Annotated in this window: 823 protein-coding genes, 20 tRNA genes, 3 rRNA genes, 1 other RNA gene, 25 pseudogenes and 4 riboswitches (2 of these 876 cut by a window edge); of the genes and pseudogenes, 456 read left to right on the top strand and 416 right to left on the bottom strand. The window is 70.0% G+C overall.

Going from position 1 to position 909920, the window contains the following annotated elements; all coding sequences use genetic code 11:
* The 3 genes from OHU89_RS25140 to OHU89_RS25130 form a co-directional block, all read right to left on the bottom strand.
* Positions 1 to 384, bottom strand: partial view of an alanine racemase gene (locus OHU89_RS25140; protein ID WP_307028519.1) — the beginning only. 648 nt of this gene lie to the left of the window's left edge; the window shows 384 of its 1032 coding nt (coding positions 1-384); it begins with the start codon at positions 382 to 384; the stop codon falls past the left edge of the window.
* Between the two features lie 92 nt (positions 385 to 476).
* The gene (femX, locus tag OHU89_RS25135; protein WP_266890118.1) at positions 477 to 1598 is read right to left on the bottom strand and encodes a peptidoglycan bridge formation glycyltransferase FemX; all 1122 of its coding nucleotides are present in this window, start codon (positions 1596 to 1598) and stop codon (positions 477 to 479) included.
* 179 nt (positions 1599 to 1777) lie between these two features.
* Entirely contained in the window at positions 1778 to 2092 is a 315-nt protein-coding gene (locus OHU89_RS25130; protein ID WP_351675307.1) for a hypothetical protein, read from the bottom strand.
* Positions 2093 to 2356: 264 nt separating this feature from the next.
* On the opposite strand from OHU89_RS25130, the gene rpsF reads away from it, so the two are divergent.
* From rpsF to rplI, 4 genes are all read left to right on the top strand, one after another.
* The gene (rpsF, locus tag OHU89_RS25125) at positions 2357 to 2647 is read left to right on the top strand and encodes a 30S ribosomal protein S6 (protein WP_005482942.1); all 291 of its coding nucleotides are present in this window, start codon (positions 2357 to 2359) and stop codon (positions 2645 to 2647) included.
* 79 nt (positions 2648 to 2726) lie between these two features.
* Entirely contained in the window at positions 2727 to 3332 is a 606-nt protein-coding gene (locus OHU89_RS25120; RefSeq protein ID WP_405646006.1) for a single-stranded DNA-binding protein, read from the top strand.
* 57 nt (positions 3333 to 3389) lie between these two features.
* Complete coding sequence (gene rpsR, locus OHU89_RS25115) at positions 3390 to 3626, top strand: 30S ribosomal protein S18 (RefSeq protein ID WP_003949403.1); 237 nt, start codon at positions 3390 to 3392, stop codon at positions 3624 to 3626.
* An 18-nt stretch (positions 3627 to 3644) separates the two neighbouring features.
* The gene (gene rplI, locus OHU89_RS25110; RefSeq protein WP_046256488.1) at positions 3645 to 4091 is read left to right on the top strand and encodes a 50S ribosomal protein L9; all 447 of its coding nucleotides are present in this window, start codon (positions 3645 to 3647) and stop codon (positions 4089 to 4091) included.
* 150 nt (positions 4092 to 4241) lie between these two features.
* Here the strand turns inward: rplI and OHU89_RS25105 are convergent, their stop codons facing one another.
* A complete protein-coding gene (locus OHU89_RS25105; protein ID WP_405646004.1) occupies positions 4242 to 5579 on the bottom strand; it encodes an MATE family efflux transporter in 1338 nt (445 codons plus the stop codon).
* 461 nt (positions 5580 to 6040) lie between these two features.
* Here OHU89_RS25105 and dnaB point away from each other — a divergent pair, with 461 nt between their 5' ends.
* Complete coding sequence (gene dnaB / locus OHU89_RS25100; RefSeq protein ID WP_171142166.1) at positions 6041 to 7513, top strand: replicative DNA helicase; 1473 nt, start codon at positions 6041 to 6043, stop codon at positions 7511 to 7513.
* Positions 7514 to 7574: 61 nt separating this feature from the next.
* Positions 7575 to 8960, top strand: a complete 1386-nt coding sequence (locus OHU89_RS25095; RefSeq protein WP_405646002.1) for a serine hydrolase domain-containing protein — start codon at positions 7575 to 7577, stop codon at positions 8958 to 8960.
* A gap of 60 nt (positions 8961 to 9020) precedes the next feature.
* Here OHU89_RS25095 and OHU89_RS25090 read toward each other — a convergent pair whose 3' ends face one another.
* Both OHU89_RS25090 and OHU89_RS25085 read right to left on the bottom strand, forming a co-directional pair.
* Positions 9021 to 9473 (bottom strand): GNAT family N-acetyltransferase, encoded by a 453-nt coding sequence (locus OHU89_RS25090; RefSeq protein WP_405646000.1) that lies wholly within the window; start codon positions 9471 to 9473, stop codon positions 9021 to 9023.
* Positions 9474 to 9483: 10 nt separating this feature from the next.
* Positions 9484 to 9942, bottom strand: a complete 459-nt coding sequence (locus tag OHU89_RS25085) for a MarR family winged helix-turn-helix transcriptional regulator (protein WP_266890131.1) — start codon at positions 9940 to 9942, stop codon at positions 9484 to 9486.
* A 141-nt stretch (positions 9943 to 10083) separates the two neighbouring features.
* Here OHU89_RS25085 and OHU89_RS25080 point away from each other — a divergent pair, with 141 nt between their 5' ends.
* Entirely contained in the window at positions 10084 to 11292 is a 1209-nt protein-coding gene (locus tag OHU89_RS25080; protein WP_405645998.1) for an MFS transporter, read from the top strand.
* Positions 11293 to 11417: 125 nt separating this feature from the next.
* Here the strand turns inward: OHU89_RS25080 and OHU89_RS25075 are convergent, their stop codons facing one another.
* Complete coding sequence (locus OHU89_RS25075; protein ID WP_405645997.1) at positions 11418 to 12284, bottom strand: GNAT family N-acetyltransferase; 867 nt, start codon at positions 12282 to 12284, stop codon at positions 11418 to 11420.
* Between the two features lie 260 nt (positions 12285 to 12544).
* Between OHU89_RS25075 and OHU89_RS25070 the strand changes: the two genes are divergently transcribed.
* Together OHU89_RS25070 and OHU89_RS25065 are read left to right on the top strand one after the other, a co-directional pair.
* Complete coding sequence (locus OHU89_RS25070; protein WP_405645995.1) at positions 12545 to 13177, top strand: HAD family hydrolase; 633 nt, start codon at positions 12545 to 12547, stop codon at positions 13175 to 13177.
* A 408-nt stretch (positions 13178 to 13585) separates the two neighbouring features.
* On the top strand, positions 13586 to 15100 hold the full coding sequence (locus OHU89_RS25065; RefSeq protein ID WP_405645993.1) for a globin domain-containing protein: 1515 nt from the start codon (positions 13586 to 13588) through the stop codon (positions 15098 to 15100).
* Between the two features lie 2 nt (positions 15101 to 15102).
* On the opposite strand, the gene OHU89_RS25060 is transcribed toward OHU89_RS25065, so the two are convergent.
* The 5 genes from OHU89_RS25060 to OHU89_RS25040 form a co-directional block, all read right to left on the bottom strand.
* Positions 15103 to 15585 carry an NUDIX domain-containing protein gene (locus OHU89_RS25060; protein WP_046256480.1) on the bottom strand — a complete coding sequence of 161 codons (483 nt, stop codon included), beginning with the start codon at positions 15583 to 15585 and terminating at the stop codon, positions 15103 to 15105.
* Between the two features lie 88 nt (positions 15586 to 15673).
* Positions 15674 to 16579 carry a LysR family transcriptional regulator gene (locus tag OHU89_RS25055; protein ID WP_405645991.1) on the bottom strand — a complete coding sequence of 302 codons (906 nt, stop codon included), beginning with the start codon at positions 16577 to 16579 and terminating at the stop codon, positions 15674 to 15676.
* Between the two features lie 227 nt (positions 16580 to 16806).
* Entirely contained in the window at positions 16807 to 17946 is a 1140-nt protein-coding gene (locus OHU89_RS25050) for a cystathionine gamma-lyase (RefSeq protein ID WP_405645989.1), read from the bottom strand.
* Positions 17943 to 18434 carry a low molecular weight protein-tyrosine-phosphatase gene (locus OHU89_RS25045; protein WP_405645987.1) on the bottom strand — a complete coding sequence of 164 codons (492 nt, stop codon included), beginning with the start codon at positions 18432 to 18434 and terminating at the stop codon, positions 17943 to 17945. The genes OHU89_RS25050 and OHU89_RS25045 overlap by 4 nt, the downstream gene beginning before the upstream one ends.
* A gap of 7 nt (positions 18435 to 18441) precedes the next feature.
* Complete coding sequence (locus tag OHU89_RS25040; RefSeq protein WP_266890149.1) at positions 18442 to 18819, bottom strand: phage holin family protein; 378 nt, start codon at positions 18817 to 18819, stop codon at positions 18442 to 18444.
* 60 nt (positions 18820 to 18879) lie between these two features.
* On the opposite strand from OHU89_RS25040, the gene OHU89_RS25035 reads away from it, so the two are divergent.
* The 4 genes from OHU89_RS25035 to OHU89_RS25020 all read left to right on the top strand — a co-directional run bounded on the left by OHU89_RS25035 (position 18880) and on the right by OHU89_RS25020 (position 21286).
* Entirely contained in the window at positions 18880 to 19197 is a 318-nt protein-coding gene (locus OHU89_RS25035) for a cupin domain-containing protein (RefSeq protein ID WP_266890151.1), read from the top strand.
* Positions 19198 to 19378: 181 nt separating this feature from the next.
* On the top strand, positions 19379 to 19591 hold the full coding sequence (locus tag OHU89_RS25030; RefSeq protein ID WP_266890153.1) for a DUF5326 family protein: 213 nt from the start codon (positions 19379 to 19381) through the stop codon (positions 19589 to 19591).
* A 405-nt stretch (positions 19592 to 19996) separates the two neighbouring features.
* Complete coding sequence (locus OHU89_RS25025; protein ID WP_405654643.1) at positions 19997 to 20749, top strand: IclR family transcriptional regulator; 753 nt, start codon at positions 19997 to 19999, stop codon at positions 20747 to 20749.
* Positions 20750 to 20848: 99 nt separating this feature from the next.
* Entirely contained in the window at positions 20849 to 21286 is a 438-nt protein-coding gene (locus OHU89_RS25020) for an SsgA family sporulation/cell division regulator (RefSeq protein WP_046256472.1), read from the top strand.
* Between the two features lie 134 nt (positions 21287 to 21420).
* On the opposite strand, the gene OHU89_RS25015 is transcribed toward OHU89_RS25020, so the two are convergent.
* On the bottom strand, positions 21421 to 23079 hold the full coding sequence (locus OHU89_RS25015) for a YibE/F family protein (protein WP_405645984.1): 1659 nt from the start codon (positions 23077 to 23079) through the stop codon (positions 21421 to 21423).
* Between the two features lie 71 nt (positions 23080 to 23150).
* A riboswitch (TPP riboswitch) is annotated at positions 23151 to 23340 on the top strand.
* Here OHU89_RS25015 and thiC point away from each other — a divergent pair.
* Entirely contained in the window at positions 23333 to 25138 is a 1806-nt protein-coding gene (gene thiC / locus OHU89_RS25010; RefSeq protein ID WP_405645982.1) for a phosphomethylpyrimidine synthase ThiC, read from the top strand. It overlaps the preceding riboswitch by 8 nt.
* A 120-nt stretch (positions 25139 to 25258) precedes the next feature.
* Here thiC and OHU89_RS25005 read toward each other — a convergent pair whose 3' ends face one another.
* The 3 genes from OHU89_RS25005 to OHU89_RS24995 form a co-directional block, all read right to left on the bottom strand.
* On the bottom strand, positions 25259 to 26125 hold the full coding sequence (locus OHU89_RS25005; protein ID WP_405645981.1) for a hypothetical protein: 867 nt from the start codon (positions 26123 to 26125) through the stop codon (positions 25259 to 25261).
* A 194-nt stretch (positions 26126 to 26319) separates the two neighbouring features.
* On the bottom strand, positions 26320 to 27390 hold the full coding sequence (locus OHU89_RS25000) for a metallophosphoesterase (protein ID WP_405645979.1): 1071 nt from the start codon (positions 27388 to 27390) through the stop codon (positions 26320 to 26322).
* A gap of 201 nt (positions 27391 to 27591) precedes the next feature.
* Positions 27592 to 28704, bottom strand: a complete 1113-nt coding sequence (locus OHU89_RS24995) for a LacI family DNA-binding transcriptional regulator (RefSeq protein WP_046256466.1) — start codon at positions 28702 to 28704, stop codon at positions 27592 to 27594.
* Between the two features lie 400 nt (positions 28705 to 29104).
* On the opposite strand from OHU89_RS24995, the gene hisC reads away from it, so the two are divergent.
* The 6 genes from hisC to OHU89_RS24965 all read left to right on the top strand — a co-directional run bounded on the left by hisC (position 29105) and on the right by OHU89_RS24965 (position 39559).
* Complete coding sequence (hisC, locus tag OHU89_RS24990; protein ID WP_405645977.1) at positions 29105 to 30184, top strand: histidinol-phosphate transaminase; 1080 nt, start codon at positions 29105 to 29107, stop codon at positions 30182 to 30184.
* A gap of 288 nt (positions 30185 to 30472) precedes the next feature.
* Positions 30473 to 31987, top strand: coding sequence for a cytochrome ubiquinol oxidase subunit I (locus OHU89_RS24985; RefSeq protein WP_405645975.1), 1515 nt, complete (start codon positions 30473 to 30475; stop codon positions 31985 to 31987).
* 18 nt (positions 31988 to 32005) lie between these two features.
* Entirely contained in the window at positions 32006 to 33013 is a 1008-nt protein-coding gene (gene cydB / locus OHU89_RS24980) for a cytochrome d ubiquinol oxidase subunit II (RefSeq protein ID WP_405645973.1), read from the top strand.
* A gap of 84 nt (positions 33014 to 33097) precedes the next feature.
* Positions 33098 to 36607 carry a thiol reductant ABC exporter subunit CydD gene (gene cydD / locus OHU89_RS24975; RefSeq protein ID WP_405645971.1) on the top strand — a complete coding sequence of 1170 codons (3510 nt, stop codon included), beginning with the start codon at positions 33098 to 33100 and terminating at the stop codon, positions 36605 to 36607.
* A 56-nt stretch (positions 36608 to 36663) separates the two neighbouring features.
* Positions 36664 to 38346 carry a GAF domain-containing sensor histidine kinase gene (locus OHU89_RS24970; RefSeq protein ID WP_405645969.1) on the top strand — a complete coding sequence of 561 codons (1683 nt, stop codon included), beginning with the start codon at positions 36664 to 36666 and terminating at the stop codon, positions 38344 to 38346.
* 157 nt (positions 38347 to 38503) lie between these two features.
* Positions 38504 to 39559 carry a M23 family metallopeptidase gene (locus OHU89_RS24965; RefSeq protein ID WP_405645967.1) on the top strand — a complete coding sequence of 352 codons (1056 nt, stop codon included), beginning with the start codon at positions 38504 to 38506 and terminating at the stop codon, positions 39557 to 39559.
* Here OHU89_RS24965 and OHU89_RS24960 read toward each other — a convergent pair.
* From OHU89_RS24960 to OHU89_RS24930, 7 genes are all read right to left on the bottom strand, one after another.
* Entirely contained in the window at positions 39556 to 40422 is an 867-nt protein-coding gene (locus OHU89_RS24960; RefSeq protein WP_307028578.1) for a Cof-type HAD-IIB family hydrolase, read from the bottom strand. The genes OHU89_RS24965 and OHU89_RS24960 overlap by 4 nt on opposite strands.
* 79 nt (positions 40423 to 40501) lie before the next feature.
* The gene (locus OHU89_RS24955) at positions 40502 to 41419 is read right to left on the bottom strand and encodes an LLM class flavin-dependent oxidoreductase (RefSeq protein WP_405645964.1); all 918 of its coding nucleotides are present in this window, start codon (positions 41417 to 41419) and stop codon (positions 40502 to 40504) included.
* Positions 41420 to 41481: 62 nt separating this feature from the next.
* Positions 41482 to 41949: a hypothetical protein gene (locus tag OHU89_RS24950; RefSeq protein WP_405645963.1), complete on the bottom strand. Its 468-nt coding sequence runs from the start codon at positions 41947 to 41949 to the stop codon at positions 41482 to 41484.
* Between the two features lie 12 nt (positions 41950 to 41961).
* Positions 41962 to 42510, bottom strand: coding sequence for an RNA 2'-phosphotransferase (locus OHU89_RS24945; RefSeq protein ID WP_405645961.1), 549 nt, complete (start codon positions 42508 to 42510; stop codon positions 41962 to 41964).
* 122 nt (positions 42511 to 42632) lie between these two features.
* Positions 42633 to 43571: a MerR family transcriptional regulator gene (locus tag OHU89_RS24940; RefSeq protein ID WP_405645959.1), complete on the bottom strand. Its 939-nt coding sequence runs from the start codon at positions 43569 to 43571 to the stop codon at positions 42633 to 42635.
* Positions 43572 to 43657: 86 nt separating this feature from the next.
* A complete protein-coding gene (locus OHU89_RS24935; RefSeq protein ID WP_405645958.1) occupies positions 43658 to 45415 on the bottom strand; it encodes an SDR family oxidoreductase in 1758 nt (585 codons plus the stop codon).
* A gap of 5 nt (positions 45416 to 45420) precedes the next feature.
* Positions 45421 to 46263, bottom strand: coding sequence for a M24 family metallopeptidase (locus tag OHU89_RS24930; protein ID WP_405645956.1), 843 nt, complete (start codon positions 46261 to 46263; stop codon positions 45421 to 45423).
* Between the two features lie 239 nt (positions 46264 to 46502).
* On the opposite strand from OHU89_RS24930, the gene OHU89_RS24925 reads away from it, so the two are divergent.
* The 6 genes from OHU89_RS24925 to OHU89_RS24900 all read left to right on the top strand — a co-directional run bounded on the left by OHU89_RS24925 (position 46503) and on the right by OHU89_RS24900 (position 50685).
* A complete protein-coding gene (locus OHU89_RS24925; protein WP_046256587.1) occupies positions 46503 to 47477 on the top strand; it encodes an ABC transporter ATP-binding protein in 975 nt (324 codons plus the stop codon).
* Complete coding sequence (locus OHU89_RS24920) at positions 47467 to 48384, top strand: ABC transporter permease (protein ID WP_266890187.1); 918 nt, start codon at positions 47467 to 47469, stop codon at positions 48382 to 48384. The genes OHU89_RS24925 and OHU89_RS24920 overlap by 11 nt, the downstream gene beginning before the upstream one ends.
* Positions 48381 to 49292, top strand: coding sequence for an ABC transporter ATP-binding protein (locus OHU89_RS24915; RefSeq protein WP_351675217.1), 912 nt, complete (start codon positions 48381 to 48383; stop codon positions 49290 to 49292). Before OHU89_RS24920 ends, OHU89_RS24915 begins: the two co-directional genes overlap by 4 nt.
* A 10-nt stretch (positions 49293 to 49302) precedes the next feature.
* A complete protein-coding gene (locus OHU89_RS24910) occupies positions 49303 to 50022 on the top strand; it encodes an ABC transporter permease (RefSeq protein WP_405645955.1) in 720 nt (239 codons plus the stop codon).
* A gap of 80 nt (positions 50023 to 50102) precedes the next feature.
* Positions 50103 to 50336: a hypothetical protein gene (locus tag OHU89_RS24905; RefSeq protein ID WP_405645953.1), complete on the top strand. Its 234-nt coding sequence runs from the start codon at positions 50103 to 50105 to the stop codon at positions 50334 to 50336.
* Between the two features lie 264 nt (positions 50337 to 50600).
* Positions 50601 to 50685: transfer RNA gene (locus OHU89_RS24900), tRNA-Ser, on the top strand.
* Positions 50686 to 50774: 89 nt separating this feature from the next.
* Here OHU89_RS24900 and OHU89_RS24895 read toward each other — a convergent pair.
* From OHU89_RS24895 to OHU89_RS24855, 9 genes are all read right to left on the bottom strand, one after another.
* Positions 50775 to 51584, bottom strand: coding sequence for an HAD family hydrolase (locus OHU89_RS24895; RefSeq protein WP_405645951.1), 810 nt, complete (start codon positions 51582 to 51584; stop codon positions 50775 to 50777).
* Positions 51581 to 52858, bottom strand: coding sequence for a serine--tRNA ligase (serS, locus tag OHU89_RS24890; protein WP_046256448.1), 1278 nt, complete (start codon positions 52856 to 52858; stop codon positions 51581 to 51583). The genes OHU89_RS24895 and serS (OHU89_RS24890) overlap by 4 nt, the downstream gene beginning before the upstream one ends.
* 552 nt (positions 52859 to 53410) lie before the next feature.
* Positions 53411 to 54343, bottom strand: coding sequence for a prephenate dehydratase (gene pheA, locus OHU89_RS24885; protein ID WP_405645949.1), 933 nt, complete (start codon positions 54341 to 54343; stop codon positions 53411 to 53413).
* Positions 54344 to 54480: 137 nt separating this feature from the next.
* Positions 54481 to 55779 (bottom strand): iron uptake transporter deferrochelatase/peroxidase subunit, encoded by a 1299-nt coding sequence (efeB, locus tag OHU89_RS24880; RefSeq protein WP_405645947.1) that lies wholly within the window; start codon positions 55777 to 55779, stop codon positions 54481 to 54483.
* A 6-nt stretch (positions 55780 to 55785) separates the two neighbouring features.
* Positions 55786 to 57681: a copper resistance CopC/CopD family protein gene (locus tag OHU89_RS24875; RefSeq protein ID WP_405645945.1), complete on the bottom strand. Its 1896-nt coding sequence runs from the start codon at positions 57679 to 57681 to the stop codon at positions 55786 to 55788.
* Positions 57682 to 57694: 13 nt separating this feature from the next.
* Positions 57695 to 58153 carry a copper chaperone PCu(A)C gene (locus tag OHU89_RS24870; protein ID WP_405645943.1) on the bottom strand — a complete coding sequence of 153 codons (459 nt, stop codon included), beginning with the start codon at positions 58151 to 58153 and terminating at the stop codon, positions 57695 to 57697.
* The gene (locus OHU89_RS24865) at positions 58150 to 58803 is read right to left on the bottom strand and encodes an SCO family protein (RefSeq protein WP_266890205.1); all 654 of its coding nucleotides are present in this window, start codon (positions 58801 to 58803) and stop codon (positions 58150 to 58152) included. The genes OHU89_RS24870 and OHU89_RS24865 overlap by 4 nt, the downstream gene beginning before the upstream one ends.
* A 92-nt stretch (positions 58804 to 58895) precedes the next feature.
* A complete protein-coding gene (locus OHU89_RS24860) occupies positions 58896 to 59633 on the bottom strand; it encodes a YcnI family protein (protein WP_405645941.1) in 738 nt (245 codons plus the stop codon).
* A gap of 145 nt (positions 59634 to 59778) precedes the next feature.
* Positions 59779 to 60573 (bottom strand): hypothetical protein, encoded by a 795-nt coding sequence (locus OHU89_RS24855; protein WP_405645940.1) that lies wholly within the window; start codon positions 60571 to 60573, stop codon positions 59779 to 59781.
* Between the two features lie 232 nt (positions 60574 to 60805).
* Between OHU89_RS24855 and OHU89_RS24850 the strand changes: the two genes are divergently transcribed.
* The 3 genes from OHU89_RS24850 to OHU89_RS24840 all read left to right on the top strand — a co-directional run bounded on the left by OHU89_RS24850 (position 60806) and on the right by OHU89_RS24840 (position 63172).
* A complete protein-coding gene (locus tag OHU89_RS24850) occupies positions 60806 to 61255 on the top strand; it encodes an ATP-binding protein (protein ID WP_266890211.1) in 450 nt (149 codons plus the stop codon).
* A 120-nt stretch (positions 61256 to 61375) separates the two neighbouring features.
* On the top strand, positions 61376 to 62320 hold the full coding sequence (locus OHU89_RS24845) for an intradiol ring-cleavage dioxygenase (RefSeq protein ID WP_405645938.1): 945 nt from the start codon (positions 61376 to 61378) through the stop codon (positions 62318 to 62320).
* A gap of 9 nt (positions 62321 to 62329) precedes the next feature.
* Positions 62330 to 63172 (top strand): triphosphoribosyl-dephospho-CoA synthase, encoded by an 843-nt coding sequence (locus tag OHU89_RS24840; RefSeq protein WP_405645936.1) that lies wholly within the window; start codon positions 62330 to 62332, stop codon positions 63170 to 63172.
* Here OHU89_RS24840 and OHU89_RS24835 read toward each other — a convergent pair.
* From OHU89_RS24835 to OHU89_RS24820, 4 genes are all read right to left on the bottom strand, one after another.
* Positions 63144 to 64370, bottom strand: coding sequence for an MFS transporter (locus OHU89_RS24835; protein WP_405645935.1), 1227 nt, complete (start codon positions 64368 to 64370; stop codon positions 63144 to 63146). The genes OHU89_RS24840 and OHU89_RS24835 overlap by 29 nt on opposite strands.
* 55 nt (positions 64371 to 64425) lie before the next feature.
* Positions 64426 to 65775 carry a PLP-dependent aminotransferase family protein gene (locus tag OHU89_RS24830; RefSeq protein ID WP_405645933.1) on the bottom strand — a complete coding sequence of 450 codons (1350 nt, stop codon included), beginning with the start codon at positions 65773 to 65775 and terminating at the stop codon, positions 64426 to 64428.
* 134 nt (positions 65776 to 65909) lie between these two features.
* Entirely contained in the window at positions 65910 to 67373 is a 1464-nt protein-coding gene (locus OHU89_RS24825; RefSeq protein ID WP_405645932.1) for an aminopeptidase P family protein, read from the bottom strand.
* Between the two features lie 94 nt (positions 67374 to 67467).
* The gene (locus OHU89_RS24820; RefSeq protein ID WP_405645930.1) at positions 67468 to 68988 is read right to left on the bottom strand and encodes a PP2C family protein-serine/threonine phosphatase; all 1521 of its coding nucleotides are present in this window, start codon (positions 68986 to 68988) and stop codon (positions 67468 to 67470) included.
* Between the two features lie 491 nt (positions 68989 to 69479).
* On the opposite strand from OHU89_RS24820, the gene OHU89_RS24815 reads away from it, so the two are divergent.
* Both OHU89_RS24815 and OHU89_RS24810 read left to right on the top strand, forming a co-directional pair.
* The gene (locus OHU89_RS24815) at positions 69480 to 70145 is read left to right on the top strand and encodes a bifunctional DNA primase/polymerase (protein WP_365394743.1); all 666 of its coding nucleotides are present in this window, start codon (positions 69480 to 69482) and stop codon (positions 70143 to 70145) included.
* A 56-nt stretch (positions 70146 to 70201) separates the two neighbouring features.
* Entirely contained in the window at positions 70202 to 70765 is a 564-nt protein-coding gene (locus OHU89_RS24810) for a hypothetical protein (protein ID WP_405645928.1), read from the top strand.
* Positions 70766 to 71020: 255 nt separating this feature from the next.
* On the opposite strand, the gene OHU89_RS24805 is transcribed toward OHU89_RS24810, so the two are convergent.
* From OHU89_RS24805 to OHU89_RS24795, 3 genes are all read right to left on the bottom strand, one after another.
* Entirely contained in the window at positions 71021 to 71986 is a 966-nt protein-coding gene (locus OHU89_RS24805) for a DUF5926 family protein (protein ID WP_266890227.1), read from the bottom strand.
* Between the two features lie 186 nt (positions 71987 to 72172).
* Positions 72173 to 72811: an ATP-binding protein gene (locus OHU89_RS24800; protein ID WP_405645926.1), complete on the bottom strand. Its 639-nt coding sequence runs from the start codon at positions 72809 to 72811 to the stop codon at positions 72173 to 72175.
* Between the two features lie 153 nt (positions 72812 to 72964).
* Positions 72965 to 73774 (bottom strand): glycerophosphodiester phosphodiesterase, encoded by an 810-nt coding sequence (locus tag OHU89_RS24795; RefSeq protein ID WP_266890231.1) that lies wholly within the window; start codon positions 73772 to 73774, stop codon positions 72965 to 72967.
* A gap of 259 nt (positions 73775 to 74033) precedes the next feature.
* On the opposite strand from OHU89_RS24795, the gene OHU89_RS24790 reads away from it, so the two are divergent.
* The 3 genes from OHU89_RS24790 to OHU89_RS24780 all read left to right on the top strand — a co-directional run bounded on the left by OHU89_RS24790 (position 74034) and on the right by OHU89_RS24780 (position 76221).
* Positions 74034 to 75518: a S1C family serine protease gene (locus OHU89_RS24790; protein WP_405645924.1), complete on the top strand. Its 1485-nt coding sequence runs from the start codon at positions 74034 to 74036 to the stop codon at positions 75516 to 75518.
* Positions 75519 to 75581: 63 nt separating this feature from the next.
* Positions 75582 to 75671: transfer RNA gene (locus OHU89_RS24785), tRNA-Ser, on the top strand.
* A 121-nt stretch (positions 75672 to 75792) separates the two neighbouring features.
* Entirely contained in the window at positions 75793 to 76221 is a 429-nt protein-coding gene (locus OHU89_RS24780) for an ASCH domain-containing protein (protein WP_405645922.1), read from the top strand.
* Between the two features lie 16 nt (positions 76222 to 76237).
* Here the strand turns inward: OHU89_RS24780 and OHU89_RS24775 are convergent, their stop codons facing one another.
* Both OHU89_RS24775 and OHU89_RS24770 read right to left on the bottom strand, forming a co-directional pair.
* Entirely contained in the window at positions 76238 to 76669 is a 432-nt protein-coding gene (locus tag OHU89_RS24775; protein WP_405645920.1) for a hypothetical protein, read from the bottom strand.
* Positions 76670 to 76740: 71 nt separating this feature from the next.
* A complete protein-coding gene (locus OHU89_RS24770; RefSeq protein ID WP_267015454.1) occupies positions 76741 to 77607 on the bottom strand; it encodes a bifunctional DNA primase/polymerase in 867 nt (288 codons plus the stop codon).
* Between the two features lie 347 nt (positions 77608 to 77954).
* On the opposite strand from OHU89_RS24770, the gene OHU89_RS24765 reads away from it, so the two are divergent.
* The 5 genes from OHU89_RS24765 (at position 77955) to OHU89_RS24745 (ending at position 81914) form a co-directional block, all read left to right on the top strand.
* On the top strand, positions 77955 to 78269 hold the full coding sequence (locus tag OHU89_RS24765; protein WP_046256415.1) for a hypothetical protein: 315 nt from the start codon (positions 77955 to 77957) through the stop codon (positions 78267 to 78269).
* Between the two features lie 349 nt (positions 78270 to 78618).
* A complete protein-coding gene (locus OHU89_RS24760) occupies positions 78619 to 79569 on the top strand; it encodes a bifunctional MaoC family dehydratase N-terminal/OB-fold nucleic acid binding domain-containing protein (protein ID WP_405654642.1) in 951 nt (316 codons plus the stop codon).
* On the top strand, positions 79556 to 79999 hold the full coding sequence (locus OHU89_RS24755) for a MaoC family dehydratase (RefSeq protein ID WP_405645918.1): 444 nt from the start codon (positions 79556 to 79558) through the stop codon (positions 79997 to 79999). Before OHU89_RS24760 ends, OHU89_RS24755 begins: the two co-directional genes overlap by 14 nt.
* Positions 79996 to 81162 carry a lipid-transfer protein gene (locus OHU89_RS24750; protein ID WP_405645916.1) on the top strand — a complete coding sequence of 389 codons (1167 nt, stop codon included), beginning with the start codon at positions 79996 to 79998 and terminating at the stop codon, positions 81160 to 81162. Before OHU89_RS24755 ends, OHU89_RS24750 begins: the two co-directional genes overlap by 4 nt.
* A 185-nt stretch (positions 81163 to 81347) precedes the next feature.
* On the top strand, positions 81348 to 81914 hold the full coding sequence (locus tag OHU89_RS24745; protein WP_266890246.1) for a SigE family RNA polymerase sigma factor: 567 nt from the start codon (positions 81348 to 81350) through the stop codon (positions 81912 to 81914).
* 360 nt (positions 81915 to 82274) lie between these two features.
* Here the strand turns inward: OHU89_RS24745 and OHU89_RS24740 are convergent, their stop codons facing one another.
* Entirely contained in the window at positions 82275 to 82709 is a 435-nt protein-coding gene (locus OHU89_RS24740) for a nucleoside deaminase (RefSeq protein WP_267015456.1), read from the bottom strand.
* Positions 82706 to 83518: an LLM class flavin-dependent oxidoreductase gene (locus OHU89_RS24735; protein WP_405645914.1), complete on the bottom strand. Its 813-nt coding sequence runs from the start codon at positions 83516 to 83518 to the stop codon at positions 82706 to 82708. Before OHU89_RS24735 ends, OHU89_RS24740 begins: the two co-directional genes overlap by 4 nt.
* Positions 83519 to 83611: 93 nt before the next feature.
* Here OHU89_RS24735 and OHU89_RS24730 point away from each other — a divergent pair, with 93 nt between their 5' ends.
* Positions 83612 to 84058: an Lrp/AsnC family transcriptional regulator gene (locus OHU89_RS24730; protein WP_266890252.1), complete on the top strand. Its 447-nt coding sequence runs from the start codon at positions 83612 to 83614 to the stop codon at positions 84056 to 84058.
* Between the two features lie 133 nt (positions 84059 to 84191).
* Positions 84192 to 85868, top strand: a complete 1677-nt coding sequence (locus tag OHU89_RS24725; RefSeq protein ID WP_405645912.1) for a long-chain fatty acid--CoA ligase — start codon at positions 84192 to 84194, stop codon at positions 85866 to 85868.
* Positions 85869 to 85990: 122 nt separating this feature from the next.
* Here OHU89_RS24725 and OHU89_RS24720 read toward each other — a convergent pair whose 3' ends face one another.
* The gene (locus tag OHU89_RS24720) at positions 85991 to 87196 is read right to left on the bottom strand and encodes an MFS transporter (RefSeq protein WP_405645910.1); all 1206 of its coding nucleotides are present in this window, start codon (positions 87194 to 87196) and stop codon (positions 85991 to 85993) included.
* 166 nt (positions 87197 to 87362) lie between these two features.
* Between OHU89_RS24720 and OHU89_RS24715 the strand changes: the two genes are divergently transcribed.
* The gene (locus OHU89_RS24715; RefSeq protein ID WP_266890258.1) at positions 87363 to 87941 is read left to right on the top strand and encodes a TetR family transcriptional regulator; all 579 of its coding nucleotides are present in this window, start codon (positions 87363 to 87365) and stop codon (positions 87939 to 87941) included.
* A 136-nt stretch (positions 87942 to 88077) separates the two neighbouring features.
* Here the strand turns inward: OHU89_RS24715 and OHU89_RS24710 are convergent, their stop codons facing one another.
* Both OHU89_RS24710 and OHU89_RS24705 read right to left on the bottom strand, forming a co-directional pair.
* Complete coding sequence (locus OHU89_RS24710) at positions 88078 to 92370, bottom strand: PAS domain-containing protein (protein WP_405645908.1); 4293 nt, start codon at positions 92368 to 92370, stop codon at positions 88078 to 88080.
* A gap of 268 nt (positions 92371 to 92638) precedes the next feature.
* Positions 92639 to 93100, bottom strand: coding sequence for an SSI family serine proteinase inhibitor (locus OHU89_RS24705; RefSeq protein WP_266890262.1), 462 nt, complete (start codon positions 93098 to 93100; stop codon positions 92639 to 92641).
* Between the two features lie 171 nt (positions 93101 to 93271).
* Here OHU89_RS24705 and OHU89_RS24700 point away from each other — a divergent pair.
* Together OHU89_RS24700 and OHU89_RS24695 are read left to right on the top strand one after the other, a co-directional pair.
* Positions 93272 to 93362 (top strand) — tRNA-Ser (locus tag OHU89_RS24700).
* A gap of 187 nt (positions 93363 to 93549) precedes the next feature.
* Positions 93550 to 93625, top strand: a tRNA-Arg gene (locus OHU89_RS24695).
* Between the two features lie 118 nt (positions 93626 to 93743).
* Here OHU89_RS24695 and OHU89_RS24690 read toward each other — a convergent pair.
* Positions 93744 to 94964, bottom strand: coding sequence for a tyrosine-type recombinase/integrase (locus OHU89_RS24690; protein ID WP_405645906.1), 1221 nt, complete (start codon positions 94962 to 94964; stop codon positions 93744 to 93746).
* A complete protein-coding gene (locus tag OHU89_RS24685) occupies positions 94957 to 95463 on the bottom strand; it encodes a helix-turn-helix domain-containing protein (RefSeq protein ID WP_405645905.1) in 507 nt (168 codons plus the stop codon). Before OHU89_RS24685 ends, OHU89_RS24690 begins: the two co-directional genes overlap by 8 nt.
* Before the next feature lie 143 nt (positions 95464 to 95606).
* On the opposite strand from OHU89_RS24685, the gene OHU89_RS24680 reads away from it, so the two are divergent.
* From OHU89_RS24680 to OHU89_RS24650, 7 genes are all read left to right on the top strand, one after another.
* Entirely contained in the window at positions 95607 to 95804 is a 198-nt protein-coding gene (locus OHU89_RS24680; RefSeq protein WP_405645903.1) for a helix-turn-helix domain-containing protein, read from the top strand.
* Entirely contained in the window at positions 95801 to 96010 is a 210-nt protein-coding gene (locus OHU89_RS24675) for a helix-turn-helix domain-containing protein (RefSeq protein WP_405645901.1), read from the top strand. The genes OHU89_RS24680 and OHU89_RS24675 overlap by 4 nt, the downstream gene beginning before the upstream one ends.
* A 186-nt stretch (positions 96011 to 96196) precedes the next feature.
* The gene (locus OHU89_RS24670) at positions 96197 to 97015 is read left to right on the top strand and encodes a bifunctional DNA primase/polymerase (RefSeq protein WP_405645899.1); all 819 of its coding nucleotides are present in this window, start codon (positions 96197 to 96199) and stop codon (positions 97013 to 97015) included.
* Positions 97012 to 98382, top strand: coding sequence for an AAA family ATPase (locus tag OHU89_RS24665; RefSeq protein WP_405645897.1), 1371 nt, complete (start codon positions 97012 to 97014; stop codon positions 98380 to 98382). Before OHU89_RS24670 ends, OHU89_RS24665 begins: the two co-directional genes overlap by 4 nt.
* A gap of 263 nt (positions 98383 to 98645) precedes the next feature.
* A complete protein-coding gene (locus tag OHU89_RS24660) occupies positions 98646 to 98834 on the top strand; it encodes a hypothetical protein (RefSeq protein WP_405645895.1) in 189 nt (62 codons plus the stop codon).
* Positions 98819 to 99106 carry a hypothetical protein gene (locus tag OHU89_RS24655; protein ID WP_405645894.1) on the top strand — a complete coding sequence of 96 codons (288 nt, stop codon included), beginning with the start codon at positions 98819 to 98821 and terminating at the stop codon, positions 99104 to 99106. Before OHU89_RS24660 ends, OHU89_RS24655 begins: the two co-directional genes overlap by 16 nt.
* Before the next feature lie 293 nt (positions 99107 to 99399).
* Positions 99400 to 100668, top strand: a complete 1269-nt coding sequence (locus OHU89_RS24650; RefSeq protein ID WP_405645892.1) for a phage major capsid protein — start codon at positions 99400 to 99402, stop codon at positions 100666 to 100668.
* Positions 100669 to 100771: 103 nt separating this feature from the next.
* Here the strand turns inward: OHU89_RS24650 and cyaB are convergent, their stop codons facing one another.
* Both cyaB and OHU89_RS24640 read right to left on the bottom strand, forming a co-directional pair.
* Positions 100772 to 101326 carry a class IV adenylate cyclase gene (cyaB, locus tag OHU89_RS24645; protein ID WP_405645890.1) on the bottom strand — a complete coding sequence of 185 codons (555 nt, stop codon included), beginning with the start codon at positions 101324 to 101326 and terminating at the stop codon, positions 100772 to 100774.
* 18 nt (positions 101327 to 101344) lie between these two features.
* On the bottom strand, positions 101345 to 102196 hold the full coding sequence (locus OHU89_RS24640; protein ID WP_405645889.1) for a helix-turn-helix domain-containing protein: 852 nt from the start codon (positions 102194 to 102196) through the stop codon (positions 101345 to 101347).
* A gap of 168 nt (positions 102197 to 102364) precedes the next feature.
* On the opposite strand from OHU89_RS24640, the gene OHU89_RS24635 reads away from it, so the two are divergent.
* Complete coding sequence (locus OHU89_RS24635) at positions 102365 to 102910, top strand: DUF6415 family natural product biosynthesis protein (RefSeq protein ID WP_405645888.1); 546 nt, start codon at positions 102365 to 102367, stop codon at positions 102908 to 102910.
* A gap of 379 nt (positions 102911 to 103289) precedes the next feature.
* On the opposite strand, the gene OHU89_RS24630 is transcribed toward OHU89_RS24635, so the two are convergent.
* The 8 genes from OHU89_RS24630 to OHU89_RS24595 are packed head-to-tail and all read right to left on the bottom strand — an operon-like array spanning position 103290 to position 106312.
* Positions 103290 to 103643 (bottom strand): hypothetical protein, encoded by a 354-nt coding sequence (locus OHU89_RS24630; protein ID WP_405645886.1) that lies wholly within the window; start codon positions 103641 to 103643, stop codon positions 103290 to 103292.
* A complete protein-coding gene (locus OHU89_RS24625; RefSeq protein WP_405645884.1) occupies positions 103640 to 104155 on the bottom strand; it encodes a hypothetical protein in 516 nt (171 codons plus the stop codon). Before OHU89_RS24625 ends, OHU89_RS24630 begins: the two co-directional genes overlap by 4 nt.
* A gap of 17 nt (positions 104156 to 104172) precedes the next feature.
* On the bottom strand, positions 104173 to 104319 hold the full coding sequence (locus OHU89_RS24620) for a hypothetical protein (protein WP_405645882.1): 147 nt from the start codon (positions 104317 to 104319) through the stop codon (positions 104173 to 104175).
* Positions 104320 to 104321: 2 nt separating this feature from the next.
* Positions 104322 to 104666 carry a helix-turn-helix domain-containing protein gene (locus tag OHU89_RS24615; protein WP_405645880.1) on the bottom strand — a complete coding sequence of 115 codons (345 nt, stop codon included), beginning with the start codon at positions 104664 to 104666 and terminating at the stop codon, positions 104322 to 104324.
* 8 nt (positions 104667 to 104674) lie between these two features.
* Entirely contained in the window at positions 104675 to 104851 is a 177-nt protein-coding gene (locus OHU89_RS24610; protein ID WP_405645879.1) for a hypothetical protein, read from the bottom strand.
* Positions 104851 to 105222, bottom strand: a complete 372-nt coding sequence (locus OHU89_RS24605; RefSeq protein ID WP_405645877.1) for a DUF6907 domain-containing protein — start codon at positions 105220 to 105222, stop codon at positions 104851 to 104853. The genes OHU89_RS24610 and OHU89_RS24605 overlap by 1 nt, the downstream gene beginning before the upstream one ends.
* Complete coding sequence (locus tag OHU89_RS24600; RefSeq protein ID WP_405645876.1) at positions 105219 to 105500, bottom strand: hypothetical protein; 282 nt, start codon at positions 105498 to 105500, stop codon at positions 105219 to 105221. The genes OHU89_RS24605 and OHU89_RS24600 overlap by 4 nt, the downstream gene beginning before the upstream one ends.
* Entirely contained in the window at positions 105497 to 106312 is an 816-nt protein-coding gene (locus tag OHU89_RS24595) for a hypothetical protein (RefSeq protein ID WP_405645874.1), read from the bottom strand. Before OHU89_RS24595 ends, OHU89_RS24600 begins: the two co-directional genes overlap by 4 nt.
* A 309-nt stretch (positions 106313 to 106621) precedes the next feature.
* Between OHU89_RS24595 and OHU89_RS24590 the strand changes: the two genes are divergently transcribed.
* Positions 106622 to 107290: a signal protein gene (locus OHU89_RS24590; protein ID WP_405645872.1), complete on the top strand. Its 669-nt coding sequence runs from the start codon at positions 106622 to 106624 to the stop codon at positions 107288 to 107290.
* A gap of 94 nt (positions 107291 to 107384) precedes the next feature.
* On the opposite strand, the gene OHU89_RS24585 is transcribed toward OHU89_RS24590, so the two are convergent.
* A complete protein-coding gene (locus OHU89_RS24585; protein WP_405645870.1) occupies positions 107385 to 107591 on the bottom strand; it encodes a hypothetical protein in 207 nt (68 codons plus the stop codon).
* A 488-nt stretch (positions 107592 to 108079) separates the two neighbouring features.
* Between OHU89_RS24585 and OHU89_RS24580 the strand changes: the two genes are divergently transcribed.
* Positions 108080 to 109363 (top strand): hypothetical protein, encoded by a 1284-nt coding sequence (locus tag OHU89_RS24580; RefSeq protein ID WP_405645869.1) that lies wholly within the window; start codon positions 108080 to 108082, stop codon positions 109361 to 109363.
* 49 nt (positions 109364 to 109412) lie between these two features.
* Here the strand turns inward: OHU89_RS24580 and OHU89_RS24575 are convergent, their stop codons facing one another.
* Positions 109413 to 109910, bottom strand: coding sequence for a hypothetical protein (locus OHU89_RS24575; RefSeq protein WP_405645867.1), 498 nt, complete (start codon positions 109908 to 109910; stop codon positions 109413 to 109415).
* Positions 109911 to 110124: 214 nt separating this feature from the next.
* Entirely contained in the window at positions 110125 to 110616 is a 492-nt protein-coding gene (locus OHU89_RS24570; protein ID WP_405645865.1) for a MarR family transcriptional regulator, read from the bottom strand.
* A gap of 88 nt (positions 110617 to 110704) precedes the next feature.
* Here OHU89_RS24570 and OHU89_RS24565 point away from each other — a divergent pair, with 88 nt between their 5' ends.
* The 9 genes from OHU89_RS24565 to OHU89_RS24525 all read left to right on the top strand — a co-directional run bounded on the left by OHU89_RS24565 (position 110705) and on the right by OHU89_RS24525 (position 121043).
* Complete coding sequence (locus OHU89_RS24565) at positions 110705 to 111103, top strand: HGxxPAAW family protein (protein ID WP_405645864.1); 399 nt, start codon at positions 110705 to 110707, stop codon at positions 111101 to 111103.
* Positions 111104 to 111160: 57 nt separating this feature from the next.
* Positions 111161 to 112033, top strand: coding sequence for a DUF2797 domain-containing protein (locus OHU89_RS24560; protein ID WP_405645862.1), 873 nt, complete (start codon positions 111161 to 111163; stop codon positions 112031 to 112033).
* A 118-nt stretch (positions 112034 to 112151) separates the two neighbouring features.
* Complete coding sequence (locus tag OHU89_RS24555; RefSeq protein ID WP_405645860.1) at positions 112152 to 112511, top strand: antibiotic biosynthesis monooxygenase family protein; 360 nt, start codon at positions 112152 to 112154, stop codon at positions 112509 to 112511.
* A 124-nt stretch (positions 112512 to 112635) separates the two neighbouring features.
* On the top strand, positions 112636 to 113376 hold the full coding sequence (locus OHU89_RS24550) for a response regulator transcription factor (RefSeq protein ID WP_019054929.1): 741 nt from the start codon (positions 112636 to 112638) through the stop codon (positions 113374 to 113376).
* Positions 113373 to 114968, top strand: a complete 1596-nt coding sequence (locus OHU89_RS24545) for an ATP-binding protein (RefSeq protein ID WP_405645858.1) — start codon at positions 113373 to 113375, stop codon at positions 114966 to 114968. The genes OHU89_RS24550 and OHU89_RS24545 overlap by 4 nt, the downstream gene beginning before the upstream one ends.
* Before the next feature lie 14 nt (positions 114969 to 114982).
* Positions 114983 to 116461: a glycosyltransferase gene (locus tag OHU89_RS24540; protein WP_405645856.1), complete on the top strand. Its 1479-nt coding sequence runs from the start codon at positions 114983 to 114985 to the stop codon at positions 116459 to 116461.
* Positions 116458 to 118623 (top strand): ArnT family glycosyltransferase, encoded by a 2166-nt coding sequence (locus tag OHU89_RS24535; RefSeq protein ID WP_405645854.1) that lies wholly within the window; start codon positions 116458 to 116460, stop codon positions 118621 to 118623. Before OHU89_RS24540 ends, OHU89_RS24535 begins: the two co-directional genes overlap by 4 nt.
* 109 nt (positions 118624 to 118732) lie before the next feature.
* Positions 118733 to 120220, top strand: coding sequence for an MFS transporter (locus OHU89_RS24530; protein ID WP_405645853.1), 1488 nt, complete (start codon positions 118733 to 118735; stop codon positions 120218 to 120220).
* 58 nt (positions 120221 to 120278) lie between these two features.
* Entirely contained in the window at positions 120279 to 121043 is a 765-nt protein-coding gene (locus OHU89_RS24525; protein ID WP_405645851.1) for a TetR/AcrR family transcriptional regulator, read from the top strand.
* A 78-nt stretch (positions 121044 to 121121) separates the two neighbouring features.
* On the opposite strand, the gene OHU89_RS24520 is transcribed toward OHU89_RS24525, so the two are convergent.
* The 4 genes from OHU89_RS24520 to OHU89_RS24505 all read right to left on the bottom strand — a co-directional run bounded on the left by OHU89_RS24520 (position 121122) and on the right by OHU89_RS24505 (position 125595).
* Entirely contained in the window at positions 121122 to 121595 is a 474-nt protein-coding gene (locus OHU89_RS24520; protein WP_266890320.1) for a PPOX class F420-dependent oxidoreductase, read from the bottom strand.
* Between the two features lie 9 nt (positions 121596 to 121604).
* Complete coding sequence (locus OHU89_RS24515; protein WP_405645850.1) at positions 121605 to 122426, bottom strand: YceI family protein; 822 nt, start codon at positions 122424 to 122426, stop codon at positions 121605 to 121607.
* Between the two features lie 171 nt (positions 122427 to 122597).
* Positions 122598 to 125099, bottom strand: coding sequence for an MFS transporter (locus OHU89_RS24510; protein WP_405645848.1), 2502 nt, complete (start codon positions 125097 to 125099; stop codon positions 122598 to 122600).
* 13 nt (positions 125100 to 125112) lie between these two features.
* Positions 125113 to 125595: a MarR family winged helix-turn-helix transcriptional regulator gene (locus tag OHU89_RS24505; RefSeq protein ID WP_405645847.1), complete on the bottom strand. Its 483-nt coding sequence runs from the start codon at positions 125593 to 125595 to the stop codon at positions 125113 to 125115.
* A 277-nt stretch (positions 125596 to 125872) separates the two neighbouring features.
* Here OHU89_RS24505 and OHU89_RS24500 point away from each other — a divergent pair, with 277 nt between their 5' ends.
* Positions 125873 to 126067, top strand: a complete 195-nt coding sequence (locus tag OHU89_RS24500; protein ID WP_405645845.1) for a hypothetical protein — start codon at positions 125873 to 125875, stop codon at positions 126065 to 126067.
* Positions 126068 to 126076: 9 nt separating this feature from the next.
* On the opposite strand, the gene OHU89_RS24495 is transcribed toward OHU89_RS24500, so the two are convergent.
* The 9 genes from OHU89_RS24495 to OHU89_RS24455 form a co-directional block, all read right to left on the bottom strand.
* Entirely contained in the window at positions 126077 to 126796 is a 720-nt protein-coding gene (locus tag OHU89_RS24495) for a hypothetical protein (RefSeq protein ID WP_405645843.1), read from the bottom strand.
* 68 nt (positions 126797 to 126864) lie between these two features.
* On the bottom strand, positions 126865 to 127752 hold the full coding sequence (locus tag OHU89_RS24490) for an RNA polymerase sigma factor SigF (RefSeq protein WP_046260673.1): 888 nt from the start codon (positions 127750 to 127752) through the stop codon (positions 126865 to 126867).
* Between the two features lie 302 nt (positions 127753 to 128054).
* Positions 128055 to 128903: an RNA polymerase sigma factor SigF gene (locus OHU89_RS24485; protein WP_267015472.1), complete on the bottom strand. Its 849-nt coding sequence runs from the start codon at positions 128901 to 128903 to the stop codon at positions 128055 to 128057.
* 187 nt (positions 128904 to 129090) lie between these two features.
* A complete protein-coding gene (locus OHU89_RS24480) occupies positions 129091 to 129384 on the bottom strand; it encodes a Dabb family protein (RefSeq protein WP_405645841.1) in 294 nt (97 codons plus the stop codon).
* A 26-nt stretch (positions 129385 to 129410) separates the two neighbouring features.
* Entirely contained in the window at positions 129411 to 129587 is a 177-nt protein-coding gene (locus OHU89_RS24475) for a hypothetical protein (RefSeq protein ID WP_266825018.1), read from the bottom strand.
* Between the two features lie 191 nt (positions 129588 to 129778).
* Positions 129779 to 129863 (bottom strand) — tRNA-Ser (locus OHU89_RS24470).
* Positions 129864 to 129907: 44 nt separating this feature from the next.
* A complete protein-coding gene (tadA, locus tag OHU89_RS24465; RefSeq protein WP_405645840.1) occupies positions 129908 to 130333 on the bottom strand; it encodes a tRNA adenosine(34) deaminase TadA in 426 nt (141 codons plus the stop codon).
* 56 nt (positions 130334 to 130389) lie between these two features.
* Positions 130390 to 130926, bottom strand: a complete 537-nt coding sequence (locus tag OHU89_RS24460; RefSeq protein WP_405654640.1) for a hypothetical protein — start codon at positions 130924 to 130926, stop codon at positions 130390 to 130392.
* Positions 130927 to 131169: 243 nt separating this feature from the next.
* Entirely contained in the window at positions 131170 to 131340 is a 171-nt protein-coding gene (locus tag OHU89_RS24455; protein WP_405645839.1) for a hypothetical protein, read from the bottom strand.
* 141 nt (positions 131341 to 131481) lie between these two features.
* On the opposite strand from OHU89_RS24455, the gene upp reads away from it, so the two are divergent.
* On the top strand, positions 131482 to 132117 hold the full coding sequence (upp, locus tag OHU89_RS24450; protein WP_266890339.1) for a uracil phosphoribosyltransferase: 636 nt from the start codon (positions 131482 to 131484) through the stop codon (positions 132115 to 132117).
* A gap of 95 nt (positions 132118 to 132212) precedes the next feature.
* On the opposite strand, the gene OHU89_RS24445 is transcribed toward upp, so the two are convergent.
* Both OHU89_RS24445 and OHU89_RS24440 read right to left on the bottom strand, forming a co-directional pair.
* The gene (locus OHU89_RS24445; protein ID WP_405645838.1) at positions 132213 to 132860 is read right to left on the bottom strand and encodes a LytR C-terminal domain-containing protein; all 648 of its coding nucleotides are present in this window, start codon (positions 132858 to 132860) and stop codon (positions 132213 to 132215) included.
* A gap of 99 nt (positions 132861 to 132959) precedes the next feature.
* A complete protein-coding gene (locus OHU89_RS24440) occupies positions 132960 to 133256 on the bottom strand; it encodes a type II toxin-antitoxin system VapB family antitoxin (protein WP_003999914.1) in 297 nt (98 codons plus the stop codon).
* Between the two features lie 133 nt (positions 133257 to 133389).
* Between OHU89_RS24440 and OHU89_RS24435 the strand changes: the two genes are divergently transcribed.
* Positions 133390 to 134871: a recombinase family protein gene (locus tag OHU89_RS24435; protein ID WP_405645836.1), complete on the top strand. Its 1482-nt coding sequence runs from the start codon at positions 133390 to 133392 to the stop codon at positions 134869 to 134871.
* Between the two features lie 53 nt (positions 134872 to 134924).
* On the opposite strand, the gene OHU89_RS24430 is transcribed toward OHU89_RS24435, so the two are convergent.
* The 5 genes from OHU89_RS24430 to OHU89_RS24410 form a co-directional block, all read right to left on the bottom strand.
* Complete coding sequence (locus OHU89_RS24430; RefSeq protein ID WP_405645834.1) at positions 134925 to 135053, bottom strand: hypothetical protein; 129 nt, start codon at positions 135051 to 135053, stop codon at positions 134925 to 134927.
* Positions 135054 to 135103: 50 nt separating this feature from the next.
* Positions 135104 to 135409: a hypothetical protein gene (locus OHU89_RS24425; RefSeq protein ID WP_405645832.1), complete on the bottom strand. Its 306-nt coding sequence runs from the start codon at positions 135407 to 135409 to the stop codon at positions 135104 to 135106.
* Positions 135410 to 135478: 69 nt separating this feature from the next.
* A complete protein-coding gene (locus tag OHU89_RS24420; protein WP_405645830.1) occupies positions 135479 to 136135 on the bottom strand; it encodes an HdeD family acid-resistance protein in 657 nt (218 codons plus the stop codon).
* Between the two features lie 55 nt (positions 136136 to 136190).
* Positions 136191 to 136784: an HhH-GPD-type base excision DNA repair protein gene (locus tag OHU89_RS24415; protein ID WP_405645829.1), complete on the bottom strand. Its 594-nt coding sequence runs from the start codon at positions 136782 to 136784 to the stop codon at positions 136191 to 136193.
* A gap of 25 nt (positions 136785 to 136809) precedes the next feature.
* Positions 136810 to 137514 carry a siderophore-interacting protein gene (locus tag OHU89_RS24410; RefSeq protein WP_405645827.1) on the bottom strand — a complete coding sequence of 235 codons (705 nt, stop codon included), beginning with the start codon at positions 137512 to 137514 and terminating at the stop codon, positions 136810 to 136812.
* Positions 137515 to 137592: 78 nt separating this feature from the next.
* Here OHU89_RS24410 and OHU89_RS24405 point away from each other — a divergent pair, with 78 nt between their 5' ends.
* From OHU89_RS24405 to OHU89_RS24350, 12 genes are all read left to right on the top strand, one after another.
* Positions 137593 to 139656 (top strand): penicillin acylase family protein, encoded by a 2064-nt coding sequence (locus OHU89_RS24405; RefSeq protein WP_405645825.1) that lies wholly within the window; start codon positions 137593 to 137595, stop codon positions 139654 to 139656.
* Positions 139649 to 140242: a GNAT family N-acetyltransferase gene (locus tag OHU89_RS24400; protein WP_405645823.1), complete on the top strand. Its 594-nt coding sequence runs from the start codon at positions 139649 to 139651 to the stop codon at positions 140240 to 140242. The genes OHU89_RS24405 and OHU89_RS24400 overlap by 8 nt, the downstream gene beginning before the upstream one ends.
* Positions 140239 to 140706 (top strand): cupin domain-containing protein, encoded by a 468-nt coding sequence (locus OHU89_RS24395; protein ID WP_266890357.1) that lies wholly within the window; start codon positions 140239 to 140241, stop codon positions 140704 to 140706. Before OHU89_RS24400 ends, OHU89_RS24395 begins: the two co-directional genes overlap by 4 nt.
* Positions 140703 to 141461, top strand: coding sequence for an SDR family NAD(P)-dependent oxidoreductase (locus tag OHU89_RS24390; RefSeq protein ID WP_405645821.1), 759 nt, complete (start codon positions 140703 to 140705; stop codon positions 141459 to 141461). Before OHU89_RS24395 ends, OHU89_RS24390 begins: the two co-directional genes overlap by 4 nt.
* A 101-nt stretch (positions 141462 to 141562) precedes the next feature.
* Positions 141563 to 143281 carry a copper resistance CopC/CopD family protein gene (locus OHU89_RS24385; protein ID WP_405654638.1) on the top strand — a complete coding sequence of 573 codons (1719 nt, stop codon included), beginning with the start codon at positions 141563 to 141565 and terminating at the stop codon, positions 143279 to 143281.
* A gap of 286 nt (positions 143282 to 143567) precedes the next feature.
* Complete coding sequence (locus OHU89_RS24380) at positions 143568 to 144866, top strand: ABC transporter substrate-binding protein (RefSeq protein WP_405645819.1); 1299 nt, start codon at positions 143568 to 143570, stop codon at positions 144864 to 144866.
* Positions 144867 to 144871: 5 nt separating this feature from the next.
* Entirely contained in the window at positions 144872 to 145852 is a 981-nt protein-coding gene (locus OHU89_RS24375) for a carbohydrate ABC transporter permease (protein ID WP_405645818.1), read from the top strand.
* A complete protein-coding gene (locus OHU89_RS24370; protein WP_266890365.1) occupies positions 145849 to 146733 on the top strand; it encodes a carbohydrate ABC transporter permease in 885 nt (294 codons plus the stop codon). The genes OHU89_RS24375 and OHU89_RS24370 overlap by 4 nt, the downstream gene beginning before the upstream one ends.
* Before the next feature lie 38 nt (positions 146734 to 146771).
* Positions 146772 to 148085: a glycoside hydrolase family 36 protein gene (locus tag OHU89_RS24365; protein ID WP_405645817.1), complete on the top strand. Its 1314-nt coding sequence runs from the start codon at positions 146772 to 146774 to the stop codon at positions 148083 to 148085.
* Complete coding sequence (locus tag OHU89_RS24360) at positions 148082 to 150076, top strand: beta-galactosidase (RefSeq protein WP_405645815.1); 1995 nt, start codon at positions 148082 to 148084, stop codon at positions 150074 to 150076. Before OHU89_RS24365 ends, OHU89_RS24360 begins: the two co-directional genes overlap by 4 nt.
* Before the next feature lie 205 nt (positions 150077 to 150281).
* A complete protein-coding gene (locus OHU89_RS24355) occupies positions 150282 to 151979 on the top strand; it encodes a stealth family protein (protein ID WP_405645813.1) in 1698 nt (565 codons plus the stop codon).
* A gap of 28 nt (positions 151980 to 152007) precedes the next feature.
* Positions 152008 to 153789 carry a stealth family protein gene (locus OHU89_RS24350; protein ID WP_405645811.1) on the top strand — a complete coding sequence of 594 codons (1782 nt, stop codon included), beginning with the start codon at positions 152008 to 152010 and terminating at the stop codon, positions 153787 to 153789.
* A gap of 28 nt (positions 153790 to 153817) precedes the next feature.
* On the opposite strand, the pseudogene OHU89_RS24345 reads toward OHU89_RS24350, so the two are convergent.
* The 5 genes and pseudogenes from OHU89_RS24345 to OHU89_RS24325 form a co-directional block, all read right to left on the bottom strand.
* A pseudogene (locus OHU89_RS24345) lies at positions 153818 to 154106 on the bottom strand (ATP-binding protein); the annotation flags it as partial.
* A gap of 429 nt (positions 154107 to 154535) precedes the next feature.
* Positions 154536 to 155957 (bottom strand): ATP-binding protein, encoded by a 1422-nt coding sequence (locus tag OHU89_RS24340; protein WP_405654636.1) that lies wholly within the window; start codon positions 155955 to 155957, stop codon positions 154536 to 154538.
* A 65-nt stretch (positions 155958 to 156022) separates the two neighbouring features.
* The gene (locus OHU89_RS24335) at positions 156023 to 156160 is read right to left on the bottom strand and encodes a hypothetical protein (RefSeq protein ID WP_405645809.1); all 138 of its coding nucleotides are present in this window, start codon (positions 156158 to 156160) and stop codon (positions 156023 to 156025) included.
* 181 nt (positions 156161 to 156341) lie between these two features.
* Complete coding sequence (locus OHU89_RS24330; RefSeq protein WP_405645808.1) at positions 156342 to 157577, bottom strand: SWIM zinc finger family protein; 1236 nt, start codon at positions 157575 to 157577, stop codon at positions 156342 to 156344.
* Positions 157574 to 160432: a DEAD/DEAH box helicase gene (locus OHU89_RS24325; protein WP_405645806.1), complete on the bottom strand. Its 2859-nt coding sequence runs from the start codon at positions 160430 to 160432 to the stop codon at positions 157574 to 157576. Before OHU89_RS24325 ends, OHU89_RS24330 begins: the two co-directional genes overlap by 4 nt.
* Positions 160433 to 160696: 264 nt before the next feature.
* On the opposite strand from OHU89_RS24325, the gene OHU89_RS24320 reads away from it, so the two are divergent.
* The 3 genes from OHU89_RS24320 to OHU89_RS24310 all read left to right on the top strand — a co-directional run bounded on the left by OHU89_RS24320 (position 160697) and on the right by OHU89_RS24310 (position 161781).
* A complete protein-coding gene (locus OHU89_RS24320; protein WP_405645804.1) occupies positions 160697 to 161008 on the top strand; it encodes a hypothetical protein in 312 nt (103 codons plus the stop codon).
* A 126-nt stretch (positions 161009 to 161134) separates the two neighbouring features.
* Complete coding sequence (locus OHU89_RS24315; RefSeq protein ID WP_058850160.1) at positions 161135 to 161383, top strand: hypothetical protein; 249 nt, start codon at positions 161135 to 161137, stop codon at positions 161381 to 161383.
* Positions 161380 to 161781 (top strand): DNA-binding protein, encoded by a 402-nt coding sequence (locus tag OHU89_RS24310; RefSeq protein WP_405645802.1) that lies wholly within the window; start codon positions 161380 to 161382, stop codon positions 161779 to 161781. The genes OHU89_RS24315 and OHU89_RS24310 overlap by 4 nt, the downstream gene beginning before the upstream one ends.
* Positions 161782 to 162084: 303 nt before the next feature.
* Here OHU89_RS24310 and OHU89_RS24305 read toward each other — a convergent pair whose 3' ends face one another.
* Both OHU89_RS24305 and OHU89_RS24300 read right to left on the bottom strand, forming a co-directional pair.
* Positions 162085 to 162942, bottom strand: a complete 858-nt coding sequence (locus OHU89_RS24305) for a hypothetical protein (protein WP_405645801.1) — start codon at positions 162940 to 162942, stop codon at positions 162085 to 162087.
* Positions 162943 to 163122: 180 nt separating this feature from the next.
* Complete coding sequence (locus OHU89_RS24300) at positions 163123 to 166875, bottom strand: hypothetical protein (protein ID WP_405645800.1); 3753 nt, start codon at positions 166873 to 166875, stop codon at positions 163123 to 163125.
* A 267-nt stretch (positions 166876 to 167142) separates the two neighbouring features.
* On the opposite strand from OHU89_RS24300, the gene OHU89_RS24295 reads away from it, so the two are divergent.
* Both OHU89_RS24295 and OHU89_RS24290 read left to right on the top strand, forming a co-directional pair.
* On the top strand, positions 167143 to 169155 hold the full coding sequence (locus OHU89_RS24295; protein ID WP_405645798.1) for a pectinesterase family protein: 2013 nt from the start codon (positions 167143 to 167145) through the stop codon (positions 169153 to 169155).
* 237 nt (positions 169156 to 169392) lie between these two features.
* Positions 169393 to 169503: pseudogene (locus OHU89_RS24290) on the top strand (phosphohydrolase); the annotation flags it as partial.
* Between the two features lie 284 nt (positions 169504 to 169787).
* On the opposite strand, the gene OHU89_RS24285 reads toward OHU89_RS24290, so the two are convergent.
* From OHU89_RS24285 to OHU89_RS24270, 4 genes are all read right to left on the bottom strand, one after another.
* A complete protein-coding gene (locus OHU89_RS24285) occupies positions 169788 to 170210 on the bottom strand; it encodes a PIN domain nuclease (protein WP_405645797.1) in 423 nt (140 codons plus the stop codon).
* Complete coding sequence (locus tag OHU89_RS24280; protein WP_318325532.1) at positions 170207 to 170422, bottom strand: type II toxin-antitoxin system VapB family antitoxin; 216 nt, start codon at positions 170420 to 170422, stop codon at positions 170207 to 170209. Before OHU89_RS24280 ends, OHU89_RS24285 begins: the two co-directional genes overlap by 4 nt.
* Positions 170423 to 170760: 338 nt before the next feature.
* Positions 170761 to 172089 (bottom strand): helicase-associated domain-containing protein, encoded by a 1329-nt coding sequence (locus tag OHU89_RS24275; protein ID WP_405645795.1) that lies wholly within the window; start codon positions 172087 to 172089, stop codon positions 170761 to 170763.
* Complete coding sequence (locus OHU89_RS24270) at positions 172086 to 172814, bottom strand: hypothetical protein (protein ID WP_405645794.1); 729 nt, start codon at positions 172812 to 172814, stop codon at positions 172086 to 172088. Before OHU89_RS24270 ends, OHU89_RS24275 begins: the two co-directional genes overlap by 4 nt.
* Positions 172815 to 173046: 232 nt before the next feature.
* On the opposite strand from OHU89_RS24270, the gene OHU89_RS24265 reads away from it, so the two are divergent.
* The 3 genes from OHU89_RS24265 (at position 173047) to OHU89_RS24255 (ending at position 176271) form a co-directional block, all read left to right on the top strand.
* Positions 173047 to 175386 carry a 2OG-Fe(II) oxygenase gene (locus OHU89_RS24265; protein WP_405645792.1) on the top strand — a complete coding sequence of 780 codons (2340 nt, stop codon included), beginning with the start codon at positions 173047 to 173049 and terminating at the stop codon, positions 175384 to 175386.
* Between the two features lie 317 nt (positions 175387 to 175703).
* Positions 175704 to 175985, top strand: a complete 282-nt coding sequence (locus OHU89_RS24260; protein ID WP_405645790.1) for a type II toxin-antitoxin system Phd/YefM family antitoxin — start codon at positions 175704 to 175706, stop codon at positions 175983 to 175985.
* A 4-nt stretch (positions 175986 to 175989) separates the two neighbouring features.
* Positions 175990 to 176271 carry a type II toxin-antitoxin system RelE/ParE family toxin gene (locus OHU89_RS24255; RefSeq protein ID WP_405645788.1) on the top strand — a complete coding sequence of 94 codons (282 nt, stop codon included), beginning with the start codon at positions 175990 to 175992 and terminating at the stop codon, positions 176269 to 176271.
* Positions 176272 to 177011: 740 nt separating this feature from the next.
* Here OHU89_RS24255 and OHU89_RS24250 read toward each other — a convergent pair.
* Positions 177012 to 177161 (bottom strand): hypothetical protein, encoded by a 150-nt coding sequence (locus OHU89_RS24250; RefSeq protein ID WP_405645786.1) that lies wholly within the window; start codon positions 177159 to 177161, stop codon positions 177012 to 177014.
* Between the two features lie 288 nt (positions 177162 to 177449).
* Between OHU89_RS24250 and OHU89_RS24245 the strand changes: the two genes are divergently transcribed.
* On the top strand, positions 177450 to 178610 hold the full coding sequence (locus OHU89_RS24245) for an AAA family ATPase (protein WP_405645784.1): 1161 nt from the start codon (positions 177450 to 177452) through the stop codon (positions 178608 to 178610).
* Between the two features lie 68 nt (positions 178611 to 178678).
* On the top strand, positions 178679 to 179539 hold the full coding sequence (locus tag OHU89_RS24240; protein ID WP_405645782.1) for a hypothetical protein: 861 nt from the start codon (positions 178679 to 178681) through the stop codon (positions 179537 to 179539).
* A gap of 399 nt (positions 179540 to 179938) precedes the next feature.
* Here the strand turns inward: OHU89_RS24240 and OHU89_RS24235 are convergent, their stop codons facing one another.
* From OHU89_RS24235 to OHU89_RS24225, 3 genes are read right to left on the bottom strand one after another with little or no spacing between them, the layout of a single operon-like run.
* Positions 179939 to 180316, bottom strand: a complete 378-nt coding sequence (locus OHU89_RS24235; protein ID WP_405654634.1) for a hypothetical protein — start codon at positions 180314 to 180316, stop codon at positions 179939 to 179941.
* A complete protein-coding gene (locus OHU89_RS24230) occupies positions 180316 to 180744 on the bottom strand; it encodes an ATP-binding protein (RefSeq protein ID WP_405645780.1) in 429 nt (142 codons plus the stop codon). Before OHU89_RS24230 ends, OHU89_RS24235 begins: the two co-directional genes overlap by 1 nt.
* Positions 180745 to 180790: 46 nt before the next feature.
* Positions 180791 to 181198 (bottom strand): NUDIX hydrolase, encoded by a 408-nt coding sequence (locus OHU89_RS24225; RefSeq protein WP_306504617.1) that lies wholly within the window; start codon positions 181196 to 181198, stop codon positions 180791 to 180793.
* 107 nt (positions 181199 to 181305) lie between these two features.
* Here OHU89_RS24225 and OHU89_RS24220 point away from each other — a divergent pair, with 107 nt between their 5' ends.
* The 10 genes from OHU89_RS24220 to OHU89_RS24175 all read left to right on the top strand — a co-directional run bounded on the left by OHU89_RS24220 (position 181306) and on the right by OHU89_RS24175 (position 188310).
* Positions 181306 to 182094 carry a GntR family transcriptional regulator gene (locus OHU89_RS24220; RefSeq protein WP_046260707.1) on the top strand — a complete coding sequence of 263 codons (789 nt, stop codon included), beginning with the start codon at positions 181306 to 181308 and terminating at the stop codon, positions 182092 to 182094.
* A gap of 168 nt (positions 182095 to 182262) precedes the next feature.
* Complete coding sequence (locus tag OHU89_RS24215) at positions 182263 to 182622, top strand: hypothetical protein (protein ID WP_389959783.1); 360 nt, start codon at positions 182263 to 182265, stop codon at positions 182620 to 182622.
* Positions 182622 to 183998 carry an FtsK/SpoIIIE domain-containing protein gene (locus OHU89_RS24210; RefSeq protein WP_405645778.1) on the top strand — a complete coding sequence of 459 codons (1377 nt, stop codon included), beginning with the start codon at positions 182622 to 182624 and terminating at the stop codon, positions 183996 to 183998. The genes OHU89_RS24215 and OHU89_RS24210 overlap by 1 nt, the downstream gene beginning before the upstream one ends.
* Positions 183999 to 184085: 87 nt before the next feature.
* Positions 184086 to 184709, top strand: coding sequence for a DUF2637 domain-containing protein (locus OHU89_RS24205; protein ID WP_405645776.1), 624 nt, complete (start codon positions 184086 to 184088; stop codon positions 184707 to 184709).
* A gap of 12 nt (positions 184710 to 184721) precedes the next feature.
* Positions 184722 to 184913: a mobile element transfer protein gene (locus OHU89_RS24200; RefSeq protein ID WP_266825088.1), complete on the top strand. Its 192-nt coding sequence runs from the start codon at positions 184722 to 184724 to the stop codon at positions 184911 to 184913.
* Positions 184914 to 184928: 15 nt separating this feature from the next.
* Positions 184929 to 185123 carry a hypothetical protein gene (locus OHU89_RS24195; RefSeq protein WP_266825090.1) on the top strand — a complete coding sequence of 65 codons (195 nt, stop codon included), beginning with the start codon at positions 184929 to 184931 and terminating at the stop codon, positions 185121 to 185123.
* Between the two features lie 25 nt (positions 185124 to 185148).
* The gene (locus OHU89_RS24190) at positions 185149 to 185394 is read left to right on the top strand and encodes a SpdD protein (protein ID WP_365394872.1); all 246 of its coding nucleotides are present in this window, start codon (positions 185149 to 185151) and stop codon (positions 185392 to 185394) included.
* A gap of 142 nt (positions 185395 to 185536) precedes the next feature.
* Positions 185537 to 186835 carry a replication initiator gene (locus OHU89_RS24185; RefSeq protein WP_405654631.1) on the top strand — a complete coding sequence of 433 codons (1299 nt, stop codon included), beginning with the start codon at positions 185537 to 185539 and terminating at the stop codon, positions 186833 to 186835.
* Positions 186828 to 187061, top strand: a complete 234-nt coding sequence (locus OHU89_RS24180) for an excisionase family DNA-binding protein (RefSeq protein WP_405645773.1) — start codon at positions 186828 to 186830, stop codon at positions 187059 to 187061. The genes OHU89_RS24185 and OHU89_RS24180 overlap by 8 nt, the downstream gene beginning before the upstream one ends.
* A 10-nt stretch (positions 187062 to 187071) precedes the next feature.
* Positions 187072 to 188310, top strand: a complete 1239-nt coding sequence (locus OHU89_RS24175; protein WP_405645771.1) for a tyrosine-type recombinase/integrase — start codon at positions 187072 to 187074, stop codon at positions 188308 to 188310.
* Positions 188311 to 188389: 79 nt separating this feature from the next.
* On the opposite strand, the gene OHU89_RS24170 is transcribed toward OHU89_RS24175, so the two are convergent.
* Positions 188390 to 188477: transfer RNA gene (locus OHU89_RS24170), tRNA-Ser, on the bottom strand.
* Positions 188478 to 188549: 72 nt separating this feature from the next.
* Here OHU89_RS24170 and ffs point away from each other — a divergent pair.
* From ffs to OHU89_RS24140, 6 genes are all read left to right on the top strand, one after another.
* Positions 188550 to 188648: signal recognition particle sRNA small type (gene ffs, locus OHU89_RS24165), an RNA gene on the top strand.
* Between the two features lie 62 nt (positions 188649 to 188710).
* On the top strand, positions 188711 to 191077 hold the full coding sequence (locus OHU89_RS24160) for a DNA polymerase III subunit gamma and tau (RefSeq protein WP_405645769.1): 2367 nt from the start codon (positions 188711 to 188713) through the stop codon (positions 191075 to 191077).
* A 114-nt stretch (positions 191078 to 191191) separates the two neighbouring features.
* Positions 191192 to 192445 (top strand): phosphoribosylamine--glycine ligase, encoded by a 1254-nt coding sequence (gene purD, locus OHU89_RS24155; protein ID WP_266890384.1) that lies wholly within the window; start codon positions 191192 to 191194, stop codon positions 192443 to 192445.
* Between the two features lie 409 nt (positions 192446 to 192854).
* Complete coding sequence (locus OHU89_RS24150) at positions 192855 to 194711, top strand: hypothetical protein (protein ID WP_405654628.1); 1857 nt, start codon at positions 192855 to 192857, stop codon at positions 194709 to 194711.
* Positions 194712 to 194926: 215 nt separating this feature from the next.
* Positions 194927 to 196432, top strand: a complete 1506-nt coding sequence (locus tag OHU89_RS24145; protein WP_405645767.1) for a N,N-dimethylformamidase beta subunit family domain-containing protein — start codon at positions 194927 to 194929, stop codon at positions 196430 to 196432.
* 145 nt (positions 196433 to 196577) lie between these two features.
* A complete protein-coding gene (locus OHU89_RS24140) occupies positions 196578 to 197477 on the top strand; it encodes a phosphoribosylaminoimidazolesuccinocarboxamide synthase (RefSeq protein ID WP_405645765.1) in 900 nt (299 codons plus the stop codon).
* A 35-nt stretch (positions 197478 to 197512) separates the two neighbouring features.
* On the opposite strand, the gene OHU89_RS24135 is transcribed toward OHU89_RS24140, so the two are convergent.
* From OHU89_RS24135 to OHU89_RS24100, 8 genes are all read right to left on the bottom strand, one after another.
* Positions 197513 to 197588, bottom strand: a tRNA-Gly gene (locus OHU89_RS24135).
* A gap of 22 nt (positions 197589 to 197610) precedes the next feature.
* Positions 197611 to 198219 carry a response regulator gene (locus OHU89_RS24130; protein WP_405645763.1) on the bottom strand — a complete coding sequence of 203 codons (609 nt, stop codon included), beginning with the start codon at positions 198217 to 198219 and terminating at the stop codon, positions 197611 to 197613.
* Entirely contained in the window at positions 198216 to 199427 is a 1212-nt protein-coding gene (locus tag OHU89_RS24125; protein ID WP_405645762.1) for a sensor histidine kinase, read from the bottom strand. The genes OHU89_RS24130 and OHU89_RS24125 overlap by 4 nt, the downstream gene beginning before the upstream one ends.
* 16 nt (positions 199428 to 199443) lie before the next feature.
* Positions 199444 to 200223, bottom strand: coding sequence for an ABC transporter permease (locus OHU89_RS24120; protein WP_405645760.1), 780 nt, complete (start codon positions 200221 to 200223; stop codon positions 199444 to 199446).
* Positions 200220 to 201155 (bottom strand): ABC transporter ATP-binding protein, encoded by a 936-nt coding sequence (locus OHU89_RS24115; protein ID WP_266890396.1) that lies wholly within the window; start codon positions 201153 to 201155, stop codon positions 200220 to 200222. The genes OHU89_RS24120 and OHU89_RS24115 overlap by 4 nt, the downstream gene beginning before the upstream one ends.
* Before the next feature lie 128 nt (positions 201156 to 201283).
* Positions 201284 to 201356 (bottom strand) — tRNA-Gly (locus OHU89_RS24110).
* Between the two features lie 79 nt (positions 201357 to 201435).
* A tRNA-Gly gene (locus OHU89_RS24105) sits at positions 201436 to 201507 on the bottom strand.
* Positions 201508 to 201641: 134 nt separating this feature from the next.
* On the bottom strand, positions 201642 to 201959 hold the full coding sequence (locus OHU89_RS24100; protein WP_405645758.1) for an Lsr2 family protein: 318 nt from the start codon (positions 201957 to 201959) through the stop codon (positions 201642 to 201644).
* 292 nt (positions 201960 to 202251) lie between these two features.
* Between OHU89_RS24100 and purS the strand changes: the two genes are divergently transcribed.
* The 4 genes from purS (at position 202252) to OHU89_RS24080 (ending at position 206836) form a co-directional block, all read left to right on the top strand.
* Positions 202252 to 202515: a phosphoribosylformylglycinamidine synthase subunit PurS gene (purS, locus tag OHU89_RS24095; RefSeq protein WP_015659417.1), complete on the top strand. Its 264-nt coding sequence runs from the start codon at positions 202252 to 202254 to the stop codon at positions 202513 to 202515.
* Positions 202512 to 203216 (top strand): phosphoribosylformylglycinamidine synthase subunit PurQ, encoded by a 705-nt coding sequence (purQ, locus tag OHU89_RS24090; protein ID WP_405645756.1) that lies wholly within the window; start codon positions 202512 to 202514, stop codon positions 203214 to 203216. Before purS ends, purQ begins: the two co-directional genes overlap by 4 nt.
* On the top strand, positions 203213 to 205471 hold the full coding sequence (gene purL / locus OHU89_RS24085) for a phosphoribosylformylglycinamidine synthase subunit PurL (RefSeq protein WP_405645755.1): 2259 nt from the start codon (positions 203213 to 203215) through the stop codon (positions 205469 to 205471). The genes purQ and purL overlap by 4 nt, the downstream gene beginning before the upstream one ends.
* A gap of 105 nt (positions 205472 to 205576) precedes the next feature.
* Positions 205577 to 206836 carry a hypothetical protein gene (locus tag OHU89_RS24080; RefSeq protein ID WP_405645753.1) on the top strand — a complete coding sequence of 420 codons (1260 nt, stop codon included), beginning with the start codon at positions 205577 to 205579 and terminating at the stop codon, positions 206834 to 206836.
* Here the strand turns inward: OHU89_RS24080 and OHU89_RS24075 are convergent.
* On the bottom strand, positions 206826 to 208259 hold the full coding sequence (locus tag OHU89_RS24075; protein ID WP_405645752.1) for an MFS transporter: 1434 nt from the start codon (positions 208257 to 208259) through the stop codon (positions 206826 to 206828). The genes OHU89_RS24080 and OHU89_RS24075 overlap by 11 nt on opposite strands.
* A 78-nt stretch (positions 208260 to 208337) precedes the next feature.
* On the opposite strand from OHU89_RS24075, the gene OHU89_RS24070 reads away from it, so the two are divergent.
* The 5 genes from OHU89_RS24070 (at position 208338) to purM (ending at position 213473) form a co-directional block, all read left to right on the top strand.
* The gene (locus OHU89_RS24070; protein ID WP_266890405.1) at positions 208338 to 208982 is read left to right on the top strand and encodes a TetR/AcrR family transcriptional regulator; all 645 of its coding nucleotides are present in this window, start codon (positions 208338 to 208340) and stop codon (positions 208980 to 208982) included.
* Between the two features lie 374 nt (positions 208983 to 209356).
* Positions 209357 to 210154 (top strand): sterol carrier family protein, encoded by a 798-nt coding sequence (locus OHU89_RS24065; protein WP_405645751.1) that lies wholly within the window; start codon positions 209357 to 209359, stop codon positions 210152 to 210154.
* 49 nt (positions 210155 to 210203) lie between these two features.
* Positions 210204 to 210656 carry an META domain-containing protein gene (locus tag OHU89_RS24060; RefSeq protein WP_405645749.1) on the top strand — a complete coding sequence of 151 codons (453 nt, stop codon included), beginning with the start codon at positions 210204 to 210206 and terminating at the stop codon, positions 210654 to 210656.
* 160 nt (positions 210657 to 210816) lie between these two features.
* Entirely contained in the window at positions 210817 to 212346 is a 1530-nt protein-coding gene (gene purF / locus OHU89_RS24055) for an amidophosphoribosyltransferase (protein ID WP_266890411.1), read from the top strand.
* Between the two features lie 59 nt (positions 212347 to 212405).
* A complete protein-coding gene (gene purM / locus OHU89_RS24050) occupies positions 212406 to 213473 on the top strand; it encodes a phosphoribosylformylglycinamidine cyclo-ligase (protein ID WP_266890413.1) in 1068 nt (355 codons plus the stop codon).
* Positions 213474 to 213572: 99 nt separating this feature from the next.
* Here the strand turns inward: purM and OHU89_RS24045 are convergent, their stop codons facing one another.
* Positions 213573 to 213827, bottom strand: coding sequence for a DUF3073 domain-containing protein (locus OHU89_RS24045; RefSeq protein WP_266890415.1), 255 nt, complete (start codon positions 213825 to 213827; stop codon positions 213573 to 213575).
* 296 nt (positions 213828 to 214123) lie between these two features.
* Positions 214124 to 215221: a Leu/Phe/Val dehydrogenase gene (locus tag OHU89_RS24040; RefSeq protein WP_405645747.1), complete on the bottom strand. Its 1098-nt coding sequence runs from the start codon at positions 215219 to 215221 to the stop codon at positions 214124 to 214126.
* Between the two features lie 222 nt (positions 215222 to 215443).
* Here OHU89_RS24040 and OHU89_RS24035 point away from each other — a divergent pair, with 222 nt between their 5' ends.
* Complete coding sequence (locus OHU89_RS24035) at positions 215444 to 216286, top strand: hypothetical protein (protein ID WP_405645745.1); 843 nt, start codon at positions 215444 to 215446, stop codon at positions 216284 to 216286.
* A 541-nt stretch (positions 216287 to 216827) separates the two neighbouring features.
* The gene (gene bldC, locus OHU89_RS24030; RefSeq protein WP_003949541.1) at positions 216828 to 217034 is read left to right on the top strand and encodes a developmental transcriptional regulator BldC; all 207 of its coding nucleotides are present in this window, start codon (positions 216828 to 216830) and stop codon (positions 217032 to 217034) included.
* A gap of 482 nt (positions 217035 to 217516) precedes the next feature.
* Here the strand turns inward: bldC and OHU89_RS24025 are convergent, their stop codons facing one another.
* From OHU89_RS24025 to OHU89_RS23985, 9 genes are all read right to left on the bottom strand, one after another.
* Entirely contained in the window at positions 217517 to 217714 is a 198-nt protein-coding gene (locus OHU89_RS24025) for a DUF6274 family protein (RefSeq protein ID WP_405645743.1), read from the bottom strand.
* 141 nt (positions 217715 to 217855) lie between these two features.
* A tRNA-Asp gene (locus OHU89_RS24020) sits at positions 217856 to 217930 on the bottom strand.
* 94 nt (positions 217931 to 218024) lie between these two features.
* A complete protein-coding gene (hrpA, locus tag OHU89_RS24015; RefSeq protein WP_405645742.1) occupies positions 218025 to 221978 on the bottom strand; it encodes an ATP-dependent RNA helicase HrpA in 3954 nt (1317 codons plus the stop codon).
* A 79-nt stretch (positions 221979 to 222057) separates the two neighbouring features.
* Complete coding sequence (locus tag OHU89_RS24010; protein ID WP_405645740.1) at positions 222058 to 223089, bottom strand: hypothetical protein; 1032 nt, start codon at positions 223087 to 223089, stop codon at positions 222058 to 222060.
* 80 nt (positions 223090 to 223169) lie between these two features.
* Positions 223170 to 223243, bottom strand: a tRNA-Phe gene (locus OHU89_RS24005).
* A gap of 24 nt (positions 223244 to 223267) precedes the next feature.
* Positions 223268 to 223342 (bottom strand) — tRNA-Asp (locus OHU89_RS24000).
* Between the two features lie 38 nt (positions 223343 to 223380).
* Positions 223381 to 223453: transfer RNA gene (locus tag OHU89_RS23995), tRNA-Glu, on the bottom strand.
* 79 nt (positions 223454 to 223532) lie between these two features.
* Positions 223533 to 225152, bottom strand: coding sequence for a metallophosphoesterase (locus OHU89_RS23990; RefSeq protein WP_405645739.1), 1620 nt, complete (start codon positions 225150 to 225152; stop codon positions 223533 to 223535).
* A gap of 73 nt (positions 225153 to 225225) precedes the next feature.
* The gene (locus OHU89_RS23985; RefSeq protein ID WP_046259656.1) at positions 225226 to 225576 is read right to left on the bottom strand and encodes a metallopeptidase family protein; all 351 of its coding nucleotides are present in this window, start codon (positions 225574 to 225576) and stop codon (positions 225226 to 225228) included.
* Positions 225577 to 225703: 127 nt separating this feature from the next.
* Between OHU89_RS23985 and OHU89_RS23980 the strand changes: the two genes are divergently transcribed.
* The 4 genes from OHU89_RS23980 to OHU89_RS23965 all read left to right on the top strand — a co-directional run bounded on the left by OHU89_RS23980 (position 225704) and on the right by OHU89_RS23965 (position 230535).
* Complete coding sequence (locus OHU89_RS23980; protein ID WP_405645737.1) at positions 225704 to 226240, top strand: hypothetical protein; 537 nt, start codon at positions 225704 to 225706, stop codon at positions 226238 to 226240.
* A gap of 263 nt (positions 226241 to 226503) precedes the next feature.
* Positions 226504 to 228669, top strand: coding sequence for a DEAD/DEAH box helicase (locus OHU89_RS23975; protein ID WP_405645736.1), 2166 nt, complete (start codon positions 226504 to 226506; stop codon positions 228667 to 228669).
* 130 nt (positions 228670 to 228799) lie between these two features.
* Complete coding sequence (locus OHU89_RS23970; protein WP_405645734.1) at positions 228800 to 230353, top strand: amino acid permease; 1554 nt, start codon at positions 228800 to 228802, stop codon at positions 230351 to 230353.
* Between the two features lie 109 nt (positions 230354 to 230462).
* Positions 230463 to 230535: transfer RNA gene (locus OHU89_RS23965), tRNA-Lys, on the top strand.
* Positions 230536 to 230602: 67 nt separating this feature from the next.
* On the opposite strand, the gene OHU89_RS23960 is transcribed toward OHU89_RS23965, so the two are convergent.
* Positions 230603 to 231229, bottom strand: a complete 627-nt coding sequence (locus tag OHU89_RS23960; protein ID WP_405654626.1) for a restriction endonuclease — start codon at positions 231227 to 231229, stop codon at positions 230603 to 230605.
* 207 nt (positions 231230 to 231436) lie between these two features.
* Here OHU89_RS23960 and OHU89_RS23955 point away from each other — a divergent pair.
* A pseudogene (locus tag OHU89_RS23955) lies at positions 231437 to 231757 on the top strand (sensor domain-containing protein); the annotation flags it as partial.
* A gap of 147 nt (positions 231758 to 231904) precedes the next feature.
* Here OHU89_RS23955 and OHU89_RS23950 read toward each other — a convergent pair.
* The 3 genes and pseudogenes from OHU89_RS23950 to OHU89_RS23940 all read right to left on the bottom strand — a co-directional run.
* Positions 231905 to 232644 (bottom strand): annotated as a pseudogene (locus OHU89_RS23950) (MMPL family transporter); the annotation flags it as partial.
* Positions 232645 to 232894: 250 nt separating this feature from the next.
* Positions 232895 to 233530: a GTP cyclohydrolase II gene (ribA, locus tag OHU89_RS23945; RefSeq protein ID WP_405645732.1), complete on the bottom strand. Its 636-nt coding sequence runs from the start codon at positions 233528 to 233530 to the stop codon at positions 232895 to 232897.
* A gap of 107 nt (positions 233531 to 233637) precedes the next feature.
* Positions 233638 to 234150, bottom strand: coding sequence for a MarR family winged helix-turn-helix transcriptional regulator (locus OHU89_RS23940; RefSeq protein WP_405645730.1), 513 nt, complete (start codon positions 234148 to 234150; stop codon positions 233638 to 233640).
* A gap of 68 nt (positions 234151 to 234218) precedes the next feature.
* Here OHU89_RS23940 and OHU89_RS23935 point away from each other — a divergent pair, with 68 nt between their 5' ends.
* The 6 genes from OHU89_RS23935 to OHU89_RS23910 all read left to right on the top strand — a co-directional run bounded on the left by OHU89_RS23935 (position 234219) and on the right by OHU89_RS23910 (position 240583).
* A complete protein-coding gene (locus tag OHU89_RS23935) occupies positions 234219 to 235334 on the top strand; it encodes a dihydrofolate reductase family protein (protein ID WP_405645728.1) in 1116 nt (371 codons plus the stop codon).
* A 112-nt stretch (positions 235335 to 235446) separates the two neighbouring features.
* The gene (locus OHU89_RS23930) at positions 235447 to 236670 is read left to right on the top strand and encodes an alginate lyase family protein (protein ID WP_405645726.1); all 1224 of its coding nucleotides are present in this window, start codon (positions 235447 to 235449) and stop codon (positions 236668 to 236670) included.
* Between the two features lie 75 nt (positions 236671 to 236745).
* A tRNA-Met gene (locus OHU89_RS23925) sits at positions 236746 to 236819 on the top strand.
* A gap of 107 nt (positions 236820 to 236926) precedes the next feature.
* Positions 236927 to 238012, top strand: a complete 1086-nt coding sequence (locus OHU89_RS23920; protein WP_405645724.1) for a PP2C family protein-serine/threonine phosphatase — start codon at positions 236927 to 236929, stop codon at positions 238010 to 238012.
* Between the two features lie 244 nt (positions 238013 to 238256).
* Positions 238257 to 238414, top strand: a riboswitch (cyclic di-AMP (ydaO/yuaA leader).
* An 11-nt stretch (positions 238415 to 238425) separates the two neighbouring features.
* Positions 238426 to 239478 (top strand): M23 family metallopeptidase, encoded by a 1053-nt coding sequence (locus tag OHU89_RS23915; RefSeq protein WP_405645722.1) that lies wholly within the window; start codon positions 238426 to 238428, stop codon positions 239476 to 239478.
* Between the two features lie 157 nt (positions 239479 to 239635).
* A complete protein-coding gene (locus OHU89_RS23910) occupies positions 239636 to 240583 on the top strand; it encodes an aldo/keto reductase (RefSeq protein WP_405645720.1) in 948 nt (315 codons plus the stop codon).
* Positions 240584 to 240916: 333 nt separating this feature from the next.
* On the opposite strand, the gene OHU89_RS23905 is transcribed toward OHU89_RS23910, so the two are convergent.
* The 4 genes from OHU89_RS23905 to OHU89_RS23890 form a co-directional block, all read right to left on the bottom strand.
* Positions 240917 to 242227: a PrsW family intramembrane metalloprotease gene (locus OHU89_RS23905; protein ID WP_405645718.1), complete on the bottom strand. Its 1311-nt coding sequence runs from the start codon at positions 242225 to 242227 to the stop codon at positions 240917 to 240919.
* A 112-nt stretch (positions 242228 to 242339) separates the two neighbouring features.
* A complete protein-coding gene (gene trmB, locus OHU89_RS23900; RefSeq protein ID WP_405645716.1) occupies positions 242340 to 243152 on the bottom strand; it encodes a tRNA (guanosine(46)-N7)-methyltransferase TrmB in 813 nt (270 codons plus the stop codon).
* Positions 243153 to 243365: 213 nt separating this feature from the next.
* Entirely contained in the window at positions 243366 to 244586 is a 1221-nt protein-coding gene (gene lhgO / locus OHU89_RS23895; RefSeq protein ID WP_405654624.1) for an L-2-hydroxyglutarate oxidase, read from the bottom strand.
* 81 nt (positions 244587 to 244667) lie between these two features.
* The gene (locus tag OHU89_RS23890; RefSeq protein ID WP_266890456.1) at positions 244668 to 246092 is read right to left on the bottom strand and encodes an MFS transporter; all 1425 of its coding nucleotides are present in this window, start codon (positions 246090 to 246092) and stop codon (positions 244668 to 244670) included.
* 683 nt (positions 246093 to 246775) lie between these two features.
* On the opposite strand from OHU89_RS23890, the gene OHU89_RS23885 reads away from it, so the two are divergent.
* Entirely contained in the window at positions 246776 to 248875 is a 2100-nt protein-coding gene (locus tag OHU89_RS23885) for an asparagine synthase-related protein (RefSeq protein WP_405645714.1), read from the top strand.
* A gap of 237 nt (positions 248876 to 249112) precedes the next feature.
* Positions 249113 to 252451, top strand: coding sequence for an ATP-binding protein (locus OHU89_RS23880; RefSeq protein WP_405645713.1), 3339 nt, complete (start codon positions 249113 to 249115; stop codon positions 252449 to 252451).
* A 45-nt stretch (positions 252452 to 252496) separates the two neighbouring features.
* Here the strand turns inward: OHU89_RS23880 and OHU89_RS23875 are convergent, their stop codons facing one another.
* Entirely contained in the window at positions 252497 to 254425 is a 1929-nt protein-coding gene (locus OHU89_RS23875) for a sigma-70 family RNA polymerase sigma factor (RefSeq protein ID WP_405645712.1), read from the bottom strand.
* A 280-nt stretch (positions 254426 to 254705) separates the two neighbouring features.
* A complete protein-coding gene (locus OHU89_RS23870) occupies positions 254706 to 255467 on the bottom strand; it encodes a TetR/AcrR family transcriptional regulator (RefSeq protein ID WP_405645710.1) in 762 nt (253 codons plus the stop codon).
* 377 nt (positions 255468 to 255844) lie between these two features.
* On the opposite strand from OHU89_RS23870, the gene OHU89_RS23865 reads away from it, so the two are divergent.
* Both OHU89_RS23865 and OHU89_RS23860 read left to right on the top strand, forming a co-directional pair.
* Positions 255845 to 257224 carry an NAD(P)/FAD-dependent oxidoreductase gene (locus tag OHU89_RS23865; RefSeq protein WP_405645708.1) on the top strand — a complete coding sequence of 460 codons (1380 nt, stop codon included), beginning with the start codon at positions 255845 to 255847 and terminating at the stop codon, positions 257222 to 257224.
* A 173-nt stretch (positions 257225 to 257397) separates the two neighbouring features.
* Entirely contained in the window at positions 257398 to 259038 is a 1641-nt protein-coding gene (locus tag OHU89_RS23860; RefSeq protein WP_405645706.1) for a SpoIIE family protein phosphatase, read from the top strand.
* Positions 259039 to 259114: 76 nt separating this feature from the next.
* On the opposite strand, the gene OHU89_RS23855 is transcribed toward OHU89_RS23860, so the two are convergent.
* Positions 259115 to 260371 carry an MFS transporter gene (locus OHU89_RS23855; RefSeq protein ID WP_405654622.1) on the bottom strand — a complete coding sequence of 419 codons (1257 nt, stop codon included), beginning with the start codon at positions 260369 to 260371 and terminating at the stop codon, positions 259115 to 259117.
* Positions 260372 to 260524: 153 nt separating this feature from the next.
* On the opposite strand from OHU89_RS23855, the gene OHU89_RS23850 reads away from it, so the two are divergent.
* The 4 genes from OHU89_RS23850 to rrf all read left to right on the top strand — a co-directional run bounded on the left by OHU89_RS23850 (position 260525) and on the right by rrf (position 266900).
* Positions 260525 to 261085, top strand: coding sequence for a MarR family winged helix-turn-helix transcriptional regulator (locus OHU89_RS23850; RefSeq protein ID WP_405645705.1), 561 nt, complete (start codon positions 260525 to 260527; stop codon positions 261083 to 261085).
* Positions 261086 to 261732: 647 nt separating this feature from the next.
* A 16S ribosomal RNA gene (locus tag OHU89_RS23845) occupies positions 261733 to 263258 on the top strand.
* Between the two features lie 306 nt (positions 263259 to 263564).
* Positions 263565 to 266687 (top strand): 23S ribosomal RNA (locus tag OHU89_RS23840).
* A 96-nt stretch (positions 266688 to 266783) separates the two neighbouring features.
* Positions 266784 to 266900 (top strand): 5S ribosomal RNA (gene rrf / locus OHU89_RS23835).
* Together the 16S, 23S and 5S rRNA genes form the textbook arrangement of a ribosomal RNA operon.
* 43 nt (positions 266901 to 266943) lie before the next feature.
* On the opposite strand, the gene OHU89_RS23830 is transcribed toward rrf, so the two are convergent.
* Positions 266944 to 267603 carry a response regulator gene (locus tag OHU89_RS23830; protein WP_405645703.1) on the bottom strand — a complete coding sequence of 220 codons (660 nt, stop codon included), beginning with the start codon at positions 267601 to 267603 and terminating at the stop codon, positions 266944 to 266946.
* On the bottom strand, positions 267600 to 268841 hold the full coding sequence (locus tag OHU89_RS23825; protein WP_405645701.1) for a sensor histidine kinase: 1242 nt from the start codon (positions 268839 to 268841) through the stop codon (positions 267600 to 267602). The genes OHU89_RS23830 and OHU89_RS23825 overlap by 4 nt, the downstream gene beginning before the upstream one ends.
* 95 nt (positions 268842 to 268936) lie before the next feature.
* On the opposite strand from OHU89_RS23825, the gene OHU89_RS23820 reads away from it, so the two are divergent.
* Entirely contained in the window at positions 268937 to 269500 is a 564-nt protein-coding gene (locus OHU89_RS23820) for a GNAT family N-acetyltransferase (protein ID WP_405645699.1), read from the top strand.
* A 19-nt stretch (positions 269501 to 269519) separates the two neighbouring features.
* Here the strand turns inward: OHU89_RS23820 and OHU89_RS23815 are convergent, their stop codons facing one another.
* The 8 genes from OHU89_RS23815 to OHU89_RS23780 form a co-directional block, all read right to left on the bottom strand.
* Entirely contained in the window at positions 269520 to 270956 is a 1437-nt protein-coding gene (locus OHU89_RS23815) for a TraM recognition domain-containing protein (RefSeq protein ID WP_405654620.1), read from the bottom strand.
* Between the two features lie 17 nt (positions 270957 to 270973).
* The gene (locus OHU89_RS23810; protein ID WP_405645697.1) at positions 270974 to 272398 is read right to left on the bottom strand and encodes an ATP-binding protein; all 1425 of its coding nucleotides are present in this window, start codon (positions 272396 to 272398) and stop codon (positions 270974 to 270976) included.
* Positions 272399 to 272411: 13 nt separating this feature from the next.
* Entirely contained in the window at positions 272412 to 273971 is a 1560-nt protein-coding gene (locus OHU89_RS23805) for an SCO6880 family protein (RefSeq protein ID WP_405645695.1), read from the bottom strand.
* Positions 273968 to 275296, bottom strand: a complete 1329-nt coding sequence (locus OHU89_RS23800; protein ID WP_405645693.1) for a hypothetical protein — start codon at positions 275294 to 275296, stop codon at positions 273968 to 273970. The genes OHU89_RS23805 and OHU89_RS23800 overlap by 4 nt, the downstream gene beginning before the upstream one ends.
* A complete protein-coding gene (locus OHU89_RS23795) occupies positions 275286 to 276089 on the bottom strand; it encodes a hypothetical protein (protein ID WP_405645691.1) in 804 nt (267 codons plus the stop codon). The genes OHU89_RS23800 and OHU89_RS23795 overlap by 11 nt, the downstream gene beginning before the upstream one ends.
* 186 nt (positions 276090 to 276275) lie before the next feature.
* A complete protein-coding gene (locus OHU89_RS23790; RefSeq protein ID WP_046262904.1) occupies positions 276276 to 276584 on the bottom strand; it encodes a hypothetical protein in 309 nt (102 codons plus the stop codon).
* Positions 276585 to 276935: 351 nt separating this feature from the next.
* On the bottom strand, positions 276936 to 278285 hold the full coding sequence (locus OHU89_RS23785; RefSeq protein ID WP_405645689.1) for a peptidase S8: 1350 nt from the start codon (positions 278283 to 278285) through the stop codon (positions 276936 to 276938).
* Positions 278286 to 278531: 246 nt separating this feature from the next.
* A complete protein-coding gene (locus tag OHU89_RS23780) occupies positions 278532 to 279146 on the bottom strand; it encodes a TetR/AcrR family transcriptional regulator (protein WP_405645687.1) in 615 nt (204 codons plus the stop codon).
* An 89-nt stretch (positions 279147 to 279235) separates the two neighbouring features.
* On the opposite strand from OHU89_RS23780, the gene OHU89_RS23775 reads away from it, so the two are divergent.
* Positions 279236 to 280150: an oxidoreductase gene (locus OHU89_RS23775; RefSeq protein ID WP_405645685.1), complete on the top strand. Its 915-nt coding sequence runs from the start codon at positions 279236 to 279238 to the stop codon at positions 280148 to 280150.
* An 18-nt stretch (positions 280151 to 280168) separates the two neighbouring features.
* Here the strand turns inward: OHU89_RS23775 and OHU89_RS23770 are convergent, their stop codons facing one another.
* Both OHU89_RS23770 and OHU89_RS23765 read right to left on the bottom strand, forming a co-directional pair.
* A complete protein-coding gene (locus tag OHU89_RS23770; RefSeq protein WP_405645683.1) occupies positions 280169 to 280600 on the bottom strand; it encodes an SDR family oxidoreductase in 432 nt (143 codons plus the stop codon).
* A gap of 76 nt (positions 280601 to 280676) precedes the next feature.
* The gene (locus tag OHU89_RS23765) at positions 280677 to 281930 is read right to left on the bottom strand and encodes an RNA polymerase subunit sigma-70 (RefSeq protein WP_405645681.1); all 1254 of its coding nucleotides are present in this window, start codon (positions 281928 to 281930) and stop codon (positions 280677 to 280679) included.
* 124 nt (positions 281931 to 282054) lie between these two features.
* Between OHU89_RS23765 and OHU89_RS23760 the strand changes: the two genes are divergently transcribed.
* From OHU89_RS23760 to OHU89_RS23750, 3 genes are all read left to right on the top strand, one after another.
* Positions 282055 to 282771, top strand: coding sequence for a trypsin-like peptidase domain-containing protein (locus OHU89_RS23760; protein ID WP_405645679.1), 717 nt, complete (start codon positions 282055 to 282057; stop codon positions 282769 to 282771).
* A 68-nt stretch (positions 282772 to 282839) separates the two neighbouring features.
* Positions 282840 to 283847 carry a bifunctional lytic transglycosylase/C40 family peptidase gene (locus tag OHU89_RS23755; protein WP_323185143.1) on the top strand — a complete coding sequence of 336 codons (1008 nt, stop codon included), beginning with the start codon at positions 282840 to 282842 and terminating at the stop codon, positions 283845 to 283847.
* Positions 283848 to 284045: 198 nt separating this feature from the next.
* On the top strand, positions 284046 to 284750 hold the full coding sequence (locus tag OHU89_RS23750) for a phosphatase PAP2 family protein (protein WP_405645677.1): 705 nt from the start codon (positions 284046 to 284048) through the stop codon (positions 284748 to 284750).
* A 15-nt stretch (positions 284751 to 284765) separates the two neighbouring features.
* Here the strand turns inward: OHU89_RS23750 and OHU89_RS23745 are convergent, their stop codons facing one another.
* Positions 284766 to 286328: an FAD-binding oxidoreductase gene (locus OHU89_RS23745; protein ID WP_405645675.1), complete on the bottom strand. Its 1563-nt coding sequence runs from the start codon at positions 286326 to 286328 to the stop codon at positions 284766 to 284768.
* A gap of 500 nt (positions 286329 to 286828) precedes the next feature.
* Here OHU89_RS23745 and OHU89_RS23740 point away from each other — a divergent pair, with 500 nt between their 5' ends.
* Together OHU89_RS23740 and OHU89_RS23735 are read left to right on the top strand one after the other, a co-directional pair.
* Positions 286829 to 287671, top strand: coding sequence for a hypothetical protein (locus OHU89_RS23740; protein ID WP_405645673.1), 843 nt, complete (start codon positions 286829 to 286831; stop codon positions 287669 to 287671).
* 96 nt (positions 287672 to 287767) lie between these two features.
* Positions 287768 to 287947: a hypothetical protein gene (locus tag OHU89_RS23735; RefSeq protein ID WP_046262891.1), complete on the top strand. Its 180-nt coding sequence runs from the start codon at positions 287768 to 287770 to the stop codon at positions 287945 to 287947.
* A gap of 42 nt (positions 287948 to 287989) precedes the next feature.
* On the opposite strand, the gene OHU89_RS23730 is transcribed toward OHU89_RS23735, so the two are convergent.
* Positions 287990 to 288331: a metal-sensitive transcriptional regulator gene (locus OHU89_RS23730; RefSeq protein ID WP_046262890.1), complete on the bottom strand. Its 342-nt coding sequence runs from the start codon at positions 288329 to 288331 to the stop codon at positions 287990 to 287992.
* A gap of 212 nt (positions 288332 to 288543) precedes the next feature.
* Between OHU89_RS23730 and OHU89_RS23725 the strand changes: the two genes are divergently transcribed.
* The 3 genes from OHU89_RS23725 to OHU89_RS23715 all read left to right on the top strand — a co-directional run bounded on the left by OHU89_RS23725 (position 288544) and on the right by OHU89_RS23715 (position 290691).
* Complete coding sequence (locus tag OHU89_RS23725; RefSeq protein ID WP_030043659.1) at positions 288544 to 289164, top strand: DUF47 domain-containing protein; 621 nt, start codon at positions 288544 to 288546, stop codon at positions 289162 to 289164.
* Between the two features lie 5 nt (positions 289165 to 289169).
* Positions 289170 to 290168 (top strand): anion permease, encoded by a 999-nt coding sequence (locus tag OHU89_RS23720; protein WP_405645671.1) that lies wholly within the window; start codon positions 289170 to 289172, stop codon positions 290166 to 290168.
* A 100-nt stretch (positions 290169 to 290268) separates the two neighbouring features.
* On the top strand, positions 290269 to 290691 hold the full coding sequence (locus OHU89_RS23715) for a hypothetical protein (RefSeq protein WP_405645669.1): 423 nt from the start codon (positions 290269 to 290271) through the stop codon (positions 290689 to 290691).
* 113 nt (positions 290692 to 290804) lie between these two features.
* On the opposite strand, the gene pstB is transcribed toward OHU89_RS23715, so the two are convergent.
* The 13 genes from pstB to OHU89_RS23650 all read right to left on the bottom strand — a co-directional run bounded on the left by pstB (position 290805) and on the right by OHU89_RS23650 (position 304170).
* Positions 290805 to 291581, bottom strand: coding sequence for a phosphate ABC transporter ATP-binding protein PstB (gene pstB, locus OHU89_RS23710; RefSeq protein ID WP_046262887.1), 777 nt, complete (start codon positions 291579 to 291581; stop codon positions 290805 to 290807).
* 38 nt (positions 291582 to 291619) lie between these two features.
* A complete protein-coding gene (pstA, locus tag OHU89_RS23705; RefSeq protein ID WP_405645667.1) occupies positions 291620 to 292666 on the bottom strand; it encodes a phosphate ABC transporter permease PstA in 1047 nt (348 codons plus the stop codon).
* The gene (gene pstC / locus OHU89_RS23700) at positions 292663 to 293667 is read right to left on the bottom strand and encodes a phosphate ABC transporter permease subunit PstC (protein ID WP_405645665.1); all 1005 of its coding nucleotides are present in this window, start codon (positions 293665 to 293667) and stop codon (positions 292663 to 292665) included. The genes pstA and pstC overlap by 4 nt, the downstream gene beginning before the upstream one ends.
* 111 nt (positions 293668 to 293778) lie before the next feature.
* Positions 293779 to 294903 carry a phosphate ABC transporter substrate-binding protein PstS gene (gene pstS / locus OHU89_RS23695; RefSeq protein ID WP_405645663.1) on the bottom strand — a complete coding sequence of 375 codons (1125 nt, stop codon included), beginning with the start codon at positions 294901 to 294903 and terminating at the stop codon, positions 293779 to 293781.
* A gap of 233 nt (positions 294904 to 295136) precedes the next feature.
* On the bottom strand, positions 295137 to 295559 hold the full coding sequence (locus tag OHU89_RS23690) for an NUDIX hydrolase (RefSeq protein ID WP_405645661.1): 423 nt from the start codon (positions 295557 to 295559) through the stop codon (positions 295137 to 295139).
* Positions 295560 to 295584: 25 nt separating this feature from the next.
* On the bottom strand, positions 295585 to 296739 hold the full coding sequence (locus OHU89_RS23685; RefSeq protein WP_405645659.1) for a CHAD domain-containing protein: 1155 nt from the start codon (positions 296737 to 296739) through the stop codon (positions 295585 to 295587).
* Positions 296720 to 299077 (bottom strand): RNA degradosome polyphosphate kinase, encoded by a 2358-nt coding sequence (locus OHU89_RS23680; RefSeq protein ID WP_405645657.1) that lies wholly within the window; start codon positions 299075 to 299077, stop codon positions 296720 to 296722. Before OHU89_RS23680 ends, OHU89_RS23685 begins: the two co-directional genes overlap by 20 nt.
* Positions 299078 to 299228: 151 nt before the next feature.
* Positions 299229 to 300101 carry a hypothetical protein gene (locus tag OHU89_RS23675; protein ID WP_405645655.1) on the bottom strand — a complete coding sequence of 291 codons (873 nt, stop codon included), beginning with the start codon at positions 300099 to 300101 and terminating at the stop codon, positions 299229 to 299231.
* Positions 300098 to 301057: a hypothetical protein gene (locus OHU89_RS23670; RefSeq protein WP_405645653.1), complete on the bottom strand. Its 960-nt coding sequence runs from the start codon at positions 301055 to 301057 to the stop codon at positions 300098 to 300100. The genes OHU89_RS23675 and OHU89_RS23670 overlap by 4 nt, the downstream gene beginning before the upstream one ends.
* Entirely contained in the window at positions 301054 to 301893 is an 840-nt protein-coding gene (locus OHU89_RS23665; RefSeq protein ID WP_405645651.1) for a hypothetical protein, read from the bottom strand. Before OHU89_RS23665 ends, OHU89_RS23670 begins: the two co-directional genes overlap by 4 nt.
* The gene (locus OHU89_RS23660; RefSeq protein ID WP_405645650.1) at positions 301890 to 302861 is read right to left on the bottom strand and encodes an ABC transporter permease; all 972 of its coding nucleotides are present in this window, start codon (positions 302859 to 302861) and stop codon (positions 301890 to 301892) included. Before OHU89_RS23660 ends, OHU89_RS23665 begins: the two co-directional genes overlap by 4 nt.
* Entirely contained in the window at positions 302858 to 303757 is a 900-nt protein-coding gene (locus OHU89_RS23655; RefSeq protein ID WP_405645648.1) for an ABC transporter ATP-binding protein, read from the bottom strand. The genes OHU89_RS23660 and OHU89_RS23655 overlap by 4 nt, the downstream gene beginning before the upstream one ends.
* Positions 303754 to 304170, bottom strand: coding sequence for a GntR family transcriptional regulator (locus tag OHU89_RS23650; protein ID WP_266890532.1), 417 nt, complete (start codon positions 304168 to 304170; stop codon positions 303754 to 303756). Before OHU89_RS23650 ends, OHU89_RS23655 begins: the two co-directional genes overlap by 4 nt.
* A 111-nt stretch (positions 304171 to 304281) precedes the next feature.
* Here OHU89_RS23650 and OHU89_RS23645 point away from each other — a divergent pair, with 111 nt between their 5' ends.
* Genes OHU89_RS23645 through OHU89_RS23625 form a run of 5 tightly spaced genes read left to right on the top strand, consistent with a single transcriptional unit; the run spans position 304282 to position 308790 of the window.
* A complete protein-coding gene (locus OHU89_RS23645) occupies positions 304282 to 304821 on the top strand; it encodes an RNA polymerase sigma factor (RefSeq protein ID WP_266890534.1) in 540 nt (179 codons plus the stop codon).
* A 58-nt stretch (positions 304822 to 304879) separates the two neighbouring features.
* Positions 304880 to 305692, top strand: a complete 813-nt coding sequence (locus OHU89_RS23640; protein ID WP_405645646.1) for a zf-HC2 domain-containing protein — start codon at positions 304880 to 304882, stop codon at positions 305690 to 305692.
* Complete coding sequence (locus tag OHU89_RS23635) at positions 305689 to 306549, top strand: ABC transporter ATP-binding protein (protein ID WP_266890538.1); 861 nt, start codon at positions 305689 to 305691, stop codon at positions 306547 to 306549. Before OHU89_RS23640 ends, OHU89_RS23635 begins: the two co-directional genes overlap by 4 nt.
* A complete protein-coding gene (locus OHU89_RS23630; RefSeq protein ID WP_405645644.1) occupies positions 306546 to 308066 on the top strand; it encodes an ABC transporter permease in 1521 nt (506 codons plus the stop codon). The genes OHU89_RS23635 and OHU89_RS23630 overlap by 4 nt, the downstream gene beginning before the upstream one ends.
* Positions 308067 to 308109: 43 nt before the next feature.
* Positions 308110 to 308790, top strand: a complete 681-nt coding sequence (locus OHU89_RS23625) for an ABC transporter (protein ID WP_405645642.1) — start codon at positions 308110 to 308112, stop codon at positions 308788 to 308790.
* A 34-nt stretch (positions 308791 to 308824) separates the two neighbouring features.
* Here OHU89_RS23625 and mshD read toward each other — a convergent pair whose 3' ends face one another.
* Positions 308825 to 309751, bottom strand: a complete 927-nt coding sequence (gene mshD, locus OHU89_RS23620) for a mycothiol synthase (RefSeq protein WP_405645640.1) — start codon at positions 309749 to 309751, stop codon at positions 308825 to 308827.
* Positions 309752 to 309909: 158 nt separating this feature from the next.
* Between mshD and OHU89_RS23615 the strand changes: the two genes are divergently transcribed.
* From OHU89_RS23615 to OHU89_RS23605, 3 genes and pseudogenes are all read left to right on the top strand, one after another.
* On the top strand, positions 309910 to 311718 hold the full coding sequence (locus OHU89_RS23615; RefSeq protein WP_405645639.1) for a bifunctional metallophosphatase/5'-nucleotidase: 1809 nt from the start codon (positions 309910 to 309912) through the stop codon (positions 311716 to 311718).
* Positions 311719 to 312105: 387 nt separating this feature from the next.
* Positions 312106 to 312240 (top strand): hypothetical protein, encoded by a 135-nt coding sequence (locus OHU89_RS23610; RefSeq protein ID WP_405645637.1) that lies wholly within the window; start codon positions 312106 to 312108, stop codon positions 312238 to 312240.
* A gap of 72 nt (positions 312241 to 312312) precedes the next feature.
* A pseudogene (locus OHU89_RS23605) lies at positions 312313 to 314075 on the top strand (ABC transporter ATP-binding protein).
* Here OHU89_RS23605 and OHU89_RS23600 read toward each other — a convergent pair.
* From OHU89_RS23600 to OHU89_RS23585, 4 genes and pseudogenes are all read right to left on the bottom strand, one after another.
* Positions 314030 to 314238, bottom strand: a pseudogene (locus OHU89_RS23600) (winged helix-turn-helix domain-containing protein); the annotation flags it as partial. The pseudogenes OHU89_RS23605 and OHU89_RS23600 overlap by 46 nt on opposite strands.
* Before the next feature lie 579 nt (positions 314239 to 314817).
* Positions 314818 to 315264 carry a hypothetical protein gene (locus OHU89_RS23595; RefSeq protein WP_405645635.1) on the bottom strand — a complete coding sequence of 149 codons (447 nt, stop codon included), beginning with the start codon at positions 315262 to 315264 and terminating at the stop codon, positions 314818 to 314820.
* A gap of 46 nt (positions 315265 to 315310) precedes the next feature.
* Entirely contained in the window at positions 315311 to 317377 is a 2067-nt protein-coding gene (locus OHU89_RS23590) for a pectinesterase family protein (protein ID WP_405645634.1), read from the bottom strand.
* Between the two features lie 244 nt (positions 317378 to 317621).
* Positions 317622 to 318506, bottom strand: coding sequence for a hypothetical protein (locus OHU89_RS23585; RefSeq protein ID WP_405645632.1), 885 nt, complete (start codon positions 318504 to 318506; stop codon positions 317622 to 317624).
* Positions 318507 to 318966: 460 nt separating this feature from the next.
* Here OHU89_RS23585 and OHU89_RS23580 point away from each other — a divergent pair, with 460 nt between their 5' ends.
* On the top strand, positions 318967 to 319254 hold the full coding sequence (locus OHU89_RS23580; protein ID WP_405645630.1) for a hypothetical protein: 288 nt from the start codon (positions 318967 to 318969) through the stop codon (positions 319252 to 319254).
* The gene (locus tag OHU89_RS23575; RefSeq protein WP_405645628.1) at positions 319251 to 319649 is read left to right on the top strand and encodes a hypothetical protein; all 399 of its coding nucleotides are present in this window, start codon (positions 319251 to 319253) and stop codon (positions 319647 to 319649) included. Before OHU89_RS23580 ends, OHU89_RS23575 begins: the two co-directional genes overlap by 4 nt.
* 49 nt (positions 319650 to 319698) lie before the next feature.
* Here the strand turns inward: OHU89_RS23575 and OHU89_RS23570 are convergent, their stop codons facing one another.
* From OHU89_RS23570 to OHU89_RS23540, 7 genes are all read right to left on the bottom strand, one after another.
* On the bottom strand, positions 319699 to 320004 hold the full coding sequence (locus OHU89_RS23570) for a hypothetical protein (protein ID WP_405645626.1): 306 nt from the start codon (positions 320002 to 320004) through the stop codon (positions 319699 to 319701).
* A gap of 350 nt (positions 320005 to 320354) precedes the next feature.
* Complete coding sequence (locus OHU89_RS23565; protein ID WP_405645625.1) at positions 320355 to 321818, bottom strand: ATP-binding protein; 1464 nt, start codon at positions 321816 to 321818, stop codon at positions 320355 to 320357.
* Entirely contained in the window at positions 321815 to 322552 is a 738-nt protein-coding gene (locus OHU89_RS23560) for a response regulator transcription factor (protein WP_405645623.1), read from the bottom strand. Before OHU89_RS23560 ends, OHU89_RS23565 begins: the two co-directional genes overlap by 4 nt.
* Before the next feature lie 90 nt (positions 322553 to 322642).
* A complete protein-coding gene (locus OHU89_RS23555; protein ID WP_405645621.1) occupies positions 322643 to 322819 on the bottom strand; it encodes a hypothetical protein in 177 nt (58 codons plus the stop codon).
* Positions 322820 to 322847: 28 nt separating this feature from the next.
* Complete coding sequence (locus OHU89_RS23550; RefSeq protein ID WP_405645619.1) at positions 322848 to 324005, bottom strand: S1C family serine protease; 1158 nt, start codon at positions 324003 to 324005, stop codon at positions 322848 to 322850.
* Positions 324006 to 324203: 198 nt separating this feature from the next.
* On the bottom strand, positions 324204 to 325226 hold the full coding sequence (locus OHU89_RS23545) for a LacI family DNA-binding transcriptional regulator (RefSeq protein ID WP_266825301.1): 1023 nt from the start codon (positions 325224 to 325226) through the stop codon (positions 324204 to 324206).
* A gap of 84 nt (positions 325227 to 325310) precedes the next feature.
* A complete protein-coding gene (locus tag OHU89_RS23540; RefSeq protein WP_266825303.1) occupies positions 325311 to 326090 on the bottom strand; it encodes a response regulator transcription factor in 780 nt (259 codons plus the stop codon).
* 118 nt (positions 326091 to 326208) lie between these two features.
* On the opposite strand from OHU89_RS23540, the gene OHU89_RS23535 reads away from it, so the two are divergent.
* From OHU89_RS23535 to OHU89_RS23500, 8 genes are all read left to right on the top strand, one after another.
* Positions 326209 to 327084: an alpha/beta hydrolase gene (locus tag OHU89_RS23535; RefSeq protein WP_405645617.1), complete on the top strand. Its 876-nt coding sequence runs from the start codon at positions 326209 to 326211 to the stop codon at positions 327082 to 327084.
* 37 nt (positions 327085 to 327121) lie between these two features.
* On the top strand, positions 327122 to 327376 hold the full coding sequence (locus OHU89_RS23530; protein ID WP_046258723.1) for a MoaD/ThiS family protein: 255 nt from the start codon (positions 327122 to 327124) through the stop codon (positions 327374 to 327376).
* A 2-nt stretch (positions 327377 to 327378) separates the two neighbouring features.
* Entirely contained in the window at positions 327379 to 328440 is a 1062-nt protein-coding gene (locus tag OHU89_RS23525) for a hypothetical protein (RefSeq protein WP_405645615.1), read from the top strand.
* A 109-nt stretch (positions 328441 to 328549) separates the two neighbouring features.
* Positions 328550 to 329278, top strand: a complete 729-nt coding sequence (locus tag OHU89_RS23520; protein ID WP_266890563.1) for a DUF2993 domain-containing protein — start codon at positions 328550 to 328552, stop codon at positions 329276 to 329278.
* A gap of 401 nt (positions 329279 to 329679) precedes the next feature.
* Positions 329680 to 330519: a sulfurtransferase gene (locus OHU89_RS23515; protein ID WP_266890565.1), complete on the top strand. Its 840-nt coding sequence runs from the start codon at positions 329680 to 329682 to the stop codon at positions 330517 to 330519.
* Between the two features lie 62 nt (positions 330520 to 330581).
* A complete protein-coding gene (locus tag OHU89_RS23510) occupies positions 330582 to 330869 on the top strand; it encodes a DUF1416 domain-containing protein (protein ID WP_266825316.1) in 288 nt (95 codons plus the stop codon).
* Positions 330870 to 330949: 80 nt separating this feature from the next.
* Positions 330950 to 331210, top strand: coding sequence for a DUF3099 domain-containing protein (locus OHU89_RS23505; protein ID WP_046258727.1), 261 nt, complete (start codon positions 330950 to 330952; stop codon positions 331208 to 331210).
* 10 nt (positions 331211 to 331220) lie between these two features.
* A complete protein-coding gene (locus OHU89_RS23500; protein WP_405645612.1) occupies positions 331221 to 331601 on the top strand; it encodes a VOC family protein in 381 nt (126 codons plus the stop codon).
* On the opposite strand, the gene OHU89_RS23495 is transcribed toward OHU89_RS23500, so the two are convergent.
* Positions 331595 to 331957, bottom strand: a complete 363-nt coding sequence (locus OHU89_RS23495; RefSeq protein WP_266890572.1) for a DsrE family protein — start codon at positions 331955 to 331957, stop codon at positions 331595 to 331597. The genes OHU89_RS23500 and OHU89_RS23495 overlap by 7 nt on opposite strands.
* 142 nt (positions 331958 to 332099) lie before the next feature.
* Here OHU89_RS23495 and OHU89_RS23490 point away from each other — a divergent pair, with 142 nt between their 5' ends.
* The 7 genes from OHU89_RS23490 (at position 332100) to OHU89_RS23460 (ending at position 337350) form a co-directional block, all read left to right on the top strand.
* Positions 332100 to 332819, top strand: coding sequence for a hypothetical protein (locus tag OHU89_RS23490; protein ID WP_405645611.1), 720 nt, complete (start codon positions 332100 to 332102; stop codon positions 332817 to 332819).
* Positions 332816 to 333655, top strand: a complete 840-nt coding sequence (locus tag OHU89_RS23485; RefSeq protein WP_405645609.1) for a hypothetical protein — start codon at positions 332816 to 332818, stop codon at positions 333653 to 333655. Before OHU89_RS23490 ends, OHU89_RS23485 begins: the two co-directional genes overlap by 4 nt.
* Positions 333652 to 334512, top strand: coding sequence for a hypothetical protein (locus tag OHU89_RS23480; protein WP_405645607.1), 861 nt, complete (start codon positions 333652 to 333654; stop codon positions 334510 to 334512). Before OHU89_RS23485 ends, OHU89_RS23480 begins: the two co-directional genes overlap by 4 nt.
* 216 nt (positions 334513 to 334728) lie before the next feature.
* Complete coding sequence (locus OHU89_RS23475) at positions 334729 to 335304, top strand: FABP family protein (RefSeq protein WP_046258733.1); 576 nt, start codon at positions 334729 to 334731, stop codon at positions 335302 to 335304.
* A gap of 413 nt (positions 335305 to 335717) precedes the next feature.
* Complete coding sequence (locus tag OHU89_RS23470) at positions 335718 to 335837, top strand: hypothetical protein (protein WP_405645605.1); 120 nt, start codon at positions 335718 to 335720, stop codon at positions 335835 to 335837.
* A 99-nt stretch (positions 335838 to 335936) separates the two neighbouring features.
* Positions 335937 to 336374, top strand: coding sequence for a Fur family transcriptional regulator (locus OHU89_RS23465; protein WP_266890581.1), 438 nt, complete (start codon positions 335937 to 335939; stop codon positions 336372 to 336374).
* A gap of 10 nt (positions 336375 to 336384) precedes the next feature.
* Complete coding sequence (locus OHU89_RS23460) at positions 336385 to 337350, top strand: folate-binding protein YgfZ (RefSeq protein ID WP_266890582.1); 966 nt, start codon at positions 336385 to 336387, stop codon at positions 337348 to 337350.
* Between the two features lie 12 nt (positions 337351 to 337362).
* On the opposite strand, the gene dtd is transcribed toward OHU89_RS23460, so the two are convergent.
* Complete coding sequence (gene dtd, locus OHU89_RS23455) at positions 337363 to 337788, bottom strand: D-aminoacyl-tRNA deacylase (RefSeq protein ID WP_046258736.1); 426 nt, start codon at positions 337786 to 337788, stop codon at positions 337363 to 337365.
* Positions 337789 to 337949: 161 nt separating this feature from the next.
* Here dtd and OHU89_RS23450 point away from each other — a divergent pair, with 161 nt between their 5' ends.
* Both OHU89_RS23450 and OHU89_RS23445 read left to right on the top strand, forming a co-directional pair.
* Positions 337950 to 338522, top strand: a complete 573-nt coding sequence (locus OHU89_RS23450) for an aerial mycelium formation protein (protein ID WP_405645602.1) — start codon at positions 337950 to 337952, stop codon at positions 338520 to 338522.
* Between the two features lie 217 nt (positions 338523 to 338739).
* The gene (locus OHU89_RS23445; RefSeq protein WP_405645600.1) at positions 338740 to 340002 is read left to right on the top strand and encodes a GNAT family N-acetyltransferase; all 1263 of its coding nucleotides are present in this window, start codon (positions 338740 to 338742) and stop codon (positions 340000 to 340002) included.
* A gap of 202 nt (positions 340003 to 340204) precedes the next feature.
* Here OHU89_RS23445 and OHU89_RS23440 read toward each other — a convergent pair whose 3' ends face one another.
* Positions 340205 to 340387 carry a hypothetical protein gene (locus OHU89_RS23440; RefSeq protein WP_046258739.1) on the bottom strand — a complete coding sequence of 61 codons (183 nt, stop codon included), beginning with the start codon at positions 340385 to 340387 and terminating at the stop codon, positions 340205 to 340207.
* A 183-nt stretch (positions 340388 to 340570) separates the two neighbouring features.
* On the opposite strand from OHU89_RS23440, the gene OHU89_RS23435 reads away from it, so the two are divergent.
* Positions 340571 to 341479: a winged helix-turn-helix domain-containing protein gene (locus tag OHU89_RS23435; protein WP_405645598.1), complete on the top strand. Its 909-nt coding sequence runs from the start codon at positions 340571 to 340573 to the stop codon at positions 341477 to 341479.
* Positions 341480 to 341518: 39 nt separating this feature from the next.
* On the opposite strand, the gene OHU89_RS23430 is transcribed toward OHU89_RS23435, so the two are convergent.
* Positions 341519 to 341707 (bottom strand): hypothetical protein, encoded by a 189-nt coding sequence (locus OHU89_RS23430; RefSeq protein WP_266890591.1) that lies wholly within the window; start codon positions 341705 to 341707, stop codon positions 341519 to 341521.
* A 204-nt stretch (positions 341708 to 341911) separates the two neighbouring features.
* Between OHU89_RS23430 and OHU89_RS23425 the strand changes: the two genes are divergently transcribed.
* Together OHU89_RS23425 and OHU89_RS23420 are read left to right on the top strand one after the other, a co-directional pair.
* Entirely contained in the window at positions 341912 to 342793 is an 882-nt protein-coding gene (locus tag OHU89_RS23425) for a GntR family transcriptional regulator (protein WP_405645597.1), read from the top strand.
* Positions 342794 to 342822: 29 nt separating this feature from the next.
* A complete protein-coding gene (locus tag OHU89_RS23420; RefSeq protein ID WP_405645595.1) occupies positions 342823 to 343530 on the top strand; it encodes an HAD family hydrolase in 708 nt (235 codons plus the stop codon).
* On the opposite strand, the gene OHU89_RS23415 is transcribed toward OHU89_RS23420, so the two are convergent.
* On the bottom strand, positions 343521 to 343703 hold the full coding sequence (locus tag OHU89_RS23415) for a hypothetical protein (protein WP_405645594.1): 183 nt from the start codon (positions 343701 to 343703) through the stop codon (positions 343521 to 343523). The genes OHU89_RS23420 and OHU89_RS23415 overlap by 10 nt on opposite strands.
* 176 nt (positions 343704 to 343879) lie before the next feature.
* On the opposite strand from OHU89_RS23415, the gene OHU89_RS23410 reads away from it, so the two are divergent.
* The 5 genes from OHU89_RS23410 to OHU89_RS23390 all read left to right on the top strand — a co-directional run bounded on the left by OHU89_RS23410 (position 343880) and on the right by OHU89_RS23390 (position 351404).
* The gene (locus OHU89_RS23410; RefSeq protein WP_405645592.1) at positions 343880 to 344752 is read left to right on the top strand and encodes a winged helix-turn-helix domain-containing protein; all 873 of its coding nucleotides are present in this window, start codon (positions 343880 to 343882) and stop codon (positions 344750 to 344752) included.
* Between the two features lie 784 nt (positions 344753 to 345536).
* Positions 345537 to 347699 carry a phosphotransferase gene (locus tag OHU89_RS23405; RefSeq protein ID WP_405645591.1) on the top strand — a complete coding sequence of 721 codons (2163 nt, stop codon included), beginning with the start codon at positions 345537 to 345539 and terminating at the stop codon, positions 347697 to 347699.
* An 84-nt stretch (positions 347700 to 347783) separates the two neighbouring features.
* Positions 347784 to 348671, top strand: a complete 888-nt coding sequence (locus OHU89_RS23400) for a hypothetical protein (RefSeq protein ID WP_405645590.1) — start codon at positions 347784 to 347786, stop codon at positions 348669 to 348671.
* A gap of 44 nt (positions 348672 to 348715) precedes the next feature.
* Complete coding sequence (locus tag OHU89_RS23395; RefSeq protein WP_405645588.1) at positions 348716 to 349327, top strand: TetR/AcrR family transcriptional regulator; 612 nt, start codon at positions 348716 to 348718, stop codon at positions 349325 to 349327.
* A gap of 55 nt (positions 349328 to 349382) precedes the next feature.
* Positions 349383 to 351404, top strand: coding sequence for a HelD family protein (locus OHU89_RS23390; RefSeq protein WP_405645586.1), 2022 nt, complete (start codon positions 349383 to 349385; stop codon positions 351402 to 351404).
* A gap of 29 nt (positions 351405 to 351433) precedes the next feature.
* Here OHU89_RS23390 and OHU89_RS23385 read toward each other — a convergent pair whose 3' ends face one another.
* The gene (locus tag OHU89_RS23385) at positions 351434 to 352273 is read right to left on the bottom strand and encodes a nitroreductase/quinone reductase family protein (protein WP_405645584.1); all 840 of its coding nucleotides are present in this window, start codon (positions 352271 to 352273) and stop codon (positions 351434 to 351436) included.
* A 221-nt stretch (positions 352274 to 352494) separates the two neighbouring features.
* On the opposite strand from OHU89_RS23385, the gene OHU89_RS23380 reads away from it, so the two are divergent.
* Positions 352495 to 352974 (top strand): HAD domain-containing protein, encoded by a 480-nt coding sequence (locus OHU89_RS23380; protein ID WP_405645583.1) that lies wholly within the window; start codon positions 352495 to 352497, stop codon positions 352972 to 352974.
* Positions 352975 to 352983: 9 nt separating this feature from the next.
* Here OHU89_RS23380 and OHU89_RS23375 read toward each other — a convergent pair whose 3' ends face one another.
* Complete coding sequence (locus OHU89_RS23375; protein WP_405645581.1) at positions 352984 to 353862, bottom strand: NAD(P)-dependent oxidoreductase; 879 nt, start codon at positions 353860 to 353862, stop codon at positions 352984 to 352986.
* A 45-nt stretch (positions 353863 to 353907) separates the two neighbouring features.
* On the opposite strand from OHU89_RS23375, the gene OHU89_RS23370 reads away from it, so the two are divergent.
* Positions 353908 to 354267 (top strand): helix-turn-helix domain-containing protein, encoded by a 360-nt coding sequence (locus tag OHU89_RS23370; protein WP_266890619.1) that lies wholly within the window; start codon positions 353908 to 353910, stop codon positions 354265 to 354267.
* Between the two features lie 103 nt (positions 354268 to 354370).
* Here the strand turns inward: OHU89_RS23370 and OHU89_RS23365 are convergent, their stop codons facing one another.
* Both OHU89_RS23365 and OHU89_RS23360 read right to left on the bottom strand, forming a co-directional pair.
* Positions 354371 to 354964, bottom strand: coding sequence for a DinB family protein (locus OHU89_RS23365; RefSeq protein WP_405645580.1), 594 nt, complete (start codon positions 354962 to 354964; stop codon positions 354371 to 354373).
* A 79-nt stretch (positions 354965 to 355043) separates the two neighbouring features.
* On the bottom strand, positions 355044 to 355469 hold the full coding sequence (locus OHU89_RS23360) for a nuclear transport factor 2 family protein (RefSeq protein ID WP_405645578.1): 426 nt from the start codon (positions 355467 to 355469) through the stop codon (positions 355044 to 355046).
* Positions 355470 to 355568: 99 nt separating this feature from the next.
* Between OHU89_RS23360 and OHU89_RS23355 the strand changes: the two genes are divergently transcribed.
* Positions 355569 to 356147: a TetR/AcrR family transcriptional regulator gene (locus OHU89_RS23355; protein WP_405645577.1), complete on the top strand. Its 579-nt coding sequence runs from the start codon at positions 355569 to 355571 to the stop codon at positions 356145 to 356147.
* Positions 356148 to 356234: 87 nt separating this feature from the next.
* Here the strand turns inward: OHU89_RS23355 and OHU89_RS23350 are convergent, their stop codons facing one another.
* Positions 356235 to 356978 (bottom strand): VOC family protein, encoded by a 744-nt coding sequence (locus OHU89_RS23350; protein ID WP_405645575.1) that lies wholly within the window; start codon positions 356976 to 356978, stop codon positions 356235 to 356237.
* A gap of 101 nt (positions 356979 to 357079) precedes the next feature.
* Between OHU89_RS23350 and OHU89_RS23345 the strand changes: the two genes are divergently transcribed.
* The 3 genes from OHU89_RS23345 (at position 357080) to OHU89_RS23335 (ending at position 358787) form a co-directional block, all read left to right on the top strand.
* On the top strand, positions 357080 to 357622 hold the full coding sequence (locus tag OHU89_RS23345) for a helix-turn-helix domain-containing protein (RefSeq protein ID WP_266890628.1): 543 nt from the start codon (positions 357080 to 357082) through the stop codon (positions 357620 to 357622).
* Between the two features lie 65 nt (positions 357623 to 357687).
* Positions 357688 to 358341 (top strand): hypothetical protein, encoded by a 654-nt coding sequence (locus OHU89_RS23340; protein WP_405645573.1) that lies wholly within the window; start codon positions 357688 to 357690, stop codon positions 358339 to 358341.
* Positions 358342 to 358448: 107 nt separating this feature from the next.
* Positions 358449 to 358787 carry a DUF2516 family protein gene (locus OHU89_RS23335; RefSeq protein ID WP_405654618.1) on the top strand — a complete coding sequence of 113 codons (339 nt, stop codon included), beginning with the start codon at positions 358449 to 358451 and terminating at the stop codon, positions 358785 to 358787.
* Positions 358788 to 358925: 138 nt separating this feature from the next.
* On the opposite strand, the gene OHU89_RS23330 is transcribed toward OHU89_RS23335, so the two are convergent.
* The 3 genes from OHU89_RS23330 to OHU89_RS23320 form a co-directional block, all read right to left on the bottom strand.
* The gene (locus OHU89_RS23330) at positions 358926 to 360230 is read right to left on the bottom strand and encodes a PP2C family protein-serine/threonine phosphatase (protein ID WP_266890634.1); all 1305 of its coding nucleotides are present in this window, start codon (positions 360228 to 360230) and stop codon (positions 358926 to 358928) included.
* Positions 360231 to 360512: 282 nt separating this feature from the next.
* Entirely contained in the window at positions 360513 to 361592 is a 1080-nt protein-coding gene (locus OHU89_RS23325) for an NlpC/P60 family protein (RefSeq protein ID WP_266890636.1), read from the bottom strand.
* 189 nt (positions 361593 to 361781) lie between these two features.
* On the bottom strand, positions 361782 to 362576 hold the full coding sequence (locus OHU89_RS23320) for a class I SAM-dependent methyltransferase (RefSeq protein WP_405645570.1): 795 nt from the start codon (positions 362574 to 362576) through the stop codon (positions 361782 to 361784).
* A 314-nt stretch (positions 362577 to 362890) separates the two neighbouring features.
* Here OHU89_RS23320 and mshA point away from each other — a divergent pair, with 314 nt between their 5' ends.
* Together mshA and OHU89_RS23310 are read left to right on the top strand one after the other, a co-directional pair.
* The gene (gene mshA, locus OHU89_RS23315) at positions 362891 to 364228 is read left to right on the top strand and encodes a D-inositol-3-phosphate glycosyltransferase (protein ID WP_365400973.1); all 1338 of its coding nucleotides are present in this window, start codon (positions 362891 to 362893) and stop codon (positions 364226 to 364228) included.
* Positions 364221 to 364739: a YbjN domain-containing protein gene (locus OHU89_RS23310; RefSeq protein WP_266890642.1), complete on the top strand. Its 519-nt coding sequence runs from the start codon at positions 364221 to 364223 to the stop codon at positions 364737 to 364739. The genes mshA and OHU89_RS23310 overlap by 8 nt, the downstream gene beginning before the upstream one ends.
* Positions 364740 to 364754: 15 nt before the next feature.
* On the opposite strand, the gene OHU89_RS23305 is transcribed toward OHU89_RS23310, so the two are convergent.
* Both OHU89_RS23305 and OHU89_RS23300 read right to left on the bottom strand, forming a co-directional pair.
* Positions 364755 to 365216 (bottom strand): hypothetical protein, encoded by a 462-nt coding sequence (locus tag OHU89_RS23305; protein ID WP_405645568.1) that lies wholly within the window; start codon positions 365214 to 365216, stop codon positions 364755 to 364757.
* A gap of 101 nt (positions 365217 to 365317) precedes the next feature.
* On the bottom strand, positions 365318 to 366112 hold the full coding sequence (locus tag OHU89_RS23300) for an AraC family transcriptional regulator (protein ID WP_266890646.1): 795 nt from the start codon (positions 366110 to 366112) through the stop codon (positions 365318 to 365320).
* 49 nt (positions 366113 to 366161) lie between these two features.
* Between OHU89_RS23300 and OHU89_RS23295 the strand changes: the two genes are divergently transcribed.
* On the top strand, positions 366162 to 366587 hold the full coding sequence (locus tag OHU89_RS23295; protein ID WP_405645565.1) for a DUF2000 family protein: 426 nt from the start codon (positions 366162 to 366164) through the stop codon (positions 366585 to 366587).
* Between the two features lie 3 nt (positions 366588 to 366590).
* Here the strand turns inward: OHU89_RS23295 and OHU89_RS23290 are convergent, their stop codons facing one another.
* From OHU89_RS23290 to OHU89_RS23280, 3 genes and pseudogenes are all read right to left on the bottom strand, one after another.
* Positions 366591 to 366800, bottom strand: coding sequence for a tetratricopeptide repeat protein (locus OHU89_RS23290; RefSeq protein WP_405654616.1), 210 nt, complete (start codon positions 366798 to 366800; stop codon positions 366591 to 366593).
* A 31-nt stretch (positions 366801 to 366831) separates the two neighbouring features.
* A pseudogene (locus OHU89_RS23285) lies at positions 366832 to 367080 on the bottom strand (toll/interleukin-1 receptor domain-containing protein); the annotation flags it as partial.
* A 162-nt stretch (positions 367081 to 367242) separates the two neighbouring features.
* Complete coding sequence (locus OHU89_RS23280; RefSeq protein ID WP_405645563.1) at positions 367243 to 368502, bottom strand: MDR family MFS transporter; 1260 nt, start codon at positions 368500 to 368502, stop codon at positions 367243 to 367245.
* A 154-nt stretch (positions 368503 to 368656) separates the two neighbouring features.
* Here OHU89_RS23280 and OHU89_RS23275 point away from each other — a divergent pair, with 154 nt between their 5' ends.
* The 4 genes from OHU89_RS23275 (at position 368657) to OHU89_RS23260 (ending at position 371027) form a co-directional block, all read left to right on the top strand.
* Positions 368657 to 369421 carry a phosphoglyceromutase gene (locus OHU89_RS23275; RefSeq protein WP_405645561.1) on the top strand — a complete coding sequence of 255 codons (765 nt, stop codon included), beginning with the start codon at positions 368657 to 368659 and terminating at the stop codon, positions 369419 to 369421.
* A 204-nt stretch (positions 369422 to 369625) separates the two neighbouring features.
* Entirely contained in the window at positions 369626 to 369964 is a 339-nt protein-coding gene (locus OHU89_RS23270; RefSeq protein ID WP_405645559.1) for an SCO4225 family membrane protein, read from the top strand.
* An 18-nt stretch (positions 369965 to 369982) separates the two neighbouring features.
* A complete protein-coding gene (locus tag OHU89_RS23265) occupies positions 369983 to 370402 on the top strand; it encodes a hypothetical protein (RefSeq protein WP_405645557.1) in 420 nt (139 codons plus the stop codon).
* Between the two features lie 73 nt (positions 370403 to 370475).
* On the top strand, positions 370476 to 371027 hold the full coding sequence (locus OHU89_RS23260; RefSeq protein WP_405645556.1) for a hypothetical protein: 552 nt from the start codon (positions 370476 to 370478) through the stop codon (positions 371025 to 371027).
* Between the two features lie 82 nt (positions 371028 to 371109).
* Here the strand turns inward: OHU89_RS23260 and OHU89_RS23255 are convergent, their stop codons facing one another.
* Both OHU89_RS23255 and phoU read right to left on the bottom strand, forming a co-directional pair.
* Entirely contained in the window at positions 371110 to 371268 is a 159-nt protein-coding gene (locus tag OHU89_RS23255; RefSeq protein ID WP_405645554.1) for a hypothetical protein, read from the bottom strand.
* Positions 371269 to 371443: 175 nt separating this feature from the next.
* A complete protein-coding gene (phoU, locus tag OHU89_RS23250) occupies positions 371444 to 372133 on the bottom strand; it encodes a phosphate signaling complex protein PhoU (protein WP_046258770.1) in 690 nt (229 codons plus the stop codon).
* Positions 372134 to 372368: 235 nt separating this feature from the next.
* On the opposite strand from phoU, the gene OHU89_RS23245 reads away from it, so the two are divergent.
* Positions 372369 to 373616: a cell wall metabolism sensor histidine kinase WalK gene (locus OHU89_RS23245; RefSeq protein ID WP_266890665.1), complete on the top strand. Its 1248-nt coding sequence runs from the start codon at positions 372369 to 372371 to the stop codon at positions 373614 to 373616.
* Entirely contained in the window at positions 373613 to 374293 is a 681-nt protein-coding gene (locus tag OHU89_RS23240; protein WP_266890667.1) for a response regulator transcription factor, read from the top strand. Before OHU89_RS23245 ends, OHU89_RS23240 begins: the two co-directional genes overlap by 4 nt.
* An 87-nt stretch (positions 374294 to 374380) precedes the next feature.
* Here the strand turns inward: OHU89_RS23240 and OHU89_RS23235 are convergent, their stop codons facing one another.
* Positions 374381 to 375043 carry a DUF461 domain-containing protein gene (locus tag OHU89_RS23235; RefSeq protein WP_405645551.1) on the bottom strand — a complete coding sequence of 221 codons (663 nt, stop codon included), beginning with the start codon at positions 375041 to 375043 and terminating at the stop codon, positions 374381 to 374383.
* Between the two features lie 614 nt (positions 375044 to 375657).
* On the opposite strand from OHU89_RS23235, the gene OHU89_RS23230 reads away from it, so the two are divergent.
* The 6 genes from OHU89_RS23230 to OHU89_RS23205 all read left to right on the top strand — a co-directional run bounded on the left by OHU89_RS23230 (position 375658) and on the right by OHU89_RS23205 (position 381960).
* On the top strand, positions 375658 to 376140 hold the full coding sequence (locus OHU89_RS23230) for a CarD family transcriptional regulator (protein WP_003953493.1): 483 nt from the start codon (positions 375658 to 375660) through the stop codon (positions 376138 to 376140).
* Between the two features lie 325 nt (positions 376141 to 376465).
* Positions 376466 to 377218 (top strand): 2-C-methyl-D-erythritol 4-phosphate cytidylyltransferase, encoded by a 753-nt coding sequence (ispD, locus tag OHU89_RS23225; RefSeq protein WP_405645550.1) that lies wholly within the window; start codon positions 376466 to 376468, stop codon positions 377216 to 377218.
* Positions 377208 to 377711 carry a 2-C-methyl-D-erythritol 2,4-cyclodiphosphate synthase gene (gene ispF / locus OHU89_RS23220; protein WP_266825412.1) on the top strand — a complete coding sequence of 168 codons (504 nt, stop codon included), beginning with the start codon at positions 377208 to 377210 and terminating at the stop codon, positions 377709 to 377711. The genes ispD and ispF overlap by 11 nt, the downstream gene beginning before the upstream one ends.
* Before the next feature lie 75 nt (positions 377712 to 377786).
* Complete coding sequence (cysS, locus tag OHU89_RS23215) at positions 377787 to 379184, top strand: cysteine--tRNA ligase (protein WP_405645547.1); 1398 nt, start codon at positions 377787 to 377789, stop codon at positions 379182 to 379184.
* Between the two features lie 89 nt (positions 379185 to 379273).
* Positions 379274 to 380215, top strand: a complete 942-nt coding sequence (rlmB, locus tag OHU89_RS23210; protein ID WP_405645545.1) for a 23S rRNA (guanosine(2251)-2'-O)-methyltransferase RlmB — start codon at positions 379274 to 379276, stop codon at positions 380213 to 380215.
* A 128-nt stretch (positions 380216 to 380343) separates the two neighbouring features.
* Positions 380344 to 381960 carry a DoxX family membrane protein gene (locus tag OHU89_RS23205; RefSeq protein WP_405645543.1) on the top strand — a complete coding sequence of 539 codons (1617 nt, stop codon included), beginning with the start codon at positions 380344 to 380346 and terminating at the stop codon, positions 381958 to 381960.
* A gap of 101 nt (positions 381961 to 382061) precedes the next feature.
* On the opposite strand, the gene OHU89_RS23200 is transcribed toward OHU89_RS23205, so the two are convergent.
* The 3 genes from OHU89_RS23200 to OHU89_RS23190 all read right to left on the bottom strand — a co-directional run bounded on the left by OHU89_RS23200 (position 382062) and on the right by OHU89_RS23190 (position 384670).
* The gene (locus OHU89_RS23200; RefSeq protein ID WP_266890679.1) at positions 382062 to 382793 is read right to left on the bottom strand and encodes a nucleotidyltransferase family protein; all 732 of its coding nucleotides are present in this window, start codon (positions 382791 to 382793) and stop codon (positions 382062 to 382064) included.
* A gap of 117 nt (positions 382794 to 382910) precedes the next feature.
* The gene (locus OHU89_RS23195) at positions 382911 to 383366 is read right to left on the bottom strand and encodes a hypothetical protein (RefSeq protein ID WP_266890681.1); all 456 of its coding nucleotides are present in this window, start codon (positions 383364 to 383366) and stop codon (positions 382911 to 382913) included.
* Positions 383367 to 383581: 215 nt separating this feature from the next.
* Positions 383582 to 384670: an ABC transporter ATP-binding protein gene (locus OHU89_RS23190; RefSeq protein WP_267015547.1), complete on the bottom strand. Its 1089-nt coding sequence runs from the start codon at positions 384668 to 384670 to the stop codon at positions 383582 to 383584.
* A gap of 215 nt (positions 384671 to 384885) precedes the next feature.
* Between OHU89_RS23190 and OHU89_RS23185 the strand changes: the two genes are divergently transcribed.
* Positions 384886 to 384959, top strand: a tRNA-Thr gene (locus OHU89_RS23185).
* Between the two features lie 41 nt (positions 384960 to 385000).
* On the opposite strand, the gene OHU89_RS23180 is transcribed toward OHU89_RS23185, so the two are convergent.
* Both OHU89_RS23180 and OHU89_RS23175 read right to left on the bottom strand, forming a co-directional pair.
* Complete coding sequence (locus OHU89_RS23180; RefSeq protein WP_405645540.1) at positions 385001 to 385480, bottom strand: GNAT family N-acetyltransferase; 480 nt, start codon at positions 385478 to 385480, stop codon at positions 385001 to 385003.
* Entirely contained in the window at positions 385477 to 386370 is an 894-nt protein-coding gene (locus OHU89_RS23175) for an aminoglycoside phosphotransferase family protein (protein ID WP_405645538.1), read from the bottom strand. The genes OHU89_RS23180 and OHU89_RS23175 overlap by 4 nt, the downstream gene beginning before the upstream one ends.
* Before the next feature lie 339 nt (positions 386371 to 386709).
* On the opposite strand from OHU89_RS23175, the pseudogene OHU89_RS23170 reads away from it, so the two are divergent.
* The 3 genes and pseudogenes from OHU89_RS23170 to OHU89_RS23160 all read left to right on the top strand — a co-directional run bounded on the left by OHU89_RS23170 (position 386710) and on the right by OHU89_RS23160 (position 392272).
* Positions 386710 to 388341 (top strand): annotated as a pseudogene (locus OHU89_RS23170) (IS200/IS605 family accessory protein TnpB-related protein).
* Between the two features lie 6 nt (positions 388342 to 388347).
* Positions 388348 to 388869, top strand: a pseudogene (locus OHU89_RS23165) (NAD(P)/FAD-dependent oxidoreductase); the annotation flags it as partial.
* Between the two features lie 208 nt (positions 388870 to 389077).
* Complete coding sequence (locus OHU89_RS23160) at positions 389078 to 392272, top strand: Tat pathway signal protein (RefSeq protein WP_405645536.1); 3195 nt, start codon at positions 389078 to 389080, stop codon at positions 392270 to 392272.
* Between the two features lie 51 nt (positions 392273 to 392323).
* On the opposite strand, the pseudogene OHU89_RS23155 reads toward OHU89_RS23160, so the two are convergent.
* The 3 genes and pseudogenes from OHU89_RS23155 to OHU89_RS23145 form a co-directional block, all read right to left on the bottom strand.
* A pseudogene (locus OHU89_RS23155) lies at positions 392324 to 393790 on the bottom strand (MFS transporter).
* Between the two features lie 107 nt (positions 393791 to 393897).
* Positions 393898 to 394878, bottom strand: a complete 981-nt coding sequence (locus OHU89_RS23150) for a zinc-binding dehydrogenase (protein WP_405645535.1) — start codon at positions 394876 to 394878, stop codon at positions 393898 to 393900.
* Between the two features lie 72 nt (positions 394879 to 394950).
* On the bottom strand, positions 394951 to 396111 hold the full coding sequence (locus OHU89_RS23145) for an FAD-dependent oxidoreductase (protein ID WP_405645533.1): 1161 nt from the start codon (positions 396109 to 396111) through the stop codon (positions 394951 to 394953).
* A gap of 170 nt (positions 396112 to 396281) precedes the next feature.
* Between OHU89_RS23145 and OHU89_RS23140 the strand changes: the two genes are divergently transcribed.
* Both OHU89_RS23140 and OHU89_RS23135 read left to right on the top strand, forming a co-directional pair.
* Positions 396282 to 396968 (top strand): pentapeptide repeat-containing protein, encoded by a 687-nt coding sequence (locus tag OHU89_RS23140; protein WP_405645531.1) that lies wholly within the window; start codon positions 396282 to 396284, stop codon positions 396966 to 396968.
* 4 nt (positions 396969 to 396972) lie between these two features.
* Positions 396973 to 397632 (top strand): hypothetical protein, encoded by a 660-nt coding sequence (locus tag OHU89_RS23135; protein WP_405645529.1) that lies wholly within the window; start codon positions 396973 to 396975, stop codon positions 397630 to 397632.
* A 61-nt stretch (positions 397633 to 397693) separates the two neighbouring features.
* Here OHU89_RS23135 and OHU89_RS23130 read toward each other — a convergent pair whose 3' ends face one another.
* Positions 397694 to 398194 carry a hypothetical protein gene (locus tag OHU89_RS23130; protein WP_405654615.1) on the bottom strand — a complete coding sequence of 167 codons (501 nt, stop codon included), beginning with the start codon at positions 398192 to 398194 and terminating at the stop codon, positions 397694 to 397696.
* A gap of 103 nt (positions 398195 to 398297) precedes the next feature.
* Here OHU89_RS23130 and OHU89_RS23125 point away from each other — a divergent pair, with 103 nt between their 5' ends.
* Positions 398298 to 399698, top strand: a complete 1401-nt coding sequence (locus tag OHU89_RS23125) for a M1 family metallopeptidase (protein WP_405645527.1) — start codon at positions 398298 to 398300, stop codon at positions 399696 to 399698.
* A gap of 9 nt (positions 399699 to 399707) precedes the next feature.
* On the opposite strand, the gene OHU89_RS23120 is transcribed toward OHU89_RS23125, so the two are convergent.
* From OHU89_RS23120 to OHU89_RS23110, 3 genes are all read right to left on the bottom strand, one after another.
* Complete coding sequence (locus OHU89_RS23120) at positions 399708 to 400178, bottom strand: hypothetical protein (protein WP_267015553.1); 471 nt, start codon at positions 400176 to 400178, stop codon at positions 399708 to 399710.
* 5 nt (positions 400179 to 400183) lie between these two features.
* The gene (locus OHU89_RS23115; protein WP_405645525.1) at positions 400184 to 401143 is read right to left on the bottom strand and encodes a GNAT family N-acetyltransferase; all 960 of its coding nucleotides are present in this window, start codon (positions 401141 to 401143) and stop codon (positions 400184 to 400186) included.
* A gap of 165 nt (positions 401144 to 401308) precedes the next feature.
* On the bottom strand, positions 401309 to 401884 hold the full coding sequence (locus OHU89_RS23110; RefSeq protein ID WP_266825449.1) for a TerD family protein: 576 nt from the start codon (positions 401882 to 401884) through the stop codon (positions 401309 to 401311).
* A gap of 188 nt (positions 401885 to 402072) precedes the next feature.
* Between OHU89_RS23110 and arfB the strand changes: the two genes are divergently transcribed.
* Positions 402073 to 402510: an alternative ribosome rescue aminoacyl-tRNA hydrolase ArfB gene (gene arfB / locus OHU89_RS23105; protein ID WP_384161282.1), complete on the top strand. Its 438-nt coding sequence runs from the start codon at positions 402073 to 402075 to the stop codon at positions 402508 to 402510.
* Between the two features lie 99 nt (positions 402511 to 402609).
* Positions 402610 to 403449, top strand: coding sequence for a sigma-70 family RNA polymerase sigma factor (locus OHU89_RS23100; RefSeq protein WP_405645523.1), 840 nt, complete (start codon positions 402610 to 402612; stop codon positions 403447 to 403449).
* A gap of 97 nt (positions 403450 to 403546) precedes the next feature.
* On the opposite strand, the gene OHU89_RS23095 is transcribed toward OHU89_RS23100, so the two are convergent.
* Positions 403547 to 404056: a flavin reductase family protein gene (locus OHU89_RS23095; protein WP_405654612.1), complete on the bottom strand. Its 510-nt coding sequence runs from the start codon at positions 404054 to 404056 to the stop codon at positions 403547 to 403549.
* Positions 404057 to 404439: 383 nt separating this feature from the next.
* On the opposite strand from OHU89_RS23095, the gene cdgB reads away from it, so the two are divergent.
* Both cdgB and OHU89_RS23085 read left to right on the top strand, forming a co-directional pair.
* Positions 404440 to 406092: a diguanylate cyclase CdgB gene (cdgB, locus tag OHU89_RS23090; protein ID WP_405645521.1), complete on the top strand. Its 1653-nt coding sequence runs from the start codon at positions 404440 to 404442 to the stop codon at positions 406090 to 406092.
* Positions 406093 to 406211: 119 nt separating this feature from the next.
* Positions 406212 to 407168 (top strand): CBM35 domain-containing protein, encoded by a 957-nt coding sequence (locus OHU89_RS23085; RefSeq protein ID WP_405645519.1) that lies wholly within the window; start codon positions 406212 to 406214, stop codon positions 407166 to 407168.
* Between the two features lie 6 nt (positions 407169 to 407174).
* Here the strand turns inward: OHU89_RS23085 and OHU89_RS23080 are convergent, their stop codons facing one another.
* The 3 genes from OHU89_RS23080 to OHU89_RS23070 form a co-directional block, all read right to left on the bottom strand.
* A complete protein-coding gene (locus OHU89_RS23080; protein ID WP_405645517.1) occupies positions 407175 to 408104 on the bottom strand; it encodes a 1-phosphofructokinase family hexose kinase in 930 nt (309 codons plus the stop codon).
* Between the two features lie 107 nt (positions 408105 to 408211).
* Positions 408212 to 409423, bottom strand: a complete 1212-nt coding sequence (gene nagA / locus OHU89_RS23075) for an N-acetylglucosamine-6-phosphate deacetylase (RefSeq protein ID WP_405645515.1) — start codon at positions 409421 to 409423, stop codon at positions 408212 to 408214.
* Positions 409423 to 410367 carry an ROK family protein gene (locus OHU89_RS23070; protein WP_405645513.1) on the bottom strand — a complete coding sequence of 315 codons (945 nt, stop codon included), beginning with the start codon at positions 410365 to 410367 and terminating at the stop codon, positions 409423 to 409425. The genes nagA and OHU89_RS23070 overlap by 1 nt, the downstream gene beginning before the upstream one ends.
* 126 nt (positions 410368 to 410493) lie before the next feature.
* Between OHU89_RS23070 and OHU89_RS23065 the strand changes: the two genes are divergently transcribed.
* From OHU89_RS23065 to otsB, 3 genes are all read left to right on the top strand, one after another.
* Entirely contained in the window at positions 410494 to 411741 is a 1248-nt protein-coding gene (locus tag OHU89_RS23065; protein ID WP_266890719.1) for an extracellular solute-binding protein, read from the top strand.
* 33 nt (positions 411742 to 411774) lie between these two features.
* Positions 411775 to 412011 carry a DUF3263 domain-containing protein gene (locus OHU89_RS23060; protein ID WP_388635088.1) on the top strand — a complete coding sequence of 79 codons (237 nt, stop codon included), beginning with the start codon at positions 411775 to 411777 and terminating at the stop codon, positions 412009 to 412011.
* Positions 412012 to 412178: 167 nt separating this feature from the next.
* Positions 412179 to 413039, top strand: a complete 861-nt coding sequence (otsB, locus tag OHU89_RS23055; protein WP_405645510.1) for a trehalose-phosphatase — start codon at positions 412179 to 412181, stop codon at positions 413037 to 413039.
* Here the strand turns inward: otsB and OHU89_RS23050 are convergent.
* Both OHU89_RS23050 and OHU89_RS23045 read right to left on the bottom strand, forming a co-directional pair.
* Positions 413027 to 414433, bottom strand: coding sequence for a trehalose-6-phosphate synthase (locus tag OHU89_RS23050; protein WP_405645509.1), 1407 nt, complete (start codon positions 414431 to 414433; stop codon positions 413027 to 413029). The genes otsB and OHU89_RS23050 overlap by 13 nt on opposite strands.
* Before the next feature lie 84 nt (positions 414434 to 414517).
* Positions 414518 to 415462: a glucosyl-3-phosphoglycerate synthase gene (locus OHU89_RS23045; protein WP_266890727.1), complete on the bottom strand. Its 945-nt coding sequence runs from the start codon at positions 415460 to 415462 to the stop codon at positions 414518 to 414520.
* A gap of 167 nt (positions 415463 to 415629) precedes the next feature.
* Positions 415630 to 415770: riboswitch (SAM riboswitch) on the top strand.
* Between the two features lie 18 nt (positions 415771 to 415788).
* Here OHU89_RS23045 and thrC point away from each other — a divergent pair.
* The 4 genes from thrC to groL all read left to right on the top strand — a co-directional run bounded on the left by thrC (position 415789) and on the right by groL (position 420015).
* Positions 415789 to 417072: a threonine synthase gene (gene thrC / locus OHU89_RS23040; protein ID WP_405645507.1), complete on the top strand. Its 1284-nt coding sequence runs from the start codon at positions 415789 to 415791 to the stop codon at positions 417070 to 417072.
* Between the two features lie 30 nt (positions 417073 to 417102).
* Complete coding sequence (locus OHU89_RS23035; RefSeq protein ID WP_210881130.1) at positions 417103 to 417378, top strand: MoaD/ThiS family protein; 276 nt, start codon at positions 417103 to 417105, stop codon at positions 417376 to 417378.
* Between the two features lie 440 nt (positions 417379 to 417818).
* Positions 417819 to 418025 (top strand): cold-shock protein, encoded by a 207-nt coding sequence (locus OHU89_RS23030; protein ID WP_007493268.1) that lies wholly within the window; start codon positions 417819 to 417821, stop codon positions 418023 to 418025.
* A 367-nt stretch (positions 418026 to 418392) separates the two neighbouring features.
* Positions 418393 to 420015 carry a chaperonin GroEL gene (groL, locus tag OHU89_RS23025; protein ID WP_266825478.1) on the top strand — a complete coding sequence of 541 codons (1623 nt, stop codon included), beginning with the start codon at positions 418393 to 418395 and terminating at the stop codon, positions 420013 to 420015.
* 85 nt (positions 420016 to 420100) lie between these two features.
* On the opposite strand, the gene OHU89_RS23020 is transcribed toward groL, so the two are convergent.
* Positions 420101 to 420769 carry a class I SAM-dependent methyltransferase gene (locus tag OHU89_RS23020; protein ID WP_405645504.1) on the bottom strand — a complete coding sequence of 223 codons (669 nt, stop codon included), beginning with the start codon at positions 420767 to 420769 and terminating at the stop codon, positions 420101 to 420103.
* Between the two features lie 102 nt (positions 420770 to 420871).
* Between OHU89_RS23020 and OHU89_RS23015 the strand changes: the two genes are divergently transcribed.
* From OHU89_RS23015 to OHU89_RS23005, 3 genes are all read left to right on the top strand, one after another.
* The gene (locus OHU89_RS23015) at positions 420872 to 422047 is read left to right on the top strand and encodes an NADH:flavin oxidoreductase (protein ID WP_405645502.1); all 1176 of its coding nucleotides are present in this window, start codon (positions 420872 to 420874) and stop codon (positions 422045 to 422047) included.
* 73 nt (positions 422048 to 422120) lie between these two features.
* Positions 422121 to 422981: a metallophosphoesterase gene (locus tag OHU89_RS23010; protein ID WP_405645500.1), complete on the top strand. Its 861-nt coding sequence runs from the start codon at positions 422121 to 422123 to the stop codon at positions 422979 to 422981.
* Between the two features lie 94 nt (positions 422982 to 423075).
* Positions 423076 to 424539 (top strand): MFS transporter, encoded by a 1464-nt coding sequence (locus tag OHU89_RS23005; RefSeq protein WP_405645499.1) that lies wholly within the window; start codon positions 423076 to 423078, stop codon positions 424537 to 424539.
* Positions 424540 to 424592: 53 nt separating this feature from the next.
* Here the strand turns inward: OHU89_RS23005 and OHU89_RS23000 are convergent, their stop codons facing one another.
* The gene (locus OHU89_RS23000; protein ID WP_405645497.1) at positions 424593 to 425159 is read right to left on the bottom strand and encodes a hypothetical protein; all 567 of its coding nucleotides are present in this window, start codon (positions 425157 to 425159) and stop codon (positions 424593 to 424595) included.
* Positions 425160 to 425198: 39 nt separating this feature from the next.
* Positions 425199 to 426167, bottom strand: a complete 969-nt coding sequence (locus OHU89_RS22995; protein WP_405645495.1) for an ankyrin repeat domain-containing protein — start codon at positions 426165 to 426167, stop codon at positions 425199 to 425201.
* A 284-nt stretch (positions 426168 to 426451) separates the two neighbouring features.
* On the opposite strand from OHU89_RS22995, the gene OHU89_RS22990 reads away from it, so the two are divergent.
* On the top strand, positions 426452 to 426574 hold the full coding sequence (locus OHU89_RS22990) for a hypothetical protein (protein ID WP_405645493.1): 123 nt from the start codon (positions 426452 to 426454) through the stop codon (positions 426572 to 426574).
* Between the two features lie 25 nt (positions 426575 to 426599).
* On the opposite strand, the gene OHU89_RS22985 is transcribed toward OHU89_RS22990, so the two are convergent.
* From OHU89_RS22985 to OHU89_RS22975, 3 genes are read right to left on the bottom strand one after another with little or no spacing between them, the layout of a single operon-like run.
* Positions 426600 to 427955 (bottom strand): PTS transporter subunit EIIC, encoded by a 1356-nt coding sequence (locus tag OHU89_RS22985; protein ID WP_405645491.1) that lies wholly within the window; start codon positions 427953 to 427955, stop codon positions 426600 to 426602.
* A 16-nt stretch (positions 427956 to 427971) separates the two neighbouring features.
* Entirely contained in the window at positions 427972 to 428907 is a 936-nt protein-coding gene (gene murQ, locus OHU89_RS22980; protein ID WP_266890749.1) for an N-acetylmuramic acid 6-phosphate etherase, read from the bottom strand.
* A gap of 45 nt (positions 428908 to 428952) precedes the next feature.
* On the bottom strand, positions 428953 to 429876 hold the full coding sequence (locus OHU89_RS22975; RefSeq protein WP_405645489.1) for a MurR/RpiR family transcriptional regulator: 924 nt from the start codon (positions 429874 to 429876) through the stop codon (positions 428953 to 428955).
* A gap of 55 nt (positions 429877 to 429931) precedes the next feature.
* On the opposite strand from OHU89_RS22975, the gene OHU89_RS22970 reads away from it, so the two are divergent.
* Both OHU89_RS22970 and OHU89_RS22965 read left to right on the top strand, forming a co-directional pair.
* Positions 429932 to 430327, top strand: a complete 396-nt coding sequence (locus OHU89_RS22970) for a hypothetical protein (protein WP_405645487.1) — start codon at positions 429932 to 429934, stop codon at positions 430325 to 430327.
* Positions 430324 to 430602 (top strand): DUF4031 domain-containing protein, encoded by a 279-nt coding sequence (locus OHU89_RS22965; protein WP_266890755.1) that lies wholly within the window; start codon positions 430324 to 430326, stop codon positions 430600 to 430602. The genes OHU89_RS22970 and OHU89_RS22965 overlap by 4 nt, the downstream gene beginning before the upstream one ends.
* 7 nt (positions 430603 to 430609) lie before the next feature.
* Here the strand turns inward: OHU89_RS22965 and OHU89_RS22960 are convergent, their stop codons facing one another.
* Both OHU89_RS22960 and OHU89_RS22955 read right to left on the bottom strand, forming a co-directional pair.
* Positions 430610 to 431677 carry a GNAT family N-acetyltransferase gene (locus tag OHU89_RS22960; protein ID WP_405645485.1) on the bottom strand — a complete coding sequence of 356 codons (1068 nt, stop codon included), beginning with the start codon at positions 431675 to 431677 and terminating at the stop codon, positions 430610 to 430612.
* Between the two features lie 27 nt (positions 431678 to 431704).
* Positions 431705 to 432352: a hypothetical protein gene (locus OHU89_RS22955; protein ID WP_405645483.1), complete on the bottom strand. Its 648-nt coding sequence runs from the start codon at positions 432350 to 432352 to the stop codon at positions 431705 to 431707.
* A 63-nt stretch (positions 432353 to 432415) separates the two neighbouring features.
* Between OHU89_RS22955 and OHU89_RS22950 the strand changes: the two genes are divergently transcribed.
* Both OHU89_RS22950 and OHU89_RS22945 read left to right on the top strand, forming a co-directional pair.
* Complete coding sequence (locus OHU89_RS22950; protein WP_405645481.1) at positions 432416 to 433081, top strand: maleylpyruvate isomerase family mycothiol-dependent enzyme; 666 nt, start codon at positions 432416 to 432418, stop codon at positions 433079 to 433081.
* 121 nt (positions 433082 to 433202) lie between these two features.
* Positions 433203 to 433913, top strand: coding sequence for a copper homeostasis protein CutC (locus OHU89_RS22945; RefSeq protein ID WP_405645479.1), 711 nt, complete (start codon positions 433203 to 433205; stop codon positions 433911 to 433913).
* A 148-nt stretch (positions 433914 to 434061) separates the two neighbouring features.
* Here OHU89_RS22945 and OHU89_RS22940 read toward each other — a convergent pair whose 3' ends face one another.
* Positions 434062 to 436107 carry a HelD family protein gene (locus tag OHU89_RS22940; protein ID WP_405645477.1) on the bottom strand — a complete coding sequence of 682 codons (2046 nt, stop codon included), beginning with the start codon at positions 436105 to 436107 and terminating at the stop codon, positions 434062 to 434064.
* Between the two features lie 269 nt (positions 436108 to 436376).
* Here OHU89_RS22940 and OHU89_RS22935 point away from each other — a divergent pair, with 269 nt between their 5' ends.
* Positions 436377 to 436559, top strand: coding sequence for a hypothetical protein (locus OHU89_RS22935; protein WP_266890767.1), 183 nt, complete (start codon positions 436377 to 436379; stop codon positions 436557 to 436559).
* 15 nt (positions 436560 to 436574) lie between these two features.
* On the opposite strand, the gene OHU89_RS22930 is transcribed toward OHU89_RS22935, so the two are convergent.
* Positions 436575 to 438233 (bottom strand): DNA repair helicase XPB, encoded by a 1659-nt coding sequence (locus OHU89_RS22930; RefSeq protein ID WP_267015569.1) that lies wholly within the window; start codon positions 438231 to 438233, stop codon positions 436575 to 436577.
* Positions 438234 to 438380: 147 nt separating this feature from the next.
* On the opposite strand from OHU89_RS22930, the gene OHU89_RS22925 reads away from it, so the two are divergent.
* The gene (locus OHU89_RS22925) at positions 438381 to 438929 is read left to right on the top strand and encodes a hypothetical protein (RefSeq protein ID WP_405645474.1); all 549 of its coding nucleotides are present in this window, start codon (positions 438381 to 438383) and stop codon (positions 438927 to 438929) included.
* Positions 438930 to 439029: 100 nt separating this feature from the next.
* On the opposite strand, the gene OHU89_RS22920 is transcribed toward OHU89_RS22925, so the two are convergent.
* The gene (locus OHU89_RS22920) at positions 439030 to 441549 is read right to left on the bottom strand and encodes a helicase-associated domain-containing protein (protein ID WP_405645473.1); all 2520 of its coding nucleotides are present in this window, start codon (positions 441547 to 441549) and stop codon (positions 439030 to 439032) included.
* A gap of 153 nt (positions 441550 to 441702) precedes the next feature.
* Here OHU89_RS22920 and OHU89_RS22915 point away from each other — a divergent pair, with 153 nt between their 5' ends.
* Positions 441703 to 442716, top strand: a complete 1014-nt coding sequence (locus tag OHU89_RS22915; RefSeq protein WP_405645471.1) for a hypothetical protein — start codon at positions 441703 to 441705, stop codon at positions 442714 to 442716.
* A gap of 23 nt (positions 442717 to 442739) precedes the next feature.
* A complete protein-coding gene (locus OHU89_RS22910; RefSeq protein WP_405645469.1) occupies positions 442740 to 443381 on the top strand; it encodes an HAD family hydrolase in 642 nt (213 codons plus the stop codon).
* On the opposite strand, the gene OHU89_RS22905 is transcribed toward OHU89_RS22910, so the two are convergent.
* Positions 443360 to 443608 carry a hypothetical protein gene (locus tag OHU89_RS22905; RefSeq protein WP_266890779.1) on the bottom strand — a complete coding sequence of 83 codons (249 nt, stop codon included), beginning with the start codon at positions 443606 to 443608 and terminating at the stop codon, positions 443360 to 443362. The genes OHU89_RS22910 and OHU89_RS22905 overlap by 22 nt on opposite strands.
* 164 nt (positions 443609 to 443772) lie before the next feature.
* Between OHU89_RS22905 and OHU89_RS22900 the strand changes: the two genes are divergently transcribed.
* Positions 443773 to 444156 (top strand): cold-shock protein, encoded by a 384-nt coding sequence (locus OHU89_RS22900; protein WP_323185146.1) that lies wholly within the window; start codon positions 443773 to 443775, stop codon positions 444154 to 444156.
* A gap of 13 nt (positions 444157 to 444169) precedes the next feature.
* Here the strand turns inward: OHU89_RS22900 and OHU89_RS22895 are convergent, their stop codons facing one another.
* Genes OHU89_RS22895 through OHU89_RS22880 form a run of 4 tightly spaced genes read right to left on the bottom strand, consistent with a single transcriptional unit; the run spans position 444170 to position 447661 of the window.
* Entirely contained in the window at positions 444170 to 445015 is an 846-nt protein-coding gene (locus OHU89_RS22895; RefSeq protein ID WP_405645467.1) for a 1,4-dihydroxy-6-naphthoate synthase, read from the bottom strand.
* The gene (locus OHU89_RS22890) at positions 445005 to 445649 is read right to left on the bottom strand and encodes a futalosine hydrolase (RefSeq protein WP_405645465.1); all 645 of its coding nucleotides are present in this window, start codon (positions 445647 to 445649) and stop codon (positions 445005 to 445007) included. Before OHU89_RS22890 ends, OHU89_RS22895 begins: the two co-directional genes overlap by 11 nt.
* Positions 445650 to 445663: 14 nt before the next feature.
* Positions 445664 to 446167 (bottom strand): hypothetical protein, encoded by a 504-nt coding sequence (locus OHU89_RS22885; RefSeq protein ID WP_405645463.1) that lies wholly within the window; start codon positions 446165 to 446167, stop codon positions 445664 to 445666.
* Positions 446168 to 446227: 60 nt separating this feature from the next.
* Positions 446228 to 447661: an MFS transporter gene (locus OHU89_RS22880; protein WP_405645461.1), complete on the bottom strand. Its 1434-nt coding sequence runs from the start codon at positions 447659 to 447661 to the stop codon at positions 446228 to 446230.
* Between the two features lie 303 nt (positions 447662 to 447964).
* Here OHU89_RS22880 and OHU89_RS22875 point away from each other — a divergent pair, with 303 nt between their 5' ends.
* The 5 genes from OHU89_RS22875 (at position 447965) to OHU89_RS22855 (ending at position 455287) form a co-directional block, all read left to right on the top strand.
* Positions 447965 to 448891: a DUF3027 domain-containing protein gene (locus tag OHU89_RS22875; protein ID WP_405645460.1), complete on the top strand. Its 927-nt coding sequence runs from the start codon at positions 447965 to 447967 to the stop codon at positions 448889 to 448891.
* A gap of 314 nt (positions 448892 to 449205) precedes the next feature.
* Entirely contained in the window at positions 449206 to 452313 is a 3108-nt protein-coding gene (locus tag OHU89_RS22870) for a sacsin N-terminal ATP-binding-like domain-containing protein (RefSeq protein ID WP_405645458.1), read from the top strand.
* A 180-nt stretch (positions 452314 to 452493) separates the two neighbouring features.
* Positions 452494 to 453261 (top strand): calcium-binding protein, encoded by a 768-nt coding sequence (locus OHU89_RS22865; protein WP_405645457.1) that lies wholly within the window; start codon positions 452494 to 452496, stop codon positions 453259 to 453261.
* An 85-nt stretch (positions 453262 to 453346) separates the two neighbouring features.
* Complete coding sequence (locus OHU89_RS22860; protein WP_405645455.1) at positions 453347 to 454252, top strand: hypothetical protein; 906 nt, start codon at positions 453347 to 453349, stop codon at positions 454250 to 454252.
* A gap of 222 nt (positions 454253 to 454474) precedes the next feature.
* Entirely contained in the window at positions 454475 to 455287 is an 813-nt protein-coding gene (locus OHU89_RS22855) for a hypothetical protein (RefSeq protein ID WP_405645453.1), read from the top strand.
* Between the two features lie 130 nt (positions 455288 to 455417).
* On the opposite strand, the gene OHU89_RS22850 is transcribed toward OHU89_RS22855, so the two are convergent.
* Positions 455418 to 457814: a cation-translocating P-type ATPase gene (locus OHU89_RS22850; protein ID WP_405645452.1), complete on the bottom strand. Its 2397-nt coding sequence runs from the start codon at positions 457812 to 457814 to the stop codon at positions 455418 to 455420.
* A 113-nt stretch (positions 457815 to 457927) separates the two neighbouring features.
* The gene (locus OHU89_RS22845) at positions 457928 to 458197 is read right to left on the bottom strand and encodes a DUF2530 domain-containing protein (RefSeq protein ID WP_405645450.1); all 270 of its coding nucleotides are present in this window, start codon (positions 458195 to 458197) and stop codon (positions 457928 to 457930) included.
* Between the two features lie 117 nt (positions 458198 to 458314).
* Between OHU89_RS22845 and OHU89_RS22840 the strand changes: the two genes are divergently transcribed.
* Positions 458315 to 459766 (top strand): NCS2 family permease, encoded by a 1452-nt coding sequence (locus OHU89_RS22840; protein ID WP_405645448.1) that lies wholly within the window; start codon positions 458315 to 458317, stop codon positions 459764 to 459766.
* Positions 459767 to 459776: 10 nt separating this feature from the next.
* Here OHU89_RS22840 and OHU89_RS22835 read toward each other — a convergent pair whose 3' ends face one another.
* Positions 459777 to 459965 (bottom strand): ribbon-helix-helix protein, CopG family, encoded by a 189-nt coding sequence (locus tag OHU89_RS22835; protein ID WP_405645446.1) that lies wholly within the window; start codon positions 459963 to 459965, stop codon positions 459777 to 459779.
* Positions 459966 to 460110: 145 nt separating this feature from the next.
* On the opposite strand from OHU89_RS22835, the gene OHU89_RS22830 reads away from it, so the two are divergent.
* The 3 genes from OHU89_RS22830 (at position 460111) to thpR (ending at position 462621) form a co-directional block, all read left to right on the top strand.
* Entirely contained in the window at positions 460111 to 460548 is a 438-nt protein-coding gene (locus OHU89_RS22830; RefSeq protein WP_046259087.1) for a MarR family winged helix-turn-helix transcriptional regulator, read from the top strand.
* 108 nt (positions 460549 to 460656) lie between these two features.
* On the top strand, positions 460657 to 461928 hold the full coding sequence (locus tag OHU89_RS22825; RefSeq protein ID WP_405645444.1) for an MFS transporter: 1272 nt from the start codon (positions 460657 to 460659) through the stop codon (positions 461926 to 461928).
* 120 nt (positions 461929 to 462048) lie between these two features.
* The gene (gene thpR, locus OHU89_RS22820; RefSeq protein ID WP_405645442.1) at positions 462049 to 462621 is read left to right on the top strand and encodes an RNA 2',3'-cyclic phosphodiesterase; all 573 of its coding nucleotides are present in this window, start codon (positions 462049 to 462051) and stop codon (positions 462619 to 462621) included.
* Between the two features lie 205 nt (positions 462622 to 462826).
* Here the strand turns inward: thpR and OHU89_RS22815 are convergent, their stop codons facing one another.
* On the bottom strand, positions 462827 to 463819 hold the full coding sequence (locus OHU89_RS22815) for an aldo/keto reductase (RefSeq protein WP_405645440.1): 993 nt from the start codon (positions 463817 to 463819) through the stop codon (positions 462827 to 462829).
* Between the two features lie 174 nt (positions 463820 to 463993).
* Between OHU89_RS22815 and OHU89_RS22810 the strand changes: the two genes are divergently transcribed.
* Positions 463994 to 464872: a nuclear transport factor 2 family protein gene (locus OHU89_RS22810; RefSeq protein ID WP_405645438.1), complete on the top strand. Its 879-nt coding sequence runs from the start codon at positions 463994 to 463996 to the stop codon at positions 464870 to 464872.
* Positions 464873 to 465021: 149 nt separating this feature from the next.
* On the opposite strand, the gene OHU89_RS22805 is transcribed toward OHU89_RS22810, so the two are convergent.
* Positions 465022 to 465702, bottom strand: coding sequence for an SGNH/GDSL hydrolase family protein (locus OHU89_RS22805; RefSeq protein ID WP_405645436.1), 681 nt, complete (start codon positions 465700 to 465702; stop codon positions 465022 to 465024).
* An 85-nt stretch (positions 465703 to 465787) separates the two neighbouring features.
* Here OHU89_RS22805 and OHU89_RS22800 point away from each other — a divergent pair, with 85 nt between their 5' ends.
* On the top strand, positions 465788 to 466759 hold the full coding sequence (locus tag OHU89_RS22800; RefSeq protein WP_405645435.1) for a WD40 repeat domain-containing protein: 972 nt from the start codon (positions 465788 to 465790) through the stop codon (positions 466757 to 466759).
* 15 nt (positions 466760 to 466774) lie between these two features.
* Here the strand turns inward: OHU89_RS22800 and OHU89_RS22795 are convergent, their stop codons facing one another.
* Positions 466775 to 467536 (bottom strand): TetR/AcrR family transcriptional regulator, encoded by a 762-nt coding sequence (locus OHU89_RS22795; RefSeq protein WP_405645434.1) that lies wholly within the window; start codon positions 467534 to 467536, stop codon positions 466775 to 466777.
* Between the two features lie 91 nt (positions 467537 to 467627).
* On the opposite strand from OHU89_RS22795, the gene OHU89_RS22790 reads away from it, so the two are divergent.
* Together OHU89_RS22790 and OHU89_RS22785 are read left to right on the top strand one after the other, a co-directional pair.
* Positions 467628 to 468593, top strand: a complete 966-nt coding sequence (locus tag OHU89_RS22790; RefSeq protein ID WP_405645432.1) for an ATP-binding cassette domain-containing protein — start codon at positions 467628 to 467630, stop codon at positions 468591 to 468593.
* The gene (locus OHU89_RS22785) at positions 468590 to 469411 is read left to right on the top strand and encodes an ABC transporter permease (protein WP_405645430.1); all 822 of its coding nucleotides are present in this window, start codon (positions 468590 to 468592) and stop codon (positions 469409 to 469411) included. The genes OHU89_RS22790 and OHU89_RS22785 overlap by 4 nt, the downstream gene beginning before the upstream one ends.
* A 57-nt stretch (positions 469412 to 469468) precedes the next feature.
* Here the strand turns inward: OHU89_RS22785 and OHU89_RS22780 are convergent.
* Positions 469469 to 470691 (bottom strand): annotated as a pseudogene (locus OHU89_RS22780) (RNA-guided endonuclease InsQ/TnpB family protein).
* Positions 470692 to 471093: 402 nt separating this feature from the next.
* Here OHU89_RS22780 and OHU89_RS22775 point away from each other — a divergent pair.
* Positions 471094 to 472617, top strand: a complete 1524-nt coding sequence (locus OHU89_RS22775) for a cellulase family glycosylhydrolase (RefSeq protein WP_405645428.1) — start codon at positions 471094 to 471096, stop codon at positions 472615 to 472617.
* Between the two features lie 73 nt (positions 472618 to 472690).
* Here the strand turns inward: OHU89_RS22775 and serC are convergent, their stop codons facing one another.
* A complete protein-coding gene (gene serC, locus OHU89_RS22770) occupies positions 472691 to 473809 on the bottom strand; it encodes a phosphoserine transaminase (RefSeq protein ID WP_405645426.1) in 1119 nt (372 codons plus the stop codon).
* 80 nt (positions 473810 to 473889) lie between these two features.
* Between serC and OHU89_RS22765 the strand changes: the two genes are divergently transcribed.
* The 4 genes from OHU89_RS22765 to OHU89_RS22750 all read left to right on the top strand — a co-directional run bounded on the left by OHU89_RS22765 (position 473890) and on the right by OHU89_RS22750 (position 478575).
* Positions 473890 to 476814 carry an FAD-binding and (Fe-S)-binding domain-containing protein gene (locus OHU89_RS22765; RefSeq protein WP_405645425.1) on the top strand — a complete coding sequence of 975 codons (2925 nt, stop codon included), beginning with the start codon at positions 473890 to 473892 and terminating at the stop codon, positions 476812 to 476814.
* A gap of 118 nt (positions 476815 to 476932) precedes the next feature.
* On the top strand, positions 476933 to 477868 hold the full coding sequence (locus OHU89_RS22760; protein ID WP_405645423.1) for an EamA family transporter: 936 nt from the start codon (positions 476933 to 476935) through the stop codon (positions 477866 to 477868).
* An 87-nt stretch (positions 477869 to 477955) separates the two neighbouring features.
* Positions 477956 to 478318 (top strand): DUF6247 family protein, encoded by a 363-nt coding sequence (locus OHU89_RS22755; RefSeq protein WP_361484938.1) that lies wholly within the window; start codon positions 477956 to 477958, stop codon positions 478316 to 478318.
* The gene (locus OHU89_RS22750; RefSeq protein WP_405645421.1) at positions 478315 to 478575 is read left to right on the top strand and encodes a hypothetical protein; all 261 of its coding nucleotides are present in this window, start codon (positions 478315 to 478317) and stop codon (positions 478573 to 478575) included. The genes OHU89_RS22755 and OHU89_RS22750 overlap by 4 nt, the downstream gene beginning before the upstream one ends.
* Positions 478576 to 478579: 4 nt before the next feature.
* Here the strand turns inward: OHU89_RS22750 and OHU89_RS22745 are convergent, their stop codons facing one another.
* Entirely contained in the window at positions 478580 to 478786 is a 207-nt protein-coding gene (locus OHU89_RS22745; protein WP_405645419.1) for a DUF397 domain-containing protein, read from the bottom strand.
* A complete protein-coding gene (locus OHU89_RS22740; RefSeq protein ID WP_405645417.1) occupies positions 478746 to 479591 on the bottom strand; it encodes a helix-turn-helix domain-containing protein in 846 nt (281 codons plus the stop codon). Before OHU89_RS22740 ends, OHU89_RS22745 begins: the two co-directional genes overlap by 41 nt.
* A gap of 153 nt (positions 479592 to 479744) precedes the next feature.
* Here OHU89_RS22740 and OHU89_RS22735 point away from each other — a divergent pair, with 153 nt between their 5' ends.
* From OHU89_RS22735 to OHU89_RS22700, 8 genes are all read left to right on the top strand, one after another.
* Positions 479745 to 480539 carry a TIGR03084 family metal-binding protein gene (locus tag OHU89_RS22735; RefSeq protein WP_405645416.1) on the top strand — a complete coding sequence of 265 codons (795 nt, stop codon included), beginning with the start codon at positions 479745 to 479747 and terminating at the stop codon, positions 480537 to 480539.
* Positions 480536 to 482206, top strand: a complete 1671-nt coding sequence (locus OHU89_RS22730; protein ID WP_405645414.1) for an acyclic terpene utilization AtuA family protein — start codon at positions 480536 to 480538, stop codon at positions 482204 to 482206. The genes OHU89_RS22735 and OHU89_RS22730 overlap by 4 nt, the downstream gene beginning before the upstream one ends.
* A complete protein-coding gene (locus OHU89_RS22725; protein ID WP_405645412.1) occupies positions 482203 to 483801 on the top strand; it encodes an acyl-CoA carboxylase subunit beta in 1599 nt (532 codons plus the stop codon). The genes OHU89_RS22730 and OHU89_RS22725 overlap by 4 nt, the downstream gene beginning before the upstream one ends.
* An 11-nt stretch (positions 483802 to 483812) precedes the next feature.
* Complete coding sequence (locus OHU89_RS22720; RefSeq protein WP_405645410.1) at positions 483813 to 485663, top strand: biotin carboxylase N-terminal domain-containing protein; 1851 nt, start codon at positions 483813 to 483815, stop codon at positions 485661 to 485663.
* An 82-nt stretch (positions 485664 to 485745) separates the two neighbouring features.
* Positions 485746 to 486879, top strand: coding sequence for an acyl-CoA dehydrogenase family protein (locus OHU89_RS22715; protein ID WP_405645408.1), 1134 nt, complete (start codon positions 485746 to 485748; stop codon positions 486877 to 486879).
* 17 nt (positions 486880 to 486896) lie between these two features.
* A complete protein-coding gene (locus OHU89_RS22710; RefSeq protein ID WP_405645406.1) occupies positions 486897 to 488465 on the top strand; it encodes a 4-coumarate--CoA ligase family protein in 1569 nt (522 codons plus the stop codon).
* On the top strand, positions 488462 to 489196 hold the full coding sequence (locus OHU89_RS22705) for an enoyl-CoA hydratase family protein (protein ID WP_405645404.1): 735 nt from the start codon (positions 488462 to 488464) through the stop codon (positions 489194 to 489196). The genes OHU89_RS22710 and OHU89_RS22705 overlap by 4 nt, the downstream gene beginning before the upstream one ends.
* A complete protein-coding gene (locus OHU89_RS22700) occupies positions 489184 to 489822 on the top strand; it encodes a TetR/AcrR family transcriptional regulator (RefSeq protein ID WP_405645403.1) in 639 nt (212 codons plus the stop codon). Before OHU89_RS22705 ends, OHU89_RS22700 begins: the two co-directional genes overlap by 13 nt.
* Here OHU89_RS22700 and pdxH read toward each other — a convergent pair.
* Positions 489812 to 490441: a pyridoxamine 5'-phosphate oxidase gene (gene pdxH / locus OHU89_RS22695; protein WP_266899515.1), complete on the bottom strand. Its 630-nt coding sequence runs from the start codon at positions 490439 to 490441 to the stop codon at positions 489812 to 489814. The two genes, OHU89_RS22700 and pdxH, sit on opposite strands and share 11 nt — an antisense overlap.
* A gap of 307 nt (positions 490442 to 490748) precedes the next feature.
* On the opposite strand from pdxH, the gene OHU89_RS22690 reads away from it, so the two are divergent.
* On the top strand, positions 490749 to 491873 hold the full coding sequence (locus OHU89_RS22690; protein WP_405645401.1) for a citrate synthase 2: 1125 nt from the start codon (positions 490749 to 490751) through the stop codon (positions 491871 to 491873).
* A gap of 108 nt (positions 491874 to 491981) precedes the next feature.
* Here OHU89_RS22690 and OHU89_RS22685 read toward each other — a convergent pair whose 3' ends face one another.
* The 3 genes and pseudogenes from OHU89_RS22685 to OHU89_RS22675 all read right to left on the bottom strand — a co-directional run bounded on the left by OHU89_RS22685 (position 491982) and on the right by OHU89_RS22675 (position 494412).
* Entirely contained in the window at positions 491982 to 492461 is a 480-nt protein-coding gene (locus OHU89_RS22685) for a 2-oxoglutarate and iron-dependent oxygenase domain-containing protein (protein WP_405645400.1), read from the bottom strand.
* Positions 492462 to 492915: 454 nt separating this feature from the next.
* Positions 492916 to 493509, bottom strand: a complete 594-nt coding sequence (locus OHU89_RS22680) for a DUF4240 domain-containing protein (RefSeq protein ID WP_405645398.1) — start codon at positions 493507 to 493509, stop codon at positions 492916 to 492918.
* A 37-nt stretch (positions 493510 to 493546) separates the two neighbouring features.
* Positions 493547 to 494412, bottom strand: a pseudogene (locus OHU89_RS22675) (SDR family oxidoreductase).
* Here OHU89_RS22675 and OHU89_RS22670 point away from each other — a divergent pair.
* The 4 genes and pseudogenes from OHU89_RS22670 to OHU89_RS22655 form a co-directional block, all read left to right on the top strand.
* Positions 494386 to 494943: pseudogene (locus OHU89_RS22670) on the top strand (LysR substrate-binding domain-containing protein); the annotation flags it as partial. The pseudogenes OHU89_RS22675 and OHU89_RS22670 overlap by 27 nt on opposite strands.
* A 10-nt stretch (positions 494944 to 494953) precedes the next feature.
* A complete protein-coding gene (locus OHU89_RS22665; RefSeq protein ID WP_405645396.1) occupies positions 494954 to 495352 on the top strand; it encodes a RidA family protein in 399 nt (132 codons plus the stop codon).
* Positions 495345 to 495788 (top strand): GNAT family N-acetyltransferase, encoded by a 444-nt coding sequence (locus OHU89_RS22660; RefSeq protein ID WP_405645394.1) that lies wholly within the window; start codon positions 495345 to 495347, stop codon positions 495786 to 495788. The genes OHU89_RS22665 and OHU89_RS22660 overlap by 8 nt, the downstream gene beginning before the upstream one ends.
* 133 nt (positions 495789 to 495921) lie before the next feature.
* A complete protein-coding gene (locus OHU89_RS22655; protein ID WP_405645392.1) occupies positions 495922 to 497304 on the top strand; it encodes a PAS domain-containing protein in 1383 nt (460 codons plus the stop codon).
* Positions 497305 to 497334: 30 nt separating this feature from the next.
* Here OHU89_RS22655 and OHU89_RS22650 read toward each other — a convergent pair whose 3' ends face one another.
* Positions 497335 to 498090, bottom strand: a complete 756-nt coding sequence (locus OHU89_RS22650) for an SIS domain-containing protein (RefSeq protein ID WP_266890902.1) — start codon at positions 498088 to 498090, stop codon at positions 497335 to 497337.
* A gap of 326 nt (positions 498091 to 498416) precedes the next feature.
* Here OHU89_RS22650 and OHU89_RS22645 point away from each other — a divergent pair, with 326 nt between their 5' ends.
* Together OHU89_RS22645 and OHU89_RS22640 are read left to right on the top strand one after the other, a co-directional pair.
* On the top strand, positions 498417 to 499109 hold the full coding sequence (locus tag OHU89_RS22645; protein WP_266890904.1) for a metal-dependent transcriptional regulator: 693 nt from the start codon (positions 498417 to 498419) through the stop codon (positions 499107 to 499109).
* A gap of 574 nt (positions 499110 to 499683) precedes the next feature.
* Positions 499684 to 500625 (top strand): alpha/beta fold hydrolase, encoded by a 942-nt coding sequence (locus tag OHU89_RS22640; protein ID WP_405645390.1) that lies wholly within the window; start codon positions 499684 to 499686, stop codon positions 500623 to 500625.
* A 145-nt stretch (positions 500626 to 500770) separates the two neighbouring features.
* On the opposite strand, the gene OHU89_RS22635 is transcribed toward OHU89_RS22640, so the two are convergent.
* From OHU89_RS22635 to OHU89_RS22625, 3 genes are read right to left on the bottom strand one after another with little or no spacing between them, the layout of a single operon-like run.
* A complete protein-coding gene (locus OHU89_RS22635) occupies positions 500771 to 502363 on the bottom strand; it encodes a transporter (protein WP_405645389.1) in 1593 nt (530 codons plus the stop codon).
* Positions 502360 to 503133 carry an ABC transporter ATP-binding protein gene (locus tag OHU89_RS22630; RefSeq protein WP_405645387.1) on the bottom strand — a complete coding sequence of 258 codons (774 nt, stop codon included), beginning with the start codon at positions 503131 to 503133 and terminating at the stop codon, positions 502360 to 502362. Before OHU89_RS22630 ends, OHU89_RS22635 begins: the two co-directional genes overlap by 4 nt.
* 30 nt (positions 503134 to 503163) lie before the next feature.
* Positions 503164 to 503826: a bifunctional DNA primase/polymerase gene (locus OHU89_RS22625; RefSeq protein ID WP_405645385.1), complete on the bottom strand. Its 663-nt coding sequence runs from the start codon at positions 503824 to 503826 to the stop codon at positions 503164 to 503166.
* Positions 503827 to 504082: 256 nt separating this feature from the next.
* On the opposite strand from OHU89_RS22625, the gene OHU89_RS22620 reads away from it, so the two are divergent.
* Positions 504083 to 505468, top strand: coding sequence for a transcriptional regulator (locus tag OHU89_RS22620; RefSeq protein ID WP_405645383.1), 1386 nt, complete (start codon positions 504083 to 504085; stop codon positions 505466 to 505468).
* A 202-nt stretch (positions 505469 to 505670) separates the two neighbouring features.
* On the top strand, positions 505671 to 507317 hold the full coding sequence (locus tag OHU89_RS22615) for a hypothetical protein (protein WP_405645381.1): 1647 nt from the start codon (positions 505671 to 505673) through the stop codon (positions 507315 to 507317).
* Between the two features lie 45 nt (positions 507318 to 507362).
* Here the strand turns inward: OHU89_RS22615 and OHU89_RS22610 are convergent, their stop codons facing one another.
* Entirely contained in the window at positions 507363 to 508670 is a 1308-nt protein-coding gene (locus OHU89_RS22610) for an ABC transporter substrate-binding protein (protein WP_405645379.1), read from the bottom strand.
* A 117-nt stretch (positions 508671 to 508787) separates the two neighbouring features.
* Between OHU89_RS22610 and OHU89_RS22605 the strand changes: the two genes are divergently transcribed.
* Together OHU89_RS22605 and purU are read left to right on the top strand one after the other, a co-directional pair.
* A complete protein-coding gene (locus tag OHU89_RS22605; RefSeq protein WP_266890919.1) occupies positions 508788 to 509288 on the top strand; it encodes an SCO4402 family protein in 501 nt (166 codons plus the stop codon).
* Positions 509289 to 509334: 46 nt separating this feature from the next.
* Positions 509335 to 510216, top strand: coding sequence for a formyltetrahydrofolate deformylase (gene purU / locus OHU89_RS22600; RefSeq protein ID WP_266890920.1), 882 nt, complete (start codon positions 509335 to 509337; stop codon positions 510214 to 510216).
* Positions 510217 to 510387: 171 nt separating this feature from the next.
* Here purU and OHU89_RS22595 read toward each other — a convergent pair whose 3' ends face one another.
* Both OHU89_RS22595 and OHU89_RS22590 read right to left on the bottom strand, forming a co-directional pair.
* Positions 510388 to 511779 (bottom strand): zf-HC2 domain-containing protein, encoded by a 1392-nt coding sequence (locus OHU89_RS22595; protein ID WP_405645376.1) that lies wholly within the window; start codon positions 511777 to 511779, stop codon positions 510388 to 510390.
* Positions 511776 to 512360 (bottom strand): sigma-70 family RNA polymerase sigma factor, encoded by a 585-nt coding sequence (locus OHU89_RS22590; RefSeq protein WP_361484995.1) that lies wholly within the window; start codon positions 512358 to 512360, stop codon positions 511776 to 511778. Before OHU89_RS22590 ends, OHU89_RS22595 begins: the two co-directional genes overlap by 4 nt.
* Positions 512361 to 512689: 329 nt before the next feature.
* Between OHU89_RS22590 and OHU89_RS22585 the strand changes: the two genes are divergently transcribed.
* A complete protein-coding gene (locus OHU89_RS22585; protein ID WP_405645374.1) occupies positions 512690 to 513070 on the top strand; it encodes an STAS domain-containing protein in 381 nt (126 codons plus the stop codon).
* A gap of 149 nt (positions 513071 to 513219) precedes the next feature.
* Positions 513220 to 513732, top strand: a complete 513-nt coding sequence (locus OHU89_RS22580) for an EF-hand domain-containing protein (protein ID WP_405645373.1) — start codon at positions 513220 to 513222, stop codon at positions 513730 to 513732.
* Here the strand turns inward: OHU89_RS22580 and OHU89_RS22575 are convergent.
* The gene (locus OHU89_RS22575; RefSeq protein ID WP_405645371.1) at positions 513711 to 515219 is read right to left on the bottom strand and encodes a class I adenylate-forming enzyme family protein; all 1509 of its coding nucleotides are present in this window, start codon (positions 515217 to 515219) and stop codon (positions 513711 to 513713) included. The genes OHU89_RS22580 and OHU89_RS22575 overlap by 22 nt on opposite strands.
* A gap of 99 nt (positions 515220 to 515318) precedes the next feature.
* On the opposite strand from OHU89_RS22575, the gene OHU89_RS22570 reads away from it, so the two are divergent.
* The 4 genes from OHU89_RS22570 (at position 515319) to OHU89_RS22555 (ending at position 519526) form a co-directional block, all read left to right on the top strand.
* Entirely contained in the window at positions 515319 to 516527 is a 1209-nt protein-coding gene (locus OHU89_RS22570) for an amidohydrolase family protein (protein ID WP_405645369.1), read from the top strand.
* A gap of 8 nt (positions 516528 to 516535) precedes the next feature.
* On the top strand, positions 516536 to 517669 hold the full coding sequence (locus OHU89_RS22565) for an acyl-CoA dehydrogenase family protein (RefSeq protein ID WP_405645367.1): 1134 nt from the start codon (positions 516536 to 516538) through the stop codon (positions 517667 to 517669).
* A gap of 8 nt (positions 517670 to 517677) precedes the next feature.
* Positions 517678 to 518544, top strand: coding sequence for an acyl-CoA dehydrogenase family protein (locus OHU89_RS22560; RefSeq protein ID WP_405654610.1), 867 nt, complete (start codon positions 517678 to 517680; stop codon positions 518542 to 518544).
* A 508-nt stretch (positions 518545 to 519052) separates the two neighbouring features.
* Entirely contained in the window at positions 519053 to 519526 is a 474-nt protein-coding gene (locus OHU89_RS22555) for an ATP-binding protein (RefSeq protein WP_405654608.1), read from the top strand.
* A 410-nt stretch (positions 519527 to 519936) separates the two neighbouring features.
* Here OHU89_RS22555 and OHU89_RS22550 read toward each other — a convergent pair whose 3' ends face one another.
* Positions 519937 to 520872: a cyclase family protein gene (locus OHU89_RS22550; RefSeq protein ID WP_405645365.1), complete on the bottom strand. Its 936-nt coding sequence runs from the start codon at positions 520870 to 520872 to the stop codon at positions 519937 to 519939.
* A gap of 85 nt (positions 520873 to 520957) precedes the next feature.
* Between OHU89_RS22550 and OHU89_RS22545 the strand changes: the two genes are divergently transcribed.
* The 4 genes from OHU89_RS22545 (at position 520958) to OHU89_RS22530 (ending at position 525773) form a co-directional block, all read left to right on the top strand.
* On the top strand, positions 520958 to 521863 hold the full coding sequence (locus tag OHU89_RS22545) for an SDR family oxidoreductase (protein ID WP_405645364.1): 906 nt from the start codon (positions 520958 to 520960) through the stop codon (positions 521861 to 521863).
* A 110-nt stretch (positions 521864 to 521973) separates the two neighbouring features.
* Positions 521974 to 523125 (top strand): acyl-CoA dehydrogenase family protein, encoded by a 1152-nt coding sequence (locus OHU89_RS22540; protein ID WP_405645362.1) that lies wholly within the window; start codon positions 521974 to 521976, stop codon positions 523123 to 523125.
* Positions 523125 to 524174 carry a Zn-dependent alcohol dehydrogenase gene (locus OHU89_RS22535; protein ID WP_405645360.1) on the top strand — a complete coding sequence of 350 codons (1050 nt, stop codon included), beginning with the start codon at positions 523125 to 523127 and terminating at the stop codon, positions 524172 to 524174. The genes OHU89_RS22540 and OHU89_RS22535 overlap by 1 nt, the downstream gene beginning before the upstream one ends.
* Positions 524175 to 524285: 111 nt before the next feature.
* The gene (locus OHU89_RS22530; RefSeq protein WP_405645358.1) at positions 524286 to 525773 is read left to right on the top strand and encodes an MFS transporter; all 1488 of its coding nucleotides are present in this window, start codon (positions 524286 to 524288) and stop codon (positions 525771 to 525773) included.
* Here OHU89_RS22530 and OHU89_RS22525 read toward each other — a convergent pair.
* On the bottom strand, positions 525699 to 526703 hold the full coding sequence (locus tag OHU89_RS22525) for a GlxA family transcriptional regulator (protein WP_405645356.1): 1005 nt from the start codon (positions 526701 to 526703) through the stop codon (positions 525699 to 525701). The two genes, OHU89_RS22530 and OHU89_RS22525, sit on opposite strands and share 75 nt — an antisense overlap.
* A gap of 71 nt (positions 526704 to 526774) precedes the next feature.
* Between OHU89_RS22525 and OHU89_RS22520 the strand changes: the two genes are divergently transcribed.
* Positions 526775 to 528079, top strand: a complete 1305-nt coding sequence (locus OHU89_RS22520; protein ID WP_405645354.1) for an MFS transporter — start codon at positions 526775 to 526777, stop codon at positions 528077 to 528079.
* Here the strand turns inward: OHU89_RS22520 and OHU89_RS22515 are convergent.
* On the bottom strand, positions 528076 to 528669 hold the full coding sequence (locus OHU89_RS22515; RefSeq protein WP_405645352.1) for a flavin reductase family protein: 594 nt from the start codon (positions 528667 to 528669) through the stop codon (positions 528076 to 528078). The two genes, OHU89_RS22520 and OHU89_RS22515, sit on opposite strands and share 4 nt — an antisense overlap.
* Positions 528670 to 528751: 82 nt before the next feature.
* Here OHU89_RS22515 and OHU89_RS22510 point away from each other — a divergent pair, with 82 nt between their 5' ends.
* Positions 528752 to 529693 carry a hypothetical protein gene (locus OHU89_RS22510; protein ID WP_405645351.1) on the top strand — a complete coding sequence of 314 codons (942 nt, stop codon included), beginning with the start codon at positions 528752 to 528754 and terminating at the stop codon, positions 529691 to 529693.
* Position 529694: 1 nt separating this feature from the next.
* Here the strand turns inward: OHU89_RS22510 and OHU89_RS22505 are convergent, their stop codons facing one another.
* The 4 genes from OHU89_RS22505 to OHU89_RS22490 form a co-directional block, all read right to left on the bottom strand.
* The gene (locus OHU89_RS22505) at positions 529695 to 530486 is read right to left on the bottom strand and encodes an enoyl-CoA hydratase/isomerase family protein (protein WP_405645349.1); all 792 of its coding nucleotides are present in this window, start codon (positions 530484 to 530486) and stop codon (positions 529695 to 529697) included.
* Positions 530486 to 532711, bottom strand: a complete 2226-nt coding sequence (locus tag OHU89_RS22500) for an acetate--CoA ligase family protein (protein WP_405645347.1) — start codon at positions 532709 to 532711, stop codon at positions 530486 to 530488. Before OHU89_RS22500 ends, OHU89_RS22505 begins: the two co-directional genes overlap by 1 nt.
* Positions 532712 to 532830: 119 nt before the next feature.
* On the bottom strand, positions 532831 to 534345 hold the full coding sequence (locus tag OHU89_RS22495; protein WP_405645345.1) for a flavin monoamine oxidase family protein: 1515 nt from the start codon (positions 534343 to 534345) through the stop codon (positions 532831 to 532833).
* A gap of 155 nt (positions 534346 to 534500) precedes the next feature.
* Positions 534501 to 535691, bottom strand: coding sequence for a flavin-containing monooxygenase (locus tag OHU89_RS22490; RefSeq protein ID WP_405645343.1), 1191 nt, complete (start codon positions 535689 to 535691; stop codon positions 534501 to 534503).
* Between the two features lie 652 nt (positions 535692 to 536343).
* Here OHU89_RS22490 and OHU89_RS22485 point away from each other — a divergent pair.
* The 4 genes and pseudogenes from OHU89_RS22485 (at position 536344) to OHU89_RS22470 (ending at position 538792) form a co-directional block, all read left to right on the top strand.
* Positions 536344 to 536793 carry a DoxX family protein gene (locus tag OHU89_RS22485; RefSeq protein WP_405645342.1) on the top strand — a complete coding sequence of 150 codons (450 nt, stop codon included), beginning with the start codon at positions 536344 to 536346 and terminating at the stop codon, positions 536791 to 536793.
* 15 nt (positions 536794 to 536808) lie between these two features.
* Positions 536809 to 537201 (top strand): Zn-ribbon domain-containing OB-fold protein, encoded by a 393-nt coding sequence (locus OHU89_RS22480; protein ID WP_405645341.1) that lies wholly within the window; start codon positions 536809 to 536811, stop codon positions 537199 to 537201.
* A 55-nt stretch (positions 537202 to 537256) separates the two neighbouring features.
* Positions 537257 to 537859 carry a GNAT family N-acetyltransferase gene (locus OHU89_RS22475; RefSeq protein WP_405645339.1) on the top strand — a complete coding sequence of 201 codons (603 nt, stop codon included), beginning with the start codon at positions 537257 to 537259 and terminating at the stop codon, positions 537857 to 537859.
* A 49-nt stretch (positions 537860 to 537908) separates the two neighbouring features.
* Positions 537909 to 538792 (top strand): annotated as a pseudogene (locus OHU89_RS22470) (GNAT family N-acetyltransferase).
* Positions 538793 to 538847: 55 nt separating this feature from the next.
* On the opposite strand, the gene OHU89_RS22465 reads toward OHU89_RS22470, so the two are convergent.
* Positions 538848 to 539513, bottom strand: coding sequence for a pyridoxal 5'-phosphate synthase (locus tag OHU89_RS22465; RefSeq protein ID WP_405645337.1), 666 nt, complete (start codon positions 539511 to 539513; stop codon positions 538848 to 538850).
* A 26-nt stretch (positions 539514 to 539539) separates the two neighbouring features.
* Positions 539540 to 539968: a pyridoxamine 5'-phosphate oxidase family protein gene (locus tag OHU89_RS22460; protein WP_405645335.1), complete on the bottom strand. Its 429-nt coding sequence runs from the start codon at positions 539966 to 539968 to the stop codon at positions 539540 to 539542.
* Positions 539969 to 540219: 251 nt separating this feature from the next.
* On the opposite strand from OHU89_RS22460, the gene OHU89_RS22455 reads away from it, so the two are divergent.
* A complete protein-coding gene (locus OHU89_RS22455; RefSeq protein ID WP_405645333.1) occupies positions 540220 to 541533 on the top strand; it encodes a hypothetical protein in 1314 nt (437 codons plus the stop codon).
* A gap of 19 nt (positions 541534 to 541552) precedes the next feature.
* Here the strand turns inward: OHU89_RS22455 and OHU89_RS22450 are convergent, their stop codons facing one another.
* Positions 541553 to 542704: a thiolase C-terminal domain-containing protein gene (locus OHU89_RS22450; RefSeq protein WP_405645331.1), complete on the bottom strand. Its 1152-nt coding sequence runs from the start codon at positions 542702 to 542704 to the stop codon at positions 541553 to 541555.
* 83 nt (positions 542705 to 542787) lie between these two features.
* On the opposite strand from OHU89_RS22450, the gene OHU89_RS22445 reads away from it, so the two are divergent.
* Both OHU89_RS22445 and OHU89_RS22440 read left to right on the top strand, forming a co-directional pair.
* Positions 542788 to 543993 (top strand): acyl-CoA dehydrogenase family protein, encoded by a 1206-nt coding sequence (locus OHU89_RS22445; protein WP_405654605.1) that lies wholly within the window; start codon positions 542788 to 542790, stop codon positions 543991 to 543993.
* Entirely contained in the window at positions 543990 to 544460 is a 471-nt protein-coding gene (locus tag OHU89_RS22440; protein WP_405645330.1) for a nitroreductase/quinone reductase family protein, read from the top strand. Before OHU89_RS22445 ends, OHU89_RS22440 begins: the two co-directional genes overlap by 4 nt.
* Before the next feature lie 3 nt (positions 544461 to 544463).
* On the opposite strand, the gene OHU89_RS22435 is transcribed toward OHU89_RS22440, so the two are convergent.
* Positions 544464 to 545081 (bottom strand): LysE family translocator, encoded by a 618-nt coding sequence (locus tag OHU89_RS22435; protein WP_405645328.1) that lies wholly within the window; start codon positions 545079 to 545081, stop codon positions 544464 to 544466.
* An 82-nt stretch (positions 545082 to 545163) separates the two neighbouring features.
* Here OHU89_RS22435 and OHU89_RS22430 point away from each other — a divergent pair, with 82 nt between their 5' ends.
* Complete coding sequence (locus OHU89_RS22430) at positions 545164 to 545616, top strand: Lrp/AsnC family transcriptional regulator (RefSeq protein WP_046262935.1); 453 nt, start codon at positions 545164 to 545166, stop codon at positions 545614 to 545616.
* 79 nt (positions 545617 to 545695) lie between these two features.
* Here OHU89_RS22430 and OHU89_RS22425 read toward each other — a convergent pair whose 3' ends face one another.
* Positions 545696 to 546331 carry a TetR family transcriptional regulator gene (locus OHU89_RS22425; RefSeq protein WP_171147642.1) on the bottom strand — a complete coding sequence of 212 codons (636 nt, stop codon included), beginning with the start codon at positions 546329 to 546331 and terminating at the stop codon, positions 545696 to 545698.
* A gap of 133 nt (positions 546332 to 546464) precedes the next feature.
* On the opposite strand from OHU89_RS22425, the gene OHU89_RS22420 reads away from it, so the two are divergent.
* The 3 genes from OHU89_RS22420 to OHU89_RS22410 all read left to right on the top strand — a co-directional run bounded on the left by OHU89_RS22420 (position 546465) and on the right by OHU89_RS22410 (position 550422).
* Positions 546465 to 547211: a VOC family protein gene (locus OHU89_RS22420; protein WP_405645325.1), complete on the top strand. Its 747-nt coding sequence runs from the start codon at positions 546465 to 546467 to the stop codon at positions 547209 to 547211.
* A 170-nt stretch (positions 547212 to 547381) separates the two neighbouring features.
* On the top strand, positions 547382 to 549718 hold the full coding sequence (locus OHU89_RS22415) for a PQQ-binding-like beta-propeller repeat protein (protein ID WP_405645323.1): 2337 nt from the start codon (positions 547382 to 547384) through the stop codon (positions 549716 to 549718).
* Positions 549719 to 549933: 215 nt separating this feature from the next.
* On the top strand, positions 549934 to 550422 hold the full coding sequence (locus tag OHU89_RS22410) for a hypothetical protein (RefSeq protein ID WP_405645321.1): 489 nt from the start codon (positions 549934 to 549936) through the stop codon (positions 550420 to 550422).
* 1 nt (position 550423) lies between these two features.
* On the opposite strand, the gene OHU89_RS22405 is transcribed toward OHU89_RS22410, so the two are convergent.
* The 3 genes from OHU89_RS22405 to OHU89_RS22395 are packed head-to-tail and all read right to left on the bottom strand — an operon-like array spanning position 550424 to position 552763.
* Positions 550424 to 551197 carry an enoyl-CoA hydratase/isomerase family protein gene (locus OHU89_RS22405; RefSeq protein WP_405645319.1) on the bottom strand — a complete coding sequence of 258 codons (774 nt, stop codon included), beginning with the start codon at positions 551195 to 551197 and terminating at the stop codon, positions 550424 to 550426.
* Entirely contained in the window at positions 551194 to 551601 is a 408-nt protein-coding gene (locus OHU89_RS22400; protein ID WP_405645317.1) for a Zn-ribbon domain-containing OB-fold protein, read from the bottom strand. Before OHU89_RS22400 ends, OHU89_RS22405 begins: the two co-directional genes overlap by 4 nt.
* 13 nt (positions 551602 to 551614) lie before the next feature.
* Entirely contained in the window at positions 551615 to 552763 is a 1149-nt protein-coding gene (locus OHU89_RS22395) for a lipid-transfer protein (RefSeq protein ID WP_266890988.1), read from the bottom strand.
* A gap of 94 nt (positions 552764 to 552857) precedes the next feature.
* Here OHU89_RS22395 and OHU89_RS22390 point away from each other — a divergent pair, with 94 nt between their 5' ends.
* Positions 552858 to 554435 carry a FadD3 family acyl-CoA ligase gene (locus OHU89_RS22390; protein WP_405645315.1) on the top strand — a complete coding sequence of 526 codons (1578 nt, stop codon included), beginning with the start codon at positions 552858 to 552860 and terminating at the stop codon, positions 554433 to 554435.
* Between the two features lie 104 nt (positions 554436 to 554539).
* Here the strand turns inward: OHU89_RS22390 and OHU89_RS22385 are convergent, their stop codons facing one another.
* Both OHU89_RS22385 and OHU89_RS22380 read right to left on the bottom strand, forming a co-directional pair.
* Positions 554540 to 554743 carry a hypothetical protein gene (locus OHU89_RS22385; protein WP_266890992.1) on the bottom strand — a complete coding sequence of 68 codons (204 nt, stop codon included), beginning with the start codon at positions 554741 to 554743 and terminating at the stop codon, positions 554540 to 554542.
* Positions 554744 to 554964: 221 nt separating this feature from the next.
* Positions 554965 to 557919: a BTAD domain-containing putative transcriptional regulator gene (locus OHU89_RS22380; protein ID WP_405645312.1), complete on the bottom strand. Its 2955-nt coding sequence runs from the start codon at positions 557917 to 557919 to the stop codon at positions 554965 to 554967.
* 208 nt (positions 557920 to 558127) lie between these two features.
* On the opposite strand from OHU89_RS22380, the gene OHU89_RS22375 reads away from it, so the two are divergent.
* The 7 genes from OHU89_RS22375 to OHU89_RS22345 all read left to right on the top strand — a co-directional run bounded on the left by OHU89_RS22375 (position 558128) and on the right by OHU89_RS22345 (position 565896).
* Positions 558128 to 559369 carry an amidohydrolase family protein gene (locus tag OHU89_RS22375; RefSeq protein ID WP_405645310.1) on the top strand — a complete coding sequence of 414 codons (1242 nt, stop codon included), beginning with the start codon at positions 558128 to 558130 and terminating at the stop codon, positions 559367 to 559369.
* A complete protein-coding gene (locus tag OHU89_RS22370) occupies positions 559366 to 560283 on the top strand; it encodes a TIGR03619 family F420-dependent LLM class oxidoreductase (RefSeq protein WP_405645308.1) in 918 nt (305 codons plus the stop codon). Before OHU89_RS22375 ends, OHU89_RS22370 begins: the two co-directional genes overlap by 4 nt.
* An 11-nt stretch (positions 560284 to 560294) precedes the next feature.
* Positions 560295 to 561065, top strand: a complete 771-nt coding sequence (locus tag OHU89_RS22365) for an SDR family NAD(P)-dependent oxidoreductase (RefSeq protein WP_405645306.1) — start codon at positions 560295 to 560297, stop codon at positions 561063 to 561065.
* Positions 561066 to 561165: 100 nt separating this feature from the next.
* Positions 561166 to 562284: an LLM class flavin-dependent oxidoreductase gene (locus tag OHU89_RS22360; RefSeq protein WP_327717693.1), complete on the top strand. Its 1119-nt coding sequence runs from the start codon at positions 561166 to 561168 to the stop codon at positions 562282 to 562284.
* 90 nt (positions 562285 to 562374) lie between these two features.
* Positions 562375 to 564138, top strand: a complete 1764-nt coding sequence (locus tag OHU89_RS22355) for an amidohydrolase family protein (RefSeq protein ID WP_405654603.1) — start codon at positions 562375 to 562377, stop codon at positions 564136 to 564138.
* Complete coding sequence (locus tag OHU89_RS22350; RefSeq protein WP_405645304.1) at positions 564135 to 565586, top strand: aldehyde dehydrogenase family protein; 1452 nt, start codon at positions 564135 to 564137, stop codon at positions 565584 to 565586. The genes OHU89_RS22355 and OHU89_RS22350 overlap by 4 nt, the downstream gene beginning before the upstream one ends.
* Before the next feature lie 190 nt (positions 565587 to 565776).
* Positions 565777 to 565896: an alpha/beta fold hydrolase gene (locus OHU89_RS22345; protein WP_405645302.1), complete on the top strand. Its 120-nt coding sequence runs from the start codon at positions 565777 to 565779 to the stop codon at positions 565894 to 565896.
* On the opposite strand, the gene OHU89_RS22340 is transcribed toward OHU89_RS22345, so the two are convergent.
* Complete coding sequence (locus OHU89_RS22340; RefSeq protein WP_266891009.1) at positions 565893 to 566288, bottom strand: nitroreductase/quinone reductase family protein; 396 nt, start codon at positions 566286 to 566288, stop codon at positions 565893 to 565895. The genes OHU89_RS22345 and OHU89_RS22340 overlap by 4 nt on opposite strands.
* A gap of 36 nt (positions 566289 to 566324) precedes the next feature.
* Here OHU89_RS22340 and OHU89_RS22335 point away from each other — a divergent pair, with 36 nt between their 5' ends.
* On the top strand, positions 566325 to 567158 hold the full coding sequence (locus tag OHU89_RS22335) for an endonuclease/exonuclease/phosphatase family protein (protein WP_405645300.1): 834 nt from the start codon (positions 566325 to 566327) through the stop codon (positions 567156 to 567158).
* 22 nt (positions 567159 to 567180) lie between these two features.
* Here OHU89_RS22335 and OHU89_RS22330 read toward each other — a convergent pair whose 3' ends face one another.
* The gene (locus OHU89_RS22330) at positions 567181 to 568698 is read right to left on the bottom strand and encodes a CehA/McbA family metallohydrolase (RefSeq protein WP_405645299.1); all 1518 of its coding nucleotides are present in this window, start codon (positions 568696 to 568698) and stop codon (positions 567181 to 567183) included.
* A 129-nt stretch (positions 568699 to 568827) separates the two neighbouring features.
* On the opposite strand from OHU89_RS22330, the gene OHU89_RS22325 reads away from it, so the two are divergent.
* From OHU89_RS22325 to OHU89_RS22315, 3 genes are all read left to right on the top strand, one after another.
* On the top strand, positions 568828 to 569673 hold the full coding sequence (locus OHU89_RS22325) for an LLM class F420-dependent oxidoreductase (protein WP_405645297.1): 846 nt from the start codon (positions 568828 to 568830) through the stop codon (positions 569671 to 569673).
* A 169-nt stretch (positions 569674 to 569842) separates the two neighbouring features.
* Positions 569843 to 572428, top strand: coding sequence for a bifunctional FO biosynthesis protein CofGH (locus OHU89_RS22320; RefSeq protein ID WP_405645295.1), 2586 nt, complete (start codon positions 569843 to 569845; stop codon positions 572426 to 572428).
* A 131-nt stretch (positions 572429 to 572559) separates the two neighbouring features.
* Entirely contained in the window at positions 572560 to 573120 is a 561-nt protein-coding gene (locus tag OHU89_RS22315) for a hypothetical protein (protein ID WP_405645293.1), read from the top strand.
* 25 nt (positions 573121 to 573145) lie between these two features.
* Here the strand turns inward: OHU89_RS22315 and OHU89_RS22310 are convergent, their stop codons facing one another.
* Positions 573146 to 573640, bottom strand: a complete 495-nt coding sequence (locus OHU89_RS22310) for a DUF2165 domain-containing protein (protein WP_405645292.1) — start codon at positions 573638 to 573640, stop codon at positions 573146 to 573148.
* A gap of 52 nt (positions 573641 to 573692) precedes the next feature.
* On the opposite strand from OHU89_RS22310, the gene OHU89_RS22305 reads away from it, so the two are divergent.
* Positions 573693 to 577046 carry a tetratricopeptide repeat protein gene (locus OHU89_RS22305; protein WP_405645290.1) on the top strand — a complete coding sequence of 1118 codons (3354 nt, stop codon included), beginning with the start codon at positions 573693 to 573695 and terminating at the stop codon, positions 577044 to 577046.
* Here the strand turns inward: OHU89_RS22305 and OHU89_RS22300 are convergent.
* Together OHU89_RS22300 and OHU89_RS22295 are read right to left on the bottom strand one after the other, a co-directional pair.
* Complete coding sequence (locus tag OHU89_RS22300) at positions 577034 to 577216, bottom strand: DUF397 domain-containing protein (protein WP_405645288.1); 183 nt, start codon at positions 577214 to 577216, stop codon at positions 577034 to 577036. The two genes, OHU89_RS22305 and OHU89_RS22300, sit on opposite strands and share 13 nt — an antisense overlap.
* Positions 577213 to 578025 (bottom strand): helix-turn-helix domain-containing protein, encoded by an 813-nt coding sequence (locus OHU89_RS22295; RefSeq protein WP_405645286.1) that lies wholly within the window; start codon positions 578023 to 578025, stop codon positions 577213 to 577215. The genes OHU89_RS22300 and OHU89_RS22295 overlap by 4 nt, the downstream gene beginning before the upstream one ends.
* Positions 578026 to 578188: 163 nt before the next feature.
* On the opposite strand from OHU89_RS22295, the gene OHU89_RS22290 reads away from it, so the two are divergent.
* The 5 genes from OHU89_RS22290 to OHU89_RS22270 all read left to right on the top strand — a co-directional run bounded on the left by OHU89_RS22290 (position 578189) and on the right by OHU89_RS22270 (position 581538).
* Entirely contained in the window at positions 578189 to 578572 is a 384-nt protein-coding gene (locus OHU89_RS22290) for an ATP-binding protein (protein ID WP_405645285.1), read from the top strand.
* Between the two features lie 225 nt (positions 578573 to 578797).
* Positions 578798 to 579580 (top strand): helix-turn-helix domain-containing protein, encoded by a 783-nt coding sequence (locus tag OHU89_RS22285; protein ID WP_405645283.1) that lies wholly within the window; start codon positions 578798 to 578800, stop codon positions 579578 to 579580.
* A gap of 101 nt (positions 579581 to 579681) precedes the next feature.
* On the top strand, positions 579682 to 580029 hold the full coding sequence (locus OHU89_RS22280; protein ID WP_307029409.1) for a DUF6247 family protein: 348 nt from the start codon (positions 579682 to 579684) through the stop codon (positions 580027 to 580029).
* Entirely contained in the window at positions 580026 to 580286 is a 261-nt protein-coding gene (locus OHU89_RS22275; RefSeq protein ID WP_405645281.1) for a hypothetical protein, read from the top strand. Before OHU89_RS22280 ends, OHU89_RS22275 begins: the two co-directional genes overlap by 4 nt.
* 136 nt (positions 580287 to 580422) lie before the next feature.
* The gene (locus OHU89_RS22270) at positions 580423 to 581538 is read left to right on the top strand and encodes an ADP-ribosylglycohydrolase family protein (protein WP_266891033.1); all 1116 of its coding nucleotides are present in this window, start codon (positions 580423 to 580425) and stop codon (positions 581536 to 581538) included.
* Positions 581539 to 581541: 3 nt separating this feature from the next.
* Here OHU89_RS22270 and OHU89_RS22265 read toward each other — a convergent pair whose 3' ends face one another.
* The 3 genes from OHU89_RS22265 to OHU89_RS22255 all read right to left on the bottom strand — a co-directional run bounded on the left by OHU89_RS22265 (position 581542) and on the right by OHU89_RS22255 (position 584346).
* Positions 581542 to 581832: a hypothetical protein gene (locus OHU89_RS22265; RefSeq protein ID WP_405645279.1), complete on the bottom strand. Its 291-nt coding sequence runs from the start codon at positions 581830 to 581832 to the stop codon at positions 581542 to 581544.
* A 29-nt stretch (positions 581833 to 581861) separates the two neighbouring features.
* Positions 581862 to 583433 carry a sodium:solute symporter family protein gene (locus OHU89_RS22260; RefSeq protein ID WP_266891037.1) on the bottom strand — a complete coding sequence of 524 codons (1572 nt, stop codon included), beginning with the start codon at positions 583431 to 583433 and terminating at the stop codon, positions 581862 to 581864.
* Between the two features lie 127 nt (positions 583434 to 583560).
* On the bottom strand, positions 583561 to 584346 hold the full coding sequence (locus OHU89_RS22255; RefSeq protein WP_405645277.1) for an SDR family oxidoreductase: 786 nt from the start codon (positions 584344 to 584346) through the stop codon (positions 583561 to 583563).
* Between the two features lie 94 nt (positions 584347 to 584440).
* Between OHU89_RS22255 and OHU89_RS22250 the strand changes: the two genes are divergently transcribed.
* The gene (locus OHU89_RS22250) at positions 584441 to 585280 is read left to right on the top strand and encodes a hypothetical protein (protein WP_405645275.1); all 840 of its coding nucleotides are present in this window, start codon (positions 584441 to 584443) and stop codon (positions 585278 to 585280) included.
* Between the two features lie 108 nt (positions 585281 to 585388).
* On the opposite strand, the gene OHU89_RS22245 is transcribed toward OHU89_RS22250, so the two are convergent.
* From OHU89_RS22245 to OHU89_RS22235, 3 genes are all read right to left on the bottom strand, one after another.
* Entirely contained in the window at positions 585389 to 585580 is a 192-nt protein-coding gene (locus OHU89_RS22245; protein WP_266825761.1) for a DUF397 domain-containing protein, read from the bottom strand.
* A 230-nt stretch (positions 585581 to 585810) separates the two neighbouring features.
* A complete protein-coding gene (locus OHU89_RS22240; protein ID WP_266891043.1) occupies positions 585811 to 586668 on the bottom strand; it encodes a helix-turn-helix transcriptional regulator in 858 nt (285 codons plus the stop codon).
* A gap of 349 nt (positions 586669 to 587017) precedes the next feature.
* On the bottom strand, positions 587018 to 587773 hold the full coding sequence (locus tag OHU89_RS22235; protein ID WP_171148274.1) for a GPP34 family phosphoprotein: 756 nt from the start codon (positions 587771 to 587773) through the stop codon (positions 587018 to 587020).
* Positions 587774 to 588086: 313 nt separating this feature from the next.
* On the opposite strand from OHU89_RS22235, the gene OHU89_RS22230 reads away from it, so the two are divergent.
* The gene (locus OHU89_RS22230; protein ID WP_405645272.1) at positions 588087 to 590498 is read left to right on the top strand and encodes a serine hydrolase; all 2412 of its coding nucleotides are present in this window, start codon (positions 588087 to 588089) and stop codon (positions 590496 to 590498) included.
* A gap of 205 nt (positions 590499 to 590703) precedes the next feature.
* Positions 590704 to 592563 carry an MFS transporter gene (locus OHU89_RS22225; protein ID WP_405645270.1) on the top strand — a complete coding sequence of 620 codons (1860 nt, stop codon included), beginning with the start codon at positions 590704 to 590706 and terminating at the stop codon, positions 592561 to 592563.
* Between the two features lie 7 nt (positions 592564 to 592570).
* On the opposite strand, the gene OHU89_RS22220 is transcribed toward OHU89_RS22225, so the two are convergent.
* The 3 genes from OHU89_RS22220 to OHU89_RS22210 all read right to left on the bottom strand — a co-directional run bounded on the left by OHU89_RS22220 (position 592571) and on the right by OHU89_RS22210 (position 594993).
* Positions 592571 to 593419, bottom strand: coding sequence for a MerR family transcriptional regulator (locus OHU89_RS22220; RefSeq protein WP_405645268.1), 849 nt, complete (start codon positions 593417 to 593419; stop codon positions 592571 to 592573).
* 74 nt (positions 593420 to 593493) lie between these two features.
* Positions 593494 to 594000: a glutathione peroxidase gene (locus tag OHU89_RS22215; RefSeq protein ID WP_266891052.1), complete on the bottom strand. Its 507-nt coding sequence runs from the start codon at positions 593998 to 594000 to the stop codon at positions 593494 to 593496.
* A 9-nt stretch (positions 594001 to 594009) separates the two neighbouring features.
* A complete protein-coding gene (locus tag OHU89_RS22210) occupies positions 594010 to 594993 on the bottom strand; it encodes a helix-turn-helix transcriptional regulator (RefSeq protein ID WP_266891053.1) in 984 nt (327 codons plus the stop codon).
* Positions 594994 to 595065: 72 nt separating this feature from the next.
* Here OHU89_RS22210 and OHU89_RS22205 point away from each other — a divergent pair, with 72 nt between their 5' ends.
* The gene (locus tag OHU89_RS22205; RefSeq protein WP_405645265.1) at positions 595066 to 596304 is read left to right on the top strand and encodes an MFS transporter; all 1239 of its coding nucleotides are present in this window, start codon (positions 595066 to 595068) and stop codon (positions 596302 to 596304) included.
* Here OHU89_RS22205 and OHU89_RS22200 read toward each other — a convergent pair.
* From OHU89_RS22200 to OHU89_RS22180, 5 genes and pseudogenes are all read right to left on the bottom strand, one after another.
* A pseudogene (locus tag OHU89_RS22200) lies at positions 596278 to 596379 on the bottom strand (DUF397 domain-containing protein); the annotation flags it as partial. The gene OHU89_RS22205 and the pseudogene OHU89_RS22200 overlap by 27 nt on opposite strands.
* Positions 596376 to 597209: a Scr1 family TA system antitoxin-like transcriptional regulator gene (locus OHU89_RS22195; protein WP_405645264.1), complete on the bottom strand. Its 834-nt coding sequence runs from the start codon at positions 597207 to 597209 to the stop codon at positions 596376 to 596378. The pseudogene OHU89_RS22200 and the gene OHU89_RS22195, both read right to left, overlap by 4 nt.
* A gap of 140 nt (positions 597210 to 597349) precedes the next feature.
* The gene (fxsT, locus tag OHU89_RS22190; RefSeq protein WP_405645262.1) at positions 597350 to 599344 is read right to left on the bottom strand and encodes an FxSxx-COOH system tetratricopeptide repeat protein; all 1995 of its coding nucleotides are present in this window, start codon (positions 599342 to 599344) and stop codon (positions 597350 to 597352) included.
* Positions 599341 to 599781, bottom strand: a complete 441-nt coding sequence (locus tag OHU89_RS22185; protein ID WP_405645260.1) for a hypothetical protein — start codon at positions 599779 to 599781, stop codon at positions 599341 to 599343. The genes fxsT and OHU89_RS22185 overlap by 4 nt, the downstream gene beginning before the upstream one ends.
* A complete protein-coding gene (locus OHU89_RS22180; protein ID WP_405645258.1) occupies positions 599768 to 600754 on the bottom strand; it encodes an SEFIR domain-containing protein in 987 nt (328 codons plus the stop codon). The genes OHU89_RS22185 and OHU89_RS22180 overlap by 14 nt, the downstream gene beginning before the upstream one ends.
* Positions 600755 to 600940: 186 nt before the next feature.
* Here OHU89_RS22180 and OHU89_RS22175 point away from each other — a divergent pair, with 186 nt between their 5' ends.
* Both OHU89_RS22175 and OHU89_RS22170 read left to right on the top strand, forming a co-directional pair.
* Positions 600941 to 602050, top strand: coding sequence for a GNAT family N-acetyltransferase (locus tag OHU89_RS22175; protein ID WP_405645256.1), 1110 nt, complete (start codon positions 600941 to 600943; stop codon positions 602048 to 602050).
* Between the two features lie 111 nt (positions 602051 to 602161).
* Positions 602162 to 603400 carry a DegT/DnrJ/EryC1/StrS family aminotransferase gene (locus tag OHU89_RS22170; protein WP_405645255.1) on the top strand — a complete coding sequence of 413 codons (1239 nt, stop codon included), beginning with the start codon at positions 602162 to 602164 and terminating at the stop codon, positions 603398 to 603400.
* 27 nt (positions 603401 to 603427) lie between these two features.
* Here the strand turns inward: OHU89_RS22170 and OHU89_RS22165 are convergent, their stop codons facing one another.
* The 5 genes from OHU89_RS22165 to OHU89_RS22145 all read right to left on the bottom strand — a co-directional run bounded on the left by OHU89_RS22165 (position 603428) and on the right by OHU89_RS22145 (position 606694).
* Positions 603428 to 603652: a cold shock domain-containing protein gene (locus tag OHU89_RS22165; protein WP_405645253.1), complete on the bottom strand. Its 225-nt coding sequence runs from the start codon at positions 603650 to 603652 to the stop codon at positions 603428 to 603430.
* 126 nt (positions 603653 to 603778) lie between these two features.
* Entirely contained in the window at positions 603779 to 604543 is a 765-nt protein-coding gene (locus OHU89_RS22160; RefSeq protein WP_405645251.1) for a hypothetical protein, read from the bottom strand.
* 119 nt (positions 604544 to 604662) lie between these two features.
* The gene (locus OHU89_RS22155) at positions 604663 to 605337 is read right to left on the bottom strand and encodes a polysaccharide deacetylase family protein (protein WP_405645249.1); all 675 of its coding nucleotides are present in this window, start codon (positions 605335 to 605337) and stop codon (positions 604663 to 604665) included.
* Entirely contained in the window at positions 605337 to 606017 is a 681-nt protein-coding gene (locus tag OHU89_RS22150; protein WP_266891075.1) for a glycoside hydrolase family 11 protein, read from the bottom strand. The genes OHU89_RS22155 and OHU89_RS22150 overlap by 1 nt, the downstream gene beginning before the upstream one ends.
* A gap of 455 nt (positions 606018 to 606472) precedes the next feature.
* Complete coding sequence (locus tag OHU89_RS22145; RefSeq protein ID WP_266891077.1) at positions 606473 to 606694, bottom strand: hypothetical protein; 222 nt, start codon at positions 606692 to 606694, stop codon at positions 606473 to 606475.
* 305 nt (positions 606695 to 606999) lie between these two features.
* Between OHU89_RS22145 and chvE the strand changes: the two genes are divergently transcribed.
* From chvE to OHU89_RS22130, 3 genes are all read left to right on the top strand, one after another.
* A complete protein-coding gene (chvE, locus tag OHU89_RS22140) occupies positions 607000 to 608097 on the top strand; it encodes a multiple monosaccharide ABC transporter substrate-binding protein (RefSeq protein WP_405645247.1) in 1098 nt (365 codons plus the stop codon).
* A gap of 129 nt (positions 608098 to 608226) precedes the next feature.
* The gene (locus OHU89_RS22135; RefSeq protein ID WP_405645245.1) at positions 608227 to 608988 is read left to right on the top strand and encodes an IclR family transcriptional regulator; all 762 of its coding nucleotides are present in this window, start codon (positions 608227 to 608229) and stop codon (positions 608986 to 608988) included.
* Positions 608989 to 609083: 95 nt separating this feature from the next.
* The gene (locus tag OHU89_RS22130) at positions 609084 to 610283 is read left to right on the top strand and encodes a PP2C family protein-serine/threonine phosphatase (RefSeq protein ID WP_405645243.1); all 1200 of its coding nucleotides are present in this window, start codon (positions 609084 to 609086) and stop codon (positions 610281 to 610283) included.
* A 38-nt stretch (positions 610284 to 610321) separates the two neighbouring features.
* On the opposite strand, the gene OHU89_RS22125 is transcribed toward OHU89_RS22130, so the two are convergent.
* The 4 genes from OHU89_RS22125 to OHU89_RS22110 all read right to left on the bottom strand — a co-directional run bounded on the left by OHU89_RS22125 (position 610322) and on the right by OHU89_RS22110 (position 614123).
* Positions 610322 to 610397 (bottom strand) — tRNA-Arg (locus OHU89_RS22125).
* Positions 610398 to 610651: 254 nt separating this feature from the next.
* Positions 610652 to 612151: a hypothetical protein gene (locus OHU89_RS22120; RefSeq protein ID WP_405645241.1), complete on the bottom strand. Its 1500-nt coding sequence runs from the start codon at positions 612149 to 612151 to the stop codon at positions 610652 to 610654.
* Positions 612148 to 613077, bottom strand: coding sequence for a hypothetical protein (locus tag OHU89_RS22115; RefSeq protein WP_405645239.1), 930 nt, complete (start codon positions 613075 to 613077; stop codon positions 612148 to 612150). The genes OHU89_RS22120 and OHU89_RS22115 overlap by 4 nt, the downstream gene beginning before the upstream one ends.
* 233 nt (positions 613078 to 613310) lie before the next feature.
* Positions 613311 to 614123, bottom strand: a complete 813-nt coding sequence (locus OHU89_RS22110; protein ID WP_381497859.1) for a hypothetical protein — start codon at positions 614121 to 614123, stop codon at positions 613311 to 613313.
* A 155-nt stretch (positions 614124 to 614278) separates the two neighbouring features.
* Here OHU89_RS22110 and OHU89_RS22105 point away from each other — a divergent pair, with 155 nt between their 5' ends.
* Positions 614279 to 614683, top strand: a complete 405-nt coding sequence (locus OHU89_RS22105) for a helix-turn-helix domain-containing protein (RefSeq protein ID WP_381497861.1) — start codon at positions 614279 to 614281, stop codon at positions 614681 to 614683.
* Between the two features lie 222 nt (positions 614684 to 614905).
* Here OHU89_RS22105 and OHU89_RS22100 read toward each other — a convergent pair whose 3' ends face one another.
* From OHU89_RS22100 to OHU89_RS22040, 13 genes and pseudogenes are all read right to left on the bottom strand, one after another.
* Positions 614906 to 615517, bottom strand: coding sequence for a hypothetical protein (locus OHU89_RS22100; RefSeq protein ID WP_405645237.1), 612 nt, complete (start codon positions 615515 to 615517; stop codon positions 614906 to 614908).
* Between the two features lie 241 nt (positions 615518 to 615758).
* On the bottom strand, positions 615759 to 617771 hold the full coding sequence (locus OHU89_RS22095; protein WP_405645235.1) for an AAA family ATPase: 2013 nt from the start codon (positions 617769 to 617771) through the stop codon (positions 615759 to 615761).
* Between the two features lie 998 nt (positions 617772 to 618769).
* Complete coding sequence (dpdD, locus tag OHU89_RS22090; RefSeq protein ID WP_405645233.1) at positions 618770 to 620989, bottom strand: protein DpdD; 2220 nt, start codon at positions 620987 to 620989, stop codon at positions 618770 to 618772.
* On the bottom strand, positions 620986 to 621498 hold the full coding sequence (dpdK, locus tag OHU89_RS22085) for a phospholipase D-like domain-containing protein DpdK (RefSeq protein ID WP_266701367.1): 513 nt from the start codon (positions 621496 to 621498) through the stop codon (positions 620986 to 620988). Before dpdK ends, dpdD begins: the two co-directional genes overlap by 4 nt.
* Positions 621495 to 625976, bottom strand: coding sequence for a protein DpdJ (dpdJ, locus tag OHU89_RS22080; RefSeq protein WP_405645231.1), 4482 nt, complete (start codon positions 625974 to 625976; stop codon positions 621495 to 621497). The genes dpdK and dpdJ overlap by 4 nt, the downstream gene beginning before the upstream one ends.
* Entirely contained in the window at positions 625973 to 626683 is a 711-nt protein-coding gene (locus OHU89_RS22075) for a hypothetical protein (RefSeq protein WP_405645229.1), read from the bottom strand. Before OHU89_RS22075 ends, dpdJ begins: the two co-directional genes overlap by 4 nt.
* Positions 626680 to 629766 carry a protein DpdH gene (dpdH, locus tag OHU89_RS22070; protein ID WP_405645228.1) on the bottom strand — a complete coding sequence of 1029 codons (3087 nt, stop codon included), beginning with the start codon at positions 629764 to 629766 and terminating at the stop codon, positions 626680 to 626682. The genes OHU89_RS22075 and dpdH overlap by 4 nt, the downstream gene beginning before the upstream one ends.
* Complete coding sequence (gene dpdG, locus OHU89_RS22065) at positions 629763 to 630686, bottom strand: protein DpdG (protein WP_381607467.1); 924 nt, start codon at positions 630684 to 630686, stop codon at positions 629763 to 629765. The genes dpdH and dpdG overlap by 4 nt, the downstream gene beginning before the upstream one ends.
* On the bottom strand, positions 630686 to 633289 hold the full coding sequence (dpdF, locus tag OHU89_RS22060) for a protein DpdF (RefSeq protein ID WP_405645226.1): 2604 nt from the start codon (positions 633287 to 633289) through the stop codon (positions 630686 to 630688). The genes dpdG and dpdF overlap by 1 nt, the downstream gene beginning before the upstream one ends.
* Positions 633286 to 636738 (bottom strand): protein DpdE, encoded by a 3453-nt coding sequence (gene dpdE / locus OHU89_RS22055; RefSeq protein ID WP_405645225.1) that lies wholly within the window; start codon positions 636736 to 636738, stop codon positions 633286 to 633288. The genes dpdF and dpdE overlap by 4 nt, the downstream gene beginning before the upstream one ends.
* Before the next feature lie 1072 nt (positions 636739 to 637810).
* Positions 637811 to 639346: an ISKra4 family transposase gene (locus OHU89_RS22050; protein WP_405645223.1), complete on the bottom strand. Its 1536-nt coding sequence runs from the start codon at positions 639344 to 639346 to the stop codon at positions 637811 to 637813.
* Positions 639347 to 639391: 45 nt separating this feature from the next.
* Positions 639392 to 640039: a hypothetical protein gene (locus tag OHU89_RS22045; RefSeq protein ID WP_405645221.1), complete on the bottom strand. Its 648-nt coding sequence runs from the start codon at positions 640037 to 640039 to the stop codon at positions 639392 to 639394.
* A 42-nt stretch (positions 640040 to 640081) separates the two neighbouring features.
* A pseudogene (locus tag OHU89_RS22040) lies at positions 640082 to 640630 on the bottom strand (IS6 family transposase); the annotation flags it as partial.
* 317 nt (positions 640631 to 640947) lie between these two features.
* Here OHU89_RS22040 and OHU89_RS22035 point away from each other — a divergent pair.
* Entirely contained in the window at positions 640948 to 641784 is an 837-nt protein-coding gene (locus OHU89_RS22035; protein WP_164410128.1) for a calcium-binding protein, read from the top strand.
* Positions 641785 to 641964: 180 nt separating this feature from the next.
* Positions 641965 to 642186: pseudogene (locus tag OHU89_RS22030) on the top strand (ISKra4 family transposase); the annotation flags it as partial.
* A 120-nt stretch (positions 642187 to 642306) separates the two neighbouring features.
* On the opposite strand, the gene dbpB (OHU89_RS22025) reads toward OHU89_RS22030, so the two are convergent.
* The 4 genes from dbpB (OHU89_RS22025) to OHU89_RS22010 are packed head-to-tail and all read right to left on the bottom strand — an operon-like array spanning position 642307 to position 646695.
* Positions 642307 to 643410, bottom strand: coding sequence for a DGQHR domain-containing protein DpdB (gene dbpB, locus OHU89_RS22025; protein WP_405645219.1), 1104 nt, complete (start codon positions 643408 to 643410; stop codon positions 642307 to 642309).
* A 38-nt stretch (positions 643411 to 643448) separates the two neighbouring features.
* Entirely contained in the window at positions 643449 to 644672 is a 1224-nt protein-coding gene (gene dpdA / locus OHU89_RS22020) for a tRNA-guanine transglycosylase DpdA (RefSeq protein ID WP_381607475.1), read from the bottom strand.
* The gene (gene dbpB, locus OHU89_RS22015; protein WP_381497884.1) at positions 644669 to 645802 is read right to left on the bottom strand and encodes a DGQHR domain-containing protein DpdB; all 1134 of its coding nucleotides are present in this window, start codon (positions 645800 to 645802) and stop codon (positions 644669 to 644671) included. Before dbpB (OHU89_RS22015) ends, dpdA begins: the two co-directional genes overlap by 4 nt.
* Positions 645802 to 646695: a hypothetical protein gene (locus OHU89_RS22010; protein WP_381497886.1), complete on the bottom strand. Its 894-nt coding sequence runs from the start codon at positions 646693 to 646695 to the stop codon at positions 645802 to 645804. The genes dbpB (OHU89_RS22015) and OHU89_RS22010 overlap by 1 nt, the downstream gene beginning before the upstream one ends.
* A 124-nt stretch (positions 646696 to 646819) precedes the next feature.
* On the opposite strand from OHU89_RS22010, the gene queC reads away from it, so the two are divergent.
* The 6 genes from queC (at position 646820) to OHU89_RS21980 (ending at position 652086) form a co-directional block, all read left to right on the top strand.
* Positions 646820 to 647515 carry a 7-cyano-7-deazaguanine synthase QueC gene (gene queC, locus OHU89_RS22005; RefSeq protein ID WP_266701356.1) on the top strand — a complete coding sequence of 232 codons (696 nt, stop codon included), beginning with the start codon at positions 646820 to 646822 and terminating at the stop codon, positions 647513 to 647515.
* Between the two features lie 2 nt (positions 647516 to 647517).
* Entirely contained in the window at positions 647518 to 648153 is a 636-nt protein-coding gene (gene queE / locus OHU89_RS22000) for a 7-carboxy-7-deazaguanine synthase (protein ID WP_405645217.1), read from the top strand.
* Positions 648153 to 648509, top strand: coding sequence for a 6-carboxytetrahydropterin synthase QueD (gene queD, locus OHU89_RS21995; RefSeq protein ID WP_381497890.1), 357 nt, complete (start codon positions 648153 to 648155; stop codon positions 648507 to 648509). Before queE ends, queD begins: the two co-directional genes overlap by 1 nt.
* Before the next feature lie 4 nt (positions 648510 to 648513).
* Positions 648514 to 649287 carry a GTP cyclohydrolase I FolE2 gene (locus OHU89_RS21990; protein WP_405645215.1) on the top strand — a complete coding sequence of 258 codons (774 nt, stop codon included), beginning with the start codon at positions 648514 to 648516 and terminating at the stop codon, positions 649285 to 649287.
* Positions 649288 to 649683: 396 nt separating this feature from the next.
* Positions 649684 to 650199, top strand: a complete 516-nt coding sequence (locus tag OHU89_RS21985; RefSeq protein WP_405645213.1) for a VUT family protein — start codon at positions 649684 to 649686, stop codon at positions 650197 to 650199.
* A 675-nt stretch (positions 650200 to 650874) separates the two neighbouring features.
* Positions 650875 to 652086 (top strand): IS110 family transposase, encoded by a 1212-nt coding sequence (locus tag OHU89_RS21980; protein ID WP_405645211.1) that lies wholly within the window; start codon positions 650875 to 650877, stop codon positions 652084 to 652086.
* A 5-nt stretch (positions 652087 to 652091) separates the two neighbouring features.
* Here OHU89_RS21980 and OHU89_RS21975 read toward each other — a convergent pair whose 3' ends face one another.
* From OHU89_RS21975 to OHU89_RS21945, 7 genes are all read right to left on the bottom strand, one after another.
* Entirely contained in the window at positions 652092 to 653198 is a 1107-nt protein-coding gene (locus OHU89_RS21975) for a S8 family serine peptidase (protein WP_405654601.1), read from the bottom strand.
* Positions 653171 to 653365, bottom strand: a complete 195-nt coding sequence (locus OHU89_RS21970; protein ID WP_381607488.1) for a hypothetical protein — start codon at positions 653363 to 653365, stop codon at positions 653171 to 653173. Before OHU89_RS21970 ends, OHU89_RS21975 begins: the two co-directional genes overlap by 28 nt.
* A gap of 144 nt (positions 653366 to 653509) precedes the next feature.
* Positions 653510 to 653989 (bottom strand): SLOG family protein, encoded by a 480-nt coding sequence (locus OHU89_RS21965; protein WP_405645209.1) that lies wholly within the window; start codon positions 653987 to 653989, stop codon positions 653510 to 653512.
* Positions 653958 to 654674, bottom strand: coding sequence for a hypothetical protein (locus OHU89_RS21960; RefSeq protein WP_405645207.1), 717 nt, complete (start codon positions 654672 to 654674; stop codon positions 653958 to 653960). Before OHU89_RS21960 ends, OHU89_RS21965 begins: the two co-directional genes overlap by 32 nt.
* A gap of 18 nt (positions 654675 to 654692) precedes the next feature.
* Positions 654693 to 655154: a hypothetical protein gene (locus tag OHU89_RS21955; RefSeq protein ID WP_405645205.1), complete on the bottom strand. Its 462-nt coding sequence runs from the start codon at positions 655152 to 655154 to the stop codon at positions 654693 to 654695.
* A gap of 402 nt (positions 655155 to 655556) precedes the next feature.
* Positions 655557 to 657230: an IclR family transcriptional regulator C-terminal domain-containing protein gene (locus OHU89_RS21950; RefSeq protein ID WP_405645203.1), complete on the bottom strand. Its 1674-nt coding sequence runs from the start codon at positions 657228 to 657230 to the stop codon at positions 655557 to 655559.
* 55 nt (positions 657231 to 657285) lie between these two features.
* On the bottom strand, positions 657286 to 658566 hold the full coding sequence (locus OHU89_RS21945) for a M6 family metalloprotease domain-containing protein (RefSeq protein ID WP_405645201.1): 1281 nt from the start codon (positions 658564 to 658566) through the stop codon (positions 657286 to 657288).
* Positions 658567 to 658823: 257 nt separating this feature from the next.
* Here OHU89_RS21945 and OHU89_RS21940 point away from each other — a divergent pair, with 257 nt between their 5' ends.
* On the top strand, positions 658824 to 659465 hold the full coding sequence (locus OHU89_RS21940; protein WP_405645199.1) for a TetR/AcrR family transcriptional regulator: 642 nt from the start codon (positions 658824 to 658826) through the stop codon (positions 659463 to 659465).
* Between the two features lie 119 nt (positions 659466 to 659584).
* The gene (locus OHU89_RS21935; RefSeq protein ID WP_405645197.1) at positions 659585 to 661126 is read left to right on the top strand and encodes an MFS transporter; all 1542 of its coding nucleotides are present in this window, start codon (positions 659585 to 659587) and stop codon (positions 661124 to 661126) included.
* Between the two features lie 115 nt (positions 661127 to 661241).
* Here OHU89_RS21935 and OHU89_RS21930 read toward each other — a convergent pair whose 3' ends face one another.
* Positions 661242 to 661757 (bottom strand): MarR family winged helix-turn-helix transcriptional regulator, encoded by a 516-nt coding sequence (locus tag OHU89_RS21930; RefSeq protein WP_405645195.1) that lies wholly within the window; start codon positions 661755 to 661757, stop codon positions 661242 to 661244.
* 109 nt (positions 661758 to 661866) lie between these two features.
* Here OHU89_RS21930 and OHU89_RS21925 point away from each other — a divergent pair, with 109 nt between their 5' ends.
* Complete coding sequence (locus OHU89_RS21925) at positions 661867 to 662652, top strand: dioxygenase (RefSeq protein WP_405645194.1); 786 nt, start codon at positions 661867 to 661869, stop codon at positions 662650 to 662652.
* Between the two features lie 7 nt (positions 662653 to 662659).
* On the opposite strand, the gene OHU89_RS21920 is transcribed toward OHU89_RS21925, so the two are convergent.
* Positions 662660 to 663178: a GNAT family N-acetyltransferase gene (locus OHU89_RS21920; protein ID WP_405645192.1), complete on the bottom strand. Its 519-nt coding sequence runs from the start codon at positions 663176 to 663178 to the stop codon at positions 662660 to 662662.
* A gap of 182 nt (positions 663179 to 663360) precedes the next feature.
* Between OHU89_RS21920 and OHU89_RS21915 the strand changes: the two genes are divergently transcribed.
* Positions 663361 to 664356, top strand: coding sequence for an RNA polymerase sigma factor RpoD/SigA (locus OHU89_RS21915; RefSeq protein WP_405645190.1), 996 nt, complete (start codon positions 663361 to 663363; stop codon positions 664354 to 664356).
* A 500-nt stretch (positions 664357 to 664856) separates the two neighbouring features.
* Here the strand turns inward: OHU89_RS21915 and OHU89_RS21910 are convergent, their stop codons facing one another.
* Positions 664857 to 665822 carry a helix-turn-helix transcriptional regulator gene (locus OHU89_RS21910; RefSeq protein WP_405654599.1) on the bottom strand — a complete coding sequence of 322 codons (966 nt, stop codon included), beginning with the start codon at positions 665820 to 665822 and terminating at the stop codon, positions 664857 to 664859.
* A gap of 62 nt (positions 665823 to 665884) precedes the next feature.
* Here OHU89_RS21910 and OHU89_RS21905 point away from each other — a divergent pair, with 62 nt between their 5' ends.
* The 5 genes from OHU89_RS21905 to OHU89_RS21885 all read left to right on the top strand — a co-directional run bounded on the left by OHU89_RS21905 (position 665885) and on the right by OHU89_RS21885 (position 672243).
* Positions 665885 to 667417 carry an MFS transporter gene (locus tag OHU89_RS21905; RefSeq protein ID WP_405645188.1) on the top strand — a complete coding sequence of 511 codons (1533 nt, stop codon included), beginning with the start codon at positions 665885 to 665887 and terminating at the stop codon, positions 667415 to 667417.
* A gap of 250 nt (positions 667418 to 667667) precedes the next feature.
* Positions 667668 to 668429, top strand: coding sequence for a DeoR/GlpR family DNA-binding transcription regulator (locus tag OHU89_RS21900; protein ID WP_267015633.1), 762 nt, complete (start codon positions 667668 to 667670; stop codon positions 668427 to 668429).
* Entirely contained in the window at positions 668426 to 669373 is a 948-nt protein-coding gene (gene pfkB / locus OHU89_RS21895; protein ID WP_405645187.1) for a 1-phosphofructokinase, read from the top strand. Before OHU89_RS21900 ends, pfkB begins: the two co-directional genes overlap by 4 nt.
* Positions 669374 to 669674: 301 nt before the next feature.
* Complete coding sequence (locus tag OHU89_RS21890; RefSeq protein WP_405645186.1) at positions 669675 to 671789, top strand: fructose-specific PTS transporter subunit EIIC; 2115 nt, start codon at positions 669675 to 669677, stop codon at positions 671787 to 671789.
* 202 nt (positions 671790 to 671991) lie between these two features.
* Positions 671992 to 672243 carry a hypothetical protein gene (locus OHU89_RS21885; RefSeq protein ID WP_405645184.1) on the top strand — a complete coding sequence of 84 codons (252 nt, stop codon included), beginning with the start codon at positions 671992 to 671994 and terminating at the stop codon, positions 672241 to 672243.
* Between the two features lie 27 nt (positions 672244 to 672270).
* Here the strand turns inward: OHU89_RS21885 and OHU89_RS21880 are convergent, their stop codons facing one another.
* The 4 genes from OHU89_RS21880 to OHU89_RS21865 form a co-directional block, all read right to left on the bottom strand.
* Positions 672271 to 673035, bottom strand: a complete 765-nt coding sequence (locus OHU89_RS21880; protein ID WP_405645182.1) for a DUF6227 family protein — start codon at positions 673033 to 673035, stop codon at positions 672271 to 672273.
* A 245-nt stretch (positions 673036 to 673280) separates the two neighbouring features.
* Positions 673281 to 674501: an Ig-like domain-containing protein gene (locus OHU89_RS21875; protein WP_405645180.1), complete on the bottom strand. Its 1221-nt coding sequence runs from the start codon at positions 674499 to 674501 to the stop codon at positions 673281 to 673283.
* 275 nt (positions 674502 to 674776) lie between these two features.
* A complete protein-coding gene (locus OHU89_RS21870) occupies positions 674777 to 675805 on the bottom strand; it encodes a P1 family peptidase (RefSeq protein ID WP_405645179.1) in 1029 nt (342 codons plus the stop codon).
* Positions 675806 to 675845: 40 nt separating this feature from the next.
* Positions 675846 to 677054, bottom strand: a complete 1209-nt coding sequence (locus OHU89_RS21865) for a low temperature requirement protein A (protein ID WP_405645177.1) — start codon at positions 677052 to 677054, stop codon at positions 675846 to 675848.
* A gap of 95 nt (positions 677055 to 677149) precedes the next feature.
* Here OHU89_RS21865 and OHU89_RS21860 point away from each other — a divergent pair, with 95 nt between their 5' ends.
* Positions 677150 to 677326 (top strand): hypothetical protein, encoded by a 177-nt coding sequence (locus tag OHU89_RS21860; RefSeq protein ID WP_405645175.1) that lies wholly within the window; start codon positions 677150 to 677152, stop codon positions 677324 to 677326.
* A gap of 43 nt (positions 677327 to 677369) precedes the next feature.
* Here the strand turns inward: OHU89_RS21860 and mscL are convergent, their stop codons facing one another.
* The 6 genes from mscL to OHU89_RS21830 form a co-directional block, all read right to left on the bottom strand.
* Positions 677370 to 677843, bottom strand: coding sequence for a large conductance mechanosensitive channel protein MscL (gene mscL / locus OHU89_RS21855; RefSeq protein WP_351682814.1), 474 nt, complete (start codon positions 677841 to 677843; stop codon positions 677370 to 677372).
* Between the two features lie 138 nt (positions 677844 to 677981).
* The gene (locus OHU89_RS21850; protein WP_405645173.1) at positions 677982 to 678527 is read right to left on the bottom strand and encodes a hypothetical protein; all 546 of its coding nucleotides are present in this window, start codon (positions 678525 to 678527) and stop codon (positions 677982 to 677984) included.
* A 157-nt stretch (positions 678528 to 678684) separates the two neighbouring features.
* Positions 678685 to 679518, bottom strand: a complete 834-nt coding sequence (locus OHU89_RS21845) for an S-methyl-5'-thioadenosine phosphorylase (protein ID WP_365394153.1) — start codon at positions 679516 to 679518, stop codon at positions 678685 to 678687.
* 99 nt (positions 679519 to 679617) lie between these two features.
* A complete protein-coding gene (locus OHU89_RS21840) occupies positions 679618 to 679923 on the bottom strand; it encodes an FmdB family zinc ribbon protein (protein ID WP_405645171.1) in 306 nt (101 codons plus the stop codon).
* 67 nt (positions 679924 to 679990) lie between these two features.
* Positions 679991 to 681253: an MFS transporter gene (locus OHU89_RS21835; protein ID WP_405645170.1), complete on the bottom strand. Its 1263-nt coding sequence runs from the start codon at positions 681251 to 681253 to the stop codon at positions 679991 to 679993.
* A 414-nt stretch (positions 681254 to 681667) separates the two neighbouring features.
* The gene (locus OHU89_RS21830; protein WP_405645168.1) at positions 681668 to 683203 is read right to left on the bottom strand and encodes a potassium/proton antiporter; all 1536 of its coding nucleotides are present in this window, start codon (positions 683201 to 683203) and stop codon (positions 681668 to 681670) included.
* A gap of 241 nt (positions 683204 to 683444) precedes the next feature.
* Here OHU89_RS21830 and OHU89_RS21825 point away from each other — a divergent pair, with 241 nt between their 5' ends.
* Positions 683445 to 686228, top strand: coding sequence for a penicillin acylase family protein (locus OHU89_RS21825; protein ID WP_405645166.1), 2784 nt, complete (start codon positions 683445 to 683447; stop codon positions 686226 to 686228).
* A gap of 78 nt (positions 686229 to 686306) precedes the next feature.
* Here OHU89_RS21825 and OHU89_RS21820 read toward each other — a convergent pair whose 3' ends face one another.
* Complete coding sequence (locus OHU89_RS21820; RefSeq protein ID WP_405645165.1) at positions 686307 to 686894, bottom strand: 5-formyltetrahydrofolate cyclo-ligase; 588 nt, start codon at positions 686892 to 686894, stop codon at positions 686307 to 686309.
* 132 nt (positions 686895 to 687026) lie between these two features.
* Between OHU89_RS21820 and galU the strand changes: the two genes are divergently transcribed.
* From galU to OHU89_RS21785, 7 genes are all read left to right on the top strand, one after another.
* Positions 687027 to 687929, top strand: coding sequence for a UTP--glucose-1-phosphate uridylyltransferase GalU (gene galU, locus OHU89_RS21815; RefSeq protein ID WP_266891135.1), 903 nt, complete (start codon positions 687027 to 687029; stop codon positions 687927 to 687929).
* A 5-nt stretch (positions 687930 to 687934) separates the two neighbouring features.
* Entirely contained in the window at positions 687935 to 689257 is a 1323-nt protein-coding gene (glp, locus tag OHU89_RS21810; protein ID WP_405645163.1) for a gephyrin-like molybdotransferase Glp, read from the top strand.
* 85 nt (positions 689258 to 689342) lie between these two features.
* A complete protein-coding gene (gene moaC, locus OHU89_RS21805) occupies positions 689343 to 689822 on the top strand; it encodes a cyclic pyranopterin monophosphate synthase MoaC (RefSeq protein WP_046261452.1) in 480 nt (159 codons plus the stop codon).
* Complete coding sequence (locus OHU89_RS21800; protein WP_266891139.1) at positions 689819 to 690325, top strand: molybdenum cofactor biosynthesis protein B; 507 nt, start codon at positions 689819 to 689821, stop codon at positions 690323 to 690325. The genes moaC and OHU89_RS21800 overlap by 4 nt, the downstream gene beginning before the upstream one ends.
* A complete protein-coding gene (locus OHU89_RS21795; RefSeq protein WP_266899526.1) occupies positions 690322 to 690990 on the top strand; it encodes a GNAT family N-acetyltransferase in 669 nt (222 codons plus the stop codon). The genes OHU89_RS21800 and OHU89_RS21795 overlap by 4 nt, the downstream gene beginning before the upstream one ends.
* Before the next feature lie 209 nt (positions 690991 to 691199).
* The gene (gene glpR, locus OHU89_RS21790; protein WP_405645160.1) at positions 691200 to 692462 is read left to right on the top strand and encodes a gephyrin-like molybdotransferase receptor GlpR; all 1263 of its coding nucleotides are present in this window, start codon (positions 691200 to 691202) and stop codon (positions 692460 to 692462) included.
* A gap of 98 nt (positions 692463 to 692560) precedes the next feature.
* Positions 692561 to 692634 (top strand) — tRNA-Ala (locus tag OHU89_RS21785).
* A gap of 92 nt (positions 692635 to 692726) precedes the next feature.
* Here the strand turns inward: OHU89_RS21785 and OHU89_RS21780 are convergent.
* Together OHU89_RS21780 and OHU89_RS21775 are read right to left on the bottom strand one after the other, a co-directional pair.
* Positions 692727 to 695111, bottom strand: a complete 2385-nt coding sequence (locus OHU89_RS21780; protein WP_405645158.1) for an FtsX-like permease family protein — start codon at positions 695109 to 695111, stop codon at positions 692727 to 692729.
* Positions 695105 to 695878 carry an ABC transporter ATP-binding protein gene (locus OHU89_RS21775; protein ID WP_405645156.1) on the bottom strand — a complete coding sequence of 258 codons (774 nt, stop codon included), beginning with the start codon at positions 695876 to 695878 and terminating at the stop codon, positions 695105 to 695107. The genes OHU89_RS21780 and OHU89_RS21775 overlap by 7 nt, the downstream gene beginning before the upstream one ends.
* A 185-nt stretch (positions 695879 to 696063) precedes the next feature.
* On the opposite strand from OHU89_RS21775, the gene OHU89_RS21770 reads away from it, so the two are divergent.
* Positions 696064 to 697332, top strand: a complete 1269-nt coding sequence (locus tag OHU89_RS21770) for a sensor histidine kinase (RefSeq protein WP_405645154.1) — start codon at positions 696064 to 696066, stop codon at positions 697330 to 697332.
* Complete coding sequence (locus tag OHU89_RS21765) at positions 697305 to 697964, top strand: response regulator (protein ID WP_405645152.1); 660 nt, start codon at positions 697305 to 697307, stop codon at positions 697962 to 697964. Before OHU89_RS21770 ends, OHU89_RS21765 begins: the two co-directional genes overlap by 28 nt.
* 15 nt (positions 697965 to 697979) lie before the next feature.
* On the opposite strand, the gene OHU89_RS21760 is transcribed toward OHU89_RS21765, so the two are convergent.
* The gene (locus OHU89_RS21760; protein ID WP_405645150.1) at positions 697980 to 698456 is read right to left on the bottom strand and encodes a GNAT family N-acetyltransferase; all 477 of its coding nucleotides are present in this window, start codon (positions 698454 to 698456) and stop codon (positions 697980 to 697982) included.
* Positions 698457 to 698522: 66 nt separating this feature from the next.
* Between OHU89_RS21760 and OHU89_RS21755 the strand changes: the two genes are divergently transcribed.
* On the top strand, positions 698523 to 699326 hold the full coding sequence (locus tag OHU89_RS21755; RefSeq protein ID WP_405645148.1) for an exodeoxyribonuclease III: 804 nt from the start codon (positions 698523 to 698525) through the stop codon (positions 699324 to 699326).
* A gap of 75 nt (positions 699327 to 699401) precedes the next feature.
* On the opposite strand, the gene OHU89_RS21750 is transcribed toward OHU89_RS21755, so the two are convergent.
* Positions 699402 to 699779 (bottom strand): recombinase family protein, encoded by a 378-nt coding sequence (locus tag OHU89_RS21750; RefSeq protein ID WP_405654597.1) that lies wholly within the window; start codon positions 699777 to 699779, stop codon positions 699402 to 699404.
* 665 nt (positions 699780 to 700444) lie between these two features.
* The gene (locus tag OHU89_RS21745) at positions 700445 to 701089 is read right to left on the bottom strand and encodes a MerR family transcriptional regulator (protein WP_307029536.1); all 645 of its coding nucleotides are present in this window, start codon (positions 701087 to 701089) and stop codon (positions 700445 to 700447) included.
* A gap of 134 nt (positions 701090 to 701223) precedes the next feature.
* Between OHU89_RS21745 and OHU89_RS21740 the strand changes: the two genes are divergently transcribed.
* The 4 genes from OHU89_RS21740 (at position 701224) to OHU89_RS21725 (ending at position 704842) form a co-directional block, all read left to right on the top strand.
* Positions 701224 to 702765 carry a flavin-containing monooxygenase gene (locus tag OHU89_RS21740; RefSeq protein WP_405645146.1) on the top strand — a complete coding sequence of 514 codons (1542 nt, stop codon included), beginning with the start codon at positions 701224 to 701226 and terminating at the stop codon, positions 702763 to 702765.
* A complete protein-coding gene (locus OHU89_RS21735; RefSeq protein ID WP_266891255.1) occupies positions 702762 to 703679 on the top strand; it encodes an alpha/beta fold hydrolase in 918 nt (305 codons plus the stop codon). Before OHU89_RS21740 ends, OHU89_RS21735 begins: the two co-directional genes overlap by 4 nt.
* Entirely contained in the window at positions 703676 to 704560 is an 885-nt protein-coding gene (locus OHU89_RS21730) for an SDR family oxidoreductase (protein WP_405645144.1), read from the top strand. The genes OHU89_RS21735 and OHU89_RS21730 overlap by 4 nt, the downstream gene beginning before the upstream one ends.
* Before the next feature lie 90 nt (positions 704561 to 704650).
* On the top strand, positions 704651 to 704842 hold the full coding sequence (locus OHU89_RS21725) for a hypothetical protein (RefSeq protein WP_266891259.1): 192 nt from the start codon (positions 704651 to 704653) through the stop codon (positions 704840 to 704842).
* 180 nt (positions 704843 to 705022) lie between these two features.
* On the opposite strand, the gene OHU89_RS21720 is transcribed toward OHU89_RS21725, so the two are convergent.
* Positions 705023 to 708328 (bottom strand): S41 family peptidase, encoded by a 3306-nt coding sequence (locus OHU89_RS21720; protein WP_405645142.1) that lies wholly within the window; start codon positions 708326 to 708328, stop codon positions 705023 to 705025.
* A 164-nt stretch (positions 708329 to 708492) separates the two neighbouring features.
* On the opposite strand from OHU89_RS21720, the gene OHU89_RS21715 reads away from it, so the two are divergent.
* The 8 genes from OHU89_RS21715 (at position 708493) to OHU89_RS21680 (ending at position 715856) form a co-directional block, all read left to right on the top strand.
* Positions 708493 to 709092 carry a TetR/AcrR family transcriptional regulator gene (locus OHU89_RS21715; RefSeq protein WP_405645140.1) on the top strand — a complete coding sequence of 200 codons (600 nt, stop codon included), beginning with the start codon at positions 708493 to 708495 and terminating at the stop codon, positions 709090 to 709092.
* A gap of 125 nt (positions 709093 to 709217) precedes the next feature.
* Positions 709218 to 711437, top strand: coding sequence for an MMPL family transporter (locus OHU89_RS21710; protein ID WP_405645139.1), 2220 nt, complete (start codon positions 709218 to 709220; stop codon positions 711435 to 711437).
* 141 nt (positions 711438 to 711578) lie between these two features.
* Positions 711579 to 711977, top strand: a complete 399-nt coding sequence (locus OHU89_RS21705) for a hypothetical protein (protein ID WP_405645137.1) — start codon at positions 711579 to 711581, stop codon at positions 711975 to 711977.
* A gap of 41 nt (positions 711978 to 712018) precedes the next feature.
* Complete coding sequence (locus tag OHU89_RS21700; protein WP_405645135.1) at positions 712019 to 712594, top strand: cysteine hydrolase family protein; 576 nt, start codon at positions 712019 to 712021, stop codon at positions 712592 to 712594.
* Positions 712595 to 712622: 28 nt separating this feature from the next.
* On the top strand, positions 712623 to 713162 hold the full coding sequence (locus tag OHU89_RS21695; RefSeq protein ID WP_405645133.1) for a YbaK/EbsC family protein: 540 nt from the start codon (positions 712623 to 712625) through the stop codon (positions 713160 to 713162).
* Entirely contained in the window at positions 713159 to 714004 is an 846-nt protein-coding gene (locus OHU89_RS21690) for an EamA family transporter (protein ID WP_405645131.1), read from the top strand. The genes OHU89_RS21695 and OHU89_RS21690 overlap by 4 nt, the downstream gene beginning before the upstream one ends.
* A gap of 57 nt (positions 714005 to 714061) precedes the next feature.
* Positions 714062 to 715525, top strand: coding sequence for a toll/interleukin-1 receptor domain-containing protein (locus OHU89_RS21685; RefSeq protein ID WP_405645129.1), 1464 nt, complete (start codon positions 714062 to 714064; stop codon positions 715523 to 715525).
* Between the two features lie 55 nt (positions 715526 to 715580).
* The gene (locus tag OHU89_RS21680) at positions 715581 to 715856 is read left to right on the top strand and encodes a DUF1876 domain-containing protein (RefSeq protein ID WP_405645127.1); all 276 of its coding nucleotides are present in this window, start codon (positions 715581 to 715583) and stop codon (positions 715854 to 715856) included.
* Between the two features lie 6 nt (positions 715857 to 715862).
* Here OHU89_RS21680 and OHU89_RS21675 read toward each other — a convergent pair whose 3' ends face one another.
* The 6 genes from OHU89_RS21675 to OHU89_RS21650 form a co-directional block, all read right to left on the bottom strand.
* A complete protein-coding gene (locus tag OHU89_RS21675; protein WP_405645126.1) occupies positions 715863 to 717026 on the bottom strand; it encodes a serine hydrolase domain-containing protein in 1164 nt (387 codons plus the stop codon).
* A gap of 46 nt (positions 717027 to 717072) precedes the next feature.
* Positions 717073 to 717483 carry an organic hydroperoxide resistance protein gene (locus OHU89_RS21670; protein WP_405645124.1) on the bottom strand — a complete coding sequence of 137 codons (411 nt, stop codon included), beginning with the start codon at positions 717481 to 717483 and terminating at the stop codon, positions 717073 to 717075.
* A gap of 151 nt (positions 717484 to 717634) precedes the next feature.
* Positions 717635 to 718102, bottom strand: a complete 468-nt coding sequence (locus tag OHU89_RS21665; protein ID WP_405645122.1) for a MarR family winged helix-turn-helix transcriptional regulator — start codon at positions 718100 to 718102, stop codon at positions 717635 to 717637.
* A 10-nt stretch (positions 718103 to 718112) separates the two neighbouring features.
* Positions 718113 to 718880, bottom strand: a complete 768-nt coding sequence (locus tag OHU89_RS21660) for an energy-coupling factor ABC transporter ATP-binding protein (RefSeq protein WP_405645120.1) — start codon at positions 718878 to 718880, stop codon at positions 718113 to 718115.
* Positions 718868 to 719629, bottom strand: a complete 762-nt coding sequence (cbiQ, locus tag OHU89_RS21655; RefSeq protein ID WP_405645118.1) for a cobalt ECF transporter T component CbiQ — start codon at positions 719627 to 719629, stop codon at positions 718868 to 718870. Before cbiQ ends, OHU89_RS21660 begins: the two co-directional genes overlap by 13 nt.
* Before the next feature lies 1 nt (position 719630).
* Positions 719631 to 720680: an energy-coupling factor ABC transporter permease gene (locus OHU89_RS21650; RefSeq protein ID WP_266891289.1), complete on the bottom strand. Its 1050-nt coding sequence runs from the start codon at positions 720678 to 720680 to the stop codon at positions 719631 to 719633.
* 168 nt (positions 720681 to 720848) lie between these two features.
* On the opposite strand from OHU89_RS21650, the gene OHU89_RS21645 reads away from it, so the two are divergent.
* Positions 720849 to 721199, top strand: coding sequence for an SsgA family sporulation/cell division regulator (locus OHU89_RS21645; protein WP_405645116.1), 351 nt, complete (start codon positions 720849 to 720851; stop codon positions 721197 to 721199).
* Here OHU89_RS21645 and OHU89_RS21640 read toward each other — a convergent pair.
* From OHU89_RS21640 to OHU89_RS21630, 3 genes are all read right to left on the bottom strand, one after another.
* The gene (locus OHU89_RS21640; protein ID WP_405645114.1) at positions 721196 to 722869 is read right to left on the bottom strand and encodes a penicillin-binding transpeptidase domain-containing protein; all 1674 of its coding nucleotides are present in this window, start codon (positions 722867 to 722869) and stop codon (positions 721196 to 721198) included. The genes OHU89_RS21645 and OHU89_RS21640 overlap by 4 nt on opposite strands.
* 98 nt (positions 722870 to 722967) lie before the next feature.
* Positions 722968 to 724596 (bottom strand): penicillin-binding transpeptidase domain-containing protein, encoded by a 1629-nt coding sequence (locus tag OHU89_RS21635; protein WP_405645112.1) that lies wholly within the window; start codon positions 724594 to 724596, stop codon positions 722968 to 722970.
* A gap of 114 nt (positions 724597 to 724710) precedes the next feature.
* A complete protein-coding gene (locus OHU89_RS21630; protein ID WP_405645110.1) occupies positions 724711 to 726462 on the bottom strand; it encodes a dolichyl-phosphate-mannose--protein mannosyltransferase in 1752 nt (583 codons plus the stop codon).
* A 62-nt stretch (positions 726463 to 726524) separates the two neighbouring features.
* On the opposite strand from OHU89_RS21630, the gene rsmI reads away from it, so the two are divergent.
* From rsmI to OHU89_RS21585, 9 genes and pseudogenes are all read left to right on the top strand, one after another.
* Positions 726525 to 727373 (top strand): 16S rRNA (cytidine(1402)-2'-O)-methyltransferase, encoded by an 849-nt coding sequence (rsmI, locus tag OHU89_RS21625; protein ID WP_405645108.1) that lies wholly within the window; start codon positions 726525 to 726527, stop codon positions 727371 to 727373.
* Between the two features lie 248 nt (positions 727374 to 727621).
* A complete protein-coding gene (locus OHU89_RS21620; RefSeq protein WP_405645106.1) occupies positions 727622 to 728023 on the top strand; it encodes a hypothetical protein in 402 nt (133 codons plus the stop codon).
* 51 nt (positions 728024 to 728074) lie between these two features.
* Positions 728075 to 728965 carry a TatD family hydrolase gene (locus OHU89_RS21615; protein WP_266891307.1) on the top strand — a complete coding sequence of 297 codons (891 nt, stop codon included), beginning with the start codon at positions 728075 to 728077 and terminating at the stop codon, positions 728963 to 728965.
* A 96-nt stretch (positions 728966 to 729061) separates the two neighbouring features.
* Positions 729062 to 730414 carry a ubiquitin-like domain-containing protein gene (locus tag OHU89_RS21610; RefSeq protein WP_405645104.1) on the top strand — a complete coding sequence of 451 codons (1353 nt, stop codon included), beginning with the start codon at positions 729062 to 729064 and terminating at the stop codon, positions 730412 to 730414.
* A gap of 33 nt (positions 730415 to 730447) precedes the next feature.
* Positions 730448 to 731341: a 16S rRNA (adenine(1518)-N(6)/adenine(1519)-N(6))-dimethyltransferase RsmA gene (rsmA, locus tag OHU89_RS21605; protein ID WP_266891311.1), complete on the top strand. Its 894-nt coding sequence runs from the start codon at positions 730448 to 730450 to the stop codon at positions 731339 to 731341.
* Positions 731338 to 732240, top strand: a complete 903-nt coding sequence (locus OHU89_RS21600) for a 4-(cytidine 5'-diphospho)-2-C-methyl-D-erythritol kinase (protein WP_405645102.1) — start codon at positions 731338 to 731340, stop codon at positions 732238 to 732240. The genes rsmA and OHU89_RS21600 overlap by 4 nt, the downstream gene beginning before the upstream one ends.
* A 17-nt stretch (positions 732241 to 732257) precedes the next feature.
* A pseudogene (locus OHU89_RS21595) lies at positions 732258 to 732353 on the top strand (MHYT domain-containing protein); the annotation flags it as partial.
* 49 nt (positions 732354 to 732402) lie between these two features.
* Positions 732403 to 734388 carry a nitrate- and nitrite sensing domain-containing protein gene (locus OHU89_RS21590; protein ID WP_405645100.1) on the top strand — a complete coding sequence of 662 codons (1986 nt, stop codon included), beginning with the start codon at positions 732403 to 732405 and terminating at the stop codon, positions 734386 to 734388.
* Between the two features lie 213 nt (positions 734389 to 734601).
* Positions 734602 to 735639, top strand: coding sequence for a peptidoglycan recognition family protein (locus OHU89_RS21585; protein WP_405645098.1), 1038 nt, complete (start codon positions 734602 to 734604; stop codon positions 735637 to 735639).
* A 42-nt stretch (positions 735640 to 735681) separates the two neighbouring features.
* Here the strand turns inward: OHU89_RS21585 and OHU89_RS21580 are convergent, their stop codons facing one another.
* Complete coding sequence (locus tag OHU89_RS21580; protein ID WP_405645096.1) at positions 735682 to 737316, bottom strand: IS200/IS605 family accessory protein TnpB-related protein; 1635 nt, start codon at positions 737314 to 737316, stop codon at positions 735682 to 735684.
* Between the two features lie 285 nt (positions 737317 to 737601).
* On the opposite strand from OHU89_RS21580, the gene OHU89_RS21575 reads away from it, so the two are divergent.
* From OHU89_RS21575 to OHU89_RS21560, 4 genes are all read left to right on the top strand, one after another.
* The gene (locus OHU89_RS21575) at positions 737602 to 739404 is read left to right on the top strand and encodes an ABC-F family ATP-binding cassette domain-containing protein (RefSeq protein ID WP_405645094.1); all 1803 of its coding nucleotides are present in this window, start codon (positions 737602 to 737604) and stop codon (positions 739402 to 739404) included.
* A 191-nt stretch (positions 739405 to 739595) separates the two neighbouring features.
* Positions 739596 to 741356 (top strand): PQQ-binding-like beta-propeller repeat protein, encoded by a 1761-nt coding sequence (locus OHU89_RS21570; protein WP_405645093.1) that lies wholly within the window; start codon positions 739596 to 739598, stop codon positions 741354 to 741356.
* 55 nt (positions 741357 to 741411) lie between these two features.
* Entirely contained in the window at positions 741412 to 743244 is a 1833-nt protein-coding gene (locus tag OHU89_RS21565; protein ID WP_405645091.1) for a PQQ-binding-like beta-propeller repeat protein, read from the top strand.
* A gap of 297 nt (positions 743245 to 743541) precedes the next feature.
* Positions 743542 to 744249 carry a response regulator transcription factor gene (locus OHU89_RS21560; protein WP_266891327.1) on the top strand — a complete coding sequence of 236 codons (708 nt, stop codon included), beginning with the start codon at positions 743542 to 743544 and terminating at the stop codon, positions 744247 to 744249.
* Positions 744250 to 744611: 362 nt separating this feature from the next.
* Here OHU89_RS21560 and OHU89_RS21555 read toward each other — a convergent pair.
* A pseudogene (locus tag OHU89_RS21555) lies at positions 744612 to 744680 on the bottom strand (helix-turn-helix domain-containing protein); the annotation flags it as partial.
* A 259-nt stretch (positions 744681 to 744939) separates the two neighbouring features.
* Between OHU89_RS21555 and galT the strand changes: the two are divergent.
* The 4 genes from galT (at position 744940) to OHU89_RS21535 (ending at position 749000) form a co-directional block, all read left to right on the top strand.
* Positions 744940 to 746001 carry a galactose-1-phosphate uridylyltransferase gene (gene galT / locus OHU89_RS21550; protein ID WP_266891331.1) on the top strand — a complete coding sequence of 354 codons (1062 nt, stop codon included), beginning with the start codon at positions 744940 to 744942 and terminating at the stop codon, positions 745999 to 746001.
* A complete protein-coding gene (gene galE / locus OHU89_RS21545; protein ID WP_365394098.1) occupies positions 745998 to 746972 on the top strand; it encodes a UDP-glucose 4-epimerase GalE in 975 nt (324 codons plus the stop codon). Before galT ends, galE begins: the two co-directional genes overlap by 4 nt.
* Complete coding sequence (gene galK, locus OHU89_RS21540) at positions 746972 to 748123, top strand: galactokinase (RefSeq protein WP_405645088.1); 1152 nt, start codon at positions 746972 to 746974, stop codon at positions 748121 to 748123. The genes galE and galK overlap by 1 nt, the downstream gene beginning before the upstream one ends.
* 199 nt (positions 748124 to 748322) lie before the next feature.
* Positions 748323 to 749000: a hypothetical protein gene (locus OHU89_RS21535; RefSeq protein ID WP_405645086.1), complete on the top strand. Its 678-nt coding sequence runs from the start codon at positions 748323 to 748325 to the stop codon at positions 748998 to 749000.
* On the opposite strand, the gene OHU89_RS21530 is transcribed toward OHU89_RS21535, so the two are convergent.
* Positions 748997 to 749452 (bottom strand): GNAT family N-acetyltransferase, encoded by a 456-nt coding sequence (locus OHU89_RS21530; protein WP_405645084.1) that lies wholly within the window; start codon positions 749450 to 749452, stop codon positions 748997 to 748999. The genes OHU89_RS21535 and OHU89_RS21530 overlap by 4 nt on opposite strands.
* Positions 749453 to 749711: 259 nt before the next feature.
* Here OHU89_RS21530 and OHU89_RS21525 point away from each other — a divergent pair, with 259 nt between their 5' ends.
* Positions 749712 to 750479, top strand: coding sequence for a response regulator transcription factor (locus OHU89_RS21525; RefSeq protein WP_046257593.1), 768 nt, complete (start codon positions 749712 to 749714; stop codon positions 750477 to 750479).
* Here the strand turns inward: OHU89_RS21525 and tamR are convergent.
* The gene (tamR, locus tag OHU89_RS21520) at positions 750438 to 750935 is read right to left on the bottom strand and encodes a MarR family transcriptional regulator TamR (protein WP_046257592.1); all 498 of its coding nucleotides are present in this window, start codon (positions 750933 to 750935) and stop codon (positions 750438 to 750440) included. The genes OHU89_RS21525 and tamR overlap by 42 nt on opposite strands.
* 88 nt (positions 750936 to 751023) lie before the next feature.
* On the opposite strand from tamR, the gene OHU89_RS21515 reads away from it, so the two are divergent.
* The 3 genes from OHU89_RS21515 to OHU89_RS21505 all read left to right on the top strand — a co-directional run bounded on the left by OHU89_RS21515 (position 751024) and on the right by OHU89_RS21505 (position 752423).
* A complete protein-coding gene (locus tag OHU89_RS21515; RefSeq protein ID WP_405645082.1) occupies positions 751024 to 751821 on the top strand; it encodes a trans-aconitate 2-methyltransferase in 798 nt (265 codons plus the stop codon).
* The gene (locus OHU89_RS21510) at positions 751821 to 752183 is read left to right on the top strand and encodes a VOC family protein (protein WP_405645081.1); all 363 of its coding nucleotides are present in this window, start codon (positions 751821 to 751823) and stop codon (positions 752181 to 752183) included. Before OHU89_RS21515 ends, OHU89_RS21510 begins: the two co-directional genes overlap by 1 nt.
* Before the next feature lie 66 nt (positions 752184 to 752249).
* Complete coding sequence (locus OHU89_RS21505) at positions 752250 to 752423, top strand: CsbD family protein (protein ID WP_266891349.1); 174 nt, start codon at positions 752250 to 752252, stop codon at positions 752421 to 752423.
* 20 nt (positions 752424 to 752443) lie between these two features.
* Here the strand turns inward: OHU89_RS21505 and OHU89_RS21500 are convergent, their stop codons facing one another.
* A complete protein-coding gene (locus tag OHU89_RS21500; protein ID WP_046257589.1) occupies positions 752444 to 753121 on the bottom strand; it encodes a TetR/AcrR family transcriptional regulator in 678 nt (225 codons plus the stop codon).
* Positions 753118 to 754125, bottom strand: coding sequence for a fatty acid desaturase (locus tag OHU89_RS21495; protein WP_266891353.1), 1008 nt, complete (start codon positions 754123 to 754125; stop codon positions 753118 to 753120). The genes OHU89_RS21500 and OHU89_RS21495 overlap by 4 nt, the downstream gene beginning before the upstream one ends.
* Before the next feature lie 302 nt (positions 754126 to 754427).
* On the opposite strand from OHU89_RS21495, the gene ppc reads away from it, so the two are divergent.
* The gene (gene ppc, locus OHU89_RS21490; RefSeq protein ID WP_405645078.1) at positions 754428 to 757169 is read left to right on the top strand and encodes a phosphoenolpyruvate carboxylase; all 2742 of its coding nucleotides are present in this window, start codon (positions 754428 to 754430) and stop codon (positions 757167 to 757169) included.
* A 76-nt stretch (positions 757170 to 757245) separates the two neighbouring features.
* Here the strand turns inward: ppc and OHU89_RS21485 are convergent, their stop codons facing one another.
* The 7 genes from OHU89_RS21485 to OHU89_RS21455 all read right to left on the bottom strand — a co-directional run bounded on the left by OHU89_RS21485 (position 757246) and on the right by OHU89_RS21455 (position 762767).
* Positions 757246 to 757905, bottom strand: a complete 660-nt coding sequence (locus tag OHU89_RS21485; RefSeq protein WP_405645076.1) for an LPXTG cell wall anchor domain-containing protein — start codon at positions 757903 to 757905, stop codon at positions 757246 to 757248.
* A gap of 134 nt (positions 757906 to 758039) precedes the next feature.
* Complete coding sequence (locus OHU89_RS21480; protein ID WP_405645075.1) at positions 758040 to 758555, bottom strand: hypothetical protein; 516 nt, start codon at positions 758553 to 758555, stop codon at positions 758040 to 758042.
* Between the two features lie 42 nt (positions 758556 to 758597).
* Positions 758598 to 759200, bottom strand: a complete 603-nt coding sequence (gene pth, locus OHU89_RS21475) for an aminoacyl-tRNA hydrolase (RefSeq protein ID WP_405645073.1) — start codon at positions 759198 to 759200, stop codon at positions 758598 to 758600.
* 81 nt (positions 759201 to 759281) lie between these two features.
* Positions 759282 to 759866: a 50S ribosomal protein L25/general stress protein Ctc gene (locus OHU89_RS21470; protein ID WP_266891363.1), complete on the bottom strand. Its 585-nt coding sequence runs from the start codon at positions 759864 to 759866 to the stop codon at positions 759282 to 759284.
* 202 nt (positions 759867 to 760068) lie between these two features.
* Positions 760069 to 761049 (bottom strand): ribose-phosphate diphosphokinase, encoded by a 981-nt coding sequence (locus tag OHU89_RS21465; RefSeq protein ID WP_266891365.1) that lies wholly within the window; start codon positions 761047 to 761049, stop codon positions 760069 to 760071.
* 75 nt (positions 761050 to 761124) lie between these two features.
* Entirely contained in the window at positions 761125 to 762573 is a 1449-nt protein-coding gene (gene glmU / locus OHU89_RS21460) for a bifunctional UDP-N-acetylglucosamine diphosphorylase/glucosamine-1-phosphate N-acetyltransferase GlmU (RefSeq protein WP_405645071.1), read from the bottom strand.
* Positions 762574 to 762695: 122 nt separating this feature from the next.
* Positions 762696 to 762767 (bottom strand) — tRNA-Gln (locus OHU89_RS21455).
* Positions 762768 to 763024: 257 nt separating this feature from the next.
* Between OHU89_RS21455 and OHU89_RS21450 the strand changes: the two genes are divergently transcribed.
* Positions 763025 to 764335, top strand: a complete 1311-nt coding sequence (locus tag OHU89_RS21450) for a sensor histidine kinase (RefSeq protein ID WP_405645069.1) — start codon at positions 763025 to 763027, stop codon at positions 764333 to 764335.
* Positions 764336 to 764378: 43 nt separating this feature from the next.
* Here OHU89_RS21450 and OHU89_RS21445 read toward each other — a convergent pair whose 3' ends face one another.
* Both OHU89_RS21445 and OHU89_RS21440 read right to left on the bottom strand, forming a co-directional pair.
* Positions 764379 to 764873, bottom strand: coding sequence for an SUKH-3 domain-containing protein (locus OHU89_RS21445; RefSeq protein WP_405645067.1), 495 nt, complete (start codon positions 764871 to 764873; stop codon positions 764379 to 764381).
* 73 nt (positions 764874 to 764946) lie between these two features.
* Entirely contained in the window at positions 764947 to 765507 is a 561-nt protein-coding gene (locus tag OHU89_RS21440; RefSeq protein WP_266891373.1) for a YwqJ-related putative deaminase, read from the bottom strand.
* A gap of 292 nt (positions 765508 to 765799) precedes the next feature.
* On the opposite strand from OHU89_RS21440, the gene OHU89_RS21435 reads away from it, so the two are divergent.
* From OHU89_RS21435 to OHU89_RS21420, 4 genes are all read left to right on the top strand, one after another.
* Positions 765800 to 766789, top strand: coding sequence for an SMI1/KNR4 family protein (locus OHU89_RS21435; protein WP_405645065.1), 990 nt, complete (start codon positions 765800 to 765802; stop codon positions 766787 to 766789).
* Between the two features lie 8 nt (positions 766790 to 766797).
* The gene (locus OHU89_RS21430; protein ID WP_405645063.1) at positions 766798 to 769533 is read left to right on the top strand and encodes an SUKH-4 family immunity protein; all 2736 of its coding nucleotides are present in this window, start codon (positions 766798 to 766800) and stop codon (positions 769531 to 769533) included.
* Between the two features lie 186 nt (positions 769534 to 769719).
* Positions 769720 to 770181 (top strand): carboxymuconolactone decarboxylase family protein, encoded by a 462-nt coding sequence (locus OHU89_RS21425; protein ID WP_405645061.1) that lies wholly within the window; start codon positions 769720 to 769722, stop codon positions 770179 to 770181.
* Positions 770182 to 770317: 136 nt separating this feature from the next.
* Positions 770318 to 771202: a cellulose-binding protein gene (locus OHU89_RS21420; RefSeq protein ID WP_405645059.1), complete on the top strand. Its 885-nt coding sequence runs from the start codon at positions 770318 to 770320 to the stop codon at positions 771200 to 771202.
* A gap of 37 nt (positions 771203 to 771239) precedes the next feature.
* Here the strand turns inward: OHU89_RS21420 and OHU89_RS21415 are convergent, their stop codons facing one another.
* The 4 genes from OHU89_RS21415 to OHU89_RS21400 all read right to left on the bottom strand — a co-directional run bounded on the left by OHU89_RS21415 (position 771240) and on the right by OHU89_RS21400 (position 775076).
* Positions 771240 to 772859, bottom strand: a complete 1620-nt coding sequence (locus OHU89_RS21415; RefSeq protein WP_405645057.1) for a cation acetate symporter — start codon at positions 772857 to 772859, stop codon at positions 771240 to 771242.
* A complete protein-coding gene (locus OHU89_RS21410; protein ID WP_405645055.1) occupies positions 772856 to 773266 on the bottom strand; it encodes a DUF485 domain-containing protein in 411 nt (136 codons plus the stop codon). Before OHU89_RS21410 ends, OHU89_RS21415 begins: the two co-directional genes overlap by 4 nt.
* Before the next feature lie 198 nt (positions 773267 to 773464).
* The gene (locus tag OHU89_RS21405; protein ID WP_405645053.1) at positions 773465 to 774022 is read right to left on the bottom strand and encodes a hypothetical protein; all 558 of its coding nucleotides are present in this window, start codon (positions 774020 to 774022) and stop codon (positions 773465 to 773467) included.
* A gap of 10 nt (positions 774023 to 774032) precedes the next feature.
* Entirely contained in the window at positions 774033 to 775076 is a 1044-nt protein-coding gene (locus tag OHU89_RS21400; RefSeq protein WP_405645052.1) for a hypothetical protein, read from the bottom strand.
* A gap of 522 nt (positions 775077 to 775598) precedes the next feature.
* On the opposite strand from OHU89_RS21400, the gene OHU89_RS21395 reads away from it, so the two are divergent.
* On the top strand, positions 775599 to 775988 hold the full coding sequence (locus OHU89_RS21395) for a hypothetical protein (protein ID WP_405645050.1): 390 nt from the start codon (positions 775599 to 775601) through the stop codon (positions 775986 to 775988).
* Between the two features lie 28 nt (positions 775989 to 776016).
* On the opposite strand, the gene OHU89_RS21390 is transcribed toward OHU89_RS21395, so the two are convergent.
* Together OHU89_RS21390 and OHU89_RS21385 are read right to left on the bottom strand one after the other, a co-directional pair.
* Complete coding sequence (locus OHU89_RS21390) at positions 776017 to 776517, bottom strand: GNAT family N-acetyltransferase (protein WP_405645048.1); 501 nt, start codon at positions 776515 to 776517, stop codon at positions 776017 to 776019.
* Positions 776518 to 776536: 19 nt separating this feature from the next.
* Entirely contained in the window at positions 776537 to 778042 is a 1506-nt protein-coding gene (locus tag OHU89_RS21385; protein ID WP_405645046.1) for an MFS transporter, read from the bottom strand.
* A 409-nt stretch (positions 778043 to 778451) separates the two neighbouring features.
* Between OHU89_RS21385 and OHU89_RS21380 the strand changes: the two genes are divergently transcribed.
* The 3 genes from OHU89_RS21380 (at position 778452) to mfd (ending at position 785728) form a co-directional block, all read left to right on the top strand.
* Positions 778452 to 779240 (top strand): ABC transporter ATP-binding protein, encoded by a 789-nt coding sequence (locus OHU89_RS21380; protein WP_405645044.1) that lies wholly within the window; start codon positions 778452 to 778454, stop codon positions 779238 to 779240.
* Positions 779237 to 781801 (top strand): ABC transporter permease, encoded by a 2565-nt coding sequence (locus OHU89_RS21375; protein ID WP_405645043.1) that lies wholly within the window; start codon positions 779237 to 779239, stop codon positions 781799 to 781801. Before OHU89_RS21380 ends, OHU89_RS21375 begins: the two co-directional genes overlap by 4 nt.
* Positions 781802 to 782197: 396 nt before the next feature.
* Positions 782198 to 785728 carry a transcription-repair coupling factor gene (gene mfd / locus OHU89_RS21370; RefSeq protein WP_405645041.1) on the top strand — a complete coding sequence of 1177 codons (3531 nt, stop codon included), beginning with the start codon at positions 782198 to 782200 and terminating at the stop codon, positions 785726 to 785728.
* A gap of 151 nt (positions 785729 to 785879) precedes the next feature.
* On the opposite strand, the gene OHU89_RS21365 is transcribed toward mfd, so the two are convergent.
* The gene (locus tag OHU89_RS21365) at positions 785880 to 786464 is read right to left on the bottom strand and encodes a TetR/AcrR family transcriptional regulator (protein WP_405645039.1); all 585 of its coding nucleotides are present in this window, start codon (positions 786462 to 786464) and stop codon (positions 785880 to 785882) included.
* A 116-nt stretch (positions 786465 to 786580) separates the two neighbouring features.
* On the opposite strand from OHU89_RS21365, the gene OHU89_RS21360 reads away from it, so the two are divergent.
* Both OHU89_RS21360 and OHU89_RS21355 read left to right on the top strand, forming a co-directional pair.
* The gene (locus OHU89_RS21360) at positions 786581 to 787489 is read left to right on the top strand and encodes an SCO6745 family protein (RefSeq protein WP_405645037.1); all 909 of its coding nucleotides are present in this window, start codon (positions 786581 to 786583) and stop codon (positions 787487 to 787489) included.
* Positions 787490 to 787557: 68 nt separating this feature from the next.
* Positions 787558 to 787692 carry a hypothetical protein gene (locus OHU89_RS21355; protein WP_405645035.1) on the top strand — a complete coding sequence of 45 codons (135 nt, stop codon included), beginning with the start codon at positions 787558 to 787560 and terminating at the stop codon, positions 787690 to 787692.
* Between the two features lie 141 nt (positions 787693 to 787833).
* Here OHU89_RS21355 and OHU89_RS21350 read toward each other — a convergent pair whose 3' ends face one another.
* The gene (locus OHU89_RS21350; protein ID WP_266891405.1) at positions 787834 to 788019 is read right to left on the bottom strand and encodes an Rv0909 family putative TA system antitoxin; all 186 of its coding nucleotides are present in this window, start codon (positions 788017 to 788019) and stop codon (positions 787834 to 787836) included.
* Between the two features lie 162 nt (positions 788020 to 788181).
* Here OHU89_RS21350 and OHU89_RS21345 point away from each other — a divergent pair, with 162 nt between their 5' ends.
* A complete protein-coding gene (locus OHU89_RS21345) occupies positions 788182 to 788952 on the top strand; it encodes an HNH endonuclease family protein (protein ID WP_405645033.1) in 771 nt (256 codons plus the stop codon).
* Between the two features lie 62 nt (positions 788953 to 789014).
* Positions 789015 to 789764 (top strand): N-acetyltransferase, encoded by a 750-nt coding sequence (locus OHU89_RS21340; protein ID WP_405645031.1) that lies wholly within the window; start codon positions 789015 to 789017, stop codon positions 789762 to 789764.
* Between the two features lie 6 nt (positions 789765 to 789770).
* On the opposite strand, the pseudogene OHU89_RS21335 reads toward OHU89_RS21340, so the two are convergent.
* Together OHU89_RS21335 and OHU89_RS21330 are read right to left on the bottom strand one after the other, a co-directional pair.
* Positions 789771 to 790573, bottom strand: a pseudogene (locus OHU89_RS21335) (hypothetical protein).
* A 131-nt stretch (positions 790574 to 790704) separates the two neighbouring features.
* The gene (locus OHU89_RS21330; RefSeq protein WP_405645029.1) at positions 790705 to 791385 is read right to left on the bottom strand and encodes a hypothetical protein; all 681 of its coding nucleotides are present in this window, start codon (positions 791383 to 791385) and stop codon (positions 790705 to 790707) included.
* Positions 791386 to 791615: 230 nt separating this feature from the next.
* Here OHU89_RS21330 and OHU89_RS21325 point away from each other — a divergent pair, with 230 nt between their 5' ends.
* The 5 genes from OHU89_RS21325 to OHU89_RS21305 all read left to right on the top strand — a co-directional run bounded on the left by OHU89_RS21325 (position 791616) and on the right by OHU89_RS21305 (position 798006).
* The gene (locus tag OHU89_RS21325; protein WP_405645027.1) at positions 791616 to 793712 is read left to right on the top strand and encodes an N-6 DNA methylase; all 2097 of its coding nucleotides are present in this window, start codon (positions 791616 to 791618) and stop codon (positions 793710 to 793712) included.
* A 218-nt stretch (positions 793713 to 793930) separates the two neighbouring features.
* The gene (locus OHU89_RS21320; RefSeq protein WP_405645025.1) at positions 793931 to 794572 is read left to right on the top strand and encodes a hypothetical protein; all 642 of its coding nucleotides are present in this window, start codon (positions 793931 to 793933) and stop codon (positions 794570 to 794572) included.
* A 38-nt stretch (positions 794573 to 794610) separates the two neighbouring features.
* Positions 794611 to 796104: a serine/threonine-protein kinase gene (locus OHU89_RS21315; protein ID WP_266899534.1), complete on the top strand. Its 1494-nt coding sequence runs from the start codon at positions 794611 to 794613 to the stop codon at positions 796102 to 796104.
* Positions 796105 to 796283: 179 nt separating this feature from the next.
* A complete protein-coding gene (locus OHU89_RS21310) occupies positions 796284 to 796928 on the top strand; it encodes a SurA N-terminal domain-containing protein (RefSeq protein ID WP_405645023.1) in 645 nt (214 codons plus the stop codon).
* 88 nt (positions 796929 to 797016) lie between these two features.
* A complete protein-coding gene (locus tag OHU89_RS21305) occupies positions 797017 to 798006 on the top strand; it encodes a nucleoside triphosphate pyrophosphohydrolase (RefSeq protein ID WP_405645022.1) in 990 nt (329 codons plus the stop codon).
* Positions 798007 to 798021: 15 nt separating this feature from the next.
* Here OHU89_RS21305 and OHU89_RS21300 read toward each other — a convergent pair whose 3' ends face one another.
* The gene (locus OHU89_RS21300; protein ID WP_405645020.1) at positions 798022 to 799344 is read right to left on the bottom strand and encodes a cytochrome P450; all 1323 of its coding nucleotides are present in this window, start codon (positions 799342 to 799344) and stop codon (positions 798022 to 798024) included.
* Between the two features lie 261 nt (positions 799345 to 799605).
* Between OHU89_RS21300 and OHU89_RS21295 the strand changes: the two genes are divergently transcribed.
* The 9 genes and pseudogenes from OHU89_RS21295 to OHU89_RS21255 all read left to right on the top strand — a co-directional run bounded on the left by OHU89_RS21295 (position 799606) and on the right by OHU89_RS21255 (position 810137).
* Complete coding sequence (locus tag OHU89_RS21295) at positions 799606 to 800907, top strand: RNA-guided endonuclease InsQ/TnpB family protein (RefSeq protein WP_405645018.1); 1302 nt, start codon at positions 799606 to 799608, stop codon at positions 800905 to 800907.
* A 204-nt stretch (positions 800908 to 801111) separates the two neighbouring features.
* Positions 801112 to 802035 (top strand): transglycosylase family protein, encoded by a 924-nt coding sequence (locus tag OHU89_RS21290; RefSeq protein WP_405645016.1) that lies wholly within the window; start codon positions 801112 to 801114, stop codon positions 802033 to 802035.
* A gap of 204 nt (positions 802036 to 802239) precedes the next feature.
* Positions 802240 to 802407: riboswitch (cyclic di-AMP (ydaO/yuaA leader) on the top strand.
* A gap of 3 nt (positions 802408 to 802410) precedes the next feature.
* Positions 802411 to 803100, top strand: coding sequence for a transglycosylase family protein (locus OHU89_RS21285; protein ID WP_405645015.1), 690 nt, complete (start codon positions 802411 to 802413; stop codon positions 803098 to 803100).
* A 330-nt stretch (positions 803101 to 803430) separates the two neighbouring features.
* Entirely contained in the window at positions 803431 to 804711 is a 1281-nt protein-coding gene (gene eno / locus OHU89_RS21280) for a phosphopyruvate hydratase (RefSeq protein WP_266891431.1), read from the top strand.
* Between the two features lie 101 nt (positions 804712 to 804812).
* Entirely contained in the window at positions 804813 to 805289 is a 477-nt protein-coding gene (locus OHU89_RS21275; protein WP_046257553.1) for a septum formation initiator family protein, read from the top strand.
* Positions 805290 to 805334: 45 nt separating this feature from the next.
* Positions 805335 to 805739: pseudogene (locus OHU89_RS21270) on the top strand (DUF501 domain-containing protein); the annotation flags it as partial.
* Between the two features lie 201 nt (positions 805740 to 805940).
* Positions 805941 to 806897 (top strand): exopolyphosphatase, encoded by a 957-nt coding sequence (locus tag OHU89_RS21265; RefSeq protein WP_405654596.1) that lies wholly within the window; start codon positions 805941 to 805943, stop codon positions 806895 to 806897.
* 420 nt (positions 806898 to 807317) lie between these two features.
* Positions 807318 to 808700, top strand: a complete 1383-nt coding sequence (locus OHU89_RS21260; RefSeq protein ID WP_405645013.1) for an NAD(P)/FAD-dependent oxidoreductase — start codon at positions 807318 to 807320, stop codon at positions 808698 to 808700.
* 147 nt (positions 808701 to 808847) lie between these two features.
* Positions 808848 to 810137 carry a class I SAM-dependent methyltransferase gene (locus OHU89_RS21255; protein WP_405645011.1) on the top strand — a complete coding sequence of 430 codons (1290 nt, stop codon included), beginning with the start codon at positions 808848 to 808850 and terminating at the stop codon, positions 810135 to 810137.
* 53 nt (positions 810138 to 810190) lie between these two features.
* Here the strand turns inward: OHU89_RS21255 and OHU89_RS21250 are convergent, their stop codons facing one another.
* On the bottom strand, positions 810191 to 812719 hold the full coding sequence (locus OHU89_RS21250; protein ID WP_405645009.1) for an ABC transporter permease: 2529 nt from the start codon (positions 812717 to 812719) through the stop codon (positions 810191 to 810193).
* A complete protein-coding gene (locus OHU89_RS21245) occupies positions 812719 to 813489 on the bottom strand; it encodes an ABC transporter ATP-binding protein (RefSeq protein WP_266891442.1) in 771 nt (256 codons plus the stop codon). The genes OHU89_RS21250 and OHU89_RS21245 overlap by 1 nt, the downstream gene beginning before the upstream one ends.
* Positions 813490 to 813881: 392 nt before the next feature.
* Between OHU89_RS21245 and OHU89_RS21240 the strand changes: the two genes are divergently transcribed.
* From OHU89_RS21240 to OHU89_RS21230, 3 genes are all read left to right on the top strand, one after another.
* A tRNA-Leu gene (locus OHU89_RS21240) sits at positions 813882 to 813964 on the top strand.
* Between the two features lie 272 nt (positions 813965 to 814236).
* Positions 814237 to 815412, top strand: a complete 1176-nt coding sequence (locus OHU89_RS21235; RefSeq protein WP_405645007.1) for a 4-hydroxybenzoate 3-monooxygenase — start codon at positions 814237 to 814239, stop codon at positions 815410 to 815412.
* A gap of 193 nt (positions 815413 to 815605) precedes the next feature.
* Positions 815606 to 816532 carry a Bax inhibitor-1/YccA family protein gene (locus OHU89_RS21230; protein ID WP_267015685.1) on the top strand — a complete coding sequence of 309 codons (927 nt, stop codon included), beginning with the start codon at positions 815606 to 815608 and terminating at the stop codon, positions 816530 to 816532.
* Positions 816533 to 816603: 71 nt separating this feature from the next.
* Here the strand turns inward: OHU89_RS21230 and OHU89_RS21225 are convergent, their stop codons facing one another.
* Positions 816604 to 816834: a DUF4287 domain-containing protein gene (locus OHU89_RS21225; RefSeq protein ID WP_046257545.1), complete on the bottom strand. Its 231-nt coding sequence runs from the start codon at positions 816832 to 816834 to the stop codon at positions 816604 to 816606.
* 104 nt (positions 816835 to 816938) lie between these two features.
* Between OHU89_RS21225 and OHU89_RS21220 the strand changes: the two genes are divergently transcribed.
* Positions 816939 to 817250: a hypothetical protein gene (locus OHU89_RS21220; protein WP_266891449.1), complete on the top strand. Its 312-nt coding sequence runs from the start codon at positions 816939 to 816941 to the stop codon at positions 817248 to 817250.
* Position 817251: 1 nt separating this feature from the next.
* Here the strand turns inward: OHU89_RS21220 and OHU89_RS21215 are convergent, their stop codons facing one another.
* The 3 genes from OHU89_RS21215 to OHU89_RS21205 form a co-directional block, all read right to left on the bottom strand.
* Positions 817252 to 818034 (bottom strand): hypothetical protein, encoded by a 783-nt coding sequence (locus tag OHU89_RS21215; RefSeq protein WP_405654594.1) that lies wholly within the window; start codon positions 818032 to 818034, stop codon positions 817252 to 817254.
* A gap of 283 nt (positions 818035 to 818317) precedes the next feature.
* Positions 818318 to 819538, bottom strand: a complete 1221-nt coding sequence (locus OHU89_RS21210) for an acetyl-CoA C-acetyltransferase (RefSeq protein WP_266891451.1) — start codon at positions 819536 to 819538, stop codon at positions 818318 to 818320.
* Between the two features lie 199 nt (positions 819539 to 819737).
* Positions 819738 to 820769, bottom strand: coding sequence for an SGNH/GDSL hydrolase family protein (locus OHU89_RS21205; RefSeq protein ID WP_405645004.1), 1032 nt, complete (start codon positions 820767 to 820769; stop codon positions 819738 to 819740).
* 149 nt (positions 820770 to 820918) lie between these two features.
* On the opposite strand from OHU89_RS21205, the gene OHU89_RS21200 reads away from it, so the two are divergent.
* The gene (locus tag OHU89_RS21200) at positions 820919 to 822307 is read left to right on the top strand and encodes a cystathionine beta-synthase (protein ID WP_266891455.1); all 1389 of its coding nucleotides are present in this window, start codon (positions 820919 to 820921) and stop codon (positions 822305 to 822307) included.
* A 343-nt stretch (positions 822308 to 822650) separates the two neighbouring features.
* Here the strand turns inward: OHU89_RS21200 and OHU89_RS21195 are convergent, their stop codons facing one another.
* Entirely contained in the window at positions 822651 to 823478 is an 828-nt protein-coding gene (locus tag OHU89_RS21195) for a helix-turn-helix transcriptional regulator (RefSeq protein WP_405645001.1), read from the bottom strand.
* A gap of 149 nt (positions 823479 to 823627) precedes the next feature.
* Here OHU89_RS21195 and OHU89_RS21190 point away from each other — a divergent pair, with 149 nt between their 5' ends.
* On the top strand, positions 823628 to 824389 hold the full coding sequence (locus OHU89_RS21190; RefSeq protein WP_405644999.1) for an SDR family oxidoreductase: 762 nt from the start codon (positions 823628 to 823630) through the stop codon (positions 824387 to 824389).
* Positions 824390 to 824398: 9 nt separating this feature from the next.
* Here the strand turns inward: OHU89_RS21190 and OHU89_RS21185 are convergent, their stop codons facing one another.
* From OHU89_RS21185 to OHU89_RS21175, 3 genes and pseudogenes are all read right to left on the bottom strand, one after another.
* Positions 824399 to 824839 (bottom strand): hypothetical protein, encoded by a 441-nt coding sequence (locus tag OHU89_RS21185; protein WP_266891461.1) that lies wholly within the window; start codon positions 824837 to 824839, stop codon positions 824399 to 824401.
* 78 nt (positions 824840 to 824917) lie between these two features.
* Positions 824918 to 825301: pseudogene (locus OHU89_RS21180) on the bottom strand (glycine betaine ABC transporter substrate-binding protein); the annotation flags it as partial.
* Positions 825292 to 826125: pseudogene (locus OHU89_RS21175) on the bottom strand (ABC transporter ATP-binding protein); the annotation flags it as partial. The pseudogenes OHU89_RS21180 and OHU89_RS21175, both read right to left, overlap by 10 nt.
* A 141-nt stretch (positions 826126 to 826266) precedes the next feature.
* Here OHU89_RS21175 and OHU89_RS21170 point away from each other — a divergent pair.
* From OHU89_RS21170 to OHU89_RS21160, 3 genes are all read left to right on the top strand, one after another.
* Positions 826267 to 827955 (top strand): aromatic amino acid ammonia-lyase, encoded by a 1689-nt coding sequence (locus OHU89_RS21170; protein WP_405644997.1) that lies wholly within the window; start codon positions 826267 to 826269, stop codon positions 827953 to 827955.
* The gene (locus OHU89_RS21165) at positions 827952 to 828872 is read left to right on the top strand and encodes a MurR/RpiR family transcriptional regulator (protein WP_405644995.1); all 921 of its coding nucleotides are present in this window, start codon (positions 827952 to 827954) and stop codon (positions 828870 to 828872) included. The genes OHU89_RS21170 and OHU89_RS21165 overlap by 4 nt, the downstream gene beginning before the upstream one ends.
* Positions 828873 to 828953: 81 nt before the next feature.
* Positions 828954 to 829547: a hypothetical protein gene (locus tag OHU89_RS21160; RefSeq protein ID WP_405644993.1), complete on the top strand. Its 594-nt coding sequence runs from the start codon at positions 828954 to 828956 to the stop codon at positions 829545 to 829547.
* 3 nt (positions 829548 to 829550) lie between these two features.
* Here the strand turns inward: OHU89_RS21160 and OHU89_RS21155 are convergent, their stop codons facing one another.
* The 5 genes from OHU89_RS21155 to OHU89_RS21135 all read right to left on the bottom strand — a co-directional run bounded on the left by OHU89_RS21155 (position 829551) and on the right by OHU89_RS21135 (position 833320).
* Positions 829551 to 829925, bottom strand: a complete 375-nt coding sequence (locus OHU89_RS21155) for a hypothetical protein (RefSeq protein ID WP_046257532.1) — start codon at positions 829923 to 829925, stop codon at positions 829551 to 829553.
* A 22-nt stretch (positions 829926 to 829947) separates the two neighbouring features.
* Positions 829948 to 830433: a roadblock/LC7 domain-containing protein gene (locus OHU89_RS21150; protein WP_405644991.1), complete on the bottom strand. Its 486-nt coding sequence runs from the start codon at positions 830431 to 830433 to the stop codon at positions 829948 to 829950.
* Positions 830434 to 830467: 34 nt separating this feature from the next.
* A complete protein-coding gene (locus OHU89_RS21145; RefSeq protein ID WP_405644989.1) occupies positions 830468 to 831346 on the bottom strand; it encodes a transcriptional regulator in 879 nt (292 codons plus the stop codon).
* Positions 831343 to 831729, bottom strand: coding sequence for a hypothetical protein (locus tag OHU89_RS21140; protein ID WP_266826105.1), 387 nt, complete (start codon positions 831727 to 831729; stop codon positions 831343 to 831345). Before OHU89_RS21140 ends, OHU89_RS21145 begins: the two co-directional genes overlap by 4 nt.
* A gap of 187 nt (positions 831730 to 831916) precedes the next feature.
* Entirely contained in the window at positions 831917 to 833320 is a 1404-nt protein-coding gene (locus tag OHU89_RS21135; RefSeq protein WP_405644987.1) for a diaminopimelate decarboxylase, read from the bottom strand.
* A gap of 115 nt (positions 833321 to 833435) precedes the next feature.
* Between OHU89_RS21135 and hutU the strand changes: the two genes are divergently transcribed.
* The 4 genes from hutU (at position 833436) to hutI (ending at position 839174) form a co-directional block, all read left to right on the top strand.
* Positions 833436 to 835100 (top strand): urocanate hydratase, encoded by a 1665-nt coding sequence (hutU, locus tag OHU89_RS21130; protein WP_323185156.1) that lies wholly within the window; start codon positions 833436 to 833438, stop codon positions 835098 to 835100.
* Positions 835101 to 835324: 224 nt separating this feature from the next.
* The gene (locus OHU89_RS21125) at positions 835325 to 836533 is read left to right on the top strand and encodes an allantoate amidohydrolase (protein ID WP_405644985.1); all 1209 of its coding nucleotides are present in this window, start codon (positions 835325 to 835327) and stop codon (positions 836531 to 836533) included.
* Positions 836530 to 837882, top strand: a complete 1353-nt coding sequence (locus tag OHU89_RS21120) for a formimidoylglutamate deiminase (protein ID WP_405644983.1) — start codon at positions 836530 to 836532, stop codon at positions 837880 to 837882. Before OHU89_RS21125 ends, OHU89_RS21120 begins: the two co-directional genes overlap by 4 nt.
* The gene (gene hutI / locus OHU89_RS21115) at positions 837879 to 839174 is read left to right on the top strand and encodes an imidazolonepropionase (protein WP_405644981.1); all 1296 of its coding nucleotides are present in this window, start codon (positions 837879 to 837881) and stop codon (positions 839172 to 839174) included. The genes OHU89_RS21120 and hutI overlap by 4 nt, the downstream gene beginning before the upstream one ends.
* A gap of 71 nt (positions 839175 to 839245) precedes the next feature.
* Here hutI and OHU89_RS21110 read toward each other — a convergent pair whose 3' ends face one another.
* Positions 839246 to 840151 carry an RNA polymerase sigma factor SigF gene (locus tag OHU89_RS21110; protein WP_266891486.1) on the bottom strand — a complete coding sequence of 302 codons (906 nt, stop codon included), beginning with the start codon at positions 840149 to 840151 and terminating at the stop codon, positions 839246 to 839248.
* 240 nt (positions 840152 to 840391) lie between these two features.
* Here OHU89_RS21110 and OHU89_RS21105 point away from each other — a divergent pair, with 240 nt between their 5' ends.
* The 7 genes from OHU89_RS21105 (at position 840392) to OHU89_RS21075 (ending at position 847275) form a co-directional block, all read left to right on the top strand.
* Positions 840392 to 840769 carry an STAS domain-containing protein gene (locus tag OHU89_RS21105; protein ID WP_405644979.1) on the top strand — a complete coding sequence of 126 codons (378 nt, stop codon included), beginning with the start codon at positions 840392 to 840394 and terminating at the stop codon, positions 840767 to 840769.
* Between the two features lie 235 nt (positions 840770 to 841004).
* Positions 841005 to 841520: an ATP-binding protein gene (locus OHU89_RS21100; RefSeq protein ID WP_405644977.1), complete on the top strand. Its 516-nt coding sequence runs from the start codon at positions 841005 to 841007 to the stop codon at positions 841518 to 841520.
* A 335-nt stretch (positions 841521 to 841855) separates the two neighbouring features.
* The gene (serS, locus tag OHU89_RS21095) at positions 841856 to 843133 is read left to right on the top strand and encodes a serine--tRNA ligase (protein ID WP_405644975.1); all 1278 of its coding nucleotides are present in this window, start codon (positions 841856 to 841858) and stop codon (positions 843131 to 843133) included.
* Positions 843134 to 843301: 168 nt separating this feature from the next.
* On the top strand, positions 843302 to 844000 hold the full coding sequence (locus OHU89_RS21090) for an LPXTG cell wall anchor domain-containing protein (RefSeq protein ID WP_405644973.1): 699 nt from the start codon (positions 843302 to 843304) through the stop codon (positions 843998 to 844000).
* Positions 844001 to 844124: 124 nt separating this feature from the next.
* The gene (locus OHU89_RS21085) at positions 844125 to 844940 is read left to right on the top strand and encodes an LPXTG cell wall anchor domain-containing protein (RefSeq protein WP_405644972.1); all 816 of its coding nucleotides are present in this window, start codon (positions 844125 to 844127) and stop codon (positions 844938 to 844940) included.
* Complete coding sequence (locus OHU89_RS21080; RefSeq protein WP_405644970.1) at positions 844937 to 845998, top strand: hypothetical protein; 1062 nt, start codon at positions 844937 to 844939, stop codon at positions 845996 to 845998. Before OHU89_RS21085 ends, OHU89_RS21080 begins: the two co-directional genes overlap by 4 nt.
* Entirely contained in the window at positions 845995 to 847275 is a 1281-nt protein-coding gene (locus tag OHU89_RS21075) for a hypothetical protein (protein ID WP_405644968.1), read from the top strand. The genes OHU89_RS21080 and OHU89_RS21075 overlap by 4 nt, the downstream gene beginning before the upstream one ends.
* Before the next feature lie 61 nt (positions 847276 to 847336).
* Here the strand turns inward: OHU89_RS21075 and OHU89_RS21070 are convergent, their stop codons facing one another.
* Both OHU89_RS21070 and OHU89_RS21065 read right to left on the bottom strand, forming a co-directional pair.
* A complete protein-coding gene (locus OHU89_RS21070; protein ID WP_405644967.1) occupies positions 847337 to 848146 on the bottom strand; it encodes an alpha/beta hydrolase in 810 nt (269 codons plus the stop codon).
* A 95-nt stretch (positions 848147 to 848241) separates the two neighbouring features.
* Positions 848242 to 849738 (bottom strand): oligopeptide:H+ symporter, encoded by a 1497-nt coding sequence (locus OHU89_RS21065; RefSeq protein WP_405644965.1) that lies wholly within the window; start codon positions 849736 to 849738, stop codon positions 848242 to 848244.
* 392 nt (positions 849739 to 850130) lie between these two features.
* Between OHU89_RS21065 and OHU89_RS21060 the strand changes: the two genes are divergently transcribed.
* On the top strand, positions 850131 to 850808 hold the full coding sequence (locus OHU89_RS21060; RefSeq protein ID WP_266826134.1) for a response regulator transcription factor: 678 nt from the start codon (positions 850131 to 850133) through the stop codon (positions 850806 to 850808).
* 117 nt (positions 850809 to 850925) lie between these two features.
* The gene (locus OHU89_RS21055; protein WP_405644964.1) at positions 850926 to 852197 is read left to right on the top strand and encodes an ATP-binding protein; all 1272 of its coding nucleotides are present in this window, start codon (positions 850926 to 850928) and stop codon (positions 852195 to 852197) included.
* A 9-nt stretch (positions 852198 to 852206) separates the two neighbouring features.
* Here the strand turns inward: OHU89_RS21055 and OHU89_RS21050 are convergent, their stop codons facing one another.
* A complete protein-coding gene (locus tag OHU89_RS21050; RefSeq protein WP_405644963.1) occupies positions 852207 to 852764 on the bottom strand; it encodes a GtrA family protein in 558 nt (185 codons plus the stop codon).
* Positions 852765 to 852960: 196 nt separating this feature from the next.
* Between OHU89_RS21050 and OHU89_RS21045 the strand changes: the two genes are divergently transcribed.
* The 3 genes from OHU89_RS21045 to OHU89_RS21035 are packed head-to-tail and all read left to right on the top strand — an operon-like array spanning position 852961 to position 855805.
* Entirely contained in the window at positions 852961 to 854100 is a 1140-nt protein-coding gene (locus OHU89_RS21045) for a 5-(carboxyamino)imidazole ribonucleotide synthase (RefSeq protein ID WP_405644961.1), read from the top strand.
* A complete protein-coding gene (purE, locus tag OHU89_RS21040) occupies positions 854097 to 854621 on the top strand; it encodes a 5-(carboxyamino)imidazole ribonucleotide mutase (protein WP_266891497.1) in 525 nt (174 codons plus the stop codon). Before OHU89_RS21045 ends, purE begins: the two co-directional genes overlap by 4 nt.
* Before the next feature lie 5 nt (positions 854622 to 854626).
* Complete coding sequence (locus OHU89_RS21035; protein WP_405644958.1) at positions 854627 to 855805, top strand: dipeptidase; 1179 nt, start codon at positions 854627 to 854629, stop codon at positions 855803 to 855805.
* Here OHU89_RS21035 and OHU89_RS21030 read toward each other — a convergent pair.
* Positions 855754 to 855999, bottom strand: a pseudogene (locus tag OHU89_RS21030) (alkene reductase); the annotation flags it as partial. The gene OHU89_RS21035 and the pseudogene OHU89_RS21030 sit on opposite strands and share 52 nt — an antisense overlap.
* Between OHU89_RS21030 and OHU89_RS21025 the strand changes: the two are divergent.
* Together OHU89_RS21025 and OHU89_RS21020 are read left to right on the top strand one after the other, a co-directional pair.
* A pseudogene (locus OHU89_RS21025) lies at positions 855991 to 856260 on the top strand (MerR family transcriptional regulator); the annotation flags it as partial. The pseudogenes OHU89_RS21030 and OHU89_RS21025 overlap by 9 nt on opposite strands.
* Before the next feature lie 106 nt (positions 856261 to 856366).
* A complete protein-coding gene (locus OHU89_RS21020; RefSeq protein WP_405644957.1) occupies positions 856367 to 857485 on the top strand; it encodes a dipeptidase in 1119 nt (372 codons plus the stop codon).
* Between the two features lie 90 nt (positions 857486 to 857575).
* Here the strand turns inward: OHU89_RS21020 and OHU89_RS21015 are convergent, their stop codons facing one another.
* Together OHU89_RS21015 and OHU89_RS21010 are read right to left on the bottom strand one after the other, a co-directional pair.
* Complete coding sequence (locus OHU89_RS21015) at positions 857576 to 857959, bottom strand: VOC family protein (RefSeq protein WP_405644955.1); 384 nt, start codon at positions 857957 to 857959, stop codon at positions 857576 to 857578.
* A 17-nt stretch (positions 857960 to 857976) separates the two neighbouring features.
* The gene (locus OHU89_RS21010) at positions 857977 to 858339 is read right to left on the bottom strand and encodes a VOC family protein (RefSeq protein ID WP_405644953.1); all 363 of its coding nucleotides are present in this window, start codon (positions 858337 to 858339) and stop codon (positions 857977 to 857979) included.
* A gap of 89 nt (positions 858340 to 858428) precedes the next feature.
* On the opposite strand from OHU89_RS21010, the gene OHU89_RS21005 reads away from it, so the two are divergent.
* Positions 858429 to 858929, top strand: a complete 501-nt coding sequence (locus OHU89_RS21005) for a CGNR zinc finger domain-containing protein (RefSeq protein ID WP_405644951.1) — start codon at positions 858429 to 858431, stop codon at positions 858927 to 858929.
* Positions 858930 to 858939: 10 nt separating this feature from the next.
* Here OHU89_RS21005 and OHU89_RS21000 read toward each other — a convergent pair whose 3' ends face one another.
* Together OHU89_RS21000 and OHU89_RS20995 are read right to left on the bottom strand one after the other, a co-directional pair.
* Positions 858940 to 859605 (bottom strand): cupredoxin family copper-binding protein, encoded by a 666-nt coding sequence (locus OHU89_RS21000; protein ID WP_405644949.1) that lies wholly within the window; start codon positions 859603 to 859605, stop codon positions 858940 to 858942.
* Complete coding sequence (locus OHU89_RS20995) at positions 859602 to 860093, bottom strand: hypothetical protein (RefSeq protein WP_405644947.1); 492 nt, start codon at positions 860091 to 860093, stop codon at positions 859602 to 859604. Before OHU89_RS20995 ends, OHU89_RS21000 begins: the two co-directional genes overlap by 4 nt.
* A 464-nt stretch (positions 860094 to 860557) precedes the next feature.
* Between OHU89_RS20995 and OHU89_RS20990 the strand changes: the two genes are divergently transcribed.
* Entirely contained in the window at positions 860558 to 861790 is a 1233-nt protein-coding gene (locus OHU89_RS20990) for an RNA-guided endonuclease InsQ/TnpB family protein (RefSeq protein WP_405644945.1), read from the top strand.
* A gap of 234 nt (positions 861791 to 862024) precedes the next feature.
* Here OHU89_RS20990 and OHU89_RS20985 read toward each other — a convergent pair whose 3' ends face one another.
* Complete coding sequence (locus tag OHU89_RS20985; RefSeq protein WP_405644943.1) at positions 862025 to 863368, bottom strand: UDP-glucose dehydrogenase family protein; 1344 nt, start codon at positions 863366 to 863368, stop codon at positions 862025 to 862027.
* A 190-nt stretch (positions 863369 to 863558) separates the two neighbouring features.
* On the opposite strand from OHU89_RS20985, the gene OHU89_RS20980 reads away from it, so the two are divergent.
* A complete protein-coding gene (locus OHU89_RS20980; RefSeq protein ID WP_405644941.1) occupies positions 863559 to 864716 on the top strand; it encodes an acyl-CoA dehydrogenase family protein in 1158 nt (385 codons plus the stop codon).
* A 67-nt stretch (positions 864717 to 864783) separates the two neighbouring features.
* Here the strand turns inward: OHU89_RS20980 and OHU89_RS20975 are convergent, their stop codons facing one another.
* Positions 864784 to 865332, bottom strand: coding sequence for an acyl-CoA thioesterase (locus OHU89_RS20975; protein ID WP_361485473.1), 549 nt, complete (start codon positions 865330 to 865332; stop codon positions 864784 to 864786).
* 119 nt (positions 865333 to 865451) lie between these two features.
* On the opposite strand from OHU89_RS20975, the gene OHU89_RS20970 reads away from it, so the two are divergent.
* Positions 865452 to 866750: an LCP family protein gene (locus tag OHU89_RS20970; protein WP_405644939.1), complete on the top strand. Its 1299-nt coding sequence runs from the start codon at positions 865452 to 865454 to the stop codon at positions 866748 to 866750.
* Here OHU89_RS20970 and OHU89_RS20965 read toward each other — a convergent pair.
* The 4 genes from OHU89_RS20965 to OHU89_RS20950 all read right to left on the bottom strand — a co-directional run bounded on the left by OHU89_RS20965 (position 866731) and on the right by OHU89_RS20950 (position 870115).
* Positions 866731 to 867519 (bottom strand): class I SAM-dependent methyltransferase, encoded by a 789-nt coding sequence (locus OHU89_RS20965; RefSeq protein ID WP_405654592.1) that lies wholly within the window; start codon positions 867517 to 867519, stop codon positions 866731 to 866733. The genes OHU89_RS20970 and OHU89_RS20965 overlap by 20 nt on opposite strands.
* Before the next feature lie 53 nt (positions 867520 to 867572).
* On the bottom strand, positions 867573 to 868070 hold the full coding sequence (locus OHU89_RS20960) for a CbrC family protein (RefSeq protein WP_405644937.1): 498 nt from the start codon (positions 868068 to 868070) through the stop codon (positions 867573 to 867575).
* 71 nt (positions 868071 to 868141) lie between these two features.
* Complete coding sequence (locus OHU89_RS20955) at positions 868142 to 868501, bottom strand: four-helix bundle copper-binding protein (RefSeq protein ID WP_405644936.1); 360 nt, start codon at positions 868499 to 868501, stop codon at positions 868142 to 868144.
* A gap of 171 nt (positions 868502 to 868672) precedes the next feature.
* Positions 868673 to 870115, bottom strand: coding sequence for an LCP family protein (locus tag OHU89_RS20950; RefSeq protein WP_405644934.1), 1443 nt, complete (start codon positions 870113 to 870115; stop codon positions 868673 to 868675).
* Between the two features lie 126 nt (positions 870116 to 870241).
* On the opposite strand from OHU89_RS20950, the gene OHU89_RS20945 reads away from it, so the two are divergent.
* Positions 870242 to 871294: a glycosyltransferase family 2 protein gene (locus OHU89_RS20945; RefSeq protein ID WP_405644932.1), complete on the top strand. Its 1053-nt coding sequence runs from the start codon at positions 870242 to 870244 to the stop codon at positions 871292 to 871294.
* Positions 871295 to 871362: 68 nt separating this feature from the next.
* Here OHU89_RS20945 and OHU89_RS20940 read toward each other — a convergent pair whose 3' ends face one another.
* The 11 genes from OHU89_RS20940 to OHU89_RS20890 all read right to left on the bottom strand — a co-directional run bounded on the left by OHU89_RS20940 (position 871363) and on the right by OHU89_RS20890 (position 883002).
* Positions 871363 to 871830, bottom strand: a complete 468-nt coding sequence (locus OHU89_RS20940) for a hypothetical protein (protein ID WP_405644930.1) — start codon at positions 871828 to 871830, stop codon at positions 871363 to 871365.
* A 271-nt stretch (positions 871831 to 872101) separates the two neighbouring features.
* Positions 872102 to 872521 carry a spore-associated protein A gene (locus OHU89_RS20935; protein ID WP_405644928.1) on the bottom strand — a complete coding sequence of 140 codons (420 nt, stop codon included), beginning with the start codon at positions 872519 to 872521 and terminating at the stop codon, positions 872102 to 872104.
* Between the two features lie 116 nt (positions 872522 to 872637).
* Positions 872638 to 873057, bottom strand: coding sequence for a spore-associated protein A (locus tag OHU89_RS20930; protein WP_405644926.1), 420 nt, complete (start codon positions 873055 to 873057; stop codon positions 872638 to 872640).
* A 94-nt stretch (positions 873058 to 873151) separates the two neighbouring features.
* Positions 873152 to 873598, bottom strand: coding sequence for a hypothetical protein (locus OHU89_RS20925; protein WP_405644925.1), 447 nt, complete (start codon positions 873596 to 873598; stop codon positions 873152 to 873154).
* Positions 873599 to 873742: 144 nt separating this feature from the next.
* Positions 873743 to 875305 (bottom strand): LCP family protein, encoded by a 1563-nt coding sequence (locus OHU89_RS20920; RefSeq protein WP_405654590.1) that lies wholly within the window; start codon positions 875303 to 875305, stop codon positions 873743 to 873745.
* Positions 875306 to 875759: 454 nt separating this feature from the next.
* Complete coding sequence (locus OHU89_RS20915) at positions 875760 to 876191, bottom strand: serine/threonine protein kinase (RefSeq protein WP_405644923.1); 432 nt, start codon at positions 876189 to 876191, stop codon at positions 875760 to 875762.
* A 36-nt stretch (positions 876192 to 876227) separates the two neighbouring features.
* The gene (locus tag OHU89_RS20910; RefSeq protein WP_405644921.1) at positions 876228 to 877877 is read right to left on the bottom strand and encodes an LCP family protein; all 1650 of its coding nucleotides are present in this window, start codon (positions 877875 to 877877) and stop codon (positions 876228 to 876230) included.
* Between the two features lie 212 nt (positions 877878 to 878089).
* Positions 878090 to 878467, bottom strand: a complete 378-nt coding sequence (locus OHU89_RS20905) for a spore-associated protein A (protein ID WP_405644919.1) — start codon at positions 878465 to 878467, stop codon at positions 878090 to 878092.
* A 273-nt stretch (positions 878468 to 878740) separates the two neighbouring features.
* Positions 878741 to 880486 carry an LCP family protein gene (locus tag OHU89_RS20900; RefSeq protein ID WP_405644917.1) on the bottom strand — a complete coding sequence of 582 codons (1746 nt, stop codon included), beginning with the start codon at positions 880484 to 880486 and terminating at the stop codon, positions 878741 to 878743.
* A 234-nt stretch (positions 880487 to 880720) separates the two neighbouring features.
* The gene (locus OHU89_RS20895; RefSeq protein WP_405644915.1) at positions 880721 to 882019 is read right to left on the bottom strand and encodes an LCP family protein; all 1299 of its coding nucleotides are present in this window, start codon (positions 882017 to 882019) and stop codon (positions 880721 to 880723) included.
* Positions 882020 to 882246: 227 nt separating this feature from the next.
* Complete coding sequence (locus OHU89_RS20890; protein ID WP_405644913.1) at positions 882247 to 883002, bottom strand: TIGR03089 family protein; 756 nt, start codon at positions 883000 to 883002, stop codon at positions 882247 to 882249.
* A 128-nt stretch (positions 883003 to 883130) separates the two neighbouring features.
* On the opposite strand from OHU89_RS20890, the gene OHU89_RS20885 reads away from it, so the two are divergent.
* Complete coding sequence (locus OHU89_RS20885; protein ID WP_405644911.1) at positions 883131 to 884468, top strand: peptidoglycan recognition protein; 1338 nt, start codon at positions 883131 to 883133, stop codon at positions 884466 to 884468.
* 154 nt (positions 884469 to 884622) lie between these two features.
* The gene (locus OHU89_RS20880; protein ID WP_405644910.1) at positions 884623 to 885705 is read left to right on the top strand and encodes a sugar phosphate nucleotidyltransferase; all 1083 of its coding nucleotides are present in this window, start codon (positions 884623 to 884625) and stop codon (positions 885703 to 885705) included.
* Between the two features lie 217 nt (positions 885706 to 885922).
* Here the strand turns inward: OHU89_RS20880 and OHU89_RS20875 are convergent, their stop codons facing one another.
* The 4 genes from OHU89_RS20875 to OHU89_RS20860 form a co-directional block, all read right to left on the bottom strand.
* Positions 885923 to 886927 carry a DNA-3-methyladenine glycosylase family protein gene (locus OHU89_RS20875; protein WP_405644909.1) on the bottom strand — a complete coding sequence of 335 codons (1005 nt, stop codon included), beginning with the start codon at positions 886925 to 886927 and terminating at the stop codon, positions 885923 to 885925.
* Between the two features lie 83 nt (positions 886928 to 887010).
* Complete coding sequence (locus tag OHU89_RS20870; RefSeq protein ID WP_405644907.1) at positions 887011 to 888312, bottom strand: coenzyme F420-0:L-glutamate ligase; 1302 nt, start codon at positions 888310 to 888312, stop codon at positions 887011 to 887013.
* Positions 888309 to 889268, bottom strand: coding sequence for a 2-phospho-L-lactate transferase (cofD, locus tag OHU89_RS20865; protein ID WP_405644905.1), 960 nt, complete (start codon positions 889266 to 889268; stop codon positions 888309 to 888311). The genes OHU89_RS20870 and cofD overlap by 4 nt, the downstream gene beginning before the upstream one ends.
* Positions 889269 to 889302: 34 nt before the next feature.
* Complete coding sequence (locus OHU89_RS20860; protein WP_405644903.1) at positions 889303 to 889851, bottom strand: cysteine dioxygenase; 549 nt, start codon at positions 889849 to 889851, stop codon at positions 889303 to 889305.
* A 594-nt stretch (positions 889852 to 890445) separates the two neighbouring features.
* Here OHU89_RS20860 and OHU89_RS20855 point away from each other — a divergent pair.
* From OHU89_RS20855 to OHU89_RS20845, 3 genes are all read left to right on the top strand, one after another.
* Positions 890446 to 890709: a WhiB family transcriptional regulator gene (locus tag OHU89_RS20855; protein WP_003990679.1), complete on the top strand. Its 264-nt coding sequence runs from the start codon at positions 890446 to 890448 to the stop codon at positions 890707 to 890709.
* 180 nt (positions 890710 to 890889) lie between these two features.
* Complete coding sequence (locus OHU89_RS20850) at positions 890890 to 894522, top strand: glycosyltransferase (RefSeq protein WP_405644901.1); 3633 nt, start codon at positions 890890 to 890892, stop codon at positions 894520 to 894522.
* Entirely contained in the window at positions 894519 to 896009 is a 1491-nt protein-coding gene (locus OHU89_RS20845; RefSeq protein ID WP_405644899.1) for a DUF5719 family protein, read from the top strand. The genes OHU89_RS20850 and OHU89_RS20845 overlap by 4 nt, the downstream gene beginning before the upstream one ends.
* Positions 896010 to 896015: 6 nt before the next feature.
* Here the strand turns inward: OHU89_RS20845 and OHU89_RS20840 are convergent, their stop codons facing one another.
* Complete coding sequence (locus tag OHU89_RS20840) at positions 896016 to 896459, bottom strand: metallopeptidase family protein (RefSeq protein WP_266830004.1); 444 nt, start codon at positions 896457 to 896459, stop codon at positions 896016 to 896018.
* Between the two features lie 294 nt (positions 896460 to 896753).
* On the opposite strand from OHU89_RS20840, the gene OHU89_RS20835 reads away from it, so the two are divergent.
* From OHU89_RS20835 to OHU89_RS20805, 7 genes are all read left to right on the top strand, one after another.
* Positions 896754 to 897173 carry a DUF3499 domain-containing protein gene (locus tag OHU89_RS20835; RefSeq protein ID WP_266891553.1) on the top strand — a complete coding sequence of 140 codons (420 nt, stop codon included), beginning with the start codon at positions 896754 to 896756 and terminating at the stop codon, positions 897171 to 897173.
* Between the two features lie 169 nt (positions 897174 to 897342).
* Positions 897343 to 898959 (top strand): L-lactate permease, encoded by a 1617-nt coding sequence (locus OHU89_RS20830; RefSeq protein WP_405644897.1) that lies wholly within the window; start codon positions 897343 to 897345, stop codon positions 898957 to 898959.
* Between the two features lie 102 nt (positions 898960 to 899061).
* A complete protein-coding gene (locus tag OHU89_RS20825; protein WP_405644895.1) occupies positions 899062 to 900426 on the top strand; it encodes a phosphomannomutase/phosphoglucomutase in 1365 nt (454 codons plus the stop codon).
* A 272-nt stretch (positions 900427 to 900698) separates the two neighbouring features.
* On the top strand, positions 900699 to 900869 hold the full coding sequence (locus OHU89_RS20820; protein ID WP_078936097.1) for a Trm112 family protein: 171 nt from the start codon (positions 900699 to 900701) through the stop codon (positions 900867 to 900869).
* An 87-nt stretch (positions 900870 to 900956) separates the two neighbouring features.
* A complete protein-coding gene (locus OHU89_RS20815) occupies positions 900957 to 902084 on the top strand; it encodes an SIS domain-containing protein (protein ID WP_405644892.1) in 1128 nt (375 codons plus the stop codon).
* Positions 902085 to 902125: 41 nt separating this feature from the next.
* On the top strand, positions 902126 to 903277 hold the full coding sequence (manA, locus tag OHU89_RS20810; protein ID WP_405644890.1) for a mannose-6-phosphate isomerase, class I: 1152 nt from the start codon (positions 902126 to 902128) through the stop codon (positions 903275 to 903277).
* A gap of 116 nt (positions 903278 to 903393) precedes the next feature.
* The gene (locus OHU89_RS20805) at positions 903394 to 904374 is read left to right on the top strand and encodes a cation diffusion facilitator family transporter (RefSeq protein ID WP_405644888.1); all 981 of its coding nucleotides are present in this window, start codon (positions 903394 to 903396) and stop codon (positions 904372 to 904374) included.
* 46 nt (positions 904375 to 904420) lie between these two features.
* Here OHU89_RS20805 and lepB read toward each other — a convergent pair whose 3' ends face one another.
* Both lepB and OHU89_RS20795 read right to left on the bottom strand, forming a co-directional pair.
* A complete protein-coding gene (gene lepB, locus OHU89_RS20800) occupies positions 904421 to 905101 on the bottom strand; it encodes a signal peptidase I (protein ID WP_405644886.1) in 681 nt (226 codons plus the stop codon).
* A gap of 113 nt (positions 905102 to 905214) precedes the next feature.
* Positions 905215 to 907269, bottom strand: coding sequence for a fructose-specific PTS transporter subunit EIIC (locus tag OHU89_RS20795; RefSeq protein WP_405644884.1), 2055 nt, complete (start codon positions 907267 to 907269; stop codon positions 905215 to 905217).
* 469 nt (positions 907270 to 907738) lie between these two features.
* Between OHU89_RS20795 and ahcY the strand changes: the two genes are divergently transcribed.
* Positions 907739 to 909196 (top strand): adenosylhomocysteinase, encoded by a 1458-nt coding sequence (gene ahcY, locus OHU89_RS20790; protein ID WP_405644882.1) that lies wholly within the window; start codon positions 907739 to 907741, stop codon positions 909194 to 909196.
* A gap of 134 nt (positions 909197 to 909330) precedes the next feature.
* Positions 909331 to 909920 carry the 5' portion of a hypothetical protein gene (locus tag OHU89_RS20785; protein ID WP_405644881.1) on the top strand. The gene runs 25 nt beyond the window's last position, so only the first 590 of its 615 coding nucleotides appear in the window; the start codon lies at positions 909331 to 909333; its stop codon lies beyond the right edge, outside the window.

The following is a 909920-nucleotide window of genomic DNA, read 5'->3' as shown; positions in this document are numbered from 1 at the left end:
CAGGTCCTGCTCACTGATGCCGTGACGCTTCATCGAGGACATCACCTCGATGACCACGCGGGCGCCCACGAGGCCGTAGACCCCGTCGATCGACGACACCGAACGGATGACCCGGTCCGGCAGCGGCACGGGCTCCTCGCCGCGCCGGTACGGCGTCAGCACCAGCAGGTCGCCGCCGAACCAGTCCTTGATGCGCGCGGCCTCGTACGTCGTGCCGACCGCGAGGACGTCAGAGCCCAGTCGCGTGGCCTCCTCCGCCAGCCGCTCGTGCCCGAAGCCGTAGCCGTTGCCCTTGCAGACCGGGACGAGACCCGGGAACTGGTCCTGCACGTGCTTGTGGTGCGCACGCCAGCGCGCGGTGTCGACGTAGAGCGTGAGCGCCATGGCCGGACCCGGAACCTTTCTCGTGGCTGCGGTGTATCAGAGGTATGGAAGCGAACGAACGTGCCGAAGCTATCGAAGCAAACAGCTGGGGTTCAGCGCCGCGACATGTAGATGTCGAGCGCCTTGTGGAGCAGCTTGTTCAGCGGGAAGTCCCACTCGCCGAGGTACTCGGCGGCCTGGCCGCCCGTGCCGACCTTGAACTGGATCAGGCCGAAGAGGTGGTCGGTCTCGTCCAGCGAGTCGGAGATGCCGCGCAGGTCGTAGACGGTCGCGCCGAGAGCGTAGGCGTCACGCAGCATCCGCCACTGCATCGCGTTCGAGGGCCGGACCTCACGGCCGATGTTGTCGGAGGCTCCGTAGGAGTACCAGACGTGTCCGCCGACGATCAGCATCGTCGCCGCCGACAGGTTCACGCCGTTGTGGCGGGCGAAGTACAGCCGCATGCGGTTGGGGTCCTCGGTGTTGAGGGCCGTCCACATGCGCTGGAAGTACGACAGCGGGCGGGGCCGGAAGTGGTCACGCACGGCCGTGATCTCGTAGAGCCGCTGCCATTCCTCGAGGTCCTGGTAACCGCCCTGGACGACCTCGACACCGGCCTTCTCGGCCTTCTTGATGTTGCGGCGCCACAGCTGGTTGAAGTTCTTGTGGACCTCTTCCAGGGACCGGTTCGCCAGCGGCACCTGGTACACGTAGCGGGGCTGGACGTCGCCGAAGCCGGCGCCCCCGTCCTCGCCCTGCTGCCAGCCCATACGACGGAGCTTGTCGGCGACCTCGAAGGCGCGCGGTTCGATGAAGTCGGCCTCGATGTCGCGCAGCCGCTTCACGTCGGGGTTCTGGATGCCGGCCTTGATGGAGGTGGCCTCCCAGCGCCGGATGATCACCGGCGGGCCCATCTTCACCGAGAAGGCGCCCTGGTGCTTGAGGTGCGCGAGCATCGGTTCCAGCCAGTCGGCCAGATTCGGCGCGAACCAGTTGATGACCGGGCCCTCGGGCAGATAGGCGAGGTAGCGCTTGATCTTGGGGAGCTGCCGGTAGAGGACCATGCCCGCACCGACCAACTCGCCGGTCTTGTCGTCGAACCATCCGAGGCTCTCGGAGCGCCACTCCGCCTTGACGTCTGCCCAGGCCGGAACCTGCATGTGGCTAGCCGACGGCAGGCTCTGGATGTATGCCAGATGCTGCTCGCGGCTGATCGTCCTCAGGGTCAGGCTCATTCGGGGCGCTCCTCGGGCTGGTGTGTCCCCATGGGTACAGGGGCTCCGGCTCTCGCGCCGAAGCCTACTGCGCCTGGCGAGCGCCCTGACTGGGCGTACGGCACCTGCGCCCCGGCCGGTGGGCCGCCGAGGCGTTCCGCGGTGCTTTGTGTGGTGTTAGGGGGACGGTGCCCTAGGCGTCAGCTGATGACTCCGCCGAAGAGGCCGCCGTGCGCCATGCCGAGGAAGAAGCCGATCGCCGAGGCGCCGAGACCGAGGATCAGTCCGAAGCGTTCGCGGGTCGTCTCCGAGATCCACTGGCCGTACGCGCCGACGAGGATCCCCACCAGTCCGGTCCAGGAGCTGATGAGGTGCAGGCTGTGGAACATCGCCGTGATGAACGACGTGAGCCCCAGGACCAGGGTCACCGCGAGCAGGGTGTCCTGGAGGGGGTGGGCTTTGCCGTCCGTGGCGAACAGGCCTCCGACGGTGTTGGGTCGCAATGCTTGTGCCATAGGGCACCTCCTGCGAAAGGCGGCGCATCGTAGCGCCATACACACCCGATGTGTACAGATTGTCGTTCCTGGCGGCCGGATTTCAACCGGAAGCCATGGTGCGGGTACTCTGTACCGTCTGCACTGGTGTCTGCCCATGTCACGACCGGGACTACCGCGAGGAAGCCCCGATTGTCAGTGGCGGCCGATACCTTTGCGTACGCATTACAACCCTCCTGCCACGGAACGACCGTGGCCGTTGAGTCCAAAGGAGGTGGGTTCCACATGCGTCACTACGAGGTGATGGTCATCCTCGACCCCGATCTGGAGGAGCGCGCTGTCGCCCCCCTGATCGAGAACTTCCTCTCCGTCGTCCGTGAGGGCAACGGAAAGGTCGAGAAGGTCGACACCTGGGGCCGTCGTCGGCTCTCGTACGAGATCAAGAAGAAGCCCGAGGGCATCTACTCGGTCATCGACCTGCAGGCCGAGCCTGCGGTCGTCAAGGAGCTCGACCGCCAGATGAACCTGAACGAGTCGGTCCTCCGGACCAAGGTCCTCCGCCCCGAGACCCACTGAGCCTCCCGCTCAGCTGATCTCGGGATTCGAGTAGCAGCAACCAAGCAGCCAGAGCAGCAAACCCGCCGAGAGGTTCCCCATGGCAGGCGAGACCGTCATCACGGTCGTCGGCAATCTTGTCGACGACCCCGAGCTGCGCTTCACCCCCTCCGGTGCGGCGGTCGCGAAGTTCCGTGTCGCGTCCACCCCCCGCACCTTCGACCGTCAGACCAATGAGTGGAAGGACGGCGAGAGCCTGTTCCTGACCTGCTCGGTCTGGCGTCAGGCGGCGGAGAACGTCGCGGAGTCGCTCCAGCGAGGCATGCGCGTCATCGTGCAGGGCCGGTTGAAGCAGCGGTCCTACGAGGACCGTGAGGGCGTCAAGCGCACGGTCTACGAGCTGGACGTCGAGGAAGTCGGCGCCAGCCTGCGCAGTGCCACGGCCAAGGTCACCAAGACTGCCGGCGGCGCCGGCCGCGGTGGCCAGGGCGGTTACAGCGGCGGTGGCGGCGGTGGCCAGGCCGGCAGCGGCTGGGGTGGAAACTCCAGCGGCGGCCAGCAGAGCGGCGGCGCTCCCGCCGAAGACCCGTGGGCTACCGGCGCACCCGCCGGTGGCAGCCAGGGCAGCGGCGGTGGCGGCGGCTGGGGTGGAAACTCCGGCGGTGGCCAGCAGGGCGGCGGCTACTCGGACGAGCCCCCCTTCTAGGCCTTCGGGCCGAGGGTGGGTCGTACCCACACTTCTTGATCACACAGGAGAAACACCATGGCGAAGCCGCCTGTGCGCAAGCCTAAGAAGAAGGTCTGCGCTTTTTGCAAGGACAAGGTCACGTACGTGGACTACAAGGACACGAACATGCTGCGGAAGTTCATTTCCGACCGCGGCAAGATCCGTGCCCGCCGCGTGACCGGCAACTGCACGCAGCACCAGCGTGACGTCGCCACGGCCGTCAAGAACAGCCGTGAGATGGCGCTGCTGCCCTACACCTCCACCGCGCGATAAGGGAAGGGTGACCGACCAATGAAGATCATCCTTACCCACGAGGTCTCCGGCCTCGGTGCCGCGGGTGACGTCGTCGACGTCAAGGACGGCTACGCTCGCAACTACCTGATCCCGCGGAAGTTCGCTATCCGCTGGACCAAGGGTGGCGAGAAGGACGTCGAGCAGATTCGTCGCGCTCGCAAGATCCACGAGATCCAGACCATCGAGCAGGCCAACCAGGTGAAGGGTCAGCTCGAGGCCGTCAAGGTTCGTCTGGCCGTTCGCTCCGGCGACGCCGGTCGTCTCTTCGGTTCCGTCACCCCGGCCGACATCGCCTCGGCGATCAAGGCTTCCGGTGGCCCCGAGGTCGACAAGCGCCGCATCGAGCTCGGTTCGCCGATCAAGACGCTGGGCGCCCACGAGACGTCCGTGCGTCTGCACCCCGAGGTGGCCGCCAAGGTCAACATCGAGGTCGTCGCTGCGTGACGCTGCGCTCGGTTTGAGCAGCTGAGAAGGGCCGCACCCATCGGGTGCGGCCCTTCTTGCGTGCGGGCGGACCGAGGAGTGTTTCACGTGAAACAGAGGGTTTCACGTGAAACAGTCAGCGTGGCACGCCTGATTCAGCGCGGCCCTCGGTCAGCGCGTGGCGCCGGTGACGATCCAGCGGCCCGAGCGGGACCGCAGCCAGAGAGTCAGCATGCGCACCGCCATCATCAGCGTCATCGCTCCCCAGACCGCGGTGAGGCCTCCGCCGAACGCGGGAATGAGCAGGGCCACGGGCGTGAAGATCGCCAGAGTCAGGACCATGGCCCAGGCGAGGTAGGGTCCGTCACCCGCCCCCATCAGGACGCCGTCCAGGACGAAGACGATCCCGCAGATGGGCTGGGCGAGCGCCACCACGAGGAGGGCGGGCAGTGCCGCGTCCTTCACCACGGAGTCGCTCGTGAACAGCGGAAGGAATACGGGACGGGCCGCCACGACGGCGAGGCCGAGTATCACGCCGACCGCGATGCCCCACTGCACCATGCGGCGGCACGCCTCGCGGGCGCCTTGGACGTCGCCGGCACCGAGGTAGCGGCCGATGATGGCCTGTCCGGCGATGGCGATGGCGTCCAGGGCGAAGGCGAGCAGGCTCCACAGCGACAGGATGATCTGGTGCGCCGCGATGTCGGCATCGCCGAGACGGGCCGCCACGGCCGTGGCGATCATCAGGATCGTGCGGAGCGAGAGGGTGCGGACGAGCAGTGGGACGCCGGCCTGCGCCGATGCCCGGATACCTGCGGCGTCGGGGCGTAGTGAGGCGCCGTGGGCGCGGGCTCCGCGGACGACGACCACGAGGTAGACGGTGGCCATACCGAACTGGGCGATGACGGTGCCCCAGGCGGAGCCGGCGATGCCGAGGTCGGCGCCGTAGACGAGGCCCACGTTGAGGACGGCGTTGGCGACGAAGCCGCCGATGGCGACGTACAGCGGTGTCTTCGTGTCCTGCAGTCCGCGCAGAACTCCGGTTGAGGCGAGGACGACGAGCATGGCCGGGATGCCGAGGGACGAGATCCGCAAATAGGTGGTCGCGTACGGAGCGGCGGTGTCCGAGGCGCCGAAGAGTTCCACCAGGGCCGGTGCGGTGGGCAGGACGACGGCGACGACCGCGGCGCCGAGCAGGAGTGCCAGCCAGATGCCGTCCATGCCCTGCCGGATGGCGGCCGGGAGATCGTCGGCGCCGACACGTCGGGCGACGGCCGCGGTGGTGGCGTAGGCGAGGAAGACGAAGATGCTGACGCCTGTCATGAGGAGAGCCGAGGCGACCCCCAGTCCCGCTAGTTGCGCGGTGCCGAGATGGCCCACGATCGCGCTGTCGGCCATGACGAAGAGCGGCTCGGCGACGAGTGCCCCGAAGGCCGGGACGGCCAGAGCGACGATCTCTCGGTCATGCTGTCGCCGTGTGGCGCGCGTGGTCGCCGGAGCATGTGTCATGAGCACCAATCTAATCGTCCACAGGTAAGAGATGCAATGGGTTAATGACCCTTACTTGCCGTGTTGTTGCGTGCGCTTCCGTGTGTCGTTCGATGTGATCTTGGTCCGACTGGGGAAGTTTTTCTTCTGCACAGCCGGTGGATGGGAAGAGTGCAGGTCAGGGCTGGTCTCGAACGAGAAGCGCGAGCTTGTTCACAGGCCTGTCCACCGGGTCGTGCACAGGTTTTGCGGAGTTCTCCACAGCATCCGGGCCGTCGTCCACATGGCCTGTGGATAACCAGATTGGCTGACGGTGCCGTCGGGCCTACCGTGGTCCGGCGCCCGCTCCGTCTGTCGGCCTGGAAACCATCACAAAACCGACGCTGCCAGAACCGGAGTTGGGCCTCTCATTTGTCAGTGCCGTGCCGTAGAAAAAGAGAAGCACGGCGAGGTCCGCTCCGCGGACGGGAGGAGGTGGCTCGGTGAGCATTTCCGAGCCCTTGGACGATCCGTGGGCCGACAGCGGTCCCAGTGATCGCCTGCCTGCCTCGCGCCGCCGCGGCGAAGGTGGCCGGGGTCGCGACGAGCAGCACGACCGCGGCCGGGAGAGCGGCGAATGGGACGGCGGGGGCACGTCCTTCGAACGTGTCCCGCCGCAGGACCTCGACGCCGAGCAGTCCGTCCTCGGCGGCATGCTCCTGTCGAAGGACGCCATCGCCGACGTCGTCGAGGTCATCAAAGGACACGACTTCTACAAGCCGGCGCACGAGACGATCTTCCAGGCGATCCTCGACATCTACGCCAAGGGCGAGCCGGCCGACCCGATCACGATCGCGGCTGAGCTGACCAAGCGCGGTGAGATCAACAAGGTCGGCGGCGCATCGTATCTGCACACCCTTGTCCAGACGGTGCCGACGGCGGCCAACGCCGAGTACTACGCGGAGATCGTGCACGAGCGCGCGGTCCTGCGCCGTCTGGTCGAGGCCGGCACCCGCATCACCCAGATGGGATACGCGGCCGACGACGACGTCGACGAGATCGTCAACCGCGCCCAGGCCGAGATCTACGCGGTCACCGAGCAACGCACCAGCGAGGACTATCTGCCGCTCGGCGACATCATGGAGGGCGCGCTCGACGAGATCGAGGCGATCGGCTCCCGCACGGGCGAGATGACCGGTGTGCCGACGGGGTTCACGGACCTGGACTCGCTCACCAACGGCCTGCACCCGGGCCAGATGATCGTCATCGCGGCCCGTCCCGCCATGGGTAAGTCCACGCTGGCGCTGGACTTCGCGCGGGCGGCGTCGATCAAGAACAACCTGCCGAGCGTCATCTTCTCCCTGGAAATGGGGCGCAACGAGATCGCGATGCGTCTGCTGTCGGCCGAGGCGCGGGTGGCCCTGCACCACATGCGTTCCGGCACCATGACGGACGAGGACTGGACGCGGCTGGCCCGTCGGATGCCCGAGGTCTCGGCCGCGCCGCTCTACATCGACGACTCCCCGAACCTGTCGATGATGGAGATCCGCGCGAAGTGCCGTCGTCTGAAGCAGCGCAACGACATCAAGCTCGTGATCATCGACTATCTGCAGCTGATGCAGTCCGGCAAGCGCTCCGAGAGCCGTCAGCAGGAGGTCTCGGACATGTCCCGTAACCTCAAGCTCCTGGCCAAGGAGCTCGAGGTCCCGGTGATCGCGCTCTCACAGCTCAACCGTGGCCCCGAGCAGCGCACGGACAAGAAGCCGCAGGTGTCCGACCTGCGTGAGTCCGGCTCCATCGAGCAGGACGCCGACATGGTGATCCTGCTGCACCGCGAGGACGCCTACGAGAAGGAGTCACCGCGCGCCGGCGAGGCGGACATCATCGTGGGCAAGCACCGTAACGGTCCGACGGCGACGATCACGGTCGCCTTCCAGGGCCACTACTCGCGTTTCGTGGACATGGCCCAGACCTGAGCCGCCCGTCTCGGGCCCAAAGCGTTCGACGTCGCGGTGTTCCGCGGGGTGGACTGGGCCCATGACGACATCTCAGGAAGAACTGCTTCCAGGCACGCGCCGGGCGCTGCTGCACCGCATCGCCGTCGCGCAGGCCGAGGGACGTACGCCATCGCTGGTCGCGGCGGTCGTGCGGGACGGGCGGGCCGTCTGGCACGGCTCGCGGACGTCGGTGGACGGGCACGGACCGGACGAGAACGTGCAGTACCGCATCGGCTCGATCACCAAGACGTTCACCGCCGTTCTCGTGCTGCGGCTGCGCGACGAGGGACTGCTCGACCTCGGCGACCCGCTGGAGAAGCATCTGCCGGGCACCGGCGCGGGGGAGGCCACCATCGCCGAACTCCTCGCGCACACGGCCGGGTTGGCGGCCGAGTCGCCGGGGCCGTGGTGGGAGCGCAGCCCTGGCTCGCTGCGTCCCGAACTGGCCGACGTGCTCGGCGAGCAGCCCTTCCTGCACCCCGGCGGCCGCCGCTTCCACTACTCGAACCCCGGTTACACCCTGCTGGGCGCGCTGGTCGAGGAGCTCCGCGGCGCCTCATGGGAGGACGTCCTCCGGCACGAAGTGCTCGAACCCCTGGGCCTCGACAGCACGAGCGCTCAGCCCCGGGCGCCGCACGCGGGTGGCTGGGCGGTGCATCCCTGGGCCGATGTGATGCTTCCGGAGCCCACCGAGGACCTCGGCCGGATGGCACCGGCAGGCCAACTCTGGTCCACCACCGGCGACCTGGCGAAGTTCGCGGCCTTCCTGGCGAAGGGCGACGACCGGGTGCTGGGTGCGGAGACGGTACGGGAGATGCGGACGCCCGCCGCTCCGGCCGAGGCCGCGGATGTCGTGGACGGTGCGACGTACGGTCTGGGGATGCAGGTGCAGAGCCGGGACGGCCGACTGCTCGTCGGGCACTCGGGGTCCCTGCCGGGATTCCTGGCCAACCTCACCATCAGCGTGGCGGACGACGTGGCCGCGGTGGTGCTGGCCAACTGCACCTCCGGGCCACTGCTGGGTTCTGTGGGAGCCGACCTCGTACGGATCGTCGCGGAGGCCGAGCCGCGGATTCCGGAGCCGTGGCGGCCCCTGCCCGAAGTCGACGCAGCTGTGCTGGAGTTGGCGGGGCAGTGGTATTGGGGGACGCATGCGTTCGCCCTGCGGCTGGCGACCGAGGGCGGCGTCTCGCTTGATCCCCTGAGCGGCATCGGTCGCCGCTCACGTTTTCGCAGGAATGCTGACGGCACGTGGACCGGCATCGAGGGCTACTTCGCCGGAGAGCTTCTGAGGGCCGTACGGCGGCCTGACGGCGCTGTGAGCCATCTGGACCTTGGGTCGTTCGTGTTCACGCGTCAGCCGTACGACGAGGGCTCGCCTGTGCCGGGTGGGGTGGACCCGGAGGGTTGGCGCGGTATCGGCTGAGCGGCTGGGGCTTGTTTCACGTGAAACAAGCCCCAGGGGTCGGAACGGTGCGCCCGAGCGTCAGAGCGGCAGCTTGAAGCCTACGTGTGAGGCCTCGAAGCCCAGCCTCTCGTAGAAGCGATGTGCGTCGGTGCGGGTGGCGTCGGAGGTCAGCTGCACCAACTGGCAGTTCTGGCGCCGTGATTGATCGACCGCCCACTCGATGAGCTGCGTACCCAGACCGCTGCCACGCTCGTCGGAGTGGACGCGGACGCCTTCGATGATCGACCGGGTGGAGCCGCGTCGGGAGAGCCCGGGAATGATCGTGAGCTGGAGCGTGCCCACGACGCGGTCCTCGCGGACGGCGACGACGAGGTGCTGGTTCGGGTCTGCGACGAGCCGCTCCAGGGCGGTCAAGTAGGGGGCGAGGTCGTCCGGTGACTCGCGCTGCGCGCCCAGCGGGTCGTCCGCGAGCATGGCGACGATCGCGGGGACATCGGCGGCGGCAGCAGCGCGTATTTCAAGATCTCCCATGCCGGCCAGCCTATGCGGGCACGTTCAGCGACTCCACGACCCGGACCAGCGGGGCCAGTTCGGGGTTCCTGGCCGCTTCGTCGAGAGCCTCGCGCAGGGCGGTGTCATTGGTCGGCCGGGCCTCGTCGAGGAGCTTGAGACCTGCCTCGGTGACGTTGGTGTAGATGCCGCGGCGGTCGGTGGGGCACAGGTAGCGGGTGAGCAGGAGGCGGTCCTCCAGGCGGGTGACCAGCCGGGTGGTGGCGCTCTGGCTCAGGACGACGGCGTCGGCGACCTGCTTCATCTGCAGATGGCCGCCGTCTCCGTCGTGCTGTCGGCTGAGGACGTCGAGCAGGGAGTACTCGCGCACGCTGAGGTCGTGCTTCGCCTGGAGAGCCCGCTCGATATGGGCCTCGATCCTCCCGTGCAGCAGGGAGAGGGCGCACCAGCCCTGTGCGAGGGCGGTGAGTGCGGGGTCCGTCGCTGTCATCGGCGCTTCCTTCGTCCCGGAACGACTGAAACCAGGATAGAGCAGGGCTGCAATAGTCGGCGCTTGCAAGTATCAGGCGTCTGCAAGTATTGTCTTCGAGTGTAAAGCGCTCCTGCAATTACCTGGAAGGTGCAGACCCTCATGCCTCTCGCGCTCCTGGCTCTCGCGATCGGGGCCTTCGGAATCGGAACCACCGAGTTCGTGATCATGGGCTTGCTGCCCGAGGTCGCGGGTGACTTCGGGGTTTCCATCCCCACGGCCGGCTTCCTGGTGACGGGCTATGCGCTCGGCGTCATGTTCGGTGCTCCGCTGATGACGGTGCTCGGCACCAAGGTCTCCCGCAAGCGCATGCTGATGGTGCTGATGGGCCTCTTCATCGCCGGCAACCTGCTGTCCGCCCTGGCCCCCACCTTCAGCGTGATGCTGATCGGCCGGGTGGTCGCCTCACTCGCCCACGGTGCCTTCTTCGGCATCGGCTCGGTCGTGGCGGCCGAGCTGGTCGCCCCGGACAAGAAGGCCGGAGCCATCGCGATGATGTTCACCGGCCTCACCGTCGCCAACGTGGTGGGCGTCCCGCTGGGCACCCTCGTGGGGCAGACCGTCGGCTGGCGCGTCACCTTCGCCCTCGTGGCCGGGCTCGGCGTCCTGGGCCTGGCCGGCATCGCCAAGCTCGTCCCCGACATGCCCAGGCCGAAGGGCGTGCACCTGCGCCACGAACTGGCCGCCTTCAAGAACGCCCAGGTCCTGCTCGCCATGGCGATGACGGTGCTCGGCTTCGGCGGCGTCTTCGCGGCCATCACCTACATCGCGCCGATGATGACCCACGTCGCCGGGTTCGCCGACGGCTCCGTCACCTGGCTGCTCGTCCTCTTCGGCCTCGGCATGGTCGGCGGCAACCTCATCGGCGGCAAGTACGCGGACCGCGCCCTGATGCCCCTGCTGTACGTGTCTCTGGGCGGCCTGGCCGTCGTTCTCGCGCTCTTCACGTTCACCGCGCACAACAAGGTCCTCGCGGCCGTCACGATCGCGCTCATCGGCGCCCTGGGGTTCGCCACGGTCCCGCCGCTGCAGAAGCGCGTCCTCGACCAGGCGCACGGCGCCCCGACACTCGCCTCGGCGGTGAACATCGGTGCCTTCAACCTCGGCAACGCGCTCTCCGCCTGGCTCGGCGGCCTCGTCATCGGTGCCGGTCTCGGCTACACCGCTCCGAACTGGGTGGGTGCCGTCCTGGCCGCTGCCGCCCTGGGGCTCGCGCTTCTCTCGGCCGCCCTGGAGCGCCGAGTCGGCGCGCCCAGCGAGGTCGTGGCAGGGGCGGTACCGGCCGAGCGGCGGGCGGCCGTCCACCACTGAACCGGACAGGGCCGACCGAGCCGCACCAGCCACCTTGAGCCGCACCGAACGATGCCGGGTCCCGACCAGGACCCGGCATCACCACTTCGGCTGCTCTCAGCAAGCCGTCGCCACGCCGCCGCCCCTCACCCCGCGGCCACCGTCACCGGCGCGAACCGCCGGCTCCAGTCGCCGGGCAACTCCGAAATGCCGTAGGTCATGACCGAGTTGAAGGCAACGGACGCCAGCCCGCGCTCCTTCAGCCACGTCAGCAGCTCCTCGTGCCGCACGTCGATGTCGGTACGCAGCTTGAGGTCGGTGTGTGCGGCCAGCGAGGCGATGAGCGCTTTCGCCGTCTCCGTGTCCCGGGCGATCAGTGGCCCCACGACATGGTTGTCCATGTTGGGCCACGCGCCCGCGTACCCGATGATCCGGCCGTTCTCCTCGGCGACCCGCAACTGGTCGGCGAAGGCGGGCAGTCGCGTCACGATATGCGTGCGATCGGCGCCGAAGACCTCCGCGTCGAGGCGGAGGATGGCGGTGAGGTCCTCTGCGGTCGCCGCGCGCGTGGCGACGGCGGGCTCGTACCCGGCGGCCATGAAGTGGCCCCGCACCATCTCCGCCCGGCCGGTGGCCTTGAAGCCGAGTTCCTCGTAGAGCGGGCGGCCGTTGGGCGTCGCATGCAGGGTCAGCGGGGTGGTGTCCATCGCCGCGAGCACGTGACGCATCAGCCGGCGGCCGATGCCTCGGCGTGCATGTCGCTCGGCGACCAGCATCATGCCGATGGCCCCCACATCGGGGCGGTCCTGCGGGCCGTACTCGGTGACGACACAGGCGCTGACGAGGCCGCCGTCGGGGTCGTCGATGCCGTATCCCTTCCCGGAGGTGAGGAGGAAGCCCCACTTGTGCTCCTCGCGCGGCCACCCCCGGTCCTCGGACAAGTCGGCGCAGGCGGCGAGATCGCGCAGCGTCAGTCGGCGGATGGGCAGATCGGCGAGGGAAGGTGTCGACACGCAGGTCAGGCTGTCTGACGGGTGCCCTCGGCGTCCACCTGTTTCCGGGGAGATGTACGAGGTTTTGGCCATGTCGTAGCCGACTGCACAGCACCTCGACAGACGGCCCGTGTTTCACGTGAAACCTGAGCGAACGGCAGGCATCCCACGGCCTTGCGGTGCGCCGGCGTCCTTGCCCAAGCGTCGGCGCTGTCCTGACCAAAGCGCTTCAGGGATCCTCGCCGAGGTGTCGTCATCCGACCCGGCTAGCCTCGGGAACCATGGCCAGACTTCATCTCTTCGACCTCGACGGCACTTTGCTGTACGGCACTTCCTCGCCCGTGGAGATCTCCCGACAACTGGGGCTGGAAGCCGAGACCGTGGCACTCGACCAGGCGATCTCGACGGGGCTGCTAGAGCCGCCCGAGTACGCCGCGCGGGTGCGCGAACTGTGGGCAGAGCTCACCGAGGCCCATGTGACGGCCGCTTTCGAGGGCGCTCCGTGGCTGGCCCGAATCCGTGACGTCTGGGAGGAGATCCGGGAGAACGGCGACTACTGCGCCGTCGTGTCGCTCTCGCCGTCCTTCTTCGTCGAGCGGCTCACCACCTGGGGTGCCCACGCGGCGTACGGATCGCGCTTTCCCGCCGTGCCGTTCACCGAGCCCGTGGATCCGGCCGGGGTGCTCAGCGCCGCGGCCAAGGTCCTGATCGCCGGCCGGCTGTGCGAGGAGTTCGGGGTGAGCCGGGCCGATTGCGTTGCCTATGGGGACTCGGCCTCGGACAAGGACCTCTTCAGCACGGTGCCGGTCTCCGTCGCGGTCAATGCGGACAGTCATCTGTCCGGTCTCGCGACCCACGCCTACACGGGCAGAGATCTGTGGGATGCCTATGAATTGGTGCGCCGCGCTCGGTAATTGAAGGAATTGATGGTTCGCTCCTCGCCTCATTCGTGGGGGAGGAAGGGGGGACTTGTGTGCGGAGCGCCGACCGGTAGGGTCGACTCCGGTTCTCGTCCGGCGTGAGGTGCGCAGACCCTGCACATGCCCCGCCCTGCCCGGACCGCGAACAAGGCAAGGCAGCCTAACGGGACGGAGAGATCGAAGACCGGCATTTTCGGTTATGCGGCCGGGCGTCCCCACGCGGTGGGAGGCTGCGGTGAGAGCACTGCGGCCAATGTCACACTCTCGCCTTACTTGTCCGTATGGAGCGCGAATACGGTTTGAATGTGGCCGCATTGGCCATGGCCATAACGGGGAAAGCAAGCCGTCTGCGGGGGAAAGCAGGCACATTCCGACCGAGGAAGTGCGCAGACCGACCGAAAGATGTTCGAGGCGAGGCACACCATGGACGCTCCGACCACCGCGTCGGCCGACAACGGCACTTCCGGCGGCGGGGGCGGCTGGTTCACGCCGCACACGCAGCCGGAGCCGGGCAGCGAGCAGGAGACGACCGAGGGCAGCCGCCTGGCGGCGCTGCGCCCGGTCGGCAGGACCACACAGCGCGCCGACACGGCCACACCGGCACAGGACGCCCCGCTGCCGGCCCCGGCCCCGACACCTGCCCCACCGCCCGCTCCCGCCGCCCCACCTGCCTCGACCGAGCAGGCGTACCCGATAACACCCCCCACCTCGCACGCGATACCGAACCCGGGGCCGGCGGAACCCCCGCCCCCGGAGCAGCGTGTACCCCCGCAGCGCACCAACCCGGCGCAGGCCCAGCAGGCTTCCCCGGACGCGATCCTCATCCGCCGGACCATGGCGGAGGTCGCTCCCGTGGCCGACAAGGTCACCTCGTACTTCTATGCGCTCCTCTTCGTCCGCCACCCCGACCTGCGCTCGCTCTTCCCCGCCGCGATGGACACCCAGCGGGACCGGCTGCTCAAGGCGCTGCTCACCGCGGCGGAGCACATCGACAACACCCCCGTCCTTGTCGACTACCTGCAGAACCTCGGCCGCGGCCACCGCAAGTACGGCACCCGGGCCGAGCACTACCCGGCCGTCGGCGAGTGCCTCATCGGCGCCTTGAGCAAGTACGCCGAGAACATCTGGGACCCGGAGCTGGAGGCGGCCTGGGTCCGGGCGTACACGACGATCTCGCAGGTGATGATCGACGCGGCGGCCAGGGACGAACTGCGCGCCCCGGCCTGGTGGTACGCCGAGGTCGTGTCGCACGACCTCAGGACGCCGGACGTCGCGGTCGTCACCGTCCGCCCGGACCAGCCCTATCCCTTCCTCGCAGGCCAGTACACGAGCCTGGAGACGCCGTGGTGGCCGCGGATCTGGCGGCACTACTCCTTCGCCTCGGCGCCCCGCTCCGACGGCCTGCTGTCGTTCCACGTGAAGGCCGTCCCGGCGGGCTGGGTCTCCAACGCCCTGGTGCACCGCGCCCGGCCCGGCGACATCCTCCGGCTCGGCCCGCCGGCCGGTTCGATGACCGTGGACCACACCACCGACAGCGGACTGCTCTGTCTGGGCGGCGGTACCGGCATAGCGCCCATCAAGGCACTGGTCGAGGACGTGGCCGAACACGGCGAGCGGCGGCCGGTCGAGGTGTTCTACGGCGCCCGCACCGACCACGACCTGTACGACATCGACACCATGCTCAGGCTCCAGCAGTCCCACCCGTGGCTCTCGGTCCGCGCGGTCATCGACCAACTGGCGCGTGTCCAACTCCCCGAGGCCATCCGCCAGTACGGCCCCTGGAACGAGTACGACGCCTTCGTCTCGGGCCCGCCCGGGATGATCCGCAGCGGTGTGGACGCCCTGAGGGACATCGGCATTCCGTCGAACCGCATACGTCACGACTCCGTGGAGGAGCTCGTCGTCATCGGGGACTGAACTCAGCCCAGGTCGGGGGCGTGCATGGCACGGACGCCCTCGATGTTCCCGTCCAGGTAGTGCCGCAGGGACAGCGGGACGAGGTGGACGGAGGCGATCCCGACACGGGTGAACGGCACCCGGACGATTTCGTACTCACCGATGGGTTCGTCGATTTCGGGGCCGTGCCGCAGCGAGGTGTCCATGGACTCCAGACGACAGACGAAGAAGTGCTGGACCTTCACCCCGGTCGCACCGCCGTCCTCGCCGATGTGCTCGACGGTGTCGACGAAGCAGGGCACCACGTCGGTGATCTTGGCGCCGAGCTCCTCGTACACCTCGCGGTGCAGGGCGTCGACGACGGTTGTGTCGGTCGGCTCGACTCCACCACCGGGTGTGAGCCAGTAGGGATCCATGCCGGGTTTGGTGCGCTTGATCAGGATCAGGTCGTCGCCATGCAGGAGAACAGCACGTGCAGTGCGCTTGACCACGGGTCGGACGGTCATGGGTGAAATGTGGCCCGGTTGGTTCCACGTGAAACATCGCGGGCCGTCATCGGCCGATCTCGCCCGGTGACCGGAGGAAAAGTGCAGGTCAGCACCAGTCCGTAGCCGCCTGCAGCAACCATTCGTGAGCCCGCGCGATGTGCGGCATCGCCAGCGTGCCGGTACGGACCACCAGGAAGTACGTCCGCAGCGGCGGCACCGCCGGATGGTGCAGGGCGACGACGTCACCGCGTTCCAAGGCTGAGGCGCACAAATAGCTGGGCAGTACCGCGAGCCCGGCGCCCGCCGCCGCGCAGGCGAGCGCCGCGCGCAGGTCGGGGACGATGACGGTGCCGGGGGTCGCCGGACGGGAGTCGAAGACGGAAGCCCAGTAGCGGGAGACGAACGGCAGCGACTCGTGCACCTCGACCACCGGGAGGTCCTCCAGGGCGGGCGCCCCCTTGCGGCGCAGGGTCCCGGTACTGATCCGCTTCGCCCAGCGCGGGGAGGCGACCAGGACGTGCACTTCGTCGCAGAGCGCAGTCGCTGTGAGCAGTGAGCCGCGTGGACGGGCCGTGGTGATGGCCAGATCGTGATGCCCGGCGGCCAGTCCCTCCAGGGTTTCCTCGGCGTTCCCGAAGGAGGCCCGCAGTGCGAAGCCCTGGCCGTCGTCGCCGGTCAGCTCGGTGAGCGCGGGCAGGGCCCGTTCGGCGATGAACTCGGGGGGACCGGCGAGGTGGAGGGTTCGTAAAGAGGACTCGTCGTCGAGGCCGGTCTCGGTGATCTCCACCAGGGCGTCCAGATGCGGCGCGGCCTTGTGGGCGAGCTCGTCGCCGATGGTCGTCGGGGTCACCCCGCGGGCCTGTCGCAGGAACAGCGGGCGGCCCAACTGCCGCTCCAGCGTACGGATCTGCGAGGTCACGGCCGGTTGGGAGAGGCCGAGCAGCGCGGCGGCGCGAGTGAAGGAGCCGGCCCGGTGCACGGTCACGAAGGTCCGCAACAAGGCCAGATCCATGCCGCGCCCTCCCCTTCAGTGCCTGCTCCTGGCCCCCCGGCCGCGCCCAACTATAAATATGTCGATAGGTCGCTGTCGCTACTGTGATTGGACACTGACACAGAGTCAACTAGCCTTGCTTGCGCGGTTCTTCGCGCGCAGAACCGAGGACGGTCCGAGCCACGAGGGGGGAGGCTCGGACCGTCCGTTGTGCGTAGCCGGACACCCACGGACGGGCAGAAAAGATGTCAGCGCGCCGACTCGTCCAGCGCACGCAGCACATCCGCCACCAGATCCTCCGGGTCCTCGGCGCCGACCGAGAAGCGCACGAAGCCGTCCGGCACGGCGTCCCCGCCCCAGCGCCCACGCCGCTCGGCCGTGGAACGCACTCCGCCGAAGCTCGTCGCGTCGTCCACGAGCCGCAGCGCGTCGAGGAAACGCTCGGCACGCTCCCGCGAAGGCAGCGTGAAGGAGACCACGCACCCGTAGCGCCGCATCTGCTGCGAGGCGACCTTGTGCGAGGGATCGTCGGGCAGTCCCGGATACCGCAGCCCCGTGACGTCCGGCCGCCCCTTCAGGGCCTCGGCGAGCACGAGCGCGGTCGCGTTCTGCCGGTCGACCCGCAGCTGGAGCGTGGCGATCGAGCGGTGCGCGAGCCAGGCCTCCATGGGGCCCGGGATCGCCCCGACGATCTTGCGCCAGCGCCGTACGGCGGTCATCGCCTCGCCGTCGCGGCCGGTGACGTATCCCAGCAGGACGTCTCCGTGCCCCGTGAGCTGCTTGGTGCCGCTGGCCACCGAGAAGTCGGCGCCGAGCTCCAGAGGGCGCTGTCCGAGCGGCGTCGCGAGGGTGTTGTCGACGGCGACGAGGGCGCCACGCGCGTGTGCCGCCTCGACGAGCCGCCGGATGTCGCACACATCGAGCCCGGGGTTCGACGGCGTCTCGATCCACAGCAGCTTCGCGCCGTCCAGCACCTCCAGCTGGGCCTCGCCGCCGGTCGGCGCGGTCCGCACCTCGATGCCGTACGCCTCGAGCTGCGCGCGTACCAGGGGCAGCACCTGGTAGCCGTCGTTCGGCAGGACGACCGTGTCCCCGGCGCTCAGCTGGGAGAAGAGCACCGAGGAGATGGCTGCCATGCCCGAGGCGAACACGAGCGTCTGGAGGCCGTCCTGCCCGGGCGCCTCCAGCTCGCCGATGGCGCGCTCCAGGAGCGTCCAGGTGGGGTTCTCGTCCCGGCCGTAGGTGTACGGGCCGCCCACCTCGCCCGGCAGATGGAAGTGGGCGGCGAAGGCCGGGCCGGGCAGGGTCGGTTCGTTCCTGACCGGCTCGGGCAGTCCCGCCCGTACTGCGCGCGTGCCCTCGCCGTTGCTCCCGGTCGACTCGCTCATGCCACTCGTCCTTCCACGTCCTCGCGTACCGCGGCGAGCAGACCCTCGCTCGCCGCCTCCACCATCTCAAGGCACTCCTCGAAGCCGTCCATTCCCCCGTAATAGGGGTCCGGTACGTCGAGGTCGTCGCCTGCGGACGGGTCGTAGGAGCGCAGGAGCCGCACCTTCGCCGCGTCCTGCGGGTTGGGCGCGAGGCGGCGCAGGGCCTTGAGGTGGCCGTGGTCGAGGGCGACGACGAGATCGAGGCGGGAGAACCACGACGGCTGGAACTGGCGGGCCGTGTGGGCGCCGTCGTAGCCGTGCGCCTCAAGGACCGACACGGTGCGCGGGTCGGCGCCGTCGCCCTCGTGCCAGCCGCCCGTGCCGGCGCTGTCGACCTCGACCAGGCCGTCGAGCCCGTCCTCCGCCACGTGGGCGCGGAAGACGGACTCGGCCATCGGCGAGCGGCAGATGTTGCCGGTGCAGACGAAGCAGACGCGGTACGTCACGAGGGGCTCAGTCCCCGTCGGGCAGGACGACGTTGAGCGCCCAGGACACGATCGAGATGATCAGGCCGCCGAGCACCGCGGTCCAGAAGCCGTCGACGTGGAAGCTCAGGTCGACCTTGTCGGCCAGCCACGAGGTCAGCATCAGCATCAGCGCGTTGACGACCAGGGTGAACAGACCGAGGGTCAGGATCAGCAGCGGGAGGCTGAGGAGTTTTACGACCGGCTTGACCAGGAAGTTCACGATGCCGAAGATCAGCGCGACGAGGATCAGGGTGCCGATCTTCTTGCCCGTGCTGTCACCGGTCAGGGTGATCTTGTCCAGCAGCCAGACGGCGACCGCCAGGGCGCCCGCGTTGGCGATCGTCTTGACTACGAAATTCTTCATGTGTCTGATCGTGGCAGAAGAGGTCGGCGATCAGCAGTGTGACGAGGGCGGACGAGGGCGATGAAGGCATTCCGGCTGGACGAACTGGAGGCGGAACGCGCCGCCAATGAGGGCGCCTACCTGCAGTTTCTGCGTGAGCGGAGCATGTCGGTCGGGCTGTACGCGCTGGACGCCGGTGAACATGATCCACAGAAGCCGCACAATCAGGACGAGGTCTACTTCGTTGTGAGCGGCCGCGCCGCGATCACCGTGGGCATGGAGACCACCCAGGTCGCGCGCGGCAGCGTGGTCTACGTACCGGCCGGCGTCGCCCACAAGTTCCACCACATCAGCGAGGACCTGCGGGTCCTCGTGGTGTTCTCTCCCCCCGAGAGCTGACCCGACACCCCGGGATTCCCTAGGGGATCAGTCAGGGGAGGACAAGGGGTGCGAGGCCCCCGCCGGGGCCCCTCCCCGCCCTAGCATCGAGTGCAGGACATCAGAAGGATCCGGCATCACGAGCCCGGGTCTTCGACCGGACCCGGCACGAGCGACGGGCGGAGAGGTAAGGACGAGAGCAATGGGAGATTTCTTCGCGGGACTGCCCTGGTGGGTGAAGTGGATCGCGGTGCCGGTCATCGCGCTGGTCGTGTTCGGCGGGCTGATAGCCAGCGTCGTCGGGTTCGTCATCGGACTGCTCTTCAAGCTGCTGGTCTTCGTGGCCCTGGTCGGCGGACTGATCTACGTGGTGCGGAAGTTCATGTCGAGCTCCTCGTCGCGCGGCGACTGGTGACGCGTGCGGCAACCGGCGAGCGGCACCGGTGATCGGTAACAGGAATCACCGGTTCCCTCGGGCGAGGGAACTTTCGGTACAGGTCGAGTGCGAGCGGTGGCGGACGGTTAAAGTCCGGAATTCGACGCGGGGACGATCCCCCGCGAGCGGCGCACACCCCCTCCCGTGTCCCCCCGCACGGGCGGCCCCCTCGCGCTTCGGGAGTGACCCTTGGCCACGGTTGACACCGCACCCGCGGAACGCCTCGCAGCCCCTGCACCCGTCCGGGCGGCGGTCCCTTCGCCGGAGCCCCGACTCCGGCCGCCGGAGCAGCCCGCAGCCACGAGCCGGTCCCGCCCGGGGACACCCCCGGCACCGGCATCGAACCCGGCACCGAGAGCAGTACCTGCCGACTCCCCGGAGTCACTGCACCCCACGACCCTCATCGGCTCCGTCCAGCGCGCGATGCGCCTGCTGGAATCCGTCGCCGAGCACGAACACGGCGCCCCCGCCAAACAACTGGCCCGCGAGACCGGCCTCGCCCTGCCCACGGCCTACCACCTGCTGCGCACCCTGGTCCACGAGGGATATCTGCGCCGGGACAAGGGCCTGTTCTTCCTCGGCGAGGCGGCCGAACGGCTGAGCAGCAGCGGAGCACAGGAGAAACGTCGCAGCACGATCGCCGAGACACTGGCCCACTGGCGCGACGCCATCGGCGTACCCGTGTACTACGCGATCTACCGGGACGGCGAGATCGAGGTCATGTGCGTCTCCGACACCCCGGGCAACCCGGCGGTCGAGGAATGGGCCGACTTCCGCGAGACGGCGCACGCCCACGCCATCGGACAGTGCCTGCTCTCCCAGCTCGACGAGGACGCCCGCCGCGACCACCTGGACCGCTACCCCGTGCAGGCCATCACCCCGTACACCGTGCGGGACAGCCACACGCTGCTACGGCGTCTGGACCGGACGCGGCGGATGGAACCGGTCTTCGAACGGCAGGAGTACGCGCTGGGGACGGTCTGCGCGGCGATTCCGATCACCATGGGCACCACCGCCGCGACGATGGCCATCTCGCTCCCCGCCCACCAGGCCGACCGACTGGCGGCCGCCACCCGTCAGCTGCAGAGCGAGATCGGACGCCTCCTCGGGTCGCTCGCGATCTCTATCAGTATCTGAAAACTCACTCCTTGTGATCTCCCGTGTACGTTCAGCAAACTTCCACCACAGTCAAAGGGATCATTCCCGGCCAGTCGACGGCAGATGACGGGGTAGACGATGGGTGAGTCCGTACAGGCAGAGGTCATGATGAGCTTTCTCGTGTCCGAGGAGCTCGCCTTCCGTATCCCGGTGGAGCTGCGCTACGAGACCTGCGATCCCTACGCCGTGCGGCTCACCTTCCATCTGCCCGGTGACGCGCCGGTGACCTGGGCGTTCGGGCGTGAGCTGCTGATCGACGGTGTGGGGCGGCCGTGCGGGGACGGGGATGTGCGCATCGCGCCGGCCGAGGCGGACACGCTGGGTGAGGTCCTGATCCGCCTTCAGGTCGGCGTCGACCAGGCGCTGTTCCGCTCCTCGGCGGCGCCGCTCATCGCCTTCCTCGACCGCACCGACAAGCTGGTGCCGCTGGGCCAGGAGGGTGCGCTCGCCGACTTCGACGCCCACCTCGAGGAGGCCCTGGACCGGATTCTGGCGGAGGAACAGAGCGCGGGCTGAAGCGTTACGGCCATGGGGGGCGTAACGCTTCAGCACGGGCGTGGGGCTCGTGCAGGAACGCTTCTCCTCAGCGGGGCCCCAGGCATGTCACAGGGGCTGTACGGCGCCGTACAGCCCCTGTGAAGATGCAGGCGTCAGCGCTTGCGCCGTCGCCCGCGCCCGCCTCGTGCCGCGGGCGGCTGTGTGCCCGCCGACATCGACTGGGCTCCCGCCGGAGCCGGCCGGCCGCCCACCGGCGCCGTCCCGGAGCCCGGAAGCGCAGGCCGGTCGGCCGACACCACCAGGGCCGCGAGGGCGGTCGTCACCGGCACGGACGCGACCAGGCCGATCGAGCCCACCAGCGTGCGCACGATCTCCTCGGCGACGAGCTCGCTGTTGGCTACCGTCCCCACGCTGCTCTGCGCGATGGAGAAGAGCAGCAGCAGCGGCAGAGCGGCGCCCGCGTAGGCGAGGACGAGCGTGTTGACGACGGACGCGATGTGGTCGCGGCCGATACGGATGCCCGCGCGGTACAGATCGCGCCAGCCCATCGACGGATTGGCCTCGTGCAGCTCCCAGACCGCCGACGTCTGGGTGACCGTCACATCGTCGAGGACACCGAGCGAACCGATGATGACGCCGGCGAGCAGCAGACCGCTCATGTCGATCGACGGGTACAGGCCGTGGATCAGGCCGGTGTTGTCGTCCGTGTTGCCGGTGAGCGCGGCCCAGCCGATGAACAGCGAGCCGAGCACGCCGATCAGCAGCAGCGAGATCAGCGTGCCGAGCACCGCGACGGATGTTCTCGCCGAGAGTCCGTGGCACAGATACAGGGCGATCAGCATGATGGCGCTCGCCCCGACCACGGCCACGACCAGCGGATTCGAGCCCTGCAGGATCGCGGGCAGGATGAAGAAGTTCAGGATCATGAAGCTGATGGCCAGCGCGACCAGCGCCATGACGCCCCGCAACCGCCCGACGACCACGACGGCGAGTGCGAAGATGCCCGCGAGCAACGCCATGGGGAGCCTGCGGTTCACGTCGGTGACCGAGTACTGCAGGTCCTTGGGGGCGGAGGGCTCGTAGGCGACCACGACCTTCTCGCCCTGGTGCAACTGCCGCGACTGGTCCGGTTGCACGATCTCGGTGAACGTACGGCCCTTGTCGGCGCCGGTGTCGACGCGGATCGTCGCCTTCTTGCAGTCGCCGTCGGCCTGCTGCTGGGCGGAGGAGCCCTCGGCGGTGGAAGTGTCGCCGGTCGGGGTCTCGCCCGAGGCGTTGACCGACTTGCAGCTCACGCTCACGACCTTGGTGACCGTGGCCTGCTGGGTCTGCCGGTCGAAGCCGACGCCGGTGCGCTCATGACCCGGAGCGCCCCCCGGCCACAGCACGGCGAGCCCGACGATCACGGCGACGCCGAAGGGGATGAGGATCGCGGCGATGACCTTGCGCAGGTGCTTGGAGACGGGGGCCGCCGGGCCGTGACTGTGGCTGTGACCGTGTCCGCCGCCACCGCCGGTGCCCCCACCACCGGAACCGGGGCCGTGCCCATGCCCGTGTCCGCCACCGGCGTCGTGCTCGTGGCCGCCGGCGGCACCGGGCCCGTGCTCGAACCGGCCGCCCGATCCGGGCTCCTGTCCGAACCCGTCACCGGTGCCGTTTCCGTGCTCGTGCCAGTCGCCGGAGCCCGGGCCCGGGCCGTACCCGGCACCCTGCCCGTCTGCGGGTCGGGGTCCGTTGCCGGGCCCGTTTCCGGAGCCGGGCCTGCGAGGAGGCTCGGGCGGTGGGAACGGGGGCTGATGTGTCGTGGTCACCGACCGATCATCGCAAGAACGACAGGGGCCCTCTGTTCACCGCGCCCGAATTGACGCTAGCGTGGGGGCACCTTTGTACACGCGGGAGCTCGGAGCACCGGGCTGAGAGGGCGCTGACCTCCGTCCCAGCGATGTTTCACGTGGAACATCGTCACCAGCGAGTGACTTTCCACACGAAACGTCGGCAGACGGAAGCCGCTGCGTCGACCGCCGAACCTGTTACCGGGTAATGCCGGCGTAGGGAGTAGGTCTCATGACCATCAAGGACGCGCGCACGCCTGCCTTCAGCCAGGACGAACAGCCCATTCAGGGCGAACAGTCCGCGGAGGTCGGGAAGTCCATCGGCTGGCACAAGGCGTATGTCGAGGGCTCCCGCCCCGATCTGCGGGTGCCGGTCCGTCAGGTGCACCTCACCAACGGGCAGTCGGTCACGCTGTACGACACATCGGGCCCGTACACCGACCCCCTGGTCGATACCGACGTCCGCCGGGGGCTGGCCCCGCTCCGGGAGAACTGGATCATCGCCCGCGGCGACACCGAGGAGTACGCGGGCCGTCCCGCCCGTCCCGAGGACGACGGCATCAAGCACACCTCGCCGCGGGGCGGCAACCTGCGCAACCTCGACGCGGTCTTCCCCGGGCGGCCCCGGCTGCCGCGCCGTAGCCGCGACGGTGGAGCGGTCACACAGCTCGCGTACGCACGCCGCGGTGAGATCACGCCGGAGATGGAGTACGTGGCCCTGCGGGAGAACGTGGCCCCCGAGGTCGTCCGGGAGGAGATCGCGGCCGGCCGCGCGGTCCTCCCGGCCAACGTCAACCACCCGGAGATCGAGCCGATGATCATCGGCAAGCGGTTCCTGGTGAAGGTCAACGCCAACATCGGCAACTCCGCGGTGACGTCCTCCATCGAGGAGGAGGTCGAGAAGATGACCTGGGCGACCCGCTGGGGCGCCGACACGGTCATGGACCTGTCCACCGGCCGCAACATCCACACCACCCGCGAGTGGGTGCTGCGCAACTCCCCCGTCCCCATCGGCACGGTGCCGCTCTACCAGGCGCTGGAGAAGGTGGACGGCAAGGCCGAGGAACTGACCTGGGAGATCTACAAGGACACGGTCATCGAGCAGGCCGAGCAGGGCGTGGACTACATGACGGTCCACGCGGGCGTCCGCCTCCCGTACGTACCGCTGACGGCCAACCGCAAGACGGGCATCGTCTCGCGCGGCGGCTCGATCATGGCGGCCTGGTGCCTCGCGCACCACAAGGAGTCGTTCCTCTACGAGAACTTCGAGGAACTCTGCGAGATTCTCGCCGCCTACGACGTCACGTACTCGCTCGGTGACGGTCTCCGGCCGGGTTCGATCGCGGACGCCAACGACGAGGCGCAGTTCGCGGAGTTGAGGACGCTCGGGGAACTCAACACGATCGCGAAGCGTTTCAACGTACAGACCATGATCGAGGGTCCGGGCCACGTCCCGATGCACAAGATCAAGGAGAACATCGACCTTCAGCAGGAGATCTGCGAGGAGGCACCGTTCTATACGCTCGGCCCGCTGACCACGGACGTCGCCCCGGCGTACGACCACATCACCTCAGGCATCGGTGCCGCGATGATCGCGTGGTGGGGCACGGCGATGCTCTGCTACGTCACGCCCAAGGAGCACTTGGGCCTGCCCAATCGTGACGACGTGAAGACGGGCGTCATCACCTACAAGATCGCGGCCCATGCGGCGGACCTCGCCAAGGGACACCCTGGCGCACAGGAGTGGGACGACGCGCTGTCGGACGCCCGCTTCGAGTTCCGCTGGGAGGACCAGTTCAACCTCGCCCTCGACCCTGACACGGCCCGCGAGTTCCACGACGAGACACTCCCCGCCGAGCCGGCCAAGACGGCCCACTTCTGCTCGATGTGCGGGCCGAAGTTCTGTTCCATGAAGATCTCCCAGGACATCCGCCGTCGTCACGGCGGGAACCAGGAGGAGATCGAGGAGGGCATGGCCCAGAAGTCGAAGGAGTTCGCGGCTGCGGGGAACCGGGTGTATCTGCCGCTCGCCGACTGAGCGGAGGCCCGTCGGGGGATGCGGGAGGCGCAGGCCGTCCGGCGTCCGTGAGGCGCCGGACAACCGGCTTGCGCGCCCCCGAAGTCGGGTTTCCCCGCGGTGAGGGGCGCAAGCCGGGGGTTACTCCGGCTGGTGTTCCGGGCCGCCGAAGTCCGGGCTGGTGTAGTCCGGGCTCGTGAAGCTGGGCCGTGGGCCGGAGGAGCCGTCGTCAGGGCTGCTGAAGCCCGGACGGCCGTAGCCGAGGTGCGGCATACGGCTGGTCGGCGCGGGCGGTGCGGGGCGGTGCAGGGCGGCCGCCGTGCCGGGGTCGGCCAGCGCGTCCCGCAGGAAGGGCAGGACACCCCGCTCCAACAGGGCCTCGCGCCAGGCCTCCCTGGCCCGGGCCACCTCCCCGCTCAGCTCGCCGTACGGCCCGGTGTCCAGCGAGGGCCGGTTGCGCAGGGCGGTGAGCAGGAGGCCGACCGCGGCGACCAGGATCGCGAGCGCGGTCACCGCGCCGAACACCCAACCGGTGGTCAGCATGGTCTGGGCGAACGCCGGCTGGGGGTCCAGCATTTTCAGGATGTACCCCACCAGCAGGAAGATCGCCGCTGCGGTTCCGGCGAGGACGGGCGTCAGGACCGCGGCGACGGCGACGGCGCCCGCACCGGCGGTCTCGGCGACCTCTCCCATGGTGGCGGCGAGCCCCACCGCGCCCGAGCCCGGCTCGGCAGAGCCGGTCTCACGGACGGACGACGGGGTGGACGGCGCCGGTTGGCGCAGTTCCTCGCGGACCTTCACGTAGTGCTGGTACTCGGTCGCCGCGGCCGCCGTGATGATCGCGGTGGCGTTGAGCGCCATGGTGCGCAGCTGTTCGGGATTGAGCCGCTGTCCCACAGCGGCCAGTTCCGGGCGGTGTGGGGCGGAGCGCAGCGCCTCATCGAGGATCCGCTCGTACTCCTGGCGGTCCTCGATCAGCAGGTGCTGCGGAACGCTGTTCATGTGCATCCCCCGATGCTCCGTAGGGCTTGGGGCTCGCATGACTGTGAGCCGTCGGGCAGAAACGGAGGGGAGCCTGCTACGGATAAGCCGATGGTAGAGCGGTGACGGCACACGGTGACAGGGGGTTTCCAGAAATTGGGCCCTGGCCTGCGTCGTTTCTTGCTCAGTCCGTCATGGGGGATCGTCTGCCCCGTGAACGTTCAGATATCCAGCGGCAGTTGCTGGACCAGCAGCTTTCCGGCCATGGTCACACCGCCGTCCATCGCGATGGCCAGCCCCTCGGCGTAGACGTGCGGTCCCTCGACCCGCGGACCCGACGAGTCCTCGCCGTCCTCCGAGCCGACCTCGCCCAGCAGGTAGGGGATCGGGCTGTGACCGTGAACGATCCGCGTGCCGCCGTACGTGTCGAGCAGGGACCGCACATGGTCGGCGCCGCCCTCGTCGCGGAAGGAGAAGCGCTTGGTGAACTTGCGGAACAGATCCCATACCTCGTCCGCGTCGTTGCGCGTGATCGTCTCGCGGACGGTGTCGTTGACCGCCTCGATCGAGTCGCCGTAGTCGAGGTAGGCGGTGGTGTCCGAGTGGACGAGCAGGTGCCCGTCGACCTCCTCCATGGCGTCGAGGCGGGCCATCCACTGGAGGTGGTGGTCCTGGAGGCGGTCCATGTCGGTCTTCTGCCCGCCGTTGAGCAGCCAGGCCGCCTGGAAGGTGGCGGTGCCCGCACCGGAGTTGACGGGGGTGTCGCCGAACCGCTTGGCGCCGAGCAGCAGCAGTTCGTGGTTGCCCATGAGGGCCTTGCAGTAGCCGCCGGCCGCGGCGGCCTCGGCGGACAGCCGCATCACGAGGTCGATGACGCCGATGCCGTCCGGGCCGCGGTCGGTGAAGTCGCCGAGGAACCACAGCCGGGCGGTGCCCGCGCACCAGTTGCCCTCGGCGTCGACGAGGCCCTTCTCCTGGAGCGCCGCCACCAGCTCGTCGAGATAACCGTGGACGTCACCGACGACGAACAGCGCGCCCGGCCCGACGACGGCCCGCGGGACCGCCGCGGGGTCGACGGCCACCTGAAGCGTGTCACCCCGGTTGACGACCGGTAGGTTGCGCTCGGTGGGCGTGTACCCCTCCGGGTAGTCCGCCTCGTGCGCCGGTACGACGTCGCCGGGGTGCGCGCTGTGGCCGTACGGGCCGGTCTCGTGGACGTACGCGGGTACCCGGAAGTCGCGCAACGTCGCCGTCCGCTCCGCCTCGGGTCCCTGACCGGCCCCCTGAGTCATCAGACCCCTCCACCATCACGCCGCATCTGCACCGCTTCGGACTGCCTGGTCGCAGCGGCCCGCGGTGTCGTGGGCCCATCATAGGAATGCGGATCGCGCCATGTGATGACCCAGGGGTGGTGAATCGGAGCAAGACTCCTGTTCACCGCGGCTTTCGCCCCGATTGGGCAGGGCCTGTGCCACCTGCTGACGGCCCTCGTCCTACTCCTCCTCGGGCGACCGGGGCGGACTGACGGTCGTCCGGGGCGGACGACGCTCGGACGAGGTACGCACGATCAACTCCGTCGGTATCACCTGCTCGACCGGTTGGTCCGATTCGACCCCCTCGATGGCGTCGATGAGGAGCTGGACCACGGCCGTGCCGATACGCCTCGGCTTCAGCGAGAGCGTGGTGATGGGCGGTTCGGTGCTGGCGTACACGGTGGACTCGCTGCAGCAGACCAGAAGCAGGTCGTCCGGTACCCGCAGCCCGTAGCGGCGGGCGGCGGCGAGCAGGTCGGTGCCGTTCGGGTCGAACAGCCCGTAGACCGCGTCAGGGCGGTCCGGCCTGGCCAGCAGCCGGTCGGCGGCGACGGCGCCCGCGCACGGATCGTGCGCCGGGTAGGACTCGTACACCGGATCCTGGCCGACCCGCTCGCACCAGCGCAGATACGCCGTGGTGGACAGATGGGTGTACGTGTCCGTCGACGTCCCCGTCAGCAGGCCGATGCGGCGGGCGCCGGCGTCGGCCAGGTGGTCGAGGATGCCGAGGACGGCGGCCTCGTGGTCGTTGTCGACCCACGCGGTGACCGGCAGCGAGCCGGCCGGGCGGCCGTCGGAGACGACCGGTAGACCCTGCCGGACGAGTTCGCTGACCACAGGGTCCTGGTCGGACGGGTCGATGACGACCGTCCCGTCCAGGGCGACGTTCGACCACACGTCGTGGCGCGAGGTCGCGGGGAGGATGACGAGCGCGTAGCCGCGAGCGAGCGCCGCCGAGGTGGCGGCCCGGGCCATCTCGGCGAAGTACGCGAACTCCGTGAAGGTGAAAGGTTCATCCCCGTACGTCGTCACGGTGAGGCCGATGAGGCCCGACTTTCCGGTACGGAGGGTTCGGGCGGCCGCCGACGGGCGATAACCCAGCCGGTCGGCGACCTCGCGGACATGGCGGCGGGTGGCGTCCGGGAGCCGCCCTTTGCCGTTGAGGGCGTCAGAGACGGTCGTGATGGAGACTCCGGCGGCGGCGGCAACGTCTCTGATGCCCGCACGGCCCGGCCGGCTGCCTCGACGTGAGGTTTCCGCGCGGCTCACCTGGTGCTTCCCTGCTGCTGTCATGGCGAGCCGATAGTAGGGCTCATGCGGTGGGGTAGGGCGGACGCATATGCACGCGTTGACAGGCACGTTTCTGCATGGTCATACCGCGTCAATCTCCTTTGAATGAAAGGGAGTTGAACGATCCAATGGCACTACGTGACTTGTCGACGCGCATGGGCCTGCCAAGTCGCCGATGTTTCGAAGAGGTCTCAACTCACCTTCACGGGTGATGCGCGCCACGGCGCGAGCCACCGGCGCATAGATATATGTGAGAGCGCCCTGTGATTCGTCTGTCTTCGTACGTGATGCCCCTGATGCCAGTGGGGCTGATGAGGTTTGCGTCCCATCTGTACGCAGCGGCGCCGAATCCTCATAAGGTAAGGAGTATTCGAAGCCGGTGGTGGTCACAAGGAGGACTGCGGTGAGCGAGACGAGCCCCAAGCTGCGCGCCGAGCTGGAAAGTATCCCCACCTACAAGCCGGGCAAGCCCGCAGCGGCCGGCGGCCCGGTCGCCTACAAGTTGTCCTCCAACGAGAACCCGTATCCGCCGCTGCCGGGTGTGATGGAGAGCGTCACGGCCGCGGCCTCGTCCTTCAACCGCTACCCGGACATGGCCTGCACAGGCCTGATGAACGAGCTGTCGGAGCGCTTCGGTGTCCCGCTCTCCCACTTGGCCACCGGCACCGGCTCGGTCGGTGTCGCCCAGCAGCTCATCCAGGCGACCTCGGGCCCGGGCGACGAGGTCATCTACGCCTGGCGGTCCTTCGAGGCGTACCCGATCATCGCGCAGATCAGCGGAGCGACCTCGGTGAAGGTCCCGCTGACGCCGGGCGATGTGCACGACCTGGACGCCATGGCCGACGCCATCACCGATCGGACGCGCCTCGTCTTCGTCTGCAACCCCAACAACCCGACCGGCACCGTGGTGAAGCGGGCCGAACTGGAGCGCTTCCTCGACCGGGTGCCGAGCGATGTGCTCGTGGTGCTGGACGAGGCGTACCGCGAGTTCATCCGGGACGCCGAGGTGCCGGACGGCGTCGAGCTGTACCGCGACCGGCCGAACGTCTGCGTCCTGCGGACCTTCTCCAAGGCGTACGGTCTCGCCGGTCTCCGTGTCGGCTTCGCGATCGCCCACGAGCCGGTGGCGGCGGCGCTGCGCAAGACCGCGGTGCCCTTCGGCGTCAGCCAGCTCGCGCAGGACGCGGCGATCGCCTCGCTGCGTGCCGAGGACGAACTGCTCGGCCGGGTCGGCTCGTTGGTGTGTGAGCGCAACCGGGTGCTTGAGGGCTTGCGGGGGCAGGGCTGGACGGTGCCAGAGACCCAGGCCAACTTCGTCTGGCTGCGGCTGGGGGAGCGCACGGTCGACTTCGCCGCGGTGTGCGAGCGGCACGGTGTGGTGGTCCGGCCGTTCCCGGGCGAGGGTGTGCGGGTGACGGTCGGGGAGACCGAGGCGAACGACATCTTCCTGAAGGTGACGGAAGGGTTCCGCAAGGAGCTCTGAGGCCACCGTGCCGGTCCACGACCTGTGGGCGCTGGTTCCACGTGGAACCAGCGCCCACAGGCGAACAGTCCAAGAGGACGCTGAAGCCGCCGCCGAGGAGTGCCGAACGGCCCTGGTGGAGCACCCGCACGGCCCAAGTGGGACCCCCTTTCGAACTTCGATAATCAGTGCGTCATAATTGCTTGTGAATGTGAACGCGTTCACAATCGCGTCCCGGTTGTTCCAGTGATGTGTGTGACATAAGGGGCAAACTGCCGCTATACCACGGCACGTAAGGAGATTGACGACGTGGACTTGGCTCTGGCGCCGGAGACGTTGGCGCGATGGCAGTTCGGTATCACCACCGTCTACCACTTTCTGTTCGTCCCTCTGACGATCTCCCTGGCCGCCCTCACGGCCGGACTGCAGACCGCCTGGGTGCGCACGGAGAAGGAGAAGTACCTCAGGGCGACGAAGTTCTGGGGCAAGCTCTTCCTGATCAACATCGCGATGGGTGTGGTCACCGGCATCGTGCAGGAGTTCCAGTTCGGCATGAACTGGTCCGACTACTCGCGCTTCGTCGGTGACATCTTCGGCGCCCCGCTCGCCTTCGAAGCCCTGATCGCCTTCTTCTTCGAGTCGACGTTCATCGGTCTGTGGATCTTCGGCTGGGACAAGCTTCCCAAGAAGATCCACCTGGCCTGCATCTGGATGGTCTCGATCGGCACGATCTTGTCGGCGTACTTCATCCTCGCTGCCAACTCGTGGATGCAGCACCCGGTCGGCTACCGAATCAATGAGGCCAAGGGCAGGGCCGAACTCACCGACTTCTGGCTCGTCCTGACCCAGAACACCGCGCTCGCCCAGGCCTTCCACACCCTCTCGGCGGCGTTCCTCACCGGCGGCGCCTTCATGGTCGGCATCTCCGCCTTCCACCTGATGCGCAAGAAGCACATCAGCGACATGAAGACCTCGCTGCGGCTCGGCCTGGTCACCGTCGTCATCGGCGGCCTGCTCACCGCGATCAGCGGCGACACCCTCGGCAAGATCATGTACGAGCAGCAGCCGATGAAGATGGCCGCCGCCGAGGCGCTGTGGGACGGCGAGAAGCCGGCCCCCTTCTCGATCTTCGCCGTCGGTGACGTCGACAAGGGCCACAACAGGGTCGCCATAGAGATCCCGGGACTGCTGTCCTTCCTGGCCAAGGACGACTTCACCTCGTACGTCCCCGGCATCAACGACGTCAACAAGGCAGAGCAGGAGAAGTACGGGCCCGGCGACTACCGGCCCAACATCCCCGTCGCCTACTGGGGCTTCCGCTGGATGATCGGCTTCGGCATGACGTCCTTCGCGATCGGCCTGTTGGGGCTGTGGCTGACCCGCAAGAAGTTCCTGCTGCCGCAGGCCCTGAGGGTCGCCGACGACGAGGTGCCGCATCTCGTGCTGCTGCCGAGGGCCAAGAAGGCCCTCGGCCCGAAGCTGGCCACGTGGTACTGGCGCATCGCCGTTCTCACCGCGGGCTTCCCGCTGATCGCCAACTCCTGGGGCTGGATCTTCACCGAGATGGGCCGTCAGCCGTGGGTCGTCTACGGCGTCCTGCGGACCCGCGACGCGGTCTCCCCCGGTGTTTCCCAGGGCGAGGTCCTCACCTCGATGATCGTCTTCACCTCGCTGTACGCCATCCTCGCCGTCGTCGAGGTCAAGCTGCTCGCGAAGTACATCAAGGCCGGCCCGCCCGAGCTCACCGAGGCCGACCTCAACCCGCCCACGAAGATCGGCGGCGACGCACATGACGCCGACAAGCCGATGGCTTTCTCGTACTAGGCCGAGGGGGATCGAGTCATGGAACTTCACGACGTCTGGTTCGTGCTCATCGCCGTCCTGTGGACCGGCTACTTCTTCCTGGAGGGCTTCGATTTCGGGGTCGGTGTCCTCACCAAGCTGCTGGCCCGGAACCGGCCCGAGAAGCGGGTGCTGATCAACACCATCGGCCCCGTCTGGGACGGCAACGAGGTCTGGCTGCTCACGGCGGGCGGCGCGACCTTCGCCGCCTTCCCCGAGTGGTACGCCACGCTCTTCTCCGGCTTCTACCTGCCCCTGCTGCTCATCCTGGTCTGCCTGATCGTCCGCGGCGTCGCCTTCGAGTACCGGGTGAAGCGGCCCGAGGAGAACTGGCAGCGCAACTGGGAGACCGCGATCTTCTGGACCTCGCTGCTCCCGGCGTTCCTGTGGGGTGTGGCCTTCGGCAACATCGTGCACGGCGTGAAGATCGACCAGAACTTCGAGTACGTCGGCAACTTCTGGGACCTGCTCAACCCGTACGCGCTCCTCGGAGGCGTGGTGACGCTGACCCTGTTCACCTTCCACGGGGCGGTGTTCACGGCGCTCAAGACGGTCGGGGAGATCCGGGAGCGGGCGCGCAAGCTGGCGCTTCAGGTCGGGCTCGTGACGGCCGTGGCGGCGCTCACCTTCCTGCTGTGGACGCAGGTCGAGAGCGGTGACGGCAAGAGCCTGGTCGCCATGGTCGTGGCGGTGGCCGCCCTGGTCGCCGCCCTGGTGGCCAACCAGGCCGGGCGCGAGGGCTGGTCGTTCGCGTTCTCGGGCGTCACCATCGCGGCCGCCGTGGCAATGCTCTTCCTGACGCTCTTCCCGAACGTCATGCCGTCCTCGCTCAATGAGGACTGGAGCCTCACGGTCACCAACGCCTCGTCGAGCCCGTACACCCTGAAGATCATGACCTGGTGCGCGGTGATCGCCACGCCGGTCGTGATGGTCTACCAGGGCTGGACCTATTGGGTGTTCCGCAAGCGGATCGGTACGCAGCACATCGCGGCGGACGTCGCGCACTGAGTCCGAGCCGGGGTGCGCGGGTTGGGGCATGTTTCACGTGAAACATGCCCCACCGCTCCCCGCTGAGAAGAGGGTGTGTTTCACGTGAAACCGATCGATCCGCGTCTGCTGCGGTACGCCCGTGCCACCCGTCTCTTCATGGTGGCGGTCGTGGGCCTGGGTGCCGTCGGGGCGGCGCTGGTCGTCGCCCAGGCGATGCTCATCGCCGAGGTGGTGGTCGGCGCCTTCCAGCACGGTCTGTCGGTCGGTGAACTCCGCACTCCCCTGCTGCTGTTGGTGGCGGTCGCGAGTGGACGGGGGCTGGTCTCCTGGCTCACCGAACTCGCCGCGCACCGGGCGAGTGCGGCGGTCAAGTCCGAGCTGCGAGGGCGGCTGCTGGAACGGGCCGCAGCGCTCGGGCCCGGGTGGCTGAGCGGGCAGCGGACAGGATCGCTGGTCGCGCTCGCCACACGAGGAGTCGATGCCCTCGACGACTACTTCTCGCGCTATCTGCCGCAGTTGGGCCTTGCGGTGGTCGTGCCGGTGGCGGTGCTGGCGCGGGTCGTCACCGAGGACTGGGTCTCGGCGGCCATCATCGTCGGCACCCTTCCCCTCATCCCGATCTTCATGGTGCTGATCGGCTGGGCCACACAGTCCCGGATGGACCGTCAGTGGCAGCTGCTGTCCCGGCTGTCCGGGCACTTCCTGGACGTCGTCGCCGGGCTGCCGACGCTGAAGGTGTTCGGACGGGCCAAGGCGCAGGCCGACTCGATCCGGCGCATCACCGGCGAGTACCGGCGGGCGACCATGCGGACGCTGCGGATCGCCTTCATCTCCTCCTTCGCTCTGGAGCTGCTCTCGACGCTGTCGGTGGCGCTGGTCGCCGTGACGATCGGCATGCGGCTCGTGCACGGCGAGATGGACCTGTACATCGGCCTGGTCATCCTGGTGCTGGCGCCCGAGGCGTATGTGCCGCTGCGGCAGGTGGGGGCGCAGTACCACGCGGCGGCGGAGGGGCTGGCCGCCGCCGAGGAGATCTTCGAGGTGCTGGAGACGCCGGTGCCGGCGTCGGGCACGCGTGCCGTGTCGGCCGGTGCGCTCTCCTTCGACAAGGTCACCGTCCGCTACCCGGGCCGGTCCGGAGACGTCGTCTCCGACGTGTCCTTCACCGTCGAGCCCGGGGAGACCGTCGCGCTCGTCGGACCGAGCGGTGCGGGCAAGTCGACGCTGCTGAACGTGCTGTTGGGGTTCGTGCCGCCCACCGAAGGCCGGGCGCTGGTCGGGGGAGTCGATCTCACCGAGGCCGATCTGGAGGAGTGGCGGTCGCAGATCGCGTGGGTGCCGCAGCGGCCGCATCTGTTCGCCGGGACGATCGCCGAGAACGTACGGCTGGCACGCCCCGACGCGGACGACACCGCCGTACGGCAGGCGCTCGGGGACGCGGGCGCGCTGGAGTTCGTCGACGCGCTGCCGCAGGGCGCCGACACCGTGCTCGGGGAGGACGGGGCAGGGCTGTCCGCCGGTCAGCGGCAACGGCTCGCCTTGGCCCGGGCGTTCCTCGCGGACCGGCCTGTGTTGCTGCTCGACGAGCCGACGGCGGCGCTCGACGGGGCCACCGAGGCGGAGGTCGTGACGGCGGTACGGCGGCTGGCGGTGGGCCGGACGGTGCTGCTCGTCGTCCATCGGCCGGCGCTTTTGGGCGTGGCGGATCGGGTGGTGCGGCTGGACGAGGCTGCTGCTCTCGGTCGTACTGAGGTCGTGGCGAAGGCGCCTGCGGTTCGTGCGAGCGAAGAGCAGTCCTCCGACACCGATGGGGCGTCCTCCGACGAGGCCACGTCCGGCGATCCGGAAGCGGCCGCGCACACCCGTGGCGTCCTCGCCCGGGTCCGTGCCATGGCCGCCCCCCGGCGCGGGAGCCTCGCGCTCGCCCTGCTGCTCGGGAGCCTCGCCCTTGGCAGTGCCGTCGGGCTCATGGCCACCTCCGGGTGGCTCATCTCGCGTGCCTCGCAGCAGCCGCCGGTGCTGTATCTGATGGTGGCCGTGACTGCGACGCGGGCCTTCGGGATCGGGCGGGCCGTCTTCCGGTACGCGGAGCGGCTCGTGTCGCACGACGCCGTGCTGCGGATGCTCGCCGACACCCGGGTCGCCGTGTACCGGCGCCTTGAGCGGCTGGCGCCCGCCGGACTGCGCCGGACCCGCCGCGGTGATCTGCTGTCGCGCCTCGTCGCCGATGTCGACGCCCTGCAGGACTACTGGCTGCGCTGGCTGTTGCCCGCCGGTGCGGCTCTCACGGTGTCCGCCGTGTCCGTCGGCTTCACCGCCTGGCTGCTGCCCGAGGCCGGTGCCGTGCTCGCCGTCGGGCTGCTGGCGGCCGGTGTCGGGGTGCCGTCGGTCACCGGTGCGGTGGCCCGGCGGGCGGAGCGGCGGCTGGCCCCCGCACGCGGAGTGCTGGCGACGCGCGTGACCGACCTGCTCACCGGGACCGCCGAACTGGCCGTCGCCGGCGCCCTGCCCGCCCGTACCGCCGAGGCACGGCAGGCCGACGGGGTGCTCGCCCGGATCGCCTCGCGTGCCGCCACCGCCACCGCGCTGGGCGACGGGCTCACCGCGCTGGTCTCCGGCTTGACCGTCGCGGCCACCGCCCTCGTGGGCGCCCAGGGAGTCGCCGACGGACGGCTGAGCGGCGTCACCATGGCCGTCGTCGTGCTCACCCCGCTGGCCGCCTTCGAAGCCGTCCTCGGGCTACCGCTCGCCGTGCAGTACCGCCAGCGGGTCCGCAAGAGCGCGGAGCGCGTGTACGAGGTGCTGGACGCCCCGGAGCCGGTACGGGAGCCGGAGCAGCCGCGGGAGGCACCCGCGTCGCCGTTCCCGGTCGTCGTGCAGGGGCTGTCCGCCCGTTACGCCGGGCAGGAGCGGGACGCCCTCGCCGGGCTGGACCTGACCCTCACGAAAGGCCGCCGGATCGCCGTCGTGGGGCCGTCCGGGTCCGGCAAGACGACCCTCGCGCAGGTGCTGCTGCGGTTCCTGGACGCGGAGACCGGCTCGTACACGCTGGGCGGCGTGGACGCGTATGCGCTGGACGGCGACGACGTACGGCGGTTCGTGGGGCTGTGTGCCCAGGACGCGCACCTCTTCGACAGTTCACTGCGCGAGAACCTGCTGCTCGCCAAGAAGGACGCCACCGAGGACGATCTGCGCGACGCCCTGGGGCGGGCCCGGCTGCTGGAGTGGGCCGACGGTCTGCCCGGCGGCCTGGACACGCTGGTCGGCGAGCACGGGGCGAGGCTGTCCGGGGGGCAGCGGCAGCGGCTGGCGCTGGCCCGTGCGCTGCTGGCCGACTTCCCCGTCCTCGTGCTCGACGAGCCCGCCGAACATCTCGACCTGCCCACCGCCGACGCGCTCACCGCCGACCTCCTGGCCGCCACCGAGGGGCGTACGACGCTGCTCATCACCCACCGGCTGGCCGGGCTGGAAGGAGTGGACGAGGTGATCGTGCTGGACGAGGGACGTGTGGTGCAGCGGGGTTCGTATGCGGAGCTGGTCGCCGTGGCGGGGCCGCTGCGGGGGATGGTGGAGCGGGAGGTGGAGTCGGAGGTGCTGGCGCTCACCGCCTGAGCCGTCGCCCAGAATTTCGACTTTCAGTATCAAAGGGGACTAATTACGCTCGGCTCATGTCCGACGCACCGTCCCCCGGTCCCCCGCCCCCGACCCTCTCGACCGAGCTGGCCGCGCGGGTGCCGCAGTTGCTGGAGGCGATGCGGTCCGTCGGAAGCGGCCTCGAGCTGCACTCCACGCTGGATCGGATCTGCGAGACCGCGGCCGCGCTGACCGAGGCCCGGTTCGCGGCCATCGGCGTCGTCGACGAGGACGGCCAGGGGCTGGTCGACTTCGTCTTCCACGGCGTGGACGAGGCGACCGCCCGGCGTATCGGACGGCTGCCGGACGGGCACCGGGGGCTGCTCGGCGCGCTCATCCGCGACCCGGAGCCGGTCCGGCTCGCGGATCTCACCCGAGACCCGCGCTCCTGCGGCTTCCCCGAGCACCACCCCTCGATGCGCAGCTTCCTCGGCCTCCCGATCCGGGTCCAGGGCGAGATCTTCGGGAACCTGTATCTGACGGAGAAGCGCGGCGACGAGCCGTTCAACGACTACGACCTCGACATGGTCCGGGTGCTCGCCACGGAGGCCGGCATCGCCATCGGCAACGCCCGGCTGTACGAGGCCGCCAAGCAGCGTGAGCGGTGGATCGACGGGGCGGTCGCCGTCACCACCGCCCTGCTGTCGGGCGGGGACGTCGACGACGCCCTGCAGGTCGTCGCGGAGCAGACCCGACGGCTGTCGGGGGCGACAGCCGGGATCGTGCTGCTGCCCGCCGACGAGGGCGGCCTGGAGGTCGCTGCGGTGGCCGCGGACCAGCCGTCGAACATCCTGGGCACGGTCGTCCCGCCGGAGAGCAAGGTCGTCGCCGAACTCCTCGACGGACAGGCCGTGTTCATGGACGACGCGGCCGCCGACCCGCGCATCGTCACTACGCTCGCGCGCGGCTACGGGCCGACCATGATGCTGCCCCTGCACAGCGACGGCCGTGTCCTGGGCGCTCTCGTCACACCCCGCGCGCGGGGGGAGCGGCCGTTCACGGAGACGGAACGCACCCTCGCGATCCAGTTCGCCTCGCAGGCCGCCCTCGCGCTGATGATGGCCGACGCGCAGCGCGACCGGGAACGGCTCGCGGTCTTCGAGGACCGCGACCGGATCGCCCGTGACCTGCACGACCTCGTCATCCAGCGGCTGTTCGCCACCGGCATGATGCTGGAGAGCGCACAGCGCGGGTCCGTCGTGCCGGATGTGCGTGAGGGCGTCGGCAAGGCCGTCGACGCCCTCGACGTCACCATCCAGGAGATCCGCAGCGCGATTTTCGCGCTGCAACAGGGGTCCGCCGAGATGCCCGCGGGGCTGCGCACGCGCGTGCTGCGGGAGATCAACACCGCCGCCGTGCCGCTCGGCTTCAAGCCCTCCCACCGCTTCGTCGGCCCGGTCGACGCCCTCGTCGGCGACCTCACCGGCAAGAACCTCATCGCGGCCCTGCGCGAGGCCCTGTCCAACGCCTTCCGGCACGCCGGGGCCGCTCGTATCGACGTCGTCGTCGACGCGACCGTGACTCTGCCGGGCGGGCGGAAGGGCGTACGCCTGACCGTCGCGGACGACGGTGTCGGCATCCCTGAAGGCGGCCGGCGCAGCGGCCTGAGAAACCTCAAGAGGCGCGCCGAGTCGCTGGGCGGCGACAGTCGGCACGGGCCGGGCATCGGGAAGGACGGCGGCGGCACGACGGTGGAGTGGGAGGCACCGCTCGACTGAAGAGCGGCCCCGCGAGCCACCCCCTCCATGACGGGCCGTCAACCGCGATTCCGAGGACGCCTGTTCGGTCGTACGACTCCGCCGAACGGAGCCGTGATTCCCCCGGCTGTACGACTTGAACATGCCGCTGTCCCGCGCTCGGGCCACGATCGCTGACATGCGACTGCCCTGGCGCCATCCCCTGCTCGTCCCGGCCGTCCTGTGCGCGCTCGCCGTGCTCGCGGCCCGCCCCACCGACGCCGCGGAGAAGAGACGCGACGGCGGTGACCCCGGGATCAGCGCGCAGGTGGCGCGGCTGTACCAGGACGCGGCCGTGGCGACACAGCAGTACGAGAAGGGGCGGCAGGAGGCGGAGGCGCAGCGAGCCCAGGCACAGCGGTTCGAGGCGCTGCTCGACCGGGAGCGGCGGGACATCGCCGTCATGCACGAGGACCTGGGCCGGATCGCCCGCACCCAGTACCGCGAGGGCGGCGGCATTCCGCTCGCCGCGCAGATCATCCTCGCCGGCAGTCCGGAGGAGCTGATGCGTGGTCAGCAGGTCTTCTCCCAGGCGAATCTGGCCGTGAACAACTCCATCGAGAAGAGCCGGCGTGCCGAGGCGCGGCTAGCGAAGGACGAGGCCAAGGCCGCGGCGGCGTGGCAGTCGCTGGAGAAGCGGAAGGGGGAACTCGCCGGTCTGAAGACGGACATCGAGCGGAAGCTCGAAGAAGCGCGTTGGCAGTTGCAGGGCCAGGCGGACGCGTCGGTTGCCGCGGGTGCCTGCCGGGGTGCCGTCCGGCTGGACCAGCCTCCGACGCAGGTCGTGGGTGGCTGGGTCGCGCCGGTGGAGACGTACGGACTGTCCGCGGGCTTCGGCAGCGGCGGCTCGCGGTGGGCGAACCGGCACACCGGGCAGGACTTCGCGGTGCCGATCGGCACGCCGGTGCGGTCGGTCGGCGCGGGCCGGGTGGTGAAGGTGTCCTGCGGGGGCTCGTTCGGCATCGAGATCGTGATCGAGCAGGCGGGCGGCTACTACACGCAGTACGCCCATCTCGCCGCCGTCACCGTCGATCAGGGGGACCAGGTGGTGCCGGGGCAGTGGATCGGCCAGTCGGGCACCAGTGGCAACTCCACCGGGCCCCACCTGCACTTCGAGGTCCGGGTCACACCGGAGCTGGGCTCGGCGGTGGACCCGGTGCCGTGGCTGGCGGCACGCGGCGTCCCCCTCGGTTAGCGCCGCGCCAGCAGCTGCTCGATCACGACCGCCACCCCGTCCTCGTTGTTGGCCACCGTCCGCCCCGAGGCCGCGGCGATCACGTCGGGGTGGGCGTTGCCCATCGCGTACGACTGTCCTGCCCAGGTCAGCATCTCCACGTCGTTCGGCATGTCCCCGAACGCGACGACCTCCTCGTGGGAGATACCGCGTTCGGCGCAGCACAGGGCGAGCGTGCTGGCCTTGGAGACGCCGGGGCCGCTGATCTCCAGCAGGGCGCTGGGACTGGAGCGGGTGACGTTGGCGCGCTCGCCGATGGCGAGACGGGCGAGGGTGAGGAAGGCGTCCGGGTCGATCGTGGGGTGAAAGGCGAGGATCTTGAGGACCGGCTCGTCGGCCCCGGGACCGTCCGGCGCGAGCAGCTTCTCGGCCGGCTGGAGTTCGTCGGGGATCTCCATGTGCAGCTTCGGATAGTCCGGCTCCTGATGGAAGCCGTACGTCTGCTCCACCGCGTACACCGTGCCCGGCGCCGCCTCCCGCAGCAGCCGTACGGCGTCCAGCGCGTTGTCCCGCGCCAGCTCCCGCACCTTCACGAAGCGGTGGGCGCCGGGGCCGCCGTGCAGGTCGACCACCGCGGCGCCGTTGCCGCAGATCGCCAGGCCGTGCCCGTGGACGTGGTCGCTGACGACGTCCATCCAGCGGGCGGGGCGGCCGGTGACGAAGAAGACCTCGATGCCCGCTTCCTCGGCGGCGGCGAGGGCCGCGACTGTGCGCGGGGAGACGGACTTGTCGTCGCGCAGCAAGGTGCCGTCGAGGTCGGTGGCTATCAGGCGCGGCGGGACGGTGGAGGCCGGGGTCTCGGGCTGTCGAGTCGCTGAGGTCACTCGCTCATTCTCCCGCATATGCCCGCACGGTCGTGCGAGAGCCTGCACATGTGAGTAGTTACTGCCCCCACCGGCACGATCACGCTCCGTCGCCTCGGCCCAGCTGTGCCGGTGCCTCCATGGCGATCTGCTCGAAGACCTTCTCGTCCGCGGCGAAGTCCGAGTCGGCGATCGGCCAGTGGACGACGATCTCCGTGAAGCCCAACTCCCGGTGTCGTCCGGCGAAGTCGACGAACGCGTCGAGAGACTCCAGCGGCCGGGCGCGGTCCGGGGTGAATCCGGTGAGCAGGATCTTGTCGAGCCCGGTCACGTCACGGCCGATCTCCGCACATGCGTCGGCGAGCTTCTCGACCTGTCCGCGAATGGCTTGAATCGACTGTTCAGGAGTGCCGTTCTCGTACAGCTTCGGGTCGCCGGTGGTCACCCACGCCTGCCCGTGACGGGCGGCGAGCCGCAGCCCACGCGGACCGGTGGCCGCCACCGCGAAGGGCAGCCGGGGCCGCTGCACACAGCCCGGGATGTTGCGGGCCTCGTGCGCCGAGTAGAAGTCGCCCTCGTACGACACCGAGTTCTCGGTCAGTAGCCGGTCCAGCAGCGGGACGAATTCCGCGAGCCGGTCGGCACGCTCGCGTGGCGTCCACGGCTCCTGGCCGAGGGCCGTGGCGTCGAAGCCGGTGCCGCCCGCGCCGATGCCGAGGGTGATCCGGCCGCCGGAGATGTCGTCGAGGGAGATCAGTTCCTTGGCGAGAGTGACCGGTTGCCGGAAGTTCGGCGAGGTCACCAGGGTGCCCAGCCGCAGGTGGTCGGTGACGGCCGCCGCGGCGGTCAGCGTCGGCACGGCACCGAACCACGGGCCGTCCCGGAAGGTGCGCCAGGACAGGTGGTCGTAGGTGTACGCGGTGTGGAAGCCGAGCTGCTCCGCGCGTTGCCATGCCTCACGACTCCCCTCGTGCCAGCGGCGGTACGGGAGGATCACGGTGCTCAGACGCAGACTCATGATTCGAGCGTATGCGGACACGCCCGTTTCACGTGAAACAGTGACTGACAGTCACTGCCGAGTCATCGCCCTTGGCCGCCGAGCCATGGGCTGAGCCCGACCAGGATGAACTCCTTGTGCACGCGGTCGCCCGGTAGCGGGACCATCAGATAGTTGCCCGGCGGGAAACGGCGCACCTTGACCCAGGCGTGGCCGCCGTAGAGGGCGCGGAGGAAGGCGGGCACGTCGTCGCGGGCGATGTCGGGGCACTCGACGCCGTCGACGGTGATCAGCGCGTCGTCGTCCGGGAACAGCCGTACGTCCACCCGGGGCCGGCCACCGAGTTCGACATACGCCTCGTGGGGCAGGGAGCCGTCCGGGTCGGTGGTGACGCCGACGCCCGCGGCGCTGCGGCGCGAGGTCTGGTCGGCGCCGATGTCGTGGGTCACCTCGATCTCGAGCGCGTACTCGGCGGCGAGGGCGCGCAGGGTGGCGACGGCGGCCTCGGTGGTGGGGAGGTGGGTTCCGCGGTGGTCCATACCACTGATCATGCCGGAGGCCGGTCAGTGGGGCGCGGGAAACCTCAGATACTCCGGCGGCACCGCCTTGGTCAGCCACACCCCGTTCGCGCTGACGTGGAAGACGTGGCCGTCCCGGTGCATCGCGCCTGTGTCCACGGAGAGCACGACGGGCCGGCCGCGGCGGGCGCCGACCCGGGTCGCCGTCTCGCGGTCGGGTGAGAGATGCACGTCGTGCCGGTTCATGGGCCGGAGGCCCTCGGTGCGGATCGCGTCCAGGTAGCGGTCCACGGTGCCGTGGTAGAGGTACGGCGGTGGGGTCGCCGGGGGCAGTCCGAGGTCCACCTCGATGCTGTGGCCCTGGCTGGCGCGGATCCGGGCGCCTTGGATCGCGAAGCGCTTCTTGTCGTTGGCGGCGACCACATGGTCCAGTTCCTCGCGGGTGAACCGGAAGCCGTGCGCGGCGGCAGCGGCGATCAGTACGTCGATCTCGACCCAGCCGGCCTCGTCGAGAACGAGGCCGATGCGCTCGGGTTGATGGCGCAGGTGTTTCGAGAGGTACTTCGACACCTTCACGGTGCGTCTTTCGTCCATCCGCTCAGCATGACGGGAGAGACGCGCATCACGCATTTTGTTTTGGCGCGGAGGTTTGGTCCACAACCAAGTGTAGTTATCCACAGGCTACTTGGCGTTTCTGTGGACAACTCACCGTCATGTCAGCCCTGTTCGCCAAGATCGGCTGGGGGCAGCCGCTTTGACGTGAGCGCGTCCAACCCCCTTGCCCGCACCTCCCGTTCAGCCGCCAGCGCGATGAACTCCGCCACATCCTCCGCGCCAACCAGCCCCTCCACCGCCCGCATTGTCTCCTCGGGCAGAGACACGGAGCGTGACGAGATCCGCTCCGGTGGACCCATCCCCGTGCCCAGGTGCTGCCGCAGATGCCGTACGGCCAACAGCCTCATCGCACGGGCGAGTTCCGCGTCCACCGTCTGCTGGGCGAGCGGACGCAGCCGGCGTACGAGAGAGGCCGCTTCGGCCGCGTCGGCGTCGGTCGGACGGTGGGGTCCGTCGAGGTAGCGGGCGAAGACGTGCTCGGTGGTGAACTCCAGGAAACGGGCGGCGATGTGCTCGACCTGACCCCTCAACTCCCTTAGGTGACCGGAGATGGCCGACAGCGGTACCCCTGCCCCGTGCAACTCGACGGCCACGGCGAGCTCTTGGGGACTGGGCACGAGGAAGCAGTCCTCGTCTTCGGGCACCGGCTCCAGCACACCGAGTTCCACGGCGTCGGCGATGGCCGCGTCGTCGGGAGTGCCGCCGAACCGCTCCTCCAGCTCGGCGCGCGAGATCCGGACCGCCTCCTCGTCGCTCCACGGTCCGTCGACCTCGGCGACCAGCCCGAGCACCCCGCCGAGGCCGCGGCCGGCATCCCAGGCCTCCAGGAGCTCCTTGATGGAGGCCAGGGTGTAGCCGCGGTCGAGGAGGTCGGCTATCTGGCGCAGGCGGACGAGGTGGGCGTCGGAGTAGAGGTTGGCGCGGCCGCGGCGCTCGGGGCGGGGGAGCAGGCTGCGGTCCTGGTAGGCGCGGATGGTGCGGACGGTGGCGCCGCTGAGGTGGGCGAGGTCCTCGATCCGAAGCGCCGGTACGTCACTCACACGACCCCCTCTGGATGCCGTTCATGCCGCCTGGCGGAACAGAGGTCCGAAGGCCGACGCCACGCCGGATACCCGGCCCAGGGACCTCACAGCGGTGGCTCCAGCCGTGCGATCGCCCGCAGCGCGCGCGGTGCGACCCGGGACAGCAGACGCGCGCCACGGGCCTCAGGTGTCACCGGTACCACCGCCTCGTTGCGCACGACCGCCCGCAGGATCGCGTCGGCGACCTTCTCCGGCGGGTAGTTCCGCAGTCCGTACAGTCGCGCGGACCGCTTCTGGCGCCGCTTCTCCTCGTCGGCGTCCACCCCGGCGAAGCGCGCGGTCGAGGTGATGTTGGTGTTGACGAAGCCGGGGCAGATCGCGCTCACCCCGATCCCCTGACCGGCCAGCTCCGCGCGCAGGCACTCGCTGAGCATCAGCACCGCCGCCTTGGAGGTGCTGTAGGCGGGCAGCGCCCTGGAGGGCTGATAGGCCGCCGCCGACGCGGTGTTGACGATGTGGCCGCCCTGTCCGCGCTCGGCCATCTGCCTGCCGAACAGCCGGCAACCGTGGATGACGCCCCACAGGTTGACGTCGAGGACCTTCTTCCAGTCCTCGGGGCTGGTGTCGAAGAAGGAGCCGCCCAGACCGATCCCGGCGTTGTTCACCAGGACGTCCACCACGCCGTACTCGGCGGCGACCTTCGCGGCGAGCTTCTCCATGGCCTGTTCGTCCGAGACGTCGACGGTCTCCGCCCAGGCCTCGGGGGAACCGATCAGCCGGGACATCTCGGCGGTACGGTTCGCGCTCTCCGCGTCCCGGTCCACGGCGATCACTCGTGCGCCGGATTCCGCGAACGCGTAGGCGGTCGCCCGCCCGATGCCGCTGCCCGCGCCCGTGACCAGCACGAGTTGCCCGCCGAAGCGGTCGGCGTACTTGCCGGTGACCGTCACCGCTTCGGGGCGCCCGCCTTCCACGGAGGTCACGAACTCCGAGATCCAGGAGGCCAGTTGGTCGGGGCGCGAGCGCGGTACCCAGTGCCGGGCCTGGAGGGTGCGCCGGGTCAACTGCGGGACCCACTGCTCCAGTCCGTCGTAGAGCCGCTCCGACAGGAACGCGTCCCCGAGCGGCGTGATGAGCTGCACGGGCGCGTGGGCGTACGCGTCCGGGCGTGGTCTGCGCAGGCGGGGACGGACGTTGTCCCGGTACAGCCATGCCCCGTGCGCCGCGTCCGACGGCAGCGACGAGGTCGGGTAGCCGTCGCCGGGGACCCGCTCGACGCGCTCCAGGAGGCGCGGCCAGGCTTTGGCGAGCGGGCCGCGCCAGGCGAGTTCGGGCAGCACGGGCGTGTGCAGCGCGTACACGTACCAGGACTTGGCGCCCTGGCCGAGGAGCTGGCCGACGCGGCGCGGAGTGGGGCGCTTGATCCGGCCGTTGATCCAGTGCCCGAGGTGGTCCAGGGACGGCCCGGACATCGAGGTGAAGGAGGCGATCCGGCCCTCGGTGCGCCGGACCGTGGTGAACTCCCAGCCCTGTACCGAGCCCCAGTCGTGCCCCACGAGATGCACCGGGCGGTCCGGGCTGACCGCGTCCACGACGGCCAGGAAGTCGTCCGTCAGCTTCTCCAGGGTGAACCCGCCGCGCAGCGGCTGCGGCGCCGACGAGCGGCCGTGGCCCCGGACGTCGTAGAGCACGACGTGGAAGCGGTCCGACAGCCGCGCCGCGATCTGTGACCACACCTCCTTGCTGTCCGGATAGCCGTGCACCAGGACGACCGTCGGCCACGACGGGTCCCCCAGCTCGGCGACACACAGCTCGACGCCGCCGGTCCGCACCCGGCACTCCCGCGCACCCTCAAGAGTCACGCCGCTCACTCCCCCTCCGTCCAGCGCCGCACGTGCGGCAGATCGTCGTCCAGCCAGAACGCGCTCTGTTCGGGGTCCTTGGAGTCGGTGACGACGAGGATCTCCTCGAACTTCGCGCCCGTGCCCCGGAAACCGAGGTGAGGTTCGACCGCCCACAGGCCCGGCTGCGGCGGATGGTCGGAGAAGCGGTACGGCGACCACAGCGGCGACCAGCCCTCGCGATGTCCGTGCAGCGCGTCGGCCGCCAGGCCCTTGAGGGACTGGGTGCCGAAGCCGAAGACCTTCGGCGACCAGCGGCGCTCCCGCACCCGGTCCACCTTGTGCGCGATCACCCCGAAGGGATACGCGCGGTGCCGGTTGGCGTAGCCCTGGCGGACCATGAGGCGGTCCACGTCCTGGTAGATCTCGCGCAGCGACCGCCGCTCACGCACCTCGCCGAGGATCAGCTCGCGGTGCGCCCGGAGGTCGTCCATCAGCTTGTCCTGCACCGGGTTGACTCCCAGCGAGCCCGAGTACCCGATGTCCGCCGTGAAGCCCTCGTGGACCGGGGCCATGTCCAGGATGAACGGCATGCCCGGCTCCAGCCTGCGGTTCGTGGGGAAGAACTGCAGGGGGACGCGGAAGTTCACGAACGCCGTGCGGTCCCCGAACCAGGCGAAGGGCAGATGGAACCAGTCCCGCACCCCGCGCTCGCGCAGCCACTCGCGCTGCATCCGCGCCGCTTCACGCTCGGTCACCCCCGGCTCGAGGCGGGCCGCGACGGCCTCGGCGCATTCGTACGCCAGCCGCTGGACCTTTCTGAACCCCCGCAGCTCAGCGGCCCGTTCGTCTGTCACTGCCGTCGTCATGCCACTCCGCCCCACCCAGTCCACGCCGACTGCGCTACGTGTCCGTAACTTGACAGCACCGAATGTGACAGTTGTTAGAGGCAGCGTCAATAGGAGGGTCGCGGCCTGTGGAAAACGCCCCCGTGTAGCTCTCAGGCATGGCATCCCCTACGGGCCCGTACATCTGGAGTCTGACCCGAAGACAGCTCTGCGGTGTGACGACCGACGTGGTCCGCGTCACTACCGTCTATGGCGTGACTGTGATCGCGACCGAAAGCCTGAGCAAGCGGTTCCCCCGGGTGACCGCGCTTGACCGGCTCTCCGTCGACGTCGGGCCCGGTGTGACCGGACTCGTCGGAGCAAACGGAGCCGGCAAGTCCACTCTGATCAAGATCCTGCTGGGTCTGTCCCCCGCCACGGAGGGCCGTGCCGAAGTGCTCGGGCTCGACGTCGCCACCAAGGGCGGCGCCATTCGCGAGCGCGTGGGGTACATGCCGGAGCACGACTGTCTGCCGCCCGACGTCTCGGCGACCGAGTTCGTCGTCCATATGGCGCGCATGTCCGGCCTGCCGCCCGCCGCAGCGCGCGAACGCACGGCGGACACGCTGCGCCACGTAGGGCTGTACGAGGAGCGGTACCGCCCCATCGGCGGCTACTCCACCGGCATGAAGCAGCGCGTGAAGCTGGCCCAGGCCCTGGTCCACGACCCGCAGCTGGTCTTCCTGGACGAGCCGACCAACGGCCTCGATCCGGTCGGCCGCGACGACATGCTGGGCCTGATCCGGCGTATCTACACCGACTTCGGCATCTCGGTCCTGGTCACCTCGCACCTGCTGGGCGAACTGGAACGTACCTGCGACCACGTCGTCGTCGTGGACGGCGGCAAGCTGCTGCGCTCCAGCTCCACCACCGACTTCACCCAGACCACGACCACCCTGGCGATCGAGGTCACCGACACCGACGCGCACCCCGACGGAACCCGCGCGGTACGAGAAGCGCTCCACGCGCGCGGGGTGGAAGTCCTCGACGCGAACAGCGCCCTGCCGGGCGCCGGCCACATCCTGCTGCTGACCGCACAGGGCGAGGAGACGTACGACGTCGTCCGGGACGCGGTCGCCGACCTCGGCCTCGGCCTGGTCCGCATGGAGCAGCGCCGGCATCACATCTCCGAGGTCTTCACCGACGACCAGGACACCAGCGAGCAGCGGAAGGAGGCCGTCGGCCATGGCAGTTGAGCAGCCCCTGTCGACACCGGTCGCGACACCGGGTGACCAGACCCGCATCCACAACATCGGCTACCGCACCTACGACGGCCCCCGCCTCGGCCGCTCCTACGCCACCCGCTCCCTCTACTCGCAGTCCCTGCGCGGCTCCTACGGCCTCGGCCGTTCGGTGAAGTCCAAGGTGCTGCCGATGCTGCTGTTCGTGGTGATGTGCGTGCCCGCGGCCATCATGGTCGCCGTCGCGGTCGCCACCAAGGCCAACGACCTGCCCGTCGACTACACGCGCTACGCGATCGTCATGCAGGCCGTCATCAGCCTCTACATCGCCTCCCAGGCGCCCCAGTCCGTCTCGCGCGACCTGCGCTTCAAGACCGTGCCGCTGTACTTCTCGCGGCCGATCGAGACCGCCGACTACGTCCGCGCGAAGTACGCGGCGCTGGCCTCGGCGATGTTCATCCTCACCGCCGCCCCCCTCCTCGTGCTCTACGTGGGCGCGCTGCTGGCCAAGCTGGACTTCGCCGACCAGACCAAGGGATTCGCGCAGGGACTCGTCTCGGTGGCACTGCTCTCGCTGCTGTTCGCCGGCATCGGCCTGGTCATCGCCTCGGTCACTCCGCGGCGCGGCTTCGGCATCGCGGCCGTGATCGCCGTCATGACCATCTCCTACGGAGCGGTCTCCACGCTCCAGGCCATCGCCGACGCCCAGGGCAGCACGGACGCCGTCCCGTGGATCGGCCTGTTCTCCCCGGTCACTCTCATCGACGGACTGCAGACCGCGTTCCTCGGCGCGAGCTCGGCGTTCCCCGGCGCGGCAGGTCCTTCGAACGGTGAGGGCGTGGTCTACGTCCTGGCCGTCCTCGGCCTCATCGCCGCCTGCTACGGCCTGCTGCTGCGCCGCTACCGAAAGGTCGGACTGTGACCACGCTCAACATCGACCACGTCTCGCGCTGGTTCGGCAACGTGGTCGCCGTCAACGACATCACCATGACGATCGGCCCCGGCGTCACCGGCCTCCTCGGCCCCAACGGCGCCGGAAAGTCCACCCTGATCAACATGATGGGCGGCTTCCTCGCCCCCTCCACCGGCACCGTCACCCTCGACGGCCAGCAGGTGTGGCGCAACGAGAACATCTACAAGCACATCGGCATCGTGCCCGAGCGCGAGGCGATGTACGACTTCCTCACCGGCCGCGAATTCGTCGTCGCCAACGCCGAGTTGCACGGTCTGGGAGCCAAGGCCGCCCAGAAGGCGCTGGCCACGGTCGAGATGGAGTACGCGCAGGACCGCAAGATCCAGACGTACTCCAAGGGCATGCGCCAGCGCGTGAAGATGGCCAGTGCCCTGGTCCACGACCCGTCGCTGCTCCTCCTCGACGAGCCCTTCAACGGCATGGACCCGCGTCAGCGCATGCAGCTCATGGACCTGCTGCGACGCATGGGTGACGAGGGCCGCACGGTGCTGTTCTCCTCCCACATCCTCGAAGAGGTCGAGCAACTCGCCTGGCACATCGAGGTCGTGGTGGCCGGACGCCACGCGGCCAGCGGCGACTTCCGCAAGATCCGCCGCCTGATGACCGACCGGCCGCACCGCTATCTGGTGCGCTCCAGCGACGACCGCGCCCTCGCGGCCGCGCTGATCGCCGACCCGTCGACGTCCGGCATCGAAGTCGACCTGGCGGAGGGCGCGTTGCGCATCCAGGCCGTCGACTTCGGCCGTTTCACCGCGCTGCTGCCCAAGGTCGCCCGCGACCACGGCATCCGGCTGCTCACGGTCTCGCCGTCCGACGAGTCCCTCGAGTCCGTGTTCTCGTATCTGGTCGCGGCGTAGGAGGCCCAAGATGTACGACCCCACAGTCGCCCGACTCACCTACCGGGCCCTGCTCGGCCGGCGCCGGGCCCTCATCCTCGGCGCCCTGCCCGCGCTGCTGATCCTGATCTCCGTGATCGTGCGGGCTCTGGTGGGCGCCGACGACCAGACCACGGCCGACCTCCTGGGCGGCCTCGCGCTGGCCACGATGGTGCCGATCATCGGCGTCATCGCCGGCACGGGCGCGATCGGCCCGGAGATCGACGACGGCTCGGTGGTGTATCTGCTGTCCAAGCCGATCAAAAGGCCGACGATCATCTTCACCAAGCTGATCGTCGCGGTCGCCGTGACCATGGTGTTCTCGGCGCTGCCGACCCTGATCGCGGGCTTCATCCTCAACGGCAACGGCCAGCAGATCGCCGTCGCCTACACGGTGGCCGCCTTGGTCTCCTCCATCGCCTACGCCGCGCTGTTCCTGCTGCTCGGCACGGTGTCCCGGCACGCGGTGGTCTTCGGCCTCGTCTACGCCCTTGTCTGGGAGGCCCTGTTCGGCTCCCTGGTCGCCGGGGCGCGCACGCTCAGCGTCCAGCAGTGGTCGCTGGCGGTGGCCCACAAGGTCGCCGGCGGGGACCTGGTCACCTCGGACGTCGGGCTGACGACGGCCACGGTGCTGCTGGTCGCGGTGACCGTGCTCGCCACCTGGTACGCGGGACAGAAGCTGCGGACGCTGACGCTGGCGGGCGAGGAGTAGACGCCGGGCTTATTGACCGGGACTTCACCCCTGCCCGGGCAGACTGGGCAGAAGGGGATGCACTGCGAGGAGGGACGGGGATGGCGGACGCGCACTACGACGGGCGGGCACGATCCGGGGACGACACCTGGGACGGGCTCGTCCTGGACGAGGACTTCATACGCTCGGCGGAGTCCTCCGAGCCGTCCGCCCGGGCCCGTATGCTCGCCGCCCGCTGGCGCAGCGAGAAGCCCGAGCCGCAGCCGTGGCGTTCCGACGAGCCGCCCGCGGGCTGGTTCTTCAGCAAGGCGCGCCGCAAGTGGTGGCGGCGGTAGGCGAACACCCGGCCGTTTTAATCAGTGGCGTCCAACTCGGCGTACAGGCACGATGGTTGTGTCCACGCCGGACAGTGACTCCGGCGTCACGTTCTGGGAGAGGAGTTGGGCGATGTCCATGCACGACAGTACGTCCAGCTCCCGTCAGGGCAGTCCGTGGCGGGTTCCGGTGTAGTTACGCCACCGCCGAACCCGCTCGCACGGGAGCTGCCCGGGGCGGCCGCTTCGAGCACGCGATGTCGCTCTCGCGTGGGTCGCCCACCCGGAGGATTGGCCGAGTGGAAAGGCACCGGCTTGCTAAGCCGCGGTCGGGGGAAACCCCGCGCACGTTCGATCCGTGCATCCTCCGCAACACGTTGAAGCACACGGCACTGGACCCACCCAGGGGCGCGGGGAACTGCGCGACCAGCCAGAGACGGCCCGCAGTTCACCACAGCCTCAACCCAGCAGACGCTCCAGGACCACCGCTATCCCGTCGTCCTCGTTGGACGCAGTCACCTCGTCGGCAATCGCCTTGAGCTCCTCGTGCGCATTGCCCATGGCCACACCCCGAGCAGCCCACCCGAACATGGGCACATCATTCGGCATATCGCCGAAGGCGATCGTGTCCGCGGCCTTCAGACCGAGCCGACGGGCCGCCAGCGACAACCCCGTCGCCTTCGACAACCCCAACGGCAGCAGCTCAACAATTCCCGCACCGGCCATCGCGACGTTCACGAACCCACCCGCGGTCCGCCGGGACGCCTCCGCCAGCTCGTCGTCCGACAGCTCCGGATGCTGAATGTAGATCTTGTTCAGCGGCGCGGACCACAGATCGGCCGCATCCGTGAACGGCGTCGCAGGCAGGTCCCCGGTGAGCGCATACCCCTGCCCCACCAGCACCGCACCGTCGAGACCGTCCCGGCTCGCCGCGCGGTACAGCGGCCCGACCTCCGCCTCGATCTTGGCCAGCGCGACCCCCGCCAGCTGCCGATCGAGCGTCACCGACGTCAGCAGCCGATGCTCCCCGGCGTGGTACACCTGCCCACCCTGCCCGCAGACCGCGAGCCCCTCGTAGCCGAGGTCGTCGAGGATGTGCCGTGTCCACGGCACCGCGCGGCCGGTGACGACGATGTGCGCCGCACCGGCCTCGGTCGCCGCCGCGAGAGCGGCACGCGTGCGCTGCGAGACCGACTCGTCGGAGCGCAGGAGCGTTCCGTCGAGGTCGGTCGCGATCAGCTTGAAGGGAAACTCAGCGGCCGTACTCACTTGGCAACAGGCTCCAGCACCTCACGCCCGCCCAGGTACGGACGCAGCACCGGCGGCACGTACACGGAGCCGTCGGCCTGCTGGTGGTTCTCCAGCAGCGCGACGATCGTGCGCGGTACGGCGCACAGCGTGCCGTTGAGCGTCGCGAGCGGCTGCACCTTCTTGCCGTCGCGCTGGCGCACCGACAGCCGGCGGGCCTGGAAGCTGTCGCAGTTGGAGGCCGAGGTCAGCTCGCGGTACTTGCCCTGGGTCGGGATCCACGCCTCGCAGTCGAACTTGCGGGACGCCGACGCACCGAGGTCGCCCGAGGCCACGTCGATGACCTGGAAGGGCAGCTCGAGGCCGGTCAGCCACTGCTTCTCCCAGTCCAGGAGTCGCTGGTGCTCGTTCTCGGCGTCCTCGGGGGCGACGTACGAGAACATCTCGACCTTGTCGAACTGGTGCACGCGGAAGATGCCACGCGTGTCCTTGCCGTAGGTGCCGGCCTCGCGGCGGAAGCACGGCGAGAAGCCGGCGTAGCGCAGCGGCAGCTTGTCGGCGTCGAGGATCTCGTCCATGTGGTACGCGGCCAGCGGGACCTCGGAGGTGCCGACCAGGTAGTAGTCGTCCTTCTCCAGGTGGTACACGTTCTCCGCGGCCTGGCCGAGGAAGCCGGTGCCCTCCATGGCGCGCGGGCGGACCAGCGCGGGGGTGAGCATCGGGATGAAGCCGGCCTCGGTGGCCTGGGCGATCGCCGCGTTGACGAGGGCGAGCTCCAGGAGCGCGCCGACACCCGTCAGGTAGTAGAAGCGCGAGCCGGACACCTTGGCGCCGCGCTCGACGTCGATGGCGCCCAGCGACTCGCCGAGCTCCAGGTGGTCCTTGGGCTCGAAGCCCTCGGCGCCGAAGTCGCGGATGGTGCCGTGCGTCTCGAGGACGACGAAGTCCTCCTCGCCGCCGACGGGGACGTCGGGGTGGACGAGGTTGCCGAGCTGGAGGGCGAGGCGCTTGGTCTCCTCGTCTGCCTCGTGCTGCTCGGCGTCGGCCGCCTTGACGTCGGCGGCCAGTTGGCCCGCCTTCTTCAGGAGCTCGGCCTTCTCGTCGCCGGAGGCCTTGGGGATGAGCTTGCCGAGGTTCTTCTGCTCGGAACGCAGCTCGTCGAAGCGGACGCCGGACGACCTGCGCCGCTCGTCGGCAGACAGGAGGGCGTCGACGAGCGCGACGTCCTCTCCACGGGCGCGCTGGGACGCGCGCACTCGGTCGGGGTCCTCACGGAGCAGGCGAAGGTCAATCACGCGGCCAAGGCTACCGGTGCCTGGTGAGAGCCCACGACTCGCTATTCCGAACTACGCCTTACGTACCGTTATGGGGGAATTGCGTACCGTGTCAACAAAAGGCGTCTCACTCCCTGGAACGAGGCAAGCGAGAGGCGGCTGGTTGACTCGATTCCCTTGTGGGGGAAGGGACTTGGAGGCCGCTCTGTCCACAGGAATCCACACCCCCGGAAAGTTATCCACAGGGTGTGCGAAAGATCTGTGGACTTCGGAAGTGATCATTCCGAATGGGCTTCGCCGGGTTGGGAATTCCCGATCCAAACCCTGTTCAGGCCCACTTTCGGGTGGAAATGGGTCGCCCCAAAGGATTGATCGATGGAAACGGGTGGACGAGGGGTGACCTGGGGAGCTGTGGACGAAGTTGGGGGCTGTAGGGCGATTTGTCGACTGAGTGGCGCTTCCGTGTCGACTTGTCCCCAGGTCGAGACGGCAGCCTGTGGATAACTCCTGTGGATAACGAAAATATGCAGGTAGGAATGGCCCGAAACCCTGCGTACTCCTGCTGGACGCTTGCTAGAAACGCCCGTCCTGGCAGCGCGCCACCCAGTCCGCCGCCGCCACGAACTCCTCGTCCGACGTCCCGCGCAGCGGCGGCTGTACGTCGGCCGTGGTCATGTCCGCACGGGGGTACGAGCCGAGGTACCGCACATCGAGGCAGATCCGCTTGAGCCCCATCAGGGCTTCGGAGACCCGGCGGTCGGAGATGTGGCCCTCGGCGTCGATACAGAAGCAGTAGTTGCCGATTCCGGCACCGGTGGGCCGGGACTGCAGCACCGTCAGGTTGATGCCCCGGGTGGCGAACTCGCCCAGCAGATCGCGCAGACCGCCGGGGTGGTCGTCGCGCTGCCACAGCACCACGGACGTCTTGTCGGCACCGGTCGGCGCGGCGGGCCGGGCGGGCCGACCGACCAGCACGAACCGGGTCTGCGCGTTCTCCGCGTCGTGGATGCCGGTCTCCAGCGCCTCCAGGCCGTACCGGGCAGCCGCGAACTCGCCCGCGAAGGCGGCGTCGTACTGGCCCTCCTGGACCAGGCGCGCGGCGTCCGCGTTGGAGGCGGCGGACTCCCAGAGGGCGTCCGGGAGGTTCTGCTTCAGCCAGTTGCGGACCTGCGGCTGGGCGGCCGGGTGCGCGGAGACCGTCTTGATCCCCGACAGCTCGGTGCCGGGCCTGACCAGCAGCGCGAAGGTGATCGACAGGAGCACCTCGCGGTAGATCATCAGCGGGGCGCCGGCGACCAGCTCGTCGAGGGTGGTGGTGATGCCGCCCTCGACGGAGTTCTCGATCGGCACGAACGCGGCCTCGGCCTCGCCCGCGCGCACCGCGTCCAGCGCGGACTGCACGGACACATACGGGATCAGCTCCCGCGTGGCCGTCTCCGGAAGCGTGCGCAGGGCGACTTCGGTGAAGGTGCCTTCAGGACCGAGATACGCATAGCTCGCTGGCATGACCTCACCCTAATGGCCCTTGCGCAGCCTGGCGCACACGTCTCACGACAGCCCCTCCGCTGAGTGAACCGGCGTGACCGGAAGCCACCCCGGGCGTTCGCGTGACCCTCCCCGGACCGCACGACCACCCCGCCCGCTCACCCCTCCAGCAACCGCTGCCCCACGTACTCCCCTTCCGCCGCCCCGCCCGGCACCGCGAACAGCCCGCTCGACTCGTGCCGGATGAACTTCGACAGGGCGTCACCGCGATCGAGCTTGCGCTGCACGGTGACGAAGCCGCGCAGCGGGTCGGCCTGCCAGCACACGAAGAGCAGCCCCGCGTCCGGCACCCCGTCCGTGCCGATGCCGTCGTGGTACGAGAACGGGCGCCGCAGCATCGCCGCCCCGCCGTTCTGGTCGGGCCGGGTGATGCGTGCGTGGGCGTTGATCGGGACGACCAGATCGCCCTTGGCGTCCGTCTTCTCCAGGTCCATCTCGGTCGTCTCGGAGCCCCCGGACAGCGCCGCCCCGTTCGCCTTGCGGCGCCCGATGACGTTCTCCTGCTCGGTGACCGAGAGGTTCTCCCAGTCGTCGAGCAGCATGCGGATACGGCGTACGACGGCGTAGGAGCCGTTCGCCATCCAGGACGGGTCGTTCGAACCGGACGACGGCACGAAGATCCGCTGGTCGAAGTCGGACTCGCTCGGCTTCGGATTGCGGGTGCCGTCGATCTGGCCCATGAGGTTCCGGGCCGTCATGGTGTGGGCGGTGGCGCCCGGCGACCGGTTGAACCCGTTCATCTGCCACCGGACGCGGGCCGCGCTCCCCGCGTCCTTCTGGATCGCGCGCAGGGCATGGAAGGCGACCAGGGCGTCATTGGCGCCGATCTGCACCCACAGGTCGCCGTTGCTGCGCGTCTTGTCGAGCTGATCGGAGGAGAAGCCGGGCAACGGGTCCAGCGCGACAGGGCGCTGCTTCTCGAGGCCGGTCCTGGCGAAGAAGCCGTGCCCGAACCCGAAGGTGATGGTGAGCGCCGACGGACCGGCGTCCCGGGCGACATCCGTGTCGTCCGAGGCCGTCCCTTCGCCCGCCATCAGCCGCCGGGCCGTCTCCGACCAGCGGCGCAGCAACGCGGCCGCGCCCTTGCGGCCGGCGCCCGCCGCCAGGTCGAAGGCGACGAGGTGGCCGCGGGCCTGGAGGCCCTGGAGGATGCCGGGCTGATGTTTCCCGTGAAACATCGCCTCGTCGGCGCCGACCGAGGTGAGCGGCGTGGCCTCGGAGGGCCGGGCGGCATACCCGACGGCCCCGCCGGCCGCGCCGAGCACGAGCCCGGTGGCACCGGCGGTCCCGAGCAGCCGGCGCCGCGAAACGCCCTCCTTGATGACGGCGTTCTCAAAAGCGCCGTCATCAAGTTCTCTGTCGGGAGTACGGGTCTCCGGAATGGACTGGTCAGCCATGGTGGTTCAGCCGATCTGCGCGTTCTTCGAGACGGTGGTCTGGTCGATGTCGGAGGTCCGCACGGTCACCGCGATCTTCCAGTCGCCCGCCATGGGGAGCTGGATGCCGTTGGCCGACCAGTGTCCGGTGGTGATGTGGTCGGGGACTACGGGCAGCGGTCCGATGCCCTTGGACTCGAGGGTGAAGGAGACCTTCACCTCGGGTACGTCGAAGCCACTCCCATTGGGCCGCTCCACGTAGACGTGCATCTCGTTGGCGCCCACGCGCGCGGGGTCGAGATCGATCCGCACGAGGCCCTTGCCGTCCTCGCCGCCCGTGTCGAACGGCATGTCGAGCGTCAGCGCGCCCGAGGACGAGGTGGAGGAGGAAGAGGACGACGACGTGGCCGCCTTGGCCTCCTCCTCGGTGCGGCCGGGCTCGGTCTGGGTCAGCACGGTGGTGATGGCGAGCAGGACGACGGCGACGCTCGCCTCGGCGAGCACCGAGCGGCGCAGCCCGAACCGATCCGGGTCGGCGTCCCGCTGCCGCCGCTGCCGCGCCGCGTCGACGGCGGCCTGCTGCCGGGCGAGCTGGGCGGCCCGCTTGGAGTCGCCGCCCTTGGCACTGGCACTGACGTGCTCCTTCTCCCGCTCGGGAGCCTCCTCCTGTTCCGGAACCTCCACCGAGGACTCCACCGCGCTGTCCCCCAGCCGCGCGGTCCATCGCCGGGAGATCCACGCGATGCCCACCAGCAGCGTCACGAGCCCGATCTTGACGAGGAGCAGCTGTCCGTACGTCGTGTCGGTGAAGGCCGACCAGGAACCGAGCTGTCGCCACGACTGGTAGATGCCGGTGGCGACGAGGGTCAGAACGCTGCTGAAGGCGAGGCGGGAGAAGCGGCGAACGGCGGAGCGCTCGATCGGGGTGTCCGCCCGGTACAGCGCCACCAGGAGCGCGGTCAGCCCGCCCAGCCAGGCCGCGACCGCCAGCAGATGCACCACGTCGACGGGCATCGCGATGCCGGTCTGGAGCCCGGTCGAGGCGTGCTCGGCCATCGCCCAGCTCGCCGCGAGCCCGGCGGCCACGACGGTGCCGCCGATGGAGAGCCCGAAGGTGAGGTCCCGCTTCTCCTGGTCCTCGCGTTTGTCGTACGCCCCGAAGAGCACGGCGATGAACAGTGCCGCCGCGGAGAGCAGCAGCAGCCGGGAGACCATCGACGCGCCGGTCTTGGTCTGCAGGACCTGTCCGAGCAGGCTCAGGTCGAAGACGTCGCCGAGCTCGCCGCTGCCGGTGTACGAGCCGCGCAGGAGCAGCAGCAGGAGGGTGGCCGAGGTGAGCGCGAGCCACCCGGAGACGACGAGCCGCTGCAGGGCCCGTACGCCGGAACCGCGCTGCCAGCAGGCCAGCACGAAGGCGGCGCCGCCGACCATGACGATGAACCCGGTGTAGGAGACGTAGCGCCCGAAGCCGTAGAGCCAGCCGACGACTCCGCCGCCTGCGGTCGGGCCGGAGGCCGAGACGGTGGTCTTCGAGGGGGCGCCGACGGAGAAGGTGTAGGCCCCGGCGACGGGATGGCTGTCCTCGGAGACGACCTGGTAGGTGACGGTGTAGGTGCCGTCGGGCAGTCCGCTGTGCAGCTGGACGGCGTAGGTCGTGCCGCTGACGTCGGACGGCTTGCCGGTGTCGACGCGCTTGCCCTTGGGGTCGAGGACCCGCAGGGAGTCGTCGGACATCGCGACCTTCTCGGAGAAGGTGAGCGAGACCTGGGTCGGGGCCTTGTCGACCACCACCCCCTGCTGGGGGTCGCTGCCGGTCAGCGCGGCGTGCGCGGAGGCCGGTCCGGCACCGGCGAGAAGCATTCCGGTGGCCGCGATGAGCAGCAGCACCAGGATCCGGACGCGGGGGGCGATGGTCTGCGTCAAGGTGGTCCCTCCCTCAGTGCCCGGTCTTGGGGCTGTACGTCGCGGATTTCACCGGCATCTCGACGGTGACCGGGCCGGACTTCGCGAAGTGCAGTTCCACGGAGACCGTCTCGCCCTGCTTCGGCTTCCGCTTCAGGTTCTCGAACATCAGATGGTTGCCGCCGCTTTTGAACACGAGTTGACCGTGTGCGGGCACATCGAGGCTCTTGACCTCCGCCATGGAGGAGTCGACGGTCTCGTGGACGGTGACCTGGCCGACATCGCTGGTGACCGAGGTCAGGTCGTCCTTCGCGCCGCCCTGGTTGGTGACCGTGAGGAAACCCGCCGCCATGGAGTCGGAGACCGGCTGGGGCATGTAGGCGGCGCTGACGGACAGTTCGGCCTGTGCGTCGTCGGAGGAGCCGGAGTCCGAGCAGCCGGTCAGCACCAGGGTGCCGGCCGCGGCAACTGCGAAGAGCGGGAACCGGCTCACGGGTTCTCTCCCTTGATGAGCTTGGGGAGGTCCTTGGTGTAGTCGTCGACGGTGGCGTCCTCGCCGTAGAGGACGTATCCGCCGTCGGTCTTCGGCGAGAACGCGACGACCTGCGTGCCGTGCGTCGAGACGATCTTGCCGTTCTTGTCCTTGTGCGGCGGCTCGATGGAGATGCCGAGGGTACGGGCGCCGGCCTGGATGGTGTCGAAGTCGCCGGTGAGGCCGACGACCTGGGAGTCGATGCCCTTGAGCCACTTGCCCAGCGCCTTCGGGGTGTCCCGGTCGGGGTCGGTGGTGACGAACACGATCCGCAGCTCGTCCTGTTGCGCCTTGGTCAGCTGCTTCTTGGCGACGGCGATGTTGTTCATCGTCAGCGGGCAGACGTCGGGGCAGTGGGTGTAGCCGAAGTAGATCAGCGTCGGCCGGCCCTTGGTCTGCTCGCGGAAGTCGTACTTCTCGCCGTCGGTGTCGGTGAGGACGAGGTCCGGCTTCTCGAACGGCTTGTCGAGGACGGTGGCGGCCTTGTCGGAGCCCGCCTCCTCGGAGACCACCGAGACGGGCGAGTCGCTGTCGCCACCGCTGCCGCAGGCGGTCAGTGTCAGGGATGCGGCGGCGAGCAGGGCGGCCGCGGCGAACGTCTTCTTGCGCATATCAAAATGTCCCAGATGTGAAGGGCCCGGGGTGCACCGGGATCGTGCGGACAGGTCGTACGACCCCGGTGCACCGCGCGGAAGGGTGGACCTCAGGCGTCGGTGGTGCGCCGACGGCCGGCGAGCACGCCGTACGCGACCCCGACCACGCCGACGGCGATGCCGACCACGCCGAGCACGCGCGCGGTGGTGTCACTGCTGTCGGCGGGGGCGGCCGTCTCGGCGGCGGCGTTCTCGGTGTCGTCGGAGTCGGAGGCCTTCTCGGTCGCCGACGCGCCGTGATGGCCCCCCTCGGAGGCCTCGGACAGCGTCAGCACGGGAGCCGGATTGTCGGGCTCCTCCTGGCCGTCCTCCTGGACCTCGATCCAGCGGACGACCTCGTCGTTGGAGTACGTCTGGATCGCCTTGAAGACCAGTTCGTCGGCGTCCTCGGGCAGGGCGCCGATGGAGATCGGGAACTTCTGGAAGTAGCCGGCCTCGACGCCTTTGCCGGTGGCGGTCCAGGTGACCTTGGAGACGGCCTCGGAGATCTTCTGGCCGTGCAGCTCGAGAGGCTTGTCCAGCTTGGTCTTGGTGACCTTGGAGGTCCAGCCGGCGATCGGCTCCGGCATCGCCGAGGCGAGCGGGTGGTCGGTCGGGAAGCTGACCTCGAGCTTGGTGGTCGAGGCCTTGTCGCGCTCGTTGGGGACCCTGAAGTCGACGACCGCGTAACCGCCCTTCGCGGCGGTGCCCTCAGGCTGCACGCTGACGTGCGCGAACGCGGGGGAGGACAGGACGACGACGGCAGAGGCGGCGATGGCGCCGACGGCGGCGAGACGAGAAACCTTCATGAAAGAGAGCACTCCACTTCGCGTGTGATTCCGGAGTTGAAGAGGCATACGCGCGCGCAGAGGTGCCCGATCACTCGGAACAGGGACACGCGCGTGTGGCCGCACGACGGCGGCCCCCAACCCAGGAAGGGGTGCTCGCGTCGTGTCAGGCGGCGAGGACGAGACCGTCGGCGGCGGGCGGACCGCGCCTGATCACCGCGTGCCGGAGTGCGGTCGTACGAGGCGCAGGGGGCGCGAGCAGATCGGTGCGCGGCAGCCGCGGACCGGCCTCCGGCGCACCCGGCAGCCCGGCCCGCAGGGCGCGCACCAGAGCGAGCGCCCCGCGCAGGGACCGTACGAGCGCCCCCTGAGCGACCCCGTGCGCCGACAGTTGGGTCAGCCGCAGCAGGGCCAGGTCGCCGTGGCGCAGCAGCCAGCCGGCGGCGAGGGCCGCGAGGACGTGGCCGAGCAGCATCGGCAGGGAGGGCATCAGCGAGGTGGAGGCGCGGGCGGTGGACATGGCGTCCATCGAGCCGTGCGCGTGCGTGCCCTGGTAGAGGCGCGCCTCGGTGAGGATCCGGACGGCCTGGGTGGGGCTGATCGCCGCCGCGGTGGTCCCGCAGACCAGCCGCGCGGCCTGCTCCACCAAAGTGGCGTCCGACGACATCGGGGACATCGACTGGGCCGCCGTGCCGTGCTGTCCCAGCCCGAACAGCGTATGCAGCACGGTCTGTCCGAGCGCCAGCAGCGCCGCGATCCCGGCCAGCGAACGCACCCGCCCGGCGAGCGGTGCCGCGACCGCGAGGACTCCCAGGAATCCCGCGCCCAGCGTCCACAGCGGAACGGCGGCGCAGGCGGCCATCGTGTGCCCGGCGGCGGCCAGCACGACGCAGACCGCGGCGAACACCGCGGCCCGCGGGACCCGGAGACCGTCTCCGGTGCGCTGGTGGGGGGCAGACATGGCGGGCCCATCATCGCACTGGCCTTACGAGGGCCATACGGCAGGTCCACAAGATGACGTACGGGTGGTACGACCGGAAGATCACCCTCTGATATGAACCACCCCCACATACCCCATGTACCGCTCGGTACGCATCGCCCATATGGGCGGCGTCACGTCAACTGTGTGCTTACACACGGCCACCGGCGGCAATAGGTAACGGTATGTCGAGCCGCGGCCGGGAGGCTGGAGCATGAGCATCTGGTGGTCACTCCATCTGCGCCGCGAAGCAGCGAGCGTTCCGCTCGCGCGACGGCTGCTGCTCGGCACGATGGAGACCGCGGGCGTGGACCCCGATATCTCCTACGACCTCTCCGTGGCCCTCAGCGAGGCCTGCGCGAACGCCGTCGAGCACGGCGGGGACACCGAGCAGGGCGGTACCTCGGAGGCGTACCGGGTCACCGCCTACCTGGACGGCGAGAAGTGTCGTATCGAGGTCGCGGACTCGGGCCCGGGCTTCGGTCGCCCCGCCCCGGTGGTCCGGCGTGCCCCCAGCGAGGCCGAGCACGGCCGCGGGCTGTGTCTGATCAAGGAGCTCGCCGACCACGTCCACATTGGCAACAAGCCGGGCCGGGGCGGTGCGGTGGTCAGCTTCGACAAGATCCTCAAGTGGAAGAAGGACGCTCCGCTCATGGCGGTGTAGCGCCCGCCCCGAGGACTTCTTCACGCGCGAAGACGCGGAATTTCAGCTTCCTCAGCATTCACAGGCGGCTCTCAGCGTCTCCCAACCTCCCTGACGGACACCGTCCATAACTTCCTGATCATGACGGGAAACCACAAGGACAAGACGATCACCAGGCGCCGCGCCATTGCCGTGACGGGCGGCACGGTCGCCGCGGGCGGCCTCGCCATCGCCGGCTACCAGTCGGCCTTCGCCGACGACGCCACCACCGCCGACGCGACGGCCTCGGCGTCCGCCACCAGCACCAGCAGCGAGTGCATGACGCTCATGACGAGCGTCACCGAGGGTCCGTACTACCTCGACGGCGCCCTGGTCAGAAAAGACATCACCGAGGGCAAGAGCGGCGTCCCGCTGACCCTGCGCCTCACCGTCGTCGACGCCACCGACGGCTGCACCCCGGTCCCCGGCGCGGCCGTGGAGATCTGGCACTGCGACGCCTGGGGCTACTACTCCGGCTACACCACCGCCAACCCCGGCGGTTCGGCCCCCGCCGAGAGCGAGGACGGCTCGACCGCCAACGACCAGACCTACCTGCGCGGTTACCAGATCGCCAACGGCAACGGGGTCGTCAAGTTCGAGACGATCTTCCCCGGTTGGTACACCCCGCGCACCTGCCACATCCACGTCAAGGTCCACACCGGCGGTGAGAAGGAGGACGGCACCTACGAGGGCGGCAAGGTCAACTACACCGGCCAGTTCTTCTTCGACGACACCGTCGCCGAGGAGATCTTCACGCTGGAGCCCTACTCCCAGCACTCCGGCAGCTACACCACCCTCGACAACGACATGGTGTACGACGGCGGCGGCGCCTCCAGCGGCCTGCTCACCCTCAAGGCCGTCCACAAGAAGGACCCCTCCAAGGGCTACAAGGGCTTCCTGACCCTTGGCGTCGACCCCGACGCCGAGAGCACCGGCGCGGGCAGCGGCGGTGGCGGCGGCACCCCGCCGAGCGGCGCGCCGACGGGCACCCCGCCGAGCGACGCCCCGGCCGACAGTGCCTCCCCGTCGGCCTCGGCCTCCTCGTAAGGTACGGCCATGAGCAGCCGCGAGGACGAAGCGCTGGCGCAGGCCGCCGTGACCGCGCTGACCGGGCAGCTGGCCCTGGCTCCCAAGCCGGGCCTGCCCGATCCGCGTGACCTCGACGCCCGCCTCACCCGCCGGGACCACTGCTCCCTGCGCTGGTCGGCCAAGGCACTCGTGCCCGGCCTCTCGGCGATGGCCGCCGCCGCCCGCCGCACCGGCGAACCCACACCCGGACTCCGTACGGAACTCGGCGCGATCGGCCGCTGCACCGAGCACTCGGTGGGCCTCGCGGGCGGCGGCCACCGCGGCGCCACGTGGGCCCTCGGCCTGTTGGTCGCCGCGGCCGCCCTGAACCCCCGAGCCGTGGCCACGGACATCACCGCGACCGCCAAGGGCATCGCCCGCCACACCGACAAGCGCGCCCCGCGCAAGCCCTCACACGGCTCGTCGGTGTCGGCGAAGTACGGCGCCGCCGGGGCGCGGGGCGAGGCCCGGGCCGGATTCCCGCACGTACGGCGGGCGTTGGACGCCCTGGCCGTCGCGCGCGCCGCCGGCGCCACCGAGGGCGAAGCCCGGCTCGACGCCCTGCTCACCGTGATGTCCACCCTCCAGGACACCGAACTCCTGTACGCCGCGGGCCCGCTCGGCCTGCGCCACGTCCAGGCGGGCGCCCGCGGCGTCCTGGAGGCCGGCGGCACGTCCACCGAGGCCGGTGCCGCGGCCCTGGTCGCGTTCGACGAGGACCTCCACGCGCGCGCGTGGAGCCCCCGTGGCAGCGCGGGGCTGCTCGCGGGGGCCCTGTTCCTGGACTCGCTCCCGGCGACGGTCAGTTCACGAGCACGGGTCGCTGCCTGACCTCCGGCCGGGAGGCGGTGACCCGGCGCGCCGCCGGCCCCATGGCGTACGACGCCAGCAGCGTCACCCCTCCCAGCAGCAGCCAGCCCGCCGTCCCCCAGCCGATCAGCAGCGTGGTCACCACGAGCGGACCCAGCGTCCGCGCCACGGTCACGCCCGTTCCGAAGAACCCCTGGTACTCACCCACCCGGTCGGCCGGGGCCAGATCGAAGGACAGCTGCCACGAGCCGGCCGACTGCCCCATCTCCGCGACGACCTGGAGGACAGCTCCGGCCACCAGCACCCCGGCGGCGGCCCACGGCGACGCACCGGCCGACAGCGCGAACACCGCGCACGCCGCGAGCATGACCCACCCCGACCGCCGCACCGCGCCGACCGCCGACCCGATCCCCGTGACACCGCGCGCCATCCGCACCTGGAAGACCATCACGGCCCCGGTGTTGAGCACGAACAGCGCGGACACCAGCCATGTCGGCGCCTGCGTCCGCTCGGCGATCCACAGCGGGAGCCCGAGGCTGAGCAGCGGCATCCGCAGCAGCAGGACGGTGTTGAGGGCCGTGACGGCGACATAGCGGCGATCCCGTACGACGCCGAGGCCGTGACGTTTCCGCACAGCTACCGGCGCCACCGACGGCAGCCGCAGCAGCACCCCCGCACACGCAACGAACGTCACCGCGTCCATCGCGAACACCGCGAGATACGCCTCCCGCGTCCCGGCCTGGATCGCCAGCCCGCCCAGCCCCGCACCCACCGCGAGCCCGGCGTTGAACGCCGACTGGAGATACGCCAGCGCCCCGGTCCGCTCCCCGGCGGGCACCAGCCCCGCCAGCAGCGTCTGCCGGGCCGCGGCCAGCCCCGACTGCGCGGCGGCGTACGCGCACGCGATCGCGACGAACGGCAGGAACCCCCGGACGAACAGGAACGACGCCACCGCGAGCCCCGCCGCCAGCGCCAGCAGCACCGCCGTACCCCGCGCCCCGCGCCGGTCCGCGAGCCGCCCCAGCGGCACGCCCGCCACCGACCCGACCGCCCACCCGACGGTCAGCCCGAGCCCCACGCGCGCGGGAGAGAGCCCGACGACGTGGGTGAAGTAGAACGCGGAGGTCACGAGGTAGGCGCCGTCACCGACGGCATTGGCCAACTGGGCCAGGGCCAGGACGCGTTGCGGCCCCGCGGGCGGGACGAGGGAGTTCGTCATGTCTACGACGGTAGAAGGGAACTGGACCCCACCGCAGACCCAATAGGCGCCCCTTTTACTGGCCCAATCCGTCCAACACCTTCCCCAGCGCCTCCAGCGCCTCCGGATACACACGCTCCCGCGGCGTCCCGTACCCCACCACGAGCCCCTGAGGCCGCCCCTCGGCGTCCGGCGCGTGCCAGTGGGCCCCAAGATGCCCGACGGCGAGACCCGCCGCCTCCGCCCGCGCCAGGGCCTCCTTCTCGTCGGCGACCTCCATCAGCGCGTGCAGCCCGGCCGCGATCCCCCGCACCGGCCGTCGCTCCCCGAGCCGGTGCAGCAACTGGTCCCGGCGCCGCCGGTACCGCAGCCGGCAGGCGCGCACATGACGGTCGTACGCATGACTCCCGATGAGCTCGGCGAGCGCCAACTGCCCGATGGACTCGGTGTGGTGATCGCTGTGCAGCTTGGCGTCGGCGATCGCGTCGACCAGGTGCGGCGGCAGCACCATCCACCCGAGCCGCAGCGCGGGCCCCAGCGTCTTGGAGGCGGTGCCGAGATACACGACGTGCCCCGGCGCCATCCCCTGCAGCGCACCGACGGGCTGCCGGTCGTAGCGGAACTCCCCGTCGTAGTCGTCCTCGACGAGCAGCCCGCCACGCGCGCGTGCCCAGTCGCTGAACGCCCGCCGCCGCGCGGGATGCAACGTCACCCCGGTCGGGTACTGATGCGCGGGAGTGAGCACGACGGCTCTGCAGTCCCCCAACCCGTCGGCACGGGCGCCCCTTTCGTCGACCGGCACGGGCACCACGCTCCCGCCGCCCCGCCGTACGACCTCCCGGTGGAAGGGCAGCCCCGGATCCTCCATGGCGATCTCGCCACCGTCGAGCACGCGCGTGAGGAGCGCGAGCCCCTGCACGTACCCGGACGTGATCACGATCCGCTCAGGGGGCGCGATGACCCCTCGCGCACGCCCCAGGTACCCGGACAGCGCGGTCCGCAGCTCGATGCGCCCGCGCGGATCGCCATAGTCGTACGCCAGCGAGGGCGCCGTCGCGATCGCCCGCCGCAGCGCCCGCAGCCAGGCCGCCGCCGGGAACGTCCCGACGTCCGGACTGCCGGGCCGCAGATCGAAACGGGGGGCACGCGTGCGTGAGGCGGCTTCCGGCGCGTCCTGGCTCACGGACGGCAGGGAGGCGACCTGGGTCCCCGACCCTTGCCGAGCGGTCAGGTACCCCTCGGCGACGAGCTGGTCGTACGCCGATTTCACGGTCCCGCGCGAGACGCCGAGTTCGGCGGCCAGCCGCCGCGTGGCAGGCAACCGAGCCCCGGGAGCCAGCCGCCCGTCCCGCACGGCATCCCGCAGAGCCCGTTCAAGCCCAGCCCGCCGCCCCTCGACAGAGCCCAGCTCAATATGCAGGTCCACACCAACCCCCCAAAGAGGCGCGGGGCTGTATCGATTTGCGGCTACCGCCGCGTGGGCGCGACAAGCCCCCACCACCCCGCAGACCGCAACGAAAGGCCGGGCACCCCACTGGTACCCGGCCATCAATCCAAACGTCAGCCCTTGAGCGAAGCCATCCAGGACTCGACCTCATCCGACCGTCGAGGAAGCCCCGCCGACAGATTCCGGTTCCCGTCCTCCGTCACGAGGATGTCGTCCTCGATCCGAACGCCGATACCCCGGTATTCCTCCGGCACCGTCAGATCGTCGGCCTGGAAGTACAGACCGGGCTCGACCGTCAGCACCATCCCCGGCTCCAGTGTGCCCTCGACATACGTCTCGGTCCGCGCCGCGGCACAGTCATGGACGTCCATGCCGAGCATGTGCCCGGTCCCGTGCAGCGTCCACCGCCGCTGCAGCCCGAGCTCCAGCACCCGCTCGACGGGGCCCTCGACCAGACCCCACTCGACGAGCTTCTCGGCCAGCACGTGCTGCGCGGCGTCGTGGAAGTCGCGGTACTTGCCACCGGGCTGCACCGCCGCGATACCGGCTTCCTGGGCCTCGTAGACGGCGTCGTAGACCTTCTTCTGGATCTCGGTGTACGTGCCGTTGATCGGCAGGGTGCGCGTGACGTCGGCGGTGTACAGCGTGTGCGTCTCGACACCGGCGTCCAGGAGGAGCAGGTCCCCGGAGCGCACGGGCCCGTCGTTGCGCACCCAGTGCAGTGTGCAGGCGTGCGGACCGGCGGCGCAGATGGAGCCGTAGCCGACGTCGTTGCTCTCGACCCGCGCGCGGAGGAAGAACGTGCCCTCGATGTACCGCTCGGAGGTCGCCTCGGCCTTGTCGAGCACGCGGACGACATCCTCGAAGCCGCGCACGGTCGAATCGACCGCCTTCTGCAGCTCGCCGATCTCGAACTCGTCCTTGACCAGCCGTGCCTCGGAGAGGAAGACCCGCAGCTCCTCGTCGCGCTCGGCGGTGACCTTGTCGGTCAGCGCGGCTTCGATGCCTGCGTCGAACCCGCGTACGACCCGCACCGGACCGGTCGCCTCGCGCAGCGCGTCCGCCAGCTCGCGCACATCGGAGGCGGCGATGCCGTACAGCGCCTCGGACTCCGCCAGGGAGTGCCGGCGGCCGACCCACAGCTCGCCCTGCCCGGACAGCCAGAACTCGCCGTTCTCGCGGTCGGAACGCGGCAGCAGGTAGATCGTCGCCTTGTGCCCCTCGGAGGCCGGCTCCAGGACGAGCACGCCGTCCTCGGTCTGATTGCCGGTGAGGTACGCGTACTCGACGGAGGCCCGGAAGGGGTACTCCGTGTCGTTCGAGCGCGTCTTCAGGTTGCCTGCCGGGATCACCAGACGCTCGCCCGGGAAGCGTGCGGACAGCGCGGCACGGCGGGCCGCGGTCTCGGCGGCCTGGGGGATCGGCCGCAGGTCGTGCAGCTCGGTGTCGGCCCAACCGGACTTCATGCTGTCGGCCAGCTCGTCGGACACGCCCGGGTACAGCCCGTTCTTCCGCTGTTTGATCGGCTCTTCGGTCTCTTCCGGGGTCTCCGGGTTGAGCTCGTCGGCCACGGTCATCCTCCTAGATACGGCACTGGACCCCCTCCATCGTACGGTCGTACGGAAGGGGGCCCAGGGCCGTTGGACCTGTTACCGAGAGCTACCCCGGGCACTACTCGAAGTGCGCGGCGAGCAGGACGACGTCCTCCTCGGAGTCCGCCGCGTCGAGCCCGTCCGGCAGGACGGTGCGCAGGACGTGGTCGGCGATCGCGTCCGGGTCGTGCCGCAGCGCCTTCGGCACCCCGGCCGCCGCCGAGTGCAGCCGCGCGAAGGCACGGTCGGTGGGGTCGCCGGTACGGTGCAACAGCCCGTCGGTGTACAGCAGAACCGTCTCTCCCGGCTCGGCCTGCAGCTCCACGCTGGGCGCCTCCCAGCAGGCGAGCATCCCGAGCGGCGCCGACACGGACGTCTCCACGAACTCCGTGCGCCGCTCCCCGACCAGCAGCGGCGGGCAGTGCCCGGCACCGGCCAGCGTGATCTTGCGCAGCGCGGGCTCGCAGTAGGCGAACAGGGCGGTCGCGGAGCGGGCCGGTTCGGTGAGCCGCAGCAGCAGCTCCAGGTCGGACAGGACGGCGACGGGGTCCTCGCCCTCCATCACGGCGTACGCCCTCAGGCTGGCTCTGAGCCGGCCCATCGCGGCGATCGCGCTCGGGCCGGATCCGGTGACCGAGCCCACCGCGAGACCGAGCGCGGCGTCGGGCAGCGGCAGCGCGTCGTACCAGTCGCCGCCGCCGTGAGGGCCGGTGCGGTGCCGGGCGGCGAGCCGCACACCGGCGACGCGGGGGAGCCGGGACGGCAGCAGCTCCTCCGCCATCGTCGCCATGCACGCGCGCGTGCGCTCGACCTCGAGCAGGCGCGCCAGGTACTCGGTCGCGTGGCGCGCGTACAGGCCGACGAGGTGGCGCCGGCGCTCGGCCGGTTCGGCGGGCTCGTCGTACAGCCACACGGCGGCGCCGAGGCGGCCCGCGGCGTCGGAGGCGAGCGGCAGCGCGTAGCACGCCGCGTAGCCGAGGCGGGCGGCCACCTCGCGGTGCCGGGGGTCGAGGCCGTCCTCGGCGAAGAGGTCCGGCTCGGCGATCTCGCCGTCGGCGCCCGGCAGTCCGTCGAGGATCTTGCCGTACGACATCGCACTGCGCGGCACGGTCTCGATGTGACCGAGATCGGCCCGGGCCAGGCCCAGGCCGATCGTGGTGTCGGGGCCGAGTCCGTCGCCCGGTTCCAGTACGACGAGACCGCGCCGGGCGCCCACGAGGGCGGCTCCGGCGCGCAGGAGTTCCGTCAGGGCTTCCTGCAGTGAGTCCGTGCGGGCCAGACGTTCCGTGAGTTCGTGCAGGGTCGTGAGGTCGGAGACCCAGCCTGCGAGCCGGTCCTGGAGCAGGGCACTCGCGGCGTTCGGGGCGTTCGGTGGCGGGACCGGAGAGGTGCCCGGGACGGCGGGCGCGGGCGCGACAGTGTGTGCGGGCGAGGGAACCGTTGAATCGATTCCGGCCACTTTCGGAGGGTGAGGGGCGTTCATGGCGTCCGGCTTTCCGACCGGTGCGTATTGCTCAAAAGCATCGCAAACCCCCATGTCATTCTGCGCCGCTAGCAGTGTCTCCACATGTACACGCACTCGTGAGGGGATGTCCAGCATTGTCCTGCCGGGATTCCTGGTGTCCGTGGGTCGCCGGTGTACCTCTTGCGGAAAGCAAAGTTGGCTTAAAACTGACTCGGGTAACGGGCTATTGCGGTCGACTGGCCTTGCTCCACTGAGCGTCACAGCGGTCGTGATGGGTACGTACTCGGAGAAGGCCAGGGGTGGTTGACATCCACCCGGAACCTGGTGACGGACCCGGGCGTCTTAACCACCGACGACCGTGCCCCATCCTCCGTGGCGGAGGCGAGAAGAAACACGCGGGACGGCAAAACGCCAGACTTCGCCACCCCCACGCCACGCCCATGCTTTTGATAGACGCAGTGTGGGTCAGGCTGCCGCGGACGCAGCCAACGCTCGACCCATAGGGGTTCCCCTTGTCTCGGACAGGGGTGTGATGCGCCAACAGGTACGCACAGTGCAGTGATCGACACATGGTGTGATGTGGCCCACGGTGTTGCCAGCGGTGCAACGGAAAGGAACGAGCGCTCATGCGCGAGATCCTCGGAAAGGCACGCAGGCTCCTGTCCAAGCGGAACGACGGGGGGCCTGAGTTGATCAGCGCGGCCCTGACCTTCGCGACGGAATGGCAGTGGCCCGTACTCCCGGGAGCGGCACCGGACCCGCAGGGTCGGGCCCGCTGCAGCTGCCCCGACCCAGAGTGCACGGTCCCCGGCGCGCATCCCTTCGACCCCGGGCTCCTCGCGGCCACCACCGACGAGCGCATGGTGCGCTGGTGGTGGACCAACAGGCCCGCGGCGCCGATCGTCCTCGCCACCGGCGGCACGGCACCCTGCGCGGTGTCCCTGCCGGCCCTCGCGGGCTCCCGTGCGCTGGCCGCCCTCGACCGCCAGGGCATGCGCCTCGGACCGGTGGTCGCCTCGCCCACTCGCTGGGCGATTCTCGTCAAGCCGTACTCCATGGAGCAGTTGGGCGAACTGCTGTACGCCAAGGACTTCGTCCCCGGGTCCCTGCGCTTCCACGGCGAGGGTGGCTATGTCGCGCTGCCCCCGTCCGAGACGGGCCGGGGTGCCATCCACTGGGAGCGTGCTCCGCTGCCCGGCTCGGCCTCCCCGTGGGTGCCCGATGTCGAGGCCGTGGTGGACGCGGTGGTGGACGCCCTCACTCGTACGGGTGTGAGCGCGCCCGAGTTGTAAGGGTGTCGGGCGCGCGCGGAACCAGCCGCCCGCGCGCGCTCGTTATCGTCCCTTTCATGAACCTTCGTCTGCTTGCCCTGACGGGCGTCGTGGTGTGCGCGGTCGCGCTGCCGCTGGCCGTGGCGTCCGCGGGACAGGTGGGTGAGGAGCGTCGCGCGGCTGTACGCGATGAGGCCGCCGTACGCGAAGAAGGCGCCGCACCTGATGGCGCGCACGAGGATCACAAGGTCGCCGCCCCCACCAGCTCGCCGTGGCTCCTGGGCCTGGGCCTGGCCACCGCCGCCCGCTGCGGACCCGAACTCACCTCCCCCGAGGGCATCGAGGCGCAGACCTGTGTCCTGACACAGGGCGAGGAGACCTGGGCGCGCACCTACTACCGCAACGTCACCGGCGGCGCGCTGGAATCCGTCCTCAGCCTCATGGGCCCCGGCGGCCGCACCGTGCAGATGCACTGCGCCGTGGGCGCGGGCGACGAGCCGGGAACCTGCGAGACGCCCAGGGGGCGCACCCAGGGCGAACCGGCCGCGTACACGGCGGTCGCGGAGTTCGCGGGACGGGGCGGTCAGGGGCCGCTCCTGCTGCGTTCCGGAAGCAACTCCGGGGCGTACACGGGCAGTTGACGCCCGGCAGCGTTGCGTAAACGGAACGGCGCAAAGAAAGACCCGGTTGCTGGCGACGGGGGATGCACCAGCAACCGGGCTACTGGAACGGTAACAAGAGATCGGCTGTTCGCAAATTCGATCTCGCTTATTCATCGGCTTTCCGGACACCGGCTCACTTGCTCCCGAAGGGAGTTGTGAGTGGATCCCGGCACCCCGCAAACCCGAGAGCTGCTGACCGACCAGTCAGCAGCTCCCGGGTTTCGAACCTGTGTGTCAGCTGAGGGTGACCTGTCGGTTGGTCAGCCCACCACGCGCGCGACGCTCGTCCGCGGTGAGCGGAGCGTCCGAGGCCAGCGCGCCGGTGAGCCGCTCGGCGAACTCGGCCGCCGGCTTCTCCACATCCTCCGCGGTGACCCCGCTCGGCAGGTCCCAGACCGGCACGGTGAGCCCGTGCGCGCGGAAGGAACCCACGAGCCGGGTGCCCTCGCCGAGTCCGGCCCGGCCCGCCGCGTGCAGCCGCGCGAGCGCGTCCAGAAGCTGCTCCTCGGGATAGGGCATGACCCAGCGCAGGTGGTTCTTGTCCGGCGTCTCGCACCAGTAGGCGGCGTCCACGCCCTGGAGCTTGGCGGTCGGGATGGCCGCGGCGTTGGCACGCTCCAGGGAGGCGGCCACCTCCGGGGTGGAGTTGTCCGCGTCCGGCACCCAGAACTCGAAGCCCGTGTGCACGACTGGCTCGAACGTGCCTTCGGGGTCGAGCAGATCCTGCAGTCGCGGGCCGTCGGCGGGGGCGCGGCGGCCCTGGACCGGGGTGCCCGGGTCGGCGGTGAGGGCACGCTGGAGGGTGTCGGCGAGGTCGCGGCTGATGTCGCCCGACGCCGTGTCGTTCTGCAGGCCCAGCAGCACCGAGCCGTCTTCGCGGCGCAGCGCCGGCCAGGCCATCGGCAGCACCGTGGCCAGCGAGACCGACGGGACGCCCTCGGGGAGGCCGCCCTTCAGCGTCAGCTCGACCGTGGCGGCCGGCACCAGCTCGCGCAGTGCCACCCAGTCGCCCTCGCCCGGCAGCCCCTCGAACGGGCGCTGCACCAGCTCGGTCACCGCGTGCGCGGCGGCTCGGCCGTGACAGGCCTTGTAGCGGCGGCCGCTGCCGCAGGGGCAGGGCTCGCGGGCACCGACGACCGGGACCTCCCCATCGGCGATCTGCGGGCGCTTGGCCTTCGTCTGGGGTCGCTTCTTGGCCATCGTGAGGTCTCCCGGTTACGGCTGGTCTCGTACGGCGGGAGCCTAGCCGTTCATGGGGTGACCGACGGGAGCCTGTGGACAACCCCGGCGGTTCGGTAGCGCCCCGCAGGGGCGCGGGGAACCGCGCGACCGGCCGCGACGGAGCGCAGACAAGGGCGGACCATCGCGTCCCTCCCGGCGGAGCGTCTAGTCCAGGTCGGTGAACGCGTCCGCGAACTCCAGATCGGCGATCGTCGACACCGAGGGAGCCGTGATGCGCGTGGCGAAGTCGTCGCGGCGGTGACAGGCGTCCGGATCGTGCACGTCGTCGTGGACGACGACCCACACCGTGACCTCGCCGCGGGCGTCGTCCCTGACACCCCAGTCGTCGGACAGTGCGGTGATGATGTTCAGCCCGCGGCCGCCGTGTGCGGTGACCGAGGGCGTGGCCGGAGCAGGGCGGGTGGGCCCGCCGCCGTCCGTCACCTCGACCGTGAGTCTGCCACCGGTGTCCACCCGCCAGGCGGCGCGGACATCGCCGTCCCCGGCCAGGGCGTCGCCCAGTGGCCGGCCGTGCTTGCACGCATTGCTCAAGAGTTCGGAAAGAATCAGTACGGCGTCGTCGATGACCGCTTCCGACACGCCACCCGTGCGTAGCTGAGAACGCATCCGGTGTCTTGCTTTCCCCACGCCCGCAGGGCCATGGGGTACGGCCATGCTCGACGACGCGGGCACCTCCTGTGCCACCACCAACGCCACCCCCGAGACCTCCTTTGCCCCACGCCACGGTGTGGATGCCCCATTGGCCTGTACCGGAAACCGGCCAATCAAGGTCTGCTGACGCATTCGTAACGATCGAATACGGTCCGAACGCGCCGGAGCACACCCTGTAATCGCTTGGCTGGATTTCGACGCTATGGCCGGGTTGGGAGAATGCGGGTGTCCGGGGTGCCTGGTCAAGATGTCGTCACAGGTCTTTACCAGTTGTCGGCGTTTTGGTTATCTGCCCAGCTGGCGCAGGACTGCGCGCGGTCGGTTGGTGATGATCGCGTCGATGCCGAGCTCGACGCAGAGATCCACGTCCTCGGGCTCGTTCACCGTCCATACGTGCACCTGGTGACCGGCTCGTTTCAGCCGCTCGATGTACGCCGGGTGATTGCGCACGATCCGCATCGAGGGCCCCGCGACGCGGACGCCCGCCGGAAGTCGACCGTCCCTCAGCCGGGGCGAGACGAACTGCATCAGATAGACCGTGGGCAGCGCCGACGAGGCGGCGCGCACGCGATGCAGCGAGCGGGCCGAGAAGCTCATGATCCGCACCGGGGAGTCGGCGGCCGAGGCGGGCGCGTCCAGCCCGAACCGTTTCAGCAGGACGAGCAGCCGCTCCTCCACCTGCCCGGCCCAGCGGGTGGGGTGCTTGGTCTCGATGGCCAGCTCCACCCGCCGCCCCGAGTCCGCGACCAGCTCGAGGAGCCGCTCCAGCGTCAGTACGGAGGTGTCCTCACGGTCCTCCGGGCGGTGCTCCCAGTCGGGCTCCTCGTCCCGGTTCCGCCAGGAGCCGAAGTCCAGGGCGGCCAGGTCGGCCAGCTCCAGCGCGGAGACCGCCCCGCGCCCGTTGGACGTACGGTTGACGCGTCGGTCGTGGACGCAGACGAGATGGCCGTCGGCGGTCAGGCGCACATCGCACTCGAGGGCGTCGGCACCGTCCTCGATCGCCTTCTTGTACGCGGCCAGAGTGTGCTCCGGGGCCTCTTCGGAGGCTCCACGGTGGGCGACGACCTGAATGCTTTGCTGCCGTGCGTGGGTCACCGCGTCATGGTGCCATCGCACCGGGGTACGCGTCGCACGAGGAGGGCGCCGAGATGCGTCCGGTTCGCCGGACAGGTCCCATATAAAGGAAAGTCGCGGACCCACAGCCACCGCTTATGGTGCTCTGACGGCCTGTGGGAAAAGCTGACGGCATACAAAAGCACATGCACAGCTGCATCGCGCCGGACCGTCGGCAAGCGTGAACGAGCGTGACCGAGTGCGACCTTAGGACAACAGCCGTGGATCGAGGAGAAAAGCTGTGAGCACCGAGAACGAGGGCACTGCGGTACCCCCGGCCCCGTCCGCACCTCCCGTGCCGGTGGATTCCCCCGCAGCCTCCCCGCAGGCGACCGCGCCCGACAGCGGCGCCCCGACGACCCCGCTCCCCACGACGCCGCCGCACGCCCCCGGCGCACCGGAGCAGGAACTGGTCCACGCGGGCCAGGCACCGGCGTACGCCTCGGCGAGCGCGGGCGGTCCACAGGGCGGCGCTGCCCCGGGCCAGGCACCGGACGGCTCCTGGCCGCCCCCGCCCCCGGCCACCCCGGCGTACGCGGACAGCGGCTCGGGCGGTGCGGGTGCCGATGTCTGGGGCGCCTCCTACCAGCAGCCCGCGCCGAAGTCCGGCCGGGGCCGCGGCGGCCTGATGGCGGCGGTCCTGATCGCGGCGCTGGTCGCGGGCGGCCTGGGCGGCGGCCTCGGCTACACCCTGGCCAAGAACGACGACAACACCTCGTCGACCACCGTCTCCGCCTCCGACAGCGGCGGCTCCGTCAAGCGCGACGCCGGCACGGTCGCGGGTGTGGCCGCCACGGCGCTGCCGAGCACGGTCACCATCCAGGCCGAGTCCAGCAGCGGCGAGGGCGGCACCGGCACCGGCTTCGTCTTCGACACCGAGGGTCACATCGTCACCAACAACCACGTGGTGGCGGACGCGGTGGACGGCGGCAAGCTGACCGCGACCTTCCCGAGCGGCAAGAAGTACGACGCCGAGGTCGTGGGCCACGCGCAGGGCTACGACGTGGCGGTGATCAAGCTCAAGAACGCGCCGAACGACTTGAAGCCGTTGACGCTGGGCAACTCGGACAAGGTGGCGGTGGGCGACTCGACGATCGCCATCGGCGCGCCCTTCGGCCTCTCCAACACGGTCACGACGGGCATCATCAGCGCGAAGAACCGCCCGGTCGCGTCGAGCGACGGCAGCGGTTCGAACGCGTCCTACATGAGCGCCCTGCAGACGGACGCCTCGATCAACCCGGGCAACTCGGGCGGCCCTCTCCTGGACGCCCAGGGCAATGTGATCGGCATCAACTCCGCGATCCAGTCCAGCAGCAACGGCGGCCTGGGCGGCACCAGCCAGTCCGGTTCGATCGGCCTCGGCTTCGCCATCCCGATCAACCAGGCCAAGTACGTGGCCCAGCAGCTGATCAAGACCGGCAAGCCGGTGTACGCCAAGATCGGCGCCTCGGTCTCCCTGGAGGACTCCACGGGCGGCGCGAAGATCACCGAGCAGGGCGCCAGCGGCTCCGACGCGGTCGAGGCCGGCGGCCCGGCGGCCAAGGCGGGCCTCAAGCCCGGCGACGTCATCACCAAGCTCGACGACCGGGTCATCGACTCCGGCCCCACCCTCATCGGCGAGATCTGGACCCACCAGCCCGGCGACAAGGTCAAGATCACCTACGAACGCGACGGCAAGACCAACACCGTGGATCTCACCCTGGCTTCCCGGGAGGGCGACAGCTGACCCACGCGCGCGCGTGCCCACCGGTTACTCTGGTCCCCGCGCCGCAGGTCACCTGCGGCGCGGGGAAGCGTGCCCGAGCGGCCTAAGGGAACGGTCTTGAAAACCGTCGTGGCAGCGATGTCACCGTGGGTTCAAATCCCACCGCTTCCGCCAGGGATGGCGTAGAGCCGATCCAGAAGGGGTGCAGCCGAGTCGGCTGCACCCCTTCCGCAGTCGCGTCCCGGACCGTCTTCATCCCGCTCCGGTCGCGAGGGCGGTCACGTACGCTCGCCCCATGCCCGTTGCCATGGACGACCTGCCGCCGTTCGAACTTGCCTTCCCCGGCCCTCTGCGCGACAGGCTCGTGGCGGCCGTCCTCTCCGGCGCGAAGACGTCGACGACGGGGCTGATGAGGGAGTACGAGGCCGAGGGCGAGGCGCTGCCGCAGGTCGGGGAGCGGTTTGCGTTGCTCGATTCCGCGGAGCGGCGGATCGCCGTCGTGGAGATCACGGACGTACGGGTGCTGCCGCTCGGTGAGGTGGATCTGCAGCATGCGCTGGACGAGGGTGAGGGGGACGCGTCCGTCGCCCAATGGCGGGCCGGGCATGAGAAGTTCTGGAACAGCGATCAGCTGCGGCAGCTCCTCAAGGACCCGGAGTTCGTCGTCGACGACGACACCCTGGTCGTCGCCGAGCGCTTCCGGGCCGTCCCCTCCGGCGAGTAGCCGCACACCGGTTCGGCTACAGCTCGTAGTCCTGGGCCAGTTCGTCCCACGCCACCTCCCGCAGCCCCGCCTCCGCGTCGCAGCCCGATGGCACCTGCGTCGTGGGCTGGAACCAGATGACCGTGAGGTCTGACCGGTACAGCACCGGATCGTGGGCCGGATTCATGGCGTCGGAGCGGAAGCGGCCCACGCACGCCACCGACGGGAGCACCTCCACCGGGCCGAACGCACCCGCGTACTGGTCCGGGTACTCCCGCGCGGGCGGGACCAGGTGGACCGGCGTCCTCGGGAACCCCCGCTCCGCCGATTGCAACAGGCCTTTGATCTTCATCTCGTTGACCGGCTTGCAGGGATAGCCCTCCAGCATTCCGCCGTACGTCGAGGAGAGCCACAGCTCGGAGAGGTCGATGCTGCGGCCGGAGGTCAGGACGAGGCGGGCCAGTGTCATGGTCGGCACTCTAGGTCGGTGGTGCATCGAGCTCCCGTGAATTTCATGGCCGACGCCGCTTCGTACATGGCTTAAGGCCGGTGCCCCGTCATCCGTGCCGCCGACGCGATCGTCGCGCGGGCCTCGCGTTCGGTCAGGCCGGTGTTGAGGGCCGCGTCGACCAGGGGGTCGACGAGGGCGGGGCCGATGCCGTTCTCGTAGGCACGGCAGGCCGCCCAGAACAGGCGGGTGTTGCGCTGTCCCTCGTGCGCGGCGAGGACGAACTGGACCAGGCCCTGACCGTGGTCGCCGGCCGACGGGGGTGTGGGGTGGTGGGTGCGGGGCGGGGGCAGCAGGAGGCGGAGCAGGGCGGGCGGGCAGGCGGCGGGGGCCAGATGGGCCGTACCGGGAGCCGTCGCGTACACGCCGTGGTCGGTGCGGGAGCCGGGGCCGACGAGGTAGCCGCCGGCACCTCGGATGTCGATGCCGGGGGCCAGGCGGCCGGCCGAGTTGGGGACGACGACGTCGGGCGGGCCGCTCAGCCAGAGGTGACGGCCGCCGCTGGGGGTCAGGACGACGACCGTGGCGGGGATCGTGAACAGATGGCGCAGGGCCAGCTCGCGCAGGGCCGCAGAGGAGTCCGTGTCCGATTTCGTGTCGAGGTCGATGCCGATCAGGTGGTGGGGCGGGAGGCCGCAGGCGATGCCGTATCCCGTCGCCCACGGTGCCGCGGCGAACAGTTCGCGGATGCGGTTGGGGTCGGTGGCGGCGTCGTAGACCCCGTGGCCGAAGCGGCCGCACTCGCCGTGGCAGGGCGGGGCCTCGGGGTCGTCGCGGTGCGGGGAGCGCAGGGCCGGGAGCTTCGTGCGGGACAGGGGGATGACGGCCAGGCCGCGTTCGGCGGCTGACAGGGCGTGGGCGAGGGCCAGCGTCGTGGCCTGCCGGTCTGTGGTGGCCATGACTCTATTTTCGTACACCTGTTCGAGAAAGGGAAGCGTATTCCAGAGCGACTCGCCGAGCGGGGCGGGTTGGCCGGAAAAGCGCCGGAACGCTTCACCTCTTGCGGCGCTTGGGGATGGTCTGCCCGCATCACCCTGACCTGATGCTCAAGGTCGTGAAAGGGGTTTATCGACTTGTCCTCACGCTTCAGGGGGAATGGTCGCTTCCGGGCTGGTTCGCCGGGGATTCGGTGGGCAACTCTGATCTCGCGACGTCGTGATCGACTCCGAGGCGGTCGGCCAACTGCCTGGGAAACAGCCTTACTTGACGTACTTCCGGCTATGAAGCCGGGTTCTGGAGGAAGAACATGGCAAGCATCCGTACCGCCCGCGTCATCGCCGCCGTCTCCGCCCTTCCGCTCGCCGCCGCGCTCTTCACCGGCGTCGCAACGGCGGACAACGGTGGCTTCGCGGACGACGGATCGAACGCGGGTGTCGCGAGCATCGTCGGCAGCGGTGTCGGTGGCACCAACAACGGCAACTCGTCCACCACGCAGCAGAACGCGGTGGGCTCCGGTGCCTCGAACCAGAGCAACACCGCGCAGGTCAACGGCTCCGCGTTCACGGCCATCAATCAGGGGAACGACAACACGTCCGTCAACTTCACCCCGCTGTGGTGGTGAGCTGAGGGGCCGCCGCTCCGGCAGCGGCCCCGGTCTCCGACCGGGTGTGCTTCATGGGGTGTGACACGTCTGCGCGGCGGTGCTTCGGCATCGCCGCGCAGGTGTTTGTGCGTACGGCCGCGGGTGTCGGGGGCGGGTCCGTCAACTCCGGCCGGGCCTGCCGACTCCGGCCGGGCCAGGCGGGGCTGGGCCAGGCCAGTGGCCATCCGCCTTGACAGTGCACACCATCTGACGGACAGTCAGAAATCTTCGCCGAGGTCGTGGGAACCCCGGCGGCGGCAGCGGTGTACCAGAAGTGTCGATACGAAACGGGCGGGACGAACGGGACCACGAGGACGAGGGGGAGGCCATGGCCGACGAACTGGAGCAGCGACTGAAGGCGTACGAGGGCCGGCCCGCCGCTGTCTCCGGCACGGGCAAGGACCCCGTCAACGCGCCCATGATCCGCCATTGGTGCGAGGCCATGGGCGACACCAACCCGGCCTACTCAGGCCCGGACGCCATCGCCCCGCCCACCATGCTCCAGGCGTGGACGATGGGCGGCCTCTCCGGACATTCGGGCCGCTCGTCGGCCTACGACGAACTGCTCACCCTCCTCGACGAGGCGGGCTGTACCTCGGTCGTCGCCACCGACTGCGAGCAGGAGTACATCCGCCCCCTGCGCCCCGGTGACGAGATCACCTTCGACGCGGTGATCGAGTCGGTGTCGTCCCGCAAGACGACGAAGCTCGGCACGGGTCACTTCGTCACGACCCGCATGGACATCCGAGTCGGCCCCGACCTCGCCGGTACCCACCGCTTCCGCATCCTCAAATACGCCCCCGCGTCCGCGCGACAACGGCAGTCGGACAAGGCACCCCGCCGCCCCCGCCCCGTCATCAACCGCGACAACGCCGGCTTCTGGGAAGGCGTCCGCGAACACCGCCTCCTCATCCAGCGCTGCACCGCCTGCGGGACCCTGCGCCACCCCTGGCTGCCTGGCTGCAACACCTGCGGCCACCCGGAGTGGGACACCGTCGAGGCGAGCGGCAACGGCACGGTCCATTCGTACGTCGTCATGCACCACCCGCCCTTCCCGGCCTTCGACCCTCCGTACGCGGTCGGCCTGATAGAGCTCACGGAAGGCGTGCGAATGATCAGCAGCGTGACCGGGGTGCCGTACGACAAGGTGCGGATCGGCATGCCCGTGCGGCTCGAATTCAGGGAGTACGACGACGAGTTGGTGCTCCCGGTCTTCCGGGCCGAGGAAGGCTTGTACGGGAAGGGGTCGCACGAGGAGGGGTCCCATGTACGTCGGTGAGCAGTTCCCCTCGCTGGAGATCCCGGTCACCCGCACGCTGATCGTCGCCGGCGCCGTCGCCTCCCGCGACTACCAGGACGTTCACCACGACGCGGAGTCGGCCCGGCAGAAGGGCTCCCCCGACATCTTCATGAACATCCTGACGACCAACGGCCTGGTCGGCCGCTACATCACGGACCACTTCGGTCCCACGGCCGAGCTCCGCCGCGTCGCCATCCGACTGGGCGCCCCCAACTACCCGGGAGACACGATGGTGTTGACGGGCACGGTCGAGGAGGTCGAAGGCGACACCGCGACCGTCCGCGTGATCGGGGAGAACGGCATCGGCAGACATGTCACAGGCACGGTGACAGTCACCGTCCCGCCGGATACGCCGCCGGTCGCGCCGCCGCAGACGTCGTCGCGGACGGCCTCAGGAGGTCCCCGATGAGCGTCCGTACCCGGGACACCCTCGGCGGGCGGTCGGCGATCGTCGGCATCGGCGCCACCGAGTTCTCCAAGGACTCGGGCCGCAGTGAGCTGAAGCTCGCCGTGGAGGCGGTGCGGGCCGCGCTGGACGATGCGGGGCTGACGCCGGCCGACGTGGACGGGATGGTGACGTTCACGATGGACACCAACCCGGAGATCACCGTGGCCCAGGCCTGCGGGATGGGCGAGCTGTCCTTCTTCTCCCGCGTCCACTACGGCGGCGGAGCGGCCTGCGCGACGGTCCAGCAGGCGGCGCTGGCGGTGGCGACGGGCGTGGCCGAGGTGGTGGTCTGCTACCGCGCCTTCAACGAGCGGTCGGGGCGCCGCTTCGGCTCGGGGGTGCAGCACCGGGAGCCCTCCGCGGAGGGGGTCGCGCTCGGCTGGTCCCTGCCGTTCGGGCTGCTCACCCCGGCGTCCTGGGTGGCGATGGCGGCCCAGCGTTATCTGCACACCTACGGTCTGACCCCGGAGGCCTTCGGGCAGGTGGCCGTCACCGCCCGCAGACACGCGGCGACCAACCCGGCGGCGTACTTCCACGGCCGTCCGATCAACCTCGCCGACCATGCCGCCTCACGCTGGATCGTCGAGCCGCTCCGCCTCCTGGACTGCTGCCAGGAGACGGACGGCGCCCAGGCCCTCGTCGTCACGTCCCTGGAGCGGGCACGTGATCTGCCGAACCCGCCGGCGGTCGTGGCCGCGGCAGCCCAGGGAGCGGGCCGGGCCCAGGAGCAGATGACCAGCTTCTACCGCGACGACCTGACGGGCCTGCCGGAGATGGGGGTCGTGGCCCGCCAGTTGTGGCGCACCTCGGGGCTCACGCCGGCCGACATCGACGTGGGGATCCTGTACGACCACTTCACGCCGTTCGTGCTGATGCAGTTGGAGGAGTTCGGGTTCTGCGGGAAGGGGGAGGCGGCGGACTTCGTGGCCGGGGAGCGGTTGGCGCTGAACACACACGGAGGACAGCTGGGGGAGGCGTATCTGCACGGGATGAACGGGATCGCGGAGGGAGTGCGTCAGATACGGGGGACGGCGGTGAACCGGATATCCGGCGCGCGCCGGGTCCTGGTGACGGCGGGGACAGGGGTGCCCACCTCGGGGCTGGTGCTCTCCGGGGAAGGCTGAGGCCTCGGAAGGCGGGCCTGTCTGCGAGGACGGGCGTACCCCTCAGGGGTCGTCCCGCAGTAGTCCCCACCCCCTCGTCCACCCTCAGGAGGTGGAGCCACCCCCACCCCTACAACCTGAGGCGGACTCGTCTTCGGGACCTGCGGCCGATGAGAGGGAGGCCTCCTCGCTCCTAGCGTGGAGCCATGACCACACCCGTCTGCACCAGCGCTTCGGACGTCGCGGTACCGGCGAGGCAGACCCGCCCGTACGCGACGTACCCCTCCTTCTCGTCGTATGTGAAGGCCCGCCAGCCGGTGCTGCTGCGTACCGCCCGGTCGTTGACCGCGAACCCGTGCGACGCGGAGGACCTGCTGCAGACCGCGCTCACCAAGACGTATGTCGCCTGGGAGCGGATCGAGGACCACCGGGCGCTGGACGGTTATGTGCGTCGTGCGCTGCTGAACACGCGCACATCGCAGTGGCGCAAGCGCAAGGTGGACGAGTTCGCGACCGACGAGATCCCGGAGCCCGAGCTGACGCCCGGCGGGGACGACCCGGCCGAGCAGCAGGCGCTGCACGATGCGATGTGGCGGGCAATCATGAAACTGCCGGCCCGGCAGCGGGCGATGGTCGTCCTCAGGTACTACGAGGATCTGAGCGAGGTCCAGACGGCCGAGGTGCTCGGGGTGTCGGTGGGCACGGTGAAGTCCGCAGTGTCCCGGGCGCTGGGCAAGCTGCGGGAGGACCCGGAGCTGGGGCTGGTCCGCTAGGGGCGGCTGTTCCGTCGCGGGTGCGCGGCGCGGGAGCGGGCAGCCGCGTCGCACGGTTCGGGTCCGGGCCGCGGCAGGGAGGTCCTGCCCACGGCAAGCGGGCTCCGACCGCTCCGAGCAGACCTCGATGGCAGGGGCGGGTCCCATCCGTCCGAGCCGACGTGGACCGCAGGGGCGTGTCCCACCGCTCCAAGCCGACCTGGTCCGCAGAGGCGTGTCCCACTGCTCCAAGCCGGCCTCGGCCCTTACCGGCAGAGCTCAACCCTTCAGAGCAGGCCTCGATCGTCCCGAGCCGACGTTGACCGCGCCGGGCGGCCCTCCACTGTTCCGGGCGGGGCAGGGCACGGCCATGCCCGTGGGTCACCGTCGGTGATGCGTCTCGATCGGGCCCCGTGCCTCGTCGAAGAGTGCCGGGCCGTGCTGCTCGACCGTCGGCCAGGCGCCTGAGGCCGGGTTGAGTTCGATGAGCTGCTCGGTGGAGAGGGCGTAGACGACGCGGCCGAGCCCGGAGCGGGCGATGCCGCCGGTGCACATGCCGCAGGGCTGGCAGCTGGTGTAGAGGGTGGTGCGGGCGGCGGTGTCGGGGGCGAGTTCGCGGGCGGCCCAGCGGGCGAGCTTGAGTTCGGGGTGGGCGCTGATGTCGTTGTCGCGGAGGACCGTGTTGTGGGCTTCGGCGAGGATCTCGCCGTCGGGGCCGGCCAGCAGGGAGCCGTAGGGGGCGTCGCCGAGGGTGACGGCGTGGGCCGCGAGGGCGATCGCGCGGCGCAGGAGGTGCTCGTCGGCGGTGCTGATCATGAGCGGGTCCTCCAGTGGGTGGCCACGGCGGTGAGATCCTGCCAGGCCGTGTGCGGGCGGCGGGTCTCCTCCGGGTCCCCGTGGTAGGGGTCGAGCAGGACGGTGGAGGCGCCGAGCAGTCGGAGCTGGTCGAGGTCGTCGAGGATCTGGTCGAGGGTGCCGATGCCTGCGGGGCGTTCGGGGTCGTCGACCGGTGTCGTCGTCAGGCGCAGGGCGATGCGAGGGGCGAAGCCCGGCAGGGCGTGGTGGGTCACGGTGGAGCGCAGCCAGGAGATCGTGCCTCGCAGGGGGTGCCAGGCGTCGCCGAAGCCGATGGCGCGTCGGATCGCCGCGTCGCTGTTGCCGCCGACCCAGAGGGGGACGGCGGTGGCGGGGCCGTCCGAGCGCCAGGCGGCGCGCAGGGCGGTGAGGTGCTCGTCGGTCAGTCTGCCGCGCGCGGTGAAGGGCACGCCGAGCGCCTCGTACTCCTGACGGGCCCAGCCGACGCCCACGCCGAGCACCAGGCGGCCGTCGCTGAGCTGTTGGAGGTTGGTGGCCATACGGGCCACCAGGAGCGGGTGCCGGTAGGGGAGGACGAGGACGGTGGTGCCCAGGCGCAGGGTGGTGGTGATGCCGGCGAGCCAGGAGAGGGTGGTGAAGGGTTCGTAGAACGGTTCCGGGTATCGCTCGGCCACGTCCGGGGTGACCGTCACGTGGTCCGAGACCATGAGGAGGTCGTAGCCGAGCCCTTCCACGACGCGGGCCCATTCGCGCAGGACGCCCGGGTCGGTGCCGGGGCCGAAGTTCGGTACGTTGACGCCCAGTTGCATGTTTCGAGGCTATAGCGGTGATCATGGGCAACGGAACAGGCTTCTCCCGGTGATCGGGGTGTGCACCCGTGAATCTGCCGGTAGATTCACGATGTGGCCGTGAATCTCGATGAGGTCGACTGGGCGATCATCCGTCAGTTGCAGCAGGAGGCGCGTCTGTCCCTGAGTGAACTGGGGCGGCGGGTGAATCTCAGCCCGTCGGCCACCACGGAACGGGTGCGGCAGCTGGAGGCGCAGGGCGTCATCACCGGTTACCAGGCGGTGGTGGACCTGGCGAAGGTCGGCTATCCCGTGCTGGCCCTCGTCCGGCTGAAGTACCCGGGCAACCGTCACCAGCCGTTGCGTCAACTGTTCGCCGAGCGGCGGGAGATCCTCGAGTGCCTGCGCACCACCGGTGACGACTGCTACACCTTGAAGGTCGCCGCGACCTCCATGGGGCACCTGGAGACCCTCATGGACGAGCTGGCGGGACTCGGCAGCACGACCACGAGCGTCGTCTACAGCCAGACCCTCCCCTTCCGCGGCCCCGACCGGCCCTGAGACCGGCAGTGCGGTCTCTCCGATAGCTGCACAGCACTGTGAACGCAACGTGACGTGATCGATCACCGCTGCCTAGTGACATACCAAGTGGTATGTGAGCAGAATCAGCCCAGCCCTTACCACCGCGTAGGCAATGTCGCCCCGGGAGGACGCCGTGCTGAGCACGATGCAGGACGTACCGCTGCTGATCTCGAGGATCCTGGCCCACGGGTCCACGATCCACGGCACATCGCAGGTGACCACCTGGACCGGTGAGGGCGAGCCGCACCGGCGTTCCTTCGCCGACATCGGCGCCCGTGCGGCCCAGCTGGCGCACGCGCTGCGCGAGGACCTCGGCGTCGCGGACGACGAGCGGGTCGCGACCCTGATGTGGAACAACTCCGAGCACGTCGAGGCCTACTTCGCGATCCCGTCCATGGGCTCGGTCCTGCACACGCTGAACCTCCGGCTCCCGGCCGAGCAGCTGGCGTGGATCGTCAACCACGCGGCCGACCGGGTCGTGATCGCCAACGGTTCGCTGCTGCCGCTGCTCGTCCCGCTGCTGCCGCACCTCAAGACCGTCGAGCACGTGGTGGTGTCGGGCCCGGGCGACCGCTCCGGGCTCGCGGCCGCCGACGTCCAGGTGCACGAGTACGAGGACCTGATCGCCGGGAAGCCGACGGCGTACGACTGGCCCGAGCTGGACGAGCGTCAGGCCGCCGCGATGTGCTACACGTCCGGTACGACGGGCGACCCCAAGGGCGTGGTGTACAGCCACCGTTCGATCTATCTGCACTCCATGCAGGTCAACATGGCGCAGTCGATGGGCCTGACCGACCAGGACACCTCGCTGGTGGTGGTGCCCCAGTTCCACGTCAACGCCTGGGGTCTGCCGCACGCGACGTTCATGACCGGTGTGAACCTGCTGATGCCGGACCGCTTCCTGCAGCCCGCGCCGCTCGCCGAGATGATCGAGAGCGAGAAGCCGACCCACGCGGCCGCCGTCCCCACCATCTGGCAGGGCCTGCTCGCCGAACTGACCGCCAAGCCGCGGGACGTCTCCTCCCTCGGTCAGGTCACCATCGGCGGTTCCGCCTGTCCGCCCTCCCTCATGGAGGCCTTCGACAGGCTGGGCATGCGGGTCTGCCACGCCTGGGGCATGACGGAGACCTCCCCGCTCGGCACCATCGCCCGTCCGCCGGCCCATGCGGTGGGCACCGAGGAGGAGTTCGCGTACCGCCTCACGCAGGGCCGTTTCCCGACGAGCGTCGAGGCCCGCCTCACCGGCCCCGGCGGCGAGCGCCTGCCCTGGGACGGCGAGTCCGCGGGTGAGCTGGAGGTCCGCGGCCCGTGGATCGCCGGCGCCTATTACAACGGCCCGGACGCCGAATCGCTGCGCCCCGCCGACAAGTTCAGCGAGGACGGCTGGCTGAAGACCGGCGACGTCGGCACGATCTCCGCCGACGGCTTCCTCACCCTCACCGACCGTGCCAAGGACGTCATCAAGTCCGGCGGCGAGTGGATCTCCTCGGTGGAGCTGGAGAACGCCCTGATGTCCCACCCCGACGTCACCGAGGCGGCCGTCGTGGCCGTCCCCGACGACAAGTGGGGCGAGCGCCCGCTGGCCACGGTCGTCCTCCGCGAGGGCTCCACCGCCGACTTCGAGTCCCTGCGCACCTTCCTCGCCGAGGAGGGTCACATCGCCAAGTGGCAGCTCCCGGAGCGCTGGACGATCATCGAGTCGGTGCCGAAGACGAGCGTGGGCAAGTTCGACAAGAAGGTGCTGCGCAAGCAGTACGCCGAGGGCACGCTGGACATCACCAAGCTCTGACACAAGCTCGGATACACACGAGATGCCGGGCAGGGATCGACATCCCTGCCCGGCATCGTCGTACGACCGCCGCGGTCGCCGTCGTGGAGACAGCGCCGTGCACCGTCGTAGGAACAGCGCCGTCACCGTCGTACGGCAGTCGTCCCCCACCCCAGCGTCAGCCACACGCCCGCCACTGCGACCACTCCTCCCCACCCGAAGTGGGTGAAGGCGAGGCCTGCCAGGGCCGAGGCGAGGGCGCCGCCGGCGAAGCCGGAGACGACGTAGGCGCTGTTGGCGGTGGCCGGGGTGGAGGTGGTGGTGAGGGCGAGGGTCTGGTTGGCGATGTGCGCGGCGACCAGGGCGGCGTGGATGGCGATCGCGGCGACGAAGAGCGCCACCAGGACATGGCCGCCGAGCCAGAAGAGCGGTACGGACGCGGCCGCGAGCGCATACGCGGTGCGCACCACCTTCGCGGCGCCGAAGCGGTCGACCAGGCCGCCGGCCAGCGGGGCCACCACGCTCGCGGACAGGCCGAAGAGGCCGAAGAGACCGGCGGTGGCGGTCGAGAGGTCGTAGGGCTCGCCGGTCAGCAGCAGCGCGAGCGAGGTCCACAGGGCGCTCCAGGCGCCGTACATCCCGGCCTGCCGTACGCACGCGCGCCACAGGTCGGGCGAGCGGCGCACCAGGCCCGGCATCGAGGCGAGGCCGGAGAAGAGCCCGCCGTTCCCCTTCGGGGTCCCCGCGCGTGAGGGCAGGACGGACGCCGTCAGCAGCCCCAGGATCGCGGTGAGGACCGCCGCACCGGCGAACACCGGGCGCCAGCCGAAGGCGTCGCCGGCCAGACCGCCGAGGACGCGGGCCGCGACGATGCCGGTGAACAGGCCCGCGATGACGGCGGCGACATGGCGTGCGCGGCGGTCGGCGGGGGCGCGTTCGGCGACCAGGGGGACCAGGAGCTGGGGGACGACCGTCGCGGCGGAGGCGACGAAGACCGCGGCGGCGAGGGCGGTCGTGCCGGGGGCCGCGGCGGCGAGGGCCAGGGCCGCGGTCGTGACCAGGGTGAGGCCCGCGACCAGGCGGCGCCGGTTGACGCGGTCGCCGAGCGGGGCGAAGAAGAGCAGGCCGGCGGCGTAGCCGAACTGGGCGACCGAGGCGATCCAGGCGATGGCCGAGGGGGTCGAGCCGAAGTCGTGCGCGATGAGGGGGAGCAGCGGGGCTGCGAGGTAGATGTTCGCGGCCGTGACCGCGGTGCACAGGGCGATGAGGACGAGGAAGAGACGGGCGCGGGTGGGCTCCCGGGTGGGGGTCCGGGCGACCGTTTCGGTGGTGATCGTCGTCGACGACATGGGCGGCGGGACTCCTTCGAGCGCGGGCCTGAGAGTGAGGGCCGAGGGTCGGGGCCGTCCCTCGGCAACCAACCAGTTGGTTGGATGGCTGGAAGAACACCCTGCACCTCCCCCGAATTCCCTGTCAACCAAACAGTTGGTTACTTCCCCCGCTACCCTGGACCCCATGGCAGTGAGAGACCCTGAGGCGACCCGGGCCCGGATCTTCGACGCGGCGGTCGCCGAGTTCGCCCGCCACGGCATCGCCGGCGCCCGTATCGACCGCATCGCCCGCGAGGCCAAGGCCAACAAGCAGCTGATCTACGCCTACTTCGGCAACAAGGCGGAGCTGTTCTCCCGGGTCCTGGAGAAGGCGATGCTCGATCTGGCCGTCGCCGTACCGGTCGACGCGGACGACATCGAGAGCTGGATCGACGGCGTCATGGACTACCACGTCGCCCACCCCGAGGTGCTGCGCCTGCTCTTCTGGGAGGGGCTGGAGTACGGCCTGACCGAGCTGCCCGACGAGGCCGAGCGCCAGGAGCACTACCGGGAGAAGGTCGCCGCCATCCAGGACGGCCAGGACCGGGGTGTCGTCTCCGACGCGATCCCCGCCCGCGACCTACTCTTCCTCCTCATCGCCCTGGCCAACTGGGCCGCCGTCGTCCCGCAGATGCGGCGCATCGTGGTCGGCGGCGAGGAGGACGACGGGGAGCGGCTGCGGGCGTCGGTGCGGGAGGCCGCGCGGAGGCTGGTGGCGAAGTAGTAGGGGTGGCCGGGGCGCGGCGGTTCACTGCGCGGCTCGGCAGGGCGGCGTCGTTTTGCACTGAGGCCCACCGTCCGAGCCGGTACGCCTGAGCCGGTACGCCTGACCCTGCGTGCCCCAGCCCCAGCCCCCGCGCCTAGTTCGTCCCGATCCGCGCCAGCAGATCCACGATCCGCGCCTGCACCTCACCACTGGTGGACCGCTCCGCCAGGAACAGCACCGTCTCGCCGGACGCCAGCCGCGGCAGGTCCGCCTGGTCGACGGCGGCGGTGTAGACGACGAGCGGGGTGCGGTTGAGCTGCCCGTTCGCGCGCAGCCAGTCGACGATGCCGGCCTGGCGGCGGTGCACCTGGTGCAGGTCCATCACGACCAGGTTCGGCCGGAACTGCCCCGCCAGCGTCACCGCGTCCGCGTCGCTCGCGGCCCGCGCCACCTGCATCCCGCGCCGCTCCAGCGTCGCGGTCAGCGCCAGCGCGATCTCCGCGTGCTCCTCGATCAGCAGCACGCGCGGCGGGTGCTGCTCGCTGTCCCGCGGTGCCAGGGCCTTCAGGAGTACGGCGGGATCGGCACCGTACGCCGCCTCGCGCGTCGCCTGTCCGAGCCCCGCGGTCACCATCACCGGCACCGAGGCGGCCACCGCGGCCTGCCGCAGCGACTGCAGTGCGGTCCGGGTGATCGGCCCGGTCAGCGGGTCCACGAACAGCGCGGCCGGGAACGCGGCGATCTGCGCGTCGACCTCTTCGCGCGAGTGCACGATGACGGGCCGGTAGCCGCGGTCGCTGAGCGCCTGCTGCGTGGTGACGTCCGGCGCGGGCCACACCAGCAGCCGGCGCGGGTTGTCCAGCGGCTCCGGGGGCAGTTCGTCGTCCATGGGCTGCGGCCGCGGGGTGTCCGCGATCTCGACGGCCCCACCGGGACCGTCCAGCGGCTCGGGCCCCTCGGCGGCGTTCTCGTCCGGTGCGCCTATGGCGTACGACCGTCCGGTGCCCTCGGTCAGCTGCGCCAGCCGGGACTGTCCGGCCATCGAGGGCTGGGGCTGCGCGGGCGCCTGCCCGGCCAACGACGGCTGGGGCTGCGCCGGGGTCTGCTCGGCCGTCGGATGCGGGCGCCCGGCGGCCGGGTCGGGCGGTGTGCCGAGCTTGCGGCGGCGGCCGGAACCCCCGGGCTGATGCGGCGCGGGCGTCGCCGTCGGCTGCTGGACCTGGGCCGCCTGCCGGGTGAACGGCACGCCCTGCCCCAGCGTCCGCACGCTGATCGCCCGCCCCTGCGTCGAGTTCGGGTCGACGGGCGCCGCGGCCTCCGCGGGCAGCGGCTGCGCCGGGCGGGCCTGCGCGGCCGCCTCCGGGGGCGGCGTGGTGCCGGGGGCCGGGGTGCCGGCGGACGGCACGGGCTGCGGGGCGTTCGGCGGTACGGCGTTGTCGTCGGCGGGCCACGGCTGGGGAGCCGGGGTGCCCTGGGGTGCCTGACCGGGAGCGGCCTCGGCGGGGAGCGGCTGACCGGCGAGGGTCTGTCCGGAGGGTGCCTGGGCGGGCAGCGCGGTCTGACCGGTGGCGTGCTGCGCGGGGACGGCGGCGGGCCGGGCGGCCTGGGCGGGGACCGGCTGAGCGGTCTGCTGCCCGGCGGTCGCCTGCGGTGCCAGAACCCCCTGCTGTTGCGCCGGAACCCCCTGCGCCGGCGTCCCACCGGCCTCCGCGGGCGCACCTACGGCCCGTCGGCGCCGGCCCGTGGGCGCGGACGCGGGGTGCGGCTGCGGCGGTGTGTGGTCACCGGACTGGTCGTGCGGCACGGCGTCGTGCCGACCGTCGTCGACGAGCCCGGCGGCGGGAACGGCCTGCCCAGGGACATGGACGGCGACCTGAGCGCCCGGCACCTGCGCGGGTACGGCGGCCGCACCGGGCGCCTGCCCGGGAAGACCGGCCTGGACCGGAACCTGTGCGGGCACGGCGATCTGACCCGGCAACTGCCCGGGAACGGCGCCCTGGGCGCCGGGTGCCTGCATGGGCACACCGCCCTGGCCCTGCCCCGGAACGTGCGCCTGCCCGACCGCGGCCGCCGGCTGTTGCGCGCCGCCCGGCCCGTCCGGAGTGCCCTCGGCCCGGTCCGCGTCCGCGGGCGGCAGGGCGAACACCGCGCGGGGCGCGGCTTCCTGCGCGGCGGCCCGCTCGTTCGCGGCGGCCAGGGCGCGGCGCCGACGTCCGGTCGGCTGCGTCCCGCCGCCCTCCGCGGGCTCGGCGGACGCGATCGCGGGCAGCGCCGGCGGCAGCGCGTGCTGCTCACCGGAGCCGGAGCCGGAGCCCGGGCCCGCACCGGAGTCCTGTGGAGCACGGCGCCCCTCCGCAGGCGCGGGCACACCCTGCGGCGGCACGGTCCCGCCCAGACCGCTCCCCACGGCCGCGGTCCCCGCGGCGTACTCGGCGGCCGTGACGACGGCACCCTCGGACACGCCCGCGTCGACCCCGTCGGCCACGTCCTCACCGGCAACCTCGGCCGGCCTGCCCCGCCGCCGCCCGGTACCACCCGACCCGGACTCCACGCCGGAGGTCAGCGCCGGAAGGGCCGGAGCCTCCTCCGTACGCCTTCTGCGGCGCCCGGTGGGCGTGCCCTCGGCCCCGTCGGAGGCGGGGTCCGCGCCGATGCCGGAAGCCTCCGGCGCATCGCTCTCCAGGAACGCGTCGACGGACGACCGCCGCGCCCGGCGCCGCCCGCCCCCGCCATCGGTCCCGGCAGGCGGCTCGATCGCAGCCGGACCGGCCGCCGCGACGGCCCCCGCCCCACCGCCGATGGGCACTTCGAGGACGTAGGCGCTCCCGCTCATCCCCGGCACTTCATGCGTCTGCAGCACCCCGCCGTGGGCGCGCACGATCCCGCGCACGATCGGCTCGTGCACCGGGTCTCCCCCGGCGTACGGCCCGCGCACCTCGATGCGTACGACCTCGCCGCGCTGTGCCGCCGCCACGACGACGGTGTTGTCCATGTACCCGCCCGCCGACACGGGCGAGTTGCCGGTCGCGTCGACGCCGGCGACGTCCGCGACGAGGTGGGCGAGGGACCGGGCGAGGAGCTGCGGGTCGACCTCGGCCTCGATGGGCGGGGCGTGCACGGCGAACTGCACGCGCCCCGGCCCGATGAGCTCCACGGCCCCGTCGACGCCCGCCGCGACGACGGCGTCGAGCATCACTTTCGTCCGTGTGATGCCGTCCGTGCCGGTCTCGAGGCGCTGGTAGGCGAGCACGTTGTCGATGAGCTGGGTGATCCGCGAGTACCCCGCGGACAGGTGGTGCAGCACCTGGTTGGCCTCGGGCCACAACTGCCCGGCGTCGTCCGCGGCCAGCGCGGCGAGTTCGCGGCGCAGTTCGTCGAGGGGCCCGCGCAGGGAGGCTCCGAGCAGGGTGAGGAGCTGTTCATGCCGCCCGGCGAGCGCCTCGTACCGGTCCTTCTCCCGCTCCCCGAGGGAGGCGTACCGCTCCTCGCCCGCGGCGAGTTCCTCCTCGTGCTGCTCCTGGAGTCCCTCGACCTCGTTGATGTGCTTCTGGCGCAGGGCGGTCAGCTCGGAGGCATGCTCCTCGGCGAGCCGCTCCAGCTCCTCCGCGTGCCGCGCCTCGGCGGCCTCCTTCTCCTCGGCGAGCTGGTCGTACGGCCGCCGGTCGGTGAAGGTCATGACAGCCCCGACGAGCTGGTCACCGTCCCGCACCGGCGCGGTCGTCAGGTCGACGGAGACCTTGTCGCCCTTCTTCGACCACACCACCTGCCCGCGCACCCGGTGCTTGCGCCCGGAGCGCAGGGTGTCGGCGAGCGGGGACTCCTCGTACGGGAACGGTGTGCCGTCCGCGCGGGAGTGCAGCATGAGTTCGTGCAGCTCGCGGCCGCCGAGATCGCTGGCCCGGTAGCCCAGTATCTGGGCGGCGGCCGGGTTGACGAGCACGATCCGCCCGTCGGTGTCGGTACCGACGACCCCCTCGGACGCGGCCCTCAGGATCATCTCGGTCTGCCGCTGCGAACGCGCCAGCTCGGCCTCGGTGTCGACGGTCCCGGTGAGGTCCCGTACGACGAGCATCAGCAGCTCGTCGCTGCCGTAGCCGTAGTTGTCGTAGGCCTGCTGGCCGTTCTCGAGATTGGCGCTGGTCACCTCGACCGGGAACTCGGCCCCGTCGGTCCGGCGCGCGATCATCCGCGTCGGCTTGGTCTGCCCCCGCGGATCCATGTGGTCCGGTCGCCGCATCGACCCCGGGATCAGCTTGGAGTCGAACTCGGGCAGCAGATCGAGCAGCCCGCGCCCGACCAGAGCCGTACCCGGCGCCTCGAAGGCCTCGAGGGCGATGGTGTTGGCGTTCACGACGGTTCCGTTGGCGTTGACCAGGACCAACGCGTCGGGCAGCGCGTCGAGTATGGCTGCGAGGCGAGCAGCGCCTCGGGATGGCCTGCTGCTCACGAGACGCTTCCTCCCTGTTACCGCACCTTGCCGACCGCTCGGGCCATCTTGCCAACCGGCCCGCGACGTGTCACGCGAGGGAGTCTAAGGGCAGCGGTTGTGCCGGGGGTCCCGGATGAGAGGGAGGTCGCACGACGAAGTGACGTAGAACGTGTGACCGCACGCGCGACCACCTGCTTCTACTGCGCGATACCTCCGCGGGACTTTCGCAGGACTTTTATGGACGCCCTGTTTCCGCCATGAAATGCCTGTGCGAGGTACTTGGTGCCTACCGGCCCATGTCGGGCAGCACGGGAACGAGCCGGTCCCAACGGCCGATCTGGCAGCCGTCGCTCCGGTCGTACCGCGCGTCGACGGGCCGTCCGGCCCAGGTCCCGGTGACATGCGCGGTGGCCGGCCCGCCGTACTGCATGGTGCACAGGCTTCGCTCGGGTACGGGGGCGAAGGTGTCCTTGCCCCAGCGCGCACCGCGGTCGAGCGCGGCGCACGCGCTGCCGGCGTCGGGGTGGGTGCCGCCGCCGGGATGGCAGTACAGCTCGAAGGTCCCGTCCTTGGCGCCGCCCGCGTTCCGCACGGTGACGGTGAGGTGGTCGCCGACGCGGTCGTCGTCGCGGGCGGGCGGGGGCATGAGGGTGTGGGCGGAGGCGGGTACGGCGGTGACGGAACCGGCGGCGACGAGAGTGGAGGCGCCGAGGACGAGGAGCCGGGCGAGCCGGGCGGACTGGAGCATGACCTGACTAACGCGCCCCGCCCCGACCGGTTGCGCCACGTCTCTCGCACCGTCGGTAGGGCTTTGCCCTGCGGCCCGCCTGCCTAGTACCGTGGGAGGCGATTGGTGACACCGCGCTCGACTGTGTCATCATCTGGACGCACCACTCGCGCTCGCGCGGATGGCTGTGCTGGAGGCGTCGCCTAGTCCGGTCTATGGCGCCGCACTGCTAATGCGGTTTGGGACTTAAATCCCATCGAGGGTTCAAATCCCTCCGCCTCCGCGCTTGATCACGAAGCCCCGGTCTTTCGGCCGGGGCTTCGTCGTTGCCACCAAGGCCTTCTCGGGCCGTTTCCGCAGCTCACAACGGGTACGGCAAACGGATTTCACATGGCGGCGGCAGTCATGTAATGTTCTTCCTGTCGCCGCGAGCGGCCCGGAAGGGCAGGAACGGCGGGAAAACAAAACAAGCACTCGTAGCTTAACGGATAGAGCATCTGACTACGGATCAGAAGGTTGCAGGTTCGAATCCTGCCGAGTGCACCAGAGAAAAGGCACCTAGAGTGCTGGTCAGAGGCCCTGAACTGCTAAGGCGGATCGGGGCCTTTGTCATGCTTGACGAGCGTTCGTCTCACGATTTCTCACATCCGCCGTTTGATCATGGTCAGCCGAGCAGCTCAGCGAGCTTGTCTGAGCCCGCCTTGAGCGACTGCGGGTCGGGGTGTACGTAGGTGCGTTTCGTGAACGACAGGTCGCTGTGTCCGGCCCACGCACTCACCACGGTGTCTGGCACGCCGTTGTTGGCCATCCACGACAGGCACGCGTGCCGGGCGTCGTACAGGCGGACCTTGCGTACCCCGGCCGTCTCCATCCGCTCGTACGCCCGCCGGCGCAACCAGTCGGTCTTGACCGCGGCCCCCAGCTCGTCGACGACAACGCGCCCCGAGGCCTCGTAGCCATCGCCGGACTGGAGACGCTCGCGCGCCTGGCGGGTTCGGAACATCCGCAGCGCGGCGAGCACGATCGTCGGCAACGGCAACTTCCGCTCGCCAGAAGCCGACTTGGTGTCCTTCTCGATCACCTCGCCCGCCACCAGCGTCCGCGTCTTCTCGACGGACACGGTGCCGGCCTCGAGGTCCACGTCGATCCACCGGAGGCCGCACACCTCCGCTGGCCGCAGGCCGATCAGCGACAGCAGCATCGCGGCGTACAGGCGGTCCGGGGCCACGTGCGCGAGGAACGTCTTCACCTCGTCCTCAGTCCACGGCACGCGTCCCTTGCGGCGCTCCTTGTCCTCCTTCCGGGCCTGCCTCGGGATCGTGACGTGCTCGGCCACGTTCCGCGCGACCAGGCCCCGGCGGATGCCCAGGTTGAGGGCGGCCCGCAGACGACCGAGGGTGAGGCTCACCGTGCGGACGCTCAGGCCCGTGCCGGCCTTGCCGCCGATCCGGCGGGCGCTGCTGAGCATCCAGTCGATGAGCGACTCGACGTCGTCCTCGGTGAGTTGCTGCAGCCGCTTGGTGCCAAGGTGCGTACGGACGTACCGCATCGCGTCCTCGTAGGACCGCTTCGTGGCCACCTCGACGTCTCGCGTCGCCGCCTTCAGCCACATGTCGACCAGCTCGGCCACGGTCGTCTTCGCCGGAGCGATGAACGTGCCGGTCGCCTTCTGGTGCTGGATCCGCGCGTACTCGTTGACCGCCTCGGTCTTGGTGTCCTTTGTGACGGTGAGCTGCTTCCGCCGCATCACCGGCTCCCCGGTCTCCGGGTTGAGGATCACTGCGCCCGTGGTCTTGTCCCTCTTGGGCTCCTGGCCGACGTCGACGACGAATCGGTACCGGACCTTGCCGCCTCTTAGCGTGATCTTCTTGATCGGGTCAGCCATCGTCGTCCTGCCGTCGTGGGCGGAACCCAGCGGCGCCGGAGACCCGGTCGTCTCCCTGAGTGGTGAAGAGGCCGATGGGGCGGGAGTTCAGCAGGAACTCGACCTGTGCGCGGTCCGCCTCCTCCTCCCCGTCTGGGAGCAGGATCGGCTCCTGGCACCACATCCACCGCCAAGCGAGCGTGGCCTCGACCTCGCCGGCGCCCGTGACCTCAGCCGTACCGCGGGCGTCCTGCGGCAAGAGCAGGGTCGCAGGCGAGACGCCGAGGGCGATAGCGAGCGCGACCAGGTCGTCGACGTCGACGCGCCTGATCTGCTTCGTCGTGCCTTCCTCGGAGCCGTTCTCGATCTTGTTGATCGCGTCCTGGCTCAGACTCCGGCCGACCTTACCGAGCGCTTCGGAGAGAGCCCGGAGGCTCATCCCACGTGCTGCGCGTAGCCGCTTCACGTTCGCGGCTACGGCTCGTCCGCTGGCACTCAATTCGATGCGTCCTGTCGTCATGATCTCGATGCTAGCCATCGAGATCTTCTCGAAAATCTCCAAGATCTTGTGGAAACTTCCCCTTGGCCCTACGCTCGCCATCATCACGTAGCATCACGCGATGATGCAAGTAGTCATCGAGAAAATCTCGAAGGAGGTTGAGGGTGAAGATCGAATGGCTCACGCCGCGAGAGGTGGCTCAGCAACTCCGAGTGCACCCCGGAACGCTGGCCAACTGGAGATACCAGGGCATCGGCCCCGAGTTCACGAAGCTGTCGCCCGCCCCCAACTCCCCGGTGCGGTACAGGCGTGACCACGTCGACACGTACATGCGCCAGCGGATGGGGGGTGCGTCCGCATGACGCTCGCGACCCCGCCCACCCTGGACGAGATCCGCACGTGGCCGGCCACCGTCAGCATCCCCCAGGCCGCAGAAGGCCTCGGCATCTCGAAGTCGCACCTCTACGACCTGGTGAAGCGCGGCGAGGCACCCGTACGCACGCTCTCGTTCGGCGCCCGGTACCGCGTCATCACCGCGTCGCTGGTCTCCCTTCTGGAGAGCGCATAAGACGGCCCCCACCAGACCGCAGGTGTATCCAGCACCCGCGCGGCAGGGGCCCTCATCCGATCCAGAAAAGCCGAAGCCCCGGGCTCATCGCTCGGCAGCGACCCAGGGCTTCAACACAGAACGGACCCTCAGATGATGACACGCTCCGTCGTCGCCGGACGACCCGAACCGAGAGGCGGTAGGCCGATGCTCGAGCACTCTCTCGCCTACGCGCAGCACGGTTGGAGCGTCTTCCCGCTCGCGGGCAAGACTCCGGCGATCCCTCGCGCGCACGAGGCCGGACACCCGTGCCGCGGTGAGTGCGGCCAGCACGGGCACGGCTATCACGACGCCACGCGCGACCCAGCACAAATCACCGCATGGTGGAGCCGCTACCCGTCCGCCGGTATCGGTCTGCCCTGCGCCCCGAACGGCCTGGCCGTGGTCGACGTTGACCCCCGCAACGGCGGACACGCGACGCTGTGCCGCCTCGAGGCCGAGCACGGGCCACTGCCCGCCACTCTCATGCAGATCACGGGCGGGGACGGACTCCACATGGTCTACGCCCACCCCGGCACGGACCTGCCCGGCAAGCTCGGTCCCGGCATCGACGTGAAGGCCAACGGCTACATCGTCGCCGCGCCCTCCCTGCACCCGTCCGGCGCCCGATATCGCTGGTCGGGCGACGGCCGGTTCACCCACCCGCTCACCCTCTGGCCCGGCTTCCTGGGAACCCGTAACGCCCCGCCCCGCCCCGTACAGCAGATCGAGACGGCCCGCCCCTTCGACGGGCTCGTCGGCCTGGTCGCGTTCGTCCTCGAGGCCCGCGAGGGAGAGCGGAACTCCCGACTGTTCTGGGCAAGTTGCCGCGCCCTCGAGCTGGTGCGCGCGGGCAAGGTCGACGGAGACGCCATGCGCGGCGCCCTGCTCGACGCCGCGGCCCGCATCGGGCTGTCGGACGCCGAAGCCTCGAGGACACTGCACAGCGCGGAACGGGCGCCGCGCCGGGCGGGAGCGGTCGCGTGACCGACCCCCGTGACGTCGCCCGCGAGACGCTCGAGCGCAACGGGGTCACCGAGGCCTCGCTCGCTCCCCGACGATCGCTGAAGATCACCCGCGCCTCGGACATCGAGCCCGAGCCGGTGGTGTGGGCGTGGGTCGACGAGGGCGAGGGACGCATCCCTGCCGGTGCCCTGTCGGTCGCGGCCGGCCGAGAGGGCACAGGGAAGTCCTCGTTCGGGATGTGGATGGCCGCGCACATCACCCGCGGCACCCTCCCCGGCTCCTTCTACGGGCGCCCCCGCGCGGTCTTCTATGTGGCCGTGGAGGACTCGTGGAAGCAGACGATCGTGCCCCGCCTCATCGGGGCCGGCGCTGACCTCGACCTCGTGTACCGGGTAGAGGCCGTGGAAGCCGAGTACGGCGAGACGACACTCAGCCTGCCGCAGGACAACTCTCTGATGGAGCAGGCCATCGACGAGCACGGCGTGGCCCTGGTCGTCCTCGACCCGCTCATGTCCTGCATCGGCAAGGGCATCGACACCCACCGCGAGCGTGACGTACGCCTGGCCCTCGACCCGCTCGCCAGGATGGCCGACCGTACGGGTGCCGTGCTGCTCGGGATCGCCCACTTCAACAAGGGGGCGAGCACCGACCCGGCCTCGCTCATCACAGGGTCGGGGGCCTTCAAGAACGTCCCGCGCGCCGTGTTCGGATTCGCCCGCGACGACGACAACGAATGCCGTGTGATGACCCAGGCGAAGAACAGCCTCGGTCGCGCGGACCTGCCCTCGCTGTCGTACCTCATCGAGTCGGCCACCGTGCCCACCAGGGCAGGCGAAGCCAGAGTTGGCCGGTTCGTCTTTACCGGCCGCGCGGACCGCACGGTGGACGAGATCCTCTCAGCCGGGCAGGAGACCGACCGAGGCGACCGGGACGTCGCTGCCGAGTGGCTGCGCGGCTATCTCGAGAGCCAGGGCGGTGAAGCATCCAGCAAGGACGTGAAGAGGGCGGCAGCGGCTGACGACATCTCGGAGCGCACCTTGCAGCGCGCCATGCGTAAGGCAGGCGTGAAGGCGGAACGCGCGGGTTTCGGCAAGGGGTCGGTCTGGCGGATCTCCGAGCACTTCCCCGACACGCAGAGTGACGACGCTCCGGCGGTCGCGCCACAGTCGCGCCATTCACGCCAGGGTTCAGACCCTGGCGCCAATGGCGCGAACGGCGGCGCGAACGGCGCGACGCCGGATCAGACCTCACTAAGCGTGACAGATAGCGATCATGGTCGGCACGATCGGGCTACGCCGGAGGATCCGCCCGCGAGGTCGCCGCGCTCGCCCACGCTCGCCCTCGTTGCCGTGGCCAAGGGGGAGGGGGAGTCGAAATCACCAAACTGATTTCCCGGGGCCCCGGCGCGGTCAACTCGGCGCACACCGTCTCAGAAAAAGTTTTGCTCGAGGGGCCCTCGAGACGGAGATCGCAAGAGTGAAAACAGCAGGTCAGGTTGGGTGCTCGATCTCACCGAGAGCCCTGCGGACACGTCGGGAGGCGCGTTGGCGTTCAGCTAAAACGCTGTTTGACGCGTCGTCAGGCGTGCGTTTCAGCAGGTCAGACAGGGTGTAAGGCGAGTCGAACGCCAGACACACAAGGGAGGAAGAACATGGTTGACCAGGGAGAACACCTCGAGGACACCCCCGAAGCGGGCGCAGTCGCTGAGCCCGTTCCGGCCGCAGCGCCGTTCGTGACTGTGCGGATGCCGCGGCGGACGTTCCTCGACGACGACGACACGATGGCCCTGCCGGCGGACGCGGCGAGCCACTGGGACCGGGAGGCGTGGAACCGATGCTGATCCGGCCGTTGGGCGGCAGCGAGGCCGCAGGGATGGGCTTGCTCCTGGACGTCATTGAGCACGTCTCGAGCACGGAGCTCCTCCGGGGCCCGTGGTTCTCACAGAGCAACGAGCGGCGGCTGATGGACGGCCGCGCCAACGTCTGGTTCGTGGCCGACGACCGGAAGTCGGTACAGCGGGTGTCGCTGCTGCTGTGCCCATGCTCCTGCGCGGAGGTGACGACGTACGCCGACGGCATCGAGGTATCCCGCGTTGTCGGTCGTGCGGCGTAGTCTGTTGGCAGGTTGATCGACGGCCAGCAGTTGGGACCGCGAGTCGACTCATTCCGTGAGTACGGCGCTCGAGGCGCAGGCGGCGGCCACCGGTATCCACTCCGGCCGCCAAGTCGCCCGCCTCGAGTCCCGGCCCGAATGACTCGCCGCCGCCCCTCCGGTCCGCCCAGTTCGGCGCCACCCGGTAGCAACTGCTGAGTGCCAGCGTCAGGCCGCGCGTCCTCGAGACGCCCGCGCCGGCGGTCCGCCTCCGTGCACCGGGAAGAGACCCAACTTCCCGAAGGAGGCGGCAGATGCCTGCCGATGCGAAGACGTTGAGGATGGAAGGGCGCAAGGCGCTCATCGAGGCCAAGGGGATCGCTGCCCTGGCTGAGGCGGAAGGCCGTGACTTCACGCCTAATGAAGCCAGGACTGTGCAGGCCGCCATTGCGAAGGGGAGGAACCTACTCGAGCAGGCCGCCGCGGCCGAACGCGGTCCCGGACCGGACGACGACCTGAAGGCGACACTGCGGCAGCTCGGGGACGACATCGCCCCGTCCGGTGACGGTAGTTTTCGACAGGGGCGGACCGGCTTCCATGAGCGGGCGAGCGGCGCCAGCAAGGCCAGCCAGCACCCTCGAGTGAAGGCGGCCGGCGGCTCGGACTGGGGCAGCAAGGTCCGCGATGCCGTATCCGGGAGCGCTGGCTACAAGGGCATTCTCGCGTCGGGGGCCGTGCCCCTGACGGTCCCGCTCGACCCGGAGCCGATCCGCATCGGCGTACCCGTGCTGGCTCTGCGCCAGCTCATCCCGACCGTGACGGGGCCCTCGAGGTTCGGCTACCTGCGGCAGACCGTCCGTACGAACAACGCGGCACCGGTGGCGCGCGGGGCGCTGAAGCCGACCAGCGTCTACACGTGGGAGCGGATCGACGACCGGACGCGGACGATCGCGCACCTGTCGGAGCCGATCGCCCGCCAGGACCTGCGCGATGCTCCGTCCCTCGAGCGCGTCCTGGACGTCGAAATGCGCCTGGGGACGGAACTGTCCCTCGAGGGGCAGATCATCAACGGAAGCGGCTCCGGCGAGAACATGACCGGCATCGCTAACGTGTCCGGCTCGCAGGCGCAGGCCTGGGATACGGACCTGCTCACCACGTTGCGCAAGGCCAAGACCAAGCTCGAGGTGAACTCGTTCATCGAGGGCGCGGCCTACGTGATGCACCCCAACGACTGGGAGACGGTGGAGCTCCTCGCCAACAACGAGGCGGACTACTACCTCGGGGGGCCGGTCCAGACGGTCGACGTCACCGCACGGCGCCTGTGGGGCCTGCCGGTCGTGTCGACCACGGCACAGACCGCCGGCACTGCGCACCTCGTGAACTTCGGCCTCGCGACCGAGCTGCAGCTCGTGGAAGACGTGCGGCTTGACTGGTCGGAGAACGTCTACGACCCGAACGCACTCGGGGCCGGATCGGGGGCATCGGACTTCCAGCGCAACATGGTCCGCTTCCGGTGCGAGATGGACGCCGGACTGAAGATCTTCCAGCCGTCCGCCATCGTCGAAATCGACCTCACCGCGTGAGCCCTCGCGTCGGTCAGGGGTGCGCCTGGTCGACGTGAGCATAGGGAAGGCCCGCCACGCTCTTCCAACCGTGGCGGGCCTTCCTGCTGCCTTCAGTTCCTGTTCAGCGTCGCTGTGCGGCCACAGCGCCCGTGTACGTCTCACGGGTCAAGTCCTGCGGGCCGATGCCGAGTTCGGCGAGTACGGCGCGGATGTCCTCGAGAGCCGGCCTTACCTGGTCTTCGTCGACGAGAGTCTCGATCTCGAGGAACGTCCCGTCGATCTCCGGAACGCGAACGAGGGTGGCGAGCATCTGCCGGCCGTGCGCGGTGAAGTCGTAGTTCCTGCACCGCTTCTCGAACGCGATCAACTCCACATGACCGAGGCCGAGGAGGATCGCGTGCGCCTGGTCGGCATCGTCGACGCGGGTCTCGTGCTCGGGCTTCGAGCCGGAGTCCTCGTCGACCGCGGCGCCCTTGTAGGTGAGCACGGTGCGGGTGCCCTCTGCTCCGTGCACCGTGCGCACCCGCAGCTCCTCGCCAGCACGCTCAAGGGAGCCGTCCGGCCGGTCGTAGTACGTATCCCGGTACACCTCCACACGGGCCGTGGCCCGCCCCTCGAGCTCCTGCATGACCGCCTCCGGCGCGTGCACGCGCGCCTTCAACTCCGCCTCGATCACCTTCTGTTCCCTTCCCCTTCAGACCGTGCGCTGAGCCCCGTCGATCACGGCCTCGAACATCCTGCAGAACCCCCGGAACAGGGGCCCGTGCGGAGTCTCCATCACCTTGTACGTGGCCGACTCATGCCCTTCCCACCCCGCGTCGAAGGCACCGACGAACAAGGTGCCGTCCGTGCGGATGAGGCGCCAGGTCGGCAGCATCTTGTACCGCCACACTCCGATGTCACACCCGTCGGCCAGCTCCCTCAGACGTGCTTCGGCCAGACGGACTCCAGAGGCCAGAGACTCCGCGGACTCCCCGATCTCTGCCGCGCGGCGGCTCAGAGCCTCACTCTCGGGATCGAGCAGGGCTACCCGGATCCGGAGGCCGCGGCCCCCCTTCTCTCGCGGCAGACAGGCCCGCAAGAGACTGTCGTTCAGGCCGATCAGGCCAAGGCCGCGCACGGCCAGGACGTCCAGCTGCTGTGCCGCGCGTGCCTGTTGCTGGATCTCCTCGGCAGCGGAGCCCTGCGCGGCGTACACGCGGACGACTTCGGGAAATGCGGCGAGGTCGAAGGCGACTCCGCCCGCCCGCTTCTCACGGTTCGCGGCCAGGCCGAGGAGATGGCGTGCGTCGTCGGGCATGCGCAGACCATCGGCAATGCGCTCATAGACGTCCAACCGGGCCACTTCCCGGCGACCGTGGATGATCTCGTTCACCCGGGCCTGTGTCATGCCGGCCGCCATGGCGATGCGGGCCTGACTCGCGCCGGCGTACTGCTGCACGTGCCGGAAAACCGCGCCCATATCGCGAGCTCTCAAGGCCTGGCGCACTTCGGCGCGCTCCCACGCCCAGTCGGGAAGTTCGATCGGCTCGAGCAAGGTCGACATGAGACGCCCCCGGCTATCCGCAAACGGGATGGAAAGTCATCCCACGGTGAGATTACCGGCGGGGGATCGAGCCGCCCCCCTGCGCCACAAGATCCTTACCGGATCAGGTGAACCCCGCGGCCGCAGCAACGGCCCGGGGCGCGGCCGACGCTTTGAGGGAGCGACGACATGACGCACCGTACCGCTCAGGTGATGGATCAGGCAGAGGGAGATCGAGACGCCCCGGACCTGATGGTCATGCGTGAGACCGCCCTGATCGCGCTCACCCCCGATGCGACCCCCGACGCCCTGGCGCTGGCTCCCGACCAAGTGGCGACGCTCACGGCCACCCTGCGCGGGCATGTCGAGGTCCTCGCGCCCGACGTTGACCGGCTGCTGGCCACGCTCCCGAAGAACAGTCCTCAGCAGTTCTGCGCCCGCGCGTGCGTCGGCGAGGCGCGGGGGAAGCTCCGAGCCGGTCCGGCCGATTCCATGGAGTACGCACGGAAGCTGGCCCGCGTCCTGGTCGCACTGTGCAACCACTATGAGCAGATGCGCGACAGAGACGAGACGCCGGAAGCTGCTGCCCTGCGCCACCTAAGCGAGCACTCCGCAAGCTGCCGGACCTGCACGGCCGTGGACGGCCAGGGCGTCAACGTCAACGCGCAGTGCGAGACCGGTGATTTGCTGTACGAGGAATGGCGCGCGGCTCGCCGTTCCTCGCGCCCTCACTGACTACCCGATCTCCCGTGCTGGCCATTCACGCTCCCCTGGCGGATAGGCCAGCACGGGGCCCGCGTAGGCGCTTCTTCCGCGAGGTGCGCCGCACCCGTCCCGATGGCGGGTGACGCGGGCAGCAGAGCGGCCCCCGAGACGGGACCTGTGTCCCGTCTCGGGGGCCGTTTCCGTGGATGGCGGCAGGAGGGAGCGAACTACGGGTGTAGTGCTCGGGATGAAGTGTGAAGCGGCCCCGGGGAATCTCTCCCCGGGGCCGCCGACTTGGGGAGTAGCCAGTGCTACTCGCAGAAGTGGCCGATCGGGTACCAACCTGCGCACGAGGCGCAGTAGTAGAGCGGCTGCTGCTCGTACCCGAGGGCGGCGAGGAGGCGTCGGATCATCGCTCGGTCACCTCCCTGACGGTGTGGGTGTGGGTGTGGTTGGGGCGGTGCGGAAGCGTGAACTCGTAGATCAACACCCCCTTCTGAGCCTCAACGCGGGCAGGCTCGTGACCTGCGCATTCACGGCATGAGGGGTGCGTGTCCCCCGGTGGGGGAGCGGGGTTAGCTGTACGCCGCACGGACCGCCACAGTGCGAGCGTCGCCGTGGCGACCACGAAGAGCACCCCCGCGGCCTCGTCGATGGCGAACGCGGCCGCCACCACGACCCCGCCGAGGACGACCAAGACGCACGCGCCGGCCGCCCGTGACGACTCCTCTGGCTCCGCTGCTGGCTTCTTCTTCCCGCTCATCCGACGACCCCGTACACCGTGTTGCCGAGCCAGTTCGCCGCCATGGCGAGCGGCACAGCGGCGAACCCGGCCACGCCCGCGCTGGTGCCCAACGTGATGCCGCACCAGGCACCGCGCTTGAGGACGCCCGCACGGTCGCCGCTGGCCTTCTTCACTGCCGCGAGGAACGCGACGGTCAGGATCAGCACCAGGCAGGCCCCGGGGCCGGACAGCGGCATGAACGTCGCGCGGCCGGCCAGCTGGCCGCGGCTCTCGCCGACGCCCCACAACAGGGCGACGTCGCCGAGCCAGTTGGACAGGCCGAGGACGGCGCCGGAGGCGGTGCCGACGAGACCGGCGATGCCGAGGGTGGTCAGGGCGCCGTAGCACCAGGCGAGCAGCCAGGGGAGCAGCTTCTCTGCCTGCTTCAGCGGGTCTTTCATGAGGGACTTGCGGCCGGGCCACCAGGTGATGACTTGGTGGATGAGGAGGCAGAGGCCGATGGTCACTCCGCCGTAGGTGACGTAGTTCATGGGGTGCATGGGGTCCTTCAGCGGACGATGGCCACGCCGAGCGCGGCGAGGGTGACGATGAATGCGCAGGTGCCGGAGATCGGGGGCACGCTGCGGGGCGCGATCGCGCACAGGCCGAGGAGGCCGAGCAGGGCAGAGAGCCCAAAGAACGCGGCAAGCACCACGACTAGGTGTGCTGCTTCGCTCGGGCGGCGAGACGGCCCTGCCATCGGCGGCGCACGGCCTGCGCCGCCTGGTGGATCGCGAACCGTGCGACGTCCTCGGGGAGCCCGTTGTATGCGGCGGCGAGGAGGTTGAGGTTCTGCCGTAGCTGCGTGCTCTCGGGCAGCAGCAGGCCGGCCGCAACAGGTGCCGCAGGCTCGGGCTCCGGGGCGGGTGCCGACGGGGGCTGCTCGCGGAGGTCTCTGCGTACGGTGTCGGCGGAAACGTCCAGCTCAGCGGCGATATCGGCCGGATTCATGCCGCGGTCGGTGAGGTGCGCGACGACGATCCTGCGTGTCTCACGGGACATGGCAGCCATCACGCATCACCGCCGTAGGGGCGGCTGTCGGTCGACTTCGCGAGGCGGCGGCCGTGGGCCATCCGCTGCCTGCGTGCGACCTCGTCGGATGCCGACTCGCGGCCGGCGTACTGCGCGGCGGCCAGCTGGCGATCGTCGCCTGGCAGGAGGCTACGGAGGAACTCGCGGACGTCCATCAGCTGCCACCCCCGATGAGGGCGGCCAGTTCGTCGGCGAGGCCGCGCAGTCGGTCCGCGTAGGCGTCGAGCGTGGCGGCCAGGTCGTACAGAGCGACCGGGGTCAGTACCCGTCCGGGCGGGTACACCGAGACGCCGACCGTGGGGCCCCCGAGCTCGGGACCGGCGACCGTCGTGAACGGGCACTGTGCCAGGCCCGCAGCGAGGATCTCCGCGCCGAGGAAACTGAGGACGACGTTCGGGCCCTTGTGGACGATGTCGACGCGGTGACCGGGCTGCTGGCCGTCATGTCCGGTGCACCACGACGGCTCGGGGACCGTCACGTTCCCGTGGTCGACGGTGGGCAGGGTGATCGTGCGGGGCGCGGTCATTGGCCCTCACCCCACGCGCGGTATCCGGTGGGCTGGTGCTCGGCGAGCCGCTCCCGCAGGTAGGTCGTGGTCCATTCGATGCCGAGCGGAACGTCGTCTTCGAGGAGGCCGCGGAGCGCGATCTTTGCATGCATGGCGCGGTCGTTGAGGATGCGGTCGTGGGCAGCGGTGTCGCCGATGGTGGCGGGGGCGGGGATGTCGAGGGCCTCGAAGATCGCGGCGAGGAAGCCACGGACGTCGTCCGGGACAGAGAGGGCAGCGTTCGGCTCCTCGGTCATCGTCCCGCCTCCACAACCGCGGCCAGGCCCTCGAGCCGGTCCGCGAACTCCCGCAGCTTCGCTGCCTCCTGGCGGGCCTGGCCGGGCGTGACGTCCGACTCAGCGAACCCGATCGACTCCGTTCCCGGACCGAACGACAGCAGCCGCGCGTCAAGGTACGGGTCCGTCTCACCCGGGACCGTGACGGCGATCGGGGCGCCCTGGTGGTCTTCGTGCTGGCCGCGCTCGGTGCACCAGGCGTAGGTCTTGCAGGGGCGCTTCGAGCGGATCGCGGCCGCCACCTCTTCGTAGGCGGCGCGCGGGTCCGGCTCGTCTTCGACGTAGGCCTCGAGGTCGCGCACCCACTTCACCACCTTGGGCGACGCGCCCTCGAGCAGCTGCGTGTGCAGGGCGCGCATGTCCTCGAGGAACTCCGCCACGTTGTCGATGACCTGCTCAGCGTCGGCGGAATCGAGGGCGGCCCCCTCGCCACCGCAGCTGGCTTGCGCGCTGGAGCGCTCAGTGAAGGCCTCACCGTCGCGGCAGCGGTGCTCGAGGCACTCACCGAGTGCGCACCACGGGAAGTCACCGGGCAGGTTCGCTGTGATCGAGTGGGATGTCGGCCACTCGATGCCGGCGGCGAGGAACGCGGCCACAACCGGGAACTGCGCGTCTACGGAACGGCGTACGGCCGCGCGCTCTTCCGCCTCGAGCACCTGCGCCACAGTGGTGCACGCCCGAGTACGGGTCACGTCCGGGTTCGTCAGCGCTGCGTCGCCGCTCGCGAGGACCTCGCCGAGCGTTCTGGGGAAGGTCTGTACGGTGGTGCTCATGGTCTGGACTCCTTGATCAGGATGGGTCTGGATCAAGGCGCCGTGCGGTGGGTGAGATCACCGAGCGGCGCCGCCCCGTCTCACACGCGTCTCACGGAATGCGTGGGAAGGACGGGATGCGGAGCCTCCGGACCGGTCTCGGGGCGCGTTCACTGGAACCTGTGGAACTCGTGGAATCCCTTCAGATCACTACGGATCAGAAGGTTGCAGGTTCGAATCCTGCCGAGTGCACATGAAGTGAGAGGCCCCGGAGAGATCCGGGGCCTCTCGCGTTGTCGGGGGCGGGTTCGCGGTACGGGAGGGGTGCTGATGAACGGTGGGATAGGTAGAGCGGGGCTCGTCGGCATGATGCTGGCCGCGCTGGTGGGATGCGGCGGCAGCGCGTCCGGGGATTCGGACGGCTCCCCTGAGGCGGGGGCGCAGACGACGGAAGCGGCAGCGGCTTCCGTGTCGCCGGCGGACTCGGCGTCGCAGGCCCGGCTGTCCTCCGAGGTTCTGCAGAGCCGGTGGTGGACTTGGGCGGCGTCGGAGCCCGAGGCCACGAACCCGGTCGCCGACGAGGACGGACGCGAGTGCGGACGTAACCAGCGTAAGGACGTGTGGTTCCTGGCGGGCACGTTCGGCACTCGGGCCGAGCGCACCTGCGCGGTTCCCGGCGGGGTTCCGCTCGCGTTCCCCTTGGTGAACCTGGTCGCCGACCCGGCGGGCTGTGCGGAGTTCATGAGCACGGCCGAGGGATCCGCGGTCCTGGACGGCGAGAAGGTCGACGTGGAGACCAGCCGTGGGGAGACGATCTCCGTGGAGGGGGTCGCCGGCAATCCCGTCACGGGCACGGGCGAGCGCTTCACGGCCACCGGATGCGGCCTCTGGGTCCAGTTGCCCCCGTTGCGGAGCGGGAAGCACACGCTGGAGATCCGCGGTCGGTCGCAGGACTTCTCGGTGGGGGTGGACTACGCGCTGACCGTGGAGTCCGCGTAGGAGAAGGACAGCCACCCGCGCACACGAGAAGAGGCCCCGGCGTGATGTCCGGGGCCTCTGGCGTTCTGGGTCTGGCGGCAAGAAGAGGGCGGGTTCAAGCTGTGGCTCCCGCCAGGCGGTGAAACGCCTCGGTCGTGCGGGGGTGGGCCAGTTCGTCCAGGAGGTGGCGCCACTCGGGGTCGGCCGCGGGCGAGTGGGCCTGGTCCCAGGCGGTGAGGAGCGGGGCGAGTTCGCTCTCGTGCGCGGTCTCGGTCAGGGCGGCCACGGTGGTGTTCGGCTCGGGGGAGGGCAGCGACTGCATCGGATTTCCTTCCGGGGAGGTGTGACGTGCCTCGGGCTGTGCCTCGGGTCTGTGCCTCTCGGATCCTCTGCTTTCCACGATGCCCCCGTCGGCCTTCAGCCGCCATGGAGCGACCTACCGCGTGGGGGGTGTAGCTAGCCGTACCCCAGGGGACCGCTAGCCCCCCTCGACCGGGTCTCGAGAACGGCCGCCCGGGGAGCCACGCAGGCGTGGTAGAGCAGACGAGGTCCGGCCGGAAAGGGACCGTGGCCTTCGGCTGCCAGGTCTCGTCCACCGCACCCCGGGCCACCTCCACGCGGTCGAACTCGGCGTCGGTCAGGCCAGGTTCGAACCGGCAGACGCGCCGATGCCCGTTCGCGAGGGCGACCGCAATCGGTGGGCGGGGTCGGGCGGTCCGGGGCAAGTGGCGTGCCGCCCTTGCCCGTTGGTGACGAACATACGTGCTTGTGCTATCTGTTCGAATCCGCATATTTTCTCGCGTCATGACCATGACGCGAAGAGCGATCATCAAGGGCATCGCCGCCGCACCGTTCGTCGGTGCCGCCGGCAGCCTGCTTGCCCCCACCGCCGCGCACGCCGCGACCATCGACGCCGGCCAGTACTCACTGACCAGCCGCTCCTACAACAGCCACGGCGAATTCGCCGCCCTGGCAGCCGGGTTGGCGGCCAGTCTGACCAAGGTGGACGCGACCACCGTCATAGCCGACACCAACCGCAGCGCCGACGTGCTCAGCAGCGCCCCCAGCACGTCCGAGGCATTCCAGGCCGGCTTCGCCTGGGATCCGGACGACCAGGAGGTCGCCTACTGGATACCCCAGGGCGTCACCACCAGCGCCGACGCCTACGGCAACGGGCTCTACCCCGAGGGCGGCAGCAACAAGGTCATCCTGGTCTCCTGGTACTTCGAGACCGACACCGACCCTGACAACGCGGGGGACGAGCAGCCCATCGACAAGGGCATGCGGCTCACCTTCGTCGACTACAACACCCCCTCCGCGCCCACTTATCGGCACATACTGCTGGTCGAACCGGTGAGGACCAGCACGGGCGCGTACTCCTTCAACCCCGTCCGCAAGCACGCCGGCGGCATCATGTGGTACGGCAACCTGCTGTACGTCGTCGACACGTACAAGGGCCTGAGGATCTTCGACCTCAACACCCTCTTCACCGTCCCCACCACGGAGAAGGACGTGTGCGGTCTGCACACCGACGGTCAGTACTACGGCTACGGCTACAAGTACGTCCTCCCGCAGAGCCACGCCTACGACAACGCGGGAACCTGGCTGCGCTACTCGGCGATCGGGCTCGACCGCGCCAGCACCCCCGACAGCCTGGTGATAGGCGAGTACTCGCTCTCCGGCGTCGTCGACTACGAGGAGCCGGGCGACCCCTTCCTCGGTTCGACCAAGCCCACCAACACCGTGCCCAAGGTGGTCCGCTGGGAGCTCGACTACACCGACCGGCACCCGGGTTCGCTGACCGCGACCGAGGCCGTCACCGTCGCCCAGCAGAAGATCCAGGGCGTCGTCTCCCGCAAGACCAAGCACTACCTCTCGGTCAGCGCCGGCCCGTCCAGCGCGGGCACGCTGCGCACCTTCACCTCCGGCGCGAACAGCGCGAGCACCGTCGCCGACCTCGCCATCGGCTCCGAGGACCTCAGCTACCACAGCAGCGGTGCGTCGGGCTGGTCGTACAGCGAGTCCGTGATCTGGAACGCCAGCGAGTACGTCAACAAGCGGTACGTGTACGCGGTCCGGGCCGACGGCTCCTGAACGCATGAGCGGGGCCCCGGGAGATCCCGGGGCCCCGAAGCCGGGGAGTTCAGCGTGCGAGCAGCAGGTCGCCGTGGCGGAGGCGGCTGCCGCGCACCGGACGTACCGCCGCGGCCGTGGTCTCCTTGCGGCCTCCGGCAAAGACGAACAGCCGCAGCACCAGGAACCGGCCGATCCCGGCGAGACCGGAGGCGCCGAGGTAGACCGCCTGCTCCCAGACCAGGCTCGGCGAGGACTGCACCGAGTGCAGGACGAACATCGCGGCGCAGGTCACGACGTAGGCGGCGGTCGCCGAACCGGCCGACTGGAGGTGGCGGCGCAGACCCGCGCGGCCGCCGGTGCCGAAAGTGAACAGGGCGTGCAGTTCGGTGCAGAGGATCGTCGACGCGACCGTGATCACCGCGTTCGCCGCCGCCCAGGGCATCAGCAGCGCCAGCAGCGGAACCGCCGCGCTGGACAGGACGCCGACCCCGCCGCCGCACACCACGAACCGGACGAAGGAAGCGAGCGGGCCCACCGGCTTGGCCTCTGTGCGCTGCGTCTCCATGACGGTTCCTTCCGGGCGGGGCGCGAATCTGACAGACCACAGCTGACCCCGGACCGGCTTCAGTGGAGTTTCACCCCGGCTTCAGCCCGGATCAGCGTGGTTCTACGATCTCGTCGCGCGCCCTCCGGAACGAGGGTGTCCCCTACCGAACCCATGGTGGAGCCAGCCCCACCATCGCCCTGCGCCAGGCCCTACCCAGGAGCCGCGCCCGCCGCTACGACCGCTGATCGCCGTCCTGGTCCCGGAGTTCCTCGACGTACTCCAGCGCCAGGCCCGTCGTACGCGTGAACCAGTCGTTCAGTACGGCCATCTCGTCCGCGGAGTAGTCGGCGAAGAGGGTGTTGAGGCGGGCGTAGTAGGGGCCGTAGAGGGCCTCGACGCGAGCGACCGCGGCCGGGACGGCGGCGACGCGGACCCGGCGGCGGTCGTCGGGGTCGGGCCGGCGGGTGATGAAGCCGCCGCGTTCGAGGCGGTTGAGGATGCCGGTCATCGCGCCCGTCGTGACATGGGCGTGCTCCGCGAGGTCGCCCGCGGTGAGCAGGTCCTCGCCGGCCTTCAGGACACAGGCGAAGCAGAGGAGATCGGTGACGTTCAGGCCCAGCCGCTGGGCCATCTCCTGCTGGCCGAGCAGATGCGTCGCGATGAGGGAGTCCATCGACGACAGCGCCTGGGCCGGGGTGGTGGCGGGGCGGGGCTCGGCTTGCATCTGCTGATTACCTTAGATCGTGAGAGGTTTCGGTGCTAAATTTCTTACGTCGTGAGATGTTCTGTTGCTGTGAGCGGGAGGCGAGAACGTGAGTGCGCACCAGTATGACGAGGGGCACACGGTCGCGGGGTGGACCGGATTCGCCGTGGCCATCGTCGGGTCGGCCGTTCTGGGGCTCGGGATGATCATGGTGTCCGCCCCGGTGCTGGCGGGCGGGCTCGCCGTCGTCGTGGTGAGCGTCCTCGTCACCTGGGCCCTCCACCTCACCGGCTGGGGCAAGCCACCGGGGCGCAGGCCCCGGGAGGAGTGGGGGATGCGGGTGCGGGACAGCTCGGCGCGCGACGGGCATCCGGGGTGCGTGGGGTGCCGGCTGGCGGGTCGGGGCCGGGTCAGGAGTACGGCGGTGGAGTCGGTGCCCGCCCCGGGGGCGGGGTCGGTCGTGGTGACGGGGGAGCCGGCGCCCGCGGGGGCGGAGGCCGGTCGCTGACCGCTGTTTCCGCTGCTCACCGACTGTTGTCAGTGCCGGCCTCTACTCTCGTCAGCGATGGCACAGGCATGGAAGTGCTCGGGGCTGCGGTGGGCGGCGGACGGTCCCGTGCTGACGTGGGAAGGCGGGCGGCGCAGTGCGCTGACCTGGGGGAAACGGGTGGCCTTCGGGGTCGCGGACGGGGGTGTGCGGACATGCGTGGGAGCGCGGGGGCATGCGTGTCCGGTGCGGGCGGCCGTGTCGGGGCGGAGTACGGGGGCGCGGTGCGAGGAGTGTGCGCGGCTGGACCGGGCGCACTCCGTCGCCGCCGACACCATCGCGGACGATCCACGGCCGTACCACGTCTATCTGGCCTGGTTCGGACCCGGCATGACCAAGGTCGGGATCACCGCCGAAGAACGGGGCTCCGCGCGGCTGCTCGAACAGGGTGCCGTCTGTTTCACCTGGCTCGGCGTCGGCCCGCTCATGGCGGCCCGGCGGACGGAGGAACTGCTGCGGGCCGCCCTGCGGGTGCCTGACCGCATTCCCTACGCCGACAAGCGGGCGGTGCGGTCCGGGCTGCCGGGCACCGAGGCGGAGCGGGCCGCCGAGATCCGCGAGCTGCATACGCGGGCCGTGGGGCTGGGCGGGTGGCCGGAGTCGCTGCGGGCCGAGCCCTGCCAACCCGTCGACCATGTGCGGGCGTTCGGGCTGGCGGACCTGCCCGCCCCCACCGGTGTGGTCGCCGAACTCGTCGCCGGGGGTGCGGTGGGAGGGCGGCTGGTCGCCGCCGCCGGACCCGATCTGCATCTGGAGACCCGGGGCGGGGTGGTCGTGCTGGACACGCGGTTGATGACGGGATGGGGGCTGATCCCCGTCGACACCGAGGAACTTTCGGTGCCGGTGCGGGAGTTCAGGAGGGAGACAGGGGTGCAGGACGGATTGTTCTGACAGACCCGACGGTTCGGGCGACCCGCTGGAGGCCGATGGTAAAGACTCGGATCCCTCCCGGATCCCTTTCGGCAAGGTGTCTGGACGCGGCGCCCAGCCGGGAACGACCGTGGATGACATGAGCGATCACCGCATTGCACCTGTCGTACCCGTCGCCGCCCACGAACCTCCGTACTACGCCGTCGTCTTCACCTCCCTGCGCACCGAGGAGGACACCGGATACGGCGCCACCGCGGAGCGCATGGGCGAGCTGGTCCAGGAGGTCCCCGGCTTCCTCGGCGAGGACTCGGCCCGCACACCGGGCGGGCTGTCGATCACCATCGCCTACTTCCGGGACCTGGCCGGCATCGAGCAGTGGCGTCGGAACGCGGAGCACCGGGAGGCCAAGGAGCACGGGCGGGCGCACTGGTACGAGCGGTACTCACTGCACATCGCCCGGGTCGAGCACAGCCACGGCTTCCAGCGGGCCGATCGGTGAGAGGTCCGGCCGCTGAGAAGGCAAGGAGCCTCCAGGGCGTTCCCTGAGAGGTCCCTGTGAGTTTCTCAGGAAAATCACAGGTTCTGAAAAGCGTGCTCTCAGAGGATCCAGACAGTGTGGCCACATGACCACGACCTCGCCCCAGGGGCGCACCGAACTGCTGAGGCCGGACGGGAGCCCCGTCCGAGTGCTTGTGGTGGACGACGAGCTGTCGATCACCGAGCTGCTGTCCATGGCCCTGCGCTATGAGGGATGGCAGATCCGGAGTGCGGGAGATGGCACGGGTGCCATCCAGACCGCTCGGGAGTTCCGGCCCGACGCCGTCGTTCTCGACATGATGCTGCCCGACATGGACGGTCTGACCGTCCTGGGGCGCATGCGCCGTGAGCTGCCGGACGTTCCCGTCCTGTTCCTCACCGCGAAGGACGCCGTCGAGGACCGGATCGCCGGGCTCACCGCCGGCGGCGACGACTACGTCACCAAGCCCTTCAGCCTCGAAGAGGTCGTGGCCCGGCTGCGCGGGCTGATCCGCCGCTCCGGTGCCGCCGACCGGCGCTCCGACTCTGTCCTGGTCGTCGGTGACCTCACCCTCGACGAGGACAGTCACGAGGTGTCGCGGGCCGGAGAGGGCATCCACCTCACCGCCACCGAGTTCGAGCTGCTGCGCTTCCTGATGCGCAATCCGCGGCGCGTGCTCAGCAAGGCGCAGATCCTCGACCGTGTGTGGTCCTACGACTTCGGCGGCCAGGCCAACGTGGTCGAGCTCTACATCTCGTATCTGCGCCGCAAGATCGACGCCGGTCGTGAGCCCATGATTCACACCCGGCGTGGTGCGGGTTACCTGATCAAGCCTGCCGCGTCATGAGCGGACGACGACGGCCGCGTACGCAGAAGAGGCGACTGGGCAAGCCGCGCACCCTGCGGGCGCGGCTCGTCGTCGCGTCCGTGGTGCTGATCGCGGTGGTGTGCGCGGTGATCGGCACGGTGACGACGCTGGCGCTGCGGTCGCATCTGTACGAGCAACTGGGCACCAAGGTCGGAGAGGCCGCGGCGCGGGCCTCCGGTGTGGGTGCTCCGCCCGGCAAGGTTGGCGACGACACGCCGCCGACGGGCACTACGAACGACCTGGAGAGCCTGGTCACCAAGGGGCCGCAGCAGGGCAGCATCGCTGCCACGGTCCAGAAGGGCGTCATCACTGACGCCAAGGTGGGGGACGACGACGACTCCTACAACAGGACCGCGGTGGACCTCAGCGAAGGGGCGATTGAGGCGCTCAACGAGGTCACCCAGGACGAGAAGCTGCACACCGTGGACATTCCCGGCCTCGGTGAGTACCTCGTCAAGTACACCTCCGGCGACAAGGGCAGCTACTACGTCGGGTTGCCCACCAAGGAAGTCGACAACACCCTCAACACCCTCATCGCCGTAGAAGCCAGCGTCACCGCCGCCGGTCTCATCGCCGCCGGTATCGCCGGCACCGTGATCGTCGGCGTAGCCACCCGCCCCCTCCGCCGAGTCGCCGCGACAGCGACCCGGGTCTCCGAACTCCCCCTCCACACCGGCGAGGTGAACCTCAGCGAGCGTGTCCCCGAGTCGGAGTGCGACCCGAACACCGAGGTCGGCAAGGTGGGCGCCGCGCTGAACCGGATGCTGGACCACGTCCACGCCGCCCTGCACTCGCGTCAGCAGAGCGAGATGCGCGTACGGCAATTCGTCGCCGACGCCAGTCACGAGCTCAGAACCCCCCTCTCCTCCATCCGCGGCTACGCCGAGCTGACCAGACGCGGCAGAGAGCAGATCGGCCCCGACACCCGGCACGCCCTCGGCCGTATCGAGTCCGAGGCGGGCCGGATGACGTTGCTGGTCGAGGATCTCCTCCTCCTCGCGCGGCTCGACGCCGGCCGGCCCCTCCAGTTCGAGCAGACCGATCTCATCCCGCTCGTCGTGGACACCATCAGCGACACCCGCGCGGCCGGCATGGACCACAACTGGCGTCTCGACCTGCCCGATGAACCCGCCCTCGTCTCCGGCGACGCCGCACGCCTCCAGCAGGTGCTCATCAACCTGCTCGGCAACGCCCGCAAGCACACGGAGCCCGGTACCACCATCACCGCCCGTATCCAGCGGCGCGGACCCTGGATGTGCGTGGACGTCGAGGACAACGGCCAGGGCATCCCGCCCGATCTGCTGCCGCATGTCTTCGAGCGGTTCGCGCGCGGTGACTCCTCGCGGTCCAGGGCCTCCGGGTCCACCGGGCTCGGGCTCGCCATCGTGCAGGCCGTGGTGACGGCGCACGGCGGTGCCGTGACCGTGGACAGCGTTCCGGGGCGGACCGTGTTCACCGTGCATCTGCCCGCGCTCGCCCCGGTGGCCCCCCGCCCGGCCCCCGAAACGAACTGGCAATCGCACTCACAGGTACAGCACAGTGCCAGCACATGGGTGCAACAGGGCACTTGACCAGAGTCGTTGTCATGCGAACCGACTCTTCTCCCGGCAATCTGCCGGCGCGGGAGCACCTCCCGGCCGGAGACGCCGGTGCGCCTGTCCTGGACGTAGTGATCCCCGTCTACAACGAGGAGAAGGACCTCCAGCCGTGTGTGCTGAGACTGCACGAGCACCTCAAGCGCACCTTCCCGTACGCGTTCCGCATCACGATCGCGGACAACGCGTCGACGGACACCACCCCACAGGTGGCGTCACGGCTGGAGGCGGAGATCGCCGAGGTCAGCAACTTCCGGCTGGAGCAGAAGGGCCGTGGTCGCGCCCTGCGCACCGTGTGGTCCGCCTCGGACGCCCCGATCCTCGCCTACATGGACGTGGACCTGTCCACCGACCTCAACGCCCTGCTCCCGCTGGTGGCCCCGCTGATCTCGGGCCACTCCGACCTGGCGATCGGATCCCGGCTCGCCCGCTCCTCCCGTGTGGTGCGCGGCCCCAAGCGGGAGTTCATCAGCCGCTCGTACAACCTGATCCTGCGCGGCTCGCTGCAGGCCCGCTTCTCGGACGCGCAGTGCGGCTTCAAAGCGATCCGGCGTGATGTCGCCCAGGTGCTGCTGCCGATGGTCGAGGACACCGGCTGGTTCTTCGACACCGAGATGCTCGTCATCGCCGAGCGCGCGGGGCTCCGTATCCATGAAGTGCCCGTCGACTGGGTCGACGACCCGGACTCCACCGTCCACATCGTGAAGACGGCGACCGAGGACCTCAAGGGGGTGTGGCGCGTGGGCAAGGCCCTGGCCACCGGATCCCTGCCGCTGGACCGGATCACCCGGCCGTTCGGCGACGATCCGCGCGACCGCGAGATCCAGGACGTACCGAAGGGGCTGGCCCGCCAGCTCGTCGGGTTCTGTGTGGTCGGCGGGCTGTCGACCCTGTTCTATCTGCTGCTCTACAGCGTCTTCCGGCAGTTCGGAGGCTCGCAGGTCGCCAACGCGCTCGCCCTGCTGGTCTCGGCCGTTGCCAATACGGCGGCCAATCGCCGGCTGACCTTCGGGGTGCGCGGCGGTGGTGGCGCCGTCAAGCACCAGGCCCAGGGACTGGTCGTCTTCGGCATCGGCCTCGCGCTGACCAGCGGGTCGCTCGCCGCCCTCAGCGCGGCCAGCAGCGACCCTGCACACTCCACCGAGCTGGCGGTCCTCATCGCCGCCAACCTCGCGGCGACCGTGCTGCGCTTCCTGCTCTTCCGCGCCTGGGTCTTCCCCGAGCGCCGCGAGTCGATGGTGGTGGCCTCGCACCAGCCGGCCCCCACCCCCTCCTCGCCCACCTACTCCACGCAGTACCCCACCGGGCAGCTGCCCCACGCGCCGCTGCCGCAGCGCCAGACGGCGCCCCAGTACTCGTACGACACCCAGTTCCGCGCCGGTGAAGCCGCGGACCAGAGCTGGCGGGACGCCACCATGCAGCTTCAGCCGGTGCGTCCCTCCGACAACACCCCGGGGGACCCCCGATGACCATCACCAGTACGGCCGTCCAGGAGCCCTCGGCTTCCGCGGCCCCGCCCGCCCCCGAGGCCGGCGAGCCCAAGCAGCCCTTCGTCAAAAGACTGTGGCGCGGCCGCCCCGAGGACCCCCGCTGGGCACGCCCCGCGTTCTGGGGCCTGCTGATGGTCACCGCGGCGCTCTACTTCTACAACCTGAGCTCCTCCGGCTATGCCAACTCCTTCTACTCCGCGGCCGTCCAGGCCGGCAGCCAGTCCTGGAAGGCGTTCTTCTTCGGCTCGCTGGACGCGGGCAACGCCATCACCGTCGACAAGCCCCCGGCCTCGCTGTGGCCGATGGCCCTGTCGGTGCGGGTCTTCGGGCTCAGCTCCTTCGCGATCCTGATGCCCGAGGTCCTCATGGGCATCGGCACGGTCGCCGTCGTATACGCCTCCGTGCGCCGCCGCTTCAGCCCCGCGGCCGGTCTGATCGCCGGCGCCGTGATGGCGCTCACCCCCGTCGCGGCACTGATGTTCCGGTTCAACAACCCGGACGCCATGCTGGCCCTGCTGATGGCCGTGGCCTGCTACTTCGTGGTCCGCGCCCTGGAGGACGGCCGTACGAAGTGGCTGCTGTGGGCCGGTGTCGCGATCGGCTTCGCGTTCCTCGCCAAGACCCTCCAGGCCTTTCTGATCCTGCCGCCGCTCGCGATCGTCTACGCGGTCTGCGCGCCGGTGTCGCTGAAGAAGCGCTTCGGTCAGCTGGCCGCGGCGACGGCCGCCCTGATCGTCTCCGGCGGCTGGTGGGTCGCGATCGTCGAACTGTGGCCCGCGTCCTCCCGCCCTTACATCGGCGGCTCCCAGAACAACAGCTTCCTCGAGCTGACCTTCGGCTACAACGGCCTCGGCCGCCTCAACGGCGAGGAGACCGGCAGCGTCGGCGGCGGTGGCGGCAACACCGGCACCGGCCAGTGGGGCGAGACCGGCTGGGACCGGATGTTCAACTCCGAGATCGGCGGCCAGATCTCCTGGCTGCTCCCGGCCGCGCTGATCCTGCTGGTCGCGGGCCTGGTGGCGACGCGCAAGCTCAAGCGGACGTCCGTCACCCGCGGTTCGTTCCTCGTCTGGGGCGGCTCGCTGCTCATCACCATGGTCGTCTTCAGCTACATGGCGGGCATCTTCCACCAGTACTACACGGTCGCCCTCGCGCCCTACATGGCCGCCGTGATCGGCATGGGCTCGACCCTGCTGTGGGAGAAGCGCAAGGACATCTGGGCGTCCCTCACCCTCGCGGCCGCGGTCGTGGCCGGCGCCGCCTGGGGTTACGTCCTGCTCAACCGCACCTCGGACTACCTGCCCTGGCTGAAGTGGCTGGTCCTGATCGGCGGCCTGGCCTCCGCGCTCGGCCTGGTCTTCGCGGGCCGGATCAACCGGCAGCTCGCCCTCGCGGCGGCGTCGGTGGGCCTGGTGGCCTCGCTGGCCGGTCCGACGGCGTACACCATCAGCACCCTGCAGGAGGGTCACACCGGCTCCATCGTGACGGCCGGTCCCGCCGGTGCCGGCATGATGGGCGGCGGTGGCGGCCGGGGCGGCGGTCCCGGTGGCGGTACGGGCGGCGGCATGCCGGGCCAGAACCAGCAGAACGGCAACGGCTTCCCCGGTGGCGGCATGCCCGGCCAGAACGGCAACAGCAACGGGAACAGCAACTCCCAGGGCGGCCAGAGCCAGCAGCAGGGCCAGGGCCGGCAGAACGGCGGCATGCCGGGCGGCAGCACCGGCGAAGGCGGCGGCATGGGTGGCGGCGGCGGTGCCGGCGGCCTCCTCAACGGCGCGACCGTCACCGACGAGGCCAAGAAGCTCCTGGAAGCCGACTCCGGCGACTACACCTGGGTCGCGGCGGCCATCGGCGCCCAGAACGCGGCGAGCTACCAGCTCTCCACCGGCGACCCGGTCATGGCGATCGGCGGCTTCAACGGCACCGACCCGTCCCCGACGCTGGCGCAGTTCAAGGAGTACGTGGCGGACGGCAAGGTCCACTACTTCATCTCCAGCGGCTCCGGCGGCGGCATGGGCGGCAGCAGCAGCGGCACGTCCTCGCAGATCACGAGCTGGGTCGAGGCCAACTTCAAGAAGGTGACGGTGGGTTCGGCCACCTTCTACGACCTGACGCAGAAGGCGAGCAGCAGCGACAGCTGACGCTCGGCCGAGACAAGAGGGCGGTGACCATCCACGGTCACCGCCCTCCTTGTCGTACGGCGAGAAATCGCGTTGTACGCCGTATAGGAACTGTTCTACGGTGTACAACATGTCCGCTCCCGCTCCCGCACCCGTCACCGTCTCCCAGGGCCACCCCCAGCGCTGGCTCATCCTCGGCGTCATCTGTCTCGCCCAGCTCACCGTCGTCCTCGACAACACCGTCCTGAACGTCGCGATCCCCTCCCTCACCGAGGAGCTGGGCGCGGCCACCTCGGACATCCAGTGGATGATCAACGCGTACTCCCTGGTGCAGTCCGGCCTCCTGCTCACCGCGGGCAGCGCCGCCGACCGCTACGGCCGCAAGAAGATGCTGATCGCGGGCCTGACCCTGTTCGGCGCCGGCTCGCTGACGGCCGGACTGGCCGACAGCACGGGTCAGTTGATCGCCGCGCGGGCCGGGATGGGCGTGGGCGGCGCGCTGCTGCTGACCACGACCCTCGCGGTGGTGATGCAGATCTTCGCGCCCGAGGAGCACGCCAAGGCGATCGGTATCTGGGCGGCGGTCAACGCGCTCGGCTTCGCCTGCGGCCCGCTGCTCGGCGGCTTCATGCTGGACCACTTCTGGTGGGGCGCGATCTTCCTGGTCAACCTCCCGGTCGCGGCGGTCGGTCTCGTGGCCGCCATCACGCTGGTCCCCGAGTCGAAGAACCCGCGCGGCGACCGCCCCGACCTCCTCGGCGCCCTCCTGTCGACCATAGGCATGGCCTCCCTGGTGTTCGCGATCATCTCCGGCCCCGAGCACGGCTGGACGTCCGGCCGGGTGCTGACGTCGGCGACCGTCGCGGTCGTGGTGCTCGCCGGGTTCGCGTACTGGGAGAGCCGCATCGAGTACCCCATGCTCGACCTGCACTTCTTCAGGAACCGCCGCTTCACCGGCGCCATCGCGGGCGCGGTGCTGATCACCTTCGGCATGGGCGGCTCGCTCTTCCTGCTCACCCAGCACATGCAGTTCGTCCTCGGCTACGGCCCCTTGGAGGCCGGTCTGCGCACGGCCCCGCTCGCCCTCACGATCGTGGCCCTCAACTTCTCCGGGGTGGCCGCCAAGTGGGCGACCAAGCTGGGGAATCCGGCCGCGATCGGGCTGGGCATGGTGCTGATGTCGGGCGGCCTGGTGTCCATCGCGACGGTTGCCTCCGGCGGTTACACCGGGACGCTGCTGGGGCTGCTGCTGATCGGTGCGGGCGCCGCGGTCGCCAATCCGGCGATGGCGCACGCGATCATGAGCTCCATTCCGCCGGAGAAGGCGGGGATCGGGGCGGGGATCAACGGGACGGTGGCGGAGTTCGGACAGGGGCTGGGGGTGGCCGTGCTGGGCGCGGTGTTGAGCTCTCGGTTCGCGGCGCTGATTCCGGTGGCGGCGAGTTCTCTGCCGGCGGCGTTGGCGGCGGCGGGGTCGGATTCCGAGAAGGCGCGTATCACGGACGCCTACTCCTCGGGGCTGGAGACCAGTTTGTTGGTGGGAGCGGTGGCTGTGCTGTTGGGTGGGTTGGTCGCGGGGGCGTTGCTGCGGCGGGCTGAGCGGGAAGAGGTCGCCTAAGAGCTCGGGGGCGGGGCGCCTAAGCTGATCCACAATTGCAAGACCAGGAAGGTGCGCCATGGTGAAGGCAGGCCATCGTGCGGAGCGGACCAGCGTGTGGCTGGAGGACAAGGCTCGGCGTGGCACCCGTGGTGGTGGGCACCCCTCCGGGCTCGACCGTGAGCGCATCACCACGGTCACCGTCCGGCTCCTGGACGCCGAGGGACTGGCCAAGTTCTCCATGCGGCGGCTCGCGAGCGAGCTCAACGTCACCGCGATGTCCGTCTATTGGTACGTCGACACCAAGGACGACCTCCTCGAACTCGCCCTCGACGCGGTCTGCGGCGAACTGACCCTGCCCGACCTGGAGGCCGACGAGGACTGGCGCGACCAACTGCGCACGCTGGCCCGCGGCTACCGCGCCCTCCTGGTCGGCCACCCCTGGGTCTCCCCGCTGAGCGGGACCTTCCTCAACATCGGTCCCCACTACCTGGAGTTCGCCCGGGTCATCCAGCACGTCATCCGCCGCACCGGCCTGCCCGCCCACGGCCTGGCCGCCGCCATCTCCGCCGTCTTCCAGTTCGTGTACGGCTTCGGCACGATCGAGGGCCACTTCATCGCCCGCTCCACCGACGTCGGCATGACCCCGGACGAGTACTTCCGGCACGCCATGAGCACAGTGACCCAGGCCCCGGCCGCCGCCGAGGTCGTCAAACAGTCCGAGGACATCATGGCGGCCCGAGGCGGCGACACGGTCGAGGAAATGTGGGAACGAGACTTCGATTTCGCCCTGGACCTCTTGGTGGCCGGGATCGAGGCGATGGTGAAAAGGGGGGATGGATGAGCAACCTAGGGGCGCGGGGAACTGCGCGAGAAACCACGAACAACCGGCACTCGCACACTCACCGAACCCCCCGAGCTCTCACGCGCCCGGCGAAGCCACCCGCGCAGGAAACCCGCCGGTGGCAACCGGTCCCCACTTCACCGGCGTGACCCGAATGATCGACTTCCCCTGCTTCACCATCGCCTCCCGATACTCGTCCCAGTCCGGGTGCTCACCCGAGATGTTCCGGAAGTACTCCACGAGCGGCTCGACGGACTCGGGCGAGTCGATGACCTCCGCCGTGCCATCGACCTGCACCCACGGCCCGTTCCAGTCGTCGCTCAGCACGACGACACTGACCCGCTCGTCCCGCTTGGCGTTCCGCGTCTTGGCACGCTCGGGATAGGTGGACATCACGATCCGCCCCGAGTCGTCGACCCCGCAGGTCAGCGGTGACGCCTGCGGGCTCCCATCGGCCCGGCGGGTCAGCAGAAGGGCCCGGTGCCGGGGCCGTACGAAGTCCAGCAGGTCATCAAGAGAGACGGTGGTGTTCGTCGCGATGTTCGGTGCCATGACGCCAGCCTAGGCCTGCGGCAGCGAATCCCCCTGTACCGCCTGAACATCCAACTCCACTTTCAGCGTCGTACCGATGGCCGCGATCCCCGCCTGCACCACCTGGTTGTAGTTCATGGCGAAGTCCTCGCGCCGCAGCTGAGCCGTGGCGCGGAAGGCCGCCCGAGTCCCGCCCCACGGATCGGAACCCGTCCCCAGATACGCGAGGTCGAGGTCGACGGGCCGTACGACCCCGTGCAGCGACAGCTCACCGTGCACGGTCCAGCGGTCCGACCCGGCCACGGAAAGCCCCGAAGACCGGTACGTGATCTCGGGAAACCGCTCGACGTCCAGGAAGTCCGCCGACTTCAGGTGCCCGTCCCGCATCGCGTTCCCCGTGTCGATGGAGTCGGCCCGGATCACCGCCTCCACCCGGGACTTGGTGACGTCGTCCGGCGCGACCTCGATCGACGCGGCGAACTCGGTGAACCGCCCGTGCACGCTGGAGATCCCCAGATGCTGGGCCACCGCGCCCACCGTGGAGTGCGCCGGGTCCACGGTCCACGGCCCCGGCGGCGGCAGCTCGGTCCCGCCCTGCCGCGCCAGCGTCACCGTGCCGACCTCGGCGCGGCCGCTCGCGGTGACGATCGCACTGGCGGCGGCGGGCGCGTATCCGACGGCGGTGACGATGACGGTGTACGCCCCGGGCGGCAGCGGGTTGACATCCCGTACCGCGCCCTCGATGTCGGCCTCGACCCGCAGCACCTGCGAGCCGGTCATGTCGGTCAGCGTGACGACCGCGTGCGACACGGCCCATCCGTCCCGCGTACGGATCCTCGCGGTCAGTCCCATCTCACGTACTCCTTCAAGAATGCGACCGGCCCGCGGCGGGGCACGCACCTCCGCTCGGAGCGCGCGCCCACCCGCCACGGGCCGGGGTTTTCGATGCCGGGTCGTCCCGGCCTTGGGGGCGCGGGGCCCGGACGTGTGTTCACCGCGTGCCGGACCCCGCTCACCTGGGCCCTACTCGCCGGGGTGGGCGAGTTCGATGTCATGGCCGTCGGTTCCGCGACCGCCCACCGTGAGGGCCGTCGCCACCGGCGGGTAGCCCGTGGCGATGACCGTGTAGTCGCCGCCGTCCAGGTCGGTGAAGGCGTACGCCCCGTCCGACCCGGTCGTCGCGGTCCCCACGACATTGCCGGCCGCGTCGACGAGCGTGACCCGCGCGTCGGCCAGCGGTCCGTGCGGAGCCCGTACGACGCCCTGGAGCTGGGCCCCGGACTCCAGCTCGACCTCGATCCGGGTGACGCCCGTGCCGCCGACCTCGACGGGCAGTGCGCGCGGCCGGTACCCGGCGGCGTTCACGGCGATGGTCACCGCACCCGGCACCAGCTCGGCGAAGCCGAACTCGCCCTGCTCACCGGTGGTCCCGGTGGCCAGCAGATCACCGCGGACATCGGTCACGATCACCATCGCGTCCTTGACCGGCAGCGCGCTGTCCATGGCCCGCACGACACCACTCAGCCCGCTCGTCCCGCTGAGCAGGACGTCGTACGCCACCGGCTCACCGTTGACGACGACCGTGGACGCCTGCGGCTGGAAGCCGTCGGCGGAGGCGATCAGGACGTACGACCCCACGCTCGGCGCGTCCACGCCGTACGAACCGTCCGCCTGCGTCACCGACCGGCCCAGCTGCCGTCCCGCGAGGGAGATCAGCGTGACCGCGGCCTGCGGGACGGGTGCGCTCTCGGCGCCGCGGACGTAGCCGCGGACCGGGATGCCGCCGCCGGAGGAGGCCGGGGGAGCTTCGAGGGTGGCGACCGCGGCGAGCTTCTGCGTGCCGTCGGCGGCGGGCTGTGTCTCGGAGGTGACGGCCCAGCTGGGGACGCGCTCCTCGGAAGCGGCCGGAGCCTCGGCCACTGTCTCCTCGGAAGGAGCGGCCTCCTGCGCCAGCGCACCCTTCGTCCGCAACGGAACCTCCTTGATGAACAGCGTGATCAGGAAGGCGACCGCCGCCAGAGCCGCCGCGATCAGGAACACGTCCGCGATGCCGTGGCCGTACGCGCTCTCCATGACCGTGCGCAGCGGCGCGGGCAGCTTGTCCATGTCCGGGATCTCGCCGGTGGAGCTCGAACCGGAGGCGAGGGAGGCGTACTTGGGGCCGAGGTCGGCGATGCCGTCCTTGGCGTAGTCGGTGATCCGGTGGGCCATGACGGCACCGAGCGCCGAGACGCCCATCGCACCGCCGAGGGACCGGAAGAAGGTGACCGTGGAGCTGGCGGCGCCGAGGTCGGAGGGCTCGACCTGGTTCTGGGTGCACAGGACCAGGTTCTGCATCATCATGCCGATGCCGAGACCCAGCAGGGCCATGAAGACCGCGGCCTTCCAGTACTCCGTGTCGTACCGGATGGTGCCCAGCAGACCGAGACCGGCCGTGACGAGCACGCCACCGCTGACCAGCCAGGCCTTCCACTTGCCGGTGCGGGTGATGAGCTGCCCGGAGACGGTCGAGGAGATGAACAGACCGGCGATCATCGGGATCGTCATGACGCCCGACATCGTGGGGGACTTGTCGCGGGCCAGCTGGAAGTACTGGCTGAAGAAGACCGTGCCGGAGAACATCGCGACGCCCACGAACATCGAGGCGGTCGACGACAGGGTGATGGTGCGGTTGCGGAACAGCCGCAGCGGGATGATCGGCTCGCTGGCCCTCGACTCGACGAGCACGAAGATCAGGCCGAGCGCGATCGAGCCGCCGACCATCGCGTACGTCTGCCAGGAGATCCAGTCGTACTTGTCACCGGCGAAGGTGACCCAGACCAGCAGCAGCGAGACGGCCGCGGAGATGAAGAACGCGCCGGACCAGTCGACCTTCACATCCCGCTTCACGACGGGCAGGTGCAGGGTCTTCTGGAGCACGATCAGCGCGATGACCGCGAACGGCACACCGACGTAGAAGCACCAGCGCCAGCCGAGCCACGAGGTGTCGGTGATGACACCGCCGAGCAGCGGACCGCCGACGGTGGCGACGGCGAAGGTCGCGCCCAGGTAGCCGGAGTAACGCCCGCGCTCACGCGGGGAGATCATCGCGGCCATCACGATCTGCGCCAGGGCGGACAGACCGCCGACGCCGATGCCCTGGACGACACGGAAGGCGATCAGCGTGCCGGCGTTCTGGGAGAGTCCGGCCGCGGCTGAGCCCAGCACGTAGATGACGAGCGCTATCTGGACGAGCGCCTTCTTGCTGTAGAGGTCCGACAGCTTGCCCCACAGGGGCGTGGCCGCGGTCATGGACAGCAGGGCGGCGGTGACGACCCAGGTGTAGGCGGACTGGCCGCCGCCGAGGTCGCCGATGATCTCCGGGAGGGCGTTCGAGACGATCGTGGACGACAGGATCGCCACGAACATCCCGAGCAGCAGCCCGGAGAGGGCCTCCATGATCTGCCGGTGGGTCATGGGGGCGTGCTCCGCGCCTCCCCCGTGCTTGGCGTGAGCCCGCACACCGGCTGGTGTGGTCGTTGCCATGGGCTTCCTTTGCTTATGTGTTTGCGGGTGTACGGGTGATCTCTTCGAATACGCGAGGGGCGGCGGTACGGCAGTCGTCGAAGCTGGCCCTGAGCCGGGCCATGAGGCCGGTCAGCTGGGCCACCTCTTCGTCGCTCCAGTCGCCGAGCCGCTCGGCGAGCAGCTCGCAGGTCCGCCGCGACAGCCTTTCCAGCTGGGCCAGACCCGCGGGGGTGAGGTGCAGGATGCGGGAGCGCTTGTCCGCCGGGTCGGGGGACCGGTCGATCCAGCCCCGCTCGGCGAGATGCGCCGCATGCCGGCTGGTCACCGACATGTCCACGGCGAGCAGCTCCGAGAGCTTGCTCATGCGCATGTCCCCATGACGGGCGAGCAGCGTCAGCACGGCGGCGGAACCGGCGGGACAGTCGGACGGCAGGATCCGCCCCATCTCCCGCTTCACGGCTCCGAAGGCACTGAACTGACGCATCAGCTCCTCGTACTGCGCCTGCTCGGCCATCACACCTCCTGTATTCGTTGCTTGGGGCAACCATAAGAGCTGTTGGTTGCTACAGGCAAATAAAACGGCGTGAGTACGACATAAAAACTTGGCAAAGGCAAGTATTGCGAGCGTAAACAGGCAGGTGACGGCCAAGGAAGGGTGACCGCACCCACCTCAGGGGCGCGGGGAACTGCGCGACCAGCCACAACGGCGCCGCACCCGGCAACAACCCCGCACCTCCACGGCGCGGCCCCGCACTTGGGCAGCCCCCGCTCATTCGCTAGTGTCTCGGTGCATGGCTAACACCCAGGGCCCCCAGGGCAACCACGACCCCGCCGGCAACACCCAGATGTTCCGCGCCTTCGTCGACGAGGCCCCGCAGGGCGCGCAGCAGGCGGCCGCCGCCTCCGGCCCCCGCCTCGGTCTGATCATCGGCGTCGTCGTCGCCGTGGCGATCGTCGCGGCGGTGGCCTGGCTGGCGCTCAGCTGACCGGCGGCGCTACTTCCACTGGACGGACACGTCCCGCGTCTCGATGTGCATCCCGAGCGGCACCCGCCACGCGTCGACGCACACCGTCCAGGTCTTCTCCTTGCGCGTCCCGGCCCCGATCGGCGCCGGAAGCGCCACGGCCGACTCGACGGTCCCCCAGTCGATCCCGAGCGCGCCGATGATGTGCGTCCCGAAGGTCACGGTGCCCGAACGCACCGCACTGCCGCCGGAGTTGCGGAGGACCAGGGTCACCTTCTCGCACCAGCGCTGATCGGTGGCCTCCCGCGCCGGATCGCTCACGGTCAGGGCGGCGGGAGCGGCCGCCGATGCCGTAGGGCTCGGGCCGGCCGGTGAACTCGTGGGCGTACGACCGGGCTTGGCGCCCTCGGCCGCAGTGGCGGGACTGCTCGGAGCGTCCGAAGCCCCCGGGACGGCCTTGGCCTCCGGACTTACCGGCGTGCCCGATACCGAGGACCGGCCCGGAGCACTCGTCTCCGAACTCCCCTCCGTCCCCGGTGAGTCGGACCCGTCCAACGGCACGACCCGCACACCGCCCGTCGGTTCGGCGGACACCGCGGGTTTCGTACCGCCCGCCGCCCCGACCGCGACATACCCGTCACCGCCGCCGCTCCCGCAGCCGGCCAGGGCCGCGCCCAGACAGGCGACGGCCGCCGACGCGCCGATCAAGGCGCCCCGACGGCCATGTGTCCATGTCGTCGCCCGAAGCATCGCGCCAGTGTGGCTGACACTCCGTCAGTAAGGAAGTCCCCTGCGGAACTTCCGCCAATCCTGGACCGTCAGTCCGAGATCAGGCCCTCGCGCAGCTGCGCCAGCGTCCTCGTCAGCAGCCGGGAGACATGCATCTGGGAGATGCCGACCTCCTCGCCGATCTGCGACTGGGTCATGTTGGCGAAGAAGCGCAGCATGATGATCTGGCGCTCGCGGGGCGGGAGTTTGGCGAGCAGGGGCTTGAGGGACTCGCGGTACTCGACGCCTTCGAGAGCCGTGTCCTCGTAGCCGAGCCGGTCGGCCAGGGAACCCTCGCCGCCGTCGTCCTCCGGGGCCGGGGAGTCCAGCGAGGAGGCCGTGTACGCGTTGCCGACTGCGAGGCCGTCGACGACGTCCTCCTCCGACACGCCCAGCACCACGGCGAGTTCGGCGACGGTCGGGGAGCGGTCCAGCTTCTGCGAGAGCTCGTCGCTGGCCTTGGTGAGGGCCAGGCGCAGCTCCTGCAGCCGGCGCGGGACGCGCACCGACCAGGACGTGTCCCGGAAGAACCGTTTGATCTCGCCCACGACCGTCGGCATCGCGAACGTCGGGAACTCCACGCCGCGTTCGCAGTCGAAGCGGTCGATCGCCTTGATCAGGCCGATGGTGCCGACCTGGACGATGTCCTCCATCGGCTCGTTGCGCGAGCGGAAGCGGGCCGCCGCGTAGCGCACGAGTGGGAGGTTGAGCTCGATGAGGGTGTCCCGGACGTACACACGCTCGGGGCTGTTCTCGTCGAGGGCGGCGAGCCGCAGGAAGAGGGAGCGGGACAGGGTGCGGGTGTCGAGGGCACCCGAGGTCACCGGCAGGGCCGGAGCCTCTACGGCGGCCTCGACAGCCGGGTTGTCGTCGAGCGCGGGCGCAGCCTCGCTCTTGATGAGCGTGAGCACCTTCGAGCTGCCCTGGTCTGCGGACATGCCACCCCCTTTGGGTCGCGGGACGGTCGCGGCGAACGCTCCATCGAGGAACATCAGCCTTCACCTGAATACCGGAGCCGAAGCCCCGGCAAACGCTCTGCCGGAAGAATGTCACATGTCGGCAACACGCTGTAGTGACATGTCGACACGTGAGAGGTGAATCCGCCCTGGATAAAGGGGGTCTGACGGTTTTTCGGCGCAGAAGTGTCGGGAACGGGCCTGGTGAGCGATTCGCTCGTGCCGGTTACGCCTCGATCCTGCTTGCGAACTGGAGCGTTCCGGAACGCGCCCCCGTGCGCCTCTTATGCATCGATCCGATTGGCGGATCGCAGCCGCTGGAAGCTACGCGCGAGTAGCCGCGAGACATGCATCTGGGAGACACCGAGTTCCGCGCTGATTTGCGACTGGGTGAGATTGCTGTAGTAGCGCAGCAGAAGGATTCGCTGTTCGCGTTCCGGCAGTTGGACCAGCAGATGCCGTACGAGGTCGCGGTGCTCCACACCGTCCAGCGCTGGGTCCTCGTAGCCGAGCCGGTCCAGCAGTCCGGGGAGCCCGTCGCCCTCCTGGGCGGCCTCCAGCGAGGTCGCGTGGTACGAGCGCCCGGCCTCGATGCAGGACAGCACCTCGTCCTCGCCGATGCGCAGCCGCTCGGCGATCTCGGCGGTGGTCGGGGTGCGCCCGAAGGCGGTCGTCAGGTCCTCGGTGGCGCCGTTGACCTGCACCCACAGCTCGTGGAGCCGACGGGGCACGTGGACGGTCCGCACGTTGTCGCGGAAGTACCGCTTGATCTCGCCGATGACGGTCGGCATCGCGAACGTCGGGAACTGCACGCCCCGGTCCGGGTCGAAACGGTCGATCGCGTTGATGAGCCCGATCGTGCCGACCTGGATCACGTCCTCCATCGGCTCGTTGCGGGAGCGGAAGCGGGCGGCCGCGTAGCGCACGAGCGGGAGGTTGGCCTCGATGAGCGCCCCGCGTACCCGGTTGTGCTCCGGCGTGCCCGGCTGGACCTCCTTGAGCTGGGCGAAGAGCACCTGGGTGAGCGCCCGGGTGTCGGCGCCGCGGCTGCGCTGGGGGGCGGCGGGCGCCGGGGTCTGGGCGGGCGCCTCTTCCTGGGGCGGCGCGGTACTGGCCGACACGGTCAACGCCACCTCTTCATCGGTCTACATCGGTCAACTCATCCGTCAAAAGCGGTCATAGCATCACAAGACATGTGCACTGTGTGCAAGCACCGCATAACACCGTGTTGAGGGAAGAGTTGGGGCGCACGACGCGCGAAAGCCCCCCGCCGTTCCGGCGAGGGGCCATGCGAGGTGAGGGTGAGCTCAGTACGCGAGCTCAGTACGCGTAGTCCGCGATCACCCAGGTGGCGAACTCCTTCCAGAGCGCCACCCCCGCCTGGTGCTCCGGGTGCTCCACGTACCGGCGCAGCGCTTCCGCGTCCTCGAACCCCGAGTTGATGGCGAAGTCGTAGGCGATGGGCCGGTCGCTGAGGTTCCAGCCCAGCTCCCAGAAGCGGATGTCCTCGATCTTGCCGTCGAGGGAGCGGAAGGCCTCGACGCCCTTCACGACCCGCGGGTCGTCACGCTCGACGCCCTCGTTGAGCTTGAAGAGGACAAGGTGGCGGATCATGTGCGCTCCCAGCTTCCGATCAGCCGCTACTGCGCCCCGTCGGCGAGCCAGGTGAAGAAGTCACCGATGGCCTTGGCGGCGTCCGATATGCCCTCGAACCCTATCTGGACGTAGTCCGCCGCCTTGGCCGGGTCCGTGATGATCACGTACAGAATGAAGACCACGAGTATGTAGACAGCGGCCTTCTTCGAATTCACCGCCACCGCGGCCTCCCCGTGACTGTCGTGCCTGTTGGGACTCCTGTGCCGGCGGCGAGTGTAACTTCCTCACATCACATTTAAGGACCAACGACCTGCGGTTCCGGGTCCTTTGTCGAGCCCGTGGAGCCCTGGCGGGGCGCAGGATCGATGGTGACGCACGAAGGGCCCCGTCTTTCGACGGGGCCCTTCAGAAGCGGTAGCGGAGGGATTTGAACCCTCGGTGACTTGCGCCACACTCGCTTTCGAGGCGAGCTCCTTCGGCCGCTCGGACACGCTACCGAGAGAGACCTTACAACACTGTGGGGCCTGCTCTGAAATCGGTATTACCGGGTCCGGAAGAAGTCCGTGAGGAGCCGCGCGCACTCCTCGGCGAGCACCCCCTCGATCACCTCGGGACGGTGGTTGAGCCGCCGGTCCCGGACGACGTCCCAGAGCGAACCGGCCGCGCCGGCCTTGTCGTCGCGGGCGCCGTAGACGACGCGGTCCACGCGGGACTGCACCAGCGCGCCCGCGCACATCGTGCAGGGTTCCAGGGTGACGACCAGCGTGCAGCCGGCCAGCCGCCACTCCCCGAGTTCCGCGGCCGCCCGGCGGATCGCCAGGACCTCCGCGTGGGCGGTCGGGTCACCGACCGCCTCGCGTTCGTTGTGCCCGGTCCCGAGCACGGTCGTGCCGTCCGGGGCCAGTACGACGGCCCCCACCGGTACGTCCGGGCCCGCGTGCCCGGCCTCGTCCAGGGCGAGCCGCATCGCGGCTCGCCAGCGGTCGCGTAGCGGGTCCGGGGGACCCTCGGTGGTCTCCCCGGTCAGCGGACGGTCTCCAGGACCTCCGAGGCGCCCAGGGACTCGGCGATCTCGGTGAGCGCGTCCGTCGACAGGGACTTCAGCTCCTTCTCGCTGACACCCAGGTCGTCGAGGACGCCGGGGTCACCGACCGGACCGTGCGGCACGGCCTCGGCGGAGCCGCCGCTCTCGGCGTCGTCCCCGTCCTCGTCCCCGTCCTCACCGTCCTCGGTGCCGTCGAGATCGAGGGCGTCCAGGTCGGTGTCGTCGTCCCCGGGCTCCCTTCCGAGCAGTTCGTCGGTGAGAAGGATCTCGCCGTAACTGCTGCGGGCAGCGGCGGCGGCGTCCGAGACGTAGATACGAGGGTCGTCCTCGCCGTCGATCCGGATGACGCCGAACCAGGCGTCCTCCTGCTCGATGAGCACCAGGACCGTGTCGTCCTCGGGTGAGGCTTCACGGGCCAGGTCGGCCAGATCCGACAAGGTCTCCACATCGTCGAGCTCTTTGTCGCTCGCTTCCCACCCGTCTTCGGTGCGCGCGAGCAGTGCGGCGAAGTACACCGTGACTCTCCCACTGGTCATAGGCGTGCCGGTTGGGGGTCCCCCCGGCGGAGGCTATGGGCGGGGAGGCATTGGCTCCGAGCCCCACCCACTCGGAATCGTGGCAGAAACGGAGCGTTCAGGGGACGTCTTCGGCACCCTGTGTCCGCCCGTTTTGATCGTCCACCAGCGGGATCGTACGCGGCTCGGGCGACCAGGACGTACACGGGAGCCCGAAGAGAGCGGATCGGCCTACCAGTTGGCCTACCAGCGGAAGGTGCGCATGCGCATCGCGTGACGCAGCCGGGCCGCCTTGGCGCGCCGGGGCTGGACGCGGTCGCGCAGCTCACGGGCCTCGGCGAGGTCGCGCAGGAACTGGGCGCGGCGCCTGCGGCGCTCGGCGTCGGTCTCCGGTTGTGACTCCTGGTTCGGCATAGGCACACCACCCCATTGCGTCCCTCCCACTTTCCCTCCGACGAGGGGTTTGATGCCAGCGGACGGGTGAAGCGGGGTTTGCCTCAGTCAGAGATGCCGCACGGGACGCCGGGGACAACGGGCCCGGTTAATGTTGTGGACATGCGTCTCCACGTCGTCGACCACCCTCTGGTCGCTCACAAGCTCACCACGCTGCGCGACCAGCGCACCGACTCCGCGACCTTCCGTCGGCTGGCCGACGAACTGGTCACCCTGCTCGCCTACGAGGCCACGCGAGACGTGCGCACCGAAGCGGTCGACATCACGACCCCGGTCACCACCACCACCGGCGTCAAGCTCTCCTACCCGCGCCCCCTGGTCGTGCCGATCCTGCGCGCCGGTCTCGGCATGCTCGACGGCATGGTCCGCCTGCTGCCGACCGCTGAGGTGGGCTTCATGGGCATGGTGCGCGACGAGGAGACGCTCCAGGCGTCCACCTACGCCACGCGCATGCCGGAGGACCTCTCCGGGCGTCAGGTGTACGTCCTCGACCCGATGCTCGCCACCGGCGGCACGCTGGTCGCGGCGATCCAGGAGCTGATCAAGCGGGGTGCGGACGATGTGACGGCCGTGGTGCTGCTGGCTGCGCCGGAGGGTGTCGAGGTCATGGAGCGTGAGCTCGCGGGTACGCCGGTCACTGTGGTGACGGCGGCGATCGACGACCACCTCAACGAGCACGGGTACATCGTGCCGGGTCTCGGAGACGCGGGCGATCGGCTTTACGGCGCCGCGGAGTAAGGACGCCTCTTCGCCGTAGAGGGTGCGTCACGCGGGCGACTGCGGGTCCGATGTGGCCGGTCGCGCAGTTCCCCGCGCCCCTGAAGGGGCGCGTTTCAGCAGGCCTTCTTGGAAGTGCTCGGCGTCGGCTGGGGTGCGCCCAGCTTGGTCAGGGCCTTGTCCGCCGTGGCCTTTGCCGTCAGCGACTTGAAGTCTGTGCCGATGATCAGGTCCACGTCGGTGCCCTTGCGGGTGTCCGCGCGCGCCTCCGTGCCCGCGAGCTGTGTGCCGAGGACCGGCAACGACGTGCTCACGGAGGACGTGGGGCCGAGCAGCAGCCCCGTGCCCTTGACCTTCTTGTCGAACTCCGCGCTCGCGTTGCCGACGTCGCCGATCTTGAAGCCGCGCTTCTTCAGCTCGTCCGCGGTCTTCTTGGCGAGCCCCGCCCGGGGCGTGGCGTTGAAGACGTTGACGGTGATCTGGGCGGGCTTGGGATAAGCCGTGGTGGAGGACGAGGCCGAGGCCGACGGGGACGCCTTCGTCGCGCAGTTGGCCTTGGAGCCGGCCGCCGAGGCCTTGTCGCCGCCGCCGGTGAAGACGTCGATGAGCTGCAGCGTGCCCCAGCCGACCAGACCGAGCGCGGTGACCGAGGCGACCAGGGCGACCACGAGCCTGCCGCGCCGCCGGGAACGGCGCATGCGCGGGTATTTGTCCCCCGTGATCCGGTACTTGCCGCCCATGCCTGGGGGAGTCAGCATGCTCATGGGCGCAGCGTAGTGCTCCGGGGCGGCGATGCCTACTAAATGATCATTGGATTCGGGCCGGAAGAACCCGAAAGGGCCAACCCTTTACAAGCCCGCCACTCAATCCAGTTCGAGTACACGCGCGTGCAGCACCTGGCGCTGCTGCAGCGCCGCCCGCACCGCGCGGTGGAGGCCGTCCTCGAGATACAGGTCGCCCTGCCACTTCACGACGTGCGCGAAGAGGTCGCCGTAGAACGTGGAGTCCTCGGCGAGCAGGGTTTCCAGGTCGAGCTGGCCCTTGGTCGTCACCAGCTGATCGAGGCGGACCGGGCGCGGCGCGACGTCCGCCCACTGCCGGGTGCTTTCCCGGCCATGGTCGGGGTACGGCCGGCCGTTTCCGATGCGCTTGAAGATCACACGGAAAGCCTACCGGTCAAGCCTCACCGGGCGCAGCCTCCCGGCTCGGGCCGGGCAAGACAAGTGCGTGCAGATCTTGACCAATATCGGTCAAAGGGGGTGAATGTGGCCTGGTTGCTGACACATTCCCCACATGGAAGATCGAAAGACGGCTGTCGGGTACGCGCGGCAGAGCCTCGGCCGACCGGACAAGTCGGCCGGGTCCGTGCGGGCTCAGCTCGCTGCGTGCCGCGCAGAGGCGATCGCGCGTGGCTACCGCTATGAGGGCACGTACGTGGACGAGGCGGCTTCGGCCTACCGTGCGGATTCAGTCCGTCCCGAGTTCGAGCGCATGCTGACCGACGTGCGAAACGGCCAAGCGGACGTGGTCGTCGTGAACTACCTGAGCCGCCTGACCCGGCGGGATGCGGACGCTGTCCGGTCTCTTGCCACCGAATTGCACGAGCTCGGTGTGACGGTGGTTTCCGTGAGCGAGGGCGTGTACGGCCCAGGCGGGACGGAGGAGTTGGTCCGGCGTCTGGAGTCGGCGCACCAGGAGAGCGTGAACCGGGCGCGTCACGTGAGCGACACGAAGCGGGTGCTGAGGGAAGCCGGGTCATGGGTCGGCGGTGTGCCGCCTTTCGGATACACGGTGACCGAGGTGCGCAGGGACGGACTCACGATTCGGCAGTTGATTGTGGTGCCGGAGGAAGCCGAGGTCATCCGCGATGTCGTACGCCGGATCCTTAACCACAAGGATGAAGAGGTTCCGGGCGGGGAACGGCACCCCGGCTCGCTGTCGGGCATCTGTGCGGAGCTGAACGCGGCGGGAGTGCCGACGAAGACCGCACGGCTCTCTGGCAAGTGGCGTGTCGGAGGTCCCACCACGGTGGACGGCCGCCGCGGGCCGTCCCTCTGGGAGGTGTCCACGCTGAAGCGAATCCTGAAGGATCCGCGGCTGACCGGGCACGCGGTGGAACCGGTTTACAGTCCGCAGCCGTCGAATGCCACCAGGGCCCGGCGCTCTGTCGTCGGATACCGGCGTCTGGTGGACCCGCAGACGCAGGTGCCGTTGATGAGCCATGAGCCCGTTCTCGACGTCGACAAGTGGGAGCAGCTTCAGGCGTGGCTGGACACGAGAGGGCCGGGCAGGGGCGGTCCGCGGTCTGCTTCTCTCCTGAGCGGACTGGGTGTCCTTCACTGCGTATGCGGGGCAACCATGGTCAGCAACGGCACTGTTGGTGCCACTGCCTCGTACCGCTGCTCCCGGCCCAAAGGGGCGACGGGGGGACACGACGGAGGAAACAGCATCAAGCGCGAGCATCTTGAGGAGTATGTGGCCCAGCGGATTTTCTCCGAGGTTGTTCTCGCCGACGAGGGGCAAACAGGAGCGGCGGAACTTCTGGTCGAAGCCGGTGCTCGATTCGGCTCGGCGGCAGACCTGCTGAGCAAGGCGAGAGCGTATGAGGCAGGCGCGTGGCGGTCGACGTCGCTGACCGAGAAGCGTGACTTCCTGCGTTGTTTCGTCGACCGCATCGAGGTGGCCAAGGCACTGTCGCGAGGCAACAAGTGGGAGCCGTACGACGCTGGCCGTAGAACGATTCTTACCTGGGTCGCGCCGATGCCCCGTGGGTGACGGGGCTGTCGCCACGGCGGAGGCGGTGACCTTGCCTCCGCCGTCGCGGCTCCTCAGCGCGTCCGCTGCTCCTGCGCGGGCTGCTGCGGCTTCTGCTCCCGCTGAACCTGCGGCTTGGGCGTGTTGCGGGAGGCCTCGGCGCGCACGAGGGCGCGCAGGACGGCGTAGGGGTCGATGGGCATGGTGGTGCTCCTTGCGTCGCTGCTTGACTGACCTCTGGTGCGAGGGCCGGTCAGCAGCGCAGGACCACCGAGCGCAGGGTGTGCAGGGCGTACGGCGGCCGCGGCGGCGCCGGGAGGGGACGGCCCGCCGGGACGCCGGGCGCCGGGGCGGGCCGGGGCGCGGGGCGCAGGGGTACGACGGGACGGTGGGCGGCGCGGGCCGGTGGCCGCAGGGCCGTGTCCAGGACGTCGTACTCGGCGACCTCGCCGGCGACCGGGGTGACGGCGTTGGCGGCGTGCGCCCCGGCGTGGCCGCCCGGCACGAGCAGCGCGAGCAGCAGGACAAAGGCACGGAGCCAGGTTCTGGTGCTGCTCATGGTTGCTGATCTGCCCCAGGGAGTACGAGGTTCATCGCGTCGTCCGTCAGATCCGCTCGCACGGGTTACTCACACCGTGCGCGGCACGTTCCCGGTCTGCCCGCGCATCCGTACCGCTGTGACGATCTCGACGATGCCCACGGCGACCAGCCAGATCCCGCCGACCACGGTGAGGACGGCGACCGACTCGAAGGGGGAGTCGATCAGCACGATCCCGGCGAGGAACGTGACGATCCCGAGGAAGATCTGCCAGCCGCGGGCGGGCATCGACGGGTCGGAGGCGGCGGCCAGAGTCTGGGTGATCCCGCGGATGAGCCAGCCGATGCCGATCCACAGGGCGAGCAGCAGGAGCGACTGCATGGGGCCGCGGAAGCAGAACAGGCCCAGCAGGATCGACAGGGCGCCGCTGATGAAGGCGAGGACGCGCAGTCCGGTCGTCTTGTGCGTGCCGAAGGCCGAGACCAGCTGGAAGACGCCGCTGATGACGAGGTAGACGCCGAACAGGATGCCGGTGGCGAGGAGCGTGGAGCCCGGCCAGATCAGCACCAGGACGCCCAGGATCAGCGATGCGATGCCGGTGATCAGGACGACCTGCCACGCCGCCTTGGACAGCGCGTGCAGGGGGCCCTCGACGGGTGGCTCCGGCTCATGGGCGCGCTGCTGCGTGTGGACCTTGCGGTCGTCGAACTCCCGGCCCCAGGAGGAGCCGTGCGGTGCCTCGGTCATGGTCCATGCTGGGACCGCGTACGGCCGCCCCGCACGGTGGGCTGGGCCGATCGGCTTACTTGCCGGCCGCCTTCGCGGCCTTCGCCGCCGCCTTCATCTCCTGCTTGTGCGCCCGTACCTTGACCAGTGACTCCGGGTCGGTGATGTCGGCGACCGACCGGAAGGACTTGACCTCGCCGTACGCGCCCGCCGCCTCCCGCCAGCCCTTCGGCTGTACGCCCAGCTGCTTGCCCAGCAGGGCCAGGAAGATCTGGGCCTTCTGCTTGCCGAAGCCGGGCAGGTCCTCCAGCCGGCGGAGCAGTTCGCGTCCGTCGTCCACGCCCTTCCAGACGAGCTCGGCGTTGCCGTCGTAGTGCTCGACGAGGTACTGGCACAGCTGCTGGATCCGCTTGGCCATGGAGCCCGGGTAGCGGTGGACCGCCGGCTTGTCCGAGAGGAGGGTCGCGAAGGCGTCCGGGTCCTGCGCGGCGATCTCGTGCGCGTCGAGGTCGTCCAGGCCGAGCCGGTCCGCGATCGTCCGGGGTCCCTTGAACGCCCACTCCATCGGAACCTGCTGGTCCAGCAGCATCCCGACCAGCGCGGCGAGCGGGGAGCGCCCGAGGAGCTCGTCGGCCTCGGGGTCCTGGGCGAGGTGAAGGGTGACGTCCATGACCCCGATCATGCCGCGTACGGGGTCAGGCCGCCCGCCAGTACCCCAGCGCCTGCATCCGCTCCTTGGGGACGCCCAGGTCCTTGCGGACGTACGAGGACAGGGTGCGGGTCGTCTTCGTGTCGCAGGCGATCCAGACGTACGCGTCCGGGTGGGCCTTGAGGAGGTCGGGAAGGTCGGTCTTCACCCGGTCGACGAGACCCACACCGGTGCGGACGTCATGGCGGGACGGGTCCGTGCGGAAGGGGAGGCCGTCCGTGCCGCCCTCGAACCAGACCGTCGCCGGGGACGAGTCCAGCGCGTCCAGCAGGGAGTTGATGGCGGGCAGGGACGCCGGGTCGCCGATCGCGAAGACATGGGTCGGTGACGGGTCGGGGTTCTCGAACGCCGTGCCGTGGACCGTCGCCACGATGGTGTCGCCGGGCTTCGCGTTCCGCGCCCAGTCGCTCGCCACGCCCTCGTGGAGGGCGAACTCCAGGCCGAAGGTGCCGGCCGCGGGGTCCGGGTCGACGAGGGTGTAGGCCCGCTGGTGCGGCTTGCCCGCGTCGGAGAACCACAGCCGGACCCACATCGTGGGGTGGACGCCGGTCGCGGCGAGCATGCCGCCGTCGGTGAGGTGGATGCGTCGGTAGCTCGAAGTGACGTCCTCGGCGCCGGTGACGGTGAGGACGTAGTCCTTCGCCCGCAGCAGTTTGAGGACCGCGCCCTCCCAGCCGTGCCCCTGCCCCATCGTCTCTTCACTCCTCGCGTACGATTCCACCACCAGTTACTTAGGTGAGCCTAACCTAAAGCACAGGGGAGACCCAGAGTGAGCGCCGAGATCTACCGGGATGTGTGGGGTGTCCCGCATCTGCGTGCCGACAGCGTGCGCGAACTCGCCCGCGTCCAGGGCATCGTCACCGCCCGCGACCGGGCCTGGCAGCTGGAGGTCGAGCGGCACCGGGCCCGCGGCACCTCGGCGTCCTTCCTCGGCCCCGACGCCCTGCCCTGGGACCGGTTCGTGCGCAGGGCCCGGCTGGAGGACACCGCGAGACGTTGCTTCGAGCATCTGGAGAGACGGGACCCGGAGACGGCCGACTGGGTACGGGCGTACGTCGACGGCGTCAACGAAGGGCTCGCCGACGCCACCCTGCCCCTCGGTGCCCCCGGCCGCTGGGAGCCCTGGACCCCCCTCGGCGTCTGGCTCGGTGCCCACATCCTCTTCGCGGGCTTCCCCGCCAAGCTCTGGCGCGAACAGGCCGTGAAGCACCTCGGCGAGGAGGCCGTCGGGCTCTTCGCCATCGACGGTCCCGGCACCTCCGGCAGCAACGGCTGGCTGGTGAGCGGCGAACGGACCGTGACCGGGCAGGCCGTCATCGCCGGCGACCCGCACCGCTTCATCGAGGACCCCGGCGTCTACCAGCAGATCCACCTCTCCTGCCCGGAGTTCGACGTCGTCGGCCTCGCCGTCCCCGGCGTCCCCGGCATCGCCCACTTCGGCCACACCGGCACGGTCGGCTGGGCCATCACCAACGCCATGGCCGACTACCAGGACCTGTACGAGGAACGGCTGCGGCGGACCGGGGCCGGTGTCGAGGCCCTTGGCCCGGACGGGAGTTGGACGCGCGCCTCCCGGCACACCGAGACCGTCGAGGTGGCCGGTGAGGAGTCCGTCGAGGTCGAGGTCATCGAGACCGAGCGCGGGCCCGTCATCGCCGGCGGCCCGGAAGGGCTCGACGACGGCACGCCGCTCGCCCTCAGCCTCCGCACCCCGCCTCGCGTCACCGACGACCTGGGCTTCAGCACCCTGCTCCCCCTGCTGCGCGCCCGCCGGGTCGCTGACGTGGACCGGGCCTTCGACAGCTGGGCCGAGCCGGTCAACGTCGTCCAGGCCGCCGACACCGAGGGCGGGCTGCTGCACCGGGTCGCGGGCCGGGTGCCGGTGCGGTCCGAGGCCAACCGCACCCGTGTCGTCCCCGCCTGGGAGGCCGGGCACGAGTGGCAGGGCTGGCACGACATGCCCCGCGCCGGACTCACGGAGGACGGCGTCGCCGTCATGGCCAACCAGCGAGGTCCCGCGGAACCGCTCGGCGTCGAGTTCGCCCCGCCGCACCGCGCGAACCGCATCTCCGCGATGCTCGCGGAGAAGGACAAGTGGTCGGCCGGGGACATGCCCGCCCTCCACATGGACACGTATCTGGCCTCCGCCGGGCCCCTGTTGGACCACCTCGCCACCCTCCGGGACCTGACCCCGCCGGCCGCCGAGCTCACCGACACCCTCCTGCGCTGGAACCGCCGCATGGACGCGGACAGCGAGGACGCCGCCCTCTACTCCGCGGTGCGCGGCGCCGTCGTCCGCCGGCTCGCCGCGCACCCCGCGTTCGCCGCGCTGACCTCCCCGCCCGCCTACCCCGAGGTCCTCCTCCCCTGGCTCGGTCTGCTGCCGCGCATCGGCTACGCCCTCGAACACCTGCTGCGCGCCGAGGAGTTGTACGGCATCGACCGCCCCGCCGAGATCCGCGCGGCCGTCGAGGAGGTGGCCGCCGGGAAGCCGCCCGCGACCTGGGGCGAGACCCACCGGCTGTACCCGTGGCGGGCGTTGCCGGACACCTCGTACGAGAAGTACGACGAACCCGGTCTCTCCGGCGACCACGACTGCGTGCTGTGCACCTCCGCCGTGCCCGGTCTGACCGACCTGGCCGCGCGCGGTCCGGCCGCCCGCTACGTGTGGGACCTGGCCCGGCGCGAGGACAGCCGCTGGGTGGTGCCGTTCGGCGCCTCGGGTGTGCCCGGCTCGCCCCATCACCGTGACCAACTGCCCCTGTGGCTCGCGGGCGACCTCGTCCCGGTCGTCACCGACTTCGAACAGCTCAGCAAGGAGAGCGATGTCTGACACCTACGTCCATGAGCAGGAGGTCGAAGGCTTCGGCACCGTCCGTGTGCGCACCCTCGACGCGAAGGCCGACGCCGAGGTGCTGCACGGCTGGGTCAGCGAGGAACGGGCCGCCTTCTGGGGCATGAACGGCCTCACCCAGGACCAAGTGGCGGAGATCTACGCCCACATGGACACCCTCGACACCCACCACGCCTATCTGCTCGAGAAGGACGGCGAGCCGGTCGGACTGCTCCAGACCTATGAGCCGGAGGCCGACCGGGTCAGCGAGTGCTACCCCGTCGAGCCCGGTGACATCGGCGTCCATCTGCTGCTCGCGCCGGCCGGAGCGGACGGCGGACGGCCCGGCTGGTCGTCGGCGCTGCTGGGCGCCGTCGCGTCGTACGTCCTGCTCGGCCTGGGCCGCAAGCGGGTCGTGGTCGATCCCGACGTGCGCAACGAGAAGGCGATCGCCCGGTTCCTGCGGCAGGGGTTCGTGGCCGGGGAGCGGGTCGTGCTGCCGGAGATCGACATCCCGGATGTGCATCTGCCCGAGAAGCACGCTCAACTGGCCTTCCTGGCCAGGGAGGTAGCCTTCCCGGCGTGACCCCAGAAGACCTCGTCGCCCATTACGGACTGGAGCCGATCCCGCGAGAGGGGGGCCTGTTCCGCCGTACCTGGGCAGGCCCCGAGCGCGCGGACGGCAGACCGGAGGGCTCGGCCATAGTCGCCCTGCTCACCGCCGACGACTTCTCCGCCCTGCACCGCCTGCCCGGCGACGAGATCTGGCACTTCTACCTCGGCGACCCTCTGGAACTCCTGCTCCTGTCCCCGGACGGCACATCGAGCGCTCCGGTGCTGGGCCCCGACGTCCTCGCCGGTCAGCACGTCCAGCTGACCGTCCCCGGCGGCACCTGGATGGGGGCGCGCACGCGGGGCGCGTGGACGTTCTTCGGCTGCACGATGGCTCCCGGCTTCACCTACGAGGGCTATGAGCACGGCGACTCCGAGGCCCTGATGGCGCAGCATCCCGCCGAGGCCGACCGGATCGCGCGACTGTGTCGTCCATGAGACACCTCGAAGGACAGGTCGCCCTCGTCACGGGCGCGGGCGGCGGTATCGGGCGGGGGATCGCGGTGCGGTTCGCCGAACAGGGGGCGGCCGCGGTCGTCGTGCACTGCCGTACGGCGGTGACGGCGGCGGAGGAAGTGGCGGTCCGGGTCCGGGAGTCGGGCGCGCGGGCCGTCGTCCTCCAGGCGGATCTGACGGACGAGAACGACTGCCGGGAACTGGTCCGGGAGGCGGACGCGTGGGGCGGCGGACTGACCGCGCTGGTCAACAGCGCGGGGGTGCAGCCGGTGCGGGAGCTGCCCGGGATGACGGCCGCCGAGTGGCGTGAGGTCGTCGACACCAACCTGACGAGCGCCTTCGCGTGCACACAGGCGGCGGCGGAGGTCATGGAGCACGGCGGCGGCTCGGTGACGCACATCGCCTCGATCGAGGCGCACGGTCCCGCCGCCGGGCACGCCCACTACTGCGCGTCCAAGGCCGCCCTGGTGATGCACGCCCGGTCGGCGGCCCTGGAGTACGGGCCTCGCGGCATCCGCGTCAACAGCGTCTCGCCCGGGCTGATCGACCGGAAGGGGCTGGCGCGGGACTGGCCGGAGGGTGTGGAGCGGTGGCATGCGAAGGCGCCCCTGGGCCGGCTGGGCCGCCCCGAGGACATCGGCGACGCCTGTGTGTTCCTCGCCTCGCCGCTCGCCTCCTGGATTACCGGGCAGGACCTGGTCGTCGACGGCGGGGTGTCGGCGCGGCCCACGTGGTGAGTGTTCCGGCGCCGGTGTCCGTACATAACGCGGAGCTGCGGGGACGGAGTACTGACGTGGAGCGTGACGGTGGACGAGGACGGCGGCGAGTTCAAGGGCTGGTGCTGCTGGGCACCGTGCTGGTCCTGCTCCTCTTCGGCGGCGCGGGACCGGCGTCGGCCCATGCCGCGCTCCGCTCCACCGACCCCGAGGACGGAACCGTCCTCAAGTCCGCCCCCGCGTACATCACCCTGACCTTCACCGAGTCCGTCGGTCTGCTCGACGACTCCTTCCGCGTGCTGAGCCCGAAGAACGAGCGGGTGTCCACGGGGGAGGCCGAGCATGTGCCGGGGAGTTCGGACACCGCCCGGGTCTCGCTGCCCGCCTCCGGGCTCGGCGAGGGCACCTTCACGGTGGCCTGGCGGGTCGTCTCGGCGGACAGCCATCCGGTGTCGGGGGCGTTCACCTTCTCCGTCGGGAAGCCCTCGGCGACGGCCGTGACCGTGGACCCGGGACCCGTGGAGAACCCGGCGACGACCGGCCTCTACAACATCGCCCGCTACCTGGCCTATCTCGCGGTGGCGCTGCTCATCGGCACGGCGGTCTTCCTCGCGCTGTGCCGCCCGGCGGACGCCAGCATCCTGCCCAGGCTGCTGCGGGTCGGCTGGTGGACGCTGGCGGGGGCCACGGTCGCGCTGTTCGTGCTGCGGGCGCCCTACGAGGCCGGCACGGGTCCCGCGACGGCCTTCGACGCCGCGGCCTTCGAACGGACGGTGACGAGCCGGCCGGGGCTGGTCCTGCTGGTCCGGCTGGTGCTGCTCGCACTGACCGCGGTCTTCCTCCTGCGGCTGTTCCGGCGCCGCCGGTCCTCCTACGCGATCGGCGCCGCCCTCGCCCTCGGCCTCGCCCTCACCTGGGCCGCCGGTGAGCACGCCTCCGCCGGCATCCAGGTGCCCGTGGCGATGGCCTCCTCGGTCCTGCACGTCCTGGCGATGGCGGCCTGGCTGGGCGGTCTGACGGCACTGGTCGTCACGCTGTACCGGGCGGCGGTCGTCGAACCGGCCACGGTCACCCGCTTCTCCCGCCTGGCCTTCGTCTCCGTGACCGTCCTGGTCCTCACCGGCGTCTACCAGTCCTGGCGTGGCCTGGGCTCCTGGGGCGCGCTCACCGACACGACGTACGGCCGGCTCCTGGTCGCCAAGCTGACCGTGGTGGTCGTACTGCTGACGGCGGCCGGGTTCTCGCGGCTGTGGACGGTGCGCCTGGCGACGGCGGACGCGCGGACCGTCGTACGGGAACGGGTGCCGGAGCCGGTGGGCGGGCCGCCGCTGCCGGAGTCGCCCGAGGAGCCGCCGGTCGTTCCGGACCGCCGTGGTCTGCGACGCTCCGTCCTCGCCGAAGTCACCATCGGTGTCGTGGTGTTGGTGATCACGACCGTGCTCACCGGTACCGTGCCGGGCCGTGCGGAGGCGGAGGCCGCTCAGAGCCCCGCGGCCACCGGCCTGCCCGTCGCGTCCGTCTCGTACGTCCCCTTCGACATCGGCGGCGCCCGGGGCAAGGTGCAGATCACCCTGGACCCGGGCCGGGTCGGCCGGAACTCGGTGGAAGCGGTGGTCCTCGACGCCGAAGGCGGTTTCGCCATCGTCCCCGAACTCCGGCTCTCCTTCACCCTGCCGTCCCAGGACATCGGCCCGCTGGACGCCAAGGTGACCGACAAGGGCGGCTACTGGGGAACCAGCGACTTCGACCTGCCGATCGCCGGCACCTGGGAGATGAAGGTGACGGTCCGCGTCTCCGAGGTCGACCAGGTCAGCGTGGAGAAGTCCGTGGTGATCGGCTAGGCCGACGCCTGGCCATCCGCTGAGGATCCCCACTCCGAGGGACCGCAGCCCCCAGGTGCCCACGGTGAGCCGGCTTGTTCGACCGGTCGAAGGCGATTCGGACGATCGGATCGATCTTGGATGTGTCGGTCACGTTTCCACAAAGGTGACGGCCATCTCTTGACGCATGACAGGACATACGGCTGTCATTACGCCACCGTGTTCGGTCAAGTTGATTTCTGGTCGTTTACGACGGACTTCGACTCACTCCCCTGCCTGGCCGAACCCTGCCCCTCAGGAGCCGTTCATGCCCGACTTCTCCCTCCCCTCCGCGAGCCGCCGCTCCGTCCTGCGCGGCATAGGCGGCGCCGCCGTGCTCGGTGCCGGCATCCCCCTGCTGAGCGCCTGCGGCGGCAGCGGAGCCTCGTCCGACCCGAAGACGGTCACCCTCGGCTCCAAGGCGTCCGACCCGGTGCCGAAGAAGGCCTTCGCGGACATCTACGCCGGCTTCAAGAAGGACTCCGGGATCACGGTCGACGTGAACACCAAGGACTCCAACACCTTCCAGGAGCAGATCAACGCCTACCTCCAGGGCACGCCGGACGACGTGTTCACCTGGTTCGCGGGTTACCGCATGCAGTTCTTCGCGGCCAAGGGCCTCGCCACCCCGATCGACGACGTGTGGCAGACCATCGGGGGCAACTTCCCCGAGGCGATGAAGAAGCTCAGCAAGGGCGAGGACGGCAAGTACTACTTCGTGCCGCTGTACTCGTACCCGTGGGCGCTCTTCTACCGCAAGAGCGTCTTCCAGCAGTACGGCTACGAGGTCCCCACCACCTGGGACCAGCTGGTCGCCCTGTGCAAGCAGATGGAGAAGGACAAGCTGGTCCCGATCGCCTTCGGCGACAAGGACGCCTGGCCCGCGCTCGGCACCTTCGACCAGATCAATTTCCGCCAGAACGGCTACGACTTCCACGTCGACCTGATGGCCGGAAAGGCCGCCTGGACCGACGCCAAGGTGCGCAAGGTCTTCGACCTGTGGACCGAGATCCTCCCGTACCACCAGGAGGGCGCCACCGGCCGCACCTGGCAGGACGCCGCCCAGACCCTCGCCTCCAAGAAGGCCGGCATGTACCTCCTCGGCACCTTCGTGGCCCAGCAGTTCACCGACAAGGCCGCCCTGGACGACCTCGACTTCTTCGCCTTCCCGGAGATCGACCCGGCGTACGGCCAGGACACCGTCGAGGCCCCGACCGACGGCTTCATGCTGAGCAAGAGCCCGAAGAACAAGGCCGGCGCGGTCAAGCTCCTGGAGTACCTGGGCACCCCGGCCGCCGAGGAGATCTACCTCAAGTCGGACCCGAGCGTGGTCGCCGCCTCCACCAAGGCCTCCACCGACGCGTACACCGCCCTCCAGAAGAAGGCGTACGAGATGATCTCGGGCGCCAAGAGCCTCACCCAGTTCATGGACCGCGACAGCCGCCCCGACTTCACCTCGACGGTCATGCAGCCCGCGCTGCAGAAGTTCGTGCGCGATCCCAAGGGCATCGACAGCTTGCTCAGCTCGATCGAGCGCCAGAAGAAGACGATCTTCGCGTCCAGCTGACCACGATGACCACCGACACCCCCACGAAGTCCCCGGAGGCGGCCCCCGAGCCGCCTTCGGGCACTGCCCCGGTCAAGAAGCGGATCCCGCAGGGCCACAAGCGCCTGCTCACCCGCCGCGACCGGCTCACGCTCGGCTTCATGGCCGGCCTGCCGACGATCCTGCACGTGGCCCTGGTCTGGGTCACCGCGCTCGCGTCGATCCTCCTCGCCTTCACCTCCTGGAACGGCATCGGCTTCGACTCCATCCAGTGGGTCGGGCTCGAGAACTTCAAGGAACTGTTCACCAACAACCCGCAGTTCTGGCCCGCTGTGGAGCACAACGTCATCTGGTTCGTGGTGCTCATCTGCATCCCGACCCCGCTGGGCCTGTTCCTGGCCGTGCAACTGGACAAGAAGATCAAGTTCAGCCGGGTCTACCAGACGGCCTTCTTCCTGCCGGTCGTGCTGTCCATGGCCGTCATCGGCTTCGTCTGGCAGCTCGTCTACAACCCCGACACGGGCCTGATCAACAGCGTCATCGGGGCCAACAAGCCCGGCCACTACATCGACTGGATCGGCGACCCGAACCTCAACCTCTGGGCGATCCTCATCGCCGCGAGCTGGCGGCACACCGGGTACATGATGATCCTCTACCTGGCCGGTCTGAAGGGCGTCGACCCGTCCCTGCGGGAGGCGTCCGCGCTGGACGGGGCGAGCGAGTGGCAGACGTTCAAGAACGTCATCTTCCCGGTGCTGCGACCCACCAACACGGTCGTCCTGGTCGTCACGATCATCGAGGCGCTGCGCGCCTTCGACCTGGTCTTCGTCTTCAACAAGGGCGCCGAGGGCACCGAGCTGCTGTCGATCCTCGTGACCAACAACATCATCGGTGAGTCCAGCCGGATCGGGTACGGATCGGCGATCGCCGTCGTACTCCTGCTGATCTCGCTCGTCGTGATCATCCCGTACCTGGTGTCCACGTTCCGGAAGGAGCGGCGCGCATGAGCACTCTCGCTCTGAAGAAGCCGAGGACACCGGTGCGCCCCGCCCGGGTCCTGCTGCACGTCGTCCTGGCCACCATGGCCCTGGCCTGGCTCGCCCCCCTGCTCTGGGCGATCTACGCGGCCCTGCGCCCGTACGCGGAGACCAGCGAGAAGGGGTACGTCTCCTGGCCGGACTCCCTGAGCCTGGACAACTTCACCAACGCGTTCACGCAGTCGGACATGACGCACTACTTCGTCAACACGGTGATCATCGCCGTGCCGGCGGTGCTGGTGACCCTGTTCCTCTCCTCGATGGTGGCCTTCTACGTCAGCCGCTTCGACTTCCGCCTCAACCTCGCCCTGCTGCTGGTCTTCACCGCGGGCAACCTGCTCCCGCAGCAGGTCATCATCACCCCGCTGTACCGCCTGTACCTGCTCATCGACCTGCCCGGCATCACCATGTCCGGCAAGCTGTACGACTCCGCGTTGGGCCTCGTCCTCATCCACGTGGCGTTCCAGTCCGGCTTCTGCGCGTTCGTGCTGAGCAACTACATGCGCTCGCTCCCGCACGAACTGACCGAGGCCGCCCTGGTCGACGGCGCCTCCGTGTGGCGGCAGTACTGGCAGATCACGCTCCCGCTGTGCAAGCCCGCGATGGCCGCCCTGGGCACGTTGTTGTCCATCTGGATCTACAACGACTTCTTCTGGGCGCTGGTCCTGATCTCCACCGGCGAGAACATGCCGATCACCTCGGCGCTCAACAACCTCTCCGGTACGTACTTCACGGACCCGAACCTGGTCGCCGCGGGCGCCCTGCTCACCGCGATCCCCACGCTCATCGTGTACTTCGTGCTCCAGCGTCAGTTCGTCAGCGGTCTGACGCTCGGCGCCAACAAGGGCTGAGTTCCTTCACCGCAGCCCCTTCTTGAAAGAGAACCACCGTGTCCCACTCCTTCACCCCGGTCGCCTCCGTGCCCGTGGACGCGCGCACGGCCCGTGTCCACGAGGAGGGCTGGCAGTCCTGGAGCCCCAGCGGCGCCTACGCCCTCGGTGACAAGCCGTACCGCCCGACGAACGACAACTGGGCGACGGTCTGCTACCGGCCGGGCGTCACGGTTCCCCAGGGCACCTTCCAGGGCGAGGGGCTGCTGGCCCTGGACCCGGGCGACGGCTCGGCGGTCCGCCTCTGGGCCGCCGTGGACCCGACCCGGGAGGTCCCGTCGATCCGGCTGGCCGTCACCGGTGACCTGGCGGAGATCAGCGCCGACGGACCGGTGAAGGAGTGGACGGGCACGGACATCCAGGAGGTGCTGGCGAGTTGGGCCGCCTCCCTGGAGGTCGCGCCCCCGGGCCCGGCGCCCACTGTCTGGTGCTCCTGGTACGAGTACTTCACTCAGGTCACCGAGGACGACATCCACGAGAACCTCCGCGCGATGGACACCCTCGACCTGCCCATCGACGTCGTCCAGATCGACGACGGCTACCAGAAGGCCCTCGGCGACTGGCTCACCCTCTCCGGCCGCTTCCGCTCCCGCCGGGACATCGCGGACGCGATCCGGACGCGGGGCAGAAGGGCCGGCATCTGGACGGCACCCTTCCTCGTCGACCCGGCGAGCGACCTGGCCGCCGAGCACCCCGACTGGCTGGTCAAGGACCTCGACGGCGGCTTCCTGCACGCCGGCCGCAACTGGGGCCACGACCTGAGCGTCCTGGACACGACCCACCCGGAGGCGGCCGCGTACCTGACGGACGTCTTCCGGACGCTGCGCGCCGAGGGCTACGACTACTTCAAGGTCGACTTCCTCTACGCGGGCGCGCAGGAGGGTGTACGGCACTCCGACGCGGACCCGCTCACGGCGTACCGCCAGGGCATCGAGCTGATCCGCGAGGCGATCGGCGAGGACGCCTACCTCCTGGGCTGCGGCGCCCCGATCCTGCCCTCCATCGGCCTCTTCGACGCCATGCGCGTCAGCCCCGACACGGCCCCGCACCGCCGCCCCGAGGCCGACGACTACAGCCAGCCCGGCCAGGACCCGGCGGAGTTCACGGGTGTCGGCCGCCAGTGGCAGCACGGCCGGTTCTGGGTCAACGACCCCGACTGTCTGATGGCCCGCCCGGCCGTGGAGACCCGCGAACGCTGGGCGGCCCATGTGGAGGCGACCGGCGGTCTGATGGCGTCGAGCGACCGGCTGCTGTCCCTGGACCAGTGGGGTGTGGAGACGACTCGCCGACTCCTGAGCGGAGAGTGCCGATGATCCCGCAGGGCATCGCCTACGGCGGCGACTACAACCCCGAGCAGTGGCCCGAGGAGGTCTGGGCCGAGGACATGCGCCTCATGACCGAGGCCGGGGTCACCATGGTCAGCGTCGGGATCTTCTCCTGGGCGCTCCTGGAGCCGAAGGAGGGCGCCTACGACTTCTCTCTGCTGGACCGCGTCCTCGACATGCTCTACACCCACGGCATCGCGGCGGACCTGGCGACCCCGACGGCGGCACCGCCGGCGTGGTTCTTCGTCAAGCACCCCGAGGCGCTCCCCGTGGACAAGGACGGCAGGGCACTGTCGTACGGCAGCCGCCAGACGTTCTGCCCGTCGAGCCCCGCCTATCGGGAGGCGGCGCTGCGGATGGCCCGTGCGCTCGGAGAGCGGTACGCCGGCCACCCGGCGGTCGTGATGTGGCACGTCCACAACGAGTACGGCTGTCACAACCCGGAGTGCTTCTGCGAGGAGAGCGCGGCGGCGTTCCGGGGCTGGCTGCGCGAGAGGTACAGCAGCCTGGAGGCGCTCAACGACGCCTGGGGCACTCGCTTCTGGAGCCAGTGGTACTACGACTGGGACGAGATCATCCCGCCCCGCGCCACGGGCGCCGTCCCCAACCCCACCCACCAGCTGGACTGGCGCCGCTTCTGCAGCGACGCCCTGCTCTCGCTGTGCGAGGCGGAGCGCGAGGTCCTGCGGGAGGCGGCGCCGGAGATCCCCGCGACCACCAACTTCATGGTGATGCACAACTTCGACGCGCTGGACTACTGGCGCTGGGCCCAGAAGCTGGACGTGGTCTCCAACGACCACTACCTCCAGTCCACGGACCCCGAGTCGCACATCGACCTCGCGCTCAGCGGCGACCTGGTCCGCTCGCTGGCCGGCGGGCCCTGGCTGCTGATGGAGCACTCGACGGGCGCGGTGAACTGGCAGCCGGTCAACCGGGCGAAGAATCCTGGGGAGTTGCGCCGCAACGCGCTGGCCCATGTGGCCCGGGGCGCCGACGGCATCGCCTACTTCCAGTGGCGGGCGGCGAAGGCGGGCGCCGAGCAGTGGCACTCGGCGATGCTGCCGCACGCCGGCACCGACAGCCAGATCTGGCACGACGTCGTCCAACTGGGCGCGGATCTGAAGGCGTTGGGGGAGGTGCGCGGCTCGACCGTCCCGGCGCAGGTGGCCATCGTCTGGGACTGGGACGCCCGTTGGGCCCTGGAGCTGCCCTCGCAGCCGAGCGCGGAGCTCCGCTTCCAGGAGCTGGTCCGTGCCTGGTACGAGCCGTTGTGGCGGTCGGGCATCGCGGTGGACTTCGTCCACCCGGAGGCGGACCTGTCGTCGTACCGCCTGGTCCTGGCGCCTTCGCTCTACTTGATCACCGACGAGGGCGCGGCGAATCTGACGGGCTTCGCGGAGCGCGGCGGCACGCTGGCCGTGGGCTTCCACAGTGGGGCGGTCGACACCAACTGCCATGTGCGGCTGGGCGGTTACCCGGGTGCGTTCCGCGAGGCGCTCGGGGTGCGCACGGACGAGCTGTTCCCGCTGCTGCCGGGTGAGTCGGTGGAGTTGAGCGACGGCGGAACGGCCCGGCTGTGGTCGGAACGGGTGCGTCCGGCGGACGCGGAGGCGATCACGACGTACACGACCGGCCCGCTGGCGGACGTACCGGCGGTGACCCGCAACTCCTTCGGCATGGGCACCACCTGGTACCTGGCCACACAGCCGGACCCGGCGACGCTCGCCGCTCTCCTCGACCGCATCCGCACGGAGGCGGGCGTGATGCCGGTCCTCAGTGCTCCGGAGGGTGTGGAGGTGGTGCTGCGGCGCGGTGCGGACGCGGACTACCTCTTCCTGATCAACCACACCGAGGCGAGCGCGGAGATCTCCGTGTCCGGCGAGGCCACCGAACTGCTCACCGGGAAGCCGGCGCCGGGCGTGGTCACCGTCGCGGCGGGCGAGGTGGCGGTGGTGAGGGAGCCGCGCGGGTGGCGATGAATTTCTCCGCGGGCACCGGTGCTGACCCAGCACATGCAGCTCGTCACCTGGCTCAAGCCCATTACCACTCCCGGCTGTGGTTCAGCTGTTCTGGAACCTCTTAGTCCGTTAAATCCCGGAGAACTCTTCTACAACCTTCCGTCACATACGTCTGTCTGCCTTACGCAGAGATGTTCGACAGGTTCATGGAAGAGGAGCTCAGAACGTGACCGTGCGTTCCTTTGCCCGGCGGATGCGCCCGCGAGTCGAGCGGAAGGCCGCCGAGAGCGTGTGGCAGCTGCGTACCATGCGGCGGCGCCGCCGGGCCGCGGTCACGGATCCGGTGCTCCGCCCAGTGGCGGTGCGCGGCCAGCAGCTCTACGGCCGGGTCGTGACGCGGTTCAGCGCCGCCGAGGCGGCCGCCGCCAACCTCGGTCTGGTCGTCGCCGCGCTGGAGCAGGAAGGGATCCCGTACTTCCTGGTGCCGGCCGCCCGCACCCGGCACACGGTCGGCGTGAACGTCATCGACCGGGAGCGTCTGCTCACCGCCCTGGAGGCGCAGAACGAGGGCAAGGCGGTCTTCATCGGCCGCCCGATGCCCGGCGGAAAGCTCAAGCACCCCGCGCTGTTCATGGACGGCGCACTGCCGGCCGGGCTGCGGACCGCCCCCATCCTGCGGGTCGGGGAGAACCACCTCGGACCCTCGGGCCAGCTGCTCGCCGGTCCCGAGCTCGCCTGCGACATCGAGTTCTGGGAGGACGGCGCGGAGCTCCTCGCCTCCGCCGACGGCCCCCGGCGCCTGGCCAAGGTGCAGCCGCAGGCGTCCGAGGACATCTTCGCCGACTCCCTCGTCGCACCCCGGAACAACGGCATCACCGACGTCCTCCCGGCCTCCGAGCAGCAGCCCGCCACCGTCCGGGTCGGCGACCGCGAGCTGCCGAGCTTCGTCCCGCTCACCCTGCCGACCATCGACGACGTGACCTTCCCCGTCGACGTCGTCTACACCTGGGTCGACGGCGAGGAGCCCGGGATGCGGGCCAAGCGGGCCCGCCACCAGGACCGCGGCACCGCCGAGATCCTGGACAAGGAGACCAACGCCTCCCGCTACACCAGCCACGACGAGCTGAAGTACTCGCTGCGCTCGCTCGCGATGTACGCCGACTTCGTCCGGCACATCTACATCGTGACCGACGGCCAGAAGCCGCACTGGCTCGACGACACGGCCCCCGGGATCACGGTCGTCGACCACCGCGACATCTTCCCCGAGGACGTCCTGCCGGTCTTCAACTCGCACGCGATCGAGACCCGGCTGCACCACATCCCGGGCCTGTCGGACCACTACCTCTACTTCAACGACGACGTGTTCGTCGGCCGCCGGGTCACCCCGGAGCACTTCTTCCACGGCAGCGGCCTGATGAAGATCCCGGTGTCCCCGCTCAAGATCGGCGTCGGCAAGCCGCACGCCGAGGAGACGGCCACCAACTCCGCCAGCAAGAACGTCCGCCGGCTCCTGCTGGAGAGGTTCGGGCGGATGACGACGAACAACTTCATGCACACCCCGCTGCCCCAGCAGCGCCGAACCCACCAGGTGCTCGAAGAGCTCTTCCCCGAGGACATCCGCCGCACCACGGCCTCCCGCTTCCGCTCCCCGCAGGACATCGCGGTGACGGCCCCGCTGCTCTACCAGTACGCCCTGATGACCGGCCACGGCCTGCCGGGCAAGTACAGCTTCCGGTACGTCAACATCAGCCGCCCGGACGCCGACCGACGCCTGGCCGACCTGCGCCGCAACCGCCGCTTCGACTTCTTCTGCCTCAACGACGTCGACGTCCCGCCCGAGGAGCGGGAGCAGGTGAGCGTCCGCATGAACGAGTTCCTGGAGGACTACTTCCCCTTCGCGAGCCCGTACGAGAAGCAGAGCTGACGGGACCGGGGGGTAGGACATGGGGGGCATGGACATCCGTGACCGCTTCGGAATGCCGGGGGGCATCCGAACGGTCCGGGACTTTCTCGTACGCCTGAGGCTCTGGCTCGCGGCCCGGCTCTGGGCGCTGCGCACGGCCCGGGCCCGCCGGCGCCTGCGGGCCGCCGTCCCCGGGCTGTGCCAGGTCACCTTCGGACCGACGCGGCTATACGGCCGTACGGTCGCCGGATACACCGCCGCGGACGCCGTCGAGGCCGACCTCGAACGGGTCTGCACCCTGCTGGACGGGCTCGGCGTCCCGTACTTCCTGGTCCCCGCCGACCATGGACAGGGGGTGCCGCGCCAGGTCATCGGCGTGGCGGAGACGTACCGCGACACGATCCTCTCGCGGGCCGCCCAGCGCTTCGCCTCCGGTGTGGGGTACGCCGGGGCCGTGGGGCCGGACGGCAGGGTGACCGCCGCGGCGCTGTGGGCCGACGGGAAGCTTCCGCGGGCGCTCCGGCGGGCCGAGGTGCTCCGCACGGGCGTGGTGCGCCTGGGCCCCGAGGGACAGGTCCTCACCGGTCTCGAAACGGGCTGTGACATCGAGTTCTGGCGGCACGGCCGCGACCTCGGCACGGACCCCTCCTGGCTCACCGTGCCCGGCAGCCGGATGCCGGAGGTCTTCGGCCCGGCACTGGTCGCCCCCCGCCACAACCCGGTGTCGGAGGTGCTCCCACTGACGGCGCAACGCCCCGCCGTGGTCGCGGGCCGCCATCGCGGCGTGCCCACGTTCGCCCCGTTCGCCGAGCCCGGCATCGACGAGGTGCGCTTCCCCGTCGACGCCGTCTACACCTGGGTCGACGGCGACGACCCGGCGATGGCGGCCAAGCGCCGCGCCCACCAGGCGCTCTCCCACAACACCATCGCCCCGCGCGAGACCGGCGCCTCCCGCTACACCAGCCACGACGAGCTGAGGTACGCCCTGCGCTCGCTGGAGATGTACGCCGGTTTCGTCCGGCACGTCTACCTGGTGACCGACTCCCAGATCCCGGACTGGCTGGACCCGCAGGCGGAAGGCCTGACCGTGATCGACCACCGGGACATCCTCCCGGCGGACGCGCTCCCCGTCTTCAACTCCCACGCGATAGAGAGCCGCCTGCACCACATCCCGGGCCTGTCGGAGCACTACCTCTATTTCAACGACGACGTCTTCATCAACCGTCCGGTAGGGGCCGAGCACTTCTTCCACGGCAACGGCATCGCCCGCATCCCCCTCTCCCCGCTGAAGCTGGGCATAGGCGCCCCGCACCCCCTGGAACCGGCCCCGAACTCCGCGGGCAAGAACGCCCGCGAGATCATCAGCCGCTTCCACGGCAGACACATCACCAACAAGTCCCTGCACACCCCGCACCCCCAACTGCTGTCGGTGATGCGGGAGATGGAGAGCCTGGGCATCGAGGAGCTGGACCGCACCTCCTACTCCCGCTTCCGCTCGACGTCCGACGTGGCTCCGGCATCGACCCTCCACCACCACTGGGCGATGGCGACCGCCCGCGCCGTCCCGGCCGACTACCGCTTCCGCTACGTCCAGCTGGGCACCCCGGACATGCACCGCCGCCTGTCCCGCCTCGCGGCCGGCGAGGACGTCGACTTCTTCTGCCTCAACGACGTGGACACGCCCCCCGAGGCCAGATCGGCGGCCCAGGCGGCCATCAGCGCCTTCCTGGAACGCAAGTACCCCTTCCCGAGCCGCTACGAATCAACGACCCGAACCCCCGCCCACCCAGTCCTCCACAGAACGGCCCAGCACGCCGGCGAGGCCCTCTGACCCGGACAGCCTTTGGTCACGCCCTGCGTCAGGCGCCGAGCAGTCCCTCGGGCCCATGGGCAGCGTGGAGCCTGGAACAGCCAGGCCCGTTGCGGGAGGCCGCCACGAGCGGTACGGGCTCGTCGGTGATCGCTGCCCGGTGCTTCTGCAGCGCGGCAAGGTCGTGGCTGTCGAACGCGGAGTTCTCCAGCCACTTGACGGAGCCCAGGAAGAGCAACTGCCCGGCCACCGGCTGCCGGTCGGCAAGACTGGCGAGGGACTCCCGGACCAGGGGTGCGATCGCGCCCCCGCCTGCTCGTCCACCGCTCCTTGATCCGGCGCTTCGCCTACCCGGCGACGATCTCCTCGGTGGCCGTTGCCCAGGCCACGCCACTGCCGAAACGGTCGGCGTCGGCGGGCTTGTCCGCGGCGCGGGTGACGGTAGTTCGAGGGCCGCGCGGTCCGACGTTCCTTCGCGGGGAGGGACAGCAAGCGGCATCCCTGTACGGCAGCCGTCGGGGCGAGCCGCCGCAGGGCGAGCTTGGAGAGGCGGCGAGGGCGATGCTCACCCGTCACTGGTCTCGTGCGGTGTCGGCGATGAGCAAGTCAGCGACTGCGGCAAGCACGGCCCTGGCTCGTCCGCCGAGCCTGGCGAAGTAACAGCAGATTCTCCACATCGTCGGGATGCACGATGGAATCTTGGATGCCCAAGATATGCATAAGTGAATTGACCGACACGGCCCGGCCCCACTCGGGCTTCGTGCCGTTCACGCTCGGCACCAGGCGCTGAGCAGTTCCTCGGGTCCGTACGCCGCCTGGAGCCCGGAACAGCGGGTCCCGTTGCGCGAGGCCGCCACGAGCGGTACGGGCTCGTCGGTGATCGCTGCCCGGTGCTTCTGCAGCGCGGCAAGGTCGTGGCTGTCGAACGCGGAGTTCTCCAGCCACTTGACCGAGCCGAGGAAGATCAAGTGCTTGGCCACAGGTTGCCTGTCGGCGCCCACCAGGTCGATTTCGACGTCGTTGCTCCGGGTCCAGTAACCGCCGATCGCAGGGGTGGCGGGCAGGAGCTCGTCCGGCAGGAGACGGGCGAGGGATTCCCGGACCAGAGGCTCGATCGCGCGCCCCCGCCAGCTGGTCCACCGCTCCTTGATCCGGCTCAGCGTGAGATCTCCGCGCCCCCGCTCGATCTCCGCCATGTGCGGATCCAGAAAAGCGAGCCAGAACCGCAGGTAAGGGTCGGCCACCCGGTAGCGGCGTTCCTTCGACGGCCGCAGTGAGAGGGGCAATTCGGCTGCCACCACTCGTTTCTCGGTCAGGACATCCGTGGCCCGGGTGAGAGTGGTGTGGGCGATGCCACCGGCGGCGCGCGCGATGTTGGTGAACGTCCGCTCCCCGCTTCCGATGGCCCGCAGGACTTCCCTGCTCATTGCCTGGGGCGGAAACTCCGCGGCCAGTGACCGCTCGGCGGAGACCAGCAGTGCCGAGATCGGGTTGTCCAGCGAGTCGCGGAGGAACTCCCAGACGTCCGCTCCTGGCCGCCACTCCGCACAGATCAGCGGCAGACCACCCGTGACCAGGGCGGCGTCGAAGGCGGCTGCCGGCTCAAGCCCGAGCATCTCGCCGATATCGGCAGGGTTCAGCGGCCCCACGACCATTTCCCGGCCCCGCTGATGGAAGGGACGGTCGTAGTTGTTCAGCGCCTCCATCATCGACAGGTCGGATCCGACCAGGAGGAGGAGTACGGGTTTGCGGCTGAGCAGGCGATCCCATGCCCGCTGGAGCATGCCCTCGAATGCGTCGATGCGGTCCATGAGATAGGGAACCTCATCGATGACGACCACGCTCGGGCTGTTATCGGGCAGGATCTCCGCAAGCAGCCTGAAAGCGGCATTCCACTGCTCGGGGGTCTCCGCCGAGAACAGTTCCCGCTCCGGGAGGGTGGATCTGGCGACGGCGTCGAGCAGCTCCGTCAGCTCGTCCTCCGCCGTGCCGCCCGCCGCGGTGAAGAAGAGGTACGGCGTCTCGGTGCGCCGGAGGAATTCCTCGACGAGGCTGGACTTGCCAACCCGCCGCCGTCCGCGCATGAGGATGCACTGGCCTGGTTTCGCCGACCCGACGGCATCATGAACCGCCTGCAAGGCGTTGCCGAGCACGTTCAGTTCGCGATCCCGCCCGATGAAGCGACGCACGGCAAGCCTCCCATAAGCGATAGTAGCGATAGAGATACTATCTCTATCGCTACCATTGCCCCTCTTCATTCGGGCATGACGCTCATAACGCTCATGACGCTGTGGATGCGGGAGAGCGTGAAAACGCGCTCGGCTTCCCGCAGGTGGTGGCGCCAGGCTTCGAGGTAGGGCGGGTCGAGCATGAGGTGGCTGAGGGTGCGCACGGTCCGGCTGCCCGAGGTGGCGACGTACTCGCCTGCAAGATCGCCGAAGGCATCTGGGGACCCCGGAAACACCCGCTGTGGACAAAAACCAGGACAACGAGGCCTGAGGACAACGACGAAGGGCCCCACCTCGCGGTGGGGCCCTTCGACATCGTGCCCGGTGAGGCGGGTAATCGCCTCTCTACTCCCCGTTCTGCGACCAGGCCGCGGTGAGCGCGATGACCGGGTCAGTGTCGGCTGGTGCCGCGGGCCACCACTCGCCGTCGTCGTCCTGGAGGTAGGGGTACCAGCGGTCGTCGGGGCCCAGACGTAGCTGGATGCCGTGGTGGGTGAGGGTGAGGCGGTTGCGCCATGCTCTGAGGTGTGTGGGGGAGTCGGTCATCTCGGCGAGGGCCGCGTCCAGGGCGGTGCGGGCGGCCTTCATCACCATCGGGTCGGGGGCGTAGGGCTGTTCGGCGACGGTGATGCCCGTGGGGCCGCCGTGGCGCCAGGCGCGGGTGAGGCGTGCGAAGGCAGTGGGTTTGGCGTTGGTGTTCTGGATCAGGTGGTGGAACCACTCGGGTCCGGGGTTGCTTGCGGCGATGCGGACGGCGTCCTGGTGCTGGGTCAGGTGCAGGTCGGCGGTGTCGCCCGCGAGGAGCCGGGCGGCGCGCGCGGTGGCGTCGGCCATGAGGCGTTCCAGGTCCGCGGCGGTCAGGCCGGTGCCGGGCGGTGGGGCGACGGGCAGTGCTGTGGTGTGGGCGGCGGGTTCCGGGAGTTCGGGCAGTTCGGAGGGCCCTTCGGCCCAGTGGGCGTATGCGGCCGCGGCCGGGATACCGGCCGGTGCCGGTGGGGCGGCGGTCTCCTGTGCTGCCGTACGGAGTGCGCGCAGCTGGGCGAAGACCTCCTCGCGACCGCGGCCACGCAGCGCGAAGAGCACGAACGGGTCGGTGTCGATGGTGGCGGCGATGGCGTAGCAGAGCGCGGCGGCGTGCTTGCAGGGGTATCCCCAGTCGGGGCAGGAGCACTCCGGATCGAGCTCGGTGGGCAGTGGGAGCAGTGGGACGCCTGCGTGCCGGGCGTCGTCCACGAGTTCGGCGGGCATCTCGTCGTCGAGAAGTGCTGCGAGATGTCCGGCGCGGGCCGCGATCGTGTCGAGCAGGGTGTCCCACTGAGGGTCGGTGAGGACGGGCAGGTGGACTGAGGAGCGGTACGGGCGCGGGCGGCTGCCCTGGACAGCGGCATTGACCTTGCCCGGAGCGACGGTGACCGGGCCGACCATGCCTTTGCGGGCGTAGGTGCGTCCGCGCGAGAGCCGTCCGGCGTCCAGGGTGGAGTCCTCCAGGGCGGCCACCCATGCCTGGCCCCACCATGTCGCGGCGAAGGCTCGCTTGCCGCGGGCGGGCGCACGGCGCGGGCCGGGGACAGCGGGGCTCATGACTGCCTTCCCAGGGCGACGAGTTCGGCGAGATCGGCGTCGGACAGTTCGGTCAGGGCTGCCTCGCCGGAGCCGACGACGGCGTCGGCGAGGGCGCGCTTGGCTTCGAGCAGCTTCGCCACCTTGTCCTCCACGGTTCCCTCCGCGAGGAGCTTGTGCACCTGGACGGGTTTGTCCTGGCCGATGCGGTAGGCGCGGTCGGTGGCCTGGTCCTCGACGGCCGGGTTCCACCAGCGGTCGTAGTGCACGACGTGAGTGGCGCGGGTGAGGTTGAGGCCGGTGCCTGCTGCCTTCAACGACAGCAGGAACACCGGCACTTCCCCGCGCTGGAAGCGGTCCACCATTTCCTCGCGCCGCGCGACGGGGGTGGCGCCGTGCAGGAAGAGGGTGGGGGTGCCGCGTTCGGCGAGGTGCCTCTCCAGGAGGGTCGCCATCTGCTTGTACTGGGTGAAGACCAGCACCGACTCGCCCTCGGCGGTGATGGTGTCGAGAAGTTCGTCGAGCAGGTCGAGCTTGCCGGAGCGGCCCCGCAGGGGAGTGGACTGGCGCAGGCTGTGCTCTTTCACATGCTCTTTCAAATACTGGGCGGGGTGGTTGCAGATCTGCTTCAGCGCGGTGAGCAGCTTGAGCACCAGACCGCGTCGGGTGATGCCCTCCGACTCCGCGATCTTCGCCATGGTCTCGCGGACCTGTGCCTCGTACAGGCTGGTCTGTTCGGCCGTCAGCGGGACGACGTGGTCGGTCTCGGTCTTGGGCGGCAGTTCGGGCGCGATGCCGGGGTCGGACTTCTTGCGGCGCAACAGGAAGGGACGTACGAGACGGGACAGGCGCTCGGCTGCCTCGGGATCCTCGCCCGCCTCGATGGCGCGGGCATGCCGGTCACGGAAGGCGGTGAGTGAGCCGAGGAGCCCGGGGGTGGTCCAGTCGAGCAGGGCCCACAGCTCGGAGAGGTTGTTCTCCACGGGGGTGCCGGTGAGAGCGACGCGGGCGCGGGCGGGCAGGGCACGCAGTTCGCGGGCGGTGACGGCGTAGGGGTTCTTGACGTGCTGGGCCTCGTCGGCGGCCACCAGCGACCAGGCTGTTTCGGCCAGCACTTCGCGGTCGCGGCGCAGCACCCCGTAGGTGACCAGGACGATCTCGTCGCCGGCCAGGTCCCCCAGGTGGCGGTCGCCACCGTGGTAACGGCGTACGGGGGTGAGTGGTGCGAATCTGGAGGCCTCGCGCTGCCAGTTGCCGAGCAGGGAGGCCGGGCAGACCACAAGGGTGGGGCCCGCGGTGGCGGGGTCGCTCTGGCGGTGCAGGTGCAGAGCGAGCAAGGTGATGGTCTTGCCCAGGCCCATGTCGTCGGCGAGACAGCCGCCGAGGCCGAGTGCGCACATCTCGGCCAGCCAGGCCAGGCCCCGCTTCTGGTACTCGCGCAACGTGGCCGTGAGGGCGGCGGGCTGGGGCACGGGGGTGCGGGACTCGGGGTCGCGGATACGAGCGACCAGGTCGCCGAGCGCACCGACCGCCGCACAGGGGACCCGGTCACCGTCCCTCCCCCAGCCTCCGGCCGGGGGGACCCCCATCTCGCTTCGCTCGGCCTCGCCGGTCAGCGCGGCGCTCAACGCCTCCATGGGGGTGAGCGGTTCCATCCGGCGGCGCTTGGCGCGGGCCACCAGCTTCGGGTCGGCGACCACCCACTGGTCGCGAAGCCGGACGAGGGGGCGGCGTGACTCTGCGAGAGCATCCATCTCGGCCTCGGTGAGCGGCTCGCCGCCAAGGGAGACCTGCCAGCGGAAGTCGAGGAGGGCCTCGGTGTCCAGCAGGCCGCCCGCGGCCGAACCGGGGGCGGTGCGCTGCCCGATCTCCGCGCTCGCGGTGAGGGCCTTGACCAGGTCGCGCGGCCAGTGCACGTCGACACCGGCCGCGCGCAGCGCGTTCGTGGCGTCCCCAAGGAGATCGAAGGCTTCGTCGTCGGTCAACCGGAGCTGATCGGGAGCGGCATCGTCGAGCAGCCTCCGCAGCGGGGCCCAGGCGCGGGCGCCACGGCGCAGGGCGAGAAGGGTCTCGGTCTCGGCGCGTGGGCCGAGCAGCCGCTCCACTTCGGCCGGCTCGCTCCAGAGGCGTGCGGCCTCGATGACGAGCGCCGGGTCCGCCGCGGTGTGCAGTTGCAGGACGGCCCGGAACTGCCGTCGGCGTCCTTCGGGTACGTCGACGCGCAGGGAGACACCGACCTCGGCGGTGAGCGCCGCCTGGGTTTCCTCGGCCCATTCACGCAAGGCGGGCACGGCGCGGGCCTCGCGCCAGGCATACGGCAGCGCTCCCATGGCGAGCGGCGCGGCCGGCGTACGGACCAGGTCATCGGCGACCGCGTCGCAGAACTGGCGTACCAGCGCAGCCGGTTCGGCGATCCGTACCGGAGCAGGGCCAGGCTCGGGCAGGCAGTGGGCGTGGGGCGGGAAGGCGGCGGCCAGGGCGTCCAGCGTCTGGCGCTGGGCGGCGGTGCAAGGACCCACCTGCCAGGTGTCGTAACCGGCGGGGGTGAGGGCCGGGTGGAGGCGGCCGTCGGCGAGCAGCCGCAGCGCGAAGCGAGTGGCGGCCTGCCAGGCGGCGCCGGAGGGATGCGTCGGCTCCGCATCGGCCAGGGCGGAGACAGCGACGGCGACAGGCAGCGCGTAACCCTCGACCCTGCGCCGCCTGACCGAGCGGCCGTGCGGCAGGACCAGCTCCACCGCCTCGGTCTCAAGGCCGGTGGGCGCCATACTGCCTCCGGCTGCTGCCCCGGTCGGCTTCCACAGCAGCAGCCGCCCAAGGCGGGCGGGCTCACCGGGCAGGAACACCGCCGCCCAGCCGGCGCCGAGCAGCTCCCTCACGAAGGCGGATGTTTCCTGCCGGGCCAGCGGCGGTGCGCTCCTCGCGCCCGTACTCGGCTCTCGTACGACGACTCGTGCCACTCTCTTCCGCCCTGTCGCTCGCCGGGCCCTCCCCTGGGCCGCTCACTACCGAACCCCACCAGGCAACGTCACACACTGGCAACCGCGAGCCTTGGCTTGACTGCCGGCGACGGCGCCACGACGGATACGCCGCTGCTGAACACGCCGGTCCTCAGCCGCGCGGTGCAGCGCTACGGTGAGGCCATGAGCACCTGGACCCCAGCCGCGCTGGAGGCGTTGATCGAAGAGGCCACCGTCGACGCCTACGGCGAGGATGAGCAGCTCACCGGCTTCTTCACGATGATCGAGGAGAGCCTTGCCGTGCCCTTCACCACGACTGTTCTCGGCGTCGAGGTGAGCGTGGTCGGTGTCGATCTGGCCGAGGACGGACGCGTGGTCGCACGCTGCGCCCGGGGGGCGGTCCGACAGGACATCGGAATTCTGGACCTACCGCTGCCGGAACCCGCCCCCGAGGGCTGGCAATGGATCGAGGCATACCGCTACTGGGCCCGCTGAACTGGCGTCGTACAACTGGCCGGCTGAGCCCCTGCTCGAACGGACAGCCGTCCCGAATGCCGCTGGCCGACCGAACTGTGGGGAACAGGCAGCACGTAGCGCGCATACCGCAGTATGCTTGCGGCTATGGCTGACACCACGCGCATCACGGTGACACTCCCCACCGAGCAGGTGGCGGAGCTGAAGAAGATCACGGACAACATCTCCGGCTACGTGGCCGAAGCGGTCGCCAGGCAGATCCGGCACCAGCTCCTGGGGGCCGACCTGCGCAGCCACACAGACGAGCACGGGGCCTTCAGTGAGGAAGAGCTGGCCGAGGCGCGGGCGCGGATCTTCGGTACGACGTCGGCCGCCGGCGGCGCGAGCGCCGCGTGAGCGGGCACATTGAGACCGTCGTCCTGGACAGCGAGGGGCTGTCGGCCTGGGTGGCGCAGGACCGGAAAATTCTGGCGCTGTTCCAGGTGTTCCACGACATGGGAGCGGACCTTGTCGTCAGCGCCAACACCATCGTGGAGGTGAGCCACGCCAGGGTGAACCTGCCCCGACTGCAGTGGGCGCTCTCCCGGGTCAAGGTGGAGCCGATCACGGAGGCAGCGGCCAAGGCGGCGGCCCAACTACTCAAGGGCGCCGGTCTGCACGGACACAAGTACGCGATCGACGCCACCGTCGCGGAAGCGGCCCTGCGTCAGCCTGGCCCGGTCGCCGTCCTCACGTCGGATGTCGATGACATGACCCGGCTGTGCGGCAGCAAGGTCCGGATGATCGGGCTATGACCGCGACATCGTTCCGGGATCATGGACAGATCCGCGTGGATCCACCGAGACCAGAGTGGCCGCAGGCCAACCCGTGATGGGTGAATCGGCGCCGGAGCGGGCGGCCCTGGTGGCCGTCGGGAGCAGGCACTGGCAAACCGCGGCCAGGGCTTCGGCATCGTCGGCCCGCACAGCGGCACCGATGCGGGAAAGGGCGCCGCGGGCGATGACTCCGAGCAGTTCGGCTTCGCGAGACACCGAGACCTGGAGTGCCCGCCGGCCACGGGCCGGCGGGCACTCCAGGTCTTCGGGACGGGCGGCGTCTCAGCGCCGGCATTCACCCGACCTGTTCGCACGGTCGTGCTTGTAGAACTTGAACACCGGCTGCCCGTTGCGGAGCACGTCGGACGTGCCGTCGTAGTAGTAGTTGCGGTCCACGATGTCTCGCTGGGTGCCGTAGACGCCCCACTTGTCGTGGCCCTTCTTCTGGGTCCCGTCGTACCAGTTGTACTCGTCGATCCAGAAGTGCGGGTTGACCCGCACCACGCGCTTGATGGGCGCCGCGGTGAGCCACGCGGTCCGGCCGGGCGGGACGTCCATGTTGACGGAACGGCCCCAGCCGACGGTCTTGCCGTAGGCCCACGAGTACGAGAACTCGGCACCGACGCCGACCCCGAACAGCTTGCTGACGTTGGGGCTGACGCTGAGGCTGCCGTTCACCGTCTTCGTGGTGGTCGTCGTCGTGCTGTAGCTCTGGTCGACCCGCTCGCTGACGTTGCCGCCCTGCGAGCAGTTGGTCACCTGGTCGGAGTACGCCGTCTGCCTCCCCTCATACGTCCAGGAGGACGACGCGGGGTAGAAGCAGTGGCCCTTGATCTCACGCCAGCCAGGGTTCATGGCGTAGCGGTTTCCCGCCTTGCTGCCGCCGATGTAACTCCAGACCGGCGTCTTCCCCACGCTTCCGTGGCTTCTGTCGAGCAGCTGCTTGGTGTTGACGTTGTAGTACCAGAGGCTCTGGCCGCTCCGGTTGGAGCCGTTCTGGCACATGTTCGGGAGCAGCCAGTCGTGTACGCCGTTGACGTCCGTCGACGCGATCGCGGCCGGGGCGGAGGCGAGGGTCAGGCCGCTGATCGCCATGCCGAAGGCGGCGCCTGTCAGGAGGCACTTCTTGATGGTGGGCACGATTCTTACGTCCTTGCGCGTTGGATGCGGGACCACACGTGTGAGGCCGGGCGGTCGGTAGCCGTGAGGCCGGCTGCGAGCAGTCTTTTGTCGGCGCGAGTTGGTGCCCAACCCCGTCCAAGGGAGGAATCAACTCTTCCGATCTTCCGAGACCCAGCGGCCCGGCCCGCGCCCCCGGCCTCAGTGGCCGCACACCTCGCGGTACGGCGCGTCAGGCACGTACGTGTGCCATTGGGCGGGTGTCAGGTCGGCGTCGCCGGTGCGGGCGCAGATCTGGGTGACGGCCCGGGCGGGGTCGATGGTGTGGCGCTGGAGTGGGACGTGGGTGCCGGCCGTGTGGACGGTGGTGCTGTCGGGGCTGAAGGCGAGGGAGGTGATGGCGTCGCCGGGGGTGGTCAGCGGGCCGCCGAGGGGCTGTTGGGTGGCGATGTCCCACAGCTGGAGCGTGCCGGCGTCGCCGCCGACGGCCAGGGTGCGGCCGTCGGGACTGATGGCGAGGGCGCTGACTGCCTCGGCGGTGTCGCCGAGCGAAGTGGGGAAGACGTTGGGCAGCGTGCCCGCGCGGTGTTTCAGGGTGCCGTCCCACAGAGTGACCCGCCCGGTCTGGTCGCCCGCCGCGAGCCGGGAGCCGTCGGGTGCGAAGGCGAGGGCGCCGATGTCGTCGCCCCCGACGAGGTCGTGGGCGCGCACTGTGCCGGAGGGCAGGCGCACCGTGCGGTCGGCGGTGACCAGCAGCTGCCCGTCGGGGCGGATGGTCAGCTCGGTGCCGGCCGCGTCCGGGTACACGGCGGTCTGGCGGTGCTGTGCGGTGTCCCACACTTCGTTGCTGAGCTTGCCGATGTCGGGTGTGCGTGTGGTGTGCAGGGTGTCGCCGCCGGGGCCCAGGGCGAGTGTGATCACTGCCCCGTCGGACGAGGGTGTCGCCAGGTCCAGGGTCGTACGTGCGCGGTCGCGGGCCAGGTCCCAGACGGTGAATCGTTGTGGCGCGGTCAGGCGGCCGGGTGCGGAGACGCCGTAGGCGAGTGCGTCGCCCTCGGGGCTGAAGGCCATCAGGGGCGTGGTGTCCTGCGCGATGACCGGCTGGTCGGGGTCGCGTGAGACGGGCAGCGGCATCGGCGGCAGCGTCCGCAGGAGGTGTCCGTCCGTACTGTCGCGCAGTTGGATGCGGTAGCCGGTGTCCCCGGTGCGTTGGGCGGTGGCGAGGGTGCGGCCGTCCGGGCTGAGCAGCACGGCGTCCAGGGGGGTCTCGCGCCATGCGGGGGTGACGGCGCCGGCGAGGTCCAGGGTGTGGACGGTGCCGCTTTCGAGGTAGCGCAGCAGCGGCCGGTCGGGGTCCCAGGCGAGGCCGCCGTAGAGGTGTTCGTTGTTCAGAGGGTGGCGGAAGACCGGGGTGGGGGTGTCTGTCGCGGCCCCCGCCGTGAGGCGCCACACCCTGATCTCGCCGGCGTCGGCGGTGGCCAGGAAAGTGCCGTCCTCGCTGAAGGCGATGCTGTGCACACCCTCGTTGTCGAGGTCGGCGAGCAGGCGTCCTGATGCGGTGTCCCAGACGTGGACGCCGCTGGGGGAGGCCATCGCGAACCGGTCGGCGGCCTCGCCCGGGCCGCCGAACACGAGTGTCGAGTAGTCGTCGCAGAGGGCACCCGCGTCCTCCCAGGCGCCGGGCAGGGTGCGGTGGCGGGCGGCGTCCCACACCTGCGGTGCGCGGCCGGAGGCACAGACGGCCAGCAGTCGGCCGTCGGTGCTCGGCGTGACGTTCGTGAAGCCGGACGCTCGCGTCTCGAACCGTTGTGTGCCGTCCGCGGTCGAGTACAGGCGCACCCGGTCGTCGTCCAGACCGCTCACCGCGTAGCTGCGGCCGTCGGGGCCGAAGTCCACGAAGCTGTCGGCCGGCAGGGCCGCCCCGGTCCACTGCCCGGCGGATGTGTCCCACAGCCGTACGCCGTCGTCGGCGGCGATCGCGAGCAGCCGCCCGTCGGGGCCGGCTCCGACGAGCATTCCGTCCGGCAGCCGTCCGGAGGCGAGCGGGCGGTGCGTGGTCACGTCCCAGGTGCGCCAGGTGTCGCCGGCCGCGCTGAGCAGCGTGCGGCCGGAGCGGGAGAGGAAGCGGGTGGGGTCGCTGCCGGGCGTCGGGTCGGTGAAGGTGTCCGTTTCGGGCTGGGCGAGGGCGCCGAGCAGGGCGCGGCGGGTCTCCGGCGACTCGGCGACGCGCCAGGCGGCGACGCCGAGCAGCTGGGCGGTGCGCGGGTCGGTGGTGCGCAGGGCGTCGGCGACCTCGGCGACGCGGCGGGCCGCCGCTTCGGTACGACGCTGCTGGTTGTCGTGGTGTTCCGTCCAGGCGGTCAGGCCGGCGACCAGGGCCACGGTCAGGACGGCCGAGAGCGTGGCCAGCAGTGCCCGGGACCGCCGTGCGGCGCGGGCGGCGGCGCGGCGTTCCGCCTCGCGGGCGTCCAGTGCGGCGGTGAGGAAGGCCCGCTCCGTCGTGGTGAGCATGCCGTCGTCGTCCGCGAAGAGTTCTTCCGTGCGGGCCAGTCGGGTGCCCCGGTACAGGGCGCCGGGGTCGCGGTCGTGCTCCAGCCAGGCGCGGGTGGCCTCGGCGAGGCGGCGGTGGTGGCGCAGCCGTTCGCGGTCCTCCTCGATCCAGCCGTGCAGGCGCGGCCAGCAGGTGATCAGTGCCTCGTGGGCGAGCTGGACGCCGTCCTCGTCGGCGGTCAGCAGCCGGGCGCGGGTCAGCCGGTCCACGACCACCGGTACGTCGGGATCGGCCCACTCCTCGATGTCGGCCCGGGTGAGCGGGCGCCGGGTGTCGGGGGTGCCCTGGCCGGGCTCGACCATCCGCAGCAGCAGGTGCCGGGCGGTGTGGGCCCGCTCCGGTGACAGCTGCTCGAACACCTCCTCCGCGGTCGCCGCGATCGCGCCGCGCACCCCACCTGCCGCCTGGTACCCGGCGAGGCTGAGCACCCGGCCCCGGCGCCGCCGCCAGGTCTCCATCAGGGCGTGCGAGAGCATCGGCAGGCCGCCGGGCTCGTCGAGCACCTCCTCGACGAGCCGCGCGGTCAATTCCCGCTCGACGAGGAGCCCGGCCGCCTGTGCCGGTTTGACGACCGCCTCGCGCAGTTCGTCCGCCGTCATCGGGCCGACGAGCAGGGATGCCCGGCACAGCGAGTCCGCCAGCTCCCGGTGCTCGGCGCAGCGGGCGTAGAAATCAGCACGTACGGCGATCACCACCTTCACCCGGCTGTCCGGGGCGCGGGCGGCGAGCAGAAGGTCGATGAACCGGTCGCGCTCCTCCCGGTCCCGGCACAGGGTGAAGACCTCCTCGAACTGGTCCACCACCACCCAGCTCTCCGGGTCGCCCTCGGCCGGGGCCAGCAGATGGCCGTAGGTGGTGGCGGGCCGTGGGCCGGGGGTGAGGATGCGCAGCACCGCCGGGCGCCCCAGGTCCGCGATCTTCTCCCGCAGCCGGGGTATCAGCCCGGCCCGCAGCAGGGAGGACTTGCCGCTGCCGGACGCCCCGAACACCACCGCGAACCGGTGCTCGTACACCAGATCCCGCAGCTCCTCCACCAGCCGGTCCCGGCCGAAGAACAGGTCGCGGTCGTCCGGCTCGAAGCGGGCCAGCCCCCGGTACGGCGGCGCCGCGTCCTCGGCGTCCTGCCGCGCTTCCCCCGCGGCCTCGGCCTCGGCCTCCTTCCAGCGCGGCTCCCACTCGCCGGGGTCGCCCCCGCAGGCGCGCACGTACGCCTGGACGACGGCGAGCGACGGCAGCCGGGTGCCGGCCGCGGCCTTGGACAACGTCGCCGCGGAGAACCCCGCGGTGTCGGCCATGGTCCGGTACGACGGGCTGCCCGCGGCCCGGCGCAGCTGCCGCAGCTCATGGGCGAGGCGCTGCGCAGGACCGGCCGCCGGGTCCAGCGGTCTCTCGGGACGCGCCATCGACTCACCCACTTCCGTACAGGTTCCGCAGAGCGGTGAAAGGCTCGTGAAAGTGATTCGTAAGGCCGCTAAACATATTCCTGCAGCCGCTCGGGAGTCACCGGTTTCCGCCGAGATGTGGCGTTGATGACAGCCGCGGAACCGGCCCGCGAATCAATCCGGCGGCGCCGCGCGGGATTGATTTCCCTGATGAAAGGGGGGTGAGAACCAACGGCGGCGTTGTCAGCCTCGGTCATGTCAGCCCCAGCGAGACCTGGAGAACAGCGCATGCCCCCAACCGACATCACGGCGTTCCCCGAACAGGGGGTACCTCAGCCGCCGCCCCGCACCAGGGGCCGTGCCCGCTCGGTCGCCGTCGGATCGATCGTGACCACGCTCGTCCTGTCGATCTTCGCTACCCTGCTCGGCCCGCTGGGCGTCCTGCAGAGCGCGAGCGCCGCGGACGGCGAGACACCGATCTTCAGACTGGACGGCCCCACCGCCACGCGCGAGAACTACCGCCGCTTCCTCGACCAATTCCGCGCCAACGTGGCGTTTCACGGGCGGGCCCCGAACAATACGCCCGTGAGCGACCAGGTCCAGGGCACGGACCTCACCGTCGAGCACACCAACCCCGCGGATTCCGGTTACACCGAGGCCGTCATCATCACCGAGGACAGCCACGAGGTGCGCCTCCGTTTCCGGGTGAGCGACATGTACCTCGTGGGCTGGTTCGATCGCGACGGCCGCTACAACTACGTCGGTCCCGAGAACGAATCGCAGGTCCCGGCGGAACCTCGCCTCGGCCCTGACGGACGGCCGCTCGTAGCTCGGCAGCTGCACGGGTCGCCGAGCTACGTCAACCTGCAGACCCAGGGGAACGTGTCCCGCTACACCCTGAAGTACGGGCGGGTGGAGACCGAGAACCACGCCATGAGTCTGTGGAACGCCGACGGTACCGACGCCAGTCGACAGCGCGGGGCCGCGGCGGCGCTGTACTTCGCCCAGTTCATCTCCGAGGCCACCCGTCTCCGTGACATCGGCGAATGGCTCGAAGAGCGAGCGTTCGGCGAGGAGGACTGGGAGTCGTACAACATGCACACGACCATCCCCCGCCGCCTCGTCGACCTGCAGAACGAGTGGGGCTCGATCAGCAATCGCTTCGCCCGCGCCCAGGCCAACCCGGAAGGCTTCGACCCCTCCGAGAACCTCCTGACCGTATGGACCGTGAATTCCCGCGGGGACATGGTCCAGCAGACGCTTCGCTGGGCCTACCAGTTCGCGAGCGTGCTGTACGTCGCCAACGGCTTCCCCGGGTACAGCAAGCCCAGGAGGCAGCTCACTCAGGACCGCACGTTCATCGTGGCGCCCGACGGCTCCGGCGACTACAGGACCATCCAGGCCGCGATCAACGCCGTGCCCGCGGACGGCGTCGCGCACACCATCCTCATCGACAAGGGCATCTACCGCGAGGCCATCACCGTCCCGAGCAACAAGACCCATCTGACCATCACGTCCGCCAGTGGGTACAAGGACGTCCACATCTACAACAACAGGGCCCACGGGCTGCTCAGGCCCGACGGTAAGAAGTGGGGCACGGAGGGCAGTGCCACGGCCACCTTCAAGGCAGACGACCTGACCGTCTCGTTCCTTCACATCGCCAACACGTTCAACCCCAAGGCCCACCCGGAGGTCAGCCCGTACGAGACCCAGGCCGTCGCGGTGGCCGCCAAGGGTGACCGGCAGGTGTTCAGCAACGTCTCCATCATCGGCCGTCAGGACACCCTGCTGGTCAAGGGGAACGCACCCACGGACCAGGCCCGGCAGTACTTCTACGACTGCTACATCGAGGGCACGGTGGACTTCATCTTCGGTAACGCGACCGCGGTGATCGACCGGTCCGTCCTCAAGGTGTACGACTGGCCCGGCGGCACGATCGTGGCGCCGAACACCGACCGCCGCAAGAAGTACGGAATCCTCATCACCGGGAGCCAGGTGGGTTCCAGCGGCGTGCCGAACGATTCGTACTTCCTCGGCCGGCCGTGGCACAACTCGCCGGACGCCTGGCCCCAGGCGGTGATCCGTGACACCGATCTGGACTACATGATCAAGGAAACGCAGCCGTGGACCGACATGATGCCCGACTACCACTGGCAACAGGCCCGGTTCCGGGAGTACAACAACATCGGTGAGGGAGCCGGCGTCGGCACGAACGCACCGAAGCTGACCGACGCCGAGGCCGCGGACTACACCGCCCAGAAGTACCTGGCCGGCACCGACGGCTGGAACCCGGTCCGCTGACCGCGGCCGGGGCGACAGGCACACCGCCCACCGGCAGCACCCCTGCCCAGGCGGCGAGGTGAACCACGGCGGGGCCGGGGGACAGTACGAGTGTCCCGGCCCCGCCGCTGGGCTGGACGTGGCCTCGCGGTACGTGCCCAGGAGCCCGGCTTCTGCTCACGCCTTGGGCCGCCAGGCGCTGAGCAGCTCCTCGGGGCCGTACCCCGGCCCAAGTGGGCGTACACGCTCTCTGAATCGCTGCTTTCCGATCCGCTCCCGCGCCGGTGCCTGAGCCCGATCCTGGGACGAGATGCGGAGTTGCTGGAAGCCGCCGCCGTGCTGCATGACATTGGCTGCTCGCCGGCCATTGGAAATCCCGCTGTGGACAAAAACCAGGACAACGAGGGCTGAGACGCGTCGAAGGGCCCCACCGCAAGCGGTGGGGCCCTTCGACATCGTGCCCGGTGAGGCACTGGCGGAGGATACGAGATTCGAACTCGTGAGGGGTTGCCCCCAACACGCTTTCCAAATGTTCGTCTGGGGGTTCGGGGATGTGCGGGAGCGTTCTGACCTGCGGTGCAGCCGACTCGGGTGGGGCTTCTGAACGATGTCGAACGGCGGTGAACGCAACCAGAACCGCAACCACTGCTGACCTACTTGCCGTGTTCCGGGCCGTACCACTGGAGGGCTTGCCCGGTCGCTGAGGCGATGCACTCGAAGTCGCGATCCCGATGGAGCAGGGTGAGCCCCTGCAGCTCAGCCGTCGCGGCGACGACCAGGTCGACCGCTCCGGCGCTTCGGTGTTTCCCCTGCTTGGTGAGGGCTTCCTGGACCTGCCAGGCGCGGTCGTAGGCGCGGTCGTCGACGGGAACCCAGCCGAAGATCAGCCGCATGTCCTCGATGCCGCGCGTCCGGTCGGCAGCTGACCGTGCGCTGTAGAAGAACTCGAGCTCGGTGATCGGGCAGGTCGCGATGAGTCCAGCCGCGGCGGCCTGGTCCCAGCCGTACTGCTCCGCTTCCCCGCGCATGAACCGCGCGAGCGCGCTGGTGTCGATCAGGAACTGGGCCGCGTTCACCGGCGGTAGTTCTCCTTGTTCTCGAACAGTTCCAGATCAAATGCGCCGTCGCCCGCCGCGGCCCGCAGCCGGGCGAGAGCCAGGGCGCGACGCCGACTCTCCAACACCTCGCGAAGAGCGGTGTTGACGGTCTCCTTCTTGGTGTTCGTCCCGAGGGCTTTCGCCACGTCCGCGACCAGGTCGTCGTCCAGGTCGATAACCGTACGACTCATATACGCCTCCTGATATCAAATGTGGGGCCAAGTGTATCTCGCGAGGTGCCTTGTGGGGTGGTATCGGGTGCCTCGGCCTGGCCACCGGGTCCTACGCGGGCATCACGCCGTGGATGCGGGAGAGAGCGAGGGCGCGTTCCGCATCGCACAGGCGACACGAGGCATCAAGGCAGGGCGGGTCGAGTTCGCGGCGCACACCCACAAGTACGGCACGGGCAGGCCCCGATCGAGCCGGCCGACGGGTGCACCTTCACCCTTGACCTGGACGAGTTTCCTCGGCCTGAACCCGGGCCCACTGAACTGTGCCGGTCCGTGTCCGGTGCCCACGAGGGCGTGTGTCAGCCGACGGGGTAGCCCTGGGCGAGGGCGGACTTGCGGAAGGCAGGGAGCTTGTCGAGGGGGACGGCGAGGTGGCGTTCGCCGAGGCGGGTGCAGTGGGTGCGGGTGCGGCGGTCGGTGGCGAGGAGGGCCGCGACGGCGGGGTCCGCGCACTCGATGAGGTGCACCGGCCCGGTGTCGCGGACCTGGCCGACGCGGCGGGCGGCGTCGGCCAGGAGCGTGGTGACCGTCTGTGGGAGCGGAACGGTGGTGGCGGCGTTCAGGTGGTGGCGGAGCTCGGCGAGATCGCGGCCCGTGTCGGCGGCGGCGAGCAGTGAGGCGGGGGTCAGGGTCCACACGCGGTCGCCGGTGCGCTCGGCGAAGGCGTCGAGGAGGAGAGTCTCGGCGGGGGCGAGTCCGTCGAGGGCCACCACGTCGTGGTTGGGGAGCACCTTCAGGCCGCCGGAACTCTTCGGGGCGGTGTCGGCCGGTGCGGGGGTGGGGAGGTAGGTGGCGGTCTGTTCGGTGGCGTAGGCGCCGAGTGGGTTGAGGCGGAGGGCGAGGAGGCCGTCGTAGCGGCTGATGCAGTCGGTCCAGTCGGCGCCCCAGTTGTCGCGGTAATCGTCGCGGGCGCCCACGGGCGGCCCGTAGTCCACGTCGATCAGGCCGAGGACGGCGGCGTACTCGAAGAGCACGGCGAGGGTGTAACGGCCCTGGAGGAGTTCCCAGTTGTGGAATCCGTCGTAGCCGAGGCTGCCGTGTTCGGGGTCCTCCAGGTAGAGCTTCCACAGGGCGCGCTCGCTGCGGGCGATCTCGGGATCGTGACCGGCCTTGCGCATGGTGCGGAAGAGCGTGTCGACGTCGGTCCACTCACCGGGTGGACAGGCGGCCAGGGCCGCGCCGACCTGGGTCCGGCGCGGTTTGACGGCGGTGAGGACGTTCGCCGCGCGCTGGCCCTTGATCGCCTCGACGCGGGAGAACTCGTCGATCACGCCGCGGCTGAGCCAGCGCCGCCACAGCAGGGCGAGCGTCTCGTGCGCCGGCTTGGTCAGCGCTGACCTGCCACGTGCGGTCAGCGCGAGCTTTCCGGAGGTGAGCTCGGCGAGTCCCCCGGCCTGGAGCAGCAGTGGCCAGGCAAAGGCCGCGATGGGTTCCTCGGCGTAGAAGTCGCCGCCGCTGAGCGCCTCCGCGACCGTTTTGACCGTCGCCGCGGACGGGCGGAGTGTCTTCTCGCTGCAGCGCAGCCGCCCCGCCGCGCACAGTTGAAGGACCGCCCGCAGGCTGGCCTGCGCCTCGTGCTCGGTCGTGCGTACCTGGTGCTCGTCACGCTCGTCGTGGTCGCTGGTCACAGGGGCCCCGTCCCCAGGACGTAGTGGTAGTCGCCCGCGCCGCAGGTGCGCTCGAGCGTGCGTACGATCTTCTGGGCGTCGTCGCGTGGGCCGTTGATGTAGAACGGCTTGCCCTGGCGGCCGAAGCCGATCCGCGGGGCGGCCGGGCCGGGCTCGCCGAGGTGTACGGAGACCTGTGCGAAGTCCGGCGCGGGCTCGAAGCCGAGGGTGGCGGCGTAGGCCACGCCACCGTGCACGATGCTCTGCGCCTGCTCCAGACCGATCCGCAGCGGCGGTTGGCCGAACGCCCGGTAGTAGTCACGTACGTAGGCGTCCAGTGACCCTCCGCCCATCACCTGTGGGCCGACGGTGTCCTTGACGCCGAGGCAGTAGACGTCGACGAGGAACCCGCAGACGGTGACCCGGCTGGCACGCTCCTGGCGGGCGATCAGGACCTGGGCGAAACCGGCAACCTCGGGATCCCCGGCGCCCTCGGCGTCGGCACGCGCCCAGTCGGGGGCATCGGACAGCTCCAGGTCAGTGCTCCAGCCGGCGCTCACCCAGCAACCCACCACCGGGCGCGCGGTCGGCGCGGCCGTGCTCTGCTGTTCGTGGGCCACCTGGCGCACCAGCGCGCTCGCCCGGGCCGGTTTCAGTCCGAGGGCGCGCGCGATCTGCTTCGGTCCGCTGCCCTTCTCCCGCAATGACCGTACCTGGGACAGCAGTTGCGCGTTGTCGTCGTTCACGGGGCCATTGTTCCGCAGCGCCGGGGCGTCAGGTGCGGGGGTTTGGCGGTTCCCGTTGTCCCCGGGGGGCGACGCGCGTGGGCACGCGGGCCCGAGCCGGGTGTCCCGGTCGCCCGTCCGTGCGGAGGAAGGTGTTCCCGTCCCCGTACGGGTGAGACGGCCACCCGCGGTCCCGCTGCTCCGTAGAGTCGGATCGGGGCGACACGGCCGCGGGAACAGGGAGGACGGAGTGATGGCCAAAAGCGCGAGGGAGCGGCTGGGCGCGCTGCTCGGCGGGTCGAAGGCGGCGGAGTTCAGCGCCCGGCTCGAAGCACCGGCGGACGGCGTCGGCCTTGAGGTGGCCGGGGTCGGACCGGTGCGTCTGCCGCTGCGCGCGCCGCAGGTGAAGAAGCTGATCGCGGTGGCACGTCCGGCACTGTTCGGCCGGGGGGAGGACACCCTGAGCGACAGCAGTGTGCGCGACACCTGGCAGATCCCGCCGGACCAGGTCACGCTGGGCGGCCCGGCCTGGCCGACGCTGCTCGACGGCGCGCTGGAGTACTTCCGGGACGAACTCGGGCTCCCCGCGCAGAGCAGGCTCAGGGCCGAGCCGCACGCCCTCCTCGTGTACGGCAAGGGGCAGTTCTTCCTCCCCCACCAGGACTCGGAGAAGGACGACGCCATGGTGGGCACGCTGGTGCTGTCGCTGCCCTCGGCCCACACCGGCGGCGAGCTGGTCATCGGGCACGCCGGGCAGAGCCGGACCTACCGTGCGTCGAAGTCGGAGCTGAGCCTGGTGGCCTTCTACGCCGACTGCCCGCATGAGGTGACACCGGTCAGGAGCGGCTACCGGGTGACCCTCACGTTCAACCTGCTGGCCGAGCGAGGGGCCCCGGAGCAGGAGTCCGGCCCGCTCGACGACATGGCGCACTGCCTGGAGCAACACTTCAACGCACCGGCCAGGCCGCGCTACGGCGGCCAGGACCCCGATCCGCCCCGTCGTCTTGTCTACCTGCTCGATCACGAGTACACCCAGCGGGGTCTCGGCTGGGACCGGCTCAAGGGCGCCGACGCGGAGCGTGCCGCCCTGCTGCGCGCCGCGGCCACCCAGGCGGGGTGCGAGACGGTACTCGCCCTCGCAGAGGTGAAGGAGACCTGGGACGCCACTCCGGCCGGGTACGACCCCTGGGACGACTACGGCTACGAAGAGGAGGACGAAGGGGGAGAGGAAGAGGGAGCAGCCGCGGTCGACGGCGCGGGTGCCGACGAGGACTACGAGCTCGGCGAGCTGATCGACGACGAGATCACCCTCGACTGGTGGACCGGTCCGGACGGCGCCGGCGGCGAGCAGATCTCGCTGTACGTCCGCGACTACGAGAGCTGCTCCAGTACCCCGAGTGCGGACCTGAAGCCCTATGACTCCCAGTACGAGGGCTACATGGGCAACTACGGCAACACGCTGGACCGCTGGTACCGGCGGGCCGCGGTCGTGGTGTGGCCACGAGAGCGGGCCTTCGCGGCGCGCGGCGAGGCCGGATCGCGGTGGGCACTCGAGGAACTGCAGGCCCGTATCACCAAGGGCGACCGGGACGGCGCACGCGCCGCGGCCGAGTCCCTCGCGCCGTTCTGGAAGGGGGGCAGTGGTGTACAGCCCGGGCAGCTGGGGAACGCGCTGCGGGTGGCCGAGGGCCTCCAGACGCCCGGGACCGCCGCGATGCTCCTTGAGCCGTTCCGGACCGACGCGCTCACTCCGGAACACGCGGACGACCTGGCCGCGGTGGCGAAGCGGTACGGCGTCCCGTGGCTGGGCCAGGTCACCGAGGGCTGGTTCGGCGGCGCGCCGAACCGCCTCGAGGAACACCGGTACGACTGGACCGAGCGGCTTCCCCAGCTGTGCGCGGCGCTGCGCTCCGCCCGGAGTCCCGCGGTGGCCCAGCTGCTGTTGACCGGGGCCTGGAGCCAGGTGGACGGTGAACTGCGGCTGTGGACCGAAACCGGGCCGGCCGAGATCCGCCGCGTGCGGTTGGAGCGGCTGAGCCTGCCGCTGCTGCGCATCCTGGAAGCGGCCGATACGAAGCTGTGCGGCCGGATCCTGGCAGCGCTGCGCACCTTTCCGGACACAGTGCTTGAGTGCCTGCTGCCGATGCTGCGCCACGCGGCGCAGGAACAGACGGAGGACGAGCCCCGGGCGGCGGGGCTCGAAGCGGTGGCACGGGAGTGCGGGGACCGGCTCGGCGCGCTCGCGCGACGGGCGCCGCGCGCCGCGGATGACTGGTCGGTGGCGTGGACCGGGTGCGGCTGCGAGCTGTGCGGCACCCTGGGTGCGTTTCTCGGCTCCCGTTCGCGGCGGACGCTGGAGTGGCCGTTGGCGAAGGACGGGCGGCGGCACGTGCACAGCAGGATCGACACGGCCGAGCTGCCCGTAGGCCATCAGACCAGGCGGCAGGGACGCCCGTACACGCTGGTGCTGACGAAGACCGAGGAACTGTTCTCGCGCGAGCGGGCGACCCGCCGCCAGGCCGGAGCCGACCTGACCTGGCTGGCCTCGACATGGAACCTTTCCGGCGAGGTCGGAGTTGAGCCGAGGCCGTAACACGCGGCGTGGTGCAAACGGCTACTGATCTCGGCCGGGCGCCGTACGACCAGTGGGTTTCTCGGCCGGTGTTTGCGATTTGCACACAACGATTCGCCGACATTGCTCTACGCAGCGACTTGTTCGCACTTCCTGATCGGCGGCCGAGTCGTCGTGGAGTGCCGGGCGGCGAAGCGTTTCGAGCCACGAGAGGCAGCCCTCTGAGGGCGCGCGGGCTCACCTCGTGATCGAGAGGCGGATGAGAACGCCGCGGAGATCGATGTCGCCGTGGCCTCCCGGTACCACCCGCCGTCATGTACATCTGCTACATTCGTGACATGAGTGAACCAGTGATCGAATCCATGGCGGATGTCCGCAGTCACCTCGCTGACGTCATCGATCGCGCCCGCCGGGAGGACACCCCCACGATCATCACTCGGCGGGGCAAGCAGGAAGCCGTCGTGATCGACATCCAGGAGTACCAGCGCCTGCGTGAGATCGCGGAGAACACCGAAGAAGCGTGGCTCAACCAGCTGGCCGACGAAGCCGAGTCCGAGGGCGCGGAGGGGGCGGTCTCGCTCGAAGAGATGGCCGCCTTGCTGCGTGCCGATCAGGGCTGACCTGATGGGGCACGTCACGCGCTTCACGCCGCACGCCCAGCGGGACATGCTCAAGATCCCGCGCCCGGACGACCTGCGCATCCTGTACCGCCTCGCTGAACTCCAGAAGGCGCTGGACGTCGGCGGCACCACCTCCTTCGACGTCAAAGCCCTCCAGGGGCACAGCGCCCGCTGGCGGCTCAGGGTCGGCGACCACCGCGTCGTCTACACCGTTGAGGACGGTCAGCTGATCGTGTGGGTCCTGGCCGTCGGCAACCGCCGCGACATCTACCGCCAAGTTCCATAGGCCCTCCGCGGTGCAGGTTGTTGCCGACTGCCCGCCGGGAGTCGCGGAGGCGTGCGCCTACCTGTTTGTCGAGATGCCCGGAATGTCGCCTGTAAACGCAACCAAAACTGCAACCGACGCACACCGAAGAGCCAAGCCGCAATTGCGGCTCGGCTCTTCGTTTCGCCTGTTCAGGCGGCTGCGGAGGATACGAGATTCGAACTCGTGAGGGGTTGCCCCCAACACGCTTTCCAACTGTGGTGGTGGCACTTGGGGCTCTGAACGGGGCCGTTCACCTGCGTTCATGGGAGGCCGGTCGTGCGAGCGACTAACCGGGTTCGGTCCCGTCTGAACGCCCGTGAACGGCGCTGAATGAGACGGAAACTGAGACGGCTGTGAAGCATGTCGGCGGTCAGTGGCGGCATGGTCGTGGCCTGGTGTCCTCCGACCGCTGCACCGCACCGGGCACGGCTGTCAGTGCTGTGCCTCAGACTCGTCTGGGAAGACAGGCTGCCGAAGGAGCCATGATGGGGGTTTGGATAACCGCTACGTTCGCGTTGATTGGCGTGATCACTGGTGCGATGGTGAGCCCATGGGCAGCGCGCCGGCAGGCGTGGGTTACAGCTCGGCGCGAGGCACTGGATCGGGCCATTGTGGCCACCAGGAAGGCGAACCTGCGGCGCAACTACCTGCGGGGCGTAGCCAAGGACTGGTTGCTGCCCGTGCAGGTGGGAACCTCACCAGACGAGCACTGGCCTGCTCTAACGGATGAGCACTTGGCGCTCGCTCACGCAGTACGTGTACAGGTTCCCCTTGACGGTTTCGCGGAGTTCAGGGCTGCCGTAGTAGAGATGCGCGATGCTCTTGCGGTCGCGGAGCCCTATGTTGATCTTGCGTGGAATTGGGAACAAGAGTGGCTTCCTTGCTCAGCAACGTTCTCTTCGTTGCTCGTGCAGCTGAAGCAGGCACGCGACCGTAGTGTGTGGTGGCGTTGACTGCGCTCCTGAGCCAGACCGGTCCCTTCGTACGATCGATGCACCCCCTCAGCTTGGAAGCTCATGCGTCCAAGCGCGTGGTTTGAGTTTGAGCTCTTCGAGGGGCACAGTGCGCCGAATTTACGGAAAACCCTAACCGAGGCAAGCAGCCGATCTATGCTTCTTCGTGCAGCGTAGGTCCTCCTGGAAGGTCGACGGCTTGTCATGTCGCACATTGTAGGTTTCGAGATTGCAGGCCTCGCTGGCCGGCCAGGGGTGGTAAGTCATTCCCTGGAGCCTGACGTCAATGTTTTTTGGGGATTGAACGGCAGCGGCAAGACATCAATGCTTAAAATCTTGCACAGTGCGCTCCTGGACGAGGCCTCTCTCCTTGTTCGTGTTCCTTTCGACTGGGCTGTCGTGAAGATTCATACCGGGAACAGAGAGATCGAGCGGACCATCAGGAACCCAAAGGCGAAGAACGTTCAGATCGAACCTCCAGAGACTCTATTTGACGATTACGAACTACACGATCGGCAAGTTGGAGAACGGCTTATAGATGCAGCCGAAAAAATGCGCTGGATCACGAAGCAGCCCGACTATGCCGGGCGAGGTATTCGCCACAGCTACCTATCTATTCTGCGCTTGAGCGACAGTCCTAGAATGAGGGTTGGCAGTACTACCGACATCTTGGATGAGGTAGCTTACGATCGGATGTTTGCGCGTCAAATTCAGGCAATTTGGCAGGATTACAATACACGCGAGCTAATGCAGATTCGTCGCGCTCAACAGAATGGTTTGGCGGCGATTGCCGGCTCGGTCATCACAAGGTCGCTGTCACCTCGAAAGAAGCGGACAAACCTAGCAGATATTGACCCTGAATTCGCCTATGGGGCAGTGAAGAGTTTTTTTCAGGATCAAAATCTTCACTTGGGTCTCGGTAATTATGAAAGCTTTTCGGAGAATTTTCTTACAAATGAACTGATGCGTGAAGTGGTCGCAGAGATCGTTGAAGTTCAAAAAGAGGTTGAATACGCCCAAGAGCCGAAGCAGGCGGTGGAGCGTTTGATTCGCGATCTCTTTAAGGGGAGAATGCGTGTTGACTTCGAGGGCAGGTTTCTAAAGATTAAACAAGGGGAAGAGGAGATTCCCTTGGAGGCTCTTTCTAGTGGCCAGAAGCAGGTCGTGCGACTCCTGGTGGAATGCCTGGCTGCTGGCCCGAATTCTGTAATCGTGGATGAGCCAGAGATTTCGATGCACGTCGACTGGCAGCATCGATTGGTGAACGCGATGCGCACAATCAATCCTCGAACGCAACTAATTCTTGCTACCCATTCTCCAGAGGTCATGGCCGCCCTCCCGGACAGGATGATCCACGAGCTATGAGCCGCAGGCTTTCTTATAGTAGGTCGGCATTTGCGCGTCGCGTGCAAATATCGCAGCACTCTTTGTTCGTGGTCGTAGAAGGAAAGAATTTGGACGCGCGATTCTATGATCGTGTCTGCGCCAGCAGTGAAGCAATCGAAGCGGCTGGCTATCAGGTTTGGCTAGCGGAGCAAATAAGTGACGATGTCACGGGAGTTGCCGCTGGCGGCAAGAAGGCAGTTATCGCCCACTTTGACTACTTCAAAACGGTTGGAAAGCTAACCGTTACCTCATCCGGTGGGAACCGTTCGATCGCCTTCATGGTCGACAGAGACAATGACGATTTTTCTGGCGGAAAGAGGAGATCTCCTCACGTTATTTACACAGATATGTTCGATGTTGAGGCGGAGATTTTTTTTCGCGGAAATGATGAAGAAGCGTTGGCGGGCGCCCTCTCTCTGGATTCTGCTTCGGCGAGTCAGCTTGTTGCAGACTTGAGCGACTGGATAGGCGATCTGGCAAGTACATGGAGGGAATGGATAACACTTTGTGTCACGGCGAAAGCGGTGGGAGCAGGGTGCGATGTCGGATTTGGTCGGGAGTCGTGGGTCAACAATCCAAAGTATGGAGCTGTAGACGCAATCAAGATGGCGGCGGCTGCGAAAAAGATTGAAGCGACTACACGCCGCACTCCGACGGAATTCAGTGTGATTTCGACACGTGTTCGGGGAAGGGTAAACTCTTGCTACGGAAAGGGTGATGGTCGCCGTTTGGTGAAGGGTAAGTGGCTTGCGCACTACCTGATGCACAGAGTGAAAGATCACTTTGCCTCGGCGCCGGTCAGTTATAGTGGGTTTGAGGATTCCATAGCCCGAGCCTATCTTGCCACATGCGACTTTAGGGAAAAATGGGCTGATCACTATAGGGGCCGTTTGGAATCCTTGATCTAGCTCTGTCGGGTCGTGAAATATCCCGTCGTGATCCCAAGGGTGACGCAAGATTATTCAGGTCGGTGGAGCGGCTTTGGGGTGGCGCTGCTTTGGCGCGAGTGATCATGGCCCCGTAAGCTTCCGGCGCGTCGGGCAGTCTGTGGACCTGCCCGGTAAAGCACGACGTTGGGGCCATGATCTTCGAGGCTCGCGCCAAAGTGGCTCCGTAAAGCCGCGGAGCCGACCGCCCCAGCCACGACGCACCCCTTCTCTAACGCCAGGCGGCTGCATGCTTTGAGCGCGGCACGGGCGCCGGCCGGGCTGGAGCGGGGCGGAGACAGGAGCGCAGGCCCGGCCGGGGGCCGGGCCGCGCGCGGGGAGCGGAGCGAGCCGCCTTGAACCAGTAGAGAAAGTTGTAACTCAGTCGGGCGTGTGGGGCTTGAAGTCGTTTGTGCAGGCTGGGAGTTCGACGCCTTGGCGGTGGGCGAGCGGTAGGAAGAGCACTGGTCGGATCGTCCATGTGATGCAGGTCTGGGCATGGGTGATCGTGACCGTGCAGGGCTCGGAGCGTAAGAGGGCTTGCCGGGTTGCGATGCGCCCCTGGGAGAGCCAGGCCCACGCCACGTCGGAAGCGTCAGAGTCCAGAGCCGGAGAGATCGTGCGGAGCGTCACCGCAACCCATCTGTCTGCTTGGGAAGCCGAGTAGGCGTCGAGGGATGCTCGGAGCGTCGGCCGTTCGTCCTCGGTGAGGTCCTGGGTCCAGCACTCGCACCAGTAGCCGTGGCGGGGTCCGTTCATCAGCACGGGTGTCCTCCCATGCGTACGTCGGTGAAGAGCTCCGCGGTGACCGTGTGGCCGCCGTCGCTGTCGTGGACCACGACCCGGTGGGCGATCGCGGTGACCATGCCGAGCCCCCGACCGTGCTCGGCCTCCTGGTCCTGGTGCTCGACCTTCGGGACCGCGCCGGCCCCTCCGCCATCCGTGACCGACAGGGCGATCACCTGCGCCGACACCGCCAAGGCCAGGTGGAAGCTGCCGGAGTCCCGGCCGCTGGCCGTGTGCAGGATCGCGTTCGCGCTGAGCTCGCTCACGATCAGCTCGGCGTCCTCGGCCAGCGGCGATCCGCGCAGGATGTCGCGGGTCCAGCGGCGGGCCCGGCTCACCTCTTCTGGGAAACCTGGGCAAGTGAGCCCCCAGACCCGGGCTGCACTCGTATACTCGTGCATACAAGTTCCTTCGTGCTGGTAGGCCGCCATGTGCAGCGGGTTCGGGCTAGACGAGTTTCACGCCGTCGTGGGCGCGGATGGCCGGCGGGGACGTCGCGTCGAGTGCGTCCAGGACGCGGATGGCGTACGCCTCGTCGGAGAGTTCGGAGACTTCTTCGCGGGTGGCCCAGCGCAGGGCGCGGGTTTCGTCGCCGGTGGTGGGCGTGCCGTCGGCGGCTTCGCAGCGGAAGACCAGCGAGACGATCAGGCCCGTCATGTTCTTGTAGATGCCGGTCAGGGTCGCAGGAAGTGCGATCTTGATGCCGGTTTCTTCGAGGACTTCGCGTTGGAGGGCCTCGGGGATGGTCTCCTCGCGTTCGAGGACGCCGCCCGGGGGTTCCCACTTGCCGTTGTCGCGGCGCTGGATCAGGAGGGCCCGGCCCTGGGCGTCGACGACCACTCCGGCAACGCTCACGGAGTGCGGTCGGTCAGTGCTCACGTTCCTCGGCCCTCTCGGCTGGCTAGGCTCTCCACCGTAGCAACAAGACTCGCCCACTCGTCTAGATACCTAAAGGAGTACGCGTGAGTCCTCTTTCTTCCGGCCTTCTCGGCGATCTCGACCCCACGAGCGATCGTGCGGTCTTCCGGCAGATCGCCGACCAGCTGCGTGAGGCCATCGACCGTGGGCGATTCCGCGAGGGCGACAAGCTGCCCTCGGAGGCCGACCTCGTCGATCACTACGGGGTATCCCGTATGACGGTCCGAAACTCGTTCTCCATCCTCCAGGGGGAAGGGCTCGTGCACGCCGAACACGGCAAGGGCGTCTTCGTACGGCCCCGGCCGCCCGTGCGGCGGCTCGCCTCCGACCGGTTCGCGCGGCGGCATCGCGAGCAAGGCAAGTCCGCCTTCATCGTCGAGGCCGACGCCGCCGGCAGTCACCCCCAGGTCGACAGCCTGGAGGTCAAGGAAGAGAAGGCCAGTCAGGACATCTCCACTCGGCTCGGCTCCGTACGACGCGTACTCGCCCGGCGGCGCCGGTATCTCCTCGACGGACGGCCGGTCGAGTTCGCCACCTCCTACCTGCCCCTCGACATCGCCCGCGGCACTCAGATCGCCGAGCCCAATCCCGGGCCTGGCGGCATCTACGCCCGCCTCGAAGAACTCGGCCACCGCCTCGACCACTTCGAAGAGGAGATCCGGGCCCGGATGCCCTCGCCGGCCGAAGTGAAGACACTCCGCCTGGCCTCTGGCGTACCCGTGATCCACCTCATCCGGACCGCCTTCGACACCGAGGGGCGAGCCGTGGAGGTCTGCGACACCGTGATGGCGGCTGACGCATACGTGCTGTCATACCAGCTTCCGGCGACCTGATCGTCATGCTTTGCGGTGGTGCGCGGGGACGGTTCTCGGACTCGTACACCTCAACAGGCATACTCGTATAGACGAGTGGGCAAGTTGAGTGGCAGAGTGGTCCGTGCGAGCCCGAAGGTCGGGCTCGTCGGACGCATCATGTATAGACGAGTAGATAGGACAACTGCCTTGCGTACCATCCGTGTTGAGGCCTCCGCCGCGACGATCCTGCTGACCGAGGCCCCGGAGCCGAAGGTTCGCGACCGTCAGACCGGCGAGCGGGCCATGGACACCGTCAGCGGCGAGCCGCTGATGACGATCGGCGTCGTCTACATCGAGGAGGGCGAGTCGTCGCTGATCAAGGTCACCGTTCCTGAGAGTGGTATTTCGGAGGGGCTGGCGCTCGGTGCGCCGGTCTCGCTGCCGGGGCTGATCGCCCGGCCCTGGGAGAGCGTGTTCAACGGGCAGCAGCGCCACGGCATCGCCTTCCGCGCCGCCGCCGTCACCCCGGCCGCGTTCCCGGCTGCTGCTACCGGGGCCGCTGCCTGATGTCCGACCTGACGACACTCCTGGAGGTGGGTGGTCCTGTCGCCGCACTCGGCGGTGGGGCCGCCTACGCCCGGGCCAAGCACCCCGGGGTCTACTGGTCGACCGTCGGCCTGCCGATATCCACGGCCCGGCTGCTCAGCTCGTACAGCTCGGTCATGGAAGCGTGCGGCCTGACCGTCGCACCGTCCCGACTGCGTGTGCTGGCGGTCAAAGCGACCACCCGACGCGAGATACGGCCCGTACCGCCGCGTCGCGGCATCATCCGTCCTACGTCGACCGGGCTCCGGTTACGGCTCCGGCTCGCCCCTGGGCAAGAACCCGCCGACGTCGCCGCCTCCGCCGAACGACTGCGCCACGCCTGGGGCGTTCACGCCGTCTACGTCACCACCGTCAAGCCCGGTGTCGTCGAACTGCGGCTCGTCGGCTTCGACGTCCTGCGGCAAGTCCGGATGCCGCGCAAGGTCGACTCCGGGTACCTGCGCATCCCGGTCGCCCTCCGCGAGGATGCCACCGCCTTCGTACGCGACTACCGCACCATGCCGCACCAACTCACCCTCGGCGCAACCCTGTCCGGCAAGTCCATGTACCTGCGCCACCTGATCACCGGACTCGCCCCGCACCCGGTCGCGCTCGTCGGCATCGACTGCAAGCGGGGTGTGGAACTGGCGCCGTTCGCGTCCCGGCTCTCGGCCCTCGCCACCGATCCGGAGCAAGCTGCCGAGCTGCTTCCCGTACTCGTCAAGGAAATGGAGGACCGCTACGACCTGATCAAAGCCCGGCAGGGCATCGCCCCGGACATCCCCGACGAGGAGATCACCTCCGACATCTGGGGCCTGCCCGAGCACGAACGCCCCACCCCCATCGTGCTGTTCGTCGACGAGGTCGCCGAACTCTTCCTCATCGCCACCAGGAAGGACGAGGAACGGCGAGACGAGATGGTCACCCAACTCATCCGCCTCGCCCAACTCGGCCGCGCAGCCGGCATCTACCTGGAGGTCTGCGGACAGCGCTTCGGCGCCGAACTCGGCAAGGGCGCGACCATGCTTCGCGCCCAACTGACGGGCCGGGTCTGCCACCGCGTCAACGACGAAGCCTCCGCGAAGATGGCCCTCGGTGACATCGCCCCCGAGGCGGTCATGGCCGCCTGCGCCATCGCCCCCGAACGCCCCGGCCTGGCCGTCGCCGGGGACACCTCCGGCGGCTGGTCCCGCATCCGTACGCCGTACCTCTCCCTCGGCGACGCCGCCGAGACCTGCCGCGACTCCGCGCACCTGGTCCCCGACTTGCCCGCACTCAAGCCCTTCCGGCCCCACGTGCCCGTACGACCGGTCGAATCCCCGGCACCGCAAGTCCAGCCGCACCCGATCGCCGACTGACCTTCCTCTCACCCCAACTCCGGTCGGCGTGACCGCCTCACGCCACGTCCCTACCCCTCCCATGCCTGAACCCGGAAGGAGCCGCTCATGCGCGCCCAACTGGCCCGCGTCGACGCGGTGCTCGTCCAAGCGCTGATCGCCGCCGCGCTGTCCTTCGCCCACATCCACGACATCGCCTCGGCGGCCGGACAGGACGGATGGAAGGCGTGGGCCTACCCCGTGTCCGTTGACCTGCTGCTCGTCGCCGCCTGGCGTCGGCTCCGTTCCGGTGAGGCGAAGGCGGCCGGGTGGTGCTGGTTCGTCATCGCACTCGCCGCATCCCTCGGCGCGAACGTCGCCACCGCTGGACTGCTCGACCTGGACCAGGTGCCGGCCTGGCTGCGCATCCTCGTCGCGGGCTGGCCCGCGGTCGCCTTCCTCGGCGGAACGCTCCTCGCCCACTCCACCCCGACGACACCGGCCAACGACACCGAGGTCATCGAGGACCAGGAGGACGCGCCCGAACCCACCCCCGAGTCACCCGCTCAACCAGCCATCGAAGCTCCGCCCGAGCGCCCCGCCGTCCCCGTCCCGACCGCCCTGGTCGACCACGCCCGCAAGGTCGCCGCCGAACACCACACCCGCACCGGCGCCCCGATCGACACCCCAACCTTCCGCGCCCGCCTCGGTGTTCCCGCCCCCATGGCCGAAGCCATCGCCGCCCAGCTCTGAGAGGAGACCCACATGCCCGCCAACCGCCGCTTCCGCAACGTCACCCGCATCGGCCCCGTCCAGGTCGCCACCTCGTACGACCAACGCGGTCGCGAGAAGCACACCGCCGCCTGCACCGCACCACGCTGCGGCTTCTCCTCCGACTACGACAGTCGCGCCGCCGCCGAACTGGCCGCCAACACCCACCGCTGCCCCGTCCGCTGAGAGGACCTCGCACCCGTGACCGTCAGCCTGCCGCTCGTCTTCGTCCTCGGCTTCTTCGCCTGGGGAGCGGTCAAGTTCCTCGGCGTCCGTACCTGGGTCGTCGTACTGATCGCCCTCTTCGGCTTCCTGCTCTCCCGCACCTTCATGGCCCCCGCTGTGGAGTCCGGCACGCGCACCGGCGTGGACGTCATAAACGGCTCACACGACTAGACGAGTAGATAAGGAGAACGCCGCTGTGTTCCTGCCCAAGTACCCCGACAACCCGACCCCGCCCCCCGCGCACACCCACGCCCCGGCCGACCCGATGCCCGTACGGCGCTCGCTCCCGTCGGTCTCCATCGATCAGAAGACCGTCGTCGCCCTGGTCGTCGGCGGAGTCGTCCTCACCGCGCTCCTGGCGGCCGTCGCCATCACGGCCATCTCCGTAGCCGTGGCCGCCGTGGTCCTGCGCTCCCTGCTCCGCGAGCAGCACCGGCGCTGAGCCCCCGCCAGACCTCCGGGGCGGCGTCGCTCGACCAAGCATCACGCCGCCCCGGGGCCTGTTCCTCCCGACCTAGCCAGCCAGAAGGAGAAACGCCATCTTCACCCGCACCACTCCGGCCCCACTCCCGGAACTCGCGAACCTGGCCTCGCAAGGCACGCTCCCGGGTATCCTCCGCCAGCTCTCCACCCTCGGCGGATGCACCCACCCGATCCGCCTCGACGGCCACCGCACCGAGTACGACGTCGACACCACGACCGGCGAGATCGGCGCCCTCGTCCACCACCTCGACTCGACCAGCCTCCCGGCCGGCCAACTCCTCGTCCGCTGCAACAACCGCCGTACGACCCGCTGCCCGGCCTGCGCGGAGGTCTACCGCCGCGACACCTTCCACCTGATCACCTCGGGCCTGCGCGGTGGCAAGGGCACTCCGGAACACGTCGCCGCCCACCCCCGCGTCTTCGCCACCTTCACCGCCCCCGGCTTCGGCCCCGTCCACAACCGCCGCACCGACGGACGCCCCTGCCGCTGCGGCGTCCACCACGACCAGGACGACGATGCCCTTGGCACCCCGCTCAACCCGGACACCTACGACTACGAAGCAGCCGTCCTCTGGAACGCACACGCCGGGCAGCTCTGGCGGCGCTTCTCGACGTACCTGCGCCGAGAGGTCGCCAAGCGCGCGGGCCTCTCCCAGCGCAGCCTTCGCGACCACGCGCGCGTGTCCTTCGCCAAGGTCGCCGAGTACCAGAAGCGCGGTGCCGTCCACTTCCACGCCGTCATGCGCCTCGACGGCCCGGGAGGCGGCGACACCCCGCCCCCGACCTGGGCAACCGCCGAGCTGCTCACCGACGCCATCAGCGCCGCCGCAACCAAGACGAGCGTGGACGGCCCGACCATCGACGGCCGCACCCACACCTTCACCTTCGGCCGCCAACTCGACGTCCGCACCATCCGCTCCGCCGACTTCAACGACGGCCAGGAGCTGACCGAGCGAGCCGTAGCCGCGTACATCGCCAAGTACGCGACCAAGGGAGCCGAGACAGCCACGGGAGCTCTCGACCGCCCGCTCAAGTTCGCCGCCGAGCTGGCCCAGCTCGACATCAGCGACCACGCCCGCAGCCTGGTCCGCACCGCATGGACCCTCGGCGCCCGCAAAGACCTGGAACACCTCCGCCTACGAGCCTGGGCCCACATGCTCGGCTTCCGCGGCCACTTCTCCACCAAGTCCCGCCGGTACTCCACCACCCTCGGCGCCCTCCGCGACGCCCGCGCCCAATGGCGCCGCGCACAAGCCGCCCCGCCCACGCGCGAGCCCGAGACGACGTACGTCCTCGCGCACTGGGTCTTCGCCGGAACAGGCCTCTCCGACGCCGAAGCCTGGCTGTCCGCATCCCTCGACCCTGCCCCCGGAACGGAAGGAGAGCCCACCCGTGGCTGAGCCCCGCGTCGTCACTGTCGTGCCCGAACAGTTCGACCCGTCCTTGGCCCTCCTGACCGTCGAGGAAGCGGCCCGACGGCTCCGGATCGGTCGTACGACCTGCTTCCGGCTCGTCCTCGCCGGAGAGATCGAGTCCGTCATGGTCGGGAGGCTGCGTCGAGTCCCCGCCGATGCCGTGCCCGCTTACGTCGCGAAGCTCCGCTACCGACCCGCCGAAGCGGCTTGAGGGGGATGCCATGGCAGAGAACAAGCGCAGTCGTCAGCCCAACGGGGCCTCCTCCATCTACCTCGGCAAGGACGGCAAGTGGCACGGCCGGGTGACGGTCGGCGTCCGTGATGACGGCAAGCCGGACCGCCGCCACATCGAGCGCAAGACCAAGGCCGAGGTGACCAGGGCCGTCCGTGACATGGAGCGGGCCCGGGACGAGAAGAAGCTCAGGAAGCCGGGCCAGAGCTGGACCGTCCGGGCCTGGCTTGAGCACTGGGTCGAGAACATCGCCAAGCCGTACGTCTCCGAGAACACGTACGACGGGTACGAGGTCGACGTACGCGTCCATCTCGTGCCCGGCCTGGGCGCTCACAAGCTCGACAAGCTAGAGCCCGAGCACCTGGAGCGCTTCTACCGAAAGATGCAGGAAGCCGGGAGCTCCGCCGGCACCGCTCACCACACTCACCGAACGGTCCGGGTGGCCCTCGGGGAGGCCAAGCGGCGTGGGCACGTCGCCACCAACGTAGCCGAGATCGCCAAGGCTCCGCGTCTCGAAGAAGAGGACATCGAGCCGTTCACGATCGAGGAGGTTCAGAGCCTGCTCGTCGAGGCCGCCAAGCTCAGGAACAGCACGCGCTGGGTGGTCGCCCTGGCGCTCGGTCTCCGCCAGGGTGAGGCGCTCGGGCTGCACTGGGAGGACGTCGACCTGGACGCGGGATACGTCCGCATCCGCAAGAACCGTCTCCGGCCCAAGTACGCCCACGGGTGTGGAGACAACCCGTGCGGCCGGAAAGCTGGCTACTGCCCCCAGAAACAGCAGACCCGCCGCGAGCACAAGTCCACCAAGTCCCGCGCCGGGCGTCGGACGATCGGTCTGCCCGACCCGCTGATCAAGCTCCTCCGCCAACACCAGGAGGTACAGGAGAAAGAGAGGATGGCGGCCGGTGCCGACTGGGAGGACAAGGGATACGTCTTCGCCTCCCCGACCGGCGGCCCTCTGAGCCCGAACACGGACTTCCACGTCTGGAAGCGACTGCTGCGAGACGCGGGCGTACGAGACGGCCGTCTTCATGACGCTCGCCACACCGCCGCGACCGTCCTCCTGATCCTCGGCGTCCCGGACGTCGTGGTCGACGCGATCATGGGCTGGGAGCCTGGGGGAGCGGCCCGTATGCGCGCCCGGTACATGCACGTCACCGGAACGCTGCTGCGGAAGGTGGCCCAGCAAGTCGGCGACGCTCTCTGGGAGCTTCCGAAGACGAACTGAGACGGAAACTGAGACGGACAACGACGAAGGGCCCCACCGCGAACGGTGGGGCCCTTCGACATCGTGCCCGGTGAGGCACTGGCGGAGGATACGAGATTCGAACTCGTGAGGGGTTGCCCCCAACACGCTTTCCAAGCGTGCGCCCTAGGCCACTAGGCGAATCCTCCGCGGCAAACAATACAAGACGTTGAGGAGTGCTCGCGAACTCGTTCCCAACCCCTGTCATCGGGTACTGTTTGGGCAGCCCCTCACGTGGCGCTATCTGACTGAACTCCCCCAGGGCCGGAAGGCAGCAAGGGTAGGTTGGCTCTGGCGGGTGCGTGGGGGGCGCTTGCGTTTGCCGGCAAGGGTGGCTCTTGCGTGGGGCTGGTTGTCAGTGGGCGCCTATAACCTCGTATGCGTGTCGTCTCTCGCGCTGTACCGCCGCTATCGCCCGGAGTCGTTCGCCGAGGTCATCGGGCAGGAGCATGTCACCGACCCGTTGCAGCAGGCGCTGCGGAACAACCGGGTCAATCACGCGTACCTGTTCAGCGGTCCGCGTGGCTGCGGCAAGACGACCAGCGCACGCATCCTGGCCCGCTGTCTGAACTGTGAGCAAGGTCCCACGCCGACCCCGTGCGGAGAGTGCCAGTCCTGCCAGGACCTCGCGCGCAACGGCCCGGGTTCCATCGACGTCATCGAGATCGACGCCGCGTCCCACGGTGGTGTGGACGACGCCCGTGAGCTGCGCGAGAAGGCCTTCTTCGGACCCGCGAGCAGCCGGTACAAGATCTACATCATCGACGAGGCCCACATGGTCACGTCAGCCGGCTTCAACGCGCTGCTCAAGGTCGTCGAGGAGCCTCCGGAGCATCTGAAGTTCATCTTCGCGACCACCGAGCCCGAGAAGGTCATCGGGACCATCCGTTCGCGGACCCACCACTACCCCTTCCGGCTCGTGCCGCCGGGAACCCTTCGCGACTACCTCGGCGAGGTCTGCGGACACGAGAACATCCCCGTCGAGGAGGGCGTGCTGCCGCTCGTCGTGCGGGCGGGGCAGGGTTCCGTGCGTGACTCCATGTCCGTCATGGACCAGCTGCTCGCGGGGGCGCGGGAGGAGGGTGTGACGTATGCCATGGCCACCTCCCTCCTCGGCTACACCGACGGCTCGCTCCTCGACTCCGTCGTCGAGGCCTTCGCCACCGGTGACGGCGCCGCCGCCTTCGAGGTCGTCGACCGGATCATCGAGGGCGGCAACGACCCGCGGCGCTTCGTCGCCGACCTGCTGGAGCGCCTGCGGGACCTGGTGATCCTCGCCGCCGTCCCGGACGCCACGGAGACCGGCCTCATCGACGCCCCCAGCGATGTCCTGGAGCGTATGCAGGCCCAGGCCGGCATCTTCGGCGCCGCCGAGCTCAGCCGAGCCGCCGACCTCGTCAACGCGGGCCTCACCGAGATGCGGGGCGCCAACTCCCCTCGCCTCCAGCTGGAGCTGATCTGCGCGCGCGTGATGCTGCCGGCCGCTTATGGCGACGAGCGGTCCGTGATGGCCCGGCTCGACCGGCTGGAGCGTGGCGTGAACTTCTCCGGGGGCGGGGGCGCGCCCGCGATGGGGTACGTCCCCGGGCCCGAGGCGCACGGGGCAGCGGCTGCCGCGCCGGTTCCGCCGGGGGGCGGTGTCGCGGCGGCCCGGGCGGCGGTACGGGCTTCGGGCCCGCCGACCGGACCTGCGCCGACGGGACCTGCCCCCACCGGACCTGCGGCGAACGGACCTGCCGCGGGCGGCGCCCCGGGCTACGGCGCCGCACCCGGTCAGCCCGCTCAGGACACGACCCCGACCCCGGCCCCGGCTTACGACGCCGCCCCCGCCCAGGCCGCGCCCACGGGCCCGGCACCCGGCGATACCGGCAGCGCTCAGCCCCAGCCTCCCCAGCCTCTCGCGACCCCCCCTCCCGCCCCCGCGGCCCCCACCACCTCCACCCCCGGCGCCTGGCCCACCGCGGCACCGGCGGGCGGCGGCCGACGCCCCGGCGGCTGGCCCACAGCGACCCCCGCCGGAGGCGGCCAGCCCCCGGCCGCCCCGAGCCAGTCCGCACCCACCACCCCCGCGCCGAGCCAGTCCGCACCCGCCCAGCCTCAGTCGGCCGCCCCCGCCGCCTACGCACCTCCGGCCGGCGGCGTCGACCCCCGCATGCTCTGGCCGAACATCTTGGAGGCCGTCAAGAACCGCCGCCGCTTCACCTGGATCCTGCTCAGCCAGAACGCCCAGGTGGCCGGCTTCGACGGCACCACCCTCCAGATCGGTTTCGTCAACGCCGGAGCACGCGACAACTTCGTGAGCAGCGGCAGCGAGGACGTCCTGAAGCAGGCGCTGGGCGAACAGTTCAACGTCCAGTGGAAGATCGAGGCGGTCGTCGACCCGTCGGGAGGCTCGGCACTCCCGCAGACCGGCGGTGGCACGCCCGGATTCAACGGCGGCGGTGGCGGTTACGGCACCCCCGGGCCTTCCGGGACCCCGGGAACCTCCGGTGGCTACGGCGGCGCCCCCGCCCCGCCACCGCGCACGGCGACCCCCGCTCCCACCTCCGCGACACCCGCACAGACACCGCCCCCGGCCGCCGCCGCTCCCACCCCCCGGCCGTCCGCCCCGGAGCCGCCCCCGGTCTCCCCCGAGGACGACATCCCCGAGGACGACGACCCCGACCTCAATGAATCGGCCCTCTCCGGCCGCGAACTGATCGTGCGGGAACTGGGAGCGACGGTGATGGAGGAGTTCACCAACGAATAGGGGGCTCCTCGGCTAGGTGGGACCCCCGTTTCGGAGAAACCCACAAACCCTGTTCCCCCGCCCCTTCAGCAACCCGCACAATTTCCCGGGCCCCGAGCCGGTTACGCTGACCCCGTGAAGGTCCTCGTCATCGGCAGCGGCGCCCGCGAACACGCCCTGTGCCACTCCCTGTCCCTCGATCCCGACGTCACCGCGCTGTACTGCGCCCCCGGCAACGCCGGCATCGCCGAGGTCGCCGAGCTGCACCAGGTCGACGCCCTGGACGGCACGGCCGTCGCCGCGCTGGCCACCGAGCTCGGCGCCGAGCTCGTGATCGTGGGCCCGGAGGCACCCCTTGTCGCAGGGGTGTCCGACGCCGTGCGCGAGGTCGGCATCCCGGTCTTCGGTCCTTCCGGGGAGGCCGCGCAGCTCGAGGGCTCCAAGGCCTTCGCGAAGGACGTGATGGCGGGGGCGGGCGTCCCCACCGCGCGTTCCTACCTCTGCACGACCCCCGAGGAGGTCGACGAGGCCCTCGACGCCTTCGGTGCCCCGTACGTCGTCAAGGACGACGGTCTCGCGGCCGGCAAGGGCGTCGTCGTCACGCCCGACCTGGAGGCGGCCAGGGCGCACGCCAACTCCTGTGAGCGCGTCGTCATCGAGGAGTTCCTCGACGGCCCCGAGGTCTCCCTCTTCGCCGTCACCGACGGCGTGACCGTCGTCCCGCTCCAGCCCGCCCAGGACTTCAAGCGCGCCCTGGACGGCGACGAGGGCCCGAACACCGGCGGCATGGGCGCGTACTCCCCGCTGCCCTGGGCCGACCCGAAGCTGGTGGAGGAGGTCATGCAGACCGTCCTCCAGCCGACCGTCGACGAGATGCGCCGCCGCGGCACCCCCTTCTCCGGGCTCCTCTACGCCGGTCTCGCGATCACCTCGCGCGGAGTCCGCGTCATCGAGTTCAACGCCCGCTTCGGCGACCCCGAGACCCAGGTGGTCCTGGCTCGCCTGAAGACCCCCCTCGCGGGTCTCCTGCTGGCCGCCGCCAAGGGCGACCTCGCCGACCTGGCGCCGCTGCGCTGGAGCGACGACGCCGCGGTCACCGTGGTCGTCGCCTCGCACAACTACCCCGGCACCCCGCGCACCGGCGACCCGATCACCGGCCTCGACGAGGTGGCCGCCGAGGACGCTCCGCACGCGTACGTCCTGCACGCAGGCACCAAGCACGACGGAGACGCCGTGGTCAGCGCCGGCGGCCGTGTCCTGTCCGTCACGGCGACCGGCAAGGACCTGGACGAGGCCCGCGACCGCGCGTACCGGGCGGTCTCCCGCATCCGTCTCGACGGCTCCCAGCACCGTACGGACATCGCGGCGAAGGCCGCGGCGGGCGAATAGCCAGGACAACCGGAAGAAACAGCCGGAACAACCGGCAGACCGGATGAACCCGACAGGCCCCGAATCCGTCTCAGGATTCGGGGCCTGTCGGGTGCCCGGCCCCCGGCGCCGGCCCCACCACCGGCCGGAAACCGCACGCCGGACGGGGGCTGAACTTGGGTCAAGAACCAAGGCCTGATCTTCGCTGTCCGTCATCCACCTTTCCCCAAAGCCATTCCATCGAGTGACCGATCCCTTTTCCGGGTGACGTGGGCAGGGGCCCCAACTAGGGTGCGGCGCAAGCGTTCCGGCACTTGGCCCACCGGCATTGCGATGTCACTGGGGGGTGCCACAGTGGGGGAGTGAGCAACGCCAGGACAGTCAGGCAGCCAGGACAGCACGGAGGGGGTGACACCCGGTCGTGACCGGTATGGGTGGAGAGGCGGGCGCACAGGCCGCGCGCTCCTGGGCGCTCGCCGTGCTGCACATCCGCAGCCGGGCGCTGGCCGTCGCGCTGCTGCCGGCAGCCGTCGCCGTGGTGCTGTACGCCGGAGGCTCCACCGGCCACCTCGTGGGCCCGGGCTGGCATGCCGCCCGCTGGGCCGTCACGCCGTTCGCCGCGCTCGTCCTGCTGGCCGCCGCCGGCATCGCCCTGGTCGTCGCCCGTGCCCGCCCCGCCATGAGCCCGACGGTCCCGATCGCCGAGGAGTCGGCGCCGGACCTGTACCGCATGGTGCGCGACCTGGCCGACCGTCTCGATGTGCCGGCCCCGTCCGCGATAGCGCTCACCCCGGACTGCGACAGCTGGCTGGAGGACCGCACCCACCCGTCCCACGGCCCGCCGAAGCAGGAGGACCGCGACGAGCTCACGGGCGCCCGCGGTTCACGGCGTACGACGGCGGCGCCCGTCCTGGTCATCGGCTCCCCGTTCCTCTGGTGGATGCGGGTCGGTGAGCTCCGCGCGGTCCTCGCCCCGGTCGTCGCCGGTACGGGCCCCTCGGCACACCCGGACATAGCCGCGGCCCGCCGTTTCGTCCGCGGCCTGGACGCCGCGGTGGCCGTGGCCTCGACATCCGGCCGCTGCGCGGTGACCCGCATGGTGTGCGCCGGCGTCGGCTGGGTGGCCCGTCTGCTGCTGCGCAGCTGCCGGGAGCACGCGTCCAAGATGGAGCGAGGGGTCGCCGCCGCGGCGGCCGAGCGCGCACAGGGCGTGGACTACGGCCTGCGGATCGTCGCCCAGGAGCAGGTGGGTCTGGCCTACGCCGGCTGGGACCGTCTTCTGACCCGCGTGGCGCTGCCGGCCTGGCGGATGGGCCGCTGGCCCTCCCGCCTGGACGCGGGAGTGGTGGCGGCACTCACGGAACTCTCCCGCCGGGACCGCCTGGCCGAGGGCTTCGCCTCCCGGCTGGGTGAGCGCCCCGCATGTGACCTCCTGGAAGAACCCGGCACGATCGACGAGGCCACCTCCCTCCTGGCCGCCCGCCTCTTCCACGGCGGCCCGGCGGAGTCCGGTCCCGACTGGTCCCCGGTCGGCTGGCAGGAGTACCCGGAAGAGGTCGTCGACCGGAAGTGGCGCCTCGACGCGGCCCGCCTCCACCGAGTCCTGGACGCGCAGGGGGTACGCCGGACCCCTGAGACCACGGGCCCGGAGACGGACGGCCCGACGTTGTCCAGGGTCCTGGACTACCTTGCGACGTCGGCGCCCGACGGTGCGAAGCGCACAGAGTCCGACCCGGCGTCCGTACCCCTGGCGGCAGCCGAACCCGCAGCCGCCGACGGCGACCCCGCTCCACAGGGGTCACCCGCACCCGACGACGAAACTGTCATGGATGGCGCGGGCGGGAACACACTCGCCGCAGGCGAAACCGAGGCCGAGGCCGAAGCCGAAGCCGACGAACAGGAAAACGAGCGCACCGCCACCCTCGCCGCAGGCCTCACCGCGGAACTGGCCCGCGAGGAAGCCACCGCACCCACCCCCCAGGGCCCCGACACCACCCTCTGGGACGACGGCGCGCTCCCCCTCTTCCCGCCCCAGGCGCCCCGCACGTCCCGCGAGCTCCTCACCGACCACGTCACGGCCATGGTCTGCTGCGCCGCGATGGACACCGCGGGCGCCACCCCCGGCCTGGACTGGCTCGACGGCCCGACCCTCCTCATCAACGGCGACCGTGCGGCCGACCTCAGCCCCGTGGTCCTCAGCCTCATAGTGGACGGCGACCCGGTCCCCCTGCGCGCCTGGCTGCTGGAGTCCGGCATACGCCCGGAGAAGCCGGTCCGCCTCGTCTGAGCGAGCCCGCCCGGCAGGCCGCCGCACAACTCCCTTACCGGAAGCCCTCGTTCCACTTTCGGCCAATTCGCAACGAATAGTGACCGCGTGCGTGCGTAATGTGATGTGCTGGGACCGATCGGGCACATGGCAAGGGCTTACGACATAAGACACGCGTCACAAGCACGAACGGACGACCGCACTCGCACACGGGGGCACGAGGGAGGGGAGCAGCCATGGGGTCGGAGCAGATCCGCCGCTGGGAGTCGGGAGCGCTGGCGCACGCGGTGACGGACCCCTTCGGCCAGGGCCCCGTCCCCTGGCTCCGCGGCGACGAGACGTACTTCGACGACACCGGCCAGGTGGTCCCCTGGTACGTGGACGGAGCCCCGCAGCCGACCCCCGCCGACGGCCGGACCGGCACCGCTCGCGTCCCGGCCCCCCGCAGTGCAGGCGGCCCCCGAGCCGCGGACGACGTACGCCGCCAGATCAAGGGCTTCACCTCGACCAGCGCGGTCGCCCCCGGCGAGGCCATCGACTTCCACATCACGGTCGACCCGCCCCAGGAGTTCGGCGTCGACGTGTACCGCATCGGCCACTACGGCGGTGACGGCGCCGCCAAGATCACCACCAGCCCCCGCCTCTCCGGCATCGTCCAGCCGCCGCCGCTCGCCGCGGACCGCACGGTCTCCTGCCACCACTGGTGGCTGAGCTGGCGCCTGCAGATCCCCTCCTTCTGGAGCATCGGGGCGTACGTGGCCGTCCTGACCACCGCCGACGGCTACCGCTCCCACGTCCCGTTCACCGTCCGCCACGACCACCCGGCGGACCTGCTGCTCCTCCTGCCGGACGTCACCTGGCAGGCGTACAACCTCTACCCGGAGGACGGCCGCACGGGCGCCAGCCTCTATCACGCCTGGGACGAGAAAGGCTGTCTGCTGGGCGAGTCCGACGCGGCCACGACCGTCTCCTTCGACCGCCCGTACGCCGGCGCTGGCCTCCCCCTGCACGTGGGCCACGCCTACGACTTCATCCGCTTCGCCGAGGGCTACGGATACGACCTCGCCTACGCCGACGCCCGCGACCTGCACTCCGGCCGCGTCGACCCCACCCGTTACCGGGGCCTGGTCTTCCCGGGCCACGACGAGTACTGGTCGGCGAACATGCGCCGCACCGTGGAGCGCGCCCGCGACCACGGCACATCGCTGGTCTTCCTCTCCGCCAACACCATGTACTGGCAGGTGGAGTTGGGGCCGTCCCCGTCCGGTGTCCCCGACCGCCTCCTGACCTGCCGCAAGCGCAGGGGCCCGGGCCGGCCGGTGCTGTGGCGCGAGGTCGACCGCCCCGAGCAGCAGGTGGTCGGCATCCAGTACGCGGGCCGGGTCCCCGACCCCCACCCGCTGATCGTGCGCAACGCCGACCACTGGCTCTGGGAGGCCACCGGCGCCCATGAGGGCGACGAGATCGAGGGACTGGTCGCGGGCGAGGCCGACCGCTACTTCCCGCGCACCCAGCTCCCCGAGCACGACGACCGCATCCTGCTCGCCCACTCCCCGTACGCCGACACCGAGGGCACCATCCGCCACCAGGAGACCTCCCTCTACCTCGCCCCCTCGGGCGCCCTGGTCTTCGCGTCCGGCACCTTCGCGTGGTCCCCGTCCCTGGACCGTCCCGGACATGTGGACCCCAGAGTCCAGCGCGCCACCGCCAATCTGCTGGACCACATCTGCAAGCGCGACTGACCCCATACGCCACCGCCACCGACCCCCTGTCCCTGGTCAGGGTCCCGATACGGGACAATCGAGCCACTTGGGCCCACCCGCCGCCCACCACCACCCTATTCGGGCCCTACGGGCGCCCCTTTTTCTTCAACCACGGGGAGGAACCGTGTCCGGATTCGTAGAAAAGCCCGAGCCGATTCAGGTTCCGGGCCTGGTGCACCTCCACACCGGCAAGGTGCGTGAGCTGTACCAGAACGAGGCGGGCGACCTCGTGATGGTCGCCAGTGACCGTATCTCCGCCTTCGACTGGGTGCTGCCGACCGAGATCCCCGACAAGGGCAGCATCCTCACCCAGCTCTCCCTGTGGTGGTTCGACCAGCTCGCGGACCTGATCCCCAACCACGTCCTGAGCACCGAACTGCCCGAGGGCGCCCCGGCCGACTGGGCGGGCCGCACCCTCGTCTGCAAGTCGCTCCAGATGGTCCCGGTGGAGGCCGTCGCCCGCGGCTACCTCACCGGCTCGGGTCTCCTCGAGTACAACGAGTCCCGCACGGTCTGCGGTCTCGCCCTGCCCGAGGGCCTGACCGACGGCAGCGAACTCCCCGCCCCGATCTTCACCCCGGCCACCAAGGCCGCGGTCGGCGAGCACGATGAGAACGTCTCCTACGAGGAGGTCGCCCGCCAGGTCGGAGCCGACACCGCCGCCCGGCTGCGCCAGGCCACCCTCGCCGTCTATGCGCGGGGCCGGGACATCGCCCGTGACCGGGGCATCATCCTCGCGGACACCAAGTTCGAGTTCGGCTTCGACGGCGACACCCTCGTCATCGGCGACGAGGTCCTCACCCCGGACTCGTCCCGCTTCTGGCCGGTCGACCAGTGGGAGCCGGGCCGCGCGCAGCCCTCGTACGACAAGCAGTTCGTGCGCGACTGGCTGACCTCGGCGGAGTCCGGCTGGGACCGCAAGAGCGAGCAGCCCCCGCCGCCGCTGCCGCAGGAGGTCGTGGACCGGACCCGTGCCAAGTACGTCGAGGCGTACGAGCGACTGACCGGCACCAGCTGGTCGTAACGCGAAAAGCCCCCGGGAAACCGGGGGCTTTCACATGGAGCGAACGACGAGGTTCGAACTCGCGACCTCAACCTTGGCAAGGTTGCGCTCTACCAACTGAGCTACGTTCGCATGCGCCGTGGCGCGAGAACCACTATACCCAACCTCGTTCCCGCGCGAGCCGCACCGCCGCATGGCGGTTCTCCGCCCCGAGCTTCGACACGGCCGACGACAGATAGTTCCGTACGGTCCCCTGCGAGAGCGCGGCCCGCTCGGCGATCTCCGCGACGGGCGCTCCGTCGGCGGCGAGTTCCAGCACCTCGGCCTCGCGCGCGGTCAGCGGTGAGTCCCCGGCGGAGATCGCGTCGGCGGCCAACTCCGGGTCGACGTAGCGGTTTCCGGCATGCACCGTGCGGATGATCTCCGCGAGCCGCTGCGCGCTGACCGTCTTCGGGACGAACCCGCGCACACCGGCCCCAAGGGCCCGCTTGAGATGCCCGGGCCGCCCATGGCTGGTCACGATCAGCACCTTGCAGTCGGGCAGTTCGGTGCGCAGGGATGTGGCGACCTTCACACCGTCGGCGCCGGGCATCTGGAGATCCAGTACGGCGACATCGGGAGTGTGCGCCTTCGCCATCGTCAGCGCCTCGGGACCGGACGCGGCCTGGGCGACGATCACGAGGTCGTCCTCCAGCGCGAGCAGCGCCGCGAGCGCGCCCCGGATCAGGTGCTCGTCGTCGGCGAGCAGCAGTCGCACCGTCATGCCATGACCTCACTCACCCGCAGCGGCACCGAGGCCACCACTCTGAACACACCGTCACCCACGGGCCCCGCCTCCAACGTCCCGTCCACCGCCGCCAGCCGCTCCCGCAGCCCGGCCAGCCCCGAGCCTCCCGGTCCGGAAGGCGCGGCCACCCCGTCGTTCTCCACCTTCAGCACCACACACTCGCGAGTCACTCGCACATCCACCGCGCACCGCCCGGCATCTCCGTGACGCAGCACATTGGTCGTCGCCTCCCGCACGACCCAGCCGAGCGCCGACTGCACGTCCACCGGCAGCCCGGCCGCCTCCCCGGACACCTCGCAGCGAATCCCCGCCGCCTCCAACACGCCCTGCGCACCGGTGAGTTCGACCCCGAGATCGGCCTCCCGGTACCCCCGTACGACATCCCGCACCTCGCGCTGCGACTCCTGCGCGATGCGCTGCACCTCGACCATCTGCTCCTCGGCCTGGGGCCGCCCGCGCCGCGCCAGCTGCACGGCCAGCTCGCTCTTCAGGGCGATCACCGCGAGGTTCCGCCCCATGACGTCGTGCAGATCGCGCCCGAACCGCAGCCGCTCCTCGGCGACGGCGAGCCGGGCCCGGGTCTCGCGGGCCTCGTCGAGCTCGTAGACGGCGTTGAGCAGCCAGACGGAGAAGGCGGAGGTGAAGGCGAGGAATCCGCCGCCGAGGAGTACCACCAGCACGCTGATCAGGGCGGCCGGACCGGGCCTGCCCGCGAACGCCACGAGCCCCGCCCCGACGGCGAAGCCCGTGACGACGGAGTACATGCGCCGCCGGCTGCGCACACCGAGCGAGAAGATGCCCGCCCCGAAGATCAGCACGACGGCGAAGACCGAGCCGGCCGCGGTGTCGACGTCGTCCCCGCTCGGCCCGTGCTCCGCGATCACGATCGCCATGACGGCGACCGCCGCGGTGATCGAGCCGAGCGTCCACAGCATGTGGACGGGCTGCTCACGGCGGCCGAGCGTCCAGTCCAGCGCCCGCGCCGCGGTCACGGCACAGACCACGGCGTGCCCGGCCACCACCAGCGCCAGCGAGGCCGCGACCCAGGGCACCATCTCGCCGAAGAGCGGCAGCCCGATCGAGACGACCTCGATCAGCGCGAAGAAGTGGAACGACCATCGCGTGTACGTCTCCACCTTGGCCGGCGTGCTCTTCTGCCGCCACCAGCCCCCCGAACCGCTCATTTCCCCGCCCCCGCACTCAGCGCCGCGGTTCCCACCGGAACCACCGTCGTACAGCAAACACGCCCAGCGTGGCCCAGGCCAGTGCCGTCAGGAAGGCACCGAGAGCCTCGTACGCCGAGAGGTCCCCGGTCCAGCCGCCGCGTACCAGCGTGATCACCGGGGTGAGCGGCAGCAGCTCGCACACCGAGGCCATCCGGTCGGGCAGCACCTCCAGCGGCACCGTGATCCCGGAGCCCAGCATCGAGACCAGCATCAGCGGCAGGCCGGTGACCTGTGCGCTCTCCACGGTGCGGGTGAAGCTCGCGGTGACGGCGGCCAGGGACGCGCAGATCACCAGGCCCAGGAGCAGACCCAGGACGGCGAGGGCCACCGCCTTCGGTGCCGCCACGTCGAGAAGGACCGAGCAGCCGGCCGCCAGGAGCAGCGACTGCAGGAAGCTCGTGACGACGGCCGGCAGCGCGGCCCCGGCCAGGATCTCCACGTCCCGCAGTTCCCCGGTGCGCAGCCGCTTGAGGACGAGTTCCTCGCGCCGCCCGACGAAGACGCCCACGAGCGCCGTGTACACCGCGAAGAGCAGCGAGAACCCGATGGCGGCGGGCAGCAGAACCAGCCCCACGGTGAGCCCCGACTTCCCGAGGTCCACGTCCTGGAGGGCCGCCCGCACGCTGAACGGCAGCATCAGAGGCAGGAACATCGCGGAGAAGACCATGCCCCTGCTCCGCAGGAACAACGTCAGCTCGGCCCGTCCGAGCGCCGAGATCCGCCCGACCGGCGTGCTGAGAGTCGCGCCGCTCATGCCACCCGCTCCTTCATCTGTACCTTCTCGGCGATCCCGAGGAAGGCCTCTTCCAGCGAAGCCGACCGCACATCGAGCCCCCGCAGCTCGACCCCCGCCCCGGAGGCCCACACCAGCACCCCGGTCGCCGCCCGCTGCAGCTCCCGCGTCCGCAGCCGTACGACCCGGCCGTCGAGCTCGTGGGACAGCACCCCCAGCTCCCCGAGCGGCGGCAGATCGCCCACGAAGTACCCCTCGGGCAGTTCGAAGGAGATCCGTGAGGGCTGCCCTGCCGTCACCTCGGCCGGTGTCCCGGTGACCGCGATCTGCCCCTCGTGCAGGATGGCGAGCCGGTCGGCGAGGCCCTCGGCCTCCTCCAGGTAGTGCGTGGTCAGCAGCACGGTCGTACCGCCGTCGCGCAGTGCCCGCACCAGCTCCCAGGTGTCCCGGCGCCCTTCGGCGTCGAGCCCGGTCGTCGGCTCGTCCAGGAACAGCACCTCCGGATTCCCGAGCAGCGCGAGTGCCAGGTCCAGGCGCCGCCGCTCACCCCCGGACAGCTGCTTCACCCGTACGTCGGCCCGCCGGGCGAGCCCGACGAGCTCCAGCGCCTCCAGCGGAGGCCGCGCCCCGCTCACGCACCCCGCCCACATCCGGGCGGTCTCGGCGACGGTGAGCTCGGACGGGAACCCGCCTTCCTGGAGCATCACGCCGGTCCGGGGCCTGACGACGGCCCGCTCCTCGTAGGGATCGTGCCCGAGCACCCGCGCCCGGCCGCCGGTCGGCCGGGCGAGCCCTTCCAGCAGTTCCACTGTCGATGTCTTGCCGGCCCCGTTGGTGCCGAGCAGCGCGAAGATCTCGCCCCGGGCCACGGAGAAGCTGATCCCGCGGACCGCTTCGAACCCGCCCCCGTAGACGCGTCGCAGGTCGGTGACCTCAATCACGTTCGTGTTCATGGTCCAAGCATCTCGGCGCCCCGGGCCCGGAAGCAGTGCGCGCTGTCATCACTCGACATGACAAATGTCAGGGGTACGTCAACCACGAAAAAGCCCCCCGACAGAAGCCGGGGGGCCTTCGAATCAAGAGCGAACGACGAGGTTCGAACTCGCGACCTCAACCTTGGCAAGGTTGCGCTCTACCAACTGAGCTACGTTCGCATTGCCTCCGACCGGCTCTCACCGATCGGCGCGGACACCATCCTACCTGATCCACAAGAGTGGCCAGACGGTGGTGCAGAGCGGGTGACAGGAATTGCACACTGCGCCTTCCCCCTGGAAGGGGGATGTTCTGCTACTGAACTACACCCGCATGTACTCCGTGGGCTGGGCTTTTCCGTCCCCGCCCCTCGGCGTGCTCCAGACTCTAGCCGACCAGGTGGGGTGCAACGCAAGTCGGTTGTCCTCAGGGCCCGCTGACGGACCCTGAGCACGCCCTGTGAGCTGTCACTGCGCCGCGGCGAACGCCTCGTAGACCTTCTTGGGGATACGGCCACGCGCGGGCACGTCCATCTTGTTCGCCTGGGCCCAGGCGCGGACGGCGGCCGGGTCGGGGGCGACCTCCGTCTGCCGGTAGGCCTTGCCGGACTTCGACCGCTTGCGGCCGGCGTCCACGTAGGGCTCGAGCGCCTCACGCAGTTTCTTGGCATTCGCTTGATTCAGGTCGATCTCGTACGACTTGCCATCGAGTCCGAAGGCGATCGTTTCCGCCGCTTCCGAGCCGTCGATGTCGTCAAAGAGAGTGACCACGACCTTCTGCGCCACGAATATCGGTCCCTTCATACGGCACTTGCCAATTCATTTGTACAGTGCCCGACAATGCAATGGGAAGCCCGACTAAATCCTTCCGCGTGTCTGAGCGCAATAGGTATCGGGTGTCGATCGGGGATCTTTCCTGGAAATTTTCGTGAACACGGCCGTTGATACCGGATCGTGACGGCAGTCACGTAGTTTCCTACAAGTCGACGCGCGTAGAAATTTTGTGCGGGTAGTCTGAAGACACTGTTGGACAGACACCTTCAGGAACCTTGCTCAGCACCACACACCGGGAGTGCCAGTGGCACGCGTCGTAGTCGACGTCATGCTCAAGCCGGAGATCCTCGACCCCCAGGGCCAGGCGGTGCAGCGCGCACTGCCGCGTCTGGGTTTCGAAGGCATCTCCGACGTACGTCAGGGAAAGCGATTCGAACTGGAAGTTGACGGACCGGTCGACGAGGCCGCGCTCGCCCGCATCCACGATCTTGCGGAATCCTTCCTCGCCAACACCGTGATCGAGGACTTCACGGTGAAGGTGGAAGAAGTCGCGGAGGCCGCGAAGTGACCGCTCGTATTGGCGTCGTCACTTTCCCGGGGAGTCTCGACGACCGGGACACCCAGCGCGCGATCCGCCTCGCGGGTGCCGAACCGGTGGCCCTCTGGCACAAGGACAAGGACCTTCACCAGGTCGACGCCGTGGTGCTGCCCGGCGGATTCTCCTACGGCGACTATCTGCGGGCCGGCGCCATCTCCCGCTTCTCGCCCGTGATGGCGACGGTCATCGAGCAGGCGAAGGCCGGACTCCCGGTCCTCGGTATCTGCAACGGCTTCCAGATCCTCACCGAGGCCCACCTCCTCCCGGGCGGAATGCTCGGCAACGACCACCTCCACTTCATCTGCCGCGACCAGAAGCTGCGGGTGGAGAACGCGGAGACCGCCTGGACCGCCGACTACGAGTCCGGCCAGGAGATCCACATCCCGCTGAAGAACATGGACGGCCGGTACGTCGCCGACGAGTACACCCTCGACAAGCTCGAGGCCGAGGGCCGTGTCGCCTTCCGGTACGTCGTCCGTGGCAAAGCCACTGATGGATGCGGCAACCCGAACGGCTCGCTCCGCGACATCGCCGGCATCACCAACGAGGCCGGGAACGTCGTAGGCCTCATGCCGCACCCGGAGCACGCCGTCGAGCCGCTCATCGGCTCCGGCCGCACCGACGGTCTCCCCTTCTTCACCTCGATCCTCAAGAAGCTGGTCAACGCATGAGCCGGACGCCTCTGGACACGGTCGAGCACGCGGCCGCGACCCCCGACGTCGAGCTGCCCTGGGCCGAACTCGGTCTGAAGAAGGACGAGTACGAGCGGGTCGTGGAGATCCTCGGCCGCCGGCCCACCGGTGCCGAGCTCGCCATGTACTCGGTCATGTGGTCCGAGCACTGCTCCTACAAGTCCTCGAAGGTCCACCTCCGCCAGTTCGGCGAGAAGGCCCCCCAGTCCGATGCGCTGCTCGTGGGCATCGGCGAGAACGCGGGCGTCGTGGACGTCGGCCAGGGCTACGCGGTCACCTTCAAGGTCGAGTCGCACAACCACCCGTCGTATGTCGAGCCCTACCAGGGTGCGGCCACCGGTGTCGGCGGCATCGTCCGCGACATCATCGCGATGGGCGCGCGCCCGGTCGCGGTCGTGGACCCGCTGCGGTTCGGCGCGGCCGACCACCCCGACACCAAGCGTGTGCTGCCGGGTGTCGTGGCGGGCATCGGCGGCTACGGCAACTGCCTCGGCCTGCCCAACATCGGCGGCGAGGTCGTCTTCGACTCCTGCTACCAGGGCAACCCGCTGGTCAACGCCGGTGCCATCGGCGTCATGCGGCACGAGGACATCCACCTCGCGAAGGCGTCGGGTTCGGGCAACAAGGTCATCCTGTACGGGGCCCGTACGGGCGGCGACGGCATCGGTGGCGCGTCCATCCTGGCCTCCGAGACCTTCGACGACGCCAAGCCCTCGAAGCGCCCCGCCGTGCAGGTCGGCGACCCCTTCCAGGAGAAGCTCCTCATCGAGTGCACCCTGGAGGCCTTCAAGGAGAAGCTGGTCGTCGGCATCCAGGACCTCGGCGCGGCCGGTCTGTCCTGTGCCACCAGCGAGCTGGCCTCCAACGGCTCCGGCGGCATGCGAGTGACGCTGGACGACGTACCGCTGCGTGACTCCACGCTCTCGCCCGAGGAAATCCTCATGAGCGAGTCGCAGGAACGCATGTGCGCGGTCGTGGAGCCGGAGAAGGTCGACCGGTTCCTGGAGATCTGTGAGAAGTGGGACGTCATCGCCACCGTCATCGGTGAGGTGACCGACGGCGACCGCCTGGAGATCTACTGGCACGGCGGCAAGATCGTCGACGTCGACCCGCGGACCGTGGCGCACGACGGCCCGGTCTACGAGCGTCCGTACGCCCGTCCGGAGTGGCAGGACGCCCTTCAGGCGGACGACGCCAACAAGCTGGCCCGGCCCGCTTCGAGCGAAGAGCTCAAGGCACAGGTGCTCCAGCTGGTCGCCTCTCCCAACCAGGCGTCCAAGAAGTGGATCACCTCGCAGTACGACCACTTCGTGCAGGGCAACACGGTGCTGGCCCAGCCCGAGGACTCGGGCATGATCCGCATCGACGAGGAGACCGGCCTCGGCGTCGCCATCGCGACGGACGGCAACGGCCGTTACGCGAAGCTGGACCCGTACGCGGGCGCCCAGTTGGCGCTCTCGGAGGCGTACCGCAACGTGGCGACGACCGGCGCCAAGCCGCTCGCCGTCTCCGACTGCCTGAACTTCGGCTCGCCCGAAGACCCGGCTGTCATGTGGCAGTTCGCGGAGGCCATCCGTGGACTGGCCGACGCGTGCCAGCAGTTGGGCACCCCGGTGACCGGCGGCAACGTCTCCCTCTACAACCAGACGGGCGAGGTGGCCATCCACCCCACCCCGGTGGTCGCGGTCCTGGGCGTCATCGACGACGTGGCGCGTCGCACGCCGGTCGCCTTCCAGGAGGAGGGCCAGCTGCTGTACCTCCTCGGTGACACGCGTGAGGAGTTCGGCGGTTCGGCCTGGTCGCAGGTCGTGCACGACCACCTCGGCGGCCTTCCCCCGAAGGTCGACCTGGAGCGTGAGCGGCTGCTGGCCGAGATCCTGATCTCCGCCTCCCGCGACGGCATGATCGACTCCGCGCACGACCTCTCCGACGGAGGCCTGATCCAGGCGGTCGTGGAGTCGGCTCTGCTCGGCGGCAAGGGCGCGCGTCTGGTCGTACCGGACGGGCTCGACGCCTTCACCCTCCTCTTCTCCGAGTCGGCGGGGCGTGCGGTCGTCGCCGTGCCGCGCTCCGAGGAGCTCCGCTTCAACGACATGTGCGGTGCGCGCGGCCTGCCGGTCACCCGCATCGGTGTCGTGGACGGGGACACGGTCGAGCTCCAGGGCGAGTTCGAGCTGTCCCTGGAGGAGCTGCGCAAGGCGCACGAGGAGACGATCCCGGCGCTGCTGGCGTAAAGCCTTTCGCACATACGAAGTTGAAGGCCCCGACCGTCCAACGGCCGGGGCCTTCACTTGTGTTAACTTCTGCCGATCATCGATGCACGCGGGGGATGAGGATCGGTGGAGTTCCTGCGGATACCCGGCCGGGGCGGCCGGCTCAGTGACCGGCTCAACCGGCTCGTGGTGATCACCGCGGTGCTCGGCATCGGGGCGGGCGGCTGGGGGCTGTGGCTGGAGACCGAGGAGCACCTCGATCGCGCCGCCAGCCGGGAGAAGATCACGAAGGCCTGCGACGGCCTGGTCGACCCGGACCCGGTGCTCGGTCTCGACGGTGGCACGGACCGGGCGCGTCCGGGGAGTGACGAGGACGACGTGATGTTCGACCTCGACGACTCCGACGCCCTCGGCACGCTCCCCCAGAAGTGCGTGATCTACCGGGTGGGGAAGCCGGGCACCTCGTACAACCACTTCCAGCTGTCCGTCTGGCAGACTCCGTCCGACGAGTATGCGCAGATCGTCGACGGCTGGGACGACCCGTTCGAGCGGTGGACGCGGGAGGCGGACAGCACGCGGGAGGCCGCCGAGTCGGCCGCGTATCCGCTGGGTGACGGGCGGCTCGGCCTCTACTACGACAACGCCGTCGCCGTGAAGGCCGTCTGCGCGAACGAGCCGGACCACGTGACCTCGCTCAACGCCATGACGATCGCCCACTACTCCGAGGACACCGAGGTCACGGACGCCGACCGCCGGACCCTCGCCGCGCTGGCCCGCACCGCCGCCGAACGCCTCGCGGCCAAGACGGGCTGCACGACCGAGCTCCCCGCCCTCCCGGCCGAACTCCCCACACCGAGCAAGCGGTTGACGGCCGCGGCGTCGGCGAAGGGCACCTGCGCCTGGTACGCCACGCACATCGAGGACCAGGGCCGCGGCCGTCTCCCCGACCGCGCCCTCGCCACCCCGGCCGGCGCCCACGCCCCGGAGGAGAGCTGTCTGCTCGCGGTGGACGACGAGGAGGTGGACCGCATCTGGTCCGACCTCAGTGACAAGGAGATCGGGGACCGCGACACACCGGGCACCCCCTGGTGGCTGCGGACCGAGTCGTTCTTCGGCGACGAGGCCGGAGAGGTCGAGGCGGAGGGCCTGGGGACCGACCAGACACCCCTCGCCCCCGGCACGGCCGGCTTCGACGACACCGCCAACGTCTGGTGGGCCTCCGCCACCTGCGCCGGCGAGCCCGCGATCCACACGCTGACCGTGCCGTACCCCTACGACAAGTACATCCGCCCGAGACTGCGCGCGCTCTTCAAGGCATACGTCGACGATGTCGCCGCCCGCCGTGGCTGCACCGGCGTGAAGTTCCCGTCGGACTTCACGTCCTGACCGGGGCCGGCGCGGGCACCGGCGCACCCGCCTGGGGCAGCCGCAGCGCCAGCGCCACACACAGGGCCATCAGCCCGGCCCCGCACAGGAACACCGCGTCCATGGCGGAGACGTAGGACGCCGTGCCCGTCCCGTCGTCCAGCCGGGTCAGCAGCGTGCCGAAGACGGCGGCGCCCAGGGCCGTGCCCAGAGTCTGGAAGAAGCGGATGGCGGTCGTGGCGACGCCGAGCTGGTGGCGCGGGGCCGCCTCCTGGACGAGCTGGATGAGCTGCCCGATCAGCTGGCCGAAGCCGACGCCGAGGAGGAGGAGTTCGGCGCGCAGCCACCACAGGGAGGTGTGGGTGCCGGTGGTGGCCAGCAGAAGGAAGGCGATGGCGGTGACAGCCGAGCCGGTGATCACGAACGTTCGCTCGGGGCGGCCGCGTTCGGCGAGCCTGCCCGTGACGATGCCGACGGCCGTCATGCCGAGCGCCATGGGGATGAGGAACAGTCCGGCCGAGGCGCTGTCCATGCCCCGGGCGACCTGGAGATAGACCATCACGTAGTAGATCGCGCCGACCATGCCCGCACCGACCAGGCCCTGGATCGCGAAGCCCCAGCGCAGCTCCCGGATACGGAACATGGAGAGCGGCAGGATCGGTTCGGCGGCGGTGACCTGGCGACGCAGGAACAGCGCGAGGGCGGCGGCGGAGGCCAGCGCGAGGCCGGCGATCTGCGGTGACGACCAGGCGTACTGCCGGCCGCCCCACTCGGTGACCAGCAGGAGTGCGGTGGAGAAGGCGGCGGCGAGGGCGGCGCCCAGGAAGTCGATGCGGTGACCGCCGCCGTGCCGGGGGAGCTTCAGGACGAGTGCGCCGAGTACCAGGGCGGCGGCGCCGAGCGGCAGGTTGACGTAGAAGATCCACCGCCAGCTCGCGTGGTCGGACAGCATCCCGCCGATCCACGGGCCGATCGCCATGCCCCCGCCGGCGAGGATCCCGCCCATGCCCGCGCCCTTGGCGTCCCGCTCGCCGGGCCCCCTGAGCTGGGCGATCACGACCATCGTCACGCTCATCAGTCCGCCGGCCCCGATGCCCTGGACGGCCCGGGCCGCTATGAGCTGACCGATCGACCGGGCCGCGCCGCACAGCGCCGAGCCGAGGAGGAAGGTGCCGACGGCTCCGAGGAAGACGTGCTTGGCGCCGAGGACGTCGCAGAGCCTGCCGTAGAGCGGCAGCACCGCGGCCGAGGCCAGCGAGAAGGCGCTGACCAGCCACGGGATCTTGTCGATGCCGTGCGCGGGGTCGAGGTCCCGGACGATCGGGACGGTCGCGGCGGACACGATCTGCATGTCCAGGACGGCCAGGACGATCGTGACGAGGCAGACGAGAAAGCCGATTTTCCGCTGGGTGTCGGACATGAGGGTCTCTGGGGTCTCGGTCATGGGCAGCACCATGCCGATATTTATGTACTGAGTCAATCTTTAATCTCGACCTAAAATTCATCTTGGTACAGTGATGCCATGGCTTTTGCTGAGGGGATGGGGCTGCGCGAGCGCAAGAAGCTCCAGACGGCGTTGCGGATCTACCGGACCGCTGTCGAGCTGTTCGTCGAGAAGGGGTTCGACGCCGTCTCCGTGCAGGAGGTCGCCGACGCCTCAGAGGTCTCCAAGATGACCGTCTTCAACTACTTCGGTACGAAAGAGGACTTGGTCTTCAAGCCCATGGAGGAGCACTTCTCCGACCCGGCCCGTGCCGTGCGCGAGCGGGCGCCGGGCGAGTCCGCGGTGGAGGCCGTGCGCCGGCAGTTCCTGGCGATGGTCGAGAGCCGAGACCCCTCGATCGGCCTGCACAGCGAGCCCTTCGCCCGCCGGATCCGCACGGTCATCATGGCGACGCCGGTCCTGCGGGAGCGTGCCTATCTGTCGTCCGAGAAGGGCGCACGCGAACTGGCCGACCTCCTCACCGAGGAGACCGGCGACCGCACCCTGGCCCTGATCGCCGCCGCCACCCTCACCGCCGCCCGCCAGGCCCTGGTCGAGGAACACCATCTGCGCATCGACGCCGGCGAGTCCGTGGACGAGGTCGCCGCCGACGCCGCCGAACGGGCCGAGAAGGCCTTCGCGTTGGTGGAACAGGGGCTCGGCGGATACGCACGCAGGAAGTGAACGCCCCGGGCACCTCAGCCTGTCCGGCGTTGGAGGACGAGGGTTTGCCGTCCCGATCCCCACCCGCCCGTGTCTTTCAGCCTGTTCGGCGTCCGGGGATGAGGCCCTGCCGTCCCGATCCCCCACCCACCCGCATCTTTCAGCCCGTCCGGCGTTTGAGGACGAGGCCCTTCGGGCCGATGGAGGTCCAGGGGGCGGAGCCCCCTGGGGGCGGGGTCGAAGGGGCCGCAGCCCCTGGAGGATGGGACGGGTAGGGGCGGCGGGGGCGAGGAAACCGAGGGCGCACCCGCACGACACCCCCACCCACCCGCCCACGACCGCGAGATCTTCGATGCGCCCCACCACGAACCGCCGCCCCGCCTAGGCTTGATCACATGCCACCGGCCAAGAAGCGCGCCCGCACCTACGACCCCGCGAAGATCCGCACCGCGGTACTCACCCAGTTCGGGCACGTACGGCAGGCCGTCGGCACGCTGAGCGAGGAGCAGCTCGCGAGCCCCACCCGCCTCGGTGACTGGACCGTCCGCGACCTGGCCGCGCACATCACGATGGCCGTCGACGCGATCAGCCGTGCCCTCGACCGCGACGAGCCGGAGAAGCCCGCCCTGACCCTCCTGGAGTGGCCCTCCACCACCGCCCCCCGGGCGGACGACATCGACGACGGCACCCGTGACCTCGCCGCCGCCCATCCCGACCTCGAGGCCCTGTACGCCGACACCGAGGAACGCTTCGCGCGCAAACTCGCGCAGACCCCCGGCGACCGCCTCATCGGCAGCCGCACCGGCGCCATGACCCTCGCCGACTACCTGGTCACCCGCACCGTCGAACTCGTCGTCCACACCGACGACCTGAACGCCGCGCTGCCGGGCCTCGACATCCCGTACGACCGCCAGGCCCTGGCCGCCTGTACCCGCCTCCTCGCCGACGCCCTCGCCGCGAAGGCACCCGGCGGCTCGACCGAGGTGCGGATCCCGCCGTACGCCGTCGTGCAGTGCGTCGAGGGGCTCCGGCACACCCGCGGCACCCCGCCCAATGTCGTCGAGACCGACCCGCTGACCTGGATCCGCCTTGCGACCGGACGGGTGGCGTGGCCGGAGGCGATCGAGGACGCGAAGGTCAGCGCCAGCGGGGAGCGGGCGGATCTTGGCGGATTGCTGCCCCTGATGGGGTGAACCGGTCGCCGACAAGGAACCGGTCTCCCGCCCCTCCCGTCCCATCGGCATGGACAAACAGCGACTGATCCTCGTGGTCCTGACCGTGCTCCCGCTCGCCGCGGCCTGCGGCACCGACAAGGCGGGCAGCGGTTCGGTCGGCGCCGAGAAACCCGTCACCGGAGTCCACTGGAGCGTCGACAGCGTCACCGTGGACGGCAAGGCCCACAAGGCACCCGACGGGGCGAACGTGGAGATGAAGGACGGCAAGGCCGCGGGCAACTACGGCTGCAACCACTTCAACGCCAAGGTCACCACCGCCGAGGACGGCACCATCCGGCTCAGCCACGCCACCACCACCAGGATGGCCTGCGAGAAGCCGGTCATGACCTTCGAGCAGACCCTCGCCGACACCCTGGTCGGCGGTGCTCTGAAGACCGCCGTCACCGACGACCACCTCACGCTCACCACCGCGAGCGGAGACACAGTGCGACTGACCGAGTCCGCCGAGTCCACCAGCTGAGAGGTGTGCGACACCTCACTCATATATCCGGAGGGCCGTCGATACACCGCGCTGACCAGCCAAAACGAAAAAACCGCCAAAGCGGTCGCCGCCCGGTGGCTCAACAAAGGCACGTATCCCCAATTCGGACCAGTGGTCGACCTCGCCTACACTCGGAAACGTGCCACGTGGTGACGGTCGACTCAATCATGATCTGCTCCCCGGCGAGAAAGGCCCCCAGGACGCTTGCGGCGTCTTCGGAGTCTGGGCTCCGGGTGAAGAGGTCGCCAAGCTCACTTACTTCGGGCTCTACGCCCTCCAGCATCGGGGCCAGGAATCCGCGGGTATCGCGGTCAGCAACGGCTCCCAGATCCTCGTCTTCAAGGACATGGGGCTCGTTTCCCAGGTCTTCGACGAGACCTCTCTCGGTTCGCTCCAGGGTCATATCGCGGTCGGTCACGCCCGCTACTCGACCACCGGCGCCTCCGTCTGGGAGAACGCCCAGCCGACGTTCCGTGCCACCGCGCACGGCTCGATCGCGCTCGGCCACAACGGCAACCTGGTCAACACGGCGCAGCTCGCCGAGATGGTCGCCGACCTCCCCAAGGACACCAACGGCCGCTCGACCCGGGTGGCCGCCACCAACGACACCGACCTGCTCACCGCGCTCCTCGCGGCCCAGGTCGACGACGACGGCAAGCCGCTGACCATCGAGGAAGCCTCCCCGAAGGTCCTCCCCCAGGTCCGCGGCGCCTTCTCCCTCGTCTTCATGAACGAGCACACCCTCTACGCCGCCCGTGACCCGCAGGGCATCCGCCCGCTGGTTCTCGGCCGCCTGGAGCGCGGCTGGGTCGTCGCCTCCGAGGGTGCCGCCCTCGACATCTGCGGTGCGAGCTTCGTCCGTGAGATCGAGCCGGGCGAGTTCATCGCCATCGACGAGAACGGTCTGCGCAGCTCCCGATTCGCGGAAGCGAAGCCCAAGGGCTGTGTCTTCGAGTACGTCTATCTGGCCCGCCCCGACACCGACATCGCCGGCCGCAACGTCTACCTCTCCCGTGTGGAGATGGGCCGCAAGCTGGCGAAGGAAGCCCCGGTCGAGGCCGATCTGGTCATAGCGACTCCGGAGTCCGGCACCCCGGCGGCGATCGGTTACGCGGAGGCGAGCGGAATCCCGTTCGGTGCGGGTCTGGTGAAGAACGCGTACGTCGGTCGTACGTTCATCCAGCCCTCGCAGACGATCCGGCAGCTCGGCATCCGTCTGAAGCTGAACCCGCTGAAGGAAGTCATCAAGGGCAAGCGCCTGGTCGTCGTCGACGACTCGATCGTGCGCGGCAACACCCAGCGGGCGCTGGTGCGGATGCTCCGCGAGGCCGGGGCGGCCGAGGTCCACATCCGGATCTCCTCCCCGCCCGTGAAGTGGCCCTGCTTCTTCGGCATAGATTTCGCGACCCGTGCCGAGCTCATCGCCAACGGCATGACCATCGACGAGATCGGCACCTCGCTGGGCGCCGACTCCCTGGCGTACATCTCCCTCGACGGCATGATCGAGGCGACCACCATCGCCAAGCCGAACCTGTGCCGCGCCTGCTTCGACGGCGAGTACCCGATGGAGCTCCCGGACCCCGAGCTGCTCGGCAAGCAGCTCCTGGAGACCGAACTGGCCGCCGGTCCGGCGGCCACGGCGGCGGCCGACGCGATCCGTCGCCCGTAAGCCCGCGCTGTGCCTTTTTTTGAATACGTCTGCAGTACGACACGAAAGTTCTCACCGTCATGTCTGAGACAACTGGTGCCAGCTACGCAGCCGCGGGCGTCGACATCGAAGCGGGAGACCGCGCCGTAGAACTCATGAAGGAGTGGGTGAAGAAGACCCAGCGCCCCGAGGTCCTCGGCGGCCTCGGCGGTTTCGCCGGCCTCTTCGACGCCTCCGCCCTCAAGAACTACGAGCGTCCCCTCCTCGCCTCCGCGACCGACGGCGTCGGCACGAAGGTCGACATCGCGCGTCAGCTGGGCGTCTACGACACGATCGGCCACGACCTGGTCGCGATGGTCATGGACGACATCGTGGTGTGCGGTGCCGAGCCGCTGTTCATGACCGACTACATCTGCGTCGGCAAGGTCCACCCCGAGCGGGTCGCCGCGATCGTCAAGGGCATCGCCGAGGGCTGTGTCCTCGCCGGCTGCGCCCTGGTGGGCGGCGAGACGGCCGAGCACCCCGGTCTGCTGGGTCCGGACGACTTCGACGTCGCCGGCGCCGGTACGGGCGTCGTGGAGGCCGACCGGCTGCTGGGCCCGGATCGTATCCGTACGGGTGACACGGTCATCGCCATGGCGGCGTCCGGTCTTCACTCGAACGGGTACTCGCTCGTCCGCCACGTCCTGCTGAACGAGGCGGGCCTGTCCCTGGACGCCCGGATCGACGAGCTCGGCCGCACGCTCGGCGAGGAGCTCCTGGAGCCCACCAAGATCTACTCGCTGGACTGCCTGGCGCTCACCCGCACCACCGACGTGCACGCGTACAGCCACGTCACGGGAGGCGGTCTCGCGGCCAACCTGGCCCGCGTGATCCCCGACGGGCTGCACGCGGTCGTCGACCGCTCCACCTGGACCCCGGCCCCGATCTTCGACCTCGTCGGCCGGACGGGTCAGGTCGAGCGCCTGGAGCTGGAGAAGACCCTCAACATGGGCGTCGGCATGATCGCCATCGTCCCCGAGGAGTCGACCGACGTGGCCCTGACGACGCTGGCCGACCGTGGGCTCGAGGCCTGGGTGGCCGGCGAGATCACGGACCGCGGTGACCACACCACGGGTGCCGAGCTGGTCGGCACGTATTCGATCTAGAGCACCAAGAGCGTCTACGCCGCAGAGAGCCTGACGGCAGCGCAAAACCCGGTCCGGTGGTGTGGACCACATCGGACCGGGTGAAGCGCAGCTGGAGCGTCAAGCGCCGCGGCGTTGAGACGTGGGACCGGACTCGTCGTCCTCGTCCTCATCGTCGTCGTTATAGAGATCCGCGTACTGGGAGTACGGGTCGTCTTCGTCCTCGTCGTCCTCGAACGGCTCGCCATTCGGCGGCTGATTCGAAGTCGAAGCGCCCAGCTCATTGGCCAGACGCGAGAGGTCAGTCCCGCCGCTGCTGTACTTCAGCTGGCGGGCGACCTTCGTCTGCTTGGCCTTTGCCCGGCCGCGCCCCATGGCTCGACCCCCTCGGATACGGGGCTCGATGGCCCCAGAGTCTTGACACGCGTTCATGATCTGGAACGGGCTCTCCGCAGAGAGACCGGTCCGTAGGGCTTCCACGGTACCTGAGCCCACGCCCGTACGGTACGTCGCCCGCAGGACGTGCCTGGACCCACAACCCTCAGAGTGCCCTGTCCCTGCTGGTCAACCGCGATTTTAACCACTTCTCGGCGGCCGACCCGCCGACGAACGTGAGAGTTCTCTCTAAGCGCTCGTCGGCGGGTACCGGCCATGGTGCCGCGGACGCCGGATCAGCGCGCCCTGCGGGCCACCGCCGCCTCGTGCATCCGCTGCTCGGCGATCCGGTCGGCCGCGGCGGCCGGCGGGATTCCATCCGCCTTCGCACGTGCGAATATGGCGATCGTGGTGTCGTAGATCTTCGCCGCCTTCGCCTTGCACCGCTCGAAGTCGAAGCCGTGCAGCTCGTCGGCGACCTGGATGACCCCGCCGGCGTTCACCACGTAGTCCGGCGCGTAGAGGATCCCGCGGTCGGCGAGGTCCTTCTCCACGCCCGGGTGGGCGAGCTGGTTGTTGGCGGCGCCGCAGACCACCTTGGCGGTCAGTGCCGGGACGGTGTCGTCGTTGAGGGCGCCGCCGAGCGCGCAGGGGGCGTAGATGTCGAGGCCCTCGGCGCGGATCAGGGTCGCGGTGTCGGCGACGGCCGTCACGCCCGTCGGATGCGCGGCGAGGATTCGCCCCACGGCCTCCTCGCGGACGTCCGTGATGACGACCTCGGCGCCCTCCGCCCGCAGGTGCTCCACCAGGTGCCGGCCGACCTTGCCGACGCCCGCGATACCGACCTTCCGCCCGGCCAGCGAGGGGCTGCCCCACAGGTGCTGGGCGGAGGCGCGCATGCCCTGGTAGACGCCGAAGGACGTCAGCACGGAGGAGTCGCCGGCGCCGCCGTTCTCGGGGGAACGCCCGGTCGTCCAGCGGCACTCGCGCGCCACGACGTCCATGTCGGCCACATACGTACCGACGTCACAGGCGGTGACGTAGCGACCACCGAGCGAGGCCACGAACCGGCCGTAGGCGAGCAGCAGCTCTTCGGTCTTGACGGTGTCCGGGTCGCCGATGATCACGGCTTTGCCACCGCCGTGGTCCAGGCCGGCCATGGCGTTCTTGTACGACATCCCGCGCGCGAGGTTCAGGGCGTCGGCGACGGCCTCCTCCTCGGTCGCGTACGGGTAGAAGCGCGTGCCGCCGAGTGCGGGGCCCAGCGCGGTGGAGTGGATGGCGATGACGGCCTTGAGGCCGCTGGCACGGTCCTGGCAGAGCACGACTTGCTCATGACCGCCCTGGTCCGAGTGGAACAGGGTGTGCAGGACGCCGGCTGATACGTCGGTCACTGTGGTGACTCCTGGGTAAAGAGCGGCGGTTGGGACCAGCTCCCGTAAGGGTGGCGGGCGCTGTGAGCATGAGATTAGAGCCTGGGTGCCGCTGCCCACGGCGCCGTGCTCAGGATCACCTACCGGCGGTGTACGCCCGTGCGACGATTTGCATAGATTTCCCGCCCGTTTGTGAGCGGGTTCCGCAGGTTTTCCTGGCAGTGGGCGGGGGAGGGAGCAGGCGTGCCCAAGGTGTCCTCGGTGGTCGTCCCGTACGCGACCTATCTCCGCGTGTACGAGCCGCTGGCCGCCTTCCCGGAGCCGGAGCGCGGCCACTGGACGCGCTACGCCCGCCGCCCCGACCGCCCCTCGTACCAGGACGAACTGCGCCGCTCCCTGGCCGACTTGCTGCCCACCCCGCCGATCCCGGTGCCGGTGCACGAGAGCGCCGACGCGTTCGTGCTGGACGTGGACGGGGTGGTCTGCGTCTGTCCGTGGCGGACCCGGCTGCGCGGCTGGCAGGCCCTCCAGGAGCTGCCCGAGGAGCTGCCCAAGCCGGTCCTGGACGCGGTGCTGCCGGAGGTCGTACGGCGCCAGGCGGCCCAGGACTACGAGCGCTGGCTGGTCCGCAACCCCGACGCCCGGCCCTGGATCCGCACCTCGACCTGGCAGGTGCCGCTGCACTGGTTCGTGCTGGTGACCGACGAGGAGCGGTCCTTCGACAAGGGCTCGGGCGAGATCCCGCCGACGCTGCGCTACCGGACGCCGATGGTGCAGGCCCGGCGGCGGGTGGCGCGGGCCCTGCGGACCCTGAAGGACACCGTCGACGAGGGGCCGCTGACCGACGGCCTGGTGGACGTGGGGCGTTGGCTGGAGGAGTTCCACCCGCGCTCGCACGTCGAGCTGGACTACGGCGGGCTGGTGCACACCCTGCCGCCCGGCGAGCTCGAGGACGACCACTCGGCGGCCGACGTGGCCGCGGGCATCGAGGCCTTGCGGCTCGGCGACGGGGCGGCCGCGGGAGAGGCGTACACGCGGCTCGTGGAGCGGTGGCGGTCGGTGCGGGACCGGCGGTCCGCGAACTAGACGTTCGTGAACTGAGTGTGCCCTGGGTCACTTTGGTCACGAACTGGCGTTTGACCTGACGCCCGTTTTGGGGTTTCGTCCTCGGTCAAGGTGTCACCAAGTTTCCCCTGATGCTCCGCCAACAAGGGACGTAGGTCCCGATCCGGGCGTACGCCTCACTGCGTGCCAAGCGTGACGGACCGCACGTACCCGGCTCTTGCATCTCTTCCCCCTCCTCATGCCAAAATAGGACAAGGGGCCCGGGGGAGGTTCCGCTTTGGGGGGTCTGGTGACTCCTGATCGCTCTGTGACTGATCGTCACAGTGGCGTGACTGTCCGCTATGGCATGGTCCATCGGCCTCTGTCGCCGATGAACACCTGGGGGGCAATTCCATCGGTTTGGCCGACGCGGCTGGACAGATGGTGTAGTTGTAGTGCCGAGGACAAGCCGTTCGTCCTATAACCGACTCGACCCGCACACGCCATTTCGGGCAACGCGGGTCAAGGTGCAGAATTTAGAGGAAAGAACCGAGAAGGTTCGGTTCTCCCGAGGAGGCCGCTCATGACCGCTCGCACCCCTGATGCCGAGCCGCTGCTGACCCCGGCTGAGGTCGCCACGATGTTCCGCGTCGACCCGAAGACGGTCACGCGGTGGGCGAAGGCTGGGAAGCTCACGTCCATTCGTACGCTCGGCGGGCACCGCCGCTACCGCGAGGCGGAGGTCCGCGCATTGCTCGCGGGCATCCCCCAGCAGCGCAGCGAGGCCTGAACCAACTGAATAACGGACAAACCGGTAGGTCCCCCAACGTGCCGAGGCGTCCGTAACCAAGCTCCAAGCGACGCGGGTACTGCCCCAACAGAACCCACGCCCAAGCTCATCCCAGAACATCACAGGGTGCGTCGTCGATCGCGCTGGACTCCGCCGAGTCCAGCGCGATCTTTTTTGTGCGCTTCACGTGTGGGATGTGGGCCGGCACGCGGCGCTGTGAGCGGGCTTGTCGGTGTCTGGGGAGGGGTGTCGGATCTCCTGTGGACGGCTTCCGACGTACCGACTGGTCGGCCCTGTGGGCTGGTGCAATTGCACATATTAAATTGACCAGTTGTAGGTGAGGTGTAAGTACCTCGGTTTCAGAAACTCATGCGGTGACACCCGTCACATGCCAGGGTCCTTGTTGCCTCTGGCGCATGTGCGCTAGAGGAGGCGCGCGTTCCACCGTCCCGCGTCCGTACGGCCGTTGGGGCCGCCGGTGGTCACGCGGGCGAGGGGCTTTCGTCCTCGGCGACCTCTCCGGCGGCCTCGTCGGCCCGCGGGGCGGAGTCCATGGCGAGCCGCAGCAGCTGATGGCAGATCGGGCAGTGCCGCGTCAGATGGCGGCGATAGGAGGTAGCGGCCGACGACAGATGCGCACGGAGCAACGCCCGCGTCTCGTGCCTGGCCGAAGCCGCCATACGCCACCTCCAGGGGTCACACGGGGAACTAGCCCTGGTTTCTGGAGTACCGAGCGAATGTGACGCCGTCAAGACGGCACAGACGGCATGGAACGCAAAAGAGCCCGGATCCGAAGATCCGGGCTCTTGTACTACTTGCTGCGGTCCTGACGGGATTTGAACCCGCGGCCTCCACCTTGACAGGGTGGCGAGCACTCCAAGCTGCTCCACAGGACCAGGTTTTGCGGCGCTTATTGCTGCGTTGCGCTGCGAGAAGGACTGTACAGGAGGGTGAGCCCCGTGCGCGAACTCACCCAGCGTGCGGGGGTGGTTACGGGACGGCGGCGTCGATGGCCTTCACGATCCGCTTGTCCGAGACGGGGTACGCCGTGCCCAGCGCGTGGGCGAAGTAGCTGACGCGGAGCTCCTCGATCATCCAGCGGATGTCCAGCACGGAGGAGGGGACCGGGCGGCCCTGGGGCATCTGCTCCAGGAGCCAGGCGTACTCGTCCTGCATCTCGTGGACCTTCTCCATGCGCGTGGTGTCCCGCTGGACGCTCGTCGGCATCTGCTGGAGGCGCCGGTCCGCGGCGACCAGGTAGCGCATCAGGTCCGCCAGACGACGCAGCCCCGTCTCCGTCACGAAGCCCGGCTTCACGAGGGCGTCCAGCTGCTTGCGTACGTCCTGGAGGTTCGCAAGCAGCGCGGGGCTGCGTACGGCCTTCAGACGGCGCTCACAGGCCTGCCAGGCGGCAAGGACCTGCTGCACCTGGCCCACCGTACGGACCGTCGTGTCGACGATCTCGGCACGCACCTTGTCGTAGAGCTTCCGGTACGACTCCTCGTCCCACGCAGGCCCCCCGAAGTCGGCGATCAGCCGGTCCGCCGCCGCCATCGCGCAGTCGTCGAACAGGCCCTGGATGGAGCCGTGCGGGTTTGCCGAGAGCGCCAGCTTCTGCGGGTTCGTCAGCTTCTCCGACGCGAACTTCGCCGGGTTCACCGGGATGTTGCGCAGGATCAGCCGCCGCGTGCCCTGCCACATCGCCTCCGCCTGCTCCGCCTCCGTGTCGAAGAGACGTACGGAGACCGTGTCGCCGTCGTCCACCAGCGCCGGGTACGCCTTCACCGGCTGGCCGGCGCGGCGGGTCTCGAAGACGCGGGTGAGGGAGCCGATGGTCCAGTCGGTCAGGCCCTTGCGCTCCAGGGACTCGCCGCCCTGACGTTCCGCTGTCGCCGCGGCCGCCTGGGAGAGGGCCTGGCGCGCCTTCGGCTTCAGCTGGAGCTTCAGCGCCTCCAGGTTCTTGTCCTCGGCGAGATTGCGGCGCCGCTCGTCGACGATCCGGAAGGTGATGCGGAGGTGGTCCGGGACCTTCGACCAGTCGAAGTCCTCGGCGTCGAAGGGCACCCCGACCATCCGCTTGAGCTCACGGGCCATGGTGAGGGTCAGCGGCTCCTGGAGGGGGACCGCCGCGGCAAGGAAGCGCTGTGCGAAGTTCGGCGCCGGTACGTAGTTGCGGCGGATCGGCTTGGGGAGGGAACGGATCAGCTCCGTCACCACCTCTTCCCGCAGCCCCGGGATCTGCCAGTCGAAGCCCTCGTCCGTGACCTGGTTGAGCACCTGGAGCGGGATGTGGACCGTCACACCGTCCGCGTCCGCACCCGGCTCGAACTGGTACGTCACACGGAACTTGAGCTGCCCCTGCCGCCACGAGTCCGGATAGTCGTCCTTGGTGACCGCCTCCGCCGACTCCCGGATGAGCATCTCCCGCTCGAAGTCCAGGAAGTCCGGCTGCTCATGCCGCTTGTGCTTCCACCAGGAGTCGAAGTGGGCGCCGGAGACGACGTGTTCGGGCACCCGCTGCTCGTAGAAGTCGAAGAGCGTCTCGTCGTCGACCACGATGTCCCGGCGCCGCGCCCGGTGCTCCAACTCCTCGACCTCGCTGAGGAGTTTGCGGTTGTCGGCGAAGAACTTGTGGTGCGTGCGCCAGTCGCCCTCGACGAGCGCGTTGCGAATGAAAAGCTCGCGGGACGCCTCCGGGTCGATCCGGCCGTAGTTCACCTTCCGCTGGGCGACGATCGGTACGCCGTACAGCGTGACCTTCTCGTACGCCATCACGGCCGCCTGGTCCTTCTCCCAGTGCGGCTCGGAGTACGTCCGCTTCAGGAGGTGCTCGGCGAGCGGCTCGACCCACTCCGGCTCGATCTTCGCGTTGACGCGGGCCCAGAGGCGTGACGTCTCGACCAGCTCGGCCGACATCACGAACCGCGGCTGCTTCTTGAAGAGCGCCGAGCCGGGGAAGATCGCGAACTTGGCGCTGCGGGCGCCCAGGTACTCGTTCTTGTTGCCGTCCTTCACGTCCTTCATGCCGACGTGCGAGAGCAGACCGGCGAGGAGGGAGACATGGACGCTCTGGTCGGCCGCGTCCTCCTCGTTGAGATGGATGCCCATCTGCTTGGCGACCGTGCGCAGCTGTGTGTAGATGTCCTGCCACTCACGGATGCGCAGGAAGTTCAGGTACTCCTGCTTGCACATCCGGCGGAAGGACGAGGAGCCGCGCTCCTTCTGCTGCTCGCGCACGTACCGCCACAGGTTGAGATAGGCGAGGAAGTCGCTGGTCTCGTCCTTGAAGCGGGCGTGCTGCTGGTCGGCCTGGGTCTGTTTGTCGGCGGGGCGCTCGCGCGGGTCCTGGATGGACAGGGCGGCGGCTATGACCATGACCTCGCGGACACAGCCGTTCTTGTCGGCCTCCAGGACCATGCGGGCCAGGCGCGGGTCGACGGGCAGCTGGGCGAGCTTGCGGCCGGTCTCGGTGAGCCGCTTGCGCGCGTCCTTCTGCGCCGGATCAAGGGCGTTGAGCTCCTGCAGCAGCTGCACGCCGTCGCGGATGTTGCGGTGGTCCGGCGGGTCGATGAAGGGGAACTTCTCGATGTCGCCGAGGCCGGCCGCGGTCATCTGGAGGATGACGGAGGCCAGGTTCGTACGGAGGATCTCCGCGTCAGTGAACTCGGGGCGGCCCTCGAAGTCCTCTTCTGTGTAGAGCCGGATGCAGATGCCGTCGGACGTACGACCGCAGCGGCCCTTGCGCTGGTTGGCGCTGGCCTGCGAGATCGCCTCGATGGGGAGCCGCTGGACCTTGGTGCGGTGGCTGTAGCGGCTGATCCGGGCGAAGCCGGGGTCGATGACGTACTTGATGCCCGGGACGGTCAGCGAGGTCTCGGCGACGTTCGTTGCCAGAACGATCCTGCGCCCGGTGTGCGGCTGGAACACACGATGCTGCTCGGCGTGCGAGAGCCGGGCGTAGAGGGGTAGGACCTCGGTGAACCGGTAGTTCTTCTTGTTGAGCGCGTCCGCGGTGTCCCGGATCTCCCGCTCACCGGAGAGGAAGACCAGGATGTCGCCCTTGCCCTCGCCCTGGAGCTCCTCGACGGCATCGCAGATCGCGGTGATCTGGTCGCGGTCGGAGTCGTCTGAGTCCTCTTCGAGGAGGGGGCGGTAGCGGACCTCGACGGGATAGGTCCGGCCGCTGACCTCGACGATCGGCGCCTCACCGAAGTGCCGGGAGAACCGCTCGGGATCGATGGTCGCCGAGGTGATGACGACCTTGAGGTCGGGCCGCTTCGGCAGCAGCTGGGCGAGGTAGCCCAGCAGGAAGTCGATGTTGAGGGACCGCTCGTGGGCCTCGTCGATGATGATCGTGTCGTAGGCGAGCAGCTCACGGTCGGTCTGGATCTCGGCGAGCAGGATGCCGTCCGTCATCAGCTTGACGAAGGTGCCGTCCTGGTTCACCTGGTCGGTGAACCGCACCTTCCAGCCGACGGCCTCACCGAGCGGAGTGTCCAGCTCCTCGGCGACCCGCTCGGCCACGGTACGGGCGGCGATACGACGGGGCTGGGTGTGCCCGATCATGCCGCGGACGCCACGGCCCAGCTCCAGACAGATCTTCGGGATCTGGGTCGTCTTGCCCGACCCGGTCTCACCCGCGACGATCACGACCTGGTGATCCCGGATGGCGTCCGCGATCTCGGCCTTCCTCTGGCTGACTGGCAGCTGCTCGGGATAGCTGACGGCGGGCACACGTCCGCGCCGCTTGGCCATCCGCTCCTCGGCCCTGGCGACCTCGCCCTCGATCTCAGCGAGCACGGCGGACCGTGCCTCGGGCTTGCGGATCTTGCGCGCGCCTTCGAGCCTGCGCCCGAGTCGCTGCGCGTCGCGCAGGGAGAGCTCGGTCAGGCGAGGGGCGATTGTGCCGAGGGCCGGGGCACCGGGGGCGGGATGCGTAGACATACGCGATCCAGGATCTCATCCCGCACAAAGAAGGGGCGAACCCTTTTGGGCCCGCCCCTTCTCGCACCCCCCGTGTGCGTCACCGCACGTCGACGTAGTCCTCCGTGCCGCTGCAGTCGCGCCCGATCAGACCGAGGCTGCCGGTGATGTCGAGCTGCGCGTACTTGTCCTGCGCGGCCGTGAACTCCGTGAACTTCGTCGTGGCCGTGACCGTCGCGGTGACCTCGGCGGTCGTGGTGCGCTGGACGAAGGGGTTGTACGGGTAGGACCGGAAGGCCACCTCGTGGACGCTCTTGCTGCCGTACGGGGACTTCGTGAAGGAGAAGCGGCCGTCGGCGTCGCTGGTCGCCTCGGTGGGGCTGCACGTGGTGCAGGCCTTGTAGTCCATCTCCAGCGGGATGCCGGACAGCGGTTTCCACTCCGCGCCGTACTGGTACTGGAGGGTGCCGGTGACGTCGATTTTGTCGCCCGCCGTGACGTGGAAGCTGCTCTTGTCGAGGACGAACCGGGTGGGCGCGGCCTGCGGCCTGACGTCGACCCAGGGGACGGTGGCGAAGCCCAGGTCACCGTTGTACTGGGCGAAGGTCCAGCCGCCCGACGTCGTCTCGTCGGAGGCGGAGAAGTGGCCGGCCTCGTCCGTGACGACGCTCGAGACCTCGTTCTCGTCGAACGTGAGGTCCACGGTGGCCCCGGGCAGCGGCACCGTCTCACGGGTGCCGGGGTCGCGCAGGACCAGGTCGCCGGTGGCGGTGACCGTCCTGTGCTCGATGTCCGGATCGGTCGGTGTGACGGTGAATCCGCTGATCACGGGCTGCTTCTCGTACCGCAGCGTGCCCGCGTCGTGCTGGACCGTCGTCTCGCCCGCGGTGTTCGTGGCCTCGATGTCGATCGTGTACTTGCCGAGCGTGTCGAGGTGGACGGGCCGGGAGGACCAGACGCCTTCCCACGCGCTCGTGTAGTACGTCTGCGTGAAGTCGGTGACCGTGGCGACCGGCGGGTCCGTCTCGCTGCTGCCGACGGGGCGCAGCGACGCGGTGATCCTGTCGATCGTCCCGCTGTGGTTGAGGCGTACGTCGATGACCGACCAGTCGGCCTGGTCGCTGTACGCCATGCGTCTCAAGAACCCCCTCAGGCTCCCTGTGAGCGACGAAAACCCCCTCCGGTTGCCCTGGAGGGGGTTTACGTACTGAGTGGCTGGGGCCGGGGTCGAACCGGCGACCTATCGCTTTTCAGGCGATCGCTCGTACCAACTGAGCTACCCAGCCACGAGGTTTCCGAGGAAACCTCAGCGGTCCTGACGGGATTTGAACCCGCGGCCTCCACCTTGACAGGGTGGCGAGCACTCCAAACTGCTCCACAGGACCTGGCTTTGTGTGCGAACAGTGTCGCACACGGTGTTGCGTGCCCCCAACGGGATTCGAACCCGTGCTACCGCCTTGAAAGGGCGGCGTCCTAGGCCGCTAGACGATGAGGGCTATCGGCCCGCCTTGCGCTTCTCAGCGCGTCGGGGACGTGAGAAGCATATGGGATGCCGGGAGGTATCGCCAAAACGGTTTAGGGAACGCTGTCGGAAGGGCTGGGGGACGGCGTCGGGGCGGGGCTGGGGGTGGGGCTCGGGGTGGGGCTCGGGGTGGGGCTCGGGGTGGGAGCCGCGCCCGGCAGGTTCTCCTCCGGCAGGTGACGGCTGACCTCGGCCGTCGTCAGGCCGAGCCCGCCGAGTTTGATCTCGTCCCAGGCCTGCAGGCGCCGGGAGTCGCGGTCGAAGTAGAGGATCGAGGCCTCGATCGGGTCCGGGTACTTCCCCTCCACCGCACGCAGTCCGCTGCCGCCGGTGGAGCCCTCGACGCGCAGCCGGGTGCCGTTGCGCAGGACCTCCATCTCCTGGTGGTGCAGATGACCGGAGAGCACCAGCGGCACCGAGCCGTCGACCTCCCGCGCGGCTGACGGCTCGTGCGCGACGGCGACGTCCACGGGCTTTCCGGCGGTCGTCCAGTCGCGCAGCGCGGCGGCGAGGCGGGCGCCCGCGGCCTCCTGGGTCTCCTCGGCGCCGGGACCCTCGCTGCGGTCGGGGGTGAACTGCGGGTCGCCGATGCCGGCGAAGCGCAGGCCGGCGACGCTCTGGGCGCGCCCGTCGTCGAGGACGTGCACGTTCTTCAGGCCCTCCATGTAGCGCTGGGTGACACCGGAGTCGTGGTTGCCGCGCACCCACACGTACGGCGCCCCGAGGTCCTCGATGGGGTCCAGGAAGCCGTTCTCGGCGGCCGTGCCGTGGTCCATGGTGTCGCCGGAGTCGACGATGACGTTCACCTGGTACTGCTCCACGAGCGAGGCGACGATCTTCCAGCTGGCCGGGTTCAGATGGATGTCCGAGACGTGCAGGACACGGATGGTGGTGGGGTCCGGCTGGTAGGCGGGGAGCGTGGAGGTGACGTCGTACAGCTTCGTCACGTTGGTGACGAGGCGCGCCAACTCCTGCTGGTAGACGTCGAATTCGGTGACGATGTTGCGCGCGTTGCCGACCAGGGACGGGGCGGAGGAGAGCAGTCCGGAGAACTTCGGCTCCAGGACGGAGTCGGGGTTCCAGGTGGCGTACGCCGTCCCGCCGGACGCGGCGAGCAGGCCGAGGGCGAGGCCGCCGGCGGCGAGGGCGCGGCGGGGGCGGCGGTAGACGGCGAGGCCGAGGGCGGTGGCGCCCACGACGACGGCGACGCAGGACCGTACGGCCAGATCGAGGGTGCCGTGCTCGACGTCCTCGGCGACCTCGTCCTGGAGCCCGGAGAGGCGTTCGGGGTGGTCGACCAGGGCCTGGGAGCGGACCGGGTCGAGCTGGTCGACGTTGACGTCCAGGCGGACGGGGGCGTTGTGGCTGTCCAGCTGGAGGGCGCCCAGCGGGGAGACGTTGATCTTCGTGCCGCCGGTGAAGGACGGGCGCAGGGTCATCGTCGTGTTCATGGGGCCGACCGGGGTGCGGACATTGCCGACGATCAGCAGCCCCAGCCATGCCCCGAGCAGCACGACGGCCACCAGCCCGACGGCCCGGCCCCACGGGTGCGGCTGGTGGACGAGTTCCAGTGTCGGCAGGGGGCGGCGGGTGCGGTAGTGCCGGGCGAGGGTGCGCGGTGAGCGGCGTAGGCGGACCAGGACGTTCAGGACTGCGGCGGGGACGCGGGCCATTGGTCCCGTATGCCCAAGTGCGGGGGTGGATATGCGGCTCCGCTGTGATGGGCGGCGGGGGCGGTGTCCGCGGTCAGCCCCAGCCCAGTTCGTGGAGCCGTTCGTCGTCGATGCCGAAGTGGTGGGCGATCTCGTGGATCACGGTCACGGCGACCTCGTGCACCACGTCGTCCTCGGTCTCGCAGAACCGCAGGGTCGGACCCATGTAGATCGAGATGCGGTCGGGCAGCACGCCGGCGTACCACTCGCCGCGGTCGGTGAGCGGGGTGCCCTCGTAGAGGCCCAGCAGTTCGGGGTCGTCGGCGGGAGGTTCGTCCTCGACGAACACGGCGACGTTGTCCATGACCCGGGTCAGCTCGGGAGGGATCTGGTCCAGGGCCTGGCTCACGAGTTCTTCGAAGGCTTCGCGCGTCATCTCCAGCACAGGGCCATTGTCGGGGACGGGGTGCCTGGAGCGGAGGCGGGTGCGGGTGGGTCTCGCGCGTGTCCTCTTGTGGGCGGCGGGAGTTGAACGGGTTGACTCTCTCAACCGCCCTCGGAGGTGGCTGCCCGTGCGCCCCTTGTACGTACCCGTCCGTCTGGCCGCCACGGTGATGGCGGTCGCCGCTGCCGCCGGCTGTATGAGTGTGGGCGACGACGACGGTGGCAAGAGTGCCAAGCCGTCGCACTCCGCCGGGCAGCGGGGCGGGGACGCGCCGGACGGCGGACCGGCGGTGTCGGGCGGGGGCGGTGGGTACGGGGCCGCCGAGGCCGACGGCAAGCACGGGAAGAAGAAGGGCAAGGGGAAGGCGGGCGAGTCGGCGTCGCCCTCCGCCTCGGAGTCGGCCGGGGAGAGCGCGTCGCCCTCGGCGGACGTCAAGCCCGGCAAGCCGGACAAGCCGAACAAGCCGGACAAGCCGCAGCCGACCCCGACGAAGACCCAGCCCGCCCCGACGAAGACGCCCGAGCCGACCCCGACGCCGACTCCGACCCCGGACCCGCCCACCCCGACCCCCACGGTCGCCGAGCCGTCCTCCTCCGCCCACCAGGAGACCGAGCCGCAACTGGCCCAACGCGAGCCGGCACCCGCGGCGGGGACACCGGCGTAGGGCTGCGGGGCGGGCGGTCCTCCGGGCGGGAATGCCCGCGGGGGCCGGGTGTGACGTACGTCAATGGGACCCGGTTTGCCTTCCGGGGGGGTGGGTGCGTAAGGTGGTAGATCGTTTGATCCCATTTGCCCGGCGCCAACGTAGAGCGCGCCGTGTGGCGCGTTCTCTCCCTTGCCGTGGCTGACCGCATAGAGGCGGTCGTATTGCGAATCACGGAGTTGACGGGCGCGTGCCGACGAGACTCCGGAAGGTTTCGCATACGCATGTCCATTTCCAGTTCTGATCACGCCGTCATGCCCGAGAACGGCGAGAACGAGATCGTGGAGGAGACCCCCGAGGTCACCTTCGCCACTCTCGGTCTTCCTGAGGGCGTTGTGCGCAAGCTCGCGCAGAACGGCGTGACCACCCCCTTCCCGATCCAGGCCGCGACCATCCCGGACGCCCTGGCCGGCAAGGACATCCTCGGCCGTGGCCGCACCGGCTCCGGCAAGACCCTCTCCTTCGGTCTGCCGATGCTCACGCAGCTCTCCGGCGGCCACACCGACAAGAAGAAGCCCCGCGGCATCATCCTCACGCCGACGCGTGAGCTCGCGATGCAGGTCGCGGACGCCCTCCAGCCGTACGGTGACGTGCTCGGCCTGAAGATGAAGGTCGTCTGCGGCGGTACGTCGATGGGTAACCAGATCTACGCCCTGGAGCGCGGTGTCGACGTCCTCGTCGCCACCCCGGGCCGGCTGCGCGACCTCATCAACCGTGGCGCCTGCTCCCTGGAGAACGTCCGGGTCGCGGTCCTCGACGAGGCCGACCAGATGTCCGACCTGGGCTTCCTGCCCGAGGTCACCGAGCTGCTCGACCAGATCCCGGGCGGCGGCCAGCGCATGCTGTTCTCGGCCACGATGGAGAACGAGATCTCCACGCTGGTCAAGCGCTACCTGACCAACCCGGTCACGCACGAGGTCGACAGCGCCCAGGGCAACGTCACGACCATGTCCCACCACATCCTCATCGTGAAGCCCAAGGACAAGGCGCCGGTCACCGCGGCCATCGCCTCCCGCAAGGGCCGCACGATCATCTTCGTCCGCACCCAGCTGGGCGCCGACCGTATCGCCGAGCAGCTCGTCGAGGCCGGTGTGAAGGCCGACGCGCTGCACGGCGGCATGACGCAGGGTGCCCGTACCCGCGTCCTGGCCGACTTCAAGGACGGCTACGTCAACGCGCTGGTCGCCACCGACGTCGCCGCGCGCGGTATCCACGTCGACGGCATCGACCTGGTGCTCAACGTGGACCCGGCCGGTGACCACAAGGACTACCTGCACCGCGCCGGCCGTACGGCCCGCGCCGGCCGCACCGGCACCGTCGTGTCGCTGTCCCTGCCGCACCAGCGCCGCCAGATCTTCCGCCTCATGGAGGACGCGGGCGTCGACGCCGGGCGTCACATCATCCAGGGCGGCGCCGCCTTCGACCCCGAGGTCGCCGAGATCACCGGTGCCCGGTCGATGACCGAGGTCCAGGCCGAGTCCGCGGGCAACGCCGCGCAGCAGGCCGAGCGCGAGGTGACCTCCCTCACCAAGCAGCTGGAGCGGGCGCAGCGCCGCGCGACCGAGCTGCGCGAGGAGTCCGACCGTCTCGTCGCCCGCGCCGCCCGTGAGCGTGGCGAGGACCCGGAGGCCGCGGTGGCCGAGGCTCAGGCCGCGGTGGCCGCCGAGGCCGAGGCCGCGTCCGTGCCGGAGCAGCCGGTGGCGCAGCAGGCCGAGCGTACGGAGGGTTCCTCCTCGTACGAGCGTCGTGACCGCCGGGACAACGACCGTGGCGGGTTCCGTCGCGACGACCGTCGTGACGACCGTGGTGGCCGTTCCTTCGAGCGTCGGGACAACGACCGTGGCGGGTTCCGTCGCGATGACCGTCCGTCCGACCGCCCGGCCGGCCGTTCCTTCGAGCGTCGTGACGACCGTGGTGGGTTCAACCGCGACCGTGACGACCGTGGTGGCCGTTCCTTCGAGCGTCGGGACAACGACCGTGGCGGGTTCCGTCGGGACGACCGTCCGTCCGACCGCCCGGCCGGCCGTTCCTTCGAGCGTCGTGACGACCGTGGTGGGTTCAACCGCGACCGTGACGACCGTGGTGGCCGTTCCTTCGAGCGTCGGGACAACGACCGTGGCGGGTTCCGTCGGGACGACCGTCCCGCCGACCGCCCGGCCGGCCGCTCCTTCGAGCGTCGCGACGAGCGCGGCGGTCACCGTGGCAGCGACCGCCCCTTCAACCGTGACCGCCGCGACGACCGCCCGGGCTTCCGCTCCGGTGGCCACGACCGCCCGGGCTTCCGCCGCGACGACCACCGTGGCACCGGCTCCGGTTCCGGTTCCGGCTCTGGTTCCGGCTCCTCCTTCGGACGCCGTGACGACAAGCCGCGCTGGAAGCGCAACGGCTGACGTCGGCTGAACCGACTCCGAAAGGGCCCCTACGACTTCGGTCGTAGGGGCCCTTTTGCGACCCTTTCGCGAAAGGTTCTAGCCAAGTTGTGACGTGTGTCACGCCCTCGGTAAGGGAATTGCTGGGGGCATGACAGATGACGACATAGCGAGTGGGCAGTCGAAGGTCTCCGGACTCTCCGACGAGGAACGCCTTGCCCAGCTCGGCTACACGCAGGTTCTGGCCCGCCGCATGTCGGCGTTCTCCAACTACGCGGTCTCCTTCACGATCATCTCGGTGCTGTCGGGCTGCCTGACGCTGTACCTCTTCGGGATGAACACGGGCGGCCCCTCGGTGATGATCTGGGGCTGGGTCGCGGTCGGGCTGATGACGCTGTTCGTCGGGTTGTCGATGGCCGAGATCTGTTCGGCGTACCCGACCTCGGCAGGCCTGTACTTCTGGGCGCACAAGCTCGCCCCCAGCCGGACCGCGGCCGCCTGGGCGTGGTTCACGGGCTGGTTCAACGTGCTCGGCCAGGTCGCGGTGACCGCCGGCATCGACTTCGGCGCCGCGTCCTTCCTCGGCGCGTACCTGAACCTGCAGTTCGACTTCGAGGTGACACCGGGCCGGACGATCCTGCTGTTCGCGGGCATACTCGCGCTGCACGGACTGCTGAACACCTTCGGCGTACGGATCGTCGCGATCCTCAACAGCGTCAGCGTGTGGTGGCACGTGGTGGGCGTGGCGGTGATCGTCGGCGCGCTGACCTTCGTACCGGACCACCACCAGTCCGCGTCCTTCGTGTTCACGGAGTTCGTCAACAACACGGGCTGGGGGAGCGGGGTCTACGTCGTCGCGCTGGGTCTGCTGATGGCCCAGTACACCTTCACCGGTTACGACGCCTCCGCCCATATGACCGAGGAGACCCACGACGCGTCGACGGCCGGCCCGAAGGGGATCGTGCAGTCGATCTGGACGTCGTGGATCGCGGGCTTCGTGCTGCTGCTCGGCTTCACCTTCGCGATCCAGTCCTACGACGGCGCGCTGAACTCCTCGACGGGCGCACCCCCGGCGCAGATCCTCCTGGACGCCCTGGGCGCGACCGCCGGCAAGCTGCTGCTGCTCGTCGTGATCGGGGCACAGCTGTTCTGCGGGATGGCCTCGGTGACGGCCAACAGCCGCATGATCTACGCCTTTTCGCGTGACGGCGCGCTGCCGTTCTCGCACATCTGGCACACGGTCAGCCCGCGCACCCGCACGCCGGTCGCGGCCGTGTGGCTGGCGGCTTCGGGGGCGCTGGTCCTGGGACTGCCGTATCTGATCAACTACACGGCCTACGCGGCGGTGACGTCGGTGGCGGTGATCGGGCTGTACATCGCCTACGTCATCCCGACGCTGCTGCGGCTGCGCAAGGGCGAGGCCTTCGAGCGCGGGCCGTGGCATCTGGGCCGTTGGTCCCGGGCGATCGGTGTGGTGTCGGTGGCGTGGGTCGGCGTGATCACGGTCCTGTTCATGCTGCCGCAGGTCTCCCCGGTCACCTGGGAGACCTTCAACTACGCGCCGCTCGCGGTGCTGGCGGTCCTGGGCTTCGCGGCGGCCTGGTGGCTCGCCTCGGCCCGGCACTGGTTCCTGAACCCCGAGCACGAGCGGACGCGGGCTCGCGAGGCGGCACGCAAGGGGGCGCCGGAACCGGTTGATCCGTGATCTTTGGGTCGACTTCCGCTCGCCCCGTCTCTTCCGGCGCGGCCGTGTCACCGATACCCGATCGGAGACTCGGCCGCGTCCGGCTATGCTCGGGGAGGCAACATCGCCTGGGCCCTTAGCTCAATTGGCAGAGCAGTGGACTTTTAATCCATTGGTTGTGGGTTCGAGTCCCACAGGGCCTACCCGGGAGCCCCCGCGTCAGACTGTTCTGAGGCGGGGGTTTCGGCGTTCCCGGAGCCCTGCCGGCCGCTACGGACCCCACGGCGGCGGGCCGGTGCGGGTGGCCCAGGCGGCGAGGGCGGACTCGTCGAAGAGGCGGATCCCGGTGCCGGACGCGTACTGGGCCGCGGGCTTGGTGAACACGGACGTGGTGACGACGGCGGCGACCTGGGCGCCGTGGACGCTGTAGCAAGTGCCGCCGAACCGCTGGAGGTCCGGGCTGCCCACCTTGGTGGTCGGGCCGTAGCGCTTGCACTGGATGACGACACGGCGCCCGTCCGGGGCGTCGGCGACGACGTCGGCGCCCAGGTCGCCGGCGCCTCCCACGACCCGGACCCCGAGACAGCCGTCGCGTTCGCAGAGGAACGCGACGGCCTGCTCGAACTCCCTTGGGCCCATGGCGTGGTAGCGCGCCACCTCCGTGGACCGCAGAGTGCGGACGCGGTGGAGTTCCGCGGCCTGCCGGGCCCGGCGCTTGCCGAGTGCGAGGCCGCCGCCCACGAGGAGCAGGAGGATGAAGAAGGCGCCCGCGCCGTTGCCGTCGGCCCAGGCGAGGAGTGCCGCCGGGAGCAGGACGAGGGCGGCGGCCGCGTAGAGGCAGCCGGCGACTCCGATCGGTTCGGACGGTCGGACGAGGTCGCGTGTGGGCGCGCGCATGGATCCTCCCGAGGTGTGCCAGGTGGAGAGATCTACCACCGGGAGGCGGGGAGGGTGGCCCTTATGTCGGTGAACAGCCTGTTCTGGTGTTTTCGCACGCCCGGGGCGTGCGCCTGCCCGCCGCCCCGGGAGGGTGGAGCGGGCTGCACCCGAGAAGTGGAGCCTGCGCCACCGTCTCCCGGCACCCTGGTCATCTAGCCTGCCCCCATGTGGAAGACCGTGCGGCGGGCCGCGAGGGCCACCGGTCACCTCCTGCTGGCCGCCGCGATGGCGTTCGGGGTGTGGATCTTCATCTGCGTGCTGCTGATCACCGCCATCGGCACGCTCGCCGTGGTCGGCGCCTGGCTGCTGCCCGAGACGGTACTGCTGATACGGCGGATCGCCGGGGCCAAGCGGCAGCTGACGGCCTCGTGGACGGGCGTGCGGATCCCCGAGGAGTATCAGCCGCTGACCGGGACCGTCCGGGAGCGGTTCCGTACGGCCGTCAGGGACCCCGGCACGCTGACCGACTTCCGGTGGATGGTGGCGTACTACCTCTACGGCGCCTTGCTCTTCGTCGCGCTGCCGCTGTGGCCCGTCGGGCTCGTCGTCGACGGTGTGTGGAGCGGGCTGCTGCGCCGGGACCAGCGTCAGACAGATCAGCACGCCGACGAGGACCGCGCCGGCCGCGGCCAGCCCCATCTTGGTGAGCATCGGAATACCGACGACCCAGAGGCCGGCGAGCGCGATGACGACGGTGAACCCCGCGAAGACCACCGCGGAACCGGCCGTCCGGCGGCGAGTCCGGCCGCCTCGCGCGGCTCGCGGCCCTTGGCACGCTCCTCGCGGTAGCGGGACACGACGAACAGGGCGTAGTCGATGCCGCAGGCCAGGCCCAGCATGGTGGCCAGGGTGCCGGTGTTCGCGGACAGGCCCAAGGTCTCGGACAGGGCCAGGATGCCGGTCATGCTGATGCCGACGCCGATGATCGCGGTCAGCAGCGGGAGCCCTGCGGCGGCCAGCGAGCCGAAGGTGATGAGCAGCACCACGGCCGCGATCGCGATGCCGATCGCCTCGGCCGCACCGCCCGCCGAGGGCTTGGTGGCCAGGGCGTCACCGCCGACCTCGACGGTCAGACCGGCGTCCCGGGCCTGGTCGAGGGCGGTTTCGAGGTGGCTCTTGGAGGCGTCGGTCAGGTCGTCGGCCGTGGCGCTGAAGGAGACGGTCGCGTACGCCGTCGTGCGGTCCTCGCTGACGGCCTGCGCCTGGAACGGGTCGACGGCGGAGGCGACCTGGGGGCCGTCGGCGGCGGAGTGGACGAGTCTCTCGACGGCCGCCTTGTTGTCGGCGGCGGTGACCTTCTCACCGCTCGGCGCGATGAACACGATCCGGGCGCTCGCCCCGTCGGCCGCGGCCCCCGGGAAACGCTCCTCCATCAGGTCGAACGCCTTCTGGGACTCGATGCCGGGCATCGTGAAGCCCTCGTCGGCAGGGGTGGGTGCCTTGGAGGCGGCGAAGCCGGCGGCGCCCAGCACCGCCACCCACAACAGGACGACGAACCACCGGAAACGGAAGGACGCGCGGCCCAGGTGAAAAAGGAGAGTAGCCATGCGGAAGACGATTCCGTCGGCCGCTCTCCGTCACGAGGGAGCGCTCACCCGGACCGGGGTGGAGCGGGCTACACCCTCAGCCGACGTTGAGCTCCGTCAACTCGCCCAGCGGCAGCGTGTGCTGGGTCTGGAGGACCTTCGCACGCAGGTAACGGACGTTGTGGGCGGTGGTGAAGACGCCGGTCGGCACCCGGTCGTGGACGTCGATGCCGAGGTCGCGCAACTGGCCCGCCTTGTCGGGGTTGTTGGAGAGGAGGTCCAGCGAGTCGATCCCCAGGGCCTTCAGCATCTGCGCGGCCGCCGTGTAGTCGCGGTCGTCCTCGGGGAGGCCCAGCGCGGTGTTGGCGGCGTAGGTGTCCAGACCCTGCTCCTGGAGGGCGTACGCGTCGAGCTTGTTGTAGAGGCCGATGCCGCGGCCCTCCTGGCGCAGGTACAGCAGGACACCGCCGCGCTCGGCTATCCGCTCGACCGCCTCGCGCAGCTGCGGGCCGCAGTCGCAGCGGGCCGAGCCGAAGACGTCACCGGTGAGGCACTCGGAGTGCAGCCGGACCAGGGGGGTGGGTCCCGGCTCACCGAGGACGACCGCCACGTGCTCCTGGCCGTCGGTCAGCCCGTGGAAGGTGACCAGCTCGGAGTCGACGCTGTAGCCGTCCCCGAAGCGGAGCGGCACGCGGACACGGGAGCGCGGGGTTGCGGCGGGGATGTCGGTCATGCGGGTACTCCGGTCCTCAGGCATATCTGCTTCAGATTTGAAGCAGGTCTACGACGGGAGACCCTACCCCATGCTTTAAATTTGAAGCAACGGATTTGTGAGGTGGCTCATGCGGTCCCGGAGCACGACGATGACGAACGCCGACGCCACGGCACCTCGTCACCCGTGTCCTCCTGGAGCCCGTCCGAGATCGCCCTGGAGATCTCCTCCAGCTGCTCCACCTGCTCCGGAGTGAGCCGGTCGAAGAGGGCGGCGCGGACCGTCTCGACATGTCCCGGCGCCGCCCGCTCCACCTCCGCCATGCCCTCCTCGGTCAGTACGGCGATGCTCCCGCGCTTGTCCCAGCGACAGCTCTCCCGCCGCACCAGCCCGTCCTTCTCCAGCCGGGTTACGGCATACGTCAGCCGAGGCCGCGTGATCTTCAGGCCCTCGGCGAGGTCCGTCATCCGCAGCCGTCGCTCCGGCGCCTCGGAAAGGTTGGCCAGGATGGAGTAGTAGAGATGCGGCATGCCGGCGTCCTGCTGGAGCTGCCGGTCGATCGCATCCTCCAGAAGGTGCGACGCGGCGATGTACGCGCGCCAGGCGCGCTGCTCCTTGGGCGTGAGCCAGCGAGTCGTCATAGCGCCAGTGTAGGTTTGTTTCAAACTTGAACCAAGATGTCCACGTCACAGTGAGAGGGATCGCAGCCATGCCGCACCCGTACGTCCTCCTCTCCGCGGCCGTCTCCCTCGACGGCTACCTCGACGACACCGGCCCAGACCGCCTGCTCCTCTCCAGCCCGGCCGACTTCGACCGAGTCGACGAGGTCCGCGCCTCGGTCGACGCGATCCTCGTCGGCGCCGGCACGATCCGCGCCGACAACCCCCGCCTGCTCGTCAACTCCCCACAGCGCCGCGCGGCCCGCGTGGCGGCGGGCAAGCCGGAGTACCCCCTCAAGGTCACGGTCAGCGGCTCGGGCGACCTGGACCCCGACGCGAAGTTCTGGCACACGGGCGGCGACAAGGTCGTCTATACGACGGACAAGGGCGCGGAGCGGGCCCGTACGGCGGGTCTGGCCGCCGACGTGGTCTCCCTGGGCGCCGACCTGGACTGGCCCGGCCTCCTGACGGACCTGTCGGCCCGGGGCGTGCGGCGCCTCATGGTCGAGGGCGGCGGCAAGATCCACACCCAGCTCCTCCAGCAGGGCCTGGCGGACGAGCTCCAACTGGTCCTGGCCCCCCTCTTCGTCGGCGACGCGGCCGCCCCCCGCCTCTTCGGCCCCGGCGCCTACCAGGGCGGACGCCTGCGCCTGGTCGAGTCCCGGCAGATCGAGGACGTCGTCCTCATGCGCTACGAGCCCACCGCACCCGGCGTCCCCGCCGCCGACCGCCACTGGCTCCGCCTCGCCTGCGAACTGGCCGCCCTGTGTCCGCCGTCCCGGACCGCGTTCAGCGTGGGCGCGGTGGTGGTCGCCGCCGACGGCACGGAACTCGCCCGCGGGCACTCCAGGGAGGGGGACGACTCCGTGGTCCACGCGGAGGAGGCGGCGCTGGCGAAGATCGACGCGGGGGATCCGAGGCTGGCCTCGGCGACGGTCTACAGCAGCCTGGAACCGTGCGCCCGGCGGGCCTCGCGCCCCGCGCCCTGTGCCCGGCTGATCCTGGAGGCGGGGGTGCGGCGGGTCGTGACGGCCTGGCGGGAGCCCGACACGTTCGTGGAAGGGGCCGACGGGAGTGGGCTCCTGGCGGCGGCCGGGGTGTCCGTCGTGGTGCTGCCGGAGTTCGAGGAGCAGGCCAAGAGACCGAATCTTCATCTGCCGGGGTGAGCATCACCGAGCCGCCGGGCGATCGAGGACGAGGCCCGCTCGGACGCCGGGTGACGGACCGATCAGCCCAACATTTCCTGCGCGCCGCTCCCCGGAGGGTGACGCTGCCACCATGAGGTCAGCCCGATTCCGTGCCGCCGTCGCGCTTCTGCTCGCCCCTCTTCTCGCCACCGCCTGTGCGACCACCGACGCCGGTACCCGCACCATGGCCCGTGCGCTGCCCCCCGACGCGGCGTTCACGCACCCCGGCGTGCTGGTGAGCGACGCCCAGCTGGATGCCGTACGGGAGAAGGTCACCGCGGGGAAGCAGCCGTGGCTGAAGGCGTACCTCGACATGAGGGACAGCAAGTACGGGGCGTACAAGTACCGGGCCGAGCCGTACGCGAGCGTGGACTGTCCCGGTGGGGAGCACGCCGACCGGCCCGCGCACGGGTGTGTCGAGGAGCGTGAGGACGCGATCGCCGCCTATACGCAGGCGCTCCTCTTCCGCGTCACCGGCAAGCAGCAGCATGCCGTCAAGGCGCGGGAGATCATGGACGCCTGGTCGGCGAGGATGCGGAAGCACACCGAGGAGGACGCCGGGCTGCAGACCGGGTGGGCAGGGGCGACCTGGGCGCGGGCCGCCGAGATCGTGCGGCACAGCGCGGGCGCGGGGTGGCCTGAGGACCGGGTCGCGCGGTTCCAGGACATGCTGCGGACCGCGTATCAGCCCGCCGTCACCCGCAAGGTCCCCGACTACAACGGCAACTGGGACCTCGTCATGACCGACGCGGCCATCGGCATGGCCGTCTTCCTCGACGACCACAAGGCCTTCGACCACGCGCTGCAGCGCTTCCGGGAGCGCGTCCCGGCCTACTTCTACCTGGAGAAGGACGGGCGGGTGCCGCTCACCCCGGCCGGGTCGGGCGTGAACACGCCGACGAAACTGACGACGTACTGGTTCGGGCAGAAGACGTACAAGGACGGCGTCTCCCAGGAGACCTGCCGCAACTTCAAGCACGTCGGCTACTCCATCGCCGCCACCGCCCACATCGCCGAGACCGCCTGGCACCAGGGCGTCGACCTGTACGGCGAGGTCAAGGACAGGCTGAAGGCGGCGCTCACCTTCCACGCCCGGTACCAGGCCGGCGAGCCCGCGCCCGCGTGGCTGTGCGGCGGGAAGGTGGGCCGGACCATGGGCCCGGACCTGGAGGTCGCCCTCAACCACCTGGAGAACCGTCTCGACGTCTCCGTCCCGGCCGCCCACAAGCTCGCCGAGGAGACCCGGCCCGCCGGTACCGACAATCTCTTCGTGTCCTGGGAGACCCTGACCCACGCGGGCAACCCCGCCGGCTGAAAACGCAGGTCAGCAGCGCCGCGAACAAACCGTGGTGCTGAGCGTCCCGCGGATGACGTATGCTGGTTTCACCGACGCGGGGTGGAGCAGCTCGGTAGCTCGCTGGGCTCATAACCCAGAGGTCGCAGGTTCAAATCCTGTCCCCGCTACTCACGGCTCAGGGCCGGAGTCCAGTCACTGGACTCCGGCCCTGAGTGTTTCCCCCGGTCGGGCCACACGGCTCGCCGCCCGGTCCCGGTCCGGGAAACCTGGGCATGTGGATCAGGAGGCGGTGGCGGGGCGGCGTATCTCCGCCCTCTTGCGGGTGCTGCCCGTCCTGCTGATCGTCGGTGGCGTCCTCTACGACGTACTGACCCCCCGGGACTTCACCGCGATCCCCTTCTTCACCGCCGCCCCCCTGGTCGCCGCGCCCCTCTTTCCGCTGCTCGGCACCGTCGTCACCGGGGCGGTGGCCCTGATCGCCGCCTTCGCCGTCCATATGCGGTTCGGCTTCCGGCTGGACGCCGACACCCTCACCGAGGCGCTCACCGTGGCGGTGGTCGCGGTGCTGGCCGCCGTCCTCAACCGGGTCGTGCTCCGCGGGGACCAGCGGCTCGCCTCCCAGCGCCAGATCGCCGAGGCCGCCCAGCGGGCGGTGCTGCCCGACCCCGACGACCGGATCGGCGGGTTCGACATCGCGGTGCGGTACGAGGCGGCGCAGAAGGACGCCTTCATCGGCGGGGACCTGTACGCGGTGCAGGACAGTGCGTACGGCGTGCGGCTGGTGGTGGGGGACGTGCGCGGGAAGGGCATGGGGGCGGTGGCCGCGGTCGCCGTCGTCATCGGGGCGTTCCGGGAGGCCGCCGAGCAGGAGCCGACGCTGGAGGCGGTCGCGCGGCGGCTGGAGCGGGCGCTGGCGCGCGAGGGCACGCGGCGCGAGGGGCTCGACGTCATCGAGGGGTTCACCACCGTCGTACTCGCCGAACTGCCGCACGGCGACGGGGTCGTACGGGTCCTCAACCGCGGCCATCCGCCGCCGTTGCTGCTGTGCCCCGACGGCACCGTACGGGCGCTGCCCGCCGCCGAGCCCGCGTTGCCGCTGGGCATGGGCGAGCTGGGGAGCTGGCCCGACCGTGCGGAGGAGGCGGCCTTCCCGGGCGGGGCCACGCTGCTGCTGTACACCGACGGGCTGTCCGAGGCGCGGGACCGGTACGGGGAGTTCTACGATCCGGCGGCGCGGCTCGCGGGACGCGCCTTCCGTGTCCCCGGTGCGCTGCTGTCCGCGCTCGCCGTGGAGGTGCGTCGGCATACGGGGGGCGGCATGACGGACGACATGGCGCTGCTCGCCGTACGACGGCCGTGACCTCAGGGGGCTTTATCACGTGGGGTGATCGGGCGAGCGCCCTCCGCATAACAACTGACATACAGTCAATGCCTGCGAGTTTACCGGGGCGCGGTCAACTCGCCCGTTTTTCACCGCTCATGGACCCGTACGTCCAGCGGAAAAAAGGTTAATGATCAAGCGGAACAGCTTGGAATCCACGGTCCGGGTCTATTAACGTTCGATAACGCAGCGCGGTCGTCCCAGCCGTCACAAGAGACGGCTCCGTGCTCACGCGCTTAATCCCGCAAGGGAGCCGGGGAACCACCACCCTGGGGTGAATCGCGCGAATGCCGCCGTGAACCCACGGCCGGTATACGCGCGTAGGAGACCTTCCTGCTCCGAACCCGTCAGCTAACCCGGTAGGCGAGAAGGAAGGAAAGGAGCACGCCCACGTGGCGTCAAACCGGCCTGCCCCCGAGGCCCCGTACGTGCCGAGCCAGCGCAGCACCACCGATGTCTTCGGCTACGGCAGCTACCACCACGACGAGGGTCCGCGGGAGGAGTGGAATCCCAACGAGGACTCCATCCGCCCGGTCCGTGGCAAGCATCGGGTCGCCAAGCAGCGCAGCGGGGGATTCGCCCGCAGCTCCACCGTCCTGGGTGTAGGTGTCATAGCCGCCGTCGGCGGGGCCGGCATGGCCAGCGCCAACACCGGCAAGCCGCCGGTCTCCATCTCGATGCCCGACCTTCCGTTCGTGTCGGGCGAGGAGGAGGCGCCGCAGGGCTCGGCCACCGCGCTCAGCGACCTCGCCGCGGCCCCCACGGCCGCCACCACCACGGCTGTCGCGGAGAAGACCGAGACCACTGTCTCCGACGCCGGCGAGACGCTGCGCAACCGGATCATGGCGCAGGCCGAGAGCCAGCAGACGCAGGTCGACAACAAGACGCAGCTCGCCACCCAGACCGCCGCCGCCGACGAGGCCGCCAAGGCCGAGGCCGCCGCGCTGAAGAAGGCCGCGGACGACGCGGCCGAGGCGAAGAAGAAGGCGGAGGCGGACGCCGAGAAGGCCGCCGAGGCCAAGCGTCTCGCCGAGCTGGCGAAGCAGTACACGCTGCCGACCTCCTCGTACACGATCACCTCGACCTTCGGTCAGGCCGGCTCCCTGTGGTCCTCCGGGTACCACACGGGCCTCGACTTCGCCGCTCCCACGGGCACGCTCATCAAGGCGATCCACAGCGGCACCATCACTCAGGCCGGCTGGGACGGTTCGTACGGCTACAAGACCGTCCTGACCCTCGACGACGGCACCGAGCTGTGGTTCGCCCACCAGTCGTCGATCAGCGTCAGCGTGGGCCAGAAGGTCAACACCGGCGATGTGATCGGGCGCGTGGGCGCGACCGGCAACGTCACGGGCGCGCATCTGCACCTCGAGGTCCACTCGGGCGGTGCGTCCACCGGGATCGACCCGATGGCGTGGCTGCGGAGCAAGGGGCTCACCCCCTGAGGTTTTCTTGATCGACCGGCGGCCCTGACGCACACCCCCCGACGTCAGGGCCGCCGGTTTTTGTGTCACCGGTTCGGGAACGCCTGCCTCCGCTTGTTTGCGGGAACTTTGCGGCTGTTCCGGAAGAGGGGTCTCCGTATCGACGTTGACCTCGTACATGACTTCTCTTCGCAAGCTGGGCACGTCCGACCTCGAGGTCTTCCCGCTCTCCCTCGGCGGCAACGTCTTCGGCTGGACCGCCGACGAGACGCAGTCCTTCGCCGTACTCGACGCGTACGCGGCCGCGGGCGGCAACTTCGTCGACACGGCGGACTCGTACTCCGCTTGGATCGACGGCAACGTCGGCGGTGAGTCCGAGACCATCATCGGCAAGTGGGTCAAGGCGCGCGGCAATCGCGACGACGTCGTGATCGCCACGAAGGTCAGCCAGCACCCCGACTTTCCGGGCCTGACGGCCACGAACATCAAGGCGGCGGCGGACGCCTCCCTGCGCCGCCTCGGCACCGACCACATAGACCTCTACTACACCCATTTCGACAAGGTGGAAGTGCCGGTCGAGGAGATCATCGGCGCGCTCGACGAGCTGGTGAAGGCGGGCAAGGTGCGGCACATCGCCGCGTCCAACATCTCCGCCGAGCGCCTGGAGGCTTCCCTCGCCTTCTCCCAGCGCGAGGGACTGGCCCGGTACGTGGCGCTTCAGCCGCACTACAACCTGGTCTCGCGCGAGACGTACGAGGGCGAGCTCCAGGACCTGGCCGAACGGACCGGACTGGCCGCCGTCCCGTACTTCGCGCTGGCCTCCGGGTTCCTCACCGGCAAGTACCGCGACGGCGAGGTGGTGGAGGGCGCCCGCGCCGCCGCCGGCGCCGGCAAGCACCTGGAGACGGAGCGCGGCCGCAAGGTCCTCGCCGCCCTCGACGACATCGCCGAGGCCCACCGGGTGCCCGTGGCGACCGTGGCCCTGGCGTGGCTGGCGTCCCAGCCGACGGTGGCGGCACCCATCGCGTCCGCACGGACGGTGGAGCAGCTGCCGGCCCTGGTGAAGGTGGCGGAGGTGCGGCTGACGGAGGACGAGGTGACGCGGCTGACGGAGGCGTCGGCCTAGTCCTTCGGGTCCGGAGGGGCGGCTCGCGGGGCGTGTCGCGGTGCGTCGGCGGGGAGTGGCGCCGGTGTGGTCCGGCGGTGCGACTCGACGGTGTGGTCCGGCGGTGCGGCTCGACGGTGTGGTCCGGCGGTGCGGCTCGACGGTGTGGTCCGGCGGTGCGGCTCGACGGTGTGGTCCGGCGGTGCGGCTCGCCAGGGTGTGTCGCGGTGTGTGGCGTGGGGGTGGCGCCGGTGAGGGCCCGGTGGGGCGGCTCGCCGGGGTGTGTTGCGGTGCGTGGCCGGGGAGTGGCGCCGGTGTGGGCCGGCGGGGCGCCTCGGTGGTGTGCTTCGGGTCTCAGGTTCGGTACGGGTTGTAGCTGGGGTGCTGCACCGCCGGGTAGCCGTGGACGGGCCAGTGTGTCGGCGGGATCATGACCGGGATCGGTGGTGCCGTTATTCGGGCCGCGTGGTCCAGGGCCGGGCGCGCCGCCTCCCGTCGTACCCACAACTCGTGCAGCAGTTCCCGCTCCCGTACGACGAAGTCGGCGCCGGCCCGGCCGCGGCGCCCCCGGTGACGGAGGAACGCCAGGGACGTCGCGTACGCCTCGTACTGCGCCACCGCCCGCGCCGCCCGCTTCCCGGCGTGGGCGCGGGCGTACTGGCGGGCGATCCGGCGGGCCCGCATCGAGCCGAGGGCGAAGGGTTCGGCGGGGGTGAGCCAGCCGGCGACGGCGTAGGCGGGCAGTTCCTCGCGCACGGTGCGCAGTTCGCGCTGCCGGGTCCAGATGACGAGCCAGGTCAGCAGGCCGAACGCGGGAACCATGAAGGCCGCGTACACGGCGAAGAAGCCGTACTCGCCGAAGGTCGAGGAGCCGTTCCAGACGGCGTGCATGCCCATCGCGAGCAGCAGGCCGGAGAGCGGCAGCAGCACGCGCCGTACGTGATGGCGGTCCGCCGACAGCGCCGCGATGCCGAAGCCGATGCCGGTGAGGACCGTGAACAGCGGGTGCGCGAACGGCGACATGATGACGCGGACGAAGAACGTGGCCGCCGTGACGGAGGCGATGCCGCTGTCGCCGCTGAGCTGGTCGGTGCCGAAGGCGGTGCCGAGATACAGGATGTTCTCGGTGAAGGCGAAGCCGGTGGCGGTGACCCCGGCTATCACCACGCCGTCGACGATCCCGGTGAAGTCCCGTCTGCGGAAGAGGAAGACGAGCAGGACGGCCGCGGCCTTGGCGGTCTCCTCGACGACGGGCGCTATCACGGTCGCGCCGAGGGTGTCGGCGCTGGACGGATCCGCGGTCGCCGTCGCTATCCATCTGGTCGCGAAGCTGTTGGCGACGATCGCTATCAGCGCCGCCGCGCAGGCGCCCCAGGAGAACGCGAACAGCAGATTGCGCCAGGGGCCCGGCTCGACCCGGTCGAGCCAGCGGAAGGCGGCTATCAGCAGCGGCACGGGCAGGATCGCGAGCCCGAGCCCGACCAGGAAGCCCTCGGTGCCGGTCTGTTCGCGCACCAGGGCGAGGATGACGAGCCCGGAGAGCGCCAGCAGGGTGATGAGCGCGCCGTAGCGGACCCACTTGCGCTGCCACCAGTGCGCGTGCCGGAGCGCACCGCCGCCGGGGGGACCGGTGGGATGCGTCGGGTACGGGGGAAAGGTGGCCACGGCATTGACCCTAACGAGTCAGGGGCGCCGCCCGCAGGTGGGCGAGGTGGTCTCGGGCGGCGGTGGGGGGTTGGTCGTCGTGCGGATCCTGCTCCTGCCCTTACTGCTGTCCTTACCGCTGTACGCGGCGGAACAACAGGTCGTTCACGACATGTCCCTTGTCCAGTCCCTGGCTCTCGAAACGGGTCAGCGGCCGGTAGTCCGGACGCGGCGCAAAACCGCCGTCGGCCTGTGTGTTCTCGAAGTCCGGGTGTGCCGTGAGCACCTTGAGCATCTGTTCGGCGTACGGCTCCCAGTCGGTGGCACAGTGCACCACGGCCCCCGGCTTCAGCCGGGTCGCGGCGAGGCTGAGGAACTCCGGCTGGATCAGCCGCCGCTTGTGGTGCCGCTTCTTGGGCCAGGGATCGGGGAAGTAGACGCGCAGCCCGTCCAACGAGTCCGGGGCCAGCATCTCGCGCAGCAGGATGATGGCGTCGCCGTTGCCGACGCGGACGTTGGAGAGCCCGCTCTGGTCGGCGAGGTTGAGCAGGTTGCCCTGACCGGGGGTGTGCACGTCGACGGCGAGAATGTTGGTGCCGGGGTCGGAACCCGCCATCCGCACGGTGGCCTCGCCCATCCCGAACCCGATCTCGAGCACGACGGGGTTGTCGTTCCCGAAGAGCTCGGCCAGGTCGAAGACCTGCTGCCCGTCGATGTCCAGCCCCCACTTGGGCCACAGCCGCTGCAACGCGTCGGCCTGCCCGGCCGTCACCCGACTGCGCCGCGGCTGAAAACTCCGGATCCGCCGCTCGAAGTGCGACCCGGCGGGATCGGCTTTCGGCCCGTCGGGAAAGCGGGGCTCGCCCTTGGACCGGGTGTGCCGGACGGGCACACCGGGGGTGTGGGCGGACTGGGACGCGTCGGGAGCGTTGCGGGAGTCAGACACAGTGAGGTCGATTTTACGGGGCGGGGGGAGCACATCCCGAGGGACGCCGGTCCAGGCAATCTCAGCCCGTCCGGCGTTTGAGGACGAGGCCCTTTCGGAGCCGATCGGGGTCTGGGGCGGAGCCCCGGCGGGGTCGAAGGGGCGGAGCCCCTGGGGATGGGACGGGTAGGGGCGGCGGGGGCGAGAACCCCCACGCCGCAACCACCCGCACCGTCACACGGCCCCCAGCGCAGCCAACGCCCTCCTCGCCACCTCCCGCCCGATCGGCAGCGAGGCGGTCGCAGCCGGAGACGGCGCGTTCAGCACATGCACGGTCCGCGGCCCCTCCTTGATCAGGAAGTCGTCGACAAGCGTCCCGTCCCGCAGCACCGCCTGCGCCCGCACCCCCGCGGCCGACGGCACCAGATCACCGTCCTCGACCGCCGGCAGCAGCCTGCGCACCGCATCCGCGAACGCCGCCCTGGACACCGACCGCCGCAGCTCACCCGCCCCGTACCGCCAGTGCCGCCGCGCTATCCGCCACGACCCCGGCCAGGCCAGCGTCGCACCCAGCTCCCGAGGCCGTACGACCCCCCACCCGTACCCCTCCCGGGCCAGCGCCGGCACCGCGTTGGGCCCGATGTGGACGCCGCCGTCGATCCCGCGCGTGAGATGCACCCCGAGGAACGGGAACGCCGGATCGGGCACCGGATACACCAGCCCCTTCACCAGCTCGGGGCGCGCCAGCGTGAAGTACTCACCCCGGAACGGCACGATCCGCATCCCGGGATCGTCCCCGGTCAGCCGCGCCACCTCGTCGCAGTGCAGCCCGGCACAGTTCACCAGCGCCCGCGCCCGCACGATGTCCCCGTCGGCCGTCCGCACGGCCACCCCGAGTTCCGGCCGCCGGTCGATGCGGACGACCCGGGCGCCGTAGCGGATGTCCGCCCCCGAGGCCTCCGCCAGCTGCCGGGCGACCCCCACGAAGTCGCAGATCCCGGTCGTCCCGACGTGTATGGCCGCCAGGCCACGCACCTCCGGCTCGTACTCCGTGATCTGCGCGGGCCCCAGCTCGCGCACCGGAATCCCGTTCTCCCGCCCTCGCTGGACCAGTGCGTGCAGCCGGGGCAGCTCCGCCTGCTCGGTGGCGACGATCAGCTTGCCGGTGACGGCGTGCGCGATCCCGTACTCCGCGCAGAACTTCACCATCTCGGCCGCGCCCCTGACCGCGTACCGCGCCTTCAGCGACCCCGGCCGGTAGTAGATCCCGCTGTGGATGACCCCGCTGTTCCGCCCGGTCTGGTGCCGGGCCGGCCCCTGCTCCTTCTCCAGCACGGTCACGCGCGTCCCCGGCGCGGCCCGAGTGATCGCATACGCGGTCGACAACCCGACGATCCCGCCCCCGATGACGAGCACGTCACAGTCGTAAGCGACCTCCGCCCGCACCTGCACCACCTCCCGCTTTAGATAGTGCACTGCGCCACTGACAGTGCCTTCAAACGCGGGGATGCGGGCGGACCCACTCCTACCCAGGCCCTAGGCCGGAGCCATCAGCAAAGGCCGTGCGCGCTCCCGCAGCTCCACCACGCGCGGCTCGTCACCGTACGGCTCCAGCCGATGGAGCAGGTCCTTGACGTACTCGGTGGTGCGAGCCGACGAGATACGCCCCGCGACCTCCACCGCCCGCACTCCCTGCTCGCACGCAGCGTCGAGATTGCCGGACTCCAGTTCCGCGACCGCAGAGACGACCAACCGCAGCCCGTGCGACCGGACGAACTCCTCCGTCGGCTTCGACAGGGCCTGCTCGGTGAACCGCCGCACCTGGCGAGGCGCCTTCAGATCGCGGTAGCACTCCGCGGCGTCCGCGGCGAACCGGTCGTAGGAGTAGAAGCCGAGCCACGACGGATCCTGGTCCCCGTCCCGGGACCGCTCCAGCCACCCCTCCGCCGCCTTCAGCGCCGCCCCCGCCGCCTGCGCGTCACCCGCACGCGCGTGCGCACGTGCCTCGACGAGCCGGAAGAAGCTCATGGTGCGGGCGGTCGCCAGACCCCGGTTCCGCTCCAGCGCGGCCTGCGCGAGGTCCACGCCCTCGTCGCCGAACCCGCGGTACGTCGCCTGCAGGGACATCGACGCCAGCACATACCCACCGAGGGGTACGTCGGCTGCCGCGCGGGCCAGTCGCAGCGCCTGGATGTAGTACCTCTGCGCGGCCTCCTGCTGACCGGTGTCGAAGGCCATCCAGCCCGCGAGACGGGTCAGTTCGGCGGAGGCGCCGAACAACGCCCGGCCCACCTCGTCGGAGTACGAGCCGAGCAGCAGCGGTGCCGCCTCCACCCGTAAGCACTCCGGCACCATGGACGAACGCCAGTCGCCGCCTCCGTACTTGGAGTCCCAGCGCCTGGCGTCCTCGGCGGCCTCCCGCAGCTTCTGCACATCGCTGTGGCCGACTTTGAGCGGTGCGCCCGAGGCCTCTGCGGAGTTCATCTCGCGGGCGACCGAACTGTCGGCCGGGGTTATCAGCCACCGTGAGGCAGGCGTTGCGTATGCGCTTACTGCGAACGATCCGGCCAGCGACTGCCAGATGCCACCGGCGCCGGAGCGGCGGCCGGCGAGGTCGAGCCGGTACAGTTCCGTAGCCGAGCGGACGGCCTGTCCGACGTCCCTGGGGAAGGCGAGGCCCACTTCGGGTGCGGGATCCGCGTCCGCCAGACCGATCTCGTGAAGCGGTACCGGGCGGCCGAGCTTCTGGCCGATCGCGGCGGCGATGAGGTGCGGCGCGGCGCCCTGCGGCACCATGCCCTTGGACACCCAGCGCGCCACCGAGGTCTTGTCGTAGCGAAGAGTCAACCCGCGTTGAGAGCCAAGATCGTTGACGCGTCGCGCGAGCCCTGCGTTGCTGATTCCCGCGAGGGCGAGAACGGCGCCGAGTTTTTCGTTCGGCCCGCGTTGCTCCCTGGACATGAGCCACCCCTCGACACAGACGGCTGCCGCGCTGGCATAACCACGCGGCATTCGTAAACCCAGCGTAGTTCGCCGCATCCCATGCGTTAAGAGGCATTGTTCCGGATGGCGGGATTGTGGTCCGTACGCACGTACGGGCTCCCTACGCACCGTCGCGGCGTGCCCCCGTTGTGTGGCCGTGCGCCCGTGCGTGCGCTCTTCTCCGGCCATCGGGGGAGCGGTTCCATGGATCGTGCGTGGGTCGGCCCGCTGTACTGGATCCAGTGGGCTGGGGGATTCCGCCACCTCCATCCCCGCGGGTGGCGGAACGGTCCGGGGGGCGAACTCCGTTCCCCGGACTGCGCGTTACCGATGCGGTGCGCAGAGCCTGTACGGAGCGTGCGCGAGCCTGTCCCCGCTCCGCCAACTTGGCTGAAAACAGACCCCGCATCTCCAGGGCAATTACCGCTCCTACCATGGAAATTGACGGCGCGAAGGGCGTCTTGGGGGAGCGTATCGGGGGCGCATTCGCGCCGCAGTCGCCTTGCCCTGTACGGGCGTTCGCATCTTCACGGGTATGTGTACGGGGGCGCATTCGACGGAGCTCAAGCGGCGTCACCGCCTCTCCGGTGCGCCTCCTTCATGGCAGCATGGGGAACCGGTTCGTACGGTGCACTGGTTGTCCACAGCCTGTGGAGGCGTCGATGCGGTGGTTGGTGGGGTGGAGCAGCACCGCAGCGGGAGCAGCCATGACCGGCTCCGCGGGGGCGACCGGAGGCGACGGTGAGACCGTGCATCCGGTGGGTTCCCACTTGCTATGGGGCGACCCTGATCCGCTGTGGGCGGTCGGTGACTGGCGCCCCGACGAGGTGCGGGTGGTCAAGGCCGACGCGCAGAATCGAATCGCCGTCCTCGGTACCTGCGGGGCGACGGACGAACAACTGAGGGTCGGACTCTTCGCCGCGCGCGGAGGCGCCCTTCGGCATCTGACGGCCTGGTCCGGCAGTTACACGGCCGTCGTCCAGGTGGGCCGCCGTATCACCGTCTGCGGCGATCTCGCGGGCGCCCGCCCGGTGTTCTACACCCCCTGGGCCGGCGGCACCGCCTATGCGACGGCGGCCCTCCCGCTGGCCGACCTCATTGAGGCCAACCTCGACTTCGGACATCTGGCGGCCCTCCTGGCGGCCCCCGACGTCCCGGCCGCGCTGCACGACTCCACTCCGTACGACGGCGTACGGCGCATTCCGCCGGGGCATGCGCTGATCCTGCGCAACGGGGCGCGCGAGATCGCGGGGTACGAGGCGGTCGCCTCCCTCGCGGTGGCGGCACCCTCGGCCGACCCGGACAGCGCGGTGGACGCGGTGCGGGACGCGCTGGTGGAGGCGGTACGCGCGCGTCTGTCGGCGCCTCGGCACGTGCCCGGCGCCGACATAGACCCGGGCCCGGTCCCGGGGATGGGTCCCGCCGAACGTCGTGCCGCGCGCGGGATGCCGGTCCCGGGAATCGGGGCGGACCTGTCGGGCGGGCCGGCGTCGGGAACGCTGGCGCTGCTGGCCGCCGGCCTGCCGGGCATGCCGGGGACGGTGCTGGGGCACGGCACGGGTGCGGGTGAGCGACTGCTGGCGGTGACCTTCAACGACCTGGCGGTGCGCGGCCGGGAGGCCGAGGTGGAGCGGGCGGGCTCGCTGGCCGCCAACCCGCGGCTGCACCACGTGGTGGTGGCCGGCGGCGAGGAGACACTGCCGTACGCCGACCTGGACGGCCCGCTGACGGACGAGCCGGGCCCGTCCCTGGTGACGGCGGCCCGCCACCGCGCGCGCCTGGCGTCGGGCAGCGCGGACCACTTCACGGGATACGGCGCCCGTCAGGTCCTGGACGCACACCCGGCCCGCCTGGCCGACCTCCTGATGGACCGCAAGCGACGCCATCTGGTCCGCCCGGTGGCGGCGCTGGCGAAGGCGGACGGCTCGGTGATGGTCCCCGCGCGCGTGTACGGAGCGGCACGCCGCCTCGCCCGTACGCCGTACCGGACGGGCCTGGAGGTCCTCGCCGACCGGCTGATGGACCGCCGCTTCGACGAACCGGGGGGTGCCGTCGGGGCGTCACTGGCCGCCCTCACCTGGGCCAGACCCGGCCCCGCGGCACGCTGGCTGACAGGGGAGGCACTGGCTGAAGTATCGGTTCGCCTCCAGGGTGCGACGAGCCGCTCCGGGGTCGGCCCGGGCCAGCGCCCGGGCGACTACCGCGCACGTGCGGCACTGACGAGGACCGCCGCCGATGTGCGGATCCTGGAGCAGGCCGCCGAGATCCGCTTCCAACGCCTGCACGCCCCGTTCCTCGACAACCAGGTCGTCCGAGCCTGCCGAGCCCTCCCGGAGGCGTTGCGGGTTCAACCGGGCGCGCGGGCCGCGATCCTGCGCACGGTCCTCCAGGGTGCGGGCATCACGGACCTCCCGCCCGGCTGGGGCGCACCGTCCCACGCCTCGGCGGCGGTGGCGGCCCGCACCGGCCTTCGCGTGGCGGCGGACTCCCTGATGTCCCTGTTCGGCACACCCCTGCTCGCCGAGGCGGGCCTGGTGGAGGCAAGGGTCGTCCGCAAGGCGCTCTGCGCGGCAGCAGAGGGCGAACCCCTCCCCCTGGACGGCTTGGCAGACCTGGTCTCCCTGGAACTCTGGCTCCGCCGCCTACTGGCCCGCCGCGGAACTTGCTGGACAGGAACCCCGGCACGCGCACGCGCGGTACCGGCGGGGATCACACCCCAGAGGGGGGCACTGGGGGCGGGGGCGACGGCGCGGAGGGGGTAGGACGAGCCGTTTGCTGCCGGTGGGGCGCGTCCGGTCCTGCCAGCCCGTCCGGCGTTTGAGGACAAGGCCCGTTCAGGGCCGACAGCGGAGGTCTGGGGGCGCAGCCCCCAGGGACGGGACGGGTAGGGGCGGCGGGGGCGAGAAGAGCCCGGCGCGCACCCCCACCACCCCGCACCCGCCCGCGCCCACGTCCCCAAAACCCGTGCCCCCCGCAGCCACCCCGGCGACAATGACCCGGTGCGGTACAGAATCCTGGGCGTCACCCAGGCCGAGGACGACCACGGCACCGTCGTACCCCTCGGCGGCCCCCGCCTACGTGCCCTGCTCACCGCCCTCGCCCTTCGCCCAGGAACCGTCACCGCCCCCGACACCCTGATCGCCGACATCTGGGCCGAGACCCCACCCCAGGACGCCCCGGCCGCCCTCCACGCCCTCGTCGGCCGCCTCCGCCGCACCCTCGGCAAGGACACGATCACCTCCGCCCCCGGCGGCTACCGCCTCACCGCGACCCGCGACGACGTAGACCTCTTCGTCTTCGAACGGCTCACCCGCCAAGGCACCGCAGCCCTCCACCGGGACGACCCCCGAGCCGCCGCCCACGCCCTGGACGAGGCCCTCACCCTGTGGCGCGGCCCCGCCCTCGCCGACCTCCCCGACCGCACCCCCGCGACCCGCCCGGAGACACGACGCCTGGAAGCGCGCCGCGCCCGAGCCGACGCGGCCCTGCGACTCGGCCGAGCCCAGGACGCCGTACCGGAACTGACGGAACTGACGACAGCGCACCCGTACGACGAGCCGCTGCACGCCCTCCTCATCCGCGCCCTGCGCGACACCGGCCGCAACGCCGACGCACTCGCCGCGTACGAGTCGGCCCGCCGCACCCTGTCCGAGAGCCTCGGCACCGACCCGGGCCCGGAACTCCGCTCCCTGCACGCCGAACTGCTCACCCCGGCACCCGCGCTCACTCCCACGCCGGCCCACCCGGATCCCCTGAGCCCCCGCACCCCGACACCCTCCACCCGCCCCGGCAACCTCCGTCCGCGCCTTAACTCTTTCGTGGGCCGGGAACCCGAACTCGACGCCATCCGTTCCGAATTGCACAGGGCCCGCCTCGTCACCCTCACCGGACCGGGCGGCTCCGGAAAGACCCGTCTCGCCGAGGAAGCCGCCGCCGGGCGACCCGAGGCGTGGCTCGTCGAGCTGGCGCCGCTCGACCGGCCGGAGGCGGTGCCGGGGGCGGTGGTCAGCGCGCTCGGTCTGCGGGAGACCAAGCTGATCACCACCGAGCTGACGGACCGGCAGGACGACCCGCTCGCCCTGCTCGTCGAGTACTGCGCCCCGCGCAGCCAACTCCTGATCCTTGACAACTGCGAACATGTCATCGAAGCGGCGGCCCACCTCGCCGAGACCCTGCTGACCCGCTGCCCCGGGCTCACGATCCTCGCCACCAGCCGTGAACCCCTGGGCGTCCCCGGCGAGTCCGTGCGCCCGGTCGAGCCCCTCCTCCCCGACCAGGCACACCGCCTCTTCACCGAGCGCGCGACGGCGGTCCGCCCCGACGCGGACGTCGTCCTCCGCGACACCGAGGCCGTCACCGAGATCTGCCGCCGCCTCGACGGACTGCCGCTCGCCATCGAGCTCGCGGCGGCAAGGCTGCGGCTGCTCACCCCCCGCCAGATCGCCGACCGCCTCGACGACCGCTTCCGCCTCCTCACCTCGGGAAGCCGCACGGTCCTGCCCCGCCAGCAGACCCTGCGCGCGGTCGTCGACTGGTCCTGGGACCTGCTCGACGAGCGGGAGCGGACGGTGCTGCGCGAGGCGTCCGTGTTCGCGGGCGGCTGGGACCTCGCCGCCGCGGAGGCTGTGTGCACCGGCCCCGCCGCCGAGCTGATCGGGGCGCTCGTCGACAAGTCCCTGATCGTCGCCGCCCCGTGCGAGCGGTCCGGCGGCGACGCCATGCGCTACCGCATGCTGGAGACGATCCACGAGTACGCGGTCGAACGCGCGTCCGAGGCCCCCCACGCGCGCGCCGACGCCCTGCGCAGGCACCGCGCATGGGTGCGCGCCCTCGTCGAGGAGGCCGAGCCGGAGCTGCGTTCCGTCGGCCAGCTCCCGTGGATCTCCCGCCTGGAGACGGAGCTGGACAACATCCGCGCGGCCCTCCACCGCGCGGTCGAGGCCGGCGACGAGGCGGAGGCCGGTGCCCTGACCGTCGCGATGACCTGGTTCTGGTGGCTGCGGAACTACCGCAGGGAGGGCGCGGACTGGACCGGCCAGGTGCTGCGGCTGGGCGCCGCCCTCGACACCGCCGGGGGCACGCTCCCGGCGGAGCAGGACGTGGCGCGCTCCCTGATGACGTCCCTGGACCCCGTCGACACCTTTCTCGCCGACCCGGACGGCGAGAGCCACCACCCGCTGCACACCCTGCGGATGGACCTCAGGATGCTGCACCTCTTCCTCATGGCCGAGGTCGACCCACCCCTGGACGGGCTGGACGAGCGGATGCACGGGTACGTGGCACGGATCCGGGACCACTTCGGGAGCGGCGGCCCCCAGGCGGCCCGCCTCCCCGGCCTCGCCTGGCCGGTGACGGTCTTCCTCCACCCCGTCCCGAGGGAGGACGCCCGGCCCGTCCTGGACAGGGCGGTCGCCAACTGCCGTGCCCACGGCGGCGACTGGGAGACCGGCGTCGTCCTGATGTTCCGCGCGCACATGGTCGTCGACTCCCCGGGCGGCATGCCCGGCATCGACGGCGACCTGGCGGAGCTGCGGGTGCTGAGCCGACGGGTCGGCGACCGCTGGCTGCGGGCCCAGGTGTGCAGCGCCGCAGGCGAGGCGGCCATGGCACGCGGCCGCTTCGAGGAGGCCAAGGGAGAGTACGAGGAGGCCCTGCGGCTCGCCCACGAGGTGGGGGCCCACACCGAGAAGCCGTTCCTCCTCGCCCGGCTCGCCGAGATCGCCTACCGCGCGGGCGACCGTACGACGGCACTGGCCACCCTGGACGAGGCGAGCGCCACCGCCGAGCGGTACGCCGTGGCGGACTCCCAGGCGTTCGTGCTGCTCCAGCGGGCCCTGATAGCGCTGGACGAGAAGGACATCGACCGCGCGCGCGACCTGTACGAAGAGGCTCACGACGCCATCGGGCGGGCGACGCCGCCACCGCAGTTCAGGGTGATGCTGCTGTCGGTCGACGCCATGGTGTCGGCGGCCGTGTCCGGCCCCGGGACCGCTCTGCCCAAGCTGGCCGAAGCGCTCCGGACGGCGATCGAGACGCGCTGCTCCGACGCGATGAAGGCGGCGCTCGCCGACGGCACGGCGGACCTGATGTCCCGTCTCGGCGACCATCCGCGCGCCGCCCGCCTGCTCGCCGCGGCCGCCCGCTGGCGCGACGGTCACCCGCGCCCCATGCCGGAGGGCGTGGACGCCGAACGGGCCGAGGCCGACGCCCGCGTGGCCCTCGGCGACGAGCGCTACACGGCGGAGTGCGCCAAGGGCTCGGCGCTCACCCCGGACGACGTCCTCGGCGAACTCGACGAGGCCCTGCGCACCCACTCCGCCGGTACGTCGGCGTCATGAGGCGAAGCGCTGCGCATCCGCCCGGCACCGGGAGTCCGCCCGGCGCTAGGAACACCTGAACTTCGACTCCGCCCAGTCGGCGAGCGCCAGGTCGTCGAAGGAGCTGTGCGGCTCCACCACCAGCCGTACGGTCTCTCGCCCGGCGAGGTTCACATGGACCGGCACCGCCGCGTCCCCGCCCTCGACCAGCCCGGACTTCCGCAGCTGGACCCCGTCCGCGTAGACGGAGAAGTAGACCTTGCCGAGCCCCAGCGCCATGTCGTCCACGCCGACCGTCGCGTCGTAGGTGGTGCACTCGCGGTTGAGGTCGATGGTGACGGAGGACCGGCCGTGCACGGTGACGCCGTGCTCGTACTCCGTGCCGCCGACCGAGACACCCCACCGCTGCCACACCCAGCTGCTCTCGGCGATCCGCATCTCGGGCCGGGTGCCGTCGCCGTTGATGTCGTACGCCAGCTCGCTCCACTGGTAGACGGCCGGCGCGGGCGGGGGAGTCGGCGTCGGTGTGGAGGTGGGCGTGGGGGTCGGCTTCGGCGTCGGGGTGGGCTTCGGCGCCGGGGTGGGGGTCGGGCTGGGCTTGGGAGTCGGTGTGGGGGTCGGGCTGGGCTTGGGAGTCGGTGTGGGGGTGGGCGTCGGCGTCGGCTCGGGTGCGATGACCGGCGGGGCGGGCGCGGGCTCCTTCTTCGGCGGCTTGGGGGTGTTCTCGGCGGGCTTGACCACCGGTGTGGTCGCGGGGGGCTGGGCCGCGGGTTTGTCGTCGGCCGGCTTGTCGTTGCCGGACAGGGCGAGCGCCACCACGACACCCGCCGCGACCAGCGCACTGGCCGCGATACCGACCTTCACCGGCATACCCACGCCCTCCGAGGCCGCCGCACCGCCACCCGCGCCCGCGCCGCCCGACGAGCCGCCGCTCGCCGCCGCCGCGCCCGCGACACCCGCCGCGCCCGCTCCCGTGCCACCGGCGATGAGCGCGGCGACCTTGGCGTACCCGGCGGCACCGAACCAGCCGATGACCGCGACCGGCACGACGGCCGGGATGCTGCTCGCGACCTCGGCGATCTGGCTGGCCGCGAGGCGGCACTTGGCGCACTCCTCCAGGTGCTTGCGCAGCCCGCGTTCGGCACGGGTGCGCAGCCGGCCGCGGGCGTAGGTGCCGAGCTGGTCGGCGTAGCGGGCGCACTCCTCGTCGTCGGCGAGGGTGGCGCTGACGTGGGCCTGGAGATAGGCCTGCTTGAGGCCCTCGCGAGCGCGGCTGGCGAGCACGCGCGTGCCGTTGGCGTCGAGCCCGAAGAGCGTGGCGACGTCGCTCGGCGACTCGTCCTCGACCTCCGTGTGCCACAGCACGGCCTGCCAGCGCTCGGGCAGCGACCGGAAGGCCTGTATGGCCATGGACTGCTCGGCCACGTGCATGGCGCGCACATCGGCGCCCAGATCCAGCGTGTCGTCGTCGGAGACGTCGGTCACGCGCGTGGACTGCGCGGCGAACACCGCGAAGTCGTCGACCAGTTGCTCTCGTTTGGCTGACTTCGTCCAGTTCGCGGCGACGCGCCGGACCGTCGTCAGGAGATACGCGCGTACGGCGTGCTCGGGGCCGGAGCCGCCGCGCACCGCCTGGAGCATGCGGGCGAAGACCTCGGCGGTGAGGTCGTCCGCGGTGTGGGCGTCGCGACAGCAGGTGCGGGCGTACCGGCGGACCGCGTCCGCATGGCGCCGGTACAGCTCCTCGTAGGCGGTGTCGTCACCCGAGCGCATCCGGCCGATCAGGTCGGCGTCACCGGGCGGCAACTCGATCGGCGGCGGCAGGACGCTGTCCTCGCGGCGGTCGCGCTGGGTCGGGACGCTGCCCTCCATCGGGTCACCGCCGACCGGCGGGCGGCCCGCCCGGCCCCCCTGGCTCGGCACCTGGGGCGACGCCAGGCCGCCGTCCTCCGCGTCGCCCTCGCCCTGTGACTCGTCCCGCCCGTCAACGCCCATCGCGGAAAGCCCCCGCCGCCTGCCCACCAGTCACGAACACCGGGTCAGCGTGCCATATTGGCTTTTGGTCAGGACCCGGCTGTGCGGGGCTTCCACTCGTCCGTGGGGTTTTGCCGCACCGCGGTACTAGCCGTCACCCATCCGGGGAAGGCTCAACTGTCGTGCGCTGAGTGGGAGTTGGGGACATGCCGGGAAATCCGGGCATGCGAACGAGGCGCGGGCGGCGCAGCACCCACACCTCGTCGTCACCTGATCGAGGCACCGCGTCAAGCGGCCTTTACTACGGCCGCGACCGCAGACCCTCCAGCAGGATGTCCAGCAGCCGCGCCGAGGCCGCCGCCTGCTGCGCCGCATCCGGCAGCGAGGGCGCAGCCGTCGCGATCACCAGCAGCACGTCCGACACCGACACATCGGCCCGCAGCTCACCCGCCGTCCGCGCCCGCTCCACGAGCTGGCCCACCACGTCGAGCAGCGCCGCCGCCCCGGAGTCGTCCTCGACCGAGCTCCCCGGGTCCTCCGACACCAGCCGCAGCTCACCCGAGCCGGACTGCGTCCGCTGCTGCGGCACCCGCGCCTCGTCGTAGCCGACAACGTCGTCGTGCTCGTCGGCCACCCCGACCCGCAGCACCTGCGGCGGCAGCAGCCGCCCGGCACCCGAGGCCACCGACGTCCGCAGGAAGCGCGACAGCGCCGACCACGGCTCGTCCTCCTGACCGAGCGCCGTACGCGCCTGGTCCGTCAGCCGGGAGGTCTCCTCCTCGGCTATCCGGCGCACCAGGACGTCCTTGCTCGGGAAGCGCCGGTACACCGTGCCGACACCGACCCGCGCGCGTCGCGCCACATCCTCCATCGGCGCGCCGTACCCCAGCTCGCCGAAGACCTCGCGCGCCGCACGCAGTACGTGCTCCAGATTGCGCTGTGCGTCCACGCGCAGCGGCGTCGAACGCGAACCGTCGCGTCCGTTCCCCACCGCCGCGCTCATCGCTCCGCCACCGGGCCCGATGGCAGACGCGGAAGCCCAATGAGAGTCCTGAACATGCATAAGCGATCCCCCGGTAATGACGTCTCCCCCCGGAGACTTTCCCCGCTACTGAAAGCCGGAGCGCTATGGGGAACAAACCGCTTCACGGACCGCCCGTCGCGGATCCGATGAGTGCATCCCCCTACACCCCGTCGACACACGAACATAGTTGAGAGGGGGTCAATTCAGAAGGGGCAGGTTCCGCACGGAGCGCCCCCCGATCGGAGTACGGGTCGTATACGTCCCGATTGCACCCCCTCAGGACCCCCGGCGCACACCCGCTGACCTGCAAACCTTCCCCGTACGCCGTCGATTCGGCCAACCCCGCTCGGGCAAAACGCGCGGTCACACAAATTGCCGGGGCTGTGGACAAACTCAAGCGTCGGGTGCGTCATGGGGTGGTGAAGGAACGCGCGCGCATTCTCGTTGTCGGTGGCGGCTACGTCGGGATGTACACGGCCCTGCGTCTTCAGCGGAGGCTGAAACAGGAACTGAGGCGCGGCGACGTCGAGATCACGGTCGTCACCCCCGACCCGTACATGACCTATCAGCCGTTCCTTCCCGAGGCGGCCGCCGGCTCCATCTCCCCCCGCCACGTGGTCGTCCCCCTGCGCCGCGTCCTGGACCAGTGCCACGTCGTCATCGGCGAGGCCACCGCCCTCGACCACGCCAAACGCACCGCGACCGTGACCACCCTCGCCACCGAGGAAGAAGGAACGGGCGCCCGGCAGCTGACGTACGACGAACTCGTCCTCGCCCCCGGCTCGATCTCCCGCACCCTGCCCATCCCCGGCCTCGCCGACCACGCCATCGGCTTCAAGACCGTCGAGGAGGCCATCGGCCTGCGCAACCACGTCATCGAGCAGATGGACATCGCCTCCTCCACCCGCGACCCCGCGATCCGCGACGCGGCCCTCACCTTCGTCTTCGTCGGCGGCGGCTACGCGGGCGTGGAGGCGCTCGGCGAACTCGAGGACATGGCCCGCTACACCGCGCGGTATTACCACAACGTCCAGCCCGAGGACATGAAGTGGATCCTCGTGGAGGCCTCCGACCGCATCCTCCCCGAGGTCGGCGAGGAGATGGGCCGCTACACCGTCACCGAACTGCGCCGCCGCAACATCGACGTACGTCTCAACACCCGCCTCGAATCCTGCGCCGACCGCGTGGCCGTCCTCAGCGACGGCGCCCGCTTCCCGACCCGTACGGTCGTGTGGACCGCCGGCGTCAAACCCCACCCGATCCTTGCCGCCAGCGACCTCCCGCTCACGGACCGAGGTCGGCTGAAATGCACCCCTCAGCTCACCGTCGAGGGCGCCACGCACGCGTGGGCGGCCGGAGACGCCGCCGCCGTCCCCGATGTGACGGTCGCCGAACCCGGCAGGGAGACCGCCCCCAACGCCCAGCACGCGGTACGCCAGGCCAAGGTCCTCGGCGACAACATCGCGCACGCGCTACGGGGCGAGGAACTGGAGACGTACTCCCACAAGTACGTCGGCTCGGTGGCCTCCCTGGGCCTCCACAAAGGTGTCGCACACGTCTATGGACGCAAGCTGAAGGGCTACCCTGCCTGGTTCATGCACCGCGTCTACCACCTCAGCAGGGTGCCCACCTTCAACCGCAAGGCCCGCGTCCTGGCCGAATGGACGCTCTCCGGGCTCTTCAAAAGGGAGATCGTCTCGCTGGGTTCCCTCGAACATCCCCGAGCGGAGTTCGAACTCGCGGCCGGTGGAAAGCCTCCTCAGGACCCCACGAACGACCCGAAGGGGTCGTCCTGACCGGACCCAGGAACTCCATCGGCAAGGTAGGCGTCTGACGGATGTCGACCCGGTCGGCCACACTGCCACACTGATCCCCGACCCATGACGGGTGGACGCCCGCTCTCCGCACCCACGAGGACCCCAGGCCGGGTCCGGAGCCGGCCGAAGACGACGACACGAGGCAAGGATTCGTGAACTTCACGCGCTGGAGCGCCCGGCTCCCCGGAACACAGCGCCGCGCCGCAGCGCGGACCGACCACCCGGTCACCCCCGACCGACTCGGGGAGGGCGCCGTACCCGCTGCCCGCGCCGAACAACTCACCGACGACCCGCCGCCCTTGCCCGGCATCGACGAACTCCCCGTGCGCGAGGTACTCGACCGCGTCCCGGCCCTCGTCGCCCTCGTCCACGGCACCGACCACCGCCTCGCCTACGTCAACGACGCCTATGTGACGGCCTTCGGCGTACGAGACCCCGGCGCACCCGCCCGCAAAGCCCTCCCGGAGCTCGACGAGATCGGCCTCCTTCCCCTCCTCGACCAGGTCCTGCGCAGCGGCAAGCCGCGCACGGTCAAGTCCCGCAAGGCCCCCGACGGCCACTCCTACACCTTCACCTGCACCCCGGTGACGGAGGGCGACACCGGCGGCGTCCTGGTCTTCGCGACCGACGTCACCGACCACGCCGAAGCCGCGGAACGCCTCAGAGCCAGCGAACGCCGCCAGCGCGAGACGGCCGTGACCCTCCAGCGCTCCTTGCTCCCCCAGGTCCTGGAGGAACCCGACGACCTCCGCATCGCCGCCACCTACCAGCCAGGCGGCACCGAGGCCGCGGTCGGCGGCGACTGGTACGACGTCATCACCCTCGGCGGCGGCCGCACGGCCCTGGTCATCGGCGACGTGATGGGCAGGGGAGTCCGCGCGGCAGCGGTCATGGGCCAATTGCGTACGGCGGTCAGGGCGTACGCCCGCCTCGACCTCCCCCCGCACGAGATCCTCCAGCTCCTCGACGGCCTGGCCGCGGAGATCGACGCCAACCAGATCGCCACGTGCGTGTACGCCATCCACGACCCGAACGAGGGCCGACTGGTGTACGCCAGCGCCGGCCACCTCCCGATCCTCGTCCGCGACGAGAGCGGGGCGGTGCTGCGCGCCGACGAACCGACGGGCCCCCCGCTCGGCACCGGCGGCTGGATGCACGCGTCGGGCTCGATCCCGCTCGGCCCCGGCTCCACGGCCGTCCTCTACACGGACGGTCTGGTCGAACGCCGTGACGAAGACCTGGACGAGGGCATCGCCTCCCTGGAACGCGCGCTGTCCGGTGCGACCGGGACACCCCAGGTCGTCTGCGACCGCCTCGTCCGCTCGGCCGGCGTCACCGCCGACCACGACGACGACGTGGCGGTCCTCGTCCTCCAGCACCCCGCCCGTACGGGCCCCGACAGCGACCTCTTCCGCAACGCCGCACTGGAACTCCTGGGCGGCATCGAGGCGGCTCCACGCGCCCGTGCGTTCGCCTCCGGCGTGCTGACCAGCTGGCGGTTCCCTGCGGAGCTGCATGACCTGGGGGTGCTGGCGGCGAGTGAGCTGGTCGCCAACTCGCTTCAGCACGGGACGCCCCCGATGCGGTTGCGGCTGCGCCGGACGGACCGACGGTTGATCATCGAGGTGACCGACGGGGACGATCACCTGCCCCGGCGTCGGCGAGCCGAGCCCGGTGACGAGTCCGGTCGGGGAATTGCCATCGTGGCGACGATCGCCTCGAGCTGGGGGTCTCGTCGGACGCCGGGGGGCGGGAAGGCGGTTTGGTGCGAGTTCGTGCTGCCTAAGGGGTAGGGGCGCAGGGTCGCTTGACGGCTGCGGGGGTGTTGTGGCTGGTCGCGCAGTTCCCCGCGCCCCTAGGCGGCTCCAGTCAGACGGCGATGGATTCGTGCTGCGTGCCGCCCTTGGCCACCACCCTGCTCCTTGCGCGCCATGGATGGTCCTGTACGGCCGTCAGCTGGCGGCCCAGCTTCAGGCCCAGGAACGTGATGCCCACCGAGAACACCAGGAACGTCACGATGTACGGGGCGTGCAATGAGGCGCCCATCGGGCCGCCCACCGCCGGGCCCACCGCCAGGGCGAGCTGCTTGACCAGGGCGAAGGCCGAGTTGTACTGGCCGGCCATCCCGCTCGGGGCGAGATCGGCGACCAGGGGAGCGACGGTCGGGGACAGCATCGCCTCGCCCAGCCCGAAGAGGGCGTACGTCGAGACGAACGCGGCCGTGGCCATGGCCTGGCTGGTGTGGCCGAGGCCGGCGTAACCGGCGGTGATCCACGCGACGGCCCAGATGATGCCGACCGCGGCGATCACCCGGGAGCGCCGACGCCGCTCGACGAACTTCAGTACGGCGAACTGCGCGATGACGATCATCGCGGTGTTGGCGGCCAGGGCCGACCCCAGCGCGGAGGTGGAGATCCCGGCGGCCTCGACGCCGTACGCGGCCAGACCTGACTCGAACTGGCCGTAGCAGGCGAAGAACAGCACGAAGCCCAGAACGCACAGCTGCACCATGGCCCGGTTCCCCAGGAGCTGCTTCCAGCTGCCCTTCGTCGAACCGGCGGGCGCGTCCCCGATCTGCGGCGCGTGCGGGATCCGTACGGTCGCCATCACCACGGCCAGCAGCAGGAACATCGCCGCCTCGATCGCGAAGAGGAGGGTGAAGGAGGAGGCGCTCGTTGTGTCGACGAGGTGACCGCCGATGAGACCGCCGACGCCCAGCCCGAGGTTCTGCAGGAAGAACTGCATCGCGAAGGCACGGGAGCGGGTCTCGGAGGTTGAGCAGTCCACGATCATCGTGGCGAGCGCCGGCTGCATCACGGCCTGCCCGGCGCCGAGCGCGGCCGCCGACAACAGGACAGTGGTCGCGTTGTTCGCGAGCCCCAGGCTCAGCGCACCGATCGCGGCCGTGACCAGGGCGGTGAGCAACACCGGAAGTGGGCCCCGCCGCACGATCGCCCGGCCGGCGAACGGCAGCACGATCAGCGCGGCCACGGCGAAGACGGCGAGGACGAGCCCCGCCGTCATGGCTCCCAGTCCCCGCACCTGCGCCACATAGACGTACAGGTAGGGGACGGTGAAGCCGAGTCCGAACGCGCTGAGTGCGTTACCCACGTGGATCCGGCGCATCGCTGCGCCCAACGCCCTGGTCACGGTCACCTCAATCAGGTAGTTGGAGTCCCTCAGTACTTAGTACCGAAGACTTCAAGGCTAAAGTTAGAAGCTAAACAGTACACCCAGAAGAACTTCAACACCAAGCAGCCCCATGCGATACTTCGACCCATGGGTGACACCCCCGGCAGCATCGGTATCGGCAGCGAGCCGACCCTCGAAGAGCAGATCGCCGCCTACCAGCGCGAGTTCCAGGACCTCGACCCCCAGGTCGAGCAGATCGTCTCGGCGCTGTCCCGGCTGAACCGCCGTATGAACGTCGCCTACGGCCGTCAGACCTCCGCGCTCGGCATCAGCAACGCGGAGTGGGAGGTGCTCAAGGCCCTCGTCCTGTCCGGCGCCCCCTACCAAATGGGCCCCAGCGACCTCGCCAAGGGACTCGGCCTGACGCCGGCCGCGATGACCCACCGCATCGACCGGATGGTCGCGGAGGGTCTGGTCACCAGGGAGCGGGACGAGTCCAACCGTGTCCGCGTGATCGTGGAGCTGACGGACGAGGGTCGCGAGAAGTGGCTGGAGGCCATGCGGCTCGCCACAGTCTTTGAGGAGGATCTCCTTCAGGACCTCTCCCCGGAGGAGCGGACCAGCCTCGGCGACGTCCTCACCCGTCTCCTGCGTCGGGTGGAGCACACCCAGCCGGACGCCGGTGGCCGGCTCAGTGACCTGGACTGACGTGTCATCCGAAAAGATCTTGACAGGCTTGGTTGACAGCCCCCTCTGAGATCCGTAAAGTTCTTCGGGTTGCCGCAGAGCCGTAACGGTTCTTCGACAGCACCTCCCGCCGCATCAGCGGCACACAAACCATCAGCACGATCTCCCAACGGGATCGAATTCGGCGTGCCCGAATTCAATTCGATTTGGGTTCGGCAGCTCGATTAGGAACTGCCGAGAGGATCCGCTAAGGTTTGAGACGTCGGAACGGCCCAACAGCCGGGAAGGCAAGCCCCTCTGACTGGGAGTCAGGCCCGAAAGGATCTGATAGAGTCGGAACTGCCGGAAAGGGAAACGCGGAAGCGGAAACCTGGAAAGCACCGAGGAAATCGGAACCGGAAACGGTCTGATAGAGTCGAAAACGCAAGACCGAAGGGAAAAGCCCGGAGGAAAGCCTGAGAGGGTGAGTACAAAGGAAGCGTCCGTTCCTTGAGAACTCAACAGCGTGCCAAAAATCAACGCCAGATTAGTTGATACCCCGTCTCCGGCCGTCATGGTCGTAGATGAGGTTCCTTTGAAGAAATACACAGCGAGGACGCTGTGAACCATCGGCTTATTCCGCCGGTGGTTCCGCTCTCGTGATGTGTGCACCCGATTACGGGTAAACATTCACGGAGAGTTTGATCCTGGCTCAGGACGAACGCTGGCGGCGTGCTTAACACATGCAAGTCGAACGATGAACCACTTCGGTGGGGATTAGTGGCGAACGGGTGAGTAACACGTGGGCAATCTGCCCTTCACTCTGGGACAAGCCCTGGAAACGGGGTCTAATACCGGATACCACTACCGCAGGCATCTGTGGTGGTTGAAAGCTCCGGCGGTGAAGGATGAGCCCGCGGCCTATCAGCTTGTTGGTGAGGTAATGGCTCACCAAGGCGACGACGGGTAGCCGGCCTGAGAGGGCGACCGGCCACACTGGGACTGAGACACGGCCCAGACTCCTACGGGAGGCAGCAGTGGGGAATATTGCACAATGGGCGAAAGCCTGATGCAGCGACGCCGCGTGAGGGATGACGGCCTTCGGGTTGTAAACCTCTTTCAGCAGGGAAGAAGCGAAAGTGACGGTACCTGCAGAAGAAGCGCCGGCTAACTACGTGCCAGCAGCCGCGGTAATACGTAGGGCGCAAGCGTTGTCCGGAATTATTGGGCGTAAAGAGCTCGTAGGCGGCTTGTCACGTCGGGTGTGAAAGCCCGGGGCTTAACCCCGGGTCTGCATTCGATACGGGCTAGCTAGAGTGTGGTAGGGGAGATCGGAATTCCTGGTGTAGCGGTGAAATGCGCAGATATCAGGAGGAACACCGGTGGCGAAGGCGGATCTCTGGGCCATTACTGACGCTGAGGAGCGAAAGCGTGGGGAGCGAACAGGATTAGATACCCTGGTAGTCCACGCCGTAAACGGTGGGAACTAGGTGTTGGCGACATTCCACGTCGTCGGTGCCGCAGCTAACGCATTAAGTTCCCCGCCTGGGGAGTACGGCCGCAAGGCTAAAACTCAAAGGAATTGACGGGGGCCCGCACAAGCAGCGGAGCATGTGGCTTAATTCGACGCAACGCGAAGAACCTTACCAAGGCTTGACATACGCCGGAAAGCATCAGAGATGGTGCCCCCCTTGTGGTCGGTGTACAGGTGGTGCATGGCTGTCGTCAGCTCGTGTCGTGAGATGTTGGGTTAAGTCCCGCAACGAGCGCAACCCTTGTCCTGTGTTGCCAGCATGCCCTTCGGGGTGATGGGGACTCACAGGAGACCGCCGGGGTCAACTCGGAGGAAGGTGGGGACGACGTCAAGTCATCATGCCCCTTATGTCTTGGGCTGCACACGTGCTACAATGGCAGGTACAATGAGCTGCGATACCGTGAGGTGGAGCGAATCTCAAAAAGCCTGTCTCAGTTCGGATTGGGGTCTGCAACTCGACCCCATGAAGTCGGAGTTGCTAGTAATCGCAGATCAGCATTGCTGCGGTGAATACGTTCCCGGGCCTTGTACACACCGCCCGTCACGTCACGAAAGTCGGTAACACCCGAAGCCGGTGGCCCAACCCCTTGTGGGAGGGAGCTGTCGAAGGTGGGACTGGCGATTGGGACGAAGTCGTAACAAGGTAGCCGTACCGGAAGGTGCGGCTGGATCACCTCCTTTCTAAGGAGCATCTAGGCCGCCAAGCGTGCTTGGTGGTCCAGGGCCATTACGTCGGCACACGTTCGACGGTGGTTGCTCATGGGTGGAACGTTGATTATTCGGCCAGGATTTCGGGTCGGAGGCTTGCAAGTACTGCTCTCAGGAGCGTGGAAAGCATGATCTTCGGACGGGACCGGCCGGGCACGCTGTTGGGTATCTGAGGGAATGAACCCCCTCGATGCCGGCCCCGGTAAAGCATCGCGTAAGTGGTGTGTGACGGGTGGCTGGTCGTTGTTTGAGAACTGCACAGTGGACGCGAGCATCTGTGGCCAAGTTTTTAAGGGCGCACGGTGGATGCCTTGGCACCAGGAACCGATGAAGGACGTGGGAGGCCACGATAGTCCCCGGGGAGCCGTCAACCAGGCTTTGATCCGGGGGTTTCCGAATGGGGAAACCCGGCAGTCGTCATGGGCTGTCACCCATACCTGAACACATAGGGTATGTGGAGGGAACGCGGGGAAGTGAAACATCTCAGTACCCGCAGGAAGAGAAAACAACCGTGATTCCGGGAGTAGTGGCGAGCGAAACCGGATGAGGCCAAACCGTATGCGTGTGAGACCCGGCAGGGGTTGCGCATTCGGGGTTGTGGGATCTCTCTTTCACAGTCTGCCGGCTGTGAGACGAGTCAGAAACCGTATGGATAGGCGAAGGACATGCGAAAGGTCCGGCGTAGAGGGTAAGACCCCCGTAGCTGAAATCTGTACGGCTCGTTTGAGAGACACCCAAGTAGCACGGGGCCCGAGAAATCCCGTGTGAATCTGGCGGGACCACCCGCTAAGCCTAAATATTCCCTGGTGACCGATAGCGGATAGTACCGTGAGGGAATGGTGAAAAGTACCGCGGGAGCGGAGTGAAATAGTACCTGAAACCGTGTGCCTACAAGCCGTGGGAGCGTCGCGCATTGAGTTTACTCAATGCGTCGTGACTGCGTGCCTTTTGAAGAATGAGCCTGCGAGTTTGCGGTGTGTTGCGAGGTTAACCCGTGTGGGGAAGCCGTAGCGAAAGCGAGTCCGAATAGGGCGGTATAGTAGCGCGCTCAAGACCCGAAGCGGAGTGATCTAGCCATGGGCAGGTTGAAGCGGAGGTAAGACTTCGTGGAGGACCGAACCCACCAGGGTTGAAAACCTGGGGGATGACCTGTGGTTAGGGGTGAAAGGCCAATCAAACTCCGTGATAGCTGGTTCTCCCCGAAATGCATTTAGGTGCAGCGTCGTGTGTTTCTTGCCGGAGGTAGAGCACTGGATAGGCGATGGGCCCTACCGGGTTACTGACCTTAGCCAAACTCCGAATGCCGGTAAGTGAGAGCACGGCAGTGAGACTGTGGGGGATAAGCTCCATGGTCGAGAGGGAAACAGCCCAGAGCATCGACTAAGGCCCCTAAGCGTACGCTAAGTGGGAAAGGATGTGGAGTCGCAGAGACAACCAGGAGGTTGGCTTAGAAGCAGCCACCCTTGAAAGAGTGCGTAATAGCTCACTGGTCTAGTGATTCCGCGCCGACAATGTAGCGGGGCTCAAGCGTACCGCCGAAGTCGTGTCATTCCAGCATGAGGGCCAACGCCCGCTGGGATGGGTAGGGGAGCGTCGTGTGCCGGGTGAAGCCGCAGCGGAAGCTAGTGGTGGACGGTTCACGAGTGAGAATGCAGGCATGAGTAGCGATACACACGTGAGAAACGTGTGCGCCGATTGACTAAGGGTTCCTGGGTCAAGCTGATCTGCCCAGGGTAAGTCGGGACCTAAGGCGAGGCCGACAGGCGTAGTCGATGGATAACCGGTTGATATTCCGGTACCCGCTGTGAAGCGTCAAACATCGAACCCATTAATGCTAAGGCCGTGAAGCCGTTCCGGACCCTTCGGGGAAAGGAAAGTGGTGGAGCCGCCGAACCAAGGTGGTAGTAGGTGAGTGATGGGGTGACGCAGGAAGGTAGTCCAGCCCGGGCGGTGGTTGTCCCGGGGTAAGGGTGTAGGCCGAGTGGTAGGCAAATCCGCCACTCACTAGGGCTGAGACCTGATGCCGAGCCGATTGTGGTGAAGTGGATGATCCTATGCTGTCGAGAAAAGCCTCTAGCGAGTTTCATGGCGGCCCGTACCCTAAACCGACTCAGGTGGTCAGGTAGAGAATACCGAGGCGTTCGGGTGAACTATGGTTAAGGAACTCGGCAAAATGCCCCCGTAACTTCGGGAGAAGGGGGGCCATCACTGGTGATCCGATTTACTCGGTGAGCTGGGGGTGGCCGCAGAGACCAGCGAGAAGCGACTGTTTACTAAAAACACAGGTCCGTGCGAAGCCGTAAGGCGATGTATACGGACTGACGCCTGCCCGGTGCTGGAACGTTAAGGGGACCGGTTAGTCCGACTTCGGTCGGGCGAAGCTGAGAACTTAAGCGCCAGTAAACGGCGGTGGTAACTATAACCATCCTAAGGTAGCGAAATTCCTTGTCGGGTAAGTTCCGACCTGCACGAATGGCGTAACGACTTCTCGACTGTCTCAACCATAGGCCCGGTGAAATTGCACTACGAGTAAAGATGCTCGTTTCGCGCAGCAGGACGGAAAGACCCCGGGACCTTTACTACAGTTTGATATTGGTGTTCGGTTCGGCTTGTGTAGGATAGCTGGGAGACTGTGAACTCTGGACGCCAGTTCAGGGGGAGTCGTCGTTGAAATACCAGTCTGGTCGTGCTGGATGTCTAACCTGGGTCCGTGATCCGGATCAGGGACAGTGTCTGATGGGTAGTTTAACTGGGGCGGTTGCCTCCTAAAGAGTAACGGAGGCGCCCAAAGGTTCCCTCAGCCTGGTTGGCAATCAGGTGTTGAGTGTAAGTGCACAAGGGAGCTTGACTGTGAGACCGACGGGTCGAGCAGGGACGAAAGTCGGGACTAGTGATCCGGCGGTGGCTTGTGGAAGCGCCGTCGCTCAACGGATAAAAGGTACCCCGGGGATAACAGGCTGATCTTCCCCAAGAGTCCATATCGACGGGATGGTTTGGCACCTCGATGTCGGCTCGTCGCATCCTGGGGCTGGAGTCGGTCCCAAGGGTTGGGCTGTTCGCCCATTAAAGCGGTACGCGAGCTGGGTTTAGAACGTCGTGAGACAGTTCGGTCCCTATCCGCTGCGCGCGCAGGAATATTGAGAAGGGCTGTCCCTAGTACGAGAGGACCGGGACGGACGAACCTCTGGTGTGCCAGTTGTTCTGCCAAGGGCATGGCTGGTTGGCTACGTTCGGGAGGGATAACCGCTGAAAGCATCTAAGCGGGAAGCCTGCTTCGAGATGAGTATTCCCACCCCCTTGAGGGGTTAAGGCTCCCAGTAGACGACTGGGTTGATAGGCCGGATCTGGAAGCACGGTAACGTGCGGAGGTGACCGGTACTAATAGGCCGAGGGCTTGTCCTCAGTTGCTCGCGTCCACTGTGTTGGTTCTGAAACCACGAACAGCCCCATACCCGTAAACCGGGTGTGGTGCGGCATAGTTCGACAGTTTCATAGTGTTTCGGTGGTCATAGCGTGAGGGAAACGCCCGGTTACATTCCGAACCCGGAAGCTAAGCCTTACAGCGCCGATGGTACTGCAGGGGGGACCCTGTGGGAGAGTAGGACACCGCCGAACAAACTTTAGAGAAAACCCCCGTGCCTATTGGCACGGGGGTTTTTTATTTCACCAGCTTTGTTTCGTAGGCCAGGATCACCGCTTGGATCCGGTCTCTTGAGCCCGTCTTCGCCAGGATGCGGCCCACATGGGTTTTCACCGTCGATTCGGCCAGGTGCAGGCGGGCGGATATCTCCGTGTTGGTCCAGCCCTTGCCGATGACCGTCAGGATCTCGCGTTCCCGGTCGGTGAGGGCCGCGAGACGTGAGTCCGCCGGCTCGGTGGTCGGGGTTTCCGCCGGGAGGTGGTGGGCGTAGGCGTCCAACAGGCGGCGGGTCAGGCTCGGGGCGACCACCGCGTCGCCCGTGGCCACCGCGCGTATGCCTGACAGCAGGTCCTCCGGCTGGGCGTCCTTCACCAGGAAACCGGAGGCGCCGGCCCGTAAGCCCGCGTAGGCGTACTCGTCCAGGTCGAAGGTCGTGAGGATCAGGACGCGGGTGCGGGCGCCGGCCGCGACGATGCGGCGGGTGGCCTCGATGCCGTCGAGGCCGGGCATACGGACATCCATCAGGACGACGTCGGGGTGGAGCTCGGCTGTCATACGGATCGCCTCGATGCCGTTCGGGGCTTCGCCGAGGACCGTCATGTCGTCCTGGCTCTCCAGCAGCATGCGGAAGCCGAAGCGCTGGAGGGGTTGGTCGTCGGCGATGAGGACGGTCGTCACTGCGGGGTTTCCTCCGGTAGGTGAAGGCGGACACGCCAGCCCCCCTCAGGGAGTGGGCCGGCCTCAAGTGTGCCGCTGTACAGGGCTGTTCGCTCGCGCATTCCGGGCAGGCCTCGGCCGCCGGTGCCGTCTGTGTCTCCGCCGCGGCCGGTGTCGGTCACCGTGACCGTGACGGCGCCGCCGTCGTCGTACGACATCTCGATCTGTGAAGTGGCGCCGGGGCCGGCGTGTTTGAGGGTGTTGGTGAGGGCTTCCTGGATGACGCGGTAGACGGTGAGCTGGCGGCCGGGGGTGATGGCGGGGGTGCCGTGGATCGTCGTACCGACCGGGAGGCCTGCCTTGCGGACGCCGTCGATGAGTTGATCGAGGTCGGTGAGAGCGGGCTGGGGGGTCAGGTCGGCGGCTGGGCGGTCCTCTTCGCGCAGGACGTCCAGGAGGCGCCGGAGTTCTGTCAGCGCCTGGCGGCTTGTGGTGGCTATCGCGTTCAGCGCTTGTGCCGCGCGGTCGGGGGATTTCGCTGCGGCGTAGCGGCCGCCGTCGGCGAGGCCGGTGATGACGGAGAGGTTGTGGCCGATGATGTCGTGCATCTCGCGGGCTATACGGGCGCGTTCGGCGGCCGCGGCGAGCTGGGCCTGCTGGTCGCGTTCGGTCTCCAGGCGGCGGGCGCGGTCCTCGAGGGCCTCGGTGTAGTCGCGGCGGGTGCGGACCGTGATGCCGATGGCGGCGCTGAGGGCGATAGAGAGGAGGAGCGGGACCACCTGCTCGTCCCAACTCCTCTTCGAGTGGCGGGCGGTCGTCACGAACTCCGGTGTGATGACGAGGATCGTGGTCCACCACAGGGAGCGCAGAGGGCGGCGCAGGGCGATGTGGTAGACGACGACCAGCTGGAGCAGGGCGGCCTGGAGGACCGCGCCGCTCCAGGCGTTGGCGAGGGCCATGGGGGCTATCGCGCACAGGACGGCTCGGGGGTGGGTGCGGCGCCAGAGCAGGGGGAGCGAGAGGCCCAGAGTCATGGTGAGGAGCAACGAGGCGGGGACGTCCTTGTTGCGGGCCACGTTCTCCCAGCCGCCGCCGACGTAGTCGATCAGGGCCGCCGTCACCCAGAAGCCGGTGAAGGTCAGGTCCCAGGGGAGGGGATGGCGGCGGTCGAACGCGCGCACCGCGTGGGCGATGCGCTGTACCCACTGGGTGAGGGGTTCGGCCGCTCTTGTCTCTCGCTCCTCCGGCATGGGGTCCATGGTGCGATGGTCCAGGGTGGGGCGGGTACCAGGCGTCCGACCTGGGGGCTTATATGAGGTGAGGGGTCTGGTACCTGGGTACTACCGTGATCGGTATGAGTGACTCGAGCCCAGATTCGTACGTCGTCCGGTCCATACGTGCCGACGAGTGGCCCGCCGTGAAGGAGCTGCGGCTCGTCGCGTTGCAGGATCCTGCGGCACCGGTTGCCTTTCTGGAGACGTACGAGAAGGCCCTGACCCACCCGGACTCCTTCTGGCAGGAGCGGGCTGTCGGGTCGTCGAAGGTGGATGGCGGGGCGCTGCAGTTCATCGCCGAGGCCGCGGACGGGACGTGGGTCGGGTCCGTGGTCGTGCTGATCGAGGAGGCCGGGACGGATGACTGGGCCGGGTTTCCCGTCGAGCGTAACCAAGGGCATGTGGTCGGGGTGTTCGTGCGGCCCGAGTGGCGTGGTGGCGGGGTGACCAAGGGGCTCTTCGAGGCCGCCGTCGAGTGGGCTTGGGGGCGTGGAGTCGAGGCCGTGCGGCTCATCGTGCATGAGGACAATCCGCGCGCCCAGGGGTTCTATCGCAAGGCCGGGTTCGTGCCGACCGGGAAGACCGTGCCGTTGCCCGGCAATGAGGGCGAGATCGAGTTGGAGTTCGTCCTCGAGAAGGCCTGAACTTCTCGGAGGGCCGTGGTCACACCGGCAGTTCGTCGTGCGGCCAGCGGGCCCTCGCCTGTTCCCGGGAGCGGAGCAGGGCCAGGGTCGGCAGGCCCCGGTCCGCCCCGGTGGCCAGCAGCTCCGGGAGCTGGGGAAGCGGAGCCACGGCGGCGACGTCGTCCAGGACGAGCGTCAGTGGTGGGTCGAGGCGACCGGAGGATGACCGTTCGGCCATGCGCCGGCCACGCTCGACCACGCTGGAGACGAGCGCCGTCAGAAGTGGCATGGCGCCCGGATTGGTCCGGGGGTCCTCGATGGATTCCCCCACCACATAAAGCGTGCCCCCTTCGTCCACGAAGGAATCCAAGGCAAGGGCATCAGTTCGGTTTGGAGTGCACGACTCGCGGATGTTGACCGTGAAGAGGGCGGAGAGCGCGCGGCCGGTCAACTCCTGGGCGATGTCCCGGCGTTCGGGATACGCGGTGAGTGCGGCCTCGAGCTCGCCCGCCGCTCCGGGGGCGGCCTTGGGGTTGGTGCGGAGGATGCGGACCGCGTCCTGGATCTGGGTGCCCTGGGACCAGCGGTGGACGTGCCGGATGGTGCGGCCGTCGATGGCGGCGGCATGCAGACAGCTTCGCAGGAGCGTTTCCGCTACGTCGGCCACGGCCTGGTCGATCTTCGCTGTGGGGCGGACCGGGGCGAGGAGGGCGTGGGCCCTCGCGGTCGCCGTCTGCTTGTCCTCGCAGCCCGTCGTGGGGGACCAGTGGAGACGGGCCGGGGTGTCGCAGAGGTGGGCGGGGTCGTAGAGGTGGACCGGGCCCAGCTTGGTGCGGGCGTCCTTGGTGTCGGACCAGACGGCGGGGTTCGAGGTGACGACGAGGATGGCGCCCTCGGCGTCGTGGACCGCCTGGGTGGCGGAGGCCTGGCGGGTCTCCCGCGGGGCCACGAGAACCTTCTCCACTCGTGGGGGTACCGCCACCGCCGCGGGAGGCTCCGGCTCCGCCCGCGGTGTCGGGACCTCGTGGTGCGTGACCGCCTCGACGACGGGCTCCGGAGCCGGCGGCGGCTGTTCCACTGCCGCGACCGGAACCTCCGTCCGCCGTGCCCGCCGTACCGCCTTCCAACGAGCCACCGTCCCCAGGACGAACACGGTGAGCACGACCAGGATCATCAACTGCCCGATGACCAGCCCCCAGAACAGCCCGTACCCGGAGAGCTGCCCGGCCGGGGTCTCCGGCCAGGCGCCCGGGATGTCGTGGGGCTGGCCGATGAGCCGGCGCATCGCCAGAGGGGTACGGGCGAAGGTGACGCCCTGGGGCCAGTTGCCGTGGGCGAACAGGCCCGCCAGGCCGGTGGCCGACCAGACCATCAGGGTCATGCCGAGGAGGAAGGCGAGTATGCCGACCAACAGTCCGTCGGGGATGCCTCCCTGACCTCCCTGGCCCTCCTGCCCGCGGCGGTCGTCAGGTCTCACCATGGCACGCCTCCTGCCTACGCCACCGTCGACTCGGAGTCGCCCATGTGCTGCTCCATGTGCTGTTCCATGAAGGCCGCCGCCCGCTCCTCCGCCTCCAGCTCGGCCGCGCGCAGGGCGTCGTCCGTGAGGTGGTCCTCGGAGGACTCGGTCATCGCGCGGTCGGTGAAGACCAGTGGGCGTTCCGTCTCGGTGATCAGGTGTTTGACCACCTGGACGTTGCCGTTGACGTCCCACACCGCGATGCCCGGTGTCAGCGAGGGGATGATCTCGACCGCCCAGCGTGGCAGACCCAGCACCCGGCCCGTCATTCTGGCCTCGTCCGCCTTCTGGGCGTAGATCGTCCTCGTGGACGCCATCTTCAGGATCGCCGCCGCCTCCTTCGCCGCGGCTCCGTCCACCACGTCGGACAGGTGGTGGACGACCGCCACGAAGGACAGACCGAGCCGTCGGCCGAACTTCAGCAGCCGCTGGAACAGCTGGGCCACGAAGGGGCTGTTGATGATGTGCCAGGCCTCCTCGACCAGGAAGATGCGCTTCTTCCGGTCGGGGCGGATCCAGGTGTGCTCCAGCCACACGCCGACGATCGCCATGAGGATGGGCATGGCGATGGAGTTGCGGTCGATGTGCGACAGGTCGAAGACGATGAGCGGAGCGTCCAGGTCGATGCCGACCGTCGTGGGGCCGTCGAACATGCCACGCAGGTCACCGTCGACCAGGCGGTCGAGGACCAGCGCGACGTCCAGACCCCATGCCCGTACGTCCTCTATGTCGACGTTCATCGCCTCGGCCGACTCCGGCTCGGGGTGCCGTAGCTGCTCCACGATGTCCGTGAGGATCGGCTGGCGTTCGACGATCGTCTCGTTGACGTAGGCGTGCGCGACCTTCAGCGCGAAGCCGGAGCGCTCGTCGAGACCGTGGCCCAGCGCGACCTCGATGATGGTCCGGAGCAGCGCGAGCTGACCGGTCGTCGTGATCGCGGGGTCGAGCGGGTTGAGCCGGATACCCATGTCCAGCGCGGCCATCGGGTCCAGGCGGATAGGAGTTATCCCCAACTTCTGCGCGATGAGGTTCCATTCGCCGACCCCGTCCTCGCCCTGCGCGTCGAGGACGACGACCTGCCGGTCGCGGAAGCGCAGTTGGCGCAGGACGTACGTCTTCTCCAGCGCCGACTTGCCGTTGCCGGACTCGCCGAGGACCAGCCAGTGAGGTGCCGGGAGCTGCTGGCCGTACAGCTGGAAGGGGTCGTAGATGTAGCCCTTCCCGGAGTACACCTCGCGGCCGATGATCACGCCGGAGTCGCCCAGCCCCGGTGCGGCCGTGGGCAGGTAGACCGCCTGGGCCTGGCCGGTGGAGGTGCGGACGGGCAGGCGGGTCGTCTCGACCTTGCCGAAGAGGAAGGACGTGAAGGCGTCGGTGAGGACGGACAGCGGGTCCCGCATCTGAGCTCAGCCCCTACCTTCGGATGCCGGTGGCGAACGGGAGCGTGTTCACGAACGCGCGGTGGTGTTCGCGGTCGCACCATTCGAGCTTCAGGTACGACTTTCCGGCCGAGGCCCGGATGGTCCGCTTGTCGCGGGCCAGGGCGTCGGGATTGCGGGAGGAGACGGTGATGTAACCGACCAGGTTGACGCCGGCCGCACCGCTCGCGAGGTCTTCGCCGCGCTGGTCGAGACGGTTGTGGGAGGCGATGTCGCGCGGGTCGACGGTGCGGTTCATCTTGGCCTGGCGGGAGGCTTCCGCCTCGTCGTTCGTCTTCTCGGTCAGCATGCGCTCGATGGCGACCTCGGTGGGTTCGAGGTCCATGGTGACGGCGACCGTGCGGATGACGTCCGGGGTGTGGACGAGGAGGGGGGCGAGGAAGTTGACCCCGACGGGGGTCATCGGCCATTCCTTCACCCAGGCCGTCGCATGGCACCAGGGCGCGCGGGTGCTGGACTCCCGGGTCTTCGCCTGGAGATACGTCGGCTCCATGGCGTCCAGCTCGGCCGGCCAGGAGTTGCGCTTGCTCATCGCCTGGATGTGGTCGATGGGGTGGTCCGGGTCGTACATGGAGTGGATGAGCGAGGCGAGACGGCCCTGGCCCAGCGGCTGCCGTACGCGGATGTCGGCCTCCTGCAGCCGCGAGCAGATGTCCGTCAGCTCACGCGCCATCACGACCGCGAGGCCCGCGTCGCGGTCCAGCTTGCGGCCGGACTGGGGGCGTGCCGCGCGGGCCATGGTGTGGGCCTCGGCGGCGAGCTCGCGGGTGAAGTGCATACAGGCGACGAGGTAGGCGCGGTGCTGCTCGCTGCTCGTCGACACCATGGACTGGAGTTGGTCGTACGACTGCTGCAGCCATCCCGGTGCCCTCTCGTCCCCGCGGACGGAGACGTCCTTGGCGTGGGCGTCGGGGTCGGCGGGGAGGGTGCGGGCGAGCATCTGGAGGCGGGTGACGAAGCCGTCCCCGTTGGCGACGTGCTTGAGCAGGGTGCCGAAGCGGTCGACGAGGGCTTCCTGGTCCTCGGAGTCGCGCAGGCCGACGCCGGGGCCCTCGATCTCGATGGCGGCGGTGACGGTGCGGCGGTCCGCGTGCAGGAGTACGGCGATCTCGTCCGGGCCGAAGGGCGCGGCGAGCCAGGTGATACGGCCGATGCCGGGCGGCGGGCCGATCTCGACCTCCAGGCCGTCGGTCCTGATGCCGGCCTCCATGACGCCGGAGCGGTAGACGGTCCCCCGCTTCAGGGACCGCTTGTAACTGCGGTTGATCTCGAACCACTTGTAGAACGTGCGGTGCTTGTACGGCACGTAGACCGCCATCAGGGCGATCAGCGGGAAGCCCATCAGCAGGACGATGCGCAAGGCCAGGACGGGGACGAGGAGCCCGCACATCATGCCGAGGAACGCGCCGCCGATGATCAGCGCGATCTCGCCTGTCTCACGGTTGCGGCCGACGATCGCGTTCGGCCGGGCGCGGCCGATGAGATAGGTACGGCGGGGTGTGACCGCGTGGGACACATGGGACTCGGTCGTCAACGCCCGTCACCTCCTGTGGGCTTGTTGCGGTTGTTGCTGGCGTGCGGGGTGTTGACCGCGTTGCTCGAACGCGGCTGGGGTGCGGCGGAGGGGACAGATCCGCCGCCGCCACCGTTCGGGGTGCGGGCGCTGTGGGCGGCTACGCCGCCGGAGGCGGGGTTGGAGGGGCGTGCGCCGCTCGAACCGTTGCCGCCGCCGTTGTTGTCGGCCCTGGTGCTGTGGGTCTTGATGCCCTGGGCGACGAGGGTCGCGGGGGAGCTGATGACCGCGGCCGCCTTTCCTTCGGCGCCCTGCATGATGCGGTTGTTGCGGGAGCCCGCGATCTCGTCGCCGAAGCCGGGGACGAAGCGGTAGATCATCGCGCTGGCGAAGATGGCGAGCAGGATGATGGCCAGGCCGGAGACCACGGCGGAGAAGGCGTCGGGGCCGTCGTCGGCGGACAGTGCGCCGGCTAGCCCCAGGACGATCACGATGACCGGCTTGACCAGGATGACCGCGATCATGATGCCCGCCCAGCGGCGGACGTGGCCCCACAGGTTCTTGTCGACCAGGCCCGCGTAGACGACGGTGCCTAGGAGGGCGCCGACATAGAGGAGCGCGGCCCTGATGACCAGCTCCAGCCAGAGGACGCCGGCGGCGAGGATGGAGACGAGGGACACCACGATCAGCATGATCGGGCCGCCGCCGATGTCCTCGCCCTTCTCCAGGGCGCCGGAGAAGGTGCCGAAGAACGTGTCCGTCTGGTCGCCGGTGGTCTTCGCGAGGACCTCGGTGACTCCGTCGGTGGCCGAGACGACCGTGTAGAGGATCAGGGGAGTGAACGCCGACGCCAGCACGGTCAGCCAGAGGAACCCGATCGCTTCGGAGATGGCCGTGGTGAGGGGTGCGCCACGGACGGCTCGCTTGGCTACGGCCAGCAGCCACAGCAGCAGCGTCAGAATCGTCGACGCCGCGAAGACGACCGCGTACTGCTGGAGAAACTTGGGGTTCGTGAAGTCGACGTTCGCGGTGTCCTTCACGGCCTCGCTGAGCTTGTCGACGGTCCATGCGGCGGCGTCGGCACAGCCCTTGGCGAGGGAGGAGAGGGGGTCGAGGGTGGAGGTGGGGTCGGTGGTGGTTCCGCCGGAGGCGCCGCCGGTTTCGCCGCGTTCGCAGTAGTCCTTGGCGGGGCCACGGATGAGGTCGCAGGGGTCGTTGCTGCCGGTCGGCGAAGGCGTAGGGCTCGGGGTGGGCGCGGCGAAGGCACGGGTGGCCAGCAGCACGGTGGCGGCCTGCACTGCGGCGACAGCACCGGTGACCTTGAGGACGTGGTGGTTAGCGCGCATACGTGAAACCTCCGTACTCCTCGACGGCCTTCGTCATGTCGTCGGCTGTGGAGGCCCTCTGGTCGCGCCCGACGGGCACGGGACCGTCCTTTTGCTGGAAGTCGGTGACTTTCCAGTCGTCGGCGACCCACCTCAGCTGGTACGTGGTGGTGTACCAGGACTCGGACACTGGGTTGGTCGATCCGTCGCCGGACAGGCCGAAGAGGGACGTGTACCAGACCTCTACGGTGGCGGTGCTCGCGTTGGACGAGGTGGCCTTGGTACCCACCGGGATGACGCGTGAGACGAAGGTCTGGCCGGTTGGCGCGGCGCCGTCCTTGTTCAGACCGATGTTGGTCAGGAACTTCTCACTGGAGTAGGCGCTGTCCAGGTCCGCCTGTCGGGCGGCGGCAACGTCAGGGGCGTAGACGCTGTTGACGATCTCGTGCCGCCGGTCCGTGTTGAACATCTCGGCCGATCCCAAAGTCACCGAGTAATTGGCCGCGGCACTCTGAGCGCCTTGCGCATCATGCGCGAATCCCGCCGTCACCGGCTTTGTCCCGCTCGCCGCCGTGCTCGCTACCTCGGGCTTGTCGCTGGCGCCGGTTTTCGATGCGGAGTCGTCTTCTCCGCGGTTCGCGAAGGCGATCGCGGCGATGAGGAGGACGACCACGCCGACCACCGTGACCAGGCTGCGTGACGACGAGCGGGCGCGGGGACGCGCGCCGCCGTACACGTCGTCCGGCATGCGGGTGCGGGTCTGGCCGGAGCCGCCATAGCCGCCGGAGGTGTCGTGTTCGTCACCGGGACTCATGCCGGGTACGCCCCCTCGACGTCGTGCGGAAACACGTAGGAGTACGACGGTAGCCGTGCTGGTTCCCGCGCGGGCGCGGTGTGGTGACTCGGCATCAGGGAAACGCAACCTCAGTCGGTGGGCACGACGGGCGGGTGGGGTGGAGGGGTGGGGGCCGGGCGTGCCCGGGGACTGGAGGAATGCCTGCTAGACAGCCATGCCGTACACGATGGTGAACAGCGTGCCCAGTGAGCCGATGATGAAGACCCCGGTGAGGCCGGCGATGATCAGGCCCTTGCCCTGTTCCGCGCTGAAGGTGTCACGGAGGGCCGTCGCGCCGATGCGTTGCTTCGCGGCGCCCCAGATGGCGATGCCGAGGCAGAGCATGATGGCGACCGCCATGACGACCTGGATCATCGTCTTCGCTTCAGTGCCCAGCGCCCCGAAGGGGCCCCAGTCCGGAGCGATCCCGCCGATGATGGTGTTGATGTCTCCCTTGTCGGCCGCAAAGAGCATGTAAGTCACCGCCCCTGGTGGGTAGTTCCGCTTCCCCCTGCAGGTGCGCAGAGGTCAGGCATCATTGTCGCCGACAATTCTGCTGCCGGATGTCGACTTGGCGTCATTGATTGGCGGGTTTCGTACGAATGCACTGCCCGGTCACTCTGTGTATCACGGCACGTCACGCCGGGCAATGAGGCCGGAGCGGAACCTTCGTGTGGTTCCGTCGTTGACCTCTTCTTGGGATCTGGCTGCTGGTGGCACCCAAGTTGCACCCATGTTCTGCGGGTGAAGGCTATCTCCGTACGACACCGGCATGACGAACGGGCCGCGGCTGGTGCCGCGGCCCGTCTGTCTGGTGACTGAGCGTCAGCCCGTGAAGGCGCCCACGCCCGCCGGGGTGCCCAGGCCGGTCGGGCCGTCGTAGCCCGAGGTGGCGGTGCAGAAGTAGCTCGTGGAGCAGGTGCCGTTGTTTCCGGAGGTCACGTCGTTGAGGGCCGAGGTGTCCTCGTAGGGGAACTGCGCCGGGTAGGAGCTGCTGGACGGCGTGCCGGCCAGGGCGTACACGGAGGCGATGATCGGGGCCGAGGCGCTGGTGCCGCCGTAGGTGTTCCAGCCGGTGCCGTCGGAGCCGTAGGAGTCGTAGACGGAGACACCGGTGGCCGGGTCGGCGACGGCGGAGACGTCGGAGATCATGCGCTTGGTGCAGCCGGTGTCGGTCTGCCAGCTGGGCTTGGCGTCGTACGCGGAGCAGCCGGAGCCGGTGCCCTCGGTGCTGCTGGTCTTCCAGACGCTCTCGGTCCAGCCGCGGCTGGTGGAGGACGTGGAGAGCTTGGTGCCGCCGACCGATGTCACGTACTTCGAACCGGCCGGGTACTCGGCGCCGTAGGCCTCGTCGCCGGCGGAGACGGTGATGGCGACGCCCGGGTGGTTGAAGTAGGAGGAGTCGTAGGAGGTGTCCGAGGAGGACTCGGAGCCGCCGTAGGAGTTGGAGACGAACTTGGCGCCCAGGGCGACGGCCTCGTTCACCGCCTTGCCCAGGTCGGCCATGCTCGACGAACTCGCCTCGACCAGCAGGATCTTGGCGTTCGGGGCGATGGCGGAGACCATGTCGAGGTCGAGGGAGATCTCGCCCGCCCAGCCGCTGTCGGCGGTGGGGAGGGAGGTCGTGGAGCCGGTCTGGGAGACCTTCTTGAAGCAGCCGTTGGCGACGGCGCAGGCGGAGAGGCCGTAGTAGGAGCGGTAGGTGGCCAGGTCCGCGGCGGCGTTGGGGTCGTCGTAGGCGTCGACGATGGCGATGGTCTCGCCGGAGCCGTTCGAGGAGGAGGCGTCGGTCAGGCCGTAGGCGTCCTGGAGGTCGCTCGGGCCGTAGCCGGTCGGCGTGGCCGAGGTGGCGTTCGGCTTGACGGTCTTGGGGGTCGCGCCCTTGAGCGCGGCCTGCTTCTCCATGTAGGCGGTGGTGCCGCCGGTGACACGGAGCGCGTTGCAGGCGGCGTAGCCCTTCTTCGGGGTCGTGCCGCACGCGCTCTCGTACTGCACATGGGCCTTGGCGACCTGTGCGGCGACGGTCTTGGCGCTCACCTTGTGCGGCGTGGGGGTGGCCGCGTCGGCGTGGGTCGCGATGCCGAGTCCGGCGAGGAGGAGGGCGGCCGTGGCCGTGGCGGCCGAGCCGATCCGGCGCGATCTGCCGGATATGTGGGGGGTGTTGGGCGTACGCAACGTACAGCCTCCTGAGAGTGGGGTGGCAGAGGCCTGCGGTGGGGGACCACCGGTGAGGTTCCCGGTGGGGGCGGCGACCCGCGTAGACCATCCCCTTGTTGAGTACGTGACAACAAGACGGGCGGTGGAATCCTGACTTCCGCCTTACTGAAGGGGGTTGGGGGGTTACTGATAAATGGCGGGGCGATGGGCGGCGAATGGCCTCGGCTTGACCATCTGCACGCGTTGCGCACAACTGCCGGAGGGTCACCTGGGCGTGAGGCCGTGCAGCAGGAGATGTACGAGCTCGGGAATGCCGTCGAGGGCTGTCTGCGGGTCGAGCTTGTCGGTGGCGGCGAACATGGCGGTGCCGTGCAGGGTGGCGCCCAGGGCGAGGGTGAGGCGGCCGGGGTCCCCCTGGACGATCTCGCCGCGCTGCTGGGCGTCCGAGATGATCTGCTCGAGGGCTCCCACCGTGCGGCCGACGGCGACGGCCATCTGCTCGGACGCCTCGGGGTCGTGCTTGCGGGCGTACATGAGCTCCAGGAGCTCGGCGTTCTCCAGGGAGAAGGCCAGATAGGCCCGCGCGAGGGCGGTGAACCGGGGCTCCAGCGGCAGGCCGGGGTCGTCGGCGGTGTCGAGGGCCCGGGTCAGTCGTTCGTAGCCGTCAAGGGCCAGAGCGTTGAGCAGGGCCTGCTTGTCCTTGAAGTGGCGCCCCGGGGCGGCGTGGCTGACGCCGATGTCACGGGCCAGTTCGCGCAGGGAGAGCGAGGCCACGCCCCTGTCGCGCAGGGTGCGCTCCGCGCTCGCGAGCAGGGCGGAGCGGAGGTCTCCGTGGTGGTAGGGGCGGGTTTCGGACTTCTCGGACGGCATGGGCCCCATCGTATCCCGATGTAGACGGCGTCACTATTGTTGACACCGCCACCATTGTTGTCATTGACAGCATTGTTGGCATCGCCTACTTTGAGGGCATGGCTGACAAGAGCAAGCACGCATGGAACGCGACCCACCTCCCCGACCTGACCGGCCGCATCGCCGTGATCACCGGCGCCAACAGCGGCATCGGCCTCACCGCCGCGGCCGCGCTGACCGGGGCGGGCGCGCACGTGGTGTTCGCGGTACGGGACCCGCGGCGCGGTGAGGCGGCGGCGCGGACGGTGAACGGCAGCGTGGAGGTGCGGCGCCTGGACCTGGCGGACCTGTCGTCCGTGCGGGAGTTCGCGGCGGCGTGGGACGGTCCGCTGGACCTCCTCATCAACAACGCCGGCGTGATGATGGTGCCGGAGCAGCGGACGCCGGACGGCTTCGAGATGCAGTTCGGCACGAACCACCTGGGCCACTTCGCGCTCACGAACCTGCTGCTGCCGTACCTCACGGACCGGGTGGTGACGGTGTCCTCGGGCGCCCACCGCTGGGGCGACGCGAGGATCCGCTTCGACGACCCGAACTGGACGACCGGCTACCACCCCAACCAGGCCTATGCCCAGTCGAAGCTGGCGAACCTCCTGTTCACCCTGGAACTCCAGCGCCGCCTGACGGAGTCGGGCTCCCCGGTCCGCGCCCTCGCCGCCCACCCCGGCTACTCGGCCACCAACCTCCAGAGCCACGCGGCGAGTCCGGCGGCCCGGGTCTTCATGAAGTTCGGCAACAGGTTCCTGGCCCAGGACGACAGGGCGGGCACCCTGCCGACGCTGTACGCGGCGACGCAGGACCTGCCCGGCGCGAGCTATGTCGGCCCGGACGGGTTGGGCGAGATGCGGGGCGCCCCCACCCTGGTGGGCCGCTCACCCGCGGCGAGCGACCCGGCGACGGCGAGGCGGCTGTGGACGGTGTCGGAGGAGCTGACGGGGACGCGGTTCCCGCTGGAGGCGGCCGTACGGGGCTGAGCGCCACCCGTGAGGCGGTCACGGGTACGGGTCAGCTGGCGAACATGCCCGCCGTCGCGTTGATCCACGTGCCCGTGATGCTGACGCCCGCGCGGTGACGAACTGGCAGGCGATGCCCTGCACCACCGGCCGCGTGTAGTCCTCGAGCGACATCTCCGTCAGCGATACGCCATGGAAGTCCCCGCGCGGTACGAGGTTGAGGGAGATGTCGATCCGGCCGGCCCGTTCCACGACCGACGCCGCGTGCGCCTCCACGGCGGCCTCGTCACGGGCGTCCAGTACGTCGTACTCGGCACCGGTCTCCTCCGCGACCTTCCGCAGCGTCGACTCCGTACGGCCGACGAGGAAGACCCGCGCGCCCGCGTCGGCGTACGCCTTCGCGACACCCGCGCCGAGCGAACCCGCACCGCCGTAGACGACCGCGACCTTGTTCTTCAGCAGGTTCAGCATGGTGACTCCCTGGGTGGGGGCGCCGTGTGCGCCCGTCACTCATGGGACGTGCCCGCGCGGAAAACTCATCGCTGCCTCAGAGAGCCATCGGCAGACCGAACGCCGGGTACAGATGCGGCTCGAAGGTGGTGATCGCGGCGATCCTCCCGTCCTCGATCCGCAGGACGTCGATGTTCTGGCCCCGGAAGACGGTCGTACCGGGCCGTCGCAGGTAACCGGCCACCGCCACCTGCCCGTTGGCGCGTACGGGGAGGTGGCGCCAGTGTCCGACGAACATCGGGGAGGCCGGGTCGAGGTTCGGGCGGATGAAGGCGAAGAGGGCCTCGCGGGTCGTGAACCAGAACGGGTTCGGCGGCATGGTGAGCACGGCGTCCTCGCGGACCAGCTCGGCCATGGCGTCGAAGTCCACGCGGGCCACGGCGTCCATGTAGCGCTGGAGCAGCGCCAGTTCGTCGGTGCTGGGGGCGGCCGCCGACCAGTCCTCGCGCCGCCCGGGCAGCGCCTCCCGCAGCGCCGATCTCCCGCGCTGCACCGCGCTGTTGGCCGACGCGAGCGACGATTCCAGCAGGTCGGCGGTCTCCTGGGCCGACCATCCCGCCACGTCCCGCAGGATCACCGCGGCGCGCTGACGCGGCGGAAGGTGCTGGATCGCCGTGAGGAAGACCAGCTCCAGGGTCTCGCTCGCGACGGCCCGCGCGACGGGTTCGTCGGGGAGCTGGTCGTCCGGGAAGGGCTGCAGCCAGGGCATGGACGGGGGCGGGGGGCCGTCGCCCGAGTCGATGCCGGGGACGGGCTCGTAGGGGGTGGGGCGGCGGTCGTTCTTCCGGAGAAAGTCCAGGCAGGCGTTGGTGGCGATCCGGTACAGCCACGCCCGCGGGTTCTCCACGCCGTCCATCGCGTCCCTCGCCCGCCACGCCTTGAGGAACGTCTCCTGGGTGAGGTCCTCCGCCTCGTCGTACGAGCCGAGCAGGCGGTAGCAGTGGACGCGGAGTTCCTTGCGGTGGGCCTCGATGAGAGCCGTGAAGTCGTCCTCGCCGGGATTCGTCACGCCGGTCGGTGTGACGTTTTCCGTACGGGCCTCCCGGGCGAGCCGCCGGAGTTGCGCGAACCGGGTGGTGAGCGCCTCGACGTCGGCGCGGAAGACGACCGGGGGTTCCAGCCGCAGACGGTTCAGCTGGTCGCCGATGTCGGAGACCAGCTCCTTGGCGGCGGGGCTGCGCCGCTTCCGGTACGCCCGCTGCCGGCATGCCTGCGAACAGTAGGAGGCGGTCCGTCCGGGGCCCGCGGTGCGCTCGATGGGGCGCCCGCAGGTCCGGCACGTGGCGGTCATGCGGCTCGCCGCGCGATGAGCGTGGGCATGAGGGCTCCTCTGCTCGAGAGAACGCTGCCAGGGTAGGTGTCCTTTGACACGCGCCTGACCCGGTTCTCACCTTCGTGCGGAAGGCTGCGTTCCGATGAAGCGCACGCCTCTCTACGCCGTCCTCGTACTCCTCGCCGTCACCTCCGCCTCCGAGGCGGCCGCCGATGACGGTCCCGGACCTTTCGGGGTCACCGTCACCGCCGCCACAACCGCGGAAACCGCGCGCGTGGGAGCGCTGTTCGACGGTGGGCAGCACTTCTGTACCGCGTCCGTCGTGCACAGCCCGCACCGGGATCTCATCGTCACCGCCGCGCACTGCCTGGACGGTGACACGGACGACCTCGTGTTCGTGCCGGGCTACCGGAACGGCAGGGCGCCGTACGGGAGGTGGCGCATCACCGGACGGTTTCTCCCCGACGCGTGGGACGAGGACAGTGACGTGGCGTTCGCGACCCTGGCCGAGCGGCGGGGCGAGGGCGTCGAGGACCTCGTCGGGGGGAACCGCTTCACCACCGGTACCGCGACCGGCGCCACCGGCGTCACGGTCACCGGCTACCCCGACTCCCGCGAGACGCCGGTCCGCTGCACCGACAAGCCGATCGCGCACAGCCGTACGCAACAACGCGTCGACTGTCCCGGCTTCAGCGGCGGCACCAGCGGCAGCCCGTGGGTCAACGGGGACGGGGAGGTCGTCGGGGTGCTCGGCGGGCACGAGCAGGGCGGGGCGACCGCCGGCATCTCGTACAGCGTGGTGCTCGGGCGGGAGGCCGCGCGGCTGTACCGGGACGCGACGGAGTCTCCTTCCGCATGATCACCCCAGAACGACGAAGGCGCCCCTAAACTGACCTGGGCGTCGGACTCCGGGGCAGCGAGGGGCGGTTGACGGTGCGTAAGGCATGGATCGTGGGGGGTGCCGTCCTCGGGGCGGGGCTCAGCTTCGTGATGCTGCTCGTCGTCGGTGTGTACGTCGTCGCCGGGAACCTCGCCAACGGGGTCGGCGGAGCCACGAAGGCGCTGGCCAAGGGGTCCGTGCCGGCCGCCTATCAGAACCTCGTGCAGAAGTGGGGCAACCTCTGCACCGCGATCAACCCGGCGCTGCTCGCCGCCCAGCTGTACCAGGAGAGCGGGTTCAACCCGAAGGCGCAGAGCGCCGCGGCCGCGCAGGGGATAGCGCAATTCATCCCCGGAACATGGGCCACGCACGGAATCGACGGCGACGGGGACGGCGACCGCGACGTATGGGATCCGAATGACGCGATTCCGTCGGCCGCGAAGTACGACTGCACCCTCGCCTCGTACGTGAAGGACGTCCCCGGGGACGCCACGAAGAACATGCTCGCGTCCTACAACGCGGGGGCCTACGCGGTGATCAAGTACGGGGGTGTGCCGCCGTACAAGGAGACCCAGAACTACGTGAAGACGATCACGACGCTGGAGGAGAGCTTCGCGGCTCCCGTCACGCGCGTGGATCCCTCGAAGCAGGCCGCCGGCGCCATCTACTACGCACAGAAGAAGCTCGGCACGCCCTACCTCTGGGGCGGTGACGGTACTGCTCAGGACGGTGGGCGGTTCGACTGCTCGGGGCTGACGAAGGCCGCGTACGAGAGCGTCGGGATCTCGTTGCCCCGCGTCGCCAACGACCAGTGGAACGCGGGTCAGCATCCGGCCAGGGACGAGCTTCTCCCCGGGGATCTCGTCTTCTTCTCGGACGACCTCACCAACTCCCGGGCCATCCGGCATGTGGGGATTTATGTCGGCGGCGGGTACATGATCGACGCCCCGAGAACGGGTGCTGTGATCCGGTTCGACCCGATCGACACCCCCGACTACTTCGGAGCCACACGCGTCACCGAAGATGGCGCGAAAGCGCTCCCCACGACGGTCTGACGGCCTGTGAACCTACCCCCTGAGCTGCAGTGATGTGTCTCTCTTCGATAACGTCTGCGTGATCATTCAGTGGAGGGTGGAACGTATTAACAGGGACCGTGCGTTCCTGTTCTCGTAGCGATCTACACACCACGGGGGTGGAACAGCGGCGCGCGAACCTCTGCGCGCCGGGAGAGCCGACGAAGGGGCCGCAGCACCATGGCTGGACTCGCCGCATCCGGGTCGAACCCCGACGTCGACCTGCTCTACGACATCAACGGCCTGGCCAAGGACGCACCCGTGTGGTTCGACCGGGTCATGGAGTACGTCGGTGAGTACGGGATCCTCCTGGCCACCGTGCTGCTCGTGCTGTGGTGCTGGCTGTCCGTGCGCAAGCGGGGCGGCGAGGAGGCTCCCTCGTCCGTGGCCGCGCTGGTCTGGGCGCCGCTCGCGGCCGGTGTCGCCGTGCTGGTCAACGTGCCGATACGAGGGTTCGTGGAGCGGCCCCGGCCGTTCCTCCAGCACGAGGGACTCGAGGTCCTGGTCTCCGGCAAGACCGACTACTCCTTCGTGAGCGACCACGCCACGATCACCATGGCCATGGCGGTCGGACTGTTCGTCGCCAACCGCAAGTTCGGCTTCTTCGGCATCGGCCTCGCCCTGCTCGAGGGCTTCTGCCGGGTCTACATGGGCGTGCACTACCCGACCGACGTCATCGGCGGCTTCGCCCTCGGTACCGCCGTGGCCCTGCTGCTGTCCCCGCTGGCCATGGCCCTGCTCACCCCGCTGATGAAGGCGATCGAGCGGTCGCCGCGCGCGGGGTGGCTCATCCGGGCACGCGGGAAGTCCTACGACGGTCAGGACTCCCTGATCCCCGGCGCCCGGAAGGAAACGGGCGCCGAGGAGCGGGACCTCGCCGCCTGATCCGCCGGACAGTCCCTAGAGGGCCTGCGGGAACGTGAAGAAGCCGTTCGGGTCGTACTGCTTCTTCACGGCCGTGAGCCTGGTCGCCGCGTCTCCGTAGTACGCCTTGCGCCAGTCCGTCAGGGACGGGTCGGTGTAGTTCTGGTAGGCCGCGCCCGATGCGTAGGGCTTCATCGCGTTGTGGGCCTGGGTCAGCCAGGACTGGGCGGTCGTGCCCGACGTGCCCGCCTTCCAGGCGGCGATGTACTGGGCCAGCATGCGGGAACGGCGGTGGACGAACGCCGTGGCCGTCGGCGAGACGCGGTTGACGGCGCCGCCGAGGGCCGTGAGGGCGATGTCGCCGGCGCCGCCGCGGACCGACTCCAGCTGCTTGAGCATCGCCTGGATGCCGGCCGTGGACAGGGAGCGGTCGAAGAAGTCCGACTTCGCGGCGTACGTCTCCCGGCCGAGCGCGCCCTGCGGGTTGCGGCCCGGGGTCTTGCCGGGCAGGTGGCACTGGGCGTCCGTGGTGAACGAGGAGCAGCCGGCGTAGACCTCCATCGCGTCCTCGTACGAGAGGCGCTTGAGGGAGACGCTGGTCGCGGGGGCACCGATCTTGTCGGCCAGGCGGTCCACGGCGTTCTGGAGCTCACCGTAGGTACCGAGGGAGAAGGCGGCGACGGAGACCGTGGTGTAGCCGCCGGAGGTGCCCGCCAGGTGCAGGGACGACCAGATCTCGTCGGGCTGGGTCGGGCCCCACTCCTGCCAGGCCTTGGTCACGGCAGCGGCCTTCGCCCAGGGCCAGGACATGTACGCCCTCACCGCCTGGGGTGCCGGGTGGGTCTTGAAGTGCAGCTCGGTGACGACGCCGAAGTTGCCGTTGCCCGCGCCGCGCAGCGCCCAGAAGAGGTCCTTGTTCTCGGTCGCGTTCGCGGTGAGCTGCTTGCCGTCCGCGGTGATCAGCGTCGCCTGGGTGAGGCTGTCGCAGGTCAGGCCGTAGGCGCGGGAGACGACTCCGTGGCCGCCGCCGAGGGTGAGTCCGGAGACGCCGACGGTGGGGCAGGAGCCGGCGGGGATGGTGACGCCCTTCGCGGTGAGGGCGCGGTAGACGTCGATGAGTTTCGATCCGGCGCCGACCACCGCTGTGCTGCCGCTGCTGCGGACCTTGTTGAGCTTCGAGACGTCGATGATCAGGCGGTTGTTGCCGGAGGACCAGCCGGCGTAGGAGTGGCCGCCGTTGCGGATCGCGATGTGGAGGTTGTGGGCTCGGGCGTAGGTGAGAGCGGTGCGGATGTCTTCCGCGTGGGCGATGTACGCGACCGCCGCGGGCTTCAGGTTGTCGAAGCGGGTGTTGTAGAGCTGGTGGGCGGTCGGCCAGTTCGTGTCGCCCGGGCGGATGAGGGTGCCGTCCAGGTCGCGGGCGAGGGCGGTCCAGTTTGCGGGGGCGGTGGCGGTGGTGCCGGCTCTGGTGGACGTACGTGCGGACTTGCCGGCGGTGGCCGTCTGCGCCGCGTCGGCCTTGTCGTCGCCGTTGCACGCGGTCGCGGTCGCCGCGGCGATTGCGGCTACGCCGCCGCCGATGAACGTACGCCGTTCCATGTCGCCTCCTGGGGGTTCGTGGAACGAGACGGGGTGGTGGGGTCGGGGGTTCCATCGTGCCGGTCGGTGGGGTTGCGGGCCGGGCTGTTCTCGCCCCCGCCGCCCCTACCCGTCTCATCCCTGGGGGCTGCGCCCCCAGACCCCCGATGACGGCCCTGAACGGGCCTCGTCCTCAAACGCCGGACGGGCTGAGATTGCCTGGACCGGCTTCGAGAGACGTGCAGTTACGTCTCTATGTGGTGTTTCGCGTCTGTTCTTGCCTGGCTTCTTGCTCTTCTTGCCGGGCCGCGCCAGCCGCAGGTGCAGCGGGCTGTGCAGAAGGGGCCCTGGTCGACTGTTGTCGTCAGGTGTTCAGGGGACTCGTGGGAAGGGGGGACCCTGTCCTGGTGTGCCACGGCGACAACGTTACCGAGCCCGGGTAAAGGGTTCGTATGCGCGTGACGGGCTCCGCATGGTCGTCGTTAGCGGAACGGACAGGGGGTCCGTGACGGAGGCAGGCGATGGCGGAGCGGCAGCAGAGGCGGACCGGTGGGGTCGGTGTTGTGGCGGGGGTCGTGGCCGTCGTCGTGGCCGGGGCCGCGGGGTGTTCGGCGAGCGGGGTCACCGCCGAGGACGGGCGGAGCTCGGGTGACGCCGTCGAGGTGGTGCGTCTTGCCGCCGACCGGCTTGTGGAGGCGCGGAGTTCCAAGGCCCGGACCTCCATGGAGATGGCGACCGGGGGGACCCGCGTCACCATTCGCGGGGAAGGGATCTATGACTATCGGCGCCGGGTCGGGGAGTTGAAGGTGCTGCTGCCGCAGGATCCCGCCGGGACGAGCGAGCATCGGCCCATCACCGAACTGCTCGCGCCCGGTGCGCTGTTCATGAAGAACCGTGGTGCCGGGGTGCCCTCCGACAAGTGGGTGCGGGTCGAGACCGCCTCGCTGTCGGACGGGAATCTCGTCACCGGGGGTGCCACCGATCCCTTCGCCGCCGCCGAGCTGCTGCGGGGGACCCGGTCCGCGACGTATGTCGGGGAGACCGAGGTCGCGGGGACGGAGGTGCGGCACTATCGGGGGGTCGCCGATCTCGCCGTCGCCGCTCGGGACGCCTCCGCCGGGAACAGGTCCGCACTCGGCGCGGCGGCGAAAGGGTTCGCCACTGCCCGGGTCCCCTTCGACGTCTACCTCGACGACGACGGGCGGATCCGCAAGGTCCGGCATCGGTTCAGCTTCGTCAACGGGCAGCAGGAGGGGACCGTGGCGGTCGCTTCCACTACCTTGCTCTACGACTTCGGGGTCGCCGTCGACGTACGGCTTCCGGAGGACGACGACATCTACGCCGGGAGGATCGCCGAGCAATAGCAGCCGTGACGGGCGTCAAGAACTAGCCCGTCCGTGCCATGCGCGGTGCGTAGGCCGCTCCCTACTCTAGGAAGCGGTGACGGCAGAGAAGAGGTGATGCACGTGGCTCCGGTCGGCGGTACGGCAGTTCAGGACCACGTGGCCCTCGCCGAGATCGAGCTGTGCGGGGACCTGATCATCGCGGCCTCGGCCGCCCACGAGGACAGGCTCAGCCTTGAGAGCATCGACGAGGTGCTGAAAGTGGCCCAGGAGCGCGAGGACGCCTCCGGCGCGTGAGCCGCCCGGGGGCGTCCCCTCAGCCGTCCGTCCGCGTCCGTTTCACGTCCGCAGCAGTCGGCCGATCGCCTTCGTCGCCTCTTCCACCTTCGCGTCGATCTCCTCGCCGCCCTTGAGGGCCGCGTCCGCGACGCAGTGCCGCAGGTGTTCCTCCAGCAGCTGCAGGGCGAAGGACTGCAGGGCCTTGGTGGAGGCGGACACCTGCGTGAGTATGTCGATGCAGTAGACGTCCTCGTCCACCATGCGCTGAAGGCCGCGGATCTGGCCCTCGATGCGGCGCAGGCGCTTGAGGTGCTCGTCCTTCTGCTTGTGGTAGCCGTGCACCCCGTGGTCGTGGTCCGTCTCGGCGGAGGGCACTTCCGCGCCGGCCTCGGTGGTCGTCATCGCGTCCTCCACATCTGCGGGCCAATATGAGGGCAGACATATACCCCTACCGGGTATATCGTACCCAACTTTGGCGGGTATAGGGCCTGCGGAAGGCCCCCGTGCCGACCACTCTGCCTGATGGGCGACACTGGGGGACGGCCCATTAGTCGTGGCCGGATGATGCACTTAGCATCAGCCTGACCGAAACCCATGCACCCCGAGGACCCCTTGTGCGCTTTCGTCTGACCCCCAGGGAGACGAGCTTCTACGACATGTTCGCCGCATCCGCGGACAACATCGTCACGGGCTCGAAGCTCCTCATGGAACTGCTCGGGGCGGACACCGCCGGCCGGGCCGAGATCGCAGAGCGTATGCGGGCCGCGGAACACGCAGGTGACGATGCCACGCACGCGATCTTCCACCAGCTGAACTCCTCGTTCATCACGCCGTTCGACCGTGAGGACATCTACAACCTCGCGTCGTCCCTCGACGACATCATGGACTTCATGGAGGAGGCCGTCGACCTCGTCGTCCTCTACAACGTCGAGGAACTCCCCAAGGGCGTCGAGCAGCAGATCGAGGTGTTGGCGCGGGCCGCCGAGCTCACCGCCGAGGCCATGCCGAACCTGCGGACCATGGACAACCTCACCGAGTACTGGATCGAGGTCAACCGGCTGGAGAACCAGGCCGACCAGATCCACCGCAAGCTGCTCGCCATGCTCTTCAACGGCAAGTACGAGGCCATCGAGGTGCTGAAGCTCAAGCAGATCGTGGACGTACTGGAAGAGGCGGCCGACGCGTTCGAGCACGTCGCCAACACCGTGGAGACCATCGCGGTCAAGGAGTCCTGAACCACGTGGACACCTTTGCTCTGATCGTGACCATCGGCGTCGCGCTCGGCTTCACGTACACCAATGGTTTCCACGATTCGGCCAACGCGATCGCGACCTCGGTCTCCACGCGGGCGCTGACCCCGCGGGCCGCGCTCGCGATGGCGGCCGTGATGAACCTCGCGGGTGCGTTCCTCGGCAGCGGGATCGCCAAGACCGTGAGTGAGGGCCTGATCGAGACCCCGCAGGGCAACAGGGGGATGTGGATCCTCTTCTCCGCCCTCGTCGGCGCGATCGTCTGGAACCTGGTCACCTGGTATTTCGGTCTGCCCTCGTCGTCCTCGCACGCGCTGTTCGGCGGCATGGTGGGAGCGGCGCTCGCGGGCGGGATCGACGTGATCTGGTCCGGGGTGCTCGAGAAGGTCGTCATCCCGATGTTCCTGTCGCCGATCGTCGGTATCGTCACCGGCTATCTGGTGATGGTCGCGATCATGTGGATGTTCCGGAAGTCCAACCCGCACAAGGCCAAGCGCGGTTTCCGGATCGCGCAGACCGTGTCCGCGGCCGGTATGGCCCTCGGTCATGGTCTGCAGGACGCGCAGAAGACGATGGGCATCGTGGTGATGGCGCTCGTCATCGCCGATGTCGAGGACGCGGGCGACCCGATCCCGGTGTGGGTCAAGATCGCCTGTGCGGTGATGCTGTCGCTCGGCACGTACGCGGGTGGCTGGCGGATCATGCGGACGCTCGGGCGGAAGATCATCGAGCTGGACCCGCCGCAGGGCTTCGCCGCGGAGACCACGGGCGCGGGGATCATGTTCACCACCGCGTTCATGTTCCACGCGCCGATCTCGACGACCCATGTCATCACCTCGGCGATCATGGGCGTGGGTGCGACGAAGCGCGTGAACGCCGTGCGGTGGGGTGTCGCGAAGAACATCATCCTGGGCTGGTTCATCACCATGCCGGCTGCGGCGCTGGTCGCGGCGGGTGTGTTCGGGGTCGTGAACCTGGCGTTCCTGTGAGCGTGGTCAAGTAGTTGAAAAACACCCGACACTCCCGCCCCTTTCGTGAGACCTTGGGGATCACCTGTTCTATGAACACGTGTTCGAAGGGGGATTTCTCATGAACACTCTCAGCAGGCGTCTGCTGTCCGGTGCGGGAGCGGTGGGTGCCGCGGCGGCCACCATGCTCTACGTGGCAGCGCCGGCCTCCGCGGCGACCGAGATCTACAGCGTGTCGACCTACAGGTCCGGTGACTACGCGGCGTCCGCGGGCTCGGAGGCCTTCTACACGGACGACGACTCCTTCCACATCTGCGACAACTCGACCGACGGTGCCGGTGTCGTCGGGTACTGGAAGGTCGGCAGCTCCGGCACGGTCCACTCCAAGTACAACGGCAACGGCTTCAACACGTGCGTGCCGTCCGACGAGGACTTCGCCGAGTCGGCCACGCTCTACATCAGGGTCTGTCTCCGTGACGACGGCACCGTGGTCTCGGCCACGTGCAGCGGCTGGAAGACGGCCTACGCCGACGGCGTCGCGTAACCGCCGACCGTACGAAACGGGCCCGCCCCCTGGGAGCCAGGGGGCGGGCCCTTTTTCGTCCTCGCGGTGGCACCGCCATGCAGCACCGCGAGGGGTCTTCATCGGGTGCCGGTCTAGCCGAAGCGGCCCGAGATGTAGTCCTCCGTGGCCTGGACCGACGGGTTGGAGAAGATGCGCTCCGTGTCGTCGATCTCGATCAGCTTGCCGGGCTGGCCGACGGCCGCGAGGTTGAAGAACGCCGTGCGGTCCGAGACACGGGCGGCCTGCTGCATGTTGTGCGTCACGATGACGATCGTGAAGCGCTCCTTCAGCTCGCCGATCAGGTCCTCGATCGCCAGGGTGGAGATGGGGTCCAGGGCCGAGCAGGGCTCGTCCATCAGCAGGACGTTCGGCTCGACCGCGATCGCGCGGGCGATGCACAGACGCTGCTGCTGGCCGCCGGACAGGCCCGAGCCCGGCTTGTTCAGGCGGTCCTTGACCTCGTTCCAGAGGTTCGCGCCCTTGAGGGACTTCTCAACGATGTCCGCGAGCTGGGCCTTCTTGTACGAGCCGTTCAGGCGCAGGCCCGCCGCCACGTTGTCGAAGATCGACATCGTGGGGAACGGGTTCGGGCGCTGGAAGACCATGCCGACCTCGCGGCGCACGGACACGGGGTCGATGCCGGTGCCGTACAGGTCCTCGTCGTCCAGGAGTACCTTGCCCTCGACGCGGCCGCCGGGGGTGACCTCGTGCATCCGGTTCAGGGTGCGCAGGAACGTCGACTTGCCGCAGCCGGAGGGGCCGATGAAGGCCGTCACCGAGCGGGGCTCGACGGTCATCGAGATGTCCTCGATCGCCTTGTGGGAGCCGTAGTAGGCGGTCAGTCCGCTTACGTCGATTCGCTTGGCCATGACTACTTCACTTCCAGATCAGTCGCTGTGGGGTCGCGTCAGCGACCGGTCTTCGGGGCCTTCCAGCGGGCGATGCCGCGGGCCACCAGGTTCAGGATCATCACGAAGGCGATCAGCGTCAGTGACGCCGCCCAGGCGCGGTCGTACGCCGCTCCGGAGCCCGCGCTGTTCGCGTACTGCTGGTAGATGTACAGCGGCAGCGAGGACTGCGCGCCCTCGAAGGGGTTGTTGTTGATGAACGGGTTACCGAACACCAGCAGCAGAACCGGAGCGGTCTCACCGGCGATACGGGCGATGGCCAGCATGATGCCGGTCGTGATGCCGCCGATCGCGGTGGGCAGGACCACCTTCAGGATGGTGCGCCACTTCGGGACGCCGAGCGCCAGGGAGGCCTCACGCAGCTCGTTCGGGACGAGCTTGAGCATCTCCTCCGTGGAGCGGACGACCACCGGCATCATCAGGATGGCCAGGGCCAGCGAGCCGGCGAAGCCGAAGGGCTGCATCTCGAACTGGAGCATGAGGCTGAGAATGAACAGACCGGCGACGATCGACGGGATGCCGGTCATGACGTCGACGAAGAACGTGATGGCCCGGGAGAGGTTGCCGCGCCCGTACTCGACCAGGTAGATCGCGGTGAGCACGCCGACCGGGGCGGCGATCAGGGTGGCGAGGCCGACCTGCTCGAGGCTGCCGATGATGGCGGCGTAGATGCCGCCGCCCGGCTCGGTGTCGGCGACGACACCCATCGAGTGGGTCAGGAAGTAGACGTCGAGGACTTTCAAGCCGCGTGCGACGGTCACCCAGACCAGGGAGACCAGCGGGATGACGGCGAGCATGAAGGCGACCCAGACGAGCGACGTCGCCATGCGGTCCTTGGCCTGGCGGCGGCCCTCGACGCGGGCGGCGATGCCGAACGTGCCGACGAGGAAGAGGATCGCGGCGATCAGGCCCCACTGGACGCGGCTGTCGAGGCCGGCGCCCAGACCGATGCCGACCGCGACGGCGACCGAGCCGGCGGCGATGGCGTACGGGGACCACTTGGGCAGGCGGGCACCGTGCAGGGTGCTGACGGTTGCGGTGCTCATGCGTTGGCCCCCGAGTACTCCTTGCGGCGGGCGATGATCGCGCGGGCCGCGCCGTTGACCAGCAGGGTGATGACGAACAGGACCAGGCCGGAGGCGATCAGCGCGTCACGGCCGAACTCGTTGGCCTCACCGAACTTGCTGGCGATGTTCTGGGCGAAGGTGCCGCCGCCCGGGTCGAGCAGGCTGGCCTGGATGTCGAAGGTCGGGGAGAGCACGGTGGCCACGGCCATCGTCTCGCCGAGTGCGCGGCCGAGGCCGAGCATCGAGGCGGAGATCACGCCGGAGCGGCCGAAGGGGATCACCGCCATGCGGATGACCTCCCAGCGGGTGGCGCCGAGCGCCAGGGCCGCCTCCTCCTGCATCTGCGGCGTCTGCCGGAACACCTCACGGCTGACGTTGGTGATGATCGGCAGGATCATGATCGCGAGCAGGATGCCGACCGTGAGCATCGAGCGGGGGGCGCCGCCCTCCCACGAGAAGATGCCGGTCCAGCCGAGGTACTCGTCCAGCCAGCCGAAGAGGCCGGTCATGTTCGGTACGAGGATCAGGGCGCCCCACAGGCCGTAGACGATGGACGGCACGGCGGCGAGCAGGTCGACCACGTACGCGATGGGACCGCTCAGCCTGCGCGGGGCGTAGTGCGTGAGGAACAGCGCGATGGCGACCGCGATCGGGACCGCGATGACCATGGCGACGATCGAGGAGACGACCGTGCCGAAGGCCAGGACCGCGATGCCGAACTTCGGCGGGAGCACGCTGGTGTTCCACTCGAAGGCGGTGAGGAAGTTGGCCTCGTCCTTGCTGATCGCGAGGGACGCGCGGTAGGTGAGGAAGACCGCGATCGCGGCCATGATCACCAGCAGGAAGATGCCCGAACCGCGGGACAGGGCGAGGAAGATGCGGTCGCCGGGGCGGGTGGCGCCACGGGCCGCGGCCTTCTGCTCGGTCGCGGTGGGTTGCGGGGCGGGGGGAGGAGTGTCAGCTATCTGTGTGGTGTCCATCGGGTTCTCCGGTCTGCGGAGTCGTACGGCTGTACGACTCCTGGCGGCGGTGCACCGGACGGTGCGGTCCGGTCCGGGGTTTCAGGCCCTGGACCGGACCGCACGCGTGGATCAGCTCAGGCCCTCGATGGTGGTGCGGACCTTGGCGATGATGTCGTCGGGGATCGGGGCGTAGCCGGCGTCGGCGAGCGCGCCCTGGCCGTCCTCGGAGGCGATGTAGCGCAGGAAGGCCTTCGTGGCGGGCAGGCTGTCGGACTTGTTGCCCTTGTCGCAGACGATCTCGTACGTGACCAGGGTGATCGGGTAGGCGCCGTCGGCCTTGGTCGCGTAGTCCAGCTTCAGCGACAGGTCCTTGCCGGTGCCGACGACCTGGGCGGCCGCGATCGCCTTGGTGGCGTTCTCGACGGTGGCCTCGACCGGGGAGGAGGCGCCCGTGTCGATGGTGACCGGGACGATGCCGTCCTTGGCGTACGACAGCTCCATGTAGGAGATGGCGCCGGAGGTCTGCTTGACCTGCTGGGCGACACCGGAGGAGCCGGAGGCCGACTGGCCGCCCTTGGCCTGCCAGGCCTTGCCGCCCTCGTACTTCCAGTTCGCCGGGGAGGCGGCGATCAGGTACTTGGTGAAGTTGTCCGTGGTGCCGGACTCGTCGGAGCGGTGGAACGCCTGGATCTTCAGGTCGGGGAGCTTGGCGTCGGGGTTGAGCGCCTTGATCGCCGCGTCGTTCCAGTTGGTGATCTTGCTGTCGAAGATCTTGGCGAGCGTCTCGGCGTTCAGGACGAGCTTGTCCACGCCCGGGACGTTGAAGCCGACCGCGATCGGGCCGCCGACCATCGGCAGGTCGATGCCCTGGCCGCCGGTGCAGACCGACTTGGAGGCGGTGACCTCTTCGGGCTTCAGCGCGGAGTCCGAACCGGCGAAGGCCACCTGGCCCTGGGTGAACGCGGTGACGCCGGCGCCGGAGCCGCCGCCCTTGTAGTTGATCTGGACGCCGGAGCAGGCGGCCGTGAACTGCTTGACCCAGGCGTCGATCGCGTTCTTCTGCGCGGAGGAGCCGTCGGCGAGGAGCTGGCCCTTGGCGTCGTCGCACTTGATGGAGCTGTTGGCGGCGGTGGAGCTGCTCGCGCCGTCCGAGGTGCCGGTGTCGTCGGAGCCGCACGCCGTGAGGGCCAGGGCGCCGGAGACGGCGATCGCGCCGAGAGCGAGAGCCCGCCGGTTCTTGCGCTGAAGCTTCACTGAGGGAGTTCCTTCCGAGAGCCGCCGTCCTGAATCCGGCGGCGTGCGAAGACTGGGTGATGCGGACGCGTCTTCGAGGTGTTCTTCCGAGGAGCGGTCCGCACCGCGTAAGGCCGAAATTAGGCAGATCAGGTGAAGGCGCCGACTGGCGTAAATGAACGGGGGGTGAACCCCTGCGGAAGGTGCGGTTAGGTCACGGAAGGCTTACGTCGAGGACACGACGCGATTCCGGACTATGCCAGGTGCAGCGAGGCCAGCAGAGAGTCCACGAGCCTGCGGTCCCTCGGCTGGGTCAGGCGGTTGCGGGCCGCCGTGGGGGAGAGCCACAGGATGCGGTCGACCTCGCTGTTCGGGGTGAAGGCGCCGTCGACGGCCTCGGCGGCCCAGTAGCGGACCTGTTTGGGGCGCTCGTTCGCCACGTAATGCATCGTGGGGAGCTCGGCGCCGGTCGCCGCCCGGTAGCCGGTTTCCTCCGCCACCTCGCGCAGGGCGCCGCTCAGGGGGTCCTCGCCGCGCTTCAGCTTGCCCTTGGGGTGGGACCAGTCGTCGTATTTCGGCCTGTGGACGAGGCATACCTCCAGCTCACCGTCGAAGGGCGAGCGGCGCCACAGGACGCAGCCCGCCGCCTGGACGGTGCTGTTGTCGGGAGAGCTCACCGAGGGCTCACCGCCTCCGTGTCGGCTACGAGGTGCTGACGGTTTCCATCTGCCACGAACGCTCGAAGGCGAACCTGGCGGCTTCCACTTCGTGGCGCTGGTCGGCGTGGAGCACACCGAGGGCGTAGGCGGTCGCGGGCGCGATCCGGGGCGTGCGGGCCGCCTGCGCGGCGGCCGCGGCGGCCTCGGAGGCGTCGCGGTGCCGGTCGAGTGCCTCGCCGGCCGCGAGCAGACGTACGTCGGTCAGGTCGCCGCGCAGGACCTCGCGGGCGTACCGGTGCAGACGCAGCAGCAGGCGGACCTGGTGCCAGGGCGCGTCCTGGGGGTGCGGGGCCGGGTCCGGGGAGAGGCCGTGGACGAGGGCCTCGGCGTTGTAGGGGTGGCCCGCGGTGACCAGGGGGAGGGCGGCCACGGCGTCCTTGAGGCGGTCCTTGGCGGCGAGGGCGAGGGGCCGTAGGTCGGTGGAGGGGGCCGCGGGGGTCAGGGGCACCTCGCTGGCGAGTACGGCGATGTTGTCGGCGACCGCGTGGAAGCGGGAGGAGCCGAGCGCCTGGAGGGCGGTGCTGTGGGCCCGGGTCCTGGCCAGGGTCAGCTGGCGGTCCAGGAGCGCGCCTGCCTTGGCCGCGCCCACCGTGAGGTTGCCGCGATCAGGGGTGGCCGCGGGGTGGGGCGCCGGGCCGGCGCTGCCGGGTGCCGCCGCGCCCACGCGTGGCGCCCTGGCGGCACGATGGCCCGCGGCTACGTCGGGATGACCGATACCCGCGTCGGCGTGGCCGCCTGCCACGCCCCCCGTCTGCCCCGGCAACACCGTCGCCCCCGACAGCCTGTGCAGCGCCAGCAGCAGCCTCTCCAGCCGCGCCTCGCACGCGTGCTCCGACGCCAACGTGCCCGACACCCACGCCAGTTCGGGCCGCATCCGTTCCGACCAGTCCGTCTCCAGGAGCGGCCGGAAGGTGTGGAGGCTGCCGCTGATGCGGCGGGCCGAGCGGCGCAGGGCCCGGGCCGCGTCGACGGGGGGCGCCGCGCCGTTGCCGGCGGCGGCACCGGACTCCCGGTGCAGTCGCAGGGCGCGCAGGAACTCCGTGGCCTGGGCCCGGAGGTAGCCCGCGAGGGCTTCCCCCGTCATCGGCCCGATATGACTGGACACGGGTTCCGTCGGTTCAAGGTGTTGCTGTGCCACGCCGGCGCCTCCGGGCGTCTATGAGCATCTCCTGGACGTTGCGCAGCGGCTGGCCCTCCGCGTCGGTCGCGTGCCGCTCCCACTCGCCGTCCGGACCCAGATGCCAGGAGGACGTGGCGTCGGACATGCCCGTCTCCAGGAGACGGTTGAGCGCCGCTCGGTGGGCCGGGTCCGTCACCCTGACCAGCGCCTCGATACGGCGGTCGAGGTTGCGGTGCATCATGTCGGCGCTGCCGATCCACACCTCGGGCTCACCGCCGTTGCCGAAGCCGAAGACCCGGGAGTGCTCCAGGAAGCGGCCGAGGATCGAGCGGACCCGGATGTTCTCCGACAGGCCCGTGACGCCGGGGCGGATCGCGCAGATGCCGCGCACCCACACGTCGACCGGCACGCCGGCCTGGGACGCGCGGTAGAGCGAGTCGATGAGCGCCTCGTCCACCATCGAGTTGACCTTGATGCGGATGAAGGCCGGACGCCCCGCACGGTGGTGCTGGACCTCCTTGTTGACCCGGGAGATCAGCCCGTCGCGAAGAGACTTGGGGGCCACCAGAAGGCGGCGGTACGTCTCCCGGCGCGAGTAGCCCGAGAGGCGGTTGAACAGGTCCGAGAGGTCCGCGCCGACCTGCGGGTCCGCCGTCAGCAGGCCCAGGTCCTCGTAGAGACGCGCCGTCTTGGGGTGGTAGTTGCCGGTGCCGACGTGGCTGTAGCGCCGTAGCGTCTCGCCCTCCTGGCGGACCACCAGGGACAGCTTGCAGTGGGTCTTCAGGCCCACCAGGCCGTAGACGACATGGCAGCCCGCCTCCTCCAGCTTGCGCGCCCACTTGATGTTGGCGTGCTCGTCGAAGCGGGCCTTGATCTCGACCAGGACGAGGACCTGCTTGCCGGCCTCGGCGGCGTCGATGAGGGCGTCGACTATCGGGGAGTCGCCGGAGGTCCGGTACAGGGTCTGCTTGATGGCGAGGACGTCCGGGTCGTCCGCCGCCTGCTGGAGGAAGGCCTGCACGGACGTCGAGAAGCTGTCATACGGGTGGTGCAGCAGCACGTCACGGGCGCGCAGGGCCGCGAAGATATCGGGCGCGGACGCCGACTCGACCTCGGCCAGGTCGCGGTGGACGCCGGCGATGAACTTCTTGTACTTCAGCTCGGGCCGGTCGATGGAGGCGATACGGAAGAGACCGGTGAGGTCCAGGGGACCCGGCAGCGGGTACACCTCGGCCTCGGAGATCTTCAGCTCGCGCACCAGCAGGTCCAGGACCTCGCGGTCGATGGACTCCTCCACCTCCAGGCGCACCGGCGGCCCGAAGCGGCGCCGCATGAGCTCCTTCTCCAGGGCCTGCAGGAGGTTCTCGGCGTCGTCCTCCTCGACCTCCAGGTCCTCGTTCCTGGTCAGGCGGAAGGCGTGGTGCTCCAGCACCTCCATGCCCGGGAACAGCTCCTCCAGGTGCGCGGCGATGACGTCCTCGATGGGGACGTAGCGGCCGGGGGAGCTCTCCAGGAAGCGGGACAGCAGCGGCGGGACCTTGACGCGGGCGAAGTGGCGGTGGCCGGTGACGGGGTTGCGTACGACGACCGCGAGGTTCAGCGAGAGACCCGAGATGTACGGGAAGGGGTGCGCCGGGTCGACCGCCAGGGGGGTCAGGACCGGGAAGATCTGGTGCCGGAAGAGGGTGAAGAGGCGGGCCTGCTCCTTCTCCTGGAGCTCGTTCCAGCGGACCAGGTGGATGCCCTCCTCCGCGAGTGCGGGGGCGACGTCCTCGTGGTAGCAGGCGGCGTGCCGGGCCATCAGCTCGCGGGAGCGGGCCCAGATCATCTCCAGCACCTCGCGCGGCTGGAGGCCGGAGGCGGAGCGGGTGGCGACGCCGGTGGCGATACGGCGCTTCAGACCGGCCACCCGGACCATGAAGAACTCGTCCAGGTTGCTGGCGAAGATCGCGAGGAAGTTCGCCCGTTCGAGAAGAGGCGTGTTCGGGTCCTCGGCGAGTTCCAGGACGCGCTCGTTGAACGCGAGCCAGCTGCGCTCCCGGTCGAGGAAACGACCCTGCGGGAGGTCAGGTCCATCGAAGGGCGACTCCTCGTACGCGTCGAGGTCGGCGTCGATGTCGGGTTCCAGGTCGGAGACCGCCGCGGCCACGGTGTGCGGGCGGTGCGCGGCTATGGAGCCCACGGAGGGCTGCGCGTGCTGGACCTGTGCTGCCTGGGTGCTGGGCTGGCTCATGGACCCATTCTTCCGCGCCATGGGCGAGACAGGCGCGTCGGAGAGCGCGGGCGGGAGCGCGGCGACTCCGTTCCGCGCGGGTCCCTCGGGGGGCGGCGAAGGCTCGGGCACGGCGGGCTTCATTCGCCGAGCGTCGCAAGTCTGTCTGAACCGTTGGTTACGGAGACATGGCGTGTGGGACACCGGGGGGCGGATCCCGGGCATCCGCCCGCCCGGAAACATGCCCGGACCGCACGTCCCCCACCCCCGTGGGAGGACGTACGGTCCGGAGGTCCTAGCCCGTGCGGCGGCGCAGCAGCAGGAAGGCGGCGGTCGTCGCGGCGGCGGCGATGGTGAGGAGGAGGCCGGTCTCGACGTACTGGAGGGGCCAGAAGTGGGACCGGGGGTGGTACCTGAGGACGGTCTCGTTCGCGGACCAGTCGACCTGGTAGTACGAGCGGGGCGGCTCGAAGGCGCCGGTCCGGGTGAGCGTGGGCCACAGGTCCCCGCGGAAGAGGTCCACCACGTTGTAGAGGACCAGACAGGCCGCGAAGGCCACCCCCGCGCCGGCCAGGGCGCGCCCGGTCAGCAGACCGGCGAGGGCGCCGAGGGCGAGGCCCGCGAGGGCGTACGCGACGGCGGCCGGGCCGGTGGCGATGAACACGTCGGGGAAGTGCCAGTCGCCGACGAGGTTCGGGTCGCCGTCGTCGCGCGCCCAGATGTTCAGTACGGCGATCGCGCCGGTGCCGGCGGCGAGCAGGACCGCCGGGACGGTCAGCTTGGCGGCCAGCCAGCGGGTCGGCGTCACGCCCTGGGTCCAGGCCAGCAGGGCGGTGCGGTTCTCCAGTTCGCGGCCGATGACGGCGCCGGCCCAGCCGGCCGCGGGGAACATGACGAGCGCCAGAGCGCCGGTGACCAGGGCGATCCCGTCCCTGTACGTCGCGTCGGCGGTGATCGCCTCGACGGCCGAGCACAGCGGCAGGCCGCTCTGCTGCGGTACGGCACAGCCGCTGACGCCTTTGCGGGCCTCGTCCGCGAGGGAGTGCAGCCAGACCAGGTGGACCGCCGCGGCCGCCAGTGCCGTGAGCCAGAGGAGCAGTGCGGCGCGGTGCGGACGCAGCACACCGCGGACGGCGGGCGCCGCCGTGGGGACGGAGAGAGCGCTCACGCCGCCGCCCTCGTTCCCCTGCGCAGCAGCCAGAACGCCGTGCCCACCGCTGCCGCCGCGACCGTGAGGACGATGCCGGTCCCGATGAGCTGGAGGGGCCAGAAGTGGGAGGCGGGGTGGTAGTCGAGGTAGTAGCCGGTCACGCCGTGGTCGGTGAAGCACTTCATCCTGTCGTCGCAGTCCGGGATCGGGATCCGCTCGCCGGTGGAGGTCAGGGCCCCCTGGTCGCCCCACAGGACGTTCTGCGGGGTCCCGGGGCCCGAGTGGAGACCGTTGAGGGCGGTCTTCCAGGGCCACAGGTGGGGGGTGACGGTGTCGGCGGCGTACTCCACGAGCACGGTGATCGCGAGGCCCGCGGCGAGGGCCGGCAGGGCGCGGCGCAGAAGCAGGCCCGCGAGGGCGCCGGCGGCGAGGGCGAGGAGGGGCAGGGCGAGGGCGAGGGTGCCGTTCGCGGTGAAGGTGCTGTCTTCGTACCACCCCCAGTCCAGCGGGAACTCGTTCGCGCTGTAGACCATGCGGTGCAGCAGGACCAGTACGGCCGTGCCGGCGGTGAGCAGGGCCGCGGGGACGGTGAGCTTGGCGGCCAGCCAGCGGGTCGGCGTCACGCCCTGCGTCCACGCCAGCCGCGCGGTGCCGGACTCAAGTTCGCGGCCGATGACGGCACCGGCCCAGGCGGCGACGAGATAGGGCATGTAGACGATGGCCCACCTGGCGAGCATGACGGTGCGGTAGTAGCCGTTGAGCGTGGTGTCCCACGTGCAGTCGTTGCCGACGGGGCAGGTGCGCCGCCACGCGGTCTCGGCGGATTCGGCGCCGGGGCCGTACGCCCACAGCAGGGCCAGCGCGGCGGCGACGGCCACGAGCCCCCAGACGATCAGGGCGGCGCGGTGCAGGCGCAGCACCGTGCGGCCGGTGGCCGGGGGACGCGGTGGCGCCGTGGCGACGGATGCGGTCATGCGGGGGACTCCTGGCGGGGCGTGCGAGCGGGGCGGGTGCGGTGGCGGAGCAGGAGGAACGCGGCGAGGGTGGCCAGGGCCGCGACGGCGAGGACGATGCCGGTCTCGACGAGGTGCAGCGGCCAGAAGTGGGACTGCGGGTGGTAGGTGCCGTTGCCCATCTGCCATACGGTGGCGGGCAGTTCGCGTCCGTCGCTGTCGAGCGTGGGCCAGTACTCGTCGCGGTACTTCTCCACGTACCGGTTGAGCACGATCACCGCGGCGACCGCGATGGCCGTCGCGGGCAGTGAGCGGCGTACGACGAGCGCGGTGAGCGCGCCGACCGCGAGGGCGCACAGGCCGTAGGCCACGACGAGCGGGCCGCGGGCCGCGAACACGTCGGCGAAGCCCCAGTTGTCGCCCATCAGGTTGCGGTGGGCCGACCAGGCCCAGCGGAAGACGGGGACGAAGAGCGCGCCGCCGGCGATCAGGACCAGCGCCGGCACCGCGAGCTTGGCGGCCAGCCAGCGCATCGGCGAGACGTCCTGCGTCCACGCCAACCGCGCGGTGCCGGACTCCAGTTCACGGCCGATCAGCGCGCCGGCCGACCAGGCGGCGACGGCCCAGAAGCCGTAGTACATGAACGTACTGATCCAGCCCATCGGCTCGCTGTAGTCGCGCCAGGCCCAGATGCCGCAGCCGCTGCCGGGGTCGTTCCTGGGGCAGGCGTCCAGCGTCGCGTGTACGTCGTCGGCGGTGATCTCGGTCAGCCAGACCAGGTAGGCCACCGAGCCCAGCACGAACACGGTCCACACGATCAGTGCCGCGCGGTGCAGCCGCAGCACGCCCCGGATCACGACAGACCTCTCGTGCGTACGGCGGTCACGCGGAACGCGGCCAGCGCGAGCAGGGCGGCGACGGCGAGCACGATCGCGGAGGCGGTCAGCTGCAGGGGCCAGTAGTGGGAGAGCGGGTGGTAGTCGTGGTACCAGCTGACGGCGCCGAGACGGTCGTAGAGCCGCTCGCACTGCGGGTTGATCGTGCTGCCGCAGAACGGGTCGGCGAGGCGCTCGCCGTCGGCGGTGAGCAGGCCTGTCGACACATCCACGCCGTTGCCCACGGGCAGGTCGCTCTCCAGGCTCGACACGCTGGTCACCGGCGTCCACAGGTGTGGCAGGGCCCGGTGGACACCGGCCCACAGCGCGCCCACGGCGACGACGGCGGCGCCCAGCGCGGCCAGCGAGCGGCGCAGGAGCACGCCCGCGAAGGCGCCGGCGAACAGGCCGGCCAGGGCGAGCGCGACGGTGATCGGGCCGCCGGCGTAGAAGGTGGGCGGGTCGTACCAGGACTTGGCGCTGCCGATCCGGCCCTCGGACGCCCACCACATCCCGTGGTGCAGCAGCACCAGCAGGCCGGTGCCGACGGTGACCAGGGCGGCCGGGAGGGTGAGCTTCGAGAGCAGCCAGCGGGTCGGGGTCAGGCCCTGGGTCCACGCCAGCTGCGCGGTGCGCTGCTCCAGTTCACGGCCGGTGAGGGCGGCTCCCGCCCAGGCGGCGACGAGGAAGGGGACGGCCAGGACCGCGATGGTCGCGTAGTCGTAGATGTGCTTGTAGCGCAGGATCGCCGCCTGGTCGTACAGGCAGGGACCTGTCGACGCGCAGGCGTAGTGCTGCTGCCAGGCCTCGGCGGAGGCGTCGGCCAGGGGCCCCCACAGACACAGCAGCGCGCTGCCGAGTCCGAGGAGGACGACGGTCCAGACGAGGAGGGCAGGCCGGTGCAGCCGTATCAGCCAGCGGCTCAGTTGGGGCGCGGTGAGGGCGCTCACGCGGAGACCTCCTCGGCTCCCGAGAGGGCCGTCTTTCCGGCTGCCTCGGGGTTGCGCAGGTAGGACAGGACCAGCTCCTCCAGGGAGGGCGCGCTGGTGCGCCAGTCGGCGGGGAGCGGGGCGGCCGGGCGGATCAGGGCGGAGAGCTGGCGGCCCGTGGTGCGGGACTCGACGACCGTGTGCGGGGCGAGGACGGTGTCCGCGGATGCCGACACGCGTGTGTGCGTCTCCAGCAGCTCGTCGATCTCCCCGGCGAGGCGGACCCGGCCGCCGCCGATCAGCAGCAGGTGGTCGCAGGAGTCCTCCAGCTCGGCGACGACATGCGAGGACATGACGATCGTGGTGCCGTGCTGGGCCGCCTGGGACATCAGCACGCCCATCAGCTCGTGCCGGGCCAGCGGGTCGAGGTCGGCCATCGGCTCGTCCAGGAGCAGCAGTTCGGGCTTCTTGCCGAGTGCGAGGGCGAGCGCGACCCGGGTGCGCTGGCCGCCCGACAGGGCGCGGATACGGGCCTTGGGGTCGAGCTCGCCGCCGGCCACGATCCGCTCGGCTGCGCGCGCGTCCCAGTGTCCGGGGTTGAGGTCGGCGCCCATGCGGAGCGTCTCGGCGACGCTGAGCTGGGGATAGAGCGGCTTGTCCTGGGCGACGAAGCCCACACGTGCGCGTGCCGCGCCCGCGGGCCCGCCGAGGACGGAGAGGCTGCCCTCGCTCGGGGCCATGAGGCCGGCGGCGAGGGCGAGCAGGGTGGACTTGCCCGCGCCGTTGGGGCCGACGACGGCGCAGACGCGGCCGGTGGGGAGCGTGAAGGTGCAGTCGCGCAGGGCCCATCCGGCGGACCGCCGCAGCCGGCAGAAGCGCTTGCCCAGCGCGGCTGCCTCAAGGGCGGTGTCGGTCATGAGGGGGCTCCCTGGCTGTGCTGGTCCTGGCCGTTTTTGTCCAGGAAATGCTTGTCGAGTACGGCGGTGAAGAGCGCGGCCACGTCGTCCCGGTCGAGGCCGGCCGCCCGGGCCCTCTGGGTCCATCCGTCGAGCTCGGAGTGGAGGGGCGAGTCGGCGGTGGCGGCGCCGAGGCCGCGGCGCACGAAGGTGCCGAGACCGCGCCGGGCCTCGACCAGTCCCTCGCGCTCCAGTTCGCGGTAGGCCTTCAGGACCGTGTTGGGGTTGATGGCGGTTGCCTCCACTACCTCGCGCGCCGTGGGGAGCTTGTCGCCCGGTTCCAGGTGGCCCAGCCGGAGGGCCTGCTTGGTCTGTTGGACGATCTGGACGTACGTGGCGACCCCGGAGTGCCGGTCGATGCGGTACTCGACCACCCGTGCACCACCCTTTCACTAATTGAGTAGTGAAAGGGTGGTGCAAGGCGGGTCAGAAAGTCAAGAGCGATCCTGTGAACCGATCGGCGGGGCTCGTGCGATGAGGGTGATGTGAGCGAGACGAGAAGCGACGGGGAGCTGCTGCGGGCCGCGGCGGACGGGGACCGGCGCGCCTTCGAGGAGCTGTACCGGCGGTTCGCGCCATGGCTGACGGCCAGGCTGCGCGGCCGGTGCGCCGACGCAGGGGTCGTCGACGACGTCGTGCAGGAGACGTTCCTCGCGATCTGGCGGGGCAAGGCCCGCTATCGCGAGGACGGAGATGTGGCCGGCTGGCTGTGGCGCATCGGTTCGCGGCGGCTCGTCGACGCGCTGCGCGGCGACGGGGCGCGGGGGAGGCTGCGGCAGGCACTGGCCAGGCTGCGCCACCGGGACGAGGCGTCCGCGGAGGAACGCGTGCTCGCGGGGGTCGAGCACGGAGACCTCGCGGGCGCCCTGGTCCGGCTCTCACCCGAGCTCCGGGCGGTCCTCCAGGCGACGGTCATCGACGGGCTGACCACCCGCGAGGCGGCCGTCGTCCTGGGGATCCCGCCGGGCACGGTCAAGACGCGGGCGATGCGGGCCCGTAAGCAACTGCGGGAGGCACTGGCATGAGCAGGCACGTAAGCGATCAGGGTCTGCGGGGCCGGGAGCACGGGCGGGAGGTGGCGGCATGACGTGGCATGTGGCCGAAGAGGATCTACGGGCCTATGCACAGGGTGAGTTGACGCCCCCGCTGCTCTGGTCCGCCGACACGCACCTCGTCTCCTGCGCGCGGTGCCGGGGGGTGCTCGCCTCCGTCGGTCCTTCCGTGGACGCCGGCTGGGAGCGCCTCGACGCCGAACTCGACGCGCCCAAGCGGGGGTTGTTCGAGGGGCTGCTCGTGCGGCTCGGCGTCGCCGACCACACCGCGCGGCTGCTCGCGGCGACACCGGTGCTGCGCCGGTCGTGGCTGGCGGCGGTGGTGTTCGTGCTGGTGACGACGGTGGGGGCGGTGTACTCGGCGGACTCGCCGACGCTGTTCCTCGCCCTCGCCCCGCTGCTGCCGCTCGCGGGTGTGGCACTGGCGTACGGGCCCGCGCTGGACCCGACGTACGAGATGGCGGTCGTCAGTCCGGTGCACGGATTCCGGCTGCTGATGGTCCGCACCGTCGCCGTGCTCACCACCGTCCTCGGCCTCAACGGCCTGGCGACGCTCGCGCTCCCCGCCTACGGCCTGCGCGCCCTGGCCTGGCTGCTGCCCGCGCTCGCCCTCACCGCGACCGGCCTCGCGCTGACCCCCCGGCTGGGCCCGGTCCTCGCGCCGACCCTCGTCGGCGGGGTGTGGGTGGCGCTGCTGGTCGTCGCGGACGCGAGCGGTGACGGACCGCTCGTGCCGTTCACAGCGGCGGGCCAGAGTGCCGCCGCCGCGGTCGCCGCGCTCGCGGTCGGACTGCTCTACCTCGCACGTGACCGTTTCGACGTCTCCCACAGGAGTGCCGTATGACACCCACCGTCTCCGCCTCGGGGCTCAGCCTCCATTACGGCGGTACCCGCGCCCTGGACGACGTGTCGCTGCGGCTGACACGGGGCGTCACCGGGCTGCTCGGTCCCAACGGGGCGGGAAAAACCACCCTGTTGCGGGTGCTGGCCACCGCCGTGCCCGCCGACCGGGGCGCCTTCACGGTGCTCGGACACGACCCGGGCACCACGCGCGGGCGGCAGGAGGTGCGGCGCCGGCTCGGCTATCTGCCCCAGACCCCCGGCTTCCACCCGGACTTCACGGCCTTCGAGTTCGTCGACTACGTGGCGATCCTGAAGGAGCTGACGGATCGTGCCGCCCGCCACCGTGAGGTGCGCCGGGTGCTGGACGAGGTCGACCTGGGCGATGTGCGCGCCAAGCGCATCAAGAAGCTGTCCGGAGGCATGCGGCAGCGGGTCGCGCTGGCCGCGGCGCTCGTCGGCGACCCGGGCTTCCTCGTCCTGGACGAACCGACGGTGGGCCTCGACCCCGAACAGCGCATGCGGTTCCGGGAGCTGATCGCCCGGGCGGGCGAAGGGCGGACGGTCCTGCTCTCCACCCACCAGACGGAGGACGTGGCGATGCTCTGCCACCGGGTCGTGGTGATGGCGACCGGCGGGGTGCGCTTCGACGGCACTCCCGCCGAACTGACGGCGCGGGCCGCCGGACGGGTGTGGAGCAGTACGGAACGCGACCCGGGGGCGAAGGCGGGGTGGCGCACGGGCACGGGCTCCTTCCGCAACGTGGGGGATCCGCCGGCCGGTGCCGACCTCCTCGAACCCACCCTGGAGGACGGCTACCTGCTGACCCTCGACGGCGCGGGCGCGGAGGTGGCGGCATGAGCGCCGTGATGGAGGCGGCCCCGCCCGCCGAGCGGACCGCGTCACGGGACTCCTGGGCCGCGGTGCTCGCCCTCGCCCGGTTCGAGGCGCGCCGACTGCTGATGAGCGTTCCGGTGATCGTCGGCTTCCTGGCGTACGTCGCCTGGATCGTGTGGAGCGCCCGGGACTACGCGGACGGCTATCCGGCCCTCCAGAACGTCGACCGTGCCACGCAGGGCGGGCCGCTGCTGGTCGGCCTGGCGGTGCTGCTGGCCGTGAACCAGGCGGTGCTGCGGTCCGGGCGACAGGACACGGAACGCCACTTCGGGGTGCTGGTGATGAGCGCGGGGCGGCGTACGGCGGCGCATCTGCTGTCCGTCGTGCCGGCCGTCCTGCTCACCGCGGTCTGCGTGACCGGACAGTTCGGCTGGGAGGCCCTCAAGTCCGGTGCCCTCGGACGAGGTTCGGTCAGCGAGTTGCTGGTGGGACCGCTGACGGTGCTGCTGTTCGGGGCGGTCGGCGTGCTGATGGCCCGGCTGGTGGCGTCTACCTTCGCGGCTCCGCTGCTGCTCGTGGTCTTCCTCTTCTTCTTCGTGCTCGGCACGGGGCTGGGAGGCGAAAGCGGCTGGGTCCGCTGGCTGTACCCGGTCGTGGGGGAGATGAGCAACGACACCCTGCCCTCCGACCTGATCGGCCGCCCCGCCCTCTGGCACGCCGTCTATCTCGCCGGCCTCGGGCTGAGCCTGGCGCTGCTCGCGGTACTGATGGGCGGCGGCGGTCGTGCGCGGTCCGCACGGGCCCTGTTCGTCGGTGCGCTGGCCCTGACGGTCCTGGGCGGGACCGCCCAGGCACAGGGAGTGTCGGCGAAGACGACGGCGGCGCGGGAGCGGGTGACGTTCCACCCCGAGCAGGTGCAGACATGCGTGGAGCGGGCCGGGTCGCGGTACTGCGCCTTCCCGGAGTGGCGGGGCCGCACGGCGGACTGGGCCTCGGTCGTGGACCAGGTGCAGTCCCTGGCGGGCGGCACGGCACACGACCAGCGACTTCTCGTCCGCCAGCGGATAGACGCCACCTACGGCCTCGACGGTGACGCGGCGATCCCCCCGTCCAAGGCCGCCCACCAGGTGACGGTCGGCACGAACTGGGGCGGCAACCGCGTCCCCGAGTTCTCGGCCGCCGTCGCCGCCGTACTGATCGCGGGTGACGAGGACGCGGCGGGCGGAATGTGCGACGGCCGCATGGTCACCCTCATGTGGATCGCTCTGGCCTGGGAGTCCGACCCGATCACCCAGTTGAGGCACGTCCGCCTCGACGACAGCGTGACCGGCTCGGCGATCGTGCTGTCCCCGACGAACTCGATGTCGATGACGGAGGGGCAGACGACGGTGGTCCGCAAGCTGCTGGAGCGGCCGCGGGGCGAGGTCGAGGCGAAGGTGAAGTCGCGGTGGTCGGAACTGACCGCACCGAAGGTGACGACGGCACAGGTGGCCGAACTGCTGGGCGTGGACGCCAAGGTGAAGGCCGACTCGTGTGACTGACACGGGCTCCGGCGTTCGAGTCGAGAGGGTGGAGAGGGTGGGGATGAGCGGGGCCGGGGAGGCGCGGGTGCGGAGTGCGGTGGTGTCGCGGGCGTTGTTGGGTCCCGTTCTGCGGACCTTGCCGTGGCGGGCGTTGGGGGCCGCCGGCAGCGTGGGGCTGCTCCTCGCGGGGGCGGCGCGGTGGCTCATCGACGGGGACGAGTGGCTGGCGCTGAATCTGCTGCGGGCGACCGCGCTGGCCTTCGCGCTGGGCCTGGCGTTCCTCCTGGACGATCCGGCCCGGGAGACCACCGTTTCGGTGCCGACGACGCGTCCGGTCCGGCAGGCGCTGCGGGTGGCATTGGTCGCCCCGTTCCTGGCGCTGGCCTGGACGGTGGCGATGCTCCTCGTCCCGGGTGAGATACGTCCTCCCGTGGGCGACGTCACCTTGGAGGCGGCCGCGACCTTTGTCCTCGCGCTGGCGGCGGCCGCTGTCGCCGTGCGGTTCAACGAGGCGTCGGAGCCGGGGCAGGCGGTGGCCGCGGCGGTACTCACCTCGGCCGTCGTGACACCGCTGGCGCTGCCGGGTCGGTGGGCGATGTTCGTGGGGGTGCGGGACGAGCGGTGGGCGGCGTCCCATGAGCGGTGGGCGTGGGTGCTGGTGGCGGCGGCGGTGGTGTGGGTGGCGTGCGGGCCGGAGCGGTTGAGACGGCGAGCGTTGCGGGCCGGTCCGTCGGGCGCGTGATCTCGCCCCCGCCGCCCGGCGCGCACCCCCGGCCTCACGTCTCCGTGCGGTACATCAGATCCGTCTCATGCGTCACGAACCCGAGCCGCTCGTACACCGACACCGCCGCCTTGTTGTCCGCGTCGACGTACAGCATCGCCGTGGGCAACCCCTGCCCCGCCAGATGCCGCAGGCCGATCGTGGTGAGGGACTTGCCGAGCCCCCCACCCTGCGCCCCCGGCTTCACACCGAGGACGTAGACCTCGCCCAGCTGCTCCGCGGCGTGGACCTTGGTCCAGTGGAAGCCGACCAACTCGGCGCCGCGGAAGGCGAGGAAGAATCCGGCCGGGTCGAACCAGGGCTCGGCCATACGCGCGTCGAGGTCACGCTGGACGAGGGAGCCCTGCTCGGGGTGGTGGGCGAAGGCGGCGGCGTTGACGGCGAGCCAGGCAGTGTCGTCCTGGCCGGGGACGAAGGGGCGTACCGTCACGCCGTCCGGAAGGACCGGGTCGGGCAGCTCAAGGCCCGTCAACGGCCGCCGCATCTGCCGCAGCTCACGGAACAGGGTCAGACCGAGGACCTGGGCGAGATGCCGGGCCGCGGAGTGGCCGCCGTGGGCCCACACCCGCAGCCGCTTGCCGGACGCGGCGAGGAGGGCGGAGCCCAGCGCCCGGCCGTGGCCGTGACCGCGGTGCGCGGGATGGACGACCAGTTCCGCGGCCGGCGCCTCCACCGGGTCGGTGTCCTCCAGCTGGGCATAGCCGACGAGTTGGTCGTCGACGGTCAGCAGCAGATGGGACACCCCCTCGCGTGCGGCACCGCGCAGTTGTAGCCGTCCCTGCTCCGACACCGCCTGCTGCCCGTCGCTGCGCACGGCCTCCGCGAGGAGCGCCAGCACCGCTTCGGTCCGGTCAGGAGAGAGCGCCGAGTAGGTGTCGATCGAGCGGGAGGGGCCACGCCGTGCGGTGTCGTCGCTGGTCATGCGTACGAGGGTACGGGGAGGACCCCGCAAAGTGGCGGCAAAGGAAAGGGCAAAGGGAAACCAGGATGTAACCAGGAAACCCCTGTCGCGCTACGCGCGTTGACTCTAGGCTGCGCCGGACGGGGCCCACGTGATTCAGACATCCCACAGGGGGGCGTATGCCAGCCATATCCCAGCCGCACCACCGCCGCAGACGGACCGTCCGTCTCCTTGCCGCAGCCGCCGGTCTCGCGACCGTCGGCGCTCTCGCCGCCGCGCTGCCCTCGACGGCCGCGGCGGGCGAGTCGGGCACGTCGGGTGGTAAGGCGCCCAGTCGTTACCAGGACGTGCAGCTGCTGTCCTTCAACGACCTGCACGGCAACCTGGAGCCGCCGTCCGGTTCGTCCGGCCGGGTCACCGAACTCCAGGCGGACGGCACGACGAAGACCATCGACGCCGGTGGTGTCGAGTACCTCGCCACGCATCTGCGCGAAGCGCGTGCGGGCAACAAGTACTCCATCACCGCCGCCGGCGGCGACATGGTCGGTGCGTCTCCGCTCATTTCGGGACTTTTCCACGATGAGCCGACCATCGAGGCGCTCAACGGCCTCGACCTGGACGTCACCTCCGTCGGCAACCACGAGTTCGACGAGGGCGCCAAGGAACTGGCCCGTCTGCAGAAGGGCGGCTGTCACCCGACCGCCGGCTGCTACACGGACGAGGAGTTCGCGGGGGCGAACTTCCCGTACCTCGCGGCCAACGTCCTGAACGAGAAGACCGGCAAGCCGATCCTCAAGCCCTACTGGGTGTGGAAGAAGAACGGCGTCAAGGTCGGCTTCATCGGCGTCACCCTGGAGGACACCCCGGGTGTCGTCTCCGCGGAGGGCGTCAAGGGCCTGAAGTTCAAGGACGAGGTCGAGACGATCAACAAGTACGCCAAGGAGCTCCAGCGCCAGGGCGTCAAGTCGATCGTGGCCCTCATCCACGAGGGCGGGGCCCCGGCCTCGGCGTCGTACAACTACGACTGCGACGCCCCGGGCGCCGGCGACGGCGTCTCCGGCCCGATCGTGGACATCGCCAAGAACATCACCCCGCAGGTCGACGCGCTGGTGACGGGTCACACCCACGCCGCCTACGCCTGCACCATCAACGACCCGGCGGGCAACCCGCGCACGGTCACCTCGGCCGCGTCCTTCGGCCGTCTCTACACGGACACCACGCTGACGTACGACCGGTGGACGGGTGACATCGCCCGTACGGCCGTGAAGTCGGCGAACCACGTGGTCACCCGGACCGTCGCCAAGGCGACGGACATGACCGAGCTGATCAGCAGGTGGAACACCCTCGCGGCGCCCATCGGCAACCGCGCGATCGGCTACATCTCCGCGGACATCCCGAGCACCGGCACCGAGTCCCCGATGGGCGACCTCATCGCCGACGCGCAGCTCGCCTACGGCAAGCAGCTCGACCCGGAGACCGACCTCGCGCTGATGAACCCGGGCGGTGTGCGGGCCGGCCTCACCTACGCGGCCAAGGGGGCCGAGGGCGACGGCGTGGTGACCTATGCCGAGGGCTTCACCGTCCAGCCGTTCTCCAACACCGTGAACCTCCAGGACTTCACCGGCGCCCAGCTGGTCCAGGTCCTCCAGGAGCAGGTGAGCGGCTCGAACCTGGCCTCGCCGAAGATCCTGCAGCCGTCGTCGGGTCTGACGTACACGCTGGACCTGACGAAGACCGGCGCCGAGCGGATCGTCGTCGACTCCATCCGGCTCAACGGTGCGGCCATCGACCCGGCGGCCACCTACCGCGTCGCGACCAACAGCTTCCTCGCGGGCGGCGGCGACGGCATCACCACGCTGGGCCTGGGCACCAACGACCTCGTCGGCGCGGACGACCTGGCGGCGCTTGAGCAGTACCTCCTGGCCAACTCCTCGGCCACGAGCCCGATCGCACCTCCGGCTGCGAACCGGATCACGATCGTGAAGTAGCTCCACCGAGCAAGCCCGAAGAGGCGGTCGCGTCATATCGACGCGGCCGCCTCTTCGCGTATTAAAACCTGTGTGAGTGGCGGATTGGTTCCGGGTGACGCCTGAAAAACGGTCTCAGCTGCAATTCATCGAGGTCTAAGTGGAATTGGCCTTTTCCGGGTTTGCGGTCCCGTAGTGTTTTCCATGTCGAAAGCGAACGGCACCACCGAAGGAGAACGAAATGAGCTTCCACAAGATCACCCCCGTCAAGAAGGCTCACAAGCCCGCCCCGGCCCCCAAGAAGAAGACCCAGGTGAAGAAGGTGACTCCGCAGCGACGCCCGGTCTCCCATAAGAACTGAAACAAGCCCCACATAATCTGAACCTGATACCCAGGGAGGGAATTCCTATGAGCTTCCACAAGATCGCCCCCGTCGCCAAGAAGAACACCAGGCCCGCCGCCCCGGCGCCGAAGGCCCAGCAGAAGAAGGCCGCGCCGAAGAAGGCCGCGAAGGCCCGTCCGGTATCCCGCAAGGGCTGCTGACACCGCATCACGAGGCGGGGCCACCGACAGGGACTCGGTGGCCCCGCCTCCGGCATGTAGGGAGGAGGAATCATGAGGGAAGTCCGCGAGGCCTTCCGCCGCTTCTGGCCGCTGACCCGCGGTGACCGCAGGTGGCTGGTGGCGATCATCGGGTGCGTGGTGATGTCCGCGCTCGCCGAGACCGCCTCGATCCTGCTGTTCGCGCACCTGACCGACACCGCCCTGAAGGCCGGTTCGCTGTCCGCCTTCTGGGCCCCGGCCGGCGCCTGGCTCGCCGTCGCCGCGCTCGGCGCGCTGGTCGGCTACCTCGGCAACTCGCTGGCCACCTGGACCGCGGAGAGATTCGTGCTCCGCCTGCGGGCCAAGGTGTTCCGGCACGTCCAGGACCTGCCCCCGCACTTCTTCCAGAAGCACCGCCAGGGCGACCTCGTCGAACGGCTCACCGGTGATGTCGAGGCCATCGAGCAGATGGTGGTGTCCGGGGTCGTCGGTACCGTCGCCGCCGCGTTCTCCGCCGTCTTCTACTCCGCCGCCGCCCTGTATCTGCGCTGGGACCTGGCCCTCGTCACCTTCGTCCTCGCCCCCCTGTTCCTGCTGGCCGCCCGCCGCTTCGCCGGCCGCATCAAGACGCCTCCCAGGACGAGCGGACCGCCGACGGCGCCATCACCTCCGTCGTCGAGGAGTCCCTCGGCAATGTGGTGCTGACCCAGGCCTACAACCGCCGCGCCGACGAGGAGAAGCGGCTCGACCGCGAGGCCCGCGCCTGGATGAAGGCATCCGTGCGCGGGGCACGGCTCAGCGAGATGTACGAGCAGTTCGTCGAGGTCGTCGAGACGATCTGCGTCCTCGCCGTCATCGGACTCGGCGTCTGGGAGATCTCCGCCGACCGTATGACCCTCGGTCAGCTCCTCGCCTTCGCCGCGTTCATCGGCTACCTCTACCCGCCGGTCCGCAACCTCGGCCAGCTCGGCCTCACCCTCACCGCCGCCACCGCGGGCGCCCAGCGCCTGGGCGAGATCCTCGACGCCGAACCCGCCGTCACCGACCCCGCCGAACCGGTCCGGGACTGGCCGGTGCGCGGCTGGGTCAGCGTCCACGGCGCCGGCTTCCGCTACCCCGGCGCGGCCAGGGACTCCCTGCACGACGTCACCTTCCAGGCCGCCCCCGGCGAACTCCTCCTCGTCACCGGCCCGAGCGGCGCCGGCAAGTCCACCCTCGCCAAGCTGCTGCTCCGCTTCTACGACCCCTCGTCCGGAGTGCTCTGCCTGGACGGCGTCCCGCTGACCGACGTACCCCTGGAATTCCTGCGCGAGAACGTGGCGCTGCTACCGCAGGAGACGCTCGTCCTGCACGGCACGATCCGCGAGAACATCGAGTGCGGCCGCCCCGGCGCGACCGACGAGGACATCGAGCGGGCCGCGCGGGCGGCCGCGGCGCACGAGTTCATCGCCGAACTCCCCGGCGGCTACGGCACCGTCATCGCCCCCGGCACCGCTGCCCTCTCCGGCGGCCAGCTCAAGCGGATCGCCATCGCCCGCGCGATGCTGCGCGCCGCCCCCGTCCTGATCCTCGACGAACCCACCACCGGCCTCGACTCGGTGGCCGCCCGCCGCGTCGTGAGGCCGCTGCGCCACCTGATGTCCGGCCGTACGACGATCATGATCACCCACGATCTGAGCCTCGCCCCCGACGCCGACCGCATCCTCGTCGTGGACGAGGGCCGGCTGGTCGAGGTCGGCACACACGACGAACTCGTGGAGCGCGGCGGGACGTACGCCCGGCTGGCCGCTCACACCCGTCCGGCCGGGAATCCCACCGGACTCCTGAGCGTGTAGCCCAGCCCCCGCACGGTCTGGATGAGCCGCGGTTCGCCGCGGCTCTCCAGCTTGCGCCGCAGATACATGACGTAGACGTCGAGGGTGTTGGAAGCCGGCTCGAAGTCGAAGCCCCAGACCCCCCGATGAGGATCTGGGACCGGCTGAGCACCTTCGCTGGATGCCACATGCCGACCGCTGTGGGAACAGTGCGTCTGTCCCCGGCGAGCACGGTCTCGTACCGTTCCTGAGGGCTGAGCGGGGGTGAGTCCGTTCAGTCGCACGCCCCGAACGGTCTTGGGCGCACTGGTCCCCGGCGTACTCGACCCCGGGGCGGCGACACGCATCCTGTGCGTGGTCCGGGCCCGGGAGGCCAGTTCCCTGCGCGACCCGGGCTGGGTTGGTACGGCCAGATGCGGCGGGGAGGCCCCGAACCATCACTCCGGCGGAGCGGGGGTCCCGCACGCTGGCGCCGTACCCGGCGTGCCAGATCGCGTAATCACGTTAACCCGGTCGGCTCACAACACCGCAAGCCCATAAGCGGACCATCACACGATCGAGCTAAAGCGCCCCGATGCGCGCTCCCCAGCGAGCCGTTGCTGACCTCGAACCGCAGGAGTCGCCCGAGCCCTTCCCTCACGGCCACGTCGTCGTCGGCCAGCAGAATCTTCCGAGCCATCCGAACACGGTGTGACGAGGTGCTGTGGCGGAGCTGGCAGGGCGATATGCGTGAGCTTTAAGCAGTTTTAAGCACGGCGCGTATCTACGCCACGCCCCGGCCGCTCGCCAGGACGCCGCGCAGGAACTCGGTCTCGGCGGGCAGGTCCGGCACGCACCGGTCGTTGACGAAGGGCAGTACGGTCCGGCGGCCCGTCGTGTCGTACAGGCAGGTGATGAACCGGAGGCTGGAGTCCTGCGGGGCGTTCTCGACGCGTAGGTCCTGGATGTCGTGCCAGGTCCACTTCCGCACGCGCAGCGCGCTGTACGAGGTGATTCCGCCGGGCCGTACGACGGTACGGGCCCGCAGCAGGGCAAGCGCCATCCAGCCGTTGGAGAGCAGCAGGACCGTCACCAGGGCCACCGCGGGCCAGAACGGCACCCCGTTGAGCAGTACTTCCCCGACGCCGGCCGCGAAGAAGAGCGCGACGGCGGCGGCCGCCTTCCACGCCGGCCCCCGTCTGCGGTACTCCCTGATGATGTCCCCGCCCATGATCCCTCCCCGTGGTCGGGATGATCGTAGGACGGGGACCTGTGCGTCAGGAAGCGGTGGGCGTCCAGTCACCGAGCCAGTCCGCGACCTCCTGGCCGGTGGCCTGCGCGTCGGTCAGCTGCGGCCGGTTGCTGCTCGCCGCACCCGAGCCCGCACCGCTGTTCTTGTACTCCGCGAACCGGTCGTCCTTCCAGGAGAAGCCGCTCATGTCGGTCCACGGCGTGGACTTGATCGCGGCGCTCAACGAGGTGTTGCGGACCGTGGTCTGCGGGTCGAGGCTCGCGTCACCGCCGGCGTGCCAGGGGCGGCCCAGGTAGAAGCTCGCGGAGGAGACGTCCCCGTTCACGGTCGAGTTGGCGATGAGGATGCCCTTGCGGCCGGCAGCGGTGCTGGGCGCGGTGACGTAGCCGGCCGAGGTGCCGTTCCAGCGCTTCTTCAGCGTGATGACGGACTTGTCGATCACCGCGGTCGCCCGCCCGAAGATGAAGTCGACGTTGCCGATGACGTAGGAGTTGGTCATGTAGACCCGGCCCAGCTTGTCCTTGGCCGCGGTGTCCACGAGGAGCGTGTCCTGGTCGCCGCTGACGATGACCCCGTCGAGGAACACCTTGTCGGCGGCGGTGCGCAGGGCGACCGCCTGGTTGGCGATGTCCTGGTGACTGGCCTCGTCGAAGTCGTTGGAGATGGTCAGGTTGCGGGCCTGGAAGTCGTCGGCCTCGACGGCGACGGTGGCGCTGCCGCCGGTGCCGTAGGTGCCCGAGCCGTCGGGCTTGGGGGTGCCGGACGCGTTGTTGTAGACGATCACCGTGTCGTTACGGCTGCCGCCCGACCCCTGGATGGTGACGTGCGGTTTGTTGGACGGCACCTTGACCAGCTCGCGGTAGGTCCCCGGCTTCACCGAGATCACCACGCGGGAGGGGTTGTTCGCCGGTACGGCGTTCACCGCGGCCTGCACGGTCGAGTACTGCCCGCTGCCGTCCTTGGCGACGGTGAGCGTGGTCGCGGCGGCGGCCTTCGTCGAGGCGGTCGCCGTCGTACCGATCGAACTCCGGGGCCCCACACCGGACTTGAGAAGCGCCGGTACGTCGGCCGTCTTGTCGAGCGTGTAGGCGTAGTACGTCTTCGGGTCGAAAGCCGTACCCCCGCTCTCGTTGCGCCCGCTGGTGCCGACGAAGGTGTTCCCCTTCTGCACGATCGTCGCGGTGGCGTCCTTGATGACGGGGTTGTTGACGCCCTGGAAGTACGAGTTCTCCAGGACCATCTTCGTGGCGCCGCGCGAGTAATTGCCGTACGACGACTTGATGTCGGTGTCGGCGACGTCCTCGAGGAAGTTGTTGTAGAGGTGCGCGTGGGCGGCGTTGTCCGTCGACGGGTTGCGCTGCTCGGTCTCGCGGACCCAGTTGTGGTGGATGGTGATGTCGGTGACGACGTTCTCCGTCCACCCGATGCCGAACGCCTTGTTGTCCTGGCTGAGTTTGTTCCAGGACACGGTCACATAGGTGCTGTCCTTGCGGACGTCGATGAGCCCGTCCGCCATGTGCCGCAGATCGTTGTGGTCGATCCAGACGTGATGGGCACCGTCCATCTGGACGGCGTCGAAGTCGTGGTCCTTGTCGTTCCAGATGCCCTGGTAGGCGTCCCGGATGGTCAGGTTCCGGATGATCACGTTGTGCACGCCGGACCCGAGGAAGAACCCGCCGCCGACGATGTGCCCGGAGGTCCCGGACCCGACGATGGTCTTGTTGGACTGGACCTTGATCTCTTTGCCGACCGGGTTCATGTTGATGGTCGCGGCGACGACGATGACGTACGGCTCGGCCGCGGTCGCGTACTTCTCCAGGTCGGCGAGCGTCTTGACGGTGACGATCTGCCCGTCGCGTCCGCCGTAAGTGCCGTTCTGTCCCAGGGCGTTGACCGAGGCGAAGCCGTCGGCGGTGGCGGTCGCCCACGCGGGGGCCGCGGCGGTGGCGGCGGAGGCGGAGGACTGGGCGTCGTCGCCGAAGAGAGGGCTGTAGGCGAGCACGCCGGCTGAGGTCAGGGCCAGAGGGATGCCGGCCACGAGCGCGGTCCTGCGCCTGCGGTGGCGGGGTGCCCTGCTGCGGGTTTCAGTCACGGGCTGCTTCCGATCGAAGTCAGGTGTGGAGGGGTTAAGTCACCTGCTTGTCGGAGCTGTTGGGGAAAAGGTTGCCGTGGTGGCGGGTCGCGTTTGGAGGCGCTTTCAGGTGAAGCGGGAGAGAGTGGTGCGCGGGAGCCCCGGAGCGGTGATGGTGATGCCGTGACAGACGCGACGACCTGCGGGACCACCGGGTTCGATGGTCCCGCAGGTCGTCATCGCCAAGCTGCCGCGCCGATCCGGATCAGGCGCAGGTCTTCGGGTCCAGCTTCTCCTCGATCTTGTCTTCACGGCCGTCGGGCTGGCCGTTGGGCAGGAGCTTGTCGGAGACGCCGTCGATGTAGTAGCCGTACGAGTAGATCGTGTTGTATCCCCGGTCGCGCCAGCTGTGCACGGTCCGCATGTTGTTCCTGCTGGAGGGGTCCTTGTTCCACTGGTAGTCCTCGACGTAGAAGACCGGATTCACCCGCACCACGCGCTGGTACGGCGTCCACGTCACGGCGACCTGGGTGCACGGCGGGATCGTCTTCTCGCTGCGGCGTTCGAAGGACGAGGTCTTCTCCCAGCCCCACTCGTAGCCGGCGGTGCCGCCGACGGTGCCTGAGAAGATGCTCTTGGCGGCGGAGAGGCTGATCGAGGCGCCGACGCTCTTCTTGGCGAACGTCTTGGTGCTGTAGCTGCTGACGAAGGTCTCCTTGTCGTCCTTCGAACCGCGGTTGCCTATCCACGGCGAGGTGCGCACGGGCTCCCCCTTGATGGACCACGTCGAGGACTCTGCGTAACCGCACCAGCCGCGGAAGGTCTCCCACGGTCCGACGGGCTCCCAGAGGGGGAACACGTCGTCCAGGTACTCGTCCCGGGTCTTGAACTCGCCGGTGTCGACATTGAGGGCGCCGTAGACGCCCGTCAGGCTCCCCTCCTGCTCACAGAGCCGCTCGATCATCAGGTCGGTGTTCCCGGGGTCCGTGCCCCGGATGTTCGTCGCGCCGCCCGGGCCGCTGCTGGCCGCCTGCGAGGAACCGGCGCCGGCCAGCAGGCCGGTCAGGGCGAGGGCGGTGGACGCGGTGATCAGGGCGCTCTTCTTCAGAGTCCCGAGCTTCTTGATCTTCGATTTGCGAATGAGTCGCATGGGGGTTGGCTCACTCCCGAGTGCTGTGCACAGGTGCCGATGGCACCTGTCGGACAGCCAGGAAGGTCTCAGGGTACTCACGGGTAGGGTCAGGAATGCGAAAGGAATGACAGGACATCGACAGTCGACGGGGGTGTCTGTCGCTCTTTGTCCGTTTCCGATTCACGGGAGCAACTGTCTCGGACGTGGCACACCCTTTTCGATACAGCGGGCCAGCTCTTGCAAGTCACCGATGAGGGATGCCAGTTCGGTCACCTGCGCCTTCACCGTGGTGAGGAGCGCCTTCGATCGAAGTCAGGTGTGGAGGGGGTAAGTCGCCTTTCTGGCAAAGCTGTTGAGGAAGAGGTTGCCGGGGGTGGGGTTCTTCTCGGTGTCAACGGGGAAGCGGATCGCGGGCACCTTCGGGTGAAGTGGGAGGCAGTGCAGTGCCCGAGCGCCATGGGATCGCTATGGTGGAGCCATGGCAGAGCACACGACCATTCAGGTGTCCCGGCAAGCCCGTGATCGTCTGGCGAAGATCGCCAGGGAGCGGGGGGTGCCCCTGGGACAGCTCGTCGAGCAGCTGGCTTCAGAGCAGTCGACGGCGGAGGAGATCGCGGAGAGGGTGGCGGCCGACCGCCGGGTTGTCCGCGAGGTGATCGGCCTCGACATCAGTGATGAGGAGTTCGATCGGGCGCCAGACGTGCTCGCCAACATCTACAAGATGGCAGCTGAGAAGGTGCGCATGGCTCGGGGCACAGCCACGTGATCATCCTGGACACCGGTGCCACCCGGGCGCTCGCGGACGGGCACAAAACGCTGAACCTGCTCGCCTCGAACATGGCCCGGACCCCGGGCGACCTGCTCCGGATTCCGGCCCTCTGCTTGATGCAGGCGGAGTCCGAGGACGCCGACGCGGCCAGCCGGGTGCTCGCGTTCTCCTCGGTGGTCGTCGACCCCCTCGACACGGTCTCCTCGGCCAGCGTCGGCACCATGATCCGGGACGGGTACGGGGGCGCCGATATCTGCCACGCCTTGTACTGTGCGCTGCCCCGAGCCGAGTTCACGGGCATGTCGATCCTGCTCACGACTCGGGAGGACGCATATCCGCCGGGTGTGGTGACCGTCGACGTCGACTCTCCCGGGATGCTCGGCTTCCACTGACGCGGATGGCGGGGCGGGACCACCGAACCTGGTGGTCGCGCCCCCGCCGTCATCGCGATGTCACCTCTCGCACTCCGGAACGCGCCCCGCCCCGGCTGACCGCGACCCGGATCACGTCCTCCAGGGCCTCGGTCGCCCTGGTGAGCGCGAAACACACCGCCCGCTCACCCGCCTTCGCATCGGCGAGCACGGCCCTGGCACCCGCGAGCACCTGCTCCGCGGACTCCAGTTGAGCCGCTTCCACGTCGTCGGCCAGCAGGGACAACCGACTGTCGCCGCCGTCGGTGCTGAGGTAGCAGGGTTTGCCCTCGGGGGTGGTCCAGGGCAGTAGACGGAGACTCTCGGGGGTACTCATGCGGAGGCCTCCTCTCCGTGGGTACCTCGCATGTTGGCGGCGGTGCCGTAGACGGCGTTCCAGTGGACGCGGCGATACTGCAGGATGCGTTCGCGCTCACAGCGGCAGATGTGGGCAGGGTGGTGCTGTGTGTCGCTGCTTCGCCCGATCTCGCTGTGCGTGGAGCAGCCCAGTGGGAATGTGCTGCTCCACGCTCACGTACCTGGCTGATCGGCGCAGCGTTCTGCAAGGTGAGGGCTAGGGAACGAGGAGCGTCGGCGCCGTGTGTGCTGAAGTGGGCACAGCGAACGACCCATACCTTGAGGCATCGAACCGTTGCAGACTGGCCCTGGCTGTGAGCTCAGATCGTCCTACGAAGTTTCCGGCGGCAGCGTAGGCGCCCCCGGCAGTCGCACGGTCGCAACCGTGCCGCCGCCGTCCGCGCGGGCCAGCATCACCGTGCCGCCCGCCTGTTCCATCGTCCTCGCGACGATCGACAGGCCCAGGCCCGAGCCGGGGAGGGCGCGGGCGCTGGGGGAGCGCCAGAAGCGGTCGAAGACATGCGGGAGTTCGTCCTCGGGGATGCCGGGTCCGTGGTCCCGGACGGTGAGGACGCCGTGGTGGTCGAGCTGGACCTCGATGGTCCCACCCTCGGGGCTGAACTTCACCGCGTTGTCCAGGATGTTGACCACGGCACGTTCCAGAGCGGCGGGTTCCGCGCGGACGTACCAGGGCTGCAGGTCGGCATCGATGGTCAGCTCGGGTCCACGCAGCCGTGCGCGGCGCAGGGCGGACTCGACGGTGTCCTCCAGCGAGACGACCTGCACACGTTCCCCGCGCTGCCCCTCCGACCTCGACAGCTCCTGCAAGTCGCCGATGAGAGCCGCCAGTTCGGTCATCTGCGCCTTCACCGAGGCGAGCAGCGCCTTGCGGTCCGCCTCGGGGATGGGGCGGCCGGTCTCCTCACTGCGGGTCAGGAGCTCGATGTTGGTGCGGAGGGAGGTGAGGGGGGTACGGAGTTCGTGGCCTGCGTCCGCGATGAGTTGTTGTTGCAGCTCGCGGGAGTTGGCCAGCGAGGAGGCCATCGAGTTGAAGGAGCGGGAGAGGCGGGCTACCTCGTCCTCGGAGTCCTCCTCGACCGGGATGCGGACGCTCAGATCCTCCGTGCGAGCCACGTGCTCTACGGCTTCGGTGAGCTTGTCGACCGGGCGTAGGCCTGCGCGGGCTACTGCCAGGCCGGCTGCGCCTGCGCCGAGCACTCCGACGCCGGAGACGAGGAGGAGGATGAGGGCGAGTTCGTTGAGGGTGGACTGGGTGCCCTTGAGCGGGACGGCGGCGATGATTCCGACGTTGGGGCCGGCCTCGCCGGTGCCGGTGGTGGTGGGGCCCAGATAACGGGTCACCACGCGTACCGCGTTGCCGTCCTCGTCGGCTCCTGTGCGGAAGTAGAGCCGGTCGCTGTCGGCCTTCTCGATCACGTTCTTGTCGGCTTGAGTGACCTTGATCGTGCCCGTGGAGCCGTCGAAGACACAGACTTTGCCGCTGTCCGTCACCACCTGCGAGTAGTTGTTCCGGAAGTTGAAGCCAGTGCCGTTCGTCGGGTTCGTGGTGCAGGAATTGAGGGCGGCCTCGGCATCGCCGATCTGCTGGATCTGCCTGGGCCCCTGCATCAACTTCTGCAGGTCGTTGTCCACTTGGTCGTACAACTTCCCCTGCACGATGAACCAACAAGTCACCGAAACCGCCGCCACCGCGAACGCCACCGCCGCAGCGACCAGCAACGACAACCGCGCCCGGATGGGAAGTGTCCGGAACCGGTGCAGAACCCTGTTCACTCGGCCCCGCCCTGTCGCAACACGTACCCCACGCCACGCACCGTGTGCACGAGCCGAGGCTCTCCGCCCGCCTCCGTCTTGCGGCGCAGATACATCACATACACGTCGAGGGAGTTCGACGACGGCTCGAAGTCGAAGCCCCAGACCGCCTTGAGGATCTGCTCACGGGTGAGGACCTGACGCGGATGCGCCATGAACATCTCCAGCAGCGTGAACTCGGTTCGAGTGAGCTCCACCGGGCGCCCGGCACGGGTGACTTCCCGCGTCGCGAGGTCCATCCGCAGGTCCGCGAAGGTCAGCGCCTCGTCCTCCTGAACAGCGGCCCCCGCGTTCGCCGCAGCGTAGGAGCTGCGCCGCAGCAGCGCACGGACCCGCGCGAACAGCTCGTCCAGCTCGAACGGCTTGACCAGGTAGTCGTCGGCGCCGGCGTCGAGCCCCGTCACACGGTCGCCGACCGTGTCCCGAGCCGTCAGCATCAGGATCGGCGTCATCGTGCCCGCACCCCGCATGCGTCGCGCGGCGGTCAGGCCGTCCATGCGCGGCATCTGGATGTCGAGGACCACCAGGTCCGGCTGGTACGCCGTCGCCTTCTCCAGCGCGTCCGCGCCGTCGACCGCGACCTCGGTGTCGTACCCCTCGAAGGCGAGGCTGCGCTGGAGTGCTTCGCGTACGGCCGGCTCGTCGTCGACGATCAGGATGCGCTGGGGGTCACGGTCGCCATCGGCGGGGCTCATCGCTCGCGGTTCCTCAGGGTGCGGTGGGGCGGGGCTGGGTGGCTCTCAGCCTCGCATGTTTCGGGGCAGTCGGGTCGAACACGGTGTGGATCAGCCGCGAACCGTACGACGACGGCTGACCCTGGCCGCGTGCCGGGCGGCCGCGGTCGAGATCTCGGGGGCCCGGACCGCCGCGGTCGGCGCGTTGAGCTCGTACGCCACCGTCAGCGCGAGGGCGAAGCCGGCCGGGTCGTCGCCGGCCACCGTGTGGGAAACCTGCTTGATCATGACGTACTCCCTACTGGTCAGAGCTGGTTCAGCTGTCGCTGCCGCCGGCCCGCAGCTTCGCCAGGTCGGACTTGACGGTGTTGATCGGGATGGCGAAGCCGAGGCCGACGCTGCCGGCGCTGGACGAGGACGTGGAGTCCGCGGCCGAGTACATGGCCGAGTTGATGCCGACGATGTTGCCGTTCATGTCGATCAGCGCGCCGCCGGAGTTGCCGGGGTTCAGGGAGGCGTCGGTCTGGAGCGCCTTGTACGTCGTCGTGGACGAACCGGTGTCGCCGTTGAACTCCTGACCACCGAACTCGAACGGCCACTGACCGCTGCCGCCGCCCTGGCCGCCCTGGCTCTGGCTCTCGTCGGTCGAGACGGTCACGTCGCGGTCGAGCGCCGAGACGATGCCGCTGGTGACGGTGCCGGTCAGGCCCTCGGGGGAGCCGATCGCCACGACCTCGTCGCCGACCTGGACGCCGTCGGAGTCGCCGAGGGTCGCGGGGGTGAGGCCGGAGGCGTTCTCCAGCTTGATCAGGGCGAGGTCCTTGGCGCTGTCGGTGCCGACGACCTTGGCCGTGTACTCCTTGCCGTCGCTCGTCGAGACCTTGATCGAGGAGGCGCCGGAGATGACGTGGTTGTTGGTGATGATCTCGCCGTCGCTGGTGATGATCACGCCGGAGCCGGTGGAGGAGCCGTTGCTCAGCGTCGCGTTGATCTCGACGATGCTCGGGCTGACCGCCTTGGCGACCCCGGAGACCGTGCCCTTGGCGGAGGACGGGATGACGTTGGTGCTGGTGCTGCTGGAGGTGACCGTGTCGTTGCCGGTGAGCTCCTGGATGCCGTACGCCGTACCGCCACCGATCGCCGCGGCGACGATCGCCACGGCGGCGAGGAGAGCGAGGGGACCGCGGGTCCGCTTCTTCGGCGCGGGGGCCGCGGGCTCCGCCGGTGCCGCGGTGAGGAGAGCCGTTCCGCCGCCGTTGCCGTCGCCGCCGTCAGCGGAAGTGGCGTAGGCCGCCTGCTGCTGAGCCGGCCACACGGTCGTACCGGGCTCGACGGTCACCGGCTGCGGCGCGGGCGGCTGCGCCGGCGGGGGCGGCCACTCCGGGTTCACGGGGGAGGAGGCGTGCTGCTGGGCGCCCTGGTAGGGGTTCGCGTACTGCTCGTACTCGCCGTCGCGGCGGAAGCTCTCGGTCATGGCAATGAGCTTGTCGCCCCACCATGAGAGCTCCCTGAGTGCTCCCTGAGAACGCCGCCAGAACCTCGTTTGCCCGATATAAAGCCGGACCAGGGAGTAGGCGGAGCCTTCTCAGACAGACCTCATGAAGACCCACCCAGGGGCGCGGGGAACTGCGCGACCAGCCACGGACAAGCCGCAGACGAAAGACGGCCGGACTTATTCACACCCGCAAGAGCGCCGCACAACAAGCCTCGACGGAAACACCTTCAACCGCTCCCGGCGTGATCCCGCGACCCGCAGACCGTCGTCCAGGACGAGATCCACCGCCGCCCGCGCCATCGCCGACCGGTCCGACGCGATCGTTGTCATCGGCGGATCCGCGAGCGCCGCTTCCTTGATGTCGTCGAACCCGATCACCGCCAGCTCACCCGGCACATCGATCCGCAGCTCGCGCGCCGCGCGCAGCACGCCGATCGCCTGGTCGTCGGTGGAGCAGAAGATCGCGGGCGGCCGCTCGGGGCCCGACAGCACACCCAGCGCCACCTGGTACGCGTCGTAGCGGTTGTACGGCGCCTCGAAGAGCCGCCCCTCGGTGGAGATCCCCGCCTCGTCCATCACGCGCCGCCAGCCCTCGACGTGGTCGGAGACCGGGTCGCCGACGGAGGGGGTCTCGGCGGTGCCGCCCATACAGGCGACGTACGCGTAGCCGTGCTCCAGGAGATGGCGGGTGGCGAGCTCGGCGCCGCCGAGGTCGTCCGTGACCACCGCGACGTCGTCGATCGCCTCGGGCCGCTCGTGCAGCAGCACCACCCGGGCGTCCCAGGCGTCGATCTCGGCGGCGGCGTTGTCGTTCAGTGCGTGGCTGACCAGGATCAGTCCGGAGACCCGCATACCGAGGAAGGCCCGCAGATAGTGGACCTCGCGCTCGGCGATGTAGTCGGAGTTGCCGACCAGCACCATTTTTCCGCGCTCGGACGCGGCCTGTTCGACCGCGTGCGCCATCTCCCCGAAGAAGGGCTGGCGCGCGTCCGGCACGATCAGGCCTATGAGGTCGGTGCGCCGCGATGCCATCGCCTGGGCGACCCGGTCGGGCCGGTAGCCCAGTTCCTTGATCGCGGCGAGGACACGCTCGCGCGTGGCCGGGGCAACCGGCCGGGGTCCGTTGTTGATGACATAGCTGACGACGGCAGTGGACGTCCCCGCCAGCCGCGCCACGTCATCCCTGGTTACCTTGGCCACGCGCGGAGTCTACGCGGATGGACCCGCTCTGGGCAGGGCGTGAAGGAGCTTCCCTGTGCCCCGCCTGAGCGTTTCCGATGTCGGCTATACGTCCGCATTGACCTCGGCCGCGTCCAGGGCGGTCGTCTCGTCCGCATCCTCCGCCTTTGGCTGGGCGCTCTTGGACTTTGCCTCGTCCGAGACAGCCCCACCCTTCTCCGGCGTAACGAATCGATAACCGACGTTCCGGACGGTTCCGATGAGCGACTCGTGCTCGGGGCCGAGCTTGGCGCGCAGACGTCGTACGTGCACGTCCACGGTCCGGGTGCCACCGAAGTAGTCGTACCCCCAGACCTCCTGGAGCAGCTGGGCGCGCGTGAAGACGCGGCCCGGGTGCTGGGCGAGGTATTTGAGGAGCTCGAACTCCTTGAAGGTCAGGTCGAGGACCCGGCCCTTCAGCTTGGCGCTGTAGGTCGCCTCGTCGACCGAGAGGTCGCCGTTGCGGATCTCCATGGGGGAGTCGTCGTTGACGATCTGCTGCCGACCCATGGCGAGGCGCAGTCGTGCCTCGACCTCGGCCGGTCCGGCGGTGTCGAGCAGGACGTCGTCGATGCCCCAGTCGGCGGTGACGGCGGCGAGGCCGCCCTCGGTGACGACGAGGATGAGCGGACAGCCCGGCCCCGTGGAGCGTAGGAGCTGGCACAGGCTGCGGACCTGTGGCAGATCGCGGCGGCCATCGATGAGGATGACGTCTGCACCAGGGGTGTCGACGAGGGCAGGGCCTTCTGCCGGGGCCACTCGCACGTTGTGCAGGAGCAGGCCGAGAGCGGGAAGCACCTCCGTCGATGGCTGGAGGGCATTGGTCAGGAGCAGCAGAGAACTCATACGGCTGGTTCCTCCTCGGTCCCGGCGAGGTCGTAGCTTTCGTATACAGGTGATCCGAAAGCACAAAAGGACTCGGGGGCTGCATTGCCCGAGTCCTCTGTTGAGGAGAATAGCCCACATGCGCATTGATCCGGCAGGTCGTGTGGTGCGATCCACCCTGATTCCGCACTCTGAGACGAACAGAGGCACACCTATACGGACGTTTCTGCACACCGTCGACGGTGTGACGATCGATTCCGTATACGATCCGCCGGCCGTTGTATACGACTCCTCCGCTTCATCCGCGCGTGGTCTCGTGTTCGTCGTCGCGCACGGTTTCACCGGCGACGCGGATCGTCCTCATGTTCGCCGGGTGGTGGAGACGTTCACGCAGTACGGGGCCGTGGTCACGTTCTCCTTCCGCGGCCACGGGGCCTCCGGCGGACGCTCGACGGTGGGGGACCGCGAGGTGCTCGATCTGGCGGCCGCGGTGGAGTGGGCCCGGTCGCTCGGGCACACGCGCGTGGTGACCGTCGGCTTCTCCATGGGCGGTTCTGTGGTGCTGCGGCACGCGGCCCTGTACCGACCGGACGGTGACTCGGGGCGCGAGGGGCGCACGGAAGCGCACTCGGACGCGGTGGTCTCGGTGAGTGCTCCGGCTCGCTGGTACTACCGCGGTACGGCCCCTATGCGCAGGGTCCACTGGCTGATAACCCGCCCCGAGGGCCGTCTGGTGGGCCGCTACGGCCTGCGGACGAGGATCCACCACCGGGAGTGGGACCCGGTCCCGCTGTCCCCGGTGGAGGCCGTCCCGAGGATCGCCCCCACTCCTCTCCTCGTCGTCCACGGCGACCGCGACGGCTATTTCCCCCTCGACCACCCCCGCATGCTGGCCGCGGCCGCCGGTGACCACGGCGAACTCTGGCTGGAGCCCGGCATGGGCCATGCCGAGAACGCGGCGCCCGACGAGCTGCTGAGGCGCATCGGGGACTGGGCCGTCGCACAGGGCGGCTAGCCTGACCGTGTACACAGCCGATTGATTGAGGAACCGGATGCCCAAGGTCACGGTCCGCTACTGGGCCGCCGCCAAGTCCGCGGCCGGCGTCGCCGAGGAGGCGTACGACGCGGACACGCTCGCCGAGGCGCTCGACGCGGTGCGCGGGCGACACCCCGGCGAACTCACGCGCGTCCTGCAGCGATGCTCGTTCCTCATCGACGGTGACCCCGTGGGCACCCGCGGACATGAGACGGTACGGCTGGCCGACGGCGGCACGGTCGAGGTGCTCCCGCCGTTCGCAGGAGGGTGACGATGACCGACCAGCCGTATGAGGGGCAGCAGCAGTACCAGCAGGGGTACGACCCGTACTGGCAGCAGCACCAGCCCCAGCATCAGCAGCAGTCCTGGCCCGGGCAGCAGCAGGGCTACGAGGATCCGCAGGCCGCCCAGCAGTGGCAGGGCCAGACCTGGGAGACACAGGTCCAGGCACCGGTCGCGCCGGCCGCGGACACGTCGTACCTGCCGCAGCAGGCGTACGCCGAGCCGCCGGCCCCCGTGGCGACCCCCGCGCAGGCTCCCGCCACCTCCGACTACGGCCCCGCCAGCATCGGCGGCAACGCCCGCATCACCGACGCCCAGCGCGCCCGGCTCGAGGGCCGCTCCCCGGTCATCGAACCCGGCATGCAGCCCGCCGTGCTCACCGCGCTGCTCGGTCTGCTCCTCGCCGGCACGGCGGCCGTCGGGTCGTACGCCCTGCTCGTCCCGCTCGTCGCCCTGCAGGCGGTGACGGCGGCCGGCTGGTTCCGGCTGAACGGCATGTGGCCCGCCCGGCAGGGCATCGCGCTGGCGTTCCTGGGCGCGCTGGTCGCGGACGTGGCGCTGCTGGCGTCCGACCACGCGCCGTCCGCGATCCTCGGGACGCTGGGCGTGTGGGTGCTGCTCTCCCTGGTGCTGCAGCTGCGCTCGCACGCCGACCCCGACACCCGGATGTACGGCCTGATGGCCACCGTCGCCTCGGCGGCCCTGGCGATCATCGCGTCCGGCTACCTCGCGGCCGCCGCGGACGCGGTGACGGTCGGCGCGGCCTCGGTCGCGGTCACCGTCCTGGCCCGTGCGCTGCCGCTGCCGACGCCGGCCTCCGTGGTGGTCTCGCTGCTCGCCGCGGCGGGCGCGGGCATCGCGGTCGGCGGGATGACGGACCTGGGCTCGGAGGGTGCGCTGCTGGGTGCGGGCGCGGGGGCGTGCGCGCTGATCGGCCACCGGGTCGCGAGCTACGACTACCCGTCCCGCTTCGTGCACTTCACGGCGGGCGTGGCCCTGCCGCTGGCCGCCGCGGCACCGGCGGTGTACCTGCTGGGGCGGGCGCTCGGGTAAAGCCCTGGACCGCCTTGTCACAGGTGATCGACAAACTCCTGGTCGGCACCCCGGCCGGAGTTACGGTGACACCCGGACGTAGACCGCCTAGGTGGGGGAACACCAAAGAATGCGCGCACTGCGAATACTTCTGATCGTCGTCGTCATTCTGGGCGGCCTCTTCGTGATCGCCGACCGTGTCGCGGTCCACTTCGCGGAGGGTGAGGTCGCGGACAAGCTCAGGACCACCGAGAACCTCTCCTCCACCCCCGATGTGTCCATCAAGGGCTTCCCGTTCCTCACCCAGGTCGTCTCCGGCGAGCTCGACGACACCGAGGTCGGCATCAAGGACTACGAGGCCGCGGCCGGCACCACGGGCGACAAGATCCGCATCGACGACATCAAGGCGAACTTCAAGGGCGTCGCCTTCTCCGGCGACTACAGCTCCGCGACCGCCGCCACCGCGAACGGCACCGCGAGCATCTCCTACGACGAGCTGCTCAAGGCCGCCGAGTCCGAACCGACGGAGATCTTCACCGGGGTGACGGCCGAGGTCGTCGGTCTCTCCGACGGCGGCAACGGCAAGATCAAGGTGAACGTCAAGGTCACGGCCCTGGGCAAGTCGACGACGTACCCGGTGCTCAGCACGGTCACCGTCGACGGCGACACCGTGAAGGTGCACGCGGACAACCTGCCGAACATGGTCGTCGAGGTCGCGGAGGGCAAGGTCCGCTCGATCACCGACTTCGAGCAGAAGATCGACGACCTGCCCGGCGGCGTGCAGCTCGACAAGGTCGAGGCCGCGCAGAACGGCGTAGAGGTGACGGTGAAGGGTTCGAACGTCGAGCTGGCCGGGTAGGACGGCGTTCGGCGGACAGGAACTGTCCGAGGAGCGAGACGGGCCGTCCGCACCGCAGATGTGACGACGGCCACCGGCGCCCGAAACCCGTGCGAACACGGCCCGGGCGCTGCTCGGATCCCACATCCCGGACGATCGCGTCTCAAAATACGACACGCCGGTGACACGCCAGGCTGTCCGTCCCTACGATCGACGCATGAAGCGACAGGCGGATCTCACGAAGCGGCGGGCAGTGGACCTGTGCCGCGTTGCCGCCATGCTCTGTCGCACCTTCTGAGCGGAAGCTCCGTCCTTCCGCATCCCCCGCCCTGATTCCAGGGCATCCGTGCGCCGCGCCCGCACCGGGCCACGCACCCTCGCACTCGCACACCCCGCCGTAACTGCCCCGGAGGAGAAAGAGCATGAGCCGCAGCGACGTCCTGGTCGACGCCGACTGGGTCGAGGCCAACCTCGACAACGCCGACATCGCGATCGTGGAGGTGGACGAAGACACGTCCGCCTACGAGAAGAACCACATCAAGAACGCGATCCGGATCGACTGGACGAAGGACCTGCAGGACCCGGTCCGCCGTGACTTCATCGACCAGGAGGGCTTCGAGAAGCTCCTCTCGGCGAAGGGCATCGCCAACGACACGCTGGTGATCCTCTACGGCGGCAACAACAACTGGTTCGCCTCCTACGCCTACTGGTACTTCAAGCTGTACGGCCACGACAGCGTCAAGCTGCTCGACGGCGGCCGCAAGAAGTGGGAGCTGGACGCCCGCGAGCTGGTCGAGGAGGTCCCGGAGCGGGCCGCCACCGACTACAAGGCCAAGGCCCAGAACACCGCGATCCGCGCCTTCCGCGACGACGTGGTGGCGGCGATCGGTTCGCAGAACCTGGTCGACGTCCGTTCGCCCGACGAGTTCAGCGGCAAGCTGCTCGCCCCGGCGCACCTTCCGCAGGAGCAGTCGCAGCGTCCGGGCCACGTCCCGTCCGCCCGCAACATCCCGTGGTCGAAGAACGCCAACGACGACGGCACCTTCAAGTCGGACGACGAGCTCAAGGAGCTCTACGCCGAGGAGCAGGTGGACCTGGCGAAGGACACCATCGCCTACTGCCGCATCGGTGAGCGCTCGGCTCTCACCTGGTTCGTGCTGCACGAGCTGCTGGGCGTGGAGAACGTCAAGAACTACGACGGCTCCTGGACCGAGTACGGCAGCCTGGTCGGCGTTCCGATCGAGCTCGGCGCCAACAAGTAAGCACAGACCCCGCTCAATCCCGACCGGCCTTCCTTCCGGTCAGACCCCTCTTGGAGAAAGACATGTGTGGAGCGAAGGCCGGCGGCCCGGACGCCTCGACGATCAAGCCCGGTGAGACCACGATCCAGGGCCAGGTGACCCGCGACGGCGAGCCGGTGGTGGGCTACGTCCGCCTCCTGGACTCGACCGGCGAGTTCACCGCCGAGGTCCCGACCTCGGCGACGGGCCAGTTCCGTTTCTACGCGGCCGAGGGCACCTGGACCCTCCGCGCCCTGGTCCCCGGCGGCACCGCCGACCGCACGGTCGTCGCCCAGCAGGGCGGCCTCGCGGAGGTCGCGATCGCGGTCTGAACCGCCGAGATCGACCGAAGGGCCGCACCCCGTCGGGTGCGGCCCTTCGGCATGTCCGGGTACGGGCCTACGCTGGACTCATGCTGGCGCGACGACGTCATGTCTACTTCGCCATGATGGGCACGTGCATCGGGCTCTTCGTCCTGGCCTGGTCAGTCGTGCGCCTCTGGTCGGTTCCGGTGGCCGTCGGCATGTGCGTGGTCGCCATGCTGATCCCCCCGGTCGCCGCGATGGTCGCCAACCGCCGTGGTCCCGACGACCGTTGGTGGGACGACCCGTCCGGTGACCCCAAGTCGGACGACTGGTGGGACGAACTGGACGGGAAGAAGCGGCCGCGGTAAGAAGGCCCGCATGTCGCCCACGAAGCTGTCCGCCGTCGTGCTCGACGCACCGGACGCCCACCGGCTCGCCGACTTCTACATGCGTCTGCTCGGCTTCGTCGTGCGGACCGATGAGTCCGACTGGGTGGCCATCGGCCCGCCCGGCGGCGGCACGGGCCTGTCCTTCCAGACCGAGCCCGAGTACGTGCCGCCGGTCTGGCCCACCCGCAGACCCGGCGAGCAGCAGATGATGCTGCACCTCGACATCGAGGTCGACGACCTGCACAGCGAGACCGCGCGGGCCCTGGCGGAGGGAGCGCGGCTGGCCGACCACCAGCCGCAGGACGACGTCCGGGTGCTCTTCGACCCGGCGGGCCATCCGTTCTGTCTGTGGGTCCGGACGGCTCAGTAGACCAGCGCCTGCGTCCCGTCCCCCAGCGCCTCCTGCACGAACACCTGCGCCCCCGCGATCCGAACGCCCTCGATGACGTCCTTCTCCGTGATGTCCCGACGGGCCGCGCACTGGGTGCACAAGGTCAGCGTGCCGCCGGCCAGGATCGAGTCGATCAGGTCGGGGAGCGGGGCCGCGTGCGGCAGTTCGAACTCGGCGGCGCGGCCCGGCAGCGCGAACCACGCGGACTCCCCGGTCAGCCACAGGGAGACCTCCACCCCGCTGGCCACGGCCACCGCCGCCACCGTGAACGCCTGCGAGCAGCGCTCGGGGGCATCGGCCCCCGCCGTCACCTTGATCACGAGCTTCTTCGCCATGCCTGAATCGTAATCATCTCGCCTACAACCCAGGTCATCGGCAGTGAGTCTCCTGTGCGCGCATACGGAATGCGCACTTCACGTTCTGTGGGGGGACGTCTTGGAAGTACCTGAAGTTCTGGAAATACCGGTACAGGCGGAGGTGCCCGAAGCGCCCCGTCCGCGCCGGCGCGGACGCACCACGCTCCTCATCGCCGCGGCCGCCGTCCTCGGCACGGTCGCCGGCACCTGCACCGGTTTCCTCGTCCAGGCCGACCGCGAGCCCACCCGGCTGCCGTCGCTGTCCCAGCCTGCCGTCAAGCAGGCCAAGGGTGAGGTCGAGCCGCTGTCCGCGGCGCAGGACCGGCGTCTGAAGACGGACGGCGATCTGCGCAAGCTCCTGCTGAAGAAGCCGACCGGGGCGAAGAAGGCCGACTGGCTGGACGACAGCGACGGCTGGATGCACCTGGCGTCCTACGCCGGCGCCTTCGAGAAGCCGGGCGTCGCCTTCTCCGACCTCGTGGCCGACGACTTTCGCCGCGCGGCCGTCACCGGCTGGGAGACCGGCAATCTGTCGGTGACGATCCGGCTGATCCAGTACCGGCAGGAGGAGTACCTCGCGGCCGACGACGCCGTGGACGACGGCCAGTACTGGGCGGACAAGGAGGACTCCACCGACAGCTGGGTCGTTCCGGGCACCGAGGACGGGATGGCGTACGTCCATCACGAGCCCGAGACCGAGCCCGGCTACCTGCCGCTCTACAGCGCGGAGGCACATGCCTGGCGCGGTGACATCGCCGTGGAGGTCTGGGTCTACGACACCAAGCCGATCACCAAGAAGAAGATCATGGACCTGGCCGAGCGGCAGATGGAGCGGCTGTGAGCGAGATTCCCGAGGCTCCCGAGAGCACCGAGACCCCCCAGGTCCTCCAGAGCCCTGTCCCCGACGAGGCCCCCGCGCAGCCCATGAGGAAGCCCGTCCGCCGTGGTCGTATCGCCGCGATCGCCGGGTCCGTGCTGCTGGCCGGTGTCGTCGTGGCCGGCGCCGGCTACACCGTCGTGACCGTGGACGGCGCCGACCGGGACGCCGGTGCTCCGCGCTGGAAGCTCCCGCAGCCCAAGGCGGACAAGGAGAAGACGGCCACTCCCGAAGGCCTCGCCGGGGTGCTCGTGCCGTACGGGACCGTCGGCTGGAACCGGGGGCCGGACCTCGCCGAGTTCGGCTCCGACGCCGAGCTCAGCGGCGCCCAGGCCACCGCCTTGCGCAAGGAGTCGCTGAGCGGCCTGCCCCGTACCCAGCGCCGACGGCTGGAGAAGGAGATCGACAAGCAGCGCATCACGGGCATGGCGATGCGCAGCTACGTCAGCGCGACGGGCAGCAACGCCAGTGGGAAGGGTGCGTCCGTGGTCAGCATCACGCTGTCCCGGATGGAGAAGCGGGCCGCCGCCAAGGACATCTCGACGTCCCAGAACGCCTTCCTCGACGCCCTGGACATCTTCCGCGCGGGCCCGAAGATCAAGGGCTTCAAGAACGCCGAGTGCTTCCTGCCGCCCAAGGATGCCGACGACGACCTCGACATGATGTTCTGCTCCGCCTACCAGGGCGACATCCTGATCAGTGCCACCGCCGACGGCGTCAAGTCACTCGACACCAAGTCCATCGCGGCGCTTCTCGCCGAGCAGCTCGACCGCATCGCGGAGCCTGGGGAGGCGGTATGACCGAGCAGACGGAAACGACCGAGCAGCAGCACCTCGTGGTGCCTCCCGTGCCCGAGGCGGTCCCGGGGCCCGTGGCCCCGGCCCCGGCCCCGAAGGACCGTCGTGTCCTGCGGGCCGTCCTGCGCTGGACCGCCGCCGTCGTGGTCTTCGCCGTGGCCGGCGCGGGGACGGCGTACGGCATCACCCGCATGGAGCGGACGGACGTACCCGGACTCGCGACCGAGTCGGACGGGCGCTGGCAGTACCCGGAGATCGTCAGGCCGCCGCTGCCCTCCGGCAGCCCGGGCCCCTTCGCCGAGGCGAACACGGCCGGCTCGCACTACGCCGACCTGCGCAAGCTCCTGCTGCCCGCACCCGAGGGCGCGACGGCCGACAAGGCACTCGACGGGAAGGCCGGCTGGCTGGCGACGAAGGACTTCCTGGCGGCATACGAGTCGAAGGGCGAGCGGGAGACGCTCGGGACGCTGCTGACCGACCACGGGCTGCGGCACATCGCCGCCCGCGGCTGGACCACGACGGACGGCACGCGTACCCGGATCTACCTGCTCCAGTTCGAGACGGCCGCGGTCGCCGAGAGCCTTGAGCAGAACTACTTCTCCAGCGTCATGGCGCCTCCCTACGCTCTGAAGGGCGCCACCCAGAGCCTCATGGACGAGGGGTTCCCGACGAAGGTCGTAGTGGAGGACGTACGGCGGTACCCGTACACCGAGACCAAGCCCTACGGCGCCGAGCACGTCCGCCAGGCCTACCTCGTCTCCGGTGACATCCTCGCGCTGGTCGTCCAGTCCAAGAAGGGCGGCGCCAAGGCCGTGCCCTTCCAGCAGACGGTGACGCTGCAGAGCCAGCTGCTCGGCTGAGGCGTACCTCGCAGAGAAGGCAGGGCCCCGGCCGACTAAGCTGGGGCCCGGCCTGTGCAACGACCACCCTCGCTCACCGTAGGAGCACCAAGTGCTTGAGGTTGTCTTCGAAATCCTGCTCGCCCTGGTCTGCGTCGGCGTCCTCGCCTTCGCCGGGCTGACAGCGAAGAAGCTGTACCAGGGCCAGCGCTGACCCATACCTAGGAACTTCCTCTCATGATCGAGATCCCGTCCGACCTCCACAAGGAGCTCGTCCCGCTCGCCTTCCTGCTCGGCAACTGGGCCGGCGCGGGCGTGCACGACTTCCCCGGCTCCGAGAAGTGCAACTTCGGGCAGGAGGTCACCTTCTCGCACGACGGCCGCGACTTCCTGGAGTACCAGTCCCACACCTGGGTCCTGGACAACGACGGGAACAAGGTCCGTCCGCTGGAGTCCGAGCACGGCTTCTGGCGCGTCGACGCCGACCGCAAGGTCGAGATCACGATGGTCCGTGACGACGGCGTCGTGGAGATCTGGTACGGCGAGCTGGCCAAGCAGAAGCCGCAGATCGACCTGGTCACGGACGCGGTCGCACGTACGGCGGCCTCGGGCCCGTACACCGGCGGCAAGCGTCTCTACGGCTACGTCAAGAGCGACCTCATGTGGGTCGGCGAGAAGCAGACCCCCGAGGTCGAGCTGCGCCCCTACATGTCCGCGCACCTGAAGAAGGTCGTCACCCCCGAGGACGTCGAGCGCTGGGCCAAGGCTCTCCCCGACGACATGCCGGACGACGGGATCGCCTTCTTCAAGTAATTCCCTATGAGGGAATTACTTGTGGTCACTGTTCGGGCGAACCGTGTGGTTCGGCGGGACATGGCAGGGGACGCCGTCCAGCTTCGTGATCGTGAAGCCGGTGGTGCGGGTCAAGCTCCTGCCAACGCCCGAGCAGGCGGCGGCACTTGAGGTGACCCTGCGTGGAAGGTCGCAGACGCCTACGCCGCCTTGAAGGCGAGCGCGCGGGCGGGGAATCTGGGCAGGCCAGGCTCGAAGCGGTATACGGCCACCTCCAAGCCGATCATGTTTCGTGCGGGGGCGGCACAGCCGTTCGATGACCGCTGCCTGTCCTGGCAGATGGGCGCCACCACGGTGTCGATCTGGACGCCGGGCGGGTTTGTGGGGGGTGGACCTGGGGATCGTGAACATTGCCACCACGTCCACCGGTTCCGGTGGTGTCCGTGAATCCGGCCTACTCGAGCCGGGAATGCTCTCAGTGTCACCACATCGACAAGCGCAACCGGGTCTGCGGGGCCAGGCCAGCGGCCTCTGCTCTCACACTCGTGTTGTGAGAGCTGGACGCGGCCGGTCTCATCGAAGCCATCGATGCCCTGAGCTGCAAACCCGGGACGACGGTCCAGGGTGGCTGACGTAGGCCTAGACTCGTCGGTGTGGTGAGCACCGACTGGAAGAGTGATCTGCGGCAGCGCGGTTACCGGCTGACCCCGCAACGGCAGCTTGTGCTCGAAGCCGTGGACACCCTTGAACACGCGACCCCCGACGACATCCTCACGGAAGTGAAGAAGACGGCGTCGGGGGTCAACATTTCCACGGTCTACCGGACCCTGGAGCTCCTGGAGGAGCTCGGTCTGGTCAGCCATGCCCATCTGGGGCACGGGGCGCCGACGTACCATCTCGCGGACCGCCACCACCACATCCACCTGGTCTGCCGCGACTGCCAGAACGTCATCGAGGCGGATATCGCGGTGGCGTCGGAGTTCACCGCGAAGCTGCGTTCGACCTTCGGGTTCGAGACGGACATGAAGCACTTCGCGATCTTCGGCCGGTGCAAGGACTGTTCCCTCAAGGCTTCAACTACCGAGTCGTAGGCTTAGGCATATGAAGAGCCCTCTGCTGTCCCTGCCCGGCGCCGTCCCCGCCGAGGGCGTGGACGAAGGTGTCGCCGCCCACTACGGCGACCTGTTCCGCGAACAGCGCGCCCTCGCCGAGGGCACCGGATTCGTCGACCTCTCCCACCGCGGTGTCCTCACCGTCACCGGCGAGGACCGGCTGAGCTGGCTGCATCTGCTGCTCACGCAACACGTCTCCGAGCTGCCCGTGGGCGAGGCCACCGAGGCGCTGGTCCTGTCGGCCAACGGCCACATCGAACACGCGCTGTACCTGGTGGACGACGGTGTGACGGTCTGGATCCACGTGGAACCCGACACCCAGGAGGCGCTGCTCGCCTACCTGGAGTCGATGAAGTTCTTCTACCGGGTCGAGGCCGCCGACCGCACGGCCGACATCGCGGTCGTCCATCTGCCGGCGGGTTCGATCGCCCCGGTGCCGGTGGGCGTCGTCGTCCGCGAGACGGCGTACGGCCGTGATCTGTTCCTCCCGCGCGCGGACCTGGAGTCGTACGCCGAGCAGGCGGGCCCGGCAGCCGGTCTCCTGGCCTACGAGGCGCTGCGCGTCGAGCACCACCGCCCCCGCCTCGGCTTCGAGACCGACCACCGCACCATCCCGCACGAGCTGGGCTGGATCGGCACGGCGGTGCACTTGCAGAAGGGCTGCTACCGAGGCCAGGAGACGGTCGCCCGCGTCCAGAACCTGGGCAAGCCCCCGCGCCGCCTCGTCTTCCTCCACCTCGACGGCAGCGAGGTCCACCTGCCTCCGGCCGGCACCCAGCTCCACCTCGCGGACGACGGCCCCGACGGCCGCAAGATCGGCTTCATCACGACGTCCGTACGCCACCACGAACTCGGCCCGGTCGCCCTCGCCCTGGTGAAGCGGAACGTGCCGCTGGACGCCCGCCTGGTGGCGGACACGACGGCGGCGGCGCAGGAGGTCGTGGTCGAGCCCTGAGGGGCTGAGGACCTAGATCTCCACGAGCACGGTGAAGGGACCGTCGTTCGTCAGCGACACCCGCATCTGCGCGCCGAACCGTCCCGTCGCCACTGTCGCGCCCAGCGCGCGGAGTTGGGCCACGACCTCGTCGACGAGCGGCTCGGCGACGTCGCCGGGTGCCGCGGCGTTCCAGGTGGGGCGGCGGCCCTTCCTCGCGTCCCCGTACAGCGTGAACTGGCTGATCACGAGGAGTGGGGCGTCGATGTCGCTGCAGGACTTCTCGTCGGGCAGCATGCGGATCGACCAGAGTTTGCGGGCGAGTTGGGCGGCCTTCTCCTTGGTGTCCTCGTGGGTGACCCCCACGAGGACACAGAGCCCTTCGCCGACGATCTCCCCGACGGTCTCACCCTCGACGACGACGCTCGCGCCGTCGACTCTCTGAACCACTGCACGCATGGGGACCATCATGCCGCGCGGGCCGCAGTGACCTTTCCTCGGGCTTCTTTTTGATCGATAACCCCCCCATCTGGGGCCGATCGGGGGCACTCGGTCACATAGCGGCCACTTGGGGTGGCACGATGCTCACACACGCCCGGTCGAGGGGACGGTTGAGGCACATGAGCACACCGAGCATCGGACAGCCGCCCGGGGCTGTTGTCCGGCCGCCCGCGCAGCGTACGGAGGAGCCGTGGCTGCCCGTGCACCCGTCCGAGCACGACCTGACCCCGCTGAGCCTGCCCGAGCTGCGCACCCTGCGCCGGGACGCCCAGCGCGACGAGGCGGACCTCAGCTATGTACGGCGGCTGCTGCAGGGCCGTATCGACATCCTGCGCGCGGAGTTGGCACGCCGCTCGCCGGCGGGGCAGGGCTCGGTGGTGGAACGCCTCTCCGAGATCCTCGCGGACGCCCCCGCCCGCCAGCGCTCCTCGGCCCGCCACGTGACCCTGGGCACGCCCCACAGCGAGGAGTACCGCCGCCTGGCCGCCGAGATGCTCGCAGAAGTCGAACTCTCGGACCTCCGGGCCCGCACCGACCTCGAACTGAACGCCGCGATGGCCCGCCTCGTCCGCTACGAGCAGCAGGTCTCCCGCCGCCGCCAGCGCCTCCAGCGCACGGCGGACGACTGCAGCGCGGAAATCGCCCGACGGTACCGGGAGGGCGAGGCGCAGGTGGACGACCTGTTGATGTGAGGAGTGCGTGCCAGGACGAGACCGGCCCGTGTCTGTCTTTCAGCCCGTCCGGTGTTTGAGGACGAGGCCCTTTGGGGCCGATGGGGGTCCAGGGGGCGGAGCCCCCTGGGGGCGGGGTCGAAGGGGCGGCAGCCCCTGGTGGATGGGACGGGTAGGGGCGGCGGGGGCGAGGAAAAATCGCCGCGACAGCTCATCGTCGTAGACCTAACGTGGCTCCATGACCCGCCCGCACCCCGACATCGACATCCGTCCGATCGACCACAACGAGATCCCCGACTGGATCCGTGCTCTGAACACCGGTTTTCTGCGCAGTCCCGGCGTCACCGAGGACGAGGTCGCGGACCGGAGCAGCTATATCGAACCGTCCCGGACGCTGGGTGCCTTTGATGGCGGGCGGTGTGTGGCGACGTTCCGGTCGTTCGAGCAGCAGCTCACGGCTGTCGGTGGCGCGACCGTTCCCGCGGATGCCATCACGAACGTCAGTGTGACGGCCACCCACCGCCGGCGCGGCATCCTGACGCGCATGATGGCCGAGGATCTCGGCGCGGCGAAGGAGCGCGGAGACGTCGTCGCCACGCTGATCGCCGCCGAGTACCCGATCTACGGCCGCTACGGCTTCGGTCCCGCCACCTGGATGACCGAGTGGACGGTGGACGTGCCGCGCGCCGGGCTGGACGCCCGTTGGTCGGGGCCTGAGGACGGCGGCCGTATCGACCTCGTGGACCGCGAGGACGTACGCAAGCTCGGCCCGGAGCTGCATGAGCGCGTGCGCCGCGGCCAACCCGGTGCGGTCAGTCGTACGCAGCGATGGTGGGAGATCGAGACCGGGGTCGTGCATCTGGACCGTGACCCCTGGGTCGAGCCCTTCTTCGCCGTGTACCGCTCGGCCACCGGCGAGGTCGAGGGAATGGTGGCGTACAAGTGCGACGACCGGTGGGAGGACAAGCAGCCGGCCGAGACGGCCAAGGTGAGGTGGCTGATCGCCACGACCGCGGCCGCCGAGCGCGCCCTGTGGCGTCACCTCTGCTCGATCGACTGGGTCACGAAGGTGCGGAGCGGCTGGCGCGGGCCCGACGACCTGCTGCCGTTCTTCCTGCCCGACCCGCGGGCCGCCAGGGTGACCACGCACGCGGACTGGCTGTGGGTGCGGATCCTGGACGTCGTACGGGCTCTGGAGGCGCGTACGTATGGCAGGGCGGGGGCGTCGTTGGTTCTGGAGATCGTCGACGGGGCCGGTCTGGCCGACGGGCGTTATCGGCTGGAGGTGGCGGAGGACGGTCGGGCCTCCTGTACGGCGACCACGCGGAGCGCCGAACTCACCCTGGATGTCGCCGACTTGGCCACCCTGTGGCTCGGCGACGAGTCCGCCGTACGGCTCGCCGCGCTCGGTCGGGTCCGGGAAGACCGAGCGGGCGCCGCCCTGGTGGCCGACGCCCTGCTGCGTACGCCCGGGCGGCCTTGGTGCCCGGACATGTTCTGACGTCTCCTTCCTGACGGTTACCCCCTGCCGGTGACAGGGGCTTGGGACTGATCCGATCCGTAGCTGTAGCTGTTCAGTTGTGGCTGTGCTCAGCGGTGTTCAGTTGTCGGTGTGGAGTTGTGGCTGTGCTGACCGACCGGGCTCCCGGCTCCCCTCCGGAAGGAAGCCCGATCGGCCGACTGAGCGGACTTGGGCGGTCCGGTCAGCCGGACTGGGCGAGCAGCATCACGAGGATCGCCGCTCCGATGCCGCCGACCATGGTGTTCTTTGCCTTGATGCCGACGGTGAGAAGGACGAAGGCGATGATGCCCATCGGCCCCCACTTCCACTGGATGAGCTGCTCGAATCCGATGGCGAGGGCGGCGATGGCGATGGCGAACGGCATGACGATCCCCCTGTTTGCGGTCCTACCTGTCGAGGTCTGAAGCGGCCTGGTGGCACCAACCCTTTGGAAGTTTGACCATGTTGTGCAAGTTGGCTACCAACTTCACTGTACTTATCTCCGCTTGGATGCGTCTCATAACCACCTTCCCTCGAACTGCCCAAAGATGGCGGGAAGTTGTAGTGTTTGGTCGTGGACCCGAAACACGCCTCCGTCAATGGACGGGAGAGGTCACAGCGGCCACACACATCACATCGTGACGTGGCCGACGAGCTGCGTTCCCGGATCCGGTCCGGTGAGCTGCGGCCGGGTCAGCGCATGCCCACCCAGGCCAGGCTGGCCGACGAGTTCGGAGTGGAACGCGGGGCGGTACGACAGGCCCTGCGCATCCTGCAGTCCGAGCAGCTGCTCACCAATGTGTCCAAGGGCAGCCCCGCGACCGTCGCCCCCGACCTCGGCAGGGCGCTGACCGGCCCCGGAGCCCCGCCGCAGCCCACGATGGTGGCCCTCGCCCCGCGGATAGCCGCCGCCTTCGCGACCCCGCACGTCGAGATCGACGCGCTCTGCCTGACCTCGGTCTCCTTCAACCTCGCCCTCGGCGAACCGCTGCGCCAGATTCACGCCGGACAGCTGAAACCGGCCAAGATCGACGTCCGCGTCCTGCTGCCGAGCCGCGATATCGACCTCGCCTTCCCGGCCCCGGTCGACGCCTCGGTGGACGGCCGGCTGCAGCGCCACTGGCTGGCCCATCGCAACGCCCAGGGTCATGTGCTCCGCCACAACCTGCTGGCCCTGCGCGCCACGCATGGCATCGACGTCCGGGTCACCTTCCGCGCGCTGCCCTTCACCCCGCCGGTGAAGCTGTACCTGCTCAACAACACGGAAGCCCTGTTCGCCTACTACACCCTCTCCCAGCGCGAGGAGCAGATCGACCACGAGTTCCTGCAGATGTACGACGCCGAGGGCACCCAGTCGATGCTGTTCGCCTTCGATCAGGGCGCCGGCCTGCGGGACACCACCTTCGTCGAGCAGTCCCACCTGTGGTTCAACGCACTGTGGGAGACGATCAGTTCGGAGCTGACGCTCACGAGCTGAAGGTCTCCCACAGTGGCTGATCCGGGCGTCGCCTGTCTGTCATAGGGCGGGCCCCGCGACCAGCAGGGCGAGCACGACGGCGCCGATGGAGCTCAGGGCCGGGCTCTTGGCCCTGATGCCGATGGTGAGCAGCAGCAGACCGATGATGCCGGTGGCGCCGTACTTCCACTGAACGGTCTGCTCGATGCCGGTGACGAGGAGGGCGGAGAGGAGGTAGAGAGCTGGCACGGTGTTCCCCCTTCGGGCGTAGGCGGGCATCCGGGCGGTCGGATGTGCGGGGGGTTGGATGTGCGGGGGTTGGGCAACAAGGAGGCAAAACTTCCGCCAACTTGGCGAAGTTGGCAACCATCTCAGTATTAGTTGTCCCCACTTGGCCGGTAGTCCGAAACAACTTCCAAACAACTCCCCATAGATGGATCGGAGTTGTAGCGTTTGGTCGTGACCCAGGAGAACGTTGCAGTGAACGGCAGCAGAAGGCTCTCGCCCCAGGAGATCGCCGACATCCTGCGGGAACGTATTCGCGCAGGCGACCTCAAGGCGGGAGACCGCCTGCCCACCCAGGCCGAGTTGGCAGAGGAGTTCGGCGTCGAGCGCGGCGCCGTCCGCCAGGCCCTGCGCGCCCTCCAGGAGGACGGGCTGCTCAGCAATGTGAGCAAGGGCAGCCCGCCGAGGATCGCGGAGCCGGCACCGGTCCGAGGTGCGCCGCAGCCGACGATGGTGGGGCTGGCACCGCGCCTGACGGAGGCGTTCTCGGCCGAGCACGTACGCGTGGACGTCGTGAGCCACACCTCCGAGACGCTGATGCTGGCGCTCGGCGATTCACTCCGCAGGATCCACGAGGGCCGCATCCGACCGGAGTCCATAGAGTTCCGCGTCCTGCTGCCGTCCCGGGACATCGCCCTTGCCTTCCCGGTGCTGATCGACCGCGGAGGCGAGGAGGAGGACCCGGTCCACCAGCGCTGGCTGGAGATGCGCAACGCCCAGGCCCACGTCCTCAAGTACAACCTCAACGCCGTCCGCTCCACCCACGGCATCGACGTCCGAGTCACCTTCCGAGCCCTGCCGTTCACCCCGCCGGTGAAGATGTACCTGCTCAACAGTGATGAAGTGCTGCTCGGCTACTACATGCTCGAACGGCGCGAGGAGGAGTACGAGAGCCAGACCCTGGAGATGTACGACGTCCTGGGCTCCCGCTCCGTCCTCTTCTCCTTCGTGAAGGCGGCGAGCCAGCGCGATGCGGCGTTCGTGGAGGAATCCCAGAAGTGGTTCGACGCCCTCTGGGAAACCATCACGACGGACCTGACACTCTCCTAGTGACCCCTGATACGACGCAGACTGAAGCGGTGACAGCAGAACTCGAAGAACTCCGCGAGCTGACCGCCCGCGCCCGAGTCGTCCTGTGGGACTTCGACGGCCCGATCTGCCGCCTGTTCGCCGGGCACTCGGCGGAACGCGTGGCGAGGGAACTGGTCGAGTGGCTGGAGAGCCGAGGCTTGCACGGCCTGGTGACGGAGGACGAACGGGAGTCCCTCGACCCCCACGTCGTCCTGCGCGCCGTCGACCTCCGCCACCCCGGCAGCGACCTCGTCGCGGAGTTGGAGGAACGTCTCACCCAGGAGGAACTGCGCGCCACGTCCTCCGCGATGCCGACGGCGTACGCGGACCCGCTGATACGCACGTGGACGGCGATCGGCTCCCGCCTGGCGATCGCGACGAACAACTCCCCGAGGGTCGTCCGCAAGTACCTGTCGACTCGGGGCCTGACCCCCTGCTTCCACCCCCACATCTACGGCCGGACCCAGGACCTCCACCGCCTCAAGCCCGACCCCCACTGCCTGAACCGCGCCCTCAACGCGATGGGCGCGGCCCCCTCGGCCGCCCTGATGATCGGCGACACTCCCTCCGACTACGAGGCCGCCCAGAGCGCAGGCGTTCCCTTCTTGGGCTACGCGCGTAACGAGCGCAAGGAGAAGCTGTTGCGGGACGCGGGCGCCGCGGTGGTGGTGAACTCGCTGGCGGTGGTGCGGGCCGTGGTTCTGGATCAGGCCTGAGTCATCAGCGCCACGAACACCAGGGCTGCTCCAATGGCCAGCCCGTACCGCTGTGCTCGTAGGCCGATTCCGATCAGCAACAGGACCAGCACGCCGACGATGCCGAGCTGTGCCTGTGCCTGCTGGCCCAAGGCAAGCTCACCGACTCCCCTGAGTATCTGTAACACGAGCATCCATCCCACCTCCCTTCCACTTCCGGCCCCAATGCCTCAACTAGCCGTCCAATTGGGCTGGTCGGCTTGGTGGTGGTCTGCCCGGTCCGGCTGATCGCTTAACCAACAGTCCAATACAGCCGAGTAGTTGACCGCGGCCTGGTTTGCCGGTGGACGGTAAGCGGTACGGTCAAATCGTGGACGCGCAGCAGACCGGTGATGGTGGCGGCAAGGAGTTCCAGCGAGTCGCCGATGAGCTGCGTACCCGGATGACCGACGGGACGTATCCCATGCGCTCCTTCCTGCCCTCTCAGCGCGATCTGGCCGAGGAGTTCGAGGTCTCCCGGGACACGGTCCAGCGGGCGTTGCGGGAGCTGGCGGGGGAGGGCTGGATCGAGTCGCGGCAGGGAAGCGGATCCCGGGTCATCAAGACGCAGCGCATCCAGTCCTCGACGCCGAAGGCCAGCCGGTCGCGTCATGGGGCGACACTCGGACCGCTCATCAGTGAGGCATTCGAGCAGCCTGAAGTCACGCTGGACGTATACACGTTGACATCCGAATCCCTGGACGCCCACATACGCCTCCAGGTGGAACGCATCCGCGGCGGTCTCATCCTGCCGCAACGCATCTCCCTGCGGATGCTCCTACCCGACGTGCAACAGACCTTGCCTTATCCGCAGGTCAAGGATGCTCCGGAGGATGCGCGCCCGCGGGAACGGCTGCGCGCCATCACGGAACGGCACACGGAGTCGCTGCGCGTTCTACTGAGTGACCTGCGGACCGAGAGGCTGGTGGATGCCGTCGAGGTGCAGATCCGCCATGCACCGCTGGTTCCGGCCTTCAAGCTCTATCTGCTCAATGGTGTCGAGGCCCTGCACGGGATGTACGAGGTGGTCGGACGGCCCATGGCCCTTGACGCCGGCGAGGTCGTTGATGCCCTGGATGTCCTGGGCCTGGGGGCCACTCTGACCCACCACGTGAAGGACGCCGACCTGAACTCCCCCGGCTCCGTCTTCGTGGACAGCATGCAGTCCTGGTTCGACTCGGTGTGGCACCTGCTCGCGCATTAGCCACCGTATAGAGCGGCGAACAGGCCAACCTCGAGCGTTCTGACGCAAAAGTGTGGCAAACGACCCGTTGTGGCTATTCGAGCCGGACTTCGGTCGTGCCGCATACGGTCGAGGGCTAATGTTCGGGCACCGCACGCACAGGCCCCCTGTCACGGGTGGCACCGGGGCCGTGGAGAAAAGGAGGGGAACCCTGGACAAGATTCGCAACCTGTTGCAGGGATTGTGGAATTGGGTGCGTGTTCGCATCACGGGCAACGTGTTGCTCGTGATCATCGACACCGCGGCACTGGTTGTCACGGTGATGATGTGGGCGCCCTGGAGATGACGAAAGACCCCAACAGGCGACCTGTTCCAAACGGTCGCGTATCAGGGCCTCTCGCTCACTGAGCAGGGAGCTTTCGGGCCGGCGGTCCCGCGGGTGCAACCGCGGGCGGCGCGGAGGCTCCCTGTGTGCGTCACGCTAGCAAAATCAACTACCCCCGGAAGAGGGCTCGAGTCTGTTTCATCCTTGTCACGTCCTGCTGTGATGCCCCTCTGGGCGGGACTTCACCGGTGCGCCATGCGCTAGCATCCCAAGCTCGGTGAGTAACCGCTCCCGCTTTGTGCGTAAGAGACGGCGAACAGGCCAGCCTCGAGCGACTTGGTACAGAAGTATGGCAAACCACCCGTTACAGCCATTCGACTGTAATTCTAGTCGCCCTGTGTCACTTGCGATTACCTTCTCTTATATCTTCTGTGCGAGTTTTCGGAGCGGCTTGTGGCCACACCGCCTGTTCCCCGTGCTGTGACCGGGGGACGCGCCATCAGTGATCGGCCCGACGCCGTCTACGAGGCGTTCATCCGACGTGCCGCTGACCTGGGGCAGGCGAGCAGGGGCTTCCACAACCAGAACTACTTCCTGCCCCTTACGGAGCCTGTGGCCCGGCTGGTCGACCGTGAACCCGGAACGTCCGTGACCGTGCGGATCAGGCGTGCCGAGGCACTGCCCGTGGTGATCAGAACCTGGCAGGACGAGGCGGAGATCCTTGCCGCCATCAAGGGCATCCTGCCCCACGTCCCGGAGTGCCTCGTCAAGCGCAACGGCTTTGCGATCCACCGCTTCGTCGAGGGCGTCCCGCTGTCCAGCGTGTGTGACTACGGCAAACCCGTCGACACTCTGCTCATCAAGGCGCTGGCCGGCCTGCTCGCCCAGATGGCGCAGGTGCGCAGAGGCGCGCTGCCACCCCTTCCCGCCGGCTGGCCCAACAACGACGACACGGACAGCCAGGGATTTCTGCAGACGCTGGCGCTGATGGCGGACCGGCAGATCAGGCAGCCCAATTGGCGTGACTTCGGTGGACTGTTCGCGGCGCTGGGCATCCCGCAGGACGCCCTGACCCGGTTCGCCGAGCGGGTGCCGGCCATGGCCCGGCGCCCATACAGCCTGCTCCACGCCGATCTGCACCGCGACAACCTGATCATGTCCTACGGCGGTGATCCCCCTCTCATCTGTGTCGACTGGGAACTGGCGACCTACGGTGACCCCCTGCACGACCTCGCGACGCATCTGGTGCGCATGCGGTACCCGGCCCATCAGTGGGACGAGGTGATCGACGCGTGGGCGGACGCCATGCAACAGATCCGTCCCGCGGCGGTCAACGGTCTGGCCAAGGACCTGCGTCACTACGTCGACTTCGAGCGGGCGCAGTCCGTCTTCCCGGATGTGATGCGGGCCGCCCAGTCACTGCAGGACGTGCCGGACCAGAAGAGTCTGGACGAGGCGAAGGCGGAGGTACGCCGGGCGCTGGAGGCCGCGGCCGTGCCGCTCAGGCTCAGCAACATTCCGGATGAGCAGGAGATCGAACGCATCCTCTTCCGGTGGCAGGCCGCCAGGAACGGCGGTATCGGGCTGTCCGTCGAGATCAGTGACTGGAGTCCGGACCCGCGCTTCCCGGAGCACCCGGCTTTTCCGGGCTCGGCCGTGCACGACGCTCTGCTCGCGGAGGGTGCGGCGCCGGCCAGCCGAGTCTTCAAGGGCACCGGGCACCTCAATTCGGTGGTCCGCGTGCCGGGTGTCGACTTCCCGGTCGTGGTGCGGCGCAAGGTGGCGAACGTCGATCGGCGTGAGCGTGGATTTCTGAGCGAGCATGCGGTTCTGCGGGCCATCGAACAGTCGGAGATCCAGGTGGCGGCTCCGAGGTTCCTCGCGCTGGGCACGAGCTACCGGGGGGAACCTTTCGCCATCCATACTTACGAAGGGTCAAGAGAGGGCGACCAGCCCCCCGCCCATCCGGTGAACGGGCTGCTGCCGCACGAGGCGAATCGGCTTGTGGACCAGCTCTGCGCCCTCACGCAGGTGAACTACAAAGAGCTCGATCCGGCTGCCGGCGAGGGTCGCTTCTATGAGTGGCTCAGCGAGCAACTCGTCCTGTTGGTAGGTGAGTTGCCGAAGGAGTCCCAGCAGCTCGCCCGTCTGCTCGGCCTGCCCGACGCCACCCGGCTGCGCCAGATCCTGGGCAGACACACCGTGAGCCCTCGCGAACCCGCCCTGTTGCACGGCGACCTGAACCCGTGGAACCTCGTGCGGCGCGATGACGATCTTGCGCTGACCATCATCGACTGGGAGATGGCGGTCGTCGGCGACCCGCTCTACGACCTGGTCCGGCACATGCATCTCACCCCCACGCGACCGGAGATCCGCGAGCGTATGTTCCGCCGTTGGGAGAAGTCGCTGAACCTCCGCCACACCGTCAACTGGCGTAGTGACTGGGGCGTCTACCGCTGGATCGAGATCGTGCGCTCCGCCTACGTCGACCTCGACCGCCTGGTGACCGGAGCCAGCCTGGACGCTCCCAACGTCCGCCGTGCCGTGGACTCCTACGCGATGACGTTGGCGGCGGCGACAGGATCGCTCGGTCTACCCAGCCGTTCCACGGCAAACCCCTATCTTGCCCGGGCCCTGGCCTGAGAGGACCATGGCTGGTCCGAACGCCGGCCTGCGTAAGGGCATATGACGCTCCGTCGGGTCCGTTGACGTCCAAGGAGGGCGCGCATGGCCGAGCGGGGGAGCGCAGGGGCGGACGCCGGGATAGGAGAGCGGCTGAAGCGCTATCAGGAGCGCTTCGAGCCGATGGTGACCCGCTTCCTGCTGTTGGGGCTCTTCGTCACCGGACTGACGGCACAGTTCGTCAAGCCGGTCGGCGACGCCCTGGAGGACAAGGCCTATCTCGGGGGTGCGCTGCTGAGCCTCGTCGGGTATGTGCTGTACGACCAGGTCAAGGAGTTGTCCTCATCGGTCCGTCCGCCGACCCGGGCGCTGGTGAACTCCAGCCAACTGGGCAGCTTCGTCGGTGACGCCTTCCACACCCGGAACGTGGAGATCGACTTCCTCGGCTATACCGGGGAGACGCTCTTCCACGCGCTGTACCACCGCCTCGAAGGACTCATCGACAACCCGGGGCCGACCCGCCGTGTCTCAATCCGCATGCTGGTCCCGGACTTCGGGCAGCCGATGACCGTGCCCTCCAAGGTCGGCGAGGGCGACAGGCCGGTGGACGACGTGGTGTTCCGCAGGCGGATGGAGCAGCGCTGCCGGGAGTACGACAACATACTGTCGCAGCTGGCCGAGCGGCTCGGTACGGCCCAGCCTGTCGTCGTCCAGTGCGAGTACCGTCTCTACCCCGGCATCCCGCGGGACAAGATCTGCATATTCAACCGGCAACTGGTCCTGCACGGCCTCTATGACCTCTCCGCGCGGATGCGCCTGCAGCCCATGGGCGACGAGTACTACGACCCCAAGGGATACCGGACCGACCTCAACGTGTGGTCCCGGCAGGGCACCGCAGCAGAGGGGGAGGCCGTCGCCACCTGGAACAAGCACTTCGACGACCTGTGGTCGCTCGCGAAGCGTCCGGCGTGGCGTCAAGAGGCGGCTGCCTGATGCGCTCCGCGTGATCATTCCGCCCCGCCCCGTACCCTCACCCCATGAACGAGATCGGCCTGCGCGAGCGCAAGAAGCAGCGGATGTACGAGGTGGTCTCGGAGACCGCCATCCGCCTCTTCCTGGAAAAGGGCTACGACGCAGTCTCCGTCGCCGAGATCGCCGCCGCAGCCGAGATCTCCAAGCCGACCCTCTTCCGGTACTTCCCGACCAAGGAAGACCTCGTCCTCCACCGCATCGCCGATCACGAGGACGAGGCCGCGCGGGTCGTGGCGGACGCTCCGGACGTTGCGCCGCTGGGTTCCCTCCGGCGGGACTTCCTCGAGGGGATCGAGCGGGCGGATCCCATCACCGGGCTCAGTGATCACCCCGCCGTGCTCGCCTTCTATGACCTGCTCTACGGCACCCCGGCCCTGGTCGCCCGCATGTACGCCCATCTCGAGCGCTCCGAGGAGGCCCTCGCCGAGGCTCTCGGCGGTGATCTGGACGCGCGGCTCGCCGCCGGGCAGATCATCGCGGTGCGGCGGGTGCTGGCTCAGGAGAACTGGCGGCGGATCACGGGTGGCGAGGACGCGGGCGTCGTACGGGCGGATGCTGTTGCCGCTGCCGAGCGGGCCTTCGATCGGCTGGAGGCGGGGTTGCCTCGGCTGGCGTGAGCGAGGCTCGGTAAAAAATTTAACTCGGTTACGTTATTTCGGTACGCTCGACCGTATGACGTCACCCGACCCCGGCCCACTCCAGCACGCCCTCCACCTCGAACGCACCCACCACGACACCTGCCGAGCCGCCCTCGCCGCCATGGTCGACGGCGCCCAGGAGCAGGTCGTCACCGGCGAGGACGTCTCCGCCTCCGGTGCCGACGCCGAAGTGCTCGGGTATCGGCTGCGGAGCCGGGCCAAGGAGATGCGGGAGTTGCCTGAGGGGCCGTTGTTCTTCGGTCGGCTGGACTCGTCCGATGACCGGCAGACGCTGCACATCGGGCGGCTGCGGATCAGTGAGCACCCCGCCGCCCCACCCCTTGTCGTGGACTGGCGCGCCCCTGTCTCCCGTGCCTTCTACCAGGCCAGCGCCCGCGACCCGCAGGGCGTCGCCGTGCGGCGGCGGTTCGGGTGGGCGCCGGGCAGTCGGGGGGACTCGGCCGACCTCACGGGGTTGGAGGACGAGCATCTCGCGGAAGGTGAGGACAGGGTCGGTGACATCGTGCTGCGGGAGATCGAGCGGCCTCGCGTAGGGCCGATGCGGGACATCGCCGCGACCATCCAGCCCGAGCAGGACGATCTCGTACGAGGAGATCTGCGCGCGTCCGTGTGTGTGCAGGGCGCCCCGGGCACCGGCAAGACCGCCGTCGGGCTGCACCGGGCCGCGTATCTGCTCTACACCCACCCGCAGCGCATCCGCCGCGGCGGCATGCTGATCCTCGGCCCCAACCGCACCTTCCTGGCGTACATCTCACAGGTGCTGCCCGCGCTGGGCGAGACCGGCGTACGGCAGGCCACCCTCCAGGAGGAGGTCGCGCGGCACCCGGTCAGGGGTGAGGACGACGGGTGGGCCGCCGTCGTCAAGCACGACGGGCGGATGGCGGAGGTGCTGCGGCGGGCGCTGTACGCGCGGGTGTCCGCGGACGTCGTCGAGGGGCTGGCGATTCCCGACGGGTCGTACCGGTGGCGGGTGCCGGCCGGTGAGCTGGTGCGGATCGTGGCGGGGGTGCGGGCCGAGGCGCCGCCGTACGGCGTCGGGCGGGAGCGGGTCCGGGCGCGGGTCGTGGCGTACGTCCGGGCGCAGGCCGAGCGGCGCGAGGGGCCGGTGCCGAACTCGTGGGTGCGCAGGATCGAGCGGGCGCGGGCGATCAGCGCGTACGTCGATGCCGTGTGGCCTCGTGTGCGGCCGGAGGAGGTCGTCGCCGAGCTCCTCACGGAACCCGGGGTGTTGGAGCGGGCCGCGGACGGGGTGCTGGATGCCGACGAGCAGAAGGCGCTGCTCTGGGACAAGCCGCCGCGGTCGTGGAAGTCGGCGCGCTGGTCGGCCGCCGACCTCGTGCTCCTCGACGAGGTCGACGGGCTGATCGAGCATCCCGAGGCGTACGGGCATGTCGTCGTCGACGAGGCGCAGGATCTCTCCCCGATGGAGTGCCGGGCCATCGCCCGGCGGGCCTCCTTCGGGTCGCTGACCGTGCTGGGGGACCTGGCGCAGGGCACCACGCCGTGGGCGGCGCGGACCTGGTCCGACCAGCTCGCGCACCTCGGCCGGCCGGACGCCGCCGTCGTGCCGCTGACCATCGGATTCCGGGTGCCCGAGGCCGTCGTAGGCCTGGCCAACCGGCTCCTGGAGCGGCTGGACGTCGACGTCCCGGCCTCGCGATCCCTGCGCGGGGACGGGGAGTTGCGGATCCGGGACGCCGGGGACGACGTGCCCGGCGCGGTCGTGGCCGCCGTGCGCGACGCGCTCCTGAGGGAGGGGTCGATCGGTGTCGTCGCCGCCGACGCGGATGTGCCCCGGGTGCGAGCGGCCCTCCACGCCGCGGGCCTCGACACCGCGGGCCCCGACGATCTGGGCGCCCGCGTGACCCTCGTACCGGCGACGCTGGTCAAGGGGCTCGAGTACGACCATGTCGTCGCCGTCGAGCCCGCGGCGATCGCCGAGGCGGAGGAGCGGGGGCTGCACCGGCTGTACGTGGTGCTCACGCGGGCGGTGTCGGGGCTGGAGGTGGTGCACGGACGGCCTCTGCCCCTGTGACGGACGGCCGCTGCCCCTGCGAAGGGATCTCAGCCGCCCAGCAGTGGGATCAACTGCTCCTCCTCGTACGTCAGATGGGCCTCCAGTTCGGCCGCGAGCCGTTCGACCTCCGCCTGGGCCGTGGCGGGCTCGCCCGCCGTCCACACCACCTGCTTCAGTTCCTCCACCAGCGCGGCGATCCGCTCGTGCTCCTCGCCCAGGCGCGCCAGCACGGGGGCCGCCTCGGGGTGCCGGTCGGCGAGGAAGGGGAACAGGCCCATGTCCTCGCCGGTGTGGTGGTTGTGGATGCCCTGACAGAAGGTGAGGCAGTTGACGCGGAGCTGGGCGCCGAGGGGCGAGCCGGTGTTCTTGCGCATCTCCTCGCGGATCAGGGCGAGTTCGTGGCGGAAGTTGTCGTGGACGAGCCTGATGGCCTCGCCCATGGAGCCGGCCCGGATGTTCGGCGGACCGGGTGCCTCGTTCTCGTACAGGGCGACCATCGGGATCACCCGGTCACCGGCCTTCTCCTGGTACGCCGCCCAGCCCGGCTCCGTCTCCACCGCCCGCGCGAACGACCGGTCGCGCTCCTCGCCCTCCAGGACGACGGCCCGGGCCTCGTAGGTGAACGCGCCGCTCTCGACGGTCACTTGGGGGTTCGCGCGCAGGTTGTGATACCAGGCCGGGTGCCTGGGGGAGCCGCCCGCGGAGGCGATGACCAGAACGCGGTCGCCGCCGTCGGGGAGGTAGCCGAGGGGGGTGGTGTGCGGGGCGCCGGTGCGGGCGCCGGTCGTGGTCAGCAGGAGCAGCCGGGCACCCTCGAACATGCCGCCGACGCGGCCGTTGTTGGCCCGGAACTCGTCGATGATCGGCTGGTTGAAGTCGTTGGGCATTCTCTTCTTTCTCTTCGTCGCTGGTCTCTGGGAGGCGAGGGCGAAGAGAAGGCGGCGGACCTCTGGCCCGCACCGGCCTCACTCGGAGGCCGGGTACCCAACTGTCGCGCGGCGCGTGGCCGCAAACCCGGCAGTCATGGGAAGGACGGTAGTCCCGCGGTCATGAACGGCGCCACCGAATATCGGTGCACGCGGTCGCGAGCGGTGCATGCTGGCTGCCGATGATTCTCTTTCTCGACATCGACGGGACGATCCTGCCGTTCGGATCCTCGCGGCCTTATCCGGCCTACGGCGGTGCGGCGGCCGCCGGCCACCCCTTGCTGACCCGCGTCGATCCCGGTCTGGGGCCGCAGCTCACGGCGTTGGGCTGCGAGCTCGTATGGGCCACGACCTGGGCGGCACAGGACGCCAACGACCTCCTCGCCCCCTGGCTCGGGCTGCCCCCGCTGCCCGCCGTGGACTGGCCGGACCCGGCCGGCGAGGAGGACGGCGCCCTGCACTGGAAGACGCTGCCCCTCCTCGCCCGGGCGGCCGGGCGGCCCTTCGTCTGGATCGACGACGAGATCGGTCCGGAGGACCGGGCATGGGTGGCGGATCACCATCCCGCACCGGCCCTGCTCCACCGCGTCGATCACCGGTACGGGATCACCGACGCGGACTTCTCGGTCGTAGCGGACTGGCTGCGATCCGGGCGGTCGTAGCGCACCGGCTCAGCGGCGGCCCAACAGCTCGGTCAGCCGGGTGATGCCGTCCGTGCCGTGGCCCAGACCAACGGCGCGGCGGGCCTGGCCCTCGGCGGCGCGCAGTACGGCCGAGTCGATGCCGTGCGCCTCGGCGGTGTGGACGATGTGGGCCATCGAGGAGACCGACGAGGTCAGCGGGTTGCCCTCGCCGGAGTAGGTGCCGTCGTCGATGTCGTCCGCCCACTCGGCGAACAGCGGCGGCAGGATCGCGCCGATGCCCTGGGCGAAGGGGGCCAGTTCACGGGCGGTGATGCCCTCGGCGCGGGCCAGCGCGAGGGCGTGGACGTAGCCCGCGGTGGCCGTCCAGAAGATGTCGAGCAGGGCGATGTCGTGGGCGGCGGCCCGGCCGGGGTCCGCGCCGAGGTGGGTGTGGGTGCCGCCCAGCGCGTCCAGGGCGGGGCGGTGCTCGGCGTAGAGGTCCTCGGGGCCGCTGTGCAGGAAGACCGCGTGGGGCGTGCCGATGGTCGTGATCGGCGTCATGATCGCGCCGTCCAGGTAGCGGATGCCGTGCTCGGCGGCCCAGTCGGCGGCGCGGCGGGCGCGGTCGGGGGCGTCGCTGGAGAAGTTCACGACGGTACGGCCCTTGAGGGCGTCGGTGACGGGTTCCGTCCGCAGGAAGGTGTCGGCGGCGTCGTAGTTGACCACGCAGACGACCGTCAGCGGGCTCGCGGCGACCGCGTCGGCGGCCGAGGGGGCGCTGATCGCCCCTCGCTCCTTGAGGTCGAGGTCCCGGCCCGGTGTGCGGTTCCAGACCGTGGTCCGCAGACCGGCGTCCAGGAAGGCACCGGCCAGCGCGTGGCCCATCGGGCCCAGGCCGAGGACGGTGACGGAAGAGGACAGGGGCATGCTGCAACTCCTATGGGAACAGAGGCCATTGGCAGGCCGTTAGGAATGACGACGAAGGGGGCGGAGATGGGCTGCGCGCGCGTCCTGGACATGAACACCTGCGGAGTGACCGCCGCGATCACGGTGATCGACGGCAAGTGGAAGACCTCGCTGCTGTGGCTGCTGGAGGCCGGTCCGCAACGGCCCGGTGAGCTGCGCAGGCAACTGCCGGGCCTCAGCGAGAAGGTGCTGACCGAGGCGCTGCGCGCGATGGAGGCGGACGGTCTTGTGCACCGGGAGGTGCACGACGTCCTGCCGCTCAAGACGGTCTACTCCCTGACCGCCTTCGGCCGTGAACTCTCCGAGCTGCTGGCCCCGTTGTCCGACTGGGGCCACCGCCACATGGAGAAGCAGGCCGCTTCCTGATCCCTCCCGGCTTCCGATCCCCTTTCCTTCGCCGGCCCTTCGTGACCAGCTTCTGATCCACCCGGCCCCGGTGCCAAGTACCCACTTTTTTGTGCGTACTTGGTCAGCCCTTCCGGTCGGCCTCCCGAGCCGCACGCTCCAGCCGCTCCCGGTAGGCCTCCCACCAGGCCGGGTCCTGCGAGGCCATGCTGTCGTTGCCCTGGTTCATCCCGGCGGCACCGTCCATGAGCTCCCGGAGGATGTCGGCGTGCCCGGCGTGCCGGTGCGTGTCGGCGATCACGCGGACCATCGCATGATGCAGCGTGACCTCGTCCTTGCCGTCCGGCCACCACGGCACCTTGCCCACGGTGTCCAGGGCCAGCGCGTCGAGTGTCGCGTCCGCGTGCGCCCACGCCCGGCGGTACAGGCCCACGATGTCCTCGCGCGACTCGTCGGCGGTGGCCCACATGTCGCCGTTGGTCTCGGCACCGGTGTCGAGCCAGGGGAGTCGCTCCCCGGACGGGCGCCCGAAGGTGTCGCCGAGATACCCCAACTCCACGCCGGCCGCGTGCTTCACCAGCCCCAGGAGGTTGGTGCCGGTCGGTGTCAGGGGACGGCGGACGTCGTACTCGGAGAGCCCTTCGAGCTTCCAGAGGAGGGCGTCGCGGGCGGACTGGAGGTAGAAGCGGAGGGTGTCCTTGGGATCCGTTTCGGTCATGCGTGCCAGTCTGTGACGCGGACGATCTTCGCGCACCGGTTTTCGCGCGGACGGCCAGTCGGACGGCAGCCCGGGGCGCTCATCCGCGGGCGCCGGCGACCCCCGAACCGTCCATGTAGTCGCGCGCCCGGGTGATCAGTCCGTCGTGGACATGGAGTATCAGCAGGCCGGGGACGGTGAAGGCGGTGGGCCGGGGCGGCAGCGACCCCACCACGACGTGCTCGGCGACGATCACCCCGGGTTCGGCGGTCTCGTAGGCCGCGATCTTCCTGATCTCGTCCACCCGGGCAGGGCTTCCGCCCCAGGCCACCCGGTATCCCGCACGTACGGCCTCGCGTCCGTCGTAGCGAGGCGGGAAGCCGGGGACGGCGAACGGGAACTCGTGCACGGCGTCCACGGCGTACAGGTCGGCGAGGTCGTCCGCGGACTTGTCGACCATGGCCCGGTAGTAGCGGGCCAGCACCTCGCGTGGGGTGCGGAGGGCGGGGAGCTGCGGTTCGGGCATGGTGACCACCCCAGTCGTATGCACTTTCGCTCAACAGGCGTTGACCTAATTACCGTAGAGACGACGGAGTGATTCGGTCAACGGCTGTAGAGTGAATTGATGCCTACGTCCCCCTCCTCGCCGCATCGGTCCCGCGCCGACCGCCGTCGGGCCACCGAGGCGCGCATCCTCGACAGTGCCCGGGAGCTGTTCGCGGAGAAGGGCTTCGACCGCACCACCATCCGTGCGGTGGCGGCCGCGGCGGGTGTGGACCCGGCCCTGGTCATGCAGTACTTCGGTTCGAAGCGCGAGCTGTTCTCGCAGGCGGTGCAGGCGCTCCCCGTGTCACCGGCGCCCACCGACACCGAAGCGCTGGTCGATCAACTCATCGCCACGCTCGGCCTCAAGCTCGGCGGTCTGCCCGAGGGCACGCTGGCGATGATGCGCTCCATGCTCACCGACCCGGCCGCGGCCGACCACGTCCGCGCGGCCCTCGCCCGCCAGATCGACGGCGTCGCCGCCACCCTGCCGACGGCCGAGGACCCCGGACTGCGCGCCGCCCTGATCGTCACCACTCTCCTGGGCGTTACCATCGGCCACCAGCTCCTCGCCCTGCCCGCCCTCCATGACGCCCCGCCCGAACGCGTCGCGGCGCTTCTGCGGCCGGCGGTCAAGGCGCTGACGGGGCAGGCGGGTTGATGCCGGCGAGTGAAGTGAGCTGATCTCGCCCCGCGCATGCAAGCCATAGCGAGCTGATCCCGCCCCGCACCTGCAAGCCATGTCGCCTCAGGACGGCGCGAGGACGCAGAACTCGTGCCCCTCCGGATCGGTCAGGCACGTCCACGGCACGTCGCCCTGGCCGAGGTCGAGGTCGACGGCGCCGAGGGCCCGCAGCCGGGCCACCTCCGCCTCCTTGTCGTCACCGGGGTACGGCAGCAGGTCGAGATGGATACGGTCCGGCACGGTCTTCACGTCGGGCGTGCGGAGGAACTCGAGATACGGGCCGACACCCTTGGGGGAGCGGAACACCGCATGGTCGTCGGTCACCTCGTGCAGCGGCCAGTCCACCGCCTCACCCCAGAACCGGGCCATGGCCCGCGGATCCGCGCAGTCGACGACCACCACGGCGATCGGCCCGGTGTCCCGGTAGATCTCGCGGGGCTCCAGCACGCAGAACTCGTTGCCCTCCGGGTCGGCGAGCACCGTGAACGGCACGTCGCCGCCCTGGCCCACGTCGACGGGCGTCGCACCGAGAGCCTTCAGGCGCGTGACCAACTCCGCCTGATGGGCCGCGGAGGTGGTGGCGAGATCGAGGTGCACTCGGTTCTTCGTCGCCGTCTTGGGTTCGGGAACCGGCACGACGTCGATGCCGACGGCGACCGGGTCCGGCCAGACGAGTTCGGCGGAGGGTCCGACATAGGTGGTCACGCCGGGTCGGAAAAGGTTCCAGCCGAGCGCCTCCGCCCAGAACCGGCCGACCGCCGAGCCGTCGACAGCCTTGATGTTCAGCTGAACAGGTCGCAGTGCCATGCCGACGATCCTATGCACCCACTCCGCCGGGCCACGTGGCGTGGAGCACTTTTGCAAGCGCCTGCTTGCAATAGTTAGCAAGGGTGAGGCACAGTGGGGCCATGGCAACGCTCAACGTCGGCAATCTCGGTGAGTACCTGCGCGAGCAGCGGCGAAACGCCCAGCTCTCGCTCAGGCAGCTCGCCGACGCCGCCGGGGTGTCCAATCCGTATCTGAGCCAGATCGAGCGCGGGCTGCGCAAGCCGAGCGCGGAGGTGCTGCAGCAGGTCGCCAAGGCGCTGCGGATCTCCGCCGAGACGCTGTACGTCCGCGCCGGCATCCTCGACGCCGAGCGCGACCGGGACGAGGTGGAGACGCGTGCCGTCATCATCGCCGACCCGACGCTCAACGAGCGGCAGAAGCAGGTGCTGCTCCAGATCTACGAGTCCTTCCGCAAGGAGAACGGATTCGGGACCGACACCGAGGAGACCGGCTCGCAGGGGGCACCCGCTCCCGAGGCGGAGGCCACCACGGTCGACGTACCGGCAGACATACCGGGCGAAGAAGCCCGGGGTGGCACTGCCAAGCGCCGTACCCGCAAGAAGAGCACGGCACCCCGCACGACCGACGGCAGCGACGCCGACCCGCAGCAGACGGCCAGTTGAGACACCGGCTGACCGAGCGCGGAACCAAAACCCTCAAACGAAAGCGATCCGGGAGGACCATCACCATGGCCATCACCGACGACATCCGCAAGGCCGTTTCGGACCCCACCCCGCTCTACTTCCTCGCCGGCGCCGGTGACCTCGCCCTCCAGGAGGCCAAGAAGGTGCCCGGCATCGTCGAGCAGCTGCGCGCCGAGGCCCCGGCCCGTATCGAGGCCGTGCGCGGCACCGACCCGAAGGCCGTGCAGGAGAAGGCCGCCGCCCGTGCCAAGGAGGCCAGTGCCAAGGCCAAGGAGGCGCAGGAGTCCCTCCAGGCCAGGGTCGGCGAGTTCATCGCGACCCTGGACGGCGACATCAAGAAGCTCGGCACCACGATCGACGCCGACCTGAAGAAGTTCGGCGAGAGCGCCCAGGACCTCGCCCTGCGTGGCGTCGGGGTCGCCGCCGAGTACGCCGTGAAGGCCCGCGAGACCTACGAGAAGGTCGCCGAGCACGGCGAGCAGGCCGTGAAGACCTGGCGTGGCGAGGCCGCCGAGGAGATCGAGGAGCTGGCCGTGGCCGTCGAGCCCAAGGCCGAGCCCGTCGAGGTCAAGGAAGAGCCGAAGCCCGCCGCCGAGGCCAAGCCCGCCGAGGCCGCCCCGGCCAAGAAGACCACCGCCCGCAAGACGACCACGGCGAAGAAGACCACCGCCAAGAGGACGACCCCGCCCGCGAAGTAAGCGACGAGGCCGGTACTTCCACGACGGCCGGGCACCCCTGGGGTGCCCGGCCCGTTCTACGGGTACGGTGACCGCGTAACGACGATCCGAGTCAGGTGGTGGGCGTTGTGCTGATGCAGGGGTTCGCGGGGTTGATGTGGATTCTCTACCTCGCGATGTTGGGATTCGCGGTGGTGGCCTTCGTGATGGCCGCCCTGTTCCGTGATGACGCGTACCGCGCGGCGAGCAAGAACAACAAGGGCTTCTGGCTGATCATCCTCGGTGTCGCGGTCGCGGTGAATCTCCTGGTGCCGATGCTCTTCCTGCAGCTCGCGGGCCTGGTCGCCTCGATCGTCTTCTTCGTCGACGTACGCCCGGCGCTCCGCCAGGTGTCGGGTGGCGGAGGCAGGGGCCGGGGCGGCAGCAGCAGCGACGGTCCGTACGGCCCCTGGAACGGCGGCAGGTAGCAGACGCGGCCAGGGGCGACGCCGCCAGGGGCGCGGGGCTGTATCGATTTGCGGCTCTGCCGCGTGGGCGCGACCAGCCCCAACGGACGCGCACCCGGCAAACGACAGGAGCCCACAACGGCGGGCCCCCGTCCAACCTCACCCGGTTCGATCAAGCAGCAGCACAGCCACGTCGTCCGTCAGCTCGCCACCGTTCAACTCCCGCACCTCGCTGACGGCCGCCCGCAGCAACGCTTCCCCCTGCAGCCCTTCGGACAGTTGCCGACGGACCATCTCCACCATGCCGTCCTGACCGAGCCGCTCCTTGCCGACCCCGACCCGCCCCTCGATCAGCCCGTCGGTGTAGAGCATCAGACTCCACTCCCGCCCCAGCTCCACCTGCATCCGCGGCCACCGGGCACCGGGCAGCAGCCCGAGCGCCGGCCCGTTGTTGTCGTACGGCAGCAGCCGCGCCGGCCGCCCCGGCCGCGAGACCAGCGGCGCAGGGTGCCCCGCGAGGCACAGTCCCGCCCGACGCCCGTCCGGCGCGATGTCCACCGTGCACAGCGTCGCGAAGATCTCGTCTTCGGACCGCTCGTGCTCGAGGACCTGCTGCAACGTGCCGAGCAGTTCGTCCCCGCACAGCCCCGCCAGGGTCAGCGCCCGCCACGCGATGCGCAGCTCCACACCGAGCGCCGCCTCGTCGGGCCCGTGCCCGCAGACGTCGCCGATCATGGCGTGGACCGTGCCGTCGGGAGTGCGGACGACGTCGTAGAAGTCGCCGCCGAGGAGCGCACGCGAACGCCCCGGCCGGTAGCGCGCGGCGAACCGCAGTGAGGAGCCCTCCAGGAGCGGCGTGGGCAGCAGCCCCCGCTCCAGGCGGCGGTTCTCCTGCGCCCGCAACCGGCCCTCGGCGAGCCTCCGCTCGGCCGTGTCGGAACGTTTCCTCTCAACGGCGTAGCGGATCGCCCGGCTCAGCAGCCGGCTGTCCAGTTCGTCCCGGAAGAGGTAGTCCTGGGCGCCCACGCGTACGGCCTCCGTGCCGCGCTCGGCGTCGCCGGAGGCGGTGAGGGCGAGGACGGCGTGCCGGGGCGCGAGCTCCAGTACGTGCTTGAGCACGGCGAGCTCGTCGTCACCGCCGCGCACGGGGGCGGGCAGCGCGAGGTCCAGCAGGATGCAGTGGACGTCGTCGGTGAGCAGCCGCTCGGCCTCGGTGAGGTTGCGGGCGGTGCGGACGCGGATGGGGTTGCCGGCGGCGTCGAGGAGCTCCGGCACGAGCGTCGAGCCGCCGGGATCGTCCTCGATCACCAGCAGCGTCAGATGAGTCGTGCCGTTGTGCTTCTCGATCGTGCCGTCCGTGCGCGGGGCCTCTTCCCTTGAAGGGCCGCCACTTGCGGTTGCGGCCGGCGCCTGACCACTTTCCACGGCCGGGATCGCTCTCTGCCGCGGTACGGGTACGGGCATCGTCTTGGGTCCTTCCCTCCCCCCGAGGGCATGGTGGGGCGAGGGACCTCGACCCACCGACGGGGACCATAGCGGTACTCGGCGCCGCAACGGAATGGTGTACGGCACCCGGCTCGGCAGGCGGCCGCTGTCATATGCCGCGTTCCCTACCGCAGTTGGACACCCCGCCCGAGGTGCGGGAATGACGAACGTCACGTCCGCGCCGGGTTTGGGGAGTCAGCCGGCGTGCGGTGCGTCACGTGACCCCGGTCTCAGGCGCCCGCGATCTCAAATACCCATATTTCAGGCGTCAGGCCGCACGACCGCCAGAATCGGCATGGATCCCGCCCCGGCGATCGTCACCGTCCGCCCCGGCCGCGGGGCGTGGATGATCGCGCCGTCACCTATGTACATCGCGACATGGCTGGCATCGGCGTTGTAGATGATGAGGTCGCCGGGCCGCATGTCCGCGACGTCGACGTGCTTCAGCTGCTTCCACTGCTGCTGCGAGGTCCGCGGAATGGCCTGCCCGGCACTGGCCCAGGCCTGCGAGGTCAGCCCCGAGCAGTCGTACGAACCCGGCCCCTCGGCGCCCCATTCGTAGGGCTTGCCTATCTGGGCGCTCGCGTACTCCACGGCCTTCTTGCCCTGTGCGGACGCCTTGCCGTTGATCTCGTCGAGGATCCCGGAGTCCAGCCAGGCGGTCTGCGCCTGATAGGCGGCCTGCTGCTCCAGCCGGGCGAGGCGCTCCTTCTCCTCCTTCTCCAGCTGGGACTCGAGCTCCTCGGCCGCCGCGATCTGCTTCTTGACCTTCTTCTTGGCGGCGGCCTTCGTCTTCCGGTTGGCCTCGAGCTTGTTCCACTGAGCGGAGGCGTCCTTGGCGTACTGCTCCAAGTCCTCCTGGGTGCGGGTCATTTCCGCGATGAGACCCTTGGTGGCGCGCTGGCCCTGCAGGATCCGGCCCGCGCCGTTGAGGAACTGCTGCGGATCGTCGCTGAGCATCAGCTGTGCCTCGTCGGGCAGTCCGCCGGTGCGGTACTGGGCGGCGGCCGCGTCGCCCGCGCGCTTCTCCAACTGCGCCAGCTTCTCCTTGCCCTTGACGATCTTCTTCGCCAGCGCGACGATCGCGGCCGACTGCTGGTCGGCGGCTTCCTCGGCGGCGTTGTACTCGTCCGTGGCGACGGCGGCGTCGTGGTAGAGGTCGTCCAGCTTCTTGCGGACGGCCTCAAGGTCCTTGTTGGTCCCGCCGGTCGCGGACGCCGAAGGCGTGGGGCTGGGACTGGGACTCGGGCTGGCGAACGCCGTACCCGGCGCCGCGAGCACCGTGACCGCACAGACCACGGTCACAGCAGCCGTCACCAGCCCGCGCTTGCCCGCACCCATACACAGCCCCCAAACCTGATTTACCGTCAGTAACTTACGGACGCCCGGGGATCGTGCCATGTCGTGACAGAAAACGACAGAGGCAGTACGTCCATCCCCCTGATCCACCCGCCCTATGACGATCTCCCCGCCTTTGTGACGAACGACTCACGGAGATCGTTCCCCGCAGGTCAGGCAGGCAAGTGAGGTTCACCCGCGCGGGGCCAACGCCCCCCACGCCACGGTGACTTCCCCCTGACGCCACCGCACCGGCCCATCGGTCACAGGCCAGTCGGCGGTCAGATCCCGCACCGCCCGGATCCAGCGCTGGCGGGCGCCGTACGAGGCGTAGGGCGCGGCGGCGGCCCAGGCGCGGTCGAAGTCGCGCAGGAAAGCGTGCACGGGCTCACCCGGGACGTTGCGGTGGATGAGGGCTTTCGGCAGTCGCTCGGCGAGGTCGGAGGGCCGCTCCAGCGACCCCAGCCGGGTCGCGAAGGTGACCGTCCGCGGCCCCTCCGGTCCGAGCGCGACCCACACATGCCGCCGCCCGATCTCGTCACACGTCCCCTCGACGAGCAGGCCGCCCGGCGCGAGCCGCGCAGACAGCCGCGCCCACACCTCGGCGACCTCGCCCTCCTCGTACTGCCGCAGCACATTGGCGGCCCGGATGAGCATCGGCCGCGGCTGGACCGCGACCTCGAACCCCCCGTGCCGGAACTCGAGCCCCTCCCGCTCGTACGGCTTCGCGGCCGCGACCCGGGCGGGCTCGATCTCCACGCCTACGACACGCGCGCGTGGCGCGACGGTTCGGAGGCGCTGCAGCAGCTCGACGGCGGTCCAGGGGGCGGCCCCGTATCCGAGATCGATGGCGAGGGGGTCGTCGGTCCGCCGCAGTCCGGGCCCGTGGGTCGCGGTGATCCAGCGGTCCATGCGGCGCAGCCGGTTGGGGTTGGTGGTCCCGCGCGTCACTGTGCCCACGGGGCGGTGCGCTGCGCGGGCTGTCATGGGTACGAGGGTATGCGCCCGGCGCGACCGCGGCCCCTGAGGGTTCTCGCCCCCGCCGTCCCTACCCGTCCCATCCCTGGGGGCTGCGCCCCCAGACCCCCGCTACGGCCCCGAAAGGGCCTCGTCCTCAAGCGCCGGACGGGCTGAAGGGCATTAAGGACGCACCCGCTCCCCGAACAGTTGAGCGATCCCCGGTAATGGCTCAGCAAAATTCACCGTGCCCGGAATGGGAACCCGTCCCTCCGATGTTGCACCCCCTTGGAGGGCGCCCCACACCCTCCGTCAGGCATGCCCGCTGCGAGGAGGACCGCCACGTGAGCCAGTACGTCAGCAGGCTCGGGCGTCGCTCCCCGGCCGCGCCCCCGCGGCTGAGGCTGCACCGCCGCCCCCGCCGTATCGCGATGCTCTCCGTGCACACCTCCCCGCTCCACCAGCCCGGCACCGGCGACGCCGGCGGCATGAACGTCTACATCGTCGAGCTGGCGCAGCGCCTCGCCGCGATCAACATCGAGGTCGAGATCTTCACGCGCGCGACGACCGCCGCACTGGAGCCGACGGTCCAGCTCGCCCCCGGCGTACTCGTCCGCCACGTCGACGCCGGACCCTACGAGGGCCTCGCCAAGGAGGAGCTCCCCGCCCAGCTGTGCGCCTTCACGCACGGCGTGATGCAGGCATGGGCCGGCCACCGCCCGGGCTACTACGACCTCGTCCACTCGCACTACTGGCTCTCCGGCCACGTCGGCTGGCTCGCCGCCCAGCGCTGGGGCGTCCCCCTGGTCCACGCCATGCACACCATGGCCAAGGTCAAGAACGCCAACCTCGCCGACGGCGACACCCCCGAACCGGCCGCCCGGGTCATCGGCGAGACCCAGATCGTCGACGCCGCGGACCGCCTCATCGCCAACACGGCGGAGGAGGCCGACGAGCTCGTACGCCACTACAGCGCGGACCCCGGCAAGGTCGCCGTGGTCCACCCCGGCGTCAACCTGGACCGCTTCAGCCCCGCCGACGGCCGCGCCGCCGCCCGCGCCCGCCTCGACCTTCCCCAGGACGCCCTCATCCCGCTCTTCGCGGGCCGCATCCAGCCCCTGAAGGCCCCCGACGTCCTCCTGCGCGCCGTCGCCGTCCTCCTCGACGAGCGCCCCGAGCTGCGCTCCCGCCTGGTCGTGCCCATCGTCGGCGGCCCCAGCGGCAGCGGCCTCGCCAAGCCCGAGGGTCTGCAGAAGCTGGCCGCCCGGCTCGGCATCGCGGACGTTGTACGGTTCCGTCCGCCCGTCGGCCAGGAACAGCTCGCGGACTGGTTCCGGGCCGCGTCCGTGCTGGTCATGCCGTCGTACAGCGAGTCCTTCGGCCTGGTCGCCATAGAGGCCCAGGCGGCCGGCACACCCGTCCTCGCGGCAGCGGTCGGCGGCCTGCCGGTGGCCGTGCGCGACAACCAGACGGGCTTCCTCGTACGAGGCCACAACCCCGCCGACTACGCGCGCGTGCTCCGCGACCTCGCCGACGACCCCCACCTCGCGCCCCGCATGGGCGAGGCCGCCGCCCGGCACGCGCAGTCCTTCGGCTGGGACACCGCGGCCGCGGCGACGGCGGACGTCTACACGGCCGCGATGCAGGCCCACCGGCGTCGCGTACGCTCCCACCATGGCTGAGGAGCAGAAGGCGGCGCAGGTCATCGAGGGTGTCCTCCAGGACAACGACCTGGAGTGGGAGAGCCCGGCCCCCGGCAACTACGTCGTCCAGCTCCCCGGCACCCGCAAGCTGAAGACGACGGTCTCGCTCCTGGTCGGCCGCCACTCCCTCTCCCTGAACGCCTTCGTCGTCCGCCACCCCGACGAGAACGAGTCCGGCGTCCACCGCTGGCTCCTGGAGCGCAACCTCAAGCTGTACGGCGTGAGTTACGCCGTGGACCGGCTGGGCGACGTCTACGTCACCGCCAAGCTCCCCCTCGCCGCCGTCACCGCCGACGAGATCGACCGCCTCCTGGGCCAGACCCTGGAGGCGGCGGACGGCAGCTTCAACACCCTGCTGGAGCTCGGTTTCGCGTCCGCGATCCGCAAGGAGTACGAGTGGCGTGTGGCCCGGGGTGAGCCGACGCGCAACCTGGACGCGTTCGCCCACCTGACCCAGCGCCCGGCCGACCGGTCGGACCGGTCCGACTGACCCCGGACCGGCGCGTCAGGACTCGCCGGAAGGGTCGTTCTCGTCGAGCTCGTCGGCGAACGCGCGCAAGGCGTCCGCGAGTTCCTTCTTGGTGGGCAGCTCGTCGACCTTCTTGTCGAGCTCGGAGATACGCCGGTTGAGCTCGTCCAGCTCACTGGGCGCGGACGGCCCGTCGGTGGGGCCCTCGGTCGGTTCCTCGGTGGGGTCGTCCGGTTCCGTGAACGTCGGGCTCGGGCTGGGGTCGCTGCCGCCGGTGGTGTCGCCACCGCCGGAGCCGCCCGTGCCCTCGTCCGCCGGGACGCTGATCCCCGCGGAGGGTTCGGCGGTGGGCTCCTCGTCCGAGGTCGCCGCGAGGGCGGCGCCGACGCTGAGGGCGACCAGGGCGGCCGCGCCGACGACGGCGGTCGAGAAACGTCTGGCTCTTAAGGTGCGGTGGTCGGGCTGTGAAGTGCCTTGTGTGTCCTCTGAGTTGTCCATGGACCGACGCTAAGCGGCACTGATCACCGGACGGGCGTCTTCCGCCGAACCTCTCGAACGGACGTCCGCTTACGGCTGCCGATCTGCCGCGATCCGAAGTCTCACCCTCCCTTCGTGTACCGCCCCGGCGTGACCCCCACCAACTTCCTGAAGTGCCGGGTGAGATGGGACTGGTCGAAGAAGCCGGTGGAGGTGGCCACCTCACTCGGCCGCACCCCGTCGAGGAGGAGCCTCCGGGCGCGGTCGACGCGGCGGGAGTTGAGGTACTGGTGCGGCGCGATGCCGTAGGCGGTGCTGAACGCCCGTACCAGATGGGCCGGATGCGCGTGCACCAGCGCGGCGGCCTCGTCGAGGGTGATCCCCTCGACCACCCGCTCGTCGAGGAGCTCGCGCAGCCGCCGGGCGAGGGCGGGGTCGGCGCGCGGGACGTCCGTGACCAGGCGCGGCCGCAGCTGAGCGGTGAGCCGTTCCCCGATGAACGTCAGCCTGCTCGCGGCCTCCAGCTCGTCGCCGGGATGGTCGAGGGCGTGGTGCAACTGTCCGACGCGCTGCCGCAGCAGGGGGTCCCGCAGATCGGGGGTGTCGACGGCGGACCCGACGAGATCCTCTCCGAGCAGCGAGGTGTCGAGATAGATGACCCGCTTGCGGAAACCGTCCGGCGTGACGGGGGAGCCGTTGTGCGGAACGTGCGGCGGCAGCAGGGACACCGTGTCGTGCGGGGTGCCGTGCTCGTGCCGGTCGAGGTCGTACCGAACGGCCCCGTCGTCCACGATCAGCAGCGTCCACGCGTCATGGACGTGCATCGGGTAGGCGTACCCGGTGTAGTGAGCGTGGAAGACCTCCACGACGCCCGGGACGGCGGGGCGCCAGGCGGAGACGGTCTGCCGGGTGGCCATGCAAAGAACGTACAAGACGGTGTCGTAGGCCGCCCGGCAGTCTCATGGCATGAGCGAAGCACCCATCCGATTCGATACGAAGATCGCCGTCCTGCTGCGGGAGGACCTGGAGCCGTGGCAGCGGCTGAACGTCACCGCGTTCCTGGTCAGCGGCCTTGGCACGGTGGTCCCCGAGGTGGTCGGGGAACCGTACGAGGACGCCGACGGCGTGGTCTATCTGCCGATGTTCCGGCAGCCGGTGATGGTTTTCGAGGGGACCAAGGAGACCTTGACGGCGGCCCATGCGAGGGCTGTGTCCCGTGGGCTGCCGTGCTCGGTGTTCACGGGCGATCTGTTCTCCACGGGGAACGACCGGGACAACCGGGCGGCGGTGCGGGCTGTGGGGACGGCGGAGTTGGATGTGGTGGGGATTGCGGTTCATGGGGCGCGGAACGGGGTGGACAAGGTGGTGAAGGGGGCGCGGATGCATCCGTGAGGGTCAGCGCTTCTTCGGGGTGCCTTTGCGTTGGACGGATGCTCTGAGTTTGGCCGCCTCGAACTGGCGGCCGCGGGCTTCGAGGGTGTCGGCGAGATCGCGTGTGACGGCGAAGTAGAGCAAGTGGTCCCGACCCAGGACCTTCTGTACACGGGTCCTCGTGTCTCGGAGGAGTTGCTCGGCCTCGGCGGCCCGGCCCGTCTCGGTGAGCAGCTTGCCGAGACTGTCGGCCCCGTCGGGCGATCGCGGAGGTCCACTCCTCCTCGGTGTACCGCCCCGCCTCGAAGTAGCGCGGGGAGAAGACGGCGACGACGGCGGACGCCTGGTCGAGCGCCCTGCTCATCTTCGTCACGAAGTCGTCGCCGGTGCGCCAGTGCCAGCGGTCGAGCTCCACCCGGTAGCCGTTCTCCTGGAGGTGCCAGGCCACCCACTCCGCCCACTCCTTGTCCGGACCGGCGTAGCTGATGAAGATCGGCTCGGAACTGTCGGACATGCCCGTCTCCCGCCCCAGCGGCCCCGGCGGCCCCCCCGCGACATCCTGTATACCGCCGGGAAACGCGTCCCCGCCCGGGGTAGGGAAAAGTCGACGGACAGGGGACAGCAGGTCAGGGCCGGTTGTGCGGACGGGGCAGGGGCGGCTCGTGGGTGGCCGGGATCAGGCCGTGCTGACCTCGGGCTCGGCGGTGACCGGCGGCTCGGCCGGGGCCGGGTCCTCGACGGGCAGCCGCCGCATCAGCACGCCGTAGCCCACACCGGCCAGCGTGCCGACGACCGCGCACAGTCCCCACAGCCACTCCGCGCCGTACTGGTCGATGATCAGGCCGGACATCAGCGGGGCGACGAGGGAGGCGACGGCCCAGGACAGGGTGTACATGCCCTGGTAGCGACCGCGGCCGTGCACGGGGGAGAGGCGGACGACCAGGCTGGTCTGGGTGGGGGCGTTGACGATCTCGGCGAGGGTCCAGACACAGACCGTGAGGGCGAAGACGCCGATGGAGCCGGCGAAGGCGGTGAGCCCGAAGCCGTATCCGGCGAGCAGGGACGAGATGACGAGCAGCCGACGCGGATCGCGGTGCTGGATGAACCGGGTGACCGGGATCTGCAACGCGACGATGAGGATGCCGTTCACGGCGATCGCCATGCCGTAGTCGGCGGGTGTGAACCCGGCCTCGCCCATCGCCACCGGCAGTCCGACCGAGCCCTGCTGGAAGACGAGGGCGATGAGGAAGGACAGCCCGACGACACCCATGTAGCGCCCGTCGCGGAGCACGGTGCCGAGCCCGACCTCGTTGTCCGCCGCCTTCTCGGTGGGCGTGCGTTCGGGCCGCGACTCGGGCAGCTTCAGGAAGATCACGATCGCGCAGGCGGCCGTCATGCCGGCCTCGATGAGGAAGCCGGCGAGGTAACTGAACTCGGCGATGAACCCGGCGGCCATGGAGGAGATGGCGAACCCGAGGTTGATCGCCCAGTAGTTGAGCGAGAAGGCGCGCACCCGGTCCTCGGGCCGCACGATGTCGGCCATCATCGCCTGCACGGCGGGCCGCGAGGCGTTGCTCGTCATACCGACGAGGAAGGCGACGGCGGCGATGGCGACCGGGTGGTGCATGAAGCCGAGCAGGGCGACGGAGGCGGCGGTGGAGGCCTGGGCGATGAGCAGCGTGGGCCGCCGCCCCAGCCGGTCGGTCATGACACCGGCCCCGACGGACGAGACGACACCGCCCAGACCGTGCAGGGAGGCGACGAGACCGGCGTACGAGGCGGAGTACCCGCGGTCGAGCGTGAGGTAGAGCGCCATGAAGGTGGCGACGAAGGCACCGAGCCGGTTGACGAGGGTGCTGGTCCACAGCCACCAGAACTCGCGGGGGAGCCCGGAGACGGATTCCCTGAGGGCACGTCTCAAGGTGGCTGGTGACATGGCGGATCCCCCGGGATGATGTAAGTGTCTCTGGCGGCAACGGCAACTTACAATCGGGGTGCTCGGGGAGGCCACCCAATTAACAGATCTCGTCAACCGTCCGCCTGCCGAGCGGAGGCACAAGCGATCGAGTCGGTGGATTACGCTCATACGCATGGCCGACGCACCGTACAAGCTGATCCTCCTCCGCCACGGCGAGAGCGAGTGGAACGCGAAGAACCTGTTCACCGGCTGGGTGGACGTGAACCTGAACGAGAAGGGCGAGAAGGAGGCAGTCCGCGGTGGCGAACTCCTGAAGGACGCCGATCTCCTCCCCGACGTGGTCCACACGTCCCTCCAGAAGCGCGCCATCCGTACGGCACAGCTCGCGCTGGAGTCCGCGGACCGCCACTGGATCCCGGTCCACCGCTCGTGGCGCCTGAACGAGCGTCACTACGGTGCCCTCCAGGGCAAGGACAAGGCGCAGACCCTCGCGGAGTTCGGCGAGGAGCAGTTCATGCTCTGGCGCCGCTCCTACGACACTCCGCCGCCCGCGCTCGAGGACGGCACCGAGTACTCCCAGTCGGACGACCCGCGCTACGCGACGATCCCGCCGGAGCTCCGCCCGAGGACGGAGTGCCTCAAGGACGTCGTGACGCGCATGCTCCCGTACTGGTACGACGGCATCGTCCCCGACCTCCTCGCGGGCCGCACGGTCCTGGTCGCGGCCCACGGCAACTCCCTCCGCGCCCTCGTCAAGCACCTCGACGGCATCTCCGACGCCGACATCGCGGGCCTGAACATCCCCACGGGCATCCCGCTGTCCTACGAACTCGACGCCGCCTTCAAGCCCCTCAACCCGGGCGGCACCTACCTCGACCCCGACGCGGCCGCGGCGGCCATCGAGGCGGTCAAGAATCAGGGCAAGAAGAAGAAGTAAGCCGTACGAACCAAGTCCCCTGCCCGCGGCCTTCCCGCAGGCAGGGGGCTTGTCTCTGTGCCGGGGTCCTTCGGTCAGTCAGGGACGGCCGCCCGCACCGCCCCGCTCCCGGATGAGTACGACGGTGAGTACCGCTACTCACGCCTCACCCCCCACCCCACCCCCACCATGAAGTCACACGACCACTCACAGGGGGACCCACCGATGAACGCCCGCCCGCTCCGCACCCTCACCCGTCTCACCTTCGCCAACCCCGCCTCGCTCGCCTACCTCGCCGTCGTCGGTGTCGCGCTGGTGGTCGCCGCCTCCGAGCCGCTGTACTCCGATGTGTCCGGCTCGATGATCTGGGTGTGGCCGGCGATGCTGACGCTCCCGGCGTATGTGCCGATCGCGGCGCTCGGCGCGGCGGTGATGGGGGAGAACATGCCCGGGCTGTTCGTCGGCAGCATCGTGCTCGCCGCGCTGGTCCAGTCCCTCGCCCTCGGCGCGCTCTTCGAATCCCTGCGCGGCCGGCTCACCCGCCCCGGTAACCTGCGCGCATGACTCACCGCCGAAAGGGCGATGCCGCGTAGGCGCCCCTCCGCGGTACGGGCCGCGACGCCGGTACGGGTACGACGTTCCCGGCACCCCCGTCCCCGTATCGGCCGGATCTCCGCGGGCTGTGCCGCCGACATCCGCAGGCTCGAACACCGACGCTTCTCGCCGGGGGACACGGACAGCGCGTTCCGGTACTGGGCCGCCCTCGCGCACGGCCCCCTCGCCCATCTGACCCGCGACGTCGACACCTGCGGCATCCCCGAGTGCGGATGCGACCCGGGGTACTTCCGCGAGCACCTCGAACAGGTGCTCCACGCCCTCCCCACCAGGTCCGCCCGCGAACTCCGTGCCCTGCTCCACGACCTCGACGCCGTCATCCTGCGCCGGGCCCGTGTCCTGCCCTACTCCTCGCCCGACGTCCCGTGGTGGAAGGAGTGGTTCTGAGCAGGCAAGGAGTCCGTCAACCCCCGGACAATTCCATGACCGCACGCCCACCCCGCCCGCTACCGTGCGCCCCATGCGACGCATGTGGTGGGCGGTCGGCGGCGGTTTCGCCACGGCGGTACTGGCGGTGAGCGGGTGGCTGGTGGCCGCGGACAAGGGGTATCCGTTCGCGGACGCGCGGGCCTGCGAGGGCAGCGATGTGCCGTTGGAGGTGGAGCTCGACGCCGTGGGCCTGCGGATGCCGGCCGGTGCCCGGGACGTCCACTACGTCACCCACCCCGCCGCCGGCACCGAAGACGTCGAGCTGGCCGTCGCCTTCCGCAGCACCGCGAAGACGATGCGTGCCTACCTCGAGCAGAACAAGATCGTGACGACCGGGTTCACCCACCTCGCCGACGGCCGTTTCCTCACCGGTGACGTCGGCACACCTCCCGCCGACCTCGGCCTGTGCGGCGACGTCCCCCAGATCTACGCGCCCGCCGTCCTCGTCGAGCAGCAACGCACCGGCTTCGGCGGAGATCCGGAGACCGTCGACATCGCCCTGCAGACGAAGCCCGGCGACATCAGCACCCTCCGGCCCACCACGGAGGTCCTCCTCACGGTCACCCAAACCCCGGGCACCTGACCCGCACACCCGAGCCCGCACACGCGAAGGGCCCCGGCGCGATCACCGGGGCCCTCACCGTCGTACGACAAGAAGCGCGACGTCAGCCGCACTGGCACGGATTGCCCGACTGGCACCCGCACCCGCAGCCCGAGCCGCAGCCGCACGCGCCTATCAGCATCAGGTTCCTGATCTCGGCGGGCTGCTCGGTCCCGCGTTCCTGCGTGGGGTCGGGCGTGGGGGTGTTGGGGGATTCGGCCATGGGTCCCTCCTCGAGGCAAGGGTCTGACTCTCGGCACAGACCCTGTCCCCATTGCATGCCCGCCCACGAGGTCGCATCAACGGCGCACTGAGGCTTGCACGCGCCCCGAACAGGCCCCGCACACCCCGGTTCGACCAGGAGCCAGGCCCCCGCACACCTCCGAGAGGCCTGGGGCTCAGGCCCCTTCCACCCCCGTCGCCGGCTGGATGTCCGCCTGCAGATCGTCCGCGTGCTCACCCGTCACCAGGAACACCACCCGCTTGGCCACCGACACCGCGTGGTCGGCGAACCGCTCGTAGTAGCGGCCCAGCAGGGTGACGTCCACCGCCGTCTCGATGCCGTGCTTCCAGCGGTCGTCCAGCAGGTGCTGGAAGAGGGTGCGGTGCAGCAGGTCCATCTCGTCGTCGTCCTGCTCCAGCTGGAGCGCGAGGTCGACGTCCTTGGTGATGATGACCTCCGCCGCCTTCGCCATCAGACGCTGGGCGAGCTGGCCCATCTCCAGGATCGTGGCGTGCAGGTCGTGCGGGATGGCCCGCTCCGGGAAGCGCAGCCGGGCGAGTTTCGCCACGTGCTGGGCGAGGTCGCCCGAGCGCTCCAGGTCCGCCGACATCCGCAGGGAGGTGACGACGATACGGAGGTCCGTGGCCACCGGCTGCTGCCTGGCCAGCAGGGCTATGGCCCGCGCCTCCAGCTCGTGCTGGAGGTCGTCCACCTTCTGGTCGGCCTCGATGACGCTTTCGGCCAGCTTCAGGTCGGAGTCGAGGATGGACGTCGTGGCGCGCCCGATCGCCGACCCCACCAGCCGGGCCATCTCCACCAGACCGTCGCCGATCGAGTCAAGTTCCTCGTGGTACGCGTCCCGCATCAGGGATCCCTCTCTTACGTCTGCCTCGGGGGTTCCGGGGGCCAGAACCAGCCACCGGAAACATCCGACGACCGGCGCTGTGAACCCCACGCTCCCACGTTCGGCCCTGTACGCGTCGATTTCCGTCACCCCAAATGAACCAACACTGGCTCCAAGGTGAACTCTGGGCGACGAGTGTTCGAGCTCGCACCTCGAAGGCTGTGGCCAGGAGCGATCCCGTGCCTAACCTGGACGCATGGACGTGAACGCGGCGGTCGCCGCAGTGGCAGCGATCGCCGGAGCACTTACCGGCGTGATCGCCATGCTGGCGTTCCGCGTCAGCGAGCGGGAACAGAAACGCCCCACCCGCACCTCTCTGCACACCGACCCGGTGCTCCCGCCGGGCGTGGACACCGTCCTGTCCGTCCTCCGCTCCTCCGCCGTCGTCCTCGACGAGGCCGACGGTGTCGTCAAGGCCAGCTCGGCCGCCTACGCCCTCGGCCTGGTCCGCGGCGGCAAACTCGCCGTCGAGCCCATGCTGCAGATGGCCCGCGACACCAGGAGAGACGGAGAGATACGACAGGTCGAACTGGATCTGCCGAGAAGGGGAACCGGACGCGGCGAGGCCCTCGCGGTCTCCGCCCGTGTCGCCCCCCTCGGCTCGCGGCTGGTTCTCCTCCTGGTCGAGGACCTCACGGAGGCCCGCCGCATCGAGGCGGTACGCCGCGACTTCGTCGCGAACGTCAGCCACGAGCTCAAGACCCCGGTCGGCGCCCTCTCCCTGCTGTCCGAGGCCGTCATGGACGCCTCCGACGACCCCGAGGCGGTGACGCGCTTCGCCGGCCGTATGCAGATAGAGGCGACCCGGCTCACCAACCTGGTCCAGGAGCTCATCGACCTCTCCCGGGTCCAGAACGACGACCCCCTGGAGGACGCCGAACCCGTCCGGATCGACGAACTCGTCGCCGAGGCCATCGACCGCTGCCGCCACCAGGCCGGCGCCAAGCAGATCACCATGGCCGCCGGCGGCACCGCGGATCTCAGGATCTGGGGCAACCGCGGCCAGCTCGCCGCCGCCCTCGGCAACCTCGTCGAGAACGCCGTGAACTACTCCCCGGCCCGCACCCGCGTCGGCATAGCCGCCCGCCGGGTGACCGCGCCCGGCGGGGACCTCATCGAGATCGCCGTGACCGACCAGGGCATAGGCATCTCCGACAAGGACAAGGAGCGCATCTTCGAGCGCTTCTACCGCGTCGACCCGGCCCGCTCCCGTGCCACCGGCGGCACGGGCCTGGGCCTGGCGATCGTCAAGCACGTGGCCGCCTCCCATGCCGGGGAGGTCACGGTGTGGAGCTCGGAGGGACAAGGCTCCACGTTCACCCTGCGGCTGCCGGAGGCGGGGGCTGCCCGCGACCGCGCACATCACCCGGCCGACCTCGATGATGAGGACGGACCCGACCCATCCCCGTACGAACCGCTTCCCGCCCCGGAGGTCCTTCCGTGACCCGAGTGCTTGTCGTCGAGGACGAGGAGTCCTTCTCCGACGCCCTGTCGTACATGCTCCGCAAGGAGGGCTTCGAGGTCGCGGTCGCGACCACGGGCCCAGACGGACTCGACGAGTTCGAGCGCAACGGCGCCGACCTCGTCCTCCTCGACCTGATGCTGCCCGGCCTGCCGGGCACCGAGGTCTGCCGTCAGCTGCGCGGCCGCTCCAACGTGCCCGTCATCATGGTGACCGCCAAGGACAGCGAGATCGACAAGGTCGTCGGACTGGAAATAGGAGCCGATGACTACGTCACCAAGCCCTTCTCGTCCCGCGAACTGGTCGCCCGTATCCGGGCCGTCCTGCGCCGCCGCGGCGAGCCCGAGGAGGTCAGCCCCGCCGCGCTGGAGGCCGGTCCGGTCCGGATGGACGTGGACCGTCACGTGGTCACGGTCTCCGGCTCCAAGGTCGACCTGCCCCTCAAGGAGTTCGACCTGCTGGAGATGCTCCTGCGCAACGCGGGCCGCGTCCTGACCCGCATGCAGCTCATCGACCGCGTCTGGGGCGCCGACTACGTCGGCGACACCAAGACCCTCGACGTCCACGTCAAGCGCCTCCGCGCCAAGATCGAACCGGACCCGGGCGCGCCCAGGTATCTGGTGACGGTGCGGGGCTTGGGCTACAAGTTCGAGCCGTAAACCGTAAGCCGTACGACGACGAAAGGGCGGGACCTCCGAAGAGGTCCCGCCCTTTCGTCTACGACCAGACGGTCGTCGTACGACTGCTCAGTGCCCGGCGGCAGCGCTCTCGGTCGCCGTGGCGGAGGCCGATGCCGCGTCGGTCGCGGTCTCCGTCGCCGAAGGCGAGGCCGTGCCGGTGGCCGACCCGGTCGGGGAGGGCGAGGTGCTCTCGCCCGTGCCCGGCGCCTCGGGGATCTCGGTGGGGCCCCACTTCTCGAAGAAGCTCTTGGCGGGCACCACGAAGGCCCGCAGGCTCACCGCGCCGGTCTTGCTGAAGGTGAAGGTGATCTTCTGCGCGTTGCCGTCCTGGACCGCCTCACGGCTGCTGGGCAGGACCGCGGAGGCGTTGCCCTCACCGCCGATGACGAGGGAGCCGCCGGCCGGGATGGTCAGCTTGCCCTTCCCCTTGGCGGCGGCGAGCTCGGCGGTCTTGCCTGCGTCGTCCACGGTGACCGAGTCCAGCGTCTCGGCGGTGGGGCCGCTGTTGAACAGGGTCGCGGAGATCACGGCCGGACCCGTCGACTCCAGGTCGGGCTGGGTGATGACGACGGCATTCTGGATCTTGATGTCACCGACGGAGGTGGCCGCGTTGTCCGGCTTGATCTCCAGGGTCTGGGCGTTGCTGCCGGCCGCACACGCGGAGAGCGAGGCGATCGAGAACGCGATGGCGGCGGCCGCTAGGGCACCGCGTCGAAGGCTGCTGCTCACGGCGGCGGCAACTCCTTGACTCGAACGGAGCGGGCGAATTAAGCCGCCCTAAGTGTCTGTCAGCGGCCTTAGGTTACCGAGCCGTTCCCGCGTCACCGCACCCGACCCTCCCCAACGGGCCGTCTTCCGCACCGCAGGGGCTAGTCACCACCCGCCACGAGTGACTCACGAGTCACTTTGAGCCCGCACTCATCCGCCATTCACATAAGAGCCCTCCGCATCCGCTCGCAAATCTTCCGTGAAGGAAATCGCGGTCGCCCACGAAATTGATCACGGGCTGATCCGGTGGGTGCCCACGATTGCGAGTGATCAATTCCGGAAACGGCGCGGAAGCGACTCCCGGCATCGAACGGAGTAGCGGAAGTCGCACACCTGGAACCAGACATATGGGGACGTTCGTCTACGCTGAAGGGCCTCCGGATGCGTGTAACGTACGCGTTTCACCTCCCCCGGAGAGCCGCTCCGACCTGCGAATACCTTCTTCCGCTCGGCCTCCGCAGCACGTTCCTGTTGTTGTTGTCAAGCCCCGAGATATGCCCTGACCTGCGAAAACGCCATTCAGAACCCGCAGTTTCCGTGTTACCCTGGATAGCCACGGAAGGGGTACCTGTCACATGACGTTCAAGGTTGGCGACACCGTGGTCTATCCCCATCACGGGGCCGCGCTGATCGAGGCTATCGAAACTCGCCAGATCAAAGGCGTGGACAAGACCTACTTGGTGCTGAAGGTCGCCCAGGGTGACCTGACGGTACGTGTGCCAGCGGACAATGCGGAGTTCGTCGGCGTGCGTGATGTGGTCGGTCAGGACGGGCTGGACCGGGTCTTCGAGGTGCTGCGCGCGCCGTACGCCGAGGAGCCCACGAACTGGTCGCGTCGTTACAAGGCAAATCTGGAGAAGCTCGCCTCCGGCGATGTCATCAAGGTCGCGGAAGTCGTGCGTGACCTGTGGCGTCGTGAGCGTGAGCGCGGACTTTCCGCAGGTGAGAAGCGCATGCTCGCCAAGGCCCGCCAGATCCTGGTGAGCGAGCTCGCCCTCGCGGAGAACACGAACGAGGACAAGGCCGAGGCCCTGCTCGACGAGGTCCTCGCGTCCTGACGACGCACGCTGCCGCCAGGTTCGGCTCAGCACATTGCCGCGTCCTCTGAAAAGAGAAACGCTGCAAAGAAATGCCGCGGTGCCCGATGACGTAACCATTGTCGCCGGGCGCTGCGGCATGTTCACGCCCGGACACTGATTCCGTCCTGCACGGACCGACTCTGTCCCGCCGCTCACATCTTCGGGGACGAGCCCCGATACTTGGCGTGCCGGGCCCGGGCAGCAGGCTCGACCGGCGTCACGGAAGGGTCCGGTCAAGGCGTCGCGCCCGGCACGCTGTCTGGCCTACCCATCTTGGCCGAGCACACAAACCTGACAGGAACCGATGTCTGACGATTCGCGCCCTTCGCGCGCCGAAGTCCGCACGGCGGTCGTGATTCCGGCCGCCGGCCGGGGCGTACGACTCGGCCCGGGCGCCCCCAAGGCGCTCCGCACGCTGAACGGCACCCCCATGCTGATCCACGCGGTCCGTGCGATGGCCGCCTCCCGCGCGGTCTCCCTGGTCGTCGTCGTGGCACCGCCCGACGGCGCCGCCGAGGTCAAGAGCCTCCTCGACGCCCACGCCCTCCCCGAGCGCACCGACTTCCTGGTCGTCCCCGGCGGCGAGGAACGGCAGGACTCCGTGAAGCTCGGCCTGGACGCCCTGCCGCCGGACTACGACATCGTCCTCGTCCACGACGCCGCCCGCCCGCTGGTCCCCGTGGACACGGTGGACGCGGTCATCGAGGCCGTACGGGAGGGCGCCACGGCCGTCGTGCCCGCACTGCCCCTCGCCGACACCGTCAAGGAGGTCGAGCCGGCCGCGGTCCCGGGCGACCCCGAGCCCGTCGTCGCCACCCCGGAGCGCGCCCGCCTCCGCGCCGTCCAGACGCCCCAGGGCTTCGACCGCGCGACCCTGATCCGCGCCCACGAGACGGTCACCGACAACGTCACCGACGACGCGAGCATGATCGAGCAACTCGGCGAGACCGTCGTGGTCGTCCCCGGCCACGAGGAGGCCTTCAAGGTCACCCGCCCCCTGGACCTGGTCCTCGCGGAGGCGGTCCTGGCGCGCAGGAGGCTCAACGATGGCTTCTGACGCCTTCGCAGGGACGCCACTGCCGCAGGTCGGCATCGGCACCGACATCCACGCCTTCGAAGAGGGCCGCGAGCTGTGGTGCGCCGGCCTCAAGTGGGAGGGCGAGGGCCCGGGCCTGGCCGGCCACTCCGACGCCGACGTCGTCGCCCACGCCGCGTGCAACGCGCTGTTCTCGGCGGCGGGCCTCGGTGACCTGGGGCAGCACTTCGGCACGGGGCGCCCCGAGTGGTCGGGTGCATCCGGGATCACCTTGTTGACGGAGGCGGCCCGGATCGTGAACTCCGCGGGCTTCCGGATCGGCAACATCGCCGTACAGGTCGTAGGACCGCGCCCGAAGATCGGCAAGCGTCGCGACGAGGCCCAGAAGATCCTCTCGGAGGCGGCCGGAGCACCGGTGTCGGTGTCGGGCGCGACCACGGACGGGCTGGGGTTCCCCGGCCGCGACGAGGGCCTCATGGCGATCGCCACGGCGCTGGTCGTACGGGTCGGCTGACCGACAACGTCACGAATACGTCCCCTTGAGCAGAACGCGCGCAAGGCACTACCCGGGGCCCACTACCCTTGTCTCGTGACTATTCGGCTGTACGACACCAGCGCCCGGCAGATCCGTGATTTCACCCCGCTCATTCCGGGTTGTGTCTCGATCTACCTCTGTGGTGCCACCGTGCAGGCCGCACCGCACATCGGGCACATCCGGTCCGGTCTGAACTTCGACATCATGCGCCGCTGGTTCGAGTACCGCGGCTATGACGTCACGTTCATCCGCAACGTCACCGACATCGACGACAAGATCATCGCCAAGTCGCACGACCAGGGCCGCCCCTGGTGGTCCATCGGCTACGAGAACGAGCGGGCGTTCAACGACGGCTACCAAGCCCTCGGCTGCCTCCCGCCGACGTACGAGCCGCGTGCCACCGGGCACGTCCCCGAGATGATCGAGATGATGCGCGGCCTCATCGAGCGCGGTCACGCCTACGAGTCGGACGGCAACGTCTACTTCGACGTGCGCTCCTTCCCGGGCTACCTCCAGCTGTCCAACCAGGAGCTGGACAACCTGCTCCAGCCCGCCGCGGACGGCGAGACCGGCAAGCGCGACCCCCGTGACTTCGCGCTGTGGAAGGCGACCAAGCCGGGCGAGCCCGACTGGGAGACCCCGTGGGGCCGTGGCCGCCCCGGCTGGCACCTGGAGTGCTCGGCCATGGCCCACAAGTACCTCGGTTCCGCCTTCGACATCCACGGCGGCGGCCTCGACCTGATCTTCCCGCACCACGAGAACGAGATCGCCCAGGCCAAGGCCTACGGCGACGACTTCGCCGCGTACTGGGTGCACAACGCCTGGGTCACCATGAGCGGCGAGAAGATGTCGAAATCGCTCGGCAACAGCGTCCTCGTCTCCGAGATGGTCAAGACGTGGCGCCCGATCGTCCTGCGCTACTACCTCGGCACTCCGCACTACCGCTCGATGATCGAGTACAGCGAGGAGGCCCTGCGCGAGGCCGAGTCGGCGTTCGCGCGCATCGAGGGCTTCGTGCAGCGCGTCGTCGAGAAGGCCGGCACCGTCGAGCCCTCCGCCGAGGTCCCGCCCGCCTTCGCCGAGGCCATGGATGACGACCTGGGCGTCCCGCAGGCACTCGCCGTCGTCCACACCACGGTCCGCCAGGGCAACAGCGCGCTGGCCGCCGACGACAAGGAAGCCGCCGTGGCCCGCCTCGCCGAGGTCCGCGCCATGCTCGGCGTCCTCGGTCTCGACCCGCTCGACGCCCACTGGGCCGGCGAGGAGAACCGCGGCGAAGACCTGCACGGAGTGGTCGACAGCCTCGTACGACTCGTCCTCGACCAGCGCGAGTCGGCCCGCGGCCGCAAGGACTGGGCCACCGCGGACGCCATCCGCGACCAGCTCAACCAGTCGGGCCTGTCCATCGAGGACGGCCCCCAGGGACCGCGCTGGACCCTCGGTCCTCGCTAGCCCGCTTTCTTGATCGATTGTGCCGCCCGGCCCTCCGGGCGGCACACTGCATAGACGTACGTATTACTTCCGTAGAGAACAGGTAGGTCATGGCCGCGAACAACCGCCGCATGTCCGGCAAGAAGGGCGCGCAGGTCGGCAGTGGCGGCCAGCGACGCAAGGGCCTCGAAGGCAGGGGTCCGACGCCGCCCGCCGAGCTGCGCAAGAAGCACAAGGCGAACCGCATCGCCAACGCCAAGGCCAAGCAGGCCGCGCGCCGTCCCACGCCGCGTGGCCGGGGTGGCAAGGGCACGTCCGAGATGGTCGTCGGCCGCAACCCCGTCGTCGAGGCGCTGCGCGAGGGTGTGCCCGCGGTGACGCTGTACGTCCAGCAGTTCATCGACAACGACGAGCGGGTGCGCGAGGCGCTCCAGCTCGCGGCCGAGCGCGGCGGGATCAACCTCATGGAGGCCCCCCGCCCCGAGCTCGACCGTATGACCAACGGGCTCAACCACCAGGGCCTGGTCCTCCAGGTCCCGCCGTACGAGTACGCCCACCCCGAGGACCTCGCCAACGCCGCCTACGACCACGGCGAGGACCCGCTGATCGTGGCGCTGGACGGTGTCACCGACCCGCGCAACCTGGGTGCCGTCGTCCGCTCCGTGTCGGCCTTCGGCGGCCACGGCGTCGTCGTGCCCGAGCGTCGCGCGGCCGGCATGACCGCCGGTGCCTGGAAGACGTCCGCCGGTACGGCAGCCCGTACGCCCGTCGCCCGCGCCACCAACCTGACGCGCGCCCTGGAGGCGTACCAGAAGGCCGGCATCGCCGTCGTCGGCCTCGCCGCCGACGGGGAGCACGAGATCGGCGACCTGGAGGCCCTCGGCGGCCCGGTCGTCATCGTCGTCGGCAGCGAGGGCAAGGGCCTGTCCCGGCTGGTCGGCGAAACGTGCGACTTCCGGGTGCGGATCCCGATGCCGGGTGGCGCGGAGTCGCTGAACGCCGGTGTGGCAGCGGGTGTCGTGCTGTACGAGGCGGCTCGTCGGCGGGCCTGAACAGGGGTCCGCATCGTCACCCGTACGGGGTAATCTCGCCTCCGTTCGGGCGTTGCGGGCAAGCTTGACGCTGTCCGGACACATCCGGGCAGTCAAAGCAGTGTCCTAAACACACGTCACTCGGTTAGATGAGTGTGGACACCAGAACACCCCGCACACCCACGGGGGACCGCTCGTCGGGATTCGATTCCGGATTCGACGACGCTCCCGCGCTGAGCATGGTGAAGGTGCCGAGCGATCCGGCGCAGGTCATCGTCAATCACGCCAGCTTCCGCGTGCAGTTGGGCGCGTCGACGAGACGTGCCGCCCAATCCCCGCGGATCGCACGGCACTTGAGCGCTGCCGAGGACACCGCCCGGATGCCCGCCGTGGGAACCACGGCCACCGGTGCGGCCCGCCGCCGCCCCGTCGTCTGGAGCGGCAAGTCCGCCCCCGACGACACCGGCGCCCACCGCCTGCTCCAGGCCGTGCGCGGCGGCGGCGTCCGCCCGGTCGACGAGCCTGTCGCCGACGCCGGAGTCACCCAGGTCATCCCCCGAATCGACGTCTACGACGACGAGTTGGCCCAGACCGTCGAGACCCCCGTAGTCGGCGCCCAGCGCACCTACGACGGCGACGAACCCCGCCTCCTGCCCGACATGCGAACCGTGGGCAGCGCCTACGACGAGGAACTCGGCTACGGCGACGAGGAGTTCGAGGAGTCGGCGGGATCCGGTGACACCGGGACGTCCCGGCGCCACGGCGTCGACCCCGCGCGGCACGCCTACTTCCCGGGCCGCCGTATGAACCTGGGCGTCGTCCTCCTCCCGCTGCGCATCTTCCTCGGCTTCATCTCCATCTACGCCGGCATGGGCAAGCTCTGCGACCCCGTCTACTTCGACGGCGGCAAGCGCGGCTCCATGGTCAAGTGGCTCAACACCCTGCACCCCTGGGAAGTCGCCGAACCACTGCGCCAGTTCGCCCTCCAGCACCCCGTCGGCTCCGGCCTCGTCATCGCCTTCCTCCAGGTCATCGTGGGTGTCCTCACGATCCTGGGCTGCTGGCAGCGCGTCGGCGCCGCCGTGGGCGCACTGCTCTCCGCCGCGCTCCTGCTCACCGTCAGCTGGAAGAGCGTCCCCGCCTACGACGCACCCGACATCATCTACCTCGCCGCCTGGTCCCCGCTGATCATCGCCGGCGCCCCCGTCTACTCCATCGACGGACGCCTCGCCGGCAGCGCCTGGCGCCGCCTCGGACCCCGCTCCGACCTCTGGGAACTGCGCCGCTACGTCCTGCGCCGAGGCGCCCTCGTCACGGCCGTCGTCATCGGGCTCACCCTGCTGATCGGCTCGATGCTCGGCGGCGCCGTCCGCGACGCCGACCGCATCATCGTCCCCGGCCCCGGCGACGCCCCGCGCAACGAACTCCCCGGTTCCCCGCTCCCGCAGGAACCCGGCAAGCGCAAGAAGACCCCGTCCGCCTCCACCTCGCCCACCCAGGGCGCCACGGCGGGCACGGCCAGCCCCTCCGGGGCCGCCACCACCCCGGGCGCCACCAAGGACGCCAACACCACCACCCCCAGCCAGACCCAGGGCACCGGCCAGGCCCCGCCCCAGCAGTCCTCCCCGACCGGAGGCGCCCCCAGCACCAGCTCGGGACCGACCGGCGGCACCGGCTCCACGGGCGGCACCGGCGGTACGACAGGCGGCTCGGACACCGGAGGCTCCTCCGGCGAACCGGGCCTGGTAGGCGGCCTGTTGGGGTAGCTGAGCCGGTGGGAGGCATTCTGGGACAGCAGCCCACCGGCTGACCCGAAGACGCGAAGGGCCCGGCACACGAGTGCCGGGCCCTTCCTGCGACGTGACGCTCAGCGCCCCAGCGCCGCCAACTCCTTGGCCGCCTCGGTCAGATCCTTCGCGGTGTCGATGGCTCGCCAGTACGCACCCTGCGGAATCGGATACCCGGCAAGCCGCAGCTCCCGCGCCAGATGCGGGAACGTGGTCCGCTCGTGGTCGCCCCGCTCGGGCAGCATCGAGGCGAACTCCGGGGAGAAGACGTACACACCCGCATTGATCTCGTACGTCGTCGGCGGAGCCTCGATGAAGTCCGTGATGTGCCCGAACCCGTCGGTCTGCACGGCCCCCCACGGAATCCGCGGCCGCGCCAACGCCAGCGTCGCCACCGCGTCGCGCTCGGCGTGGAAGTCCGCCATCTCGCGCAGCGAGAACCTGGTCCAGATGTCGCCGTTCGTGGCGTACCAGGGCTGGTCCGGGTGCGGAAGACGCGCCGCCGCGTACTTGAGGCCACCACCGCGGCCCAGCGGCTCCGTCTCGACGACCGTCGTCACGTTCACGGGCAGATCGGCCGAGTCCAGCCACTTCTGCAGGACGTCGGCGAGATGGCCACAGCTGATCACGACGTCCGTCACGCCCTCCTCGGCGAGCCAGACAAGCTGATGGCCGATGATCGGAGTCCCCGTCCCGGGGATCTCGACCATCGGCTTGGGCCGGTCGTCGGTGTACGGGCGCAGCCGCGAGCCCTGGCCACCTGCCAGGACAACGGCTTGAACGGGGCGGGACGCGGCGTTCGGATCGGTCATGACCGAACTGTACGTGGCGCCCCGCTCGCGGCTTCTGCCGGTAACCGTTCCTTATTCAGACGTAACTTCCCACAAGCGGAATGACGGCCTCCCCCTGATCGGGAGGAGGCCGTGGCCTCAGCTGTGCGCCGCCGCCACACCCGTCGCGAAGGAGGTGTCGCAGACGGGCCGGGCGTACGACTGCGCACGCGTCGGGCCGTACACCCGCACCGCCGCACGGCCGAGCGCCCGGGCGATCGACGCACAGTGCCTGGCGAGCGAGGGGCGGCCGTTCACGGCCTCCTGGAGGTGGGTGAGGGCGATGCCCGGGTTCTCCTCCTGGAGCTCGGTCAGGAGCTTGTCGCGCAGGACGTCCTGAGGTGTACGTGCCCTGGCCTTCGAGGAGGCGCCGGCCGCCGAGACATCGGAGGCGGTGAGCACGGAGCCCGAGGGATCCCCCGACCAGTCGACTCGGGTGACCGCGAGGGTCCCGGAGAGGACCAGGACGACGGGCAGGACAAGGGCGAGCGTGCGGCCGATACGGCGGGCGGGGCCCTGGCCGCGTCGCGTCTGTTGGTTAGTGGAGTGCTTCACGCGTGTGAGGGTAGCGCGGGGTGATGATTTGGCGACATTTAGTCACCGGTTCGGGGGATGAACTGGTGCCTCGAATTGGGTAAGGCGTTGACGCACACTGCTCGAAATGCCCGGTCTGCCGGGGTATTTGTCGACAACGAAGAGGGCCCCGCAGCAGGCTGCGGGGCCCTCTTCGTCAACCTGGGTGAAATCACCCGGGATGTACTGCCTGTGGGTCAGTCGGAGAGACGCTCACCCGTGGAGGTCGAGAACACGTGGGTCTCGCCCGAGCGCGGGACGACGTGCAGCGTGCTGCCCTTCTCCGGGACGTCACGGCCGCTGACGCGGACGACGAGGTCCTGGGCGTTGCCGTCGAGCTTGGCGGTGCCGTAGACGTACGCGTCGGCGCCCAGCTCCTCGACCACGTTCACGGTGACCGCGAGACCCAGGTCCGCTTCCGGGCCCGCCACCTCGAAGTGCTCCGGACGGACACCCACGGTCACCGTCTTGTCGGTGATGCCGGAGATCGCTTCACGCTGGACCGGCACGACGCTCTTGCCGAACTTCACGCCACCGTCGGTGATCGGGACCTCGACCAGGTTCATCGCGGGGGAGCCGATGAAGCCGGCGACGAAGAGGTTCGCCGGACGGTCGTACATGTTGCGCGGGGTGTCGACCTGCTGGAGCAGACCGTCCTTCAGCACGGCCACACGGTCGCCCATCGTCATGGCCTCGACCTGGTCGTGGGTGACGTAGACGGTGGTGATGCCGAGACGGCGCTGCAGGGACGCGATCTGCGTACGCGTGGACACACGGAGCTTGGCGTCCAGGTTGGACAGCGGCTCGTCCATGAGGAACACCTGCGGCTCACGCACGATGGCGCGACCCATGGCGACACGCTGACGCTGACCACCGGAGAGCGCCTTCGGCTTGCGGGCCAGGTAGTCGGTCAGGTCGAGGATCTTCGCCGCGTCCTCGACCTTCTGCTTGATCTCGGCCTTCGGCACACCGGCGATCTTGAGCGCGAAGCCCATGTTGTCGGCGACCGACATGTGCGGGTACAGCGCGTAGTTCTGGAACACCATGGCGATGTCCCGGTCCTTCGGCGGCAGGTGCGTGACGTCGCGGTCACCGATGCGGATCGCACCGCCGTTGACGTCCTCGAGCCCCGCCAGCATGCGGAGCGAGGTGGACTTGCCACAGCCGGACGGACCGACCAGTACGAGGAACTCTCCGTCCTCGATGTGGATGTCAAGACCGTCTACGGCGGGCTTCTCGGTGCCCGGGTAGATCCGGGTCGCCTTGTCGAACGAAACAGTGGCCATGGTGATGGGCCCCCTTCTACCGGCAGGAACGTGCCGGACGATCCGTTGTAGGAAGGTGGTGGTGTAGTCCACACAGGTGAACTGGGAGGGACGGTACCTGGCGTTTACCCGATCTGTCAGTAGCCGAGGGCATGTGAACTTCGCCGAAATTTTCGACAGGGGGCGGCCGGGACCTGGGTACACTGCACGGGCGCGTACGCGGCAGACGTATGCATGCCTCCTTAGCTCAGATGGCCAGAGCAACGCACTTGTAATGCGTAGGTCGTCGGTTCGAATCCGACAGGGGGCTCTTTTCAGGCCCAGCTCAGACCTGTTCTGACCTGGGTTTTCTCATGCCGGGCCAGCCAGCGTCCGCAGCGCCCCGTCGGTCAGCCGGTACACCGTCCACTCGTCCTGCGGACGGGCCCCCAGGGCCTCGTAGAACGCGATCGACGGCGCGTTCCAGTCCAGTACCGACCACTCCAGCCGCTCGTATCCCCGCTCCACGCAGATCCGCGCGAGCTCGGTCAGCAGGGCCTTGCCGTGGCCGCCGCCCCGGGCCTCCGGGCGTACGTAGAGGTCCTCCAGGTAGATCCCGTGCACACCGCGCCAGGTGGAGAAGTTGAGGAACCACAGGGCGAAGCCGACCGCCTCCCCTGTTGTGTCGTCCTCGGCGATGTGCGCGAAGGCCGCCGGGCGCTCCCCGAACAGTGCCTCGTGGAGTTGCTCCGGGGCCGCCTTCGCCTCCTCCAGGGCCTTCTCGTAGTCGGCGAGTTCGCGGACCAGGGCGTGGATGACGGGGATGTCGGCGGGGGTGGCGGTGCGGATCATGAAGGGTGGTGGCCTTTCAGGCGTCGGGCGATTTCCAGTTGTTCCGGCTCCAGCGGACGCCCGTCCTCGATCTCCCACAGGCAGTTCTGGAGCACGCGGCCCAGTGTCCAGGCACACGCGCGTGAGCGGTCCAGGCCCAGGACGTCCGTCATGGCGTCGAAGCGCCAGCGCACCTCGTCGGGGTCGAAGCGGTTGACGATGGCGGGCAGGAGGTCGAAGCCGGGGTCGCCGACGAGGGGTTTGGGGTCGATGGCGAGCCAGGGCGCACGGTCGGCGCCGAGGACGTTGTCGAAGTGGAGGTCCCAGTGCAGGAGGCGGTCGCCGGGTTCGTCCACGACCTCCCGTACCGCCGCCGCGCAGTCGGCGACCAGTCTCTGCGCCTCCGCATCGGCGATCCGCTCCAGTGCCCGCGGTGTCTGTTCCACCATGGCCGCGGCGATGTCGCCGAGCGTGCGCATGCCCCGCGGTGCCGGTCCGGAGGTCAGGTGGGCCAGCAGGCGGGCGATGACCAGGACGGCCTCGCGGGAGTCCGGGACGTGGGAGAGCATGCGGGCCGGGTCCAGGCGCTCCAGGAGCATGGTGCCTGTCGCGGCGTCGTGGTCCAGGAGGCGTACGGCTCCGTCGCCGTCCCACACCCGCAGCGCGGCCGGCTCGCCTTCGCTCTCCTCGTCCAGCAGTTGGAGCTTCAGTACGGCCGGGAGGTCGTCCGCGCGACGCACGACCGGCAGGACCAGCGCCGTGACGCCGTGCATCGCGGCGCCGTCCCGTCGTAGGTCCCAGTGGTCCAGGAAGTCCGCTGCCAGTCGGGGCAGTCCGGCGATGAATCTTCGCCCCGCCTCTCCGTTGAACTTCTCCTGCGCCGCCGCCAGTCCCTCCGGAATGTCGATCACCGTTCGAGGCTATCGGCGCGGGTAAATCGGGTCATGCGAATTGCCCGGGGCTTCCACAGGGTGTGGATGTACGTCCGCGGCACTGGGGTGTTGTCCTCTGGTCAGGGGGCGTGTGGAACGACGGAATCCGAAGGGGACAGTGGGGGCTGTCAGGGGTTGGGAACTGCTGGAGTTTGACTGAGTACGAGTGCGTTCTGGTGTGAGTGAGCGCGCAGGGGTCTGACGCGCTGCCGGGTGCTGCTTTCCGCGAGGGGAATCGGAGTTCGCTCGTCGAATGTGTGACCTTTCCGCGCGGTGTTCGTTGGGTGTGATGAACGGGTTTTCGGGGGCTGTATGGGGGTGGACGGGTTGCGGGAGCTTGCGGAGTCGATTGTCGTGCCCGGGCCCTCGGGGGTGGCGGTCCGTACCCGGCTCAAGCAGCTCACGCCCGCCGATGAGAAGGTCCTCGCGCTGGTCGGTGCGCACCTCGGCTCGCTGGCCTCCCGGAACTTGAAGGTGCGGTGCACGGAGGGTCTGGGGCACTCCGCCACGACGTGGGCGGCCCGCAAGCGGGAGCTGACGGCTGTGTCGTCGTCCCGGTGGGCCGGGTCGCTGACCAAGGCCACGCATGATCAGTGGGCGCTGGCCCGCCGCTGCCAGCTCGCCCACATCCAGTGTCTTGAGGCGGGGATCCGTACGATCGCGCACCGGCTGTCGCTGCCGGTCGGCGCGAAGGGCTCGAAGAAGGCGCCCGGCGGTTATCGCAGCAGGCGGGAGTGGCACGCCAAGACCCGCCGCCTGCACGTCCTGGAGGGCCGTCTGGAGCGCGTGCGGGCCGACCGCGAGGCCGGGACCGTACACGTCGTGCGCGGCGGGAAGCGGTTGGCCCGCACCCGCCACCACCTGTCTGACGCCCAGCTCACCGAGGCCGACTGGCGTCGGCGGTGGGAGGCAGAGCGCTGCTTTCTGCAGGCGGACGGCGAGTCGGGGAAGCGATACGGCAACGAGACGATCCGTGTCAGCCCGGACGGCGAGGTGAGCATCAAACTCCCGGCGCCGCTCACGCATCTGGCCAACGCCCCGCACGGCCGGTACGTCCTGGCCTGCCGGGCCGGCTTCCCGCACCGGGGGCAGGAGTGGGCGGACCGGGTGGCGGCGAACCGGGCGGTCGCCTACCGCATCCACCTCGATGTGGACCGTGGCCGCTGGTATCTGACCGCTTCCTGGCAGCTCCCGATTTCCCGGACCGTCCCGATGGCCGCCGTCCTCGCGCACGGTGTGATCGGCGTAGACATGAACGCCGATCACCTGGCCGCCTGGCGCCTGGACACCCACGGCAACCCGGCCGGCAGCCCGCGCCGCTTCGCCTTCGACCTGACCGGCACCGCCGAGCATCGGGATGCTCAGGTCCGCCACGCTCTGACCCGGCTGCTGCACTGGGCCCGCACCTGCGGCGTGAAGGCCATCGCGGTCGAGGACCTGGACTTCGCCGCGGAGAAGACCCGTGAGAAACACGGCCGACGCAAGCGGTTCAGGCAGTTGATCTCCGGCATGCCCACCGGCAGGCTCCGCACCCGGCTCACCTCCATGGCCGACCAGACCGCCATCACGATCATCGCGGTCGACCCCGCCTACACCTCCAAGTGGGGCGCCCAGCACTGGCAAAAGCCTCTCACCCACGAAAACAGGAAGACGACTCGCCACGACGCGGCCGCCGTGGCGATCGGACGGCGCGCCCAGGGACGCGCGATCCGGCGACGGACGGCACCGCCCCGGCACCACCAGAGCGATGGTGTCGGGCATCGGACCGTCCAGGCCGGACCAGGAGTCCCTGGGCGTGAGGGAACCCGCCCCCACATCTCCGGACCACGGACACGATCCGTGCCGCCGGACCGCGGAGCGAACGCGGGCCACCAGAACGCCCAGCACCGTTCGGGGCGTTCGGCTGAGCATGAGTTCTGGCAACAGGACTCACTCTCGCTCAGTCTCTAGGAACGGTTGTGGACCGCGTACTACCTGAAGAAGGCGGCGCCCTTCCTCCAGATCGCCCTTCTGGAGCAGAAGTTCTGCGGATACGGGGCGTCCGGCCGTAACGGTGGCTGGCTCTACAACGGCGCCGCCGGACGTGACCGGTATGCGAGGCTGCACGGCCACGAGGCCGCCGTACGCCTCCAGAAGGCCATGAACGACACCGTCGACGAGGTCGTCCGCGCCGCCGAGGAGGAGGGCATCGACGCCAGCATCCACAAGGGCGGTGTCCTCGAAGTCGCCAACACGCCCGCGCAGTTGGCGCGGCTGAAGGACTTCCACGCGCACGAGCTGTCGTACGGCGAGAAGGACCGCGAGCTGTACGACGCCCGCGGGACCGCCGAGCGGATTCGGGTCGCCGGCGCGGTCGGCTCCTCGTGGATGCCGCACGGTGCGCGCGTGCACCCGGTGAAGCTGGTGAAGGGGCTCGCGACTGTCGTCGAGGCGCTGGGGGTGACCGTCCACGAGCAGACGCCGGTGAGGAGGCGGCGACGCACGGTGCGGAGTCGTCGCGGCTGGCGCGGATCGCCGATCGGATTGCCAGGCGTCACTAGGGTTTCGGCCGTCCCTGGAAACTCGTGAGAGCGCTGTCACACCCCTGTGCGACCATCGCCTCAACGACCGATGTTCCAGGGGGGATTACGTGTCCGACGACGATTCCTGTCCGCCTGCGAGACGGACGGGACGAAGGCGCGCGGCCGTGTTCGCCGCCGTCGTCTCGCTGTGCGCTCCACTGTTGTCCCTGGCGGGGGCGGGTCCAGCCGTCGCCGCCGACGAGGCGGAGTGTGCGCCGCTCGCGCTCGCGACCTTCGGCGACCCAGGGGACGCGATCGGCAAGGCGACCGTCGCGCCCGATTCGAGCGCCTGCTATACCGTCACCGTCGAGACGCCCGGCCTTTATCTGGCGCCGGCGGTGGACGGCAACGGCAACACGATGGCCAGGCAGTTGTTCGCCGCCGATGGCAGTCAGGTGGACTGCTCAGGTGACGGGTACGCCACGAAGGACATGTGCGCGGTGCCCGCTGCCGGCACCTACACGTTGAAGGTCCTCAACACCGGCTGGGAGGACGAGAGCGCCTCCGTGACTCTCGTGCCGCTCGGCTCGGACAAGGGTTGCGCGGTCGCTGCCGGCACCGACTGGGACCAGCCGGATGTCACCCGTACGACGGTGAGCCAGGTGGAGGTCGACTGTCAGCCTTTCGAAGGCGAGCGCGGCGACCGGGTCCGGCTCACCTACGGTTCGAAGGTGTACGGCGACTCCCGCGCCTGGATCACCGACGCGACCGGTGCCCGGATCTGCGAGCGGTTCCCGGAGAACGACGAGGACAGCTGTGTCCTGCCCGGTGACGGCCCTTACCGGGTGATCTCGACCGTCTCGCGCTCGGAGAGCGGCTTCCCCGCCGAGTACGGCGTCAAGGTGCGCCGGCTCAGCGACCCGCAGGGCTGCACCGCCACTCCGGTCCGCCCGTACGGCGCGCTGGAGCAGCAGGACTTCACCGCCAACCCGTGCTTCACCTTCACCGCCGCTTCAGCGGGCTCGTACACCGTGCACTCGGTGAGCGAGGACCGGGAGGTCGAGGTGGCGCGGGTGTACGACGCGGCCGGGCTGAGCGTGTGTCGGTACGGTGCCGATCCGTGCCGGATCAAGGCGCCGGGCACGTACACGGCTGTCCTCGACGGCACGTACCCCTTCCATGACACGCGGGCCGGCGTGGTCGTCCTCGACCGTGCGGCCGACGACGGGTGCGTGGCGACCGGGACCGGTCTGTACAAGGGCGAGTTGAACGCGGTCGGGCAGTACGACTGCCTGGCGCTGTCCGCTCCGCAGGGGGCCCGGATCGCCGCGCTCACCTCGCTCTCCTCTGCCGGGCTGACTCCCGAGGTGGAGGTCCTGGACCGCACGGGCACCGCGCAGTGCGATGAGGGCGAGCTCCGTGGTGGCGACTGCGCGCTCACCGGGGAGGCTCCTTACCGGGCCCTGGTGCACACCGAGGACGGCGGTGACTCGGCGACGGGTGCCTACGCGGTGGCCTTCCACCGGACCGACGTCGCCGAGGGCTGCCCCGTTCTGTCCGCCGGGAGTTTTGCCGCGGGCGGCGCGAAGGCCACGCTGACCACCGGCGGCGGCGTCTTCTCGCACTGCCTGGGCATCCCGGCGGATGCGCACACGGACGCCGAGGTCTTCCAGCTGATCGCCACCTCCGGGACGGCCTCCGCGGCGTTCTCGGTGCTGGACTCCGATGGCAAGCGGGTCTGTGAGCGCTCCGCCACGACCAACGGCTGGGCCATCTGCTCCCTGACCCCGGGCAAGGACCACACCGTGCTGGTCAACGGCCGGGACGAGACGGCCACCTACAGCCTGACCCGGCGGGACGTCACCGCGAGTGCTTCCTCGGCGGGCTGTACGAAGACCGCGGCGGCCAAGGTCGGCGGGCCTTCGGTGAAGAGTGGTTACGACGGTCCTGGCACGCTGAACTGCCACCAGGTGACCACCGCCGCGGCCGGCGATGTCGTGCACGTCAACGTGCGGGACGCCCTCGGGACCGCCAACAGCGCGGTTATCGCCGGGGACGGCCGGGTGGAGTGCTCCTTCCGCAACTCCCCTTGTGCGGTCACCGGGTCCACCACCAATCAGGTCCTCGTGCAGACGCCGGTCACGCTGAAGGCGGCGCCCGAGTACCGCCTGGACGCTCTGCGGATCGCGACCGCCGACGGTCCGGCGCCGGAGTGCGTGAAGGTGCCGTCCGTGGCCTACGGGTACGGGCCGATCACCGGCACGTTGGACGAGTCGCACACCGCGGTGTGCGCGGCGCTGCCGACGGCCGGGTTCGACCGCTTCGAGACGGACATCAAGGACACCGCCGGTGCCACCACCACGGCGGTGCCGGTGCTGTACAACACGGCGACCTGGGCCAACGGCTGCACGCACTACATCCCGGAGGGCTACGACTGTGACGCGCTCGGCTCCTCCTCGCAGAGCACGCCGACGGTGTTCGTCCTGGGCTTGCCCGAGAAGGCGTCCAGCACCGCCTACAGCGCCGAGCTGACCTGCACGTCGGTGTGTGGCACGGAGAAGACGGCCGTCACCGCGGTCAGCCCCGACACCGGTGTGACCGGCGGCAAGGTGAAGCTGACGGTCACCGGCACCGCGCTCGGCCCCGACGTCACCGTCCGGCTCAGCCTGTCCGGCAAGACGATCACGGCGGCGGCCGACTCGGTCTCCGCGGACAACCGGACGGTGGCCGCGACGCTCGACCTGACCGGCGCGGCCACCGGTACCTGGAACGTCAGCGTGATCACGCGTGGCTGGGAGTTCCCGCGCGGCACCTTCACCGTGGCTCCCCGGCCTGAGCTGGAGAACACGGCCGCCCCCAAGGTGACGGGCACGGCCAAGGCCGGGGCCAAGGTCACGGCGTCGCCGGGGAGTTGGTCGGCGGCCCCGTCCTCGTACACGTACCAGTGGAAGGCGGACGGCAAGCCGATCTCGGGGGCGACCGGGAAGTCGTACACCCTGCTCACCTCGGTGGTCGGCAAGAAGCTGACCGTGACCGTGACCGCGGTCAAGGAGGGCTGGCGGAGCGGGACGGCGACTTCGGCTGCGGTGACCGTGGCCAAGGGGGACGCGCCCAAGGCGAGCAAGCCGCCGGTGATCAGCGGGACGGCGAAGGTCGGGAAGACACTGAAGGCGTCGAAGGGGACGTGGAGTCCGGCGCCGACCTCGTACGCGTACCAGTGGTATGCGAACGGGAAGGTGATCAGCGGGGCCACCAAGTCCTCGCTGGTGCTGAAGTCGGCGCAGAAGGGCAAGAAGATCACCGTGAAGGTGATCGCGCACCGTACCGGTCACAAGGACGGGTCGGCGGTGAGCAAGGCGACCAAGGCGGTCGTGAAGTGAGCCGCTGAGGCGGGCGGAGGGGGCGGCCGGACGGTCGCCCCTTCTGTGCGCTCAGGCCACCGACTCCGTCAGTGTCGTCCCCGTCGGAGCGTCCTGGCGTGGTGGTTTGGCCGTGACCATCAGGGCCGCGACCAGGCCGGCCAGGAGCATGATGCCGGCGGCGCACCAGATGGCGACGGTGTAGCCGTGGACGATGCCTTCGTTGGTGATCAGGGTGCGGTCGGAACCGGTGGTGAGGTGGGCGGTGACGTAGGCGGTGCTGCTGGTGGTGGCGATGGTGTTGAGCAGGGCCGTGCCGATCGAACCGCCCACCTGCTGGGAGGTGTTGACGGTGGCCGAGGTGACACCGGAGTCCTGGGGGGCGACGCCGGCGGTGGCGGTGGCGAAGACCGGCATGAACGTGAGGCCCATGCCGAGGCCCATGAGGACGAGGGCGGGGAGGATCTCGGTCGCGTAGTCGCTGTGCACGGTCATCTGCGTGAGGATCACCATGCCGCTCGCCGCGAGGACCATGCCCGGGGCCATCAGCAGGCGGGGCGGGACGCGGTGCATGACGCGGGCGGAGATCTGGGTGGAGCCGATGATGATCGCGGCCGTGAGCGGCAGGAATGCCAGGCCGGTCTTGACCGGGGAGTAGGCGAGGATGACCTGCAGGTAGTAGGTCATGAAGAGGAACAGGCCGAACATGCCGATCACGGCGAGGCCCATGGTCAGGAAGCAGCCGGCGCGGTTGCGGTCCTTGACGATGTGGAGGGGGGAGCAGGGGTACGGGGGCCCTGGACTGCCACCACACGAAGGTCGCCAGGAGGACGGCGACTGCCGCGAAGAGGCCCAGGACCAGGGGGTCGGTCCAGCCGCGCGGTTCGGCCTCGCTGAAGCCGTAGACGATCGCGACGAGGCCGCCGCAGCCCAGCAGTGCGCCCGGTACGTCGAGGCGGGCGCCCGCGTGGCCGGGGCGGTCGTGCAGGAGGGCGAGGGCGCCGAAGACGGCGATGACGGCGATGGGGACGTTGACGTAGAGGCACCAGCGCCAGTCGAGGTACTCGGTGAGGAGGCCGCCGACGATGAAGCCGATCGCCGAGCCGCTGCCGGCGAGTGCGCCGTAGATACCGAAGGCCTTTCCCCGTTCCTTCGGGTCGGTGAAGGTCGTCGTCAGGAGGCTGAGCGCGGACGGGGCGAGTACGGCGGCGAAGACGCCCTGCAGCGCCCGGGCGCCGAAGAGCATGCCGGACGTCTGGGCTGCGCCGCCGAGTGCGGAGGCGGCGGCGAAGCCGATCAGGCCGATGACGAAGGTGCGTTTGCGGCCGACCAGGTCGGCGATGCGGCCGCCGAGCAGGAGGAGTCCGCCGAAGGCGAGCGTGTAGGCGGTGATCACCCTCCCCCACTGCCTTAAGGGCGTGGGAGGTGCCCCCACCGGTCGCCGTCGGAGATGCCCAGGTCCTGCTGTGCGGAAGGCAGGGCGATGTTCACGATCGTCGCGTCCAGGACGACCATCAGCTGGGCGAGGGCGATGATCACCAGGCCCCACCAGCGGCGAGGGTCCGTGGCTGCGGTGGATTGGTCCGTTCGGGTGACGCTCACCTGGTCAGAACACCATGAATCGGTACGTATCGCATCCGGGCGTGTCAGGGCACGAGAACGACTTTTCCGGTGGTGCCGCGTGTTTCCAGCGCCCGGTGCGCGGCGGCCGCCTCGGCGAGGGGGAAGCGCTGGACCGCGGGGATGAGGCGGCCTGCGGCGGCCTCGCTGAGGGCGCGTAGTTCGAGGGTGCGGACGGGGTTGGGGCCGCCTGCCTTCTGCATCATCACGGGGCCCAGGACCTGCTCGGACACGCCGTCGATCAGGTAGGGCTCGCCGTCGTGGATGCCTTCTCCCGACCAGCCGAAGACGATGTGCTTGCCGCCGGGGCCGAGGAGTTCCGTGCTGTGGCGGGCGATCTCGCCGCCGACGCCGTCGAAGACGACGGTGGCGGGCCTGCCGCCGAGGAAGGCGCGGACCTTGTCGGGCCAGGCGGGATCCTTGTAGTCGACGGCGAGGTCGGCGCCGTTCTCCGCGACGCGGGCCACCTTCCGCGGGCCGCCGGCCAGGCCGACGACGGTGGCGCCGGCGTTCTTGGCGTACTGCACGAGGAGGGTGCCGATGCCGCCGGCGGCGGCCGGGATCACGGCGACCGAGTCGGGGCCGAGGTCGGCGAACTGGAGGATCCCCATCGTCGTACGGCCTGTTCCGATCATGGCGACGGCCTCGGCGGCGTCGAGGTTCGCCGGGATCTCGTGGACGCGGTCGACGTCGGTGACGGCGAGTTCGGCGTAACCGCCGGGGGCGAAGCCGAGGTGAGCGACGACGTGCTTGCCGAGCCAGGGGGCGGCGACGCCGTCGCCGAGGGACTCGATGACGCCGGCGACCTCACGGCCTGGGATGGTGGGCAGCGGCGTCGGGGCGGGCAGGGGGCCCTGTGCGCCCTCGCGCAGCGCGGTGTCCAGGAGGTGGACGCCGGCCGCCTCGACGGCGATACGGACCTGGCCGGGGCCCGGGAGCGGGGCCTCGACCTCCTCGTGGGTGAGGTTCTCGGCCGGGCCGAAGGTGTGCAGTCGGATGGCGTGCATGTGTGGTCCCCCTGTGGGCTGTCGGAGCCCGGGCCGTGGTGGCCCGGGCCGTCGGGACCTCACTCTTCAACCTCAAGCATGCTTGAGGTCAAGGGTGTGCCGGCCCAGCGCCAGCGATACGGCGGTGAGGGCGCTGTTGAAGGACACCTCGGACAGCACACCGGGGGCGGCGACCTGGTCGCCGGCCAGGTAGACGCCGTCGCCGCGGTCGATGGCGGGGCGGTCGCGCCAGCTGGTGCCGGGCAGGTCGACGGCGCCGGTACGGCCGGCCGCGACGGACTCGCGGCGCCAGGTGACGCGGTCGCGCCAGCCGTCGAAGGCGAGGTCGAGAAGCTGCTCGGCGCGGGCGGTCCCGTCGGCCTTCGACTCGTGGGGGGAGAGGGGGATCTGACCCTGGATCAGCTGCTCGCCGGCGGGGGCGAGGGTGCGGTCCTGGGCGGTGAACCGCTCGATCCAGCCGGGGGAGTCGAGGTCGGAGACGGCGAAGGCGTCGCCGCGTCGGGTGCGGACGGCGAGGTCGATGAGAGTGGTCCGGCCACTGGTCCAGGTCAGTGTGTCGTCGCCAAGGAGACGGCGGGCGGCGTCCAGGGAGGTGGCTACGACGACGGGGGTGTCGGTCGGGAGGGTGTCGACGCGGGACAGGGTCTCCACCCGTACGCCCAGGTTCCAGGCGCGGGCGGCCATGCGGTCGATGACGCTCGCCCAGCCGCCGCATGGGTAATGGGCCTCGGGCGGCAGCTTGGTGGCGCGGCGCAGCCGTTCCTGTACGAACGCGGCGGACAGGGAGCCGGGGTCGTGGTGGAAGAGGGCGACGGCGGAGTAGTGGGCGGCGGCGCGGGCGCCCTCCTCGCCGGCCTGCGCGGCGGCCCAGGTGAGGAAGTCGGTGTCGACGGGCGCCTGCCGGGAGGCGCGGCGCAGCAGCTTCAGCATGGCGAAGGGCGGGGTGCGCCGCAGGACGCCGTGGTGCCTCAGGCGCATCCGGGCCGCCTCCAGGGGCGGGATCGGCGCGAGTGGGCCGATGAGGTCGCGCTGCCTGAGCCAGGACCAGTGCGGTCCGCCGCTGTAGAAAGCGTGCGGGCCCTCGTTCGCCTTGTAGGGCCCCTCGGCGGTCCGGGCGCGGCCGCCGAGGGTGTGATGGGCTTCGTAGACGGTGACCTTGGCGCCCGCCTCGGCGGCCGTGACGGCCGCTGTGAGTCCGGCGAAGCCGCCGCCGATGACGGTGATGCGGTGCATGGCTGGGGTCTCCCTCGGGTCGTGGTCGCCTTGTCGGCCGTTCCGTTGCTTCTGCGGGGTTCTTCGTGAGTACGACGAACCGGGCGCCCTGTTTTGTGACAGCGGGGGACTCTCCGCAGGCCAGGGCGGTCGCCCGGGGCGTTGTCAGTGGTGGGGTGCAGCATGGGGGCATGGCGAGGAGAGCGGCAGGTGGAGCCGGCGGTGCCGGTGTGAAGGGTGCGCGGCGGCCGGAGGTGCGGTTGCCTCCGCTGGCGGCGTACGACGGCGGGGGGCTGGAGCCGGACGGGGACTACGACGGGCTGGAGTTCACGGAGGCGGACTTCGCGGGCCAGGACGCCTCGGGCGCCCGTTTCATGGACTGCGCGCTGACGGGGTGCGCGCTGGACGAGACGCGGCTGCGCAACGCGCGCCTGCTGGACTCGGTCCTCACCGGCGTCCGGGGCGTGGGGACCAACCTGTCCGAGGCGACCCTGCGGGACGTGGAACTGGTCGACGCCCGGCTGGGCGGGGTGCAGTTGCACGGGGCGGCCCTGGAGCGGGTGGTGATCCGCGGCGGCAAGATCGACTATCTGAACCTGCGGGCGGCGAATCTGCGGGACGTCGTCTTCGAGGGCTGCGTCCTCGTCGAGCCGGACTTCGGCGGGGCCCGGCTGCAGCGGGTGGAGTTCGTGGACTTCGCGCTGAAGCGGGCGGACCTCACGGGGGCGATGCTCACGGACGTGGATCTGCGGGGCGCGGTGGAGATCGACATCGCGCGGGGTGTGGAGCGGCTCGCGGGTGCGGTCGTCAGTACCGCACAACTGCTGGATCTGGCACCGGTGCTGGCGGGCCAGATGGGGATCAGGGTGGAGGGCTGACGGGGTGGGGACCTTCTACGGCAATGTCCTGGTCGCGCGGAAGTGCGCCGAGGTCGTGCCGCTGCTCGCCGGGGCGACGGCGCAGGACGGCAGAGCGCTGCGGGGGTACGCGATACCGGCGGGCCCCGGGCACACGGTGCTCTTCTTCCCTGACCCTGACACCGACGCGATCGAGCTGGCCGGACCGCTGAGCCGGCTGCTGGGGGCGGCCACGCTGAGTTCGTACGTCCACGACTCGGACGTGCTGGACCTGCGGGTCTTCGAGGACGGCGAGGAGCGGCACTTCTACGACTCGTATCCCGGGTACTTCGACGAGGGCGAGACCGACGAGGACGGCAATCCGGTGGGCGGGGACTCCGTACGGCCCGATCCCGAAGGCGCCGACCCCGAGGCCTTCCTGCTGTTCGCGGCCGCTCCTGTGGACCGGGCGGTGCTGGAGTCCGTTCTGCGCCGCATGGCCCTGGACCCGGAGGACGGTGGCAGGGACGGGCGGTATGTCTTCGCGGAGGACCAGCACTACGACGTGATGCAGACGCTGGGTCTGGACGGCCGTCGGCTGAGCACGGGGTACACCGGTCTCTCCCGCGGTGAGCTGCCCGAAGGGCTGCTGCTCGAGGAGCTGATGGTGTTCGGCGGGGCGACGTTCGGCCCGGCCGGGGACTGACGGGCCGGCGGCCGGGCTCGGTACCAGGGTGCGATGCCCTCACCGCGATGGTCGGGAACGGTCAGCGGACTCTGGGGAAGCGGGCCTGGAGCGTCCAGATCGCCGGGTTCTCGGCGAGGTCGTCGTGGAGGTCGCACAGGTCGGCGAGCAGGTCCTGGAGGAAGTCCCGTGCCTCGCGGCGCAGTTCGGAGTGGGAGAAGGTCAGGGGTGGTTCCTCGGCCGGCATCCAGTCGGACTCGATGTCGACCCAGCCGAAGCGGCGCTCGAAGAGCATGCGGTCGGTGGACTCGGTGAAGTCGAGTTCCGCGTGCTGGGGGCGGGAGGCCCGGGAGCCGGCCGGGTCGCGGTCGAGGCGTTCCGCGATGTCGCACAGCGCCCACGCGAAGTCGAGCACCGGCACCCATCCCCAGGCTGTGGACAGTTCCCGGTCCGCCTTGGTGTCGGCGAGATAGACGTCACCGCAGAACAGGTCGTGGCGCAGCGCGTGGACGTCCGCTCGGCGGTAGTCCGTCTGGGGCGGGTCCGGGAAGCGGTTGGAGAGGGCGTAGCCGATGTCGAGCACGTACGAGATGGTGTCACGGCGCGGCAGAAGGACGGACGGGGCGACCGTGCGCCGGGTCCGCGGCCGCGATGGGGTGGTGGTGCGCCGCCCTAGGATCACGGTCATGTCCCGTTCCGCGCGCCTTGTCCCGGCCTGTGCCTCCGTCCTGCTCGCTCTCGCGCTCTCGGCGTGCACCAGCGGTGGAGTGCAGGGCACCCCCGGCGGCTCCGGTGTGCGCGACCCGTACTTCCCGAAGGCGGGCAACGGCGGGTACGACGTGGCCCACTACGCGCTGCGGCTGTCCTACGACCCCGACGCGGAGCACCTGTCCGGCACGGCGGCCGTCACCGCCCGGGCCACGCAGAACCTGTCCGCCTTCGACCTGGACCTGAAGGGGCTGGACGTCGAGGAGGTCACGGTCGAGGGCGAGAAGGCCCGCTGGAACCGGTCCGGGCAGGAGCTGACCGTACGCCCGGGAGACGAGCTCGATAAGGGGGAGACGTTCGAGGTGCGGGTCCGCTACTCCGGCACCCCGCAGACGATCACCGACCCGGACGGCTCCGAGGAGGGCTGGCTGCCCACGGAGAGCGGCGCGGTCGGACTCGGCGAGCCGACGGGGTCGATGGCGTGGTTCCCCGGCAGCCACCATCCCTCCGACAAGGCGTCGTACGACATCGCGGTCACCGTGCCGGAGGGCCTGCGGGCCGTGTCCAACGGGGAGTTGACGGGCGAGACGACCAGCAAGGGCCGTACCACCTTCACCTGGCGCACCGCCGAGCCCATGGCGAGCCATGTCGCCACGCTCGCGGTCGGCGACTACGACATCCGGCGCTCCACCGCCGGTGACCTCCCGGTGTACACGGCCCTCGCCCCGGGGCAGGCGAAGGCGAGCGGGAAGGCCCTGGCCCGGCTGCCGGAGGTCATGGAGTGGGCGGAGTACAACTTCGGCCCGTACCCCTTCTCCTCCACCGGCGCGATCGTCGGCGGCGAGCACGACGCCGGGTACGCGCTGGAGACGCAGAACCGCCCCTTCTTCCCCGGCGCCCCGGACACCGGGCTCCTCGTCCATGAGCTCGCGCACCAGTGGTTCGGGAACTCCGTCACGCCGAGGACCTGGCGGGACATGTGGCTCAACGAGGGCTTCGCGACGTACGCGGAGTGGCTGTGGGAGGAGGACGAGGGCGGCGACAGCGCCCAGGAGACGTTCGACGCGCTCTACGACCACGGCGAGGACAGATTCGAGGACCTCTGGTCCTTCCCGCCGGCGAAGCCCACCAGCGCCGCGGACATCTCCGACGAGGGCCCCATCTACCAGCGCGCCGCGATGGTCGTCCACAAGATCCGGCAGACCGTCGGCGACGACACCTTCTACGACATCGTCCAGGGCTGGACGGCCGCCCACCGCCACGGCAACGCGGACACCGGCGACTTCACGGCGTATGTGGAGAAGCAGGCGCCGGACGAGGACTTCGACGCGATCTGGGCGCAGTGGCTGTACGGGGAGGGGAAGCCGGAGCACCGCTGAGCCGACCGGTCAGGGCCGGCGTTCGAGGTCGTGGCGCATGGCCTCGCGGGCGGTGTTGACGGTGCGGGTGTGGGCGCGGCGGGACTCCTTGTACTCGGGTGAGGAAAGGGGGTTTCCCGCGGCGAGCGCGTCACGGATCTCCCGCAGGCTCAGATAGGCGTCCTCGATCGTGGCGGCCAGCGAGGGCGGCACACAGATCAGAGCCGTCTCGCGGGCCTCGTTGCAGCCCGACTCGCGGAACGCCTCCCGTACGGCGGCGTCGACGGCGGCCGCCTCGCGCTGCTGGTCACCGGTGGCGACGGCGCGCATGGCCTCGTGGGCCTGGCGGAACGTGGTCAGGCAGCTGACGTATATCTCCTTGCGTTCCTGCCGGGCCTGGTCGGCCGAGTCCCGGCGCCAGCGGGCCCGGTCCGCGAGCAGGGTCGAGCCGATACCGACGAGCGCGCCCAGTCCGGTACCGGCGAGGGTCATCCACTCCATCGGGATCACGCCCCGTCGAATTCGTCGAACTCGTCGAGCCGCCGTGCGAGGTCCGGCGGCCACATGGCCTCCGTCGCTTCCCTGAGCTCCTTCCGGGACCACCAGCGCCAGGTGAGGATGAGGTCCTCCGCGTGGGCGGCGGCGAGGTGGGGGCCGGTGGGTTCGCGGCGCGGACCGTGGGTGACGTAGATGTGCTCGTGGTGGTGGACGGGGCCGACGGAGGCGTGCGTGAAGTCGTGCTCCCAGGTGCACAGCAGCGGGCCCGCCGCCAGGTCCGTCCAGCCCGTCTCCTCGCGCAGTTCGCGCAGGGCGCCCTCGACGGGGCTCTCGTCCGGTTCCAGGCCGCCGCCGGGCATGGCCCAGTGGATGCCGACCTCGACGTTGTCGTACCGCAGGAGGAAGACCGCGCCCTCGGGGTCGAGCACGGCGACCCGGGCGGCGCGGCGGGGAGTGCGCAGCGGCTTGCGCAGGACCGCGCAGGGGCGGCCGAGCGCGCGGTCGTCGCGGTGGTCGATGACCTCGTAGCCGAGGGCGGTCCAGAAGGCGAGGCCCTTGGGGTTGGCGTCGAGGACGGCGAGCCGGACGGCGCCGCGGCCCGCCGTGCGGAAACGGTCCTCGACGAGGGACGCCAACCGCCGCCCGTACCCCTGGCGTTGCCTGTCCGTGTCCACCATCAGCAGGCCGATCCACGGGTCCGGGTCGGCCGGGTCGGGATGGTGGGCGAGTGTGATCACGATCCCGACGAGCCGTCCCTCGCTGCGGGCGAGCAGCACCTCGGCGCCCGGCTCCGCGAGATCGTCGGCCAGTGCTGCCGCCACCTGCTCCGGGCGCACGTCGTCCGGGTCCGGGAAGTCCCCGCTGAGCGCGTGGAACTCACGGTTGGCGGCGTAGAGCGCGGCGAGTTCGGTGAGGACGGGGGCCGGGATGTCGTGGTCGGGGGTGAGGGGGACGGGGGCGAGGATCATGCGGGGCAACTTATCGCGCACACGTCATGCGCATCCCCGTGACAACACACCTCGCGACGCACCCGGCCGCGCGCACCGCAACGGCCCTCACAACGCAGGAACCCCCGGCCGAAGCCAGGGGTTTCTGCGCAGCGTGGTGTGCCTGCGTCCGTCGGACGTCAGAGGTCAGACGGACACGCCGAAGTCCGACGCGATGCCCGCCAGGCCCGAGGCGTAGCCCTGGCCGACGGCGCGGAACTTCCACTCGGCGCCGTTGCGGTACAGCTCGCCGAAGACCATGGCGGTCTCGGTGGCCGCGTCCTCGGACAGGTCGTAGCGGGCGATCTCGGCGCCGCCGGCCTGGTTGACGATGCGGATGTACGCGTTGCGGACCTGGCCGAAGTTCTGCGAGCGGTTCTCGGCGTCGTAGATCGAGACCGGGAAGACGATCTTGTCGACGTCGGCCGGGAGGCCCGCCAGGTTGACGTTGATCGCCTCGTCGTCGCCCGCGCCCTCGCCGGTGCGGTTGTCACCGGTGTGGACGATGGTCTGGTCCGGCGTCTGCTTGTTGTTGAAGAAGACGAAGTGGCCGTCGGAGTAGACCTTGCCCGTCGGGTTGACCGCGATCGCGGAGGCGTCGAGGTCGAACTCCGTGCCGGTGGTGGTGCGGACATCCCAGCCCAGGCCCACGGTGACGGCAGTCAGGCCCGGAGCCTCCTTGCTGAGCGAGACGTTGCCACCCTTGGACAGGCTTACAGCCATGGTTGGGATCCTTCCCTCGTTATGCATTGCACAGGCGGTACGGGCTTGAAGCTACATCTACCCCCAAGAACGCGGAGAGAGGCACCAAGGTTCCAGCTCTCTTTACTTTCTTTACCAAGCGGGAGTGAGGGACGCGAGGCGCAGAGATGGGGATATTCGCGTGACGTGTGCGGGTCAGCCGCGCGACCATAGGGGGCATGTCCGGTCCTCACGTCATCCGCGGCTCCGTCTCCCTTCCCGAGGCCGAGCTCATGTGGCGTTTCTCGCGGTCGTCCGGACCGGGCGGCCAGCACGTCAACACCAGTGACTCGCAGGTGGAGCTCCGCTTCGACGTGGCCAAGACGGAGTCCCTGCCCGAGGTGTGGAAGCAGCGGGCCCTGGAACGCCTGGCCGGCCGCCTCGTCGACGGCGTCGTCACGGTCCGTGCCTCCGAGCACCGCTCCCAGTGGCGCAACCGCGAGACCGCCGCCGTACGCCTGGCCGCCCTCCTGGCCGAGGCCACCGCCCCGCCCCCCAAACCCCGCAGGGCCACCCGCATCCCGCGAGGCATCAACGAACGCCGTCTGCGCGAGAAGAAGCAGCGAGCGGAGACGAAGCGGGGCAGGACGGGCCGCGACTGGGGCTAGGACCGGCGCGCGCCGAGGCGTACCCCTGTCACATCTGCGCTCTCCCGTTCGTCAGACCGTTGAGACCACCCCGGCGACGCGATGAGAGGTCAGAGGCGGATGAGCGAGAGCGAGTTTCTTGCCGAGCGGTTCGAGGCGTACCGGGGGCATTTGAAGGCCGTCGCCTATCGGATGCTCGGGTCCGGTGCGGAGGCGGATGACGCGGTGCAGGAGGCGTGGTTCCGGCTGAGCCGTTCCGACACCCGGCAGGTGGAGAACCTCGGGGGCTGGCTGACCACGGTCGTCGGGCGGGTCTGTCTGGACATGCTGCGCTCACGCAAGGCGCGTGCCGAGCAGCCGCTGGAGCCGGACGTACCGCTGCCCGGAGTGGTCCCCGACCCCGAGCAGGACGCGCTGCTCGCCGACTCGGTCGGCGTCGCGCTGCTCGTCGTACTCGAGACGCTGACGCCCGCCGAACGGCTGGCGTTCGTACTGCACGACCTGTTCGCGGTGCCGTTCGAGGATGTCGCCGACATCGTGGGACGTACGCCGGCCGCGACGCGGCAGCTCGCCAGCCGGGCCCGGCGTCGGGTGCAGGGCGCGCCGGCGCCCGACGCGGACCTGATCCGGCAGCGGGAGGTCGTCGACGCCTTCCTGGCCGCCGCGCGCGGGGGCGACTTCGACGCGCTGGTGGATGTGCTCGACCCGGACGTCGTGGCGCGTGCCGAGGCCGGTGTCACGGCGGGTGCCCTCGCGGTGGCGAAGGGCGCGACGAGCTACGCGAGCCTCGCCCTGGTCGCGCGGCCCGCGCTGGTCGACGGGGCCACGGGGCTCGCGGTGCTGGTGGACGGGCGGGTGGAGCGGGCGCTGGCCTTCACGTTCGTACGGGACCGGATCGCCGTGATCGACGTCGTGACCGCCCCCGCGCGCGTGGCCGACCTCGACATCGAGCTCCTCTAGCCACGGGGAGGGGTAGGCGCGGGGAGGGGCTCGGTTCGGTGATGGGCGGATCCGTCCCGACTCCCGTCGGCAGGACTCCAGGTGGCCGCCCGTCCCGTCAGTCCAGCTGGCGGTAGCGGCCCTTGAAGTACGTCAGGGGTCCTCCGTCCGCGCTCGGGATCCCTGCCGTCAGGACTCGGCCGATCACCAGGGTGTGGTCGCCCGCGCGTACCCGCTGTTCCGTTCGGCACTCCAGGGTCGCCAGGGCGCCGCTCACCAGGAGAGAGCCGGTGGCCGCACCTCGGGTGCAGGGGATGTCCTCGAAGAGGAGGCGGTCGCTGATGCGGCCCTTCATGGCGAAGCGGCCGGCGATGTGGCGCTGGCTCTCGGAGAGGACCGAGACGGCCCACAGGGGCTGTTCGTCGAGGAGGTCGTCCATACGGGAGCCCTCGCGCAGGCTGACCAGCACCAGGGGCGGGTCCAGGGAGACCGACATGAAGGCGGTGGCCGTCATGCCGACGTCCTCGCCCTTGGGCCCCTCGGCGGCGAGCGGGGGCTCGTAGGCGGTCACCAGGACCACACCCGCGGCCAGCCGGGACATGGCGGCGCGGAACTCGTCGTTGCTCACCCCCACAGGATGCCCGTAGGCGGTCACGGCGGTGATCGGAGAAGTGTTCGGCACGTCGGGAACGCTAGTGTCCGACCGGTGCGGACCGCATCGGACCTCCGCCCGAGCCGGGACCCGATCTCGGACCTAGGACCCCCGACCAGCCCCTCCCCGCGAGCCTCCACAAACCCACAAAGTTTGCGTTCAGTAAACGCACAGGGAAAACGCAGAAACCCCACTCAATTGTTCATCTTTCGCTGTGACTTGAGTCACAAGAGGTACTAATTGTTGACCCTGTGTACCGAGTGAGCAGCGCGCTGTGATTCAGTGGCGGGGAAGCTGCCAGAACGATACGCCGATGAGAACCCTTGATTCGCTGCGAGGTCTCGGGGGGGAGGGCGAGCATGGAGAGCGAGTCGGAGCCCTACGTCCGCCTTGCGACTCTGCGACAACTGCACCAGGTCATGGCGGACATGAACACCGCCCGATCCCTGGCGGACACCTTGCAGACCGTCGCCGACGGAGTGGTCACCGGCCTCGGCTACGAGCTGGCGTGCGTCAACCTCGTCCGCCCCGACGGCGACCTCGTCGTCGCCGCCTTCGCCGGCAACCCCGCCGCCGAGGCGCTCATCACCGGCCGGGTCGGCTCCCGCGACTCCTGGGAGCGCCGCCTGAGCATGGGTGAGAACTGGGGCGACCTGGTCTTCATCCCGCACACCGAGGGCTGGATCCTCGACGACGACGACGTACCGCAGTGGTACACCGACGGCCCCGCGCCCCGCTTCGAGGACGAGTGGCACCCCTCCGACCGGCTTTTCGCCCCCATGTTCACGCCCGGCGTGGGCGGCGCCGCCTGCGGTGAGCTGATCGGCGTGCTCTCCGTGGACCGGCCGCGCAACGGCCGCCGGCCGGGCGCCTGGGGACGAGAAGCGCTGCAGATGTACGCCTTCCAGGCCGCCATCGCGATCAGCAACGCGCGCCTGCGCGCCAACATGCAGCGCGCACTGGTCAGGCTCGAGCGCGATCAGCAGGCACTCAGGGCCAGTGAAGAGAGCTTTCGGCAGGCCTTCGAGTACGCCCCCTCCGGCATGGCCATCGCCGAGATGGGCGGCGACCAGCACGGCCGGATCCTGCGGACCAACGACGCCCTGTGCCGTCTCCTGGGCCGTCCGGCGTCCGCGATGCGCCGCTACTCCTTCTCCGACCTGGTCCACCCCGAGGACATAGGGACACTGCTGAGAACCTCGGCGGAGGGTGGACGCGCGGAGCTGCGCCTGGGCCGCCGCGACGGCACCTACCTCTGGGTCTCGCTCCGCAACTCCGTCGTCGCCGACGCCGCCGACGGTCCCCGGTTTCTCCTCACCCATGTCGAGGACATAGAGGACCGCAAGCGCCGCGAGCTCCAGCTCGCCCACCGGGCCTCCCACGACTCCCTCACCGGCCTGCCGAACTCCGCCGAGCTGCGCGCCCGGCTCTCCGCGCGGCTGTGCAAGCGCCCCACCCACGCCGCCCTCGAATCCATCGACGCGGCCTTCGGCCAGCCCGCCTACGACGCCAACGGCCACGGCTTCGACTTCCGGCCCGGCACCGAGGCGTTCGACGCCGCCTTCGATCACCATGTGCACACCGTCGCTCCTGAGGGTGAGCTCGACGACGGCACCAAGGGGCTCGCGGTCCTCTTCTGCGACCTCGACGGCTTCAAGTCGATCAACGACCGGTTCGGGCACAACGCCGGTGACGCGGTCCTCATCGAGGTCGCCCGCCGGCTGTCCCGGCAGGTCCGCGACGGCGACACCGTGGCCCGGCTCGGCGGCGACGAGTTCGTGATCCTCGCCGACGGCCTGGGCCGCGCGGACGCCGCCGACCTCGCCGTACGTCTGCGCAACGAGATCATCCAGCCCATCCGCGCCGAGGGCCGGGCCGTCCGCGTCGGCGCCAGTTTCGGCATCGGCTGGGCGCACTGCGGGATGACGGCGGACGAAGTGCTGAAGTCGGCCGACGAGCGGATGTACGTAGAGAAACGATCTCGTCCCAAACAACACAGACGCGCGGGATGACCCCCAGGTCAGCGAGCTGATGCGATCCGAGTCACCCGTTTGGGGCAGCAGGAGCGGGTAGGCTCGCCATTCACCACGCGTACCGCATCCGTCCCCGCACCTGCTGAGGAGTACCTGGGATGACGTCCGGCACCACCGGCGCGAACACGCCGCCCGAGGACGACGACCCGTTCGGCTACCTCTACGCCGACGGACAGGCCAACGGAGCCCAGCCGCCCTCCGGCGGCTACGGCTATCCGGGCTCCGTCAACCGGGTGCGCGCGGTCGGCCAGCGCCAGTACGGGCAGCCGCCGCAGCAGCAGCCCACCGCGCCGTACGGCCAGGTGCCGCAGCAGCAGGGTGCCTACGGCCAGCCCAACAACGCGCACTACGCGGCACCGGAGACCTTCCCGGGCGGCGCCCCCACCACCCAGCACCCGCAGCAGGGGTACGGCGGTGGCGGCCGCGGCCGGGGTCCCAACACCAAGGGCCTGCTCATCGGTGCCATCGCGGTGGTCGCCGCGGTCGTCATCGGCATCGGGGTGGCGATGCTGGGCGGCGACGGCGACGACGACGCCTCCGGCAACCAGGCCTCCAGCACGCCCTCGTCCCAGCAGAGCAGCGAGCCGAGCGAGGCCGCCAGCAGCGCGGCGGCCGACGAGGAGGACCTGCCGAAGACCGACGCCAAGGCCCTCTCGCTCGGCCCCGGTGTGACCACGGCGACGGACATCAAGGGCGCCAAGGCGGGCGGCGGTATCTACCTCAACGGCTTCAACGCCGTCGGCGCCTCGGTCACGTGGAACGTCAGCGGTGTTCCCAAGACCGGCAAGTACACGCTGTTCGTCGGCTACAGCGTCCCCGGCAAGGACGCCACCGCCACCCTCACGGTCAACGGCACGGCCTCCACGACGCCGGTCGGCATGGACAACTACGCGCACGCCGCTGAGGGCGACTACACCAAGGGCTGGACGCAGACCTACAGCTACGTCCAGCTCAACAAGGGCTCGAACACCATCAAGGTCTCCTGCGAGCAGGGCAACCAGTGCGACGCCCTGCTCGACCAGATGTGGCTCGTCAAGGGCTGGGTCAAGTCCTGACGGCACTCAGGCCGCGGTGACCTCACCCGTCACCGCGACCCGCCCCCGCAGCTCCTCATAGGCGGCCGGGTCGAACTCGCCCGCCACCGGCGCCAGTACCGTCGCCGCCGACAGCGCGACCGCGCGGGCCAGCCGGTCCGGCCACGGCAGCTGCTCGACCAGCCCCGACAGCAGCCCCGCGACCGCGGAGTCCCCGGCGCCCGTCGGATTGCCGTGCACACGGGACGGCGGGGTGGCGTGCCAGCGGCCCTCGGGGGACGCGGCGAGGAGACCCTCCGCACCGAGGGACGTGACGACCGCCCGGGCGCCCCGCCGCCGCGCGTCCTGCGTGGCGCGCAACGGCTCGTGGGAGCCCGTCAGTTCGGCCAGTTCGTCGGCGTTCGGCTTGATGATGTCCGGGCGGGCCGCGACCCCGCGCCGCAGGGCTTCGCCGCTGGTGTCGAGGAGGACCGGGACCCCGGCCGCGCGAGCGGTCCGCACCAACCCCGCGTACGCCCCCACCGGCACCCCCGGCGGCAGGCTGCCGCACAGGGCCACCGCGGCCATCGACGGGAGCAGATCCTCGTACGCCTCCTGGAAGGCGGACCATTCGGCGGGTGTGACGGTCGGGCCGGGTTCGTTCAACTGGGTGGTGTCGCCGCTCTGTTCGTCGACCACCGCTATCGTGCGCCGGGTCGCGCAGGCGACCGGGACGAGCGCGTCCACCACGCCGGGTGCCGCCGTGAGCTGCTCCTGGACGACCCTCCCCGTGGCGCCGCCCGCGAAGCCGGTGACCGTCACCTCGTGACCGAGGGCCGCGAGTACGCGGGCCACGTTCAGGCCCTTGCCGCCGGGGCGTTCGGTCACCTCGGAGACCCGGTGGGAGGCGTGGGGGCGCAGGGCCCGTACGCGGTAGGTGATGTCGAGGGCGGTGTTCAGCGTGACCGTGAGGATCACCTGTGCCGACCTCCCCCGAGATAAGTCGTCTTCCGAACGCGCTTGTCCAAACGGACGGCGGCCGTCCCAGTCTCCCAGGACGGCCGCCGACTCAACAGACGGACACATCAGCCCAGTTGGGGATCGACCACCCATTCACCGCGTCGCATCACGCCCTTGAGGGCGAATTGATGGTCAAGAAGTACCAGGTCGGCGTACTTGCCCGGCTCCAGCGAGCCGATCGTGTCGTACATCCCCAGCAGCCGGGCCGGGTTGGCGGACAGCGCCGCGACGGCGTTCTCGACGGGCAGCCGGTCGACCGTCACCGCCCGCTGGAACGCGCGGTCCAGGGTGAGCGTGGAGCCCGCGATCGAACCGCCCTCCACGAGCCGCGCCACGCCCTCCTTGACCTCGACGGCCAGCGGGCCGAGCGAGTAGAGGCCGTCGCCGAAGCCGGCCGCGTCCATGGCGTCCGTGATGAACGCGACCCGGTCCGCGCCCGCGTGATGGAACGCCAGCTGCAGGGCGGCCGGGTGGAGATGGGTGCCGTCGTTGATCAGCTCGACCGTGATGCGCTCGTCCTCCAGGAGGGCGGCGATCGGGCCCGGGGTGCGGTGGCCGAGCGTGGGCATCGCGTTGAACAGGTGCGTCGCGACGGTCGCGCCCGCGTCGATCGCCTCCACCGTCTGCTCGTACGTCGCGTCCGTGTGGCCGATCGCCGCGATGACGCCGTGTTCGGCGAGCAGGCGTACGGAGTCGATGCCGCCGGGGAGTTCGGTGGCGAGGGTGACCATCTTGGCCTTGCCGCGCGCCGCGTCGATCAGTTTGCGGACCTCTGCCGGGTCCGGGTCGCGGAGCAGCTCCTCGGAGTGCGCGCCCTTGCGGCAGGGGGAGATGAACGGGCCCTCGAAGTGGATGCCGGCGATGTCGCCCTGCTCGGCGAGTTCGGACAGGAGGCCCGCCCGCTGGGCCAGGAAGTCCATGTCGCCGGTGACGGTGGAGGCGACGAGGGTGGTGGTGCCGTGGAGGCGGTGGGTGTGGATGCCGTGGAGTACGTCGTCGGTGGTGCCCGAGGTGAACGAGGCTCCGCCGCCGCCGTGGTTGTGGATGTCCACGAAACCGGGCACGAGCGTGTATCCGGTTACGTCGATGACCTGGGCGTTGTCCGGGGCACTTCCGGCGATGCGGGTGCCGTCGATGGTCACTCGGCCGTCTTTGACGGTTCCTGTGGGGAGGACGACCGTTGCGCCGGACAGGACGAGGGGGGACTTGTCCGTCGCGGGGTGCGGGTTCGTCGTGGCTTGTCGCGCAGTTCCCCGCGCCCCTAGCGGCGTTGCCATCAGGGAGTTACCTCCATACGGTCCGTTGTGTCGAGGAGGTCCCAGGCCAGCAGGCCCGCGCCCAGGCAACCCGCCGTGTCGCCCAAGGCCGCTGGGACGATCGTCGGCAGCTTCTGGAAAGTGACCCGCTGCCGGACGGCTTCCCGCAGTGGTGTGAACAAGGTTTCCCCCGCCTCGGCCAGGCCGCCACCGATGATCAGGGTGCGGGGGTCCAGGAGGGTGAGGGCGGTGACCAGGCCGTCGGCGAGGGCGTCGACCGCGTTCTGCCAGACCTGTACGGCTCGGGGGTCCCCGGAGCGGACCGCCTTCGCGCAGTCCGCCGCGTCGGTGTCCGGGTCCCCGCAGGCGGCGGCCCATGCCTCGCTGACGGCCGCCGCGGAGGCGTACCGCTCCAGACAGCCGTGCTGGCCGCAGGGGCAGGGGGTGCCGCCGGGGCGTACGACGATGTGGCCGATCTCGCCCGCGAAGCCGTGCGCGCCCGCCTCCACCCGGCCGGCGATACCGATCGCGCCCGCGATGCCGGTGCCCAGGGGGACGAAGAGGAAGCGGTCGGCGCCCCGGCCGGCGCCGATGCGGCCCTCGGCGAGACCGCCGGTGCGGACGTCGTGGCCGAGGGCGACGGGGACGCCCGCGAGCCTTTCGGTGAGCAGGGCGCGCAGCGGTACGTCGCGCCATCCGAGGTTGGCGGCGTAGGCGGCGATGCCGTGCTCGGCGTCGACGATGCCGGGGACGGCGACGCCGGCGGCGCACGCGGGCTCGCCGAGGTGCTCGGCGCCGTACGCGCGCAGCTCGGCGGCGAAGTCGAGGATGCCCTCGACGACCGCGTCCGGGCCGCGCTCACGGCCGGTCGCTCGGCGGGCCTGGTGGAGCAGCTCGCCGGAGGCGCCGACGAGGGCGGCCTTCATTCCGGTGCCGCCCACATCGAGGGCGATGACATGTCTCACGGGGGTAGTGTGGCCCGGCAACCCGTGAGAGGTCTAGTCCACTTACGTGGTGTAGACCTTATGTCTGACCTTTCGAAAGTTTCGACGATGATGTGGGGCTCGGCAGTGCAGCGGCACAGGACAGGAATGATCGCGGTGGTGTCCGCACTGGGCATGACGGCGGTACTCGGCGGCTGTGGGGCCGGGGCGGACTCCGACGAGGTGACGCTGAAGCTGGTCGCCGCCGACTACGGCGACAGCAAGGCCAACAGCTCGCGGAAGTACTGGGACGGGCTCGTCGAGCAGTACGAGAAGAAGCACCCGAACGTGACGGTCGACGTCAGCGTCTACTCCTGGAACGACGTCGACCGCAAGGTCAAGGAGATGGTCGCCGCCGGGGACGCGCCCGACATGGCGCAGATCGGCGCGTACGCCGACTACGCCGCCGACGACCTCCTCTACTCGGCCGACGAACTGCTCTCCATCTCCACGCAGGCCGACTTCGCCGCGCAGTTCGCCTCCGCGGGGGAGGTGGACGGGACGCAGTACGGCATGCCGTTCGCGGCCTCCACGCGGCTGCTCTTCTACAACAAGACCCTCTTCGCCGAGGCCGGCCTCGGTGCGCCGAAGACCTGGGACGAGCTCGCCGCGGACGCCGCCGCGCTCAAGGCGGACGGGGTGAAGTACCCGTACGCCCTCCCGCTCGGCTCCGAGGAGGCGCAGGCCGAGACCATGCAGTGGCTGCTGAGCGGCGGGGGCGGCTACACCGAGAACCTCGGTACGTCGTACGGCATCGACTCCGCCGAGAACGTCGCCACCCTCACCTGGCTCAAGGACGACCTCGTCGGCAAGGGGCTGACCGGGCCCGTCGCGCCGGGGAAGCTGAACCGGGCCGACGCGTTCGCCGCGTTCGCGAACGGGCAGGTCGGGATGCTCAACGGGCATCCGACACTGATGCAGATGGCCGCCAAGAAGGGCGTGAAGTTCGGCATGGTGCCGATGCCCGGGGTCGACGGCCAGACCAAGGTCTCCATGGGCGTGGCCGACTGGATGACGGCCTTCAAGCAGAACGGCCACGCCGAGCAGGTCGGGGACTTCCTCGACTTCGTCTACGACGAGAAGAACGTCCTCGCCTTCTCCCGCGAGTACGACCTGCTGCCGGTCACCGCGTCCGCGTCCGACGTCATGAGCACGGCCGCGCGGGACAAGGACCTGCGGCCGTTCCTGGAGGAGCTTCCGCTGTCCGAGCTGTATCCGGTCGGGCGGACGTCCTGGGCCACGGTGAGCGCGGCGGTGAAGAAGCAGATCGGGGGCGCGGTGGCGTCCGGTGGCAGTCCTACGTCGGTCCTCGCCGGGCTGCAGTCGACGGCGCTGGAGGCGGAGAGCGGGGAGTAGGCGTTGTCGGTGGCTGCGGCTACCGTGCGGGGCATGGACGACCAGGACGGGCTCGGGGCGCGGGAGCGGGCGATCCTCGTCCTCGAGCGGCGGGGGTTCGCGGGGCCGGGGGCGAAGGAACGGGCGATACGGGAGGAGCTGGGGTTGGTACCGGTCCGGTACTACCAGCTCCTGAACGCGCTCCTCGACGATCCCCGAGCCCTGGCCTTCGACCCGGTCACAGTGAACCGCTTGCGCCGCGTACGAGATGCACGACGGTCGGAGAGGTGACCGCGGGGTTTTTCTCGCACTCCTCAAACGCCGGACGGGCTGGGAAACCCAGCCCGTCCGGCGTTTGAGGACGAGGCCCCTTCAGGGCCGAAGCGGGGGTCTGGGGGCGCAGCCCCCAGGGACGGGACGGGTAGGGGCGGCGGGGGCGAAGACACTAGGGTCGGTGTATGGGCAGCCACACGCACGTCACGGACGAGTCACTGCCGACGCCCGTCACCCGGGCCGGGCGTGACGGACTGGACGCCATTCTCAGCGGGCCCGGCAAAGCCGTGGTCGCGTTCGATTTCGACGGGACGCTCGCGCCGATCGTGGCGGACCCCGAGCAGGCCCGGGCGCACCCGGAGGCGGCGGCCGCGCTCGCCGCACTGGCCCCGAAGGTCGCCTCAGTAGCGGTGATCACCGGGCGCCCGCCCGGCGTGGCCGTACGGCTCGGCGGATTCGACGGGACGCCAGGACTCGACCACCTCGTCGTGCTCGGCCACTACGGCGCCGAACGCTGGGACGCCGCCACCGGCGACATCACCGCCCCGCCGCCCCACCCCGGTGTCGCCGACGCCCGCGCCGAGCTGCCCGGGTTCCTCGACCGGATCGGCGCCTGGCAGGGCACGTGGATCGAGGAGAAGGGCCGCGCCCTCGCCGTCCACACCCGCCGCGCCGAAGACCCCCGGGCCGCCTTCGAGGCCCTGCGCGAACCCCTCACCGACCTCGCCACCCGCCACGGCCTCATCGTCGAACCCGGCCGGCTGGTGCTGGAACTCCGGCCGCCCGGCATGGACAAGGGCGTGGCCCTGACGGAGTACGTCCGTGAGCTGGGCGCCGAGGCCGTGCTGTACGCCGGCGACGACCTGGGCGACCTCCCCGCCTACTCCGCCGTCGACAAGCTCCGCTCCGACGGCGTCCCCGGCCTGCTGGTGTGCAGCGCCGGCAGCGAGGAGGTTCCCGAGCTGAAGGACCGGGCCGATCTCGTCGTCGACGGTCCGCAGGGTGTCGTACGGCTGCTGCGGGCGCTCGCCGCTCAGCTGGGCTGAGCGTCGTCGAGCGCGTGCAGCTGGTCCAGGAACCACTGGGCCGGCGGCAGCGCCGTCGCCGCCGCGGCCAGCCTCTTGGTCCGCTCGGCCCGCTCCTCCACCGGCAGGGTCAACGCCTCGTGCAGGGCTCCCGCCGTACCGATCACGTCGTACGGGTTGACCACGATCGCGTCCTCGCCCAGCTCCTCGTACGCCCCCGCCTCCCGCGACAGCACCAGCACGCATCCTTCGTCCGACACGACCGGCATCTCCTTCGCGACCAGGTTCATGCCGTCCCGGATCGGGTTCACCAGCGCCACGTCGGCCAGCCGGTACGCGGCCAGCGAGCGTGCGAAGTCGTCCTTCACATGCAGGACGACCGGCTTCCAGCCCGGCGTCCCGTACTCCGAGTTGATCTCCTCCGCGACCCGCTGCACCTCCGCCGTGTACTCCCGGTAGACCGCGAGGTCCTGCCGCGACGGGTAGGCGAACGCCACGTGCACGACCCGCTCCCGCCACTCGGGGCGGTCGTCGAGCAGCTGCCGGTACGCCAGCAGGCCCCGGACGATGTTCTTGGACAGTTCGGTCCGGTCGACCCGGACGATCGTCCTGCGGCCCTCGCCGACCTCCGCCCGCAGCGCCGCCAGCCGCTCGTCCACGTCCGTCTCGTGCGACCGCTTCCGCAGGAAGTCCGCGTCCGCCCCGAGCCCGTGCACACCGACCCGGGTGTCCCCGAGGCCACCGACGATCTGCGCCGCGCACGCCTCGAACGCCGACGCCCACCGCCGGGTCAGGAACCCCAGCCGGTCCGCACCCAGCATGCCCCGCAGCACCTGCTCGGCCACGTCGTCCGGCAGCATCCGGAAGTACTCAGGGGGCGCCCATGGAGTGTGCGAGAAGTGGCCGATCCGGAGGTCGGGGCGCAGCTCGCGCAGCATCCCGGGCACCAGCGTCAGGTGGTAGTCCTGCACCACCACCGCCGCGCCCTGCCCCGCCTCCTCGGCCAGTGCCTCGGCGAAGGCGCGGTTGTACGTCTCGTACGACGCCCACTGGCGTCGGAACTCCGCGTCGAAGACCGGCTCCAGCGGGGTCTGGTACAGCATGTGGTGGACGAACCACAGGACCGAGTTCGCGATGCCGTTGTACGCGTCAGCGTGCACGTCCGCGGGGATGTCGAGCATCCGCACCCCCTGCTCGCCCTCCCCGCGCCGTACCGCCTCGCGGTCGCCGTCGGAGAGCGCCGAGCACACCCACAGCGCGTCCGCGTCCGACCCGATCGCGGAGAGGCCGGAGACCAGCCCGCCGCCACCGCGCTTCGCGGACAGCGAGCCGTTCTCCTGAACCTCGTACGAGATCGGGCCGCGGTTGGACGCGACGAGCACCCGGGCACCCTTGTCAGCCTGCGTGGAAGCCATACGCCTCAACCTAGCCCGACCCGTAAACGCTCAAACGTACGGTTCGCCGTATACGGGCTTGTGGGCGCCGTAATACGGCCCTCCTCAGGCGACCTTCCGGGACGCGTACTCCACGATCTCCACCATCGGCGGCCGCTCCTCCGTGTCCACGGAGTACGTCCGTGGCTCGAAGCCGTCCGCGCCCCGCTCGAACTGGGTGAGGGAGGGGCGGATGAGATGGCCGCGGGCCAGCCGCAGCTGGGCCGTGCGGTAGATCGCGGCGGACATCCGGCCCAGGGCCTGCCCGTCCTGGTGGCGGTGGATGCGGACGCCCACGTCGACCTGGGCCAGCGCGTCCAGGCCCACCAGGTGCAGCGCGTCGACCAGCATGCCGAGCTCGACGCCGTAGCCGACCGGGAACGGCAGCTGTTCCAGCAGGGAGCGGCGGGCCGCGTACTCGCCGCCGAGCGGCTGGACGAAGCCGGCCAGCTGGGGCCAGTGCATGTTCAGCAGCGGGCGGGCCATCAGCTCGGTCACCCGGCCGCCCTGGCCCGCCGCACCGCCCAGCGGGCGGTCGTACATGCCCTTGACGAGGTCGACGCCGGGGTCGGTGAGCAGCGGGCCCACGATCCCGGAGACGAAGTCGGAGGAGAACTCCTTCAGGTCGGCGTCGATGAAGCAGACGATGTCGCCGCGGGTCACCAGCAGCGAGCGCCACAGCACCTCGCCCTTGCCGGGCACGGCCGGGAGACGGGGCAGGATGTCGTCGCGGTGGACGACGGTCGCCCCGGCCGCGGCGGCGACCTGCGATGTACGGTCGGTGGAGCCCGAGTCGACGACGACTATCTCGTCGACGAGGGGGACCTGCTGCATGAGGTCGTGACGGATCACGGAGACGATGTCACCGACCGTCTCCTCCTCGTTGAGCGCGGGCAGGACGACACTGACCGACTGGTTCGTGCGTTGCTTGGCGGCCAGGAGCTGGTGGAGCGGGCGATCGGTCAGGGACCAGGACCGGGTGGTCAGCCAGCGCTCGACTTCGTTCAGCACAGTGCGCGGCTCCTCTGCGTTCTCTCGGCGAGTATGCGATCACGCCGAGTGATCCATCTCGCGGTTCGGACGACTATCTCAACTGTCCTGGTCGTCGGTTACAGTCTTGAACAACGCGGATGACCATCGCATGTCGAGGGTGGCCCGCCGTTCACACAACTTCATACCGCTCATCCAGAGGGGCAGAGGGATACGGCCCGATGAAGCCCCGGCAACCCTCCAGTCGGTTTCTCACGCGCGTGAGGCTCCCGACTCGGGAAGGTGCCAAATCCGTCTCACGGCGAGATGCGTCGTGAGGAAGATGAGGAGAAAGGGCCTCGCCTCTCATGGCTGCGCAGACTGTTGCAAGCACCACTGAAACCACCGTAGACCTCGGCCCGGCCGCGGCGCTCAGCTGCCGCGAGTGCGGTCACCGCGTCCCCCTCGGCCCGGTCTTCGCGTGCGAGGAGTGTTTCGGCCCGCTCGAGATCGCCTATGACTTCTCGGCCTATGACACCGAGGAGCTCCGCAAGCAGATCGAGGCGGGACCCGCGAACATCTGGCGCTATGCGCCGTTGCTGCCCGTCCCCGCGGACGTGGCCGACAAGCCCAACATCAACCCGGGCTGGACCCAGCTCGTCAAGGCCGACAACCTGGCCCGCGAGCTCGGTGTCACCGGCGGTCTGTATGTGAAGGACGACTCCGGCAACCCGACGCACTCCTTCAAGGACCGCGTCGTCGCCCAGGCCCTGGAGGCCGCGCGCGCCTTCGGCTTCACCACTCTCTCCTGCTCCTCCACGGGCAACCTGGCCGGTGCCGTCGGCGCCGCCGCCGCCCGCGCCGGCTTCCGTTCCTGCGTGTTCATCCCGCACGACCTGGAGCAGGGCAAGGTCGTCATGGCCGCCATCTACGGCGGCGAGCTCGTCGGCATCGAGGGCAACTACGACGACGTGAACCGCTTCTGCTCCGAGCTGATCGGCGACCCGGTCGGCGAGGGCTGGGGCTTCGTCAACGTCAACCTGCGGCCCTACTACGCCGAGGGCTCCAAGACCCTGGCGTACGAGATCTGCGAGCAGCTCGGCTGGCAGCTTCCCGACCAGCTGGTCGTGCCGATCGCCTCCGGCTCGCAGCTCACGAAGATCGACAAGGGTCTGCAGGAGCTGATCAAGCTCGGGCTCGTCGAGGACAAGCCGTACCGGATCTTCGGCGCCCAGGCCGAGGGCTGCTCGCCGGTCTCCGTCGCCTACAAGGCGGGCCACGACGTGGTGCGGCCGCAGAAGCCGAACACCATCGCCAAGTCCCTCGCCATCGGCAACCCGGCGGACGGGCCGTACGTCCTGGACATCGCGCGCCGTACCGGCGGTGCGGTGGAGGACGTCAACGACGAGCAGGTCGTCGACGCGATCAAGCTGCTGGCGCGGACCGAGGGCATCTTCGCGGAGACCGCGGGCGGTGTGACGGTCGGTGTCACCAAGAAGCTGATCGAGAACGGCCTGCTGGACCCGACGCTGACCACCGTTGTGCTGAACACGGGCGACGGACTGAAGACCCTGGATGCGGTGGCGGGTACGGGGCTCACTGCGACCATCCGCCCCAACCTTGACTCGTTCCGCGAGGCCGGCCTCGTCTAGGCCCCCGCAACCCTGACCGGAGGTTCAACCGTGAGCGTCAACGTCCGCATCCCCACCATCCTGCGCACCTACACCGGCGGACAGGCCGAGGTCGCCGCCGAGGGCGCGACCCTCGCCGAGGTCATCGCCGACCTGGAGAAGAACCACACCGGTATCGCGGCCCGCGTCCTGGACGACCAGGGCAAGCTGCGCCGCTTCGTCAACGTGTACGTCAACGACGACGACGTCCGCTTCGAGCAGGGCCTGGAGACGGCCACTCCGGACGGGGTCGGCGTCTCGATCATTCCCGCCGTCGCCGGAGGCTGACCGAGCCCGGTCGTTACCCTCGGTAATGTCGATTACCAAGAGTTCATCGAATTGCCCCCTCCGTGAGAGAAGCGGAGGGGGCAATTCTCTATGGTTGAGCGCGGTACAGTTGGGGAAGCTGCTCCACCCCCCATGCCAGCCGCATATGAGTTCTCACTTCGGATGCGACGAGAAGTAGCCAAAGTGTGCGGTTCTTTTATGAACTTTGTTCCTTTTGTGGAGCCCGACTTGCCCAGAATTCGGGCGAATTCTCACTACATTCCGGACCCTTCGCGTCCAGAATTCTCGTCCGATTGACCTGTTGCAGACGGCAGTTGGACAGATACATTCAGCCGCGGTCGACGCGTTCCGGCGCACGCCCCCAATCCGTGGGGGGTGAGGTCTGACCCGGATCCGCGAAGTGTGGATCCGTGCAAGGGCCAGTAATAGGGGAGTTAGGCATGGCTCAGGGCACCGTCAAGTGGTTCAACGCGGAGAAGGGGTACGGCTTCATCGCGGTCGACGGTGGTGCGGATGTATTCGTCCACTACAGCGCGATTCAAATGGACGGCTACCGCACCCTCGAGGAAGGTCAGCGGGTCGATTTCGAGATCTCGCAGGGCCAGAAGGGGCCGCAGGCGGACATGGTTCGCCTTGCGACAGGCTGAAGCACGCGCCGGGTAACAGCAGCGTCGTTCTTCGTTCTTTTTCGGAGGGCTCGTACCCCATGGGGAGTCATGGGTACGGGCCCTCCGGCATGTCCGGACCCCCTCCGGCACCTGCCCGGAGCCCGTTGCGGGACCTGCCCGGAACCCGTGCGGGACCTGGACGATCCCTGAGAGGCGCTTGCACTCGCAGGGGTCGAGTGCTAATCATTGGCGTTAGCACTCTGAAGGTGAGAGTGACAAAGAAGGACCGGGTCGGTGAGGCCCGCAGGCCAGGTGGGGCAAGGAACCACGAGGTGTGCGAGCCGTCCGTCGCGGGCGCGGGCGCGGTCCGAAGGAATCACCCCCAGTCCTGGAGGGACCACTTCACATGGCCAAGATCATCGCGTTCGACGAGGAGGCGCGGCGCGGCCTCGAGCGCGGCATGAACCAGCTCGCGGACGCCGTCAAGGTGACGCTCGGCCCCAAGGGTCGCAACGTCGTCCTCGAGAAGAAGTGGGGCGCCCCCACGATCACCAACGATGGTGTCTCCATCGCCAAGGAGATCGAGCTCGAGGACCCGTACGAGAAGATCGGCGCCGAGCTGGTCAAGGAAGTCGCGAAGAAGACCGACGACGTAGCCGGCGACGGCACGACGACCGCGACCGTCCTGGCCCAGGCCCTGGTGCGCGAGGGTCTGCGCAACGTGGCCGCCGGTGCCAACCCGATGGCTCTCAAGCGCGGTATCGAGAAGGCCGTCGAGGCTGTCTCCGGTGCCCTGCTCGAGCAGGCGAAGGATGTCGAGACCAAGGAGCAGATCGCTTCGACGGCCTCCATCTCCGCCGCCGACACCCAGATCGGCGAGCTCATCGCCGAGGCGATGGACAAGGTCGGCAAGGAAGGCGTCATCACCGTCGAGGAGTCCCAGACCTTCGGTCTGGAGCTCGAGCTCACCGAGGGTATGCGCTTCGACAAGGGCTACATCTCGGCGTACTTCGCCACCGACATGGAGCGGATGGAGGCGTCGCTCGACGACCCGTACATCCTCATCGCCAACTCCAAGATCGGCTCCGTCAAGGACCTGCTCCCGCTCCTGGAGAAGGTCATGCAGTCGGGCAAGCCGCTGCTGATCATCGCCGAGGACGTCGAGGGCGAGGCCCTGTCGACCCTGGTCGTCAACAAGATCCGCGGCACCTTCAAGTCCGTCGCCGTCAAGGCTCCGGGCTTCGGTGACCGTCGCAAGGCCATGCTCGGCGACATCGCCATCCTCACGGGCGGCGAGGTCATCTCCGAGGAGGTCGGCCTCAAGCTGGAGAACGCGACCCTGGACCTCCTGGGCCGCGCCCGCAAGGTCGTCATCACCAAGGACGAGACGACGATCGTCGACGGCTCGGGCTCGGCGGACCAGGTTGCCGGTCGCGTCAACCAGATCCGCGCCGAGATCGAGAACAGCGACTCGGACTACGACCGCGAGAAGCTCCAGGAGCGCCTGGCCAAGCTCGCCGGTGGCGTCGCCGTCATCAAGGCCGGTGCCGCGACCGAGGTCGAGCTCAAGGAGCGCAAGCACCGCATCGAGGACGCCGTGCGCAACGCCAAGGCGGCCGTCGAGGAGGGCATCGTCGCCGGTGGTGGCGTGGCCCTGCTCCAGGCCTCCGCGGTGTTCGAGAAGCTCGAGCTGACGGGTGACGAGGCGACCGGCGCCAACGCCGTGAAGCTCGCCCTGGAGGCCCCGCTCAAGCAGATCGCCGTCAACGGTGGTCTCGAGGGCGGCGTCGTGGTCGAGAAGGTCCGCAACCTGACCGTTGGCTGGGGTCTCAACGCGGCCACCGGTGAGTACGTCGACATGATCGCCGAGGGCATCATCGACCCGGCGAAGGTCACGCGCTCTGCCCTGCAGAACGCCGCGTCCATCGCCGCGCTCTTCCTCACCACCGAGGCCGTCATCGCCGACAAGCCGGAGAAGGCCGCCGCGCCTGCCGGTGGCGGCATGCCGGGCGGTGACATGGACTTCTGATCGACCTGACGGTTGATCAACGTCCTTGCCGAGGGCGGCACTCCCTGCACAGCCAGGGGGTGCCGCCCTCGGGCGTTTCCGTATGTCAGCCGAGGTCGTAGTGGGAGCCGACGGCGGGCTGACCGGTGTAGTTGGGCCCGGCGGCCGGGTCCGCGCCGACGTACCGGAACGGAAGGGTGAAGGACCGCGGGCCGCGCAGGCTGAGCCGGTGGTGCCGGGTGTCGTGACGGAACCCGGCCGCGCGCAGGGCCGACACGGCCGTCCGCCCGGCCGCCGATCCGTCCGGCCGGCGGATGGAGTCGGGGTCGAAGTGCGCCAGCAGCAGGCCCTCGGGGGTCAGCCAGGACGCGGCGCGGGTGAGGAGGCCGAGCTGGTCGCCGACGTAGTGCAGACCGTGGACACAGGTGATGAGGTCGTAGGACCGGCTCGGTGCCCATGACGTGACGGAGGCGACGATCTCCTCCAGCGCGGGCGGGGCCGGTACGGGTATGAGAGGCCCCACCAGATCGACGGCCGTGAGCACGGCGTCGGCGGGCAGACGCGCGGCCGCCTCCCGCAGGGCGCGGCCCTCGCCGCTGCACAGGTCCAGCCAGGAGGGATCGGGGCGGTCCGAGAGGTGGGCCACGGGGTCCAGGCCCAGCTCGCGGGCGTAGCTGTTGACCCCGGAGAGGCCGCGCTCGCGGTTCATGGTGTTGTTGGCGACCACGGAGGACGCCTCCAGTTCGGGCGCGGAGAGCAGCGGGGGCTTGGCCATGTGGCCATTCTCGGGGGCGGGGTGCGTGTCCGGGATCACAGGGCTCGCGGAATGTCTGTGGCGGACGAGGTGGTTGACTCCTACATGCGTATGTCCATGCGCATGCACATACCGACCGGTACCGGTGCCGGACGGACCCTCCCCGAGGAGTACCCCCACGTGACCGCCCCCGCCTCCCGTGCCGCCGAGGTCCTCTCGCGGCCGATCGCGATCAACGGCCTGACCGTCCCGAACCGCATCGTCATGGCGCCGATGACCCGCAACTTCTCCCCGGGCGGCATCCCGGGCGCGGACGTGGCGTCGTACTACTCGCGCCGCGCGGCCGCGGGCGTCGGCCTGATCGTCACCGAGGGCACCTACGTCGGCCACGACTCGGCGGGGGAGAGCACCCGCGTCCCGCGCTTCCACGGCGAGGAGCAGCTCGCCGGCTGGGCGAAGGTCGCCGAGGAGGTGCACGCGGCGGGCGGCACCATCGTCCCGCAGCTCTGGCACATCGGCATGACCCGTACGCCGGGCAAGGGACCCGTCGCGGACGCCCCCGCGGTCGGCCCCTCCGGTCTGCGCCCCGGCGCCGACGAGCCCACCGGTGTGACGATGACCCAGCGCGACCTGGACGACGTCATCGGCGCCTTCGCCGAGGCCGCGGCCGCGGCCGAGCGCATCGGCTTCGACGGTGTGGAGATCCACGGCGCCCATGGCTACCTCGTCGACCAGTTCCTGTGGTCGGGGACCAACCGCCGCAGCGACGCCTACGGCGGTGACCTCGTCGCCCGTACGAAGTTCGCGGCCGAGATCGTGGCGGCCGTACGGGAGACGGTCTCCGCGGAGTTCCCGATCATCTTCCGCTACTCGCAGTGGAAGCAGGAGGCCTACGACGCCCGCCTCGCCGAGACCCCGGAGGAGCTGGAGGCCATCCTGAGCCCGCTCGCCGCCGCCGGTGTCGACGCCTTCCACGCCTCCACCCGCCGCTACTGGCTCCCCGAGTTCGAGGACTCCGACCTCAACCTCGCCGGCTGGACCAAGAAGCTCACCGGCAAGCAGGCCATCACCGTCGGCTCGGTCGGCCTCGACGGCGACTTCATCAAGGGCTTCATGGGCGAGGGCTCCCCGCTCCGCGGCATCGACGACCTCCTCGACCGCCTGGAGCGCGAGGAGTACGACCTCGTCGCCATCGGCCGCGCGCTGCTCCAGGACCCGGAGTGGGCGGCGAAGGTACTGGCGGGCCGCACGGACGAGCTGAAGGCCTATGACGCGGCGGCGCTTCAGTCCCTGAGCTGAGCCGAGCCGAGCCGAACTGAGCCGTGCTGAATTGACGGTGTAGGGATCCTCATCTCCCGCTAGCGTGCGGGAGATGAGGATCCTTCATCTCTCCGACACCCACCTCGAACGCACCGACGCCCCCAACCGGCACGGCGTCAACGCCCACGACTCCCTGCGCCGCATGCTCGCCGAACTCCGGCACGTACAGGGCGTCGACGCGATCGTCGTCACCGGTGACCTCGCCAACGACGGGGCGGTGGAGGCGTATACGGCCGTCAGGGAGCTGTTCGGGGAGTTCGCGCAGACGCTCGGCGGGGCGCCTGTCTTCTACACGACCGGCAATCACGACGAGCGTGCGGCCTTCGCCGAGGTGCTGGGCAGTGGGCATCCGGAGCCCGGCCGCGTGCTGGAGTCCGCGGCGGGGGAGCGGGCCGCGGTGAGCATGGTGGCGGGGTGGCGGTTCGTGACGCTGGACTCGCTGGTGCCGGGGAAGGTGCACGGGCATCTCGGCGCCGCCCAGCTCGACTGGCTGCGGGGCGTGTTGGCGACGCCTTCCCCGAACGGCACGGTCCTCGCCTTCCATCATCCGCCCTTCGCGCTGGACAACCCCCTCCAGCAGCTCTTCGGTCTGCGCAACCCCGCCGACCTGGCAGCGGCGGTCCGGGGCACCGACGTCAAGGTGATCCTCACCGGCCACTTCCACCTCCAGCTCTGCGGCCTCCTGGAGTCCGTCCCGGTGTGGGTCACCCCCGGCGTGGTCAACCGCATCGACCTGACGACGGCACCGGGGACCGAGCGCGCGGTGCGCGGTGCCTCGGCCTCCCTGATCGTCCTCGGGGGAGCCGCCGGCCCGCTCTTCCACACCTTCCACGCACGCGACCCCCGGGCCCACGAGACGGTCTACGAGCTGGACGAGGACAAGGTGCGGTCCTTCGTGGAGCAGTACGGCTGACCTGCTGCTCTTGGTTAAGTCAAGCAACTGACTTAATGTATTGACCGAAAGTTGCCTAGGTCAATCACCAGCGCATCGCTATGGAGGCCCCGCCATGTCCGACGCCCCTGCCGCCGCACCACCACGGTCGAATGCCGTGGTCGCGGTGCTGGCCTTCGCCGGAATCGTGGTCTCGCTGATGCAGACCCTGGTGATCCCGATCGTCCCTGAGCTGCCGAGGCTCCTGGACGCCCCGGCGTCGGACACCGCGTGGGCGGTCACCGCGACGCTGCTCGCCGCCGCCGTCGCCACCCCTGTCGTGGGGCGTCTCGGCGACATGTTCGGCAAGCGCCGGATGCTGCTGATCAGCGTCGTCATGCTGATCGCCGGCTCGGTGGTCTGCGCGCTCTCCGACTCCCTGATCCCGATGGTCGTCGGCCGGGTGCTCCAGGGCCTGGCCTCCGGCGTGATCCCGCTCGGCATCAGCATCATGCGCGACGAACTGCCCGCGGAGCGCCTCGCCGGCTCCACGGCCCTGATGAGCGCCTCCCTCGGCATCGGCGGCGCGCTGGGTCTGCCGGCCGCCGCCCTCATCGCCGACAACTTCAGCTGGCACGTCCTGTTCTGGACGTCGGCGGCGCTGGGCGTCGTGGCTCTCGTGCTGGTCTCGCTCTTCGTACCGGAGTCCCGGGTCCGCACCGGCGGCCGCTTCGACCTGGTCGGTGGCATCGGCATGGCGACGGGCCTGGTCTGCCTCCTGCTCGGCATCTCCAAGGGTGCGGACTGGGGCTGGGCGAGCGGCACGACGGTCGGCCTCTTCGTGGCGGCGGTCGTCGTCCTGCTGGCGTGGGGCTGGTTCGAGCTGCGTACGGACCAGCCCCTGGTCGACCTCCGTACGACCGCCCGCCGCCAGGTCCTGGTCACCAACCTCGCCTCGATCGCCGTCGGCTTCGCGATGTTCGCCATGTCCCTGGTCCTGCCGCAGCTGCTCCAGCTCCCCTCGCAGACCGGGTACGGCCTCGGCAGGTCGATGCTCGTCGCGGGCCTGGTCATGGCCCCGTCGGGCCTGGTGATGATGGTGACGGCGCCGATCTCGGCGGCCGTGTCGAAGGCCCGTGGCCCGAAGACGACGTTGATGATCGGTGCCCTGATCGTGGCCGCGGGCTACGGCATCAACATCGCCCTCATGACCGAGGTCTGGCACTTCGTGCTCGCCGCCTGCGTCATCGGCGCCGGCATCGGCTTCACCTACGGCTCGATGCCCGCCCTCATCATGGGCGCGGTCCCCGCCTCGGAGACGGCCGCGGCGAACAGCCTCAACACCCTGATGCGGTCCATCGGAACCTCGTCGGCGAGCGCCATCGCGGGGGTGATCCTGGCCCAGATGACGACCGACTTCGGCGGCTACGCGCTGCCCTCCGAGAGCGGCTTCAAGGTGGTCCTGGCGGTGGGCGCCGGGGCGGCACTGCTGGCGTTCGTGGTGGCCGCGTTCATCCCGCGGCAGCAGCCGGCGGGGGAGACGGCGGCGCCGGTGCCCCAGGACGCTTCCGAAGCGGCCGGGGCAGCGGCCAAGTCATAGACCCGGTGAGCCGGTCGGGCCCGTCACGGTGGCCGTGGCGGGCCCTTCGCCGTCTACAGGTTGCCCAGGGGCTCGATGTCGACCTTGACGGGCGTGCCCCACACCCGCAGCACCTCGTAGTCGGTGAACTCATGGACGAGCCGGTACGCCATGGCGGCCCGGGGGGCGCGCCGCTGGGCGGCGAGATACAGCTCGGCTTCCCCCCGGTCCCGCCTCGGTGTGCCGCACAGCTGCCACTCCTGTCCGTTCCACATCTCGGGCAGCCAGCGCTGCTGCGGCTGCGGCCGGTCGTCGCGCACGCCGTAGCGGGAGGGGGCGGAGGCGGCCTGCGCCGGTGCGGACGGGCCGTTGATCTGGGAGCGCCGGGCGGTACGGCGTCGGGTCTCGCACAGCAGACACAGGTCAGGCGCGTTCTCGTCGACCGGACCGTTGGGGTGCTCGGCGCAGCGGGTGCTGGGAGCGGCGGCATTGGTGCTCTCGTCCAACAGGTCGAGAGCCCGCTTGATGTCGGCCTTGACCTCGTACAGCTTGGTGTCCGGACTGTCGCCGGTCAGGGCCTCGCCATGCTCGCCGAGAAGGCGCAGGGCTCGGCCCAGGGCGGTGAGCTGGGCGTGGTTCATGAGGAAACCGTACCCACCCGCGCTGACAGCGCCCCGCCCTCAGTGCTCCCAGTAGTCGCGGACCGGCAGCTCCACCCAGGCGTCGGGGGGACCGGTGACGGCCCGTGCGTCGGTCGGGCGCAGACCGGCGTAGGCGATCGAGTAGGCCACGGCGTGGTGACAGAAGACATAGTTGGTGAGCACCTCCGCCGGGCTGTCCCCCTCGTCCGGCCCGCCACCGGGATGCAGGTCCCAGCCCACGCCGACGCCGTCGCGGAAGACGCTGCCCTGGTTGCCGCTCTTGGGGTTGGCGTACAGCCCGTAGCAGACCGTGCCGGCGGACAGGAGTTTCTGGACGAGAGGCTGCTGCGGCGCGTAGCCCCAGGGCTGGGTGACGACGCAGCCGCCCGGCACGGTGGTGACGCCGACGAGGCGCAGGGTCTCGTCCATGTCGAAGTCGTACGGGTCGTCCAGCACCGCTTCCATCAGCTCGGGGTCCGCGTCCGTCGCCCCCAGCCGCCGTATCGCCTCCGCGGCGTCGATGCCCGCCACGCAGGCCAGCCCCGTGCCGTCGTAGTACAACTCACCCAGCGCGTCGATCAGTCGACGCCCTTCCCGGGCCACTGCCTGCTCCGCCTCGCTCAGCTCCCGCTCGCCCTCGGGCAGCGCAAACAGCTCCGGTACAGGCCCGGCCAGACTCAGCCGCCCGGGCGACCAGCCACCGAACCCCACCCGCCAGGGGTCGGCCCCGGCCTCGGCCAGCACCCGCGCGTTCTCCGCCCGCCCGGCCACCACGGCGTCCCACAACGCCGTCGTCCCGTTCTCCAGCGCATCCACGTCCCTCACCCGCCGGGCGAGCTCCGCGACGACCTCGGGCGCCCCGAACAGCGCCGCCCGGTGCAGCGGCCGCGACCCTCCGGGCCCCCACGCCTCGGGATCCGCACCCCCGTCGAGCCGCCGCCGCACATCGCCGAGATCCAGCCACCCCCGATAGTCCATCCCGCCCCAACCACCACCGCGCTCACCCACGGAGCCCCCTCCCGTCGTCAGACCCCCACGATGACATCCCCCACTGACACCGCCCCCGACGCCCACCCGCCCGACCATCGCAAGCCGGTCGACCGGCCCTCTGAGGGAAACGGCCGAGATCCGTCCGGCTGGCGGCCGGCGGTGCCCGGGCGGCGAGCCGTACCGCCGGCGACGGCCCCCTCGTCTTCGATCCCGAGGCATTCACCGAACTGACCGTCGCCATCACCGACACCGAGGGCACCGCCCACGAGGCCGTCTACCGCTTTTGCAAGGTCGCCTCGTACGTGGCGAAGCCCGTCGACGTCCTCTACCAGTCCCTCAACGTCAGCGTTCCGGTCACCGTCGACGGAACCGCCGTCGACGCCCGGAACGCCCCCATCCTCTTCGCCAACTCCATGGTGATCTGATCCCCGAACGCCGGAGCCCCCGCGGTCAGGGCGAGGGCTCCGGTGCCGTCGCCGGCGGTCGTCGCAGGCCGAAGAAGTACGTCGTCGCGAACCCCACCGCGTACCCGGTGACCAGCCCGCCCGCGTAGACGGCCACCGCCGTCCCCAGACCCCCGCGCCCCGCCAGCAGGGGGAACAACGCCCACCCCGACGGTCCGATCGCCGTCGACCCCACCTGGTCGCCGAGCATCGCGAACAGGCCGACGAACGCCCCGCCCGCCGCACCGCCCACACAGGCGGTCAGGAACGGGCGGCCGAGCGGCAGCGACACCCCGTAGATCAGCGGCTCACCCACGCCCAGCAAGCCCGCCGGAAGCGCCGACCTGATCGTCGTACGCAATGCCACGTCGTGGCGCAGCCGGACGTAGACCGCCAGACACGCCCCCACCTGTCCCGCGCCCGCCATGGCGAGGAGGGGGAGGAGGACCGTGTGGCCCTGCTGTTCGATCAGGGTGGTGTGGATGGGGATCAGGGCCTGATGGAGGCCCAGCATCACCAGGGGGAGGAAGAGGCCGCCGAGGACCGCGCCCGCGAACGCGCCCGTCGTCGTCAGCAGCCAGTTCGCCGCCGTGCCGATCGCCGAGGAGACCGCGCCGGCCGCGTACATGAGGACGTAGAGCGTCGCCAGGCCGGAGACGAGGACCGTCACGGTCGGGGTGAGAAGGACGTCCAGTGCGCCGGGGACCCGTCTGCGGCACCACTTCTCGACGTACGTCCCCAGCAGAGCCGCCGCCAGCGCGCCCAGGACGCCGCCCTGTCCCGGCGCCAGCGTCACCCCGAACGCCGTCACCTTCGCCACCCCCGGGTACACCACGACCGCCGCGACCGCCCCGCCCAGCACCGGTGTGCCGCCGAACTCCTTCGCGGTGTTGAGGCCGACGAAGACCGCGATCAGGGCCATGAAGGCGGTGGCGATCGCGGCCAGGGCGGGGGTGAGCGACGGGAGCCAACCCAGGTTCAGCAGCAGGCCGTTCAGACCCGCCAGCACCCCGCAGCCGATGAGCGCGGGGATCAGCGGGACGAAGACGTTCGCCACCCGCCGCAGCGCCAGCTTCACCGGGGTCGCGTTGCGCGCCTTCTGCGTCTCCTTCCGCAGCAGCGCCTCGAAGTCGGCCGTCACCCGCGCCACCGCGCCCGGCCCCAGCACGATCTGGTACGTGTCGTCCTCGACCACGCCCAGCACCCCCGGCAGCGCCCGCAGCGCCTCCCCGTCCACCGTCGAACGGTCCACCAGGCCCAGGCGGAGGCGGGTCATGCAGTGGGCGACGGAGGTGATGTTCGCGGGGCCGCCCACGAGGGGGAGGATCGCCGCGGCGGTGTCGGTGTCGTACGAGGTGTTCACGCACCGAGCGTGCTGGTCAGCCGCCCGCCGCCGCCAGCGCGGCACGCAGATGGCCGTCGGACTCCTCCAGAAGGCGGGTGGCCGTGGGGCCGTCCACGCCGGCGAGGAGTGCCAGGACGGCGTTCTTCACCTCGCCGTCGGTGGCCGCCAGGGCCCGCTCGATCTCCTCGTCCGCCGCGCCCGTGGCCAGCGCGACGATCCGGTGGGAGCGGGCGCGCAGCTTCTCGTTGGAGGCGCGCACGTCGACCATGAGGTTCCCGTACGTCTTGCCCAGGCGGATCATCGTGATCGTCGAGAGCATGTTGAGGACCAGCTTCTGGGCGGTGCCGGCCTTGAGACGGGTGGAGCCGGTGAGCAGCTCCGGTCCCACGACGATCTCGATGCCGTGGTCGGCGGCGGCCGCCAGCGCGCTGTGCGCGTTGCAGGACAGACCGACCGTCAACGCGCCCCGGGCGCGGGCGTGTTCGACGGCGCCGATCGCGTACGGGGTGCGGCCGGAGGCCGAGACGCCGACCACCGTGTCGGACGCCCGCAGCTCCAGTGCGTCGAGGTCCGCCTGCGCCAGCTCCCTGGAGTCCTCGGCGCCCTCGACCGAGGTGACCATGGCCTCGGGGCCGCCCGCGATCAGGCCGACGACCTGCGCGGGGTCGGTGTTGAAGGTGGGCGGGCACTCGGAGGCGTCCAGCACGCCGAGGCGCCCCGCGGTTCCGGCACCGGCGTAGACGAGGCGGCCGCCGCGGCTCATCCGGGCGGCGATGTCCTCGATGGCGGCGGCGATGACGGGCAGTCCCGCGGCGACGGCGGCGGCCACGGTGGCGTCCTCCGCGTTCATCAGCCGGGCGATGTCGAGGGTGGGGAGCCGGTCGATCTCGGCCAGCTCGGGGCGGAAGGCCTCGGTGGTCAGGGTCTCCAACTCGGCGCGGACAGCACGGGGGTGGGAGGTGGAAGTCATGGGGGGTGGCTCTTTCAGGTGGCGATCCGATGGCGTGCCTACGGCTTATGGCTTACCGCGGTGTCGATGTGCCAATGCCTCGTACGACGCGGCAAGCGCGGGAGCCGCGGTCTCGTACGTCCTCTGCGCCACCCCCACGAACAGACAGTCCACCACCAGCAGCTGGCTGGTCCGCGACGACATGGCCGCGGGCCGCAGTTCACTCTCGCGCGCCGTCGACGTCGTCAGTACGTGGTCGGCGTACTGCGTGACCGAGCTGTCCGGCCGGCCCGTGATCGCCACCGTCGTCGCCCCGTGCTCGAAGGCGGCCCGCAGTGGCTCGATGACGTCGCCCGTGGCGCCCGAGTGCGTGATCGCGATCGCCACGTCGCCCGCCCGCAACTGCACCGCGTTGGTCACGGCGAGGTGGGGGTCGTTGTGGGCGTGGGCTATGAGGCCTATGCGCAGCAGTTTCTGGGTGAGGTCCTGGGCGACGAGACCGGACGCGCCGACGCCGTACACGTCGATGCGGCGGGCGGTCGCGGCCGCCGTCACCGCCGCGGCCAGCTGGACCGTGTCGAGGCCGGCCGCCGTGTCCGCGAGGGTCTGCTGCTCGTCGTAGGCGAGTTTGGCGACGACGTCCGCGATGGGATCGTCCACCGCGATGTCCGTCGTGATCGCGGGCGCGCGGCCCGACTGCTGCTGGGCGGCGAGGCCCGCGAGGGCGAGGCGGAGGTCGCGGTAGCCGGGGTAGCCGAGGATGCGGGCGGTGCGCACGACCGTCGCCTCGCTGGTGCCGGTGAGTTCGGCGAGGCCGGTGACCGTGAGGGCCGCGCAGCCTGCGGGGTCGCCGGCGACGGCCTCGGCGACGCGCTGCATGGAGCGGGTCATGGAAGGGGCGAGGGTGCGCACCTTGGCGGCGAGGGCGGCAGGGGCCGGCGGTGCGCCTCCCGAGCCGCTGCCGAAAATTTCCTTCACTTCCTGGGTCACCTATGAAAGATATTTTCGGCTCGGTGTTGTGGTCAAGAGTGCGCACAATGGGTGCATGGATCCCTCCGGCCACCCCATCAGCCCCCTGGAGCAGGCGTTGCACGCGGCACGCGCCCTCGTGCTCGCCGATCTGGTCGCGGACGAGGTCGCCGAGGCGGACGTCGTGTCGCTGGTCGAGGACTCCGTCGTACAGCGGCGCTGGTGGGTGGAGCAGTGGCCGGACGGGGTGGAGTTCGTGGCCGGGCTGGTCGCGCAGGACGTCCAGGACGCGCTGTTGGAGCGGTACGGACGGTGGCCGCTGTGCCCGGTGTGCGAGGCGGGCGATCCGCATGCCCTCGACGTCGAGCCGGAGCTGGGGCCCGATCCGCACTGGGTGTGTCACAAGGCGGGGGTGAAGGTCGCCGCGGTGGGGTCGCTGGGTCCGGCGACGGGCGGGGCGGCGTCCTCGTGACCGTCTATGTCGACCCGCCCGACTGGCCCGGCCACGGCCGCATGTGGTCGCACCTCGTGAGCGATGTGTCGTTCGACGAACTGCACGCGTTCGCCGACGGGTTGGGCGTGCCGCGGCGTGCCTTCGAGCGGGACCACTACGACATCCCCTCGCACCGGTACGCGGACGTCGTGGCCGCCGGGGCCGTGGAGGTCAGGAGCCGCGAGGTCGTGCGGCTGCTGACGGCGTCGGGTCTGCGCAGGCCCAAGGGGCGGGAACAGCAGTCCGGTTCGTGACCGGGACTCAGCGGCCCAGTTCGTAGGCGAGGAGCTCCGCGTCCTCGCTCGCCTTGGTGAACCCCGCGCGGGAGACCACTCCTTGGGAGGGGATGTTGGCCCGCTCGACCGTCGCGAAGAGAGCGCTCACGTCGTCCCGCGCCAGCGACCACCGCGCCAGCTCGCGCAGCGCCTCCGTCGCGTAGCCCCTGCCGCGGGCCCCCTCCACGAGGTCGTAGCCGATCTCCACCCGGCCCTCCTCGTCGGGGGCGCCATGGAAGCCCATGCCGCCGATCGCGAGGTCGTCCTCCCGGCGGACGAGGACGAACAGGCCGAACTCCGGCCGGTGCACGCCCGCTTCATACGCCTTCAGCACCATCCCGGACGCCTCCCGCGTCCCCTGGAACGGCCCGCCCACGACCCAGTCGAACCCGCCGGAACCGCCCGCGGCCAGATCGGCGGCGGCCGCCGGCGAGACGCCCTCCAGGGTGAGCCGGTCCGACTCGAGCACGAGGTTGTTGTTCCAGCGCCACTCGGTGACCGGGGCGCGGCCGGACAGGTCCCCGCGGCCGGTGGCCCACAGCAGGGTGCGCCAGTGGTCGGGGCCGGGCTGGACGTGCGGGAAGATCCGCGTCAGGACGTACTCGGGGAGATGCGCGGGCGGCTCGTACGCCAGTCCCAGCCCCTCCGCGATGTCGTGCGCGTGCAGCAGCACCTCGGCGACACCCATCGCGGCGAAGCCCTCGCGGCCCGCGCTGCGGAAGGGGTAGGGGTGGAAGGCGCGGACCTCGCGCGGGGTGGTGCGGAGGGTGGTCGCGAAGAGCGCGCCGGTCGTCTCGATGACCTGGATGATGCCGGCGTTGTCGGTGCCCTCTTCGAGGACGATCTCGAAGGGCACGTAGGCGTCCTTCGCCCGGCCCGCCAACTGCCCCGCGTACGCGATGAGGTCCTCCGCGATGTGTGTCGCCGTCGTTCGGCAGCTCCACTCCACCCGGCCGGCCGGCACCCCCTCCCAGTCCCGGTCCACCGCCGTCCGCAGCAGCGCCACGGCGCTCTCGACGGCCTCGGTCACGCGGTCCCCACCCATGTCAGTCATGCGGGCAGGCTAAGCGGGCCGGACCCGTCAGAGCGACAGCATTTCCAGCTCGGCGGCGAGGTTGTAGCGGGCCGTGGCCTCCCACTCCGCCTGTCCGTACGGCGTCCTGAACAGCCGCGGAAGCTCGAGGAGTTGCCGCAGCACAGCGGCCCGGCCCTCGCGGAACGCGCCGCTCGGCACGAAGCCGTACTCCTCGCGTACGGCGGCCGTGTAGGCGGCGTACGTCTTCGGCGGTGCCGCCAGGATCGCCAGGTCCGCGTCGCACAGCACCTGGCCGTCGCGGTCGCCGTCCGCCGGGTCGTGGGTGACGGTGAGACGGACGAGCCGGGCCACCTCGGCGGTCCTCGCCTCCGGCAACCCGGCCTCGGACAGGGCACGCTCGGCGATCCGGGCCGACCGCTCCTCGTTCTCGGAGCGCTCCGGCAGATACACCGCGTCGTGGAACCAGGCCGCGAGGCGGACCACGTCCGGGTCGTTGGCGTACTTCTCCAGTACGTCGACGTGGTCGAGGACCGCGGTGAGGTGCGCGAGCGTGTGGTACCTCCGCTGCGGCTCCTGCCAGCGGGCGAGGAGGTCGTCGGCGTACGCGGTGGCGTCGGGTCCGGTGGATTCGGCGCCCCTGGCTGCTTCCAGGGCGTGGACGAAACGGGTGCGCAGGACGTCGAGATCGGCCATGGGTCCATTGTCCCCCGCCCGCCCCCTGCGCGGCCGGGGCGTCGGCCCCTAGCGTGTACGTCCATGACTTCTGCTGACGTACGCGACCCCGAGCTGCCCGGACTCCTCCTGACCACCGAGCGCGACGCGCTGATCCCGCTGCTGCGGTCCCGCCCCGACACGGACTTCGCCCTGCCGACCGCCGGGTGTCCGGGCTGGACCGTACGGGACGTGCTCGCGCACTGTTCGTCCGCGCTGATGCGGGTGGTGGAGCGCCGGTTCGAGAAGGGCGTGTTCTCGCCCGAGTGCAACGACCGGGACATCGCCGAGCGCGCCGACTGGACCAACGCGCGGGTCGTCGACGAACTGGAGCGCGGCATGACCGAGGCGGGCCCGGCGATCGCCAAGGCGGGCGGGATGCTGGACATGGTCGCCGTGGGCGAGTGGGTGCACGGCGGAGACGTACGGGACGTCCTCGGGGAGCCGGGCGCGTACGCCGGCCCCGGTCTGCCGCACGCCCTCGCCCTGCTCGCCCGGATCACCCGGGAGCAGGGCCGGCTGCCGCTGCACGCCGACCTCGACGACGTGGACGAGCCGCTCACGCTGGGAGCGGTGTCGGGGGAGCGGACGCCGGCGCGGTTCATCGGGGACGCCGCCACGCTCGTACGTCTCTACGCGGGGCGACCGGTAGCGGGGAGGACGTTCGAGCTGGCCGGGGCGGAGGCGGCGGAGCTGAACATCTTCGGCTGAGTTCTCCCCCGGGCGGGGCTGATCTTGTCGCGGGCGCGGCGGCCGCGGGCGTAGTCTGGAGATTGGACTAGACCTGTAGCCGCCGTTTTCCTGCCCTTCCACCGCCGACGAATGGGGTCCCATGAGCAAGCGTGCAGTCCTGGAGGTGATCGCCCTCGACGTCGAGGACGCCGTCGCCGCCCAGGCCGGAGGCGCGGACCGCCTTGAGCTGGTCACCGACATGGCGGCCGACGGGCTGACCCCGCCGGTCGAGACATTCGCCGGGATCCGCGGGGCCGTCGACATCGCGCTACGGGTGATGCTGCGGCCGGCGGACGGCTTCGACGCGGGGGACGTCTCCCGGGTGGTCCAGGTCGCGCGCGAGATGCGGGAGGCCGGGGCGCGGGAGTTCGTCCTCGGCTTCCTCGACACCGACGGCGGTGTGGACCTGGGGGCCGTGGAGCGGGTGGTCGCCGAGCTGGACGGGTGCCGCTGGACCTTCCACCGCGCCATCGACCACGCCACCGACCGGGACGCCCTGCGCAAACAGCTGGCGGATCTGCCCGGCCTGGACACCTACCTCACGGCCGGATCCGCATCCGGCGTGGACGCCGGACTCCCCACGCTGCTCGCCGAGGCGGGGCGACGCGGGGACCCCGGATACGAGCAGCAACTACTGGTCGGCGGCGGCCTGACCCTCCAACACGTACCGACCCTCCGCACCGCCGGCATCGACGCCTTCCACATCGGCGGCGCGGCGAGACCGGAAGGCTGGCAGCGACCGGTATCGGCGCAGGCGGTGGCGAGGTGGCGCCGAGCGGTGGACGGCGAGGCCGATCAGGGCCACCCCTGAACGAGCCCCGACGACAACCACCCAGGGACGCCGCGAACTGCTGAACGAACGCTGCCGACACCCACCTAGGGGCGCGGGGAACTGCGCGACAAGCCCCCACGCACCCGCACCCGGCGACGCACCGCAAGCGGCACCCCGTACACCGTGATCACCCGGCGAGTTCCCGCGGCAGCGGCGCCGCATGCGTCACGATCAGCCCCGACACCGCTCGGGTGAGGGCCACGTACAGGCGTCGCAGACCCGTGCGCTCGTCGGGCTCCCCGTCGACCACCGCCTGCGGCTCGTCCAGGACGACATAGTCGTACTCCAGACCCTTGGCGAGGGACGCGGGGACCAGGGTCAGACGGGTCTCCTCGGTCGTCTCCTCACCCGGCTCGAGATACCCGATGCCCGCCGCCGTCAGCGCCTCAGCCAGCGCCGCGACACGGGCATCCGCCGCGATCAGCCCCGTCGACCCCTCGTTGCGCAGCAACTCCTCGCACGCGGCGACCACTTCCCCCGTGCCGCCGATCGCCCGGAGGTCGAAGAAGCCCGGATTCTCACGCACCGACGCCACCGGAGTCAGGCCCGGCGCGATGTGCGGGAGCAGCCGGGAGGCGTACGTGATGACGTCCGTCGGCACCCGGAAACCGGCCGTCAGCTCCTCGATGACCCCGTCCGCCTTCCCGAGGTGCGCGAGCGCCTCGTCCCAACTCCGGGTCGCCCAGGGCGTGGTGCCCTGCGCGAGATCGCCGAGGACGGTCGCGGAGCCGGTCGTGCAGCGGCGGCCGACCGCCCGGTACTGCATGGGGGAGAGGTCCTGCGCCTCGTCCAGCACCACATGGCCGAGCGAGTGCGTGCGCTCGACGACGTCCGTCGCCTCGTCGATCAACACCGCGTCGGCGGCCGACCACTTGGCCGCCTTCACGGACCGGGCCGGCTTCGCCGCGAGGATCGTCTTCTGCTCGTCCTCGTCGAGGACACCGTCCGCGTGTACGGCGAGGAAGTCCGCGTCCGTCAGCAGCCGCAGCACCAGCCTGGCCGGGTCGACGGGCGGCCAGATCTCCTTGACGGCCGCCTTCACCGCGCTGTTGCGGGCCACCGCGTCCTGCACCCGGTCGTCCGGTGCCTCCCCGGAGCGCTCCATCTGCACCAGCACCGCGTGCGCGATGCGCTGCGGGAGGGCGTCGCGGGCGGCGCCGTAGCGGATGTCGCGGTCCAGCAACTCACGGACGATGTCCTCGAGTTCGTACGCCGGGACCCGCCACCGCCGCGACCCGCGCACGACGACGACCGGCTCGGTGGGCAGCGTGACATGCGAGTAGACGGCGCGCCGGAGCACCTCCGCCATCCGGGCGTCGCCCTTGATGACCGCCGCGGCCGCCTCGTCGGTGCCCCGCACCTCGACCTTTCCGGCGACCAGGTCGTCGACGGTGGCCTGCTTGACCGCCAGCTCCCCGAGCGCCGGCAGGACCTGCTCGATGTAGTGCAGGAAGGACCGGTTCGGCCCGATGACGAGGGTGCCGGTACGGGCGAGCCGCTCGCGATGGGCGTAGAGGAGATAGGCGACCCGGTGCAGTCCGACGGCGGTCTTCCCGGTCCCCGGACCCCCCTGCACGCACACGGTCCCGCCGAGCCCGGACCGCACGATCTCGTCCTGCTCGGGCTGGATGGTGGCGACGATGTCGCGCATCGGGCCGACGCGGGGCCGCTCGATCTCCTGCTGGAGAAGCTTGCTGGTGGTGGCCGCCTCGGCGGGGTCGGAGAGGTGCTCGTCCTCGTACGCGGTGATGTCGCCGCGGGTGTACCCGAAGCGGCGGCGCAGCGCGATGTCCATCGGGTCCTTCTTGGACGCCCGGTAGAACGGCTGCGAGACCGGCGCACGCCAGTCGATGACCATGGGGTCGCCACCCTGGTCGTGCACATGGCGGCGCCCGATGTAGAAGCGCTCGCCCTCCGCACCCTCGGCCAGGTCGACACCGGGGGCGTGCAGATAGTCGAGGCGGCCGAAGAACAGGGGGGTGTCGCTGAGGTCGGCCAGCGCCTTGATGCGCTCCCCGATCTGGCGCTCCAGGATCTGGGCGTTGACCCAGTTCGCGGTCACGTCGCTGATGTCGAGGGACTCGGCGTCCTCACGCATGGCGCGCAGGGCGGACCGGGACTCGGAGAGGTGGGCGCGTTCGCGGCCGAGGGGGTCGTCGACGGGCGTGGACAAGGGGGTGCCTCCGAAGGTGCTGCGGGCTGAGGTGCTGCGGCATGCCGACCGGTTTCCGTCCGGTCGGCGGCACTCCGGGTGGGAGGCGGGCAAGAGCCGGGATTCTAGAGGGACGGCCGGTGCCAGGGCCAACGGTTTTCCGCGCCCCCTAGGGGATCACCCCTCGGTCCGCTGGGGGAGACTCCACCCCCGGGGTGTACCCAGGTAGCACAGGAAGTGGGGCCTTGGGGCCGATGCCCTCCTTATGCCTGGGGAGCCACCATGGAGACATGAGTGCAGCGACCTTCACCCCAGCCCCCGGTCGCCCGTCCGGAGCGACCTCCCTTTCCGGCGGCCACGCCACCCACCGCCTCGGCAACGCCCTGCGCGCGATCCGTGTCTTCGCGGGCGCCGCCTTCGACGTGGTCATACTCGGCGAGTTCGCCGAGGAGGCGGGCGTCCGCCGCAGGTAGGACGCCCGGCGTCCGTCAGGCCTCGGTGTCCTTGTCCCCCGCCAGCAGCTCGTCCGCGTCCACGATCCGGTAGGCGTACCCCTGCTCCGCCAGGAACCGCTGCCGATGCGCCGCGAAGTCCTGGTCGATCGTGTCCCGGGCGACGACGGAGTAGAAGTGCGCCTGGTGGCCGTCCGCCTTCGGCCGCAGCACCCGGCCCAGACGCTGTGCCTCCTCCTGCCGGGACCCGAAGGTGCCCGACACCTGGATGGCGACCGTCGCCTCCGGCAGGTCGATCGAGAAGTTCGCGACCTTCGACACCACCAGCACGCTGATCTCGCCCTGACGGAAGGCGTCGAAGAGCTTCTCGCGCTGGGCGTTGGAGGTCTCGCCCTTGATGACGGGCGCGTTCAGATGCTCGCCGAGCTCGTCGAGCTGGTCGATGTACTGGCCGATCACCAGGGTCTGCTGCCCGGCGAAGCGCTTGACCAGCGCCTCCGTGACCTTCCGCTTGGTCGCGGTCGTCGCACAGAAGCGGTACTTCTCCTCCTGCTCGGCGGTGGCGTACGCGAGCCGCTCGGAGTCGGTGAGATTGACCCGGACCTCGACACAGTCGGCGGGCGCGATGTACCCCTGCGCCTCGATCTCCTTCCAGGGCGCGTCGAAGCGCTTGGGCCCGATGAGCGAGAAGACATCCGACTCCCGCCCGTCCTCCCGCACCAGGGTCGCGGTCAGCCCGAGCCGCCGCCGCGCCTGCAGATCCGCCGTGAACTTGAAGACGGGAGCCGGCAGCAGATGCACCTCGTCGTAGAGGATCAGCCCCCAGTCCCGGGAGTCGAAGAGCTCCAGGTGCGGATAGACACCCTTCCGCCTGGTGGTGAGTACCTGGTACGTGGCGATGGTGACGGGCCGGATCTCCTTGCGCGTCCCGCTGTACTCGCCGATCTCCTCCTCGGTCAGCGAGGTCCGCTTCACCAGCTCGTGCTTCCACTGCCGGGCCGAGACGGTGTTGGTGACGAGGATGAGGGTGGTGGACTTCGCCTGCGCCATGGCCCCGGCACCGACGAGGGTCTTGCCCGCGCCACAGGGCAGGACGACGACCCCGCTGCCGCCGTGCCAGAAGTTCTCCACGGCCTGCTTCTGATAGGGCCGCAGCGCCCATCCGTCCTCGGCCAGCTCGATCGGGTGCGCCTCGCCGTCGACATACCCCGCGAGGTCCTCGGCAGGCCAGCCCAGCTTCAGCAGGGTCTGCTTGATCTGCCCGCGCTCGGAGGCGTGCACGACGACGGTGTCGGGGTCGAGCCGGGCACCGACGAGCGGAGCGATCCGCTTCGACCGCAGGATCTCCTCCAGCACCGGCCGGTCGGTGGTCGTGAGCACCAGCCCGTGCGCGGGGTGCTTGCTGAGCGTCAGCCGCCCGTACCGGTCCATGGTCTCGGCGACGTCGACGAGCAGCGCGTGCGGCACCGGATACCGGCTGTACTGCACGAGGGCGTCGACGACCTGCTCGGCGTCATGCCCGGCGGCCCGGGCGTTCCACAGCCCCAGCGGCGTCACCCGGTAGGTGTGGATGTGCTCCGGCGCCCGCTCCAGCTCCGCGAACGGCGCGATGGCCCGACGGCACTCGTCGGCCTGCTCGTGGTCGACCTCCAGGAGCAGAGTCTTGTCGGACTGGACGATCAGCGGTCCGTTCACCTACGCACTTCCCTTCCGCACGGCCAAACCTCCAGTGTGCCGTACCGCGCCCCGATGCGGCGGGCCCGTCCTGGGCAACCCTGCGCCACCGTCGACCGTCTGACCGGGCGAGCAGCGCACCGGGCGCGATGTGCGGAGGGTGGGGGCATGACGGGGTTGTCGGTGCGCGGCTGGGCGACCGGGGTGGGGGCCGTGCTGGTGCTCGTGGGCACGGGCACCTGGGTGATGTGGCCGGCCGGGGTGGACGGACGGCTGTGGGGCGAGGTGCGGCCGGTGATCGAGGCGCGGCTCGCGGCGGACTCGCGGGGGAGCGGGTACGGGGAGACGGTGCCCGGGATCAGGGCGCGGTGGTTCTGCCGGGCGGAGGCACTCGAACTGGCCGAGCACGACGGGCAGGTACGGGCGGGCGTCAACACGCTGTGCATGGAGTACGGGGCGCGCGGCCAGGCCTTGGTGGAGTGCAGCGGCGGGCGCTACCCGCAGGTGGTGCGGCTGGAGCGGGAGGGGGACGGCGGCTACCGGGTCGTCTCCCAGGAGGAACCCCCGGACGGCGCCGGGAACGCGGAGTGGACGAAGGCCCACTTCGGTTTCTTCGCCGAGTCCGAGACCGAGGCCCCGATGTCCGCCGCCACCTTGGAGGCGGCAGCCCGCGCGCACTTCCACCTCCCGGCGGACGCCCCGGTCAGCGCCTGCTGAAGGGCGGCGCAGCCGCTCCTTCAGGGGCGCGGGGAACTGCGCGACCAGCCACGATGGCGCCGCGGACGAAAATCGACCCCTCCACGGCTTCTCCGGCGGGCTAGTCGTCCGCCAGTTCCGCCACCCCTGTGATCCGGTGCAACGGATACGTCCGGACCTCGTCCGCCGTGTGGTCGTACGCCGTCACGAAGCCGCCCTCGACGCGGATCGGGGCGATGACACGCTGGCTGGCGGAGCCCTCGGCGTTGACGTAGCCGATCCACAGGGCCTCGTTGGTGAGGACGGCGGCCTGCATGGTGGCGAGGGTCTCGGCGGAGCTGGTGCGGGGGAGTTCGCCGGTGGTGCCGTGGTCGGGGCTCTCCTTGCGCGGGGTAGTGGAGGCCAGGTCACCCGCGCGGATCGCGCGGATCGCCGCCGACAGGAGTGTGGTGTCCGGCACCGGCGGGCCGTCCGGGACCGGCTCCGGGGCCGTGCGCGGCGGGGTGCGGTGGGCGTGGGCGCGGGCGATCAGGACGTCGCCCTCGGCGGACTCGGCGGCCGGCGCGAAGCCCATCTGGCGCAGCCCCTCCAGGAGCGCGGCCGGATCGGCCTGGGCCGCCAGGACCGTGGGGGCCAGCCGGCGCAGGCCCAGGCCGGCGGCGCGCTTGTCGGCGAGGATCTCGTTCAGCAGGGCGTCGTCGTCGCAGCGGACATAGGCGGAGGCCGCGCCGACGCGCAGGTGGCCGTGTCTGCGGGCCACGTCGTCGATCAGATACGCCAGCGGCTGCGGGACCGGGGTGCGGGAGTGCGCGGTGAGGAACGCGTGCAGGTCGGAGGCGGCCTGTCCGGCGTCCAGCGCCCGGCGTACCGAGCCCGGCGTGAACCGGTACACCGTCGCCCCGCCCTTCGACTCCACGTCCGCCAGCACGTCGAGCACGTCCGCCAGGTGGCGCTGAAGCGGGCCCGGGGCCACGGCGGTGAGGTCGGCCTGGAGCAGGACATGGTCCAGGGGTTCGGGCAGGAGCGGGGCGAGGAGACGGGCGGCCGCGGCGGAGGCCACGGCCTGCTCGGGCGGCGAGAGGGGCTCCACCGGGGGCACGGTGTGGTGGTGGACGGGCAGCTTGTCGCCGGGACCCGACGGCTCCTTGCGAGGAGTCCTCGCCGGTGCCGCCCCCCACAGCGCCCGTCCCTGGGCCGACAGCGCTCCCCGTCCTGTGACGCCCAGCAGTTCCGCCTCGCTCAGCGTCCACTCGGTGAGCCGTGACCGCAGGTCGTCGTCCCGCTGGGGGCCTCGCAGCGGCCGTTCCCAGCGCAGCCGCGCCTGCACGGACTCCGCGGACGGCGAGGCACCCTCCGGGAGACCGGCCAGCAGGGTCAGCACCCGGTGCCGTACCTCCGGGGCGGCGCTGCGGTCCAGGCCCGGGCCCAGCGCGGACAGGGTGCGGTCCTTCGTGTCCCGGCCGCCGACCAGGCCGGCCGTCCGGGTCGCCGTCAGCCAGGCTTCCACGAGCCGCACCCAGCGTTCGGCCGAGGGCCGCTCCAGCCACTCGTCGTAGGCCGGGGTCGCCGCGTACCGCTCGTCGGCCTCCCCGTCGGAGGCGAGGAGACCGGCCGCGTAGGCGAGCTCGACCCAGAACGCGGCGACCGGCTCGGACACGTCCAGCGCGACGGCGGTCCGTTTGAGGTCGCGGACGCTCAGACCGCCGGCCCGCAGCACCACCGGGCCGCCCTCGTCCCAGTCCTTCAGCAGCTCCTCCACCGTCGCCAGCGCGGTGTAGGCCTGTCCGGCCGCCGTCGTGTCCACAACCTGTGGACGGTGCGTGGCGACCGGCTCGACGGCCGGCGGCAGCGGTTCGGTGATCCGGTGCGCGAGCCCGCCGCGCAGATGCAGGGCCACCTCCCGCGGCAGTACGACCGTCCCGGGCGCCGTCGGCAGCAGCAGCCCGATGTCGAGGAGCCGCCGCAGCCGGGCTGCGGGGTCCGCCGTGACCTGCCCGTACGGCGGCCCCCACACCAGCCGCCGCAGTACCTCCAGGGACTCCTCCGGGAGGCCGGCGAGCAGCGCCGCCATCCGCTTGCGGTCGGTGAACAGCCCGGTCAGCGCGGCGACGGCGGTCACCGAGTCGTGCGTCGACGGCAGCCCGGCCGCGGTCACGATCTCCTGGATCCGGCCCGGCGACATCCCTGCCGCGGCCTCCTGCACCGTCGGCCCGAGCCCTGTCGGCGACGGATGCTGCGGCGAGGGCGCCAGCAGCTCCCGCGCGGTCCGCACCAGCCGCAGCCGCTCGTCCTCGCCCCACACCAGCGCCTGCTCCCGCAGGGTCCCGAGGGCACGCGGCAGCGCTCCGGCGACGGCGGGCTCCCCGGCGTCCCCCGCCAGCAGCCCCAGCAACTCCGCGTACGACGCCGGTTCCCCCGCCACGGCCAGCGCCTCCGCGGTCTGCAACGCGAACCGGTCCAGGCGCTCCAGAGCGCGCACGACCGAGGCACGGGTGCCGGCCCTCGTGGCGAGCTGGGTGAGGTCGGTGGGGACGGGGGTGATGAGATCGGGGCGGGCGCGCAGGAGCGCGCCCAGTGAGGCGTCGTCCCGGACGCGGAGAGCCTCTGCGAGGGAGCGGGGCGGTGTGGCCGAGGTGCTCATCCGACCCACGTTAGCGGGTGGGTGCGACGGTGAGGTGCGGGTCTGTGGGTCGGGAGCCGGTCGGCGGCACGACCGCGCGTGGCTACGTCGGCCGCATCACGCGCGATACGGTCATCCCCGGGGATTCAACGCGCCGCCCCCCGGAGGGACTTCGTGGGTATCGAGAGCGACCAGGTCGTCTACGAGTATCTGAGCCGCGTCGGTGACGTGGCCCAGCAGCGGCAGTTGCCGTCCGGCACCCGGATGCGCCTGGTCTCGGAGCTGCGCAACGAGATCGACCGGCGCCGGGCGAAGGTCCCCGTGGACAGTCCCGCGGCCGTGCGCCGGATCATCGCCCGTCTCGGCAGCCCCGACGACGTCGTCACCGCGGCCGGGGGTACCTCCTCGGAGGGAGCCGCGACCGGCGCCGTACCGCAGGCCCGGGCCACCCCGGCCCCCACCGCCGTACCCGTGCAGCGGGACCGGGACACCGGCATCCCCCGCCCCAAGGGGCTGCGCCGTATCGTCCCCGTCCCGAAGCCGCGTCCCGCCGAGACGGTGGACGAGGCACCCGCGCCGCCCCACCTCGCAAGCGAGGCCGAGATCGGGAACAGCGCGCTCCAGCCGGACTGGTGGCGCACGGACAGCACCCCGTTCGGGGTCGGGGAGAGCCTCCCGGCGGGGTTCGTCGGCGGTGTGGAGATCCCGGAGCTGCTCAAGCCCCCGCCGCCCAAGGAGGAGCCGAAGCCGGTCGTCGAGAAGGCGCCGGAAGCCGAGCCCGAGACCGAAGCCGGGGTCGAGGTCGAAGAGGCCCCGGCCACGCGCCGCCGGCTGCTCTCCCTCCCCAAGGGCAAGTGGACCAACCCCCTTCTGCTGATCGCCGCGGGTCTCCTCGTCGTGGGCGCGGTCCTCGGCAACCTCGTCGTCCTTCTCCTCGGCTGGCTCATCGCCTACGCCTCACGGCGGCTGACCGAGGCGGAGACCAAGTGGGCGGTGATGTTCCTGCCCGGCCTGGCGCTCACCGCCGGGATCGTGTGGCTGTGGGGCCGCACCGAGGGCCGCTGGGGCGACCCCATCGTCAAGGGGCACATGAACGACGCGATCGCCGACACCTGGCCGTGGGTGATCCGCGGCGCGGCCGTCGCGTCGGCCCTGTTCCTCGTCTGGCGATCCCAGAGGCAGAGGTAGGACTGTCGTACCGGCTGGGCACAATGGCCCATATGGCCACTGCACCCATCTCCGCCCCGACCGTCGGCTTCGACCTCGACATGACCCTCATAGACTCCCGCCCCGGCATCCGCGCCTGCTACCTGGAGCTGTCCGAGCGGACCGGGACGTACATCGACGCCGACCTCGCGATCACCCGGCTCGGTCCCCCGCTGGCGGAGGAGCTGGCCCACTGGTTCCCGGCGGACGAGATCCCGGCCATGGCCGATCTCTACCGGTCGCTGTATCCGGCCATCGCGATCGCCGCGTCGCCCGCCATGGTCGGCGCCCGTGAGGCGATCGCCGCCGTGCGGGCGGCCGGTGGGCGGGCGATCGTCGTGACCGCGAAGTACGAGCCCAGCGCCAAGCTGCACGTGGAGCACCTCGGCCTCGGCCCCGACGCGGTGATCGGCGATCTGTGGGCCGAGCAGAAGGCGCAGGCGCTGCGCGAGCACGGCGCGAGCGTCTACGTCGGCGACCACCTCGGGGACGTGCGCGGCGCCCGGACCGCGGGGGCGCTCTCGGTCGCCGTGGCCACCGGCCCGTGCAGCGCGGCGGAGTTGACCGCGGCCGGCGCGGACGTGGTCCTCGCCGACCTCACCGGGTTCCCGGACTGGCTCGCCGGCTACCGTCCGGCCCGCGCCTGACGCCGCCCCGCCGCGATCGACTGGAGCACGCCCGCGCCGGCGAGCAGGAAGCCGACGCCCATCAGCATGCTCAGTCCGAACATGTATGTCGGAAAGGGCGTCGTTCCGAGGAGCAGCGGGGCCACGGTGACGAGTGTGGCCACCGTACCGATGAAGAACACGATGGCTCCGGCACGGATCAGTCGGTCACCGGGCGCGGAGGAATTCGTTTGGGTTTTGTCACGCACCGGACCAGGGTAGTTCCCTGCCCGAAGGAACAACCGGGCGACGTCTTGTCACCGGCCTGAAGACCATTAGCCTTGGTACCGGCGGGTCCCGACGACCCGCCCCAGTGCTATCAAGAGCCGTTTCAGAAGCAGTTTTCCGACGAGTACGAGGACGAGGAACAGACGTGCCTACCGGCAAGGTCAAGTGGTTCAACAGCGAGAAGGGCTTCGGCTTTCTCTCCCGCGACGACGGCGGTGACGTCTTCGTCCATTCCTCGGTCCTCCCCGCCGGAGTCGAGGCCCTGAAGCCGGGCCAGCGAGTGGAGTTCGGGGTCGTCGCCGGACAGCGCGGTGACCAGGCCCTTTCCGTAGTCATCCTCGATCCGACCCCGTCGGTCGCGGCGGCGACCCGTAAGAAGCCGGACGAGTTGGCCTCCATCGTCCAGGATCTGACGACCCTTCTCGAGAACATCACACCGATGCTCGAAAGGGGCCGTTACCCCGACAAGGCCGCCGGCGGGAAGATCGCGGGCCTGCTGCGAGCGGTCGCCGACCAGCTCGACGTATAGAACTGCTGGATTTCTAAGGGAAAGACAGTGCATTCGGGCCGAGGGGCGGCACCAGCCCCTCGGCCGCCGCACGTGTGAGGAGCCCCCGCACCGCCGCATAGCCGTCGACGCCGAGATCATGGGTGAACTCGTTGACGTACAGCCCGATGTGCTGGTCGGCGACGGCGGGGTCCATCTCCTGGGCGTGCTCCATGACGTACGGGCGGGAGATCTCGGGGTCGTCCCAGGCGGCGCGCACCGACGTACGGATGGAATCGGCCAGGTTCGTCAGCGTCTGCGCGCCGAGCGACCGCTTGGCGATGATGGCGCCCAGCGGGATCGGCAGCCTGGTGGTGTTCTCCCAGTGCTCGCCCATGTCCGCGAGCTTGTGCAGCCCGTAGTTCTGGTACGTGAAGCGCGCCTCGTGGATGACGAGCCCCGCGTCGACCTTTCCGTCCCGCACGGCGGGCATGATCTCGTGGAACGGCATGACGACGATCTCGCCGACACCGCCGGGGATCGTGTCCGCGGCCCAGAGGCGGAAGAGGAGATACGCCGTCGACCGCTCGCTGGGCACGGCGACGGTACGACCCGTCAGATCCCCCGGTCCACGGGTCAGCACCAGCGGCCCGCAGCCCCGTCCCAGCGCGCCGCCGCACGGCAGCAGCGCGTACTCGTCGAGGACGTACGGCAGCACGGCGTACGACACCTTCAACGCGTCGAACTCACCGCGCTCGGCCATGCCGTTGGTGATGTCGATGTCCGCGAACGTCACGTCGAGCGCGGGCGCGCCGGGGACGCGGCCGTGGGCGAGCGCGTCGAAGACGAAGGTGTCGTTGGGGCAGGGGGAGTACGCGATCTGCATCGGGTCACCGGTCATGTCGGTTCCAACTCTCCAGTACGGGCGCGAGCTTCCCGAAGCCGTCGGTCAGCGCGGCGAGGGCGTCCGGAATCCGCCAGGCGGCACGGTCTCGGGGCCCGACCGGATTGGACACGGCCCGCACCTCCAGCACCGGCACCCCGTGCAGGGCGGCGGCCTCGGCGACCCCGAACCCCTCCATGGCCTCGGCGAGGGCGGTGGGGTGCCGCTCGCGGAGCGCGGCCGCGCGGGCGACGGTGCCGGTCACGGTGGAGACGGTGAGCACGGCGCCGCGGCGGGCCCCGGTGGCGGCCACGGCGGCCCGTACGAGTGCTTCCGGGGGACGGTGGGTGACGGTCCCGAACCCCAGCTCGGTCACCGGCACAAAGCCCTCGGCGGTCTCGGCGCCCAGATCGGCCGCGGTGATCTCGTCGGCGACGACGAGAGAGCCCACGGGGGCCTCCGGTTGGAAGCCACCGGCGATCCCGGCGGAGACGACGAGGCCGTAGGGCGTGCCGGCCAGAGCGGTGGCCGTGGTGGCGGCGGCGAGGGCGGGACCGACCCCGACGGCGACGACGTCGACCGCCGCCCCCTCAAACGCCCGAGCCACCGCGTCCCGTTCGACCGGGACCGCGGTGGCCACGAGGATGCGCATCGACGTCGTAGCGCTTACGCGTTGTCGTTGACGAGCTTGAAGTTCCAGACGCCCTTGAACTCCTTGCTGGCTCCGGTGGCCCCGGGCTTGTCCTGCTGGACGACGCTGATGTACAGCTGCTTCGGCGCGGCCTGACCCTGCTGGCTGGCGAAGAGGTCGACGCCCTGGAAGGAGTAGTACGTCGTCTTGTAGACGTCCGTGACCTGCTGGCCGTTGATCCACAGCGCCCAGCCGGTGTCCGCGATCTCCGGGTCGACGCCGATGCGCAGGGTCTCGCTCTGCGGGACGTCGATCGAGTCGGACGCCTTCTTCAGGGCGCACTTGGTGGCCTTTTCCTGGCCCAGGTTGTCGCCGTCCTCCCAGCACTCGGCCTCGGCGCTCACCGAGTTCTTGCCGACCGTGACGGTGGCGCGCGGCGTCGGCTTGTCGCACGCCGACAGGACGAGCAGTCCGGCGGAAACGGCGCCGGCGGCGGCGACGGCGCGGCGGCGTCGCACAGCGGATTGCATGGAGGTCATGGCCGAAGGCTATCGGGCAGTGCCAGCCGTGCTGTTACGCGGGGTGCGGCGTGCCGTGCGTTAGGCCACGCGCGTGCGGGGAGCGCCGCCCTGGCGGGCCGAGCTCAGCAGACCCTTCACCGTCGCCAGCCAGCCCACGGCGACGATCGCCGCGGCCACCGACAGCCCCAGGGAGCCGTTCAGGGGCATCACGATGCCGACGGCGCCGCCGAACACCCAGGACACCTGGAGCAGGGTCTCCGAGCGCGCGAAGGCCGAGGTACGGACCTGCTCGGGCACGTCCCGCTGGATCAGCGCGTCCAGGGACAGCTTGGACAGCGCCTGCGCGAACCCGGCGACCGCGGCGAGGACCGCGACCAGGAACGCCCCGAAGAAGATCGCGGCGGTGATCGCGATGCCCAGGACGAACGCGACGACCGTCACGATGATGATCTCCGGAGCCCGCTGGCGCAGCGCCGCCCCCACCGCCGTGCCGAGCGCGTTGCCCACGCCGGCCGAGACGACCACGATGCCCAGCGACACCGCGGCGCTCTCCCCGGACAGCGGATGCTCGCGCAGCAGGAACGCCAGGAAGAAGGTCAGGAACCCGGAGAGGAAGCGCAGACCGGCGTTGGCGCCCAGGGCGTGGGTGACCGCGATACCGACCGTGCGCAGCCCGGGACGCTTGACCGGCCGGAGGTGCGGCCCGTGCAGGTGCTCCTCGTCCGCGGCCAGCAGCGCCACGTCCTCGCCCTTGGCCGAGTCGACCTTCGGCGGCAGGGTGAAGGACAGGAACGTGCCCGCGATGAAGATCACAAAGGCGCCGTAGAGAGGCCAGCGCGGGCCCAGCGACTGCAGTCCCGCGGCGATCGGCGCGGCGATGCCGGTCGCGAGGAGCCCGCCGAGGGTGACCCGGGAATTGGCCTTCACCAGGGAGAAACGGGGTGGCAGGAGGCGGGGCACCACGGCGCTTCTGACCACGCCGTACGCCTTGGAGGACACGAGGACCCCGAGCGCCGCCGGATACATCTCGATACTGCCGGTGACGACCGCCCCGGACAGCACCAGCGCGAGCAGGGCCCGGGCGAGCATCGCGCCCGCCATCGCGGCGCGGCGGCCGTGCGGCAGGCGGTCCAGGAGCGGGCCGATCACCGGGGCGAGGACCGTGAAGGGCGCCATGGTGATCGCGAGATAGAGGGCGACACGCCCGCGGGCCTCGTCCGTGGGAACCGAGAAGAAGACCGTGGAGGCGAGCGCGACCGTGATCATCACATCGCCCGCGCCGTTCACACCGTGCAGCTCGATCAGTTTGCCCAGACCGGACTCCCCGGCCCCGTGGGCGTGCGTGGCCTTGCGGATGCCGCGGGCGGGCCCGGTGACCGGGAAGTGCAGGGCGCGGCCGACCGAGCGGAAGGAGCCGCGCACCCGGCCCGTGCCGTTGCGTCGGCTGCTCCCCTTGATCCCTTTGGCCCCACCGATCCCGGTGGCTCCTTGGGGTGTCTTCGCGGCTGCCACGACGTCATAGTGCCCCGACTGAGGCGTTCGTAGTGCGGTTACCGCGCGTATGGACGCGCATTTACGGACTTGCCGTGGCCATACCGAGACCGGTGCGGGGGTGCCAAACGTCCCGTCGGTGTAGGCCGAGCGCACGCGAGCAGGTAGCGTGCGTATCTCAGCCATCTTGCACAATGGATGGCACAGGTGCGCCCGAGCGTGAGCGGGCGCGGACGTTGACGCGGTCCCCGGGTCCGCTCCGTCCGCCACCCTCGCCCCCGGCGTACGCACCTACAGTGACGGCGTAGGAGAGAAGCGATACCTGTGAGCGCAGCGACCACGCGAAGCCGCACCCCCGACCGCCTGTGCGCCGAGGCCGTCGACCTCGCACGCACCGCAGCAGAGGAGGCGGCGGCGCCCGGCGTCGTCGGCGAGCACGCGGGGCTCGAGTCCGAGGGCGACCGTGTCGTCACGCACTTCTTCGAGTGCAAGGAGCTCGGCTACCGGGGCTGGCGCTGGGCGGTCACGGTGGCGCGGGCATCCCGCGCGAAGGTGGTGACACTCGACGAGGTCGTGCTGTTGCCGGGCTCGGACGCCCTGCTGGCCCCCGAGTGGGTGCCGTGGAGCGAGCGCCTGCGCCCGGGCGACATGGGCCCCGGCGATCTGCTCCCCACCGACGCCGAGGACCTCCGCCTGGAACCCGGCTACTCCGGCGAGGACGAGCCGGTACCGAGCTCCGCCGTCTCCGAGGAGATGGCCGAGCTGGTGGAGGCGGAGGACGCGGAGGTCACGGCCGGCACGCCGTCGAACCTCCCCATGGCTCCGACCCGGGGTTCGATCGCCTCGGTCGCCGAGGAACTGGGCATGCGCCGGGCCAGGGTCCTGTCCCGCTACGGCCTGCACACCGCCGCGGACCGCTGGGACGAGTCGTACGGCGCCAAGACCCCGATGGCCCAGGCGGCCCCCGCGACCTGCGTCAGCTGCGGCTTCCTCCAGCCGATCGGCGGCTCCCTCGGCCAGGCCTTCGGCGTCTGCGCCAACGAGTTCGCCCCGGCGGACGGCCGCGTGGTCTCCCTGTCGTACGGCTGTGGCGGCCACTCCGAGGCAGCGATCATGCCGAAGCCCCCGCGTCCGGCGGCCCCGGTGATCGACGAGACAAGGGTCGACCCCTTCCCCCTGCGCCCGGCACCGGACTCAGGCTCGGTCCCGGACATCTCGGACGAGGCAGCGGCAGAACTGGGCCACTCGTAGGCCTGAGGCCGCCCGGCGCCCGGAAACGAGTCTGTCGCCGCCCCGAACCCGCCGGGGGCTTCGCCTCTCGGCGCCGGTCCGCGTTTTTCAGCCCGTCCGGCGTTTGAGGACGAGGCCCTTTCGGGGCCGAAGCGGGGGTCTGGGGGCGGCAGCCCCCAGGGATGGGACGGGTAGGGGCGGCGGGGGCGAGACCGCGTTCAGCGGCGGCTTCGCCGTGGGCCCGCGGCCGTCCCGGCCGGACATGGCCTCCCCGATCTACGATCCCCTCTCCTCGCGGTACCTTCGACCCCACGCCGACGAGGAGAGTGTTGAACGTGAGCAAGTTCGTGCGGCCCGCAGCCGAGGGAGCCGACCCGTTCGGGACCGCCCGTCTCAGGCGGGGAGTGCTCGACACCTGGGCGACCAGCCCCGCCCGGTTCCGTGAGGACGCCAACGCCGAGGAGGACCTCGCCCTCGGCGGCTACCGGGACCGACTGGTCGTCGAGCTCGCCCAGAACGCCGCCGACGCCGCCGCCAGGGCCGGCGTGCCCGGACGCCTCCGGCTCACCCTCCGCGACGGCGTCCTCGTCGCCGCCAACACCGGCGCACCCCTGGACGCGACCGGCGTCGAGTCCCTCTCCACCCTGCGGGCCTCCGCGAAACGCGACACCGCCGCCATCGGCCGCTTCGGCGTCGGCTTCGCCGCCGTCCTCGCCGTCACCGACGAGCCCGCGGTCGTCGGCCGCCACGGCGGAGTCCGCTGGTCGCTCGTCGAGGGCCGGGAGCGGGCCGCGGACGTCGCCCGCCACAGCCCGGGGCTGGGCGACGAGATCCGCCGGCGCGACGGTCACATCCCGCTCCTGCGTCTCCCGTTCGCCGCCGAGGGCACCGCCCCCGACCCGTACGACACGGCCGTCATCCTGCCCCTGCGCGACCCGGCCGCCGCCGACCTCGCCGAGCGCCTCCTGAACGCCGTCGACGACGCCCTGCTCCTCGCCCTCCCCGGGCTGGAGGAGGTCGTGATCGAGACGGACACCACCCGGACCCTGCGCCGCCGCACCGAGGACGCCTTCACCGTCGTGGAGGACTCGCGGGAGGGCGCGACCCGGTGGCGGGTCGCCGCCTCGAACGGGCCGCTCACCGCAGACCTCCTCGCCGACCGTCCCGTAGAGGAGCGGCTGCGGCCGCACTGGTCGGTCACCTGGGCCGTCCCCGCCGACGCCGACGGCACCCCGGCCCGCCCCCGCACCAACCCCGTCGTACATGCCCCCACGCCCAGCGACGAGCCGCTCGGTGTGCCCGCGCTGCTCATCGCCTCCTTCCCGCTGGACCCCACCCGCCGGCACGCGGCGCCCGGTCCGCTGACCGACTTCGTGGTGCAGCGCGCGGCGGACGCGTACGTCGAACTGCTCGCCGCGTGGCGGCCGGTGACGGCCGGCATCATCGACCTCGTGCCCGGCCCGCTCGGCAAGGGCGAGCTGGACGGAGCCCTGCGCCAGGCGATCCTGGAGCGGCTGCCCCGGACCGCCTTCCTGCCGCCGGCCCTGACCCCCGACCAGGACGACGACCTGCCCGAGGCCCTGCGCCCCAGGGACGCGGAGGTGGTGGAGGGCGCCGGCGCCGACACCGTGCGCGTCCTCGCCGAAGTCCTCCCCACGCTCCTCCCCGCCGGACTCGAACGCCGTGTCGAACTGCGCACCCTCGGCGTCGCCCGCCTCCCGCTCACCGACGCCGTCGACCGGCTGGCCGGGCTGGAGAAGGAGCCGGGCTGGTGGCGCAGCCTGTACGACAGCCTCGCGGGGGTGGACCCGGACCGGCTGTCCGGCCTTCCCGTCCCGCTCGCCGACGGCCGTACGACCATCGGGCCCCGGCAGGTCCTCCTCCCCACCGCCGACAGCGCCGTCATCGACCCGGAGGTGCTCGCCCGGCTCGGCCTCAAGGTCGCCCACCCGGACGCCGCGCACCCCCTGTTGGAGAAGCTCGGCGCGCTCCCCGCCTCCCCGCGTGCGGTGCTGACCACCCCGCAGGTGCGGGCCGCGGTCGCCGCGTCGATGGACGACGACGGCGGGGCGTGGGAGGAGGACACCCTGGACGCGGAGGAGCTGGCCGACACCGTCCTCGCCCTCGTCCGCGACGCGGGCCTGGAGCCCGGCGACGAGTCCTGGCTCGGTGCGCTCGCCCTGCCCGACGAGGACGGCGAACCGGCGCCCGCCGGTGAACTCGTCCTCCCCGGCAGCCCGTTCGCGCAGATCATGCGCGAGGGGGAACTCGCCACCGTGGACGCCGAGCTGGCCGAGCGCTGGGGCGAACAGCCCCTGGCCGCCTGTGGCGTGCTCGCCACCTTCGCGCTGGTCCGCGCCACCGACGTGGTCCTGGACCCGGACGAACTGGAGCCGCGCGACGGGGACTTCGCCGAGCCGGACGACGCGGGCCTGCTGGACGCCGTGGACGTGTGGAGCGAGGACATCCTCGACCGCTTCCCCGACTCGCCGGTCCCGCCGGTCGCCACGGAACTGATCGCCGTACGCGATCTGGACCTGGTGGACGAGGAGTGCTGGCCGCAGGCGCTCGCTCTGCTCGCCCGGCCGCCGCTGCGGGACGCGCTCACCCAGCCGGTGCGGATCCTGCTGCCGGACGGCACCCATGAAGTCGTACGACCCTACACCGCATGGTGGTTGCGGGGTCACCCGGTGCTCGACGGCCGCCGCCCGGCCGGTCTGCTCGCGGCCGGCGGGGACCCGCTGCTGCGGGGCCTGTACGAGGAGGCCGACGCGGCCGGCTTTGACGACGAGCAGGTGCTGCGGGCGCTCGGCGTGCGGACGTCGGTGGCCGCGCTGCTGGAGGAGCCGGGTGGGGCGGCGGAGCTGCTCGACCGCCTCGCTGACCCGTCGCGGGATGTGACGGGGACCCAGTTGCACGCCCTCTACGGCGCGTTGGCCGACCTGGACCCCGAGCAGGTGACCCTGCCCGACGAGCTGCGGGCCGTTGTCGACGGGCGGGTCGAGGTGGTGGACGCGGCCGGCGCCGTGGTCGTCGACTCACCCGACCTGCTGCCCTTCACCGCGGGCATGCCGCTGCTGCCGGTGCGTCCGGCGCGCGCCGCCGAGCTGGCGGAACTGTTCCAGGTGCGGCGGCTGAGCGAGTCGGTCACCGGGTCGGTGGACTCCGAGGGCGTCGAACACGACGTACCGGAGCCGGTGCGGGTGCTGCTCGGGTCGCGGACGCCGACGACGTACGTCGAGCACGAGGAACTCGTCGTGGACGGGGTGGAGTTGGACTGGCGGCTGACCAACGACGGTGTCCTGCATGCCTCGACGCTCGAAGGCGTCGCCGCCGGACTCGCCTGGGCGGCCGGGCAGTGGCCGCGTCGTTTCGAGGTCGCGGCGCTGCTGGAAGACCCGTCACGGACGGCGGAGTTGGCCCGCGACCGGTGGTTCGACTGACCTGTGCAGGTGATCTTCGAAAAGCTCGCACAAATTTCTCACCACTCGTACAACCATTCACTCCTGTCACGGATCTGATCACATGAGTCAACAGACTCCTTGATCACTTGGGCCCCGACGTGTAGGCGATCGCCGTGGGGGACGACGACCGTCGGGGCCCTTTCTCCACACGGGGATCGCATGCGTATACGAGCCATCGGGGCTGCCGTCACCGGCGCCCTGGCCCTTTCCGCCTTCGCTGTGCCCGCCGCGCAGGCGGACGGCAGCCAGGGTGACATCAAGATCACCAAGGTTGTCGTCGACGGTGACAACAAGGTGTCCATCGGCACCTCGGCCGCGAAGACCATCAAGGTCAGCGTGACGGCCACGGATAACTCCGGTATCGCCGGAGCCCAGGAGTTCGCGCTGGAAGGCCCCAGCACCGGCTTCCTCACGACCGGCAAGCCGTCCTGCACGGCCGCCAGCGCCACCACGTCGACCTGCACCGCGTCGGTGACGGTGGACCCGCAGACGGACTACCTCAGCAACGCCAGCGCCGGCACGTGGTACGTCAACGCGTGGATCGACGCCAAGGACGACGACTACGTCTGGAAGGAGAAGGCCGGGTCCTTCAAGTTCCAGCGTGCCGCCAAGCTCACGGCGAACGCCTCGCCGGAGCCGGTGAAGAAGGGCAAGACCATCACGGTCACCGGCAAGCTGACCCGGGCCGACTGGGAGGCCTACCCGCTTCCCAAGTACGTCAACTACGCCGGCCAGTCGGTGAAGCTGCAGTTCCGCAAGAAGAGCTCCAGCACGTACACCACGGTCAAGACCATCAAGTCGAACTCGACGGGCAACCTGAGCACCACGGTCAAGGCGTCGGTCGACGGCTACTACCGCTACTCCTTCGCGGGCACGACGACCACCGTGGCGGTCAACGCCACCGGTGACCTCATCGACGTGAAGTAGGCGACAGCGGTCCCTGCACCACCCCACCGGGTCCCGGCGTGTCCGGGGCCCGGTACCTCCCACATTCTCTTCCTTGAGGAAACACATGCGTATTCGCGCCACCGTGGCCGCCGTCTCCGGCGCCCTGGCCCTGTCCGCCCTCGCCGTGCCGGCCGCGCAGGCCGACGAGCGGGTTCCCGTCGGCGTCTCCGCCGCGCACGAGGCCGCCGCGTCCGCCTCCGCCAAGTCCGCGTTCGCCACCGCCGTGGAGGGCACCCCCTACGCCCTCGACGCCTCCTTCTCCAACGTGAAGGTCAACAAGGCCAAGAACATCGTGGTCGGCACCACCAGCGTGGTGAAGGTCCCGGTCTCCTTCACGCTGAACCACGCCGCGGACGTCGACATCTACGCCGCCGACTTCTTCGGCGGCGTCGAGCTGTACCGGGGCACGGACTTCTACAACTCCATCTGGTGGTTCGACAGCGGCGACGCGAACTGCACGGACGCCTCCGCGACCGTCGCCAACTGCACGGCCACCGTCGAGGTCGACCCGGCGGACCTGCTGAACGAGGACGCCGGCTCCTGGAAGGCCGCCGGCTTCGCCGTCGCGTTCAACGGCGAGGACCCGGAGAACCCGAACCTGGACAACGTCGGTGTCGCCGTGACCGACAAGACCAACGCGTTCAAGGTCCAGCGCCTGTCCAAGCTGACGGTCAACGCCTCGCCGGAGCCGGTGAAGAAGGGCAAGACCATCACGGTCACCGGCAAGCTCTCCCGCGCCAACTGGGACACCGCCAAGTACGCCGGCTACACCAGCCAGTCGGTGAAGCTGCAGTTCCGCAAGAAGAGCTCCAGCACCTACACCACGGTCAAGACCATCAAGTCGAACTCGACCGGCAACCTCAGCACCACCGTCAAGGCGTCGGCCGACGGCTACTTCCGCTACTCCTTCGCGGGCACCACGACCACCCCGGCGGTCAGCGCCACGGGTGACTTCGTCGACGTGAAGTAAGCAGAGCCCCTACGACACGCCGGTCCCGGAAGCCGTCCGGGGCCGGCGTTCGTGCTTGGTCATGCGGAGCCCAACGGATTCCCTCGGAATCTCTCCAAGATTCAAGCATTGTGCAGGCTAGGACAAAATCCGCACCCACCCATACAACTCACCCCGGGTGTCACGGATCTGATCCCACGAGTCAACAGACTCCTAGATCACTTCTCCCCCTGGGGAACGCACATGCGCAACAGAGCCACTCTGGCCGCCGTCTCCGCCGTGACCGGCGCCCTGGCCCTCACCGCCCTCGCCGTGCCGGCCGCGCAGGCCGGCACCACCGCCGGGCCCGCCGTCACCTTCTCCGAGCTCAAGGTGAACAGCGCAAAGAACATCGTGGTCGGCACCACGACCCAGGTCACGGTCGCCGCGACGTACACCGTGACCAAGCCCGCGACCCTGGCCGCCGACACCTTCCAGACAGGGCCCGTCCTCTACCGTGGCGACACCCTCGGCGTGAACTCCGACGACCTCCTCCTCGGCGACGGCCCCGGCACCTGCACGGCGTCCTCCTCGACCGTCCTGAAGTGCACGGCGAAGATCCAGTTCCGTCCGGACGCCTCCGAGGATGACGGCGACCTCGTCAACGCCGAGGCGGGCAGCTGGAAGCTGGGCGCCCTCGCGGCCGACGACAACGGCGGGCTCACCTGGCAGGGCGGCCTCGGCACCACCAAGCTCCAGCGCAGGGCCACCCTCACTGTCAACGCCTCCCCTGAGCCGGTGACGAAGGGCAGGACCATCACGGTCACCGGCAAGCTGGCCCGCGCCAACTGGGAGACCAACAAGTACGCGGGCTACGCGACCCAGCCCGTGAAGCTCCAGTTCCGCAAGAAGGGCAGCACCACGTACACCACGCTGAAGACGATCAACACCACCTCGACCGGCAACCTCAGCACCACGGTCACGGCCTCGACCGACGGCTACTACCGCTACAGCTTCGCGGGCACGACCACGACCCCGTCAGTGAGCGCAACGGGCGACTACGTAGACGTGCAGTAGATAGGCGCGCCCCTTCAGGGGCGCGGGGCTGTATTCATTTGCGGCTACCGCCGCGCGGGCGCCACCAGCCCCCACGGCGCAGCACTCGGCACACAACAGAACCCCCCACCCCCCCGGCTCCAGCCCAGCGCTAAGCGGTCACGCGGCGGTCGATCCACTTCCACGTCAACTCCAGGACGGCCGCCGCCACCACCGAGATGCCCACCGCGATCCACGGCATCGTCACCCCCACCAGCTTCAGCGCGAAGAAGTCCTGCAGCCACGGCACCACCAGCACCACCAGGAACCCCGCGCCCATCGACGCCACCAGCGCCGCCCGCCACCAGGTGTAGGGCCGGGCGATGATGGCGAGCACCCACATCGAGATCAGGAACAGGGTCAGCGTGGCGACGCTCGTCTCCGCGTCCAACGCGCCCTTGCCCGTGTAGTGGTGACGGGCGATCAGGTAGGTCACGAAGGTCGCGACCCCGGCCAGCAGCCCGCCGGGGATGGCGTACCGCATGACCCGCCGCACGAAGTGGGGCTTCGCCCGCTCCTTGTTGGGCGCGAGGGCGAGGAAGAAGGCCGGGACGCCGATCGTCAGGGTGGACAGCAGCGTCAGATGCCTCGGCAGGAAGGGGTACTCCACCTGCCAGCACACCACCAGCACCGCCAGCAGTACCGAGTACACCGTCTTCACCAGGAACAGCGTCGCCACCCGCGTGATGTTCCCGATGACCCGGCGCCCCTCCGCGACCACCGAGGGCAGCGTCGCGAAGCTGTTGTTGAGCAGCACGATCTGCGCCACCGCCCGGGTCGCCTCGGAGCCGGAGCCCATCGACACCCCGATGTCGGCGTCCTTCAACGCCAGGACGTCATTGACCCCGTCGCCCGTCATCGCGACCGTGTGCCCGTGGGACTGCAGCGCGCCCACCATGTCCCGCTTCTGCTGCGGGGTGACCCGCCCGAACACCGTGCCCTCGTCGAGGGCCTTCGCCATGCCCTCCTTGTCGGTGGGCAGGGCGCGCGCGTCGACCGTCGCCCCGGTCAGCCCGAGCTTCCCGGCCACCGCGCCCACCGACACCGCGTTGTCGCCGGAGATGACCTTGGCCCGCACGTTCTGCTCGGCGAAGTACCGCAGGGTGTCGGCCGCGTCGGGCCGCAACCGCTGCTCCAGGACGACGAGGGCGGTGGCCCGTGAGCCCTGGGCCACCGCCGGCTCGTCCAGCTCCCGCGCGGCCCGCGTCAGCAGCAGCACCCGCAGACCCTGCTCGTTGAGCCGCTCGGTCTCGGCGAGGGCGGGGTCGTCCGCCGCGAGCAGCACATCGGGCGCCCCCAGCAGCCATGTACTCGACTCCCCGTTGCCCTCGCTGAGGGTCGCTCCGCTGTACTTGCGGGCGGAGGAAAAGGGCAGCGACTCGGTGCAGCGCCAGTCCTCGGCGTCCGGGTAGGCGTCGATGATCGCCTGCAGGGACGCGTTCGGCCGCGGATCCGACTCGCCCAGGGCGCCCAGCACCTTGCGTACATACGACTCGTCGCTGCCGTTCAGCGGCCGCAGCTCCGTGACGTCCATGCCGCCCTCGGTCAGCGTGCCCGTCTTGTCGAGGCAGACCGTGTCGACGCGGGCGAGACCCTCGATGGCCGGCAGCTCCTGCACGAGGCACTGTTTTCGGCCAAGTCGGATGACCCCTATCGCGAAGGCGACCGACGTCAGCAGGACGAGCCCCTCGGGCACCATGGGGACGATGCCGCCGACCGTGCGGGCGATGGAGTCCTTGAGGTCGTTGCTCTTGACGACGAGTTGGGTGATGACCAGGCCGGTCGCGGCCGGGATCATCATCCAGGTCACGTACTTGAGGATCGTGGAGATACCGGAGCGCAGCTCGGAGTGGACGAGGGTGAACCGGGAGGCCTCCTCGGCGAGTTGGGCGGCGTAGGCCTCACGCCCCACCTTGGTCGCCCGGAACGCCCCGCCGCCCGCGACGACGAAGCTACCGGACATGACCTCGTCCCCGGGCTGCTTGACCACGGGGTCGGCCTCGCCGGTGAGCAGCGACTCGTCGATCTCGAGACCGTCGGCCTCGACGCACACCCCGTCCACGACGGCCTTGTCGCCGGGCCCGATCTCGATGAGGTCGTCCAGCACGATGTCGGAGGTGCTGACCTCCAGGGCCACCCCGTCCCGCCGTACCGTCGGCTTGGCCTCGCCGATCACCGCGAGGGAGTCGAGGGTCTTCTTCGCCCGCCACTCCTGGATGATGCCGATCCCGGTGTTGGCGATGATCACGTACCCGAACAGGCTGTCCTGGAACGGCGCGACGAACAGCATGATCAGCCAGAGCACACCGATGATCGCGTTGAACCGGGTGAAGACATTGGCGCGGACGATGTCGGCCATCGACCGGCTGCTGCGCACCGGGACGTCGTTGACCTGACCGTTCGCGATCCGCTCGGCCACCTTGGCCGCGGAGAGCCCGGTCGCCGCCGTGGCGGGGACGGGAACGGGATGCACAGGATCGAGTTCGGCGCCCGCGTCGATGTGCGTCATGCGTTCGACGGTACGTGCGGATTTACGGCTTCACATGCCGAGTGGCCGGAAGATCCGACCTGGGTAGGACGGACCGGTGGGGGGAGTGGTGCCGTGGTTGTACGGGACGCCCCTCACTCCGCCGCAGGAGCCTCGGCCGCTGCCGCCGCCCGCTTGATGGCGGTGTCGCGCCTCTTGACGAAGTAGACGCCGTACAGCCCCAGCCCGGTGCCGGCCAGACAGGTCCACACCCACCAGGCGTGTCCGCGGTCGTCGAACCAGCCGTAGAAGGGGAGCTGGACGAGGAAGAGGACGAACCAGAGGATCGTGCCGCCGATGATGGTCGGCACGATGGGCCCCTCTAGGGGCTCCGGTGCCTCGTGCTTGGGGGTCCACTTCGCCATGGAGCACAGCTTACGAGGCGATCAGTTCTACGCGCGGAGATAGTGGGGGGCCGCGTTATATGTTCATACTGAAACGGTTTGCCTCTGACCACTTCTCATCGTAGGAAACACCAAAACATGTCCACCTCGGCCCCCGCCAAGGTCCCCGCGCCCGATCAGCCGGGTGGTGCGCCCGCATACGGCGCCCTCGACCGTTACTTCAAGATCTCCGAGCGGGGCAGCACGCTCCCCCGCGAGGTCCGCGGCGGTTTCGCCACCTTCTTCGCGATGGCCTACATCATCGTGCTGAACCCGATCATCCTGGGCAGCGCGAAGGACATGTACGGCAACCAGCTCGACAACGGTCAGCTGGTGACGGCCACCTGTGTGACGGCGGCGTTCACCACGCTCCTCATGGGCGTCATCGGCAACGTCCCGATCGCGCTGGCCGCCGGCCTCGGTGTGAACTCGGTCGTCGCGCTCCAGCTCGCGCCCCGGATGTCCTGGCCGGACGCCATGGGCATGGTGGTGCTCGCCGGCTTCATCGTGATGCTGCTGGTCGCCACGGGTCTGCGCGAGCGCGTCATGAACGCGGTCCCCTTCGGTCTGCGCAAGGCCATCAGCATCGGTATCGGCCTGTTCATCATGCTGATCGGCCTCGTCGACTCCGGCTTCGTCTCCCGCATCCCGGACGTCGCCCAGACGACCGTCCCGCTTCAGCTCGGCGGCAACGGCCACCTCGACGGCTGGCCGGTCCTGGTCTTCATCCTGGGCGCCCTGCTCACCCTGGCGCTCATCGTCCGCAAGGTCTCCGGCGCGATCCTCATCTCGATCGTCGCCATGACCGTCGTAGCGATGATCATCGAGGCCGTCGCCAAGGTCCCGTCCTGGGGTCTGACGACGCCGAAGTGGCCCGGCAATCCGGTCGCCACCCCCGACTTCGGGCTGCTCGGCAAGGTCAGTCTGTTCGGCGGCTTCGAGAAGGTCGGCGTGCTGACCGGCGTCCTCTTCGTCTTCACGGTCCTGCTGTCGTGCTTCTTCGACGCGATGGGCACGATCATGGGCGTCAGCGACGAGGCGAAGCTGACCGACGCCCAGGGGCAGATGCCGGGCATCAACAAGGTCCTGTTCGTCGACGGCCTCGCGGTCGCCGCGGGCGGTGCCAGCTCCTCCTCGGCCACCACCGCCTTCGTGGAGTCCACGGCGGGTGTCGGCGAGGGCGCGCGCACCGGCTTCGCGAACGTCGTCACCGGTGGCCTCTTCACCGTGGCGCTGTTCCTGACTCCCGTGGCCACGATGGTCCCGTCCCAGGCGGCGACCCCGGCGCTGCTCGCGGTGGGCTTCCTGATCCTGTCCAACTCGGTCAAGGAGATCGACTGGGCGGACTACACGATCGCCATCCCGGCCTTCGTGACCATGGTGATGATGCCGTTCACGTACTCGATCACCAACGGCATCGGCATGGGCTTCATCACCTTCGTGGTGCTGCGGCTGGCGGCCGGGCGGGGCAAGGAGATCCCCGCCGCGATGCATGTCGTCGCCGCCGTCTTCGCCTTCTACTACCTGATGCCGGCCCTGGGCCTCACATGATCCGGAAGGGTCACGTGACCCCGTAGAACTTCTCCGTCTCCTCGACGGCGGTCTGGAACCGCTCGTCGAAGTCATCCCGGATGAGCGTTCGGACGACATAGTCCTGGACGCTCATTCCCCTTTTTGCCGCATGGTCCCGGAGCCGTTCGAGCAGCTCCCCGTCTATCCGCAGGCTGAGCACGCTGGTCCCCATGGACACGAGGGTCGCGGGCCTCGACGGGTGGCGTTCACATTCCGCTGCCGTCTCACTCGTACGGGTGATGATCCTGTTTTAGTGGCCCGCCTCACGGGAATCCTTGCGCGCGCCAGCTTGTTTAGCGAGAGTAATGAGTTACGCTAAAGAGATGCCGGACCTTACGCATGGCGACGACGCTGCCGCCGTGAACTCCCTACGCTCCGCCGTGATGCGACTGTCCCGTCGGCTCAAGCACCAGCGGGTCGACGAGTCGCTGAGCCCCACCGAGATGTCGGTCCTGGGCACCCTCTCCATCTGCGGCAAGGCCACCCCGGGCGAGCTCGCCCGCAAGGAACATGTGCAGCCGCCCTCGATGACCCGCATCGTGGCGCTGCTCGAGGGCAAGGGGCTGGTCCGTCTCGAGCCGCATCCCGAGGACCGGCGCCAGAAGGTCGTCACGAAGACGGAACAGGCCGAGGCGATGCTCGCCGAGAGCCGCGCCAAGCGCAACGCCTTCCTGGCCACCCTGGTCGACGGACTGGACGAGGACGAGTGGGCCAAACTGCGCGCCGCCGCCCCCGTGCTGGAGAAGCTCGCACACCTGTAATCGGTCCTGAGGAGGCGAATCCTTTTGAGTACGGGATCCGGAGCAGACTCCGCCCCCGCACCGTCCACCTCTACCCGCGAGCATCCCGACAGGTCCTCGAAGTCCTCGATGTTCAGCTCCCTGAAGAGCCGGAACTACCGGCTCTTCTTCGCCGGCCAGGTCGTCTCCAACACCGGCACCTGGATGCAGCGCATCGCTCAGGACTGGCTGGTCCTCAGCCTCACCGGCTCCTCGACCGCCGTCGGCGTCACGACCGCGCTCCAGTTCCTGCCGATGCTGCTCTTCGGGCTCTACGGCGGTGTCCTCGTCGACCGTCTGCCCAAGCGGCCCACGCTGCTGGTCACCCAGTCCGCGATGGCCGTCACCGGTCTCGCGCTCGCCTTCCTGACCCTCTCCGGGCATGTGGAGGTCTGGCACGTCTATCTGGCCGCCTTCGCCGTCGGTCTCGCGACCGTCGTCGACAACCCGGCCCGTCAGACCTTCGTCTCCGAGATGGTCGGCCCCGACCAGCTGCAGAACGCGGTCAGCCTGAACTCCGCGAACTTCCAGTCCGCCCGTCTGATCGGCCCCGCCGTCGCGGGCCTCATGATCACCGGCGTCGGCACCGGCTGGGCGTTCCTCGCCAACGGCATGTCGTTCGTCGCGCCCATCGCGGGCCTGCTGCTGATGCGGTCGCGCGACCTGCACGTCGTCGAGCGGGCCCCGCGCGGCAAGGGCCAGCTGCGGGAGGGACTCCACTACGTCGCGGGCCGCCCGGACCTGATCTGGACCATCGTCCTGGTCGGTTTCGTCAGCACCTTCGGCTTCAACTTCCCGGTGTACCTGTCGGCCTTCGCCGACGACGTCTTCCACGCGGGCGCCGGCTCCTACAGCCTCTTCAACACCCTGATGGCGGTCGGCTCCCTCGCCGGCGCCCTGCTCGCCGCCCGGCGCGGCACCGCCCGGATGCGGGTGCTGGTCGCGGGCGCGGTGGCCTTCGGCACGCTGGAGATAGTGGCCGCGCTCGCCCCGTCCCTGTGGCTCTTCGCCCTGCTCATGGTCCCGATCGGCATGTTCGGCATGACGGTCAACGTCACCGCCAACAGCAGCGTCCAGCTGAGCACCGACCCGGCGATGCGGGGCCGGGTGATGTCCCTCTACATGATGGTGTTCATGGGCGGCGCCCCTCTGGGCGCCCCGATCGCCGGCTGGATCACCGACGCGTACGGCGTCCGGGCGGGCCTCGCGGCCGGCGGTGTGATCGCCGCCTCGGCAGCCGTGACGATCGGCCTGTTCCTGGCCCGCGTCGGCAACCTGCGCCTGTCGGTGGGCTGGCACCACGGGCATCCGCGGGTGGGCCTGGTCCCGCGGGAGCGGGAGCGGCTGGCGACGGCCGCGTAGGAAGTTCCGGCTGGTCGGCCCGGAGGGCCGGAGTGTCCCCGTGCGGCTCGCTCCCTCCGGGCCGACGGCTGTCCGGGCTACCCCGACTCCGCGTTCCCTGCCTGGTGACAGGCTGGCCTCATGAGACTCTTCGCCGCCGTGCTGCCCCCGCAGGAAGTCGCTCGGGAACTCGCCGCGGAGGTGGACGAGCTGAGGCGGCTCCCCGGCGCGGACGGGCTGCGCTGGACGGGCCGGCCGGGGTGGCACTTCACGCTCGCGTTCTACGGCGAGGTGGAGGACGACGTCGTGGCGGAACTGTCGGCGAGGCTCGAGCGGGCGGCCGCGCGCACCGCTCCCTTCGAGCTGGCGGTGCGGGGCGGCGGGCAGTTCGGGCACGGGCGGGCGCTGTGGGCGGGAGCCTGCGGCGAGGTGCCGGCGCTGCGGCTGCTGGCGGACCGTGCGGAGGCGGCGGCGCGGAAGGCGGGGGTGCCGATGGGGGAGCACCGGCGGTACAAGGCCCATCTGACGCTGGCGCGCAGCCGGTCGGACGTGGACGTGCGGCCGTATGTCTCCGCGCTCGAGGGGTTCAAGAGCGCTGCGTGGACCGTGGGCGAGCTGGCGCTGGTCCGCAGCGACCTGCCGAAGTCGGGGGTGCCGGGGGAGCAGCCGCGCTACGAGGTGGTCGCCCGGTGGGCGCTCGGCGGGGCCGGTTAGGCTCGGGGGGTGGACCCGAAGAGCCGTAACCGGATCATGGCCGTTGTGCTGGTGCTGATGTTTGTCGTGGTGGCGGTGGCGTCGGTGCTCGGTAGGTAGTTGCTGAGCGGGGAGCCTGGGGAACTGCGGCCGGCTTTCGGCTGCGGGCCGTGTGTGGCTGGTCGCGCAGTTCCCCGCGCCCCTAAGGGCGCCTCGCCTCGGGGCGTTACCAGGCGAAGGCCTCCGGCGACGGGCCCGGGCCCGGGAAGATCTCGTCCAGGCCGGTCAGCAGTTCCTCGCTCAGCTCCAGCTCGACGGCCCTGATCGCCGACGCGAGCTGTTCTGCCGTACGCGGGCCGACGATCGGGCCGGTCACGCCGGGGCGGGTCAGGAGCCAGGCCAGGGCGGCCTCGCCGGGTTCGAGCCCGTGCTTGTCGAGGAGATCCTCGTACGACTGGATCTGGGCGCGGATGGTGGTGTTGGCGAGGGAGTCGGCGGCCCGGCCACTCGCCCGGCGCCCGCCCTCGACCTCCTTCTTGATGACACCGCCGAGCAGCCCGCCGTGCAGCGGGGACCACGGGATGACGCCGAGCCCGTACTCCTGCGCGGCCGGGATGACCTCCATCTCGGCGCGGCGCTCGGCGAGGTTGTAGAGGCACTGCTCGCTGACGAGCCCGATGGTGCCGCCGCGCCGGGCGGCGATCTCGTTGGCCTGGGCGATCTTGTACCCGGGGAAGTTGCTCGACCCTACGTAGAGGATCTTGCCCTGCTGGACGAGGACGTCGACCGCCTGCCAGATCTCCTCGAAGGGGGTGGCGCGGTCGACGTGATGGAACTGGTAGACGTCGATGTAGTCGGTCTGCAGCCGCTTGAGGCTCGCGTCCACCGCCCGCCGGATGTTGAGGGCGGACAGCTTGTCGTGGTTCGGCCAGGAGGGGCCGTCGCCGGCCATGTTGCCGTAGACCTTGGTGGCGAGGACGGTCTTGTCGCGATGCGTGGGGCTCTTCGCGAACCAGTTGCCGATGATCTCCTCGGTACGGCCCTTGTTCTCGCCCCAGCCGTACACGTTGGCGGTGTCGAAGAAGTTGATGCCCGCGTCGAGGGCCGAATCCATGATCGCGTGGGAGTCGGCTTCATCGGTCTGCGGGCCGAAGTTCATGGTGCCGAGGACGAGTCGGCTGACCTTGAGTCCGGTGCGTCCGAGCTGCGTGTACTTCATGTCTCCCTAGCCAACGGCGTGGAGTGCGCTCTAGGCAAGGGTGATCTTGAGCCTTGACGCTAACTGGAGGTTAGTGCTTTCCTGTGGAAAGTTAGAGCTTGAAGTTTCAATATTCATGGTCTGGAGAGCCCTGTGTCCCCCACCACGCCTGTCCGCAAGGCAGTTGTCGCTGTCATGGCCGCCACCGCGGTACTGACTGCGGCGGCCGCACCGGCCGTCGCGGCACCGCGCCCGGCATCCGTCGGCCACCCCGACTCCGCCCGCCTCGGCTATCAGAAGGCAGTCGCCGAACGCGTCCTCAAGGGCGTCTTCGAGCGCGGCGACACCACGGTCGTGGACCGTTTCGTACGGCCGGACTACATCCAGCACAACCCGTTCGCACCGGACGGAGCGGAGACGCTGAAGGGGCTGGCGACGTCGGTGCACGCCCAGTTCCCGGACGCGGTGTACGGCATCAAGCGGGTGCTCTCGGAGGGCGACCTGGTCCTGGTGCACTCGAACGTCGTCCTGACGCCGGGCGACCGCGGTCAGGCCGTCTTCGACATCTTCCGCTTCCAGGGTGGGAAGATCGCCGAGCACTGGGACGTGGGGCAGACCGTGCCGGAGTCGTCGGTGAACGGCAACGACATGTTCTCCACGGTGAGTTGGCCACGGACGACAGAGCCGGGTCCGGGGTTCCTCACCGGGTACAACAAGAAGCTGGTCACGGCCGCCTTCGACCAACTGCTCGTGAAGAAGGACCTGTCGGCGATCGACCGCTACTGGGGCCGTGAATACCACCAGCACAACCCCGGTATCGCGGACGGCGTGGCAGGCGTGAAGTCAGGGCTGGGCGCATACTTCGCGGCCTTCCCCGAGCTGAAGGTGGAGCCCAAGCGCATCATCGCCGAGGGCGACCTGGTGGCCGTCCACAGCCGTTACATCCCGGCACCGGGAGAACGGGGCCAGGCGATCGTGGACCTCTTCCGGGTACGGGCCGGCAAGATCGTGGAGCACTGGGACGTGATCCAGGACGTTCCGGCGAGCGCGGCGAACGACAACGGAATGTTCTAGCCCCCCGGCCCCCCGAGCCCCGGATCCCCCGAGCCCCCGATCCCCCGTGAAGGGGGCGGCGATTGGCAGATGTGTCCCACGCCGCCCCCTCACCACCTGCACTTTCCCGCGCGAGGGCCGGGACGGATCTGCCAATCCCTCCCACCCCGTCAGACGGCCGGACCGTACGCCTTCCCGATGGCCCATCCCTGGCTCATCGCCTCCGCGAAAGCCGCCGCGATCTTGTGTTCGCCGCTCGCGTTCGGGTGGGTGCCGTCGTAGGTGTCGTGGTTGATGTCGTACGACTCCGGTGGCGAGGCCAGCAGTAGCGGGGAGCGGGGCTCGTCCAGGTCGGCCACCGCCTTGGCCAGGAGTTCGTTGAAGAGGGTGACCTGGGTGCCGAAGGGCGGGTCGTCCTGGGCCCGGACGTTCGGGATGACCGGGAGCAGCACCATGCGGATGCGGGGCTGCGCCGCGCGCGCCTCCGTGACGAAGGCGCGGACGTTGTCCGCCGTCTGTTCCGCGTTCGTGTAGAAGCCCAGGTCGATGAGGCCCAGCGAGACCAGCAGGACGTCGGCCCGGCAGGAGCGGACCGCGTCACCGATCAGCGGAGCCATGTGCAGCCACCCCTCGCCCCAGCCGGCGAGATGGGCGCGGGGGAAGTCCGGGTCGGCGTACTCGTACGAGGTGGGTGTGTCCGTCGCCTTGTCGTGGAGTGTCTCGCGCGGGCCGACGAGGGCGAAGGGGCGGCCGTGGGTGTCGCGCAGGTGCTGCCACATCCGGTAGCGCCATGTGTGTTCGCCCGCGCTTCCGATCGTCATGGAGTCGCCGACGGGCATGAACCTGAGCATCCGCTCATGATGAATGATCAGCGGGAGCGGTGGGGTGTGAGGCCGGACACGTGAACGGCCTTCCGGGGATGGCAAGCTTGGGCTCATGCGTGCGCTACTCGGTGTTGTCGGAGCCACTGCCCTGCTCGTTCTCACGGGCGCGAGCCCCGCGTCCGCCGCCGACGGGGACAACGGGTTCACCATCGAGGATCCGCGCATCACCGAGTCCAGCGGGCTCGCCGCGTCCCGTCAGCACCCGGGCATCTACTGGACCCACAACGACCAGGACACCGGCACCTACCTCTACGCCGTCGACAGCTCCACCGGGAAGACCGTCGCGAGGATCACCCTGAAGGGTGTCGGCACCCAGCGGGACGTCGAGGCCGTAGCCATCGGGCCCGACAACCAGATCTACGTCGGGGACATCGGTGACAACGACGGGGTGACCTGGCCCTACGTCTGGATCTACCAGCTGCCCGAGCCCAAGGAGCTCAAGGACCAGACGATCCGCGCCAAGCAGTACGTCGTGAAGTACTCCGACGGCTCCCGTGACGCGGAGTCGATGATCGTCCATCCGAAGACCGGGCGCGTCTACCTCATCGACAAGCAGGAGGACGGCGGGCATCTGTACGAGGGTCCCGCCAAGCTCTCCACCTCCGGCACCAACGTCTTCAGGCCCGCCGCCGCCGTCGACCTCTGGGCCACCGACGCCGCCTTCTCGCCGAACGGCCGACAGCTCGCCGTACGCGGCTACTTCGGCGGCATCTGGTACGACTGGAACGGCGGCGACCTCAAGCGCGGCAGCCGGATCAGCGTGCCCATCGGGCAGGGGGAGTCCGTCAGTTACTCGCCGGACGGCACCAAGCTGATGCTCGGCAGCGAGGGCGCCGGCAGCGAGGTGGTGGCCGAGGACGCGCCCGGGGGCGACGGCTCGTCCGACTCGCCGTCCGGCAACGGGGGTTCGGGCCAGGCCGACGGCGACGGCGGCTCCGACAGCAAGAACGTCAAGGTCGGCGCCCTCGCCGTGGCCGTCGCCGCGGCCGTCGTGTTCGGGTTCCGGGTGCTGCGCCGCAGGTGAGCCGCCGGGCCCGGATCACTGTTCCGTCCGGCGCCGCGACACGATGACTTCCAGGCCGTCGAGGATGCGCTGAAGGCCGAACTCGAAGTGGTCGAAGTCGGTGCCGAACGCGTCGTCCGAGAGGGCGGCGAGCACCGGGTAGCGACCGCTGGCCATGACCTTCTCCAGCGTCGGCACCTGTGCCTGCCAGAACTCCGCGTCCGTCAGGCCCGTGCGGCGCTCCACCTCCTGCTGGTACAGCTGGGTGCGGGCGGCGCCGACGACGTAACCGTCGATCATGATGATCGCCGAGACCAGCTCGGGGTCGGTCAGGCCCATCGGCTTGATGAGGGTGAGGACCTTCTCCATGCCGTCCAGGGCGCTCGGGCCGAGGATCGGGCGGGACTGGTTGACCTGGAGCAGCCAGGGGTGCCGGCGGTAGAGGGCGAGGGTTGCCCGGCCCAGGGCCTCCAGGGCCGAGCGCCAGTCGCCGTCGCCCAGGTCCGCCGGGTTCTCGGACGGCTTCTGCACCCGGTCCAGCATCAGGTCGAGCAGCTCGGCCTTGCCGGGGACGTACCGGTACAGCGACATCGCGCCGGTGCCGAGCTCGCCGGCGACGCGGCGCATCGACACCGCGTCCAGACCGTCGGCGTCCGCCACCTGGACGGCCGCTTCCACGATCCGGTCCAGGGTCAGGGCCGGTTTGGGCCCGCGGCTGGGGCGCCGGCCCGTGTCCCACAGCAGCTCAAGGGTGCGGACGATGTCTCCGCCGCCGCTGGTCTCCGAACTGCTCGTCATGGGTGCAGCTTAGTTCCCCGGAAATTAATTGGGTACGGCGTACGCGTAATCGGGTACGGTGTACTCAGTTAAGGAGACCAAGGGGGTACCCATGACCGACGGATACGCGGTGCGTGCCGAGGCACTGGAGAAGCGGTACGGCGAGAAGCGCGCCCTCGACGGCTTCGACCTTGCCGTCCGCGAGGGCACCGTGCACGGACTGCTCGGGCCGAACGGCGCGGGCAAGACCACGGCCGTCCGCATCCTGGCCACGCTCCTGCGGTTGGACGGCGGACACGCGACCGTGGCCGGCCTGGACGTGGCCCGGCACTCGCGCGAGGTGCGCGCCCGCATCGGGCTGACCGGGCAGTACGCGGCCGTGGACGAGGTGCTCACGGGCCGGCAGAACCTGGAGATGTTCGGCAGGCTCTTCCACCTCGGCGGCCGGCGGGCCAAGTCCCGCGCCACCGACCTGCTGGAGCAGTTCGACCTCACCGACGCCGCGGACAAGGGCGTCGGCAAGTACAGCGGCGGCATGCGGCGCCGCCTCGACCTCGCCGCCTCGATGATCCTCGCCCCGGCCGTCCTCTTCCTGGACGAGCCCACCACCGGACTCGACCCCCGCAGCCGGGGCGAAGTCTGGGACTCCGTAAGGGCGTTGGTGGCGAGCGGCACCACCGTGCTGCTGACCACGCAGTATCTGGAGGAGGCCGACAAGCTGGCCTCCCGCATCACCGTCATCGACCAGGGGCGCTCCATCGCCGACGACACCCCGGACGGGCTGAAGAGCAGGGTCGGCGGCGACCGCATCGAGGTCGTGGTCGCCGAGCGGGCCGACATCCCGCAGGTGGTGAAGGTCGTCGCCCGCGTCTCGGACGGCGAACCCGAGGCGGAGGAAGGCGAGTTGCGCGTGCACGCCCCGGTCGTCGACCGCGTCTCGGCACTCACCGAGGTGGCCCGCACCCTCCAGGACGAGGGCGTCCGCGTCGAGGACATCGGGCTGCGCAGGCCCAGCCTCGACGACGTGTTCCTGCGCCTGACCGGACACCGCACGGAGAAGGAGGAGACAGCCGCATGAGCACCGTCGACCTGACCGGACCGGCCACCCGCGGCCGCGCCTACTGGATCCTCACCGACGTCTGGAACATCGTCCGCCGAGGCCTCACCCACTACCAGCGCCAGCCCATCAACATCGCCTGGCAGCTGGGCTTCCCGATCCTCTCCGTCCTCCTCTACGGCTATGTCTTCGGCAGCGCCATGCAGGTGCCCGGCGGCGGGGACTACAAGGACTTCCTGATGCCCGGGATGTTCGTGATGACGATGGCGTTCGGCTTCATCAACACCGCGACGCTCGTGGTGTACGACGCCACGAAGGGCGTGATCGACCGGTTCCGCTCCATGCCGATGGCGTCCTCGGCGGTCGTGGCCGGGCGCGGGGTCACCGATCTGCTGGTCGCCTGTGCCGAGTTGGCCATCATGATGCTGACCGCGATCGCCATGGGCTGGCGGCCGGACGGGGGCCTGGGCTTCCTCGCCGCGTTCGGGCTGCTGCTGTGGCTGCGGTTCGCGCTGATCTGGATCGGTGTGTGGCTGGGGCTGATCGTGCCCAACCCGGAGGCGGCGGGCGGTCTGTTCGCGGTGGCCTTCCCCCTCACGATGATCTCCAGCATCTTCGTCGCACCCCAGCTGATGCCCGACTGGCTCGGCGCCGTGGCCTCCTGGAACCCGATCTCCTCCACGGCCGCCGCCACCCGCGACCTCTTCGGCACCCCGGTCGGCGGCGGGGACTCCTGGGTCGAGCAGCACGCGCTGCTCATGGCGTACGTGTGGCCCGTGATCCTTACGGCGATCTTCCTGCCCTTGGCGGTACGCAGCTTCCAGAAGCTCAGTCGTTGACTTGCTCCTCGGGCTGAAGCCCGAGGATTCTGGCCGTCCCGACCCAATCCCGTGCCGTTACGCGGCACGGGATTGGGTCGGGAATCCGTGGCTTCCTGTTTCTTCACGCTGTGCCGGGACTGCTCCTGGTCTTACCGGCGCTCCGCAGGCCGATACCGCCAGTCCGGCGGCCGTCTCGATGTTGAGTGCGGCGTTGGTGTCCCGGTCGTGGACGGTGCCGCAGGCGGTACAGGTCCACTCCCGGACGTTCAGGGGCTTGGGTCCGTCCTTGACGCCGCAGGTGGAGCAGACCTGACTTGTCGGCTCGAACCGGCCGATAGTGACCAGGGTGCGGCCATACCGTTCCGCTTTGTATTTCAGCATGCCGATGAACGAGGACCATCCGGCGTCGTGCACGGACTTGGCCAGCTTCGTGCGGGCCAGTCCCGCCACCGACAAGTCCTCCACAGCGATCCCTTGGTTCTCGGAGATCAGCATCGTGGAGAGCTGGTGGTGGAACTCGCGGCGTGCGTCAGCAACTTTGGCGTGGGCGCGGGCGACCTTGAGGCCTGCCTTGGCTCGGTTCTTTGATCCTTTCTGTTTGCGGGACAGCTCCCTCTGGGCCTTCTTCAGTTTCTTCTCTGCGCGGCGCAGGAAGCGCGGGGAGTCGATCTTCGTGCCGTCGGAGAGGACCGCGAAGTGGGTGAGGCCGAGATCGATGCCGATGGTGCGGTCGGTGTCGGGCATCCGGATCGCGTCGGCGGCGGGGTCCGTGTCGATGACGAAGGAGGCGAAATACCGTCCGGCGGCGTCCTTGATGACGGTGACGGAGGTGGGGTGGCGGGCAGGGTTCGGGACCATTTCACCTTCACCTTGCCGATCTTCGGCAGGTTCAGACGGCCGCTGTCGGTGATGCTCCAGCGGGCATTCGTAGTGAACCGGATCGACTGCCGGGTGTCCTTGCGGGACTTGAACCGTTGCGGGCCCACCTTCGGTCCCTTGCGCTCGCCTTTGAGGGAGGCGAAGAAGTTGCGGTAGGCCCTGTCGGCGTCCCGCAGGGACTGCTGAAGCACCACCGCGGAGACCTCACCGAGCCAGGACCGCTCGGCTGTCCGCTTGGCCTCGGTGACCAGCTTCCGGGACAGCTGACCGGCCGTCGGGAACGGCTGCCCCTCCTTGCGGGCGTCTTCACGGGCGCGGACCGCGTCGTTGAACACGACACGCGCGCACCCGAACGCCCGCGCCAACCCGATGCGCTGACCCGGCTCGGGGTAGAGGCGAAACGCGTATCGGAGCTGCATGACGATCACCCTAAATACGCGTTCTGGGGCACCGTCACAGAAGATCGGAATCGATCGCGATCGTCTGCCTGTCTGATGTTCGTGCCCAGGTTCGACATCTCACGCCCGCCGATGATCACCGTGCGCGTGTGGTGCGGGCCGGGAAGGAGACGGGCGAGGATGCTCCGCTCCGGCATCCCAGAGACCGCACCACCCTGCTCCGCAGGGCAGGACAGCGCGCCACTCCGCGTGGCGAACGTGCGATTCGCTTCATCGTCGGGTTGAAGCCCGATGCGCTACGAATGAACTCCCGTAGCGTCCAGTGTCTTGACGTGTCCATGTGACCTGACTTCCATGGGGGTGCGGGTGTGGGAGCGCTCCCACCCAGTTCCGGGCCCGCGCCTCCCGAGAGGAAGCAGCGACATGTTCCGCAGCTTGCGAAGAGCGCTGTGCGCGGTGGCCGCGGCCCTTCTTTTACCGCTGGGTGCCCAGACGGCGCAGACCGCCCAGGCCGCCGAGGTCGCGGCCGGCGCCGGTTACTGGCACACCAGCGGCCGCCAGATCCTGGACGAGGCCGGGCAGTCGGTCCGTATCGCCGGCATCAACTGGTTCGGCTTCGAGACCGGCAACTACGTGCTCCACGGCCTCTGGTCACGCGACTACAAGAGCATGATCGACCAGATGAAGTCGCTGGGCTACAACACGATCCGCATCCCGTTCAGCGACGACATCTTCAAGTCGGGGACCGTCCCCAACAGCATCGACTTCTCCAGCGGCAAGAACGCCGACCTGCAAGGACTCAACTCCCTCCAGATCCTGGACAAGATCGTCTCGTACGCCGGTCAGGACGGCCTCAAGGTCATCCTCGACCGGCACCGCCCGGACTCCGGCGGCCAGTCGGCGCTCTGGTACACCTCGGCGGTCCCGGAGTCGACCTGGATCGCCAACCTTCGTGCGCTGGCGACCCGTTACCTCGGCCAGGACACCGTCGTGGGCATCGACATCCACAACGAGCCGCACGACCCCGCCTGTTGGGGCTGCGGTGACACCACGAGGGACTGGCGCCTCGCCGCCCAACGGGCCGGCAACGCGATCCTCGCCGTCAATCCGGAGCTGCTGATCTTCGTCGAGGGCGTCCAGACGTACAACGGCGTCTCCGGCTGGTGGGGCGGCAACCTGATGGGAGTGGCCGACCACCCGGTCCAGCTGAACGTGGCGAACCGGGTCGTCTACTCGGCGCACGACTACGCCACGTCCGTGGCCCAGCAGAGCTGGTTCAGCGATCCCACCTTCCCCGCCAACATGCCCGGCATCTGGGACAAGTACTGGGGCTACATCTTCAAGCAGAACATCGCGCCCGTGTGGGTGGGCGAGTTCGGCACGACCCTCCAGTCGACCGTGGACCAGCGGTGGCTGGCCGCGCTGGTGGACTATCTGCGGCCGACGTCGACGTACGGCTCGGACTCCTTCCACTGGACCTTCTGGTCCTGGAACCCCAACTCCGGTGACACGGGCGGGATCCTCAAGGACGACTGGCAGACCGTGGACACCGTGAAGGACGGCTACCTGGCGAGCGTCAAGGCGCCGGGCTTCCCGGCCGGCGGCGGCAGCGACCCCGGTGATCCGGGCGACCCCGGCGGCGGTACGGCGGCCTGCACCGCCGCCTACACCGTCAGCAGCGACTGGGGCGGCGGCTTCAACGCCGAGGTGAAGGTGACCAACACCGGTACGACCGCGATCAGTTCGTGGAAGGTGACCTGGACCTGGAGCGGGTCGCAGCAGGTGACGAGCGCGTGGAACGCGTCGTACACGCAGAGCGGGTCGACCGTGACCGCGTCCAACGCCGCGCACAACGGCTCTGTCGCCGCGGGCGGTTCGGCGAGCTTCGGGTTCGGCGGGGCGCCCGGGGGCGGGGGTGTGCCGAGTGTGAGCTGTACGGCCGCATAGGGGAAGGGCCGTATGCGAGAAGGGCGCCCGGCTGTCCGCCGGGCGCCCTTCATCGTCGTATCGCCTCGGGCGACTACAGCTTCTCGATCACGTAGTCGACGCACTTCGTCAGCGCCTCGACGTCCGCCGGGTCGATCGCCGGGAACATGGCGACGCGGAGCTGGTTGCGGCCGAGCTTGCGGTAGGGCTCGGTGTCGACGATGCCGTTGGCGCGCAGGACCTTGGCGATCGCGGCGGCGTCGATCTCGTCGGAGAAGTCGATCGTGCCGATGACCTGGGAGCGCTTGGCGGCGTCGGCGACGAACGGGCTCGCGTACTTGCTCTCCTCGGCCCAGCCGTAGAGGCGGGTCGAGGAGTCCTTCGTACGGCCCGTGGACCAGGCGAGACCGCCCTGGCCGTTGAACCACTCCAGCTGCTGGTTGAGCAGGAAGAGGGTGGCGAGGGCCGGGGTGTTGTACGTCTGGTTCTTGCGGGAGTTGTCGATCGCCGTGGGGAGCGAGAAGAACTCCGGCACGTGACGGCCGCTCGCGTGGATGCGCTCGGCGCGCTCGATCGCGGCGGGGGAGAAGACGGCGATCCACAGGCCGCCGTCGGAGGCGAAGGACTTCTGCGGGGCGAAGTAGTAGACGTCCGTCTCGGCGATGTCGACGGGCAGACCGCCGGCGCCGCTCGTCGCGTCCACGAGGACCAGGGCGCCCTCGTCGGCACCGGCCACGCGCTTGACGGGGGCGGCGACACCGGTGGAGGTCTCGTTGTGCGTGAGGGCGTACGCGTCGACGCCCGCCTCGGCCTGCGGCTCCGGGTGCGTGCCCGGGTCGCTCGCGATGACCGTGGGCTCGGCCAGCCAGGGGGCGAGCTTGGCGGCCTTGGCGAACTTCGAGCTGAACTCGCCGAAGTTCAGGTGCTGCGACTTGTTCTCGATCAGGCCGTGGGTCGCCACGTCCCAGAACGCGGTCGAGCCGCCGTTGCCGAGGACGACCTCGTACCCCTCGGGCAGGGAGAACAGTTCACTGATGCCCTCACGCACCTGGCCGACCAGGTTCTTGACCGGGGCCTGGCGGTGTGAGGTGCCCAGCAGGGACGTACCGGTTGCGGCCAGCGCGTCCAGCGCTTCCGTCCGCACCTTGGAGGGGCCCGCGCCGAATCGACCGTCGGCGGGCTTGATGTCAGCGGGAATCTGGATCTCAGCCACGGAGTGAGGTTAGCCGGTGCGGGAAACCTGGTCGAAACGCAGTCCGTCGGCTGAGACGCGGCGTTTGGTTTGCTGGACCCATGACGGATCTAGAGGCCGCTCTGCGTAAAGCCGTCCAGGGTGACGTCCGCTTCGACGTCACCGCCCGCGCGCTGACCACCATGGACGCGTCCAACTACCGGCGGGTCCCGCTCGGTGTCGTGGCCCCACGCGACGCCGATGACGTCGCCGCCGTCCTCGCCGTGTGCCGGGAGCACTCGGTACCGGTCGTCGCGCGGGGCGGCGGTACCTCCATCGCCGGGCAGGCGACCGGCACCGGAGTGGTGCTGGACTTCACCCGGCACATGAACCGGCTGCTCTCCCTCGACCCTTTGTCGCGCACCGCCGTCGTACAGCCCGGTCTCGTCCTTGACCGGCTCCAGGAGGCCGCTGCCCCGCACGGGCTGCGTTTCGGGCCGGACCCCTCCACGCACAGCCGGTGCACGCTCGGCGGGATGATCGGGAACAACTCGTGCGGCTCGCACTCGGTGGCGTGGGGGACGACCGCGGACAGTGTGCGGGAGCTGGACGTGGTCACCGCGCGCGGGCAGCGGTTGCGGCTGGGGCAGGGGTGGGCGGGGGCGCCGGAGGGGCTGCGGGAGCTGGTGGAGGGGGACCTGGCGCGGCTGCGGACCGGTTTCCCCGAGCTGCCCCGCCGGATCTCCGGGTATGCGCTGGACGCGCTGCTGCCGGAGAGGGATGCGGATGTCGCCCGTTCCTTCTGCGGGAGCGAGGGCACTCTGGGGATCCTCACCGAAGCAGTCGTACGACTCGTCGAGTCACCACGCGCGCGTGCCCTCGCGGTGCTGGGATACCCGGACGAGGGCGCGGCCGCCGAGGCCGCTGCCGGACTGCTGCCGCACGGCCCCCTGACGGTGGAGGGCATGGCAGCCGACCTGGTGTCCGCGGCGGTGGCGCTGCCCCGTGGCGGGGCGTGGCTGTTCGTGGAGACGGGCGGCGACACGCAGGCCGAGGCACGCGCGCGTGCGGAGACGATCGTGCGGGCCGCCGATGTCATGGACGCGGTGGTCGTGACGGACCCGGCCGGTCAGCGCGCCCTGTGGCGCATCCGCGAGGACGCCAGCGGTACGGCGACCCGGATGCCGGACGGCTCCGAGGCCTGGCCCGGCTGGGAGGACTGCGCGGTGCCGCCGGCCCGGCTGGGCGCGTATCTGCGGGACTTCAGGGGGCTGCTGGGCGAGCACGGGCTGCGCGGGACGCCGTACGGCCATTTCGGGGACGGCTGCATCCACGTCCGTATCGACTTCGATCTGCTGACGGACGCGGGGGTCGGCCGCTTCCGGCGTTTCTCGGAGGAGCTCGCCGACCTGGTCGCGGCGCACGGCGGCTCACTGTCCGGCGAGCACGGGGACGGGCAGGCGCGGGCGGAGCTGCTGCCCCGGATGTACGGCACGGAGCTGGTGGGGCTCTTCGAGCGGGCGAAGGGCGTGTGGGACCCGGACGACCTGCTGAACCCCGGGATGCTGGTGCGCCCGGCGCCCCTGGACTCGAACCTCCGCTTCTCCGTCCTGCCCCGCGAGCCGGTCGACGTGGCCTTCGGCTACCCCGCCGACGGCGGTGACTTCTCCGCGGCGGTCCGCAGGTGCGTGGGCGTGGCGAAGTGCCGTACGACGTCCGCGCCCGGGTCCTCCGTCATGTGCCCGTCCTTCCGCGCGACCGGCGAGGAGGAGCACTCCACGCGCGGGCGGGCCCGGCTGCTGCACGAGATGCTCGCGGGTGCTGCATTTTCCCGGGGGACAACCCCCGGACCCCCGGCAGAAGAGCAGATCGGCCGGGATGACCAGCATGGACGTCACCCGGCAAATCCGAGTGAACTGGTCAGCGACGGCTGGCGGTCCGAGGAGGTGCGGGACGCGCTGGATCTGTGCCTGTCCTGCAAGGGGTGCCGGTCGGACTGTCCGGTCGGGGTCGACATGGCCACGTACAAGGCGGAGTTCCTGCACCACCACTACGAGGGGCGGCGCCGCCCGGCCGCGCACTACGCGATGGGGTGGCTGCCGGTGTGGCTGCGGGCGGTGGCGCGTACGCGTGCGGCGCGGGTGGCCAATGCGCTGGCCGGGGTGCGCCCGCTGGCGGCCGCCGCGAAGAGGCTCGGCGGGCTCGCTCCCGAGCGGGACATTCCGCGGCTGGCGACCAGGACGTTCAGCCGGTCGTTCAGGCCGCGGGGTGAGGGGCCGCGCGGAAGGGTCGTGCTGTGGCCGGACACCTTCACCGAGCATCTGTCGCCCGAGGTGGGGCAGGCGGCGGTACGGGTCCTGGAGGCGGCGGGCATCGGGACCGTGCTGCCGCCGACCCTGCGCACGGCGTCCGGGGGCTTCCGTCCGCTCGCGGCGCGCCGCGGCCGGGTCTGCTGCGGTCTGACGTACGTCTCCACGGGCCAGCTCGACCGCGCCCGTACGGTCCTGCGCCGCACCCTCGACCTGATGGCACCGGTACTGGAGACGGACCTCCTGGTGGTGGTCCTGGAACCGAGCTGCGCGGCGGCGCTCCGCACGGACCTGCCGGAGCTGCTCCACGACGACGAGCGGGCCGCGCGTCTCGCCTCGCGGGTGGTGACCTTCGCGGAGGCGCTGGAGCGCCTGGCGCCGGACTGGCGGCCGCCTCGCGTGGACCGTCCGGCGGTCGGCCAGACGCACTGCCACCAGCACGCGGTCCTCGGAGACACGTACGAACGCCGACTGCGGGAAGCCGCGGGCCTGACCGGTGAGCTGGCGGGCGGCTGCTGCGGACTCGCGGGCAACTTCGGCTTCGAGAAGGGCCACTTCGAGGTGTCGCGGGCCTGCGCGGAGGAACAGCTCCTGCCGGCGGTGCGGGCGGCGGCCGACGGAACGGTGGTCCTGGCGGACGGCTTCTCCTGCCGGACGCAGCTGGGACAGCTGGCGGGGGTGCGGGGGCGGCATCTGGCGGAGGTGCTGGCGGAGGGGCTGGAGGGTCCTGGGGCGTGAGCCGAGTCATCCGGAAACAGTGGCAAAAAAGGTTCACGCGCCTGACGTAGTCCATTACTGTGGACTGGTAAGTCCATCAAGATGAACGAAATCCGCGCCAAGTCCTCTGGAAGGCCCCGTGAGCACGCCGACCCCGGTTTCCGAGACCCCCGTCGCCCAGACCGCTCCGGCAGGAGCCCCGCACCGCCGGGCTTCCCTCGGTTCCATCGGTCTGGTGCTGTCCGCGGGCATCTCGGTGCAGTTCGGCGGCGCCCTCGCGGCGAGCCTGATGCCGCGGGCCGGGGCGTCCGGTGTGGTGACGCTGCGGCTGGTGGCGGCCGCGCTGGTCCTGCTCGTCGTCTGCCGGCCGAGGCTGCGCGGATACACGCGTGCGGACTGGGGCACGGTCGTCGTCTTCGGCATCACGATGGCCGGGATGAACGGGCTCTTCTACCAGTCCATCGACCGCATCCCGCTGGGCCCGGCGGTCGCCCTGGAGGTGCTCGGCCCCCTGGCGCTCTCCGTCGTCGCCTCCCGCCGGGCGGTCAACCTCGTCTGGGTGGCCCTCGCCCTCGGCGGCGTCTTCCTCCTCAGTGGCGGAGGCTTCGGCGGCCTCGACCCCGTCGGCGTGCTGTTCGCCCTGGGCGCCGGCGCCATGTGGGCGGCGTACATCGTCTTCAGCGCCCGTACGGGCCGCCGCTTCCCGCAGGCCGACGGGCTCGCCCTCGCCATGGTCGTCGCGGCGCTGGTGTTCCTGCCGCTCGGCGTCGCCGAATCCGGCGCGAAGCTCCTCGACCCCACCACGATCGCCCTCGGCTCGGCCGTGGCGGTCCTCTCCTCGGTCCTGCCCTACACCCTCGAACTCGTCGCCCTGCGCCGCCTCCCCGCCTCCACCTTCGCGATCATGATGAGCCTCGAACCGGCCATCGCCGCGACCGCCGGCTTCCTCATCCTGAACCAGGCCCTCTCCATGACCGAGGCCGCCGCGATCGCCCTGGTCATCGCGGCGAGCATGGGGGCGGTGCGGACTCAGGTGGGACGGGGGAAGGCCAAGGTTCACAAGGACGCTTCCTGACGGTTGCTGCGGCGGGGCGAGGTGTGCCGGCACTAGAGTCGGGCTCGTGCCCGGGAAGTAAGACGGGGGTAACGAAGGGAACGGCGCATGAGTCTGCAGCACACCGAAGTGGCGGGCGACGGACCGCTGATCCCTCGCCCCGAGCGCACCCCGGCTGCGTTGCGTGCCGCCTGTGCTGTCGTGGCTCCCCAGTTGGTCGCCGCGTATGACCAGGCCAAGGACCAGGCCCTCGCGGATGCCGTCGCGCACGGCTCGCTGGGGCCGGTCCACGCCTATCTGTCCCACTGGGCAGCTCTCCTGGAGATCGAACGCCACCCGGAGACAGCGAAGGCGTACCACCGTGCCGAGTACCTCGCCCACATCACGGCAGAGCCGACCGAAGCCCACGAGCACCTGACGACCGCAAGCGGCATCTACCGTGCCGCAGCGGAGGCGGTGCGCGGCGAGTGACCTGGAGCTGGGAGTACGTGCCCGACGAGGAGACCGTGGCGGCCGGAGCGCCGACGGCGTTCCTGGCCGAGGTGGAGAAGAAGGCCGACGAACTGGTCCGGGCCGCCGAAGTCCTCCATCTCCATGGGGCCGGGTACCAAGGAGCGGACGAAGGAGCGAAGCACGCGTTCGTCGCCGGAGGCTTCTTCGTCTACATGGTCACACCGCGGTCGGAACTCGTCAGCATCTGGCAGATCACGCCCGATCCTCTTACCTGAAAGGTCAGACGAGGGGCTCCTGCGCGGCTCCGGCGACGAAGGCGGCGAAGGTCTCCGGGGTGACGGAGAACCCCCCGGCGCCGGGGTTCTTGGAGTCACGGACGGCGATGTGAGCCCTGAGATCGGCGACCTCGACGCACTCGCCGCCGCTGCTTCCGCTGTACGACGACTTACGCCACTGCGCTCGCGTCAGGTTCAGGTTGCTCCCCATAGCGTTCCTCCATCACGCGGGCGATCAAGGCGGCCGAGTCTCTCGGCGAGAGGGCCGCAGCCTGCAAGCGAGCGTAACCGAGAGAACGCTCTTTGATCACTGGCGGATTGGCGGTCAGATGGCCCTGGTCGTAGCTCTCGCTGTAGTGCAGATCCGGATCGCTGTCGAACCGGAACAGCGTGAACGAGCCCATCATCCCGGCATGTTGCCCCGCAGAGAACGGCAGCACCTGGATCTCCATCCACTGGCGGCCGAACAGGCTCAGCAGGTGTGCCAGTTGCTCCCGCATGACCTCCCGGCCGCCGATCTCGCGATACAGCACCGCCTCGTCCAGCACGACCCACAACACCGGCGGCTGCTCCCGCGCCAGGATGCGCTGCCGGTCCATCCGTGCCGCCACCATCTCGTCGAGCCGGTCCGAGTGCTCGACGCCGAGTACGGCTCGTGCGTAGGCCTCCGTCTGCAGGAGCCCGTGCACCAACTGAGCCTGGTACGTAGCGATGAACCCCGCCTTCGCCTCCATCTCCGCGTACGGCTGAAACCAGTTCGGCAACTGACTCCGCAGCACCAGCCCCACCAGCCGCGAGAACATCCCGTCCGTCCCCAGCGCCGCATCCACCCGCTCGGAGAACTCCCGCTGCGGCACCTTCGCCGCCGTCTCGATCTGCCCGATCAGCGACCCGGTACAGAACACGATCGCCCCGAGCTGCGCCAGCGTCAGCCCCGCCTCCTCCCGTACGCGGCGCAGCTCGTAGCCGTAGTAGTCCAACGGCGATGCGCTGGGGTCGAGTTCACGGATCCGCATGCCGACCACCTCCCATGACTGAGAGTAGCCACACGAATGCGCACAGATCCCGGCTTGTGGAAAGGTCAGGCGTCGCCAACGGCAGACCAAGGGGCCGCACATTTTCATGCAAGCACGCTTGCTTGTTTTTGTACCCACTGACATCCTCGCTCCATGGCAGACCCGACGCCCGTGATCGACGATCTGTGTGCGGAGAGCGACGAACTCGACCTGCTCGTGGCCGAGTTGAGCCCCGAGCAGTGGCAGCTCGCGACGCCCGCCCCCGGGTGGAGCATCGCCCACCAGATCGCCCACCTCGCCTGGACCGACCACTCCTCCCTGCTGGCGGTGACCGATCAGGACGCCTTCTCCCGCGAGGTCGAGAAGGCGCTCGCCGCACCCGGGGACTTCGTGGACAACGGTGCCGAGGAGGGTGCCGGGAAGCCTCCGGCGCGGCTGCTCGCCTACTGGCGCGCGGGACGTGAGGACCTGGCCGACGCCCTGCGGACCGCCCCCGACGGCGCCCGCTTCCCCTGGTACGGCCCGCCCATGTCCACCGCCTCCATGGCCACCGCCCGTCTCATGGAGACCTGGGCCCACGGCCTGGACGTCGCGGACGCGCTGGGCGTGACCCGTACCTCCACCGACCGGCTGAGCCACATCGCCCGCCTCGGCGTCCGCACCCGCGACTACTCCTTCGGCGTGCACGGACTGACCCCGCCGTTCGAGGAGTTCCGCATCGAACTCACCGCCCCTTCCGGCAAGGTGTGGATCTACGGCCCCGAGAACGCCACCGACCGCGTCACCGGCGCCGCCCTCGACTTCTGCCTCCTCGTCACCCAGCGAGCCCACCGCGCCGACCTCGCCCTGCGCACCGAAGGCTCCGACGCCGACCGCTGGCTCGACATCGCCCAGGCCTTCGCGGGCCCACCGGGTGGCGGACGCCCGCCGAAGGGGGCGGCCGGGTGAGCACTCTGCGTATCGGCAACGCCTCCGGCTTCTACGGGGACCGGTTCGACGCCCTGCGCGAGATGCTCACCGGCGGCGAACTCGACGTCCTCACCGGCGACTACCTCGCCGAACTGACCATGCTCATCCTCGGCCGCGACCGCCTGAAGGACCCCGGCGCCGGTTACGCCCGCACCTTCCTGCGCCAACTCGAGGAATCCCTCGGTCTCGCCCACGAGCGGGGCGTCAGGCTCGTGACCAACGCCGGCGGCCTCAACCCCGCCGGACTCGCCGACCGGGTGCGGGAGTTGGCGGACCGGCTCGGCATCCCCGTCCGCGTCGCCCACGTCGAGGGCGACGACCTCACCGCACAGCACCCCGGCAGCCTCGCCGCCCACGCCTACCTCGGCGGCTTCGGCATCGCCGCCTGTCTGCGCGAGGGCGCCGACATCGTGATCACCGGGCGCGTGACGGACGCGGCCCTGGTCACCGGGCCCGCCGCCGCGCACTTCGGGTGGGGGCCGGGGGAGTACGACCGGCTGGCGGGGGCCGTCGTCGCCGGGCACGTGCTGGAGTGCGGGACGCAGGCGACGGGCGGGAACTACTCGTTCTTCCGGGAGGGGGACGTCCGACGCCCCGGCTTCCCCCTCGCCGAGCTCCACGAGGACGGCACGGCGGTCATCACCAAACACCCCGGCACCGGCGGCTTCGTCGACGTCGGCACGGTGACCGCGCAGCTCCTGTACGAGACGGGCGGCGCCCGGTACGCGGGCCCCGACGTCACCGCCCGCCTCGACACGGTCCGCCTCACCCAGGACGGCCCCGACCGCGTCCGCATCGACGGTGTCCACGGCGAACCCCCGCCCCCCACCCTCAAGGTCGGCCTCAACCGGCTCGGCGGCTTCCGCAACGAGGTCTCCTTCGTGCTGACCGGGCTCGACATCGAGGCCAAGGCCGCCCTGGCGAAGGCGCAGTTGGAGGCTGCCCTCGGCAAGGTGAGCGAGGTGCGCTGGGACCTCGTCCGCACCGACCGTCCCGACGCCGACACCGAGGAGACGGCGAGCGCGCTGCTGCGGCTCGTCGTACGGGACCCGGACCAGGAGGCCGTGGGGCGGGCGCTCAGCGGGGCCGCCATCGAGCTCGCGCTGGCGAGCTACCCCGGCTTCCATGTGCTGGCGCCACCGGGAAAGGGCGCGCCTTATGGGGTCTTCGAGGATGTGTACGTCCCCCATGGGGCCGTTCCCCATGTGGCGGTCCTCCATGACGGGCGGCGGGTGCCAGTGGCACCGGCCCAGGAAACCGTCGTACTCGAAGACGTGCCGGAGCCGCCCCTGCCCGAGCCCCTCCGGTCGGGGTCCACGCGTCGTGCCCCTCTCGGGCTCGTCGTCGGCGCCCGCAGCGGCGACAAGGGCGGGAACGCCAACGTGGGTGTCTGGGCCCGGACCGACGAGGCCTGGAGCTGGCTCGCGCACGCGCTGAGCGTCGACCGGTTCCGTGAACTCCTCCCGGAGACCGCCGACCTGCCCGTCACCCGCCACGCCCTCCCGGGCCTGCGCGCCCTCAACTTCGTCGTCGAGGGCATCCTCGGCGCCGGCGTCGCCGCCCAGCACCGCTTCGACCCGCAGGCCAAGGCCCTCGGCGAATGGCTGCGCTCCCGCCACCTGGACATCCCGGAGGAGCTGCTGTGACCGTCCTGTCGTCGGCGCTGGACACCAACGGCCCCGACTACCGCGCCCACCGCGAGACCATGCTCGCCAAGCTCACCGAACTGGACGCCGAGCACGCCAAGGCCCTCGCGGGCGGCGGCGAGAAGTACGTCCAACGGCATCGGAAACGCGGCAAGCTGCTCGCCCGTGAACGCATCGAGCTGCTCCTCGACCCCGACACGCCCTTCCTGGAACTGTCCCCGCTCGCCGCCTGGGGCAGTGACTACACCGTCGGCGCCTCCCTGGTCACCGGCATCGGGGTCGTCGAGGGCGTGGAGTGCCTGATCACCGCGAACGACCCGACCGTGCGCGGGGGCGCCAGTAACCCCTGGTCGCTGAAGAAGGCGTTGCGCGCGAACGACATCGCGCTCGCCAACCGGCTGCCCTGCATCGGCCTGGTGGAGTCCGGGGGCGCCGATCTGCCGTCCCAGAAGGAGATCTTCATTCCCGGCGGGGCCATCTTCCGGGATCTGACCCGCCTCTCCGCCGCCGGGATTCCGACGGTCGCCGTCGTCTTCGGGAACTCCACCGCCGGGGGCGCGTACATCCCCGGCATGTCCGACCACGTGATCATGGTCAAGGAGCGCGCGAAGGTGTTCCTGGGCGGTCCGCCGCTGGTGAAGATGGCCACGGGGGAGGAGAGCGACGACGAGTCCCTCGGCGGCGCCGAGATGCACGCGCGCGTGTCGGGCCTCGCCGACTACTTCGCCGTCGACGAGCAGGACGCGCTACGACAGGCGCGGCGGGTCGTGGCACGCCTCAACCACCGCAAGGCGTACGGCGATCCGAGCCCGGCCGAGCCGCCCAAGTACGACGCGGAGGAGCTGCTGGGGATCGTCCCCGGCGATCTGAAGGTGCCCTTCGATCCTCGCGAGGTCATCGCCCGGATCGTCGACGCCTCCGACTTCGACGAGTTCAAGCCGCTGTACGGAACCAGCCTGACCACGGGGTGGGCCTCGCTCCACGGCTATCCGGTCGGCGTGCTGGCGAACGCGCAGGGGGTCCTCTTCAGCGAGGAGTCCCAGAAGGCGGCCCAGTTCATCCAGCTGGCCAACCAGCGCGACATCCCGCTCCTGTTCCTGCACAACACCACCGGCTACATGGTCGGCAAGGAGTACGAGCAGGGCGGCATCATCAAGCACGGCGCGATGATGATCAACGCGGTGTCCAACTCCCGCGTCCCGCACCTGTCCGTGCTGATGGGGGCCTCGTACGGCGCCGGGCACTACGGCATGTGCGGGCGGGCCTACGACCCCCGCTTCCTCTTCGCCTGGCCCAGCGCCAAGTCGGCCGTCATGGGCCCGCAGCAGCTCGCCGGCGTCCTCTCGATCGTGGCCCGGCAGTCGGCGGCGGCGAAGGGGCAGCCGTACGACGAGGAGGGCGACGCGGCTCTGCGGGCCCTGGTGGAGCAGCAGATCGAGTCCGAGTCGCTGCCGATGTTCCTGTCCGGGCGGCTCTACGACGACGGCGTCATCGACCCCCGCGACACCCGCACCGTCCTCGGCCTGTGCCTGTCGGCCATCCACACGGCGCCGTACGAGGGCGCGCGCGGTGGCTTCGGCGTCTTCCGGATGTGAGGAACCTTCCAGTGATCACTTCTGTCCTCGTCGCCAACCGCGGCGAGATCGCCTGCCGCGTCTTCCGCACCTGCCGTGAGCTGGGAATCCGGACGGTCGCCGTGCACTCGGACGCCGACGCGAACGCCCTCCACGCGCGCGTGGCCGACACGGCGGTACGGCTGCCGGGGGCGACGCCCGCGGAGACGTATCTGCGCGGCGACCTGATCGTGAAGGCGGCGGTCGCGGCCGGCGCGGACGCCGTGCACCCCGGCTACGGCTTCCTCTCCGAGAACGCGGACTTCGCACGTGCCGTCCTGGACGCGGGGCTGGTGTGGATCGGCCCGAGCCCGTCGTCGATCGAGGCGATGGCGTCCAAGACGCGCGCGAAGGAGCTGATGGGCCTCGCGCCGCTGGGCGAGCCCACGGAGGCCGATCTGCCCCTGCTGGTGAAGGCGGCCGCGGGCGGCGGCGGGCGCGGGATGCGGATCGTGCGCCACATGGAGGAGCTGAGCGCCGCAATGGAAGGCTCCCGCGCCGAGGCCGCGAGCGCCTTCGGGGACGCCGAGGTCTTCCTGGAGCCGTACATCGAGAACGGCCGCCACGTCGAGGTCCAGATCCTCGCCGACACCCACGGCACGGTCTGGGCGCTCGGCACCCGCGACTGCTCCCTCCAGCGCCGCCACCAGAAGGTCATCGAGGAGTCCCCGGCACCCGGACTCTCCGAGGGGCTCGTGGCCGAGCTGCACGCGCTGTCCGTACGCGCCGCCCGCGCGGTCGACTACGTGGGCGCCGGCACGGTCGAGTTCCTGGTCGCCGACGGCAAGGCGCAGTTCCTGGAGATGAACACCCGCCTCCAGGTCGAACACCCGGTGACGGAGGCCGTGTTCGACGTGGACCTGGTGGCGCTCCAGATCGCGGTTGCGGAAGGCCGCGCGCTGGACGCGGACCAACCTCCACGCGCGCGTGGCCACGCCATCGAGGCCCGCCTCTATGCCGAGGACCCGTCGACCGACTGGACCCCCCAGACGGGCACCCTCCACCGCCTGACCGTCCCGGAAGCCGTCCGCCTCGACACCGGCTACGACGACGGCACCGAGATCGGCGTCCACTACGACCCCCTGCTCGCCAAGGTCATCGCCCACGCCCCCACACGCGCGGAGGCACTCCGCAAACTGGCGGGCGCGCTGGAACGGGCCACGATCCACGGCCCGACGACCAACAGGGACCTGCTGGTCCGCAGCCTGCGCCACGAGGAGTTCACGACGGCGGCGATGACCACGGCGTTCTACGACCGCCATCTCCCGTCCCTGACGGTGACGCTCCCCGACCCGTACGCCCCCCTGGCCGCAGCCCTCGCCGACGCCCGAAGCCGCCCTTCCCGCTTCGGCGGAGGCTGGCGCAACGTTCCTTCGCAGCCCCAGACCAGGCGCTACGAGCACGCGGGCGAGGAGCACGAGGTCCGCTACCGCCACACACGCGACGGCCTGGAAGCGGACGGGGTGCGCGTCGTGCACGCGGACGCGCGTCTGGTTGTACTCGAAGTGGAGGGAGTGCGGCGAAAGTTCGAGGTGACGAGGTACGCCGACGAGGTGCACGTGAACGCGACGAGGCTGCGGGCACTGCCCCGCTTCCCGGACCCCACGGCGCAGTTGGCGCCGGGTTCCTTGGTGGCCCCGATGCCGGGAACGGTGGTCAGGATCGCGGAAGGGCTGGCCGAGGGGGCTCCTGTGAAGGCCGGAGAGCCCTTGCTGTGGCTGGAGGCGATGAAGATGGAACACAAGATCACAGCCCCGCTCACAGGCACGCTGACCGCCCTCCAGGTACTGCCCGGCCAACAGGTAACGGTCGGCTCCCTACTGGCGGTAGTGGAACCCACCTAAGGGGCGCGGGGCCGTATCAATTTGCGGCTACCGCCGCGCGGGCGCGACCAGCCGCAGACAACTCACACCCGGGAGGAGCCCCATGCCATCCACGATCGAATCCGAAGAACACAAAGCCCTCCGAGCAGCAGTGGCCGCCCTCGGCAAACGCCACGGCCGCACCTACGACCGCGAACAACTCTGGTCCGAAGCAGCCAAACTCGGCTACCTCGGAGTCAACCTCCCCGAGGAGTACGGAGGCGGAGGCGGCGGCATCTCCGAACTCTCGATCGTCCTCGAAGAACTCGGCGCCGCAGGATGCCCCCTGCTCATGATGGTCGTCTCCCCGGCCATCTGCGGCACAGTGATCGCCAGGTTCGGCACGGACGCCCAGAAGCAGGATTGGCTCCCCGCCTTGGCGGACGGCACCCGCACCATGGCCTTCGGCATCACCGAACCCGACGCCGGCTCCAACAGTCACCGCATCACCACCACGGCTCGCAGAGACGGCACCGACTGGCTCCTGACCGGCCGCAAGGTCTTCATCTCCGGCGTCGACATAGCCGACGCCACCCTCATAGTCGGCCGCGCCGAAGACTCCCGTACCGGCCGCCTCAAGCCCTGCCTCTTCATCGTCCCCCGGGACGCGGAAGGCTTCACCCGCCACCAGATCGACATGGAACTCCAGGCGGTGGAGAAGCAGTTCGAGCTGACCCTCGACGACGTACGCCTCCCCGCCGAAGCACTCGTCGGAGACGAGGACGCGGGCCTGCTCCAGCTCTTCGCCGGTCTGAATCCCGAACGCATCATGACGGCCGCCTTCGCGATCGGCATGGGCCGGTACGCGCTCGCCAAGGCCATCGAGTACGCCCGCGACCGCACGGTCTGGAACACCCCCATCGGCGCCCACCAGGCCATCGCGCACCCCTTGGCGCAGGCGCACATCGACCTCGAACTGGCCCGCCTGATGATGCAGAAGGCGGCCCATCTCTACGACACCGGCGACGACGTCGGCGCGGGCGAGGCCGCCAACATGGCGAAGTACGCGGCGGGGGAGGCCTGCGTGAAGGCGGTCGACCAGGCCGTGCACACCCTCGGCGGAAACGGCCTCACCCGGGAATTCGGGCTCGCCTCGTTGATAACGGCCTCGCGCGTGGCTCGTATTGCTCCGGTGAGCCGGGAGATGATTCTCAACTACGTCTCCCACCAGACCCTGGGCCTGCCCAAGTCGTACTAGGCCGTCTTGGAGGAACCGTGTTCCGCAGCGAGTACGCAGACGTCCCGCCAGTCGAACTCCCCATCCACGAGGCCGTCCTGGGCCGGGCGGCAGAGTTCGGCGAGAACCCCGCGCTGATCGACGGCACGGACGGCACCACCCTCACGTACGCCCAACTGGACGCGTTCCACCGGCGCGTCGCCGCCGGTCTCGCCGAGGCGGGGGTGGCCAAGGGGGACGTGCTCGCGCTGCACAGCCCCAACACGATCGCGTTCCCGACGGCGTTCTACGCCGCCACGCGCGCGGGGGCGACCGTTACCACCGTGCACCCGCTGGCCACGCCGGAGGAGTTCGCCAAGCAGCTCAAGGACTCCGCGGCCCGCTGGATCGTCACCGTCTCCCCGCTGCTGGGGACGGCCCGCCGGGCGGCCGAACTCGCGGGCGGTGTCGAGGAGATCTTCGTCTGCGACAGCGCGGCGGGACACCGCTCGCTCATCGACATGCTGGGCTCGACGGCCCCGGAACCGGTCATCGACATCGACCCCGTGGAGGACGTGGCGGCACTGCCGTACTCCTCGGGCACGACCGGCATCCCCAAGGGCGTCATGCTCACCCACCGCCAGCTGGCCACCAACCTCGCGCAGCTCTCACCCGCCCTCGCGGTGGGCCCCGGCGACCGCATCCTCGCCGTGCTGCCCTTCTTCCACATCTACGGTCTGACGGCCCTCATGAACGGGCCTCTGCGCAACGGCGCCACCGTCGTCGTCCTGCCCCGCTTCGATCTGCAGACCTTCCTCGCGGCCATCCAGAACCACCGCATCACGGGCCTGTACGTCGCCCCGCCGATCGTCCTGGCCCTCGCCAAGCACCCGCTGGTCACCCAGTACGACCTGTCGACGCTGCAATACATCATCAGCGCCGCCGCCCCCCTGGACGCCAAGCTCGCCGAGGCCTGCTCGCAGCGCCTGAACCTGCCGCCCGTGGGCCAGGCGTACGGCATGACGGAACTCTCGCCCGGCACCCATGTCGTCCCCCTGGCCGCCATGCGCCACGCACCGCCCGGCACGGTCGGCCGCCTCGTCGCCGGCACCGAGATGCGCATCGTCTCCCTCGACGACCCGGACAAGGACGTCGGCGTCGCCGAGGACGGCGAGATCCTCATCCGCGGCCCCCAGGTCATGAAGGGCTACCTGGGCCGCCCCGACGCCACCGCCGCCATGATCGACCCCGACGGCTGGCTGCACACCGGCGACGTCGGCCACACCGACGCCGACGGGTGGCTGTTCGTCGTCGACCGGGTCAAGGAACTCATCAAGTACAAGGGTTTCCAGGTCGCCCCGGCCGAACTCGAAGCCCTCCTCCTCACCCACCCCGGCATCGCCGACGCCGCCGTCATCGGCGTCTACAACGACGACGGCAACGAGGTCCCGCACGCGTACGTGGTCCGCCAGCCCACCGTCACCGACCTCTCCGAAGGAGAGGTCATGATGTACGTCGCCGAACGCGTCGCCCCCTACAAACGCGTCCGCCAGGTCACCTTCATCGACGGGGTACCGCGGGCCGCCTCCGGGAAGATCCTGCGCCGCCGACTGAGGGAGCTCCAGTGACACTGATCGGCCGCGCACGCTTGCGGGGAATCCAGACCCTCACCCTCGACTCGCCGCACAACCGCAACGCCCTGTCGGCCGCGCTGGTGGACGAGCTGGCGACCGCCCTGGCCGAAGGGGAGAAGGACGGCGACGTACGCGCGATCGTCCTCACCCACACCGGGAACACCTTCAGCGCGGGCGCCGACCTGAAGGACCCACCGGACCCCAATGCCCTGGTGGGACTGCTCCGGCAGATCATCGAGCTCCCCAAACCGGTGCTCGCCCGGGTCACCGGTCACGTCCGCGCGGGCGGACTGGGCCTGCTGGCGGCCTGCGACATCGGGGTGGCGGCCACCGGGTCGAGCTTCGCCTTCACGGAGGTACGGATCGGAGTGGCTCCCGCGGTGATCTCCCTGCCGCTGCTGCCCCGCACCGACCCCCGCGCCCTCGCCCGCTACTACCTCACCGGCGAACGCTTCGACGCCGCCGAGGCCGCCCGCATCGGCCTCCTGACGGCGGCCGGCGACGCCGTGGACGACGTACTGGGACCCATCCTGGACGGCCTCCGCAAGGCGGCCCCCGAAGCCCTGGCGGAGACGAAACAGCTGCTCACCGCTAGGGTGCTGGAAGCCTTCGAACGGGACGCGGCCGACCTCACCGCACTCTCGGCCCGCCTGTTCGCCACCGCGCAGGCCCGCGAGGGCATGACGGCCTTTCTGGAACGACGGGACCCCGCATGGGCGCTGTGAGCACGGTCGGCGACCGTGTGGAACGTACTCCCAAACAGGACCGCAGCCGGGCCACCCGGCAGCGGCTCCTGGAAGCCGCCGTGGCCTGCCTCGCCGAACACGGCTGGGCGGGCTCCACGGTGTCCGTCGTCGCCGAACGTGCGGGCGTCTCCCGAGGCGCCGCCCAGCACCACTTCCCGACCCGGGAGGACCTGTTCACGGCGGCGGTGGAGTACGTGGCGGAGGAACGCTCCACGGCTCTGCGGGCGCTCTTTCCGCAGGGCACGACGGCCGACCGGCGCACCGTGGTGGCAGCCCTCGTCGACCTCTACACCGGCCCTCTGTTCCGCGCGGCCCTGCACCTGTGGGTCGCCGCCTCCAACGAGGACCAGCTCCGCCCCAACGTGACGGAGCTGGAGGCCCGCGTCGGCCGCGAGAGCCACCGCATCGCGGTGGAGCTCCTGGACGCGGACGAGTCCAGGCCCGGGGTACGGGAGACGGTCCAGGGCCTGTTGGACATGGCCCGGGGCCTGGGGCTGGCCAACCTGCTCACGGACGACGCGGGGCGCCGGGAACGGGTCGTCGCCCAGTGGGCCGTACTGCTGGACGACGCGCTGGGCCGAGCGCCCGCCGCCCTCAGGGACTGAGCCGCTCCACCCGCCAACTCCCGTCCGGCTCCGCCACGTACCGCAGGCGGTCGTGCAGCCGGTTCTCCCGGCCCTGCCAGAACTCCACCGCCTGCGGCGCCACCCGGAAACCACCCCAGTTCGGTGGCACCGGCACCTGCTCGCCCTCCGGGTAGCGGGCCGCGAGCTCGGCGTACGACGCCTCCAGGTCCGCCCGTGTGGCGATCACCGACGACTGGGCACTGGCCCACGCCCCGAGCTGCGAACCGTGCGGGCGGGTCCGGAAGTACGCGGCGGTCTCGTCCCGCCCGGTACGGCGCGCGACACCCGTGACGACGACCTGGCGGGCCATCGGATGCCACGGAAAGAGCAGCGAGACGTACGGATTCTCGGAGAGGTCGCGCGCCTTGCGGGAGTCGTAGTTCGTGTAGAACACGAACCCCTGCTCGTCGAACTGCTTCAGCAGCACCGTACGAGAGGTGGGCCGGCCCTCCGCGTCCGCCGTGGAGACCACCATGGCGTTCGGCTCGAACAGCTGGGCCTCCGTCGCGGCCTGCTTGAACCAGCGCGCGAACTGCCCCACGGGCGTGGCGGCGAGGTCGCTCTCGGCGAGCCCCTCGGCCCGGTACTGCTTGCGCATGGCGGCGGGATCGGGGAAAGGAGCGGGGTCGCGGGAGACGGCGTCTGCGTCGGTCACGCCGTCATCTTGCCGTATGGAATCCGCCGGGGAGCCGGTCGGGGCCCACCGCACAAGGGTGGCACTCAGTGCCGCGTGCACTCCCCAAAGGTGGCACTCGGGGATATGGTGCAGATGCCGCCGCGGTGGGGTGACCACCCGCCGTACGGGGCATTACAGGGCCAGCCGACCATCCGGAGCCGTCCCCTCCGCAGGTCGCCCCCGCGCTGCCCCGACAAGACCTGTCGCACACATCATGAGGAGCCGCCTGATGTCCGACCTCGACCCCGGCTTTGACCCCGGTTTCGTACCTGGCCTCGAAGGAGTCGTCGCGTTCGAGACGGAGATCGCCGAACCGGACAAGGAAGGCGGCGCCCTGCGGTACCGGGGCGTCGACATCGAGGACCTGGTCGGCAACGTCTCGTTCGGCAACGTCTGGGGCCTGCTCGTCGACGGCGCCTTCCGCCCCGGCCTGCCGCCCGCCGAGCCCTTCCCGATCCCCGTGCACTCCGGCGACATCCGAGTGGACGTCCAGTCCGCGCTCGCGATGCTGGCCCCCGTCTGGGGCCTGAAACCCCTCCTTGACATCGACGAGGCCCAGGCCCGCGACGACCTCGCGAGGGCGGCCGTCATGGCCCTGTCGTACGTCGCCCAGTCCGCCCGCGGCCAGGGCCGCCCCATGGTCCCGCAGAACGAGATCGACAAGGCCCAGTCCGTCGTCGAACGCTTCATGATCCGCTGGCGCGGCGAACCCGACCCCAAGCACGTCGCCGCGGTCGACGCCTACTGGACGTCCGCCGCCGAGCACGGCATGAACGCGTCCACGTTCACGGCCCGGGTCATCGCCTCCACCGGCGCGGACGTCGCCGCCGCCCTCTCGGGCGCCGTGGGAGCCATGTCCGGCCCGCTGCACGGCGGCGCCCCCTCCCGCGTCCTGCACATGATCGAGGAGATCGAGCGCACCGGGGACGCCGACGCGTACGTCAGGCAGGCCCTCGACAAGGGCGAGCGCCTGATGGGCTTCGGCCACCGCGTCTACCGCGCCGAGGACCCCCGCGCGCGCGTGCTGCGACGTACGGCCCGTGAGTTGGGCGCGCCGCGCTTCGAGGTCGCTGAAGCCCTGGAGAAGGCGGCCCTGGCCGAGCTGCACGCCCGCCGTCCCGACCGGGTGCTCGCGACCAACGTCGAGTTCTGGGCGGCCATCGTCCTGGACTTCGCCGAGGTGCCGGCCCACATGTTCACGTCGATGTTCACGTGCGCGCGTACGGCGGGCTGGTCGGCGCACATCCTGGAGCAGAAGCGGACGGGGCGGCTCGTGCGGCCGTCCGCGCGGTATGTGGGGCCGGGGTCGCGCAGTCCGCAGGACGTCTCGGGGTACGAGGACATCGCCCACTGAGAAGGGTGCCTGAGGGGCGCGGGTGACTGCGGGTGCGATGTGGCTTGTCGCGCCCACGCGGCGGTAGCCGCAAATCGACACAGCCCCGCGCCCCTTGGGGGCGTTGATCTAGGCCGGAGTCAGCAAGTCGCCGTGATGGCGCTCCGCCACCAGCGGATGCGCCCGCAGCTTGCCCTTGAGCTCGTTGTAGCCGTACTCCGCGAACAGCGGGTTGGTGGGGTCGTCGGAGACGCCCGGTGCGGCGGAGGCGTACGGGAAGGACAGCGGCTCCACGCGCGCGTCGAGGCGCGGGTTGTAGAAGAACGGGACGGAGAACCGCTCGGTCGCCCCGGGCGGGGAGACGACCCGGTGATCGATGGCGAGTCGCTCCGCTTCGGGAAGGGCGAAGAACCTCCGCATGGCGGAGAGCAGGGAACCGACCTCTTCACGGCTGACCCCATGCCCGACGAGCTGGAAGAACCCCACGTCGTGGGCGGCACTGTGCAACTGGGCACGGAGCAGCGCACGCGCTTGGGGACCGCGATCGGCGGCGGAGAGATCGATGATCGGGAGCTGCTGGTACGACGGATTCGTCGACACGTTCGTCATGGAGTTCGTCCACAGAAAGAGGAGAAGCAGGAAAGGGGGAAACGGCAGCGGGTGGCTGCGTCAGAAAGGGGCCGGAAGCTCAGATGGAGCGTCGACAGCCCATGCTCGTGACGCGGACGTAGTCCACGTGGCGGCGTCGAACGAGCGAAAGCATGAGGTCAGGGTACTGCTCGCCGCAAGAAACGCGGGTGTCGCAGATCACTCCCGGAAATCCTCCAGGGACGCAGACGACCCGCAAGCTCGGGTTCCCACCGCCTGAGCGGGGGAGCCGGCCGGACGTACCGGCGAGCTCGCGGGTCGGGTGACTGCGTTGGATTGGCCGGCTGCGTGTGTCTCGCACACGCTGGTCCGGCACCGCACTTGGTGTGGTGGCAGGCCGCTAGCCCGCAGCCACCTCTCGCGCCCGGGTGTCACTCATTAACCCGATCACCTCCTTTCAGCGATGAACCCCACCCTAAGAACCGGTCGGCGCCCGATCAACCGCTTTTTCGGAAAGGAAGAGCAAGGCGAGTCGGGGCAGCCGTCGCCGCATCTCGTCATCGTCGTCGAAGTCGAAGTCCTCGCCCATGTCGGGCTCGGTGGGACCCGGGCCGGGGTGGGCGGCTCGGTACTGCTCCCAGGCCTCGTAGAAGGCCTCGCCGTCTCCGGTGATCCGCTCGTACGCGTCCGAGGCGCAGTAGTTGGCGTCCTCGTAGAAGAGCGTCCGGTCCTCGAAGTCGGCGGCCGCGCCGATGACCTCGGCATGATCCGCGAGGCTGTCCGGCACGGCGGCCGCCCGCTCGTACCAGTCGCGCCCCTGGGCGATCAGCCCCGCACGGAAGTCCATGAAGCTGTCGTCGGAGCAGCCGCCGCCGATGAGATAGGCGGCGGCCCACACGTCCCATCGGTAGACGGCGTCGCGGAGCGCGTCGAAGCGCTCCTGGTACCGCAGGATGTCCTGCGGCGAGCGGCGGGCCAGCAGGTCGACCAGTGCCTCGTGGAAAGGCAGGTCTTCCGTCGTCTTGGAGCGCGCTGTCCCGACGATGCTCCAGAACTCGTCCGTGTCCATGGCGGGAACTGTGCCAGGAGGGTCTGACAACGGCCCCTCAGAGCTTGCTCGTCCGCCCCTCCTCGAAGTAGTGCCCCTCCGCCAGGTCCGCGAGCAGCCCCGCCTCCTCCGGCTTCCAGCCCAGCCGCTGCTGTGTCAGGGCGCTGGACGCCCGGAGGCTCAGGGAGACGAAGTGGCCGATCCAGCCGAAGTGGGCGGCGGCTTCGGCGTGGGGTATCCGGACGACCGGGAGGTCCAGTCCATGGCCTATGGCGGTCGCTATGGCGTGGAGGGGCACGCCCTCGTCGCCGATCGCGTGCAGGCGGACGCCCGCCGGGGCCTTCTCCAGGGCCAGCCGGAACAGCCGGGCCGCGTCGAGGCGGTGGACGGCGGGCCAGTGGTTCGCGCCGTCGCCGACCATGGCCGACACGCCCCGGTCGCGGGCGATGTCGATCAGCCGGGGGACGAAGCCGCCGTCGTCGTGGCCGTGGACGGACGGCGGGAGGCGGACGACCGTGGCGCGTACGCCGCGTTCGGCGAGGGCCAGGGTGGCTTCCTCGGAGGGGACGCGGAAGGGTGCCACGGATGCCGGGTCGGCCGCGTCCTCCTCCGTGGCGAACACCCCCGGCGCGACCAGGAAGGCCGAGGTCGTCACGAGGGGTTTGCCGGTGCCTTCGAGTGTCGCGCCCATCGCTTCGATGGCGTGCAGGTCGATCACGCCCGAGGCGGCGATGTTCGAGAAGTCGTGCTTGAAGGCCGTGTGGATGACCCCGTCCGCCGCCGCGGCGCCACGGCGGAGACTGTCGAGGTCGTCGAGATCGCCGCGGTGCACCTCGGCCCCGCGGCCGTCAGCGCCGCGGCGGAGGAGTCGGAGCGGGCGAGGCCGACGACCTGGTGCCCCGCGCCGACGTGCAGACCACACATCTGAACTGGGACGACGTATGCCAGGCCCTCCTCGACCACCGGGTCGACGCGGTGGTGACCCGGCTGCCGTTCGCCACCGACGGCCTGCATGTGACGGTCCTCTACGACGAGCCGCGCGTCCTCGTCGTCCCGCTGGACCATCGGCTGGCCGGCAAGGACTCCGTCACCCTCGACGACATCGCCGACGAGCCGCTGCCCCGCACGGCGGATCCGGTGCGCAGCGCGTTCTGGCGGTTCGAGCCCCGGCCGGACGGGCGCCCGGCACCCGACGGGCCGCTCATCGAGGCGATCGAGGACAAATTCGAACTCGTCGCCGCCGGCGAGACCCTGGCGGTCTCCGTCGTCTCCGCCGGGAGGGCCCTGCGCCCCGATCTCACCACGGTCCCCCTGCACGGCGTCGAGCCGAGCCATGTCGTCGTCGCGACCCGGGCCTGGGACCGCGGCCGCGTGGTGACGGCCTTCCGCAAGGCGGCGAGGGAGCAGCTCACGGCGCCGAAATCGCAATGGACGGATCAACCGCGCGGCTCCTAGCGTTCGCCCCATGACAGAGCGACTCGCGATTCTCAGCGGCTCGGTGTTCGAGGAACAGATCGGCTACGCCCGGGCCGTCGTCGACGGCGACTGGGTGCACGTGTCGGGGACGACCGGGTTCGACTACACGACGATGACGATCTCCGACGACGTCGTCGAACAGGCCGAACAGTGCGTACGGAACATCGGGGCGGCGCTGGCGGAGGCGGACTGCACCTTCGCCGATGTCGTCCGTGTGCGGTACCTCCTGCCCGACCGGGAGGACTTCGAGCCGTGCTGGCCGGTGCTGCGGCGGACGTTCGGGGAGGTGCGGCCGGCGGCGACGATGATGATGTGCGGGCTCGCGGATCCTCGTATGAAGATCGAGATTGAGGTGTACGCGCGGCGGGGAAGTGGATCTCGTGTCTGATGTTCGAATAGAGCCCGCCGTGGGCGACGCCATGCTCGAGCAGTGGCGATACGTCCACAACGTGATCGTTCCGGCCGACGCGCTGGACCTTGCCACGGTGCGGGAGCGCGGCGCGCGGTACCGGCTGGAGAACGCGTACGTCGGTGACGTGCTCGTCGGCTGCTCCACGGTGCGGCCCCCGGAGGACGGGGCGGCGACGGTCATCGCGCGCGTGCTGCCCGAGCACCGGCGGCAGGGGTTCGGGACGGCGCTGTACGAGAACGGGCTCGCCCACGCACGCGTGCTGGGCGCCACCACGATCGAGACCTGTGTCCTGGCCGTCAACGAGGACGGTCTGCGCTTCGCCGAGAAGCACGGATTCACCGAGGTCGAACGCTATGTGCTGCCGCCCGAGACCGACCTGTGGGTCGACCTCAGGCTGGATCGGGCACCGTAGAGACAGAAGCGGCGTACAACGATTCCCCCAACTTGCGGGAACCCGGTGTGTGCTGCGTCACGTTCCAGTTAGATGATTGCAAGTGAGCGAACCGACGTGCCGTACGGACGGACGCAGCCTGCAGGGGGTCCAGGTGAGTGCTTCGCGGCGTAGTGGGACCACCGACGAGCTGGGGCCGAACGAGCCCGAACAGCCCGACGGCGCGGATCTGCTCGCCGCCCTGCTCGACGGCATGGACGCGGCACTGTGTGCCTTCGACGCCGACGGCGTCGTCACCCACTGGAACCGCGAGGCCGAACGGATCCTGGGCTGGACCGCGGCGGAGGCGGTGGGGCGGCAGGGGTTCGCCGGGTGGGCGGTGCGCAGCGCGGACGCCCAGGAGGTCGAGGGGTGGCTGCAGTCCGCCATGCGGGCTCCCGGACGGCAGGTGCACGAGTTCGCCCTGCTGACCAAGGAGGGCGGGCGAGTCCTTGTACGGACCCAGTCGGCCGCCGTACACGGACCCGACGGGAAGTCGGCCGGGGTGTACTGCGCCTTCAGCGAGGTGCACGCGCAGATCGACCTGGAGCGGTCCATCGCACTGAGCGAGGCCCTGTTCGACGACGCCAGCTGGGGTGTCGTGCTGGTCGACGCCGATCTACGGCCGGCCGTGGTGAACGCGCACGCGGCCCGGGCCCTCGGTGTCGGCCGTACGTCCGTCCTGGGGCGGCCCCTCGGGGAGCTGCTCGCGCAGGGCGTGGAGGAGCTGGAGAGCGCGCTCACCCATGTACTGGCCGAGGGCGCGCCGCCCGCACCCGCCGAGATCTGGGTGAGCGTGCGCACACCCGAGGGCGAACAGCGGCGCTGCTGGCGCTGCGGCTTCGTACGCCTGGCCTCGCCGCTCGCCGAGGAGCCGGTGCCGCTGGGCGTCGGATGGCTCTTCAACGACGTCACCGAGGCCAAGCAGGCCGAGCAGGAGGCGTCCCTGCTGCGCTTCCGCACCAACCAGCTGCACCGGGCGGCCCGGGCGGCCGCCGAGTGCGAGGACCCGGCCGAGGCCGCGACGATCCACCTGGACTTCGCCCTCGCCGGTTTCGCCGACCACGCGCTGATCGACCGGGTGGCGGGGGAACCGGCCGCCGAGTCGGACACACCGGTACGGCTGGTACGGGTCGCCTCGACGCCCTCCGGGGCGTCCGGCCCGAGCCTGATGACCGGACAGGCCGGGTTGCCCGTGCGCTACGCCGAGGGACATCCGGCGCTCCAGTGCGTGGACCGGACGGGCGCCGTACGGGCCAGCGTGGGGGCCGTACCGCCCGAGAAGGCACGCGAGTGGGCCGTGGCCCGGCAGTGGCCGGGGGACGCGGTACACGCCCTGTGTGCGGTCCTGCGGAGCCGGGGGCGGACGCTGGGGGTCGTGACGTTCCTGCGGGGCGCCGGGCGGAGCCAGTTCGAACGGTCCGACGCGGTGTACGCGGAGGACGTGGCGGTGCGGATCGCTTCGGCGCTGGATCTGGCGGGGGCTCTACGGCGGTGAGGTGACAGGCCGCCGTCCTCCAGCCGCCCGCTAGTGCCGGTAGAAGATCCGGTCCCCGTACTCCTCGAACACCCGCGCGTTCCACGCCAGCCCCCCGTCCACGTTCCCCGACCGCAGCATCGGGGGCTCGATGCCCCGTGCCGCCAGGTCGGCCGCCGCCGTTGCCACGGCTGCCTGGAGGAGTGCCGAGGTGACGACCGTGGAGGCGGGGGCGAAGGGGGCGGGGACGGTGTCGAGGGTGAGTTCCGCGTCTCCGATGGCGATCTTGGAGTCGAGGACGACGTCGCAGTGGTCCTTGAGGTAGGTGCCGGAGGAGTGGCGGGGGGTCGTCTCCGAGGCGTACGCCACCGAGGTCACGCCGATGACCTTCACACCACGCGCGCGTGCGCTCATCGCCATCTCGACGGGGAGGGCGTTGCGGCCGGAGAGGGAGATGATCACGAGGGTGTCGCCCGCGCGGAGCGGGGAGGAGTCGAGGACGGCGGTCGCGAGGCCGTCGACGCGCTCCAGGGCGGAGCCGAGCGTGGCGGGCATGACGTCGACGCCGACGACACCGGGGACGGTGAGCAGGTTCATCAGTGCGAGGCCGCCGGCGCGGTAGACGACGTCCTGCGCGGCGAGCGAGGAGTGCCCGGCGCCGAAGGCGAACAGCCGGCCCCCGGCGGCGACGGTGTCGGCGAGGAGCGCCCCGGCCGCGTCGATGTGCTCGGCCTCCTCCTCGCGGACCCGCTGCAGCAGGCCGATCGCAGCGTCGAAGAACCGGTCGGCGGGCGTGCCGTCGCTCATACGGGCCCCTTCGGGTCGGCTGTGTCGCGGATCACCGTGCGGTCTGGACCACTGCGGTGTCAATACGGCGGGGCCGAGCCGTGACGGCCCGCGCGCGAACCCGCCTCCGCCCGGCACCGACGCCACCGCATCGCCGACACCAAGGGCGCCGCACCGCCGTACGGCCTCCCGCGCGGTCCCCGGACAGCCCCTCGGATCGCTGTCGAAACCAGCTCGTTTCACCGGCGCGGCACGGTTGTCAGTGCTATGCGTCAGAATTGAAGCCAGGGCCAGCGCACGCGCCGCGAAGTCGTTGCGCTTCCGGCAGATCTCATCGAGGGGCACGTATGTCCGGACTGATCGACACCACGGAGATGTATCTCCGCACCATCCTCGAGCTGGAGGAGGAAGGTGTGGTCCCCATGCGCGCCCGGATCGCCGAGCGGCTCGACCAGAGCGGGCCGACCGTCAGCCAGACGGTGGCGCGGATGGAGCGCGACGGGCTGGTGTCCGTGGCGAGCGACCGGCACCTGGAGCTGACCGACGAGGGGCGCCGGCTGGCGACGCGCGTGATGCGCAAGCACCGGCTCGCGGAGTGCCTGCTCGTCGACGTCATCGGGCTGGAGTGGGAGCAGGTGCACGCCGAGGCGTGTCGCTGGGAGCACGTGATGAGCGAGGCCGTGGAGCGGCGGGTGCTCGAGCTACTCCGCCACCCCACCGAGTCGCCGTACGGCAACCCCATCCCCGGTCTGGAGGAGCTCGGCGAGAAGGACGGCGCCGACCCGTTCCTGGACGAGGGCATGGTGTCGCTGGCCGACCTGGACCCGGGTCTGGAGGGCAAGACGGTCGTCGTCCGGCGTATCGGCGAGCCGATCCAGACCGACGCCCAGCTGATGTACACGCTGCGCCGGGCGGGCGTGCAGCCCGGTTCGGTGGTGAGCGTGACGGAGTCGGCCGGCGGGGTGCTGGTGGGCAGCGGCGGGGAGGCGGCCGAGCTGGATTCGGACGTCGCCTCGCATGTGTTCGTCGCCAAGCGCTGACTGTCGTACACCTTCTGTCGGGTGTTCAACTGCCGGGACAACAGAGGCAGTTGTGGCATCCCGATGATCTCGTCGATTCCAAGATTCACTGTGCCGAATCGCAGCGCTCGGACGCCCCGCGTGCGAGGCTGTCGCGTGAGGCATATGACCTGAGGGGGCGGGGAGGATGTGCCGCAGACGTGTGGAGGGCCCCGGCGCCATGTGGCGCCGGGGCCTGTCCTCCCCTGTGCTGACCCGGAGCCCCGAGCTCCCAGGGTCATTCCCCTCGGACCGGTTTCCCCGACCGGTCCGCCTCCCGCTGAAGATCTCCCCTCGGCGGCGACGATCAACCCTTGAGCAAGGTCACTCAAACGAGGGGTGTTGTCGGCGGAAACCGCATTCTCGAATGGGCTTTCGATAGCCTTCGGGTGACACGTCGGGCGGAACGTGCGCTTCAGGGAGGGGGCGGCACGACAGCAGGCACGTCAGACAGGGCAGACAGCACACGGTTCACAGGACCGACCGGCTCGGTGTCCTTCGGGGTGCGGTGCCGGAACGGACTTCGACGAACCCGTTGAGGGGGGTGCCAGGACCAATGGCGCGGCGCATCGACGTGACCGGGGCGGGCGGCGTACGCCTCGCTGCCTGGGAGTTCGGCGACCCTCCCAAGCCCGACCCGGCGAGGGACGCGACGGAGCACGGCGTCCGGGAGAACGGTGAGACAGCCGGGCAGCGCGTCGGTCAGCGGACCGCACAGGGCGCCCTCGCCCCTTCGCCCGGCGTGCTCTTACTGCACGGCCTCATGGGCCGCGCCTCCCACTGGGCCTCCACCGCCCGCTGGCTCTCCGAACGCCACCGGGCCATCGCCCTCGACCAGCGCGGCCACGGCCGCAGCGACAAGCCCCCGCAGGCCTCCTTCACCCGCGAGGCCTACGTCGAGGACGCCGAAGCGGCCCTCGAGCAGCTCGGCCTTGGCCCCGCCGTCCTCATCGGCCACGCCATGGGTGCGCTGACCGCCTGGCAGCTCGCCGCGAAGCGGCCGGACCTGGTGTCCGGAGTGATCATCTGCGACATGCGGGCCTCCGCGCTCGGCGCGGCCTCGCAGCGGGAGTGGGCGGACTGGTTCAAGGCGTGGCCCGTGCCCTTCGCCACCCTCGCCGACGTACGCAAGTGGTTCGGGGAGGACGATCCGTGGGTGGAGCGGCCCAATCCGGCGCGGGGGGAGTTCTACGCCGAGGTGATGGCCGAGTCGCCGGACGGGTGGCGGCCGGTGTTCGAGCATGAGCAGATGCTGAAGTCCCGGGAGCCGTGGGTGTTCGACGCGCACTGGGAGGAGCTGGCGCAGGTGCGGTGCCCCGCGTTGGTCGTGCGGGGGCTTGACGGGGAGTTGGGGCGGGCGGAGGCGCAGGAGATGGTGCGGGTGCTGCCGCGGGGGGAGTATGCGGAGGTCGCTGATGCGGGGCATCTTGTTCATTACGATCAGCCGGATGCGTGGCGGGCGGCGATCGAGCCGTTCATCGACGGGCTGACGGAGTGATCGGTGCCTAAGAGCTCGGGGGGTTCTGCCGGCGGGCGGGTGCGGGTTCGTCGTGGCTGGTCGCGCAGTTCCCCGCGCCCCTTGGGGGCGTTGCAGGCAGCCTGCGTCCAAAGAGATCGCCCGAACAGCCGGGCCTGAAAGTACTTCAGCCCTTGCTCACCGCTGCCAGGATCTCCGGGAGTCTTGCTGCCGTTCTCGGTGCTGCCAGGTGTAGGCCCGCCAGTGTGATGGCCGCCCCGTACGCGGCGCCCGTCGGCAGTAGTAGCCAGGTCCAGTCGTCTCCGCCCGCGCTGACGTTCAGCCAGATCGTCAGGACGATGACCGGGGCGCACAGCAGGGCCGCGCCGACCATGCCGCCGAAGATCGAGATCCAGGCGAGTCCGGCCTGGCCGGGGGCCACGTTCTTGTAGCCCTCCTGCGGGATGGAGTACGGGAAGCGGGCGGAGGCCCACGCGCCCGTCGCCAGCATCGCGCCGAGCAGCGCGAAGGACAGGCCGAGCACCTCGGGCAGTCGGGCCCAGTCGCCGAGCATCGCCGTGGTCAGGACGGTCACGAGGGTGGCGTACGGCAGGGTGATCAGCAGCAGGGCCAGTGCCCGGCCGCGCAGCTCGACGTAGGCGTCCCGGGTCGAGGAGATGGTCAGGGCGACCATCCAGAACGCCGAGGTGTCCTGGCCGAACTGGTTGTACATCTGGATGCCGAGCATCCCCGCGGCGAAGCAGGCGAAGTAGATCGAGCCGGTGCCCTGCAGCGCGTTGAACACGGGCACGATCAGGCCGATCGCGAGCGAGGTGACCCACGCCGCCTTGGTCTTCGGGTCGCGCCAGATGTACCGCAGGCTGCGCTCCACGACCGTCCCCGTGCGCCCGGTGGGCAGCAGTCGCCCGAGCCCGGTCGACGTCCGCTCGCGCGAGACCGACTCGCCGGCGGACTGCAGGGTGGATCCGTCGGGGGCGGTCATCAGCAGGGTCAGATGCCGGGCCCATACGGCGATCAGGCCCGCCAGCGCCCCCGCGCTCAGCGCGAGTTGGACGACAGCAACCCCGTACGACCCCTCGCTCACCGACTCCACCGCCCCGATCGCGGAAGCCGGCGGCACCCACTTCAACACCTCGCCCGCCGGATCGAGCTCGGCAAGCCCGCTCGAACCCAGCCGCTGCGCACCGAAGTTGACGAGCTGCGCCCCGATCGCGATGACCAGCCCGCTCAGCACGGCCAGATCCCGGCCCTTACGGCTGGTCAGCAGCCGGACGTTGGCGGCGGCGACGGCCCGCGCGAGTGCCACGCACACCAACAGCGCCAGCACGACCGCGACGACGCCGACGGCGTACGCGAGTCCGCCGTGCGCCACCGAGATCGCGGACCCGACGAGCAGGCACAGGGTGAACAGCGGCCCGATCCCCACCAACGAGGCCGCGAGGAGCGCCCGCACCAGTGGCCGGGGGCGCAGCGGCAGCATCACCAGGCGCGTCGGATCGAGCGTTTCGTCCCCGCTGGGAAAGAAGAGCGGCATCACCGCCCAGCCCAGCGCCAGCACCGCCACCAGCAGCACGACGACGGACACGGCGTGCTCGTTCCCGCGCAGGGCGATCAGCCCGAGGAGCTGGAGCGCGGCGAACAGCAGGGTGACGACCGCCGACGCGATGTACGCGGCGCGTCGCCCACCGGACTGCTTCAGCCCGTTGCGCAACAGTGACAGCTTCAGCCGTACGACGACGGCGGTGACGTCGGCGCTCATCGTGCCGCTCCGCCGCCCAGCCAGTCGAGATCGGACCCGGTGTTCCGCGCGCCCGCCCCGACGAGTTCCAGGAAGGCGTGTTGGAGCGAGGGCGCGGTTCCGCGTACGTCGGCGAGGGGGCCGTGCGCCCGGATGCGTCCCGCGGCCATCACGGCCACCCAGTCGCACAGCGACTCGACGAGCTCCATGACGTGGGAGGAGAAGACGACGGTCGCGCCCGACCCCGTGTACCGCTCCAGCACCCCCCGGATGGTCTGTGCGGAGACAGGGTCGACGCCCTCGAACGGCTCGTCCAGGAACAGCACTTCGGGGTTGTGGAGCAGGGCCGTCGCGAGCCCGATCTTCTTCCGCATGCCGGTCGAGTAGTCGACGACCAGTTTGTGCTGCGCGCCCGCCAGGTCGAGGACGTCGAGGAGCTGGGTGGCCCGCTTGTCGACCTCGGCGCCGGGCAGTCCGCGCAACCGCCCGGAGTAGGCGAGCAGTTCCCGCCCGGAGAGGCGTTCGAAGAGGCGCAGTCCTTCGGGGAGGACGCCGATCCGGGCCTTCACCTCGACGGGATCCCGCCAGACGTCGTGCCCGACGACCTCGACGGAGCCGTGATCGGGCCGCAACAGCCCGGTGATCATGGAGAGGGTGGTGGTCTTCCCGGCCCCGTTGGGTCCGACGAGCCCGATGAACTTCCCGGCGGGCAACTCCAGATCGATCCCGGCGACAGCGACCTGCTGGCCGAACCGCTTCCAGAGCCCACGCACACTCACTGCCGACGTCATGGAAGCCAACCTACGGGGCGCGGAGAACTTTTAGCGGTCCCGCCCGCACGCGTAGGCGAGCGGAGAGATCAGCTCCTCCGCGTCCGGCAGCCACCGGTTCGCCGGCGTGGGCCTGCAGGCCCACTGCACGGCCCCGCTGGACCCGTACCGCGTGGGGGGCGCCGCCACGAACGCGCCCTCGCCCAGCGCGACCAGGTCGAGCGACGACGGCGTCCAGCCGAGCTTGCGCACCAGGTCCGGCACCTTCACCGAAGCGCCCGGCAGCACGAGGAAGTGCATCCGGCGATCCGGCGACAAGGTCACCGGCCCCAGCGTCAACTCCATCCGCTCCATCCGCGCCAGCGCCAGGAACCCGGCGGTCTCCGGAACGGAGATCGCGTCGAAGGTCCGCCCGGTCGGCAGCAGGATCGACGCGAGCGGCTGCTTCGACCACAACCGGCGCGCGACGGTCGCACTGCCCGTGGCCTGCGTCGCCCAGTCCTCTCGCGAGGGGTGTGCGCCGGGCGCAGCGCACGCCGCGTCGCCGCAGGAGCAGTGCTGCACCCCGTCGACGGCTTCCAGCCAGGTGCCGGGGAACACGTCCCAGTGGCGCTCCTCGGCGTAGCGTACGGCGGTCTCCAGCAGCGATTCCCCGCGCTGCTTCGGAATCTGTGCGGCTTCGGTGCTCGCGATCGTGTCTTCCACGCCCAACACAACTCCCCCCGCCACCTCGGGTTACGGCCGTACCGCGCGCGGGGGAAGCGCATCGATTCCGCATCTGGGGCGCATGGATGCATGCGTGGGGGCGCGCAGGAGGATCTGTGGGGGGAGGTGGGTAGCCACATGCGGGGTGGCTTCCGTCCTTTACCCCGGCAATCCTCACATCCCTCGCATTTTCCGTATGTCCGCGGGGCATTGATCTTCACGGCCGGATCTTTTCGCTCTAGGGGTTGTTCCCAGGGGGTACGCCATGGCCGCAAGGCCTCTCGTCGCGCGGCAGCCGAACGAACGGTTGCAGGCGCTCATCCAGGAAGCGGGTTGCTCGAACGCCGGGCTGGCCCGCCGGGTCAACATGTGTGGCGCCGAGCACGGTCTCGACCTGCGCTACGACAAGACGTCCGTCGCGCGCTGGCTGCGCGGGCAGCAGCCGAGGGGACGCGCCCCGGCGATCATCGCGGAGGCGCTGGGCCGCAAACTCGGCCGTACGGTGACGATCGACGAGATCGGCATGGCCAACGGCAAGAACCTCGCGTCGGGCGTCGGCCTCCAGTTCTCGCCGACCGTGCTGGGGGCCATCGAGCAGGTCTGCGAACTGTGGCGCAGTGACGTGGGGCGCCGGGACTTCCTGTCCGGCTCCTCGGTCGCCGCGTCCGCGCTCGTCGAACCGAGCCGCGACTGGCTGATCTCCTCGCCGGACTCGCAGGTGGCGCGGCAGGCGGGACCGCGGGTGGGCCAGTCCGACGTGGCGGCCGTGCGGGCGATGACCCAGGCGCTCGTAGACCTTGATCACCAGTACGGCAGTGGTCATGTGCGTCCGGTCGTCGTGCACTACCTCAACAGTGTCGTGAGCGGGCTGCTCGCCGGGTCGTACCGGGAGGCCGTGGGGCGTGAACTGTTCGCCGCGGTCGCGCGGTTGACGGAGCTCGCCGGGTACATGGCGATCGACACCGGCCAGCCGGGGCTGGCGCAGCGGTACTACATCCAGGCGCTGCGGCTCGCGCAGGCGGCGGGGGACCGTGGTTACGGCGGATACGTGCTCGCCGCGTCCATGAGCCATCTCGCCGCGCAGCTCGGAAACCCGCGTGAGATCGCGCAGTTGGCGCGCGCGGCGCAGGAAGGGGCGCGGGGGCGCGTGACGCCGCGCGCGGAGGCGATGTTCTACGCGGCCGAGGCGCGCGGGCACGCGCTGATGGGCGATGCGCGGGCGGCGCAGCTGGCGTCCGGGCGGGCGGTGGGCGCGCTGGAGGCGGCGGATCCTTCCTCCGGGGACGACCCGGCGTGGATCGCGCACTTCGACGAGGCCTATCTCGCCGACGAGTTGGCGCACTGCCACCGGGACCTCGGGCAGGCCGAGGCGGCGGCGCGGCGGGCGCAGGAGTCGCTGGACGGGCTTCCGGAGACGAAGGCGCGGCGCCGGGCCATCGGCTATGTGCTGCTCGCCACCGCGCAGGTGCAGCAGCGCGAGATCGAACAGGCCTGCCACACCGGGCTGAAGGCCGTGGAGTTGCTGGAGACCGTCCGCTCCAACCGGGGCGCCGAATACCTGGAGGACTTCCAGCAGCGGCTGGATCCGTTCCAGGACGAGGCCGTGGTAAGGGAGTTCGGGGCGCGACTGGAGTTGCAGGCGGCGGCGTGAAACTCCGGGGTACGAGGGCGTGAACGCGCAGGAAACGAAGGCTCCGGAGGCGAAAGGAGCGTCTGTGTAGCGGATGCGGGCCCGGTTTTGTTACCGCGGTCACAGGGACACCGGTCCAGTCCTGTGCTGCGTGGCACCGGGCTCGGGGGACCCGGTAGCGTGAGCCGACGATTCACAAGGTCCCCCATTCGTAGGAGTCCCGGTGACGCAGAGTGGACAGGGCGAGGAGCCCTCGCCGCGCGTGGCGCGCGAAGGCATCGTGCTGCCCTCCGACGGTGGCGAACCGCTGCTGCCGGGCCAGACGGGCGGACCCGGCGGCTACCAGTCCGCCCCGCACCCCCCGAACCCGACCCCCGCGCCCCCGCCAGGCGGTCAGGCCTGGGGCACCCCGTGGGGGCCCGAGCAGCAGACGCCCGCCCCGCAGCAGGGCGAGGGCTGGGGTGCGCCGCAGGAACAGCAGTGGGGGGCGCCCGACCCGTACCAGGCGCAGGCCCAGCAGTGGGGCGCCCAGGACGCGTCGCAGCCGCTGCCGCAGCCCGGCGGCTACGACAACGACCAGCCCACCTCGTACTACCTGCCGCCGGTGAACCAGAACCCCCAGCACGGCGCCGGCCCGGGTGCGCCTCCGCCGCCCGCCGGCCACGACAGCGACCAGCCCACCTCGTACTACCTGCCGCCGGTGAACCAGAACACCGCGGGAGGGTACGGCGCTCCCGGCGCCCCGCTGCCGCCCGCCACCGATGCGTACGGCACGCCCGCCGGACACGGCGGCCCCACCGGCGTACCCCTGCCCCCGGCGGACGAGGGCGCCACGCAGTACATCCCGCCGGTCGCCGCGTCCCCGGACGAGGGCGCGACGCAGTACATCCCGCCGGTCGCACCCGGGGCGCTGCCGCCCGAGGTGCCCGCGCACGGGGTCTCGGAGCAGACGCAGTTCCTCGGGCGTGCCCCGCAGAACGGAGGGCCGCTGCCGTCCGTGTCCGGGCCCGACGCCGAGGCCACGCAGTACATTGCGCCCGTGCCCGGGCAGCACGGTGGGGAGCGGCAGCCGCCCGCCGAGTTCGACAACCTCTTCCGCAGCGGGCCGGGCGGGGAGAGCCCGGCCGGGGCCACGCAGCAGTTGCCGCGCTTCGAGCAGGCGCAGCCGCCGTACGCGGGGCACCAGCAGCCGTCGCACGGACACCGTGACCACCACGACGACGGTGGTGGCCGCGGCGGCGGCCGTAACCGCTCGCGCGTGCCGCTCATCGCCGCCGTCGGCATCGGTATCGCCGTCCTCGGCATCGGCGCGGGCGCGCTGCTGGCCGGCGGTGGCGGGGACGACGACGGTGACGGCAACAAGACCGTCGCCGCGACCGCGCCGGCGAGCGAGTCCGCCTCGCCGTCCGCCGACCCGGCCGAGGCGCAGGCCGTCGAGCTGGACAAGCTGCTGGCCGACAGCGGTGACAGCCGGGCGTCGGTGATCAGCGCGGTGGAGGACGTGAAGGCCTGCAAGAACCTCGGCCAGGCGGCCAAGGACCTGCGGGACGCGGCCACCCAGCGCAACGACCTGGTGACCCGCCTGTCCGGCCTCTCCGTCGACCAGCTCCCGAACCACGCCCAGCTGACCACAGCCCTCACCAAGGCGTGGCAGGCGTCCGCGTCGGCCGACAACCACTACGCGGCGTGGGCCGACCAGACCGCCGGCAAGAAGGGCTGCAAGAACGGCCAGGCGCGCACCACCGGCCAGACCCAGGCCGGCAACACGGCGAGCGGCGAGGCCAGCACGCAGAAGATCACGGCGGCCAAGCTGTGGAACGCGATCGCGAAGACGTACGGCCTGACCGAACGCAACCGCACCCAGCTGTGACCGACGGGGGCCGCCCCGCGCGGCCCCCGCTGACCGGTCCCGGGCCTAGCTCACCTCGGCGTTCGCCAGCGTCCTGCGTACGTCCGTGAAGCCCTCGCGCGCCGCCACCAGCCGGCCCTTGCGTACGGCCTGCAGCGTCACCTCGGTGTTGACCAGGCGCGGCAGGCCGATGGCCCCGAGGCCGTTCTTGTAGTCCCAGTCGAGGGTCGGGGTCAGTCCGCCCGTGTTGACCTTCAGACCGTCGTCGAGCGCCTTGCGTACGGCGGTCGACGTCAGCTCGCCGTCGCCGAGCGAGTCGACGGCGGCCTTGAACACGGTGTACGCGAGCCAGGTGGTCTGCACTCCGGCGTCCGCGGGATCGATGCGGTTGTCGTCGAAGGCCTGCTCCTTGATGACCTTCTTCATCGGGTCCCAGCGCTGATCGGTCGCGACCGGGTACCAGCCGGTGATGTACGACCCCTCGTAGGGCCCCGACGCCCCGCCGGAGGCGTCTATCACCGTCTGGTCGACGCTGCCGAGGACCGTGCCGGTGCGTACGTCGGGAAAGTCCTCGCGGGCGCGCCGGAAGGAGTCCATGAAGGTGCTGGTGCGGTCCCCGAGCGCGGGCAGCACACACCCCTTCCTCACCGGGTCGCCGGTCGTGCGGGCGAGGGCGCGCTCGGACTGCGCCGAGTACTCGGTGGCGTCCTCCGCGGCCAGCTGGTCGTCCGCCACGGCGTGGCCGGCGGCCTTCAGACCGGAGTCGAGCATGACGTGGAGTTCGTCGCCCGCGATGCTGTCGGGGCGGACCAGCGCCACGGGCCCGCAGCTGCCGCCGAGTTCTTTGCCGAGGCCGGCGAGCAGGCTGGGCTGGCCGCCGTTGACGGGGTAGGAGGCCACGCTGTCGAACTCGGCGTTGGTGATGCCGTAGCCGCCGATGTAGGGGATGTCGGCGCCCTCGAGCGTCGGGAAGAACGCGTCGCCGTACTGGCTGTAGGAACCGACCACCGCGACGACCTTCTCGTCGACCGCGCGCTCGGCGCACTTGGCGGCGGAGACGGCGTCGTTGTGGTCGTTGCAGACCAGGACGGAGAGCCTGCGGCCGTCGATGCCGCCGTGCGAGTTGATCCAACGGGCGTACGCCTGCGCGAAGGCGGGCATACCGGGCTTGTTGGTGGCGCCGGTGTTCATCGGGGCCCAGGTCATGACCTTGATCGGGTCGTCCCCGGAGCCCCCCGTGGCACCGGGGACGACCCCGCAACCGACGGTCAGCGACGCACACGCGGCCAGTGCCGTCGCCGCGAGGGCGGTGGCTCTGACGGGCGGGTGGATCTTGGGGAGGAAGGTGCTGCGGATGCGTCGCCTGCCGGTCATGGGCACACACGCTTCCGCCACATGGCCAACCCGGGAGTGACTTACGGTCAACAGTCGGTGACGCGAAGGTGAATTACGGGGGTCGGTGAGGCGCGTGTGACAAGGAACGTACGATCGATGACCGTGCAAGGTTCGGAGAACTCTTCCCGTCGCGGCCGTCGCTCATCCACCATGGGCGGCATGCCACTGAATGACATGCCGTGGTGGCGCTGGCGCAGCAATGTGCGCTCCGCGCTGCACATGCTCTCCGACCCAGGGTTCCAGCGGGACGTCTGGCTGGCCGGTGTCGAGGGGTACGGGGACGTCACCGACGCCGTGTACCGCCTCGTCGAGGACACCTGGCTGGACAACTGGTCCGCCGAGAAATACGTCGGCACGATCTTCCGGGACTCCCAGGAGTCGGCCCTCGTCGACACCGCGGTCCTTCGGGTGCTGCGGATCATGCACCAGGTCGGCCCGGACGCACCCGTCTCCGCCTACGTCGACCACCCCGGGTGGCCGGAGGCGGTACGGGCCGCGCGCGACGCCCATGTGCGGATGGCGACGGCCGACGGGGACGACCCGGACCAGCCGCCGAGCTCGCTGCAGGTGCTGCAGATCATGACCCGGTCCGCGTGACGGACGCGTTCTCTGCGGTGCCGGTGGGTATGGGACCCTGTCCTGCATGAACGAGCAGTCCACCCGAGCCACGGCGCCCGCCGAGCAGTACGTCCTCATCCTGTCCTGCCCCGACAAGCAGGGCATCGTGCACGCCGTGTCGAGCTACCTCTTCATGACCGGCTGCAACATCGAGGACAGCCAGCAGTTCGGCGACCACGACACGGGTCTGTTCTTCATGCGCGTCCACTTCTCGGCGGAGGCTCCGGTGACGGTGGAGAAGCTGCGGGCCAGCTTCGCGGCGATCGGTGACGCCTTCCACATGGACTGGCAGATCCACCAGCCCGAGGAGAAGATGCGGGTCGTCCTCATGGTCAGCAAGTTCGGGCACTGCCTGAACGACCTGCTGTTCCGGGCCCGTATCGGTGCGCTGCCGGTGGACATCGCCGCCGTGGTCTCCAACCACACCGACTTCGCCGAGCTCGTGGGGTCGTACGACGTTCCCTTCCACCACATTCCGGTGACGCGGGAGAACAAGGCCGAGGCCGAGGCGCGGCTGCTCGAGCTGGTGCGCGAGGAGGGCGTCGAGCTGGTCGTTCTCGCCCGGTACATGCAGGTGCTCTCGGACGACCTCTGCAAGCAGCTCAGCGGGCGGATCATCAACATCCACCACTCGTTCCTGCCGAGCTTCAAGGGTGCGAAGCCGTATCACCAGGCTCACGCCCGGGGGGTCAAGCTGATCGGTGCGACCGCGCACTATGTGACGGCTGACCTTGATGAAGGGCCGATCATCGAGCAGGAGGTCGAGCGGGTCGGGCATGACGTGACCCCGGACCAGCTGGTCGCGATCGGGCGGGATGTGGAGTGCCAGGCGCTGGCGCGGGCGGTGAAGTGGCATGCGGAGCGGCGGATTCTGCTGAACGGGCGCCGGACGGTCGTGTTCGCCTAGGAGCTCGGGGCCTTGTGTCGTCGGGCGGCTGCGGGCCGGTTGTGGCTGGTCGCGCAGTTCCCCGCGCCCCTAAAAGGTGCGTCCAGTGAACCGGCCTGTTTTTAGGGGCGCGGGGAACTGCGCGAACGGCCCCCACTCACCCGCAGCCGCCGACGAATCCGCAACCCGCCCCTAGATCCGGCTCAGCGACGCGACCGCGAACAGGACGTCTCTGATCGCCCCCCGGTCACCCACCTGTCCCGCCGCCGCTTCCGCCGGAGGCACGTGGCCCGCGGCCAGCTGGCAGAACTCCACGCCGTCCAGGGCCACGTGCGCGACCTCGTACTCCGCGGAGCCCACCGCCGCCGGGGAGTCCAGTGGGATCAGCCACTCGCCGCCACCCGAACCCTCGATCTCCAGCCGCAGGCTGCGCCCCGGCTCGCCCGCGGGGACGAGGTGGCGCCCACGGAGCGGCCCGGCCAACCCGGTCCGGCGCCGTACGGCCAGCGCCGCGGGGAGCATGCGGGCGGCCAGGTCGATCATGCGGTTCAGATGGCGGGGGGACGGCGGGCCGTACGGGTAGTCGACCGCCTCGGCGATGTCCTCCGCGTGGACCCAGCACTCGAAGGCCCGGTCCAGCATGGCGTCGTGCAGGGGGAGTTCGAAGTCGCCGTACGACACCGAGAGCTTGCCGGAGCCGCCGCCGGTGAAGGAGACCGTGCGCACCAGGTCGTGGCTCTGTTCGCGCCAGGGGCCCCGGACGGAGCGGGTCGGCGGGAAGTGGGAGCCGCGCCAGAACGCCTCGGTGCGGGCCGCGGGGGTCGGTGAGTCCGTGGTGATGTCGCCGAGCGGGTCGTCCAGGCCCAGCGCGAGGGCGACCAGGCCGTCGACCGTGAGCAGGTGGGCGATGACGCCGGCGACCGTCGTACGACGGCTCGTCGCCTCGTCGGCCTCGAACCAGCGCAGCCGCACGGGCGCGTGCCACTCGGCGTCGCCCATGTCCCGCAGCAGCGCGTCGAGGCGCGCGGTCTCGGCGTCGTAGGGCGCCGCCCAGTCGGGCACCGGGATGCGCGGCGGGCGGCGGCCCAGGCAGCCCTCCAGAACGCGGGTCCGCAGCCCGGGATCGAGGTCGAGACTCTCCTGCGGGTGGAGCAGACCGACCGCCCCGCGCAGCCGCAGCGCCTCGTCCGCGCAGGAGCCGCAGTCGCCGAGGTGCTCCTCGACGGCCGCCGTCTCCTCGGGCGAGCAGGCGGCCAGCGCCCAGGCGCCGAGGAGCGCCTTCAGTACGGGGTGCTCCAGGATGAGGGGCGGCGGGGGCGGCGGTGTCTCCAGCGGGGGCAGGGGGTGCCCGGTGTCCTCGACGGACGCGCGCGGGAGCGGTATGCGGGGCGGCTCGGCGGCGGGGCCGGGGATGGGACCGTCGCCGTCGGTCGGGCCGCCGGTGCCGTCGTCGCCTCCCGGGGGCGGGGGCTTGCCCCGCTGGTCCGCGCCGCTGTGCGACTCGTACCCCTGGCCCTCCTGGCCCTCCCGGTCCTCCTGGCTTTCGTGCTCGTCGTACGCCTCGAAGCGGTTCGCCTCGTTCACGCCGCACCTCCGTAGCCGGGAGGCGCTCCGGGGGCGGCGCCGGTGTCATGGGCCGTGGCGAGGAGCTGCAGGCCCAGACGGAGGCGGCGGCGGGCCTCGTCCTCGGTGACTCCGAGGTCGGCGGCGGTCTGGCGGTAGTCGCGGCGCTGGAAGTACGCCAGCTCCAGGGCGGCGCGCAGCGGGGACGGCATGGACTGGACGATGTAGTCGGCGCGGGCGGCGACGGAGGCGTGGCGGACCTTGCGCTCCAGTTCCTCGGTGGAGCCGCGGCCGCCCTGGGCGAGGGCCGCGGTCTCGGTGGCACGCAGGCGCTGCACGGCGAGGCGGTGGGTCAGCGTGGCGACCCAGGAGCGCAGGGGGCCCTGTTTGGGGTCGTAGGCGTCGGGGTGCTCCCAGACGTGGGCGAAGACCTCGCGGGTGATGCCGTCGGCGGCGCGCTCGTCGCCGAGCACGCGGTGGGCGAGGCCGTGCACCAGCGAGGCGAACCGGTCGTAGAGCTCGCCGAGGGCGGCCGCCTCACCGCGTGCGAGCCGCTGCTGCATCTTGCGGTCCCAGCGGGGAGGTGCGTCCTTCTTCGCCATGCCGCCCCCTCGCCCTCGTTCGCGACTCGTCAAGCCTGGACCCACCGTCTCCTCGAATGTAGTCGGCACATCTGACAGCGCACGCCCCTTTGTAGCAATGTGCGCCCCCGGGAGAGCGGTCGGTGATATTGGACCTTCGTCTTCCTTCCACTCTGCGTCCATCCACGATCGAACAGGATCGAAGGCGACTAAAACAAGCCTCTTCTGATCGGTTTCCGTTTCCTGGCTTGCGTTTCAGGGAACCGCCGCTGGGCAGCCGCGCTGCAAGGAAGCGTAGGAACGGCTTCCGTTTTGCGGGCCGTTCCGGGAAGTCCCGGCGAGCGAAGGGCGTGGTGGTGGGATTCAACGTGACCGGCGGCGAGCACGGCGACTGGGCCGTGCTCCATGTGTCGGGCGAACTGGATCTGGTGACGTCGCCGGTGCTGCGGCAGCGGGTGCACGACGTGGTGGCCGAGGGCCGCCACAGCCTTGTCCTCGACCTCTCCGAGGTCTTCTTCTGCGACTCCAGCGGCGTCGGCGTCCTCATAGCCTCCCGCCGCCTCATCCGCTCCTGCCAGGGACAGCTGCGGCTGATACTGCCGGCCCAGGGCGCGGTGGACGGCTCCCACGTCAACAGGGTGCTGGGGGCGCTGGGAGTGCGGCGGCTGTTCGACGTCCACGTGGACGTGGATTCGGCGACGGAGCACGAAGCGGGGCCGCTGTCGGCGTGAACCGGGGGCGCCGCCGCTTCTGCCACACCGTTGTCCCAGAATTCCCCCGGTCTTGGCACAACCGCCGCTTTCCCGCTCCCCGCCCCGCCCCGGCGTCGTACGCTCCGAACCAGATGCACCCCACGTGACGTAAGGCGGCCCGAGAAGACATGGTCAGCAGCGAGTACGAGCGCAGGATCGCCGGCCGGTTCGCCACCTTCGACCAGGACGGCAACGGCTACATCGACCGGGCGGACTTCAGCGTGGCGGCCAAGGCGCTGCTCGCGGAGTTCGGTACGGCGGCACGGTCCGACAAGGGACAGGCCCTGTATGTCGGCGCGGAGGCGTTCTGGCAGGGCATGGCGGGCATCGCGGACCGGGACGGCGACCAGCGGATCACCCGCGAGGAGTTCATCAACGGCGCCGTGAAGCGGCTGCGCGACAATCCCGACCGGTTCGCCGAGATCGCCCGCCCCTTCCTGCACGCGGCCCTGGCTGTCGCCGACCCGGACGGCGACGGGGCGGCCACCGTCGCGGACACCGCGCGCGTGCTCCGGATCCTCGGCGTCGCGCAGGAGATCGCCGGCACCGCCGCCACCGCGCTCGACACCGACGGCGACGGCAGGATCGGCGAGGAGGAGATCGTCTCCGCCTTCGCCCGTTACTTCACCGTCCCCGAATAGCGCTCCCGCAGCTTGTACTTGAGCACCTTCCGGAGCGTCTCGTTGCGCGGGATGGCGTCCACCACCTCCAGCTGCTCCGGCAGCTTGTGGACCGAGAGCCCTTCCGCGCGGAGATAGGACGTCATCGCCGCCAGGGTCAACTCCTCGGCTCCGGCAGGCTGTTCCACGACCGCGCACACCCGCTCCCCGCGCTCCTCGTCCGGCAGCCCGATCACCGCCACGTCCCCGACCGCCGGGTGCGCGGCCAGCAGGTCCTCGATCTCCTTCGCCGAGATGTTCTCGCCCTTGCGGATGATCACGTCCTTGAGCCGTCCGGTGAGCACCAGATGCCCGGTGTCCGTGAGCATCCCCAGGTCACCGGTGCGCAGGAACCCGTCCTCGTCGAAGGCCTCCGCCGTCTGCCCCGCGTCCAGATACCCCTGGCACACGGCCTCCCCGCGCAGCCGCACCTCCCCGTCGACGATCCGTATCTCCATCCCCTCCGGCGGTCGTCCCTCGGTCGTGGCGAGGTTCTCCACGGTGTCGTCCGGCGACCCCATGGTGATCATCGGCACCTCGGTCATGCCGTACCCGTGCGTGAGCTGCACCCCCATCTCCCGGACGACCGCGTGGTACACCTCCGGCGGCTTGGGCGCACCGCCACCGGCCAGCAGCCGCAGGGTGGGTATGACCTTGGCCTCCGGCCGCTTCCGCTGCTCCGCCAGGAACATCGAGTAGAACGCCGTCGATCCGCCCGCCACCGTCACCCCGTGCCGGCGATACCCCTCCAGCGCGTCCGGCAGCGCGAACTGCTCGAACATCACCGCCGGGAACCCGTACAGGAGCAGCATCACCGTGTAGTCGGGGCCGGCGATGTGGGCGTACGGGAAGGCCATCGAGCCCACGTCGTCGGGCGACAGACGCAGCGCGTGGGCGAGGCACGAGCCGCCCGCGATCAGTGAACGGTCCGTGTGCAGCACGCCCTTGGGGTCGGAGGTCGTGCCCGAGGTCCAGTAGATCCAGCGGACCGAGGTGCCCGAGGAGGGCGGCGCGGGCAGCAGACCGGGATCGCCGTCGGGCAGCCGGTCGTACGCCTCGAAGACGCCCTTCGTGCCGAGCCGCCGTGCCATCCCCGGGTAGTCGAAGCCCCGCCACTCGCCGGGCACCGCGAAGTACTCGGCCTTCGACTCCCGTAGCGCGAAGCCGACTTCGCGGTCCCGGTAGAACGGGATGACCGGCGACTGGACCGCGCCCAGGCGGGCCAGCGCGAAGGACAGCACCGCCGTCTCGATCCGCGTGGGCAGCTGCCAGGCGACCACCGTGCCGGGGCGTACGCCCATGTCGTACAGCCCCGCCGCCACCCGCTCGGCACGCGTGTGCAGCTCGCCGAAGCTCAGGGAGCGGTCGTCCTGGAGGAGGACCGGACGGTCGGGGGTGAGGGCGGCGCGGCGGGTGACCAGTTCCCAGAGGGTGCGGGAGGAGCTCAGGGAGTGCGGGGTCTCGTTCATGGGTGCCCCCTGCTTGGCTGACGACTCGTCAGGTGACATGCTATCTGACGCTCCATCAGATCGTGCCTGTCAGGTGAACACCGTCCGGCGGAGGAGATCATGCCGACCGAACTGCCCCGCATCATCAGCGTCGACGATCATGTGATCGAGCCCGCGCACCTGTTCAAGACCTGGCTGCCCGCCAAGTACCAGGACCGCGGGCCGCAGCCGCTCACCGCCGGGATCGGTGAACTCGCCTACGTCGGCGGCAAGTACCAGATCACGATGGATCCGGAAGGACCGCCCACCGACTGGTGGATCTACGAGGACCTGAAGTTCCCGTACAAGCGCAACATCGCCGCCGTCGGCTTCGACCGCGACGAGATGACCCTGGAGGGCATCACCCGCGAGGAGATGCGGCGCGGCTGCTGGGACCCCGTCGCGCGGCTCAAGGACATGGATCTCAACCACGTCGAGGGCAGCCTGTGCTTCCCGACCTTCCCGCGCTTCTGCGGGCAGACCTTCGCCGAGGCACACGACAAAGAGGTGGCGCTCGCGTGTGTGCGGGCCTACAACGACTGGATGGTCGAGGAGTGGTGCGGCGACAGCGGCGGGCGGCTCATCCCGCTGTGCCTCATCCCCCTGTGGGACGTGGAGCTGGCGGTCGCCGAGATCCGGCGCAATGCCGCGCGCGGGGTGAAGGCCGTGACCTTCTCCGAGATCCCCACCTACCTCGGCCTGCCCTCCATCCACTCCGGCCACTGGGACCCGTTCTTCGCGGTCTGCCAGGAGACCGGCACGGTCGTCAACATGCACATCGGCAGCAGCTCCCAGATGCCGGCCGCCTCCCCCGACGCCCCGCCCGCCGTCCAGGCCGCGCTCAGCTTCAACAACGCCATGGCCTCGATGATGGACTTCCTCTTCAGCGGTGTGCTGGTGAAGTTCCCGCGCCTCAAACTCGCCTACAGCGAGGGCCAGATGGGCTGGATCCCGTACGCCCTCGAACGCGCCGACGACGTGTGGGAGGAGCACCGCGCCTGGGGCGGGGTGCGCGACATCGTCCCGGAGCCGCCGTCGACGTACTACTACCGGCAGATCTTCTGCTGCTTCTTCCGCGACAAGCACGGCGTAGCCTCGCTGGACGTGGTGGGCCGTGACAACGCCACCTTCGAGACCGACTACCCGCACGTCGACTCGACCTTCCCGCACACCAAGGAGGTCGCCCTCGACCATGTGAAGGGCCTCGACGACGAGACCGTCTACAAGCTGATGCGGGGCAACGCCATCCGCATGCTCGACCTCGATCTGGACCGGGACCGGGACCGGTAGGCGGACTCGTGGATCTCTCCCACTCTCCCGAAGAGGAGGAGTTCCGGGCGCGGTTGAGGCGGTGGCTCGGCCGGGTGCTGCCCACGCTCCCGCCCAAGCCGTCCCCGGACGACTGGCCCGGGCGCCGCGCCTACGACATGGGCTGGCAGCGGATGCTGTACGACGCCGGGTATGCGGACGTGCACTGGGACGCCTCGCCGACCACGCGGCTGATCTTCCTGGAGGAGACCGAGAAGGCGGGGGCGCCCTATGTGGGCGCGGGGTTCGTCGGGCTGCTGCACGCCGGGCCCACGATCGCCGCGGAGGGTTCCGCCGAGCAGCGGGCGCGGTGGCTGCCGCCGATCCTGCGCGGGGAGGAGGTCTGGTGCCAGGGGTTCAGCGAACCCGACGCCGGGTCCGACCTCGCCGCGTTGCGGACACGCGCGCGCAGGGAGGGCGACGAGTACGTGGTGAGCGGGTCCAAGATCTGGACCTCGCACGCCGAAGTCGCCGACTGGTGCGAACTGTTGGTGCGCACCGACCCCGCGGCCGCCAAACACCGGGGCATCACGTGGCTCGCCCTGCCCATGGACGCTCCGGGGATCACCGTGCGGCCGCTGAAGACCCTCGCCGGGTCCGCCGAGTTCGCCGAGGTGTTCCTCGACGAGGTCCGGGTGCCGGTCGGCAACCGGGTCGGGGACGAGAACGACGGCTGGCGCGTGACCATGGTGACGCTGTCCTTCGAGCGCGGCACCGCCTTCGTGGGCGAAGTGGTCGCGTGCAGGCGGGTGTTGCGCGAACTCGCCGGTGAGGCGCGCAAGAACGGGCGGTGGGACGAGCCGGAACTCAGACGGCGGCTCGGGCGGCTCAATGCCGAGTTCCGGGCGCTGTGGCGGCTGACGCAGTGGAACGTGAGCGAGGCGGAGGCCTCCGGGGGAGTCCCCGGTGTCGGGGGTTCGGTTTTCAAACTGAGGTATTCGCAGGCGCGGCAGGAGCTCTACGACGCCGCCGCCGACGTCCTGGGGCCCGACGCCCTCGACCTCGACCGGCCGTGGGTCCTGGACCGGCTGTCCTCGCTGTCGTACACCATCGCCGCCGGCACCTCGCAGATCCAGCAGAACATCGTGGCCGAACGGATCCTGGGGCTGCCGAAGGGGCGGTGACTGTTCCCGTGCGTTTCCAACTCACCGATGATCAACGCGCGTTGCGGGACGGCGTACGAGAGCTGCTGGCCCGGCGCTTCGACCGCGAGGCGCTGTGGGCCGCCGTCGACTCGCCCGGCCGCCTGGACCGGGCACTGTGGCGGGAGCTGGGGGAGGCCGGGTTCTTCGCGCTACGGGTGCCGGAGGGCGAGGGAGGTGTCGGACTCGGGCTGCCGGAGGCCGTGTTGGCCTTCGAGGAGGCGGGGCGGGTGCTGCTGCCCGGGCCGCTGGTGGCCACGCATCTCGTGGCGGGCGCGGTGCCCGGGGCGGCTGACGGATCGGTGGTCGTGGCGGGTGTGGACGGCGGGCTGGTGGAGTGGCTGGAGGCCGCCGACATCGTACGAGGCGATGCCGCCGGCGCCGTGGCGCTGCGATCGGTCGATCCGTTGACGCCCCTGCATCGCACACCCGGGGCCGCCGTGACCGATCCCGTCGCCGTGCTCCTCACCGGCGCCGAGCAGCTCGGCACCGCCACGCGCGCGTGCGAGCTGGCGGTGCAACACGCCCGGACGCGTGAGCAGTTCGGGCAGCCGATCGGGGCGTTCCAGGCCGTCAAGCATCTGTGCGCGCAGCTGCTGGTGCGGGCCGAGGTGGCCCGTGCGGCGGTCTACGCGGCCGCCGTCACCGGGGACCCGGCCGACATCGCCGCGGCCCGGCTGCTCGCCGACGAGGCCGCTGTGCGCGGCGCCCGCGACTGCCTCCAGGTGCACGGTGGCATGGGCTTCACCTGGGAGTCCGAGGTGCATCTGCATCTGAAGCGGGCCTGGGTGCGGGCGCAGCGTGGCGGTGGACGCACGGAGAGTGAGGAGCTGCTCGCGGCCGAGCTGACGGCCTGACAGGGGGTGGGCTGCGGAGTCGGCGGGAGCGCTCCCGTGAATGTCGCGGATTGTGGCATACCGGAATTACGGAGCGTTGATATCGGGTTGTGTCCTATGCGTGACCCGTCACGGCCTGGAGTCGGGGAGTCGCTCCGGTACCTTCTGTGGGATGCGAGTGGTTCCGAGCACGAGCCGTGCCGGTGTTGCCTCTGTGGCGGCTCCGGATGCGGCGGTGTGCGCCGCTTCTCGCACGGTCGGCGGGCCTTTGGCCTCCACCTGTTCGACTTCCCGCAACGAGCGTCGCACAGTATGCCACCCGGGTACTCCTTCGCGATGGAATATGCCCGAAGCGCTTGTTGAGGTGACTGTACGTCAACCATGCTGTCTCGTAAGGGATTCACGTTCTGTGATCCCGGCTGTGGCCATTGTTCTGGCCATGCAAAAAATGGCTACGATCGTGGCCCTCGTGAGGCGCGAGGCTATGTGTCTGCCGGTTCGGATGGTGTGAGCGGTGCAGGTGCTTCAAGTGCAGCTGGAGATCCGGCCCGACCCCGCAGAGGTGGGGCGAGCCCGGCGGTGGGCCCGCTCGCGGCTTGCCGGATCCGGGATAGGGGCCGACGAGGCGCTTGCCGAGACCCTGATCCTTCTCGTGTCCGAACTGGTCACCAACGCCGTGGTGCACACCGGCTGTCCGGCCGTCCTGCGTCTGTCGCTGCCCTGTACCGCGGCCGAACAGGCCACCGTCCGCCTCGAAGTGGCCGACGCCAGTGGCCGCGCCCCCGTGCCGCGCTGCGTCGACGGTGACGCCACGGGCGGCCGCGGACTCGCCCTGGTGGACGGCCTCGCCGACCGGTGGGGCTGGAGCCCCGAAGGGGCCGGCAAGCGCATCTGGTGCGAACTCGACCGCTGTGCGGCGAAGGGCCGCGAGGGGGCTGCGTCCTTCGGAGGCGGTGCCCCGGCGTTCGAGGGGTACGAGGGGCTGGCGTACGAGGCGGTCTGAGGCCGCTGTCCGAGGTGGCGCGGTCGGAGCGCGTTTGCAGAGCGCCCCGGTCCTCCCTGTCGATCGACAGGCGGTGCGCCGCGATGTGCTTCCGTGCGCGCCCGTAACAAATGGTGCGTAAGTAATAAATCCCCGAACAGGCGTTGACGCCGCGTGTCCGTTTGCTCACGCTTGTGGTCAGCGATTCGCCGCGAGGGGACGACGAGGGTTCCGGTGACGGGAGCTCTCGGCGAGTGTGGGTCGTGATTCGGCGCCGGTTCCTTCAGGGTCAAGAGGAGCCGTTGGGGGTCCCCCCGCTCGAGCGAAGCCGAGAGTGGGGGAGGGTGCGCCGAGTCGGACGGCGGGGCGCGATGCCGTGCTCGGGGCGGGCGTTGGGGCGCCGCCGTCCGACCTTGCCCGCGTCCGGCGTGTCAGAGAATGGCGACCGGAGCCACCGGAGTGCCCGTCGCGCCGACGAACGGCTCGGGCATCGCCGACAGCAGGAACGTGTAGCGGCCCGCTTCTCCACAGGCTGTGGACAACTTTTCGAGATTCCAGTTCTGGCCCTGCAGCATCCCCATCTCCACGAGGTCGAGCGCGTGCACGGGCAGCCACAGATCCTCGATCTCGGGGGGAAATATCTCGAATGTCAGCGTGTCGTTCGCGACCGCCGCGACATCGCGTGCGTGGAACCACTCCGGCGTACGGATCGACAGCCCCGGCGACGGATAGCCGTACGCGTGCTTGTCGCCCGCCAGATACGCCTGGATCTGCCCCGTCCGTACGAGCACGATGTCGCCGGCCCGCACGCGCGTGCCCGCGAGTTCCTCGGCGGCCTCCAGGTCCTCCGGTGTGACGGCGTACGAGCCGTCCAGCCGGTCCGTGCCGTGTGCGCGGGCCACGTCCAACAGGACGCCGCGCGAGACGATGTGCCGTGCCTTGTCGATGCCGCTGAACCGGGCACCGCCGTGTGCCGTGATGGTGTCGGCGGGGCGGCCGTTGTAGAGCACGCCCGAGTGCGAGACATGGGTGAGCGCGTCCCAGTGGGTGGCCGCCTGCAGGCCCATCGTCACGGCGTCGTCGCTGCACGCGACCGTGCCCGGGCCGAAGATCTCCTGGTTGATCTGCACCATCGCGTGCAGCGGGTTGACCCGGCCGGGTATCAGGCCCGTCTGTACGCCGTCCTCCTTCAGCGGCAGGCAGAGCGGGACGCGGTGGCCGGACCTGACCTCCGTCGCGGCCTGGCGTACGACCTCGTCGGTGATCAGGTTGAGGGTGCCGATCTCGTCGTCGGAGCCCCAACGGCCCCAGTTGTTCACGCGCTTGGCGATGTCGTGAAACGCCGGATGCATCGCGGGCAGTGGCATCGGTGCTCCCCCAGGGCTTGTCTACGGGTGTCTGACGGGTCATAAAATCTAACGGTCCGTCAGAAACCGCGGGAAGGGGCCGGGCGTGGGGAACTTCTTGGCAGGCAAGGTGGTCGCCGTGACGGGGGCCGGGCGCGGGATCGGGCGGGCGGTGGCGCTCTGCGCGGCGGCCGAGGGGGCGTCCGTCGTCGTCAACGACTACGGGGTGTCGGTGGACGGTGGGTCGCCGACGAGCGAGGTCGCCTCGGGTGTGGTCAAGGAGATCGAGGCGGCCGGCGGGGAGGCCGTCGCGGTCGCCGACGACGTGTCGACCATGGCGGGTGGGCAGCGGGTCGTCGACGTGGCCCTGTCGTCGTACGGGCGGCTGGACGGCGTCGTGTGTGTCGCCGGGATCCTGCGCGAGCGGATGCTGTTCAACATGACCGAGGAGGAGTGGGATCCGGTGGTCGCCACTCACCTCAAGGGCACGTTCACCGTGTTCCGGGCGGCCTCCGCCGTCATGCGGAAGCAGCGGGCCGGGACCCTGATCGGGTTCACCAGCGGGAACCATCAAGGGTCCGTCTCGCAGGCCAACTACAGCGCCGCGAAGGGCGGGATCATCTCGCTGGTCCGGAGTGCGGCGCTGGGGTTGAACAAGTACGGGGTGACCGCGAACGCGGTGGCGCCGGTGGCTCGTACGCGGATGTCCGCCGGAGTGCCCATGGAGTTGGCGGAGATCGGAGAGCCGGAGGATGTGGCCGCGCTCGTCGTGTATCTGCTGTCGGAGCGGGCTCGGGAGGTCACCGGGCAGGTGTACACGATCGCGGGGCCGAAGATCGCGGTGTGGGCTCAGCCGCGGGAGCTGCGCGCTGCGTATGCGGAGGGTTCCTGGACGCCGGAGCGGATCGCGGAGTTCTTGCCTGGGTCGGTGGGGGTGGATCCGATGCCTTTGCTGGAGCGGCTGGCTGCCATGGAGAGGGCCGCGCGTGAGGGGGAACGTCCCAACGCCTAGTGGGGTGCGTGGATCGGTGAGTTGGCGGCTGCGGGTTCGTTGTGGCTTGTCGCGCAGTTCCCCGCGCCCCTGGGTGGGTCGGCGCATCCGGCGTATTGGAGGAGAGGTCCGTGGACTTCGGGTTTACCGCTGAGGATGAGGCCTTCCGGGCGGAGGCTCGGGCTTGGCTCGGTGAGCATGCATCGGCTGAGCTGGATCGTCGGTCCTGGGAGCGTGCGTTGGGGAAAGGGGGGTGGATCGGGCTGGGGTGGGCCGAGGGCGGGTACGGGAATCGGAGTGCCACGCTCACGCAACAGGTTGCCTGGGCCGAGGAGTACGCGCGGTCCTGTGCGCCGCCGCGCTCCGGGCACATCGGGGAGAACCTGTTGGCGCCCACCCTGCTCGCGCATGGGACGGCCGAGCAGAAGGGGCGCTTTCTTCCGGCGATCGCCGCCGGGGACGAACTGTGGTGTCAGGGGTACAGCGAACCCGGGGCGGGGTCCGATCTCGCCGGGATCCGTACGAAGGCCGAGCGGGCCGGGGACGGTACGTATCGCGTCACCGGGCAGAAGATCTGGACGTCCCTGGCGCGGGAGGCCGACTGGTGTTTCGTGCTGGCCCGCACCGACCCGGGGTCCAGCCGCCATCGTGGCCTGTCCTTCCTGCTCGTTCCCATGGATCAGCCGGGGCGGATCGAGGTGCGGCCCATTCGGCAGATGACCGGCACCAGTGAGTTCAACGAGGTGTTCTTCGACGGTGCGCACGCGCGCGTGGAGCATGTCGTCGGAGGTGACGGGGCCGGGTGGCGGGTCGCGATGAGTCTGCTCGGGTTCGAGCGGGGGGTGTCCACGCTCGCCCAGCAGGTCGGGTTCGCCGCCGAGTTGGGGCGGGTGGTGCGGGCGGCCGTCGACAGCGGGACGGTGGGTGATCCCGTCGTACGGGACCGGCTGGTCCGGCAGTGGGCCGAGCTGCGGGTGATGCGGTGGAACGCCCTGCGGACGCTGGGGAGTTCGGGGGGCGCCGGCGCCTCCAGTGTCGCCAAGCTGCTGTGGGGCGGGTGGCATCAGCGGCTCGGGGAGCTGGCCATGCAGGTGCGGGGGGCGGCGGCGGGGGTCGGGCCCGCCGACTGGTCGGTCACGGCGCCGTACGAACTCGACGCGTTTCAGCATCTGTTCCTGTTCTCCCGGGCCGACACGATCTACGGCGGCTCGGACCAGGTGCAGCGCACGATCATCGCCGAGCGGGTGCTCGGGCTGCCGAAGGAACCCAAGGGGGTTGTTTGATGCGCGGTGTGGTGTTTGACGGAAAGCGGGTCGAGGTCGTCGACGATCTGGAGGTGCGGGGGCCGGGGCCGGGAGAGGTGCTGGTCGCCATTGCGGCGGCGGGACTGTGCCACAGCGACCTGTCCGTGGTGGACGGGACCATTCCCTTTCCGGTGCCCGTGGTGCTGGGGCATGAGGGGGCGGGGGTCGTCGAGGCCGTGGGGGAGGGGGTTTCGCATGTCTCGGCCGGGGACCATGTGTCCCTGTCCACGCTGGCCAACTGCGGTACGTGCGCGGACTGCGACCGGGGGCGGCCGACCATGTGCCGCAAGGCGATCGGGCGGCCGGGGCAGCCGTTCGCGCGGGGCGGGCAGCCGGTCTTCCAGTTCGCGTGCAACTCCGCCTTCGCCGAGCGGACCGTGGTGAAGGCCGTGCAGGTGGTGCGTATCCCCCAGGACATCCCGCTGCCCTCCGCCGCGCTCATCGGGTGCGGGGTGCTGACCGGGGTCGGGGCCGTGCTCAACCGGGCGAAGGTGGATCGCGGGGACAGCGTCGTCGTGATCGGCACCGGGGGCATCGGGCTCAACGTCCTCCAGGGGGCACGGATCGCGGGGGCGCTGCGGATCGTCGCCGTCGACGCCAACCCCGCCAAGGAGGCGGTGGCGCGGCAGTTCGGGGCGACCGACTTCCTGACCTCCACGGAGGGGGTGCGGGAACTGCTGCCGACGGGGGCGGACCATGTCTTCGAGTGCGTCGGGCGGGTGGAACTCGTCCGGCAGGCCGTCGACCTGCTGGACCGGCACGGTCAGGCCGTGCTGCTCGGGATGCCGGCGGCCGGGGCCGAGGCGTCCTTCGTCGTGGCGTCCATGTTCCTGGACAAGTCGATCCTGGGGTGCCGGTACGGGTCGTCCAGGCCCCAGCGGGACATCGCGCTGTACGCCGAGCTGTATCGGGAAGGGCGGCTGCTGCTCGATGAGTTGGTGACCCAGACGTATCCGGTCGAGGAGTTCGAGCGGGCGGTGGCGGACGCGGAGGCGGGGAAGGTGGCCAGAGGGGTGCTGACCTTCTGAGGAGGTGGTGGTTCCGCTGAGGGGTGCTGACGTTCTGGACATGCCAGGGGTTTTCCACAGGTGCCGGAAAACTCCTGGGGTGCTGTCGGTGCCGGGTCGTAGCTTCGACTCATGACCTACCGAGACGTCGCCACCAAACAGGTCCTCATCTGGGCCTGCACTGCCGTCGCCGCCCGTATGCCGGTCGCCATGGCCCCGTTGGCGCTGGTCTTCCTGGTGCGCGAGCGGCCCGGTGGCTACACGCTGGGGGCGGCGCTCGCGGCGGCGTATGTGATCGGCGAGATCATCGGGGCGCCGGTGCTCGGGATGCGAATGGACCCGGCTCGGGGCCGTCGGCATCTGGTGCTCGGGCTCGCGGGCGGGGCGGTCGGGTTCGCGGGGCTCGGGGTGCTGGCCGGGGCGCATCCCGTGGTGCTCGGGGTGTTCGCGTTCCTGGCCGGGGCGGCTCCGGCCGCGGCCGCCGGAGGGCAGCGGGCGCTGCTCACCTCGCTGGTCCCGGAGCGGTCCGTGGCACAGGCGCTGTCCGCCGAGTCGATGCTGATGTCCGGGGTGTGGGCCGTCTCCCCGGTCGCGGTCGCCGGGCTCGCCCTCGGGGTCGCGCCGCGTCTCCCGCTGCTGCTCGGGGCCGCGCTGATGGCGCTGTCGATCGCGGGGCACCGGTGGCTGCCGGCCGGTTGGGACACGGGCGAGCGGGGCGGGGAGTCGGGCCGGATCGGAGTCCTGCTGCGCGCCTGGCCGGTGTATGTCACGGGCGCGGCGAGTCTCACGCTGCTCGGTCTGGCCGAACTGACGTTGCCTGCCTTGTTGGAACAGCGCGGCATCGGGGTCGGCTGGTCCGGGCCGATGCTGGCGGGGCTGGCGGTCGGCGCGGGACTTGGGGCGTTCGTGTACGGGCTGCGGTCGTGGCCGGGGCGGCTCCGGGGGCGCAGTGTGGTGCTGATGTGCGGGATGTCGGTCTTCGTGAGCCTCGCCGCGCTGATACCGGGGGCGGCCGGCATCGCGGTCGCCCTCGTCCTGGCGGGCACGCTCCAGTCGGGTGCGCTGATCACCCGCAACCTGTCCCTGCGGGAGGCGGTGCCGCCGGGCGCGCTGGCCGCGGGGTACTCCGTGATGTACGCGGCCGCGGGCGCGGGGTACGCGGCGACCGGGTCCCTCGCCGGTGGGCTGCTCCAGGTGGTGACGCCGTCCACGGCGATCCTGGCGGGCGTGGTGCTGACGTTGCTGCTGACAGCGCTCGGGTGGTGGGGAGAGGTACGGCGGGAGGGAGCGGGGAGAGCAGGGATACGGCGAGAGGACGCGGGGTCGGCCGCCGATGCCGTGAGCTCGGGTGCCGTGGCGGCTCGGGACGTCGGGATCGCCGGGCCGGCCGCTTCTGCCGCTGCCGCGGGCTCAGGGGCCGTGGCGGACCTGCCCGTCGATCCCGCTGGGCCGGCTGCCGCCGGTGACGCCGTCCTGCCGGGCTCGCATGACGTCACTGACCTGTCCGACGATGCCGCCCGCGACGGCTCAAGCCCCGCCCTGGACCTACCCGTTGATCCCGCTCCCCGTGCGGAAGGTGCGCCGATAGCTGGTGGGGGTGACGCCGAGCGCCGTCTGTAGGTGCTGGCGCATCGACTGGGCCGTGCCGAAGCCGGCGTCGCGGGCGATCTGGTCGACGGAGCGGTCGGTGGACTCCAGCAGGTGCCGGGCGTGCTCCACCCGCTGCTGGGCGAGCCACTGTCCGGGGCTGATGCCGACCTCCTCGCGGAAGCGGCGCGTGAAGGTCCGTACGGACATCGACTCCTGCTCGGCCATGTCCCGCAGCTGGATCGGCTCGTGGAGGCGGCCCAGCGCCCAGGCGCGGGCGGTGGTCGTGGTGGCCAGCTGGGGCTCCGGCACGGGGCGCCGGATGTACTGGGCCTGGCCGCCCTCGCGGTGCGGCGGTACGACCGTGCGCCGGGCCACCGCGTTGGCGACGGCGCTGCCGTGGTCGCGGCGGAGCATGTGCAGGCACAGGTCGATGCCGGCGGCGACACCCGCGGAGGTGAGGACGTCGCCGTCGTCGACGTACAGGACGTTCGGGTCGACCTTGATCTGCGGGAAGAGCCGCTGGAGGCGCTCGGCGTCGGCCCAGTGCGTGGTGGCGGGGCGGCCGTCGAGGTAGCCCGCGGCGGCGAGGACGTAGACGCCGGTGCAGATGGAGGCGAGCCGGGTGCCGGGCCGGATGTGCGCGAGGGCGGCGGCCAGCTCGGGGGTGAGGACACCGTCCTCGTAGACCGGGCCGAACTCGTAGGACGCCGGGACGATCACGGTGTCGGCGGTGGCCAGGGTCTCCGGGCCGTTGGCGACCATGACGTCGAAGTCGGAGTCCGTGCGGACCGGGCCCGGAGGCCGGATCGAGCAGGTGACGACCTCGTACAGAGGCCGTCCCAGGCGGTCCCTGGGGCGGTCGAAGATGCGGTGCGGGATGCCCAGCTCGAAGGGGAGCAGGCCGTCCATGGCGAGGACGGCGACGCGGTGCGGGCGGAACGGTTCCTCGGACGTGGCCATGGCCCGATCCTAACGAATGCTGTCCTTCGGGCCAGTGGATCGGCGGGCGGCCAGGCCGGAAGCTCTATGTCGTGACCCAGACAACCGAAGCCGCCGCACAGGCACCCCGCACGGGAAAGAAGCGCACCCGCATCCACCGCGCCTGGTTCGTCGCCGCCGTCACCTTCGTGACGATCATCGGCGCGGCCGCCTTCCGCTCGCTGCCCGGACTGCTCATCGACCCGTTGCACGAGGACTTCGGCTGGTCGCGCGGCACGATCGGCGCGGCCGTCTCGATCAACCTCGCGCTGTACGGGCTCACCGCCCCCTTCGCGGCCGCGCTGATGGACCGCTACGGCATCCGCCGGGTCGTCGCCGTGGCGCTGACCGTGATCGCGGCCGGCTCGGGACTGACGGTGTGGATGACGGCGGCCTGGCAGCTGCTGCTGTGCTGGGGTCTGCTGGTCGGTCTGGGCTCCGGCTCGATGGCGCTGGCGTTCGCGGCGACGGTCACCAACCGCTGGTTCACCGAACGGCGCGGCCTGGTCACCGGCATCCTGACCGCCGCCTCCGCCTCCGGCCAGCTGATCTTCCTGCCCGTGCTGTCCTGGATGGTCGAGAAGCACGACTGGCGCCCGGCGGCCGTCACCGTGGCCCTGGCCGCGCTCGCGGTCGTCCCCTTCGTCTGGTTGCTGCTGCGCGACCACCCGGCCGACGTGGGCCTGAAGCCGTACGGCGCGAAGGAGTTCGTGCCCAAGCCGGAGCCCGTGCCGGGCGCCGCCCGCCGCGCGGTCACCGTGCTCTTCAAGGCCGCCCGTACCGGCCCGTTCTGGCTGCTCGCAGGCACCTTCGCGATCTGCGGCGCCTCCACCAACGGCCTGATCCAGACCCACTTCGTGCCCGCCGCCCACGACCACGGCATGCCCATCACGGCGGCGGCCTCGCTGCTCGCGGTCATCGGGGTGTTCGACGTGGTCGGCACCATCGCCTCGGGCTGGTTCACCGACCGCTTCGACGCGCGCCGGCTGCTCGCGGTGTACTACGCCCTGCGCGGCATCTCGCTGCTGTTCCTCCCCATGCTGCTCGGGCCGAGCGTCCACCCGCCGATGCTCTTCTTCATCGTCTTCTACGGCCTCGACTGGGTCGCCACCGTCCCGCCCACCGTCGCCCTGTGCCGCGAGCACTACGGCGACGACAGCGCGATCGTCTTCGGCTGGGTCCTCGCCTCGCACCAGGTCGGGGCGGCGCTCGTGGCCTTCGTCGGCGGTGTGGTGCGGGACGTCTTCGGTGATTACGACATGATCTGGTACGCGTCGGGGGCGCTGTGCGCGGCGGCGGCGCTGATGGCACTGGTGATCCGGCGGAGGCCGACCGCGCTGGTCCCGGCCGTGGCCTAGACGAACCGTCCCTTGTGGAACAGCAGGGGTGCGCGGTCCTCGTCACCCGCCCCCAGCGCGTCCACCCGGCCCACGACGATGAGGTGGTCGCCGCCCGTGTGCACCGCGTGGATCGTGCAGTCGATCCACGCGAGCGTGTCCGCCAGGCGCGGTGAGCCGGACGCCGGTGCCGGGTCGAAGGCGACGCCCGCGAACTTGTCCGCACCGCTCACCGCGAAGCCACGGCACAACTCGCCCTGGTGGGCGGCGAGGACGTTGACGCAGAAGACCCCGGCGCGGGCGATGCGGGGCCAGGTCGTCGACGTACGGCCGACCATGAAGGCGACGAGGGGCGGGTCGAGGGACAGGGCGGCGAAGGACTGGCAGGCGAAGCCGGCGGGGCCGTCCTCGCCGTCGGCGGCGGGTGAGGTGACGACGGCCACGCCGGAGGCGAAGCTCCCGAGCACCCGCCGGAACTCGGTCTGTCCGACCGGTGCACGCTCGCCCTCGCGGACACAGCGCAGCTCGGGCCGCGGCAACGCCTCCACGGGTGCCGTGCCGGCCGACCGGAGATAGCGGACGGCGGCCTCGGCCATACCTGCTTGTCCCATCACACCTCCCATTGAAGCTGACGGTTCGTCAGATAGGAAGGGGTGTGCGAAGGCGGCGAAGGCGACTGCGTACGCTGCGCGCATGGGGTGGGGAGACATACGGCGCGAGCTCGGGCGTGCCCGGCGGGCCGGGGATTCGGTCGCGGTCAACGCGGCCGCGGCGGTGGGGGCGGCACAGCTGCCGGCGGCCGTGCTGATCGCGTACGTCGACGTCTCGACGGGCGACGACTACGGCGGCTCGGGCGCAGCGTACGGGCTGGCCTGTCTGCTCCTCCTGGCGCCGCTGTGGCTGCCGTTCGTGGGGCTGCTGCACGCGTGCGCCCAGACCCTGCCGGCCGCCGTGCTCGCCCGGCTCACCGTCCGCCGCGTCCACGGACCCGAGTGGGTGTGGCACCTGACGTGGGCGGCGGTGCTGGGGGTGGTCTGGGCAGGCGCTGTCGCCGTGCCGAGCGGCCTGCCGTTCGCCGCCACGGCCGCCGTCTTCGTGGCCCTCGGGATCCTCCCGGTGCTCGGTGTGGCGTACTTCAGGCGCAGCGGCCGGTCCCGCGAGCGGGCATGGGGGTGTGCGGGGACCTGGATCCTGTCGGCGGGCGTTTCCTTCGTGCTGTTCATGGTCGTCTTCGGGGGCGCCGTGCTGGCCACCGAGACCGGGATCGTCAAGGAGTACGAGCCCCCGAAGCTGTCCGCCGGGCAGCTCGCCGGCGTATGGCGTGGCGAGGACGGCGCGGTCCTGCGGCTGCATCCGGGCGGCCGGGCCGAACTCACCGCGCTGCCCACCGTGTCGGAGCACGACGACTGGTTCGCCGACCCGCCCTACACCGTGTGCGAGGGCACCGGCGCCTGGGAACTCGTGCGGGGGGACAAGGGCGAGGACGCGGACCGTGACGGCGTCGGCCTGCGCGTCGACGGTGGATGCGGGACGCCGACGCTCTGGACGATCGGCGGCACCGAGCGCGAGCCCGAGCTGTTCGTCCTGTTCGGCGACCCGGACGCGGGGGACCTGCGGATCCTCACGCGGGACTGAGTCACCGTCCCCGGAACTCCGGGCTCCGCCGCTCCACGAAGCTCGCCACCCCTTCCTGGGCGTCCTCGGTCGTCATGTTGATCTCCTGTGCGGCCGCCTCCGCGGCGAACGCGATGGCGCGGTCGCTGTCGAGGGAGGCGTTGACGAGCTGCTTGGTCAGCACGAGGGCGCGGGTCGGCCCCGCGGCGAGGCGGGCCGCCCATTCGCGGGCCGTCTTGTCCAGCTCCCCGTCCGGCACGACCCGGTTGACCAGGCCGAGGCGCTCGGCGTCGGCGGCGCTCAGCGCGTCGCCGAAGAACATCAGCTCCTTGGCGCGCTGCGGGCCGATCAGCCGGGCCAGCAGATACGCACCGCCTCCGTCCGGCACGAGTCCCCGGCGCACGAACACCTCGATGAACCGGGCCGATTCGGCCGCGAGGACGAGGTCGCAGGCGAACGCGAGGTGCGCGCCGATGCCCGCCGCCGTCCCGTTCACCGCGGCGATCACGGGCTTCTCGCAGTCGAGGACGGCCGCGATCAGCCGCTGGGCACCGAGCCGGATCGTCCGTGCGACGTCACCGGGGACACGGTCGCCCGCCGCGGGCGCCCCTCGCAGATCCGCGCCCGCACAGAACCCGCGCCCCGTTCCGGTCAGCACCACGGCCCGCACCTCCGGGTCGCCGGAGGCGTCGCCGAGCAACCCGATGACGTGGTCCCGCTGATCGGGGGTGAGGGCGTTGAGGGCCTCGGGCCGGTCGAGCGTGATGTGCGAGACCTGGTCGCGCGTCTCCTGCCGCACCCCTGCCGTCGGCATCAGCGGCACACCGCCAGCGCGTCCAGCGCCACGGCACCCTGACCGCGGGGCAGCACCATCAGCGGATTGATGTCCAGCTCGGCCAGCTCGTCCCCGAGTTCCAGCGCCATGCGCTGCACCCGCAGGATGACCTCGACGAGCGCCTCGAGGTCCGCCGGGGGGCGCCCCCGGACTCCGTCCAGCAGGGCCCGCCCGCGCAGCTCACCGCACATGTCCCGGGCCTGTTCCTCCCCGAAGGGAGGCACACGTACGGCGGTGTCGCGCAGGACCTCGACCAGCACCCCGCCGAGCCCGACCGTGACGGTCGGTCCGAAGAGGTCGTCGTGGGTGACGCCGACGACTATCTCGACACCCCGCTCGACCATCTGGCAGACCAGGACGCCGTCCAGCGAGACGCCCTCGTAGCGGGCGATGTCGGTCAACTCCCGGTAGGCGTCCCGGACCTGGCTGGCGGACGTGAGCTCGATCTTCACCAGGCCGAGCTCGGTCTTGTGGGCGATCTGCGCGCCGGACGCCTTCATCACCACCGGGTAGCCCACCTGGCCCGCCGCCCGTACGGCCGCCGCCGCGCTGGTCACCAGTTGCTCGCGCGGTACGCGGATGCCGTACGCCCGCAGCAGTTGCTTCGCCGCGTGCTCGCTCAGCTGCTGACCCGGGCGCATCAGGGCCTGTGCCTTGCGGAAGGACGGGGACGTGGTGCGCGGGGCCTCGTCGAGGGGGGAGCGGTAGGCGGCGACGAAGCGGTGGTGGTCGAGGTAGGCGCGGACCGCGGTGATGCAGTTCCCGACCGTGCGGAAGGTGGCCACCCGGGAGGAGCCGAGGAGGACCTCGCGGTAGGCCGGCTCGGTGCCGACCGGCGAGCCCCACACCACGCAGACCAGCTTGTCCGTCCGCTCGGCCGCGTCCACCAGGTCCTGGACGAGCTTGTCGCTCAGGGGTGGGAAGGGGCCGGTGACCGGGCAGATCAGCACCCCGACCGCCGGGTCGTCGAGGATCGCGTCGATGATCTTCCGGCCGCGCCAGTCGCCGACCGGATGGCCGCCGTTGTCCACGGGGTTGGCCACGTTCAGGTAGTCGGGTATCCACTGGTGCAGCTCGGTCTGCTTGGTGTCCGAGAGCGTGGGCAGCCTCAGCCCCGCCTCCGTCGCCAGGTCGGCGAAGTGCGCGCCCGTGCCGCCCGAGATCGAATAGACGACGACGCCCTCGGCGTGCGGGGGGCGGGCGCGGGCCAACAGGGCTGCGGTGTCCTGCAGTTCGTCGAGGCCGTCGACCCGGATCACCCCGTACTGCCGCATCGCCGCGTCCACCACCGCGTCCGCGCCGGTCAGCTTGCCGGTGTGGGAGGCGGCCGTGCGGGCGCCGGTCTCGGTGCGGCCCACCTTGACCGCGACCACCGGCACCTTGCGGCGGGCGGCCCGGTCGGCGGCGAGCAGGAAGGAGCGGCCGTCCTTCAGTCCCTCGACGTAGCAGGCGATCGCGCCCACCTCGGGCCGCTCGGCGAAGTAGGAGAGGAAGTCGGCGGTCTCCAGGTCGGCCTCGTTGCCGGTCGGCGCCCAGTGGGAGAGGCGGATGCCGAGCTCCTGGAGGGCGAAGACGGGGCGGCCCTGGTGCCCGGACTGGGTGATGAGGGCGATCGCCGGTCCGTCCAGGTCGTCGCGGAACCGCTCGAAGGCGTTGAGGTTGGTGTTGGGCCCGAGCAGCCGTATCCCCGACCGTCGCACGGCCGCGGAGAGCCGGGCCTGGGCGGCGGCGCCCTCCTGGCCGGTCTCCGCGAACCCGGAGGCGAAGACGACCGCGAACTTCACCTTGGCCTCGGCCAGTTCCTCGACCACCGGAAGGGGGTCGGCGACCAGCAGTACCGCGAGATCGACCTGTTCGGGCAGGTCGGCGACGGAGGGGGAGCAGGGGATGCCGAAGACGGACGGGCGAGTGGGATGCACCGGGTGCAGCCGGGCTCCGACCCGCTCGGCCCAGGCCACCAACTGCCGGGTGACACCGGTGTTCGGGCGCCCCTCGGCGTCGGAGGCGCCGATCACGGCGACCGACTCCGGCCGGAAGAACCGGTCCAGATCGGGGACGTCGCAGTACAGCGGCCGGCCGCTGACGTCGAGGTCGTCGACATCGGCCGGCCTGCCGTGGACGGCGGGCCCGGGTTGCTCGCCGCAAGCGATGACCCGGGCCCGGCGGGAGTCGGTGGTGAGGGTGCCGTGGGTTGATCCAAGCATCGGTCCGCCCGCTCCTGTGTGACAGCGATTAACTGACGCAGTGTCAGATTAAAGGAACTGACGCTGTGTCAGGAATGGCTGTGCACACAAAGTTGGGCAGAGCACGTCGGCGGCATCGCTCACAGCACCGCCAGCACCTCCTTCGCCACCCGCTCGCCCGACCGCACCGCACCGTCCATGAACCCCATCCAGTGGATGGAGGTCTCCGTGCCGGCCCAGTGGATGCCGCCGACGGGAGTGCGCAGGGAGGGGCCGTACTGGGTCAGGACGCCCGGGGCGGCGATGGAAACGGGGCCGCCGCGGGTGTAGGTCTCGTTGTTCCAGCGTTGCAGGACGAAGGAGGTGGGGGAGGCCGCTTTCGCGCCGAAGTAGGTCGTGTAGTCCTTCAGGACGGCCGCCTTGACCTCCGCCTCGCTCGCCGCGTCGTACTTGCGGGCCTCGTCGGCCTCGATGAAGCCCATCAGGGCGCCGTAGGAGGCGTCGGGCGGGGAGTTGTCGAAGGTGGAGCTGATCACCCCGGTGTCGCTGACGACCTGGCCGTTGAGGCCGTCGGCACGCCAGAAGGGGGTGTCGTAGATCGCGATGGCCTTGCCGACCGAGGCCATCGGCAGCCGCTGGGTGAGCTGGTCGCGGGAGGCCGGGAGCAGCGGGTCGTAGGTGATGCGGGCGGCGATCGGCGGGGGCACGGCGACGACGACCTTCTTGGCGGTGACGGTGGTGCCGTCGGCCGTCACGACGTACTTGCTGCCGGACTTGGCGATGGTCCGCACCGGGGCATTCAGCACCACCCGGTCGCCGAGGGTGGCGGCGAGCTTGATCGGCACCAGCTGGGAGCCGCCGACGAAGCGCAGTTCCTGGGCGCCGTTCGCGGTCTCGGTGAGGCGTTCCAGGGTGCCGCCGTTGGTCTCGTTGCCGGCGGCGGCGATGTAGAAGAGCACGAACAGGAAGGAGAGTTCGCGGGGTTCGGCCGAGAAGATCGAGGTGCAGGCCACGTCGAAGAGGAACTTGGCCGACGGGATGACGGCGTTGGCGCGCAGCCAGGTCTCGAAGGTCTGCCGGTCCCACTCGTCGGCCTTCGCGGCGGTCCAGGGCGCGTCGACCGGTATCTGCTTGGCCAGATCGTCCAGGGTGGCCTGCACGATCGCGGCGTTGGCGAGGCCGGCCGCGTCGATGGGCGGGACCGAGCCGAGGAGACCGTCGGTGGCGTACGCGGTCTTCTTGCCGTCCTTGTAGAGGAGGTTCTTGCCGGTGTTGTAGGTGGCGAAGGTTCCCACGCCGAGGGAGTCCGCGAGGGCCTTGATGCGGTCCTGGGTGGGGCCGATGAACTCGCCGCCGCCCTCGGTGACCCCGCCGTTCGCGAGCGAGAGGTTCACGACCCGGCCGCCGACGCGATCACGGGCCTCCAGGACGATCACGGACTTGCCGGCCGCCACCAGGTCGCGGGCCGCGGTGAGGCCGGCGAGCCCGGCGCCGATGACGACCACGTCGGCCTCACGGGTGGCCGCGGCGGCGGGCGAGGCCGCGGCGCCGGCGAGGGCGGCGGCACCGGCTGTGGCGGCGGCACCGCCCAGCAGGGTGCGGCGGGAGAGCCGGGAGGGCTGGGGGAGTTGGGAGAGCTGTCTTTCGCGTGCCACGTGCATCCTCCGTCAAGGTGCGAGAGGTTGGAGTGGAGCCAGAACATGAACAGTGCTCACATTCTGGCCCCATGCGGTGGCGCCGTACAGCTCTCTCGTCACTTCTGACCCAGGAGTAACGAAAGGAGTACGTCAGCGAGTTGAGGGTTCCTTCGTCAGACGGGAAGTCTGGAGGCCTGCCGGGCCCCGTCCTTGGCGATCGCCTTCGCGATCTTCGTCGCGTCGATCGACAGTTCCCGGAAGGTGCCGCTTATGGGAGTGACGTAGCCGCTGAAGAAGAGACCCGGTGCGTCCTTCGGGCTACGGGCGCCGTTGACCACCGGCAACCCCCGCGTGTCGAGGACGTCGAGGTGGCCGACGAGGTCCTCCAGGGAGCGGGCGTATCCGGTGGCCGCGATCACGGTGTCCGGGGTGATGCGGGTGCCGTCGGCGAGGAGCACCTCGTCCTTCTCGAAGCCGTCGACGGCGGCCACGACCTCGACCTTGCCCTTGCGCACGGCGTCGATCAGGCCGACGTCCTGGACGGGGATGGCGCCCTCGTGGACCCGGGTGTAGAGGCCGGTGTCGGGGCGGGGCAGACCGTGCTCGGACAGGTCGGGCACGCTGAGCTTCGCCATGGGCCGGGCGAGCCGGTCGACGAGCCCGACGGGCAGCCGTCGTACGAGCACACCCGTGTACTGGGCGGCCCAGCCCGCCGTCGAGCGGCGGACGATGTGCGGGGCGGTGCGCACGGACAGCCGGACACGCTCGGCCCCGCCCTCCACCAGGTCCACGGCGATCTCGGCACCGGTGTTGCCGACACCGACGACCAGGACGTCCCGGCCCGCGTAGGGCGCGGGGTTGCGGTAGTCGGCGGCGTGCACGACCTCGCCGGGGTAGGTGGTGAGGCCCTGCCAGTCCGGCACCAGCGGCGTGTGGTTGTAGCCGGTCGCCACGACCACCGCGGCGCCGGTCAGTTCACGGCCGCCGGTGGCGTGCAGGAGCCAGCCGGTGCCGTCGGGGGAGCGTTCGACGCGGGAGACCTCCACGCCGGTGACGATCTCCAGCTCATGGTGCTCGGCGTACTTCTCCAGGTAGCGGACGACGTCGTCGCGTGACACCCAGCGCCCGAACCGGCGCGGCATCGCGAGCCCCGGGAGGGCCGAGAGGCGGCGGGTGGTGTGCAGGTGGAGCCGGTCGTAGTGGCGCCGCCAGGACGCCCCGACGCGGTCGGACTTCTCCAGCACCACGGCACGTATGCCCTGGGCCCGCAGCGCGTGGGCGACGGCGAGCCCGCCCGGACCGCCGCCGATGACGTACACGGGGCGGGCGGTGGAGGACGCGGAGGGCGCTGCGGAGTCGGCCATGTGCGCGAGCGTAATCAGGGTTCCGGTTGATGGGTCTCGGTCAAGACCGGAATTGGTTTCGGATTGATCACGCCTGTGGGAGGAGTGGGTGGGGCTCGTGGCGTACATCACCCGGTTGTGCTGGAGGAGTGTGGGAAAGCCGCGGCGCCGAGCCCGCATACGCGAGGGCTCGGCGCCGTGGTGGGCGGTGGCCGGGAACTTATGACGGGAAACCGGCACTACGTCCTCGGGGGCCTGTACGGCCGGGGCCTACCGCTTCTTGTGGCCCGTCACCTTGGCGATCCAGGTGATGAAGTCGCCCGGGTCGGTGTTCGCGCCGTGGCCTGGTCCCAGTAGTAGAGGTGGTTGACGTGGCGCTCGATGAAACAGGAACCCACCAGGGCCCGCACCATGCGGGCGGATGGAACCCCGGCCCTTCAGGACCGGGAGGATGCCAGTGCCCTGTGCTTCACGAAACCAAAACCACCCCAACCCACCCCCCGCTTGGGGGTTCTGGGCTCGCGTCGGCGAAGGCGGCCGCGTTGCGAACGAATTGCCAATAATCTGCGCATTCATGGAGGATGCGTAGCTTCACGGGTGAGGCACAGCGCCCGAGGCCCGAGGGAATCTCACAGGGTTCCGGGATCCTGTCATCTGACGTACCGTCAGATTCATGGACGCGATCTGGCTCAGTGGCGCTGAATGGCTGGCCGTGCTGCGCATAGGGCTCGGGCTGTGGTGGCTGGAGAGCTGGCGGCACAAGGACAAGAAGGGCTGGTTCGAGCGGGGGACCGGTATCGCGTGGGCCGCGGACGTCGCCGCCAAGCACCGCTGGAACGCGGTCCGTTCGGGCTTCGAGGTGGTGGTCGCGCCACGGCCGCGGGCGATGGCGTACGTCGTCGTGTACGCGGAGTTGGCGGTGGGGCTGGGATTGGTGGCCGGCCTGCTGACACCGGTGGCTCTGGTGGGCGGGCTGCTGCTCAACGTCCTCTACTTCACGCTGATGATCCATGACTGGGCCGAGCAGGGTCAGAACGCCATGATGGGGCTGATATCGGTGGTCGCGCTGTTCGGGATGTCCTGGCAGGGCTGGTCGCTGGATGCGGCGCTCGGGCTTTTCTGAGGGAGGGGGCTCCTGATGGACGCGCGCTTCGATGTGCCGGAGCCGGACGCTTTCACGCGCACGTACTGGGACGCGGCCGAAGAAGGGCGGCTGCTCGTACGCCGCTGCGGGGCCTGCGGACGTACCCACCACTACCCCCGCGAGTTCTGCCCGCACTGCTGGAGCGAGGACGTGACATGGGAGCCGGCGAGCGGCCGGGCCGAGCTCTACACCTGGTCCGTCGTCCACCGCAACGACCTGCCGCCCTTCGGGGAGCGCACGCCCTACGTCGCCGCGGTCGTCCAACTCGCCGAAGGGCCACGGATGATGACCGAGCTGGTGGGCGTCCCGCCGGAGACGCTGCGGGCCGGCATGTCGCTGGAGGTCGATTTCCGGCAGGGAATCCCAGTGTTCCGGCCGAGACGATGAGATGTTCCGCCGGAGAGGGGTGATGGGCGGCCCTCCTTCCGTATTCAATGGCCCGATGGCCCATACACGTGAACGGTCTCCGAGCCACCCCGCTCCCGAACTGCTCGGCCACGGGCTGCGCCTGCGCCACTGGGACGCGGACTCCGACGCCGATGCCGAGACCTGGCTGCGCGGCCGCTCCGACCCCGAGTTCCGGCGCTGGAACACCCCCCTGAAGGTGATCGCCGACCTCGACGACGCCCGCGCCTCGCTCCGCGCGGGCGCGGAGGCCGCGGCGGGCGGCGTCAGCGTCGCTTTCCGTGTCACGGACGCGGTCAGCGACACGACACTGGGGCACGTCGGCGTCCTCGAGATCGACCACGTCGTACGCGTCGCCCGCATCGGCTACTGGGTCCTCCCCGAGGCCCGCGGCCACCGCGTCGCCGCCCGCGCCCTCACCCTCGTCGCCCGCTGGACCTTCAGCGACCTCCGCCTCCACCGCCTCGAACTCGGCCACGCCCTCGGCCACGACGCGTCCTGCCGGATAGCCGAGCGCTGCGGATTCCCCTACGAGGGGACGCTCCGGGGCGCGATGTTCGAGGCGGGGCGGCAGGACACGTTCCGGGATGTGCATCTGCATGCCCGGTTGGCCACGGATCCGGAGGTGGCGGGCCGGTGAGGGGAAGGGGCGTGGTGAGGGGGAGCGGCGCGGTGAGCGGGGGTGCGCGATGAGGTGGGTGGTGATCGAGGATCTCGATGAGTTTCTCGGCGTTGCCGGAACCTTCCTGCACTCGCGGCCGGTGCTGCACACCGTCCTGCTGACGGTGACCGGGACGCTGCGGGTGCGGGGGCCGCAGGCGTACGGGACCGAGGCGCCGGTCTTCGGGGTGCTGGAGGGGGAGGGAGTGGTCCGGGGGGCGTGGTTCCGTGTGCGCCGCCGTATCGGCTGACCCTCACGCCGCTTGCCGTGGCGGAGACGGATACGGAGACGGATACGGAGGCGTCGATGGAGGCGTTGGCCGAGCAGTTGGCGGGGCTGGGGCATGCGCTGCCGGGGGTGTCCGCCGAGCAGGCGACGGCCGGTGCCTTCGCGGAGGCGTGGCAGCGGCGCACGGGTGCCAAGGCCGAGCTTCATCAGCGCCAACGGCTCTACCGCCTCGGTGAGTTGAAGCCACCCTCACCGATGCCGGAGGGGCGGGCCAGGGTCGCGGGCGCGCGGGACCGCGAGCTACTGATGCGCTGGCACGAGGAGTTCGCCGAGGCCGTCGGGAATGCCGCCGCCGGTGACGCCGAGTCCTGGGCCGACGTCCGGATCCGGTACGGGGGCGTGGTGCTGTGGGAGACCCCGGAGGGGGTGCCCGTGTCCATGGCAGGGACGCATCCCATGGTCGCCGGGCAGGTGCGGGTGGCGCCCGTCTACACGCCGGTCGAGTTCCGGGGGCGGGGGTACGCGGGAGCCGCGACGGTGGCGGCGAGTCGGGGGGCGTCGGCGGCCGGGGCGCAGGACGTGCTGCTGTTCGCGGATCTGGCGAACGCCACGAGCAACCGGCTGTATCGGAGGGTGGGGTATCAGGGGGTGGGGGAGTTCGAGGTGTACGACTTCCTGGGGTGACCGGCGGTCGGGTGGGCGGGTGGCGGCGGTGACCGGCAGATGCGGACCCGTCCCGTCAGGGCCAGAGCAACGTCGGCGTCCACCCCTCCCCCGTACGGCGATACGCCAGCCGCACATGGCGCCGCTGGGCGTCCCCCTGGAAGAACTCCACCTCCTCCGGGGCCAGGCGGTACAGGGTCCACGTCGGGACCGGGGCGTCCGGTCGTGACTGGGCCTCGGTCCAGGCTGTCTCGGAGGCCTCGGTCAACTCCGCCAGTGAGCCCAGGACTTCACTCTGGCGGCCGGTGAGCGCGGCGGCCAGGGCGCCTGTCGAGCGGGCGTGGAGGTCGGCCTGGCCCTCCTGGGAGGGGGCCGCGGTGACCGGGCCCCGGACGCGGACCTGGCGGCCCAGGGCCGGCCAGTAGAAGCCGAGAGCCGCGTAGGGGCGGGCCGCGAGGTGGTGGCCCTTGCGGCTGGTCACGTGGGTGGCGAAGGTCCAGCCCGTGGTGTCGGCGCCGTGCAGCATCACCGTGCGTACGTCCGGGTGGCCGGCCTCGTCCGAGGTGGCCAGGGACATCGTGTGCGGTTCGGGCTGGCCTGCCGCCACCGCCTCCGCGAACCACTCCGTGAAGAGGGGAAGTGGTTCGGCGGGGGCCGTGGCCGGGTCGAAGGGGGGCAGGGTGGTGGCCTCGGGGGCCCATACCCGCAGTGATCTCAGGAGTGCGTGAAGATCTGTTCCCATGCCCCGATTCTCACCCGAGGTGCCGCCTACAACGAACCGATGTCCGATGACACCCAGCGCTCCGGGCGCAGCCGGATGATCACCTGCTCGCCGTGATTCTTCCAGGCGAAGTCGACGTACCCCTCCACCTTCTCGGGCGGCAGATAGCGCGCGGAAATCTCCCGCAGGAGTTCGATCGTGGCGGGGGTGGTGTCGAGGACCGGGCCCTCCACGGACACGTACTTCAGCTTCGGCTCGACCGTGTCCACCATGAGGGAGAAGCGGCCCGCCGCGTCGATCAGCCGTTGCTTGCGGGAGCCGAGGCCGGTGAGGATCCAGATGTCGCCGCCGGGCTCGTACTGGTACCAGATCGGCACGGAGAGCGGCGCCCGTCCCTCTCCGCCGTCCACCGACAGCGCGGCCACATGGGGTTCGGCCAGGAATTGCTCGCGTTCCAACCGGGTCAGGGCGGTCATACGGTCTCCTCCAGAGGTGTGCGGCTGCCTCACGAACTCACCGTTCCGGTACGCCACAACGTCGGCCGAGGGGGCGGATGTTCCCGTCCGGTGCGGGTACGCCGAAGGACGCGATGGCAGTACGTTCTGATCTCCGGACCGGAGCGGGAAAGCGGGACTGCTGTGAACACCGAACTGACGTGGTTCAAGTCGAGCCACAGCGACGACGAAGGCGCCGCCTGCCTCGGCACAGCCCCCGCCCCCACCGTCCGTTGAGGCGCCTGGCCGCGGCCGTCCTCCTCGCCGCCTCCCTCACCGCGTGCACCAGCGACGGCGAAGAGCCGCCGTCCCTCACCGCACCCGCGGTCTTCTACCTCCGCCCCCAGGGCGACAAGGCCGGCGTGCAGGACAAGATGCCGTACGAGCTCAAGGGCGAGGACGGTGACGAGCCCGGAGTCCGGATGCTCGCCGCGGATGTGCCGAAGGGCGCGGAGGACACGGTCGTGATCCGCAAGTACGGCGGGTGCAAGGGCAGTTCCGCACATGTGACGTGTGAGGTCGACGGCGACTACAGCAACTGGGCCGACGCGCCCCGCGCCAAGGTGGTGGCGGCCGAGGGGGCCGAGGTCGGGGACTCGGCGGTCGTGACCTACACGTACACCACGAAGGACGGGAAGAAGCTCACCGCGAGGACCCGGTTCGTCGTGGGGGAGCCGGTGGTGGAGGCGCTGGCGTCCGAGTACGCGAAGAACGGGCCGCGGCCCGGGGCCGAACTGGCCGACTCCGTCGTCGTGCGGAACACCGGAGAGCTGCCGGTGAAGGGGCTCGGGGTGGAACTGAGCGCGAGCACCGCGGGCTTCGCGGAAAAGTACTCCAACTGCCGTTATGCACCGCAGAGTCACGATCACGTCGCTGTCTGTGAGTTCCCGGAGCTGACGATCGACCCCGGGGAGACCGTCGTCCTGCGGCCCGCCGTGCGGCTGCGTACGACGAAGGAGGACATGTACGTCTCCTACGGCAAGGACGTCTGGGCGCTGGACATGGGACCGGGTCACTACAAGACCTATCCGAAGGGCGGCGACTTCGGCGACGGCCCGGAACTCCGGCCCGAGAAGACCAAGGCCGTCAAGGGGCCGTACGTCGGGGGCGGCGGGAGTACGTACGTCGTGCTCGACTCCTACGCCGACTACGAGGTCTCCGATGTGACCCTGGTCGGCGAACCCGGCGACGAGCGCACCTTCGAGATCACGGTCCGCAACAACGGCCCCGCCGACGCCGGTGCCGCGGCCGAGGTGGTGTTCGGCCCGCCCTTCGGGACGACCATGGTGAAGCAGCCCATGGAGGAGATCGACGACGACGTCTACCAGGAGTACTGCGAGAGCAACGGGTACGCGTACACCTGCGCCGTCGGATTCCTCGAGCCCGGCGACTCCCGCTCCTTCGAGTTCACCATGACCCTCGGCGAACCGGGCGAGGGCACCCTGTCCCTGGAGGAGCCGGACCCGTCCGGCCCCTGGGACGTCGGCCGCCGGGACCCGGATCCGGACAATGACGAGGCCGTCGTCACGGTCCGGGGCGAACGGTAGGCCGTGTCCGGCGCCCGGCTCACCCCCGGCCCAGGATCACCGTCCCCGACGAACAGAACCAACCCCCCGTGCCGGACGCCACGGCCAGCCGGGGCAAGCCGCCGTCCCTGGCCCGTACTTGGCGCGCGCCCGTCTCACCGCGCAGCTGTCGTACCGCCTCGACCAGGAGGAACAGGCCCCGCATCCCCGGGTGCTGGGCCGACAGGCCGCCCCCGTCCGTGTTCACCGGCAGCGTGCGGGACTGCACGAACGCTCCGCCTTCCCCCTTCTTGCAGAAGCCCAGGTCCTCCAGCGTCACCAGCGTCATGTACGTGAAGGCGTCGTAGATCTCGGCGAGGTCGATCTCCTCCGGGCGCACCCCCGCCCTCTCGAAGGCCAGACGTCCGCTCACCGCCGCCGGCGACACCGTGAAGTCCGGCCATTCCGACATCGTGGCGTGCGAGAGGTGTTCCCCGGTGCCGAGGACCCAGACGGGGGCGGTGCGGCAGTCGCGTACGTACTCCTCCGCCGTCAGCAGTACCGCCGCCCCGCCGTCCGAGCGGATGCAGCAGTGCAGCTTGGTGAAGGGGTCCGCGATCATCGGGCCGGACATCACGTCGTCCACGGTGATCGGGGTGCGGAACATCGCCTCCGGGTTCAGGGCCGCGTTCGCCCTTGCCTGGACCGCGACCTCCGCCAACTGCTCGATCGTCGTGCCGTGTTCGATCATGTGGCGGCGGGCGGCCATCGCGTACTTGGCGATCAGCGTGTGGCCGTAGGGGACTTCGAACTGGAGAGGGCCGCGGGCGCCGAAGGAGAGGTTTCCGGTGCGCCGGCCCGCCTTGATGTCCGCGCGCGCCGTCGAGCCGTACACCAGGAGGACCGCGTTCGCGTGGCCCGCCGCTATCGCGTCCGTCGCGTGGGCCGCCATGACCTCCCAGGTCGAGCCGCCCACCGAGGTGGAGTCCATCCAGGTGGGGCGCAGGCCCAGGTACTCCGCCACCTCCACCGGGGCCAGCGCACCCGTGCCCGCCGAGGCGAAGCCGTCCACCAGCGACCTGTCGAGTCCCGCGTCCGCCAGGGCCCGGCGGGCGGCCTGGGCGTGCAGGGTGTACGGCGTCGCGTCGTCCACGCGGCCGCAGTCGGAGAGGGACACACCGACCACTGCGACTTTCCGGGTTCCGGCCGTCATGAAAGGTCTCTCCCTCTGTCTGTCCATATCGACCCGACGCTCCTAATATGACGGACCGTCAGATCCGGAGGGAAGGGGTCGCCATGGACGCCGGCTTCACCACCGAGCAGGAGGAGATCCGCCGTACCTTGCGCGAACTCCTGCAGAAGCGGTGCGGGGCTCAGGAGGCGCGGGCCGCCGTCGACCGTCCGCAGGGGTACGACGCCGGGTTGTGGGCCACCCTCTCCGAGCAGCTCGGACTGCCCGGACTCGCCCTTCCCGAGGGGTACGGGGGTGCGGGCTGCTCCGCCACCGAACTCGCCCTCGCGGGAGAGGAGACGGGACGGGTCCTCGCTCCCTCACCCCTGCTCGCCACCGCCGTCCTCGTCGCCCCGCTCGTCCTCGCGATCGGGACCGAGGTCCAGCGGGCCGAACTGCTGCCCCGGATCGCCGACGGCTCCCTCACCGCCGCCCTCGCCGTGCCCGCCGCCGGTCTCGCGCTCACCGGGGACAACGGCGGGGACTGGGCGGGGGGCGGGCGTGCGGGGGGCGTACAGGCCCGACGGGTCGGGAGCGGAGACGCTGACGGAGAGGGGGGCGGCTGGCGGTTGTACGGGGAGATCGATCACGTTCTCGACGGGCACTCCGCCGGGGTTCTGCTCGTCGCCGCGCACACCGGCGGGTTCGCCCGGTCCCGCACCCTTGTCTTCCTCGTCCCCGGGGACACCGACGGGCTCGTGCGCGTACGGCAGACCGCCCTCGACGCCACCCGCCCGCTCGCCCGGCTCCAACTGCGCAACGCGGAGGCCGAGTTGCTGGGCGACGAGAGTGCCGATGTGCTGGGCGCGCTGGCCCGGCTCGGGGACTTCGCCGCCGTCTTCCTCGCCTGCGAGGCAGTCGGGGCGGCCGACCGGGTGCTGGAGCGGACCGTCGAGTACGTGAAGCAGCGGGAGCAGTTCGGGCGGGCCATCGGGTCGTTCCAGGCGGTCAAGCACCGGCTGGCCGATGTGTATGTGCAGGTGCAGGCGGCGCGTTCGGCGGCGTACTACGCGGCCTGGGCCACCGTGCACGGAGAGCGTGTGGGCGGGCTTGCCCTCGCTCAGGGGCTGGAGGCGCTGCGTGCCGCCGCCGGGGAAGCCGTCCAGTTGCACGGGGGCATCGGCTTCACCTGGGAGCACGACGTCCAGCTGTATTTCAAGCGGGCCGCCGGCGACGAACTGCTGTTCGGGCCGGTGCACCGGCTGCGGGCGCACGCGGCCGACGCGGCGCGGCTCTTCGAGGTGACCGGGCGGCCGGAGGTGGCGGTGTGATCGGGGTACGCGCGGTACAGAGGATCTCGTCCACGCGGGGGTTCGCCAAGGTCGCCCCGCATGTCATTCCGGCGCTGGACCGGGCCGTGCACCGGCTCACGCGCGGGAAGGTCATCCTCAGCGCGCAGATGCTGCCGGGCGTGATCCTGACGTCCGTCGGTGCGCGCAGCGGGCTGACGCGTCGTACGCCCCTTGCCTGTATGCCCGAGGAGGGCGGGCGGAGCTGGATTCTCATCGGGTCCAACTTCGGACGGGACGGGCATCCCGCCTGGACCGCCAACCTGATGGCCCGTCCCGACGTCGAGATCAGCTGGAAGGGCTCCGACATCGCCGTGACGGCCCATCTGCTGGAAGGGGAGGAGCGGGCCGCCGTATGGAAGGCGGCGCTGGCCTTCTGGCCGCCGTACGCGACGTATCAGGCCCGGATCGAGCGGGAGATACGGCTCTTCAGGATCGTACGGAAGTAACTTCTAGAGCGTCCCCAGGCGCTGGACCAGCAGGAACGCGCCGATTCCCAGCATCGCGGCGCCCGAGGTGCGGGTGACCGCGCGGGCCGCCGCCGGGCGGGCGCCCAGGACCGCGCGGGCCGCGAGGCCGACCGTCAGATAGACGGCGGCGCAGCACACCATGTGCAGGACGCCCAGGGTGGCGGTCTGGACGGGCACGGGGGCGCCCGTCGTGGTGAGGAACTGCGGCAGGACCGAGAGGTAGAGCAGCAGCCCCTTGGGGTTCAGGCCGCTGATCGTCGCGCCCCGCAGGAAGACGCGGGCGTCAGAGGTCTCCACGGACTCTTCCGTGGTGCCGGGGACGCCCGGCCTGCGCAGCACGCTCCACCCCAGCCACACCAGGTACCCGGCCCCGGCCACCGTCAGCGCGGTCAGCAGACCGGGCTCCCCGGCCACCAGCACCGCCAGGCCCGCCACCGCGAGCGCCGTGTGCAGCGCGTACCCGGACACCAGGCCGCCCACCGCCCACGCCACCGAGCGTCCGCGCAGACCTGCGGATATCGCGTACGCCCAGTCGGCGCCCGGCACGCAGACCAGCAGGAGGTCCACGGCGAGGAAGGAGATGAGGGTTCCCGAGTGCATACCGGGGACATTAGGCGTGAATGGCCCGAAAGTGTTCCCGAAATTTGCCCATGATCGCATGTTCTGGGGGAAGATCTCCCCCATGGACGACGTGGACCGGAAAATTCTTGCCGAGCTTCAGCAGGACGGGCGGCTGACCGTGACCGAGCTGGCGGCGAGGGTGCGGCTCAGCGTCTCGCCCTGCCATCGGCGGCTGCGGGAGCTGGAGCGGGCCGGTGCCATCAGCGGGTACCGGGCGGTCGTGGAGCCCTCGGCCGTCGGGCTGAACTTCGAGGCGCTCGTCTTCGTCACCATGCGGCAGGAGGACCGGGACACCGTCGCCGGGTTCGAGCGGGCGCTCGCGGAGGTGGAGGGCGTGCAGGAGGCGCAGCGGCTGTTCGGGGAGCCGGACTATCTGCTGCGGGTGGTCGCGGCGGACCTCACGGCCTATCAACGGCTGTACGACGAGCGGCTGGCCACGCTGCCGGGGGTGCAGCGGCTGACGTCCACGCTGGTGATGAAGCACGTCGTGAAGGACCGACCGCTACCGGCATGAAAAATACGGCAGGCGGCGGCTCACCCGTGTGAACCACCGCCCGCCAGACAGGACTTGGTGCCTGAAAAAAGACTCTCGGTTACTTGGTCGGCTTCTTCCCGGTCACACCCAGATGCACCAACAGCGCCAGGTTCGGCTTGAGTTCAGCCTGCTTGACGCCCCACGTCTGGAAGCCCTTCTGGTGCGAGGCGACCGCCGCGAGCATCGCGACCAGTGAACCGGCGACCGCCGCCGGGTTCACGTCCTTGTCGACCTTGCCCTTGGACTGCAACTCGGCGACCGAGTCGGACAGGGAGTTGTTCACGGAGTTCAGGATCTTCATACGGAGCTTGTAGAACCGTTTGTCGCCCTCGGCGGCACCGAGGTCGACGACCCTGAGGATCGCGTCGTTCCTGCGCCAGAACTCGAGAAAACCGTCCACAAGTTCCTGCGCCGTCTGCCAGCCCGCCTTGCCGACCCATGACCTGCCCTCGAGCAGCTGGGTCAACTGGCCGCCCTCGGTGGCCATTTGCTCGGCGATCTCCAGGACGGCGCCCTCGACGTCCGGGAAGTACTGGTAGAAGGTCGCGGGCGAAGTACCCGCTTTCCGGGCGACATCGATGACTTTGACGTCCCGGTAAGGGGAGGAGCTGAGCATCTCGCTGAGGCAGTCGAGCAGCTTCTGCCGGGTCGCCTGCCCACGCCGGCCGGCCACGCGGCCGTCGACGGTACGCACTTGTCCTGTCATGCCGTCAGCTTACCGAGGGGTGATCGGAGCGCGATTCGGCCGACTGCAAATGGGGTGCGAGGGCGCTTTGAGGCTGGTGCGCTGGTCTGCGCGCTGCGTGAGTCGCCGTTAGTTTGGCGGTATGGCCGAAAACAGGGCATCCACGTACGGAGAGGGCGTCCCGTGCTGGGTGGACGCGCAGCTTCCCGACGTGGAGGCGGGCAAGCGCTTCTACGGTGAGCTTTTCGGGTGGACCTTCGAGGAGCAGCGGTACGGCGGGGCCGTATGGGCCCTGAAGGAGGGCGAGCCCGTAGCCGCGCTCGCGCACAAGACGGACGGGCGGATGCCCACCGTCTGGACGGTGTACTTCGCGACCCCGGACATCGAGGGCCTCGCCGACCGTGTCTGGGCCGCCGGCGGACAGGTCGTCACCGCCCCCATGCCGGTCGGCGACCTGGGCACCAGCGCCCTGGTCACCGACCCGGACGGCGCCGTCTTCGGCCTGTGGGAGCCGGAGTCCCACACCGGTTTCGGCGTACGGCACGAGCCGGGCACCTTCGTCTGGGCCGAGCTGTACGCCCGGGACACCGAGGGCGCCAACACCTTCTACGGCGGGCTGTTCCACGACGCTCTGTTCGGACCGGACGCCAGGCCCGATTTCGGCCGCGCCCCGGTCTCCGACGTCTTTCCGGCCGAGATGCCGCCCCACTTCGTCGTCCACTTCGGAGTCGAGGACTGTGAGGCCGTGCTCGGGACGGTGAACCGGCTCGGCGGGCGGGTCCAGGCTCCACCCTTCGAGACGTCGTACGGCAAAGTCGCCGTCGTCACCGACAATCAGGGGGCGTCGTTCGCCGTACTGGAACGTCTCGACGGTCGACCGGAGCGGTGAAAAGCGCCGGTTTGGCATAGGATATCCCGATTTGCAACCGGGTTCGCAACCTGCGCCTCGGCCAGGAAGAATCAGGGTGCGTGCCGCCATGGCGGTGCGGTGGTGAGACGCTGCACGGGGGCCGCGTGCATAAGGGTGTGACGCGGCCCGTACGGGGAGGTGGCAGGCAAGTGGTGGATCAGCTGACACAGCACGATCCGCGGCGGATCGGGCCGTTCGAGGTGCTGGGACGGCTGGGCGCCGGTGGCATGGGGCTGGTCTATCTCGCGCGCTCGGCGTCCGGCCGGCGCGTGGCGATCAAGACGGTCCGTACGGAACTCGCCGAGGACCAGCTGTTCCGCGTCCGCTTCTCGCGCGAGGTGGAGGCGGCCCGCGCGGTCTCCGGCTTCTACACGGCGGCCGTCGTCGACGCCGACGCCCGCGCCGCCGTGCCCTGGCTGGCCACCGCGTACGTCCCCGCGCCCTCCCTCGAAGAGATAGTGAACGAGTGCGGGCCGATGCCGGCCCAGGCGGTGCGCTGGCTCGCGGCCGGCGTCGCGGAGGCCCTGCAGTCGATCCACGGGGCGGGCCTTGTCCACCGCGACCTGAAGCCGTCCAACGTGCTGGTCGTCGAGGACGGCCCCCGGGTGATCGACTTCGGTATCGCATCCGGCGTATCGAACACGCGTCTGACCATGACCAATGTGGCGGTGGGTACCCCCGCCTACATGTCGCCGGAGCAGGCCAAGGACTCCCGCAGCGTCACCGGCGCGAGCGACGTCTTCTCGCTCGGCTCCATGCTGGTCTTCGCCGCCACCGGCCACCCGCCCTTCCACGGCGCCAACCCGGTCGAGACGGTCTTCATGCTGCTCCGCGAGGGCCCGGACCTCGAAGGCCTCCCGGACGAACTCCGTCCGCTCATCGAGTCCTGTATGCAGATGGAGGCCACCGGCCGCCCCAACCCGGCCGACCTCCAGTCCCAGCTCGCCCCGCACCTCTTCGGCTCCGGCTCCGACGACAGCGGTACGGCGTCGGCCTGGCTGCCCGAGCGGGCCGTGGGCCTGATCGAGTCGCGCCGCAACGGGCGCCCGGCCGTCAAGCCGGGCCCGGGCGGCCGCAGCGGCGGAGGCCGGGTCGCCCCCGTACCCCCGCCGCCCTCCCACGACCCGGCCCCCGTGCCCGTCGGAGCCCCCGACACCGGCCCGGTGCGGCTGGCGGGCGCCCAGGTGCCCATCGGGCCCGGACCGCGCGTCGCCGACGCCCGCGCCGCCGCCGTCAAGGCGCCGCCGCCGGAGGCCGGCCTCGTCGCCAGCTGGTCCAAGCCGCGCCCCGGCGTCAACGGCACGGACGCCGCCGTGGGCCCCGCCGTACCCGCACCGCCCGCACAGGAGCCGGGCGGCGGCTGGCGGCCGTGGCGTTTCCGCATGTCGAACGACGTGTGGGGGACTCCCTCCGTCGCCGACGACCTCGTCTACGTCACCTCCTTCGAGGTGCACGCCCTCGATGTGGCCACCGGCCGCCGCCGCTTCAAGACCCGGGACGTCGCCTGGTCGATGGCGGTCGCGGACGGCCGTATCCATGCCTCCGACGGCCCCACCCTGTTCGCCCTGGAGGCCCGCGAGGGCGCCGACCTGTGGCGGATCCAGACGGACGCCTGGGTGTACTCGCTCAAGGCCGACCGGGGCACGGTGGTCACCGGCAGCCGTGGCGGCGGCGTCCAGGGCTGGGAGGCCTCGGGCGGCCAGAAACTGTGGGAGCTCACCGGGGCCCAGACGGACTTCGAGTCCCCGGAGGCAGGCCCGGCGCTGCACGACGGCACGGTGTACGTCTGGCAGGACGCCCGGCTGCGCGCCCTGGACGCCCGCACCGGCGACGAGCGCTGGTCGTACCCCATCGGCGACGCGGCCTCCTGCGGCGGCGTACCGATCCGGGTGACGCAGGCGCCCGACGGCTATGTGTATGTCTCGGCCGGCACCCGGGTGCTCGCGCTGGACGTCGCGAACGGCCATGTGAAGTGGCACTTCGAGGCCCCGGCGGCCTTCCTCTGCCCGCCCACCTTCGTGCCGGGCCCGGCCGTGACCGGCGGTGGCGTCTACCTGGCCGACTATCTCGGCACGGTCTATGCCCTCGACGCCGCCGACGGCCGCGACCGCTGGCGCATCGCCACCGAGGCCCGCGCCTCGATCGAGCCGGTGCTGGTGGTGGCCGGGCATGTGCACGTCGGCAGCGGCAAGGGGCTCTACACCCTGGACGCGGTCACCGGCACGCCCAAGTGGCGCTTCCAGGCGGGCGGCGACATCGTGGGCGCGCCCGCGGTGGCGGAGGGCCGCATCCACTTCGGCTCCACGGACCACCTGCTGTACACCCTGAAGGCCGACGACGGCCGGCTGCGCTGGAAGCTGGCGACCGGCGGCGAGATCACCGGCGCCCCGGTGGTGAAGGACGGCGTCGTGTACGCGTGCAGCAAGGACCGCTGCGTGTACGCGCTGGACGCGGAGAAGGGAACGGGGACGGCCAGGACCACGTAAGCGGCTCCCTGCGGCCGGGACGGCCGTCGTACCGGGTGCCCGGAAGGGGTTCCAGACGGCGGCCGTCGATGCGGGGAGCGGGTTCCTTGTTCCTTCACCGCTCTCACACAGACGCTACGCCCGGGGCGGGACGGGCGCCATGTGACGGCTGTTAGCGTGACGTGCTCACGATCATGACAGTGCCTTTCGGGGCTTTTGACAACGGGGGATCAGCAGTGAAGCTTCGCCATGTCCGTCAGGTGGCCGTCGTCGTCGGGGTGGTCGTCGCCCTGACCGGTGCCCGGCACTCGTCCGGCGGCGGCTGCTTCGGCGGCAGCTCGAACTCCAGCAGTTCTTCGAGCAGTTCGACCGGCGGCAGCGGCAGCCACCACGATGACGACGACGACTCCGGTTCGGTCTCCGGCGGCGGCGTCGAGTCGAGCTCCCTGGGTGAGGCGACCCAGGACCTGAGGATCGAGGAGTGCAAGGTCGACGGCCAGAGCCTCGTCGCCGACGTCCGCGCCACCAACAGCAGCACGAGCGAGACGTACTCCTACATGTTCCAGGTGGCCTTCAAGGACGCCGCCGGTACGACGGTCGCGACCGGGAGCAGCGGGATCTTCTCCGTCGCCGCGGGCGCCACCGACTCCGCCCTCGTCACCGCGAACACCACGGTGACCGACGGCACCTGCGAGCTGGTCGACCCGCAGCGCGTGGCCGGATAGCTCAGCGCGTCCTGAACTCCGGGCGGCGGGCGGCGAACAGCTCCGCCTGCCGCTCGTCCGGCAGGTTCCCGAGCGAGATGAGATGCGGGGCCTGCACGAAGCCGGCGGCGAGAGCGGCCTCCCTGGCCGCCCACAGGGCCCGGACGGTGCCCTGCACCCCCTCGGGCGGATACCCGGCGATGACGGTGGCGCACCGCACCGCGGTCTCCAACGCGGCGCCGGGCTCGGTGAGTTCGGAGACCAGCCCGGTCTCGTGGGCCCGCTGCGCGGAGATCCGCTCGGCGGTCCCCATGAGCATCATGCGGGCGACCTCGCCGTACGGCATCCGTTGCGCCATGAGGACCGACTCGTACGCGCTGACCATGCCGTACGTCGTGTGCGGATCGAAGAACGCCGCAGTGGTGTCGGCGACGATGAACTCGCTCTCGCCGAGCAGGTAGAAGGCGCCTCCGCAGGCCATCCCCCGCACGGCGGCGACGACGGGCTTCCAGAGATCGTTGGCCTTGGGCCCGACACGGAGAAGCGGATCGTCGGCCATGTAGGGGGAGTTGGGCTGCGGAACCTCCGCGTCCCGGTCCAGCCCGGTGCAGAAGGCGCGCTCGCCCGCCCCCGTGAGGACGATCGCCCGCACGGAGTCGTCGAACCGCAACTCCCGCCACGCCTGCACGAGTGCGTCCCGCAGGGAGAGATCGATCGCGTTGAGCCTGTGCGGCCGGTCGAGGGTGACGACGACGACGCCGGAGTCCTTGTCGACGCTGACCCCCAGACCGCTCACGACAGCACCCACTGCGGAAGCCCGTCGGAGAACACCACATGCACCCGGGCGCCGATACGGATCCGGCCCGGATCAAGGGAGTTGAGTGGCGCCCCGGCCGAGCGGACCAGGTTGCCGACGAGACGGACGCGGGGGTGGTCGGTGAGTTCGACGACGACCACGTTGTACGGCGCCTGCGCCGCGTAGTCCGGGAGGAGCGGCGGATGGGGGACGACGTAGGACCAGATACGGCCGTGACCGGACACCTGCCGCCATTCGGTCTCGAAGGACTGGCAGTGCGGACAGCACGGGCGGGGCGGGAAGCGGGGTTCGCCGCAGTCGGCGCAGGCCTGGACCCTGAGCTCGCCCTGGGCGGCGTAGCGCCAGAAGGGGGCGCCGTCGGGGTCGGTGACGGGGGTGAGCATGGGGGTTGCCTCCTCAGGTCCTCAGGAGCAGCGCGGAGGTGGGGACACCCTCGCCGGCGGTGACCAGGCAGGTCTCGGCGTCCGGGACCTGGGCGGTACTGGTCCCACGGAGCTGCTTGACGCCTTCGTTGATGAGGTTGAAGCCGTGGACGTAGGCCTCGCTGAGCCCGCCCCCGCCGGTGTTGAGCGGCAGCCGCCCGCCGATCTCGAGGGCGCCCTGCTCGGTGAAGGCGCCGCCCTCTCCCCGCCCGCAGAAGCCGTAGCCCTCCAGGGAGAGCGGGATGAGAGCGGTGAAGGCGTCGTAGATCTGGGCGACGTCGACATCCTGCGGGGTGAAGTCGGAGTGCTTCCACAGATGCCGGGCGGCGGTCCAGGCCGGGCCGGTGAGCGGGTCGTCGTTCCAGTAGTTGACCATGCCGTGGTGCTGGGCGGGGAGCCCCTGGGCGGCGGAGTGGACGTAGACGGGCGTGTGGCGGCAGTCCCGTGCCCGCTCCCTGCTGACGACGACACACGCCAACGCGCCATCGGTCTCCAGGCAGTTGTCGAAGAGACAGAGCGGCTCGCTGATCCAGCGCGACGTCATGTACATCTCGCGGGTGAGGGGCCGTTCGTACATGACGGCCGCCGGATTCTGATTGGCCCTGTTCCGGCAGGCGAGGGCGACATTGAACAGATGGTCCCGGGTCGCGCCGTACTCGTGCATATAGCGGCGGGTGAGCATGGCGATCTCGTCGACGGGCCGGAGGAGGCCGTAGGGCCGGGTCCACTGGGCGGGGGTCGGCAGCTGAACGGCCGTGTTCCGCCAGGGCCGGGGCCCGGACCCCCGCTTCCGCGACCGCCAGGCCACGCCCACGGTCGCCTGCCCGGTGGCTATGGCGGCGGCGAGATGGCCGACGGTGGCACAGGAGCCGCCGCCCCCGTACCCGACCTTGCTGAAGAAGGTGAGGTCACCGAACCCGACCGCCTTCGCGAGCTCCACCTCGTCGGTCTCCTCCATGGTGAAGGAGGCGAGGGCGTCGACCTCTCCCGGGGCGATACCGGCGTCGTCGAGGGCGGCGAGCACGGCACGGCAGGCGAGGGATCTCTCGTCCTCGGGGAGGTTCTTGGCGAAGGGCGTCTGGCCTATGCCGACGATGGCGGTGGCGTCCTTGAGTCCTGTCATGGGGCACCTCCGCGGGGCTGTCCTCCGGGCTGACAGTGCGTCAGGCTACAGCTAATCTGACGGGTAGTCAGCTACTGGGTTCTGGAGGCTGGTTGTGCGCGGAGACGTGGAGTGGGGCAGCGTTCCGGGTCTGGTCCGGTCGGCGGCGGAGCGGTACGCGGACGTGGAGGCCGTGGTGGAGGGCCGTACACGGGTGACGTACGCCGAACTGGGCGCCCGAGTGGAACGCGCGGCGGCGGCGTGCGTGGCGAACGGGGTGGAGGCGGGCGACCGGGTCGCGATCTGGGCCCCCAACTCCCTGGACTGGATGGTGTCGGCGCTGGGCGCGGTGTCGGCCGGCGCGGTACTGGTCCCGCTGAACACACGGTTCAAGGGAACGGAGGCGGCGGACGTACTGCGCCGCAGCGGAGCACGGTTGTTGTTCGTGACCGGGACGTTCCTGGGGACGTCGTACGTGGCGTCGCTGCGGCGGGCGGTGGCGGAAGGTCCGGGGCTGCCGTCCCTGGCCCAGGTGGTGGTTCTTTCGGACGACGCCCCGGCCGACTACTGGACGTGGAAGGACTTCCTGGCGAGCGGGGAGGCAGTGGGCGAGGCGGAGGTACGGACCCGGGCGGCCTCGGTACGCGGTTCGTGGCCCTCGGACATCGTCTTCACCTCGGGCACGACCGGCCGCCCGAAGGGCGCGGTGATCACGCATTCCCAGACGTTGCGGGCGTACGAGGTCTGGAGCGATCTGGCGGGCCTGCGCCAGGGTGACCGCTACCTGATCGTGAACCCGTTCTTCCACACGTTCGGCTACAAGGCGGGCGTGATCGCCTGTCTGATGCGGGGCGCGACGATGATCCCCCAGCCGGTGTTCAACGTGGACACGGCCCTGGCGAACATCGCGTCGGAGCGCGTATCGGTCCTCCCGGGCCCGCCGACACTCCACCAGTCCCTGCTGGACCACCCGTCTCGCGACGCGTACGACCTGTCGGCCCTGCGCCTGGTGGTGACGGGCGCGGCAGTGGTCCCCCTGACCCTGGTGGAGCGCCTACGGACCGAACTGGGCGTGGAGACGGTCCTGACGGCGTACGGCCTGTCGGAGGCGAGCGGTGTGGTGACGATGTGCCGCCGCGGCGACGAGCCGACGGTGATCGCGTCGACGTCGGGCAGGGCGATCCCGGGAACGGAGGTACGGGTGGTCTCCGCCGGCGGCCAGGCGGTGGCGCCTGGGGCCCCGGGCGAGGTGATGGTCCGGGGCTTCAACGTCATGCGGGGCTACTACGAGGACGAGACGGCGACGGCGGAGGTCCTGGACCCGGACGGCTGGTTGCGAACGGGCGACGTGGGCGTCCTGGACGAGGCGGGCAACCTCCGCATCACCGACCGCCTCAAGGACATGTTCATCGTCGGCGGCTTCAACGCCTACCCGGCGGAGATAGAGCAACTCCTGGGCCTGCACCCGGATGTGGCCGACGTGGCCGTGATCGGCATCCCGGACCCCCGACTCGGGGAGGTGGGAAAGGCCTACGTCGTGCGCCGGCCGGATGCGGTGACGACCGGGGACGACCTGATCGCCTGGTCACGACGGGAGATGGCGAACTACAAGGTGCCGAGATCGGTGGAGTTCGTGACCGAGCTGCCGCGCAACGCGAGCGGAAAGGTGGTCAAGGGGGAGCTGAGGGGGTGACCGGCAGATCTGTCCCCACCCCGGGGCTCCCCGGACACGCCTCGGCCGCGACGGCTCCCCCTCCGCGCCGCCGCGGCCGATCCCCGTGCGGGAAAAAGGTCTGGTCAGGCGGGCTCTTCCGTGACATGTGTGTTGTCCGGGGTGGCCACGCCGCCGTCGTCGTCCACGTCGGTGACGTGGGTGTTGAGCGGCTTGATCGGGCTGCTCGTCACGTGGGTGTTGAGCGGCTTGATCTCCTCGCCGCTGTCCACGTCCGTGACGTGGGTGTTGTCCGGCTTGACGACCGGGTCGGTCTCGCTGCTGCTCATGTGCTGCCTCCCCTGGGGCGGATCATTGTGAACTGAGAGCCCACCCGGTCACTCCCCCGTGGGTGCCCGGGTGGGCTGCTCGGGCCGCCCACCCTAAACCGTGAGCGCTGCGGCCTTACCTGCGATCCGTCTGCCCCCCGACGCGACGGATCGACAAGACAGAGACTGCCGGGCCGCGATAAACGAACGATGAACGCCGCGGACGGGCGCCCCGGGTGGCCTCAGGCGGCGGCGACCGGAGTGAGGAGCATGCGCACCTCGGCCGCCTCCGGCGAGTCCAACCGCTCGTAGATCTCCAGCGCCTCGCGCCAGCAGACCTGCGCCCTGCCGGAGTGACCGATGCCGTTCAAGGCCCGGCCGAGAACCGTGAGGACGTGCCCCCGGCGCCATTCGCCCCCGATGCCCCTCAGCACGGTGAGTGCCATCTCGGCGTTGCTCGCCGCCAGGGCCGGCTTGCGCGCGTCCAGTTCGACTTCCGCCAGACGGCAGAGGGTCATCCCCTCCCACAGACGCTGACGGCTGTCGCGGAACACGCGGAGCGCCTCCACCAGTTGCGCGGAGGCCTCGGTGTGCTGTCCGGTCTTGCCGAGAGCCATTCCCAGGGCGTAAAGACCGTTCGCGCCCCTGAGGGTGTGTCCCAGCCCCTGGTAGATGTCGGTTCCCTGGCGGGCGAGTGCGACAGCCGTGTCGGCCCGCCCGGTGGCGAGATGGAGTCGCGACAGGTTGCACAGCGGGCTGGCGGAACCCGCCATGTCGCCGCAGTCGCGGAACTTGTCGATCGCCTGGCTGAAGTAGCGTTCGGCCTCTGAGTGGCGGTTCTTGTAGAACGCGATGCTGCCGAGGATGTTCGCCGCCCAGCAGGAGGGCAGCGGGTCGTCCGCGGCCTCGGCGAGCCGGATGGCCTCCTGGGCCTCCGGGTACGCCAGGTCGAACAGACCGGAGAACAGTCGCGCGTTGCTCAGCACGACGGAGGCCCGGCCCTCGGCGCGGATGTCCCCGGCCGTGCGTGCGGCATCGCGCAGGGCCGTGGCGGAGGCCTCGTACTCCTTCGCGTTGGCGCCCGACTCGGCGAGGTCGACGGATGCCCACAGGAGGTCGATCGCGCGTCCCAGTGTGCTTCCCCGGGCCGACTGCCGTGCACAGGCGAGAAGCGGTACGGCTTCGGAGTACAGCCAGTCCCGGGCCGCCTGACGGTCGGGGAACGCCAGGCCCGCGCTACCGGTCGGGTACAGGTGATCCACCAGCCGGTCCCCCGGCCGCTCGATCGCATAGACCCCCGCCGCCGTGGCCAGGTAGAAGTTCAGCAACCGTGACAGCGCCGACCCCCTCTCGCTGGGCGGCCACTCGTCCCGCTCCGCACAAGCACGCGCGTAGAGTCGCACCAGATCATGGAACCGGTACCGGCCGGGCGCCGCCGATTCCAGCAGGGACGTGTCGACGAGGGACTCCAGGAGGTCCTCGGTCTCCTCCGCGTCCAGGTCCAGTACCGCGGCCGCCGCGGCGAGCGAGATGTCCGGACCGTCGGCCAGACCGAGCAGCCGGAAGGCGCGGGCCTGGGCCGGCTCCAGCTGGCCGTATCCCAGCTCGAACGTCGCCTTCACCGCGAGGTCCCCGGCCTGGAGTTCGTCCAGGCGCCGGCGCTCGTCCGCCAGCTTCGCCGCCAGGACGGACACCGTCCAGGTGCGCCGGGCCGCGAGGCGCGACGCGGCGATGCGGATCGCCAACGGCAGGAAGCCGCACGCCGCCACCACGTCCAGGGCGGCGTCCCGCTCGCTGCCCACCCGCTCCTCGCCCACGATCCTCGTGAAGAGCGCCAAAGCCTCGTCCGGCGACATCACGTCCAGGTCGATCAGGTGCGCCCCGGCGAGGTCCACCATCCGTACCCGGGAGGTCACCAGCGCCGCGCACCCCTCCGTGCCGGGGAGCAGCGGACGTACCTGCGCCGCGTCCCGCGCGTTGTCCAACAGCACCAGCACCCGGCGCCCGTCCAGGACCGAGCGGTACAGCGCCGCCCGCTCCTCCAGGGAGTCCGGGATCGCCGAGTCCGCTGTGCCCAGCGCCCGCAGGAACGAGCCGAGTACGGTCTCCGGCTCGGCCGCCCGGGACCCCGCGCCCTGCAGATCGACGTACAGCTGACCGTCGGGGAAGGCCCCGCGCGCCTGGTGTGCCACGTGCACCGCCAGGGTCGTCTTGCCCACGCCGCCGATGCCGGCCAGCGCCGACACCGCCATCACGCGGCCCTCCGCCGACGCCAGGACCTCGCCCAGTTCGGACACGAAGGACGCGCGGCCCGTGAAGTCCGGGACGGTCGCCGGGAGTTGTGCCGGGCGGACCGGTGCGGCCGCGGGTTCCGGCTGCGGGGACGGCGGTTCCGCCAGTCCCGGGTCCGCCTGGAGGATCCGCTGTTGCAGGTCGCGGAGGCCCGGGCGGGGGTCCACGCCCAGTTCGTCCGCCAGCAGACGCCGGGTGTCGGCGTAGACCGCCAGCGCCTCCGCCTGGCGCCCACTGCGATAGAGGGCGAGCATGAGGAGTTCCCTCAAACGCTCCCGGAGCGGGTGGGCCGCCGTCAGGGCCGTCAGTTCGGAGACGGCCTCCGCGTGGCAGCCCTGCTCCAGGTCCATGTCCAGCCGGGACTCGAGGAGTTGCAGCCGCCATTCCTCCAGCCTGACCCGCTGCGAGGACGCGTACGGGCCCGGCACTCCCGCCAGGACCTCGCCGTCCCACAGGGCGAGCACCCGGCCCAGCACCTCCCGTGCGTGGCACAGATCCCCGGCGCCCCGCGCCTTCTCCGCCTCCGTGGCCAGCTCCTGGGCCACCGCGAGGTCCAGCGCGCCCTCTCCCAGCGAGCGGATCGCGTACCCGCCCGACTCGCTCACCAGGACGTCGGGGTCCAGGACCTTGCGCAGCCGGGAGGCGTACGTCCGCAGCGCCGCCAGCGCCTGGGGCGGTGACTCCTCGCCCCACAGGGCGTCGATCAGTTCGGCCGCCGTGGCCGTACGGCCCTCCCGCAGCAGCAGCGCGGCCAGCAGGGCCCGTTGCTGCGGGGAGCCCATGGGCAACGACTCCTCGCCGCGCCAGGCGCGGACCGGTCCGAGCACGCTGAAGCGCAGCGGCAGCTCCGGCTCCGCCGAGGAGCCGGGACGCCGCTGCTCAGGCACCCGCGGTACTCCGTCCATCGCCGTCCCCCTAGACACAGTGAGCAACGACGCCAGTTTGCCTTGTTCATGGCAGATGCGTCAGCTGTGGAGACCCCGATCACAGGGAGGCGCGCGGGATATCACAAGCCCCTCACGTGGTCTTCGCACACTTCCGCACAGAAAGCGTCACGGTCGGTCGCTGCCGCCGTAGCTGACGGGTCGTCAGTTCAGCGCTACCGTGACCTCCATGACCGAGACCACGGACACCACCCCGGCCTTTCCGTTGATCATCTCCGTCGACGACCACACCGTGGAGCCGGCGGATGTCTGGCAGAACCGGCTTCCGAAGAAGTACCTGGACACCGGGCCCCGCATAGTCCGCGCCCCACTGAAGGAAATGACCTTCCTCGGCGGCCGCTTCAAGCCCGTGATGGGCGCCCCCGGTTCCGACGGCCCCCTCGGCGACTGGTGGGTCTACGAGGACCTGCACCGGCCCCTCACCCGCCTCGACACCGCCGTCGGTTACAGCAGGGACGAGATCAAGCTCGAAGTCATCACTTACGAGCAGATGCGACAGGGGTCGTACGACGTCCCTTCCCGCCTCGCCGACATGGACGTCAACCACGTCCAGTCCGCCCTCTGCTTCCCGACCTTCCCCCGCTTCTGCGGCCAGACCTTCACCGAGGCCGCGGACCGTGAGCTGGGACTGCTGTGCGTCCAGGCCTACAACGACTGGATGGTGGAGGAGTGGTGCGGGCCCGACGCCCAGGGGCGGCTCATACCCCTGACCCTCATCCCGTTGTGGGACGCCGAGTCGGCCGCCGCGGAGGTACGGCGGAACGCCGCACGCGGTGTCCGGGCCGTCGCCTTCTCCGAGATACCCCCGCACCTCGGCCTGCCCTCCGTCCACACCGACGACTGGGACCCCTTCCTCGCCGCCTGCGACGAGACCGGCACCGTCATCGCCATGCACATCGGCTCGTCCAGCCGTATGCCGTCCACCTCCGCCGACGCCCCGCCCGCCGTCGGCTCCACCATCACCTTCGCCAACTGCTGTTTCTCGATGGTGGACTGGCTGATGAGCGGCAAGTTCGAGCGCTTCCCGCAGCTCAAGGTCATGTACGCCGAAGGGCAGATCGGCTGGATCCCCTACATCCTCGAACGCGCCGACGTGGTGTGGGAGGAGAACCGCGGCTGGGGCGGGGTCGCCGACAAGGTCCACCGGCCGCCGTCCGAGCTGTTCGCCGAGCACGTCTACGGCTGCTTCTTCGACGACGCCTTCGGGTTGAAGAACCTCGACGCCATCGGGGTCGGCAACGTCCTCTACGAGACGGACTACCCGCACTCCGACTCCACCTGGCCGAAGTCCCGCGAGGTCGGCGAGGCCCAGATGGGACACCTCGCCCCCGACCTGGTCGAGCGGATCGTACGAGGCAACGCCATCGAGCTGCTCGGCCTCACCCCCGAGGGCCTGTGGAGCCGCACATGAAGCACCTGCAGTACGGCATCCAGCTCCCCATCCAGTCCCAGAGCACCCTCTACACCGAGCCCTGGGAGGCCGCCGCCACCCCCGCCGACCTCCTCGGCATCGCCCGGGCCGCCGACCGCGCCGGCTTCGCCTACATCGCCGCCTGCGACCACGTCGCCATCCCCCGCCGGCTCGCCCCCGCGATGAGCACGGTCTGGTACGACCCCGTCGCCACCCTCGCCTACCTCGCCGCCGCGACCGAGCGCGTACGACTCCTCAGCCACGTCGCCGTGGTCGGGCTGCGCCACCCGCTCCTCACCGCCAAGCAGTACGCCACCCTCGACCATCTCAGCGGTGGCCGGCTGATCCTCGGGGTCGGGGCAGGGCATGTGCAGGAGGAGTTCGAGGCGCTCGGGTTCGACTTCCGGCAGCGGGGTGCGGTGCTCGACGAGTGCCTCGACGCCCTGCGCGCATCCCTCGGGCCCGAGGAGTTCCCCGAACACCACGGCAAGCTCTACGACTTCGAGGGCCTCGGCCAGCGGCCCCGGCCCGCCCAGCCGCACGTCCCCCTCTGGGTCGGCGGCTCCTCGCCCGCGGCCGTCCGGCGCGCGGCACTCAAAGGCGACGGCTGGCTGCCGCAGGGCGACCCGAGGGACCGGCTGCCCGCACAGATCGCCCGTATCCGGGAGCTGCGCCAGGAAAGACAAGGCCCCTTCACCATCGGCGCCATCGTCGAGCCCCTCTACGTCGGCCGGCCCGCGTGGGAGGTCGGGCGCCGCACCCTCACCGGCGGCCCCGAGCGGCTCGCCGAATCCCTGCGGGCGTACGGCGAGATGGGCGTCGACCAGATCCAGGTCCGCTTCCGCAGCCGTGGCAGCGGCGAACTCGCCGACCAGATCACCGCGTTCGGCACCGACGTAGCACCCCACCTCTGAGGAGTCACCGCATGGGCAAGCTGGACGGACGCGTCGTCATCGTCACCGGCGCGGCACGCGGACAAGGGGAGCAGGAGGCGCGGCTCTTCAGGGAGGAGGGGGCCGACGTCGTGGTCGCCGACGTGCTCGACGACCAGGGGGAGGCCCTCGCGAAGGAGATCGGGGCGTCGTACGTCCATCTCGACGTGGGCGAGGAGGAGCAGTGGCGGTCGGCCGTCACGGCCGCGAAGGACGCGTACGGCCACATCGACGGGCTCGTCAACAACGCCGGCATCCTGCGCTTCAACTCCCTCCTCGACACCCCCCTCGACGAGTTCATGCAGGTCGTCCAGGTGAACCAGGTCGGCTGCTTCCTCGGTATCAAGGCCGTCGCCCCCGAGATGACCGACGGGGGGACCATCGTCAACACCGCCTCCTACACGGGTCTCACGGGGATGGCGGCCGTCGGGTCGTACGCCGCCACCAAGCACGCCGTCCTCGGCCTCACGCGGGTCGCCGCGCTGGAGCTGGCGCGACGCGGGATCCGCGTGAACGCCGTCTGCCCCGGGGCCATCGACACCGCCATGGCCAACCCCGCCTTCCTCGACCCCGGGGGCGATGCCGAGGAGACCTCGCGGGCGGTCGGGAAGCTCTACCGCAAGCTCGTGCCGCTGGGGCGGATCGGGAAGCCGGAGGAGGTGGCGCGGCTCGCGCTCTTCCTGACCTCGGACGACTCCTCGTACATCACCGGGCAGCCCTTCGTGATCGACGGCGGGTGGCTGGCGGGAGTCAGTCTCAGCTGACGGTCCATCAGCTATTGACGCTCCATGCGGCCGGTGGAACAGTCTGGGCAGTGAATCTGACGATGCGTCAGGTAACGACTCGTGGGGACGGTGAACCTCCTTGGAATTCGGGCTCTTTGTACAGGGATACGTGGGCAAACGCGCCGAGACCGACCCGCTGGCCGAGCACAAGGCGCTGATGGAGGAGACCGAGTACGTCATCCAGGCGGACAAGTCCGGGTTCAAGTACGCCTGGGCCTCCGAACACCACTTCCTGGAGGAGTACTCGCACCTCTCCGCGAACGATGTCTTCCTGGGATACCTGGCGCACGCGACGGAACGGATCCATCTCGGATCGGGGATCTTCAACCCCCTCGCCCAGGTCAACCACCCGGTGAAGGTCGCCGAGAAGGTCGCCATGCTCGACCATCTCACCGAGAACCGCTTCGAGTTCGGGAGCGGACGGGGGGCCGGGTCGCACGAGATCCTCGGCTTCCTTCCCGGCATCACCGACATGAACTACACCAAGGAGATCTGGGAAGAGACCATCGCCGAGTTCCCCAAGATGTGGCTCCAGGACGAGTACGTCGGCTTCCAGGGCAAGCACTGGCAGCTGCCGCCGCGGAAGGTGCTGCCGAAGCCGTACGGGAAGTCGCACCCCGCGATGTGGTACGCCGCCGGGTCGCCGCCGTCGTACGGGATGGCGGCGCGCAAGGGGCTCGGGGTGCTCGGCTTCAGCATCCAGAAGGTGTCCGACATGGAGTGGGTGCTGGAGAAGTACAAGACGGCGATCGTGAACGCGGAGCCGATCGGGGACTTCGTCAACGACAACGTGATGGTGACGACGACCGCGATCTGCGCGCCCACGCACGCGGAGGCGATCGAGGTCGCGGTCAACGGGGGGCTGCACTATCTGCCCTCGCTGGTGTTCCGGTACCACGACACGTTTCCTCGTCCCGAGGGGTTCCCGGTGTGGCCGGAGACGTTGCCGGAGTACACCGCGGAGTTCGTGGAGCTGCTCATCGAGGAGGAGCTGCTGATCTGTGGGGATCCGGACGAGGTGCTCACGCAGTGCAAGCGGTGGGAGCAGGCGGGGGCGGATCAGTTGAGCTTCGGGTTGCCGGTGGGGGTGCCGAAGGAGGAGACCCTGCAGACGATTCGGCTCATCGGTGAGCATGTGATTCCGAAGATCGATACGGATCCTGTGCATCGGACGTCCCGGTTCCGGGCTGCCTCGTAAGCGCCGTTGCGGGGTGCGGGGTTGGCTGTGGCTTGTCGCGCTCACGCGGCGGTAGCCGCAAATTGACACAGTCCCGCGCCCCTTAGGCAGATCACCGGACCGCACGCCAAGGAGGCAACCGGCATGTTCGATCACGTCATCAAGGGCGCGACCGTCGTGGACGGCACCGGGGCGCCCGGCTACATCGCCGACGTCGGCATTCGCGACGGTCGTATCGCTGCGATCGGCCGGATCACCGAGGAATCCCGCTCCACCGAGGACGCCACCGGCCTCGTCCTCGCCCCCGGGTTCGTGGACCCCCACACGCACTACGACGCCCAGCTCTTCTGGGACCCCTACGCGACCCCCTCCCTCAATCACGGTGTCACGACCGTTGCCGCCGGGAACTGTGGGTTCACGCTCGCGCCGCTCCACCCCGACCGTCCCGAGGACGCCGACTACACGCGTCGGATGATGTCCCGGGTCGAGGGGATGTCGCTGGTCGCCCTGGAAGAAGGGGCGCCCTGGAGCTGGAGCTCCTTCGGGGAGTATCTGGACGCTCTTGAGGGGCGGATCGCAGTCAACGCCGGGTTCATGGTGGGGCATTGCGCCCTGCGGCGGTATGTCATGGGGGCGGAGGCGGTCGGCGGGCAGCCCAGTGAGGAGCAGCTCGCGGAGATGCTGCGGCTGTTCCACGCGGCCATGGACGCCGGGGCCTGGGGGTTCTCCACCACCCAGTCGTCCACGCACTCCGACGGTGACGGACAGCCCGTCGCCTCCCGGCATGCCGAGCCCGCCGAACTCATCGCTCTGGCCAAGGCGGTCGGCGAGCATGAGGGGACGCAGATCGAGGCGATCGTCGCCGGGTGTCTCGACCAGTTCAGTGACGCCGAGATCGATCTGTTCGTGGAGATGAGCGCGGCGGCGGGACGGCCCCTCAACTGGAACGTCCTCACCGTCGACGCCTCCGTGCCCGAACGCGTGCCCCGGCAGCTGTTCGCCAGTGAGCAGGCGAGGAAGGCCGGCGGGCGGATCGTCGCGCTGACCATGCCGATCCTCACGCCGATGAACATGTCCCTCGGCACCTTCTGCGCGCTCAACCTCATCCCCGGGTGGGGACCGGTCCTGGGGCTGCCGGTGCCCGAGCGGATCGCCAAGCTCCGGGACCCGGACGTACGCGCCGAGATGCTCCGGCGCGCCGACTCCAAGGAGGCGGGCGTCTTCCGGCGGCTCGCGAACTTCGGGCGGTACGTCATCGGCGACACGTACAGCGAGGCGAACCGTGGGCTCAGCGGGCGGGTCGTGCGGGACATCGCCCAGGAGCGCGGGCAGGACGCCTTCCACTGTCTCGTCGAGATCTGCGCCGCCGACGATCTGCGTACGGTCCTGTGGCCCATGCCCACCGACAACGACCCCGCCTCCTGGGCGCTGCGCGCCGAGACCTGGCAGCACGAGGACGTCATGCTCGGCGGGTCGGACGCCGGGGCCCATCTGGACCGGATGTGCGGGGCGCCGTACACGACCCGTTTCATCGGCGACTGTCTGCGCGGGCGGAAGCTCGCCACCCTGGAGCAGGCGGTGAGGATGCTCACCGACGACCCGGCTCAGCTCTTCGGACTCAGGGAACGCGGCCGGATCCAGGAGGGCTTCCATGCGGACCTCGTGCTCTTCGACCCGGAGCGGATCGCCGCGGGCACGGCCACCCTGGTGCACGACCTGCCGGGTGACAGCCCGCGGCTGGACTCCAAGGCCCTCGGGATACGGGCCGTGTGGGTCAACGGGGTCGAGGCGATCCGGGACGACGTGGTGAGCGGGGCCGTGCCGGGCAAGGTGCTGCGGTCGGGGCGGGACACCCGGACGGTGGCGACCAAGTGACCTCCAAGCAGAGGCTGTTCGTCGGTGGGGCGTGGACCGAGCCGGAGGGCGGGCACTACGAGGTCGTCGATCCGGCGACCGAACGGACCGTCGGGTGGGCGCCGGAGGCCTCGCGGGATCAGGTGCACGCGGCCTGCGCCGCGGCCCGCGAGGCCTTCGGTCCGTGGTCGCGCACGGCGCCCGAGGAGCGGGCGGCGATCCTCGCGCGGGCCGCCGATGTCATCCGGTCCCGGTTCGTGGAGTACGCCGAGCTCGCCCAGGCCGAGACCGGTGCCACGACCGGGACCGCGCGGGCGATGCAGGTCGGGGTCGCCGCCGCCCGTTTTCAGCGGTACGCGCGCGTGGAGCCCGCCGAGTGGGCGATCCCGCCGCAGATCAACGAGGCCGGGCCCATGGGCAAGGCCGGGGTCATGGGCGCGCTGGCCGTACGCCAGCCCGTCGGGGTCGTCACCTGCATCACCTCGTACAACAACCCCTGGGCCAACCCGGCCGGCAAGATCGCCCCCGCCCTCGCCATGGGCAACACGGTCGTCGTGAAGCCCGCCCCGCAGGACCCGCTGTCGGTGTACCGGATGGCCGAGGCACTGGAGGCCGCCGGGGTGCCGAGGGGAGTGGTCAATGTGGTCTCCGGCCGGTCCGTCGAGGTCGGCGAGGCCGCCGTGGACTCGCCCGACGTCGACATGGTCTCCTTCACCGGCTCCACCGCCGTCGGACAGCGCATCGGCGAGGTGTGCGGGCGCGGCATGAAGCGGCAGCTGATGGAGCTGGGCGGGAAGGGGGCGGCCCTCGTCTTCGACGACGCGGACATCGCCTCCGCCGTGGCCGGGATCGGGACCACCTTCTCCTTCTACAGCGGACAGATCTGCACCGCGCCGACCCGGGTGCTGGTGCAACGCGGGGTGTACCAGCGGCTAGTGGACGGCCTCGCCGCGTATGCCGGGTATCTGAAGGTGGGGGATCCGCGGGCGGCGGACACCGTCGTCGGGCCGGTGATCTCCGCCGAGCACCGGGAGCGGGTGGAGTCCTACGTCGACATCGGGCGCAAGGAGGGCGCGGTGGTGGTCGCGGGCGGCGAGAGGCCGTCGTACGACCAGGGCTTCTACGTCGCTCCCACCCTCCTCGCCGACTGCACGAGCGGGATGCGGGTCGTCCGGGAGGAGATCTTCGGACCGGTCGTGTCCGTGGTGCCCTTCGACGACGAGGAGGAGGGCATCGCCCTCGCCGGCGACTCCGACTACGGCCTCATCGACTACGTCTGGTCCGGGGACGTGGCCCGTGCCTTCCGCGTGGCGCGGCGGCTGCGGGCCGGCGGGGTGGGGGTGAACACCGTCGGGCGGAACATGGAGGCGCCGTTCGGCGGGTTCAAGAAAAGCGGGGTCGGGCGGGACGTCGGGTCGTACGCGCTGCACGCGTACAGCGAGGTGCAGGCCATCGTCTGGCCGGGGTGACCGGGGGCACGGGTCGATCTGCTCGGCGGAGCCGCATATCGGGCCACGCCGGTGCCCCGTTGGCCAGGACGGTGCTGTCTCCCGGCGCCCGATTCGGGCACAGTCGTCCCATGGAGACCATGGAGACCATGGAGACCATGGAGACCATGGAGACCATGGTGCAGGTCAAGGACGGCGAGGCAACGAGGACATGGCCGCCGCGATCCCGGACTGCCACCTCGTACGCCTGCCGGACTGCGACCATCTGCCGACGCTGCGGGCGCCCGAGGTGGTGCGCGACCTCGTGCTGGAGATGTGCGCCAAGTCCTAGCCGTCCAGGTCCACCCGCACCGTCAGCAGCCCCGACCCCATCGCCCGGACAGCCGTGCTGTTCATGCGCGGCAGACCCCGCAGCCGGGCGATCGGGTCGTCGTCGGGCAGGAGATGGGCCGTTCCGGTGTGCCAGCGGCCGCGGAGGCGGACCCGGACGCGCGGGTCGGCCTGGATGTTGCGGACGTACTGGGAGCGTTCGCCGAACTCCGAGACCAGCCAGAAGGAGCCCCCGACCCGGCGGCCGCCGACCGGGGTCGGGCGGGGGAGGCCGGAGGTGCGGCCGGTCGTCTCCAGGAGGGTCTGGAAGGGGAGGCGGCGCAGGATCGGGTTGCCGATCCGGCGCTGAAGGGCGGACACGGCACGGTACTTGCGTTCGTTGTGGCGGGGCATGGTTACTGAGTCTCCTGGAGATTCCGGTGGTGGGCCATGCGTGTGGTGACGTGGAACCTGTGGTGGCGGTTCGGCCCGTGGGCCGAGCGGCAGAAGGCGATTGTCGCTGTCCTGCGGGAACTGCGGCCCGATGTCGTGGGTTTGCAGGAGGTGTGGGCCGATCGCCGCAGCGGGGAGAACCTCGCCGCCTGGCTCGCCGGGGAGCTCGGCCTGCACTGGACCTGGGCCGCCTCGACCGCGCCCGAGCGCTGGCAGCGGCGGATCGGGGACCCGACGGTCGACATCGGCAACGCGGTGCTGAGCCGCTGGCCGGTGCTGGAACAGGACGTCCTGCGACTGCCCGCCCCGGCCCACCTGGACGACGGCCGCCTCGCCCTCCACGCGCGGCTGGCCGCCCCCGACCACTCCGTCCCCTTCTTCACGACCCACCTCGCCTCACCCCTGCACGCCTCGGCCGTACGCCGTGAACAGGTCACCGCCCTCGCCGGGTTCGTCGCCGCACACCGGGACGGCACCGCCTTCCCGCCCGTCGTGACAGGCGACTTCAACGCCTGGCCCGACTCCGACGAGATCCGCCTCTTCGGCGGCCTGCGGACCGCGCCCGTCGTCCCCGGCCAGGTCTTCTTCGACGCCTGGGAGTACGCCGACCCGGCCGCCCCCGCCGCCACCTGGGGCCCGGTGAACCCGTACGTCCACCCGGGCCTGGGACCGGGCGGCCGTATCGACTACATCCACGTAGGCGGTCCGGCCGGGCCGGCGGGGGAGGGCACGGTGCTGGGGGTGCGGCGGGCCGGGGACGGGCCGGTGGACGGGGTGTGGCCGTCCGACCACGCGGCGGTCGTCGCCGACCTCGCGTACCAACATCCCTGACGTGCTGGCTTCCCGCGCGGTCCTAGTGGACGCGGCCCAGGAAGATCGGGTGGGTGAACGCCGCCAGCGCGCCCGGCAGCGGTCCGGCCGCCGTCTCGTGCCGCAACTCCGCCCGCACGTACGCCGCGTAGGCCGGCGTGGTCCGCCACTCGAACACCCCCGACCCCGCCACCGGCAGGGGCCCGCCGGTGAACAGCACCCCCTGGTCGGTCACGAACCGCACGGTGCAGCGCGGCGCGCCCGACACCTCGAGCCGTACCGTCACCGGAGTGTCCGGGGCGGCCGCCAACCGACCGCCGATACCGGCGTGTTCGCCCTTGCCGCCCGTCGCCGTGAAGCTCAGGGACACGTTCTTCGACTCGGCGACGTACGACCGCCCCGCCCGGATCCCCTCCTGGATCGCCTCACGGGACAGGTCGTCGGCGAGGACGACGGTCTGGGGAAGGCCCACGACGTCCGGGTCCCGGTGGGCGTCGCTGTTGCCCATGGCCGGAATCCAGTCCTTCCCCTCGCGCGCGGACGCCACGAGCATGCCGTCCCAGTCGGCCAGCGCCACCTCGTCGTCCGGTGTGTAGGGGCCGTTCCACACCTCCACCGCGTCCGCCTCGCCGAAGCCGAACTTCCAGTTGCAGCCGATGCAGGTGGCGTGCGGATGGGCGGGGACGACCAGCCCCCCGGCCTTGCGGATCCGGCGGGCGAAACGGCCGAAGCGGTTGTCGCGGGCCCGGTAGCGCCAGTCGACGAACGTGCCGGGGTCGGTGCCGAGCGCCACCACATGGCCGTTCCTCGTGGTGACCTCCTCGCCCAGCATGATCAGCAGGTCGTCGCCCGCCTCGGTGGCCCAATGGGGGTGTGCCGCATGGGTGTTGTGCTCCGAGCTGTTGATGAAGTCCAGGCCCGCCGCCCGGGCGAGGGCCGCGATCTCGGCCGGGGTGCGGCGGCCGTCGGAGTACCAGGAGTGCAGATGGCAGTCGCCCCGGTACCAGGCACGGCCCCGCCCCTTCGCGCGATCGGGCGGGTAGGTCGGCTCGACGACGGCGCCCTGCTCGCCGTAGGTGAGCGTGACGGTGATCTCGTACGACAGCCCCTGCGGCGCCACCGTGTAGGGGCCGAGCGCGATGTGCCAGGTGCCCGCGCGCACCCGTCCCGGGAGGTATCCCGGCGTCGCGTCGTCGGCGCGGAGGAAGAACTCGGTGCGGGCCCCTCCCGACCAGCCCCGGAAGCCCTTCCCGCCCAGCTCCGTCCCCCGCTCGTCGAAGATGCCGATGTCGAGGGCGTTGCCGGCCGTGCCCGTCGGGACGGAAGGGCGGTCGTAGGTGTAGGAGACCTTGATCTCCCGCACGCCGGACGGGACTTCGACCGGCACGTACACGAAGTCGGGGGACCCGGTGGGCAGGGTGCCCCGGATCGTCCTGGTCTCCTGGTCACCGTCGGCGGCCGCGGCGAAGGTCACGCTTCCCAACGTAAGCGCGGCGGCGGTCCCCGTCACGAGGAGTGTGCGTCTTCCGATGCCGTGATGGAGCTCGTTGTCGTCACACATGCCTCAACTCTCCCGGACGTCCGTGAACTGCCGTGGAAAGACAGGGGAATTGAGACAGCTGAGGAATTCGACCAAAGATGCCGACCAGTCGGTATGGACAGTTGAGGCCCCTCCGGGTACAGATAGGGCATGCGTATCTCCGCGACGATCTTCCTCACCGACGAGACGATCACCCCGACCCGGCTCGCCCGTGAGCTGGAGCAGCGGGGGTTCGCCGGCCTGTATCTGCCCGAGCACACCCACATCCCGGTGGAGCGGGTGACGCCGTACCCGGCGGGCGGCGAGCTGCCCCCCGAGTACGGCCGCACCCTGGACCCCTTCGTCGCGCTCGGCCAGGCGGCCGCGGTGACCGAGCGGCTCGGCCTCGGCACCGGCATCACCCTGGTCGCCCAGCACGACCCGATCGACCTCGCCAAGCAGATCGCGACGCTGGATCATGTGTCGGGCGGCCGCTTCACCCTCGGCCTCGGCTTCGGCTGGAACGTCGAGGAAGCCGCCGACCACGGCGTCGAATGGCGCACCCGGCGGGAGCTGGTGCGGGACCGGATGGCACTGATGCGCGCGCTGTGGTCGGAGGAGCCGGCCGCGTACGAGGGCGAGTTCGGGAGCGTACGGGCCTCGCACGCGTACCCCAAGCCGGTCCAGAAGCCGCGCGGCCCGGTGGTGGGGCCGCGGACCCTGGTCGGCGGCGCGGCGGGCCCGAAACTCTTCTCCCACATCTGCGAGTACGCCGACGGGTGGCTGCCGATCGGCGGGCGCGGCCTGACGGAGTCGCTGCCGGTGCTGCGCGCTGCCTGGGCGGACGCGGGCCGCGACCCGGAAGCCCTCCAGATCGTGCCGTACGCGGTCTTCCCCAGCCCGGGCAAGCTCGCGCACTACTCCGACCTGGGCATCGAGGAGGTCGTGGTGCAGCTACCGCCGGCGGGCGAGTCGGAGGTCCTGCAGTTGCTGGACGAATACGCCGCGTACTTGTAATCCAGAGCTGTGCAGCCCCCACCCAGGGGCGCGGGGCTGTGTCGATGTGCGGCTACCGCCGCGCGGGCGCGACCAGCCCCGACGAACCCGCACCCGGCAACGCGCCACAGCCCCCCAAGACAACCCCCGACCCTGCTGAACCGGCGGAGCCCCTCCGTATGCTCGAAGGATGACGACTTCCGCGACCCCCGGAACCGGCCCGACCGAGAACTCCATGCGTCGCGCCCTCAAACGCGCCCGTGACGGCGTGGCCCTCGACGTCGACGAAGCCGCGGTCCTCCTCCAGGCCCGCGGCGCGGCCCTCGACGATCTCACCGCCTCCGCGGCCCGCGTCCGTGACGTGGGCCTTCAGGCGGCGGGCCGCCCCGGCGTCATCACGTACTCGAAGAGCGTCTTCATCCCCCTGACCCGGCTGTGCCGGGACAAATGCCACTACTGCACGTTCGTGACCGTCCCCGGCAAGCTGCGCCGCGCCGGGCACGGAATGTTCATGTCCCCGGACGAGGTGCTCGACATAGCCAGGCGCGGGGCCGCGCTGGGCTGCAAGGAAGCGTTGATCACGCTGGGCGACAAGCCGGAGGACCGCTGGCCCGAGGCCCGAGAGTGGCTCGACGCGCACGGCTACGACGACACCATCGCCTACGTCCGCGCCATCTCCATCCGCATCCTGGAGGAGACGGGCCTGCTGCCCCACCTGAACCCCGGCGTGATGTCCTGGACGGACTTCCAGCGTCTGAAGCCGGTGGCGCCGTCGATGGGCATGATGCTGGAGACGACGGCCACGCGCCTCTGGTCCGAGCCGGGTGGCCCGCACCACGGCTCCCCCGACAAGGAACCGGCCGTCCGTCTGCGGGTGCTGGAGGACGCGGGCCGCTCGTCGGTCCCCTTCACGAGCGGCATCCTCATCGGGATCGGCGAGACGTACGAGGAGCGGGCGGACTCCCTCTTCGCGCTGCGCCGCGTCGCACGCTCCTACCACGGCATCCAGGAACTGATCATCCAGAACTTCCGCGCCAAGCCGGACACCGCGATGCGCGGCATGCCGGACGCGGAGCTGGACGAGCTGGTGGCCACCGTGGCGGTGGCCCGGCACATCATGGGCCCGTCGGCCTGTCTGCAGGCCCCGCCGAACCTGGTCGACTCCGAGTACGAACGTCTCATCGGCGCCGGCATCGACGACTGGGGCGGGGTCTCGCCGCTGACGATCGACCATGTGAACCCCGAGCGCCCCTGGCCCCAGATCGAGGAGTTGGCGGAGCGCTCGGCCGCCGTCGGCTTCTCCTTGCGTGAACGCCTCTGTGTGTACCCGGAGTTCGTGGGCCGCGGTGAGCCGTGGCTGGACCCGCGGCTGCTGCCGCACGTACGGGCGCTGGCGGACCCGGAGACCGGCCTGGCACGTCCCGACGCCGTCGTGGAGGGCCACCCGTGGCAGGAGCCGGAGGAGGTGTTCGTGTCGTCGGGCCGTACGGACCTCCACACCACCATCGACACGGAGGGCCGTACGTCCGACCGCCGCGACGACTTCGACGAGGTGTACGGCGACTGGGGCGCCCTGCGGGAGGCGGCGGCGCCCGGGATGGTCCCCGAGCGGATCGACACGGACGTACGTCAGGCCCTGCGGGTGGCGGCCGACGACCCGACCCGTCTGACGGACGCGGAGGCGCTGGCGCTGCTGCACGCGGACGGGCCGGCCCTGGACGCGCTCTGCGGTGTCGCGGACGACGTCCGCAAGTCGGCGGTCGGCGACGACGTCACGTACATCGTCACGCGGAACATCAACTTCACCAACGTCTGCTACACCGGCTGCCGTTTCTGCGCGTTCGCGCAGCGCCGCACGGACGCGGACGCCTACACCCTGTCCCTGGACCAGGTGGCCGACCGCGCCCAACAGGCGTGGGAGGTGGGCGCGGTGGAGGTCTGCATGCAGGGCGGCATCCACCCCGACCTGCCGGGGACGGCGTACTTCGACATCGCGAAGGCGGTGAAGGAGCGGGTCCCGGGGATGCACGTCCACGCGTTCTCCCCGATGGAGGTGGTGAACGGCGCGACCCGCACCGGGATGTCGATCCGCGAGTGGCTGAAGGCGGCGAAGGAAGCGGGGCTGGACTCCGTCCCCGGCACCGCGGCCGAGATCCTGGACGACGAGGTCCGCTGGGTCCTGACCAAGGGCAAGCTGCCGACGGCGACGTGGATCGAGGTGATCACGACGGCGCACGAGGTGGGCATCCGCTCCTCGTCGACGATGATGTACGGCCACGTGGACCAGCCACGGCACTGGCTGGGCCACCTGCGCACCCTGGCGGGCATCCAGCAACGCACGGGCGGCTTCACGGAGTTCGTGACGCTCCCCTTCATCCACACCAACGCGCCGGTGTACTTGGCGGGTATCGCGCGCCCCGGCCCGACGATGCGGGACAACAGGGCGGTGACGGCGATGGCCCGTCTCCTCCTGCACCCCCACATCCCCAACATCCAGACCAGCTGGGTGAAGCTGGGCTCGGAGGGAGCGGCGGAGATGCTGCGCTCGGGCGCGAACGACCTCGGCGGCACGCTGATGGAGGAGACGATCTCGCGGATGGCGGGCTCGTCGTACGGCTCCTACAAGTCGGTGCGCGACCTGGTGGCGGTGGCGGAGCTGGCGGGCCGCCCCGCGAGGCCGCGCACGACGCTCTACGGCGAGGTACCGGAGGAACGGCAGCGGGCGGCGGCGGCTTCCGACGGCCACCTGCCGGAACTGCTGCCGGTGCTGGACTGAGGGCGGGGCGGGGCAGGGCTCGGGGCGGGGCAGGGCTCGGGGCGCGGGCCGGGCTTGGGGCGGGAGCGCGGGGCGGGTCACAGTACGATGATCGGACCCCTGTTTGTCCGGAGGGGGCCGTAGCTGAGGAGATGCGTGCCGTGCCTGCCCCGAAGGTCTGGGTGACCGGTCTGACGGTGGGGGCGATAGCCGCCGTCGCGGTCCTAGCCGTCAAGGCGGACGAGGGCGCGAAGCCCACGGCCACCGCCCCCCGCCCGAGTGCCTCCGCCTCGGCGCAGCCCTCGGCGTCCCCCACGAAGTCGACGGCCGCCGCGGTGCCGGACGACTCCGGCACCGGCCGCCGTGTCGTCTACTCCCTCGCCGAGAAACGGGTCTGGCTGGTCGACGCGAGCGACGCGGCCCAGCGCACCTTCCCGGTCTGGCCGGGAACGGTGAGCCCCGACCCCGGCAGCTACAAGGTCGACGTGCGCCGCGACGCCACGACCGGCTCCGACGGCGTCCAGATCGAGCACATCATCTACTTCGCCAGCAAGTCGGGCCTCTCCATCGCCTTCTCCAACGCGGTGGACGGCTCATCGCCCCCCGCGGTCGCCTCGGGCAGTCAGACGAGCGGCATCCGCATGGCGAAGGCGGACGGCTCGGCACTGTGGACGTTCGGGGAGACGGGGACGTCGGTGGTGGTGGTCGCGTAGCCGGCGCCGCACCCGGATCCGCCACTCACCGTTCGCCGGACGGCAACTGCACCACCACGAGCACAACCCCGCTCAACAGGAACACCCGCAGCGCCGCGTTCAACCCGTTCCAGTCCTCCGACTGCCACATCGAGAACCACTCCCCGCCGATCGCGATGAACCCGGCACCGAAGAGCAGCATGACCATGAGCAGGCCGTACGTGGAGAAGCGCCGGGCACGGAGGTCGTCGCGTCGGGCCCACAGCCAGGTGCCGTAGACCAGCACCAGGGCCGCGATCACCTCCCACACGATGATCGCGACATACGCCGCGTCCTGAAGCCCCTCGCTGGTCACGGCCCGCCACATCAGGTCGTCGTCCTTGAAGGTGGTGTCCATGGCGAGAACATGCTGGACGAACGCCTGATTGGTGCCGAAGTCCGTGATGTTCCCGAACGCGACGAGGATCATGTAGAGGGCGACGGTCGCGGTGAGCAGGGTGCCGGCGAGGTGGAGCGCGCTGCGCGGGGATGTCGTGGCCATGGCGATCATTCTTCCCGCAGCGCTACCGCAACATCGTACGCATTGAGCCAGAATGGAGTGGCTGAGCCGGAGTTTGATCTACGCGGGGGTGCGTCTGATGCGGCCGACGCGGCTGTCGATGCAGGAGCTGATCAAGCAGCGCAGGCGTGCGGGATTCGTGGGGCGGAGCGACGAGCGGGCCGCCTTCCGGGAGAACCTGGATCTGCCTCCCGAAGACGAGAGACACCGGTTCCTGTTCCACGTGCACGGGAACGCGGGGGTCGGAAAGACGTTCCTGGTGCGGGAGTTGGAGCAGATCGCCCGCGAAAGGGGCGCGCTCACCGTCTACGTCGACGAGGGCGTCGGCAGCGTGCCGGAGGCGATGTCGGCGATCAGCCGCCAATTAGCCGACCAGGGACACAGGTGCAAGGAGCTGGAACGCCTGCTGGCCGCCTATCGGGATCGGCGGCACGAGGCGGAGGCGATCGTGGCGGCCCCGCTCGACGCGGCGCCGGAACAGCCGTCGGCGGGCGGCATGGCGGTGGCGCGTGCCGGTCTGGTGGGGCTGGGCATGGTCCCCGTGGTGGGCGCCTTCGCCGGAGCTCTCGATGCCGACCGACTGGCCCAGGGCGCCGACCGGTTGCGCGAGGGCCTCAGCGCGCGCTTCCGCAGCCAGGAGGATGTGCAGCTGGTTCTGTCCCCGGAACGGGTGCTCACTCCAGTGCTGCTCGGCGAACTGTCCGAAGTGGCGTCCGCGGCATCGTGGATCGTCCTGTTCCTCGACACGTACGAGCGCACCGGGCCGTTCCTCGACGGGTGGCTGCACGAGGTGATGACGGGCGACCGGTACGGCACCCTGCCCGCGACCGTCGTCGTGGTGACGTCGGGGCAACGCCCCTTCGACACCGCACGCTGGGGCGCCTTCGCCGACTTCATGACGGACGTGCCGCTCGCGTCGTTCACGGAAGCGGAGGCGCGCGGGCTACTGGCGGACAAAGGCGTCGTCGCCGAGGCCGTGGTGGCGGAGGTGCTGCGCCTGACCCGTGGGCTGCCGCTCCTGGTCTCGACTCTCGCCGAGCAGCGCCCCACCGATCCGGGCGACGTCGGCGACCTCAGCGCCACGGCCGTCGAACGCTATCTGAAGTGGGAACAGGACCCGGTACGCCAGGCGGTGGCCCTTGCCTGCGCACTACCGAGGCGCCTGAACGTGGACGTGTTCCGGGCGACCGTGGACTGCCCGTCCGAGGAGGCGGACACGCTCTTTGGCTGGCTGCGACGGCTGGCGTTCGTCGATGACCGCGGCGACCGGCTGCGCTACCACGACCTGGTCCGAGAGCCGATGCTCCGAATGCAGCGGCATCGTTCCCCGCGAGGATGGACCGAGCGGCACGAGGCCCTGGCGGGTGTCTTCGGCGGCTGGTGTGAGGAGGCTGCGCGCGGGTTGAGCCCGTACGAGAAGTGGGAGCAGGAGCAGTGGCGTGAGCTGCGGTTGGAGGAGGCTTATCACCTGCTGTGCGCGCGCCCGGCGGCGGCCTTCTCCGCCGTGCTCCGGGATCTGATCGGGGTCTGCGCAGTGGAGCGGGCGGCGGGCCGGCGCTTCGCCCGCATGCTGGAAGAGGCGGGCGAAGCCGCAGGAGCTTCGGATCTCAAGGACTGGGGGCGGCGGCTGGGCGAGGCGCTGGCGGACGACGAGGGCGGGCTGGTCGGGGCGATGGATCTGCTCCTGGCCCATCATGGGCTGCACTGGCGCGACCGGGCCCTGGCACACACCGTGCGCGGGATACAGCTGCGCGAGGATGGCGAGCACGGAAACGCACTGGCCGATTTCGACCAAGCGATTGCCCTGGACCCGGAGTTGGATGTCGCTCATCACAACCGTGGCCTCACACGGCGGACCACAGACGACTTCCGCGGTGCTCTCACCGATTTTGACCGAGCCGCGGCACTACTTCCTGACTCGGAGCGGATCATCGAGGCCCGTGGCGAGACCTATCGACTGATGGGACGGCTGGAGGAGGCTATCGCCGACTTCGACCAGGCGATCGCCCTCGATCCGGCCTACAACGTCGCCCTCGCTTCCAGAGGCGTCTGCCACCACGGTCTCGGGCACCAGGAGCTGGCGCTCGCCGACCTCGACCGTGCTCTGCGTATCGATGCGAATTTCGTGTGGGCGCTGTCGCGCAGGGCTCGTCTGCACCGTGACATGGGGGAGTGGGAGAAGGCCTTCGCCGACCTGGACCGGGCGGTCGACCTTCGGCCCGAATCCGCATGGGTCGCGTCGGAAAGGGGAGAGACGTACCGGCGCGCGGACAGATGGGAGGAAGCCATAGCCGAACTGGACCGCGCCCTCTCCATCCAGCCCGACTACGCTTCGCCCCTCGCGGGGCGGGGCTACGCCTGCCAGCAACTGGGCCGGACCGAAGAGGCGTTGGCCAATCTGGACCGGGCCATCGAGCTGGTACCGGACTACGCGTGGGCCTTGGTGATCCGGGCGCGTCTGAAGGGGGATTCGGCGGACCGGGACGGCGAGATCGAGGACCTGCGCCGTGCCGTCGCGGCCAGTCCGGACACGGACTGGATCGAGACCGAACTAGGTGACGCCTACCGGCTCGTGGGCAGGCATCAGGAGGCGATCGTCGCGTTCCAGCACGTGGTGGAACGGGATCCGGACAACGCCTCGGCCCTGTCCAGCCTGGGCGCCTCGTACCGTGCCCTGAGGAACTACTCCGAGGCTCTCGTGTACTTGAACCGGGCCCTGGTGGCCAGCCCGGACTACAAGTGGGCCTACGACCAGCGTGCGCGGGTCCATCTCGCGATCGGACGCGTCGAACAAGGCCTGAGCGACTGGGACGCCCGCACATCCCTGGGCGGGGACGTGGACACGGCTCGCTACAACGCCATCGAGATGCTGATCCGCGGCGACCGCTGGGACGAGGCGGCGGCCCGCCTCACCGACGTGTCCCGGACGACCGACCCGGACCCCGACCTCGACTACCTGCGCGTCACAGTCCTGCGGCACACCGGGCAGTGGGAGGAGGCCCGGCGGCTCGTCGAGCGGATGCGAACGGAGGGCGTGGACGAACGAGAGTTCCTGCTGGCGATGATCGTGTCCGGCTCCCAGGGACTGGCTGCCGCGGAGCCCCGCTGGCGCGAATTCGCCCGGCTCCTGGAGACCGAGGAACAGGACGAGGCGGAGCTTCTTGCGGGCCGGTGCGTCATCAGCTGGGCCCTCGCCGACTGGGCCGCCGCCGACCGGTACCAGCCCGAACTCCTGGCGATCGAACTCGACTGGGACGACCTCGACAGCCTCGCCGTCATCCTCACCGACCTGATGAACAGCCCCGATGCCGACCGCGACCGTCTCGCCCCGCACCTCACGGCGCTGACCGGGGCCAGGGACGCGCTGCGGGCACGTTACGCGGAGTAGGTGCCGATGAACGTCGACCAGGCGTCGTCGGCGAAGGCGAGCCGGTCGCCGTCCTTGTCCTTGGAGTCGCGTACGTGGACGGTGTCAGCGGCGGGGGATATGGCGACCTCGACGCACTCGGGGCCCTCGTTGCTGCTGTAGCTGCTCTTGAACCACTCAAGGGCGGTCATGTCTCGAACTCCACTACTTTCTCGATGAAGGCCAGCGATTCTTGGGGCGTGAGCGCCTGCGCCCGGATCATTCCATAGTTGATTTCCAGGGTCTGGGCCTCCCGTGGATCAGTGATCAGGCGGCTGAGGAACTGGACTTCCAGGTGCCCCAGGGTCTTGCCGTCCTGGAGTTTCAGCAGCTGAAGTGAGCCGCCCATACCGGCGTGGTCCTCACAGTCGGTGGGCATCACCTGGATCACGGCACGCCGCGATCTGCCGATCTCCAAGAGGTGTTCGAGTTGCCTTCGCAGCACCATCCTGCCTCCGATGGGTCGCCGGAGTGTCACCTCTTCCTGGACGAAAGTGAGCTGCGGCCGAGGCGTGCGTTCGAAGACCGCCTTCCGTGCCATGCGGGCGGCGACGAGGCGGTCGATCTCGTCGTCCGTGTAAGTGGGCCGCCGCATCGCGTACAGCTCCCGCGTGTACTCCGGCGTCTGGAGCAAGCCGTGGATGTGGTGGCTGGCGTACGCCCCCAACTCCACCGCCTCACCCTCCAGCTTCGCCAGATCCCGCACCTTCTTCGGATACCGGACCTCCTCCACGTCCTCCTTCATCACCGCGATCTTCCCGTGCGCCCCCAGCACGTCATCGGCCTTGTCCAGGAAGTCCGGCTTGGGAATCCTCCGCCCGCGTTCCACCGAGGAGACCATCTCCCCGCCGTACCCAATCGCTTCCCCGAGCTCTGGCTGAGTCATCCCGGCGGCCTCGCGCCACAGCTTGATCTGTCGGCCGACCGCCCTTAGTACGGCCTTGGCTTCCTCGTCCTCCACCCTCGCCCATCTCCTCCCCGTACCGGCCGTACAACCCCACTACACACCCGGACAGTCACACTCCGTACCGGAGTCACCGCTGTTCAGAGCAGGTGCACCCGACCACTCTGGGTGACGTGAATCAGAAATCCCCCAAGTCGCCGCCCCCACGCTTCACTTCACGGTGTTGCTTGCCGCAAATCGAAGCGGTGCTCGACGCGCCCGTGAGCACACGGTCCGCCAACTCGGCGCCTGGGGCGTGCCGTCCGAGGACGTCGCCCAGGTCGTCGCCGAGCTGACGGCGAACGCCGTACTGCACGGGCGGGTCATGGGAAGGGACTTCCGGCTGAGACTGCGGCTCCTCGTCGACGGCACGCTCCGTATCGAGGTGACCGACGCCCGTGGCGACCGGATCCCGCACATCCCCGACCCGGTGACCGCCGACGCGGAATCCGGGCGTGGGCTGCGGATCGTGGCGGCGTATGCGGAACGCTGGGGTGTTGACCAGGGACCCGCCGGCTGCAAAACCGTATGGGCGGAGCTGGCGCCGGATCGCGGTGCGTCATGACCCGGTCGGGCGCGACATCAAAAACCAAAGAACCGGGGAAAGAACCCAACCCACCCCTACCGTCCCCGTCGATCACTCTCCGGAGTGAATATCACCAACTCGGCTGGCGTGGCAGGGTGGTTGTGGTGCAGCGTCTGCGACAACAACTCAAGACATGCTTCGGCCCTCGCCGGGACTGGCATCCCAGTGCGAGGGCCTGATCACCCAGGAAGAAGACGCTTCCCGATGACTGACAAGCACCCTAGCGCGCCCGCGCCCGCGAAGACCCGGCATTCCCACTCCGGTGTCATCCACGAGAATGAACCCCACACCGAGAACTTCACCGTGGTGGGCAATCACCTCCTCCAGCACCCCGAGCTGTCGCTGACGGCGATCGGCCTCGCGGTCCACATCCAGTCGCTGCCCGCCGGGGCGTCGATCGGGATCAAGGCGTTGGCGGGGAAGTTTCCGGAAGGGGAGATCCGGATCGCCGCGGCGCTGCGGGAGTTGGAGGAGCATGGATACCTCACGCGTGCCAGGGAGCGTCTTCAATCGGGGCAAGTGACGACCCGGACGACCTCGTACAACAAGCCGCGGACGGCGGCGACGCCGGTTCCCGAGCCCGCTGCCCCGGCTGCGGCTCCTCCAAAGGCGCCCGGACACAAGTCACCGGCCGCCGATCTGCTGACCCGTCTGCGTACCTATGACTCCCGCCTCCTGCTGTCCGAACGGGACGTACGGCGGTTGGTCCCGGACGTCGCGGCTTGGCTTGAGCGGGGCGTGCCCGCCACCGTCGTGGAGCGGACCCTGACGAGTGGCCTGCCGCAGGACCCGATCAAGCGCCCGGCGGCCTTCCTCGCCCACCGCCTCACCGCGCTGCTGCCGCCGTCCCTCCCGATCGGGCCTCCGCCGCCTCCTGTCCGCGTCCTCCGCCCGGACCCCTTCCACACCTGCGACGGCTGCGAGCGGGCCTTCAGAGCGCCGCAACCAGGCCGGTGCCGGGATTGCCGCCTGTCCGGTGCGGCGTAGAAACCCTGAGGGCGATCCCCATGACAAGCGCCGCCCAAGCACCGCGCCAGGTACTCCGCCGGTACCGTACGAGGACCGAGCCACCCGCACCGGAGGTCACCGTGAGCGCCCAGACCGACGGCCCGTACGGACCGCTCATTCCCATGCCCGAACTCACCCCGGACGCCTTGCGGGCGGCTGTCACACGGATTGCTCCGAGCCGGGTCCCAGCGCTCACGCAGCACCTCTTCGAGGCCACGACGAACGCGCAGCAGACGCAGAGCCTGGCACCGTTGCGGGCTTTCGTGCACTCCTGGGCCGTCTTCGTGGCGATCGAGCGGCACCCGGAGCGTGCCGCTCGGCTGCGTGAGCTGGAGCGGCTCGTGGACGCGGGAGAGCAGGACCCGGCAGCGGCCATCGCAGAGATCCGCGGGATCCGGGAGACGGCCGAGGCGGAGGCCGGGCTGTGACGGACTGGGCCTGGGACTACAACCCGAGCGCCGAGTACGTCACAGACGGGCTGCCGCCCGGCGTGGTGGCGGAGGTCGAACGGCTCGCCACCGAGCTGGCCGCACTCGGTCATGACTCGGTGAAGGTCGGCAGGCCGCTGGACCGCGAGGGCGGGCTGCGCGAGTTCGACATCCTCGGCGGACGCGGTTTCATCAGCTTCCTGGCCGTGCCTCGCCACGAGTGCGTCTACGTCTGCAACGTGACTTGGTACGGGTAATACCTGACCACTCGGGACTATTTCCGACCACTCCAGGCACATCTCCCATACCCCTACGCCCCCTGAACCGACCGTTCCCGGTCGATTACAGTGCTGAATCGTCGTGTACGCGGGCGGTGCCGCTGGGGAGGTCTTGGTGGGTGCGACAGCCGGGGCCATATGGGGCCGTGTCGAGCAGCAGGACTTTCGGGGCCGGGTGCGGGGGACGTTGCTCGGAGCCGCCGTCGGGGATGCGCTCGGGGCGCCCGTCGACCAGCTCGATCTCGACGGGATACGGGAGGCCTACGGCGCCGAGGGCGTCGTCGATCTCGGTGCCGCCTACGGCAGACGCGGGGCCGTCACCCACCTCACCCAGCTCACGCTCTTCTCCGTCGACGGGCTCATACGGGCCCAGGTGAGACGGGACATCGGGGCCTGGCATCCGCCCACCGATCTGCATCGGGCGTATCTCCGCTGGGCCGCCACCCAGCGGGACTGGGGGCCCGACGAGCGGCGGAAGGAAGACGGGTGGCTCGCCAGGGAGGAGTGGCTGTACGCCCGGCGTGACCCCGCCCGCTCCCTGCTCGTCGGGTTCGGCGACGAGAACATGGGGACCCTCGAGGCACCCAAGAACCCCGGCGAGGCCGGGCCCGAGGCGGCCGCGCGGTCCGCGCCCTTCGGGCTGCTCGTCGGATGGGAGCCACAGCTCGTCGCACAGCTCGCGGTGGAGTGCGCCGCGCAGACGCACGGGCACCCGGTCGCGTACCTCTGCGCCGGGGCGTACGCCGTCATCGTGCACGCGCTGGCCCGCGGCGAGAGCCTCGACGGGGCCGTGCAGCGGGCGCTGGCGCTCCTGGCCGCCCGGCCCGGGCATCAGGCCGTCTCGGACGCGTTGCAGCACGCGCTGGGCGCCGTACGGCAGGGCATGCCGACCCCGGAGCGGGTCGGGGAGCTCATGGGGGAGGGGACGGCCGAGGGACTGCTCGCCGTCGCCGTGTACTGCGCCCTCGTCGGCGAGGACGTCCGTCACGGCCTCTGCCTCGCCGTCAACCACGACGGCCCCTCCGCCGCGGCCGGCGCCCTCACCGGCGGCCTCCTCGGCGCCCTGCACGGCGAAACGGCCCTCCCGCCGGCCTGGCTGGCCGAGCTGGAGGGCCGTCCCACATTGCTGGAACTCGCCGACGACTTCGCCATGGAGATGACCCAGGGGCCCGCGCTCCACGGTCCGGCGGGGTCGTCCCCGGGGTGGCTGGCCAGATATCCGCGGGGCTGACGTTCAGAGCCCCCGGAGCGCCTCCTCCAGGTTGTCGCCGTAGCCGGCCCAGCAGATCACCGAGCCGTCGTCGTTCAGGCTCCCCATGTACCACTCGTCGTCCTCCCGCACGAGGCACAGCCCGCCGAAGGCGAGGACGAGGTCGGGCCGGAGGGCCGTGGGCTCGCTGTCCGGCGGGCCCACGACGACGCTCACGGGTCGGTCGGGGGAGATCGGTACGGCGGCGCGGTCACCGGACACGGCGCGCAGCCGCTCGACGGTCCATCCGGCGGGGAGTCCGGGTTCGGGATTCACCGCCGTATGTTCCCACCGCCGCACCGGCACTACTCCTTCGTCGTCCGTACGACCTCGTCAACCGGCCCCGCCGGCACCGGCACGGCCGCCGCGGCCGCTCCGTCCCCGTCCGTATTGATCTTCTCGATGATCGCGAGCCGCTCCGGGGTGTCCTCCGGCTTCACGAAGCCGATGAGGATGTAGAGGACCAGCGACACCGCGAGCGGGATCGAGACCTGGTACTGGAGCGGGACGCCGCCGTCGACGTTCCAGTTGATCGGGTAGTTGACCAGCCAGAAGGCGAGCAGACCCATCGACCAACTGGTGAGCGCGGCCGTGGGGCCGGAGCGGCGGAAGGGGCGGAGAAGGCCGAGCATCATCGGGATCGCCATCGGGCCCATCAGACCGGCCACCCACTTGATGACGACCGTGATGATGTCCTTGAACGCGGGGGAGTTGACCTGCGTCGCCGCCGCCATCGACAGGCCCAGGAAGACGACGGTCGCGATGCGGGCGACCTTCAGGCCCTGACCCTCGTTCCACGTCCGCGCCCTGCGCCAGACCACCGGCGCGCAGTCCCGGGTGAACACCGCGGCGATGGCGTTGGCGTCGGAGGAGCACATCGCCATGGTGTGGGAGAAGAAGCCGACGATGACCAGGCCCAACAGGCCGTGCGGGAGCAGCTGTTCGGTCATCAGGCCGTAGGAGTCGGAGCCGTCCGGCTTCTGGGACTCGACCAGCAGCGGCGACATCCACATGGGGAAGAAGAGGACGACCGGCCAGACCAGCCAGAGGATCGCGGACAGCCGGGCTGAGCGCTCGGCCTCGTGCGCGTTGGCCGTGGCCATGTAGCGCTGGGCCTGGTTGAGCATGCCGCCGTTGTACTCGAAGAGCTTGATGAAGAGGAACGCGAGGAGGAAGACCGTGCCGTACGGGCCGACCAGCGGCTCGCCGTGGCCCTGGAGCTCCGGACGGTCCCAGGCCTCGAAGAAGCCGATGCCCTTGTCGCCCAGTTCCGCGACGACCGCGATGAACATCGCGACACCGGCGAGGAGTTGGATGACGAACTGGCCGAGCTCGGTCAGCGCGTCCGCCCACAGACCGCCGATCGTGCAGTAGACGGCGGTGATCGTGCCGGTGATGAGGATGCCCTGGTTCAGCGAGATGCCGGTGAAGACCGACAACAGGGTGGCGATCGCCGCCCACTTGGCGCCCACGTCCACGATCTTCAGCAGCATGCCGGACCAGGCCAGCGCCTGCTGGGTCTTGAGGTCGTAGCGGTTCTTCAGGTACTCCAGCGGGGAGGCCACATGGAGACGCGAGCGCAGCCGGTTGATGCGCGGCGCGAACAGCTTCGAACCGATCGCGATACCGAGGGCGATGGGGAAGGACCACGTCACGAAGGATGTGACGCCGTAGGTGTAGGCGATGCCCGCGTAGCCCGTGAACATCACCGCGCTGTAGCCCGACATGTGGTGCGAGATACCGGAGAGCCACCAGGGCATCTTGCCGCCGGCGGTGAAGAAGTCGCTGACGTTGTCCACGCGCTTGTGCGACCACACGCCGATCGCGACCATCACGCCGAAATAGCCGATGAGCACGGCCCAGTCGAGACCGTTCATGTGCGCCCTCCCAGGGGATCGACCCGGCGCTCATCGTGGGCGCTGTCGCGTGAACACGACAAGTGAGCGTAAGGTCAAAGGGAGGTAAAAGTATTCGGCATGATGGCCTTGGTTCACCTATATGAACTCACCGCATCAGCTCCCCGGCGTTGACCAGCAGTGATTGTCCGGTGATCGCCCGCGCCCGATCCGACGCCAGGAACACCGCCGCGTCCGCCACATCCCCGTCCGTGGCGAGATCGGGCAGGGCCATGCGCTCGGTGAGCCTCATCAGCACCTCGGACTCCTCGACCCCTTCCGTGTGCGCGGTGAACTGGACGTACGCCTGCACCGGCGGCCCCCACATCCAGCCCGGCAGCACGGTGTTGACCCGGATCCGGTGCGGCCCCAGCTCCCGCGCGAGGGAGTACATCGCACTCGTCAGCGCCCCCTTCGAGGCCGCGTACGCCGCCTGCCGCACCTGCGAGGGGGCGGCCACGGACGACTGCGTCCCGATGAAGACGACCGACCCGCCGCACCTCTTCAGCGCCGGCAGACACGCCCGTGTCATCCGCAGCGACCCCAGCAGGTTCACGTCGATCACCGACTGCCAGGTGGTGAAGTCCGCGTCCTCGATGCCGCCGAAGTAGCTGTCCCAGGCGGCCACATGGACCACCGCGTCGATCCGCCCGAACCGCTCGCCCGCCAACTCCGCCAGCGCCACGCACTGTTGCTCGTCGGTGATGTCCGTGGGCCGGTACGCCGTGTGCGCCCCGTCCGGATCGATCTCGGCGGCGCTCTTGGCGAGGTTGGCCTCGGTGCGCGCCCCGAGCACGGCGTTCCCGCCGTCGCGTACGACGGCGGCGGCGACCTGGTGGCCCAGTCCGGCACCGACGCCCGACACGACCACCGTCTTGCCTGTGAGCAGTGGCATGAGAGTCCTTCCCTTCGGTTCGCTCGCCCTGACCCTGGCGCAATATCTGACGGGGCGTCAGAGTATGGGCGAGCCACCCAGGAAGGGGAAGGGAATGAGCGAAGAGACCCGCAGTCAGACGTACGCCGAACTGGCCGCCGTGGGCCCGTACGGAGTCCGTCCCGGCCATGCGCTCATCACCATGGTCGAGCCGCATCCGGGCCACGAGTACGCGTACAACCGCTGGTACGAGGACGACCACTACTACGCCGGCGCGATGGCGATGCCCTGGATGTACGCCGGGCGCCGCTGGGTCGCCACCCGGGACCTCCAACTCCTGCGCTACCCCGAGAAGTCGGCCGTCGCCCAGCCGGTCACCGCCGGGTGCTACATCTCGACGTACTGGATCACCGACGGCCGCTACGACGACCACATGAAGTGGACCGTCGGCATCAACAAGCGCCTCAACCGGGACGCCCGGGTCTACCAGGACCGCACGCACGTCTTCACCGCGTTCCAGGACCACGTGGCGACGGTCTACCGGGACGGGGCGGCAGGGCCCCGCGACTTCCACGCCCTCGACCACCCGTACACGGGCCTGGTCGTCGAGGTGATCGACGCCGAATCGGCCGCACAGCGCGAGGAGTTGCTGGAGTGGCTGCGGTCCCGGCAGCTGCCGAAGCGGCTCGCGGGGTCACCGGCGGCGATGGTGACGGTCTTCAGGCCGACGCCGCTGCCGGGGGACCGGATGACGTATGTGAAGCAGGTCGAGGGCGTCGACACCCGGCTGACGCTGCTGTGGTTCCTGGAGGCGGATCCGCGGGAGTGCTGGGAGGAGCACTTCACGGGCCTGGAGAAGCCGGTGGACGAAGCCGGCCTGGGGAGGCTGGAGTTGGTGGCGCCGTTCATCCCGACCGTGCCGGGGACGGACACCTACGTCGACCGCCTCCGGTAGGCCCGTGTCGGGACACAAGCCGAGCCCCCTCGGCAAGGACGGCGATCTGGACGAGAGGGCTCTTCGGTGATGCTTGTGTAGTTGTGTAGTGCTCGATCACTCGATCATTTACGCCTTGACCGAGCCGACGAAGGCGTTCCACGCGTCCGCGGGGAAGGCCAGCGTGGGGCCGTTCTGGATCTTCGAGTCCCGGACGGCCATCGCCGACACGACAGGGGACTTGATCTCGACGCACGCGCCATTGCCCTGGGAGTACGAAGACTTGACCCACTTGTCCGCGGCGCCTTGCTTGATTGCCATTTTCGCTCCGATTAGCCAGTTGCTGAGTTGCTGTCGCCGTGGCGTGCGTATGTCTCCGTCTGCACGGCACGGGTTTGCGCCAACGTTGTTATCCGATGGCGTGATCGACGCTACTCGCCAACATCGGGGAGCGGAGGAAGCATTCACCCGGGCGGGTGGCATATTCCATTGGGTCTTCCGCTGCGACCGGGCGAAGGTGTACCTTACGGCGCTTCGCCTTACAGAGTGGGTCAGCGTGCGTAGTCCTTGGCGATGCCTGAGATGAATTCCCTGCTTTGGTCCACGTTCAGGGCCTGTGCCCGCAGATGTTCGTACATGACGCTGTACTTCTGTACGTCCTGCGCCTTCTCCAGATACAGGTCGCTCGTCACGCCCTCGATGTAGACCACGCTGGAATCGGCGGCATCGGGGAACTCGAGGATCGCGTACTGCCCGCTCACCCCGGGATGGGCACCCATCGTGAACGGGATCATCTGCACCGTCACGTGCGGCAGTTGCGACATCTCGATCAGATGCTCCAACTGCTCGATCATCACCTGCCGGTTGCCGACCTCCCGGCGCAGCGCCGCCTCGTCCAGAACCGCCCACAGCCGGAGCGGGTTGTCGGCGGCAGAGATACGTTCCTGTCGGCGCAGCCGCACCTGGACACGCTTGTCGATGTCGGTCGGCGTCGCCTCGGGCAGCGCGCCGGAGATGAGGGACTCGGCGTAGGTGCGGGTCTGCAGGAGCCCGGGGACGACCTGGGGGTCGTAGACGCGCAGACTCGCCGCGTCCGTCTCCAGGCCGATGTAGACGCTGTAGGGGATGTCGCCGAAGGAGTGCCACCACCCCTGCTGGCGGCTGTCCTTGGCCATCTGCATCAGGGAGTCGACGATCCGGACGTCCTCCACCTCGTACACCCCGCACAGATCGCGGACGTCGCGCTGGCTGATGCTGCGCCGGCCGTTCTCCAGGCGGCTGATCTTCGACTGCGACACCAGAAGCCGTTCGGCTACTTCTTCGGCCGTCATGCCCTTGAGTTCACGGAGCCGGCGCAACTCCTGGCCGAGCCGGCGTCGCCTGACGGTGGGATTGACATTGGACGCCACGGGAACGTGCACCTCCGGCTGCGTGCCTTCGAAAATGGCCACTTTGCGTATCTGCTGTTGAGCAGACTGCCACCAAGGTGGTTTCTACCGCTGGGAAACGGTGGATATGCGCTGCGTACGCGCCAGTTCGCCATGATCACAAGGCAGTTGGCGCCTCCAGGGCCTGAATCGGCCATGATCCGGGGCACAAAAAAGGCCGCGCGGGACGGCAGGACCGTGGTGTCGTCTCGGACACACGGTCCCGCCGCCCCGCGCGGACCAGCGGCTCCCGATACCGGGTCTGGGGTACGCCGGAGGTGCGTGTGGTGCGTGGTGCGGTTCTACGTCGGTCGTGTCGTGGAACTGCGGCTCAGTGAGCCACGACACGCGCCATGGAACCGCGGCGCGGTTGCACCGGAACGCCGCGGGCGGGTTCCGGTGCCTGCCTGACACCTGGTCCGGCCGGACGGCCGGTCGGGGCCGGGCTGCGGCGTGGCTGTGCGGCCACACCGTTCTGGACGTCCATCACGGCGTGCGCGACGAGACCGCCCATGGGGTCGTGCCTGATCAGGTCCCGCAGCCGGGAGCGAGAGGAGCGTCCCTCGTTGCCCGGATACAGGTGCTTGCCGAGGCCGACCGCGTGCGCCAGGGCGGCGAGCGCCGCGGTCCGCGGGTCCGGCGGTACGCCGGTGCGGATCGCGGAGTCCAGTCGGGATCTGATCTCCCGGCTGATCTCGGTCTGACTCGCCTGGTAGCGAGTCGTCGGCAGCACTCCGCACATCTGGCCCGCCACGGCATGCACCATGCCGCACCGCTCCAGATGCGAGAGGTAGGTCTGGCGTAGCCCGAGACGCGGCCCGCCAATCCAGTTGACCGCCCGGACCGGAGCGCCACGCCTTCGCAGCAACTCCAACGCGCAGTCGAGTGTCGGATCTCCAGTCGGCCGTGGGGACACCACGGCGATACGATCCCCGTCTGGGGCTATCCGTCCGGCCAGCGCCAGCTCCACTAGCTGTGCTCCGGCCAGACCAAGGTCGAGCGACTGCGGCTGTGCGGTGGTACCCGTGGCCGGGTCCAGCGCCAGCAGCAGAAGCTCCTCCGGAAGTGTTCTGCGGCTCCTGCCCATCCATGCCTCCCCGCGTGGATGAAAGACAGGGTGACCCCTCTCACATTGGTCTGTCGAGGGTGCGTGACCTGTTTGTAGTGGAACCGGTAGGTATGTCGTTCTCGTCTACCGCAGGAGCCAAGCCCTCACACAGGACACTGGTACATGGTTCGGACACCGTGGGGGAGCGGTGTCAGGGCGAGGCTGTTCAGACGCGTTCACGGTTTAGGAGGCATCGGTGGCGGGCGAGTCCCCCGACAGGTCGAAGCAGCGCGAGTCGTCGGCAGAACCGACGTCGGGGAGCGCGAGTCCGGTTCCCGAAGCCCGGGGTGAGGTGCGCGACCCGCGCCTGGCGGTGGCCCGCGACACCGAGCCGCCCGCGGCCCGCGGTGGCGTGGACACGGCGACGCGGGTCTTCTCGGCCCGAGATGTGGCGCAGGCACGGTCCGCGGCCCAGGAGGCGAAGTCGACCGGGCCCGAGGAGGCTCCGGGCACGCCCGACGAGGCCGCCACGGCGACCGAGGGCCCCCAGGACGCCGGGAAGGCCGACGAGCAGCCGCCTGCGGCCGAGGACGTCCAGGACGCCGTGCCCACCGATGGTGCCGAGGGCGCGGAGGACGCAGCGGCGGCCGAGGACGTCCGGGACGCCGAGCCGGCCGATGGTGCCGAGGGCGCCGGAGGGTCTGCAGAGGCCGGTGCCGGGGTCTCGGAGGCTGCCGAGGGTGCGGGGGACGCAGCGGCGGCCGAGGACGTCCAGGACGCTGTGCCGACCGATGGTGCCGAGGGTTCGCGAGGCGTGAAGGCTTCGGCGGCGACCGTCGAGCCGGCGTCTGCCGGGGCTGAGGGTGCCGCAGGGGCCGCGGAGGCCGGTGCCGGGGTCTCGGAGGACGCCGAGGGTTCAGCGGCGGCCGGGGACGTCCAGGACGCCGTGCCGACCGGCGGGGCCGAGGGCGCCGAGGATGCAGCGGCCGCAGAGGACGTCCAGGACGCCGTGCCGGACGACGGTGCCGAGGGTTCGCGGGACGCGGAGGCTTCGGCGGGGCCCGGCGAGACGGCGTCTGCCGCGCCCGAGGGTGAACCCGGCGGTGGTGACGCCAGGTTGCGGGCTGCCGTGGCCGCGTGGGTGCGGTCCGGGGATTCTCCGGATGCGGCGGACTCGGGTGGCGAGGCCAATGAGCGACCGGCGAGCGACGCTGCGACCGACCCCCGCGCCACCGCGAACCCGAGCGACGCCGTGGACGCCCGTCAGGAGTCCGCGCAGGCGACCCGTGAGCCCGGGGAGAAGGCCGACAAGCCCGCACCTGGTGCGGATGGGAACGCGAAGGCCGAAGGCGACGCCGCGCCCCGCGTGGACCAGCCCACCACCATGCTCAAGCTGCCCAGCAAGTTCGTCGCGCTCAAGCCCGACGTCACCACCGCCATCCCGCAGGTCGGCCCCGAGCGCACCACCCAGCAGCCCCTCCCGCCCAAGCCCCCGCTGGACCTGCTGGCCGAGCTCACGAACACGCCGCCGCCCCCGCAGACGCCACTGCGGACCACCTTCCGCCGGGTCAAGATCTGGACCCCCCTCGTCCTGCTCCTCGCAGTGGTCTTTGCGGTCGCACAGTCAATGCGCCCCCTGCCCACCCCCACCCTCGAACTCACCGCCGAGGACAGCTACTCCTTCGACGGCAGCAAGGTCGACATCCCGTGGCCCGCGGACGGCCAGGCCGCCCTCGACGTCCAGGGCATCGGCAGCTTCGGCTCCTCCGGTGACCAGAAACCCGTTCCGATCGCCAGTGTCGCCAAGGTCATGACGGCGTACGTCATCCTCCGCGACCACCCGCTCAAGAGCGGTGACGCAGGCCCGAAGATCAAGATCGACCAGACCGCCGAGGACCAGTCCCAGGCCGGTCAGGAATCGACCGTGAACGTGACCGCCGGGGACTCCATCTCCCAGCGCGAGGCCCTCGAGAGCATCTTGATCGCATCCGCGAACAACGTGGCGAGGCTCCTCGCCCGCTGGGACGCGGGCTCGGAGAAGGCGTTCGTCGAGAAGATGAACGCCGCCGCCGAGGACCTCGGGATGACGAACACGACGTACACCGACCCCTCGGGTCTGAACGACACCACCGTCTCCACCGCCGTGGACCAGGTGAAGCTGGGCAAGAAGGCGATGGAGGAGCCCGCGTTCCGCGAGGTCGCGGCGATGATGTCGTACGACGACTACAAGGGCGTCAACCACTCCAACTGGAACCAGATCGTCGGCAAGAACAACGTCGTCGGCATCAAGACCGGCACCACCACCTCCGCCCTCGGCAACCTCCTCTTCGCGGCGAAGAAAGAGGTCAACGGAGAGACCCGCACCATCGTCGGCGCCGTCGTCCGCCAGCCCGCCGGCGGAGTGGACAACACCATCCTCAGCGCCGCCCTCACCGCGGGCGACCAGCTGATCCGGGCGGCGCAGGGCGCGCTGGAGTCCGCGACGATCCTCAAGAAGGGTGATGTCGTCGGCTATGTCGACGACGGCCTCGGCGGCAGGACCCCGGTCGTCGCCACCAAGGACGTCACGGCCGTCGGCTGGTCCGGGCTCACCGTCAAGCTGACCTTCGCCGCCGACGACGTACCGCACACCGCGAAGGCCGGCACCAAGGTCGGCACGCTCACCGTGGGTGACGCCTCGGCCGGTGCGGTGAAGGTGCCGGTCGCGTTGCAGAAGGACCTCGTCGAACCGGGCTTCACGGACAAGCTGACGCGCATCAGCTGACCCGTAGGGCGGCGCGTACGGCAAAAGAGGAGCGAAGATCCTGTATGCACCCCGTCGACCGGGTACCCGTCAGGGCGCCCGTCGGCGGGCTGCGTGCTAGCGTCACGAATCGGGGCAGGTCGCCGCTCCCGGAGACGCAGCCGTGAACATGGCCGGAACGGGACGGGGCCGAGAACAGAAGACGGGACACGGGGAGTGCCTGAAGGTGGCCACAGCCGAGCCGACACGCGCCGACGACGCCGATCCGGGCCCGGGTACCGGCCCGCGAATACGTGTGCCCGCGCCGCGTGACGGCGGGGAACGCAAGAGCAGTCCTGCGGAGGAGCAGCCGTCGGCTGCGCACACCGCCTTCCTCGCTCTGCGTGAGCGGCTGCTGAGACACCCGGTCCTCTCGCTCACCGCACTGTCCGGTGTGCTCCACATCGTCTGGTTCTTCACCTTCGCCAACAGCGGCGGCGACCTGGCCGCGCAGGACGCCTGGGCCGAGTTCGTCGGCCGCCACCCGGACTCGGCGTACAACCTGGCCTGGTACGGCGGGATGCACCCGGTGTCGTACAGCGTGGTGTCGCCGTATCTGATGTCGGTTCTCGGTGTCCGTACGACGATGATGATCGCGGGGACGATCTCCGCCGGGCTGCTCACGATGATCCTCATCCGCAGCCGGTCGGTGCAGAACCCACTGTGGGCGGCGCTCGCCGGGCTCGTCGCCTTCCTCTGCAACGCCGCCTCGGGGCGGGTCACCTTCGGTCTGGGCACGGTGTTCGCGCTCGGCGCGGTCGCCGTCGTGTTCTGCTGGCCGCACCGCTGGCGCTACAAGCGGTGGGCGAAGGCGCTCTGCGCGGCCCCGCTGGCCGCGCTCGCGACGATGGCCTCGCCGGTGGCGGGACTGTTCGTGGGGCTGGTGGCCGCGGCGCTGTTCCTGCAGAAGCGGCGGCCGGGCGCGTGGGCGCTGGGTATCGCGCCGACCGCGGTGGTCGCGGTGTCGGCCTGGCTCTTCCCGTTCTCGGGTACGCAGCCGATGGGGTTCGGCTCGGTGATCCTGCCGTTCTCGTACGGCGTCCTCGTCTGCGTCCTCGTCCCCAAGGAGTGGAAGACGGTCCGGCTGACGGCCGGGGTGTACGCCCTCGGTGTCGTCCTCGTCTGGCTGATCAGCTCGCAGATCGGGACCAACATCTCGCGGCTGCCGATGCTGTTCGCGGGGGTCGTGCTGGTGGCGGCGCTGCCGTTCGCGGTGCCGCGCTCCCGCAAGTGGTACGCGATCGTCCTGTCCATCGCCGTGTTCACCGGCTGGATCGGGTTCAAGTCGGTCGACGACGTCGTCCACACCACCCCGGCCGCCTCCTGGGCCCGTGAACTAGCGCCGCTCGTCAACGAACTCCAGGGGGTCGGCGCGGAGAAGGGCCGCGTCGAAGTCGTGCCCGCACGCTCCCACCGCGAGGCCTCCGCGCTCGCCCCGTACGTCAACCTGGCCCGCGGCTGGAACCGCCAGGCCGACATGGAGCGCAACCCGCTCTTCTACGACGACACCCTGAACTCGGCGAACTACCACGAGTGGCTCGGGCGCTGGGCCGTGCACTTCGTGGTGCTGCCGAAGGACGCGCCCGACGGGGACGGCGGGGAGCGCGAGCGGGAGCTCGTGCAGCGCGGGATGCCGTACCTCAAGCAGGTCTGGGGCGACGCCAACTGGCAGCTGTTCAAGGTCACCGACCCGGCCCCGCTCGCCGAGCCCGACGCGGTCGTCGAGCGCGCCGAGCAGGGCGAGTGGACCCTTCAGGTGACGAAGCCGGGCCGGATCCTCATCCGCATCCCCTACTCGCCGTGGCTGAGCATCGTCGACGCCGACGGCAAGAGCCTCGAGGGCCCCCGGGAGACGGAGGCGTCCAAGGACCGGCCCGACGGCGAGCCGAAGTCGTACGACAACGTCAACGGCTGTCTGACGGAGACGGAGGAGGACGTCCACGGCGACAAGTGGACCGAACTGCTGGCGCCGAAGGCGGGGACGTACCGGTTGGCGGCGCCGTATCAGCTGCCGCGCGGGACGCCGTGCCCCGACGAGCTGAAGTGAGCGTGGCTCACTTCACCGGGAACGCCACGTCGCACACCGCGTCGTCCGGTCCCGCCGCGTCCCAGTCCGCGAAGTAGATCTCCCGGCAGGGCCCGGCCTGTTCCAGGCCCTGCGAGGTGATCCACTCCTCCACCGCCTCGAACGCGGCCAGGATCTGCGGATGGGCCACCTGGGCCTTGGTGATACGCGTGTACGCGAACCGTTGGGCCGGCTCGACGCGGACCTGGGTCTCCCAGGCCCGCCCGTGCTCCGCCGCCCACGCCCGTGCCGCGGCCTCGTCGGCGACCGGCACACAGGACTCGGCGGGACCGTCGCTCTCCATGGAGACCTCGGAGTGGTAGACGACGAACGGCGCCGCCGTCACGCCCCCGCACGCCCGCGAGGCCCCCTCCAGCCGCCCCAGCGACGCCCCGATCCACGCCGGCAGCTCGTCCGCCAGCGTGTGCCGCTTCTCGGTGATCACCACCTGCTCCGGCAGCCGAACCGTCTCCACCACGAACTTCCCGTACATCTCGGAGCTCCTCCCCGACAGTCGTCCACGGAGGTACTCGGCGAGCGTCCGCTGCCCCGCCACCCGCGCCTCGACGTCCGCCCAGTACGTGGCCAGCACGTCCGCGCCCGCGGCCCCGCCCGCCTCGACCACCTCGGCGATCCGGGCGAGCGGCATGTCGAGCTGCCGCAGCATCGCCACGAGCCGGGCGCGTTCGACCTGGCCGGCGCGGTAGTAGCGGTAGCCGCTGGCCTCGTCCACATGGGCCGGGGCCAGCAGGCCGAGCCGGTCGTACAGCCGCAGGGCCTTGGCCGAGAGGCGGGCCCGTGCGGCGAAGGCGCCGATGGTGAGCAGTTCGTCGGTCACCGGTTCATCCTCCGTCACCGGACGGTGACTTCCGCCCGGTGACGAGGAGGCTCAGCCCTGCCCCAGGGGCAAGGTCAACCGGCGAGCTGCGCCTCCACCGCGGCGACCAGTTCGTCCGACTCCGGCTCGGTCTGCGGCGAGAAGCGGGCGACGACCGTGCCGTCGCGGCCGATGAGGAACTTCTCGAAGTTCCAGCGGATGTCCCCGGTGTGACCCTCGGCGTCCGCGAAACCGACCAGACGCTCGTAGAGCGCGTGCCGGCCCTCGCCGTTCACCTCGACCTTCTCGGTCAGCGGGAAGGTCACGCCGTACGTCGCCGAGCAGAACTCCGCGATCTCCTCGGCGCTGCCGGGCTCCTGCCCGAGGAACTGGTTGCAGGGCACGCCGAGGACGGTGAAGCCGCGCTCGGCGTACCGCTCCTGGAGCTTCTCGAGCCCGTTGTACTGCGGGGTCAGCCCGCACTTGGAGGCCACGTTCACGACGAGAACGGCCTGGCCCGCGTACTGGGAGAGGTCGGCGGCGCCGCCCTGGAGGGTGTCGATGTCGACGGCGAGGGGGGAGGTGCTGTCAGAAAGCGTCATAAGCGGATGCTAACTCCGGTAAGTGTCGGGCCGACGTGAGGCCTCCACGAGCACACTCCCCGCCGCCGTCCGCTCGTACAGCACCGACCGTCCCGCCCGCCGCCGCTCCACCAGCCCGGCGTCCAGGAGCACCCGCAGGTGACGGCCGACCGAGCCGAGGGCCTGGCCGGTGACGGCGACGAGTTGGCTGGTGCTCATGGGAGAGGCCAACAGGGCGAGGACCTCGGCCCGCGCGGTGCCGAGCAGTGCGCCCAGGCTCGCGGGCACGCTCCGGGCGCCGGGGTCGGCGAGGGCGCCCGAGCAGCCGTAGACGATGGCGTAGCGCCTCTGCTCCTCCCAGAACACCCAGCCGTGCCCCGGTGTGACCGGTACGAGGACGAGTTCGGCGCCGGAGATGTCGCGGGGCGGGAATTCCTGCACGTTCACCTGGAGCCGGTTGTCGCCGAGCCAGCGGGTCTGCCCCGGCTTCAGGGAGTCCAGTACGGCCGCCCAGCCGCCCCGGCTCACCCTCGCGGTCCGGGCGACCACGTCCGCTTCCAGGACACGCCGCCGCCGGTCCCAGTACGGCCGCACGGTCCGGGTCCAGACGTACTCCAGGAGCATGGCCGCCCGCTCGGGCAGGTCGTCGCGTTCCAGGGCGGCGGGGAGCGGGCCGGCGAGGGAGACGCGGAGGTGGGCGCGGGCCTTCGCGGGGTCGGTCGCCCGGATCTGGGCCAGCGTCTGTTCGAGGGGCTCCCCGTCGATCGGGAGAGGGGCGAGGAAGTCGGCGATCCAGGACTTGCCGAGCCCGGCGTGGACGAGCTGTGCGGTCACCGGGTCGGCGGTGAGGAGCGCGCGGTAGCCGGGCAGATGGGCGCGGAGCCAGGCCTCCTCGCCGGGGTGGGCGCCGGTGCCGGCGTGCAGCAGCTTCAGGCTGGCGAAGGTCTCGGCGAAGGGGGAGAGCGTGAACCGGCTGCGGGCGAGGGTGTCGGCGTTGAGCTGCCACCAACCCATGAGCCCTCCCGAGGTTTCGCGGACGGGCGAAAGAATAACGATCTCCTCCCCGCCACTCCGAGACTCCCCTGCATGCGCAGCTACCGCGAGCTCTTCCGCACCCCGGAGTTCACCCCCTTCTTCCTCTCCTACGCCGCCTTCAACGCGGCCCTGACGATCGGCGGACTGTCCCTCGCCACGCTGGTCTACCGGGCCACGGACTCGCCGCTGCTGGCGGCGCTGAGCATGTTCGGCCCGCAGCTGGCACAGGTACTGGGCGCGACCTTCCTGCTCTCGGGCGCCGACCGGCTGCCCCCGCGGGCGACGCTGGCCGGGATGGGACTCGCCTTCGCGGCCCTCACGGCGGTGCTGGCCGTGCCCGGGCTGCCGGTCTGGGCGGTCTTCGCGGTGGTCCTGGTACAGGGCCTGATCGCGTCACTGGGCGGGGGAGTGACCGGCGGCCTGCTGAACGAGATCCTCCCCAAGTCCGGTTTCGTGCTGGGGCGTTCGATGTTCAACATGGCTTCAGGCCTGATGCAGGTCCTGGGTTTCGCGATGGGCGGCGCGCTCCTGGCGCTCCTGTCCCCGCGCACCTGCCTGCTCCTGGCGGCGGCGCTGTACCTGACGGAGGCCCTGGGCTACCGCCTGGGCCTGACCGCCCGCCCGGCCCGCACCTCGGGCCGCCTCTCGGTCAGGGCGACCTGGAGCAGCAACGCCTTCCTGTGGTCCTCCCGCCCGCGCCGCCTGACGTATCTGGGCCTGTGGATCCCCAACGGCTTGGTGGTCGGCTGCGATTCCCTGTACGTCTCCTACGCCCCGCAGGCCGCGGGCGCGCTGTTCGCGAGCGGGGCGCTGGGCATGTTCGCCGGTGACGTGTGGGTGGGCCGTTTCGTACGCCCCGCCCTGCGCCCCCGGCTGGCCACTCCGCTGCTCCTGCTGCTGGCGACGCCGTACCTGCTCTTCGCGTTCCAGCCGCCGGTCGCTGCCGCGGCCGTGGCCGTATGCCTCTCCAACGTCGGCTTCGCCGCGAGCCTGGTCCAGCAGGAACGGCTGATGTCCCTCACCCCGGACGACATGGCGGGGCATGCGCTCGGGTTGCGGTCGGCGGGGATGCTCACCATGCAGGGCGTGGCCGCGGCACTGGCGGGCACGGTGGCCCAACTGACGTCCCCTGCTACGGGGATGACGGTGATGGCCGCGTCGTCGGTGGCGGTAACGCTGGGGCTAGCGGTGGCGGGTAAGCGGGAGGAACGACGTCCAGCTGTCGGGCGTGACGGTGAGGGTGGGGCCGTCGGTGTGCTTGGAGTCGCGGATGCGGATGGTGTGGGGTGAGGTGGCGACTTCGAGGCACGCGCCGCCCTGCTCACTGCTGTAGCTGGACTTGAACCACTGAAGCGTGGTGCTCATGTGTCTCCTAGCAAACGGTCCAACAGGCCCATGCTTTCCTGCGGGTTGAGAGCCTGTGCCCGCAGCATCGCATATTTGCGCTCCAGGACAGAGACCTCGTCGGGATCGGCGATCAACCTGCCGTGCAGCTGACCTTCGACGTAGCCGACGCGCTGGTGATCGGCCGTCTCGACGAGGATGAGCGGTCCGGAGAGGCCGGCGTGGAACCTGCGGCCGACAGGCATGATCTGGAGGGTGACACACGGCAGGTCGGCCAACTCGCCCAAGCGGCGCAGCTGCCCGAGGTAGACGTCGTCACCACCGAGGCGGTCCATCACGGTCACCTCGGAGATGACGAAGCTGATGGTCGGAGGCTCCTTGCGCTGGAGGATCTCCTGGCGCTCCATCCGCGCCGCCACCCGCTGCTCGATCTCGTCCTCGGCGAGCGCGGGGACGTCGTTGAGAAAGACCGCCCGCGCGTACGCCGGGGTCTGGAGCAGACCTGGCAGCACCTGGTTGTCGTACCAGGACAGCGCCAACGCTTCCCGCTCCAGATCGATGTACGTCTCCACCCACCTGGGGAACACATCGATCTCCGGCATGTTCGCCAGTGCCACGCCCAACGCGCCTTTGGTATCGAGGAGTTCGTCCAGCAGCGCCGCCAGGTCCTCCTTCAGCGTCCGTCTGCCCTGCTCGATCGACGCGATGGTCTCCTCGTCCACACCCACCCGCTCGGCGAGCGCCACCTGCGTCAGACCGGCCGCCCGCCGAAACGTACCGACGAGACACCCGACCATCTTCACGGCGGACGCGTTCTTCCTCATCCGCGAGCTGCGGCTCTTGTTGCTCATGCGGAGGAACTGCCCATCAGGGGGCGTACGTTCACTCGTTGTCACCCGTACAAGTCATTTGTACGGGTCGCCGCAGGCTGATCACGCCTGCGGTGGAGTCGACGAGGGCGGGGACTATGCCCAGGAGGTTGGACATTCGGTCAGCTTGGCCGGCCAGTCTGGCGCACTCGGGAGAGGCTTGCACGAGTGGCCAAGGTGTCGGGATGGGTGGCGCCGAGGACTTGTTCATATTGGGTGAGGGTGGTTTCCAGGAGGAGGGCTGCCCGTTCCAGGTCGCCGGCTTTGGCGTAGGCGAGAGCGAGGGTGCGGCGGCTGATGAGAGTGAAGGGGTGGGCATAGCCGAAGGCTTCTTCGAACTGAGCGAGCGTGACTTCCATGAGGCGGATGGCTTCTGCCGGATCTCCGGCATTGGCATAGGCGAGGGCGAGGTCATGGCGGCATATGAGGGTGCTGGGGTGGGTGTCGCCGAGGACTTGCTCGGCCTGGGCCAGGGTGGTTTCCAGGAGGGGGACGGCTCGTTCCAGATCTCCGGCATTGCCGTAGGCACTGCCAAGGTGGCGGCGGCATATGAGGGTGTCGGGGTGGGTGTCGCCGAGGATTTGCACGGTCTGGGCGAGGGTGGTTTCCAGGAGGGGGATGGCTCGTTCCAGATCTCGGGCGCCAAGATGGGCGTTGGCGAGGTCGTGGCGGCCGGCGAGCGTCCGGTGATCGGCGGTGCCGAAGTTCTGCTCGCGCTGGGCAAGGACCAGCTGACGCAAGGTGATGGTCTGGCCGTCACGCTGCTGTCGGAACAGATATTGGGCGGCGGCGAAAAACGTATCGGCCATTTCCGAAGTCGGCACGCTGCCGCCAGGCGCGCTCTCGGCGAGGGCGTCGATGTGAGGGAGGACCTGCTGCCACTGCTCCGTGGTGGACACATCGTCCTCACTATCCAGGGGCACGGCTTGCTGAAGGACATGCTCGGCGTCCCGGCGCCCGGGTGGGGGATCACCAGGGCCGTGCGGCCGACTTCGCAGCACTGTCTGGACCAAGCGATGGACGCTGATGCTCCCCTGGTCAGTGAAGCTGACCATGTTGTACGTGTGCAGCACTCCCAGGGCCTTGTTCAAGGCGACCGTGTCAGACACCAACGGCGCCAAGAACACCCGCGGAACGTCATCCGGCGCCAGCCACGCCATGGCGTCCAGCAGCCTGACAGCCAACGGATCGCGCCCCGCCACGGCCACGATCGTCCGATCCCAGATCCGAGCGATCGTCCGCTCCGGATCGATCCCCTCACTCGCCTCGTCCAGCACCAACCCCAGAGACCGGCGATACTCGTCGAGCCCGGCCCCCGTCTCATGGACATAGGCCCCCGCCTGCTCCAACGCCAGCGGCAAACACCCCAAGTCCCGCGCCAACTCCGTAGCCGCACTCCACTCCCCACTCGTCGGAGCCCGCCCGGGAAGCGCCAGCCGGGTCAGCAGATCGACCGCGTCCTCCAAGGGCAACACCCCCAGAGCCATGGTCCGCGTGGTCACCACATGCCACCCCGTCGCCTTGCGACTGGTCGCCAGATGATGTCCCCGGTGCAACGTCCCCACATACGGCTTCAGCACCGCCGGATCCTCGACGTTGTCGAAGACGAGCAACCACCCCTCATGTTCCTGAAGCCAAAGCACCGCCCAGGCCGCCCGCTCGTCCGACCCCACCGCCCCCGCCCACTGCGGGCACAAGGCCATGGCCAGCCCCGCCAGACCCGACACGATCGACTCGGCGCTCTCCGCGGTGATCCACCAGACCAGGGAGTACGACTCCCGGTACTCATGGGCGTAGTGCAGGGCCAGCGAGCTCTTCCCCACTCCGCCCAGCCCATGGATCGCCCGCACGGCGACCTGCTGGGTCACCGCGGCCGAACCGCCACCGGTCAACAGGGCCCGAAGCTCCCGGAGTTCACTCTCCCGCCCCACGAACACCTCGGTCGCCGACCCCGGCAGAAACCCCGCCCCCGCCGGCGCCACAACCGTCCGCGCCCAGTGCACGGCCTCCGCGGGCAGCACGACGACCCGCGCGTTGTCCCCGCTGACCGCGACCCCGATCGAATCACCCGCCGCGATCGCCCGCTCCCCGGACGCCTCGACGCCCTCCGTGCTCATGGCTTCGAGGAACCGTGACCGTCACCGGTGATCGCGACACCGATGTTCCCGCCCGCCGCGATCGACCGCGTTCCCGACGCGATGACGGTCGTCGTACCGCCACCCGCGCCCGCCAGCAGCGCGGCCAACTCCCCCTCCAGCTCAGGATGCTTCCGCAACGCCCGCCGGATCGCCTGCCGAAGCTCCCCCACCGCGTCCTCGTTCTCCGGCTCCGCCACGGCCTCCTGAACCGCCTCCACCAGCCCCTCGCGCCCCCGCTCGTCGACCCGCCGGTACGTCGCCCGCAGCAGCCCCCGCCCGACCTCGGCCGTCGTACCCGAGGCGGTGGCCGCGACCTCGTCCGTCAGCACCTCATCGCCGTAAGCCCCCAACGCCTCCCTCAGGAACGGCGTCATCCCCTGCACGAATTCGGCCTCCGCCACCTCACGTCCCCCCATTCCGCAACGCTCCGGGTATCTCCTCCTGCCGCGGCGGCCACCCCGGAATCACGTACGCCGCCCGGAAGTTGGCCACGAACCATTCGCGACCGACCCTCCTCATCAACAACGACCGCTCCGGCGACGGCGAGCCGCCGTCGGAGGAAGCCATCTCCACGATCGCGTGGTCGAGGCCGATCCGCCGCGGATTCCCGGCGGGACCCCACGAGGACGGGTTCACGGCGGCGTAGTGCCCACGCAGCACCTCCACCCTGCCCTCCAGCAGCAGCTCGGACAGTGCGTGCCGCGGTCGCTCCTCCGCCAGGGCGTTCGCCAGTTCCTCCCGGTCATGTCCTCGGACCTCGGGATGACCGGAGTTGGCGATGACCCAGTCCTGGGCGAGCGCAAGGCGCAGGTCCCGGTCGAGTCGCTTCCAGACCTCCCGCACGTTCCCCAGATACAGGTCGACCTGCCAGTCCCGCGCCGCGTCCTCCGGCAGGGAGCCGAGCATCACGGGAACGGCCCCGGGGCTCCCTCGCAGGACCCGGAGAAGCGGAGCAAGGTCCCCGTCACCGGTCTCGCCGACGACGTACGACGTCGTCAGGTTCAGCGGCACAGGGATCAGCCGCCGGTCCTCCTCCCGCAGCACGACCGGCAGGTACCGCGCCTTGTCCTGCCGCCCGTGATACAGCCCGGCCGTGATCAGCGCACCCTCCCACCTGACCCCGGATCCGACGCCCTCCGCGGAGTCCCGGTTGAACCGCTCCAGATAGATCTCGGTGACCACGACCAGTACGAAGTCGGCCTTGGTGAGCTCCCGCCGCATCCAGTCCGGCCAGGACTCGGGCGGCTCGTGCTCCTCGAACTGGTCGATCCAGGCGTCGATGCCCGCATGGCGGAGCCGGTTCGCGAGGTTGAGGACCGCCTTGCGGTGTCCATCGCCGTCGTGCGAGTACGAGATGAGCACACGGACATCGGGAACGGGCACGGCCATGAGATCAATGTAGGGGTCGCGCAAACGCGGAGGGAACGGAACCTCCCACTCCGTACGGTTCCGTTACGACAGGCACCCTTGACAGTCTGCGTACTGTTTCGCGACGTTTGAGCCTCACCGCACACTGTGCGCGTGGCAGGACGCGGTAGACGCGTCATTGGGGGGAACTGGGGGGAGCGGTCGCCCATGCGATCCATGAGCAACTCCATGAGAAACCGGATAACGATCCACAGACCCGCGGAGCTGGGCGGAGAGCTCCGCGAGGCCTGGCACCGGGTGACTGACGAGTCGCCCGACTTCGGAAACCCTTTCCTGGCACCGGAGTTCGCGGCCGGCGTCGGAAAGTACCGTGGCGGGGCCCGGGTGGCGGTCCTGCACGAGCACGGGGAGCCCGTGGGCTTCTTCCCGTACGAACGCAACGCCTTCGGTGTCGGCCGGGCCATCGGTCTCGGTCTCTCGGACTGCCAGGCGCTGGTCCACCGTCCCGGAGTCACCTGGGACACGGGGGAGCTGCTGCGGGCCTGCGGTCTCTCGGTCTTCGAGTTCGATCATCTGGTCGACGAGCAGAAACCTCTCGGCCGGTATGTCACCGGGACGTTCGCGTCACCGGTCGTCGATCTGAAGGCCGCCGAGGGTACGTATCCGGAGTGGCTGCGCGGCTCCTATCCGGGTCTGGCCAAGACGGTTCTGAAGAAGGAACGCCGGCTGGCCCGCGACCTCGGTGAGATGCGGTTCGTCTTCGACGAGCGGGACCCGGGGATGCTGCGGCAGCTGATGCGGTGGAAGTCGGCCCAGTACCGCCGCACGGGCCGTATGGACCGCTTCGCCCGCCCCTGGATCGTCGGTCTCACCGACCACTTCTTCCAGGTGCGCGAGGAGCACTTCACCGGCGTCCTGTCGGTCGTCTACGCCGGTGACCGTCCGGTCGCGGCCCACTTCGGGCCCACCTCGCGCACCGTGTTCGCGGCCTGGTTCACGGCGTACGACCCCGAACTCCGTTACTACTCGCCGGGGTTGATCATGCATCTGCGCATGGCGGAGGCGGCGGGCCGGCAGGGCGTACGGGTGATGGATCTGGGGCGCGGCGACAAGGAGTACAAGGACTGGCTCAAGACCCGTGAACTGCGCGTCGGTGAGGGCTTCGCGTACCGGCCCCACCCGGTCGCCGCGACCCACCGTCTGTGGCGCAGACCGGTCCGGGGCCTGCGGAACACGGTTCTGGCGCATCCGCGGCTGCGGGAGCCGGCCGACCGTCTGCTGAAGACGGTCGGCGGTCTTCGCGCGAAGACGCGCTGAGCATTCGTCCGGCACGGCATTCGAGAGCGTACGCCGCTCCCGGGTGCCCCTTCGGGGATCCCTTTCGCGGGGCTCCGACCCCTTCATGACTCCTTGCTGGAAGAGGTGACGATGCCGTACGGATCGCGGCTCGCCGCGACGATGACACGGCGGCTCGGACGGGAATGCGTCTACACGCCCTCGGCGCGACTGGCCCTCTACCTGGCCCTGCGGCGCTGGTGCCGCCCGGGCGGCCGGGTCCTGATGTCCCCGGTGAACGACGACGTGATCCTCTTCGTCGTCCTCGCGGCCGGCCTGCGCCCGGTGCAGGCCCCGGTGTCGCCCTGGGACGGCAACATCGACCCGGCGGCCGTACCGGAGTCCACCTGGCGCGGTGTGGACGCGGTGCTGACCACGAGCCTGTACGGGATGCCGGACCGGATCGTCGAACTGCGCGACCGTTGTGAGCAGTTGGGGATTCCGCTGATCGAGGACGCGGCGCATGCGATCGGCACGCACGTGGACGGGCAGCCGATCGGTACGTTCGGCAAGGCGGCCGCCTTCAGTCTCTCCAAGCACGTGGCGGGGATGGCGGGCGGCTTCCTGGCGGTCGAGGACGCGCGTGCGCGCAGGGAGCTGGAGCTCCTGCGGGACGACCTGCTGACACCGGCGAGGCTGACGGCGGATCTGTCGACGGCCCTGCGTCCCCTGGCCCGTTCGGCGGTCCGCGCGCTGCATCTCGTACGCCCCACCTGGCGCACCATGCAACGCCTGGGCCTCCTGGAACGCGACGACTTCCGCATGGCCCTGCACGCACCGAGGCTGTCGCTCTGCGCCCACGAGGCCCCGAGCCTGCTGCCGTACGACCCCTGGATCCGCGTGGACCTGCACGACTACCGCGCCCGCCACGGGCGTCTGGTGCGGGCGGGCCTGAACCTGCGCATGAACCTGCTGGACGAGAACCTCTCCCGCCGCAGAGAGGGCGTCACCCTGCTGTCAGGCACCCCCTGGGCCTCCCCGGCCCTGAACGACCGAGCGGCCCACAACGGCCCCCTGCCCCTGTTCCGGGTCCCCTTGCTGGTCGAGGACCGCGACGCCCTCGTGGAACGCCTGGTCACCCACGGAATCGTCTCCGGCTACATCTACGACCCACCCCTGGACGACTACGCCGGGCCAGAATTCACCGACCCGTCCCCCGACCCCACCGCAGCCCGCTGGTTCGCCTCCCACGTCCTCCCAGCAGACCCCCTACTGGCCCGCAAAATGACGAAAGCCCTCACGAAGGAGCGCACAAAAACAGCCCACCCGCCAACCCCGGCACCCCCGAAGGCCATCCCGGACACCACACCACCGGCACCACTGGGCCAGTGAGCGGAGGGTGAGGATCGGACCCGGCCGTCAGGTGGGCCGTACCACGATGCTCACGGCGCGGTAGTCGTAGCCGTCCTGCTTGAAGCCCGGGGCCTCCCAGACGAGTTCGACCTGCTGGCCGGGGGTGAGGCTGCGGTAGCCGGGCCGTTGGATGTCGGCGTAGTGGCCGAAGCAGCCGCCGGGGGTCTCGGGGCTGTCGAGGACACCCCAGCCTTCTTCGTCGCGCCACTCGCGGACCGTCGCAATCACCATGACGGGCACTCTACGAGCGGGACTGCGGCGCGGGACATCGATTTTCGCGAGGCGACCACTCGCCGCGCACAGGGCCGGTTCGCAGGCCTTGACCTGCGAACCGGCCCTCGGTCGTGCGGGATACGGTCAGCGCACGTCGACGAAGTCGCCGGTGGCCTTGACCGCGGCGGTCGTGGTGGTGCCGCTGAAGCTCCAGCGCCAGTAGCCGTCCTGGGCGGCCGTGACGGTCGTCCTCAGCTTGCCGGTGCTGTCGCTCGTCACGGTCTTGACCGTGGTGTACGTGGCACTGTTCTTCGGGCGGAACTGCAGCTTGACGGGCTGCGAGGTGTAGCCGGCGTACACGTACTTGTCCCAGTTGGCGCGGGCCAGCTTGCCCGTGACCGTGATGGTCTTGCCCTTGGTGACGGGCTCGGGCGAGGCGTCGACACCGAGCGTGGAACGCCGCTTCACGGGGTGGGTCTGGTAGACGCCCCCGTAGTAGTCACCGTCCTTGGCCTGGAACTGGACGTACACGTCCCAGGGTCCAGCGAGGGTGTTGCGGGGCAGGTCGATGTCCTTCTCCAGCTCGACGCCGAGCTTGCAGTTCGACGTCGTGGAGCTGGTGGCGGTGCACGTGGGCTTGCCGTGGAACGACCAGTAGTCGTCCCCCTTCTCGCGGTCGATCTGCAGGAACGCGAGGTCCTTGCTGATGCCGGAGTCGTCGGAGACGGTCACCGCGATCGTGAACGACTCCGTACGGGACGTGCCGAAGACGATGGACTTGCCACCGTTCACCGACACCTTCTCGATCACCACTCCCGTCTCGGCCGCGTACGCGACCGGCGCGGTGAGCGCGGAGCCGGCAAGGAGGAGGGCGCCGCCGAGAGCGGCGCCCATGACTGCTGCACGCATGGATCCCCATTTGCTTCGAGCCGGCCGTCGACCCTGGAACCCCCCAGGTCACGGGCACGGCAGGTGCGGTGAGGATACGACATTCCGCGTACGGCGGTCAGCTGTCGCCCGGTCGGCTGCTAGCCCGGGGCCACGGCGCGGCCGGTCGTGGGGGAGATCATCCCCGAGCACAGCCCCTTGGCCGCCAGGGTCTGGGCGATGCGCGGGATCGCCGCGCGGGTGTTGGCGGGCCAGTCGTGCATGAGGATGACCTGCCCGTTGGTGAGCCGGCCGGCCGCCGCGACGATCGCGTCGGCACTGGCGTTGTTCCAGTCCTGCGAGTCGACGTTCCAGATGATCTCGGTCAGCCCGTGCCTGGCCGCCACGGCCTTCACCGTCGCGTTGGTCTCGCCGTACGGCGGCCGGAACAGCCTCGGTGTGCCACCGCCCGCGTTCGCGATCGCCTGCTGGGTGCGGGAGATCTCCGAGTCGATCGTGGCCTGGCTCTGCTGGGTCAGATGCGGGTGCGTGTAGCTGTGGTTGCCGACCCACATCCCCGCGCTGACCTGTGCCCTGACCAGCGCCGGGGAGGCGGCGGCGTACTGGCCCTGGTTGAACATGGTGGCCCTGAGGCCGTTCTGCGTCAGGGAGTTGAGCAGGGCGGTGGTGCCGCTCCCCGGGCCGTCGTCGAAGGTGAGTCCGACGTATCCGGTGCAGGCGGCGGTCTGCGCGGAGGCGGCGGTGGGGACGGTGAGGGTGCCTGCGGCGGCCAGAGCGGCGGCGGCCAGTAACGGCAGGTGCGCCCGGGTCCTCATCAGGCCACCGTGATGTTGGAGTTGCCGCTGCTCTGGTAGCCCTCGGTCGCCATGATCATGTAGTAGCGGAAGCTGCCGAGGGTCATCCCGGAGCGGGCCCACGCGTCGAAGTGGTTCCCGGTGGTGATGGAGCCACCCGTCCGCCTGGACTGCCGGACGCTCCAGTACTGGTTGAAGGTGCGGGTGCCTTCGACCGACGGGGCGTTGTACCGGGTGGTCTGGTAGATGTCGTACGTCCCACCGTCGCTGGTGACGCTGCCCTTGTACGTCCCCGTCGGCCGGTACGTCCCCCAGTTGTCGACGATGTAGTACTCGACGAGCGGGTTCGACGTCCAGCCGTAGAGGCACAGGTAGGCGTTGCCGGACGGGTTGAAGGACCCCGAGTAGCTGACGGTCCTGCGACTGCCGTTGCTCCATCCCTTGCCCGCGACGAAGTTTCCGGTGTTGCTCCATGAGGTGCGGTAGTTCCCACCGGAGCTCAGCGTCATGGAGACGGTCCCCGGGGCGTCGGTCCAGAACGAGTAGTAGTACCCGTTGTTCGTCCCGGTCTGGTTGGTGGTGATCACCGTGTCCGCGTGGGCGGTCCCGGGCAGGGCCACTCCGGCCGCGACAGCCAGCGCCGTGGTACCGACACCGCTGACGAACGTCCTGCGGCTCATGGGTGCGGGTGCGTCGTTCATGTGCCTGCTTCCTCTCGTCGAGTAGCTCGGACATCGACAGCTTTGGAGTGACCCTGACAACTGTCAATAGTTTCGGTAATTGTTTCGAAACGTTCGAGCGAGGAGAGGAAGGCTGGCGTGACTGTCTTGCCTGCTCAGCACCCCTGTTTGAGGGGTTGCGCCGAGACTGGTCGACCATGCCTGCCTGGGCAAGATCAAGGCAGGGCTTCGACTTTACGAATGTTTCGGAGATTTTCCGATCAAGAGGAGGTCTGTGCGTCCTCGATCGGGAAGGTTTCGTCGTCCCCGAAGTCCGGGGCTTGGAAGGGGTTGTTCGCCGGGGGCGGCGATGCCGCGGCGGCGGAGCTGGGCGTCCCTTCCGGGGCGGAGAACAGCGAATTCACGTCGATGAGAGATGTTCCGTTCGGTGCGGAGCCATGAAGAGAGCCGCGGTGCCCTGACCGGGCACCGCGGTCCTACAGCTTGCTCATCTTGGTGTACGGGCTCAGGATCCGCTGTCGCACGGAGCCGAAATCGACGAACGCCGCGATTCCGTCCTCGATGCCGATCACGCGGCCGAGGCCGTACATGTCGTGTGTGACCTGGTCGCCCACCGCGAACTCCTTGGGCGGTGGTGCCACCGGGGCCTTGAAGGGGCTGGTGGGCAAGTGACGCTTCGGTGCAGATGGCTTTGTCATTGTGCCTAGTATGCGCCCGCGCGACGTCGCGCGGGGCAGTCGTCCATATCGGAGTGACGACGCTTTGATGACTCCTGTGCATGGCCGGGTCGCCACCACGGCTCCAGATCCCCTCACAATCCCCCCTGATCGCACCTTTCTGTAACCGTTCCTGTTCGCACCGTTGACACCACGTGCACCTCCCCTTACTGTCCTCGCCAATATTCCGATCATGCGACGACATTTCGAACGGCTTGAGTGAGGTCCGCCGGCTGATCACTCGCCCTTGACTGTCTCAACGACGAGAAGAACAAGGAACGATCACGATGCTCAATCGAAGAGCCGTCCTCGCCGGAGCCGCTTCACTCGCCTTCCCCTTGTCCGCCTGCGGCAAGGAGAGCGAGGGCAGCTCCGCGGGCACCTCCGGGGGCGGCTCCGTGGGCGGCACCGTCGGCATCGCCATGCCGACCCGCGCCTCCGAGCGCTGGCTCACCGACGGCAAGACCCTCGTCCAGGGCCTGAAGGGCATGGAGTACAAGACCAAGCTGGTCTACGGCGACGACGACCCGAAGGCCCAGGTCGCCCAGATCGAGAAACTGATCCAGCAGGGCGTCGACGCGCTGATCATCGCGGCCATCGACAACACGTCGCTGAACGGCGTGCTGAAGAAGGCGGCCGCCGCGGAGATTCCGGTGATCGCCTACGACCGGCTCATCCTCGGCACCAAGGACGTCGACTACTACGTCTCCTTCGACAACGAGATGGTCGGCCGGATGCAGGCCCACTTCATCATCGAGAAGCTCGGTCTGGAGGACGGCGAGGGCCCGTTCAACATCGAGCTGTTCGCCGGTTCCCCCGACGACAACAACACCAAGTACTTCTTCGACGGTTCGATGGCGCTCCTCCAGCCGTTCCTGGACAACAAGCAGCTGATCGTCCCGTCCGGCCAGACCGAGCTCGAAAAGATCACCACCCTGCGCTGGGACGGGCCCACCGCGCAGAAGCGCATGACCGACATCCTCAACGGGTCCTACGGTGCCAAGAAGGTCGACGCGATCCTGTCGCCCTACGACGGCATCTCCAGGGGCGTCCTGGCCGCGCTGAACCTGGACGGCTACGGCACCGACGCCAAGCCCCTGCCCATCGTCACCGGCCAGGACGCCGAACTGGCCTCGGTGAAGTCGATCATCGCGGGCGGGCAGTCCCAGACCGTCTACAAGGACGTCCGCCGACTCGCCGACGCCGCCGCGAACATGGTCGACGAGATACTCAACGACCGCGTGGTCTCGATCGACAACTCCGTGACCTACAAGAACGGCGTCAAGCCCGTCCCCGCCGTCCTCCTGCAGCCCACGAGCGTCGACAAGTCCAACTACGACGTGCTGATCTCGGACGAGTACTTCACCGCCGACGAGCTCAAGTAGCGGCGCGACCCCGATGCGAAAGGCCCCGGACCATGAGCGGTCCGGGGCATTCTCGCTGGTGACGGCCGCGGGGTGCCGCGAAGGGGGGCACGCCTTGCCCGCGCCGTGTGCTCGGCGCACGCTGGTCGTATGGGTGCTCACGACGGTGGCCCTACGCTCATCGGTTCCGTGCAGCGTGCCCTCCGCCTGCTGGAGGCGGTCAGCGCGCACGAGAACGGTGCGCCGGCGAAGAAACTGGCACGTGAGACGGGGCTGCCCCTGGCCACCGCCTATCACCTGCTGCGGACGCTGGTCCACGACGGATACGTACGGAAACTGGACGACGGCGGGTTCGTCCTGGGCGACAAGCTGCAGACGCTGCACACCACGGGCCGCGGGCAGGCGCTGCTCAGCCGTGTCCGCCCCACGCTCGCCGCTCTGCGGGACGACCTCGCGACCGCCGCCTACCTCACCTTCTACGAGGAGGGCGAGATCCGGGTCGCCGAGATCGTCGACGGCCCTCAGGCGCCCCGTGTCGACCTCTGGGTGGGATTCGAGGACGCGGGGCACGCCACCGCGCTGGGCAAGTCCGTGCTGAGAGAACTGGACGACGAGGCCCGCAAGGACTACCTCTCCCGGCACCACCTCGCCGACCTCACACCACGGACCATCACCAGCCGTCCGGAGCTGCTCCGGCGACTCGACTCCTCACCCGTGGCCCCGGCCGTCACGGACCTGGAGGAGTACGCCCTCGGTACGGTCTGTGTCGCCGTGCCCGTCTACAACGGGGACACAGTCGGCTCGCTCGGCGTCTCACTGCGGGCGGACCGGCTCTCGCGACTCGAGGAGATCCTGGCGCGGCTGATCCCGGCCGCGAGTCGCGTGACCAGGGGTCTCTCGCTCACTATCTGAAAACCCCCTCCTTGTGGTGCCCGAGCCATACCCCTTTCCTGGATGAAAGAGACATTTCAGCAACGCCCGCACAAGGTGAGGACTACGGACGAAGCATGAGTCAGGTTCGAAACCGCGGCGGCGACCGTGTCGTCGCACAGTTGGCCGCCGGTACACCCGTACTGCCCGTGCTGATCGTCTCCGTCGTCGTGCTCATCGATGTCGCGTGCGGAGCAGGGACGATCTGGCTGCCACTGCTCGCGGCCGGGCCCGCACTGGCCGCCACCACCAGCGGGCCGCGCGGAGTCCTCTGCGTCGGCCTTCTCGCCGTGGTGCTGGGGGTGACGCTCGGAACCCGGGACGGTGTTCCGGGACAAGAACTGACGGCTGTACTGTCCGCCCTGGCGGCCGTCACGCTGGCAAGCGGCCTCGCCAGCGCGCTGCGCGGGCGTCGTGAACGGGTACTCGCGGCCGTCCGTTCCGTCGCGGAGGCCGCCCAGCATGCGCTCCTCAAGCCCGTACCGGCGACTGTCGGCCCGTTCCAGGTGGCCGTCCGCTACAGCGCCGCGGCGGCGGAGGCCCGTATCGGCGGAGATCTCTACGCGTTGGTGCCCACCCCGTACGGGGTCAGGCTGATCGTCGGCGATGTGCGCGGCAAGGGGCTGCCGGCCGTCGGGACCGCCGCACTCGTACTCGGTGTCTTCCGTGAGGCCGCCTATGACGAGCCCGATCTCCTCGCCGTCGTGGACAGGATCGAGCGGAGCCTGGCGCGCAACCTCGGCAGCGACGACTTCGTCACCGCCGTGGTCGCCGGGTACCCGCAGGCAGGCCACCTGGAGGTGGTCAACTGTGGACACGCGCCTCCGCTGCTGGTGCGTGAATCCGGTGCCGTCGTGGCGGTGGAGCCCGCCCATCCGGCCCCGCCCCTCGGGCTGCGCGCCCTCACGGACGAGACCCCCAGCCTCCAGGTGCTGCCCTTCGCCGACGGGGATCAACTGTTGCTCTACACCGATGGGGTCACCGAGGCCCGCAACCACGGCCGTGAGTTCTACCCGCTCGCCGAAGGGCTGGCCCGCCACCTGTCCGCCGACCCGGCCGGCACCCTCACCGCGCTCCATGACGAACTGCTGGCGCATGTGGGCGGCCGACTGCACGACGACGCGGCGCTGCTCCTGCTCCGCAAACCTGCCGTTTCCGAAGCGACAGCTCTCTGCCGCGGGCGCGGGCGACGGAAGCCAGGCTCCCGAGACGCTCGGGTCCTGCCGATTCGTCCACTCGTGCAAACGGCCCCGGACGAGAAGTCCGAGGCCGGATGAAGCGCCTCCCTGGGGGCCCAGGGCAGCGGCGTAACGCGTGGTGCCCTCGGCAGGATTCGAACCTGCGACACCGGCTTTAGGAGAGCCGTGCTCTATCCCCTGAGCTACGAAGGCAGGGATCTGTCGGAAAATGTGTCTGAAATTCACCCGAAGCCGGACGAATGTCATTCTGCTGGATCCCGACAGGTCTGCGGCAGCGCGGCCTGTGAGGGCTGCGCCACCGCCGCCAGTGTAGCGGGTGGCCTGGTGGCGGCAGGTGACTGTTGGACGGTGAGGCCGGCTGCCCTGGTCGGGCAGGAGGTCAGGCGTGCGGGGCTCGGCCGCGACACGGTCTTGGTGGAGTGCTGAGGCCGGGCCCCGGCTGTGCGTCAGGAGGTGCGGCGACCGGTGATGCGGGCGACGGAGTTGCTCACCCAGGCGTAGCCGATGTAGATGAGGAGGGCCGCCTTTGCGCCGTATGCGGGGACGCGCTCGTGTGGATATGACTGGTCGAACCTGGAATGCTGGGACTCGCTGTCCTGTCGGAATCCCTTGAGGCGCCGCCCTGCCGGAGTTTCGGGTGCGATTTGACGCAGGTGTTCGGTGCGATTGAATCGGTTCCGCTTGGTGGAGGGGTCGATTTCCCGATCTTCCTTGGTCTCGTCGACGCGGATGCGGACAGGGTGGGGTCCGTGCGGGCAGGTGATTTCCAGACGCTGGTAGAAGCGGGCCTGTGCGCCTTTGCGGAATTCAAGCTCGCGGACCGGAAGGGGCGTGTAGAGGGTTTCGCCTTCTACGGTGATGTGGCGCTCGCAGACTCGTCCGACGGCGGCGTAGAGGTCGTGGTCGGGGCGACCTTCTTTACATTTGTGCTTCTGGAGTGGCTGGGGTACGAGGCCGCTGTGCTGCCCGGTGAAGACGACGAGTCCTTCGGCGATGAGGGGTGCGCGGTGGACTCCGCGCAGGGCCTTGTCGTAGGTGATGGCGCGTACGCCGGGGGCCTTGGTGAGGATTTTCTTGACCAGTCGCACTGCGGCTTTCCCTTCGTCTTCTCGGTGGGGGTCGTGTTTGCGTGCTTTGTGGCGTACGGATTCCAGGGCGAGAATGACGCGGCTGTGTGGGATGTTCGCGGCCCGGACAGCGATGGAGAGGAATTTGTTTCCGTAGACCGGGCGGCCGCCGCCTTCTGTTGTGTGGTGGGCGTCGGGGTCTACGCGGTGTCGACGGATTTCGCCGGTCTTTTTGTCGGGTTCTTCCAGCATGGTGTGGTCGGACGGTGGAGTAGCGACGGTTGCGTCGCCGTGGAGGACTTGTTCGCGGGCTGGGTAGATCCAGCTGCCTCGCGGGTTGACGGCGAGCATTCCTTGGGCGACGGCCTGTTCAATCCATTTGCCCCGGCTGATGTCGCGTACGGCGTCTCCGGCTGCTTTGAGGTGGCGCTGGAAGAAGTAGTTCCACTGGCTGCGGGTAGGACCGGTCGGTGGGAGTGCGGCGGCTTCCTCGGGGTCGATGAAGTCATGGATTGCGCGCCGGATGGGATCCCACCAGAGGGGGCGGGCGAGGTGTGCAGCGGTGCTGCGGGCGGAGCCGAAGACGGAGATCGCGCAGAGGAATACGAAGTAGATGTACGACGGGTAGACGGGGGGTCGGCCGACTTGGCCCTCTTCGCGTGGTGGGAGGGCTTCGAGCGCGGTGGCGTAGAGGTCGGGGTTTCGGATGAGGTACTCGAAGCGCAGGTCGATCGTGAGGGGCGGGGCTTCGAGGCTACGTGGTGGCGGGGCATCGGAGGCGGAGCCGAAGGCATCGTCGGGGATGGGGCCGAGTACGTAGCTCGTGCCTTCGGTGGTCTTCTTCTTCGCCGTGCGGCGTCGGCGCTTGGGGGCGCTCATGCCGAGTCCGCTTCGTCGGACTGCCAGTCCAGGGAGGCGAGGGCGGCGGCGCTGTCGAGGGAGGATAGGCCCAGGCGGCGGGCGACTTCCGAGAGCTGCCCGGTCTCCTCGAGGATGCGGCGGGCGACGTAGCGGGTGACGTCCTTGGGCTCGATGCGGCGCTGGGCGGTGGCCAGTCCACTGCGACGGGCGATGTCGCCGAAGCCGGAGCAGACGCTGGCCTGCGACCGGTAGGCGGACGACGCCGCGGTGACCAGTCGCCGCGGAGAGCCGGTTTCGGTGCCGCGCAGCAGGTGAGCGCGGCGCAGCCACAGCACGCGTGCGCCCCATTCGTTCAGGGGGCAGCAGCGGCCGCGGGTGCGGGTGGCGCCGTCGGTCCATACCTCGGCTTCGAAGAGGTCGAGGAGGTTGAGCTCGTCGGTGGTCGCGGCGGCGATCTCGGCGCTGTGCAGGCCTGCCAGCAGCAGGGCCAGGAGGGCGGCGTGACGGGTGTCCGGCATGCCGCGCTCCGAGTGGAAGCGGAGCAACTGCACGTCGGGGTCGCTCAGTTCGTTTCCCCTCTTGCGCGGGCTGCGCGGAATCGGCGGGAGATCCACGAGCGGCGCGGCCGTGGTGATTCCGAGCGCCCGTGCCTCGGCGAACAGGGCTTCGAGCGCGGAACGGCGCTGCCTGCGGGTGCCGGCGGCCGGGTTGAGGATGATGCCCTGATGGCGGTCGTGGCCCGGCGCCTGGATGAAGTACAAGGCGAGGTCCGCGGTGATGCCGTCGAGCCGGGTGACGCCCTGCGCGGCTGCGAAGCGCAGGAGACGCTCGACGATCTGGGTGTAGAGAGTGACGGTCTCGAGACTGAGTTCTCCGGCTGCGGCGCGCTGCTGCCAGACGCGGGCAACGCACAGGAGCACATCTTTGATCTTCGTTTTGGCCACGGAAGCCTTCCCGGTTCGTGACCGTGCCCGGATGACGGCACGGTGGATCACTGACATGAGGCGACGCGGGCCCGCTACCGTGGGCGGTGCCCCTCGCCGTGTGTGAGGGCATGCCGAAGCCCCTCGTACGCGCGGTCCGTCCGCGCGGCGTGGTGTGGAGGTGGGGGTCCGGCAGCGCCACCCGGCCAAGGGAATGAGGCGCTGCCGGACCTGCTCTTTCCGGCGCTGGTCTTCTAGGGCACGGGGGGCCTCCTCAACTTGGCGAGGATCACTGCCAGGCCCCGGATGTGGCCGTGGAGGGCCGTTACCTCCTCGGACGACAGGCGCGCGAGGTCGGCCAGCAGCACCGGCGGGCTGAGCAGGCTCATCAGATCCTCGCCCGTCGGAGGCGCGGAGTTGTCGGCATATGGGCGCGGCGCTGGGATCCCGCCCGAGGGTGCCACCGGAGCGTGGGCGCCCTCAGTGTCCGTACCGGCCACCTGGTCGTCGTCGGGCGCAGGGACCTGGGTACGCGGCCCTGGGACCGTGGGATTCTCGTGCCAGCGCAGGTAGCCGCCGTCTTCCGGGAGAAGCATGCCGACCGCCACCAACAGGTCGACCAGCACCTCGACATGACGGCGTCGCGACTCGCCGACCTGCGAGAGCGTCATCAGCTTGCTGACGAGACCGATCCGCAGCGCGGGCCCCTGCGCCAGTCGGGAGCGCGCGCACCGGGCGAACCAGGCCTTCTTCCACACCTCACGCAACGCTCGCCGCCCGTTGTCCTCGCTCTGCCCCCAGGCCTTGGCCACGGCGGCGGCCGCCTTCGTCGCCCGGTAGGCGCCGCGACCCGGTGCCCGTTCGACCAGGCCACATGCGGACAGAAAACTCATGACGAGTCCGCAGCGCTGCGCCGAAATGCCGGTGAGCGCCTCCAGATCGCGAGCGGTGAACGGGCCCTCGGCCGAGCAGGACGCCCGGGTGATCGCCAGGTGCTCACCAGCGAGCACACGGTCCGTCGGCACCGGCTTCGCGGGCGACGCGGAGGCACCCTTGCGAGTACTCACCACCACGCACCTCCTTCCTTGCCGGCCCGGCTGATGACGTCGCGGGACAACTTCCGCGTACGAACGCGGGCGTAGTCCCCCACAAGCCATTGCAACTCAAGTAGCATGCGGGGTGGGTGGACGCACCTCGGCGGCCGCTCCGTCACACTGGTCGCATGCCTGGAGGAACCAGACGTGGCAAGAAGCCCCGTGAATACGTCAAAGGCGGCGTCTGGCCGTACGCGGTGATGGACGAACTGCTCGGGGCGCGGGTCGCGCAGGCTGTCGCCCGTGCGCTCGCCGAAGCCATGGAGCGCCAGAAGATCAGTGCCAACGCGCTGGCCCAGGCGAGTGACGTCAACCGGCAGGTCATCGCTAACGTGCTGGCTGGTGCCGTGTGGCCCGATCTGCTGACGGTGGCGAGCCTGGAGGGGGCCCTGGGGGAGCGGCTCTGGCCCGATCACCTGAGCTGGCCGCCGGACGAGAACGGGGAGCGGGCGCAGCCTCTGCCTGAGAAGATCAGGCGGCAGCGCGACCTGGAGACGGTCGAGCGCGAGGAGCGCCGACCGCACACGAGCTAAGTGAATGGGCATGGGTGTTCGACCCTTCGGTGGGTGAGGTTGGCCGAACGCCCGACGAGCGCCACCGGAAGCCGGTAGCGTCGGAAGCGGTGGCCTGTAGGGGCGCCGACCACCGCCGTGTCCGAGGCCGACAGGGTTCCAATCCACGGGCCAAGGCGCGGCGGCGGTCATTTATGAGGTTGTGGGCTGGGTGACGGCTTCAAGGCCGCAGGGCGGTGATTGTCAAGCCGCCTGCCAGGGGGCCGCGAGCTGGTAGAAGACTTTCTTCTTGCCCCGCCGGTCGCTGTCGTCGCTCTCCTGGCGCACCAGCGCTCCCCGGTCGCAGAGGGTTTCGAGGACGGCACGGTTGCGGCGTACCGCGTCGCGGGGCTCGCCGAGTTCCTCAGTGACGGCTTGAACGCTCCAGTGCCGGCGTGCGTCGGTCGAGATCACCTTCATGATGGTCACGGACCGCTCGCCACCGATGAGCACGACCTGATTGCCTTCGGGCAGTGCCGCCGCTTCGCTCGCGCTGCCTTCCGGAGCGGTGGGCGCGGCGGAGGCGTCCTCCGCGTTGGGGACGACGTGCAGGTGCGGGTTCGGGGACTGGCCGCGGGCGGCCCGCAACTGTTGTCCTTCCCGTGCCGCCGAGTGCAGTGCGTCGAGCACCTGTTGGGCTTTGTCGCGGTTGTCGCACGCGCATTGACGGTCCGACTCGATCTGGGCGATCGCAGTCCGGAGCCTGCGCAGTTGTTCGTCGTGGGACTCGATGAGGGCATTGCACTCGCGGAGCATCTGCTCCATCTCCTGAGCCACCCAGTCTGCCGAAGGCGGGCGGCCATCGTGCTGACTCATGCTGCCACAGTAGCGGTGAGGCAGACGCGCCGTCTGCCCTTCGCGGAAGCGGGAGGCTGACACGGCCTCCGCGGCTCCGGAAGCCGGCGTAGGCGGGAAACGACGGATGGTTTGGCGCCCCGATCCTTCAACATTGTTGGTCTTGAGCGTCATTCCTCATTGGGGTTGCTCATCCAACCTGGTTTTTTGGGCCACACACTGCCTCCCTGCCTGACACATGGGAGCAGCGAAGCGGACCTGCCTACACAGCGATGAGCTTGAGGTTCTGCTCGGTGATCTCCTCGTTTCCGGTGAGGATCGCCTCGATGGCCGCGGAACGCACGAGGTGGGCAAGGGCTCCTGGCCAGCCGCCGGTTATGACGTGCAGTTCCTGTGCCAGCCGCACCAGAGAGCCAGGTTGGTGGTGGCGCAATTGGAGAGCCTGGTCCAGGGTCTCCACCAGCTGTACCCAGCCTGTCCCGTACGGGACAGGTTCAGCCCGCAGGTGAGTCAGGCGACCCTGACCCGTTCGGAAGGCGCTGCTGGGCGAGTTCCCCGGCTCTTCGATTCCCGCATACACGAACGTGGCCGGTACCTCGTCGGACAGATTGCGCAACTGGTCAACTGGACCCGCACGGCTGGGAGATGACGGCCTTGCAGCGAAGATGTCGTCCACCAGGACGACGCTGGTGCCCGACCAGAGCAGAGCGTTGCGCACCGTCTCGGAGACCGAGGCCGTACTCGTCCTTCTCGACAGGCGGGGGATGGGCAGAAGCTCTGCCAGTTTGAGGAACACCGTGCGGGTGCTGTCACAGGGCTGGATGCGCAGGTAGACGACCGGGACACGGAGGAAGTGGTCAGGGTGACGGGAACGGTCGGCTTGCTCGAAACGCCGCCCCAATTCCTGCAGTGCAGTCGTCTTCCCGCTGCCGGGTGGCCCGGTGATCAGGAGGCCGTCGTGGCCGCCGACTGCCACACGGTTCATCACGGCAAGCCGCTGTCCCAGCCTCAGGGCATCCTGAAGGAACGGTGTCTGCAGCAAGGGGAGTTGGGCGTGGTAGGTCAGACGCTCCTGGTCGTGGTCCACGACGGGATGTGATGGTGGTATGAAGTTGACCGGAGGGCTCCAGCCCGCTCGGTAGACCGCGCTCTCGTCGTCACTGCGCAGAGAGTGACGACCCCAGGACTCGACCCCGGTCAACGGCACCCGGATCCGCCTCGTGTCCCCGGTCTGCACCCACACCTGGCGCATGTCGTGCGGATCAAAACGCACCTGTACCTCGGGAGTCGGGGCGCCTGATGCGCGCGCGACGGCAGCCCGCAAAGGGTCGAGTTCAGGGCAGTCGTAGCGGTGACCCCGGACATATACGCCGTTCAGGGAAACCCGCCGCTTCACACTCGGCAGGAAGGAGCGGACGGCATTCGCGTCGGGAGGCAGGTGCACCCACCCCAGCCGCGCGACACACGCGTCGTATGCCGCACTGGGGGTCGGCTGTGCACCTCGGCCGGCCACGGTACGAAGCTCCGGTTGGGGTCGGTGTTGCCAGAAGGACTCCACCCACCGTTCGGCACGTGTCTGGAGCCAGGCGATCAGCGAAGCCTCATCAGAGATCCGGTCCGTTTCAAGAAGCGCCAGTTCCGCGTTGAACAGGGAGACGAGCTTTCCGGTAACGCGTTCACCCCGTGCCTTTCCCAGGGGGGCCGGGGACATGACATTGATCCCCAAGTGGCGGCAGGCGTCTGTGAACGCACGCGGCCGACGGAGCAATCTCCTGTCAAGCAGCAGCGATTCGGGCATGATCAGAGGCACAGCCTCCTCCCGCCTGCCCAGATCGGAGTCTCGCAGAGCGGGTGGATCGCACAGGCGCGCCAAAAGGAGGGCGCCGTCCAGCGGTCGCCGGGACGAGTGGACCATCACCGTGCAGACAGACATGGTCAGTTCGTCCACCGCGACCGTCATGAGCACGGGCTGTGAGGCAAGGTGAGCGAGAGGCTGGGGGATGCCGAGGGCGACGGTGTCGACGTAGACCCGCTCACCGGGACGGGACGACCGGATCCCGTCCTTGTCCGCAACTGCGACGCCTCTCACCCGGCCGTGCTTCGAGGTAAGTTCCTTCACCAGCCGCTGGAACGTCGAACGGGACGGCAGCTGCACAACCCCCGGGCCGTAGAGCGACGCCAGCATGGTGCCGGTGGCCCGCCGGTAGTCCTCCGCCGAAGTGGTCCGCCGGTGCCAGGTGTCGTCGGCGACGATCATCGTCAGTACCTCCAGCACGCGCGGGTCCTGCCGAGAGCCCGGGGCACGCTTCCTGACCGCCCGTCCGTCGATCAGCCCCTCGATGCCCAGTGCTTGGTAACGCTGACGCCGACGCCTCACGGTGCGTGCCGAAGCCCAGGACACACCCTCCGCGGCGAGTTCGGCGGCCTTGGCCGCCTCCCGCTCCCCCAATGAGTGGACGGCCAGGTCGAACTCCGGACGAGGCCTGGCGCGGTCATCCGCCCCGGGCGGCAGGCCGGTGATGACCTCCACGATGTGCCGCTCCCACCACCGAGCCCGTTCCAGCGCGTCCCCTGTTGCCGGCAAGGTGCGGACGGAACGAGAACGAGGGCCGCGCTCCAGTACTTCGAAGTCCCCGGACGACACCAGTTTCGGCACGGCAATCCAAGCCAAGTCGCCCAGAGGGTCGGCGATTTCGGCGCTCCCGTGGCCGAATCCGGACACCACCCAGGCGCGGTCCTCGAACCGCACTCGGTCCCCCACGCCCAGACGCGGAGGCCACGACACATCCATCGGCCTTCCTCACCCGGTGTCGACATACTGGCGGCCCGCATACCACCATGCGCCATCTTGTACGCATGGTGAGAGTCCAAGTGTAAGAAGAATTAAGCAATTTCACGGCGTAACGCTTGCTGCGCAACGACCATGGCGTACGTTTCGTGGCGGCCTCGTACCAGACCTCGGCCGACGACGGGAGCTGTGCTCGGGCTCCATCTGTCTCTCGCGGAGCCGTTCACATCGCGAGCACGCCGTGCGACCGAGGCGGGTCCGGGTCGTGTCCACGGGGGTCCAGCGCGCTTCGTGAACGAGGAGGGCGCGCACGGCCTCCGGACACGTGTCCCAGGACTGCAAGTCCATCGTGCGATGCTCGACATCGCACTCCAGCGCAAACTATCCCTTCTGGGATGACTCCAGAGCCCAGTCCAAGGCGGTCGCCTCGGACTGGGCTTCTCGAGCGTTGCGGGAGAAGCGTTAGCCGGCTGCGTTGCGGACCGTCAGCCTTCCGCCAGTTCACGCAAAATCGCCGATGAGCCACGCGAGTTGACGAGCACGACTGGTCGCGTCCCACGCTTGGCAGTGATGAAGCCAGTGGCCGCATGCTTTGCCGATGCGGTCACCACGACAAAGACGTCAGCGTTGGCTGCCTGTGCGGCGAGTTTGCTGCTGCCGTCGTGTTCGGCGCTCGTCTCGATGTCGATCTTGGGTACCAGGATGCGCAGTATCTGTGCAGCCCGGGTGGTGGCTGACTCGGTGAGGGAGTACAGCACCACCTTTGAGTGTTGCAGGTAGCGGTAGGGCGCTCCGGGGTCGGCGTCCTGTACTTGGTCGGCGAGGAAGTCTTCCGGGACACCGGTTCCCAGTTCGCCAGCTATGAGCTTGATGGCTTCAAGGTCGGTTGGGTTCAGTGCTGTCTTGAACGGCCTGACCGTGTTGGTGATTTTGTAGAACAATTCAATGGTGGCGGGGCTTGTTACTGCTGCCGATGTAGCTGTCGCCGCCTGCAGTATGTCGATCGCCCACGTCGTGGTCACAGCGGAGACGTTCGCGGAGACGATCAACTCGGTCCACTCGAGTGCTGACGCGAACACCGCGGAGACAGGGTTGGCAGACAGTAGATAGTCCAGCAGGGCTTGGGTTTGCACCCGGACGCCGGCCGAGTTCTTCCCGCTGAGTGCGAGACCGGCGAGGATGCGTTCACTGAGTTCGGCCGCTCCGTCTTCAGTAAAGATGTCGCGGTGCGCTGCCATGAACTGGCCTCCGAGTTCACCGAGCTTGCCCAGTGTCTCGTCGGACGCGTCGTGAAGCCACGCCGTCAGCGCACTGCTGCTCAGCGGTGTCCAGCCGTCGGTGATTTCGGGGCCGGCCGCCAGCGCTGCGCTGCCATGGTCTCCGTCCAGAGCATCCAGCCAGGTGCGCCAGTCCAAGCGGGGCCCGGCCTGGGTGAACTGCTCCAACCAGGCGAGATCATCGCGCAGGCGTGCGCTCGCTCCATCGATCAAGCCTTGGAGGTGATGTGTGGAGATGTACTCAAGTGTCAACGCTGCTTGCTGTGGTGACTGCAGCTCGCGTGCACAGGTCAGGAGCACGTATGCCGCGTGCAGGCTCGGTTCGAGCGTCAGCACGAGTTCGATGGCTGCCTGAAGTTCGCCCCGGGCCATCATCCCGGTCGCGCGTTCCAGGGGCGATTCGCTCAAGGAGTCGAGCTGATCCTCAGGGGCGGACGGCTCGAACGGGGCAGTGTGCTGAGGACTTTGTTCTCGGTGCAGGTGCAGCACATTGCGCAGGTGGGCGGGCAGACCGGGTTCGATCGCGCCGGCTTCGTCGACGAGTCGGTTGAGTGTGTCGTCTCCGGCGTCGTCTTCGACCTCGATGAGGAACTCCACGACAGCCCGCGCCCGACTCGTTCTCGGTGTGCCCGAGAACAGTGGCCGGAACGCTGCAGGGAGTGCGGTAACGGCACTGAGTAGTTCTTCCTCTTTGCCTGCTGCGTCGTACGGGGCGAACCATCTGGCGTAGGCCGCCTGCTGGATCACTTGCGTGACGCTCAGGGGGCGGCGCATGGCAAGGACGTGGTCGAGGTCCCGGTCCGCAAGAACGGCCTTCCAGTCTTCGAGCCCGGCGAAGAGTCGTAGCCGCAGAAAGGCTAGGTTCGCCTGGTCGAGATCGGCGGTCGCCTCAAGTTCGCGCAGGCAGGCCAAGGCGACGGTACGGTCGCGGGCAGCGATGGCGTGTCCGAGGTCGTCGAGGACCTCGACAGTCGTACGGGGCGCGTCGAACTCCGAGGGCGGTCGGCCGTTGAGGAGTCTAGTGAGCACCAGCAGGGCGTCGCGTACCTGGCTTCGCGCGTGTTTCCACTCCTCCGAGTCCGCTGTCCGGCGGGGGAGTACTTCAAAGCGCAGGGGCTTGACAGATGCCTTTGCCAGTACGGCGTCGAATGGATCAGTCGGGTTGAGGGCACCGCGTTGGCGGGGCAGGTCGCTGAAGGTGGGGCCGATCCAACTGTCGAGGATGGCGAGTGTCTCGCGCTTCTGGCGCGGAGTGGGGGCGAAGCCGTACCACCACAGACGGCCTTGAGAACTTCGCGGCAGGAATCCGATCTGGCGCTGCTGGATACCTGCCATGAAGTTATCGAGTATGAGTTGAAAGTCCGGTCCTACCCGTGTGGGCGCGATGTCGTTGCCTGGACCGAAGAATTCCTTGAAATCAACGCTCATGGCAATTGGTACCTGTTCTGGTATTCGACCCAAGCGCGGGCGATCTGGTCGGGGTCGGATACGACGGTGACGCCTTCCTGGTTCACTCTCTGGCCGAAGAAGGTGAAGTTCATCGAACCGTGAACGTGGAATCTGTCGCTCACCATGCCCTTGTCGTGCAGGGTGTTCCGGATGAGCAAGGTCGGCCGTGGCCCCACCGGGGCGAGGTCAGTGAGGCGTTGTCCTGTGACGGCGTTGCGCGGCTCGTCCCGCATGATCACTCGGACATCCGAGCCACGGCGGGCGAGTTCGATGAGTACCTCCGTCAGCCGGATGGGTCGGGCTGGCAAGGCGGGGAGCACGCTCTTGAACTGTCCGGATGCATTGTCTATGACGACAATGTCGGAGATCCACGGGGACAGTACCCACAGGCGACTTGACGGGGCCAGCAGTTCAGACACCAGGAGGTTCTGCAGCAGATCGGTGAGTTGCCGGGTCTCGCCGGCCCCGGCGGTGGTGATCCTTCTCATGCGGACACCTCGGCAAGTTCGAGGGTGGCCACGACGCTGCCCTCGGAGCGGTGGTCGATCTCGACGACTCGTGGGAACACTTGGAGGAAGTCCGTTTCGATGGCGCGGATCGACAGATCCACCAGCATGTCTGCCAGGGCGGGTACGTCCTCGGGAGGCGCTATGAGCTGGGCGGATCCCTGTTGGGCCAGGCGTGTGCGTACCAGGTTGTCCGCGTCGGGATCTGTCACGCTGATGAGGTCGTCTGTGGACGTGAACAGTCCCCGGATGAGATCGGGTGCGGCCGGCGGATTGTCGAAGTAGGGGTTCCACGACTGCAGTGCTCCGGCGCGTATGGCCCATCCGCGTGGCCAGAGTGCGCTTTGGATGGCGTCGATACGCTGGCGGTCTGAGGAGTTCGCGGACAGGTTCAGTCCGGCGTCCAGGTCGTGCCGCTGGCGCATCAGGTAAGCCCAGGTACGCGGCGAGATTTCAAGACCCAGGCGCTGCTCTTGGATCTCCCACTCGTCAATGAGGGTACGTAGTGCCTGGTCCGTCTGTGCGGACGATCCGGGCCGGAGCAGGCGGTTCGCCAGGCTCGAGACGACGGATTGTTCCGCGCCGTGGATGCCTGAGTCGCGCAACTGTGCCCGTATTCGGTCAAGGTTTTTCACCCGGTCCGCCTGTGTCGCCGAGCCCCGGTATTCAGCAACGAGGTCGAGCCAGTCGCTGCGCTCGGTGGTGTAGCGCACGATCCGCCGCATGTGCGCGTCGACCAGTTCACTGGTGGAGGGCTGGACGGCTCTCATGATCAGCCGCAAGAACCGCCGCGGGTCGGGGCGTACGCGCGTCGCCAGCGCTTCGATGAAGCCGCCGCCGCCGATAGAGGCTTCGGTGAGCCAGACCTGGCCGTGGCGCCATGTGCCGTCGGGGGCGTAGCCGGGTTCTATGTCGACGATGATGCCCTCGGGGTCGTGCTCGGGGCAGATCTCCCGGGCAGCCCATAGGGCCGCCTGTCCAAGGGTGGCAAGGACGCGCTGGCGCAGCCAGGCTTGGAATTGTGCCGGGTCAGGGTTCCAGACCTGGTCCGTCAGGTGATCCAAGCGGGCAATGATGTCCTTGTCGGCGAGGAGTTGGCGCAGTCGCTCGCCCACTCGGCCGAGTGTGGCGCTTTCGCTCTCCTCGACGTCCGAACTGCGGAACATTGCCCTCAGCGTGTCCGTCAGTCGGTCGGCGAAGGTTTCCCGCACCGTCTGGTAGGCGTGGGGAAGCGGCGTGCCGTCGCTCACGGCGGACATCAGCAGCATGCACTCGATGGTCTGGTGCAGCCATTCCAACTGGAACTTGTTCATCTGTTCGAGCAGTTCGGGGTCGCTTGTCAGAACGTGCTGGAACCAGGCGCTGCGCAGGGCCGGGTCGAGGTCACCGGATGGAGCAATCACGTCCGGCACCGTGACGGTCAGGCGTAGGCCGTCGACGTCGTAGGTGGCTCCAAGACCGACCCGCTCGTCATCGAGCGAGAATTGTGCTTTGACCCGGGCTTCACTGCCGCGGGCGAAGACCAAACTGGCCTCGCTCTGGACAGCAAGACGGCGGACCTCGACGTGGGCGTTTTGAGCGTGCAGGAAGAAGCGTGCTTCATCGATGAGTCCGCCGATGGGGTCCGACAGGGGAAGGCGGGCGACCAGGCCGAGGCCCCTCTCCAGGAACTGGGATCGCCAGACCAGGGCCGCGTTGGAAGCATCCTTGAGTTCTGGCGGTGCGAGTTGGAGTTCCACCCTGTCGGGGCGGACGATGGGAATGAGGGTGGGCACTCCGCCGACTTCGACGGTGGCGGTCTCCTCTCGATGGTGCGCCTGGAGAACAGGGGCGAGGTCCATGACGGTCTCGCGTTCCCCGTAGGGCATGGGGATCCAGTGCCGGTGCTCTAGGTTGCGGGTGGCAAAGCGCCGTGACACTCGTCCGGGTGCGTATTCGCGCAGCATCTGAGCCAGGCCCATCGCCTGCAGTTCAGGTTCCTTCTCCCACGGCTGCTGCGGGGGTATGACCACGTGCCCTTCGGGAAGTGCGAGTTCGCTGAAGAGGTTCTCGGGGAAGAAGTCGGGCAGCGGATTTTTGCCCATCGTGTCCTTGCCCTTGGCGTACGTGTGGTCCCCCGCGACGGCCCACTCGTTGTCCAGTCGTCGGGCCAGCGTGGGCACGGCTGCCAGGATGAGCGGGCGAGGGGGGTGCCACAGGATCTCGGCGGCCAACTCCTCAGGCACCTGGAGTGCGCCTTCGATCCACAGGCGGAGGCTGCGCTGGCGGCCGGGGTCGCGCAGTAGGTCACGCAGGATGGTGACAGCTTTCTGCTGGACCTTGCGGTTGTCCGGGTAGTCCGGATCGGCGAGACCCTTCAAGTCACGCCACAGCTTTGCGTAACGGTAATCCGGCTGCAGTTGGTCTGCCAGCCAGTCGAGCATCGCCAGAGTGGCTTGAATGCGCAGGACCGCGCGGTTGCGGATGGGAAGCACCAGTTCGGGCAGGACGGGATCGAACAGTGCATCCCAGGCCTCGTAGGTGGCACGGTCGCGTCCGTAGTCTGAGAGCACAACCACGGTGTATGGGCGCATGCGGCGGCTTCGGCCGGCTCGACCCTTGCGCTGCAGGAATGCGGCGACGCCGCGGGGCGCCTTGTGCTGCAGCACGGCACCGACGTCTGGATCGTCGAAGCCGACCTCGAGCGAGGCAGTGGCGACGACGAGTTGGGACGCGGTGTCGACTCCTGCGTCTTGCGAGGTGGTCCGGCTCACATTGAGGCCGGGGCGGCCGAGAGCGTGGCCCAGTTTCACTGGCAGGTCCCAGACCTGGCCGGCGCACCGTTGGTCTGTGAGGTTGTCTTGCCCGGGACGTCGCAGGGATGCCAGGGGGTCTTTGAACTGCTGGGTACGCGGGGCGCGGTAGCGCTGGCCTTCCGCGTCGAGGAGGTAGAAGAAGAGCCGGTTGGTGACGTCGAGGTCGTCGGTGAAGACGAACGCCTTGGTGCCCAAAAGTCCTTGGGATGTGCGCCCTGCCGGGTGGTCGAGGACGCGCGGGAGGAGCATTGCTGTCTGGATGGTGGTGGACAGCACGGAGGCGCCACTGGTCGGGTCGCTGCGCACTGCGACCATGTATTCGGCGCCCTCGTATTCCATCTCGTCTGCGCCCGGTTCGATGTTGGTGACGAGTCCATCGTCAACGCCCGTCAAATCCGACATGTGGCGAACGGCGTTCGACAGCGTCGCAGACAAGCCGACGAAGGTAACCGGACTGCGCAGCGAGTGGTGCCAGCGCCGCAGGACGAGGGCTGCCTGAGCGCCGGTGGTGCCGCTGTAGGTGTGGATCTCGTCGAGCAGCATCAGGCGGGGCTTCTTGGCCGCGCCAACACCGAGCAGTTTACCCAGCGACAGGTCGGACAGACCGCGGTTGAGCATCTCAGTGGTGGTAAACAGCACGTCTGGCGGCCGCTGGCTCATCCGATACCGGGTCAGGACCAGCATGGAGTCGTCGAACACGCGCGCGCAGGTGCCGCAGGTCAGGCGTTCCCTTCTTTCCCTGGCATCCTTCTCGGACCAAAACAGTGCGCCCCCGCACACGGTGTATCCGTCACCGGGACAGGTGAAGTGCGGGCACTGAAAACCTTCGGCCCGTTTCGTCCATGCGGAATAGGAGGCCGTCAGGCTTTTCATGCCGGTTGGGGTGTCCTTGTTGAGCACCCCGATGGTCATGGGCCGGCCGTTGGTCTTCTTCCACAGGTGATCGAGCCGCCGGGCGTTCGCAAAAGCGGTGTTGAGTTGGTCCTTGAGGAGTTCGTTGCGCGGGTAGACGGCCAGCGCACGCGTCCATGCCGACTCGTCCTGGAGTCCCGTCAGGTAGGCGAAGGCCGGCAGGTAGAAAGCGAGTGTCTTGCCACTTCCGGTGCCAGCGCCCACGACTGTAGCGGTGGTGATGTTGGACTGCAGGGCCGTGAAGATCTGGCGGCTGGCACGAACCTGGAACCCGCTGAGGTCGGCGTGTTTGGGCCCCCGCCGCGTCATGGCATCGATGACCTGGCGGTAGATGTCGTGGAGCGCATCGGTGCCGTCGATGACGGCGTGTCTGGACTGATCGCGCCGCGGGTAGGCGCGGGCGCGCCGGGCGTAGCGGAAGTCCGAGACGAGAGCGGCACCTTGGCGCCAAGCCGTGGGGTCGTTGGAGGGGAAGATCTGGCGCAGTCGGGCCAGTAGACGCAGCGTCTCGCCGTTGCGGGTACGCCACCGTGACGGCGAGACCGCATCATCGCGGATAATCAGGCCCTTGTCCTCGAGGGCCTCGATTGCCTCCTGGGCGGTGTCAAGTTCGCCGCGCTCCATGAGGACGTCATCGACGTGGGTGTGCAGTTCGTCGTCGGTGAATCCGCCGTCGACAACGCCCCAGGACAGCAGGGGGTCCTCGTGTGCTTCGAGGACGTCGAGGATTTCACTCTCGGTCTCAGGAGTCATCGCAGCCTCACCCAGAAGCGGTCCAGGATTCCCAGCCTCGACAGCCCAGCAAGGACCTCGGGGGTGATGGAGTACAAAGGCATCCCGGTGGCTTCCTGAGCACCCGTGATCACTCGGCCGAGGACCGGGTCAACGAGTTCGGAGATCTGCTGACCACACGCCTGGAGGCTCTCTAGCGCCGCGGCCAGCTTTGCGACGTCGCCCAAATCGGGGACGGCGCGGTCTTTCAGGACGTTGAGCACGCCATGCGCCTTCTCAATCTTGATGCGGATCTCTTCCACGTCGATCCCGCTCTTGCTCAGCGTAGCGACGAGATCCTCATTGATCACCGGTACTTCACGGTTGCGTTCAGCAGCCCATGCCTGCTCGACGCACTCGCGAAGGCCTTTGACGAAACCATCGGCTGCCTTGACATGCGCCTTCAGCGCTTGCGGTGGGGTATCGGCGTCCTGGCTGGGGAGCGTTTCGGCAAGCACGTGCAGATCTGCGGCCAGTTGGGCGGACTGCAGACCGAGGTCTATGTCCAAGGCGGCATGGGCTGCGCGCAGTTCTGCCACGCCCCGGCTGAGGCGCTGGATCGTTTCGATCAGCGTCTCGACCCTCTCGGCCTGCCCAGCCAGCTCGCCTGTGCGGCGCTTGATCTTGTCCTCGTCGTGGGCAGCGACCGCTGCCACACGCAAACGCTGAACTTGTTCGATGAGCGTCATACGCCCCCCTCGGGTCCGGTCACGTCCATAACCTCACGGCTCAAGGTCTCCAGCCCGGAAACGAGCCGCTCGAGGGTCTCGTCGTACTCACGCTGAGCTTCCGAGGCGGGTCCGGCCTGGAGCTTTTGCTCCAGCACCTTCACAGCATCCAGCGCAGGGTCGAGCCAGGCTCGGATGCGCAGGGCCGGTCCTTCCTCCAGAGTCACCAGGCGCAAGCGCTGATCGGCGGTGAGGGTGGGCCAGGCGTTAAGACCCTCGCCCCACTCCTCCACCTTCTTCAGATCACTGGCTTTCACCGACTTCGCCGCGCCGTGGAGGGCAGATGCGTTAATCGAGTTGGCTGACTGGGCAAGCGCTGCCAAGTCGGAGAGCAGGGTATTGAGGGCATGGGCTACCTCGGCGACGTCACCGCCGAGATCGCTTACGTCGGGTACCAGCAGTCGGGTCTCGCCGAGCAGCGGATCCAGCGTTGTGATGCGCTTCTCGATGTTGCCCACCACGTTCCTGATGGGCTCGGGGACGTGCTCGGGCCAGGCCGCCGCAGCGGCGTCGTCGCGCATTGCTCGCAGCAGGCGGGGTAGATCAATGGCCAGCGGCTTGCCGGTGCCTTGACGATAGGACGTCAGGCGCAGCAGTCGCTGCTGAAGGAGGTTTCGATCCGCCTTCGGATCGGCACCGATGAAGCGGTCCTGCCATCGTCGCGTGAGGGGCCGTTCCACAGCATCGGCGAGTTTCCGCGGACTGGCGAAGAGTGCCTTGACCCGACTGAGTGCATCGCTCTTGTACGAGTCGGCGACCCCCAGGGCCTTACTGACGGACAGAAGAGCGTGTGCGAGCCGTCCCAGTTCGGCTTCGTCATCTTCCGAAGGAAGGAGGAAAGCGGACACGCTGTCCGCCCATTCCTGGACCCTGTTCATGCACAGGCTCTGCAGCGCGTCTCCTTGCGGCACGTCCTCCCAGGACCCCTTTGCGTTCACCCATGCGAGCGCACGAAGAACTCGGACGTCGTCTACGTTGCGGTGGTCGATCGAGACCAGGGCCGTCTGCAGGCCACTGCCGTCCAGTGCAATCGAGGTATCCACAACGAAGCTCGGCGTGAATTCCACCCTTGCCTTGGTCCAGTCTCCGCTGTCACCTCCGTATCCGTCTTCGAGTCCCAGAAAGCCGATGATGGCGGCGTGCACGATCTTCCGGAGATCAGTGCGGTGTCTCTGGATGAGTTCGCCCGTCTTGTGCCAGTCGTCGACCGCCTGGACCAAAGACGGCTTCGAAGCCGAAGCCGGGGGCGGGGACGGGTCTACAACGTCCCCGCCAGGAGGAGTCTGCGGCCTGTCCGAGGGTCGGCTGGACTCTTGTCGTACCGGCGACTGCGGGAGGGTGTGCTGATCGGTGGTGAGGTCAGGCAGGGGCGGAATGGCGAATGCTTCGTGAATCGTCGGGTGGAGGTTCTGCGGTCCGTGCCCCGGACCCCAAAAGCGGACCATCCGAATGCGGCGCTCAGAAAGTGCGGGATCACCTGGCGTGCTCAACTGAACGTGGTCCTCGACGTTGTCGAGGACGTCCAGCGCACCAGTGTGGAAGTCGTTCGCGAATCCGGTGCTGGGAAAGCGGCCTTCGTCGAGTTCGAACTGGTCGCGTTGGAGGACGGGGCGCAGGACGCGGGTCAGCACGTCACGCGCGACGAAGGCATCGCCCTTGGACTGGCTGCGGATGGCCCGGTCCAGTGCAGTCTTGCTGAACGGGAACAGACCGATGCCTTCAATCTCCCCGAACGCTTGGTGGCACTTGTCCCGGACGGGGCATTGGAGGCAGTGGTTGGGCTCCGGGCGTTCATCGGTCTCTTGATCGAGGACTTCTCGATCTTCCAAGTGGTGCTTGTCGATCTCTTTGGAGCCGACGCGTACCGCGTTGAGGTAGCGGGCGGCGAATCCTGCGGGGTCGAACGGGGCTGTCTTGTCTGCGGGGAGTTCGAGGTCGAAGACCTTGTAGGTCCGCGTGTACACCGTCTCCGGCATTTGGTTGACGAAGTAACCGGTGGTGACGGCCATGACGACGCGCATCGGGCACAGGGCCAGGGTCTCGGTGGGCAGCAAGGTGATTGCGTCGATAAGGCCGCCCTGGATGCCTTGGAAGATCGAGAAGTCCTCGATCAGGAGGAGAAGGTCCAGTCCCTGCTTGTGCAGGTCGAGGCGTAGTTCGACGAGGAGTTGCTTGAGGTCGTCTCCTCCGATGCCGAAGACCTCGCTGACCGCCGGTCCGAGCTGCTCGTTGAGCATTTTCGCTGCCAAGTCCCGCAGGGGAGCATCGCTGGCGAGTGCGCTGGCGACACTGGCAGCGTCGACGCCGGCCTTGCTGACATCATCGACCGAGAGGTCCATGTCTGCTGCGCTGAAACCAAACGCGTCCTCCTTGTCCTCCGATCCCTTGCCAGAGAGCTTTTCCCGGACCAGGCGCGCGATGGGGCCGTTGTCGGCGAGCAACCGCCTACGGAAGACCGGGTCTCCCAGCAGTGCGGGCAGGCCCTCCGCGGAAGCAAGGAAGGCGCGGAGTTCGTTCTCCTCGGGTGTGCCGTCTTTGTCTGCTCCGCGGGTCTCGACCAGAACGGCCAACTCGTTGCGCAGGCGAAGTTGTGCTGTGGTTTCATCCGCGGCAGCGTCCGTGGCAGCGGCAACCTTGGCACGCAACTCCGCGGCGCGTTCGCTGGTGGCGTGCTCCAGGATGAGTTCGAGGATCCCGCGCAGCGACATGCGGTGTTTGGGGACAAAGATCAGCCGGGTCGAGTCATTGGGCTTCAGGTTGATGCGAAGCCAGCGGATCAGGTGTGACTTGCCTGTGCCCGACTTCCCGAGGATGGGGATGATGGGCTGGTCCGCGGGCAGTTCCTCGACGGCGCTCCGCAGGCCGTGCTCGTCGACGACGGTGCCGCCGATGGCGCTGTCCACCTGGTCGCGCAGGACGATCGGGATCGAGGTGTGCGTGGCGAGGAACACTCCGTTGGAGGTGCTCTCTGCCTCGACCGGAATGATTGCCGGGGCCTCACGGGCCTCCCAGCAAGCAGCAGGAAGAGTGCCCCGCCAAGTCATCGCTTTCCTCCTCGAACCAGGGTGACGTGCGTTTGGCGTTGGCTGTCGAATCGCGACAGCCGAATGCCGTCGGCGTCCGGCAGGGTGTCGAAGACAAGCCGGCCGCGGTCCTGCAGGACGCGCAGTGCCTGGCCCACCGAACTGTCGGCGCAGTCTTGTGCGATGCCCGGGTCGGGGTCTCCCCCGGGAAGGGATGCCACGAGGGAGGTGCGGACGAGGCCGCCGTGCAGCACCGGCAGTTTGGCCGCCAGTTGGCCCAGGAATTCAGCAACGGGTAGTTGTCCGGCGGGCAGTTCGTCCAGGACGTCATTGATCGCCACGACGGGTAGGGGCACGAGTCCCGATTTGGCTTGTAGAAGCGAAGGCGCCGTGAGGCCGAGTGCCTGTCCCCATCGGGCGGCGGAACCCCAGCGTGTGTCGTTGGTGATGGCCCAGGTCTCATGGTCCGGGTTCGGGAATTGCGCGTGCTGTAGGGCCTGAACACCAGTGGTCCACGCCATGGGGCGCCCAAGCGCATCTTGCGCAAGGAACCACGACAGCGCCCTCAGCAGATCACGTGCCCCACCGGTGAGGCTCTCCCCCGGGCCCGTCTGCCACGGGTCACCGTCGCGGTCCAGATCGAGGGCATGCCTTTGAAGTGCCCGGCGGAACACTGCCGGGGCCAGCGTGGTGCCTCTGACCGCGACGCTGTCGCTCACGGTAACGACATCGTCCGCATCAAGGCAGAGCATCCCGATCGCCCGGAAGGTGCACAGGGTGTCCGCGACACCTTCAGAGGAGGAGGCGGCCTCGTTCAGGCCTGGCGGTCTGAACGCCTCGATCAGCTCCTTCTCGGTCCAGGCCCGTTTGGATCCGGTGAGGAAGTTGATGATGGCGCGGCCAAGGCCCGGGAGGGTGCGCGGTGGGTTCAAGACAGCCATCAGAGTCTCCTGAGGAAGTCGTCAATGGTCCAGTGAGGGCTGCGGATGCTCTTGATGAGTGCATCTGGATAGGCCGGGTCGGGCATGTCTTCCGGGACGACTACGACGCGCAGCGGTCCGCTGGTGGGGGCGAGCCATGAGAGGGGCGGTGTATCCCCGTGGTCGATCAAGATCAGACTCGGTACCGAGAGGCGCGCAGGTACCCCGCCGGTACGCAGGGGGTCCACGGCAACCATGCCCTCGTCGGCGAACCGGGAGGCCGTACGGATGGCGGGGAGCCCGAGCAGCGCTGCTGAGGCGACGATGCCTCGTACGCCGTTGGTGACGCATGACTGGATGAGGTTGCTCAGGGCAGTTCTGAGACGTCCGCTGGGGTAGGTGACCACGATGCTGCGGTGGCCGGCGGCCAGGTACGCCAGGGCCGTGCTGGGGCTTCTGCCGAGATCGGGCATGAGCGCTTCCCCGACGAGCGGACGCACGGTGTGCAAGGTGGGCTGGTGCATGTGCGCTTCTGCGGGGCATCCGGAGCACGCGGGCGCCACATTCTGGCTGGCCCGCATCGCGCCGAAGTCCGTGTAGGTGTACTCCTCACTCAGTACGCGTCCCCAGCATTCATTACCTTCCAGCAGGCGGGTGATGCGCGCCGTTGAGGCGGCTTCGGCGTTCTTGATCTCCGTGCGGGTCCGCTGCAAGGCAGCCTCGAGGGTCTCCCTGTCCAGGTTGGCCACGTGCGATCTGAGCCGTACCGGAACGTGGCTGACGAAGGCAGTCCACTCCTTGCTGAACCGTGCTTGCCAGGCCTGCTGGGGCTCGCCGGGTATGTGTTCGACGACCGGGGGGGCCGGCCTGTCGATAGTGATGAGGTTGGCGCGCTCCATGAGGACGAGCGTGTTGCGGTTCCACAGTTCGTTGGCGTCCGAGGGCTCGTCGCCGTGCCCAGGTACGACTGTGGTGTCCAGGATCAGGCCCCTGCCCGGCTGCGGGGGAAGGCGGTGGTCCCGCATGGCTTCCCAGCGGTTCCACGCCTTGACGTTCCCGATCACGGTCGCGTTTTCGACTTGCTGGCCTTCGGCCGCGTCAGGCGTAGCGGGAAGCCAGACTGACAGCGCCGCGTGGCCGTCGCGTCCCGCGCGGCCGACTTCTTGGTAGAAGCGGTCGACTGAGGCCGGGACGCACGCATGCACCACGGTTCGTACATCGCTCTGGTCCACCCCTAGGCCGAAGGCACTGGTGCCGACCACGATGTCGGTCGTGGTCGGCCCGTCGTCGCCGGACCATCCGCGCATGATGCCAAGACGCTCGGCAGAACCGAGGTCTCCGTGGAAAACGGCGGTGCGTGCAAACCCGGCGGTCAGCAGACGCTCAGCGATGATTCTGGCGGGCTCCTTCTTGGTGGTGTAGATGATTGCCGGCCGCGGAAGGTGGTGCATCGCTTCGATGAGGCGTTCGATCCGGACGTCGGGTGCCGTGGTGGTGCCCCGGAGGTACCGCAGTTCGGAGCGTAGGAAGGTCGACCCGACGAACAGTGACTCGGCAGTGCCTGCGAAAAGCTGATCGTTGAGTTGCAGGCTGGGCGCGGACAGCGTTGCGGACAGAAGTGTGACGCGTGGTGGAGGGTGCCCGGCCCCGGTGGCGAGTTCTCGCAGTTCGCCTACGAGCGAGGCGACGATCTGGAACTCGGGACGGAAGCTCAAGCCCCACAAGCGCACCAGGTGCGCCTCGTCGACGACCAGGTTGGTGAGTTGGCCGGACGTCGCAAGGGTGCGCAGCGTCGCGGTGAATCCGCGTACGAGGGCTTCGGGTGAAGTGAGGAGGATCCGCTGAGTTCCCTCGCGCAGGCGTTCCTTGATGGCTGCGCGTTCTTCGCTGGCGCGGTCGCTGTGGTAGGCCAGTTCGCGAGGGAGCGCGGACGTCGGGAATCGCTTACGCAGGTGGCGTTCCTGGTCGAGCGCCAGGGCGATGGTGGGCAGCACCACGATGGTGGTTCCGCGCGGCCGGAGCAGCCCAGGGGCCAGCCCGACAAGGGATTTGCCCGTGCCGGTGGGCAGGACGACGTGCAGGGTGGAGGCCGGATCGGCCAGCGAGGCGGTCCGCACTGCGCTGGCTTGGCTGCGTGAGCGGTAGCGGTCGATGTCGGGAGCGATCGCGTGCAGGGCTGGATCGACTGGTACCGGGCTGTTCGGGCGGGCGCTGGTCTCCACCGTCGTGTTGCCGGTGCCTATGAACGGCCCGGGGCTTGCGCAGGCGAGATCGATCCAGCGGGGGTCGCCGTGGAGCCAGTCAGGCGTCCAGGCGTCACCGAGCCGCACGGTGTGCCGCGTGGCGCCGAACCGTTCGACCCGCAGGTGTGCTCGCTTGAGCGCCTGCAGTTCGATTCCGCGTTCGTGGAGGTTGATCTCCAGTTCGTGGTGGCGCTGGCCCGTCACACCGGCTTGATGGCGAAGCATCTGAGCCAAGAGAGCGGCGATGTCGCCACTGAGGGCCGGCCCGGCAAGGCCGGAGCGCCAGGCATCGGCGAACCGCCGGTGGGGGCCGGTGAGCTGTTCTACCGATGCTTCTCTTCCCAGAACAATGCGCTGAACGATGTCGAGTTGAGCGGTCACGCGCTGCCGTCCTGCTCCAGGCTGCGGCCCGAGACCACGACCACACCGGTGCTGTCCAGGCGCAGCGAAGGCGTTCGGAGGGCTGTCAGCAACTCCTGGCCCGCCAGCGCTTCCGTTTCCACTTCTTCCTCCAGCTCAGCGCGCTCGTTCCCCTCTGACCGCGCGGCACGCAGCCGCAACTGCCGCAGTCGGGTGTCTATGTCGGTCCCGGCAAGGTCCAGGGCCCGGGTGCGGGTCTCGCTTACGGCGTCGTCGCTGTGGGCCAGGAGCTGAGCACTGTGCTCAGCAGCACGCCAGCGCGGCTCCCAGTGTCTGGCCGGAACGAGTTCGTATGCGTGTTTGATGCGCTCTGAGTTGAGTGAGTAGTCGCCTCCCAGTTGCCCGGGTGCGGGCTTTGCATAGCGTGCCTGCAGGGCGTCGAGATGGCGCTCGTCGGTGATCGGTGTGCCGTTTGCGTCGGTCCACACGGTCACGATGAGCGGCGGGAAAAGCCCGTCGGCCCGGCGTCGCAGCGACGGCAGGTCCACCAGGTCGCTGCTCCAGGCTGCAGCCAACTGGTCGAGTATGTCGCTTTCCGTGCTGGCCTGCAGCGGCTGTGCTTCGACGGCGTAGTCAAAGCGGTAGGCGAGGTGTTCTGCGTAGGGCCAGGTGGGGATCCACCGCCACATGCCGAAGGCTCTGCCCCGGTCGTCGTTCCACAGGAAGTCGGACACGGCATCGATGAACTGATCGCCGTAGCGGTAGAGGCGGACGCCTTCGTGCTCGACGGCCACTTTGCGCACGAAGGTGCCACGGTGTCCTGCGAGCGGCACAAAGTCACGCTGCAGTCTCGCAGCGGGTATCAGCGGGATCTGCGCCTGTCCGGCTGCAGGCCGGCTGACGGGTTCGTAGCTGCCGATCGCATGGGCGGGGTCGCCGGCCGGTGTGAACCGCAGGTTTCCCGCCTCCCGCCGCGCGGACAGCAGCGCATCTGTGACGTCGGCAAACGAGGCTGCCTCACTTTCCGAGGCCCTCATCCTGCCGTACACGGAGCGCTCATCAGCAGGTGCTTCGATGCTGTCCAGAGCATCCTGTTCCTGTACGCGCTTGACCTCGTCCTCGAGCATGGTGCGGACCGTGCGGATGGCCTCGGGTGCCGCCTCAGCGCCGTACTGGAACAGTATGTCCCAGGCAGCGTCTGTGGCGGCGTCCACCGCGTGCTGCAGGCTGGCCACGGACTTGTCGAAGACGGCGAACCCTTCGCTGAGGATACGCATCCACGCTGCGCCAAACGACTGCGTGTCGGTCGTCTCCGCCACCCAGTAGGAGCGCCAGGCATCGCCTTCGCGATGCGCGTCCCAGCGGTCGCATCGGCCGATCCGCTGCTCGAGACGGTTTGCCCCGGGCGGCAGGCCCACGTGAATGAGGAGATCGGCGAACTGGAGGTTGCGTCCTTCCTCTGCTGAGTGGTCAGCAACGAGGACGGCTGCCGTCCGGCTCTGCTCAAAAGTCCGTACTGCCTGCTCGGACACTGCGGGCGAGTCGCTCGCCAGGTGCTGATAGACAGCCCCCGGAAGCAGTTCCCTGAAGGCGCTGGCCAACTCCCCTGCCAGTTGCGGTGTCGGGCAGAAGACGACCACCCGCTCACGTGCTTTGAACAGATAGGTCAGTGCATCGGCCAGCGGGCGGGCGATGTCGCGGCGACGGCTGACGAACCGCAGGTCGCTCTCGATGCGGTCGAGCGCTTCCTGCTCGCCTTGTGCGGCTGCCGCCCGAGACTGCGCCCACGCGCACAGGGCGTCCGGGTCCAAAGACAACGCGACTGCCGTCGCGAAGGCGGACGCCGCCTCTCGGCGGGCTTCCCCGTCGAACTCACAAGCGGCAAGAGCCTCCTGGCGCCAGTTGTCCAAGAGGGAGGCAAGGCCGGCAAACGCGGACGAGGGAAGAAGAACCTGCTGGGGGTGTGAACGCCCGGTGACTTGGTACGACTCGTGCAGTGCAGCGGTTCGGCGGGTACGCAGCATCCGCCGGTGGACGCGGTACACCTCGGAGACATAGGTGCGCAGCGAGCCGATAGCGCCGGCCAGTGCATGCCGGTCCGGTCCTCCGACCGCCTGCCTGACCTCACTGAGCAAGGCGGCGACTTCAGCGTCTTCGGGAAACGCGGCGCCGATCTCCGTGAGGCGCTTGTTCAGCAGAACGCCGGGAAAGTGGGGCTGGAGTCCAAGGAACAGTCGGCCCAGCCCCGCACGCGCCTCCATGCGGTGGCGCAGGTCATCGGCTGTCGTATCCCGGTAGACGGCCGGGTCGAGCAGTTTGAGCATGGCCAGGAAGGCGCGTTCGTTGTGCAGCGCCGGCGTCGCCGACAGCAGCAGCAGGCGCGGACTGGCTGTGGCAACCTCAGCAAGGCGCGCGTAGCGGTTGGACAGTTCGGGCTGCTCGCTGTGCGCGAGGCGGGCCAGATTGTGCGCCTCGTCGACCACGACGAGATCAGCCGGTTGCCATGTATCGGGTGCGTCATCGCGGGAGTACACGATGCGGGCGCCCGCGAAGTCACCCGTGCGGAACTTGCCCGACAGTTCGCGGCGCCACTGCTCCACGAGGAACGGCGGGAGAATCAACTGCACGGTGAGGTCAGACTGGTCCAGCAGGAGTTCCCGGATGACAAGGCCGGCCTCGATCGTCTTGCCGAGACCGACCTCATCGGCCAGGAGGTAGCGCTGCACCGGGTCCTGCAGCACGCGCCACACGGTCTCCACCTGGTGCTCATACAACTCGATACCACTCGAGAGCGCACCGCGCATGCCGTGGGCCGCCGAGCGCTGCGTCAGGGTGCTCTGCAGGAAGGGGCGCCGCATGTCGGCCAGCAGAGGCGATTCCATCAGTCCGGCGCTGGCGAAGCCGACGGGGTCGGTCAGTGGCTGGTCCCAGCGGACATACAGATCCTTCTCAGGAAGGTGTCCCTCCCAGTTTCGCGCCCGCACGTAGATGTCCCGCTGGGCCGTGGTCTCGATGATGCGCCCTGAACGCCATGTGGTGCCCGTCTGCCAGAACACCCGCATCTCGGGTGACAGGGTGAGCCGCCGGAGCCCCTCCTTGGGGACGGTGTGACGAGGGCGCTCGCCCGGTTTCTGTCCGGGGGTGTCGAAGTACTCGAGGACCAGGCCGTCGCCTTCCTTGCCGACGAGTTTCCCGGCCCCGAGCGTGTTGGCGCTGGACACCAGCAGGTCGCCCTGGCGCAGCGACGGACCGCGGGAGGTGTCACTGCTGCGCGCCGGACGGCTCGCCTTCGGCGTGCGGGGCCTGGCCGGCGTCTCCTTACCGACGCCGCCGTCGATGCTCCGTGATCCACGGCATTGCGGGAACTGCGAACAGCCCCAGAAGTAGTTGCCGGCGTTAGGTCCCCGCGAGGCGAACTGCAGGACCATTTTGGCGCCGCACTGAGGGCAGACGGCGGGTTCGTCCGTCATGCTGCAACCCCTACTCGGCTGGTGATGCAGAGCGACAGTACTGGCAGGTGAGCTCGACCCCGGGGGCTCAGGGCACTGCCTGCGGACCGCGACGGCAGGGCCGTTGAGTGCGGGGCGGCCCCGGCGTGCAGCCTGCCGCCTGATGCGGCACACAGTGGCGCTTTCGGGTGCAGCGGCACGCGGCGGCTCTGCACCGCCAATCCCCCATGGAGAACCGCGCACTGCCGCCGCCTCAGATATGTCGTCATCACCTCAAAATGGATGAATATGACCTTCCTCCCCTCGGGCATTCCGTCGCGCCCGCACGCCGAACAGCTGGCAAAGCGGATGAAATCCCCCACCCTCAGCCCCGACATCGCACTTCCTTCACAAGATGCTCACATCCAGCCGGCTGAAGCGTAAACCGCACCACTGACAACGCCCCCGCCGGGTGAACCGTCTTGGGCGACCGCGGTGCGTCGACACTGGGCCACCGCACCGAAGCCGCACCCCGGACCGCCTACCATCACTCCATCCGGCGCCGCCCTGCCGCCACCCTTCCACGCCACCCCCGCCGGGATGCCGGGATTGAGATCACAATAAAGATGATCATTTATTTTCATAACCCATACAGTTGGTCCGGTCAATACCAAGCACAAGCAATCAGTACCTGACGCTGCGGGAACACCGCGATGCCAGCGATACCGGGATAGCGCAGAGGCGCTGCGGGCCGAGGAGGAGGCCTAACCTGCCCTGCTTGACGGGACCGGAGGAGAAGGGGCGGCTCAGGACCTGCCGTGCGGATAGATGCAAGCGCGGCAGGACGAGGTGTCAACCTGCCAGCGGCAACGTTCGAGTGACCCCTTTACCCGTCATCGAGTTGACGACCGTTACTGGATATTGCTGCAGGTTCGTCAACGCCAGCAACCAGGGCCTCGTCCCGCCGACGGCTCGGGCCGACACTCACCGGGCGCAGTCGGCATCTTCATGGGCTGTGACGACGGTGGAACGCTGGCGACAGCACCGCACGAGCAGTCGGCCACTGCGGCCCTGAAAACGGATGGGTGCGGCTCTTCTGCGGTGAGCTCGCCGGTCAGGCCGGGAGTTCGTTGTTGTGCTGGTCGGGCCGGGGGTAGAGGCGTTCGTGTTCTCTGCGGGTGTGAAAGGTCCAGTACTGCGGGAAGTCGCCGTTGCTGATGAGCGCCCGGAGGGTCAGGACGGCTTCGGCTCCGGGGACGGTCCACCGGCTGCCGGTGATATCGAGCCGGTCGGCCACCAGATGACGTGCTGCTCCTTCGACGATGCCGCTGGCGATCGGCCATCCCGCCCGGAGCGCCTGGTCGTAGTGGAGATGGGCGGCGTTGTTCTCCAGGTAGCGGCAGGCCCGGTCGGCTGCGGCCCGTTGATCTGCGGACAAGCCCAGCCGGTCGGCTTGAGTACGGATGCCGGTGACGGAGCCGGAGGCGTCGCCGGCCAGGATCCGGGCGGCCTGGGTGCCGACCCAGGTCTCGGCGTCCGGATCGGTGGCGGTGTGGAAGCACCGCGAGGCTGCCCACAACTTCTCGATCACGTGGACGATGTCGAGAACGACATGGATGGTGACGCCGCGTCGGGCGGCCTCCGCGTGGAGCAACTCCAACTGGTGCTCGGCACCATCGACCAGGACCACCCAGCACCGGCGGTGCTGCGGGTCACGGGCTTCCGCCTCGTCGAACGCGGCAGCGATGACCTGGTCGGCGTCGTGCTCCACCGAGGCGGTGAGCCACTTCGCGCGAGCCTTGGGCCCCTTGCGCGGGGTGCGGTGGGTGGTGCGGCCGCCGGGCGGGGCGATGATGTCGTGCGGCCGGCGCACGGCCGGATCCGCGTCGTGGACGACGGCCAGCGTGGCCATCCTCTTGCGGCAGGTCTTCTCCCCGGCGGACAGACGGGTGCGGAACGTGCGCGTCGCCCGTTCCGCCGCCTTCCTTGTTGCCTCCCGCAGATGCCCCGGGCGCATCACGATCCCCTTGCCGTCGACGCTGAGCACCAGCAGCGTCGTGCTCGCTGCCGGGTCAGGGGTGCGCGCGGCATAGAAGGCCGCGATGTCCACCGCGGCTGCCCGCACGAGCTGTTCGGCCTGGCGTTTGCCCACCACCCGCGCCCCGGAACGGCGTTCGATCGCCTCCAGGGCGTGGTCGTAGGAGCCGCGGACCGCTTCCAGCACGACCAGACGCCGAAGTCCCAGGCTGTGCCGCTCGCGCGGCAGCCCCAGCACCTGGTCGGCCGGATAGCGGTTGGGCAGGCCCGGGGCGCGCAGCGCGCACCGGGTGACCGTCACCGGCCCGACCACGGTGGCCAGTTGGCGCCGGTGGCCTTTCTCCAGCCGGGTCCGGCCCGCGGCCAGTTGGGCCCGGCCGCCGGTGTCGAGGGCCGACAGTTCGGCTTCCTCCCGGCGGGCGCGCAGGTCGAAGTGGCCCTGCAGGAGGAGGCGGGCCAGCTCCCTCGCCCCGTTCTCGGCGTCTTCCTCCACCCGTTCATGGGGCAGGAGCAGAGCTTCGGGACGGGAGAGGGAATCGATGAGACAAGTGAGGAAAGAAGCGGCTCGGTCAAAGGGGTCAGCCGTCGCGGCGGCCGCATAGCCTGCGGTCATCGGGCTCTCGCTTTTCGGGCGGACGAATGGGTGGCACCTTCGACGCTAGGGACGAGAGCCCGACCCCACATCGGCGCGGCGGCGCACGGCGGAGGACCCGGCCTGCTCCGGCGCATCCCCGCCCGCCGCCAGAGCCTCACGCGGCGTGAACAGTCCCGGCCCCTCTTCCATCAGCCAGCCCCGCTCGACCAGCCGTTTCAGCTTCGACCGGAAGCCTTCCACCTTGCTCTTGTCCGTCGACAGGCCCAGCGCGGCACACAGGTGATGCGCCCGCATCGGATGCACCGCGTCCTGGAGAACCTCGACGATGTCCCGGTACGGACCCGGCAGCACCTCCACGGCCAGCTCGGGCGTCCACTGCGGCACCAGCCGCACCCCGACCGGCGAGCCCGCCGGCAACCGGGGCTCCTCCATCTCCGCCTCGCCCGCGCCAGCTTCCACCCCGGCAACCGAGACCGTATCGTTGCCGGACAGGATCTCGGTCATCGTCTCCCGCGTGATCTGCAGCCGGGACAGCACGTCTTCCCGCTCAGCCAGACGGCTGGTCAACTCCTCGATCTGGTCCCGCAGTTCGGCGATCTCCTCCCGCGCGGCAGTCTCCCGCCGATCAAGCTCCTCCAGCCACGACACCATCGCCGCCTCCAAGACCACGTCCTGGAACACGACGATCCGCCGTCCGACCACGAACGGCAACGGCGCACGGCATCACCAGCTCACTGCAGAAGAGCCGCACCCGAAGCCTTTCATCGCCCGTTCGCGCTGCCTGGTGGGCTGGTGGCTGTTCTCCGCCCGGTTGTTCAGTCCCTTGTGCGAGCGGTGCTCGGCGGAGGGCATGACTTCGCGGTGGGCCGCGCCGTAGGGGCGGAGCTTGTCGGTGACGATCACCCGCGGCACCGCACCCGTGTTCTTCATCAGGCGGCGGAAGAAGCGCCTGGCCGCTGCGGTGTCACGCCGGTTCTGCACCAGGATGTCCAGCACCATCCCGTCCTGGTCGACGGCCCGCCACAGGTACTTCTGTTCCCCGTTGATCTTGATGAAGACCTCGTCCAGGTGCCACTTGTCCCCAGGCCGGGGCTGTCGGCGGCGCAGCGCGTTGGCGTAGGCCGGCCCGAACTTGGCGCACCAGCGGCGGATCGTCTCGTAGGAGACGGTCACGCCGCGCTCGAACATCAGCTCCTCGACCTCGCGCAACGACAACGGGAAACGGTGATACAGCCACACACAGTGGGAGATCACCTCGACCGGGTACCGATGCCCCTCGTACGACAGCGACACGGACCCCACAGACAACCCCCTCCAGCACGATCAACCAGAAGATCAATCCCACCCGGCCAACCAACGTGGCAGTGCCAAACCAAGGGTCTGCGAGAACTGAGTGAAATTCCGGTACAACCCCTGCCCGGGGTGCGGTGTCTGAACGTGTGATCGGAAACAACAACCCCGCACATAGGTGCGGCCTCACGACTCGATCGCCGATCGCCGATCGCTGACCGCTGACCGCTGACCGCCGTGACGAACGGCGGTTGCGGTGACGACGAATTCACCGGCGTCTTTCTTCGTCGGGCCTGATCATCACTGATTCCGCGAAGGGTTATTTCTGCATGCGCACGTTAAGGACCATTTCCGCCACCGCCTCTCTCGCTCTCGCCCTCGGCGGAGGCGTGTTCGCGGCGTCCACCGCCCAGGCGGTCACGGCGAGTTCGGCCTCTCTCGTCCACGCCGACGGCGAGCTCTGGTACAAAGCCGGGGCCGGACAGACCAACAACCTGACGGTCACCGCGAAGGTCGTCGACGTCGACCCCTCGCAGTTCGGTGAGGACTACCTCCTCACCTTCCGCGACACGTTCGACATCACCATCTCCACGAACGAGTGCAGCTACCCGTCGGCGACCAACCACAAGGTCGCCGAGTGCACGGTGGCCGCCCCCCTGGGCTCCGACGACTCGGACGACTATGACGTCGACCTCGGTGACGGCAACGACACCGCGACGGTCACCGGCTCCGCGTACACCTCGATCCACGGCGGCAAGGGCAACGACGTCCTCAAGGGCAGCACCGCCGCCGTGTTCTACGGGGACGACGGCAACGACCGCCTCGACGGCGGCGGAGGCGTTTGGGCCATGGGCCCGTTCGGCGGCGCCGGCAACGACACGATCACCAACTGCGACGCCGAGTGCCACGGCGGCACCGGCAACGACACCATCACGGGCACCGCCGCCGGGCAGGACTTCGGCATGTACGGGGACGACGGCAACGACGTCATCCACGGCGGCGCCGGCGCCGACCTCATCTACGGCGGCAAGGGCAACGACAAGCTGTACGGCGACAGCGGCAACGACAAGATCTACGGCAACAGCGGCAACGACCTGATCCACGGCGGCACGGGCACGGACACGCTCTCCGGCGGCCCGGGCACCGACAAGGTCTACCAGAACTAGAACAACCAGAACTCAGGGCCATCAGAGGCGTGAGGGAACACGGTCTCCCTCACGCTCCCCCTGCCCGGCATCTCGGACAGGGCCCGGCCAGCGGGCCCCCTGCGACATGGGTCTTCTGCTTCCCCCACACCTACCACCCCTCCTCATACCTGCCAGGGGCACAGAGTCACGCGCGCGACACTCACCACCAGGGCGGTAGAAGGCGCCTGCCGACACCTGATCGCCGACCGCCTCGACATCACCGGCAGCCGCTGGGGACTCGACGGGGCCGAGGCCGTCCTCACGCTCCGAGCCCTCATCGACAACGGCGACTTCGCCGCCTACTGGCGACACCACCTCGCCCGCGAACACGAACGCCTCTACCCCACCCCCGACCAGCACAACTACGACCTCACGGCCTGATCAGGAACGTCCCTGAAGGAGAGCCACACCCAAAACGGATTCGCCCGCCACCGGATGTCGGGGCGGGCGAATTGTCTCCGTTCGCAGTGCCCTGAAGCCGGGGCACTGCGAACGGTCAGGTCAGTTGTGTACGGCGCGGACCAACAGGTCGGTCAGGAGACGGATGTCGTTGGGGGTGTTCTGCAGGCCGTTCCAGCGGCGCTGCTCACCATCGGCGAAACGCCACATGCCGGAAGTCCAAGCAGTGATCGGCATCAGGCCCAGGACTGCGTTGCGTACCGCATCGCAGTCGACATCTTCAGCGGCCATGCCGTCAGTGAGGGTGTCCATGACGAAGCCCATGGCCTGGATACCAGCGCCGTGGGTGAGGCGGGACTGACGGGGCGGGAGTTTCCAGGCGTCACTGAAGGTGTCCTTGACGACCTTCCAGAAGGAGCGCAAGTGCAGCACCATGCGGTCGACGTCGCCGGAGCCGTCTTCGGGGTTGCGGTACTGGTAGAGGGCGCCCTCGAAAAGGCTGTGCTCCAGCATACGGAGAATGGCCGTGTCCTTGATGTTGCCATCAGGTGAGGTGGGACTGGCGATGCGGCCGTAGAAGGGGCCATCGCCGTCGGTGTTGAGGCGGGTCATCAACTGGGCGGGTAGCCGCTTGCGGGCGTAGGCGGGCGGAAGGTGGCCACTGGTTTCCGGGAGGAGCTCGTGGATGAGGCCCTTGGGCAGCGGCTTGGTTGAGTTGACCAGGATGAACTGGGAGCGCTGGTCGTCATGGTTGTCGGCGATGAACCCGACGGCAGCGACGGGGAATTCGACCAGGTCAGCGTCACGGATGGCGGCACTGCGCTGCTGGCCGTCGACAATCAGGGCGGGCTTGTCCTCGTCAGCAAGCGACTCGTCGACAGGGATCACCAACTCGCCAGGGACCGAGTAGTCGATGCCGGCGGCCCGCCGCGCCCCACTCTCGAACCTGACGTTTTCGTCGAAGGCCAGAACCAGGGCGTTGGGGAGCATGGGGTTGTCGGACTCGAGGTAGCGGCGGATGCCGCGGATGTGGCTAAGGACCTCGGGGCGCTGGTAGCCCTGGAGGTTGCTGTCGCCATCGCGACGCACGCGGGAAACCGCGGCGAAACTGTGAAGTTTCTTGCCGTCGACGGCAAAGCAGTAGATCTTTCTGTCGCCCTGACGGATCTCAAGCGCCGGGAGCCTGAGTTCGTATCGGTCGGCCATTGCATCTCCAGACATTTCAAAAGAAGAAGAGTGGGAGTTCATCCGAAGGTGAGGGAGCGCATTTTGGCCTCGAGCACCGTCAGATTATGGAATCCTCGGCGCTTGTTTCGCTCGGATCCCCGGAATATTGCGATCTCGACGCCATGTTTCTTGCACAGGGCGCAGGGGCAGGCGCGCCAGGGAGCGTCGCTGAGGGTGCGCTCGTAGAGTTCGAGATAGCTCTTCTTCTTCGGTCCGAGGACGAGCGACTCGTAGGCGGCAAGGGAATCCAGTACTTCTTCGAGCGAGTTCTCTCCGCGGTCGAATTCCCGCAGTGCGCGTAGGCAGGCTCGTTCTGCGGTGATGGCCTGGGCCTGGGAGACACTTCCGGACAGGATGAGGCGTTTGAGGGCGGGATTGCCATCGACCTGGGGAACTCTGATGGCGGTGTAGGCGCCGGTGGCGGTGTGGTAGTTGTTGCGGTCATCCATGAAGGCCTGGCGGAAGACAGAGGTGCTGTCGAAGCTGGTCACACCGTGGCGGGCGAACTGCTCCATGCTGTCAACGCGGTTGATGCCCAGCAGGTGTAGTTCGGTGCCGTGATTGCGTACTTCGTCGATAACTTGCAGGCAGGCCAGGATCTCGTGGGATTTGAGGGGGACCATGCCGCCGAGGGCGATGCGTCGGTACCCCATTTTCTGCAGTTGTGAGACGGAGTGCGCGTAGCTTTCAGGTCCCCATCCCTGGGCGGCACCAACAGGTTCGAAGCGGGCGCCATGCTTTTTAATCGCGGCGGCGAGGAAGTTCTCGGCGAGTTCCAGGGAGATCTGCTGGCGCTCTACCCACGCCGCTTCTGGTTCCGTATCGGATTCTTGAGGGATGTAGCCGAAGATGATGTGGTCGATGCTGATGCCGGCATCGAATCCGCAACGCCCATAGAAATCGATGACTTCGTCGACCTCGTACGGAGGGCGTTCTTCGTCAATATAGTTGAAGGCGCCGCAGTCGCCGATGGTGGAGCAGGTTTCGGGAAGGCGGAAGAAGTTCCGCACGCCCAGGCGGTAAAGCCGCTCGCGTTGCGGAGTGGAGTATTTCCCTGCACCCTTCATGGATCCGTCAACGACAGCCTTACTGACGAGAATCCCGTCATACGGGATCGGCGTCACGGCCTGGTGGGCATAGACGTCGTCGCGCTGGCGGACCCGGTAAGGCGAATACTCGTCGTTGATGAAGTCGTAGGTGGGACTCACCAAGTCCTGACTGTCAGGGAAATAGAATTTCACGCGGCTTTTGCCTTTTCCTGCACATAGATACGGAGGAGGTAGTTCGACAGGGTGCTGATGTGGCGCGGATTGTTCTGGAGTTCGTTCCAGGGGATGTTCAGGTCAGGCCAGCGCCCCTTGGTCCAGTAGCAATGCGGGGCGATCAGGGCAAGTTCGTCGCGAGCCTGCTGCAGTGCGTGGGGGGAGGCGGGGTCTATGGCCATCATCACGCGGTCCATCAGGCGTCCCATGGAACGGATGCCGACGCCGTGCATGAGACGGCTACGGGTGGGCGGCAGGCCCCAGGCGTCAGGGAAGGTGTCGCGTACCGCAGTCCAGTAGGTGATGAGAATCTGGCGGATGGTAGCGGTGTCCACGGTGTTGTTGGAGAGGTTTTTGTAAGGGAAGAAGGCTCCCGACGGGGAGTTGAGGGCCTCCTGGATGGCCGTGGTGAGGCTGTTGTCGGTGACGACGGCGTCGGCTTTTTGCTCGGATGTGGTGGAGGGGCGACGCACCAGTCCGCAAAACGGTGAGTCCTTGTCGTGGTTAAGGGCTTCGACCAGGACGGCGGGGAGTTTGCGGGCGGAGAGTTTGGTGGGCAGGGCGGTGCCGACCTCGGGGAGGAGTTCGGTGACGAGGTTGGTCGGCAGGGGGGAGACCGTGTTCACCCGCAGGAACTGATCCCGCTGGGTTTCGAGATCCTCGGCAACGAAGCCGGCGATAGTGACGGCCAGGCGAGTGTTGCGGGTGCGGGCCAGAGCGAGGCTGCGCTGCTGGCCGTCGACAATCCAGGCAGGCCGGGGGGCGTCGGGGGAATCAGGCAGCGTGATCTCCAGCGTGCCAGAGGTGCACAGGCCGTCGCTGCTGCTCGGGCCGGGGCTGGACTTGAAGCGCACACTGGCGGGCAGAGCCATGATCAGACCGTTGGGGAAGAGGACCTCGTCGCTGTCGAGGTATTCCAGGATCTGCCGTACGTGCTGCTTCTTCTCTGGGCGCTGGTAGCCGATGAGCTTGCCGGCCTCGTCGCGGGAGATCCGGGCGACATCGGCGACCTGGTGGACCTCTTCTGCCGCCAGAGTGAACACGTACAGCGGGATCGTGGGGTGCTGCTCGATCCGCAAGGCTCTGCGTTTCAGCACGATGGAAGTCATCAGCGGCCAATCGTTGATGTGTACAGGTCTGCGAAGCGCTTTTGTTCGCAGGCCATCCCCTTGTCTCGAAACAGGCGCAGCAGGCGGGTGCGGGAGGCGTCGGGGTAGGTGCTCTTCGCCTCTTTGATGAAGGCGATGACGGTCTCGTTCGTTACCGGTGTGCGGTCGTAGCGCTCAGGCCGGGCAGTCTGGGAGGCCCAGTCGTCCCAGCGCACTTGGGCGGGCGGGTCGGTAAGGCGTCCGGGTGTGCAGTGCTCGAGCCAGGAGGCGGCCATGCGCACGTTGAGGCTGGTCAGGGTGCCACCCAGGGCGTGTCGCAGGCCGGCGTTGGCGGGCACGCGCCGTATGCCCTCGATGTCGGTGGCGCCACCGATCAGGACGACGTCGGTGGCGGTATCAGCGAGGGCGAGCAGGTCGTGGTGCATGGCCTGGGCGTAGGGCGCGGACAGCACGACGAGGGCGCGTCCGGCGGTGCCGGCGATCTGGGGCAGGTTGTGGGTGCCGTCCAAGCGTTGCAGATGATCCCACCACTGGGAGGTCTGGGCGCTGGAGGAAGCCACGGAATCTGCGTGCCGGGGCAGGAAAGTCGCGGCGTAGGAGGGGGCCGGGCTGGAGACTGGACGCAGGCCCAGGCCGGCCGAGGCTGCATACAGGCGGGGGGTGAAGCCTGCCTGGGATGCAGCGTGGGTGAGCGCGAGGGCGCGTTTCCACTGGTCTCCCCGGTACAGGTCCTCCAGCGGCGTGTGCGGGCTTGGTGTGGTGCGCAGACGGTGTGCCCACTCCTCGGCCCGCTGGGGCAGGTTGGCGGCGGTCAGGGTGCGGGCCTGCAGGTCTGCTGCGGGAGGGGACGCCTTCCGGTCCGTGCACGTGACCACGATGGGCAACTCGTTCACTGCGGCTCGACCCCTGGGTTTCGGTAACTCGTTTGTTGTTGTGGTTACTGTAGCCGCTAGTTAAGACGGTAGGCTGCCTCTGTCTCGGCTGAGGCAACTGGACTTCAGATAGGGGAGTGACAGCATGGACCGTCCCGCGATCGTGTTGCTGAGCGGTGGCCTGGACTCGACCACGGTGCTGGCCATTGCCAAGGACCAGGGGTTCACTCCCTATGCGCTCAGCTTCCGCTACGGCCAGCGTCACAGCATCGAACTGGAGGCCGCCAAGCGCGTGGCCGAGGTCCAGGGGGTGGCCCGGCACGTCATCGCCGACATCGATCTGCGGGTCTTCGGCGGCTCTGCCCTGACCGCCGACATCGAGGTCCCCAAGCACGAGTCGCTGGATGACGTCGAGGACGGCGGGGTGCCGATCACCTACGTGCCGGCCCGCAACACGATCTTCCTGTCGTTCGCACTGGCTTTCGCCGAGACCGTCGGCGCCAGCGACATCTTCACCGGAGTCACCGCTGTGGACTACAGCGGCTACCCCGACTGCCGCCCCGAGTACATGGACGCCTTTGCCACCATGGCGAACCTGGCGACCCGGGCCGGCGTGGAGGGCACCTCTCGGATGACGCTGCACTCCCCCCTGATCGCCATGTCGAAGGCCGACATCGTGCGCGAAGGCCTGCGCCTAGGCGTGGACTACTCCCTCACGTCCTCCTGCTACGACCCCGATGACCAGGGCCAGGCCTGCGGCAAGTGCGACACGTGCCTGCTGCGCCTGAAGGGCTTCGCTGAAGCCGGCGTCACCGACCCGGTCCGGTACCAGAGCGCCTGAACATGACCTATCTGATCAAAGAAATCTTCTACACCCTGCAGGGCGAGGGCAGCCACGCCGGGCGTCCGGCGGTCTTCTGCCGCTTTTCCCGCTGCAACCTGTGGACCGGCCGGGAAGCGGACCGCTCCCGGGCGATCTGCCAGTTCTGCGACACCGATTTCGTCGGTACCGACGGAGAGGGGGGCGGCCGCTTCGTCACTGCGGATGATCTCGCCGATGCCGTCGAGGCCGCCTGGCCCAGCACCGACCGTGCCCACCGCTTCGTGGTGTGCACCGGCGGCGAGCCCCTGCTGCAGTTGGACGAGGTCGCCCTCGCCGCCCTGCACGGCCGCGGCTTCGAGGTAGCGGTGGAAACCAACGGCACCCGGCCGGCTCCCCGCGGCATCGACTGGCTGTGCGTCAGCCCCAAGATCGGCTCCGACCTGGTCCTGACCAGCGGCGATGAACTGAAACTGGTCTACCCTCAGGCCGGCGGCGACCCGGCTCAGTTCGAGGGGCTCGACTTCCGGCACTTCCGACTGCAGCCGCTGGATGACGCCCACCGTGAGGACCACACCCGCGCCGCTGTCGAGTACTGCATGAAGAACCCGCGCTGGACACTCTCTCTCCAGACGCACAAGTATCTGGGAATTCAGTAATGGAAATCTTCCGCGAGTTCGCCTTCGAAGCGGCGCACCGCCTGCCTCGTGTACCCGAAGGTCACAAATGTGCCCGGCTACACGGCCACTCCTACAAGGTCACCGTGCACGTCGAAGCACCGGTCGACGGGGAGCTGGGCTGGGTGATGGACTTCGGGGACATCAAGCAGGCCTTCAAGCCTATCGATGCACAACTCGACCACTATTACCTCAACGACATTGACGGCCTGGACAACCCCACCAGCGAGAACCTCGCCCGCTGGATCTGGGACCGGATGATCATTGAACTCCCCCAATTGTCCGCGATCACCGTGCGCGAGACCTGCACCTCCGGCTGCACCTACCGAGGCGAGTAGCAGCATGCACGACATCCAAAACGAGGCCGACCACCGCGGCATCGCCATCGACGAAGTCGGGATCAGTGGCCTGCGCTACCCCGTCACGTTCGATGACGGCCACACGCGCCAGCACGGCATCGCCGACGTCAGCGTCACCGTCGGCCTGCAGGCCGACCGGCGCGGCACCCACATGAGCCGCATGATCGCCCTGGTACACGAGGAAGTGGCCACCCTCGCCCCGCAGGAGTTGCCCATCGTCCTCAAACGAGGGCTCACCCTGCTCGAAGCCCCCGCCCTGACCATGGCACTGTCTCTGCCCATCGCCACGACCGTGACCGCACCCGCAAGCCAGCGGCAGTCATGGCAAACCCACGACGTCACCATCACCGGCCGGATCACCCCCGACGCCTGCACCGTCGCGACTACAGTGACGACTGACGTCACCAGTCTGTGCCCGTGCTCCAAGGCCATCTCTGACTACGGGGCTCACAACCAGCGCAGCGAAGTCACCCTCACGGTCACCGGGACCGCCGACGCGCCCTACCCCCTGGCGGTCCACGGAATCGTCGATCTGCTGCGCAGTTCCGGTTCCGCCCCCGTCCTGCCTCTCATCAAGCGGCCCGACGAACGTGTCGTCACCATGCAGGCTTATGACCATCCCGTTTTCGTCGAAGACATCATCCGTGATGTAAGCCTTGCATGCCGTGAAAAGGGTCTGAACCACGCGATCCGGGCGAAGAATCTGGAAAGTATTCACAGCCACGACGCCATCGCCAGCTTGACCCACACCAGCTGAACCCACGCACGTGCCGCAGGGCGGGAATGGGGATGCCGCTCCCCTTTCCTGCGCGGCGCCTGCGGCGGCAAGACGCATGGTTCCGCCGAGCCCGCAGGACGCATCCGCTGGCGGCTATGCACGCGCCCCGCAACCCGTGCAGCGGGCTGGCACGTGCCACGCTGCCTGGCGCGCCCGCCATCGCGAGATCCGCTCGAGCTCCTCAGCGCGGCACCGCCGCCTGCCCCACGCGGACCTTGCACACCTCCGAACCAGGCAGTTGCCCCAGCACCGCAGCACGGACCGACGCCTTAAGAATGTCAGTGCCGTGCGCTGTACTGTCTGCACGTTCGCCCCACCGCCCGTTCCCCGCGGGAGCCGAGCGCAACACCCCACCACTGAGAGAGAAAGCAGATCGTGAAGGCCCCCGCTCCTGCTGGTATCGCCACGCTCATCGCCTACATCGCCACTATCCCGGCCGCCAACTTGGCCGTCACCCATTTCGGTGTGGTACCCGTCGGCTTCGGTTACGTCGCGCCTGCCGGCGTCTACCTCGTCGGCCTGGCGCTTGTGCTGCGCGACCTTGCACGCGAGGCGATCGGCCGAGGCGCCGTCCTCGCCGCCATAGCCATAGGCACTGTCCTCTCCTACCTCCTCGCCGACCCGAGTCTCGCCACTGCGTCAGCGGTTGCCTTCGCCGTCGCTGAAACCATGGACTTCGTTGTCTACGAACCCCTGCGCAAGCGAGGACTACTTGTCGCGATACTGGCCTCGAACACTGTCGGCCTCATCGCCGACAGCCTCTTGTTCCTCCACCTTGCCTTCGGCTCCTTCGATTACCTGCCTGGACAAATCCTGGGCAAAACGTGGATGACCTTCGCAGCCGTCGTAGTCCTGGCGCTACTGCGCCGCCGTTACCGCGCTGTCGTCTGAACGTCCCAACCTGCCCCTCCGTGCACGCCAGGACTTCACAGCAATCGCCTTCGATCAGGCCCTGCAGGAGTGGGGAGTTCCCAGGGTTTGGGTTCGCCGCGAATGCGTGCAGTTGCAGATGAGGGGCAGTAACTTCGGCGGCGGTAGGGCGAGTTGACCTACTTCTCGGTAACTCGCTACCGTCTCAATAGCATTGAGGGGCCCCACTCCGGCTTACCGGAGTGGGGCCCCTTTTTGTCCTCTTCTGCACAAGCAAAGAGGTGGGCGGGGGCGTCGCCGTCATCAGGTTCCCAGGCCGCGAGAGCGGCGACGCCCCACCACGAAGGGGGTTACCTATGAACTACCAGCATGACACGGCTGTCAATGCGAGCCAGAATGGTCAGGCCGGTCCCCAGGGAAGCCTGGTTGCCGCCCCCGTTATGTTTTCCGCGGTCCTGCAAGAGGGCTGCTGGCCTCCGGGCCCGGCATGACTGTGTCCCCCTGTCGAAGGCATGACCTGGGGGGTGGTGTCACCGGGCCCGGGAGGTGCCGTCGGAGACGCTGATCAGAGGTCCGGCCGCCGCCCGGTCCGGCGCAATGCCGGACAGCTCGCGGGCGGCAGGTCTGCATAACGTGGATGCGCGCGTACGACACCACCGCCGAGGCCGGCACGTTCAACTCCCCTGGAGGGGCGCGATGTTCGACACCGAAGACGTGGGCGTGTTCCTCGGCCTGGACGTCGGCAAGAGTGCTCACCACGGGCACGGGCTCACCCCGGCCGGGAAGAAGGTCTTCGACAAGCAGCTGCCCAACAGCGAGCCGAAACTGCGGGCCGTGTTCGACAAACTGGCCGCGAAGTTCGGCACCGTCCTGGTGATCGTGGACCAGCCCGCATCCATCGGAGCCCTCCCGCTCACGGTCGCCCGGGACGCGGGCTGCAAGGTCGCCTACCTGCCCGGCCTGGCGATGCGGCGGATCGCCGACCTGTATCCGGGCGAGGCCAAGACCGATGCGAAGGACGCCGCCGTGATCGCGGACGCGGCCCGCACCATGCCGCACACCCTGCGCTCGCTGGAACTCACCGACGAGATCACCGCCGAACTCACGGTCCTCGTCGGCTTCGACCAGGACCTCGCGGCGGAGGCCACCCGCACTTCCAACCGGATACGCGGCCTGCTCACCCAGTTCCACCCCAGCCTGGAGCGCGTTCTGGGCCCCCGCCTCGACCACCAGGCCGTCACCTGGCTGCTGGAGCGCTACGGCTCCCCCGCCGCACTGCGCAAAGCCGGCCGCCGCAGGCTCGTCGAGCTGATCCGGCCCAAGGCCCCGCGCATGGCCGCCCGGCTGATCGACGATGTCTTCGAGGCGCTGGACGAGCAGACCGTCGTGGTCCCGGGGACCGGCACCCTCGACATCGTGATTCCCTCCCTGGCCGCATCGCTCGCCGCCGTCCACGCACAGCGCCGGGCCCTGGAGACACAGATCAACGCCCTGCTGGAGGCCCACCCTCTTTCCCCGGTCCTGACCTCGATGCCCGGCGTCGGCGTCAGGACCGCCGCAGTCCTGCTGACCACCGTCGGCGACGCCACCAGCTTCCCGAGCGCCGCCCACCTGGCCTCCTACGCCGGACTCGCCCCCACCACGAAGTCGTCGGGGACCTCGATCCACGGCGAACACGCACCCCGAGGCGGCAACCGGCAGCTCAAACGCGCCATGTTCCTCTCCGCCTTCGCCTGCATGAACGCCGATCCCGCCTCCCGCGCCTACTACGACCGCCAGCGAGCCCGCGGCAAAACCCACACCCAGGCCCTCCTCCGCCTCGCCCGCCAACGCATCAGCGTCCTGTTCGCCATGCTCCGCGACGGCACCTTCTACGAACCCCGCACCCCCGAAACCGCCCCTGCCTGAGCCCTTCAACCTTGACGAAGGACATAGAGGCACCCCCCCGGCACGTTCGCGTGTCCGTCGGCAAGCACTTCGACCTGTCTGTGTCCCTGTCGGTGTCGCCAGCCTTCCTCACACTCCTGGCTGCGGCCGTGGGTGTCGCGGGCGGGAACTACTGGTTCCTGCTCTGAGAATGGGCCGTGGTCGAGCGCAGGGCCTGGCGCAGCTATCAGCGCCAGGCCCTGGACCATTCGTGGACGGCGTGAGCTTGACAGGCTGATTGGGGCTTTGTGACCAGCGTCTTTACCGAAACCTGAAGCCCCCTCCGGAGACAAGCCGGGATACGCGGCCTGTGCGAGCGTGGCGAGCCGGGCGGCCTGAGCGGTAGCGGCGCTGGTCGCGTTCGCCGAGGTGATCAGCCGGAACGCGTCCTTGCTGGTGGTGGTCACGCTGACCACGTCGTGCCGGTCAAGCATCGTCTCTCCGGGGTCGACCAGGAGATTCCCGCCCTCCAAGACGATGTCCGGCTTCACCACGGGTGCCCCGGTCAGCGCGACCGACGTCCGGCTGAAGGGCGAGAGTTGGCCGTGTGCTGCAAGCGGTCGGAAACCGGCGTACGACGGATCGTCCGGCACCGCGGTGAGTTCGGTGAAGGCACCGACGGCGAGGATGTTGTGCGCCTGCGCGGGCTCTTCGATGCGTGAGAGGTCGCACATCGTCAGGTGGTCCAGCTTGCCGTCGGGGGTGCGGATCTGTTCCGGGGTCAGGCCTCTGACGTTGCCCGCGCTGACCACGATCAGCCGTGCGGCGTCCGGCTCGGGAGCCCCCAGCAACTCGATGCGGTCGTCGTGGGCCACCACATCCGTGCCGGCGGCGAGCGCGTCCAGGGCCGCGGACCACAGGGTGGCGGTGCCGTCGACGCCGTTCTCACGGTCCCCGGACTGACGGGTGACCGCCATGGAGAACACCCGGGCCCGCAGCGGTCCCGCATTTACGCCCTCGATCTCCGCGGTCGCCACCGCGTTCGCCGTCACCTCCGCATACGTCCTCGGAGACGCGGCATCCTGTGAGGCGCCGTCAAGGATCTTCACGGCCTCCAGACCGTGTCTCAGAACGACAGCACCCGTGCCCTCCACCGAGCGGGCGAGGTCGCCGTACAACGCGATGCCGGCCCGGCGAACTTGCCGTGCCCCTGGCGCGCGGACTTGGCCGCGACCTGGAGGGCGATGCTGTAGAAACGGTCGTCGTCCGCCTCGGCGTGTGCCCGGACGAGGGCCTTGAGATGTTCAGCGCTGGCCGCCATCCGCGTCACACCTCCCCGAGTAACCGGTGCGATGCCACCGTAGTCGTTTCCACTGACAACGCATCGTACGAGGATCTCTCCTTGCGCACCCAGTGGACGAATCGGCCGGGTCCCTTCGGGTGTACACCGGTGGCCTGCGGTCTCTCAGCGGTTCAGCTCAAGCTCGCGACGTACCCGCTCCCGGCCGACATCCGGATCGGGGCCTGGCACCAGCCATGCGGGCACGTTGCTGATCAGGCCCCGCAGACACATGTTGGACGTGCCACCGGATCCAGGATCGAACCGGCTATGGAAAGCAACAATCAGTCGAGGGCGTTCCCTCAGCATCCGGGTGTTCCGCTCGGGCCCGGCCAGCCGCCACGTCTTCGGTCTCGCGAGCCTCTCGGCCTTCCAGTCCACCGGGTGACACCGGTGCCGATCCGGACCAAGACCGTTTCGCTTGCACCAGAGGTGCGCCGCCCGGTCGGCGCCGGATGCGGCGCCTTCGATCACGATGAGCCGGTCACCGTAGCGAGCCGCCAGGCGGTCCAGGACCGCGGTGACCGTGCCCGGCCAGAGCCATCGCCGGTCCCCGCACACCAGGACGCGGGGATCAGACAGTTCCACACTGCTCGTCATCACCATGAGGCGCTCCGTGGGCCGACTCCTCCTGTACCGCTTCGTCGTGCGGCGTGTAAGGAGGGCCCTCGGCCTTTCGACAATCACATTCCGCAACAGTGATCGGTGCATCAAGCCCGGCCAGTTGGCTCTCGCTGATGAGGGAAGCGATGGGCCCAGTGTCGTCGGTGAATGTGACACGCGTTCCGGAAGCGGAGATCCTCCGGATGAGTTGCTCCGCTGGAAGCGGAAGTCTAGACACTGCGATGCGGTCTGTGATGTTCGATGACGAACCTACCCAAACGCAGTTGTGGAGCATGAAATTCAAAGCACACTCTTGACGTGCTGACTCTGTCGACCGGTCGCGAGCGAGAGCTTCTCTGATCGCCGATCCCAGGAATTTCTCAGTGCTCTTTCCTGTTGCTCTGGCCCACGCGCGGATTCGTCTCTTCACTCCGGGCGCGAAGGGAATGCTCATTCGCAGCATCCCGTCCGGGCCCGGGAAGACGGTGCACAGCACGTCGATCGGCAGGGAATCCTCGAGTCGACGCCACACTTTCCTGATGGCATGCTCCTCGTTCCGTGCCGATACAAGGACGGCGATGCTCTTACCGTCCTGCGAAGGCGCCATCGGCATGCGACTGATATGCCGTGCTGCCTTCAGTTCGACTCCGCTTACGGTTCGCTTGAGGATGATTTCGATGGCATGCATGGGCATAGGTCCTCCAGTTCAGCGGAAGGAGACCGGGCCGTCGGGAAGCCAACCTTCGACGTAGCCGGAGACGAGGAGGGTCATGCCCTCTGGGTGGATCTCTTGGTGCCGCGCTTTGATTTGATCGATGCCCCAGCGGGCGTGTGACGGAGCGATCAGTTGAAGCGAATCCGACTCTTCGGAACTGATCTTCACGATGAAGGCACGAGAAACTGTCTTTCGGTCGTGCTCCCAGCAGTCGGACTCGCTTGTTTCGTGGACTCCGTAAACAGTCCCGAAAATAGGCACCTCGATGCGAAATCGCTCCGCGAGATACTGAGCTGCTCCGATCCGGAAATCAGTTGTAGCGCCGAGCAGTGCTTGCGGGACCGTCCAGTCGCCACAGCAGCCACCGCACAACATCAGACGGTGCTGATCGTCCAGCAGGAGCAGGAGGACACGTCGGTCGACAGTCGGCCGCACGCTATGGGAGGTCGCCATGCCGCAAGGCTGCTTCCTCTGCTACTCAAGTGGCAAGTCGAGTGAGGCCTCTTGGGTGACTGCCTCGGATGGGCGGTGTCAGGCGTGTGCTGCGGGAGGGTGCCTATCCTGCCTAGCTGGCATGCATACGTGGCACCGAATCGGGCCTTCCGCTGTCGGCTGTGGCGCTCACTGTGAGCTGCGCAAACGCTGAAAGGGCGTTTGGGATTCGGGGCCAGGACGTTTTGGGGCCTCGCAGCACATCAGGTCTGACCTGCGGCGACGGAATTTCCCACACATCCCACGAAGGCATGGTGCGGGCCGGTAGGCCTGTGGCACCGCGGCCAGTGTAGCGGGTGGCGGGGCGGCGATCAGCGGGTTAAGGGCGGGCCGGAGAGCTCGACGACTCGGCCGTACGGGACCTCACGCCGTCGGCACGCGCGTGAACCTGCCCGCCGTGTGGAAGTCCCGTTCGATGGCCGTCGCCGTCGCCCGCAGCTCGGGCAGCAGGTCCGTCACGCACTCCGCGGGCGTACGCCGGGTCGTGTGCATCGCCGTGTTCAGGGCCGCGACCACCCGGCCGGTACGGTCCCGCACGGGAACCGCGATCGAGCGCAGGCCCTCCTCCAGTTCCTCGTCGACGAGGGCGTAGCCCTGGGTCCGTACGTCGGTGAGGGCCTGCGCGAGGGCCCTGGGGTCCGTCAGGGTGCGGGACGTCAGGGGGCGCAGCTCGCCGAGCGTGCGCTCCGCCGCGGGGAGGTCGGCGAGGAGCACGCGGCCCATGGAGGTCGCGTAGGCCGGGAGCCGTGTGCCGACCGTGAGGTTCACGCTCATCACGCGGTTCGTCGCCACCCTCGCCGTGTACTGGATCTCCTCGCCGGGAGGTGTCAGCACCGCCACCGACGCCGACTCGTGGATCCGCGAGGTCAGCCCCGCCAGATGCGGTGTCGCGATCTCCGGCAAGGACGTGCGCGACAGCGGCGGGAAGCCGAGCGACAGCACGCGCGGCGTCAGCGTGAACGTGCGGTGCGGGGTCGCCGTCACCAGGCCCAGGTGCTCGTAGGTGATCAGCGCCCTGCGTGCCGTCGCCCGCGCCAGGCCCGTCGCCTTCGCCACCTCCGTCAGGGTCAGGGAGGCCCGGCCCTCGCCGAAGGCGGTCAGGACCGTCAGACCTCGGGCCAGGGACTCGATGAACTCCCTGCCGAGTTCCTGCTTGGACGCGCCGGTCCAGGTCGCCAGCCCCGACGGGGTCCCGGTCACGGCGGGCTCCGTCTCCCGCAGCTCCCGCTCCATGTCCGCCACCGCCGCCCGCAGCCGAGGCAGCAGGGTGTCGCGCAGGCCCGCCGCGGTGTGCCGGCTGGTGTGGCTCACGACGCTCACCGCGCAGGCGATCCGTCCGGTACGGGGATCCCGTACGGGGACCGAGACCGCCACCAGCCCCGGTTCGATCAACTGGTCGTCCAGGGCCCAGCCCGTGGACTCCGTCTCCAGCGCCCGTTGCTCGAACTCCCCTTCCGGGTCGCCGTGTTCACGCGGGGGTACGGCCGGGAAGCCCTGGTCCCGCGGGTCCGCCGCCCGGCGGGCCCGCCAGGCCTGCCACTCCGGCTCGTCCCACTCGGCCGCGAACAGGGCGCCGGGCGCGGTGCGTTCGGCCGGGAGGTGGTCGCCGATGCGGAAGCTCAGGGACATCGCGCGGCGGCGGGTGGCCTGGTGGATGAAGCGGACGCCGTCGCGGTCGGCGACCGCCAGCGACACGGACTCGTCCAGCTCGTCGGCCAGCGCGTCCGCCCGCGAGGACAGCGACGCCGGCAGGCGCAGGGCGGCCAGATAGGCGTTGCCGAGTTCCATCAGACGGGGGGCCAGGAGCACGTCACGGCCGTCCAGGCGGACGTATCCCATGCGTGCCAGCGTCGAGGTGATGCGGTCGACCGTGGAGCGGGCGAGGCCCGTGGCGCGTTCCAGCGCGCTCGGGCTCAGCGTGCCGCCCGCCTCGGTGAGCTCCCGCAGCACGGCGACACCGCGGATCAGTGGCGTGACCGCCTCCGCGGGTACGGCGGCGGAGCCGGTCAGGGCGTCCATGGTCGTCTTCGCGGGCATCGGCTCTCCGTACGGCGGTCGCAGGAGGCCTACCGTAATCCCGACCTGCCCGTCCTTACCGCCGCGTCACCCGCACCCGGTAGTCCCCGGCCAGATCCGCCCCCGCCACCGTGATCCGGATGCCCTTCCTGCGGTCCTCGAAGTCCTCGCCGGGCGCGAAGGGGGCGTCGGAGAGCTCCGCGTGGACGTTCGGGCTGCGGGTGCAGCCGCCGCTGTCGCGCTCGGAGTCGTAGACCGTCACCGGTCCCATGCCGGTGTCCACGTCCGCGTTGACCTCGTAGATCAGCAGGCCGGGCCGGCACACGGCCTCGTCGTTGCCCTCGCGGGTGCGCAGCTCGGCGGCGTACCCGGTGCGGCCGCTGACCGGGACGAACAGCAGCTTGGCGCCGCCCTCGCGGGCCAGCGGGGTCAGCGTGTACTCGGTCGTGCCCGGCGTCGTCACACAGCTGACCTGGGACGTGTCCAGCCAGCCCAGCTTCCACTTGTGCCAGCCGAGGAGGTCGTTGTTGGCGCCCCAGTCCTCGCTCATGATGTCCCAGTGGCCGACCGAGCCGCCGCCGTTCGCCGTGTAGAGGTCGGGCAGGCCGAAGACATGGCCGTTCTCGTGGGGCAGGACGCGGTAGCCGGTCTGCGCGTAGGAGCCGGAGCCGTCGTCCTGGCGGGAGTAGACGAAGGACGCGTTGGCGACCGGCACGCCGTCGGCGACCGGGGCGTCGGGGTTGCCGGCGAACGTCACCGACAGGACGGTATCCAGCGCGGAGGGGCCGGCGTTCGGGGTGACCAGCACGTTCAGGAAGTCGTACGACCGGAAGTCCACCTTGGGGTCGGCGGCGGCCACGATGTCCTGGACCAGGTCCCGGTAGCCGGGGTCGAAGGGGGCGCCACGCTCTATGCCGTACGACGCGAAGGACTTCGGCATGCGCAGCCACCCGGGGATCGGTGTCTCGGCGCGGTAGTCGAGACGGCCGTAGGAACTGGTGCGGAACCAGTCCTGGGTCTGCGGGAAGAACTCGTCGAAGCGGTCCAGGGCCCTGCCGCGGCCGGGCGCGTCCGAGAAGTCGATCATCAGGGTGAGGGCGCGGACGGTGCCGGTGGAGCGGGAGTAGCCGCCGGGGGTGGGGACGCCCTCCGACATCTGGACGGCGGCGGTGCCGCGGATCATGCAGGGGCCGTGGGCGGAGCTGCGGGCCAGCGCGATCGGTCCGGCTCCGGCCGGCGTGGGCAGCGCCCTGAGGTGTCCGGTGCCGGCCGAGGTGCACACCCCGAGCGTCAGCGCGGTCACGGACACGAGGGCGGCCAGGCGGCGCGGACGTATCCGACGGCTGGTCTGCTGCATGCACGGCCCTCTCCGTCCACGGCAGCCGCAGGTCCACGGGCTGCACCCTCTCGATCACCCTGTGTCGAAGGGATGCGGGGGCGCGCGCTGGAGGAGACCGAACGTGGGTTTCTCGGATCGGGACTTGTGACTCAGGTCACATGAAAACTCTCTCTCAACCTGAAATAACCGGGGAGCGTCTCCCCGTTTAGACCTGTGTCCGCGCGAAACGGGGAAAGCCTCCCCGGATCGCCAACCACCTGCCCGAGGAGCACACCGTGACCGCGACCACTGTGCAGAAGAAGGTGACCCGGCCCCGCGCCGACGCCCTGCGCAACCGGGAGCGCATCGTCACCGCCGCCCAGGAGATGTTCACCGAGTTCGGCCCCGATGTGCCGCTCGACGAGATCGCCCGCCGCGCCGGCGTCGGAAACGCCACGGTGTACCGCAACTTCCCCGACCGCGACGCACTCGTCCGCGAGGTCGTCTGCTCCGTCATGGACCGGACGACGGAGGCGGCCGAGCTCGCGCTCGCCGAGACCGGGGACGCCTTCGAGGCTCTGGAGCGCTTCGTGCACACCTCCGCCGACGAGCGGGTCAGCGCGCTGTGCCCGATGGTCAAGAGCACCTTCGACCAGAACCACCCGGACCTGGAGGCCGCGCGGCTGCGGTGCGAGGAGCTGATCGTGGAGCTCATGGACCGCGCCAAGGCGGCCGGACAGCTCCGCACCGACGTGGAGTCCGGCGACCTCATGATCGTCGTGGCCCAGCTCAGCCGGCCCCCGTTCGGTGCGGCCTGCCTCAACACCGACCCCTTCGTCCACCGCCATCTGCAGCTGTTCCTCGACGGGCTGCGGGCCCCGGCCCGCTCCGTCCTGCCGGGCACGGCCATGACCATGGAGGACCTGCGCCAGGCCTGACCGATTAGTTCAGAGCTTCACAGCAGTCAAGAAGACCGACGTTCACCGGCCGTCGCCGACGACGGACCGTCCCCTTGCCACTCCTTTTTCCGTCACGAAGTCCCGAAGTGGGTAACCCCATGTCTGAAACAGCCTCCAAGGCTCCCGGCTCGGCCGCCGTCACCGGCGACCCCAACCGCTGGAAAGCGCTCATCTTCATCGCGCTCGCCCAGCTGATGGTCGTCCTCGACGCGACCATCGTGAACATCGCCCTGCCCTCCGCCCAGACCGACCTGGGCATCTCCGACGGCAACCGCCAGTGGGTCGTCACGGCCTACGCGCTCGCCTTCGGCGGTCTGCTCCTGTTCGGCGGCCGGATCGCCGACCTGTGGGGCCGCAAGAACGCCTTCGTCGTCGGTCTGATCGGTTTCGCCGCGGCCTCCGCACTCGGCGGTGCCGCCACCAACGAGGCGATGATGTTCGGCGCCCGCGCCCTCCAGGGTGTCTTCGGTGCCCTGCTCGCGCCCGCCGCGCTCTCCCTGCTCGCCGTGATGTTCACGGACGCCAAGGAGCGTGCCAAGGCGTTCGGCATCTACGGTGCGATCGCCGGTGGCGGTGGCGCCGTGGGCTTCATCCTCGGCGGTGTGCTGACCGAGTACATGAACTGGCGCTGGACGTTCTTCGTCAACATCCCGTTCGCGATCGTCGCCGCGCTCGGCGCGTACTTCGTCATCCGTGAGCCCGAGGGCGGCCGCAACCGCAACCCGCTCGACATACCCGGCGTCCTGCTCTCCACCCTGGGCCTGGTCGCGCTGGTCTACGGCTTCACCCGCGCCGAGTCCGACGGCTGGGGCGACTCCACGACCGTGGGCATGTTCGTCGCCTCCGCGGTGCTGCTGATCGCCTTCGTCGTCACCGAGGCCAAGGTCAAGGCCCCGCTGCTGCCCCTGCGCGTGGTCACCGACCGCAACCGCGGTGGTGTCTACCTCTCGCTCGGTATCGCGATCATCGCGATGTTCGGCACGTTCCTCTTCCTGACCTACTACCTGCAGATCGTGAAGGGCTACACGCCGATCAAGACCGGCTTCGCCTTCATGCCGATGATCGTCGGCATGATGGTCGGCTCGACCCAGATCGGCACCCGCCTGATGACCCGGCTGCCGGCCCGCGCACTGATGGGCCCCGGCTTCCTGGTCGCCGCGATCGGCATGCTCTTCATGACGCAGCTGGAGATCGGCTCGTCGTACGCCTCGATCATCCTGCCCGCGATGCTGCTGCTCGGTCTCGGCATGGGTACGGCGTTCATGCCCGCCATGTCCCTGGCCACCCTGGGCGTCGAGCCCCGGGACGCCGGTGTCGCCTCCGCGATGGTCAACACCTCGCAGCAGGTGGGCGGCGCGATCGGTACGGCGCTGCTGAACACGATCGCCGCGTCGGCCACGACCTCCTACATCAGCGACCACATCGGCTCCGCGAGCACCCGCTCGCAGCAGCAGCTGGTCCAGCTCCAGGGCCAGGTGCACGGCTACACCAACGCGATCTGGTTCGCCGTCGGCATGCTGGCCCTCGCCGCGGTCATCGTGGTGGTCCTCGTCAACTCCGGCAAGCCCGACACCTCTGTGGTCACCGGCTCCGGCGAAGGCGCCGAGGACGAGCTGCCGGTACCGGTCGTGGCTCACTGAGTCACTGACGACGACCGCCAGGTCGTACCCCTTCGGGCCGTTCGTACGTACGGGGATGGGGACGCTCCGCACGTACGAACCCCAGGATCTGCCCTGGTTCTGCTGAGTGAGCGGCTCAGCGGAGCCAGGGCAGGTCCGCACCCGCTTCGTTGGGCTGGAGTCCCTCGGCGACGATCTGCATGATCTCGCCGAGGGACTTCTGCTGTTCCGGGGTGAGCCGGTCGAACACGGCGTTGCGTACGACGGCCACATGGCCCGGCGCGGCCTGCGCGAGCATCTGCCGGCCCTGCTCCGTCAGCACCGCGAACTGGCCGCGCTTGTCGGAGGGGCAGTCCTCGCGCCGTACCCAGCCGTTCCTCTCCAGGCGGGCGATGGCGTGCGAGAGGCGGGAGCGGGTGATCTTCGCGTGCATGGCCAGCTCGGTCATGCGCAGCCGCTGCTCCGGGGATTCGGCGAGCTTGACGAGAAGGCCGTAGTAGATGTGTGGCATGCCCGCGTCACGCTGGAGCTGGCGGTCCATGTGGTCTTCGAGAAGGGTTGTCGCATGTACGTAGGAGCGCCAGACGAGCTGCTCCTCGGCGGTCAGCCAGCGCGGCTCTTCAGCGGTCGGGGATGGGGATGCCGTGTTCATGTTTCCCATCGTACGAGAGCTCTCCTTGAATGTTAAACAAGTTCGACGTACACTTTTTTCGTAAGGCGTTTTAGACTTCAAGCAACACCGTCCGGAGGGAACCGCAGTCATGTCCGCCGCCACCCAGGAACGCATGCCCGCGCTCTACCTCAGCCATGGCGCCCCGCCCCTCGCCGACGACCCGGTCTGGCCCGGTGAGCTCGCCGCCTGGTCCGCGGACCTGCCGCGCCCCAAGGCGATCCTCATGGTCTCCGCCCACTGGGAGGAGGCCCCCCTCGCGCTGGGCGCGGTGGAGGCCGTCCCGCTCGTCTACGACTTCTGGGGCTTCCCCGAGCACTACTACAAGGTGAAGTACGAGGCTCCCGGCGCCCCGCGGCTCGCCGAGTCCGTACGCAAGCTGCTGCGCGCCCCGGGCATCCCGGTGCAGGACATCCCGGACCGCGGCCTCGACCACGGCGCCTACGTCCCGCTCGTCGAGATGTTCCCCGAGGCCGACATCCCGGTCCTGCAGATCTCCATGCCCACCCTCGACCCCGTCAGGCTCATGGAGATCGGGCGCAAGCTCGCGCCGCTGCGCGACGAGGGCGTGCTGATCGTGGGCTCCGGGTTCTTCACCCACAACCTGGCCGCCCTGCGGCAGGGCGGCATCCCCGCGTGGTCGGCGGAGTTCGACGACTGGGGGCACCACGCGCTGGACAAGGGCGACGTGGACTCCCTGCTCGACTTCCTCCACAAGTCCCCGGCCGGTCGCCTCGCCCACCCGCGCACCGAGCACTTCGCACCCCTGTTCGTGACGATGGGGGCCGCCGACGCGGCCGGTGAGCTGGGGGACCAGAAGTCGGTGATCGACGGGTTCTGGCTGGGGCTGGCGAAGCGGTCGGTGCAGTTCGGCTGAGGCCGGCTCACAGCTCCTTCTCGTACCAGGCCACGTCCCAGTAGCGGCCGAACTTCCTTCCGACCTCCTTGTACGTCCCGACGTACCGGAAGCCGAAGCGCTCGTGCAGCCGCCGCGAGGCCTCGTTGGGCTGGGCGATACCGGCGTAGGCGCGATGGACGTCCTCGTCGGCCAGCGCCTCGAACAGGGCCTTGTAGAGGAGCGTGCCGATGCCGCGGCCGCCCGCGTGCGGGGCGAGGTAGACCGTCACCTCGACCGAGGTCGCGTAGGCGGGCTTCGCGCGGAACGGGCTGGATGTGGCGTAGCCGAGAATTTCCTGTGAGTCCGCGTCCGCGGCAACTTTTAGGAGGTACGGACCGTCTTCAGGGTGGGAGAGCAGCCAAGGGCGGCGCTCCTCCGGGGTGAAGACGGACGTATCGAAGGTGATCGGCGTCTCACGTACGTAGTGGTTGTAGATGTCGGTGAGGGCCCCGAGGTCACCCTCGAATCCCGACCTGACCTGCACCTCTGTACTCTCTGTTGCCATCCGACCTCCCCATGTGGCCGCACAGGGTACTGCATGATCAGAAAAATAGGGGAGCAGGTTGGGAATTCTGTCCTGATTCCAGTCGTTGTTTCCATCGGAAGCAGGGCACCCGAGGACAGTGCCAGGACGGTGCCAGGCTCCGACAGGACCACCCGCCAGCCCACCATCGCAAGGGAGCACGCATGGCAACCCGTGCCGTCGCCCGTCGTAAGTCCGCCAATGGCGGGACCGACGCGGCAAGCAGTGTTCGCGCCCATGGCGGCGAGATCGCCGATCGCGACCTGGTCGGCATGTACCTCGACGAGATCGCGCGGACACCGCTGCTCGACGCCGCCAAGGAGGTCGAGCTGTCGCAGATCATCGAGGCGGGTGTGTTCGCCCGACAGCTTCTCGACGGAATCGAGGAGTCCAAGGCGGACGCCACCCGTGAGGAGCTCGAGGCGCTGTTCGACGAGTCCGAGCGGGCCAAGGACGTCTTCATCCGCTCGAACCTCCGTCTGGTCGTCGCTGTCGCGCGCCGCTACCCCCGTGCCGGTCTGCCCCTGCTCGACCTGATCCAGGAGGGCAACGCCGGTCTGGTGCGCGCGGTCGAGAAGTTCGACTACCGCAAGGGCTTCAAGTTCTCGACGTACGCGACCTGGTGGATCCGTCAGGCCATCACCCGCTCGATAGCGGACCAGTCCCGCACCATCCGCCTCCCCGTCCACCTGGTCGAGGAGCTGGGCCGGATCCGCCGTGTGCAGCGCGAGTTCAACCGCGAGCACGGCCGTGACCCGGAGCCCGCGGAGATCGCCGCCGAGCTCGGCTCGAAGGCCGACCGTGTGATCGACGTCCTGGACTGGGCCCGCGACCCGGTCTCGCTGAACATGGCGGTGGACGACGACGGCGACACCCAGTTCGGCGACCTGCTCGAGGACACCTCCGCGGTCTCCCCGGAGCAGTCGGTGCTGACGCTGCTGCGCAGCGAGGAGCTGGACGACCTGATCGGCCGCCTCGACCAGCGCACGGCCTCCATCATCAAGATGCGCTACGGCATCGAGGACGGCCGGGAGCGCACGCTGACCGAGGTCGGCAAGGAGCACGGTCTGACGCGCGAGCGCATCCGGCAGATCGAGAAGCATGCACTGCTGGAGCTGAAGAAGCTCGCCCGGGACACCGGGTTCGACGCGGCGGCGTAAGGGCTGGGACACGGCTTGCCTCACGGGCCGTGTGCCCGCGTGCGCCGGGTCGTGAAAGGCGCAAACACGGCGGTGCCAGGCCGCTTCAACAGGCAGGACCCTGGGAAAAAGACTTCAGGGCCCATGAGTTCGGGTCCCGGGCGACAGTCCGGGCCCCATGACCAAGTCCCGACGCAATCCCCCCGGCGCCGGGACTCTCCGCGAGCCGGACTTCGGCGCTCTCCCCCCGGGTGCCGGGGTCCGGCTCTGCCCCTTTCCGGGGCGGGTGGCGTGCGGGTTCGGGGCAGCGGGGTCCGGGCCGGAGGGGTTTGCGGCTCCTCGGTGGCGGCCCTCCCTGGAACCGGCGTCCGCGTGGGCCCGCTCACACCGGCAAGCTATGCCCATGTGACACAATCTGCCATCCGGCGGGCATCCCCGGGGTTCAGGTACGGGGAAGCCCGCCGTCCAGCATGCCGCGAAGCCGTCCGGCCCCACCCCGGGTGCGGCTCGGCCCGGCCGGGTCACCCACCCGCCGCCCGGCTCAGCCGCCCGCCCAAGTCCCGTACGCATCGCACGAGTTCCTCAGGCTCCCGCACCGTGAACTCGCAGCCCACCATCACCAGCCGTACCGCCATCCACTCCACGGGATCGCCCACGGTCGTCCGCAGCCGGCACCGCCCTTCCCCCGACTCCTCCGGCGCCCCGAGCCACTTCGGCAGCCGCGCCGCGATGTCGGAGGCCGACGCCTCGAAGGTCACGTCGATCCCGTACGTCTCCTGCCGCCGGTACATCGATTGCCGCAGATACTCCGCCGCGCTCCCCGTCGGCAACTCCCGCGGAGGGAACCGCGCCCCGGTCGCGAACGGCTCGCTCACCCGGTCGACCCGGAAGGTCCGCCAGTCGGTGCGATCGAGGTCGTAGGCGACGAGGTACCACCGCTGCCCCGTCGACACCAGCCGATACGGCTCGACCACGCGCCGCGAGTCGACCCCGTCCTTGGCCCGGTAGGCGAACCGCAGCCGCTCGTGACCGGCCACGGTGGAGGCCATCACGGTCAGCGTCTCCGGCGCGATGCTCGCCCCGTCCCCGCTGGTCAGCGGTGTGGTCGCGGCCTGCAGGGTCGACACCCGGTGGCGCAGCCGGGACGGCAGCACCTGCTCCAGTTTCGCCAGTGCCCGTACCGACGCCTCGTCGACGCCCTCCAGCGCGTGCCCGGCTCCGGCCCGCAGCCCCACCGCGATGGCCACCGCCTCCTCGTCGTCGAGGACGAGCGGCGGCATCGCCTTCCCCGCGACCAGCCGATAGCCGCCGTCGGCCCCTTTCGTCGCCTGCACGGGATAGCCCAGCTCGCGCAGCCGGTCGATGTCCCGCCGCACCGTACGGCGGGAGACGCCGAGGCGATCGGAGAGCTCGCCTCCCGGCCATTCCCGCGGGGTCTGGAGGAGGGAGAGGAGCTGGAGGAGCCGTGCCGGGGTGTCCGTCGTCATGAGTTCGAGGATGCCGTAGAAGTAGGACACGATCTGACCTAATGCGGTCGTAGCTTCGAGACATGACCTCCACCGAACCCCTTGTGGACAGCCAGACAGGCCAGTTGTCCCCGCCCGACCGTCGTCGCTGGTTCGCCCTCGCGATCGTGATGACCGCGGCCTTCATGGACCTCGTCGACGTCACGATCGTCAACATCGCGATTCCGTCCATCCAGGCCGAGGCGGGCGCGTCCGTCAGCCAGATCCAGTGGATCACCGCCGGTTACGCGCTCGCCTTCGCCGCCGGTCTCATCACCGGCGGACGGCTCGGCGACATCCACGGCCGCAAGCGGCTGTTCCTCGTCGGCATCGGCGGCTTCACCGTCGCCTCCGCGCTGTGCGGCTTCGCCGCGAACCCGGAGATGCTGGTCGCCGCGCGGATCCTGCAGGGCGCCATGGCGGCGCTGATGGTGCCGCAGGTGCTGTCGATCGTGCACGCGACGTTCCCGGCGCACGAGCGCGGCAAGGTGTTCGGGCTCTTCGGCGCGATCGTGGGCCTGGGCGCCGTGTCCGGACCGCTGCTCGGCGCGCTGCTGACGGAGTGGAACCTGTTCGGTCTGGAGTGGCGCCCGATCTTCCTCATCAACCTGCCGGTCGGCATCGCGGGCCTGATCCTCGGCAGCCGCTACATCACCGAGTCCAGGGCGCCGCGCGCGCTGAAGCTGGACCTGGTGGGCGTCGCCCTGGTGACGCTCGGTCTGCTCATGCTGCTCTACCCGCTGACCCGCGGCCGTGAGCTGGACTGGCCGCTGTGGGGGTATCTGTCGATGGGCGGCGCGCTCGTCGTCTTCGGGGCGCTGGTGGCGTACGAGCGGCGCAAGAGCGCGCGGGACGGCTCCCCGCTGGTCGAACTGTCGCTGTTCAAGGTGAAGAGCTTCGCGGCGGGCATCGCGGTGCAGACCGTGTTCGGGATCGGGCTCGGCATCTTCTTCCTGGTGTGGACGCTCTACATGCAGACCGGTCTGGGCTGGCGTCCGCTGAAGGCGGGTCTGACCGGCGTGCCGTTCTCGATCGCGGTCTCCGTGGCGGCCGGAATGTCCGTGCAGAAGCTGGTTCCGCGCTTCGGCCGCAAGGTGCTCCAGGCGGGTGCGCTCACCATGGCGGCGGGCGTCCTGCTCTACCTCTGGGAGGCCGACCGCTACGGCATGTCCATCGCTCCCTGGCAGATGGCCCTGCCCCTGGTCGTGATGGGCGTCGGCATGGGCCTGATCTTCGCCCCGCTGACCGACATGGTGCTCTCGGGCGTCCCGCGCGAGCACGCGGGCTCGGCGTCCGGCCTGATCAACACCGTGCAGCAGATGGGCAACGCGCTCGGACTCGGTCTGGTCTCGGTGGTCTTCTTCGGCACGATCGCCGACGATCTGCGGCCCGTCGACGTGGGACCGGCCTTCGTGAACGCCTTCCAGCACGCGCTGTGGTGGGTGGCCGCGGTGATGGGCGTGATCTTCCTGCTGATGTTCGCGCTGCCGAAGCGGGCGGTGCAGCACGTGGAGGGGGCCGAGGCGACGGAGGCGCCTGCGGGTCCCGTGGGGGAGAAGGAGCCGGAGCTCGTCTGAACGCGGGGGAGAAGGCCCGGCACCTGGGTTCCGCCCGGGGCGCCGGGCCTTCCGTCTGCCGTGAGCAGGCCCGACGGACCGGCCCGGGGCGGGCCGGAAGTCCGTTCATGCCCGACCTCCAGGCCCGTTCATGTCCGAGTGATGCCCGAACCTGTTTACTTTCTGGAAATCCGGGCGTAGCCTCCCAGCGAAACCACAAGTTCGGGCATCGGTCGGGAGCGACCGGACGTTGAGTCGGAGGCGAACGGACATGTACGCACCGGAGCGGCAGCAGGAGATCCTCCGGCTCGCGCGTGACGGCGGGCGGGTGGACGTGGTGTCACTGGCCGAGGAGTTCCAGGTCACCGCGGAGACGATCCGCCGGGACCTCAAGGCCCTCGACCGCGCGGGCCTTCTCCGCCGGGTGCACGGCGGTGCCCTCCCCGCCGGGCGCCTCGACTTCGAGCCGGACCTCGCCGAGCGCGAGACGACGGCGGCCGACGAGAAGGACCACATCGCCAAGGCCGCCCTCGCGGAACTGCCGACCGAGGGCACCCTGATCCTCGACGCCGGCACGACGGTGGCGCGCCTCGCCGCCGCCATCCCGCTGGAGGCCTCCCTCACCGTCGTCACGCACAGCCTGCCGATCGCGGCCCGCCTCGCGGACCACCCCGGCATCCAACTCCACCTCGTCGGGGGGCGCGTGCGGCACCGTACGCGCGCCGCCGTCGACGCCTGGGCGCTGCGCGCGTACGGCGAGATCCGGGCCGATGTCCTTTTTGTGGCGGCCAACGGCTTCTCCGCCGACCATGGCCTGACCACCCCCGACCTCGCCGAGGCCGCAGTGAAGCGGGCGGCTGTGGCCGCCGCCCGCCGCGTGGTGCTGCTCGCCGACTCCGCCAAGCACGGCCAGGAGCACTTCGCCCGCTTCGGCGACCTGAGCGACGTGGACCTGCTGATCACCGACAGCGGCCTGAGCCCCGAAGACGCCACCGCGATCGAACGCGGCGGCACGGAAGTAGTGCGCGCATGATCCTCACCGTCACCCCGAACCCGTCCCTGGACCGCACGTACGAGGTTCCGTCACTGGAGCGCGGCGAGGTCATCCGCGCGACCGGCGAGCGCATGGACCCCGGCGGCAAGGGCGTGAACGTCTCGCGCGCCGTGACGGCCGCCGGACAGCGCACGGTCGCGGTACTGCCCCTGGGCGGCGCGCCGGGGGCGCTCGTGGCGGATCTGCTCCACGCGCAGGGCATCGAGGTCGCGCCGGTCCCGGTCGCGGGCGCCACCCGCTCGAACATCGCGCTCGCGGAGGCGGACGGGGTGCTCACGAAGATCAACGCGCCGGGTCCCGAGCTGTCGGCGGAGGAGCAGGAGCTGCTCCTGGAGACGGTGCGCGCGCAGTCGCGCGACGCGGACTGGATCGCGTGCTGCGGGAGCCTGCCGCGGGGGCTCGCGCCGTCGTGGTACGCCGAGGTGGTCGCACGGGCACACGCCGGGGGCGCGCGGATCGCGCTGGACACCTCGGGGCGTGCGCTGCTGGAGGCGCTGCGCGAGCGGCCCGACGTCGTGAAGCCGAACGCGGAGGAGCTCGCGGAAGCCGTCGGGCGCCCCCTGTCCACCGTGGGCGATGCGGTGAAGGCGGCCGAGGAGCTGCGCGAGATGGGCGCACGCGCCGTGCTCGCGAGCCTGGGCGCGGACGGACAACTGCTCGTGGACGGCGCGGGCGCCTGGTTCGCGAGTGCCCGGGTGGACGCCGTCCGCAGCAACGTGGGCGCCGGCGACTCCTCCCTGGCCGGGTTCCTGATCGCCGGCGGCAGCGGCCCGGAGGCCCTGGCCTCGGCGGTCGCGCACGGCGCGGCGGCGGTACAGCTGCCGGGCAGCGTGATGCCGACGCCGGACGACCTGGACCCGGCGGCGGTCTCGGTGACGGCCGAGGTGCCGGTGGACCGTGTCCTGAAGGAGCCGGTGTCATGAGGGACCTGACGGCTTCTACGACGGTGTCGGCGCCGGTGGCGTGCGGCACAGGTACGACGGCGCCGGCGCCTATGGCGTGCGGCGCACCCTCCAATGAACCGGCCATGAAGCGGCGAGGCTCCCCGTTACTCGTCGCGGCCTGCGGGAGGCAGGGCCACCTGAGCCGCCCTGCCTCCCGGTGGGGGCGGGGCTTCCCCGGCTCCGCCCCCACCACCCCCTGTTTCCCCACCCGCACCCCCGTCCCCACCCCCGCCCTCGCCCACCTCTCCCCCCGGGCGATACGCGTGCGAAGGAGCCCGCGATGAGCGACATGATCACCGCGGACCTGGTCGATCTCGACCTGTCCGCCGACACCAAGGAAGCGGCGGCACGCGCCCTCGCCCGACGCATGGTGACCCTGGGCCGGGTGACCGACCTGGAGGGCTTCCTCGCCGACGTGGCCGCCCGCGAGGCACAGATGCCGACCGGTCTCGACGGCGGCATCGGCATCCCGCACTGCCGCAGCGAGCACGTCACCGAGCCGACGCTCGCCTTCGGGCGCAGTGCGGCCGGGATCGACTTCGGTGCGCCGGACGGTCCCGCCGACCTGATCTTCCTGATCGCGGCGCCTGCCGGTGCCGACGACGCCCATCTGACGATCTTGTCCTCGCTGGCGCGGCAGTTGATGAACGCCGAGTTCACCGACGCGCTGCGGTCGGTGGGGGATGCGGCGGGTGCCGCGGCGCTGATCCGCGGGGATGCGCCGGCGGCGGACGCCGGGGACGCGGACACTTCCGAGGGCGCCGGCGCTGTTTCCGAGGGCGCGAAGAGCGCCGTGGGTGCCTCCGTGGGCGCCTCCGCAGACTCCGTGGCGGCGTCGGGGGCGGCCTCCGCCGATGCCGCCACGGGCAACTCGTCCGGTGAGGGCGAGCGCCCCTTCCGGATCGTCGCCGTCACCTCCTGTCCGACCGGCATCGCCCACACGTACATGGCGGCCGAGTCGCTGGAGAACGCGGGCCGCGAGGCGGGCGTCGAACTCGTCGTCGAGACGCAGGGCTCGGCCGGCTTCACCCGGCTCGACCCGGCCGTCATCGCGGCGGCGGACGGCGTGATCTTCGCCCATGACGTCCCCGTACGCGACAAGGACCGCTTCGCCGGCAAGCCGACCGTCGACGTCGGCGTGAAGGCGGGCATCAACCGTCCCGCGGAGCTGATCGGCGACGTGCGCGGCAAGGCGGCGCGCGGTGAGGTGACCGGGGCGCCCGGAACCGGCTCCACGCCCGTCGAGCGCGCGGGCGACGCCGGCGACAGCTACGGCACCAAGCTGCGCAAGTGGCTGATGACCGGTGTGAGCTACATGGTCCCGTTCGTCGCGGCCGGCGGTCTGCTGATCGCCCTCGGTTTCGCGATCGGCGGCTACCAGATCAACGAGGCCAAGCCGGTCATGGAGCACTTCGACTGGGGTCAGGTCGACAGCTGGGGCGCGCTGCTCTTCCAGATCGGTGGCGTCGCCTTCGGCTTCCTGATCCCCGTCCTCGCCGGCTACATCGCCTACGGCATGGCGGACCGGCCAGGCCTCGTGCCCGGCTTCGTCGGCGGCATGATCTCCGTCAACATCGCCGCGGGCTTCCTCGGCGGCCTGGTCGCCGGTCTGCTGGCCGGTGCGGTCGTCCTCGCCATCCAGCGGATCAAGATCCCGCCGGTGATGCGCGGCATCATGCCGGTGGTCGTGATCCCACTGGTCTCGTCGATCGTCGTCGGCTTCCTGATGTTCATCGTGATCGGCAAGCCGATCGCCGAGGCCCAGAAGGCGATGACGGACTGGCTCAACGGCCTCTCCGGCACCAACGCCATCCTCCTCGGCGTCCTCCTCGGCCTGATGATGTGCTTCGACCTCGGCGGCCCGGTCAACAAGGTCGCGTACGCCTTCGCCACCGCCGGCATCGCCGTACAGGACCCGAGCGACTCCGCGATGAAGGTCATGGCCGCCGTGATGGCCGCCGGCATGGTGCCCCCGCTCGGCATGGCCCTCGCGACGACCGTCCGCAAGAAGCTGTTCACCACCACCGAGCGCGAGAACGGCAAGGCGGCCTGGATCCTCGGCGCCTCCTTCATCTCCGAGGGCGCGATCCCCTTCGCCGCGGCCGACCCGTTGCGCGTCATCCCCGCCTCCATGGCGGGCGGCGCGGTCACCGGCGCGCTCACCATGGCCTTCGGCTCGACCCTGCGCGCCCCGCACGGCGGCATCTGGGTCACCTTCCTGATCGGCAAGCCGTTCCTGTACCTGCTGGCCATCGCCATCGGTACGGCGATCACGGCAGGCCTGGTCATCGTCCTCAAGGGCCTGCGCAAGACGGCCCCGGACGGCACGGCCACCGGTTCCGACGAGTCCGCGGCGGGTCCGGCGGCGCAGGCGAAGCAGCCCGTGGCGGCGTAAGCGGCGGGAGGCGGGGGCGGGCGCACGGGGCCCGCCCCGGCAAGGCCGGCCGGTCGCAACCCTGGCGGGACGGGGCTGCGACCGGCCGCAGCCGTTTCATCGGACCTATGTCCCTTTGGGCGTCTGTGAGTTGTTCACGGCACCTGCGAGATACGTCACGGTCCGGGGTCAAAGTCCCCGACCGTGGTGTCTACTGGGGCCCATGCCTGAGCACGTCTCGATCTACCAGCTGACGGGCATGGCCGTCCTCGCCCTGGCGACCGTCGTCTGGGCGATCGGCCTGACTCGCGTTCTGCGCCGCAGCCGCGAGGCCGCCCTGCGGCGGACCTCCGCCGTCCTTCCGGCCCTCCCGTACCAGCGGCAGACCGGTCCCGAACTGGAGTCCGTCCAACTGACTCCGGCGGAGCACGACGCGTTCGCGGGACTGGTGCGCCAGCTCAGCGACGGTCGCTGACCGAGCGGCCGAGGCCGGGCAGGAGCCTCAGGTGCGTGGAGTGCGTGACGAAACCCGCGCCGCGCGCCGCTCCATCGCATCGCGCGCCGCGTCCTCGGAGACATACACCTCGCACATGTGCCGCCCGTCGGGTGTGGCCGTGTGCTCGACCTCCCACAGGGAGATCTCCTTGCCGTCGCGCAGCAGGAACGCGTGCTCGTAGAGCGAGAAGCACAGCCCGATCCGCCCCGCACGGCACGGCCGTCCGAAAGCCTGCGTGATCTGGTGCGCGAACGCCGTCGTCAGCAGCGTCGCCGTCTCCGTGCCCGGCTGGTCCGGGTTCTCCGCGCGGCGCAGGAGCCGGCGCGCGTGATCCGCCGAGTCGTCGGGCACGTACGCGTGCCGGGGCGCGGGGATCGGCGACAGCTGCACCGTCACCGGCAGCTCGAAGTCCGGTGCGTCCGGCGGCAGCGGCAGCCGTGCCGTGGCGGCGCGCAGCTCCTCCTCGTCGACGTACACCTCGTGCTGCGGGACACTGCCCGGCGCGGTGTTGTGGACCAGCTCCCAGAGGGTGAGTGCCGAGCCGTCGGTGAGCAGCCAGGTGTGGCGATAGGTCTCGCGGTGCAGCCCCGCGCTGTGGTGCGCGGAGTGCAGCGAGCTGTCGTGCGCGAGCGCGCAGTCGAGTCGCCGTATCGTCTCGTCGGGCAGCTCGAAGGAGTTCAGCGCGCGGCCGAGGAGTCGCGCGAGGTGCTCCTCCGGAGACTCGGGCGACTCGCGTGGCTCGTACGCTGCTGTCTCGTACGGAACGCTCAAGGTTTCTCCCGGCGTTGCTGCATGTCACCTTGTGGGTGCATACCGTAGCCCCTCGGTCGGACATCATGTCCGGGAACCGAGAAAACGTACGCACAGAAAACGCTCAGGTCGCGTGAGAAGTTCCCACGCGACCCGAAGATCCGTCAAAAACCGCCGGTCAGAAGGCACTTGCCGCGTCATGGCGCCCCGGGCGGCGCACCGCTGCCGACGTGCGCCCCGGAGCTCGGCGGGCGCTCAGCGGGCGTTCATCCGGCGCTTCCCGCGGCCCACTCGGTCCACGACATGTTCCAGCCGTTGAGCCCGTTGTCCGGCGACACCGTCTTGTCGGGGGAGTTCTTGACGATCACGACGTCCCCGAGGACGGAGTTGTCGTAGAACCACTTGGCGTTCGTGTCGCCCTGCCCGCCCTGGACGTCCTGCAGTCCGACGCAGCCGTGACTCGTGGCCTGCCGGCCGAAGGGCGGGTTGCCCTTGTTGTACCAGTAGTTGCCGTGAATGAACGTCCCCGACTGCGTGAGCCGCATCGCGTGCGGCACATCCGGGATGTCGTAGGCGTTGTCGAGGCCGACCGTCCGGCTGTCCATGCGCAGCTTCGGGAACTTCTCGGAGATCACCATCTGGCCGTTGTACGTGGTGTTCTGCGCGTCGCCCGTCGAGATCGGCACCTTCTTGAGGGTCTTCCCGTCGCGCACGACCGTCATGGTCTGGGTGTCGGCGTCGACCGTGGAGACCTGCGAGCGCCCGATCGTGAAGGTGACGGTCTTCTTCTGCACCCCGAAGACGTCGTTCGCGCCCTCGACGCCGTCCAGGTCGATCTTCATCGTGACCTTGGAGCCGGCCTTCCAGTACTCCTCGGGCCGGAAGTCGATCCGCTGCGAGCCGAACCAGTGCCCGACGATCTTCTGCCCGCTGCTGGACGAGACCGTGATGTGCGACTGCACGGCCTTCTTGTCGCTGATCACCTTGTCGAAGTTGAACGACACCGGCATCCCGACGCCCACCGTCGTCCCGTTGTCCGGTGTGTACGTCCCGATGAAGCTGTTGGCCTTGCTGACCGTCGTGAAGGTCGAATCGGCTGCGGTGGTCCGCCCGTCGGAGTCCTTCGCACTCGCCGATATCTCGTACTTCGTCCCGCGCTCCAACTGCTCCTTCGGCGTCCAACTGCCGCCGTTCGCCGAGATGAACCCCGGCACCGACTGCCCGGTTCCCGCCACGGTCATCTTCACGTCGGTCAGCTCGCCGTCGCTGACCTTCACGCCCGTCGTGTTGATCGACGCCCCCGTCGAACCGTCCTTGGCCGATATGGCGATCTTCGCCTCGGACGTCTTGGCGGACTCCCCGCCCGCCTTGCCGTCGTCCTTCCCGGCATCGGCGCCGCCCCCGCAGGCGGTGAGGGTGAGGGCGCCGACCGCCAGGACGGCACAGGCCCCGAGTGTGCGCCGCGCTGATATGTCCGGCGTTGTCACGAGCTACTCCAGGTTCGTGTGATGTGCGTGATCCGCTCCCATGCGTGGAGAAAGAGCGAATCCATGACCGGTCGGGTTCCCTCCGACAGCCGTGAACGCCATCACGTGACACAACCGGGACAATCGTTCGTACGAAATGCGCCACACGCGGGCCGGCAGGTGCCGGAGCCGCGCGCACCGCAGCCTGTGTCCCGGGCGGGCGCGGCGGCCATGCCTTGCCCCCGCGCCCAGCGCTCCACCACGGCTCCGGACCCGACACGGCCGGCCGAGCCCGGTTACCGCCCCTCGTACAACTCCCCGTACGACGGCCACATCCCGCCCGGCCCGTCCACCGACTCGGCCGCGCGCACGGCCCGCACGATCGCGCGCGTCACCACGTCGGCGCCGGCCTCGAGCAGCGGGTTGAGCGCGAGCGGGTGCTCGGAGTCGAGTGCGCGCTGCCCCGTCGCCAGCGTGAACACCGTGTCGCCGTCGTGGAGGAGGTGCACGGGCCGCACGGCGCGCGCGATGCCGTCGTGCGCCGTTCCGGCGAGCTTCTGCGCCTGCGCCTTCGACAGTTCCGCGTCGGTGGCGACGACGGCGAGCGTGGTGTTCAGCGGAGGCGGCGCGTTCTTCGCCGCGGTCTCGGCGAGGCGCCGGCGCGCGGCCTCGTGGACGCGCGCATCCGGAGAGTCGACGCGCCCCTGGAGCAACTCCCCGTAGAGGATGCCTGTTTCGGGCTCCACCACGGAGCCCGCGGCGTTGGCCACCACCAGCGCGGCGACCGTGATCCCCGAGTCGAGAACGATGCTCGCGGTACCGACTCCGCCCTTCATCGCCCCGACCACGGCCCCCGTACCCGCGCCCACGCCCCCTTCCCGCACCACCGCACCGGCCTCGCTCGCCGCGGCCGCCTCGACCGCGGCCCGGCCCGTGGCCGCATCGGGCCGGGCCCGGAAGTCGCCGCCCCGCGCCAGGTCGAAGACGCAGGCGGCGGGTACGACGGGAACGACGTGCGCCGGATCCACCCCGACACGTACTCCGCGCCCCTGCTCCTCCAGCCACGCCATCACGCCGGACGCGGCGTCGAGTCCGTACGCGCTGCCGCCGGTCAGCACGATCGCCTCGACCTTCTGCACGACGTTGCGTGGGTCGAGGGCGTCGGTCTCCTTGGTGCCGGGGCCGCCGCCGCGCACATCCACGGCGGCGACGGCACCGCCCTCAGGGGCGAGCACGACGGTGGTACCGGTGAGCCAACCGTCGCCGACGCGCGTCGCGTGTCCCACGCGCACGCCGGTGACGTCGGTGAGAGCGTCAACTGTCATGGGACCAGTCTCGTCCAGGCACCGGCGCCGTCCCAGGAGGTCACACGACCGGAGTCGCCTCCTTGCTCTCCCGGGTCGCCATGCGCGCCGTCAGCGTGACCCCGGTCGCCACCGCGAGCGCCGAGACGATGCCCGCCGCGAGCACGGCCCAGTCGCCCAGGAACGTGCAGAGGATCACGAGGAGTGCCGTGGTCGGCAGTACCAGTTGCTGGGCGATGCCCACCTTGAAGTGGCGCGAGTGCAGGGCCCACACGCTGAGCAGGTAGAGCGCGGTCGGCAGGGTCACGGCGGCCGACGCGGCCAGCGTGGAGATGTGCGCCTTGCCCACCGCCTGCTCGACCGCGACCTCCAGTCCGGCACCGATCGCGGCCGCCGAGGCGAAGATCAGGTAGTGGCCGTAGCCCCACAGGAAGGCCTGCTTGTTGGAGCGCAGATGGCCGTGGATCGGCACGACGAAGTAGATCCACCACGCGGAGAAGATGATCAGCAGCCCACCCGCGGCGATCGGCAGCAGTTCACCGAGCGCGTCGTTCTCGTCCACGCCCGACTTCACGGCGACGGTGGCCGCGGCGATCGTCTCGCCGAGCACGATGATCGTGAACAGGCCGTAGCGCTCGGAGATGTGGTGCGGATGCCAGGACGTGGGGAAGTCCTTCTCCGCGTACCGCGGCACGCACATCTCGAGGATCGCCATCACCAGGAACACCCAGGGCCGCCCGCCCTCGGGCAGGACCAGCAGCCCCAGCCAGCCGACGAGGCAGAGCAGCACGCCGCCGGCGTAGCGCAGGGCCGTCGTTCTCTCCGGGCCCTCGCTCGATCTCGCCACGCGCAGCCACTGCGTCGACATGGCGAGCCGCATGATCACGTAGCCCAGCCAGACGACCAGGAAGTCATGGTCCTCGAACGCTTTGGAGACCCCGGCCGCGAGCACCAGCACGCCGGCGATCTGGACCAGGGTGACGACCCGGTAGAGGACATCGTCGTTGTCGTACGCCGAGGCGAACCAGGAGAAGTTCATCCAGGCCCACCAGATGGCGAAGAAGACCATCGCGTAGTTGAGGATCCCTTCGCCCGCGTGCGACTCGGCCACGGCGTGCACGAGTTGCACGCCCGCCTGGGCGATGGCCACGACGAAACACAGGTCGAAGAAGAGTTCCAGGGGCGAGGCGACCCGGTGGGCCTCGTCGCGGCCGCGGGCGGTGAGCCTGCCCAAGGGCGCCGGGGAGGGAGTGGAGCTGGACGACGTCATGAGTCCAAGCACAGCAGATACGGAAGGCGCGGACCATGACCGCCGTCGGGAATGACCAGGACGGTCGCCGCCTCCCGGGGCCGTACCCTGGACGCATGAGCACCGCCCCCGAGCCCGAGCCGCGCGTCCCGAAGCCGTCGCTGATCTTCGACGACCCGCTGGACCAGCAGTCCTCGGACGACACGGACCGCGGCTGGGGCGAGCGACCCGGCGCCGACAGCGCGGCCGACCTGAAGCGCTTCCTCGACGAGAAGCCGCCCCACCACCTCTGACCGAGCCGCACGGCCGCCCGGCAGAGGAGGCTGGCCGTGGCCGTTACCGCTCGTCGTGCCCGGACCCGCGCTGCGCGACCAGCGCGTCGCGGATCTCCTTGAGGACCTCCAGCTCGGTCACCTCCATGACCTCCTGCGTGCCCTCCTTGGCCTTCCTGCGGGCCTCCTGCCGGGCCAGGTACTTCGACATCGGCAGGACCATCAGGAAGTAGACGACCGCCGCGGTGATCACGAAGCTGAGCGTCGCGCCGAGCACGGTGCCCCATCTGATCGGGATGCCGCTCAGCACGGTGCCGTCCGCCGCCACTTTGCACGGGTCCTTCAGACACGAGCTGTAGCTGTCGAGGTTCTTGGTGCCGATCGCCCCGACCAGCGGGTTGATCACGCCTTTCACCACCGAGTTGACGACGTTGGTGAAGGCGGCGCCGATGACCACCGCTACTGCCAGATCGACGACGTTCCCGCGCATCAGGAAGGCCTTGAAGCCATCCAGGATGCTCGGCTTCTTCTCGCTCACCTAGGGGACTCTCCTCGCACGCACAGGCTGTGGAACAAACAGCTCCGCAACCTACGTCAACGCGAGGCGACCCTGTCCAATTGGGTAGCTCGAACGAAGGACTTGACAGCAATCCGCGCAACAGGCGGACCGCACGGCTCAACACAGTGTCACCGCCAGCCGTGCCGTGGCGCTCGCGCCCGCGAGACGCACCGCGATCGGACGCGGCACCGAGAGCACGACCAGCGCCCCGCTCTCCGCGGCACCCTCCAGGGGCTCCGGCACCTTCTTCACCCGCGCCCCGCGCGCGAGCACCCGGGCGTCGCCTCCCGTCGCCGTCGCCCCGGCGGCGATCACATCGACCCGGTCACCGGGCCGCAACAGCAGCACCGTGGCTCCGTCGGCGATCCGCACCGGTGCCGTCACCATCTCCACGGCGCGACGCTCCCGCACCGGCTCGACCACGGGATGCCCGCGCGCCCCGTCGGAGTCGCCCGGACCGACGGCCACCAGCGCGGCCGCGGTGACCGCGAGGCCCGCCGCCACGGCCCGCCTGCGATGCCGTACGAGCCGGGCCAGTTGATACCGCCCGCCGCGTACCCGCACGGGAGCGAAGTGCGGCACCTCGCATGTCGCGGGAGCGTCGGTGCCCGGCGGGCGCGGAGCAAGGGGGGAGAAGGGCGGGGGAGACGGAGCGAAGGACACGGGGAACCACCACCTGTCACGAGGGATCGGCTTGCAAGGCCACGATGAGGCCTCGAGCCGCCGCCCGCCGAGACAGGTGGATCACCTACCGGTTGTGGACAACTCCCTCACCCGAACGAGCAGTTCCGCCGGTGCGGGGGTGCTGTTCTCCACAGCGTCACGGCAGTTCGAACCCGGGATCCATGCCGCCCAGCGCCGTGGTGCACAGACAGTCGCGTTCCTCGTTCGCCGGCAGCGCGGCCACCGCGTCGAAGAGCACTCCCCGCAGCCGGTCCACGTTCGCCGCGAACACCCGCAGCACCTCGTCGTGCGAGACGCCCTCACCGGTCTCGGCGCCCGCGTCGAGGTCCGTGACCAGGGTCAACGACGTGTAGCAGAGCTCGAGTTCACGGGCGAGCGCCGCCTCGGGGTGGCCGGTCATGCCCACCACCGACCAGCCCTGCGCCCGGTGCCACAGCGATTCGGCACGCGTCGAGAAGCGCGGCCCCTCGATCACGACCAGGGTTCCGCCGTCCACCGCCTCCCAGTCCCGGCCGTGCGCGGCCTTCAGCGCGGCCGCCCGCCCGACGGGGCAGTAGGGGTCGGCCAGCGACACGTGCACCACGTTGGGTACACCGCCGCCCGGCAGCGCCAGCCCGTCGAAGTACGTCCCCACGCGGGACTTCGTGCGATCGACCAGCTGATCCGGCACGAGAAGCGTGCCCGGTCCGTACTCGGGGCGCAGCCCGCCCACCGCACACGGACCGAGGACCTGGCGTGCCCCGACCGACCGCAGCGCCCACAGGTTGGCGCGGTAGTTGATCCGGTGCGGCGGCAGATGGTGGCCGCGTCCGTGCCGGGGCAGGAAGGCGACCCGACGGCCCGCTATCTCACCGAGGAACAGGGAGTCACTGGGCGGTCCGTACGGGGTGTCCACCTGGATCTCGGTCACGTCGTCGAGGAACGAGTAGAAGCCCGAGCCGCCGATTACGCCGATCTCTGCGTTCGCCATGACCCGCACACTAGCTGGCCCCGGCAGCGGGCAGAGAAGAGCTCCGGAAACACCGAGAACCCTGTCGTCGTACGACGACAGGGTCCCGTGAGTGCGTCCTTAAGCGGCGGAGGTGCTGCTGGAGGAGGTGCCGGTGCTCGACGACTTCGAGTCCGAGGACGACGACGTCGAGGTGGACGGAGAGGCCGTCGACGGCTTCGACGACGCCGGCGAGCTGCTCGACGAGGAGCCGCGGCTGTCGTTGCGGTAGAAGCCGGAGCCCTTGAAGACGATGCCGACTGCGGAGAACACCTTCTTGAGGCGGCCCTGGCAGTTGGGGCACTCGGTCAGAGCGTCGTCGGTGAACTTCTGCACCGCCTCGAGGCCCTCGCCGCACTCGGTGCACTGGTACTGGTAGGTCGGCACTGTCTTCCTCCTGGCACTCTCACTCAATGAGTGCTAACGAGGGTCCATAGTGACGTATTCCCGAGGATCAGTCCACCGCCACCGGCACGCGGTGACCGACGCCACGTGCGACGGTCCGGGTCCGGGGGCGCGACGTCAGGCGTGACCGGAGGGCCAGCAGGGTCGCCAGGGCGAGCAGTGTGCCGACCATCGGGACGAGGAACCCTGCACCGTTCCCGAAGCGGTCCTCCAGCTGTCCGGCAGCCGTGACGGCGGCCGCCTGGCCGAGCGCCACCGCGCCGGTCAGCCAGGTGAAGGCCTCGGTACGGGCACCGGCCGGCACCAGGCTCTCCACCAGCGTGTAGCCGGTGATCAGCGCGGGCGCGATGCACATGCCGACCAGGAGGCCGAGCCCGGCGAGCGCGAGCACCGAGTGCGCGGCCCACAGTCCGGAGGCCACCAGCGCGAGCGCGCCGTACCCGACCACGAGGCGCTGCTGCGGAGCCACCTTCCACGCGACGGCACCGCAGACGATCCCGGAGAGCATGTTGCCCGCGGCGAAGACGCCGTACAGGACACCGTTCAGACCGGGCTCGCCGATCGACTCGGTGAACGCGGCCAGCGAGACCTGCATACCGCCGAAGACGGAGCCGATGCCCAGGAATGCCACGATCAGCACGCGCACGCCGGGCACCCGCAGCGCGGAACCGTGCTCCACGCGCGCGTGCCTGTCGAGGGTGACCAGCGGCTGCGTGCTCTTCTGCGCGGCGAACAGCAGACCGCCGAGCAGGGTCAGAGCCGACTCCGTCAGCAGGCCCGCGGCCGGGTCGACGGCGGTGCACAGCGCGGTGGCCAGCAGCGGGCCGAAGACGAAGGTCAGCTCGTCCGTGACGGACTCGAACGCCGCCGCGGTGGTCATGAGGGGCGAGCCCTGAAGCTTCACGCCCCAGCGGGCGCGCACCATCGGACCGACCTGCGGCACCGAGGCACCGGTGGGGACGGCCGCGGCGAACAGTGCCCACAGGGGCGCGTGCGAGAGCGCGAGCGCCGTCAGCGTCAGACCTGACGCCGTGTGCACTAGCACGCCGGGGATCAGCACGGCGCGCTGCCCGTGGCGGTCGGCGAGGCGCCCGCTGTAGGGCGCGAACAGTGCCATGGAGACGCCGGTGACGGCCGCGGCGGCGCCCGCCGCGCCGTACGAGCCGGTGGTGTGCTGCACGAGCAGCACGATGGAGATCGTCAGCATCGCGAACGGCTGACGCGCCGCGAAGCCGGGGAGCAGGAACGTCCAGGCGCCGCGGGTGCGCAGCAGCTGCCCGTATCCCGGGCGTGCGGTGACCGTGGATGCCACGGCCCGTGCCTTTCTGCCGCCTGGTAGCGCGCCTGTGCGGGGGCGCCGAGAGCTGTCCTCTTGCGCGCGCTGCGGTAGATACCGGGCCCACTGCGGAGGGGCGTTTCGGCCGCCATACGGTCGCGCCAGCAATGCGTCAGGCAGAGTTGGTTCGATCAGAATGCGCCTTCATCGTACAGGGATCAACGCCTGGTGTGCCTGTGAAAACGAGCACCATGAGCCTTGTTCACCTGCGATTACCGGGGGTGTGAACCGTACGAAACGCTCCCTTAATGACATCCCTCAACGACACAGGGCATCGTGGAGCGTGCGGCGCACATCGAGATCGTGCGCTCCTGTGCAAGCCGTGCGCGCCCCCACGCCACGCGCTGCCAGCGAGCTCGCGCCCCCGCCTCTGGGGCCACGCCGCCCTGGTCAGCGCCGCGGCGTCTCCCCGTTGGTGCCCAGCCACCCGGCCAGCTTTCCGCCGTGCCCCACCGCACGCAGCCGCCGCTCCGCCGCGTCCCGCACGGGATCCGTGGCCACCACCAGCAGCTCGTCCCCGCGCCGCAGCACCGTCGTGGGCAGCGGAACGAACGATTTTCCATCGCGGACGACGAGGGTGACGGCGGCCCCGGCCGGCAGCCGCAGCTCATTGACCTCGACGCCGTGCATCTTTGAGCCGTCGGGGATCGCGACGGACAGCAGGTGTCCGCGCAGCCGCTCCAGAGGCGCCGACTCGATGCCGAGGTCGGCGGCCTCCGCGTCCCCGCCCAGCCGCAGCTCACGGGCGAGCCAGGGCAGCGTCGGCCCTTGGACCAGGGTGTAGACGACGACCAGGACGAAGACGATGTTGAAGATGCGGCGGCTGCCATCGACACCGTTCACCATGGGGATCGTCGCCAGGATGATGGGCACGGCGCCGCGCAGCCCGGCCCAGGACATGAGGGTCTGCTCCTGCCACGACACCCGGAACGGCGTCAGGCACAGCACGACGCTCAGCGGGCGCGCGACCATGGTCAGCACCAGGCCGATGACGAGAGCGGGCCACACGTCGTCGCCCAGTTCGTGCGGGGTGACCAGCAGGCCGAGCAGGACGAACATGCCGATCTGGGCGATCCAGCCGAGCCCTTCGGCGAAGCCGCGCGTGGCGGGCCAGTGCGGCAGCTTGGCGTTGCCCATCGCCATGGAGGCGAGGTAGACGGCGAGGAAGCCGCTGCCGTGCGCCAGCGCGCCGGCGGCGTATGCCGTCACGGCGATCGCCATGACGGCGATCGGGTAGAGGCCGGAGGCGGGCAGTGCCACGTGCCTGAGGCCCCAGGAGCCCAGCCAGCCGACCGCGATGCCGATGGCGGCGCCGATGGCCAGTTCCAGGGTTATCTCGCCGATCAGTGCGTACCAGTGCTCGACCGGTCCCGCCGTGGAGAAGGCGACGACCAGGATGACCACCGGGGCGTCGTTGAAGCCGGACTCGGCCTCCAGCGTGCCCGTCACGCGCGAGGGGAGGGGGAGCTTGCGCAGCACGGAGAAGACCGCCGCCGCGTCCGTGGAGGACACGACCGCCCCGATGATGAGCGCCTGGCGCCACTCCAGCCCGATGAGATAGTGCGCGGCTGTCGCCGTGACCCCGACGCTCACCGCGACCCCGACCAGCGCCAGCGCGGTGGCGGACGGCAGCGCGGGCTTGACCTCCTTCCACTTCGTGCCCAGTCCGCCCTCGGCCAGGATCACGACCAGGGCCGCGTATCCGATGACCTGGGTCAGCTCGGCGTTGTCGAAGTGGATGCCGCCGACGCCGTCCTGGCCCATGGCGACGCCGATGCCCAGATATACGAGCAGGCTGGGGAGCCCGCTGCGCGAGGAGATCCGGACCGCTGCGACGGCGACGAGCAGGACGAGCGAGCAGACGAGCAGAAGCTGGTTGAGGTCGTGGACGGTCAGCGGCTGTTCCCTTCCCTGGCACACGGGCATCACGCGCGCGTGGGCTCACGTACATAGGACACGAAGAGGTGGGCCTCCGCATCCAAGTACTTCGTTACCTTACCTAACTCTTGACGATTTCTTGACACTCCTGAGGCAAGATCGACCGTCCGTCCGCGCTGGTTCCCGACTCCGCGTCAAGTGGCGTCGGGCCCTGCGCCTATGGTTGCTCCAGCGCTCATTCAAAGTCACAGCCCCGCCTGCCGCTCCCGTTAGGACAGCAAGGACAGCGATGCCCCCCAATACCACCGCCTCATCGGGTCAGAAGCCCGGCAAGTCCGGCAGGAAAAAGGGGCGCAAAGCCCGTCTGATCGTCCTCGTCCTGGTACTGGCCATCATCGGCGGCGTCGCCTACGGGGCGTACTGGTCCATCAGCACCGTCCGTGCCTCCTTCCCGCAGACCAAGGGTTCGATCACGCTCGAGGGCCTGTCCGGACCGGTCGACGTGAAGCGCGACGGCTACGGCATCCCGCAGATCTACGCCTCCTCCGACGAGGACCTGTTCATGGCGCAGGGCTACGTCCAGGCGCAGGACCGGTTCTACGAGATGGACGTGCGCCGCCACATGACCTCCGGGCGCCTGTCGGAGATGTTCGGCAAGAGCCAGGTCGACAAGGACGAGTTCCTGCGCACGCTCGGCTGGGACCGGGTCGCGAAGAAGGAGTACGACACCAAGCTGTCGGCCTCCACCAAGAAGTACCTCCAGGCCTACGCCAAGGGAGTCAACGCCTACCTGCAGGGCAAGGACGGCGAGGAGATCTCCCTCGAGTACGCGGCGCTGGGCTTCGCCAACGACTACAAGCCCGAGCAGTGGACCCCCGTCGACTCGGTGTCCTGGCTGAAGGCGATGGCCTGGGACCTGCGCGGCAACATGCAGGACGAGATCGACCGCGCCCTGCTCACCAGCCGCCTCGGCCCCAAGCAGATCGAGGACCTGTACCCGGCCTACCCGTACAGCCGCAACAAGGCGATCGTCCAGGAAGGCCAGTACGACGAGCTGACCAAGACGTTCGAGCAGGGCAGCGGCACCTCGGGCACGGGCACTGGGACGGCCACAGGGGCCGGTACCGGCACCGGAACCACCACGGGCACCGCGTCCGCCTCGGGCACCACAGCTCTCACGAGCCAGCTCTCGGGGCTCTACGGCCTCCTGGAGGACCTTCCCGCGGCCGTCGGCGTGAACGGCAACGGCATCGGCTCGAACTCCTGGGTCGTCGGGGGCTCGCACACCATCACCGGCAAGCCGCTGCTGGCCAACGATCCGCACCTGTCGGCCTCGCTGCCGTCCGTCTGGTACCAGATGGGCCTGCACTGCCGCACCGTCTCCAGCAAGTGCCAGTACGACGTCTCCGGCTACACCTTCGCGGGCATGCCCGGCGTCGTCATCGGCCACAACCAGGACATCTCCTGGGGCATGACCAACTCCGGGGCCGACGTCACCGACCTCTACCTGGAGAAGCTGAGCAACAACGGCTACCTGTACGACGACAAGGTGAAGCCCTTCACCACGCGCGAGGAGACCATCAAGGTCGCCGGCGGCGAGTCCAAGACGATCGTCGTCCGTGAGACCGACAACGGCCCCCTGCTGTCCGACCGCAACGACGAACTGGTCAAGGTCGGCAAGAAGGCCACCGTCGACACCGCCGCACCCGACCGCGGCGACGGCTACGGCATCTCCCTGCGCTGGACCGCCCTGGACCCGGGCACCTCCATGGACGCCGTGTTCGCGATGGACAAGGCGACGAACTGGAACGACTTCCGTGCGGCCGCGACCCTGTTCGACGTGCCGTCGCAGAACCTGGTCTACGCCGACACCGAGAACCACATCGGCTACACGCTCCCCGGAAAGATCCCCACGCGCGCGCAGGGCGTGGACGGCTCGATCCCGCAGCCCGGCTGGGACTCCAAGTACCGCTGGACCGGCTACATCCCGCAGGACCGGCTCCCCTACGAGTACGACCCCGCGCGCGGGTACATCGTCACCGCCAACCAGGCCGTGATCGACAAGGACAAGTACCCCTACACGCTCACCACGGACTGGGGCTACGGCGCCCGCAGCCAGCGCATCACCGACCTGATCAAGTCGAAGATCGACGACGGCGGCAAGATCTCCACCGACGACATGCGCCAGATGCAGCTGGACAACAGCAGCGCGATCGCCAAGCTGCTCGTGCCCAAGCTGCTGAAGATCGACATCGAGGACAAGGACGTCCGCGAGGCGCAGAAGCTGCTGGAGGGCTGGGACTACACCCAGGACGCCGACTCGGCGGCCGCCGCCTACTTCAACTCGGTCTGGCGCAACATCCTCAAGCTCGCCTTCGGCAACAAGCTGCCCAAGGAGCTGCGGGTCAAGGGCCAGTGCCTGTGGGTCGACCCCGTCAGCACCACCGGCCCCGCCGACGAGACGGAGAAGGTCCGCGAGTGCGGCCAGCGTGACGCCGACCAGGCGCAGCCGGACGGCGGCGACCGCTGGTTCGAGGTCGTGCGCAACCTCATGGAGGACGAGAAGAGCGACTGGTGGAAGACGCCCGCCGGCGTGGGAGACCGCCCCAAGGCGGAGAACCGCGACCAGCTGTTCAAGCGCGCCATGATCGACGCCCGCTGGGAGCTCACCGCCAAGCTCGGCAAGGACATCGACACCTGGAGCTGGGGCCGGCTGCACCGCCTGTTCCTGAAGAACCAGACGCTCGGCACCGACGGCCCCGGCATCGTGCAGTACGTCCTCAACCGCGGCCCCTGGAAGCTCAGCGGTGGCGAGGCCACCGTCAACGCGACCGGCTGGAACGCCGCCGGCGGCTACGGGGTCATCTGGGTGCCGTCGATGCGGATGGTGGTCAACCTCGGCGACCTCGACAAGTCCAAGTGGATCAACCTCACCGGAGCCTCCGGGCACGCTTACAGCGCCCACTACACCGACCAGACGGGCAAGTGGGTCAAGGGCGAGCTGCTGGACTGGTCCTTCTCGAAGGACGCGGTCGACCAGAGCACGAGCGCCACACTGGTGCTGAAACCGTGAGCCACTGACGGCGAATCGTCGAACGGGCCCTCCACGCACGCGTGGAGGGCCCGTTCGCATGCGCTCACATGCCGCGGCTCACGCGTCGTCGTCCCGGAAGCGGCGCACCCCCGACGGCGTCACCACCGCGTGCACCGCCTGGTCGTGCGCCTCCTCCGGGACGCGCTCGACGATCTCGGAGTCGTAGAGCAGCACGACCAGAGCGGGGTGCGTGCCCGCGCGCTCCAGGCGTGCCAGTACCCGGTCGTACGACCCTCCGCCGCGCCCCAGCCGCATGCCGCGCGCGTCGACCGCCAGGCCGGGCAGCAGCACGACGTCGGCGCCGGTCACGGCTTCCGGGCCCAGACGCTCCCCGGAGGGCTCGAAGAGGGCCATCTTTCCGCCGTGTTGGACGCGCGCGAGGGAGTCCGCCCCGGTGTAAGCGCCCCAGTCCAGGTCGTTGTCGGGCAGGAGCGCCGGGAGCAGGACGTGCACGCCCCGCGCGCGCAGCGCGTCCAGGAGCGCGAGCGTGCCGGGTTCGCTCCCCACCGAGACGTACGCCGCCACCGTGCGCGCCCGCGCCAGCTCGGGCAGTTCGAGCGCCCGCCCGGCCAGCGCGGTCGCGGATTCTCGCACGTCATCGGCCGTCAACCTGTTCCTCACCGCGAGGAACTCTCGCCGCAACATTCTTTTGTCAGGCTCTCCAGGACGTCCGATGTGACTCAAAGGTCGCTCCCGTACCCTTCCAATACGCTCATATCAGAGCTAATTAACCGGAGCCTCAGATTCCCTGCAAAGGCACCGGATAAGGTTGCGTGCATGACTCAGTCTCACCCTCGGATCAGCAAGGCTGTCATCCCCGCAGCAGGCCTCGGCACCCGGTTCCTGCCGGCCACCAAGGCCACTCCCAAGGAGATGCTGCCGGTCGTCGACAAGCCGGCGATCCAGTACGTGGTCGAGGAGGCCGCCTCCGCGGGTCTCGATGACGTCCTCATGATCACGGGCCGCAACAAGCGGCCGCTCGAGGACCACTTCGACCGCAACTACGAGCTGGAATCGGCGCTTCAGAAGAAGGGCGACGCCGGTCGGCTCGCGAAGGTGCAGGAGTCCAGCGACCTCGCCACCATGCACTACGTCCGCCAGGGTGACCCCAAGGGTCTCGGTCATGCCGTCCTGTGCGCGGCGCCGCACGTCGGCCACGAGCCCTTCGCCGTCCTCCTCGGCGACGACCTGATCGACCCGCGCGACCCGCTGCTCAAGCGGATGGTCGAGGTCCAGGAGCGGCATGGCGGCAGCGTCATCGCGCTCATGGAGGTCGAGCCCGAGCAGATCCACCTCTACGGATGCGCGGCTGTCGACGCCACCGAGGACAGCGACGTGGTCAAGGTGCACGACCTCGTCGAGAAGCCGTCCGTGGCTGACGCCCCGTCCAACTACGCGATCATCGGCCGCTACGTCCTCGACCCGCACATCTTCGACATACTGCGCAAGACCGAGCCCGGCCGCGGCGGCGAGATCCAGCTCACCGACGCCCTCCAGCAGCTCGCGGCGGACGAGAAGGTCGGCGGCCCGGTGCACGGCGTCGTCTTCAAGGGTCGCCGCTATGACACCGGCGACCGTGGTGACTATCTGCGTGCCATTGTCAGACTCGCGTGCGAACGTGAAGACCTGGGCCCGGACTTCCGGACCTGGCTTCGCAGTTACGTAGCCGAGGAGATGTAGCAACGTTGAGCAGCGCCGCGCCCCACACCACCGGCCAGGACCACCTCTGGTCGGTGGACGAACACCTGGAGGACATCCTCGCGACCGTCCGCCCCCTGGAACCCATCGAGCTGCAACTCCTCGACGCCCAGGGCTGCGTCCTGGTCGAGGACGTCACGGTGCCGGTCTCCCTGCCGCCGTTCGACAACAGCTCCATGGACGGGTACGCGGTGCGGGTCGCGGATGTCGCGGGCGCGAGCGAGGAGTTCCCCGCCGTCCTGGACGTCGTCGGGGACGTCGCGGCGGGCCAGTCCGAGCTGCTCCACGTGGGCCCCGGCCAGGCCGCCCGCATCATGACCGGCGCCCCGCTGCCGCCCGGCGCCGAGACCGTCGTCCCCGTCGAGTGGACCGACGGAGGCCTGGGCGAGGGGCCCGCGACCGGGATGCGCGCCCGCGCCCTGTCTCCCGAGGGCGCCGAGGGACACGTGCACGTGCACCGGCCTGCCGAGGCACGCGCGCACGTACGGGCGAAGGGCAGCGACGTGAAGGCCGGCGACCGCGCCCTCGAGGCCGGCACCGTCCTCGGCCCGCCGCAGATCGGACTGCTCGCCGCGATCGGCCGCGGCACCGTACGCGTCCGCCCCCGCCCGCGCGTGGTCGTCATGTCCACCGGCAGCGAACTCGTCCAGCCCGACGAACAACTGGGCAACGGCCAGATCTACGACTCCAACAGCTTCGCCCTCACCGCCGCCGCCCGAGACGCCGGAGCCATCGCCTACCGCGTGGGTGCCGTAGCCGACGACGCCGAGACCCTCCGCAACACCATCGAGGACCAGCTCGTCCGCGCCGACCTCATGGTCACCACGGGCGGCGTGAGCGTGGGGGCGTACGACGTCGTCAAGGAGGCGCTGTCGTCCGTCGGTGACGAGGACGAGGCCGGCAGCGGCATCGACTTCCGCAAACTTGCCATGCAGCCCGGCAAGCCCCAGGGCTTCGGCTCCATCGGCCCCGACCACACCCCGCTCCTCGCGCTGCCGGGCAACCCCGTCTCGTCGTACGTCTCCTTCGAACTGTTCGTCCGTCCCGCGATCCGCGCTCTCATGGGCCTGGAGGACGTGCACCGGCCGCGCGTGACCGCGAAGCTGACCGCCGGCAAGGCGCTGACCTCGCCGAAGGGGCGCAGGCAGTTCCTGCGCGCGACCTGCTCCGACGGCACGGTGACCCCGGTCGGCGGTGCCGGGTCGCACCTGGTGGCGGCCCTCGCGCACGCGGACGCGCTGATCGTCGTACCGGAGGACGTGGAGTCCGTCGAGCCCGGCACCGAGGTCGAGGTGGTCCTGCTCGGCTGAGTGCTCCTGGTTGGCGGTACCGTGTCGCGCACAACAGGCCCGCGCGCCGTACCGCGAAGGGCCGGGACCGGGAGCGCCGCACAGCATGAGTACGCAGGACCGACTGACTCACATCGACGAGGCGGGCGCCGCCCGCATGGTCGACGTATCCGACAAGGACGTGACCGCGCGCACCGCCCGCGCCAGCGGTCGGGTCCTCGTCTCGCCCCGGGTGATCGAGCTGCTGCGCGGCGAGGGCGTCCCCAAGGGCGACGCCCTCGCCACCGCGCGGATCGCGGGCATCATGGGCGCCAAACGCACCCCGGACCTGATCCCGCTGTGCCACCCGTTGTCGGTGTCGGGTGTGAAACTGGATCTGTCGGTCGTGGACGACGCCGTGGAGATCCTCGCCACGGTCAGGACGACGGACCGCACGGGCGTCGAGATGGAGGCCCTCACCGCGGTCTCCGTCGCCGCGCTCACCGTGATCGACATGGTCAAGGCGGTCGACAAGGGAGCGGTCATCACGGACGTTCGGGTGGAGGAGAAGACGGGCGGCAAGTCGGGCGACTGGAGCCGGGCATGACGTATCGCGCTCTTGTGGTCACCGCCTCCAACCGGGCCGCCGCCGGGGTCTACGAGGACAAGGGCGGCCCGTTGATCGCCGCGGGCCTGAAGGGCTTCGGCTTCGACGTCGAAGGGCCGCAGGTCGTGCCCGACGGGGACCCTGTCCGGGCGGCCCTGCGCGCCGCCGTCGACGCCGGATACGACGTCGTCGTCACCACCGGCGGCACCGGCATCTCGCCCACCGACCGCACCCCCGAGGCGACCCGCGAGGTGATCGACCACGAGGTGCCCGGCATCGCCGAGGCCATCAGGGCGTTCGGACGGGAGAAGGTGCCGACCGCCGTGCTCTCGCGGGGCCTGGCCGGAGTGGCGGGACGGACCCTGATCGTCAACCTGCCGGGTTCCACCGGCGGGGTGAAGGACGGGCTAGCCGTCCTGGAGCCCCTGTTGGTCCACGCCGTCGACCAGATCCGCGGCGGCGACCACCCCAGACCCGGGGCCGACAGTGGGGGTGCGAGCTGAACAGCCCATCCTGGCCCGTCGTACTGGCGGACGGCGACGTCGTCCTCCGGCCCATAAAGGTGCGCGATCAGCGGGCCTGGCGCGAGGTCAACCGGCGCAACCGCGACTGGCTGCGCCCCTGGGAGGCGACCATCCCGCCGCCCACGCCCAGCGGGCCGATCGCGCACCGGCCGACCTACCGGCAGATGGTGCGCCATCTGCGGGCCGAGGCGAACGCGGGCCGGATGCTGCCGTTCGTCATCGAGTACCAGGGACGGCTCGTCGGGCAGTTGACCGTCGCCGGGATCACCTGGGGCTCGATGTGTTCGGGGCATGTCGGCTACTGGGTGGACGAGTCGGTGGCCGGCCGTGGGGTGATGCCGACGGCCGTGGCGCTGGTCGTGGACCACTGTTTCCGGACCGTCGGACTGCACCGCGTCGAGGTCTGCATTCGCCCGGAGAACGGGCCCAGCCGCCGGGTCGTGGAGAAACTCGGATTCCGTGAGGAGGGGCTGCGGCCCCGTTATCTCCACATCGACGGGGCCTGGCGCGACCATCTCGTCTTCGCGCTCACCGCGGAAGAGGTGCCGGAAGGGTTGCTCGGGCGGTGGCGGCGGGCACGTTCACAGAAGGCGCCGCACACCACGCCCAGGAACCCGCAGAACACGCCGGGGAATCCCACATAGCCAGGGAAGCGGCCGGAGAAGCGACTCGGGTAATTGAATAAATGTTCGAGAATGATCGGGTGGCGATCGTCTCAGGGCATTAAATTCGCGGCTCCGGCGACCTGCTGATCGCATCGGTCACAAAAAAAGCTCGAAATATCAGCCAGATCGTGCGACACACCGGGCCAATTGGCGGATGGCCTCACGCGAATCCCTCTACCGTGTGAGGCGTGAGCAGCAGCGGCCTCATCTACGCAGTCATTGTCGGGGCCTGGGCCGCCTACTTGGTGCCGATGTGGCTCCGTAGGCAGGACGAGCTGAACGAGGCCCGTCCGACGGAACGCTTCAGCACCGCCATCCGGCTGCTGTCCGGACGGGCGGGAATGGAGCGCCGGTACGCCAAGGACCTGCGGGCGCGCTCCACCGAGGAGGGGGAGCCCAGCGCCGTCGATCCGGATGCCGTCACCGACTCGGTGGACGTCCGTGCCTTTGCCATGCCTCCGACGCGCCCGCAAGTGCGCGCGGACGTGCACGCGGAGGCGCCGGCGCGCAGGGAAGCGGCGCGTGAGCCGGTACGCGAAAGAGCGGCCGACCCGGCAGCGCACGCCCCGGCGTCCGTCTCCGCACCGGCGCCCGCATCCGCTCCGGCGCGCAAGCAGGTGCCCGCAGCCCGGCGTACGCCCGCTGCGGAAGCCGCCGCGGCGCGCGCCCGGCGCACGAAGGCTCTCGCGCGCCGTAGGCGCACCACCGTGGTGCTCTTCATCGCTTTCACGCTCGGCGCGGTCGTCGCCGCCGTCGGGGGGCTCGCGTTCCTGTGGGCGCCCGGCGTGCCCGCCGTCCTGCTGAGCGGGTACATCGCCTACCTGCGTTCCCAGGAGCGCCGTCGCTTCACCTACCAGATGGACCGGCAGCGGGCCGAGGCGGCGGCGCAGCAGCTGAAGGAGCGTGCGCGCCAGCCGCGCCGGCGCCCGACGGCCGAAGCGATCGACGCGGACGAACCGGACGAAGGACCAGAGCCGGGGCAGGACCCCGGGCTGTCGGCGCTCGCCGCCGACCGGCGCGCCCTCGTCGAGCAGACCGACCACGCGGAGTGGGTCGACCAGCAGCGCGAACGGCAGCGCAGGCCGGGGCACGGGGACAGCTGGGAGCCGGTGCCGGTGCCGTTGCCGACGTATGTGACGGCGCCGGTCGCTCCGCGGGCCACGTCGGACGTGGACCTGGGCGCGCCGGACGCGTGGAGTTCGGCGCGGTCCAGCTCGGTCGCCGGGGAGCGGGAAGCGCGAGGCGCCGGTGCCGAGTCCGGTGCCGGGCAGGACGGTGCGGCGCAGGACGCCGAGGCGGGGGAGTCGTCCGACGCCGAGGACAAGGCGGACGACGACGAGCGCTGCGACGCCCGCCGGGCCGCTTCCGCGCGACGGGCGCGCGAGCGGGGACGTACGCCCCTCTTCGATCAGTACGAGGACGGGGAGCGGCCGCGCGCGGCCAACGAGTAGGCGCGGCCACCCGTCCCACCTGTGGGTGTTCCGCAGCCGGGGCAGGGAACGGATTTCCAAGCACCCCGATCGGGGTGCTAAGGTTTCACTCGTTGCAAGGGCCTGTGGCGCAGTCTGGTAGCGCACCTCGTTCGCATCGAGGGGGTCTGGGGTTCAAATCCCCACAGGTCCACGCAGCATAGGGGCCCGTTCCTGATATCAGGAACGGGCCCCTTGCCATGCGTACGGCAGTGACGTACAGCAACCGCTTCGGCTGATCCCGCGTCAGAAAAGCTGGCCGCGCCGGCGCAGGGCATGTGCCGCCGGAAGCACCGCCGATACGACGGCGAGGAGCGCGCACGCGCCCGTGGCCGCGCCGAGTTCGGGCCAGGGGAGGCGGAGCGGGGAGCGTGCCGACTGCAGGTCCAGGGCGCCCCACATGCCACCGAGGTTGAGAGCCGTCACCAGCAGGCCGAGGAGTGCGCCCACGGCCACCACCACCAGGGCCTCCGCGGCCACGAGGCGCAGCACCTGCCCGGTCGTGGCGCCCGCCAGCCGCAGCGACGCGAACTCGCGCTTCCGGTCGGACGTAGCCATGAGCAGGGTGTTGGCGAGGGAGATGCCCGTGTACAGCAGCGCGATGCCCAGGACGAGGAGGAAGCCGAGGCGGGTCTTCTCGTCGGCGTCCGTGAAGGTGGCCGTGGGGTAAGCGGTCCGCAGCCACTCGTCGCGGGTGAGGACGGAGGCGTCCGTGGCTCCCAGAACCCTCCGTAGCCCTGCCGCCGTTCCTCCCGTCACCTCGACCCGGTCGACGGCGGCCCCGCGCGCGTTGGCCGGCGTGACGTACACCCCGTTGTCGCCCGTGCCGACCGGCATCACCGCGGCGATACGGAGCGACCTGCGGGTGCCGTCGCCGAGCCAGACGGTGACCCGGCGGCCGACTGTGTGCTGCGCCCACTCCTCGTTGACGATGATCGAGTCGTCGTCGAGGGCGGTGACGCGGCCCGCCGTCAGGGGGAGGCGCGCGGTCGCCGCGAGCGCCCTCGGATCGGCCGCGCGCGCCTCGGACTTGATGAGGGCGACGCCCTCCTCGAGGACGTACACGGCGCTCGATGCGGTCGCCGAGACCTCGGTGTCCGGGATCGAGCGCAGGCGCCGGAGCGTGTCCGGGGCGAAGCCGGTCGGCGACGTCAGCACGAAGTCGGAGACGGTCCGCTCACGCGCCTCCGTCGCCCTCGCCCCGTTCAGCGTCGCCGTGGCGCCGAGCAGCGAGCCCGTCAGGGCCACCATGATCAGGACGGGGGCGGCGACGGCGGCCGTACGGCGGACAGCGGCGCCTGCGTTCGAGCGGACCAGCATGCCGCACGGGGCGAGGACCCTGGTCAGGGGGCGGACCAGGGCCGGGGCCAGCAGGGCCGTCGCCGTGATCAGGAGCATCGGGCGGCTGACGTACGTCTTGCGGTGCAGCAGCTCGCCCGGGTCCGTCACCAGCGCGAGTGCGAGGGTGACCGCGGCGGTGATCAGCAGGGCCGCCCCGAACAGCAGGCGGCCGAGCGTCAGAGCGCGTTCGTCCACCGCCGCCTCGCGCAGCGCCTGCGTCGGCGAGGTCCGGCCCGCCCGCCAGGACGCGCCCACCGCCCCGCACAGCGCCACCGACAGACCGGTCCAGAAGGCGAGATGGTACGGCCACACGTGGTCGCCGATCGCGAACCAGGCCGGTGCGACACCGCCGTCCACCACACGCTCCGCCAGCCACGGGGCGGCGTACGCCCCCAGCACGCAGCCCGCCGCGGACGCCGGCCCGCCCACCAGCAGCGCCTCCGTCAGCACCGCGCGCCGGATCTGGCCCGGCGTCGCGCCGGTCGTGCGCAGCAGACCGAACTCCCGGCGACGCTGGGCCACCGCGAAGGCGAAGGTCGACGCGACGACGAACACCGACACGAAACCGGTCACCCCGCCCGCCGTGCCGAACAGGGCGTTCAGCGTCGTCAGCGCCTCGGCGTAACGCTCGGGATCGGCGTCCGCGAGCCGGCGCTCGTCACCGGACAGCACCCGCGCGCGGCCGTCCACCACGCGTCGTACCGCCGCCGCGTCCGCCTCCACCACGAGCTGTGTGCTCACCGGAGACAACACGGCCGCCCGCGCATCCGTGTAGAACAGCGCGTTCTCGAAGCCGAGCGCGCCCACCGTGCCGACCACGCGCACCACCCCACGCCCCGTGCGCAGGCGCTGTCCCACCGTCGTCCGGTCGTCCGTGGCCACGACCTCGTCCGCGGCGCGGGGCGCGCGGCCCGCGGTCAGTTCGTACGGTGCGAAGGCCGCGGTCGACCATGGATGCCCCACCAGGTCGCCGTGTACGACGAACGAGCGGTCCTCCGTGACCCTGCCCAGCTTCCGCAGCGCCGCCACCGTCCTTGCAGGCACGGGCCGCAGCTGGGCCAGCCTCTGGGTGCGGTCGCCGATGGGGGTCGGTACGTGCAGCGTGTCCTGGCCCTTCACCACGACCGGGGTCGCGGCGAAGCGTTCCGGTGCCCGCTCGGGGGCGTCCAGGGAGGAGGCGAGGGCCAGGCCCATCACGGCGATCAGGGCGACCCCGAGGGACAGAGCGACGAAGCTGCCGATGAAGGCGGTCCAACGGGAGCGCAGGGTACGCAGGGCGAGCATCAGCATGGGACGACCTCCGAGGCAGCGGTTCCCGAAGCCGACGCCCCCGTCTCGAGCGACGTCATACGCGCCGCGATCTCCCCCGCCGACGCCCCCACCACCTCGCCGTGCACGTGCCCGTCGACCAGGAAGACCACGCGGTCGGCGTACGACGCGGCCACCGGATCATGCGTGACCATCACGATCGTGCGGTCCTCGGTGACGACCAGTGAGCGCAGCAAGGACAGCACCTCACGCCCGGTGGCGGAGTCCAGCGCACCCGTCGGCTCGTCCGCGAACAGCACGTCGGGGCGGGTGATCAGCGCGCGGGCCAGGGCGACGCGCTGCTGCTGGCCGCCGGACAGCTGGGCGGGCCGGTGCCGGGCCCGTTCACCGAGCCCCACCCGCCGCAACGCCTCACGCGCGCGTGCCTTCGATACACGCCGACCGGCCAGCCGCAGCGGCAGGAGGACGTTCTGTTCGGCGGTCAGGGAGGGCAGGAGGTTGTACGACTGGAAGACGAAGCCGATGTGTTCGCGGCGCAGCAGGGTCAGCCGTCGTTCGCTCAGCCCGGTCAGTTCCGTGCCGCCGATCCGCACCGAGCCCGATGTCGGCCGGTCCAGTCCGGCCGCGCACTGCAACAGCGTCGACTTGCCGGAGCCGGACGGCCCCATGACGGCGGTGAAGGTGCCCTGTCCGAAGCCGAGCGAGACGCCTTCGAGTGCGGTCACCCCGCCGTCGCCCTCGCCGTACCGCCTGACGACGGAGGTCAGCCGGATCGCGTGGTCTGTCATCTGCCCTCATTAAGTCCGCAGAAGGCCGACGGCCCTCATTGAGTCGAAGAGGGCTCTACGAAACCGCGCCGCCACCCCGCGGATCAGTGCGGCAGGACCGAGACTTGAGGTAGGGCCAGGCATACCCCCGGATGTCTGTCTGGACGGATTACGTCCGCCCGTACCCGCCTTCTACCGTGATCTCCATGACGGTGTGGCAGGCGCTGAGCAGGCGTGGATATCTGAGGTCGGCGTGGCCGTGGCGGTCGGTCGCGTTCCTGGCGAGCGGGGCGGTGTTCGGGGCGGTCGTGCTGGTGGTGATCGTCGCGGGGGCCGTCGTGGGCGGCGCCACGGCCGTCGTGCTCGTCGGACTGCCGCTGCTGGTGCTCACCGCGCTGTGCGGGATCCCCGTGGCCGCCGCAGAGCGGTGGCGGCTGCGGCTGGCGGGGGTGGGGCCGGTGCCGCTCTCGCAACACCGGGTGCCCGACGCGCCCGGGCTCACCAGATGGCTCACCGTGCGGCTCAAAGAGGCCGCCACCTGGCGGGAGTTGGCGTACGCCGTGCTGCTCGGCGTCGTGCTGTGGCCGCTGGACGCGCTCGTGGTGGCCTTCGCCGCCGGGGTGCCGCTGTTCCTGCTGGCCACGCCGCTGCTGGTCGCCGTCGACGGCGAGGCGAAGGTCGTCAAGCTGTGGACGGTCGACACCTGGCCGGCCGCCTTCGGGGTCGCGGCGGCCGGGGTGCCGCTCCTGATCGTCGGGGCGTACGCCCTCGGGCTGGCCGCCGGGGCGCGCGGCGAGGTCGCGAAGGCCCTGCTCGGCGCCTCCGGGGACAGCGACCGGGTCACCGAACTCGTCCGGTCCCGCGTCCGGTTGGTGGACGCCTTCGAGGCGGAACGCCGCCGTATCGAACGCGACCTGCACGACGGCGCCCAGCAGCGCCTCGTCGCCCTCACCATGACGCTCGGCCTCGCCCGTCTGGACGCCCCGCCCGGCCCCCTCGCCGACCAACTCGCCGCAGCGCACGGGGAGGCCGAGAAGGTCCTCGCGGAACTGCGCGAACTCATCCACGGCATCCACCCCAAGGTCCTCGCCGACTACGGACTGGAAGCCGCCGTCGCGGATGCGGCGGACCGGAGCCAGGTCCCCGTGGACGTGGAGCTGGACATCACCGGACGCCTGCCCCAACCCGTCGAGACCGCCGCGTACTTCGTCGTCTGCGAGGCCCTCGCCAACGTGGCCAAGCACAGCGGGGCGAGCCGGGCGACCGTCAGCGGCGGACATGCGGACGGACGGCTGACGCTGGACATCCGCGACGACGGACGCGGCGGCGCCTCCAGCGCGAACGGCACCGGGCTCACCGGTCTCGCCGACCGGGTGTCAGTGCTCGATGGCAGACTTTCCCTGTCCAGCCCGCCGGGTGGACCGACCCTGCTGCGAGTGGAGATCCCTTGCCGGCCGACCGAGCCCTGCGCATAGTCCTCGCCGAGGACAGCGTGCTGCTGCGCGACGGACTCGTCGGGCTGCTCACGCGGTTCGGGTACGAGGTGGTCGCGGCCGTCGGCGACGCGGACGCGCTCCTCGCGGCGGCCGCCGAGCATGTGCCCGACGTGGTCGTGACGGACGTCCGGATGCCGCCCGGCTTCCAGGACGAGGGGCTGCACGCGGCCGTGAAACTGCGCGAGGAGCGGCCCGGGCTGCCGGTCCTGGTGCTCAGCCAGTACGTGCAGCGGGCGTACGCCGCCGAGCTCCTCGACTCCGGTGACGGGACCGGCGTCGGCTATCTGCTCAAGGACCGGGTGGGCCAGGTCGAGGAGTTCGTGGACGCGCTGCGGGAGGTCGCGGCCGGTGGCACGGTCGTGGACCCCGAAGTCGTACGACAACTGCTGCGCCGCCGCCGGGATCCGCTCGCCCGGCTCAGCCCGCGCGAGCGGGAGGTGCTGGGGCTGATAGCCGAGGGCAAGTCGAACGGCGCGATCGCCAAGGCGCTGGTGGTGTCGGACGCGGCCGTGGGCAAGCACATCGGCTCGATCCTCACCAAGCTGGACCTGCCGCCGGCGGACGACACCCACCGGCGGGTGCTGGCGGTGCTCGCGTACCTCAGAAGCTGACCTCCGCGGGACTTCTCAGAGGGCCTTCGCGAAGCAGCGGCTCGCCTCGTGGTGCCGGTAGTAGCCGAACTTCTCGCACGGCTCGTAGCCGCTGGAGGTGTACAGCGCGATGGCCTCCGGCTGCTTGTCGCCGGTCTCCAGGACCATGCGGACCCGGCCCGCCGCCCAGGCGTCCTCCTCCAGCGCCGCCAATATGCGCCGGGCGAGCCCTCTGCCCCGCGCCTGCTCCGTGACGTACATCCGCTTGACCTCGGCGTCGCCGTCGCGGTTGCCCTCCTCGTTGGCGTCCTGGGCGCGCCAGCCGCCCGTGGCGACAGGGGCGTCGCTCTCGTCGTACGCGATGAGATATGCGCCGTTCGGTGGCTCGAAGTGGGCCGGGTCCATGTGTGTGGCGTCGCCGTCGTCGCCGTAGCGGACGGCGTACTCGGCCTGGACCTGGTCGTTGAGCTTCACGGCGTCGGGGTGGTCGAAGGAGACGCGACGGATATTCATGCTGCCTACCGTATGTCAATACATTCCAGAACGGGATCCGGTCCAGTCTGCCGGTATCGTGCCGGAGTGCTCACTGTGACCTCTGTGAATGTGAACGGACTGCGCGCCGCCGCGAAGAAGGGCTTCGTGGAGTGGCTCGCGGACACCTCCGCCGATGTGCTGTGCCTCCAGGAGGTGCGCGCCGAGCCGCAGCAGCTGCCCGAGGAGGTCCGCACCCCCGACGGCTGGCACGTGGTGCACGCGCCCGCCGCCGCCAAGGGCCGCGCCGGCGTCTCCCTCTACAGCCGCCGCGAGCCGGACCGCGTCCAGATCGGCTTCGGTTCGCCCGAGTTCGACACCAGCGGCCGCTACGTCGAGGCCGACCTGCCGGGTGTGACGGTCGCCTCCCTCTATCTCCCCTCCGGCGAGGTCGGCACCGAGCGCCAGGACGAGAAGATCCGCTTCATGGACGAGTTCCTGACCTACCTGAAGGGCCTGCGCGAGCGCGCCGCCGCCGACGGCCGCGAGGTCGTCGTCTGCGGCGACTGGAACATCGCCCACCAGCCCGCCGACCTCAAGAACTGGCGCGCCAACCAGAAGAACTCCGGGTTCCTGCCGGAGGAGCGGGAGTGGCTGACGCGGGTCTTCGACGCCGCTGACGGGGGCTATGTCGATGTCGTGCGGGCGCTGCATCCCGATGTCGAGGGGCCGTACTCGTGGTGGTCGTATCGGGGGCGGGCCTTTGACAACGATTCAGGTTGGAGAATTGATCTTGCCGTGGCGACGCCCGGGCTTGCGGGTCGGGCTGTGAAGGCATACGTCGAGAGGGCCGCCACTCATGCTGAACGGTGGTCGGACCATGCTCCCGTGACGGTCGTCTTCGACATGTGACCGGTCGTGGGAGTGCGCCACTGTGCGCACTCCCACGGGGGCGGGTGACTCAGGGGCGCGCGCCGAGTGTGAAGGTCAAGCGGGAGGTGTCCGGTCCGGAGAGCCGGGAGGGGCCACCGCCGGGGTGTCGGTTGTGCCTCGCCTGGGGCTGCGGGTTCCATTGGAGCGTGCCAGAAGGGCGTCCTGCAGCGCCTCGAACTCGTCGTCTGTCAGTGGTGGTTCGCCGATGAGGACCGGAGTGCCGGATGCGTGGCGGACTGTCTGTCCGCCGTGTGTTCGGTGACCGATCAGCGACGGGCTTCGCAGCACCTTCGGCAATGTGCCCGAGGTCCAGCGGAACCGCTCGAAGTCCTTCCCGTGGCGGCGACCGCCCATCGGGCGTCCTTGGAGCTGGGCATGGCGGTCACGTGGCACGGGTTCGCCGGATTGGTTCAGCCGGCGCGCGATGGCCACCAGTGATCGTCCCGCGTGCACGTCCTCGATGATCGCGCGGACGAGCGCGGCGGATTCCGGGTCGGGAGCCAGACACCATCCGCTCCCCGAGGGGTGCGGCGCCTTCCGATAGCCGAACGGGACCAGCCCGCCTCCGTAACGACCTGCTGCGCGCAGTGACGAGTGCTCTGGCGTGCTGCCGCCCCCAGGCGACCAACTCGGCCATGTGCGCCACAGAGCGCACGGCTCGGTCCACGTGTGATCACACGACGGCTTCGTATTCCTGAGGCCGGCGGAGCCAGGACGACAACGAGGGCCTCTCGAACGGCGATGTCGCGCGTGCCGAGACGCCCAGGTCCGATGCCTCGGCAATCAGTGTGAAACCGAGCCTCTCGGTGGAGAGTCGAATGGTGGACCGCTGTCGCTCTGGCGAAGTGGTCGCGCTGGTCACGCAGCTGAGGCGCAAAGCGGCAATGGCTCTTGGAGGTTGAGGACTACGCTTGGGCACGTCGACGCTCCTCGAAAGTGTCGGCCACACCCCGGGACTGGTCGCACAGTCGCCGGGGCCTTTTCGATCTCACTCTCGGGCTACGAACGTGACTTCGTCTGTCACTGCCTGGAAAGTGCCTCGATGGAGTGAATGCTCTTGAAAAACCGGGCACTTGGGCAAAAGGTGCTCTGAGGCTCTAGTCCCGCTTCCGCAAGCGCCGGTCCAACGCCAGCGAAAGCTCCGCCTCCACCACGCTTCTCGCGAGGGGCCGCAGGCGTTGCATGTCGTTCTCGGTGGCGTGGCGGAGGACCAGTTCGGCGAACATCTCGGCCAGGTCGTCTACGTGTTCGCGGACGCGTTTGCCCGCTGCCAGGACCTCGGCGAGGGGGATGCCCTCGGCGACCAGGGCCGAGGAGACGTCGAGGAGGCGGCGGCTGATGTGGACGATCTCGTCGCCGTCGGTGCCGAGGTAGCCCAGCTCCAGTGCGGCGGCGAGGTTGTCCGTGGTGACCTGGCCCTCGAAGCGGGCGGCGAGTTCCTCGGGGGTGAGGCGGACCGGTTCCTCTTCCGTGGGGGTGGCCACGCCCAGGAGGTCGGCGACGTCCCGGCCGTGGTCGAGGGCTTCCGCCAGTTCCGCGATGCCGGTGAGGGTGTGGCCGCGTTCCAGGAGGGCGGCGATGGTGCGCAGCCGGGCCAGGTGGTGGTCGTCGTACCAGGCGATACGGCCCTCGCGGCGGGGCGGCGGGATCAGTTTGCGTTCGCGGTAGAAGCGCAGGGTGCGCGGCGTGATGCCGGCCAGGCGGGCCAACTCCTCCATGCGGTACTCGCGCTTCTCGGTCACGCCCGCAGCCTATGTTGTACCTCCGGTAACTTTCCTGGCCCCGCCCCCTACCCATCGGTAAGGAGCTGCCCTACCCTCCCATTGCGCCAGTGTTTACTGGCGGAGTCCGAAAAGCGATGCGTGGAGGCTTCGGGATGACCGAGCACGAGCATGTGCGGGTGGCGGTGATCGGGTCCGGGTTCGGGGGACTCGGGGCCGCCGTGCGGCTGCGGCGCGAAGGTGTCACCGACTTCGTCGTCCTGGAACGGGCCGGCAGTGTCGGGGGCACCTGGCGGGACAACAGTTACCCGGGGTGCGCCTGTGACGTACCGTCCCATCTCTACTCCTTCTCCTTCGCGCCCAATCCCGACTGGCCGCGCACCTTCTCCGGGCAGGAGCACATCCGGGCCTATCTGGAGCACGTCGCCGACGTCTTCCGGCTCCGGCCCCATCTCCGCTTCGACTCCGAGGTCAAGATGATGACCTGGGACGCGGACCGGCTTCGCTGGGACATCGAGACCAGCAGCGGGCGGCTCTCCGCCGACGTCGTCGTCTCCGCCACCGGGCCGCTGTCCGACCCGAAGACCCCCGACATCCCGGGGCTGGACTCCTTCCCCGGCAAGGTCTTCCACTCCGCTCGCTGGGACCACGACTACGACCTGCGCGGCAAGCGGGTCGCGATGGTCGGGACAGGGGCCTCCGCGATCCAGATCGTGCCCGCCATCCAGCCCGAAGTCGCCGAGCTGACCCTCTTCCAGCGCACCCCGCCCTGGGTCATGCCGCGCGTCGACCGGCCCATCACCGGCTTCGAGCGCCGGCTGCACCAGCAGCTGCCCTTCACCACCCACGCCCGGCGCGGACTCCTGTGGGGCATCCGGGAGTTGCAGGTCCAGGCCTTCACCAAGCGGCCCAACGAGCTCGGGCTGGTCGAGAAGCTGGCCAAGAGCAACATGGCCCGGGCCATCAAGGACCCAGTGCTGCGGGCCAAGCTGACCCCCGACTACCGCATCGGCTGCAAGCGGATCCTGCTGAGCAGTGCGTACTATCCGGCACTCGCCCGGCCCAATGTCGACCTGGTGGCGAGCGGGCTCAGCGAGGTCCGCGGCTCCACCCTCGTCGCCGCCGACGGCAGCGAGGCCGAGGTCGACGCGATCATCTTCGGGACCGGCTTCCACGTCACCGACATGCCGATCGCCGACCGGGTCGTGGGGGCGGACGGACGCACCCTCGCCGAGGCCTGGAAGGGCGGGATGGAGGCCCTGCGCGGCGCGTCCGCCGCCGGGTTCCCCAACTGGATGACGATCATCGGGCCCAACACCGGGCTCGGGAACTCCTCGATGATCCTGATGATCGAGTCCCAGCTGAACTACCTGGCCGACTTCGTACGGCAGCTCGACGTCCTCGGCGGCCGCGCCGCCCTCGATGCCCGGCCGAGCGCCGTGCACGCCTGGAACCTGCGGGTGCAGGAGCGCATGAAGCGCACGGTGTGGAACACCGGCGGCTGCACCAGCTGGTACCTCGACGCCAATGGCCGCAACACCACCATCTGGCCGGGGACCACGACCGAGTTCCGGCGCGCGACGCGGCGCGTGGACCTCGCCGAGTACGAGGTGCTCCGTGCCAAGGACGCCGAGGAGATCAAGGAAGGCAGGCAAGGCAAGGACGACAAGGAAGACAAGGAAGAGGTGAACGCGTGAGCCGGCTCCTGCACGTGTCCTCCGGGCCCTACGCCCCACCCGTCCCCGCCCGTGAGCTGACTGCCGTCTCCGCCGACGGCGCACATCTGCACGTCGAGGTGCACGGGCCCGAGAACGCGCCCCCCGTCGTCCTCGCGCACGGCTGGACCTGCTCGACCGCCTTCTGGGCGGCGCAGATACGCGACCTCGCGGTCGACCACCGAGTCATCGCCTACGACCAGCGCGGCCACGGACGCAGCCCGGCGAGCCCGGCATGCAGCACCGATGCCCTCGCCGACGACTTCGAAGCCGTACTGAAGGCGACGCTCGCACCCGGCGAGAAGGCCGTGATCGCCGGTCACTCCATGGGTGGGATGACGGTGATGGCGGCGGCCGACAGGGCGGCCTTCCGGGAGCACGCCGTCGCCGTCCTGCTGTGCAGCACCGGTTCCTCGCGGCTGGTCGCCGAGTCGACCGTCGTACCGATGAGGCCCGGACGGCTGCGGACCTGGCTGACCAAGCACATCCTCGGCTCGCGGGCGCCGCTCGGGCCGGTCACACCGCTCGCGCGGCGGATCCTCAAGTACGGGACGATGGGCCCCGGTTCGGCCCCGCACATGGTCGAGGCGTGTGCGCGGATCGTGCACGCGTGCCCCCGCAAGGTGCGGTACTCCTGGTCGCACGTCCTCGATCTGCTCGACCTCGACCACGGGGTGCGGTCCCTGGACGTTCCCACGGCTGTCGTCGTCGGCACGGCCGACCGGTTGACGCCGCCCGTGCACGCGCGTTCGCTGGTGGCGGCGCTGCCCCGCTGCGTGGGGCTCACCGAACTGCCCGGACTCGGGCACATGACGCCCGTGGAGGCGCCCGAGCTGGTCACCGCGAAGATCCGGGACCTTGTGACGACGTACGCAACGATCAAGGAGGGTGCATGAGCAGGGTCAGCCTCGAAGGACAGGTCGCCGTCGTCACCGGAGCGGCACGCGGTGTCGGTGAGCTGCTCGCCCGCAAGCTGTCCGCGCGCGGGGCGAAGGTGGCGCTGGTCGGCCTGGAGCCGGACGCCCTCAAGCAGGTCTGCGAGCGGCTGCACACCGACAGCGGCCACTGGTACGCCGATGTCACCGACCACGAGGCGACGGCCCAGGTCGCCCGGGAGGTGAAGGAGCGGTTCGGGAAGGTCGACATCGTGGTGGCCAACGCCGGTGTGGCCAGCGGCGGTCCCTTCGTCGACTCCGATCCGGAGGCCTGGCGGCGGGTGATCGAGGTGAACCTGATCGGGTCAGCGGTGACCGCCCGCGCCTTCCTGCCCGTGCTGATGGAGAGCCGGGGGTATCTGCTGCAGATCGCCTCGCTGGCCGCCATCACTCCGGCGCCGATGATGACCGCGTACTGCGCGTCCAAGTCCGGCGTGGAGGCGTTCGCGCACAGTCTGCGGGCCGAGGTCGGGTACAAGGGCGTGCGGGTCGGCGTCGGGTATCTGTCGTGGACCGACACCGACATGGTGCGCGGGGCCGATCAGGACGACGTCATGCGGGAGTTGCGGCAGCGGCTGCTGTGGCCGGCCAACAAGACGTATCCGCTGGGCCCGGCGGTCGACCGGATCGTGGCCGGCATCGAGCGGCGGTCGAGCCATGTGTACGGGCAGGGGTGGCTGCGCGGGATGCAGGGGGTGCGCGGGTATCTGCCGGGGCTCATCGGGACGGTCGGGCAGCGGGAGATGCGGCGGTTCGGGGACCGGTTGGCGGGGGTCCGTTCGGGCCTCGTCGGTGCAGGTGGGGCGGCTGATGAGGAGGCGCGCGCTACGCGGCGTAACTGATCGAAATGCGCGCTTTGTCCTGGCGTGTGAATCTGGTCGAGGCCCCGGTACGGGGCTCATCCCCTCACCCACTTTCGGGAGTGAACCCACATGGGTATGAAGGACCAGTTCCAGGACAAGTCGGAGCAGTGGCAGGAGCAGGCCAAGCAGAAGGCCCAGCAGGCCAAGGAGCAGGGCCAGCGTGGCCAGGAGCGCGGCGAGCGCGGCAAGCCGCGGGACGAGGAGACGGAGCGACTCCAGCGCGAGGAGCAGGACCGTCTCGACCTCGACTACGACGCGTAGCGCTGCGTCTGGCTTGAGCCGTTGAACGTGGGGTGCCCTGTGTGTTGGGGTGCCCCACGTTTGCGTTGCCGGTTTGAGGTGCGTTGTCGGGTGCGGGCCCGTGGGGGCTGGTCGCGCCCACGCGGCGGAGCCGCAAATTGATACAGCCCCGCGCCCCTAGGTGGGTTCACCCAGCGCTACTCAAGACCTTGGCGGCAGTTTTGGCCTTGATCTGTCCGGTACGTTCGCGTAGTCCGGTGGGGTTGCCGGGGGTGTTGTCGTCAGTAGGTCGACTGCCAGTTTTACGGCGTCGTCGAGCTGTACGTGTCTGCCCTCCGCCCAGTCCAAGGGGGTCCGCAGGACCTCCAAGTCCGGGGTCACGCCCCGGTTTTCCACCGTCCAGCCGTACGCGTCGAACCAGGCCGCGTTCATCGGCACCGTGATCACCGTGCCGTCGCCCAGGGAGTGGCGGCCGGTCATGCCGACGACGCCGCCCCAGGTCCGTTGGCCCACCACCGGGCCGAGCTTCAGCAGCTTGAAGGCCGCCGTGATCATGTCGCCGTCGGAGGAGGTCGCCTCGTCGGCCAGGGCCACCACCGGGCCTCTCGGGGCGTTCGAGGCGTACGACACCGGCTGGGCGTTTCTCGTCAGGTCCCAGCCGAGGATCGTGCGGGTGAGTTTCTCCACGACCAGTTCGCTGATGTGGCCGCCCGCGTTGCCGCGTACGTCGACGATGAGGGCGGGGCGGGAGACCTCCAGGCGCAGGTCGCGGTTGAACTGGGCCCAGCCCGAGCCGCCCATGTCGGGGATGTGGAGGTAGCCGCAGCGGCCGCCGCTCAACTCCCGGACCACCTCGCGGCGTTTGGCCACCCAGTCCTGGTAGCGCAGAGGCCTCTCGTCGGTGAGGGGGACCACCGCCACCCGCCGCGCCCGGCCCTCGCCCTCGGCCGGGGTGAACGTCAGCTCCACCGTCGTACCGCCCGCGCCCGCCAGCAGCGGATACGGGCCCGTCACCTCGTCCACCGGGCGGCCGTCCACGTGGGTCAGGACCGCGCCCTCGCGGATGCCGGTGCCTGCCAGCGGGGAGCGGGCCTTGGAGTCGGAGGAGTCGCCGGGGAGGATGCGTTTCACCGTCCAACCGGCTTCCCGACGTACGAAGTTGGCGCCCAGGAGGCCTTGCCGGCGCTGGTAGTGGGGCGGGCCCTCGTTGCGGCGGGCCGCCGTCACGTAGGCGTGGGAGGTGCCCAGCTCGCCCAGGACCTCGCGGAGCAGGTCCGCGAACTCGTCCGGGGTCGCGACCCGTTCGACCAGGGGACGGTACTGCGCCAGCACCTCGTCCCAGTCGATGCCGCACATCTCCGGCTCCCAGAAGTACGCTCGGATCAGCCGTCCCGCCTCCTCGTACGACTGGCGCCACTCCGCCCCCGGGTCGACCTCGTGCATGATGCGGCGGGCGTCGATCCAGACGGTGGAGTCGCTGTCGCCGGACTCGGTGGCGGGGACCGCGCGCAGCTCGCCCTCGTCGACGACGACCAGGCGGGAGCCGTCGCCGCTCACCGCGAACCAGTCGAGGTGCTCGATCAGTTCGGACTTCTTCGCCTTGGTGATGTTGAAGTATTCGAGGGTGGGGCGGCCGGTCGTGTCGTCGGGGTTCGCGAACGTCTCGCCGAGGGCCCCCGAGATCGGCCAGCGCAGCCAGACCAGTCCGCCGCCCGCCACCGGGTACAGCGCCGAGTACTTCGAGGCGGTGACCGGGAAGGGGGTCACGCGGCTCTCCAGGCCCTCCACCTCGACCGTGACCGTGCTGCCCTCGTCCGGTTCGTCCTCCGCCGGGTCCAGGCCGCCCGCCGCCGGGCGGCCCTCGGGGGTCAGTGCGAACGGGGAGGGGGTCGCCGAGGACAGGGGGACCAGGTACGGGCGGCAGCCGAGCGGAAAGGACAGGTCCCCGGTGTGGACGTCGTAGACCGGGTCGAAGCCTCGCCAGGAGAGGAAGGCCAGATAGCGGCCGTCCCTCGTGAACACCGGGTTCTCGTCCTCGAAGCGGCCGTTGGTGACGTCGACGATCAGGGGGGCCACCCCCGCCTTCGGGGAGATGCGGGCCATCTTGATCTGGCGCAGCGATCTGCCGATGCCCGGGTGCGACCACGTCAGCCATGCCCCGTCCGGGGAGAAGGCGAGGTCGCGGACCGGGCCGTTGATCGAGTGGATCAGTTCGGTGACCTCGCCGCCCGAGTCCTCCGTGCCCTCTGCGTCGGACGCGTCCTCCGTGTCCTCGGCACCGGACGCGTCATCGGACACGGTGATGAGGAGGAGGCGGCCGTCGTGGGAGGCGATGGCCAGGCGCTCGCCCTGGGGGTCGGCGACCATCTCCAGGACCCGGCCCAGCTCGCCCGAGGCCAGCCGCCGGGGCGCGCGGTCGCCCGTCGCCCGGGGGAGGTAGGCGATCTCCACCGCGTCCTCGCCCTCCGCGTCCGTCACATAGGCGACCTGGCCGATCGAGCCGAGCATCTCCGGGAGCCGCACCCGTACGCCCGGAGTGTCGGTGATGGTGCGGGCGGGACCGTCGCGGTGGGTCAGCCAGTACAGGCTGCCGCGGACGACGACGGCGCTCGCGCGGCCGGTCTCGTCGACCGAGGCGCCGTCCACGTGCTGGGCGGCCGGCACCTGGTACGTACGCCGTCCCGTGCGTGGCCCGCTCAGTCGTACGTCGAGTTTCCGCGGCTCGCCGGCGAGGTCGTCGACGATCCACAGGTCGCCCGCGCACTGGTACACCACCCGGGTGCCGTCGCTCGCCGCGTGCCGGGCGTAGAAGGCGTCGTGGTCGGTGTGGCGGCGCAGGCCGGAGCCGTCGTGGGCGCAGGAGTAGAGGTTGCCGACGCCCTCGTGGTCGGAGAGGAAGGCGATGCGGTCGCCGACGAACATGGGGGAGTGGAGGTGGCCCTCCAGGCCTTCGAGGAGGCGGTGGCCGTGCAGCCAGAGCCTTCCGGTGGCCCCGCCCCGGTAGCGCTTCCAGGCGGCAGGTTCGTGCGGTGGGGTGCCGGTGAGCAGGAGGGTTCTGCGCTCCCCCTCGAGGTCGGCGACCTGGAGGTCGGAGACCGGGCCCCAGGGGAGCTTGCGGCCGGGGTCGCCGTCGGTGGGGACCTTGTAGGCCCAGGTGAAGTAGGAGAAGGGCTCGCCGTGGGAGGCGACGGCCAGGATCTGGGCACCCCCTTTCCCTTCGGGAGGTGTCCATCCACAGACCTGGGTGTCCGCCGAGCCCCAGTACGTCAGCCGTCTGCCCGGGCCGCCCTCCACGTCCACCAGATGGATCTCCGGGACCAGGCTCCGCCAGCTCGTGTAGGCGAGGTGGCGGCCGTCGGGTGAGAAACGGGGGTGGCCCACCTTGGTGCGGTCGACGGTGAGACGCCAGGCGCGTCCCTTCCCGTCGAGGGGGGCCAGCCACAGGTCGTCCTCGGCCACGAAGCACAGGAGGTCGCCGCTCAGATGCGGCAGGCGCAGATAGCTCACCTCCCCATGCTTTTCCGGGGGATGGACCGGAGCAACTTATGAAAAATGGTCGAGACCCGATCCAGCGTGAGCCACGACACGTACGAAACGGTTTCGTTTCGCATGGGGATGCGCTACATTCGTCATGTACGAAACCGTGTCGTTCGGAGTAGGAGGCGGGAATCATGGCTGAGATCGCGACGGTGCGTCGCAGTCGGATCACCCCGGAGCGCGAGGCCGAGTTGTACACGGCCGTGCTCGAACTGCTCCGCGAAGTCGGCTACGACGCCCTCACCATGGACGCCGTGGCGGCCCGCACCAAGTCCAGCAAGGCGACGCTCTACCGTCAGTGGGGCGGCAAGCCCGAGCTGGTCGTGAAGGCCATGCGGAGCCAGAAGCCGGGCGGCACCGGCGACGTCGACACCGGCAGCCTTCGGGGCGACCTCCTCACCCTCGTTTCCCGCGAGGACGACTGCACGATGGAGCGGAACTCCGACCTGATGCGGGCCCTGGCCATGGCCGTGCACGGGAATCCGGACCTGATGCAGGCCTTCAGGGAACTCCTCGTCGAACCCGAGATGGGCGAGTTCAAGAAGGTCATGCAGCGTTCGGTCGACCGCGGCGAGGTCCGCGCCGACTGCCCGGCGCTGGACTACATCGTCCACATGCTGGTCGGAGCGTTCGCGACCCGCACGATGATCGACCAGCTGCCTCCCACCCAGGCCTTCCTCACTTCGTACATCGACGCCGTGGTCCTCCCTGCCCTCGGCGTATCGGCTCCCTGAGTTCTCTCCCCGTAGTTAGCACCTGACGTCACCGCTCAAGTCGTCGGGACGATCACCCATGTCCCCATCGGGTCGATCACCCCTTCCCTGCACCGCCCCAACGACCTGACCGGGAGTACGCCCACGTGGCCACGTTCCTCTACAAACTCGGCCGGCTCGCCTTCCGGCGACGGCATTTCGTCGCCCTGATATGGGTCGCCCTGCTGACGCTCGCGGGCGTCGGCGCGGCCAGCGCCCCCAGTGCCGGATCCACCTCCTTCTCCATACCGGGGACCGAGGCGCAGAAGGCCTTCGACCTGCTGGAACAGCGCTTCCCCGGCGCCAGCGCCGACGGCGGGACCGGACGCATCGTCTTCAGGGCCCCCGAGGGCGAGAAGATGACGGACGCCGCCAACAAGGCGACCGTCGCCAAGACCGTCAAGGAACTGGGCGACGGCTCCGAGGTCGTCTCCGTCACCGACCCGTTCACGACGAACGCCGTGAGCAAGGACGGCACGGTCGCCTACACGTCGGTCAAGTACGAGGCCCCCGGCATGGAGCTGAAGGATTCCACCAGGGAGGCCCTGGAGAAGGCCGGGGACGAGGCCCGCGCCACCGGACTGACCGTCGACATCGGCGGTGACGCCCTGCAGGCCGCGGCCGAGCCGGGAGCCGCCGGTGAGATCATCGGCATCGCCCTCGCCGCGGTCGTCCTCGTCATCACGCTGGGCTCGCTGGTCGCGGCCGGACTGCCGCTGCTGACGGCGATCATCGGCGTCGGCATCGGTGTCTCCACCATCACCGCCCTCGCCAACGCGCTCGACCTCGGCGACACCACCTCCACCCTCGCCCTGATGATCGGCCTCGCGGTCGGCATCGACTACGCACTGTTCATCGTCTCCCGCTACCGCGGCGAACTGGCCGAGGGCCGCGACCGCGAGGAAGCGGCCGGGCGGGCCACCGGCACCGCCGGCTCGGCCGTGGTCTTCGCGGGACTCACCGTCGTGATCGCCCTGGCGGGCCTCTCGGTCGTCGGGGTCCCGATGCTCACCAAGATGGGCCTGGCCGCCGCGGGCACGGTCGTGGTCGCCGTCCTCATCGCGCTCACCATGGTCCCGGCGCTCCTCGGATACGCGGGCAGGAAGGTCCGTCCGGCGGGCGAGAAGCGCAAGGCGAACAAGACCAAGGCTCCCGAGGGGCAGGCAAAGCCCGGCCTCGGCGTCCGCTGGGCGAGCTTCGTCATCCGCCGCCCGGCCGCCGTGCTGCTGCTCGGTGTGCTCGGCCTCGGCGCGATCGCCGTCCCGGCCACCCAGCTGGAACTGGGCCTGCCCGACGACGGCTCCCAGCCGACGTCCACGACCCAGCGCCGCGCCTACGACCTGCTGTCGGAGGGCTTCGGGCCCGGCTTCAACGGCCCTCTGATGATCGTGGTCGACGCCAAGAACAGCGACGACCCGAAGGCCGCGGCCACCACGGTCGCCGACGGCATCAAGGACCTCAAGGACGTCGTGACGGTGACCCCGGCGACCTTCAACAAGGCCGGCGACACCGCCATGATCACCGTGATCCCGGACTCCAAGCCGTCCTCGACCCAGACCGAGGACCTGGTCCACGCCATCCGTGACCAGAGCACCGACGTCAAGGCCGACACGGACGCGAAGGTCCTGGTCACCGGCACCACCGCGATGAACATCGACTTCTCGCAGAAGCTCACCGACGCGCTGGTCCCCTACCTGGCCCTGGTGGTCGGCTTGGCGTTCCTTCTCCTGATCGTGGTCTTCCGCTCGATCCTGGTCCCGCTGAAGGCGGCCCTCGGTTTCCTGCTCAGCGTGCTCGCCGCGCTCGGCGCCGTGGTCGCGGTCTTCCAGTGGGGCTGGCTGAGCGGCCTGATCGGTGTCGAGGAGACCGGGCCGATCATGTCGATGATGCCGATCTTCATGGTCGGCGTGGTCTTCGGTCTCGCGATGGACTACGAGGTGTTCCTCGTGACCCGGATGCGGGAGGCCTACGTCCACGGCGAGAGCCCGAGCCAGGCCATCGTGACCGGCTTCCGGCACAGCTCCCGCGTCGTGGTCGCCGCCGCGATCATCATGATGGCCGTCTTCGGCGGCTTCATCAGCTCCAGCGAGTCGATGATCAAGATGATCGGCTTCGGCCTCGCGATCGCCGTCTTCTTCGACGCGTTCGTGGTCCGCATGGCGATCGTCCCGGCGGTCCTCGCACTGCTCGGCAAGAAGGCCTGGTGGCTGCCGAAGTGGCTGGACCGCGCCCTGCCCAACGTGGACGTCGAGGGCGAGGGGCTGCGCACCCTGGACGACGACAAGGACGACAAGAAGGACGAGGACCGGGAGCTCGTACGCGTCTGACGTACAGGTCCTGATCCTCTGATCCGAAGCCGTGGTGCAGTCCGCTGCACCACGGCTTCGGCAGTTCACCCCCTCGTGGCGGCGAGCGTGGGACGGGTGGAGGACAGCTGGAAACCCCCTCCACCCGCAAAGGAAACTCCCATGGCCGCTCCTTCTCCGCTCGCCGCCGTCAGGAAGTCCGTCGCCGACCTGATCCTCTGGCAGCTCTTCGTGGGCGGTCTCGCGGCCGGCACGGCCGCGGGCGCCGTGTTCGACGGCACGCAGAAGGACCTGGTCACGGCCGTCGGCGGGGTCGTGGCGCTGATCACGGGTTCCCGTATCGCCAAGAAGCCGAAGATCAAGGCGTTCCTGTCGCGGCCCGCCACCCTGTGGTTCCTGTTCCTGTTCAACGGGGGCACGGCCGCCGCGATGTACTTCGCGATGGACGGCGTGAAGGGCATCATCGCCGCGACGATGATGGGCCTGGTCTCGCTGGGCACCGCCGGCGGCATCGTCGCGGGCCACCGCAAGCAGGCCGAGGCGCGGGCGCTGCGGGTCTGAGCCCGGGCCGACTGTCAGTGCCCGGGTCTAGCCTTGCGACCATGACCACACTGCCTGATCGTTCCCGTACGGCACTGCTCGTCATCGACGTCCAGAACGGCGTCGTGGCCGAGGCCCACCGGCGTGACGAGGTCGTCGCCAACATCGCCGCCCTCGTGGACCGGGCCCGCGCCGAGGAGATACCGGTCGTCTGGGTCCAGCACTCCGACGAGGACCTGCCCCGGGGCAGCGAGGACTGGCAGTACGTCGCGGAGCTGTCCCGCCGCGACTCCGAGCCGCTGGTCCACAAGAGCTACGGCGACTCCTTCGAGGGCACCGACCTGGAGGAGGTCCTCGCCGGCGCCGGCGTCGGACGCCTCGTCGTCAGCGGCGCGGAGAGCGACGCCTGCATCCGCTCCACGATCCACGGGGCGTTCGTCCGCGGCTACGACGTGACGCTGGTCGCCGACGCCCACACCGCCGGCGACAAGAGCGCGTGGGGCGCCCCGCCGCCGGAGCAGGTCATCGCCCACACGAACCTCTACTGGCGCTGGCAGGCCGCGCCGGGGCGCACGGCCGGAGTGACGGAGACGAAAGCGGTGACGTTCGGGGGGCCCGTCCCGGCGGACAAGGCCTGAGCCGTACCCGTGCCGGGAACTCGGTCGCATGCCCTCTACACCGACCGCTAGCGTGCCGTGCATGACGACCACCGACGCCCCGGACTCCGGAGCCCACCCCCTGTTCGCCGCAGCCCTCGACACCCTCGGCCTCGGTGAGCTGCACGCCGAGATCCGCCGCTTCCCGGACGCCACACGCACCGCCGCCGAGGCGGCCGCGGCGATCGGCTGCGAGCTGAGCCAGATCTGCAAGTCGCTGATCTTCGCGGCGGACGGGGTGCCGGTCCTGGTGCTCATGGACGGGGCGTCCCGGGTGGACGTGGACCGGGTGCGACAGGAGCTCGGCGCCGGAAAGGTGACGCGGGCCAAGGCGGATGTCGTACGGGAGACGACGGGGTACGCCATCGGCGGGGTACCGCCCTTCGGGCACCGGACCAGGACCCGGGTCCTCGCGGACCGTTCGCTGCTCGACCACGCCATCGTGTGGGCGGCGGCCGGCACGCCGTACACCGTCTTCCCCATGGAGCCCAAGACGCTGATCGCCCACGCGGGCGCCACGCTGGTGGACGTCCGCGAGCAGACCGCGTGACCCCCCTGGTCACCACGGCCGTCCTGCTCGCCGCAGTCACCCACGCCAGCTGGAACGCCATCGCGCACAAGATCACCGACAAGCTGGTCGGGTTCACGCTCATCGCGGGCGGCGGGATGCTGATCGGGCTGGCGATGGTGCCGTTCACGGCGTTCCCGGCGGCCGGCGCGTGGCCGTATCTGCTCTCCTCGGCGTGCATCCACATCGCGTACTACGCGCTGTTGATGAAGTCCTTCCGGCTGGGGGACTTCGGCCAGGCGTACCCGATCGCGCGCGGCACCGCGCCGCTCGTGGTCACCGTGCTCGCCGCGGTGTTCGCCCACGAGGTGCCGGACGGCTGGGCGGCGGCCGGTATCGCGGTGTCCTGCGCCGGGCTGACGGGCGTGGCCCTGTGGGGACTTCGCGGAAACCGGCCGAACTGGGCCGCGATCGGGGCCGCGTTGGCGACCGGGCTGACCATCGCGGCGTACACCGTCGTCGACGGGCTCGGCGTGCGTGCCTCCGGGTCCTCCCTCGGGTACATCGCCTGGCTGATGGCGGTGCAGGGCGTGGTGCTCCCGGCGTACGCGGCCCACCGCTGGCGGGGGCAACTGGTGCCCACGCTCCGGCCGTTCGCGGTCCTGGGGCTCGTGGGCGCCGCCCTCTCCGTCGCCGCGTACGGGCTGGTCCTGTGGGCCCAGACCAAGGCGGAACTGGCACCCATCGCGGCCCTGCGCGAGTCGTCCATCATCGTCGGCGCGGCGATCGGGGCGGTGTTCTTCAAGGAGCGGTTCGGGATGCCGCGGATCGCCGCGGCGGGGCTGCTGGTGGTGGGGATCGGGCTGATGCTGCACTCCGGATAGGGCCCGTACGGGTGAACCGCGCACGTACGCCGCTGTTTCTCTGGTAGCAACGGCCCCATGGGCGGCGTATTCATCAACTACCGCAGAGGCGACCACTCGGAGACGGTGGAGCACCTCTACGCGGAACTCGACCGGCACTTCGGCAGGGGCCAGGCGTTCCTGGACCGGCCGTCCATCGTGCCGGGGCAGCGCTTCTCGGACACGCTGCGGGCGCGGGTCGACGACTGCGAGGTGCTGCTCGCCGTGATCCACCCGGGGTGGGCGGACGTCCGGGACGTGTCCGGGGCGCGGCGGCTGGACGACGAGGAGGACTGGGTCCGCCGGGAGATCGAGCAGGCCCTGGCGAGTGACAAGGTGCTGATCCCGGTGTTCCTGGACGGGGTCACCGCGCCGCGGCCCGCGGAGCTGCCGCCCTCCATCCGTGAACTCGTCGGCCGCAACGGCCAGCCGCTGCGCCGCACGCACTGGGCGTCGGACCTCGCGGAACTGATCGCCGTGCTGGAAGGGCTGGTGCGCCCGGACTGGCGGCCCGTCCCGGCACCCGAGGAGCGCGGGATGCGCCCCGGGCGGTGGCTCGGCGTTCTCACCGCGGTCCTCGCCTGCGCGGTGCTGGCCGGGGTGCCCGCCCTGCCGCAGGACGACAGCTGGGCCGGCACCGACGTCCTGCCGTACACCCTGAGCGCCGCCCTGATGTCCACCGCGCTGCTGTGCGCGCCGTTCGTCGCGGTCGCCGCCGTCCGTCTCGTCCGGCGGTCCGTCGACGACCTGGAGCGTGAGCTGCACGCGGTCCGGCACCGGACGTACATCCGGCACACCTGGCCCATCGGCCTGGGGATCGTCCTCCTCGGCGGGTACGGGGCGCTGCGCGGCGACCAGGGCATGGCGGTGGCCCTTCCGCTGCTGCTGGTCCTCGGGGTCGCCGTCGCCCGCGCGGCCGTCACCCACCTCCGCCTCAAGAAGCGGGACGACGACCTGTGGGCGCGCTGGCCCCACCGGCTGCCCGACCGTGTGAACCGGGCCGGACTGCGCCGAGCGGTCGCCCGGCTCCACGTCCGCCTGGACCGGATGGCGGCCCCGCTCTCGCTCGAACAGCGGGAGAAGGCGGCCTGGGAGCTCGACGACATCGCCGACGCGGTGCGGCGGACGGAACGTGAGGCGGGGCGGACGCGTCGCGCGTGGCTGAGCCAGGACCATCCCTGGCTGTTCGCCGGCTACGCCCTCTGGCTGGCGCTGACGGCCGCGCTGTTCGTGGCGTCGGGGCTCGCCTACGCCGCCGCCGGCGAGGGGACGGTCCGCCGGTACGTGGTGATGGGGGTCGCCGTCCTGATCGGCACCGCTCTGGCGCTGGGCACGCTGGAGACCGCCCACCGCTACCAGCGGCGCCAACGCCGTGAGCTGGCCCGACAGGTCACCGGCTTCCGGGACGGGCTGCTGCGACGGGTCGCGGAGATGAGCCTGCCCCCGCGCACCAAGCCGACCGCCCCCGCCCTGCGGCCCGAGGAGTACGCCGAACCCGACTAGGCGCGGCCACCCCCTGAGGAGCACTCTGGAAGGAGTTCTTCCGGAGGTGATCGTCATGATGCACACGACTGTGGGATGGCACGTCGAGATGGAGTTCCAGGAGGACGGCGAACACACGAGGGCGGTCGCGATGGTGCGCCTGCCCGACGGCTCCGCGGTACGGGCCCACGGACAGGCCAGCCGCCACCACACCGACTCCAACCAGCCGAGAGTGGGGGAGGAGATCGCGGGCGCCCGCGCGCTCAACAACCTCGCGATGCAGATGCTGGCCAAGGCGCACGGGGAGATCGACGCGGCGTCCGGGCGGACGTCGCATCCGATCCACGTCTAGCCGCATCTACAGAGCGGCACGCACCGCCCGCACCAGCGCCTGCGCCCGAGGGTCCGCCGTCACCGTCTTGCGCAGGCCGTTGGTCACATAGCCGAACGCGATACCCGTCTCCGGGTCGGCGAAGCCGAGGGCGCCGCCGCGGCCCGGGTGCCCGAAGGAGCCGGGGCCGAGGAACGGCGAGGCGCTGCCGTGCAGCATGTAGCCGAGGCCGAAACGGGTGTTGATCACCAGCACCCGGTCGGGCCCGGCGGACTCCTCCGCGCGGGCCAGCTCGACGCTCTCCGGCGTGAACAGCCGTACGCCGTCGACCTCGCCGATCAGCGCGGCGTAAACACGGGCCAGCCCGTCCGCCGTCGCGATGCCGTTCGTCGCGGGCAGGGCGCTCGCGCGGTACGCCGGGTCGTTCTGGTCCGGGAAGGGGGTGATCGCGCCGAACGCGCGGTTGGTGAGGGAGTCCGGGTCGCTGTAGGCCTCGGTGACCGAACGCTTGGGGCGGGCGCGCAGGGCATGGGCGGGCTCGGGCGTCTCGACGCGGCCGACCCGCCCCGTCCGGTACGCCTCCGCCTCGGGCAGCCCCAGCCACAGATCCGCCCCCAGCGGCCCGGCGATCTCCGCCGCGATCCACTCGCCGGTGCCGCGTCCCGTCACGCGCCGCACGAGCTCGTCCAGCAGCCAGCCGTACGTCAGCGCGTGATACCCGTGGTCCGTGCCGGGCTCCCAGACGGGCGCCTGGGCCGCGACCGCCTCCGGCCCCCTGCGCGGGTCCAGGGCCTCCTCCGGGGTGAGCGGACGGTCCAGCACCGGCAGCCCGGCCCGGTGGTTCAGCACATGCCGGACCAGCGCCCGCTCCTTGCCGTACGCCTTGAACTCCGGCCAGTACGCGGCCACCGGCGCGTCCAGGTCCAGCTGCCCGCGCTGGGCGAGCAGCAGGGGTACGGCGGCGGCGACGCCCTTGGTCGCCGAGCGCACGATCTGCGCGGTGCCGCGCTGCCAGGGCTCGGAGCCGGCGGTGCCGTCGACGTCCTGGGTACCGGCCCACAGGTCGACGACCTTGTGCCCGTCCCGGTACACGGCGACCGCCGCGCCCCGGTCCCCGAGGGCCTCGAAGTTCCTGACGAACGCGTCCCTGACCGGCTCGAAACCCTCGGCGACCGTGCCGTTCACATCCACGTCCGTGCGCCCCGCTCTCGCTGTTCCCGCTGCTCTGTGCCCCCCTCTACCCAAGCAGGACGGTCACGTCGATGTTCCCGCGGGTCGCGTTCGAGTACGGGCAGACCTCGTGGGCGGCGTCCACCAGCTTGGTGGCGAGGCCCGCGTCGAGGACCGGCAAGGACACGCTCAGGGCGGCGGCAAGGCCGTAGCCGCGGTGCTTGTTGGGGCCGATGCCGACTTTGACGGCGACAATGGTGCCGGTCAGGCCGTAGCCGGACCGGCAGTCCACCGGCACCCGTGCTTTGTGGAAGCAGGAGCTTTGACGCCCTCGCCGACGTGAACGCAGGCGATTTCGGCCGACACCGCTGTGCGGTGCCCCTCGGGTTCCTGCTTCATCGGCCCCTGCCGCCCGAGGGCGGTCTGACAAGGTCTCCACAGGCTTGACTTCCCGCCCGTCCGGCGGTAGGTCCGACAACTCTGTTGTCGGACAAGGTGACTCTAGCGAGAACTGGTGCGGCTTGTGGCTGTTGCGCTGGGGAGGCCCCCGCATTCATCCTTTCGGGTGGCGCATCGAACGGGTACGTCAACGAGGGGCCGTACGTGATCCAAGTGGTGGGTATGCGGCCTCAGAAGGGGCGCTCGGCCGCGGTCTGCGCCCGGCGTGCGAGCTCCCACAACTCCTCGCGCAACCGCACGACCTCCGCGCCGCCCAGCCCGGTCGCCGATTGCAGCGCGCCCGGCACGCGCGCCGCGCGCTCCCGCAGTTCCTCCCCGCGCACCGTGCACGCGACGAGCACCGAGCGCTCGTCGTGGGCCGCGCGCTCCCGGCGCACCACCCCCGCGCTCTCCAGCCGCTTGAGCAACGGTGACACCGTGCCGTAGTCGAGCCGCAGCGCCTCCGCGAGCTCCTTCACCGTCGTCTCGCCGCGCTCCCAGAGCACCAGCAGGACGAGGTACTGCGGATAGGTGAGACCGAGCTCGTCCAGCAGCGGACGGTACGCGGCCGTCACCGCGCGCTGGGCGGCGTACAGCGCGAAGCACAGCTGCTCGTCCAGGAGCAGCGAGCCCTCACCGGCGTGGTCCTCGTTCGTCACGCGCCCATTGTCACGGACGCCCGGTCGCGCCGGAAACCGAACGCGGATCGAAGCCGTAGGGCAGCTCCAGGCGGTGGGCGCGCATCAGGTCGTCGTCGCAGAGCAGCTCGGCTGTCTTGCCGTCGGCGGCGATGACGCCCTCGCTGAGGACGAGGGAGCGCGGGCAGAGCTCCAGGGCGTACGGGAGGTCGTGCGTGACCATCAGGACCGTGACGTCCAGGGAGCGCAGGATGTCGGCGAGTTCACGGCGGGAGGCGGGGTCGAGGTTGGAGGACGGCTCGTCGAGGACGAGGATCTCCGGCTCCATGGCGAGCACGGTCGCGACCGCCACCCGGCGCCGCTGTCCGAAGGAGAGGTGGTGCGGCGGCCGGTCCTTGAACTCGGCCATGCCGACCTGCGCCAGCGCACGGTCGACCCGCGCCTGGAGTTCCGCGCCCTTCACGCCCGCCGCGGCCGGACCGAACGCCACGTCCTCCCGGACCGACGGCATGAACAACTGGTCGTCCGGGTCCTGGAAGACGATGCCGACCTTGCGCCGGATCTGAGCCATGTGCTGCTTGCCGACGGGCAGCCCGGCGACCTTCACCGTGCCCGTGCCGCCGGACAGGATGCCGTTGAGGTGCAGCACGAGGGTCGTCTTGCCGGCGCCGTTCGGGCCGAGCAGCGCGACGCGTTCGCCGCGCGCGACGGACAGGTCCACGCCGAACAGGGCCTGATGGCCGTCGGGGTAGGCGTAGGCGAGGCCGGAGACCTCGAGGGAAGCGGTCACAGCGTCCATCCCAGCAGACATATGACAAGGGCGGTGAAGGGGAGCGCGAAAGCGTACGTCCACTGCGCCCGGGAGGCGGTCACCTCGTCGATGACCGGCATGGAACCGGCGTACCCGCGGCTGACCATGGCGAGGTGGACGCGCTCACCGCGTTCGTAGGAGCGGATGAAGAGGGCGCCCGCCGACTTCGCGAGGACGCCCCAGTGGCGCACGCCGGACGCCTCGAACCCCCGTGACTCCCGCGCGATCCGCATCCGGCGCATCTCGTCCGTGATGACATCGCCGTAGCGGATCATGAAGGACGCGATCTGCACGAGCAGCGGCGGCAGCTTCAACCGCTGCAGGCCCAGCAGGAGTTCACGCAGCTCGGTGGTGGAGGCGAGCAGCACGGAGGCGGCGACGCCCAGGGTGCCCTTGGCGAGCACGTTCCAGGCGCCCCACAGCCCGCTCACGCTGAGGGACATCCCCAGCACCTCGACCCGCTCGCCCTCCGCCACGAACGGCAGCAGCACCGCGAACGCGACGAACGGCACCTCGATCAGCAGCCGTTTGAGGACGAACCCGGCCGGCACGCGCGCGACGTACGCGACGACGCCCAGCAGCACGGCGTACAGACCGAAGGCCCACATCGCCTCCCGCGGTGTCGAGACGACGACCACCACGAAGGCGAACACCGCGGCGAGCTTGGTGTGCGGCGGCAGACCGTGCACGGGCGAGTGCCCGTGCCGGTAGAGCTTGTGCGCGTGCCCGGCTCCCATGTCAGGCGACCGTCGTGCTCACCGGGGAGACGTCCTGCGTACGGCGCCTGCGCACCGCCCAGAAGATCCCGCTGCCCGCGACGACCGTGACACCCACGCCGATCACACCCGCGAGACCGCCGGAGAGCCGGGCGTTGTCGACGTCCTTGACGCCGTAGTCGGCGAGCGGGGAGTCGGCGGCGGCGTGGTCCTCGGCCTTCGCGTCGATGCCCTTGTCGGCGGCGACCTTCTCCAGGCCGTCGGGGTCGGCGGAGGCGTAGAAGCTGACCACGCCGGCGAGGGCGAGGGAGGTGGCGAGGCCGGCGAGCCACACCTTGCGGTGCGAGGAGCGGGCGGCGGCCGGGACCGGCTCGGCGGCCGGAACGTCCACGAGCTCGCCGTTGACCCGCAGCTTGAGCTTCTGCTGGAGCCCGCGCGCCCCGTACACGAGGTCGGGGCGTACGGCGATGACGGCGCCGACGGTCAGCGCGGTGATCGCGGCCTCGCCGATGCCGATCAGCACATGCACGCCGACCATGGCGGTCGCGACCTTGCCGATGGCGACGTCGGTGGTGCCGCCGATCCAGTAGATGAGGGTGAAGGCGAGGGCCGCGGCCGGCACGGACAGCACGGCGGCCACGAAGGAGGCGGCGGTGACGGACCGGCGGGTGCGCGGCAGCACCTTCACCAGGCCGCGGAAGACGGCGTACGCCACGACCGTCGTCACACAGCCCATGACGGTGATGTTCACGCCGAGCGCGGTCAGACCGCCGTCCGCGAAGAGGATGCCCTGCATGAGCAGGACGACGGAGACACAGAGGACCCCTGTGTAGGGGCCGACGAGAATCGCCGCCAGCGCACCTCCCAGGAGGTGGCCGCTCGTCCCCGCGGCGACGGGGAAGTTCAGCATCTGTACGGCGAAGATGAACGCCGCCACCAGGCCGGCCAGCGGCGCGGTGCGCTCGTCGAGCTCGCGGCGGGCACCGCGCAGGGACACCGCGACGGCCGCGGCGGCGACCGCTCCGGCGGCGGCGGAAGTGGGGGCGTCGATAAATCCGTCAGGCACATGCACGCATCGATGATGTGGCTTAATGCGAATGTTTTGCAAGAGCGAGTCTCTCGTGCATCGTGCATGTGAGATGTCCTACGCCCGGGGGCGCGATCCGAAAAATATGCGACATTGGAGAGGAAGCGGGTGCACAGCTTCCGCACAGGTCACTCAGCGTAAGGGGCCGATCCGATGTCCGTAGTCGAGCAGTACGCGCGAGCCCACATCGTCACGGACACGGACATCGCGGTGGCGGAACCCGAAGCCGTCCCGGTCGTACTGCGCTACGACCCCGACACCGACCCGCGCGCGGTACGGGTCGGCCTTCCCGGCCCGCACGAGTGGACCTTCCAGCGCGAGCTGCTGGAACGGGGCCTGCGGGCGCCGGTCGAGGCCGGGGACGTCCGGGTGTGGCCGTGCGGCCGGGTGCAGGCCGTGGTGGAGTTCCACTCCGCCAAGGGCGTCTCTGTGGTGCAGTTCGAGTCGAAGGCCCTGCTCAGGTTCCTGCGCCGGACCTACACGGCCACTCCCGTACGGGGCTAGCCGCCCAGCTTCAGCAGTGCCGCCACGATCGGGCCCGCCGTGTCACCGCCGTGGCCGCCCGCCTGGACCACACCGGCCGCCGCCAGGTCGCCGCGGTACGCCGTGAACCAGCCGTTGGGCTTCTTCTGACCGTCGACCTCCGCCGAGCCGGTCTTCGCGCCCACGGTGCCGTAGACACCCTGCATCGCCTCGGCCGCCGTGCCGTAGGCCGCCGTGTAGGACATGAGCTCGCGCAGCTGGGAGAGCGTGCCCGACGACATCGTGCGCGAGGCCTTCGCCAGCGTCCGTCCGTCCACGTCGGGTGAGACCAGGTAGGGCTGCTTGAAGGCGCCCGACTCGATGGTCGCCGACACCGACGCCATGTTCAGCGGGTTCATCCGCACCCCGCCCTGGCCGATCAGCGAGGCCGCCATCTGTGCCTGCGACTGCACCGGCACCGAGCCGTCGAAGGTGGGCACGCCGACCGCCCAGTTGTTCATGGAGAGACCGAAGACCTGCTGGGCCTGCTTGGTCAGCGAGTCGTTGTCCAGCTCGGGCGCCTGGCTGATGAAGGCGGTGTTGCAGGAGCGGGCGAAGCTCGCCTTGAAGGTGCCGCCCTTGATCTGGAACTTGTCGTCGTTCTGGAACTTCCAGCCGCCGTACGTGAAGTACTTCGGGCACGGGTGCTTCTTGTCCGCCGACGCGAGGTCCTTCTCGATCAGCAGCGACGAGGTGACGACCTTCATCGTCGAACCTGGGGCGAGCGAACCCTGGAACGCGACGTTGAAGCCGTGGGAGGCGTTCGCGGCGGCCAGGATCTCCCCGGTCGACGGACGCAGCACCACCACGGAGGACTTCGCCTTCTTCGCGACCTGTACCTCGGCGGCCGCCTGCATGGTCGGGCTGAGCGTGGTCTTCACCGTGCCCGGCGTGCCCTTGCTCAGCGTCAGCAGCGTCTTGTCGGACAGCTCGTCCGCCTTGGACTCCTTGCCGCGCACCACCTGGAGCTCGACGCCCGCCTTGCCGCCGGCCTTCTTGCCGTACTTCTCCCGCAGCCCGTCCAGGACCGAGCCCAGCGACGGGTACTTCTTCTCGGTGATCTCCCCGCCGTCCCGGTCGAGCGCCTTGATCGGCGGGGTCCCGGACTCACCGGTGACCAGGGTGTCGCCGTCCTCGAGGTCGGGGTGGACGACGGAGGAGTGCCAGTCGACCTGCGGCTTGCCGGTGGCGGTGTCGCGGACGACGGTCAGCGAACTGTCGTACGTCAGCGGCTTGCTTGTGTCCTTGTACGACACCGTCGCCTTCACGGAGAAGGGGACCTTGTCGCCGGTGCGGGTGCCGGGGGTGAGGGTGACGTCCTTGAGGTGGGCGTCCTTGGGGTAGGCGGTGAGCAGCTTCGCGGCCGCCGCGGTGTCGTCCGTGACGGCCGCGGCCTGGGTGACCTTGCCCGACTGCCAGGACGTGAGGAAGGTCTGCGCCGCGGTGTTGACCTCTTTCGCGGACAGCGGGCCGGTCTTGACCTTCGGTTTCTGGTCGGCGACGGCGGACGTCCGGTCCTCGGCCGCCGCCCCGCCGCCGTACAGCGCGTACACGGCGAAGCCGGCGCCGCCGACGACCACGGCGATCATCCCGCCGATCACGGCGGGGCGATTGGTCTTCCGTCGCTCGGCGACGCGCCTTCTCTTGCCCACAGTTCTCTGTCCTCCGCGATTCCCCAGGGTCCCCGTCGCCCTCGTCCCTCACCTCAACGACGGCAACCACCCTAGAGTCCCGTCCTGTGCGGGTGAGTTCAGCCACCCGCCGCCAGTACGGCCTTCACGATCGGGCCGGCCGCGTCGACGCCGTGGCCGCCCTGTTCGGTCATGGCCGCCGCGGCGACATCATTGCGGAACCCGGTGAACCAGCTGTTCGAGGTGGCCACATTGTCCACCTCGGCCGAACCGGTCTTCGCCCCGATGTCCCCGCCGAGCCCCTGCATGACCGGTGCCGCGGTGCCCTGGGTGGCCGTCAGCCGCATCATCTGCTTCAGCTGGTCGGCCGTGCCCGCCCGCAGCCCCTCGGCGGTGGCCAGCTTGCGGCCGTCGAGCTCCGGCGGGACCAGGTAGGGCTGGCGGAAGGTGCCGGTGATCGCGGTGGCCGTCACGGACGCCATGTTCAGCGGGTTCATGGTGACCTTGCCCTGGCCGATGGCGTTGGCCGCCCGGTCCGGGCCGCTCTCGGCGGGCACGTCGCCGTCGATCGAGGTGATGCCGGTCTTCCAGTCGTCCCGGCCCAGCCCGAACTTGGTCTGTGCCTCCGTGGTCAGCGACTCGTCGGTGAGCGGGTCCTCGTCGATCAGCTTGATGAAGGCCGTGTTGCAGGACCGCATGAAGCTGTTGGCGAGCGTGGCGTTCGGATTGGGCTTCATGTTCTTCAGGTTCTTGAAGGTCTGCCCCTGCCACACCGCGTCGTCCGGGCAGGGCGCCGGGCCGTTCATCGAGGTCACGCCGTTGTCGATGAGCATCGCCGAGGTGAGGATCTTCATTGTGGAGCCGGGAGGCTGCGCACCCTCGAAGGCCGCGTTGAAGCCGTCGTCGCGGTGGTTGGCGACCGCCAGCACCTCGCCCGTGGTCGGCTTGACGGCCACCACCGAGGAGTTGGCGTACTTCGTCACCGCGCTCTCGGCCGCCGCCTGCGCGCTCGCGCTGATCGTCGTCCGAAGCCTGCCCGGCTTGCCCTTCGAGAGGGTCAGCAGCGAGGTGTCGGGGGCGCCGTTCCCGTCGTGCCGGACGAACAGCTCGACGCCCGGGGTGCCGCCCGCCTTCTCGCCGTACTTGGCGCGCAGGGCGTCCAGGATCGGGCCCAGCGAGGGGTACTTGTCCTTCGTCAGCACCTTGCCGCCGCGGTCCACCGCCTCGATGGGCGGGGTCGCCGACTGGCTGGTGACGAGGGTGTCCTGAGCCGTCTTCAGCTCGGGATGGACCACGGCCGGCTTCCAGTCGACCAGCGCCTTGCCCGTGGTGAGGCCGCGCACGACGGTCAGACTGCTCTTGTACGTCAGCGGCTTGGAATCGCCCTGGTACGACACCTTCGCCTTCACCGTGAACGGCACGGTGGTCTTCCGCGCGGCTCCGGGCGTGATCCTGACGTCCGTGATGTGCGCCTCGTCGGCGTACGCCGACAGCAGGATCCGGGCCGCGCCGTCGTTGTTCGTGTAGGCCCCCGCGGAGGCCGCGGCGCCTTCCTCCCAGGCCGCGAAGAACTTCTCCGAGGTCTCCTTCACCTCGTCCCCGCTCGGCGGCCCCGACTTCACCTCGGACCCGCCGGACCCCCCGTCACCGTTCAGCGCGGACACGATGTTGAACGCGCCGTACCCGGCCCCACCCACCATCACGGCGAACACGCTGCCTATGACGGCGGCTTTGACCCCCTTGCCCATGGAACTGAACCCCTCCCCGTTATCAGTCCCCCGCACTGTAAGTGGCGTGGGAGAAAACTGTGAGAGGTGTTTCCTTTTGTTGGCCGAAGAGAGGATCAGGTCATGGCCGGACCACTAGACCCAGGTATCCAGCCACATCCGTGAACGCCAGTCATCGATCGGGATGGCGGTCCCGGTGTACAGGGGCCAGAAGTAGATGAAGTTCCAGGCGATCAGCAGCACCAGCACGCCCGCCCCCGTGGCCCCCGCCACGCGTCGGGTGTCGCTGGAGCCGGGGCGGCCGATGATCGCGCCGAGCATCATCGCGACGGCCAGGCACAGGAAGGGCAGGAAGACGACGGCGTAGAAGAAGAAGATCGTGCGTTCCTGGTACATGAACCAGGGGAGGTAGCCGGCGGCGATGCCGCAGGCGATCGCGCCCGCGCGCCAGTCGCGGCGGAAGAGCCAGCGCCACAGGACGTAGGCGATCGCGAAGGCGGCCGCCCACCACAGCAGCGGGGTGCCGATGGCGAGGACCTCGCGGGCGCACTTCTCGCCGGCGTCGACGGGGCAGCCGTCGTTGCCGGGCGTGGGGGACTCGTAGAAGAACGAGACCGGGCGGCCGTCGACGATCCAGCTCCACGGGTTGGACTGGTACGTGTGCGGTGAGTGCAGGCCGACGTGGAACTCGTAGACCTGGTGCTCGTAGTGCCACAGGCTGCGCCACCAGTCCGGGAACAGCCAGGACCAGTCGCTGTTCTTGCCGTCCGTCGCGGCCCAGTTGCGGTAGTAGCCGCCGGTGCCGTCCGCGGGGGAGAGGATCCAGCCGAGCCAGGAGAGCAGATACGTGGCGATCGCCACCGGCACCGTCGCCAGGAAGGCCAGGCCCAGGTCGCGCTTGAGGACCGCCTCGTACGGGTGGCGGGCGCCCGCCACCTTGCGGGAGCCGACGTCCCACAGGACCGCCATGACGCAGAACGCGGCCAGGATGTAGAGGCCGTTCCACTTGGTGCCGATGGCCAGGCCCAGCATCAGACCGGCCAGCCAGCGCCAGGGCCGCCATCCGAAGCGGGTCGTCTCGGCGATGTGCGCGTCGGGGCGGGCCCGGCCGTCCGCGTCGAGCGGCAGCGCGGCCGCGAGTTTCTCCCGGGCCCGGTCGCGGTCGACGACCAGACAGCCGAACGCGGCCAGCACGAAGAACATCAGCACGCCGTCGAGCAGCGAGGTGCGGGCCATCACGAAGGCCAGCCCGTCCACCGCCATCAGCGCGCCGGCCAGACAGCCCAGGAACGTCGAGCGGAAGATACGGCGGCCGATACGGCACAGCATCAGCACCGAGAGGGTGCCGAGCAGGGCCGTCATGAACCGCCAGCCGAACGGGTCGAACCCGAACATCAGCTCGCCGAGTCCGATGACGTACTTGCCGACCGGCGGATGCACGACGTACGACGGGTCCGTCGGGATCGACACCTTGCCGCCGACGTCCAGGATCAGGTCGTTGGCGTTCTTGTCCCAGTTGACCTCGAAGCCGCGGTGGACGAGCGCCCAGGCGTCCTTGGCGTAGTACGTCTCATCGAATATCACCGCCTTCGGGCCGCCCAGGTTCCAGAAACGGATGACGCCCGCGAACAGTGTGACGAGCAGCGGACCGCCCCAGCCGGACCAGCGCACGATCCGGTCGACCAGCGCTTTCGGCAGCCCGAGCGCCGCCCACATCCGCGGGCTGGGCTGCGCGTACGGCGGTACGAGCCGGTCGCGCACGTCGCTTCTGGGCCCGGCCGTGTAGCCGAAACGGCGCAGCCGCTGCTGCCACGACGGCCGCTGGTCTTGCGGTGCCTGGGCCTGTCGGGTGTCCGTGGAGTCCATGGACGACGCTGTACTGGTCACCGCGCCATCGTAGGGAACACGGCTGTGGGAGTCCCGTGGATGGGTGCTGCGAGGATGGAAACGTGACAGGAACCCTTGTTTTGGCAGGCACCCCCATCGGCGACACCGCGGACGCCCCGCCGCGGCTCGCCGCGGAACTGGCCGGTGCGGACGTGGTCGCCGCCGAGGACACCAGGCGGCTGCGGCGCCTCACCCAGGCGCTCGGGGTGACGCCCAAGGGGCGCGTCGTGTCGTACTTCGAGGGCAACGAGGCCGCCCGTACGCCGGAGCTGGTCGAGGAGCTCGTCGGCGGCGCGCGCGTGCTGCTCGTGACGGATGCCGGGATGCCGTCCGTGTCCGACCCCGGCTACCGGCTTGTCGCCGCCGCCGTCGAGAAGGACATCCGCGTCACCGCCGTCCCCGGCCCCTCCGCCGTCCTCACCGCGCTCGCGCTGTCCGGGCTGCCCGTCGACCGGTTCTGCTTCGAGGGGTTCCTGCCGCGCAAGGCGGGCGAACGGCTGACCCGGCTGCGGGAGGTCGCCGGGGAGCGGCGGACCCTCGTGTACTTCGAGGCCCCGCACCGGCTCGACGACACCCTCGCCGCGATGGCCGAGGTGTTCGGCGCGGAGCGCCGCGCCGCGGTCTGCCGCGAGCTGACCAAGACGTACGAGGAGGTCAAGCGGGGCCTGCTGGAGGAGCTCGCCGCGTGGGCCGCGGAGGGGGTGCGCGGGGAGATCACCGTCGTCGTCGAGGGCGCCCCGGAGAAGGGGCCCGAGGAGCTCGACGGCCCGGAACTGGTGCGCCGGGTGCGGGTCCGCGAGGAGGCGGGCGAGCGACGCAAGGAGGCGATCGCGGCGGTGGCGGCGGAGGCGGGGCTGCCGAAACGGGAGGTCTTCGACGCGGTCGTCGCGGCCAAGAACGCGGCCTCCTAGAAGAGGGCGCGTGACCCAGCGCACATGCCCTCTGAGCAGGGCGCATGTCTTTTGAGCGTGCGCCCCACGGGCAGGCAAAGGGCGAGGGCCGAAGGCAAAGCGCAGCCCCTGTCGTACGGGCCGTTTCGGCAAGGAAAGTCCAAGACGATTCCAACACTCGACAGGGCTGATGCATTCGCTCCGGCGGAAGCGTCCACTGGATGAAGGGACGCACCCGTCCCTGTGTCCAGCGGACCAGAGGAGCTGGCATGAGCGAGATCGCAGGGCAGACCGCCGCACTGCGCAGCGGCGCCACCGCCGTCGTCCACGAGTCGTATTCCTTCGCCTGCATGCGGTGCGGGCACGGCTGGGAGCAGTCGTACGAGATCGAGCACCACACCGGTGCCGACGGCCACGACTTCGTCATCTACGTCGCGAACAGCCAGGTAGTGCCGTCGCCGCTGAGCCGGCCCACGTGCCAGAACTGCGACGGGCACGTCGTACGGATCATGCGGCCGGGGCAGGTGTCCTCGGTGCTCGACGCCGCGCACCGCCGCGCCCCGCAGGCCGGGCCGGCCGAGGCGCCCGAGGTGCCCGCGCAGGCCAAGGAGCGCCACCACTGGCAGCTGTCCGATCTCCTTCACCCGTTCCACCACCGCAAGGCGAGCTGAAGCCCCGCCTCCCCCCGGGGAGAGGGCATGCCCCTTTCGTAGGATCGGGGCATGCCCTCCTCAAGCTCCAGCGCTCGCGAGAAGAATGCGGCGCCGCCGCTGCCCGAACCCCTCCGGGTGCCCGTCGCCGACTCCCACACCCACCTCGACATGCAGTCCGGGACGGTGGAGGAGGCCCTCGCGAAGGCCGCGTCGGTGGGCGTGACGACGGTCGTGCAGGTCGGCTGCGACGTACGCGGCTCGCAGTGGGCCGCGAAGACGGCGGCGCTGCACGACGCCGTCCACGCGACCGTCGCCCTGCACCCCAACGAGGCGCCGCGCATCGTCCACGGCGACCCCGACGGCTGGTCCCGGCAGGGCGCGCGGCAGCCGGGGGGCGCGCAGGCGCTCGACGAGGCGCTCGCGGAGATCGAGCGACTGGCCGCGCTTCCGCAGGTCAAGGGCGTCGGCGAGACCGGTCTCGACTACTTCCGCACCGGCCCCGAGGGCAAGGAGGCGCAGGAGCGCTCCTTCCGCGCCCACATCGAGATCGCCAAGCGGCACGGCAAGGCCCTCGTCATCCACGACCGTGACGCCCACGCCGACGTCCTGCGCGTGCTCAAGGAGGAGGGCGCCCCCGAGCGCACCGTCTTCCACTGCTACTCCGGCGACGCCGAGATGGCGGAGATCTGCGCCCGCGCCGGATACTTCATGTCCTTCGCCGGCAACGTCACCTTCAAGAACGCCCAGAACCTGCGGGACGCGGTCGCGGTGGCCCCGCCGGAGCTGCTCCTCGTGGAGACCGACGCGCCCTTCCTGACGCCGGTGCCGTACCGCGGACGGCCCAACGCGCCCTATCTCATTCCGGTCACGGTGCGCGCGATGGCCGCGGTGCGGGGCATCGACGAGGACGCGTTGGCCACGGCACTCGCCTCCAACACCGCTCGGGCGTTCGGCTACTGACCCGATCGGTCGTAACCGGCAGTAGCCACGTCGCTTTGGAGAGTGACGGACACTCCGCTAGGTTCTGGGTCTCTCTGGACCCTGGAGCGTGTCGGCGTGAGCAACTCCCAGTACCAGACGTACGAGACGTACGGCCCCAACGATCCGTACGGCGCGGTGTACGACCCGCACAGCGCGGAGGCGGTGCCGTACGGCGTCCAGGTCGCGCCGACGCTGCCGACCCCGCCGATGCCCGTGTCGTACGAGGACACGTACCGGCCCGCCTACGAGCGGCCCGAGGCGCCCGCGCCCGTCCCGCACCCCGGAGCGAGCCGGCGGGCCGCGCGCCGGAGGAAGGGGCGGGGCGCCGAGCGCGCGGACACCGCGATGCGCCGGCTGCTGCCGCAGGCGCTGGTCGTGGCGTTCCTCGCCGGCGGCACCACCGCGTTCGTCGCCAAGGACAAGGCGATCGAGCTGACCGTCGACGGCAAGCCGCGCACGCTGCACACCTTCGCCGACGACGTGACCGAACTCCTCGCCGACGAGGGCGTCGACGTGGGAGCGCACGACGTGGTCGCGCCCGCTCCCGGGACGGAGCTCTCCAGCGGCGACGAGATCGCCGTGCACTACGGGCGCCCCGTGCGGCTCACGCTCGACGGGGAGCGGCGCGAGGTCTGGACGACGGCGCGCACGGTGGACGGGGCACTCAAGCAGCTGGGGGTGCGCGCGGAGGGCGCGTATGTGTCGACCTCGCGCTCCCGGCCGATCGGGCGGGAGGGGCTCACGCTGGACGTGCGCACCGAGCGCGCGGTCACGGTCATGGCGGACGGCCGGTCGCGCACCGTGCGCACGAACGCGGCGACCGTGGGGGAGGTCGTCGAGGAGGCCGGCATCACACTGCGCGGGCAGGACACGACGTCGGTCGCGCCGGGGAGTTTTCCGCGTGACGGGCAGACCGTCACCGTGCTCCGGATCACCGGGACCAAGGAGGTCCGCGAGGAGGCGATCCCGTTCCGGGTGGAGCGCACCGAGGACCCCTCGCTGTTCAGGGGCACGGAGGTCGTCGAGCAGGCGGGGCAGACGGGGCTGCGGCGGATCACGTACTCCTTGCGGACCGTCAACGGCGTCAGGCAGAAGCCGCGGCGGATCAGGTCCGAGGTGGTGCGGGAGGCGCGGACGCAGGTGGTGAAGGTGGGGACCAAGCCGTTGCCGATGTCCGTGCAGGGCGCGGACGGGCTGGACTGGCAGCAGCTGGCGACGTGCGAGTCGGGGGGCCGGCCCGACGCGGTGGACCCGTCGGGGACGTACGGCGGGCTGTACCAGTTCGACACACGGACCTGGCAGGGGCTGGGCGGGAGCGGACGGCCGCAGGACGCACCGGCGGCGGAACAGACGTTCCGGGCGAAGAAGCTGTATGTGCAGCGGGGGGCCAGCCCGTGGCCGCACTGCGGGAGGCGGTTGCACGGGTGAGGGGTGCCCCCACCGCCCCGTACCCTTGTGGCCGTGAGCAGCAGCCCCGCCCCCGATGCCCTTCTCGGCCCCGCCGACGTCCGTGAGCTCGCGGAAGTCCTCGGTGTGCGACCGACCAAGCAGCGCGGGCAGAACTTCGTGATCGACGCGAATACGGTGCGCCGTATCGTCCGTACCGCAGACGTCCGCCCGGACGACGTCGTCGTCGAGGTCGGTCCGGGGCTCGGGTCCCTCACCCTCGCGTTGCTCGAAGTCGCGGACCGGGTCACCGCGGTCGAGATCGACGACGTACTCGCCGCCGCGCTGCCCGCCACCATCGCGGCCCGCATGCCCGGCCGGGCCGACCGGTTCGCGCTGGTGAACTCCGACGCGATGCAGGTCGGCGAGTTGCCGGGCCCGGCACCCACCGCGCTCGTGGCGAACCTGCCGTACAACGTCGCCGTACCCGTCCTCCTGCACATGCTCGAGACCTTCCCGACCATCGAACGGACCCTCGTCATGGTCCAGGCGGAGGTCGCGGACCGGCTCGCCGCGGGGCCCGGCTCCCGGGTGTACGGCGTGCCGTCGGTGAAGGCCAACTGGTACGCGGAGGTCAAGCGGGCCGGGTCCATCGGCCGCAAGGTCTTCTGGCCCGCGCCCAACGTCGACAGCGGGCTCGTGTCGCTCGTCAAGCGCGCCGAGCCGATCAGGACCACCGCCTCCAGGCGCGAGGTCTTCGCCGTCGTCGACGCGGCCTTCGCGCAGCGGCGCAAGACACTGCGCGCCGCCCTCGCCGGGTGGGCCGGGTCCGCGGCCGCCGCCGAGGTCGCGCTCGTCGCCGCCGGGGTCTCGCCGCAGGCGCGCGGGGAGGCCCTCACCGTCGAGGAGTTCGCCCGTATCGCCGAGAACCGCGTCGAGCACGACAACGAGGAGCCGAGCCGCCCGTGAGCGTCACCGTCCGTGTCCCCGCCAAGGTCAACGTCCAGCTCGCGGTCGGCGCCGCCCGCCCCGACGGCTTCCACGACCTGGCCAACGTCTTCCTGGCGGTCGGCCTCCACGACGAGGTGACGGTCACCCCGGCCGACGAGCTGCGCATCACCTGCGCGGGGCCGGACGCGGGGCAGGTGCCTCTCGACCGTACGAACCTGGCGGCGCGCGCGGCGCTGGCGCTCGCCGAGCGACGCGGCATCGAGGCCGCCGTGCACATCCACATCGCCAAGGACATCCCCGTCGCCGGCGGCATGGCCGGCGGCAGTGCGGACGGTGCCGGAGCGCTGCTGGCCTGCGACACCCTGTGGGGCACGAACACCTCCCGCGCGGAACTGCTGGAGATCTGCGCCGAGTTGGGCAGCGACGTGCCGTTCAGCCTGGTGGGCGGGGCCGCGCTCGGGACCGGGCGGGGGGAGAAGCTGCGTGTGCTCGACGTCGGCGGGACCTTCCACTGGGTCTTCGCGATGGCGGGGCGCGGGCTGTCCACCCCGGCCGTCTTCCGGGAGTTCGACCGGCTGGCCGAGGGGCTGGACGTCCCCGAGCCCGTCGCCTCGCAGGAGTTGATCGACGCGCTCGCGAAGGGTGACCCCGACGCGCTCGCCGCGGCCGTCTCCAACGACCTTCAGCCCGCCGCCCTTTCGCTCTTCCCGGAGCTCGCCGACACCCTCGCGGCCGGCCGAACCGCCGGTGCGCTCGCCGCGCTGGTGTCGGGGTCGGGTCCGACGACGGCGTTCCTGACGCGCGATCCGGAGGCCGCGGTGAAGGTGGCCGAGGCGCTGACAGCGTCCGGTACGTGCCGGACCGTGCGGACCGCGTCGGGGCCCGTGCCGGGTGCGACCGTGGTGGCTGGATCCTGACGTTCCCCTGACAGTTACTCGCCGCGCTGGTCATGGGGCTTGCGGTGAGCAGCATGCACTACACCGCGATGTACGCCGTCGAGATCTCGCTGACGCCCAGCAGTGCGGGCTTGCTTTGGGGCGCGTTGTACGCACCGTAATTTCCTTGAACGAGGTTCCCCGATGCGCGTTCTCCGTACCACGACCGGCAGACTTCGGCCCAGATCCGTTCGAGCGAAGATCGTCTCCCAGCTGATGCTGCCCATCGTGTCCCTCATGGCGCTGTGGGGCTTCGCCGCCGTGACGACCGCGTCCAGCATCGGCGACACCGAGCGTGCCAAGGACGTCAACGCCGAACTCCTCACCCCCGTCAGCAGGTTCGTCACCGCACTGCAGGCCGAGCGCACCGCCGTCATGCGGCACAAGGACGCGCCCGCCGCCTACGCCACCGCCCGCAAGGCCACCGACCAGGCGGCGACCGCCCTGCTCGACGGCATCAACGCCTCCAGCTCGGACGCGGCCCTCCTCGACGCGGGCCTGCCGCAGCGCATCGAGACGCTGGAGGGCGAGGCCGACCGGCTTCCCCAGCTCCGTACCGGGGCGGCCGCGAAGCCCTCGACGGCGTACCCGAAGTACACCGCGGTCATCGAGCGCGCCTTCTCGGTCGCGGGTGGTCTCACCGGCGACCAGAGCACCGACGCCGCCTCCGACGCGCGCGTGGTGCTCGAACTCGCCCGGGCGCGCGAGGCGTTGGCACGTGAGCAGGCGCTGCTGGGCGCCGCCGAGGCCGCCGGGACGCTGACCCGGCAGGGGTACGCGCAGTTCGTCGGCTCGGTCGCCACACAGCGGCAGCTGCTCCGGCCGGCGGCCGACGACCTCAAGCCCGCGCACCAGGCGGCGTACGAGGAGATCCTGTCCGGCGACGAGTACGCCGGGCTCCAGGCGGTCGAGAACCGGGTGCAGAGCGCCGGTCCCGGCGCCTCGGCCGTGGCCTCGGGGCTGCTGACCGGCTGGGACGCGGCGTCGGCCGGGGTGCTGAAGGACCTGACCGCGGCCGAGAGCGCCGCCGGTATCGGCGCGACCGCCAAGGCCGATCCGTCCGGCTGGGACACCCTCGGCGCCTCCGGAGTCGCCGTGGTGCTGGGCCTCGTCGGTGTGCTGCCGTCGCTGCTCGTGTCCGTCCTCGTCGGACGCGGCCTCATCGTCGAACTGCTCGACCTGCGCAACGACGCCCTGGAGGTGGCAGGGCGCCGGCTGCCGCAGGCCATGCGCAGACTGCACGCGGGGCAGGGCGTCGACATCGACGCCGAGGCCCCTCTGCGCCGCCTCGTCGGCGATGAACTCGCCCAGGTGGGCACCGCGTTGACCGCCGTCCAGCGCGCCGCGCTCAAGGCCGCCTCCGAGCGCGCCGAACTCCTCAGCGGCATCTCCGGCGTGTACGTCAGCCTCGCCCGCCGCAGCCAGGTGCTGCTGCACCGCCAGCTCGACCTGCTGGACGGCATGGCGCATCGGCAGCAGGACCCGAACGAACTGCAGGACCTGTACCGCGTCGACTACCTGGCCACCCGGATGCGCCGTCACTCCGAGTCGCTGCTGATCCTGTCCGGCATCGCGCCCGGCCGCGGCTGGCGGGACCCGATCCCGCTGGCGGACGTGCTGCGCGCCGCGACCGCCGATATCGAGAGCGCGGGCCGGGTGCAGATGTGGGCGGTGCCGAAGGTGTCCGTGGTGGGCGGTTCGGTCGCCGACGTCATCCATCTGCTCGCCGAACTCGTCGAGAACGCGACGGCGTTCTCACCGCCCAGCGCCAAGGTGCAGCTGCGCGCGGCCCGGATGCGGGACGGGGTGCTCATCGAGGTCGAGGACAGCGGCTTCGGTATGAACGAGCAGGCCCTCGCGGACGCCAACAGCAAGATCCAGTCCGAGAAGGTCGACCTCCTCGACGCCAAGCAGATCGGCCTGTTCGTGGTGAACCGGCTGCGCGAGCGCCAGGGTCTGCGGGTGGAGCTGCGTGCCTCGCCCAACGGCGGTGTCACCGCGGCGGTGTTCATCCCCGAGCCCCTGACGCGCGACGACATGCCGGTGGGCGAGCAGGTCTTCGGCGGGCGCGGACTGGCCCCGGCCGCGGCGCTGATCCCGCAGCAGCGGATCACTGGTGCCGGGGCATGACGCGGTCTTTGCCCGATCTCCACACGATCTACTGCGGACGCAGTACGTGGGGAACACCAGGGGCCCCTAGGGTCACTTGATACTTCAAGCGCCACCAGCGCCCCGCAAGGTGCCACCGGCGCTCCTCAAGTGAACGCATCGGAAGGCACGTCCGTGTCCGAATCCCCCACCCCCACCTCCCACCGCAGGAAGCGGCCCCTGTCACGTCGTGGCGTGATCGGGGCCGCCGGAGCCGTGGCCGCCGGGGCCGCCCTGACCCCGGTGGTCTTCGCGGCGACCGACTCCGACTCCGGTTCGCAGCCCGAGGCGTCCGGTACGACGCCGGAGAAGTTCCCCACGACCCGCTCCGACGCGGCCACCGGCGCCGGCACGGCCACCACCGCCTTCGCCGCCTCCTACGTCGGCGTCCGCTGGGCCGGCGCGCAGGACGGCGCCGCCCTGCGTCTCCCGGACGGCGACTGGCGGACGCTGAGCGGCGGCTGCGCGACCGTCGACGACGGAGGCGCGGCCCTGGTCGCGGCCGGCTCCACCACGTCGTACGAGGTGAAGGCGGCGGACGGCACGACGGACGTGCGCTCGCTCGCGATCGACACCACCGACGGGCCGCAGCGCACCTTCAAGGTGCCCTCTGAGCCCACGCGCGTACGCGGCGTGCGCTACCAGTCGCGGCCCGCGTGGGGTGCGGACGAGTCGAAGCGGTACAAGAACGGCGTGGTCAACTCGCCGGAGAAGTACTACGCGTTGCAGACGATCACCGTCCACCACACGGACACCCCGAACGACGACGCCGACCCCGCCGCGACCGTCCGGGCGATCTACGAGTACCACGCGGTCACCCTCGACTGGGGCGACATCGGCTACCACTTCCTCATCGACGAGGCGGGCACCGTCTACGAGGGCCGTTACTCCGGCGACGACAACGTCCCCGCCTTCAACTCCGACGGCGACCTCGTCACCGCCTTCCACACCTCCGGCTACAACTCCGGCAACCTCGGCATCGCGCTCCTCGGCACCCTCACCGACCAGGGCCCGACGGACGCGGCCAAGGCCTCGCTGGTCCGTCTGATCAAGGTGATCTCCCGCTTCAAGGGCCTCGACCCGCAGGCGAAGGTCACCTACACCAACCCGGTCAACGGTGTGACCAAGGACGTCGAGACGGTCAGCGGCCACCGTGACTGGCTGGAGACGGACTGCCCCGGGCAGACGATGTACGACCTGCTGACCGAGGTCAGGGCAACCGCAGCCCGCTGATCAAGGTGGGCGTGCTGTACGAACATGGGGGTGGGACCGTTCCTAGGAACTGAGCGGGAGCGGGTCCTGTTGCCAGGTCGCATGCTCAGTCGCGTGCTCCGAACGGTGTTGGGCACGCTGGTCGCCCGCTTTCACTCCAGACCCGGGCGGCACGCGTATAGCGCGTGGTCCGGGAATGCGGGGGCGGGATTCCTCACGCCTTCGGGTCTCCGGTTCGGCCTGGGCGGTCCGATGCCTCGCACGATCACTCCGGTCGTGTGGGGGCGGTGCTGTCCGTCGCCGGATCGGGTGCCCGAGGGCGCGTCTTCCGATCGCCACGGCCGCCGCGTCGTGGCGGGAGACCGTGCGAGTCTTGCTGGTGAGGGGCTGTTGCCAGTGCTGAGCGCCCCATTTTGAGGTGTAGGCCGGGTCCACGGCGACAATTGCGATGTCCTGTTCGGCGGCCATCGCCACTAGCCGGGCCTTGAGCCGGGCGGTGGGGAAACGGGAGATCAGGCGACGGAAACCTTTATTGCGGCCGTGCTTCTCCCGGGATGTGCTGTCGGTGAAGTCAAGGTCCTCGATTGCGATGGCGGCGGCTCCGCAACGGCGGGTGTGGCGCAGCAGCCGGGTCAGGGTGTGCCGAATTTGGGCGTCACGGTGCTGGGCGGTGCCGGACAGGTCGTAGAAGAAGCGCCGAGGTTCTCCGATCGGGTTGCCGTGGATGTCCAGGTGCCAGACGGCTAGGTGGTCGTCGTTCATGTCCACCCCCACCACGCCCCGGACCAGAGCCGCTTCCAGCGGCAGGCTCGGTGCGGCAGCCCGTTGCCAGCAGGCCGTGACATACCAACGGCCGCGGGCCACGTCGTGGTGGATGCGGTAGAAAACCGCCCGATTGTCCGCGATTCGGTCTGCCCACTCCTCTGCCCGGTGCCGAAACTGTGCGGCTGCCTCCAGTACGTACCGGCCGTGCGGGGCATTGGCCAGACGCGCGAGCCCGGCGGGAAGTTTGATCGAGACCAGTCCTGTGTCGGTGACACGAATGGTCTCATTACCGAAGCGCTTGCCTGACTCCCCGTCTGCGGCCAGGAACATTCGCGCCGTCTGCCATTGCTGTCGCCATGCCTGCTCGCTGAGACCAGCGTGATTCAGGTGATGGCGCAGCCGTAGAAGCTGTTTGCCTCCGCGCACTACGCGGACCTGTCCGGACGCCCAGTCCGCTTCCAGCATCACCAGCCGGTTCTGCAGTACATGCAGGCGGCGAGACTTGGCGTGCCACTCCGTCCGTGAGCCGTATCCGCGCACCAGCCCTTTACGTTTGTCCGCCTTGGTACCCACCGGACGTGCCAGGCGCGCCTCGATCTGTTTGATCTGCCCACGCAGCCACGCCATCTCGGCAGCTTGTCCACGCCGGGTCAGCGCCCACTGGTCGTGCGTTGCCTTGGTGATACTGCCCGCCCAGCGCGCCGAAGAGGCACTGGTCAGCTCCCGCTTCCGTGCCGCCCACGACGCGGCATCATGGGTCGTCCCTTGCCTGCACCGCACTGCGAGATCTCCCGCGGACAGCCTGCCGAGGAACGCCCCGACCTCGCTCAGCACCGCCACATCCGTTTCCGAGACTCGCAACCGGGTCCGGATCGCGACCCCCGAGGGGCCGGACACCACGAATGGTGCCGCCGCCTCCCGCAGCCCGCTCACGCTGTCACCCCCTGTCGGCTCCCGAGATCCAGTCGGAAAATCCAACGAGCTGCGCCGGTGAAGGTCACGTATTCGATGCACAAACTCTCGTTCGCCTTCATGGAGCCCCCATCTGCGCAGCCTGACGCTACGGGGGATACTCACCTCCTTCGCCGCAACGCACCTGAGCGGGGGGCAAGCCGCATCAGTTCCCCACCCCGTGCGGTCCGAGTAGCAGGCGCGGGTAGGGGCCACCTCCCGCCCGACTACCCTGGAGGGTCGAGCATCCCCCTTGTCAGGAGAGAAATGGCCGTCAATCTGGTCAATGTCGAGAACGTCAGCAAGGTGTACGGCACCCGTGCCCTGCTCGACGGCGTCTCGCTCGGCGTCTCCGAGGGTGATCGCATCGGCGTCGTCGGCCGCAACGGCGACGGCAAGACCACCCTGATCCGCATGCTCGCCAAGCACGAGGAGCCCGACACCGGCCGCGTCACCCACTCCGGCGGGCTGCGCAGCGGCGTCCTCACCCAGCACGACTCCCTGGACTCGACCGCGACCGTCCGCCACGAGGTCATCCGGGACATGGCCGACCACGAGTGGGCCGGCAACGCCAAGATCCGCGACGTCCTGACCGGTCTCTTCGGCGGCCTCGACCTGCCCGGCTTCCCGCAGGGCCTGGACACCGTCATCGGCCCGCTCTCCGGCGGTGAGCGCCGCCGGATCGCGCTCGCCAAACTCCTCATCGAGGAGCAGGACATGCTCGTCCTCGACGAGCCCACCAACCACCTCGACGTCGAGGGCATCTCCTGGCTCGCCCGGCATCTGCGCGAGCGCCGGTCCGCGCTCGTCTGCGTCACCCACGACCGCTGGTTCCTCGACCAGGTCTGCACGCGCATGTGGGACGTGCAGAAGGGCGATGTCTTCGAGTACGAGGGCGGCTACTCCGACTACGTCTTCGCCCGCGCCGAGCGCGAGCGCATCGCCGCCACCGAGGAGACCAAGCGGCAGAACCTGGTCCGCAAGGAGCTCGCCTGGCTGCGCCGCGGCGCCCCGGCCCGTACGTCCAAGCCGCGCTTCCGCGTCGAGGCCGCCAACGAGCTCATCAAGGACGTGCCGCCGCCGCGCGACTCCAGCGAGCTGATGAAGTTCGCGTCCTCGCGGCTCGGCAAGACGGTCTTCGACCTGGAGGACGTGACCGTCCAGGCCGGCCCCAAGGTGCTGCTCAAGCACATCACCTGGCAGCTCGGCCCCGGCGACCGCATCGGTCTGGTCGGTGTCAACGGCGCCGGCAAGACCTCCCTGCTGCGCGCCATGCGCGAGGCCTGGCGGACCGAGGGCGAGACGCAGCCCGTCGGCGGCCGGGTCTCCGTGGGGAAGACGGTCAAGCTCGCCTATCTCTCCCAGGAGGTCGCCGAACTCGACCCGGCCCTGAGGGTGCTCGAGGCGGTGCAGCGGGTGCGTGAGCGCGTCGACCTCGGCAAGGGGCGCGAGATGACCGCCGGGCAGCTGTGCGAGACGTTCGGCTTCAACAAGGAGAAGCAGTGGACACCGGTCGGCGACCTGTCGGGCGGTGAGCGGCGCAGGCTCCAGCTCCTGCGTCTCCTCATGGACGAGCCCAACGTCCTCTTCCTCGACGAGCCCACCAACGACCTCGACATCGAGACCCTGACCCAGCTGGAGGACCTCCTCGACGGCTGGCCCGGCTCGATGATCGTCATCTCCCACGACCGCTTCTTCGTCGAGCGCACCACCGACCGGGTCTTCGCCCTCCTCGGTGACGCCACCCTGCGGATGCTGCCGCGCGGTATCGACGAGTACATCGAGCGCCGCCACAAGATGGAGGAGGCCGCGGCCGCCGCCGCACCGGTCGTCCAGAAGGCCGCGCCCGACAGGAGCGCCGCCGACCAGCGGGCCGCCAAGAAGGAGCTCCAGAAGATCGAGCGGCAGCTCGACAAGGTCTCCGAGAAGGAGACCAAGCTGCACGCCCAAATCGCCGATAACGCCACGGACTTCGCGAAGGTGGCCGAACTCGACGCCACGCTCCGGGACTTGGCCGCGGAGCGCGAGGAGCTGGAGATGCGCTGGCTGGAACTCGCCGAGGACGCGTGAAGGGTGCGTGAAGACGCATAACGGAGGCGTCACGGGCCGGTCCTCCCTTGGGTACAGGGGATGATCGGCCCGGGTTCCTGTCGGTCCCGGGTGATAGAAAGAGCCGTCTGAGAACTTTCTGAGTACGACTCTGAGTCCGTTACGTACCTCAGGGCGTGGCTAAAAATCAGTGAACGAGGGGGAACGCGCTGATGGCTCAGCCGCCCAACCAGCCGCCCGGCTTTGGAGCACCGCAGGACCAGCCGCCGCAGGGTGGCTTCGGCGCGCCGCCGCCCCCTGCGGGCCCGCCGCAGACGCCGCCGCCTCCGCAGGGGCCGCCGGCGGGTGCGCCCCAGCCCGGTTACGGCTACCCCCAGCAGCCGCCCGCCGGTCCGTACGGCCAGCCGCAGCAGCCGGGCCCCTACGGCCAGCCCGGGCCCTACGGTCAGCCCCAGCCGCCCGGCCCCTACGGCCAGCCCGGTTACGGCTACCCGCCCCAGCCGCAGTACCCCGGCGGCCCCGGCACTCCGCCGTCCGGCTCGCGCAACCCCTTCAAGGGCAAGCCGGCCCTCGTCATCGCCGCGGCCGTGGCCGGGCTGCTGGTGGTCGGCGGCACCGTGTGGGCGGTCGCGAGCGGCGGCGACGACGACCCGAAGAAGCCGGTCGCCAAGGAGAGCGGCAGCACCAAGCCCTCCGCCTCCGACGACCCGGTCAACCCCGGGTACGGCGACGGTGGCGGCGGCGAGGAGCAGACGGACCTCAACGAGGGCCGCCAGTCCGGCGAGTCGAAGGTGCTCTGGTACAAGGAGGCACCCGACGCGCCCGGCAACGGCGCCGATGCCCCCGGCATGTGGATCACCGACAAGACCGCGGTGAAGGCGGCGTACAAGCAGCTCTTCGCCTACAACGTTGGCGACGGCAAGCCCACCTGGGACCCGATCACCTTCGACCAGAAGATCTGCGCGACCACCCCGCAGCAGACGGCCGCCGGCAAGATCGTCGTGGCCTACATGAGCGGCAGCAGCGACCGCGCGGAGTGCAACAAGCTCCAGGAGATCGACCTCAACACCGGCGAGAAGGGCTGGAGCGGCGAGGTCGCCGACGGCGAGCTGTTCGACAGCACCCTCCAGATCGAACTGTCCATCACCGGCAAGACGTTGCTGGTGGGCCGCTCGATGTCGGGCACGGGCTACGACGTGGAGACCGGCAAGAAGCTCTTCGACAAGGCGAAGTACGGCAACGCCTGCTTCCCCAGCGCCTTCGCGGGCGGTGCCAAGCTGATCGCCGTCTCCTCCTGCGACGCCTCCGGTGACAACGAGCACGACGAGGTGCAGGAGCTGGACCCGACGACCGGCAAGGTCAAGTGGACCCAGAAGTTCGACAAGGGCTGGCGGGTCGCGCGCGCCTACTCCCTCGACCCGCTGGTCATCTACAGCACCAACGAGGACAAGAACAGCTGGAACATCTCCACGTTCACCGACGGTGGCAAGTTCCGCTCCCAGGTCGCCTTCGACGAGGACTTCGCCCCCGCCTGCGACTGGGCGATCTTCGCGCGTGACCTGACGGGCTGCACGGGCGCGGTCGCCGACGCGGACACGCTCTACCTGCCCACCGAGGCCACCTCCAGCGCCAACGAGATCGTGGCGATCAACCTCTCCAACGGCAAGGAGAAGTGGCGCGTCAAGTCCCCGGCGGACGAGGCGATGCTGCCGCTGAAGATCGAGAACGGCAAGCTGATCGCCTACGTCCAGCCGTCGTACGACGCGGGCGGCCAGGTCGTCTCCGTCGCCACCACCGGCTCGAACCACAAGCCGGCCAAGCTGCTCCAGAACCCGGCGGGCATCGCCGACATCGAGGACGGCTTCTACTCCAAGGCCATCGACTGGGTCGACGGACGCTTCTACCTCTCGACCACACGGCTGAGCGGCAACGACGACACGCAGGAGAAGTTGATGCTCGCCTACGGCAAGTAGCCCCTCGCCCCGTCACGTTCCCGTCGTCGTCCCTACTTCCCGAGGTACCCGCGTCATGACCCAGCCGCCGCCCCCGCCGCCCAACCAGCCCCCGCCCGGGGGTGGTTTCGGCCCACCGCAGGACCAGCCGCCGCAGCAGCCCGGATTCGGCGCCCCGCAGCTGCCGGCCCAGCAGCCCGGTTACGGCTACCCCCAGGCGCCCCCGCCGCCGCAGGGCGCCCCGCAGACGCCCCCGCAGGCACCGCCGGCGGACCCGGGCTACGGCTACCCCGGCCAGCAACAGCAGCCGTCGTACGGCCAGCAGCCGAACCCGTACGGGCAGCAGCAGCCCGGCGGTTACGGCCAGCAGCCCAACCCCTATGGCCAGCAGCCCGGTTACGGCTACCCGCAGCCGACCATGCCGCTGCACCCCCAGCCCGGTCAGCCGGCCGGTGGCGGACGGAAGATCAGCCCGCAGCTGGCGATCATCGTCGCGGCGGTGGTGGCGATCGCGCTGATCGTGGGCGGCGGTGTCTGGTACGCCTCCTCGTCCGGCGACGACAAGAAGGACACCGCGAGCTCCAGCGGCGGCACCGGCGGTGGCGGCGACGAGAAGGGCGGCACCGGCGGCACCTCAAGCAAGGGCGACGAGAAGGTCCCGTCCAGCACCGCCTCGTCCGTCCTCTTCCAGGTCCCGCAGCCCAAGCCGCCCGTCGACACCACGTACACGGTGAACGGCTCCTGGCTGACCGACACGGTCTACGCCAAGAGCGGCATCGCCGAGGTCGTCGGCTACGACCCCGACAAGGGCACCAAGCTGTGGACGATCAAGCTGCCCGGCCCGGTGTGCCAGGCCAGCCGCCACGCCACCGAGAACGGTGTGACGGCGATCGCCTACGAGCCCGGGATGCCGACGAAGGAACGTACGGCCGGCTGCAGCGAGATCGCGGCGATCGACCTGAACGCGGGCAAGAAGCTGTGGAACAAGACCGCCAAGTCCGGTGACCGGCCGATCCGCTGGGACAACGTCACCGTCAGCGCGAACACCGTCGCCGCGGGCAGCACCAGCGGCGGCGGCGCCTGGGACATCGAGAGCGGCAAGTCGCTGTGGGCCCCGAAGCCGACCGACACCTGCTACGACGCGGGCTACGGCGGCGGCGAGAAGCTGGTCGCGGTCCGCAAGTGCGGTTCCTACGGCCAGCGCCAGCTGCAGATCCAGACCATCGACCCGGCCTCCGGGAAGGTGATCTCCGAGTACAAGATGGCGACGGGCATCGAGTACGCGAGCATCGTCTCCACCGAGCCTCTCGTCGTGGCCGCCGAGGTCGGCGAGGTCGAGGGCGCGCAGGGCATCTCGGACGTCTTCGCCATCGACAACAAGACCGGCAAGCTGCGCTCGCGCATCTCGGTGGATCCCGAGAAGTACGTGGCCCGTTGCGACGGCATCAGCAGGGTCGAGTACTGCTTCCAGATCGTGGTCGGCAACGACCGGCTCTACCTGCCGACCGAGGAGCGCGAGGTCACCGGCAGCGACTACTCCCGGACCAACTCGATCGTCGCCATCGACCTGAACAGCGGCAAGGAGACCGGCCAGCGCGCCGACGCGGGCGACGGCTACACGCTCACCCCGCTGCGCATGGACGGCGGCAACGTACTGGCGTACAAGCGGCCGCCGTACGACAAGGGCGGTCAGATCGTGACCATCGACGGTGGCACCTTCAAGGAGACGAAGCTCCTGGAGAACCCGGCGACGGAGGTGGTGCGCGACGTGGAGACGAGCATGCTCCCCGAGTACTCCGAGATCCTCTACCACGACGGACGGCTGTTCATGGCGCAGGTCTACGCGAGCGACTTCGGTGGCAGTTCGACCGAGAAGGAGTACCTCGCGGTCGCCTTCGGAACGAAGTGATCGCTCAGCGCGTGTGAATCCGCTGGTGACCACGGCCCCGTCCCTGCTCAGGGGCGGGGCCGTGCGCGTACCACCCATCAACCTCGAATGCCGGAAATTCCGTCGATCCGGGGCACTTCTCACCAGTAGGGGGAGCGCAACGTCGAACAAGCGTGTAGCTTCCGGGGGCATGAAGAGCGGGGGAGCCGGGAGGGGGCTTCTGTCCGTGCGACCAGTGGGCATCCATAGTGGAGCATCCACAGCGGGGCATGGGGATCGTTGCATGGGGATCCATTGGGGGGACTGGGGGGTTGCTCGATGGGAGTGCGGCTCATGGTGGTCGACGACCACCGTCTGCTCGCGGAGGCGCTGGCCTCGGCGTTGAAGCTGCGCGGGCACCGGGTGCTCGCCGCGGCGGCACCAGCCGCGGGCGCGGCGGAGCTGGTGATCACCCGGGCGCCCGAGGTGTGCCTGCTGGGCACGGCGACACCGGCCGAACCGGGCATCTTCGACCCGGTGGTGAAGATCAAGCGTGACCGTCCGCAGGTGGCGGTCCTGGTGCTGGGCCCGGTACCGAGCCCGCGCGGCATCGCGGCCGCCTTCGCCGCCGGCGCCTCGGGCTATGTACGCCATGACGAGCGCATCGAAGGTGTCGAGCGGGCGATCATGAAGGCGAGGGCGGGCGAGGCGGCGGTCGCGCCCCAGCTCCTGCAAGGCGCGTTCAGCGAACTCCTCAACCCGGCCGCCCAGCCCGACGACGAGGGCCAGCGACTGCTCCAGATGCTCACCCCGAGGGAGGTGGAGGTCCTGGTACGCGTCGCCGACGGCGAGGACACCAGGCTCATCGCGGCCGGCATGGGCATCGCCCCCTCCACCGCCCGCACCCACGTCCAGCGCGTCCTGATGAAGCTGGGAGTGGGATCACGCCTGGAGGCAGCGGCCCTGGCCGCCCGAACAGGCCTCCTGGACCGGGCGGGCCCGATACCGCACTCCACTCCGGACCTGAGCGGAGGCCCGGAGACCTGACCCGCCCGCCGACGCCGTACCGCGGCTCCGCGCGACCCGCACGTCTTCCTTCGGGCGTTCGCGGTGAACCGGATTGCCTGCCTGGAGTCCTTGCGGGATCGGAAACGCGGTTCGCCCACCGGCGGACCCTTGCGTTCGCCCTTGAGGGAGGCGAAGAAGTTCGCATATGCGGCGTCCGCATCCCGCAGCGCCTGCTGCAGGACGACTGAGGAAACATCGCTCAGCCAATGCCGCTCGCGGCGCAGCTTGCCCCGTGTGACCAGGGCCCGGGACGACACCTTTGATGTCGGGTAGGGCTCCTTGGCGGCGTGGGCGTCACGGCGGGTCCGCACGGCGTCGTTGAACACGACCCGCGCAAACCCGAACGCCCGCGCCAGCGCACCCTGTTGGCCGGGCTCCGGGTACAACCTGAAGGCGTACCGGAGCTGCATGCGGGTGATCGTACGAACGCCGCTCGCCCGTTCGCCAGAGGGAACATCCGTGCCAGCCGTCACCGTGCTGGACTCGCCATCATGTCCCGTTGGGTCGGAATGGCACAGCGGCGCTATAGCCGGTTTGGGGCTTTTTGGGGGTTTGCGTCCAGTAATTGAGGACGCTATCGCTGGTGCACTTTGTTTGATTCCGACGTTGACGGGACTGTCGAGTTATGGTTACTTGTGTTTAGTTCTGTTTGAGTGAAGGAGTCCGGCGGTGAAGAAGACCTCGACCCGACTGGCCGACGGTCGCGAGCTCATCTACTACGACCTGCGCGACGACACCGTGCGGGACGCGGTGGACCGCCGTCCGCTGGACCGGACGGTCACCACGTCCGAGGTCCGCCGCGACGTGCTGCTCGGCGACTCGGTCGCGATCGCCTCGCACCGCCAGGGCCGCACCTACCACCCGCCGGCCGACGAGTGCCCGCTGTGCCCGTCGCAGGGTGAGCGGCTCAGTGAGATCCCGGACTCGTCGTACGACGCCGTGGTCTTCGAGAACCGCTTCCCGTCCCTCGCTGGTGACTCCGGTCGCTGCGAGGTCGTGTGCTTCACCTCCGACCACAACGCGTCCTTTGCCGACCTCACCGAGGAGCAGGTGCGCCTTGTCCTCGACGCGTGGACGGACCGGACGTCGGAGTTGTCTCATCTGCCCTCCGTGGAACAGGTGTTCTGCTTCGAGAACCGCGGTGCCGAGATCGGTGTGACCTTGGGTCACCCGCACGGGCAGATCTACGCGTACCCCTTCACCACGCCCCGCACCGCACTGACGCTGCGTTCGGTCGCCGCCCACAAGGAGGCGACGGGCGGGGAGAACCTCTTCGACGCCGTCCTGGAGCGCGAACTCGCCGACGAGCGGGTCGTCCTGGAGGGTGAACACTGGGTGGCCTTCGTGCCGTACGCGGCGCACTGGCCGTACGAGGTCCACCTGTACCCGAAGCGCCGGGTGCCGGACCTGCTGGGGCTCGACGAGGACGCGCGCTCAGAATTCCCCCAGGTTTATCTGGAACTCTTGAGGCGCTTCGACCGGATCTTCGGCGAAGGTGAGCCCCTCACGCCCTACATCGCGGCCTGGCACCAGGCCCCGTTCGGCGCGCTGGAGGAGTTCGAGGGCGTCAACCGTGACGACTTCGCGCTCCACCTCGAGCTTTTCACCATCCGCCGCACGCCCGGCAAGCTGAAGTTTCTCGCGGGTTCCGAGTCCGGCATGAACGTGTTCATCAACGACATCCGGCCGGAGGCCGCGGCCGAGCGACTGCGAGAGGTAGCGAGTTCATGAGCGGTAAGTACCTGGTCACCGGTGGCGCGGGCTATGTCGGCAGCGTGGTCGCCCAGCATCTGCTGGAGGCGGGCCACGAGGTCGTCGTCCTCGACAACCTGACGACGGGCTTCCGCGAGGGCGTCCCGGCGGGCGCCTCCTTCATCGAGGGCGACATCCGCGACGCGGGCAAGTGGCTGGACGGCTCCTACGACGGAGTCCTGCACTTCGCCGCCTTCTCGCAGGTCGGCGAGTCGGTCGTGAAGCCCGAGAAGTACTGGGACAACAACGTCGGCGGCACCATGGCGCTGCTGGGCGCCATGCGTGAGGCGGGCGTGCGCAAGCTCGTCTTCTCCTCCACGGCGGCCACGTACGGCGAGCCGGTCAGCACCCCGATCACCGAGTCCGACCCGACGGCCCCGACGTCGCCGTACGGCGCCTCGAAGCTCGCCGTCGACCACATGATCACCGGCGAGGCGGCCGCCCACGGTCTGGGCGCGGTGTCGCTGCGCTACTTCAACGTGGCGGGCGCGTACGGGCAGCAGGGCGAGCGCCACGACCCCGAGTCGCACCTCATCCCGCTGGTCCTCCAGGTCGCGCAGGGCAAGCGGGAGGCGATCTCCGTCTTCGGCGAGGACTACCCGACGCCGGACGGCACCTGCGTCCGCGACTACATCCACGTCGCCGACCTGGCCGAGGCCCATCTGCTGGCGCTGAAGGCCGCGCAGCCGGGCGAGCACCTGATCTGCAACCTCGGCAACGGCGAGGGCTTCTCCGTCCGCCAGGTCATCGAGACCGTCCGCCAGGTCACCGGCCACCCGATCCCCGAGGTCGTGGCCCCCCGGCGCGGCGGCGACCCGGCGATCCTGGTGGCGTCGGCGCGGGCCGCGCGCGAGAAGCTGGGCTGGAACCCGTCCCGCGCGGACCTCGCGGGGATCGTCGCGGACGCGTGGGAGTTCACGCAGAACATCGGCACAGCAAGGGAGCAGTAGTGGGGCAGCAGGTGCGGGACGGTTTCGTCGAGCTCTACGGAACCGAACCCGAAGGTGTCTGGTCGGCGCCGGGCCGCGTCAACCTCATCGGTGAGCACACCGACTACAACGACGGCTTCGTGATGCCCTTCGCGCTGCCGCACACCGCCGTGGCGGCGGTCTCGCGGCGCACGGACGGCGTCCTGCGGCTGCACTCCGCGGACGTCGAGGGCGGGGTCGTGGAGCTGACGCTCGACGCCCTGACCCCGGAGTCCGACAAAAACTGGACGGCGTACCCGGCGGGAGTCCTCTGGGCCCTGCGCGAGGCCGGCCACCCGGTGACCGGCGCCGACATCCATCTGTCGTCGACGGTCCCGTCGGGCGCGGGCCTGTCCTCGTCGGCGGCGCTGGAGGTCGTGGTGGCCCTGGCCGTCAACGACCTGTTCGAACTCGGTCTGCAGCGCTGGCAGCTGGCCCGCCTGTGCCAGCGCGGGGAGAACGTCTACGTCGGCGCCCCGACCGGCATCATGGACCAGACGGCCTCGGCCTGCTGCGAGGACGGCCACGCGCTGTTCCTCGACACCCGCGACCTGTCCCAGAAGCAGATCCCCCTCGACCTGGCGGCCGAGGGTATGCGTCTGCTGGTCGTCGACACCCAGGTCAAGCACTCCCACAGCGAGGGCGAGTACGGCAAGCGCCGCGCGGGCTGCGAGAAGGGTGCGGCACTGCTGGGCGTGGACGCGCTGCGGGACGTGCCGTACGGCGAACTGGACGCGGCGCTGGCCCGGTTGGGCGACGAGGAAGAGGTCGTACGACTCGTCCGTCACGTCGTCACGGAGGACGAGCGCGTCGAGCGCGTCGTCAGGCTGCTGGAGTCGGGCGACACCCGTGCCATCGGCCCGGTCCTGATCGAGGGCCACGCCTCCCTGCGCGACGACTTCCGTATCTCCTGCCCGGAGCTGGACCTGGTCGTCGACACGGCCGTCGCCTCGGGAGCCCTGGGCGCCCGGATGACCGGTGGCGGTTTCGGCGGCTCGGCGATCGTGCTGGCGGACGTCGCCGACGTGGACTCCATCACCAAGGCGGTGGAGGAGGCCTTCGCCGCGGCCGGGTTCACGGCGCCCCGCGTGTTCGAGGCGGTGCCTTCTCCGGGGGCGCGCAGGCTCGCCTGAGGTTCTCTGCTTTCGTCAGCCCCGTGCTCCTCGCCGAGCGCGGGCTGACCCATGTGCTGCCCGCGTGCGAACACGTTGTGGGGATTGTCGCCGAGTCGTCCCGGTCGTACCCGGTCTGTAACCGGCCCCGCGACTCCCTCCGCAGAAGCGCCCGTTCCGTGTGACGGTGGGCATATCGCCGTGGGCGAAGGGGGATTTCATGGCTGTGCAGGGCGGTCCTCAGGCATCACCGCGCAAGGAGCCGGGGTGCCTCAGGGGTCTGGTGGCTCTGGTCGTGTTCATCGGGATCATCTATGCGATCTGGTGGTTCACGGGCGGCAAGGACGGCGACGACGAGGCCTCCTCCACGCCGTCCGTGTCCGCCTCGGCCACCGGGGACGGCGGCGGCAGTTCGGGGGAGTGGAAGGCCGGCGACTGCGGTGGTCCCGATCCGGACCGGGCTCCCGACGGGTACACGGCATTGGACTGCGACGACTCCGACGCCACCTTCAAGGCGCTGAAGATCATGGACGCCGCCATCCTGCCCGCCGCGGTCCAGTGCCCGGCGGGGACGGACGTGGTCATCGAGGTGTCGATGAGCTTCGGGTCCGACGAGAAGTCGAGCGGCGGCATCCCCACCGACACCGTCTGCGGGCGCAATCTCTCCGACGACCACCCCGGCGACGCGGGCGCGGGCGGCGGGCAGCTGGTGAAGGGGGACTGCGTCGCGGCGGACGTCGCGGAGATCGCGTGCGGCCAGGCAGGTTCCGGTGACTTCAAGGTGCTCGGGCTCGTCGACGCCGGTTCCGCCCGCTGCCCCTCCGGCACCACCGACCCCATCCAGCTGACGATGGTGGTGGGACGGCCGTACGACACCGTCTGCGGCCGCAAGCTCTAGCCGATCCGCTTCGTCAGGGTGTACTCGGTGATCCCCGGCGGATAGTCGGGGATCACGCACACCACGTCGTACCCGTGCTTCTTGTAGAACTCCGGTGCCTGGAAGTCCCAGGTCTCCAGGCGGGAGTTCACACACCCCCGCTCGTCGCGGGAGAGGGCCTCCGCCGTCGCGAGCAACTGCGAACCGAGGCCCGCCCCCCGCCATCGGTCGTCCACCCACAGGTAGGTCACGTGCAGCCATGTCGTCCAGGTGTGGCCGACCAGACCGCCCGCCAGTTCGCCCGCCCCGTCCAACGCCCAGACGTGGAGCGGAAGTTCCCGTTCACCTGGGGTTCCGCGCAGGGCGCGCAGCACCGGGGAGGCCGCCGTGTTCGCGTCGCGGAGCCGTTTGTGGAGCAGATCGCGTCGGCCTCTGTCGACTTCTGTCTCAATGCGAAACATGCGGCTCACCATAAACGTGCCGGACAGCCAGTTCTGCAAATTACCTTCCGCTCCCGGCCCCCGGCCGTACCCTGATGAACAGCACCGGTGGGGGCCGGTGCTGATCAGGGGGCGAGACAGTCGGGTACGGCGCCCGAAGTGGGGGTAGCAGTTCGTGCACGGCGGCGGCCGTGCGGCCATCGCGCTTCGGACGTCGTACCTGCGCCGGTCTTTTCCGTCTCCCGACGATGGGGTATCCCCTGCTCTTACAGAGCTTGGGGAAGGGGGTTTCGTGGTTCGCATCCGAGTCCTGGTAGTCGACGACCATCGCATTTTCGCCGAGTCGCTCGCCGCAGCTCTGGCGGCCGAGCCCGATGTCGACGTCTCCGCCGCCGGCAGCGGTCCCGCCGCGCTGCGCAGTCTGGAGCGCGCGGCCGCCGAGGGGCGCCGTTACGACGTGCTGCTCGTCGACGCCGATCTGGGCGGCAACGTCCAGGGCATCCGGCCCGCCGTGCCCGTACAGGAGGGCAACGAGGACGGGCTCGTCGACGGCATCTCGCTGGTGGTCGGGGTGCGTTCCGCGCAGCCCGGCGTACGCATCGTCGTCCTCGCCGAGAAGGACGACCAGCGGCGTGCCGCGCTCGCCCTGCAGGCCGGGGCGTCGGGGTGGGTGGCCAAGGACTGCTCGCTGTCCAGACTGCTGACCGTCATACGAGGGGTGCTGCGGGACGAGACGCATCTGCCGCCCGCCCTGCTCACGGGGGTCCTCAGGGAGCTCACCGCCGCTCGCAAGCACCGCACCGAGAGCGAGCGGCTCGTCGAGTCTCTGACCCCACGCGAGCGGGAGGTGCTGCGGTGCATGGTCGCCGGTCTGGGCAGAAAGGCCGTCGCCGAGCGGCTGTTCCTCTCGCCGCACACCGTCCGCACCCATATGCAGAACGTGCTCGGCAAGCTCGGCGTGCACTCCACGCTGGCCGCCGTCGCGCTCGCCCGCCGTGCCGGGGTGGGGCCCGTCGACCTAGCCGGGGATGTTGTCGAACGGGGCGGTCAACTGGCGTAGCAACCCCGCCAGTTCGCTCCGCTGGGCCCGGGAGAGCTCCGCGAGGATCGCGCGCTCCTGGTCGAGCAGTCCGGCGAGGGCCTGGTCCGCGCGGTCCTGGCCCTCGTCCGTCAGCCGGACCAGCACACCACGCCGGTCCGAGGGGTCCGGCAGGCGCTCCACCAGGCCCTTCTTGGTCAGCCGGTCGATGCGGTTCGTCATCGTGCCCGAGGTGACCAGAGTCTGTGTCAGCAGCTGCCCGGGGGAGAGCTGATACGGCGTTCCCGCTCGCCGCAGCGCGGTGAGGACGTCGAACTCCCAGGGCTCCAGGCTGTGCTCGGAGAAGGCCAGTCGACGTGCCCGGTCCAGGTGCCGGGCCAGTCTGCTCACCCGGCTGAGCACCTCGAGCGGTTCCACGTCGAGGTCAGGGCGCTCCCGGCGCCATGCTGCGACCAGCCGATCGACCTCGTCCTCCATGGCGATCAGTCTAGTGGTTGTGTCGATGTGAAGTCTCTTGATGTCAAGTCTCTTGACGTCGAGATAAATCGAGGGTCACAGTGGATCCATGACGACTTGGGACCCCGCCCAGTACCTGCGCCACGCCGACCACCGCGCCCGCCCCTTCGCGGACCTCCTCGCCCGCGTCCCCGGCCTGCCCGCCGAGGAGGCGCCCCGCATCGCCGACCTCGGCTGCGGCCCCGGCAGCGTCACCGCCGTCCTCGCCGACCGCTGGCCCACCGCCCGCATCACCGGCTACGACAACTCGCCCGAGATGCTCGACCGGGCCCGCACCGAGCACGAGGGCCCCACGCCGGGCGGCGGCCGCCTCGACTTCGCCCACGCCGACGTCCGCACCTGGGCGCCCGCACAGTCGTACGACCTCATCGTCAGCAACGCCACGCTCCAGTGGGTCCCCGGGCATGTGGAGCGCTTCGCCGACTGGATCGCGGGGCTCGCGCCGGGCGGCACCCTCGCCTTCCAGGTGCCCGGGAACTTCGGTGCCCCCAGCCACCAGCTGATGCGCGAACTCGCCCACACCGCCGGCCTCGGCGACCTCCTGCGCCACGACGACGCCGTCCTCGCTCCCGAGACCTATCTGGAGCACCTGACCGCCCTCGGCTGCACGGCCGACGTGTGGGAGACCACGTACATCCATCTCCTCACCGGCGAGGACCCGGTCCTCGACTGGGTGAAGGGAACGGGACTGCGGCCCGTCCTCACCGCGCTCGCCGACGATCCGCGGACCCGCGACGACTTCGTGAGCCGTTACCGGGACGCCCTGCGCAAGGCCTATCCGGCGGGACCGCACGGCACACCCTTCCCGTTCCGCCGGATCTTCGCCGTCGCCCGCAAGGAGGAGTGATGCTCACCGGGGTCGACCACGTCCAGCTCGCCGCGCCGCCGGGCTCCGAGGACCGGCTGCGGGCGTACTACGTCGGCGTGCTCGGCATGGCGGAGATCCCCAAGCCGCCGGTGCTCGCCGCGCGCGGCGGGTGCTGGTTCCGGGCGGGGGCCGTACAGCTGCACCTGGGGATCGAGGACGACTTCAGACCCGCCAGGAAGGCCCACCCCGGGCTGCGGGTCACGGACATCGGGACGTACGCCGCCCGGCTTCAGGCCCGCGGCGCCGCGGTGACCTGGGACGCGGACCTGCCGGGACACCGGCGCTTCTACTCCCACGATCCCGTCGGCAACCGGCTGGAGTTTCTGGAGCCGGTTGTTTGAGCCCTCCCGGCGCGGGCCACTCGCTGGAGTGACAGCGGGGGGGCGATCCAGCCGGGAGTGAGTGACGTGGCGAAGGAACAGAAGGCCCGGGCGAAGAAGGAACAGGCCAAGGGCAAGGCCAAGGAGACCATGGGCCGCGCGGTCGGCAACGAGCGGATGACCGGCGAGGGCCGCACCGGACAGGCCAAGGGCGACATGCGCCAGGCCAAGGAGAAGACCAAGGACGCCTTCAAGCGGTGATCCGAGGGGCGCCGCGGGACTCAGCTCTTGCGGCGCCCTATCAGGTGCGGCTTCTGCTCGAGCCCGTCCAGCCCGTGCCACGACAGGTTCACCAGATGCGCGGCGACCTCCGCCTTCTTCGGGCGGCGTACGTCCAGCCACCACTGGCCGGTCAGGGCGACCATGCCGACCAGGGCCTGGGCGTACAGCGGGGCCAGCTTCGGGTCGAAGCCGCGGCTCTTGAACTCGCGGCCCAGGATGTCCTCCACCTGGGTGGCGATGTCCGAGATCAGCGAGGCGAAGGTACCCGTCGACTGCGGGATGGGGGAGTCACGGACCAGGATGCGGAAGCCGTCCGTGTACTCCTCGATGTAGTCCAGGAGTGCGAAGGCCGCCTGTTCGAGGAGCTCGCGCGGATGGCCGGCGGTCAGGGAGCTCGTGACCATGTCGAGCAGGCGCCGCATCTCACGGTCCACCACCACCGCGTACAGGCCTTCCTTGCCGCCGAAGTGCTCGTACACCACCGGCTTGGACACCCCGGCCTTCGCCGCGATCTCCTCCACCGACGTGCCCTCGAAGCCCTTGGCGGCGAAGAGGGTGCGACCGATCTCGAGCAGCTGCTGACGACGCTCGGCACCCGTCATCCGGGTGCGGCGCGTGCGCCTCGGCTTCTCATTGCTCTCGGTGCTGCTGGAGTCGGTCGCCACGGCGTCAATCATGCCGCCTTCGCGGGCTCCTTCCCGCTTCGGGAGCCGCCTTCATCGGTGTTACGGCGCGAATCGATACGCGAGCGTGACGGCCAGCGGACGTCGTACGCCCAGCCGAACATCTCGAACCAGCGGATCAGACGTGCCGAGGAGTCGATCTGACCGCGCTCCACCCCGTGCCGCGCGGAGGTCGGGTCGGCGTGGTGCAGGTTGTGCCACGACTCACCGCAGGACAGCACCGCCAGCCACCACACGTTGCCCGAGCGGTCCCGCGACTTGAACGGCCGCTTGCCCACCGCGTGGCAGATCGAGTTGATCGACCAGGTCACGTGGTGCAGCAGACAGACCCGGACCAGCGACCCCCACAGGAACGCCGTGAACGCGCCCCACCACGACATCGTCACCAGACCGCCGACCAGCGGAGGGATGGCCAGGGAGAGCATCGCCCAGAAGATGAAGCCCCGGGAGATCCGACGGATCGCCGGGTCCTTGATCAGATCCGGCGCGTACTTCTCCTGCGGGGTCTGCTCCTCGTCGAACATCCAGCCGATGTGCGCCCACCACAGGCCCTTCATCAGCGCCGGAATCGTCTCGCCGAACCGCCACGGGGAGTGCGGGTCGCCCTCCGCGTCCGAGAACTTGTGGTGCTTGCGATGGTCGGCGACCCACCGGACCAGGGGCCCTTCGACCGCCATCGACCCCGCGATCGCCAGCGCGATCCGCAGGGGGCGCTTGGCCTTGAAGGAGCCGTGCGTGAAGTAGCGGTGGAAGCCGATCGTGATGCCGTGGCAGCCGAGGAAGTACATGAAGACGAGCAGACCGAGGTCCAGCCAGCTCACCCCCCAGCCCCACGCCAGCGGTACCGCCGTGAGCACGGCGAGGAACGGGACGATGATGAAGAGCAGCAGGGTGATCTGCTCGAGCGAACGCTTCTGCTCGCCGCCCAGGGTGGCGGACGGCATCGAGGGATCGTCGGGCGCCGGGGCGTCTTCGATCACATCGGAGCTTGTGGTCATGGGGCGTCCCCTGTGGGGTTCGAGGGTTTTGAGACAAGGGCCTGGTCAGCGGAGCCACTGGAAGGAGAGCGGGACTTCCCTACGGTTCCGTAACCTACGGCGTCGTAAGTATGGCAGCGCGTCGCCCGACGGCAAGAGCCCGAGAGTCTGCGCGTCCGCACGGACACCTATCCTGGAGTCGTTCGGACAGCGCGGTCCGCTCTCATTTCTTCCCGGATGTCCGGTCCGTATGCGGCAGCCGCCGTCGGACCGGTACCGGGTTCCCTCCCGGACGAGCTTCAACACTGCAAGGAGCCGCACCTGTGAGCAGTGCCGACGACAAGACCGTTTCTCAGGAGACCACCTCCACCGAGCTGCGCGCCGACATCAGGCGACTCGGGGACCTCCTCGGCGAGACCCTCGTCCGGCAGGAAGGCCCGGAGCTGCTGGAACTCGTCGAGAAGGTCCGCAGCCTCACCCGTGAGGACGGTGACGCCGCCGCCGAACTGCTGCGGGGCACCGAACTGGAGACCGCCGCCAAGCTGGTGCGCGCCTTCTCGACCTACTTCCACCTGGCCAATGTCACCGAGCAGGTCCACCGCGGCCGCGAGCTCAGAGCCAGGCGTGCCGCCGAGGGCGGTCTGCTCGCCCGCACCGCCGACCGCCTCAAGGACGCCGACCCCGAGCACCTGCGCCAGACGGTGCAGAACCTCAACGTTCGTCCGGTGTTCACGGCGCACCCCACCGAGGCCGCCCGCCGCTCGGTCCTCAACAAGCTCCGCCGTATCGCCGCGCTGCTGGAGACCCCGGTCCTGGAGACCGACCGCCGCCGCTACGACACCCGCCTGGCCGAGAACATCGACCTGGTGTGGCAGACCGACGAGCTGCGTGTCGTACGCCCCGAGGTGACCGACGAGTCCCGCAACGCCATCTACTACCTCGACGAGCTGCACGCGAACGCGGTCGGTGACGTCCTGGAGGACCTGACCGCCGAGCTGGACCGCGTCGGCGTCACCCTCCCCGAGAACACCCGCCCCCTGACCTTCGGCACCTGGATCGGCGGCGACCGCGACGGCAACCCGAACGTCACCCCCCAGGTGACCTGGGACGTCCTGATCCTCCAGCACGAGCACGGCATCAACGACGCGCTCGACCTGATCGACGAGCTGCGCGGCTTCCTCTCCAACTCCATCCGCTACACCGGCGCCACCGAGGAGCTGCTCACCTCGCTCCAGGCCGACCTGGAGCGCCTCCCGGAGATCAGCCCCCGCTACAAGCGGCTCAACGCCGAGGAGCCCTACCGGCTCAAGGCCACCGCGATCCGCCAGAAGCTGGAGAACACCAAGCTGCGGCTCGCCAAGAACACCCCGCACGAGGACGGCCGCGACTACCTCGGCACCGCCGAGCTGCTCCGGGACCTGACGCTGGTCCAGACCTCCCTGCGCGAACACCGCGGCGGCCTGATCGCCGACGGCCGGATGAACCGTACGATCCGTACGCTCGCCGCCTTCGGCCTCCAGCTCGCCACCATGGACGTCCGCGAGCACGCCGACGCCCACCACCACGCCCTCGGCCAGCTCTTCGACCGGCTCGGCGAGGAGTCCTGGCGCTACGTGGACATGCCCCGCGACTACCGCGGCAAGCTGCTCGCCAAGGAGCTCAGGTCGCGCAGGCCGCTGGCGCCCACCCCGGCCCCGCTGGACGCGGACGGCGAGAAGACCCTCGGCGTCTTCCACACCGTCAAGCGCGCCCTCGACGTCTTCGGACCCGAGGTCATCGAGTCGTACATCATCTCGATGTGCCAGGGCGCCGACGACGTCTTCGCCGCCGCCGTCCTGGCGCGCGAGGCGGGCCTGATCGACCTGCACGCCGGCTGGGCCAAGATCGGCATCGTGCCGCTCCTGGAGACCACGGACGAGCTCAAGGCCGCCGACACGATCCTGGAGGACATGCTCTCCGACCCGTCCTACCGGCGCCTGGTCGCACTGAACGGGGACGTGCAGGAGGTCATGCTCGGCTACTCCGACTCCTCGAAGTTCGGCGGCATCACCACCTCCCAGTGGGAGATCCACCGCGCCCAGCGCCGGCTGCGTGACGTCGCGCACCGCTACGGCGTGCGGCTGCGCCTGTTCCACGGCCGCGGCGGCACCGTCGGCCGCGGTGGCGGCCCCTCGCACGACGCGATCCTCGCCCAGCCCTGGGGAACCCTGGAGGGCGAGATCAAGGTGACCGAGCAGGGCGAGGTCATCTCCGACAAGTACCTGGTCCCCTCGCTGGCCCGCGAGAACCTGGAGCTCACGGTCGCGGCCACCCTCCAGGCCTCCGCCCTGCACACGTCCCCGCGCCAGTCCGACGAGGCGCTGGCCCGCTGGGACGCCGCGATGGACGTGGTGAGCGACGCGGCCCACGCCGCCTACCGCCGCCTGGTCGAGGACCCGGACCTGCCGTCGTACTTCCTCGCGTCGACGCCGGTGGACCAGCTCGCCGACCTGCACCTGGGCTCGCGGCCCTCGCGCCGGCCCGGCTCCGACACCTCTCTCGACGGACTGCGCGCCATCCCGTGGGTGTTCGGCTGGACCCAGTCCCGCCAGATCGTCCCCGGCTGGTTCGGCGTGGGCTCCGGTCTCAAGGCGCTGCGCGAGGCAGGCCTGGACACCGTGCTCGACGAGATGCACGAGCAGTGGCACTTCTTCCAGAACTTCATCTCCAACGTCGAGATGACCCTGGCCAAGACCGACCTGCGCATCGCCCGCCACTACGTCGAGACCCTGGTCCCGGCCGAGCTCCAGCACGTCTTCGCCGACATCGAGGCCGAGCACGCGCTGACCGTCCGCGAGGTCCTGCGGATCACCGGCGAGACCGAACTCCTGGACGCCCAGCCCGTCCTGAGGCAGACCTTCGCCATCCGCGACGCCTACCTCGACCCGATCTCCTACCTCCAGGTCGCCCTGCTCAAGCGGCAGCGCGACGCGGCCGCCGCGGGCGAGGAGGCGGACCCGACGCTGGCCAGGGCCCTGCTTCTCACCGTCAACGGTGTGGCGGCGGGTCTGCGCAACACCGGCTGACGGTTTCTTGTGGACATGGCGGTGCCCCCGAGCCTCGTATCGGCTCGGGGGCACCGCCATGTCGGGGCTTTGAGGCCTACGACGCCTTCCGACGCCGGAACACCAGGTAGCCGCCCGCCGCGACCAGCGCCGCCGCGACACCGCTCAGCAGACCGACGGGGGCGCCGCTGCCGGTCTCGGCGAGGTCGCCTGCGCTGCCCTGGGCGGACGGGGAGGAGGAGGCGGACGGGGTTCCCGCGGCCTCGCCGGGCTGCGAGGCGGAGGCCGACGGCGAGGCCGTGGCGGACGGCGTCGCCGTGCCGTCACCCGGGTTGCCGTCGTCGGTGTCCTCGCAGTCCGTCCAGAACACCTTGTGCTTGGCGGATCCGTTCTCCCCCTCGAAGTTCCAGAACAGCTTGTAGTGGCCGTCCGGCAGCGACAGGTCCTCCGTACGGCCATGGCCTTCGCCGTCGAGGGTGATCTCGCCGGACTTCACGGTCTCGCCCTTGACGCCGGCCGTCGGGGCCCAGGACTCGATGTGCCAGTCGACCTCCTGGGCGCTGTCGAAGCCGAAGGCGTCCAGATAGAAGGTGCAGACGTGCGGTTCGTTGCGACGGAGTTCCTCGCCGGTGGAGGCGTCGTGGATCTTCACGGTGCCGTTGTCACCGGGGGCGGTGGCGTGGGCGGAGGGGGCGGCCGCGAGCAGGGCGGCCACGGCGACGGCGGACAGGGCGCCGGCGCGGGTGAGGGTAGGCATGGGCAGTCCATCTTCGAGATGTGACAGGGAAGATGTGGAGGGGGCGGCTCAGCTTCCAGCCCCGCCTGACCCAAGGTCAATCACGAACAGGCAACGCTCAGGTCCTCCACAGATGTGGAGAACCTTGAAAGCTGTCAGATGGTCACGAAAGCGGCGGTGAGCAGTGCGATTCCCGCCCCCGCCATGACCCACGCGCCCCGCGTGCGCCCCAATCCGCCCGCGACGACGACCGACGCCAGTAGCAGCGCACCGCCCAGCGGAACCCAGGCGTAGAGAATCCCGGCTGGCCCGGAGCGGACGACGTCGTCACTGCTGGGCTTCATGACGACGGTGTACGTCTGTCCCTTGCGCACCGCGACCGTCTTCTCGATGACGACCTTCACGCGCGGCGTGGACCCCTGCGAGATCGGCGTGTAGGGCCCGGTGCAGGTGTCGCCCCCGCACCGCGTCACCTCGATCGTGCCGCTCTCCCGGCCCTTGGTCAGCATCACGTGCTGCGCGGTGCCCCACGACGCCCACACCCCCGCGATCAGGATCAGCGCCGCGACCGTGCCCATCGCCGCGAGCCGTCCGAAGCGGAGGGCGGCGACCGAGGCCGGGCGGGAGGCCTGACGGGACTTGGTGGCTGTGGCAGGCATGGCGGGGATCATTGGCCATGCCTGATCAGCCCGTCAACTTCGGTGGGTGACAAGTCAGGAGTTGTACGTGCTTTGCGCCCGCTCCAGCCCCTCGATGACCAGACTCTCCACGGCGTCCGCGGCCCGGTCCACGAAGTAGCCGAGCTCCTTGCGCTCGCTCGACGAGAAGTCCTTCAGCACGAAGTCGGCGACCTGCATCCGCCCCGGCGGCCGTCCGATCCCGAACCGCACCCGGTGGTACTCCGCGGTGAACGCCTTCGTCATCGACTTCAGACCGTTGTGCCCGTTGTCGCCGCCGCCGAGCTTGAGCCGCAGCGTTCCGTAGTCGATGTCCAGCTCGTCATGGATCGCCACGATGTTGGCGACGGGCACCTTGTAGAAGTCCTTGAGCGCGTTCACCGGCCCACCGGACAGGTTCATGTACGACATCGGCTTGGCCAGGATCACCCGACGGTTCAACGGCCCGGGCGGCCCGATCCGGCCCTCCACGACCTGTGCCTGCGCCTTGCCGGCCCGCTTGAACCGCCCCCCGATCCGCTCGGCCAGCAGATCGGCCACCATGAAACCGACGTTGTGCCGGTTGGCGGCGTACTCCGGCCCGGGATTGCCGAGGCCGACGATCAGCCAGGGCCCGCTGGCATCGGTCGTCACGTCCATCTCTCCTTCACGGTCCCTCGATACGCGCCGACCGCCGCCCCCGAGGGGAGCGGCGGCCGGCAGTCGCTGTTGCGGGGAGGATCAGGCCTCGGTGGCCTCGGCCTCGGCGTCCGCCGGGGCCTCCTCGGCCTGGGCGGCCAGGACCTGGAGCACGACCGCGTCCTCGTCGGTCGCCAGCGTGGTGCCCTCGGGCAGCGGGATGTCCTTGGCGAGGATGGAGGCACCGGCCTCCAGGCCCGCGATGGAGACGGTGACCGACTCCGGGATGTGCGTGGCCTCGGCCTCGACGTTCAGCGTGCTCAGGACGTGCTCGAGCAGGTAGGCGCCCGGCGCCAGCTCGCCCTCGGTGTGCACGTAGACCTCGACGTTGACCTTCTCGCCGCGCTTCACCAGAAGCAGGTCGACGTGCTCGAGGAAGCCCTTGATGGCGTCGCGCTGCACGGCCTTCGGGATCGCCAGCTGGGTCTTGCCCTCGATGTCCAGGGTGAGCAGGACGTTCGGGGTACGCAGGGCGAGCTGCAGCTCGTGGCCGGGCAGGGTGATGTGGACCGGCTCGGCACCGTGACCGTAGACAACGGCGGGAACCTTGCTGGCACGGCGGATACGGCGGGCCGCACCCTTGCCGAACTCGGTACGGGTCTCGGCGGCGAGCTTGACGTCAGCCATGGTCACTCCTCGTAGAACAGTTGGGGAAGGTGGTCACCCGGCCAAACCATCGGCCTGCTACGAAGAGCGCGTCGATAACGGAGCGCCGACACCCGCGTGAACAGGTACGGCCTCCCTCGCCGAGCAACTTGCGCAGTCTACTCGGCGGGGGAGGCCGTAGAAAAATCGATCATGCAGAAGCGTTCTGCCACATGGGCAGGGCTCAGTGCTCGTCGAAGAGGCTCGTCACCGAACCGTCCTCGAACACCTCGCGAACCGCGCTCGCGATCGTCGGCGCGATGGAGAGGACCTTGATCTTGTCCAGGTCCGCGCCCAGCTCGCCCGGTGTCGGCAGTGTGTCGGTGAACACGAACTCGCTCACCCGGGAGTTCTTGAGCCGGTCGGCGGCCGGACCGGAGAGCACACCGTGCGTGGCGGTGACGATGACGTCCTCGGCGCCGTGCGCGAAGAGGGCGTCCGCGGCCGCGCAGATGGTGCCACCGGTGTCGATCATGTCGTCGACGAGGACGCACACGCGACCCTTGACCTCACCCACGACCTCGTGGACGGTCACCTGGTTCGCCACGTCCTTGTCGCGCCGCTTGTGCACGATGGCCAGGGGCGCGCCGAGGCGGTCGCACCAGCGGTCGGCGACCCGCACCCGGCCCGCGTCCGGGGACACGACCGTCAGCTTGGACCTGTCGACCTTCCTGCCCACGTAGTCCGCGAGCAGCGGAAGGGCGAAGAGGTGGTCGACCGGGCCGTCGAAGAAGCCCTGGATCTGGTCGGTGTGCAGATCGACGGTGAGAATGCGGTCGGCACCGGCCGTCTTCATCAGGTCCGCGATCAGACGCGCCGAGATCGGTTCACGCCCACGGTGCTTCTTGTCCTGGCGCGCGTAACCGTAGAACGGCACGATGACCGTGATGGAGCGGGCCGACGCACGCTTCAGCGCGTCGATCATGATCAGCTGCTCCATGATCCACTGGTTGATCGGAGCCGTGTGGCTCTGGATCACGAAGCAGTCGGCACCGCGCGCCGACTCCTCGTAGCGGACGTAGATCTCGCCGTTCGCGAAGTCGAAGGCCTTGGTCGGGACAACCCCGACGCCCAGCTGCTCGGCAACCTCCTTGGCAAGCTCGGGGTGGGCGCGGCCGGAGAAGAACATCATCTTCTTCTCGCCGGTCGTCTTGATCCCGGTCACAGCTGTCTCCTCAGAGGTGTCTCAACTGGGTGTGCATTTATCACGGTACGCCGTCCCGGACGCACCCGTTTCCGGTCAGTCTTCGCTCTCGACCTGCCGAGAAGCCACCTCGGCCGCCTTCGCGGCCGCGCTCCCGGGACGCTTGCGAGCCACCCAACCCTCGATATTCCGCTGCTGACCACGGGCCACAGCGAGCGAACCGGGCGGCACGTCCTTCGTGATCACGGACCCGGCGGCGGTGTACGCACCGTCCCCGACCGTGACAGGAGCCACAAACATATTGTCCGAACCGGTGCGGCAGTGCGAGCCGACGGTGGTGTGGTGCTTGTCCTGTCCGTCGTAGTTCACGAAGACGCTCGCGGCACCGATGTTGGTGTGCTCTCCGATGGTGGCGTCACCGACGTAGGAGAGGTGCGGAACCTTGGTGCCCTCGCCGATCGAGGCGTTCTTGGTCTCGACGTACGTCCCGATCTTGCCCTTGGCGCCGAGGCGGGTGCCGGGCCGCAGATAGGCGTACGGCCCCACGGTCGCGTTCGGGCCGACGTGGGCGCCGTCGGAGACGGTGTTGTCCACGCGGGCCCCGGCTTCGACCACGGTGTCCTTGAGCCGGCTGTTGGGCCCGACCTCCGCGCCCTCGCCGATGTGGGTGGCGCCGTGCAGCTGGGTGCCGGGGTGGACGAGGGCGTCCTGCTCGAAGGTGACGGTGACGTCGACCCAGGTCGTGGCCGGGTCGATGACGGTGACGCCGGCGAGCATGGCGCGGGTCAGGAGACGGTCGTTGAGGATGCGACGGGCCTCGCTGAGCTGGACCCGGTTGTTGATCCCGGCGATCTCGCGGTGGTCACCGGCGACGGAGGCGCCGACGCGGTGACCGGCCTCGCGCAGGATCCCGAGGACGTCCGTGAGGTACTCCTCGCCCTGCGAGTTGTCGGTGCGGACCTTGCCGAGAGCGTCGGCGAGGAGCTGCCCGTCGAACGCGAACACACCGGAGTTGATCTCACGGATGGCACGCTGCGACTCGGAGGCGTCCTTGTGCTCGACGATCGCGGTGACGGCACCGGAGACACCGTCGCGGACGATACGGCCGTAGCCGGTGGCGTCGGGGACCTCGGCGGTGAGCACGGTGACGGCGTTGCCGTCGGTGGTGTGGGTGGCGGCGAGGGCGCGCAGGGTCTCACCGGTGAGAAGGGGAGTGTCCCCGCACACGACGACGACGGTCCCGTCGACGACGCCGCCCAGCTCTTCGAGCGCCATGCGTACGGCGTGCCCGGTGCCGTTCTGCTGCGCCTGGACCGCGGTGCGTACGTCGGGGTCGATGACGCCGAGGTGCTCGGTGACCTTCTCGCGCGCGTGGCCGACGACGACGACGAGATTCTCGGGGTCCAACTCCCGCGCTGCGGCGAGCACATGACCCACGAGGCTGCGGCCACAGATCTCGTGCAGGACCTTGGGTGTGGCCGACTTCATACGGGTGCCCTCACCCGCTGCGAGAACGACGACGGCTGCCGGGCGAATGGCGCTCACGGGATGCCCTTCGGCTGTGGAGGGGGTGGGTGACATCCGCAGGATACCGGGGCGTTTCACGGGGGACATGGGAGCGGGCCCTGACTGTGCTGTCACCGGTCAGGGCCCGATCTGTGCTTGTGCTCCCCCGCCAGGACTCGAACCCGGACAAATGGCACCAAAAGCCACGGTGCTGCCAATTACACCACGGGGGATGGCACTCGGCTGGACCGGACACCTGGTCAGGTCGCCGAGCGGGCACCCAACACTATGCCGTACCGGGCCCCTTTCATGCGACGGTACAAGTCGTCGTCGCCCGGGTGGAATTCGATCTTCCGGTATCGAACGGTGAGCGATTCGGCAGTTCGAGGGATATCGGGTTGTTTCGCATCCGGCCGGTCACGCAGTGTGGTGTAGGCCAATCCCGGAAACTCACCGGAAAACGCGCGCCGCCCGCCCGTAGGCTGGAGACATGACCACGACGGGGGAAGACCACGCCGCGGCCCGGCCAGGGCCCTGGTGGTGGGATCGGTGGCGCAGTGCCGTACTGGACGCGAGCCTGGCTTTCGCGTCCGTCGTCGAGTGCGGGGCGGAGGGGTACCGGTTCGCGGGGGACGCGGGGATCCCCAGCGCCGCGGGAATCGTGTTCGGCGTTCTCGCCGGATCCGCGCTGCTCGTGCGGCGCAAGTGGCCCATCGCCGTCGTGCTCGTCTCCATCGCCATCACGCCCGCCCAGATGGGCTACCTCATGGCCATCGTCGGCCTCTACACCCTCGCCGCTTCCGAACTGCCCCGCCGGATCATCGGCTCCCTCGCGGGGATGTCGCTGGTCGGTCAACTGATCGTGATGTTCGTGCGGATACGGCAGGGCACCACGCGTGGCGGCTGGGAGCTCGGGGACTGGTTCGTCCCGTTCGCCGCGATCACCATCGCCATCGGACTGACCGCGCCTCCGCTGCTCCTCGGACTGTACGTCGGTGCCCGGCGCCGGCTGATGGAGAGCCTGCGGGAACGGGCCGACAGCCTGGAGCGGGAGCTTCAACTGCTCGCCGAGCGGGCGGAGGAGCGGGCCGAGTGGGCGCGCGGCGAGGAGCGGACCCGCATCGCCCGGGAGATGCACGACGTCGTCGCACACCGGGTGAGCCTGATGGTCGTCCACGCGGCCGCCCTGCAGGCCGTCGCCCGGAAGGATCCCGAGAAGGCCGTCAAGAACGCCGCGCTCGTGGGGGACATGGGGCGCCAGGCGCTCACCGAACTGCGGGAGATGCTCGGGGTGTTGCGCAGCGGGGAGGGCGTCAGACGCGTCCGCTCGCCCGACTCCGTGCCGCTCGCCGCCGTCGGTGTCGCCGCCGCCGCTGCCGCCTCGCGGGCCGCCGACGAGTCGGACGGGCCCTGTCTGTCCGAGCTGGAGGAGCTGATCGGGCAGTCGGCCGCCACGGGGATGGTCGTGGACCTGACCGTCGACGGTGACGCCCGGGACTACGGCGCCGACATCGAGCAGACCGCGTATCGCGTCGTCCAGGAGGCGTTGACCAACGTCCACAAGCACGCGGCGGGCGCCAAGACGCATGTGCGGCTCGCGCACCGGGTGTCCGAGATCGCGATGCAGGTGGAGAACGAGCCGCCGCCGGAGGTGTCGGTCGCGTCGTCGGCGCGATTGCCGTCCGGGGGGAACGGTCTGGTCGGCATGAAGGAGCGGGTCGTCGCGCTGGGCGGGGTGTTCGTGTCCGGGCCGACGGACGCGGGGGGTTTTCGGGTGTCGGCGGTCATTCCGGCGGCGTGACCCGGCCGCGCTTTCTTCGTACCGCTTCGTGCTTCTTCGTACGTCAGCCTGCCGTGAGCCGTACCGGTTCTGTGCCCGCGACGAGGGCGGCCAGGGCCTGGTCGATGTGGGGGCCGAGGTACCAGTCGCCGGTGTGGTCGAGGGCGTAGGCACGCCCCTCGGTGTCGATGGCCAGAAGCGCAGCGGTCTCGGTCTCGGCGCCCAGGGGGCAGACCTCGGTGTCGAGGGCGCGGCCGAGGTCGGCGAGGGTGCGGGCCATGTGGAGGCCGTGCAGGGGGTCGAGATGGAGGCTCGCCGGGGCGATCTGGCGGCCGGGTCCGGTGGGTGTGATGTGGAGGCCGCCGAATTCGGCCCAGGCCTCGACGGCGGCGGGGAAGACGGCGTGGCGGTGGCCCGCGGGGGAGGCGTGTTCACGCAGGGCGTCGGCCCAGATCTCGGCCTGCTTGATGTCCCAGCGCCCGGGTTGCCAGCCGGCGGCGCGCAGGGCGGCGTCGACGGGGACCGGGAAGCGCGTGCTGGAGGTGCGGTCTGGGTGCATCTGCCCTTCGATCGTCGAGTTCGCTGACGTGGTGCCCGGCCTGTCGGCCGTCCTGCCTGTCGTGCGTGGGGGATCAGTCGTCGGCTGCCGCCGGGTCGACGACGCGTACGCCGAAGTGGGCGCTGAGGGCCGCGCAGGCGCGGCAGGGGGCGGCGAAGCTGCCGTGCAGGGGGTCGCCGTCCTCGCGGATGCGGCGGGTGGTGAGTTTGGCCTGCTTGAGGGCCTTGCGGGCCTCGCCGTTGGTCATGGGTCTGCGGGCGGCGCGTCTGCTGCGGGCCTCGTCGGCGGCGGCGAGATGGCGCGAGATGAGGATCGTCTCGGCGCAGCGGCCGGTGAAGCGGTCGCGCTGGGCGGAGGTGAGGGTGTCGAGGAAGTCCTGTACGAGCGGGTGCAGGGGCGGGCCCTGGTCGCCGCGGGCGGCGGTGCCGGTGAGCGTGGCGCCGCGGACGGAGAGGGCGGCGGCGACGGTCGGGAGTATGCCGTCGCGGCGGTGCCGGAGAGTGGGCGCGTGGGGCGCCTCGGTGCTGCTCCAGCCGATCCGAGGATCGCCGGACATACCGGTCCGCGGGTCGTGTGACGTGGCTGGTCGCGGCCCTGTGTGCGGTCCCGTCTGCGTCGTGTTCATGATCGTCATCCCCTCCCGAGCATCCCCCCGGACGTCACAGAGTGCCAAATGCCGTGGCTGGTGCGGAAGCTGGGGCGGCGCGACACGCCCGGGTTTGGGCGGGCTGTCACGAGGGGGTGACGGCTGGTCACGGAAGCGGAGGGCCGCTGACCGGCGCCCGGTGACCGGTGTCGTCGTACCGCATAGGCTGTCGGCACCCGCATGTATGCGGTCAACGCGTTGGAGAAGTCGAATACGGGCTGGGGCGGGCCGGAGCCGGTCGTGCCATGGGCCGTACAGAGTGCCGCAGGGGGCAACCGCCATGACGACAGGTCGGCTCGGGCAGCAAGCCGCGCCGCCGAACGCGGCCTACGCCGGGCAGGTCGTGCATTTCCCGGATCCGGTCCGGGCGTCCCGTCACCCCAGAGGGGTGCGGATGGACGAGCACGGCTACCCCGACTTCTCCGCGTATGCGCGTGCCGCCACGGAGATCGCCGATCCGCCGGAGGGGTTCGGCGTCGACGAGCTCCGGCTGACGGACTATGTGTCGGCGAACGCGGCCCTCGCGGCGACCGGTCATGAACTGTGGGACACGGTGCCCGCGGTGGCGACCCCGCACGGCTGGACGTGGCACCACGTGGCGGGTTCACGGCGGCTCGAACTGGTGCCCGTCGAGGTGAAGGCGCTGCTGCGGCATCACGGCGGTATCGCGACAGCAGCGGTCGACCACGGCAAGCGGGGGACGCGCCCGTTGCAGGAGACGCGGCCCGCGCACTTCGGTCTGCCGAAGTCGGGTGCGGCGGTGTCGGAGTCGCAGGTGCTGGGGGTCGAGGAGGAGCTCGGCTACCGGCTGCCGGGTGCGTACCGGTCGTTCCTGAAGGCGGCGGGCGGCTGTGCCCCCGTGGGCGCGGCCCTGGACCCGGAGCTGGGTCTCCTGGTCGACCAGCCGTTCTTCACGGTGCGGGACGAGGCCGCCGTCAACGACCTCGTATACGTCAACAAGTGCCTCCGGGACCATCTGACCAAGGACTACCTCGGCGTCGGCTTCGTCCAGGGCGGACTGCTGGCCGTGAAGGTCAAGGGTGAGGGCATCGGATCCGTGTGGTTCTGCGCCTACGACGACGCGCGGGACGTGGATCCCACCGTTCCGCCCGCCGACCGCGTGGAACGGCTGCTGCTGCCGTGCGGCGAGGACTTCGACGCCTTCCTGTCCCGACTGGCGGGCAATCCGCCCGAGTTGGAGACGGTGGCGAACCTGATGGTGGACGGCGGGTTCGCGCGGCCCGTGCCGGTTTCCGGGGCTGGGGAGTGAACTGACCGATGGTGACCTTCGCACAGGCGCAGGAGCGCGCCGAAGAGTGGATCAACGGGGATGTGCCCTCGTACCAGCACCGTGAGGTGCGGGTGCGGGAGTTCGAGCTCGGCTTCGTCGTGTGGGCGGAGGACCGTGCGGACGGGCCGCGCTCGGACGGTGGTGCGCAGCGGCTGGTGATCGCCCGGGACAGCGGTGAGGCCACGCTGTGGCCCTCGCTGCCGGTGGGCGAGGTGATCCGCCGGTACGAGGAGGAGTACGGACGTGCCGCCGACGACGCCGCTGCTGCCCCGCCGGCGCCCGCGGCCCGGGTCGATCTGAATCAGACGTCCTTCTTGTTGACGCCGCCGGAGTGGTTGCAGGAGGCGGCGGACCAGCTGGGGATTCCGGATCGGCGGGGCGGGTCCGGTGCCGGGCGGTCCGGTGCCGGTGCCGGCTCGGGTTCCGGGGCTTCGGCGGGGGCTCTTCCTGAGACGCAGGCCGGGGTGCCGTCGGGGGCGCCTTCCGCGTCGGGTGTGCCTGCCGGGGCCACGCCGTGGGCCGGTACGGACACCAACGCGGATGCGGGGGACGACCGTTCCGTGCCGCTGCCCGCGACCGTGTTCGCGCCGCCGTTGAGCGGTACCGACGACGACACTCCGCCGCCCGCGACGCCGCCGGACGCCAAGACGGCGCTCATGTCGGGCGGCAGCCAGCTTCCGCCGACGGCGCTCGCACGGGCGCTCGACGATCCGAACGCGCCGCGTGCCGGTGGGGGTGCGCCGGTCGGTGGGATGCCGGGTGTGCCGCAGGGCAGTACGCCGCCTCCGGGTGGTGCGGTGCCGGGCGGGTCGGCTTACGGCTATCCGGGTGCGCCGGGTGGTACGCCTCCGCCGGGTGTGCCGCAGGGCAGTACGCCGCCGCCTGTGCCGGGTCCCCCTTCTTCTGGGTATCCGCAGGGGCCCGGGGGTGCGCCGGGTGCGCCTCAGCCTCCCGTGGGGCCGGGTGCGCCGGAGCGGTCGCTCGCGCCGAACGCCGGGGACATCGCCGATGCCGCCACGAGCAAGGCGTCGCCTCCGCCGCGTCGGGGTGGTGGCTCGACCACGCCGCCTCCGCCGGGCAGCCCCGGGGCGCCGGGCGGGCGACCGGGTGCCACGCCTCCGCCCGCGCCGGGTGCGCCGGCGGGTGGGTATGTGCCGACGCAGCTCGTCTCCGCGCTGGGGCCCAACGGGCTTGAGGGCGGGCCTGCGGGGCCGGGGGCACCGCAGCCTCCGGGCGCACCGGGTGTTCCGGGTGCGCCGACTCCGCCGGGTGCGCCGAATCCGCCCGGCGGTACGCCTTCGGGCGCTATGCACCATGCCGCCACGATGTTTGCCGACCCGGGGCGCATGGGCCCGGGCGCGCCGCAGCCTCCGGGCGCCCCTGGCATGCCGGGTGCGCCCGGCGCGCAGGTGCCGCCTGGCCCCCCGGGTGTGCCTGGAGCACCGCACGCCCCCGGCGCACCTCAGCCTCCGGGAGCCCCGGGTATGCCTGGTGCGCCTGGTGCGCAGGGCTCTGCAGGGGGCCCGCGTGGTGCTGTTCACCACGCCGAGACGATGCTGGCCGCGCCCCCCGTGGGCGCCCCCGGCACGCCTCCGCCGCCGCAAGCCCCCGGCGCACCCGGTGTTCCGGGCATGGCGCCGGGCGCCCCCCAGCCGATGCCGCCCGGAGGGATGCCTCCCGGCGCCGTGCCGCCGCCCGGTCAGCCCGGGCCCGGTCAGCCGCCGGCGTACGGCTACCCGCAGCAGGGTCAGCCGACCGTCGGTCCCGGGTATCAGGCCGTCCTGCGCTACCGCGCGCAGGACGGGTCGGAGCAGCAGCTGATCCGGCGTTCGGCGCCGGGTACGCCGCACCCGGAGTGGCAGATCTTCCATGAGCTGCGGGGGATGAACATCCCGCCGGACCAGGTGCTGGAACTGCACACGGAGTTGGAGTCGTGCGAGCTGCCGGGTGCCTACTGTGCGCGGATGATCCGGGAGCAGTGGCCGCAGGCGCGGATCGCGAGCATCGCGCCGTACGGCACGGATCACGCGAGCCGGCAGCAGGGGATGCAGCAGCTGCTGGCGCACCAGGGTGAGTTGCACCAGGTCGCGGACGGGCCGGCGCGTCCGGCGCCCGTCCGCGCCCCGCTTCCCCCGGTGCAGCCGGCGCCGCCGATCCCGCCGGAGAGCATCGCGCAGGAGGTGGCGGGGGCGTTCGGGCCGGGGGTGTTCCGGTTCGAGCAGGCCGCGGTCTCCCGGCAGGGCGTGCCGCCAGTGGTGGCGCACTCGCTGGTCGCGGCGGGGCTGCCGATGGACATGGGCCCGTTCTTCTGGGCGCAGGCCCAGCCGGGGCGGCCGGTGCCCACGCTCGCCGAACTGGCGCAGGAGCGGGGGGTGCAGCCGGCGGCGGACGCGGGGTCGTACCTCGTCATGGGCAGTGACTTCGGCAAGGCGATCTGTGTGCAGTACGGGACGGCGAACATCGTCGCCGTGCCGGTGGAGGCCGGGCCCGGCGGTGCGCCGGTGCCGCCGCAGTTCGTGAACACGGGGCTGCCAGAGTTCCAGCGGTGCCTGGCGCTGCTCGGGCGGATGTGGCGGCTCAGGTTCGGGCTGAACCAGGAGCAGGCGGGCCGTTGGACCGTCGACTTCCAGGCCCAGCTGGCCTCGCTCGACCCGGCGGCGCTCGGTTCGCCGGAGAGCTGGTGGTCGGTGCTGCTGGAGCAGATGTGGGACGGCCTGCTGTGAGGCGGCGCCTGCACTGACACCGATCCGACACCGATCTGAGGAAGCCGGGCCCGGTCATCGCGACCGGGCCCGGCTTTCTGCTGTCTCCGGAGGGCGCCGAAGTCCTTCCGCCGCACGGTCACATCCGTCCTCCGCGCTCCGTCAGTGGAGTGACAGCAGCTCACCACTTGCTTCAGGAGGCACACCATGAAGGCACGCATGACGAACCCGGCGTACGTCCTCCCCAGTGCGATGAACGGCATCGGCACGCTCTTCCAGTCGATCGGCGAGAGCGGACTGGACCAGGAACTGTCGGAGCTCGTGGGACTGCGGGTCAGTCAGATCAACGGGTGCAGCGCCTGTGTGCACGCGCACGTGCTGAACCTGCGGAAGGCCGGGGCGAGCGAGGAGCGGATCGCGGCGGTCGCGGCGTGGTTCGAGGCGCCGTTCTTCAGTGACGCCGAGCGGGCGGCGCTGCGGCTGAGCGAGGCGATGACAAGGCTCTCGGACCGGTCGCACGAGTCCGTGCCGGACGAGCTGTGGGACGAGGTGGCCGACCACTTCGACGAGAAGGAGCTGTCCGGGCTGATCCTCTTCGTCTCGCTCATGAACCTGTTCAACCGCGTCAACACGACGATCAAGGAGCCGGCGGGCACCACCTGGGGCTGAGCCTCGGCCGCCCGACTGCAGAGGGACGGCCGTGACCTCTGTGCGGAGTGTCGCGTTATGCACATTTCTGCCTGATACATCAAGATGTGCGCCAAATCGTCATTTCACACACATCTTGATGGAGAGAGGTCCCAGGATGAGCGGCACACCTGTCCCGTCCCACGGCTTCATGGCCGTACGGCGTGGATACCGTCCCGAACAGGTCGACGCGTATGCCGCGGCGCTCTCCCAGGACCGTGACACCTCCTGGGAGCGCGCCGCCCGTCTCACGGTGCTCGCAAAGGAGATGGAGGCGGAGCTCGAGGCGTTGCGCGAGAGGGTCGCGCGGCTCGCTCCGCAGACGTACGAGGCGCTCGGGGAGCGTGCGCGCCGGCTCTTCCAGCTCGGGCAGGAGGAGGCGGCGGCCGTGGGTGACGGCGCGAGGCAGGAGGCGCAGCGACTCGCGGAGGCGGCGCAGGCACGTGCGAACGGCGTGCGCGACGCGGCACAGGCGCACGCCGACGCCGTACGCGCCGATGCGGAGGAGCGCGCCCGCCATCGCCTGCTCGCCGCGCGCGCCGAGGCCGACGAGATCCGCATCGCCGCCCGGCGCGAAGTGAAGGAGGGACGCACGGAGGCGCTCGCCGCGTTGCGCGAGGTACGGCAGCGCACCATCGGGATGCTCGCCGAACAGGACAAGGAGCACGCCGAGCGCTGGGCCGAGGCGGAGCGCGAGGAGGTCGAGCGCGCGGCGGCGCTCGACGCCCGGCACGCCGAACAGGTGGCGCGCGCCGAGGCCGCGCTGTCCGAGGCGAAGCAGGCGTTCGCCGACGCGGAGACCTCCGCCCGGCAGCGCCAGGAGGAGGCACACGTACGTGCCGCCGAGATCCTCGCCGAGGCGCGCGTGCGGGAGGACCGGATCGCTCGTGAGACGGAGCGGGTGCTGCGTGAGCACGGCGAACGCTGGGACGACGTGCGCGCCCACATCGACCTCGTACGCAACAGCCTGACCACACTGACGGGGCGCGCACCGGCAGAGTAGGTCGCGCTCACGCCCCCTGGGGCGCCCGGCCCGGCGCTCACTCCTCCCGTCGTACCGCCCCCGCCAGGATCCACCCCTCCACCGCTTCGTACTGCCGTCGCTGTTCCTCCGCCTTGCGCCGCCCCGACACCACGGTCCCGAGCCAGCCGAAGGCGAAGCCGGCCGGGATGGAGACGAGGCCGGTGGTGGTGAACGGGAACCAGTTGAAGTCCGCGTCGGGGAAGGCGGAGACGGGGGAGCCGGAGACGAGGTTGGTGCCTGGCATCAGCAGCAGCACCGTCAGAGAGCCGCCGATCAGGGTGCAGAGCAGGCCCGTTCGGGTGTAGCGGCGCCAGAAGAGGCCGTAGACCAGGGCGGGGGCTATCGCCGAGGCGCCCAGGCAGAAGGACAGGGTCACCAGGGGCTGCAGGCTGCGGTGCTGGACCATCGTGGCCAGCAGGATCGCCGGGATGCCGACGGCCAGCGCCGAGGCCCGGGCCAGGGTCATCTCTCGGCGCGCCGAGAGTTCCCGCACCTGGCCCGCGAACACGTCGTGGGCGAGGGAGTTGGCGCAGGCGAGGATCATGCCGGCGACGGAGGCGAGCAGGGTGAGGAAGATCGCCGTGGTGACCGTCGTGAACAGCAGGGTCTCCGCCGTCGAGACGTCCGCGCCGAACACCGCCCGGGAACCCAGCAGATACGCCGTGTTGCCCTGCGGGTCCGCCTCCGCGATCGCCGCGCGCCCGATCAGGGCCGTGGCCCCGAACCCCACGATCGTGATGACGAGCACGAACAGCACCACCGCCGACACCGCCCAGGACATCGAACGGCGCACCTGGCGGGCGCTGGAGGCGGTGTACATACGCATGGTGACGTGCGGGAGGCAGGCACCGCCGACGACCACCGTGAGCTGCGAAGTGATCATGTCCAGCCGGGGATTGGACCCGCCCGTGAACTGCAGCCCCGACTCCAGGAAGGCCGGCCCCACCCCGCTCTGCGCGGCGGCGGCGTCGAACAGCGCGCCGGGATTCCAGTCGAACCGCTGCAGCACCAGGACGGCGACCACGGCGCCCGAACCGAGCAGCATCACGATCTTCAGGATCTGGATGAGAGCGGTGCCCTTCATCCCGCCGATCGCCGCGTAACTGATCATCAGCACACCGAGCCCGATGATGCAGCCCGTCTGGAGCCCTTCGCCGGAGAAGCCGAGGATGAAGGCCAGCAGCTGCCCCGTCCCCGCGAGTTGCACCAGCATCAGTGGCAGCAGTGCCGCGAGGGTCACCCCGCACGCCGCGATCCGCACGGAACGCCCCGGCATGCGCCGTGCCAGCGCGTCGCCCATGGTGAACCGGCCCGCGTTGCGCAGGGGTTCGGCCAGCAGGAACATCAGCAGCATGAGCGACAACGCGGTGCTGAGGGCGAGCACGATGCCGTCGTAGCCGCACAACGCGATCACCCCGCCCGTGCCGAGCACGGTCGCGGCGGAGATGTAGTCGCCCGCGATGGCAAGGCCGTTGCGCAGGGAGCCCAGGGAGCCGTAGCCGGTGTAGAACTCGTCCAGGTCGTCCCTGTCGGGCCCGGTCATCACGCACAGCAGCAGCGTGATCGTGGCGACGGCCGAGAACGCCACCAGGGACATCGCCTGCGCCGAGTCGCTGAAGCCTGTCTGTCCCGTCATCGGGTCGCTCCCCGCTTGGCGTCCAGCTCGGACTGCTTGCGGATGCGGTCGGCGAGCGGGTCGACGCGGGCCCGGGCCGTGCGCTCGTACAGGACGATCGCCAGCCAGGTGATCGGGAGTTGGAACAGCGCCAGCAGCAGACCGGTCGGGGGTGCGTCGCCGACGCGGCCGGTCATGAAGGACGGGGCGAACGCGGACAGGATGAGGAAGAGGGTGAAGTAGCCGAGCGCGGTGAGGGTCGCGACGCGGCGCTGCCAGCGGTAGGCGCTGCGCAGGATCCGCAGATCGCTGTGGTGCCCGAGCGCCTCGTGACGGGGACGGTGTCCGGGGGCTCGGCCGGGAGCGTGTTCGGGGGCGAAGGGCGGCTGCCAGGGGTAGGTGGGCGGTGGGGCCGGGTCGTATGACATCCCGGTGGCTCCTTGCGTGGCTCGGGGCCCGGTGCGGACCGCAGGGAGTTGGGGGGTGGGGTGAGCGGAGCCACGCACGCTACTCGCTGGTAGCCAGATGTGGGAGATGGTTCACCAAACTGATTGGTCGGTATGCGCTTACTTCTCCGACCTCGGGTGTTACCCGGATTAACTCAGATTTTTGAGTGGTGTGAACGGCTACTTCAAGTGAACGAGAGCTACGGACGGTGGTACTTCGGAGGGGTCGGCGGAGTGGTCGTCGAGCCGGGCGCGGAAGGTGATGCGTACGTCTTCGCGTCGTCGCGTCGCCCGCCCGGCCCGCACCGTGAAGCCGACACTCACGCGTCCTCCGGCGGCAACCCGCACCCGGGCGTCACCGTCGGCCCGCACCGACCAGCCACCGGACATCGCGCCCGCCTCGACCGTCACGTACCGGGCCTCGGTGCCGAAGTTGTAGACGTCGACGGCCATGCGCGTACGACGTCCGAGCCGATAGCCGTACGGCGGTGGCGCGTCCCCGTCCTGCTTGCCGGGCGCGGCGTTGCGGGCGGCGTAGCGCTGGCTGAGGACGATGTGCTCGGCGGGGGAGAGGCGGGTGCGGGCGGGGGGAGCCGTCGTCACGGTGGTCCGCGCGCCCGGCGTGACGAGGTAGACGGGGTCGAGCGAGACGGTCACGGTGCCGCCGGGCAGACGGCGGCCCATGACGTCATACGCGACGGTCGTGCCGATCCGTACGGGCCGTTCCGCCCACACCACGGTGACCAGCTCACCCCGCCCGTTGTCGAAGACGAACCCGTGCGCTCCTGTTGGGAGTCGCCCGGCTGGCCCCACGTGGTGGGCGGCGCCGAGCAGTGAAGTGAGGGCCGCGAAGGCGCTGTAGGCGGGGAAGCGGTGCGAAGTCCCTGTCGAACAGGCCGAAGTACACGCCGTCGTCGTGGAGGGGCGGCGCGGCGAACCAGAACTGCCGGGCATTGCCGGCGGCGAGCCCTTCGACGAACGACCGCACCAAGTAGCGGGCCTGCCGCGTCTGTTGGGCGCATGTGAGGTTCTGTCGCGGTCGTGCAGTGAAAAACGCCCCGCACTCGGTCATCCACAGCGGCACAGGCGCCTGGTGGCGCCGGGCGAGCGCGTGCTGTTCCTCCGAGGCGCCGGGGACGGTCGGCTCGCCCTCCTGCGTGGGATCGGGGTAGCCGTGGAAGGCCCATGCGTCGGCGTACGGCACGACGTCGTTGGCGAGCACCAGGTCCTGGAAGGGGCCGGACTGGGCGAACCCGGGGAGCACGACGAGAGGCGGCCGGTCCGCCGCGTCCCTGACCCCGAGCGCGGCCGCCTTCACGAACGCGGCGTGCGCGTCGCCGGTGCTGAACGTGGTGTCGACGTCGGGTTCGTTCGAGAGCTGGAGCGCCTCCGGGCGGGCGGCGGCGAGGCGGCGGGCATAGCGGTAGGCGTGCCGTAAGTCGGCGGGCAGGGGGAGCGAGGCATCGGTCATCGCCCACTCGGGGGCGGGCGAGAGGACGTCGAGCACGGACAGGCCGTGGGCGCGGAGGGTGCGGGTCGTGCGGTCGTGGTGGGCGGTGTCGTACGCACCGGGGGCGGGCTCGACGGCGGGCCAGGACTGGCCGTCTCGTATCCAGGCGGCGCCCATGTCCCTGATGGCGGAGGCGAATTCGGGGAGGCGGGAGGGCGGGAGGAGGGAGGTGGTCCAGAGGTTCACGCCGAAGGGGTTGGCGGAGCCGGGGACGGGGGCGGTCGTGGCGGGGAGGCGGGCGAAGGCGGTGGTGAGGGGGTGGCGGTTCGCTTTCGCTGTCACGCGGTAGTGGCCGGGCGGGAGGTCGGCGGGGAGGGTGACGGTGGTGGTGGTCGTGCCCGCGGGGATCGTCGTACGGCCGCCGGTGGCGCGGTGTCCGAAGTAGTCGGTGACGGTGTAGCGGACAGGGACCGGGCGGAGTGCGGGACGGTCGAGGGTGAGGTGCAGGTGGGCGGGGTGAGGGGCGCGGTGGCGGGGGACGGATGCCTCGCGGAGGGTCGGTGGGGCCGGCCGGGTGGGGCGGAGGGTGATGCGGTCGAGGGAGAGGGCGTAGGCGACGGTGTCGTCGAGGACCGTGGGCTCGGTGACGCGGAACGTGAGGGCGTTGTCGCCGCGGCGGAGGTCGACCGTGCCGAGGTCCAGGGTGGAGAGGCCGCCCCAGGCGGGTGGGGGCGGGGCGTCGTTCGGGAGGGGTGTTTGACCCGGAATGGGGGGTGGGGGGTTGCCCTAGGGGGAGTAGGAGTGGGCGCCTGTGGGACGGGGGGCAGGTGGGTACGATGCGGGCTCTACCGGGGGATGGTGTTGATGTCCGACGTACGTGAAGTCGTCATGCCCAGACAGGTGCGGGGCGCTCAGGTTCTGCTGTTCGTGCTCGCCGTCGGCGGCCTCGTCTCGATGCTCGCGCTCTCGGACGGGCTCACCGCTTATGGGCAGGGCGAGATGCTCGCGCCCTGGGCACTGGTGTGGGTCTGTGCGCTGCTTGCCCTCACCTACGACGGGGGTGCTCGGGGCGGGGTGCGGATGACGACCATCGTGGTGATGGTGTTCATGGTGCTGCCGACCGTCATGAAGATGGGCGAGGCGGTGGGGGCGGGACTGTTTCTGGACGCTGCGCTGCGGATCCTGCTCGGGGTGCCTGTTGTCGTGCTGCTGTTTCTGCCGGAGTCGACGGCCTGGTTCGACCGGGAGCGGTGAGGGTCCTGGCCGGTCGCGTCCTGGCCCCTCAGCACCCGGGGAGCACGCGCGCGTAGCGCACTCCCGGGCGTTCCATCAGGGTGATCCGCTCGGTGAGCACGAAGCCGTTGCGTTCGAGGACTGTTCGGGACGCGGTGTTGTCCTCCGTCGTCTTCGCCGTCAGGGAGCTCAGGCCGTACGACGTTCCCGCCATCCGGCACACCTCGCCCACCGCCGCCGTGGCGACCCCGCGTCCCGCGGCCCGTTCGCCGACGCGGTACCCCAACTCCCCCGAGCCGCCCGCCACATCCATGAGGTTGAAGCGGCCGAGCAGTGAACCCTCCACGTCCAGCAGGACGTGGAAGTGGCAGTCGCCGGACTCCTGCTCGTCCAGCAAGGCGCGGTGGCGGACGGCGAATCCCCGCGGTGTGAAATAGGCGTCGCCACGATCCGGCACCGTGCGCGCGAAGTACTCGCGGTTCTCCCGCTCGAAGGCCAGCAGGGCCTCCGCGTGGTCCGGGCGCAGTCGCTCCAGTCTCAGTTCCGCCATGTCCGGCACCGTACGCATCTCACTCCGTGATCACCGGAAATTTCCGTGGTGCCAGCACCAGCAGCACCACGAACGCCAGCGCCGCTGCTCCCGCCGCCCCCAGATACACCGCGTGCACCGCGTCCGCGATCGCTCGCCGCAGCGGCTCCGAACCGGCGCCCGAATCCAGTGCGCGGGTCACGGAGTCCAGGTCGCTCGCGCCGCCCAGCCGTGCCGACAGCACCCCGTTGGCCACCGCGCCGAAGAGGGCCGCGCCGATCGTCTGGCCGGTCTGCCGGCAGAAGAGGACCGACGCCGTGGTCGTGCCGCGCTCCGACCAGACCACCGTCGACTGCACGCCGATGATCAGCGGGAGCTGGAAGAGGCCCAGCGCGGCGCCCAGGAGCAGCATCAGGAGGGTCGGCTGCCAGGCCCGGCCGGGGTACGGCAGGAAGGGGAAGGCGAAGAGGATCAGCGCCGCCGCTCCCATGCCCAGCATGGCCGTGTTGCGGAAGCCGATCCGTCGGTACACGTGCTGGCTGAGGGCCGCCGACACCGGCCAGCTCAGTGTCCAGATCGTCAGGACGAAGCCGGCCGCCACCGGTGCCAGGCCGAGGACGGACTGGGCGTACGTCGGGAGGAAGACCGTCGGAGCCACCATCAGCAGGCCCAGCGCGCCCAGGGCCAGGTTGACCGCCGCGATCGTGCGGCGGCGCCACACCCAGCCGGGGATGATCGGCTCGGCCGCCCGGCGTTCGACCAGGACCACCACCGCGACCAGGGCAAGTCCCGTACCGAACAACGCCAATGACGGTGCCGACAGCCACGGCCAGGCCACCCCGCCCTGCACCAGCGCCGTCAGCAGGACGCCTCCGCAGGCGAACACCGCCAGGGCGCCCGCCCAGTCGACACGGGGGCGGCGGCCGGGGGAGTCCCGTTTCGGTTCGTGCAGGTAGCGGACGATCAGCCAGAGGGCGAGTGCTCCCACCGGCAGGTTGACCAGGAAGATCCAGCGCCAGTCCGCGTACGCCACGAGCAGGCCGCCCACGCCCGGGCCGGCCACCGCCGACACCGCCCACACCGTGGACAGCTTGGACTGGATCTTCGGGCGTTCCTTCAGGGGGTAGAGGTCGGCGGCCAGCGTCTGGACCGTGCCCTGGAGCGCGCCGCCGCCCAGGCCCTGCACGATACGGAACGCGATCAGTGAGCCCATGTTCCAGGCGACCGCGCAGAGCAGGGAGCCCAGGAGGAACAGCACCGCGCCCACGATCAGGACCGGCTTGCGGCCGAAGGTGTCGGAGAGCTTGCCGTACACCGGGAGGGTCACCGTCACGGCCAGCAGATAGCCCGAGAAGAGCCACGAGAAGAGGGAGAAGCCGCCCAGGTCGCCGACGATCTGGGGGACGGCCGTGGAGACGATCGTCGAGTCGAGGGCGGCCAGCGCCATCGCGAGCATCAGCGCGGCGACGACGGCGCCGCGACGGCGCGAGTCCTTCGGGCCGTCGGCCCTCGCCGCGGGCTGTATCTCCGTGTCCCCCTGGCCCATGAGATCCCTTCCCCCTGCATCTATCTGCCGCGCAACACCCTCTCACTTGACCCTCACGTCGCGGCAGGGTGCAGCCTGAGCGGGGTGGAGGGTGGAGCCGACCCCTAGATCGCCTCCACCCTCGGGTGGATCGCCCCTAGGGGTACCTCCGTACTACGGCTGGGGGAGGGTTCGTACCGCCGGAGGACGTGAGGGCACCCGGCCCGTCCTTAACCTGGCTTTACGCCGCTCGGGGGCGGTGTACCGCAGCAGCGGGGGTGGGGTTTTCCCCACCAGAAGACGGCGCTCAGCACCAGCGCGCCGGACCACTCGCTGCGGCCAGACTCATCGACACAGCAGCACGCACGACTCAGCACGGATCGACAGAGATCAGTGCGCGCAATTCGCTGACCGACATAGGAGATAAACCGTGACATCGGCTGTGACCATCACCAGGCACGGGGGCACTGGAGGGACTACGGCCGTTGCCGCGCGGGCGCGGCAGGTCGTCAAGGCGTACGGGTCCGGCGAGACCCGAGTCGTCGCCCTCGACCATGTGGACGTGGACATCGCACGCGGGCAGTTCACCGCGATCATGGGGCCCTCGGGCTCCGGCAAGTCCACGCTCATGCACTGCCTCGCCGGACTCGACACCGTCACGTCCGGGCAGATCTATCTGGACGACACCGAGATCACCGGGCTGAAGGACAAGAAGCTCACGCAGCTGCGCCGGGACCGGATCGGGTTCATCTTCCAGGCGTTCAACCTGCTCCCGACGCTGAACGCGATAGAGAACATCACGCTGCCCATGGACATCGCCGGCCGGAAGCCGGACAAGGCGTGGCTGGGGCAGGTCGTCGACACCGTCGGGCTGAGCGACCGGCTCAAGCACCGGCCCAACCAGCTCTCCGGCGGTCAGCAGCAGCGTGTCGCCGTGGCCCGGGCGCTGGCCGCGCGGCCCGAGATCATCTTCGGTGACGAGCCGACAGGAAACCTCGACTCCCGTGCGGGCGCCGAGGTGCTGGGCTTCCTGCGCAGGTCCGTGACCGAGCTCGGGCAGACCATCGTGATGGTCACGCACGACCCGGTCGCCGCCTCGTACGCCGACCGTGTGCTGTACCTCGCCGACGGCCGGATCGTCGACGAGATGTACAAGCCGACCGCGGACGCCGTCCTGGACCGCATGAAGGACTTCGACGCCCGGGGACGGACGTCATGACCGTCCTGAAGACCTCGATGCGCAACTTCTTCGCGCACAAGGGGCGTATGGCCCTGTCGGCCGTGGCCGTGCTGCTGTCGGTGGCGTTCGTGTGCGGCACGCTCGTCTTCACCGACACGATGAACACGACGTTCGACAAGCTGTTCTCGACCACCGCGTCCGATGTCACGGTCTCCCCGAAGGCGGCCAAGAGCGACGACACCCCGCAGAACGGCAAGCCCGAGTCGCTGCCGGCCTCCACGGTCCAGCAGGTGACGAAGGCGGACGGCGTCAAGTCGGCCGAGGGCGCGGTCAGTTCGATGAACGTGACCGTCGTCAACAGCGACAACAAGAACATGGGATCGTCGACCGGGGCACCCACCATCGCGGGCAACTGGACCAAGAGCGACCTGCGTTCGATGGAGATCACCTCCGGGCACGCACCGCGCGGGCCCACCGAGACGATGGTCGACGCCGACACCGCCGACAAGCACGACCTGAAGATCGGCGACGAGCTGCGCACCATCTCCGTCATCGGTGACTTCAAGGCGAAGATCGTCGGCATCGCCACCTTCAAGATCACCAACCCCGGTGCCGCGATCGTCTACTTCGACACCGCCACCGCGCAGCGCGAACTCCTGGGCGCCGAGGGCCGGTTCACCCAGGTCTACGCAACCGCCGCGGCCGGCGTCAGCGACACCCAGCTCAAGCAGAACGTCACACAGGCCCTGGACGGCACGTACAAGATCCAGACGGCCAAGGAGAACGCCGACGAGAACCGCGAGGGCGTCGGCGAGTTCATGAACGTCATCAAGTACGCCATGCTCGGCTTCGCCGGGATCGCGTTCCTGGTCGGCATCTTCCTGATCATCAACACCTTCTCCATGCTGGTCGCCCAGCGGACCCGCGAGATCGGCCTCATGCGGGCCATCGGTTCCTCCCGCAAGCAGGTCAACCGCTCGGTGCTGGTGGAGTCGCTGCTCCTCGGCATCGTGGGCTCGATCCTCGGTGTCGGCGCCGGTGTCGGTATCGCCGTCGGGCTGATGAAACTCATGGGCATGGCCGGCATGAACCTCTCCACCGAGGACCTCACGGTCAAGGCGACCACCCCGGTCATCGGCATGATCCTCGGCGTCGTGGTCACCGTCCTCGCCGCCTATCTGCCCGCCCGCCGGGCCGGCAAGGTCTCCCCGATGGCCGCACTGCGCGACGCCGGTACACCGGCCGACGGCAAGGCGGGCCTGGTGCGGGGCATCATCGGGCTGGTCCTGACGGGCGCGGGAGGCTTCGCGCTCTACGCGGCCGCCACCGCCGACACGGCGAAGGACGGCTCGCTCCTGCTGGCCGGCGGCGTGGTGCTGACCCTGATCGGCTTCGTCGTCATCGGCCCGCTGCTGGCGGGTGCGGTCGTACGGGTCATCAGCGCGGTGATCCTGCGGGCCTTCGGCCCGGTCGGCCGCATGGCGGAGCGCAACGCTCTGCGCAACCCCCGTCGTACGGGTGCCACGGGCGCCGCCCTGATGATCGGCCTCGCCCTCGTGGCCTGCCTCTCGGTCGTCGGCTCCTCGATGGTCGCCTCGGCCACCAGTGAGCTCGACAAGTCGGTCGGCGCGGACTTCATCGTCCAGGGCGGCCAGCGGATCGTCCCGCAGGCCCAGAAGGCGATGGAGCAGAGCCCGGACCTGGCGCACGTCACGTCGTACAAGGAACTCGAGGCGACCCTGACCTCGCCCGACGGCAAGAAGGACACCAAGGGCGTCACCGCGGCCGACCCGACGTACGCCCAGGACCTGCGTCGCCCGACGACTGCGGGCACCCTGTCCGCCGCGTACGGCAAGAACGCCATGTCCGTCGGCTCCGACTACGCCAAGGACCACGGCGTCCACGTCGGCGACACCATCACCGTCGCCTTCAAGGGCGGTGACACGGCGAAGCTCAAGGTCGCGGCCATCACCGACGACGGCGGGGCGCTGGACCAGGGGGCGCGTTACCTCAGCATGGCGACGATGAAGCAGTACGTCCCCGCCGACCAGATCCCGCCGAACTCGATCATGTTCGCCAAGGCCAAGGAAGGCCAGGAGAAGCAGGCCTACGCGGCCCTCAAGGACGCGCTCCACGACTACCCGCAGTACCAGGTCCGCGACCAGACCGACTACAAGGAAGAGCTCAAGGACCAGGTCGGCCAGCTCCTGAACATGGTCTACGGCCTGCTGGGTCTCGCGATCATCGTGGCCATCCTGGGCGTCGTGAACACCCTGGCGCTCTCGGTGGTGGAACGGACCCGCGAGATCGGCCTGATGCGCGCGATCGGCCTCTCCCGCCGCCAGCTGCGCCGCATGATCCGCATGGAGTCGGTGGTCATCGCCCTCTTCGGCGCCCTGCTGGGCCTGGGCCTGGGCATGGGCTGGGGCGCCACCGCCCAGAAGCTCCTCGCCATGGAGGGCCTCAACGTCCTCGACATCCCCTGGCCCACCATCATCGGTGTCTTCATCGGCTCCGCCTTCGTGGGCCTGTTCGCAGCCCTCATTCCGGCCTTCCGTGCAGGCCGCATGAACGTCCTCAACGCCATCGCAACCGAATAGCCATATCGAACGGGGGAGCAGGGCCCGGCGCCGAGAAGTCACGGGGGACTTCTCGGCGCCGGGTGTTTTGTGCGGGGACTGCAGGGACGGGAGGTTGCTGTGCTGTTTCAGCCCGTCCGGCGTTTGAGGACGAGGCCCTTTCGGGGCCGACGGGGGTCTGGGGGCGGAGCCCCGGGGGGGCGGGGTTGAAAGGGCGGCAGCCTCTGGGGGATGGGACGGGCAGGGGCGGCGGGGGCGAAAACAGCCAGAGGCCGGCGCGGACGCGGGGTGCGAAGAGAACCGGCGTTATCCACAGCCCCGGCACCCGCGACCGCAGCGACGTACGCTGGATACCCCCCGGCCGGTCACCGCGTCGGGCGATTCGCGTTGCCCACCCTCGGACGAAAGCCGCCCCGAATGAGCCTGCACGGTCTGCTCGACGCCGTCGTCAAGGACACCGCCCTCACGGAAGCCATCACCGCGGCCGCAGACGGCAACCGCATGCACGTCGACCTGGTCGGCCCCCCGGCAGCCCGCCCCTTCGCGATCGCCGCACTCGCCCGAGAAGCCGGCCGCCCCGTACTCGCCGTGACGGCGACCGGCCGCGAGGCCGAGGACCTGGCCGCGGCCCTGCGCTCCCTGCTCCCGCAGGAGGGCGTCGTCGAGTACCCCTCGTGGGAGACCCTCCCGCACGAACGCCTCAGCCCCCGCAGCGACACCGTCGGCCGCCGCCTCGCCGTCCTGCGCCGCCTGGCCCACCCCCGCCCGGACGACCCCGAGACGGGCCCGGTGTCGGTGGTCGTGGCCCCGGTGCGCTCGGTGCTGCAACCGCAGGTCAAGGGCCTCGGCGACCTCGAACCCGTAGCGCTGCGCACGGGACAGACCGCCGATCTCAACGCCATCGTCGACGCCCTCGGCGCCGCCGCCTACGCGCGCGTGGAGCTCGTGGAGAAGCGCGGCGAGTTCGCCGTACGAGGCGGCATCCTGGACGTCTTCCCGCCCACGGAGGAACACCCGCTCCGCATCGAGTTCTGGGGCGACGACGTAGAGGAGATCCGCTACTTCAAGGTCGCCGACCAGCGCTCCCTCGAGGTCGCCGAGCACGGCCTGTGGGCCCCGCCCTGCCGCGAGCTGCTCCTCACCGACGACGTACGCGCGCGTGCACGTGCCCTCGCCGAGCTCCACCCGGAGCTGGGCGAACTGCTCGGCAAGATCGCCGAGGGGATCGCCGTGGAGGGCATGGAGTCCCTCGCGCCGGTTCTCGTCGACGACATGGAGCTCCTGGTCGACGTACTGCCCAAGGGCGCCATGGCCGTCGTATGCGATCCGGAGCGGGTACGCACGCGTGCCGCGGATCTCGTGGCGACGTCGCAGGAGTTCTTGCAGGCCTCCTGGGCGGCGACGGCGGGCGGCGGCGAGGCGCCGATCGACGTCGACGCGGCCTCCCTGTGGTCGATCGCGGACGTCCGGGACCGGGCGCGCGAGCTGGACATGATGTGGTGGTCGGTGTCGCCGTTCGCGGCGGATCTCGAGCTGGAGGCGGACACCCTCAAGCTCGGCATGCACGCCCCCGAGACCTACCGCGGCGACACCGCGAAGGCCCTCGCCGACACCAAGGGCTGGCTCGCCGACGGCTGGCGCACGGTCTTCGTGACCGAGGCGCACGGCCCGGCGGCCCGTACGGTCGAGGTGCTGGGCGGCGAGGGCATCGCGGCGCGCCTGGAGGCGGAGCTGGGGGCGATCGCCCCGTCCGTCGTGCACGTGGCGTGCGGCTCGATCGACTACGGCTTCGTCGACCCGTCGTTGAAGCTCGCCGTGCTCACCGAGACCGACCTGACCGGCCAGAAGGCGGCCGGCAAGGACGGCGCCCGGATGCCCGCCCGGCGCCGCAAGACGATCGACCCGCTGAGCCTGGAGGCGGGCGACTACATCGTCCACGAGCAGCACGGCGTGGGCCGCTACATCGAGATGGTGCAGCGCACCGTGCAGAGCGCCACGCGCGAGTACCTCGTCGTCGAGTACGCCCCCGCCAAGCGCGGCCAGCCCGGTGACCGCCTCTACATCCCGACCGACCAGCTGGAACAGATCACCAAGTACGTGGGTGGCGAGTCCCCGACCCTGCACCGGCTGGGCGGCGCCGACTGGACGAAGACGAAGGCCCGCGCGAAGAAGGCCGTCAAGGAGATCGCGGCCGACCTCATCAAGCTCTACAGCGCGCGCATGGCGGCGCCCGGGCACACCTTCGGCCCGGACACCCCGTGGCAGCGCGAGCTGGAGGACGCGTTCCCGTACGTCGAGACCCCGGACCAGCTGACGACCATCGCCGAGGTCAAGGAGGACATGGAGAAGTCGGTCCCGATGGACCGTCTGATCTGCGGCGACGTCGGCTACGGCAAGACGGAGATCGCGGTCCGGGCCGCGTTCAAGGCGGTGCAGGACGGCAAGCAGGTCGCGGTCCTCGTACCGACGACCCTGTTGGTGCAGCAGCACTTCGGCACCTTCTCCGAGCGCTACTCGCAATTCCCGGTGAACGTGCGGGCGCTCAGCCGCTTCCAGACGGACACCGAGGCGAAGGCGGTCCTCGAGGGCCTGCGCGAGGGCTCGGTGGACGTCGTCATCGGCACCCACCGGCTGTTCTCGTCGGAGACCAAGTTCAAGGACCTGGGCCTGGTCATCGTCGACGAGGAACAGCGCTTCGGCGTCGAGCACAAGGAGCAGCTGAAGAAGCTGCGCGCCAACGTCGACGTACTGACGATGTCCGCGACCCCGATCCCCAGGACCCTGGAGATGGCGGTCACCGGCATCCGCGAGATGTCGACGATCACGACCCCGCCGGAGGAGCGCCACCCGGTGCTGACCTTCGTCGGCCCGTACGAGGAGAAGCAGATCGGCGCGGCGATCCGCCGCGAACTGCTGCGCGAGGGCCAGGTCTTCTACATCCACAACAGGGTCGAGTCCATCGACCGCGCGGCCGCCCGTCTGCGCGAGATCGTGCCGGAGGCCCGGATCGCGACGGCGCACGGCCAGATGTCGGAGACGGCGCTGGAGCAGGTGGTGGTCGACTTCTGGGAGAAGAAGTTCGACGTGCTCGTGTCGACGACCATCGTGGAGTCGGGCATCGACATCTCGAACGCGAACACGCTGATCGTGGAGCGGGGAGACAACTTCGGTCTGTCGCAGCTGCACCAGCTGCGCGGCCGGGTGGGCCGAGGCAGGGAGCGCGGGTACGCCTACTTCCTGTACCCCCCGGAGAAGCCCCTGACGGAGACGGCCCACGAGCGTCTGGCGACCATCGCCCAGCACACGGAGATGGGCGCGGGCATGTACGTGGCGATGAAGGACCTGGAGATCCGAGGCGCCGGAAACCTGCTCGGCGGCGAACAGTCCGGCCATATCGCGGGCGTCGGATTCGACCTGTACGTCCGCATGGTCGGCGAGGCGGTGGCCGACTACCGGGCCTCCTTGGAGGGCGGTGTCGAGGAGGAGCCGGCCCTCGAGGTCAAGATCGAGCTCCCGGTCGACGCCCATGTCCCGCACGACTACGCCCCGGGCGAGCGGCTCCGCCTCCAGGCCTACCGCTCGATCGCCTCGGCCAACACCGAGGACGACGTCAAGGCCGTACGGGAAGAACTCGTCGACCGCTACGGCAAGTTGCCGGAACCGGTGGAGAACCTGCTCCTGGTGGCGGGCCTTCGCATGCTGGCACGCGCGTGCGGCGTCGGCGAGATCGTCCTCCAGGGCACCAACATCCGCTTCGCACCAGTGGAGTTGCGCGAGTCGCAGGAGCTGCGGGTCAAGCGGCTGTACCCCGGGACCGTCATCAAGCCGGCGGCGCGTCAGCTGCTGGTGCCGCGGCCGAAGACCGCGAAGGTGGGCGGCAAGCCGTTGGTCGGGCGGGAACTGCTGGGCTGGGTCGGGGAGTTCCTGGCGTCGATCCTGGGGTCGTAGCCCGCCGGTTTCCGGCGCTGTGCCGGACACGGCTGTCGGAATGTCGGTCGGAATGTCGGTCGGGGGCGGGAGTGGGAAGCGGCTGCTGCATCAGCCGCAACCACTGCCGCCTTCCTGACGAACCCGCTCCTGTGGCCGGAGCAGCGCCCGCTCACGTGGCCCGGAACAGCATCCCCGCCAACGTCCGGAAGACCTCCTCCGGATCTCTGCCCCCCACCGGCCCGTCCAGGTTGTGTCCGAGCAGCAGCGTGGCGAAGCCATGCGCGAGGGACCAGGCCGCGACGCCCGCGAGGCGCGGCTCGATGCCCTCGGGGTCCACCCCGGACACGGCCTCGCGCAGGGCGTCGCCGGCGAGGGTGCGGGCGGTGGTCAGTTCGAGGTCGTCGGCGCGCAGCAGTCCCGGCGAGAACATCACCTGGAAGTGCGCCGGGTGCTCGCGCGCGAAGCGCACATAGTGCACGCCCGCCTCCTTGAGGTCCGGTGCCTCCCGCAGCGCGGTCGCCAGCAGTCCGAACCCCTCCGCCGCGATCGCCGTGAGCAGGCCCGTGCGGTCCCCGAAGTGATGGGCGGGGGCCGCGTGCGACACCCCGGCCCGGCGGGCGAGGTCGCGCAGGCTCAGCGCGGACGGGCCGTCGGCGGCGATGACGTCGAGCGCGGCGGTGAGGACGGCGCGGCGCAGATCGCCGTGGTGATAGGGGCGGCGCGAGGCCGGCTTCGTGGTGTCCGCGGATGCCATGGACAGCAGCGTACGCCCAATCTAGGCATTGACAAGTTGGTGGGGCTCGGGCAATCTTGTCAGTGGCAAGTTGTGGAGCGGGTTCGAAGCACTTGGATACGACGAGGAGTCATGCCATGTCGCAGCACGAGAGCGAGACCGGTACCGGTACGGTCACCGCCGGCGTCGCCCCGGCCCGAGTGCGCCAGCTCTGGCACCTGCTGGAACCTCTGCACGCGGTGGTGTACTACGCGCCGGAGGTCTTCGAGGAGACGGCGGCGCTCGGCTATGACACCAAGGAGCGCTGGCCGAGCTACTTCCCTCTCCGTGCGGCCCCGTTGGGTGCGGTGGGCGCCGAGCGGGTGACCTCCGCCTTCTACAGCTTCAGCCCCCGCATGGTCGCCGAGCACATCGACTGCGCGTGGAGCGTCGCGAGCCCCGAGGCGGTGCTGGCGGCGCGGCTGCGAGGCATCGACAGGGCGTACCGAGAGGTATTCGGCGAGCGCGTCGACAGTCCCGAACTGGCGGAGGCCGCCGCCCTCGCCCGCCGGGCCGCCGAAGCGGTGAACAGCGCGGGCCGCCCCCTCGCCGCGGCCAACGCCGAGCTGGAGTGGCCCACCATCCCGCACCTCCAGCTGTGGCACGCGGCGACGGTCCTGCGCGAGCATCGCGGCGACGGCCATCTCGCCGCCCTGCTCATCGCCGGCCTCGACCCGGTCGAGTCGCTCGTCTCCTTCGCGGGGATAGGCGCCGCCTCCGTCGAGCGCTTCGAGAGCCGCGGCTGGAGCGACGAGGAATGGTCGGCCGCACGCGACCGCCTGACCACCCGAGGCCTGGTCGACGAGGACGGCACGGCAACGGAGGCGGGCCGCGCCCTGCGCCACCAGGTCGAGCAGCACACCGACCAACTCGCCGCCGCCCCCTGGCAGTCCCTCGGCCAGACCGACACCGACCGCCTCGTCGAACTGCTCGGCGACTTCTGGGTGACGGTGCTGTCCTCAGGGCTGCTGCCTTCGGAGACGACGCTGGGGATAGGGAAGGTCTGAACGGAGACGGGGGAGGCGGCCGCCGGAAACGGACTGCGCCCGGAGTGTCCTCGCGGCAGCATGACGGCATGCCCGACCGGTGCACGCGGGAGTTGCAGGGACAGGAGCGGCTGGACCTGTTCTGCGACTTCCTGCGGACGGCGGGCCGGTGGCTCGGTAATTCGGTGTTCATGTGTTCACGGACCCGGAGGGCGCTGCGGTGAGGGTCGCCCGCAAACGCGAGACCGTCCGCGGGAGTTGTGTCTCCGCGGACGGCCTCGGTTGCAAGGTGGTTCAGGGGATCCCGGACGGCCGGGCGGTGTGCCCGGCAGGGATCTCGTGTTCCTCCGTGGGGTCTGCCGGCCTTACGGCTGTTCGGGCCTGTCGCGATCCATGCCCATCGCGCCTTCGATCCTCTGCTGCCCGTCGTCGACCTGGCTCTCGTACTTGTTGCCCGTCTTCTCGTTGGCCTTGCGTTCCGCCGCGTCGGACATGTTCTTGGCCTTGTCCTGCGCCGTGCGGTTGCTCTTGAACCTGTCGAGGATGCCCATCCAGAGCTCCTTCCGGAGGTGACTCAGCATTGACGATACGCCCGACCTGAGAGGTATGCCCCTTGAAGCCCTATATGGTCTGGACCTCTCGGCCAGTACCGTGAGAGCAGGCACGACCGGCTCGTGCGGGGTGGACCAGGAGAACAAGGGGAGGGACGCACCGTGACGCGTCTGAGGGGCGGGGCGGCGAGCGCCGCGGCCATGCTCGGCATGGTCGTACTGCTCGCCGGTTGTGAGGGCGTGGAACTGCCCGCGGACAGCGAGCCATCCGGCTCCGGCCCGGCCGTGAGCTCCGGCCGCGCGGTGAGCCCGTTGGACAACCCGGACGGCACCAAGCCCGGCCTTGCGGCCATCACCACGGACGCCGACAGAACCAAGGCGCGCGCCCTGATCGAGAAGGTGGAGACCAAGGGCCGCGGCCCCAAGACGGGCTACGACCGGGACGAGTTCGGCTACGCCTGGATGGACTCGGCGCCCGGCGGCATCCCCTTCTCCCGCAACGGCTGCGACACCCGCAACGACCTCCTCCAGAGGGACGGCGAGGACGTCCGCTTCCGCTCCGGTTCGGACTGCGTCGTCGTCTCCATGACCCTGGCCGACCCCTACACCGGCAAGGAACTCGACTGGGTCAAGTCCCGTGCCACGGCGGTGCAGATCGACCATGTGATGCCGCTGTCGTACGACTGGCAGATGGGTGCCTCGCGCTGGGACAAGGACAAGCGCGAGGACATCGCCAACGACCCGCTCAACCTCATACCGGTGGACGGCCCGACCAACGGCTCCAAGAGCGACTCGGGCCCCGCGTCCTGGCTGCCCCCGAACAAGCAGATCCGCTGCTCGTACGTGGTGCGCTTCGCACAGGTCTCGCTGAAGTACGAGCTCCCGGTGACGAAGGCCGACAAGGAGATGATGCTGCGGCAGTGCGGGGGCTGACCCGGCTGTCAGGGCCGGAAAAGCGGTTCCCGGCCGTGGTGCCGCCCGCCTACGGTGACCGCATGGAACCGAAGGTGTCGAGTCTCGCCGAACGCCCCGACGACCACGAACGCGTGGTCGCGATGGCCGACAGCTGGCCGGAGTTCGTCACCAGGGACCTGGTGGGCGACCACCACTACGGCCGGATCGCCAGGGAGTTCCCGCCGTATGTGCTGTTCGCCGAGGACGAGCGGGGCGAGGTCGTCGCCACCGGGTTCAGCGTGCCCTTCGCCCTCGACACCGAGGGCCGGGGCGAACTGCCTGCCCGGGGCTGGGACGAAGTGCTCCTGTGGGCCTTCGCCGACCTGCGCCGCGGGGCCCGGCCCGACACCGTCAGCGCGATCGCCATCAACGTCCGGCCCGACGCCCAGGGCAAGGGCCTGTCCGGCCGCATGCTGTCGGCGATGCGCGACAACGCCCGTGCGCACGGCTTCAGCGAGGTCGTCGCCCCCGTCCGCCCCAGCGCCAAGCACCTCGAACCGCACGCCCCCATCGAGGAGTACGCCCACCGCGTACGGCCCGACGGGCTCCCGCACGACCCGTGGCTGCGTGTCCACGCCCGGGCCGGCGCCACCATCCACTCCGTGTCGCCGGCCTCCATGACGGTGGCCGGTTCGCTGGAGCAGTGGCGCCGCTGGACGGGGCTGCCCTTCGACACCCGGGGCGACATCGAGGTGCCCGGAGCGCTGGTGCCGGTGCGGTGCGAGCCGGAGCGGGGATACGCGGTGTACGTCGAGCCCAATGTGTGGATGCGGCATCCGCTGCAGCCGTAGGGCGGTTCAGGCGCCCAGGGCGTCGAGGTCGAGGATCTCGCCGCTGGGCTTCTGCGCGGGGACGGGCTCGTCGTACTCGCTGAAGGTCAGGGTGCCCGGGTCGCTCGCGGAGGCGCTGTCGACCCGCAGCAGATACGGCTTGCCCTCGGTGGCGACGTAGAGCGTGTAGCGCTCCTTGCCGTCCCGCTCGTGCAGCACGATCGCGGGCGTGCCGTCCACGGTGGTCGTCTTGCCGCGTGACGAGTCCGAGTCCACGTCGTCGGCGTCGCCGAGCACCGTGTCCAGGTCACAGAAGCCCGCGATCTCCTTGGCGTCCTCGCCCTTCGCGGACATCTTGGTCCACTTCCCGGCCAGCAACGCCACGGCCGCGTCCACGTCCGACTTCTTCTCGCCCTTGCTCTGGGCGCGCAGGAAGGCCTCGTCGTACTTCATGTAGACGGTGTCGCCGACCTTGATCAGATCGGCCTTGCCCTGGCCGCCCACGCTCATCGTGCCGCACATTCGCCCTGCTTGTTCAGGGCCATGTCGATCTCGATCGTGTCCCCGGACCCGTCGTCGGGGACGTCCCCCTTCATCCGCAGCGACGAGGCGCCGGTCGTGGCCTCGACGGCCCGGTCGGCGATCTCGCCGCCGGTCAGTCCGGCGAACGGCTCCTTCGCCTTGCTCGGACTGCTCGACGGGCTGGAGCTGCGGGCTTTGCCGTCCGCCTTGTCCTTTCCGGACCGGCCGGACTGGTCCGACTGGCAGCCGGTGAGTGCGAGGGTGGTCGCGGCGGTGAGGCAGAGGGCGGCAAGTGCGGTACGTCGCATGGGAACTCCTCGGTGGTGTAGCGGTGTGGTGAGCGGGCGCGGCGGGACGCGCGGCGTGCGGAAAGGGAGCGCGGTCCGGCGGGTACTGCCGTGGGTCGGCCCCGCCGGACCGCGCCGTACGGTGGCCGGCGTCAGCCGGTCTTCTTCCAGTCCGTGCAGCCGGACGTCTTGAAGTAGGTGTCCGAGGCGCTGATCGTGACGACGGCCGAGCCGGTCACGTTGTCGTTCGCGATGATCGAGTCGAGGCCGTGCTCAGCGTCCTTGGCGCGCTCCCAGTAGCACATGTCGTCCTTGTTGCCGGTGGACTTGTAGGTGCCGGGGGCGATGTCGGCGCCGACTCTGAACATGCCGCCGTCGCCGGCCATCTTGGCCGCGGGGGAGCCCTTCGCCTTGGTGTCGACGGCCTCCCAGTCGTTGCAGTCGCTCGACTTGAAGAGCTTGTCGGAGGCCTTGACGGTCACGTAACTGGTGCCGGTGACATTGTCGTTGGCGAGCAGGGAGTCCATCTCGCCGGAGGAGTCCTTGGCGCGCTCCCAGTAGCACATGCCGTCGTCGTTGCCGGTGGTGCGGTAGGTGCCGGGCTTGATGTCCGAGCCGACCTGGAAGTCGCCGTCCCCCTCGAACGCGATCTTCTTCTCCTCGGCAGCCTGCGCCGCCTCCTTCTCGCCGCCGGGCTTCGCCTGTGCGGACGCCGAAGAGCCCTTGTCGCTGCTCGTGGAGTCGCTGCTGTCGTCGCCGGAGTTCGCCGACACGGCACCGATGACGACGATCCCCACGACGGCCCCCAGCGCGACCTTGCCCTTCATGCCCATGACTGTGTCCCCTCCAACACGGTGACAGCCGCCGATCGGCTGCCGTTCGTTCGCTGGGTCAATAAGAGCAGAGCGTGTGAACCGAGTCAACACAGTTCACAAGATGGTTGGAGTACACGGCCGTGAAGGGGTAGATCTTGCGTACGCCGCTATGCTCGGCGTCACACGCGGAGCGCAGGCAGATGCGGGGACGCGCGGAGCCACGCAGTACGACGAGGGGAGCCGGGCCGGTGCAGGACAACGCCACAGAGGTGACCGCCGCCGGGATCGCCCGGCTCGCCGGCGTCGGCCGCGCCGCCGTCAGCAACTGGCGCCGCCGCCACGCCGACTTCCCCAAGCCGGTCGGCGGCACCGAGACCAGCCCGTCCTTCGCCCTCACCGAGGTCGAGACCTGGCTGCGTGACCAGGGAAAACTCGCCGAGGTCCCGCTGCGCGAACGCGTCTGGCAGCAGCTCTCCGGCCATCCCGAGGGCCCCGTCACCGCCCTCACCCACGCCGGCTGCGTCCTACTGCTCATCCACGACCGCCCCACCGTCTGGCTGGACGCGAGCGCCGGCTCCGACGCGCGTCTGGCGGCGATGCTGCCGGGAGTGCTCGAGGAGGTACTGGCACCGCGGTTCGGTACTGCGGCGACTGTGAACACCCCGGACACCGTGAACAGCCCCGGCGCTGTGAACACCTCACCCTCCGTGAGCCCCCGCGCCGCCGTTCACGCCCCCCTCGGCCCCGACCTCCTCACCTCCGTCCCCCTCCTGCGCGGGGCCGCCGAACTTGCGGCGGAGCTGGGCGCCCGGCAGACCTTCGAGTTCCTGCTCGGCCGGCACCTCGACGCCAACCCGCGCCAGTACACGCTCACCCCCGCCGACCTCGCCGGCCTCATGGCCGACCTCGCGGGCCCCGCCCGCACCGTCCTCGACCCGGCCTGCGGCACCGGCGCCCTGCTGCGCGCCGTCACCGCCCGCGCCGACCAGGAGCTGTACGCCCAGGACAGCGCCCCCGAGCTCGCCACCCTCACCGCACTCCGGCTCGCCCTGCACACCCGCGCCGGCGTGCACGGCGCCACCGGCGACACACTGCGCGCCGACGCCCACCCCGAACTGCGCGCCGACGCCGTCCTGTGCCACCCGCCGTTCAACGAGCGCAACTGGGGGCACGACGAACTTGCCTACGACCCCCGCTGGGAGTACGGCTTCCCGGCCCGCACCGAGTCCGAGCTGGCCTGGGTGCAGCACGCGCTCGCCCGCCTCAAGGACGGCGGCACCGCCGTACTCCTCATGCCGCCCGCCGCCGCCTCCCGCCGCTCGGGTCGCCGTATCCGCGCCGACCTGCTGCGCCGGGGCGCGCTGCGCGCGGTCGTCGCCCTGCCGGTCGGCGCGGCACCCCCGTACAACATCCCGCTCCATCTGTGGGTGCTGCGCCGTCCCGAGAAGGCGCCGGCCCAGCCCGAGGTGCTGCTCGCCGACACCGGCCAGTTCGCCACCGAAGGGCGCGGCGGCCCCGACTGGCGGGTCGTGCGGGAAGCGGTGCTCGACGCCTGGCGCGCCTTCGACCGCGCGGGCACCCTCCAGGAGCGGCCCGGACTCGCGCGCTCCCTGCCCGTCATCGATCTCCTCGACGACGACGTGGACCTCGCCCCGGCCCGCCATCTCCCCCCCGCCACGGCCGCCGACGGCGCGGAGGCGCTCACCGCCGTGCGCGAGCGCCTCGGTGAGACCCTGCGCCTGACCACCGACCTCACCCCGCCGCCCGCCGACACCGCACAGCCCGCCCGCTGGCCGCTCACCACCGTCGGCGAACTCGCGCGCGGGGGCGCCCTGGTGATGCGCACCGGCGGAAGCGGCGGCCACGCGCGCGTGCCCGTCCTCACCGACCACGACGTCATCGCCGGCACCGCCCCCTCCGGCACGCTCCCCGAGAGCGACGAGGAGGCCGTGCTCGTCGAGCCGGGCGACGTCGTCGTGCCGGTGCTCGGCGGCGGCTCGATGGCGCGCGTGATCGACGACGCGAGCGGGGGCGCCGCCCTGGGGCGCAGTCTCGTGCTCCTGCGCCCCGATCCCACGGCGCTCGACCCCTGGTTCCTCGCCGGCTTCCTGCGCGGCACCGCCAACAACCGTCAGGCCAGCAGCTACGCCTCCACCGCGACACGCCTGGACGTGCGCCGTCTGCAACTGCCCCGGCTCCCGCTCGACGAACAACGCCGCTACGGCGCGCGCTTCCGCGCACTCGACGAGTTCGAGCGGGCGCTACGGCACGCGGGCCGGCTCGGGAACCAGCTCGTGCGCGGGATGTACGACGGCCTCACCGACGGCACGGTCGCACCCGACTGACGCCCGGGCGGCGCCCGGCGGTTGCGGAATCCAGCCCTCCGGCCGCCTCCGCCGTGACCTGCGCCGCCGTACGACGTGATCAGCACGACAACGGTTCGGTACAACCCTGGACCGCATGTCGTTGTCGGCCTATACGCTCGAAGCGACAATCGCAGGAACGGGGTTGCCGGGCGTCGGCCGCCCACGTATGCCCACCTCATCAGGCACCAGGAGCTGTCATGCATGGCCACGGCTACACGCAGCCGGTGAAGCAGCCGCCCCATCCGGCGTTGCTGGTCTTCCTGCGCGTGCTGTTCGTGGTGATCTCGATCTTCTCCATCGGCCTGCTGGCCTGGACGATGCTGCTGCGTCTGGCGATCGTGACGCGCAGGGGGCTCGACTGGGTCCTGTTCGTGGCCTCGTTCGTCGCGATCGTCCTCGGACTGGTGCTGATCGGCACGGAGCCCGGCGAGGAGATCCACACCGTGGGCGGCTGGACCGGCCTGATCCTGCTCCTGGGCACACTCATCGCCGCGATCTCGTACTACCTCTCCGCGGACATCCGCCACTTCCACCAGCTCCGCTACGCCGCGTACGGCCCGCAACCCGCCCCGGCACCGACGTACGGCTACCCGCAGCCCCAGTCGCCGTACACCGCGACGACCCTGCCGCAGACGCCCGCGCCGATCCCGCAGAGCCCGCTGCCGCCCCCGCCCGCACCCCGCGACGCGATGCCCCACGCGCCCGTGCCCCCCGCCCAGCCGCCCCAGCGCCCCGCGCCCGCCCGCATCGACCAGGTGCGCGCCGAGCTCGACGAACTGAGCGACTACCTGCGCCGGCAGGACGGCAACCCCAACGGCGGCTATGAGGGCGGAAGGTGACCGTGACGACAGGACGTGTCGTCGCAGGCCGCTATGAACTGTCCACGCTCATCGGACAGGGCGGCATGGGACAGGTCTGGACGGCCTACGACCAACGGCTCGACCGGCGCGTGGCGGTGAAGCTGCTGCGCCCCGACAAGGTGGCCGGGCAGGAGGCCGACGAGCTGCGCCGCCGGTTCGTACGCGAATGCCGGGTGACCGCACAGGTCGACCACCCCGGACTCGTCACCGTGCACGACGCGGGCAGCGAGGGCGAGGAGCTGTTCCTCGTCATGCAGTACGTCGACGGCGCGGACCTCTCCGACCACCTCGCCGAGCACGACCCGTACCCCTGGCAGTGGGCCGTCGCGGTCGCCGCGCAACTCTGCGCCGTGCTGAGCGCCGTGCACGCCGTGCCGATCGTCCACCGCGACCTCAAGCCCCGCAACGTGATGGTGAAGCAGGACGGCACCGTCACCGTCCTCGACCTCGGCGTCGCCTCCGTCATGGACGCCGACACCACCCGCCTCACCCACACCGGCACTCCCATCGGCTCGCCCGCCTACATGGCGCCCGAGCAGGCCATGGGCGGCGCGGTCGGCCCCTACACCGACCTGTACGCACTCGGCGTACTGCTCCACGAACTCCTCAGCGGCGACGTCCCGTTCTCCGGCTCCACGGCGCTCGGTGTGCTCCACCGCCACCTCTACGAGCCCCCGCTCCCCGTGCGCCGCCTGCGCCCCGAAGTCCCCGAGGCGCTCGAGGCGCTCGTCCTGCGCCTGCTCGCCAAGGACCCGCAGCACCGGCCCGCCAGTGCGCAGGAGGTGTACGAGCACCTGTCGCTGCTCCTGCCCGCGCGCGGGACCCCCACAGGGGCGCCCCTGGACCCCACGCGCCCCTTCCTTCGCCCGCACGCCCCCTGGCCGGACCGCGCCCGCACCCCCGCGCCCCAGCCGGCGCCCGCCACGCCGCACGCGCCCCCCGCCGAGAAACCCGACGTCGCACGCGCCGTCGACGAGGTCAAGCGCCTCCTCGGCGAAGGCCGCATCACCCAGGCCGTCGACATCCTCGGCGCGATCCTGCCCGCGGCGGCGGAACAGCACGGCGAGCACTCCCCAGTCGTACGTACCCTGCGCAAGCAGTACGCCGCCACGCTCATGGACGACGGTCAGTACCGGCGCGCGCTGCCCGAACTGCGCCGCCTCGCCGACGAACGCGCCGCCGAGGCCGGCCAGGCCGACACCCAGTCGCTGCGCTTCCGCTACGAGGCCGCCCAGTGCCTGGAGCAGCTCGGCGAACCGGCGGCGGCGCTCGCCGAGTACCGCGCGCTGCTGCCGTACTACGAGAACCAGTACGTGGCCGGCGACCCCGAGCTCGCCCACGACGTCCGCCGCCGCATCGGCCACCTCCTGCTCGCCCTCGGCGACCGCGCCGCCGCCCACGACACACTGGCCCGCCTCGTGCACGACGTGGAACGCCTGCACGGCCCCGGCCACCCGCTCGCGGTGGAGGTCCGACGCACCCTGGAGTGGCTGGGGCAGGTACGCGGCTGAGCGCGCCGCCGAACCCCCGCCGACCTCGCCCGACCGCCCAGCGACCCCGACGGAGTGCGTCGGTGCCCGAAGTCCTGGTGAATCGTTGGTCGAATGGGTTGGCCAGAGCTTGTCCACTGCCTACCATCGATCACCGCAAGACTTTGTGCACCGTCGCACAATCTCCTCGGGAGGCTTCCTTGCACCGCCGCCGTCGCACCGCGCTCCTCCTCTCCGCCGCGATCGTCGCGGCGCCCCTCCTCACCGCATGCGGAAACGACGCGCATCCCGGTGCGGCAGCCGTCGTCGGCGGCCAGCGGATCACCGTCGCCCAGCTGGAGACCAGGGTGAACGAGGTGCGCGAGGCACAGCGCGTCGCGGTGCCGGACGAGGCGCAATACGCGCAGGCCATCGCCAAGACCGGCACTCTCAGCCGGGACACCCTGCACAGCATGGTCCTCGACCAGGTTCTGCACCGCGCGGCGCAGGACGCCGGGGTGACGGTCACCCGCAAGGAGATCCAGGACATGCGCACCGGCCTGGAACAGCAGGCCGGCGGCGCCAAGGCCCTGGAAACGGCCTGGCTCCAGCGCTACGGCATCGCCCCCGAGCGCCTCGACGAGAACCTCCGCCTCCAGCTCGAGGCCCAGAAGCTCGCCGCCGTCCTCGGCACCGACACCGGCAAGGCCGACTTCTGGCAGGCCCTGGCCAAGGCGTCCAAGAAACTCGACATCGACCTCAACCCCCGCTACGGCACCTGGGACGACGCGAAGAGCAGCCGCGTCGACGCGAAGACGCCGTGGGTCCGGGAGGTCTCGGCGACGGGGACACAGGAGACGGCGTAACACCATCGCCGGTCATACGATCCCACCCCGCCCCCGGGTCTGTGGACAACTGATCGGCTCTGTCGGCGGTGTGGGTTAGCTTCGAGCTGTGAACACCACCAGCCCCGAATCCGCCCCGGCCGCCGCCCCAGGCCGCATTGTCCTGCTGACCACCAGCCACCGTGTCGCCCCCGGCCTGCTGTCCTGGCCCGCCTGGCAGGCGCTGCACGCGGCCGGCCGGGTGCTGTGCGCGGACGGTGCGCACCCGCAGCTGCCGTATCTGCGCGAGGCCGGCATACAGGTCGACGAGGCCTCCCCGACCGCGGAGGAACTGGTCGAGGCGTGTGCGGGCGGCCACACCGTGGTCGTGGTCGCGACGGGCGAGGGCGAGCCCCGGCTCACCGACGGCCTCGCCCGCCTCGCCGGCTCGGGCCGCGTGTCCATGCCCGACCTGGAACTCCTCCCCGCCTCCTACGACCTCCCGGGCGCCCGCCTCCTCGACCTCGTCCAGGTCATGGACCGCATCCGCGCCGAGTGCCCCTGGTCCTCCCAGCAGACCCACAAGGGCCTCGCCAAGTACGGCATCGAGGAGGCCTACGAACTCGTCGAGGCCATCGAGGAGGGCGACCGCGACGAACTCCGCGAAGAGCTCGGCGACGTCCTCCTCCAGGTCGTCTTCCACGCCCGCATCGCGGAGGAGGACCCGGACACCCCCTTCTCCATCGACGACGTGGCGGGCGGCATCGTCACCAAGCTCATCCACCGCCACCCCCACGTCTTCGGCGACGAGACCGCGACGACCCCCGAGGAGGTGAAGGAGCACTGGCTGCGCACGAAGGCCATAGAGAAACAACGCGAGTCGGTGACGGACGGCATCCCCCTCGGCCAGCCGGGCCTGGCGCTCGCCGCCAAGCTGGCATCGCGTGCCCGTACGGCAGGCCTGGAGGTAACGCTGCCGACGGGAGAGGGCATGGGGTACGAACTGCTCGCCATGGCGGTGAGAGCCGAGGCGGCGGGGGTGGATCCGGAGGCGGCGCTGCGGAGCGCGGCGCGGGCCTATCGGGATGCGGTGCTGGAGGCGGAGGGAAACGGCGTCTAGGTCGCCGGGCCGCGATCAGACGGGCGGATGGCCGGCTCGAGCGGGGGTGAACCGTACGGGGAGGTCACGAAGTCCACGCATGATGAGTCCGCCTCGCCAGCGCAGGTCGGCGGGGTCGGCGGCGAGCTCGAGATCGGGCAGGCGGCGCAACAGGGTCTCCAGGCCCGTACGGCCCTCAAGGCGGGCCAGAGGAGCACCGAGGCAGTAGTGAATGCCGTGGCCGTACCCGAGGTGCTGGTTGTCACCCCGGGACAGGTCGAGCGAGTCCGGGGCGGCGAACCGAGCTGGGTCGCGGTCCGCGGCGGCAAGTACGACCAGCACCGGGTCGCCGACGGCGATGGGCTGCCCGCCGATGACGAGGGGCTCGGTGGCGTAGCGCCAGGTGGCCAGCTCCACGGGGCCGTCGTAGCGGAGCAGTTCCTCGATGCCGGTGTCGAGGAGCTCGGTCTCGCCGCGTTCGATCGAGTTCTGGAGCCGTGCGCGCTGGTCGGGGTTACGCAGGAGCGCGTACGTGCCGTTGCCGAGCAAGTTGATAGTGGTCTCAAATCCTGCGAACAAAAGCACGAAGCACATCGCGGCAGCTTCGTTCTCGGTGAGGTGCTCGCCATGGTCGGAGGCACGGATGAGGTCCGAGATCAGGTCGTCGCCGAGGTCGCCGCGCTTGCGGTGGATGAGTTCGGCGAGGTAGCCGCGGATCTTCTTGACGGAACGGGCGACACCCCCGCGTGGGCCCCCTCCGTGCCGGATCATCATGCCCGCCCAGTCGCGGAAGTCGTCCTGGTCCTCGCGTGGAACGCCGAGCAGATCGCAGATCGCGTAGATGGGGAGAGGGAAGGCGAAGTCGTGGATGAGGTCGGCCTGGCCCTGGGGTGCGAACCGGTCGATGAGACTGTCCGTCAACTCCTGTACCCGGGGCTCGAATTCCGCCACACGACGCGGGGTGAACGCCTTGGAGACGAGGCGGCGCAGCCGGGTGTGATCCGGGGGGTCGATGTTGAGCAGATGCGTCATGAGGTTGGCACTGCGTTCGCCGGGGATACCGGTCCGGCTCTTGCCCTGAGCGTCCCCCGCATGGTGGTCGGGGTTCTTCGAGAGGCGCTGGTCCGCGAGCGCTTGACGCGCATCGGCATAGCGGGTCACCAACCACGCCTCGACGCCGCTGGGGAGTTTCGTCCAATGGACGGGGGAGTGCTCGCGCAGCCAGGCGTAAGCCGGGTACGGGTCGGAAGCGAACTCCCAGGTGAAGAGTTCGGGGCCGGTGTTCGAGACGTTCACGTGATGACCGTATCCGCAGCCGCAAGGCGCTTGCGCGTCCGCAGGTTGGCATGGGTCGAACATCCATCTTTGCTTTCGGGCAGGGTGTCCGGTCCCTCAGGGCCGGGGTGAATGCCCGCTCCCGCGTAGCGGGGCAGAGGTAGCCGAATCGCCGCCAGGGCGATTCGGCGTCCCCCTTCAAGATGTCCAGGGCGGCGTCGAGCAGGTGAGATGCGGGGGCGTGCGGTTGGGGGGCTGGGGGCTGTGGGGTGTGCTGGTCACTCGTGCGGGTGATGTTGGTCGAAGAGATGCGCGGGTGGGGAACGGGGTGGCTAGGTTCGCGGCATGTCTCGTTTCCGGATGTACCCGACGCCCGCGCAGGAAGAGCAGATGCTCACGCACTGTGCGCACGCCCGGTACGTCTGGAATCTCGCCGTTGAGCAGCACTCGCACTGGCGCAGGTGGCGCAGGGCCGCTCCCGGTTTCGCGGAGCAGTGCCGTCAGCTCACCGAAGCCCGGCGGGGGAACGAATGGCTTGGCTTGGGAAACGCCGACGTGCAGCAGCAGGCACTGAAGGACTTCGCCAAGGCTAAGAAAGCCCGCTTCACGTCCGGGTTCGGTGAACCGGCCTGGCGCAGGAAGTTCCGGCATGAGGGCTTCCGGGTCATCGGTACCGACCGTGTGCCCGAGTACAACACTGACGGCTCACCGAAGCTGAACGCGAAGACCGGCAAGCAGGTCATGGGCCGCTCCGTCGTCGTGCCGAGGCTCAACCGTAGGTGGGCGCAGGTCAGGGTGCCCGGCTGCGGCTGGGTCCGCTTCCGCCTCAGCGCCAAGGGCAAGGGTGCGCAGTTGCCCGACGCGAAGACGTTCCGCGTCACCTTTCGCAGCGGGCAGTGGCACATCGCCTTCGCGGTCGTCCCCGAGCCGACCCCCGCGCCCGGCACCGGCGAGGTCATCGGCATCGACCGGGGTGTGACGATCACCGCCGCCCTGTCGGACGGCCGCACCCTGAACTGTCCGCAGCTCACCGTCAGGGAACGCGCCCAAGTCCGCAAGCACCAGCGGCGCGCGGCGAGGGCGAAGAAGGACAGTCCCGAGAAGACGGCCGAGTACGCGAAGGTGGCCAAGCTCAAGGCGCGGGAGGCGAACCGGCGCAAGGACTGGTGCGAGAAGACCAGCACTATGCTCGCCCGCTCCTACAGCCTGATCCGGTTCGAGAAGCTGAACATCAGGAACATGACCCGCTCCGCGAAGGGAACCGCCGAGCGGCCCGGCAGGCACGTCGCCCAGAAGTCCGGCCTGAACCGGGTGATCCTCGCCCAGGGGTGGGGCCTGCTGCGGCAGCGGACCGAGCACAAGGCCCCCGACCGGGTCCAGGACGTACCCGCCCCCTACACCAGTCTGCGCTGCAGTGCCTGCGGATGGATCGACAAGAACTCGCGCAAGAGCCAAGCCGAGTTCGTCTGTTCCTCCTGCGGCTTCACCTGCAACGCGGACACCAACGCGAGTATCAACGTCGCGGCAGGACAGGGCGGGATCCCCCGCCCCCGGCGAACAGCCGGTGCCGGAGGGACGACACCGTCCACCAAGCGGTCGAGCGTCCGTGAACCTCAACCCAACTGGGTTGGAATCCCCCTCTTTTAAGAGGGGGAGGATGTCAATGCGTGTCACAGCGGGAGTTGTGCTGGAACCGGCCAAACATGACCCGCCCTCAACTCTGTGATCTTCACGTGATCTACGCGGCATTAACTTGTGACAAGTGATCGACTGCCGATACGTTCACGCATCAGCGCGGTGACTGTCTCCACCCGCCGCGCCGGTCACTGTTGTCTCGCGAAAGGCCTCCGCATGCTCACCGGGAACGGTCGTCACCGTCGCCCCCGCCAGGCTCCGGCACTCCTCGTCGCGGCCGGAGTGACCGGCTCCGCCATCGCGATCCCGCTTCTCGGCGCCACCGGCGCGAGCGCGGCCGACGGGAATACCTGGGACCAGGTCGCCAAGTGCGAGACCGACGGTTCCTGGAGCGCGAACAAGGGCGACGGCTACTACGGCGGGCTCAAGCTCTCCCAGGAGAACTGGGAGAAGCACGGTGGCCTCGACTACGCCACGAGCCCCGACCTCGCCAGCCGCAACCAGCAGATAGCCGTCGCCGAGAAGGTCCTCGCGGACCAGGGCGTCGGCGTCTGGGGCACCTGCGGTCTGCTGAACGGGCTGAGCAAGGACTCGGCCTCGGACGATGTCGACACCGGCGTCGAGAGCGGCACCCCGTCGGCATCCGAAGAGTCGGGTTCATCTGAATCATCCGATTCGCCTGGCTCGTCCGGACTGTCCAACTCCTCCGGATCGTCCGACTCGTCGACCGAGTCCTCCGCCGACTCGACCCCCTCGCCCTCGGCGTCCACCGAAGCGGACAACTCTTCCAGGTCGGACACCTCTGACCCCGGCGCCGAAGAATCACAGCCGTCCGACAGTCCATCCACAGCACCGGCAAAGAGTGACGAATCGGACAACTCCTGGCAAGAAGGCGGCTCTTCGGCTCTCGTCGACACCGGCGCCCTCTCCGCCGCCAAGGAGAGCACCGGCCGGCACCGCGGCGCGAGCGCCGACGAGGGCTCGTACACCGTCCGCGTCGGCGACACGCTCGCCTCCATCGCCGACTCCCTTGACGTCGACGGCGGATGGCGCCGGCTCTACACCGAGAACAGGCAGGTCATCGGCGCCGACCCGAGCAGCATCGAGCCCGGTCAGACCCTCGTACTCGGTAGCGAATAGGGCGAAAACCCCAGAGAAATGCCGGTAGTTCACGCCACACTTCACATCAAATGTCCGGTTTGGCGAAAGTGTGGGATGAGTCTCAGAAGCCCTGATCGTCTTTGAAATTCCCCGGATTCCCTGTCTACGGTCAACACCGCTCGTCACCGCGAGCCCCGTCTGCCGCAACGCCGAATCCTGCCAGCGGCCGTACGGGAACAGTCGTCGCGTCATGCGCCGTAGGCAGGAGCGGGGGACCCAAGGTAAGTGCCGGGCCCAGCGGTTCACGCTGGTCCGGCTTGGGGTGAAGTCGCGCATCGCGAGATGCGCGGCCGGGCAACTCAACCGGCCCGAACCCGACAGCTCACCTCGCAGGCGTCGGTGAGGGGATCCACCATGCTGTTTTCCGGTAAGGGCAAGCACCGTCGTCCGTCCAAGGCCACCCGCGCCGCCGCGCTCGCCGGCGTCACCGGTGTCGCCATAGCCGCCCCGCTGATGGCGGCCGGCAACGCCTCCGCCGCCACCGCCTCCGAGTGGGACGCCGTCGCCCAGTGCGAGTCGGGCGGCAACTGGGCCATCAACACCGGCAACGGCTACTACGGCGGTCTGCAGTTCTCCGCCTCCACCTGGGCCGCGTACGGCGGCACGGCGTACGCCTCGCAGGCCAACCAGGCCACCAAGGCGCAGCAGATCGAGATCGCCGAGAAGGTCCTCGCGGGTCAGGGCAAGGGTGCCTGGCCGTCCTGCGGCGTCGGCCTGTCCAGCGCGAGCTACACCGGCGGCGGCTCGTCGAGCTCCTCGGGCAGCAGCTCCTCCAGCGACAGTGGCACCAGCACCCGCTCCTCCGAGCAGGGGGCCTCCCGCTCCTCCGAGCGCCCGGCCGCCAAGAAGACCGTCACCACCCCGACCGGCAAGAAGGTCAAGAAGGGCGACGGCGAGTACAAGGTCGTCACGGGTGACACCCTCAGCGCCATCGCCGAGGAGCACGACGTCAAGGGCGGCTGGCAGAAGCTGTTCAAGCTGAACAAGGACATCGTCAGCGACGCCGACTTCATCTACCCGGGTCAGCAGCTGCACCTCAAGTAAGGGCTGCGGCACTCAAGCAGGACCCAGCTGAACCACAGTGCCCTCACATCCGTGGTCCTCATACTGAAGGCCTCGTGAGGGTCCCCCCGTCCCCACGGGCTCCCCGCTCCGGTGCGTGTTCCCCCGTACGCACCGGGGCGGGGCTTTTTTCTGCGCCGGTTTCTGTCAGGTTTCCGAAAGCGTCTTTGTTCCGTTCAGAAACAATTTACTCTCGGTTCTGTCCACGGGGCGGTCCACGCGGTGGCCGATCGCCCCGAGCCGGTTAGGCTCGTCTCGCAGAACACACCGCGGTCCCGGCGGACCGTGTCACATCCCATGAAGGAGATGCTCGTGCCGTCCATCGACGTCGTCGTAGCCCGGGAAATCCTGGACTCCCGAGGCAACCCCACGGTCGAGGTCGAGGTCGGCCTCGACGACGGCAGCACGGGTCGTGCCGCCGTTCCGTCCGGCGCCTCCACGGGTGCCTTCGAGGCCATCGAGCTCCGCGACGGTGACCCCAACCGCTACCTGGGCAAGGGTGTCGAGAAGGCCGTCCTCGCCGTCATCGAGCAGATCGGCCCGGAGCTCGTCGGCTACGACGCCACCGAGCAGCGCCTGATCGACCAGGCCATGTTCGACCTGGACGCCACCGACAACAAGGGCTCGCTCGGCGCCAACGCCATCCTCGGCGTCTCCCTCGCCGTCGCCCACGCCGCCTCCGAGGCCAGCGACCTCCCGCTCTTCCGCTACCTGGGCGGCCCGAACGCGCACCTGCTGCCCGTTCCGATGATGAACATCCTTAACGGCGGCTCGCACGCCGACTCCAACGTGGACATCCAGGAGTTCATGATCGCCCCGATCGGCGCGGAGTCCTTCTCCGAGGCGCTGCGCTGGGGCGCCGAGGTCTACCACACCCTCAAGAAGGTGCTGAAGACCAAGGGCCTGTCCACCGGCCTCGGCGACGAGGGCGGCTTCGCGCCGAACCTGGAGTCCAACCGCGCCGCGCTCGACCTCATCATCGAGGCCATCAAGCAGGCCGGTTACGTCCCCGGCGAGCAGATCGCGCTCGCGCTCGACGTCGCCGCGTCCGAGTTCTACAAGGACGGCAAGTACGAGTTCGAGGGCAAGTCCCGCTCGGCCGCCGAGATGACCGAGTACTACGAGGAGCTCGTCTCCGCGTACCCGCTCGTCTCCATCGAGGACCCGCTGTACGAGGACGACTGGGCCGGCTGGAACACCATCACCGCGAAGATCGGTGACAAGGTCCAGATCGTCGGCGACGACCTGTTCGTCACCAACCCCGAGCGCCTGGCCCGCGGCATCGAGGAGGGCTCCGCCAACGCCCTGCTCGTCAAGGTGAACCAGATCGGCTCGCTGACCGAGACGCTGGACGCCGTCGAGATGGCCCAGCGCAACGGCTTCAAGTGCATGATGTCCCACCGCTCCGGCGAGACCGAGGACGTCACCATCGCCGACCTCGCCGTCGCGGTGAACTGCGGTCAGATCAAGACCGGCGCCCCGGCCCGCTCGGACCGCGTCGCCAAGTACAACCAGCTGCTGCGCATCGAGGAGATCCTCGACGACGCCGCGGTGTACGCCGGCCGCTCGGCGTTCCCCCGCTTCAAGGGCTGATCTCGGCAGGGCTAAGCCTTAGCCAGTCGTACGTACGTCCCCGCACCGGTCCCGTACCGTGTGCGGGGACGTACGCGCGTGTGTGAAGGAGGGGCTGGGACATGGCCGTCAAGGACCGGGACCGGTTCTCCACCGCGACCAGGATCCGGTTGCTCGGCGAGCAGACCGCGGCCCGGGTCTACCGTTCCCAGACCAAGCGGCAGGCCCGCCGCTCCCGGCTGACCGGCCGGGCGGCACTGCTCGCGCTGGTCCTGTGCTCGCTGATCGTCGCGCTCGCCTATCCGATAAGGCAGTACGTCTCCCAGCGCGCCGAGATCGCGGACCTCCAGCGGCAGCAGGAACAGGCCCGGCAGCGGGTCGAGCAGCTGCGGGACCAGAAGGCACGCTGGCAGGACGACGCGTACGCCGAGCAGCGGATCCGCGAGCGGCTCCACTACGTGATGCCGGGGGAGACGGGGTTCATCGTCGTCGACCCGGGCGCGGCGCGGCAGTCGCGGGCCGACATGGGGGCGGCCGACCGCCCCTGGTACTCCAACGTCTGGGACGGGGTCGACAAGTCCGACGCCTCCGACCAGTGAACCGACCTTTTCCGCAGTCAGACAGCAGAGAGACTTTCGTACGGCATGGAAACGCCCCCGCCGACCACTGAGCGCACCGAGCCCACCGACGCCGACGTCGAGGCCTTCAAGCAGCAGCTCGGACGTCCGCCGCGCGGCCTGCGCGCGATCGCGCACCGCTGTCCGTGCGGCCAGCCGGACGTGGTGGAGACGGCCCCCCGGCTCCCCGACGGCACGCCCTTCCCGACGACGTACTACCTGACGTGCCCGCGCGCCGCCTCGGCGATCGGCACGCTGGAGGCGAACGGCGTCATGAAGGAGATGACGGAGCGGCTCCAGAGCGACCCGGAGCTCGCCGCCGCCTACCGCGCCGCGCACGAGGACTACATCGCGCGCCGTGACGCCATCGAGGTCCTGGAGGGCTTCCCCAGCGCGGGTGGCATGCCGGACCGGGTGAAGTGTCTGCACGTACTGGTGGGGCACTCCCTGGCCGCGGGGCCCGGCGTGAACCCGCTGGGCGACGAGGCGATCGAGATGCTGCCGGAGTGGTGGCGCAAGGGTCCGTGCGTGCAGCCGCTCGTGGCTCCCGACCCGGCGGACGAACTGCCGGGCGAGGAGGGCGTGGTCTCCGATCCCGCCGAGGCCCGCAGCGGCTTCTTCGCTCACGCCCCGCTGGTCCCCGAGGGGTTCAGCCGGGTCGCGGCCGTCGACTGCGGTACGAACTCCATCCGGCTCCTCGTCGCGGACGTCAATCCCGCCACCGGTGAGCTGCTGGAGCTGGACCGGCGGATGACGATCGTGCGGCTCGGCCAGGACGTGGACCGGACCGGCCGACTGGCCCCGGAGGCGCTGGAGCGGACGTTCGCGGCCTGCCGGGAGTACGCGGACGTGATCCGTGAACTGGGCGCCGGCAAGGTGCGGTTCGTCGCCACCTCCGCCTCCCGGGACGCCTCGAACCGGGACGAGTTCGTCCAGGGCGTCGTCGGGATCCTCGGGGTCGAGCCCGAGGTCATCTCCGGTGAGCGGGAGGCGGAGTTCTCCTTCACGGGCGCCACGAAGGAGCTGACCGGTCACGACGGGTTCGCCGAGCCGTATCTCGTCGTGGACATCGGCGGCGGCTCGACGGAGTTCGTGGTCGGGGACGACCAGGTGCGCGCCGCCCGTTCCGTCGACATCGGCTGTGTGCGGATGACCGAGCGGCATCTCGTCCAGGACGGGGCGGTCGGTGACCCGCCCTCCGAGGCGCAGATCGCCGCCATGCGTGCCGACATCGAGGCCGCCCTCGACCTCGCCGAGGAGTCCGTGCCGCTGCGCGACGCGCGCACGCTGGTGGGGCTCGCCGGGTCCGTCACCACCGTGTCGGCGATCGCGCAGGAGCTGCCGGAGTACGACTCGGTCCGCATCCATCACTCCCGGGTCTCCCGCGAGCGGGTCCGGGAGATCACCGAGTGGCTGCTGCGCTCCACGCACGCCGAGCGCGCGGCCGTGCCCTCGATGCATCCCGGGCGCGTGGACGTCATCGCCGCGGGGGCTCTCGTACTGCTCTCGATCATGGAGCGGATCGGGGCCGAGGAGGTCGTCGTGAGCGAGCACGACATCCTCGATGGCATCGCGTGGTCGATCACGTAGCCCTCTGCTGAGCAGGAAGAACAACGTATGAGCACGTCTGAGGGGCCCTTCGGGGCCCCTCTGTCGCGTGCCGTCGGAAAAGTTCGTGAAGTTCTTCACAAGGAAATCGGTCCCGTTGGGCGATGAATGTGTTCCGGTTGACCCTTCCGGGGCCCGAACGCCCCTGTGAACACGTTCAAAACGGCTGGACGCGGACCCTCTGCGAGGGTGCTGCGCGAGATCGTCTCGAAGGTCTCACGAAGGCTCCGAAAGGCCGGAGAGGCAGCTCACGCGGCATTGACAACGGCCCGCCCTACACGCCGGTTCCCGGTCCGCGCCATGACCTGGATCACGCGAGTCGCGGAGGATAACACACACCCCGTCGGAGCTTGTGAAGGGGCGCACGAGCGACCCCCCTGAGGCGGGTGGATACTCGATGGCATGAGCACCACGGAGCGTCCCAGGATCCTCGTAGTAGGCGGTGGGTACGTAGGCCTGTACGCAGCTCGGCGCATTCTCAAGAAGATGCGCTACGGCGAGGCGACCGTCACGGTCGTCGACCCCCGGTCGTACATGACCTACCAGCCCTTCCTCCCCGAAACCGCCGCCGGCAACATCTCCCCTCGCCATGTCGTCGTCCCGCTGCGACGCGTGCTGCCCAAGGCGGAGGTGCTCACCGGCCGGGTCACCACCATCGATCAGGACCGCAAGGTCGCCACGATCGCCCCGCTGGTCGGCGAGGCGTACGAGCTGCCCTTCGACTACCTGGTCATCGCGCTCGGCGCGGTCTCCCGCACCTTCCCGATCCCCGGCCTCGCCGAGCAGGGCATCGGTATGAAGGGCGTCGAGGAGGCCATCGGCCTGCGCAACCACGTCCTCGAGCAGCTCGACAAGGCCGACTCCACCACCGACGAGGAGATCCGCCGCAAGGCGCTCACCTTCGTCTTCATCGGCGGCGGCTTCGCCGGTGCGGAGACCATCGGTGAGGTCGAGGACCTGGCCCGCGACGCGGCCAAGTACTACAAGACCGTGTCCCGCGAGGACATGCGCTTCATCCTGGTCGACGCCGCGGACAAGATCCTGCCCGAGGTCGGCCCCAAGCTCGGCCAGTACGGCAAGGAGCACCTGGAGAGCCGCGGTGTGGAGATCTACCTCTCCACCTCGATGGACTCCTGCGTCGACGGCCACGTGGTGCTGAAGAACGGGCTGGAGGTCGACTCCAACACCATCGTGTGGACCGCCGGCGTCAAGCCGAACCCGGTCCTGTCGCGCTACGGTCTCCCGCTCGGCCCCCGCGGCCACGTGGACACCGCCCCGACCCTCCAGGTCCAGGGCACCGACTACATCTGGGCCGCCGGCGACAACGCCCAGGTCCCGGACGTCGCGGCCCGCAAGGCTGGCGTCGAGAACGCCTGGTGCCCGCCGAACGCCCAGCACGCGCTGCGTCAGGCCAAGGCCCTCGGCGACAACGTGGTCTCCGGCATGCGGGGCTTCCCGCAGAAGGAGTACGCGCACTCCAACAAGGGTGCGGTGGCCGGTCTCGGCCTCCACAAGGGCGTCGCGATGATCGTCATGGGCAAGGTGAAGATCAAGGTCAAGGGCCGTCTCGCCTGGTACATGCACCGTGGCTACCACGGTCTGGCGATGCCGACCTGGAACCGCAAGGTCCGCGTCTTCGCCGACTGGACCCTCGGCATGTTCCTCAAGCGCGAGGTCGTCTCCCTCGGCGCGATGGAGCACCCGCGCGAGGAGTTCTACGAGGCCGCCAAGCCCGTGCCGGCGGCCGCTAAGCCGGAGCAGAAGACCGAGGCGAAGGCCTCCTGACCCGCTCAGGTCACTGAACAACCACCCGAAGGACCTCCCGCCATCCGTGGTGCGGGAGGTCCTTCGGCGTTCCTGGGATTGCGTCCCGGCCTGTCGTTGTTTAAGCAGGTGGACAAAACCGGGATCCTCGTCACGGAGGTGTGCGCCATGTCCTATGCCGCCCTGCGGCTGAAGAACCTCTTGGAACAACTACTGGGAGTCCCCCTTCCGGTGCGTATCCGCGCGTGGGACGGATCCCAGGCGGGCCCGCCGGGCGCCCCCGTGCTGATCGTGCGCAACCGCCGAGCCGTCCGGCGGCTGCTGTTCAAGCCCGGCGAGCTCGGCCTCGCGCGCGCCTGGGTCGCCGGCGACCTCGACATCGACGGCGACCTCTACACCGCCCTCGGCCTCATCTCGGGCCTCGTCTGGGAGCGCGACGAGGGGTCCAGGAGCCTCTCCGAGGCGCTGCGCGACCCCCAGGTACGGGCCGCCGTGCGCGGCCTCGTGAAGCTCGGCGGAGTTCCCTTGCCGCCCGCCCCGCCCCGCGAGGAGGTCCGCCGCCGCGGCCACCTCCACACCAAGCGCACCGACAGACGCGCCGTCAGCCACCACTACGACGTCGGCAACGACTTCTACGAGATCGTCCTCGGCCCGTCGATGGTCTACTCGTGCGCCTACTGGGAGTCCCCCCACGGCACACTCGAGGCCGCCCAGCGCGACAAGCTCGAACTCGTGTGCCGCAAGCTCGGCCTGACACCCGGTCAGCGGCTCCTCGACGTCGGCTGCGGCTGGGGATCGCTGGCCATCCACGCCGCCCGCGAGCACGGCGTGAGCGTCGTCGGCGTCACCCTCTCCCAGGAACAAGCCTCCTACGCCCGTAAACGCGTCGCCGACGAGGGACTCACCGACCGGGTCGAGATCCGCGTCCAGGACTACCGGGACGTCACCGACGGGCCCTACGACGCGATCGCCTCCATCGGCATGGCCGAACACGTCGGCGCCGACCGGTACCTGGAGTACGCCCGGGACCTGTACGCCCTCCTGAAGCCCGGCGGACGACTCCTCAACCACCAGATCGCCCGCCGCCCGGAGCGCGACGAAACCACCTACCGGGTCGACGAGTTCATCGACGCCTACGTCTTCCCCGACGGCGAACTCGCCCCCCTCGGCACCACCGTCACCCAACTGGAGCGCGCCGGACTGGAGGCGCGTGACGTCGAGTCGATCCGCGAGCACTACGGCCTCACCCTGCGCCGCTGGGTCGCGAACCTGGAGGCCGACCGGCCCCGTGCCCAGCGGATCGCGGGCCCCGGCCGGGCCCGGGTCTGGCTCCTCTACATGGCGGCCTGCGCCCTCGCCTTCGAACGCAACCGCATCGGCGTCAACCAGGTCCTGGCCGTCCGGCCACCGGAGTCCGGCACCTCCGGGCTGCCACTGCGGGCGCGCACCTGGAACTGAACAGACAAAAGGGGCCCGCCGCTCGCACGCGACGGGCCCCGAACGCCGTACGGCTATTCCGACTTGATGGCCGTCAGCATGTTCAGCCGGGACGCGCGCCGGGCCGGCCACAGGGCCGCCAGGACGCCGACCGCCGCCGCCAGCAGCAGGAAGAGGCCCATCCTGGTCCACGGCAGGACCAGTTCGTACGTCGCCATCTTGGTGCCCAGCAGCTCGCCGGCCGCCCAGCCGAAGAAGACGCCCAGGCCGATGCCGAGCACCCCGCCGAACAGGGAGATCACCAGGGACTCCAGGCGGACCATCCGCTTGATGCCCTTGCGGTCCAGGCCGATCGCGCGGAGCATGCCGATCTCCTGGGAGCGCTCGAAGACCGACATGGCCAGGGTGTTGATGACACCGAGGACCGCGACGATCACTGCCATGGCGAGCAGGCCGTAGAGCATGTTCAGCATCAGCGTGAACATCTGCGCGATGTCGTCGGACAGGTCCTGCTTGCTCTGGACCTTGATGGCCGGGTTGGTGCCGAGGGCCTTCTCCAGCTTGTCCTTCGTCGCGCTCGTCGCGCCGTCGGACGTCTTCACCATGACCATCATGTCGGCGGTGTCCGACAGATGCGGGGTGAGCGTGGCGTTGTCGAGGAGGATGCCGCTGAAGAACTCGTTGCCCTCGTAGACCCCGGCGACCGTCAGCTTCTGCTTCCTGCCGTCCTCGTAGGCGACCGTGAAGCTCGAACCGGCCTTCCAGCCACGCTGCTCGGCACGATCGGTGTCCACGACGACCTGTGTGCCGCCCACCTTGAAGGCGCCGTCGTCGACCTTGAGATCGGTGAGCTTGCCGAACGAGGCTCCGTTGACGCCGGTCAGGTACTCCGTCTCGCCGCCGATGCGGGAGGGGGAGTTGCGCATCGGGCTGATCTCGGTGACGTCGTCGACCCGGGTCAGCTCCTTCGCGACATCCGGCGAGAGCTCGTTGCCGTTCGCCATCGACACGACGTAGTCCGCGCGGATCGCCGACGACGCCATCTTGTCGATCGACTTCTGCAGACTGCCCGCCATCACCGTCATGCCGGTGATGAGGGTCAGGCCGATCATCAGCGCGGAGGCGGTGGCAGCGGTACGACGGGGGTTGCGGACCGAGTTCTGACGGGCCAGCTTGCCGGCCGTGCCGAAGATCCGCAGGACGGGCGCGGCGGCCGCGATCAGCGGGCGGGACAGCAGCGGGGTCAGGATGAACACACCGATGATCAGCAGGACCGCGCCGAGGCCCATCGGGGCCTGACCGTCCGAGCCCTCCATCGTGGTGGCCGCCAGGACGACCGCGACGCCGGCGCCGCTGAAGAGGGCGCCCAGGGTGTTGCGCAGCACCAGCGACTTGGTGGTGGCCTGCGCGTGCACGCTGCTCATCGCGGCGACCGGCGGGATCTTCGCGGCCCGACGGCCCGGCAGCCATGCCGCCAGCATGGTGATGAGGACACCGACCGCGAGGGCGGTGGCGACCGTGCCGCCGGAGATGATCAGCGGGCCGTCGGGGACGGTGGCGCCCAGGGTGCCCATCAGCGACCGGAGCCCGGCGCCGATGCCGATGCCCGCGACCAGACCGGTCACCCCGGCGACCGTGCCGACCACGAAGGCCTCGATCAGCACCGACCGCGTGACCTGCCGGCGCGAGGCGCCGACGGCCCGCAGCAGCGCGAGTTCCTTGGTGCGCTGGGCGACCAGCATGGTGAAGGTGTTGGCGATGATGAACGTGCCGACGAAGAGCGCGATGCCCGCGAAGACCAGCAGGCCCTGCTTCAGCCCGGCCATCGACGCGGAGATCATCTCGGCCTGGTCGTCGGCGAGTTGACGCCCCGTCGTGGTCTCCACGAGGTTCATCGGCAGCGCCTTGTCGAGGGCGGCCTTCAGCGCGGTCTGGGAGGTGCCGGAGGCGGCCTTCACGTCGATCTGGTCGTACGTGCCCGTCTTGCCGAACAGCGTCTGCGCGGTCGCCGTGTCGAACAGGGCGAGGCTGCCGCCGGCCGCGACGTTGCCGTCGTCGGTGGTGAAGATGCCGGTGATCTTCGGAGCGAGGACCGGCCCGTCGACGGAGATCCGCACCGTGTCGCCGACCTTGTAGCCGGCGCGCTCGGCGGTCTCGGAGTCGATGGCGACCTGGTTCCTGCCGTGCGGTGCCGCACCTTCCTTCAGCGGGTACCGCGGGTCCTTGTCCCCCCAGTAGTTCCCGCCCTGCGACTGGAAGCCGCCGCCGATGAGCTTGCCGTCCTTGTCGGCGATGGCCGTGAAGCCGTTGACGACACCGATGGTCGAGGCGGCCCCGTCGACCTTCGCGCTTCTGTCGAGCAGTGCCTGGGTGAGTTCGGGGGTCTTGCCGACCTTGTCGCCCTTGCTCTCCTGGTAGTTGGGCTGCACGGCCACGTCAACCTGGTCGAAGCCCTTGGCCGAGCTGTTCTGGTAGGCGTTCGAGATGGTGCTGGTGAAGACCAGCGTCCCGGACACGAAGGCCACGCCGAGCATCACGGCGAGCACCGTCATGAGCAGCCGGGCCTTGTGCGCGAGGACGTTGCGCAGGGCGGTGCGGAACATCAGGAGGTACGGCCCTTCGCGTCGAACTGCTTCATGAAGTCGAGCACCGAGTCCGCGGTCGGCTGGTACATCTCGTCCACGATCCGCCCGTCGGCGAGGAAGACGACCCGGTCCGCGTACGCGGCGGCCACCGGGTCATGGGTCACCATCACCACGGTCTGCCCCAACTCCCGTACGGAGTTGCGGAGAAAGCCCAGCACTTCGGCGCCGGAGCGCGAGTCGAGGTTTCCGGTGGGCTCGTCGCCGAAGATGATGTCGGGCCTGGAGGCGAGGGCACGGGCGACGGCGACGCGCTGCTGCTGGCCGCCGGAGAGCTGGGAGGGCCGGTGGGAGAGGCGGTCCTTCAGCCCCACCATCTGGATCACCGAGTCCAGCCACTGCTTGTCCGGCTTACGGCCCGCGATGTCCATGGGGAGTGTGATGTTCTCCAGCGCGGTCAGCGTCGGCAGCAGGTTGAACGCCTGGAAGATGAAGCCGATCTTGTCCCGGCGGAGCTTGGTGAGCTGCTTGTCCTTGAGGGAGCCCAGCTCGATGTCGCCGATGCGTACGGACCCGGAGGAGAACGTGTCCAGTCCGGCCACACAGTGCATCAGCGTGGACTTGCCGGACCCCGACGGGCCCATGATCGCGGTGAACTCGGCCTGCCGGAAGTCGACGGAGACCCGGTCGAGGGCGACCACCTGGGTCTCGCCCTGTCCGTAGATCTTCGACAGATCCGTGGCGCGAGCGGCCACGGTGGTGGCTCGGCCGGCGATGGGAGTGGTGGTCACGGGTGGGCGCTCCTGACGGGACGACGACATGTTCAGGGGACGTGAACCATCGTCTCGGCGCCTCGCCGCCGTGTAGTCAGCCGCTGTTCCGGTTCCGGGGGGCGACTTCCGGTTGACCGCGCCCGGTCGTCTCATACCTGGGGATGACGGGAGCCCCTGAGGGCGGGCCGCGTCGAGAACAGGTGGAGCCCCCTCGTTCGGGCGGTGAAATTCCGTCATTCCGCATGCGTGGTCGGCCGTCACGCGTAAGGCTATTGGCAAGTGCGGATGGCCCGTTCCACGGGCTGATGCACCCTCAGACGTCAATAAAATAAGACAACATCGGTCCGCCCGTCCGCTGTTCGGGGGATGTATCCCGATAGGCTCGAACCTCGACGCGGAGCCCATGGCCTGCCCGGATGGTGGAATGCAGACACGGCGAGCTTAAACCTCGCTGCCCCTCGCGGGCGTACCGGTTCAAGTCCGGTTCCGGGCACCTCCGACCTTTTCAGAACCCGTAGGCAGACACCGCTTCCCGTGGGGTCCTTCCTTCAGCACATCGCGACAGTGCGATGGCGCGGCCCACCCCCTCGCGAACCCGCCCGGGCGTTCTGCCCCGCACCGACCGTTGACACACGGCGCCACCCGCCCCAGACTCGCGAGAGCAACTCAGTGAAGTAAATTTCACTATACGAACCCCGCGCGAAGCGTGCACGAACCACGAGTCACGCGAACAGCGGCAATGACGCCCACCGAAGGGAACGACCGATGCGCACCACCGTCGGCATCATCGGAGCCGGCCCCGCCGGCCTCCTCCTCGCCCGGCTGCTTCACAACGCCGGCATCGACTCGGTCGTCCTCGAAAGCCGTGACCGCTCCTACGTCGAGCAGCGGCAGCGGGCCGGGATCCTGGAGCAGGGGACCGTGGACGTGCTGCGGGCGGCCGGGGCCGGGGAGCGGATGGAGAGGGAGGGGCTGCGGCACGACGGGATAGAGCTGCGGTACGACAGGAAGCGGCACCGGGTCGACTTCCCGGCCCTCACCGGCGGGCGGTCCGTGATGGTCTACGCGCAGACCGAGGTGTGCAAGGACCTCATCGCCCTCCAGCTCAAGGAGGGCGGGCCACTGCTCTTCGAGGCGGAGGCGCTGGCCGTGGAGGGGGCGGACGGGGACAGCCCGAGCATCCGGTTCCGGCATGAAGGGCGTGAGGACGTTCTCGAGTGCGAGTACGTCGTCGGGTGCGACGGGTTCTGGGGCGTCGCGCGCAAGGCGATCCCCGAGGAGCTGACCCGGGTCTTCGAGCGGACGTACCCCTTCGGCTGGCTCGGCATCCTCGCCGACGTCCCGCCCTCCCACGACGAACTGGTCTATGCCCGCCACGACCGCGGCTTCGCCCTGCTGTCCATGCGGTCGCCGTCCGTCTCCCGGCTCTACCTCCAGGTGCCCGAGGGAACCGACGCGGAGAGCTGGGGTGACGAGGAGATCTGGGACGAGCTGGAGCGGCGCTTCGAGACCGACGACGACTGGCGGCTCCAAAGGGGCCCCATCACCCAGAAGTCCGTCACGCCCATGCGGTCGTACGTCCATGAGCCCATGCGGCACGGCCGGCTCTATCTCGCCGGGGACGCCGCCCACATCGTGCCGCCGACCGGGGCGAAGGGGCTGAATCTCGCCGTAGGGGATGTCGTCACCTTCGCGCGGGCGCTGACGCAGGAGAAGGAGACGGGGTCCACCGAGCTCCTCGACGCCTACTCCGAGACCTGTCTGCGCCGCGTCTGGCAGGCCGAGCGGTTCTCGTACGACATGACGACGCTGCTGCACCGGGCCCCCGACGCCACCCCCTTCGAGGACCGGCTCCAGGTGGCGCGGCTGGAGCGGATCGCCTCGTCCGAGGCCGCCGAGACCGATCTGGCCGAGGGGTACACGGGGTTCCCGTTCGGGTGAGTGATCTCCGGCCGGTCGCGGCGATGTACCGGCTTGGTCATGAACCTGCCCCTCCGTGGCCGGGAATCAGTGGGCCGCGTAGCGTGTTGGCCAGCACAACAAGGGAAAGATCCTCCCCAAGCATTAGGGTCAATCCTTTGCCTACCTATTACTCTTAGGCCAAGGCCCACCACAGTGGCCATGGAGGAGTGAAATGAGGAGCAGCAACCCGGTCTTCTCGCGACGGGGGTTCAGCCGCGACAACGGCTACGCGGGCTTCAACGCCCAGCCGCAGGCCGGGGGCGCCGCTGTAGGCACGCAGGCCAACCCCTACGCGCAGGGCAACCCGTATGCCCAGCCGCAGGCGGACCCCTACGCGCAGAACCCGTACGCGCAGAATCCCTACGCCCAGCAGGACCTGCAGCACGGCGCGCCGCCGCAGGCCCCGGCCACCACCGGCCGGATGACGATGGACGACGTCGTCCTTCGCACCGGCACCACCCTCGGCATCCTGGTCGTCACGGCCGCGGTCGCCTGGGCGGCCCTGCCGGTCGACGACGCCAACATCGGCCGGTCGTACGGCATCGCCATCGGTGCCGCCCTGATCGGCATGGTCCTGGCGCTCGTCCAGTCCTTCAAGCGCAAGGCCTCGCCCGCGCTGATCGTCTCGTACGCGGCGTTCGAGGGTGTCTTCCTCGGCGTCGTCTCCAGCGTGGTCGACAACCGCATCGCCAGCGGCGCGGCCATGCAGGCCGTGATCGGCACGCTCGCGGTCTTCGTCGCGGTCCTGGTGGCGTACAGGGCGGGCTGGATCCGCGTCAACCGCCGGTTCTACGGCTTCGTGATGGCGGCCGCGCTCGGCTTCGTCCTGCTGATGATGGTGAACCTCCTGTTCGCCGCCTTCGGCGGCGGTGACGGCCTCGGCTTCCGCAGCGGTGGCCTCGGCATCGTCTTCGGCATCATCGGCGTCCTGCTCGGTGCGTGCTTCCTGGCCCTCGACTTCAAGCAGGTCGAGGACGGCATCGCCTACGGTGCCCCGCGCGAGGAGGCCTGGCTGGCGGCGTTCGGTCTGACCATGACGCTGGTCTGGATCTACCTCGAGTTCCTGAGGCTGATCGCGATCCTCAACAGCAGCGACTGACGCACCCCGCGTGCGTGAAGGGGCCCCGGGTTCTCCCGGGGCCCCTTCGTCGTCTGGGTGCGTGCGCGCGCCTAGAGGAGGTTGCGCGCGGCCCTCCTCAGGTCGTACTCGTGGATGAGAGCTTTCGCGTGGCCGTAGGCGAGGTTGTGTTCGTGGCGGAGCCAGCTGACCTTTTCCTCGAAGCGGAAGAGAGAGGGCCCTTCTTCGACGGTGCGGAGCCAGTCGGACACTTCACGACCGGTGCAGTGAGGGATGCGGGCGAGCAGATTGCGGTGGGTCTCCTCGGAGAGGACGTGGGACATCGGCGCCTCCGGACGCAAAGGGGATGTAAGCCGGTCCTTCAGGTCACCGTGCCTGAGCGTTCGCCCGTTGGCAACAGTCCCGGTGCGGCGCGTACGGTGTCGCCGTGGCCGATACAGCGCGTTTGACGCAAGCCGTGGATCACTTCGCCGACCGGCTGAGGGCAGCCCCCCAGAGCCGGTTGCAGCGGGGAGGCGCCACCGAGGCACTGGGGCTGGCCAGGGAGTTGGTCCGTCGGGCGCAGCTTCTCGAAGATCCCTCGAAGGAGCCTCGGGAGATGCCGGACGCCGGGATGTTCGCGGCCGCTGACCAAATCACGGTGGCCGTGCACGACTTGGCCCTCGTCCTGACGGACGAGGGCCAAGTCGATGAAGCCGTTCAGTTGGTGGAGGAGGCGCAGAAGCGCGCCGGGGTCTGAGCTACAGGCTCGCTATGACCCTGTCGGCCAGGATGTAGACGTTCTCCTCGCCGCACGCGAAGGTCAGGGTGTACGCGCCCGACACTCCCGAACCGCCCAGCAGTATCGGGGTCTCGCCCGCCGTCAGGGCCGCCGAGAGGCGCTCCGCCGTCTCCCGGTGACCCGGGGTCATGCAGAGCGTGGTGCCGTCGGCGAAGACATAGACGTCGAGGGTGCCCAGCGGGCCCGGGCGGACGTCGGCCAGTTCCACGCGACCGTCGGCCAGTTCCTCGAGGGTGGCCACCGTGCGCTCATGGTCGTTCACCACCGGCGACTGCACCGGGACGAAGTCCGGGTGGGAGGGGTGGCGGCGGCGGGCCGCGGCCAGCTCCGGGGAGTCCCCGGCGAACTCGTCGATGTCGGACGTCGGCTCGGAGACCGGCTCCAGCGGCTCCAGGCCCACGAAATCGGCCTGGCGGGGCAGGAACAGCTCACTGTCGGGCAGGCCGAGCAGGGTCGGCGCGTCGGAGGCGTCACGTGCCTCCTGGGCGGCCCAGAACGCCCGCGCCTCGGCGAGCTCCCGCTCCCGCTCCTCGGCGAGGGCCTCGGCCACGGCGGCTCGTATCTCAGCGGCGTCGGCGGAGTGGCGGGCGGCCGGCACGAGACCGCGCGCGGCCGTCGCGTTCGTCCTGGCAAGCTCGGTGTGCAGGGCCGCGACCTGGCGGCGCAGCTGCATGAGGGTGCGCAGGACGGCGACGGCCACGGCGCCCGTGGCGGCCGTGGTGACCAGCAAGGCGATCGGCATGGCGCTCACTGACGTACTCCCGGTTCAAAGTCGACCCCCGACTTCCTACATCAGCTTGAAGGGCGGACTATCCCGCTGTCAGTGCGTAACGTCACGAAACGGGCAGGACTTTGGGCCCGGAGTTTAGTGTGAGAACGGCCTTGACCTGCGTAAATCCCTTCGCGAAGGGAGATAGGTCACATCCTGGGGGAGATTGGATCACAAAACGGCCCAGAACCCTGGTGGTTCAAGGGTTCTGGGCCCGAGCCTCACGCCGGGTGCCCGTGCGGTCACGGGCAGTTGGTCAGCTGAGGCGCTCGATGACCATCGCCATGCCCTGGCCGCCGCCGACGCACATCGTCTCCAGACCGAACTGCTTGTCGTGGAACTGGAGGGAGTTGATGAGCGTGCCGGTGATGCGGGCGCCGGTCATGCCGAAGGGGTGGCCGACGGCGATGGCGCCGCCGTTGACGTTCAGCTTGTCAAGGTCGATGCCGAGGTCGCGGTAGGAGGGGATCACCTGGGCGGCGAACGCCTCGTTGATCTCGACCAGGTCGATGTCGTCGATGGTGAGGCCGGCCCGGCGCAGGGCCTGGTTGCTCGCCTCGACCGGGCCGAGGCCCATGATCTCGGGAGACAGGCCCGAGACACCGGTCGACACGATGCGGGCGAGCGGGGTGAGGCCGAGCTCGCGGGCCTTGGTGTCGGACATGATGACGACCGCGGCGGCGCCGTCGTTGAGCGGGCAGCAGTTGCCGGCGGTGACGAGTCCGTCGGGGCGGAAGACGGGCTTGAGGCCGCCGACGGCCTCCAGGGTGACGCCGGCGCGCGGACCGTCGTCCTTGCTGACCACCGTGCCGTCGGGGAGCGTCACCGGGGTGATCTCGCGCTCCCAGAAGCCGTTCTTGATGGCCTCTTCGGCGAGGTTCTGGGACCGTACGCCGAACTCGTCCATGTCCTGGCGGGTGACGCCCTTGATGCGGGCGAGGTTCTCGGCGGTCTGGCCCATCCCGATGTAGGCGTCCGGCACGAGGCCGTCCTCGCGCGGGTCGTGCCAGGTCGTGCCCTCCTGCTGGGCGACCTCGACCGTGCGGGCCTCGGCCTCGGCGAAGAGCGGGTTGTGCGTGTCCGGGAGGCTGTCGGAGTTGCCCTTGGTGAAGCGGGAGACCATCTCGACACCGGCCGAGATGAAGACGTCGCCCTCGCCGGCCTTGATGGCGTGCAGGGCCATGCGGCTCGTCTGCAGCGAGGAGGAGCAGTAGCGGGTGACCGTACAGCCGGGGAGGTGGTCCATCCCCATCTGTACGGCGACGATGCGGCCGAGGTTGTTGCCCTGCTCGCCGCCGGGCAGACCGCAGCCGAGGTGCAGGTCGTCGATGTCCCTCGGGTCCAGCTCCGGGACCTTGGCCAGGGCCGCCTGGATGATCGTGGCGGTGAGGTCGTCCGGGCGGAGGTCCTTCAGCGAGCCCTTGAAAGCGCGGCCGATGGGTGAGCGGGCGGTCGAGACGATCACTGCTTCGGGCATGACGGCTCCAGAAAAGGGTGTGGCGCGTAGCGCCTCGTTGAGGGGCGGTGGTCGGGCGGCGGGCGGGAGTACGTGGTTCTTCGGGGCACGGGCTGGTTGGGAAGTTACCCGTACGTATGGACTAGGTCACGGGTATGGGGGTGTGACCCTGACCGCAGTTTACTAAGCGCTTGCTTTCCTCGCCTCCGCCGGGCCGGAGTCAGGGCTGTGCCGGGGTTCGCTCCGGTTCCGTCACCGATACCCGGCGGCGCTTCCTGCGCTTCAGGAGGGCCCAGGGTCCCTTCGGGCCCGTCGGCATTGCTGCTGTTACCTCGGTGCCGGGTTCCGCGACTGCCTCCGCGGCTGCTCGGGCGACCGGGAGGAAGCCCTCGCGGCGGGAGATGTCCGGGCGCTCTTCCTCCGTCGGCCAGAGGCCCAGGGTCGCGCAGACCGTGGGGAGGACCGCCATGGCCGCGGTCGCGTAGCCCTCCGCCGAGGGGTGGTAGTTGTCCGGGCCGAAGAGCTCGCGGGGGTTCGCCGCGAACTCCGGGCCCAGCAGGTCGCCCAGGGACACCGTGCGGCCACCTTGTTCGACCGTGCCGATCGTCTGGGCGGCCGCCAGCTGGCGCGAGGCCCGGCGGGCCAGCCAGCGCAGGGGCTGCTGCACCGGTTCGATCGAGCCGAGGTCGGGACAGGTGCCGACCACCACCTCCGCGCCCGCCGTGCGCAACCGGCGCACCGCCGCCGCCAGATGGCGCACCGACTGGGTCGGCGCGATGCGGTGCGTCACGTCGTTCGCGCCGATCATGATCACGCAGACGTCCGGCAGCCGACCGGGGTCCGCGAGGATCAGCGCGACCTGGCGGTCCAGGTCGTCGGAGCGGGCGCCGGGGTTCGCCACGTTGCGCAGCTCCACCGGGCGCTCCGCCACCGCCGCCAGCCCCGACGCCAGCAGCGCCCCGGGAGTCTGGCCCGAGCGGTGCACACCCTGGCCCGCGGCCGTGGAGTCGCCCAGCATCGTCAGCCGCAACGCGGGTTCACCCGGCGTGGCGTACGCGATGCCGTACAGGCCCTGCGCGTTCGGCACATGCGGCGACGAACCGTTGCCGTTGCCCACCTGACGCTTGGCCAGTCGCACCTCCGCCAGCAGCAGCCCCATGGCCGCCGCGCCCACCAGACCGATCCCGCCGCCGCCGTACGCCGCGCCGGCCGCGATCCGCCGGGCCACCCTCGCCCTCGACATGCTGGTCATACGTCGCCGCCACCTCCGTGCTAGCCGTACAACCACTCCTTGCCCCGTACCGACGGTCGTCCAATCTCAACGGCGAGTGAACGACCGCTCCGGGCTTTAGGCTGGCGGAATCACCAAGACCACATCTTTTGCAGCATCCGGAGACAACGGTGCAATTCCACGACTCGATGATCAGCCTCGTCGGCAACACCCCGCTGCTGAGGCTCAACAACGTCACCAAGGGCATCCAGGCCACCGTCCTGGCCAAGGTGGAGTACTTCAACCCGGGCGGGTCCGTGAAGGACCGCATCGCCCTGCGCATGATCGAGGCGGCGGAGGAGAGCGGCGCACTCAAGCCCGGCGGGACGATCGTCGAGCCGACCAGTGGCAACACCGGCGTCGGCCTCGCCATCGTGGCCCAGCAGAAGGGGTACAAGTGCATCTTCGTGTGCCCCGACAAGGTGAGCACCGACAAGATCAACGTACTGCGGGCCTACGGGGCCGAGGTCGTCGTCTGCCCCACCGCCGTCGACCCCGAGCACCCGGACTCCTACTACAACGTCTCCGACCGGCTCGTCCGTGAGACGCCGGGTGCGTGGAAGCCCGACCAGTACTCCAACCCCAACAACCCCCTCTCCCACTACCACTCCACCGGCCCCGAGCTGTGGGAGCAGACGGAAGGGAAGATCACCCACTTCGTCGCGGGTGTGGGGACGGGCGGCACCATCTCCGGTACCGGCCGCTATCTGAAGGACGTCAGCGACGGCAAGGTGCAGGTCATCGGCGCCGACCCGGAGGGGTCCGTGTACTCCGGCGGTTCCGGGCGGCCGTATCTCGTCGAGGGTGTCGGTGAGGACTTCTGGCCGACCGCCTACGACCGGACCGTGGCCGACGAGATCGTGGCCGTGTCCGACAAGGACTCCTTCCAGATGACCCGCCGCCTGGCCAAGGAGGAGGGTCTCCTCGTCGGTGGTTCGTGCGGCATGGCCGTCGTCGGCGCGCTGCGGGTCGCCGAGCGGCTCGGTCCCGATGACGTCGTCGTCGTGCTGCTGCCCGACAGCGGTCGCGGGTACCTGTCCAAGATCTTCAACGACGAGTGGATGGCCGACTACGGCTTCCTCGAGGACGAGGGTCCCAGCGCCCGCGTCGCCGACGTCCTCAACGACAAGGTGCACGGCGCCATCCCGTCCCTCGTCCACATGCACCCGGACGAGACCGTCGGTCAGGCCATCGACGTGCTGCGCGAGTACGGCGTCTCGCAGATGCCGATCGTGAAGCCGGGCGCCGGTCACCCGGACGTCATGGCGGCGGAGGTCGTCGGGTCGGTCGTGGAGCGGGAGTTGCTCGACGCGCTGTTCGCCAAGCGGGCCTCGCTGGAGGACCCGCTGGAGAAGCACATGTCGGCGCCGCTGCCGCAGGTCGGTTCCGGCGAGCCCGTCGGCGACCTGATGACGGTGCTCGGCACCGCGGACGCGGCGATGGTCCTCGTCGAGGGCAAGCCGACCGGTGTCGTCAGCCGGCAGGATCTGCTGGCCTTCCTCGCCAAGGGCGGGAAGTGACGGTGAACGTCCGGTGAACCGGCGGTGCGGCAGGCGGACTTCCGTTTGCCTACCGAATTGGTGGACTTCGCGGAAGTGGTACGAGCGTGTCACGTCCGCGCAGCACACGCTTAACACGGGTCGGGCACATTAGTGGATGTCGGCAGGGCGGGAGCGGCTCCCCGCCCCAGCCGGCACCCAAACGGCGTCACAGGACCTCCGGAGCGGCTCCCGGACCTCCACAGACGCCTTGGACGCGAGGCCCGGCCCTGACCCGGTCAGCGTCCCTCGCGGGGACCGCCGTCGTCCCGCCCCCCGGCAACGGGGGTGCGGCGGTCCCCGCGAAAGTATTTTCCGGGACCCTTCAACGCACCTCGGCGGAAGCCCAACTCCCGAGCAGCGCCAGCCTCTCCGCCGTCTCCGAACCCGGCTCCGGTGTGTAGACCAGCAGCGTCAGATCCCCGTCACTCGGCAGGGTCAGGCTCTCGTACGGGAAGACCAGCCGACCCGCGACCGGGTGCTGGACGCGCTTCACGCCGTAGGCGCACTCCCTGACCTGGTGGTCGGCCCACAGGCGGCGGAAGTCCTCGCTCTTGAGGGAGAGTTCGCCGACGAGTGCGGTCAGCTGCCGGTCGTTCTGGTGGTGGCCTGCCTGGACCCGCAGATGGGCCACGGACTGGGCGGCCACCGCCTGCCACTCCGGGTAGAAGTCGTGGGCCGCGGGGTCGAGGAAGACCTGGCGGGGGATGCTGCGGGCCTCGGCCGTCGTATCGCTGTAGCCGAAGACGGCGTCGGCCAGGGCGTTCCAGGCCAGGACGGTCATACGGCGGTCCAGGACGAAGGCCGGGGTGCGGTCCATGCTGTCGAGCAGCAGCTGGATGCCCGCGCGGACCCGGGGGGCGGCCGGGCGTGCGCCCTGTTTACGGGGGCGGGCCACCGCGTGCAGATAGGCGTGTTCCGTCTCGTCGAGGCGCAGTACGCGCGCGACGGCGTCCAGGACGGCGTCGGAGACGCTCGGGCCTCTGCCCTGTTCCAGACGGATGTAGTAGTCGACGCTCACGCCCGCCAGCTGCGCGACCTCCTCCCGGCGCAGGCCGGGTACGCGGCGCCGCCCGTGCGAGGGCAGCCCCACCTCCTCCGGCTGGATACGAGCGCGGCGTGTGCGCAGAAAGTCTCCGAGGTCCCCGTCCATGAGTTCGATCGTAGGGGAGCGGCGGGATTCGAACCTGGTACTGGCAGACCCAGGAAAAGCTCATCCCTGGGTACGGCGGACCGGGCGGCGCAGGGTGGTGGTCGTAGCCGGGGGTGCCCGGCGGACCTTCGACCACTGAGGAGCACGCAATGTCGTACGAGAACCTGGCCGGCCGTACCGCCGTCGTCACCGGGGCCGCGAGCGGGATCGGTGAGGCCATCGCCGTACTCCTGGCCGCGCAGGGTGCGAAGGTCGCGCTGCTGGCGCGGCGTCAGGAGCGGCTGGACGCCCTCGTCGAGAAGATCCGAGCCGACGGCGGGCAGGCGCTCGCCGTGGTCACCGATGTGACCGACGACGGTTCGGTGGACGCGGCCGTCGAGCGGATCCATGCCGCCTACGGGGCTGTCGACCTGGTCGTGAACTCGGCGGGCGTCATGCTGCCGAACCCCGTCGACGACGGGCGCGGCGACGAGTGGCAGCGGATGATCGACACCAATGTCACCGGGGTGCTGCGGATGATCCGGGCCTTCACCGCGGATCTGGTGGGCACCGCCGCCGAGGGGCGGACCGCGGACCTCGTGAACATCTCGTCCGTCGGCGCGCACATCACGTTCCCCAACTACGCGGTGTACGGGGCCACCAAGGCCGCGCTGACCTATCTCTCCCAGTCCCTGCGGGGTGAGTTCGGGCCGCGCGATGTGCGGGTCACCAACGTCGAGCCGGGGCTGACGCAGACCGAGCTCCCCTCGCACATCGACAGCGACGGGCTGCGGGAGCAGCTCGGCGGGATGGTCGACGCGGTGGGCACGCTGTCGGCCGAGGAGGTCGCCGACGTCGTCGCGTACGTCACCAGCCGCCCCCGGCACGTCAACCTGCGGCAGATCATGGTGCTGCCGACCCGGCAGGCGTGACCCGCCCGGTCAGTCCTCCCAGGCGTCGTCGTCCTTGTGGTGACGGCGGCGGCGGCCCCGGAACAGCTCCGGGCTGGTGCGGACCGCCTGGAAGGCGTTCACGCCCACGATGCCGGCCCAGGCGACCAGGAGGCCCGGGAGGTGGGCGATGCCGCCGCCGATCGCGGACAGCGGGATCGCCAGGACCATGGAGACGATGCCGAAGCCGAAGCGCTCCCCCCAGGAGTCCGTGGGCTTCGGCGACCGGGAGCCCCGGGCCACCACCATCTGCTGCTCGGCCATCTGCCGGCGCACCCGGCGCTCCACCGCGCCGTCGATGCGCTGGTCGACCTTCTCGAGGAAGGAGTCGACCAGCGCGGACTCGTACTCCTCGCCCAGTTCCCTGCGGGCCTGCAGGGTGGCGTCGAGTTCCTTCTTCAGGTCGGCGTCCCGCGCGTCCATTCCGCTCATGGAATCCAAGTTAGGCAGCGCCGACGCCCGCCGCACTGGGGATACCCCCCGTGTTGATGGTCGGGTTCAGCCCCTCGGTCAGCTCAGCCCGTGCTGGGTCGCGTAGGCGTTCGCCACGTCCTCCGGATCCTTCTTGTCCTTGTCGACCTGGCGGTTGAGCTCGGTGAGCTGGGCCGTGGTGAGGACGTTGCCGAGACGGGCGAGGGCCTTGCGGACCGTGGAGTCGGCCTTGCGGTCGGCGATGAGCGGGACGACGTGCTGGCCCGGGATGAGGTTCTTGGGGTCGGTCAGCACCACCCAGTCGTTGGCCTGGATGTCGGTGTCCGTGGTGAAGAGGTTCGCCACGTCCACGTCGCCCTTCTTCAGGGCGCCCTTGACCAGCGGTCCTGAGGAGTCCAGCGACTTGAACTCCTTGAACTCGACGCCGTACACGTCCTTCAGTCCTAGGACACCTGCGGGACGTCCGCCAGGGTCTTCAGCGAGAGCAGCTTCAGGCCGCGCTCGGCGCCGAGGAAGTCGGCCACGAAGTCGTCGGCGGGGCGGGCGAGGAGTTCGGTGGGGGTGGCGCACTGGACGAGGTGGCCGCCGGTGCGGAAGACGGCGATGCGGTCGCCGAGCCGGACCGCTTCGTCGATGTCGTGGGTGACGAAGACGATGGTCTTGCCCAACTCCTTCTGGAGTCGCAGGAGTTCGTCCTGGAGCTGGGTGCGTACGACGGGGTCGACCGCGCCTGGGGGCACCTCCCGCGCCCGTTCAGGGCAGTGGGGGAGGCTCGTCCATGAGCAGGACCGGCGGGTCGGCGGCGAGAGCGCGGGCCACGCCGACGCTCCCCCAGTGCCCTAAAGGCCTGGGGGGACCCCCAGCTGCTGGCCGCCGGAGAGCTGGTGCGGTTAGCGCTTGCCGGCGTCCGGTGCGAGGCCCACGGTCTCCAGGAGCTCGGCGGCGCGGGCGCGGGCCTTCCTGCGGCCGTGGCCGAGGAGGAGCGGCACGGTGGCGATGTTGTCGAGCACCGTGCGGTGCGGGAAGAGGCCGGCCTGCTGGATGACGTAGCCGATGGAGCGGCGCAGCTCGGCCGCGTCCTGGTGGGTGATGTCCTTGCCGCCGACCTTGATGGTGCCGGAGGTCGGCTCGACCATCCGGTTGATCATCCTGAGGGTGGTCGTCTTGCCGCAACCGGAGGATCCGACGAGGACGGTCACGCCGCCTTCCGGCATGTCGAGGGTCAGGTCGTGGACTGCTGTCGTGCCGTTGGGGAAGCGCTTGTGGACCGCGTCGAACTGGATCATGAGATGTCCCTTGCCCGGCTGTATAACGTCATGCAGAGTTCTCTGTAGCTGAATAACTTGTCAACGGCTTGATGTAAATCCGACGTAACGGATGACCGGCAGGCAAGATCGTGTGTCCGGATTGAGGGGAGTTTGGGCTTGATGTCGTCTCGGATCGTGGACGCGCCCGGTTCTGTGCACACCGGTCTGGTGGTCCTCGACGGGATCGGACTCGGCGTCGCGGACGTCGTGCGGCTCGCCGACGGGGCCGCGCGGCCGGTGCCCGGGACCGATGCGATGAAGCGGGTGACCGAGTCCTGGGACGCCGCCCGGCAGATCGCCGCGACCGGGCGCGTCTACGGCCGTTCCACCGGCGTCGGCGCCAACCGGAACGAGTCCGTGCCCACCGAGGCGGCCGCGGAGCACGGGCTGCGGCTGTTGCGCAGCCACGCCGGGGCGATCGGGGAGGAACTCCCGGCGAGGCAGGTCCGCGCGATGCTCGCCGTCCGTGCGAACCAGCTCCTTGCGGGCGGGGCGGGGCTGCGGCCGACCGTGGTCACCGCACTGTGCGAGGCGCTGGAGAGCGGGGCGTATCCGGTCGTCAACGAGTTCGGGTCCGTGGGCACGGGAGACATCGCGGCGTTGGCCCAGGCGGGGCTGGCGTTGGCGGGGGAGCACCCGTGGCGGGGTGCGGCGGGAGCGGGCGGGGGTCTATCCGGCACCTTCGGCGGGCTCGGCGGCGGCGTTCGCGGTGGGCCCGGCGTGGACGCCGCCGGCGGCTCGGGCTCGCGCGGTGTCTCAGGTGGCTCGGGGCCGCGCGGCAGCTCCGGCGGGCTCGGTGCGGGGGGTTCCGGGGAGTCCCGGGGCTCGGTCGGTGCACCCGAGCCGCAGCTCCTCGACAACAACGACGCCCTCGCCTTCATCAGCAGCAATGCCCTCACCCTCGGTCAGGCCGCCCTCGCCCTGCACGAGTTGCGGGGGCTGCTGGAGGCCACGCAGGTCGTCGGGGCGCTGTCCCTGCTGGCCGTGGACGGGTCGCACGAGGCGTACGCGGCGCCCGTGCATGCCGCCCGGCCGCACCGGGGGTCCTCCGAAGTCGCCCGGCGGATGCGGGAGCTGATCGGCGCCGACGAGCGGCCCACCCCGCCGCTCGGGCGGATCCAGGACCCGTACGGCTTCCGGTGTCTGCCCCAGATCCACGGTCCCGCCCATGACGCGGCCGACGCCCTGGAGGAGGTCGTCGCGATCGAGATCAACGCGGCCGCGGAGAACCCGCTGATCACCCCCGGGGACATGGCCGCCTACCACCACGGCGGCTTCTACCAGGCCCAACTCGCCCTCGCCCTGGACCACTTCAGACTGGCGCTGACACAGGTCGCCCGGCTGTCGACGTCACGGCTCTCCACCCTCAACGAGCCCGCCTACACCCGCCTGCGCCCCTTCCTCGCCGACCACGAACCCGCCTCCTCCGGCGTGATGATCCTGGAGTACGCCGCCGGCGCCGCCCTCGGCGATCTGCGGGCCTTCTCCGCACCCGCGTCGCTCGGCCACGCTGTACTCTCCCGAGGCGTCGAGGAACAGGCCAGCTTCGCCTCGCTCGCCGCACGTCAGACACTGCGGGCGTGCGGTGCGTACCGTCTGGTGGTGGGCTGCGAACTCGTCGCCGCCGTACGGGCGCTGCGCCAGCGCGACCTCGGCCCCGACCCGGACCTCCCGGTGGGCCGCGCGCTGGAGCTCGCCATGGCGGTGCTCGACGAGGACCAGGCCGACCGGCCGCTCACGGACGACGTGACGGCGGCGACCGCACTGCTCGACCGGTTCACGGACATCTGGAGGGGGAGCGAGTCATGAGCGCGGAGAAGGCCGCGGAGCAGGGTGGCGAGCACGGTGGCGAGCCGAGTGCCGAGCGCGGTGGCGAGAAGGCCACGGCCGTGGCCGACAGCCCGGCCGCACGGCTCCAGGCGCTCTTCGAGGGGCACCGGCTCACACCGACCCAGCGGCGCATCGCGCACAGCATGGTGCGGCGCGCCGCCGACGTGCCGTTCCTGTCCAGCGTCGAGCTGGCCGAGCTCGCCGGGGTCAGCCAGCCGTCCGTCACCCGCTTCGCGGTCGCCCTCGGCTTCGACGGCTACCCGGCCCTGCGCAAGCACCTGCGCGAGGTCGCGCCCGCCGAACAGACGGCGGCCTCGGCGTCGTACAACGAATACCAGCAGGCCGTCGAGGCCGAGATCGAGAACCTCAGGCACCTGGCGGAGCTGCTCGCCGACCCGCGGCCGGTGCAGAAGGCCGGACGGCTGCTCGCGGCCTCGCGTCCGCTGCCGGTGCTGGGCCTGCGGGCGGCCGCCTCCCAGGCGTACGGCTTCGCGTACTTCGCCGCCAAGGTCCATCCGGACGTACGGCTGCTCCACGAGGGCGGCACGATGATCCACGACCGGATCGACGCCGCCGTCCGCGCGGGCGCCTCGACGCTGCTGTGCTTCGCGCTGCCCCGCCATCCGCGGGAGGTCGTGGACACCCTCGGGTACGCGAAGGAGGCCGGGCTGACCGTCGTCACCGTCGCCGACTCCGCGTTCGCGCCGGTCGCCAAGGTGTCCGACCTGCTGCTGCCGGCCGCCGTGGGCACCGGGCTCGCCTTCGACACCGCGTGCGCGCCGATGCTGCTCGGGCGGGTGCTGCTGGAGGCGATGTGCGACGACCTGCCGCAGGCGCAGGCCCGCCTCGAGGAGTTCGACGCGCGGGCGGCGGCGCGGGGTCTTTTCGTGGAATGACGCGGCTTTAAGACTCGTCTCACGTTCGCTTACTAACCTGCGCCGCCGAAGGACTGTGCCGGAACGGCTAGGAGGCGGAACGTGGCACACGGAGATCGCAGAGCCCAAGGTCTGGCCCGGGTGGCCGTCGTCGTACGCGCCGGGGCCGCGCCGCTGTGGTGGGCCGGGGTGTTCGCGGCCGGTGTGGGCGTCCTGGTGCCGGGGCTGACCGGGCGCCGGATCGGCGTCTTGGCCGGGGCGGCGCTGTTCATCGTCGCGGCGGCCGTCGTGGCGTACCGTCGTCGCAAGCGCTACACCGCCCTGACCCGCGGTGCCGCCCGCGCCGGCAAGCACGATGTGCTCCAGGACCGCGCGGTGACCGTACGGAACTGGCGCCGCGGCCACCGCTGGTGGCTGCTGCTCGCCTTCGCGGCCGCGCTGGGCAGCTCCTTCGTCGTCCCCGCGGCGGGCGGCATGCTGCTCGCCGGGACCGGCGTGGGACTGTGGCTGAAGGCCGCGTGGCTCGGGCGGCGCGAGCGGGCCGAGGACGCCCTGCTGTGGGTGCGGGTCGACTGGCTCGACGCACGCGGCGGACGCCCGGCCGGCAAGGCGGTCAAGGCGTACCGCGGCACCGGCATCGCGGCGGGCGACGCGGCCCCGGGCGGGGCGCGCCGCCGCGCCGCGGCACTGGTCTGAGCGTCAGACCTCCAGGTCCTCCTCGATCTTCCGCAGCTGATGGCGGGCCATCGCCAGGTTGGAGCGCTTGGCGTCCAGGACCAGGTAGATGAACAGTCCGTTGCCGCCGCGACCGCTGATCAGACGGAGCAGGTGGTACTGGTCGGAGAGCGTGATCAGGATGTCCTCGATCTGCCCCTTGAGCCCCAGGTGCTCCATGGTGCGCATCTTGGCGCGCACGACGTCGGTGTTCCCGGCGGCCGCGACGTTCAGGTCGAAGCTCTTGCTGCCGCCCATCGTGCCGAGCGCCATACCGCTGGTGTAGTCCACGAGGGCGACTCCGGTCGCGCCCTCGATGGAGGCGAGAGCTTCCTTCAGACAGGTTTCGGTGTTGGCCATGGTGGTGCCCCTCTACTCGGGTTCAACTTTCCGTGGATGTGCGCGCGTTGGTGGTACGTGGTGTGCGCGCCGTTCTCGTTCGTGGGGTGCCGGTCCGGGAGGGTGCCCGGGCCGGTTTCGCGGGCGTCTCGACGGGGGCCCGGGAGTCGACGAGCTCCCCGATGCGGGCACTGGCGCGACGGCCCTCCAGATGCAGCCGCCCGACGCTCACGCCGTCCTGGGCGAGCAGGGTGAGGACGGCCGTGCGACCCGCCGAGTACGTCGACACATAGCCGTACGCCCCCCGCACCAGCAGTTCGCGGAAGTCGCCCTGCCCGGTCGCGTCGGCCAGCCGTACGGCGACGCCGAGCGCGGCGGCGGTCAGCGCGGCCATGCCCTCGGGCTCGACACCGGGCGTGTCCTGGGCGATGACGAGTCCGTCCACGCTCGCCGCCAGGGCGCCGGTGAGGTGCGGCACCCGGCTTCTCAACCGGCGCAGCTCCTCCAGGATTTCGGGTTCGGCCGCCATCAGGTCTCTCCTCTCGGCGCGTGCCCGCTGCCGCTCAAAGGGACTCCAGCGCATCCCTGAGCCTCTTCAACAACGTGATGTCGGGATCGGCGACCTCGGGCATGGCCGCATCGGAGGGGCGTTGGGGGCCGCGGGTGGCCAGGGGTATCGGCGTGCCGTGGCGCACGGGGCCGGGTCTGACGGGGGTGGCGGCCCGGTCGCGGGTCACGACCCCGGCCGCCGCCAGCCGCCGTACGTCCACCAGGGTGTGGAACGCCGGGCGGCCCAGCCGGTGGGCGATGTCCGACGCCGCGCGGACGCCGTCGACCAGGTGCAGCACCGCACGCTGGCGGGCCGTGAGGCCGGGGGCGGCGGGGGCGTCGGAGTGCAGCAGCGGAGCCTCGTCGGTCGTGGGGTCGGGCCAGATGCGGTGCAGCAGGTCGCGGCGGCGCAGCGTCTCGTGCTCCAGGGCGGCCACGGTGACCGGGTGCACGGCACCGAGTCGGCCGGCGCCCGTGTACCGGAAGCGGCCCGGGCTGCTGCTGGGCGCCAGCGCGAAGTAGGCGGCGTCGTACAGCGCCTCCAGGTGGCACAGCTCCAGCGCGCCCCGGGTGAGCCGGCCGCGCCCGGCCAGCAGCAGACCGGCGCCGGGAGCGCCGTCGGCCTCGGCGACCGCCTGGTTCCAGGTGTCCGCGTCCAGCGTGCCGCGGGCCGTGAGAAGCACGTCGAGGCCCGGCGCCAGGGGGCTCTCGGCGTGCACCACCCGGCCCTCGGCCAGATGCAGGGTGCCGCGCTCGCGGACGAGGACGCCGGTGGCCCGCTCGGCGGCGAGCCGGGTCAGCATCGGTGAGACGCCGCCCCACGCCCGGTCGCGGGCCTCCGCCTTGTCCCGCACCGGCAGTCTGGGTGGTGGTGAGGTCCTGACCGTCGTCATCCGAGCACCAGCCGTCCGGTCATCTCACCGAGCCGGATACGGGCCAGCGCGAGGTTGCCCTCCACGCGGGCCAGCCACAGATGCAGGAAGACGCTGCTGTCGAAGGACGTCCGGACGAAGCACAGGACGTGGTAGCTGTCCCGGTTGCTGATGATGACGTCCTCGACCGGTGGGTCGGTGACGTCGTCGTCCGGGGCGAACGCCCGGTGTTCGGCGGCCAGTCGGGCCAGCTCGGCCGCCTCCGCGGCGGCCGCCTCGTGGTCGCCGCCCGGTGACTCCCCGGCGGTGCCCAGGGCCAGGCCGCTGGTCCAGTCGACCAGCGCGGCGCCCCGGGCACCGGGTAGTTGCATGGCTTCCAGCAGACACTCGTCGATTCCGGGCACCGCGGTTCCCCTCCCGCATGGGGTTCGGCTGAGTGACGCCGAAACTACGCAGGGTGTGCGTGAGGGGTGAGGATTCTGGCATTTTCCAGTGGAACATGCGTCAGATGACTAAGGTGGGTCAACTGAGCTTGTTTTCGGAACAGTTGACCCACATGTCCACCGGCGTGCGTCAACGGCGCGCGATTGCTCAGAGGGTGGTGAGCCCGGACGCGTGCGCCCCTCCGGATTCGGCCACGATCTCGTCGAGTGTCTGCGGCGTACGGACGGTCGCGAAAGCGACCCCGCCACCGCCGCCGGCACCACGGCCGTTGCTCGGGGCGAAGCCGTAAATGCCCGGCCGGGCCAGGGAGTTGTACGCGTAGTGATGCGCGAAGTAGTACGCCCCCGTGTCCAGCGCCGCCGCGTAGTCCCCCTGCTCCAGCAGCGGCAGTGCCCGCGCCTCGGCGAGCAGATCCCCCGAGAAACAGGCCGGCCCGGCGATGTCCTGCACCACGTCGGGCCCCTCCTTGGGCCGCCCCTTCGCGTCGTACGCCGCGATCCTGAGCGGCCACGACCCGGGCACGTACACCGTCCGCGTCGCCACCTGCACCCCCGCGTGCGTCACCGCGACCGCACGCCCGCCCGCGCCCTTGGCGTACTCGACCCGCGCCACGACCGTCCCGTGCTTGGCCAGCAGCGACCGCCCGAACTCGGTGACCAGCCCGTACCGCCCGTCGAACAGCCCCGGCACCGCCTCGCTCAGCAGCCGCGCGTACTGCGCGTACGTCGGCGCCGTCGCGTCCGAGCCGAAGTTCACCGGCAGCCCGCCACCGATGTCGACCGTGTCGATCTGCCGCCGCCCGAGGCTCCGGTTGATCTCCTCGGCGAGCGCGTACGTCTCCGCGGCCCCCTGCGCCATCAGCGACAGCGGGATGCCCTGCGAGCCGGTGTGCGCGTGCAGCCGGGTGAGCCAGGGGCGGTCGGCGTAGGCCCGCACGATCCACTCCCGGGCGCCCTCGTCCCGTAGCGCCACCCCGAACTTCGAGGTCGCCGTGGCCGTGGACGTCGCCCCGATCGAACCCCCGCCGACCTGCGGGTTGACCCGGATCCCGATGGGGGAGCGGCTCGTGGCGGACCGCATGAGCGCGTCGATACGGTCCAGCTCCTGCGGATTGTCGGCGTTGACGGCGATCCCCAGCGCCAGCGCCTCCCGCAGCTCCGCCGGCGTCTTCGCGGGCGAGTCCAGAACGGTCATCTCCGGACGCAGCCCCGCCGCCCGCGCCAGCGCCAGCTCGCCCGGACTGGCCACCTCCGCGCCGATCCCCGCCTCCCGCAGCAGCCGCAGCACCGGCACCAGCGGGGTCGCCTTCACCGCGAAGGCGTGCAGCACCGGGGTGCCGGGCGCGGTGACCGCGTCGAACGCCGCCCGCAGCTCGGCCGCCGACTCCCGGATGCCGGTCACGTCCAGAAGGCCGACGATGGGGTGGCCGGGCCCCAGCAGCCCCTGCTCCACGGCGGCCCGCACCGCCTCGTCCCGCCGCATCGCGCGTGCCAGGTGCTCCCCGTTGCCGTTGTCCACGCCGTCCCCCGTCAGGTCGATGTCCGTGCCCATGCATCCAGCCAAACACCGGTTCCGGCCCCATGCCGAAGGACCGTGCTATTGACTAGGTCTATTCAGAAAGTCAGGATGTGAATAACAGCAGCAACAGTCCGCTAGGAGGCAGACCATGTCAGGACCCCGCCCCGTCCGAGCGTCGCGCGGTACGGAACTGAGCGCCCTGGGATGGCAGCAGGAAGCCGCCCTGCGGATGCTGCAGAACAACCTCGACCCCGAGGTCGCCGAGCACCCCGACAAGCTCGTCGTCTACGGCGGCACGGGCAAGGCGGCGCGTGACTGGCGCTCCTTCGACGCGATGGTCCGCACCCTGCGCACCCTCAAGCAGGACGAGACGATGCTGGTCCAGTCCGGCCGGCCCGTCGGTGTCATGCAGACCCACGAGTGGGCGCCGCGCGTACTGATCGCCAACTCCAACCTCGTCGGCGACTGGGCGAACTGGGAGGAGTTCCGCCGCCTGGAGGCCCTCGGCCTGACCATGTACGGCCAGATGACCGCCGGCTCCTGGATCTACATCGGCACCCAGGGCATCCTCCAGGGCACCTACGAGACGTTCTCCGCCGTCGCCGCGAAGAAGTTCGACGGCACCCTCGCCGGGACGATCACCCTCACCGCCGGCCTCGGTGGCATGGGCGGCGCCCAGCCGCTCGCCGTCACCATGAACGACGGTGTCGCGATCTGCATCGACTGCGACCCGCGGGCGATCGAGCGCCGGATCGAGCACCGGTACCTGGACGTACGGGCCGACAGCCTCGAGCACGCGCTCCAGCTGGCGGTCGAGGCCCGTGACCAGCGCAAGCCGCTGTCCATCGGCGTCCTCGGCAACGCGGCGGACCTGGTGCCGCAGCTGCTCGCCATGGGCGCCCCCATCGACATCGTCACCGACCAGACCTCGGCCCACGACCCGCTGGCGTATCTGCCGACGGGCCTCGCCTTCGAGGACATGGCGGACGCCGCGGCGAAGGACCCCGCCGGGTTCACCGAGCGCGCCCGTGAGTCGATGGCCCGCCACGTCGAGGCCATGGTCGGCTTCATGGACGCCGGCGCCGAGGTCTTCGACTACGGCAACTCGATCCGAGGCGAGGCCCAACTCGCCGGGTACGAGCGGGCGTTCGCCTTCCCGGGCTTCGTCCCCGCGTACATCCGGCCGCTGTTCAGCGAGGGCAAGGGCCCCTTCCGATGGGCGGCCCTGTCCGGCGAGGCGTCCGACATCGCGAAGACCGACAAGGCGATCCTGGAGCTGTTCCCGGAGAACGAGTCGCTGCACCGCTGGATCAAGATGGCGGGGGAGAGGGTCCACTTCCAGGGCCTGCCCGCCCGTATCTGCTGGCTCGGCTACGGCGAGCGCGACAAGGCCGGCGAACGCTTCAACGACATGGTGGCCTCGGGCGAGCTGGCGGCCCCGCTGGCGATCGGCCGCGACCACCTCGACTCGGGTTCCGTCGCCTCTCCCTACCGTGAGACCGAGGCCATGCTCGACGGCTCCGACGCGATCGCCGACTGGCCGCTGCTGAACGCCATGGTGAACGTGGCGTCCGGTGCGTCGTGGGTGTCCATCCACCACGGTGGCGGCGTGGGCATGGGGCGGTCGATCCACGCGGGTCAGGTGTCCGTGGCCGACGGCACGAAGCTCGCCGGCGAGAAGCTCCGGCGGGTGCTGACGAACGACCCCGGCATGGGTGTCATCCGGCACGTGGACGCGGGATACGACATCGCGGCGTCGGTCGCCGATGAGCGGGGTGTGCGGGTGCCGATGCGCGAGGGTGACGACGCGTGACGGTGAGCGAGAGCGGGCGCGGCAACTCTCCGGCGGCGGCTGAGGGTCCGGCTTTGCCCACCCTCCCCCACACTCAACTCCGTTCGAGCGGGGGGACCCCCATCGCCCTGCGGAACGACTGCCCACAGCCTGGAGCGGCCGCGGGACAGCCTGGGCCGGCCGGCGCTCAGCCTGGGTCGGACGGCGGTTCGCAGCTCGGCCCAGCCGCTGATTCCTTCCACACCATGTGGAGCGACCTTCGCCCCATCGGCCGGCACCCCGACTCCCACGGCTACCGCCGCTACGCCTGGACCGGCGCCGACGCCGAGTGCCGGGCCTGGTTCAAGGAGCAGGCGGAGGCTCGTGGGCTGACCTACGAGCTGGACCGCAACGGCAACCAGTGGGCCTGGCTCGGGGATCCCTCCGCCGGGGACGCCGTCGTCACCGGGTCGCATCTGGACTCCGTGCCGGACGGCGGTGCCTTCGACGGGCCCCTCGGCGTCGTGTCCTCCTTCGCCGCGCTCGATGAACTCCGCGCCCGCCGGGTGACGTTCACCAGGCCCCTCGCCCTCGTCAACTTCGGCGACGAGGAGGGCGCCCGGTTCGGGCTGGCCTGTGTCGGATCGCGGCTCACCTCGGGGCAGCTCACCGTCGAGCAGGCGCACAAGCTCACCGACGGGGACGGGGTCACGCTCCCGAAGGCCATGGAGGCCGCCGGGTACGACCCCGACGCCCTCGGCGCGGACCCGGAGCGGCTCTCCCGCATCGGCGCCTTCGTCGAGCTGCATGTCGAGCAGGGCCGGGCGCTGGACCTGTCCGGCGACCGGGTCGGGCTCGCCAGCGCCATCTGGCCGCACGGGCGGTGGCGGTTCGACTTCCGGGGCGAGGCCAACCACGCCGGCACCACCCGGCTCGTCGACCGGCGCGACCCGATGCTGTCCTACGCCGAGACCGTCCTCGCCGCCCGCCGCGAGGCCGAACTCGCCGGTGCCGTCGCCACCTTCGGCAAGATCTCCGTCGAGCCCAACGGCGTCAACGCCATCCCGTCCCTCGTCCGCGGCTGGCTCGACTCCCGCGCCGCCGACCAGGAGAGCCTGGACGCTGTCGTCGGCGGGGTCGAGAAGGCCGCCCGCGAGTACGCGGCAGCCCACGGCATCGACCTCGACGTGGTCCGCGAGTCCTTCACGCCCGTCGTCGAGTTCGACCACGCCCTGCGCGACGAACTCGCCCGCATCCTCGGCAGCAGCAGCGGCACCGACCTCAAGGTCCCCGTCCTGGGAACCGGCGCCGGACACGACGCCGGGATCCTCTCCGGGCACATCCCGACCGCCATGCTGTTCGTACGCAACCCCACGGGTGTCTCGCACTCCCCGGCCGAGTTCGCGGCCGAGGACGACTGCGTGGCCGGGGTACTCGCACTCGCCGACGTACTGGAAGGGCTGGCCTGCAGGTGACCCGGAAGACCTACTGGCTCGAACACGCCTGGCTCGACACCCACGTCGAGCTGGGCGTGGCCGTGGCGACAGAGGACGGACGCATCACCACCGTCCGCACCGACACACCCACCCCACCCCCCGGCGCCGAGATCCTGCGCGGCCTCACACTGCCCGGCCTCGCCAACGCCCACTCGCACGCCTTCCACCGCGCCCTGCGCGGCACCGTCCAGGTCGGCTCCGGCACCTTCTGGACCTGGCGCGAGGTCATGTACGCCACGGCCGACCGGCTGACCCCGGAGACCTACCACGCCCTCGCCCGGGCCGCCTACGCCGAGATGGCCCTGGCCGGCATCACCGCGGTCGGCGAGTTCCACTACGTCCACCACGCCCCCGGCGGCACCCCGTACGCCGACCCCAACGCCATGGGCGAGGCCCTCATCGCGGCCGCCGCCGACGCCGGCATCCGCATCACCCTCCTCGACACCGCCTACCTCTCCTCCGGCATCCTGAACAAGCACAGCGGACAGCCGCCCAACACCCACCAGCTGCGCTTCTCCGACGGCAGCGCGGACGCCTGGGCCGAACGCTGTTCAGTTCTCAAGGAACGGGATCACGCGCGGATCGGGGCGGCCGTCCACTCCGTACGGGCCGTGCCCGCCGGCCAGTTGGCGACCGTGGCGCAGTGGGCCGAGGAGCGGCGGGCCCCGCTCCATGTGCATCTGTCCGAGCAGACCGCCGAGAACGACGCCTGCCGGGCGGCCCACGGATGCACCCCCACCCAGCTGCTCGCCGAGCACGGCGTCCTCGGCCGCCGCACCACCGGCGTCCACAACACCCACCTCACCGACGAGGACATCGCCCTCATCGGAGACTCCGGCACCGGCACCTGTATGTGCCCCACGACGGAACGCGACCTCGCGGACGGCATCGGACCCGCGGTCGCCCTGCAGAGAGCGGGTTCCCCGCTCTCCCTCGGCTCCGACAGCCACGCCGTCATCGACCTGCTCGAAGAGGCACGGGCGATGGAGCTCAACGAGCGGCTGCGCACCCGCACCCGGGGCCACTGGACCGCCGCCGCATTGCTACGGGCCGCCTCCGCCGACGGTCACGCGGCCCTCGGCTGGGACGAGGCGGGCACCCTGGAACCCGGCGCGCTCGCCGACTTCACGACCATCGCGCTCGACTCGGTCAGGACGGCAGGGCCGCTTCCGCGGCTCGGGGCCGAGACGGCCGTATTCGCCGCGTCGGCAGCAGACGTGTCGCATACGGTCGTGGGCGGTCGGCATGTCGTACGGGACGGGGTCCACTGCCTCGTACCGGATGTACCGAAAGCCCTCGCGGACGCGGTCGAAGCCCTGCGCGGATGACCCCGGGCCGCCCGCCCGCGCGGCCCGCTCCCGTCCCCGAACCCGCCCCCACCGCCGACCAGGCCACCAAGGACGCCATGAGCAACGCGACGACCGTCAGCCCCGCCCACTCCGCGAGCACCGCAAGCACGCTCATCACCAACATCGCCGCCCTGGTCACCAACGACCCCTCCCTCGGTGACGGATCCCCCCTCGGACTGATCCAGGACGCGGCCGTCGTCATCGAGGGCGACCGCGTCGTGTGGACCGGTGATCAAAGCAAAGCACCCGCCACTGACAACCGGGTCGACGCGGCCGGCCGGGCGGTCGTCCCCGGCTTCGTGGACTCCCACTCCCACCTCGTCTTCGCAGGCGACCGGACGCAGGAGTTCAACGCCCGGATGTCGGGGCGGGCCTACAGCGCGGGCGGCATCCGTACGACGGTCGCCGCGACCCGGGCGGCGAGCGACGCCGACCTGGAGGCCAACCTCACGCGCTACCTCGCCGAGGCCCTCCGTCAGGGCACCACGACCTTCGAGACGAAGTCCGGCTACGGCCTGACCGTCGAGGACGAGGCCCGCGCCCTGCGCATCGCCGCCGCGCACACCGAGGAGGTCACCTACCTGGGCGCGCACATCGTCCCGCCCGACCACGCCGAGGACCCGGCCGCTTATGTGGAGCTCGTCACCGGCGAGATGCTCGACGCCTGTGCCCCGTACGCCCGTTGGATCGACGTCTTCTGCGAGAAGGGCGCCTTCGACGGCGACCAGGCCCGCGCGATCCTCACGGCCGGCAAGGCGAAGGGGCTGCACCCGCGCATCCACGCCAACCAGCTCTCCTACGGCCCCGGCGTCCAGCTCGCCGTCGAACTCGACGCCGCCAGCGCCGACCACTGCACCCACCTCACGGACGCCGACGTGGAGGCACTGGCGAGCGGCAGCACCGTCGCCACGCTCCTCCCCGGCGCCGAGTTCTCCACGCGCGCGCAGTGGCCGGACGCCCGCCGCCTCCTGGACGCCGGCGTGACGGTGGCCCTGTCGACCGACTGCAACCCGGGCTCGTCCTTCACCTCGTCCGTGCCGTTCTGCATCGCCCTCGCGGTACGGGACATGGGCATGACCCCCGACGAGGCCATCTGGTCGGCCACGGCGGGCGGCGCGGCGGCCCTGCGCCGCGACGACATCGGCCGCCTCGGTCCGGGCGCCCGATCCGACCTCACCCTTCTCGACGCCCCGAGCCATGTCCACCTCGCCTACCGGCCGGGCGTACCGTTGGTCGCCGGGGTATGGCGACGGGGCGTGCGCGAGATCTGAGCAAAAACGTCAGATCCGCCCGCACGCCCCGCACTCACCACCGTCGTGCCCCGCGCTCGCACCGGGTGGGGTCACTCCTCGACCGTCAGCCCCTTCCGCAGCCGCACCAGCGTCCGCGACAGCAACCGCGACACATGCATCTGCGAGATCCCGAGCTCGTCGCCGATCTCGGACTGCGTCAGCCCCGCCACGAACCGCAGGGAGAGGATCTTCCGGTCCCGGGGCGGGAGTTCGGCGATCAGGGGCTTCAGGGACTCGACGTACTCGATGCCCTCGATGCCGTGGTCCTCGTAGCCGATCCGGTCGGCCAGGGCGCCCTCGGCGTCGTCCTCCTCCGGCTGGGCGTCCAGGGAAGAGGCCGTGTACGCGTTGGACGCGGCCATGCCCTCGACGACCTCGTCCTTGGTCAGGCCCAGGCGCTCGGCCAGTTCACCCACCGTCGGCGCACGGTCCAGCTGCTGGGCCAGCTCGTCGCCGGCCTTGGCGAGGTCGAGCCGGAGCTCCTGGAGCCGTCGGGGCACCCGCACCGACCACGACGTGTCGCGGAAGAAGCGCTTGATCTCACCGACGATGGTTGGCATCGCGAAGGTGGGGAACTCCACGCCACGGGCGAGCTCGAAGCGGTCGATCGCCTTGATCAGGCCGATCGTGCCGACCTGGATGATGTCCTCCATCGGCTCGCTGCGGGAGCGGAAGCGGGAGGCGGCGAACTTGACCAGGGCGAGGTTGAGCTCGACGAGCGTGTTACGGACGTACGAGTATTCGTGGGTGCCCTCCTCCAGCGACTCCAGCCGCGCGAAGAGGGTCTTGGACAGGGCCCGTGCGTCCACCGGCCCCACCTCGTCGAACGGGGGGATCTCCGGAAGCCCGGCAAGTAGGTCGTCCTGCTCGATGGGATCCAGATGTTCCGGGGGGGATGTCGACGTCGCTGTCTGGGTATGCGAGGCGTCGAGCCGGGGTGACATGATGTCCTCCATCGTTCTCGGCATATGGGCTGCCGAAGCCATTTGCGTGCACTGCGGTGTGCGGCGCCTCCAAAGCCGGCCGTGTCGAGTACGTGTCCTTACTAGCCCTACCCGCTTTCCCGACCCCACCGCAAGTGCATTCTGTTCGGATATGTCCGTTTGTGTGCAGATGTTCGGGTGTCAGGGCGTGGAGGGAAGGCGTAGTGTTCGTGGGCGTCAGGAGCAGCCACGACGTCGGGAGAGAGAGACGGCATGGACCGCGGGACGGTCGGCAGCGCACAGTCTGGCCGGCTTCTGGTCGAGGTGCGGAAACAAGGCGCCAGCGCCGTCGTGACCCCGGCGGGTGAGTTGGATCACCACACCGCCGATCTGTTGCGTGAGCCACTCGAGGCCTGCCTCGACGAGGGCTTCAACCGGCTGGTGGTGGACTGCTCGCGTCTGGAGTTCTGTGACTCCACCGGGCTCAACGTACTGCTCGGCGCACGACTGAAGGCCGAGGCCGCCGGTGGCGGAGTGCATCTCGCCGGGATGCTGCCCGTGGTGGCGCGCGTCTTCGAGATCACCGGCGCCGATGCGGTCTTCACCGTCCATGACACGCTCGAAGCGGCCCTGGCCGACGAGACCGGCTGAGCCGGTCCGTCGGGCCCCGCGGTGCCCCGGGCGTCCCTGTGCGACCGGTGCTCTCCACGCGCGTCCGCCCTCGCGGGGAAAGACGCGGGGCGAAACAGGGGGTGTTCTGCCGGTTCGGTCGGGCAGGAGACATCCTGAAAAAGGCGTCAGGCGCGGCGACGGATCCATCGTCGATCTACGTACTGCACTCTGACTATTGAATCGTGAACTGGTGAATCGGTGAGGTGAAGCGCTGATGAGCAGCACCCGGCCTTTCACGCCGGGCGACCGCGGCCCGGAGGCCGACGGCGCTTCCGGGATGTCCGAAGGGGGTGCGGCCGTGCCGCCCGAGTCGTCGGCGGGCCGGCAGGTCCGCAGACTGAGCTTCGACGGCGCGAGCGGCGTCGTCCCCCTGGCCCGCGACTTCGCCCGTCAGGCGTTGTACGCGTGGGGCTGGCTGCCCGCCGCCACCGCCGACCAGCGGGCCGCCGCGGAGGATGTCCTGCTCGTCGTCTCCGAGCTGGTCACCAACGCCTGTCTGCATGCCGAGGGCCCCGACGAGCTCTGGATCGCGCTCGACAACAAGGTGATCCGCATCGAGGTCTCCGACAAGGGCAACGGCCAGCCGGCCCCCCGCACCCCGCACCGCGCGGGCCGCCCCGGCGGCCACGGCATGTTCATCGTGCAGCGCCTCTGCCTGGACTGGGGTGTGGTCCGCAGCCCCGGACTCGCGGGCAAGAAGGTGTGGGCGGAACTGGGCGCACCGGCGTAATCCGGTTGGCGCGCCGGGCCCGGCCCCCTACCCTCGACCGCAACGCGCTGACGGAGACAAGTAGCCCCGGGCCACGCGAGCAGAGAGAGCCGCCGACAGCTGTGAAGGCGGCCTCGCGGTCCCGGTGCGAATCCACTCCCGAGTGCGGGGAGGAAATGCCCCGCCGGCCGGCCCCCGTCATCGGGCTTGAACGAGACCGCCGTACGGGCCGGAGTGATCCGGTTCCACGACGGTGAAGGCGTGGTGGCACCGCGAGCACCCTCTCGCCCACGCCCCGAGGGACCGACCCCGGGGCGGCGCCTGCCGTTCCGGCAGAACCGGACGGAGCGGGCACCATGCTCGACGTCACCCTCATCCGACAGCACCCCGACCGGGTCCAGGGCGCCCTGCGCAAGCGCGCCGTGGACGCCGACATCCCCGCCTTCCTCGCCCTGGACGCCGCGTTCCGAGAGGCCCGTACCGCCGTGGAGCGGCTGCGCGGGGAGCGGCGGCGGATCTCGGCCGACATCGCCGTACGACGCCGCGCGGGCGAAGCCGCCGAGGGGCTCCAGGCCGACGCCAAGGAGCTGACCGACCGGCTCGCCGCGGCCGAGACGGAGCTCGCCCGCCTGACGCGGGAACACCGGACGTTCCTGGACGCCCTGCCCAACCTCCCGGACGATGACGTCGTCGCGGGCGGCAAGGAGAACAACCAGGTCGTACGGGCCACCGGAACCCCACCCGCGTTCGACTTCGACGCCAAGGACCACGTCCGGCTCACCGAGGAACTCGGCCTCGTCGACCACAAACGCGGCACCCGGCTCGCCGGCAGCGGCTACTGGGTCTACCGGGGAGAGGGCGCCGCACTGGAGTGGGCGCTGCTCAACCACTTCCTCGACACCCACCGCCGCGCGGGCTACGAGTTCGTCCTGCCGCCGCACCTGCTCACCTACGAAGCCGGCTATACGGCGGGCCAGTTCCCGAAGTTCGCCGACGAGGTCTTCCGCACGGACGACGACCACTTCCTCCTGCCCACCGCCGAGACCGCCCTGGTGAACCTGCACCGCGGCGAGACCCTCGACGAGGCCGAACTCCCGCTCAAGTACGTGGCCTACACGCCCTGTTACCGCAAGGAGAGCGGCAGCCACCGCACCGCCGACCGCGGCACCCTGCGCGGCCACCAGTTCAACAAGGTCGAGCTGTTCCAGTTCGCCCGCCCCGAGGACTCGGCCGCCGTTCAGCTGGAGCTCCTCACCCGCGCCGAGGAGTTGGTCGCCGGGCTGGGACTGCACCACCGGGTCACCCAGCTCGCCGCCGAGGACACCAGCCCCGCCCAGGCCAAGACCTACGACGTCGAGGTGTGGCTGCCCAGTCTCGGCGCGTACGCAGAGGTCAGCTCGGTGTCGAACGCCCGCGAGTACCAGGCCCGGCGCGGCGGCATCCGCTACCGCCCGGCGGGCGGCGGCAAGTCGGCGTACGTCCACACCCTCAACGCCTCGGGCCTCGCCACCAGCCGGCTGCTGCCCGCCATCCTGGAACAGCACCAGCGGGCCGACGGAACGGTCGAGGTGCCGCAGGTACTGAGGCGCTGGGGAGCCCCAGAACTACTCCGTCCTCGGGTTACCCGGGGTTAGCTCTCCACCCGAACCCCCTTCCGTGCGCGCCGGATCGTCACAACTCCGGCGCGCACCTTGTCTTCCCTCCTCGCGAGCCCGGGCGTACCTTGACGGCCCATCTGATGTGCCGTCAGGTACTCGCGCAAGACAGGAACCAGTCAGGGAAACGAGTAAGGGAGCGGAACCGTGTCGTACCGGAAACGAACCGCCGCGCTCGCGTCCACCGCGGCCCTGGCCGGCTCGGTGGTGCTGATGGCCGCCCCCGCCGCCCGGGCCGAGGTCGTCGACGTCAAGTACCAGTGCAAGACGCCGATCGGCGACAAGAGCGCCGTCTCGCCCATCGACATCAAGGGCGTCAAGAGCGGCAGCGGCTACAAGATCACCATGTCCTGGCAGAAGGGCGTCTCGTCCAGCCCGGTCGATCTGGGCAAGGGGTCGATGAAGCCGAGCGCGGTCATCCAGCTGGGCGGTGCGGAGAAGGGCACCCTGAAGGTGACCGGCTCGGCCAACCAGGCGGTGGTGCCCGCCAACACCCCCATCAAGATCAATGACTTGAGCGGAACGTACACGCCGAAGGAGTCCGGCAAAGTCACCTTCACGGCAGGTGTGCTGACGATCATCGCGCTCGGTACGACGACTACGTGTACGCCGACGAACAGTCCTGGGCCGTCTCTGAGTCTCGATGTGAGTGCCGCGGGTGGCTCCGGCGGGAGTACGCAGAGTGGGTCCGACTCCGACTCCGACTCCGGTTCCGGTGACTCGCTTCCGCAGACCGGGCCCGAGGATTCGGCGATCGCGCTCGGGACGCTCGGCGGCACGGTGTTGCTCGCGGGGGCGGCGGGGTCGTTGTGGGTCACGCGGAGGCGTCGGCGTTCTGCGGGGTGAGATGCGCCTTCGGGGGTGCCGCGCCATGGCCGTCTGCGTCTGCGGCGCCGTTGTGGCTTGTCGCGCAGTTCCCCGCGCCCCTTAGGGGGCGCGTACCGCAACGCACGATTTTACGGAGCCGCCGATGTCGTTCGCCCTTCGTGTGCTGGGACTGACCGTCTTCACCCTGTTGACCACTGTGTCGGCTGCAACTGCCGCCGACGGGTGGTCCGTTGTGCCACTCGGTGAGGAGCGGCCTGTCTTCTATGCCGAGGGCGAGCCCGGGGTGGTGCTGCAGGACATGGTGGCGCTGGTCAATCGGGGGGAGCGGGCTGTCGACGTCTCGCTGAGGGGCGTCGGCGCCCGTCTCGTCTTCGTCGACTCCCGGCTTCGGCTGGCTCCGGGGACGCGTACCGAGGTGCCCTTCACCGTGACCGTTCCGGACGAGGACGGCGGCGCCGAGATCGTGGTCCGGGACTCCGACGGGCGTACCCGGCGGGTGGCCGTTCACCTCCGGGCCGCCGTGCCCACCGTGTCCGCGCTGACCGTCGAGCACCTTGCCGTGCGCGGTGATCGCATCACGTACGAGCTGGTCAACCGGGGTACGACGCCCCTCGTGCCCACGGTCGCGGTCCGCGCGGACGGCCTCTTCGGCCGGGTCCTCGACCGGGCCCCACGCACCCTGTCGGCCGAACTGGAGCCGGGGCGGCGGCTCAAGCTCAGCGAGCCATGGAGTGCGCCCGCGCTGGACTCCGTCGAGGTGCGGCTGACGGTGACGGCGGCCGGTGGGGTGCGGGACGCGGCGAGTGTGTCGACGGGGGACGGGCCGTGGGGGGTGGGGGTCGCCGGGGTGGTGGCGGCCGGGGGTGCGCTGTTCGTCGTACGACGTCGAAGGCGCCGTAAGGGTGACGCGCCTGAACCCTCTTGTGCCGAGGTCGAGTTGACGGGAGCGGTGTCGTGAAGGTGCGGATCCTGGTGCTGGCGGCGCTCCTGGCGCTGGTGTCGGTCGTGTCGTTGCCCGTCCAGGCCGCCGAGCGGCCCACCGTGAAGCTCTCCAAGTCCCAGGCGGGGACCGGCGGTTCGATCACCGTCACCGGCAGCGGCTGGCGGTCGAAGGCGCTGCTGATGATCCTGGTCTGCGGTCAGGCCGTGCCGTCGCGGGGTGTGCCCGGCGGCACCAACTCCTGTGCCAACGCCGACGGTCGGGCCGTCACCACGGATGCCGACGGCCGTTTCAGCAAGAAGCTGCCGGTCGCCGAGCCGCCCGTGCCCTGCCCCTGTGTGGTGCACGTGGCGACGGTGACCGGGGCGAAGGCCGAGGCCGACGCCATCTTCCAGGTCGCCGGACACGCCGTGGAGCCGCTGCCCGCCGAGGCCTCCGGCGGGCGACTGTCGGTGCTCACCGACACCCGGCTCGACGGCTCCGGCGGACTGCTGACCTGGTTCGGGGCACCGCCCGCCCGCACCCTCGTCTTCACCGTCGGCAACGTCGGCACCTCGGAGATCAAGAACCCCGTCTTCCAGGTCGGCACCTCCCACGGCGTGTTCGCGCCGCAGTGGGAGGAACAGCAGTGGCGCGGCACGATCCAGCCCGGCAAGAAGGCGCGCATCGAACTGCCCGTCGAGCTCACCGGCGGCGCGCACGGCGACTACACCGTGTCCCTCAAGTACGGCGGCAAGGTCCTCGCCGAACAGCCCTGGGGCGTGGGCCGGCCCTGGGGCGTGACCCTGTTCTGGGTCCTGGTCTGTCTGGTCGTGCCCGCCGCGCTGTTCCGGATCGGGATGGCCCTGATCGACCGGGCGCGGCCGCACCGGTCCGGCCGCGCACGGACCCCGGTCCGGCTGCGACTGCCCGAACTCACCCTGCGGCTCCCGGGGTTGCACACCCCGGACCGGGAGCCGCCGCCCTCTTCGACCCTGCCGTGGTTCACCCCGGACTCCGATCCGGGCGCGGCCGGTCGGCTCTCCGCACCGCACGACGACAACTCGACGACCCCCACCAGAAAGGGATCCACGTGAGACAGCGAAGGAGAGTCCTGCCGGGCGCGAGAGTCGCGCTCGCACTCGGCTGTGCGGGCGCGCTGATCGGTGTGGCCGCGGGGCCCGCGCAGGCCGCCGAGGTGTCGTTCGCCACCAAGTGCGTACCGCCCGCGGCCTCCGGGCTCGATCCGGTCGACGGCACCACCAAGGTCGAGATCACCGCGCCGGCTACCGCCAAGGTCGGTGACGAGGTCGAGGTGGTGTGGAAGTTCGTCCAGGCCGCCTCCAAGAACCCCGACCTCATCGACCTGCCGGCGAACTCCGTCAAGCCGTCCGGCACCCTGAAGGCGGCCGGCGCCCAGACCGCCGACGTCCCGATGGAGGGGCCGCAGGAGAACCCGGCCATCCCCAAGGGCGGCGACATGGTCCTCTCCGACATGAAGGGCAAGCTGAAGCTGACGACGGTCGGCGAGGTGACGCTGACGCCGGACGCGTACAAGATCACCGTCTTCAGTACGGACACGAACTGCACGCCGACGGAGACCGTGCAGTCGGCGGCGACCATCAAGGTCGAGGAGGGGGAAGGGAGTTCGTCACCGACTCCGAGTCCGACCGAGACCGGGAGCACGTCCCCGACGCCGACGGAGAGTGCCACGGAGAGCCCTTCCTCCAGTCCGTCCGAGACCGACGGCGGCCAGACCGACTTCACCGGCGAGGTCGTCGACATCCCCTACACCTGCGAGTCGCCCATCGGCACGCAGAAGGCGACCTCCACGATCCAGATCAACGCCAAGAAGGACGGCGGGAACTTCGATCTCACCGTGCAGTTCAAGAAGTCGCCGATGAACAGCCCGGCCAACATCCCGAAGGACTCCATCAAGCCCTCCATGGACGTGGTCCTGGGCGGCGACGACGAGGGTTCGGTGCATGTGGAGGGGCCGACCAACGCCGAGGACATCAAGTCGGGCGACCCGATCGAGATCCCCGACATGACCGGCACGTACAAGCCGGGGGCGACGGGGGAGTCGACGCTGTCGCCGGGGGTGCTGACGATCGAGGCGCTCGGTACGACGACGAAGTGCACGCCGGACAAGACGTCCGTGTCGCTGACCCTGGACACGACCGAGCAGGAGGGCGGGGCGTCCGGTGGATCGTCGTCCACGGGAGGCGGCGTTTCGTCGTCCTCCGGGGGGCTCGCCGCGACGGGGTCCGAGGACCATGGCGCGTTGAAGGCCCTGGGGTTGGTGGCTGGTACGGCCGTGTTGTTGGGTGCGGCTGTGTTCACATTCCTTCCGGGGCGGCGGCGTCTGCGGTGATGGGGCTTACGGCCGGTGGGGGCTTGTCGCGCAGTTCCCCGCGCCCCTAGGGGGCTGGTGCCTACGCGTGTTTCAACAGCCAGCTCAGGACCAGTTCCCTCGCCTGGCTCATGAGGGCGCCTCCGTGTGAGGCGCCCTCCAGCGTGCGTACGGTGATGTCCTTGTGCCCCAATCTCCGTTCCGCTGCCGCCAGTTCGGCGGAGTGGGCCGGTGGTACGAAGTCCCGCTCCGAGTGGATGAGCAGCATCGGGGCGTCGTCCGCGCCGGAGGCGTGTGCGCGGGCCGCGAGGTCGCCCCAGCGGGTCCAGCAGCGGGGGCCCGTGCGGTCGGGGTCGCAGCCGACCAGGCGCTGCGCCTCCTGGCGTAAGCGGCGCTGCTGGGCCGTGGCTCCGGGGCCGTCGTCCACCCAGGCGCGGTAGGGGGAGGCGACCGGGGACAGGGCCACCACGCCCCGGACCAGCGATCCGCCCGCGCCGTACGTCGCCGCGTCCAGGGCGAGCTGGCCGCCCGCGGAGGAGCCGAGCAGCAGGGGCCGGCCCGGGGAGTCGGCGGCGATCCAGCGCAGAGCCGCCCGGACGTCCTCGCGTTGCGCGGGCCAGCGGGCGTCGGTGTTCAGGCGGTAGTCGGTCTCGTAGACACGGAAGCCCTGGGCCGCCAGCCACCGCGCCGCGCGGCTCCAGTCGGCGTCCTCGGCCCAGTACCCGCCGTGCAGGATCACCAGCGGCGGGGCGCCCCGGTCGCCGTACACCGTGATGGTCTGCTGTTCGTGGCCGCCGTACGGGATCGTCTCCGGGACCGCCTCCACGACCGTGCCGGACGACGACATGAGGAAGCCGAGGGCCGCGGCCACCGACAGAAACGTACGACGCATGCTCCCGATGGTGTGGTGCGGTCCTCGAGCGCGGCCGGAAAACCCCGAAGGGCCACCGCACCGGGTGGTGAGGCGGCCCTTCGTTCGAAGAAACGTCAGTGCACGGAGCCCATGAGCTCCTTGACGCGGTTGCGGTACATCCAGACCGCGACACCGGCGACCACGGCGAGCGTGGCCTCCAGGGCGACGATGCCCGTCTTGTTGAAGTCGACGCCGGCGATGGAGAGCAGACCGGTCGTGGCGTCACCGGCGGTGACGGCCAGGAACCAGACGCCCATCATCTGGGAGGCGTACTTGGCCGGGGCCATCTTCGTCGTCACCGACAGGCCGACCGGCGACAGGAGCAGCTCGCCCACCGTCTGGACGAAGTAGATCGCCACCAGCCACGCCGCGGCCGCCTTGTGACCGCCCTCGGCGATCGACAGCGGGGCGAGGAACAGGAAGAAGGACGCGCCGACCAGGACCAGACCCGAGGCGAACTTCACGATTGTGCTCGGCTCCTTGCCGCGCCGGTTCAGCGCGAGCCAGAACCAGGCGAAGACCGGGGCCAGCGCCATGATCAGGACCGGGTTGACCGACTGGTACCAGGAGACCGGGAACTCCCAGCCGAAGACGGTGTTGTCGGCGGAGGAGTCGGCGAAGATCGACAGGGTCGAGCCGCCCTGGTCGTAGATCATCCAGAACACGGCCGCGGCCACGAAGAACCAGATGTACGCGGACATCGAGCGCTGCTCGGTGCGGTCCAGGTCCTTGTCGCGCTTGATGCGGGCCAGCACCATCACCGGGATGATCAGGCCGAGCAGCGTCAGCGGGACCAGGATCCAGTTCAGCGTGTAGTGGCCGGAGAAGCCGACGACCGCGTAGAAGACCACGGCGATGGCGGCCCAGATCGCGGCCTTGCGCAGCGTGGAGGCCTTCTCCTCGGCGGACAGCGGCGTCGGGACGACGCTGGAGCGGTCGGCGAGGTGACGGGAGCCGATCAGGAACTGGCCGAGGCCCAGCGCCATGCCGAGCGCGGCGAGCGCGAAGCCCAGGTGCCAGTTGACGTTCTCACCGATGGTGCCGATGACCAGCGGCGCGGCGAACGCGCCGAGGTTGATGCCCATGTAGAACACGGTGAAGCCACCGTCGCGACGCGGGTCGTCCTTGCCCTCGTAGAGGTGGCCGACCATCGTCGAGATGTTGGCCTTCAGCAGACCGGAGCCGATCGCCACGAGGCCGAGACCGGCGTAGAAGGTGCCGGAGTTCGGCAGGGCCAGGGTGAGGTGGCCGAGCATGATGACGCCACCGGCGACGGCGACGGTCTTGCGGGGACCCCAGACGCGGTCGCCGAACCAGCCGCCGGGCAGCGCGAGCAGGTACACCAGCGACACGTACACGGAGTAGATCGCGGTCGCCGTCGCGGCGCTGAGGTGGAGGCCGCCCGGGGCGACGAGGTACAGCGGGAGGAGAGCCCTCATGCCGTAGTAGGAGAAACGCTCCCACATCTCGGTCATGAAGAGAGTGGCCAGTCCGCGGGGGTGGCCGAAGAAGGTCTGCTCGGTGCCGGGGGTGCCCGGTCGGGCCGAGTCCTTCGTCAGGCTGGACGCCATGGTCGTTCCTTGCTGGTCGGGACGCGCGTGCTGATGCGTGAGCGGCTCTGCGCGCCCGGTGGTCGCCGTCCCCTCCTGGGGGCCCGGCCACGGGTCATTCCTTCAGGCCGGCGGTTTCCGGCCCGCACACAAAAGAGACCTTCAGCGTCAAATGATTGCCAAAGGTCCCCGTGGTGCTAAAGGCGTCTTTCACCATACGGCAGGACAGCGCCGGAAATAAAAGGACTTGAGAGATGGATCACAGGTGCTAGTGGAGCCGTAGGCACCTTTTCCAAGGTCCTTACTACCTTCTCACCGTCGAGACATAGGTTCGTACCAGAACGCCCCATGGTAAGAATCACGGGCTTGCGATCACACCCCAGCTTCTGTCATGCGCGGTCTACCATCAGCTCATGACCCGTGTACTGCTCGCCGAGGACGATGCGTCCATCTCGGAGCCGCTGGCCCGCGCACTGCGACGGGAAGGGTACGAGGTCGAGGTGCGCGAGGACGGCCCCACCGCGCTCGACGCCGGCATCCAGGGCGGCATCGATCTGGTCGTGCTGGACCTCGGACTCCCCGGCATGGACGGCCTCGAGGTGGCCCGCCGACTGCGCGCCGAAGGCCTCACCGTGCCCATCCTCATCCTCACCGCGCGTGCGGACGAGGTGGACACCGTCGTGGGGCTCGACGCCGGCGCCGACGACTACGTCACCAAGCCGTTCCGCCTCGCCGAACTGCTCGCCCGTGTCCGGGCCCTGCTCCGGCGCGGTGCCGCGGAGCCGGCGCAGCCGCCGGCGACGCACGGGGTGCGCATCGACGTGGAGTCCCACCGTGCCTGGATGGGCGAGGAGGAGCTTCAGCTCACGGCCAAGGAGTTCGACCTGCTGCGGGTCCTGGTGCGGGATGCCGGGCGGGTCGTCACGCGTGACCAGCTCATGCGTGAGGTGTGGGACACGACGTGGTGGTCGTCGACCAAGACGCTCGACATGCACATCTCGTGGCTGCGGAAGAAATTGGGCGACGATGCGGCCAACCCCCGTTACATCGCCACCGTGCGTGGTGTGGGCTTCCGGTTCGAGAAGAGCTGAGCGTCGTCGGCGGCTGCGGGTCCGTGGGGGGCTGGTCGCGCAGTTCCCCGCGCCCCTAGGGAGTTGACCGTGCCGTCGGCACAAAGCTCAACGTAAGTCACCTGCCCGGAGGGCCCCGTGCGTCGCCGTCTTATTCAGTCCACCCTCGCTGTGGTGCTGGTCGTCATCGCCGTCTTCGGTCTGAGCCTCGTCATCGTCGAGACCCGCACCATCAGCAACAGCGCTCAGGAGCGGGTCGACTCCGAGGCCGTGCGGCTGGCCAGCATCGTGGACAGCCGGCTGCTCGGGGAGCAGACCGTCGACGCGCAGGTGCTGAAGGAGCAGGTCGCCGGGGACCGGTACGCCGTGATCCGGATCCCGGGAGAGCCCGTCATCGAGGTCGGCACCAAGGCGACCGGGGACGTCATCAGCGCCACGGAGACGGGCGAGGAGGGCGAGACGGTCACCGTCCAGGAGCCGCGCTCGTCGGTGACCCGGGAGGTCGGCCGCACCCTGCTGATCATCGGGGCGGTGGCACTGCTCGCGGTGATCGCGGCCGTACTGCTCGCCGTACGGCAGGCCAACAAGCTCGCGTCGCCGCTGACCGACCTCGCCGAGACCGCGGAACGGCTCGGTTCCGGCGACCCGCGCCCCCGGCACAAGCGCTACGGCGTCCACGAGCTCGACCGGGTCGCCGACGTCCTGGACTCCTCCGCCGAGCGCATCGCCCGCATGCTCACCGCTGAGCGGCGGCTGGCGGCGGACGCCTCCCATCAGCTGCGCACGCCGCTCACCGCCCTGTCCATGCGCCTGGAGGAGATCACCCTCACCGACGACCTGAACACGGTGAAGGAAGAGGCGACCATCGCGCTCACGCAGGTGGAACGCCTGACGGACGTGGTGGAGCGGCTGCTCACCAACTCCCGCGACCCCCGTACCGGCTCCGCCGTCTCCTTCGACCTCGACGAGGTCATCCAGCAGCAGCTCGCCGAGTGGCGCCCCGCCTACCGCAGCGTGGGCCGCGCCATCGTGAGCTCCGGAAAGCGGCATCTGCGGGCGGTCGGTACACCGGGCGCGGTGGCGCAGGTGCTGGCGGCGCTGATCGAGAACTCGCTCATGCACGGTGGCGGCACGGTGGCGCTGCGTACCCGGGTGACCGGCAACCAGGCGGTCATCGAGGTCACGGACGAGGGGCCGGGGGTGCCCGCGGACCTGGGCGCACGGATCTTCGAGCGGGCGATCAGCGGGCGGAACTCGACGGGTATCGGCCTCGCCGTGGCCCGTGACCTCGCGGAGGCCGACGGGGGGCGTCTGGAGATGCTCCAGGCGCAGCCGGCGGTGTTCGGGCTGTTCCTGTCGCGTACGCCGGTGCAGAAGCCGGTACCGGAAGCGGAACCGACCGTACGGTGACCGGGCGGCTCAGCCGACCCGCTGCCTGGCCCGCTGCTTCGGTCGCCGGGTCTGTACTTCTTCCGCCTCCGCCAGGAACGATTCCGCGCTGGCGACCACCTCGGGCCCCGGCAGGGTCTTGAACACCCACGACCGGTAGGACCAGAAGCGGAACAGGGTGGCGATGCCGATGCCGACGAACTTGAAGACGTTGCTCTGCAGCGGGCTGTCCCAGCCGAATCCGTACGTCGCCGCGTAGAGCACGCCGTTCTCGATCACGAGACCGACCGCGCTGAACAGCAGGAAGAGGGTCAGCTCCTTGGTGCGGCCGCTCTTGTCGCGCTCCCGGTACGTGAAGTACCGGAAGCCGATGTAGTTCGAGATGATCGCCACGACCGTGGCGACCACACTGGCGCGCACCACCTGGAGGTCGGTCGTGTGCCGCACCAGGTTGAAGACGAGAAGGTTGACGAGCAGACCCGCTCCGCCCACGGCGCCGAACTTGGCGGCCTCGCGCACGAGCCGGTCGACGCGTTGTCGTACCGCGCTCGGAGGCGCCGCATGAAGCGCCGAGGAAACACGTCCCATGGTCGCGCAAGCCCCCGTCCGTCCGGTTTCGTCAACCAAGCCATGCTAACCACCCCCCTGTGCAAACGCTTGTGGACGAGCTCACAGATTGGGAACGGGACGTGAAGACAGGTGCGTGTTTCGGGCCAGATCGGCAGAAATCGCGTGCATAAGGTACGGAATCCGGCCGCCCCGATGTGGCCGATACCCTAGGAGCGTGACGTTCCCGGTAGTCGGCATGGTCGGCGGGGGCCAGCTCGCTCGTATGACACACGAGGCAGGCATCCCGCTCGGCATCAGGTTCAAGCTCCTCAGTGACACCCCTCAGGATTCCGCGGCGCAGGTCGTAGGCGATGTCGTCATCGGCGACTATCGCGACCTCGACACGCTGCGTGACTTCGCGAGGGGCTGCGATGTGATCACCTTCGATCACGAACACGTACCCACCGAGCACCTCCGGGCGCTGGAGGCGGACGGTATCCCCGTGCGCCCCGGGCCCGACGCGCTCGTGCACGCCCAGGACAAGGGCGTGATGCGAGCGAGGCTCGACGCGATCGGGGTGCCGTGCCCACGGCACCGGATCGTGAGCGACCCGGCCGATGTGGCCGCCTTCGCGGAGGAGGGGGACGGCTTCCCGGTCGTCCTCAAGACCGTCCGCGGCGGCTACGACGGCAAGGGCGTGTGGGTCGTCGACAGCGTCGAGGAGGCCACCGACCCCTTCCGGGCCGGTGTCCCGGTCCTCGCGGAGGAGAAGGTCGACTTCGTCCGTGAGCTCGCCGCCAACGTCGTACGGTCGCCGCACGGCCAGGCCGTCGCCTACCCGGTGGTGGAATCCCAGCAGGTCAACGGCGTGTGCGACACCGTGATCGCCCCGGCGCCCGACCTGGACCCGGCCCTCGCGCTCAGGGCCGAGGAGATGGCGCTCAGCATCGCCAAGGAACTGGACGTCGTCGGCCATCTCGCCGTCGAGCTGTTCCAGACCCGCGACGGCCGCGTCCTGGTGAACGAGCTCGCGATGCGCCCGCACAACTCCGGCCACTGGACCCAGGACGGCGCGATCACCTCCCAGTTCGCCAACCACGTCCGGGCCGTCCTCGACCTGCCCCTCGGCGACCCGCGCCCCCGCGCGAAGTGGACGGTCATGGCGAACGTCCTCGGCGGCGACTACCCGGACATGTACTCCGCGTACCTGCACTGCATGGCCCGCGACCCCCAGCTGAAGATCCACATGTACGGCAAGGACGTGAAGCCCGGACGCAAGGTCGGCCACGTCAACACCTACGGCGACGACCTCGACGACGTGCTGGAGCGCGCCCGTCACGCAGCCGGCTACCTGAGAGGCACGATCACCGAATGAGCCCCGTTGTTGGCATCGTCATGGGGTCGGACTCCGACTGGCCCGTCATGGAGGCCGCCGCCCAGGCACTCGACGAGTTCGAGATCGAGTACGAGGTCGACGTCGTCTCCGCCCACCGCATGCCGCGCGAGATGATCGCGTACGGCGAGGAGGCGGCCGGGCGGGGCATCAAGGTGATCATCGCGGGCGCCGGCGGCGCGGCCCACCTGCCGGGCATGCTCGCCTCCGTCACCCCGCTGCCGGTCATCGGCGTGCCGGTCCCGCTGAAGTACCTGGACGGCATGGACTCGCTGCTGTCGATCGTGCAGATGCCGGCCGGTGTGCCCGTCGCGACGGTCTCCGTGGCCGGTGCCCGCAACGCGGGCCTCCTCGCGGCCCGCATCCTCGCCACCCACGACGAGGAGCTCCTCGGCCGGATGAAGGAGTTCCAGCAGGAGCTGGGCGACCAGGCCGCCGAGAAGGGCAAGCGGCTGCGCGCCAAGGTCGAGGGGCCGGGCAACGGCTTCGGTTTCGGGAAGTGACGGCTGTGAGCTCTGTGGAGACCGCCCGGGCACTGCTGCGGGAGTTCCCCGTCGTCGACGGCCACAACGACCTGCCCTGGGCACTGCGCGAACAGGTCCGCTACGACCTCGACGCCCGGGACATCGCCACCGACCAGAGCGCCCATCTGCACACCGACCTCGCCCGGCTGCGGGCCGGTGGCGTGGGCGCGCAGTACTGGTCGGTGTACGTCCGCTCGGACCTGCCGGACGCGGTGCCGGCGACGCTGGAACAGATCGACTGCGTACGGCAGTTGATCGACCGGCACCCGGCCGACCTGCGGGCCGCGCTGAGCGCGGCGGACATGGAGGCGGCACGGGCGGAGGGCCGTATCGCCTCGCTCATGGGGGCCGAGGGCGGCCACTCCATCGCCAACTCCCTTGCCACGCTACGCGCGTTGTATGCGCTCGGCGTCCGCTACATGACCCTCACCCACAACGACAACAACGACTGGGCGGACTCGGCGACGGACGCGCCGCGCGTCGGTGGGCTGTCGGCCTTCGGCCGTGCGGTGGTGCGGGAGATGAACCGCGAGGGCATGCTCGTCGATCTGTCGCATGTGGCGGCGACGACGATGAGGGACGCGCTGGACGCCACGCTCGCGCCGGTGATCTTCTCCCACTCGTCGTCGCGGGCGGTGTGCGACCACCCGCGCAACATCCCGGACGACGTCCTGGAGCGGCTGTCCGGCAACGGCGGCATGGCGATGGTGACGTTCGTGCCGAAGTTCGTGCTCCAGGCGGCGGTCGACTGGACCGCCGCCGCGGACGAGAACATGCGCGCGCACGGCTTCCACCACCTCGCGACCACACCGGACGCGATGAAGGTCCACCGTGCCTTCGAGGAGCAGCGCCCGCGTCCCATCGCCACGGTGTCCACGGTCGCCGACCACCTCGACCACATGCGCGAGGTGGCGGGCATCGACCACCTGGGCATCGGCGGCGACTACGACGGGACGGCCTTCACTCCCGACGGCCTGAACGACGTCTCCGGCTACCCGAACCTCGTCGCCGAGCTCCTGGACCGCGGCTGGTCCAGGTCCGACCTGGCCAAGCTCACTTGGCAGAACGCGGTACGGGTGCTCGGCGCCGCCGAGGACGTGGCCCGGGACCTTCAGGCGACGCGCTCGCCGTCGAACGCGACGATCGAGGCGCTGGACGGCTGAGCGGGCTCTTCGGAGAGTTCGTCGAGGGCGGGGTAGTCGGTGTATCCGGCCGCCCCGCCCACGTACATCAGGTAGCGGTCCCGAACGGGATTGAGCGGCGCGTCCGTTCGCAGCCGCGCCACCAGGTCGGGATTGGCGAGGAACGGACGTCCGAGGGCGACGAGATCGGCCCCGGCGGCGAGTGCACGCTCGGCGGGCACCGTGACTACCCCGAGGCGGCCGTCGACCGGGTCGTGCGGATCCAGGAGCTGTTCGCGGCCGGACTGCACAGCAGCCGGATCGCTCAGTTGCTGCCCTGTATGCGGGACACCGACGGCGGCCCCTCCGCCGTCGCCACACCGCGGCTCGTCGCCGACCTCACCGCGGAGCGCGACCGCATCGACCGGATGATCGCCTACCTGGTCCGGTCCCGGGACACCCTGGACGAGGTCATCGACGCGGCGCAGGGTCGCTGAACCGGAGTACCCCCGAACGCCCCGCTCACCAGGAAGCCTTCCGCCCTCCGTGCGACGGTGACCGTACTGCTGATCTTGCCGCCGATCACGACGTACGGAGCCCGCCATGGCAGACCTCCAGGACGAACTGAACACCACCAGCGAGGTCGGCGAGCTCGACGACCTGCACGACCCGTTCGTCGAGTCGGAGCCCTACACGCCGGTCTCCGATCCGGACACCGAGCCCCTGGAGCGGGCGCACGCCATCCTCGCCGCGCACCCCGTCGCCGACGGGTACAGCGGGCTGCCGTGGGCGCTGCGGCACCTGCCGTGGTTCGACCTGGAGCTCGGCGAGAGTTCCGTCGACACCGATGTGCCGCGGCTGCGGGAGGGGCATGTCGGCGCGCTGTTCTGGTCGCTGCATCTGCCCGAGAGCATCGGCGGCGACCGGGCCGTCGGCGCGACGCTGGAGCAGCTGGACCTGGTGAAGACCGTCGTGAGGGCTCATCCGGAGGGGCTACGGCTCGCCCGTACCACCGGGGAGACCGCCGATGTACGGCACTGCGGCCGGGTCGCCGTGCTGCTCGGGCCCGCCGGTGCCGCCGCGCTCGGCGACTCGCTCGGCATCCTGCGCTCGCTGCACGCCCTCGGCCTGCGTGTGCTCACCCTGTCCGGGGTGACCTGGGCGAGCGAGGCGGGGCTGACCCGGTTCGGCGAGGAGGTGCTGCGCGAGATGAACCGGCTCGGTGTCCTCGCCGACCTCTCGGGCGCCTCCGCCGACACCGTCCGCCGCGCCCTCGCCGTCTCCAAGGCGCCGGTCGTGTGCACCCGCTCCGCCGCCCGCGCCCTGCGCCCCCACCCCGCCAACCTCCCCGACGACCTGCTCACCGAGCTGGGCGCCGCCAAGGGGCTGTGCATGGTGCCGCTCACCGCCGAGCAGGCCGGCCCGTCCGTCCGGGACGTCGCCGACCACCTCGACCACGTCCGCTCCCTCGCGGGCGCCGAGTGCGTGGGCCTGTCCGGCACCTACGACGCCGGCACCGCCCATCCGCAGGACCTCGCCGACGCCTCCTGCTACCCGCACCTCATCGCCGAACTCCTCCGCCGCGACTGGTCCGAGTCCGACATCGCCCTGCTGGCCTGGGGCAACGTCCAACGTGTCCTGCGCGGCGCCGACTTCGCGGCCCGCGCGGCCCAGGAGCGCCGAGAGCCGTCGACGGCGAAGATCTCCGACCTGGACGGCTAGCGCCACGGGCCGCGTACCGGAACGCGAAGCCCTTGATCCCCTGCACCACAGCGCGGGGCGCGACCGGCCGGGAGGCCGCGCCCCCGCAGGTCACGCGTGCTCGATGCGGCAGAGGCAGAACGGATGGCCCGCCGGATCGGCGTACACCCGGAAGTCCTCCTTGTCCTCGGCGTGCAGCGGACGCGCGCCCAGGGCCAGTACCTCCCGTTCCGCCGCGTCGATCTCCTCCCATGTCGACCCGGCGTCGAGGTCGATGTGGAACTGCTGCGAGTTGCGGTCCGCCCGCGGCCACTCCGGGGGCGTGAACCCGGTCGCCTGCTGGAAGGCGAGCCGTGGCACGCCGGGGGTCTCCAGGACGACCCAGTCCGCCTCCTCCACGCGGGGAGTTCCGCCCACGATCGCCGCGTAGAACTGGGCGAGCGCGAGCGGGTCGGGGCAGTCGATCACGACGGAACGGAAACGAGCCACAGTCACGGCGGACCCTCCAGGTCTCAGCAGGCGCACAGACAGAACGGGTGCCCCGCCGGGTCCGCGTACACACGCCAGGTGCGAGAGCGGTCGGCGGTGTCCAGCGGCCGCGCGCCGAGGGCCAGCACCTCCTTCTCGGCCGCGTCCATGTCGTCGACGGTCAGGTCCAGGTGGAACTGCTGCGAGTTGTGGTCCGCGCGCGGCCACTCGGGCGGTACGAACCCGGAGGCGGCCTGGAAGGCCAGCGACTGTCCGCCGGGCACCTTCAGGTCCACCCACTCGCCGTCCCCCTCGACGGTGCCGCCCAGTACATCGGCGTAGAAACCGGCCAGCGCACGGGGGTCCGGACAGTCCAGGACGACGACGCCCAGTGTGGCGAGAGCCATGACTTCCTCCTCGAAGCGGGGTTACCTCTATAGCCGGGTAACCGGTAACGGTTACTGCATGCTGCCTCATAGGAGGTAACGTCGCAAGCATGAGTGAACGATCGGCCGCGCCGGGGGGCCTGGCTCTGGTGGAGTCCCTGGTCAACACCCTCGACATCGAGTCGGGCGCCGACGCGCTCGACACGGCCGACGGCCGGGCACGCTTCGGACTCACGGAGGAGGAGGCCGTTCCCGCTCGTGAGCTGCGCGAATCACTGCGCGCGGCCCTGCTCGCGCACGCCGGCCACCCGCCGTACCGCGAGGTGACCCCGCTCGGCGAGCTGCTGGCGGCGGCGCCGCTGGTCGTGACGGTCGACGTGGGCGACGGCTCGGCCGCGCTCGCGCCCGCCGCCGGGGCGCCGCTGCTCTCCCGGGTCGCGGCGGCCGTCGCCGAGGCACTGGTCGCGGGGACCTGGCTGCGGCTCAAGGCCTGCCAGGCCGCCGACTGCCACTGGGCCTACTACGACCGCAGCCCCGCGGGCCGGGGCCGCTGGTGCTCGATGCAGGTGTGCGGGGCGCGCGCGAAGATGCGGCGCTACCGGGCGAGGTAGCGCCGCACGGTCAGTCCTCGCCGCGGGACGCGGCCGCGCGGGAGCCGACCAGGAGCAGACAGAGGACGGCCACCCCGGCGATGAGCCCGGTCAGGAGCAGCAGGGGTTGCAGCGGACGGGCCGCGGCCACGGGTTCGGTCTGCGGGGCCGCCGCCGCGACGGGGGGCGAGGTGCTCGGCGACTCCGACGGCGAGGCCGGTGCGGAGGGCTTCGGGGACGTGGCGGTGGCCCGGTGCGTGGTCGGGGCCGTCCGGGTCGGCATCGGCATGGCCTCGTGCGAGGTGCCGGTCCCGTGGTGGGTGGGGGTGGGCGTGGGCGTAGGTGTGGGCTTCGGTGCCGCCAGCACCGTGATCCGCGCCGTCATGTCCGGATGCACGGTGCAGTAGTAGCCGTACGCACCGGCCGCGGTGAACGTGTGGGTCCAGCTCTGCCCCTTGTCCAGCATCGGGGAGTGGATGGCGACCGGACCGGACGTCGTCTTCACGTCGTGCGGTGCCGTGACCCCGTTGGTCCAGGTCACGGTGTCCCCGACATGCACGGTGAGGGACGCGGGCGCGAAGGCGTACCCCTGCATCGCCACCCGGTACGAGGCCGCCGAGGCCTGCCCCGGTGCCAGGAGCAGGAGGGCGAGGAGGGCGAGTACGGCGCCGAGCGCCGCCCGCCGCGCCGCCCTCACGCGGACTCCGTGGCGCACGCGAACTCCGCCGCGATCAGCAGCCGCAGCCACGTGGCCGGCCGGCGCCACGGCAGCCGGAACCCGGTGGCCCGGCGCAGCAGCCGGTACGGCACCAGGACCGTGCCGACGACCAGGAGCAGGTCGTCGGTGCGCTCCACGACCCGCAGCCGCAGCAGCACCGGGAAGGCGACGTCGCGCAGTTCGAGGTCGCCGGTGACCTGGAGGTGCCGGCCGCCGTCGAGCGGCTCGACGTGCGCGCCGGTGACGACGGCAGGCGGGTCGAGCAGCTCGAAGCGGAAGGAGGGCCGGGCGTCCGGGTCGTCGTACGGCACGGTGAGCGAGGCGGCGGCGAGGGTGAGGCGGCGGCGGAAGGTGGGCAACGGGCCGTACCGGGCTGCGAGTTCGACGAGCGAACGGCCGGGCGCGACGGCGTACCGCCCGGGCCGGGGGAGGTGCCGCTGCTCGGAGGGCAGCGTGACGGTTCTCATCCGGGGGCTCCTTGAAAGCGGTTCCCGTGGGGAGGCGGGGGCGTGGAGAATGGGGAGCGGCGCCGGTCCGGCCGACTGAGCCTCGGCCGGACCGGCGTTCGTCCCCGGGAAGGTCAGCAGCTGCCGGTGACGAAGCTCTCGGTGGGGGCGAGCAGGTGCTCGGCCCAGACCGTGGGCATCTTCACCTGTCTCTTGCGAGGAGGCCCTGGTGTTCGAGCTGGGGAGGAACCGCATCCCGCATACGGCGGCGCGGAGCGTCGCCGTATCCGGTTCATGGGCGTGGAGCGCCCAGCACTTGCCTCGCCCGGCAGAGCCGGGGTGATGCGAACATTCGTGCCCGTGATCACTGGTTGGAGTGGTGATCGTGCATCCGGGCGTGTGTGTGCGGGCCTCGCACGTACGGTCGCGTTGAGGGGGCAACAGGCTGCTGTAGCACGGCCCGGAGCGAGGCCAGGGGGGAGCGTATGGCGCGGGTGAGGGTGATCGAGGAGGACGCCGGGCATGCCCGATGGACGTTCCGGCTGCGCGTGTCGTCGACCGCACGTGCTGAGCTGATGGACGAGTGGGATCGGTGCCGGTGGGTGTGGAACGAGAGCGTGGCCAAGTCCAGGCAGATCCACGCCCGGAACAAGACCCGGCTCGAGGACGTCGGCAAGGTGACCTGCGGCCCTGCCCAGCTCGACAGGATGCTGACCCAGGCCCGTGCCCGTACTCCGTGGCTGCGGGAGGGAAACTCGGTGCCGCAGCAGCAGGTCATCCGTGACTTCGGGAAGTCCAGGGCGAAGGCCCAGAAAGACATCCACGAGCGGCTTCCGCAGCGGCAGCGGGCTGGGATGCCGAGGTGGAAGAAGAAGTCCGAGGCCCTGCCGAGCCTGAACTACACCAAGCGCGGTTTCCGCCTGAAGGACGGCCGTCTGCATCTGGCTGGGGGCATCGTCCTGACGCCGGTGTGGTCGAGGGAGCTGCCCGCCGCACCCTCCAGCGTGCGCGTGTACCAGGACACGGTGGGGCACTGGTACTGCTCGTTCGTGGTCTCCGCCCAGGTGCAGCAGTTGCCGGCGACCGGCCGGGTGATCGGAGTCGACTGGGGGGTGCGCGAGGTCGCGACCACCACGTCCGACGCCCACGACCTCCCGCACGCCCAGCACGGGAAGAAGGCACAGACCAAGCTGTCGCGGTACGACCGCATGATGGCCCGCCGCAAGCCGAAAAAGGGGCAAGCCGCCTCGAAGGGCTACCGGGAGGCGAAGAAGTGGCGAGCGAAGACCTACGCGAAGATCGCCCGGCAGCGTCAAGACACGGGCCGCAAATGGGCCAAGTGCGTGGTCCGTGACCACGACGCTGCGGCAGTGGAGGACTTCCGGCCGAGGTTCCTGGCGAAGTCGACGATGGCCCGCAAGGCCGCTGACGCGGCGATCGGCGCCACCAAACGGGCCCTGACCGAGATGGCCCGCAAGCACGGCCGGATCGTGCACCTGGTACACCCGGCCCACACCACGATGGACTGCGCGCACTGCGGAGCGAGAGCCAAGCACGCACTGCCGCTGTCGGAACGAACCTATACCTGCACCGCGTGCGGAACTGCCTCGCCCAGAGACAAGAACTCCGCCCGCGTGATGCTCGTCCGGGCTGGTCTCAACCCGGCTGACGCCGAAGGCGTGAGACCTCTGGGAGCGCCGCTCCCAGAGGCAGCCTGAGTCAGGAATCCCTCTCATCCGTGAGGGGGAGGATTCAAGTAGCTGTCGAGGTTCAGAGATCGGCGACCTGCTGTCCGGACGACTCCCCCAGGTACGCCTTGAGTACCTGGGCACCTCCGCCAGCCCGGCCCGCGCAAGGCGAAGCGGGCCGCCGCTTTTATGTACGGAGACCCGCGTGCCGGTATTTCCTTTGCCGCGTTATTGCTTCATTCCGAATGTCACCGCGGCAGATGTTCAGGCCGTAGGTCGACCCATTGCCCGGAAGGACCATCCGGCCTTGCGCCACACCTCCGGGTCGAGCGCGTTCCGCCCGTCGAGGATCAGCCGGGTCGCGGCGACCTCGCCCAGCGTCGCCGGGTCCAGCTCACGGAACTCCCGCCACTCCGTCAGATGCAGCACGACATCGGCGCCCCGTACGGCCTCGACGGCCGAGTCGGCGTACCCGAGCGTCGGGAAGACCTGACGGGCGTTCGCCATGCCCTTCGGGTCGTACACCGTCACCTGGCCGCCCTGGAGGTGGATCTGGCCGGCGACGTTCAGCGCCGGCGAGTCCCGGACGTCGTCCGAGTCGGGCTTGAAGCTGGCGCCGAGCACCGCGACCCGCTTGCCTAGGAACGACCCGCCCCCGAGCGCCTCCCGGGCCAGCTCCACCATCTGCCCGCGCTGGCGCATGTTGATCGAGTCGATCTCGCGCAGGAACGACAGCGCCTGGTCCGCGCCGAGCTCACCGGCGCGCGCCAGGAAGGCCCGGATGTCCTTGGGCAGACAGCCACCGCCGAAGCCGATGCCGGCCCGCAGGAACTTCTTGCCGATCCGGTCGTCGTACCCGATGGCCTCGGCCAGCCTGACGACATCGCCGCCCGCGGCCTCGCACACCTCCGCCATCGCGTTGATGAAGGAGATCTTCGTGGCGAGGAAGGAGTTCGCCGAGGTCTTCACCAGCTCGGCGGTCGGGAAGTCGGTGACGACGAACGGCGTCCCCTCTTCGACCGGCGTCGCGTACACCTCGCGCAGCAGCTTCTCGGCCCGCTCGCTGCGCACCCCGACCACGACCCGGTCGGGGTGCAGCGTGTCGTCGACGGCGAAGCCCTCGCGCAGGAACTCCGGGTTCCAGGCCAGCTCGGCGTCCGCACCGGCGGGCGCGTGCTCGGCGAGGTACGTGGCGAGCCGGTCCGCGGAGCCGACCGGAACGGTGGACTTGCCGACGACGAGGGCCGGACCGGTGAGGTGCGGCGCGAGCGAGGCGATCGCGGAGTCGACGTAGGACATGTCACAGGCGTACTCGCCGTGCCGCTGCGGAGTGTTCACGCAGACGAAGTGGACGTCGCCGAACGCGCCGACCTCGGCGAAGTCCATGGTGAAGCGGAGCCGCCCGGTGGAACCCTCGATGCCGGCGACGTGCTTGCGCAGCAGGTCCTCCAGGCCGGGCTCGTACATGGGGACCTCGCCGCGCTGCAGCATGGCGATCTTCTCGGGTACGACATCGAGCCCCAGCACCTCGAAGCCCAGCTCGGCCATGGCCGCGGCGTGGGTGGCGCCGAGATAGCCGGTGCCGATCACGGTGATCTTGAGGCTCATGGATGCTCCAGAGTGGGACGTCGTTCGGTGCGCTGCCCGATCCTAGTAGGGGCGTGACCGGGCCCCACGGCGGGCAGCTTTCCCTCTGTCGCCAAGCTCACGTATCACTCCCGTGGGCGGGCCCCTAAAATTTGAGTTACTTAACGGTAATTAGCGTCGGCATCGCAGCGCATTTGGAGCGTGAGACACCTTGGCCGGATCGGCTGACTTCGACCTGTACCGCCCGTCCGAGGAGCACGACATGCTCCGAGACGCCATCCGCTCGCTGGCCGAGGCGAAGATCGCGCCGTACGCCGTCGCGGTGGACGAGGAGGCCCGCTTCCCGCGGGAGGCCCTCGACGCTCTGGTCGCGAGCGACCTGCACGCCGTACACGTACCCGAGGAGTACGGCGGCGCGGGCGCGGACGCGCTGGCCACGGTGATCGTGATCGAGGAGGTCGCGCGCGTCTGCGTCTCCTCCTCCCTGATCCCGGCGGTCAACAAGCTGGGCTCCCTGCCCGTCATCCTCTCCGGCTCCGAGGAGCTGAAGAAGAAGTACCTGGGCCCGCTCGCCAAGGGCGACGGCATGTTCTCGTACGCGCTCTCGGAGCCCGACGCGGGCTCCGACGCGGCCGGCATGAAGACCAAGGCGGTCCGCGACGGCGACCACTGGATCCTCAACGGCGTGAAGCGCTGGATCACCAACGCGGGCGAGTCCGAGTACTACACGGTCATGGCCGTGACGGACCCCTCCAAGCGCTCGAAGGGCATCTCCGCCTTCGTCGTCGAGAAGTCCGACGAGGGCGTCTCCTTCGGCGCCCCCGAGAAGAAGCTCGGCATCAAGGGCTCCCCGACCCGCGAGGTCTACCTCGACAACGTCCGCATCCCCGCCGACCGCATGATCGGCGAGGAGGGCACCGGCTTCGCCACGGCGATGAAGACCCTGGACCACACCCGGATCACGATCGCGGCGCAGGCCCTCGGTGTCGCCCAGGGCGCCCTCGACTACGCCAAGGGCTATGTCCAGGAGCGCAAGCAGTTCGGCAAGGCCATCGCCGAGTTCCAGGGCATCCAGTTCATGCTCGCCGACATGGCCATGAAGATCGCCGCCGCCCGCGCCCTGACGTACCAGGCCGCGGCCGCCTCCGAGCGCGGCGACTCCGACCTCACCTTCCAGGGCGCGGCGGCCAAGTGCTTCGCCTCGGACGTGGCGATGGAGGTCACCACGGACGCGGTGCAGCTGCTGGGTGGGTACGGCTACACCCGCGACTACCCGGTGGAGCGCATGATGCGCGACGCCAAAATCACACAGATATACGAAGGGACGAACCAGGTCCAGCGGATCGTGATGGCGCGCAACCTGCCGTAAGGACCGAGAAGCACGAAGGGGCGCCCGGCATCCGGGCGCCCCTCGCTGTTTCCACGGAAGGCGGACCTCAGTCCTCGAACCCCTCCGCCGCCCGCTTCTCCCGCAGCTCCATGATCGCGCGGCGCCGGGCCAGGCGGTGCGTGCGGCGGATCTGGGCCTCCTGGTAGCGGCGCTTGTCGCGCTCGGTCTCCGGGAGGACGGGCGGCACCATGCGGGGCTTGCCGTCGGCGTCGACCGCGGCGAAGACGAGGTAGGCGGAGCCGACCTGGGTGGCCGGGTCGGACTCGTTCCACCGCTCGGCCAGCACCCGCACCCCGACCTCCATCGAGGTCCGGCCGGTCCAGTTGACCTGGGCCTTCACATGGACGAGGTCACCGACGCGGACTGGCTCCAGGAAGGCCATCTCGTCCATGGAGGCGGTGACGGCGGGCCCGCCGGAGTGCCGTCCGGCCACCGCGCCCGCCGCGTCGTCGACCAGCTTCATGATCACGCCGCCGTGCACCGTCCCCAGAAGGTTGGTGTCGTTGTGGGTCATGATGTGGCTGAGCGTGGTGCGGGACGCGGATGTGGGCTTGCCCGGAATATCGGACTCCGCTGAGGGGGCCTGGTCTGTCATGGCCTCCACCTTATGCCGAGGTCGCAATCGCGGATTTTGTGTTGGGTTCGCAACAGCAGTGCCCTGATTTTCCTACGACCCTTGTAAAGGACACAGTCGTTCCCTGCACACTGGGCCCCATGAACGATTGGCCCGAGGCATGGTCCGACGAGAACCGCGGCAACCGGTACGGACGCGGCAGCGCGAGCGCACAGCCCGAAGGTGCGCGCGCGATGCGACAGGTCCGCCGGCCCGCCTCGGGTGCGTACGGGGGCGGCCCCGGCCAGTCCGCGCCGCCCCACGCGGGCGGGGTGCCGCAGCAGCCGGCGTACGGGAGCGGCGGTTACGGCGACGGGACCGCCGCCGACGGCTACGACAGCGGCTACAACACCGGCCAGGTCTACGGCGGCGGTGGACCGGGCGGTCCCGGCGGCGGTACGCAGGAGCCGCGTCCCGCGCCGAACTGGCGCCGCCGCATCAAGTGGACGGCGATCACCGTCGTGACCGTCCTGGTCGTGACGACGATCGGCACGTACTTCTGGGCCGACTCCAAGCTCAACCGCGAGGTCGACCTCTCCAAGGTCATCGACCGGCCTGACGGGGGCGAGGGCACGAACTACCTGATCGTCGGTTCCGACAGCCGTGCCGGCATGTCCGCCGAGGAGAAGAAGAAGCTGCACACCGGGTCCGCCGAGGGCAAGCGCACGGACTCGATGATGATCCTGCACACCGGCAGCAACGGCGACACGCTGATCTCCCTGCCGCGTGACTCGGACGTGGAGATCCCGACGTTCAAGGGCTCCGAGTCCGGCAAGACGTACCAGGGCACCGGCCGCCACGTGAAGCTGAACGCGGCGTACGCCGAGGACGGTCCCGAGCTGCTGGTCCGCACGGTCGAGTTCAACACCGGTCTGCGCATCGACCACTACGTCGAGATCGGCTTCGCGGGCTTCGCCAACATCGTGGACGCGGTGGGCGGCGTCGAGATCACCATCCCGAAGGGCGGCATGAAGGACACCAAGTCCGGCGCCGACTTCGAGGCGGGCAAGCAGACCCTGAACGGCGAGGAGGCCCTGGCCTTCGTCCGTACCCGGTACGCCCTCAAGGCCTCCGACCTGGACCGTACGAAGAACCAGCAGAAGTTCCTCGCCGCCCTCGCCAACCAGGTCGCCACCCCGGGCACGCTCCTGAACCCCTTCAAGCTCTACCCGACCATGGGAGCCGGCCTCGACTCGCTCATCGTCGACAAGGACATGGGCCTGTTCGACCTGGGCGACATGTTCTGGGCCATGAAGAGCGTCAACAGCGGCGACGGCAAGTCCATGAACATGCCGATCTCCGGCTCCTCCAACGGCAACCTCGTCTGGGACAAGGCGAAGGTGAAGACGCTCGTGGAGCAGCTGAAGAACGACGAGACGGTCACGGTCTCGGGCAACTGAGCCGCCGACCCGAGGCGAGCAGCGCACAGTGGGGGAGGGCCAACCGGCCCTCCCCTTCGGCGAATTCGGCACTCAGTCGCTCGTACTCCCGCCTGATCCGTACGACGGTCTCCGGGGCCTGCGAGGTGACGACCAGCCCGATGGTGGCGACGCCGCCCGTGGCCCCGCTCCACCACTCCTCGACACCGGTCCGGTGGTCCCAGGCGAGCTCGTCCGCTGCCGCGTCCCCGAACCCGGTCTCCGCCAGCAGTCCCGCGAGTCCGTCCGCCGTACGGACGAAGTCCTCCCCGGGGTCGAGCCGTGGCAGATACGCCGGCGGGACCGCCCCCGCGGCCTCACAGGCCCGGCCGAGCAGGCCCTGTCCGGCTCCGCGCCGGACACCCCAGGTCGTCAGCGCCAGCCGTCCGCCCGGCCGCAGGACACGCCGGAGTGCGGCGAGGGCGGCGCGCGGACGGCCTACGTGGTTGAGGACGAAGTTGCCGACGACGGCGTCGAACTCGCCGTCACCGTAGGGGAGTTCCGGCAGCGCGGCCACGCTCGCGTCGACCCCGAGCTCCCGGGCCGCGGCCACCATGCCGGCGTCGGCGTCCACGGCACGCACCCGCGCCCCGCGCTTCAGGGCCGCCAGAGCCGCCGTACCGGTCCCGGTGCCCACGTCGAGGACGTACGTCCCCTCCCCGACCCCGGCCGCGTCCAGCAGCGCCTCGACCGGGTGGGCGCACAGCCGGGCGAAGCTCCCGGCGTACGCCTGCGCCCGCCCCTCCCACATCCCGCGCTCGGCGGCGTCGAAGGCGTTCGTCCCGCCGCTCACCGCCTCGCCGCTCACGTGAAGTCCGCGTAGGCGAGGTGCCGGTCGCAGTGGAGGCAGCGGAAGAGGTACGCCGTGGGCTGCCCGTCCGCGTCCAGCGCCTCGCAGAACTCCGCACCGAACTCCGCCACGAGGCCGGCCAGGGCGTCCGGGTGCCGCCGCACTTCGGCCGCCCCCGCCCGTCCCAGGAACGCCGCCGCGTCCCCGCAGTGCGTCAGCCACCGCTCCTGCTGCCAGCCGCGGAAGCCGGGGGTGCGACGATCGACCTCGAGCCGTACCTCCATCGGCACCCGCCCCTCGGTCTCCGTGAACTGCGCCTCGTACCGCTCGCCGGCGCTGCCGTCCGCGAGGCACCACGGGCACAGGGCCTCGGGGTCGGCGACGGCGTACACCGGACCGTCGTACACGAACCCGCGGTGCTGCCCGCAGCAGTCGCACGGCGCCTCGGACGGCACCACCGAGCCGGTGGCGAGCGGGTCGGGGTGGTAGCGGAACACGGGCAGGGCGGTCATGAGAAGCAGCCTGCCGCACAAAGGACCGGGGGCACCCCGCAGGGTGCCCCCGGAACGGCCTCAGGCCCGCCTCACATCGTGGCGCCCGCCATCGTCCGGCACATCTCCGCGCAGCGACGACACGCCTCGGCGCAGCGCATCATCTGTTCGTCGTCCGGCATGCCCATACACGCCTCGGCGCACATCTCACAGGCCTTGGCGCACATCGCGCACATCTCCGCCGACATCGGCGAGCGGCGCATCATCATGTCCGCGCACATGCGGGTCATCTCGGAGCAGTCCATGAGCGCGCGCATGATCTGCATCTGGGCCTGGCCGCCCATCTGCATGCAGGAGCTCATGGTCTCCTCGCACATGCTGTGGCAGGACATGCACGCCTCGACGCAGTCCTGCATCGCCTTGCTCATCGCGGTCATTCCGGGCTGGGTCATGGCTCCTCCTGGGGGGGTGCGGGAGCCCGGGCCGGGCTCCGTCGCCCTTCCGTCCTACGCCTGGACGGCGCGGGGCGCCATCGGGCGGACGGAAACAATCCGGAACGTAAGCGATGCAATCGTGCGGTCCTGGCCATTTCCCCAGGAAGGGCCATCGGGATGACGGCGTGCCTACAGGCACCCCACCTCATCCCCCGTGACCACCCCGAACCCCCCCTGATACGGATCCTCCGCCCGCACCTTGCGCACCTTCTCGAAGTCCGCCCCGGCGATCACCTTCAGCACCGGTCCCTGTCCCGTCACCGCCCGCAGTTCGCTGCCCAGCAGGGCCGCCGCGAGGGACTTCGCGGAGCGGTCCCAGCGGGGGTCGTAGGCGACGACCGTGCGCTTGACGGTGCGGTTCGCGGAGGTCACCGGCTGGCGGGTGGTGCGGAAGCCGGTCGCGGCGAGCTGGGAGTCGACGCGCTTGCCGAGGCCGGCGGTGGGGGTGCCGTTCTCGACCTGGACGCGGATCTGCTGCGGGGCCACCCCCACCCGTACCGCCTTGCTCTTGGGCTTGTGCACGGCCAGCGGCCTGTCGTCGCGCAGGGCCTGGAAGAGGCGGCCGGACTTCTTCGGGTCCCACTTCAGGGTGGAACCGACGCCTTTCACGGCGTATCCCATCTGCCCGATCGGGACCGTGGTGAACTCCGAGGAGGAGGGGGAGAAGTTGCGCATCGCCCGTCCGAGGTCCAGCAGTTCGTCCGTGCCGAAGCCCTTGTCGGCGCGTACCGAGCCGAGCACGGCCCGGGTGATGTCCCGGAACTTCATCGGGTTCAGCAGGATCCCGGAGGAGGTGGCCCGGTCGATCAGCGCCGCCATGAACCGCTGCTGGCGCTTCATCCGGCCGAGGTCGGCGGCGCCGTCGATGTGCCGGGAGCGGACGTACTGAAGGGCCTCGCCGCCCATGAGCGTGTGGGTTCCGGCGGGGAGGTCGAGTCCGGTGTACGAGTCCTTGAGCGGGTCGGCGGTGCAGATCTTCACGCCGCCGAGCACGTCGACCGTCTTCATGAAGCTGGTGAAGTCGACCTCCAGATAGTGGTCGATCTTCACGTGGGTCATGTTCTCGACCGTGCGCACGGTGAGGTTCGGGCCGCCCTCCGCGTACGCCGCGTTGAGCTTGACGGGGTGGCCGTGGTGCGGTTTGCCGGTGGTCTGATCGGTGTGCGCCGGTGTCATGGCGTACGAGTCGCGCGGCAGGCTCACCACGCTCGCCCGCTCCCGGTCCTCCGAGATGTGCACGATCATGACCGTGTCGGTGCAGTGGCAGGGGGCGCCGCCGAGCCGGTACTTCTGTCGCTCGGCCTCGGTGATCTTTTCCCGGCCGTCGGTGCCGACCAGCAGCACGTTCATGCCGTGGCCGGCTCTGGGCCGGTTCTTCATGTCCTTGAAGGGGTCCACGCGCGCGATGTCCGCGTCCAGGCTGGAGAGCACCGCGTGTCCGATCCCGGCCGAGGCGAGAATCACCACGGAGAGCGTCGTCACCGCCCGAGCGGCCCAACGAGGTTTCCGCCGTCGTACGGGCGGCCGTGGTCGGGGCCGGTGGGCGGGGGAGCGGCGGGGCGGTGTGGGCATGGGGGACACCTCCGCGAGGGCCGTACGTGGGATCATCAGCACCGTAGGCCCATACGATCTGCGGCCGCCGGAACCACCTGGGCGGGGCGCATCGGTGTCCCCCGTTCGCGGTAACGTGAGCCCCCTATGAACGCCAAGCCCGACGTGCAGCTCCCCGCCGTGTCTGTGATCATGCCCGTCCTCGACGAGGAACGGCATCTGCGCGGAGCCGTCCAAGCGATCCTCGCGCAGGAGTACGCCGGCGAGCTGGAGATCGTGATCGCCCTCGGTCCGTCCAAGGACCGCACGGACGAGATCGCCGCCGAGCTCGTACGCGAAACTGCGTCCGACCAGAGCAAGCGCGTGCACACGGTCCCGAACCCGTCCGGCCGCACGCCCGCCGCCCTCAACGCCGCGATCAAGGCCTCCCGCCATCCGATCGTGGTCCGTGTCGACGGCCACGGCATGCTCTCCCCGAACTACATCGCGACCGCCGTACGGCTCCTGGAGGAGACCGGCGCGCAGAACGTCGGCGGCATCATGCACGCCGAGGGCGAGAACGACTGGGAGCACGCGGTCGCCGCCGCGATGACCTCGAAGATCGGGGTCGGCAACGCCGCGTTCCACACGGGTGGTGAGGCCGGACCGGCGGACACCGTCTATCTCGGGGTGTTCCGGCGTGCGGCGCTGGAGCAACAGGGCGGCTACAACGAGGAGTTCATCCGCGCCCAGGACTGGGAGCTGAACTTCCGCATCCGTGAGGCGGGCGGGCTGATCTGGTTCTCGCCGGAGCTCAGGGTGTCGTATCGCCCGAGGCCGTCGGTGAAGGCGCTCGCCAAGCAGTACAAGGACTACGGCCGCTGGCGGCACGTCGTCGCCCGCTACCACTCCGGCTCCATCAACCTGCGCTACCTCGCCCCGCCGGCCGCGGTGTGCGCGATCGCGGCGGGGATCGTGGTGGGCGCGGCCCTGACCCCGCTCGGCTTCGTGATCCCCGGCGGCTATCTCGCGGCGATCGTCGCCGGTTCGGTCCCGGCGGGCAAGGGACTGTCCCTGAAGGCGCGCCTGCAGATCCCCGTTGCCCTGGCCACAATGCACATGTCGTGGGGCTACGGCTTCCTGACCAGCCCGCGGTCCCTGGCGAAGAAGGTCCTCGCCTCACGCCGCCCGGCGGTGCGCAGGGTCGACGCGGCTTCGTGAGGGAACGGTCGTCATAAGAGTGATGGTTGCCGCGGCTGTGCCGCGGCAACCATCACTGCCCCCGGACGTCAGCCGCAGTGGAAGTAGCCCGACGGGGGGACGTGGTCCTGCAGGAAGTTGGCGCCACCGTTGGGCTTCCACATGTCCAGCTCGAAGTTGATGCAGGTGTTCCTGCCGTACACCGTGACGGGGCCTGCCTCGTAGCTGAAGTAGCCGTTGTCGTTGTCGTGCCCGCCGGCCTTGGACCACAGGTCCAGGTTCATGCGGGAACTGACGCCGTAGTAGGAGCCCGCCTTGACGGACCTCGCACAGTTGTAGGTGCCGTCCCAGTACAGGTAGGTCGTGGCGACGAGCGGGTGCGAGCTCACCGAGTAGTCGTAGTGCTTGATCTGGTCGATCAAGCTCCCGCTGCAGCCAGCGGTAGCGGCGGCGGACGCGGTGGGGGCGACGGCCATGGGGACCGCGACGCCCAGGCCGAGGGTCATCGCCGCGGTGGTGATCCAACGGGTGGCTCTGAACTTGACGCGCTTGGACATCAGTTGGAGACCTCTCATCTCGAGACGCAATGGAGCCGCCCACCTCGACATGGGATCTCCTGAAGCCCCGTGAACGGCTTAAAAATACTGTCATGTTCCGGTCATTAGATGATCATTTACGTTCATTGATGGCTGAAGATCGATCTCAATTGGCTGATAAAAGCGGAATGACCCTCAAGATGAGAGCGATTCCGCAGGCCGGAGCGGACCGAAGGCCCCTTCCAGGCCAGCGGGGAAGGGGCCTTCGTCATGGGCCGATGGCCGGTGGGGCTCAGCCGCAGTGGACGCCGTAGTCGATGCGCGTGTAGTTGGAGGCTGCGTGGCCCCCCCAGTCGATGCACCTGCCCGCGGCGGAGGCGTAGACCGGGCCCGCGTAGTACTTGTAGGTGCCGTTGTCGTACTCGCTGTCCTTCCACACGTTGTCGGTGCGGTGCAGCCGCAGGTTGGCGCCCAGGATCGTGGGCGTCCCCTGGGTGTCGGTGAGAGTGACGACGCAGTTCTTGCCACTGGCGCTGTTGTAGGTGAGGTAGGCGATTCCGTCACCGACGTCCATGGTGTCGATCACGCCGTAGCCGGACCCGCAGGCGCCGTTGTAGGAAGCCGCCGAGGCAGTACCGGTGGCGGCGATCGTTCCGGCGGCAGCGAGGCCTATGACGGCCGCGACGGAGCCAAGTCTCTTGAGCTCGGGCATGTTTGAATCCCTGTCAGTGTGCTGTAGGTATGAGTGTGATCATTTCATGAGCGCCGACGGCCCCTCTTGGGGGCGGTGTCCAGGAGCCTTCGCCATGTGTCGATGGCCGACAGGGCTCAGCCGCAGTGCACGTTGTAGTTGACATGCCAGGTTTCGGTGCCTGCATTGCCGCCCCAGTCGATGCACCTGCCTGCGGCGGAGGCGTAGACCGGGCCGGCGTAGTACTTGAAGAAGCCCGCGTCGTACTCGCTGTCCGCCCAGTCGAGGTTGGTGCGGTGCAGCCGCACGCGGGCGTCCAGGAGCATGGTGGTGCCCGGTTTGTCGGAGACGGTGACGACGCAGTTCTTGCCGCTGGAGCTGTTGTAGGTGAGGTAGGCGGTTCCGTCGCCGACGTCCTTCGTGTCGATCACGCTGTAGCCGGATCCGCAGGCGCCGTTGTAGGAGGCCGCCGAGGCGGTGCCGGTGGCGGCGATCGTTCCGGCGACGGTGAGGCCGATGACGGCCGCGGCGGAGCCGAGTCGCTTCAGTTTGAGCATGTTTGGATCCCTGTCGGTGCCCCGTGTGACGGGTGTGGTCAGTTCATGAGCGCCCAGGCCCTTCCGAGGAGAAGGGCCTGGGTCATGGGTGAGTTCAGCCGCAGTGGTTGTAGCCGCTGGCCGGAACCCGGTCCTGGAGCATGTCCGCGCCGCTGGTGCTCCACATGTCGGTCTCGACGGCGATGCAGCGGCCCTTGCCGTAGAACTTGAAGCTCGCGTAGTAGAGGTACTGGCCGTCGTCACCCGGCGAGACGTAGCCGTCCTTGTCTGTCCAGGCATCCGCGGCGATACGCGAACGGACGCCGTAATAGGAGCCCTGTTTCACGGCGGCGACGCAGTTGTACGTGCCGTCCCAGAACAGGTAGGTCTTGGCGTACGTGGTGCCGTTGTAGGTGTTGTTCCAACTGTCGATCTGGGATCCGTTGCAGCCGTAGGTGGCGGCGCTGGCGGCCGGAGCCGTGACCAGTGAGTAGCCGGCGATCGCGGACAGCATCATCGCCAGGGACGTGATGTATCTAGCGGCCTTGCTCTTGAGCTCCAACTTCCCCCCTGGAGCGCTTGTTGCTTCGGTCGTGGTCGAAGAGCGCTCAAGATCCTGTCATGTTCAAGTAACAAATATGACCACGGTGTAAAGCATTGGCCAGAAAATGATCACCTGGCCGAAAGCGCTTTCAGGGGGAGGCTGCTACCAGGTGTAGTCGGGATCGACGTGCATACAGGCCTTGGTGTCCGCGCCGTTGAAGGTGTCGTCCGACTCGGGCAACGAGTCGTCCTCCTTCGCGGCCTCGTACTTCGTCCCCGAGCGCCAGTCCGCACCGACGACCAGCGTGACCCCGGAGACCTCCGTCGACTTCTTCACCGAACTCATCGGGATCCCAAGGGACTTGGCGACCCGCTGGGCGTCGCCCTCCAGGTCGGCGCTCGGATAGCGGACGAGGGTCTTGTCCTCGCTGAGGATCACCGAGGAGTCCGCCTTGGACGCGGTGAAGCCCTTGCCGACGAGCAACTCGGTCACATCGGTGGCGCGTCCGCTCGCTGCCGCCTCCGTACTGGTCCGGGTGCCGTTCTGCACCTGCACGGCGATCTTGCCGTCCGCGGCCGCCGGGTCGTCGGAGGTCTCGTCCTCCGGCGCGGTCTTCTTCTTGTCCTTGCCGTCGAGGGCGATGTCCTCACGGACGAGCCGGAAGACCTTCTCCGCCTCCTCCGGCTTGGGCACCACCCGGTTGCCGTCCGAGGCGTACTGCCACGGCATCGTCGTCATGGTGATGCGCTTCGTGGGGACCTTGCGCAGCTCGTTGCTCAGGTCGTACAGCTTCGTCACCGACCCCAGCCCGTCGTCCACCGTCAGCGCCTCGGTGGCCGTCTCGGCGAGCTTGCGCAGCTTGTTCGGGCTGCTCAGCGTCGCGTTCTCACGCAGCTGGCGGACCATCGAGTTCATGTACTGGTGCTGGGCCTTGGCCCGCGCGATGTCGGTGCTGTCCTCGAAGCCGTACCGGGTGCGCAGCCACTGCAGGGCCTGCTTGCCCTTGATGGGCGTGGTGCCCTCCTTGAGCTTCAGGCCCGAGCCCTTGCCGGAGGAGGTGTGCGAGTGGATATTTGCGTCCACGCAGACGGGTACGCCGCCGATCGCGTCCGCCATCGACACCACGCCCGCGAAGTCGACCATGATGAAGTGGTCGATGTGGATGTCGGTGAGCTTCTCCCAGGTCGCCACCGTGCAGCCGGGGCCGCCCCGGCCCAGCGACTGGTTCGTTATCGCCGAGGTGAGCGCCGGGTAGGCCTTGTCGTCGTCCGGGTCCGTGCACTTCGGGATGCCGACCAGGGTGTCGCGCGGCATGCTGACCACCGACATGTTGGAACGGTCCGCCGACACGTGCAGCAGCATCTGGACGTCCGCCCGCGGCGCGGTGTTGTACGTCTCCTTGGCGCCGCCGAGCTTCTGGTTCTCGGCGGTGTCCCGGGCGTCCGAGCCGATCAACAGGATGTTCAGCGGCGTCTGCCCGGCGGCGTTCGCCTCCGTCTTGGCCGCCCTGTCCTTCTCGTCGCCGATGTTCAGGTCGTCCTTCTTCAGGTTGCCGTTCAGGTGCCGGTAGTAGAGGTATCCGGCGCCCGCGGTGCCGACTATGACCACCGCCAGCACGATCGCCGCCCAGCGCAGGAACCGCCGGCCCCGCCCGCGGTCGCCTCTGCCGCGCCGTCCCCTGCCGTGACCGGCGGGCGGTCTGGGGCCCTGCGGTGTGAGGGACATCGTGTCCTCGACCGCGGGCACCTCTCCGCGCACGCTCTGCGCCAATTCCCTGTCCTCCCCACCCTGCGGACTGCCGAGCCTCCCCAAGCCCGGCGACCGGCCTTTATGCCTCGTCCGCCTGGTCGGAAAGCGTACGCGAGAACTACTGTCGAATGCGGCGTCGAACGCCGATCGAACTCTCGGACGTGAGTACGCTTCATCATTCTGCAGGGAGTTAGGAGTTTGCTGTGGGGTGCGACCTCGGCTCATGCCCGCTGGGCCGCCCCCGTAGATCAGCCGCAGTCGTCGCCCGCGTACTCACCGCGGCCAGTGCCGCGGCGCAGGCCCCACGGGCGGGGCGGTCAGCCGTTCATGGAGTCGATGACGCTGCGTCTGCGGTAAACCCGGGCCATGCGGCCGGTTACAACGGCGCCTGTGGAGACCGGTGTGAGTGATCTGGGGCAGGAGGCGGCGGTCAGTTGCAGCCCATGGCGTTGCTGGTCCACGTGAGCTCTGGTGAGGTGAGGCGGAGGTAGACGCAGGTGCTGGGCGCGTAGACGTACACGGGACCCGCGTACTTCGTGTAGCTGCCCAGGTCCTCGTGCCAGCTGCCACCGGCCGCCCTGATGCCCATGCCGATGCCGCTGGACCTGCCGTAGTCGGTGTTGTTGCTGTCCTTGACGTTGACGGCGCAGTTGTAGCCGGAGGACGGGTTGTAGAGCAGGACGCTCCAGTAGTACTGCTTCGGGATGCCCATGTCGCCGGCGTCGACGGTGATTGTGTACCCGGATCCGCAGACCGATTTCGCCAGGCTCACGACGTCGCTCTTGGTCGACGCACTCGCGTTCGTCGCCAGTGGGGCGACGACGAGGGCCAGTGCCGAGAGTGTGTCCGTGATCGCATCCACCGCACGCTTGACGGGCCGCTGCTGCCCGCCGACGGTTCACCAGCGGTACCGCTTGTACACGTCCATGCACTGACCGCTGTCCGCCCCGTTCATCTCGTCAGCGTTGCTCGGAAGGTCCCCGGCCTTCGGAGAGGACTGCTTCGGATAGGTCGTACCCGAGCGCCAGTCGGCGCCCACAACGACGGTGACACCGGAGACGTCAGGCGATCTTTTCACCGAACTCAGCGGAACACCCAGTGACTTGGCGACCCGCTGGGCGTCGCCCTCCAGGTCCGCGCTCGGGAACTTCACCACGGTCCGGTCCTCGGTGAGCGCCGCCGAGGTGTCTGCCGAGGCCCGGGTGAAGCCCTTCTGCACGAGTACCCCGCTGATCGTCCCCGCCCGCCCGGAGACCGGACCGAGCGTGGTGGACCTCGTCGCGTTCCGCACCAGGACACCGATCTGATCGTCAGCTGCCGCCGGGTCCTTCGAGACCTTCTCCTCGTCCGATTTCTTCTTCTCCGAGGGGGTGCTCTTGTCGTCGAAAGGCACGTCGTCGCGGAGCATCTGCCACATCTTCTCGGCCCCAGCACCGTCCGGCACCAGATGGTTCCGATTCTGGTCGTCCTCGACGGTCGGCAGAGTCGTCATGGTGATCCGGTCCGTCGGCACCGACTTGAGCTGCATGCCCAGGTCGTACAGCTTCTTGACGCTGCCGACCTCCTCGGAGACGGTCAGCGAGTTCGTGGCAGCCTCGGCCAGCTTCATCAGCCGCCCGGTGTCCGTGAATACGTTCTGCTTCTTCAGCGTACGGATCATCGAGTTCATGTACATGTGCTGGGCCTTGGCGCGGCCCAGATCGCTGTAGAAGGCGTGGCGTGTGCGCAGCCACTGCAGCGCCTGCTTGCCCTTGACGTCCTTCCGGCCGGCCGTCATCTTCAAGCCGGAACCTCCGGGCACGCCGGGCATCGGGCGGTCCCACACGTTCTGCTTCACACAGACCTCGACGCCGCCGATGGCGTCCGCCATGCTCACCACGCCCGCGAAGTCGATCGTCATCCAGTGGTCGATGTAGACGCCTGTGAGGTTCTGCCAGGTGGCCAGGGTGCAGCCGGCCCCACCGCGGGCCAGCGACGTGTTGATGATGTCGTTGGTCGCCGGGTATGTGGCGCCCGTCTTCGGGTCCGTGCATTTGGGAATGTCGACGCGGGTGTCCCGCGGGATGCTCACCATCGCGGCACTTTTGCGATCCGCGGACAGGTGGATGAGCATTTGCACGTCGCCCAGTGGCGGGTTGCCGCGGTTGTCCTTGCTGCCACCGAGCTGCACGTTCTCGTCGGAGGCGCGGCTGTCGGAGCCGATGAGAAGAATGTTCAGCGGGGTCTGGCCGGCGGCGTTCGGCGCGGACTTGTTCGCCTTGGAGTCGCCGCTGCTGCGCTTGCCCTTCTCGATGTTGCCGTTGAGGTGCTGGTAATACAGGTAACCGGCGCCCGCCGTGCCCAGTATCAGCACTGCGAGTGTGGTCGCGGACCATCTGAGTACACGATGACCGGGTTGCGGTCGCCGTCTCCCGTGTTGGCCTCGGCCCTTCGGCCCTGCGGTCCCGCCTCCGCCCTCGGACGGGCTGTCGGCCGGACCCCGTCCTAGAGCGGGTCCGACGCCCGAAAACGTCCTTCTCCTCTGCCCCCGCACACTGTTCTGCGGCAACTGTCCCGCCCTCTCCGCCCCACACCTGACATGGCTCTGTCTCGCGTCAAGTCAGACGTGAGACAGAGCCGCTTGGTGCACTCAAGATTCATCATTCTGCGGCCGGGCAGGACTTCCCCCACCCGGCGCGCCCTGAGCACCGCCGTTCGGAATCCCCCGACGTCGACTGTCGGCCTGTGCGGCCGCCGCATCCCGCCCGGGTGGATCGGGGCTCAGCCGCAGTGCACGTCTTCGTAGACGGTCCTGCCGCCGCCGGCCCCCGTGCCGCCGCTCGTGTAGTTGAGCTCGCCGTAGATGTCGATGCAGCTGCCGGCGGCGTAGACGTACAACGGGCCCGCGTAGGAGGTGTAGTTGGAATTGTTCCCGTCGAGCTTCCAGGTGCTGGAACCGCTCTTACGGAGGCCGGCGATGATGTGGTTGGCGCCGCCCACCTCGCCGTCGTTCGCGCGGGTGATGACGCAGTTGTTCCCGTTCGAGCTGTTGTAGTAGACGTCGATGTAGCCGACAGTGGGATTGGGGTACCAGCCGTCCTTGATCGCCCAGGACTTCAGGAAGCCGTAAGAGCTGCCGCAGTAGTTGACCCGGGACATCGCGTCAGCCTGTCCGGCTGAAAGGCCTATCAGTCCGGCCGTCAGCAGTGTGACTGCTCCAGCCGCCGAAGTGATCCGCGTGCGCAACATGCCGCGCAAAGCAACCTCCTAGGAGTTCAAAAGGGTTGATGCGCGATCAGTTAACTCACTCACGGGTCGGCGAGGTGATCAAGGCTGTCATTTGTGACCTTCGCCTCACCTTGGGCGGGGCAGCCGAACGGGCCTGTCACGCGTCCGGTTCGACGTGTGACAGGCCCGTGAGGTCGCGGTCTCTCAACTAGCGCACTTCACCTCGTTCGCCGTGGTCTTGTCGACGTTCGCCGGCGCCGCCGAGGAGTTCATCTTCACTCCGGCGCCCTTGAAGTCCTCGCCCAGCGTCAGCGTCATGGTCGGCAGACCCTGGGAGTTGGTGACGCTCTCGCCCGGCTTCATCGCCGATCCGGACAGCCCCATGATCGCGGCCAGCCTGCGGGCCTGGTCCGCCTGGTCCGGGGCGTACTCGAGGGTCGTCTTCGCCAGCGACTTCTCCGCGTTGCCCGCGTTCTCCGACTTGGACACACCCGCCTCGGTCTGGAGGTAGGTGAGCTCCTCCTGGGCGCTGCCACCCGGAGCCCCGCCGTTGAGGATCCGCACCCGCACCTCGGAGGCGTCCGACTTGGTGCCCTTCAGCCGGGCGGCGACGGCGGCCTTCTCCTTTTTCTCCTTGGCCTTGACCGCGGTGAAGGAGGTGTCACTCTTGATCATGTTGAAGACCTGCGAGGCGTTCGGCTCAAGGGGCACGACGGTCGCCTTGACCACCTCGGCCGGGTTGTCCTTGACCGGGACCGTGGTGAAGGCGATGTTCTTCATCGGCACCTTCTTCAGCTCCAGCGCCACGTCCTTGAGCGTGCTGGCCTTGCCGATGCCCTTGTCGACGGTGAGCGCCTTGGTGGCGGCGTTAGCCAGCTTGATCAGCTTGGTGGGGCTGGTGAGGGTGTCGCCCGAGGTCATCTTCCGCATCAGCGAACTCATGAACTGCTGCTGGACCTTGATGCGGTCCAGGTCGCCCTGGTTGCCGAAGCTGTGCCGGGTGCGGACGAAGGCGAGTGCTTCCTCGCCCTCGATGGTGTGCTTGCCGGCCGACAGGTTCAGATGCGAGTCGGGGTCGTTGACGTTCTTGGCGAGACAGACCTCCACACCGCCCACCGCGCTCGTCAGCGTCTTCACCGCGTCGAAGTCGGCCATCGCGAAGTGGTTCACGTCGATGCCGGTGAGCTCCTCGACCGTCTTCATGGTGCAGCCGGGGTTGCGGCCGTACTGGCCGAGGCTGGTGTTGAAGCGCTTGTTCTGGGTGCCCGGGATGACCTTGGTGGTGTCGTCCTCGGTGACCTCGCAGTCCGGGACATCGACGATCAGGTCCCGCGGGATGCTCATCGCGGTCGCGTTCGTACGGTCCTTGGAGACGTGCAGCAGGATGTTGGTGTCGGCGTGTCCGACGCTCCCCTTGTCGCCGTAGCCCTCGTTGCCCGCGCCGGTCCGCTTGTCGGTGCCGATGATCAGGATGTTGAAGGCCTCGTCCTTGCTGAAGCCGTCATCCGCCACATTGCCGACGTCCTCGGTCGTGACGTTGCCCTCGAGGTGCTTGAGGTACAGATAGGCGGCCCCGGCGGTGCCGACGAGCACGAAGGCCATGACGCCGCCGGTCCACAGCACGACCTTCTTGGCCCTGGACTTCTTCTTGACCGGCCGCCGGCTGCGCCGCCCCGGCAGTGGTTCTTCGGGCGCGCCTCGGCGTCTGCGTGGCGGCGGCACGTCACGGCCGGGCGCCTCGGCAGGCGCCGTACGGCCCGGCGCTGCCGACCGGTTGCGTGTTGCCCCGCCCGCACCGCCGGAGCGGGGAGCGGATCTACGAGGTCCTGGCACCGCTGATTGCGGTGCGGAAGGAGTCAGTCGCAGTTCGTATTCGCCAGTGGTCGGATTGAGTACCCACTGGTCTGCGGGGTCGATGTCGTCCGCCCGCCCACGGCCTTGCGCGTCCACGGTTGTCTGAATCCTCCGTCGGGGCCACGCGGCGCCTTCCCCCTCAAAGGCGCTCGGGTCTCGGTCACACTGTGCCCGACCCCAGGAAGACCTGATGGCCGGATGCACAGGATCGCTCACACTATCCGGCCAGTTCGTCGTCAAGCGACGACGGTGACAAATTCCACGTCCCTACAACTGGTCAATCCGCCCCATTTCCTTGGACACCTGCACGTCGCCTTGGTAATCGCTTTACTAACAGGTGTCCTCGGCGGCGGTGTTTCCGCGGAACGTCGGCGCGGGCGAAACGGCCGCGACGGGCTCATCGGGCCGTTTTGCGCCGGATTTGCCGTCGTAGTGGTCCCGGTACTCGGAGTAGTCGTCGTCGTGCGACTCCCCGCGGGAATCCGCTTCTTCTTGTGGACCGTCGCTCGAATTGGGGCTTTTTGTCGCGGAATCCTGTGGAACTTCCTCGGCGACCGCCACCGGCTGATCCATCCGCAGCCGTTCGAACAGCTTCTCGGCGTCGGCCTGTACGAGTTGGTCGCGATTGGCGTCGTGGGCGTACGACTCCCTGGGGACGGTCAGGAATTGCACACGTTCGGTGGGGATGTCGCGCAACCCGCGAACGAGATCGTACAAACCGCGCAAGTTAGCCAGATCCGGGTCGGTGGTGAGCGACGAGGTCGCCGCGTCCAGCAGGGGATAGAGCTTCACCGGATTCAGCAGGACGTCATTGCTCTGCACCTTGTTGACGAGCGCCGCGAGGAACCGCTGCTGGCGGTCCATCCGGTCGGTGTCGCTGCCGTCGCCGAGCGACTTGCGGGCGCGCACGTACCCGAGGGCCTGCTCGCCGCTGAGTGTCACCCTGCCCGCGGGCAGGTTCAGCTTGGCGGCCTTGTCGTGGATGGGCTCGTCCAGACAGATCCGTACGCCGTCGATCGCGTCGACCATGTCCTTGAAGCCGTGGAAGTCGACGACCACGTGATGGTCGATGCGAACTCCCGTGAGTTTCTCGACGGTTCGGATGGTGCAGGCCGAACCGCCCTTCTGGAAGGCGTAGTTGAACATCGCGAACATCGGCTCGGTCCGGCTGCCGTCCGGCTGCCGGCAGGACGGCACGTCCACCATCAGGTCGCGGGGGAGCGAGACCGCGGTGGCGCTGCGCCGCCCGGCGGCGAGGTGCAACAGGATGGTGGTGTCCGACCGCTCGGTCCCCGAGTCCCGCCCGTAACGCGCGTTGCCGTCCCCGGAGCGTGAGTCCGACCCGATCAGCAGGATGTTCTGCGCGTCCTCGACGAGCGCGGTGGGCCGCTCCTTCTCGTACCGGGCGAGCTCCGCGGCCGCCGCGTTGTCCGGCGTGATGTTGCCGTCCAGCTTCGCGTACACCGCCCACCCGGCCCCCACGGCAGCCAGCACGGTGACGGCCACCCCGACCGCCCCGTACCGCAGCCACCGCCGCCGGCGCCGTCGTATCAGCCCGTTCCCCGTCGCGGATGCCCCCGCTCCCGGACCGAGGGTGCCTGCCGAGGGCGTACCAGCGGTGTCGGTCACGTCCGGATCCACCCCTCATGGCGTACGAGCGTCCAGGCTGCTCCTACGACCATGGCGTGGACGGGAGGGTCAGGGCGGATGGTGGTGGGCCGGATGGGGGAGTGAGGGCACTTTCGAGTGGGCGGCGCGAATGGTGCCCCTAGGGGCACGGGGCGGTGTCAATTTGCGGCTACCGCCGCGTGGGCGCGACCAGCCACGATGTGCCCGCAGACGAACGATCGCCCCGCTCAGCGCGCAGTCGCCGTCACCCGCTCGCTCTCGATCCGCTGGGCCAACGATTCCTCACCCAGCCGCTCCACATGCCGGCACAGCACCACGGACCCGCCCGTGGCCAACGGGGAGTAGAGCCCGGCGCTGAGCCCCTCCCAGGTGTCGTACGGCATCCCCGAGAGCAGCCGCGCACCCGGCCCCGTGAGCCCCAGGCCGGAGGCTTCCGCGGCCGCCCGCTCGACGACCTCGGCGCCGCTGAACTCCCGCCCGGCCACGATGAGCGCCGGCTCCTCGGGGTCGACCGGCGCGAACGGCGCGAAGCGGTCGCCCTGCCCCGGTACCTCGACGGCGTAGTCGGCGAAGCCGTCCGGGGTCTGGGCGAACCGGCCGCCCAGCGGGCGCAGCGCGAGGGCGATGCGCGAGCCGGAGCAGGCCCGGGCGGCGTCCAGCGTGTCCGGGCCGCTCACCACGATGTCGGCGGCCTTGGGATCGCTGGCCACGTCCGCGACCACGCCCACCGACGAGCAGGCCAGCAGCCACACCGCCGTCTGCCAGTGCGCGGGCAGCAGCAGCGCGACCCGGTCGCCGGGCTCCGCGGACAGCTCGCCCTGGAGCAGATTGGCGGTCTTGGCCACCCAATTGGCGAAGGTGGCCACGGACAGTTCGACGCGCTCGCCGGTGGCGTCGTCGTAGAAGGTCACCAGGGGGCGTCCGGCGTCCGCGGCGAGCGCGGAACGCAGCAGGTCGGCAGGGGTGCGGTCGGTGGTGGTCACCCGCGCAAGCGTACGCGGGGGCGGCGCCGCGCAACGAGGGGCGGGGTCGCCGGTTCGGGGGAACGCGCCCCGATGGTCCGTCAATTCCCGAATGGCGGAAATATTCAGCTGTGTTCACGATCGTTGGCATGCGTGGATTCCTTGCTTCTTCGATGGGTGTCACGTGCGCGGCCGCTCTGGCTTTTCCGCCGGGCTCGCCCGCCGCCGCGACCGTCGCGCGCCCGGCGCCGAACGCGGAAGTGTTCGTCCCCGGCAGCACCCAGTCCCTTCCCCTCGCCCCCCTGGGCCGCGACCGAGACCTCGGCCCCACCGCCGAACAGGGCCTGCCGGCCCGCGAGGTGAACCACTTCTCGATGGTCGGCGTCGTCTGGGACAACCCGGACACCGCACTGCACGGCAGCGTCCAGGTACGCACGCGTGCCGCCACGTCCGGCACCTGGTCCGGCTGGCAGGACGTCGAGACGCACTACGGAGACGACGGCGCCGACCCCGGCACGGCCGAGCGCACCTCGGGCCGGGTGCGCGGGGCGACGGCGCCGCTGTGGGTGGGGGACTCGGACGGCGTCGAGGTACGCGTGCGTGCGGGCGCCGAGGAGCGTGCCGCGTCGGCCGGCGCCCTGCCGTCGGGGCTGCGTCTGGAACTCGTGGACCCCGGGGAGGCCGCGGCGCCCGAGGGCCCGCCGGTGAGCGGCCCGCGCGCCGGCTCGATCGGCACCGAGTCCGTCACCGCCTCCGCCGCCAACGCCGACCTCGCCCCCCTCGGCGCCCTGGAGATCCCCGCCCTCGACCGTGCGCGGACCGAACGGGAACTCTTCGCCCTGCGGGACGGCGAACTGACGGAACAGCAGCGGGTCAAGCCGTACATCGGCCCGCGCCCCCGTATCGTCACCCGGCGCGGCTGGGGCGCGAACGAGAGCCTGCGCGAGAGGACCTTCGTCTACACGAAGAAGGTCAAGGCCGCCTTCGTCCACCACACCGCCACCGGGAACAGCTACAAGTGTTCGCAGGCGCCCTCCGTCATTCGCGGTATCTACCGCTACCACGTCCAGAGCATGGGATGGCGTGACATCGGCTACAACTTCCTCGTCGACAAGTGCGGGAAGATCTACGAGGGTCGCGCCGGGGGAGTGGCGAAGCCGGTCCTGGGCGCCCACACGCTCGGTTTCAACACCAACAGCATGGGGATCGCCGTCCTCGGCAGCTTCGGCTCCACCCGTCCCAAAGCCGCCGCCGTGACGGCGATCGCCCGGCTCACGGCGTGGAAGCTCGGTCTCTACGGCGCCAATCCGAGCGGAAAGACATACCTGAAGTCGGGTGGTGGCAATCTCTACCGAAAAGGCAAGAAGGTACGCCTGAACGTGATCTCCGGCCACCGGGACGGCTTCTCCACCGCCTGCCCCGGCAAGGAGCTCTACCGCAAGCTCGGCTCGGCCCGTTCGAGCGCGGCCGACTACCAGGGGCGTTAGGGGAACCGGGGGACCACGTTCAGTCATCTCCACCGCCACCGGGGGCATGGGGCGGAGTACCGCACTGCCGCCGAAAGCGCCGCACAACGGTCTGCATACACTGACCGGTCGAAAGACAGTTCGGCCGGTCACCGGCAGGAAGCGGAGACGACAGGTGACAGAAGCGATCCTCCTGGTCGGCGGCAAGGGCACGAGGCTGCGCCCGCTCACCGTGCACACGCCGAAGCCCATGGTGCGCGCGGCCGGGGTCCCCTTCCTCACACACCAGCTCGCGAGAGCGAGAGCGGCGGGCGTGGACCACATCGTCCTCGCCACGTCCTATCTGGCGGAGGTCTTCGAGCCGTACTTCGGCGACGGCTCGGCACTCGGCCTGCACATCGAGTACGTGACGGAGGACGAGCCGCTGGGCACCGGCGGCGCGATCCGCAACGTGGCGTCCCGACTGCACTCCTCACCGGACGACCCGGTCCTGATCTTCAACGGCGACATCCTGACGGGCCTCGACATCAGGGCGCTGGTGGCGACCCACGAGTCGACGAACGCGGACGTCTCCCTCCACCTGACGAAGGTGACGGACCCCAGGGCGTACGGCCTGGTCCCCACCGACCCGTCGGGCCGGGTGCTGGCCTTCCTGGAGAAGCCGCAGACCCCCGAGGAGATCGTCACCGACCAGATCAACGCGGGCGCCTACGTCTTCCGCCGCTCCCTGATCGACACGATCCCGGCGGGCCGCCCGGTCTCGGTGGAGCGCGAGACGTTCCCCGACCTCCTCGCGGCGGGAGCCCACCTCCAGGGCATGGTCGACTCGACGTACTGGCTGGACCTCGGTACCCCCGCCGCCTTCGTACGAGGCTCCGCGGACCTCGTCCTCGGCCGCGCCCCCTCCCCGGCGGTCCCCGGCCGCTGCGGCGACCGTCTCGTCCTCCCCACGGCACGGGTGGCCGCCGACGCCAAACTGACGGGCGGCACCGTGGTCGGCGAGGGCGCTTTCGTGGCCGAGGGCGCCCGCGTCTTCGGCAGCACGATCCTCCCCGGCGCGGTCATCGAACCGGGCGCGGTCATCACGGACTCCCTGATCGGCACCAGGGCACGCGTGGGTGAGCGCTCGGTCCTCACCGGCACGGTCATCGGCGACGGCGCGGTGGTCGGCGCCGACAACGAACTGCGCGAGGGCGCCCGGGTGTGGTGCGACGCGCGGATCCCGGCGGGCGCGGTGCGCTTCTCCTCGGACCAGTAGGGGCCCGAGGGCTACCGCCCCGATCCCCCTACCCGTGTCTTTCAGCCCGTCTGGGGGTGCCCCCTCTGGGGGAGTTTGAGGACGAGGCCTTTCGGGCCGATGGGGGTCTGGGGGCGCAGCCCTCAGGGACCGGGGCCGCCGTAAGGGCGGCGCCCCTGGAGGATGGGACGGGTAGGGGCGGCGGGGGCGAAAAACGCCTGGGGCCGGCCACCCCCACTCACAGTCGCCCGATGTCCCCCCGCGGCATCCGCGGAGCCCGCCGCGCCGGCGTGCGCCCGCTCAACAGGATCAACCGCGCCGCCCGGTGCCGCTGCCCCGCATACGGCTCCAGCAAGGACAGCATCACAGAGTCGTCCGCGTCCCGGTCCCCGGCCAACGCCCACCCGACGATCCCCGGCAGATGCAGATCCCCCACGGTCACCGCGTCCGCCGCGCCATGGCTGCGCTGCACGACCTCCGCGGACGTCCACGGCCCGATCCCCGGCACGACCTCCAACCGGGCCTGCGCCTCGGCCGGATCCATCGCCATCGCCTGCTCCAGCCGGGCGGCGACCCGGACCGCCCGCAGAATCGTCGACGCTCGCTTGTTGTCGACCCCGGCCCGATGCCACTCCCAGGACGGAATCAACGCCCACGTCCGGGGCGAGGGCATCACGAACAGCCGTCCGCCGGCCGCGGGCCCCGGTGCCGGCTCGCCGTACTTCCGGACCAGCGACCGCCACGCCCGATACGCCTCGTCGGTCGTCACCTTCTGCTCGAGGATCGACGGGATCAGCGACTCCAGCACCAGCCCCGTCCGCGTCAGCCGCAGCCCCGGCCGCCGATGCTGCGCCGAAGCCACCAACCGGTGCCGGGGCGCGAACGCGGACGGATCGTCGGCCGCCCCGAGCAACGACGGCAACCCGTCGAGCAGCCACTCCGCCCCCGGCCCCCACGCCTCCCCGCGCACCTGACCACCGGCCGCGGTGACCCGCAGCGTCCCGGGCCCGGCGGGCGTGAGGCTGGCCCGCCACACCGACCCGTCCGGCACCGCCCGAAACGTCGGATCGGCGGGCCCCCGCCGCAACGGCCCGAGCACCAGCCCCAGATCCAGCGGCCCCTCGGGCACCCACGTCCGCACCCGCCCCGGCGCCGCCACCTGCCGCGGCACACCCCCGGGCACGGCGACATGCCCGCCGCGCACGGTCGTACGCGTGGGCCGCGGAGTGAACCGTCCAGCCACGAATTGAAGTCCCGGGAGAGATGGAGAGGGCCTGCGAGAGTCCTACGAGGGTCCCATCGAGCGTAGAGGTACGTGTGCCGCCCTCACCGCACCTCGATGAACATCCCCGCATCCCGGTCCGGACGCGGCCTCGGTTCCTCCGCCGGATGTCCGACCGCCACCGCCCCCATCGGATCCCAGTCCCGAGGCAGCCCGAGCACCTCGCGCACCACGTCCCGGCAGAACATCGTCGAGGACACCCACGCCGACCCCAGCCGCTCCCCGGCCAGCGCGACGAGGAAGTTCTGCACCCCGGCCCCGGTCGCGACGACGAACATCTCCCGCTCGGCGCCGTCCCGCCGCGGATCGCCGTAGTCGTGCGACCCGTCCATCACGAGACACGGCACCACCAGGTACGGCGCGTTCCGCAGCACATCCCCGCGCTTCACCCGCTTGGCGATCGACTCCTCGCTCTTGCCGTCCCGCCGCAGATCCCCGATCCAGGCGTCCCGCATCGCGTCCAGCAGCCGGGTCCGCGACTCCGCGGACTCCAGCAGCACGAAACGCCACGGCGTCGTGTGGTGCGGCGCCGGAGCCGTCACGGCCGCGGCGACCGCGCGGCGCACCGCGCCGGGGTCGACCGGCTCGCCCGTGAAGGCCCGCACCGTACGGCGCTGGGTCACCGCCTGCCGGATCGCCTCGGAGGTGCCCAGCCGGAACATGTCGTCGCGCGCGTCGCGCACCATGGCACCCGCCCCCTCTCCGTGCTCCTCGGCCACCACATGGGCCAGCCCTCGCACGACCGCGACGGGCAGCCCGGCGGCCTTGCCCTTCACCAGGTCGCCGGCCGCGGCGAGTTCATCGGCCGTGGCGACGACGGTCGCGCTGAGCGGATTGCCGTACGCGTCCGTGCCGCCCCGCAGATCGTCGAGGACCTGCACGCCCGCCGCGCCGATCGCCACATCCGTGAGTCCCGCGCGCCATGGCCGCCCGAAGGTGTCGGTGACGACGACCCCGACCTGGACGCCGAGCAGGTCGCGCAGCCCCTCGCGGATCGCGCGGGCGGACGCGTCGGGGTCCTCGGGCAGCAAGAGGACGGTGCCGGTCGGGGTGTTGGAGGCGTCGACCCCGGCCGCCGCCATGATCAGGCCCTGCCGGTTCTCGACGATCCGCAGCGCGCCGCGTCGGGCCACCACCCGGACCGTCTCGGCGTCGATCGCCGCCTCCCGGTCGGCCGCCTCGACGACCCGGCCCTCCGCCTTGGAGACGATCTTCGAGGTGACGAGGAGGACGTCACCGTCGGCGAGGCCGGGCTCGGCGGCGGCGATGAGCTTGGCGAGGTCGTCGCCGGGCGCTATCTCGGGGAGGCCGGGCACGGCCCAGGCGCGGAAACCGTCCGTGGTCACGACGCGCGTACCTCCTCCGCCAGCGCGAGGGCCTCGCGGGCCATCTCGGCGGTCGCGTCGAGGTCCGTCATCATCAGCGGTACGGCCCTGCAGCGGATGCCCGCCGTCTCGATCCGCTCCACGGAGCCCGCGTCCACGGTGTCGACGAGCCAGCCGTCCAGCAGCCCCGAGCCGTAGTGCTCGGCCACCGCCGCGGCCGTCGACTCCACGCCCACCGCGGCGAGCACCTTGTCGGCCATCCCGCGCACGGGTGCGTCCCCGACGATGGGGGAGAGACCGACCACCGGCACCCCGGCCTCGGCGATCGCCTCACGGATGCCGGGCACGGCGAGGATCGTGCCGACCGAGACGACCGGGTTGGACGGCGGGAAGACGATGACGTCCGCCTCGGCGATGGCTTCCAGGACGCCCGGCGCGGGCTTGGCCTGCTCCGCACCCACCGGCACGATCGCCTCCGCCGGGACCGAGGCCCGCAGCCGCACCCAGTACTCCTGGAAGTGGATCGCCTTGCGCTCGCCGTCCACCTCGACGGCCACGTGCGTCTCCACACGGTCGTCGGACATCGGGATCAGCCGCACGCCCGGCTGCCAGCGGTCGCAGAGCGCCTCGGTGACCGCGCTGAGCGGAAACCCGGCGCCGATCATCTGCGTCCGCACGATGTGCGTGGCGAAGTCCCGGTCGCCCAGTCCGAACCACTCCGGCCCCACGCCGTACGCCGCGAGCTCCTCCTTGAGATGGAAGGTCTCGTCGGCCCGGCCCCAGCCCTGCTCCTCGTTGATGCCGCCGCCGAGCGTGTACATCACCGTGTCGAGGTCCGGGCAGACCTTCAGCCCGAAGAGGTGGATGTCGTCCCCGGTGTTACCGATGACCGTGATGTCCGCGTCAGGCGCGGCCTGCTTCAGACCGCGCAGGAACCGGGCACCACCGATGCCGCCTGCCAGAACCACAATGCGCATGGGAGCAAGTCTTGCAGGCGGGTACGACAACGCGTCAGGCGGTTACGACGTCCACCTCGTCGTACGCCGCGGGGGCCGCGGCGCACGCGATGGGGGTCCCCCCGGTCGAACGCAGTTGAGACTGGGGGAGCATGGGCATCTCCGTCAGCCCCGGGTAGTAGACGTGCAGGCTGACCGCCGGTTCCAGGGCGTCGTTGACGACCTCGTGCACGTAACCCGGTGCGAACACCCGCTGCGAGCCCGTCCCCAACGCGCGCGTGCCCCGCTCCGTCCGCTCGCTCAGCTCGCCGTCCAGGACGGTCAGCACCCCGGAGGACCGGCCGTGGTCGTGCAGACCGCTGCCCTGACCGGGCACCCAGGACAGCAGCCACACCTCGTAGCCCGGGCCGGTGCGCAGCCGGTGGTACCAGCGCGACGTGGCGTCGTAGCGCACGAGGTGCTCCCACTGGGAGCGGTCGGCGGCGATGGAGCGGGCCAGGCCGACGAACTCGGCGACGGTGGCCGGGTGCTCGCGCGGAGCCTGGAGCAGGTGTGGGACCTCGAGGATGTCGCCGGCGATCTGGAGGTCGTTGTCGCTGTTCATGGGATGCGCTGGTTCCTCAGTGAAAGAAGGTCAGAGGGGAACAGAAGAGCCGAGTCGCGGGGCGACTCGGCCTTCAGCTGGAGCGGGTGTCGCTCAACAGCTGGGACAGCAACAGCTACAGCGCGCGCGGGCAGCACCGTGGGACCCGGCGGTGCGGGTCGAGGTGAGTGCCGAGTTCGCGAGCATGCCCACAAGGACAGCGGCTCACACCCGGCACTGTCAACTCGACACCGGCATGTGGGACATGTTTCACCTCATCCGGTCCATCTGTGAGGTGAAAGGTTTGTTCGCGTGTCTACCGGGACACATGGCGCACAACCGGGCGCACGGAACGGGATCGAAGTTCTGGGCGTCCTTCTCCGTACAGGTCCTGCGCGGGTCGGAAGTTCCCCCGGGCCCTATCTGCTTGTCAAGGTTTATGGCGATTTGAACACTTTCTGCTAGGCCTTGGTTCCGCAGAGTGAATAAGGGGCCCAATAGCAGATCTCGGCTTGACTCGCCCGGAGCAGCACACTTGTAATTTCACTCGTGTCGTTCAGCCGACATCGGTAACGGCTACATCACGGGGACGCGAAAGACAGACGAGGGGCGCACATGACCGAGCTGGTGCAGCAACTGCTGGTCGACGACGCGGACGAGGAACTCGGCTGGCAGGAGCGCGCGCTGTGCGCCCAGACCGACCCCGAGTCCTTCTTCCCCGAGAAGGGTGGCTCCACCCGTGAGGCCAAGAAGGTCTGCCTGTCCTGTGAAGTCCGCTCCGAGTGCCTCGAGTACGCCCTCGCCAACGACGAGCGGTTCGGCATCTGGGGCGGCCTGTCCGAGCGGGAGCGTCGCCGCCTGAAGAAGGCGGCGGTCTGACCGACCGGTGCCACGTCGCGCGCACATACGGGACTTACGGCCCGTCGCAGGTGGGTTGTCCACAGGCGGCGGGCCGTCCTCATGCCCAGCCGATAGTGTGGGCGCTCGTCCGAGACGCCCCGCTGCCCCCTGGGGGCACAGGCGTCCACCGCAGTCCACCGAACCGGGGCCCGTACCTCGATGTCCGTGCACAGCCACACGGCAGCTCACGACGCTGCCACTCCCGAGTTTCCGCGTCATGTGGTGACCGCGGTCCTCGTCTCCCACGACGGCGCCCGCTGGCTGCCCGACGCGCTCGCCGGGCTGCTCGGCCAGGAGCGCCCTGTCCAGTTCGCCATGGCCGCCGACACCGGCAGCGCGGACGACTCCGCGCGGCTGGTGACCGAGGCCCTCGGACCGGACCACGTGCTGCACCTCGCCCGCCGCACCGGCTTCGGCCAGGCCGTCGAGGAGGCCAACCGCAGCGCGCCCCTCCTCACCCCCGAGGAGCTGCCGTACCTGAAGCGGCCCAGCGGCTGGGACCCCGTCACGCGCACGTGGCGCGACGACGCCTACGACCTGCCCGAGCTCCCGCACGGAGAGCCGGTGCAGTGGCTGTGGCTGCTGCACGACGACTGCGCCCCCGAACCCGACGCCCTGGCCCAGCTGCTGAGGGTCGTGGAGAACGAGCTGGAGCTCGGCCGGGACGACGTCGCCGTCGTAGGCCCCAAGCTCCGCGGCTGGTACGACAAGCGGCAGCTGCTCGAGGTCGGCGTCACCATCGCCCACTCCGGGCGCCGCTGGACCGGCCTGGACCGCCGCGAACAGGACCAGGGCCAGCACGACCACGTCCGGCCCGTGCTGTCCGTCTCCAGCGCCGGCATGCTCGTGCGCCGCGACGTCTTCGACCAGCTCGGCGGCTTCGACCGACGGCTGCCCCTGATGCGCGACGACGTCGACCTGTGCTGGCGTGCCACGGCGGCCGGCCACCGCGTCCTCGTCGCCCCCGAGGCGGTCGTACGCCACGCGGAGGCGGCCTCCCGCGAGCGCCGCGCCGTCGACTGCGTGGGCCGCACCGCGGCCTCCCCGCACAAGGTCGACAAGGCGGGCGCCGCCTACACCCTGCTCGTCAACAGCCATACGGCCGTGCTGCCCTGGGTCCTGCTGCGACTCGTCGTCGGCACGGTGCTGCGGACGGTCGCCAACCTCGTCGGCAAGGTCCCCGGACAGGCCCTCGACGAGATCCGCGGTCTGCTCGGCACACTGCTGCGGCCCGAGCGGATCATCGCCGGCCGCCGCAGGCGCGGTACGCCGGTGGTCGACAAGGGTGAGATGCGGCCGCTGTTCCCGCCACCCGGCGCGACCGTGCGGGCCACCGTCGAACAGGTCGCCGGCGACCTGTTCGGCAGCTCCGACCCCGAAGCCACCTCGGGCGCGGGACGGCACGGCGGCGCGGTCGAGTCCGGACCCGGCGGCGACGACGCCGACTTCCTGGAGATCGAGCAGTTCGCCCGCGTCAAGCGCATCGCCCGCAAGCCGGGACCGGTGCTCTTCCTGGTGCTGCTGCTCGTCTCGCTGGCCGCCTGCCGTGAACTCCTCGGCGGCGGTGCGCTCACGGGCGGCGCCCTGCTGCCTGCCCCGGCCGACTCCGGCGAGCTGTGGTCGCGCTACCTCGACTCCTGGCACGCGGTCGGCGCCGGAGGAACCACGTCGGCGCCGCCGTACCTGGCGTTCGTCGCGATGCTCGCGTCCCTGCTGTTCGGGTCGACGGGCCTCGCCATCACGGTCCTCCTCGTCTGCTCGGTGCCACTGGCCGGCGTCACCGCCTACTTCGCCTCCCGCCCGCTCGTCGAGTCGCGGCTCCTGCGTGCGTGGGCGGCCGTCGTCTACGCCTTCCTGCCCGCCGCCACCGGCGCGCTGGCCGGCGGCCGTCTCGGCACCGCAGTCCTCGCGATCCTCCTGCCGCTCATCGCCCGCGCGGGCATCGCGGCATCCGGTCTCGCGAACACCTCGGACGCGCGCGGCAGCTGGCGCGCCACCTGGGCGTACGCCCTGCTGCTGACGGTCACCACCGCGTTCACGCCGATCATCTGGCCCCTCGCGCTGCTCCTCGGCCTCGGCGTCCTGGCCGTGCGCCGCGCCGACATCACCGCCTACGGCCTGCGCTTCCTGGCCCAGCTCGGCACGCCCCTGCTGATCCTCGCGCCCTGGTCGCTGACGCTGCTCCCGTTCGGCTTCTTCGACGAGGCCGGTCTCGCGTACGGCTCCTCGGCCGCCTCCGCCCTCGACCTGCTCGGCGCCAGCCCCGGCGGCCCCGGCACGGTCAGCGGGCTGATGCTCATCGGCGTCGTGCTGGCCGCCCTGGCCGCCCTGCTGCGCTCGGAGCGTCAGTTCGGAATCTGGACGGCCTGGGCGGTCGCCCTGGTGGGCCTCGTCTTCGCGGTCCTGTCCAACGGCTCGACCTGGGCGGGCCCGGCCACCCTCGTCTACGGCCTCGCCCTGCTGGCGGCCGCCGTGCTCGGCGCCGACGGCGCACGCGCGCGTGTCGCCGAGCAGAGCTTCGGCTGGCGTCAGCCGGTCGCCGCGCTGATCGCCTTCGCCGCCGCCGCGGGCCCGCTGCTCGTCGCCGCCGGCTGGATGCTCGGCGGCGCCGACGGCCCCCTGGAGCGACGCGACCCGGTCCAGGTGCCCGCGTTCGTCGCCGAGGACAGCAACAACCGCGACCGGGCCCGCACCCTCGTCCTGGACAGCGACTCCACCGCCCACGTCGGCTACATGCTGGTCCGCGGTTCCGGCGCCCGCCTCGGCGACGCCGAGCTCACCGCCGCCGACGGCGAGAACGGCCGCCTCGACAAGGTCGTCGCCAACCTCGTCGCCGGCTCCGGCGCCGACCAGTCCGACCAGCTCGGCAAGTTCGCGGTGCGCTATGTCCTGGTCCACAAGGGCGCCCCGCGCGAGGTCGCCCGCGTCCTGGACGCCACCCCGGGCCTGACCCGGCTCAGCGAGCAGAACGGCAGCGCGCTGTGGCGCGTCGACCAGGACGTCGCCCGCGCCACCATCGTCAGCGGCTCCGGCGCCCCGACGCTCGTCGCCGCCGGCCCCGTCGAGATCCACACCACGATCCCGGCCGGCGACGACGGCCGCACCCTGCGCCTCGCCGACACCGTCGCCGAGGGCTGGACCGCCACCCTGGACGGCAAGCCGCTGACCGCCAAGACGGTCGACGGCTGGGCCCAGGGCTTCGAACTCCCGGCTTCCGGCGGCAGGCTGGACGTCGTCTACGACGACCCGATCACCCACACCGCCTGGCTGTGGGCGCAGGGCTCCCTCGCCGTCGTCCTCGTGGTGCTCGCCCTGCCGGGCCGACGCCGCGACATCGACGACGACCTCCCCGAGGAGGAGCGGGCGATCCCCGCCCAGGCGACGGAGGGCGAGGGCCGCCGCGCCCGCCGACTGCGCGCCCAGGCCGAGGCCGAGGAATCCACCCAGGGCGACGAGTCCGTGTCTCCTCCTTCGGAGGAGACCCCGGTGCCGGTTCCGCAGCAGCAGGCCTACGGAGAGTGGGACCAGGCGAGTTACGCGGGCGCCGAGTACAACGCCTACGGCGGAGACCAGTACCAGGCCGCCCAGCAGTACCCGGCGGGCTACGACCAGCAGAACTACGCGGACCCCTACCAGGGCGGCCAGTACGACCCGTACGCGTACGGCGGACAGGCGCAGCAGCCGTCGTACGACCAGTACGGGCAGCCGTACGACCAGGGTTACGACGCGACGTACGACCCGGCGCAGCCGCAGCAGCACGGCGGCGAGCAGCCCGACGGGAGCCAGCAGTGAACCGCACCACCGTGTCCCTGATCGCCTGCGCGACCGCTCTCGCCGCCGTCACCGGGTTCGCCACGCTCACCACGCCCGACGCGTCCGGCTCGGACACCGCCACGACCGCCACCGAGCTGCCCGTGGAGCGCACGAGCCTGCTCTGCCCGAGCCCGAGCACCTCCGACCTCGCCGAGACGTCGTACACGTCCTTCACGCCCGTCACCAAGGGCGCCGGGAGCGACGGCAAGGCCGACCTCGTCTCCGCCGCGCAGGAGTCGAAGGACGGGAAGAAGTCCGGCGAGAAGAAGGCCGACAAGCCGGTCCTCACCCCGAAGGAGCCCGGCACCCCGGTCACGGGCGACACCTCCGGCGGTGACTCCCCGGCGCTCATCGGTACCGCCGAGGGGCAGTTCGCGCCCGGTTGGACCGTGCAGGAGACCACCGAGGTCGCCGCCGGCACCGGACGCGGCCTGCAGGGCGTCAACTGCACCGCGGCCGACACGGAGTTCTGGTTCCCCGGCGCCAGCACCGACGCGGACCGCACCGACTACGTCCATCTGACCAACCCCGACGACTCGGCGGCCGTCGTCGACGTCGAGCTGTACGGCAAGGACGGTCCGCTGGAGGCTCCGGCCGGTGAGGACATCACCGTCCCGCCGCACTCCAGCGAGCCGATCCTGCTGTCCACGCTCGTCAGCGACAAGCAGACCAACCTGACCGTGCACGTCAACGTCCGCAGCGGGCGGGTCGGGGCCGCCGTACAGGCCCTCGACGACAAGATCGGCGGCGACTGGCTGGCGGCGTCCACGGACCCTGCGGGCAGCCTCGTGCTGCCGGGCATCCCCAAGGACGCCACCGACGTACGCCTGGTCGTCTTCACGCCGGATGACGCCGACGCCGACCTGAAGGTGAAGCTCGCCTCGCCGTCCGGGCTGATCACGCCGGCCGGGAGCGAGACGCTGCACGTCAAGGCGGGCATGACGACCGCGGTCGACCTGGGCGACGTCATGCGCGGGGAGGCCGGTTCGCTGGTGCTGACGCCGACCGACCAGTCCGTGCCGGTCGTCGCGGCGGTCCGGGTCACCCGCGGCAAGGGCGACGAGAAGGAGACCGCTTTCATCCCCGCCACGCGCGCGGTGGGCACGCGCGCGACGGTCGTCGACAACAGCGCCAAGGGCACCACGCTGTCCCTCGTGGCCCCCGGCCGTGGCGCGCAGGTCCAGGTGACGGCGTCGGCGGGCAGCGGCGGTGGCAAGGCGGCCTCGAAGACGTACACGATCAAGGGCGGCACCACCCAGGACATCGAACTGCCGGTCCCGAGCGGTCTGAAGGGCACGTACGCGCTGACGGTCGAGCCGGTGTCGGGCGGCCCGGTCTACGCGGCCCGAACCCTGACGGCCACGCAGGACGGCGTCCCGGGCTTCACGGTGCAGACGCTGCCGGACGACCGGGGCATGGTCGAGGTGCCGCAGGCCGATCAGGACCTGTCGGTGCTGCAGAAGTAGAGCCGGTCAGTCCTCGCCGTAGCGCGGGTCGACGGTCTCGGGCGTGAGCCCCAGCAGCTCGGCGACCTGCTCGACGACGACCTCGTGCACCAGGGCCGCGCGTTCGTCGCGGCCCTTGGTGCGGATCTCCACGGGGCGCCGGTACACCACCACGCGCCCGGGGCGTCCCTCGCGCGCGGGAATCGTGCCGCCGAGGGGGACCGCCTCGTCGTTCCAGGTCTCGCCCTCCAGCCGGGGCACTTCCAGCACGAGGAAATCGATGTCGGCGAGCTGCGGCCACCGTCGTTCCAGGCGCTCCACGGAGTCCTGCACCAGATCCGCGAACGCCTCGGCACGGCTTGCCGCGAGCGGGACCTGGGGCGGCGCGATCGGGCCGCGCATGCCCCTGCCGTGGCGATCACGTCGGCGGGGCCCGGGGGCGGCGGCACGGGGCGGTACGGGGTTGTCCATCACTGGTGAAGCGTAGTCCCCGGCGGGACCGGGTGCCCGGGCCCACGCGGTGCCCGTGCGGTCTTCGGCCGCCTCGTACGGCATGTCGCAGGATGACCATTCCGGCCAAGGTTGGGCTCGATTCCGTATCTCTCCGAGACCGGTGATCTCGAGGCAATTGACCTTGTTTGTACCGACTGGTGATCGGACCGCCCACCGGTCGAGATCTTGGAAAGCGGTGTCTATGCAGGTCAGTGAGGTGTGACCGGAGAGGCCTGTGGGGCGTTTCACGCCACGACACGGTGGAGTGACCTGGTGGAGAGTCGTCGCGGCCCGCTCAGGAGTGCGGTACCGTCCAACGTCGTGAGCCCTGTACGTCGCTGTTCGCGCACCGCTTGCGGCCGCCCCGCCGTCGCGACGCTGACGTACGTCTACGCCGACTCGACCGCGGTCCTCGGCCCGCTCGCCACCTACGCGGAACCCCACTGCTACGACCTGTGCGCCGAGCACTCCGAGCGCCTCACCGCCCCGCGCGGCTGGGAGGTCGTCCGGCTCCTCGACAGTTCGACCCCCGCCCGTCCCAGCGGCGACGACCTGGAAGCGCTTGCCAACGCGGTCCGCGAGGCGGCCCGTCCGCAGGAGCGCGCCGCCCGGGCCGGCGGAGGACGTGCGGCGGACCCGATGGAGGTCGCCCGCCGCGGCCATCTGCGGGTGCTGCGCTCGCCCGACAACTGAGCCGGTTCAGCCGGGCTCACCCAACTGCCCCCGTTCTTGTGTGCGTTCGGTGCACGTTCCACTCAGTGACGCACGACCATTGACGACCGCTTGGCGCGGACACGACCATTCCGGAAGCCGAAACGAGAAATCGCTTTCCGCATGACGGAATCGGATTCGGGAGGCGCCCGTGTACGTCCAGGAACTTGAACCCGTCGCCGACTCACTGGGCCTGTCCGCCCTCGTCGCCACGCTGCCACTGGTGATCGTCCTCGTCCTGCTCGGCGGCGTCCGCCTCAAAGCCCATCTCGCGGGCCTCACCGGTCTTCTGGCGGCCGTTCTGGTCGCCTCGCTCGCGTACGGCATGCCACTGGGGCAGACGCTCTCCAGCGGCGCCCAGGGAGTCGTCTTCGGCCTCTTCCCCATCCTGTGGATCGTCGTCAACGCCCTGTGGGTGTACCGGATGACGGTCCGCACCCGGCACTTCGACATCCTGCGCCGCTCCTTCGGGCGGCTCTCCGACGACCCGCGCATCCAGGCCCTCGTCGTCGCCTTCTGCTTCGGCGCCCTCCTGGAAGCACTCGCGGGCTTCGGGGCGCCTGTCGCGATCTGCTCGGTCATGCTCGTCGCGCTCGGCTTCGACCCGGTGCGCGCGGCGGTCGTCGCGCTGGTCGCCAACACCGCGCCGGTCGCCTTCGGCGCGATGGGCACACCGGTCGTGACGCTCGCCCAGGTGACGGAACTGCCCCTGGACACCGTCGCGTCCGTGGTGGGGCGCCAAACCCCGCTGCTGGCCCTCGTGGTGCCGCTCGTGCTGGTCTACCTCGTCGACGGACGGCGTGGCCTCAGGGAGACCTGGGTGCCCGCCCTGGTCTGCGGCACCGCCTTCGCCGTCGGCCAGTTCGTCGCCTCCAACTACGTCTCCGCCCAACTCGCCGACATCGGCGCCGCCTTGCTGGGCGCGGCCGCCCTCGTCGCCGTACCGCGCGCACGCGTGCCCGCCACCGAGTCCGTACGCGCGTCCGTGCTGACCGGAACCCGCAGCGAGGAACTCGACGAGGCCGACCCGCGCGGTGAAGTCGCGCGCGCCTACGCCCCGTACGGCCTGATCGTCGTGATCTTCTCCATCGCGCAGATCCCCGTCGTCAAGGACTGGCTGGCGAAGGCGACCCAGACCTACGACTGGCCCTTCCTGAACGTCGTGAGCCCCGACGGCGACCCGGTCGGCGGCAACGTGTTCACCTGGCCGATCGTGGCCACCGGCGGCACGCTCGTGCTGCTCGCCGGGCTGTGCACGGCGGTCGTCCTCGGCGTGCACGCGCGCGTGGCGGTCAAGGAATGGCTCGCCACCGTCCACGAGTTGAGGTTCGCGATCCTGACCGTCACCTCGGTGCTGGCACTGGCGTACGTCATGAACCTCTCCGGACAGGCGGCCACCATCGGCCACTTCGTGGCGGCGGCGGGCGCCGGACTCGCCTTCCTCTCCCCGGTGTTGGGCTGGTTCGGCGTGGCCGTCTCCGGCTCCGACACCTCCGCCAACGCACTGTTCGGAGCGCTCCAGGTGACCGCGGCCCGCGAGTCGGGGCTGTCGCCGGAGCTCCTGGCCGCCGCGAACAGCTCGGGCGGCGTCCTCGGCAAGATGATCTCCCCGCAGAACCTCACCATCGCCTGCGCCGCCGTCGGTCTCGCCGGCCGCGAGGGGGACCTGCTGCGCAAGGTGCTGCCCTGGAGCCTGGGGCTGCTGCTGGTGATGTGCCTCATCGTCGTCGGACAGAGCTCGCCGGTCCTGGGGTGGATGCTGCCCTGACCTGAGGTTACGTCCAGGTTCCACTCTGGGGACGCACAGCACCGCTGTCGGTGGGGGCGGGTAGTTTGGGGCGACCGACAGGACTTTGAGAAGGGTTAGGCCGTGGCTGCTGATCTGTCACAGCTCGTGAAGGCGTACGACGTGCGCGGTGTCGTTCCCGACCAGTGGGACGAGACGCTGGCCGAGCTCTTCGGGGTCGCCTTCCTCCGGGTGACCGCAGCGAGCGCGATCGTGGTCGGGCACGACATGCGGCCCTCGTCCCCCGGTCTGTCGCGTGCCTTCGCGCGCGGGGCGGCCGCGCAGGGCGTCGACGTCACCGAGATCGGCCTGTGCTCCACCGACCAGCTGTACTACGCCTCGGGCGCGCTGAACCTGCCGGGCGCGATGTTCACGGCCTCGCACAATCCGGCCCAGTACAACGGCATCAAGATGTGCCGCGCCGGCGCCGCCCCGGTCGGCCAGGACACGGGTCTCGCCGAGATCCGCGAACTGACCGAGGGCTGGATCGACTCGGGCGCCCCGGTCCCGGCGGCGACGCAGGGCACGATCGACCAGCGCGACACGCTGGAGGACTACGCGGCCCACCTGCGGGGCCTGGTCGACCTGACCTCCATCCGCCCCCTGAAGGTCGTCGTGGACGCGGGCAACGGCATGGGCGGTCACACGGTCCCCACGGTCTTCGCGGGCCTGCCCCTGACGCTCGTCCCGATGTACTTCGAACTGGACGGCACGTTCCCCAACCACGAGGCCAACCCCCTCGACCCGGCGAACATCGTGGACCTGCAGAAGCGGGTGCGCGAAGAGTCCGCAGACCTGGGCATCGCCTTCGACGGCGACGCCGACCGCTGCTTCGTCGTCGACGAGAACGGCGACCCGGTCTCCCCGTCCGCGATCACCGCCCTGGTCGCCGCGCGCGAGCTCGCCAGGAACGGTGGCAGCGGCGTGATCATCCACAACCTGATCACCTCCTGGTCGGTGCCCGAGGTCGTCGAGGAGCACGGCGGCACGCCGGTACGCACGCGCGTGGGCCACTCCTTCATCAAGGCCGAGATGGCGAAGTCCGGCGCGATCTTCGGCGGCGAGCACTCCGCCCACTACTACTTCAAGGACTTCTGGAACGCCGACACCGGCATGCTCGCCGCCCTCCACGTCCTCGCCGCCCTCGGCGGCCAGGAGGGCCCCTTGTCCGCCCTCGTGGCCGAGTACGACCGCTACACCGGCTCCGGCGAGATCAACTCCACGGTCGCCGACCAGACCGGCCGCCTTGCCGCGATCCGCGCCGCGTACGAGCCCCAGGAAGGCATCTCCCTGGACGAGCTCGACGGTCTCACGATCAGCGCCGCCGACTGGTGGTTCAACGTCCGCCCGTCCAACACGGAGCCCCTGCTGCGCCTCAATGCGGAGGCTCGGGACGCGACGACGATGGCGAAGATCCGGGACGAGGTACTGGCGATCATCCGAGCCTGACGGACGCGTCTTTCAGCCCGTCCGGCGCTTGAGGACGAGGCCCTTCGGGCCGATGGGGGTCCAGGGGGCGGAGCCCCCTGGGTACGGGGTCGAAGGGGCAGCGCCCCTGGGGACGGGAACGGGTAAGGGCAGCGGGGGCGAAAACCCTCCGACGGCCACACCCACCCACCCTGTCCCCAACGCCCACACCCGCCTCCCACCGGCGGTACCCTGACCAGGCACATCCGCACACGCACGCACAGGCATCCGCACAGCCCCCGAAGGGACACCCCATGCCGCTCGAAGCCGGCCTCCTGGAGATCCTCGCCTGCCCGGCCTGTCACGCCCCCCTCGAGGAGCAGGACACCGAGCTGATCTGCACCGGCCAGGACTGCGGCCTGGCATACCCCGTCCGCGACGGCATCCCCGTCCTCCTCGTCGACGAGGCCCGCCGCCCCGCGTAAGCCCCCCGGCGACCCGAGCCGCAAGGACCGCCGACAACGGCGACCCGCGTGACCGACGAACCCGGCGATCGCAGGAGGCTGCCGCCCATGCTCGACGAATCGCTGCTCGACACCCCCGAGGCCCTCTCGGCGGCCGACCGCCGCGGCCTGCTCCGCGGCGCCGCCGAGGCAGGCGCCCGAGTCCGCACCGCGGCGAGGCACGCCGCCGAGGCCGGCGTCAACGAACTGAAGCCCGACGGCCGCCCCCGCGCGGTCCTGATCGCGGGCCCCGGCGCCGCCGCCATCTGCGTCGCCGACCTCCTCGGCACCCTCGCCGGCGCCGGCAGCCCCGTCATCCGTCTGGCCCCCACCGGCGTAGCCCCCGCGGCCGGCGCCCTGCGCTGGGAACTCCCGGGCTGGACGGGCTCGGTCGACGTGCTCCTCATCGCCACCTCCGACGGCACCGAACCAGGCCTGTCCCTCCTCGCCGACCAGGCCTACCGCCGCGGCTGCACGGTCGTCGCAGTGGCCCCCGCGAGCACCCCGCTCACCGAGGCGGTACAAGGCGCCCACGGCCTCTTCGTACCCCTGGCGACGGCCCCCTACGAGGAGGGCGAAGCCCTCGCCGCGTCCGCCCCCGGCATCCTGTGGGCACTGCTCACCCCGCTGCTCGCGATCCTCGACCGCACCGGTCTGGTCACCGCCCCGCCGGACGTCGTGGAGAAGGTCGCCGACCGCCTGGACCACATCGCCGAACGCTGCGGCCCGGCCATCGCGACGTACAGCAATCCCGCCAAAACCCTGGCCGCAGAGCTCGCCGACGCGCTCCCGGTGATCTGGACGGAGGGCGTCTCGGCCGGTCCGGCGGGCCGCCGGTTCGCCGCCGCCCTCGCCGAACTCGCCGGCCGCCCCGCAGTCGTCGCCGAACTGCCCGAGGCGCTCGCCGCGCACAACGCCCTGCTCGCCGGTCCGCTCGCCGCCAGCGCCGACCCGGACGACTTCTTCCGCGACCGCGTGGAGGAAGCACCGGTGATGCACGCGCGCGCGGTGCTGCTGCGCGACCGTCCCCTCGGCGGTTTCTCCGCCGCTCCCGCCGCCCGTGAGCTGGCCCTGAGCCACGACACCCCCATCAGCGAGCTGGAACCGGAGGAGGGCGGCGAACTGGAGACCCTCGCGGAACTGATCGCCATCACGGATTTCGCCGCGGTTTACCTGGCGCTCGCTTCCGGCGCCTGATCATGCTCAGGCCGTTCTGACCGTCGTACAGAAAGAACCCCATGGACCGCCTCGACAACACGATCCGCCCCTACGCCTGGGGTTCCACCACCGACATCCCCGCCCTGCTCGGCGTCGCCCCGAGCGGCGAGCCGCAGGCGGAGATGTGGATGGGCGCCCACCCGGGCGCACCCTCGCGCACCGGACGCGGCACGCTCGTCGAGGTCATCGAGGCCGACCCGGAGCGCGAGCTGGGCGCGGACGCCGTCACCAAGTTCGGTCCCCGCCTGCCCTTCCTCCTCAAGATCCTCGCTGCCGGAGCCCCGCTCTCCCTCCAGGTGCACCCCGATCTGGCGCAGGCCAAGGAGGGTTACGAGGACGAGGAGCGCCGCGGGATCCCCGTGGACGCCGGTCACCGCAACTACAAGGACGCCAACCACAAACCCGAACTCATCTGCGCGCTCACCGAGTTCGACGGCCTGTGCGGCTTCCGCGCCCCTCTCGAGGCCGCAGACCTGCTCGCCGGCCTCGGCGTCGACTCCCTCAAGCCGTACGTCGACCTGCTGCACGCCCACCCCGAGGAAGCGGCGCTGCGCGAGGTCCTGACGGCCGTACTCGGCGCGGACCGTGAGGAGATGGCCCGTACGGTGACGGAGGCCGCGGCCGCCTGCGCCCGCCTCGGCGGCGCGTACGCCCCGTACGCGGACATCGCCCACCACTACCCGGGCGACCCGGGTGTCATCGCCGCGATGCTCCTCAACCACGTCCGACTCCAGCCCGGCGAGGCCCTGTTCCTCGGCGCCGGCATCCCGCACGCCTACCTGAACGGCCTCGGCGTCGAGATCATGGCCAACTCCGACAACGTCCTGCGCTGCGGCCTGACCCCCAAGCACGTCGACGTCCCCGAACTCCTGCGCATCGTCCGCTTCGAGGCCGCCGACGCGGGTGTGCTGCGCCCCGAGGCGTCCCCGGACGGCGAAGAGGTCTACGAGACCCCGATCGACGAGTTCCGGCTGTCTAGGTACGTCCTCCCCGAGGGCGGCGCCGCCCACGACCTCACCCGCGCTACCCCACAGATCCTGCTGTGCACGGCGGGTTCCGTCCGGGCGGGGGAGCACGAGTTGAACCCTGGTCAGTCCGTCTTCGTTCCCGCAGGTGAGAAGGCCGAAGTGACCGGGGCGGGCACCGTCTTCCGAGCCACTGTGATCGTATGACCGGGGCTGTGGACACCTGACACACCGCTCCCGGGAAGGGCTGCAACAATGGCCCACTGGCAAAGGACGGGCAAAGGCCTGGACTGCGTGGACGTACGAAGGGACAACGCGAACACATGAGCGCGTCAGGCGGAACCAAGGCGATCGTGGCGGCACTTGCCGCCAATCTCGCGATCGCGGCATCGAAGTTCGTGGCGTTCCTCTTCAGCGGCTCGTCGTCGATGCTCGCCGAGTCCGTCCACTCCCTAGCCGACTCCGGCAACCAGGGCCTGCTGCTGCTCGGCGGCAAGAAGGCCCAGCGCGTGGCCACCCCGCAACACCCGTTCGGCTACGGCCGCGAGCGCTACATCTACGCCTTCCTCGTCTCCATCGTGCTCTTCTCGGTCGGCGGCATGTTCGCGATCTACGAGGGCTACGAGAAGATCAAGCACCCGCACGAGATCGAGCACTGGTACTGGCCGGTGGGCGTCCTCGTCTTCGCGATCATCGCCGAGACCTTCTCCTTCCGGACGGCCATCAAGGAGTCCAACGTCCTGCGCGGCAGGCAGTCCTGGAAGGAGTTCGTCCGCCACGCCAAGGCGCCCGAGCTGCCGGTCGTCCTTCTGGAGGACCTGGGCGCACTGATCGGTCTGGTCCTCGCCCTCGGGGGCGTCGGCCTGGCCCTCGGCACCGGCGACGGCGTCTGGGACGGCATCGGCACCCTCTGCATCGGCATCCTGCTCATCGCCATCGCGCTCGTCCTGGCCGTGGAGACCAAGTCGCTGCTCCTCGGTGAGTCCGCGGGCATCGAAGCGGTCCAGAAGATCGAGGCCGCGATCGTCGACGGCGACGTCGTCACCCGCGTCATTCACATGCGTACGCTCCACCTCGGCCCGGAGGAGCTCCTGGTCGCCGCCAAGATCGCCGTCCAGCACGACGACTCGGCCACCGAGGTCGCGAACGCCATCAACGCCGCCGAGGCCCGTATCCGCGAGGCCGTCCCGATCGCCCGCGTCATCTACCTCGAGCCGGACATCTTCAGCGAGTCCGACGCGGCCAAGGGCCCCGACCCCGAGGCGACGCCCGGGGGACCGGCGCAGCACGACGCCGGCCACTGAGACCCGCTGAAAGGGCCCACCGGGATTCCGGTGGGCCCCTCGGCTCTCAGACCTGCACCGCCCAGGGCGGCGGTGGCGGCACCGCCGCCCGCGCCTTCCGCCGTACGACCATCGCGGCGATCCCCAGCCCGGCAGCGACCAGCACGAGCACGACGCCGGCCATCATCGCCACCCCGAGGACCGCAGGCACGGTGTAGTCGTCGATCACCCGCCCCCGGATCGCCGACGTCGGCAGCGTCCCGCCGTGATCGTCGAGGAAGGCCCGCGAGTCACGGGCGTTCGCACGGTGATCGCCCAGCAGGAACAGCCGTCCCTCAGGGACCCGCACGTCGTAGGCGGGCATGGGGAGCACACCGACGTCCCCGCCCTTCAGATACGGCTCCTGCAGCGACTCCCCGTTCAAGGTGACCCGCGCGTCCTGCGCCTCCCCGGTGCAGCACGCCACCCGGTCCCCGCCCACCCCGACGACCCGCTCGATCACCAGCGCGTCGGCGCCGTACCGGTCCGGCGCCGAGAACACCACGACGTCCCCGCGCCGCACCTCGCTCCCGTCGATCCGCTCGAAGACGACCCGGTCGCCCAGCCCGAACGTCGGCGCCATGCTCTCGCCCGACACGACGGAACCCCCGAAGGCATACCGTCCGTAGGCGACGCCGCCCAGCCCCGCCAGCAACCCCACCAGCCCCACCACGACGGCCGCGATCCCCAGCCCCCGAGCCCTGCCCATCGCCACTTCCTCCCCACGCGGAACATCCGCGGCGGCAGAGAGTAGCGCCCCGCTGTGAACGGGTTGTGCGGGCCGCACCCGTTGGCCACGGCCCGCACTCACCCGACCCCGCCCTACCGGATCTCGCCCAGCACCTCGAGCACCGCCCGCTCGTCCGGCGCCGCAGTGAGCCGCTCCCGGAACCCGGCGTCCATCAACTTCCGCGACAGCAGCGCCAGAATCCGCAGATGCTCGTCACCCGCCGCTGCCTCCGGTACGGCGATCATGAACACCAACCTGGCCCGCGTACCGTCCAGCGACCCCCACTCGATGCCCTCGGCGGACCGCGCGAACCCGACGACCGGCGCGCTCACCGCATCCGTCTTGGCGTGCGGAATCGCGATCTCCTCACCGAGCCCGGTTGTGCCCTGCTCCTCACGCCGCAGCGCGGTCGCCACCAGCTCGTCCACGTCCGCGACCTTGCCGGTCCGCGCCAGCAGCCCGGCCATCTCCCGGACGGCGGCCTCCTTGTCGACCGCATCGAGCTCGGTCTTCACGGTCTGCTCGGTGAGATACCCGGAGAGGACCTCGGCGGTCGCGACGGGCGCCGCCACGGACTCACGTACGACCTTCTGCGCTACGAGGGTCCCGGCACCCGGCGCCCTGCCCGCACCGGCTCCGACCAGCACCGGCTCGGGCCCGACCGCCGGCACCCCGACGACCGCCTCGCCGCGCCGCTTCCGCTCGCTGATGTCGACAAGGGCGACCGTCGTGAGCGCGGTGACGACCGTTCCGATCACCACGGCCACGAAGAACATCGGCACACCGCTCACCGCACCCAGCACCGCCACGATCGGCCCGCCGTGCGGCACCGCGTCCTCGACCCCGGCGACCCCGGCGATCGCACCGGCCACCGCGCCGCCCAGCATGTTCGCCGGGATGACCTGCGCGGGCCGCGCCGCCGCGAACGGGATCGCACCCTCGGAGATGCCGAAGCAGCCCATGAAGAGGGCGGCGAGCCCGGTCTCCCTCTCCTGCTCGGTGTAGAGCCGCTTGCGTATCAGCGTGGCCAGGCCCTGACCCAAGGGCATGACCGGGATCGCGGCCGCGCACATGCCCATGACCGTCTGATTGCCGGTCGCGATGAGCCCCGCGCCGAACAGGAACGCTGTCTTGTTGACCGGCCCACCCATGTCGAACGCGATCATCAGCCCGAGAATCGCGCCGAGCAGGATCGCGCTCGTGCCCGTCATCCCGCTCAGCCAGCTGGTCAGGTGCTCGAACACCCAGGAGATCGGCTTCCCGATGACGTAGATGAAGAACAGCCCCAGCGCCGTGGTCGCCACGATCGGGATCACGATGATCGGCATGATCGGCTGCACGAACCTGGGGACCTTGACCTTCTTGATCCACAACACCAGATACCCGGCGAGGAACCCGGTCACGATCGCCCCGATGAACCCGGCGCCCGCCTTGGAGTCGTACAGCGAACCGGTGTTGGCGATCCAGCCGCCGATCATGCCGGGTACTAGGGCGGGGCGGTCGCCGATGGCGTACGCGATGTATCCCGACAGGATCGGCACCATCAGCGTGAAGCCGATGACCCCGATGTTGTTCACATCCATCCAGAAGGAGTCCTTCGGGATGACCAGACCACCCGACGGGTCCGTGTGTCCGCCGAGCGAGAGCGAGATCGCGATCAGCAACCCGCCGACCACCACGAACGGGATCATGTAACTGACCCCGTTCATCAGCGCCTTGTACCCGACGCTGCGCTCCTTGCCGCCACCCGCACCGGCCGCGGGCGCGCTCGCCCCGTCCGGCTGGTGCACGGGCGCCGACCGCACCTGCTCGATCAACTGCTCGGGATGGTGGATCCCCTCCGCCACCCCGACGGTCAGGACCCGCTTGCCCACGAAACGGCTCAGGTCCACATCCTTGTCCGCGGCGACGATGATGCCGTCCGCGGTGCTGACATCGTTGTCATCAAGTACGTTTTCGGCCCCGATGGACCCTTGCGTCTCCACCTTCATGTCGATGCCGCGGCTCTCGGCAGCCTGCGCGAGTTTTTCGGCTGCCATGTACGTGTGCGCGATGCCGGTCGGGCAGGCGGTCACCGCGAGCAGCTTCAACCGCTTCTGCTCGCCACTGCCGCCGCCCGTGGGGGGAGGGCCGGCCGGACTGGTCACGTCGATCTCCTAACGCCATTGTTCGCACGGAACGCCGTCCCGGACGCCCGCAAGATCGATCAGCTGTTCCCGATCCCTTGCATCCTGCAGCACGTGCCGCCCCGCTCAAAGGTTCAAAAGTCCCGGATTGTCACGGCCTGTTGGTTCCTGGTCCGGCGATCGTGGGTGTCCTGTTATCGATGGCGTGGCCACCCCGACCCCATCTCGCAGCTGCCTCGTGAACGGCTCGATGTGTTCGGAGGTGGACTGGGGGCGCCCGGGCGTACCGGTGTAGCTTGGGACGGAGCCAGACGTCGCTGCTGATGGCGGTCGGGCGATCCCGATGCGGATCGACCGAGGGAGAGAGGGCCTCCGACGGACTGCGCTGCGCGCACCGGGCATGCCTGTGTCCTCTTTCGGGCACCCCTGTGTCCGCCGCCGCGCAGACCAGCCGTGTCCACCTCGCCCCAATCTTGAGGAGCAGCCCGTAATGACGACTGTCGACAGCCGACAGGACTTCAAGGTCGCCGATCTCTCCCTGGCCGAGTTCGGCCGCAAGGAGATCACCCTCGCCGAGCACGAGATGCCCGGTCTGATGGCGATCCGCAATGAGTTCGCCGCCACCCAGCCGCTGGCCGGCGCCCGCATCATGGGCTCGCTGCACATGACCGTGCAGACCGCCGTCCTGATCGAGACGCTGGTCGCCCTGGGCGCCCAGGTCCGTTGGGTGTCCTGCAACATCTTCTCCACCCAGGACCACGCGGCCGCCGCCGTCGCGGTAGGCCCGAACGGCACGCCCGAGAACCCGCAGGGCATTCCCGTCTTCGCCTGGAAGGGCGAGACCCTGGAGGAGTACTGGTGGTGCACGGAGCAGGCGCTGACCTGGCCGAACACCCCCACCGGCGGCCCGAACATGATCCTCGACGACGGCGGTGACGCCACCCTCCTCGTCCACAAGGGCGTCGAGTACGAGAAGGCCGGCAAGGTCCCCTCGGTCGACACCGCCGAGAACGACGAGCACCGCGTCGTCCTCGAACTCCTGAACCGCACCATCACCGACGGCTCCCAGAAGTGGACCCAGCTCGCCTCGGAGATCCGCGGCGTGACCGAGGAGACCACGACCGGCGTCCACCGTCTGTACGAGATGCAGCGCGACGGCGTCCTCCTCTTCCCGGCGATCAACGTGAACGACGCCGTCACCAAGTCGAAGTTCGACAACAAGTACGGCTGCCGCCACTCCCTCATCGACGGCATCAACCGCGCCACTGACGTCCTCATCGGCGGCAAGACCGCAGTCGTGTTCGGCTACGGCGACGTCGGCAAGGGCTGTGCGGAGTCGCTGCGCGGTCAGGGCGCCCGTGTCATCGTCACCGAGATCGACCCGATCTGCGCCCTCCAGGCGGCGATGGACGGCTACCAGGTCACGACCCTCGACGAGGTCATCGACAAGGCCGACATCTTCATCACCACGACCGGCAACAAGGACATCATCATGGCCAGCGACATGGCCAAGATGAAGCACCAGGCCATCGTCGGGAACATCGGTCACTTCGACAACGAGATCGACATGGCCGGTCTCGCCAAGATCCCCGGCATCGTCAAGGACGAGGTCAAGCCGCAGGTCCACACCTGGAAGTTCCCCGACGGCAAGGTGCTGATCGTCCTGTCCGAGGGGCGCCTGCTGAACCTGGGCAACGCGACCGGCCACCCGTCGTTCGTGATGTCCAACTCGTTCGCGGACCAGACCCTGGCCCAGATCGAGCTGTTCACCAAGGAGTCGGAGTACCCGATCGGCGTGTACACGCTGCCCAAGCACCTGGACGAGAAGGTCGCCCGCCTCCACCTGGACGCGCTCGGCGTGAAGCTGACGACGCTGCGCCCGGAGCAGGCCTCCTACATCGGTGTCGAGGTCGAGGGGCCGTACAAGTCGGACCACTACCGCTACTGAGCACTCTCCTCAGCAACAGGACCTTCGAGGCAGGCCCCCGCACCCCCGTGCCGGGGGCCTGCCCCTTTGGCCGCTCCGGCCCGACCAGCCCGTGCCGCTATGCCCGGACCAGCCCGTCAAGACCCAGGACCCCCATGCCCCGCGGCCGCTATTCGCTCCATGATCCGCACGATCACACCCCCCTCGCAGAAGAGCACTTCCACTGCGCCCCCGGCCCCTCCGGCTGGCGCTACGTCGCCCAGCTGACAAACCCCGCGGGCGACCACTCCGGCTCCGTCGACCTAACTCTCGACGAGCTCGGCCGCCCCATCCGTCTGGAACTCCAGGCCGCGGGCTGGCAGGTACGCGGCGCCGCACTCGACGGCGTCACCTGGGTCCGTACGGACCCCACCGGGGCCCACGCCACGGAAGGCAATGTCCCCGCCCACGCCTTCACCGGCACTTCCCCCGCATTCCTCATCGCCACCACCCGGCTCCTACGCCTCACCCCTTCCACATCAGCCACCCGCGTACGACTCGTCGCCTTCACGGATCCCGTCCTCGCCCCGCGCACCGTGGACCAGTCCTGGGCGCTGATGAAAAGCGAAGCACACGCCACTGACAACGGCCCCCTGACCGTGGACGAATACCAGGTCACAGCCCTGGACACGGGCGAGCAGCACAGCGTGCACATCGCCGGGGACGTGGTCCTCTCGGCTCCCGGCATCGAGTTGGAGGACCTCGA

The organism is Streptomyces sp. NBC_00019, assembly GCF_045041015.1.
Taxonomy (GTDB): Bacteria; Actinomycetota; Actinomycetes; order Streptomycetales; family Streptomycetaceae; genus Streptomyces.
This window is presented reverse-complemented; position numbering and strand designations above follow the sequence as displayed.

Excerpts from the sequence above, each read along its gene's own strand:
- femX (WP_266890118.1), bottom strand. The coding sequence starts at position 1,598 with ATGAGCCTGACCCTGAGGACGATCAGCCGCGAGCAGCATCTGGCATAC.
- OHU89_RS25130 (WP_351675307.1), bottom strand. The coding sequence starts at position 2,092 with ATGGCACAAGCATTGCGACCCAACACCGTCGGAGGCCTGTTCGCCACG.
- rpsF (WP_005482942.1), top strand. The coding sequence starts at position 2,357 with ATGCGTCACTACGAGGTGATGGTCATCCTCGACCCCGATCTGGAGGAG.
- OHU89_RS25120 (WP_405646006.1), top strand. The coding sequence starts at position 2,727 with ATGGCAGGCGAGACCGTCATCACGGTCGTCGGCAATCTTGTCGACGAC.
- rpsR (WP_003949403.1), top strand. The coding sequence starts at position 3,390 with ATGGCGAAGCCGCCTGTGCGCAAGCCTAAGAAGAAGGTCTGCGCTTTT.
- rplI (WP_046256488.1), top strand. The coding sequence starts at position 3,645 with ATGAAGATCATCCTTACCCACGAGGTCTCCGGCCTCGGTGCCGCGGGT.
- OHU89_RS25105 (WP_405646004.1), bottom strand. The coding sequence starts at position 5,579 with ATGACACATGCTCCGGCGACCACGCGCGCCACACGGCGACAGCATGAC.
- OHU89_RS25095 (WP_405646002.1), top strand. The coding sequence starts at position 7,575 with ATGACGACATCTCAGGAAGAACTGCTTCCAGGCACGCGCCGGGCGCTG.
- OHU89_RS25090 (WP_405646000.1), bottom strand. The coding sequence starts at position 9,473 with ATGGGAGATCTTGAAATACGCGCTGCTGCCGCCGCCGATGTCCCCGCG.
- OHU89_RS25085 (WP_266890131.1), bottom strand. The coding sequence starts at position 9,942 with ATGACAGCGACGGACCCCGCACTCACCGCCCTCGCACAGGGCTGGTGC.
- OHU89_RS25080 (WP_405645998.1), top strand. The coding sequence starts at position 10,084 with ATGCCTCTCGCGCTCCTGGCTCTCGCGATCGGGGCCTTCGGAATCGGA.
- OHU89_RS25070 (WP_405645995.1), top strand. The coding sequence starts at position 12,545 with ATGGCCAGACTTCATCTCTTCGACCTCGACGGCACTTTGCTGTACGGC.
- OHU89_RS25065 (WP_405645993.1), top strand. The coding sequence starts at position 13,586 with ATGTTCGAGGCGAGGCACACCATGGACGCTCCGACCACCGCGTCGGCC.
- OHU89_RS25060 (WP_046256480.1), bottom strand. The coding sequence starts at position 15,585 with ATGACCGTCCGACCCGTGGTCAAGCGCACTGCACGTGCTGTTCTCCTG.
- OHU89_RS25055 (WP_405645991.1), bottom strand. The coding sequence starts at position 16,579 with ATGGATCTGGCCTTGTTGCGGACCTTCGTGACCGTGCACCGGGCCGGC.
- OHU89_RS25050 (WP_405645989.1), bottom strand. The coding sequence starts at position 17,946 with ATGAGCGAGTCGACCGGGAGCAACGGCGAGGGCACGCGCGCAGTACGG.
- OHU89_RS25040 (WP_266890149.1), bottom strand. The coding sequence starts at position 18,819 with ATGAAGAATTTCGTAGTCAAGACGATCGCCAACGCGGGCGCCCTGGCG.
- OHU89_RS25035 (WP_266890151.1), top strand. The coding sequence starts at position 18,880 with ATGAAGGCATTCCGGCTGGACGAACTGGAGGCGGAACGCGCCGCCAAT.
- OHU89_RS25030 (WP_266890153.1), top strand. The coding sequence starts at position 19,379 with ATGGGAGATTTCTTCGCGGGACTGCCCTGGTGGGTGAAGTGGATCGCG.
- OHU89_RS25020 (WP_046256472.1), top strand. The coding sequence starts at position 20,849 with ATGGGTGAGTCCGTACAGGCAGAGGTCATGATGAGCTTTCTCGTGTCC.
- thiC (WP_405645982.1), top strand. The coding sequence starts at position 23,333 with ATGACCATCAAGGACGCGCGCACGCCTGCCTTCAGCCAGGACGAACAG.
- OHU89_RS25005 (WP_405645981.1), bottom strand. The coding sequence starts at position 26,125 with ATGCACATGAACAGCGTTCCGCAGCACCTGCTGATCGAGGACCGCCAG.
- OHU89_RS25000 (WP_405645979.1), bottom strand. The coding sequence starts at position 27,390 with ATGACTCAGGGGGCCGGTCAGGGACCCGAGGCGGAGCGGACGGCGACG.
- OHU89_RS24995 (WP_046256466.1), bottom strand. The coding sequence starts at position 28,704 with ATGACAGCAGCAGGGAAGCACCAGGTGAGCCGCGCGGAAACCTCACGT.
- cydB (WP_405645973.1), top strand. The coding sequence starts at position 32,006 with ATGGAACTTCACGACGTCTGGTTCGTGCTCATCGCCGTCCTGTGGACC.
- OHU89_RS24970 (WP_405645969.1), top strand. The coding sequence starts at position 36,664 with ATGTCCGACGCACCGTCCCCCGGTCCCCCGCCCCCGACCCTCTCGACC.
- OHU89_RS24965 (WP_405645967.1), top strand. The coding sequence starts at position 38,504 with ATGCGACTGCCCTGGCGCCATCCCCTGCTCGTCCCGGCCGTCCTGTGC.
- OHU89_RS24955 (WP_405645964.1), bottom strand. The coding sequence starts at position 41,419 with ATGAGTCTGCGTCTGAGCACCGTGATCCTCCCGTACCGCCGCTGGCAC.
- OHU89_RS24950 (WP_405645963.1), bottom strand. The coding sequence starts at position 41,949 with ATGATCAGTGGTATGGACCACCGCGGAACCCACCTCCCCACCACCGAG.
- OHU89_RS24945 (WP_405645961.1), bottom strand. The coding sequence starts at position 42,510 with ATGGACGAAAGACGCACCGTGAAGGTGTCGAAGTACCTCTCGAAACAC.
- OHU89_RS24930 (WP_405645956.1), bottom strand. The coding sequence starts at position 46,263 with ATGACGACGGCAGTGACAGACGAACGGGCCGCTGAGCTGCGGGGGTTC.
- OHU89_RS24920 (WP_266890187.1), top strand. The coding sequence starts at position 47,467 with ATGGCAGTTGAGCAGCCCCTGTCGACACCGGTCGCGACACCGGGTGAC.
- OHU89_RS24910 (WP_405645955.1), top strand. The coding sequence starts at position 49,303 with ATGTACGACCCCACAGTCGCCCGACTCACCTACCGGGCCCTGCTCGGC.
- OHU89_RS24905 (WP_405645953.1), top strand. The coding sequence starts at position 50,103 with ATGGCGGACGCGCACTACGACGGGCGGGCACGATCCGGGGACGACACC.
- pheA (WP_405645949.1), bottom strand. The coding sequence starts at position 54,343 with ATGCCAGCGAGCTATGCGTATCTCGGTCCTGAAGGCACCTTCACCGAA.
- efeB (WP_405645947.1), bottom strand. The coding sequence starts at position 55,779 with ATGGCTGACCAGTCCATTCCGGAGACCCGTACTCCCGACAGAGAACTT.
- OHU89_RS24865 (WP_266890205.1), bottom strand. The coding sequence starts at position 58,803 with ATGCGCAAGAAGACGTTCGCCGCGGCCGCCCTGCTCGCCGCCGCATCC.
- OHU89_RS24860 (WP_405645941.1), bottom strand. The coding sequence starts at position 59,633 with ATGAAGGTTTCTCGTCTCGCCGCCGTCGGCGCCATCGCCGCCTCTGCC.
- OHU89_RS24855 (WP_405645940.1), bottom strand. The coding sequence starts at position 60,573 with ATGTCTGCCCCCCACCAGCGCACCGGAGACGGTCTCCGGGTCCCGCGG.
- OHU89_RS24850 (WP_266890211.1), top strand. The coding sequence starts at position 60,806 with ATGAGCATCTGGTGGTCACTCCATCTGCGCCGCGAAGCAGCGAGCGTT.
- OHU89_RS24845 (WP_405645938.1), top strand. The coding sequence starts at position 61,376 with ATGACGGGAAACCACAAGGACAAGACGATCACCAGGCGCCGCGCCATT.
- OHU89_RS24840 (WP_405645936.1), top strand. The coding sequence starts at position 62,330 with ATGAGCAGCCGCGAGGACGAAGCGCTGGCGCAGGCCGCCGTGACCGCG.
- OHU89_RS24835 (WP_405645935.1), bottom strand. The coding sequence starts at position 64,370 with ATGACGAACTCCCTCGTCCCGCCCGCGGGGCCGCAACGCGTCCTGGCC.
- OHU89_RS24825 (WP_405645932.1), bottom strand. The coding sequence starts at position 67,373 with ATGACCGTGGCCGACGAGCTCAACCCGGAGACCCCGGAAGAGACCGAA.
- OHU89_RS24820 (WP_405645930.1), bottom strand. The coding sequence starts at position 68,988 with ATGCTGGACATCCCCTCACGAGTGCGTGTACATGTGGAGACACTGCTA.
- OHU89_RS24815 (WP_365394743.1), top strand. The coding sequence starts at position 69,480 with ATGCGCGAGATCCTCGGAAAGGCACGCAGGCTCCTGTCCAAGCGGAAC.
- OHU89_RS24810 (WP_405645928.1), top strand. The coding sequence starts at position 70,202 with ATGAACCTTCGTCTGCTTGCCCTGACGGGCGTCGTGGTGTGCGCGGTC.
- OHU89_RS24805 (WP_266890227.1), bottom strand. The coding sequence starts at position 71,986 with ATGGCCAAGAAGCGACCCCAGACGAAGGCCAAGCGCCCGCAGATCGCC.
- OHU89_RS24800 (WP_405645926.1), bottom strand. The coding sequence starts at position 72,811 with ATGCGTCAGCAGACCTTGATTGGCCGGTTTCCGGTACAGGCCAATGGG.
- OHU89_RS24780 (WP_405645922.1), top strand. The coding sequence starts at position 75,793 with ATGCCCGTTGCCATGGACGACCTGCCGCCGTTCGAACTTGCCTTCCCC.
- OHU89_RS24775 (WP_405645920.1), bottom strand. The coding sequence starts at position 76,669 with ATGACACTGGCCCGCCTCGTCCTGACCTCCGGCCGCAGCATCGACCTC.
- OHU89_RS24770 (WP_267015454.1), bottom strand. The coding sequence starts at position 77,607 with ATGGCCACCACAGACCGGCAGGCCACGACGCTGGCCCTCGCCCACGCC.
- OHU89_RS24765 (WP_046256415.1), top strand. The coding sequence starts at position 77,955 with ATGGCAAGCATCCGTACCGCCCGCGTCATCGCCGCCGTCTCCGCCCTT.
- OHU89_RS24760 (WP_405654642.1), top strand. The coding sequence starts at position 78,619 with ATGGCCGACGAACTGGAGCAGCGACTGAAGGCGTACGAGGGCCGGCCC.
- OHU89_RS24755 (WP_405645918.1), top strand. The coding sequence starts at position 79,556 with ATGTACGTCGGTGAGCAGTTCCCCTCGCTGGAGATCCCGGTCACCCGC.
- OHU89_RS24750 (WP_405645916.1), top strand. The coding sequence starts at position 79,996 with ATGAGCGTCCGTACCCGGGACACCCTCGGCGGGCGGTCGGCGATCGTC.
- OHU89_RS24745 (WP_266890246.1), top strand. The coding sequence starts at position 81,348 with ATGACCACACCCGTCTGCACCAGCGCTTCGGACGTCGCGGTACCGGCG.
- OHU89_RS24740 (WP_267015456.1), bottom strand. The coding sequence starts at position 82,709 with ATGATCAGCACCGCCGACGAGCACCTCCTGCGCCGCGCGATCGCCCTC.
- OHU89_RS24735 (WP_405645914.1), bottom strand. The coding sequence starts at position 83,518 with ATGCAACTGGGCGTCAACGTACCGAACTTCGGCCCCGGCACCGACCCG.
- OHU89_RS24725 (WP_405645912.1), top strand. The coding sequence starts at position 84,192 with ATGTCGCCCCGGGAGGACGCCGTGCTGAGCACGATGCAGGACGTACCG.
- OHU89_RS24720 (WP_405645910.1), bottom strand. The coding sequence starts at position 87,196 with ATGTCGTCGACGACGATCACCACCGAAACGGTCGCCCGGACCCCCACC.
- OHU89_RS24715 (WP_266890258.1), top strand. The coding sequence starts at position 87,363 with ATGGCAGTGAGAGACCCTGAGGCGACCCGGGCCCGGATCTTCGACGCG.
- OHU89_RS24705 (WP_266890262.1), bottom strand. The coding sequence starts at position 93,100 with ATGCTCCAGTCCGCCCGGCTCGCCCGGCTCCTCGTCCTCGGCGCCTCC.
- OHU89_RS24690 (WP_405645906.1), bottom strand. The coding sequence starts at position 94,964 with ATGGCTGACCCGATCAAGAAGATCACGCTAAGAGGCGGCAAGGTCCGG.
- OHU89_RS24685 (WP_405645905.1), bottom strand. The coding sequence starts at position 95,463 with ATGACGACAGGACGCATCGAATTGAGTGCCAGCGGACGAGCCGTAGCC.
- OHU89_RS24675 (WP_405645901.1), top strand. The coding sequence starts at position 95,801 with ATGACGCTCGCGACCCCGCCCACCCTGGACGAGATCCGCACGTGGCCG.
- OHU89_RS24670 (WP_405645899.1), top strand. The coding sequence starts at position 96,197 with ATGCTCGAGCACTCTCTCGCCTACGCGCAGCACGGTTGGAGCGTCTTC.
- OHU89_RS24660 (WP_405645895.1), top strand. The coding sequence starts at position 98,646 with ATGGTTGACCAGGGAGAACACCTCGAGGACACCCCCGAAGCGGGCGCA.
- OHU89_RS24650 (WP_405645892.1), top strand. The coding sequence starts at position 99,400 with ATGCCTGCCGATGCGAAGACGTTGAGGATGGAAGGGCGCAAGGCGCTC.
- OHU89_RS24640 (WP_405645889.1), bottom strand. The coding sequence starts at position 102,196 with ATGTCGACCTTGCTCGAGCCGATCGAACTTCCCGACTGGGCGTGGGAG.
- OHU89_RS24635 (WP_405645888.1), top strand. The coding sequence starts at position 102,365 with ATGACGCACCGTACCGCTCAGGTGATGGATCAGGCAGAGGGAGATCGA.
- OHU89_RS24630 (WP_405645886.1), bottom strand. The coding sequence starts at position 103,643 with ATGAGCGGGAAGAAGAAGCCAGCAGCGGAGCCAGAGGAGTCGTCACGG.
- OHU89_RS24625 (WP_405645884.1), bottom strand. The coding sequence starts at position 104,155 with ATGAACTACGTCACCTACGGCGGAGTGACCATCGGCCTCTGCCTCCTC.
- OHU89_RS24615 (WP_405645880.1), bottom strand. The coding sequence starts at position 104,666 with ATGTCCCGTGAGACACGCAGGATCGTCGTCGCGCACCTCACCGACCGC.
- OHU89_RS24610 (WP_405645879.1), bottom strand. The coding sequence starts at position 104,851 with ATGGACGTCCGCGAGTTCCTCCGTAGCCTCCTGCCAGGCGACGATCGC.
- OHU89_RS24605 (WP_405645877.1), bottom strand. The coding sequence starts at position 105,222 with ATGACCGCGCCCCGCACGATCACCCTGCCCACCGTCGACCACGGGAAC.
- OHU89_RS24600 (WP_405645876.1), bottom strand. The coding sequence starts at position 105,500 with ATGACCGAGGAGCCGAACGCTGCCCTCTCTGTCCCGGACGACGTCCGT.
- OHU89_RS24595 (WP_405645874.1), bottom strand. The coding sequence starts at position 106,312 with ATGAGCACCACCGTACAGACCTTCCCCAGAACGCTCGGCGAGGTCCTC.
- OHU89_RS24590 (WP_405645872.1), top strand. The coding sequence starts at position 106,622 with ATGAACGGTGGGATAGGTAGAGCGGGGCTCGTCGGCATGATGCTGGCC.
- OHU89_RS24585 (WP_405645870.1), bottom strand. The coding sequence starts at position 107,591 with ATGCAGTCGCTGCCCTCCCCCGAGCCGAACACCACCGTGGCCGCCCTG.
- OHU89_RS24580 (WP_405645869.1), top strand. The coding sequence starts at position 108,080 with ATGACGCGAAGAGCGATCATCAAGGGCATCGCCGCCGCACCGTTCGTC.
- OHU89_RS24575 (WP_405645867.1), bottom strand. The coding sequence starts at position 109,910 with ATGGAGACGCAGCGCACAGAGGCCAAGCCGGTGGGCCCGCTCGCTTCC.
- OHU89_RS24570 (WP_405645865.1), bottom strand. The coding sequence starts at position 110,616 with ATGCAAGCCGAGCCCCGCCCCGCCACCACCCCGGCCCAGGCGCTGTCG.
- OHU89_RS24560 (WP_405645862.1), top strand. The coding sequence starts at position 111,161 with ATGGCACAGGCATGGAAGTGCTCGGGGCTGCGGTGGGCGGCGGACGGT.
- OHU89_RS24555 (WP_405645860.1), top strand. The coding sequence starts at position 112,152 with ATGAGCGATCACCGCATTGCACCTGTCGTACCCGTCGCCGCCCACGAA.
- OHU89_RS24550 (WP_019054929.1), top strand. The coding sequence starts at position 112,636 with ATGACCACGACCTCGCCCCAGGGGCGCACCGAACTGCTGAGGCCGGAC.
- OHU89_RS24545 (WP_405645858.1), top strand. The coding sequence starts at position 113,373 with ATGAGCGGACGACGACGGCCGCGTACGCAGAAGAGGCGACTGGGCAAG.
- OHU89_RS24540 (WP_405645856.1), top strand. The coding sequence starts at position 114,983 with ATGCGAACCGACTCTTCTCCCGGCAATCTGCCGGCGCGGGAGCACCTC.
- OHU89_RS24535 (WP_405645854.1), top strand. The coding sequence starts at position 116,458 with ATGACCATCACCAGTACGGCCGTCCAGGAGCCCTCGGCTTCCGCGGCC.
- OHU89_RS24530 (WP_405645853.1), top strand. The coding sequence starts at position 118,733 with ATGTCCGCTCCCGCTCCCGCACCCGTCACCGTCTCCCAGGGCCACCCC.
- OHU89_RS24525 (WP_405645851.1), top strand. The coding sequence starts at position 120,279 with ATGGTGAAGGCAGGCCATCGTGCGGAGCGGACCAGCGTGTGGCTGGAG.
- OHU89_RS24520 (WP_266890320.1), bottom strand. The coding sequence starts at position 121,595 with ATGGCACCGAACATCGCGACGAACACCACCGTCTCTCTTGATGACCTG.
- OHU89_RS24515 (WP_405645850.1), bottom strand. The coding sequence starts at position 122,426 with ATGGGACTGACCGCGAGGATCCGTACGCGGGACGGATGGGCCGTGTCG.
- OHU89_RS24510 (WP_405645848.1), bottom strand. The coding sequence starts at position 125,099 with ATGGCAACGACCACACCAGCCGGTGTGCGGGCTCACGCCAAGCACGGG.
- OHU89_RS24505 (WP_405645847.1), bottom strand. The coding sequence starts at position 125,595 with ATGGCCGAGCAGGCGCAGTACGAGGAGCTGATGCGTCAGTTCAGTGCC.
- OHU89_RS24500 (WP_405645845.1), top strand. The coding sequence starts at position 125,873 with ATGGCTAACACCCAGGGCCCCCAGGGCAACCACGACCCCGCCGGCAAC.
- OHU89_RS24495 (WP_405645843.1), bottom strand. The coding sequence starts at position 126,796 with ATGCTTCGGGCGACGACATGGACACATGGCCGTCGGGGCGCCTTGATC.
- OHU89_RS24490 (WP_046260673.1), bottom strand. The coding sequence starts at position 127,752 with ATGTCCGCAGACCAGGGCAGCTCGAAGGTGCTCACGCTCATCAAGAGC.
- OHU89_RS24480 (WP_405645841.1), bottom strand. The coding sequence starts at position 129,384 with ATGATCCGCCACCTTGTCCTCTTCAAGCTCAACGAGGGCGTCGAGCGT.
- tadA (WP_405645840.1), bottom strand. The coding sequence starts at position 130,333 with ATGCGGCTCGCCCTGGACGAGGCCGGGCACGCGGGCCCGGACGTACCG.
- OHU89_RS24455 (WP_405645839.1), bottom strand. The coding sequence starts at position 131,340 with ATGCCGAACCAGGAGTCACAACCGGAGACCGACGCCGAGCGCCGCAGG.
- upp (WP_266890339.1), top strand. The coding sequence starts at position 131,482 with ATGCGTCTCCACGTCGTCGACCACCCTCTGGTCGCTCACAAGCTCACC.
- OHU89_RS24445 (WP_405645838.1), bottom strand. The coding sequence starts at position 132,860 with ATGAGCATGCTGACTCCCCCAGGCATGGGCGGCAAGTACCGGATCACG.
- OHU89_RS24435 (WP_405645836.1), top strand. The coding sequence starts at position 133,390 with ATGGAAGATCGAAAGACGGCTGTCGGGTACGCGCGGCAGAGCCTCGGC.
- OHU89_RS24430 (WP_405645834.1), bottom strand. The coding sequence starts at position 135,053 with ATGCCCATCGACCCCTACGCCGTCCTGCGCGCCCTCGTGCGCGCCGAG.
- OHU89_RS24425 (WP_405645832.1), bottom strand. The coding sequence starts at position 135,409 with ATGAGCAGCACCAGAACCTGGCTCCGTGCCTTTGTCCTGCTGCTCGCG.
- OHU89_RS24420 (WP_405645830.1), bottom strand. The coding sequence starts at position 136,135 with ATGACCGAGGCACCGCACGGCTCCTCCTGGGGCCGGGAGTTCGACGAC.
- OHU89_RS24415 (WP_405645829.1), bottom strand. The coding sequence starts at position 136,784 with ATGGACGTCACCCTTCACCTCGCCCAGGACCCCGAGGCCGACGAGCTC.
- OHU89_RS24410 (WP_405645827.1), bottom strand. The coding sequence starts at position 137,514 with ATGGGGCAGGGGCACGGCTGGGAGGGCGCGGTCCTCAAACTGCTGCGG.
- OHU89_RS24400 (WP_405645823.1), top strand. The coding sequence starts at position 139,649 with ATGTCTGACACCTACGTCCATGAGCAGGAGGTCGAAGGCTTCGGCACC.
- OHU89_RS24390 (WP_405645821.1), top strand. The coding sequence starts at position 140,703 with ATGAGACACCTCGAAGGACAGGTCGCCCTCGTCACGGGCGCGGGCGGC.
- OHU89_RS24380 (WP_405645819.1), top strand. The coding sequence starts at position 143,568 with ATGCCCGACTTCTCCCTCCCCTCCGCGAGCCGCCGCTCCGTCCTGCGC.
- OHU89_RS24375 (WP_405645818.1), top strand. The coding sequence starts at position 144,872 with ATGACCACCGACACCCCCACGAAGTCCCCGGAGGCGGCCCCCGAGCCG.
- OHU89_RS24370 (WP_266890365.1), top strand. The coding sequence starts at position 145,849 with ATGAGCACTCTCGCTCTGAAGAAGCCGAGGACACCGGTGCGCCCCGCC.
- OHU89_RS24360 (WP_405645815.1), top strand. The coding sequence starts at position 148,082 with ATGATCCCGCAGGGCATCGCCTACGGCGGCGACTACAACCCCGAGCAG.
- OHU89_RS24350 (WP_405645811.1), top strand. The coding sequence starts at position 152,008 with ATGGACATCCGTGACCGCTTCGGAATGCCGGGGGGCATCCGAACGGTC.
- OHU89_RS24330 (WP_405645808.1), bottom strand. The coding sequence starts at position 157,577 with ATGAGCCCCGCTGTCCCCGGCCCGCGCCGTGCGCCCGCCCGCGGCAAG.
- OHU89_RS24320 (WP_405645804.1), top strand. The coding sequence starts at position 160,697 with ATGAGCACCTGGACCCCAGCCGCGCTGGAGGCGTTGATCGAAGAGGCC.
- OHU89_RS24315 (WP_058850160.1), top strand. The coding sequence starts at position 161,135 with ATGGCTGACACCACGCGCATCACGGTGACACTCCCCACCGAGCAGGTG.
- OHU89_RS24300 (WP_405645800.1), bottom strand. The coding sequence starts at position 166,875 with ATGGCGCGTCCCGAGAGACCGCTGGACCCGGCGGCCGGTCCTGCGCAG.
- OHU89_RS24295 (WP_405645798.1), top strand. The coding sequence starts at position 167,143 with ATGCCCCCAACCGACATCACGGCGTTCCCCGAACAGGGGGTACCTCAG.
- OHU89_RS24280 (WP_318325532.1), bottom strand. The coding sequence starts at position 170,422 with ATGAGTCGTACGGTTATCGACCTGGACGACGACCTGGTCGCGGACGTG.
- OHU89_RS24265 (WP_405645792.1), top strand. The coding sequence starts at position 173,047 with ATGGCCAAAAGCGCGAGGGAGCGGCTGGGCGCGCTGCTCGGCGGGTCG.
- OHU89_RS24260 (WP_405645790.1), top strand. The coding sequence starts at position 175,704 with ATGAGTGAACCAGTGATCGAATCCATGGCGGATGTCCGCAGTCACCTC.
- OHU89_RS24255 (WP_405645788.1), top strand. The coding sequence starts at position 175,990 with ATGGGGCACGTCACGCGCTTCACGCCGCACGCCCAGCGGGACATGCTC.
- OHU89_RS24245 (WP_405645784.1), top strand. The coding sequence starts at position 177,450 with ATGTCGCACATTGTAGGTTTCGAGATTGCAGGCCTCGCTGGCCGGCCA.
- OHU89_RS24235 (WP_405654634.1), bottom strand. The coding sequence starts at position 180,316 with ATGAACGGACCCCGCCACGGCTACTGGTGCGAGTGCTGGACCCAGGAC.
- OHU89_RS24230 (WP_405645780.1), bottom strand. The coding sequence starts at position 180,744 with ATGCACGAGTATACGAGTGCAGCCCGGGTCTGGGGGCTCACTTGCCCA.
- OHU89_RS24210 (WP_405645778.1), top strand. The coding sequence starts at position 182,622 with ATGTCCGACCTGACGACACTCCTGGAGGTGGGTGGTCCTGTCGCCGCA.
- OHU89_RS24205 (WP_405645776.1), top strand. The coding sequence starts at position 184,086 with ATGCGCGCCCAACTGGCCCGCGTCGACGCGGTGCTCGTCCAAGCGCTG.
- OHU89_RS24200 (WP_266825088.1), top strand. The coding sequence starts at position 184,722 with ATGCCCGCCAACCGCCGCTTCCGCAACGTCACCCGCATCGGCCCCGTC.
- OHU89_RS24175 (WP_405645771.1), top strand. The coding sequence starts at position 187,072 with ATGGCAGAGAACAAGCGCAGTCGTCAGCCCAACGGGGCCTCCTCCATC.
- OHU89_RS24150 (WP_405654628.1), top strand. The coding sequence starts at position 192,855 with ATGGGTGGAGAGGCGGGCGCACAGGCCGCGCGCTCCTGGGCGCTCGCC.
- OHU89_RS24145 (WP_405645767.1), top strand. The coding sequence starts at position 194,927 with ATGGGGTCGGAGCAGATCCGCCGCTGGGAGTCGGGAGCGCTGGCGCAC.
- OHU89_RS24130 (WP_405645763.1), bottom strand. The coding sequence starts at position 198,219 with ATGACGGTGCGACTGCTGCTCGCCGACGACGAGCACCTGATCCGGGGC.
- OHU89_RS24125 (WP_405645762.1), bottom strand. The coding sequence starts at position 199,427 with ATGAGCGGTTCGGGGGGCTGGTGGCGGCAGAAGAGCACGCCGGCCAAG.
- OHU89_RS24120 (WP_405645760.1), bottom strand. The coding sequence starts at position 200,223 with ATGAGCGGCGCGACTCTCAGCACGCCGGTCGGGCGGATCTCGGCGCTC.
- OHU89_RS24115 (WP_266890396.1), bottom strand. The coding sequence starts at position 201,155 with ATGAACACGAACGTGATTGAGGTCACCGACCTGCGACGCGTCTACGGG.
- purL (WP_405645755.1), top strand. The coding sequence starts at position 203,213 with ATGAGCCGGACGCCTCTGGACACGGTCGAGCACGCGGCCGCGACCCCC.
- OHU89_RS24075 (WP_405645752.1), bottom strand. The coding sequence starts at position 208,259 with ATGACCGAGACCCCAGAGACCCTCATGTCCGACACCCAGCGGAAAATC.
- OHU89_RS24070 (WP_266890405.1), top strand. The coding sequence starts at position 208,338 with ATGGCTTTTGCTGAGGGGATGGGGCTGCGCGAGCGCAAGAAGCTCCAG.
- OHU89_RS24065 (WP_405645751.1), top strand. The coding sequence starts at position 209,357 with ATGCCACCGGCCAAGAAGCGCGCCCGCACCTACGACCCCGCGAAGATC.
- OHU89_RS24060 (WP_405645749.1), top strand. The coding sequence starts at position 210,204 with ATGGACAAACAGCGACTGATCCTCGTGGTCCTGACCGTGCTCCCGCTC.
- purM (WP_266890413.1), top strand. The coding sequence starts at position 212,406 with ATGTCTGAGACAACTGGTGCCAGCTACGCAGCCGCGGGCGTCGACATC.
- OHU89_RS24045 (WP_266890415.1), bottom strand. The coding sequence starts at position 213,827 with ATGGGGCGCGGCCGGGCAAAGGCCAAGCAGACGAAGGTCGCCCGCCAG.
- bldC (WP_003949541.1), top strand. The coding sequence starts at position 216,828 with ATGACCGCTCGCACCCCTGATGCCGAGCCGCTGCTGACCCCGGCTGAG.
- OHU89_RS24025 (WP_405645743.1), bottom strand. The coding sequence starts at position 217,714 with ATGGCGGCTTCGGCCAGGCACGAGACGCGGGCGTTGCTCCGTGCGCAT.
- hrpA (WP_405645742.1), bottom strand. The coding sequence starts at position 221,978 with ATGTCTACGCATCCCGCCCCCGGTGCCCCGGCCCTCGGCACAATCGCC.
- OHU89_RS24010 (WP_405645740.1), bottom strand. The coding sequence starts at position 223,089 with ATGGCGTACAGCGACCAGGCCGACTGGTCGGTCATCGACGTACGCCTC.
- OHU89_RS23990 (WP_405645739.1), bottom strand. The coding sequence starts at position 225,152 with ATGGCCCGCGTCCCCGCCGCAGTCCTGAACGTCCTGGTCCGCCTACGC.
- OHU89_RS23975 (WP_405645736.1), top strand. The coding sequence starts at position 226,504 with ATGTCCATTTCCAGTTCTGATCACGCCGTCATGCCCGAGAACGGCGAG.
- OHU89_RS23970 (WP_405645734.1), top strand. The coding sequence starts at position 228,800 with ATGACAGATGACGACATAGCGAGTGGGCAGTCGAAGGTCTCCGGACTC.
- OHU89_RS23960 (WP_405654626.1), bottom strand. The coding sequence starts at position 231,229 with ATGCGCGCGCCCACACGCGACCTCGTCCGACCGTCCGAACCGATCGGA.
- ribA (WP_405645732.1), bottom strand. The coding sequence starts at position 233,530 with ATGACCGACATCCCCGCCGCAACCCCGCGCTCCCGTGTCCGCGTGCCG.
- OHU89_RS23940 (WP_405645730.1), bottom strand. The coding sequence starts at position 234,150 with ATGACGACTCGCTGGCTCACGCCCAAGGAGCAGCGCGCCTGGCGCGCG.
- OHU89_RS23935 (WP_405645728.1), top strand. The coding sequence starts at position 234,219 with ATGCCGCACCCGTACGTCCTCCTCTCCGCGGCCGTCTCCCTCGACGGC.
- OHU89_RS23930 (WP_405645726.1), top strand. The coding sequence starts at position 235,447 with ATGAGGTCAGCCCGATTCCGTGCCGCCGTCGCGCTTCTGCTCGCCCCT.
- OHU89_RS23910 (WP_405645720.1), top strand. The coding sequence starts at position 239,636 with ATGACTTCTCTTCGCAAGCTGGGCACGTCCGACCTCGAGGTCTTCCCG.
- OHU89_RS23890 (WP_266890456.1), bottom strand. The coding sequence starts at position 246,092 with ATGTCCAGGGAGCAACGCGGGCCGAACGAAAAACTCGGCGCCGTTCTC.
- OHU89_RS23885 (WP_405645714.1), top strand. The coding sequence starts at position 246,776 with ATGCGGTGGTTGGTGGGGTGGAGCAGCACCGCAGCGGGAGCAGCCATG.
- OHU89_RS23875 (WP_405645712.1), bottom strand. The coding sequence starts at position 254,425 with ATGGGCGTTGACGGGCGGGACGAGTCACAGGGCGAGGGCGACGCGGAG.
- OHU89_RS23870 (WP_405645710.1), bottom strand. The coding sequence starts at position 255,467 with ATGCATGTTCAGGACTCTCATTGGGCTTCCGCGTCTGCCATCGGGCCC.
- OHU89_RS23855 (WP_405654622.1), bottom strand. The coding sequence starts at position 260,371 with ATGCGCCGGATCCACGTGGGTAACGCACTCAGCGCGTTCGGACTCGGC.
- OHU89_RS23850 (WP_405645705.1), top strand. The coding sequence starts at position 260,525 with ATGGGTGACACCCCCGGCAGCATCGGTATCGGCAGCGAGCCGACCCTC.
- OHU89_RS23825 (WP_405645701.1), bottom strand. The coding sequence starts at position 268,841 with ATGGACCCCATGCCGGAGGAGCGAGAGACAAGAGCGGCCGAACCCCTC.
- OHU89_RS23820 (WP_405645699.1), top strand. The coding sequence starts at position 268,937 with ATGAGTGACTCGAGCCCAGATTCGTACGTCGTCCGGTCCATACGTGCC.
- OHU89_RS23810 (WP_405645697.1), bottom strand. The coding sequence starts at position 272,398 with ATGCGGGACCCGCTGTCCGTCCTCACCGACGCCTTCACGTCCTTCCTC.
- OHU89_RS23800 (WP_405645693.1), bottom strand. The coding sequence starts at position 275,296 with ATGCGCGCTAACCACCACGTCCTCAAGGTCACCGGTGCTGTCGCCGCA.
- OHU89_RS23795 (WP_405645691.1), bottom strand. The coding sequence starts at position 276,089 with ATGAGTCCCGGTGACGAACACGACACCTCCGGCGGCTATGGCGGCTCC.
- OHU89_RS23790 (WP_046262904.1), bottom strand. The coding sequence starts at position 276,584 with ATGCTCTTTGCGGCCGACAAGGGAGACATCAACACCATCATCGGCGGG.
- OHU89_RS23780 (WP_405645687.1), bottom strand. The coding sequence starts at position 279,146 with ATGGGGCCCATGCCGTCCGAGAAGTCCGAAACCCGCCCCTACCACCAC.
- OHU89_RS23775 (WP_405645685.1), top strand. The coding sequence starts at position 279,236 with ATGGCTGACAAGAGCAAGCACGCATGGAACGCGACCCACCTCCCCGAC.
- OHU89_RS23770 (WP_405645683.1), bottom strand. The coding sequence starts at position 280,600 with ATGCTGAACCTGCTGAAGAACAAGGTCGCGGTCGTCTACGGCGGTGCG.
- OHU89_RS23765 (WP_405645681.1), bottom strand. The coding sequence starts at position 281,930 with ATGACCGCCACGTGCCGGACCTGCGGGCGCCCCATCGAGCGCACCGCG.
- OHU89_RS23760 (WP_405645679.1), top strand. The coding sequence starts at position 282,055 with ATGAAGCGCACGCCTCTCTACGCCGTCCTCGTACTCCTCGCCGTCACC.
- OHU89_RS23750 (WP_405645677.1), top strand. The coding sequence starts at position 284,046 with ATGGCTGGACTCGCCGCATCCGGGTCGAACCCCGACGTCGACCTGCTC.
- OHU89_RS23745 (WP_405645675.1), bottom strand. The coding sequence starts at position 286,328 with ATGGAACGGCGTACGTTCATCGGCGGCGGCGTAGCCGCAATCGCCGCG.
- OHU89_RS23740 (WP_405645673.1), top strand. The coding sequence starts at position 286,829 with ATGGCGGAGCGGCAGCAGAGGCGGACCGGTGGGGTCGGTGTTGTGGCG.
- OHU89_RS23735 (WP_046262891.1), top strand. The coding sequence starts at position 287,768 with ATGCACGTGGCTCCGGTCGGCGGTACGGCAGTTCAGGACCACGTGGCC.
- OHU89_RS23730 (WP_046262890.1), bottom strand. The coding sequence starts at position 288,331 with ATGACGACCACCGAGGCCGGCGCGGAAGTGCCCTCCGCCGAGACGGAC.
- OHU89_RS23715 (WP_405645669.1), top strand. The coding sequence starts at position 290,269 with ATGAACACTCTCAGCAGGCGTCTGCTGTCCGGTGCGGGAGCGGTGGGT.
- pstB (WP_046262887.1), bottom strand. The coding sequence starts at position 291,581 with ATGGCCAAGCGAATCGACGTAAGCGGACTGACCGCCTACTACGGCTCC.
- pstA (WP_405645667.1), bottom strand. The coding sequence starts at position 292,666 with ATGAGCACCGCAACCGTCAGCACCCTGCACGGTGCCCGCCTGCCCAAG.
- pstC (WP_405645665.1), bottom strand. The coding sequence starts at position 293,667 with ATGGACACCACACAGATAGCTGACACTCCTCCCCCCGCCCCGCAACCC.
- OHU89_RS23680 (WP_405645657.1), bottom strand. The coding sequence starts at position 299,077 with ATGAAGCCCGCCGTGCCCGAGCCTTCGCCGCCCCCCGAGGGACCCGCG.
- OHU89_RS23670 (WP_405645653.1), bottom strand. The coding sequence starts at position 301,057 with ATGACCGCATCCGTCGCCACGGCGCCACCGCGTCCCCCGGCCACCGGC.
- OHU89_RS23655 (WP_405645648.1), bottom strand. The coding sequence starts at position 303,757 with ATGACCGACACCGCCCTTGAGGCAGCCGCGCTGGGCAAGCGCTTCTGC.
- OHU89_RS23640 (WP_405645646.1), top strand. The coding sequence starts at position 304,880 with ATGACGTGGCATGTGGCCGAAGAGGATCTACGGGCCTATGCACAGGGT.
- OHU89_RS23635 (WP_266890538.1), top strand. The coding sequence starts at position 305,689 with ATGACACCCACCGTCTCCGCCTCGGGGCTCAGCCTCCATTACGGCGGT.
- OHU89_RS23630 (WP_405645644.1), top strand. The coding sequence starts at position 306,546 with ATGAGCGCCGTGATGGAGGCGGCCCCGCCCGCCGAGCGGACCGCGTCA.
- OHU89_RS23625 (WP_405645642.1), top strand. The coding sequence starts at position 308,110 with ATGAGCGGGGCCGGGGAGGCGCGGGTGCGGAGTGCGGTGGTGTCGCGG.
- mshD (WP_405645640.1), bottom strand. The coding sequence starts at position 309,751 with ATGACCAGCGACGACACCGCACGGCGTGGCCCCTCCCGCTCGATCGAC.
- OHU89_RS23615 (WP_405645639.1), top strand. The coding sequence starts at position 309,910 with ATGCCAGCCATATCCCAGCCGCACCACCGCCGCAGACGGACCGTCCGT.
- OHU89_RS23610 (WP_405645637.1), top strand. The coding sequence starts at position 312,106 with ATGAGCTTCCACAAGATCGCCCCCGTCGCCAAGAAGAACACCAGGCCC.
- OHU89_RS23595 (WP_405645635.1), bottom strand. The coding sequence starts at position 315,264 with ATGGGCGGGGACATCATCAGGGAGTACCGCAGACGGGGGCCGGCGTGG.
- OHU89_RS23585 (WP_405645632.1), bottom strand. The coding sequence starts at position 318,506 with ATGCGACTCATTCGCAAATCGAAGATCAAGAAGCTCGGGACTCTGAAG.
- OHU89_RS23580 (WP_405645630.1), top strand. The coding sequence starts at position 318,967 with ATGGCAGAGCACACGACCATTCAGGTGTCCCGGCAAGCCCGTGATCGT.
- OHU89_RS23570 (WP_405645626.1), bottom strand. The coding sequence starts at position 320,004 with ATGAGTACCCCCGAGAGTCTCCGTCTACTGCCCTGGACCACCCCCGAG.
- OHU89_RS23560 (WP_405645623.1), bottom strand. The coding sequence starts at position 322,552 with ATGAGCCCCGCCGATGGCGACCGTGACCCCCAGCGCATCCTGATCGTC.
- OHU89_RS23555 (WP_405645621.1), bottom strand. The coding sequence starts at position 322,819 with ATGATCAAGCAGGTTTCCCACACGGTGGCCGGCGACGACCCGGCCGGC.
- OHU89_RS23550 (WP_405645619.1), bottom strand. The coding sequence starts at position 324,005 with ATGACCGAGAGCTTCCGCCGCGACGGCGAGTACGAGCAGTACGCGAAC.
- OHU89_RS23540 (WP_266825303.1), bottom strand. The coding sequence starts at position 326,090 with ATGAGTTCTCTGCTGCTCCTGACCAATGCCCTCCAGCCATCGACGGAG.
- OHU89_RS23535 (WP_405645617.1), top strand. The coding sequence starts at position 326,209 with ATGCGCATTGATCCGGCAGGTCGTGTGGTGCGATCCACCCTGATTCCG.
- OHU89_RS23530 (WP_046258723.1), top strand. The coding sequence starts at position 327,122 with ATGCCCAAGGTCACGGTCCGCTACTGGGCCGCCGCCAAGTCCGCGGCC.
- OHU89_RS23525 (WP_405645615.1), top strand. The coding sequence starts at position 327,379 with ATGACCGACCAGCCGTATGAGGGGCAGCAGCAGTACCAGCAGGGGTAC.
- OHU89_RS23520 (WP_266890563.1), top strand. The coding sequence starts at position 328,550 with ATGCGCGCACTGCGAATACTTCTGATCGTCGTCGTCATTCTGGGCGGC.
- OHU89_RS23515 (WP_266890565.1), top strand. The coding sequence starts at position 329,680 with ATGAGCCGCAGCGACGTCCTGGTCGACGCCGACTGGGTCGAGGCCAAC.
- OHU89_RS23510 (WP_266825316.1), top strand. The coding sequence starts at position 330,582 with ATGTGTGGAGCGAAGGCCGGCGGCCCGGACGCCTCGACGATCAAGCCC.
- OHU89_RS23505 (WP_046258727.1), top strand. The coding sequence starts at position 330,950 with ATGCTGGCGCGACGACGTCATGTCTACTTCGCCATGATGGGCACGTGC.
- OHU89_RS23500 (WP_405645612.1), top strand. The coding sequence starts at position 331,221 with ATGTCGCCCACGAAGCTGTCCGCCGTCGTGCTCGACGCACCGGACGCC.
- OHU89_RS23495 (WP_266890572.1), bottom strand. The coding sequence starts at position 331,957 with ATGGCGAAGAAGCTCGTGATCAAGGTGACGGCGGGGGCCGATGCCCCC.
- OHU89_RS23480 (WP_405645607.1), top strand. The coding sequence starts at position 333,652 with ATGACCGAGCAGACGGAAACGACCGAGCAGCAGCACCTCGTGGTGCCT.
- OHU89_RS23475 (WP_046258733.1), top strand. The coding sequence starts at position 334,729 with ATGATCGAGATCCCGTCCGACCTCCACAAGGAGCTCGTCCCGCTCGCC.
- OHU89_RS23460 (WP_266890582.1), top strand. The coding sequence starts at position 336,385 with ATGAAGAGCCCTCTGCTGTCCCTGCCCGGCGCCGTCCCCGCCGAGGGC.
- dtd (WP_046258736.1), bottom strand. The coding sequence starts at position 337,788 with ATGCGTGCAGTGGTTCAGAGAGTCGACGGCGCGAGCGTCGTCGTCGAG.
- OHU89_RS23450 (WP_405645602.1), top strand. The coding sequence starts at position 337,950 with ATGAGCACACCGAGCATCGGACAGCCGCCCGGGGCTGTTGTCCGGCCG.
- OHU89_RS23445 (WP_405645600.1), top strand. The coding sequence starts at position 338,740 with ATGACCCGCCCGCACCCCGACATCGACATCCGTCCGATCGACCACAAC.
- OHU89_RS23440 (WP_046258739.1), bottom strand. The coding sequence starts at position 340,387 with ATGCCGTTCGCCATCGCCATCGCCGCCCTCGCCATCGGATTCGAGCAG.
- OHU89_RS23415 (WP_405645594.1), bottom strand. The coding sequence starts at position 343,703 with ATGCTCGTGTTACAGATACTCAGGGGAGTCGGTGAGCTTGCCTTGGGC.
- OHU89_RS23400 (WP_405645590.1), top strand. The coding sequence starts at position 347,784 with ATGGCCGAGCGGGGGAGCGCAGGGGCGGACGCCGGGATAGGAGAGCGG.
- OHU89_RS23395 (WP_405645588.1), top strand. The coding sequence starts at position 348,716 with ATGAACGAGATCGGCCTGCGCGAGCGCAAGAAGCAGCGGATGTACGAG.
- OHU89_RS23390 (WP_405645586.1), top strand. The coding sequence starts at position 349,383 with ATGACGTCACCCGACCCCGGCCCACTCCAGCACGCCCTCCACCTCGAA.
- OHU89_RS23385 (WP_405645584.1), bottom strand. The coding sequence starts at position 352,273 with ATGCCCAACGACTTCAACCAGCCGATCATCGACGAGTTCCGGGCCAAC.
- OHU89_RS23380 (WP_405645583.1), top strand. The coding sequence starts at position 352,495 with ATGATTCTCTTTCTCGACATCGACGGGACGATCCTGCCGTTCGGATCC.
- OHU89_RS23375 (WP_405645581.1), bottom strand. The coding sequence starts at position 353,862 with ATGCCCCTGTCCTCTTCCGTCACCGTCCTCGGCCTGGGCCCGATGGGC.
- OHU89_RS23370 (WP_266890619.1), top strand. The coding sequence starts at position 353,908 with ATGACGACGAAGGGGGCGGAGATGGGCTGCGCGCGCGTCCTGGACATG.
- OHU89_RS23365 (WP_405645580.1), bottom strand. The coding sequence starts at position 354,964 with ATGACCGAAACGGATCCCAAGGACACCCTCCGCTTCTACCTCCAGTCC.
- OHU89_RS23360 (WP_405645578.1), bottom strand. The coding sequence starts at position 355,469 with ATGCCCGAACCGCAGCTCCCCGCCCTCCGCACCCCACGCGAGGTGCTG.
- OHU89_RS23355 (WP_405645577.1), top strand. The coding sequence starts at position 355,569 with ATGCCTACGTCCCCCTCCTCGCCGCATCGGTCCCGCGCCGACCGCCGT.
- OHU89_RS23350 (WP_405645575.1), bottom strand. The coding sequence starts at position 356,978 with ATGGCACTGCGACCTGTTCAGCTGAACATCAAGGCTGTCGACGGCTCG.
- OHU89_RS23345 (WP_266890628.1), top strand. The coding sequence starts at position 357,080 with ATGGCAACGCTCAACGTCGGCAATCTCGGTGAGTACCTGCGCGAGCAG.
- OHU89_RS23340 (WP_405645573.1), top strand. The coding sequence starts at position 357,688 with ATGGCCATCACCGACGACATCCGCAAGGCCGTTTCGGACCCCACCCCG.
- OHU89_RS23330 (WP_266890634.1), bottom strand. The coding sequence starts at position 360,230 with ATGCCCGTACCCGTACCGCGGCAGAGAGCGATCCCGGCCGTGGAAAGT.
- OHU89_RS23325 (WP_266890636.1), bottom strand. The coding sequence starts at position 361,592 with ATGGGTGCGGGCAAGCGCGGGCTGGTGACGGCTGCTGTGACCGTGGTC.
- OHU89_RS23320 (WP_405645570.1), bottom strand. The coding sequence starts at position 362,576 with ATGACAGCCCGCGCAGCGCACCGCCCCGTGGGCACAGTGACGCGCGGG.
- OHU89_RS23310 (WP_266890642.1), top strand. The coding sequence starts at position 364,221 with ATGGCTGAGGAGCAGAAGGCGGCGCAGGTCATCGAGGGTGTCCTCCAG.
- OHU89_RS23305 (WP_405645568.1), bottom strand. The coding sequence starts at position 365,216 with ATGGACAACTCAGAGGACACACAAGGCACTTCACAGCCCGACCACCGC.
- OHU89_RS23300 (WP_266890646.1), bottom strand. The coding sequence starts at position 366,112 with ATGGCCACCCGGCAGACCGTCTCCGCCTGGCGCCCCGCCGTCCCGGGC.
- OHU89_RS23295 (WP_405645565.1), top strand. The coding sequence starts at position 366,162 with ATGAGCGAAGCACCCATCCGATTCGATACGAAGATCGCCGTCCTGCTG.
- OHU89_RS23280 (WP_405645563.1), bottom strand. The coding sequence starts at position 368,502 with ATGTCACCAGCCACCTTGAGACGTGCCCTCAGGGAATCCGTCTCCGGG.
- OHU89_RS23275 (WP_405645561.1), top strand. The coding sequence starts at position 368,657 with ATGGCCGACGCACCGTACAAGCTGATCCTCCTCCGCCACGGCGAGAGC.
- OHU89_RS23270 (WP_405645559.1), top strand. The coding sequence starts at position 369,626 with ATGAACGCCCGCCCGCTCCGCACCCTCACCCGTCTCACCTTCGCCAAC.
- OHU89_RS23265 (WP_405645557.1), top strand. The coding sequence starts at position 369,983 with ATGCCGCGTAGGCGCCCCTCCGCGGTACGGGCCGCGACGCCGGTACGG.
- OHU89_RS23260 (WP_405645556.1), top strand. The coding sequence starts at position 370,476 with ATGCGACGCATGTGGTGGGCGGTCGGCGGCGGTTTCGCCACGGCGGTA.
- OHU89_RS23255 (WP_405645554.1), bottom strand. The coding sequence starts at position 371,268 with ATGGCCGAATCCCCCAACACCCCCACGCCCGACCCCACGCAGGAACGC.
- phoU (WP_046258770.1), bottom strand. The coding sequence starts at position 372,133 with ATGCGGGACGCGTACCACGAGGAACTTGACTCGATCGGCGACGGTCTG.
- OHU89_RS23245 (WP_266890665.1), top strand. The coding sequence starts at position 372,369 with ATGGACGTGAACGCGGCGGTCGCCGCAGTGGCAGCGATCGCCGGAGCA.
- OHU89_RS23230 (WP_003953493.1), top strand. The coding sequence starts at position 375,658 with ATGACGTTCAAGGTTGGCGACACCGTGGTCTATCCCCATCACGGGGCC.
- ispD (WP_405645550.1), top strand. The coding sequence starts at position 376,466 with ATGTCTGACGATTCGCGCCCTTCGCGCGCCGAAGTCCGCACGGCGGTC.
- ispF (WP_266825412.1), top strand. The coding sequence starts at position 377,208 with ATGGCTTCTGACGCCTTCGCAGGGACGCCACTGCCGCAGGTCGGCATC.
- rlmB (WP_405645545.1), top strand. The coding sequence starts at position 379,274 with ATGGCCGCGAACAACCGCCGCATGTCCGGCAAGAAGGGCGCGCAGGTC.
- OHU89_RS23205 (WP_405645543.1), top strand. The coding sequence starts at position 380,344 with ATGAGTGTGGACACCAGAACACCCCGCACACCCACGGGGGACCGCTCG.
- OHU89_RS23200 (WP_266890679.1), bottom strand. The coding sequence starts at position 382,793 with ATGACCGATCCGAACGCCGCGTCCCGCCCCGTTCAAGCCGTTGTCCTG.
- OHU89_RS23190 (WP_267015547.1), bottom strand. The coding sequence starts at position 384,670 with ATGGCCACTGTTTCGTTCGACAAGGCGACCCGGATCTACCCGGGCACC.
- OHU89_RS23180 (WP_405645540.1), bottom strand. The coding sequence starts at position 385,480 with ATGATCCGCACCGCCACCCCCGCCGACATCCCCGTCATCCACGCCCTG.
- OHU89_RS23150 (WP_405645535.1), bottom strand. The coding sequence starts at position 394,878 with ATGCACGCCATCCGACTGCACACCTTCGGCCCGGCCGAGAACCTCACC.
- OHU89_RS23145 (WP_405645533.1), bottom strand. The coding sequence starts at position 396,111 with ATGCACCGCATCACCGTCATCGGCGGCGGCTTCGCCGGACTCACAGCG.
- OHU89_RS23140 (WP_405645531.1), top strand. The coding sequence starts at position 396,282 with ATGGCGAGGAGAGCGGCAGGTGGAGCCGGCGGTGCCGGTGTGAAGGGT.
- OHU89_RS23125 (WP_405645527.1), top strand. The coding sequence starts at position 398,298 with ATGTCCCGTTCCGCGCGCCTTGTCCCGGCCTGTGCCTCCGTCCTGCTC.
- OHU89_RS23120 (WP_267015553.1), bottom strand. The coding sequence starts at position 400,178 with ATGGAGTGGATGACCCTCGCCGGTACCGGACTGGGCGCGCTCGTCGGT.
- OHU89_RS23115 (WP_405645525.1), bottom strand. The coding sequence starts at position 401,143 with ATGATCCTCGCCCCCGTCCCCCTCACCCCCGACCACGACATCCCGGCC.
- OHU89_RS23110 (WP_266825449.1), bottom strand. The coding sequence starts at position 401,884 with ATGGCTGTAAGCCTGTCCAAGGGTGGCAACGTCTCGCTCAGCAAGGAG.
- OHU89_RS23100 (WP_405645523.1), top strand. The coding sequence starts at position 402,610 with ATGAGCGAGAGCGAGTTTCTTGCCGAGCGGTTCGAGGCGTACCGGGGG.
- cdgB (WP_405645521.1), top strand. The coding sequence starts at position 404,440 with ATGGAGAGCGAGTCGGAGCCCTACGTCCGCCTTGCGACTCTGCGACAA.
- OHU89_RS23085 (WP_405645519.1), top strand. The coding sequence starts at position 406,212 with ATGACGTCCGGCACCACCGGCGCGAACACGCCGCCCGAGGACGACGAC.
- nagA (WP_405645515.1), bottom strand. The coding sequence starts at position 409,423 with ATGGCAACGCCGCTAGGGGCGCGGGGAACTGCGCGACAAGCCACGACG.
- OHU89_RS23065 (WP_266890719.1), top strand. The coding sequence starts at position 410,494 with ATGATCGCGGTGGTGTCCGCACTGGGCATGACGGCGGTACTCGGCGGC.
- OHU89_RS23060 (WP_388635088.1), top strand. The coding sequence starts at position 411,775 with ATGGACGACCAGGACGGGCTCGGGGCGCGGGAGCGGGCGATCCTCGTC.
- otsB (WP_405645510.1), top strand. The coding sequence starts at position 412,179 with ATGGGCAGCCACACGCACGTCACGGACGAGTCACTGCCGACGCCCGTC.
- OHU89_RS23050 (WP_405645509.1), bottom strand. The coding sequence starts at position 414,433 with ATGGCTTCCACGCAGGCTGACAAGGGTGCCCGGGTGCTCGTCGCGTCC.
- thrC (WP_405645507.1), top strand. The coding sequence starts at position 415,789 with ATGGCTGCGCAGACTGTTGCAAGCACCACTGAAACCACCGTAGACCTC.
- OHU89_RS23030 (WP_007493268.1), top strand. The coding sequence starts at position 417,819 with ATGGCTCAGGGCACCGTCAAGTGGTTCAACGCGGAGAAGGGGTACGGC.
- groL (WP_266825478.1), top strand. The coding sequence starts at position 418,393 with ATGGCCAAGATCATCGCGTTCGACGAGGAGGCGCGGCGCGGCCTCGAG.
- OHU89_RS23020 (WP_405645504.1), bottom strand. The coding sequence starts at position 420,769 with ATGGCCAAGCCCCCGCTGCTCTCCGCGCCCGAACTGGAGGCGTCCTCC.
- OHU89_RS23015 (WP_405645502.1), top strand. The coding sequence starts at position 420,872 with ATGCACATACCGACCGGTACCGGTGCCGGACGGACCCTCCCCGAGGAG.
- OHU89_RS23010 (WP_405645500.1), top strand. The coding sequence starts at position 422,121 with ATGAGGATCCTTCATCTCTCCGACACCCACCTCGAACGCACCGACGCC.
- OHU89_RS23005 (WP_405645499.1), top strand. The coding sequence starts at position 423,076 with ATGTCCGACGCCCCTGCCGCCGCACCACCACGGTCGAATGCCGTGGTC.
- OHU89_RS23000 (WP_405645497.1), bottom strand. The coding sequence starts at position 425,159 with ATGAACCACGCCCAGCTCACCGCCCTGGGCCGAGCCCTGCGCCTTCTC.
- murQ (WP_266890749.1), bottom strand. The coding sequence starts at position 428,907 with ATGACTTCCACCTCCCACCCCCGTGCTGTCCGCGCCGAGTTGGAGACC.
- OHU89_RS22970 (WP_405645487.1), top strand. The coding sequence starts at position 429,932 with ATGGATCCCTCCGGCCACCCCATCAGCCCCCTGGAGCAGGCGTTGCAC.
- OHU89_RS22960 (WP_405645485.1), bottom strand. The coding sequence starts at position 431,677 with ATGACTGACATGGGTGGGGACCGCGTGACCGAGGCCGTCGAGAGCGCC.
- OHU89_RS22955 (WP_405645483.1), bottom strand. The coding sequence starts at position 432,352 with ATGGCCGATCTCGACGTCCTGCGCACCCGTTTCGTCCACGCCCTGGAA.
- OHU89_RS22950 (WP_405645481.1), top strand. The coding sequence starts at position 432,416 with ATGACTTCTGCTGACGTACGCGACCCCGAGCTGCCCGGACTCCTCCTG.
- OHU89_RS22945 (WP_405645479.1), top strand. The coding sequence starts at position 433,203 with ATGAGCAAGCGTGCAGTCCTGGAGGTGATCGCCCTCGACGTCGAGGAC.
- OHU89_RS22935 (WP_266890767.1), top strand. The coding sequence starts at position 436,377 with ATGAGTGCAGCGACCTTCACCCCAGCCCCCGGTCGCCCGTCCGGAGCG.
- OHU89_RS22925 (WP_405645474.1), top strand. The coding sequence starts at position 438,381 with ATGACGGGGTTGTCGGTGCGCGGCTGGGCGACCGGGGTGGGGGCCGTG.
- OHU89_RS22920 (WP_405645473.1), bottom strand. The coding sequence starts at position 441,549 with ATGAGCACCTCGGCCACACCGCCCCGCTCCCTCGCAGAGGCTCTCCGC.
- OHU89_RS22910 (WP_405645469.1), top strand. The coding sequence starts at position 442,740 with ATGGCCCATATGGCCACTGCACCCATCTCCGCCCCGACCGTCGGCTTC.
- OHU89_RS22895 (WP_405645467.1), bottom strand. The coding sequence starts at position 445,015 with ATGACCGGTGACCCGATGCAGATCGCGTACTCCCCCTGCCCCAACGAC.
- OHU89_RS22890 (WP_405645465.1), bottom strand. The coding sequence starts at position 445,649 with ATGCGCATCCTCGTGGCCACCGCGGTCCCGGTCGAACGGGACGCGGTG.
- OHU89_RS22885 (WP_405645463.1), bottom strand. The coding sequence starts at position 446,167 with ATGACCTCCATGCAATCCGCTGTGCGACGCCGCCGCGCCGTCGCCGCC.
- OHU89_RS22865 (WP_405645457.1), top strand. The coding sequence starts at position 452,494 with ATGCGTATACGAGCCATCGGGGCTGCCGTCACCGGCGCCCTGGCCCTT.
- OHU89_RS22860 (WP_405645455.1), top strand. The coding sequence starts at position 453,347 with ATGCGTATTCGCGCCACCGTGGCCGCCGTCTCCGGCGCCCTGGCCCTG.
- OHU89_RS22855 (WP_405645453.1), top strand. The coding sequence starts at position 454,475 with ATGCGCAACAGAGCCACTCTGGCCGCCGTCTCCGCCGTGACCGGCGCC.
- OHU89_RS22850 (WP_405645452.1), bottom strand. The coding sequence starts at position 457,814 with ATGACGCACATCGACGCGGGCGCCGAACTCGATCCTGTGCATCCCGTT.
- OHU89_RS22845 (WP_405645450.1), bottom strand. The coding sequence starts at position 458,197 with ATGGCGAAGTGGACCCCCAAGCACGAGGCACCGGAGCCCCTAGAGGGG.
- OHU89_RS22840 (WP_405645448.1), top strand. The coding sequence starts at position 458,315 with ATGTCCACCTCGGCCCCCGCCAAGGTCCCCGCGCCCGATCAGCCGGGT.
- OHU89_RS22830 (WP_046259087.1), top strand. The coding sequence starts at position 460,111 with ATGCCGGACCTTACGCATGGCGACGACGCTGCCGCCGTGAACTCCCTA.
- OHU89_RS22825 (WP_405645444.1), top strand. The coding sequence starts at position 460,657 with ATGTTCAGCTCCCTGAAGAGCCGGAACTACCGGCTCTTCTTCGCCGGC.
- thpR (WP_405645442.1), top strand. The coding sequence starts at position 462,049 with ATGAGACTCTTCGCCGCCGTGCTGCCCCCGCAGGAAGTCGCTCGGGAA.
- OHU89_RS22815 (WP_405645440.1), bottom strand. The coding sequence starts at position 463,819 with ATGAAGTACACGCAGCTCGGACGCACCGGACTCAAGGTCAGCCGACTC.
- OHU89_RS22810 (WP_405645438.1), top strand. The coding sequence starts at position 463,994 with ATGGCCGCCACCGCGGTACTGACTGCGGCGGCCGCACCGGCCGTCGCG.
- OHU89_RS22805 (WP_405645436.1), bottom strand. The coding sequence starts at position 465,702 with ATGCTCAGGTTCATGCCCGTCGGCGACTCCATGACGATCGGAAGCGCG.
- OHU89_RS22800 (WP_405645435.1), top strand. The coding sequence starts at position 465,788 with ATGCGTGCGCTACTCGGTGTTGTCGGAGCCACTGCCCTGCTCGTTCTC.
- OHU89_RS22795 (WP_405645434.1), bottom strand. The coding sequence starts at position 467,536 with ATGACGAGCAGTTCGGAGACCAGCGGCGGCGGAGACATCGTCCGCACC.
- OHU89_RS22790 (WP_405645432.1), top strand. The coding sequence starts at position 467,628 with ATGACCGACGGATACGCGGTGCGTGCCGAGGCACTGGAGAAGCGGTAC.
- OHU89_RS22785 (WP_405645430.1), top strand. The coding sequence starts at position 468,590 with ATGAGCACCGTCGACCTGACCGGACCGGCCACCCGCGGCCGCGCCTAC.
- OHU89_RS22775 (WP_405645428.1), top strand. The coding sequence starts at position 471,094 with ATGTTCCGCAGCTTGCGAAGAGCGCTGTGCGCGGTGGCCGCGGCCCTT.
- OHU89_RS22765 (WP_405645425.1), top strand. The coding sequence starts at position 473,890 with ATGACGGATCTAGAGGCCGCTCTGCGTAAAGCCGTCCAGGGTGACGTC.
- OHU89_RS22755 (WP_361484938.1), top strand. The coding sequence starts at position 477,956 with ATGAGTCTGCAGCACACCGAAGTGGCGGGCGACGGACCGCTGATCCCT.
- OHU89_RS22745 (WP_405645419.1), bottom strand. The coding sequence starts at position 478,786 with ATGGGGAGCAACCTGAACCTGACGCGAGCGCAGTGGCGTAAGTCGTCG.
- OHU89_RS22740 (WP_405645417.1), bottom strand. The coding sequence starts at position 479,591 with ATGCGGATCCGTGAACTCGACCCCAGCGCATCGCCGTTGGACTACTAC.
- OHU89_RS22735 (WP_405645416.1), top strand. The coding sequence starts at position 479,745 with ATGGCAGACCCGACGCCCGTGATCGACGATCTGTGTGCGGAGAGCGAC.
- OHU89_RS22715 (WP_405645408.1), top strand. The coding sequence starts at position 485,746 with ATGCCATCCACGATCGAATCCGAAGAACACAAAGCCCTCCGAGCAGCA.
- OHU89_RS22700 (WP_405645403.1), top strand. The coding sequence starts at position 489,184 with ATGGGCGCTGTGAGCACGGTCGGCGACCGTGTGGAACGTACTCCCAAA.
- pdxH (WP_266899515.1), bottom strand. The coding sequence starts at position 490,441 with ATGCGCAAGCAGTACCGGGCCGAGGGGCTCGCCGAGAGCGACCTCGCC.
- OHU89_RS22690 (WP_405645401.1), top strand. The coding sequence starts at position 490,749 with ATGTCCGACCTCGACCCCGGCTTTGACCCCGGTTTCGTACCTGGCCTC.
- OHU89_RS22685 (WP_405645400.1), bottom strand. The coding sequence starts at position 492,461 with ATGACGAACGTGTCGACGAATCCGTCGTACCAGCAGCTCCCGATCATC.
- OHU89_RS22680 (WP_405645398.1), bottom strand. The coding sequence starts at position 493,509 with ATGGACACGGACGAGTTCTGGAGCATCGTCGGGACAGCGCGCTCCAAG.
- OHU89_RS22665 (WP_405645396.1), top strand. The coding sequence starts at position 494,954 with ATGACAGAGCGACTCGCGATTCTCAGCGGCTCGGTGTTCGAGGAACAG.
- OHU89_RS22650 (WP_266890902.1), bottom strand. The coding sequence starts at position 498,090 with ATGAGCGACGGCACGCCCGCCGACCGGTTCTTCGACGCTGCGATCGGC.
- OHU89_RS22645 (WP_266890904.1), top strand. The coding sequence starts at position 498,417 with ATGTCCGGACTGATCGACACCACGGAGATGTATCTCCGCACCATCCTC.
- OHU89_RS22640 (WP_405645390.1), top strand. The coding sequence starts at position 499,684 with ATGGCGCGGCGCATCGACGTGACCGGGGCGGGCGGCGTACGCCTCGCT.
- OHU89_RS22635 (WP_405645389.1), bottom strand. The coding sequence starts at position 502,363 with ATGAGCGCCGACGTCACCGCCGTCGTCGTACGGCTGAAGCTGTCACTG.
- OHU89_RS22630 (WP_405645387.1), bottom strand. The coding sequence starts at position 503,133 with ATGACGTCGGCAGTGAGTGTGCGTGGGCTCTGGAAGCGGTTCGGCCAG.
- OHU89_RS22620 (WP_405645383.1), top strand. The coding sequence starts at position 504,083 with ATGGCCGCAAGGCCTCTCGTCGCGCGGCAGCCGAACGAACGGTTGCAG.
- OHU89_RS22610 (WP_405645379.1), bottom strand. The coding sequence starts at position 508,670 with ATGACCGGCAGGCGACGCATCCGCAGCACCTTCCTCCCCAAGATCCAC.
- OHU89_RS22605 (WP_266890919.1), top strand. The coding sequence starts at position 508,788 with ATGACCGTGCAAGGTTCGGAGAACTCTTCCCGTCGCGGCCGTCGCTCA.
- purU (WP_266890920.1), top strand. The coding sequence starts at position 509,335 with ATGAACGAGCAGTCCACCCGAGCCACGGCGCCCGCCGAGCAGTACGTC.
- OHU89_RS22590 (WP_361484995.1), bottom strand. The coding sequence starts at position 512,360 with ATGGCGAAGAAGGACGCACCTCCCCGCTGGGACCGCAAGATGCAGCAG.
- OHU89_RS22580 (WP_405645373.1), top strand. The coding sequence starts at position 513,220 with ATGGTCAGCAGCGAGTACGAGCGCAGGATCGCCGGCCGGTTCGCCACC.
- OHU89_RS22575 (WP_405645371.1), bottom strand. The coding sequence starts at position 515,219 with ATGAACGAGACCCCGCACTCCCTGAGCTCCTCCCGCACCCTCTGGGAA.
- OHU89_RS22570 (WP_405645369.1), top strand. The coding sequence starts at position 515,319 with ATGCCGACCGAACTGCCCCGCATCATCAGCGTCGACGATCATGTGATC.
- OHU89_RS22550 (WP_405645365.1), bottom strand. The coding sequence starts at position 520,872 with ATGCCACTGCCCGCGATGCATCCGGCGTTTCACGACATCGCCAAGCGC.
- OHU89_RS22535 (WP_405645360.1), top strand. The coding sequence starts at position 523,125 with ATGCGCGGTGTGGTGTTTGACGGAAAGCGGGTCGAGGTCGTCGACGAT.
- OHU89_RS22530 (WP_405645358.1), top strand. The coding sequence starts at position 524,286 with ATGACCTACCGAGACGTCGCCACCAAACAGGTCCTCATCTGGGCCTGC.
- OHU89_RS22525 (WP_405645356.1), bottom strand. The coding sequence starts at position 526,703 with ATGGCCACGTCCGAGGAACCGTTCCGCCCGCACCGCGTCGCCGTCCTC.
- OHU89_RS22515 (WP_405645352.1), bottom strand. The coding sequence starts at position 528,669 with ATGGGACAAGCAGGTATGGCCGAGGCCGCCGTCCGCTATCTCCGGTCG.
- OHU89_RS22510 (WP_405645351.1), top strand. The coding sequence starts at position 528,752 with ATGGGGTGGGGAGACATACGGCGCGAGCTCGGGCGTGCCCGGCGGGCC.
- OHU89_RS22505 (WP_405645349.1), bottom strand. The coding sequence starts at position 530,486 with ATGCCGACGGCAGGGGTGCGGCAGGAGACGCGCGACCAGGTCTCGCAC.
- OHU89_RS22500 (WP_405645347.1), bottom strand. The coding sequence starts at position 532,711 with ATGCTTGGATCAACCCACGGCACCCTCACCACCGACTCCCGCCGGGCC.
- OHU89_RS22490 (WP_405645343.1), bottom strand. The coding sequence starts at position 535,691 with ATGGCCGACTCCGCAGCGCCCTCCGCGTCCTCCACCGCCCGCCCCGTG.
- OHU89_RS22485 (WP_405645342.1), top strand. The coding sequence starts at position 536,344 with ATGGACGCGATCTGGCTCAGTGGCGCTGAATGGCTGGCCGTGCTGCGC.
- OHU89_RS22480 (WP_405645341.1), top strand. The coding sequence starts at position 536,809 with ATGGACGCGCGCTTCGATGTGCCGGAGCCGGACGCTTTCACGCGCACG.
- OHU89_RS22475 (WP_405645339.1), top strand. The coding sequence starts at position 537,257 with ATGGCCCATACACGTGAACGGTCTCCGAGCCACCCCGCTCCCGAACTG.
- OHU89_RS22465 (WP_405645337.1), bottom strand. The coding sequence starts at position 539,513 with ATGGGAACAGATCTTCACGCACTCCTGAGATCACTGCGGGTATGGGCC.
- OHU89_RS22460 (WP_405645335.1), bottom strand. The coding sequence starts at position 539,968 with ATGACCGCCCTGACCCGGTTGGAACGCGAGCAATTCCTGGCCGAACCC.
- OHU89_RS22450 (WP_405645331.1), bottom strand. The coding sequence starts at position 542,704 with ATGACGGCCGGAACCCGGAAAGTCGCAGTGGTCGGTGTGTCCCTCTCC.
- OHU89_RS22445 (WP_405654605.1), top strand. The coding sequence starts at position 542,788 with ATGGACGCCGGCTTCACCACCGAGCAGGAGGAGATCCGCCGTACCTTG.
- OHU89_RS22435 (WP_405645328.1), bottom strand. The coding sequence starts at position 545,081 with ATGCACTCGGGAACCCTCATCTCCTTCCTCGCCGTGGACCTCCTGCTG.
- OHU89_RS22430 (WP_046262935.1), top strand. The coding sequence starts at position 545,164 with ATGGACGACGTGGACCGGAAAATTCTTGCCGAGCTTCAGCAGGACGGG.
- OHU89_RS22420 (WP_405645325.1), top strand. The coding sequence starts at position 546,465 with ATGGCCGAAAACAGGGCATCCACGTACGGAGAGGGCGTCCCGTGCTGG.
- OHU89_RS22400 (WP_405645317.1), bottom strand. The coding sequence starts at position 551,601 with ATGCTCACCCCCGTCACCGACCCCGACGGCGCCCCCTTCTGGCGCTAC.
- OHU89_RS22395 (WP_266890988.1), bottom strand. The coding sequence starts at position 552,763 with ATGACAGGACTCAAGGACGCCACCGCCATCGTCGGCATAGGCCAGACG.
- OHU89_RS22385 (WP_266890992.1), bottom strand. The coding sequence starts at position 554,743 with ATGAGCAGCAGCGAGACCGACCCGGTCGTCAAGCCGGACAACACCCAC.
- OHU89_RS22380 (WP_405645312.1), bottom strand. The coding sequence starts at position 557,919 with ATGGACGGAGTACCGCGGGTGCCTGAGCAGCGGCGTCCCGGCTCCTCG.
- OHU89_RS22375 (WP_405645310.1), top strand. The coding sequence starts at position 558,128 with ATGACCGAGACCACGGACACCACCCCGGCCTTTCCGTTGATCATCTCC.
- OHU89_RS22370 (WP_405645308.1), top strand. The coding sequence starts at position 559,366 with ATGAAGCACCTGCAGTACGGCATCCAGCTCCCCATCCAGTCCCAGAGC.
- OHU89_RS22365 (WP_405645306.1), top strand. The coding sequence starts at position 560,295 with ATGGGCAAGCTGGACGGACGCGTCGTCATCGTCACCGGCGCGGCACGC.
- OHU89_RS22345 (WP_405645302.1), top strand. The coding sequence starts at position 565,777 with ATGGCCGCCGCGATCCCGGACTGCCACCTCGTACGCCTGCCGGACTGC.
- OHU89_RS22340 (WP_266891009.1), bottom strand. The coding sequence starts at position 566,288 with ATGCCCCGCCACAACGAACGCAAGTACCGTGCCGTGTCCGCCCTTCAG.
- OHU89_RS22335 (WP_405645300.1), top strand. The coding sequence starts at position 566,325 with ATGCGTGTGGTGACGTGGAACCTGTGGTGGCGGTTCGGCCCGTGGGCC.
- OHU89_RS22330 (WP_405645299.1), bottom strand. The coding sequence starts at position 568,698 with ATGTGTGACGACAACGAGCTCCATCACGGCATCGGAAGACGCACACTC.
- OHU89_RS22325 (WP_405645297.1), top strand. The coding sequence starts at position 568,828 with ATGCGTATCTCCGCGACGATCTTCCTCACCGACGAGACGATCACCCCG.
- OHU89_RS22320 (WP_405645295.1), top strand. The coding sequence starts at position 569,843 with ATGACGACTTCCGCGACCCCCGGAACCGGCCCGACCGAGAACTCCATG.
- OHU89_RS22315 (WP_405645293.1), top strand. The coding sequence starts at position 572,560 with ATGCGTGCCGTGCCTGCCCCGAAGGTCTGGGTGACCGGTCTGACGGTG.
- OHU89_RS22310 (WP_405645292.1), bottom strand. The coding sequence starts at position 573,640 with ATGGCCACGACATCCCCGCGCAGCGCGCTCCACCTCGCCGGCACCCTG.
- OHU89_RS22305 (WP_405645290.1), top strand. The coding sequence starts at position 573,693 with ATGGAGTGGCTGAGCCGGAGTTTGATCTACGCGGGGGTGCGTCTGATG.
- OHU89_RS22300 (WP_405645288.1), bottom strand. The coding sequence starts at position 577,216 with ATGACCGCCCTTGAGTGGTTCAAGAGCAGCTACAGCAGCAACGAGGGC.
- OHU89_RS22285 (WP_405645283.1), top strand. The coding sequence starts at position 578,798 with ATGACTGACAAGCACCCTAGCGCGCCCGCGCCCGCGAAGACCCGGCAT.
- OHU89_RS22260 (WP_266891037.1), bottom strand. The coding sequence starts at position 583,433 with ATGAACGGTCTCGACTGGGCCGTGCTCATCGGCTATTTCGGCGTGATG.
- OHU89_RS22255 (WP_405645277.1), bottom strand. The coding sequence starts at position 584,346 with ATGCCACTGCTCACAGGCAAGACGGTGGTCGTGTCGGGCGTCGGTGCC.
- OHU89_RS22250 (WP_405645275.1), top strand. The coding sequence starts at position 584,441 with ATGAGCGAAGAGACCCGCAGTCAGACGTACGCCGAACTGGCCGCCGTG.
- OHU89_RS22245 (WP_266825761.1), bottom strand. The coding sequence starts at position 585,580 with ATGGCAATCAAGCAAGGCGCCGCGGACAAGTGGGTCAAGTCTTCGTAC.
- OHU89_RS22235 (WP_171148274.1), bottom strand. The coding sequence starts at position 587,773 with ATGGGCAGGAGCCGCAGAACACTTCCGGAGGAGCTTCTGCTGCTGGCG.
- OHU89_RS22215 (WP_266891052.1), bottom strand. The coding sequence starts at position 594,000 with ATGACGCTTTCTGACAGCACCTCCCCCCTCGCCGTCGACATCGACACC.
- OHU89_RS22210 (WP_266891053.1), bottom strand. The coding sequence starts at position 594,993 with ATGGGTTGGTGGCAGCTCAACGCCGACACCCTCGCCCGCAGCCGGTTC.
- OHU89_RS22205 (WP_405645265.1), top strand. The coding sequence starts at position 595,066 with ATGCGCAGCTACCGCGAGCTCTTCCGCACCCCGGAGTTCACCCCCTTC.
- OHU89_RS22195 (WP_405645264.1), bottom strand. The coding sequence starts at position 597,209 with ATGAGCAACAAGAGCCGCAGCTCGCGGATGAGGAAGAACGCGTCCGCC.
- fxsT (WP_405645262.1), bottom strand. The coding sequence starts at position 599,344 with ATGAGCACGGAGGGCGTCGAGGCGTCCGGGGAGCGGGCGATCGCGGCG.
- OHU89_RS22185 (WP_405645260.1), bottom strand. The coding sequence starts at position 599,781 with ATGGGGGGACGTGAGGTGGCGGAGGCCGAATTCGTGCAGGGGATGACG.
- OHU89_RS22180 (WP_405645258.1), bottom strand. The coding sequence starts at position 600,754 with ATGGCCGTGCCCGTTCCCGATGTCCGTGTGCTCATCTCGTACTCGCAC.
- OHU89_RS22175 (WP_405645256.1), top strand. The coding sequence starts at position 600,941 with ATGCGATCCATGAGCAACTCCATGAGAAACCGGATAACGATCCACAGA.
- OHU89_RS22170 (WP_405645255.1), top strand. The coding sequence starts at position 602,162 with ATGCCGTACGGATCGCGGCTCGCCGCGACGATGACACGGCGGCTCGGA.
- OHU89_RS22165 (WP_405645253.1), bottom strand. The coding sequence starts at position 603,652 with ATGGTGATTGCGACGGTCCGCGAGTGGCGCGACGAAGAAGGCTGGGGT.
- OHU89_RS22160 (WP_405645251.1), bottom strand. The coding sequence starts at position 604,543 with ATGCGTGCAGCAGTCATGGGCGCCGCTCTCGGCGGCGCCCTCCTCCTT.
- OHU89_RS22155 (WP_405645249.1), bottom strand. The coding sequence starts at position 605,337 with ATGAGGACCCGGGCGCACCTGCCGTTACTGGCCGCCGCCGCTCTGGCC.
- OHU89_RS22150 (WP_266891075.1), bottom strand. The coding sequence starts at position 606,017 with ATGAACGACGCACCCGCACCCATGAGCCGCAGGACGTTCGTCAGCGGT.
- OHU89_RS22145 (WP_266891077.1), bottom strand. The coding sequence starts at position 606,694 with ATGACAAAGCCATCTGCACCGAAGCGTCACTTGCCCACCAGCCCCTTC.
- chvE (WP_405645247.1), top strand. The coding sequence starts at position 607,000 with ATGCTCAATCGAAGAGCCGTCCTCGCCGGAGCCGCTTCACTCGCCTTC.
- OHU89_RS22135 (WP_405645245.1), top strand. The coding sequence starts at position 608,227 with ATGGGTGCTCACGACGGTGGCCCTACGCTCATCGGTTCCGTGCAGCGT.
- OHU89_RS22130 (WP_405645243.1), top strand. The coding sequence starts at position 609,084 with ATGAGTCAGGTTCGAAACCGCGGCGGCGACCGTGTCGTCGCACAGTTG.
- OHU89_RS22120 (WP_405645241.1), bottom strand. The coding sequence starts at position 612,151 with ATGAGCGCCCCCAAGCGCCGACGCCGCACGGCGAAGAAGAAGACCACC.
- OHU89_RS22105 (WP_381497861.1), top strand. The coding sequence starts at position 614,279 with ATGCCTGGAGGAACCAGACGTGGCAAGAAGCCCCGTGAATACGTCAAA.
- OHU89_RS22100 (WP_405645237.1), bottom strand. The coding sequence starts at position 615,517 with ATGAGTCAGCACGATGGCCGCCCGCCTTCGGCAGACTGGGTGGCTCAG.
- dpdD (WP_405645233.1), bottom strand. The coding sequence starts at position 620,989 with ATGAGCGTTGATTTCAAGGAATTCTTCGGTCCAGGCAACGACATCGCG.
- dpdK (WP_266701367.1), bottom strand. The coding sequence starts at position 621,498 with ATGAGAAGGATCACCACCGCCGGGGCCGGCGAGACCCGGCAACTCACC.
- dpdJ (WP_405645231.1), bottom strand. The coding sequence starts at position 625,976 with ATGACTCCTGAGACCGAGAGTGAAATCCTCGACGTCCTCGAAGCACAC.
- OHU89_RS22075 (WP_405645229.1), bottom strand. The coding sequence starts at position 626,683 with ATGACGCTCATCGAACAAGTTCAGCGTTTGCGTGTGGCAGCGGTCGCT.
- dpdH (WP_405645228.1), bottom strand. The coding sequence starts at position 629,766 with ATGACTTGGCGGGGCACTCTTCCTGCTGCTTGCTGGGAGGCCCGTGAG.
- dpdG (WP_381607467.1), bottom strand. The coding sequence starts at position 630,686 with ATGGCTGTCTTGAACCCACCGCGCACCCTCCCGGGCCTTGGCCGCGCC.
- dpdE (WP_405645225.1), bottom strand. The coding sequence starts at position 636,738 with ATGACGGACGAACCCGCCGTCTGCCCTCAGTGCGGCGCCAAAATGGTC.
- OHU89_RS22050 (WP_405645223.1), bottom strand. The coding sequence starts at position 639,346 with ATGACCGCAGGCTATGCGGCCGCCGCGACGGCTGACCCCTTTGACCGA.
- OHU89_RS22035 (WP_164410128.1), top strand. The coding sequence starts at position 640,948 with ATGCGCACGTTAAGGACCATTTCCGCCACCGCCTCTCTCGCTCTCGCC.
- dbpB (WP_405645219.1), bottom strand. The coding sequence starts at position 643,410 with ATGGCCGACCGATACGAACTCAGGCTCCCGGCGCTTGAGATCCGTCAG.
- dbpB (WP_381497884.1), bottom strand. The coding sequence starts at position 645,802 with ATGACTTCCATCGTGCTGAAACGCAGAGCCTTGCGGATCGAGCAGCAC.
- queC (WP_266701356.1), top strand. The coding sequence starts at position 646,820 with ATGGACCGTCCCGCGATCGTGTTGCTGAGCGGTGGCCTGGACTCGACC.
- queE (WP_405645217.1), top strand. The coding sequence starts at position 647,518 with ATGACCTATCTGATCAAAGAAATCTTCTACACCCTGCAGGGCGAGGGC.
- queD (WP_381497890.1), top strand. The coding sequence starts at position 648,153 with ATGGAAATCTTCCGCGAGTTCGCCTTCGAAGCGGCGCACCGCCTGCCT.
- OHU89_RS21990 (WP_405645215.1), top strand. The coding sequence starts at position 648,514 with ATGCACGACATCCAAAACGAGGCCGACCACCGCGGCATCGCCATCGAC.
- OHU89_RS21980 (WP_405645211.1), top strand. The coding sequence starts at position 650,875 with ATGTTCGACACCGAAGACGTGGGCGTGTTCCTCGGCCTGGACGTCGGC.
- OHU89_RS21970 (WP_381607488.1), bottom strand. The coding sequence starts at position 653,365 with ATGGCGGCCAGCGCTGAACATCTCAAGGCCCTCGTCCGGGCACACGCC.
- OHU89_RS21965 (WP_405645209.1), bottom strand. The coding sequence starts at position 653,989 with ATGGTGATGACGAGCAGTGTGGAACTGTCTGATCCCCGCGTCCTGGTG.
- OHU89_RS21960 (WP_405645207.1), bottom strand. The coding sequence starts at position 654,674 with ATGCATGCCATCGAAATCATCCTCAAGCGAACCGTAAGCGGAGTCGAA.
- OHU89_RS21955 (WP_405645205.1), bottom strand. The coding sequence starts at position 655,154 with ATGGCGACCTCCCATAGCGTGCGGCCGACTGTCGACCGACGTGTCCTC.
- OHU89_RS21950 (WP_405645203.1), bottom strand. The coding sequence starts at position 657,230 with ATGCCCGCGAAGACGACCATGGACGCCCTGACCGGCTCCGCCGCCGTA.
- OHU89_RS21945 (WP_405645201.1), bottom strand. The coding sequence starts at position 658,566 with ATGCAGCAGACCAGCCGTCGGATACGTCCGCGCCGCCTGGCCGCCCTC.
- OHU89_RS21935 (WP_405645197.1), top strand. The coding sequence starts at position 659,585 with ATGTCTGAAACAGCCTCCAAGGCTCCCGGCTCGGCCGCCGTCACCGGC.
- OHU89_RS21930 (WP_405645195.1), bottom strand. The coding sequence starts at position 661,757 with ATGAACACGGCATCCCCATCCCCGACCGCTGAAGAGCCGCGCTGGCTG.
- OHU89_RS21925 (WP_405645194.1), top strand. The coding sequence starts at position 661,867 with ATGTCCGCCGCCACCCAGGAACGCATGCCCGCGCTCTACCTCAGCCAT.
- OHU89_RS21920 (WP_405645192.1), bottom strand. The coding sequence starts at position 663,178 with ATGGCAACAGAGAGTACAGAGGTGCAGGTCAGGTCGGGATTCGAGGGT.
- OHU89_RS21915 (WP_405645190.1), top strand. The coding sequence starts at position 663,361 with ATGGCAACCCGTGCCGTCGCCCGTCGTAAGTCCGCCAATGGCGGGACC.
- OHU89_RS21910 (WP_405654599.1), bottom strand. The coding sequence starts at position 665,822 with ATGACGACGGACACCCCGGCACGGCTCCTCCAGCTCCTCTCCCTCCTC.
- OHU89_RS21905 (WP_405645188.1), top strand. The coding sequence starts at position 665,885 with ATGACCTCCACCGAACCCCTTGTGGACAGCCAGACAGGCCAGTTGTCC.
- OHU89_RS21900 (WP_267015633.1), top strand. The coding sequence starts at position 667,668 with ATGTACGCACCGGAGCGGCAGCAGGAGATCCTCCGGCTCGCGCGTGAC.
- pfkB (WP_405645187.1), top strand. The coding sequence starts at position 668,426 with ATGATCCTCACCGTCACCCCGAACCCGTCCCTGGACCGCACGTACGAG.
- OHU89_RS21890 (WP_405645186.1), top strand. The coding sequence starts at position 669,675 with ATGAGCGACATGATCACCGCGGACCTGGTCGATCTCGACCTGTCCGCC.
- OHU89_RS21885 (WP_405645184.1), top strand. The coding sequence starts at position 671,992 with ATGCCTGAGCACGTCTCGATCTACCAGCTGACGGGCATGGCCGTCCTC.
- OHU89_RS21870 (WP_405645179.1), bottom strand. The coding sequence starts at position 675,805 with ATGACAGTTGACGCTCTCACCGACGTCACCGGCGTGCGCGTGGGACAC.
- OHU89_RS21865 (WP_405645177.1), bottom strand. The coding sequence starts at position 677,054 with ATGACGTCGTCCAGCTCCACTCCCTCCCCGGCGCCCTTGGGCAGGCTC.
- OHU89_RS21860 (WP_405645175.1), top strand. The coding sequence starts at position 677,150 with ATGAGCACCGCCCCCGAGCCCGAGCCGCGCGTCCCGAAGCCGTCGCTG.
- OHU89_RS21845 (WP_365394153.1), bottom strand. The coding sequence starts at position 679,518 with ATGGCGAACGCAGAGATCGGCGTAATCGGCGGCTCGGGCTTCTACTCG.
- OHU89_RS21830 (WP_405645168.1), bottom strand. The coding sequence starts at position 683,203 with ATGCCCGTGTGCCAGGGAAGGGAACAGCCGCTGACCGTCCACGACCTC.
- OHU89_RS21825 (WP_405645166.1), top strand. The coding sequence starts at position 683,445 with ATGCCCCCCAATACCACCGCCTCATCGGGTCAGAAGCCCGGCAAGTCC.
- OHU89_RS21820 (WP_405645165.1), bottom strand. The coding sequence starts at position 686,894 with ATGTTGCGGCGAGAGTTCCTCGCGGTGAGGAACAGGTTGACGGCCGAT.
- galU (WP_266891135.1), top strand. The coding sequence starts at position 687,027 with ATGACTCAGTCTCACCCTCGGATCAGCAAGGCTGTCATCCCCGCAGCA.
- moaC (WP_046261452.1), top strand. The coding sequence starts at position 689,343 with ATGAGTACGCAGGACCGACTGACTCACATCGACGAGGCGGGCGCCGCC.
- OHU89_RS21800 (WP_266891139.1), top strand. The coding sequence starts at position 689,819 with ATGACGTATCGCGCTCTTGTGGTCACCGCCTCCAACCGGGCCGCCGCC.
- OHU89_RS21780 (WP_405645158.1), bottom strand. The coding sequence starts at position 695,111 with ATGCTGATGCTCGCCCTGCGTACCCTGCGCTCCCGTTGGACCGCCTTC.
- OHU89_RS21775 (WP_405645156.1), bottom strand. The coding sequence starts at position 695,878 with ATGACAGACCACGCGATCCGGCTGACCTCCGTCGTCAGGCGGTACGGC.
- OHU89_RS21770 (WP_405645154.1), top strand. The coding sequence starts at position 696,064 with ATGACGGTGTGGCAGGCGCTGAGCAGGCGTGGATATCTGAGGTCGGCG.
- OHU89_RS21760 (WP_405645150.1), bottom strand. The coding sequence starts at position 698,456 with ATGAATATCCGTCGCGTCTCCTTCGACCACCCCGACGCCGTGAAGCTC.
- OHU89_RS21740 (WP_405645146.1), top strand. The coding sequence starts at position 701,224 with ATGACCGAGCACGAGCATGTGCGGGTGGCGGTGATCGGGTCCGGGTTC.
- OHU89_RS21730 (WP_405645144.1), top strand. The coding sequence starts at position 703,676 with ATGAGCAGGGTCAGCCTCGAAGGACAGGTCGCCGTCGTCACCGGAGCG.
- OHU89_RS21725 (WP_266891259.1), top strand. The coding sequence starts at position 704,651 with ATGGGTATGAAGGACCAGTTCCAGGACAAGTCGGAGCAGTGGCAGGAG.
- OHU89_RS21715 (WP_405645140.1), top strand. The coding sequence starts at position 708,493 with ATGGCTGAGATCGCGACGGTGCGTCGCAGTCGGATCACCCCGGAGCGC.
- OHU89_RS21705 (WP_405645137.1), top strand. The coding sequence starts at position 711,579 with ATGGCCGCTCCTTCTCCGCTCGCCGCCGTCAGGAAGTCCGTCGCCGAC.
- OHU89_RS21700 (WP_405645135.1), top strand. The coding sequence starts at position 712,019 with ATGACCACACTGCCTGATCGTTCCCGTACGGCACTGCTCGTCATCGAC.
- OHU89_RS21695 (WP_405645133.1), top strand. The coding sequence starts at position 712,623 with ATGCCCTCTACACCGACCGCTAGCGTGCCGTGCATGACGACCACCGAC.
- OHU89_RS21685 (WP_405645129.1), top strand. The coding sequence starts at position 714,062 with ATGGGCGGCGTATTCATCAACTACCGCAGAGGCGACCACTCGGAGACG.
- OHU89_RS21680 (WP_405645127.1), top strand. The coding sequence starts at position 715,581 with ATGATGCACACGACTGTGGGATGGCACGTCGAGATGGAGTTCCAGGAG.
- OHU89_RS21660 (WP_405645120.1), bottom strand. The coding sequence starts at position 718,880 with ATGGACGCTGTGACCGCTTCCCTCGAGGTCTCCGGCCTCGCCTACGCC.
- cbiQ (WP_405645118.1), bottom strand. The coding sequence starts at position 719,629 with ATGGGAGCCGGGCACGCGCACAAGCTCTACCGGCACGGGCACTCGCCC.
- OHU89_RS21645 (WP_405645116.1), top strand. The coding sequence starts at position 720,849 with ATGTCCGTAGTCGAGCAGTACGCGCGAGCCCACATCGTCACGGACACG.
- OHU89_RS21635 (WP_405645112.1), bottom strand. The coding sequence starts at position 724,596 with ATGGGCAAGGGGGTCAAAGCCGCCGTCATAGGCAGCGTGTTCGCCGTG.
- OHU89_RS21620 (WP_405645106.1), top strand. The coding sequence starts at position 727,622 with ATGAGCGAGATCGCAGGGCAGACCGCCGCACTGCGCAGCGGCGCCACC.
- OHU89_RS21615 (WP_266891307.1), top strand. The coding sequence starts at position 728,075 with ATGCCCTCCTCAAGCTCCAGCGCTCGCGAGAAGAATGCGGCGCCGCCG.
- OHU89_RS21590 (WP_405645100.1), top strand. The coding sequence starts at position 732,403 with ATGCGCGTTCTCCGTACCACGACCGGCAGACTTCGGCCCAGATCCGTT.
- OHU89_RS21575 (WP_405645094.1), top strand. The coding sequence starts at position 737,602 with ATGGCCGTCAATCTGGTCAATGTCGAGAACGTCAGCAAGGTGTACGGC.
- OHU89_RS21570 (WP_405645093.1), top strand. The coding sequence starts at position 739,596 with ATGGCTCAGCCGCCCAACCAGCCGCCCGGCTTTGGAGCACCGCAGGAC.
- OHU89_RS21565 (WP_405645091.1), top strand. The coding sequence starts at position 741,412 with ATGACCCAGCCGCCGCCCCCGCCGCCCAACCAGCCCCCGCCCGGGGGT.
- OHU89_RS21560 (WP_266891327.1), top strand. The coding sequence starts at position 743,542 with ATGGGAGTGCGGCTCATGGTGGTCGACGACCACCGTCTGCTCGCGGAG.
- galE (WP_365394098.1), top strand. The coding sequence starts at position 745,998 with ATGAGCGGTAAGTACCTGGTCACCGGTGGCGCGGGCTATGTCGGCAGC.
- OHU89_RS21535 (WP_405645086.1), top strand. The coding sequence starts at position 748,323 with ATGGCTGTGCAGGGCGGTCCTCAGGCATCACCGCGCAAGGAGCCGGGG.
- OHU89_RS21530 (WP_405645084.1), bottom strand. The coding sequence starts at position 749,452 with ATGGTGAGCCGCATGTTTCGCATTGAGACAGAAGTCGACAGAGGCCGA.
- tamR (WP_046257592.1), bottom strand. The coding sequence starts at position 750,935 with ATGGAGGACGAGGTCGATCGGCTGGTCGCAGCATGGCGCCGGGAGCGC.
- OHU89_RS21515 (WP_405645082.1), top strand. The coding sequence starts at position 751,024 with ATGACGACTTGGGACCCCGCCCAGTACCTGCGCCACGCCGACCACCGC.
- OHU89_RS21510 (WP_405645081.1), top strand. The coding sequence starts at position 751,821 with ATGCTCACCGGGGTCGACCACGTCCAGCTCGCCGCGCCGCCGGGCTCC.
- OHU89_RS21500 (WP_046257589.1), bottom strand. The coding sequence starts at position 753,121 with ATGATTGACGCCGTGGCGACCGACTCCAGCAGCACCGAGAGCAATGAG.
- OHU89_RS21495 (WP_266891353.1), bottom strand. The coding sequence starts at position 754,125 with ATGACCACAAGCTCCGATGTGATCGAAGACGCCCCGGCGCCCGACGAT.
- OHU89_RS21485 (WP_405645076.1), bottom strand. The coding sequence starts at position 757,905 with ATGCCTACCCTCACCCGCGCCGGCGCCCTGTCCGCCGTCGCCGTGGCC.
- OHU89_RS21480 (WP_405645075.1), bottom strand. The coding sequence starts at position 758,555 with ATGATCCCCGCCATGCCTGCCACAGCCACCAAGTCCCGTCAGGCCTCC.
- pth (WP_405645073.1), bottom strand. The coding sequence starts at position 759,200 with ATGGACGTGACGACCGATGCCAGCGGGCCCTGGCTGATCGTCGGCCTC.
- OHU89_RS21470 (WP_266891363.1), bottom strand. The coding sequence starts at position 759,866 with ATGGCTGACGTCAAGCTCGCCGCCGAGACCCGTACCGAGTTCGGCAAG.
- OHU89_RS21450 (WP_405645069.1), top strand. The coding sequence starts at position 763,025 with ATGACCACGACGGGGGAAGACCACGCCGCGGCCCGGCCAGGGCCCTGG.
- OHU89_RS21445 (WP_405645067.1), bottom strand. The coding sequence starts at position 764,873 with ATGCACCCAGACCGCACCTCCAGCACGCGCTTCCCGGTCCCCGTCGAC.
- OHU89_RS21440 (WP_266891373.1), bottom strand. The coding sequence starts at position 765,507 with ATGACGATCATGAACACGACGCAGACGGGACCGCACACAGGGCCGCGA.
- OHU89_RS21435 (WP_405645065.1), top strand. The coding sequence starts at position 765,800 with ATGACGACAGGTCGGCTCGGGCAGCAAGCCGCGCCGCCGAACGCGGCC.
- OHU89_RS21430 (WP_405645063.1), top strand. The coding sequence starts at position 766,798 with ATGGTGACCTTCGCACAGGCGCAGGAGCGCGCCGAAGAGTGGATCAAC.
- OHU89_RS21425 (WP_405645061.1), top strand. The coding sequence starts at position 769,720 with ATGAAGGCACGCATGACGAACCCGGCGTACGTCCTCCCCAGTGCGATG.
- OHU89_RS21420 (WP_405645059.1), top strand. The coding sequence starts at position 770,318 with ATGAGCGGCACACCTGTCCCGTCCCACGGCTTCATGGCCGTACGGCGT.
- OHU89_RS21415 (WP_405645057.1), bottom strand. The coding sequence starts at position 772,859 with ATGACGGGACAGACAGGCTTCAGCGACTCGGCGCAGGCGATGTCCCTG.
- OHU89_RS21410 (WP_405645055.1), bottom strand. The coding sequence starts at position 773,266 with ATGTCATACGACCCGGCCCCACCGCCCACCTACCCCTGGCAGCCGCCC.
- OHU89_RS21395 (WP_405645050.1), top strand. The coding sequence starts at position 775,599 with ATGTCCGACGTACGTGAAGTCGTCATGCCCAGACAGGTGCGGGGCGCT.
- OHU89_RS21390 (WP_405645048.1), bottom strand. The coding sequence starts at position 776,517 with ATGGCGGAACTGAGACTGGAGCGACTGCGCCCGGACCACGCGGAGGCC.
- OHU89_RS21385 (WP_405645046.1), bottom strand. The coding sequence starts at position 778,042 with ATGGGCCAGGGGGACACGGAGATACAGCCCGCGGCGAGGGCCGACGGC.
- OHU89_RS21375 (WP_405645043.1), top strand. The coding sequence starts at position 779,237 with ATGACCGTCCTGAAGACCTCGATGCGCAACTTCTTCGCGCACAAGGGG.
- mfd (WP_405645041.1), top strand. The coding sequence starts at position 782,198 with ATGAGCCTGCACGGTCTGCTCGACGCCGTCGTCAAGGACACCGCCCTC.
- OHU89_RS21365 (WP_405645039.1), bottom strand. The coding sequence starts at position 786,464 with ATGGCATCCGCGGACACCACGAAGCCGGCCTCGCGCCGCCCCTATCAC.
- OHU89_RS21360 (WP_405645037.1), top strand. The coding sequence starts at position 786,581 with ATGTCGCAGCACGAGAGCGAGACCGGTACCGGTACGGTCACCGCCGGC.
- OHU89_RS21355 (WP_405645035.1), top strand. The coding sequence starts at position 787,558 with ATGCCCGACCGGTGCACGCGGGAGTTGCAGGGACAGGAGCGGCTGGAC.
- OHU89_RS21350 (WP_266891405.1), bottom strand. The coding sequence starts at position 788,019 with ATGGGCATCCTCGACAGGTTCAAGAGCAACCGCACGGCGCAGGACAAG.
- OHU89_RS21340 (WP_405645031.1), top strand. The coding sequence starts at position 789,015 with ATGGAACCGAAGGTGTCGAGTCTCGCCGAACGCCCCGACGACCACGAA.
- OHU89_RS21330 (WP_405645029.1), bottom strand. The coding sequence starts at position 791,385 with ATGGGCATGAAGGGCAAGGTCGCGCTGGGGGCCGTCGTGGGGATCGTC.
- OHU89_RS21320 (WP_405645025.1), top strand. The coding sequence starts at position 793,931 with ATGCATGGCCACGGCTACACGCAGCCGGTGAAGCAGCCGCCCCATCCG.
- OHU89_RS21300 (WP_405645020.1), bottom strand. The coding sequence starts at position 799,344 with ATGTTCGACCCATGCCAACCTGCGGACGCGCAAGCGCCTTGCGGCTGC.
- OHU89_RS21295 (WP_405645018.1), top strand. The coding sequence starts at position 799,606 with ATGTCTCGTTTCCGGATGTACCCGACGCCCGCGCAGGAAGAGCAGATG.
- OHU89_RS21290 (WP_405645016.1), top strand. The coding sequence starts at position 801,112 with ATGCTCACCGGGAACGGTCGTCACCGTCGCCCCCGCCAGGCTCCGGCA.
- OHU89_RS21285 (WP_405645015.1), top strand. The coding sequence starts at position 802,411 with ATGCTGTTTTCCGGTAAGGGCAAGCACCGTCGTCCGTCCAAGGCCACC.
- OHU89_RS21275 (WP_046257553.1), top strand. The coding sequence starts at position 804,813 with ATGGCCGTCAAGGACCGGGACCGGTTCTCCACCGCGACCAGGATCCGG.
- OHU89_RS21260 (WP_405645013.1), top strand. The coding sequence starts at position 807,318 with ATGAGCACCACGGAGCGTCCCAGGATCCTCGTAGTAGGCGGTGGGTAC.
- OHU89_RS21255 (WP_405645011.1), top strand. The coding sequence starts at position 808,848 with ATGTCCTATGCCGCCCTGCGGCTGAAGAACCTCTTGGAACAACTACTG.
- OHU89_RS21250 (WP_405645009.1), bottom strand. The coding sequence starts at position 812,719 with ATGTTCCGCACCGCCCTGCGCAACGTCCTCGCGCACAAGGCCCGGCTG.
- OHU89_RS21235 (WP_405645007.1), top strand. The coding sequence starts at position 814,237 with ATGCGCACCACCGTCGGCATCATCGGAGCCGGCCCCGCCGGCCTCCTC.
- OHU89_RS21230 (WP_267015685.1), top strand. The coding sequence starts at position 815,606 with ATGAGGAGCAGCAACCCGGTCTTCTCGCGACGGGGGTTCAGCCGCGAC.
- OHU89_RS21225 (WP_046257545.1), bottom strand. The coding sequence starts at position 816,834 with ATGTCCCACGTCCTCTCCGAGGAGACCCACCGCAATCTGCTCGCCCGC.
- OHU89_RS21215 (WP_405654594.1), bottom strand. The coding sequence starts at position 818,034 with ATGCCGATCGCCTTGCTGGTCACCACGGCCGCCACGGGCGCCGTGGCC.
- OHU89_RS21210 (WP_266891451.1), bottom strand. The coding sequence starts at position 819,538 with ATGCCCGAAGCAGTGATCGTCTCGACCGCCCGCTCACCCATCGGCCGC.
- OHU89_RS21205 (WP_405645004.1), bottom strand. The coding sequence starts at position 820,769 with ATGACCAGCATGTCGAGGGCGAGGGTGGCCCGGCGGATCGCGGCCGGC.
- OHU89_RS21195 (WP_405645001.1), bottom strand. The coding sequence starts at position 823,478 with ATGGACGGGGACCTCGGAGACTTTCTGCGCACACGCCGCGCTCGTATC.
- OHU89_RS21190 (WP_405644999.1), top strand. The coding sequence starts at position 823,628 with ATGTCGTACGAGAACCTGGCCGGCCGTACCGCCGTCGTCACCGGGGCC.
- OHU89_RS21185 (WP_266891461.1), bottom strand. The coding sequence starts at position 824,839 with ATGAGCGGAATGGACGCGCGGGACGCCGACCTGAAGAAGGAACTCGAC.
- OHU89_RS21170 (WP_405644997.1), top strand. The coding sequence starts at position 826,267 with ATGTCGTCTCGGATCGTGGACGCGCCCGGTTCTGTGCACACCGGTCTG.
- OHU89_RS21165 (WP_405644995.1), top strand. The coding sequence starts at position 827,952 with ATGAGCGCGGAGAAGGCCGCGGAGCAGGGTGGCGAGCACGGTGGCGAG.
- OHU89_RS21155 (WP_046257532.1), bottom strand. The coding sequence starts at position 829,925 with ATGGCCAACACCGAAACCTGTCTGAAGGAAGCTCTCGCCTCCATCGAG.
- OHU89_RS21150 (WP_405644991.1), bottom strand. The coding sequence starts at position 830,433 with ATGGCGGCCGAACCCGAAATCCTGGAGGAGCTGCGCCGGTTGAGAAGC.
- OHU89_RS21145 (WP_405644989.1), bottom strand. The coding sequence starts at position 831,346 with ATGACGACGGTCAGGACCTCACCACCACCCAGACTGCCGGTGCGGGAC.
- OHU89_RS21135 (WP_405644987.1), bottom strand. The coding sequence starts at position 833,320 with ATGGGCACGGACATCGACCTGACGGGGGACGGCGTGGACAACGGCAAC.
- hutU (WP_323185156.1), top strand. The coding sequence starts at position 833,436 with ATGTCAGGACCCCGCCCCGTCCGAGCGTCGCGCGGTACGGAACTGAGC.
- OHU89_RS21125 (WP_405644985.1), top strand. The coding sequence starts at position 835,325 with ATGTGGAGCGACCTTCGCCCCATCGGCCGGCACCCCGACTCCCACGGC.
- hutI (WP_405644981.1), top strand. The coding sequence starts at position 837,879 with ATGACCCCGGGCCGCCCGCCCGCGCGGCCCGCTCCCGTCCCCGAACCC.
- OHU89_RS21110 (WP_266891486.1), bottom strand. The coding sequence starts at position 840,151 with ATGGAGGACATCATGTCACCCCGGCTCGACGCCTCGCATACCCAGACA.
- OHU89_RS21105 (WP_405644979.1), top strand. The coding sequence starts at position 840,392 with ATGGACCGCGGGACGGTCGGCAGCGCACAGTCTGGCCGGCTTCTGGTC.
- OHU89_RS21100 (WP_405644977.1), top strand. The coding sequence starts at position 841,005 with ATGAGCAGCACCCGGCCTTTCACGCCGGGCGACCGCGGCCCGGAGGCC.
- serS (WP_405644975.1), top strand. The coding sequence starts at position 841,856 with ATGCTCGACGTCACCCTCATCCGACAGCACCCCGACCGGGTCCAGGGC.
- OHU89_RS21085 (WP_405644972.1), top strand. The coding sequence starts at position 844,125 with ATGTCGTTCGCCCTTCGTGTGCTGGGACTGACCGTCTTCACCCTGTTG.
- OHU89_RS21070 (WP_405644967.1), bottom strand. The coding sequence starts at position 848,146 with ATGCGTCGTACGTTTCTGTCGGTGGCCGCGGCCCTCGGCTTCCTCATG.
- OHU89_RS21065 (WP_405644965.1), bottom strand. The coding sequence starts at position 849,738 with ATGGCGTCCAGCCTGACGAAGGACTCGGCCCGACCGGGCACCCCCGGC.
- OHU89_RS21060 (WP_266826134.1), top strand. The coding sequence starts at position 850,131 with ATGACCCGTGTACTGCTCGCCGAGGACGATGCGTCCATCTCGGAGCCG.
- OHU89_RS21050 (WP_405644963.1), bottom strand. The coding sequence starts at position 852,764 with ATGGGACGTGTTTCCTCGGCGCTTCATGCGGCGCCTCCGAGCGCGGTA.
- purE (WP_266891497.1), top strand. The coding sequence starts at position 854,097 with ATGAGCCCCGTTGTTGGCATCGTCATGGGGTCGGACTCCGACTGGCCC.
- OHU89_RS21020 (WP_405644957.1), top strand. The coding sequence starts at position 856,367 with ATGGCAGACCTCCAGGACGAACTGAACACCACCAGCGAGGTCGGCGAG.
- OHU89_RS21010 (WP_405644953.1), bottom strand. The coding sequence starts at position 858,339 with ATGGCTCTCGCCACACTGGGCGTCGTCGTCCTGGACTGTCCGGACCCC.
- OHU89_RS21005 (WP_405644951.1), top strand. The coding sequence starts at position 858,429 with ATGAGTGAACGATCGGCCGCGCCGGGGGGCCTGGCTCTGGTGGAGTCC.
- OHU89_RS20995 (WP_405644947.1), bottom strand. The coding sequence starts at position 860,093 with ATGAGAACCGTCACGCTGCCCTCCGAGCAGCGGCACCTCCCCCGGCCC.
- OHU89_RS20990 (WP_405644945.1), top strand. The coding sequence starts at position 860,558 with ATGGCGCGGGTGAGGGTGATCGAGGAGGACGCCGGGCATGCCCGATGG.
- OHU89_RS20985 (WP_405644943.1), bottom strand. The coding sequence starts at position 863,368 with ATGAGCCTCAAGATCACCGTGATCGGCACCGGCTATCTCGGCGCCACC.
- OHU89_RS20975 (WP_361485473.1), bottom strand. The coding sequence starts at position 865,332 with ATGACAGACCAGGCCCCCTCAGCGGAGTCCGATATTCCGGGCAAGCCC.
- OHU89_RS20970 (WP_405644939.1), top strand. The coding sequence starts at position 865,452 with ATGAACGATTGGCCCGAGGCATGGTCCGACGAGAACCGCGGCAACCGG.
- OHU89_RS20965 (WP_405654592.1), bottom strand. The coding sequence starts at position 867,519 with ATGTGGGAGGGGCGGGCGCAGGCGTACGCCGGGAGCTTCGCCCGGCTG.
- OHU89_RS20960 (WP_405644937.1), bottom strand. The coding sequence starts at position 868,070 with ATGACCGCCCTGCCCGTGTTCCGCTACCACCCCGACCCGCTCGCCACC.
- OHU89_RS20955 (WP_405644936.1), bottom strand. The coding sequence starts at position 868,501 with ATGACCCAGCCCGGAATGACCGCGATGAGCAAGGCGATGCAGGACTGC.
- OHU89_RS20950 (WP_405644934.1), bottom strand. The coding sequence starts at position 870,115 with ATGCCCACACCGCCCCGCCGCTCCCCCGCCCACCGGCCCCGACCACGG.
- OHU89_RS20945 (WP_405644932.1), top strand. The coding sequence starts at position 870,242 with ATGAACGCCAAGCCCGACGTGCAGCTCCCCGCCGTGTCTGTGATCATG.
- OHU89_RS20940 (WP_405644930.1), bottom strand. The coding sequence starts at position 871,830 with ATGTCCAAGCGCGTCAAGTTCAGAGCCACCCGTTGGATCACCACCGCG.
- OHU89_RS20935 (WP_405644928.1), bottom strand. The coding sequence starts at position 872,521 with ATGCCCGAGCTCAAGAGACTTGGCTCCGTCGCGGCCGTCATAGGCCTC.
- OHU89_RS20930 (WP_405644926.1), bottom strand. The coding sequence starts at position 873,057 with ATGCTCAAACTGAAGCGACTCGGCTCCGCCGCGGCCGTCATCGGCCTC.
- OHU89_RS20920 (WP_405654590.1), bottom strand. The coding sequence starts at position 875,305 with ATGTCCCTCACACCGCAGGGCCCCAGACCGCCCGCCGGTCACGGCAGG.
- OHU89_RS20905 (WP_405644919.1), bottom strand. The coding sequence starts at position 878,467 with ATGTCCCGGGTCAACTACTGCGGCAGCTCTTACGGCTTCCTGAAGTCC.
- OHU89_RS20885 (WP_405644911.1), top strand. The coding sequence starts at position 883,131 with ATGCGTGGATTCCTTGCTTCTTCGATGGGTGTCACGTGCGCGGCCGCT.
- cofD (WP_405644905.1), bottom strand. The coding sequence starts at position 889,268 with ATGCGCATTGTGGTTCTGGCAGGCGGCATCGGTGGTGCCCGGTTCCTG.
- OHU89_RS20860 (WP_405644903.1), bottom strand. The coding sequence starts at position 889,851 with ATGAACAGCGACAACGACCTCCAGATCGCCGGCGACATCCTCGAGGTC.
- OHU89_RS20855 (WP_003990679.1), top strand. The coding sequence starts at position 890,446 with ATGACCGAGCTGGTGCAGCAACTGCTGGTCGACGACGCGGACGAGGAA.
- OHU89_RS20850 (WP_405644901.1), top strand. The coding sequence starts at position 890,890 with ATGTCCGTGCACAGCCACACGGCAGCTCACGACGCTGCCACTCCCGAG.
- OHU89_RS20840 (WP_266830004.1), bottom strand. The coding sequence starts at position 896,459 with ATGGACAACCCCGTACCGCCCCGTGCCGCCGCCCCCGGGCCCCGCCGA.
- OHU89_RS20820 (WP_078936097.1), top strand. The coding sequence starts at position 900,699 with ATGCCGCTCGAAGCCGGCCTCCTGGAGATCCTCGCCTGCCCGGCCTGT.
- OHU89_RS20815 (WP_405644892.1), top strand. The coding sequence starts at position 900,957 with ATGCTCGACGAATCGCTGCTCGACACCCCCGAGGCCCTCTCGGCGGCC.
- manA (WP_405644890.1), top strand. The coding sequence starts at position 902,126 with ATGGACCGCCTCGACAACACGATCCGCCCCTACGCCTGGGGTTCCACC.
- OHU89_RS20805 (WP_405644888.1), top strand. The coding sequence starts at position 903,394 with ATGAGCGCGTCAGGCGGAACCAAGGCGATCGTGGCGGCACTTGCCGCC.
- lepB (WP_405644886.1), bottom strand. The coding sequence starts at position 905,101 with ATGGGCAGGGCTCGGGGGCTGGGGATCGCGGCCGTCGTGGTGGGGCTG.
- ahcY (WP_405644882.1), top strand. The coding sequence starts at position 907,739 with ATGACGACTGTCGACAGCCGACAGGACTTCAAGGTCGCCGATCTCTCC.